This window comes from Defluviimonas sp. SAOS-178_SWC (assembly GCF_039830135.1).
Classification (GTDB): Bacteria; Pseudomonadota; Alphaproteobacteria; order Rhodobacterales; family Rhodobacteraceae; genus Albidovulum.
In genome coordinates, this window is record NZ_CP156081.1 from 702,163 (window position 1) to 1,607,728 (window position 905,566).

Consider the following 905,566-nt stretch of genomic DNA (forward strand, 5'->3'; position numbering starts at 1 on the left):
GCGGTCATCACCGCACTTCTGATGATCGCCGGCGCGCCGGCGCGGGCCGACTACGATATCGCGCAGCTGCAGCAGATCGAGCAGTACATCCTGCAAAAGGACTGTGCCGCCCTCTGGCAATACCTCACCGCCAACCCGTCGATCATGTCGGGCGGCGACGCGCTCGCGCGCGAGTTGCGGACCTTCGTCGCCGCCACCGAACGCGGCCAGCTCAACTGCTTCGCGGCGCGAACCGCTCAGACGGCGGTCGTGCCGCCGACATCGGTGGTGAATTTCGCGGCTGCGAACGCGGTCACGTATTGACCGCCCCGCCGCGCCCCGGAGGTGAAAGATGACCGGGCCGCGACGCGTCGCCTATGTTCTCGACCCGCGCTTTCCCGGGGGCACCTCATCGGCCGTGGCGGAAGAGTTGCGCGCGATCGCGCCGCTTTGCCGGCCCGTCGTTCACGCGGTGAGTTCCCGCATGTTCGCCGGGCCGGACCCGGCCCCGCCGCTCGCCGCCGCCTTTGACGCGCTGGGAATCGCGCCGGTCTGGGATGCCGACACGATCAGCGCCGACACCGTGATCCTGCACAACCCGTCCTTCCTGAAGTTCCAGTCCGAATTCGGCCGTCGAGTCCTCTGCCGGCACCTGATCGTCGTGAGCCACGAAAACTTCCTCCGCCCCGGTGGGGAGGAGGCGTTCGACACGGCCGGCTGCCTTGCCCAGATCGACCGCGCGACGCTCGCCTTGCGGAAATCGCTGGCCCCGATCTCGGCGCACAATCGGGCGACGGTGACCGCGTGGAGGGACCGCTTCGGCCTGCCGTCCGGGTGGGACATGCTGCCCGATGACTGGTTCAACATCTGCGATCTGCCGATGACCCCGCCGACAGGGACCCCCTGCGACCGGCGCGGCCGCCATTCGCGGCCCGGATTCGAGAAGTTCCCGCCGCCCGCCGATCTCGACCTCTGCTTTCCGCGTCACGCCGAGACCAATGTCATCCTCGGCGCCGACCTGATGATCGCCGAAGGGGCGCCGCCGCACTGGCAGGTCTACCCGTTCCGGGGCCTTGATCTGGAACGGTATTTCGGAATGATCGACTTCATGGTCTATTTCACCGCCCCAACCTGGCAGGAAAGTTTCGGCCGCGTCCTCGCCGAAGGCATCGCGGCGGGAAAGGTGGTGATCGCGGACCCCGCGACGGCGGCGGGGTTCGGCGGTGGCGTCATCGGTGCGCGCCCCGATGAGGTCGACGGTATCATCCGCGCTTTCGTGAACGCCCCCGAGCGTTACGCCGACCATGTCCGCATGGCGCAGGCGGCGCTTGCCGGGTTTTCGGCCGAGGCGTTCCGGGCGCGGTTCGCGGCACTCCTCGGACCACGGGTCGGAGCAGCGGCATGATCCTGATCGAGGCTGGCGAACAGACCGACAAGGCCTTCGACGCCAAACTTCTCGTCGCGACACAACTTGCCGCGCGCGGCCATCAGGTCGTCCTCGACGACCGTACCCGGCCGGAAAAGCTGGAGCGCTACCAGAAATACGAGGCGGCCGCCTTCCTCGCCGATCTCGAGGCCGTGACGCTGACCCGCGTCGTCCTGATCGGTGCCGAAAGCGTCGTGCAAGAGACGATGATGGCCCTGCGCGGAATGCGTCTTGGCGCGGATGTGACGGTCTCCGTCACCGGGCGTTTCGGCGACCGGCAATCCGCGATCGCCGCCCGGGCGAAGGTCGCCTATGCCATCGGCCGGGAACCCGACATTGTCGACCTCGCCGCGCTTCAGGGCCCCCCGCTCGTTGCCAACGCAATCTCGCCGCTCGCCGCCGCGCCGACGCCCGAACCGCCCGAACGGCTACCGCAGCTGTTCGTCGTCCTGCCGCTGGAAGCGCTCGACGACCCGCAGACGCTTCCGATCCTTTCGGCGGTGGACAACCTGCCCGACTACCGCTTGAATGTGATCCTGCCCGGCAAGGGCAAGGAACAGGTCAAGGCGTCGCGTCACGCCGGACTGACCGTCTTCGGCTATTCCGAGCTCTCGCCGGCTGCCTTCGCCCGGCTCGCAGACATCGCCGCCTTTTTCGGCGACGGTGTTCCCGGCGAGAGGATGGCGGCCTTCGCGCTCGACCTCATGCGGTCCGGACGGGTGGCCATCGACTGCACGTCCGGGGGCGGTTTCCTGACCGGTGGCGCGCCGGTGCTGCGCGGCCCGGAAGAGATCGCGGCGCTTGCGAACTACATCCAGCACACGGTCCTCGTGAACCGGCGCGAAATCGGCCGGCAGGCGCAGAAAAGTCCGTGGCTGACAACCCATTCGGTCGAGGCGCTGGAAGGCGCGCTGGGCCTCGGTCCAGTGGCCGAGATGCCGGTGGACGAAACGCCCAGGCGCGTCCTTTTCGTTCCGACCAACGGCATCGGCCTTGGCCACGCGCAGCGCTGCACCCTCATCGCCGAGGCGATGGTGACCGACGCCAATCCCGCCTTCGCCGCGTTCCCCAGTTGCGTGCCGCTCATTCGCGACAGGGGTTTCGACTGCCTGCCGCTCGTGCAGAAAAGCCCTGACCATCCCGAGGATCACGCCAACGACCTCTTGAGCTATCTGCGGCTCCGCCGGGTGCTCCGCACTGGTGATCGGCTGGTCTTCGATGGCGGGTTCGTCTTCGATTCGATCCACCGGGTTATTCTGGAACACGGTCTGGACGCGACCTGGATCCGGCGCGGTCTTTGGCAGGCCGGGCAGACGCTCGCGACGGCGCTCGACCGTGAACGCGCCTTCGCCCGGGTCATCGTGCCGAGCGAAGCCTTCGCGGAATTGAACGCCGACCGCGGTGCCGGCGCCCATGTTCACACCGTCGGGCCAATCGTTCGGCGGCTGCCCGAGGTGGGCGCGGCAGAACGCACGTCCCGCCGCGAGGCGCTCGGCGCAAAGCTCGGGCGCGGCGTGGATGACCTGGTCGTGACAATGCTTGGCGGCGGCGTCGCGGCGGACCGGACGGCGCAGATGCAGGCCCTGTCGGCGATGCTCGACGCGCGGCCGAATTGCCTCCACCTGATCGTGGTCTGGCCCGGCGCGGTGGTTCCGGCGGGCCTCGCAAGCTGGAAAAACACCTGCGTGGTCCAGACGCAGAACGCACTCGCGCTCTGCCAGATCGCCGATCTCGTCGTCTCGGCGACCGGATACAATTCCTTCCACGAGCTTCTCTACCACGGGGTGCCGACGATTTTCGTGCCACAGATGGCGACCTTCATGGACGATCAGGAACGCCGCGCGCGCGCGGCCTCCGACCGGGGGCTGGCCGAGACGGTCTTGGCCCATGAAATCCTTCTTCTTGAACGCGAGGTGCGGGCGTTCCTCGATGCGGGCAAGGCCGACAGGATCCGCTCGGCGCTGGCGGCGGCGGACCTGCCGGAAACCGGCAACGGCGACGCGGCCAGCCTCATCCTCGGGAAGGAGGCGCGATGACCCCCGACCACTGGCTTGCCGTCCTGTCGCGGATCACGCCCGAGGGGCCTGTCGACCTCGATGCGGGCGCCGCGCCGCCCGCGCGTTTCGGGGCCGGTCTTGGCGGCTGGTCGTCCGATACACCGCCCCCGTCGCCGCGACTGTGGGAGCGGGAGGATTCTGGCGCCGCCTACCTCGGCATCCGCGTCGACGCCCCCTTGCCCGACCCGGCGCGCACGGCGCTGCGCCTCGCTGCGGCCGCTCTCGAACGCGGAGTGACACCGATCATCCTGACATCGCTCGGGCAAAGCGGTTTCGACCGCTTCGGTTTCCGGGTCGAGCGGTTTGTGCCCGGCGACGGGGTCGACCGCGCCGCGTGGGAGGCCGAGATGACCGCTTTCTGGTCCCTCGCACTCATCATCGATGCGGCGGATGTCGCGGCGCTTGGATGACGGTTGCGGAACTCATCGGACCAAAGCCCGTATCGCTGCATGCTAATGGCCCTTAGAAGGTAAGGTGAGGCAGCCGGTCGGGCACGCGATGAAGGCAAACATCAGGTCCTGGAACGATCTTTCGCTCGCGGCGCAGTTCGCGGTGGCCGGTGGCGTGATCATGATCCTTTCGATGGTGCTCATCGGGCGGATCGTCGCCGCCCGCATCGAGGACGGTGTGGTGCGCAACACCGCGCTCGCCACGTCGCAATACATGGACAGCATCATCTCGCCGCTGAGCCAGGACATGGCCGATGTGGACACGCTGCCGCCCGGCGCCCACCGCGCGCTTGACGAGATCTTCTCCAACACGCCGCTCGGCGAACGGGTCGTATCGTTCAAGCTCTGGACGCCCGAGGGGCGGGTCGTACATGCGACCGATCCCATCATCGTCGGAGAGACCTTCCAGATCACCGACAACCTCGCCGCCGCCGTCAAAGGCGAGGTTCGGGCCGATTTCGAGGATCTGAGCGATGAGGAGGATCAGGGCGAAAACGCGCTCGGCCTGCCGCTTCTCGAAATCTATTCGCCGGTGCGGGAGGTCTGGTCCGGCAAGGTGATCGGCGTCGCCGAATTCTACGAGGTCGCAACCCAGCTGAAACGCGATCTGGCTGCAGCCAAGCGCAACAGCTGGATGGCCGTCGCGCTGACATTCATGTCGATCGGGGGAATTCTCTATCTCATCGTCCTGCGCGGAAGCCGCATCATTGACCGCCAGCGCGATGCCCTGACCGCGCAACTGTCGGAACTCGGGGCGCTTTCGGCCCACAACATGACCCTTCGGCGGAGGGTGCAACAGGCCGCCGCGCGAACCTCGGCGATGAACGATCAGGCGCTGCGCCGGATCGGGGCCGACCTGCACGACGGTCCGGCCCAACTCCTCAGTTTTGCGGCGCTCCGGCTCGACAACCTGCGCGGTCAGGTCAAGGACACGAGCGAACTCGACGGGGTGGAGCGCGCGGTCAAGGATGCGATCCGCGAAGTCCGCTCGATTTCAAAGGGTCTCTCGCTGCCCGATATCGACAGTCGCAGCGCCGAACAGATCGTGCGCGGCGTGGCAGAAACCCATGCGGCGCGGACCGGTTCGCCAGTCGATGTCACTTGCGAACTGCCTCCAGACACTTCCCTGTCCCAGGCGGTGAAGATCTGTCTCTACCGCTTCGTCCAGGAAGGCCTCAACAATGCCTGGCGCTATGCGGGCGGAACGGGGCAGGAGGTGCGGCTTTCCTGTGCCGACGGCATCCTGAGCCTCGCGGTCCGCGACCGGGGGCCGGGCATGGTGGCGGGACCGGGCGGTCTGCCCGAGGGTGGTGGCGACTTTTCCGGCATCGGGCTCAGGGGGCTGCGCGACCGCGTCGAAAGCCTCGGCGGAACCCTGACGGCCGGAAACCGAAAGGATGGGCCTGGAGCCGTCATCAGCATGGAACTGGACATGAGGTCATCGTGATGGACGAAATCCGCGTGGTTATCGCCGACGATCATCCGCTCTACCGCGAAGGTGTGGCGCGCAGCCTCTCCGACGACGCGGCGATAACGGTCGTCGGGCAGGGGCAGGACGCCGACGCGGCGGTCGAACTGACGGAGCGGTTGCGGCCCGACATCGTGCTTCTCGACCTCTCGATGCCGGCAGGTGGCGGCATCGGCGCGCTCCGCCGCATCATGGCGATGGAGGAGCCGCCCAGGGTCGCGATGCTGACCGTGTCGGAGGAGGACGACGACGTCATGCAGGCGCTGAAGGCCGGTGCGGTCGGCTACATCCTGAAAGGCGTCGGCTCGCGAGAGCTTGTCTCGATCGTCAAGGAGGTGGCGCGGGGGCAGTCCTACGTTTCCCCCGCGCTCGCGGCGCGGATCCTGAATGCCATGCGCGACGGCGGTGCGGCGCGGCGCGCGGCCAATCCCATCGAAGACCTCTCCAAGCGCGAGGAGGACATCCTCAAGCTCGTCGCCGAGGGAAAGAGCAACAAGGAAGTGGGCCGCGAGCTAGATCTGCAGGAGAAGACCGTGAAACACTACATGACGGCGATCCTGCAAAAGCTACATGTCCGCAACCGCGTGGAAGCGGCGGTGCTGGCCCGGGGACACTGGAAGAAATAAGCCGCCGGGCGGCAGATGTCAGTCGAGGTTCAGCATCGCCCGGATCCGGCGAATATCCTCGGCCGTGACCGGGCGGCGCGCAATCGTGCGGCCCCTCGGATCCTTCAGCACGTAGGAGCCACGCGACACGATCTCGCGCCAGCCGCGGAAGTCGGTGATGTCGATCGCTCCTTTCGCTTCGTCCACTTGCGCGACGTTCTGAACCACGCGGTTGCTGACCTGCCGGGCCGACCCGGAGCCGAGCGAGCGCAGCCGGCTCAGGTCCGTCCGCCGCGCGGCCCGGCTTTCCACGACGCGGCCGTGCGCATCGAGCGTTTCGAAACGATTGCCACGGATTCGTTCGGTATGGCCGTCGGAGAACTGGATGTGGATGCCGTCACCGCCAAAAAGCGTGGCGCCTCCAGACCTGGATCCGCCGGACCCGGAACGGGAACTGCCAGAGCCGGAACTGCTTCCCGAGCCTGAACTTGAACTGCTACTCGTCCCGGATCCTCCCGATCCAGAACTGCCAGAGCCGGAACTGCCCGATCCAGAGCTTCCTGACCCCGAACTGCCTGAGCCCGAGCTTCCAGACCCCGAGCTGCCAGACCCGGAACTGCCACTGTTGTCATCGTCATCGTCATCATCGTGGCTGTCATCGTCGTCATCATCGGACGATCCGCTTTTCGCATAGGCGGCGCCGCCCTTGCCGTCGAAGAGCGGCTGGATGACAGGCAAGCCGCCCCAGATCACGGCGGCGAGAAGAAGAAAGACGACGGCGCGCCTCACGGATGGCTCCTGTCCGGTACTGCCCCGGCGGACCCTTCCGCCGGCCGAAACCCTGGGCGCACCACATTCGGCGCGCCCAGGGTCATTTCATTCAGTGCCTGCGGCAAGCTCACTGCAAGCTCAGGAGCCTGTTGATGTCAGCTTGCGTCGCCCGGCGTTGCTCGACAGTACGGCCAGCCGGGTTTTTGCGCTCGTAGCGGCCGTTCTCGATCTCCTCCTTCGTCCCGTCGGAATATCGCACTTCGATGCCGGACGAAGACATCTCGATCTTCGAAACGCTCACGCCATCGCTGGATCCGCCACTCGAGCTGCTGCTCGAATCGTCGGAGCTCGACGAGGAAGACGAGGAGTCGTGGCTGCTGCTGTGATGGCCGCTATCGTCATCGCTATCATCGTCGCTGTCGTCATCGTCATTGCTGCTACCGCTGCCGCTGCTGCCGCTGTTGTCGTCATTGCTGCTGCCGCTGCCGCTGTTGTCGTCATCGTCGTCCCGGCTGCCGCCGCCGCCCGAACCGCCCTTGTCGTCATCGCCACCGTCATCATCGCCGTTCTTCGCGAGCGCTTGCGACGACTTCACCGCGAAAGTGCCGTGAGCCGCGTCGAAGTTCATGTGGACCGGCACCGCGATGATGAAGGCCGCAGTGCCGAGGATGATCGCGAGCCGACCGGATTTGAGTTTGGTGTCTTCCATGTCTGTATTCCTTGCTGGTCACCGCCGAACCATCCGGCGCTGACCTTCTCGTCGCATGCAGGACCGGGTTGGCGGAAGATCACCGCGACTGTTGCGGACCGTCCCGGGACCACATGCCGGGCATCATCAGCCCTTGGTCCGCACGAGTCATCAGACCAAGGTCCGAATATTTGCCGATCGGGACGGCTGGACGCAGAATCGCGGACCTCAGTCGGGTTGGTAGCCGCCGATCAGTTGCCTGAGGCCGAACATGCCGCCCGCGACAATCGCAGCCAACGTCACGGGTGCCGAAAAGGCGAGTGTCGCCATCGCGGTGACACCCTGGCCGACTGAACAGCCTAGCGCCAACGTGCCGCCGATCCCCATCAACGCCGCGCCGGAGACCTGCCGGCCAAGCTCGCGCGGGTCTTCGCACGCCTCCCAGCGGAAGAGGCCGCGGATCGTCGATCCCGCGAAGGCGCCGAGAAGGACTCCCGACACGATCCCGACCGAGAATGTCACACCGCCGGCGGTCGAGGTCATGAAGAAGATGATGGTGCGGCCGAGCGGCGCGGTGAAGGACGGGCCTTCGACTCCGATCTCGCCGAAGCTCGTCTCGTAAAGCCAGCTTGTCGCGACGAGGCACCAGACCACCGAAAGCCCGGCCGCGACACCCCAGGCGACCATCGCCTTCATCTGCCGCAACGGCGCATGCGACAGGCCCCAGCCGAGAACGGCAAGGCCGACGACAAGCGCGAAGGCCAGCGGCGGCAACCCGGTCTTCATGGACAGCCAATGGGCGATGCCCTGCGGTTCCGTGGCGCCGGTCTGCGGAAAGATCGCCGCGCGCAGCGGCGCGATTGGGCCCGACAGGGTGACGAAGGCGAAGATGCCGATGACGACGACCACGACGAGCGACCTCAGATCGCCGCCGCCGAAACGGACCAACGCGCCGAAGCCGCAATTGCCGGCCATCGCCATGCCGTAACCGAAGATCAGCCCGCCGATGATCGAGGCGGCGGGGCTCCACGCGATCGTATGATAGAACGTGGCCGTCGGTTCCGCGAGGCCGAGAGCCTCGGCGATGAACGTGCCGATGATTGCCACGCCGAGGACGACGCCCCAAAGCCGCAGCCGGCGCTGATCCGCGCCGTAGATCGCGGATTCCAACGCGCCAAGCGTGCAGAAATCGCCAAGCCGCGCCGAAAGCCCCAGAATGAGCCCCCCCACGAGGCCGGCGAGAGCGGCCAGAACGCCCGGTGGTATCGTCTCCATTCCCATACTCCCCCTGGAGGAACCCGGCCCCCCGCGCTGCGCCTATGCCTGCCGGCAGAAGAGCTCGTTCAACAGCCCGATCATGCGCGCGGTTCTCGGATCGCTCAAGGAATAGTAGATCGCCTTCCCGTCGCGCCGGGCCTTTACCAGCCCCTCCAGCCGCAACCGGGCGAGTTGCTGGCTGACCGCAGCCTGTCGCGAGGCAAGCAGGGTTTCAAGCTCGGTCACCGACTTTTCGCCGTCGATCAGATGACAGAGAATCATCAGTCGGCCTTCGTGGGCCAAGGCTTTCAGGTAACCGGCCGCCTCGTCCGCCTGTCCGACAAGATCCTCGGCGGCGGCTACCCCTGCGGCCGGTTCGGGCCGCGGCGCGCCGCCGTCGGACCCTCGCCGCTTTTCAAATGGCCAGGTCATCCGCGACCGCCGGCCGCGCGGCGACGCAAGCCGCGATCATCCGTTTCCTCATCGTTTCCCCTCCCCCTCGTATTCTCCGGTCCCCGACATCAGCTGTGCCAGGAGTCCCCAGAAGAAATCTTCGCCCGGATAGCCTTCGATCCTGCCCGCCTCGCGGCCATCCTGTACGAGGATGAAGGTCGGCGTGAAGACAGGGCGGGGCCCGAGTTCGACATTGTCCGGGTAGGGGCCGCGCAGTTGCACGCGTTCCAGCGGCGCCGCCTGGCCTTCCGGCGTCTTCGGGTAGATTGGCGCGATGTCCGCATCCCAGCGCGCGCAGTATGCGCAGCCCGGCTGCTCCACCATCAACAGCTTCAATTCGGCCGCTGCCGGCGTCGCCAGGACCGCCAGTATGGAGCCGAGAAGGGCAAGAACGCGCAGCATATTGACGCCCATGGATTTACATATAAAAATCGTAATATGTTTTTGCGTTCCGGGCAAGGCGGGGGAGTCAGTGCTTTTCGATCCAACCTTCGGCGGTGCGCTTTTTGCCGGCCTTCTGTCGTTTCTGTCGCCCTGCATCCTGCCCATGGTGCCGTTCTACCTGTGCTATATGGCCGGGATTTCAATGGCGGAACTCAGGTCCGACCAAACCATCGCGCCAGGTGCGCAGAAGCGGCTGATCCTGTCGGCCATCGCCTTCGCATTCGGCGTCACATCCATCTTCATGTTGCTCGGCATGGGCGCCACGGCGCTCGGCCAGGTCTTCCGGCAATGGCTTGAGCCATTGTCCTGGGTCGCAGCAGCGATCCTTTTCGTCTTCGGCCTGCATTTCCTTGGCATCCTCCGCATCCCGTTTCTCTACCGCGAGGCGCGGATCGAGGCAAAGGTGGAACCGACAACTGTCGTCGGCGCCTATATCATGGGCCTAGCCTTCGGTTTCGGATGGACGCCCTGCGTCGGCCCCGCGCTTGCCGCGATCCTGATGGTCGCGTCGAGCCTCGATTCGATCTGGCGCGGGGCGATGCTTCTCTTTGTCTACGGCGCCGGCATGACCGCGCCTTTCGTCCTCGCCGCCGTGTTCGCGAAACCCTTCCTGGCCTGGATGAACCGCAACCGCAAATATCTCGGCTATGTAGAAAAGGTCATGGGGGTCATGCTGATCCTCTTCGCAGTGTTGATTGCGACCGGATCGGTCAACGCGATCGCCGATTTCATGATCCGCCACATGCCGTGGACGACGAAATTCATCTGACATCCCTGGGGGAGGACACCATGCACCGCTTTCTCGCATCCGTTGCCGTCACACTTTCGCTTGCCCTTCCCGCGATGGCGGTGGAAGTGGCGCCTCTTGGCGATGACGGGCTGCACAAGCCGACCTGGCTGCGCGATACCTTCAAGGACATGCGAGAGGATCTGGCCGAGGCGAATGCAGAGGGCAAGCGCCTGATGATTATCGTCGAACAGCGAGGCTGCATCTACTGCACGAAGATGTATGAGAACGTCTTTCCGGTTCCGGAAATCGATGCGCTCATTCGCGACAACTACTTCGTCGTGCAGATGAATCTCTTCGGCGATGTCGAGTTCACCGACTTTGACGGAGAAGTGCTGCCTGAAAAGAAGATGGCGATGAAATGGGGGCTGATGTTCACGCCGACCCTGATCTTCCTGCCCGAAGAGGTGCCGGAAGGGGAAACCGTCGCGGAGGCCGCTGTCGCGATCATGCCGGGTGCGTTCGAGAAGGGAACCACCGCCGCGCTTCTGACCTGGGTGAAGGACCACGGTTACGAATCGGGTGAGAATTTCCAGAAATACGTTGCCGACCGTGTGATGGGTCGGGTGTCGAACTGACGACGGGCGCGTGTGGCCGGCGGGCGGTGATCCGCCCGTCATGCATTCACATATTCACGCAGTTGAATTTTTTGTTGCATCCGGAGGGCAGCCTCAGCTACTTTCGGATTCGGGAGAGAACAGGGAGGACTTCGATGAAGCGCCATATTGTGCTGGGCCTGCTGCTGTCCGCGGTCGCGGTTCCGGCGGCCACGGCCGAAACGGCTCCGGCTGCCGTGACCTTTAAGGGAGGTGCCGTCGCGCAGTCTCTGACGGGCGCCGCCGGCGATCCCGCCGAGGGGGCGAAGGTGATGTCGAACCGCGCTCTTGGCAATTGCGTGGCCTGCCACACCGTGTCCGCGATGCCGGACGTCGCTTTCCAGGGCAATGTCGGCCCGTCGCTTGACGGGGCCGCCGGCCGCTGGGAAGAAGCCCAGCTTCGCGGGATCGTTTCGGATGCCAAGATGACTTTCGACGGCACGATCATGCCGTCCTTCTACAAGACCGGACCCTATATCCGGCCCGGAGACGCGTTTACCGGCAAAGCGGCCGAGGGCGAACTGCCACCGCTGCTGACCGCGCAGCAGATCGAAGATGTCGTGGCCTATCTCATGACGCTCAAGGAATGAGCGGCCACGGGATCCGAACAAGACAGGAAAAGGAGCGTAAGATGCAACTATCGAGACGGAATGCCCTGGCGCTCGGCCTTGGCGGCGTCGCCTTCGCCACGCTTCCGCTGCCGGCGATGGCGTCGGCATCGGTTGAGGAACTGACGGCGGCCTTTGCCGGGGGCGCCACGATTGGCACGGGCGGGATCACCCTCACCGCGCCGGAGATCGCCGAGAACGGCAACACCGTGCCGATCGCCGTGGACGCGCCCGGCGCGACCGCGATCATGCTTCTGGCCTCGGGCAACCCGACGCCGGCGGTCTGCACATTCAACTTCGGTCCCGCGGCCGGCTCGCAGATGGCTTCCACGCGCATCCGCCTCGCGAAGACGCAGGACGTCATCGCGCTGGCGAAGATGGCGGATGGCAGCGTCGTGCAGGCCTCGTCCACGGTCAAGGTCACCATCGGCGGCTGCGGCGGCTGAGCTTAGGGAGCACAAGAAATGGCAAAAGATGTCAAACCCCGCGTGAAAGTCCCGAAATCGGCTGCGGCCGGTGAGGTGGTGACGATCAAGACGCTGATCAGCCACCCGATGGAATCGGGTCAGCGCAAGGACAAGGACGGCAACGTCATCCCGCGCTCGATCATCAACCGCTTCACCTGCGACTTCAACGGCGTGAACGTGATCGACGTCACGCTCGACCCGGCGATCTCGACCAACCCGTATATCGAATTCGACGCCAAGGTCGATGCGGCGGGTGAGTTCAAGTTCACCTGGTACGACGATGACGGCTCGGTCTACGAGGACTCGAAACCGATCGAAGTGGCCTGACGCAAGCGCCGAGGACAGGACCGCCGCCGGCCATGCCGGCGCGGTCTCTCAGGGAGGATAACGCATGAAGATCAAGACACTCGCCGGAACTTGCGCAGCCGCCGCCTTCGCTTTCGCGGGTCTGTCCGCTTGGGCCGAAGCGGTGGACGACGAGCTGGTGATCAACGAAAGCATCGAAATCGTCACCCATACCGACAAGGCCCCCGACTACATCGAAGGGCTGAGCGAGCAGTATTCCGGCTGGCATTTCCGTGAAGACGATACCCGCGACATGGAGCGGGACGACTTCGACAACCCGGGCATGCTCGGCGTCGAGGCCGCGATGGAAGTGTGGAGCACCGAAGACGGCTCCGAGGGCAAGTCTTGCGCCTCCTGCCACGAGGCGCCGGAAAGCATGGCCGGCGTGCGGACCCAGATGCCGAAGTTCAACGAGGCGAAGGGTACGCAGTACACGCTGGAGATGTACATCAACGATTGCCGGACCGAGCGCATGGGCGCCGAAGCCTGGGGCTGGGACGACGCGGCGATGGTCAACATGACCGCGCTCATTTCGTCCGTGTCGCGCGGCATGCCGATGAACGTGGCCGTGGATGGCCCCGCCGCTCCTTTCTGGGAGATGGGCAAGGAGATGTACTACACCCGCTACGGTCAGCTCGAACTCAGCTGCGCGAACTGCCACGAGGACAACTACGGCAACTTCATCCGTGCCGACCATCTGTCCCAGGGCCAGATCAACGGCTTCCCGGTCTACCGCCTGAAGGATGCGAAGCTGTCGTCGATCCACAACCGCTTCAAGGGTTGTATCCGCGACACCCGCGCCGAGACCTTCAAGCCCGGCTCGCCGGAGTTCATCGCGCTTGAAACCTACGTCGCCTCGCGCGGCAACGGTCTTTCGGTCGAGAGCCCATCGGTCCGCAACTAACTGGACTTCGGTCCGGGCGGCAGCCGCCCGGACCCATTCGTTTGTTCATTTTGATCGGGGCAGGGGCCGGACGCGCATTCGCGCGCTGGCTGGACGTTTGCCCGCAGCACGAGGACAGGCAACATGATATCGCGGCGGGATTTCCTCCAGGCAACCGTGGCGGCGTCCGCGCTCTGGGGCGCGTCCGGCGTCGGCAACTGGTCGCGGCTTGCCGCGCAGCAGGCGCTTACCCAAGACCAGCTTCTGGAATTCGATGACTTCGGCAATGTTACGCTGATCCACATCACGGACATCCACGCCCAGATGAAGCCGATCTGGTTCCGCGAGCCGGAGATCAATCTCGGTGTCGGCGCGGTGAACGGCCAGCCGCCCCATGTGACGGGTGCCGACTTCCTCAAGATGTTCAACATCGAGAGCGGAAGCCCCCATGCCTACGCGTTGACCTACGAGGATTTCACCGCGCTCGCCAGGGCCTATGGCCGCATGGGCGGGCTCGACCGCTGCGCCACCGTGATCAAGGCGATCCGCGCGTCGCGGCCCGATGCGCTTCTGCTCGATGGCGGCGACACGTGGCAGGGCTCGCTCACCGCGCAGAGAACCGCCGGGCAGGACATGGTCAACGTCATGAACGCGCTGAAGCCCGATGCGATGACCTCGCACTGGGAATTCACCCTCGGCATCGACCGTGTGACCGAGATCGTCGAAACCCTCGACTTCCCCTTCCTCGGGGCCAACATCTTCGACGCGGAATGGGACGAACCGGCCTATGAGCCCTACAAGATGTTCGAGGTCGGCGGCGCGAATGTCGCCGTGATCGGTCAGGCCTTCCCCTATCTGCCGATCGCCAACCCGAAATGGATGTTCCCAAACCTGTCATTCGGCGTGCGCGAGGAGCGCATGGCCGAAGTCGTGCAGGAGGTCCGCGACAACGGCGCCGATCTCGTCGTCGTCCTCAGCCACAACGGCTTTGACGTCGACCGAAAGATGGCCGGCAACGTGCCGGGGATCGACGTGATCCTGACAGGACACACCCACGACGCGCTGCCCGAACCGGTGATGGTCGGCCAGACCCTGCTCATCGCCTCCGGCTCCAACGGCAAGTTTATCAGCCGCGTCGATCTCGACGTGCAGAACGGCCAGATGATGGGCTTCAAGCACAAGCTGATCCCGATCTTCTCGGACGTGATCGAGCCGGATGCCGAGGTCGCCGCCCTGATCGACGCCGAGCGCGAACCGTTCAAGGCGGAATTGGAGGAGGTGCTCGGCAGCACCGACAGCCTTCTCTACCGCCGCGGCAACTTCAACGGCACCTGGGACGACCTGATCTGCAACGCGCTGATCGACGAACATCAGGCCGACATCGCGCTGTCGCCCGGCTTCCGCTGGGGGCCGTCGTTGCTTCCGGGCGAGAACATCACCCGCGAGGATCTGCACAACGCCACCGCCATGTCCTATCCCGCCGCCTACCGCAGCGAGATGACCGGCGAGACGCTGCACACGATCCTGGAAGACGTGGCGGACAATCTCTTCAATCCCGACCCCTATTACCAGCAGGGCGGCGACATGGTCCGTGTCGGTGGCATGGGCTACCACATCGACGTTTCGAAGCCGCAGGGATCGCGCATCACCAACATGACGATGCTGAAGACCGGCGAGGCGGTCGATCCCGCGAAAAGCTATGTGGTCGCCGGCTGGGCAAGCGTGAACGAGGGCACCGAGGGCCCGGCGATCTGGGACCTCGTCGAGGCCTGGATCAAGAAGCAGGGCGCGGTGACCATCGACCCGAATACCTCCGTCCGGGTGACGGGGGCGTGACATGACCGAGAACAGGATGAAACAGGAGGTTTCGATGTCGGAGACCGAAGAGACCGGAAAGCCGGCAGGCGGCGCCAGCCGCCGCGCCTTCCTCGGCGCGGGCCTCGCGGCCGGTGGCGCCGTCGCGACAGCCGGTCTGGCCCGCGCGCAGGGTGCACCCGACCCGCTGATCACCGAGGTGCAGGACTGGGCGTCTGCTTTTGGCGACCCCGTGGATGCGGCACCCTACGGCACGCCGATCCGGTTCGAATCCCATGTCGTTCGCCGCAATGTCGAATGGCTGACGGAAAGCCCGGTGTCGTCGATCAACTTCACGCCAATCCATGCTCTCGAAGGCACGATCACCCCGCAGGGCTGTGCCTTCGAACGCCACCATTCCGGCGCGATCGAGCTCAGCAAGCAGGATTATCGGTTGATGATCACCGGGCTTGTCGAACAGCCGCTCGTCTTCACATATGAAGATCTCACCCGGTTCCCCCGCGAAACCCGCGTCGCCTTCTGTGAGTGCGCGGCCAACGGCGGCATGGAATGGGGCGGCGCGCAGCTTGAGGGCTGCCAGTTCACCCAAGGCATGATCCACAACATGGAATATGTCGGGGTGCCGCTGCGCCTTCTTCTGGAAGAGGCCGGGGTGAAGCCCGAGGGCAAGTGGGTCTATGCCGAAGGCGCGGATGCGTCTTCCAACGGCCGCTCGATGCCCTTGGAGAAGGCGATGGACGACGTGCTCGTGGCGTTCTTCGCCAATGGCGAGGCGCTGCGCAAGGAACACGGCTACCCCGTCCGCCTCGTCGTGCCGGGTTTCGAAGGCAACATGTGGGTGAAGTGGCTGCGCCGGATCGGGGTTTACGATCAGGCGGTGGAAGGCCGCGAGGAAACGTCGAAATACACCGACCTGATGCCGGATGGCCGCGCGCGGAAATGGACCTGGGTGATGGATGCGAAATCCGTCATCACCTCGCCCAGCCCGCAGGCGCCGATCCGCCACGGCAAGGGACCGCTCGTCATCACCGGCCTCGCCTGGTCGGGGCACGGCAAGGTCACGCGCGTCGATGTCTCGCTCGACGGCGGCAAGAACTGGCAGGAGGCGGAACTGACCGGCGACGTGAAGTCGAAGGCGCTGACCCGCTTCCGGCTGAACATCGACTGGGACGGGTCGGAGATGCTGCTGCAATCCCGCGCCATCGACGAGACGGGCTATGTCCAGCCCACCAAGGACGCCCTCCGCAAGATCCGGGGCCTGAACAACGTCTATCACAATAACGGGATCCAGACCTGGTGGGTCCGCGCCGACGGGGAGGTCGAGAATGTCGAAGTCGCTTAAGCTCCTCGCGGGAACCGCGCTCTCGCTCTCGCTCCTCGCGGGCCCGTCGCTGGCGGAAAAGGCGGGTCTTGGCCGCCCGGCTTTGCCCGAGGAAGTCGCCGCCTGGGATATCGCCGTCCTTCCCGACGGAACCGGGCTTCCGGTCGGGTCGGGTGACGTTTCCACCGGCGACGAGGTCTTTGCCGAGAAATGCGCCTCCTGCCACGGCGACTTCGCGGAAGGCATCGACAACTGGCCGGTTCTGGCCGGTGGCAAGGGCTCGCTCCGCGATCGGCGGCCGGTCAAGACGATCGGCTCCTACTGGCCCTATCTCTCGACCGTATTCGACTACATCCACCGCTCCATGCCCTTCGGGGCGGCCCAGACCGTCAGCGCGGACGAAGCCTACGCCATCACAGCGTTCCTTCTTTACTCGAACGGGTTGGTGGAGGATGACTTCGAGCTCTCGAACGAGAACTTCACGGAAATCACCCTGCCGAATGCCGAGGGTTTCTATCCTGACGACCGGGCCGAGACGGAATACACGCTCTTCACCACTGAGCCTTGCATGACGGATTGCGTGGAGAAGGTCGAGGTCACGAAGCGTGCCGTGATGCTGAACGTCACGCCGACCGATCCGGACGGCAAACCCGCCGGCACCCTGCCGCCGCTGACGGCAGCAGAAGCCGCGGCCGAGGCAGCGACGGCGGCGGAAACCGCCCAGGCCGAGCCTGAGGCAGCGCCAACTGCGGAAGCCGCCGCCGAAGCTCCGTCCACCGAAATGGCCGCCGCCGATCCGGCGATGGTCGAGGCGGGCGAGAAGGTCTTCAAAAAGTGCCAGGCCTGCCACAAGATCGGCGAGGGCGCCAAGAACGTGACTGGCCCGATGCTCAACGGTATTGTCGGCCGCGCGGCGGGCACTGTCGAAGGCTTCAAGTACTCCAAGCCGATGACGGAGGCGGCAAGCGGCGGTCTCATCTGGACGCCGGAAGCTCTGGCCGAGTTCCTCGCCAATCCGAAGGTCTACATGAAAGGCACCAAGATGTCTTTCGCGGGTCTCAAGAAGCCAGAGGAGATCGACGCCGTGATTGCCTTTCTGAGCACGCACGGCGGATAAGATGGAGGGGCGGGGCACAGCGCGTCTCGCCCTTCGCCTCGCGCTCGCAGTGGCGCCGGGCGCAACCGCTTTGCCTGCGGCAGAGATCGGCGATCCGGACAGGCGCTCCATATCGCCGACCGTCACCCCTGATTTCCGGGCGGTACGCACAGACCCCAAGGTCTTTTTCAAGGGCGATGACCCGGCTCAGGGTGTCATGTCGATATCGAGCTTCCCGGCCAACAGCCCGGCCACGGTCGGCGCCTCCTGCGAGGCAAGCGTCGGCTGGCATTCCGAGGTTGCCGCCGGCATCTTCGGCTGAAAGACAAACCACATTGCCGAGGCCCCTCGCCGGGCCTCGGCACTCACCCAAGAAAGGCACCCGATGCTGCTCACCCGCCGCACCTTCCTGTCCACCGCGTCCGCGGCGCTCGCCGCCCCTCTGACCCCACGCCGGGCCTGGGCGGTCAACACTCTGACGCTCGGTGACCTGAGGATCGACACATTGTCGGACGGCAACTTGATGCTGCCGGGCAGTTTCATCTTCGACGACCTTCCGGAAAACGAGTTGCAGCCGATTATCGAAAAATACGGCCTTTCGGCCGAGCAACTAACCCCGCCCTGCAACGTCACGCTTCTGCGCGACGGTACCAATACCGTCCTCTTCGACGCAGGTGCCGGACCGGATTTCCAGTCCACGGCCGGCAAGCTTTCAGAGGCAATGGATGCGATCGGTCTGTCGGTGGATGACGTGACGCATGTCATCTTCACCCATGCCCATCCCGACCACCTCTGGGGTCTGCTCGACGAGTTCGACGAGCCGGTCTTTGCGAATGCCGAGCATATGATCGGGCAGATGGAGTTCGACTACTGGACCGATCCCGACACGGTCTCCACCATCGGTGAGGCGCGCACGACCTTCGCCGTGGGGGCCGCGCGCCGGCTGGGCGCCATCGCCGACAGCATGCGCTTCCTGGCCGACGGTGAAGGACCGCTGCCCGGTATCGCCGCGCGGCTGACGCCGGGCCACACGCCGGGGCATCTTGCCTACGAGATCGCGGGCCCGACCCCGGTGATGGTGCTGGGCGACTGTATCGGCAACCATCATGTCGCCTTCGAACGGCCGGACTGGCATACCGGGTCCGATCAGGACATGGCCCGCGCCGCAGAGACGCGCGTGGCGCTTTTCGACCGGCTGGTTTCGGAGAACTTCGTGATCACCGGCTTTCATCTTCCCGGCGGCGGCATTGGCCGCGCCGAGAAGGCGGAAACCGGCTATCGTTTCGTGGAAGACCTCTGACCTGCCCGGCACCCTCCGCGCCGCCGCAGGTCGGGGAAACGTAACAAAGGAGTGTCTATCATGTTCAGACTGGGAAGTGCTGCTCTTCTGGCTGTCGGTCTCGGCGCGGGCGTCGCGCTTGCGCAGGATGCGACGACTTATCCGTTCGATGGCAGTTTCGATGACGCGACCTTCGCGGTCGAGAACGCCATCGTCAACAAGGGCCTCGTCATCGACTACCGCAGCCATGTCGGCGAGATGCTGAACCGTACCGGCGCTGATGTCGGAAGCGACGTGAAGATCTTCGATGCGGCGGACGTGTTCCTGTTCTGCTCGGCGCAGGTGTCGCGGAAGGTGATGGAAGCGGACCCGATGAACATCGCGCACTGCCCCTACGGCGTTTTCGTCACCGATCGTGAAGGTGCGGTGTCGATCGGCTACCGGAACCTGCCGGAAGGCACGATGCAGGAGGTTCAGGTCCTTCTCGACGAAATCGCCCGCGAGGCCGCAGGTCAGTAACCGGCGCATTGTTGGGCGGGCGCGGTCAGAGCAAGGCTCGGTCCGCGCCCGCCGTCGCGCGGCCTATTCGGCCGCGATTTCGGTCTCGGCCTTCTCGACCTTCACGGCGGCGAACTTGAATTCCGGGATCTTGCCATAGGGGTCGAGCGCGGGGTTGGTCAGGATGTTCGCCGCCGCCTCGACATAGGCGAAGGGAACGAAGACCATATCCTCGGCGATCGCCCGGTCGGCCCGCGCCATGATCTCGATCGAGCCGCGCCGGGTGGACAGGCGGACGCGCCCGCCGGGTTCCACGCCGAGCCGCTTCAGCGTATTGGGATGAAGCGAGCAGTTCGCCTCCGGCTCCACCGCATCGAGCACCTTCGAGCGGCGGGTCATCGAGCCGGTATGCCAGTGTTCGAGCTGGCGGCCGGTCGTCATGATCATCGGATATTCGGCATCCGGGACTTCGGCCGGGGCGATCACGGAAGCGGGCGTGAACCTTGCCCGTCCGCCTGCGCGCGGGAAGCCCGAACCGAAGACGATGGGCTGGCCCGGATCTTCGGGCGACAGCGACGGATAGGTCACGGCGCCTTCGTTTTCCAGACGCTCCCAGGTGATGTTGTCGAGAGATTTCATCCCCGCCTTCATCTCGGCGAAGACCTCGCTCGGATGCTCGTAGGTCCAGCCAAGGCCAAGGCGGTTCGCCAGGGCCATGGTGATCGCCCAATCTTCCCGCGCTTCTCCCGGCGGGGTGACGGCCGCGCGCCCGATCTGGACCTGCCGGTTGGTGTTCGTGACCGTGCCGTTCTTCTCGTAGAAGGCGGCGGCGGGAAGGATCACATCGGCATAGTTCGCGGTTTCCGTCAGGAAGATATCCTGCACGACGAGGTGGTCGAGCATCGCCAGCGCCTCGCGCGCATGGTTGAGGTCCGGGTCCGACATCGCCGGGTTTTCACCGAGGATATACATGCCCTTGATCTGACCGGCATGGACCGCATCGAGGATTTCGGTCACCGTCAGGCCCTTCTCGTTCGAGAAGTCGTCCGAACCCCAGATCTTGTTGAAATGACCCCGGATGCCGTCGTCCGTGACGGTCTGGTAGTCCGGCAGGAACATCGGGATCAGGCCGGCGTCGGACGCGCCTTGCACGTTGTTCTGGCCACGCAGCGGATGCAGGCCGGTGCCGGGCCGACCGACATGGCCGCACATGAGCGCGAGCGAGATCAGGCAGCGCGAATTGTCGGTGCCGTGGATATGCTGGCTGACGCCCATGCCCCAGAAGATCATGCCGGCCTTGGCGGTCGCGAACTCCCGCGCCACTGCGCGCAGCTCCTCGGCCGGGATGCCGCAGATCGGCTCCATCTTCTCGGGCGTGAAATTCGCCAGATGCGCCTTCTCGGCCTCCCAGTTCTCGGTATAGGCCTCGATATACTGGCGGTCGTAGAGCCCTTCCTCGACGATCACATGCATGATCGCGTTCAGCATGCTCACATCCGCGCCTGGGCGGAACTTCAGCATGTGGGTGGCGAACCGGCGCAGGCCGACGCCACGCGGGTCCATCACGATCAGCTTGCCGCCGCGCTTGGTGAACTGCTTGAAGTAGGTCGCGGCGACGGGATGGTTCTCGACCGGGTTGCAGCCGATGACGATGGCGACGTCGGCGTTCTGGATCTCGTTGAACGTGGCCGTCACCGCGCCTGAGCCCACGTTCTCAAGCAGCGCCGCGACCGAGGAGGCGTGGCAGAGCCGGGTGCAGTGGTCGACGTTGTTGTGACCGAAGCCCTGACGGATCAGCTTCTGGAAGAGATAGGCTTCCTCGTTCGTGCACTTGGCAGAGCCGAAGCCGGCGATGGCCCGGCCACCATGCGCGTCGGTGAGCGTCCTGATACCGTTAGCGGCGGCGTCCAGCGCCTCGTCCCAGCTCGCTTCGCGGAAATGCTTCTGCCAGTTCGCCGGATCGACGTTGAGCCCTTTCGCCGGCGCGTCAGCGCGGCGGATCAGGGGCTTGGTCAGCCGGTGCGGGTGGTGGATATAGTCGAAGCCGAACCGGCCCTTGACGCACAGCCGGCCCTCGTTCGCGGGGCCGTTGATGCCCTCGACATACTTCACCTTGCCGTCCTTGACCTTGAGCGACACCTGACAGCCGACGCCGCAGAACGGGCAGACGGACGTCGTCTCGCTGTCGAAATCGGCGCCGTCCCCCATCTGCGCCGCATCGACGACGGTTGCCGGCATCAGCGCACCGGTCGGGCAGGCCTGCACACACTCGCCGCAGGCGACGCAGGTCGACTGGCCCATCGGGTCGGCCATGTCGAAGACCGGGTAGGCGTCGTGGCCGCGCCCCGCCATGCCGATCACGTCATTGACCTGAACCTCGCGGCAGGCGCGGACGCAGAGGCCGCACTGGATGCAGGCGTCGAGGTTGACGCGCATCGCCACATGGCTGTCGTCGAGAAGCGGGATGCGCGAAGGTTCGACCTTCGGGAAGCGGCTCTCGGAAACGCCATTCGCCGCGGCCATGTCCCAGAGGTGGGACGACTTGTCATGCGCCTTGGCCTGCTCGGGCTGGTCGGCAAGCAGAAGCTCCATCACCATCTCGCGCGATTTCACCGCGCGCACGGTGTCGGTCTTCACGACCATCCCGTTTGACGGGTTGCGGCAGCAGGACGCGGCGAGCACCCGCTCGCCCTCCACTTCCACGACGCAGGCGCGGCAGTTGCCGTCGGGGCGATAGCCGGTCTGGTCCTTGTGGCAGAGATGCGGGATCACCGTGCCTTCGCGCTTGGCGACCTCCCAGATCGTCTCGCCCGACCGGGCCGAGACTTCCTTGCCGTCGAGGGTGAACTTGATTGCGTCGGTCATATCAGACCTCATCCGGAAAATGTTTCATCGTCAGGCGGATCGGGTTCGGGGCAGCCTGCCCAAGCCCGCAGATCGAGGCGTCGCCCATAACCTGGCAGAGGTCTTCCAGAAGACCCTGATCCCATTTGTCGGCCTGCATCAGCTTCACCGCCTTTTCGCAGCCAACTCGGCAGGGCGTACACTGGCCGCAGGATTCGCTCTCGAAGAAGCGCAGCATGTTGAGGGCGGCCGCCTTGGCCGAATCCTTGTCCGACAGGACCACCACGGCGGCGGAACCGATGAAGGTTCCGTGCGGTTGGAGCGTGTCGAAATCGAGCGGGATATCGTTCATCGACGCGGGCAGGAGGCCCGAGGACGGGCCACCGGGCTGGTAGGCCTTGAAGCGGTGACCCTCGGCCATGCCGCCGCAGGCCTCGATGATGTCGGTGATCGTCGATCCGGCGGGCAAGAGGTAGACGCCCGGCTTCGCCACGCGGCCCGAGACCGAGTAGGAGCGCAGCCCCTTGCGGCCGTTCTTCTCGGTCGTGTTCAGCACCTCCGGCCCTTCGCGGACGATCCGCGTAACCCAGTGCAGCGTCTCCACGTTATGAACCAGCGTCGGCCGGTCGAAGATGCCGACGGCGGCGACGTAGGGGGGGCGTTGGCGCGGGATGCCGCGCTTGCCTTCGATCGATTCGATCATCGCGCTTTCTTCGCCGCAGATATAGGCGCCCGCGCCCCGGCGCAGCTCGACCTCGCCCTTCAGGATGATGCCGGCGTCTTCCAGCGCCTTGATCTCGCGCCGCAGGATTTCCAGAACGGCAGGATATTCGTCGCGCATGTAGATGAAGCAGCGCTCGGCCTCGACCGCCCAGGCGGCGATCAGCATGCCTTCCAGCATCAGGTGCGGGGTGCGTTCCAGATAGTAGCGGTCCTTGAACGTGCCCGGTTCGCCCTCGTCGCCATTGACGGCAAGATAGCGCATACCGGGATTGGCGCGCACGAAGCCCCATTTGCGGCCCGAGGGGAAGCCAGCGCCGCCGAGGCCGCGCAGCCCCGAAGCCAGCACGGTTTCCTGCACCTTTTCCCAGTCGCCGGACTTGCGGAGTTCCGCGAGCTTTTCGTAGCCGCCGGCGGCGCGGTAGGCCGCAAGGCCCTCATAGGCCGGTATTTCGGCGTGGAAGTGACCGTCCTTCAGCGCGGCTTCGACGTTCTCGGGCGTCGCATGGTCTATATGCTTGTGGCCGATCTCAAGTACCGGAGCGGTGTCGCAGCGGCCCATGCAGGGCGCGCGCAGCACGCGGATCTTCTTCGGGTCCATGCCCTTTTCCAGCGCGGCGATCAGTGCCTCGGAGCCGGCGAGTTCGCAGGAGAGCGATTCGCATACGCGGATCGTCAGGTCCGGCGGCGCGGACTCGCCCTCACGGACAGGGTCGAAATGGGCGTAGAAGGTCGCGACCTCCCAGATTTCGGCCATGCCGGTGCGGAGTTCCTCGGCAAGCGCGCGCAGGTGCGGGGCCGACAGGCAGCCGTAGCGGTCCTGGATCAGGTGCAGGTACTCGATCAAGAGGTCACGCCGGCGCGGTGTGTCGCCGAGAAGCGCATTCACCTCCGCCCAGGCCGTGTCGTCGATCTGCCGGCCCTTCGGGGTCTTGCGACCCCGGCCCTTGCCGGATTTCCAGATGCCGTCCTTGTCGTCCAGTGCCATGCCCGCTTCCGCCTCCTGTTTCGCCGTCTCAGAGGCCGCTTCTGACAAAGCCGGAAACACCGATCAATCCGGTAGTCTCGTCGATTGATAGAAATTCTCTATCATAAGCAGCGATATTCAGTGACGATATCTGTCACGCCCCGCGCGCAGCCGATGGACAGAATGCGGCGCATTCTCTATCCCCAGCGCCATGGATTGGGATCACGAACTCGACGCGACAGGGCTTCTCTGCCCGCTTCCCGTGCTCAAGGCGCGCAAACGGCTGTCGGTCATGGCGCCCGGTGCCGTGCTCCGGCTGATCGCGACCGATCCGGCGGCGGTCATCGACGTTCCGCATTTCTGCGCCGAGGCCGGGCACGAATTGATCGGCACGGGCGAGGACGGCGCCGCCCAGATCTACCTGATCCGCCGGCGGTAAGCGGACCCGTCGTCTGAAAAACCCGCTGCGGGCCTAAAGACCAAAGCTGGAATAGGGCAGGTATCTGACCGGTATTCCCGGTGTGATCTCGGCGGCCGCGTCGGGCAGTTCCACGAGCCCGGTCGCCCAGCTCAGCCCGCTGATCCGGCCGGAGCCTTCCGAGGCAAAGACCTCGGCGCGCCCCTCGCTGTCCAGGCGCGCGCGCAGATATTCCCGCCGACCGGCCTTCTTGCGCTTGCTGAAGGCCGCCGGGACGGTAAATCCCTGCGGTGCCGCCCATCCGGCGCCTGCCATCGAAGACAGCGCCGGGCGGGCGAAGATCAGCGCACAGACGAGCGCCGCGACCGGATTTCCCGGCAGGCCGAAGACCGGAATGCCGTTCCACAGCGCCAGCGCCAGCGGACGACCCGGTTTCATCGCGATTCGCCAGCTCGACAAAGTTCCGCGCGCACGGAGAAGCGCCGAGACATGGTCCTCATCCCCCGCCGACGCGCCGCCAGAGGTCAGGATCACATCCGCCTCCGCCGCACCCCGGTGAAGCGTTGCGGCGATCGCCGCCGGATCGTCCGGCACATGGCCGAGATCGACCGGCGCGCAGTCCCAGCGTTCGGCCAGTGCGAGAAGCATCGGACGGTTGGCATCGTAGATCTGGTGCGGGGCGGCGGCGCCGCCCGGATCGTCCACGATCTCGTCCCCGGTGGACAGGACGCCGACGCGGAGCGGCCTGAACACCGTCACCTTGGCGATCCCGAGGGCCGCCAGAAGCGCGAGGTCGGGGGGGCGTAGCCGGTGACCGGCCCGCAGCGCCACCGCGCCTTCCGCCACATCCTCACCGGCCCGCCGGGTGTTGGCGCGGGGCTTTGCCGGCCCGTCGAAGGCCACGGTCGCGCCGTCGGTGGCGCAGTCCTCCTCCAGCACGACGGTATCGACGCCCTCGGGCAGGATCGCACCGGTCAGGATGCGGATCGCCTGTCCGGGCGGAACCGCGCCGGAAAAAGGTTGCCCGGCTGCCGCGCGGCCCGCGACGAGCGGCAAACGCTGCACACCCTCTCCGGTCGCGGCATGGGCAAATCCGTAGCCATCCACCGCGGAATTGGCGCGCGGCGGGTTCGAGCGTCGGGCGACCGCATCCTCCGCGAGGATGCGCCCGAGCGCGTCGCGACCGGGCAGAAGCTCGGTCCCGGCGACAGGTTGCAGTATCTCGCGCAGGCGCTCCAACGCTTCCTCCACCGGCACCCAAGACACCCCCTGGGGCATGGCGAAACAATCGTCGCGAAGGCGCGGGGGAATGAGGGGATCGGTCATGCGGCCTCGCTTTCCGCCGCTGCTGCGTCAAGACCAGAGGTCCAGCCTTCCTCGCGACGCGCCGGATGCGGAACATCCGCGAGTGTCGCCGCCAGTTCGCCCCGCGCCTGCATCCCGTGGATGCGGGCCGCAAGTGTCCGGACCTGAACCTCGTCCCTGATGTCGTCCGGCCCCGTCGCCTTGTGCCCCTTGCGGGGCAGGCCGGGAATGTCCGCCGCGAGTCCGTCGAACCGGAGCGAGCCGGTGACACGCGATGCCAAGCCTTCCGGATAGTCGAAGGGGACGTCGAAACCGGCGAAGACCCGGTGTCCGGCGGCGAGTTCCTCCGCGAAGAGGCGCGTCAGCCAGTCCCCGGCGACCACCCGGTTGCGGTGATAGGCGGAAGGCTCCGCCTTGCCGTCCCGGATCACCGCCGACCAGATCGCGTCCTTCTTGGGCTTGGCAACCCGGTCGTTGCCGCCCGACCAGTCGACGATGACGATGGTGTCGAACGCGCTCACAGCCCGACCTCTCCGAGGATGAAGTCCGCGATCGCCCCGGTGTCGTCGAGATCGAGAACCGGCAGCGCAAGGCCGGGATGGGCGCTGTCCGACGCGACGGCGCGGACCGTCGGGTTATCGGGTGCAAGAAGCGGCCGTCCTGTCGCCGCCCGATGCGTCTCGACCTTCGGATGGCTTTCGCGTTTGTAACCTTCGATCAGCACCAGATCGACGGGCGAGAGCTTTTCCAGAAGCTCCGCCAGCGCTGGCTCCTCGGCCCCCCTCAGCTCATGCATCAGCGCCCAGCGGGCAGGGGAGGCGACAAGAACCTCGCGGGCGCCGGCCTCGCGGTGGCGGAAGCTGTCGCGGCCGGGATGGTCGATCTCGGTCGCATGATGGGCGTGCTTGACGGTCGAGACGCTGAACCCCCGCCCGGTGATCTCGGTCACCAGCCGCTCCACCAGGTGGGTCTTGCCGGAATTCTTCCAGCCGGTGACGCCATAGATCCTCATTGCACGAGCCTCTCGGCTTCGGCGATGTCCTCGGGCGTGTTGATGTTGAAGAAGGGGTCGAACGGGTCGGAGGAGAACTCCGCGACGCCGGCGCCGTGGCGCCCGGTCCAAAGCACGATCTTCCGCAGCCCGCCTTCCAGCGCCGCCCGAAGGTCGCCGCGCAGCGCGACGGGCCAGAGGCCGAAGGTCGGGTGCTGCCAGAGCTTGCCCTCCGGATCCCGGCTGGCCGCCAGCGCGAGGCCGGATGGCCCGACGGCGTCGCGGAGCCGCGCGACCAGATCGTGCGGGAAGAACGGCGTGTCGGCCGCGACGGTGACGATGGCCCCGGCGCCAAGCCCGGCCGCCCAGTCGAGCCCGGCGAGAACACCGGCGAGGGGGCCGGGAAAGTCCGGCAGGCTGTCGGGCAGGACCGGCAGGCCGAACTCCTCGAACCGCGCGGGATCGCCGTTCGCGTTGATGGCGAGCGGGCCGCACTGCGCGCCGAGCCGGGCGATCACATGGTCGATCAGCCGCCGCCCGGCCACGGAGCGGAGGCCCTTGTCGCCGCCGCCCATCCGCGTCGCGCGGCCGCCGGCGAGGATGATGCCGGGCAGGTCAGTGGACATCGGGATTGTCCCGGAACGCCCGTTCCCGCACGGGGTCGAGCCACTTTTGCAGCACCGTCACGGCGCTCTCCTCGTAGCCGAGCGCGTCGTAGAACGACAGGACCGGCGCGTTCGAGCGGCGGACGAGAAGCTGAAGCTTGGTGTGGCCGTGCCGCCGGGCCCAGTCCTCCGCCGCCGCCATCGCCCGACGGCCAAGCCCCGCCCCGCGCTGATCCGGGGCGGCGCAGAGGTAGTAAACCCAGGCGCGATGGCCGCCATCCTCGACCGCGACGCTCGCGACCGCCCGGCCGTTCTCGGTCGCGACCAGCAGCGCCGATTTCGGATTGGCGCGGATCGCCGCGATATCGACCTCGGGCGGGTTCCAGGGCCGCGTCATGCCGGCCCGTTCCCAAAGCGCGATGAGCGCCTCGACCTCGTCGTCGCGAACGGGATGGAAGTCGTCAGTCATCCCCGGCTCCCTTGCGGCGATGCTTGCGATCCTCCTCCTCGCCGGTCAGCGCCGCGTCGCGGATCAGCCGCTCCTCGCCCGCGAGGCAGACGAAGCGCTGGCCCCGCATCCGGCCGATCAGCGTCAGCCCGACCTGGCGGGCGATCTCCACCCCCCAGGCGGTGAAGCCGGAGCGGCTGGCCAGCACCGGAATGCCCATAAGCGCCGTCTTGATCACCATTTCCGAGGTCAGCCGCCCGGTCGTGTAGAGGATCTTGTCGGCCGCGCTCACGCCTTCGCGGAACATGTAGCCGGCGATCTTGTCGACCGCATTGTGGCGCCCGACATCCTCCATGTAGACGAGCGGCCGGTCCTGCTGGCACAGAACCGTGCCGTGAATCGCGCCCGCTTCGAGGTAAAGCGACGGCGTGGTGTTGATCTCTCTCGCCAGCGCGTAAAGCCAGCTGGTCCTGAGTTCGGCCCTGGGCAGCACCAAACCGTCGAGCCCTTCCATCATGTCGCCGAAAACCGTGCCGACGGCGCAGCCGCTCGTCCGGGTCTTCTTCTTCACCTTCTCCTCGTAGGAGGTCTGGCGCTCGGTCCGGACGACGGCCGTCTCGATCTCCTCGTCGTAGTCGACGCCCGTCACCACGTCGTCGGCGCGCAGCATCCCCTGGTTCCGCAGGAATCCGACGGCGAGATAGTCGGGGTAATCCCCGATCGTCATCGCGGTCACGATCTCCTGCGAATTCAGATAGATCGTCAGGGGACGCTCCTCGACCACCGAAATCTCGGTCGCGGCCCCGGTCTGGTCGGTGCCGGTGACACGTCGGGTCAGCCTCGGGTCGGCGGGGTGGGGAAGGATCGGCAGGGCAGGGGGCATCGGGCGGCTTTCGGTTTCGCCCGGCATCTTGTATTCGGGGCGGGGCGGTTGCAAGGGGAAGCCATGCTCGGCTACGTCATCACGGAAGAACGGGGCAAGGCGGATGCTTGTCTGGCGGAGGTCGCGCACCGTCTCCATGCCGAAGGCATTGCCGTCGCCGGCGCCGTGCAGGTCAATTCCGATCGCGGCCCGGCGCAGGCCTGCGACATGGACCTGCACGTGATCGGGCCGGGGCGGATCATCCGGATCAGCCAGAACCTCGGCGCCCTTGCCAAGGGCTGCCGGCTCGATCCGGCGGGGCTCGAACAGGCGGTCGGGCTGGTTGAGGCGACGCTGGACACGGATCCACGCCCCCGACTTCTCATCGTCAACAAGTTCGGCAAGCAGGAGATCGACGGCCGCGGCTTCCGCCCGGTGATCGGCCGGGCGCTTGCCGAAGGCATCGCGGTGCTGACCGCCATCAATTCCGCGAGCCTGCCCGCCTTCCGCGCCTTCGCCGGAGGGATGGAGGAAGAGATCACGCTCGATCCCGAGGCGATCCTGGGCTGGTGTCGGTACGCGGTTCGGTGACGCAACACTCTTCCGCTGAAGGCGGGATGCCACACGAAATGGACAAAATGTCCGCTCCGTTGGTCATATTGTCCATTTCCACCGCGACCTCGTCCTCATATGGATGGCCGGGCGCGAAGGAACGGGCAGGAAATGAACGATATCTATCAAGGCCTTTCCCAGGCGGCGCGCCTTGTCGTGACGCTCGACGCCGGCCTTGTGGAGATCACGCTCCGCTCGCTTCAGGTCACGGTGTCGGCGACGATCATCGCCTCGGCGATCGGCCTGCCGCTGGGTGCCTGGATCGCGGTCAACCGGTTCTGGCTCCGCCGCTACGTCATCGCGCTTCTCAACGCGCTCATGGGGCTGCCGCCGGTCGTTGTCGGACTCATGGTCTATGTGGTCCTCTCGCGGGCCGGCCCGCTCGGCGTGCTCGGGCTTCTCTTCACCCCGACCGCGATGATCATCGCGCAGGTGATCATCATCACCCCGATCATCGCCTCGATCTCGCATCAGGCGATAAGGGAGCTCTGGGCCGACTACCATGACCTTCTGATCTCGCTCCATGCCAGCCGAGGGCAGCGAATCGCGACGCTCCTCTGGGACGGGCGGCGGGCCTTGATGACCGCGGCGCTCGCCGGCTTCGGGCGCGCGATCGGCGAGGTCGGTGCGATCATGATCGTCGGTGGCAATATCGACCATGCAACGCGGGTGCTGACGACGGCCATCGCGCTTGAAACGGGCAAGGGTGACTTCGCGCTGGCCCTCGCGCTCGGCTTCGTCCTGATCGCGCTCGCCATCGCCGTGAACCTCGCGCTGCATATCCTGTCGGGCACCGAAAGGGGCAGCCGATGGTAAGCCCGATCCTGCCCCTGACCCTTGACCGGGTCGAGCTGCGGCGCGGCGGCAAGCGCATCCTCGGCCCGGTCTCGCTGACCCTCGACGGCGACGGGATCACCATCGTTCTCGGCCCGAACGGCAGCGGCAAGACCTCGCTCCTCAGGACGATGCACGGGTTGGAGTGGATCAACGCCGGCAAGGCCCGCTGGAACGGCGACCCGGACCGCGTCCGCGCGCGGCAGGCCTTCGTCTTCCAGACCCCGGCCCTGATGCGTCGTTCGGTTCTCGATTGCATCGCCTATCCGTTGCGGCTCGACGGTATCGACCGGCGGCGCGCCCGCGACCGCGCGGCCGAACTCGCCGCCTCGGTCGGGCTCACCGCGAGGTGCGATGTGCCGGCCAATGTCCTTTCCGGCGGCGAGCGGCAGAAGATGGCGCTGGCCCGGGCCCTGATCCGCGCGCCCGAAGTGCTCTTCCTCGATGAACCCTGCGCCAATCTCGACATGCATTCGATGGCCGAGATCGAGGCGATCCTGACCCGCACCCGCGATGCCGGCACGCGGATCGTGATGTCGACACACAACATCGGACAGGCCCGCCGCCTCGCCGATGACATCCTCTTCCTCCACGACGGCCGGGTCATTGAGACCGGCCGCGGTGACGCGTTCTTTTCCGGGCCCGGAACGCCGGAGGCAACGGCCCATATCAACGGAGACCTTCTGCCATGAGACTCAATACACTGCTTTCGGCATGCTCAGCCGTCTGGCTGGCCACCGTCGCCGGCGCCGAGGAGATGAAGATGGCTGTGACCACCTCCTTCGCGAATTCCGGTCTGGCCGAGATCCTGCTGCCGCAGATCGAGAAGGACACCGGCATCACGGTCGAGCTTCTCGTCGTCGGCACCGGCCAGGCACTGAAGCTTGGCGCGGCCGGCGATGTCGATGCAGTCCTCGTCCATGCCCGCGCCGCCGAGGAGAAGTTCATCGCCGATGGCGAGGCCACGCACCGGCGCGAGATCATGTATAACGACTTCATCGTCGTCGGCCCGTCCGGCGATCCGGCCGGGGCGAAGGCCGCGACCAAGGCGAGCGAGGCTTTCGCCTCCATTGCCAACGCCCAGGCACCTTTCGTCAGCCGTGGCGACGACAGCGGCACCCATAAGGCCGAACTTGCGATCTGGGCCGCCGCCGGCGTTGCGCCCGAAGGCGACTGGTACAAGGCTGTCGGTCAGGGCATGGGCGCGGCGCTGAATACCGCGGCCGGGATGAACGCCTATATCTTCGCCGACCGGGCGAGCTGGCTGAACTTCGGCAACAAGGCCGATCTCGCGCTGCTTTTCGAAGGCGACCCCGCGCTCTTCAACCAGTATGCCTATCTGCCGGTGAACCCCGAAAAGCATCCGCATGTGAAGGCCGATGCCGCGAAGGCGCTCGAGGAGTGGCTGACCAGCGACACCGCCAAGGCGCTGATCGAGGGCTACACGATCGCCGGCCAGCAGCTTTTCACCTTCAACGCCCAGCCGATGTGATTGCCCGCCGGCCCGCCTCGGGCGGGCCGGCCCCGTCAGCCATCGAGGCTGACGCCAAGCCCGACCTTCACCCGGTCCATCACGATCGAGGTCTTGAACTTGCTGACCTCCGGCGTGCCGAAAAAGTTTTCCTCGGTGAAGGCCTGATATTCCTGGATGTCGCGTACGACGAGGATCAGGGTGAAATCCGCCTCGCCGGTCGTGTAGTAGCATTGCTGCACCAGCGGTGAGGCGCGCATCCGCCGCTTGAAACTGTCGAGCACGCCAAGATTTTCCCGCTCCATCGTCACCTCGACAATGATGGTCATCGCCCGCCCGGCCGCGCCGGGTGCGACGACGGCGATCTCGGTTTCGATCACGCCGGTATCGCGCAGCTTCTTCACCCGCTTCTGCACGGCAGCGGGCGAGAGGCCGAGCCGGTCGGAAAGCTGTTCCGCCGTCTGGCGGCAATTCTCCTGCAAGAGGCCGAGAAGCCTGAGGTCGAAGGCATCGAGGTCGGTGGGCATGGGGGCATCTCCGCAGGCAATCTGATCGAGCTTGCGCCCCTCTGGCAGAAATTGCACCCCCGGAGGCCGATCTTCGGTGAATTTCGTAACACTCTTGCCATTCAATGACCAAAATCAGACGCCAGCCCGCGCTATGTCTTGCCGGAGCGATCAAGAACGATGAGGTGACGCGCGATGACCCGGCTGGACCCTGCCCGAATGCGGCACGTCAACCGACCCGCCAAAGGCGGTGCCGCCCATGCAACGGTGCTGAGCCCGGATGACTTCGCCCGGGCCGTGGCCGAGATCACCGCCTGGCCCGGCTACGCACCGACGCCGCTTTACCGCCTCGACGCGCTGGCCGGGTCGCTCGGGATCGGCGGGGTTCTCTACAAGAACGAGGGGCCGCGCTTCGGGCTTGGCAGCTTCAAGGCGCTCGGCGGCGCCTATGCGGCGGCGCGGCTCCTCTCCCGCGAACTTTCCAAACGGCTCGGGCGCGATATCACGCCGGCCGATCTGCGTTCGGGTGCATTGGCGTCCGACGCGGCGAAGATCACCCTCGCCTCTGCCACCGACGGCAATCACGGCCGCTCTCTCGCCTGGGGCGCGCGGATGTTCGGCGCGCCATGCCGGATCTATGTCCACCGCGATGTGAGCCCCGGCCGGATCGCGGCGATGGAGGGCTACGGGGCGACCGTGACGGTCGTCGACGGCGACTACGACGCCTCGGTCCGCCGAACGCGGGAGGATGCCGACGCGAATGGCTGGTTCGTCGTCTCCGACACCTCGTGGGAGGGCTACACCGACCCGCCGCGCGACGTGATGGCGGGCTACGGCGTCATGGCGCGCGAGATCGCGGATGCGCTAGCCACGCCGCCCAGCCATGTCCTTCTGCAAGGTGGCGTCGGCGGACTTGCCGCCGCCATCGCCGCCGCGTTCCGCCAGCATTGGGGCGCGAACGCCCCCCGCGTCGTGATCGTGGAACCCGACCTCGCCCCTTGCCTTTTCGCAAGTGCCCGCGCCGGTGCCGCGACTCCGGTGGAGATCCATGAGGAAACCGTGATGGCCGGCCTCTCCTGCGGCGAACCCTCCGCGCTCGCCTGGGAGATCCTCGCCGAAGAGGCGCGCGATTTCGTCACCATCCCCGACGACTTCGTCGGCCCCACGATGCGGCTTCTGGCAAGGCCCGAAGGCGGGGACGCCGCCATCGCGGCAGGTGAATCCGCGGTTGCCGGCCTTGCCGCGCTGATCGCCGCAGCCGGTGATGCCGACTGGCAGGGCAAGCTCGACCTCGGCCCCGACAGCGTCGCCCTGGTGATCGGTTCCGAAGGCGTCACCGACCGGGCGATCTACGCCCGGATCATGGCCGGGGCGGCGCGATGACCGTCCCGGCGCGGGGCTTTCCGGTTGCGGAATACGCGGGTCGCCTTGCACGGGCGCAGGCTCTCATGGCCGGGGCCGGCCTCGCCGGGATACTGCTGACCACCGAGGCGGAGATCCGCTATTTCAGCGGTTTCCAGACGCTATTCTGGCAAAGTCCGACACGGCCGTGGTTCCTGTTCGTGCCGACCGAGGGCAAGCCCGTTGCGGTGATCCCCGAGATCGGCGCCGATTTGATGCGCCGGACCTGGATCGAGGACATCCGCACCTGGCCGGCGCCGCAGCCGGGCGACGACGGGATCAGCCTGCTCATCGATCTGTTGGCGCCCCATGCCCGTCGGGGTGCGCGAATCGGCCTGCTGAAAGGGCATGAGACGCACTTGCGGATGCCGCTTGCCGACTACGAACGGCTGATCGCGGGCCTGCCGGGCCTCGGCATCGTGGATGCGACGGGGATCGTCCGCGCCCTTCGCATGGTCAAGTCGCCCGCCGAAATCGAGAAGATCGCGCATATCTGCGGTGTCGCGTCCCGCACCTTCGCCCGGGTTCCCGAATTCGCGACCGAAGGCCGGCCGCTTGACGAGGTCTTCCGCGCCTTCCGCCGCACCTGCCTCGACGAAGGTGCCGACGACGTGCCCTACCTTGTCGGCGGCGCCGATCAGGGCGGCTATCACGACGTGATCTCACCCCCCGTTGCGCGACCCCTGCGCGCGGGCGACGTGCTGATGCTCGACACCGGTTCGGTCTTCGACGGCTATTTCTGCGACTTCGACCGCAACTGGGCGATCGGCCCCGCCTCCGACGCCGCGCGCCGCGCCCACGAAGTGCTCTACCGAGCGACCGAGGCGGGGATGGCGGCCGCCCGGCCCGGCGCCACCAGCCGCGATCTTTTCGCCGCAATGCGCGCCGTCATCGCCGAATACGACACCGGCCCCGGCGATGTCGGGCGGCTCGGACACGGGCTCGGCATGCAACTGACCGAGTGGCCGTCGCATGCCGCTTTCGACGAAACGGTGCTGGAAGAGAACATGGTTCTGACGCTGGAGCCGTCCTTGAGCTATGGCGACGGCCGGATCATGGTGCACGAGGAGAACATCGTCGTGACCTCCGGCGCCCCCCGGCTTCTGTCCGCGCGCGCGTCGGCGGAGCTGCCGGTCATCCGCTGAGGGGCGTCATGAAACTGCCGTTCGATACGGATGCGGGGATGGGCCGGCGCGCCACGTTCGGCCTCATCGTCCTGCCTGCCGACGAAACGCTGGAGAATGAGCTGCGCGCCATCCTGCCGCGCGATGGCGTGGCGCTCTATCACAGCCGGATCGCGATGCCGCCCAAGGTGACGCCCGAAACCCTCGCCGCGATGGAACGGGCCCTGCCGGCGGCGGTGTCGACTCTGCCCGAGATCGACTTCGACGTGATCGGCTATGGCTGCACGTCCGGCGCCACCGTGATCGGGCCCGAGGGGGTCGCGCGGGCAGTGCAATCAGTTCGGCCAGGGGCGCAAGTCGCCGACCCGGTCAGCGCGGTGATGGCGGCTGCGCGCCACCTTGGTGCCCGCCGGATCGGCTTCGTGTCGCCCTATGTCGAAAGCGTCTCGGCCGCGATGCGGCGGCTTCTGGAAGCGAACGGCTTCGAGATCGCCGGCTTCGGCTCCTTCATGGAAAGTGACGACCGCGTCGTGGCGCGGATCACGCCCGAGGCGACGCTCGCCGCCATCGAAAAGGTCGCCGCGATGGCGCCCGCGGACGCGGTCTTCGTTTCCTGCACCAACCTCCGGGTCGCCGGCATCGCCGAGGAAGCGGAGCGACGGATCGGCCGACCGGTTCTCTCCTCGAACCTCGCGCTTGCGTGGCAGATGATGCGCGCGGCCGGCATCCGCTCCGACACCGCGCCGCGGATCGCGCTCTTCAGCCCGGAATGATCTCGAACCTCTCGACGTCCACCATGCCCCGGTCGGTGATCTTCAACGCCGGGATCACCGGCAGGGCGAGGAAGGCGAGTTGCAGGAACGGCTCCTCCAGCGTCACGCCAAGGCTTCGGGCCGCGGCGCGCAGGGTCACCAGCCGGTCGCGCACGATCTCGAACGGCTCAAGGCTCATCAGCCCCGCGACCGGCAGGGCCAGTTCAGCCAGCACCTCGCCGCCTTTCGCGACGACGAAGCCGCCCTCGATCTCCGACAACCGGTTCGCCGCCAGCGCCATGTCGGCATAGTCGGCCCCTACGACGGCGATGTTGTGGTGATCGTGGCAGACGGTCGAGGCGATGGCGCCGGCCTTGATCCCGAACCCCTTGACGAATCCGGTGGCGATGTTGCCGTTCTTGCCGTGCCGCTCTACCACCGCGATGCGCATCAGGTCGCGGTCGGGATCGGGACGTTTATCGCCGACGACGATGGCGATGTCTTCGCGCAGATGTTCGGTGATGATCTTGCCTTCGAGGATGCCGATGACATCCGTCTCCGCCCGGTTGGCGCGGGCGCGGAAATCCTCCGGCCGCACACGCGGCGCCTTCACGGACTGCCGCCCGACCGGCGGGATCACCCTGCGCGCCGCGAAAGCGCCGGCGTCCACCCGTTTCCCGGCACAGAGCACGAGTTGCGCATGGCAGCCCTCCAGGCTGTCCACCGCGACGATGTCGGCCCGCTTGCCCGGCGCGATCTGGCCGCGATCCTTCAGCCCGAAGGCCTCCGCCCCCGACAGCGACGCCGCCCGATAGGCGGCAAGCGGTGAGGTGCCGAGCGCGATCAGCCGGCGGATCATGTAGTCGAGATGACCATGCTCTGCGATGTCGAGGGGATTCCGGTCGTCGGTACAAAGGCACATATAGGCCGACACCGCCTCGGTCAGAACCGGCTGCAATGCGTCGAGATCCTTGGAGACGGAGCCTTCGCGGATGAGGATCCGCATTCCCTTGCGAAGCTTCTCCAGCGCCTCCCTGGCGGTCGTCGCCTCGTGCTCGGTGCGGATGCCGGCGGCGATATAGGCGTTGAGGTCACGGCCCGAAAGCTGCGGAGAGTGGCCGTCGACATGGCCGCCCTCGAAGAGCCTGAGCTTCGCCATCGCGCCGGGATCGCGGTGGATCACGCCGGGATAGTTCATGAACTCGGCCAGCCCGATCCCGGTCTCGTGCCCCATCACCTTCGCCAGATCCTCGGCGTCGATCCGGGCGCCCGCCGTCTCCATCTCGGTCGAGGGCACGCAGGAGGAGAGCTGGACCCGGATATCCATGACCGTATGGCTTGCCGCCTCCTGGAAATAGCGGATGCCGTCCAGCCCGATGACATTGGCGATCTCGTGCGGATCGCAGATCGCCGTGGTGACGCCGCGCGGTGCGACACAGCGGTCGAACTCGTAGGGCGTGACAAGCGAGCTTTCGATATGCAGGTGCGTGTCGATGAAGCCGGGGACAAGCGTTAGGCCCGTGACGTCGATCACCTCGCGCCCCTCGTAATCGGCGCCGATGCCGACGATCGTGTCTTTGCAGGCCGCGACGTCGCCGTCGATCATCGCGCCCGTCACGACATCGAAAACGCGCCCCCCGCGCAGGACGAGGTCGGCAGGCTCATCCCCTCGTCCCTGGGCAATCCGCTGTTCCAGTTCCGCCATGGCGCGCCTCCGGAGGTCTTCGGTCAACTCCCCGATACTCTCCTCCAGCGGCGCGGGCAGTTCAATGGCCCGCACCCTTGCATGCCCCCGCAATCTGCCGCAGGGTCGCGCCGACCGGGCGGAGGGCAGCATGCGGGCGGGACTGGCATTTCTGGTGGCGGGCTATGTGCTCAGCCAGTTCTACCGTGCCTTCCTCGCGGTCCTGTCGCCGGTCCTGGGGGCCGAGATCGGCGCAACCGCCGGCGACCTCGCGCTCTCGTCCGGGATCTGGTTCCTGGTGTTCGCGGTGATGCAGATGCCCGTCGGCGGCGCCCTCGACCGGATCGGGCCGCGGCTGACGGCCTCCGTCCTTCTTGCCTTCGGTGGCGGCGGCGGAGCGCTGGTCTTTGCGCTCGCCCAGGGACCGGGCGCGGTGCACCTGGCGATGGCGCTGATCGGGGTCGGCTGCTCGCCGGTTCTGATGGCGTCCTACTACATCTTTGCGCGGGTCTATTCGCCCGCGGTCTTCGGCACCCTCGCCGGCGCGATCATCGGCGCGGGTTCGCTTGGCAATATCGCCGGCGCGGCGCCGCTCGCGTGGCTGGTGGAGCTTGCAGGCTGGCGCGAAACGCTCTTCGGCCTCGCCGCCGTGACAATCCTCGTGGCCCTTGCGCTCTGGATCTTCGTCCGCGATCCGGAGCGGGTGGTGGCGCCGGAAACCGGACACGGGTCGATCCTCGACCTTCTGAGGATTCCGGGCCTCTGGGCGATCCTGCTCCTGATGGCCGTGGCCTATGCCCCGGCCGCCGCGATCCGCGGGCTCTGGGCCGGGCCATACCTTGCCTCGGTCTTCGGATCGGACGCGCTTGCCATCGGGCGGGCGACGCTCGTGATGGCGCTTGCGATGGTCGCGGGAAACTTCGCCTACGGGCCCCTCGACCGGATCTTCCGAACGCGGAAATGGGTTGTCTTCTGGGGCAATGCGCTTGGCGCGGCCTGCCTCGGCGTCCTGGCATTCTGGCCGGCTTCGGGCTTCTGGAGCGCGACGGCGCTTCTCGCCGCACTCGGGCTCTTCGGCTCGTCCTATCCGGCGATCATGGCGCATGGACGGTCGTTCTTCCCGCCCCATCTCGTCGGACGCGGGGTGACCTTTCTCAACATGTTCGGCATCGGCGGCGCCGGCATCCTGCAATTCGCGTCGGGGCGGTTCCACCGCGCGATGGCCGAAGGGGCCACGACGGCAGAGGCGCCGTTTGCCGCGCTCTTCGCCTTCTTTCTCGTCCCGCTTCTGATCGGCCTCGTCCTCTATCTCTTCAGCCGCGATAGCGTGAGTTGAAACACGCGTGGACTTTGCCTTCGGATGCGCGGCATCCTGCCCCCGGCGGCGAAAGGAGACCCGATGGCCGAAACTTCCGTAGCGATCCTGCCCGCCCGAGGCGGATCAAAGCGCATCCCGCGCAAGAACATCCGGGATTTCGCCGGGCGACCGGCCATGGCCTGGGCAATCGCCGCGGCGCGTGCCAGCGGCTGTTTCGCGCGGATCGTGGTAACGACCGACGACGCGGAGATTGCAGGTGCCGCGCGGGCCTTGGGCGCCGAAGTGCCTTTCCTGCGGGATCCGGCGCTTGCCGATGATCATACGGGCACGACCGAAGTGATCCGCGACGCGGCCGAACGGTTGCGGCTTGCCCCCGACACGGCGGTTTGCTGCCTTTACCCCACGGCCTTTTTCGTCACCGCCGAAGATCTAAGGGCGGGTCGCGAAAAGCTCGATGCGGGGGCGAAATGGGTGCTGTCGGTCGGCGAATACCGCACGCCCATCGAGCGTGCCTACCGGCGCGACGGCGACCGTCTCGTCGCGCGCGATCCGGCCAAGATGCCGATGCGGTCCCAGGACCTTGAGCCCGCCTTCTTCGATGCCGGGCAGTTCTACTGGGCGCGGGCGGCGACCTGGTCCGATCCCGCCGCGCGGGTCTGGAACGGCGCGGCGGGAATTCTCTTGCCGGCCGAGCGCTGCATCGACATCGACACCGAGAACGACTGGCGCCTGGCGGAGAGGATGTTCACGCTTCTGGGACTTGGCGGCGATGCGGATCACGATCAGGGCTGACGGCAACCCGACGATCGGCGGCGGTCACGTCATGCGCTGCCTCACCATGGCCCGGGCCGCGCGGGGCCGGGGGCACGAGGTGGCATTCGTCACGGCGGTCGGGGCCGGCTCCTTTGCCGGGCGCATCTCGGCGGAGGGGTTCACCGTCGCCGGAATCGAGCCGAGGGCGCACGACCCCTCCGCCGATCCGGAGGCGCCGGCCCATGCCGGCTGGCTCGTGACCCCGTGGGAGGAGGATGCCGCCGTCACGGCCGCCGCCGTGGCCGGTCAAGGCGCGGACTGGCTCGTCGTCGATCACTATGGCCTCGACGCGCGGTGGACCGGCAGGGTTCGCGCGGCGATGCCGGAACTGAGGGTTCTGGCGATCGATGACCTCGATGATCGGGCGCTCGGCGCGGATCTTGTTCTGGACCAGACCCGCATGGGCGGCGGGTCGCGGCGGCATTCCGGTCTGGCGAACCTCACTGGCCCGGACTATGCGCTTCTCAGGCCCGAATTCGCCGCAGCGCGGCCCGCCGCGCTCAGCCGGCGCGGCCAGCCGGTGCGGCGGGTTCTGATCGCGCCGGGGCTTGCCGACGCGGCGGGGCTCGCGCCGCTTGCGCTCGATGCGCTGAAAGGGCGGCCGGAACTGTCTGTCGATGTCGTGATGGGCGCCGAAAGCCAGAGTTGCGGCGCCGTGGCGACCCGGATCGCGGGGCGCGAGGGCGCGGCGCTGCATCTCGACGCGACCGATATGGCCGGGCTGATGACGCGGGCCGACCTTTGTATCGGCGCGGGCGGAATGACCGGTTGGGAACGCTGCTGCCTGGGGTTGCCGACGGTGGCGGTCGCCGTCGCGGACAACCAGCGCCCCGGGCTTCGCGGCCTGTCGGAGGCTGGGGCCGTTGTCGCGATGGGACTGGAGGATGCCCGAATGCCCGGCGCGCTGACGCGCGCGATCGGCCATGCCATCGAGACCGCGCAGAACCTGTCGGTGGCCGCCGCGAGGCTGTGCGACGGTCAGGGCGCGGCGCGCGTTCTCGACGCGCTGGAGGGCCGCTTCCGTCCCGTGACCGAGGCGGATGCGCGTCTTCTCTTCGACTGGCGGAACCGGCCCGAGATCCGCGCCGTCAGCCTCAACCGCGACGAGCTGGATTGGGCGAAGCACGTGGAATGGGTGCGGGCCATGACCCGCCGGACGGACGGGGAGTGGCTGATCTATGCCGAAGGTGGCCGCGATCTTGGCCATGCGAGCGCCCGCGACACCGGTGACGGCACTTGGCAGTGGAGCTTTTACATCGGCGAAGCGGATGCGCCAAAAGGGGCGGGCGGGCGCATGACGGCCGCGTTCCTTCGCAGGCTGTTCGCGCAGCCATCCGTGCGCGCGATCCGTGCCGAGGTCGTTCCTGGCAACGCGGCGTCCGAGGCGCTTCACCGGCGGCTGGGGTTCCGTTGCGTGAGCGAACCGGATGCGGGCGTGCTTGTCTTCGTGGCAGACAGATGCGATGTGCGGGGGCGGATGGGCCTGCCAGAGGAAGGACACTAGCCATGACGGAGACGTTCGCCATCGCGGGCCGCCCGATCGGGTCGGAGCATTCCCCCTATGTGATCGCGGAACTGTCAGGCAACCACAACGGCGATCTGAACCGGGCACTGGCGCTTGTCGACGCGGCCGCGGCGACCGGGGCGGATGCGGTGAAGCTGCAGACCTACACCGCCGACACGATCACGCTGGATGTCGACCGGCCCGAATTCCGGATCTTGGGCGGGCTTTGGGACGGGCGGAGCCTGCACGAGCTTTATCAGGAAGCCTCCACGCCGTGGGACTGGCACGGGGCGCTTTTCGCCCGGGCGCGGGATCACGGCCTGCACTGCTTTTCCTCGCCCTTCGATCCGACGGCCGTCGATTTCCTCGCCAAGCTCGACGCACCCGCCTACAAGATCGCGTCCTTCGAACTTGTCGACACGCCGCTGATCCGCAAGGCGGCGGCCGAGTGCAAGCCTCTCATCATGTCCACCGGCATCGCGGATTATGGCGAGATCGAAGAGGCGTGCCGGGCGGCACGTGAAGGCGGCGCCGATGGATTCGCGCTACTGCACTGCATCTCGGCCTATCCGGCGAAGCCCGAGGAGATGCGCCTCGGCACCATCGGGACGCTGCGCGCGGCCTTCGGTGTTCCTGTCGGCCTGTCGGATCATACGCTGGGCTCCGCCGTGGCCGTGGCGGCGATCGCCAGGGGCGCGTGCATCATCGAAAAGCACCTGACGCTCGCCCGCGCCGATGGCGGGCCGGACGCGGAGTTCTCGTTGGAGCCGGACGAGTTCCGCCACCTGGTGGAGGATTGCCGGATGGCGCATGCGGCGCTTGGGCCTGCGCGCCATGATCGGGCCGGCGTCGGCGGCGCGAACGCACAGTTCCGCCGCTCGCTTTACGTGACTGCCGACGTCGCGGCGGGCGAGGTCCTGACCGAGGCCAATGTGCGGTCCGTCCGGCCCGGCCTTGGCCTGGCGCCGAAGCATTTGCCGGCGATCCTCGGCCGCCGCGCCGCGCGCGCGCTCACGCGCGGCGAGCCGCTCAACTGGGGCATGATCGCTCAGGACTGAGCGGCGCGGGCCAACATGCGGTGTTCGATGGCCTCGGCCGCGCGGTCGAGATTGCCGTCAAGATCGCCGAAACGGGCGCGGACTTCGTCATAGACGGGGTCGGGCCGACCGATCCCGTCGATAAAGGCTTCGAGGCCCGGAAGGTCGCCGATCTGCGGCAGTTCCGCGAAAAGCGGCAGGTTCTCGGCGAAGACGGCCGCCGGTTTGCCGGAATAGATGCAATCGAGGACCGTGGTCGAGGTCGGCGAGACCATCGCATGGGCAAGATCGATCGCGTCGTGGATCGTCGCCTTTGCGAGCGGCCCGGAATAGTAGTGCGAGAACATCACGTTCGGGTGCTTGCGCGCCAGATCCCGGTCATGGCTCCGGTGGTTCTTGCGAACCTTGCCGCGATGTGACCGGATGATGATGCCAAGATCGGGATGCCGCGTCAGGGCCTTGTCCATCAGGTCGTAGAAATGGCCGATATGGTCCTTGGTGTAGCGCCCTTCGCCCCAGCGGAACGACTGGCAGACGAGAAGCCGTTTCGGGTAGCGCGCGACCCAGTCGCTGACCTCCTGACCCCAGCGCGCGCCCGGCAGGATGTTCTTCTTCGAAAACCCGACGACCTCCACCCGCCCGGCCGTTTCGGGGGTGAAAAGCGCTCGGTTGTCGCCCAACGGCTCCCAGAACAAAAGCTGCTGGGAATAGTACTCCATCGGCTCGTCGATCTTGCGGGCATTCACGCCCACCTGGTAGGCGCCATGCTGGAGGAAGACCGACTGCTGGCCGATCCTGCGCATGTAGGTCCCGCGCTGCTTGCGCGTGGTCGTGTCCCAGAGCGGGTCGGCGATGGTCAGGACGGCGTCGGCGTCGCGAATGTCGCGCTGGAACAGCAGCTTCATCCGCAGTTTCGAGGCGGGCTCTGGCGCGAACCCTTCCTTTTCGAAGACGCCGGAAAGCCGGCGCTCCTTGCGCAAGAGCTTGGAATAGACGAGTGCCCTGACCTCGACCTTTCCGCGCAGGTGCAGCCGTGCGAGCACGGGGTACGTGCTTTCGAAATCCGGCATCCCGTTCAGATAGGCGAGAAGACGGGGCTTAGCGGCCATCGAGCGCCTCGGAGAGCGCGGCTACGACCCTGTCCTGATCGGCCTCGGTCAGCCCCGGATAGAGCGGCAGGCTGATCGCGCGCCGATAGTAGCCTTCCGCCACCGGGAAATCGCCCCACCTGAATCCGCGCTTCCGCCAGAAGGGCTGGGTGTGGACCGGGATGTAATGGACGTTGACGCCGATGCCCGCCGCCCGCAGGTCCGCGAAGACGCGGGCGCGGTCTTCGACCTGGATGGGGTAGAGGTGCAGCGCGGAATGGCTGTCTGGGCTTTGCCGCGGGCGGGTCACGGCAAGGTTGCCGAGAAGCCGGTCGTAGCGCTGGGCGACTTCATGCCGCCTGGCCACGAATTCCTGAAGCCGCGTCATCTGCGACACGCCAAGCGCGGCCTGAAGCTCCGTCATGCGGTAGTTGTAGCCGAGCGCGACCTGTTCGTAATACCAGCCGCCTTCCGACACGCCTTCCATCAGCGAAGGTTCACGCGTCACCCCGTGGGAGCGGTGAAGCTCCATCCGCTGGGCGAGCACCGGATCGTTGGTCGTGGCGCAACCTCCCTCCGCCGTGGTCACGATCTTGACCGGGTGGAAGGAGAAGACGCAGATGTCCGAATGCGCGCAGTCGCCGACGGGCCGGTCGCGGTAGCTAGCGCCGATGGCGTGCGAGGCGTCCTCGATCACGCGGAACCTGTAGCGGTGGGCCAAGGCGCCGATCGCCGCCATGTCGGCGCTCTGGCCGGCGAAATGGACGGGAATGACAATCTTCGGCAATCTGCCGGACGCTTCCGCCTGTTCCAGCTTTGCGGCGAGCGCGTCGGGGCACATGACATAGGTTTCGGGGTCGATATCGACGAAATCGACCTCGGCGCCGCAGTAAAGGCCGACATTGGCGGAAGCGACGAAGGTGTTCGGCACCGTCCAGAGCCGGTCGCCCGGCCCGAGATCAAGCGCCATGCAGGCAATATGCAGCGCCGACGTCGCGGAGTTGACGGCGACCGCATGGGCCGCGCCCGTCGCATCGCGCAGCGACGCCTCGAAGCGCGGCACGGCGGGGCCTTGCGTGAGGAAGTCCGACTTGAGGACATCGGTGACGGCAGCGATGTCGTCGTCCGAGATATCCTGCCGGCCGTAGGGGATCATCAGAACGTCCCGATCTTGTCGGCGTTCCTGGTCATCCACGCCTGCAATTCCTCGACGGTCATCCATTCGGAATTGTTGTCGGAGGCGTACTGGAAGTTCTCCGGCACCTTGCGGCCGTCCTTGATCCGCACCGGATCGCGCGACCAGTTGTGGATCGCCGGGATGATCTTGAAATGGTCGTCGTATTCGAAGGTGTGGTCAGCATCCTCCGGCCCGATCATCTGCTCGTGCATCTTCTCGCCGGGCCGGATGCCGACGATGTCATGCTCGGCTTCGGGGGCGACCGCGCGGGCGATATCGGGAAGCTTCATCGAGGGGATCTTGCGCACGTAGATTTCGCCCCCGACCATGTCCTCCATCGCGTGCCAGACCAGTTCCACGCCCTGTTCGAGGGTGATCATGAAGCGCGTCATGCGCGGGTCGGTGATCGGCAGCTTGCCGGTGGCCTTCAGCGACTGGAAAAGCGGGATGACCGACCCGCGCGAGCCCATAACGTTGCCATACCGCACCACGGAAAAGCGGCACTTGTCGGCCCCCGAATAGGAGTTGCCGGCGACGAAGAGCTTGTCGGACGCAAGCTTGGACGCGCCGTAGAGATTGATCGGGCTCGATGCCTTGTCGGTCGATAGCGCAACGCAGCGCTTAACGCCCTTGTCGATGCAGGCGTCGATGACGTTCATCGCGCCATTGACGTTGGTCTTGATACATTCGAAGGGGTTATATTCTGCGGTCGGGACGATCTTGGTCGCGGCGGCGTGAACGACGTAATCGACCCCGTCCATCGCCCTGTACAGCCGCTCGCGGTCGCGCACGTCGCCGATGAAGAAACGCACTTCAGGCAGGTGACCGTAGAGCTTCGCCATCTCCCACTGTTTCATCTCGTCGCGGGAATAGATGATGATCCGTGAGGGCTTATAGCGCGCCAACGTCATCGGCACGAATTGCGACCCGAAAGAGCCCGTGCCGCCGGTCAGAAGAATTTTGGAACCCGTCAGCATGCGCTCGCCCCCTGGAAATTCGCCGGCGCGGCAGGGACTGGAAGGCCCCCGCGCGGCGCGACGATGTTCCTAGCCCGACGCATCCGCTTTGTCCACCGCGGCCACGCGGCCTCAGGCGCGGCGCGACAGCACGATGACTTCGGAGCGGTAGGAGCCGTCCTCCGACATCTCGCCATGAACGAAGGCGTCGCGGGCCGTCACGTCGAAATCGTCGAAGCGGGAGACGATGAAATCGGTCGTCACTTTCTCCATCACGCCGACCTCGCCTTCCTTGCTGGCGGTCTTCTTGCCGTGGGCGCTGTTGCGGATCAGGGCATGACGGCCGGTGAGCGGCTGAACCTTCGCGACGTAGTTGGCGACGACGTCGGGTTCCATTTCCTGGAAGGACATGAAATTGGCAAACAAGTCGAACTGTCCGGAGAGGCGTGGCAGTTGCCAGGGGCAGAGGACGACGGCACGGTAGCGGCCCTTGAGGGCGTCGAGGTCGATCCGGTCCAGCTTCCGGCTCTCGGGATAGGCAAGAACCCGGTCTGCGCCGAACACCTTGGACAGATACCAGGTCGACACCGCGGCGACAGGGGGAATGTCGACATTGACGTAGATCGCGCCTTCTTCGGCCTTGAGAAGGATCTCGCCCAGAGTGCCATAGCCGCCGCCGATCTCAAGGCAGCTTTGCGGCCGGAAGTCAGGTGCCGCGCGCTTCAGAAGGTTCAGCGCCCGCAGGTAATTCAGCATCGAGCGGCTGTAGCTTTTCCCGTCGAATGCGAAGCGTTCGCCCCCGCCGATGTCGCTTTCGCTTGCGCGGTCAACGTCGAACGCTCCTTCGACGGATGTTGCCCGGAAGAGCCGGTAATCGGCTCGCGCCCGGTCCGAATGCGTCAGCCTGGTGCGCCAGCGGCTCGCCTTGCGGGCGGGGAGCCTGGAGAGAACGGGGTCGAGTACATTCGACCACCGCGCATAGGTGTTGGACGAATACACAGGAACGTAGAAGAACCGCGCCGAGGGATGCGTGCGGAAGGTCTCAATCCCCAGCTTTTCGATGTCGGAAATGATGCCCGCCAGGCCGCTGTTCCAGAAATTCGTCGGACGGTAGAGGCCGGGCGCCCTTTCCATGTCCGTCAGCATCGGTTGGAGAATATCCTCGATCCGGTCCAAAGCCGCCCCCTCTGCTGATCCTCAGGTTCGGGTGTATTCAGGCCGGACCCCTCCCTGTCAACCGCCGTGCGGGGGGTGCAACGTGCTTTGCGGGGTGTTAACGAGGGCGGGGCCATGCGAGAGGGCGGCGGATCGTGTCGGACGGACAGCTTTCGAAACTCGGGTTCCTGCTCGCGCGGGCCCTCCGCCGGGAGGATCGTCTTGCAGGACTGTCCGTGGGGCGGGGGGGCCTCCTCGACGAGCTGCGGGGCAAGCGGGTCGCGCTTGTCGGCAACGCCCGTTCGCTAGCCGCCCGCGCCGAAGGGGTCGAGATCGACGCGGCCGACCTCGTCATCCGCATCAACCGCGCCCCGATGCCGGATGCCGTGTCCCACGGGAGCCGTACCGACTGGCTGGCGCTCGCGACCTCGATCGGTGCGGACGACCTTGCGCGCCTTCATCCCTCACGGCTCCTGTGGATGAGCCACAAGCGCAAACGTCTGCCGTGGCCGGTGGCGGCGACGTCCGGTTTCTATCTGCACCCGCTCGCCGATTGGGCCCGCTTGCGCGACCGGTTGGGCGCACCGCCGACGACCGGCCTGATGATGATCGACCTCCTCGCATCCAGCGACGCGGCGACGATCCGGCTTCACGGGTTCGATTTTTTCGCCTCGCTTTCGCTCACCGGCTCGCGCCGCGCCGATCAGGTGCCGCATGACTTCGCGGCCGAACGCCGTTTCGTCGCGGACCTGATGTCAAGCGACCCGCGCGTGACCCAGGCAGGGACGTGACCGGCAAGTTTCAGCTTCTAAATTTCTGCGGCGCAGCATTCGTGGGGCTTTTCCTGTGCCGCGCAATCGGATAAGGGGCCCCGTCCTTATCTGAAGGAGACCCCGGAATGGGCTACAGAGTCGTTGTTGCCGGCGCCACGGGGAATGTGGGCCGCGAAATGCTGAATATCCTCGCCGAGCGGGAATTCCCCGTCGACGAGATCGCCGCGCTTGCCAGCCGCAAGTCGCTTGGCACCGAAGTTTCGTTCGGCGACAAGACTCTCAAGACCAAGGACCTCGACACCTTCGACTTCACCGGCTGGGACATCGCGCTATTCGCCGTGGGGTCCGAGGCGACGAAGAGCTACGCGCCGAAGGCGGCGAAGGCGGGCTGCGTCGTGATCGACAACTCCTCGCTCTACCGCTACGACCCCGAGATCCCGCTGGTCGTGCCGGAGGTGAATGCCGAGGCGGTCGACGGCTATGCCAAGAAGAACATCATCGCGAACCCCAACTGCTCGACCGCGCAGATGGTCGTGGCGCTGAAGCCGCTGCATGACCGCGCGAAGATCAAGCGTGTCGTCGTCTCGACCTACCAGTCCGTCTCGGGCGCGGGCAAGGAAGGCATCGACGAGCTTTGGGACCAGACCAAGGGCATGTACGTGCCGGGCCAGGAAGTGGCGCCGTCGAAGTTCACCAAGCAGATCGCCTTCAACGTCATTCCCCATATCGACGTCTTCATGGAAGACGGCCAGACCAAGGAAGAGTGGAAGATGGTCGCCGAGACCAAGAAGATCCTCGACAAGTCGATCAAGGTCACGGCGACCTGCGTCCGCGTCCCGGTCTTCGTCGGCCATTCGGAGGCCGTGAACATCGAGTTCGAGGAGTTCCTCGACGAAGACGAGGCCCGCGACATCCTGCGCGAGGCGCCCGGCGTCATGGTCGTCGACAAGCGTGAGAACGGCGGCTATGTCACGCCGGTCGAATGCGTCGGCGACTACGCCACCTTCGTCAGCCGCATCCGTCAGGACGGCACGGTGGAAAACGGCCTGAACCTCTGGTGCGTGTCCGACAACCTGCGCAAGGGCGCCGCCCTGAATGCCGTGCAGATCGCCGAAGTCCTCGGCAATCGCTGCCTGAAGAAGGGGTGAGCGGGATCAGAAAACGGTCTGGTGGACCTTTTTCCCCGCGAACGCCCGGAGCGCACGCGAAGGGCTGGAACGGGCGCGCCCGGACGGGACAGATATGGAAAGGCTCTGGTGGAGCCTTTCCAGGCTGAACCTCCAAAGGGAATTTGCAGCACCGGAAAAGACGTGCCCGGCGGTGTCGTGTTGCACCGCAGGGGGGCGCTCCCTTTTGTTTGACATTGTCCAGGTCAGCAAGCAGCGTGCCGGCATGAATTCGGAAAGCTTGACCCTTCTCCTAAGTTGGATCGACTTCGGGCTGTCGGCCCTTCTTTCGAAGTCGGGTCTCTGGACAGTCTTGCCAACGGTCGCGGTGCTGGCCTTTGCGAAGTGGTTCTCAGGCTCGCGCTAGGCCGCAATCGAACGCGTCGGGGGCGTTGCAAATTGGGCGACGATGTTGATCAAGCGGGCGGGAAGATGATCCGCCCGGCTGTCCTGGCCCGTCAACTCTGCCCCGCTGCGGCGAGCGCGGCCTGAAGGTCGGCAAGTTCCTCGCAGGTTCCGCAGAGCGCGGCCAACCGGTCGCGGTTCGTCTTTGCCTTCACGAAATCGCCGGTCTCGATGAAAAGCTCGCCCTGGTATTCCAGCGCGCCGAGATGCTTCGGGTTGGCCTTCAGCGCGGCTTCGTAGTACCGCGCCGCCTCTTCGTACCGTTTCATCTTGCGGTTGGAATAGCCCATCAGGTTCAGCGCGTCGGCGTTCCTCGGTTCGGCCTTCACCACCGTTGCGAGAATTTTCAGCGCCGCCGGGTAGCGGCCCGCATCGGCGGCCGCCTTCGCCTCGCTGTAACCCGGTTGACTTGCCGGGGTGGTGCTGTCGCTGTTGACCGCGCCGCCGGGACCGGCGGAGAGGGCGAGGCAGACCGCGACACTGGCGGCGGCGAACGGAATCTTGCGGAATGTCGGTTTCATCGGGGGCCTCCTTCATCCGATGGTGCGACAGTACCACGATCCCTCTTCCCGGGCGCTCACGTTACGGAGATCGTGACCCGGTCAGGCAGCCCGTCCGGGGCGGACCGGCGCCGCGCGGTCTTTCGCCGATGTCGCCGAAGAACCGTGACGGAGGTCGCCGGGAAAGGGCGCCCGGAATTTCAGGACGAGCCCGGCGTGGCTGAGCCCGAGCTGTTCGATGCGCATGAGCGGTCGGTCGAGCGGCCAGGAGTGAATTGCCAGCCCACCTTCCGGGGCCCGCCGGAACACATAACCCGATGCCCGGAGTCGGCGCTGCAGGTCGAACCAGTCAGAGGCCAGATGGACGGCATGGCGGATCACCTCATCTTCCGCCCGCAAACGCGCCGGCGTCTGGTCGAGCGCGCTGCGAAGGGTCGCCCTGACATAATCCGACGGGTCGCATCCGGCGTTTCGTGCGGCCTGTCCGAGGGCGATCAGAAGCGCCTCCGGCAGGTCGATCATGACGGCATGGGTTCTGTCCATGCCGTCAGGGTCGGGCGAATCAGGTTAACGCGCGGTTCAGATCGGCTGGAAGCGCTTCGCCGCCGGGTCGAAGAATTCCAGCCCGCCCTCGCCGATATCGTTCCAGAGGCCGTGCAGCGTCATCTGGTCCGCCTCGACGGCGCTGCGGACGAAAGGGAAGGTCATCAGGTTCTCGAGGCTGACGAGAACCGCCTCCTTCTCCAGTGCCCTGAGTTGATCCGCTGCGGCGAGATCCTTCACCCGATCGTAGCCCGGGCGCAGGATGTCCATCCAGCGGCCGATGAAGCTCGTCTTCTCCTCAAGCTCCGGCGCGTGCCCCGAACACATGTCGTGGCAGCCCTTGACGCCGCCGCAAAGCGAGTGCCCGACAATGATCAGGTGCGCGATCTTCAGCGCCGTGACTGCGTATTCCACCGCCGCCGACGTGCCGTGGTATTCGCCGTCCGGGTTATAGGGAGGGACAAGGTTGGCGATGTTGCGGTGAATGAAGAACTCGCCCTGATCGGCGCCGAAGATCGATGTCACGTGAACCCGGCTGTCGCAGCACGAAATCACCATCGCACGCGGGCGCTGGCCGTCCTCGGCCAGCCGGCGGTACCAGGCGCGATTCTCGGTCCAGGTCGTGGCCCTCCAGCCGTGATAGCGTTGTACCAGATAGGTCGGCAGCGGTTTCGCGTGTTGCATAGATCCTCGCCTCTCGGGAAATCCCCATCCGCTCATAGTCGGCATACGTGTCGAATTCGATAGGTTTTTCGCACCGGCATCAAGGAATTCTTGAGGCCGGAGCAACATTCTCGCCGCGTGCGTGGGGCACGAAGTTGGAGGGTGAAGGGTGGCGAAACTTGCGGTTTTGCACCACGACGAAGGAGTCCGGCTCGATCCGGACCGTCTCGTGGCGCTGTATGCGGAACTGGGCGAGAGCGCGGCGGAGCAGGTTGTCTGCCGGGCTATGGAGGAACTGGCGTCACGGCTGACCGAGATGCAGCGGTTTGCCGACGAAGGCCGGACGCCGGCGCTCGTCCGCAGCGCGCGGTTGTTGATCAAGGTGGCCGAGCAGATCGGGATGCTGAGCTTCGCGCATGTCGCGGGCGATGTGCTGGTGGCCGCCGATGCGGGTGACGCGGCCGGGCAGGCCGCGACGCTCGCCCGGCTCGTGCGGATTGGCGACCGATCGCTGAATGCTGTCTGGGACTTGCGCGACATGACGGTTTGACGGGCCTTGCGGGCGGCGCACTTGTGGCTAGTCTGGCGGCGACGTCGTAGCGAGGGTCTTCATGCCGTTTTCATTTGCCAATCCCGACGAGGCGACAAGGCCCCTGCATCTGGTCGACGCTGCGGGGGCGGAGGCCTTCCTTGCCGGCCGGACGGAGGCTGAAAGGGCCTGGCTGACGGCATCGGGGTTTGCCGGAAAGCTCGGGCAGTTGCATCTGCTGCCCGGCGCGGACGGCGCGCCAGCGGGCGCGGTCCTCGGCCTCGGCGCCACCTCGGGCCGCCGGCGCGGGCGCTTCCATGTCGCGCGCGCGGTTGCCGATCTGCCGGAGGGAGGCTGGCATCTGGACGGTGCGCTGTCGCCGGCCGAGGCGGAGGAAGCCGCGCTCGGCTGGCTTCTCGCGACCTACCGCTTCACCCGTTACAAATCCACCGAGACGCCGAAGGCGCGGCTTCGGGTCCCCGACGGCGTGGACGCCGCGCGCGTCCTGGCGATTGCGCAAGGCGAAGCGCTGACCCGCGACCTCATCAACACGCCTGCCGCAGATATGGGCCCGGCGGAGCTTGAAGACGCCTTCGTGGCGCTGGCCGGGCAGTTTGGCGCGACCACTCGGGTGATCCGGGGTGACGAGCTGCCGGCCGAAGGGTTTCCGATGATTCATGCCGTCGGCCGGGCATCGGCGCGGCCGCCCCGGCTGCTTGACCTGCGCTGGGGGGCGGAGGGCCCGGCGCTGACCCTCGTCGGCAAGGGGGTCTGTTTCGATACCGGCGGGCTCGATCTCAAGGCGGCGGCCGGGATGGGTCTGATGAAGAAGGACATGGGCGGGGCCGCGACGGTCATGGGGCTCGCCCGGATGATCATGGCCCTGGGCCTGCGGCTTCGGCTCCGGGTTCTGGTGCCGGCGGTCGAGAACGCGGTGTCCGGCAACGCGATGCGTCCGCAGGATATCTTGACGAGCCGCAAGGGCCTGACGGTCGAGATCAACAACACCGATGCCGAGGGGCGGCTGGTCCTCGCCGACGCGCTGACGCTGGCGGACGAGGAAAAGCCGGACCTTCTCGTCTCGATGGCGACGCTCACCGGCGCGGCGCGGGTGGCGGTCGGGCCCGACCTCGCCCCCTTCTATTCCGACGACGACGGCGTCGCCGGCGCGATCGCGGCGGGCGGGGCCGCTGTCGCCGATCCCGTCTGGCGGATGCCGTTCTGGGACCCCTACGAGACGCTGATCGAGCCCGGCATCGCGGATCTCGACAACGCGCCCTCTGGCGGCATGGCGGGGTCGATCACGGCTGCGCTCTTCCTTCGCCGCTTCGTCACCGAAACCCCAAGATACGCGCATTTCGACATCTACGGGTGGCAGCCCAAGGCCGAACCCGCACGACCGAAGGGCGGTGTCGGGCAGGGCGCCCGAGCAATTCTCGCGGCCTTGCCCGGATTGCTCGGGCTATGAGCGACCGGCGCCTGACGCCCGCGAACGGGCGGGTCGCGCATGTCTCGCTGAAAGGCGAGGTGGCGGCGGACCGCTACGTCACCGGCGATTGGGCGCGGATCGTCCGGCCGCTCGCCGATCTGCTAGCGGAACCGGGCGGACGCCGCGACCGGCAGGTCTTGATGGGAGAGCGGCTGCTGGTCCTCGACCGGCATGAGGGGTTTGCCTTCGTGAAGACGGAAAAGGACGGTTACTGCGGCTATCTGCCGGAAGAGGCCGTTGGCGCCGACCTAACGCCCTCGCATTGGGTCGCCGCGCCCGCGACGCATCTTTACCGCGCGCCCGATCTCAAGACGCCGGAAGTCGCGTCGCTGACGATGGGCGCGCGGCTTACTGTCGTGGCCGAGCATCCGCGGTTCATGGAGACCGCCGACGGTCTCTTTGTCCCGCGCCCGCATGTTGCCCGGATCGGTGACTGGGCCAAGGACCCGGCCGGGGTGGCGGAGCGGTTTTTCGGAACGCCCTATCTCTGGGGCGGGAATTCCCGCTCGGGGATCGACTGTTCGGGCCTGGTTCAAGCCGCGCTTACCGCCTGCGGCATTCCGTGCCCCGGCGACAGCGATATGCAGGAGCGTGCTCTCGGGGCGGTTCTGCCGAAAGATGCGCCCTACCGGCGCGGCGATCTCTTCTTCTGGAAAGGCCATGTCGCGATGGCGGTCGCGCCGGACCGGCTGATCCATGCGAACGGTTTCCACATGGCGGTGGGCTATGAGGGCATCGCCGAGGCGATTGCGCGGATCGAGGGGCAGGGGGAAGGTCCGGTGACGTCGGTCCGCCGGCTCTGACCGCGTCGCTCAGTCCACGGGCCGGATGAGCTTGCGTTCCAGGATCCGCAGCACGGCCGGCAGGTCATGGCCGCGCTTCAGCACCTGCCCGTCCATCCCGATCACGGCGTACATGCCCTGCCGCTGCCGCAGCCGGGGATGTTTCTCGATCCGGTAGAGCGGGTGTTCTGTCGCGCGCCGGAAGACCGAGAACACCGCCATGTCGCGTAGGAAGGACATCGCGTAGTCGCGCCATTCGCCGGCCGCCACCATCCGCCCGTAGAGCCCGAGAATCGCGCCAAGCTCGGCACGGTCGAAGGCGACCTGCTCGGGCGGGGCGATGGCGGAGCGGAACGGGGTCGGTGGCTGGACCGTCATGGGGGAAATGTTACCTCCGTTTCGGCGCAAATCAAGGCCGCCCGTTTTTGGCCGCAAAATCACCTTGCCGCAGGCGCGCGGCTTCCGCATCTCCGCCCCGATCGTCGACGACATCTCGGGCATAGCGACAACGCTAGGTTCCGGCGGTGCGGTCAACAGCCCCCACCCAGCCCGCACCGCCGGAACTGTGTCGTTCACCTGCCCCGCCCCGGCGGGGTTTTTCTTTCTGGCAGGTTGCTAAACTGAGGCGGTTTGCCGTGGCCGGTCCGAGGCGCGAAATGTTGCGCCCCGCCACCCAGCGCGGACGATCCCATACGGCGTCGTCACGCAAAGTTCCGGGCCGGCCATGCGGCGATGCTCAGCAGAACGTGCCCTGGCAGAACCAGCCGCCCGACATCGTGCCGCCATGCGCGTAGTAGAGCCAGAACCGCTCGCCCGTTACCGCCTCAACCCGCCAGTAATCGCGGGTGCCGGAGCGCCATTCGGGTTCGTCCAGCCACCATTCCGGGGCGATCCGTTCCGGCCCGGTGGCCGAGGCGGTGACGAGATCGCGCCGGCGCCAGCGGAAGCGGGCGGGCACCATCGGGTCCTCGGGGGCGTGCACGGGTTCGGGGCGGAAGATCACCAGGGGGCGCGGCCGTGGCGGCGGCGGCCAGTCGCCCGCCGGCTCCGACCAGGCGGCGGGCATCACGCGGGCGGTCTTTTCGGGGATATGGCTGTCGCCGGGATGCAGCCGGGTGATCGCCTCGAGCCCGATCCGCGCCCCGAGCTTCGAGATCAGGGTGTCGAGAGCGGTTCCCGTCCCGTAACGCTCCGAAGGCCCGGCCGTATCGAGCGGCCCGCGATGCTGGCGGGCATGGACGGGTTCGGTCACATGCGCCTCGATCCGGATCATGTCGATGCCGAAGCCGGGGTCGATCTCAGTCATCTTCAGCATGATCAGCGGCCGGATCTGGTTCGCCTCGGCGGAGGGGCGGGCGAGGCCAAGCTCAACCTCCTGCATCGACTGGTCGGCGCGAAACAGCTGGAGCCGTATCCGACGCGCGCCCCGGCCTTTGGCCCGCAAACGATCCGACAAGGCGGGCAGCAGCCGGTCGATGCCGGCCATGATATCCTCGGCCAGCCCGATCGGGTCGGGCAGCGTCAGCCGTACCGCGAAATGCAGGGGCGGACGCGCGGGCGAGACCGGCTCCGTCTCCAGCCCCAGCGCCTGGTCGAGGCGGCGCACGAGGCCAGGCCCGAAGCGCCGCGACAGGGCGGCGCGCGGCATGCCCATGATGTCGCCGACATGCCTGAGCCCGAGCCGGGCGAGACCGGTGAGCGTCTCCTCCTCCAGCCGCAGGGCAGCGAGCGGCAACGGGGCGAGGGCCTGGCGCAACTGTCCCTCGGCCGCGATGCGGGCGCGGGGGGGCGGAGGAGACGCCGGCAGCGGCGCCGCCCCGCCCTTGACCCAGTGGCGCTTGGCCGCGCGCGACCGGGTGGCCCGCGCCTCCTGATCGACCGCGTCGCCGTTGCGCAGGCTCACCGGTCCGCGCCCGGCATGGCGGGCAAGGCCCCAGGCCGCGCCGACCGTATCGGCGATGCCCGCCTCGACTGTCAGGCCGAGATCGGCGCAATCCTCCGACACCGCCTTCAGGACGCCGCCCTCGCCGCCGAAAAGATGCGCCGCGCCGGACAGGTCGATCACCAGACCCTCGGGCGGCTCTTCGCCGACCCAGGGGCTGAACTTGCCGGCCCAGCGGCGGAGGGCGGTCAGGAACCGCGCCTCGGCGCGGGGATTGCAGAGGGCCGTCACCAGCGCGGGACACATCGCGCGCGCGTCGCGGAGCGGCTGGCCGCGATAAAGCCCGGCGGCCTCCGCGCCCTCGCTGAGCGAGGTCAGGACCTGGCGGTTGGCCGCGTCCCCGACAACGGCAAAGGCGTCGGGCATGAGCCCGCGCATCTCGCGCAGGTGGCGCTCCGCGCCGAGGCGGGGAAACCAGAGCGAGAGGATTCGGCGTTGGGGCATGGCAGGCGAAAAAGTTCTTCTTTTGTTCCAAAATAGACCGCCGCGTCCTCTGAGTCGAGTCCGGCCCTGAGCCGCCACGCGCGGATCTCCGATCTCCGACGCAAAGCGTGGATTTCGAGCCCGCCCCATTGATTCCCGCGCCGGCGTGATCGACTGTGCCCCGAACCTGAGAACGGACCGATCCGCCATGATCCTTCGCCCCGCCGCGCCCGCCGACGATGACCGTCTCTGGGCGATCCTGGAACCGGTCTTCCGCGAAGGGGAAACCTATTGCCTACCCCGTGACATCACGCGGGCTGACGCGCTCGACTACTGGTCCGCCGTGCCGCACCTTGTCTTCGTCGCCGAGGATGCCGGTGATATCGTTGGCAGCTATTTCCTCACCCCGAACCAGAAGGGCGGCGGGGCGCATGTCTGCAATTGCGGTTTCGTCACCGCCCCGGCGGCGCGCGGCAGGGGTGTGGCGCGCGCGATGCTTGCCCATGCGGTTGAAACCGCAAGGGCGGAAGGTTACCTCGCCATGCAGTTCAACTTCGTCGTCTCGACCAACGAACGGGCCATCGCGATCTGGCGGGACATGGGATTTGACATCGTCGGAAGGCTTCCCGATGCCTTCAGGTCGCCCAAGGACGGTTATGTCGACGCACTGGTCATGTACCGGACATTATGAGGAGTTTCCGATGATCCACGATGCGAGGAAAGCCTGATGGCCCGCGCCGAAGTGCCGCTTCTGGCCGTCCTGATCGATGCCGACAACGTGCTCGCCCGGAATGCCGAGGCGATCCTGAAAGAGGTCACCACTTACGGAGAACCCGCCTTGCGCCGGGTCTACGGCGACTGGTCCAACCCCCAGCTCAATGCCTGGAAGGAAAAGGCCCGGACGCTCGGGCTCGTTGCCCATCAGCAGTCAGCCAATACCAAGGGCAAGAACGCGAGCGATATCGGCCTCGTGATCGACGCGATGGACATCCTTCACGCCGGCAAGTTCGACGGCTTCGTTCTGGTCTCCTCCGACAGCGACTTCACCCGGCTGGCCAGCCGGATCCGCGAAGACGGTCTCGAGGTGATCGGCATCGGCGAGGCCAAGACGCCCGAGGCGCTTCGCAATGTCTGCAACCGGTTCGTCTTCATCGAGAATATCGTCGAGGAAGCGGAGCCCGCGAAAGGCGCGGTGACGAAGTCAGAGTCCAAGCGCCCGCCCGCAGAGGCCACCCCTCTGATCATCCGGGCGATGGACAAGATCGACCAGGAGGACGACTGGTATCTTCTCGGCCTGATCGGCCAGCGCATCGTCGCCGACAATCCCGATTTCGATACCCGCACCTATGGCAAGCGCAAGCTGAGCGATCTGGTGGCCGAGTTGAAGCGGTTCGAGACGAAGCGCGTCGGCAACCAGCTTTACGTGCGGCGGGTAGACTAGCGCCCGGCGCCTGAATCCGGTCGGCAAGAGGACTGCTCCGGGGCGCCATGCGTCACTCGCGGAAAAAGGAGGTCAGCCCTTCTTGACGCCGTAGCGGGCGAGGAACATCTCGACCGCGCCCTTCGCGATGCGGTCGCGATCCGCGGCGGAAAAGCTGCTCTTGATGCCGAAGCAGACGCAGGGGAAGATGTCGGCCTTGCACAGCTCTGCGAACTGGTCGGCGGCAAGATACACGTCGTCGATCTTCAGTTCGCCCCGCGCGACCGCGCCGTTGAGATAGGCGGCGATCCGTTCACGCACGAGGCCGGGGCCGGACGCGTAGAATTCGCGGCCAAGCTCGGGGAAGCGCTCGGCTTCCGCCACGCAGATGCGAAAGACCGAGCGGCCAAACTCCGAGAGCGAGAAGTCGATGATCCGCCGCGCGGCCTCTGGCAGGACGCATTCGGGCGGCGCGGAGAGCGTCACAAGAGCCTCGGCTTCGTCGGCCTGACGCCGGCATTCGCTTTTGGCCACTTCGATGAACAATATCCGTTTGTCCGGGAAATAGCTGTAGAGCGTCGCCTTGGACACGCCGGCCTCGGCGGCGATGTCGTCGACGGACGCGCCTTCGAACCCGTCGCGCATAAACACCGTCCGGGCGCCGTCCAGCACCTGGTCGAATTTGCGTCCGCGCTTGATTGTCACGATTTCGGCTGTTGCGGCCATGTCTCTCCTCGGAGCGCCGATGATAGACGCCCGCTATCCGGTCCGGCAAGCGCGTGGCGCGAAAAAGGGCGGGATTTCTCCCGCCCTGCGACGTTTCGTCAGAGCCGCGAAGCGCGTCGGTTGCCCGCAGGGGCGCGGCGGGTTGAAATCAGTTTGCCGTGGGCGTGCAGGAGTTCGGTCCGCCCGGTACGGCCACCATCGTGCAGTCGCGGCTGGTCTCGGTTCCCGGTGCGGGGAAATTGAGGCGCGGCAGGTCGAAGGACATGGCGTCGGCCGTGACCGGAATGGCGATGAGGCCGAAGGCGAGGGCGGCGAGGGTGGTTCGGATATGTGTCATGATCTGTCCGATCTGAACTGTTTGATTTGGTTTCTCATATCTAAACTGAATGGTTTACTTATTCAAGAGATAACCGAACCGATCGGTTCATATACGCCAAGGTGTCGCACTTGCCCCCCTCCGTCCGGCCGCATAGTTTGGAATCATTCCAAGTGGAGGTTCCCATGATCCCCGGTCTCGCCAATCGCCGCCGGTTCGCCGATTTGAGCGAGCAGGAAGTTCTCGCCCTGGCGATCTCTTCGGAAGAGGACGATGCCCGCATCTACCGGACCTATGCCGAGCGGCTGCGGGCCGACTATCCCGCCTCCGCCGCCGTCTTCGATGACATGGCGAAGGAGGAAGACATACACCGCCGCTGGCTGATCGAACGTCATCGGGCACGGTTCGGCGAGGTGATCCCGCTCATCCGGCGTGAACATGTCGCGGGCTTCTATGCGCGTCGGCCGGTCTGGCTCGTCGAGAATCTCGGGCTCGACCGAATTCGCGGCGAGGCCGAGGCGATGGAGCGCGATGCGGCCGCGTTCTACAAGCGCGCGGCGCAGGCGACGCAGGATGCCGAAACCCGCAAGCTCCTCGGCGATCTGGCGGCCGCCGAGGCGAAGCACGAAGCCAGGGCAGGCGAATTGTCCGACACGCATCTGGACGAGGAGGCGAAGGGCGAGGAAGACCGCGCGGCACATCGCCAGTTCATCCTGACCTGGGTGCAGCCCGGTCTGGCGGGGTTGATGGACGGCTCGGTCTCGACTCTCGCGCCGATCTTCGCGACCGCATTCGCGACGCAGGATCCCTGGACCACGTTTCTCGTCGGCCTTGCCGCATCGGTCGGCGCCGGCATCTCGATGGGCTTCACCGAGGCCGCGCATGACGACGGGGTGCTGTCGGGGCGCGGATCGCCCTTCAAGCGCGGGCTGGCCTCGGGGGTGATGACGACGCTCGGGGGGCTTGGCCATGCGCTGCCCTACCTGATCCCGGATTTCTGGACCGCGACGACAATCGCCATCGCCATCGTCTTCGTCGAACTCTGGGCGATCGCCTGGATCCAGAACCGCTTCATGGAAACCCCGTTCCTGCGCGCGGCGTTCCAGGTCGTTCTGGGCGGGGCGCTGGTCTTTGCCGCAGGCGTTCTGATCGGCGGCGGCTAGGCGGGGACGGTGCGGCAGGTTTACGAACGCCATTTCCTGCACCGTCGCCGGTCGTGGCGCCTAGCATCGGGCAGGTCCGCGTGCTAGTCGCGAAACGATGCTGGTGATCTTCCTCAAGACCCTTCCGTTCTTCGCGCTCATCGGCCTTGGCTGGGGCGCGGGGCGGTTGCGCTTCTTTCCCGAAGCGGCAACGGAGTGGCTGACGCGCTTCGTCTTCTACTTCGCGCTTTCGGCGATGCTCTTTCGCTTCGCGGCCAACCTGTCGCTGGCCGAGATCTTCGATCCGGCCTTTGCGCTCGCCTATCTCAGCGGTTGCACGATCGTCTACCTTCTGGCCTTCGCCGTCGCCCTCACGCGCAAGGTCACGATCCCCGAAGCCTCGATCGAGGCGCAATGCGCGGTGATCGGCAATACCGGATTTCTCGGTGTGCCGATGCTGACCGTGCTGCTCGGCCCCTCCGCCGCAGGGCCGGTTCTGATGGTGCTGGCCATCGACCTCATCGTCTTTTCCAGCCTCTTCACGCTGATCATCACCGCCGCCCGCGAAGGCCATCTTTCGCCCCGCATCGTCAGGGTTCTGGCCGTCGGCCTTTTGAAGAACCCGATGATCGTGTCGATGGTCGCGGGCCTCGCCTGGTCCGCCACCCGCCTGCCGTTGCCGGCGCCGGCCGACGAATTCCTGACCATCCTCGGCGCCGCCGCCACCCCCGGCGCGCTTTTCGCCATCGGCGCCTCGCTCGCCTCGAAGACGGCAGAGCGGGTGTCGGTCGCGCTCTGGCTGTCCTTCGCCAAGCTCGTCCTTCACCCGGCGGCAGTTGCCGTCGCGGCGCTCTTCGTTTTCGATGTCGATCCCTTCGCGGCCGGGGTGATGATCGCGGCGGCCGCGCTTCCGGTTGCGGGGAACGTCTATATCCTTGCCCGCCATTACGGTGTCGCGCCGCATCGGGTGTCGGCCTCAATTCTCTTCTCGACGGCGATCAGCATCATCACGGTGTCCGTGGTGATCGCCTGGATCACCGGTGTCTGACCAAAGGAAAAGCCATGCAGACGATTTCGGAAAACAAGTGTTTCGGCGGCATTCAGGGCGTTTACAGCCATGCCTCCGAGGTGTGCGGTTGCGACATGACCTTCGGTCTTTTCCTGCCGGAAGGGGCGGCGGACGAACCCGTGCCGGTGCTCTGGTACCTGTCGGGCCTGACCTGCACCCATGAAAACGCCATGACGAAGGCCGGCGCGCAGGCATGGGCGGCGGAGGCCGGGATCGCGCTGGTCTTCCCGGACACGTCCCCGCGCGGCGAAGCCGTGGCGAACGACGAGGCGTACGATCTCGGCCAAGGCGCGGGGTTCTACGTGAACGCGACACGGGATCCGTGGGCGCTCAACTACCAGATGTGGGACTACGTGGCCGAGGAACTGCCCTCGATCGTCACCGCGAATTTCGCGCTTGACGAAGAGCGCCAGGCAATCACCGGTCATTCGATGGGCGGGCACGGCGCGCTCACGATGGCGATGCGGTTGCCGGGGCGGTTCCGCTCCGTCTCGGCCTTCGCGCCGATCGCGAATCCGAGCCAGTCGGATTGGGGCCGCAAGCAATTCACCGCCTATCTCGGGCCCGACGAGGCGCAGTGGGCGGCCCACGATTCGACCCTCCTGATGCGCCGTCTCGGCTTCGACGGGCCGGTTCTGATCGACCAGGGGTCGAAGGACCAGTTCCTCGACCTCCTCAAGCCCGAGGCACTGGCGCAGGCGATGATGGAGAGGCGGCAGAACGGCCAGGTCCGGATGCAGCCCGGCTACGACCACAGCTATTTCTTCGTCTCGACCTTCATGCCCGACCATATCGGTTTCCACGCGGCAGCGCTGTTCGGATGAGCCTTTACGTCGACGCCGATGCCTGTCCGGTGAAGGAGGAATGCATCCGCGCCGCAGACCGGCTGGGCGTGCGGGTCTTCATGGTCTGCAACGGCGGCATCCGTCCGTCGGCCCATCCGCTGGTCGAGACGGTCTTCGTGACCGAAGGCCCCGACGAGGCCGACAAGTGGATCGCCGAGCGCGCAGGCCCCGGCGATGTGGTGATCACGGGGGACATCCCATTGGCGGCGAAATGCGTGGCCGCCGGAGCGCAGGTTCTGAAACACAATGGCGAGGCGCTGACCGCAGCCAATATCGGCAACGTGCTCGCCACCCGCGACCTGATGGCAGACCTGCGTGCCGCCGACCCTTTCCGGCAGGGTGGCGGCCGAGCGTTCTCCAAACAAGACCGCGCGCGGTTTTCTTCGGCCATCGACCGCGCCTTGCGGACGGCGGAGCGATAGGGTCATGTCGCGGCTGGGACAGACGGGCTGTGCCGGGCAGGGTCGAATGAGACGATGAGCGTGATGGAAGACAGTGATAGCGTGGCCGCGCGGAACCGCCTTGTGGGCATGCTCTGCATTGCAGGCGCAATGGTGCTGTTCTCGGTCAACGACATGGCCATTAAGTTCCTGAGCGGCGGCTATGCCCTTCATCAGGTGATCCTGATCCGGACCCTGATCGCCATGACGCTTCTTCTGACGGTCATCGTTCCGTTTCAGGGCGGGTATGCCGCGCTCCGCACGCAGCGACTGCCGATGCATCTGTTGCGCGGCGCCTTCGTCGTGATCGCCAACATGCTCTTCTTCGTCGCGCTCGCGGCCATGCCCCTGGCGGAGGCGGTGGCGATCTCCTTCGTCAGCCCGTTGCTGATCAGCATCCTCTCCGTCCTCCTGCTCGGCGAAACGGTCGGGCCAAGGCGCTGGGTCGCGATCGCCGTCGGCCTCTTTGGCGTAGTTGTTGTCCTTCGACCGGGGACCGAGGCGTTCCGGATGGCGGCCCTTCTGCCGCTCTTCGGGGCCGGGGCCTATGCGATGCTCCATATCCTGACGCGCAAGATGGGCGGGACCGAACGGGCGACAACCCTGGCATTCTACATCCAGATTACCTTCGTCACCGTCTCGGCATCCATGGGACTGGCCTTCGGCGACGGGCGGTTGTCGGGGACGGGCGACGCCTCGCTCGACTTCCTCCTGCGCTCCTGGATCTGGCCGGCGCGGGAGGATTGGCCGGTCTTCGTCGTACTCGGTCTCGCCAGCGGATTTGGCGCGGTTCTCATCAGCCAGGCCTACCGTTTGTGCGAGGCTGCCCTTGTCGCGCCGTTCGAATATATCGCCATGCCGATGGCCGTCATGTGGGGTGTCGTCGTCTTCGGCGACTGGCCGGACGCGGTCTCCTGGACCGGGATCATGCTGATCGTCGGCGGCGGGCTCTACACGCTCTGGCGCGAGACGCGGACCCGGACGCTGGCGCAGGCGCCTCGGGCCCGGCGCTGATCCGGGGTTTCCTTTCCTGCGCCGCCCGCTAGTGTCGGCCCGAACGATGTGATGAGGACGAGACATGGCGCGGGCGGAGGCTGTGGTCTTCGATATCGGCAATGTGCTGATCGAATGGCAGCCGGAGCGGTTCTACGACCGGATCATGGCGCCTGCCGACCGGCAACGCATGTTCGCCGAGATCGACCTTCACGGCATGAACGAGGCGGTCGACAAGGGCGCCCCGTTCCAAGAGACCGTCTATGCCTTCGCTGCCCGCTACCCGGAGTGGGAGGACAAGATCCGCCTCTGGCACGACAACTGGATCGACATGGCGTCACCCGTCATTCCCCATTCCGTCCGTCTGCTGCGCGCATTGAAAGCGCGCGGGGTGCCGGTCTTCGCGCTGACGAATTTCGGCGACGACACCTATGCGTTCGCCGAGCTGCACTATCCCTTCCTGGGCGAGTTCGACCGCGCCTATATCTCGGGCCGGCTGAAGCTGACAAAGCCGGACCCGGCGATCTATGCCTATCTGGAAGCCGATTGCGGTATCGCGCCCCCGGCCCTGCTTTTCGCGGATGACCGGGCCGAGAACATCGCCGTCGCCGAGGCGCGCGGCTGGCGCACCCATCTTTTCGACGGGCCGGAAGGCTGGGCTGCGCGGCTCGTCGCCGAAGGATTTCTGAATGAGGAGGACGCCCAATGACGATCGAGATCGTGGGACCGGAGGTCGAACCGAAACTCGACTGGATCGCGCTGACCGAGGCGTTGGAAGCGGGCCACCGCCTGCCACGGGCGGAGGTCGCCGATACGCTTCTGCGTCGCGGGGGCGATACGCTCCTGACCCGATCGGCCTGGATCGACGGCATGGGGCTTGCCGTCAAGGCGGCCTCGATCTTCCCCGACAACCCCAGGCACGGCACGGCCGCGATCAACGGCGCGGTGAACCTCTTCTCCGATGCGACCGGAGAGTTGGAAGCGCTCGTCGATTTCACGGTCGTCACCAAGTGGAAGACCGCCGGCGACAGCCTTCTTGCCGCGCGGCGCCTCGCCCGGCAGGACGCGCGCGACATCCTGATCGTCGGCGCCGGCGCCGTGGCGCACTCGATGTTGGAAGCCTATTCCGCCGGCTTTCCCGGGGCCCGCTTCGCCGTCTGGGCGCGCAATCCCGACGCGGCTCGCGCCTTCGCGAAGGAAACCGGTGCCACGGCTGAACCAGACCTCGAGGCCGCCGTGGGCAAGGCAACGATCATCGCTACGACGACGATGGCGACGTCGCCGCTGATCCGGGGGGAGTGGCTGAAGCCGGGCACCCATCTCGACCTCATAGGCGCCTACCGCCCGGACATGCGCGAAACCGACGACGAAACCTTCCGCCGCGCCCGTGTCTTCGTCGACGCCCGCGTGACCACCATCCACCATATAGGCGAACTGATGGAGCCGTTGAAAAGCGGCGCCATCACCGAGGCCGATATCCTTGCCGATTTTTACGACATCGAGGGCGGCGCCTTCGCCCGGCGCTCCGACGACGAGATCACGCTGTCGAAGAACGGCGGCGGCGCGCATCTCGACCTGATGACGGCGCGCTACGTGCTAGATACCGCGCGAAAGGGCTGACCCCCGCATCTTCTTCTGTTTCTAAATACTCTGGGGGTCCGGGGGCGACGCCCCCGGCCTCGCCGCTCCTATGCCGGCAGGGCCTCCAGCGACCGTTCCCGGATCGGCAGATGCACGATGGCCGAGAACGCGCCCACGGCGACACCGATCCACCAGACGGCGGTATAGTCGCCGTATGCGTCGTAGAACCGGCCGCCAAGCCAGACCCCGGTGAAACTGCCGATCTGGTGACTGAGGAACACGATGCCGTAAAGCGTGCCCATGTAACGCAGCCCGTAGATATGGCCGACGAGGCCCGAGGTCAGCGGCACGGTCGCAAGCCAGAGCGATCCCATGCCGATCGAGAACAGGACGACGGTCAGCGGTGTGATCGGGAACAGGATGAAGAGCGCGGCAAAGAGCGTCCGGCCGGTATAGACTGCGGCCAGCACGTATTTCTTCGGAAACCGCTTGCCGAGCCATCCGGCGGTGAGCGTCCCGGCGATGTTGGCCAGACCGATGAGCGAGATCGCAGCGGCACCGAGTGCCGATGTCGACGATATCCCCAAGGCGGCGAGCGGGCCGGCGGGCGAGATCGGTCCGCACATCTCGGTCACCATCGCCGGGAAATGCGCGACCATGAAGCCAAGCTGATACCCGCAGGAGAAAAAGCCCACGAAGATCAGTGTGAAGCTCGGGTCGCGGAGCGCCTGGCGGAGTGCCGCCGCCATGCTGATGTCGTTCGCGGCGTGCGTCCGCCCCGGTGCCCGCATGAAGGGCAGGACCGCGATCACCGACAGGATCGCGGCGGCAAAGATCATGAAGACCGTCTGCCAGCTGAAAAGGCTCAGAAGATATTCCGCCACCGGCGCGCTGAAGACCTGGCCGAGCGACCCCGCCGCCGTCGCTATGCCGAGCGCAAGCGAGCGATTGCTGTCCGATGCCGACCGTCCGACCACCGCCAGGACGACGCCGAAACCCGTTCCGGCGATGCCGAAGCCGACGAGGATCTCCAGCACCTGATGCTGTTCCGGCGTCACGGCCGAGGCGGAGAGGACCAGTCCCGCCGCATAGAAGAGCGCCCCGAGAACGATCGCCTTCCGGTCGCCGAAGCGTTCGGCGATGGCACCGAAGATCGGCGCGCCGATCCCCCAGGCGAGGTTCTGGATGGCGATGGCGAAACTGAATTCGGCGCGCGGCCAGCCAAATTCGCCTGCGACGGGGATCTGGAACACGCCGAAGCTCGACCGGATGGCGTTGCCGACCACGAGGATCAGCAGGCCGGCGATCAGGACCGGGGTGAAAAGCTTGGCGTGGGTGGGCATGATGGCTCCTGTTCGGAGCGCGACATTCGCGCCGCCGAAGGGCCGGGTCAAATCGAGAATTGTGATCGGAACAATTCCGTCCGGCGATCCCGTGCCGCGCGGCGCCCGTCGGGAAACGCGGGAAGGCTGCCCTGACGCTTCGGCGGACAGTGGCGGTCTTCGATCCGCCGCCGTTACCGACGGCCTTTCCCTTATCGAACCGACAGGCTATCGGAAAACCATGACCGAGACCCTGACCGAGATCTACGACCGGATGACGCATGAGGGCGGCCTCAGACAGGATGCGGCGCAGCGCGCCGTCCTGCCTGATCTGCAGCGGGTCCGCGATGCCCTGGAAAAAGCCAACGGCAGGAAGAAGGGCCTCCTGGACGGCTTCTTCGGCAAGGCGCCGGAGCCGGTCAGGGGGCTCTACATCTGGGGCGGCGTCGGGCGCGGCAAGTCGATGCTGATGGACCTTTTCCATGACCATGTCGCGATCGAGGCCAAGCGGAGGGTGCATTTCCACGCCTTCATGCAGGAGGTGCAGGCGGCGCTCCACGCAGCCCGCAAGACCGGCGTGGACGACGCGATCCGCCCGGTGGCCGAAAAGATCGCCGGACAGTTGCGGCTCCTGTCCTTCGACGAGATGCAGATCACCGACATCGCGGACGCGATGATCGTGGGCCGCCTCTTCCAGATGCTCTTCGACAAGGGCGTTACTGTCGTGACGACGTCGAACCGGGTTCCGGACGATCTGTACAAGGACGGCCTCAACCGGCCACTCTTCCTGCCCTTCATCCAGCTTCTGAAGGACCGGATGGAGGTGCGCGAACTCGAAAGCGAGACCGATTACCGACAGCACCGCCTTCAGGGCGCGGAGGTCTTCTTCACCCCTGCGGGTCACGCCGCCCGTGCCGCGATCGAGAAGATCTGGCTCGAACTGACCGGCGGCGGCGGGGACACCGCGCTGCGGCTGATGATCAAGGGCCGCGAGGTGGTTCTGCCGAACTACCATGCCGGCGTCGCCCGCGCCTCGTTCTGGGAGCTTTGCGGCCGTCCGCTCGGTCCCGCCGATTATCTTGCCATCGCCGGCGCCGTCCGCGTGCTGATCCTCGAGGAGATCCCGCATCTGTCGGCGGAGAACTACAACGAGGCGAAGCGCTTCGTCACGCTGATCGACGCGCTTTACGAGGCGAAGGTCCGGCTGATCGCCTCGGCGGCGGACGAGCCGGAACGGCTCTACGTCGAAGGTGCGGGGGCGTTCGAATTCGAACGCACCGCCAGCCGGCTTCGCGAGATGCAAGGCGCGGACTGGGCGCTCGACAGGCTCAATGCGGGCGGCTGAGATTGGTCCGTGGCAACGCCGGACGGGCGGGCTCGATGCCCGGCCGGACGGCATCCCTCTTCGGGACAGGCGACCTCGATCTAGGCCAGGATCTCGCGGGCGCGGGGGATGACCGTCGTGCCGTAAAGCTCGATGGAGCGCATCAGCCTGTCGTGCGGCAGCGGGCCCGACGAATATTTCATCTCGAACCGGGACAGGCCAAGCGCCTTGACGGTCGCGGCGATCTTCCGGGCGACCGTCTCGGGCGATCCGACATAGAGCGAGCCGTAATCGGCCTCGCGGTCGAACTGCGCGCGGGTCGTCGGCGGCCAGCCCCGTTCGCGGCCGATGCGGTCGTGAAGCGCCTTGTAGTGCGGCCAGAGTTGATCGCGGGCTTCCTCGTCGGTGTCGGCGACATGGCCGGGGGAATGGACGCCGATCGGTTGGGGGGCGTTCCCGGTCTCGGCATTGGCGCGCTGGTAGAGATCGACGAAGGGCCGGAACCGGGACGGTGCGCCGCCGATGATGGCGAGCATCATCGGCAGGTCGTAACGAACCGCCCGCATCACCGATTCGGGTGTGCCGCCGACGCCGATCCAGCATGTCATCGGCGCCGCGAGGGTCGGGTAGACGGGCTGGTTCTTCAAAGGGGGCCGGGTGGAGCCCGACCAGCTGACGCGCGGCGCGCGGAGGAGCTTTGTGAAGAGGTCGAGCTTTTCGTTGAAGAGGGTTTCGTAATCGGCGAGGTCGAAGCCGAAAAGCGGGAAGCTCTCGGTGAACGAGCCGCGGCCGAGGATCACCTCGGCGCGCCCCGAAGAGAGGGCGTTCAGCGTTGAAAACCTCTGGAAAACCCGGATCGGATCGTCCGACGAGAGAACAGTCACGGCGGTGCCGAGGCGGATTCGGCGTGTCTTCGCGGCGATGGCGGCAAGCACCGTCTCGGGCGCCGAGATCGCGAAATCGTCGCGGTGGTGCTCTCCAAGGCCGATGAAATCGACCCCGACCTCGTCCGCCAGAACCGCCTGGTCGACGACGTCGCGGATCACCTGGTCCTGCGGCTTGAGCTTGCCGTCCGGGCCGAAGGTCACGTCGCCGAATGTGTCGAGGGCGAATTCGATCTGCATGCTGCGCCTCCCGCTGATGGTCGTGCGGCTGGTCTAGTCCCGGTTCGCTGCCGGGGGAAGGGCGCGCGTCGCTCAGCCGCTGTGCATGTCGAGAGAGGTGGGGCCGGCGGCGGCGGGGTCTACCCCGCAATGCCGGGCGGTCAGCCGTTTTCCTTGAGAACGCCGCCGGCGAGGTAAAGCGAGCCGCAGATCAGGATGCGGGCGCCGGGATCCTTTTCGGCGATCGCGCGCACGGCGGCGAGGACACTCTCGGCGGTGCCGGCGGCGATGCCGGCCTTCGCGGCGGCGGCCTGTGTCTCCTCGGCGCTGAGCGTGTTCGCCTCGCCGGGGATCGACACGGCGGTGAGGCTTTGCGCCCGGGCCGCGACCGGGCGGAGATAACCGGCGATGTCCTTGGTATTGAGCATGCCGAGGATGAGGTGGGTGGGCTTTTGCGGCATCCGCGCGAGGGTAGCGGCGACAGCCAGGCCGCCCGCCGGGTTGTGGCCGCCATCGAGCCAAAGCTCGCACGTGCCGGCGGCGTCCACGAGGGGGCCGTGTGCGAGCCGCTGCATCCGTGCTGGCCAATGGGCTTTCGTCACCGCCGCCTCGCAGGCGGCCCCGGACGCGCCGAGATGGCGGAGCGCGGCGAGCGCTGCGCCGGCATTGTCGATCTGGTGAGGGCCGGGTAGGTTCGGCAGCGGCAGGTCGAGAAGGCCATTCTCGTCCTGGAAGATCAGCCGCCCACGCTCTTCGAACGCGTGCCAGTGCTGGCCGTGGACGAGAAGCGGTGCGCCAAGCTTCGCGGCTTTTGCCTCGATCACATCGAGCGTGGCCTCTTCCTGCGGGCCGACCACGCAAGGAACGCCACGCTTGAGGATGCCGGCCTTTTCGCCGGCGATCTCGGGCAAGGTCTCGCCGAGGTACTGCTGATGGTCGACCGAGACCGGGGTGATGATCGTCAGGCGCGGCGCGTCGACGACATTCGTGGCGTCAAGCCGCCCGCCGAGGCCAACCTCGAGCAGCGTCCAGTCGGCCTCGGTGCGGGCGAAGGCGAGGAGGGCGGCGCAGGTGGTGATCTCGAAATAGGTGATCGGGATCCCGCCGTTCGCCGTTTCGCATTCCTCCAGGATGTCCGTGAGGTGATCTTCGGAAATCAGCTCCCCGGCTAGGCGGATGCGTTCGTGGAAACGGGCGAGATGGGGCGAGGTATAGGCGTGGACCTTGTCGCCCGCCGCTTCGAGCCCGGCACGGATCATCGCCTGGGTCGAGCCCTTGCCGTTGGTCCCGGCGATGTGGATCACCGGCGGCAGGTCGCGTTCGGGGTGGCCGAGCGCGTCGAGGAGCCGCCAGACCCGGTCGAGCGTGAGGTCGATGATTTTCGGATGCAATGACATCATCCGGGCGAGGATCAGGTCGGAACCGTCGGACATCGTGGCCTCGTGGCGCTGGTCCCGGGCGCGCGGCCGGGGGCTGTATGCCCCCCGGCACCCCCCGAGGATATTTGGGGCAAGATGAAGGGATTACTTGGCTTCGGTCTTGGCCGGTTCGGCCTTGGCCTCGGGCTTCGGCAGATCACCCTTCACGGCGGGCGACTGCCGGGTGAGCATGCGCAGGATCGTCGTCAGCTCTTCCTTGAGCTTCTTGCGGTGGGTGACGCGGTCGAGCATGCCGTGGTCGAGGAGATACTCGGAGCGCTGGAACCCTTCTGGCAGCTTCTCGCGGATCGTCTGTTCGATCACGCGCGCGCCGGCGAAGCCGATGAGGGCGTTGGGTTCGGCGATCTGCACGTCGCCGAGCATCGCGTAGGAGGCGGTGACGCCGCCGGTCGTCGGGTGGGTGAGGACGACGATGTAGGGCAGGCCCGCGTCGCGCACCATCTCGACCGCGATCGTGGTGCGCGGCATCTGCATGAGGCCGAGGATCCCTTCCTGCATTCGGGCGCCGCCGGCGGCGGAGAAGAGCACGAAGGGCCGCTTCAGCTTCACCGCGCGTTCGGCGCCGGCGATGATCGCGTTGCCGACATACATCGACATCGACCCGCCCATGAACGAGAAGTCCTGCGAGGCGGCCACGATGGGTGTGCGGCCGATCTCGCCCTCGGCGACGAGCATCGCCTCTTTCTCTCCGGTGGATTTCTGCGCGGCCTTCAGCCGGTCGGGATATTTCTTCTGGTCACGGAAATGCAGCGGGTCGGCGATCGGCTCGGGCACCTTCACCTCGGTGAAGACGCCGCCGTCGAAAAGCGCCGCGAACCGGTCGCGCGGACTGATCGCGAGGTGGTGGTCGCAATTGGTGCAGACGTTGAGGTTGTCGGCAAGTTCGCGGTGAAACAGCATCGTCCCGCATTCGGGGCATTTCGACCACAGATTCTCGGGCACCTCGCGCCGCGAGAAGAGCGAGTTGATCGTCGGCCGGACGTAGTTGGTGATCCAGTTCATTGTCTCTCGAACCTTCCGTCGGGGCGGTGAGGGCCGCCGGTGTGGCCCTCCAGATAAGCCGGGGCGGCGCGAAATGCAATCAGACCCGCAGGACGAGTCGGGCGAGAAGCCAGGAGGTGATCATAGCGGCGAAATCGACCGCGAGGGCGGGGAGGACGGCACTTGGATCGGCAAGATCGATCGACATCGTCCAGAGTGCGAGCCCGTCGAGGTTGTTCTCGAGCCCGACGAAGAGGAGGGCGGCGATGTTGTTGGCGAAGTGAAGGCCGAGGGCCGCGCCGAGGTTGCCGGTACGGGCCGTGAGGTCGGCGGCAAGCACACCGAAGACGGCTGCCCAGAGTGCGACGGCCCAGGCGCTGGTCCCGAATTCGTCGGGCAGGTAGTGTCCGAACGCGAAGAGCGCCGATGGAAGGCCGATCCAGATCAGCGGGCTTTTGAACCGGGCGGCGAGTTGCTGTTGCAGGTAGCCGCGAAAGACCAGTTCTTCCGCGCCGGTCTGGATCAGGATGCCGGGGAGCGCGAAGGGCAGATAGGACAGGAAGTCGGCGAAGCCGAGCCCCGGATGCGCGGACTCGGAGCCGAGCGCGAAGGGCAGAAGGATCCCGTTCAGGGCGAGGACCGGTCCCAGGACGCGGGTGAAATCCGCAAGCGCCCGGCTGAGGGACGGGCCGAAAAGCGTCCCCGCCGCGCGCCCGTGCAAGAGGCGCACCGCGACCATCGGCCCGAGGGCGAGGCCGAGGAAGGTCCATAGCAGCATCAGCATGCCGCCCGGCGTGTCGCCCCGCGCCATGCGCTGCATCAGCGCCCCGGTGATGAGGCGGCCGTAGGTTTCCGTCAGGTAGATCCCGAGAAAGACGATCGGGCCGAGATAGACCGCGAGAATGATCGCGGCGCCGGGGAACAGCCGCCAGAATTCGCGGCGCCGGCGGGCCGGGGCGATGTAGGCGTCATGGGGGGCGTAAGCGTCGGGCATGGTGGCGCGACGCTAGCCTCCGGCGCGGACGGGGGCAATGCGCTCCGGCGCGGGCGGCAGGCATGTGCCGGCTTTGCCCGAATGTCGCCCGACCGGGCGCTTGTGTCCCGCGCGAGGCTCGCCTATTGCAGAGCGAACCGAGTGAGGGGAGGCAAGCCCATGAAGAACCGCCAGTTCGACAAGTCGAAACTGCCCAGCCGCCATGTGACCGAGGGCCCCGCGCGCGCGCCGCACCGGTCCTATTTCTACGCGATGGGAATCTCCGAGGCCGAGATCCACCAGCCCTGGGTCGGCGTCGCCACCTGCTGGAACGAGGCGGCGCCGTGCAACATCGCGCTCAACCGTCAGGCGCAGGCGGTGAAGATGGGCGTGAAGGCGGGCGGCGGCACGCCGCGGGAATTCACCACGATCACCGTCACCGACGGGATCGCGATGGGACATGAGGGCATGCGCTCCTCGCTCGCCTCGCGGGATGCGATCGCCGATACGGTCGAACTGACGATGCGCGGCCATTGCTACGACGCGCTGGTGGGGCTCGCGGGCTGTGACAAGTCGCTGCCGGGGATGATGATGGCGATGGTGCGGCTCAATGTGCCGTCGGTTTTCATCTATGGCGGCTCGATCCTGCCGGGCAAGCTGAATGGCAAGGATGTCGTCGTTCAGGACGTGTTCGAGGCGGTCGGCAAGCATCAGGCGGGCCAGATGTCGGATGCCGAACTGGATATCCTGGAGCGTGTAGCCTGCCCGAGCGCGGGCGCCTGTGGCGGCCAATATACCGCCAACACCATGGCTTGCGTTTCAGAAGCCATCGGTCTTGCCCTGCCGAACTCCTCCGGCGCGCCGGCGCCTTACGAAAGCCGCGACCAGTATGGTGAGGCCTCGGGCGTTGCGGTGATGAACCTGATCGAGAAGAACATCCGCGCCCGCGATATCGTGACGCGGAAGTCGCTGGAGAATGCGGCGCGGGTTGTGGCCTGCACCGGCGGGTCGACGAATGGCGGCCTGCACCTGCCCGCCATCGCGCACGAGGCAGGGATCGACTTCGATCTCTTCGACGTCTGCGACATCTTCCGCGACACGCCGTATTTCGTGAACCTGCGTCCCGGCGGCGACTATGTCGCCAAGGATCTTTACGAGGCGGGCGGCGTTCCGGTCGTGATGCGCGAGCTGCGCAAGGCCGGGCTGGTTCATGAGGATTGCATCACCGCGACCGGCCGCACCATGGGCGAGGAACTCGACCTCGTCGACCGCGCCGTCGACGGCAAGGTGATCTATCCGGTCGAGACGCCGATCTCCAAGACCGGCGGCGTTGTCGGGCTGAAGGGCAACCTCGCCCCCGACGGGGCCATCGTGAAGGTTGCCGGCATGAGCGCCGAGGAGCAGGTCTTCAAGGGTCCGGCACGGGTCTTCGAATGCGAGGAGGATGCGTTCGAGGCGGTGAAGGCACGCCAGTACAAGGAAGGCGAGGTCATCGTCATCCGCAACGAGGGCCCCGCAGGCGGGCCGGGCATGCGCGAGATGCTGGCGACCACCGCCGCGCTGTCCGGTCAGGGCATGGGCAAGAAGGTGGCGCTGATCACCGACGGCCGGTTCTCGGGCGCCACCCGCGGCTTCTGTGTCGGCCATGTCGGCCCCGAGGCCGCGCATGGCGGCCCGATCGCCCTTCTGAGGAACGGCGACATGATCACGCTCAACGCCGTCACGGGGGAGCTTTCGGTGACGCTTTCCGATGAGGAACTGGCGCAGCGGAAGTCGGAATGGAAAGGCCCGCGCGCGACCGAATACGCGACCGGCGCGCTCTGGAAATATGCCCAGCTCGTGGGTGGCGCGCGGCAGGGCGCGGTGACCCATCCGGGCGGCAAAGCGGAGCGGCATGTCTACATGGATCAGTAAGGCCGGGCTGGTCGCTTCCGTCTGTCTCGCGCTCGGAGCCTGTGTTCCGGGCGCGCCCCTTCTCTCCGGCGGTACGGCGACGCGGGCGATTGCGGTCTCTGGCGGTGCCGTGGTCGTCACGGGTCCGCAAGGCTACTGCATCGACAGAAGCGCGGTCCGTGACCGGCCGGACGCCGCCTTCGTTCTCTTCGGCACCTGCGCCGCACTTTCGGGCTCCGCCTCGGCGGGCCAGCCGGCGCGGCCTGCGTTGCTGACCGCCGCGGTCCTGCCGAATGCGCCCGAAGCGCCGGCTTTGGCGGCGTCCTTTCCCGTCCTCGCGGCATTCTTCCGGTCGGCGCCCGGCCGCGCGGCCCTGAGCCGGTCGGGCAAGGGCGAGGCGGTCGAGGTGCTTGACGTCACGTCGAAGGATGATGTGCTGTTCCTTCACGTGAAGGACAGTTCGGCGGCCACCGGACCGGCGGTCGACGCCGATTACTGGCGCGCGGTCCTGGCGTTGCGCGGGCGGATGGTGACGCTATCGGCGCTGGGCCTGAAGGACCGGCCGTTGTCCTCGTCTGAAAAACGGCGCGTTCTCGAGGCGCTGGTCGCGCAGATGCGGGCGGCGAATGCTGGCCCTGGCCCGGCCGGATAACGCGCGGGCGTTTCCGCCGACCGCCGGCCTTGCGCGCGGCTGGAAAGGAAACGATAAGAATTTACTGTTTCCCTGAGCCGAATAATCGGCAAGAGCGGCGGTTCGATGGGTGAAAAGCTCGACAAGGTTCTCGGCCGGCTGACGTTCCGGCGCGCGTTGACGCGGTGGAAGCGCGCGGCGGACGCGGCAGGAACGGCCGATCTGTCGAACGTGCGAACCCTGCGCGGTCAGGCGCGCCAGATCCGGCGCCAGATCGACCGGTTCCTCCACGTCGCCGACGGGCGACTGGCGCGTCCAGCCGTCGGATCCAGCGCGATCCGCAAGCCACCGATGTCCGACTGGGCCTGGCGCCCCGAAATCTGGTGCGGCCCGATCAGCCCGTCCGGTATCGCCGGGGTGGAGAACCGGGCGATTTTCGGCAGCGAGACGACTGTCTTCCACGATTGCGGGACGCGCGAGTTGACGCTCCGGCAGGTCCGCAACGGACGCGCGACCGATCTCGCACCTTACGGGCTTCGGATGGATGTGTTCCGGTTCGACGGATCGTTCCTTTCGCTGGTGATCGACCTGCCGGATGACGCGGTCCGGGGACTGCGCCTGACCCATATCATCCGGCTGGACGCGGCGGTCGAGACGGAAAGGCCGCTGGAAATCTTTGCCCGCCTCAACATCAAGCACGGACCAAACAGCGAACAGATCGTCCGCGAACTGCCCCTCGGCAGCGACGAGGTCATGGTGGAATTCGACCTTGCCTATACAAGGATGAACGAGAAGCGGGTGGAACGGGCGTGGATCGACCTGATCTTTGAAGGGCCGGATATGAACCAGATCGTGTTGCGCGACGTAACGATGAGCCGCCGGCCGCGGGCGGAAATCTGAGGGGGTGAAGATGGCGGAAGCGCTGTTGTCTGGGGCAAGGATATGGGCCGGACGGTGGGAGGCGGAGCTTGCCGCGCCGGGGGAGGCCGCGCCCGCAGTCGAGGTCTGGCATCTCGAACGGCAACTGGAGAATGTCAGCGTCACCGGCGCGGGTGCCTCGCGCTGGTCCGTCTCGGTGCCGATTCCCGCAGAACTTCTGTCGGACGGGGTGCAGACCTTCCTCGTCCGCGACGGTGCCACAGGTGGCGCACTGGGTCATTTCACGATCGTCACGGGGGAGCCGCTTGAGGACGATATCCGCGCCGAGGTCGACCTGCTCAGGGCCGAACTCGACATGCTGAAGAAGGCGTTCCGCTTCCATTGCGCCGCAACGTCCGGGCAGTAGGGCGGACGCGATATTTCAAGCGCGGCTGGCCAGGTGCATCGGGGGCGATGCATTTCGATGGGGCCGGGACTTCACCAGAATTCGTGCCTGCGTATTGACCTGACGCAGCGTTTGAAGTGACCCGGCCCGCGTTCTGCGCCATCGTCCGGCAACGTCAGGAGACCGCCCATGCCGCCATATCCGCACCTGCTCGCCCCTCTCGACCTCGGCCACATCGTGCTGCCGAACCGGGTCCTGATGGGGTCCATGCATACCAACCTCGAAGAGACGAAGGACTGGAACCGGGTGGCCGAGTTCTACGCGACCCGCGCGCGGGGCGGGGTCGGACTTATGGTCACCGGAGGGATGGCGCCGAACCGGGAGGGCGGGGTGTTTCCCGGCGCGGCCGGCCTCTTCACCCCCGCCGACATCGCCAATCACCGGATCGTCACCGATCGCGTCCACGACGCGGGCGGTCGCATCGCGATGCAGATCCTGCATGCCGGGCGCTACGCCTATGGGCCGGACTGCGTCGCCCCCTCGGCGATCAAGTCGCCGATCTCGCCTTTCCCGCCGAAAGAACTGGACGAGGCGGGGATCGAAAAGCAGATCGCCGACATTGCCACCGCCGCCGCGCGGGCGCGCGAGGCGGGCTATGATGGTGTGGAGGTGATGGGATCGGAGGGATATTTCCTCAACGAGTTTCTCGTCACCCATACCAACAAACGGACGGATCGCTGGGGCGGCACGACGGAAAATCGCATGCGGTTGCCGATCGAAGTCGTCAAAAGGGTTCGTCAAGCGGTGGGGGAGGAGTTCATCCTCATCTACCGTATCTCGCTCATTGACCTCGTGCCGGACGGTCAGAGTTGGGACGAGGTCGTAACGCTCGCGAAGGCGGTCGAAGGGGCCGGCGCGTCGATCCTGAACACCGGAATCGGCTGGCATGAGGCGCGGATTCCGACCATTGCGACATCCGTTCCGCGCCGGGCCTTTGCATGGGTGACGAAGAAGTTGATGGGGCAGGTGTCGATCCCGATCATCACCTCGAACCGCATCAATTCGCCCGATGTCGCCGAGGCGGTTCTGGCCGAAGGCTGTGCCGACATGGTCTCGATGGCGCGGCCGTTTCTTGCCGATCCGGACTTCGTGGCGAAGGCCGCAGCGGGCCGGGCTGCGGAGATCGCGCCATGCATCGCCTGCAATCAGGCCTGTCTCGATCACACCTTCGCCGGCAAGATCTCCTCTTGCCTCGTCAATCCGCGCGCCTGCTTCGAGACGGAATTCACGCTCGACCCGGTCACAACGGCGAAGCGCGTGGCGGTTGCGGGCGCCGGACCTGCCGGCCTGTCCGCGGCGCTCGCCCTCGACGGGCGCGGACACCGGGTGACGCTCTTTGAAAAGGCCGACGTGCTCGGCGGCCAACTCAATCTCGCGCGGCAGGTGCCGGGCAAGGAGGAGTTCCACGGTCTCGTCCACTGGTTCGAGACGATGGTCGCGAAAAGCGGGATCGAGGTGCGGCTTGGCGCCGAAGCGACGGCGGACATGCTTTCGAGCTATGACGAGGTCATCGTCGCGACCGGCGTGCGCCCGCGCGATCCCGGGATTCCGGGGCAGGGCGGGGCGAATGTGCTGTCCTACATCGACGTCCTGAAAGGCGCTGAGGCCGGGTCGCGCGTGGCGGTCGTCGGCGCCGGCGGCATCGGCTTCGACGTCGCCGAGTTCCTGACGCAGGCGGGCGAAAGCCCGACGATTCATCTCGGCGACTGGCTGGCCGAATGGGGCGTCGCCGACCCCGAGGCCGCGCGCGGCGGGCTGGTCGCGCCGCAACCCGAAGCGCCGGCGCGGCAGGTGGTACTGTTGCAGCGCAAGCCCGAGAAACCGGGCCGGAAACTCGGCAGGACGACCGGCTGGATTCACCGCGCGACGCTTCAGGCCAAGGGCGTGACTATGCTGGGCGGCATGAATTACGAGCGGATCGACAGCGAGGGCCTCCATGTCTCGACCGGCCCCGACCGCACCGATCCGCGGCTGATTCCGGCCGATACGGTCGTGCTTTGTGCCGGGCAGGAAAGTGAGCGGAACCTCGCCGATGCCCTCATCGCGAAAGGGGTCGTGACCCATGTCATTGGCGGGGCCGATCTGGCCGCCGAACTCGACGCGAAACGCGCGATCGACCAGGGAACACGGCTCGCCGCCTCGATCTGAGCCGGTTTGTTAAGACATCGGCTCCGATCGGCGGATTCTTGCCACTTTGGTTCCCGACAATACCCCAGTCTTGTCTGCCAAGCTCCGCAATATTGCCCGAATTGACCGCGATACCAGAACACGGCGGGCAATGTATTTGACGGGTGCACAATGGATAGACTTACAGAGATGGAGGCCTTCGCCACCGTCGTAGACCAGGGGGGGTTTACGGACGCGGCCAAGAAGATGGGGATTTCGAAATCCGCGGTCTCCAAACACGTATCATCGCTGGAGGCGCGTCTGGGGGCGCGGCTCCTCAACCGGACGACGCGCCGGGTTTCTCCTACCGAGATCGGACTGGCTTATTATGATCGCGCCCGCCGCGTGCTCAATGATGCCGGAGAGGCCGACGCGCTTGTGACGTCGATGCAATCGGCGCCTTCAGGACTTCTCCGAATCTCGGTCGCGACGGATTTCGGGGTGAATCTGCTGTCGCCGATTCTCGGGGATTTCCTTCTGGAATATCCCGACATCACCGTGAACATGGTGCTGAACAACCGCTATGTGGAGCTGATCTCGGAAGGTTTCGACATGGCGATCCGGGTCGGTGAGCTCGAGGATTCGACGCTCCGCGCGCGCAAGCTGACCGATACTGCCAAGCGCATGGTCGGCTCTCCCGCCTATTTCCAGAAATACGGCCGACCGATGAAGATCGACGACCTGAACGAGCACAAGCTCCTGCATTACTCCAACCAGGCTGCCGGGAACGTCTGGAAAATCACCGCCCCCTCGGGTGAGAAACGTCAGGTCCGCACTGCCGGCTGGCTGACGGTCAACGACGGCCAGTCGCTTCTGAACGCCGCGATCTCGGGCCTTGGGATCGCCTACCTGCCGTCCTTCCTCTATGCCGACGCGATGAAGCAGGGTCTGGTCGAGGAAGCGATCCCCGATCTGCCGGTCGAGACGCTTGGCATCTACGCGGTCTATCCGCCGGGCCGCTTTACGCAGCCCAAGGTTCGCGCCTTCATCGACTTCCTGGCCCAATCCTTTGCCGAAAAAGGGCCGGATCAGTGGTGATCTGAATTCGGGTGTGAAGAGCTAGGCCGCTTGTGTGGCTATCGGGTCGAGGTGATCATCGCCTCGACCCTTCTGTTTTGGGTCCGCCCCTCAGGCGTGAGGTTCGATGCGAGCGGGCTGAGAAAGCCGATGCCGTCCGCCGAAAGCTGTGCCGGGTCGATCCCGTAGACGCTGACGAGCCGGTTCAGAACCGATTTCGCGCGCTGCCGCGACAGGGCGACATTGGCCGAGAGAGAGCCTTCGGCATCGGTGTGGCCGACAAGGGCAATGGTCTTGTCCGGATTCGCCCTGAGGAAATCCGCCAGGGCCGCAAGCGAGTTGAAGCGCCCGTCGCCAAGCTCGGTCGCGCCCGTCGCGAAGCTCAGATCGCCGAGGACGACCTTGCCGCGCGCCAGAAGCTGGTCGCCGAGCGCGTCGGCCGTGGGCGTCGTCTCACGCGGGCTGAAGCTCGCCGCGGCGATCGGCAGCGCGGTGGAAAGGGCGGGGCCCACTCGGGTCATCTGCACATAGCCGCTGTCGGCCGACCGGCTGACGAGAAGGCTGACATAGTCCTTGGCGTCTCCGTTCGGACGCGCGGCCGAGAGGAAGCGGAAGTCGCCGAGGTCGACATGCATGTCCGGTTCCGGCAGGCAGGGCGTTGCGAAGCGGAAGTCGAAGCCGCCGCATTCGTCGGTATCGCATTCAAAGAGAACGTCGAACCCCTCGCGCGCGAGCTGGTCGCGCAGGGTCGAAAGAAGGCCCATCGTGGTGACGCTGTCGTCACGGACCCGCCAAGCGGTCTGGGTGACCTCTCCCTCGGTCTTCACCGTCTCGATCCTGCCGTTGACCCAGGGGCCGACCGGCAGGGCGTAGCTGCCCATCGCGCTCCGGTCCTCGGCGGTCCGTGCCGAAGACGGCGGCAATGACAGCGTCGGCGCGGCATGTGCGGCGGGGGCGACGAGGAGGAGGGCGAGGAAGAGGCGCTTCATCTATGCGCCCCGTGATAGTCGGGGTTCGGCTCCATCCCGGTCGCAGACGCGATGCGGTTGGTCATGTTGAAGAACCCGGTCACGGAGGCGATGTCCCAGATGTCACGGTCCGAGAAGCCGGCGTCGCGGAGCGCCTGGCGATCCGCTTCCTCGACTTTCGAGGACGACAGGGTCAGCTTTTCGGCAAACTCCAGCATCGCGCGCTGTTTCGCTGACAGGGGTGCCACGCGCCAGTTCATCACCAGCGCCTCGCCGAGGACCGGATCGCCGGAAAGCTCCCTGACGGCTGCGCCGTGGGCGACCTGACAGTACCAGCAGCGGTTGAGCGAGGAGACGCAGACCGCGATCATTTCGCGTTCGAGCTTCGTCAGCCCGCTCTCGGCCAGCATGAGGTTGTTGTAGATCCCGGTGAAGGCGTTCAGCTTGTCGATGTCGAAGGCATAGGCCTTGAGGACATTCGGGACGAGGCCGAGCTTTTCATTGCACACATCAAAATACTTCCGGGTCGCATCCGGAAGCGGCTTGACCATTGGCAGATCAAGGGCGGTGGGGCTGTGGCCGTCGTCTTTCAACTGCTCCCCTTGCCTCTCGGGGCTTATTTTGAGCGGTAGTGATAGTGTCCCACAATCCGCATTCCAAGGGAAGCATAGAGCGCGTTGGCGGGCTGATTCGCCGCAGTCACGAGGACAGAAAACCGCGTCATTCCCTGATCTTGCGCCCAAAGCGCGGCTCTTCGCATCATCTTGACGGCGGAACCTTGCCGACGCTGATCGGGAACGATGTGGAGCGCGTGCAACATCGCCGTATCGCCGTGGCAGGCGACGAAAGCGGCGCCCGAGGCGCGGTCGTTCACCCGGCCGAGGAACGCGGTCTTCGGACCCGTCACCCGATCCATCACCGCGACCCGTTCCGGGCCGATTCCGCCTTCCGCCCAGATGTCGCGCATGATCGCGAGAGGAGGCCAGATCGCAAAACCTGTCATGCCCGATACGGGCGCGGCCGCGACCGTCGTGATGGCGCCTTCGTAAACGTTGACCGGATCCTTGGTCCGGTACCCCCGTGCCGCGAGTGCCGTGTCGAGCGCCCCTTCCCCGTCGCGGATCATGAAGAGCGGCGGCTGCCCGAGTTCAGCCTGCTTCGCCTCGGCAGCGTCGATATCGGCCTCGCTCCAGCGCCCCTCTGCGGTCGCGGCCGAGACGCGCTGGCCGCCGCACCGGCCTTCGCGGATGATGAAGGCGCCAACCCTGTGGCGTGCGGCAGCGGGCCAGGTGGCCTCGGACACGGCGAAGAGGTCGGTCATCCGCATTCCGCCGGGAAAAGCGCGGCGAGCCGCGAGATCGCGGTGTCAACCCGGCCGGGATCGGTGCCCCGGATGACGATGTTCGACCCGTAGGCGCCATTCTGGATGAACGGGTAAGAGCCGAAGCTGAGATCGGCGAATTCGCTGGCCAGCGCCGAGAGCCGTTCGGCGATCTCGCCCTCGCCGCGCTCGATCCGGAGCGTCTGGCTGAGCAGCGGCTCGCCCCCGGTGAGGCGCGGCAGGAGCGAGGCGACCATCGCCTGAAAGATGCTCGGGACGCCGGCCAGGACGTGGACGTTTTCGAGGCTGAAACCGGGGGCGGCGGAGATCGGGTTTTCGATCAGCGTCGCGCCCTCGGGGATGCGCGCCATCCGTTGACGCGCGGCGTTGAACTCCAGCCCGGAGCGGTCGTAATGCGCGGCAAGAATGGCGCGGGCATCGTCGCGGACATGAAGCGCCATCCCGAAGGCGGCGGCGATGGCGTCCGCAGTGATGTCGTCATGCGTCGGGCCGATGCCGCCGGAGGTGAAGAGATGGGTGTAGGCGGCGCGAAGCGCGTTCACCGCCGTCACGATGGCGGCGTGGTCGTCGGACACCACGCGCACCTCTTTCAGGTCGATGCCGATCCGCGTCAACTCGCCCGCGAGGTAGTGCATGTTGGCGTCGCGGGTGCGGCCGGACAGGATCTCGTCCCCGATAATCAGGATGGCGGCTTTTGGGTTCGGCATGGCTCGGATCCTCCGCAACTGGAAAGGGTATAGGGCGCGGTCGGGCGCGGCGGAAGCCCCCGGCTCTGGCCAAAGCGCGTTTCCTTGACTATCTAGTCGGATCATGAAGCGGAAGGAGCAGCCGGTGGATGACCCGCGCGGCCGTCTGACGAAGGACGGGATCAGGATATACGAGCCTGGCGATTTCGCCGGGATGCACGCGGCAGGGCGCCTGGCGGCGGAGATCCTCGACGATGTTGCGGCCCTTGTCGAACCGGGCGTGACGACCGAGGCGCTGGATCGTTTCATCGAGGATCGCGTGACCGCGGCGGGTGCGAAGTCGGCGACGATCGGCTATCGCGGCTATCAGCATGCCTCGTGCATTTCGGTCAACCACGTCGTCTGCCACGGCATTCCGGGGCCGAAGCTTTTGAAGGACGGCGATATCCTAAATATCGACGTGACGGTGATCGTCGACGGCTGGTACGGCGACACGAGCCGGATGTATGTCGCCGGGTCGATGAGCCGCAAGGCCGAGCGGCTGATCGAGGTCACGCATGACGCGCTGATGAAGGGGATCGAGGCGGTCCGCCCCGGCAATACGTTCGGCGACATCGGCTACGCCATCCAGAGCTATGTCGAGGCGCAGCGGATGAGCGTGGTGCGCGATTTCTGCGGGCATGGGCTTGGACGGGTGTTCCACGCGCCGCCGAACGTACTCCATTACGGTCGCGCCGGCAGCGGTCCGCGGCTGGAAGAGGGCATGTTCTTCACGATCGAACCGATGGTGAATCTCGGCCGGCCCGAGACCAAGGTTCTGGCCGACGACTGGACCGCGGTGACGCGGGACAAGTCGCTTTCCGCGCAGTTCGAGCATTCGGTGGGCGTGACGGCGGACGGTTGCGAGATCTTCACCCTGTCGCCTGCGGGACGTTTCTACCCGACGCAGTGATCGGATCGCTGACGCGATCCGACCCGCCGGGGGCTTTGCCCCCGGACACCCAGAGTATTTGGGAACAGAAGATGTCTTGACGGGTTCTCGTTCGAACTCTGACGCTTGAGATCCGGATATGAACTCGAACCGCCTTAAAGACCGAGAAGGGTCGGAAGCTCGTCCATGTGGCGGAAGGGCCGGGCGCCGACGGCTGTCAGGCGGGCGACGTCGCCAGAGGGCGCATAGCCGTAGCACCTCATGCCGGCGGCTTGTGCCGCGCGGGCGCCGGTGGGGCTGTCTTCCACGACGACGCAGGATTCAGGGGCGGCGCCAAGCGCCTTCGCGGCGTGAAGGTAGAGGTCCGGCGCCGGTTTCGGCCGATCCACGTCGTGGCGCGAGAAGATGCGGCCGACGAAGCGTGCATGGATCTCGGGGTGCTGACCGAGGGTGACCGCCATCTTGGCATGCGGCCCGTTGGAGCCGACGGCATAGGGAATACCGGCGCCGTCGAGAGCGTCGAGAAGGGCCGGAACGCCGGGAATGAGCGGCGTGCCTTCGGCGAGGACGACAAATAGCTCGGCATAGATGTCGTCGACCCATGTCTCGGGCAGGGTTGCACCCATCCGCCGCGCCTCCTCCCCCAGGCCGGCAATGGTGCCGCCGAGAAACATCGTCCCGATCTCATGAACCGGCAGAGTCAGCCCGTGGCGCGCGAGGTTGGCGGCGATGACGCGATCGGTGATCGGCTCGCTGTCGACGAGAACCCCGTCGCAGTCGAAAAGAACGGCAGCCGGTGTCATGCGGGGGCCTTCAGTATCGTGATGATCGTGTCGCCATAGCGACGCTGGTCGAGCGGTGCAAATCCCGCGGGCGGAGGCGGGATCGTACTCTCCTCCCACACGATCAGCGCATTCGAGGCGAGCCAGCCGCCTTCCAAGAGCGAGGCGAGCGCGGCTTCGCCGAGGCCCTTGCCATAGGGCGGGTCGAGGAAGACGAGGTCGTAGCCCGGGCCCCGGTTCGGCCCCATCCTGGTCGCGTCGCGGCGCCAGACATCGGTCACGCCCATCGCCTGCATCTTCTCGATATTCTGTCGAAGAAGGGCCCGCGCGGCGGTGCCGTCATCGACGAAGGCCACGCGCGCGGCACCGCGGCTCAGCGCTTCGAGGCCGAGCGCACCGGTTCCGGCGAAAAGGTCGAGGACACGGGCGCCTTCAACCGGATTACCGTAGGGGCCATTCATCAGAATATTGAAGATCGCCTCGCGCACACGGTCGGAGGTGGGGCGCAGATGCGCGGCGGCGTCGCCTGCGCCGACCTCGGCGAGCTTAAGCCCGCGTCTGGCGCCGCCGATGATCCTCATGCCTTCAGGAGCGGCTTGAGATCGGCAGAGGCGTCGGCAACCACCGCCGGGTCGGGGGATTTCCCCATCTCGATCAGGCGCTTGCCGATCATGTAGGCGCGGGCATCGTTCATCGCGTCGATCGCCAGGAGCGTGTCGCCCCGGTAGTACCAGAAGCTGACCACATCGCCGTCGCCCTTCCGGGTCACGATCCGGTCGTAGCCGGTGTTCAGCCCGGCGATCTGGAGCTTCACGTCATACTGGTCGGACCAGAACCACGGTTTCGCCTCGTATCGCGTGTCGGCACCGAGGATGTTGACTGCCACGATCTCGGCCTGGTCGATGGCGTTGCCGACGCTTTCGAGCCGTATGCGCCCGCCGGCATGGGGAAACGACGCGCAATCGCCGGCGGCCCAGACATGGGGGGCGGAGGTGCGTCCGAAGGCGTCGGTGCGGATACCGTTTTCAAGCGCGATCCCTGCGGCTTCGGCGAGTTCGGCATTGGGCTGGATACCGATCCCGACAATAACGAGGTCGGCGGCAAGATCGGTGCCGTCAGCAAGAATCGCCGCGCTGACGTTGCCGTCCTTGCCGACAAGCCGGTCGAGACCGATGCCTTCGCGGACCGTCACGCCATGCGCGGTGTGCAACTTTCGAAAATAGTCCGAGGTTTCGGGCGCGGCGACGCGTTGCAGAATGCGCGGCGCGGCCTCGATCAATGTCACGTCGAGGCCGAGTTTCGCCGCGACCGCCGCCGCCTCCAGCCCGATATAGCCGCCGCCCACGATCAGCGCGCGGGCGCCCGCGCGGAACTCCGGCGCCATGCGGTCGACATCGGCAAGTGTCCGCACGGTGAACACCCGCCCGAGATCGCCGCCGATCGCCGCCGGCAGGCGGCGGGGGCGCGAGCCGGTGGTCAGAGCGAGATCGTCGAACGCGATGATCTCGCCGTCCTCCAGCGTGACCGTCCTCGCGGCCGTATCGATCGCCTCGACCCGCGCGCCGAGGCGAAGCGTGACCGACTGCTCCTCCCAGAAAGACGGTGCGCGCAGGTAAAGGCGCTCCAACTCCATCTCGCCCAGAAGGTATGCCTTGGAAAGCGGCGGGCGCTGATAGGGCGGGACCGGCTCCTCGCCGATCATTGTGATCGGGCCGGTATGGCCAAGCGACCTGAGCTTCGCGGCCAACGCGGCCCCGGCCTGCCCCGCGCCGACGATGACGATCCCGCGCATCCGCATTCTCCCTCTGGCCGACACCCGCCCGGACCCTATATCGTGGGGTCAGGAAAACGCAACGCGAGAGGACCGAGAAATGACACTTTCGAAAGGCGGCAAACTGCCGGAAGCGAGCTTCGTCACGATGGGGGCGAACGGCCCCGAAACGGTGCAACTGTCCGAACGACTGAAGGGACGCAAGGTCGTGGTCTTCGGGCTTCCCGGCGCCTTTACCGGTCCCTGTTCGACGATCCACGTGCCGAGTTTCATTCGCACGGCCGGGGACTTCCGCAAGAAAGGCATCGAAGAGATCCTCTGCATCTCCGTTAACGATCCCTTCGTCCTGAAAGCCTGGGGCGAGGCGACCGGCGCGACGGGCGCCGGGATCACCTTCCTCGGGGATGCCGATGGCAGTTTCACCAAGGCGCTCGGCATGGCGTTCACCGCGCCGCATCTGGGCCTGATCGGCCGGTCGAACCGCTATGCGCTGGTTCTCGACGACGGCGTGATCACCGCGGCGAGCATCGACAAGCCGGGCGAGTGCAATATCTCGACAGGTGAGCATCTTCTGGCGGAGATCTGACGTGATCTTAGTGGGGCAGCGCCTGCCGGAGGCGCGTCTCCTCCGGATTGGCGCCGGGGGGCCTGAGGAGGTGCAGTTGTCGGAGCGGCTGTCGGGACGCAAGGTGGTGATTTTCGCCGTGCCCGGCGCCTTTACGCCCACCTGCGACAGCGCGCATCTGCCAAGCTTCATCCGTAGCGCGGATGCGTTGCGGGCCAAAGGGGTGGAGGAGATCATCTGCCTTTCCGTCAACGACGCGCATGTGATGCGGGTCTGGGGCGAAGCGACGGGTGCCACGGCAGCGGGCATCACCATGCTCGCCGATTCCGATGCGGGGTTCACGACGGCGGTGGGGCTGACCTATTCGGCCCCGGCCGCCGGCATGTTCGACCGGTCGCGTCGTTACGCCATGGTTGTCGAGGACGGAATCGTCACGGATTTCGAACTCGACCCGCTCGGCCAGTGCAGCCTCTCGACCGGAGACGCAGTGTTGGAGCGGCTCTGACAGCGTCAGCGGCGGGCGTGGATCTGGCAAAGGCAGGCGACCGGCTCGCCGTGGTCGCGCTGTACTTCGGCATCGCCCGCGATCTTGTCCATCCGGCGCGCAAGCGTCACATCGAGCGCCGATAGCCCCTCGCAATCATGGGTCGTCAGCGTAACGTCGACGACGTTGTAGATGTTGGTCCATTCCGGGTGGTGGTTGAGCTTTTCGGCTTGCAGCGCGGCGCGGGACATGAAGCCCCAGGCCTCGGAAAAGCTCCGGAACTTCCAGATCTTGCGGATCGCGTCGCGGCCGTCGACCGCGGCCCAGCCGGTGTCGCCAAGGGCGGGCAGGTCGGCGGTGCGCTCGGCTTCGGTCAGAAGGTTGGCCATCATTCCTCCTTCGGCGGCATCGCCGAGTTGTCGGCATCGTTTGCCCGCTGCAGGGCGGGCCGTTCGCTCAGCCGGTCCCAATAGGTCTGAAGAACGGGGCGCGGTTCTATAGTTCCGAAGCGGAGCCCCCAGCCGATCTGCGACCCGGTGGCGACATCGGCTGCCGAGAACCGGTCGCCGGCGAGGTAGGGACTTTCGGTCAGCGCGATCTCCAGCGCGTCGAGCGTGGTCTGGAGCGATCCGAACCCGACCATGCCGCGCTTGTCGGCGGGCACCTCGACGCCGAGCGCCTTGATGATCACCGTCGCCTCCAACGGGCCGGCCCCGAAGAAGAGCCAGCGGTAGTAGGCGGAACGCTCCTTCGGGGCGAGGCCGGCCTCGGGAAACTCGTCGGCGAGATAGGCGCAGATCGCGGCATATTCGGTGATGATCCGGTCGCCATGAACGAGTGCGGGAACCTTGCCCATCGGGTTGATTTTCAGATAGTCGGGCGTCTTCATCGCGGGCCCGTAGTCGAGATACCGCACTTCGTAGGGCTGGCCCACTTCTTCCAGCATCCAGCGCGCAACCCGGCCGCGCGACATCGGGTTCGAGTAAAGCGTTAGCGTTTCGGGCATGCGCGGTCTCCGTTTCCTTTCAAGTGAAATATTCCCGCCGGGGGTGAAAACTTTCAATGCCTCCGGCGGGGATATTTTCGGCAAGGTGCATGCCGTGGTCAGGGGGCAGGGGGTTTGCGGAACGGGCCGTAGTCCGTGAGCACCTCGATCTCTTCGCCGACGGCGCGGGCTTCGGCGTCGAGATATCGGGCGACGGCGGTCCGGAACGAGGGATCGGCGATCCAGTGCAGCGAATGGGTTTCGACCGGCAGGTAGCCGCGGGCGAGCTTGTGTTCCCCCTGCGCCCCGGCCTCGACGCGCGAGAGGCCGTGGGCGATGGCATAGTCGATGGCCTGATAGTAGCAGCATTCGAAATGCAGGAACGGGTGGTCTTCGATCGCGCCCCAGTAGCGGCCGTAGAGTGTGTCGCGGCCGATGAAGTTCAGCGCGCCGGCGACCGGACGCCCGCCACGTTCCGCGAGGATCAGGAGGACATCGTGCCGCATCGTTGCGTGCACCTCGTCGAAGAAGCCTCGAGTCAGATAAGGATGGCCCCATTTGCGACTGCCGGTGTCCTGATAGAAGTCCCAGAACGCGTCCCAGTGCTCAGGGCGGATCGCATCGCCGGTCAAGTGCCGGATCCGGCCGCCGAACCCCGCCGCGCCGGCGCGTTCCTTGCGGATAGCCTTGCGCTTGCGCGAGGCAAGATCGGCGAGGAAACTGTCGAAATCCGCGTAGCTGCGGTTTTCCCAGTGAAACTGCTGGGTAACGCGGTGCAGAAGGCCCATTTCCGCGCCGGCTTCCGCCTCTTCGGCGGTGCAGAACGTGACGTGGGCCGAGGAAAGGCCGTTGTCGGACGCGATCTGGACCAGGGCTTGGGTCAGCGCGGCGCGGCCCGTGACGTCCCATCCCGGCTTCGTCAGGTAGCGGCGTCCAGTGGCAGGTGTGAACGGCACCGCGACCTGGAGTTTCGGGTAATAACGCCCGCCCGCCCGCTCATAGGCATCGGCCCAGGCATGGTCGAAGATGTACTCACCCTGGCTGTGGGATTTCACGTAGAGCGGCATCGCGGCGATGACCTCGCCCGCCGCGCGGGCGATGAGGTGGCGGGGTTGCCAGCCGGTGTCCTTGCCGACAGAACCCGAGCGTTCGAGGGCGGAGAGGAAACGATATGTCGTGAACGGATCTCGCGGTCGCCCCGACCCCGCCTCGGGGCAGGCGCAGGCATCCCATTCGGCCGCGGCAATATCGCCAAGGCCGGACAGGACGCTGACGTCGAGAGCGATATCATCCATGCCGCACCAGATCCATTCCCTTGACTTGGGGAGGGAGGGCGGGGCGCGTCAAGCCGTCAGCCGCGCGGCGTAACGTTCGAAGGTCACGTTTTGCGCGATCCGGCGGGCTTCCGCCTCGGCCTCGGGCGACTTGATGGTCCAGGTCAGCACCGCCGCGCCCCTCGCCTTCAGCTCGGCCACGCGCGGGCGGTCGAGGTCGGCGGCCTCGTGCGAGATGAAGCTCGCGCCGACCCTCTCGTAGTCGGGGATGTCGCGCAGGCGGTCGCGGACATGGCCGGGCAGGAGCGGCCAGCCCTCGGCGGTATAGGCGGAGGTGGTCAGCCCGCGCGGACGGCCGGGCGCCGCTTCGGCGAGGGCGGCGACCGAATGCGGGTTGAACGACATCAGCGCGACCGACCCCGGATAGTCTTCGAGAAGCGCTGCCACGGCGCGTTCGAGTGGCCCGACCTCGGGCCCCATCGTTCCGTCCTGGTCCTTGATCTCTATAAGCAGGGGTGCCTTTCCGGCGACCAGCGCCAGAATCGCGGCAAGCGTCGGAATGCCGTCTTCGGCATCAAGAAGCCTGATCCGCCCCAACTCTTCCGCGGTTCGTCCCCGGATGCGGCCGGGAGCGCCGGTCAGACGCTTCAGGTCGTAATCATGAAAAACCATCGGGACGCCATCGGCAGACGGCTGGATATCGGTTTCGATCGCATAACCCGCCTCGATCGCCGCGCGGAAGGCCGCTGGCGAATTCTCCGGCCGTCCGGCCGCGCGATCGTGATAGGCGCGGTGCGCGATCGGTTTGGTCAGAAAGACCTCGGGAAGCGGGACCGGCTTCGGCGCCATCACTTCACCTGGAAGACCGCCTCGATCTCTACCGCGACGCCGAGCGGCAGGGCGGGAGCCGAGACGGCAGCGCGGGCGTGGCGGCCGGCATCGCCCAGAACCTCGACCATGAGGTCGGAGCAGCCGTTGATCACCTTCGGCTGATCGGTGAACTCGGGGGTCGAGTTGACGAAGCCGGTCAGTTTGACCACCCGCACGATCCGGTCGAGATCGCCGCCGAGCGCCGCGCGCGCCTGGGCGAGAAGGCTCATCCCGCAACGCCGGGCGGCTTCCGCGCCTTCCGCCACGTCCATCGTGTCGCCGAGCCTGCCCTTGATGAGGCCCGCAGAGCTTTGCGAAATCTGGCCCGAGACAAAGACAAGGTCCCCGGCCTGCACGAAGGGCACATAGTTCGCCGCCGGCGCGGGAGCGTCGGGCAGGGTAATCCCCAGTTCGTCAAGGCGTGCGTCAATCTTTCCGGCCATATTTCAATCTCCTCGCGATTCCGGTTCGGGATGGACGTTAGCCGCGTGGCCCGGTGGGGGAAAGAGGGTCCGCCGGAACCGTCAGAGGTTGAGGACGAAACGTGGAAGGTTGAGGCCGGGTATACAACCCGACGGCGCCTCGCCCGCGGAACGGGCGCCCATACGGGAGAAAAAGCCCGCGGCGGCGGGGTCGGCGGCGATGATCAACTCGACGGCCCCGGCCGCACAAGCCATCTTCAGCGCTTTGGCGAAAAGCATCGCGCCAATGCCCGTGCCGACCTCGTGCGGTTCCACGAAGAGTTTTTTCAGCGTGGCAGTCGTCCCTTCTGTCGTTACCTGAACGACGCCGACGGGATGGCCCCGCCGTTCGGCCACGAGCGTCGTTGGAAGGTCGTCGGGCGCCACGGTCAACTCCGCACGGCAGGCGGCGATGAATTCCGGGTCATAGCCCCAGACAGCCTTCGAGCGCAGGCAGAGAAGCGAGAGTTCCGCCAGTTCCACGGCCCGCGCGGCCCGCACGATCACGATGCTGTCAGCTTTCCCGGAAGGCACGGTTGAAATACTCGGCGAAAGGTTTGACCAGATAGGCAAGCGGGGTGCGCTCGCCGGTGCGGATGAAGACTTCCACCGGCATGCCGGGAATGATCGGGTGACCGTCGAGCTTGGCGAGCTCTCCGGCATCCAGCACCACTTCGGCACGGTAGTAAGAGGCTTTGGTTGCCTCGTCGACGAGCGAATCGGCCGAAATCCGCGCCACCTGGCCGAAGAGTTCCGGTGTGGTGCGCGTGTCGAATGCGGCGAAGCGGAGGGTGACTTCCTGACCGATGCCGATCTCGTCGACATGGATGGGGGCCACGCGGGCGGCAATGACCAGCGGGCGATCCTGCGGCACGAGATAGAGAACGGGTTCGGCCGCGCGGATGACCGAGCGTGGCGTCGTCACCTGAAGCGCATGGACGATGCCCGCCACGGGCGCACGGATGTCGAGACGGTCGATCTGTTCGATCAGTGCCCGGCGCCGCTCGGCGAGTTCGAGTTCGCGATAGCCGAGGTCGCGCAGCTGGGTGTTCGCGTCCTCGCGCCGCGTACTGCCGCGCTTGAGGATCTCGATATCGATTTCCGTGACCCGGCCTTCAGCCTCGGCGCGGGTGGCGTCGAGCTCGCCCGCCAGTCCTTCGAGCCGGGCCTTTTCACGTTCGAGCGCCAAGACGCGTCCGGCCTGCGTCAGTCCCCGGTCGAGAAGCGTCTTAAGGTCCGCCAGTTCCTCGTCGATGAAACTTAGCTGGCTGTCGGTCGAGGCGCGCTGGGCGACGATCCCCTCGATCTGGTTGGCGATCTGGCCGCGCCGTCGCTGAAGCTGGTCGACCTCGTTAGCCTCGGTCTCGGCACGGGCGACGAAGAGCCGCTCTTGCCCCTTCATCAGTGCCGCGATCTCGGGGCGTGCCTCGGCGAAGTCCCTCAGTTCGGCAGGAAAGGCGATTGCGTCAGCGTCGTCACGCTCCGCCTCCAGCCGGCCCCGCCGGGCGAGGATTTCGAAGAACTGGCCCTCGACGATGGTCAGTTCTGACTTCAGAAGCGTTCCGTCGAGCTGGATCAGCGGCGCGCCCGCGGCAACGAGGTCGCCGTCCTTGACGAGGATCTCGGCGACAACGCCCCCGTCGGGATGCTGCACGACCTGGCGGTTCTGCTCGACCTCGACCTGCCCGCCAGCGACGACCGCTCCGGCGATCTCGGTCGTCACCGACCACGCGCCGAAACCGCCGACAAGAAGCACCAGCGCGATGGCGCCGAGGAGAAGCGGTGCGCGCGCCGAGGGGGGCGATGCGGGGTCGGTCATGTCACACCTCCGGGCCCGGGCGCGCGGGCGATCTCGCTCGCGTTCCGGACCATGCTTTTGAGGACCTCGTCGCGCGGCCCGTAAGCGCGGCGGATGCCCCCGTCGAGCACCATGATCTGATCGCATTCCTGGATTGCCGCCGGCCGGTGCGCCATGATCAGGACGGAGCCACCCTGGGCTTTCACCGCCCGGATCGCGGCGTTCAGCGCCATCGAGCCGTCGTTGTCGAGATTCGAGTTCGGTTCATCGAGGACGAGGATGACCGGATCGCCGTAAAGCGCGCGGGCGAGGCCGATCCGCTGGATCTGGCCGCCCGACAGCCGCCCGCCGGTCTGGCTGACGCGGGTGTTGTAGCCTTCGGGCAAGTCGAGGATCATCTGATGCGCGGCCGCCTTCTGGGCTGCGGCGACGATGGCCGCATCGTCGGGCCGGGGCGCGAGGCGGGCGATGTTTTCGGCGATGGTTCCGTCGAAAAGCGTCACCCGCTGCGGCAGGTATCCGATATAGGTGCCGAGCATGTCCGGGTCGTACTGATCAAGCGTCGCCCCGTCGAGCCGCACCCAACCGCCGGCGGGGCGCCAGACCCCGGTCAGCGCATGGGCCAGCGTCGATTTTCCGGCGCCGGAAGGGCCGATCACCCCGACGGCCTGACCCGGTTCGATCCGGAACGACACCATTCTGAGCGCTGCCTGGGTCTGACCCGGCGGAACCACGGTCAGCTGGTTCGCCTCCAGGATCGCGCGCGGCTTCGGCAAGGCCGTGCGTGGGGTGTCCGCCGGCACCGTCGCGAGCAGGGTGGCGAGCCGATGCCAGCCTTCCTGCGCCCGCTGTACGGCCGCCCAACCGCCGATCGCCTGTTCGACGGGGGCGAGCGCACGGCCCATCAGGATGGACGCGGCGATCATCGCGCCGGGCGTCAATTCTCCCTTTAGGACCAGAAGTGCCCCGAGCGCCAGCATTGCCGATTGCAGGAACAGCCGGAACGTCTTGGAGAAGACCGTATAGACGCCGGACCGGTCGGTGGCGGCGATCGATTCCGTCAGCGCCTCGCCCCGCGCCCTGGCCCAACGGGAAAAACTCGCACCCCGCATCCCCATGCTCTGCACCAGATCGGCTTCGTCGCGAAGCTGGTCCGACATCCGCTCTGCCCGCTGGTTCGCGGCATGTGCTGCAAGGACTGCGCGGCGCGTATTGGTCTGGTTGAGTGCGGTCACGCACACCAGCACCGCACCACCGGTAAGGGCGAGCCATCCGAGCCAGGGGTGGAAAATGAAAACGGCGGCGAGGAAGAGGGGCGCCCACGGCATGTCGAAGAGCGCGAGGAAGACCGGCGACGCCAGAAGCTGGCGGATGGCTTCCAGATCGCGCAAGCCCGCCGCAGCCGCCTGATCGCCCGGTACAAGCGCGCTTCGCGCGATGGCAGCGGTGAAGACCCGCCTGTCGAGACGCGACTGGAACCCGGCGGCGAGCCGCGCCATCACCCGGCCGCGCGCAAGGTCGAGAAGCCCCATCATCGCGAAGAGGAAGGCGACGAGCGCGAAAAGTGCCAGGAGCGTCTCCTCGGAGCGGCTGCCGAGAACGCGGTCATAGACCTGAAGCATGAAGATCGGCCCGACCAGCATCAGGAGGTTCACAAAGGCGGAAAAAAGCGCCACGGCCCACAGCAGGCCCCGCCCGTCGGCGCGCGCCGCGCGAAGCTCCTCGCGTCCCCGGCCGAGCTCGTTCTTCGTCATCGTTCCACTCCTGCCTCGGCCGATCTTCCGCCGATCGGGACCGCTTTCCCGACTGTGACTTGCGTCTGTCGCGCTTGGCTTTTAAGCCTTTATCGCGATTGCGGCGCCCCTGCCGGTCATTTTGCGGGACGATAAGTAGAAAATGATTGGAAATCCATTGGCGAGTTCACTTCACCGGAAGGCAACAAAGGCATTTCTTCTGACGCTGCTCGCCCTTGGCGCCTGCTCGAAGCCCGAACCGGGCGCGGAGTTCAATGATCCTTTCGAGGCGCACAACCGCGCTGTTCACGCCGACAATGTCGCCATCGACCGGATGCTCGGCGGCGGAAAGCCGGACAAGAAGCCGCTTCTGCCGCAGCCGGTTGCGGAGGGCCTGTCCAATTTCTCCGACAACCTCGGGATGCCGTCCGCGGTGGTGAACAGCCTCTTGCAAGCCCGCCCCGGCCCGGCGCTCCAGAATACCGCGCGGTTTGTCGTCAATACGACCGTGGGCATCGGCGGTCTCTTCGATCCGGCCACGGCAATCGGTCTTTATGAAGAGGATACCGATTTCGGCGAGACGCTGCATGTCTGGGGCGCACCCGAGGGGGCTTTCCTGGTCGTCCCGATCGCCGGCCCGACGACGGAGCGCGATCTGGCCGGGAAAGTCGTCGATTTCGTCATCGATCCGATGGGTGGTGTCTTCCCCGAGCCCGAAAAATATTACGTCGCGGCAGCGAAGCTGGGCGGCAAGTTAGCGGACCGGCAGCGCTATAGCGATACAATCGACTCGATCCTATATGAAAGCGCGGACAGCTACGCGCAGATGAGGCTTCTCTATTTGCAGAACCGCCATTTCGAACTCGGTATCGAGGCCGAGGTGTTCGACCCGTACGAGGATCCCTATGGACAGTAAGCTTTCTCGCCGCCACCTTATCGCTGCCGTTCCTGCGGGCCTTGCCCTGGCGGCCCTGCCGGGCACAGCGATGGCGCTGAACGTCAACGAGGCGCGGGCCCTGATCGGCCGTGCGATCGACGAGGTGAATGGCGTGATCAACTCGGGTACGCCCGAGGCCGCGATGTTCAAATCCTTCGAGGGCATCTTCGTGCGCTATGCCGATGTCCGCTACATCGCCCAAAGCGCGCTCGGGCCGGCGGGACGGGGGGCGAATGCCGCGGTGATGAACGCCTACGTTAAGGCGTTCCAGGGCTATATCTCTCGTAAATACGGTCGCCGATTCCGCGAGTTCATCGGCGGCAAGATCGTCGTGACGGATGCCCGGCCGCTGAAGAGTTTTTTTGAGGTGATCTCTGTCGCCCATCTGAAAGGCCAGGCCCCGTTCGAGGTGCGCTGGCATGTCTTTGACAAGTCCGGCAAGGATCTTTTCTTCAACATCATCATCGAAGGCGTGAACATGCTCGCCGCCGAACGCACCGAGATCGGCGCGATGCTCGACCGCCGGCGGGGCGATATTTCCGCGTTGACGGCAGACCTCAGAAACGCTGGTTGAACCGCCTCAGGCGCCAATGGCAGGCTTGGCCCCCGGCCGCTCAGTTGCGGCGGCCGAGGATCGCGCCGAGAATATCGAGAATCGTCTGATCGTTCGGCGCTTGCGCCGGTTGCGGCCGGGGTTCTGCCTGAGCGCCCGGAAAATTTTGCGCGCCGGCCTCGTAACTCTGGCCGGGCCAGGCGGGGGCGGGAACCTCGTTTGGCCGGATCATCGGCAGCGGCGTCGGCTGAACGCCTGCCTCGACCCGCGTCATGACCTCGTGCCAGATCTCGGCGGGCAGGCCGCCACCCGTCACGCCGGTCAAAGGTTTGTTGTCGTCGTTCCCCATCCAGACCCCGGTCACGTAATCCGCCGTGAAGCCGATGAACCAGGCATCGCGGTAGTCCGATGTCGTGCCGGTCTTGCCAGCCACCTGCCACCCGTCGAGCCGCGCCCGCTGTCCGGTGCCGCGCTCCACCACTTGCGTCATCATGTAGGTGAGCTGGCGCGCGGCATCCTGCGAGATCACGCGCTCGCCCATGCCGCCTTCCTGGCCGATGAGGGCAGCGTCATCGCCCTGGATGCGCAATTCGACGAGCCCGTAGGGGTGGACCGAGGAGCCGCCGTTGAGGATGCCGGCATAGGCGCCGGTCATGTCGAGAAGCGTCGCGCCGGACGCGCCGAGGGCAATCGCCGGCCCCTGCGCCAACTCCGATTGAAGCCCGAAATCAGAGGCGACCTGCCGCACCGCCTCGAGGCCAACCGCCTGGCTCACCCGCACGGTCGAGGTGTTGACCGAATTGGTCAGCGCATCGGCGAGAGTGATAAACCCCCGGTATTTTGGCGTGTAGTTCTTTGGCGACCACTCGCCCGAGCCCTTGACGTAAAGGGTGAGCGGCGCGTCCTCGACCACCGAGTTCATCGTGTAGCCCATGTCGAGCGCGGCGGCATAGACGAAGGGCTTGAAGGTGGACCCGGTCTGCCGAAGTGCCTGCGTCGCCCGGTTGAAGGCGCCGTTGACCTGGCTCTTGCGGCCGCCGACCATGGCCCGCACCGCGCCGTCCGCCGACATGACGACGATGGCCGCCTGCGCCGTGGAGCCTGCCTTGACCTTGTTCTCGAACACGTAGTCGAGCGCTTCCTCGGCCTTCTTCTGGATGTCCTGATCCAGCGTCGTGCGGATGACGACGTCCTCGGTCGTATCTTCCGTCAGGAAAGCGGGGCCGGATTCCATGACCCAGTCGGCGAAATAGCCGCCGGCCCGCGCCTCGGCCGCAGGCGACAGCCGCGCCGGGTGCGCCTTGGCGTCTGCGTATTGGGCGTCAGTCAGGTAGCCCTGATCGTGCATCAGGCCCAAGACCACCGCGGCGCGACCCTGCGCGCGCTCGAGGTTCGCCGTGGGCGCATAGCGCGTCGGCGCCTTCAGAAGCCCGGCCAGCATCGCGGCCTCGGCGGGGGTGACCTCATTCGCCGACTTGCCGAAATACCGCTGTGCGGCGGCTTCGAAGCCGCGCGCGCCGGCGCCAAGATAGGCGCGGTTGAGATAGAGGGTCAGCACGCTGTCCTTGCCGTATTTCGCCTCCATCGCGAAGGAGAACGGCACTTCCTTGATCTTGCGCCACTTGGACGAGACGCGGCAGTCCGCCTCGTAATCCGCCTCGCTCTTCCACTGAGTCGGATCGTAGGGGACGCCGAGGCAGATGAGCTTTGCCACCTGCTGGGTAATGGTGGAGCCGCCGTTCCCTTCGAGCGGACCGCGCCCTTCCGCCAGGTTGATCCGGATCGCGCTGGCGATGCCGCGTGGCGATATGCCGAAATGGTTGTAGAAGCGCTTGTCCTCGGTCGCGACGATGGCGTTCTTGAGATTCGGCGAGACTGTGTCGGCGGTGATCTGGCCGCCGAAGGTTTCGCCGCGCCAAGCATAGACCTGACCATCGCGGTCGAGCATCGTCACCGATCCCTTGGTCCGTGCGTCGATCAGCGTTTCTAGCGGCGGTAGCTGGGCATAGAAATAGAAGGTGGCAAGGCCAAGGACGATGGCCCCCATCGCACCAAGGCGCCAGCCGACGCCCCAGACCGCACGCCAGATCAGCCGGAACAGCCCCGTCACCAAGCGGATCGGCCACGCTGCCTTGCGGGCCGCCGGGCGGCGCTTCGCCGCTTTCGGTTTCCGCGCGGCTTTCGGCTTCGGCGCCGTTTTCGGCGCCGCTGCGTAACGCCGTTCCGCGACCAGCGGAGTCTTTCTGCCGCCCGTTTCTTTCATCCGTCCTGATCCGATGCCTGCTCTTTTTCGCGACAATACAGGCTTGCCAGGGGAATGTGGAGCCAAAGCCGATCACGTTTTCCTTTCGCCCGATGACGGAGAAGCAAGCAATCCGGGAAACATGCGCAAACCAAGCGCGTCCGGGGTCGGGCGGCCTGACGGTCACATTGGGTATCCGCGTGATGGAGGAGCGCGAGATCATTGGGCCCGAGAAGGCCGAGCCTAGGATGGAAGCCTATCGCGATCTCGGCAAGGGCCTGTCTCCATCGACCGTCTGAAAGGGTCCGGGCGAGTGTCCGGGCCGTCGATTATCGACTCTTCTGCATCGCAGCATGCCTAAAAATTAATATACAACTACCTATTTGCACAAAAAATATGCATATAGTCCGCGAACTGCATTGGCAAAAGGCCGAGTCCTATTGAGTCCGAGCCCCGCCCGGCGCTCCTTTCGCTGGACGACCAGAAATGGCGACCCAGCCGGAAGGGGGCAAGATGAAATACATCATAGCGGCGATCAAACCCTACAAGCTCGACGAGGTGCGCGAAGCGCTGACCTTGATCGGGGTTCGTGGGATGATGGTCAGTGAAATCAAGGGGTTCGGCACGCAGTCCGGGCATACCGAGATCTATCGCGGTGCCGAATATGCGGTGAACTTCGTGCCGAAGCTCAAGCTCGAGATCGCCGTGAGCAACGCGATTGCTGACGATGTAATCGACACGATCGCCAGGGTCGCCAAGACCGGAAAGATCGGCGACGGCAAGATTTTCGCGCTCGATCTTCAGCAGGTATTGCGGGTCCGGACCGGGGAAACCGGGGAGGACGCGCTGTGATCGGGACAAACCATCGGGGGATGATGATGAAGAAAACATTGGGATGGGCGGGTCTTGCGACCCTGCTCTCGGGCCTGCCGGCCCTTGCACAAGAGGCTGCCGCCGGGGCGGCGGCGGAAGTCGCGCCGATCATCGACAAGGGTGACGTCGCGTGGATGATGACCTCCTCGGCGCTCGTCCTGTTCATGACGGTCCCGGGCCTCGCGTTGTTCTACGGCGGCCTGGTCCGCTCCAAGAACATGCTGTCGGTGCTGATGCAGTGCACGATGATCGCCGCCGTGGTGATGATCGTGTGGGTTCTCTACGGCTACTCTTTCGCCTTCGGTGGCGGAACCTCTCCCTACTGGGGCGGTTTCGGCAAGCTCTTCCTGGCCGGTGTGACGCCCGACAGCACGGCGGCGACCTTCACGGACGGCGTGGTGCTTCCGGAATATGTGTTCATCGCGTTCCAGATGACCTTCGCGGCGATCACGCCGGGCCTCATCATCGGCGCCTTCGCCGAACGGGCGAAATTCTCGGCGGTCCTGCTTTTCTCCGTCCTCTGGGTCACGTTCATCTACTTCCCGATCGCCCACATGGTCTGGGATGGCGCGGGCCTGATCTTCAACATGGGCGCGATCGACTTCGCCGGCGGCACCGTCGTTCACATCAATGCCGGGATCGCGGCGCTGGTCTGGGCGCTTGTCCTTGGACCGCGTGTCGGGTTCGGCAAGGACAACATGGCGCCGCACTCGATGACCCTGACGATGGTCGGCGCGGCGATGCTGTGGGTCGGCTGGTTCGGCTTCAATGCCGGTTCCAACCTTGAGGCGACTTCGGGCGCGACGCTTGCGATGATCAACACGTTTGTCGCGACGGCGGGCGCGATCGTAAGCTGGGCCCTCGTCGAGATGTTCGCCCGTGGCAAGGCTTCCGGCCTCGGCGCCGCCTCGGGCATGGTTGCCGGTCTCGTCGCCATCACCCCCGCCTGCGGCACAATCGGTCCGGTCGGCGCGATCGTCCTTGGACTCGCCGTCTCGCCGATCTGCTACCTCTTCGTCACCAGCGTGAAGTCGAAGTTCGGGTATGATGACAGCCTGGACGTCTTCGGCGTGCATGGCATCGGCGGGATCGTCGGCGCGATCGCGACCGGTATCCTCACCGCCCCTTCGCTCGGCGGCATGGGTGGGGAAGACTTCGCGATGGGTTCTCAGGTGATGATCCAGATCAAGGCCGTGGTCATCACGCTGCTCTGGTCGGGCATCGGGTCGGCCATCCTGATCTACATCACGAAGTCGATCACCGGCATCCGGGTTGCGACCGACGACGAACGGCAGGGGCTCGACCTCACTGCGCACGGCGAAAGCGCCTATCACTCCTGATCTGCGGGAACAGCCAAGAAAAACGGCGGGGCTCCGGCCCCGCCATTTGCGTATCGCGCCGCGCTCAGATTCCTACGGCGAGGATGGCGCGGGCGAGCACCGGCACGGTTTTGGTGTTCAGCCCGGCGATGTTCAGCCGCGAATCGCCGACCATGTAGATCCCGTGTTCCATCTTCAACCGCTCCACCTGTTCGGGGCTCGCGCCGAGGCGCGAGAACATGCCCCGATGCTGGGCGAGAAAGCCGAAACGGTCGGAGCCTGAAAGAGTCCGCAACTCGGTCGCGAGCTGCTCGCGCAAGGCAAGCATGCCAAGCCGCACCGCCTCCAGTTCCGCCTGCCAATCGGCGCGCAGGGCCGGATCGGTCAGGATCATCGTCACCAGCCGTGCGCCGTGATCGGGCGGAAAGGAATAGTTCTGCCGGTTGAGGAACGCGAGCGTGCCTTGCGTCACCTCGCGCTTCGCCGGATCCGAAAGCGCCATCAGCGCGCCAGTCCGTTCCCGGTAGATTCCGAAATTCTTCGAGCATGACGCGGCGATCAGAACTTCGGGCAGACGTTCCACGATGAGCCGCATCCCGGCCGCGTCGGCATCGAGCCCGTCGCCGAATCCCTGATAGGCGATGTCGATCATCGGGATCGCGCCGGTCTTTTCCAGAAGCGCGGCGACCTCCGCCCATTCCGGAAGCGTCAGGTTGGCACCCGTCGGGTTGTGGCAGCACCCGTGCAGCAGGACCACGTCCCCGGGCTTGGTGACCGCGAGGTCGGCCATCATCGCGCCGAAATCGACCGCCCGCGTGTCGCCGTCGAAATAGCGGTAGGGCTCGACCGGCAGGCCGAGATATTTCAGGATCGAGAGATGATTGGGCCAGGTCGGGTCGGAGACCCAGACCCGCGCTTCGGGCGATGCCATGCGGACCAGTTCGAATGCCTGCCGCACCGCGCCGGTCCCGCCGGGGGTCGCGACCGAAGACAGGCGGTCCGCCGCCAGGGCATCGCCCAGCACCAGCGACGAGAGCGCCGCGTTGAAGTCCGGATCGCCCGCAAGACCGGTATAGGTCTTCGTCGTCTCGGTCTCCCACAATTGCCTTTCGGCAGCCTTTACGGCGCGCATGACCGGCGTCAGGCCGGTCGCGTCCTTGTAGACACCGACGCCGAGGTCGATCTTGTCGGTGCGGGGATCGGCCTTGAACTGGCCCATGAGCTGCAGGATCTTGTCGGCGGGCTGCGTCTTCAGGTTGCCGAACATGGGCGCTCCTATCCTTTCGCGACCTTGAGGTCGTTATACATGCCCCATTCCGCCCAGGACCCGTCATAGAGCGAATGGTCGTGCTTGCCGAGCCGTTCCAGCGCGAGGTTGATGATCGCGGCGCTGACGCCCGACCCGCAGCTGGTGATCGCCGGCTTGCCGAGGTCGACGCCCGCGGCTTCGACAACCGCGCGCAGCGCATCGGGCGATTTCATCGTGCCGTCGGCGTTCAGGAGCGTCCGGTAGTGCACGTTCTTCGAATTCGGGATGTGACCGGAGCGCAATCCGGGTCGCGGCTCGGCCTCGTCGCCGGTAAAACGGCCGGGGCTGCGGGCGTCGAGGATCTCGTGATCGCCAAGCTTCGCCGCCGCCGCGACCTGTGTCACGTCCTTGACCATATGCGCCTGACGGCTGACCGTGATGTGGCGGTCCCGCAGAACGGGCGGCATGTCCTCGACCGGACGCCCTTCGGCCTGCCATTTCGCGAAGCCGCCGTCGAGCACCGCGACATCGGTTTTGCCCATCAGCCGAAAGGTCCACCAGACCCGCGCGGCCGAGAAGAGGCCGGCGCCGTCATAGACCACGACCTGATGGCCGTCCCCGACACCCATCGCCCGCATGCGGCTCACGAATTTTTCCGGCGGCGGCGCCATGTGCGGCAGGCTTGACCGCTGGTCGCTGATCTCATCGATGTCGAAAAAACGCGCACCGGGAATATGCGCGGCCGCGTATTCCGCCTTCGCGTCGCGCCCCATGTCGGGCAGGTACCAGGAGGCGTCGAGGATCCTCAGATCCGGATCCTTCAGATGCATTTCCAGCCAATCGGTGGAGACGAGAGTTTTCGGATCGTCGAGTGCCATGACCGTCCCTTTCCTGCCTGATCTGCAATAACCGGCAGGGGCAGGCGGGTGCAAGTCGATTGGGGGGCTGACCGAAGCCAGAGGCGGGCGACGCCCCGGATCGCGACTCGGCAACAAACAAGGCTTTGGCGGGCAATCCGGCGTTCCGGGCCTCAGCCTTGTTTCAGAAGCCGTTCCTTCTGCCGGTTCCAGTCGCGCTTCGCTTCCGTTGCGCGCTTGTCGGCGGTCTTCTTGCCCTTGGCGATGCCGATCTTCAGCTTCACCCGACCCTTGTGGTTGAAATACATGACCAACGGCACGAGCGTCATGCCTTCGCGCCCCACGGCCTGCCAGAGCCGCGACAATTCCCGCTTCGAGACGAGAAGCTTGCGCTTTCGCCGTTCTTCATGCCCGAAAATGCCGGCCTGCTTGTAGGGTGCGATGTAGCCGTTGATCAGCCACAGCTCGCCCTCCTCGACCGAGGCGTAGCTGTCGGCGATGTTCGACTGGCCGGTGCGCAGCGACTTGACCTCGGAACCGCTCAGCACGATGCCGACCTCGAGATCGCTCTCGATGAAGTAGTCGAACCGCGCGCGGCGGTTCTCGGCGATCACCTTGTAGTTGGGGTCTGATTTCTCGGCCATGATCTGCCCGAGATAGGCGAGCGGCGGGGCGCTGTCCAGTCGGGGCTTTTCTGCCGGCAAGCGGTGAGGCAATACCGTGTGGGACGAAGGTGAGGAGGCTCCATGTTCATTCAGATCGCGCTTGGCACGTTTCTGATCCTGCTGACGATCCTGATATCGGGGCTGGCGTTCTGGACGCTCGAGGTGCTGCTGATGCGCTCGCGGCCTTGGCTGCTGCGCGAACCGCACCGGCCGAAACTGGCGCTTGTGATGTCCGTGACGGTGGTCTGGGTGCTCGGCACGGTGACGGCGGGCGTATGGATCTGGGCCGTTGCGCTCCGCCTGCTCGGTGTTTTCGTGACCATGGAGGCGTCGGTCTATTTCTCGCTCGTCGCGTTCACCACGCTCGGCTTCGGCGATATCCTTTTGCCGCATCAATGGCGACTGCTCGGGGGGATGGCCGCCGCGAACGGGCTGCTGAGCATGGGGCTTCTGACCGCGATGATGGTCGAGGTCCTGCGCCATGTGCGGATCGGCCAGATCGAGGGCAAGAAGGGCCGGCGCTGACACGAATAGGGCGGGGTGACTTCAGGCCCCCTGGTCGATCGTGTTCAGCGCCGATAGGTCACCCGCCCGCCACAGATCGTGAGCGCGACCTCCATCGCAGCGACGGCGTCCTGCGCGGCCGCCTCGATATCGCCGGAAAGGACGACGAAATCCGCCGCCAGTCCCGGCTTCACGGTTCCCGTGAGGTGATCGAGATGCGCGGCCCAGGCGCCGCCGGCGGTATAGGCATGCAGGACGCGCATCAGGTCGACCCGTTCGTCCCGCGCCCCCGGTGCGTCATAGGGCTTCCGCGTCCGTGCCGCGCCGATGCCGCGCAGGACCGAGACATCCGTCACCGGCCAGTCCGAGGCGAAGGCGAGCGGTGCGCCGGCCTCGGCCAGGCTGCGGCAGAGATAGGCGTCCTTGAGCCGGTCCCGCCCGATCACGTCGACGGTCGGATAGAGCGCGAAATCCATCGCCCCCGGCGCATGCGGCGGCTGCACCGAAGCCGTGATCCCCAGCGCGCCAAGGCGCGGGATATCGCTCGGGTCGATCAGTTCGATATGTTCGATCCGGTGGCGGCTGTCGCGTTTGCCGTTGGCTTTCTGCGCGGCCTCGTAACCGTCGATCGTGGTCCTGACTGCACCGTCGCCGATGGCGTGGACGGCGATCTGGTGACCGCGCCGGTCGATCTCGGCCGCGATCTCGTTGAAGCGCGGGCCGGGAAAGAGCGGCTCCGCCCGGTGCCCGGGATGACCGGGATAGTCGTTCAGCATATAGGCGGTGCGGCTGTCCACGACACCGTCCATGAACAGTTTCACGAAGCGGCACGACAGCCAGTTGTCATCGAAGTCGCGGGTCATTTCGTCGGCGCGGTCCAGTTCCGACAGGTCCATGTGGGGCTTGAAATGGAACGGCACCTTGACCCGCGCGGTCAGCCCGCCGGCGTTCTGCAAGCCCCGCAGAAGCTCGAGCGTGTAGCGGTTGCCGTCCATGTTCACCATCGAGGTGATGCCGTGCTTCGCGCAATGGGCAAGGCCGGCGGCGACCTTGGCGCGGTCGATGGCCTGTTCCGTGGCGGAAGGCCACGGCGAGGGTTCGCCACCGGTCGCGATGCCGAGATTGAGGCGCGCCTCTCCGCCAAGCGCGATCACCGGCGCGAAGGCTTCGAATTCGCGCAGTTCGCCGGTGGCCAGGCCGTCAGCGCCCATCACGACTTCATGCCCGTGCGGCATGGTCGCGCCCTCAAGGATACCGGCGGCTTTCAATGCGGCGGTATTGGCCCAGACCGTGTGATGGTCATGCGCCGTGATGGCGATGGGTCGGTCGGCGATGATCCGGTCGAGGTCATGCCGCGACATCGGATGGTCGAGCATCGCGTAATGCCCGCCCTGCGCCATCAGAAGTGGCCGGTCGGGATGGCGTCCGGCGAAGTCGCGGAAGGCACCGGCAAGCGCGGCCGCGCCGTCGATGCCGTGGAGTTGCAGATGCGCAAGTTCCGCCCCGCCGAGGACGAGGTGCAGGTGGCTTTCGACGAAACCCGGAAGCAGCGTCGCCCCCATGCAGTCGACGACCTCTGTCGCGGCGCCCGCGAGAGGTTCGATCTCGGATCTTGAGCCCACGGCCGCGATCCGGCCCGAGGCAATTGCGATGGCCTCGGCGCGCGGGTGGGCCGGGTCCATCGTCAGGACGCGGGCATTCGTGAGGATCATGTCGGGTGTCATGGCGGGCTCTCCGTCCGGGATATGATCAAATTGCTATCCCGCTGCCGGAGACTTGAACAGCCCCCAGCCGACATGCGGTGTCGTTTTGCCGGGCTCAAACAGAGATCTGTGCCTTCAGCACACGTCGCAGGATCTTGCCGGAGGCCGATTTCGGAATCGCGTTGACGAAATAGATGTGTCGGACCTGCTTGTAGTGGGCGAGCCGGTCTTCGAGGTAATTCGCGACGTCCCCTTCGGTCGTCGCGGCGCCCGGGCCGCGCACGAGAAAGGCCACGGGCACCTCGCCAGCATCGTCGTCGGGTTGACCGACCACGGCGGCGTCGACGATACCGGGGCAACCCAGAAGTTCCGCCTCGACCTCGGCCGGGGCGACCTGGAAACCCTTCACCTTGATCAGTTCCTTCAGCCGGTCGCGGATGAAGAGGTAGCCGTCCGCGTCGAAGGACGCGATATCGCCGGTCATCAACCAGCCGTCCTCGGTCAGCGTTTCGGCGGTGGCCTTGGGGTTGTTGAGGTAGCCCTTCATAACCTGCGGGCCACGGACCCAAAGCTCGCCCTCTTGCCCCGGTCCGAGATCCTGACCGGAGCCGATCCCGACGATGCGTGATTCGGTGCCGGGGGCGGTCTGGCCCGCCGCGCCGGGGCGGCCCTTGCCGGCGGCGCTGATGTGGCTCACGGGGCTCATCTCGGTCATGCCGTAGCCCTGTTCGCAGAGGATCCCGAGCCGTTCGCTGACGGCGTTGGAAAGTGGCGCGCCGAGAGGGGCGGCGCCGGAGAACACATATTTCAACCCCGAGAGGTCGAATTTGTCGACCATCGGATGCTTGGCGAGTGCGAGGACGACCGGCGGCACGCAGAAGGCCTGCCTGGTGCGGTGGTCCTGGATAAGCCTGAGGAACAGCTCCAGATCGAAGCGGGGCATGGTTACGACGCCGCCGCCCGCGCCGAGATACAGGTTCGCGAGAACGGTCATGCCGTAGATGTGGAAGAAGGGCAGAAAGCCCACCGTCCATTCGCCGGGCGCGACGGGGCGCGACGCCATGATCTGATCGACATTGGCGACGAGGTTGCGGTGGGTCAGCATCACGCCCTTGGGCAGGCCGGTCGTGCCCGAGGAATAGGGCATGACGAGCGTGTCGTTCACGACATCGACAGGCACCTGTTCGGCAAGGGGCGCCCCCTTGAGGTCGGCGAAAGGCGTGGTTCCGGGGGTGCCGTCCAGCGTCACGATCTCCGTCACCGCCGTGCCCGCCGCCCCGTCTTTCGCGGTTTCGGCGAAGGCGTCGATGGTGATGAGCATGTCGGCCCCGGAATCCTTGAGCTGATGGTTCAGCTCATGCGCCGTGTAGGTCGGGTTGACGGTGGTGATCGTCGCTCCGGCCCAGGCCGCGCCGTGGAAGGCGAGGACGAACTCCGGCAGGTTCGGCAGCATGATCGCCACGCAATGTCCGGGGCCGATGCCGCGCGCCGCGAGGCCGCCGGCCACGCTCTTGATGCCATCGGCGATCTCGCCCGCCGTCCAGCGCCTGCCGGAAGAGCCCTCGATCATCGTATCACGGGAACGGTCGCCGAGCCCTTCGAACAGGCGTTGCGTGACCGTGATGTCGCGCAGGTCGATCTTGCCGAACGGGCTCGCGTAGATATGCACCGCCACCTCCCCCGGATCTTTCAATCTCCGGGGAAGGTTAACACGACCCGCCGGCCGGCGGTCCCAAAAGTTGCCTTGGCCTCAGGCGTCCGTCCGGTTCAGTTGATCAGTCCGGCATGGCGCATCGCGGCGTCGATCCTCGCCTTGGTTTCCGGCAGGAGCGTCGTCAGGGGCGAGCGCACCTCGTCCGAACACAGGCCGAGCTTCGAAAGCCCGTATTTCGCCCCGGCAAGGCCCGGTTCGATGAAGATCGCCTCGTGCAGCGGCATCAGCCGGTCCTGGTAAGAGAGCGCGGTGGCGAAGTCGCCGGCCAGTGTCGCTTCCTGGAACTCGGCGCAGAGCTTCGGGGCCACGTTCGCGGTGACCGAGATGGCGCCAACGCCGCCGTGAGCGTTGAAGCCGAGCGCTGTCGCGTCCTCGCCCGAAAGCTGGATGAAATCCTTGCCGCAAGATGCGCGCTGCTGACTCACACGTTCGATCTTGCCCGTCGCATCCTTCACGCCGACGATGCGGGGGAGCTTGGCAAGCTCGCCCATCGTCTCGGGCGTCATGTCGACGACCGAGCGCGGCGGGATGTTGTAGATGATGATCGGCAGCGTGCAGGCGTCGTGCATCGCCTTGAAATGGGCGTAGAGTCCGCGCTGCGTGGGCTTGTTGTAATAGGGCGTCACGACGAGCGCGGCATCCGCCCCGGCGCGTTCGGCGTGCTGGATCAGGGCGATGCCTTCGGCGGTGTTGTTGGACCCCGCACCCGCGATGACCGGGATGCGGCCGGCGGCCGCCTTCACCACTTCCTCGATGACCTGCCCGTGTTCCTCGTGGCTCAGCGTCGGGCTTTCGCCCGTGGTGCCCACCGGGACGAGACCGTGCGTTCCCTCGGCGATATGCCACTCAACGAGTTTCTTGAGCGCGTTCCAATCCACCGCGCCGTCCTTGAACGGCGTGACGAGGGCAACGTAGGACCCTTTGAACATGACACGCTCCTTGATGGTTGGCCGAGACTCGGCCGGTTGAAATCGCGCGGAACCTATAGGGATCGGGCGGTCTTGCCAAGTTTGTGTGTTGCGGGCGCGGCCAAGACCGCTATCCTTGGAAAAAACACGTCGAGGCAGTGCAAAACCATGTTCGGACTCCTAGTCAGGTCGGCGCCTTTGGTGCTGGTCCTTTCCTTCAGTTTCAGCCCGGCCGCCCGTGCCGATGATCCCGGCGCTTTCCGGGCCGCGCTTGCGGCCGCCGACGGACGCGACTGGTCCACGGCGGTGGCGAAGGCGCGCGCTTCGGGGCCGCTCGCCGCAGCCGTGATCGACTGGGAACGGTTGCGTGACGGCAAGGGGGTGTTCGACGAATACGTCACCTTCCTGTCGCGCTATCCGGACTGGCCCGGATTGCCCTATCTGCGCCAAAGAGGCGAGTCGGTGATCGCCGAGGGAACACCGCCAGACGCCGTCATCGGCTATTTTTCCAGCACTAAACCGCAGACGGGCACCGGCAGCCTCGCGCTCATCGCCGCCTTGCAGGCGAAAGGGCAGAACCAGGCTGCGGCCGAGGAAGCCGCGCGCGCCTGGCGTAACCTTGCGATGAACGAGGGCGAGCATGCATTGTTCGTCGCCCGCCACGGTGCGCTTCTCGCTGATCATCACGACGGGCGCACGGCGGCGATGCTCAGGGCGGGTAACATTGCGGACGTGCGCCGGATGCTGCCCCTCAACGGGTCCTACACCCGCAGTGTCGCCGAGGCGCGTGTGGCGCTTCAGGCCGACGACAAGGGCATCGACGCGCTCATCGCGGCACTGCCGGAAAAGGCGGTGAATTCGGGTGGCCTTGCCTATGACCGCTTCCGCTGGCGCATCCGCAAGGATCTTTACGACAGCGCCGATGAGCTTCTGCTCGAGCGTTCGACGAGCGCGGAAGCGCTGGGCGATCCCGCACAATGGGCCGACTGGCGCCGGCGGCTGGCGCGGAAGGAAATGCGCGAGGGCGACGCGCGCCTGGCCTACAAGATGGCGGCGAACCACCACCTTACGCGTGGCGACGATTTTGCCGATCTCGAATGGCTCGCGGGATATATCGCGCTCCGCAAGCTCGGCGAGGCGAAGACCGCGTTGACGCATTTCGACCGCTTCGCCAAGGCGGTGAACGGGCCGATCAGCCTCGCCCGTGCGGGTTACTGGCGCGGCCGCGCCTATGAGGCGCTGGGTGATGTCGCGAATGCCCGCGCCGCCTATGCCGAAGGCGCGCGTTATCCGACCTCGTTCTACGGCCTTCTTTCGGCCGAAAAGGTCGGCCTGCCGCTGTCGCCGGCGATGGCTGGGGGCGAGGCCTATCCGGACTGGCGCACGTTGCCGGTGGCGAAATCCACCGTCTTCCTCGCCGCGCGCGAACTGATGGCCGCCGGGGACGAGACGCTCGCGGCGCGGTTCCTTCTGCATCTCGGCGAAGGGCTATCCGGCTACGAAATCGGTGCGCTCGCCGGTATGGCGATGGAGGAGAAGGAGTCTTACGTGGCGCTCTCGCTCGCCAAGGCGGCGGCGGACAAGGGGGTGATCTGGCCCTCGGCCTATTTCCCGGTGCCCGCGCTCTCGGGCCTCGACCTGCCCGTTCGGCCCGAGCTTGCGCTGTCCATCGCGCGGCGGGAAAGCGAGTTTAACGCGGCCGTCGTCTCGCATGCCGGCGCGCAGGGGCTGATGCAGGTGATGCCGGGCACCGCGAAGATGATGGCGAAGAAGATCGGGGTTAGCTACGAACCCGGCAAGCTCACGACCGACTGGCAGTACAACGCCCGTCTCGGCGCGGCCTATCTCGACGAGTTGGTGCGCGAGTTCGGCAATTCACCGCTTCTCGTCGCCGCCGGCTACAATGCGGGGCCGGGACGGTCGCGGCAGTGGATCGCGCAGCTTGGCGATCCCAGAGCGGACGGCGTCGATCCGATCGACTGGATCGAGGCGATCCCGTTCCGAGAGACCCAGACCTATGTGATGCGGGTGGCCGAGAGCCTGCCGATCTACCGCGCGCGGTTGTCGGGCAGTGCCGGCCCACTGAACTTCACGGCAGAACTGAAGGGGCGGTAGGACGCTGCGCGGCGGGATGTGGCGCCGGTCGGGACTGGTCCAGCCGGACGCCATCAGCCCGCGGCCTACGCGGCTTCCGCTTTCCGGGCCCGCCACAGCGTGAAGAGGCCCGCCGCCACGACGATGCCCGCGCCAACGGCCACGTTCGGCTCCAGCACCTCGCCAAAGACGACCATGCCGAGCGCCGAGGCGAAGACGAGCTGGAGATAGGCGAAGGGCTGGATCGCGCTCGCCTCGGCCACTTCGAGCGCCCGGATCATCAGCCAGTGCCCGGTGGCGGCCGTGCAGCATAGGACCGCCATCCAGACCCAATCGCCCCCGGTCATCGGCTCCCAATGGAAAAGCCCGACGGCGGTCATCACCACCGCCCCGCTGATCCCCGTCCAGAAGAAGCTGACCGCCGAGCGGTCGCCCCGCGCGACATAGCGGGTCAGAAGCCCGTAAAGCGCGAACATCAGTGCCGCAATCAGCGGGATGAGCGCGGCGGGCGAAAAGACACGGAAACCCGGTTCGAGAATGACGAGGACGCCAAGGAACCCGACACCGATCGCCGTCCAGCGCCGCCAGCCGACCTTCTCGCCGAGGACCGGGCCGGAAAGCGCGGCCACGAGGAGCGGATAGCAGGTGAAGACGGCGTGACTTTCCACAAGGCCGAGGATGGTGAAGGCCGTGACCATCACGCAGATCTCGGCCGCAAGGAGAATGCCCCGGAATATCTGGATCGCCGGATAGCGCGTCTTTACCGCCGCGCGAAGGCCGCCGCCCTTCCGCGCGGCTACCGCCATCACGAAGGCGGCGAAGAACCAGTAGCGGATCATCACCACCATGTAGACGTTGTATTCCCCGGCAAGATGGCGCGAGATGCCGTCCTGCATCGCGAAGACGAAGCTCGTCGCGATCATCAGCATCGCGCCAAGGCGGAAGTTGTCGTCGGTCATTGCGCCTCGCCAAGGATGCCGCGGCTCATATGCCGCTTGGAGCCGTAGCCCTTGACCCGCTCTACCCGAAATCCCGCCGAAGCCAAGCCCCTGCGGACGAATCCCGCCGCCGTGTAGGTCGCGAAACTGCCGCCGGGGGCGGTGTGGCGGGCGACCTCGGCCATCAGGCCCTCATCCCACAGCTCGGGGTTCTTGGCGGGCGAGAAACCGTCGAGGAACCAGGCATCGGCAAGGCCGGACCAGCGCGGAAGCGTTTCGCGCGCGTCGCCCACGACGACGGTCACCTCGGCGGGGCCGAAGGCGAAGGCGCGGCGTCCCGCGCGCCAGGCATCCAGGAGCGGACTGGCCGCCTCCCGCGCCTCGGGGAAGGCCGCAAGGGCCGCTTCCATGTCGTCGGGCGGCATGGGGAAGGCCTCAAAGCTCGTGTAGGAAAAGCGGCCTGTGGCGCCGGCGCGCTGCCAGGCAAGCACCGTCGCGACAAGGTTGAGCCCGGTGCCGAAGCCGAGTTCCGCGATACGGAAGCCGTCGCGGAATCGCGCAGGCAGATCATTGCCGGCATGAAAGACGTGGCGCGTTTCGGCCAGCCCGCCGGCGAGGGAGAAATAGGGATCGTCGAAGCGCGAGGAGACGGGCGTGCCATCCTTCCATGCCACCGGGTCGGTCTGGTTCTCGGCTGCCATCTCGTCTACCCCTTTGGCGGCAGATAGGCGAAGGGCAGGGGCAATGGCAACGGCGGACGTGACGGTGATGGGGGGCGGGATCTTCGGTCTGGCCGTCGCCTGGACCTGTCTGCGCCGCGGTGCGCGGGTCCGGCTGCTTGAACGCGACCGGATCGGCGCGGGATCGTCCGGCGGCCTCGTCGGCGCGCTGGCGCCGCATGTGCCCGAAAACTGGAATCCGAAGAAGGCGTTTCAGCTGGAAAGTCTCCTCATGGCGTCGGCGTTCTGGGCCGAGGTCGAGGAGGCGTCGGGGATCGCGCCGGGCTATGCGCGGACGGGCCGGTGGCAGCCCCTTGCCGACGCGGCCGCCGTCGCGCTCGCGCGGGAGCGGGAGGCAGGCGCGGCGGAGCTGTGGCGGGGGCAGGCCGCCTGGCGGGTGGTGCCGGCCCCGGCAGGGGACTGGGCGCCGGCGAGCCCGACGGGATTTGTGATCGAGGATACCCTGACCGCGCGGCTTCATCCGAGAGACGCGGCGAAGGCGCTGGTCGCGGCGATCCGCGCGCGGGGCGGCGTGGTGGAGGTAGGGGCCTCGGAGCCTCCGCCGGAGGTATCGGGGCAAGGACGCGCGGGGGCGGTGATCTGGGCCACCGGTGCGGCGGGCCTTTCGGCCCTGTCGGAGGATCTGGGGCGGCCGGTCGGCACGGGCATCAAGGGACAGGCGGCGCTCTTTGCCTGCGAGGCGCGCGACAGGCCGCAGCTTTTCGCGGGCGGGCTGCACATCGTGCCGCATCACGACGGGACGGTCGCGGTCGGCTCGACCTCGGAGCGGACGTTCGACGCCCCGGAGACGACCGACGCGCAGCTGGACACGTTGATCGATACGGCGCGGGCGGTTTGCCCGGCCCTGCGCGGCGCGCCGGTGATCGAGCGATGGGCGGGGGTGCGGCCACGGGCGCGGACGCGCGCGCCGATGCTCGGGCGCTGGCCGGGTCGCGCGGGGCATTTCATCGCCAATGGCGGGTTCAAGATCGGCTTCGGCATGGCGCCGAAAGTGGCCGAGGTCATCGCGGATCTGGTTCTGGACGGGCGCGATGCGATCCCGCCGGGCTTTCGGGTCGAAGACAGCCTCTGACGACCGACCGTCAGGTCACGCGGCGTCAGCCTCCATGCACATCCTTCCGTCCGGCCCGGCCACCCAGAACCGCGATCCGGCCCGGCAAAACCGCGCCTGTTCTCCCGCGATCAGCGGGGAGGTCGCGCGAAAGCGGAAGTGGCGGAGCGGGCCGAGCGCATCGTCGGCCATCAGCATCAGATGCTGGGCCAGAAGCGGGCCGTGGACGACGAGGCCCGCGTAACCCTCGACCTGCCGTGCATAGTCGGGGTCGTAGTGGATGCGGTGCCCGTTGAAGGTCAGCGCCGAATAACGGAAGAGATCCGTGGAAGAGAAGGCGCGGGACGTCTCGTCCTCCGCGTTATCCGGGGCGACCGGCGGCACCGGAGCGGGTGCGCCCGGTTCAGGATCCGCGCGGTAGACCAGATCCTGCCATTCGGTCACGCAAAGCCGCCGCTCCTGATGGATCTCATGCCGGATTGTCACGAGGGCGAGGGGGCCTGACCTTCCCTCCTTGCGCTCCGTACGCTCGATCACCGAGCGCTTTTCAGCCTCCCGGCCGATCTCGATCGGAGCGGCGAACGCGAGGCGCCCGCCGGCCCACATGCGCCGCTTCAGGCCGAGATCGGGGATGAAGCCGCCGGTCGCGGGATGACCATCGCGGCCAAGCGCGCCGGAGGGCGCGATGGTCCAGAAATAGATCTGGTGCCCGAAGGGGATCAGCGGTGCCGCCGGATCGAAGTCGCGCCCGAGCGTGGCCGCAAGGGCTTCGGCCCGTTCGGGGTCGAGGCGCTCTTTCCGATATTCTTCCGCGCCGGTCATGGCGCGCGGTCACTCACGGCCTTGCGGAAGGTGAAGGAGGTCGGCCGGGTGTAACCCTCATGCGCGGTCTCGCCCGCTCGCACGAACCCCATCGCCTCGAACGCAGCGTGATTGCCGGTCAGTTCCACCCGGCTCTGCATCTCCAGCGCGGGCAGGCCGAGGTCCCGCGCGCGGCTCTCGGCATGGGCGAGCAACTGCCGGGCGAGCCCCTTGCGCCGATGGCTCTCGGCCACCGCGAGCTTGCCGATGTAAAGTCGGCCCGGCTTCGGCGTGAGGAACAGGCAGGCGAGCGGGCGACCCAGTTCCTCCAGCACCCAGACCTCGCCTTCGCGCGCCGCGCCGGCGATCCCGGTCTCGGTCAGCCGGTGGACGGACGAGGGCGGATCGACCACGCCATCCATATAGGCAAACGCGGCGCGGACGAGGTTCAGGATCGGTTCCATCGCCTCCTCTCCGGTCAGGCGGCGCGGGGTGTAGTGCACGGGCAGCCGGTCGGCGAGACTGATCCAGGGCAGGTGCTCGTTCCAGTGGACATGGCGTTCAGGACGGAACGAGGACGGTTGGTCGAGCGTGGCGGCATAAAGGTCGATCTCATGCGCGCGGGCAGCGCTTTCATAGGCAAGCGGCGTGCCGCAGGTCGGGCAGAAGGACCGGGTAACGCCGGGAGAGGAGGCGTAGCTGGCGCGCGCCTTGCCGGACCATCTGACCTTGTCCCTGCTCACGCCGAGGAAGCTGGTGAAGGGCGACGCGGTGGCGCGGCGGCAGCTTTCGCAGTGGCAATGGACCTGCCAGTTCGGCGCGCCATCGAACGCATATCGAATCTCGCCGCAGAGGCACCGTCCCGATCCGCCGTTCATCTCCGTCTCCGCTTTCCGAGCCTCCCGATTTGGCCCCGTCAGCCGTACAGCGTCAACCCGGCACTTGTACGGGCGGCGGCGACGTGCTCGTCGCGGGTTGCTCGGTGAGTCGCGCACGATCGGCACGACCGGGAAAAACCCGGCCAAGCGCGCCCGATTTCCGCGAAAGGAGAACAACGTCGTCCCCTGCATCATCCGTTCGATGCGGGCGAATGACCCGATATCTTGTGGAAAACCGCCGCTCACCGCCCATATGCAGGGCATCGCCATTGACTCGCGGCCTTGCCGGCCCAAGGATTGCAGACCCTTGGGAATCACGGGAAAGGCCCCGCATTTGCGCTTCACGCGGCTCAGACTGAACGGCTTCAAGAGCTTCGTGGACCCCACGGATCTGATGATTCACGAGGGGCTGACGGGAGTCGTCGGTCCGAACGGGTGCGGCAAATCGAACCTTCTGGAAGCCTTGCGCTGGGTGATGGGCGAGAACCGCCCCACCGCGATGCGCGGCGACGGGATGGAGGATGTGATCTTCGCCGGCGCCGCCTCCAGACCGGCGCGGAACTTCGCCGAAGTGGCGCTCCACATCGACAACTCCGAACGGCTCGCCCCTTCGGGCTTCAACGATCAGGACAGTCTGGAGATCGTCCGGCGCATCACCCGCGACGCCGGCTCCGCCTACAAGGCCAACACCAAGGACGTGCGGGCCCGCGATGTTCAGATGCTGTTCGCGGATGCCTCGACCGGGTCGCATTCGCCCGCGCTCGTGCGGCAGGGTCAGATTTCCGAGTTGATCAATGCCAAGCCGAAGAACCGCCGCCGCATCCTCGAAGAGGCGGCGGGGATTTCCGGCCTCTATCAGCGGCGGCACGAGGCCGAACTGAAGCTGAACGGCACCGAACAGAACCTCGCCCGGGTCGAGGATGTGGTGGAACAACTCGCCCAGCAGCTGGCGACTTTGGCCCGGCAGGCGCGCCAGGCCGCCCGGTACCGCGAGATCGGCGAGGAACTGCGCCGCGCAGAGGGCATGCTGCTCTATCGTCGCTGGCGTGAGGCCGATCAGGCGCGGATCGTGGCGGAGGGCGATCTGACCGAACGGACGAAGCTCGCGGCCCAAGGGGAGGCGGCCGCCCGTGCGGCGTCGAGGGCCCGGGGCGAGCGTGAGGCGGCCTTGCCGCGCCTTCGCGAGGAGGAAGCGATCGCGGCGGCCGTCTTGCAGCGTCTTCAGGTTCAGCGCGACACGCTGAAGGATCAGGAGGAACGTGCGCTCCAGACCATCGAGACGCTGAAGGGCCGGATCGATCAGCTTGCGCGCGACATGGAGCGTGAGGCCGGCCTCAACCGCGATGCGGGCGAGACGATCCAGCGGCTCGACTGGGAGCAGGCGCAGATTCTGAAGGCCGCCGAAGGCCACGAGGCGCGGCTGGCCGAAGCGCTCGAGGCCGCGCAGGATGCCGCAAGGGTGCTGTCGGGCCGGGAGGCGGCGCAATCCGAACTGGCCGAGGACGTGGCCCGCCTGTCGGCCCGCCACCAGTCGGCGCACCGGCTTTTGGCTGACAACCGCGCGACGCTGGACAAGTCCGAAGCCGAGGCCGCCCGCGCGAAATCCGCCGCCGGAGAGGCCGAGGTCGCGCTCAGGAAAGCCAGCACGGATCTTGCGGGCGCAGAGGCCGCGCAGGCGGAGGCGAGCCGGGCAGCCGAAGCGGCCGAGGCCGCGCTCGTCGCCGCCGATGACGCCCGGACCGAAGCCCAGGCGAAGGAGGCGGAGGCCCGCGCGGCGCGGTCCGCGGCCGAGGGCGAGGCGGGCGCGCTGAAGGCCGAGGCGGCGGCGCTCCTGAAACTGGTCGAACGCGAAGCCGCCACCGGCAAGCAGCTCCTCGACCGGGTCGAGGTGAAGAAGGGCTTCGAAAAGGCGCTGGGCGCTGCGCTCGCCGACGACCTTCGCGCCCCCGAAGTGGCTGCGGATGCCGGGTCAGGCTGGGCGGCGCTGCCGGGATACGGTCAGGCCCAGACCCTGCCGGACGGGGTTGCGGCGCTTTCGAACCACGTCGCGGTGCCTGCCGTCCTCGCCCGCCGCATCGGTCAGATCGGACTTGTCGCCAAGGCCGATGGCGCGCGGTTGCAGCCGCTTCTCAAGCCCGGCCAGCGTCTTGTCTCGGTCGAAGGCGATCTCTGGCGCTGGGACGGTTTTCGGGCCGCGGCCGAGGACGCGCCGTCCGCGGCCGCGCTCCGGCTTCAGCAGTTGAACCGCCTCACCGACCTCAAGCGCGACCTCGAAGAGGTCAATGCCCGTGCGACCGGCGCGCGGCAGGCACACGAGCTTCTGACGCGGCGGCTGGCCGAGACGACGGAGGCCGACCGAGCCGCCCGCGATGCGCGGCGCGAGGCGGACCGCCGCATGGCAGAGGCTTCGCGCGCCCTGTCGAGGGCCGAGGCGGATCGTTCCATCGCTGGCGGCAAGCTTGAAAGCGCGCGGCTGGCGGTCGCCCGCTATGAGGAGGAGGCGCTTGCCGCCCGGACACGGTTGCGCGACGCCGAGGCGGCTGTGAAGGCGCTCCCCGATCTCGACGCCGCCCGGGCCGAGGTGGAGGACGTCAAGCTCACCGTCGAGGCAGCGCGGATGACCATGCTTGCCAAACGCTCCGCCCATGACGAGATCCGCCGCGAGGGCGAGGCGCGGACCAAGCGCCGGCAGGAGATCACCAAGGAGATCTCCGGCTGGAAACATCGCTTGGAGACGGCAGAGAAGCGCATGGCCGAGCTTGCCGAACGCAAGATCGAAAGCGAAGCGGACCTGAAGGGGGCCTCCGCGGCGCCCGCCGAGATCGCCGCCAAGCGCGCGGAACTGACCGATGCCATTGACACGGCGGAAGCGCGTCGCCGGGCCAGCGCCGACAGGCTTGCCGAGGCCGAGACGGCATTGCGGCAGGCGACCGATGCGGAGCGCGAGGCCGAACGCGCGGCGTCCGAGGCGCGCGAGGCCCGTGCCCGCGCCGAGGCGCGCGCCGAGGCCGCGCGTGAAACTGTGGCCCATGCCGTCGCCCGTATCCATGAGGAGACGGAGACCGATCCTGCCGGGCTCTTGCAGAGCCTTGACGCCGATCCCGACCGGATGCCTTCGGCGGAAGCGCTCGACACCGACGTCCACCGCCTGCGCCGCCAGCGCGACGCGCTTGGGGCGGTCAACCTCCGGGCCGAGGAGGACGCGAAGGAAGTCCAGACCGAGCATGACACCCTGGTCATGGAGAAGGCCGACCTCGAAGAAGCGATCAAGAAGCTTCGTGCCGGCATCGCGGGGCTGAACCGCGAGGGGCGCGAGCGACTTCTGACCGCCTTTGAACAGGTCAACGCCAACTTCCGCCTCCTGTTCACCCATCTCTTCGGCGGCGGCGAGGCCAACCTGGTTCTGGTCGAAAGCGACGACCCGCTTGAGGCGGGGCTCGAGATCATGTGCCAGCCGCCGGGCAAGAAGCTCGCGACGCTCTCGCTTCTGTCGGGGGGCGAGCAGACGCTAACCGCGCTCGCGCTGATCTTCGCGGTCTTCCTCGCGAATCCCGCGCCGATCTGCGTCCTCGACGAGGTCGATGCGCCTCTTGACGACGCCAACGTGACGCGGTTCTGCGACCTCCTCGACGAGATGACCCGCCGCACCGATACGCGCTTCCTGATCATCACCCACCATGCGGTGACGATGGCGCGGATGGACCGCCTTTTTGGCGTCACGATGCAGGAACAGGGCGTGAGCCAGCTGGTCAGCGTCGACCTCAAGAAGGCCGAGGCATTGGTCGCCTGACGCCTCGTCGGGCCGGTATTCGCCCGATTGGCCCCGGATATTCCGCGCGCTGCGCTAACCGCGCATTAATGGTTAACAGATAGAACGGGAGGTGAACAGAACGTCCAGGTATCCGTCATGCGTGAACTCCTTTCCATCGCCACCATGTTCCTCCTTCTCGCCGTCGCGGGTATCGAGCCGAGCCATGCGCAGGTGACGAAGATGTGTAAGTCCGGGCTTGTCGCCGTGTCGCTGGAAACTTGCTGAGGGCTCGCGGGCTCAGAGCCTGCCCAAAAGCGCCCGCGTCGGCCAGGCATCGGCCGGAAGGCCGAGACGCGCTTGTTCCTTCTGCACCGCTTCCCGCGTCTTTTCGCCGAGGATGCCGTCGATCGCCCCAACGTCATGCCCGCGCGCCGCGAGCGCCTTCTGCAGGCTCTTCATTTCGCCATCGGTGAGGCCAGGCTCGGGATTGCCCGGATCGTAGACCGGCGTGCCTTCGAGCCGCGTCGCGAAATAGGCGGCGGTCGTGACGTAGACGAAACTCTTGTTCCATTCGAAATAGACGCGGAAATTCGGGTAGGCGATGAAGGCCGGACCCTTTCGCCCCATCGGCAGGAGGATCGCCCCCCTGAGCCCGGCCGCCAGAGGCGCCGACCGTCCCTTGACACCCATCCGTGCCCAATCGGACACCGGCAATTCGTGGTTGAGCCCGGTCTTCGACCAGTCGAGTCCCTCCGGCACCACGACTTCCTGCAACCACGGTTCTCCTGCCTGCCAGCCGAGCCCCTTCAGCATTTTCGCCCCTGACATGAGCGCGTCGGGTGCGGAGGTCTTGAGCGAGACATGCCCGTCGCCGTCCCCGTCGACGCCGTTCCTCAGGATGTCGTCAGGCAGCATCTGGACCATGCCGATCTCGCCCGCCCATGCACCCTTTGTCCGTGCCGGGTCGAAATCGCCACGCGCGTAAAGCTCCAGCGCCGCGAAGATCTGCGGACGGAAGAGGTCCGGCCGGCGGCAGTCGTGGGCGAGCGTGACAAGCGCGTTCAGCGTGTTGAAATCGCCTTGCACCGCGCCGTAATCGGTCTCCAGCGCCCAGAATGCCAGCAGCACGCCGGGCGAGACGCCATAATCGCGCGCGATCTTCTGGAAGGTGCTTGCGTATTCCTTTGCCTTGCGCTGACCGTTCTGCATCCGGTTGGCACTGATCACGGCGCGGGAAAACTCGATGAAACTCTTGCGGAAAACACCCTGCGCCCGGTCGGCCTTGAGCACCTTCGGATCCTGTCGCGCATCTGCGAAGAAGCGCTCGACCCGGTCCGCAGGATGGCCCCCGGCCCGGGCCTCGGCCTTCAGGCCGGCGACGAAATCGGCGAAATTGCCGCCGCAAGACGCGAAAGCCGCATGAGGGGCGAGGCTGAGGGCGAGGATGGCGGTCAGGTGCCGCATGTCGGTCTCCGGTCATTCGGGCCCGGGCCGGATCGATCGCGGGCCGGCGCAGCGGGCATTTTCCCGCGGGTCTTGGCGGGTATTAACAATTGCTTAAGCATTGTTGACGATTCTCTAACAAAACAACAAGAAGTGTAGAACCGTAGGTTTCACGCCGCTTCCGGGAGTTAACATGCGTGTTCTGATCGTTGAGAGTGACGCGAACCTCGGTTGGCTGTGGAAACGTCACCTCGAGAGGTTCTCGGCCAGCGTGCATCTTGTCTCGGGACAGGAGGACGCGGTCGCGTTTCTCGAACGTGAGGCGGTCGAGGTCATCGTGCTCGACCTGATCCTCGGCGAAGGCAGCGCGATCGCGGTGGCCGACTACGCGAGTTACCGGCATCCGCAGGCGAAGGTCATCTTCGTCACCAACACGACCTTCTTTTCGGATGGTTCGATCTTTCAGCACATCCCCAATGCCTGCGCGTTCCTGCCCTCTCGGATGCCCCCGGAGGACCTGGCGGCCGTGGTGGAACATTACGGTACGGCGACTTGAGCCGGCGGCCGGCATTGTTGCAGATCGGCGCATAGAGTGACATTCCGGGAACGGATTGGGCATGGATGCATTTCAATCCAAAAGGTTAACTTGATTTTCGCCATGATCGGCTCATGCTTTGATCGGGGGGAAGTGGTGCGATGTCTGAGTATTTGCCGAAGGAAGTGCGCGCGGGGCTGGAAGAGGCGCGCAAACGCGATCTGAAACGCCGCTCGCGGCTTCGGGTGATCGCGGGGGATGAGGTTTATCCGATCCTGCGCTTCTGGGAGACGGGTTTCGCGCTCGATGCCGATCAGGTTCAGCATTTGCGCGGGCTCGTCGATATCTACGACGGAACGCGGCATCTCTATCAGTCGCTAATCGTCGCGTCCGGCATCGAAGAGGGCGAACTGATCTGCACGATGAAGCGGTCGACCATGGCGCATGACAAGGTTCCGCTCGACTACGTGCGCGACGACAACGCGCCGGTGGGCTATCTGCCGCGCGATTGACCGGCCGGGCGGTTGCCGCGCCAGGTTGAGAATCGTTGCCTTCCGGGCGCGATGCTGACCACCCCGGTCGCCGGTGATCGGCCGGATAGAACACCCTAAACAGAGTGTCGACGACCCTATTGCAGATCCGCGAAAGCCTTTTGCAGACGCTCGACCGCCTCGGTCACGCGCGCCCGCGACGTCGCGAGCGTGAAGCGCAGGAAGGTTTCGCCGCCCGTGCCGAATTGCGGACCGGGGGCTGCAGCAATCCGCGCGATATCGCGTGTCCGGGCGTTGATTTCAGCGGCATCCATGCCGGTGCCCGAGAAATCCACCCAAGCCAGATAGGTGGAGTCCAGCGGAAGCGATCTTACGCCGGGTATGGCATTGACGCCTGAGTCGAAAATCTGCCGGACGGCGTCGAGATGCGCGATCTGCGCATCGACCCAGGCCGCACCTTCCGGGGAATAGGCGGCGGTCACCATCTTCAGCCCCAGACCGTTCGCCCCAAAGTCGAGCGACCGGAGGCGTGTCGCCATGTCTCGGCGCAATGCGGGATCGGCGATGATCAAGTTGCCGGTTCTCTGCCCCGCGATGTTGAAGGTCTTCGACGCGGCCGTGGCGTTCACCAGACGGTCGCGCGCCTCGGGGGCGGCGACGGCCATCGGCACGAAACGGTGGCCGGGAAAGATCAGGTCGTGATGCACCTCGTCGGAGACCAGAATCAGCCCGTTGCGCGCGGCGAACTCCGCGACGGCGCGCAGTTCCTCGACCGACCAGATACGACCGGACGGGTTCTGCGGAGAGCACCAGATCAGGATCTTCTCCGCCCCGGTCAGGCGGCTCTGGGCATCGTCGAGGTCAAGCTCATAGCGGTCGCCCACCCTTGCGAGGGGGCATTCCGTCACGACGCGGCCGGCCGCCGTGATCTTGCGCGCGAATTCGTGATAGACCGGCGAAAAGACCACGACGGCGTCGCCGGGATCGCTCCAGACGTCGATGCATAGGGCAATGGCATTTCCCAGGCCCTGCGTGGTCAGAATCCATTCAGGGTCGATCTGCCAATCGTGCCGGGACTTCATCCACCAGCAGATTGACTCATGATAGGGACCGTAATCGGCGAAATAGCCGAAGACCCCCTGCTCGGCAGCCTCGCGCACCACGTCCCTGACGCAAGGCGCGGTGGCGTAGTCGGAGTCCGCCGTCCACATGGCGAGGCCATCTTTCGGCGAGACCCCGAAGAGCTTTTCCATCAAGTCCCACTTCGACGAGTGGGTGCCGCGGCGGTCGATAAGGTCGTCAAAGCTCATGGTGCCTCCCGAATTCACCGCGAACGTATATAGCTTTACGGCAGGCGCAAGTCCGGTCGGCGGGGCATTGCGTCGCGTCGGCCCATCGCCTAAATCACCCGCATGACGCTCCGCCAGATCCTGATCCATCCCGACCCGCGCCTGAAGAAGCGCTGCGATCCCGTGACCGAGATCACGAAGGAACTGCGCGTGGCCGCCGGGGACATGCTCGAAACCATGTACGACGCACCCGGCGTCGGCCTCGCCGGACCGCAGGTCGGGTTGATGAGCCGCATTCTGGTGATGGATTGCGTGAAGGATCCCGAGGCCGCCCCCCGGCCGATGGTGCTTCTGAACCCCGAGGTGACCTGGGCCTCGGAGGCGACCAATGTCTACGAGGAAGGCTGCCTCTCGATCCCGGAGCAATATGCCGATGTGACGCGGCCTGCGGAGGTGAAGGTACGCTGGATCGACCTCGACGGGGTCACGCAGGAGGAGCATTTCGCCGGTCTCTGGGCGACTTGCGTGCAGCACGAGATCGACCACCTGAACGGCAAGCTCTTCATCGACTATCTGACACCGCTCAAACGTCAGCTCATCACCCGCAGGATGACCAAGCTGAAGCGCGAACGGGCGCGTCTGTGACGGTCCGCCCCTTCGTTCCCTATCCCGACAAGCGCCTGAGAACCCCGGCCGAGCCGGTGGCCGCGGTCACCGAGACGGTGCGCATGGTCTGGGACGACATGGTGGAGACGATGGACGCGATGCCGGGCTATGGGCTCGCCGCGCCGCAGATCGGGATCGGCTTGCGCCTTGCCGTCGTCGACTGCTCCGACAAGCGCGGGCAAGCGGTGAAGATGGCGAACCCGGAGGTTCTGCACGCCTCGATCCAGATGCGCCGGCATGAGGAAGCGAGCCCCAACCTGCCCGGCGTCTCGGCCACGATCGAACGGCCCCGCGCGGTGACGGTGCGGTTTCTGAACGAGGCGGGCGTGGTGGAAGACCGGGATTTCGTCGGGCTCTGGGCGACGAGCGTCCAGCATCAGATCGACCATCTGAACGGAAAGATGTATGTCGATCACCTCTCGCCGGTGCGCAGGAAGATGCTGGTGGCACGGGCGGAGAAGCTGCGCAAGCGCGGATAGCGACCGGGGGGCTGCGCGCCCCCCGGACCCCCCGCGGAGTATTTGCGCCAAGAAGAAGGACAAGGGATGCGCGTGATCTTCATGGGGACGCCCGAGTTCTCGGTACCGGCGCTGGACGCGGTGGCGGCGGAATATAATGTGGTCTGCGTCTACACCCAGCCGCCGCGCCCGGCGGGGCGCGGCAAGAAGGACCGGCCGAGCCCGGTTCAGGCGAGGGCGGAGGCGCTGGGCCTGCCCGTTCGCCATCCGGTCAGTCTCAGGACGCCCGAGGCGCAGGCGGAATTCGCCGCGCTCAAGGCAGACGTGGCGGTCGTGGTGGCCTACGGGCTGATCCTGCCGCAAGCCGTCCTCGATGCGCCGGCGAAAGGGTGTCTTAACATCCATGCCTCCCTTTTGCCGCGCTGGCGGGGGGCGGCGCCGATCCATCGGGCGATCATGGCCGGCGATGCCGAGACCGGCATCTGCATCATGCGGATGGAGGCGGGGCTCGATACCGGGCCGGTGCTGCTTTGCGCGCGGACCGCGATCGGGCCGGAGGAGACGATGGCCGACCTCCATGACCGGCTGGCGGCGATGGGCGCGCGTGCGATTGTCGATGCGCTGGCGCGACTCGACGGTCTCATCCCGGTGCCGCAGCCGGCAGAGGGCGTGACCTATGCCGCGAAGATCGACAAGGCCGAGGCGCGGATCGACTGGACGCGCCCGGCGGCAGAGGTCGACCGGCAGATCCGGGGGCTTTCACCGTTTCCGGGGGCATGGGCGGAGGTCGCGGGCGAGCGGGTGAAGCTCCTCCGCTCGCGCGTCGCATCGGGCGCGGGAATGCCGGGAAAGGTTCTGACCGGCTTCACCGTCGCTTGCGGCGCCGGCGCGGTCGAGATCACCGAGGCGCAGCGCGAGGGCAAGCGACCGATGCCGGCCTCCGAGGTTCTGCGCGGGCTCGAATTGCCGGGCCGACTCGGCTGAGCGTTTCCAAACCGGGCCCGCTCCCCCATATTGAGGGTGTAGGCATCAGGAGGCGGCCATGGCGGTTCTCGCCCTCATCATCATCGGCGCGGCGGCGGGGTTCATTGCCACGCGGTTGATGAAGCTCGAAACCGATCTGATTACCACGATCGCGATCGGGATACTTGGCGCGCTGGTGGGCGGGCTGGTCCTGCGCCTCCTTCTCGCGATCACCGGCTTCGCGGCGGGCTTCGTTGGAGCGGTCCTTGGAGCGATGGCGCTAATCTGGCTCTGGGAGAGGTACGGGCCGAAACGCCGTTAGGGGCGCGGCGGGCGAGACCGGTAGACCGGCAGGCGCCAGCCGAAGATCAGGCTTCCGGCCCTGAGGACGAAGGTTGCGAAAGCGCAGAGCGTGAGGGCCGCGCCGGTCGGCAGGACGGCGGACGCGACGAGTGCCGCGCCGGCGCCTGCGAAGGCAGCGGTGACGTAAAGCTCCCCCTGTTTCAGGACCAGCGGCACCTCGTTGCAGACAACGTCGCGCATCAGCCCGCCGAAGCAGCCCGTGGCGATCCCCATGATGAGCGTGACCGCCCAGTGCTGGCCGGACGCGAGCGCGACGCCCACTCCGGCGGGCACCGCGACCGCAAGCGCCAGAGCGTCGAGCCAGGTGAGAACGCGGAGCCGGCTTTCGAAAAGATGCGCGGTGAAGAAGACCAGCACCGCCGCCGCGACCGCCACCGCGATGAAGGCGGGTTCGGCCACCCAGAAAACCGGGTTGCGGTCCAGAAGCACGTCGCGAAGCGTGCCGCCCCCAACGGCCGTCAGGCTTGCCACGAAGGCAAAACCGACGATGTCGAGCTGCGCACGGCTCGCCATCAGCGCGCCGGTCAGCGCGAAGACGAAGACCGAGGCGTAGTCGAGAAGCTCAAGCAGCGTCATCGGCGCGGGGCTTCTTCTTCGGCTTGAAGGGCGCCATGCCCGCCCGGGCCAGTTCGTCCGCGCGTTCGTTCTCGGGGTGGCCGGCATGGCCCTTGATCCATTCCCACCGCACCTTGTGGCCCGACTGCGCGGCCTCGAGGCGCTGCCAGAGATCGACGTTCTTGACCGGCTTCCTGTCCGCCGTCCTCCAGCCATTGCGCTTCCAGCCGTGAATCCATGTGGAGACGCCGTTCTTCACATAGGCGCTGTCGGTGACGACGGTGATCGCGCTGTCGCGCTTCAACGCTTCCAGCGCCGAGATTGCCGCCAGAAGCTCCATCCGGTTGTTCGTCGTCTCGACCTCACCCCCGTTCATCTCGCGGGTCTTGACGACCTCGTCGCCATTGCGGGCGATCATCAGGACGCCCCAGCCGCCCGGGCCGGGATTGCCGGAGCAGGCTCCGTCGGTATAGGCGAATAGCTCGGGCATCTGGTCTCCGCAGGCGGGCGTCAGCCCGGTCTAGGTGCCAGAGCCAGCGCGGTCAACCGCCGCGCAGGCGCGGGCGCGGAGGATCAGGAACGGATCGGACGTTCCGGCCAGCCCAACCTCCGTCCCCTCCGCCTCGAAGATAACGGTGAACCCTGCCGCTTCGAGCAGGCCCAGAAGTTCTTCGCGACCGACATAGGTATAAAAGCGGTCAAGCGCGTCGCGCGCCTCGCCGGTTCCGGTCTTCATGCCGATATGGAAAAGCCCGCCGGCTTTCAGCGCCCGGTGCAATGCCGCGAGATGGCGCGGCAGGTCGGCTCGGGCCGCGTGGAGGAGCGAGAAATTCGCCCAGACGCCGTCATAGGCCCCGACCGCGTCAATATCGTCGAAAGTGCCGAGCCGGGCGCCGACCCCGTGACGCTGGTTGGCGAGTGCGACCATCGCGGGCGAGGCATCGACCGGGTCGGGCACCATCCCGGCCGCGCGCAGGAACGCCGAGGCATTGGCCGGCCCGCAGCCGAGGTCGAGGACATGCGCGCCCTGCGGCAGCGCCTCGACGAAGGCGCGAAGGTGTCGGTCGGGCTTCACGGTCCGGAAGCGGTCATCGTAATCCGGCGCCTTCGCGTCGTAGACGGCGATCGTGCGGGCATCCGCGCTCACGCCGGTTCCCTCAGGACGCGCGGCACCTTGAATTCGACATTCTCCAGGGCCGTCTCCACCAGTTCCAGCGTCACGTCGAACCGGGCGCGGAAGGCGTCGATCACCTCGTTCACGAGGATCTCGGGGGCCGAGGCGCCTGCGGTCACACCGACTGCCTTCGCGGCGCCGAGGGCGCGCCAGTCGATATCGTCCGCGCGCTGGACAAGCTGGGCATAGGCGCAGCCTGCCGCCTGCCCGACTTCCACCAGGCGTTTGGAGTTCGACGAATTCGGTGCTCCGATCACCAGGAGCGCGTCTATCTTCGGGGCAACGGCCTTTACCGCCTCCTGACGGTTCGTCGTCGCGTAACAGATATCTTCCTTGTGCGGGCCGACGATGGCCGGAAAGCGCGCCTTGAGTGCCGCGACGATATCGGCGGTATCGTCCACCGACAGCGTGGTCTGGGTGATGAAGGCGAGCTTCGAGGGATCGCGCGGACTGATCTCCGCGACATCGGCGACCGTTTCGACCAGAAGCACCTCGCCCTCCGGCAATTGCCCCATCGTGCCGAGCGTTTCGGGGTGACCGGCATGGCCGATCATCACCATTTGCAGGCCGTTCTCGTGGTGCCTTTCGGCCTCGATATGCACCTTGGAGACCAACGGACAGGTCGCATCGACATAGACCATCTCGCGCCGCGCGGCCTCGGCCGGCACGGCCTTCGGCACACCGTGGGCCGAGAAGATCACCGGCCGGTCGGAGGGGCATTCGTCCAACTCCTCGACGAAGACGGCGCCCTTTTCGCGCAACCCGTCCACCACGAACTTGTTGTGCACGATCTCGTGGCGGACATAGACCGGCGCCCCCCACTTCTGGATCGCCATCTCGACGATCTTGATCGCGCGGTCGACGCCGGCGCAGAAGCCGCGCGGGGCGGCGAGATAGAGGATGAGGCGGGGCCGATCCATCGCGTTCTCCTGTCTGCGTGGAATGCTGTAAGCCGTCGGGCCGCGGGCGTCTAGTCCCCGAGCAGGCCGGCCGTCACCCACGCCAGCGCGAGGTAGCGGCCGGTCTTGGCCAGCGCGACGAGGCCGAGAAAGAGCCAGGGCGGGGTGCGCATCATTCCCGCTACCATCGTGAAAGCGTCGCCAAGCGGCGCCCAGCTGAGCAGCAGGGTCCAGACGCCGTAGCGGGCATACCAGACCTGCGCGCGCGCAAGCTGTGCCGGGCGAACCGGGAACCAGTGCCGGTCGCGGAAGCGCTCGACCCAGCGGCCGAGCGCGTAGTTCACCGCCGAGCCGAGTGTGTTGCCGACAGACGCCACGGCTACGATCAGCGGCAGGCCGCTCAGCGCCCCGGCCTGAACCGCGACGAAGAAGACTTCGGATTGGAAGGGCAAGAGAGTGGCGGCGCCGAACGCCGCCAAGAAGAGCCCGAGGAGCGACAGGGCCTCTGTCATGCCGGCGCCGCGTTCACCTGTCGGTCAGTTCCCGCCGGCCGTCTCTTCTTCGCGGTCGAAGCGCGGCTCGCGCGGCGGTCGGCCGATCACGTCGCGAAGGGCGTCAAGCTCGATGAAATTGTCGGCCTGGCGTCGGAGTTCGTCGGCGATCATCGGCGGCTGCGAACGGATGGTCGAGACGACCGAAACGCGCACGCCCTGCCGCTGAAGGCTCTCGACCAGTGGCCGGAAATCCCCGTCACCGGAGAACAGGACGATGTGATCGACCCTCGGCGCCAGTTCCATGGCGTCGACCGTCAGCTCGATGTCCATGTTGCCCTTGACCTTACGCCGGCCCTGACTGTCGGTGTATTCCTTGGCCGGTTTCGTGACCATCGAATAGCCGTTGTAATGCAGCCAGTCGACGAGCGGTCTGATCGGCGAATAGTCGTCGTTTTCCAGCAGCGCAGTGTAGTAGAATGCCCGCAGCAACTTGCCGCGCCGCTCGAACTCCTGCCGAAGGAGCTTGTAGTCTATATCGAATCCGAGCGCCTTCGCAGCTGCGTAGAGATTCGACCCGTCGATGAACAGCGCAAGCCGTTCGTCCTTGTAGAACATTAATGGTTCCTTTCAAAAAATGTTCTGCCGAATGCTTCTTTCAGTGTTTGGGTGGACAAACTAAAGCACCCGACAGTCAGGCGAGAGTATACAGGAATACGCAAATTGCCACAGCTTTGGGAATCTGTCCGAAAGAACAGGCTAGCAGCCGTCGCTTTAGGCGGCAACCAGCCGTCGCCGGAAGGCGATTCCGCAGCCACTCTTGTTGCCGCATTACGCGCAATTTCGCAAGATATCGGCGGGATCGTTTCGGTATCGCGATTTTTCCGCACCCCGGCCTATCCACCTGGATCAGGGCCCGACTTCGTCAATGCGGCGGCTTTGGTCGCGACCGATCTCGATGCGTCCGCCATGCTCTCCGGCCTGCATGCGATCGAGGCGCGTTTCGCGCGGAAGCGCGACCTCCGCTGGGGTGCGCGGACGCTCGACCTCGATCTCGTCGCGTTTGGCGATGCGGTTCTGCCCGATCCGGCGACCGAGGAGCACTGGAGGACGCTGCCTCCCGCTCGCCAGTCCGTCGAGACGCCCGATCGCCTGATCCTGCCGCATCCGCGGCTTCAGGACCGCGCCTTCGTGCTGATTCCCTTGGCCGAGATCGCCCCCGGCTGGCGCCATCCCGTTACCGGGCGCAGCGTCGCGAAGATGCTCGAAGCGCTTCCCGAGGCCGACAAAGCGGCGATTTGCCCGATTTGACGGAGAATCCCCGCTTGTCAAGGGATTTCCAAGGGCCTAAATAGCGGGTTCCATATCTCCCAAGCCGATTGGAGTTCGCCGATGGCCCGCGTGACGGTCGAAGACTGCGTTGACAAGGTTCCGAACCGGTTCGAGCTGGTGATGCTTGCCGCCCATCGTGCACGCGAGATCGCGGCCGGCTCTCCGCTGACCATCGACCGCGACAACGACAAGAACCCCGTCGTCTCGCTCCGCGAGATCGCCGACGAGACACAGGCCGCTGCCGATCTGCGCGAGCGCATGATCGAGAGCAACCAGACCCAGATCGAGGTCGATGAGCCCGAGGACGACGCGATGGCGCTTCTGATGGGGGCCGAGGTCGACCGCCCGCAGGACGACGACATGTCGGAAGAGAAGCTGCTCCGGGCGCTGATGGAAGCTCAGGGCCAGGGTTAAGCCCACGAACACCGAGGCGCGCGGACCGGAATGATCGACGTCGAAGACCTGATCGCACTGGTCCGCAACTATAATCCCCGCACGAATGAAGACCTGATACGGAAAGCCTACGACTATGGCCGCCGGATGCACGAGGGTCAGAAACGTCATTCGGGCGAGGCTTACTTTACCCATCCCGTCGCCGTCGCCGCGATCCTGACCGAGCAGCGGCTCGACGACGCGTCGATCATCACCGCGCTTTTGCACGACACGATCGAGGACACCAAGTCCACCTATACCGAGATTGCCGCCCAGTTCGGCGACGAGGTGGCGGAACTGGTCGATGGTGTCACCAAGCTCACCAATCTTCAGCTTTCTTCGACCGAGACCAAGCAGTCGGAGAATTTCCGCAAGCTCTTCATGGCGATGTCGAAGGATCTGCGGGTGATCCTCGTCAAGCTTGCCGACCGGCTTCACAACATGCGCACGATCAAGTCGCTGCCGATGGAAAAGCAGGTCAGGAAGGCGCGCGAGACGATGGATATCTTTGCGCCGCTCGCCGGCCGCATGGGCATGCAGTGGATGCGCGAGGAACTGGAGGATCTGTCGTTCCGGGTGATCAACCCCGAGGCGCGCGCCTCGATCATCCGGCGCTACATCACGTTGCAAAAGGAAACCGGCGACGTGATCCACAAGATCACCGCCGATATCCGCACCGAGCTTGAGAAGGAAGGGATCGACGCCGACGTCTGGGGCCGCGCCAAGAAGCCCTATTCGATCTGGCGCAAGATGCAGGAAAAGCAGCTGGCGTTCTCGCGGCTGTCCGACATCTACGGGTTCCGCGTCATCTGCCGGACGGAATCGGATTGCTACCGCATTCTTGGCGCGATCCACCGCCGGTGGCGGGCGGTGCCGGGGCGGTTCAAGGATTATATCAGCCAGCCGAAGTCGAACGGATACCGCTCGATCCATACAACCGTGTCGGGCCGGGACGGCAAGCGGGTTGAAGTGCAGATCCGCACCCGGCAGATGCACGAGGTCGCCGAAGCCGGCGTTGCCGCGCACTGGTCCTACCGCGATGGCGAACGCGCCCAGAACCCCTTCGCCGTCGATCCGGCGAAATGGATCGCGACGCTGACCGAACGCTTCGATACCGCCGACGATCATGACGAGTTCCTCGAGAACGTGAAGCTCGAAATGTATTCGGACCAGGTCTTCTGCTTCACGCCCAAGGGCGATGTGGTGCAGCTGCCGAAAGGGGCGACGCCGATCGACTTTGCCTATTCGATCCACACCCGGATCGGGAATTCATGTGTCGGCGCCAAGGTCGACGGCATCCGGGTGCCGCTCTGGACCCGCCTCAAGAACGGCCAGTCGGTCGAGGTCATCACCGCGACCGGGCAGCGCCCGCAGGCGACCTGGATCGACATCGTCGTCACCGGCCGGGCGAAATCGGCCATCCGCCGGTCCCTGCGCGAGGAGGACCGCGAGCGCTTCGTCAAGCTCGGCCAGGAGCTGGCGCGGGTGGCCTTCGAACATGTCGGCCGCAAGGTTTCGGACAAGGCGCTCAGGACCGCCGCGAAGACGCTCGGCCTCAGTGACGAGACCGAAGTCCTTGCGCGGTTGGGCAGCGCCGAGTTGACGGCGCGCGAGGTGATCGAGGCGATCTACCCCGAGCTTGCGACACAGCAATCGGTCGAGGAGGTGGATCACCGCCGGTCGGTTGTCGGCCTGACGGCCGACCAATCGTTCCGGCGCGCGAATTGCTGCCAGCCGGTGCCGGGCGAACGCATCGTCGGGATCACCTATCGCGGTCAGGGCGTGGTCGTGCATGCGATCGACTGCCCGGCCCTCGCGGAATTCGAGGAACAGCCGGCCCGCTGGGTCGACCTGCACTGGCATTCAGGCCGGCATGCGCCGGTTCACACGGTCAGCCTCAACATGACCATCACCAACGATGCCGGGGTTCTGGGGCGGATATGCACCTTGATCGGCGAACAGAAGGCCAATATCTCCGACCTTACTTTCGTCGACCGAAAGCCGGATTTTTACCGTCTTATCGTGGAAGTTGATGTCCGGGATGCGGAGCATCTCCATATGGTGCTGACCGCCCTTGAGGCGGAAAGCGACGTGGCACAGGTTGAGCGTTACCGCGACCTCAGCCGCAAGCCCTGACGGGCGGGAAGGGAACGCGACGTGGTCTTCAAGCGGCGTAACCCGCGGACCTATCTGCAAATGTTGGCCGAGGCCTTCTGGCCGCGCGGCGGCTGGACGCGCGCGTTCCACTACGTCAAGCACCGCATCCGGCGGCTGCCGGATGATCCGCACCGGATCGCCCGTGGCGTCGGTGCCGGCGTCTTCATCAGCTTCACGCCGCTCTTCGGGCTGCATTTCATTTCCGCGATGATCTCGGCGAAGGTCGTGCGCGGCAACATCCTCGCGTCGCTCCTCGGCACGTTTTTCGGAAACCCGGTGACCTTCCCGATCATCGCCTTCACCTCGATGAAGCTCGGGCACCTGATCCTCGGGACGAGTTTCGACGAAAGCCAGCACGCGACGCTCTTCGGCAAGTTCGTTGGCGCAGGCCATGACCTGAAGCACAACTTCTTCGCGCTGTTCACCGATGAGACGACGCAGTGGGTCAATCTCTACAACTTCTGGAACGAGGTCTTTCTGCCCTACCTCGTGGGAGGATTCCTGCCCGGGATCATCGCCGGGGTGCTGTCCTACTACCTTTCGGCGCCGGTGATCGCGGCCTATCAGAAGCACCGCCGGAAGCGGTTGAAAGACCGCTTCGAAAAACTCAGGGCACGGCTTCACGCACGTAATGAGCAGGCCCGTGAAAAGGGCTGAGGCCGCAATTGTACCCGTGACGATTTCGCCCTTCACGGATCCGGCCGTGGCCCTTTAATCTCGGGCGGACCGACGACAGAACGGAGTTAACCCCTTGGACGATCTCAGGCTCGGTGTGAATATCGACCACGTGGCGACGGTGCGGAACGCTCGTGGCTCCGCTTATCCTGACCCGGTCAGGGCGGCCAAACTGGCTGAAGCGGCGGGTGCTGATGGAATCACCGCGCATTTGCGCGAAGACCGCCGCCACATCACTGACGACGATATCGAACGGTTGATGGCGGCTCTGACCTTGCCGCTGAATTTTGAAATGGCGGCGACTGAGGAGATGCAGAAGATCGCGCTTCGCCACCGACCCCATGCCGTCTGTATCGTGCCGGAAAAGCGTGAGGAGCGGACGACCGAAGGTGGGCTTGAAGTGGCGCGTGAGGAGAACCGGCTTGCGCATTTCATCGCGCCCTTGGCCGAGGTCGGCTGTCGTGTCTCGATCTTCATCGCCGCCGATGCTGCCCAGATCGAGGCGGCCGCCCGCATCGGCGCTGCGGTGGTGGAACTTCACACCGGGGCGTACTGCGATCTTCACGCGGAAGGAAAATTTACCGAACGCGATGCCGAGCTTGCACGGCTGCGCGAGATGTCGGCCTTCGCACACTCCCTCGGGCTCGAGGTGCATGCCGGCCACGGCCTGACATATGATACGGTCGGCCCGGTCGCGGCCTTTCCCGAGGTGCGGGAACTCAATATCGGCCATTTCCTGATCGGCGAGGCGATCTTCACCGGTCTCAAGCCAGCGATCCAAGAGATGCGCCGCCTGATGGACGCCGCGCGCACGAACCCATGAAGGCGGTCTGGTACGAGGGGTTCGGCCCCGCCGATGACGTCCTGACCTTCGGCGATCTGCCCGACCCCACGCCGGGTCCGGGTGAGGTTCTGGTACGACTTCGTGCCTCTGGCGTGAACCCTTCGGACGTCAAATTGCGGGCGGGTGCCCGCGCAGGTGCCGTTATGGCATGGCCTCGCATTGTGCCGCATTCCGACGGCGCGGGTGTCATCGAGGCGGTTGGCGCCGGTGTTGACGCGGCGAGGGTCGGAGAGCGTGTCTGGATCTGGAACGGCCAGTGGCAGCGCCCCTTCGGCACGGCGGCGGAACTGATCGCGCTGCCCTCCGCGCAGGCCGTGCGCCTGCCCGATGGTACCAGCTTTGCCGAGGCCGCCTGTCTCGGCATCCCGGCAATGACGGCATGGTATGCCCTCTTCGCGGATGGCCCCATCGCCGGGAAAACCGTTCTGGTGACCGGCGGGGCCGGCACCGTTGGTCGCTACGCCTGCCAGATGGCCCGGCTCGGCGGCGCGCGCGTGATCACGACCGTCTCGTCGCCCGAAAAGACTGCACATTCCACCGCAGAAGACTGGATCAACTACCGCGAAACCGATGTGGCGGCGGCGGTGATGGATCTGACCGGCGGCGCGGGCGTGGACCGGATCGTCGAGGTCGACTTCGCGGCGAACCAGCAGGCATCACTGGCGATCCTCAAGCCGGGCGGGGTGGTCGCTTCCTACGCGTCGGCCTCGAAGATGAAGCCGGAACTTGAATTCTACGGTTTCATGTTCCGCAACGTGACGCTTCGGATGCTGATCGTCTACCAGCTTGATCCTGAGACCCACAGGCGCGGCGAAGCGCAGCTGACGGAATGGCTGGAGGCGGGCGCCCTCAGCCACGCCGTCGTGCCGGGCGGAACGCTGGCCGACTGCGCAAGTGCCCACCGCATCGTGGAGGCCGGTGAGAAGCTCGGCACCGTGGTCTTGGACCTGAGCCGATGATCCTCGGCATCGGCACCGACCTTGCTAATATCGAGCGGATCGCCGCCACGATCGACCGCTTCGGCGACCGCTTTCGCAATCGGGTTTTCACCGAGGTCGAACAGCGCAAGGCCGAACGGCGCAAGGATGCGGCCGGCACCTATGCGAAGCGCTGGGCGGCGAAGGAGGCGTGCTCGAAGGCGCTGGGCACCGGGTTGCGAATGGGGATTTCCTGGAAGGACATGGCGGTCTCCAACCTCCGCACCGGCCAGCCCGTCATGCATCTGACCGGCTGGGCGGCGGAGCGGCTGGCGGCGATGACGCCCGAGGGGCACGAGGCCATCGTCCATGTCACGCTCACCGACGATCACCCCTGGGCGCAGGCTTTCGTGGTGATCGAAGCCCGACCGATCCCCCGCGCAACTTGACTCCCCGGCTTCGGGCGAGCATGTAGCGCCAAAGAGCGAGCAGGGGCAGGGATCAACATGGCCACGACGGCGAAGGACGGGATCGTCGAGACGATCAAGACGGTGGTTTATGCGCTCTTGATCGCGGGCGTCTTCCGCACTCTCTTTTACCAGCCGTTCTGGATCCCTTCGGGGTCGATGAAAGACACGCTGCTGATCGGGGATTTCCTCTTCGTCAACAAGATGGCCTACGGCTATTCGCGTTATTCCTGCCCGTTCTCCGCCTGCCCGATCAGCGGCCGCCTTTTCGGGTCGGAGCCCGAGCGCGGCGACGTCGTGGTCTTCCGCCACCCGGCCAACGGTTCCGATTTCATCAAGCGGCTGATCGGCCTTCCCGGCGATACGGTACAGGTGAAGGAGGGCGTGCTCTTCCTGAACGGTCAGCCGGTGCCGCAGGAGGATGGCGGCCTCTTCGAAGAGATCAAGGCCCCGCAAGGCTCCCAGCGCAACATGCCGCGCTGCGCCAACGATCCGGTCGGGGTCGGCGGCGCCTGCGTGAAGGAACGCAAGATCGAGACGCTGCCGAACGGTGTGAGGCACGACATCCTGAACATCGCCAATGTCCCGGCCGACAACACCCCGCTCTATACCGTGCCCGAGGGGCACTACTTCTTCATGGGCGACAACCGCGACAACAGCCAGGACAGCCGTTTCGCGGTCTCCTCGGGCGGGGTGGGCATGCTGCCGGCGGAATACCTGATCGGCCGCGCCGACCGGATCATGTTCTCCTCGGCCGGCCGCTCGCTCTTCTTCTTCTGGACCTGGCGGTCCGACCGCTTCTTCAAGGCGGTGGAGTGAAGCTCGGCGCCGACCTTCAGGCCTTCTCGGCCCGGATCGGGCATGACTTCGCGCGCCCCGACCTTCTGGTGCGCGCTGTCACCCATGCCTCCATCGCCACGGCCACGCGGCCCGACAACCAGCGGCTGGAATTCCTTGGCGACCGGGTTCTTGGCCTCGTGATGGCCGAGGCGCTGCTGGCCGCCGACAAGGGCGCCTCCGAAGGCCAGCTTGCCCCCCGCTTCAATACATTGGTGCGCAAGGAAACCTGCGCCGCCGTCGCGCGAGAGATCGCGCTTGGCGATGTCCTGAAACTCGGCCGGTCCGAGATGATGTCGGGCGGCCGCCGCAAGGATGCGCTTCTCGGCGACGCGATGGAGGCCGTGATCGCGGCCGTCTATCTCGATGGCGGATTCGAGGCGGCGCGCGGTGTGATCCTGCGGCTTTGGGGAAAGCGCATCGGCGCGGTCGAGGCCGATGCCCGCGACGCCAAGACCGCGCTTCAGGAATGGGCACAGGCGCGCGGACTGCCGCCGCCGGATTATACCGAACGCATGCGTGAAGGCCCCGACCACCAGCCGGTCTTCACCATCGAGGTCCGGCTGGCGACCGGCGAGGCGGAAACCGCGAAGGCCGGGGCCAAACGCCAGGCCGAACAGGCGGCGGCAAAGGCGCTTCTGGCGCGGATGGAGAAATCGAATGGCTGAGGCCGAAGGAAAGACCCGCGCCGGATTCGTGGCGCTGATTGGCGAGCCGAACGCGGGCAAGTCGACGCTCCTCAACCGGATGGTCGGGGCCAAGGTCTCGATCGTCACCCACAAGGTGCAGACGACGCGCGCCCGGATCCGCGGCATCGCGATGGAAGGGGCGGCGCAGATCGTCTTCGTCGATACGCCGGGTCTTTTCCGGCCGCGCCGGCGGCTCGACCGGGCGATGGTCGCTGCCGCCTGGGGCGGCGCGGCGGATGCCGATATCGTCGTCCTTCTGGTCGAGGCGCATCGCGGTCTGACGCCGGGGGTGGAAGCCATCCTCGCCGCGCTGAAGGAACGGATCGGGGAGGGGCAGCGCGTCGCGCTCGCCATCAACAAGATCGACCGGGTCAAGGCCGAGGCGCTTCTGGCGCTTTCGGCCGAGCTGAACGAGGCCTATCCGTTCGAAAAGACCTTCATGATCTCGGCCGAACGCGGCCATGGGGTGGAGGACCTCAAGACCTGGCTTGGCGAGGAACTCCCTGAAGGCCCCTGGTTCTATCCCGAGGACCAGATCGCCGACCTGCCGCTCAGGATGATCGCGGCCGAGATCACCCGCGAGAAGCTGACGCTGAGGCTGCACGAGGAGTTGCCCTACCAGCTGACGGTGGAGACCGAACGCTGGGAGGATAAGCCCGACGGGTCCGTGCGCATCGACCAGCTTGTCTATGTCGCCCGGGATGGCCACAAGGGCATCGTCCTCGGCCACAAGGGCGACACGATCAAGGCGGTGGGCCAGGCGGCGCGGGCGGAACTCGCGGAGTTCCTCGGACGGCCGGTGCATCTTTTCCTTCAGGTCAAGGTGCGGCCGAACTGGCTGGAGGAGAAGGAGCGCTATTCCGAGATGGGGCTCGACTTCAAGGATGGCGACTGAGGCGCTGCCCGTCCCGGCGCCGGCGTTTGCGGGGGCATCCGGCGGAGGTATTTTCCGCCAAGGTGAAAGGGCTGGGAGATGAGTGCGCGCCTGACCGCCGATTTCTGGGTCCGCGCCTATCTCGCCCGGCTCCAGGCGGCGCATATCCCGGCATACGTGACCGCAAAGGGCGATCCGACGGCGGGCGCGGTGCTGGTGAAACTCGCGACACTCGACGGACACGCGCGGCTCTTCCAGCGGAGTTTCGACCTGACGACCGGCGCACGCGCCTGGGTGGTCCTCTCCGAGGGGGCGGAGGCCGATGTTGACGCGGCGATCCTGCGCCAGCGGCGGACCGACCCCGACCTCTGGGTGATCGAGATCGAAAGCCGCGAAGGTCGGACGCTTCTCGACGAGGACGGACTTTCCGACTGATCCCCTTTCATCTTGCCCGAAATACCTCGGGGGAGGTCGCCGGGCTTCGCCCGGCGGCCCGGGGGCGGCGCCCCCGTCCGGCGATGGACAATCTCGCCGGTGGCGGGGATAGTTCGACCGGTACGAGGGTTAGGGGCATGGACTGGCGGGACGAAGGCGCACTTCTGACGGTGCGACAACACGGGGAGACGTCGGCGATCGTCGAGGTCTTCACCGCGGCGCATGGACGCCATGCCGGCGTCGTCCGGGGCGGGGCGTCGCGGAAAGTCGCGCCGCTTCTGCAGCCGGGCGCGCAGCTCGACCTGACCTGGCGGGCCAGGCTCGACGATCATATTGGTACCTTCACGGTGGAGCCCCTGCGCTCCCGCGCCGGCGTCCTGTCCGACCGGCTGGCGCTTGCGGCGCTCAACTCGGTCTGCGCGCTCTTGCACGCGACCCTCCCGGAACGCGAACCGCATCCCGGCCTCTACACGGCCACGGTGGGCCTTCTCGATTCTCTCGGGGCGCCGACTGCATGGGTTCTGGCCTATCTCCGCTGGGAGTTGATGCTTCTCGAAGAGCTTGGCTACGGGCTCGACCTTACCTCCTGCGCCGTCACCGGCAGCCGGGAGGACCTCGCCTATGTCAGTCCGAAATCCGGCCGCGCGGTAGCGCGGGGCGCGGCGGGTCAATGGGCGGACCGGCTGCTGCCGCTGCCGCCCTGCCTGCTCGGCCAGGGACCGGCGGACCCGGTCGAACTTGCCGCCGGGATGACCACGACCGGGTATTTCCTCGAACACCGGCTGTTTCCCGACCTCGGTACGCGCCCCCTTCCAGAGGCGCGCCGGCGCTTTGCCGCGATGGTGGCCCGTCAGGGCTGAATCGTGAAGACCATCACCGGCCCGTCCGGGGAGGAGAGGATCAGAACGTCGCCCTGCACCTCTGCCAATGTCACGCGACCGAGTGCGGTGAAGAAAAGCTGTTCGGCCGAAAGATCGGCGCAGGCGCGCTTTGTCGACAGAATCCGTTCAGCCCGGAACCAGGGATAGGGTGCGGTCTGATTGCCGCTGTACCGGTTGCAGGGCGCATCGCCCGCGATCTTTCCCGGCGCGGGAAAACGGATCGTCGCCCGCGCGGCGAAGGCGGTGCCGTCGATCTCGGTCAAACGCCAGACCGAGCCTTCCGGCACAAAGCCCCGTAGCGTCTCGTCGCCTGCGCAGGCGCTGAGCGCGACGGTCGTGGAGAGGGCAGCGGCGAGCGGGGCGATGCGGCGCATGGCACCTATCCGACCATGCCGGCCAGTCGCATTCAAGGGAAAACCGCCGCCGGCGTCCCGTTGCGACAAACGGGGTCGGAAACCGTCGCGACTTGGATTCGCGCGCGGTCATTTCTCGGGAGCGGAGGCCAGATGCTCAGTCGTAACATCCCCGAATTCCTGCGCCATGCGCCGACACCAGGCGTCAAGGGCTTCGCAATCCTTGCCGGGATCGAAGCGTCGCTACGCGGCATCCTGATCTCGGTCTGGCCGCTCGTCATGTACCGGGCGCTCGGCGAGAACGCCGCGCATGTGAGCCTGCTCTATTTCGTCGTCGGAGTCGCGTCGCTCAGCTGGGGGCTGATGGTACCGTGGACAAGCCGCTTCGTGCCGCGCCGCTGGGTCTACACGCTCGGGGTCGGCTTCTACATCGCGGGCTCGCTTCTCGCGATACGGGGCGGGCCGGTGCTGACGCCGGTGGCGATGGCGATGAACAGTCTCGCCACCGTGACGGTCTTCATCTGCACCAATGCCTACATCATGGACTACATCGCCCGGCACGAACTGGGAAAGAACGAGACTCTGAAGCTTCTCTACAGTGCGATCTCATGGGCGGTCGGGCCGATGCTCGGGGTGTTCCTTTGGAAATACTGGGAACCGCTGCCGTTCCTCCTGGCGATGGCCTTCGCTTTGATGCTGCTGGCCACGTTCTGGGCGCTGAGGCTCGGCAACGGAAAACTGATCACGCGGGCGCGGGCGCCGGCGCCGAACCCGTTGGCCTATCTCGGCCGGTTCTTTCGTCAGCCAAGGCTCATCGCCGGCTGGCTTTTCGCGGTCCTGCGCTCCGCGGGGTGGTGGGTTTACGTGGTCTACCTGCCGATCTTCTGCATCGAAGCGGGGCTTGGCGACCGGGTGGCTTCGGTCGCTTTCTCGTTCTCGAACGCAATGTTGCTGCTCGCCCCCTTCATGCTGCGCTGGATGCAGAGGCGGGGATTGCGACGCGCCGTGCAGATCTCGTTCGCGGCCTGTGCCGGTTGTTTTCTTGCAGCCGGCCTCGGCCAGTTCTGGCCGCCCATCGCGGTGATCGCGCTCCTCACAGGCTCGGTCTTCCTTGTCATGCTCGACACGTTCGGGGGGCTGCCGTTTCTCATGTCGGTGCGTCCAGCGGAACGGACGGAGATGTCGGCGGTCTATTCAAGCTTCCGCGACGTCTCGGGCATCCTCACGCCCGGCGTCGCCTGGCTGGTTCTCATCGTGTCGCCCATATCCGGGGTATTCCTCGCCTGTGCGGCGGGGCTCGCGGCCATGACGGCGGTTGCCGGCCTCATGCATCCGAGGATGGGCGAGAAGCGCGGGCCAAGGTCGGACCAGCCCGCCTGATACGCTCCTACTCGGCCGCCGGGTTGAGCGGCGACGACATCGCGGCGAGGAACTCCACCACCGCTCCGATCTCGCCCGGATCATGGATTCCCGGATCGGGCATCGTCGTCCCGGGCGCGGCCACCTCCGGCGCCTCCAGAAAGGTCGCCAGCCGGTCGGTGGTCCACGTCGTTTCCTGTGCCCGCATCCAGTCCGAATAGCTGGCGTAGCGCGTGCCGCCGATCCGCGAGCCCACAATGGTGGCGAGGCTCGGCGCGAAGTCGTTCACATCGGGATCGAGCGAGTGGCATTTGAGACAGGTGTTGAGGTTCGATTCCAGCCGCTCCCGGACATGGGCGTCGAGGGTCGGCTGGTCGAGATAGGCACTGAGGAAGCTCATCGCCTGCCCGTTCGGGGTCTCGGTCAGGAACACCAACTCGTTGTCGTCGGTGAAAAGAACCAGCCGGTCTTCATCCAGCTGCCGCGCCGCCCGGATGCGTTCGCCGATCGGGATCCGCTCGGCGAACATGACCCGGCGGTCGACGATGCGGAAGCGGTAGAGCGACTGGTCCTTGAGCGTGCCCATCAGGATGTCTCCATCCCAGGCCGGATTGAAGCCGTGCAGGAGTTCGAGGCTGGAAATAGCCACCGAGGGCAGGAAGGCGTAGATGGGCGGCTCAAACCTGTCGTGACGGCCGTAGGACAGCGTGCTCGGGATCGGCAGGCGGTTATAGAGAGTGCCGAGGCTCTCGTGTGGCCAGCCGTAATCCTTGCCATCCTCGATCAGGTTGAGTTCGTCCCCGCCCCTCAGCCCGTGTTCAACCGTCCAGAGCTGCCCCTCGGCGTCGAACGTAATGCCCTGCATGTTGCGCAATCCTTGCGCGATCTGCCGGTTCTCGCCCGTGACGAGGTCGATCTCGATCACCTTGCCGTAATCGTAGGCCGGATCCTGCGCGATGGCCGGCATCTCCGAAAAGACGCCGTCGATATGGAAGTCGCCGCTGCCGAGGTAAAGCCGACCGTTTCCATCGTAGGCCATGCGACCGCCGCCAATCTGCACCTCGATCGCGCTCTCCTTCTTCTTCAGAGGCAGGCAAGGCTCGGTGACGTAAGCGGTGTGCCAATCGTCTGCCGTTGCCGTGAACGCGGCGAGTTCGGGCGCGGTGGACGGGATGTCGAGGACCGAGACGATGGTGTGAAAACAGCGCCGCTCAGGTTCGAAGCGGATGAAGGACAGGGCAAGGTGGCTGCCGCCGTTCATTTGATAGGCAAGGATATCGAAGTAGCGATAGGCCCAAAGCTCGAAATGGTAGTCGCTGTTGGCGGGATCCTTGGCGAAGTCGCGGTAGGCCTCGAAGCCGTAATCGGGAACGCCGATCGACAGCGGACGCACGTCATCGGGCGCGCTTGCGAGGAAAAGCTTGCCGTCGATCGTCGCAAGAACGGCGGTGTCGTCGACGACGGTAAGGCCGCCGCCGCGCCCGTAGCGGGTGATCGGAACCTGAATGGTTTCGCGGTGAAAGGTCAGGAAGATGCTTTCGACATCGGGGTCGGTCACCGGCTCCGGCGGCGGTGGCGGCGCGATCTTGAGCGCGGCCCGACGGATGATGGCCGAGGGTTCGATCAGAAATTCTGCAGAGATGCCCGCGACGAACCCGAACAGCAACACGCCGCCCGTCATGAGGCTCAACGCGAGCCACCGCGATCTTGATCGCTTTCCCGACATTGCCAAACCCCACATCAGCCCGGCACGTTCCCCGGGACAAGGGTGATGAAATCGGGATGGTCAGGTCAAACCTTCATTTGGCAACATTCTGTTGCGGGATTCGATCCTGCCCGACCCTGCCGGGAAGGATGGGGGCCGGTTCCTGTCAGGGTCTTGATACAGGTCAGTCCCGGCGCCGAAAAAAAATTCGCGACGCCGGGATGGAACGACGATCAGTTCCCGCTGTCGAGCAGACGGCGCGCGATGACCTGCGCCTGGATCTCGGCCGCACCCTCGAAGATATTGAGGATGCGCGCGTCGCAGAGGATCCGGCTGATCTGGTATTCGAGTGCGAAGCCGTTGCCGCCGTGGATCTGCAGCGCATTGTCCGCCGCCGCCCAGGCAACACGGGCGCCCAGCAGCTTCGCCATGCCGGCCTCGAGGTCGCAGCGCTTGTCGTGGTCCTTCTGCCAGGCGCTGTGATAGGTCAGCTGCCGGGCGATCATGATCTCGACCGCCATCATGGCCAGCTTGCCCGAGACGCGGGGGAACTCGATCAGCGACTTGCCGAACTGCTTGCGGTCCTCGGCGTATTTCATGCCGACCTCAAGCGCCGACTGCGCCACGCCGATGGCGCGCGCCGCGGTCTGGATGCGGGCGCTCTCGAAGGTCTGCATGAGCTGCTTGAAGCCTTGCCCCTCGACGCCGCCCAGCAGGTTCCCGCCCTTCACCCTGAAGCCGTCGAAGCCAAGCTCATATTCCTTCATTCCCCGGTAGCCCAGCACCTCGATCTCGCCGCCGGTCATGCCGGGCGTGGGGAACGGGTCTTCGTCGGTGCCCGGCGTTTTCTCGGCCAGGAACATCGAAAGGCCGCGATAATCGGTCGTCGACGGATCGGTCCGCGCGAGGAGTGTCATCACATGGGTGCGCGCGGCATGGGTGATCCAGGTCTTGTTCCCGGTGATCTCCCAGTCGTCGCCCACCTTCACGGCGCGGGTGCGCAAGCTGCCGAGGTCCGATCCGGTGTTGGGCTCGGTAAAGACCGCTGTCGGCAGGATCTCACCACTTGCGAGCTTCGGCAGCCACTGCGCCTTCTGCTCCGGCGTGCCGCCGCAGAGGATCAGTTCCGCCGCGATCTCGCTGCGCGTCCCGAGCGACCCCACGCCGATATAGCCCCGCGACAGCTCCTCGCTGACAACGACCATCGAGGCCTTCGACAGGCCGAGCCCGCCGAATTCCTCGGGGATCGTCAGGCCGAAGACGCCGAGCTCGGCGAGTTCCTCGATGACTGCCATCGGGATCAGCTCGTCCTTCAGGTGCCAGTCGTGGGCGTTCGGCACGACGCGCTCCTCCGCATAGCGGCGGAACTGGTCGCGGATCATCTCGAGGTCATCGTCGAGCCCCGTCGCCCCGACGGTCGCGCGCCCGTGGTTTTCGCGCATCAGCGCGACAAGCCGCGCCCGCGCCGCCGGGATGTTCCCTCCGCCGATGAGCTGCGCCGCCGCGCCATCGGGCGCCCAGGACAGGCCAAGGTCGGAAAGCCGCGCGACCTCGCCCTGGCTCATCGGGATGCCGCCGGCGATCTGCGACAGGTATTCGCCGAAGCCGATCTGGAGGATCAGTTGCTCCATCTCGCCGAGCGCACCCGCCTCGGCGATACGGCCGGCCCAGCCGTGCAGTTGACGGAGCGATTCGACATAGGTGGCGAGCCATGAGAGCGCATGCGCCTCGAATTGCCGCGTCTCCAGCGCCGCGCCCGAAACCTTGCCGCCCGTGTCAACCGCGGTCCGCAGCGAGGATTGCGCATTGGCCAGAAGCGCATCGACCGGAGCAAGCGCCGCCTGAGTCAGCGAAAGAAGGTCGGGAAGGATCACGGAATTCGGCATCTCAGCCCCATCATGCGCCATGAATCGGCTCCTTTTCTGCGGTCGCATCGTCGTAGCGATTTTGCACATGCAGCGCAATATTAATTCGTTTACGTAGCGCCGCCGGAACAAAAATGTCGCCGCGATTTTCGCCCTGCCCCTCGCCCGGCGAAGCGTCTATGACCGGCCCAAAAGGGTGCAGCATGTTCGGACTGGAGACCTGGGAGATCGTTCTGGCGGCGGCGGTGACGCTGTTTTCCGGCTTCGTCAAGGGCGCGGTAGGCTTCGCCATGCCGATGATCATGATCTCGGCCTTCGGGTCGTTCCTGCCGAAGGAAACTGCGCTCGCGCTCGTCATCCTGCCGACGCTGGTGACGAACGTCGCCCAGGCCTTCCGGCAGGGCTGGCGCGCCGCCTGGGGCAGCGTGGTCGTCTACCGGCGCCACATCGCGATGGTGGTGATCTTCCTGATCATCTCGGCGCAATTCGTGACCGTGATTCCTCAGTCGCTCATGTATTTCCTTCTCGGGGCGCCGATCCTCGCTTTCGCCCTCTGGCAGCTCTCCGGCCGCAGCCTTGCCATTCACATCGACCATCGTGCGCGGGTGGAAACGGTGCTCGGCGTCATCGGCGGGCTCTATGGCGGTATCTCCGGCATCTGGGGGCCGCCGCTCATCATCTACCTGATCTCGATCGGCGCCGAGAAGCGCGAGACGGTGCGTGTGCAGGGCGTCGTCTTCCTGATCGGCGCGGTGGTGCTGACGGCGGCGCACCTGAACTCGGGCGTCCTGAACGCGCAGAGCCTGCCTCTTTCTGCGCTCATGGTTGTGCCGGCGACGCTTGGCCTATGGGCCGGTTTCAGGATGCAGGACCGGCTCGACGCTGCCCGCTTCCGCCGCTGGACGCTGATCCTTCTCGTTCTGACGGGCTTCAACCTCGTGCGTCGGGCGCTGACGCTCTGAACAAAAAGGGCCGCCCGAAGGCGGCCCTGTCCGAAATCGCCATGCTGGCCTCAGCCGATCGCGGCCGCGCGGACGTCGTCGTCGATATAGGGCACGTACGGCGCGAAGTTGTCGGCGAACATGTTCACGAGCTTCCTGGCCTGCACGTCATAGGCCGCCTCGTCCTCCCAGGTCCGGCGCGGATCGAGGAGCACGTCAGCGACATCGGGAACCGAGACGGGCACGTCGAAGCCGAAGTTCGGGTCTTTGCGGAACGTCGCGTTGGCGAGAGACCCGTCAAGCGCGGCCGTCAGCAGGATCCGGGTGGAGCGGATTGGCATGCGCGAGCCCGAGCCGTAGGCGCCGCCGGTCCAGCCCGTGTTGACGAGCCAGCAGGTCGCGCCGTGGTCGCGGATCTTCTGTTGCAGGAGCTTGCCATAGACCTCGGGCCGGCGCGGCATGAAAGGCGCGCCAAAGCAGGTGGAGAAGGTCGGGATCGGCTCGACCACGCCGACCTCGGTCCCCGGGGTCTTCGAGGTGAAGCCCGACAGGAAGTGGTACATCGCCTGTGCCGGCGTCAGACGCGCGATCGGCGGCAGCACGCCATAGGCGTCGCAGGTCAGCATGATCACGTTCTTCGGATGCCCGCCGAGGCTGGTCTCCGAGGCGTTCGAGATCGCTTCGAGCGGATAGGCGCAGCGCATGTTGTCGGTGATCGAGTTGTCCGTGAAGTCCAGTTCCAGCGTCTCGGCGTCGTAGACCATGTTCTCGACCACGGTTCCGAACATCGAGCAGGTCGCGTAGATCTCCGGCTCGGCCTCTTCCGACAGGTTGATCGTCTTGGCGTAGCAGCCGCCCTCGAAGTTGAAGGTGCCCTTCTCGGACCAGCCGTGCTCGTCATCGCCGATGAGCGTGCGCGAGGGGTCGGCCGACAGCGTCGTCTTGCCGGTGCCCGAAAGGCCGAAGAAAACGGCCGCGTCGTCGGGGTCGCCGATCGCGTGGTTGGCCGAGCAATGCATCGCCATCACGCCCTTGCCCGGCAGGATGTAGTTCAGGAGGGTGAAGACCGATTTTTTGTTCTCGCCCGCATAGGCGGTATTTCCGATCAGGATCAGCTTCTTTTCGAAGTTGAGGGCGATCACGGTTTCCGAACGGCAGCCGTGACGCTCAGGGTCGGCCTTGAACGACGGGCAGTTGATGATGGTGAATTCGGGAATGAAATCATCAAGTTCCGCCCGCTCGGGTCGGCGCAGCAGATGGCGGATGAAAAGACCGTGCCAGGCCAGTTCGGTCACCACGCGCACGTCCAGACGGTGTTCGGGATCGGCGCCGGCAAAAAGATCCTGCACGAAATAGTCGCCGCCCTTCATGTGCGCCAGCATGTCCGCATGGAGCCGATCAAAGGCCTCGGGGGCCATAGGCGCGTTGTTTTCCCACCAGATCGTGTCTTCGACCGACGGTGTGCGGACAACGAATTTGTCTTTCGGCGAACGGCCCGTGTGCTTGCCCGTCGAAACCAGGAAAGCCCCGCCCTGGCCCAGCGTGCCCTCGCCGCGCTTGATGGCAGCTTCCACCAATGCGGCCTCATTGAGGTTGTAAGAGACGTGAGCCGGCCCTGCGATACCCTGATCTTCCAAGCGCTGCGAAGGGTTCACCCGTCCATTCGTCATATTCATGCTCCCGATGCCGCGGTCCGCGGCTCCTCAAGGGTTCAAATGCACCGCCCCGACTGCGCGGGACGCCGTCCGTGCCCCCGCACCGGGGCCGGCACGGCCCCTATATCATGCCGCCAGAATCTTGGAATAGAAGGCTCTGTCGCGGTTAGCGCCACCATTGCCGGTTTAGCGCAACCATGCCGACAAACCCGGCGGCGAAACCGCAACGATCGTCGGAAGTGAGGCAAATTAGTCAAAGCTTCGCAATTTTCGATGCTTCTGATTCGGGTCGGCGGAGTGATTCGCACTTATCAGTTGCTTCTGACGCGGGGAAATTGGACTATGTGTGAAAAATCAAGGCAAACAAGAGCAGAACGAGGAAGCCGAACATGTCGAGGATCGCGCTCGTCGATGACGACAGGAACATCCTGACGTCCGTATCCATGACGCTTGAGGCGGAGGGATACGAAGTCGAAACCTACAATGATGGCCAGGCCGCGCTGGACGCCTTCAACAAGCGTCTGCCGGACATGGCCGTTCTGGATATCAAGATGCCGCGCATGGACGGGATGGAACTGTTGCAGCGGCTTCGCCAGAAGACCTCCATGCCGGTGATCTTCCTGACTTCGAAGGACGACGAGATCGACGAGGTTCTCGGCCTTCGGATGGGCGCCGACGACTACGTTAAGAAGCCCTTTTCTCAAAGACTTCTGGTCGAACGGATCCGGGCGCTGCTGCGCCGCCAGGAAGCCATCGCCAGCGGCGAGGTCGCGACCACCGAGGAAACCAAGATCATGACGCGGGGGTCGCTGACGATGGACCCTCTGCGCCATTCGGTGACGTGGAAGGGCAAGGACGTCGCCTTGACGGTGACGGAATTCCTGCTGCTCCAGGCTCTGGCGCAGCGGCCGGGATTTGTGAAAAGCCGCGACCAGCTCATGGATGTCGCTTATGACGATCAGGTCTATGTCGACGACCGCACGATCGACAGCCATATCAAGCGGCTTCGGAAAAAGATGCGGACCGTCGATGACGACTTCACCGCGATCGAGACGCTTTATGGAATTGGGTATCGTTACAACGAAGAATGACACTGGCGTCGAGGATCGATTTGCGCGACCAAACTGAGTCCCGCCGCGCGGATGTCGTCCTCGGCGAGGACTGGACCGCGCCTGAAGGGTTCGTGGAATCCGAGCTGAAGGCCGGACGCGAGCGGCGGGGCTTCATTTCGCTGAACCGCTCGCCGCTGGCGCGCAAGATCATCACCTTCAACCTCATGGCGATGATTGTCCTCGTTGCGGGGGTTCTTTACCTGAACCCGTTCCGCGACAGTCTCGTCCTTCAGCGCGAAAGCGGCCTTGTCGCCGAGGCGCAGCTGGTCGCGGATGTCTTCGAGGCGCAGCTGCCGCAGGGAAGCCCGGTGAACCTCGCTACCGGCGACGGGATCGATGCATTGCGCACGGCTCAAGGCATCGAATTGCCGGACGGCGCCGAGCTTTTCGTCTTCGACACGCGGGAAAACCTCGTCGTATCGACGGTCGGCATGGAGCGGCCCGAACGCGAGACGGTTGCCGGATTGCAGCGCGACCGCCGCTCGACCCTGATCACGGACATCCTGAATTCGGTCTGGGAAGGTATCGCCGGACTTCTCGCCCCACAAAGCGCGCAGGACCCGATCTATGGCGGTGAGGAGCTTGCGCGCGATCTCGTTCCCGGCGCGCTCGCGGGCGAGACCCAGATCCGCACCGGCCGCGACGTCGCGGGCGAGGCGCTGTTCACCGTCGTCACGCCGATACGCCACGACGGACAGGTGATCGGGGTTGCCGCCATCACCTCCATCGCCGGAGAGATCGACCAACTCGTCAGGGTCGAGCGCGAGCAGGTCCTGCAGATGTTCGTCATCGCGATCATCGTTTCGATCGGCCTCAGCCTGGTCCTGGCCTCGACCATCGCCAACCCGCTCTCCGATCTTGCCGCCGCGGCCGAGCTTGGCCGCGACAAGAACGCCCGCAAGATGTCTCCCAGCCGCGTCCGCATCCCCGATCTGACGGCCCGTCCGGACGAAATCGGCCGCCTGTCCGGCGCGATGCGCGGCATGGTGGCGGCGCTTTACGAGCGGATCGAGTCGAACGAACAGTTCGCCGCCGACGTGGCGCATGAGATCAAGAACCCGCTTGCGTCCTTGCGGTCGGCGGTCGGCACGCTGCGCGTCGCCAAACGCGAAGACCAGCGCGACAAGCTTCTGAACGTCATCGACCACGACGTGCGCCGGCTCGACCGTCTGGTAAGCGACATCTCGAATGCCTCCCGCCTCGACAGCGAACTGGTCAAGGAAGAGGAGGAGACCTTCAACCTCCTCAAGATGCTCACCAACATCACCGAATATCTCGGCGAGGAGGCGAAGGCGAAAGGTGTCGACTTCATCTCCGACCTGCCGCCCGAACCGATCGTCATCACCGGGCTCGAAGGCCGGCTGGCGCAGGTCTTCGTGAACCTCATCACCAACGCGGTGTCGTTCTGCCAGGATGGGGACGCGGTCCGGGTCTGGGCAAGGAAACGCGAGAACCGCGTGCTCGTCGTGGTCGAAGATACCGGGCCGGGCATTCCCGACCAGGCCCTAACGAAGATCTTCAAGCGCTTCTACTCCGAACGGCCCGAAGGCCAGTTCGGCGAGCATTCCGGCCTTGGCCTCGCCATCTCGAAACAGATCGTCGAAGCACATGGCGGTGTCATCTGGGCCGAGAACATCCGGCCGACGGACGCCGACATCACCTCCGAACCCCTTGGCGCCCGCTTCGTCGTGGGCTTGCCGGTGTGAGCGCGGGCGGCGCGAAGGGCATGATCCTTCACGCCGGATGTGTCTGTCTGGGCGGTCGGGGGGTGCTGATCCTCGGGCCTTCGGGGAGCGGGAAGTCAGGCCTCGCCCTGCAGCTCATGGCCTATGGCTGCCGTCTCGTGAGTGACGACCGCACCGCCGTTGCCGCGCGCGACGGCATTCTCATCGCAACCGCTCCCGAAGCGATCCGCGGGCGGATCGAGGCGCGCGCTGTCGGGCTTCTGACGGCAGAGCCGGTGCGGGTCGCGCGGGTCGTGCTTGCCGTCGACCTCGCCCATCTGGAGGCCGACCGCCTGCCACCTTGGCGCATCCACACCGTACTTGGCGTCGATCTGCCCTTGCTTCACAGGGTCGAGAGCCCCCATTTTCCAGCCGCAATCCTGCAATATCTTAAAGCGGGACGGGCAGCATGACGGAGATGGATTTGGGGAATGGACGCATGCAGAGCGGTCAGCGGGTGGTGCTGGTGACCGGGCCTTCGGGCGCCGGCCGTTCGACCGCGATCCACGCGCTCGAAGATCTGGGCTACGAGGTCATCGACAATCTGCCTTTCAGTCTCATCCCGCGCCTGCTCGACGGTCCGCCGCTGGCGCGGCCCGTGGCGCTCGGCATCGATGTCCGGAACCGGGATTTCTCCGCCACGGCTTTGATCGAGCTTATCGACCGTTTGACGCGTCTGCCCGAGGTGGCGCCGGAAGTCCTCTATCTGGACTGCCGGCCCGAGGAACTGATCCGCCGCTTCGGTGAAACCCGCCGGCGGCATCCGCTGACCGGCGCCGATACGCCGGCAGAAGGCGTGGCGAGCGAGATAGATCTGTTGGTGCCAATCCGCGCGCGGGCCGAAGTGTTGATCGACACGTCCGATCTTTCGCCCCACGACCTAAAGGCGGAGGTCGGCCGCTGGTTCGGCGAGGGACCGGACCCGCGGCTCGCCGTCTCGGTCCACAGTTTTTCCTACAAACGCGGGGTGCCGCGCGGGGTCGACATGATGTTCGATTGCCGGTTCCTCAAGAATCCGCACTGGGAACCGGAGCTGCGCGCGCTCGACGGCCGGGCGCCGGCCGTGGAGGAGTATGTCGCAAGCGATCCGCGTTTCGACGAGTTCTTCGCCCGCACCCGTGACCTCCTCCTCATGCTGCTTCCCGCGCATGTCGAGGAAGGGAAAAGCCATCTGGCCATCGGTTTCGGTTGTACCGGAGGGCAACACCGCTCGGTTGCCGTAGCGGAAAAGATGGCCAATGCGCTTGCGGAGGCGGGTTGGCAGGTGTCTAAGAGGCACCGGGAACTGGAACGACGGGCGGGTGGGGCGTCCGGCACTTTGCAAGGTGACAGGGCGTGATCGGGATCGTGATCGTCGCACATGGTGGTCTGGCGCGGGAATATCTTTCCGCCGTCGAGCACGTCGTGGGCAAACAAGAGGGCATCCGCGCGATCGCGATCGAGGAAGATCACGACCGCGCTGCCAAACAGGCCGAAATCCGTGCCGCGGCCGATGCCGTCGACACCGGGGATGGCGTTGTCGTCGTTACCGACATGTTCGGTGGCTCGCCGTCCAATCTTTCGCTCTGCGCCTGTGAGAGCAATGACCGCCAGATTCTCTACGGTGCCAACCTGCCCATGCTGATCAAGCTCGCCAAATCGCGGCACCTGCCGGTGCCGGAGGCTGCCGGCTCCGCGCTCGACGCCGGGCGCAAGTACATAAACTGTTATGTGGGTTCGGGTCAGGGTAGCCAATGACGGCGCGGTCTTTGAAGATCATCAACGAAAAGGGGCTCCATGCCCGTGCCTCCGCGAAGTTCGTCGAAGTGGTCGAGGCATACGACGCCTCGGCGGAGGTCGGGCGCGACGGGATGAGCGTTTCGGGGGATTCGATCATGGGCCTTCTGATGCTCGCGGCATCGAAGGGCACGGTGATTGACGTTACGACAAGCGGAAACGAGGCGGCAAAACTCGCCGATGCATTGGCCGCGCTTGTTGCCAACCGGTTCGGGGAAGACTACTGAGCCAGCCGGGACCGTGATGGGAGGACCCCCGGATTTTGCACGACGGAACCGAGACTGACCGAAGCGAGCCCGTATCCAAGCCATATGAGATGCGGCGGCTGTCCTATGCCGGGACGTTCAAGAACCCGGTGAAGGCGGGCACGATCCGTACCGTCGAGTGGATGTCCGGAAAGCTCCCGCTTCTGAGGCTGATCCGCGATTTCGAGCGGACGGGCGTGCCGACAGGGCAGGTTTTCTTCACCAAGGCGGTCGCGACGATGGGAATCGACGTCCTGACGCCGGAGGACCAGATCGCGCGCATACCCAGGGAAGGTCCGCTTGTCGTCGTGGCGAACCATCCGCACGGACTCGTCGACGGCTTGGTCATGGGTGACCTGATCGGCCGGGTCCGCACCGACTACAAGATCCTCACGCGCTCTCTCCTGACCGGAATCCCCGAGATCGAGGAGCACATGTTGCCCGTGCCGTTCCCGCATGAGGACAATGCCCGCGAACAGAGCCTCGAGATGCGCAACATCTGCATGTCGCATCTGAAGGCGGGCGGCGTGATCATCCTCTTTCCCGCCGGCAAGGTCGCGACGACCAGGGGCTTCTTCGGACGTGCGGTGGAACCGGAATGGAATCCGTTCACCGCGAAGATGGTGATGCGGTCGGGCGCGACCGTATTGCCGATCTTCTTTCCCGGCCAGAACACCCGGCTCTATCACGTCGCCGACAAGCTTTCCGCGACATTCCGCCAGGGATTGCTGCTGCATGAGATCTACCGGGCGCTCAACAAGCCCCAATCGCCGGTGATCGGGCACCCCATTCCGCCCGAGGAATTGCGGCGCTGGTCGTCGGATCCGCGTGGCCTTCTGGCCTGGCTGCGTCAGACCACGCTGGCCCTGACGGGCTGAGGCGCTTCCGGCTGCCGGCTCAGCGGGTCGGGACGGGGGTGTCGCCGCGATAATCGTAGAACCCGCGCCCGGTCTTGCGCCCCAGCCAGCCGGCTTCGACGTATTTGGTCAGGAGCGGGCAGGGCCGGTACTTGGTGTCCGCCAGTCCTTCGTGCAGCACGTTCATGATCGCAAGGCAGGTGTCGAGTCCGATGAAGTCGGCCAGTTCCAGCGGCCCCATCGGGTGGTTCGCCCCGAGCTTCAGCGACTCGTCGATCGACTTCACGTTGCCGACGCCCTCGTAGAGCGTATAGACCGCTTCGTTGATCATCGGCATCAGGATGCGGTTGACGATGAAGGCGGGGAAATCCTCCGCACTTGCCGCCGTCTTGCCGAGCTTTTCGACAACGGCCAGAAGCGCCTTGTAGGTCGGCTCGTCGGTGGCGATGCCGCGGATCAGCTCGACGAGCTGCATCACGGGAACCGGGTTCATGAAGTGGAAGCCCATGAACTTTTCCGGCCGGTCGGTGCGGCTCGCAAGGCGCGTGATCGAGATCGACGAGGTGTTGGAGGTCAGGATCGTCGTCGGCTTCAGATGCGGGAGCAGATCCTCGAAGATCGCCTGCTTGACCGTTTCGCGTTCGGTCGCCGCTTCGATCACCAGATCGGTCTGGCCGAGGTCGGTCAGCTTCAGCGTGGTCCGCAGACGCCCGAGCGCTGCCGCCTTGTCCTCGGCCGTCACCTTGCCCCGGCTGACCTGCCGATCGAGGTTCCGGTCGATCAGCGCAACCGCCTTGTCGAGCGCCTCCTGGCTGATATCGGTCATCAGGACGTCAAAGCCGGCAAGCGCGAAGACATGGGCAATGCCGTTGCCCATCTGGCCCGCGCCGACGATTCCGACCGATCTGATTTCCATTGCCCGACCCCCGTTTAAGCTTGCGCAAGACCATAGGCATCGCGCCGCCCCGGGCGCAAGGCATATCGGACGGGCGCAACCGCGCGAATTGAACGCTTAGCCATTTGGCAAGGCTTGGGGCGCAATCTGGTCCAGGGTGAGTCGAAACGAAGGTGGGAACCAATGGTTTATGAATATGCGGGCGACAGCGCCCTCGACTACTTTCCTTGCCGCTACGGGCAATCGAAACTGCTGTTCCGGGGGCCGCGGCGCAAGCTGGAAGGGGTCTACGCGGCGGTCCTCGGCGGGACGGAAACCTACGGCAAGTTCGTCGCGGAACCCTATCCGGCTCTGCTCGAACGGGCGATCGGCCTTCCGGTCGTGAATTTCGGTTACATGAATGCGGGGGCGGATGTCTTCGTGGGGGAACCGGTGATCGTCGATGCCTGCTCAAGGGCGCGGGTGACGGTGATCCAGCTCATGGGCGCTCAGAACATGTCGAACCGTTTCTACGCGGTCCATCCGCGTCGAAACGACCGCTTCTTACGCGCGTCGACCCTGATGAAGACGATCTTCCGCGAGGTGGACTTCACCGAGTTCCATTTCACCCGGCACATGCTGTCCGCACTCAAATCGCAGGCGCCGGAAAAATGCGCGCTGGTCGAGGACGAGTTGAAATCGGCCTGGGTCGTGCGGATGCGGCATCTTCTCCAGAAGATCGAGGGCAAGACGGTGCTTCTCTGGATCGCCGGCGATCCCGGCGAGAACAAGGATGGCCTTGGCGCCGAGCCCCTGATGGTCGATGCGGAGATGGTCGCGGCGATCCGTTCTTTTGCAACCGACCTCGTTCGCGTCAATCCGAGCGGCGCAGCGATGCGGGCCGGGACCGACGGCATGCACTTCGCGCCGCTCGATGAGCCGGCCGCAGCGGCGATGCCGGGGCCGCGGGTTCATGCCGAGGTCGCCGAGGCGCTCGCCCCGGTTCTGAAACGGATGCTCTGACGGAAAGGCCCCGCCGTTTCCGGCGGGGCCTTGTCCTGTTTCCTTCAGCGTCGTGCCGGCGTGGCCGCTCAGAGTTTTTCGGTGAGTTCCGGGACCAGGGCGAAGAGGTCGCCGACGAGGCCGTAATCGGCGACCTGGAAGATCGGGGCCTCTTCGTCCTTGTTGATGGCGACGATGACCTTGCTGTCCTTCATCCCCGCGAGGTGCTGGATCGCGCCCGAGATGCCGATGGCGACGTAGAGCGCCGGCGCCACGACCTTGCCGGTCTGGCCGACCTGCCAGTCGTTCGGCGCGTAGCCGGAATCCACCGCCGCGCGCGAGGCGCCCACGGCCGCGCCGAGCTTGTCGGCGAGCTTCTCGATCAGCGCGAAGTTCTCTTCCGAGCCGACGCCGCGGCCGCCCGAGACGACGATCCCCGCCGAGGTCAGCTCCGGACGGTCGCTCGCGGCGACCTTGTCCTCGACCCATTCCGACAGCCCCGGATTGGCCGCCGCCCCGATCGTCTCGATCGGCGCCGAGCCGCCCGTCGCGGCCGGCTCGAAGGTCGAGGTGCGGATCGACACGACCTTCACCTTGTCGCCCGACTTCACCGTCTGGATCGCGTTGCCGGCATAGATCGGCCGTTCGAAGGTCTCGGCATCGACGACGCCCGAGACATCCGAGATCACCATCACGTCGAGAAGCGCCGCCACCCGCGGCAGCACGTTCTTGGCATCCGTCGTCGCCGGGGCGACGATGTGGCTGTAATCGCCCGCGAGGCTGACGATCAGCGCCGCCGTCGGTTCGGCGAGCCGGTGGCCGAGCGAGGGGTCCTCGGCGCAGAGCACCTTCTTCACGCCGGCGATCTTCGCCGCGTCCGCCGCCGCCGCGCTGGCCTTGGCCCCGGCGCAAAGCACCGTCACCTCGCCCATCTTCGCCGCCGCCGTCACCGCCTTCGCGGTCGCATCGACCGACAGATGCCCGTCGGTCACTTCCCCCAGCAGAAGAACAGCCATCAGATCACCCCCGCTTCGTCTTTGAGTTTCGCGATCAGCTCGTCCACCGATCCCACCTTCACGCCCGCCTTGCGGCCCGCCGGCTCCGCCGTCTTCACCACCGTCAGGCGCGGCGTGACATCGACGCCGTAATCGGCGGCGGTCTTTTCCTCCAGCGGCTTCTTCTTCGCCTTCATGATGTTCGGCAGGGACGCATAGCGCGGCTCGTTCAGCCGCAGGTCCACCGTCACGATCGCCGGCATCTTGACCTTGATCGTCTGCAGGCCGCCGTCGACCTCGCGCGTCACCACCGCGCTCGCGCCCTCGAGCTTCAGCTCCGAAGCGAAGGCGGCCTGGCTCCAGCCGAGCAGAGCGGACAGCATCTGGCCGGTGGCGTTCATGTCGTTGTCGATCGCCTGCTTGCCGCAGATCACAAGGCCGGGCTTCTCTTCGTCGACCACGGCTTTCAAGAGTTTCGCCACCGCCAGGGGCTCGATATCGGTATGCACGTCCGAGGCCGCCTCGATCAGGATCGCCCGGTCCGCGCCCATCGCCAGAGCCGTGCGCAGCGTCTCCTGCGCCTGCTTCACGCCGATCGACACCACGACGATCTCCTCGGCCTCGCCGCGCTCCTTGATCCGGATCGCCTCTTCCACCGCGATCTCGTCGAACGGGTTCATCGACATCTTCACGTTGGCAAGATCGACACCCGTGCCGTCCGCCTTCACGCGAACCTTCACGTTGTAGTCAATCACCCGCTTCACAGGCACCAATACCTTCATGGCTGGCAATCTCCCTTAACCGGACACCGCCCCCGGAGGAGCGGCAAGACAAACTCTCGTCCCGTCCCTTAGCGGTTCTGCGTCTGCGAAAACAGCGAAAAATCGACGCGCTTTGTCGCTTCGCCGCCACGAGTGCGACTGTTAGCGCCGGTCAGCGATTCGCGCCCGGAACCCAGAGCACGTCGGCACGACCGTCGTCGTTGGCGATGCGGGCGGCGACGAAGAACCAGTCGCTGAGCCGGTTGAGGTACTTCAGGGCCGCCGGGTTGATCGGCTCGGATTCCGAGAGCTCAACGGCCAGCCGTTCGGCGCGCCGTGAAACGGTGCGGGCGAGGTGCAGATGCGCGGCAAGGGCCGAGCCGCCGGGAAGGATGAAGCTGCGCAACGGCGCAAGGCGCGCATTCATCGCGTCGATCTCGGATTCGAGCCGCGCGACCTGCGCGTCTGCCATGCGAAGGACGGGGTAGTCTGCTTCGCCATCCTTTTCCATCGCCGGCCGGCAAAGATCGGCGCCGAGGTCGAAAAGGTCGTTCTGGATCCGGGCGAGGGCGGTGTCGATCTCGTCCGCCGTGTGCTGGCGGGCAAGGCCGATGACGGAATTCGTCTCGTCCACCGTGCCGTATGCGGCCACGCGGGCGGAATGCTTCGGCACACGGGCGCCGTCGCCCAAAGCGGTTTCGCCAGCGTCGCCGGTACGGGTGTAGATCTTGTTCAGGACAACCATCAGTGCCCTCCGATCCCGCCGCGGACGAGGACGAAGAGCAGGATAAGGGCGACGGCACAGGCCTGGGCGATGATCCGGTAACGCATCAGGCGGTTGGCGTGTTTGCGGTTGAAATCGCCACCCTTTGCGAAGCCGCCAATGCCGATCATCAGGATGACGAGGACGGCGAAGCAGGCGGCTGCCGCGATGAGGAAAAGCGGGTCCTTGGTCATGAGGGCCTCCTTGATGGGGCGGTTTTACCTTGGGGCAACGAAAGGTGCCAGCGTTCAGATCGGGATTCGCCCGGCATCAGCCCCGCGCCAGTACCCATTGCAGCGCCCGCGACGGCAAGACGCGCCTTGCTATGCCCATGACGCGGGTCGGGGTCGTGATGTGGTAGCGGGGTTTGGGGTCTGGCGAGTCGAGCGCCGCGATCAGGGTTTTCGTCACGGCCGAGGCGGGCCATTGCGGCCCCTTGCTGCTGCCCTTGTAGAGCTTGTCGAGAAGGCTCGCGCGGTATTCGTCGGCCCGCGCCGAGCGCTCCCAATCCACCCATTTCTCGAATTGACGGATCGCGTTCTTGCGGAAATCCGTGTCAATGGGCCCGGGATCGAGCAGGCAGACCTTGATGCCCGTCCCCGCCATCTCCATCCGCAGGACGTCGGTCATGCCTTCCAGCGCGAACTTGGTGGCGACATAGGCGCCGCGCCATTTCATGCCGACGAGGCCGAGGACCGAGGAGCAATTGACGATCCGCCCGCCGCCTTGGGCGCGCATCGCGGGGATCACGCGGTTCGTGAGGTCATGCCAACCGATCAGGTTCGCCTCGAAGATCGTGCGCATGGCGTCTCGCGACACGTCCTCCAGAGGCGCCGGGATCGCGTAGGCGCCATTGTTGAAAAGCGCATCGAGCGTCCCGCCGGTGCGCGTCAGGACGTCTTCGACGGCGGTGGCGATGCTCGTTTCGTCTTCGTAATCGAGCGGGAAGCTCTCCAGCCCCTCGGCCCCGAGCCGGTCACAATCGGTCGGCTTTCGGCAGGTCGCGAAGACGCGCCAGCCGCGTCGGGCCAGTTCATGTGCCGCGTCGTAGCCGATGCCGGAGGAACACCCGGTGATGAGAATGCTTCGTGCCATGCCCGCCTCGTCGCTTTGGCTCTCGCTAGGCGGTTTTCGTCGCGCTGGCAATCCGGGGTGGCAATGCAGAATGGCACGCGAACCCAGCAGGCGATGAAATCGGATGCAATATAGCCTGACAAGGGGGACTCCTCCGTCCGAACCCGGGCCCAGCCACGGACGCCGATGACGGCCTGGCCCCTGGGCAACGCGCCGAGTACGGGGAAATGCGCCGGGATCTTCCTTCCTCCGCCGAATTTCCATCTGGACCCGACAGGGTCCGCGAATTACACCACATCCATGAGCGACGAGACGGACGACCGCAACATCCTGCCGACAACCACAGCCGAGCCGCTCTCCCGCGCGATCGGAGAGCGGTATCTGACCTATGCGCTCTCGACGATCATGCACCGGGCGCTGCCGGATGCGCGCGATGGTCTGAAGCCTGTGCATCGCCGCATCCTCTACGCGATGCGGGAGCTGAAGCTTTCGCCCGCAGGCGGTTTCCGGAAATCCGCGAAGATATCCGGCGACGTGATGGGGAACTACCACCCGCATGGCGACGCCGCGATCTACGACGCGATGGCGCGGCTCGCGCAGGATTTCAACATGCGCTACCCGCTGGTCGACGGGCAGGGGAACTTCGGCAATATCGACGGCGACAACCCGGCGGCCTCGCGCTACACCGAGGCGCGGCTGACCTTCGCGGCCGAGGCGCTGATGGAGGGGCTGGCCGAGAACGCGGTCGATTTCCGCCCCAATTACGATGGCACGCTCGAAGAGCCAGTGGTGCTGCCCGCGGCGTTCCCGAACCTTCTGGCCAATGGCTCCTCCGGGATCGCGGTCGGGATGGCCACGAACATCCCGCCGCACAACCTGCATGAGTTGATCGAGGCTTGCCTGCACCTGATCAAGTCGCCCGATGCGCGCGACGAAACCCTAGTCGGATTCGTTCCCGGCCCCGATTTCCCGACCGGCGGCGTCATCGTCGAGCCGCGTGAGGCGATCCTCGAAGCCTATCGCACCGGGCGCGGCAGCTTCCGCACCCGGGCGCGCTGGTCGGTCGAGGATCTGGGCCGGGGAACGTGGAACATCGTCGTCACCGAGATCCCGTTCCAGGTGCAGAAGTCGAAGCTGATCGAACGGCTGGCCGAGATCATCCAGACCAAGAAGATCCCGCTTCTGGCAGATGTGCGCGACGAAAGCGCCGACGACATCCGCATCGTGCTGGAGCCACGGTCGAAGAACGTCGACCCCGAGATGCTGATGGGGATGCTGTTCCGCAATTCGGACCTCGAAACCCGGTTCAGCCTCAACATGAACGTGCTGATCGACGGGCGCACGCCCAAGGTCTGTTCGCTGAAGGAGGTGCTTCGCGCCTTCCTCGATCACCGGCGCGAGGTCCTGATCCGCCGCAGCCAGCACCGGATGGAGAAGATCGACCACCGGCTGGAAGTGCTCGAAGGTTTCATCACCGCCTTCCTGAACCTCGACCGGGTGATCGACATCATCCGTTACGACGCCGATCCGAAAGCCGCGCTGATGGCGGAGGATTGGGGGCGCAAGCAGGTGCGCGCGACGTCCGAGAAGGACTATGTCTCGCCCCTGACGCTGCCGCATACCGATGACGGGCTGAGCGAGGTGCAGGTCGAGGCGATCCTCAACATGCGCCTGCGGTCCTTGCGCAAGCTCGAGGAGATGGAGCTTCTCAAGGAGCAGGACGAGTTGATGCGCGAACGCGCGGACTTGGACGACCTTCTCGGCTCCGACACGCTGCAATGGGCGAAGATCGCCGATCAACTGCGCGAGACCCAAAAAGCCTTCGGCAAGGACGCCCCCGGCGGCGCCCGGCGGACGGGTTTCGCCGATGCGGCCGAGGTCGAGGACGTGCCCTTGGAGGCGATGATCGAGAAGGAACCGATCACCGTCATCTGCTCGAAAATGGGCTGGATCCGGGCGATGAAAGGTCATCAGGCACTGGATGCCGAGGTGAAGTTCAAGGACGGCGACGAGGGGCGGTTCGTGTTCCACGCAGAGACGACCGACAAGATCCTCCTCGCCGGGTCGAACGGGCGGTTCTACACGCTCCTCGGCGCGAACCTGCCCGGCGGGCGCGGGATGGGCGAGCCCGTGCGGCTGATGGTGGATCTGCCGAACGAGGCGGATATCGTCGATCTCCTGATCTATCGGACGGGCGACCGGCTGATCGTCGCCTCGTCGGCGGGCGAGGGCTTCACCGTTCCGGTAGACGAGGTCGTGGCGCAGACGCGGGCGGGCAAGCAGGTGATGAACCTCGCCGACGGTGTGAAGATGGTGGTCTGCAAGCCGGTTTCCGGCGACCATGTCGCGATCGTGTCGAAGAACCGCAAGCTTCTGGTCTTCCCGCTGACCGAACTGCCGGACATGACGCGCGGCAAGGGCGTGCGCCTGCAAAAGTACAATATGGCGCGGGGGCGGCAGGGCGTGCTGGAACTCGACGGCGGCCTGTCGGATGTGACCACGTTTACACTTGCCGATGGTTTGAGCTGGGCGATGCCGAACGGCAATACCCGGACCGAGACCGGCATAGCCGACTGGATCGGCCGCCGCGCCGGTGTCGGCAAGGCCCCGCCGCACGGCTTCCCCCGCGACAACCGCTTTACCTGAGGGGGACCGCCTCGGGGGGCATCGAGCCCCCGCTCGGCGGCGGCCGCCCTTCATCGCGGCCGGGGCGCTACCCCTTGGTCAGGTCCGCCTCGATCCAGTCGAGAAGGACCCCAAGGCCGGTCTCATAGAACTTCAGGTGGTTTTCCCTGCCGAAATAGGCGCCGATTCCCATGATCTCGGGGAAGTCCCGCCGCGCTTCGTCCAGGGGCACGGGATCCGCCGCGCTCGCCCCCTTGGCATAGCCCAGTGCTTCGTCCAGCACCGCGCCGGTGATGTAGTAGCTGAGAACGCGAAAGAGCGACGCCTTGCGTTCGTAGGAGACGCCCGCGCCGTCGAACATCCGTACGCAGGCGTCGAGCGTCGCAAGGCCCTCGCGGTGGTTCAGCCGGTGCGAGGTGAAGATCGCGGCGAAGCCCGGATGGCGCAGGACGGTGGCGCGGTAGTTCAGGCAGAACCTGTGCAGCCGTTCGCGAAGCGGCAGGCCGGGGCCGGGGATCTCGATCTCGGCCAGGCAGATGTTGATGAGCGCGTCGATCAGATGCTGCTTCGACGGGTAATAGTGATAGAGGCTCATCGCCTGGCACTTGAGCCGTGCGGCCAGGGTTCGGAAGCTCAGCGCGTCGATCCCGCCCTCGTCGACAAGCGCCATGGCCTCGGTGGCGATGCGTTCGGCGCTGAGCGGGGTGCGTTTGCGTTTCGGTGCGTGTGTCGACATGGCGGCAGTTACCCGTTGCCCGGCCCGAGGTACAAGCCCCAAGCGGGATGCCCGGACCGCGGCGGGCGCGGGCCGGGCGGGCAGTGTCGGGGGGCGTCGTCTTTCAATTTCCGCCGAGCTCGGCCTTGAACTGGTCGAAATCGACCTGAACTCCGTTGAAGATCGTCGACCAGTTGCGGGTCATGCCCGCCACGGCGACGGCTTCGGCGATCTCCTGATCGGTAGCGCCGGCTTGCCGGGCCGAGTTGGTGTCCATCCAGATGCAGTAATTGCACGGGATCTGCGCCGCAACGCCGAGCGAAATCAGCGCCTTGGTCTTGGGGTCGAGCGCGGTGTCGGAGGAAAATTCCAGCGCCTTGGTCTGCTGCCATAGACCGGGCAGCGCGCTGTCGGCGATCTGGGAGACGAAGCTGGGCACGCCGCCGAGCGTCTTCTCGATGTCGGCACGGGCATCGTCGACTTCGGAGGCGAGGGCGGGAAGGGCTGCGGCAGTGAAGGCGAGAGCGGTCAGAAGGCGGGACATCATGAACTCCTTTCAGGTGCTGTGCCTTACGGCGTAAGAATGGAGATCACAATAACCATACACCGTAAGGCAAGTCAACAAAAACTTACAGTGTATGGTATTTGGTCGGAGTTGGCGCGACGTTACGGCGGGGATGCGCCCGCCGCCTTGGCCGGGTCGTATGGAAAGGCGGACGTTTCCGGAGCGTCCGGCGACTGCTCAGCCGGCCCACATCCGGATCAGGTTCGACCGCGTCTTGGTCAGCGTGTCGAGCAGGGCCGACTTGCCCTCACGGCCATGGACATCGGCGATCGCACGGTCGAGGTCGAACAGCACCTCGCGCTGGCCCGCGTCGCGGATCCAGCTCTGTACCCAGCCGACCAGGCAAAGCCGGGTTCCACGCGTCACCGGCTCCACCCGGTGCAGCGTGGTCGAGGGGTAGAGGATGAGACTGCCCGGGGCAAGTTTGAAGGCCCGTTCCTCGGCGGTGTCCGCAACGATCAGCGCGCCGCCGTCGTAGCTCTCGGGCTCGCTCAGAAAGAGCGTGAACGACAGGTCCGTGCGGATGCCCTGCATCAGCGCGTCATCCACGTGCATGCCGTAGGTCTGGCCCTCGCGGTAGCGCGACAGGATGAGCTTGGTCATCGCCTTCGGCCGCGCGGCGGCGGTGAACACCGGATGCGCCATCAACGCATCGGCCGCCTTCGCGCGGATCGCGTCGAGATCGTCCGACGGCACGGCCTGATCGTTCGCCTTGATCGCGCGCGCGATCTTGCCGGCCGTGGCCCGGCCGTCCGCGAAGGCGAGCGTTTCGGCGGCCCCGCGAAGGACCGCCGCTTCGGATTGAGTCAGAATGCCGTCGATGGCGAGGAACATGGCGCTTACTTTAACTTGTAGGCCGCGAGTTCGATCGTTGCGATCGCGGCAAAGAGGGCGGACGGATCGCCCAGAGTCTTGCCCTCGGGCGAGACATCCGGCAGCGCCACGCGCGCCTCGTCCAGCGCGGCAACGGCCGTTTCGCCAAAGGCCTTCTCCGCCGCGTCGTCCTCGCCCGCCATGTGGGCTGCCTGCGCGCGGACGACCTCGACGAAGCCCCAGGCGTCCTGGTACTCGTGCAACTCGGCGATCTTGCCGTCCTTCACGCCTTCGCCATATTCGTCGGCGGCGTGACGAAGGATCGCCACCATCGCCTGCGCTTCGGCGGCTTCCGACGCCTTGGCATGGTCGCGCGCTTCTTCGATTTCCTTCAGAACGTCGGCGAGCGCGGCCTCCACGGCCTCCGCCGGTTTTCCGCCCTCCACCGCCTCGGCGAGCGCGGTCAGTTCCTCGGCGAAGCCTTCCGCCCCGAAATCGGCGAGGTGATAGGACAGTTCGTCGTAGATCTCGTCCTGGGGGTGCTTCATGTGGGTTGCGGCCTGATCCGCCAGGCCCGCGCGGTAAAGCGCGACGCCCGCGCGCAGATGGCCTTCGATGAGGCCGAGATCCATCAGGAAGTCGACCACTTCGTCGCCGGTCGCGGCGGTTCCGGATTCGCCGGCCTCACCGGCTTCGCCGCCTTCGGTCGCCTGCGCGAGCCAGAGTTTCTCGGGGCCGCCGGTCACGCCGCCGGCTGTAGCCTGGCCGGCGACGGCCATGCCGATCGCGGCGCCGGCAAGGGTCATCGTGGTCCAGCCATGCGGGCTGACACGGCGCGAGATTTTCGGGGATTCTGTCATTTGCGTCTCCTTCGGTCCTGTTGCGGCAGGCGTACGAGACACAGTGTGCGCCGTCAATTAAAAACTGACTGAAACGGTCGGAAATGAGTCCGGGCCGGAAATGCAGGGGGCGCGGCGCTCGGCCCCGACAGACCGCCTTTCGCCAGGCGCGAGATTGCCGAGAATGCCGGCATCGCCGCCGGTTCCCATCCGCCCCCAGGCTGGCTTACGGTACGCCAGCCCGCCTTTGCCTTAACGGAAAAATCCCGCCAGACCCTCAGATTTCAGCGATATTCAGCCAGACCCCGCCCTCCGGTCGAAGCGTCAGGATCAGCACGGGTCTCGGGTCGCGCCCCGGAACCGGCGTGAAGCGAAACCGGGCAAGAAGGGTGGCGAGCACGATCACCGCCTCCTGCAGCGCGAAGGACGCGCCGATGCAGATACGGGGCCCGCCGCCGAAGGGCAGGTAGGCGAAGCGGTCCACGGTTTTCGGATCGGCGAAACGGCCGGGATCGAAGCGGTGCGGATCGGGCCAGAGCGCGTGGTTCCGGTGGAGCGCATAGATCGGCAGCATCACCGTGTCGCCGGGCCGGACCTCACGCCCGCAAAGCGTGTCATGGGCGCGCGCGGTGCGGGACAGGAAGGCGGCGGGCGGGTAAAGGCGCAAAGTCTCGTCGACGATCTGCCGGCAGTAGGGCAGGGCGGGCAGGTCGGCCACCGTCGCGGCCCGGGTCCCGAGCGCTGCCTTGGCCTCCGCGCGCGCCCGGTCCTGCACGGCCGGATCGAAGGCGGAGAGATAGAGCGCCCAGGCCAGCGTCAGCGCCGTCGTTTCATGTCCCGCGACGATGAAGGTCAGAAGATTGTCGCGCAGTTCGGCCGTGTTCATCCGCCGCTTCGTCTCCGGATCCTCGCCGTCGAGAAGCAGGTCGAGAAGGTCCGGCACCTCGCACGGACCCGCGCCGCGCCGGTGCTCGATCGCCGCGTCGGCCATCGCCTTCATCGCCCGCATCGCCGGGGCGTTGACCATCCGCGACGGGCGCGGCACCCAGGCCGGCGCCCCGATGATGTCGAGGAGCGAGACCCGCGCGGAGCCGGCGATGTAGGCGTCGATGGCGCGGTGCACGCCGCTCCGGTCGAAGGCCTCGCCACCCGAAAAGGTGACGTCGGAAATCACCTCGAAAGTCGTCGTCACCATCTCGTCGTAAAGGTTCGCCGCGCGCCCGGTCTGCGCGGCGACCCGCCCGGCCGCGCGCCCGGCGGCAAGCGTCATCACCGGCGCCAGCGCCTGGACGTTCCGGACCGAAAAGGCCGGCGCCGCGGCGCGGCGCTGCCAGTGCCAGTGCGCGCCCTCGGCGATGAAGAGGCTGTCGCCGATCGCCGGGCCGAGGATCATCTTGGTCACGTCGGATTTCGGGTAATCCTCGACCCGGTCCTTGAGGATGCGGCGATTGGCGCCGGGATCCATCACCATGTGCCAGCGCTTCACCGTGCGGCCGGAGACCATCGGCTGCCGGGTCGCGATTTCGGGGATCAGTTCGAGGAGATTGCGCCGCCCGGTGCGGAAACTGTCCCAGACGCCCAGGGGGCGGGTGCCAAGCGGCACCTGGACGGGGGTGGCGGTGGGCTGTGGCATGTCCATGGGCAGACTCCGTGCGCGTCCTTAATATAAGGCCGGGGCGGGAACGGCCAAGTCCGGCCGTAGATATGAGGCAGCCGCCAAAGGATTTCGGGGCTTTCGTGCATGACAGCGGGATCGCGCTGGCGAGGAATGCGAAGCCCACCGGCCCCTTGCCGCCCGCGCCCTTCTGCCGAAGCCCGCCGATGTTGCGCCGGCCGGCGCCGCGCCGCAGGCCGCTCCGCCGACCGCAGAGACCAACTGACGCTTGATTTTTTTCGGGCCAGCCGATACGCAGCGCGCGATATTGACACGGGGCACTGAAGCCCCCCCAGACCACGAGGCGCCCGCGACATGGCAAAGGCAAAGTTTGAACGGACGAAACCGCACGTGAACATCGGGACGATTGGTCACGTGGACCACGGCAAGACGACGCTGACGGCGGCGATCACGAAGTATTTCGGCGACTTCAAGGCCTATGACCAGATCGACGCGGCGCCGGAAGAGAAGGCGCGGGGGATCACGATCTCGACGGCGCACGTGGAATACGAGACGGCGAACCGTCACTACGCCCATGTCGACTGCCCGGGCCACGCCGACTACGTGAAGAACATGATCACGGGTGCTGCGCAGATGGACGGCGCGATCCTCGTGGTGAACGCGGCCGACGGCCCGATGCCGCAGACGCGCGAGCACATCCTCTTGGGCCGTCAGGTCGGCATTCCCTACATGGTCGTCTACCTGAACAAGGTCGACCAGGTGGATGACGAGGAGCTTCTGGAGCTCGTCGAGATGGAAGTGCGCGAGCTTCTGTCGTCCTACGAATATCCGGGCGACGACATTCCGATCATCAAGGGCTCGGCGCTGGCCGCTCTGGAAGGCCGTGACGCGGAGATCGGCGAGAACTCGATCCGGGCGCTGATGGAAGCGGTGGACAGCTACATCCCGACGCCGCAGCGCGCCGTGGACCAGCCGTTCCTGATGCCGATCGAGGACGTGTTCTCGATCTCGGGCCGCGGCACGGTCGTGACGGGCCGGGTCGAGCGGGGCGTGATCAATGTCGGCGACGAGATCGAGATCGTCGGCATCCGCGCGACGACGAAGTCGGTCTGCACCGGCGTCGAGATGTTCCGCAAGCTCTTGGACCGCGGCGAGGCGGGCGACAACATCGGCGCGCTCCTGCGCGGTGTCGACCGTGACGGCGTCGAGCGGGGCCAGGTGCTCTGCAAGCCGGGTTCGGTGAAGCCGCACACCCATTTCGAGGCCGAAGCCTACATCCTGACGAAGGAAGAGGGCGGCCGCCACACGCCGTTCTTCGCGAACTACCGCCCGCAATTCTACTTCCGCACGACGGACGTGACCGGGACGGTGAAGCTTCCCGAGGGCACCGAGATGGTGATGCCGGGCGACAACCTGAAGTTCGAGGTCGAGCTGATCGCCCCGATCGCGATGGAGGAAAAGCTCCGCTTCGCCATCCGCGAAGGCGGCCGCACCGTCGGCGCAGGCGTCGTGTCCAAGATCATCAAGTAAGACGCGCAGAGCGCGGAACAAAGGGCCGCCCGCCGGGCGGCCCTTTTCGTTTGAGGGGAAGAAAAGCCCGCTTGATTTCCCCTTTCGGGCATCGTAGGACACAGCCCGGCCTTAGGGGTATAGCTCAGTTGGTAGAGCATCGGTCTCCAAAACCGAGGGTCGTGGGTTCGAGTCCCCCTGCCCCTGCCAGGTCTTATCAATGCCATGACGTCGAACCTTGCCGCCTCGTATCGGCAATTTTCGGCGCTGGTTCCGCCAGCCTGATTCTTCATGCTGACAGGACCGCTTTGGCGCTGTAACAGAAGCAGCCGTCCGCCTTATTCGGGGGGTATTGTCTTCCGCGCCTCCCAGCTCCGGTTTCCCATGCTGCCATCGTTCGCCCGCGTCCCGACTGCAATCTTTCTGGCGGCCTGCCTTTCCTCCGGAACGGCGGCGGCGGAGGTGGCGTCGTATCGCGTGGAATTCGGCGGCCGTGTTCTTGGGACCGTGACTTTCAGCGACGGGGCAAAGGGGGGCGGGCAATCCCTGCGGACGACTCTGGACAATACGCCATTCGGCCTCTTCGACGGAACGTTCGAGGCGGACTCCCGACTCGAAGGCGAATCTGCGGGGGAAACGCGTCGGCTTTATGCCAGCAAAAGCCGGTCGACCCGCAAGGCGCGTGACATCTCCTTTGTGATCGACGCCGGACGCGCCGAAGAAACCGTCGTGTCGCCGGCCAGCGAAGAGACGTCCCTGTCGGTGCCGGACGCGGTGCCGGCCAGCGTGATCGACCCTGTCGCAGCCTTCGGCCGGATCGTCCGTGCCAAAGGCTGCCCTGAAGGGTTCACGTTCTATGATGGCCGCCGTGTCGACGAAATCGTGCCGTCCGGAGCGGACGTTTCCGGCGGAATGACACGATGCAAGATCACGTTCACGGTGATCGCCGGGCCGGGCCATCTGTCGCCATTCCGCTTCACGGAATTCAGCATGATGGCGCTTTACGATGCCGGCGAAGGCTCCGGAAAGGGGCTCCGGGAAATTGACGTGCGCGCAGGACTGCTGGGAATCAGGCTGATTGCAGCCGACTGAGGGCGGCGGACGGGGCTGGTCCGCCACGCCTGCGGTTTCCCGGTCTTCGGCGCGACCCTGCCATCAGGCTTGAATTTGCCGCGCCGCGCGCGTATCTCCCACCCGTTGCAACAGACCCCGAAGCGAGACGCGCATGGCCACCAATCCCCTGCAATTCCTCCAGCAGGTCCGCTCAGAGACCGCCAAGGTCCACTGGCCGACCCGCAAGGAAGTGGTCACGACCACGATCATGGTCTTCATCATGGCGGCGCTGACCTCGCTTTTCTTCTTCCTCGTCGATCGGGTCATCCAGCTCGGTCTGAGCGCGGTGCTCGGGATCTGACGCCAAGGTGCCGGTCGGGCCATTCGGCCTTGAAATCCGGGGCGAAGGCTTGTAGGTGAAGCCCACTCTCCCGGCACCGGCGCGCAACGATTCGGTATGCGCGCTGTTTTTTGTTCGGGTGAGGCTGGGGCAACCCAATGGAAATTCGGAATATTCCGGCGGTCAACCGTCGGTCGAGCGAGGTCTGAGGCAGATGGCGAAGCGTTGGTATTCGGTGAGCGTTCTCTCGAATTTCGAGAAGAAGATCGCCGAACAGATCAGGCAAGCCGTGGTCGAGAAGGGCCTCGAGGACGAGATCGACGAGGTTCTGGTGCCGACCGAAGAGGTCCTGGAGATCCGCCGCGGCAAGAAGGTGACCTCGGAGCGCCGCTTCATGCCGGGCTACGTGCTCGTGCACATGGACATGACGGATCGCGGCTATCACCTGATCACCTCGATCAACCGCGTCACAGGATTCCTCGGTCCGCAGGGCAAGCCGATGCCGATGCGCGACAGCGAGGTGAACCAGATCCTCAACCGCGTCGAGGAAGGCGAGGCCGCGCCGCGCAACCTGATCCGCTTCGAGGTCGGCGAGCAGGTGAAGGTGACCGACGGGCCGTTCGACGGCTTCTCGGGCATGGTCGAGGAAGTGGACGAACATACGAGCCGTCTCAAGGTGACGGTGTCGATCTTCGGGCGGCCGACGCCGGTCGAACTGGAATTCACGCAGGTGCAGAAAGTCGCCTGACGTGTGAGCCGTGGGAGGCGAGCGCTACGGCGCGGACCGGACCACTAAACTGCATCCTTCCGGATGCCAGTGACAAAGGAGAGGCCAGATGGCCAAGAAGGTAATCGGCAGCCTCAAGCTGCAAATCAAGGCGGGGCAGGCCAACCCCTCGCCCCCAGTTGGTCCGGCGCTGGGTCAGCGCGGCATCAACATCATGGAATTCTGCAAGGCCTTCAACGCGAAGACCCAGGAGATGGAGCCCGGTTCCCCGGTTCCGGTGATCATCACCTACTACGCGGACAAGTCGTTTTCGTTCGTGACGAAGACCGCGCCGGCCTCGTTCTACCTGAAGAAGGCCGCGGGCCTGAAGCCGGTGGGTAAGCGCAACCGTGCGAAGGGCTCCGAAAAGCCCGGTCGCGACGTGGCGGGATATGTGACCGTGGCCCAGGTGCGCGAAATCGCCGAAGCCAAGATGAAGGACCTTTCGGCCAATGACGTGGAGGCCGCGATGCAGATCATCCTCGGCTCCGCCCGTTCGATCGGCATCGAGGTGAAAGGGTAAGTCATGGCCAAGCTCGGAAAACGTTCCACGGCGGCCCGCGCCGCCTTCGAAGGCAAGTCGAACCTTTCGGTCGAGGATGCCGTCAAGCTGATCAAGGGCGCCGCGTCGGCGAAGTTCGACGAGACGCTTGAAATCGCGATGAATCTCGGCGTCGATCCGCGCCACGCCGACCAGATGGTCCGGGGTGTCGTGACGCTGCCGAACGGCACCGGCAAGACGGTCCGCGTGGCGGTCTTCGCCCGTGGCCCGAAAGCCGACGAGGCAAAATCCGCGGGGGCCGACATCGTCGGCGCCGAAGACCTGATGGAGACGATCCAGTCCGGCAAGATCGAGTTCGACCGTTGCATCGCGACGCCGGACATGATGCCGCTGGTCGGCCGTCTGGGCAAGATCCTCGGCCCCCGCAACCTGATGCCGAACCCGAAGGTCGGCACCGTGACGATGGACGTGAAAGCGGCTGTCGAGGCTGCGAAGGGCGGCGAAGTGCAGTTCAAGGTCGAGAAGGCCGGTGTCATCCATGCCGGGATCGGCAAGGTGTCGTTCGACGACGGCAAGTTGGCCGAGAACGTCCGCGCTTTCGTCGATGCCGTCACGCGGGCACGTCCGACCGGCGCGAAGGGGGCTTACCTCAAGAAGGTGTCGCTCTCCTCGACCATGGGGCCGGGCGTCAGCGTCGACCTGGTGTCGGCCTCGGGCAACTGAGCCCGATCAAGAATTCTCCGGGCCACATGCCCGGTGAATGGCGGGGCGGAAACGCCCCGTCCTGTCCGAGACGGAGGGTGGGGGAAGCTCCATAATTCCTTCCTGAGATGGGAAACGAGACAGCATTTCCGGGGCCTTGCGCACCGGGCGATCCTGGCCTCGGGACCATCACGGACCCGAACGGCCCTGAAACGATCCGGGGCCAGATGAGAGCCGGGGGGAAACCCCCATACTTGGAGTGAAACCGTGGATAGAGCCCAGAAAGAGAAAATGGTCGAGGAACTCGGCCAGATCTTCGAAAGCTCTGGCGTCGTGGTGGTTGCCCACTACGAAGGCATGACGGTTGCTCAGATGCAGGACCTGCGCGCGGAAATGCGTGCCGCGGGTGGGTCCGTCCGCGTCGCCAAGAACAAGCTCGCCAAGATCGCCCTGGACGGCAAGCCCTGCGCAAGCATCGGCGACCTGCTCACGGGCATGACCGTGCTGGCCTTTTCCGAAGACCCTGTCGCAGCTGCGAAGGTCGCGGATAAGTACGCCAAGGCTAACGACAAGTTCGTTATCCTCGGCGGTGCGATGGGCAGCACGGCTCTGGACACGGCCGGTGTGAAAGCCGTTGCCTCGATGCCGTCGCGGGAGGAGCTCATCGCTTCGATCGTGTCTTGCATCGGTGCACCTGCGTCGAACATCGCCGGGGCCATTGGCGCGCCTGCTTCGAACATCGCGGGCATCCTGTCGACCTTGGAAGAGCGGCAGGCCGCGTGAGCAACTTCGTGTCCTCAAAGGGCAAAGCCCGACGTTGGAACACAAACTTAGGAACGGAACAGAGAAATGGCTGATCTGAAGAAACTCGCCGAAGAAATCGTGGGCCTGACGCTTCTCGAAGCGCAGGAACTCAAGACCATCCTGAAGGACGAATACGGCATCGAGCCGGCTGCCGGTGGCGCCGTCATGGTTGCCGGCCCGGCTGCCGGCCCTGCCGAAGCCGCGGAAGAGAAGACCGAATTCGACGTCGTCCTGACCGACGCCGGCGCGCAGAAGATCAACGTGATCAAGGAAGTGCGCGCGATCACCGGTCTCGGCCTGAAGGAAGCCAAGGACCTCGTCGAGGCCGGCGGCAAGGTCAAGGAAGGCGCGGCGAAGGCCGAAGCCGAAGAGATCAAGAAGAAGCTCGAAGAGGCTGGCGCCAAGGTCGAGCTCAAGTAATAGGGCGGGGTGCGCGAGCACTCCATCCGCTGAATTTGGCTGGGTCCGGGTCAATCCCGGGCCCAGCCGAACCTGTCTTGGAAGGGGCATCGGCCCCGATGGCGTGGACGATGCCCCTTCCAAGGCGCGGTTAAAGGTTCGGGAGCCCTCCGGTGGGACGGCGGGCATGAATTGAACCGACCCCCTTCATTCGCAAGCGGCGCGGCCCCGTGTCCCCGACGGTGCCGCCCCCGCGAAGAGACGAAAGGTGACGACGAGCATGGCGCAAGCGACCGTTGGCCAGAAGCGTATCCGCAGATACTTCGGCAAAATCCGCGAAGTCCTGGAGATGCCGAACCTCATCGAGGTTCAGAAATCCTCCTACGACCTGTTCCTGAAATCCGGCGACGGCCCGAAGGCGGCCGATGGCGAGGGCATTCAGGGGGTCTTCCAGTCGGTCTTCCCGATCAAGGACTTTAACGAGAACGCGATCCTCGAATTCGTGAAATACGAACTCGAAAAGCCGAAATACGATGTCGAGGAATGCCAGAGCCGCGACATGACCTATGCCGCGCCGCTCAAGGTCACGCTGCGCCTGATCGTGTTCGATGTCGACGAGGATACCGGCGCGAAGTCCGTGAAGGACATCAAGGAGCAGGACGTCTACATGGGCGACATGCCGCTCATGACGCCGAACGGCACCTTCATCGTCAACGGCACCGAGCGCGTCATCGTGTCCCAGATGCATCGTTCGCCGGGCGTGTTCTTCGACCACGACAAGGGCAAGACCCACTCTTCGGGCAAGTTGCTCTTCGCCTGCCGGATCATTCCCTATCGCGGCTCCTGGCTCGACTTCGAGTTCGACGCCAAGGACATCGTCTTCTCGCGGATCGACCGCCGCCGGAAACTCCCGGTGACGACGCTCCTTTATGCGCTCGGCCTCGACCAGGAAGGCATCATGGATGCCTACTACAACACCGTCGAGTTCAAGCTTCAGAAGAACAAGGGCTGGGTGACCCGGTTCTTCCCCGAGCGCGTGCGCGGCACGCGTCCGACTTATGATCTCGTCGATGCGAAGACGGGCGAGGTGATCTGCAAGGCCGGCGAAAAGGTGACGCCGCGCATGGTCAAGAAATTGATCGACGAAGGCAAGGTGACCGAACTGCTGGTGCCCTTCGACCACATCCTCGGCCGCTATGTCGCCAAGGACATCATCAACGAGGAAACCGGTGCGATCTATGTTGAAGCCGGTGATGAGCTGACGCAGACCGTCGACAAGGACGGCGAGGTCTCCGGCGGCACGCTCAAGGTCCTTCTCGACAACGGCATCACCACGATCCCGGTTCTCGACATCGACAACGTCAATGTCGGCCCCTACATCCGCAACACGATGGCGGCGGACAAGAACCTGAACCGCGACACCGCGCTGATGGATATCTACCGCGTCATGCGCCCGGGCGAACCGCCCACCGTCGAGGCCGCCTCTGCGCTCTTCGACACCTTGTTCTTCGACAAGGAGCGCTATGACCTCTCGGCCGTCGGCCGGGTCAAGATGAACATGCGCCTCGACCTCGGCAAGCCCGACACGCAGCGCACGCTCGACCGCGACGACATCATCGCGTGCGTGAAGGCACTGGTGGAACTGCGCGACGGCAAGGGCGAGATCGATGACATCGACCACCTCGGCAACCGCCGGGTGCGCTCGGTCGGCGAGCTGATGGAAAACCAGTACCGCGTCGGACTTCTGCGCATGGAGCGCGCGATCAAGGAACGCATGTCCTCGGTCGAGATCGACACGGTCATGCCGCAGGATCTGATCAACGCCAAACCGGCGGCGGCGGCGGTGCGCGAGTTCTTCGGCTCCTCGCAGCTTTCGCAGTTCATGGACCAGACCAACCCGCTGTCGGAAGTCACCCACAAGCGGCGCCTGTCGGCCCTCGGGCCGGGCGGTCTTACCCGCGAGCGCGCGGGCTTCGAAGTCCGCGACGTTCACCCGACCCACTACGGCCGGATGTGCCCGATCGAGACGCCGGAAGGCCCGAACATCGGTCTGATCAACTCGCTCGCCACGTTCGCGCGCGTGAACAAGTACGGCTTCATCGAGACCCCCTACCGCAAGGTGAAGGACGGTCAGGTGACGGACGAAGTCCAGTACATGTCCGCCACCGAGGAAATGCGCCACACCGTCGCGCAGGCCAACGCTTCGCTCGACGAGAACGGCCGCTTCAAGAACGACCTCGTTTCGACCCGTCAGTCGGGCGAATTCATGCTGAACCCGCCCGATGTGGTGGACCTCATCGACGTGTCGCCGAAGCAGCTCGTCTCGGTCGCGGCCTCGCTCATCCCGTTCCTTGAGAACGACGACGCGAACCGCGCTCTGATGGGTTCGAACATGCAGCGTCAGGCGGTACCGCTTCTCCAGGCGGACGCGCCCTTCGTCGGCACCGGGATCGAGGCTGTCGTGGCCGAGGATTCGGGGGCGGCGATCATGGCCAAGCGCGGTGGCGTCATCGACCAGGTCGATGCGACCCGTATCGTCGTTCGTGCCACCGAAGATCTTGAACTCGGCGATGCCGGTGTCGACATCTACCGTCTGCGCAAGTTCCAGCGGTCGAACCAGAACACCTGCATCAACCAGAAGCCTCTGGTGAAGGTGGGCGACAAGGTCGCGAAGAACGAGGTCATCGCGGACGGTCCGTCGACCGACATGGGGGAACTGGCGCTCGGCAAGAACGTCATCGTCGCCTTCATGCCGTGGAACGGCTACAACTACGAGGACTCGATCCTCATCTCCGAGCGTATCGTCAAGGACGACGTCTTCACCTCGATCCATATCGAGGAATACGAAGTCGCCGCCCGCGACACCAAGCTCGGGCCTGAGGAGATCACCCGCGACATCCCGAACGTCGGCGAGGAGGCGCTTCGCAACCTCGACGAAGCGGGCATCGTCTATATCGGCGCCGAAGTGGGGCCGGGCGACATTCTCGTCGGCAAGATCACCCCGAAGGGCGAAAGCCCGATGACGCCGGAGGAGAAACTGCTCCGCGCCATCTTCGGTGAAAAAGCCTCGGACGTGCGTGACACCTCGCTCCGGCTCCCGCCGGGCGATTTCGGCACGGTCGTCGAAGTGCGGGTCTTCAACCGCCACGGCGTCGACAAGGACGAACGCGCGCTCCAGATCGAGCGTGAGGAAGTCGAGCGGCTCGCCCGCGACCGCGACGACGAACAGGCGATCCTCGAACGCAACATCTATGCGCGTCTGAAGTCGATGATCCTTGGCAAGACCGCGGTGAAGGGACCGAAGGGGATCAAGCCGAACGCCACGATCGACGAAGATCTGCTGGAATCGCTCTCGCGCGGCCAGTGGTGGCAGCTTGCCCTCGGTGAGGAGCAGGACGCCCAGAACGTCGAGGCCCTCAACGCCCAGTTCGAGGCGCAGAAGCGCGCGCTCGAACACCGCTTCGAGGACAAGGTCGAGAAGGTCCGCCGTGGCGACGACCTTCCGCCGGGGGTGATGAAGATGGTGAAGGTCTTCGTCGCCGTGAAGCGCAAGCTGCAGCCGGGCGACAAGATGGCCGGCCGTCACGGCAACAAGGGTGTCGTCTCCAAGGTGGTGCCGATGGAGGACATGCCCTTCCTCGGCGACGGGACGCCGGTCGACATGGTGCTCAACCCGCTCGGCGTGCCGAGCCGGATGAACGTCGGTCAGATCCTCGAAACCCACATGGGTTGGGCGGCGCGTGGCCTCGGCATCCGCATCGACGACGCGCTTCAGGACTACCGCCGCACCGGCGACCTGACGCCGGTCCGCGATGCCTTGAAGCACGGCTACGGCGACGATGCCTACGAGGAAGCCTTTGCCAAGCTCGACGAAGACACGCTTCTGGAGCGGGCGGCGACCGTAACTCGCGGCGTGCCGATCGCGACGCCGGTCTTTGACGGCGCCAAGGAGGCTGACGTCAACAACGCGCTGATGCGGGCCGGCTTCGACCAGTCGGGCCAGTCGGACCTCTTCGACGGCCGGACCGGCGAGAAGTTCGCGCGGAAAGTCACCGTGGGCGTGAAGTACCTCCTGAAGCTTCACCACCTCGTCGACGACAAGATCCACGCGCGCTCGACCGGGCCTTACAGCCTCGTCACGCAGCAGCCTCTGGGCGGCAAGGCCCAGTTCGGTGGCCAGCGTTTCGGGGAAATGGAGGTCTGGGCGCTGGAAGCCTACGGCGCGGCCTACACCCTGCAGGAGATGCTGACCGTCAAGTCGGACGACGTGGCGGGCCGGACCAAGGTCTACGAGAGCATCGTCAAGGGCGAGGACAACTTCGAGGCCGGCGTGCCGGAATCGTTCAACGTTCTCGTCAAGGAAGTGCGGGGCCTCGGCCTCAACATGGAACTCCTGGATGCGGAGGAGGAGTGAGGGCGGCCACCCCCTTACTTTCCCATCCCCTGACATGAAGGACGCAAGATGAACCAGGAACTCACCAACAACCCGTTCAACCCGCTGGCCGCGCCAAAGCAGTTCGACGAGATCAAGATCTCGCTGGCTTCGCCTGAGCGCATCCTCAGCTGGTCCTACGGGGAGATCAAGAAACCCGAGACGATCAACTACCGCACGTTCAAGCCCGAGCGTGACGGCCTGTTCTGCGCCCGCATCTTCGGGCCGATCAAGGACTATGAATGCCTCTGCGGCAAGTACAAGCGCATGAAGTATCGCGGCGTCGTCTGCGAGAAGTGCGGTGTCGAAGTGACGCTCCAGAAGGTGCGCCGTGAGCGGATGGGCCATATCGAGCTCGCCGCGCCGGTCGCGCATATCTGGTTCCTGAAGTCGCTGCCGAGCCGGATCGGCCTGATGCTCGACATGACGTTGCGGGATCTGGAGCGCATTCTCTACTTCGAGAACTACGTCGTGATCGAGCCGGGTCTGACCGACCTGTCCTACGGCCAGTTGATGACCGAGGAAGAATATCTCGACGCGCAGGACCAGTACGGCGGCGACGCCTTCACCGCCAATATCGGCGCTGAGGCGATCCGCGAGATGCTGGCCGCGATCGACCTCGAGGCGACGGCCGAGCAGCTCCGCGAGGAGCTGAAGGAAGCGACCGGCGAGTTGAAGCCGAAGAAGATCATCAAGCGCCTGAAGATCGTCGAGAACTTCCTCGAATCCGGCAACCGTCCGGAATGGATGGTGCTGACCGTCGTTCCGGTCATCCCGCCGGAACTGCGCCCGTTGGTGCCGCTGGATGGGGGCCGGTTCGCGACTTCGGACCTCAACGACCTCTATCGCCGGGTGATCAACCGGAACAACCGCCTCAAGCGGCTGATCGAGCTTCGTGCGCCGGATATCATCGTCCGGAACGAAAAGCGGATGTTGCAGGAATCCGTCGACGCGCTCTTCGACAACGGCCGCCGTGGCCGCGTCATCACGGGTGCCAACAAGCGCCCGCTGAAGTCGCTGTCGGACATGCTCAAGGGCAAGCAGGGCCGGTTCCGCCAGAACCTTCTCGGCAAGCGGGTCGACTTCTCGGGCCGTTCGGTCATCGTGACCGGCCCGGAACTGAAGCTCCATCAGTGCGGTCTGCCGAAGAAGATGGCGCTCGAACTCTTCAAGCCGTTCATCTACTCGCGGCTTGAGGCGAAGGGCCTGTCCTCGACGGTGAAACAGGCGAAGAAGCTGGTCGAGAAAGAGCGCCCGGAAGTCTGGGATATCCTCGACGAGGTGATCCGCGAACATCCGGTGCTTCTGAACCGCGCGCCGACGCTGCACCGTCTGGGCATCCAGGCGTTTGAGCCGACGCTGATCGAAGGCAAGGCGATCCAGCTCCATCCGCTGGTCTGCTCGGCCTTCAACGCCGACTTCGACGGCGACCAGATGGCCGTTCACGTCCCCCTCTCGCTGGAAGCCCAGCTTGAGGCGCGTGTCCTGATGATGTCGACGAACAACGTTCTGTCGCCCGCCAACGGCGCGCCGATCATCGTTCCGTCGCAGGACATGGTTCTCGGCCTCTACTATGTGTCGATGATGCGCGAAGGCATGAAGGGCGAAGGCATGATCTTCGCCGATGCCGAAGAGGTTCAGCACGCGCTCGATGCGGGCGAAGTGCATCTTCACAGCAAGATCACCGCGCGCATCCGCCAGATCGACGCGGAAGGCAACGAAGTTTTCAAGCGCTACGAGACGACGCCGGGCCGGGTCCGGCTCGGATCGCTCCTGCCCCTGAATGCCAAGGCGCCGTACGACCTCGTGAACCGGCTCCTTCGCAAGAAGGACGTTCAGAACGTCATCGACACCGTCTACCGTTTCTGCGGTCAGAAAGAGTCGGTGATCTTCTGCGACCAGATCATGGGCCTCGGTTTCCGCGAAGCCTTCAAGGCGGGGATCTCCTTCGGCAAGGATGACATGGTCATTCCGGACACGAAGTGGACCATCGTCAACGAGGTCCGCGACCAGGTGAAGGAATTCGAACAGCAATACATGGACGGCCTGATCACCCAGGGTGAGAAATACAACAAGGTCGTCGATGCCTGGTCGAAATGCTCCGATGCCGTCGCGGCCGAGATGATGAAGGAAATCTCGGCCGTCCGGACGGACGATGCCGGCGCCGAAATGGAGCCGAACAGCGTATACATGATGTCGCATTCCGGTGCGCGGGGATCGCCGGCCCAGATGAAGCAGCTCGGCGGGATGCGCGGCCTGATGGCCAAGCCCTCGGGCGAGATCATCGAGACGCCGATCATCTCGAACTTCAAGGAAGGCCTGACCGTTCTTGAATACTTCAACTCGACCCACGGCGCCCGCAAGGGTCTGGCCGATACTGCGCTCAAGACCGCAAACTCGGGCTACCTGACCCGCCGTCTCGTCGACGTGGCGCAGGATTGCATCGTGCGGATGCCGGATTGCGGCACCGACCAGGCGATCACCGCGTCGGCGGCCGTCAACGACGGTGAAGTCGTCTCGCCGCTCAGCGAGCGCATCCTCGGCCGCGTTTCGGCCGATGATGTCCTCGTGCCGGGCTCGGACGAAATCATCGTCCGCCGCAACGAGCTTATCGACGAGCGCAAGGCGGATATGGTCGAGGCGGCCGGCGTCGCATCCGTCCGCATCCGTTCGGCGCTGACTTGCGAAAGCGAAGAGGGCGTCTGCGCGATGTGCTATGGCCGCGACCTCGCGCGCGGTACGCTCGTCAATATCGGCGAGGCGGTCGGCATCATCGCCGCCCAGTCGATCGGCGAGCCGGGCACCCAGCTGACGATGCGGACCTTCCACATCGGCGGTATCGCCCAGGGTGGTCAGCAGTCCTTCCAGGAATCGAGCCAGGAGGGCAAGGTCGAGTTCCGCAACGCGATGCTGCTGGAGAACGCCGCTGGCGAGCAGATCGTCATGGGCCGGAACATGCAGATCGCCATCATCGACGAGAACGGCCAGGAGCGGGTCGCCCACAAGATCAGCTATGGCGCGAAGATCCACGTCAAGGACGGCCAGACCGTCAAGCGCGGCGCCAAGCTCTTCGAATGGGACCCCTACACCCTGCCGATCATCGCCGAAAAGGCGGGTGTCGCCAAGTTCGTCGATCTCGTGTCGGGCATCTCCGTCCGCGACGATACCGACGAAGCGACGGGCATGACCCAGAAGATCGTCACCGACTGGCGCACCGCGCCGCGCGGCTCCGATCTGAAGCCGGAGATCATCGTGATGGATCCGGCGACGGGCGAGCCCGTGCGCAACGATGCCGGCAACCCGGTCAGCTACCCTATGTCGGTCGACGCCATTCTCTCGATCGAGGACGGGCAGGAGATCAAGGCCGGTGATGTTGTGGCGCGTATCCCGCGCGAAGGCGCCAAGACCAAGGACATCACCGGGGGTCTTCCCCGCGTGGCGGAACTCTTTGAAGCCCGTCGTCCGAAGGATCACGCGATCATCGCCGAACTCGACGGCTATGTGCGCTTTGGCAAGGACTACAAGAACAAGCGGCGGATCACGATCGAACCGACCGACGAGACCTTGCAGCCGGTCGAGTACATGGTGCCGAAGGGCAAGCACATTCCGGTTCAGGAAGGTGACTTCGTCCAGAAGGGCGACTACATCATGGACGGCAACCCGGCACCGCACGACATCCTGCGGATCATGGGGATCGAGGCGCTGGCCGACTACCTCATCGACGAGGTGCAGGACGTCTACCGGCTTCAGGGCGTGAAGATCAACGACAAGCACATCGAGGTGATCGTTCGCCAGATGCTGCAGAAGATCGAGATCCTCGACTCGGGCGACACCACGCTTCTCAAGGGTGAGCATGTCGACAAGTCCGAGTTCGACGAGGAGAACGACAAGGTCGCGGCGCGCGGCGGCACCCCCGCCACGGGCGAGCCTGTTCTTTTGGGCATCACGAAAGCCTCGCTCCAGACGCGGTCGTTCATCTCGGCGGCATCCTTCCAGGAGACGACGCGGGTTCTCACCGAGGCTTCGGTGCAGGGCAAGCGCGACAAGCTGGTCGGCCTCAAGGAAAACGTTATCGTCGGCCGCCTGATCCCGGCGGGTACCGGCGGCGCGACGATGCGCGTGCGCAAGATCGCCCATGACCGCGACCAGAAGGTGATCGAGGCCCGCAAGGCCGAGGCCGAGCAGGCCGCGGCCCTCGCGGCCCCGTCCGATGAGATTCTCGACGACGTGATCGAGATCGATACCGATAGCGGCCTGGTCGAGACCTACGAGAGCCGCGAAGGCTGATCGCAGGCATATGCAGACAGAACCCCCGCTTCGGCGGGGGTTTTCTTTTGCCAACTCGGACATCCGCATGGGTGCGCGCCAGCGACCCTGCCAATGCTTACGCGGAGGTTTCCGTCGGGCATGGTCCCGGGCGCGGGGCCATCTCACCCCCTCCTCCGAATTCGCGTTGACGCGGCGGTCTGCGCGGTTGAGATACGGGAGAGCGGCCGGTCCGATCCCCGGAGGTGTCAGCCGCGCGAACCGGACGGACGGATGCAGCTGACCGACAATTCCCGCGGCGCGCTTTACATGAGCATCGCCATGGCGGCGTTCACCCTCAACGATACTTGCATGAAAGCGGTGACCGTCACACTGCCGCTTTACCAGGCCATCCTTCTCCGCGGCGGCCTGACCTGCATCGCGCTTCTGATTATCGGGTGGCGGATGGGCGCGCTTCGGGTTCGCATCGCGAAAGAGGATCGCAAGTGGATCGCGCTCCGCTCCCTTGGCGAGGTCGCGGGAACGCTGACCTTCCTGACCGCGCTTCGGCAGATGCCGCTCGCCAATCTGTCGGCGATCCTGCAATTCCTGCCCCTCGCCGTGACGCTTACGGCAGCGCTCTTCCTGCGCGAGCCGGTCGGCTGGCGCCGGATGTCGGCAATCCTCACCGGCTTTTTCGGGGTTCTCCTGATCGTCCGCCCGGGCACGGCGGGCTTCGATCTCTGGTCGCTCGTCGGTCTGGCATCGGTCGCTTGCGTGGTCTTGCGCGACCTTGTCACAAGGCGGCTGTCGAGCAGTATGCCCTCGGCAATGGTGGCCCTCTACGCGGCGATTTCGGTTACCGTCACGGCCGCGATCCTCTTGCCGTTTGGCGGTTGGGCTGAGGTGACGCTCGGCTCGGCCCTTCTGATCGCGGGCGCGTCGGGCTTCCTGATCATCGGATATCTGCTGATCGTCATGGCGGTGCGGGTCGGGGAAATCAGCCTTGTCGCGCCGTTCCGCTACACGGCGCTGGTCTTCGCCATCGCGCTCGGCTGGGCGGTGTTCGGGCAGCTGCCCGACACCCTCACGCTGACCGGTGCCGCCATCGTCATCGCGACGGGTATCTACACGTTCCACCGGGAACGCCGCCTTGGCCAGAAAGTCGCCATCCCGGAAACGGCGCCGCTTCGGATCCGGTAGCGGCGCCAAAGGCGGGCGCACATTTACTTTGCCGGCCCGGTGCAGTAGGACCGCCAGACATTCGGCGCCATCCGCCCCGGCCGAGAGATCAGGCAACTCATGGTCACAGCTTCCATTGTGATTCCCGCCAAGAACGAGGCGGAGAACATCTCCGCCCTTCTGGACGGGATCGCGGCCGCGTTCGCAGGACAGACCGATCACGAAGTCATTGTCGTCGATGACGGCTCCACCGACACGATGCCCGATCTGGTTCGGGCGCGGATGACAGGGCAATCCAATCTGCGCCTCATTCGCCACGACGTGTCGGGCGGGCAGAGTGCCGCGGTCCATTCCGGTGTCCTGGCCGCGCGGGGTGAGTTCATCTGCACCCTCGACGGCGACGGCCAGAACCCTCCGGCCGAACTTCCAAAGCTGCTCGCGCCGCTCCTCGCCGACACGGCGGGCCGGATCGGCATCGTGGCCGGGCAGCGCGTCGGGCGGCAGGACACATGGTCGAAGAAAGCCGCGTCGCGCTTTGCCAACTGGATCCGGTCGCGGGCGCTGAAGGACGGCACCCGCGATACGGGCTGCGGGCTCAAGGCATTCCGGCGCGACGCGTTCCTGCGGCTGCCGTTCTTCAACCACATGCACCGCTATCTTCCCGCGCTCTTTGCCCGCGACGGCTGGCAGGTCGCCCATGTCGACGTCAGCCACCGTCCGCGCGGGGCGGGGCGCTCGAACTACAACAATCTCCAGCGCGGCTTCGTCGGGGCCATCGACCTGATCGGCGTGATGTGGCTTCTGAGGCGCCGCAAGCGGGCACGGCCGACGGAAATCGGGCCGGATCGGAGTTGATCATGGACAAGGTCTTTGCGGTCCTCCATGTCGAAAGCTGGACCGAGTTCTGGTGGGTCGTCTTCGGGCTCTTCGGCCAGTTGATGTTCACCGGCCGTTTCCTCATCCAGTGGATCGCCTCGGAACGGGTGAAACGCTCGGTCGTGCCGATCGCATTCTGGTATTTTTCGATGGCGGGCGGGCTGATCCTGCTCAGCTACGCGATCTATCGCCGCGACCCGGTCTTCGTGCTTGGTCAGTCGCTCGGCGTCTTTATCTACGCGCGCAACCTCTGGCTCATCCATCATGAAGCGCGCGAAAATGCCTGACGGCGGGATCTTGTCCCGCCGGGCGGTCTGGATCGTCGCGGCGATCACCCTGGCCCGGGCAGTCGCGCTCTGGTTCGGCCGGACCGACCTTTTCGTGGATGAGAGCCAGTACTGGCTCTGGGGGCAGAACCTCGATCTTGGCTACTATTCAAAGCCGCCGCTGATTGCCTGGGTGATCCGCGCGGTGACAGAGGTTGCGGGCAGCGACGCGCCGTTCTGGGTGCGCCTGCCGGGACCGATCTTCCACGGCGCGACCGCGCTGATCCTCGGTGCATTGGCGGCACGGCTTTTCTCGGGGCGGGCGGCATTCTGGGTGGCGGTCACGTACGCAACACTGCCCTTTGCGGCCCTCGGCAGCCTCTTGATCTCGACCGATACGATCATGGCGCCGTTCTTCGCCGCCGCCCTTCTGTTTCACTTCCGTACGATCGCGCATGGAAGGGCAGGGGCGGCGGCCGTCGCCGGCGTCGCCGTCGGACTTGCCTTCCTCGCCAAATATGCGGCCGTTTATTTCTTCGTCGGCGCCGCGCTCGCCGCGCTCTTTGTCCCTTCAGCCCGCATCTCGGCCGGGAACACCGCCATTCTGCTCGGCGCCTTCGCGGTGACCGTCGCCCCGAACATCGCCTGGAACGTCGCGAATGATCTCACGACCCTGGAACACACGATGGACAATGTCGGCTGGGTACGCGACGACGGTTGGCTTGGCGGCCTCAATCCGGCAGGACTGACGGAATTCGTTCTCAGCCAGTTCGCCGTCTTCGGGCCGGTTCTTTTCGCCGCCCTGCTCGTCGGGTATCTGCGCCCCGGCTCCGAAAGGATGCGCGCGCTCGTTTTCCTGTCGGTACCGGCTCTCCTGACCGTTTGCGTTCAGGCGCTTCTCGACAAGGCTTATGCCAACTGGGCGGTTGCGGCCTATTTCGCGGGAACGCTCATCGTCGTGCCGCTCCTCCTTGACCGCGCGCCGCGCGCCCTCTGGTTGTCGCTGGCGATCAACGGGGCGGTCGCGGTGCTTCTGCCGCTTCTGACACTTATCGCCCCGGCGCCAGTCCGGGACGGCAAGCCGCTGCTCGCCCGTTATCTTGGCCGTGCCGATCTCAGCCGGGAAATCATCGCTGCCGCCCGGGAGACGGGGGGCCAGACCATCGTCGCCCGGGACCGCGACATCCTCGCCGACCTGTTCTATACGGGGCGGGGCATGGGCCTTGCCATCCACGCGCCGAAGCCGGCCGGGCGGCCGCAGAACTACTACGAACAGATCTATCCGCTTCCCGACAGCGCCGGGCAGGTTCTTCTCATCGCGGACCGCGCGCCGGATTGCGGCAGCGGAGAGGTCTCCGCAACGCGCCGGTTCGACGCCGAGCGCGGAGCCTATGCGGGCCGCGACATCGCCGCCTATCTCATCCCGTCGGACTGCGCCAATGCCCGGCCTTGACCTCCGCAAAACCGCTTTCTGGTATGCGATCGCATTTGCTGTTTCGCTCACGCTTTTCGTGCTTTGGCCGGGCCTCGATATTGCGGTGTCATCCTGGTTCTATCGACCCGGCGCGGGGTTCTGGCTGGCGGAAAATACCTGGGTGGAGGGAATTCGCTACCTGATCTGGGACATGAGCATCCTTGCCTTTGTCCTGTCGGCGGCCGCCTTCATCTACGCCCTTGTCCGACGCCGGGCGCGGGGCGAGGGAGGCAAGATCGCGGGGTACATCTTTCTTCTCTATCTCCTCGGCCCGATCCTCCTCGTCGACGGAATTCTGAAGCGGTTCTGGGGCAGGGCGCGCCCGGCGACCATCACCGAGTTCGGCGGCGACAAAATGTTCGCGCCGCCCTGGCTCCCCTCTGACCAGTGTGCATCAAACTGTTCCTTCGTGTCGGGCGAAGGGTCCGCCGCGGCGGCGCTGGCGTTGTGCTTCCTCGTCCTCGCCCCGATCGCCCGCCGCGTCCTGCCTCGCGCGGCCTTTGGCGTTTACGCCGCCGCCGGCGTGGTTTTCCCCGCGGCGGGACTTGCTCTCCGGGTCATGACCGGGCGGCATTTCCTGTCGGACACGATCTTCGCGGTGCTCTTCGTCACCGGCATCGCGCTGGTCCTTCACCGGTTGCTTCTGGCGGAGCGGCGGGGCTGACGCCCCTTGTTGACAACCCCCGCGACTCCCCCTATACGGCGCCCACTCGGGCTGCGGGCTTGTCTCGCGCGTCCGTGTATCAAAATTGAAGTGGTCATGATCCGGGCGGATGCGCCCCGATCCTCTGGAATTCCACCGCGTCGTCCTCGCGAAGGGGGCGAATGCGGTTTTGGTGTTTTGCGATGAGCGCAAGATGCCGTCGAGAAGCGGCGCACCCACGGCTTGGGTGCGAGTATTGACAGAGCAACACGGGGTACGTGAATGCCGACGATCCAACAGCTGATCCGCAAGCCGCGGGAAGCGAACGTAAGAAAGTCCAAGTCGCAGCACTTGGAATCCTGCCCGCAAAAGCGCGGCGTCTGCACGCGCGTCTACACGACGACGCCGAAGAAGCCGAACTCGGCCATGCGGAAGGTCGCCAAGGTGCGCCTGACCAACGGTTTCGAGGTCATCAGCTACATTCCCGGTGAAAAGCACAACCTTCAGGAACACTCCGTGGTTCTGATCCGTGGTGGCCGGGTCAAGGACCTTCCGGGTGTCCGTTACCACATTCTGCGCGGTGTCCTCGATACGCAGGGCGTCAAAGATCGTCGTCAGCGCCGTTCGAAGTACGGCGCGAAGCGTCCGAAGTGAGGAGCTGAGATATGTCGCGTCGTCACGCCGCTGAAAAGCGCGAAGTCCTTCCCGATGCCAAGTACGGCGATCGGATTCTGACCAAGTTCATGAACAACCTGATGGTCGACGGCAAGAAGTCCGTCGCCGAACGCATCGTCTACAACGCGCTGGAGCGCGTCGAGGGCAAGCTCAAGCGCGCGCCCATCGAAGCCTTCCACGAGGCGCTGGACAATGTGAAGCCGTCGCTCGAGGTCCGCTCCCGCCGGGTCGGCGGCGCCACCTACCAGGTGCCGGTCGAAGTTCGCCCCGAGCGCCGCGAGGCGCTGGCAATCCGCTGGCTGATCACCGCCGCGAAGAACCGCAACGAGAACACGATGGAAGAGCGCCTCGCGGGCGAGCTTCTCGATGCCGTGAACTCGCGCGGCACTGCCGTGAAGAAGCGCGAAGACACTCACAAGATGGCCGACGCAAACAAAGCGTTCAGCCACTACCGCTGGTAAGCGGAAGGAAGGCCCAAAATGGCACGCGACTATCAACTTAACCGGTACCGTAACTTCGGGATCATGGCCCATATCGACGCGGGCAAGACCACGACGACGGAGCGGATTCTGTTTTACACCGGCAAGTCCCACAAGCTCGGCGAAGTCCATGACGGCGCCGCGACCATGGACTGGATGGAGCAGGAGCAGGAGCGTGGCATCACGATCACGTCGGCTGCGACCACGACCTTCTGGCAGCGCCAGGAAGATCCGAGCGCCGAGGGCACGTCGGACAAAAAGTACCGCTTCAACATCATCGATACGCCGGGCCACGTCGACTTCACCATCGAGGTCGAACGTTCGCTCGCCGTGCTCGACGGTGCGATCTGCCTTCTCGACGCCAATGCCGGCGTCGAACCGCAGACCGAAACCGTGTGGCGCCAGGCCGACCGCTACAAGGTCCCGCGGATCGTGTTCGTCAACAAGATGGACAAGATCGGCGCCGACTTCTTCAACTGCGTGAGGATGATCAAGGACCGTACCGGCGGCACGCCCTGTCCGGTTGCCCTTCCGATCGGGGCCGAAGACAAGCTCGAAGGCATCGTCGACCTGATCAAGATGGAAGAGTGGGTCTGGAAGGGCGACGATCTCGGCGCGAGCTGGATTCGTCAGCCGATCCGCGACGACATGAAGGATGTCGCCGAGGAATGGCGCGGCAAGATGATCGAGCTCGCCGTCGAGATGGACGACGCGGCGATGGAGGCCTATCTCGAAGGGGAAGAGCCTGACGAGGCGACGCTGCGCAAGTTGATCCGCAAGGGCACCCTGTCGCTGACTTTCTTCCCGGTGATGGCCGGGTCGTCCTTCAAGAACAAGGGTGTCCAGCCGCTCCTCAACGCGGTTATCGACTTCCTGCCGGCGCCGGTCGACGTGCCGGTCCTGAAAGGCTTCGCCCCCGATGACGAGGCCGAAGTTCGCAACATCGAGCGGCCGGCCGACGATGCGGCGCCGTTCTCGGCGCTGGCGTTCAAGATCATGAACGACCCGTTCGTGGGCTCGCTGACCTTCACCCGTATCTATTCCGGCGTCCTCAAGAAGGGCGACCAGATCATGAACACGACGAAGGGCCGCAAGGAGCGCATCGGCCGGATGATGATGATGCACGCCATCAACCGCGAGGAAATCGAAGAGGCCTTCGCGGGCGACATCATCGCGCTGGCGGGCCTGAAGGAAACCACAACGGGCGACACCCTGTCGGATGCTTCCAAGCAGGTGGTCCTCGAAACCATGACCTTCCCGGAGCCGGTGATCGAGATCGCGGTGGAGCCGAAATCGAAAGCCGACCAGGAAAAGATGGGCCTCGCCCTTCAGCGCCTGGCGGCCGAAGACCCGTCCTTCCGGGTCGAGACCGACATCGAGTCGGGCCAGACCATCATGAAAGGCATGGGCGAACTTCACCTCGACATCCTCGTGGACCGCATGAAGCGCGAGTTCAAGGTCGAGGCGAATATCGGCGCGCCGCAGGTGGCCTACCGCGAGACCATCTCGCGCGAGGCCGAGATCGACTACACGCACAAGAAACAGACCGGTGGTACCGGCCAGTTCGCGCGCGTCAAGCTCGTCATCACCCCGACCGAGCCGGGCGAGGGCTACTCGTTCGAATCGAAGATCGTCGGTGGTGCGGTGCCGAAGGAATACATCCCCGGCGTCGAGAAGGGCATCAAGTCGGTCATGGATTCCGGTCCGCTCGCCGGCTTCCCGGTCATCGACTTCAAGGTCGCGCTGATCGACGGTGCGTTCCACGACGTCGACTCCTCGGTGCTCGCGTTCGAAATCGCCTCGCGGGCCGCGATGCGCGAAGGCCTGAAGAAGGCCGGTGCGAAACTGCTCGAACCGATCATGAAGGTCGAAGTGGTGACCCCGGAAGAGTACACCGGCGGCATCATCGGCGACCTCACCTCGCGCCGGGGCATGGTGCAGGGCCAGGACACGCGCGGCAATGCCAACGTGATCAACTGCATGGTTCCGCTCGCCAACATGTTCGGCTACATCAACACGCTCCGCTCGATGTCCTCGGGCCGCGCGGTGTTCACGATGCAGTTCGACCATTACGAGGCCGTTCCGCAGAACATCTCGGACGAGATCCAGAAGAAATACGCATGACGGTGCGGCGGGGGCTGAACCCCGCCCTACCAAGACCCTGTAGGGCGGGGTTCCCCCCGCCGCATCCGAACCAAGGAGGCCATCATGGCAAAGGCAAAGTTTGAACGGACGAAACCGCACGTGAACATCGGGACGATTGGTCACGTGGACCACGGCAAGACGACGCTGACGGCGGCGATCACGAAGTATTTCGGCGACTTCAAGGCCTATGACCAGATCGACGCGGCGCCGGAAGAGAAGGCGCGGGGGATCACGATCTCGACGGCGCACGTGGAATACGAGACGGCGAACCGTCACTACGCCCATGTCGACTGCCCGGGCCACGCCGACTACGTGAAGAACATGATCACGGGTGCTGCGCAGATGGACGGCGCGATCCTCGTGGTGAACGCGGCCGACGGCCCGATGCCGCAGACGCGCGAGCACATCCTCTTGGGCCGTCAGGTCGGCATTCCCTACATGGTCGTCTACCTGAACAAGGTCGACCAGGTGGATGACGAGGAGCTTCTGGAGCTCGTCGAGATGGAAGTGCGCGAGCTTCTGTCGTCCTACGAATATCCGGGCGACGACATTCCGATCATCAAGGGCTCGGCGCTGGCCGCTCTGGAAGGCCGTGACGCGGAGATCGGCGAGAACTCGATCCGGGCGCTGATGGAAGCGGTGGACAGCTACATCCCGACGCCGCAGCGCGCCGTGGACCAGCCGTTCCTGATGCCGATCGAGGACGTGTTCTCGATCTCGGGCCGCGGCACGGTCGTGACGGGCCGGGTCGAGCGGGGCGTGATCAATGTCGGCGACGAGATCGAGATCGTCGGCATCCGCGCGACGACGAAGTCGGTCTGCACCGGCGTCGAGATGTTCCGCAAGCTCTTGGACCGCGGCGAGGCGGGCGACAACATCGGCGCGCTCCTGCGCGGTGTCGACCGTGACGGCGTCGAGCGGGGCCAGGTGCTCTGCAAGCCGGGTTCGGTGAAGCCGCACACCCATTTCGAGGCCGAAGCCTACATCCTGACGAAGGAAGAGGGCGGCCGCCACACGCCGTTCTTCGCGAACTACCGCCCGCAATTCTACTTCCGCACGACGGACGTGACCGGGACGGTGAAGCTTCCCGAGGGCACCGAGATGGTGATGCCGGGCGACAACCTGAAGTTCGAGGTCGAGCTGATCGCCCCGATCGCGATGGAGGAAAAGCTCCGCTTCGCCATCCGCGAAGGCGGCCGCACCGTCGGCGCAGGCGTCGTGTCCAAGATCATCAAGTAAGACGACGGTTCGAAGCAGGCCGGACAAGAGGTCCGGTCTGCCTCTCAACTTTGAAGCCCGCGAGAGGCAAGACAATGTCCAGTCAGAATATCCGCATCCGGCTCAAGGCCTTCGATTACCGCGTTCTGGATTCCAGCACGCAGGAAATCGTCAACACGGCCAAGCGCACCGGTGCACAGGTCCGGGGCCCGATCCCGCTGCCGAACAAGATCGAGAAGTTCACGGTTCTCCGTGGTCCGCACATCGACAAGAAGTCGCGTGACCAGTGGGAAATCCGTACCCACAAGCGTCTTCTCGACATCGTCGATCCGACCCCGCAGACCGTGGACGCGCTCATGAAGCTCGACCTCGCCGCCGGCGTCGACGTCGAAATCAAGCTGAACTGAGGAGGGCACCAGTGATGTTGCGCTCTGGCGTTATCGCAAAGAAGCTGGGCATGACCCGGCTCTTCCTCGAGGACGGCCGGCAGGTTCCGGTGACCGTTCTTCAGCTCGACAACCTCCAGGTCGTGGCACAGCGCACGGCCGAGAAGGATGGCTACTCGGCCGTCCAGCTCGGCGCGGGCACGGCCAAGGCCAAGCGGACCACCGCGGCGATGCGCGGCCACTTCGCGGCTGCCAATGTGGCTCCGAAGCGCAAGGTCGCGGAGTTCCGGGTCTCCCCGGAAAACATGATCGGCGTTGGTGAGGAGATCACTGCTGACCACTATTTCGCCGGTCAATTCGTGGACATCGCCGGCACCTCGATCGGCAAGGGCTTTGCCGGCGCGATGAAGCGGCACAACTTCGGCGGCCTCCGGGCGTCGCACGGCGTGTCGATCTCGCACCGTTCGCACGGCTCCACCGGCCAGTGTCAGGATCCGGGCAAGGTGTTCAAGGGCAAGAAGATGGCCGGCCATCTCGGCGCCGTCCGTGTCACGACCCAGAACCTTCAGGTCGTGCGCACCGACAGCGACCGTGGCCTGATCATGGTCAAGGGCTCGGTTCCGGGTTCCAAGGGTGGCTGGGTGACGATCAAGGACGCGGTGAAGAAACCGTTCCCGGACAACGCCATTCTGCCTGCCGGTCTGAAGTCGCTGGGTGAAGCCGCCCGCAAGGCTGCTGAAGAAGCTGCCGCCGCCGCTGCCGCCGAGGAAGAAGCCGCCCGCAAGGCCGCGGCCGAGGCCGAAGCTGCCGCGATCGCGGCTGCCGAGGCGGAAGCTGCCGCCGCTGCGTCGGAGCCCGAGGCCGGGGCCGGCGATGCCGCGCCCGAAGGAGAGAAAGAATGAAACTCGATGTGATCAAGCTCGACGCCAAGAAGGCTGGCTCGATCGATCTCTCCGACGAGATCTTCGGGCTGGAGCCGCGCGCCGACATCCTGCACCGCGTCGTGCGCTGGCAGCGCGCGAAGGCGCAGGCCGGCACCCACTCGGTGCTCGGCAAGTCCGACGTGTCCTACTCGACCAAGAAGATCTATCGCCAGAAGGGCACCGGCGGCGCACGCCACGGCTCCCGCAAGGCGCCGACCTTCCGTCACGGTGGCACCTACAAGGGCCCGACCCCGCGCAGCCACGCCCACGACCTGCCCAAGAAGTTCCGGGCGCTCGGTCTGAAGCACGCGCTGTCGGCCAAGGCCGGAGCCGGGCAGCTCATCATTCTCGACAGCCTCGACATGAAGGAAGCCAAGACCAAGATCCTCGCCAAGGCGGCGAAGGAGCTTGGCTGGAAGCGCGTCCTGATCATCGACGGTGCCGACGTGAACGAGAATTTCGCCCGCGCCGCCGCGAACATCGAGGGCATCGATGTGCTGCCGTCGATGGGCGCCAATGTCTATGACATCCTCAAGCGTGACACGCTCGTGCTCACGAAGGCGGGTGTCGAAGCTCTGGAGGCTCGTCTGAAATGAGCGTGAAGCCGGAACATTACGACGTGATCGTCAAGCCGATCATCACCGAAAAGGCGACCATGGCCTCCGAGGCCGGCGCGGTCGTCTTCCAGGTGGCGAAAACCGCGACCAAGCCGCAGATCAAGGAAGCGGTCGAAGCGGTCTTCGGCGTGAAGGTGAAAGCGGTGAACACCACCATCACCAAGGGCAAGACGAAGCGCTTCCGCGGCCAGCCGGGCGTGCGGAGCGACGTGAAGAAAGCCTATGTGACCCTCGAGGAGGGGAACACTATCGACGTCTCTTCGGGGCTCTGATAGAAGGCGCCGAATCTCGCGGCCCCGTCACCGGGGCCGTGGGGCTTTTTGAAGAACCGGGGACCTTCGGGGCCCTTAAATCCAAGGACCGACAGGTCCAAAGCAACGGAAGACAGAAGCATGGCACTCAAGTCGTATAAGCCGACGACGCCGGGCCAGCGCGGGCTGGTACTGATCGACCGTTCGGAGCTTTGGAAAGGTCGCCCCGTCAAGGCCCTCACCGAGGGCCTGACCAAGACGGGCGGCCGGAACAATACCGGGCGCGTCACGATGTGGCACAAGGGTGGGGGCGCCAAGCGTCTTTACCGCGTCGTCGATTTCAAGCGTCGCAAGTTCGATGTGGCGGCAACGGTCGAGCGGATCGAATACGATCCCAACCGCACCGCCTTCATCGCGCTGGTGAAGTACCAGGACGGCGAGCAGGCCTATATCCTCGCGCCGCAGCGTCTGGCGGTGGGCGACAAGGTGATCGCCGGCGCCAAGACCGACGTGAAGCCCGGCAACGCGATGCCGTTCTCGGGCATGCCGATCGGCACGATCGTCCACAACGTCGAGCTGAAGCCCGGCAAGGGTGGCCAGCTGGCGCGTGCCGCAGGCACCTATGCCCAGTTCGTCGGCCGTGACGGCGGTTACGCCCAGATCCGCCTGTCCTCGGGCGAGCTGCGCATGGTTCGCCAGGAATGCATGGCGACCGTCGGCGCGGTGTCGAACGCGGATCACTCTAACCAGAACTTCGGCAAGGCCGGCCGCATGCGCCACAAGGGCGTTCGCCCGACCGTGCGCGGTGTCGCCATGAACCCGATCGACCACCCGCATGGCGGTGGTGAGGGCCGGACCTCCGGCGGCCGCCATCCGGTCACCCCGTGGGGCAAGGGCACCAAGGGTAACAAGACCCGGAAGAACAAGACGACGGACAAGTACATCGTCCGCTCGCGCAATGCGAAGAAAGGGCGGTAATCCATGTCGCGTTCTGTTTGGAAAGGCCCGTTCGTCGACTCCTACCTGCTGAAGAAGGCAGAGAAGTCGCAGGCATCGGGCAAATCGGAAGTGATCAAGATCTGGTCGCGCCGCTCCACCATCCTGCCGCAGTTCGTCGGCCTCACCTTCGGGGTCTACAACGGGCACAAGCACATCCCGGTCAACGTGACCGAGGAGATGATCGGCCAGAAGTTCGGTGAATATTCGCCGACCCGGACCTATTACGGTCACGCCGCCGACAAGAAAGCCAAGAGGAAGTAAGCCATGAGCAAGGAAAAGAATCCGCGCCGCGTGGCCGACAACGAAGCGATGGCCAAGTCCAAGATGCTTCGCACCTCGCCGCAGAAGCTGAACCTCGTCGCCGCGATGATCCGCGGCAAGAAGGTCGAGAAGGCGCTTGCCGATCTGACCTTCTCGAAGAAGCGGATCGCCGAGGACGTGCGCAAGTGCCTGCAATCGGCGATTGCCAATGCCGAGAACAACCACGGCCTTGACGTCGACGGTCTCGTCGTCGCCGAAGCCTACGTCGGCAAGAACATCACGCTGAAGCGCGGCCGTCCGCGGGCGCGTGGCCGGTTCGGCAAGATCATGAAACCGTTCAGCGAGCTGACCATCAAGGTTCGGCAAGTCGAGGAGCAAGCGTAATGGGACAGAAGGTCAACCCGATCGGCATGCGCCTCCAGGTCAACCGCACCTGGGATAGCCGCTGGTATGCCGACAGCAAGGACTACGGGAACCTGCTTCTTGAAGACCTCAAGATGCGCGAGTTCATCCATGACTACGCCAAGCAGGCCGGTGTCTCGAAGGTCATCATCGAGCGTCCGCACAAAAAGTGCCGCGTGACGATCCACACGGCGCGTCCGGGTGTCATCATCGGCAAGAAGGGCGCGGATATCGAGACGCTTCGCAAGAAGCTGGCGAACTTCACCTCCTCCGAACTGCACCTCAACATCGTCGAGGTCCGCAAGCCGGAACTGGACGCGCAGCTGGTGGCCGAGTCGATCGCCCAGCAGCTCGAGCGTCGGGTGTCGTTCCGCCGCGCGATGAAGCGTGGCGTGCAGAACGCGATGCGGATGGGTGCCCTCGGCATCCGGGTCAATGTCGCCGGCCGTCTCGGCGGCGCGGAAATCGCCCGGACCGAATGGTACCGCGAAGGGCGCGTGCCGCTGCACACCCTGCGTGCCGACATCGACTATGCTCTGGCCGAAGCGTCGACCCCCTATGGCATCATCGGGATCAAGGTCTGGATCTTCAAAGGCGAGATCATGGAGCATGATCCCCAGGCCCGCGACCGCAAGGCCGCCGAGGCCCAGGACGGTCCGGCGCCCCGCGGCCCGCGCCGCGACGCCCGGTAAGGAGTAAGGAAGATGCTGCAACCGAAACGGACCAAGTTCCGTAAACAGTTCAAGGGCAAGATCAGCGGCGAAGCCAAGGGCGGTTTCGAGCTGAGCTTCGGCGGCTTCGGCCTGAAGGCGACCGAGCCCGAGCGCATCACCGCGCGGCAGATCGAGGCGGCCCGCCGCGCGATCACCCGCCACATGAAGCGTCAGGGCCGGGTCTGGATCCGCGTGTTCCCGGATGTCCCGGTCTCCTCGAAGCCGACCGAAGTGCGGATGGGTAAGGGCAAGGGCTCCGTTGATTACTGGGCGGCCAAGGTCAAGCCGGGCCGCGTGATGTTCGAGATCGACGGCGTCAACGAGGTCATCGCCCGCGAGGCGCTGCGCCTTGGTGCGATGAAACTGCCGATCAAGACCCGCGTCGTGGTCCGCGAGGACTGGTAAGGCACACCGCCTGCGCGATTAAAAGGCCCCCGCCGGAAACGGCGGGGGCCTTTCGCTTTGGCGGCCCGCCCGTCGAGACTGGGGGAGGGGCGCCCGGTCCAGTTGCGGATCTCGCCTCTGAAATGCGTCGTCTTGCCGGCCTATCCCACCTTTTACGCGGTGGGCTTTGTTTCGATCAGAAGAAGTTTGCACCTGTCGGAGCGGCTTGGATGAACCTGGCGGCTCATGAACCGGAACTCTGCGTTCAGATAACTGCAAACGAGGTCTGCACGCTCGTCCGTTACAATGTCGTCGAACACAAGTATACCGCCTGGCGCGATGAGTTCCGCGATCTTGGGCAGGTGGCGGGCGATCTCGTCTTCGTCATGGGTCGCATCGCAGAAGATCATGCCATAGGCACGCTCGATCGGGCATTCGAGGAAGTCGCCACGAATGATGTTCGTGGTTTGCTTTAGAAGGCCGTTACTCTTGAGATTCTGGATCAGGACCGCCATCGAGCCACCAGGATGATAGATCGCCTCGGCCACGCGCCCCTTGTCCTTGTCCACCCGGAAGCGTTCGTTGAAGCGCTCGGTGTATTCCTCGGCGCTCGTCAGGCCGAAGTCGATCAGGTCATATTTCACGGGCTTCGCGCCGGTCTCTTCTCTGCTCCGCAACCCGGCTGCGATTGCGGTTGAGGACCGGCCGAGCCACGGCCCGATTTCCAGGACGTCCCCCTTGGTCTTCCGGGCCGCATTGTACAGAAGTGTCAGGTCTTTCGCGGACATCCATCCGTTCGGATAGCCGTTCGGCTGACGCGGAATAGACGCTTCATAGTAGGCTTGAACGTGGCTATCGATCCCACCCGTTTGCTTGTTCATTGGTAAACTGCATTCCATGTAAAATGAGCCGGAACGATGCAACCCGGCGAAAAGAGTGTAAACCCGAAGGAGACATGCAAGCGAGGTCGCCCTTGTGTTGTGTCATTTTCGCCGGGAGGAACGAGCCTCTCGGCGCTTCGCCTCGGGGCGATGAAGCTGCCGATCAAGACCCGCGTCGTGGTCCGCGAGAACCGGTAAGGCATATCGCCTGAGCGATTGAAAGGCCCCCGCCGTAAACGGCGGGGGCTTTTTCGTTACTGGCCGCCCGTGTATGCCGGGCCAAGCAAAGAAGGATCCATGCGATGGCCGACATAACCTCTCTCTTCGTCACCCGCCTTTACCGGGCCGCGTTGAACGATCTGGCGAAGCCCAGGATCGACGGTGAGGAATTGAGGGTCACGTGCGAGCATATCGCCGAGGAGGACGAGGCGGGTCAGGACTGGTGCGAGGAGAACGGCTATCCCGGCTACACCTCCTACGCCTCGCTGAACGACCTCACCCGCCGCGCGCCGGTCTTTGCCGACCTGCAAAAGGCGCTCGACAAGCACGTCGCGGCCTTCGTGACGGAACTCGGGTTCGACCTCGGCGCGGGGAAGCTGAAATGCGACAGCCTCTGGATCAACATCCTGCCCGAGGGCGGCACCCATGCGAGCCACATCCACACCCATTCGGTGATCTCCGGCACCACCTATGTCGCGATGCCCGAGGGGACCTCGGCGCTGAAACTGGAAGACCCCCGCCTGCCGATGATGATGCACGCGCCCCTGCGCCGAAAGGATGCGGGGCGGGAGCTGCAACCCTTCGTCTACGTGAAGCCCGAGGTCGGAGACGTGCTTTTGTGGGAAAGCTGGCTGCGTCATGAGGTGCCGATGAACATGGCCGAGGACGAGCGGATTTCGGTGAGTTTCAATTATAATTGGGCGTAGCTGAAATCCCAGGGGTTTTGCCCTTGTTTTTACTGGACATGAGCGCCGAATGAACGGAGTCGCCCGGCCGAGAGGCCGGGCAGCGCCCGACCCTCCCCCGGTCGGGCGCACGTTCAACGCCCGCGCCGAAGGGCCGTGGGGCAGAGCAACGGTGCCGCGCCCTGCTCAGGCGAAGCGCCACGTGCGCCATCCCAGGGTCGGGCGCTGCCCTTCTCACTGAAGCTCTGCGACGCGAATGACTTTGCGGCTACCCTCGTAACATCGAGCGATACTCTTCGCGCACGTCATCATCGACGATTACACCTTTGTTGCCGCCATACAGGCGATCATTTTGGTCTTTGCGCGGTCCGGAAATCCAGTAGTGTTCACCGCTCTCAATCTCAAAATAGTTCGCTTTGAAGCCATTCCCCTTCAAACTCTGAAACTTCATTCCTTTGTAATAGATGGTTTTCCCGGATCTGGAAAAATACACGCGACCGATGACTGCGGGTCCTTCCAGCCCTTCGGCCTTGGATTCAATGTACATTATGCGAGACTGTTCAATCCGGAACTCCTTGGGCATCTCAAGGTCCTGCCCGAGCTTGTCCATCCAGTTGTCGATATGGCGTCCACCTTTGACGTTATCGCTCTGCGGTTCGGGGGCCATCGCGTCGGCTCCTTCGAAGCGGTATGGTTTGTTGCCCGTTCTTAGCATTGAATTGAGACCATATCATGGATTGGTGCGGCGTACGTATTTGGGATATGAAGTGCGGCGTCCACCTTTTCCCTTGCCCCCCGCCCGGACCTCCCTTATAGGGACGCATCCTGCGATTCCGGGTCTCCGGGATTCGCATGTTCATCATTGACTCCACCGGATCAAGGGTGACCCCGCTCAGGGCCCTCTGGTGATGTTGAAAGGAAGAGGCGACATGAACGCCACCGAACTGAAGACGAAGACGCCCGACCAGCTCCGCGATGAGCTTGTCGCGCTGAAGAAGGAGGCCTTCAACCTCCGCTTCCAGCAGGCCACCGGCCAGCTTGAGAACACCGCGCGCATGCGTGCCGTCCGCCGCGACGTCGCCCGCATCAACACGGTCCTGAACCAGAAAGCCGCCGAAGCGGCGGCGAACTGAGGAGCACGCACATGCCCAAACGTATCCTGCAAGGCACCGTGACCTCGGACAAGAACGAGCAGACGATCACCGTCCTCGTCGAGCGTCGCTTCAAGCACCCGCTGCTGCACAAGACCGTGCGGAAGTCGAAGAAATACCGCGCCCACGACGCGGAGAACAAATTCAAGGTCGGTGACACCGTTCGCATCGAAGAATGCGCGCCGATCTCGAAGACGAAACGCTGGACGGTGGTGAGCGACGCCACGGCGTAAGCACCCCTGACAGCTCAAACGAAACCCTGGGGAATGGTCCCCAAAGGTCGGGAGAAACCAAATGATCCAGATGCAGACCAATCTGGATGTTGCTGACAACTCCGGCGCGCGCCGGGTTCAGTGCATCAAGGTCCTGGGTGGTTCCCATCGCCGTTACGCCTCTGTGGGCGACATCATCGTGGTGTCGGTGAAGGAAGCCATCCCGCGCGGCCGCGTGAAGAAGGGCGACGTCCGCAAGGCCGTCGTCGTGCGCACCGCCAAGGAAGTCCGTCGCGAAGACGGCACCGCCATCCGCTTCGACCGCAACGCCGCCGTCATCCTGAACAACCAGGGCGAACCGGTCGGCACCCGTATCTTCGGGCCGGTCGTGCGCGAACTGCGCGCCAAGAACTTCATGAAGATCATCTCGCTGGCGCCGGAGGTGCTCTGATGGCTGCGAAACTCAAAAAAGGCGACACGGTCGTCGTCCTTGCCGGCAAGGACAAGGGCAAGAAGGGTGACATCCAGTCCGTCGACCCCAAGGCCGGAAAGGCCGTGGTCGAGGGCGTGAACATCGCCATCCGTCACACCAAGCAGTCCCAGTCGAACCAGGGCGGCCGTCAGCCGAAGGCGATGCCGATCGACCTGTCGAACCTCGCGCTGATGGACAAGAACGGCAAGGCCACCCGCGTCGGCTTCCGCATGGAAGGCGACAAGAAGGTCCGCTTCGCCAAGACCACGGGGGACGTGATCTGATGCTGGATACCGCAACCTACACCCCGCGTCTCAAGGCTGCCTACAAGGACAAGATCCGCGCCGCTCTGAAGGAGGAATTCTCCTACAAGAACGACATGCAGATCCCGCGTCTGGACAAGATCGTCCTGAACATGGGCGTCGGCGAGGCCGTCAAGGACACCAAGAAGGTCAAGCAGGCCGCAGACGAGCTGAGCCTGATCGCCGGTCAGAAGGCCGTGATCAACAAGGCGAAGAAATCCATCGCCGGCTTCCGCGTCCGTGAAGAGATGCCGCTCGGCACCAAGGTCACGCTGCGCGGCGACCGGATGTACGAATTCCTCGACCGCCTGATCACGATCGCGCTGCCGCGCGTCCGCGACTTCCGCGGCGTCAAGGGCACTTCGTTCGATGGCCGTGGCAACTACGCGATGGGCCTGAAGGAGCACATCGTGTTCCCCGAGATCGACTTCGACAAGGTCGACGAAGTTCTCGGCATGGACATCATCATCTGCACGACCGCGAAAACCGACGCGGAAGCGAAGGCGCTGTTGAAGCAATTCAACATGCCCTTCACCAGCTGATCGCGGGAGGAAAGAGACAATGGCTAAGAAATCCATGGTGAACCGCGAAACGAAGCGCGCGAAGCTGGTCAAGCAGTATGCGGCCAAGCGCGCGGGCCTCAAGGCGGTGATCGAAGACCAGTCGCTGCCGATGGAAGAGCGCTTCAAGGCGTCGATGAAACTGGCGAAGCTGCCGCGCAACTCCTCGGCCACGCGGATCCACAACCGCTGCCAGCTGACGGGCCGTCCGCACGCCTATTACCGCAAACTCAAGCTCAGCCGCATCATGCTGCGCGATCTCGCCTCGATGGGCCAGATCCCGGGCATGGTGAAGTCGAGCTGGTAAGGAGGACCGAGATATGTCGATGAACGATCCTCTCGGCGATATGCTGACCCGCATCCGCAACTCGCAGATGCGGGGCAAGTCCACCGTCCGTACGCCGGCCTCCAAGCTTCGCGCCTGGGTGCTCGATGTGCTGGCCGGCGAGGGCTATATTCGCGGCTACGAGAAGGTGACGGGGGCCAACGGCCTGCCGGAGCTGGAAATCAGCCTGAAATACTTCGAAGGCACACCGGTGATCCGCGAAATCAAGCGCGTGTCGAAGCCGGGCCGTCGGGTCTATGCGAGCGTCAAGGACATTCCGTCCGTTCGCAATGGCCTCGGTGTCTCGATCGTCTCCACGCCGAAGGGCGTGATGTCGGATGCAAGCGCACGGACCGCCAATGTCGGCGGCGAAGTGCTCTGCACCGTATTCTGAGGAGGGCAGGATGTCTCGTATTGGAAAAAGACCGGTCGAGCTGCCCAAGGGCGTGACTGCCTCCGTCTCGGGCCAGACCGTCGAAGTGAAGGGGCCGAAAGGCACCCGCAGCTTCTCGGCCACCGACGATGTGACCATCGCCATCGACGGCGATGCCATCAACGTCACGCCGCGCGGCACCTCGAAGCGGGCGCGCCAGCAGTGGGGCATGTCCCGCTCGATGGTCGCGAACCTCGTCGAGGGCGTGTCGAGCGGTTTCAAGAAAGAGCTTGAGATCAACGGCGTCGGCTACCGGGCCGCGATGCAGGGCAATGTCCTGAAACTGTCGCTCGGCTACAGCCACGAAGTGAATTTCGAGGTGCCGCAGGGCGTGACCGTCACGACCCCGAAGCAGACCGAGATCGTTGTGGAAGGAATCGACCAGCAGCTTGTGGGCCAGGTCGCGGCGAATATCCGCGAATGGCGCGCGCCGGAGCCCTACAAGGGCAAGGGCATCAAGTACAAGGACGAGTACATCTTCCGCAAGGAAGGCAAGAAGAAGTAAGGACGCACATCATGGCAAACAGCAAACGGGATCTGTTCCTCAAGCGCCGCCTGCGCGTCCGGAACAAGCTTCGCAAGATGGCCGACGGGCGCGCGCGTCTTTCGGTCCATCGCTCCTCCAAGAACATCAGCGTGCAGCTGATCGACGACGTCAACGGCGTGACGCTCGCCTCGGCCTCCAGCCTCGAGAAGGATCTGGGTGTCGTCGGCAAGAACAACGTCGAAGCGGCGAAGAAGATCGGTGCGGCGATTGCCGAGCGCGCGAAGAAGGCCGGTGTCGAAGAGTGCTACTTCGACCGCGGCGGCTTCCTCTTCCACGGCAAGATCAAGGCTCTGGCCGATGCCGCCCGCGAAGGTGGTCTGAAGTTCTGACGAAGGCGGGTGGCGCCCAGCGCCGCCCCGATGATCCGGGTCCCCGATCCAGTCGGGGACACCAGGATTGGACCTAACGGCGCGAAGCCGCGCCACCAAGCAAGGAATGCCTCATGGCAGAGAGAGAACAGCGCCGGGACCGTCGCGAGCGCGAGGAAACCCCGGAATTCGCCGATCGCCTCGTCGCGATCAACCGTGTTTCGAAGACCGTGAAGGGTGGCAAGCGCTTCGGTTTCGCGGCCCTCGTGGTGGTCGGTGACCAGCGCGGCCGCGTCGGCTTCGGCAAGGGCAAGGCCAAGGAAGTGCCGGAAGCGATCCGCAAGGCGACCGAGCAGGCCAAGCGCTCCATGATCCGCGTGCCGCTGCGTGACGGCCGCACGCTCCACCACGACATCGAGGGCCGTCATGGCGCCGGTCGCGTCGTGATGCGCACGGCTCCGGCCGGTACCGGGATCATCGCCGGTGGTCCGATGCGCGCCGTGTTCGAGATGCTGGGTGTTGCGGACGTTGTCGCGAAGTCGCTCGGCTCGCAGAACCCCTACAACATGATCCGGGCCACGATCGACGGTCTCAAGCTCGAATCGAGCCCGCGCATGGTCGCGCAGCGTCGCGGCAAGAAGGTTGCGGACATTCTCAAGAAGCCTGAAGCTGAGGCCCCGGCCGAAGCTGCCGAAGCGTGAGGAACGAAGACATGGCCAAGAAAACCATCGTCGTGAAGCAGATCGCTTCCGCCGCCCGCCGCCCGGACATCCAGCGCCGCACCCTGATCGGGCTCGGCCTGAACAAGATCAACCGCACCCGCGAGCTTGAGGACACGCCCTCGATCCGCGGCATGGTCGCGAAGATCCCGCACCTCGTGACGATCGTCGAAGAGCGCGGCTGAGTCGGCGCAAAGAACACCAGAAAAGCGCCCCGGTTCTCCGGGGCGTTTTTTTTGGCATCTGGACACAGATGACCCGGCCGGTGCGATGCCGGGGGGGACTTGTCCACTGCACTTGACCCGGCTGCCTTCGGCGGGTCTTTGGGGGCTGTCACGTGCCCCCGAATGCTGGATCAAATTTTAGATCGCTTTTTGCGCGGGATTGGCGTGAAACTCTACACGCGTGCCCGAACAGGCACGGATTCTGGAGGAGGAAATAATGTCCAGCCCGTATGTGGGGGGGTGCGCGCATCATCGCGTGCGCGCCTCTGCCGAACCGATCGACAACCACGAATGCCATTGCAATGTGTGCAAGAAGGTGACCGGCCAGCACACAACCCATGTGGCGTTCTTCAACCACGGCGACGTGAAGACCGACAACGAGGCCGCAATGAAGCGCGTGCCGTTCAACGCCGACAACCCGAACGGCCCGCTCGAGATCTGCCTTTGTGAGGATTGCGGGGCGGTGCTGATGCTCGACGACAAGCAAAAGCGCATCCGTGTCGCGGTGCCGAACGTGATGGGCTACGACGATGCCAGCTTTCCCAAGGCGACCTATCACGCCTTCTGGGACACGTCCAAAGGCTATCCGAAGCCGACCGATGGGCGTCCGGTCTATGAGGGGCTGCGGCCAGAATTTACCTGGCCCGCAGCAGGGTAGACCCCCGAGCTCGGCACACGCCCTGCGCCGGACGCAATAGTTTCCATGCGTCCGGTGCATGGCGGGGCTGACAGATCGTTGGTGGTCGTCGTTCTGAAGCCGGTTTATCTCTGCGGCAACGAGCTTGGTTGCTTGAGGAGTTGAAAATGCAATTGGTTGAACGGCGTCCCGGCCTTCTGATTGAAGTGATCCGCGCGATCTGCAGCATGGACCGTGTTTTCGCCTGGATCGTGCCGGCCGAACCCGCGCCTTACTGGACGGACTACCTGCGTGAAACGCGCAGCCACCAGTCCTGATATGACCCAGAAAATGTAGCGACGCCCCGGTTCTCCGGGGCGTTTTTCGTTTAGAGTTACCGAGCGAACTGATTCATGGCAGGCGAAGGGCAGGCGGCACGGTGAACTTGGACATTTCGACTCTCGTGCGCGAGTTCGTCACACTTCTCGTCGTCATCGACCCGATAGGAACGCTGCCGGTTTTCTACTTCGCCACGCGGGGTGTGCCGGAAGCGCTCCACTGGCGGTTGGCCGCCCGTGCAGTCGTGGTGGCCGGGTTTGTTCTCTTCTTCTTTCTGGTCGCGGGCCAGTTCCTGCTGGAAGGGGTTGGCCTCCGCCTCGGTTCGTTCCAGATCGCGGGCGGGATCATCCTTTTCCTCTTCGCGCTGACCATGATCTTCGGCGATGCGAAGCCCTCGCGCGAGATCGAGGAGGCGGAGCGTGATCACATGTCCGGCGCTGTCTTCCCGCTGGCGATGCCGTCGATCGCCTCACCGGGAGCGATGCTTGCGGTGGTCATCCTGACCGACAACCACCGCAACACCGTTTCCGATCAGATGGTGACGGGGCTGCTGCTGGTCGCCGTTCTCGCGATTACTCTGGCCGTCTTGCTGCTCGCGCGGCCTTTGAAGCGCGTCATCGGCAATACCGGTGCCAACATCGTCAGCCGGGTGATGGGCATCGTCCTGGCCACGGTTGCGGTGGATTCCGTCCTGAACGGGTTCGATGCCCTCGGTGTCCTTGCCCTCCCGGAGGGGGGGATGGTAACAGAGGAATAGAGCGCAGCGGGCCTTGATCCGTGGGCCCAACACGTCTATACGCCCCCGGTGGCCCCGAGGGCCCGACTCAACAAGCAAGAAATGCCGTGTGGTCCCATCCGTCGCTGGCGGGGCTCTTCCGGCGAAGGAGAAGCGACATGAAACTGAATGAACTCCGGGACAATCCCGGCGCCGCCAAGAAATCCAAGCGCGTCGCGCGCGGTCCCGGTTCGGGCAAGGGCAAGACTGCCGGCCGTGGTATCAAGGGTCAGAAGTCCCGTTCGGGCGTGGCCATCGGCGGCTATGAAGGCGGCCAGATGCCGCTCTACCGGCGTCTGCCGAAGCGCGGCTTCAACAAGCCGAACGCCAAGAAATTCGCCGTCGTCAACCTCGGCCTGATCCAGAAATTCGTCGAAGCCGGCAAGCTTGACGCGAAGAACGAGATCACCGAGGACGTGCTGGTCGCGGCCGGCATCGTTCGCCGCAAACTCGACGGTATCCGCGTTCTCGCGAAGGGCGAGGTCTCGTCCAAGCTGAAGCTCGCCGTAACCGGCGCTTCGAAAGCCGCGATTGCCGCGGTCGAGAAGGCTGGCGGCTCGCTTTCGGTCACGACTGCGACGGCGGCTGAATAAGTTGTTGTGGGCGGCGGTCGCGCCGCTTACATACACACAAGTTTTCCTAGCGCCGCCGACCGGGAAACGGTTCGGCGGCGCTGTCCATGAAAGAGACTGGTATGGCATCTGCTGCAGAGCAAATGGCGGCGAACCTGAGCTGGGGGGCCCTCGGCAAGGCCACCGATCTTCGCCAACGCATCTTCTTCACCCTCGGTCTGCTGATCGTCTACCGTCTTGGCACCTATATCCCGGTGCCGGGGATCGACGCAGAGGCGCTCAGGAAGTTCATGGAAAGCGCCACTCAGGGCATCGGCGGCATGCTGCAGATGTTCACCGGCGGTGCGCTCGGCCGGATGGGGATCTTCGCCCTCGGCATCATGCCCTATATCTCCGCCTCGATCATCGTCCAGCTTCTGACGGCGATGGTTCCCGCGCTTGACCAGCTGAAGAAGGAAGGCGAGCAGGGTCGAAAGAAGATCAACCAGTATACCCGCTACGGCACGGTGGTTCTCGCCACGTTCCAGGCCTACGGCCTTGCCCGCAGCCTGGAGGCGGGAGATCTGGCGCACGATCCCGGGCTTTTCTTTCAGGCGGCGACCGTTGTTACCCTTGTCGGCGGGACGATGTTCCTGATGTGGCTTGGCGAGCAGATCACCGCCCGTGGCATCGGCAACGGCACCTCTCTCATCATCTTCGTCGGTATCGTGGCGGGCATCCCCGGCGCGCTGGCGCAGTTCTTCGAACAGGGCCGGATCGGAGCGATCTCCGCCCCGGTGATTATCGGCGTGATCCTGATGGTCATCGCGGTGATCGCCTTCGTTGTCTTCATGGAGCGGGCGCTGAGGAAGATCCATATTCAGTATCCGCGCCGGCAGGTCGGGATGAAGGTCTATGACGGCTCGTCCAGCCACCTGCCGATCAAGGTCAACCCGGCGGGCGTCATCCCCGCGATCTTCGCCTCGTCGCTGCTGCTGCTGCCGACCACGATCTCGACCTTCTCCGGCTCGCAGACCGGTCCGATCATGTCGACGATCCTGGCCTATTTCGGTCCAGGCCAGCCTCTCTACCTTCTGTTCTTCACGGCGATGATCGTCTTCTTCGCCTACTTCTACACTGCCAACGTGGCGTTCAAGTCGGATGACGTGGCAGAGAATCTGAAGAACCAGGGTGGCTTCATTCCCGGGATCCGTCCGGGCGCGAAGACGGTCGACTACCTCGACTACGTCGTGGCGCGGGTGCTCGTGGTGGGCTCGGCCTACCTTGCTGCCGTCTGCCTTCTGCCGGAGATCCTGCGCGCGCAACTCGCGGTTCCGTTCTATTTCGGCGGCACCTCGGTCCTGATCGTCGTCAGCGTGACGATGGACACGATCAACCAGATCCAGTCGCATCTCTTGGCGCATCAGTACGAAGGGCTTATTGAAAAGTCCCAGTTGCGCGGGAAAAAGCGCGGTGGGGCGCGGAAGGCTCCGACCCGTCGCTAAGGGGGACACCAATGACGAACATCATTCTGCTCGGGCCGCCGGGGGCGGGCAAGGGAACTCAGGCCCGCCGTCTGGTGGAAGAACGCGGGATGGTGCAGCTGTCCACCGGCGACATGCTGAAAGAGGCGATCGCCGACGGCACCGAACTTGGCCGCAAGGTCGAGGGGATCATGGCGCGCGGCGAGCTTGTGACCGATGAGATCGTTATCGGCCTGATCGACGAGAAGATGAAATCCGCCAAGGGGTCTGGATTCATCTTCGACGGGTTCCCGCGCACGCTGCCTCAGGCGGATGCGCTGGCCGACCTCCTCGACCGGTCGGGCCAGTCGCTGGGCGCGGTGATCGAGATGCGGGTCGACGACGAGGCGCTTGTCGACCGCATCGCCGGGCGTTTTACCTGCGGCAATTGCGGCGAGGTCTATCACAAGACGACCAAGCCGACCGCCAAGGAAGGCGCCTGCGACGTCTGCGGTTCGCACGATCTTCGCCACCGCGCCGACGACAATCCCGAGACGCTGAAACAGCGGCTGATGGAATACTACAAGAAGACCTCGCCGCTGATTGGCTATTACTACCACGACGGCAAGCTCGCCCCCGTCGACGGGCTGGCCGAGATCGACGATGTGGCCAAATCGATTGCGGTTGTGCTGGATCGGACCGCCGCGTCTTGACGCGGCGGTGGAAACCCACTAGGTCACGGCGTCTCGATTGAGAATCGTCTTGATTTGCTGGGGTTTTGACCTCGACGAATCAAACCGGAAGAAGCCGGCCCGAAGGTCTCGTGCCCTCGGGCCAGTGTTGTGAAAAAAGGTTCCGGCGCTACGGAACCGCAACGAAAGGAAAATACGCGTGGCACGTATTGCTGGCGTCAACATTCCGACGGGGAAACGCGTCCCCATCGCCCTTCAGTATATCCACGGCATCGGTAACGATATCGCCCACAAGATCTGTGAGGCCGTGAAGATCGAACCGGCGCGTCGTGTGAACGAACTTTCCGACGCCGAAGTGCTCGCAATCCGCGAACATATCGACGCCAACTACACGGTCGAGGGTGACCTTCGCCGCGAAGTCCAGATGAACATCAAGCGTCTGATGGACCTCGGCTGCTACCGCGGTCTGCGCCATCGCCGCAACCTGCCGGTGCGCGGTCAGCGGACCCACACCAACGCTCGTACCCGCAAAGGCCCCGCGAAGGCCATTGCCGGCAAGAAGAAATAAGGGGGCGTTGAGAAATGGCACGCGATAAGACCCGCATGAAGAAAAAGGAACGCAAGAACATCGCCGCTGGCGTTGCTCATGTGAACTCCTCGTTCAACAACACCAAGATCCTCATCTCCGACGTTCAGGGCAACGCGATTGCCTGGTCCTCGGCCGGTACGATGGGCTTCAAGGGCTCGCGCAAGTCGACGCCCTATGCCGCCCAGATGGCCGCCGAAGACGCCGGCCGCAAGGCGCAGGATCACGGCGTGAAGACCCTCGAGGTCGAAGTTCAGGGCCCCGGTTCGGGCCGTGAATCGGCGCTGCGCGCTCTGGCCGCCGTCGGCTTCAACATCACCTCGATCCGTGATGTGACGCCGATCGCGCATAACGGCTGCCGTCCGCCGAAGCGCCGCCGCGTCTGACGACTTTATCAGCGCCCCGGGCCGTGCTGTCGCGCGGCCCGGGTCGCTTTCGTTTATATTCCTCGGGCGTTCCCGGATTTCGGACATGGGCCGGGAACAGGTATGGAGGCAGAACGCATGATCCACAAGAATTGGGCCGAACTGATCAAGCCGCAGCAGCTTGATGTGAAGCCGGGCAACGATCCGCAGCGTCAGGCGACGCTCGTGGCCGAACCGCTGGAGCGTGGCTTTGGCCTGACGCTCGGCAACGCGCTGCGCCGCGTGTTGATGTCGTCACTTCAGGGCGCGGCCATCACCTCGGTCCAGATCGACAACGTCCTGCACGAGTTTTCCTCGGTCGCCGGTGTGCGTGAGGACGTCACAGACATCGTTCTGAATCTCAAGGGCGTCAGCCTGAAGATGGAAGTCGAGGGGCCGAAGCGCCTGTCGATCTCCGCCAAGGGTCCGGGCGTCGTCACCGCCGGCGACATCTCGGAATCGAACGGCATCGAGGTTCTGAACAAGGACCACGTGATCTGCCACCTCGACGAGGGTGCCGACCTCTTCATGGAACTGACGGTCGATACCGGCAAGGGCTATGTCGCGGCCGACAAGAACCGCCCCGAAGACGCTCCGATCGGCCTGATCCCGATCGACGCGATCTACTCGCCGGTCAAGAAGGTGTCGTACGAGGTCCAGCCGACCCGCGAGGGCCAGGTGCTCGACTACGACAAGCTGACGATGAAGATCGAAACCGACGGCTCGCTGACGCCGGATGACGCGGTGGCCTATGCCGCCCGCATCCTGCAGGACCAGCTTGGCATCTTCGTGAACTTCGAAGAGCCGGAAGCCGCCGGCAAGGGCGAGGCCGAGGAAGGGCTGGAGTTCAACCCGCTCCTGCTCAAGAAGGTCGACGAGCTCGAACTGTCGGTGCGCTCGGCGAACTGCCTCAAGAACGACAACATCGTCTATATCGGCGATCTCATCCAGAAGACCGAAGCGGAGATGCTCCGCACCCCGAACTTCGGCCGCAAGTCGCTCAACGAGATCAAGGAAGTGCTCTCGGGCATGGGCCTGCACCTCGGCATGGATGTCGAGGACTGGCCGCCGGAGAACATCGAGGATCTCGCCAAGCGGTTCGAAGACCAGTTCTGATTGACTTCGAGGGGGCCGTGACCTAAACGGCCCCCCGAAATGCCCGCGCTGGCGGGGAAGACCCGGGCGATGAGCCCCAAGGAGAGCGGACCGAGGACCACGGCCGCCGGACAAAGCAAAACGCTAAACGGAGTTGAAAAATGCGTCACGCTCGCGGCTACCGCCGTCTGAACCGCACCCATGAGCACCGCAAGGCGCTCTTCGCCAACATGGCCGGGTCGCTCATCGAACACGAACAGATCAAGACCACCCTTCCGAAGGCGAAGGAACTGCGTCCGATCATTGAAAAGCTGATCACGCTGGCCAAGCGGGGCGACCTTCACGCCCGTCGTCAGGCCGCGGCGCAGCTCAAGCAAGACATGCATGTCGCGCGCCTCTTCGAGGTTCTCGGCCCGCGCTACAAGGAGCGTCAGGGCGGCTACGTCCGCGTCTTGAAGGCCGGTTTCCGCTACGGTGACATGGCGCCGATGGCGATCATCGAATTCGTCGACCGCGACCCCGCGGCGAAGGGCGCTGCCGACAAGGCACGCCTTGAGGCCGAGGAAGCGGCAGAATCCTGATACTGCCGGCGGAAGTTCTGAAAGAGAAAACCCCGTCAGTTTCCTGGCGGGGTTTTTCGCGTCTTGGTGATCTGGCTGGTCGCGCAATCCTTGCGCGAGGTCAGTTCGGCTCGAAACGAACGCTCCGCCGGTCCGCGCTCAGTTTCGCGGCGATGGCGTCAATCATGCCCGAAAGCTGCGCGTCCGCGACGGGCGTCGCACCAACGAATTCCAGCAGGTCTGCGCGTGCCGATTCGGGCAGTCGCATGAGTTTGGTAAAAAGACCGGGATTGATCGTACGCAAAGTGTTAACCCTCAAATATGCCGAAAGTGATGCACAATTTACGGTTGACCAGAACTAAAGCAACTTGTCTAAAAGGACATGTCCGGAATGCCCACGCTTGATCCCATCCTGCATACGCTGTCGCTCATGGCGCCGGCCGGATACTTCATCGGCCTGCACATCCGTTATGCGTCTCCGCTCATGCAATTTTCGAACTACAATCAGGATTGGCTGGATCACTACACCGAGAAAGCCTACGCGCTTCGCGACCCCACGATCGCTTGGGGGTTCAGCACCGAAGGTGCCAGCCGGTGGGCCGACATCGGTATTCCGGACCCGTTCGGATTGTTTCAGGAGGCCAAGCGCTTTGGCCTGACTTACGGGATGACTGTCTCCTGCGGCCCCGTCAGATCGCGGACGATTTCGAGTTTCGCACGGTCGGATCGCGATTTCCTCGACGAGGAGATCGACAAGATCGCGCATCTGGTTCGGCGCCTCCACGACATCACGGAGCCGCCTGAAAGTCTAACGACGGCTCAGATCGAGGCCCTGCGGCTGATTGCGGCGGGGGATCGGCACGCGGCGGCAGCGGCCAAACTGAACATATCCGAGAGTGCGCTCAAGGCGCGTCTGATGTCCGCGCGGCAGAGACTGCTCGCCCGTACAACGGCAGAGGCGATCCAGCGCGCCAAGGATTACAGGCTGTTGTAACCAGATGTCGATCTTTCCATTGCATGCAGGGCTCGAGGAACCAACCAAGCGGGAGACCACGCATGCACACCACCGTTCTGTCCTTCGAAAATCTCCATAACCACGGAGAGTTGTTCGCGAACCTCTTTCGGGCGCGAAAGCAGTCCTTCATCGTCGAGAAGCAGTGGAACCTGCCCGAGGCGCTCGACATGGAGTACGATCAGTACGACACGCCGGCAAGCCGCTGGATCGCCATCCACGACGAGGTGGGCCAGGTCTATGCGGGCATCCGGCTGACGCCGACGACCGCGCGCTGCGGCATCTACAGCTACATGATCCGCGATGCGCAGCGCGGGCTCCTCTCCTCCCTGTCGCCCGATCTCCTCCACGAGGAGGCGCCGGTCGATCCGTACGTCTGGGAATGCACCCGCGTCTTCGTCCTCCACTCGACGCCGCAAATGATCCGGCGCCGGGTGCACGGCTACATGGTCGCCGCGATGGTAAAATCGGCGCGGGAGCTTGGCGCCACGCAGCTGATCGCGATCACGCCCGCGAACTGGCCGCGGTGGTATGGCCGCTGCGGATTGACCGCAGCCGCGATGGGCCCGGTGATGTTCATCGACGATGGCGACTACCAATGCGTCCGGATTGACCTGTCGGCCAAGATGCATTGAACCGGCCCCGGCCGGATAGGGATCGCGTCGGATTGTCGGGCATGTTCGCGTCTTCCGCCGTCCCGCTGCGGAGAGTATGGTCGCCATCATGTCCGACCTTTTCGACATCGCCGCCGATCCGTCCGCGCCCGCGGCCTCCCGCCCGCTCGCCGACCGGTTGCGTCCGGTGTCGCTCTCGGATGTGATCGGGCAGGAAAAGGTCCTGTCCCCCGACGGGCCGCTCGGCGCGATGCTCGGGGCCGGAAGCCTGTCGTCCCTGATCCTCTGGGGGCCGCCCGGTGTCGGCAAGACCACCATCGCGCGGCTTCTCGCGGATGCGACCGATCTCGCCTTCGTCCAAATCAGCGCGATCTTCACCGGTGTGCCGGAACTCCGCAAGGTCTTCGAGGCCGCAAAGCTGCGCCGGCAGCAGGGGCGCGGCACCCTGCTTTTCGTCGACGAGATTCACCGTTTCAACAAGGCCCAACAGGATGGATTCCTGCCGCATATGGAGGACGGAACGATCCTTCTCGTCGGCGCCACGACCGAGAACCCCTCGTTCGAGCTGAACGCGGCGCTTCTGAGCCGGGCGCAGGTGATCGTGCTGGAACGGCTGACACCAGCCGATCTCGAACGGCTGGCGCAGCGGGCGGAAAAGGAGCTGGGAAAGGCTCTGCCCCTCAAAGCCGAGGCGCGCGCGGCACTGATCGAGATGGCCGACGGCGACGGCCGCGCACTCCTGAACCTGATCGAGCAGGTCGTCGCCTGGAAGATAGAGGCGCCGCTGACCACAGAGGCGCTGTCGCAACGCCTGATGCGCCGGGCGGCGAAATACGACAAGTCCGGGGAGGAGCATTACAACCTCATCTCCGCGCTCCACAAATCCGTGCGCGGATCCGATCCCGATGCGGCGCTTTACTGGTTCGCCCGGATGCTCGAAGGCGGCGAGGATCCGCGCTTTCTCGCGCGCCGGATCACGCGGATGTCGGTCGAGGATATCGGCCTTGCCGATCCGCAGGCGCAGACGATCTGCCTCCATGCCTGGGAGGTCTACGAGCGGCTCGGCAGCCCGGAGGGCGAACTGGCGCTCGCGCAGGCGGTGACCTATCTCGCGCTCGCGCCGAAATCGAATGCCGGCTACGTCGCCTACAAGGCCGCCCGCGACAGCGCCCGCAAGACCGGGTCGGAGCCGCCGCCAAAGCATATCCTGAACGCCCCCACGAGGCTGATGAAGGAGCAGGGCTACGGCGCGGGCTATGCCTACGACCACGATACCGAGGACGGATTCTCGGGGCAGAACTATTTCCCCGAAGCCATGAAACGCCCGGTCTACTACCAGCCCGTCGAGCGCGGCTACGAGCGCGAACTGAAAAAACGCCTCGACTGGTTCGCGAAGCTCCGCGACAAGCGCGGTTCCTGAGCTTCATCTTGCCGGAAATATCCGGCGTTATGTATCAAACGCACCAAGCCGGGCGGGGGTCAATGAAATGCCTCCACAAGAGGTTCGGGTTGGTGCAACCTCCACTCATGCGAAAGATCGAAAAGCTGAATCGGTTTCGGTCCGGCTTGGAATGGCGCTGGTCGCTTGGGGCGGCGATTTAGGGGCTGGCTTTCCCGGCATCAAGTTTCGTCCTCCCAGCTTGGGCGGCAAGGGCGGCTGGCGTGTTTTCTGACTATGCAGCGCTGTCGTGGGTTGCGGCTGGTTTTGCGGGCCTTTTCATATACGCGCTCTGCGTTGTGCTGTACGGGTTCGGGCATACGAACACGGTGGAGTCCTTCTTCTCGCGCCTGCATCGCCCTGCTTCAGGATGAACGCCTTCTGCGCCTCCGTGAGCTTCGATGCCTTCATGCGAGTCTGCTCCTCTCCCAGCCAGGGAAACGTAGCCGAAATCTCCAGCTTCAAGCGGTCCAGTTTTCAGGGGTCACAGAACGGGGCGTCACGTCCCGCCGAACAGGCGCTCGCGGATGTAGGCTCCAAGAGCCTGACCCGCAGCATCATGCTCCAGAATCCCGCGCTCATCGAAGCTGAGGCGCAGCGGGAACGGTGCAGGTATGCTGTCTGCTTTCTTGTTGGCTAAGTCATTGAAATCATTTTTTGGATACTTCATGTTCACGCTCCCGACCGTCAAGGTCCAGTTGCGCGAGATGGCGTTCCCAACACTGTAGGACTGCAAATAGACGGTTCGATTCCTCTCCCGTCAGGTCCACCAAAACATCCTTCGACCTTACCCTGTTCTCGTCGGGTTACTGACCCCACGGCGGCGGCTCTGGCGCCGACTGCCGCCAGGATGAGGGCCCTGCTGGTCGCCCGGCGGGCGAATGCGATCGTGCGGCGGGATGCGTCGTCGGTTGGTTCACCCCAGCAACAGGATCTGGACATCCGCGACATTGGTTCCGGTCGCGCCGGTGACCAACAGATCGCCCGCCAGTTTCAGGGCCGCGTGACTGTCGTTGTTCGAAAGGAGCCCTTCGGGAGAGCCGCCCGCCGCGCGGATGCGCTCCGTGGTGCCGGCATCGACGATGCCGCCGGCGGCGTCGGTCGGGCCGTCGCGGCCATCGGTTCCGCCGGAGAGGAAGACCCAATCCCGGCCGAGGTCCGGCATGGTCATGGCCACGCGCAAGGCAAGCTCCTGGTTACGGCCGCCGAGGCCGGACCCCTTGAGCGTCACCGTCGTTTCGCCGCCGAAGATCAGGCGGGCCGGGTGGCCTTTCCGGGCAGCCGTCGCGGCGGCCACGATCGACGTGGCGGCCCCGGACACGTCGCCGGTCAGATGGTCGTTCACGATGACCGCGTCGGGACCGGCGGCAGCGACCATCGCTTCAAGGCTTTTCCGGTTCGATCCGATGAGCAGGTTATGCGCCGCGGGCAGCGGTTCTTCGGCCGCGTCGCTGGTGAGGAGCGCCTGCGCCGGCTCCGGCAAGCGGGGCCAGAGGCCGCGCGTTTGCAGCAGATCGCGGGCCTCCTGCCGGGTGCCGATGGGCGCGACCGTCGGTCCCGACGCGACGACGCGAAGATCGTCGCCGACCACGTCCGAGAGAATGTAGGCGGTTACCGGCGCCGGGGCGGCGCGGCGCAGGAATCCGCCGCCTTTCAGGCGCGACAGATGCTGACGCACGAGATTGATTTCGGTGATCTCGAATCCGTTTGCCAGAAGCAGGCGATTGACCTCGGCCTTGTCGGCAAGCGTCTGGGTGCCGGCCGGCGCGGGCAAGAGCGCCGATCCGCCGCCGGAGATCAGGGCGATGACCCGGTCGGCGGCGGTGGCGGACGTCAGCATCCGCTCCACCGCCTCGGCGGCGCGGATGCCGTTCTCGTCGGGCACGGGGTGACCAGCGGCGAAGACCGTCGCGCCGGGCAGGTCGCGGGCGTTCTCGTAGTTCGTGACCACGATCATGTGATAGGGGACGCCCTCCAGATGCTCCTTGAGGAGGGTCGCCATCGGAATCGCGGCCTTGCCCAGCGCGATGACATGCAGGACGCCCCCCGGCCCGGGGCGCGGCAGGGGCGCTTTCGCGAGCGCCGCCTGAAGCGCCTGAGCGGGATCCGCGGCAAGGCAAGCGACCGCAAAGAGCTCCCTCGCCTTGTCGCGTAAGGTGGTCAATCGTTCAGCCCTCCGAAATCTGCCGCGCCTTCTCGACCAGGACTTCGGCCTGGCGAATGGACGCGTAATCGATGAGGCGGCCGTCGAGGGACACGGCCCCTTTGCCTTCGGCCGCCGCTTGTTCCATGGCCTTGAGGATCCTCTGTGCCTTCGTGACCTCGGCCTCCGACGGGCTCATGACCTCGTTGGCGAGCGCGATCTGCGACGGGTGGATGGCCCATTTGCCCTCGCACCCCAGAACGGCGGCCCGTTTCGCGGCGGCGCGGTAGCCGTCGGGGTCCGAAAAATCGCCGAACGGCCCGTCGACCGGGCGCAAGCCGTTGGCGCGGGCGGCGACGACCATCCGGGCCAGCGCATAGTGCCACATGTCGCCCCAGTGGACCGCGCGGCTGCCATCCTCGGCCGCGTCGGTCAGGACCGAGTAATCGGGGTTCACGCCGCCGATGATCGTGGTGCGGGCGCGGGTGGAGGCGGCATAGTCGGCGACGCCGAAATGCAGGCTTTCGTTGCGCTTCGATGCGCCGGCGATTTCCGAGACGTTCTGCATGCCGAGCGCCGTCTCGATGATGTGCTCGAAGCCGATGCGCTTCTTGTAGCCCCTGGCGTCCTCGATCTGCGTGACCAGCATGTCGACGGCATAGACGTCGGCGGCGGTTCCGACCTTCGGGATCATGATCAGGTCGAGTCGCTCGCCGGCCTGTTCGACCACGTCGACGACGTCGCGATACATGTAGTGCGTGTCCAGCCCGTTGATTCGCACCGACATCGTTTTGCGGCCCCAGTCGATCTCGTTCAGGGCCTTGATGATGTTCTTGCGCGCCTGCGCCTTGTCGTCCGGCGCGACCGCGTCCTCGAGATCGAGAAAGATCACATCCGCTTCGGATTGCGCTGCTTTTTCAAACATTTGCGGCGCGCTGCCGGGAACGGCGAGTTCGCTGCGGTTCAGTCGGGCCGGGGCCTGCTGGATGACGTGGAAGGACATCTGAACGCTCCTTGCGTTGGGGGTGTCGGGACTGGCTACAAGCCATCGGCGAAAGCGACGTTTCCAGTCAAGAATAAAATTTTCATGACGCTCCGGCGCTCCGGACCTTCAGAAATCCCCTCTCGACGCCCGGTTGGCATAGTAGAAGGCAATGGCCTGTGTCCGGTTCTTCACCGACAGTTTTTCGAACAAGTTCGACAGATGGAACTTGACCGTGTTCGTGCTGATGTCGAATTCCCTGGACAGTTCGCGGTTGGTCAGGCCCTTCGACAGGGCCTCCAACAGCGCCCGCTCGCGCCGCGACAGTTGCTCGATCGGGTCCTGCTGCAGCTTGCGCACGTCGAGGAAGGGGAAGACCATCTGCCCCTTGGCGACCGAAAGACAGGTTTCCAGAAGCCGCTCCACCGATCCGGACCGCGCGGCAAAGCCCGCCGCGCCGGCGGACATCGCCTTGCGAGGGGTGTCCGAGCTTTCGTCGCCATAGACCACGAGGCGCGGCGCGTTCGGATGTTCGCGCAGCACCTCGATCAGCTTGGCGCCGCCGAGGGCGGGCAGGTTCCAGTCGATCACGCCCACCTGGACCGGCATCCGCATCACCGTGCCAAGGAAGCCCTCGGCCGTCGCGGACGTGGCGACGAGAGAGAATCGGGCATCCTTGCCGACAATCTCGGACATCGCCGTCAGCACCAGCGGATTGCTGTCCGCTAACATGACGGTCACGGGCAATTCCCCGATATTTTGCATCGCTTTCGGCACGGTTTTCCCTAAATACTACCCATATTGGCAGGGTGTTTCATCGTATACAATGGCATATCAACCTCTTTGGATAGGTTTTTACCAATCCAAATAGATGCCCAAAAGCAGGATATAGGAATATTGCGGGATTTGTCGATCACGGTTTTCATCAGACACAGGAAAGTTGATCGCAGGGAAACGTGAGGGCGATCGGACTTGATCTGACCGATGTGCTGTCGGGGTACCCTGCGACCCGGCTTCCTCCTTCGGGGCATCCGTCGGCCTGCCGTGGCAGGCCGTCCGGTCCGTCCGGAAGGTGAGATTGACCCTTGAGCGAGGCACGGCTGACAGATGAGCGATATCCGAATTTTCCCGCAACTTGAGATTCCGGAAACGCTGGCCGCCGGGCCCGGCCCGGGCAATACCGATGCGCGGGTGCTTGCCAGCTTCGCCAATGCGGGCCTTGCCGACCACATGCAGGCCGATGTCCTGCGCGGCATGGTCGAGGCCAAGGAGATGCTGCGCATCGTCTGGGGCACGAAGAACGTCTACACGTTCGGCGTCGGCGGCACCGGGTTCAGCGGGCTCGACTGCCTGTTCAGCGCCATCCTGCCGGGTGACGAGGTCGTCGCCTTCACCAACGGCACGTTCAGCGGGATCGACGGGCTGACCATCCGCATGAAGGCATCGAGCCGCGAGGACCTGCGCGCCAATCCGCTCGACCCCAAGCCCGCGAATGTGACGATGGTCGTGGTCCCGCACGGGCAGTCGGTCACCGCCGAGGTGATCGAGCCGGCCCTTGCCGGCAAAAAGCCGAAATGGGCCTTCATGGCGCATTGGGAAACCGGATCCGGCCGGATCAACGACCTGCGCGCCTTCTCCGATGCCTGCGAGCGTCACGGCGTGCTCGGGCTGGTCGATGCGGTGTCCTCCCTCGGGATCGAGGATTTCGACATCGACGACTATCCCGGTGTCGTCGGCTGGGCGTCCTGCCCGCAGAAGGGCGTTCTCTGCCTGCCGCTGACCTATGCGCCAGTGAGCTTTTCGGACCGTTACATTGACGAGGTCAAGGCCAATGGTTGCTACAGCTACGTCCACCATCCGCTTCTGGAAGCGCGCCATTGGGGCATCGCCGACGGCAAGGACGTGCCGGCGGGCAGCTATCACCGGACCCATTCGGGCTATGCCGTCGCCGCCTTCCACGAGGCGCTTCGCATCAACCTCCAGCACGGCAAGGCGCAGAAGGCCCGCGATTACGCGCATCACGAACGCGCGCTGCGCGAGGCGGTATCCGCGATGGGCTGCGAGGTGACGTCGAACATGACGAGCCTCGTCGTCCTCAACCTTCCCCCCGCGCTCGCCGGGCGCGAGAAGGAGCTGGTGCAGGCCTGCCGCGCCAAGGGCTTCGGCATCTGGCCGACCCTGTCGGAGCCGGTGCAGGTGCGCATCGGCATCCTCAACCAGCTCTCCGAAGCGGCCATCACCGACATCGTGATCCGCTTCGCGACCGCGATGAACGAGATGGGGGCGGGGTTGGATATCGCCGCGATCAGGGAGGTTCTGCGCGGCTCCTATGAGAACCTGATGGCCGCCGAATAACTGAGGAAACGGGAGGCGACGATGGACATACATGAATACCAGGCCAAGGAAATCCTCGGCAGGTTCGGCGTGGACGTACCGCAGGGCGGGCTGGCCTACAGCCCCGAACAGGCGGCCTACCGGGCCCGCGAGCTTGGCGGCAACCGCTGGATCGTCAAGGCGCAGGTCCATGCCGGCGGGCGCGGCAAGGCCGGCGGCGTGAAGCTGTGCAATTCGGAGCACGAGATTCAGGACGCCACGAACGAGATGTTCGGCCGCAAGCTCGTGACCCATCAGACCGGGCCGGAGGGCAAGGGCATCTACCGCGTCTATGTCGAGAATGCGGTAGACTTCACCCGCGAGATCTACCTCGGCTTCGTGCTTGACCGGACCTCGCAGCGGGTGATGATCGTCGCCTCCTCCGAAGGCGGGATGGAGATCGAGGAGATCTCCGCGACGCGACCCGACTCGATCGTGCGCTCGACGGTGGAGCCGGCGGTGGGCCTTCAGGATTTCCAGGCCCGCGAGATCGCCTTCGCCCTCGGCATTCCCGCCGCGCTGACCCAGCAGATGGTCCGCACCCTGACGGGTTGCTACCGGGCGTTCCGGGAACTTGACGCGACGATGGTGGAGATCAACCCGCTGGTGATCACCGCCGACAACCGCATCCTCGCGCTCGACGCCAAGATGACCTTCGACGGCAACGCGCTCTTCCGGCATCCGCATGTCTCGGAACTGCGCGACAAGAGCCAGGAGGACCCGCGCGAGGCGCGCGCCGCCGACCGCGGCCTTGCCTATATCGGCCTGACCGGGAACATCGGCTGCATCGTCAACGGCGCCGGTCTCGCGATGGCGACGATGGACACGATCAAGCTCGCCGGGGGCGAGCCTGCGAACTTCCTCGACATCGGCGGCGGCGCAACGCCGGAGCGCGTGGCGAAGGCGTTCCGCCTCGTCATGTCCGACGAAAACGTGCAGGCGATCCTCGTCAACATCTTCGCCGGCATCAACCGCTGCGACTGGGTGGCGGAGGGCGTCGTGCAGGCGCTGACGGCCAACCCCGTCGACGTGCCCGTCATCGTCCGGCTTGCCGGCACGAACGTGGAAGAGGGGCAGAAGATCCTCGCGAGGTCGGGTCTTCCGATCATCCGCGCGGGCTCGCTCATGGAAGCGGCCGAGCGGGCCGTCATGGCCTGGAAGAACGACCAGAAACAGAACACCAAGATGAGGGCGGTCTGATGAGCATATTTCTCGACAGGGACAGCCGTGTCATCGTGCAGGGCATCACCGGCCGGATGGCGCAGTTCCACACCAAGGAGATGCTGGATTACGGCACCAATGTCGTCGCCGGCGTCGTGCCCGGCAAGGGCGGAGAGACGGTGTTCGGCGTGCCGGTCTTCGATACCGTGAAGCAGGCGGTCGAGGCGACCGGCGCCGATGCGAGCCTTGTCTTCGTCCCGCCGCCCTTCGCGGCAGACAGCATCATGGAAGCGGCCGACGGTGGCATCCGCTACTGCGTCTGTATCACCGACGGCATCCCAGCGCAGGACATGATCCGGGTGAAGCGCTACATGATGCGCTACCCGCGCGAGCGCAGGATGGTCTTGACCGGGCCGAACTGCGCCGGCACGATCAGCCCGGGCAAGGCGCTTCTGGGCATCATGCCGGGGCATATCTACCTGCCCGGCCATGTCGGGATCGTGGGGCGTTCGGGCACACTTGGCTACGAGGCGGCGCAACAGCTCAAGGATCTCGGCATCGGCGTGTCGACCTCGGTCGGCATCGGCGGCGATCCGATCAATGGCTCGTCCTTCCGCGATATCCTCGAACGGTTCGAAGCCGATCCCGAAACCCATGTCGTGTGCATGATCGGCGAGATCGGCGGCCCGCAGGAAGCCGAAGCCGCCGCCTATATCCAGGAGCATATGACCAAGCCCGTGATCGCCTATATCGCCGGTCTGACCGCGCCGAAGGGCCGCACCATGGGTCACGCCGGGGCGATCATCTCGGCCTTCGGTGAAAGTGCTTCGGAAAAGGTGGAAATCCTGACCGCCGCCGGCGTCACCGTCGCCGAGAACCCATCGGTCATCGGTGAGACCGTCGCAAGGGTCTTGACCCGCAAGGCCGCGTAAGGGGAGGGGGCAATGGCGAAACCCAAAGTGCTCCTGACCCGGCGCTGGCCGGAATCGGTCGAGGCGCGGATGGCCGAGGTCTTCGACGTAGACCTCAACCGCGCCGACCGGCCCCTGGCGCCGTCGGACATCCGCGATGCGATGGGGGCCTATGACGCGATCCTTCCGACGGTGACGGACCGCTTGCCCGCGCCGGTCTTTGAACTGCAGAACGCGCGGACGAAGATCCTTGCCAACTACGGGGTCGGGTTTGCCCACATCGACACCGAGGCCGCCAAGACCCGCGGGATCACGGTCACGAACACGCCCGATGTCCTGTCCGAATGCACCGCGGATATCGCGATGACGCTTCTCCTCATGGTCGCGCGCCGCGCGGCCGAGGGCGAACGCGAGCTTCGCGAAGGGCGGTGGTCGGGATGGCGCCCGACCCATCTCATCGGCACCAAGGTCTCCGGCGCGACGCTGGGGATCATCGGCTTCGGCCGGATCGGCCAGGCGATGGCGCAACGGGCGCATTTCGGGTTCGGGATGAGGATCCTCGTCCAGAACCGCTCGCCCATCGCGCCGGAGGTGCTGGCGCGCTACAATGCCGAGCAGGTCGCCTCGGTGGACGAGCTCTTGCCGCAATGCGATTTCGTCTCGCTCCATTGTCCCGGCGGCGCGGCCAACCGGCATCTCATCAATTCGCGCCGTCTCGACCTGATGCGCAAGGATGCTTACCTGATCAACACCGCGCGGGGCGAGGTGGTGGACGAACACGCGCTGGCGCAGGCCCTGTGGTTCGGCACGATCGGTGGCGCCGGCCTCGACGTCTATGAGCGGGAGCCGCATGTGCCCGAGGAACTGCTCGGCGCCGACAATGTCGTGCTGCTGCCGCATCTCGGCTCGGCAACCCGCGCCACGCGTGAGGCGATGGGGTTCCGGGTTCTGGAAAACCTCATCGACTTCTTCGACGGCAAGGCGCCGCGAGACCGGGTCGCGTGAGCCATGACCCACGTCCGGATTCCGCAGGGGGTGCAGCCAGGGTCTGACGCGGACTATGCCGAAACGCTGCGGGCCGCCCTCGGCGGCCTCTGGCGCAACGTCATCGAACGCCGTGCGCCCCAGGTTGCCGCGCTGATCGACCGGAACGCAACCGATCTGCCGCCGCCCGAAGACGCGGGGCCGTTCCTGCAGGCGGCGAGCATCTGGTTTCAGCTTTGCCGGATCATCGAGGAAAACGCCGAGGTCCGCGACCGCCGGATGACCGAGGCGCGCGACGGCGCCGACGCGGTTGACGGCAGTTTTGCCATGGCGCTCTCAGCCATCGACCCCGGCATGTCGGCGGGAACCTTCGAAGGGATGACCGGCCGGCTTTCGGTTGGCCCGACACTGACGGCGCATCCGACCGAGGCCAAGCGGGTCACGGTGCTGGAGATTCACCGGCGCATCTACCGGCTGCTCGTCGAGCTGGAAACCCAGCGCTGGACCCCGCGGGAGCGCGAGGACCTGCTGTCGGATATCGAAAGCGAGATCGACCTCCTCTGGATGACGGGTGAACTGCGGCTCGAACGTCCGAGCCTGACGGACGAGATCGAATGGGGTCTGCAATTCTTCCGCGACAGCATCTTCGACGCGGTGCCGCAGCTCTTCGACCGTTTCATCGCGGCGACCCGCACGCGGTTCGGTGATGCGATCGAGGTGACCCCCTGCATCAAGTTCCACTCCTGGATCGGCGGCGACCGCGACGGCAACCCGAACGTGACGGCGGAAGTCACGCGCGCGGCGCTCGACCGCGCGCGGGCGGCCATCCTGGACCACTATGTGGAGCGCCTCGGCGCTGCGGCCGCAAAAATCAGCGTCACCTCGCGGATCGTGACCATTCCGCCGACAACGGCTGAGGCGATCCGCGCCATCGTCGCGGCGACGGGGCGGGCGGCGGACTACCAGGCCCGCAATCCGGGCGAGCTGTTCCGCCAGGCGCTGTCCGTGATCGCGGAACGTCTCGGCGCGACTGCGAACCGACAGAGGACGGGCTATCCGACACCGGGCCATTTCGTTGCCGATCTGCGTAGTCTCGACGACGCCCTCGTCGACATCGGCGCGGGACGCATCGCCGAGCGGTTCCTGCGCCCGATCCGGTGGCAGGCGACGGTGTTCGGCTTTCGGACCGCCACGCTCGATGTTCGGCAGAACTCGACCGTGACGACGACGGCGCTGGCCGAGATCTGGTCCCTGTCCGCCGCGCCGCCCGCCTACGGGTCGAAGGAGTGGTCGAGCCGCCTCCGGCGGGAGATCGGCCTGCCCGACCTGACCTATGTGAATCGCGATCGGCTGAGCGACGCGACACGAGAGCTTCTCTCCCTTCTGACGCTCATGCGGGAAGCGCGGCTTTCGGACGATCCGGACGCGATCGGCCCCTTCATCCTGTCGATGACGCGGTCCTGCGACGACATCCTCGGGGTCTACCTTCTCGCGCGCTATGCCGGTTTCGGGGCGGAAACGCTCGACCTGCGCGTCGTGCCGCTTTTCGAGACCATCGACGATCTGCGCAATGCGCCCCGGATCTTCGACGAGCTTCTGGCCGTTCCCCTCGCCTATCGCAGCCTTCGGTCGCGGGACGGCACGATAGAGGTGATGCTCGGCTATTCCGACAGCAACAAGGATGGCGGGTTCGTCTGTTCGACCTGGGAACTCGAAAAGGCGCAGCGGCGGATCACGCAGGCGCTCGCCCGTCGCGATCTGAGGCCGGTCTTCTTCCACGGGCGCGGCGGATCGGTCAGCCGTGGCGGCGCGCCCGCCGGCCGCGCCATTGCCGCGCAGCCTTTGGGCACCGTGCACGGCAAGTTGCGGATCACCGAGCAGGGAGAGGTCGTCTCGGCGAACTACGCCAACCGCGGCACCGCCATCAATCACCTGGAGCTTCTGGCCTCCTCGGTTCTGCTGCAGATGCGCCCGCGCGTGCAGGAGGCGCCTGACCCCGAGCATGTGGACGCGCTGGAGGCGCTATCGGGTGTGTCGCAGGCGGCCTATTCCAATCTTCTGCACCTTCCCGGATTCATCGACTACTTCCAGCAGGCAAGCCCGGTCGAAGAGCTCGCGATGCTCAAGATCGGATCGCGGCCGGCGCGGCGGTTCGGCGCGGCCAGCCTTTCCGATCTCAGGGCCATTCCCTGGGTGTTCGCCTGGTCGCAGAACCGGCACCTCCTGACCGGCTGGTACGGGTTCGGCACGGCGCTGTCGTCGTTCCGTCAGGTGCGGGGGCGGGAGGGCGACAGGATCCTCGCCGACATGTTCGACCGCCACCCGCTCTTCCGCCTGATGGTGGACGAGGTCGAGAAGTCGCTGCTGCTGAGCGACATGCAGATCGCGGCGCATTATGCCAGCCTCGTGAAGGACGGTGCGGTGCGGGCGCGGGTGCTTGGCCTTGTCCGCGACGAACACGCGAAATCGGTCGAGGCGATCGGCTATGTGACGGGGAGCTCCGCCATCGGCGCCCGCTTTCCGAAGATGCGCGGGCGGACGGAAAGGATCCGGCCGCAGCTCGACCGGATCAACCGGCTTCAGGTGGACCTGCTATCGGCCTTTCGCTCGGCGCCGACGGACCGGGCCCCGATCCCGCTGATGCAATCCATGAATGCCATCGCTGCCGGGCTCGGCTGGACGGGCTAGGGACTGACGTCGGCATCTTCCCACGACGGTCGTCGCCTTCGACGCGACACCGGGCGGGCATTGACCCGTCGTTGAATTCGCCGTCAGAATGGCTTCTGGACCGGACGGCCCCGGCAGGGCTCCGGATAAGAATCATAGTCGGGAGGAAGCCCATGAAACCCGTCGAAGCCGGCGCGCGCCGGATCGCCAACATCAAGGACGCCGCGTTCACGCCCTTTGTCTATCCGGACGGCGTGGCGCTGGGCGACAGCATTCTGCAACTCGACGACAGCCACCCTCTGGGCGAGGGATTCCATGTCTACCGGATGCCCGCCGGGATGCGGACCCGCAGCCACCGCCATAACGGGCATGAACAGTTCCTGATCCTCGAGGGCGAGCTGCACGAGAGCGACGGCACGGTATTTCGTGCGGGCGATCTGGTGTTTTACCAAGACGGGACCGAACACAATTCCTGGACCCCTGAGGGCTGCGTCCTGGCCGTCCACATTGCGTCCGCGGAAACGCCGCTGGACTAGCGGTCGACGCTTTCTCCCGAACCGGAGCCGTCCCCAGCGCGGACATGGTTGCCGCTCACCGATACCGGCCGGAGCGCGCGGGATGCTGGCCTCCGGTGCCGCCGCGCTCGTCGCGCCGCGCATGGCCTTCGCACAGAAAGAGACGATCAAGATCGGCGTCCTGAATTCGCTCTCGGGGACGACGGCGACCTCGGAGACGACGCTCAAGGACACGATGCTGATGCTGATCGGCCAGCAGAACGCCAAGGACGGCGTTCTGGGCAAGAAGCGCGAAGCCGTGGTTGTGGACCCCGCCTCCGACTGGCCGCTGTTCGCCGAAAAGGCGCGCGAGCTGCTGACCGTCGACAAGGGCGCGGTCCTGTTCTGCTGCCGGATCAGCGTCAGCCGCAAGTCGGTCCTGCCTGACATCGAAGAGCTGAACGGGCTTCTGTTCCATCCCGTGCAATACGAAGGCGAAGAAAGCTCCAAAAACGTCTTCTACCCCGGGGCCGCGCCCAACCAGCAGGCGATCCCGGCGGTCGATTGCTTCCTCGAGGAGCTTGGCGTCGAGAAGTTCGCGCTTCTCGGCACCGACTACGTCTATCCGCGCACGACGAACAACATCCTTGACGCCTATCCTCGGCACGACCGCCGCGTGCCCGACGAGATCTACGACCTGTTCCTGATGCTGAAGGAGATGACCCGACGGCGCGGCGGGGATCTTTCCGGTGGTCAGCAGCAGCTTGCCATCGCCCGCGCCATGATCATGCGGCCGAAGGTCCTGCTGTTGGATGAACCGACCGAAGGCACCCAGCCCAACATCATCCAAGAGATCGGGCACGTGATTTCCCATATCAAGGCGCGGGGCAATGTCGCGATCGTGCTGGTCGAGCAGCATTTCGACTTCGCCTGGACGCTCGCCGACCGGGCCTATGTATTCGATCGGGGAACGGTCGCGATCTCCGGCCGCATGGAGGATCTTTCCGTGGATACGGTGCGGGAGCAGTTCTACATCTGAAAGAACAAAGCCGTCCGGGCATCGGCGTTCGGCCGGGCCAACAAAAAAGCCCCGGCTTTCGCCGGGGCCAGGAAGACCCGGGGATATGGGTCAGATGTCCAGAGTGTTCTCGTGTTCCCAGCGCGAGAAATGCGATACGAAGCTGTTCCACTCCTTGTGCTTCAGCTTCATGTAGGCGTCGGAAAACTCCTCGCCCATCATCGCCTTCAGGGTTTTGTCCTTGTCGTATTCGCGCAGCGCGTCGAGAAGGTTCAGCGGCAGTTTCGGCGCGCCCTTAACCTTGTGGCCGTCCTGGTACATGTCGATGTCGTAGCGGCGGCCCGGATCGGCCTTGCTGCGCACGCCGTCGATGCCGGCGGCAAGGATGACGGCCTGCATCAGGTAGGGGTTCGCGGCGCCGTCGGGCAGGCGCAGCTCGAACCGGCCGGGGCCGGGGACGCGGACCATGTGGGTCCGGTTGTTGCCGGTCCAGGTCACCGTGTTCGGCGCCCAGGTCGCGCCCGAGGAGGTGCGCGGCGCGTTGATGCGCTTGTAGCTGTTCACCGTGGGATTGGTGATCGCAGCCAGCGCCGAGGCATGCTTCATGATGCCGCCGAGGAAATGGCGGCCCTGATCCGACAGGCCGAGCTCCTTGCTGCTATCGGCAAAGACGTTCTTCTCGCCATCAAGGCTCCAGACCGAGATATGGGCGTGGCAGCCCGACCCGGTCAGACCCTTGAAGGGCTTCGGCATGAAGGTGGCGCGCAGGCCGTGCTTCTCCGCGACCGACTTCATCATGAACTTGAAGAAGGACAGCTTGTCGGCCGACCGGAGCACGTCATCGTATTTCCAGTTCATCTCGAACTGGCCGGTCGCATCCTCGTGGTCGCTTTGATAGGGTTCCCAGCCGAACTCCATCATGTAGTCCGCGACCTCGGCGATCACGTCGTAGCGGCGCATGATCGCCTGCTGGTCGTAGCAGGGCTTCTCTGCCGTGTCCCAGGGGTCGGAGACCTTGTCACCCTCCGGCGCGAGCAGGAAGAATTCCGGCTCCACGCCGGTCTTGACGCGCAGCCCTTCCTTCGCGGCCTCGTCGACCAGCTTGCGCAGCACGTTGCGCGGCGCCTGGGCCAGGGGCTTGCCTTCCATCACGCAGTTGGCGGCGACCCAGGCGACCTCCGGTTTCCAGGGAAGCTGGATCGCCGAGCTGGGATCGGGAACCGCCATCATGTCGGGATGGGCGGGCGTCAGGTCAAGCCAGGTCGCGAAACCGGCGAACCCCGCCCCGTCTACCGCCATTTCGTTGATCGCCTGGGTGGGCACCAGTTTGGCGCGCTGGCCGCCGAAAAGGTCCGTGAAGGATACCATGAAGTACTTCACACCCTTGGACTTTGCCCACTCCTCGAGGTCGAAGGCCATTGATAACTCCCTGTCATGTTTCATTTTTTTAAAACCCTCCGTTACGCCCCGGGATCCAGTTTGTTCCTGCAAGGGGAACGCCGGCCATGGCCGCAGCTTCGATCGTCAGCGAGCAAAGATCCTCGGGCTCGAGGTTGTGCAGGTGGTTCTTGCCGCAGGCCCGCGCGATTGTCTGGGCTTCCAGCGTCATGACCTTGAGATAGTTCTTCAGCCGGCGCCCGCCAAGAACCGGATCGAAGCGGTTGTAGAGTTCGGGATCCTGCGTGGTGATGCCAGCCGGGTCCTTGCCCTCGTGCCAGTCGTCATAGGCGCCAGCGGTGGACTGAAGCTTTTGGTATTCGGCCTCGAGCGCGGGATCATTGTCGCCCAGGGCGATGAGCGCCGCGGTCCCGATCGCGACGGCGTCGGCGCCAAGCGCCATGGCCTTGGCGACGTCTGCGCCGGTGCGGATGCCGCCCGACACGATCAGCTGCACCTTGCGGTGCATGCCGAGATCCTGAAGCGCCTTCACCGCTTGCGGGATGCAGCCGAGGATCGGCTGGCCGACATGCTCGATGAACACGTCCTGCGTCGCCGCGGTGCCGCCCTGCATGCCGTCGAGAACGACGACATCGGCGCCGGCCTTCACCGCAAGCGCGGTGTCATAGTAGGGACGGGCGCCGCCGATCTTGACGTAGATCGGCTTTTCCCAGTCGGTGATTTCGCGGATCTCGAGGATCTTGATCTCAAGATCGTCCGGGCCGGTCCAGTCGGGATGCCGGCAGGCCGAACGCTGGTCGATGCCCTTCGGCAGATTGCGCATCATGGCGACCCGGTCCGAGATCTTCTGGCCCAGCAGCATGCCGCCGCCGCCCGGTTTCGCGCCCTGGCCCACCACGACCTCGATTGCGTCGGCGCGGCGCAGGTCATCGGGGTTCATCCCGTAGCGGGAGGGCAGGTATTGATAGACGAGCGTCTTGGAATGCCCGCGCTCTTCCTCGGTCATGCCGCCGTCGCCGGTGGTCGTCGAGGTGCCGGCGGCGTTGGCGCCACGGCCAAGCGCCTCTTTCGCCGGGCCGGAGAGAGAGCCGAAGGACATCCCCGCGATGGTGATCGGAATGTCGAGGTGGATCGGGTTCTTGGCGAAGCGGGTGCCGAGCCAGATATCCGTCGCACATTTTTCCCGGTAACCTTCCAGCGGATAGCGCGAGATCGAGGCGCCCAGGAACAGGAGGTCATCGAAATGCGGAACATGCCGCTTGGTGCCGCCGCCGCGGATGTCGTAGATCCCGGTTGCCGCGGCGCGCCGGATTTCCGCGTTCACGGCATCGCTGAACGTGTAGCTTTTGCGCGGTGGGGTATGTGGGAATTCGCTGGTCATGGTCTACCTCAATACGCGTCAGCGTTGTCGATGTTGAAGTTGTAGAGCTTGCGGGCCGATCCGTAGCGGCGGAACTCTTCCGGCTTCGCCTTCGCATCCGCCTCACCGCGACGCAGCAGGTCTTCCAGCAGTTCGAGATGCTCGGGCCGCATCTCCTTCTCGATGCAGTCCGCCCCCAGTGACTTGACGTTGCCGCGAACGAAGAGCCGCGCTTCGTAAAGGGAATCCCCCAGCGCATCGCCGGCATCGCCGAGGACGACAAGGTTGCCGGACTGTGCCATGAAGGCCGACATGTGGCCGATATTGCCGTGCACCACGATGTCGATGCCCTTCATCGAGATGCCGCAACGCGACGAGGCGTTGCCCTTGATGACCAGAAGCCCGCCACGCCCGGTCGCGCCGGCATACTGGCTGGCGTCACCTTCGACGAAGACGGCGCCGGACATCATGTTTTCCGCAACACCCGGACCGGCCGAGCCGTTCACCCGGATCGTGGCCTGCTTGTTCATTCCGGCGCAGTAGTAGCCGGTGGTTCCATTGACAGTGATGTCGATGGGCGCATCGACGCCGACAGCGATGGCGTGGCTGCCGCGCGTGTTGATGATTTCCCAGGCTGTCTGGTTGGTGTTGCCGTTCACGCCGTGCAACGTCTGGTTCAGTTCGCGCAGTCCGCGCGCGGCCAGGTCGAATGTCTGCATGTCAGTGGTTCCAGAAATAGACGGTTGCGGGTTCGGGTTCCCAGACGCGGGCGGTTTCGATACCGGGGAGATTGACGAGCGCGCGGTATTCCGAGCCGAAGGCGACGTACTGGTCGGTCTCGGCCATGACCGCAGGCTTGCAGGCGATGGGGTCGCGGACGACGCCGAAGCCGTCCTTGGTGCCGACGACGAAGGTGTAGAAACCGTCGAGATCGTCGAGACCCGATTCCAGCGCCTCGCCGAGGTTCTGGCCTTCCTTCAGCTTCTGGCTGACATAGGCCGCCGCGACCTCGGTGTCGTTCTGGGTTTCGAACGTGGTGCCCAGACGGATCAGCTCGCGCCGCAGCCCGTTGTGGTTCGACAGCGAGCCGTTGTGCACGAGGCACTGGTCGGGGCCGGTCGAGAAGGGGTGCGCGCCGAGCGTCGTCACGGCGGATTCAGTCGCCATGCGCGTATGGCCGATCCCGTGGGTACCCTTCATCTTCGACAGATCGAAGCGATGCGCCACGTCCTTGGGAAGGCCGACTTCCTTGTAGATCTCCAGGGCGTCGCCGACGCTCATGATCTTGACGTCGGGGCGCAGGTGCGAAAGCGCGCTGCGGGCGGCGTCGACCTGATCGGTCGGAAGCTCGATCACCGCATGGGTGCTCTTGACCATCATCGCGACGGGCTTGCCGATCGCTTCCTTGAGGTCTTCGTCGAGTGTGGCGAAGTCCTTCTTCGGATTTGACGACTGCACGGTGATCTTCGTCAGCCCGTCGTCCGCGCCGCCATAGATGGCGATACCCGCGCTGTCGGGGCCCCGGTCGGTCATCGTGACAAGCATGTCCGCGAGCATCTCGCCGAGTTTGGGTTCGAGTGATTTGTCTTTCAGGAATAGTCCGACAATGCCGCACATGATTTGATTCCCTTTCTGCCTTTCGGACACGCTAGCAGCAAGGTTTGGTGACAGCAACTAGGAAGAAAAAAATATTCTTGATAGAAAATACGGGGCGCACGTGCCCGCCCGGAATCCATGCAGATGTGTCTGCCCTGCCTGTTCGGTGAGCGATGTTTGGTGCAATTGCAGATTGTCGGGCGCCTTACCGGCCGCCCGTGGCGCATTGCTGCCAAATTATACTGACAGTAATTAAATATTCTTGCGAACCGAAACTGTGGCATTCATAGTCCGAGTCGACGGAACGCTGCCGCTAATTTCTTGGGTCTTGGGCCGCGAAGATTCTTCGCTGCGCCGGGCGCGATCCCGAACAGTATGTCAAAGGTAACCGGTCGCCATTTCCGCGCTGGAAATATGACCGATCAAATAACACACGCCAATCTAGGGAGTATTCAATGACGGCATCTTGGAGGTTCTCCGCACTCGGCGATCGCCACCGCGCGCTGGGGTCCGATCTCGAGGACTGGAGCGGGATGGGGACGGCTTGGTCCTACAGCAAGGGTGATCCGGAGAAGGAATACCTCGCGATTCGCACGAAAGCCGGCCTGATGGATGTGTCGGGCCTCAAGAAGGTGCACCTGACCGGGGCCGGCGCAAGCCACGTGATCGACCGGGCTACGACCCGGAATGTCGAAAAGATCATGCCGGGCCGCTCGGTCTATGCGGCCATGCTGAACGACGCGGGCAAGTTCGTCGACGACTGCGTGATCTACCGGATGGGTCCGAACAGCTGGATGGTCGTGCACGGCTCGGGCCAGGCGCACGAGCAGCTGACGATGGCCGCGACCGGGCGCGACGTCTCGATTCGGTTCGACGACAACCTGCACGACCTGTCGCTGCAGGGGCCGCTCGCTGTGGACTATCTTCAGAAGCATGTCGAGGGGATCCGCAACCTCAACTACTTCAGCCATATGCAGACCTCTCTCTTCGGTCTGCCGGTCATGATCTCGCGCACCGGCTATACCGGCGAGCGGGGCTACGAGATCTTCTGCCGTGGTCAGGACGCGCCGACAATCTGGGACCGGATTCTCGACGAGGGCGCCTCGATGGGCATCATCCCGTGCCGCTTCACGACGCTCGACCTGCTGCGGACGGAAAGCTACCTGCTGTTCTTCCCCTACGACAACTCGGAGATGTATCCGTTCGAGAACGAAGGCCCCGGCGACACGCTCTGGGAACTCGGCCTCGACTTCACCGTCTCGCCGGGCAAGACCGGCTTCCGCGGCGCCGAGGAGCACTACCGCCTGAAGGGCAAGGAACGCTTCAAGATCTGGGGCCTCAAGCTCGACGGTACGAACGCGCCGGGCAATGGCGCGCCGGTCTTCAAGGGCGACAAGCAGGTTGGTGTGGTGACGCAGGCGATGTATTCTTCGCTGAACAAGCACAACATCGCCATCGCGCGCCTCCCCGTCGATTGCGCCAACAACGACACGAAGCTGACCGTCCGCTGCGCCACGCATGGCGAAATTCCCGCGGTCACGCATTCGATGCCGTTCTACGACGTCGACAAGAAGCGCCGCACCGCCAAGGGCTAAGGCCCGGGGGCTGCGGGCCGTCACGGCGCGCAGCCCGCAATCGCTGACAGCAAAAGGATACTTCCGGAGCATGTCCAAATTCCTGTTCCCGAGCACGATTCAAAGCCGGCCCGTCTACGGGACACTCAAGGCCCGGCCGGGCACTTCGCATCTTATGGTGGCCGATGCCGAGGGCGCGGAGGCGCTGATCGACCTCGCCGCTTCCGCGCCAGACCTGATGCCGAAGGCGCATGTGATCTACTTTCCGAAGGAGACCGGAGCGGCCTATCTCGACCGGTTGCGCGCGCTGGCGCCGGCGCAGCTCTACGTCGGGCCAAGCTACGCCGCCGCCGTGCCGCGCCTGCGCAAGACGCTGGCGGATGCGCATATGGGTTTGCAGATCTACCTCGCCGGGACCGAGGGGATTATCGGCCAGGCGATGCAGGAGGCGATCACGGCAGGATACCCCGCCAGCGCGATCCAGACCGAGCATCGCGGTTCGGTGGCCCGTCGCGTACAGTGCGTTCATTGCAAGGGGATCACCGAGGACGTGACCACGACCCCGTTCGTCTGCGCCCATTGCGGGCTCAATCTTTTCGTGCGTGACCACTACTCGCGCCGTCACGCGGCCTTTCAGGGGGTCTGCATCGACGCCGAAGACCCCGGTGAGGTCCCAGAACCGGAGGGTCTGTACCAATGAGCGCCGGAACCCGGAAAATCGATGTGACCGTCACCGACGTGGTCGAAGTCAACGAGCTTGTGAAGCGGTTCCGCTTCGAGCGCAGCGATGGCGGCGAGATGCCGACCTTCTCGGGAGGCGCCCATACCGTCGTCGAGATGAAGGACGGCGACATCACGCGACTCAACCCCTATTCGCTGATGTCCGATCCGCGCGACCGCAAGGCGTTCATGATCTCGGTCCGGCGCGATGAGGAAGGGCGGGGCGGTTCGCTCTTCATGCACCGGGCCGTCAAGGCCGGCGACCGGATGGTGCTGAGCTATCCTGTCAACCTCTTCTCGCTCGACCTGAGGGCGAAGAAGCACCTCATGATCGCGGGCGGGATCGGGATCACCCCGTTCCTCGCGCAGATCAAGCAGCTCGACGCAACGAACGGCCATTTCGAGCTGCACTATTCGGTGCGGACGGCGGCCCTCGGTTCCTATGTGGACGAGCTGAAGGCCCACCACCCGGATCGCGTCCACGTCTATCATGACGACCGGAAAGAGGCGATCGACCTTCCCACGCTTCTCGACGGCCAGCCGCTCGGCACGCATCTTTACGTCTGCGGGCCGAAGGGCATGATCGCATGGGTCTGCCGCACGGCGGAGGAACATGGCTGGCCCGCCGAGGCCGTCCATTACGAGGAATTCCTCGCCCCTCAATCCGGCAAGCCCTTCAAGGTCACGCTCGCAAAATCCGGCAAGACCGTCGCGGTCGGTGAACACCAGAGCATGCTCGAGGCGCTGGAAGCCGCGAAAGTCGATGCGCCCTATCTTTGCCGAGGCGGCGCCTGCGGGCAGTGCGAAACCGATGTCGTCAGCCACGACGGCACTTTCGTTCACCGAGATCACTGGCTGACGGACGACCAGAAGGCCTGCGGCAACAAGATCATGCCATGCGTGTCGCGTTTCGAGGGGCGCTCCCTCGTGATCGACCGCTAGGAGAAGCGACATGACCATCCAGTTCAAAGACGAGACGTTCTACGACGACTTCACCTTCCGCAACTCCGAATGGGCGATCCGGCGGTTTCCGTTCCCGTTCCACGAAGACAGCTACATGTACTCGGTCAACCTAGAGCCGCATCTGTCGCTCAGGCCGGGGTCGGTCTTCGAAAAGACCTTCGACGTGGACGAGCACTACGTGTCCGAGATGCGGGACCGGGCGCGGGTTCTGGCCGAGGACCCCTTGCGCTGCCAGTCGCTGCCGCACATGACGCTGGCGGGCTGGGACCTGCTCGAACTCATCATGGACGCGAAGGCGCGGGACTATCCCGACCTGTTCGAGTTGCACCGCGACGGCGACCGCTGGCACTGGATCAACAAGCCGCTCGGCATCGACCAGAAATTCACCTTCCTCGACGAGACGACGCTGCCCTGCGGCCCGATGGAATACATCACCCGGCAGGCGCAGGGCGATTTCGCCCTTCTCGACCACCGCGACGAGAATCTCTGGATGGATGCCGGCATGGTGACGACCCAGGCGGACTGGAGCCTCGATTTCGACATCGGCATGAACTTCTACGAATGGCATGCGCCGGTGCCGCTGGCGCATGAACTCGGCGTCTTCCAGCGCGCGCTGAAGTTCCTTCTGAACCTTCAGCAGGGCGCGCCGGTGCGGCGGCTGAACTGGACGATGACGGTCAACCCGCTGCTGGATACAAGCCCCGAGAACTATCACAAGTGGGGCGTCCAGAAGACCAGCGTGACCCCCGAGAACGTGGGCAGCAAGTATCACCTGCGGGTCGAATTGCAGACCCTGTTCCGCCTGCCGCGCTCCAACGCGCTCGCCTTCCCGATCCGCTGCTACCTGATCCGGCTGGAGGATCTGGCGACCGTGCCGAAATGGGGCCGCCGGCTGCACCGCGTGTTGCGCGACCTGCCGGAGGAGCTTGCGACTTACAAGGGCTTCATCCGCAATCGGCCGCTCATCGTCGACTACCTCTCGCAGTTCGACGACGGCGCCGAGACCTCGCCGGGGATCTGGCCGGATTAGGGCCTATTTGCCCTGCACATAGGAAATGATCGACAGGAAGCGGGCCGGGAGTTTGACAAGAGCTTCCGGCCCATGCGGCGCGTCGGCGTCGAAAAACAGCGTATCGCCCGGTTTCAGCGGATAGACGTTGTTGCCGTGGCGGTAATCCACTTCGCCCTCGACCATGTAGAGCATCTCGATGCCCTCGTGCTGGAACGTGGGGAAGACATCGGAATCCGACGTCAGGGTGATGAGATAGGGCTCCACCACGACGCCCGACGTATTCGCGCCGAGATGCCCGAGCAGCTGGTACTGATGCCCCGCGCGCGTCCCGCGCCGCTCGATCTCGACCCCTTCGCCGGCCTTGGTGTGGACGGCGAGGTGAACATCCTCGAACCGGCGGAAGAACGAGGTGAGCGGGACGCTCATCGCATGGGCCAGCGTTTGCAGCGTCGAGAGCGAGGGCGACGTGTTGCCGTTCTCGATCTTCGACAGCATCCCGATGGACAGGCCGGTGCGGGTCGAAAGATCCGCGATCGTCATGCCGCTCTGGTGCCGGAACGCGCGCACTTCGCGCCCGATCGCGACTTCGAGGATGTTTTCGCGTTCCTCACTGACCTTGTGAGGGTCTTGTGCCAAAAGTGCTGCGCTCATACAAACTCCAGACAATATCTCGTGTGGCCGAAGCGCGGCGGGGCCGCAAAGCCAGCCCGAGGGGAAATCTGCCCCGGAAACCGACGGCGCTTCTTCAAACCGTGTTTCCTGTAAGTAATATGGATATGCCTCCTGTTCAACACGCAATCACCCTCGGCTTCCTGATCTTTCCGGGATTTCCGATGGCGTGCCTGACCTCGATGATCGAGCCGCTGCGCGCGGCGAACGAGATCGCGGGGTGCACGGCGTTCAAATGGCGCATCGTCTCCGAGACCGGCGCGCGCGTGGCGTCCAGCGCGCAGGTCGTCTTCGATCCCGACGTGACGCTCGCCGAGGCGGGGGACATCGACTACCTGTTCCTCCTGAGCAGCCCGGCGGCGAACTTTTCCGACCGCAAGAGCGCCGAGGGGCAGTTGCGCCGGCTGGCCCGACACGGCACCGCCGTGGGCGGGGTCAGCGGCGGCGTGTTCCCGCTGGCGCGGACCGGGCTTCTCGACGGGCACGACGTGTCGGTTCACTGGTGCTACGCGGCCGCGTTCACCCAGGAATTCCCCGAACTGCGGATGCGGGACGACGTGATCGTCTTCGACCATCCGCGTTACACGGTGTCGGGGGCGGCGGCGTCTTTCGACCTGATGCTCAGCTTCATCGAGGAAAGGCTTGGCGCGGAGGTTGCGACCGAGGTTGCCTGCTGGTTCCAGCATCCGGTGGTGCGGGGCAGGGGGGTGCGGCAGAAGACGCCGACGTTGCGGCGCGACAGCACGGCCGACCTCCTGCCGGCGCCGGTCGCCAGGGCCGTGGACATCCTCAACCGCCATGTCTCGGAGCCGATCGCGGTCGAGGACCTTGCCGAAACGGTCGGCGTCTCGTCCCGGCAACTCGAGCGGCAGTTCAAGAAGGCGACGGGTCAAAGCCCGTCGCGCTACTACCGGATGCTGCGCATGAAGGCGGCACGGCAGCTCGTCCTCTATTCCAGGGAACCGATCCCCCGCATCGCCGCCGCCGTCGGCTATGAAACGGTCGCGCCGCTGGTGCGCCACTACCGCGATGAATTCGGCCTCAATCCCGCCGAGGATCGGGAGAAGATCAACCGCTTCCGGGTCGAGGACAACCGCCCGGTGCCCTCGGCCTGACATCAGTCGAGGCTGCGGGCCGCGAGCAGCAGCGCGTGATGCATCGAGCCGGCAAAGGAGCGGGGCGCGATCACGCTGAAATGGCGGCCCTCCGCGCGGCAGATCACCAAAGACCCCATATGCTCGATCATGCTGCGCGATGCGTCGCCCGTCTTCATCCGGCGAGAGGGCAAGGGGCAGAGCCGTTCGAGAAGATCAACGACACGCGGCCCCTCGACGTCGAACCGGACCCAGCCGTCGGTCTGCTCGGTGACTGACGCAGTGTCGCCAAGACCGGCCTTGGCGATCGCCGCGATGTCCTCATGCGTCGCGAACGGAGCTTCGGCGAACCACTGATCCGTTCCGGTCCAGATCAGCGTCCAGGTCGGCCCGACCGCCGAATGGCCCGGCTCGGGAAGCTCGGCGCCGAACAGTTTCTTCGCCGCCGTCGCGAAGGCTTTCGCCTTGCCGCTCCGGCACGAGACGGAGGCGAGCGCCCGGTCGGTGACTTCCGAGATCGTGATGTCGCCGACGCGGTCTGTGCGCGGCGTGGCGCCGCCAAGCGGTGTCAGGGCTGCAAGATCATGCACGGAGACGTTCCCCCTCAGGGTCGATGAAATGGGCGCTGACCACTTCGACCAGCGTTTCGGCGTTCTGCACCGGGTTCACGGCGCGCAGCACCTCGCCCTTCCGCGCGGCGCCGTTCTTGAGGTAGCCAAGGCCGATCGTATGGCCGAGGTTCGGCGAGTAACAGACCGAGGTCATGTAGCCCTGATCGTTCTTCGCGTTGGCCACAGCATCCCTGGCGATGAAATGCGAGCCCGCCGCGAAGGTATCCGACGGGTTGACCGGCTTGAAGCCCACGAGATTCAGGGCGTCGTCGCGGTTCATCCCCTCGCGTTCGGAGAGCGTCGAGCCGATGGCGTCCTTCTTCTTCGATACCATGCCGCCCATTCCGAGATTCAGGGCGCTGGTTGTGCCGTTAAGCTCGTTGCCTGCCGCATGGCCCTTTTCGATCCGCATGACGCCAAGCGCCTCGGTGCCGTAGACAATAGCGTCGAATTCGCGCCCCGCCTCGACCATGCGCCGGACCAGCGCGTCGCCATAGCGTGTGGGTACCGCGATCTCATAGGCCAGCTCGCCCGAGAAGGAGATTCGGAAGAGCCGCGCCCGGAGGCCGCCGCAGACCGTGATGTCGCCGCAGCCCATGTAGGGGAAGGCCTCGTTCGAGATGTCGAATTCGGGATCGACGATCTTTTGCAAGAGCTTCCGCGCATTCGGACCGGCGACCGAGAACTGGGCCCAGGCTTCGGTCGTGGAGATGATCTGCACGTCCATGTCGGGCCAGAGGCACTGGCGGCAGAACTCCATGTGGCGATAGACGCCGACCGCGTTCGCGGTGGTCGTGGTCATCACGAAGTGATCTTCGGCCAGTCGCGCGGTGGTGCCGTCGTCCATCGCCATGCCATCCTCGCGCAGCATCAGCCCGTAGCGGACCTTGCCGACGGCAAGCTTGGCGAAGGGGTTGGCGTAGATCCGGTTCAGGAACTCGGCCGCGTCGGTGCCCTGCACGTCGATCTTGCCAAGCGTGGTCACGTCGCAGATGCCGACCGATTTCCTCGTCGCCAGCACCTCGCGGTCGACCGATTGCCGCCAATGCGTCTCGCCGGGCCGGGGGAACCACTGGGCACGGAGCCACATGCCCACCTCGACGAAGACCGCGCCCTGTTCGGCGGCCCATTTGTGGCTGGGGGTCTGGCGGACCGGGCGGAAATCCTTGCCGGCCGAACGCCCCGCGAAGGCCGCGATGGGTACCGGCGTATAGGGCGGGCGGAAGATCGTCGTGCCGGTCTCGGGGATCGACTTGCCGGTCATCTCGGCCATCACCGCGAGGCCGCCGATATTGGCGGTCTTGCCCTGATCGGTGGCCATCCCGAGCGTCGTGTAGCGCTTCAGATGCTCGACCGAGCGGTAGCCTTCCTGATGCGCAAGCTTCACGTCCTTAACGGTCACGTCGTTCTGCTGGTCAAGCCAGGCGCGGCCCTTGCCGGGAACGTGATAGAGCGGCGAGATGCGCACCGGCTCTTCCTCGGCCTGCGGCAACCCGGCGGGCTTCGCCTTGATCCCCATGTCGCCCAGTGCCGCCGCGGCAGCGTCCGCGCCGGATTTGAGCGCTCCGCCGGTCGAGAAGACGCCGTTCGCCGCACCCGCGACCGTCATGCCCTGCGGCAGCGCCTTGCCCGGAACGAAGGCGGCGAGCGCCTCGTTCCAGACGGGCAGGCCGCGCTGGTGACAGGTCAGGTGGACGTTGGGGTTCCAGCCGCCCGAGACGCCGAGCGCCTGGCAGGAAATGCTGCGCGTCTCGCCACCCGGCAACTTCACCTTGATGGAGCTGAGGCCGAGCCGACCCGACGCATCGACCACCTGCGCACCCGCGAGCACCTCGTAGCGGTTCGTGCGCGGCGTGTCGGAGCGACGGCTGTCGATCACGGCTGCGACGCGGACTCCCTTGGCGATGAGGTCGGTGGCCGTCCGGTGGCCGTCGTCGTTGTTGGTGAAGATCGCGACGTCCCGTCCCGGAACCGCCGCCCAGCGGTTCGCGTAGCTGCGCAGCGCCGAGGCGAGCATGATGCCGGGCCGGTCATTGTTGCGGAAGGCGATGGGCCGCTCGATGGCGCCCGCGGTCAAGAGGCTGCGCTTCGTGTAGATGCGCCAGAGCGTCTGGCGCGGCTTGCCCGGCGCGGGTTCGGCAAGGTGGTCCGAGACCCGTTCCAGCGCGCCGTAGATCCCGTGATCGAAGGCGCCGAGGATGGTCGTCCGTGGCATCAGGCGCACGTTGGGCAGGCTTTTCAGTTCCGCGACCGTTTGCGCGGCCCAGGCGCTGCCCGCGATGTCGTCAAGCGCGAAGGTCTCGGCATTGAGCCGCCCGCCCATGACGAAATCCTCATCCGCGAGGATGACGTCGGCCCCCGCGCGTCCCGCCGTCAGCGCGGCGGCGAGGCCCGCCGGACCCGCGCCGATAATCAGCAGGTCGCAATGCAGGAAGCCCTTGTCGTAGCTGTCGGGGTCGGTCTGCTTCGTCAGGCTGCCAAGGCCGGCGGCATGGCGGATCATCGGCTCGTAGAGCTTTTCCCAGAACGCCTTCGGCCACATGAAGGTCTTGTAATAGAACCCCGCCGCGAAGAAGGGCGACAGCAGGTCGTTCACCGCGAGCCAGTCGCGTTGAAGCGAACCGACACGGTTCTGGCTGCGGGCGTCAAGCCCGTCGAAAAGCTCGGCCACCGTCGCGCGCACGTTCGGTTCCTGCCGCGCACCCGTGCGCAGTTCCACGAGCGCGTTCGGCTCCTCCGACCCGGCGGTCAGGGGGCCGCGCGGGCGATGGTACTTGAAGGAGCGCCCCATCAGACGCACACCATTCGCCAGAAGTGCGGAGGCGAGCGTGTCGCCGTCGTGGCCCTGATAGCTCTTGCCGTCGAAGCGGAAGGTGATCGTGTGCGTACGGTCGATCAGGCCGCCGTCGATACGGTTCGTCTGGCTCATTTGCTGCGCCCTTTCGCGCGTGCCACGTCGCGGGCAAGCTCTGCGGAAATGATCTCGTGGGTGACGGTGTCGCGCGTCACCACGAGCCAGCTGCGGTCGCCCTGTTCGTGGAACCACAACTCGCGGTGGGCGCCGGCCGGGTTGTCGCGCAGGTAGAGGTAGTCGTGGAACCGGCCGACGGCATCCTCGGCCTGCCAGTCGGGTCGTTCGATCAGGCTTGCATCGCCGAGATAGGTGAATTCCTGGCTGTCGCGCGGGCCGAGCAGGGGATGGGGAATGATCATGCGCGGGTCCTCAATGCAGGTTCGGTTGGGCGCCCATGCCCTTTTCGTCGATCATCAGCCCCTTGCGGAACCGATCGAAGCGATAGGCGGTCGCCGTTTCATGCGGGTTTCCGGTCGCCAGAAGATGCGCGAAGGCCCAGCCCGAGGCGGGGGTCGCCTTGAAGCCGCCGTAGCACCAGCCGCCGTTGAAATAGAGCCTCTCGGTATCGGTCCGGTCGATGATCGGAGAGCCGTCCATCGACATGTCCATGATCCCGCCCCACATCCTGAGGAGTTTCGCTCGGCCGATCATCGGCATCAGGCTCATCCCGCCTTCGCAGACATCCTCCACCACCGGCAGGTTGCCGCGCTGGGCGTAGGAGTTGTAGCCGTCGATGTCGCCGCCGAAGACGAGGCCGCCCTTGTCCGACTGGCTGACATAGAAATGCCCCGCGCCATAGGTGATGACGCCCGGCAGAAGGGGCTTGAGCCCCTCTGAGACGAAGGCTTGGAGGACGTGGCTTTCGATCGGCAGCCGCATCCCGGCCTTCGCCATCACACGGCCCGACGAACCCGCGACCGCGACGCCGACCTTGCCCGCGCCGATGAAGCCGCGCGTCGTCTCGACGCCCTTGCAGATGCCGTTCTCGATGCGGAACCCGGTGACCTCGCAGTTCTGGATGATGTCGACGCCGCGCATGTCGGCGCCGCGGGCATAACCCCAGGCCACCGCGTCGTGGCGCACAGTGCCGCCGCGCGGCTGGAGAAGGCCGCCCTTGATCGGGAAGCGCGCATTCTCGAAGTTCAGGAACGGGGCCATCCGGCGGACGCCCTCGGTGTCCAGCAGCTCGGCATCGACGCCGTTCAGCCGCATGGCGTTGCCGCGCCGGCGGAAGGCGTCGCGCTGCGCGTCGGTATGGCAGAGGTTCAGCACGCCACGTTGGCTGACCATCGCATTGAAGTTGAAGTCCTGCTCCAGCCCTTCCCAGAGCTTCATGGAAAACTCGTAGAACGGCTCGTTCCCGTCGAGCAGGTAGTTGGAGCGGATGATCGTGGTGTTCCGGCCGACGTTGCCGCCGCCGATCCAGCCCTTTTCCAGCACCGCGACATTCGCCTTGCCGAACACCTTGGCGAGATAATAGGCGGTGGCGAGCCCGTGCCCGCCGCCGCCGATCACCAGGATGTCGTAATGGGGTTTCGGCGCGGGATCGCGCCAGGCCGGTTTCCAGCCCTTGTGCCCGGTGAGTGCTTCCTTGAGGACCTTGAAGCCCGAATAGCGCATATCAACCTCGGTTCCATTTGACCCCAAACTGCATCGTCTGGGCCCCGAGGCGATAGCGCCGGTTCGGACATTGTTGATGCGACTTCCGACATTGTCGGGCGGCGCGGGCCTTATTCTCCGTAGCGGACCCGCGCGGCGCTGACCGCCATCAGCCAGTCCGAAACCTCGGTGCGGCTGGGGAAGGCCGGGTGGTTTTGCGGCGTCAGCAGGTAATAGCCGAACGCCGTGCGAATCTGTGCATTTCCGAGCGGGCGGACGAGCTTGCCGGACTTCAGATAGTGATCGACGAGGTGGCCCCAGCCGAGCGCGACGCCGACACCGTCGACGGCGGCATGAATGGACAGCGGATAGGTGTTGAAAAGGATCGCCCTTTCCAGGCGCGACGACTGCGCCCCCATCCGTTCGAGCCAGGCCTGCCAGTTCATCCATTCGGTATGGCTGCTTGTCACCTCGATGAGCGGCGCGCCCGCGAGGTTGTCGATCTCGGCGACCTGCGGGTTCTGGGCGAGGAACTCGGGCGAGCAGACGGGAAAGATCGTTTCGCCGAAAACGAGCTGCGCGTCGAAGCCCTTCCAGTTGCCGTCCCCGCGCAGGATGGCGAGGTCTACCGTATCGGCAAGGCATTCCTCGTCGTTGTCGGAGGCGACGAGCATGATGCTGAGATGTTTGTTCGCCTGCCGGAACTCGTGCAGCCGGGGCGTCAGCCAGAGCGACGCGACGGAGTTCGTGGCGGCGAGGATGACGGGCCGCTTCTTGCTTGTCTTCAGCGAATCGTCCGCCGCCTCGCGCAGCATCTCGAGCGCCGGGGCGATGCGGGCGAGGAACTCGCGCCCATAGGGCGTAAGTTCGATCGAGCGGTGCCCGCGCGCAAAGAAGGGAAGGCTGAAATGCTGTTCGAGCAGGCGAACCTTCCGGCTGATCGCGGTTTCGCTGATGTTCATCTGGCGCGCGGCGCTGGCGAAGCTTTCGTGTTCGGCTGCGGCCTCGAAGGCCAGAAGGTAGTCGAGGGGCGGCAGCGGTTTGCGGCGTTCGGTGGAACGGCGGGCGGGTCGGGACGACAGGCTCATCTTACGGATGCTTTCGCGGGCTGGGGGGGGCGCAGGGCTGACCCCGCCGGGCAGTGACAATTTTAGTTGGGTAAGGCGGAATTTGCCAGCATAAATTAGAGGCAAAGACCGCAATAATTCTCCGCGCACGACGCCGTCGCACTTGGCATGATCGTGGTCAATCTCCCCGCCGCTCGGGCGGATGGAACCCGTTTCAGCACAGGACCGCCATGCAAGCCATTCTGGAAAGACCCTTCGAACGGGCCGGGGTTCTCATCCCCGGACTTCCCGTCCTTCCGCCAGGCGTCGAACGGCATCCGGTGCCGGGCGGCGGCAGCCGCGCCGTGCCGGTCTTCAAGGGCGACGAGATCACGATCCAGGACCGCGAGGGGCTTCAGCCCGTCGAGCTTGTGGTTTTTTCCCATGACGGCAGGTCGGACGCGGCGATGATCGGCGCGAAGGGCGGGCGCGATCCGAAAGGTCTCAAAGCGGCGCTCCTGTCCGATCCGTCCGGGCGCAAGGTCGTGCGCGCGCTGGAAAAGTCCGGATTCGATCTTGGCAAGGCAGACGCCGCGCGCGTGTTCGAAGACGGCTCGCGCCCCGGCGACACGGCGACGTTCATCTCGTCCGTCGACGGTCTCCTGATCGTCTGCGCCGCGGGCGGGGCGATGGAGCCGCAGGACCACTGGGCTCCGACCGAGGTCGTGCTCTACATCCGCCGCGCAGTTCTGCCGAAAGGCAAGGATCAGTTGACCGCGCCCGATCCCCTGGCCGACCCGCTACTCGACGAGAATATCAAGCCGGGCCAGGCGCTTCCCTACGTGGTGAAGGCCGGGCAGTTCATTCAGATCCTTGACGTCAAGGGCAGGGAGTGCACCGACTTCCAGGCCTTCTCGCTCCGTGCGCTCGACAAGGGGATCGAACGCGAGATCGATCCGACGACGACCCGTTCGCTGATGGGATCGCTCTATCCGATGCCGGGCCTGCACGCGAAATACTTTACCGTCGACCAGGAACCGCTGATCGAGATCGTGCAGGACACGGTTGGGCGCCACGACACGTTCGGGCTGGCCTGCACCGCGCGTTATTACGAGGATCTGGGCTATCCCGGCCATGTCAACTGTTCCGACAACATCAACCGCGAACTCGCAGCCTTCGGCATCCGCCCGAGGGGCGGGTGGCCGGCGATCAACTACTTCTTCAACACGCTTCTGGACGACACCCACGCGATCGGCATGGACGATCCGTGGTCGCGTCCGGGCGACTACGTGCTTCTCAGGGCGCTGACCGATCTCGTCTGCGTCTCGACGGCCTGTCCCTGCGATATCGATCCGGCCAACGGCTGGAACCCGACCGACATCCAGGTGCGGCTCTACGACAAGACCGAAGATTTCAAGCGCTCGATTGGCTGGCGCAAAACACCGGGGGCTGACTTGGAAGAGACGAAAAAGACCGGGTTCCACGACTGCTTCGCGCGCCACACGCGGAACTTCGTCGAATACAACGGCTACTGGCTGCCGAGCGAGATGACGAACCACGGCGCCACGGCCGAATACTGGGCGGCGCGCGAAAAAGCGGTCGTCATGGACCTCTCGCCCTTGCGCAAATACGAGGTGACGGGCCCCGACGCCGAGGCGCTGATGCAGGTTTGCGTCACCCGCGACATGAAGAAACTGCCCGTCGGCGGCATCGTCTACACCGCCATGTGCTACGACCACGGCGGCATGATCGACGACGGCACGGTCTTCCGTCTGGGCGAGACGAACTTCCGCTGGATCGGCGGTAATGACCAGTCGGGTCTCTGGCTCCGAAAGCAGGCAGAGGAGCGCGGGCTGAACGCCTGGGTGCGCACTTCGACGGATCATCATTGCAACGTCGCGGTGCAGGGCCCCCTTTCGCGCGACATCCTCAAGCAGGTGATCTGGACGCCGCCCGCCCAGGCAACGGTCGACGAACTGGGCTGGTTCCGCCTGACCATCGGCCGGCTGCACGGGTTCGACGGCCCGGCGGTCGTGGTCAGCCGGACCGGCTATTCGGGCGAGCTTGGCTATGAGGTCTTCTGCCATCCGAAAGATGCCGAAGCGGTCTTCGATGCGATCTGGGCGGCGGGCGAGCCGATGGGGATGATCCCGCTTGGCCTCAAGGCACTCGACATGCTCCGGATCGAATCCGGCCTGATCTTCGCCGGATCGGAATTCGACGATCAGACCGACCCGATGGAGGCCGGGATCGGCTTCGCCGTGCCGCTGAAGTCGAAGGCCGACGATTTCATCGGCCGTGCCGCGCTCGAGGCACGCAAGGCCAATCCGCAGAAGAAGCTGGTCGGCCTGGATCTGGAGGGCGGGATCGTGCCCACGCCCGGCGATTGTGTGCATTTCGGCAAACCGCAGATCGGCATCGTGACCTCGGCGGTGAAATCCCCGATCCTCGGCAAGGTCATCGCGCTGGCCCGCGTCGACGTCACCCATGCGGAGCCGGGAACGGCGCTTGAGGTCGGCCGGCTCGACGGCGATCAGAAGCGTCTCAAGGCTGTCGTCGTGCCCTTCCCGCATTTCGACCCGACGAAGGAGCGGGTGAAGGGCAACTACTGACCGGGCCGAGCCGTCCGGGCGTGACGCCAGACCTCAGCCCGGACCCGCGCCTGCTTGTAGGCGTCGAACACCGCCATGGCATAGACGAAGATGCCGCCGGCGAGTTTTCCGACAATCGAGACGTCGGGGGCTGCGGTCTTGAGTGTGTAGCCCCCCAGAAGCAGGATGAAGAAGACAAAGACGAGGCCGCGGACGGGCTGCCGGTTCAGAACCTGACCGCTGCCGGGAAGGACCAGGCCGGCGATCAGGACCAGGTAGGGATTGGCCGGGGGTTTCGTCTGTGTCATGCGGATTTTCTTTCCGGCGCGGCTTCAAGGTCCAGGATATCCGCCTTGAGCGATACCAGCGCGTCGAGATGGGCGACAAGATCGCGGCGCGGCAGTGGCACTGCGCCAAGTTCGGCATCCCGGAAGATGAGATAGCGGCCGCGGTTGGCTTCTTCAGCCAGAAAGGTGATGCGCAGCCCCTTCGGCGACAGGACGAGTTCCTTCACCCGCGGGTCGTCGAAGATCGCCGCATGCGGGATCAGGACGGATTGCGGCGGCAGCTCTGTCGGGTCGTCCGTGCGCAAGCGGCAATCCTCAGGAAAGCCGGGAGGGGGGGCGATCTGATCGGGCAGGGTCTGGAAATTCGAAAAGGGTTCGATCCCGGTGGACCGGACCATGAAGTCGAGCGTCGCGCGCAGCGGCAGGGGCGCGGGCAGCGTGACGAGCACCCAGAGCGCGGGCAGCTTGCGGAATGTCAGCGTGTCGGGCACCGCCTGAATGTCGAAAAGATGACCCCGGTAGTGGCCGTTCAGACGGGGAAATCTCCCCGGGATCGCGGCAAGCCGGGCGTTGTCGAAGAGACCGGCGCAGTCGCCGAGATAGGCGTGGCGCAGGCTCTGGCGGGTCCGGCTGGCTCTGTGTGTCAGGACCGCCAAGACGACCATGCCGATCCCGAGAAGCGCGGAGAGAATCCCCAGGCCCAGATTTTCCATTTTCCCCTCCCGAATGGAGCGGCCCGCCGCGGAGGCGGGCCGTCCGGTTTCCTTGATGGCTCAGTAGCCGTTCGGGCGCGGCCACGGCATCGTGAACTGCGCGGCCCGGCGCACGAAGCGGTAGCGCCAGAAGTGGAACCACAGCGACACGATGATGTAGAAGGCGATCATCGCGACAAGCTGGGTGCCATAGCCGAGGAACACCGCGAAATAGGCGACGCTGCAGAGGCACAGGAGCACGATTGCCGGGATCGGGTGGAACGGATGTTCGTATCCCCGCTTGATCGCGTCGAGTGGCCATTTCTTGCGGAACATGATCACGTTGATCGGCATGAACGTGTATTCCAGCAAACCCGACAGGATGGAGAAGGTGATCACCTGATCGAGAGGCGCGCCGAGCGCGAAGATCAGCGCGATCGGCACGAGGAAGATGATCGACCGGTACGGTGTCCGGTAGGTCGGATGCACCGCGCCGAACCACGACGGCAGGTATTGGTCGCGCCCCATCGCGAACCAGGCCCGCGAGGCATCGTTGATGCACCCGTTGGCGGAGGCGAGCGTCGCGAAGAGCGTGCCGATGCCCAGAAGCACCATCAGCCCGGTCGATCCCGACATCCGCGCGGCGTCGAAGAGCGGCACGCCCGACTGGCCGAGATATTCCCACGGCATCAGGCCCACACAGACATACCAAGTCAGCGTCGCAGCGATCAGCAGCGTCATGATCCCGGCAAGCGTCCCGAAGGGCAGGGAGCGCGCCGGCGACCTGACTTCCTCGGCCGCCTGCGTCGTGCCTTCGATCCCGAGGTAGTACCACAGGCCGAAATGCATGGCGGCGAGGATACCGAGCCAGCCATAGGGCAGATCCGTCATCAGCGCCTTGTGTTGCAACACGTTGCTTCCGAAGACGGGCGACGTGGCGAGGAAGAGGATGATGATGGCGCTGAAGGCGATCGCGGTGATGACGAGGCTGAAGGTCAGCGTCGCCAGCACGCCGCGGTAGTTCAGCCAGGCGAGGAACATGATCGCCAGCACGATGAACGGCCTCTGGTCGAGCCCTTCATGCCCCGACATGACCGCCACGGTGTCGATGAGAAAGCCCACCGTGATCGCGTTGGCCGCCTCCAGCATCGTATAGGCGAAAACCAGATACAGGCCGACGTTGAACGCCATCAGCGGCCCGACGATGTGCTTGGCCTGAGTATATTGTCCGCCCGCCGCCGCGACGGTCGAGGTCACCTCGCTGTCGATCATCGCGACGCAGGAATAGAGCAGCCCCGCGAACCAGCAGGCGATCAGCGCGGCATAGGCGCCGCCCTTTCCGACGGCGAAGTTCCAGCCCATGTATTCGCCGACCAGAACGATGCCGACGCCAAGCGCCCAGACATGCGCGGGCCCGAGCACACGGAGAAGACCGACCTTGGTGCCATGCGGCGCCATGCCGTCGATCTCACGGGATGTAATGTCGAAATCCGTCATTTTTGTCCCCTCAGATCTTGTGCTCTTCGGTCATGGCCTCGAGCTCGCCCTCTCGCGAGGACATCAAGACCTCTTCCGAATAGGTGTTGTCGGTCTTGAGCCAGTCCGTGACGATGATAAGCCCGAAGACGGCGGAAAGCGCCCAGGCCGCGTATTCCAGTATGTTCCAGATTTCCATGACCGGCCCCTCACTCTCCGTTGAATTTTTCGGCGATAACATCCCGGTACTCTTTCTCGGAGAACCGGAGCATGATCGCGTAGTAGCCGACGATGACGACGATCATGACGAGCAGGCTGCCGATCGAGAACGAGTAGTCGAAGCGCCCGGTGATGAGCTCGGCCGCCGCTGCGGGATCGGCATAGCCGAGCTGGGTCCATTTCTCGACCATGACCTCGTTCTGCCCGAGGCTTTCCCATGTCGGGTTTTCGGCAACGTTCGCGACATGCGCGCTGCCCGCGAGGCCGAACCAGAGCGGGATGTAAAGCGCGCCGATCGTCATTGCCAGAAGCACGATCACGTCGATGACCTGGCCGAACTTGCTTTGGGTAGGTGGTACGTAGCGGGCCATCTCACTTCCCCCTTGCGGCGCGCGCGGCATCGAGGAACTTGATGTCGAGCCCGTACATGAAATCGCGGTCTTCGCGATAGTGGCGCAGCATCGCCATGATCGCCGCGGTGTTGAAGATCAGCACGGTGGCGCCGCCGGTCAGCAGCACGACCCGCGCCGCACCCGTCGGGGCAAGCGACCATGTCGCCAAGGCCACGAACCCGATGCTGAGCCAGAGGACGACGACAAAAGCCCAGGCCACCATTACATCACGCCGATGCATCTTCTCGATGCGTTCCGTTAGATTTGACACTCTCTCCTCCCTTGAGATTGCACCCGACACGGGTCACAGCCCGCCGATCGTTCTCCTGTGGTTAAATATTTTTCACCGATGAGATAGTGTCGGCGCCCGTCTGTCAAGCGTGACCGCGCGGGTCTGCGGCAGGCCAGACCGCATTTTGCCTGCGCTCATTGATTGCTCAGCACATCAAATTTATGGCCTTTAGGGGAAAGATATATTCATTTCGTGCAAGAAATATTTTGACCCCTGAAATCGCTGCGGCAAACTGTTCCTGGGGCGATCTGACACGATCAGGATGTTGTTCGTCGCGAACGGAAAGGTGGCGCCGCCGGTCGGTGAAGGCGCATCAGCAACAGGGAAAAGGAAACCAGGATGCCCAGCGATACTGACGCTGCAATGTTCACGGAGGCTTCCGGCGAATCGCGGAAGCTGCAAAGGGCGCTCGACTGGCGCGGCGCGTTTTGGGTGGCGGCGGGGGTGCCGCCGCTCGTGCTATTTTCGATCGGCGGGATCGCCGGCGTGGCGGGTCAGGCGGCCTTCGTCGTCTGGATCGTGTCAATGATCATGGGCTTTTCGCAGTCCTTCACCTATGCCGAAATCGCGGGGATGTTCGGCAACAAGTCGGGCGGCACCTCGGTCTACGGCGCGACCGCGTGGCTGCGCTATTCGAAGATGATCGCGCCCTTGTCGGTGTGGTGCAACTGGTTCGCCTGGTCGCCGGTGCTGTCGCTCGGCTGCGCCATCGCGGCCGGCTACATCCTGAATGCGCTCTTCGGCATCCCCGCAGAGAACAGCCAGCCGGTCCTCGACTGGATCGCCGCCAACGGGGCGCAATTCACCGCCGAAAGCCAGGCGGTGATCGACTATATCGCCGCGAATGCCGGAACCTCGCCCGACGACGCCATCGCCGCCGTGCAGAGCGCCGCCGCGATCGAGGCGCTGACCCCGGCCGTCCGTGCCTGGGAAGCGTTCAACATCACCATCCCCGGCCTCGGTACGCTGCACTTCAACTCGACCTTCGTGATCGGCGCGATTCTGATGCTGATCATCTTCGCGATCCAGCACCGGGGCATCGCCTCGACCGCGCGGGCGCAGAAGATCCTGGCGGTGATCGTTCTGGTGCCGCTTTTCCTCGTCGGCGTTGTGCCGATCCTGAACGGTTCGATCGACGCCATGAACGTGACGGATATCGTGCCGCCGACGGTCGCCTATGGCGGTGATGCGGGATCCTGGAATATCGGCGGCTGGACGCTCTTCCTCGGCGCGCTCTACATCGCGGCCTGGTCGACCTACGGCTTCGAGACGGCGGTCTGCTACACGGCCGAAATGAAGGACCCTGCGCGCGACACGTTCAAGGCCATCTTCTTCTCGGGCCTTCTGTGCATGATCTTCTTCTTCCTCATCCCGTTCTCGTTCCAGGGCGTCTTCGGCGCCGCCGGAATGCTGGACCCGGGCATCGTGGACGGAACCGGCATCGCTGCCGCACTCGGGTCGATGGTCAGCCATTCGAACATTGTAACCCAGGTGTTTGTGATCCTGATGATCATGGCACTGTTCCTCGCCATCATGACGGCGATGGCCGGCTCCTCGCGGACCCTTTACCAGGGCTCGCGCGACGGCTGGCTGCCGAAGTACCTGAGCCACGTCAACGACCACGGCGCGCCGACCAACGCGATGTGGACGGACCTTGGCTTCAACCTCTTCCTGCTGGCGCTCGCGTCGGATGCGGGGGGCTACTTCTACGTTCTCGCGATCTCGAACGTGGGCTATCTCACCTTCAACTTCCTCAACCTGAATGCCGGCTGGATCCACCGCATCGACTCCGGCCATGTGAAGCGCCCGTGGAAGGCGCCGACCTGGCTGATCGGGGTCAACACGCTTCTGGCCTTCGTCAACGCGCTCCTGCTCGGGGCCGGGGCCAAGGTGTGGGGCTATTCCGGCGCGCTTTGGTCCGGCGTTGCCTTTGCGGCCCTCATACTGCCGGTCTTCTGGTTCCGCCACTACGTGCAGGACGGCGGCAAGTTCCCGCCCGAGGCGCTGGAGGATCTGGGCCTGTCGAACGGCGATCTTGGCGAGCGCAAGGCGGGCTTTCTGCCCTATCTCGCGCTGATCGTCGGGGCCGCCATCGTGCTCTGGGCGAACTGGTTCTTCGTCCTGCCCGAGTGATCGAGCGACCGTAACCAAGGCGGGCGGCCCCTCAAAAGGGCCGCCCACGGCTTTTCCGGCGACCGCATGGGAGTTGAGCCCGGCGACAAACTCGGTTTATCTGAAGGCAACGATGTTGGGAGTGACCCGAGTGACCACCCGCCATGTCCCCAATCAGGCCGCCGAAGCGCCCGAAGAAACCATCGGCGCCACGGTCAAGACCGTGATCGACACCCTCTTCGCCCGGATCGAATCCAAGGAATACGAAGTCGACGAGCGTCTTCCCTCGGAACGCACGCTCGCCGCCGAGCTTGGCGTCGCGCGCAACACGGTGCGCGAGGCGCTCGACGTCCTCGAAACTCGCCGGGTGATCCGCAGGCGGGCGGGCAGCGGCAGTTTCGTCACCTATCAGAGCGAGGTTGGCCGGAACTCGGCGCCCTCGACGCTCGCCTCGAATACAAGCCCGCTGCAACACCTCGTCGTGCGCGGAGTTCTCGAACCGGAAATCGTGCGCCTTGCGATCATCAACATGACGCCGCGCCAGATCGAGATGCTGGGCGAGACCCTGTCGCAGATGGAGCAGATCCGCACCGACGCAAACGCCTTCGCGCGGCAGGAGGAACAGCTTTACCGTCAGATCGCGCACGGCACCGGCAACCCGCTGCTTGCCGCCTGTTACGAACTCACCATAGACGCCTGCCGGCAGAACTTCCGCTCTGCCCTCTTGCGCCGGTATCTGACGCCGAAACGGATCAGCGACTACCAGCAGCGCTACAACACGCTCTTCAACGCCATCGCCGCGCGCGACATCGAGGCAGCCGTCGAGTTCATCAAGCTGCACCTGATCGAGGAACAGAAGCTCCTGCTCCAAGAGGCGTGAGGTCAGCCGAACTGGCGGCCGGGCGTCAGATTGCGCAGCGTGCGGACCTGCCGCTGGTCCCACATCTGGCCAAGCTCGACCATCTGCGCCCGGAGCAGGGGGCCATGACGCTCAAGCCAGGCGGGGATGGAGCCGAACTCGACGATCCGCGCCTTCGCGTTCCGGATCTGCACCACCGGCCAGTCGCCGATCAACGCATTGTCGACCCCGAAGATCTCGGACCCCCACCACGTCGCCGGTCCGAAGGCGTGCATGACCGCGCCCGATTGCTTCATGGCCGCCAGAACCGACAGCGAGTTGACGCTGCCGGCATGTTCCACGGCCGTCCGCCAGATATCGAGGATCGCCGCGTATTCCCAGGATACCGCCGACCAGCTTCCAGGAAACCGGCGCTGGTACTCATCGTAGAAATCCTTGGGCCGGTTGAAGAAGAACGCCTTTTCGGCAAGCGCGGGATCGTCGAAATCCGGGAACTGGAAGACGAACCCGTCCATGAAATCGGCCGAGGTCCGGGCGAAGAGCCGGGGGTAGTCGTCGAGCGTGCAGGAGATCAGCTGGCCCGCGAACCCGGCCGCATACGCCGCCTCGGTCAGCGCGTGAACCATCGGCGTGTAGCTTGTGGACCAGCACAGGATGTCCGGCGCGTCGGCCATCATCGCCGCGACGATCGCGCCCGCATCGCCGCCATGCGGGTCATAGCGGATCTCGCGCACCACCTCGATTCCCGCCGCCGCGCAGGCCGCGCGGTAGGTCGCGAGCGAAGGGAGCCCCAGCGCGTCGGTCTGCGCGCAGAGCGCGATCCGTTTCAGATCGGGTCGGGTGCGCGCCAGCCAGTCAATGCCGGTGACGGTATAGATCGGATGCGATTCGCTCGGCGCGATCAGGTAGGGTGTGTCGGGCGAAAGATCGCTCGGCAGGAGCGTCGCGGTCAAAAGCTTGCGGTCGGTCAGGTAGTCGATCACCGGCGAAAGCGTGTCGCCCCCGAGCGTCAGGAGAAGCTTCACGTCGCTGTCCTGCACCAGCTTGCGCACCCCTTCGAGCGCGAGCCCCGCGTCATACCGGCAATCGAAGGGCACAAGGCGCACCGGATGCCGCAAGCCACCGATCGAGAGGCCGCCTGCGCGGTTCACGCTTTCGGTCCAGATCTCGCAGCCGTTCAGCCCGGGACGGCCCCATGACTGAACCGGTCCACTGAGAGGTGCCAGAAACCCGATTCCGATCGAGTCCGCGACGCCTGTGGTCAGGCGGGCAAGGGTGCCGCGTACGGCTATTCTTTGGGCGAAACTTCCGGTGCTCATCACGTCAGCCTAGCGGTTTACCCGCCAATGCCCGGCATTCTGCGCAAAAGATTACCTGCGGGCAAATAATATTATTGACAGGCGGTAAGCCGGTTCGTCAATCTGGTCCGAACCAAAAGCACCAAAGCGACAGGATTGGTCCATACCACAGGAGGTTGAATTGACAAAACGCGTGGCCATCATCGGCGCCGGACCCTCGGGTCTTGCGCAACTCAGAGCCTTTCAGTCCGCCAAGAAGAATGGGGCCGAGATCCCCGACATCGTCTGTTTCGAGAAGCAGTCGAACTGGGGCGGTCTGTGGAACTACACCTGGCGCACCGGCCTCGACGAGTATGGCGAGCCGGTCCATTGCTCGATGTATCGCTATCTCTGGTCGAACGGCCCGAAGGAGGGTCTGGAATTCGCCGACTATTCCTTCGAGGAGCATTTCGGCAAGCAGATCGCCAGCTACCCGCCGCGCGCCGTTCTCTTCGACTACATCCAGGGCCGTGTGAAAAAGGCGGGCGTGCGTGACTGGATCCGGTTCTCCACCACGATCCGAATGGTGAAATACAACGAGGACAAGGGCAACTTCACCGTCACCGCCCATGACCTCGTCAACGACCGCATGTATGACGAGGAGTTCGACAACGTCATCGTCGCTTCCGGCCACTTCTCGGTGCCGAACGTTCCCGAATACCCCGGCTTCGACAAGTTCAACGGCCGCGTCCTCCACGCGCACGATTTCCGCGACGCGCGGGAATTCGCGGGCAAGGATCTGCTGCTGCTCGGCTCCTCCTATTCGGCCGAAGACATCGGCTCGCAGTGCTGGAAATACGGCGCCAAGTCGATCACGGTCGCCTACCGCAACGCGCCGATGGGTTTCAAATGGCCGGACAACTGGAAGGAAGTGCCGAAGCTTGAGCGGATGGACGAGGATACCGCCTATTTCGCCGACGGCACCTCGAAGAAGGTCGATGCGGTCATCCTCTGCACCGGCTACAAGCACCACTTCCCGTTCCTGCCCGACGATCTGCGCCTGAAGACCGCGAACCGCCTGGCTGCCGCCGATCTCTACAAGGGCGTGGTCTGGGTGCATAACCCCAAGCTCTTCTATGTCGGCATGCAGGACCAGTGGTTCACCTTCAACATGTTCGACGCGCAGGCCTGGTGGGTCCGCGACGCGATCATGGGCCGCATCGCGATCCCGACCGACAAGGCGGTTCTCGTGAAGGACGTCGAAAACCGCGTGGCGGGCGAGGATGCCGGCAAGGATGCTCATGACGCCATCCACTACCAGGGCGACTACGTGAAGGAACTGATCGCCGAGACGGACTACCCGTCCTTCGACGTGGATGGCGCCTGCGAAGCCTTCTTCGAGTGGAAGGACCACAAGAAGGAAGACATCATGGGCTTCCGGAACAACCGCTACCGCTCGGTCATCACCGGGACGATGGCGCCGGTCCATCACACACCGTGGAAGGACGCCCTCGACGACTCGATGGAATCCTACCTCAGGAACGAAGCCGAAAGCCGTCAGACCGAGCCGGCCGAATAGGGCGGTCTGGGCCGACGAAACGCCGTCCCGGCGGGCGCGATGCCCCGCCGGGACATTCGCTTTGATGGCTCCGGCGCCGGTTGGCGTCGTTCAGCGCCGGGTAAGCCGTCAAAATCTTGGGGCTGAACGGGACAACGTTCATTTGACCAATGCGAATATTATTTTATCCTTGGGAATGAGAGCGGGCCGTCCACGGCAGCCCGGCATAAACGGATCCGCCGCCTCAGCCAGGAGCGGCCAAGCGTCCAAGAGGGAAACGAGACATGGCGTTCAAGACGGATATTGAGATTGCGCGGGAAGCGCGGAAGCGTCCGATCATGGAGATCGGGGACAAGCTCGGGATTCCTTCGGAGCATCTTCTGCCCTACGGTCATGACAAGGCGAAGGTGAGCCAGGCGTTCATCCGGTCTCTGGAGGGTCGGAAGGACGGCAAGCTGGTTCTGGTGACGGCGATCAACCCGACGCCTGCGGGCGAGGGCAAGACGACGACGACGGTGGGTCTTGGCGACGGGTTGAACCGGATCGGCAAGAAGGCGGTGATCTGCATCCGCGAGGCGTCGCTGGGGCCGAACTTCGGGATGAAGGGCGGGGCGGCCGGGGGCGGCTACGCGCAGGTGGTGCCGATGGAGGAGATGAACCTTCACTTCACCGGCGACTTCCACGCGATCACGAGCGCGCACAACCTGCTTTCCGCGATGATCGACAACCACATCTACTGGGGCAACGCGCTCCAGATCGACGCGCGGCGGGTGAGCTGGCGGCGGGTGATGGACATGAACGACCGGGCGCTTCGGGACATCGTGGTGAGCCTTGGCGGCGTGTCGAACGGCTTCCCGCGCCAGACCGGGTTCGACATCACGGTGGCCTCCGAGGTGATGGCGATCCTGTGCCTGTCGAAGGATCTTGAGGATCTGCAGAAGCGGCTCGGCGACATCGTGGTGGCCTATACCCGCGACAAGACGCCGGTCTACGCCCGCGACATCAAGGCCGACGGGGCGATGACGGTGCTTCTGAAGGACGCGATGCAGCCGAACCTGGTGCAGACGCTGGAGAACAACCCGGCCTTCGTGCATGGCGGCCCCTTCGCCAATATCGCGCATGGCTGCAACTCGGTGATCGCGACGAAGACGGCGCTGAAGCTGGGTGAGTATGTGGTGACCGAGGCCGGCTTCGGGGCCGATCTCGGGGCGGAGAAATTCTTCGACATCAAGTGCCGCAAGGCGGGTCTGAAGCCGGCGGCGGCGGTGATCGTGGCGACGGTGCGGGCGATGAAGATGAACGGCGGGGTGGCGAAGGCCGATCTCGGGGCGGAGAACGTGGCGGCGGTGCAGAAGGGCTGCCCGAACCTCGGCCGCCACATCGCCAACGTGAAGTCGTTCGGGGTGCCGGTGGTGGTGGCGATCAACCACTTCTACAGCGACACCGATGCCGAGATCGCGGCGGTGAAGGCCTATGTCGCCGAGCAGGGCGCCGAGGCGATCCTGTGCAAGCACTGGGCGAACGGGTCGGCCGGGATCGAGGATCTCGCGCGGAAGGTTGTGGAGATGGCGGAGGGCGGTTCGGCGAACTTCGCGCCGCTCTATCCCGACGAGATGCCGCTCTTCCAGAAGATCGAGACCATCGCGAAGCGGATCTACCACGCCGACGAGGTGATCGCCGACAAGTCGGTGCGCGAGCAGCTGAAGGCCTGGGAGGCGGCGGGCTACGGCCATCTGCCGGTCTGCATGGCCAAGACCCAGTACAGCTTCACCACCGATCCGAACGTGCGGGGCGCGCCGACGGGTCATTCGGTGCCGGTGCGCGAGGTGCGGCTCAGCGCCGGGGCGGGGTTCATCGTGGTGATCTGCGGCGAGATCATGACCATGCCGGGCCTGCCCAAGGTGCCGTCGGCGGAGGTGATCCGGCTGAACGACGCGGGCCATGTCGAGGGCCTGTTCTAAGGCAAAGGCAGGGGGGCTTCGCCCCCCGCCGCCCATCGGCGGGCCGATGGACGCCCCTCCCCCCACCGCGGGGAATTCGGGCAACGAAGAGGCAGGCAGGGCCGGGGCGGATGCGCGTCGGGCCTGGCGGACAAGGGAACCGGCGGCGGATGAGTGCGACGATCATCGACGGCAGGGCGATTGCGCGGCGCATGCTGGCCGAGGTCGCGGCGGAGGCGGCGCACCTTTCGGGCGAGGGCTGGGCGCCGCGGCTCGTCTCGATCTCGGTCGGGGATGTCGCGGCGGCGGAGCTTTACGTCCGCAACCAGCAGAAGCAGGCCGACGGTGCCGGTGTGGCCTTCGAGGCGCGGACCTATCCGCCCGACATCTCGCTTGAGCAGCTGACCGGGGTCCTGCACGGGCTGAACGCCGATCCGCGCGTGAACGGCATCATCATCCAGCGTCCGCTGCCGGCGCATATCCCAGTGAAGGAGCTGCAGCGCGCCATCCATCCCCTGAAGGATGTCGAGGGCATGCACCCGGCCTCGATCGGCAATATCGTCTACAACGACCTGGCGCTCGGCCCTTGCACGGCGGTGGCGGCGGTGGAGATCCTGAAGACCCTCCCCCTGAAGATCGAGGGGCTCGACGTGACGGTGATCGGCCATTCCGAGATCGTCGGCAAGCCGATCGCCTTCCTGATGATGGGGCTGGGCGCGACGGTGACGGTCTGCCATCACATGACGCGGCAGGTGGCGGTGCATTCGCGCCGGGCCGATGCGGTCTTCGTCGCGGTGGGCAAGCCCGGCCTTGTCACCGGCGCGATGCTGCAACCGGGCGCGGCGCTGATCGATATCGGCATCAACCGGATCGAGACGCCGGAGGGGCCGCGCACGGTGGGTGACGCCGATTACGGCAGCTGCGCCGAGGTGGCGGGCTGGATCACGCCGGTTCCGGGCGGCGTCGGGCCGGTCACGGTGGCGATGCTGATGAAGAATGCGGTTCTTGCGACGCGGCTGCAGAAGGCGCAGTACCGCGATGCCTATGCGATTGCGAATTGAGGAGATCGGAATGAGTGCGAAGATCATCGACGGCAAGGCCTTTGCGGCCAGGGTGCGGGGCGAGGTCGCGGCCCATGTCGCGCGGCTGAAGGAAGAGAACGGGATCACGCCGGGCCTCGCGGTGGTTCTGGTCGGCGAGGATCCGGCGAGCGAGGTCTATGTCCGCTCGAAGGGCAAGTCGACGGTCGAGGCGGGGATGAACTCCTACGAGCACAAGCTGCCGGCGGAGACCTCGGAGGCCGATCTCCTGGCGCTGATCGCACGGCTGAACGCCGATCCGGCGGTGCACGGGATCCTGGTGCAGCTGCCCTTGCCGAAGCACCTGAACTCCGACCTCGTGATCAACACGATCGACCCGGCGAAGGATGTCGACGGGTTCCACATCTCGAATGTCGGGCTTCTTGGCACCGGGCAGAAGTCGATGGTGCCCTGCACGCCCTTGGGCTGTCTGATGATGCTGCGCGACCACCACGGGTCGCTCGCCGGGATGGACGCGGTCGTGGTCGGCCGCTCGAACATCGTCGGCAAGCCGATGGCGCAGCTTCTTCTCGGCGACAGCTGCACGGTGACGATCGCGCACAGCCGCACGAAGGACCTCGGCGTGGTCTGCCGCCGCGCCGACATCCTCGTCGCCGCCGTCGGCCGGCCCGAGATGATCAAGGGCGACTGGGTCAAGCCAGGCGCCACCGTGATCGATGTCGGCATCAACCGCATCGAGCGGGACGGCAAGACGAAGCTCGTCGGCGATGCCGACTTCGAGAGCTGCGCCAAGGTCGCCGGCGCCATCACCCCCGTCCCCGGAGGCGTCGGCCCCATGACCATCGCCTGCCTCCTCGCAAACACCCTCACCGCCGCATGCCGCGTAAACGGAATCAACGAACCAGAAGGCCTCACTGCGTAGGGAGCCAATCTGAGGAGGATCTGTCATGTCCGATCGCATGGTCGACACACTGGGCGGCGAAACGGCGCTGCGGTCCCTCGTCGAGGATTTCTACGATTTCATCGAGGTTCTGCCCGAAGGGGAGAACCTGAGAAAGCTGCACCTGCGCGGGCATGGCCTTGCCCATGTCCGCGAGGAACAGTTCAATTTTCTCAGCGGTTTCCTCGGCGGGCGCCGCTACTACATGGAAAAGCACGGCCATATGGACCTGCGCCGCATGCATACCCATGTGCCGATTTCGGTGCAGGATGCCGAGGACTGGCTGACCTGCATGGACCGGGCGCTCGAAAAGAACGGCATGGCGGGGCCAGAGGTCGACCGGCTGCGTGCGACCTTCCGGAAGATCTGCATGATGCTTGTCAACGATCTGAAGGAGTGGGGCGTGCCCGGTGACATGGCGGCTCCGGCCGACAAATCGCCGAGAAAGCACTAGGGGCGCGGCATCGTCCGGTGCGGGCGCGCCGCGAGTGCGGAGGCTATCCGGGGTCTCACGGTTTTAATGACAGGAAGAATACTTGACCCATGTCAAAGACGCGCCGTGAACATTGAGAGAGCTTGAAACCAAGGCTTCAGCGAGAGGTTACGCAATGACCAAGAAGATTCTTTGTCCGACAGACGGAAGCGATCACGCGACATTGGGGGTTCACAAGGCCGTCGAACTGGCGCGCCTGACCGGTGCCGAGCTGACGATCTGTGTCGTCAATATCGCGCATGGTGCCGCACGGGGGGCGATGATCAATCACTGGACCGACGCCGAGGTCGCGGATCTTCTGGCGCAGTCCGAAAGCACCGCCAAGGCCGACGGTCTGGCGAATGTGGGGACGGTCGAGCTTATCTCGCGCGAGGCGGCCCCGGCGATCATCGCCTATGCCGACGAAAACGGGTACGACCACATCGTCATGGGGACGGGCGACAAGCGCGGCGTGAAGCGGCTTGTGCTGGGGTCCGTCGCGACCAGTGTCGCCAGCGAAGCGCACTGCTCGGTTACGGTCGCGCGCTAAAGCTTCCGCAACACGCGCGGGATGAAATGCATGGTCGCCGCCTCGGAGGCGGCGCCATGACGCCGTTCGACAGCGGTCTGCCCAGTCTGGAGCAGTGAAGCCGACTGCGGAGGCGAGTGTAAAGGGCGTCCGCCGTGTATTCCTTCCCGGGGGGCGAAGCTCCCCGCGCCTAGACGCACCGCCAGAGGTTCCCGTCAGTGTCCGGCGCGGGCCACCGCCGCGCGCTGCCGGACGAGGGCGAGGACAAGGTCGATGGTGGGGGTCGGCGAAGCGGTCAAGCGGCCGAGTTCCTGAACGGACCCGATGAGCGCGTCGATTTCCATTGGCCGTCCGGCTTCCAGATCCTGGAGCATCGACGTGCGGTGCGCGCCCACCGCCGCGCCGCCGTCGATCCTCCGGTCCACGTCGATCGGGAAGGTCACGCCAAGCTTCTCGGCGATCACCTGCGCCTCCAGCATCATCGCGCGAACAATCGCTCTTGTGCCGGGGTCTGTGCAGAGCACGTCGAGCGTCGCGTGGGTGAGGGCGGAGATCGGGTTGAACGACAGGTTGCCCCAGAGCTTGACCCAGATCTCGTCCCGCAGCTTCGGGCGAACGGGCGCTTTCAACCCGGCGGCGGACAGCGCGGCGGAGAGGGCGAGCGCGCGGTCGGACTTCGAACCGTCGGGTTCGCCGAGAGAGAAGCGGTTGCCCTCGATATGGCGGACGGTGCCGGGCTCCGTCACCTCGGCGGCGGGATAGACGACGCAACCAAGGACGCGGTCCGGCCCGATGCCGTTCCACTGCACGTCGCCGGGATCGACGGAACGAAGCCGCGTGCCTTCCAGCGGCCCGCCGATCTTGTGGAAGTACCACCACGGCACACCGTTGACCCCGCTGACGACCGTGCTCGACGGTCCGAGAAGCGGGGCCATGCGGTCGACGATGGCCGGCACCGAATGCGCCTTCAGGGTCAGTATGACGTAGTCCTGCCGGCCAAGCTCCGACGGATCGGCGCTGGCGCGGACCTTGTGGCAGGTTTCCTGGCCGTCCTCGATCAGCGTCAGGCCCTTCGTGCGGATCGCGTCGAGATGCGCGCCGCGTGCGACAAGGCTGACATCCGCCCCGGACGCCGCAAGCTTCGCGCCGAGGTAGCCGCCGATCGCACCCGCGCCGAAGATACAGATCCGCATATCCCGCCCCCTCAGGCCGCGCCGTCGCCGAGACCGAGCTTTTCGGCCAATCCGATGCGCTGGAGTTTGCCGGTCGCACCTTTCGGAATCTCGTCGAGAATGATGATCCGTCGGGGCACCTTGAAATCGGCGAGACGCCCGGAAGCGAAGTCCCGGATCTCGCGCTCGGTCGCCGCGCTGCCTTCGCGCAGCATCACGGCGGCGGCGACCTCTTCACCGAGCTTCGCATGCGGCATGGCGAAGGTGACGACCTGCGCGATCGCCGGATGGTCGAGAAGAATTCCGTCGACTTCCAGCGGGCTGATCTTCTCGCCCCCGCGATTGATGATTTCCTTCAGGCGTCCGGTGAGGCGAAGGTAGCCCTTGTCGTCGAATGCGCCCTGATCGCCGGTGCGGAACCAGCGCGCGCCCTCTGCCATGAAGAAATTCTTTTCGTTCGCCTCCGGGTTTCCTTCATAGCCCGGCGTGATGTTGGGCCCGGAGATCACGACCTCCCCGGTGCCGTCGATCAACCGGTTCTCGATCTCGTGCGCGATGCGGACGCGGGGGCCCGCCGCGCGGCCGACGGAGCCGGGGATCTGGCCGCCCTGCGTCAAGGGATTGCACGTCATCTGGTGGGCGGCCTCGGTCATGCCGTAGGCCTCGACCACCGGGGCGCCGAAGGTGTCGGCGAGGGCCGTCATGACCTGGGCGGGCAGGGAGGCGGACGAAGACCGGATGAAACGCAGCTTCGAGCCGGCAATGACGTCGCGGTTGCGGTCGGCCCGGGCGAGGATCGCCTGGTGCATCGTCGGCACCGCCGTGTACCAGGTGGGGCCGACCTCCTTCACCCAGCCGAAGAACTTGAGCGCATCGAAGCCGGGTGCGCAAGAGATCGAAGCGCCTGCCGCGAGCGACGCCGAAATGGCCGCGATCAGCCCGTGGATGTGAAAGAGCGGCATGACGTTCAGGCAGCGGTCAGCGGGCGAAAGGTCGAGCGACCGGCGGACATTCTGGGCCGAAGCCGCGATGTTCGAATGCAAAAGCGGCACGATCTTCGGGCGCGACGTCGTTCCGGAGGTGTGGAGGATCAGTGCCACATCGTCGGATTCCGGGCTGCCCGCGGAGGCCGGGGTGGCGGAGCCATCCATGTGAAGCGTGAACGCCCCGGCAGGTCCGTCGCCGCCTTTCAGGCGCAGAATGAGCAACCCGAACTTTTCCGCCGCCGCGAGCGCCGGGCCGTCGTAGGTGTCACTTACGACAAGTGCCTTCGCCTTCAGGTCTTCGAGGTAGAACTCGTATTCTTCCTGCCGATAGGAGGGGTTGAGCGGCGCGGTGGCGGCGGCTTGCGCGATGGTGACGAAAGCCGTCGCCATTTCCGGCCCGTTCGGCAGGACGATGGCGACGCGGTCCTTGGCGCCGACTCCCTTGGCACGGAGATCGGCTTCGACCGCCGCCGAAAGATCGCGCAGCGCGCCGTAGCTCATCCAGTCCCGTCCCGGCGCGCCGATCGCTGGCTGCGTGGCGTCATGCGGCGCGATGATGTCCCTGAGAGTCTCAGCCATTCCGTTCCGTTCCCTTGCGAATGTCGTCCTGCGGCGCCCTGCGCCTACCGCTTCGCCGCATAATAGGCGACCTTGCGTTCGAGATAGCCCAGAAACTCGGATATCGAGAAGGCAAGCGCGAAGAGGATGATCAGCACCGCCCAGAAATGCCCCATCAGGAAGTTCGAGGCGTAAAGCTCGAAAAGCGCGCCGAAGCCGACGATGGAAATCAGAAGCTGTCCGATGATCACGCCCTTGACCGCGCGGATCACCCCGATGCGCACGCCGCCGAGAATTTCCGGCAGGGCCGCCCAAAAGTAGATCTTGGTGAAGGAGTCGATGGGTGAGGCGCCGAAGCTCCGTGCCATGTCGACGAGCGAGCGGTTGATCTGCCGGACGCCCGCGCGTGCGTTCAGGATGATGATCCAGATCGCGAAAAGCGTCGTTGTGATGATGATCGAGGTGAGGCCGAAGCCGAAGAGCACCATGAGCACCGGAACGAGCGCGGTCAGAGGGGCGGAGACGAAGATGTTGACCCAAGGCAGCAGCAATTCGTCGAGAAAGCGGCTCTTGCCCATCAGGATGCCGACCGGAATCCCGATCACGATCGCGAAGAAGACCCCCATCAGGAAGGCGTAGGCCGTTTCCCAGAGCGCTTTCATGAAGGCCGGCGTTCCGATGATCTCGAACAGTGTCGCGAAGACCTGCGACAGCGGCGGCAGGAAGAAGGTGAGGTTCATCTGGCCCACGACCTCCCAAAGAAGGCCCCAGAGGAGGAGCGAGGACATCGCCGGAAGTTTCACGCCGAACAGGTGCATCGCTTACTCCACGTAGCTGCGCAGCGAGGCCCAGATCTCATCCACGATGTCGAGGTATTCCGGATCGCGGCGGATATTCTCCACCCCCTTGTTGCGGAAGCTCGACGGGCGGATGATCTCGGACACGCGGCTCGGTCGCGGCAGGAGGATGGCGATCTGGTCGGAAACATAGACCGCCTCTTCGATGGAGTGGGTGACAAAGATGAAGGTCTTGTTCTCGTGCTCGACGAGCGACAGGAGATCTTCCTGGAACTTGCGGCGGGTCTGTTCGTCGACGGCCGAGAACGGTTCATCGAGCAGTAGGACCTGCGAGTCCACCGAGAGCGCCCGCGCGAGGCCGACCCGTTGCCGCATCCCGCCCGACAATTCGTGCGGAAAGCTTTTCTCGAAACCCGAAAGGCCGACATTGGCGATGTATTTCTCGGCCTTCGCCTCGCGTTCGGATTTCGGCACGCCGCGCAGTTCGAGGCCGAAGGCGACATTGCGCAGGACATTCGCCCAAGGCAGCAGAGCGAAATCCTGAAAGACGAAGGCGCGGTCGTCGCCGGGGCCGGTGATCGCCTTGCCGCCCACCTCGATCGTGCCCGTATCGGCGGGGATGAGGCCGGCGATGATCTTCAGAAGCGTGGTCTTGCCGCATCCCGACGGCCCGAGAAGCGAGGTGAGCTGCCCGCGCGGAAATTCCAGCGACATGTTCTTCAGCGCCTCGACGGATCCGTAGTTCTTCGAAACGCCGCGCACCGAAACCGCGCTTTCGGGCTCGAGCTTCCGGGCGTCGGCAAAGGAGCTGTCAGTCTGAGACATAACCACGGTTGTTTCCTTCGAACAAGAAATCTTCCAGCTTTTCGAGGAGGTTGAGGAAAACAACCGCAAGCAGGATGATGGAGAAGATGGCCGCGTACATGCTGGGATAGTCGGCGATGGAGCGGCTGTAGCTGATGATGTCGCCGACCCCGGTCGGGGTGATCTTCAGTTCGGCGAGGATCGCGCCGATGAAGCCCGCCGAGACGCCGAGGCGAAGGCCGGAGAAGATGACGGGCGAGGCCGCGGGGATGACGATCTTGAGCAGGATCTGGCGGTCGTTCGCCAGGAAGGATTGCCCCATCTCCTTCAAGGACACGGGCGTGTTCCGCACCGCACTGGCGGTGTTCAATACGATGACCGGCATCGCCATGATCCCCACGACGAACACCTTGGAGGTCAGCCCGATCCCGTAGGCCATGACCAGAAGCGGGATCAGCGCGGCAAGGGGGGCCGCCTGCATCACGATGAAGATCGGCGAGAAGAACCATTCCGAGCGGGCGCTGAGACCGATCCAGAGGCCGAAACCGATCCCGAGGATGGCCGAGATCGCCACACCGAGGACGAGCGGTTTCAGTGTCTCGGCATAGGCGTGCAGAAGCGTGCCGTCGAAGGCCATCCGCGCCAGCGCCTCCATCGCTTCCAGGAACGTCGGAAAGGCGTAGCTGATCGGGATGCGCCCGGCGATTTCCCACGCGCCGAAGACGAGCACCGCGGACAGAAGCTTGAGAAGAAGGGAGCGGTTCATGGGGGCGTATCCATCGCGGGCGGGAAGCTGCGGGCCAGTGGCCCGCAGCCGTCCTGAGTGTTACTGACTGGCCGCGTCGAGCGGCTTGAAGTACCAGAAGTCCTCGACGTTCAGACTTGCCGGATCGCCTTCGAGCTGGCCCGCCTCGGTATACCATTCCATGTCGGCCGCCGCCGCCTTGCGCCCGCCGCCGTCCGGATCATAAAGACCGCCGGCTACCGCTTCGGTGTAGAAGCCGTCGAGTTCGTCGAGGATTTCCTTCGGCAGCTGACCGATCGGGCCGTCCGGATTGGTTTCCCGCCGGATGATCGTCGGATCGGCGGTCATATCGCGCCAGGTGCTAAGGAGCGCCTTGACGAAGATGTCGACCTGTTCCTCGTTCGCCTCGATCCAGTCGAGATTGGCGAAAAGCGCCTCGTCGCTGGCATCGACGTCGAACATCGGCAGGACGTGGAACTTGTCGCCCGCCTCTGCGATGATCTTGTTCTTGTTCGACAGATCGAGAATCGTGGCCTTGGCCTGATCGGCCATCATCGCGACGACGCGGTTGGCGGAGCCTGGAACGTAAGACCGCTCGCCGAACTTCATGCCCTCTTTCTCCTCGATCACGTTGGCGATGGAGTCGGTGCCGCCGCCGCGCGAATGGAGCATGATCGGCTCACCGTCGAGGTCCTTCAGCGACGCATAATCCATCGTCGTCACCGGGAAGAATTTCAGCTTCGAGAGCTGGAAGATGATCCGGAGCGGCGCCTTGGACCGCTGCATGATCGAGTAGGGCGTGCCGAAGCCGATGTCCATCTGGCCGCTCAGCACCGCCTGGATGGCGAGTTCCTCGTCGGCGAATGCCGTCCATTCGTAGTCGAGCCCGTTGGCCTTCGCGCGATCGAGGGCCACGAAGAAGGCAGCCATCTCGTCGGACGGGGTTTCGGCAAGCGCGATCTTGATCGGCTCGGCCTGCGCGGCGCTGACCGTCAGCCCGACGGCAACCGGAATGGCGCATGCGAATTTTCTTACAAGCGTAACGATGTCAGTCATTTTTCTCCTCCCTGAGAAAACACGCCCTGTTTGTGCGGCGGTGGTCGGCCCTTGGCTCTGTTTTCCCGCCGCAAGTCTTCTCCTGTGCTAGGCGCCTCCGAACAGACGTTCGGAAACGGATTTCAGATGAGTGCGCATCGCCTCATATGCCCCTTCCGGCCGGCGCCCCGCGATTTCCATCGCGATCGCCTCGTGTTCTGCGAAACTTGAATGGTCTGAGGGCGGGCGCTGGCTGTCGCGCACGACGCTGCCCCAGGCCACGGCTCGGCGAACGCCGTTCAACTGGTTGAAGAGCGCGATCAGCAGCAGGTTGTCGGTCGCTTCGGCGATCGCATGGTGAAAGAGATCGTCCTGCGTTTCGTAGACGGCCCATGTCGACGCGGAATGGGCGCGCTCCATCGCGAGCTGCATCGCCATCAGCGCCTTGCCCGAGGCGTTGACCGCCGCTTCGCGGGCGATGGCGGGCTCGATGGCGAGTCGCGCCCGCATCATCTTGAATGGCGTGATCTGTCGCCCGAGTTCGAGCATCGGATCGGCCATTGCGGCGGCGCCGGTGTCGGACACGAAGGTGCCCTTGCCGACGTGCCGCCAGATCACGCCGTCCCGCTCCAGCGCGTCGAGCGCGCGCCGCAGTGCGTTCCGGGTCATGCCGAGCCGCTCGCAAAGCTCCCGCTCCGGGGGCAGGCGAAAGCCGGGCTCAAACCCGCCATCGGCGATGAACTCCTGCAGCTGGCTGATCGCTTGATCGCCACCGTTGGGTTTCGATTGGCTCAGCACATCCATCCCTATTGGTTGACCAATCTATCGACTGTTGCGACCAATCTCCGGTCTATTGGCCGGATCATTGCGAATTGAATCGCCAAGTGCAAGTAAAATTGCGATTGACTACTATTGATCTGAACCAATACGTTTTGCACCAAGTCGCGCATGGTCGCGTAAAAGGGAGGATAGTGATGACGAATTTCGTGATTCCGGCGCCGGACGTGGCGTCCATTGCCGTTTCCGGCGGCGGGGCGTTCCCTGTGCGCCGGATCTACTGCATTGGCCGCAACTATGCCGCCCACGCCGTCGAAATGGGTCACGACCCGGACCGGGAGCCGCCGTTTTTCTTTCAGAAGAACTCCAGCAACCTCGATTCGTCCGGCGAATTTCCGTATCCGGACAAGACCTCGGACGTGCATCACGAGATCGAACTCGTGGTCGCCCTGAAATCGGGCGGCACCAACATTCCGCTCGACCAGGCGCTTGATCACGTCTGGGGATATGGCATCGGCCTCGATATGACGCGGCGCGACCTTCAAGGCGAGGCGAAGAAGCTTGGGCGCCCTTGGGAAATCGGCAAGGCCTTCGAACGGTCCGCCCCGGTCGGCCCGCTGCATCCGGTTACAGAGACCGGCCATCTTTCCGAAGGACGGATCGAACTGAAGATCAATGGCGAGGTTCGACAGGAAGGCGACCTGAACCAGATGATCTGGAAGGTGCCGGAAATGATCTCCTACCTCTCCGACTATTTCGAACTCGCCCCCGGCGACATCATCATGTCGGGAACGCCTTCGGGCGTCGGGCCGGTCGTGAGGGGCGACACGATGGAAGCCAGCATCGCGGGCCTCGGCAGCCTCACTGTCAAGGTGGTCTGAATCCGGAAATCGGTGTAGGAACGCATCCGGGGCGGGAAGCGGGGCCAGTGTGGCCGCCGTTTCCCGCCCCGGACCGCTTGACGCATTGTGCGAGGGCGGAAGTTCAGTGTATACCATCGCACACAATCCGGAACGACTCCCGAACATTGACGAGGATGACGCGATATGACGGCCGACCGACCGACCCCCGACATCATCTATACGAAAGTGGACGAAGCGCCCGAACTGGCCTCGGCCTCGCTGCTGCCGGTTATCCGCGCCTTCGCGGGCGCCGCGGGCATTACCATCGGCACGCGCGACATCTCGCTTGCCGGGCGCATCATCGCGTCGTTTCCCGAGCGGCTGACCGAGGCGCAGCGCCAGTCGGACGATCTGGCCGTGCTGGGTGAGATCGTGAAGAGCGCCGATGCCAACGTCATCAAGCTGCCGAACATCTCGGCCTCCACCCCGCAGCTCGTCGCCGCGATCAGCGAGCTTCAGGCGCAGGGTTACGACCTGCCGGACTACCCGGAAGATCCGGCCACCGAAGCCGAGAAAGATGCACGCGCCCGGTACGACGCAGTCAAGGGTTCGGCCGTGAACCCGGTCTTGCGCGAGGGCAATTCCGACCGCCGCGCCGCCGTCGCAGTGAAGAACTATGCCAAGGCGAACCCGCATTCGATGGGCGTTTGGAAGGTCGACAGCAAGACGCGCGTCTCGACGATGGGCGCCAATGACTTTGCGTCCAACGAGAAATCCGCAATCGTGTCCGAGGCGCAGGCCGGGGCCGCGCGGATCGAACTGATCGGCAAGGATGGCACGGTCAAGGTCCTGAAGGACAAGGTGCAGTATCCGGCCGGAACCGTCGTGGATGCGACCTTCATGTCGGCCAAGGCGCTCGACGCGTTCATTGCGGAGCAGATCGAGGCGACGAAGGCGGAAGGCACGCTCTTCTCGCTCCACCTCAAGGCCACGATGATGAAGGTCTCCGACCCGATCCTCTTCGGCCACGCGGTGCGCGCCTACCTGCAGCCAGTTTTCGACAAGTACGGCGATGACCTCGCCGCTGCCGGCGTGAACCCGAATTCCGGCGTCGGCGCAATGCTCGACATCATCGCGGGGATGCCGAGCGCCGCCGAGATCAAATCCGCCGTCGAGGCGACCCTGACGAACCGCCCGCCGCTTTACATGGTGAATTCCGACAAGGGCATCACCAACCTGCACGTCCCCTCGGACGTCATCATCGACGCCTCCATGCCCGCGCTCATCCGTGCCGGCGGCAAGGGTTGGGGTCCGGACGGGAAGGAAGCCGATACCAACTGCGTGATCCCCGACAGCTCCTATGCGCCCGTCTATGACGAGACGGTCCGCTACTTCAAGGAAACCGGCGCGCTCGATCCGCGGACGGCGGGAACGGTGCAGAACGTCGGGCTGATGGCGCAGAAGGCCGAGGAATACGGCTCGCATCCGACGACGTTCGAAATTCCGTTCGACGGCACGGTCCGCATGATCCTCGCCAATGGCGACGTGTTGCACCAACACGAGGTCGAGGCCGGCGACATCTGGCGGTCGGCCAGCACCCGCAAGGCCCCGATCGAGGACTGGGTGAAGCTCGCCATCGAACGGCAGAAGGCCGAAGGCTGCCAGGCGATCTTCTGGCTCGACGAGGCGCGCGCGCACGACGCCGTTCTCATCGGTCTCGTGAAACCGCTCCTTGAAAAGGCGGGCGTCGCCGACAGGTTCAAGATCATGTCGCCGCGCGATGCGACCCGCCTGACGCTGGAGACGATCCGCAAGGGCGAAAACTCCATCGCGATCACCGGCAACGTGCTTCGTGATTACCTCACCGATCTATTCCCGATCCTCGAACTCGGGACCTCTGCCAAGATGCTGTCGGTCGTGAAGTTGATGAACGGGGGCGGCCTGTTCGAGACCGGCGCCGGCGGTTCGGCGCCGAAGCACGTTCAGCAGCTGGTCGAGGAAAATCACCTCCGCTGGGATTCACTCGGCGAATTCTGCGCGCTGGGGGAAAGCTTCAATTTCCTTGCCGAGACCAGCGGCAACGCGAAGGTGCGCGTCCTTGGCAAGGCCGTCGATACGGCGACGCAAGGTATCCTTGACCATGATCGGTCGCCCCATCGCAAAGTCGGTCGGCCCGACAACCGCGACAGCCACTACTGGTTCGCCCGCTACTGGGCCGAGGCCATAGCAGCGCAGAAGGACGACGCCGAACTGGCCGCCACGTTCCGCAAGGTCGCCGACGCGCTTGCCGGTGACGAAAAGACGATCCTCTCGGAACTCGCATCGGTGCAGGGCAAGCCTGCGGACCTCGGGGGTTACTACCATCCCGACGCCGAGAAACTGGCGAAGGTGATGCGGCCCTCGAAGGCGTTCAACGCCGTCGTGGACGGGTTGCGAGCCAGGCAGGTCTGAGCGCGCGCCACGCGCCGAAGTTTCGGGGAAACGGAAGCGCTGACCGGCATCGACGGGCACCAATGTCCGCGATGCCGCCAGCGGTCTTCCGTTTCTTGCACCTGACCGGGCATTTCCTCACGAAACGGGCGGAGCCGGTGTCGCCGCTCGGCGCCGGTATGGATCGGGAAACACTCCTGTTCGAAAAAGACAACTTCTCAAATCGACTGGATGGTGGTGATATCACGTGTCTAGTGTATTGAGAGTGTTAGGTTTTTTATGGAAAATCCGAGAAAAGGCGAGCTATTGTTGCCGCGCCTGGCCTCAATGCCCGATCCGTCGGCACGGAACCCGCAAGCCTTGAGCGCGCATCACCGAATTTGCCGGGCCGCGCCCGGTTCATTCCATGCCTTCGCCGGGTTCGTCCGCAGCTTCATGCGGATCGCGAACCGGTCTCTCACCGTCTTCCCGGTCCTCGAAATGCTCGGGCTCGCGGGCCTGATCCTTCTGCTGGCGCGTTAGGCCCGCCCGACACGTCACTCCGCCGGGCTGACAGCCGCTTTCCTCAGCCCGAACCAGCGGCGCTTCTGTCGGGGTTTGTCGCCCCGCGAAGTCAGCATCAGCAACGACGGCGTCACCACCAGCGTCAGGATCGTCGCGAAAGCGAGGCCGAAGACGATGGCCGAGGAGAGCGAAATCCACCACTGCGTGGACGGTGCGCCGTATGTCGTCTCATGGCTCATGATCTCGAGGTTGAAGCCGAAGGCGATCGGCAGGACGCCGAGGATCGCGGTGACGGCGGTCAGCACGACCGGACGGGCGCGTTCGTGGCAGGTCTCAAGGATCGCATCGACCTTGTTCATCCCCTCGCGCCGCAGCGTGTCGTAGGTGTCGATCAGCACGATGTTGTTGTTCACGACGACCCCGGCGAGCGCGATGATCCCGATGCCGGTCATGACGATGCCGAAGGGCTGGCCCATGATCATGAGGCCAAGGAAGACCCCGATCGTCGACATGATGACGGCGGTGAAGATCAGCCCGACCGAGATGAAGCGGTTGAACTGGGCCAGAAGCACGACGAAGATCAGGAACATCGCCGCCGCGAAGGCCTTGGCGAGGAAGGCGCCGGCGGCGGCTTGTTCCTCATCCTCGCCGGCCATGGACCAGCGGATGCCCACTTCCTCAAACCCAGCCTCGTCTAGCGCGGCGGCCACGCCCTGTCGGATCGGGTCGGCCTGCACGCCTTCGCGGATGTTGGCCTGCACGGTTACGGTGCGAGCGCCGTCGATGCGGGTCAGCGTTCCCGTCGTGGGTGCCGCCACGCGCGAGACGAAGTTGGATATCGGCACGGGGCCGGCGGCGGTCTCTACGCGGAGCTGGTCGAGATCCGAGATGGTGCGCTGATCCTTGGGCAGCCGGAGGACGATATCCACCGCATCGTCGGTCCCAGCGGGGCGGAAGTCCGACAGCTTCAGCCCGTTGGTGACGAGCTGCACCACCGCCCCGACCGACGCGGGCGAGACGCCATAGCGGGCGGCCGCCGCGCGGTCGATCTGCAATTCCCAGTCGACGCCCGGTGGGGGAAGACCGTTGTCGACGTCTATGATGTAAGGGCTCTTCGCCAATTCATCAGCAACGCCGCGCGCAGCCACAGAAAGGCCTCTGGGATCGGCGGCCGAGAGCCGCACCTGAATCGCCTTACCCGTGGGCGGGCCGGCCTGCGGCACGGAGACCTCGATATCGGCGCCGGGAATACCTTCCATCGCCACCCGCAGGTCGGCGAGGATCGCGTTGGCGTTCTTCCGTTCCCGCCAATCGACGAATTCATACTGGATCACGCCCACCACGTCGGCGGCGACTTCGTTGCCGGCGGCCTGGCCCTTGCCCGAGCGGGTGTAGACGGTCTTGATGCCGGGCCAGCCGAGGATGCGTTCCTCCGCCTGCCGCGTCAGGGCGTCCTTTTCCTCGATGGAGAGATTGCCCCGGGCATGGACGTAGAGGAGACCGTATTCAGGTTCCACGTTCGGGAAGAACTCCACCCCCTTGCCGTAGATGCCGTAGGCATAGGGAACCGCGACCAGCGTCGCAAGCGCCGTGACCGTCACCAGGATCGGGTGCCGGATCGCGCGGGCGACGAAGCGCATGTAGAGGCTGTTGCGGCTGCGGTCCTCTTCCTTCACCGGCTTGGCGATGATCGCGCCAAGTGTCGGCGCGAAGTAGAGCGCGTAGACCAGCGAGGCCGAGAGCGTCGCGATCAGCGTGATCGGCATGTATTTCATGAACTCGCCGACGATCCCCGGCCAGAAGAGGAGCGGCGAGAAGGCCGCGACCCGCGTCGCGGTCGCCGCGAGCACCGGGCCGGTCATCTTGTGCGACGCCAGCGCGAAGGCCTCGCGCTTGCCCATGCCCTCCGCCATCCGCCGTTCGGCGTATTCGGTGACGATGATCGCGTCGTCGACGAGCATGCCGACGGCAAGGATCAGGCTGAAGAGGACGACGATGTTGACGGTCAATCCGGCCAGTTGCAGCCCAAGGATGCCGATCAGGAACGAAGCCGGGATGGCGAGGCCGATGAGCAGCGAGGCCCGGCCCGAGAGCGCGTAGAGGATCACGATGAAGACGAGGATCACCGCCGTCAGGACCGAGTTCTGAAGATCCGTCAGAAGCTGGCGGATGTCGGTGGACTTGTCCTGGCTGAACGACACGATTGTGCCCTCGGGCAGGAGCTTCTGGAATTCTGTCGTGACCTCCTTCACCTTGTCCACCGTCTCGATCAGGTTGGAGCCGGTGCGCTTCGACACTTCGATGGCGATGGCCGGGTTGCCGTCGAGCCGGGTGATCGTCTCGGGGTCCTTATAGGTCGCGCGGATTGCGGCAAGGTCGCGGGCACGGACAATGGCGGTGCCGTTGGAGATGACGGGAAGGTTGGCGACGTCTTCCACCGTCTCGATCAGCGACGGCACCTTGATCGCATAGCGCCCCTCGGCACCTTCCAGGGCGCCTGCCGCGATGAGCTGGTTGTTGGCGGCCACGCCGGCGATGAGCGTGTCCGGCCGCAGCCCGTAGGAGGACAGCTTGGCGGGATCTATGATGACCTCGACGAGGTCCTCGCGCACGCCCTGCAACGTGGCGTCGAGCACACCCGGAATTTCCTCGATCCGGTCGCGGAGCTCGCGGCCCGCCCGGGTCAGGACACGCTCCGGAACCTCGCCCGACAGCGTGACCACGAGGACCGGGAATTCGGAGATGTTGACCTCGTTCACCGTCGGCTCATCGGCACCGTCCGGAAGGTCGCGCTTGGCCTCTGAAACCTTCGAGCGTACATCGTCGAGCGCCTTCTTCAGGTCGGCGCCCGCCTGGAATTCCAGCAGGACGTTGCCGCCACCCTGATAGGCGGTCGACGTCATTTCCTTGATCCCGGCGATGGTCTTCAGCGAAGTTTCCATCGGGCGGAGCAGAAGCCGCTCGCTATCCTCGGGCGAGATGCCCTGATAGCCGAGGCTGACATAGATGATCGGGATCTGGATGTCGGGCTCGGCCTCTTTCGGGATCGTGACATAGGCCTGCGCCCCCGCCAGCATCAGGAAGACGAGAACGGAGATCGTCAGCCGCGCATTGCGGATGGCGGTTTCGACCAATCCCATGGTTCAGTTCCCGCCCGTGGCCGCGGTGGCGTCCTTGACGGCCACGGTCTCGCCGTCGCGGACGAGGTCCTGGCCGGACACGACGATGCGGACATCCTCGGGCACGCCCTTGACGACGAGGCCTTCGGCGGTGTCGTCGATCAGTTCGATGGCGGCGAAGCGGGCGACATTGTCCGGGCCGACGACGCGGAGGCCGATCTCGCCATCCTCGGACAGGGTGATGATGGAGCGGGGCACGGTGACGGAGCGCTCGGGTTTGGTATAGAGGCTGACCTCGGCCGTCATGCCCGAGGGAACGGTGCGGTCGGGGTTGGGCAGCGCCACCTCGATCGGGAAGGTCCGGGTCTCCGCCGTCGCTTCGCGCGCGAGGTGGCGGACCGTGCCCTCCATCACCTGCCCGTTGACGAGCCGGACGCTGGCCCGGTCTCCGACCGCGACGAAGCCGACGTCAAGTTCGCTGACCTCGGCGCGCATCACGATGGGATCGAGCGCAAGGAGGGTCGCGATCGGTGTGCCGGTCTGCACCCATTCGCCAAGCTCGACATCGACACTGTCGACGACGCCGGCATAGGGCGCGCGGAGGTTCAGGCGATCGGCGGCGGCCTCTGCCTGGCTGAGGGCGGCTTCGGCGGCGGCCTTGTCGGCGCGGACCTTGATCAGCTGAAGTTCGGCGGTATTGCCGCTCTTGAAAAGTTTCTCGGCGACCTCAAGCTCCTGCGCGCGCTGGGCGAGCGTCGCCTCCGCGGTGGTCACGGCGGCCGTCACGTCGGCGCCTTCGATGGTCATGACGATCTGGTCAGCGTCCACTGCGTCGCCCTGGGTGATGGCGAGCGAAGAGATGACGCCACTCGACCTTGCGGCAAGAACCGCCCGCTTGTCTGCGCCGGTCACGCCCGAAATGCGGATCTCGCGCGCGTGATCCTTGAAGACCGGTGTGATCGCCGCCACGGTCCGAAGGGCGCTGCCGGGAGTGCCGCTGGCATCTTTGGTCTGGGGTGCGGGCTGCGCGGCATGCGCTTCCTCGCTGCCGACCGAGGCAAATTTTCCGGTGCCGACCCATGCGGCCGCGGCAATGAGAACGACTGCGGCCGTGATCTTGTGGCCTTTGAAACGCCAAGCCATCAAATTGAAATCCTGAATTCGGAACGTCGGGCCCCACCAGAAAACATGGGGATCGTTCCTGTAACTGTCTGTCGCGCTCATTATCTGATAAGTGAACGGGAAAGTTCAATATGGCATTGCAAGTTTTCGAAACGGGGTAACCCGGATGCATATCCCCGTTCGGACCGGTACGCCTCTTGCCGCACAGGCGTCGATGCGCTCAACTGTTCGAAACTCGCGGACGGAGCCTGAAAGCGTGCCATCCCCCCAAGACATCGTCGCTCCTGCCCGGTTTCCGCACGCGGTGCCGATGGGACTGTCGGGCATGCTGGTGCGGTTCTCGGACCTTATGGATGACGCGGCCAACCGGGCGGCCCTTGCGTTCCGCGCGGCGGTCGAGGCCGAGGCATGGGACGGCGTCGAGGAAAGCGCCACCTCGCTCGGCTCGGTCTTCCTGCGGTTCGACCCGCAGCTGACCGGTCATGCCGCGCTGGCCGAGCGCGTGGCCGCGATGCTGGCCGGCCGCGACTGGTATGCCGAAGCGCTCCCCACCGGTCGCCGGCTTTGGCACATACCTGCGCTCTTCGGCGGGCCGGAGGCGCCGCAGCTGGAGGAGGCCGCCTCCCTCGCGGGATTGTCGCCGGAGGCGGCGGTGGCGGACCTGACCGCGCGGCCAGTTCGGGTTCTCACCATCGGGTTCGCGCCGGGCCTGCCCTATATGGGGTTTTTGCGAAAGCACTGGGACATCCCTCGCCAGACGGAGCTGACGCCCATCGTGCCGGCGGGCTCGGTTATCGTTGCCGTCCGGCAGCTGATCATCTTCCCGATCCCGACCCCGACGGGCTGGCGCCATGTCGGCCAGACCGGGTTCCGCGGTTTTCGACCCGAGGCCGACAGTCCGTTCCCGCTCCGCGCCGGGGACGAGGTGCAGTTCCACGCCGTTTCGGCAGATAAGCTGGACCGCTTGCGGGGCGAGGATCCCGACGGCGGCGGGGCCTGGTCGGAGGCGCTGGAATGAGCGCGGCGCTGATGGTGCGGACTGCGGGGCCGGGGATGACCATCCAGGATCGCGGCCGGCCCGGCTGGCTGGCCGAGGGGCTGTCGCGGGGCGGCGCGGCCGATCTTCTGGCGCTTGCCGAGGGCGCGGCGCTCTTGCGCCAGCCCGCCGACTGCGCGGCGCTCGAAATGGCCGGGATCGGCGGGACGTTCGAGGCAGAGGGCGATCTTGTCGTCGCGCTCACCGGGGCGCCGATGCGGGCTCTGCTCGACGGGGCGCCACTGGTCTGGAACGCGAGCCACGCGCTCAGGACGGGCCAGCGTCTTGTCATCGGCGCGGCGGAATCCGGCGTCTACGGCTATCTTCACGTCGCCGGCGGGTTTGCGACCCCCCTTCGCTTGGGCAGCCGCGCGGCACATCTGACGGTCGGGCTCGGCGCTCCGGTCGCGGCGGGAGAGCGGCTGCCGGTCGGGGTCATGTCGCACGGCGCGCGGCCGGGGCTTCTCATCGAGGTGGCGGACCGGTTCCGGGGCGGAACGGTGCGGATCGTGCCGTCGGCGCAGACCGCGCTTTTCGCGACCGAGGACCGACAGCGGCTCGCAGCCACCGATTTCGTCCGCGACACGCGCGGCAACCGGCAGGGTGTGCGCCTTGTCCATGACGGGGAACCCTTCGCGGGCGCGGGACAGCTCAACATCCTGTCGGAGATCATCGTGCCGGGCGACATCCAGATGACCGGTGACGGCACGCCCTACGTTCTCTTGCCCGAGTGCCAGACGATGGGCGGATATCCGAGGATCGGCACGGTTGTGCCGGACGACCTGCCCATCGTCGCCCAAGCCGCGCCCGGCACACGGTTGCGGTTCCGGTTCGTCGATCTCGACGAGGCGCTCGCTGAATACCGGCAGCGGCGCGAGGGCGAGGCCAGGCGGCTCGCCGCGGCGATCCGGCCGTTGCTGCGCGATCCGGCCGCGATGACCGATCTTCTGTCCTATCAGCTTGTCGGCGGCGTGACGGCGGGGGACGATCTGAACGAGGAGGATTGCGAATGACCCGTAGTGTGGATCTGAATTCGGACATGGGCGAGGGATATGGCCCTTGGCCGATGGGCGACGACGCGGCGCTTCTGCGGATCGTCACCTCGGCCAATGTCGCCTGCGGGTTCCATGCTGGCGACCCGGACGTGATGGCGCGGACCATGCGCCTTGCCGTCGAGAACGGGGTGGGGATCGGCGCGCATCCGGGCTTTCCCGACCTTCAGGGCTTCGGACGGCGCAGGATGGACCTGCCGCACACCACGCTTGCCAACATCGTGCGCTACCAGGTCGGGGCGGCGGCGGCGATCGCCGCTTCTGTCGGTGGCCGGCTCAGGCATCTGAAACTGCACGGCGCGCTGGCGAACATGGCCGCCGAGGACGAGGCTATGGCGCGGATCTGCTACGAGGCGGCGCTGGGCGTGCAACCCGATCTGGTCGTAATGGTGCTGGCCGCGACGCAGCAGGAGCGCGCGGCGAAGGCGCTTGGCTGTGCCGTGGCGCACGAGATCTTCGCCGACCGCGCCTACGAGGACGACGCGACGCTCGTGGACCGCCGGAAGCCGGGCGCGGTGATCCACGATCCGGCCCGCGCGGCAGAGCGCATGGTGGAGATGGTGAAGGCCGGCGCGATCATAGCGGAAAGCGGCAAACGCATCCCGACGCGCATCGACACGATCTGCCTGCATGGGGACACCGCCGAGGCGGTCGAGATCGCGCGGGCGGTGCGGGCAGCGCTGGAAGGCGCGGCGGTGACGGTGGCGGGGCTTTGAAATTCAGCGGGTTACTTCGCTGGCCCGCTCTAGAACTCGATCGTCGCGCCGGTAGGTGATGCCGAAGGGGCCGGGCCTTCCCGTAAGATGAAGAATATCGCCTGCCCGAGCTTGGAACAGCGGGTCGAGTGAATAGACACAGAGCTTGGATCTGTGTTCCGGGGCAATAGGGTCCTCAAAATAGAGATCCTTTCGGCAACCTCTGTCTCCTGCGTGAAGCTTCGTCCCGGAGATCTCTAGCGACCATGATTTCGGTGATGGCTTTGAAACGGCGTTCGTGGCTACGGCCAATCCGTCCAAGATCGTGGATGCCGATAGCAACCCGAAAACCAAGATGAAGACTGCCGGCGCGGTCGCGAGAAACCCGCGCTGCAGCTTCTCGCGCCAGGTGCCCCGGTCTGAGCGCTTCTCGGCAAGGAGAAGCAGAAGGCCAAAGGGTAAGCCGAAGATGAGACACACAAGAATCAAATGTCGATCCACCATGGCCGGGATAGGCCCCGCAGAAAGGACGGATGGAGCGTCGAACAAGGCGAACATGATCGCAAGCGGGAGCGAGAAGAAGAAGCCTAACGAAGCAACTAGCGCCCAAACTGTGAAGGTGATCCGCAAGGGTCTTGGCCAGCCAGATATCCTGGCACTGACCCGTTCTGCGCGTTCGTTCGGCTTCACGCTTCACCCCCGTCGCGCTAGGTCCGGGTCCTTGGCGATGCGTTCCAGATAGCGGCCGTATTGCGTCTTGAGATAGGGCTGGGCGAGGGCGGCCAACCGCGTCTCGTCGATCCAGCCGTTGAGGAACGCGATCTCTTCCGGGCAGCCGACCTTGAGGTTCTGCCGCTCCTCTATGGTGCGGATGAATTCGGCGGCTTCGAGCAGGCTTTCGTGGGTGCCGGTGTCGAGCCAGGCGAAGCCGCGGCCGAGGGTTTCGACGTTCAGTTCGCCCGCGCCGTGGTAGAGGTTGAGAAGGTCGGTGATCTCCAGTTCTCCGCGCGGGGAGGGCTTGATCGTCTTGGCCCGGGCGGGGGCCTCTGCGTCGAGAAAGTAGATGCCGGTCACCGCGTAGGAACTCTTGGGCTTTTCCGGTTTCTCGACGATGGAGAGGACACGCCCCTCCCGGTCGAATTCCACCACGCCGTAGCGCTCCGGGTCCGAGACGCGGTAGCCGAAGACGGTGCCGCCGGTCGCGCGGGCATCGGCCGCGCGGAGCTTGGCCGACAGCCCCTCGCCGAAAAAGACGTTGTCGCCAAGGACCATCGCAGAGGGACCACCGGCGAGGAAATCCTCGGCGAGAAGATAGGCTTGGGCGAGGCCGTCGGGCGAGGGCTGCTCGATATAGTCGAAGCGCATTCCCCAGGCCGAGCCGTCGCCGAGCAGCGCCCTGAACTGCGGCAGGTCGCGCGGGGTGGAGATGATCGCCACCTCGCGGATCCGCGCGAGCATCAGCGCCGACAGCGGATAGTAGATCATCGGCTTGTCGTAGAGCGGCAGCATCTGCTTCGACACGGAATGCGTGATCGGATAGAGGCGCGTGCCCGACCCGCCCGCGAGAATGATGCCCTTGCGTGCCGTGTCGCTCATCCACTCGCCTCCAGTTCGCGGATCACCTCCGACAGGCTGCGCCGCCAGTCGGGTTGTTCTATGCCATAGACGGCCCGGATGCGCGAGCAGTCGAGCGCCGAATTCGCCGGGCGTTTCGCGGGCGTCGGATAGGCGGAGGTCGGAATGCGGGCGACCACTGGGCGGTGGGGCAGGGTGGCGCGGTCGAAGATCGCGTCGGCGAAATCGGCCCAGCTGACGGTCGGAGCGCCCGAAAAATGGAAAAGGCCGCTTTGCCCGCGCCCGTCCCGGAACGCCGTCGCAATGGTCCAGAGCGCATCCGCGATGTCGGCCGCCGCCGTCGGCCCACCACGTTGGTCGTCAACGACCGAGAGCGTGTCGCGCTCCGCCCCGAGCCGCAGCATCGTCTTCACGAAGTTCTTGCCATGGGCCGAAAAGACCCACGACGTACGCAGGATCGCATGGGGCCCGCCGGCCGCCGCGATGGCGCGTTCCCCGTCGAGCTTGGTCTGGCCATAGGCCCCGAGGGGGGCGACCGGATCGTCTTCGCGCCAAGGGCGGGTGCCGGTGCCGTCGAAGACGTAATCGGTCGAGACATGGAGGAAGGGTATGGCGGCTTGGGTGGCCGCGCGGGCCATCGCGCCGGGCGCCGTGGTGTTTGCCAGATGCGCCGTCTCGCGGTCGCTTTCGGCTGCGTCCACCGCCGTGTAGGCGGCGGCGTTGATCACGATGTCGGGGGTGGCGGTGGCAATGAGGGCGGCGCAAGCCCCGGGCTGTGTCAGGTCGGCCACCTCGCGCCCGAGCGCGATCAGAGCGGCCCCTCGGGGCGCGCGGCGGGCGAGCTCGATCCCGAGCTGGCCGGTCGTGCCGAAAACCAGCGCCTTCATCCCGTCCCGAGCCTTTTTCCGACGCCGTCGCGGTCCTGCAGCGCGCGCCACCAGTCTTCGTGGTCGAGGAACCAGTCCACGGTCCGTTCCAACCCCTCGTCGAGCGTCACTGACGGCCGCCACCCGAGTTCTGCGCGGATCCGGCTCGGGTCGATGGCATAGCGCCGGTCATGGCCGGGGCGGTCGGCGACGAAGGCGATCTGTTCGGCGTAGGGCTCGTTGCCGGGGCGCTTGGCGTCGAGGATGGCGCAGATCTTCTCGACAAGCTCGAGGTTCGTCGCCTCGTTCTCGCCGCCGATATTGTAGCTGCGGCCCGCTGCGCCCTTCTCGACGACGAGCAGGAGCGCCTCGGCGTGGTCCTCGACGAAGAGCCAGTCGCGGATGTTGTCGCCCTTACCGTAGATCGGGATGGGCGCACCGGCGAGGGCCTTGAGGATCACCACAGGGATCAGCTTTTCGGGGAAATGATAGGGCCCGTAATTGTTCGAACAGTTGGTCAGCACGACCGGCAGGCCGTAGGTTTCGTGCCAGGCCCGCACCAGATGGTCGGACGATGCTTTCGACGCGGAATAGGGCGAGCGCGGATCGTAAGGCGTGTCTTCGGTGAACTTGCCGGTGGCGCCGAGCGAGCCGAAAACCTCGTCGGTCGAGATATGGTGAAAGCGGAAGGTCGCGGGCTTCCCGGCGGCGGTCCAGTAAGCGCGGGCGGCTTCCAGCATCGTGTAGGTGCCGGTGATGTTGGTTTCGATGAAGGCGGCCGGGCCGTCGATCGAGCGGTCGACATGGCTTTCGGCGGCGAGGTGCATGATCGCGTCGGGCCTGTGCTCCGCAAGGATGCGGTCCACCGTCCTACGGTCGCAGATATCGGCCTGTTCGAAGGCATAAAGTGGGCTGTCGGCGACCACAGCCACGTTGGTCAGGCTGCCGGCATAGGTCAGCTTGTCGAGGTTCACGACGGAATGCCCGGCGCGCACCGCGTGGCGCACGACCGCCGAGCCGATGAATCCGGCACCGCCTGTGACCAAGAGTTTCATGCTCAGGCCTCGTAGACGAAGGGTGTGGCGAAATTGCGGAACAGTGGTGCGGCACGGTCCTTGTCGGACAGAATCGCCTCCACCGGGTCGATGCCCCAGTCGATGCCGAGATCGGGATCGTCGAACCGCACCGCCCTGTCGCAGTCGGGCGCGTAGAAGTCCGAGCATTTGTAGAGGATCTCGCTGTCGGGTTCCCGGGTGACGAAGCCGTGCAGGAAGCCGGCCGGGATCAGGAGCTGCCTGCCGTTCTCGGCCGACAGTTCCACCCCCGTCCATGTCCCGAAATCCGGAGAACCGTTGCGGATATCGACCGCAACGTCGAGGACGCGGCCGCGCCCGCAGCGCACAAGCTTTGCCTGGGCATGCGGCGGCGACTGGAAGTGGAGACCGCGCACCGTGCCTGCATCGCGGGAATAGGAATGATTGTCCTGCACGAAATCCAGTGTGATGCCCCCATCCGCCAGGGCCTGGCGGTTCCACACCTCCGAAAACCAGCCGCGGGCGTCGCCGAAGCGGCGCGGCGTGAGGATCAAAACGCCGGGCAGCCCGGTCTCTTCAATCAACATGTGTGCTCGATCTCGAATTGCGACGCGGGATCTTAACCCCTTGCAGACAAATGCGAAAGGGGCGCTGCCCGTCGCGCGGCGGCAAATGCCCGCCCGAACGGGCATCGTGGCGGGAAAGTTGCGCGAGAGGGCAGGAATTGCGGCATTGCGCTCTTCAAGCCCGGGTGCGATTGTTTCGCCATTGTCATTAGTCCTGAGCGATCCGTCGGGTGGTGGATGACGGGGAAACCGGGGGGCGGTGAAACCGGGGATTTCGTGCCAAGGCGCGGACTTGCTGGTAGAACCGACGCCGGCAAGGTGCCTCACTGGGCGGCGGGGTGGTCAGGATTCTCGGTTGCGCCGGAGCGGATGCCGGCGGTGGTTTTGATAAGGTATTGACGATTGAGCGACTTGAGGCGGCTGACAGGCGGTTGGCGGGAGCGCCCGCGCCACCGCAGCGGGGTGAGGCGGACGCCCGTCGAACTGGGAAGCGATTTGATGACCGAGGCGTTTAACGAATGGGCCGGCGATCCGGCCGTGACCCGATGCGCACCGTTCGGGAATTTCCCGAATGGCTGGCAGATGCGCCTTGCTTTGGTCGCGGAAAATCCTCGCGCTGCGGTGCGGCATGCCATAATCTTGTCAGATCGGCATGGGAGCAGGGGCCGGACATCGTCTGCCCTGCGTCAAGCAAGTTGGGACGAGGATGGCCTGCCGCCGGAGGGCGGCAGTCGGAGAGGGCGCCGCGCCGGCGGATGCAAGGAGGAAGGCGGACGATGAGTGTCATCTCCAAGCGTATACTCGTCACCGGTGGCGCCGGGTTTCTTGGTTCGCATCTCTGCGAGCGGCTGATCGACGCAGGGCACGACGTTCTTTGCATCGACAACTACTTCACCGGCCGCCGGGCGAATGTCGCGCATCTGATCGGCAATCCGCGGTTCGAGATCATGCGCCATGACGTGACCTTCCCGCTCTATGTAGAGGTCGACGAGATCTACAATCTCGCCTGTCCCGCAAGCCCGATCCATTATCAGCACGATCCGGTGCAGACGACGAAGACATCGGTCCACGGCGCCATCAACATGCTTGGGCTGGCCAAGCGGTTGCGCGCGAAGATCCTCCAGGCCTCGACATCCGAAGTCTACGGCGATCCAACCGTGCATCCGCAGGCCGAGGCCTATTGGGGCAACGTCAACCCGATCGGGTTCCGGTCCTGCTACGACGAGGGCAAGCGCTGCGCCGAGACGCTGTTCTTCGACTATCACCGCCAGCACAGGTTGCGCATCAAGGTCGCACGTATCTTCAACACCTACGGGCCGCGGATGCATCCGCAGGATGGCCGCGTCGTCTCGAACTTCATCATGCAGGCTTTGGCGGGCGAGCCGATCACCATCTACGGGGACGGCAGCCAGACCCGGTCGTTCTGCTTTGTCGATGACCTGATCGAGGCCTTGATCCGGCTGATGGAAACCGGCGACGACATCACCGGGCCGATGAACATCGGCAACCCGGTCGAAATGTCGATCCGCGAACTCGCCGAGGCGGTGATCGAACTGACCGGGTCGACATCGAAGCTGGTGTACGAACCCTTGCCGCATGACGATCCGGTTCAACGCCAGCCCGACATCGGCTTTGCCCGCCGCGCCCTTGGTTGGAAGCCGGAGGTCAAGCTTCGTGACGGGTTGACCCGGACGATTGCCTATTTCACCGCGCTCCGCGAGGAGTTGCAGGAGCCAGGAGGGCGCAGCAATGGCTGAGCGCAACGGATCGGTGGCGGACCGCCCGAGCTTCGGGCGCGCGGTTCTCTGGATCGCGCTGGCGGTGCTGGCCTGTCTCAGCGTGTTCCTCGTGAACGGCCGGCCTCTCTTCTACTTCGACACCGTCGGTTACATCTCGCAAGGGCACACCGCGCTCCGGCAGCTCGGGATCAGGGGCGAATCGCCCCTTGCCGCGCGGATCGAGAAACAGGAGGCCGAACGGGCGGCGAATGCTGCCGCAGGGCTTGCCAAACCCGACATGGCGGAGATCGAGGCCGAGAACACGGTCGACGGATCGCGGTCGAGCGTCTATGCGCTGCTGACCGGGATCATGGCCCGGCTTCACGCGATCGAAGGCCTGATCCTCCTGAACGTCGCCGCCGTTCTGGTCGCGCTCTGGCTGCCCATGCGTGTCGCCGCACGGCGATGGGGATTGCCGGTGCCCGTCTCGCAGGCGGTGGCGATGCCGGTCATCGTGGCGTCGCTCGGGTCCTTGCCGTTCTTCATCGCCTATCTCATGCCCGACACGTTCGCGCCGGTCCTCCTCCTCGTGGTGGCGACGCTGACGGTATTCAGCCGTCAGATGCGGCCGTGGGAGGTTCTTCTCGCGGTGGCGCTCGGCTCGCTCGCGATCGTCTCGCACCTGTCGCACCTCGCGATCGGGGTGCTGATGGTGCCGGTCTCGGCGCTTGTCGCGGTGATCCTGTCGCGGCGGCGTTGGTGGCTGCCGCCGGCGCTGGTGCTCGTCATTGTCGGTATCGGATTTGCCGAGCAAAGCGTCCTTCGCTCCGCCGCCAAGGCGATGTCGGATGCAGAGGTCGTCATCAAGCCCTACATCACCGCCCGGCTCATCCAGGACGGGCCCGGCATGACCTATCTCGACAAGCATTGCCCGGACGAAAACATCCCGACCTGCAAGCTTCATGCGGCCCTTCAATGGTCGGACGACCCCTACCGCATTACCGCGAGCCATATCGTCTTCGAGACGTCTGCCCGGCTGGGCTCTTTCCGGCTGATGACGCCCGAGGATCAGAAAGCCGTCGCCGATGACCAGATCGGGTTCTTCTTCGATGTCCTGAAGGATCAGCCGGTGGCGACGTTCATGGCGTTTCTCAAGAACACCTTCATCCAGTCGGGCTGGGTGGCGGTCGATCTGACGATCCCCACCGACAAGATCGTGGCGCAGAACGAAGATGTCAGCGGCCTTGCCTTCAGTACCTTCGACCACGGCCGGATTACCCGCGATACCAGCTGGCTCGGCCCGCTGACGGCATGGCACGAAATCTTTTATGTCCTGTCGCTGGTCGTGATCCTCGCGCTCGTCCTCCTGCCGCGCAGGGTGCCCGGTGAGGTCAAGGCCCTCGCGGTCATGGTGATCCTCGGAATCCTCGCGAACGCGCTGGTCTGTGGCGGCATCTCGCAACCCTCGACCCGCTACGGGGCGCGGGTGATCTGGCTCTTGCCGCTGATCGCGACGGTGATGGTGGTCTTCGCCCGAAGGGCCCGCCAGTTCGATGCCGCGACGGAGGTGCGGGGATGACGCCAGCCGGTGCCGTGACGATTTCGGTCGTGATGCCGGCCTACCGGGCCGAGGCGCTGATGCCGCGCGTGCTGGCGCCGCTTCTGGCGATGCAGGCGCGCGGCGAGGTTGCCGAGATCCTCGTCGTGGACGATCAGTCTCCGGACGCGACGGCGGATGTCGCGCGGAGCCTCGGCGCGAAAGTGCTGACGACGCCGCGGAATGGCGGGCCGGGGCTGGCGCGCAACCTGGCGGCCGAACACGCGGTTGGCGACGTCCTCTGGTTCGTCGACAGCGATGTGATCGCCTGGGAGGACGGCGCGCTGAAACTCCAGTCGGCGTTTGCCGATCCCGGGGTCGCCGCCGTCTTCGGATCGTACGACGCAGCGCCGGACGGGGCGCCCTGGTTCTCGCGCTACAAGAACCTGATGCACCGTTTCTACCACCAGACGGCGGAGCGCGATGCCCGAACCTTCTGGGCGGGCTGCGGCGCTGTGAGAAAGGACGTATTCCGCCGCATCGGCGGGTTCGACGTGGATACCTACAAGGTGCCCTCGATCGAGGATATCGAGCTTGGCTACCGGATCCGCCGCGCCGGCGGGCGGATCGTTCTCGACCCGACGCTGCACGGCAAGCACCTGAAGGTTTGGACCCCGAAGAACGCGATCCACACCGATATCTTCCGCCGGGCACTGCCTTGGTCCCGGCTGATGATCTCGCGCGAAGGTGTCGCGAACGATCTCAATACAAGCCATGCGGAAAAGGCGAAGGCCGGGATCGCGGGGCTGTTGCTTCTGTCGATCGTCGCGCTGCCGTTCGCACCGGCGCTTTGGCCGGTGACGCTCGGCCTCATGGCGCTGGCGGTCGCGGCGAACTGGGGATTCGCGCGGTTTCTCTACGTGAACGGAGGCGTCGGCTTTGCCGCGCGGGCGCTTCTCTATCATCAAGTCTACTACGTCTATTCGGCGGCCGCCTTCGTCTGGTGCCTGTTCGAATATCATGTGCTCGGCGTGAAGAACCGGCTGCACGTGCCGTGAGGCACAGGAAAGACGGGGGCGGAACGCGAAAGGGTACGGGTGAAGGGAATGAAGGATATGGAAGACAGGATGGCCGATACGGGCGAAGCGATGTCGCTGGTGTCCGACGTCGACGGCATGTCGCTGAGCGTCGTGATCCCCGCCTATAACGAGGAAGGCGCGGTGCGCGCGACCATCGAGGACGTCCGCGCGGCGCTGGAGCCCCTGGGTATTCCCTACGAGATCATCGTCGTCGATGACGGGTCGGAGGACGACACGCTGGAAATCGCCCGCCAGACCGGCGTGATCGTCGACAGCAACCAGGTCAATACCGGCTACGGCGCGAGCCTGAAGCGCGGCATCAAGCGCGCGCAGCACGAATATGTCGCGATCATCGACGCCGACGGCACCTATCCGCCGCGCTACCTGCCGGAAATGCTGGCACTGTGCCGCGATCAGGACATGGTCGTCGGCGACCGCGGGGCGGCGATGAAGAACGTTCCTTGGATCAGGAAGCCCGCGAAGTGGGTGCTGAACACCTTCGCGTCGTTCCTGGCCGAGCGGAAGCTCAACGACCTCAATTCCGGGTTGCGCGTCTTCCGCAAGTCGGAACTGGTGCCGTTCATCCCGCTTCTGCCGCAGAAGTTTTCATTTACCACGACGATCACGCTCTGCATGTCGTGCAACGGCAAACGGATGATCTATACGCCGATCGAGTACGGCAAGCGGGTGGGCAAGTCGAAGATCCGCCCTGTCGATTTCATCAACTTCATCATCCTCGTCCTGAGGATGACGGTGCTGTTCAACCCGCTCCGGGTCTTCATTCCCCTCGGCCTCGGTTTGATGGCCTTGGGTGGGGTGAAGTTCATCTACGACGTCTGGATGGACAACCTCTCCGAAACGACGATCTTCGCGTTCCTGTCGGCATTGATCATCTGGTCGCTCGGACTGATCGCCGACATGATCTCGCGCCTGCATCTGAGGCCTTGACGTGGCTCTGACCGGAAAGGCGATGCGCAAATGGGCGATCCGCGCGGGCGGGTCGGCGGTGGCGCTGTCGCTGATCTTCTGGTTCCTGCCGAAAGAGGCGATCTTCGAGGGCTTCGCGCGGCTGAGCTGGCCGTTGTTCCTGTCGGTCCTTCTCGCGTTCCTTCTGTGCCATGTCGTGACCGCGTCGAAATGGTGGCTCCTCATGGACCGGGCGATCCCGCTGCCGACGGCGCTTCGGGCGCATTTCGCCGGGCTCGCCGCCAATCTCTGCCTGCCGGGTGCGGCCGGCGGCGACGCGGTGCGGGCCGCGATGGCGCATGCGCGCCTGAAGGATGGGCCGAAGGTGGCCGCCGCCGCGATCGGGGACCGGCTGATCGACCTCGTGGGGCTGGCCTGCCTGACGCTGACCGGGCTCTTGCTGTTGCAAGGCGGGGAGGGCAGCACCGCGCTTGCCGTGACCATTGCCGGGATCGTCTTCGCGATTGCCATCGTCGGGCTGTTCGTCTTCCCGCGCGTCGCGCGACTCGTCTGGTCGCGGTGGCCCGGCCTGCCGGCGCGCGACCTCGCCTTCCGCGTGGCGGATGCCTTCGCCGCCCTTGGCCGGCGGCCGGGGCTTCTGCTCTTTACGCTCGCCCTCTCGGCGGGGGTGCAGGCGGTGCTGATCCTGCTGTCGATCCATCTCGCCGAGGCGGTGGGCGTTCATGTCGCGACGGCGGCGTGGTTCTTCGCCTGGCCGCTCGCCAAGATCATCGCCACGCTGCCCCTGTCGCTCGGCGGGCTCGGGGTTCGGGAAAGCTCGCTCGCCGCGCTTCTCGTCCCGTTCGGGGCGGCCGCCCCTGCGGTCGTGGCTTCGGGCCTTGCCTGGCAAGGCATCCTTTACCTCGCGGGCGCGCTTGGCGCGCTGATCCTCGTCGCTTCGGGCGGCGGGTTCGGCGCCGCGCCCTCGCAACTTCCGGAGATTTCCGAGTGACGGCAGAGACTAGTTCGAAAGCCGGCGACCTGCCGCGCGTGACCGTCCTTGGCGCGGGGCCGGCCGGGATCGCGGCGGCCTTTGCGTTGACCAAAGGCAAGGCCGAGGTCGAGGTGCTGGAGCGCGCCGCCGTTGCGGGCGGCAATTCGACCTCGTTCCAGATCGACGGCATCTGGTGCGACTACGGTTCGCACCGCTTCCACCCGGTCGCAGACGAGAATGTTCTGGCCGATGTGAAGGCGCTTCTGGGCGATGACCTTCTCTTGCAGCCGCGCCACGGGCGCATCCGCCTTGGCGGGCGCTGGATCCATTTCCCGCTGAAGCTTCAGGACGCGATCCTGCGCCTGCCGCCGGCCTTCGCGGCATCGCTGATCGGCGACATGGTCCTGAAGAAGTTCCGGCGGAAATCGCAGGGGCCGAAGAGTTTCTCGTCGGTCCTCTACGACGGGCTCGGCCCGACGATTTCGGAGAACTTCTATTTCCCCTACGTGAAGAAGCTCTGGGGGCTCGATCCCGACAAGCTGGCGGTGATGCTGGCCGAGCGGCGCGTTTCGGGCAGTTCCATCGGCAAGATCCTCGGCAAGATGATGAAGATGCTGCCGGGGATGCGGGGGGCGACGACGGGGCGCTTCTACTATCCGAAAAAGGGGTTCGGCCAGATCTCGCAGGCGATGGTCGCGGCTGCCGAAGGGCAGGGGGCCGCGTTCAGGTTCGGCGCCGACATCGTCCGGATCGAGCGGGACGGAACGCGGGTCACCGCCGTCGTTACCCGCGACGGCGGCGAGGAGCAGCGCCACGAGGCCGATCAGGTGTACTCCACAATTCCCCTCACCACCGTCGTCAAGCTGATGGACCCGCCGCCGCCGCCCGAAGTGGTGATGGCCGCGCAGTCGATCCGGTTCCGCGGCATGATCCTCGTCTACCTTATCCTCGAGGCCGACCAGTTCACCGAATACGACGCCCATTACTTCCCGGAACTGTCGATCCCGATCAGCCGGATGTCGGAGCCGAAGAACTACAATTCGGCCACTGAGCCGACGGGCCGCACGATCCTCTGCGCCGAGCTTCCGTGTGATCCGGGCGAAAAGTGGTGGGACATGACAGATGAGGCATTGGGCAAGCATTACTGCGAATGGCTCGGCAACCTCGGACTGCCGGTGAAGATGCCGGTGCTCCGTTGCGAGACGCGGCGAATTGCCCACGCCTATCCGGTCTACGACCTCGACTATCAGCGCCATTTCGAAACGGTGGACAACTGGCTCCTCGGCCTCGACGGCTTCCTGAGCTTTGGCCGGCAAGGCCTTTTCGCCCATGACAACACGCACCACGCCTTCGCGATGGCCTATGCGGCCGCCGACAGCCTGACGGCGGAAGGGCACGTGGACCGGGCGGCCTGGGCGGCGCACCGGCACGAATTCGAAAGCCACCGGGTCGAGGATTGAGCTTGTCCGGACCGGTCGTCGACATCCTGATGTATCACTCGATCTCGAAGCGCGGCGGCGCGACGTCGATCGCGCCCGCGATCTTTGCCGAACAGATGGCCGCAATCACCGAGGCGGGGCTGCCGGTCATCACGCTCGACGATCTTCTTGCCGCGCGCGAGGGAAAGGCCCGACTTGCGCCGCATTCGCTGATCCTGACGTTCGACGACGGCTTTCAGGACTTCGCCGACGCGGCGTGGCCGGTCATGGCAAGACACGGCTTCCGCCCCATCGTCTATCTTCCGACCGCCTATATCGGCCGCGCCGAGGGCTGGCACGGCATCGCCGATCCGCCACGGGCGCTGATGGGCTGGGGCACGATCCGGGCGCTGGCGAAGGAGGGCGTGGACTTCGGCAGTCACACCGTCCACCATCCCGATCTCGACAGCCTGTCCGAAGAAACGCTCGAGGCGGAGCTGGTGCGCTCGCGGAGCGAGATCGAGGACCGGCTGGATGCCCCGGTCCGGCATTTCGCGCCGCCTTACGGGATCGCCGGGCCGGAGGTTCGGGCGCGGATCGCGGAAAGTTATCATTCGTCGGTCGGCACGCGCCTCGGTCAGGCCGGGCCGGGGGACGATCCGTTCGATCTGCCCCGGATCGAGATGTTCTATTTCACCGACCGCGCCCGCTGGCGCGCGCATCTTGCGGGGCGCGGTGCGGCCTATCTTGCCGCGCGGCGGGGGCTTCGCGCGCTGAAGGGGGCGGCGATGAAGCCGTGGAAGGGGCTGTGATGCCGGGGCGGGGCCGATGAGCGTCGGACACAAGTTCATCAGGGGCGTGGCCTGGATGCTGGCCGGCGGCTGGACGGAACAGGCGATCAATTTCGTCGTCTTCGTCACCATGGCCAAGATCCTCGGGCCGGAGCTTTACGGCCTTCTCTCGATGGCGGCGGTCTTCATCGTGCTGGCCGAGGCCCTGGTACGCGAAAGCGTGTCGGAATACCTGATCGCCGCGCCCGATCCGGTGGCGGAGGACTACAACGCGACCTTCTGGCTCACGGCCGGGCTCGGTCTGGCGCTGGCCGTGCTGCTCTGGTTCCTCGCCGGGCCGATCGCGGCGCTTTACGGCCACGCGGAGGTGGCGGGGCTGATCCGGGGCCTGTCGGTCACGGTCCTGATGATCGCCTTCACCGCCGTGCCCGTGGCGATCCTGAGGCGGGAGTTCAACTTTCGCGTCCTGTCCTTGCGCGCCATCGCCGGGGTGATCGTCGGCGGGACGGTCGGGGTCGGCATGGCGCTGGCGGGCTACGGGGTCTGGAGCTTCGTCGGCCAGTGGATCGCGATGATCGCCACGAACGTGGTCATGGCCTGGACCGCGGTCGCCTGGCGGCCGGGAATTGTGACAACCCGTGCGCATCTGGCGCGGGCGGGGGCGTTCGGGGCGCAGGTGCTCGGCCTTCGCGCGGCGGAACTGGCGGCGGCGCAGTTGCCGACGCTGATCATCGGCGCGACGCTCGGGCCGCTGGCGACGGGCCTTTATTCGGTGTCGTGGCGACTGGTCGAGACGCTGACCTTCCTCATCTCCACGCCGCTGCGCATGGTCTCCCAGCCCGCCTTCGCGGCGGTGACGCGGGAAGGCGGGCGCGCTGGCGATCTCCTTCTCGACATCGCGCGGCTGACCGGCGTCGCGGCCTTCCCGTTCTTCGTCGGCCTTGCGGTGGTGGCAGAGCCGGTTTTGCGACTGGTTTTCGGCACCGAATGGCTTGGCGCCGCGCCGGTCCTCTCGGTTCTTGCCTTCCTCGGCCTCTACTTCTCTATAGCGATGGTGCAGCAAAGCTTCTGCCTCGCGGCCGGCAAGGCGGGGGAGATCACGATGCTGACCTGGGCGAATGTGGCGCTGGGCGCGGTTCTGATCCTGATCGCATCGCGCTGGGGGCTCGTCGCGATCACCGCCGGCTTCGTCGCGGCGCATTACATCCTGTGGATCTTCCGCTACCGGCTGGTGGCGCGGATCGGGCGGATGGCGGTCCTGCCGCTCATCACCTGCAACATCCTTCCGGCACTCGCGACGGCGGCGATGGCGGTTGCGGTGCTTGCCGTCCAGCACATGCTCGCGGGCGCGCCGCTTGTGGTCAACGTGGTGGTCAGCATCCTGACCGGCGTTCTGGTCTTCGCGGTGCTCGCTTTGCTGCTGATGCGGGACCGGATCGGGCTTTTCCTTTCCTATGCGCGGCCGGCGCCGCAGGGCGGAGGGGCGGTATGACATCGCTCCGCATCGTCATGTTCACCACCTTCTACCCGCCCTATTCCTTCGGTGGCGACGCGATCGGCGTTCAGCGGATGGCGCGCGCCCTGGCGGCGCGGGGGCACGACGTCAGCGTCGTGCATGACGAGGACAGCTACCTCATTCTCGGCGGCAAGCCCCAAAGCGAAGGCGCACCGGACGGGGTGCGGCGGATCGGGCTCAGAAGCCGTCACGGCCTCATGTCGAACCTTCTGACGCAGCAGCTTGGCCGCCCGGTCGTCCATGCCGCGCGGATCCGCGAAATCCTGGCGGAGCGCAAGCCGGACATCATCTGGCACAACAACACCTCGCTGATCGGAGGGCCCGGGCTTCTGCCGATGGGCGATGGGCTGAAGATCTACGAGGCGCACGAGCATTGGCTGGTCTGCCCGACCCACGTGCTTTGGCGGTATGGGCGTGAGCTGTGCGGCGAACGGCATTGCCTGAAATGCCAGCTCAGCTACAAGCGCCCGCCGCAACTCTGGCGCCATACCGGCATGCTCGACCAAGCGCTGGATCACATGGACCTGATCATCGCGAAAAGCGAGTTCAGCCGCGCCAAGCACCGCGAATTCGGGCTGAGGCAGGAAATGGAGGTGCTGCCCTATTTCCTGCCCGACCTGTCAACGCTCGCGGCGCCCTACACCGGCCATCCGCGCCCCTATTTCCTCTTTGTCGGGCGGCTGGAGAAGATCAAGGGATTGCAGGACGTCTTCCCGGCGATGGACCGCGTTCCCGAGGCCGATCTACTGATCCTCGGCGATGGCGACTATGCGGGCGAGTTGAAGCGGCTTGCCGCCGGCCATCCGCGTATCCAGTTCCTGGGCCGCAAGTCGCCCGAGGAGTTGAACGCCTATTATCGCGGCGCCTTGGGTCTTGTCGTCCCGTCGGTCTGCTACGAGACCTTCGGCATCATCCTGATCGAGAGCTTCCGGCTTGGCACGCCTGTCATCGCCCGTCGGCTCGGGCCGTTTCCCGAGATCGTGGAAACCTCGGGCGGGGGTGCGCTTTTCGAGACGGAGGAGGACCTCGTCGCGGCCATGCGCGGGCTTCAGGAGGATCCGGCGCGCCGGGCGTCGCAGTCGCAGGCGGCGCGGGACGCGTTCGGCGCAATCTGGCGCGAGGACAGGGTGCTTGCGGCCTATGGCGCATCGTTGGCACGCGCCGCGCACCGGAAGGGCGATGCCGGGCTTGCCCGAGCGTTGGAGGCCGGGGCTTTCGAGGCCGTCGCTTAAGGGGCCAGGGTTGCGATCCTGTGCGCGTTGGCCATGACCGAAAACGTGATCGTCGTGGCCGGGATTGCCGGCAGCGACGAGGCGTCGATGACGTGGAGGCGGGTGAGGCCGTGCGGCCGGCCAAGCACGTCCGATGTGCCGGGCGTTGGTTTGTCCGACATCGGCACCGACCCGCCGACATGGAAGCTCGACCCCGGCGCGCCGGGGCGGCTCGCGAAGGTCAGCGCGAAAAGCCCGGCCTTGCCCATCGCCTTGCCGATCCGCGACGCCGCACCCTTGAGAACCTGATCCATGACCGGGTTTTCCTCAAGCCGGGGCAGGAGCCGTCCGCTCCGCCCAAGGCTCAGGCCGATCCGGTGGGAATGGTCGGAATGGAGAAAGATCTGCGCCACGATCAGGCGTCGGGCGAGCGCGGTGAATGCCGGCGCCGAGAAGGGGAGTTTCGAACCGTAATTGGCGATCAGGTCGCGGGCATAGTGCTCGTTCCAGCTATAGAGCTGGGAGTGCACGAGATGTGGCGAAACCTCGGGGGCGTCAAGCTCGACGAAGATCTGCGGAAGGGTGTGGAACGCACCGCGATCCGGGCGGGCCTTGTTTCGCCACAGCTGGATCATCGGAAGAAAGGCGTGCTGGCTGTCCTTCAGCACTAGCTCGCCGTCGCCGGGCATCGAGGCGAGGAGGATGCGCGCGGTCTCAAGCACTCCGGCGCCGAGGAAGGCGCGGGTGCCGGCCATCGAGGTGCCGTCGTCCAGGTGGAGGGTGATGCCGCCGTCGGTCTCTTCGAACCGTGTTACGGCCGCGCCGGGTCTGTAACGGAAGTTCGGATCGGCGCGAAGCTCCGCAAGCGTGTCCGTCGCCGACCAGATCAGGCCGAAAGGGCAACCATGCAGACAGAGACCGCAGCGCCGGCAGGCGGCGTCAACGGCTTGCCGTGCGGCCCCGAAGCGAACCCCTTGTGCGGCGAGGGCGTCGTGGCCGCGTGAAAGGCGGCCGAGGAGCGCCTCCGCCTGCACGGTGGGCGGGATACCGGCGCGGCCAGTGGCAGGGAAAACCGGCAGCAAATCGTCGAGATCGTCGGCGCGGCCGGCGACCGGCAGAAATTCTGCCACCGCCCTGTAATGCGGCGCGAGGTCGGATGCGGTGATCGGCCACCCCGCCATATCCTCTTGCCGGTAGGGCAGGACCGCCGAGCCCCAGAGGTTGGACAAGCCCCCCACCGCCCGCGAGGCGCGGAGCGCCATCCAGCCGGGCAGGTCGGCGAAGGTCGCGGCCCCGGCTTCCATCGCGAAATCGGAGCCGAAGCGGCGTATCTGACCCGGCGGTGTCGCATATTGCGGCGCCATCCAGGCGTCGCGCTCCGTTTGTCCCCAGCCGGCCGGATCGGTCGCGGCGAGGGCGACGCGTCGGGCTTCGGCCTCCGCCTCCAGCACCTTGCCGCCGTCGAGCATCAGGACCGTCCGCCCCCGCGCGAGAAGTGCCTTTGCGGCCGACACCCCGGCGGGGCCGGAGCCGATGACGATATCGGGCGCGTCAGTCACGGCGGAACACGATCACGTTGCCGTCGCCGAGCGTGCCGCCAAAGCAGCGGACCGTCTTCAGCACGGTCTTCTCCGGTCGGTCCGGCGCGCAGACATCCGAACCGCCGATACCGGCGTCGAGCGCCATCTGCGGCACATCGCGGAAGTTGCGGCCCGGAAAACCGACGACGAGGATCACCGGGCCGGGTTCGGCCAGCGCTGCCTTGTATTCGTCGTCGGTATAGATCGCGCCCCAGTCAGCGCCGTAGAAGCCGCGGAAATCCTGTTCGGAATAGCCGACCGCATAGACCCGTTCACCCGGCTGGCGGAGGCTTTGGGTGAAGGCATAAGCGCCGGCGAGGTCCTGTTTCGGGAAATCGTAGTTGCGCTTGGCGAGGAAGGCCGAGATCGCGACCAGAGCCACGGCTAAGAGCGCGAAGAGACCCCGCGACACCCGCTCTCCGCCGATGAAATGGGCGATGACGGCGCAGGAGAGCTGGACGCCCGCGACGAACAGGAGCATCAGGAAGCCGATATCGACGAAGAAGAAGCGCGGCCAGATCCGCATCCCGACCGCCATCAGGATACCGGCGGTCAGGCTGATATGGAGGAAGGTCGTGATCGCGAAAAGGGGCGCGTCGCGGTGCAGCGCAATGGCGCCGAGAAGCGACACCGCCAGCACCGCCGCGCCGACGAGCGCCACGATCGGGCCGGTCTGGCCGATGCCCGTCCGGATCGCCTCGAACGCGGTCCAGACCGGGTTCTGGTATTCTTGCATCACGTCGGTGGCGGAGCTCTCCGACACGGTCGAGACGGTGTCGAGAAGGCTCGGCAGGATCGGCAGGTAGAGGAGCGCGGCGATGAGGCCGCCGATGAGAAAGCCCATGAAGGGCAGGCGGAAGGTGGCGCCGTCGAGTTGCCCCCGCAGCGCGCGGGCGATGACAACGGCGAGCCAGATGAGCCCCTGCGCCAGGAAGAAGAAGGCGCCCGTGAGATGGGTGAAGACCGCTGCGGCGAGGCAGAGCCCGTAGAGCGCCCATGTCCCCCGCGTCGGCGTCTTCATCCCGCGCAGGAAGAAGAGCATTCCGAGCGTCGAGAAAAGCGCGAGCCCGGTATAGCCGCGCGCGTTCTGCGAAAACCAGATCTCGTGGTAGGAGAGCGCGAGGAGGAGCGTGGTCACATGGGCGATGAGCGCCCCGGCGATGTCGCGGGCAAGGACCCACATCGCGGCGAGCGTCCCGAGCCCGAAGAGCATCGCCGGCAACCGGATCGCCCAGGGCGCATCGCCAAAAAGGCTCATCGACGCCTTGGCGGCAATGTTATGCAGGTAATGGTGATTCATCGAATAGGACTGGATCATCTCGCCCCAGCCGAGATTGACATGGGTGACGAGCGTCTGGATCTCGTCATGCCACATCGGCGCATTCAGCCCCCAGATGCGGAGCGCCGCTGCAAGGACGACGATCGCCGCAAGCCAGAGATAGTCGCGCTGTCCTGAGCCCTGCATCGCCGGCCTCAGGCCGCCATCGCGGCGCGTTTTTCGGCGACGATGTCGGCGATGATCTCCGACAGCGGGCGGCGCGGACGGAATCCGATCGTGCGTTCGAGCTTGGAGACGTCGGGCAGGCGCCGGGCCATGTCCTCGAACCCTTCGGGATAGACGTCGCTGTAGGGGATGAGCTTGATTTCCGATGGCGATCCGGTGGCGGCGATGACCTCCTCGGCCAGTTGCCGGATCGTCACCTCCTGATCGTTGGCGACGTTGAAGACCTGACCCTGCGCGGCCGGTGTCGCCATCAGGCGCACCAACGCCTCGACGACGTCGGCGACATGGCCGAAGCAGCGCGACTGCTCGCCGGTGCCGTGCACCATGAGCGGCCGGCCTTCGAGGGCGGACTGAACGAAATTCGGCAACACCATGCCGTAGCGCCCGGTCTGGCGCGGGCCGGTCGTGTTGAAAAAGCGCAGGACGATGGCGGGTAGGCCGACCTCACGTACGTAAGCCAGCGTCAGGAATTCATCGAGTTGCTTGGCAGAGGCGTAGGACCAGCGCAGGTTCTTCGTTGCGCCGATGGTGAGATCGTCATCCTCGCTGAACGGGAACTTCGTGGCCTTGCCGTAGACTTCGGAGGTCGAGGCGACGAAGGTCAGCTTCCTGTCCTTCAGCGCCGCCTTCAGAACATTCTCGGTGCCGTTGATATTGGTCAGGATCGACCGCGAAGGTTCGTCCATGATCAGCTTGACCCCTACGGCGGCGGCGAGGTGAAAGATCACTTCGGCCTCGTCCGTGAGGGACTGGACGAGGCCGGGATCGAGGATCGTCCCTTCGACCAGACGGAAGCGGTTGTGGCCAGCGAGCGACGTGAGGTTTTCGCGCCGGCCGGTGGAGAAATCGTCGAGTGCGGTGACGGAATGTCCTTCTGCGATCAGACGTTCGGAAAGATGCGAGCCGATGAAGCCGGCGCCGCCCGTAATCAGGATCCTCATATCACCTCACGCGAATTCAGACGCTTAATGCTACGCGGGATCGTAACACGCGGAATCTGCCACTGCCATGAGGATGTCACGACTGTAGCGGGGTTCGGAAACAGTGACCGCCTCTGGCTCCTGGCGCGTCGTGCACGGGAACGATTTTGCGGCGAATCCCGTCCGCGGTCAGGCGTCGCGCGGCCTTCGCGCCGTGCTGACGGAGCAGGCAATCCGGATCAAACGGGGCGCATTCATAAAATTGTTCCCGTCCGGGGTACAACATTCCTGACTGGTGGCGGGAAGGTTGCTTGGCTATTTGTATATGTGCAATTTTCCTCGGGGCTGTGCTACTTCTCAGCGTCTTCGGGCGCCCTGCGACAGGCTTGATTATGACCAATGTTTTTTCACTCTACTCGTCCCTCAAGGACCGTATTGCCCGGCGGGAGGCGCGTATCGCGACGGTTGGTCTTGGCTATGTGGGCTTGCCGCTCGCGCTGACGATCAGCGAGGCGGGGTTCCCGACGACGGGCCTCGATCTGAACGGCGCGCGGGTGGCCGCCATCAATGCGGGCGAGAAGGTGATCTCCTACTTCCCCGAGGGCCGGATCCGGAAGGCCGTCGCGGGTGGCAGGTTCGCGGCGACCGGTGACTTCGCGGTGCTCGCCGAGGCCGACCTGATCCTCATCTGCGTTCCGACGCCGTTGTCGCCGGCGCGCGAGCCGGATCTGAGCTACGTGATCCGCGCGGTGGAAGCGATCGTCGAATGGCTGCGCCCGGGGCAGCTCGTGGTTCTGGAAAGCACGGTCTGGCCGGGGGCGACCGCAACCGTCGTCAAGCCGATCCTCGAACGCGGCGGCCTGCGCGCCGGTGAGGATTTCTTCCTGGCCTTCTCGCCCGAGCGCGAGGATCCCGGGAACGAAAAGTTTTCGACCCAGTCGATCCCGAAAGTCGTCGGGGCCGACGACACCCGCTCTCGTGAGTTGATCGACCAGTTCTATTCGCACATCGTGACGAAGACCGTTCCGGTCAGTTCGCTCGCGACCGCCGAGGCGGTGAAGTTGGTCGAGAACAGCTTCCGCACCGTGAACATCGCGCTCGTGAACGAGATGAAGGTCGCGATGGAGGCGATGGGCGTCGATGTCTGGGAGGTGGTCAAGGCCGCATCCACCAAGCCCTTCGGATATATGCCTTTTTACCCCGGACCGGGAATCGGCGGCGACTGCATTCCGGTGTCGCCGGTCTATCTCTCGTGGCGGGCGAAGGATGTCGGATCGGCCTTGCCGATCGTGGATCTGGCACGTGCCAACAATGACGGCGCCCCGGACATGATCGCCGGTCGCGTGGCGGTCGAGTTGTCGAAGCACGGCGGCGTGGCGGTGAAGGGCGCGCGGGTGCTGATCCTTGGCGTCGCCTACAAGAAGAACGTCGAGGATACCCGCGAAAGCCCGGCGCTCGCGATCCTGAAGCGGCTGGAGGCGATGGGCGCGGAATGCGACTATCACGATCCCTATTTCCCGGTCATGCCGGTGACCCGGGATCATCCCGCGCTGGCAGGCCGCCAGTCGGTCGCCCTGACCGGGGATACGGTGGCGGGCTACGACGCGGTGCTGGTGGCGACCGACCATACCGATGTCGACTATGCGCTGGTGGCCCGCTCGGCGCGGCTTGTCCTCGACACCCGCAACGTGTTCGCCGCATTCGAAACGACAGACCGGCCGGCACGGCTGGTGAAGATATGACGTTAGGGAAGCCGGCGCCCGCGCCCGGGGCCGGAACTGGGTTTGATCGGCCGGCGTTTTCAAACGCCGGTGTGGAATAGGGAGCGATTCGGATGCTTTGGGTTTGGGTTTTGGTCCGCTACAAGACTTGCAACCCTAGGTTGCGGATCGTTCCGGCGCTCGCCGCGAAATCCGGCAACGTGTCAACGAAGAGGTGGTAACTTGCAGGATTGGTTCCGGATGTGGCACCCTTGTCGGGTGTTTTCGTGAAGATCGTTTTGTGCCCCCACTACGCCCATGTATATTGGGCCCAAGGGGCGGATTTTTATAACTGATGTTTTTGGGAACGGTGGTGGCTAGAATGCAGCAGGAAAATCCTTGTCCCGTCGTTGTCATCGGCGGCGGCCCCGCTGGCCTGACTGCGGCTTACGAGTTGCAGAAACGGAGCAATGCCCACAAGCCGAAGGTCTATGAGGCCTCGAACATGGTCGGCGGCATTTCGCGGACCGAGTCGAACAACGGCTACCGTTTCGACATCGGTGGCCACCGCTTCTTCACGAAGGTGAAGGAGGTCGAGGAGATGTGGCACGAGGTGCTCAAGGACGACTTCATCACCGTCCCGCGCCTCAGCCGGATCTACTACCGCGAGAAGTTCTTCGACTATCCGCTCAAGCTCTTCAACGCGCTGACCAATATCGGCCCGTATGAATCGATGCGCATCCTGCTGTCCTACTTCAAGTGGCAGGTCCGCCCGTTCCGCAAGGAAGAGAGCTTCGAGGAATGGGTGATCAACCGCTTCGGCGGCCGGCTCTACATGCACTTCTTCCGCAGCTACACGCAGAAGGTCTGGGGCATCGATCCGAAGGACATCCGCGCCGACTGGGCAGCGCAGCGGATCAAGAACCTGTCGCTTTTCAAGGCGGTCTGGAACGCGATCTCGGGCGCGAACGACACGACGAGCCTGATCGAGGAATTCCAGTATCCACGCCTCGGTCCCGGCATGATGTGGGAGCGGACCCAGGAACTGATCGAGGAAAAGGGCGGCGAGGTCCATCTGCGTTCCGAAGTGGTCAAGGTGAACCGCAAGGACAACCGCGTCATCTCCATCGACGTCAAGCACTGGCACGAGGACGGGCGTGAGCCGATCATGGAGCGGGTCAAGGGCGAGCATTTCGTCAACTCGATGGCTCTGCGCGACCTGATCCACGCGTTCGACCCGCCGCCGCCGCCGGAAGTGATCGAGGCCGCGAACAGGCTGAAATACCGCGACTTCCTGATCGTGACGCTGGTTCTCGACCATGCCGATCCGTTCAGGGACAACTGGATCTACATCCATTCGCCCAAGGTCAAGGTCGGCCGCATCCAGAACTTCCGCGCCTGGTCGAAGGAGATGCTGCCCGATCAGAACACCGCCTCGATCGGCATGGAGTATTTCTGCCAGCAGGGCGACGGTCTGTGGAACATGACGGACGAGGAACTGCGGCAACTGGCGTCCGAGGAACTGGAGCAGCTCGGCCTCGCCAAGGCGACCGACGTGATCGGCGCCGCGATCATCCGGCAACCGAAGGCCTATCCGGTCTATGACGGTGAATACCGCGCCGCCCTCGACGTGCTTGAGGAGTGGCTTTTGAGCCTCGAGAATTTCCAGACCGTCGGTCGCAACGGGCTTCACCGCTACAACAACCAGGATCACTCGATGCTCTCGGCGATGCTGGCCGCGCGCAACATTCTTGGCGAGCAGCACGATGTCTGGACCGTCAACGTCGAGCGGTCCTACCACGAGGAATTCGAGGTCAAGAAGCCGGCAGGGTCCGTGAAGGCGGCACTCGCGGCCGAGTAGACCGGCTTCAGGCAGACGAGGGGCGGTCGTGCGGCGGCTGACGGACAGTATCTACGGACTTTGGCTTCTGCTGGCATTGCCGGCGGTGTGGTTCCTTGCGGAACGGTTCGTCCTGCACGGCAAGGTCGCCTTCGTTCCCTGGACGGGCATCTTGTCCTGCTGGTTGCTGATCCTGACGATGTCGGTCACGCCGTTCCAGCTGCTTTTCGGGCCGCTTCCCTGGCTGAAGAAAAGACGGCGGTATTTCGGGGTGGCGAGCTTCGGCTACGCTTTCCTTCATCTCCTTTTCTGGATGGTCAACGTCAACATGGGCGGCCTGATTCGATCCTTCATCCGGATCGAGATCCTTACCGGATGGATCGCGATGGCGATCATGGTCGTCCTCGCGGCGACGTCGTTCGACGGGGCGGTGAAGAAACTCGGACCGCGGTGGAAAACGATCCAGCGCTGGATCTATCCAATGGCGATCCTCACCCTTGTCCACTGGGTGATGACGACCGATCACCTCATGGATGTGGTGCTCTATTGCGGGCCGCTGGCGGTGCTGTCTGCCTGGAGGATCGTCCGCTATCGGAGCCGGCTCCGCAGGGCCTGAGAGGCGTTGGCGGCATCCGGCCCCCGAGCACACACCTGTTCAGGTGAGCTTTGACGGACTCTTTTGGCGCCGCTAGGCTTGGCACCACCGACAGGCGGAAGGGCAGGATGACCGACACGGGACCGGAAGGCGAACTGACGCTCCGCACGCTCGCCATGCCGCGCGACGTGAACGTCAACGGCGACATCTTCGGCGGCTGGGTGCTGAGCCAGATGGACATCGCCGGCGGCATTGTCGCGAGGGAGCGGGCGAAGGGTCGTGTGGCCACCGTCGCGGTCGATGCGATGAAGTTCATCCGGCCGGTGAAGGTTGGCGATGTCCTTTGCATCTACGTGAAGATCGGTCGCATCGGTCGCACCTCGCTCGCGCTCGAGATCGAGGCCTGGGTTCTGCGGGGCCGGATCGGCGCGCGCGAGAAGGTGACCGAGGCTATCTTCACATTCGTCGCCATCGACGACGACGGCAGACCGAGGGTCGTACCCGCGGCCTGAGCCGGCCGGCTCCAGTCGAGATTTCAGATCGCTGCCCAGTCCGTGAAGCGCCAGGTCACGCGCGGCGGGCGCGGTTTGCGGTCGCCGGGGCGCGGCTTCGGGGCGGGCGGGTCGGGGATCTGGCGGTTCATGGCTTTCTCCTTCCATTGGGAAAGACATGGGGGCCGCAGGCGACGGCGCCGGCTTCGTTTCAATCATCCGGCATGGTCGTAATACCTTGTGATGGGGCGGGACCCCCGGAAAATACCGGGGGGGCCGGTTACCACTCACCCTACGATCCTGCTTAAAATGTCTTTCTGCAATATCATCAGACTAGCATGAGGTGCCCCTTCGCGCAGGTCGGGAAAACCGGACCACCGGGGCAGAAAGGTCAGGATCCCGCCTTGCCCTCATCCTTATCGCGGACCACCTCGATCTTCACCTTGGTCACGAAGGCGGCGAGGGCGCCGATCACGGCGAGAAGCGGCGCGGCCAGGACGACGGCCCCGCCGGCGAGGGCGCCGATCGTCAGCGGCACTTCGAGGACGAGATCGCCGTCCGGTTCGGTGATGCGGATGCGCTTGACCTGGGCGTCGGCGGCAAGCTCCTTCACCCGCTTGACGAGCTGGTCGCCTGCAACCTCGATCTCCTCGGTCCAGGTGCGTTTCTTCGGGTTTTCGGGGTTCTTATCGGTGTCCGGCATGGCATCGCCTCCGTTTCTGGGACCGCCGCAGCATGGGGCGAGTCGGCGCGGGGCGTGTTGACGGGGATCAAAGCGGGTGGGTCCTGGATCGCGTCAAGTTCCCGTCCCGCAGCCGTCAGTTCCGCGTAGGTTTTCCGTAGCTACAGACGTGTTACGGAACGGCACGGCAAGGGGCTGGCACATCCGCCGCTCCGGGGCGGCTCCGCGCGCCGTCAGGATACAATTGAAACGGCGGGCGACATCGCGGGGAAACCGGAAGGGGGTATCAAGCGTTTGATCGAGGAAGGGCCTGAGCGCCCGAGGAGGACCCGATGAACCGCGACCACGCCCGGAAGACGACCCCGCCCCGCAGGACCGGCCCGCGCCCGCCCGCGACCTGGCGCTTCAGCGACTGGGCGATGATCTGAGGCCCGGCGCCCGCTTTCGGGCGCGGCGCCTTGCGCGAATCGCATCCCAAAAGTGATTCGAGATTTATAAATTCTACCTAAGATTGTGTCTGGCGTTAGGCGAGGAACTTGTTCCCTGTAGGAGACGATCTGCCCTTGGTGCCCGTCATCGTTGAATGGTCAGACATGATGTCCGAAAAATGGCGCGATTGCGGCGCGATCAGGGCACAATCTGGTCACGTTTCCGACATTTCTTTGGTCAAAGATTGTCCTCAGGTAGCGAGTTTATCCTTGAAACAAGAACAATCACGCACACTCACGCACCCTGGAGCACACGAATGACCGACCTCGTCGAAAAAGCCCGCCTCGGCCGCACCAACGCCCTGTCGCACATTTCCCGCGACGGCAAGCGTGGCCTGACCCCCCGCCGGGACAGCCTTGGCCACCGCTCGATCCCGCTCGCCTTCGTGTCCAACCGCGCGAAACTCGGCACCAACGGCGCGTTCGCCTGAGCGCCCGACCAGACCACGCCGCTTGCAGCAACGGGTGTGCCGGGAAGGGCGCGCCCGTTTCTTATTGGGGGAGGCTTGGCGGAGGGCAGATGAGGGTACCTGTTGTTCTACCGAGATATCCGGTTGGGCTGTGTCGGGCCAGAAGGTTCGGGATCGGTGCCGGTTGTGGAGTTCGGGGAGGAGGGCGAGTGTTCACCCCCCCCCCTTTTGCGGCACCGGGTTGTAAAGATCGGTAGCGAGGGGGAACCCCACCCTACGGCTCGCTTTCCCAAAGGAGATGCGAATTCTGCAGCGCGTGCAGAGGTGCAGGTCGCGGGTTGCGTTGATGCCGATCAAATCGTCCGACAATACTCCGTGCCACGATGTCTTGCCGCAAGGGGGATGTCATGTCTGGGGTCCGTCGAAGCTTTATCCGTCATTTGCTTGCCGCATCGGCTGCCTTCGCCATTTTCGGCAGCGGCGTGGCGGCGCAAGGGCCGACAAGGGACGACTACATACGGCTATGGACACAGGCCTGCGTGGCGGGAGGGGCGAGCAAGGCCCTGCCGCTGAGTTCTCTGGAGACCGATACGATCCGGACTATGGTCTTCGTCATGCTTGAGTCGCAGTATAACGCCATCAAGTCGTTCGGTGGCCGGCCGACGAAGAGCCTTGCACAGTTCCGTGCTCAGGCTTGCCAATGCTCGGCGACCGAACTTGCCAAGCGCAAGGGCGATCTCCGCAAGCCGCCCAGCTCCGCGCAATTGCGGTCGGCCTTTGAGAAATGTGTCCAGTCGATCCGCATGCTGGGGCAGTGAGTCGCCCGAGCGAGGCCGAAGCGAGCCGTGGGAGTGATGGGCGGGAACGCCACTCTAGGGCGCGCTACCGCCACCGCGTGCCGTACATAATTGCTTCGCAATCGCTTTCGCGCACGCGTTGAACCCGCGTGGGAAATCCAGGGCCTCCAGCCGCCTCAGCGGCTGAATTTCTTGTATTTCACCCTTTTGGGTTCAACGGAATCCGGCCCGAGCCGCCGGATCTTGTCTTCCTCGTAGGCCTCGAAGTTGCCCTCGAACCATTCGACATGGGCCTCGCCCTCGAACGCCAGGATATGCGTGCAGAGGCGGTCGAGGAAGAAGCGGTCGTGGGAGATGATGACGGCGCAGCCGGCGAAGTCGTCGAGCGCGGCCTCCAGCGCCTGGAGGGTTTCCACGTCGAGGTCGTTGGTCGGTTCGTCGAGGAGAAGGACGTTGCCGCCGGATTTCAGGAGCTTCGCCATGTGGACGCGGTTCCGCTCACCGCCCGACAAGAGCCCGACCTTCTTCTGCTGGTCGCCGCCCTTGAAGTTGAAGGCGGAGCAGTAGGCGCGGGAGTTCATGGTGGCGTCGCCAAGCTCGATCTGCTCGGCGCCGCCGGAGATCTCCTCCCACACGGTCTTGCCGCTGTCGAGCGCGTCGCGGGACTGGTCGACATAGGCGAGCTTCACGGTGTCGCCGTAGCTGACGGCGCCGGCGTCGGGCTGTTCCTGCCCGGTGAGCATGCGGAAGAGGGTGGTCTTGCCGGCGCCGTTCGGGCCGATGACGCCGACGATGCCGCCGGGGGGCAGCGCGAACGAGAGATCCTCGATCAGCTGCTTGTCGCCCATGTGCTTCTTCAGGCCCTCGACCTCGATCACCTTGCCGCCGAGGCGCGGGCCGTTCGGGATGATGATCTGGGCGCGGGTGAGCTTGTCGCGCTCGGACTGGTCGGCGAGTTCGTTGTACTTGTTGATCCGCGCCTTCTGCTTGGCCTGCCGGGCCTTGGCGCCGGCGCGGATCCATTCAAGCTCGCGCTCCAGGACCTTCTGGCGCGACTTGTCCTCGCGCGCTTCCTGTTCGAGGCGCTTGGCCTTCTGTTCGAGCCAGGAGGAGTAGTTGCCCTCGTAAGGAATTCCGCGGCCGCGGTCGAGTTCGAGGATCCAGCCGGTGATGTCGTCGAGGAAGTAGCGGTCGTGGGTGACGATCAGGATCGTGCCCTTGTACTCGATGAGGTGCTTTTGCAGCCAGGCGATGGTCTCGGCGTCGAGGTGGTTGGTCGGTTCGTCGAGCAGGAGCATGTCGGGCTGTTCGAGCAGCAGCTTGCAGAGCGCGATGCGGCGCTTTTCGCCGCCCGAAAGCGTGTCGACCTGGGCGTCGTCGGGCGGGCAGCGCAGCGCCTCCATCGCGACGTCGATCTGGCTGTCGAGATCCCAGAGGTTCTCGGCGTCGATCTCGTCCTGGAGCTTCGCCATCTCGTCGGCGGTCTCGTCGGAGTAGTTCATGGCAAGCTCGTTGTAACGGTCGAGCTTGGCCTGCTTGGCCTTCACGCCTTCCATCACGTTGCCGCGGACATTGAGCGCGGGGTCAAGCTCGGGCTCCTGCGGCAGATAGCCGACGGTCGCGCCCTTGGCGGCCCAGGCCTCGCCGGTGAAGTCCTTGTCGATGCCGGCCATGATGCGCAGAAGCGTGGATTTACCCGCGCCGTTGACGCCGACGACACCGATCTTCACGCCGGGGAGGAAGTTCAGGCGGATGTTCTCGAAGAGCTTCTTGCCGCCGGGGATCGCCTTGGAGACGCCGTCCATGTGGTAGACGTATTGATAGCTGGCCATGGGGGGTGTCCTTCGGAATGCGTGTTCTGCCCCCATCTAGACAAGAGCGGGGCAAAGGGCAATCGGGGGCGGGTTGATCAGTCCTTTTGGAACGTGAAGTTGTCGAGGTGCCGTCCGAGGATCTGTTCGACATACTCCTTCCGGTCACCGCTAAAACAATCACGCAAATAGCGTCTGAACTCGTCCCCGCTCCCGACGCCTGACAACGCGGCCATCCAAAACTCTCTAGACCAAGTGATGAAGCCGTCGTCAGTATCAAATGATGAATCGAGGCCGTAGATAGAAAGTATGTCGCTATGTGTGGCGCTGCCAGATCGTAGTTTGGAATACGTATCCGGCGCCAGAATACGAAGCATGGTCGCGGCCACCAGAAGGTACCGATAACCATTCTGCATAAGCCCCAGTTTCGGGATAAGTTGAGTGTGCGCGACAATCCGTTCGACGTCTCGCAGGCTGACGACCTCCTGACGGGTTAAGTATCGAAAATGGTGTTCAATCTCGGACGCTACGGCGCTCGGTACCTGCAGTAAGTTTGACAGGCTGCGAAAATATGCTGTTGCTGCATGGGCGTCTAGAGAACCGTGACTTCGTGGAGGTTTAAGTGTGAGATGAATGAACTTCTTCAAATATCCCGCAGCATCAATTTTATCGCCATACCGGGCGCGTACGGAATTTTCCAGCGACCGAAGATTGCTTCCCAAAACGAAATGAACGTTCGGCACCGCGAAGAAATGCTTGATGATTTCAAGTAGGGCGAGCGCGAAATCTGGTCGACAGCGGTCGAGTTCGTCCACGACGAAGACGATCTTCTGTGGGGGGCCATCCTTGACTTCGGTAAGCCCGACTAAGGCCTTACGAAACTCCTCCATAGCGCTGCGCCGGGCGCTTTCCTTTTTCCAGAAGTCGTCCACCGCCTTGGATAACTCCTTGCCGGTCGCCTCAAGAATGGGATCGACAGCGGCGACTGCAATTTCAGTGGCGCCTGCGGTTGCTGCCGCCAGTCCTACACGGGTTATCGGTTTGGCGAGTTTTGCGGCGGCAGTTCGTACGCGACTGAAGGTATTGGCTACGCCTTTTTTGTCGCGCCATTGCTCCTGCACGGTTCCCACGAGGCTTGGAAGTGGGTCGTCGAGATAGTCGTGTTCGAATGCATCGAAATAGATGACTCTGGCTGTCCCGCCATTCTCTATCACATGGGCGCCGGTCCAGAGCTTGAGGAAATGCGACTTTCCGCTGCCCCATTCTCCATCGAAAGCAATGACAAGGGGTTGATCAATCCGCTCGACAAGATCGGAAATTCTTTTGCCGGTATCGGCGCGACCGAGCATGTCGTATGGGCGCCCCTCGTGATCATTGTCTTGAAATCCGACCTTACCGACCGGAATATAGCGGTCTTCTAAAAAAAACTTCATGGCAACCCTTTATCAAAACTTGTTCTCCAATTTAACGATGCATATCAATTTCGGCAATGCTGCTCGAAGCGGGAGCTTTTTGTGTTCAGAGCCGTTTTTCGAACCAGTGATGCGCGTAGGGTTCGGTGTTGAACGCCGGGATCTCGGTCCAGCCGGTGGAGCGATAGAGGGCGATGGCTTCGCCCAGCGTCCGGTTCGTGTCGAGGCGAAGCGTCGTCATTCCGAGGCTGCGGGCGCGGTCTTCCGCCGTCTTCATCAGGCGCGTGGCGAGGCCCATGCCGCGCGCGGCGGGCGCGATCCAAAGGCGCTTGATCTCTCCGGTCTTGCTGCCGTCGCCTTTCAGCGCGACACAGCCGAGAGGGTGGCCGTCGGAGAGCGCGACAAGGAAGGTGCCGCGAGGGGGCACCATGTCGACCGAGTCGGGATCGCGGGAGAGCGTGACGTCGAAGCCGCCGGGGAAGCGGCGTGCGAGTTCGGCGTAGTAGGCGTGAAGGCAGCGAAGCGCATCCGCATCGCGGGGGGCTGCCTCGGTGATCGCGATCTCTTCCAGACGGGCGCGGCTCATGCGCGTGAGCTTAGCCGCGCCGCCGGGCCGCGCAAGTCCGCAGCTGGCGGAAACCGGCCCGAGCCGGCCTCAGGCGAGGCCGAGCGCGTCGAAGTGGGCGCGGAGTTTCAGGCCGCGCGCGGGATTGACCTGCTCCACCCAGCCGATCCGGCCCGAGAGATGGGCAAGGAAGGCCGGGTCGTCGCGGCGTGGGTCGCCGGGGCGGCCGAGATGGTGGATCACCGCCTTGAGGCGGTCATAATCGGCGCGGGCGAGGTTGACATGCTGGTTGACGGTGATCCCGGTGACCGATTGGCGCCCGGCGGCTGTCATGATCCGGGTCTTGCCGGGGTTCAGGCGGAACCCCTCCTCGACCACGATGTCCGGCACGGTGCGGGTCAGGATCGGGACAATGCGGCGGTCGCCGGAAAAGCTCAGATCGTCGGCATAGCGGGTATAGATTGCGTCAAGAGAGGCAGCGAGACCGGCGAGGCGGCGGTCAAGCGCATTGGCGCAGAGATTGGCGAGCGCGGGCGAGGTCGGGGCGCCCTGCGGCAGGTGGCGGCCGGTCAGGTTCGCGGGCATCGGCAGACCGGGCGTCTGCGCGACCTCGCGCGGCGTGCGCGTGGTGCAAAGGCCGGCGAGATCCCGGGCGACGCCACGCGGATAACCGATGGCGCGAAAAAGCCCGTAGACGCGGCTCGCCGCGATGGAGGGGAAGAAATCGGCGAGGTCGAAGGCAATGACGACCGCTTCACCGGCGTGGCGCGCCGCCGCGCCGATGCAGTTGCGTCCCGGCACGAAACCGAAACTGGCGGGGTGGGCGGGAACAAGATCGAGGATGCCGTGCAGGACCCGTCGCTGGAGTCGCTTGAGGAGCGGTTTCGGTTCCTCGATCAGGCGCAGGCCGCCGGATTTGCGCGGGATCAGGTGATGCCGGTAGTGGATGGCGAAATGTGAGCCGGACAGGGCCGAGAGCGCGTTGAGATCGGCGAAGCGAACCAGCTGTCGTGCCGGCAGGCCGAGCCAGGTCGCGAGCATGTCGACATTGTCGAGCGCGGGAAGGTTCAGGCTGCCGAAAGGAGGCGGTGGACGGAATCGGGCGGCTGCAAGCGGGAAGTCGGGCACGATCCCGTTGCGCAGCGCGAATTCCGCGATCCGCCAGACACGCGGTTCATCCAGAAGCAGGCGGGCGATCCGGCCGGGGTCGGGGGCAACCCGGCCCGGACACCGCGCGACAAGGAAGCGGGCGAGCTTCGGGGCGTGGCGTTCCAGCCGGACGGGCAGGCGTTGGCGCAGATGCGTCTCGATCCCGATTTCGGTCCAGTCGGTTTCGGCCAGCGATGTGGCGAGGGGAAGGAGGATCCGGGCGTAGTTCATCACGTGTCCAAACAGGGGCGGCAGCGATGCCCAACCTCACCCGTCCTGCATGACCCGCCCTGGGCAACGCCCAGCCACGGTCATGCGCCGCATGTCCATGATCGCAAGTAGAAGCCGGGGAAGCCCCGGCCTGCCGATCGCTCGGCCTCTTGGACATCGCTGCCGCCTGGCTCAACCTTAGGCCGGCAGCGGGAAGGGTCAAGGGCGGTTACATCCCTGACGGTGAACGCGAATCCGGCGACCGGAGGGTTTGACATTCGGGGGACGCCCGCGACAGATAGGCGACATGAAGTACTCGGAATATCAGTGATGCGGACGGGGTTCCCGACAGCTTGTCCCGGCATGACCGTCGGGCTTCTCGGCGGGTCGTTCGACCCTGCCCATGCGGGCCATGCCCACATCACCCGCGAGGCGCTGAAGCGGTTCGGGCTGGACCGCGTGTGGTGGCTGGTCAGTCCCGGCAACCCGTTGAAGGCGCGCGGACCGGCGCCGATGGCGTCGCGGATCGCCCGGGCGAGGGCGGTGATGGATCACCCCCGCGTCGTGGTGTCGGACATCGAGGCGAAGCTTGGCACGCGCTACACTGCCGCGACGCTGCGGCGGCTGATCGCGCTTTATCCCGGCGTGCGGTTCGTCTGGCTGATGGGGGCCGACAATCTGGCGCAGTTCGATCAGTGGCAGGACTGGGAATGGATCATGCACCACGTGCCGCTCGGGGTCTTCGCCCGTCCGGGAGCGCGGCTCGCGGCGCGCGGCGCGCGGGCGGCGGACGAATTCGCGCGCTACCGTTTGCCGGCTGAGGCGGCGAAGCTCCTGCCGCGGATGGCGCCGCCGGCCTGGTGTTTTCTCGACGTGCCGATGATCGACCTGTCGTCGAGCGCGATCCGGGCGCGGGGAGAGTGGCGGCCGGGTTGAGCGGGCTGTCCGTCCTGCCTTGCCGCGGGCGCGACAATTTCCGACCGGAGGGCGGTCCCGTAAGAAGATGTGAAGAGCCGGGACTTGCGGCAAGGCGGGGGCTGGGCGATGGTTCGGGCATCGAGGAGGAGCAGATGACGCAGGTCACGCGGCGGCTGGTTCTGAGCGGGCTCTTTGGCGGCGCGGCAAGCGCGGCGCTGGCCAACGCGCCGGCGAGTTCTTTGCGGCCCGTGGCGCGGACCGGATTGCGGGTCGCGACCTCGGGCGCTGTCCGCGCAGCGCCTGCCGTCGATTTGATCGGTGCGGCTGGGCTGGGCGGCGACGTCACCTATGTGGTCGCGGATGCCAGGAGCGGGCTGATCCTGGAGGCGCGGCAGGGCGACAAACCGATGCCGCCGGCCTCGACTATGAAAGTGCTCACCTCGCTTTATGCGCTGGAGCATCTCGGGGCGGGCTACCGGTTCCCGACCCGGCTGATCGCGACGGGGCCGGTCCAGGGCGGAAAGATCCGTGGCGATCTGGTGCTTGCAGGGGGCGGCGATCCGGAGCTGACGACCGACGGTCTCGGCGACATGGCGGCGCGGCTGCGCAAGGCCGGGGTGACCGGGGTGACGGGACGGTTCCTCGTCTGGGGCGGGGCGCTGCCCTATCTGGAGGCGATCGACCAGAGCCAGCCGGCCTGGCTGGGCTACAATCCGGCGGTGTCGGGGCTGAACCTCAACTTCAACCGGGTAAATTTCGTGTGGAAGCGGGCGGGCGGCGGCTACGAGGTCGGCATGGATGCCCGCGCGCAACGCTTCGCGCCGCCGGTCTATTCGACGCGCGTGAAACTCGCCGACCGCGACCTGCCGGTCTATTCCTACAGGAACGGCGGGCGGGTCGAGGAATGGACTGTCGCGCGCCGGGCGCTCGGCAAGGGGGGCAGCCGCTGGTTGCCGGTGCGCCGGCCGGAGCTATATGCCGGCGACGTCTTCCAGACCCTGGCCCGCGCGCAAGGTGTGCCGCTGCCCGCGCCGGATGTCGTGGACCGGATGCCGGGTGGCACCGTCCTCGTCGAGCGGGCGAGCGACGATCTGGCGGTCATCCTGCGCGACATGATGAAATATTCGACCAATATGACCGCCGAGGCCGTCGGCATGGCGGCCTCCGCCCGGCGCGGCGTGACCAGCCATGCCGCCTCGGGCCGTGAGATGGCCGATTGGTTGAAAGCCCGTGCCGGCGCCGAGAGCGCGCGGTGCGCCGATCATTCGGGCCTCGCCGGGGCCTCGCGCATATCGGCCGAGGACATGCTCAAGGCGCTGGTGACGCTTGGACCGAATGCGGGGCTTCGGGGGCTGATGAAGGAGGTGCCGTTCCGCGACGACGGTGGCCGCAAGATCAGCGGCCATCCAGTCACGGTGGAGGCGAAGACCGGCACGCTCAATTTCGTCTCGACGCTCGCGGGATATGTGCGGGCGCCGGGGAATACCGATCTGGCCTTCGCGATCTTCACCGGCGACGTGGCGCGGCGGGACGCGGTGCCGGACAATCAGCGCGAACGCCCGGAAGGGGGCGCCGCATGGGTCAAACGCTCCAAGCGGTTGCAGCAGCAGCTGATCGAACGCTGGGTGGCGGTCTACGGCGCCTGACGGTCAGACACCGTAGCGGGCGGCGGTCAGCCCGTCGAAGTCGATTTCGGGTTTCCTGCCCATCACCAGATCGGCCACCGCCCGGCCCGATCCCGCCGCCATCGTCCAGCCGAGCGTGCCGTGGCCGGTATTCAGGAACAGGTTGCGGTAGCGGGTGGGGCCGACGATCGGGGTGCCGTCCGGCGTCATCGGCCGGAGGCCGGTCCAGCCTTCGGCCTGGGCGAGGTCGCCGCCCCTGGGGAAGAGGTCGCTGATCACGTGCCGCACCGTGCTGGTCGCGTGGGGCCCGAGTCTGTCGGAATAGCCGGCAATCTCGGCCGTGCCCGCGACCCGGATGCGGTCGCCGAGCCGGGTGATCGCGACCTTGTGGGTTTCATCCATGATCGTCGATTGCGGGGCGAAGCGGTCGTCGGTCACGGGCAGGGTGACGGAATAGCCCTTGACCGGATAGACCGGCAGGGGAATGTCGATCGGGCCGAGGAGTTTCGGGCCGAAACTGCCGAGCGCGCAGACATAAGCGTCGGCTTCCACCCGCCCGAGGCTTTCGGTCATCACGCCTTTTACGTGGTCGCCCTGCACCTGGATCAGCCGGATATTCTGGCCATAGTGGAATGTCGCGCCGAGGGCGGCGGTCTTTTCCGCCAGCGCCATCGTGAACATGCGGCAGTCGCCGGTGCGGTCGGCGGTGAGCCGCAGGCCGCCGACGAACTTGTCGCGCACCTCGGCCAGCGCCGGTTCGGCGGCAATGCAGCCGTCGCGGTCGAGAACCTCGTAGGGGCTGTCGAATTCGGCGAGGATCGCCTGGTCGGCCTTCGAGGCCTTCAGCTGCTTTTCGGTGCGGAAGAGCTGGAGCGTGCCCTGTTCGCGCCCGTCATAGTCGATGCCGGTCTCGGCGATGAGTTCCGGCAGGACGTCGCGCGAATAGTTCGAGACCCGGACCATGCGGGACTTGTTGAGCGCGTAGGCCTCGTCGGTGCAGTTCGCGAGCATCTGGGCGCCCCATTTCCACATCCGGGGACTGATGAGCGGCCAGATGAAGAGCGGGCGGCGCTTCATGAAGAGCCATTTCAGCGCCTTCATCGGAACGCCGGGCGCCGCCCAGGGCGAGGTCATGCCGTAGCTGAGTTCGCCCGCATTCGCGTAGCTCGTCTCCATCCCCGGGCCGGGCTGACGGTCGAGCACGACGACTTCCGCACCCTGACGAGCCAGATAGTAGGCGGTGGTGACACCGATCACCCCCGCGCCCATGACGACGACTTTCATTGGTCCATCCCGTTCCCAAAAGGTCTTCGCAGGACCATGCCCTTGGGTTTGCGCCGTTTCAATGGTCCGGGCGGCCGGATCGGGGCTGCTGTGGCATTCCGCCACGTAACCTGCCCGGAATTTCCACCGGTCAGAGCTTCAGGTGTCGTGCCCGTGCGCCCCATTCGATGGCCGCGGCGTGAAGGCGGTCGATCTCCAGCTCGTGCCGGACCTCTTCGAGAAGCCGGAGCTCTTCCTGCCGGAGGGAGCCGTCGGCGGCCGCGACATCGCAGGCGAGCGCATAGGCGGTTTCCCAGAGCCGTTCGGGCAGCGCGTCGCGGACCATCGCGAAGAGGGTGTCGAGCCCGTCTTCCTCCTCCATCATCTTGTAGACGGTTTCGGCGACCTCGCGGACGGAGTCCATATCGTAATCGGCGAAGATCGGCAGGTGGTTTACCTGCCGTTCGATCGCGACAAGTTCCGATGTGCGGATGGATTCGTCGGAAAGCGAGACGGTAACCATGATCGCGACGAGGGCGTCCTGGGCGGAAAAGGCGGGCAGGGTGTGGGGCACGGTCATCGTCCTTCTTGTTTCGCCGGCAAATTATTGACGATCCGCCCACCGTTCAATAGGAACCGGAGCCATTGGCGCATGGGCGCCGTCCTTTCGGGAATAACTGTCATGTCTTCTTTGCGCGACGCCGCGATGAACTCCAAAGCCTGGCCTTTCGAGGAAGCGCGCCGCGTGCTGAAACGCTACGAGAAGAAGGACCCCGAGAAGGGATACGTGCTGTTCGAGACCGGCTATGGCCCGTCCGGCCTGCCGCATATCGGCACGTTCGGCGAGGTGCAGCGCACAACGATGATCCGCCGGGCGTTCGAGATCATCTCGGACATCCCGACGCGGCTTTTCTGTTTCTCGGATGATCTCGACGGGATGCGGAAGGTGCCAGAGAACGTGCCGCAGCAGGAGCTTCTGAAGGCGAATATCCAGAAGCCGCTGACCTCGGTTCCCGATCCTTTCGGCGAGTACGAAAGCTTCGGCCACCACAACAACGCGATGCTGCGGCGGTTCCTCGACACGTTCGGCTTCGAATACGAGTTCTATTCGGCCACCGAGTTCTACAAGTCGGGCGCCTTCGACGACACGCTGAAGCTGGCCACGGAACGCTACGAGAAGATAATGGAGATCATGCTGGCCTCCTTGCGCGAGGAGCGGCAGCAGACTTACTCCTGTTTCCTGCCGATCCATCCCGAGACGGGGCGGGTGCTCTACGTGCCGATCAAGCATGTCGACAAGAAGGAACATACCGTCACCTTCGACGACGAAACGGGGCGCGAATGGACGCTGCCCGTCACCGGCGGCAATGTGAAGTTGCAGTGGAAGCCGGATTTCGGCGCGCGCTGGGCGGCGCTGGGTGTCGATTTCGAGATGTATGGCAAGGACCATTCGACCAACACGCCGATCTATGACGGGATCTGCGAGGTTCTGGGCGGCAGGAAGCCCGAGCATTTCACCTATGAGCTGTTCCTCGACGAGCAGGGGCAGAAGATCTCGAAGTCGAAGGGCAACGGGCTGACGATCGACGAATGGCTAACCTATGCCGCGACGGAGTCCCTGGGCTATTTCATGTACCAGAAGCCGAAGACCGCGAAGCGGCTCTGGTGGGATGTGATCCCGAAGGCGGTCGACGAGTATCACCAGCAGCTGCGCGCCTTCCCCGATCAGGACGAGGCTGCGCGGCTGGCGAATCCGGTCTGGCATATCCACAACGGCCAGCCGCCGGCATCGGACATGGTGGTGCCTTTCGCGATGCTCCTGAACCTTGCCAGCGTGGCGGGGGCGAAGGACAAGGACGGGCTTTGGGGCTTCATCCGGAAATACGCGCCCGACGCCTCGCCCGAGCAAAATCCGCAGCTCGATCAGGCGGCGGCCTTCGCGGTGCGGTACTTCAACGATCACGTCGCGCCGACGCGGACCTTCCGGCCCGCGAGCGAGAGAGAGCGGGCGGCGATGGAAGACCTGTCCGGCCGGTTGAAGGTATGGGATGGCGGCCTCGATGCCGAGGCGCTGCAATCCATGGTCTTCGCGGTCGGCAAGGAGCACGGGTTCGAGCCGCTGCGCGACTGGTTCACGGCGCTTTACGAAGTGCTTCTGGGCGCGAGTCAGGGGCCGCGATTCGGCGGGTTCATCGCGCTTTACGGCGTGGGCGAGACCGTTACGCTGATCGAAAAGGCGCTTGCCGGCGAGATTGCGGCCTGAACCGGCGTTGCGACGGCAAGGAGGGGGCCTCCTTGCGTCGCGACTGCCGGATCAGCTTGCGCGCCAGATATCCCACCAGCCGCGCCAGCGTCGGGACAGGCCGGACGCCCTTTCGCTGAAGAACAATTCGCCAAGCGTCCTTGCATCGGCGAGAAGCCGGGCCTCCTCTTCGGCGGCGCGGGCTCGGAGGTCGGCCGCGTCCGCTTCGTCCTTCAGCGCCTCGATCAGGTAGGCGAGGTCGCGCGCGTCGCCCAGAGTTTCGCCCAGAATGTCGGCGGCCGCGATGTGGTGGGACATCATCTCGGGCCATATCCGGGTGAGGAGGCGGGCGTGGTACCAGTGGTCCTTCACGCGCTTGCGCCAGAGGTGCAGCGCCTCTCCGGTCGGGTCGTTTTCGGCGGCGTTCATGGCCTTGCGGGCTGCCGTCCAGCTGCGTTCGAGTCCGTCTTCGAGGGCGTCGAACCCGGCGCCGGAGATCTTCCAGTCCTTCGCGCGACGGGCGATGGCGGCAATGGATTCGGCATGCCCGGCGAGCTCTTTATCCGCGTCGGTGCCCCCGGCGCGAGGGCGCACGATCCGATCGCGAAGGGCCGCCAGCGCGTCGGGCGGCATGTAGATCCGGCTCGCGACGTCGTCGAAGGTCGTGGCGAGCACGTCGGCATCGCGCAGGTCCGAGATCAGGCGCGCGGCATCGCGGAGCGCCGCATTCTCGCGCTCATAGCCCTTGAAATGCGGCCGCACCAGCCTGAGGAGCGCGCGGGTTTTCTTAATATTCTTCCGCAGTTCGTGAACGAGCGCGTCGCGTGGCAGTTTCGGATCGGCGAGAAGTGCCTGCGACGCATCGAGGCGTTCGCGCGCGATCCTTCGAACGGCCTTTTCGGTGCTCTTGTCCTTGGCGCTGAACGTGAAACCCATAAGATTGTCCCCTTGGCCAAAACGGTTTTGGCCTTTTCCGGGTCGGGAGTAGACTGGGTGAATGTAACCTTTGGATGACGGGGCCGAACAGGGGAGGCGGCGATGCGGCACGCTTGGGTCATGTTTCTGTCAATGTGGCTGGCGTCAGGTGCGGCGAGCGGCGATGACGGGGCGGATATCCGCAGTGTGATCGGCAACCAGATCGCCGCGTTCGAAGCGGACGACCTTGCGACCGCGTTCGGATACGCCTCTTCGACGATCCGGGGGATCTTCGGCTCGCCCGAGAATTTCGGGCGCATGGTCGCCGGGGGGTATCCGATGATCCGGCGGCCGGATGCGGTCAGCTATCTCGGCCTGCGCGTGGAGGAGGGGCGCCCGGTGCAGCGCATGGGCTTCCGCGACGCGGCCGGCGCTATCCACCTTTTCGACTACCTGATGGTCGACGGCCCGGACGGCTGGCGCATCGACGGCGTCTATCCGGTGCCCGAGACCGGCGCCGGGGTCTGAGCGGCGAACGCCCGGGTAACCGGGCGGTCAGGAAACTCCTGTAGACCTGTGCGCCGTGGGCCCCGGTGGCCCGGCAACTTCCCGGAATGAGCGGACTTCCCTGACGGCGCCGGAGCTGGCGCCAGCCGGCGCCGCTTTTCGCGCGCCCAAGGAGGTCCGGCGCAGACGGGGCCTGGAACAGGACAAGGGATTTATCGCGATGAACAAGGCGATCACCGACGGGCTGGTCTTCATGCCGCCCGCTTTCGAGAACGGACTGGACGTCTGGTCGGCCGGCGATGGCACGCCGGGATCGCCCACCTATGACGGATCGCCCAATGCGGCGCTGGTGCCGGCCGATCAGGATTTCAGCGGTTGTCTCGAGCTTCTGAAAACCACCAACACGGTGAAGCTCCGCTACACCGGGGATACGACGATCCTGCCGGGCTGCTACCTGCGCATCCGCGCCCGGGTGAAGGCGATGAGCGGCAACCTTCCGACGGTGCGCATCGCCGCCTGGGCCGGGGCGGCCGGCGGCGCGCATGTGACGGGCGTGGTGGAGACCGGGCCGAGTGTCCAGCTTCTTGCCTACGGCAAGATCGAGACCGTGGAGGCGATCGTCGGCACGGGCACACGCACCGGTGTCGACATGTCGTGGGGCACGGCCGCGATCTTCGGCCACTTCGGCCTCGACCTGACGGGCCCCAATGGCGGTGTCGTGCGTATCGACGATATCGAGATCGAGGACGTCACCTCGGCCTTCCTGCGCGACATGATGGACTGGGTCGACGTGCGCGATTACGGCGCGAAGGGCGACGGTGTCACCAACGACGCCACCGCCTTCGAGGCGGCCGATGCCGCCGCTGCGGCCACCGGGCGGACGCTGCTCGTCTCGGCCGGGACCTATTATCTCAACGCCGACGTGACGCTCGAATCCAAGGCGCGGTTCGAGGGAACGGTGACGATGCCGGTGAACCGGCGCCTGTCGATGACCCGCAGTTTCGATCTTCCCTCCTATGCGGCGGCGTTCGGCGACGAGGAGCTTGGGTTCAAGAAGGCGTTCCAGGCGCTTCTCAACTGGGCCGATCACGATTCGCTCGACCTTGGCGGCCGGCGGATCGAGGTGACGGCGCCGATCGACATGCAGGCGGCTGTCGACAACAAGACCAGCTTTGCCACCCGTCGCGTCATCCGCAATGGCCAGTTCAACGTCATCGACGGGCCGGCCTGGACCCCGACGGTCGTCACCTCGCAGGCGAGCTACAATACCGCCAACGACCTGGTGCTGAGCAATGTTGTCAACATCGCCAACATCAAGGTCGGATCGCTGGTGACCGGCACCGGCGTCGGCCGCGAGGTCTATGTCAATGCGGTCAACGTCGGCGCCGCGACGCTGACGCTGAGTCAGCCGCTTTACGGTGCGGCGGGCACCCAGACCTACACCTTCACCCGGTTCAAGTATGTCCTCGACTTTTCCGGCTTCGCGTCGCTGTCGAAGATGACGCTCGACGATGTGGAATTGCAGTGCAACGGCTATGCGAGCGGCATCATGCTGGCGCCGAGCGGGATGATCTTCCATCTGCGCGACAGCCACATCACCCGGCCGAAGAACCGCGGCATCACCTCGATCGGGACGGGCTGTCAGGGGATGATGATCGACCGCTGCAATTTCCAGTCGGACGAAAGCGGGCTTCGGTCGCAGGACCGAATCTCCATCGCGTTCAACGCCAATGCGAACGACGTGAAGATCCGCGACAACCGGGCGATCCACTTCCGCCATTTTGGCCTTCTCGGCGGCAACGGCAACCTCATCGTCGGCAACCATTGGTTCCAGGGGGATGACGAGGTCAGTGGATTGCGCCTTGCCGGTCTGATCATTGCCGGGACGGATGTGAAGACGACGATCACCGGCAACTACATCGACAACTCGTCGATCGAGTGGACGAACGAGTACGAGTCGGATCCGAGCTTCGGCAACCAGTATTCGTTCGGCGGCCTGACGATCACCGGCAACACGTTCACCGCCTCCGACGTCGCGCCGTGGTTCGCCTGGATCGTGGTCAAGCCCTATGGCGCCGGCCACTTCCTCCAAGGCTTCAACGTCTCCGGCAACGTTTTCAAGCCGATCAGCGGGGCGATCGATCGCATCGACAAGGTCGACACGACCTTCGCGACGCTGCAGTACAACCGCATGCGCAATGTCACGGTCGAGGCGAATTCCTTTACCGCCGTGACCCAGCCGGTCGCCAACCCGGTCTATATGCAGCATGACCAGTCTTCCGCGGCGACGGTCTGGACCATCAATCCCGGCCCGTATCTGCCCTTCGGCGGCTGGGCGCGAAATGTCGAGTCCATCGTGGCCGAAGGCAAGATCACCGGGCCGTCGAACGAATATCGGACCGACATGCCCTATGTCGAGGTCGAGCAGGGGGCGTCGAAGCAGAACGTTACGGTGAACTGGGCCTCGGCCTCGAAAGGGCGCATCCAGATCCGTGTCCGGATGGACAACCCGGACTGAGTGGCGCGCGAAGGACGATTTTCGGGCGGGCGGGGACATCCCCGCCCGCTCGCATTTGCAGCGTCGCGGTCAGAGCGGGGGCGGGGGCGGGACGGCGGAGAGAATTTCGGCCCAGAGCAACCGCTTGTCCACGGGCTTCGACACGAAGCCTGTAAGCCCGAGTGACATGTAGAAGTCGCGCTGCCGGGCCACCGCGTCGGCGGTGAGCGCCACGACCGGAATATTGGCCCAGTCGGCGCCGGAGCCACGGATTTCGCGGAACGTCGCCTCGCCGTCCATGTCGGGCATGTTCATGTCGAGAAGGACGATATCGAACTCGCCTTCCGCGAGCCGTTCCAGCGCGTCGCTGCCGCCGGACGCTTCATCGGCCTCGATCCGGAGCGCGCGCAGCATCTGCACCACGACGAAGCGGTTCGTCGCGATGTCATCGACGACCAGCGCGCGAAGCCGACCATAGACCGTCTCGGCCCCGGTGGCGGGCGGGTCCGGGACGGTGACGAAGGGCAGCTCGATCCGCGCGACGAGGCTGCCGTCGGGCGCGCGGAGGATCGCCGCCTTGGCCCCGATCACCTCGGCGATACTGTGGACCAGTGTCAGCGCCAACGACCCCTCGGCCGGCGTCTGGTCGCGCTGGTCGGCGGGGCGGGAGGGTTCGCGCCCGGCAATGGTGAGACGCAGCCGGTCCTTCCGGCCCGGCGCCAGCGCGCAGCGCATGTTGATGGCAGGCGGCCGGCCGGTGGGCTGTTCGTTCAGGACGATCGCGCTGAGATGGCTGAGGCATTTCCGCAGGAGCACCGGATCGAACCGCCCGAATTCCGGCACTTCCGGCGCAATCTCGATCGTGACATCCGGGTCGGTGTGGCCATTGAGCGGCAGCTTCATCGACGCGACGACTTCAAGCTCGGGGCGGATCACCGCGGTCACCGGTTGAAACCGGACCTCGCCTTCGGTGACGGAGGCGAGGTCGATCACGTCCTCGACCAGCATCTGCATGCCGCGGGCGGCCGATTCGACGGCGGCGGCATGTCCGCGCACGGTCGCCGGGTCGGCCTGTTCGCGCATCAGCTGGCTGTGGCCGAGGATGACGTTGAGCGGGGTGCGGACCTCGTGGCTCATCGCCGAGAGGAAGCGCGATTTCGCGCGGCTCGTCTCGCGGGCATGGGCGATGGCGGCGACGAGTTCCGACTGGGTCCGATGGTTCTGCACCAGCGCCGAGGCGAAATACCCCAGGAGAACGATGACCCCGGCCACGGCGAGGGCGGCATCCATGTTGACGATCGGGTCGAACAGATATTGCAGCGGCAGCCAGAGCAGCGCGAGGGCTGGTGGCAGGCCGCTGAGGATGCCCATTCCAAGGTGGGTGGAGCGCACGACCGACACGTTCAGAAGGGCGCCGATCAGCGAAAGGACCCCGGTGAATTTCACCAGCGGGTCGGGATTGAGCCAGATGAAGAGGGCCGGCAGGCTATAGGCCGCAAGTCCGATCAACGAGGAGGCGAGAAACGCGGTGCGCCGGCCCGGCGTCGGGTTCTCGTCGTAGGCGCGCATCTGGCGGAAGAGGGCGACCTCGGACCCGACAATGACCAGGTAGGTCAGGAACACCGCCCAGAACGGCAGAAAGAACCCGAACACGACGCAGGTGAGCGCGATGCCGATCTGACGCGAGACGAGATCGGCTTCCAGCCGCTCTCTCTGACGCGTAATTTCGTCCTGCCACGTCGCCCGATCAATCATCGCCATTCGCCGAAAGTCCTTGCCGTCCGTTGCTCTGCAGCGAAATAGCCGCTTGGGGCGACGTCAGGTCACTTTAAGGTCATTCTGTCCAAGTGCATAGGCTTTAGCGAAGCCACCGTTAAGATGGCCGCTGTCGACCTCGAAGACGACAAAATGGAAGTCCGCGAAATCGACATAAAGGCCGGATTTCGGGTGGTGCTGAAGCCAGGCGGCGCGCAGTCGGGCCCGTTCCTCGGCCGATGGTTCGAGGAAGCGCGCGGTTGCCCGGAGCGTGAGGCGCGGATGGGTCAGCGGATCGCCCTTGACGCCCGGTTCCCCGATCAGGAGAGAGGCGCGCGGATCGGCGCGGAGCGCTCGGGCATGGAGCGCGAGGTCGGAGACCAGCGTCATCGGTTGCCCGTCGGGGCCGAGGCCGAAGGCGATGCGGCTGACGAAGGGCGCTCCGGTCGCCGGTTCGATCACGCCGAGGGCGGCGACGCGCGCAGATCCGAGCAGGTCGCGGGCCAGTGTCCGTGCGTCGTCGTCGGTCTCGCGGATCGGGTTGATCTTGTCGGTCATCGCGGCAGACTCCGTTCCGGCCGGCGGGTTCCGGCCCTTCCTTGACAGTCCGTGCCCGCGATCCCACTCTCGCACCAAATCGTGGACACGGGGCATCATGGATCGTAGAGGCGGCGGCGCAAGCCCCAGTTTTTCCGAGCAGTATCTGCCGAAACTCGTCACCGTCCTGAGCGAGGGCTACGGCAAGGCCGAATTGCGGGCCGACGCGCTGGCCGGGTTGACGGTTGCCATCGTCGCGCTGCCGCTCTCGATGGCCATCGCGATCGCGTCCGGCGTCGGGCCCGAGCGCGGGCTGATCACCGCCATCGTCGGCGGCGCCGCGGTCTCCGCCCTCGGCGGGTCGCGGTTCCAGATCGGCGGTCCGGCGGGCGCCTTCATCATCCTCGTCGCGGCCTGCGTTGCCGATATCGGCGTCGGCGGCCTTCTGACGGCCACGCTGTTGGCCGGGCTTTTCATGATGGTCGCCGGCTTCTTGCGCCTCGGGGCCTATGTGAAGTTCATTCCCTACCCGGTCACGGTGGGTTTCACGTCCGCCATCGCGGTCATCATCTTCGCCAGCCAGATCAAGGACCTTTTCGGCCTGACCATCGGCGGGCCGGAGCCGGGTCCGCTTCTCGAAAAGCTCGGCGTCCTCTGGGCGGCGCGGGACACCGTCACGCCGGCAGCCATTGCGCTGGCATTGGGAACCGTCGCGGTCATCCAGGGACTGAAGCGGCTGAAACCGGGCTGGCCGGGGATGCTGATCGCGGTCGTCGGGGCGGCGCTTTTCACGTCGGTCCTCGGCCTTCCGGTCGAGACCATCGGATCGCGGTTCGGGGCCTTGCCCCGCGTCCTGCCGGCACCGGAGTTTCCCGATCTCGGCCTGGCCGCGCTCCAGGCGGCCATACCCTATGCAGTCAGCTTTACCCTGCTCGGCGCAATCGAATCGCTTCTCTCCGCCGTCGTTGCCGATGGCATGACCGGCCGCCACCACCGCTCGAACGCGGAGCTGGTGGCGCAGGGTGTCGCCAATATCGCCTCGGCCCTTTTCGGTGGCATCACCGTCACCGGCACCATCGCCCGGACGGCGACCAACGTCCGGGCCGGTGCCCACGGGCCGGTCGCGGGCATCCTCCATTCCGCCTTCGTCCTTGTCTTCATGATGGTCTTCGCGCCGCTGGCCTCGGCGATCCCGCTGGCGGCGCTCGCCGGGGTCCTCGCCGTCGTGGCCTGGAACATGATCGAGAAGGAGGAGGCGTGGATGCTCCTGCGCACCTCCTCGGGCGACGCACTGGTGCTCGCGGTGACGTTTTTCCTCGTCATCTTCCGCGACCTGACCGAGGGCATCCTCGTCGGCTTCGTCCTCGGCGCCGTTCTCTTCATCCGCCGCATGTCCGAGGCCGCCCATGTCGAGGAGCGCGCGCCCCTGGTGGAGGACGACCGCGCCGACGAGGCGAGTCCCTACGATTCCGGCAGGGCGACCGATCACGACATCCTCGTCTACCGGATCAAGGGGGCGTTCTTCTTCGGCGCCGCCTCGACCGTCGGAGCGGTCCTTGACCGGATCGCAGACCGGCCGAGCGCCTTCGTGCTCGACTTCGCCGAGGTGCCCTTCCTCGACAGCACGGCCGCCCATTCGGTCGAACTCCTGGCGCGGAAGATGGCGCGGAAGGGCGGGCGGCTCTATCTCACCGGCACCAGTCCCGACATCCGCCGCACGCTCCTCTCGCTCGGTCTGCGCGAGCCGAAGGTCGGCTATGCCCACGATATCGACGACGCGGTGGCGGACGCACGGGCGCACTTGTCCTGAGCCGGGGAAGCTGCCAGCCTTCGCCTCGGGAAAGAGGGAGGAACCGATGGCCGTTGTGCGCCCGCTTGACGAAGAAGAGATCGAACCGGGGTTGCGCGCCGAGGTGCAGTTCTTCAAGGGCCCCTTGGGTGTCATCCCGAATTCCGTCCGGACGATGGCGCATCGGCCCGAGATCGCCCGCGCCTTCACCGCGCTCAATATCGCGGTGATGCAATGCCACGGCGCGGTGACGCCTGAATTCAAGCGGCTTCTCGGCTACATCACCTCCTATGTGTCGGGCTGCCGCTATTGCCAGGCGCATACGATCCTGGGTTCGCAGCGCTTCGGGGCGAGCGAGGAGCGGCTGAATTCTGTCTGGGATTTCGAGGCGAGCCCGCATTTCAGCGACGCCGAGAAGGCGGCCCTGGCCTTCGCGCATGCGGCCGCCGAGGTGCCCAACGGGGTCACGCCTGCGATCGAGGAGCGGCTGAAGGCGCATTGGGACGATGGCGATATCGTCGAGATCATGGGGGTGATCGCGCTCTTCGGGTATCTCAATCGCTGGAACGACTCGATGGGGTCCGCGCTCGAGGATCTGCCGATATCGGCGGGGGAACGGTATCTCGCCCCGACGGGCTGGAATGCCGGAAAACATCGCTGATTCCGGCCCGGTCCCGGCGGACCGAATCGCTCCGGAGAGTTTAAGCGCTAACGGAACGCCGGTTTGCCGGGCGCGATTCCAGCGCGCGCGCTTGGAAAAAAGACTCCTGGCGACGCATTGCCGGTTCTCCGCGGAAAGATGCCGAAATCGTGAACAGGCAAGGGCTTGTTTTTGATAGTCAAATTTTCGCCACAATCAAAAAATTAACAGCATTTTCTTAGTTGATGTCAATAAATTAACAAAAAAAGTTATTTAACGAAAGGGGTTACGAAAAAATGATCATTCGGTTTACAATGTTGCGCAGGTAAAGGCGTCCGGACAAGGGCCGGATGGGGGTGCCGCGGTTTCGGCGGCGCCGGATTTGCAGGGAGGACCCACGATGACCGCTTCCAAGGACCATACGGCGCAGGCGCCCGACATTCGCGCAGTGCCCGCGGGGTTCAAGAACGCCCATGCAGATGCCGCGAAGTATCGCGAGATGTACGCGGAATCGATGAGCGACCCGGACGCGTTCTGGGGGCGCGAGGGGCTGCGGCTGGACTGGATCAAGCCGTATACCAAGGTCAAGGATACCGACTTCACCTTCGGCAAGGTCTCCATCAAGTGGTTCGAGGACGGCGTGCTCAACGCCTCGGTCAACTGCATCGACCGTCACCTGAAGGATCGTGCGCTGCAAACGGCGATCATCTGGGAGCCGGACGATCCGAAGACGCCCGCCAAGCACATCACCTATCGCGACCTGTCGCGGAAGGTGAATCAGATGGCCAACGTCCTCCTGAGCCAGGGCGTGATGCGCGGCGACCGGGTGGTGATCTACCTGCCGATGATCCCCGAGGCCGCCTATGCGATGCTGGCTTGCGCCCGGATCGGCGCCATCCATTCGATCGTCTTCGCCGGCTTCTCGCCCGACGCGCTCGCCAACCGGATCAACGATTCCGGCGCGAAGCTGGTGATCACGGCCGACACCGCCCCGCGCGGCGGACGGCGGACCCCGCTCAAGGCCAATACCGACGCGGCGCTCCTCCATTGCTCGGACAAGGTGCGCTGCCTCGTCGTCAAGCATACCGGCGACCAGACCAGCTGGATCCAGGGCCGCGACGTCGATGTTCTCGCGATGATGGACATGGTGAGCCCCGAATGCCCGCCGCGTCCGATGAACGCGGAAGACCCGCTCTTCATCCTCTACACCTCCGGCTCCACCGGCAAGCCGAAGGGCGTGGTGCATACGACGGGCGGCTACCTCGTCTTTGCGGCGATGACCCATCAATACACGTTCGACTACCATGAGGGCGACGTCTTCTGGTGTACGGCGGATGTCGGCTGGGTCACGGGGCACAGCTACATCGTCTACGGCCCGCTCGCCAACGGCGGCACGACGATCATGTTCGAGGGCGTGCCGACCTATCCGGATGCAGGCCGCTTCTGGGAAGTCTGCGCCAAGCACAAGGTCAACCAGTTCTACACCGCCCCGACCGCCATCCGCGCGCTGATGGGGCAGGGGCCGGAATGGGTCGAGAAGCATGACCTCTCGAGTCTGCGGGTGCTCGGCTCGGTCGGCGAGCCGATCAACCCCGAAGCCTGGGTCTGGTACGACAAGTATGTCGGCAAGGGCAAATGCCCGATCGTGGATACGTTCTGGCAGACCGAAACCGGCGGCCACATGATCACGCCGCTGCCCGGCGCGACCCCGACGAAGCCCGGCGCGGCCACCAACCCGTTCTTCGGGGTGAAACCTGTCGTTCTCGATCCCGCCACGGCCGTTCGCCAGGGCGAGACGGAATGCGAAGGCGTACTGTGCATCTCCGACAGCTGGCCGGGGCAGATGCGCACGCTCTGGGGCGATCACGAGCGTTTCCAGGAAGCCTATTTCAGCCAGTATCGTGGCTACTATTTCACCGGAGACGGCTGCCGCCGCGACAAGGACGGCTACTACTGGATCACCGGCCGGGTCGATGACGTGATCAACGTCTCCGGCCACCGGATGGGCACGGCCGAGGTCGAAAGCGCGCTCGTGGCGCATCCGAAGGTCGCCGAGGCCGCCGTGGTCGGTTATCCGCACGAGGTGAAGGGCCAGGGCATCTATGCCTACGTGACGCTCATGAACGACGAGGAGCCGTCGGACGATCTCCGCCAGGAGCTGGTGAAGTGGGTGCGGACCGAGATCGGCCCCATCGCCTCGCCCGACCTGATCCAGTGGGCGCCGGGCCTGCCGAAGACCCGCTCGGGCAAGATCATGCGCCGCATCCTGCGCAAGATCGCCGAGAACGACTACGGCGCGCTCGGCGATACCTCGACGCTGGCCGATCCCTCGGTCGTCGATGAGTTGATCGACAACCGCATGAACAGGGGTTGACCGTATGAGCGACGCCGTTACCGCAAGCCCCGCCGTCCTGATACTGCTCGGCCCCCCGGGGGCCGGGAAGGGCACCCAGGCGCGAATGCTGGAGGAGCGCTTCGGCCTCATCCAACTCTCGACCGGCGATCTCCTGCGCGCCGCCGTCGCGGCCGGAACGCCGGCCGGCCTTGCCGCGAAGGCGGTGATGGCGGCGGGCGGGCTCGTCTCGGACGACATCGTTCTCGACATTCTGAAGGACCGCATGGCCGAACCCGACGTTTCGGCCGGTGTGATCCTCGACGGCTTTCCGCGCACGGCCGGGCAGGCCGCTGCGCTCGACCAGCTTCTGGCCGATCAGGGCCGCGCGGTCAGCGCGGCGATCAGCCTCGAGGTGGACGACGAGGCGATGGTCGGCCGGGTGGCTGGCCGCTACACCTGCGCCACCTGCGGCGAGGGGTATCATGACGAGTTCAAGCAACCCGCGAGGGCGGGGATTTGTGACAAATGCGACGGCACGGAATTCAAGCGCCGGGCCGACGACAACGCCGAAACGGTGCGTGAGAGGCTGAAAGCCTACCACGACCAGACGGCGCCGCTGATCGCGCACTATCGCAGGATGGGCGTGCTCGAGACCGTCGACGCGATGGGGGACATCGCCGGGATCGCTTCGGCGCTCGGCGGCATCGTCCAGCGCAAGGCGGGATAACGACGGCCGGCGTCCCGACGCACGGGGCGCGGGTGGGAGGAAACTCACGGGAGTAACGCAATATGGCCGACAAATCTTCGTCAAACGCCTATTGGACCGCGAACATCAACCTGATCAGGATCAGCCTGATCATCTGGTTCGTCGTGTCTTTCGGGTTCGGCATCCTTCTGAGGCCGATGCTCGCAGGCATCAAGATCGGGGGCACGGACCTCGGTTTCTGGTTTGCCCAGCAGGGCTCCATCCTCGTGTTCCTGGTGCTGATCTTCGTTTATGCCGCCCGCATGAACAAGCTCGACCGTGAACACGGCGTGGAAGAATAAGGGGATCGGGGACATGGATCAGTTTACGCTCAATCTTATCGTGGTGGGGGCGACCTTCGCGCTCTACTTCGGTATCGCGATCTGGGCCCGCGCGGGTTCCACCAGCGAGTTCTACGCCGCCGGACGCGGCGTTCACCCCGTCCTGAACGGGATGGCCACCGGCGCCGACTGGATGTCGGCCGCGTCGTTCATCTCGATGGCCGGCCTCATCGCCGCCGTCGGCTACGACAACTCGGCCTACCTGATGGGCTGGACCGGCGGCTACGTGCTCCTCGCCATGCTTCTCGCGCCCTACCTGCGGAAGTTCGGCAAGTTCACCGTGCCGGAATTCATCGGTGACCGCTTCTACTCGAACACGGCGCGTCTGATCGCCGTCATCTGCCTCATCGTCGCGTCGATCACCTACGTTATCGGCCAGATGTCCGGCGTTGGCGTCGCGTTCTCGCGCTTCCTCGAAGTGAAGGCGTCGACGGGTCTCTACATCGGTGCGGCGGTCGTCTTCGCCTACGCGGTTCTCGGTGGCATGAAGGGCATCACCTACACGCAGGTTGCCCAGTACGTCGTTCTGATCATCGCCTACACGATCCCGGCGATCTTCATCTCGATCACGCTGACGGGCAACCCGCTGCCGCCGCTCGGCCTCTTCTCGGAGCACACCGCTTCGGGCATGCCGCTTCTCGAAAAGCTCGATCAGGTGGTGACGGATCTCGGCTTCAGCAAGTATACCGGCCACACCGACACGACGCTGAACATGTTCCTGTTCACGATGTCGCTGATGATCGGGACCGCGGGTCTGCCGCACGTCATCGTGCGCTTCTTCACGGTGCCGAAAGTGTCCGACGCGCGGTCGTCCGCGGGCTGGGCGCTGGTCTTCATCGCGCTTCTCTACCTCGTGGCTCCGGCCGTTGGTGCGATGGCGCGTCTGAACCTCATCGACAATATCTATCCGGCTGGCACGCAGTCCGACCCGATCGACTACGAAGCGCGCCCCGACTGGATGAAGAACTGGGAAGTCACCGGTCTTCTGAAGTTCGAGGACAAGAACGGCGACGGCAAGATCCAGTTCTACAACGACAAGTCCGAGGCGTTCAAAGCGACCGCCGAAGGCAAGGGCTGGGCCGGTTCGGAACTGACCGTGAACAACGACATCATGGTTCTGGCCAACCCGGAAATCGCCAACCTGCCGGGCTGGGTCATCGCCCTAGTCGCGGCCGGCGGTCTTGCCGCCGCGCTCTCGACCGCTGCGGGCCTTCTGATGGCGATCTCCTCGGCCATCTCGCACGACCTGATCAAGGGCACCCTCAATCCGGGCATCTCGGAAAAGGGTGAGCTTCTGGCCGCGCGGATCGCCATGGGTGTCTCCATCGTCGTCGCCACCTGGCTCGGTCTCAACCCTCCGGGCTTCGCCGCCCAGACGGTTGCGCTGGCCTTCGGCATCGCGGCGGCCTCGCTCTTCCCGGCGATCCTCATGGGGATCTTCTCGAAGCGCGTCAACAGTGCAGGCGCCATCGCCGGTATGCTCGCGGGCCTCGGTGTGACGCTGGTCTACATCTTCCTCCACAAGGGCTGGTTCTTCATCCCGGACACCAACTCGTTCACGGACAGCGACCCGCTCTTCCTGTCGATCAAGTCGACCTCGTTCGGCGCGGTCGGGGCCCTGGTGAACTTCATCGTCGCCTACGTCGTGTCGAACGCGACGGAAGAGCCGCCGGTCGAAGTCCAGGAACTGGTGGAGTCGATCCGCATCCCGAAGGGTGCCGGCGCGGCGACCGGTCACTGAGCCTGACATGACAAAGGCGCGCCCCATGACGGGGCGCGCCGCTTCTAGGTTCGGGGGGATCAGGTGAACGACGATATCCGGACCGTTCAGTCCTTTCTGCAATCGGTTCATCCCTACGATACACTGCCGCAGGACGAGCTGGCGCGGGTCGCCGGTTCCTTCGGCCGCAGACACCTGGCGACCGGAGCGGAGATCTACGCCTACGGGGAGCCTCTCTCCGGGCTGTTCCTGGTCGAGACGGGCGGGATCGAGATCCTCGACCGCAATGGCGCGCTCGTCTCGTTGCTCGGGCCACGCAATTCCTTTGGAGAGCGCGGGCTGATGCGCGGCGGACTGGCGGTCACGTCGGCGCGGACGACCGAGGACAGTGAGCTTCTGATGCTGCCAGAGGCGGAGTTCCGGCACCTCGTCGCGACCTACCCGGCCTTCGAACGCTATTTCAACCGATCCCGCGGAGCGGAGGCACGGGCGGTCGATCTGACCACCCGCAAGGTGTCCGAACTGATGGCGCGCAAGCCCGTGACCTGTGCGCCCGGCACCCCCGTTGCGGAGGCGGCGCGGGTGATGCGCGACGCCCATGTCTCAAGCCTCGGGGTCATCGACGGGGCGGGCAAGCTTCTGGGCGTTCTCACCACGCGCGATCTGACCAACCGGGTGCTGGCCGAAGGGCGCAATCCGTCCGTCGCCGTCTCGGAGGTGATGACGGGCGATCCCGTGTCGCTGCCCCCGAACGCGATCGGTTCCGACATCCTGCACCTGATGCTGGAGCGGAAGATCGGCCACATGCCGATCACCGAGAACGGGCGTTTGGTCGGCATGGTGACCCAGACCGATCTCACGCGGTTTCAGGCCCTGTCGTCGGCGGCCCTCATCCGCGACATTGCCGGAGCGCGGACCGTGGCCGAGATGGCGGCCGTCACGCGCCGCATCCCCCAGCTTCTTCTGCAACTCGTCGGCGGCCATCATGCCCACGAGGTGACGACGCGCCTGATCACCGACATCGCCGACGCCGTCACCCGGCGCCTGCTGGCACTCGCCGAGGCCGAGATCGGACCCGCGCCGGTCCCCTATCTCTGGCTCGCCTGCGGCAGTCAGGGGCGGCAGGAACAGACCGGGGTCAGCGATCAGGACAACTGCCTGATGCTGGACAACAGCACGACGGCCGATGACATGGCCTATTTCATCCACCTGGCGAAGATCGTGTCGGACGGGCTCAACGAATGCGGCTACGTCTATTGTCCGGGCGACATGATGGCGACCAATCCGCGCTGGTGTCAGCCGGTGCGGGTGTGGCGCGACTATTTCCGCGGCTGGATCGCGACGCCGAGCCCCGAGGCGCAGATGCTCGCCTCGGTCATGTTCGATCTCAGGCCCATCGGCGGCAGTGCCGGACTTTTCTCGGAGATGCAGGCCGAGACCTTGGAAGCGGCCTCGAAGAACTCGATCTTCGTCGCCCACATGATCGCCAACTCGCTGAAACATACGCCGCCGCTCGGCATGATCCGGGGCTTCGCGACGATCCGGTCGGGCGAGCATCGCAACCATATCGACATGAAGCATTCGGGCGTGGTGCCGGTCACGGATCTGGCACGGGTCTATGCGCTTCAGGGCCGGCTGACGCCGGTCAATACCCGCGCCCGGCTACTGGCGGCTGCCGAGGCGGGCATCGTGTCGCCAGCGGGCGGGCGCGACCTCCTGGAAGCCTACGACCTCATCGCGGATACCCGGCTGGAACATCAGGCGGGCCAGGTCCGGGTGGGGGCGGCGCCGGACAATTACCTCGCCCCGCCCGACCTTTCGGATTTCGAACGCAGCCATTTGCGCGACGCCTTCGTCGTCGTGCGCACGATGCAATCCGCGCTTGGCCACGGCAAGGGGGCGCTTTCATGAAGGACGCGCCATGCTGATCGACTTCATTTCCACCATCGCCGCCGGGTTCGGCGCGGCGGGGGTCGTCCTGATCCTGAACCGCCTGAGCGGCCGACGGTTGCCGAAATGGGCGCTGCCGGCGGCCGTGGGCGCGGCGATGCTGAGTTTCACGATCTGGAACGAATACACCTGGTATCCGCGCGTCCGGGCGCAACTGCCCGAGACCGTCACCATCGCGACCGCGCCGGCCGACCGCGCCGTCTGGCGGCCGTGGAGCTATGTCTTCCCGCTCGTCACGCGCTTCGTCGCGGTCGACAAGACCGAGGCGGTCCATTCGACGACGCAGCCGGACATGTTCGTGGCCAGCGCCGTCGTGATCCGCCGCTGGACGGCGTCGGAGCGGCTGCCGGTCGCCTTCGATTGCGCGAAGGGCCTTCGCGCCGATCTCTTCGAAGGCGCGGAACTGGCCGAGAACGGAACGCTGAAAGGGGCCGAATGGCGCCCCCATGATCCTGAAGACGCATTGGTACGCGCGGCATGTAACGGAGGGTGAGATGGAGGAGGCGAAGCGCAGGCACCGTGTCCTGATCGTCGAGGACGAGGACAATATCGCCCTGGCCCTCGACTATGTCCTGACGCGGGAGGGGTACGAGCACGAGAGGGTGGCGAACGGCGCGGAAGCTTTGCCGAAGATCCGGGATACGGCGCCAAACCTGGTTCTGCTCGACGTCATGCTGCCCGAAGTGTCGGGCTACGAGATTTGCCAGAACGTGCGGATGGACCCGCGCCTGAAGGACGTGAAGATCCTGATGATGACGGCGCGCGGATCGGCAATGGAGCGCCGGAAGGGCATGGCGCTTGGCGCCGACGGGTTCATCGCCAAGCCCTTCGAACTGAAAGAGCTTCGCGAAGAGGTGCGGCGGCTCCTCGAACCGGGGGCGGGAGGCGATGCTTGATCGGCTGAGCCTGCGCCAGCGGCTGCTCCTCTTCTTCGCCGCCATCGCGGCGGGCGGGCTGGTGGCGCTGACGGGCGGGCTCTGGATCGGCTACCATCGGCTGGGACTGCCGGAGGCGCTGACGGATTTTGTCCTTGTCGGCGCAATCGCGGGGTTTGCCCTGCTTGGCGTGATCACCTGGGTCTGGTTTCTCTTCGACGAGAATGTGGGTCGCGCGCTGGACCGGCTGGCGGCGGGGCTGCGCGCCCAGGCCCATGCCGAGCGCGCGGGCGCGTTCGATCCCGGCCCGGCGCGCTACCTCGGCGATCTGGGGCCGGCGACGGCGGCGGTTTCCGCGGCCCTCGCCGAGACGCGAACGGCGCTCGCGGCGGCGGTGGAGCGTGAGACCGGTCAGCTGAAAAGCGAGAAGGGTCGGCTTGAGGCGCTATTGTCGGACGTGCCGGCGGGGGTCCTGCTGTGTTCCGGCGCGCATCAACTGGTGTTCTACAATGGCCCTGCCATCGATCTTCTCGGCGCGGGCGCTGCGCCGGGGCTCGACCGCAAGGTCTTCGACTACCTGCGCAAGGCGCCGCTGGCGCACGCCTATGACCGCCTCGTCGCATCGGGCGATGCGGATGCGGTCTCGGACCTCATGGTCGCCACGCGGGACGGGGCGCAGGTGTTGTCGGGGCGGATGCGGCTTCTCGATGCCGGGGCGGAGCGGCCGGGCTACGTGCTGACCTTGCGCGACGTGACCGCCGATCTTGCCGCCCATGCCGGGCGCGACCGGCTTCTTGAGGAAATCTTCGACCGCATCCGCCGGCCGGCGGCCAATCTGCAGACCGTGATCGGCGTCTTGGCCGAGGATGGCGGCGGAGAGGCGCTGGACGCGGCGCTTCTGGAAGAGGTCGGATCTCTGGCGCGGACCGTGAACGAACTGGGCGAGCGCTACGATGCGGCGCGCGGCGGCTGGACCGCCTTGCCCACAACCCGCGCCGCAGACCTCGTCGACGGGCTCCGGGCGCGGATCGAGGCGGCGGGGCTTGGCCTCTCCGCCGAGGCGGGCGACCTCATCCTGCGCTGCGACGGGTTCGAGATCGTGGCGCTGCTTGCGGGCTGTGCCACCCGGCTCGCGGCAGCGGGCCATGCGCGCGACTTCAGAATCGAGATCGCCGAAGACGGGGCGGGGGCGATGATCAGCCTTGGCTGGGACGGCGAGCCGCTGGCGATCGGGATATTGGATGCCTGGCTGGCCGGGCCCATCGACGCGGCGGCGGAGGTGACCGGACGCGCGGTTCTCGGCAGCCACGCGACCGAATGCTGGCCCGAGAAGGTGAATGGCGGCGCCGTGATCCGCCTGCCGGTCCGCGAGGCGCGGCTCGCGTCCCGCAATGTCGTGCCCATCACGCGGCAAGTGGCCTATGACTTCGACCTGCTCTTCAAGCCGCACACCGCGGCGCTGTCGGAAACGTCGCTGGAGAACCTCACCTACGTCGTCTTCGACAGCGAGACGACAGGTCTTCTTCCCGACGAAGGCGACGAGATCTGCCAGATCGCCGGCCTGCGTCTGGTCAACGGGCGCCGCGTGGCGGGTGAGGTTTTCGACATGCTGGTCAATCCCGGCCGCAGGATTCCCCCAAAGGCAACCGCCGTCCACGGGATTTCGGATGCGATGGTCGCCGACGCGCCGGATGTCATCGAGGCGGTCCGGCGCTTCCACAAGTTCGCCGAGGGCGCGGTGCTGATCGCCCATAACGCGCCCTTCGACATGACCTTCCTCAAGCGCCGCGAGGCCGAGATCGGCGCGGCCTTCGACCATCCGGTCCTCGACACCGTGCTTTTGTCGGCGGTGGTCTACGGTCAGACGGAGGGCCACAGCCTCGACGCGCTGAGCCATCGGCTCGGCATCACCATCCCGGAAGAGGCGCGGCACACCGCCATCGGCGACACGATTGCGACGGCGGAGGCGTTCCTGAAGCTTTTGCCGATGCTGAAGGGCAAGGGCCTTGTGACGTTCGGCGACGTGTTGTCGGAGGTACGCAAGCACGGCCGGCTTCTCAAGGATCTGAACGCGTGAGGGGGCGCTGCCCCCGTCCCGGACAGGGTCCGGGACTCCCCCGGAGTGTTTGCCGCCAAGAAGAAGATCAGGCGAACGGATCTTCGGGGTAGCTGACCTGCGTGAGGTAAAGGCCGTCGGGCGGGCAGACCGGGCCGCAGGTGGCGCGGTCGCGGGCCTCAAGCGCGGCTTTCACGTCGTCGGGCGACCAGGATCCGGCGCCGACCCGTTCGAGCGTGCCGACGATGGAGCGGACCTGGTTGTGCAGGAAGCTGCGGGCGCGAAGGTGGAAGCGGTATTCGCGGCCGTGGGGGATCTCGCGTTCCTCGATCGTGATCTCGTCGAGGGTCTTTACCGGGCTTTTCGACTGACAGAGCGTCGAGCGGAAGGTGGTGAAGTCGTGATATCCGACGAGGTGTGCGGCACCCTCGCGCATCGCCCCGGCGTCGAGCGGGTTAAGTACCCGCCAGGCGAGGCCGGTATCATGGGTGAGCGGCGCGCGCCGCGCTATCAGGCGAAAAAGGTAGCGTCGTTCCACCGCCGAGAAGCGGGCATGGAAATCGTCCGGCACCCGCGCCGCGGCCAGCACCGCGACGGGGGCGGGCTTCAGGTGAAAGTTCAGCGCCTCGGACAGCCGGAACGGGTCCCAGTCCTTCGCGAGGTCGCAATGCGCGACCTGGCCGATCGCATGAACGCCCGCGTCGGTCCGCCCGGCCGCCGCGATACCGGGCGCGTCGGGTTCGAGTCGGCGGAGCGCGGTTTCGACCGCCTCCTGCACCGACGCCTGGCCGGATTGCCGCTGCCAGCCCGCGAAGGGGCCGCCGTGATAGTCGATCTTGAGCGCGTAGCGGGGCATGGCCCTGCCATACCCCCGGCGACGGGCGCTTGGCAATCGCCCCTACCCATCGCCGGACCCCGCGCCTATCTTGGATCGAAAGTCGAGGGGCAGCTTTGGTCATTTCCGATATCGCAGACACGCTTGGACGGGCGGCCGGGGGACTCGCGGCGCCGTTCTCCGATCCGGTGGTGCGGCTCGGGGTGACGGGGCTCAGCCGGGCGGGCAAGACGGTCTTCATCACATCGCTGGTCGCGAACCTGATGGACCGGGCACGGATGCCGGGCCTTCGTGCCGCCGCCGAGGGGCGGATCCTGTCGGCGTTCCTGCAGCCGCAGCCTGACGATACCGTGCCGCGCTTCGACTACGAGGCGCATCTGGCCGCCCTGACCGGGCCGGAGCCGCACTGGCCCGAGAGCACCCGCGCGGTGAGCGAGCTAAGGCTGTCGTTCCGGTTGAAGGAGGCCGGCATTCTCGGCGGATTCCGTGGTCCGCGTACCCTCCATCTCGACATCGTCGACTATCCCGGCGAATGGCTTCTCGATCTTGCGCTGATGGGCCGGAGTTATGGCGACTGGGCGGCGGATGTCCTGGGCCGGATCGCGGGCAGGGCGGAGGCGGCCGGGTTCCTGGCGGGGGCCAGTGGCGTCGATGCCGCAGAGCCGCATGACGAGCCGCGCGCCAAGGCGCTGGCGGAAGCCTTCGCGCACTATCTTCAGGCGGCGCGCGCGGCCGGCTATTCCGACTGTACGCCCGGCCGGTTCCTCTTGCCGGGCGACCTTGCCGGATCGCCCGTTCTGACCTTCGCGCCGCTGCCGCCGCCGGTCCGGACCCCGCGCGGATCGCTCTGGCGCGAGATGGAGCGGCGGTTCGAGGCTTACAAGCAGAAAGTCGTCAAACCCTTCTTCCGCGATCACTTCTCCCGCATCGACCGGCAGGTCGTGCTGGTCGATGCGCTGGGCGCCATCCATTCGGGGCCGAAGGCGGTCGAGGACATGCGTGTGGCGATGGCGGGAATCCTGGAGGCGTTCCGGCCGGGCCGCGTCGGCTGGATCGCCGGGCTTCTCGGCCTTCGACGGGTGGAGCGCATCCTCTTCGCCGCGACGAAGGCCGATCACCTCCACCATGCGCAGCACACGAAGCTGACCGCGATCATGGCGGCCTTGATGCGCGAGGCGAAGGATCGGGCAGATTTCGCCGGCGCCGACACCGCGGCGATGTCGATCGCAGCCCTCAGGGCGACGGTGGAGGAGACCGTGAGCCACGAGGGGCGGGAGCTCGACTGCGTGCGGGGACGGCTGCTGGCGACCGGGCGGGAGGCCACGTTCTATCCCGGCGAATTGCCGGAAAACCCCGCCGCCCTTCTGGCACCGGCGCGGAAGGGGGCGGCGGCCTGGCTCGATGCCGACTACGAGGTGATGACGTTCGCGCCGGCGCGGCTGAAGCTCAAACCCGGCGAGGGGCCGCCGCATATCCGGCTCGACCGGGCGGCGGAGTTCCTGATCGGCGACAGGTTGTGAGGATGTGATGGCAAACCCCAAGGGCCCCGTGCTGATCGAGAGGGAGGCGCCGTTGCCGGAAGGCCCGGACCGGGCGCCGCCGGTGCCGGACCTGACACCCCTGCCGGAGGGCCGGGCGATGCAGACGGTCGCGGTACTGGCCGCGCGGCCCCGCTCCCGGCTCGGCCGGTTCTTCTGGGCCAGCGCCTCGGCGCTCGTGGGGTTTGTCGTCTCGGTCGCGGCCTGGCGGTTCGTGGAAGGGCTGCTGGCGGCGAACCCGGTTCTTGGCTGGACGGCGGCTTTTCTCGTCGGCCTTTTCGTCCTCGCGGCCCTCTTGGTCGCCTTGCGCGAATGGACGGCTTACGCGCGCCTCGCGCGGCTCGACCGGGTCCACAAGGCGGCTCTTGCGGCCGTGGGCACGGGCGACATGACGGCGGCGGGGCGCGTGGTGGACCGGCTCATTGGCCTTTACGCCGGGCGGGAGGATACCGCCTGGGGCCGATCGCGGCTGGCGGAACGGCGCGGCGATGTCTTCGACGCCGATGCCTTGCTGCATCTCGCCGAGGCTGAGTTGCTTGGGCCCCTCGACCGGGCGGCGCGGCGTGAGATCGAGGCGGCGGCGCGGCAGGTGGCGACGGTCACCGCCATCGTGCCACTGGCGCTGGCCGACGTCGCCGCCGCGCTGGTGTCGAACCTGCGGATGATCCGGCGGATCGCCGAGATCTATGGTGGCCGCGCCGGCGCGTTCGGAAGCTGGCGGCTTTTGCGCACCGTTCTGACCCATCTCGTCGCGACGGGCGCGGTCGCGGTCGGCGACGACCTGATCCAGTCGGTCGCCGGCGGCGGCCTCTTGTCGAAGCTCTCGCGCCGCTTCGGCGAAGGTGTAGTCAACGGGGCGCTCACGGCCCGCGTCGGTGTCGCCGCGATCGAGGTCTGCCGGCCATTGCCGTTCGCCGCACTTCCGCGCCCGAAGGTCACGAACCTCGTCAGCCGGGCGCTGGCGGGGCTCTTCGGGTCGGGCAAAGCGGAGGAGGACGAAGGGAAATCCTGACTTCCCGTCGGGCGCCACTGCGCTAAGAATGGGCGCCAAAGCCACCGGAGGCATACCGGAGGGCGGGGGACGGATGTGATGGACGGTTGGGAACTGCTCGGAGTGATCGCCGCGCTGGCGGTGCTGGCGATCCCGGTTCTTCTGGTTGTGGCGCTCATGACCGTCTCGGGGCTGAAGCGGCGCGTTTCGACGCTGGAGCGCGAGGTGAAGGCACAGGCTAGTGTCCTTCGGTCTCTCCAGTCGAGGCCGAGCGCGACACCCGTGGACACTTCGTCCTTGCCAGAGGTCGTACCGGATCTCCCCTCGCGCGTGGCCGAGCCTGCAGAGGAATCCAAGCCGGAACGGCCAACCCTGCCCGAGTCCAACCAACCGGACGACGTCACGCTCGCCGGTCCGTGGTCGAGCCCGTCGCCGGAACAGCCGTCCCGCCCGGTCGCCACGCGCCAGACGGCGCGCGTCTCGGCGCTTGGGGAGTGGCTGAAGACCAACTGGGTCTACGCGGTGTCGGCCATCTCTCTGGCGCTCGCGGGTATCTTCTTCGTACAATACGGGATCGAGACCGGCCTTCTGTCGCCCGCGGCGCGGGTTGGCGCGGCGATCCTCTTCGGCGTGCTCCTCATCGGCGCGGGCGAGGTGATCCGCCGCCGCTGGGGCGACCGGGAAGGGGATCCGACCGCCTACCTGCCATCGACCTTCTCGGGTGCGGGGCTCGTGTCGATCTTCGGCGGGATCGTCGCGGCGCGTCAGCTTTACGGGCTGATCGACCCGGGGACGGCCCTTGCCGGGCTGGTCGCGACGGCTCTGCTCGCCATCGTACTCGGCTGGTTCTACGGGCCGTTCCTGGCCGCCGTCGGGCTGATAGGCGCCTCTGTCGCGCCCTTCATCGTTGGCGGCGAAAGCGAGGCGCCTTACTGGCTTTACGCCTATTTTGCCGTGGTGGCGGGGATCGGCCTTTTCGTCGACACGATCCGGCGCTGGGCCTGGGTCTCGGTCCTCGCGGTCACGCTCGGGATCGCGGGCGGGCGGCTGGTATTTGTCGGGGCCGATGGCGCGGGATGGTTCGCGCTTATGCTGGCGGCGATCGTGTTCCTTGCCGTGTGCGTACCGGCGCGCGGGCTTCTCCCCGACCACGCGGGCGCAATGGCGGTCGAGATGCTGCGGCGAAATCGGGGGGAGCGGCCGATCTTCCCGACCGGCCTCGCCGCCGGAACGGTCGGGGTGGTCAGCCTTCTCCTGCTCTTTCTCGAAACCGATACCGGGGCGGAGAGCCTCTTGGTCTATCTCTGCCTCGCCGCGCTGACACTGGCGCTGACGATCTGGGCAGGGAGCGCGCGGGCGCTCAGCGATCTCACCGCGCTGCCGGCGGCGGCTTTCCTCGTGCGCCTCGGCATCGAGGGGCTGGAATACGGCCCGCTCGCGCAGGAATTCGCCGCCGGGTCCATCGCGCTCCGCGCGCCAGAGACGGCGCCGCCAATGACGGTCACGCTGATTATGGCGATTGCCGTCCTGATGTCGCTGGGCGCGGCCTGGGCGAGTGGCGGCGCCGGGCGGCTGAAACCCTTCTGGGCCGCCGGCGCGGCCCTGGTCGCGCCCCTGGCGGCTTTGGTGCTGGAATTGTTCTGGAACCCTGCCGTCGTGGTTGGCGCCTATGGCTGGGCGCTCCACGTCATCGCGCTCGCCGCGCTCATGGCCGCGCTTGCGATCGCCTTCGCTAGGGCAGATGGCGAGGACAAGCGGCGTGCGGCCTATGCCACGCTCTCGACCCTGTCGCTGATCGCGCTTGCGCTGTTCCTGATCACCACGAAGGGCGCGCTGACGGTGGCGCTGTCGGCGCTGGTGGTCGTGGCGGCGGCGCTCGACCGGAGGTTCCGGTTGCCCGAGATGGGCTGGTTCATCCAGGCGGGCGTCATCGCGCTTTCGTGGCGGCTGGTCGTCGATCCGGGCCTCATCTGGGCTGTCGACCGCGCGGCTTTGTGGGAGGCGGTCGCCTCCTATGGCGGCGCGGCGGCGGCGATGGCGGCGGGGCTTTGGCTCCTCGGCGGTCTCGACCGGCGCGCGGCTAGGGTCTTCCTCGAAAGCGCGTTCGCGGCTTATGCGGCGCTCTTCGCCAACGTCTTGATCAGCCGCTGGCTGACGAAGGACACGGAGGGAGACTGGATCGTCGCCCACTGGGCGCTGACGCTGAACGCGCTGCCCTGGCTGATCCTGATGCTCACGCAGCTTTACCGGCTGCAACTCGGCGGCGCGATGCGCTGGCTGCGCTGGGGCATTGCCGCCGTGGCGGCCGTTGTCGGGTTCGGAGGGATCGCGCTGGCGGTCGGGCCGGCGAACCCGCTTTTCGGGCTGATGTACGGCGACGAGGCGCTGGTCTGGGGGCCGCCGGTCCTTGACACGCTTCTGGTCGCCTACGCCTTGCCGGCGCTCCTGCTTCTGGCGGGGGCCGCGCGGCTTGGGCACCTGAACCGCTGGCTCCGGCGCGGTCTGATGGCCATCGGCGTGGCGCTCATGGCGCTTTACGCGGGGCTGGAGATCCGGCGGCTCTGGCGGGGCGATGACCTTTCGGTGCCCGGCGTGACCCAGCCCGAGCTTTACAGCTACACGCTCGCCCTGATGGCGGTCGGCGCCGCGCTCCTCTACCAGGCGATTGCGCGGCGGTCGCGGCCCCTGCGGCGAGCGGCGATGGCGGTCATCGCCTTGACCATCGCCAAGGTCTTCCTGATCGACATCTCCGGTTTGACCGGGCTCACGCGGGTCTTTTCCTTCCTCGCCCTCGGCCTCTCGCTCGCCGGGCTCGCCTGGCTCAACCGCTGGGCGGCGGACCGGCAGACGACGCCCGGGCCGAACCCCTAGCGCAGTTTCGGCACGCCGCCGGGGAGCGTCGCCGTCTCGACCAGCCCGTAGCGCAGGCCGCGCCCGATACGGTGGGCGAGGGCCGACCACGCCGCCGCCGTTTCGGGCGCGAGGGTGCGCCTCAGCACCGAATCGAAAAGCCCCAGCCAGATGTCGAACATCCCCGGCCGGACATTTCCGGCGGCCTGGTGCACCGCCATCGGATTGCCGTCGTAGCTCCGCTCGTAAAGGATCGCATTGCGCCAGAACCGCGCGATCTTTTCCTCGTGCGCGGGCCAGTCGGTGACATGCGCGGCGAAGACCGGGCCGAGGCCGGGATGGCTGCGGATCGCGGCATAGAACTCCGCGACGACGCGGTCGATCTCTTCCGGTGTCACGGCAAAGCGCGGGGGCAGGGCGGTCATGGTCTCTCCTTCGGCGCGCCGATCCTTGACCGCCACCGCAGCAAGGGGCAAGGGCACGCGATGTCGCGGCCACTTTACCATCCGCCGGCCCGTCCTTATAACGCCGCCCATGACCCGCATATCCGCGATCATCATTCGAATTAGCGGCCCGGCGATCTGATCGTTCAGACGCCGGGATAAAGGCGTCCGACCCGTCGCGCCGAACCGATTTCCCGATTTCATGAGGACCGCCCGAGATGTGCGCCGACAAGCCCGAGACCCCCGATTACCGATCCACCGTCTTCCTGCCCGAGACCGAGTTCCCGATGCGCGCCGGCCTGCCGCAGCGCGAGCCGGACTGGCTTGCCCGCTGGGAACGGATCGGCGTCTATGACCGCCTGCGCGACAAGGCCGCCGGGACCGGGCGCGCGCCCTTCACGCTGCATGACGGCCCGCCCTACGCCAACGGCCACCTCCATATCGGCCACGGGCTGAACAAGATCCTGAAAGACATGGTCGTCCGCTCGCAGCAGATGATGGGCAAGGATTCCCGCTACGTGCCAGGCTGGGACTGCCACGGCCTGCCCATCGAATGGAAGATCGAGGAGCAGTACCGCCAGAAGGGCCTGAACAAGGACGACGTGGACATCGTCGCCTTCCGCCAGGAATGCCGCAAGTTCGCCGAGGGCTGGATCGACATCCAGCGCGAGGAGTTCAAGCGCCTCGGCGTCACCGGCAACTGGGCCGATCCGTACCTCACGATGGACTACCACGCCGAGGCGGTGATCGCCGAGGAGTTCCTGACGTTCCTGATGAACGGATCTCTGTATCAGGGATCCAAGCCCGTGATGTGGTCGCCGGTCGAGAAGACCGCCCTCGCGGAAGCGGAGGTCGAGTATCACGACCACACGAGCCACACGATCTGGGTGCGGTTTCCCGTCAAACGAGCTGGTGCCAAAGGAACTACCCCGTTGGCTGATCTGATGTCGGCATCGGTGGTGATTTGGACGACGACGCCTTGGACAATCCCCCAAAACCGTGCTGTAGCTTACAATCCCGATATCGCGTACGGCCTGTTCAAGATCGGAGAGATCGCAGAAAATTCCTCGGCGAAGCCGGGAGAATTGCTAGTCATTGCGGACGCTCTGGTCGATCCAGTTATGGCGGCGGCCAGAGTGGAGAAATTCGAACGCGTTCGAGACGTGCCGCATGACCAGTTTTCGGGCGCACTTCTGTATCATCCGCTTCACGACGTTGACGGCGCCAACGGTGAATGGGACTATGACGTCCCCATGCTCCCCGGCGACCATGTCACCGACGACGCGGGGACGGGCTTTGTCCATACCGCGCCCTCCCACGGCGACGACGACTACCAGCTTGGCCTCAAGTTCGGCCTGCCGATGACCTACAACGTGGAGCCGGACGGCTCCTACCGCGCCGACTTGCCGCTTTTCGGCGGCGAGGCGATAATCCTGCCCGACGGCAAGGACGGCCCGGCCAATGTCAGCGTCATCAAGCAGCTCGCCTATGCCGAGGCGCTCTTCGGCAAGGGCAAGCTCAAGCACAGCTACCCGCATAGCTGGCGGTCGAAGGCGCCGCTCATCTACCGCAACACGCCGCAATGGTTCGTCGCCATCGACGCGAAGCTCGACGACGGCATGGGCGACTACGGCGACACGATCCGCGCCCGGGCGCTGAAGTCCATCGACGAGTTGGTCGCCTGGACCCCGGCTTCGGGCCGCAACCGCCTGCATTCGATGATCGAGGCGCGGCCCGACTGGGTGCTGTCGCGCCAGCGTGCCTGGGGCGTGCCGCTGACCTGCTTCGTGAAGAAGGGGGCGAAACCGACCGATTCCGGCTTCCTCCTGCGGAATTCCGAAGTCAATGCCCGTATCGTTGCCGCTTTCGAGGCCGAGGGCGCAGATGTGTGGTATCGCGACGGGTTCAAGGACGAGGTTCTCGGCAATCTCGTCAACCCTGACGACTACGAACAGGTCTTCGACGTGCTCGACGTCTGGTTCGACTCCGGCTCCACCCATGCCTTCGTGCTACGCGACCGGCCGGACGGGACGGCGGACGGCATTGCCGATCTCTACCTCGAAGGCACCGACCAGCACCGGGGATGGTTCCATTCCTCGATGTTGCAGGCCTGCGGCACCAAGGGCCGGGCGCCCTATCGCGGGGTGCTGACGCACGGCTTCACGCTCGACGAGAAGGGCATGAAGATGTCCAAGTCGATCGGCAACACGATCGTGCCGGAAGAGGTCGTGAAGCAATACGGCGCCGATATCCTGCGGCTCTGGGTGGCACAGACCGACTACACCGCCGACCAGCGGATCGGGCCCGAGATCCTGAAAGGCACCGCCGACAGCTACCGGCGGCTTCGCAACACGATGCGCTTCCTTCTCGGCAACCTCGCGGGGTTCTCCGACGCCGAACGCGTCGCGCCGGAGGAGATGCCGGAACTTGAGCGCTGGGTGCTGCACCGGCTGGCCGAACTCGACCACACCGTGCGCAAGGGCTATGCGAAATACGACTTTCAGGGCGTGTTCCAGACACTCTTCACCTTCTGCACGGTGGACCTGTCGGCGGTCTATTTCGACATCCGCAAGGACGCGCTTTACTGCGACGCGCCGGAAAGCCTGCGGCGGCGCTCGGCGCGCACGGTGCTCGACCTGCTCTTCCACCGGCTGACGACCTGGCTCGCGCCGATCCTGGTCTTTACGATGGAGGATGTCTGGCTCGCCCGCTTCCCCGGCGAGGACAATTCGGTGCATCTTCTGGACATGCCGGACACGCCGGCCGACTGGCTCGACGAGCCCCTTGCCCAGAAATGGGAGGCGATCCGCAAGGTCCGCCGCGTCGTCACCGCAGCCCTCGAAGTGCAGCGCACGGCGAAGGTCATCGGTGCCTCGCTGGAGGCCGCACCCGTGGTCCATGTCGAGAATTCCGCCGCGCTTGCCGCGCTGAAATCGGTGGATTTCGCCGATATCTGCATCACATCGGACCTGCAGCTGACGGCCGATCCGGCGCCGGAAGAGGCATTCCGCCTGCCCGAGGTGCCGGGCGTCGGCGTGGTCTTCGAGAAGGCCGAGGGCGAGAAATGCCAGCGCTGTTGGAAGATCCTGCCCGATGTCGGGAGCCACGCGCATGCGGGCACTTGCGCCCGCTGCGACGACGCGCTCGGCCGAGGGGCTGCCTGACAAAAAATCGCTCCGCGCAAGGCAAGGGCCACGCTACTCTCCCCGGAAACGGGGAGAGACTCATGCGCCGGATTTTTGCGGTTCTCCTGATCGCCGCTGCGGCGCCGTCCCACGCGCAGCAGGCGCCGGACTTCCCGCACAAGTCGAGCTACATCATCCAGCTGACAAGCTCGCAATATGCGAGCGGGCTTGGCGACTATCTCGTGCCGCCTCTGACACGCGCCTTCCGCAAGACCGGAATGCGCTACGAAGGGGGCCCTGGGGCGCGCTATGCCGCAACGGTCGAGACGGGGTCGGATGTCGGACGCTGGTACGGAACGGGTAGCGATGCGCGATGGCTTTACACGCGCTCCGTGACGGTCGGTCTGTCGCCGGCGGACATGGATATTGAGCCCGGGGGCAAGCTCACGCCGGCCTTTTCCGTCACGGTCACGCTCATCACGCCCAATGAGGACCGGGTGGACGAACTCGACTGCCTGATCGCGCTCGCCACGCGCGAACTCGCCGCCCGATACGAGCCGACGGGGCATGTCCTCGTCACCGGCAGGTCTTGCGCCCGCAAGGAGTAGGCTGCGCGTCGGGGGGCGGCAGAACCACATGAATCGGGTTGCGCGCCGCGCCCTCGCGGCGCAGCATCGCCCCATGCCCGAAATGACCGTCCAAAGCCCGTTCGGACCCCTCACCCTCCGTGAAGAGGACGGGCATATCGCGGCCTTGTCCTGGGGAGCCGGTGGTGCCGACGAGACACCGCTTCTTGCCGAGGCCGCGGACCAGCTGGGCGAATATTTCGCCGGCACCCGCCGCGCGTTCGACCTGCCCGTCGCGTTCCGCCCCGGCCTTCAGGGCGAGGTCATGCGGGCGATGTGCGCGATCCCCTTCGGCGAAACCCGCACCTACGGCGATCTGGCCCGCGCCCTCGGCGCGCCTGCCCAGTCCATCGGTCAGGCTTGCGGCGGCAATCCGGTTCCCATCATCGTGCCCTGCCACCGCATCCTCGGGGCCTCCGGCCTCGGCGGCTTCTCCGCGCCGGGGGGCGTGGAGACGAAGGTTGCCCTCCTCAAGCTCGAAGGGGCCGCATCGCTCTTGATCTGAGGCCGGATGTGGCTTTCGTTGGCGGTCAGAGTTGGATTGATTTGTTCAGGGTATGGGGCGGGACTATCGGAAGGATATCGACGGATTGCGCGCGGTCGCGGTCCTGCCGGTCGTGCTCTATCACGCCGGCCTTGGCTTTGCCGGCGGATATGTCGGCGTCGACGTGTTCTTCGTCATCTCAGGTTATCTGATTGTCGGCCTGATCCACCAAGAGATGGTGGAGGAGCGGTTCTCGTTTCTCGATTTCTACGGTCGACGGATCCGGCGCCTTTACCCGGCGCTGTTTGTCGTGCTGGCGGCGGTCACGGCTTGGGCGATCTGGAAGATGCTGTGGGTGGACCTGATCGACTATGGTCGGAGCCTTCTGTCGGCCGTCGCCTATGTCTCCAACATCTACTTCTACGCGCAAACTGGGTATTTCACCGAAGACGCGACGATCAAGCCACTCCTGCACACATGGTCGCTGGCGGTGGAGGAGCAATTCTATCTGGTCGCCCCCATTCTCCTGTTGCCGCTGGTCAGGTTTCTGTCGGCGCGGGGGCGGTTGGCGGTTCTGTCGGTCCTTGTCGTTCTGTCCTTCGCGGCGTGCGCCGTCGCAACGGGAAAGGACCGGAACCTGACCTTCTACCTCGCGCCGTTCCGGGCGTGGGAACTGGGGCTCGGCGGGCTTCTGGCGCTGGCGCAGGCCGAAGGCATGCGGGCGCGGCGATGGGTCGCCGAGGGCTGCGGGATCGCGGGGCTGGTGCTGATCGGCTATGCGGTTCTGACATTTCAGCGGTATCTGCCTTTTCCCGGCTGGCGCGCGGCGGTGCCCTGTCTCGGCGCCGCGCTGGTCATTCTTGCAGGGACGGTGCCCGGAACGCTGACCGGGCGGCTCCTCTCCCTCGGGCCGATGACCTTCGTGGGCAAGATCTCCTACCCGCTTTACCTCTGGCATTGGCCGGTGATCGTGGCCGTGGTCTATGGCCGGCCCGATCCGCTCTCTGCCGGCGAGGCCTGGGGTATTGTCGGCGCAAGTCTCGTCCTGGCCACGCTGACATGGCGCTATGTCGAAAGGCCGGTGCGGACGGGGCGGGTACTGGCGGCGCGTCTGTCCCTGTTTGGCGCGGCGGCCCTGGCCAGCGTCGCTGCCGCATGCGTCGCCGGGGTGATCCTGGGCGCGAACGGGTTTCCCGGCCGACACGCGCCCGAGCTTGTGCGCATGGTGTCGGAGCGCGGACTTCTCGACGCGGAGCGCTGGTTACATGACCGGCGGCTTTGTCACTTTTCCGACCTCGCGGTCCTCGGCGAGGATCGCCCCTGCATCCGCGGGGCCGAGGGCGTCGCGCCAAGCTTTGCCTTCGTGGGCGACAGCCATGCCGACGCGGCAAGCCCCGCGGTATTCGCCGCCGCCGCGCAGGCCGGCCGGTCGGGCTGGTCGATCACCATGCCCGGCTTCATCTTCACGCCGGGCCGCTGGCATGCAGGATCCGGGGGCGATGCCGATGTTCAGGCGGTGCTCGGTTTCATCGACCGCCACCCGGAAATTCGCACCGTCGTCGTGTCGGCCTGGTGGGTGAGGGCGCGGATCGGCGACAGCTACCGGAATGAGCCGGCGCTCTACATCGACGCGGACTATGACGGATCGGGTCCGGCCTACAATCCGGGCTCGTTCGACCGGTCGCTCGAACGGCTGGTGGCGGCCTTGCCCGGCCGCGAGATCGTGCTTCTCGACGATGTGCCGGCCAGCCCGGTTCTGGACGTGAAGACCTGGGTGCGGCGCTACGCGGTGACCGGTGTGGAACCGCCACCCGGAATTGCGCGGCCGGAGGCGGATTCCCAACGCGCGGCCTATGAGCCGAGCCTGAAGGCGCTGGCCACGCGGCACCGGAATGTTCGCTATGTGCCGGTGTTCGAAGGACTTTGCGGGCCCGAATTCTGCCCGCTTTTCAATGCCGACGGCCAGCCGGTCTTTCGCGATGGCGATCATCTGAGCCAGGTCGGGGCGCTCGGCCTCGTCAATGCGATGGCGGCGGTGTTCGAGGCGCCGCCGGGCGGATGAGATCCGCTCTCAGGTGATCGCTTCCAGCCGTTCCTTCGACATCTCGCCCGGTACGATGGTGATCGGAATGGGCAGGCTGCCAGAGCTTTTCGACATCTGGGTGACGAGGGGGCCAGGGCCGGATTTGTCCACCCCCGCCCCGAGGACGAGCACGCCGATTTCGGTATCCTCGCGGATGAGGGCAAGAATCTCCGTTACCGGCTCGCCCTCGCGGATCACCAGCTCCGGCTCGATTCCCTGGCGGTCGCGCATCCACTTGGCGAAGACCCCGAAATGCGCCTCGATCCGCTCGCGGGCCTCCTGGCGCATGATATCGGCGACGCCGATCCAGTGCTGGAATTCCTCGGGCGGGATGACCGAAAGGATCGTCACGCCCGCGCCGGTATGGGCGGCGCGCAAGGCGGCGAACCGCATCGCGTTCAGGCATTCGCGGCTGTCGTCGAGCACGACCAGAAACTTGCGCATCAAACTCTCCCGTCTGGCGGCGTGATCATGGCGGCTTGCCGCGCGGCTGGCAATCCCGCCCGGCGCCGTGTGGTGTCAGGCCGCCGAATGCGCCCAGTCCCAGTAAAGTTCCCGCACCCGCTTCGTCATCGGGCCGTGTTGATAGTGCGTTCCGTCGAATTCGGTGACAGGGGTCACCTTCGACATGTTGCCGGAGAGGAAGACCTCGTCCGCCGCCCGGAAGTCGTCGAAGCTCAGCACCGTCTCGTGCACCCGCACGCCGTCGGCGGCGAGGTTGGCGATATGCCGCGCGCGGGTGATGCCGGAAAGGAAGGTGCCGTTGCCGATCGGCGTGAAGACCTCGCCATCCTTGACCATGAAGACGTTGGCCGTTGCCGTCTCGGCCACGTTGCCGACCGCGTCGGCGACGAGCGCGTTGCCGTAGCCCTTGGACCTTGCCTCGGCCAGCATCCGGGCATTGTTGGGATAAAGGCAGCCCGCCTTGGCATTCGTCACCGCGTCTTCCAGAACCGGCCGGCGGAACCGCGTCGTGGTGAGCGTGGTGGCGGCCGTTTCCGGCGCCATCGGAATCTCCTCAAGGCAGATCGCAAAACCGGTGGAGCCGGGTTTCGGCACCACGCCGAGATCGCCGCCGTCGAGCGCCCAGTACATCGGCCGGATATAGACGGCGGATCCCTTGGCATATCTCGCCAGCCCCTCGCGGACCATGGCGACCATCTCGCCCGTTCCGACCGTCGGCGTGATCATCAGCGCCTCGGCCGAGCGGTTGATCCTGGCGCAGTGCTTGTCGAGGTCGGGCGTGATGCCTTCGAAGAACCGCGCCCCGTCGAACACCGTGGTGCCGAGCCAGGAGCCATGATCGGCTGCCCGCATCACCGCCACGTCGCCATCGTGCCAGCCACCGTCGAACCAGGTGCGGATGTTCTTGCCCGTTGTCATGTCGTCTCCCTTCGATCTGCCGCACGCTCGGGCGGCATGATCCGGAATTTTCCGGGGAAGACAACCCGCCCGGACAGCGTGCCGCAGGTCTGCAGGGCCGCGGGATCGGCCAGAACCCGCAGTGGGCCGGCGGGGACAGATGCCATATCCGCCGTTTCATGACGGTTGGAGCAATGATATGGCATCGGAACCTGCCGGGTAATGTGCCCGCTGCCACGACGAAGCGACGAGGTCAGTCGACATTGGGGGATTCCGGGATCGGACGAGTGCTGGTGGTCGGTGGCAGCGGCAGGCTGGGCACCCTGCTTCGCCGGGCATGGGCCTTGGCGGGGCAGGGTGGATTGCTTTGGCAACACAGGGGGGGCGGTGACGGACCCTGTTTCGATGCGCTGACCGATCCAGCCGCCTATATCGACGCGGCGCACGGGGCCGATGCGATCCTCAATCTCGCCGGCGGGGTTGGCGGCGGATCGGCGTCGCTGGCCGAACACCGCGACCTCGCGCTCGCCGCGCTCGAGGCGGGGCGGGCAGCTGGCGTCGCACGGGTATTCCTCGCGTCGAGCGCGTCGGTCTATGGCCGGGCGCGCGTCCCGGCGCGGGAAACCGATCCCGTCGCGCCGGTTTCCGACTACGGGCGGGCCAAGGCCGTGATGGAGGAAGCAGCCCTTGCCTGGGCGGCTGCCAATCCCGGCGGACCTGCCGCCACGTGCCTCAGGATCGGCAATGTCGCCGGCGCGGATCAGCTTCTCGGGACGGCGCCGGGGACGGAGCCGCAGCCGCTCGACCTTTTCGCGGATGGCACCGGTCCGGCCCGAAGCTATGTCGGTCCGCTTGCATTGGCCGACATCTTTTCGGGACTTTTCGCAGCCCAGCGGGCCGGGCGCGCCTTGCCGGACGTGCTCAACATCGCGCTTGACGGCGCGGTGCGGATGGACGCGCTTCTCGACGCGGACGGCCGCAAATGGGTCGCGCGCGCGGCGCCGGACGGACTGCTGCGCGAAGTCCGGCTCGACGTGACGCGTCTCGGGGCCATCCTCGGCCCGCTGGCCAGGGCCGAGGCGGCAGCGATCGTCGCGGATCTCCGCTCCGTCTCGGGGGTGGGCGCATGACCTTCGGCAAGCGGTTGTTCGACATAGTCCTCGCGCTTCTCCTCCTGTTCCCCCTCGGCATGGCCATGAACGTTGTCGCCGCCGTGCTGCTGATTACCCAGGGACGGCCAATCTTTTACGGATCGGAGCGGATGCGCGGCCCCGCCCAGGCGTTCACGCTGTGGAAGTTCCGCACGATGCGGCCGTCCGCGACAGACAGCGGCGTCTCAGGTGGCGACAAGGCAAACCGCGTCACACCGGCCGGCGCCATGCTGCGCGCCAGTCGGCTTGATGAACTGCCGCAGCTTTTCAACATCCTGAAGGGCGACATGAGCTTCGTCGGCCCCCGCCCGCCGCTTCGCCAATATGTCGAGGCCTTCCCCGATCTTTACGCCGCCGTCCTGAAATCCCGGCCGGGTGTGACTGGCCTCGCCTCGCTGATCTATCACCGGCACGAGGAATGGCTTCTTTCCCGATGCGCCAGCGCGGAAGAGACGGACCGTGTCTATTCGCGTCGCTGCATCCCGGTCAAAGCCCGTCTCGACCTCATCTATCAGAGCCGCCGCACCCTTTGTCTCGACCTCTGGATTCTCGCCCGGACGGTGGGGCGTGTTGCCAAACGACCCTAATCGCGCGAAAACAGGAGCCTTTCCGCCGAAAAGGCTGAGAAATGCGCGCAATCGGCGGTATATTGTTGAAGGCGTCGGCAATACACCTATTACTGCGGCGTTGAGGGGCAACCGTCTGCAAGCAAGTTGGCAATGGGGCTTGGCGCCCCAGGCGCGTTCACGCGGGAAGAACGAGGCGAATAGAATATGGTCAAACTCGTCCTGTCGATGACCCGGGCACAGAAGCGGATGGTGCTTCTGCTCCTCGATGTCGGCTTCGTGCCCGTCGCGTTCGCCATTGCCTCGGTCATCCAGTATTCGACGATCCTGCCTTATCGGGTGTTCGAGACGAACTGGCCACTGATGCCGCTTTTGATGGCCGTCGCGCTCGGTCTGTCGATCATCCTCGGCACGGCCGATATCCGGCTCAAGCACTACGATGTCGAGGCGGCGCAGCGCACCGCGCTCTTCGCGTCTATTCTCGCGGTGGCCTGCGCGGCGCTGTCGAAGCTCGGCCAGACCAATCTGCCGGCGGGGTTCCATGTCGTCTTCGGTCTGGTGTTCTTCGCGCTGGCGGCCGGGGCCCGGATCGGTCTTCTCCATATCCTCCTGACGATCTACCGTCAAAGCACGGAAATCTCCCGCGTCCTTATATACGGCGCCGGGCGCACGGGCATGGCGCTTGCCGCCGCGCTGCGCAACCGGGCCGACATCATTCCCGTCGCCTTCATCGATGACAACGCGACGCTGCGGGGGCTGGTCGTCGCCGGTTTGCCGGTCTTTTCCGGCGCCCACATGAACCGCGTCCTCGGCCAGTATCGCATCGACCGGGTGATCCTCGCCATGCCGTCGCTGTCGGTGCACAAGCAGAGCCTGCTGTCGAGCCGGATGGTCAAGCTTGGCCTCAACGTGCAGACGCTGCCGGCCTTCGCCCAGCTTATCGGCGAGGAGGAACTGGTCGACAAGCTGATGCCGGTGCGGCCGGGCGCGCTCCTGAGCCGCAAGGGTCTTCATGACGAGATCTCGGCCGGATGCGACGCCTATCGGGGCGCGAACGTGATGATCACCGGCGCCGGCGGGTCGATCGGGCTTGAACTTTGCCGCCAGGTCATTGCCGGGGGACCGGCCAGGGTCGTGCTCTTCGAGCTGAGCGAGGTCGCCCTTTACAGCGCCGAAATGGAAATGCGGATCCTGACCAGCGACCTGCCGATCGAGGTCGTGCCGGTCCTCGGCTCGGTCGCCGATGGCGCACTGGTGGAACGGGTGCTGCGCGATCACGAGATCAGCGCGGTCTTTCACGCCGCCGCCTACAAGCATGTGCCGATCGTGGAGTCGAATGCCCGCTCCGGGATTGCGAACAATGCACTTGGAACCGCGATCCTGGCCCAGAAGGTGCGGGCCTGCGGGGTCGGGCGGTTCGTCCTCGTCTCCTCCGACAAGGCGGTGCGTCCGGCCAGCGTGATGGGGGCCTCGAAGCGGTTGGCCGAACTGGTGGTTCAGGGGCAGGCCGCGCAGCCCGGCAACACGATCTTCTCGATCGTGCGGTTCGGCAATGTCCTCGGCTCCTCCGGCTCGGTGATCCCGCTGTTTCAGGAGCAGATCGCGGCCGGTGGCCCGGTAACGCTGACCGACGAGGCGGTGACGCGCTACTTCATGACAATCCAGGAGGCCGCGCGGCTTGTGCTGATTGCCGGAAGTCTCGCCTCGGGGGGCGAGGTCTTCGTGCTCGACATGGGTGAGCCGGTGGCAATCCGCGACCTCGCGCGGAGGGTGATCGAATCCTCCGGATACACCGTCCGCGACAAGGCCAATCCCGACGGCGATATCGAGATCGTTACGACGGGCCTGCGGCCGGGCGAGAAGCTCCACGAGGAACTGATGGTCAGCAAGGGCGCGAAGATGACCGCGCATCCCAAGATCATCTCGGTGCGTGAGGCGCATCTGTCGGAACTCGAACTGGCGGCGGCGCTTCGCGACCTGCGTGATGCGGTTGACGCGGATGACGACGAATTGTTGATATCCGTGCTCAAGCGGTGGGTGCCAGGATATGATCCTGCTTCACGTCGAGTGATCGCTGTGCGGCCAGATCGCAAGGACGGGAACCTGACGGTCATCGCCGGCGAATAGGCGGCTCCATACGGGTGTCGACACTTCGCTCCTGAAACACGCCGGGAACTCCTTGTCCGGCAAAGCGCCTGGATCGTCATGAGGCGCGCCAAACTTGCTGCGACATGTCGATATCGCCATTGCCGGATCGTGGATGGGGCCGGCGGACCGGCGCCGCTATGACGATTCCGGCGGACCGGCGCCGCTATGACGATTCCGGCTGTGTCTTTTTCTGAACCGTCCTTGGCGATCCGCGAGGCTCAGACGATACTGATATCGTCGTTGAGAAGGCCGAGCGATGCGATGCCGGTGAGGGTGACGATATCGCCGCTGCCGAAGTTGAACACGGTATTGCCGCCGGCGACGGAGCCGTAGGTCGCGATCACCTGGTCGACACTCAACCCGCCGCCCCAGAGCGCGTCGTCGAGCACCAGCGTGTCGACATTGTCGGTGAAGTCGGTGATCAGGTCCTGACCATAACCCGCGAGGAACACGAAGCTGTCTGCCCCGACACCACCCGTCAGGACGTCGCTGTCAGCCCCGCCGTTCAACCAGTCATCACCGCCGCCACCGTCGATCGTGTCGTTTCCACCCATGCCAAATACAATGTCGCGCGCGTTTCCGTCGTTCTGTGCCGTGTCGGTATACTGGTCGTCGCCGCCACCGAGATGAACGGTGTCGCGACCGTCACCGCCGTTGACAATATCGTTGCCGTTCCCGCCGTAGATCGTATCGTAGCCGGTCCCACCGTTTATCGTATCGTTTCCGTCGCCGCCGGCGATCCAATCGGCACCGGAATCGCCGTTGAAGATGTCGTCGCCGCCACCTCCGTTGATCTTATCATTTCCGTCGCCGCCATTGACGGTGTCGCTTCCTTGGACGGTATTCTGGATCGTGTCGAAAAAGACATCATTGCCGCTTCCCAGCCAGATTTCATCACGCCCGTCCCCTCCGTAGACCACATCGTTTCCACCCCCCGCGTAGATGGTGTCAAAGTGCAGGCCGCCATAGATCGTGTCGTTGCCATATCCGCCTGCGATCCAATCGTTTCCGTTGCCGCCGTCGAAGATGTCATCGCCGCCGCCGCCATGAATCGTATCGTCACCGTTGCCGCCAATGACAGTATCCCGCCCATGAATGTCGCTTTGGCTGTTGTCGATGTAGATATCGTCGCCGTCGCCAAGGTAGACGAGGTCACGGCCGTCACCCCCGTCGACGACGTCATTTCCGTCGCCGCCGTAGATTGTGTCATACTGCTTGCCACCATAGATCGTGTCGGCGCCAAGCCCGCCTGATATCAGATCCTCGCCGTCCTCGCCGTTGAAAAGATCGTCTCCGCCGCCGCCGCTGCCGTTGATCGTATCGCGACCGCCGCCGCCAAATACCGTGTCGCCACCATGTTGATCGTTCTGGGGGCTGTCGTTGAAGACGTCATTCCCGCTGCCGAGATACACGGTGTCTCGGCCGTTGTCACCAAAGACGGAATCATCTCCAGCACCCGCGTAAATGGTGTCATAACGGGCTCCGCCGTAGATTGTGTCATTCCCGCCCCCCCCGGCAATCCAGTCGCTTCCGTCTCTTCCGAAGATGATGTCATCTCCGCCTTCGCCTCTCAGATTATTGGCGAGGCCGGAACCATAGAGGGTGTCGTTGCCCAACCCGGACCCGGTGACGTGCTCGAAGCCGTCGATGACATCGTCGGAAGCCCAGGAACCTGACACGGCGTTCGTGGCGAGGTCTACACTTACGCCGCCTGGCGCATTGAAATAGTCGATGCGGTCGAAGCCGCGGCCGCCCGAAAATCTGCCCACGGCATTGCCAACAGTAAGCTCATCATCGCCGAGGCCAAGACGTATTTGCTTTACGCCGGCGCCCGAATGGACGATGTCGTCGCCGCTTCCGGTCGCGAGCTTTCTGAAGTCCGAGGAGGCGTTCAGTTTGGCCCAATACTGACCGTTCACGGTGATCGTGCGGTTCGGCGCCAGGACCGCAGAGATATTGCCCGTCACGCCCGCGAAGTTCAGCCAGTCCGACGCATTCGTCGAAATGATGTCCCTGCGCGACGCGTCCTGCGCGGCATACATCAGGAAGTCGTCGGTGAAGGTATGGACGTCGTAGCCGGTCGGTGTGGCGCCGTAGATGTCGACTTTGAAAGAAGTGATCACCCCGGCATCATAAGCTGCGTTGTCGTCCACTCTCAGTTGCCACGTGCCGATGCTCGACAGGCCGCGTGCCCCTTCCACGCCGAAGGTCCAGGTGAAGCCAAGACTCATATCCGCCATCGCCGACCCGTCTGCCATCAAAAAGTACTCGCTGCCATCGGGCGCGATCAGCGTCAGCTCCAGGTCAGGCGAATAGGAATGGGTCAGTCCGACCGTGACCATGACCGTTTCGACGTCGATGTTCTGCCCAACCGTGACCTGCGCGAAGGCCGAGCTATTGTTGTTAATTGCCACCGAGCCATTGAAACTCGCCGAGGTCGAAGCCTCGTTTGCCGATGTCTGCGGCGAACCGTGCATCACGGTCCACACCTCGGCCATCCCGACGGCAGCGAGCGCATCCACCATGCCGAAGCCGTAGTCCGGATTGTAGCCAATCCCGCCCCCGTTCCACGCCCCGGAATTCGCGACCTCCCACGGGAACAACTCGAACGCCGCCGACGGCCCTGCATTCAATGCCGATCCGGTGTGGCTGGCCGACAGGGCAAGGATGTTATGCACGTCCCGCCAGCCAAGGTTCGGATTTGCTTCGAGCATCAGCGCGACGACGCCGGACACAAGTGGCGCGGAGGCCGACGTCCCGCCGAACACAGACGTGTAGCTGGTGTTGGTCAATGGATCGCCGTCGAGTGTCCCTGTGGAGTTGAAACCAGCGTTGCCGGTAAGGTCGGTCGTGTAGGCCGCATCGGGAGCTACCACGAGAATGCTTGCGCCGCGGTTTGAATAGTCGGTGATATCGCCGTATCGGTCGGTCGCGCCAACCGCGATCGTAAAGCGGCTTGCATGCATCCCGTCGCCGTTCACGTTCAGGAATTCGTTGCCTGCGGACTGGACGATGATCGTCCCAAGCCCGCCCCGGCCGTTCGCGGAAATGTTCGAGAATACGGAGTTGACATCGTTGATCCAACTGCCGGCCTGCGCGAGCGACTGGTAGGGATCGTAGTAGGGCTCGTAACCCCAACTGCAGTTCATGACGTCGAATTTGGCGGCGTTGTTCAAGGCGGCAAGAACGACATTGTCGGGTTGAAGCTGGACTTCATCGAGGAAGTTCAGCGATGCGACAGTGGCGTTCCAGGCCACCCCAACGCCTCCCTGGCCATTGAACGCCTCGGCGGCAATAAGGCCGGCGACCGATGTTCCGTGACCGTAGGTGGAGGTCGGGGCAGATGTGTAGGTAGTGCCAAGGTAGGTGAAGGCACCCGCAGGGGAGTAGTTGTCGTTCAGATCGGGATGCGACCCCTCGACACCATCGTCATAGATAACGACATCCACGTTCCGCCCCGTATAGTAGTCCCAGACGGTTTCGAGCCCCCCGATCTGCGCGAGATGCCATTGATTGCCGTAGAGAGGGTCGGTTGGTCGCATGAAGATGATTTCCGGAATGTCGTGTCGATTCAGTTGCGTGACCGGACCTTATCTTCGGGTTGTGGCCAAATTGTGCATGGAAACGAGAAAGTGCGCCCTGCGTTTTCAGGCCCTGTTCGAAGGAATGGCTTTCGCGCTCCTACCCGTTTCCCGATAGCGACCCGAACGTTCGGCTGGCGCACTCGTCGGTCCGTTCCCGGCGGTGATACACGGAAATTTAGGTGATAGGCGGCAAGGTCGAGCCCGAATCGGCCACCGGGACGAACAGGACAATGGCAGCTTTCATCTTGCGTGCGGTACATTTGGGCGGCGCATTTACGCATAGCAGCGGCCTCACCGACCTGACGGTCGCAAATGTGCAAGGTCAACTTCGCCTTTACACCGCGTCCGGTGCAGATGGCGGACTGTCCGTGTTCGACCTCCGGCCGGGGCGCGCGGCGATGATCATGTCGGAAGTCGGGGGGAGTTCGGCAACCGGGACGCTGGGGGTCGCGGATGTCGAGATTGCCACGATCGGCGGGCAGGCGGTTCTCGCGGCCGCCGGGCGGTACGACGACGAATTTGCGTATCGCCGCCTCGACACGACCGGCGACTTTCTTGGCGTGGCCGCCATCCCGTCGATTCCGATCTCGACTGCGGCGCTCACCGAACTGGAGATCGTTACCGTCGGCACCCGCAACTACCTGATCGCCGGGCGAGACAATGGCGGCGGCCTGAACGTCTTCGATATGACAGCGGATCTGGGTCTGACCCATCTCGCCACGCTCGCCGACAGCGTATCGACGACCCTTGCGAACGTCTCCGATCTCGTCGCCTTCGATACAGGTCAAACCCGTCTGGTATTCGCAGCGTCAGGTATTGAACACGGGGTTACCAGTGCCGCCATCGACAGTTCTGGCAATCTCGGCGTGATCGACACCGTTCGCGGCATGAAGGGGCTTGGCATCTATCAACCGACACAGCTGGCAGTTGCAGAGGTCGGCGGATCAGACTTTCTGCTCGTCGGTGCAGCCGGCAGCAACAATCTCAGTGTTTTCGAGATCAGCCCCGACGGGCATCTCAGCCTGCGCGACATGGTCTGGGATTCGCTCGACACGCGATTTCGCAATGTGACGGCATTGGATGTGTTCGAATTGAACGACCGTTCCTTCGTTCTCGCCGGAGGCAACGATGGTGGGATGAGCCTGTTTGAATTGGGGCCGAACGGCAAGCTGTATATCCTGACTAGCGTCACCGATACCGTCGCCACGACCCTTGCCTCGGTGTCCGCGATCGAGGCGGTGAATGTCGGCGGTGAGATTCAGGTGTTTGTGGCAAGCGGAAACGAGGTCGGCATGACCCAGTTCAGCCTCGACCTCGGAGCGATCGGCAACTTGGTGACGCCAAGCGGGCCGGTTGGCGATGCCGTCGGAGGCCCGGGCGACGATTTTCTTGTCGGAACGGATGCGCGCAATTCTCTTTTCGGCTTCGCCGGCAACGACCGGTTGGTGGATGGTGGCGATGTCGACATGCTCTATGGAGGGGCAGGGGCCGATACGTTCGTTTTCATGCAGGACGGGATGTATGACCGGGTCATGGATTATCAGCCAGGCATCGACACAATCGACCTGTCCGACTTCGACATGGTTTATTCGATCGCAGATCTCGGAATCCACTCCGCGGACTACGGCGCAAAGATCATGGTCGCTGGCGAAGCGATCCTGCTCGTCACCCAGAACGGTCAACCGCTGTCCGCGGCGGATTTCAGTACGGACGGCTTCATTTTCTGAACGTCTCGGAAGCGCTGCACGTGGCCGGTTGACGCGGCATCCTGCGGTGCCGCGCCTGCCGATCCTCAGACGATATTGATATCGTCCACGAAGATGCCGAGGTTCGTCACCCCCGCAACGGTCAGGCTGTGGCCGCCGAAGTCGAAGACGGTATCGCCGCCCACGACTTTGGCATGGTCGGCGATGACCTGCGCCACGGTCTTGCCGCCACCCCAGAGCGCGTCGTCGAGAACCAGCGTGTCGACATTGTCGGCGAAGTCGGTCACCCGGTCCTGACCATAGCCCGCGAGGAACACGAAACTGTCCGCGCCGAGCCCGCCGGTCAGCACGTCATCGTCGGTGCCGCCGTTCAGCCAGTCGTCGCCGCCGCCGCCATGGATCGTGTCGTTGCCCGCCATGCCGAAGACCTCGTCATGCGCGTTGAAGCCGAACTGCACCGCGTCCGTGTAGCGGTCGTTGCCGTCGCCGAGCCAGGCCTTGTCCCGGCCCATGCCGCCGTTGACGACGTCGTTGCCGGCGCCGGCATAGATCGTGTCGTGCTGGTTGCCGCCGTTGATCGTGTCGTTGCCGATCCCGCCCGCGATCCAGTCGTCTCCGTCATCGCCGTTGAAGACATCGTTGCCGCCGCCGCCGTTGATGCGGTCCGCCCCCGCTCCGGCATTCACCGTGTCCCGGCCGTGGATGTCGTTCTGGGCGTTGTCGTTGAAGACATCGTTGCCGGCGCCGAGATTGACCGTGTCGCGGCCATTGCCGCCGGCCACCACGTCGTTGCCGGCCCCGGCATAGATCGTATCGTACTGGTTGCCGCCGTTGATCGTGTCGTTGCCGAAGCCACCCGCGATCCAGTCCTCGCCGTCCTCGCCGTTGAAGACATCGTTGCCGCCGCCGCCGTTGATCGTGTCGCGGCCCGCCCCGGCATTCACCGTGTCCCAGCCGTGGATGTCGTTCTGCGCATTGTCGTTGAAGATGTCGTCGCCGGTGCCGAGCCAGACCTTGTCCCGCCCGTTGCCGCCGGCCACGACGTCATTGCCATCGCCGCCATAGATCGTGTCGTACTGATCGCCGCCGAAGATCGTGTCGTTGCCGGAATGGCCCGCAATCCAGTCCGCCCCGTCGCCGCCGATGATGCTGTCATTGCCGAGCCCGCCGTACAGGCTGTCATTGCCCGCGAGGCCGTGAATCGTATCGTTTCCGGCCAGTCCGTCAATGATGTCCGCCGCAGCGTTGCCGATAAGGAAGTCATGGCCGGAGGTCGGGCCGGTCACCAGGTTGAACTGCGGTCCGGTTCCGGGTGCGCCGGCCGTCCCGCCTCCATCGTTGTCGCGGATCGTGACGCTGGTGGTGATGGTCGCAAGGCCATTGGTGAACTGCGCCCCGGTCATGTTCGAAAAGACCACGCTGAAGCTCTCGTCGGATTCAATCGCGTTGTCGCCGATATAGCCGACGGAGATGTAGCCGCTGCGTGATCCGGCGGCGATCGTCATCGTGCCACTGCTGGCATAGTAGTCGCTTCCCGCAAGCGCAGAACCGTCGGCCGTGGCCCAGGCAACCTGCACATCTGTCGTCGCGGCCTCTGACAGAAGGACGTAGATATTGGCGTAAAGGAAGCTGGAATTGCCCTCGTTTACACTCGTCGCAACGACCGAGGCGACGATCCTGTCGGGTAGCGGCTCCGGGCCAATCGCGCCGGCCGAGAATGACCCGACCTGGGCAGGTCCGCTCAGCGGGCCGCTGTCGTCGTCCAGGATGGTCGCCCGGCCGACGAGCGCGGCCGCGTTCCAGGCGAACTCTGCATTGCGGATGTCGGTCAGAACCAGAACGAACTCCTCGTCACCCTCGATCGAATTGTCGCCGTAGACGGGCACATCGATATAAGTGCTGCGCAGGCCGGCCGCGATCGTCACGGTTCCGGATGCGCCGCCGTAGTCGTTTTCGCCGCGTGACGCGCTTCCGTCCTGCACGCTGTAGTCGAAAGTCACGTTTGCCGGCGCCGGGCGGTCCAGCGTGACGAGGAACCGGACGTATCGGAAGCTGCTGTCGCCCTCGATGATGGAGGCGTCGTGCATGCTGAGCGTCGGGATGATCGCGGCCGTCGACTCGACGCCGTAGATGGATGTGCCGGCGCCGCCATATCCTGCCGGACCCGTCAGCGGCCCGCTGTCGTTGTCGAGAATCGTCGCCGTGGCTTCCATGGCTTCGGCATTGCCCTGGAACTGTGCGCCGGTAATTCCGGTGAAGACGACCGAAAAGCTTTCATCTCCCTCGATCGCGTTGTCGCCGTAAACCGGGATCGAGATGTAGGTGCTTTCCGTTCCGGCGGCGAGCGTGATGGTGGACGAGGCGCTACCCATGTCGCCGGAGCCGACACCCGCGGAACCGTCCTGAACATAATACTTTAGCTGCACCGTTGCGGTGATGGGCCGGTCGAAGACCAGCAGGAATCGCGCATACTGGAAGCTCGAGTCGCCCTCGATCACCGTGGTGTCGTGGACCGTGAGGGTTGGCAGTGGCCCTGCCGAGGCCGGGCCGGAGAAACCGGTCCCGAACCCTCCGATACCAGCCGACGGACTCGGTACGCCGCTGTCGTCGTCGAGGATCGTGCCCGTCGCGACCAGTACCGGGAAGTTTCCATCGAAGACCGCGTTGGAAACGTCGGTCATTACCAGTTGCAGCGTCTCGTTGCCCTCGATGAGGTTGTCGCCGTAGATCGGAATGTCGATATATCCCGTCTGCTGGCCCGCCTGAATGGTGAAGTTCTGCGCCTCATAACCGAAATCCCCGAGGGCGCCTGACGCCGTCTGGCTCTCGACGAAATAGCTGAATGTCACCGGAGCGGTGGCCGTCCGGTCGAGTGTGACGAGAAATCGCATGTACTGGAAACTCGAGTCACCCTCGATCACCCCGACATTGCGCACACCGACCGTTGGAAGTGTCGCGGAAGCCGAGGCGGGGCCGAAGATTGCCGTGGCCATGCCGCCAGGCCCGGGCGAGGGATCGGGAAAGGCATCGTCGTCGTCGTAGATTGTCGCGGTCGCCACGAGCGCGGCGGCATTGCCGGCGAGCGTGGTGCCCGGCGCGGCGTAAACCACGATCTGAAACGTCTCGTCGCCTTCCACCTGGTTGTCGCCATAGACCGGCACCTGGATCGTATAGCTGGTCTGGCCCGCAGGGATCGTTATAAGCTGCGCCTGGCTGTTGTAATCGCCCTGCTGCGACGACGCCGACACATCCTGAAGGTAGTAGTAGAACTTCGTATCCGCGAAGGATGGTTGGTCCAGCGTGACCGTAAAGTTGGCGTATTGAAAGCTGCTATCTGCTTCCAAAACATTGATGCCTTGGACGTTGAGAATTGCCATTTCTTCCCCCAATAAAAAAATCTGTCAAAGGCTGGAATAAAGACCCAGGCGAGAAACTATTTTAGGTTGGTACCTGGATAACTATGAATCGACAGATTTGGTTGGTGCATATTTCGGGCGATCCGCTGCCATAGGTTGGGTCGGCGATACTGCAGAAACAGAACGGTCGATCCGTTCACGCTCGTTCGATTGGGCGGCCTGATCGCGGCGGGCCGCCCTGCGAAGGTATCTCTCTCAGACGATATTGATATCGTCTGCGAAAATGCCGAGGTTCGTCACCCCTGCGACGGTCAGGCTGTGGCCGCCGAAGTCGAAGACGGTATCGCCGCCGACGACACTGGCGTGGTCGGCGATGACCTGCGCCACGGTCTTGCCGCCGCCCCAGAGCGCGTCGTCGAGAACCAGCGTGTCGACATTGTCGGCGAAGTCGGTCACCCGGTCCTGACCGTAGCCCGCGAGGAACACGAAACTGTCCGCGCCGAGCCCGCCGGTCAGCACGTCATCGTCGGTGCCGCCGTTCAGCCAGTCATCGCCGCCGCCGCCGTTGATCGTGTCATCGCCCGCCATGCCGAAGACCTCGTCATGGGCGTTGAAGCCGAACTGCACCGCGTCCGTGTAGCGGTCGTTCCCGTCGCCTAGCCAGGCCTTGTCCCGGCCCATGCCGCCGTTGACGACGTCGTTGCCGGCCCCGGCATAGATCGTGTCGTGCTGGTTGCCGCCGTTGATCGTGTCGTTGCCGATCCCGCCCGCGATCCAGTCGTTGCCATCGTCGCCGTTGAAGACATCGTTGCCGCCGCCGCCATTGATGCGGTCCGCCCCCGCCCCGGCATTCACCGTGTCCCAGCCGTGGATGTCGTTCTGGGCGTTGTCCCAGAAGATGTCGTTGCCGGTGCCGAGATCAACCAAATCGCGGCCGTTGCCGCCGGTTACGACGTCGTTTCCATCGCCGCCATCGATCGTGTCATACTGATTGCCGCCATTGATCGTGTCGTTGCCGATCCCGCCGAAAATCGAGTCCTCGCCATCCTCTCCGTTGAAGACATCGTTGCCGCCGCCGCCATTGATCGTATCGTTGCCCGCCCCGGCATTCACCGTGTCCCGGGCGTGGATGTCGACCTGGGCGTTGTCGTTGAAGATGTCGTCGCCGGCGCCGAGCCAGACGGTGTCGCGGCCGTCTCCGCCGTCAACGACGTCGTTGCCCGCGCCTCCGTAAATCGTGTCGTACTGGTTGCCGCCATAGATCGTGTCGTCACCGTTGTTCCCGGCAATCCAGTCTTCCCCGTCGCCACCGATGATCACGTCGCTGCCATCGTTGCCCGACAGAGAGTCGTTACCGAAACCGCCGTCGAGTTCATCCGCACCGTCCCCGCCAATCAGCGTGTCGTTGCCGTCATTCCCCACAAAGTTGTGATCGACACCGTTGTTGCCGGTCACCACGTCAGCCCATTCGGACCCCCAGACATATTCGATGCCGGACAGGGTATCCGTATCACCGTATGTATCGGTCGCAATTCCCGTGATGAGGTTGACGATGGCCCCCTGAGAGCCGCCCTTGTCTCCACTGGAATTGTATGACACCCAATCATCCAGTCCCGCACCGCCATTGATCGTATCGTTTCCGGCCAGGCCGTTAAACGACTGTCCCCCTGCCGCTCCGATCAGAGTATCGGCAAACAGGCTTCCTCGAATCCCCTCGATGCCGGTGAACGTATCCGTACCACCGAGGCCGTCATTCGCGGTTCCGCTTCCGTTGCCATTGAAGACAACGTTTACGCCGGATGCCGGGTTGTCCCAGTAGAAGTCGAGGTAGTCCCAGTCCGCACCGCCATTGATCGTATCGCTTCCGGCACCGGCCTCGAAATAATCGTCGCCCGCGCCGCCGGAGAGGGTATCATTGCCGTCACCACCGCTTAGTTGGTCATTCCCGCCCGCGCCAGAGAGGCTGTCGTCTCCTCCATGGCCATCGAACCTTTCATCCCCGGCACTTCCGTTGATCGTGTCGCCGAAGTTGGTTGCGCGGATACGTTCTATGCCTCCGAACGTGTCAGTATTACCGTTCCAGTCAACTATGGATCCGTTTCCGACCCCCGAGAAGTTGACGAGAATGCCGGCGCTGGCCTGTTGATCGTCCTTGTAGGATATCGTGTCCCAGCCGGCGCCGCCGAAAATCTGGTCGATACCGGCACCAGGTTCGAAATAGTCATCTCCGGCTTGCCCGACGAGGCGGTCATTCCCGTATCCGGCTTCAAAACTCTCGTCGCCGGCACTGCCATTCATGGTGTCGTTGAAGTCAGTGCCGCGAATGCGCTCGATCCCGCCAAAAGTGTCGGTGTCTCCGTTCCAGTCGACAATCGTTCCCGTGCCTATCGCCGAAAAATTGACGAGTATTCCCGAGGCCGCTTGCGAGTCCCGATCATACGCGATCGTATCCCAGTCAGCTCCGCCAAAGATCTGGTCGTTGCCCGATCCAGGTTGAAAGTAGTCGTCTCCAGCCTGACCGATCAAAGTGTCGTTGCCCTCTTGGCCCCGAAACTGCTGATCACCGATATTACCGACCATCCGGTCATTCAGAGCGGTGCCCTCGACTCCTTCGATGTCGAAGAATGTGTCGTTTCCGCCGAGGCCATCTGTCGTATTGCCGTCACCAGCCGACGTGAAATTCACGACGATACCGGACGTTGGATTGTCCCAATAAAGCGACATGAAGTCCCATCCGGTACCACCCCGGATCGTATCGTTGCCCGCGCCACCCTCGAAATAGTCGTCTCCGGCGCCGCCGGTCATGAAGTCGTTGCCTGACCGGCCACTTAAGTCGTTGTCCTGTGCATTGCCCAGAAGAGTGTCTTTGGAATCGGTACCGATAACGCGCTCGATCCCGATGAGCGTGTCAGAGTTCCCGAACCCATCGGTTGCCGTCCCGAGTGCCAGATCGACCCTGACCCCGGCGCCGCCGCCGTTCTGCGCGTCGCGGTTGTAGTCCACCCGATCACGTGTCCCGATTCCGCCGTTCAACGTATCGTTGCCCGCACCGCCCTGGAAGACATCGTTGCCATCAAGCCCGATGAGCAGGTCGTTGCCGTCGCCGCCTTGCAGGTTCTGGTCGCCCGCAGCACCAGTGATCGTGTCGTTGAACGCAGTGCCCTCGATCCCTTCTATCCCGGTGAAGATGTCGGTTCCGCCGAGGCCGTCAGTCGCGGTGCCGTCTGTGGCGTTGCTGAAGGTCACCACGACCCCGCTGGCGGGACTGTCCCAGTAATAGGAGATGAAATCCCAGTCGGCGCCGCCGTGGATCGTGTCGTTCCCCGCACCGGCCTCGAAATAGTCGTCCCCCGCGCCGCCAACGAGACTGTCATCGCCGTCGCGGCCGCCGAAGTTGTTGGTCTGCCCGTTCCCGATCAGGGTATCGTTCGCATCGGTTCCGCGCACGCGCTCGATCCCCGAAAGCGTGTCGGTGTCGCCGAACCCGTCGATGGCGACTCCGGTGGCGAGGTTGACGTTGACGCCCGCGGTGCCCCCGAAATTGGTGTCGCGGTCATATCGGACTTCGTCTCGCGTGCCGTTCCCGCCTGTGATCGTGTCGTTGCCGGCGAGGCCCTCGAACCGGCTTTGACTGGCGTTGCCGATCAACACGTCCGCGAACTGAGATCCACGAATGCGCTGGACATTGAGAATGGTATCGGTGCCGCCGTCGCCGTCATTCGCGAGACCGCTGTTCAGGTTGACGTTCACTCCGCTCGACGCGTTTTGATACGACACCAAGTCGTCTTCGAGCGTGTCACCACCGTTCAGCGTATCGTTGCCGAGCCCCCCCACCAGGAAGTCGAAACCAAGTCCGCCGTTCAGGGAATCGTTTCCGGCCCCGCCATTCAGATCGTCGTCGCCGGCGCGGCCAAACAGCGTGTCGTTGCCGATGCCCCCATCCAGGAAATTGTCACCGCTATCACCGTTCATCAAGTCGTTGTTGTTCAAGGTGGTGAGCGGGCTGTTCGCGAGGTTGATATTGCTGCCTGGCGCATAGGCACCGGATGCCTGCGAGACCGAGATCAAACTGCTGGACAAGAAGTTGTTATAGGCCGCAAGGGACGAGATGGTCGGCAAGGCATGCCCAGCGACGGCGTAGACATAGTCCGTCGAGGTGGCGTCGTCATAGAGGATCATTATGACGGTCGTGCGAGTCGTGCCGTTGTCGTCCCAGGTAATTTCACCCAAAAGAAACTCGTCGGATGGGTCGTCCGAAAATATATTGTTGTTATTCAGCGATCCCCCATCGACGAGCGTGTCGACCCGGTTCGAGGATGTCGTCTGGATCTCCGGAAGGTCTCCGGGAGCTGGCGGGGCGATAACGGAATAGCTGAAGGAAGGTGTGACGCCGTCATTATAGACATTTGAAAGAGTCGACGCGCCCAGAAAAGCCGACGGATTTCCATTGATATCGTATTGAATCTTGAAGCCCGAAAACGAGTATGTTGGCATCTTTTGGTCCCCCGAAGACCCAATCGCCAGCGATCAGCAGTTCATTTAATTGCCTTAAATGGCCATTGGGAAAGATACAGCCGAGTTTCGAATATTTGGGCATGCCTCCGGAGTCGTCAAGCTGATAAGGGTTGGCGACTTTCAACCCAAAGTGGAAGTGATTCCTCTGGGTGTTCAGACGATATTGATATCGTCCACGAAGGGGTAGAGGTTCGTCCCCCCGCAATCGTCAGACTGTTGCAACCGCCGAAATCGAAGACGACATCAGAGCCGACGACGCTGGCATGGTCTGCGATAACGTGTGCCCCCGTCTTTCCGTCGCCCCAGAGCGCGTCGTCGAGGACCAGCGTGTCGACATTGTCGGCGAATACGGCGTTCCGGTCCTGGCCATAGCCAGGTAGGAAACACGAAACTGTCCGGGCCGAGCCCGCTGACCAATTACAACGAAACGAAAAACTGGTTCATTTCGTAGAAACCGGCGTCAACATACGAGCACCCGCGGAATTTTTCATTCAGCCACTTGGCCTTGATGCCGCGTCCTTCGAGAATGAATATGGGATGGCATCTTTCGATTATTGATCGCGCGCCCATAAGGGCGGGGCCCTCGAAACCCTCCACGTCAAGCTGGATCAGAGATACATGCCGACCTGTCGGGACAAGGCTATCCAAAGTCTTCACCTCCACCTCAAGGAATCCGTCCCCGCTGATCTTCCTGTTCGGATCGATTCGCGCCATAGCTGCTTTGGGTTCGGTGCTTTTTGCATCCTTGATCTGAAGTTGGGCCGTCGATTCCTCCCGCCCGACGGCACAGGGGAACAGGACAACATTGTGCAATTTGTTGATTTCAATTGTCTTCTTCGCCGCGCTGTAGTTGACAGGGTTTGGCTCAAACGACCACAGAGTCGCATCGGGCGCCAAGCCCTGCGACACGCCGGGGAAGAAATCACCAACAAACGCACCACCGGAAATCACGTCGCCTAACTTGGCATTGCGCATTATAAATTCGATAGTCCGGGCCTCGTAAACAAGGCCATTGCTAAAATACTATATGGCAAGAGATCTGGTTACATATTCTTCGGGAAACGCGCAAAATCCAAATCAGCTGGAATATATCGTAAACTGATCTCCGGTCACGTTACTATCTCCCGCAGGCCATTTACAGTCTGCTAAAGTATGGTTTTAACTTATTCTACCCCTGATATCACACCCGAGATCGGCGTCAATAACAGAGGACATAAACCCCGTCACCCCGGCATGACCTGCCGGATGTTGGGACTCTGAGGATCGTTTCAGATCGACCCTGGCACATCAACGCTGACGGAAGAGGTTACATCTTCATCGCCCCTCTCAGACGATATTGATATCGTCCACGAAGATGCCGAGGTTCGTCACCCCTGCAACGGTCAGGCTGTGGCCGCCGAAGTCGAAGACGGTATCGCCGCCGACGACACTGGCGTGGTCGGCGATCACCTGCGCCACGGTCTTGCCGCCACCCCAGAGCGCGTCGTCGAGAACCAGCGTGTCGACATTGTCGGCGAAGTCGGTCACCCGATCCTGTCCGTAGCCCGCGAGGAACACGAAACTGTCCGCGCCGAGCCCGCCGGTCAGCACGTCATTGTCGGTGCCGCCGTTCAGCCAGTCATCGCCGCCGCCGCCATGGATCGTGTCGTTGCCCGCCATGCCGAAGACCTCGTCATGGGCGTTGAAGCCGAACTGCACCGCGTCCGTGTAGCGGTCGTTGCCGTCGCCGAGCCAGGCCTTGTCCCGGCCCATGCCGCCGTTGACGATGTCGTTGCCGGCGCCGGCATAGATCGTGTCATGCTGGTTGCCGCCGTTGATCGTGTCGTTGCCGATCCCGCCCGCGATCCAGTCGTTGCCATCGTCGCCATTGAAGACATCGTTGCCGCCACCGCCGTTGATGCGGTCCGCCCCCGCCCCGGCATTCACCGTGTCCCAGCCGTGGATGTCGTTCTGGGCGTTGTCGTTGAAGACATCGTTGCCGGCGCCGAGATTGACCGTGTCGCGGCCGTTGCCGCCGGCCACCACGTCGTTGCCGCCGCCGGCATAGATCGTGTCATACTGATTGCCGCCGTTGATCGTGTCGTTGCCGAAGCCGCCGGCGATCCAGTCCTCGCCGTCCTCGCCGTTGAAGACATCGTTGCCGCCGCCGCCGTTGATCGTGTCGCGGCCCGCCCCGGCATTCACCGTGTCCCAGCCGTGGATGTCGTTCTGCGCATTGTCGTTGAAGATGTCGTCGCCGGTGCCGAGCCAGACCTTGTCCCGCCCGTTGCCGCCGGCCACGACGTCATTGCCATCGCCGCCATAGATCGTGTCGTACTGATCCCCGCCGAAGATCGTGTCGTTGCCGGAATGGCCCGCAATCCAGTCCGCCCCCGCAGCGCCGTCGATCCGGTCCGCGCCGGCATTGCCGCCCAGCACGTTGTCCCCGCGGTTGCCGGTCAGCCGGTTGTCCGCGCCGTTTCCCGTCAGCGACAGGTTGGCGACCCCCAGAAGCTCCGCATCCGCGACGCCCGAGACCAGCGTCAGATCGCCCGAGGTCCGGAACAGCGTGCCGTCGACGAGGTCGAGCTTCACGTTGCCGGCCGAAAGGTCCACCGTCACCACCGAGGCCGGGCCGACCTGCGGCGTCACCGTGACGCTGACCCCCGCGGCCGGCGCCAGCTTCAGCGCGTAGCCCCCCGCCGCCGCCGTCGAGGTCGCAGTCGCCCCGATCGCGAACCCGACCCCCGACACTCCCTCGCCGATCGAGTAGAAATCGTCGTTATCATTGTCGTCGTAGGCAACGCCCGTCAGGAAAACGTCAGAGCCGACCTGGCCGAAATTCTGGGTCATCACCGAGGCATTGAATGACTGCCCGAGTGGCACATGGGTGATATGTCCCCAGGGCGAACTGGAAATGGTATAGGTCCCGGTCTGGATCGAAATGCCCGCTTCGCGGACGCCGCCGAAGAACAATGCCTCGCGATCGCTGGACCCGGGGGTGTTGTCCACCGCGTTCAACATGGTGAGGCGGAAGAGCTCGTCCGCCGCCGCCTTCTGCGTCGAGAACGTGTTGGCGTTCACGACGCCGAGGATTTCGGCATATCCGAAACCGGACCCTCCCGGGTAGCCGGTGGCGTTGATCCGGTCGTCCGGCAGGCTGTTGCCGCTGCCGAGGTGGTCGAGTGTGCTGTTGGCGATCATCCAGCTGTCATGGCCGGAGGCGGCTATGTCAAGAAGACCGTTCGGCGCCAAAACCTCCTTGGCGGTCGAGGAAATCGTCCCGGCGGTCAGACCGTCGTTCAGGCCGATGCCCTGACGCGCGGCCTCGGCGTCCGGGTCGAGCCGCGCCCGGTTCACCAACTCCAACATGTACTGCTCTTGTGCGCTCAGCGTCATTGCCGGCAACTCCCCAAACTACGCAAATCATCAATGAGGGGGCGGGGCCACCTTGCCCGGATTCTCCTCATGCGTCTACGGTTACCACCATTCTCGGCGGCGGAAATCCCCTTTTGGGTGCATGTCGGCTATTGTCCCGCAATTCGCGACAAAGCCCTCCCTCCATGCCGGATCGTTCCGAGCGAATGGCCGTGCCAAACCGGTCGATCCGCCAAGCCGGTCCGGAGCCGAGGCCACTTGCCAGCCGTCAAGTCACTCCGAACGGTTTCGGAACAACCGTTGCGTCGCGGCGCCGGCGGCATGCGGCCCGGCCGTCGGGACGGTTTGACATCGAGCCGGAATTGTGACCTCTGCGAGCCACCGTGGGCGTATGTGATATCGTGGCGCCGGACTAGATCTTGCATCTCGGAGGGGGCTGAATTGGGGACTGAAACCCGGTCGGGTGAAGCGACGAAGGGCCTCGGTCGACCGACCGAAGAGGCGCCTTCCGCCGGTAACGGCGCGGGACGGCTTGTCGCCGTCGTCGTGACGCATAACAGATGCGCCCAGCTCGACACCACCCTGACGCGCCTGGCCGCCGAACCGAAGAACCTTCTCCATGCGGTTGTGGTGGTGGACAATCAGTCGACCGACGACACGGAGAAGCTCCTGACCCGTCACGGGGCAGCCCTGCCAGACCGCCTCCTGATTCACCGCAGCGATACCAACCTCGGCGGCGCCGGTGGTTTCGCACTCGGGATTCGGCTGGCGGTCGAGCGCTTCGATCCTGACTGGGTTGTCGTGATGGATGACGACGCCCGGCCTGCCTCCGGTGCGCTCGACGCCTTCCATGCCGGCGACCATGCGGGCTGGGAGGCGGTTGCGGCGGCGGTCTATTTTCCGGGCGGGGACATCTGCGAGATGAACCGGCCATCCTGCAATCCGTTCTGGTCCGGCGCGGGAATGGCCCGCCTCGTGCGGCATGTTGCGATGGGTCGGGGTCGGGACGGATTTCACATCCCCGTCGCCGCCTATCGAGATACGGAGCCGACGCCGATCGATGGCGCCTCTTTCGTCGGGCTCTTCCTGTCGCGACGCGCCATCGCCTTGGCCGGGTATCCGGATGCGCGCCTTTTCATTTATGGTGACGACGTACTCTACACGTTGGGGCTGCGGGAGCGGGGCGGTCGCATCTGCTTTCATCCGCAAGTGCGTTTCGAACACGATTTCTCGACGATCCACACCGCGGAGAAGCGGTTCCTGCCATTGTGGAAGAGCTACTACCATCACCGCAATCTTCTGATCGTCTATCGCCGCGCGGCAGGGATGCTGTTCTGGCCCGCGCTTCTTCTCATTCTGCCGAAATGGATTCTGAAGGTCCGCTACCACGCGGGTGATCGGCGAGCCTATCTGCGTCTTCTGGCGCGGGCGGTGCGTGACGGTTTGACGCTGCGGCTGGACGTGGCTCTGGCCGACATACAGGCAGCTGCGCGCTAATTTTCGTTCAGGATGTCACGGTGGTAGCGTTGCAGCATGACGAAGCTGAACGCGAGCAACAGGAGCGACAGCAGAATGACATAGGGCGCGCTGACGTAGTCGGCCGAATACATGGGATAGAATCCCCGACGCATTTCGCCGACGACATGAAGCAGTGGGTTGTACCAGAGGATATCCTGCAGCAGACGGGGCAGGTCTTCGTAGATGAAGAGAATGCCCGACATGAGGAATAGCGGCCGCGACAAGATCGACCAGATGAGTTCCCATGCCGGGAAGACGCCGATGAGAAAGCAGTTGAAACTTCCGACGCTGATCCCGAACAGCGATGCCATCGAAATGGCCAGGAGGATCGGCCCGAAGTCGAGAACCGATTTCGTGTCGCTGAAGAAGAAGATCCCCGTCAGCAGCAGATAGGCAACCATCACCCCTGTCAGCGTGTTCAAAACGGCGCGCGCTATCAGTGCGTCCATCCAGGTCACGGCCGGATACATGAGCAGCGGCTTGGAAAAGCTCAGGGCGCGCGAAACGGCGTTCAATATCGACTGATAGAGCGAGAACGGCAGAAAGCCAGTCGCGTAGAAAAGCATGAAGCTGGTTCCGAGCGCCGGATGATGAATGAGGAGTGAAAATCCGAACGCGAGCATGAGGACGCCACCCAACGGCTCCAAAATGGCCCAGACGTAACCGCCCGGCGACTGGCCGTATCGCGTCGACATTTCTCGGAGGATCAGCGCGAATATGGTTCGAAATGACGCGAAGGAACGTGTTCGTATGCGCTGCGGAATCATCGCCGGTGGCACACCCGCCGGCTGAGCGGGCGGGGAGAACGGGTCGGAGGAAGGCATGGTGTGTGCGACTCTGCTGGTGTTTCCGTCTCGCATTATGTAGAAAAGAAATCCGGAGATCAAATTAAGCGATCTGAGGCAAGCCATTGAATGAATTAGGAAAAGCTGGGCAGGCAAGTAAGCCGCAACCTGCTGTCGGCGCGTCTCAGCCACGTGTGCAGTCGCCGGGTGCGCCAGCCGGCCGAATCGGACCCTCCGGAAAGCGTGAAAACGAGCATGGTCAGGGCCCCGCCCGTGTTCCCGGGGCCAATTTGCCGGGGACGCGCCTTACGAACATCCGCCCGGTCGCCGTTCCTGCGCGGATGCACCGCCGTCATTGGGGCCTGCTTCTTGGCCTGGGGCTCGGTGTATTGCTGCCGCTGGCACTGGTGGTTGCTTACCTCTTCCTCATTGCCGAGGATCAATATTCCTCAACCGTCGGCTTCACCGTTCGTCGCGAGGAGGGGGCGGATGCAGCCGCGGGCCTCATGGGCGGCCTGGCGAGTTTCGTAGGCACAAGCAGTTCATCAGAAGCCGACATTCTGTACGAGTTCATCCAGAGCCAGGAGATTGTCGAAGCGGTCAATGCGCGCATCGACTTGCGAGCCATGTACTCCGCCCATTGGCCCGGCGATCCCATCTTCGCCCTGAACCCGTCGGACAGCATAGAGGACCTTCTTTCGTATTGGCGGCGGATGGTTCGCATATCGTACGATCAAAGCACACGGCTCATCGAACTGCGGGTTCTCGCCTTCACGCCTGAGGACGCGCGAACGATTGGGAATGAAATCCTCATCGAGAGCCAGAAAAAAATCAACGATCTCAATACGGCTGCCCGCGAAGATGTAATGCGCTATGCCAACGCGGATCTTGAAGTCGCACTCACTCGGCTGAAGGCTTCGCGAGAAGCGATGACCAACTTTCGAACAAGAACCCAGATCGTCGATCCGGAGAGCGACATCCAGGGCCGTATGGGGGTTCTCAACAACCTCCAACAACAGCTCGCGCAAGCGCTCATCGAATACGATCTTCTTGCAGTTCAAACGGAAAATGCCAAAGATCCGAGAATTGCGCCGGCACAACGACGGATCGAGGTCATCCGGGAGCGCATTGCGGCTGAACGCCAGATATTCGCCACGGCTTCCAGCGAAGTCGGTGAACTCGGTGAGGAGTATCCGAAGCTTATCGCCGAGTATGAAAGTCTGAGCGTTGATCGCGAGTACGCCGAACGCAGTTACACGATAGCGCTTGCTGCAGTCGACGTAGCCAGGGCGGAAGCGTCCCGTCAGAGCCTCTATCTGGCGCCGTTCATCCGCCCCACCTTGCCGGAAACGTCCGAATACCCGCAGCGCTTTGTTCTCTCTGGCCTCGCCGCGTTGTTCCTTTTCCTGGCCTGGGCGATCGTGACGCTGGTTTACTATTCGGTGCGGGATCGCCGTTGACGGCCTCGACCAGGGTATTCATAGGGCGATGATACGGTTCGAAAACCTTTGCAAAACTTATCGCGTAAGGGACAGCCGGAAAGTCGTGATCGACAATCTGTCTCTCACCTTGCCGACAGGAACGGCATTAGCCCTGCTTGGGCGTAACGGGGCGGGGAAATCGACGCTCCTGCAGATGATCGCTGGCTCGATACGGCCCGATAGCGGGCGCATCGTCTCCGACGGCACGATTTCCTGGCCCGTCGGCTTTGGCGGATCGTTCCATCGCGATCTGACGGGCGCGCAGAACGTTCGCTTCATCGCCCGTATCTACGGGGTCGATACTGAAAGCCTGATCGCGTTCGTCGACGATTTCGCCGAACTCGGGAAGCATTTTCACATGCCGATCCGCAGCTATTCCTCGGGAATGCGGTCGAGGCTGGCGTTCGGGGCGTCGATGGGGATCCGGTTCGACACCTATCTTGTCGATGAGGTGACCGCCGTTGGCGATGCCGCGTTTCGGCGCAAGAGCAAGGAGGTGTTCAAAGAACGCATGCAGCAGTCCGGCGCGATCCTGGTCAGCCACGAAATGGCGCAGATCCGTGAATTCTGCGATTCGGGCATATTGTTGGAGGGCGGGCGGTTGCGCTATTACCCCGATCTGGAAGAGGCGATCGCGGCGCATCAGGCGGCGATGCGCTGACTGCCCCGCCGGGGCTTGATGCGATGCCGCTTGCGGTTGTGTCCAGCCGTAGCCTATGAAAGAAGCGGGCCGTATATTCCGCTACAAAGAGACACGCATGCATCTTCTCATGGTTGGCGCCGGCCTATCGGGTGCGGTGATCGGACGGTATTTGGCCGAGGCCGGACACCGCGTGACGATCGTCGAAAGCCGCAGCCATGTCGCAGGCAACTGCCATACCGAACGCGACGCCGAAACCGGCGTGCTGGTCCATGTCTACGGCCCGCACATCTTCCACACGGACGATGCCGAGGTTTGGGACTACGTCAACAGGTATGAGACGTTTCTGCCCTACAAGAACAGGGTCAAGACGACCTCGGGCGGGGCGGTCTATTCCCTGCCGGTGAACCTGCACACGATCAACCAGTTCTACGGCAAAACGATGCGCCCGGACGAGGCGCGCGCGTTCATCGAAGATCAGGCCGACACCTCGATTTCCGACCCGCAGACCTTCGAGGAGCAAGCCCTCCGCTTCGTCGGGCCGGACTTGTACGAAGCGTTTTTCAAAGGCTACACCCAGAAGCAGTGGGGCTGCTCTCCGACAGAGTTGCCGGCGTCGATCCTCAAGCGCCTGCCGGTGCGGTTCAACTATGACGACAATTACTTTTTTCACAAGTTCCAGGGCATGCCCGAGAATGGCTATACCGCGATGATCGAGCGCATCCTCGACCATCCGGCCATCACGGTGCATCTCGACACTCTGTTCGACCGATCCGACGCTGCTGCTTACGATCACGTCTTCTATTCCGGCCCGCTCGACGGATGGTTCGGCTATGAGCTTGGCTATCTCGGATATCGCACGCTCGATTTCGAGCGCTTCACCTGCGATGGCGACTATCAGGGCTGTGCGGTGATGAACTACGGCGAGGTGTCCGTGCCCTATACCCGCATCACCGAACACAAGCATTTCGCGCCGTGGGAAAGCCACGAGCGTTCCGTCTGCTATCGCGAATTCTCGAGGGCCTGCGCGCCGGGCGATATCCCTTATTACCCGATCCGGATGGTTGCGGAGAAAGCGCTTCTTGGCGATTACGTGGCGCTGGCTCAGGCGACACAAGGTGTCACCTTTGTCGGCCGGCTTGGCACCTACCGTTATCTCGATATGGATGTGACGATCCGCGAAGCGCTCGATACTGCGCGCGCTTTTTCCGAGCGCGCATCGCAAGGCGCCCGGCTGCCGGCGTTCGTGACCGCGCCGCTCTAGGGGAGGGGCGGTGATGACCTTCAAAGGCACGTTGCCCAGCCAGGCCGATCCCTTCTGGTACGGACCATCGGCCTCTGACGAAAGGTCGGGGTGCGGTGTGGGGCGGGTTCGGGTCTGTCTTGGGGTCTTTCAATTCGGGCAAAGATGGGCGAAGCACGGAAGTGGCCCCGTTCTAGTGCAAGAGCAAAACAAGATGGATCGGTCACGGTGATGTTTGCGTCGGATACTCCTCCAGTAAAATCTTTGCAGGACTACGTGCGGTCCGAGATTGCAGAGGTTTTCAAGATCTATTCGGTGCTGTTTCCCGGAAAACGGATCAGGCTGCTGCTCCGTGAGGGAAAAGACCCGGCCATCGGCACTGCCGTGCGTATGAGCGCCAACATGCACTTCGATCCGGCCGATCATGCCGACGGGTTTCTCGGATGCGTCGAACGGCAACCTGACGCCTCCAGTGCAGGGGCCTATCCCGAAACCGTCGCGGTTCGTGTGACGATTCCGCGACGTCCGACACACGGCGAAGCCACCCAAACCGAACCGGATTGGTCGCCTCGCGGTCGGGTTTTGCGGATGATCTACGCCCTGTCTCCGAAACGATATGAACAACTGCGTTATTTCACCGAAAGGGTGCAAGAGCGGCGCAGCCGTCGCCATCTCTGGTCGCCCCTGCAACGACAGATCGGCTCTCAGACGGTTCGGGCGTTGGAGCGTGACGGCGTTTTGGGCGCAGACAGCAATGCAGTGACCCCTTCCGAGGCCGCTCCTGCAATCCTCGTAGGCGTTCACTGGCTCGAGGTCGGGGGGGCGGAGGCGCTTGCCTTCGATACGATTCATTGGGCTCTCGCGGCCGGGCTTCGAGTTTTTGTCGTCGCCTCCACGCCGGCCCAGCACCGGCTCAGGGACCGGCTTCCGGACGAGGTCACCTTTCTGCGCTTGGACCGGTATCTGCCCCACGGGGACTGGCCGGCTTTCCTGGAACGGTTCCTGCCGCAGGAAAATGTGCGGTTGATTCATATCCACCACTGCACGCCGCTTTACGGAGCACTGGCACACATTCGCGTCGTCGCGCCCTGGGTGAAGGTCATCGATTCGACCCACATAATCGAGTATGCGGATGGGGGCTACGCTCGGGTTTCAGGCGTATGGACGAACTTCATCGATGTCCATCACGCCATCAGCCGCCAGCTTCAACAAATGTATGTCGGGCGTTTCAACGTTCCCGTGGGCAAGGTCAGACTCGGGCGCATGCTGCGTCGGCAGGGGGACGGTACCGAAGTCGCCGCGCCTCCGCCCGCCAGGATGCAAGCGGGCAGGGACAGCCTCGCCGTGACATTCGTCGGCCGGCTCTACTATCAGAAGCGGCCGGTTCTCGCGGTGCTCATGATGAAGGCGCTTGCCGGCTGGGCGCGAAAGAGGAACGTGAAACTGGCTGTCAACATGGTCGGCGATGGGCCGTTCGCGGCTGCCTGCGACCGTCTGGTCCGTCGCTACAAGCTTCACGACATTGTCCGCCGGTTCCCCGCCAATGCCGATGTTCCGGCGCTTCTCGGTCAATCGGATCTTCTTCTTCTGCCGTCCTCGAACGAAGGGCTCGCGCTCGTCTGTTACGAAGCGGTCGAACACGGTGCGATTCCCGTCAGCAGCGACGTTGGCGGGCAGGCTGAGATCGTCCCGCCGGACCTTCTGCTGCCGCGCGAACCGGCGAAAGCGCTGCGCAGGCTTATCGAAATCGTGGATCGGCTGTGGAGCGATCAGGACTTCCTCGCGCGTCAGGTCGAGACACTGCACCGAGCCTATTCGGCCTTGGCGAGCGATCCCGCATCGGAAGACGTTCTGATGCCCATCTACAGAGCAGCGGCCGCGGAGGCCGCGCGAACCGAAGACCGCCCGCAAGCGGCACCGAAGAGGAGCAACGGATAAGATGGCTCTCAAGAATGCGACGGCTGCGGTCATCGTGACCTTCAACCGGTCGGAAAAGCTGTCCAAGGTGATCGACGCGGTCATGGCGCAGACGGTGCGCCCGGATGCGATCTATGTGATCGACAATGCGTCGACCGACGATACCGGCGATGTCGTCGCGGCCAAGGCGGACGACACGCTGCGCTACGTCCGCCTGCCCGAGAACGTCGGTGGCGCGGGCGGCTTCCATGCGGGCATGAAACAGGCTTACGAACTCGGCGTCGATTTCCTTTGGATCATGGACGACGACGCGTATCCAGAACCCGACGCGCTAAAGATCCTCCTGAATGGGATATCCGATTTCGAGGAACGGTTCCGCTGGCGGCCGAGCTTCGCCTGCTCCCAGGTGAAGTGGATCGACGGCACCTTGTGCGAAATGAACACCCCCGGCCCGGTCTGGGACTGGCCGCGTTTCTACTCGGCCGAGACGCCTTATTTTCTGGTCAGGTCCTGCTCCTTCGTTTCCGTACTCATCCCCCGATGGGCGGTGGAAAAGCACGGATTGCCGATCAAGGATTATTTCATCTGGTACGACGATGCCGAATATACGCAGCGCATCGCGAAGTCATACCCCGGGATCTTCTGCCCTAACAGTATCATCATCCACGACACCCCCGAGAACAAAGGTGTCAACTACGGTCTGGTGAACGAGCAAAACCTATGGAAATTCCGCTACGGCGCCCGGAACGAAACCTCCTTCCGCCGGCGGGAGCAGGGCTGGCCGGGCGTCCTGGCGTTCGCATACCAGGTTCACCGCCAAATGCGGGGCAACAACGTCGCATGGACGTTGCGCCGACGGATCTATCGGGCGATAGCCGAGGGTATTGCATTTCGGCCGGGTATCGAAATGGTCTCCAAAACGCCAGGCCGCGCCTGAGGATCGACAATTGCACTCGCCCGATCCTCAAGAGTGGCGACGAAGACTTGGCCGAAGTGGTCAATGTGTCAGTTGGGTTGCAAAGATGCTTTCATAAGTTTCTTCGTCACAGGGTTCGCCAAACTTTTCGAACAGGGCTCTGACCACCGAATGGTCTTTAACGAGTGTGTCGTAGCTCACATGGAACGTCGTTTCCGGATGTGCTTCGCAGTAGGCGCGAAACCGCATATCCATCGTTTCAACCATCTTTACGACTTCTTCGGTCTGCCAGTCTTTCCACCAGGCGGATTTGGCGACATCGTGCGCATTGCGTGAATTGAAGATAAAATGCGCATTCTTGAAATGCCGCGCCATAAAATCGAGAACTTCCGGGAAATCATCACCGAACGCATTGTAACGGATTTCCTTGAAGCCGAACCAGCGTACGGTCGCCGGGGGCTGAAGGATGTGGTCGATGAAGGCGTCGATGAGACCTTCGACGAAGCGGACCGGCCGTACCTTGTCGGCGCCGTACCACGGATGGCTGGAGGGCTGCTCTTCCCGTCCCCACGTATTCTTTATCAGCCACGCCCGGCGCGCCGTGTTCCAGATCTGTTCGATCAGATTGTGGTTCTCGCCGACGAAGTGGCTGTCAGGTATGGTCTGAACGATTTTCTGCAGAAGCGTCGAACCCGACCGTCCGTATGTCACAATGAAGACAGTCCCCTTCAAGTTGGGGAACCTACTATCCAAGCGATGAGGTTTGTCTGACAAAACCCGTATCCATAGAGTGTTCTCGGTGGCGAAACCGGGAGGGTTCGCACTTGTCATTGATACACCGACCGATTTCGATGTTACCTATCGAGTTTCGTTGTCAGTGGAAAGCACTTCGTGATCCCCTCCTGGGATATGGGATCACGCAGGCCGGGGGGGGGGGCGGCCTGCTATCTTGCAATTGGCGGTGCATTCGGTTGCCAGGCGGTGATGGAGGTTGTGCGGCTTTCCGAAGACCTTTCAATCTTCCAGCCAGCCATGCAGACAGTCGCCGTTCTGGACACTTTTTTTGATACGTTGTCCGCAGCTTTGTGACGATTTCTACCGGTCGGTGGAATTTCCGATCTTCCATGTCGCTATAGGTCCGGGCAGGTGACCTCGCTGGGGCAGGATTAACAGGTTCAGTTTCGTTGTGGGCCGGCGGTTTGCTGAATTCAATCCGCTCGCGACCGGATCATCCCGACGATGTCGAGCGTCTGCGCGAGGATCGGCTGTGCGATCGCATCGGCGCGCTCGGCGCCCTCGCCAAGCGTGCGGTCGATCTCGGCCGGATCGGCCATCAGCCGCTTCATCTCGCCCGAGATCGGCGCCAGGGTCGCCACCGCAAGCTCGGCCAGCGCGGGCTTGAAGGCGCCGAAACCGTGGCCCGCGAAGCGTTCCAGCACTGCCTCGGGCGCCTCGCCGGCGAGGGCGGCGTAGATGTTGACGAGGTTGCGTGCTTCGGGCCGGTCCTTCAGTTCGGCCAGCGTCTCGGGCAGCGGTTCGGCATCGGTCCGGGCCTTGCGGATCTTCTGCGCGATGGCATCGGCATCGTCGGTCAGGTTGATGCGGCTCGCATCCGAAGGATCGGACTTCGACATCTTCTTCGTGCCGTCGCGCAGACTCATCACCCGCGTCGCCGCACCCTCGATCAGGGGCTCGGTGATGGGGAAGAAATCCACCTTGTAGTCGTGGTTGAACTTCGCGGCGATGTCGCGGGTCAACTCAAGGTGCTGCTTCTGATCCTCGCCCACAGGGACCATGGTTGCGTGGTAAAGCAGGATGTCCGCCGCCATCAGCGAGGGATAGGCCAGAAGCCCGAGCGAGGAGTTCTCCGCGTTCTTGCCGGCTGTCTTGTCCTTGAACTGCGTCATCCGGTACATCCAGCCGATGCGCGCGACGCAGTTGAGGATCCAGGCAAGCTCGGCATGGGCCGAGACCTGGCTCTGGTTGAAGAGGATGGAGCGGGTGGGGTCGATGCCCGCCGCGATGAAGGCTGCCGCCGCCTCGCGCGTCTGGGCGCGCAGGCGCTCGGGGTCCTGCCAGACCGTGATCGCGTGAAGGTCGACGAGGCAGTAGATCGTTTCGATCCCCTCGTCTTGCTTTTCCACGAACCGCTTCAGTGCGCCGAGGTAGTTGCCGAGCGTCAGCCCGCCCGACGGCTGGATGCCGGAAAAGATGCGCGGTTTGAAACTGGCATTGGCGGCGTCGGTCATGACCGTCCCCTCGGGTTCAGGCGTCTGGAATTTTCTGTCCCGCTCGCGTATCGCAGGGGGAATGCCCCGTCAACAAGGAGAGCGCCATGCGGCCAGGCTATGACGAGACGCCGGTCAATCCCCTCCCGCCGGTGGTCTGGCTTCTGGTGCTGCCCATCGTCGCGATGGAAGTCGTGCTGAACGCCGGCACGATGGGGCTCGCCGGTGGCCCGGACGCGATCGGCTGGCGCAGCGACGCGCTCCAGCGCTTCGCTCTGTCGCCCGAGATGCTCGACCAGATGATCGCCACGGGGCAGTTCAGCCTGGACTATGTGATCCGCTTCGTCAGCTATGCCTTCGTCCACGGAAACCTGACCCACGCGATCTTTGCCACAGTCTTCATCCTCGCGCTCGGCAAGTTCGTGGGGGAGGTCTACGGGTTCTGGTCGGTGCTCACGGTCTTTTTGGGCGCGGTCATTGCGGGCGGACTTGCCTATTCGCTGGTGCCGGGGCTCAGGATGGCACTTTACGGCGCCTATCCGGGGGCTTACGGCCTGATCGGGGCCTTCACCTTCATCCTCTGGGCGCGGCTCGGGGCTGCGCATGCGAACCGCGCGCGGGCCTTCACGCTGATCGGATTCCTTCTTGGCATCCAGCTTGTGTTCGGGGCGCTTTTCGGCGGGGCGCCGGACTGGATCGCCGATCTTGCGGGCTTCGGCGCCGGTTTCCTTCTGTCCTTCGTCGTGGGCCCCGGCGGCCCGGCACATCTGCTCCGGCTGATCCGTCAGCGCTGACGCGACAGTCCCGAGCGGAAGTCCGAGATCCGGAAGGCGCCGAGAAGGTAGGCGGTGGCGCCGTAGACGGCCATTCCGGCCAGAACCAGCACCGCAAGCGCCCAGTAGCGGTGGCCGTGGGAGGAGAGCTGGTCGGCGAGTGCGGTCTCGGCCCCCCAGAGGAACAGCCCCATCACGACTGACGCCGCGATGGTGCGGGGCAGGCGGGAGCGCAGCCTGTCGTCTGCGCGGGCGGCATCCCCCATATGCCGGGTTCCGAGCCAGAGTTGCGCCGTCATCGCCCAGCCGGCCAGCGTGGTGCCGAGCGCGGCGGCGATGAAGCCGAGGAAGGGGGCGAGGCCGATGGCAAGCCCCGCATTGATCACCATCGACCAGACGGCGAAGCGGAACGGCGTCTTCGTGTCCTCGCGTGCGAAGTAGAGCGGCTGCAACACCTTTTGCAGGACGAAGGCTGGTAGGCCCGCGCCATAGACGGCGAGCGCCAGCGCGGTGGGCGCGCTGTCGGCCCCGGTGAAGGCCCCGCGTTCATAGAGGACGGCGATCAGCGGCAGCGGGATCACCATCAGTGCCACCCCGGCCGGCACGGTGAGGAACAGGGCGAATTCCGTCGCGCGGCTCAGCGCATAGCGGCTGCCGAACGTGTCCTCGGCTTTCAGCCGGCGCGAGAGGTCGGGCAGAAGCACGATGCCGATGGCGATGCCGACAACGCCGAGCGGCAGTTGATAAAGCCGGTCGGCATAGGAAAGCCAGGCAATGGCGCCTTCGAAGAAGCTGCCGACCTGTCGTCCGACGAGAAGATTGATCTGCACCACGCCGCCAGCCAGAACCGCAGGTCCGGCAATGGTCAGAAGACGGCGAAGATCGGGTGTCATCCGGGGGCGTTTCAGGCGCAGCGGGAAGCCCATCCGCGCGGCCGCGATCCAGACGAGCGCAAGCTGGGCAAGGCCGGTGACGGGCGTCGCCCAGGCCATCGTCAGCCCCATGTCCCAGCCGGACCAGTCCGCCGTCACCATCGCGCCGATGAAGATCACGTTGAGAAGGACCGGCGCCCCGGCCGCCGCGATGAACCGACCGCCGGCGTTCAGAAGCCCTGACAGAAGGGCGGTCAGCGAGATGAAGAGGATGTAGGGAAAGCAGATCCGCCCGTATTCGACCGCGAGCGGCAGACGCTCGTCCCCGGCGAAACCGCTGGCCATGGCGAGCACCAGCCACGGCATCGCCACCATCGCGACGATGGAGACGAGAAGCACGACAAAAGCGAGGCCGGCGAAGGCATCCTCGGCAAAACCCTTCGGGTCTTCGCCTGCTTCGAGCTTCTTGGAAAAGAGCGGCACGAAGGCGGTGTTGAAGGCGCCCTCGGCGAAGAAGCGGCGGAACATGTTCGGCAGCGTGAAGGCCACAAGGAACGCTTCGGCCACCGGCCCGGTGCCAAGATAGGCGGCGATCAGCACGTCGCGGACGAAGCCGACGATGCGGCTCAGCAAGGTCCAGGCCCCCACCGTCAGGAAGCCGCGTATCAACCGGATCGGCTTCATTCGCCGCGGGCCCGTTGGGCGCCTTCGGCGATCGCTTGCCGGAGCTTCCTCTCCAGGCTCTCCTGCTTCGATTTCGTATGCAGCTTCAGACCGAACATATCCTTGACATAGAACGTGTCCACGACCTGCGCGCCGAATGTCGCGATCACCGCGCTGGCGATATAGATGTTGTTCGCGGCCAGCGTCCGCGTGAGGTCGTAAAGAAGCCCGGGCCGGTCGCGGGTGTCGACCTCGACGATCGTGTAGATTTCGGAGCCTTCGTTGTCGAAGGTGATGTGGGTCGGGAACTGGAACTGGCGCTCGCGCTTCTTGATCTTGTCGCGGTCCTTGAGCGCGTCGCGGGCCACGACCTCACCCTTGAGTGTCTTTTCGATCATCCCGCGCAGGCGCGGGAGGCGGTCCGTCTCATACGGGTGGCCCTCGCTGTCCTGCACCCAGAAGACGGCCGTCGCATAGCCGTCCTTCGACGTATAGGTGCGCGCATCGACGACGTTGGCGCCGACAAGCGCCAAAGCGCCGGCCAGCCGCGAGAAGATGCCCGGATGGTCGGCCAGCACGAAACAGGCCCGCGTCGCGTCGTGGTCGGGGTCAGGCTTGATATCGACGCGGATCGCATCGTCGGGAATGTCGCGCAGAAGCTCCGCGAAAATCTTGTGTGTGTCGGTCGAAAGCCCCTGCCAGTAGGGATCGTAGTGCCGCGCCGTCTCGCGTCGGACCTCCTTTGCATCCCAGTCCGTCAGGGCCTCGCGCAGGGCGCGCTTGGATTCGTCTTGCCGCTTGGCGCGGTTGACGTTTTCCAGCCCGGCTTCGAGCGCTTCGGCCGTTTCGGAGTGGAGACGGCGGAGAAGCATCGCCTTCCAGTTGTTCCAGGTATTCGGCCCGACGCCGCGGATGTCGCAGACCGTCAGCACCGTCAGAAGGTCGAGGCGCTTCCGCGTCTTCACCACCTTGGCGAAGTCGCGCACCGTGCGCGGGTCCGACAGGTCGCGCTTTTGCGCCATGTCGGACATGAAGAGGTGGTAGCGCACCAGCCATTCCACCGTCTCGCACTCTTCGGCATTGAGCCCGAGCCTCGGGGCGACCTTGCGGGCAATACGGGCACCGAGAATGGAATGATCCTCGGTGCGGCCCTTGCCGATGTCGTGCAGCAGGAGCGCCACATAAAGGACGCGCCGATTCACGCCCGCGTCGAGGATCGACGACGAGAGCGGCAATTCCTCGATCAGTTCGTGACGTTCGATCTGAGCGAGGGTGGAGATCGTCTGGATCGTGTGTTCGTCCACCGTGTAGTGGTGGTAGACGTTGAACTGCATCATCGCCACGATCGGCTCGAATTCCGGGATAAAGGCCGAGAGCACGCCAAGTTCGTTCATCCGCCTGAGCGCCCGCTCGGGATTCCCGTGCTTCAGCATCAGGTCGAGGAAGATCCGCGTCGCCTCGCGGTCCTCGCGCATCTCGTCGTCGATCATGTCGAGATTGGCGGTGACGACCCGCATTGCATCGGGGTGGATGAGATAGCCGGTGCGCAATGCCTCCTCGAAGATCCGCAGGAGGTTGAGCTTGTCCGTCTGGAAGGCCTTGGCGTTGGAGATGTTGATCCGGCCGTTGTCGATCCGGTAACCCTCACGCATCTTCTTGCGGCGGCGAAGGAGCCCGACGAGCATCGCCTCGCGCTTCGCGTGGCGCGCCTCGAGCGCAGTCAGGAAGACCCGTGTCAGTTCGCCCACATGGGTCGCGTGGCGGAAATAGTCCTGCATGAAATGTTCGACGGCGCGGCGGCCACCGCTGTCGGTGTAGCCCATGCGCTTCGCCACCTCGACCTGAAGGTCGAAGGTCAGCTGGTCGTTGGCGCGCCCGGTGATCAGGTGAAGCTGGCAGCGCACCGCCCAGAGGAAATCCTCCGCCGCCGCGAAGGTCTGGTACTCCTCGCGCCGGAACAGGCCCTGATCGACAAGTTCCGCCGCCTGCCGCACGCCGTGGATATACTTGCCGATCCAGTAGAGCGTTTGCAGATCCCGCAGGCCACCCTTGCCCTCCTTGACGTTTGGCTCCAGCACATAGCGCTGGCCACCTTGCCGTTTGTGCCGGTCTGCCCGTTCGGCCAGCTTCGCCTCGATGAACTCGGCGCCGGTGCCCTTGAAAAGGTCGTTGCGCAGTTTCTTTCGCAGCTCCGCAGCGAGCGGCTGGTATCCGATAAGGAAGCGGCGCTCGAGAAGGGCCGTGCGGATCGTGTAGTCCTCGCGCCCGAGGCGCAGACAGTCCTTCACGGTGCGGCTGGCATGCCCGACCTTCAGCCGGAGGTCCCAAAGGATATAGAGCATCGACTCGATGACGCTCTCGGCCCAGGGGGTCATCTTCCAGGGTGTGAGGAAAAGCAGGTCGACGTCGGAATGCGGCGCCATCTCGGCGCGCCCGTAGCCGCCGACGGCAAGGACCGCCATTCGTTCGCCCTCGGTCGGAGTGGCGAGCGGGTGGAGCACCTCGCTCACCAGCTGGAACACGATTTCGATCGTCGCGTCCATCAGCGCGGCATAGGCCCGAACGGTCGCGTGGGCGGCGCGTGGGTGTTCGGCGAAATCGGCCGCGATGAGGGCGAGGACCTCGGCCCGCGCCGTCGCCAGCGCCTCGACGATCAGCGCCCGTTTGGCGCGGGTATCCTCGGCCTCGGCCAAGCGTATGCGAAGACCCGCGCCGAAGCTGGCGGTGTCGAAGATCGTATGGTCGCCGATGGCGGCGGGAACCGGAGGTCGGGGCGCGACGCTGGTCGCGGGCTCAGAAGCCCGCGCCACCGAAGCTTCTTGGGGCAGGATCAATCACGACCACCTGTGCATTCTGGATCTGCGCGACGGCGAGGCCGCGTTCGTTGGTGCCGTCGGGCAGGAGCCGGAAGACCCCGTTCACGCCGGCGAAACCGGAGCCTTGCGTCAGCGCCGCGGCACTGAGCCCGCCGGTCTTGCCGCCCTTGGCGAGGGCGCCGATGGCGGCGATTCCGTCATAGGCGAGGCCGGCGATCGGGTGCGGGCTTTCGCCGTAGGCGGCCATGAAGCGCGACTGGAACTGGCCCGCGAGGCCGGGATCGGGAAGGGCGAACCAGCCGCCCTGAACCCCGGGCATCGACAGCGTGGCCGAGGGGATGTCCCAGCGGGTGAGCCCGACGAATTGCGCGGTTTGGGAATTGACGCCCGCTTCGGGCAGAAGCTGCGCGAGAAGGGGAAGCGCGCCGGCCGAGTCCGCGGTGAAGAAGACCGCGTTCGCCCCCGAGCTCCGCACTTGTGCGGCGATCTGGGGGGCGGCGTCGATCACGCCCTGTTGCGAGAATGCGTAAGACGCCGTCCCGGCGATGGTCGCGCCCGAACGCTGGGCGGCGATACCGATCGCCCGGCTTCCAAGGTCGCCGGCGGCGGTCTGGTCCTTGACGATCATGATCCGGCCCTTGCCGGAACGGGCGGCGTAGGAGACGAGGCGGTTCGCGGTGTTCTGGAAGGTCGGGCCGAGGACGAAGACGTTGCCGCCGGCAATGTCGGTGTTGTTGGAGAATGACAGGACGTTGACACCCGTCCCGGCGACCGCGACACCCGCCGCGTTCGCGGCCTCGGCGAAGACCGGTCCGAGGATGATCTTGGCGCCGTCGTCGACCGCCTGCCGCGCCATCGCGGCCGACGTGCCGGCATCGGACCCCGCGTTATAGACGCGCAGGTCGATCTGCACCCCGTCAAGGTCGGCGATAGCGAGGTCGGCCGCCTGCTTGAGGTTTCGCGCGAGAACCTCGTCACCGGAATTGCCCGAACCGCCAGGCAGGATCAGCGCAACCTGAACCGGCGCGCCCGCGTCGATGGAGGGGCCACGGCCCGACGGCATCGGTTCGCAGGCGGCAAGCGCGAAGGCGGCCGCGACGAGCGCGGCCCGGGTCAGAGCCTTGCGGCGGGTACTCAAAAGGTTGAACATGGTACGATCCTCAACTCTGGGGTCTAGGGTCTCGATCTCGGGTCCGGGGTACGGGGCGAACAATGGCGGCGAGACTAGGCGTTCCGCCGCGCGAAGTAAACGCAGGAGCGAGGGGACGGCAATGACCGGCCAAGGACAGGCGCTGGCCCCCGGGCTCTATTTCGTCGCGACGCCGATCGGGGCCGCGCGCGACATCACCCTGCGCGCGCTCGATATCCTCGGCACCGCCGACGTGATCGCGGCCGAGGATACGCGGACGCTCAGGCATCTGATGGACATTCATGGCGTGGCGCTCGGCGACCGGCCGCTCTGGGCCTACCACGATCACAACGGCGAACGTGTCCGGCCGAAGATTGTCGCCGCGCTGGCCGAAGGAAAGTCCGTCGCCTATGCGTCGGAGGCGGGCACGCCGCTCGTCGCGGATCCCGGCTTCCAGCTTGGCCGCGCCGCCGTCGCGGCCGGGCATCCGGTGATCGCGGCGCCCGGACCCTCGGCGGTCCTGGCGGCACTGACGGTTTCGGGTCTGCCATCCGACCGGTTCCTCTTTGCGGGCTTTCCGCCGACATCGGGCGGCCAGCGGCGCCAGTGGCTGGCGGAGCTTGCGGCCGTCCCGGCGACGCTCATCCTCTACGAATCTCCCAAGAGGCTTCAGGCTTTGTTAGGGGATCTTGCGCAAAGTTTCGGAGAGGACCGGCAGGCCGCGATCTGCCGGGAACTGACCAAACGCTTCGAGGAGGTCACGCGCGGCTCGCTCGCCGAACTGGCGGCGGCCTATGCGGACCGGGCCGTTCGCGGCGAGATCGTCGTCGTGATCGACCGGGCGGGGCAGCGCGTGGCCGATCCCGCCGAAATCGAGGCGGAGCTGAGAAAGGCGCTGGAATGCCACTCGACGAAGGATGCGGCGGCCCTTGTGGCGGAGACGATGGGGCTTCCGCGCCGGCAGGTCTACCAGATCGCGCTGAAACTCGCCGGCGACGGGTAAGGGGGGCGGTCGCCCATCATGGGGGGCGCGTGGCCGAAGACCAGGTCGAGGCGCATTACCGGCGTCGGGGATTCGACATCGCCGCGCGGCGCTGGCGCGGGCGGGGAGGGGAGATCGACCTGATCGCGCGCGACGGCGACCGTGTGGTGTTCATCGAGGTGAAAAGTGCGGCAACCTTCGCCGCTGCCGCCGAGCACCTCTCGGCCCGACAGATCGCGCGACTCTGCGCGGCAGCCTCGGAATTCCTCGGCAATGAGCCTCGCGGCCAGGACACCGAGATGCGGTTTGACGTCGCCTTGGTCGACGGCACCGGCCGCATTGACATCATCGAGAACGCCATCGGCTTCTGATCGCGGATTGCATCCCGTCCCCACCTCGGTCATCAATCGTGCCCGGTTGAAGACGAAAGGGCAGGCGCGCATGGCACTCAAGGTCGCAATTCAGATGGACCCGGTCGAGGGCATCAATATCGATGCCGATTCGACCTTCCGCATCGCGATCGAGGCGCAGGAGCGGGGGCATTCGCTTTTCTACTACACGCCCGGCCGGCTCAGCTATCGCGAGGGGCGGGTGCTGGCGCGTGGCTGGCCGCTGGAGTTGCGGCGCGAGAAGGGCAATCACTTCACCCTCGGTGCCGAAACCGAGGTCGATCTGGGTGAGTTCGACGTGGTCTGGCTGCGTCAGGATCCGCCCTTCGACATGGGCTACATCACCACGACCCATCTTCTCGACATGATCCATCCGAAGACGCTCGTGGTGAACGACCCGTTCTGGGTCCGCAACTACCCCGAGAAACTTCTGGTCCTGAATTTCCCCGGTCTGACGCCGCCGACGCTGATCGCCCGCGACCTCGCCACGATCCGCGACTTCAAGGCCGAGCATGGCGACATCATCCTGAAACCGCTCTATGGCAACGGCGGCGCGGGCGTCTTCCGGCTCGACCCGAATGACCGTAACCTCGCCTCGCTCCACGAGCTTTTCATCGGCATCAACCGAGAGCCCTTGATCGCGCAGAAATACGTGCCCGCCGTCGTGAAGGGCGACAAGCGCGTGATCCTGGTGAACGGCGAGCCGGTCGGCGCGATCAACCGAATTCCGGCCGAGGGCGAGACACGGTCAAACATGCATGTCGGTGGCCGGCCGGAGAAGGTGGCGCTGACGGACCGTGACCGCGAGATCTGTGCCGCGATCGGCCCCACTTTGCGCGACAAGGGGCAGATCTTTGTCGGCATCGACGTGATCGGCGACTGGCTGACGGAAATCAACGTGACCTCGCCCACCGGAATCCAGGAACTGGAGCGCTTCGACGGCACCAACACCGCCAGGAAAATCTGGGAAGTGATCGAGGCGAAGCGCGCCTAGCGCCCCGCCTGCACGCTGAGCCGATAGCTGACCGCCTCGGCCACGTGAGGTTTGCGCACCTCTTGCGACCCGGCGAGGTCGGCGATGGTGCGGGCGACCCGCAACACGCGGTGATAGCCGCGCGCCGACAGGCCGAAGCGTTCGGCGACCTTGGCCAGCAGGTCGCGGCCTTCGCTGTCCGGGGTCGCGACCTCTTCCAGAAGCCGCCCCTCGGCATCGGCATTCACGCGGATGTCGTTGTGGTCCGCGAAGCGCGCCGCTTGCGTCTCGCGGGCGGCGGCGACGCGTTCGGCGACGGTGGCGGAGGCTTCGCCGGAATCCGGCAGATCCAGATCGGTATAGGCCACGGGCGGCACTTCGACGCGCAGGTCGATCCGGTCCATCAGCGGGCCGGAGATGCGGCCGAGATAGTCCTCGCCGCATTGCGGCACCCGGGCACAGGACCGCGCCGGATCGGTGAGGTAGCCGCATTTGCAGGGGTTGGCGGCGGCGACGAGAAGGAAGCGGCAGGGATAGCGGATATGGGCATTGGCGCGGGCAACCACGACCTCACCCGTCTCGATGGGCTGGCGCAGGGTTTCCAGTACCGCGCGGGGAAATTCGGGGAACTCGTCGAGGAAGAGGACCCCATTATGGGCAAGGCTGATCTCGCCCGGTTTTGCCCCGCGCCCGCCGCCGACGATGGCCGCCATCGAGGCGGTGTGGTGGGGTTCCCTGAACGGCCTTGTGCGGCTGATCCCGCCCTCGTCGAGAAGGCCGGAGAGCGAGTGGATCATCGACGTCTCCAGCGCCTCGACGGCCGAAAGCGGCGGCAGGATGCCCGGCATCCGCGCCGCCAGCATCGACTTTCCGGAACCGGGCGTGCCGACCATCAAAAGGTGATGCCGCCCCGCCGCAGCGATCTCCAGCGCCCGCTTCGCGCGTTCCTGGCCCTTCACGTCGCGCAGATCCCGCGCGGCGGGATCGCGCCGGACCTCGCCCGGTGTCGCCGGAGTGATCGGTGCCTGTCCGGTATAGTGACGCAGCACGTCGGCGAGGGTCGCCGCCGCGATCACCGGGGTCGCGCCGACCCAGGCGGCTTCCGGCCCGCAGGCTTTCGGGCAGAGGAGGACGCGCTCTTCCTCCGCCGCCGCCATGGCGGCCGGGAGGGCACCGATCACCGGCACGAGGCGGCCGTCGAGCGAGAGTTCCCCGAGCGCCACCGTCGCCTCGACCTCTTCCCGGGGCACGATGTCGATCGCGGCGAGAAGGGCGAGCGCGATCGGCAGGTCGAAATGCGAACCCTCCTTCGGCAGGTCGGCGGGCGAAAGGTTGATGGTGATCCGCTTCGAGGGCAGCGCGATCGACATCGCCGTCAGTGCCGCGCGGACCCGGTCGCGCGCCTCGGAGACCGCCTTGTCGGGCAGGCCCACGACCGAAAAGGCCGGCATCCCCGCCGCGACGGCGCATTGCACCTCGACGATCCGCGCCTCCACCCCTTCGAAGGCCACCGTATAGGTGCGCGCCACCATGAGCCGTCCCCTTAATTTTGGTTAACGGCTAGCAGAGACAGGGTTTAGGAATGGTTAACGCGCGACCATCGCCATGAAGGCGGGCCACACTTCGGGATCGGCCAGCGTCTTGTCGCGGCAGAAGGGATTGCAGAAGCCCCAGACCTTACCGTCCAACTGCAGGAAATCCGTCACCGGCTTGCCGGAATAGGGGCAGGCGCCGTTTTCGGACGGGCCGTCGGCGATCTCGGCCGCGCGCGGTGCCGGGCCTGGCCAAGGGCGTTCCGCGAAAGGCTTGCGGTAAAAAGCCTGCTCGTAGTGCTGGGCCCAGCCCATCGCCCGCCAGCGCCGGAAGGCGGGATCGGCCAGATGGGCGGCGACATAGGCCGCGCCCGCGTCCGAGACCGGCAGGTTGTAGGTGGCGATCCGGGCCGCGACCGGTGCGAAGAAGGCGTCCGCCGCCGAATAGGCGCCGAAAAGCCAGGGCGTGCCGGTGCCGAAGCGGCCGCGCGCCTCGGCCCAGAGCGCCTCCAGCCTTGCGAGATCGGCAAGAACTTCAGGTCGTGGCGCGCTGTCGACATAGCTCTTGGCGAGGTTCATCGGGCAATCGCCGCGCAGGTCGGAAAAGCCCGCATGCATCTCGGCCGCGATCCAGCGGGCGAGCGCCCGCGCCGCCGGATCCTCGGGCCAGAGCCTGGCTTCGGGGTGGCGTTCGGCGAGGGTTTCGGCCATCGCCAGGGTCTCGCCGACCACCCAGCCTTCGGGCGTCCGCATCGCCGGGACGAGCCGCGCGGGCGCGAACCCGGCCAGGAGCCGGTCGAAGTCAGGCGTATAGAGAACGCCGGTGTGGCATGTCACCGGAAGCCCGAATTTTTCGAAGAGTAACCAGCCGCGTAGCGACCAGCTGGAATAGGTGCGATCGCCGATGGCGAGATGATAGGTCATGGATGCCTCCGTTCCGCCGGCACGCTAGAGCCGCCGGCGCCGTTGCGCACGTTCATATTCGTGTCCCTCCTCATCACGGCTCGTGATGATCCCCGCGCCGCTTGTCATCGGGGCGGGGCGGGCCTAATCCTTGGGACGGGAAACCGGAGAGATCCTCATGCTGTCGGGCAAGCGCATCCTTCTCATCATCGGCGGCGGCATCGCGGCCTACAAGTCGCTCGACCTGATCCGGCGGCTGAGGGAGCGCGGGGCAGCGGTGACGCCGGTCCTGACCCGCGCGGCGGAGGAGTTCGTGACGCCGCTGTCGGTGGCCGCGCTCGCCGGCGGGAAATGCTACGGCCACCTTTTCGACCTGACCGACGAGGCCGAGATGGGGCATATCGAACTGTCCCGCGCCGCCGATCTGGTGGTCGTCGCCCCGGCCACCGCCGACCTGATGGCGAAGATGGCGGGGGGGCATGCGGATGACCTCGCCTCGACGCTTCTGATGGCGACCGACAAGCGCGTGCTGATCGCGCCGGCGATGAACGTGCGGATGTGGCTTCACCGGGCGACGCAACGCAATATCGCGACGCTGCGGGCCGACGATGTCCGCTTTGTCGGCCCCAATGAGGGCGACATGGCCTGCGGCGAATACGGGCCAGGGCGGATGGCGGAGCCCTTGGGGATCGTAGCCGCGATCGAGGCGGCGATGGGCGACGGGCCGATGGCGGGCCGGCATGTGATCGTGACCTCCGGCCCGACGCATGAGCCGATCGACCCGGTGCGCTACATCGCCAACCGTTCCTCGGGGGCGCAGGGAACCGCGCTGGCGCGGGCCTTGCGCGATCTCGGTGCGCGGGTGACTTTCGTGACCGGCCCGGCGAGCGTGCCGCCACCGGGCGGCGTGGAGGTCGTGCGTGTCGAGACGGCGATCGAGATGCTGGAAGCGGTGAAGGCCGCCTTGCCCGCCGAGGCGGCGGTCTTCGCCGCCGCCGTCGCGGACTGGCGGGTGACGCATGCGAGCGCGTCGAAGATGAAGAAGGATGCGTCGGGCAAGGCGCCGGCGCTCGATTTCGCGGAGAACCCGGACATCCTCGCCACGGTGGCGCAGATGACGCCGGGCCGTCCCAAGCTCGTCGTCGGGTTCGCCGCCGAGACGGACGATGTCATCGCCCATGCCCGCGCCAAGCGGGCAAGGAAGCAGTGCGACTGGATCGTCGCGAACGACGTGCGGCCGGCGACCGGGATCATGGGCGGCACGGAGAATGCCGTGACGCTGATCACCGCCGAGGGCGCCGAGGAATGGCCGCGCCTGCCGAAGGACGAGGTGGCGCGGCGGCTCGCGGCGGGCATCGCCGCGGCGTTGGGATAGGCCGAGGCGGCGGATGCCTCCGGCGGGGATATTTGAGACAAGATGAAGGGACATGGCATGGCGCCGGTGATCGCAGTTCTGCGCGAGGAATGGGCCGACCCGACGGTGCCGCTGCCATCCTACGAGACGGCTGGCGCGGCAGGTGCCGACATCCGCGCAAACCTTCCCGAAGCCGAGCGGGAGACGGGGTTTGTTCTGCGGCCGATGGAGCGGCGGGTCGTGCCGACCGGGTTGCGCGTGGCGATTCCCGACGGGTTCGAGATGCAGATCCGGCCGCGGTCGGGCCTTGCGCTGAAGCACGGGATTTCGCTGCCGAATACGCCGGGGACGATCGACAGCGACTATCGCGGGCCGCTCGGCGTGCTGCTGATCAATCTCGGGCCCGATCCTTTCGTGGTCGGGCATGGGGATCGGATCGCGCAGATGATCGTCGCGCCGGTTATCCGCGCCGTCTTCGCGGAGGCGTCGGGCCTGGACGGGACCGCACGGGGGGCGGGCGGGTTCGGCTCGACGGGGCAGCAATGATCGTGCTTCTGATCGCGGCGGCGGTGATGGCGGTCGGGCTTGTCCTCCGGGTTCCCTGGCGCGTCATCCTCGGGATGCTGGCGATCCTCTGGGCCGGGGCGCTTCTCGCGCATCTCACGCTGCCGTCCGGACATGCGCTGACGCGGATGCTCGGCGGCGATGCGCGGGCCTGGGGCGCGCTCGGGATCGGGGTCGCGCTCGTACTTGCCTATCGTGCCGGTCTGGCGCGGCTGAGGGCGCGGGCGGTCGCGCCGGAACCGGTGGCGGGCTCCGTGTTCTCCGAGGCGGAGCTGGACCGGTATGCCCGGCATATCGTGTTGCGCGAAGTGGGTGGGATGGGTCAGCGCCGCTTGAAGGAGGCGAAGGTGCTGGTCGTGGGGGCCGGGGGGCTCGGGTCGCCGGCGCTTCTCTATCTTGCCGCGGCCGGTGTCGGCACGATCGGGGTGATCGACGATGATACGGTGTCGAACTCGAACCTCCAGCGCCAGGTGATCCATACCGATGCCCGGATCGGGATGCCGAAGGTGTTCTCGGCCGAGATGGCCATGAAAGCCCTCAACCCGCATATCGCTGTCAAGCCCTACAACCGGCGGCTGACCGGGGCCGAGGCGCCGGCGCTTTTTGCCGAATATGACCTGATCCTCGACGGATCGGACAGTTTCGACACGCGATACATGGTAAACGAGGCGGCGGTGGCGGCGAAAAGGCCGCTGATCTCGGCCGCGATCACCCAATGGGAAGGGCAGATCAGCCTTTACGATCCCGCGCACGGGGCGCCGTGCTATGCCTGCATCTTCCCCGAGCGCCCCGCCGACGGTCTGGCACCCGCCTGTGCAGTGGCTGGCGTGATGGGCGCGCTGCCGGGCGTCGTCGGCGCGATGATGGCGGTCGAGGCGATCAAGGAGATCACCGGGGCGGGAGAGGGGATGAGGGGCCGGATGTTCATCTACGACGCGCTTTACGGCGAGAGCCGCCAGATCAAGCTGAAGCGCAGCCCGTCCTGCGCCGTCTGCGGGGGATGACGGCCCTCGGGGGCGTCGAGCCCCCTCGGCCCGGCCGCCTGCGGGAGTGTTTTCGAACAGAAGAAGGGGCGGGGTTCTGGTCAATTCCAATCCACGGGCCTAGCTTTCGCGGCAAAGGAGACCGCCATGATCAATCCGCTGCTTTCCCCCTGGACGGGCGACTTCGCCCTGCCGCCCTTCGCCGCGATCCGCGATGCCGATTTTGCCCCCGCCTTCGACGCCGCCCTTGTCGAGGCGCGGGCGAATATCGCGGCTATCGCCGGCAATCCCGAGGCGCCGAGCTTCGCCAATATGGTCGAGGCGCTTGAACTGTCGCAGGACGCGCTCGACCGGGTGGCGGGGGTCTTCTACAACCTTGCCGGGGCCGACAGCACGCCGGAGCGCGAGGCCCTGCAGCGCGATCTGGCGCCGAAGTTGGCGGCGTTCTCCTCCGAAGTCACGATGAATGCGGGGCTCTTCGCCCGGATCGAGGCGCTCTGGCAGGGGCGCGAGGGGCTTGGGCTCTCGGCGGAAGCGGTGCGGGTGCTGGAGCTTTACCGGCGGATGTTCGTCCGCGCGGGCGCTGCCCTGGACGGGGAGGGACGGCAGCGGATGGGCGAGGTGAAGGAACGCCTTGCGGTTCTTTCGACGGCCTTCACGCAGAATCTTCTGGCGGATGAACGCGAATGGGCGTTGCCCCTGTCCGAAGCCGACCTCGAAGGGTTGCCGGATTTCGTCGTCGCGGGCGCGAGGGCGGCGGCGGAGGAGCGCGGGCAGGACGGCCATGTCCTGACGCTCAACCGCTCGCTCGTCGTGCCGTTCCTGCAGTTCTCGCCGCGCCGCGACTTGCGCGAAGTGGCGTACGAGGCCTGGGTGGCCCGGGGCGCCAATGGCGGCGCGACGGACAACCGGGCGCTTGCCGCGGAGATCCTGAAGCTCAGGGAAGAGCGGGCGAAGCTTCTCGGTTACGACAGTTTCGCCGCCTACAAGCTCGAACCCGAAATGGCGAAGACGCCCGGGAATGTTCGCGACCTTCTGATGCGGGTCTGGACCCCCGCGCGGGCCAAGGCCGAGGCGGATGCGGACGTGCTGACCCGGATGATGCATGAGGACGGGGTCAACGGCGATCTCGAGGCCTGGGACTGGCGCTACTACTCCGAGAAGCGGCGCAAGGCCGAGCACGATCTCGACGAAGCGGAGCTGAAGCCCTATTTCGGCCTCGACGCGATGATCGGCGCGGCCTTCGACTGCGCAACCCGGCTTTTCGGTCTCCGCTTCCGGTCGCTCGACGTCACCCTCTACCACCCTGATGCGCGGGCCTGGGAGGTGACGCGCGACGGCCGGCATGTCGCGGTCTTCATCGGCGACTATTTCGCCCGCGCGTCGAAGCGGTCCGGTGCCTGGTGCTCGACCTTCCGCGAGCAGAGAAAGCTCGGGCAGGACCAGCGCCCGGTCGTCGTCAATGTCTGCAACTTCGCCAAGCCCGCGACGGGCGAGCCGGCGCTTTTGTCCTGGGACGATGCGCGCACACTCTTTCACGAATTCGGCCATGCGCTGCACCAGATGCTTTCGGATCTGACCTACGGTTTCATTTCCGGAACATCTGTGGCGCGCGATTTCGTCGAACTGCCGAGCCAGCTTTTCGAGCACTGGCTGGAAGTGCCGGAAGTTCTGGATACCCATGCCCGCCATGCGCGGACCGGCGCGCCGATGCCGGCGGCGCTTCGCGACCGGCTTCTTGCGGCGGCGACCTACGACCAGGGATTCGGCACCGTCGAATACGTAGCCTCGGCGCTTGTCGATCTGGCGTTCCACGAGGGCGCGGCGCCGGAAGACCCGATGGCGGTGCAGGGCGCGGTCCTGGCCGGGATCGGCATGCCGCATGCGATCCGGATGCGCCACGCGACACCGCATTTCGCCCATGTCTTCGCCGGGGACGGTTATTCCTCGGGGTATTACAGCTACATGTGGTCCGAGGTGATGGATGCCGATGCCTTCGGCGCCTTCGAAGAGGCGGGCGATCCCTTCGATCCCGCGACCGCTGTGCGGCTCGAGCGGCACATCCTGTCCGCCGGCGGATCGGAAGAGGCGGATGCGCTGTACACGGCGTTCCGCGGGCGGATGCCGGGGGTCGAGCCGCTCCTCAAGGGCCGGGGGCTGCTCGAGCCGGCCTGAGATCCGGGCCTTTGGCCGGGGCCAGCCGGCGCGGCGACGATCCACATGATCTCCGCCGGGCCGGCAGTCAGGGCTGTCGACGCCTTGTCGGTCCACCTGCCGTCGGACGATACCGGCGCGACAGGGCGTCCGCCCGCTCACTCCGCCGGTATCGGCCTTCTCACCGCGCCCGCACTTTTTCTCCGAACTCGCCGACGCTCCGTCCGCTCTTCTGACGCGGGTTCTTCCCTTGGCTCGGGCGCCATGCCAGAGTGCCGCGCATGACGAACGATTTCCTGATCATCGGCGGCGGCATTGCCGGCATCTCGGCGGCCGCGCGGCTGTCGCATCTGGGCTCGGTCACTGTGCTGGAGGCCGAGGATCACCTCGCCCATCACGCCTCCGGCCGCTCGGCCGCGCTCTTCGAGCCGAATTACGGCCTCGCCCCCGTCGTCGCCCTGTCGCGGGCGAGCGAGGACCATCACCGTCATGCCAATGGCGGGGTGCTGAGCCCGCGCGGCTTGCTCCTGGTCGCGGGCGCCGACGAGGCCGCGCCGTTCGCAGCCGACTGCGATGTGCTCGGTCTTCATGACATCCCGGTAGACGAGGCGCAGGCGATGGTGCCGATCCTCGATCGGGCGAAGGTCGCGCTGGCGGCACATGCCGATCACGCCTGGGACATCGACACCGACCTTTTGATCCAGAATTTCGTCCGGGAGGCGAAAGCCAATGGCGGCCAGGTCCTGACCCGCGCGCGCGTCACCGCCATCGTTCGCGACGGCGGCATCTGGCGCGTGACGAGCCCTGCCGGCGATCACGAGGGTCGGATCCTTGTGAACGCCGGTGGTGCCTGGGCGGACGAGGTGGCGGCCATGGCGGGCCTTGCGCCACTGGGCTTCACCCCTCTCCGCCGCTCGATGGCGCGGATCCCGGCCCCCGGGGGCCACGATCCCGCGCGGTGGCCGATGATGATGGGCACGGGCGAGACGTGGTATGCCAAGCCCGATGCCGGTGCGCTCATCGTCTCGCCGGCCGAGGAGCATCCGAGCCATCCGCACGACGCCTGGGCCGACGACATGGTTCTCGCCGAAGGGCTGGCGCGGTACGAGGAGATGGTGACCGAACCGGTGACCCGGCTTCTCGCCTCCTGGGCGGGGTTGCGAACCTTCGCCCCCGACCGGGTGCTGGTGATCGGCCCGGACCCGGCGGTGCCGTCGTTCTTCTGGCTCGCCGGGCAGGGCGGTTATGGCTTTCAGACCGCGCCGGCGGCGAGCCGGCTCGCGGCCGATCTGCTTGGCGGCGGCTCGCCGGAAATCGATGCGGAAACCATTACGGCCCTTTCGCCGAAACGCTTCGCGTGACATCCTCTTCTCGCCAGAGAACGAGGGACGGGCTGATGGGAAAGATCGGACGCGGACTTGCGATCGTGGCCCTTGCTGCCTTGACCGCCTGTGGCGGTGGCAACAGCAAGGTGTCCGGGATTCCCAACCGGTTCAGCGATCTCGATCCCTATGACTGGAGCGGCATCACCCCTGCACACCACCCGGTTCACGGCGTCGATGTCTCGCGCTGGCAGGGCGGGATCGACTGGCCGCGTGTCGCGCGTTCCGGCGTCGCCTTCGCCTTCATCAAGGCGACCGAGGGCGGCGACGTGGCCGATCCGGCCTTCCGGGCGAACTGGCGGTCGGCCGCGCGGGCAGGCGTCGCGCGCGGCGCCTATCACTTCTTCTACCTCTGCCGCCCCGCCGCCGAACAGGCCCGCTGGTTCATCGCCCATGTCCCGCGCGCGGCGGGTGCCCTTCCGCCGGTCCTCGACATCGAGTGGAACCACGCCTCGCGCACCTGCCGCACCCGCCCCGACCCCGAGACGGTCCGCGCCGAGATCGCCACGTTCCAGCGCATGGTCGGCAGCCATTTCGGCCAGCGCCCGCTGATCTACACCACCGTCGATTTCTGGCGCGACAACGATCTCGGCCGGCTCCGGGGCGAGGAATTCTGGCTGCGCTCGGTCGCCGGTCATCCGCGCGGCACCTTCCCCGGCCAGAGGTGGAGCTTCTGGCAATATACCGGCACCGGCGTCGTGCCCGGCATCGCGGGCGCGGCCGACCTGAACGCTTTTGCAGGGACCGAGGCGGATTGGGCGGCATGGCTCGCCCGCCGGCGGCTCTGACGCGGCGTCATATTCCCAAATCGGAATGACTTGACGGAGGTCAAGGCCGGAGCGTTGCGCCCCATGCGATGGCCAGACGACCCCAATCCGGAGACCGTCATGAGCTATCTCGACCAGATCAACGACACCCGCAGCGAACTGCGGGAGCTTTACAAGACCGCGCCCGCCGCGACGGCCGGCTTCTCGGCGCTCTCGAAGGCGGTGAAGGACAACGGGCCGCTCTCGGTCAAGGAAAAGGAATATGTGGCACTCGGCATGGCGGTCGCGCTGCGCTGCGCGCCGTGCATCAACTTCCATGTCGAGGCGCTGATGAAGGCGGGTGCCACCCGCGAGGAACTCGGCGACGTCCTCGCGATGGCGATCCAGATGGGCGGCGGCCCGACGCTGATGTACTCCGCCTCGGCGCTTGCCTGCTGGGATGAACTCGCCGCCGCGAAAGCGTAAGGGCCGGTCTCCCGGCCCCTTCATCTTGCCTGAAATATCCCGGGGGTCCGGGGGCAGCGCCCCCGGCCTTCCCACCGGGGTCAGCCGTTGACGCGGATGCGCTCGTTCGCGGGGTCGAAGGGGCTGTCCTCGACGACCTCGGCATCCCATTCCTTCAACAGCATGCGGATCTTGAGCCTGGTGCCGACCTCGGCCAGTTCCGGGCTGACATAGCCCATGCCGATCTGCTTGCCGAGGGCGACGGAGTAACCGCCCGAGGTCAGACGGCCGACCTTCTTGCCGTCCTTCAGGATCGCTTCCTTGCCCCAGGGATCGGTGTCCTCCGGACCGTCGATCAGAAGCGTCACGCATCTGGAGCGCACACCAGTGTCGATCATCGCCTGCTTGCCCCGGAAATCCTTCGCGAGGTCGATGAAGCGGTCGAGACCGGCCTCGGCGGGCGTCGCGTCGCGGCCAAGCTCGGTGCCGAAGGCGCGGTAGGACTTCTCCTGGCGCAGCCAGTTCTGGGCACGGGCGCCGACAAGTTTCATCCCGTGCTTCTTACCGGCGGCCAGAAGCAGATCCCAGAGATAGCGCTGCATCTCGATCGGGTGATGGAGTTCCCAGCCAAGCTCACCCGTATAGGCCACGCGGATCGCGTTGACCGGGCACATGCCAAGCTCGATTCTGCGGGCCGAGAGCCAGGGGAAGCGCTTGTTCGACAGCGCGGTGTCCGGCTCGGCATCCTTGATGACCTCCTTCAGGATGTCGCGCGATTTCGGGCCGGCGATGGCGAAGACGCCCCATTGGGTTGTGACGTCGTGGATGTCGATGTGACCGCCGCCCCGGCCCATGAAATCCTCGGCCGATTTTCGAAGGTAATCCGCATCGTAGGCCGTCCAGGCGCCGGCGGAGACGAGGTAGTAGTCGTTCTCGCCATTGCGGACGATCGTGTATTCGGTGCGCGTCGTGCCCGCATCGGTCAGCGCATAGGTCAGGTTGATGCGGCCGACCTTGGGCAGCGCGTTGCAGGTGAACCAGTCGAGGAATTCGGTCGCGCCCGGGCCGCGCACGGTATGCTTGGTGAAGGCTGTGGCGTCGATCAGGCCGGCGGTCTCGCGGATCGCCTTGGCCTCGTCCACCGCATATTGCCACCACGCGCCGCGGCGGAACGACCGCGCATCGTGGTCGAACGAGGCGGGCGCGTCCTTCGGCCCATAGTAGTTCGGGCGTTCCCAACCGTTCACCTGGCCGAATTGCGCGCCGAGCGCCTTCTGGCGGTCATAGACCGGCGCGGTGCGCAAGGGGCGGCAGGCTTCGCGCTCCTCGTCCGGGTGGTGGAGGATGAAGACGTGCTCATAGCACTCTTCGTTCTTCCGCGCGGCATATTCGGTCGTCATCCACGAGCCGTAGCGCTTGGGGTCGAGGCTCGCCATGTCGATCTCGGCCTCACCGTTCACCATCATCTGGGCGAGGTAGTAGCCGGTGCCGCCTGCGGCGGTGATCCCGAAGCTGAACCCTTCGGCCAGCCACATGTTGCGCAGGCCCGGCGCCGGGCCGACCAGCGGGTTGCCGTCCGGCGTGTAGCAGATCGGGCCGTTGAAATCGTCCTTGAGGCCGACGGTTTCCGAGGACGGCAGACGGTGGATCATCGACATGTATTCCTCCTCGATCCGCTCGAGGTCGAGCGGGAAGAGGTCGGCGCGGAACGATTCCGGAACGTCGTATAGGAAGCGGGCGGGTGCATTGCGCTCATAGGGGCCGAGGATCCAGCCGCCGCGCTCTTCACGGACATACCATTTGGCGTCGGCGTCGCGCAGGACCGGGTGTTCCGGGTTCCCGGCCTTGCGCCATTCCTGGAGCATCGGGTCCGGCTCGGTCACGATATACTGATGCTCGACCGGGATCGCGGGGATCTTGATCCCGAGAAGCCGCGCGGTGCGCTGGGCGTGGTTGCCGGTCGCGGTCACGACATGCTCGGCGATGATCACGACCTGCTCGTCCGAGGGGACGAGGTTGCCGCCCTTTTCCACCATCTTGGTGCAGGTGACCTGCCACTCCGACCCGGTCCAGTGATAGGCGTCGACCTGCCACTTGCGCTCGATCGTGCAACCGTGCTGGCGCGCGCCCTTGGCCATCGCCTGGGTCACGTCGGCGGGGTTGATATAGCCGTCCTGGGGATGGAAGAGGGCGCCCTTCAGGTCATCGGTCCGCACCAGCGGCCAGCGCTCCTTGATCTCCTTCGGGGTGAGGAACTCGTGGTAGACGCCGGCCGTCTCGGCCACGGACGAATAGAGCATGTATTCGTCCATCCGCGCATCGGTTTGCGCCATACGGAGGTTGCCGACGACCGCGAACCCGGCGTTCAGTCCCGTCTCCGCCTCAAGCGACTTGTAGAAGTCGACCGAGTACTTGTGGATATGCGTTGTCGCGAAGGACATGTTGAACAAGGGCAGAAGCCCCGCCGCGTGCCAGGTGGAGCCGGACGTCAGTTCGTCCCGCTCAAGGAGCATCGTGTCCCAGCCCGCCTTGGCGAGATGGTAGGCGATACCGGTTCCGACGGCACCGCCGCCGACGACAAGCGCTTTGACATGGGTCTTCATCGGGCCGACTCCTCGGATGCTTGGAATTGAACCTTATCTGCCAGAGCCGGAAAAACGCGGAAAGGTCAGCCCGACCTAAACGGGCGGAAAAACGACATGAGGGGGAGTGCGGAGGTCAGTCGCCGCCGATGCTGCACCGCTTGACGCCGTCCGAGAGCGTGCAGTTCGACCCGCCAATGCGCTTGACCGTCACCTCCGATGGCGCCGATTGGGGGTCCGAATTGCGGTCGCCACCCCCCAGAACGCCCGAGATCATGCCCCAAATTCCCCTGCTTCCGTCCGGCGCGGCGCCGTCGGCAGGCAGCGCCGCAGCCTCCTTGATCGAGGAGACGGTTTCCGGCTCCGTGTCGAGGTCGGGCTCCACACCGGCAATGCCGGCGAGGGGGACGTCAAGTGCCGTCAGCGCAGGATCTTCCTTGATCTCGCCGGGGTCGAATTCGCCCCTCGTCCCGCCTTCGGTGGCCTCTGGCAGAGGATCGCGGGCCGCCGTCGTCGAAAGATTGCCGCGAAGCGCCGGGGTCTCGGCTGCCTGCCGCTGACCGGTGAGCCGGGCCGGGATGGTGGCGACATAGGCGCCCGCTGCGAACCGGCCCGGCGCCGAACCCGCAACCCTTGCCTGGTTGATATAGTCGACGGCGCCGGCGGCGCCGGCGGTGATCACGGCAAAGGCCGCAAGAAAAGCTTTCGACATCGGTAAGGCCCCAATGGTCAACAATGGGTTCCATCGCACCGGAATTGGGCCCGAATGTGACCACTTCCGGGTGATGTGGGACCCGCTCCCGAAAATGCTCTCGTTCTCTGCGATGGCAGTCCGTCTGCACCGAAACCGCTCGACCTGTCTGGTGCGGGCGCTTACATCTGCATGTAGAGCGGAACAGAGGGGAGGATGCGGCATGGCGCGGACGGTCATCATCGAAAGCGTGGGCGGCCCGGAGGTTCTCAAGATAGCGGACTGGCCGGTCGGCGACCCCGGACGCGGCGAGGTGCGGATCGCGCAGAAGGCTTGCGGGCTCAACTTCATCGACGTTTACCAGCGCTCGGGTCTCTACAAGCTCGACATGCCCGCCGCGCTCGGAATGGAGGCGGCAGGCATCGTCGAGGCTGTGGGCGAGGGCGTCATGCATCTGGCGGTCGGCGACCGCGTCGCCTATGCCTCGACCCCCCCCGGCGCCTATGCCGAGGCGCGGGTGATGCCCGCCGCGCAGGTCTGCCGGCTGCCGGACGGCATCGGGTTCGAGACGGGGGCGGCCGCGATGCTGAAGGGGCTGACGGTCGACTACCTCTTCAACCGCACGACGCCTCTCAAGAAAGGTGACTGGGTACTCTTTCACGCCGCTGCCGGCGGGGTCGGGCTTATCGCCTGCCAGTGGGCGCGGTCCGAGGGCATCAACCTCATCGCCACGGCGGGGACCGACGCCAAGTGCCAGATGGCGCTCGATCACGGGGCCAGCCATGCGATCAACTACCGGATCGGCTACTTCGCCCCCCGCGTGCGCGAGATCACCGGCGGGCGCGGCGTGGACGTGGTGATGGATTCGGTCGGCAAGGATACGTTCGATGGCTCGCTCGACTCCCTTCGGCCGTTTGGGATGATGATCTCCTTCGGCTCGGCGTCGGGGCCGGTGCCGCCCCTGAACATCATGACCCTTGCCGCGAAAGGTTCGCTGAAGATCACGCGGCCGACGGTCTTCAATCATATCGCGGATCATTCGACCTGTCAGGAGATGGCCGGACGGCTCTTTTCCAAGATCCTGTCGGGGGCGGTGAAGATCGACATCGGCCAGCGCTTCCCGCTCGATCAGGTCGCCGACGCACATCGGGCGCTGGAGGCGCGGGCGACGACCGGCTCGACGGTGCTGACGCTCTAGCTGCGGGACAACAGAAGCCCCGCCGCGACGAGACCGACGGCGATGACGCGGCGGAACGAGACGGGCTGGGTCGCAAGTCCGAACGCGCCGATGTGATCGAGGACCAGCGCACCGCCAAGTTGCCCGAGGATGAGCGCGACAAGAGCGGTCAACACGCCGAGCCCGGAAAGGCCGTAGATCACCGACCAGACATAGAAGGCGCCCAGAAGGCCTCCGGCGAGCTGCCACAAGGGCACGCCGGCCGCCTTAGTGAAGGGGGCCGCGCCCGACGTGGCCAGCGAGACCACGACCAGCGCCGCGAACCCGACGCCAAACGACACCGCGGCGGCGGAAAGCCCGCTGCCGATCGACCGGCCAAGGGCCGTGTTGATCGGGGCCTGCACGGCGATGGCGACGCCGCCAAGGAAGATGAGGATCAGGGCCAGAAGCGATCCTGCCGGCATCGGCTCAGAGCATGCCGGGAACGACGAGGTCGGGCGGCCGGTGGCCGTCGGCGAAGGTCTTGATGTTGATGATCACCTTCTCGCCCATCTCCATCCGGCCTTCGAGCGTGGCCGATCCCATGTGGGGCAGTAGCACCACGTTCGACAGCTCGCGCAGGCGCGGATTGATCTCGACCCCGTGTTCGTAGACGTCGAGGCCCGCGCCCGCGATCTCGCCCGCGCGCAGCATCCGGGTCAGTGCGTTTTCGTCGATGACCTCGCCGCGCGAGGTGTTCACGATCACGCCCGTGGGCTTCATCAGCTTCAGCCGCCGCGCGTTCATAAGGTGGAAGGTCGAGGGCGTGTGCGGGCAGTTGATGGAGATGACGTCCATCCGGCTGACCATCTGGTCGAGGCTTTCCCAATAAGTCGCCTCGACCTCCGCCTCCTGTTCGGGGCGCAGGCGCTTGCGGTTGTGGTAGTGGATCTGCATCCCGAAGGCCCGCGCCCGGCGCGCCACGGCGGTGCCGATCCGTCCCATCCCGAGAATGCCGAGCCTGCGGCCGCCGACGCGGCCCCCCATGAACGCGGTCGGTGCCCAGCCTTGCCACGTGCCAGCCTGCATGACGGCGAGCCCTTCGGGAATGCGGCGGGTCACGGCGAGAATAAGCGCCATCGTCATATCGGCGGTATCCTCGGTCACCACGCCCGGCGTGTTGGAGACGAGAACCCCGCGCTGACGGGCGGAAGAGATGTCGATATGATCGACCCCGGCGCCGTAATTGGCAATGAGCTTGAGCTTTTCACCGGCCTGGGCCAGGAGGTTCGCGTCGATCGGGTCGGTGACGCAGGGCACCAGCACATCGGCCCGCCGCATCGCGGCGGCCAGCTCTTCGCGGGTCATCTTCGTGTCGGGGTCGCGCAGCTCGACATCGAAAAGTTCCTTCATCCGGGTCTCGACGACCTCGGGCAAGCGTCGCGTGACGACAACACTCAGACGCTGCGATCCCATCCGGAGCTTCTCCTCTCTTCCATAGGCGCGTTCATATTGGCAAAGTGCAGCGCAACGGGGCAAGTCACAAGCCCCGAAAGACGCCTTCGGGCGCGCGGCAACAGAAACAGGCGGCATATGGGCAATCGGGCGGTCAGGCGGTCCTTCCTGCGGGCGGGTTTCGCGGCGATCTCAATCATCGCGGCGCTTGTGGCGTCGCAGGCCGGGGCCGATGCCGGCGGCGCTTCGCGGGGGGCGGTGACGAACCTGCCGCTGCCACGTTTCGTGTCGCTGAAGGCGTCGGAAGGCAACGTCCGTCGCGGTCCGAGCCTTGAGCACCGCATCGACTGGGTGTTCCGCCATCGCGACATGCCGTTGCGTGTCACGGCCGAATTCGGCCACTGGCGCCGGGTCGAGGATAACGAGGGGCAGGGCGGCTGGATCTATTACAGCCTGCTGTCCGGGGTGCGCACCGTCATGGTGGAGGCGGACGGCACCGCGCTCCGGACGAGACCCGACGCGGAATCGCCGGTCGTCGCCCAGGCCGAGGCCGGCGTGATCGGCCGGCTTGGCGAATGCCTGCCGGACTGGTGCCGCATCAGCGCCGGCGGCGAGAAGGGCTGGGTCGCGAAAGCCGCGCTCTGGGGCGTTGGCGCGGGAGAGCTCCGCGAATAAGTGCGTCTGGCCGTCGCTGGGAAGAGCGGTTAAGGACGGCCCGGTCGGGGCGGCGGAGCTGATGCGATGAACGAACGGACGGGGAGCGTGGGGTTGAACCTCTCGGCTGGGATCGCTTCGGTCGCGGTCGCGCTGGTTCTGGTCGGGTTGAAGCTCTGGGCACTCGGCACCACCGCATCGCTGTCCGTCGCGGCCTCCCTTGCCGACAGCGCGCTCGATCTGATGATGTCGGTCGGGGGGCTGATGGCCATCGTCTATGCGGCGCGGCCGGCGGACGAGGACCACGCCTTCGGCCATACCTCGGTCGAGGATCTGGCGGCGCTGGCACAGTCCGTCTTCATCCTGATCTCCGGCGGGGTGATCGGATGGTCGGCGGTGCGCCGGCTTCTCTCCGACGCGCCCGCGCCGCTCATGGGGCAGGAGGGTGGGATCGTCGTCATGGCCATTTCGATCGTCCTGACGCTGGCCCTGGTCCTGTGGCAGAGGCGGGTGGCCAGGAAGACGGGAAGCAAGGTCGTCGCGGCGGATTCGCTCCACTACATGTCCGACCTGATGCCGTCGATCGGCGCCATCGGGGCGCTCTGGATCTCGCAACAGTTCGGGGTGGGGCAGGTCGACAGCGTCGTGGCGCTTGCCGCGGCGGCGATGCTGGTGATCGGATCGCTACGGATCGGCAAGGGGGCCTGGGACGCGCTGATGGATCGGCGCGCCGACCCGGCCCTCATCGATGGGATCGCCGCCATCGCAGGGGGATGGCCCGGCGTGAAGGGATTTCATGATCTCAAGACGCGGATGGCCGGCAGCCGCGTCTTCGTGAACATCCATATCGAGCTCGACGGCGACCAGTCCCTGCGCGACGCCCACGCGATCGGCGCCGGGCTGCGGCGGCAGATCCTCGCGACCTATCCCCAATGCGATGTCATCGTGCACAAGGATGTCGCCGGCGAAAGCTGATCCGCCGGCGGAGGGTGCCTAGCCCTTGTGGACTTCCTTCAGCTTGTCGATGCCGAGCATCTTCATCATGGCCTTCTCGTAATAGGGCTCGGACGTGCCTTTCTTGACCTTGCGCAGAAAGTACTTCTCGAACCCGATCTTGGCGAGGTGCACCCACTTGCCCGAGGACGCCCAGTTGACGTTGCGGGGCGGAATCTGCGGCTGGGCGACGAAGGCCACACCGCTGTCACCGAAGTCAGCCAGGCAGACAGCGTTCCAGGTGCCGACGCTGTCCGGCTCCTGCCCCCGCAGAATCTGGCCGAGGTTGTGCGCGGTCGCGGTCACCATGCTTTCGATCATGAAGCCGGTCTTCGGCACACCGCAGGGAACCGGGGTTGGCCCCATCGGCGGGATCGCGACGCAGACGCCGACGGCAAAGATGTTGGGGTATTTCGGGTTGCGCTGATGCTCGTCGACGATGGTGAAGCCGCGCGGATTCGACAGCCCCTCGATCCCCATGAGCGGCTTGATGCCGCGGAAGGCCGGCAGCATCATCGCGAAGCCGAAGGGCATTTCCTTCTCGGCCTTGACCGAGCCGTCATCCGCGATCTCCTCGACCACCATCTTGCCGTCCTCGACCTTCTTCACGCGCGACGAGGTTATCCACTTGATGTGATGGTTGCGCATCTCGCCTTCGAGAAGGCCCTTGGTATCGCCCACCCCGTCGAGGCCGAGATGGCCGATATAGGGTTCCGAGGTGACGAAGGTCATCGGCACCTTGTCGCGGATCTTGCGGCGGCGGAGCTCGGTATCGAGGATGAAGGTGAATTCGTAGGCCGGCCCGAAGCACGACGCGCCCTGAACCGCGCCGACGATGATGGGACCGGGGTTCTTGCAGAACTCCTCGAACTTCTCGCCGGCGATTTCGGCATGGTCGATGTGGCAGATCGACTGGGTGTGGCCGCCGTGCGGGCCTAGCCCCTCGATCTCGTCGAAGGCGAGTTCCGGGCCGGTGGCCACGATCAGGTAGTCGTAGTCGATCGAGGTGCCGTCGACGAGGTCGAGCCGGTTCTCCTCGGGGTGCAGCTTCTCGGCCGCGACCGGTTTGAATGCGATGCCCTTCTTCTTCATCGCCTCGGTGAGATCGACCGTGATGTCGTCGCGCTTGCGCCAGCCGACCGCGATCCAGGGATTGGACGGGACAAAATGATAGAGCGGATCCTTGGTGACGACCGTGATCCTGTCTTCCTTGCGGATCTGGTCGGCGAGTTCGTAAGCCATGATGGAGCCGCCAAGCCCCGCCCCGAGAACGACGATATGTGCCATTAGCTGTTCCTCCCCAGCATGACAGCCGGAACCCGGCGTCGAATCAGCATCATATATGAAAGTGCGAATGTGTTTATGATCTGTGTCAAAGCCCCGCGTGGAGGGGGCAAGGCCGGAAATGCCGCGACGCGGGCCGGGAAAAGCAAAGCCCCGCGCTTTTGGCGCGGGGCCGCTGGCCGCGCGACGCGGCCTGCACGTGCGTAGAGACTTGGGCCGGCTTACTGCGGAATCTCGCCGCTGATGCCCTCGACGAAGAAGTTCATGCCAAGAAGCGTGCCGTCGTCCGAGACCTCGCCATCGGCGAGCCAGGCCGACCCGTCCTGCTTGTTGAGCGGGCCGGTGAAGGGGTGATAGGTTCCCGCCGCAATCGCGTCGCGGACGCCTTCGGCCTCGGCCTTGACGTCGGCCGGCACCGCGTCGGTGATCTCGCCGATCAGCACCTCTCCGCCCGCGATACCTTCCCAGGCGTCGATCTGTTCATAAGACCCGTCGAGAAGGGCGCCGACGCGCTTGACGTAGTAGGGGGCCCAGTTATCGACGATCGACGAGACCCGCGGGGAGGGCTTGTATTCGGCCATGTCCGAAGCCTGGCCGAAGCCGATCACGGCGCCGTTGGTCTTCGCCGCTTCCGCGAGCGGTGCCGTCGAGTCGGTATGCGACGCGATCACGTCGACGCCCTGCTCGATCATCGCCTTGGCGGCGTCCGCTTCTTTCGCCGGGTCGAACCAGGTATAGGCCCAGATCACCGAAAGCTCGACATCCGGATTCACCTTCTTGGCATGCACGTAGTAGGAGTTGATCCCCATGATGACTTCGGGGATCGGGAACGAGGCGATGTAGCCGATCTTGTTCGACTTGGTCATACGGCCCGCAATCGTGCCCTGCACCGCGCGGCCCTCATAGAAGCGGGCGTTGTAGGTCGAGACGTTCGGATGCTCGCGCTTGTAGCCGGTGGCGTGTTCGAACATCACGTTGGGGAATTTCGCCGCCACCGCGTTGGTCGGATCCATGTACCCGAAGGACGTGGTGAAGATGATGTTGCAGCCGGAAAGCGCCATCTGGGTCAGCACCCGCTCGGCATCCGCGCCCTCGGGCACGCTCTCCTGAAAGGCGGTCTCGACCTTGTCGCCGAACTCCGCCTCGACGGCCAGCCGGCCCTGATCGTGCTGGTAGGTCCATCCGCCGTCACCGATCGGGCCGACATAGACGAAGCAGGCCTTGACGTGGTCCATCTGCGCCTGAGCGGCGCCGCCAAACGCGAGGAAACCCAGGGCGGCGGTCGCAAGAAGCGTTCTTCGTTTCATTCTCTTTTCTCTCCTGTTGGTCGGGGCATTGCCCCCGTGGTTGCGTGGCCTCAGCGCGAGGCGTGGAAGTTCTGGCCAAGGGCGGCGGGGGCGTTCAGGCTCGCCCGGCCACGGCCAGAGGACATGATGACCAGAACGATGATGGTTATCAGATAGGGCGACATTGCCAAGTACTCGACCGGGATCCTGATCGGGAACGCGTTCGAGGCCTGAAGGTTGAGCTGCAGGACCGAGATGCCGCCGAAAAGGTAGGCGCCGACCAGGACCCGCCAGGGCCTCCAGCTCGCGAAGACGACGATGGCCAGTGCGATCCATCCCGCGCCGGCGGTGATCCCGTCGGTCCATTGCGGCACCCGGACCAGGCTGACATAGGCGCCGCCGAGACCGGCCATCGCGCCGCCGAAAAGGATCGCCAGCACCCGGATGCGCACGACCTTGTAGCCGAGCGCATGCGCCGCGTCGTGGCTTTCGCCGACCGCGCGCAGGATCAGGCCGGCGCGGGTATATTTCAGCACCGCCCAGACCGCCGCGACGACCGCGATGGAGCCATAGACCATCCAGTCATGGGTGAAGAGTACCCGGCCGAAGAAGGGAATGTCGGCCAGCGGTCCGAGCGGCAAGACCCCTGTCGGCGGCGGCTTGATGCCGTTGTAGCCCTGCCCGAGCAGGCTGGAGAGGCCGAGCCCAAACAGCGTGAGCGCGAGGCCCGTCGCCACCTGATTGGCAAGGAAGACCTGCGTCAGGAGGATGAAGACGAGGCTCAGCACCGCCCCTCCTGCCGCCCCACCGAGAAAACCCAGGAGTGGACTTCCGCTGTGGACTGCGGTGATGAAACCGCAGATCGCGCCCATGATCATCATTCCCTCGACGCCGAGGTTCAGGACGCCGGCCTTCTCGACGACCAGTTCGCCGATCGCGGCCAACATGATCGGCACCGAGGCGACCATCAGCGAGGCGATCAGGACCGCCGGATTGATCCCGTAGAAATCCATCAGCGAGCCTCCTTCATGAGCAACGGGAACCGGATGCGATAGTTGGACAAAAGATCCACCGCGAGGAGGAAGAAAAGGAGCATCCCCTGAAACGCCTGGATCGCGGCAGAGGGCAGGCCGAGCATGAACTGCGCCAGCTCTCCGCCGATATAGGTCAGCGCCATCAGAAGGCCGGCCAGAAGGATGCCGATCGGGTTCAGACGGCCGAGGAACGCCACGATGATCGCGGTGAATCCGTAGCCCGAGTTGAAGTCGATGGAGATCTGTCCGGCCGGTCCCGCGACCTCGAACAGCCCGGCGAGGCCGGCGAGCGCGCCCGATATCCCCATGCAGAGGATCACCAGTTTGTTCGGGCTGACCCCGGCAAAGCGCGCGGCACGAGGGGCTTGCCCGGCGAGCTTGATCTGGAATCCGAGGATATGGCGCTGAAGAAGGATATAGGCCGCGATCACCGCGATGAAGGCCGCGACGACGCCCCAATGCATGCCGGTCCCCGCGATCAGTTCATGGTTCGCCGCCGATGGATACTGGCCAAGGTTCCGCGACCCCGGAAATCCGCCCCCCTCGGGATTGCGCAGGAGGCCGAGCGACATGGAGGCGAGGATGTTCTCGGCCACGTAGACCAGGAGAAGCGAGACGAGAATCTCGTTGGTGCGAAACTGCGTCTTCAGGATCGCCGGGATCATCGCCCAGATCAGCCCGCCAATCGCGCCCGCGATCACCATCAGCGGGAAGATGAACCACGCCTCCAGCGGATACAAGGCAAGGCCCACCCCGGCGCCGCAGACCGCGCCCATGATGTACTGCCCCTCGGCGCCGATGTTCCAGATCCCGGCGCGGAAACCCAGCGACAGGCCGATGGCGATCAGGATCAAGGGCCCCGCCTTCACCAGAAGCTGCGGCCGCGAATAGGCCGCGAACTGCGCGTTGAAGAGGGGATCCCAAAAGATCGTCCTGATCGCCTCGAACGGGTCCTTGCCGAGAATCGCGAACATCAGCCCGCCCGCGATCATCGTCAGGATCACGGCAAGGAACGGCGTGCCCCAGGCCCAGAACCGCGACGGTGTCGGGCGCTTTTCAAGAATGAGCATGGTGCACCTCCGCTTCATGCATGCCATGCGCTCCGCCGAGCATCAGGCCGATCTGGTCGATGGTCAGTCCCTTCGTCGGCACCGGGTCCGACAGCCGGCCTTCGTTGAGGGCGGCGAAACGGTCGGCGATCTCCATGATCTCGTCGATATCCTGGCTGATCACCACGACTGCCGCGCCGGCCGAGGCCCGATTGAGGAGCGCCTGCCGGATGAAGGCCGCCGCCGCCGCATCGACGCCCCAGGTCGGCTGGTTGACGACGATCACCTCGGGCTCCTGCATGATCTCGCGGCCGAGGACGAATTTCTGGAGGTTGCCGCCCGAAAGCGCCCGCGCCGCCGTGCCGATGCCGGGGGTCCGCACGTCGAACGTCTCGACGACGTCCTCTGCGAAGGCCCGCGTCTGTGGCCAGTCTATGAATCCCCTCCTCGTCAGATGCTTGCGCACCGAACCTGAGAGAAGCGCGTTCTCCATCAGGCTCATATCCGGCGCGGCGGCATGGCCAAGCCGCTCCTCCGGAGCCGTGCAGACGCCATCCTTCCGGCGGTCGTTCGGGCCGAGATGGCCGATACCGCGACCGTGGATCTGGATCCTGTCCGGTGCCGTCCGGATCTCGCCCGAAAGCGCCAGCAGCAATTCGTCCTGCCCGTTCCCGGCGACGCCGCCGATGCCCAGGACCTCGCCTTGCCGCACTTCGAACCAGATATCCTTGAGGCTTGTCCCGAACGCACTCGGCGACGCGACGCTGAGGCCCCCGACCTTCAGGGCCACCGGCCCCGGTTCGGCCGCCGCCCGCTCCGGCGGGTTGAGCGTCGCACCCACCATCATCTCGGCCATCTCGCGCGCCGATTTATCGCGCGGGGTACAGGTGCCGACGACCTTGCCCCGGCGCAGGATCGTCGCCTCGTCGCAGAGCGCCTTTATCTCCTCGAGCTTGTGGCTGATGTAGAGGATCGACGTCCCCTCCGCCGCGAGCTGCCGGAGCGTGCCGAAGAGGATGTTCACCTCCTGCGGCGTCAGCACACTGGTCGGTTCGTCCATGATCAGGAGTTTCGGATCCTGCAAGAGGCAGCGCACGATCTCCACCCGCTGGCGCTCGCCGGCGGAGAGATCGCCCACCAGCCGTGACGGGTCCAGCGGCAGGCCGTATCCCTCCGAGACTTCGCGGATACGCCCCGCGAGTTCCCGCATCGGCGGCGGGTTGTCCATGCCGAGCGCCACGTTCTCCGCCACGTTCAGCGCGTCGAAGAGGCTGAAATGCTGGAACACCATCGCGACGCCGAGGCCCCGCGCCTCGCGCGGCTCGGACGGCGCATAGGTGCCTCCGCGCAGGGTCATCCGCCCCTCGTCGGGCTTCACCAGGCCGTAGATCATCTTGACCAGCGTCGACTTGCCGGCACCGTTCTCGCCCAGAAGCGCGTGGACCTCGCCCGCGCCGATCCGGAACGAGACGTCATCGTTCGCCTTCACGCCGGGATAGGACTTGCTGATCCCCTCGACGCTTAGCAACACATCCCCTGTCATCCCGCGCGCTCCTCGTTATTATGTCTGGCGCTTTTGTCTTTCAGTAGGTCGGCCGCGACCCCGATGGCAATCGCCTGCGGATGCTTCCCGAGGCCAGGATCGCCAATCGGGCAGCGGATGCGCGAAATCTGGGCGTCCGAATGATCGAGTGCCCTCAGCCGCGACCGGAACCGCGCCCATTTGGTCTCCGAGCCGATCAGGCCAGCGCTGCCGAACCCGTGACTTAGAAGCCGGTGGCAAAGCTCGAGGTCGAGCGCGTGGGAGAACGTCAGGATGAGGTGCTCGGCTTGGGCCGGTGCCCCGGCAACCAGATCGGCCGGGTTTGCGGCGACATGCTGAACAATGCCGTCAGGCACCGTGTCCGGAAAACGGCCCGCATCGGTGTCGATCCAGGTGACCCGCAGGCCGGGCAGGGGGGCGAGCACCGCGACCAGCGCCCGGCCGACATGGCCCGCGCCCCAGATCCAGAGCTCGCGCGCGGGCACGGTCAGGGGTTCGATCATCCAGCCCTGGATGGCTTCCGCGACCAGCGTTCGAGTCCCGTTCCGGGCCGCGCGCAGACGTTTGACGACCTTCAGCGGGGCTTCGCCGTCAAAACCCGGCATGGGCCGCACGACCGCATCCTCGATGCCCCGAATCCGCTCCGTGTCCCAGATTTCGGTCAGGAGGAGCACCGCTCCGCCGCAGCACTGGCCGATATTCGGACCGAGTGGCACCTTGTCCAGCCGGTCTCCGGTGGCAAGTGCCGCTCGCGCCTGTTTGGCGGCTTCATATTCCAGGGCGCCGCCGCCGATCGTGCCTTCCTGGCCGGTCGCCCAGACCAGCATCGCCGTCCCGGCTTCCCTCGGCGTAGACCCGGCCCGGTTGGCGATCACGACCCGCGCCACCCGGCCCTCGCGGGCGACGGCCCGTGCCAGCGCCTGAAGATCGAAGCTCATTGTGCCGCCCCCCGTGCGCGCCTGACCGCCGCAAGCACGGCCTCCGCCGTCGCCGGCGCCTGCAGGTCGGGGTAGTGCGGGCCGCAGGCCGCGCAGGCGTTCGACAGGGCCGAGAAGACCGAGATCCCGTGCATGAAGGGCGGCTCGCCCACCGCCTTCGACCGGTAGATCGTCTCCTCCCGGTTGGCCCCGTCCCAGAGCGACACATTGAAGATGCGCGGCCGGTCCGAACAGGCCGGAATCTTGTAGGTCGACGGCGCATGGGTGCGAAGCCGGCCCTTGTCGTCCCAGACCAGTTCCTCCGTCGTCAGCCAGCCGGCGCCCTGCACATAGCCGCCCTCGATCTGGCCGATATCGATCGCGGGGTTCAGGCTCGTCCCGCAATCATGCAGGATGTCGGCGCGCAGGATGCGGTTTTCCCCGGTCAGCGTGTCGATCACAACCTCGCTGACGGCGGCACCATAGGCGAAGTAGTAGAACGGCCGCCCGCGTCCCGCCTTGCGGTCCCAGGTGATCTTCGGCGTCGCGTAGAACCCCGTGGAGGACAGGCTCACGCGTCCCTGGTAGCACCGCGCCGCCGCCTCGGCGAAGGTCATCTCCGCGCCGCCGACGAAGACCTTGCCCTCCTCGAAATGCACCTTTGCGGGCAGGGTCTGATGCTCGGCGGCCAGGAACGCCGCCATCCGCTCGCGGATCGTGTCGCAGGCGGCCTTCACCGCCATGCCGTTGAGATCGGACCCCGAGGAAGCCGCCGTGGCGGAGGTGTTGGGCACCTTGGCGGTGTCCGTCGCAGTGATCGCCACCACGGACGCATCCACCCCGAACCCCGCCGCCGCCACCTGCGCGACCTTGCGGAACAGGCCTTGGCCCATCTCGGTCCCGCCGTGGTTGAGATGGATCGACCCGTCCGAATAGACATGGACGAGGGCGCCGGCCTGATTGAGATGCGTGAGGGTAAAGGAAATCCCGAACTTCACCGGTGTCAGCGCGATCCCCTTCTTCAGGATCGGATTTGCCGCGTTCCATTCGGCAACCGCTTCCCGACGCGCTTCGAATTCGCTCGATCTCTCCAGCGTTGCGACCAGCCCGTTCAGGATGAAATCCTCCACCGGCATGTGGTAAGGCGTCGTCTGGTGTCCTCCCGCCTTTGGCATCGGCGCATGGCTGTCCACGAGTGCCGCTGCCCCGCGCGACGTAGCGCTCGCATCTGGCGGAAGGACGCTTTCGCTTCCCGTGGTCACTTCACCGGAATCTGCTGCGAGCGAAGCATCCGATGCATCCGCATAGAAATTCGCCTTCCGCACCGCGACCGGGTCGAGCCCGAGCGCATGCGCCACATGGTCCATCACCCGCTCGATCCCGATCATCCCCTGCGGCCCGCCGAACCCGCGATAGGCGGTCGCGGACTGGGTGTTGGTCCTCAGCCGGTGGCTCTCGATCCGCACGTTTTCAAGGTGATAGGCGTTGTCCGCATGAAGCATCGCCCGGTCGGCGACCGGCAGGCTCAGGTCCTGCGCCCAGCCGCAGCGGGCAAGCTGCAGGAACTCGATCCCGAGAATGCGGCCCTCCGCATCGACGCCGGCCCGGTATGCGATGCGGAAATCGTGGCGCTTGCCGGTGATGATCATGTCGTCGTCGCGGTCATAGCGCATCTTCGCGGGCCGCCCGAGAAGCCGCGCCACCAGCGCGCAGGAGACGGCGAGGGCGTTGCCCTGGCTCTCCTTGCCGCCGAAGCCGCCGCCCATGCGGCGGATCTCCACCCGGACCGCGTTCATCGGCAGGCCGATTGCCTCGGCCACTTTGTGCTGGATCTCGGTCGGATGCTGGGTCGAGGACTGGACGATCACGCCACCCTCGGCCGGCAGCGCCAGCGCCGCCTGGCCTTCGAGGTAGAAATGCTCCTGCCCGCCCATCTCGAAGCGGCCTTCGATGACGCGCGGCGCGGATGCGATGGCTTTCGCCGCGTCGCCCTTCGACCAGATCACCGGACCGCCCTCGAACCGGCTGTCCGCCGCCATCGCGTCATCGACGGTCAGGATCGCCGGCAGGTTCCGGTACTCGATCCGGCCCAGCCGCGCGGCCTTGCGCGCCGCGAGGTGGCTGTCCGCGATCACCAGGAAGACCGGCTGGCCGACGTAATGCACCGTGCCCGTGGCGAGGAGCGGCTCATCGTGAATCGACGGCGAGACATCGTTGGCGAAGGGCAGATCCGCCGCTGTCCAGACCGCGACGACCCCCGGCGCGGACCGGACCGCATCGAGGTCGAGCGAGACGATCTCGCCATGCGCCACGGTCGAGAGCCCGAAGGCCAGGTGCAGCGCGTTCGCCGGCAAGGGCACGTCGTCGATATAGCGGGCCGAACCCGTCACATGGAGCCCGGCGGAATCGTGCGGAAGCGGTTTCGCGACGCTCATGCCTCCACCTCCAGCACCGATACTGGCGCGCCAGACCTTTCGTGGAAATAGCGCAGGAGCATGTTTCCAGCCGTCTCAAGCCGGTACGAGGCCGAGGCCCGCATGTCCGTCATCGGGGTGAAATCCGTGGCGAAGGCGGGCAGGGCCGCCTCGATCGTGGCGAGCGTCCAGTCGTGCCCGACCAGCGCCGCCTCGACCGCCGAAGCGCGCTTCGGAATGCCCGCCATGCCGCCGAACGCGATCCGTGCGCTTGCCACTTTCGAACCTTCAAGACCGACACTGAAGCAGCCGCAGACCGCGGAGATGTCCTGATCGAACCTTTTCGACAATTTGTAGCAGGCAAGGCCCGGTGCCGTTTCGGGGATCGTCACCGCCTCGGCAAACTCGCCCGGACGGCGGTCCTGCTTGCGGTAATCGAGGAAGAAATGCTCCAGCGGCATCTCGCGCCGCTCGTCGCCCCGGCGGAGATGCAGCACCGCCCCCATCGCGATCAGGGCCGGTGGGGCATCGCCGATGGGCGAGCCGTTGGCGATGTTACCGCCGATCGTTGCCGCGCCGCGCACCTGTTCGGAGGCAAAGCGCCGCAAGAGTTCGGCAAGGGCCGGGTGCGGTCCCGCCATCGCCCGGCGAAGCGCCGCGATGGTCACGCCGGCGCCGACCTTCCAGCCGCCGGGGATGGCCTTGATCCGTTGCAGATCTGCACAGGCATGAAGGAAGGCGACCTCGGGCAGGTCTTTCAATTCCTTCGTGACCCATAGCCCGACATCGGTCGCCCCGGCGATCAGAGTGGCGTCCGGATGCGCGAGATACCACGCGGCCAACTCGTCCGACGAGGCAGGCGCGAAGGGCGCGGGGCCTTCGGACTTGGGCGGGACATCCACGGCCCAGCCCGGAACCGGCCTGGCCGCAACCGCCTCGGCCGCGCGCAGGATCGGCGCATAGCCGGTGCAGCGGCAAAGATTGCCGGCGAGGTAATCGTCGTGATCGGTTGCGCCGTTGCGGTGCGCCGTCGCCATCGACATGACGAAGCCGGGCGTGCAGAAGCCGCACTGGCTGCCGTGATTTTCGACCATCGCGGCCTGCACCGGGTGCATCTCGCCTGCTGGCCCGGCAAGGCCCTCCACCGTGCGCACAGCCTTTCCATGGAGTTGCGGCAGAAACAGGATGCAGGCGTTGAGCGCGCGGGTGCCGTCGCCATCGGTCACCATGACCGTGCAGGCCCCGCAATCGCCTTCATTGCAGCCTTCCTTGGTTCCGGTCAGTCCGCGCGTTTCGCGCAGCCAATCCAGAAGTGTCCGCGTCGGGCTTTCGCCGGACACGGTCACTGGCGTTCCGTTCAAAAGAAACGCTATGTCGTTCATTGAATGAACCCGCCGCCTTCTCCTCGCTCCGGTCAGGTTGCGCTGTCGCCCGATGCGGCGTAAAGCGAAAAGCGCTCCGGTCTCCCACTCTCAGTGAAGCGCCGAAGCCTTTGCAAGGCAAGCATAACTTGCAGGCAAAACGAATAAGCAGTTTCTCGGATTCCCGTACAATCCCTGGCCGAAGGCCTCCCGTCGCGCGGCTGGCAATGCGGTTAAGACCAGTCCATAGTTCGAGAATTGACGGGTGGCGCCTCGGCGGAGCGGATCAGGATGCAGACAGTGCTCGCTCTTATCGTCCTCGGCCTGCTGGGGCTGATTGCGGGCCAGGTTGCCGCCAGCCGGCAATTCCGGGCCCGAATCCTCACGCTGGCCGGAGAGCTTCGCAAGGCCCCCCCGACACGGAACATCGAGGCGGCTCTACCGCCGGTGGTCGCCGATTTCGCGCGCCGCGCGGGGGCGGATCCTGCGCGCCCGTTGCGGATCGCGAGCTTCAATCAGCACGCGGAGCTTCGGCTCCGCCCCGGCGGCGCCTTCACGAAGATCGCCGCGTGGCAGCTGATCTCTCTCGGCCGGCCGGGATTCCTGTGGGATGCCCGCGCGGCCGGCGTGTTGCCCCGGTTCCATGTCCTCGACGCCTATGTCGCCGGGGCCGGGCAGTTGGAGGCGCGGGCCCTCGGCTCGATCCCTCTCGCGCGCGAAACGGGGGCGGAGATCGACCTCGCGGAGGCGTTCCGCTACCTCGCCGAATTGCCCTGGGTGCCGGACGCCATTCTTGGAAATCCCGAGCTTTCCTGGCGTGTCATCGGGGCCGACGCGGTCGAGGTTCGGATGAAGGCGGCGGGGGGCACCGCGCGGGTCAGGTTCCGGTTCGATGGCGAGGGCGACATCGTCAGGATGGACGCGCAAGGCCGGCCGGCGAAGGATATCAACGGACAAAGCGCCCGCTTCGACTGGCGTGGGCGATACTGGGACTATCGCGAGATCGGCGCGCGCCGCATTCCGGCCCGGGCCGAGGTGGGCTATGTCTACCCGTCCGGCTATGAGGTCTATTTTCGCGGAGAGATCACCGGCTATCACCTCTCGGACTGACGTCTTGCGGCCGCAATGCCGGCGCTTCACGGCAAGGGAATCGCCGCCGCGGCAAGAATCCGCGTGAAAATCCGTCGCCGCTCGCCTATGCCAAGAAGCATGTCCACCTCCCCCCGATTCATCCATCTGCGCGTCCACACCGAATACTCGCTTCTTGAAGGCGCGGTGCCGGTGAAGAAGCTCGTCGGGCTTTGCGACAAGATGCGGATGCCCGCTATCGCGGTGACCGACACCAACGACATGTTCGCCGCCCTGGAATTCTCGGTGCTCGCCAAGGGGGCCGGTGTGCAGCCCATCGTTGGCTGCCAGGTGTCGCTCGACTACGATCCCGCGCAGCCCGGAGAACGCACCCGCCCGCCGGCGCCGGTGGTTCTGCTCGCGCAGAACGAGGCGGGCTACATGAACCTGATGAAGCTCAATTCCTGCCTCTACCTGCGCGGTGACGGCTCTTTGCCCCACGTCACGGCGGAGGAGCTGGGGGCGCATTCGGACGGGCTCATCTGTCTTACCGGCGGGCCCGACGGGCCGCTCGGCCGGTTGCTTCAGGCGGGGCAGGGGGCGAAGGCGGAGGCGCTTCTGAAACGCCTCGCCGCGACCTATCCCGACCGGCTGTACGTCGAACTTCAGCGCCATCCGGGCGAGGGTGGGCAATATACAGAGGCGGAGCGGCTGACCGAACGCGGCCATGTCGAACTGGCCTATGCGCAGGGCTTGCCGCTCGTCGCGACGAACGACGTCTATTTCCCGAAGCCTGCCATGTACGAGGCGCACGACGCGCTGATCTGCATCGCCGAAGGCGCCTATGTCGACCAGCAGGAACCGCGCCGCCGCCTGACGCCGCAGCATTACCTCAAAAGCCCCGAGGAAATGGCCGCCCTTTTCGCCGATCTTCCGGAGGCCCTTGAAAATACCGTGGAGATCGCCCGGCGCTGCGCCTTCGCGGCCTACAAGCGCAAGCCGATCCTGCCGAGATTCGCCGATGACGAGGTGCAGGAATTGCGTCGGCAGGCGACGGAGGGGCTGAACGCCCGCCTCGCGATCATCCCGCATGCGGTGCCTGTCGAAGACTACGAGAAGCGCCTTGAGTTCGAGCTCGGCATCATCGAGCAGATGGGCTTTCCGGGCTACTTCCTGATCGTTGCCGATTTCATCAAATGGGCCAAGGATCACGATATTCCCGTCGGGCCGGGGCGCGGCTCCGGTGCCGGATCGCTCGTCGCCTACGCGCTCACGATCACCGACCTCGATCCCTTGCGGTATTCGCTCCTCTTCGAGCGGTTCCTCAACCCCGAGCGGGTCTCGATGCCCGACTTCGACATCGACTTCTGCATGGACCGGCGCGAAGAGGTGATCCGCTACGTGCAGGAACGCTACGGGCGCGAGAAGGTGGGGCAGATCATCACCTTCGGCGCGCTCCTGTCGAAGGCGGCGATCCGCGATGTCGGCCGCGTGTTGCAGATGCCCTACGGGCAGGTGGACCGGCTGTCGAAGCTGATCCCGGTCGAAGGGGTGAAGCCGGTCTCGATCGAAAAGGCGTTGGCGGACGAGCCGCGCTTGCGCGAAGCGGCGCGCGCGGAAGAGGTCGTGCAGCGGCTTCTCGATTATGCGCAGCAGGTCGAAGGGTTGCTTCGCAATGCCTCGACCCATGCCGCAGGCGTCGTCATCGGCGACCGGCCGCTTGACGAGCTGGTGCCACTTTACCAGGACCCGCGGTCCGACATGCCCGCGACCCAGTTCAACATGAAATGGGTCGAGGCGGCGGGGCTCGTGAAGTTCGACTTCCTCGGGTTGAAAACCCTGACCGTCATCCAGAACGCCGTGGACCTGATCAGCGGCGGCGGCCGGCACCTGCATATCGCCGCCGACGGAAGCCGGCTTTACGAGCCACCGGAGGGTGCGGTCGACCAGATCAACGCGATCCCCTTGGATGACGAGCCCACATACAAGCTCTATGCCGCCGCCAAGACCGTCGCCGTCTTCCAGGTGGAAAGCTCGGGCATGATGGACGCGCTGAGGCGCATGAAACCCACCTGCATCGAGGACATCGTGGCGCTCGTGGCGCTCTACCGCCCCGGCCCGATGGAGAACATCCCGACCTATTGCGACGTGAAGAACGGGGTGAAAGAGCTTGAATCCATTCACCCTTCCATCGACGATATCCTCGCCGAGACGCAGGGTATCATCGTCTACCAGGAACAGGTGATGCAGATCGCGCAGGTCATGGCCGGCTATTCGCTCGGCGGCGCCGACCTTCTGCGCCGCGCCATGGGCAAGAAGATCGCCGAGGAGATGGCGAAGGAGCGCCCGAAATTCATCGAAGGCTCCACCGCGAACGGGGTGGACAAGAAGAAGGCCGGAGAAGTTTTTGATCTTCTGGAGAAATTCGCGAATTACGGCTTCAACAAATCGCACGCCGCCGCCTATGCCGTGGTCAGCTACCAGACGGCATGGCTGAAGGCCAACCACCCGGTCGAATTCATGGCTGGCGTGATGAACTGCGACATTCATCTCACTGATAAACTTGCGATTTATGCCGAAGAGGTGCGCCGGGGCCTTGAGATCGGCATCGTGCCGCCCTGCGTCAACCGCTCGCTCGCGACCTTCTCGGTCCACGGCGGTGAAATCGTCTACGCCCTCGGCGCGCTCAAGAATGTCGGCATCGAGGCGATGAAGCTGATCGTCGAGGCGCGGGGGGAAAAGCCCTTCGCGACGGTCTTCGACCTTGCCCGCCGCGCCGATCTGAAGCGGATCGGCAAGCGACCGCTGGAGATGCTGGCCCGCGCCGGGGCCTTCGACCAGCTCGATCCGAACCGTGCCCGGGTCTTCGCGGCGCTGGATGCGCTGACCGCCTATTCCGCCGCGATCCATGAGGGCCGCGCCTCGGCCCAGGTATCGCTCTTCGGCGAAGCGGGCGAGGATCTGCCAGAGCCGCGCCTGCCGCAGTGCGACGACTGGCTGCCGGCCGAACGGCTCGCCCAGGAACATCAGGCGATCGGCTTCTACCTTTCGGGCCATCCGCTCGACGATTACGCGCCGGCGCTGAAGCGCAAGGGCCTGCTGACCCTTGCCGAGTTGCAGGAAAAGGCCGAGCGCGACGGCGCCGCCGTCTCGCGCGTCGGGGTTCTCGTCTCCGGTCTTCAGGATCGCAAGTCCGCGCGCGGCACGCGGTTCTTCCGGATGAACATTTCGGACCCGACCGGGCAGGTCTCCGGCATGGCGCTTTTCCCGGAGGATTTCGATGCCTGTCGGCGGGTCTTCGACCAGACCCATCAGGTCGTGATGACGCTGGAGGCGCGGTTTGCCGAGGGGCAGTTCGATCCCGTCGCGCGGTCCGTGGCGCCGATGGAGGGCGTCGTCGCCGATGCCGGCGGGGCGGGGCTGCGGATTCATGTGGAAAACGACTCGGCGGTCGCCTCGGTCGCAGCGCTTCTGAACCGCATGGTCGAAGAGGCGAAGATCCGCTCGCGCGGGCCGATCAGCTTCTGCATCGCCGACCGCGAGACCGGCGAGGAGGTCGAGGTCTCCGTCGGCCGCGATTTCCCCGTCAATCCCCAGATCAAGGGGGCGATCAAGGCGATGGGCGGCGTGGTCCTCGTCGAGGAAGTGTGACGCGAGGCCGGACGGGCCGTCACTTCTCACGGAAATAGGGAATGCCGGCGCTAGCCGATCCGCCGCCCGAAACCTCGCGCGAAACTGACCGCAAGGATGATCCGCAGGAGATGATGCGCCGTCACGTAGAGGATGGACATCTTCAGCGACAGCGCGATCAACCCCATCTCGACCAGCCCGCCCGGCGCGAAGGCAAGGAAGACCCCGCGCGCCGGCTCGCCGACGAGGGGCGCGATCAGGAAGGCGACCGCCGCCGCGCCGCCGATGCTGATCACGCCGTTCATCAGGGAAAGCTGAAGCGCTTCGAGGATACGCTGCTTCGGCATGCCGGCGAAGCGGACGCCGAGGGAGGTGCCGATCACGACCTGCGCCGCCGCGATCATGGCGCCTGGTGGCACCGATTCAGTCCACCCCGCCATATGCGCCGCAGCTGAAAGGAGGATCGGGCCGAGGGCCTGGCCGGCCGGCAGCTTCAGCTGCACGCCGATCACTGCCCCCAAGACTGCCGCAATTGTCAGGATCGCGACGTCCGTCAGCTTGAGCTCATGCCCCGCCACGGCAGCCCCGCCGGCCGAACCCACCGCATGGCCTTCCATCCAGGAAAACGCCACCGGCACCAGAACGATGGTGAGGATCAGCCGCAGGAATTGCAGCATGGCGAGCATCTGCACATCCGCGCCGGCCTCCTCTCCGAGCTGCACGGTTTCGACCAGCCCGCCCGGCGCGGCCCCGTAGAACGCGGTCACGGCGTCGGTCCGGCCGGTGGCCCTGATCGCGCGGTAACCGAGATAGTGGACGATCGGAATGAAGAGGCAGAGCACGAGGAGCGAGGGCACCCAGTGGGGCGCTTCCTGCAGGATCTCGGGCCGCGCCGCGCCGCCGATGGCAATCCCGATGATCGGCACGAAGATCATCCGGATCTTTTGCGGCGCCTGCGGCAGATGACCGAGGGGCCGGAGGCCGCCGACCGACGCCGCGCCAACCGCCAGAAGGGAACCGAGGAGCATCGGCAACGGCAGGTGCAGGGCCTGGGCGGCCATCCCGCCGGCCGTTCCCGCCGCGTAGGTCAGGAAGACGGTCGGCCAGTGCGGGGCGCCGAAGACGCGCTCGATGAGATGGGGCATGGGCAGTCCGGGCTGTAACGGCGCGAAGGCGTTCCGCGCCTCAACCTGCCCGGCACTTCGGTCGAGGGCAAGGCCTCACCAGTGCGGCGGTTTCTGATCGGCAAGCGGGATGGTCCCCGATGCCTCGGCTTCCGCTTCCGCCGCGCGCTCCATCAAGAGCCGCACGCGACGGGTCAGGAGGTCGATCTCGCGCGACTGCCCCGTGATGACCTCTGAAAGGTCGTCAACCGCGCGCCTCAGATGCGCGATCTCCTCTTCCGCCTTTTCCAACCGCTCGTTCATCGCCTCTCCAGCCCGTCGATGCGCCCGAATGATGCCCCGGCCCGCGTCCAGGTCAACGCCGTATCGGCTGCCGCTTGTTCGCCGCCGCCCCTTCCGCTACACCCGCGCCCGAACCTATGGGAAGGGTCGAACGATGGCCAAGGAAAAGGGACCGAGAAGACCGCGCGCGGAAACGCCGAAGGGCTTTCGCGACTATTTCGGCGCCGAGGTGGCCGAACGCAAGGCCATGCTCGACACGATCGCCGGGGTCTATCACCGCTACGGTTTCGATCCACTGGAAACCTCGGCCGTCGAGACGGTCGAGGCGCTCGGCAAGTACCTGCCCGATGTCGACCGCCCGAACGAGGGCGTCTTCGCCTGGCAGGACGAGGATCAGGACTGGCTGGCGCTCCGCTACGACCTGACCGCCCCGCTCGCACGCGTTGCCGCGCAGTACCGCAATGACCTGCCGAGCCCCTACCGGCGCTACGCGATGGGCCCGGTCTGGCGCAACGAGAAGCCGGGGCCGGGACGGTTCCGGCAGTTCTACCAATGCGATGCCGATACGGTCGGTTCAGGTTCCGTCGCGGCGGATGCAGAGATCTGCGCGATGCTCTCCGACGTGTTCGAGACGTTGGGGCTAGGTGGCGATTACGTCGTGCGGGTGAACAACCGGAAAGTCCTGAACGGCGTGATGGAGGTCGCGGGCGTGCTCGACCCCGCCGATCCCGAGAAGTTCGCCCATGAGCGCGGGATCGTGATGCGCGCCATCGACAAGTTCGACAAGTTCGGCGAGGCGGGCGTCCGCGCGCTGATCGGCAAGGGCCGGATGGACGAGAGCGGTGATTTCACCAAGGGCGCGGGACTTTCGGACGAACAGGCCGACACCGTCATGGGGTTCATGAACGCCAAGGCCGGCGACAACGAAGCGACGATCCTCAGGCTGAAGACGCTCGTCGGCGGTTCTGCCACGGGGCAGGAGGGCGTGCAGGAACTGCAAGACATCGCCTCTCTCCTCGCCGCCCAAGGCTACGGCCCCGACCGCATCGTCATCGACCCCTCGGTCGTCCGTGGCCTCGGCTACTATACCGGCCCGGTCTTCGAGGCCGAACTGACCTTCGAGATCACCGACGAGAAGGGCCGGCCGCGTCAGTTCGGCTCCGTCGCCGGCGGCGGTCGCTACGATGACCTCGTCAAGCGCTTCACCGGCCAGTCGGTGCCCGCGACCGGCGTCTCGATCGGGGTGGACCGGCTTCTCGCGGCGCTTCACGCCAAGGGCCGGGTCGCTGCCGATACACGCGGCCCGGTGATCGTCACCGTCATGGATCGTGACCGCATGGCCGACTACCAGGCGATGGCGACCGAGCTGCGTCGGGCGGGGATTCGCGCCGAGGTCTATCTCGGCAACCCGAAGAACTTCGGCAACCAGCTCAAATACGCCGACAAGCGCAACGCCCCGATTGCCGTGATCGAAGGCGCCGACGAGGCCGCGCGCGGTGTCGTCCAGCTCAAGGACCTCTACCTCGGTGCGAAGATCGCCGCCGAAGCCTCTCACGAGGAATGGAAAAGCCAGCCCGCCCAGACCGAGGTCGCGCGCGCCGACCTCGTCGCCGAGGTGCGCCGCCTTCTGGGGATGGCCTGAATGGCGGCGAAGGCGGAAGCCCGGACCGAGGCCGCGCGCCTGATGGCCGCCTTCCGCGACGCGGGTGCCCAGCCGGTCGAGGCCGACATCCTTCAGCCCGCCGAAGTGCTCCTCGACCTTTACGGCGAAGATATCCGCGCCCGCGCCTATGTCACCAACGACCCCTTGCGCGGCGAGATGATGCTGCGCCCCGACTTCACCGTGCCGGTGGTGCAGATGCACATGTCGGACGGGGCGGATCCGGCGCGCTACTGCTACTCGGGCGAGGTCTTCCGCAAGCAGGAACATCTGAGCGCCCGGAAATCCGAATATGTGCAGGTCGGCTACGAGGTCTTCGACCGCGAGAACCCCGCCGCCGCCGATGCCGAGGTCTTCGCGCTGTTCGCCGACCTCCTCGCGCCGCTCAAGCTGCGGGCCGCGACCGGCGATATCGGCATCCTGACCGAGGCGGTGCGCGGGCTAAGGACGCTCGAAAGCCGCAAGGCGGCGCTTCTACGCCATATCTGGCGGCCGCGCCGCTTCACCCAGTTGCTCGACCGCTTCGGCGGCCGCGCGCCGGTCCCGGAAAGCCGCGCGCGCCTCCTCGCCGCGCTCCGGGACGGCACGCCTCTGACCGACGCCCCGCTCATCGGTCTGCGCTCCGAGGCCGAGATCGCGACCCGCCTTGCCGCTCTTCAGCAGGATGCCGCCGCCCCGCCGATCGCGGGCGAGGAGGTCGCGCGGCTCGAAGACCTCCTGAACCTCTCTGCGAAATCGCCCGCCGCCCTCGCGCATCTCCGCGACCTCGCGCGCGAGATGCCGGAGATCGGCCCCGCCGTGGACCGGCTCGAAGCGCGGCTCGCGGCCCTTGCGGCGAAGGGCGTCGACGTGGATGCCCTCGATTTCGAGGCGAGCCACGGCCGCACCACGCTCGAATATTACGACGGTTTCGTGTTTTCCTTTCATGCCGCCGACCCCGACCTGCCGCCGGTGGCCTCGGGCGGGCGCTACGACGCGCTGACGGCGGTCCTCGGTCACGGCCGCTCGATCCCCGCCGTGGGCGGCGTGATCCGGCCCGGCCTCGTCGCCGATCTTGGGGGCGCGCCATGCTGAAACTCGGTGTCCCCTCCAAGGGCCGGCTGATGGACCAGACCTTCGACTGGTTCGGCGCGCGCGGCGTCACGCTGCGGCGCACCGGGTCCGACCGCGAATATGCCGGGGCCGTCGATGGCGCCGACGGGCTTGAACTCGTCCTCCTCTCGGCCGGCGAAATTCCCCGCGAACTCGCTGCGGGGCGCATTCATCTTGGCGTCACCGGTTCCGACCTCGTCCGCGACAAGCTGGCCGACTGGGACCGGCAGGTCGCGGAACTCGCGCCGATGGGCTTTGGCCATGCTGACCTCATCATCGCCGTCCCCGCCGCCTGGCCCGACGTCGACACGCTCGACGACCTCGACGCCGCCGCCTCTGCCTTCCGCCGCGCGCATGGCCACCGGCTGCGCATCGCGACGAAATACCACCGTCTGGTGCGTGACTTCCTGGCCGCGAACGGTGTCGCCGACTACCAGCTCGTCGACAGTCAGGGCGCGACCGAGGGCACGGTGAAGAACCTCACCGCCGAGGCCATCGCCGACATCACCTCGACCGGCGAGACGCTGCGCGCCAACCACCTGAAGATCCTGACCGACGGCCTCATCCACCAGAGCCAGGCGACGCTCTACGCCGCCCGCGCCGCCGACTGGGGCAACGGCGCCGAAACCGTACTTGCCGATCTGGCCGGGCGCTTGGGGCTCGACCCGGTCCGCGTCTGATCCTTCACTTTGCCCGAAATACCTCGGGGGGGAGGGCCCCCGGCCCTCAGGGGGCAGCGCCCCCCTCCCGGCTCCGGGGTCAGCGCAGCCCGATCTCGGCCAGCGCCAGCGCCATCTCCTCGGGCAGCGTACTGTCGGCGGCGCGGATCTGCGGCAGGTCGCGCGGGCTGTCCGCCGGATCGAGATAGCGCCAGCCCTGGAACGGCCGTCGCGCCGCCGCTTCGGTGCGGATCACCTCCGGCTCCATCACGATCCCGCAGCGGCGGATGCCATCGCCGCGATCCACCTCGTCGAGCCGCACGATCCGCTGGCGGCAGAGGATCACCCCCTTGATGACCCAGTAAAGTGATCCGCCCGCCAGCACCTCGGCCTCGCGCTTCGGCCACATCCGGGTGACGTGGCGGCGCTCTCCGGTAGGGTAGGGCGCGGGATGCGTGCGCTGCCAGTCGAGCAGATCCTCGACGGAATCCGCGCCGACGCAGAGCTTCAACAGGTTCACGAATCCGGCCATCTTACCCCCAAGACCTTGCCATTCTAGCCGCCGTGACCCCGAGATCAAGTTGACCGGCGCGGCAGGGGGGCGTATCTTGGCCGTCCTTCCCGAAGACCGAGGACCGCCTGCCGATGAGCCGTTTCGCCGCCCCGATCGCCGAGCAAATCTGGGACATGAAGTATCGCTTCAAGTCGGCGGACGGCACACCCATCGACGGTACGGTCGAGGACAGCTGGCGCCGTATCGCCCGCGCCGTCGCCGTGGTCGAGAAGACGCCCCCCGAATGGGAGGATCGCTTCTACGCCGCTCTCGAGGATTTCCGGTTCCTCCCCGCCGGCCGGATCACCGCCGGCGCCGGCACCGGCCGGTCGGTGACGCTTTTCAACTGCTTCGTCATGGGCACGATCCCCGACAACATGGGCGGCATCTTCGACGCGCTGAAGGAAGCCGCGCTGACGATGCAGCAGGGCGGCGGCATCGGTTACGACTTCTCCACCATCCGTCCGCGCGGGGCGGAGGTGAAGGGCGTGGCCGCCGACGCCTCCGGTCCGCTCAGCTTCATGGATGTCTGGGACGCGATGTGCCGCACGATCATGTCGGCCGGCTCGCGGCGTGGCGCGATGATGGCGACGATACGCTGCGATCACCCCGATGTCGAGGCCTTCATCGAGGCCAAGCAGGATGCCGCGCGGCTCAGGATGTTCAACCTCTCGGTTCTTGTCACCGATCCCTTCATGGCGGCGGTCAAGGCCGATGGCCCGTGGGAACTGGTCTTCGACGACAAGGTTTACAAGACCGTGCAGGCGCGCGACCTCTGGAACCGGATCATGCGCGCGACCTACGATTACGCCGAGCCGGGCGTGATCTTCATCGACCGCATCAACGCCGCGAACAACCTCAACTATGTGGAGACCATCGCCGCCACCAATCCCTGCGGCGAACAGCCCCTGCCGCCCTATGGCGCCTGTCTTCTGGGCTCGGTCAACCTCGCCCGGCTGGTGACGGACCCGTTCGGCAACGGCGCCGGGCTTGACGAGGAGGCGCTGGACGAGCTCACCCGTACCGCCGTGCGGATGATGGACAATGTCGTCGACGCCTCGCGCTTCCCGCTGCCGGAGCAGGAGGCGGAGGCACGGGCCAAGCGCCGCATCGGCCTCGGCGTGACCGGGCTTGCCGACGCGCTGCTGATGGTCGGGCTGCGCTACGGGTCGGAAGAGGCGGCCCGGCAGACTGAAGTATGGATGCACAGGATCGCGCGGGCGGCCTACCTCGCCTCGGTGGAGCTTGCGAAGGAGAAGGGCGCGTTCCCCCTGTTCGACGCCGAGAAATACCTCGCCTCGGGCAACATGAGGCACATGGATGCGGATGTGCGCGACGCGGTTCGAGAACATGGCATCCGCAACGCGCTGCTGACCTCGATCGCGCCGACGGGGACGATCTCGCTTTACGCCGGCAACGTCTCCTCCGGGATCGAGCCGGTCTTCGCCTATGCCTACAAGCGCAAGGTGCTGCAAAAGGACGGCTCGCGGACCGAGGAAGAGGTGGTCGACTACGCCGTCCAGCTCTGGCGCGAACGCTTCGGCGACAGGCCGCTGCCCGAACATTTCGTCAACGCCCAGACCCTGCCGCCGCTCGACCATGTGCGGATGCAGGCGGTGGCGCAGAAATGGGTGGATTCGTCGATCTCCAAGACCATCAACTGCCCCGAGGAGATCAGCTTCGAGGCCTTCAAGGACATCTACATGGCGGCCTGGGACCAGGGCTGCAAGGGCTGCACCACCTACCGCCCGAACGCGGTGACGGGGAGTGTGTTGAGTGTTGAACCGGAGAACAAAGAAGTAAGCGACCCGCAAGCAGTTTCTCACCGTATTAAGGTGGCAATGGAGTCTGCGGATATATCTACTCAGCAGCAATTGGCTGATGCGGCAGGCTTGTCCAAATCCTATGTTAGTCAGCTGCTGTCTGGCTCTCGCGCTGTCAGTCGTGACTCGGTTGAGAGATTGGCGGCCGCTCTGAATGTAAGCCCAGCGTGGCTAATGTTTGGAGACGGGACTGCCCCCGAAGTCCTCTCCAAGGACGGCGCCGAACCGCTCACCCCGCATGGCGACGTGATCTACCTTTCCGAACCCCTCGACCGGCCGCAATCGCTGGAAGGCGCGACCTACAAGCTCAAATGGCCCGACAGCGAACACGCGATCTACATCACGATCAACGACATTGTCCAAGGCGGCCACCGGCGGCCCTTCGAGGTCTTCATCAACTCCAAGAACATGGAGCATTTCGCCTGGACCGTCGCGCTGACGCGCATGATCTCGGCCGTGTTCCGCAGGGGCGGCGACGTGTCTTTCGTCGTCGAGGAGCTGAAGGCCGTCTTCGATCCGCGCGGCGGGGCGTGGATGCAGGGCCGCTACATTCCTTCCATCCTCGCGGCCATCGGCGGGGTGATCGAACGCCACATGATCGCCATCGGCTTTCTGGAAGGCGAGGGGCTCGGCCTCAAATCCGATCCCAAGGCGCAGGCGCTGGCGGTGGGCGACGCGCCGCGCGGACCGGCCTGCCCCTCCTGCGGGCAGTTCGGCATGCAGATGATCGAAGGCTGCATGACCTGCCCGTCCTGCGGCCATTCGAAATGCGGCTGAAGCCGGGCTTCGGGATTTCGGGATTCCGGTAGGAAATGCCCTTTTTGGGGCGAGGCTTTTTCACCTATTCCCGCCCTCAGCGGCCCACGTCTTTTGACTTTGCGACAAGGCATATCCGACGGCGCGCGCGACCATGTCGCATTTCCGGCCGATAGGGTCCTTGTGCTGAACGCGGGCGAATGGCGACTTCAGGCCGAAAGCCAGTTGAAAGATGCGTCGATATCCGCGCTGTCCGGAGCGGCAATCAGGCCGGGTTCCGTGCATTCGAACGAGAACGCGCCCTCGTAGCCTTCCGCGAGAAACCGGCGCACCTGGCCTCTGTTGTCGCAACGGTCGTCCCGGCAGATCAGTCCGCGATGGCCATCCTGCCTGGCATCCAGCGCAACATCGGGATCGGATATGCCGGAGATATGGACAATGCCGGTATGGTGGGGGAACAATTCGCTCTCGCCCGCGATGACATGCTGGAACGTGTCATGGACCAGCTTGAAGGCGCCCACACCCCCGACCGCTTCGATCGCGTCGACCAGTTCGGCTTTGCGCGGCAAAGTCGAGGTTTCGAATCCGATCGGTTCGATCAAGGGCAGGACCGCCCGGCCCGCGACCATCGGCAGGATATCCCGCATCACGTCGCGCAGGGGCCGGGTCGGCCGAGCGTCGACGCTGGGGATCAGGCTGATCGTCTCGGCCCCCGCCGCCTCGGCAATGTCGATGAGGGCCTGGATCTGTGTCGCGCGCTCGTCGTCCCAGACGTTGAAGCCGTAGACCTCGGACAGGCCGAGGAAGCGCAGTCCCCTCGTGCGGGCCATTTCGGCCGCGTGCGCGGGCGCGATCCCGTCGAAAAGGGGGCGTCCCAGGTCGTTGCGCGGCTCGACGCCGACACAGCCGAGCCCGGCCGCGAGGTCGAGAAAAGCCTCGAACGGAAGATCTCGGGCCGTCTTCTGGTTCAACGCCCGCGCGATCATGCGTCGCGGTCCATGATCCACTTGGCCGCCGGATCGGGAATGAAGCGCCACTTGCGCAATGGACCGGCCATCACGTTGAGGTAATACATCTCGAACCCATAGGGCGCGCCGCACGGGTGGTGGCCGCGCGGAACGCAGACCACATCGCCATCTGAAACCGCCATGGTCTCGTCGAGGGTGCCATCTTCCGTGTAGACGCGCTGTATCCCGAACCCATTTTCCGGGTTCAGCCGATGATAGTAGGTCTCTTCGAGATAGGTGCTGTTCGGAAAATCGTCCTCGTCGTGGCGGTGGCTCGGATAGCTCGACCAATGCCCGTCAGGCGTAAAGACTTCGGTCACGAGCAGGCTGTCGCAATAGTCTTCATTTTCCATCGCTATGTTGTTGATATAGCGCGTGTTTGTGCCCTTGCCACGCTCGGTGAGCGTGATGCCGTCCGGACCGATGCGCCGCGCCGTGTGGCCGGAACGACCGGGGGCCGCACAAACGGCAATGGTACAGTCGGTCGTGGCCGTCGCCTCCCACGCGTCGTCATTCGGGACATACAGGCAATGCGGCGGCGTCTTCTCGAATACGTTGATCCGGTGGCCCAGCTCGCCCCAGTCCTGTCCGGCCGCCTTGAAGGTCGCCTTGCCTTCGACCATGACCACGATCACCTCATTGCGGCCCGTGGCCTCCGCCGCTGTCTCTCCGGGCCGCAGCTTGTAAAGACCGAAGCCCACATAGCGCCAGCCTGCGCTTTCGGGCGTGATCTGGTGCACCTTTCCATGGGTGCCGAAGGGCTTTTTCAACAGGTCTGCCATCGTCTCATCCTTTGGTCAGTTCGTGAGCCGCGCCTTGACGATCTGGGTAAGATACTCCGCGTAGCGGTCGCGCTGTTTCTGGCGGTTGGACGTCTCGGGTACGGCCACGTCCCAGAAGTACCCGTGCTCGCCGGCGCGGGCTTCGATTCCGGTTCCGGGGAAATCCCTGGCGATGGTCTCGATCACGATGACGGTCGGGATATTGCGGGTCCGCGCGGCCTTGATTTCGGCCTCAAGCTGATCGGTATCCTTGGCCTTCACCGCATGCGCGCCCATCGACGCCGCGTGGGCGACATAGTCGATCTCGGGCTGCACCTCGACGTTGCAGTCGACATACATGTTGTTGAAGGGCTCGCCGCCGCAGCCCATCGTTTGCAGGCGGTTGATGCACCCGTAGCCCCGGTTGTCGGTGAGCACCGCCGTGAACGGCACACGGCGCATCACCGCCGTCGCCAGTTCCGAGTTGGCCATCATATAGCTGCCGTCGCCGACGAAGCAGATCACCTCGCGCTCGGGTCGCGCGAGCTTGAGCCCCATCGCGCCCGCCACTTCGTAGCCCATGCACGAATAGCCGTATTCCATGTGATAGCCGCCCTGGCTCGGCTTCCAGAGCAGCTTGAGCGCGCCGGGCATGGTGCCGGCCGCACACATCGCGACCGCATCGTCTCCGGTCGCGCGTTGCACGGCGCCGATCACCTGCCCGTCGGTGGGCTTGGCCGCCTGATCCTCGGGCCGGGCGCAATGGGCATCTACGGCGCGCAGCCAGTCGTCGCGCATCGCTGGGTCGAAGGCACGGGCCCTATAGTCGCCCAACGCCACACTGAGTGCATCCAGCGCCACCTTGGCATCCGCCACAAGGCTTTCGGCCCCGTGCTTCGCCGCGTCATATCCATGCACATTGATCGAAATGAGCCTGGCCTTCTGGCTGAACATGGTCCGCGACCCGGTCGTGAAGTCTTGCAGGCGTGTGCCCACGCCGATCACCACGTCGGCGGTTTCGGAGATCGCGTTCGCGGCGGCCGAGCCGTCGACACCGCTCGCCCCGAAATTCATCGGATGCGATTGCGGCAGGGACGACTTCCCGGCCTGCGTCTCTGCCACGGGAATGCCGTGTCTGGTCGCAAATTCGGCCAGCGTCTCTTCGGCCTGCGAATAGACAACGCCACCGCCCGCGATGATGATCGGGTTCTTGGCTCGCTTTATGGCCGCCGCCGCACGTGCGACTTCTTCTACATCCACTCCCGGGCGGCGAATGCGCCAGACGCGCGGCTCGAAGAACTCGACCGGGTAATCATAGGCCTCGGCCTGCGTGTCCTGACAGAAGGCCAGCACGGCAGGGCCGCAATTGGCCGGGTCTGTCATCACCCGCAGGGCGCGCGGCAACGCGCTGAGGATATGCTCGGGCCGCGAGATCCGGTCGTAATAGCGGCTCACCGGGCGGAAGCAGTCATTCGCGCTCACCGTGCCATCGTCGAAATCCTCGACCTGCTGCAAGACCGGATCAGGACGACGCGTGGCGAACACGTCGCCCGCCACGATCAGGACCGGCAGCCGGTTCACATGCGCCAGCGCCGCCGCCGTTACCAGGTTCGTGGATCCGGGCCCGATGGACGAGGTGACCGCGTGAGCGCGCGTGCGCTTCTTGCCCTTGGCATAAGCGATCGCGGCATGACCCATGGTTTGCTCGTTCTGCCCGCGCCATGTCGGGAACACGTTCTGATAGGCGTGCAGCGCCTCGCCGATCCCGGCCACGTTGCCATGCCCGAAAATCGCCCACATCCCCTCGATGAACCGCTCGCCATCCTCGGTCATCTGCACCGAGAGCCATTTCACCATCGCCTGGGCTGCGGTCAGCCGGATCGTCTCGCTCATCTCTTTCGTCCTCTCAGGGGCCTCTTCATCTTGGCCCGAATTTCCCGGAGGGCGGCGTCAGCCGCGGGGGCAGGGCCCCCTCTCCCCGCTCCAGATCATGCAGCCCGGGCCGCCTTGGCCCGCGCCGCATCCCAGACCCCGCACAGGCGCGCGTAGCGCCGGGCCATTTCGGCCACCGCCTCGGCATCCGTCAACGCGCCCTTCATCCAGCCACGCGCCACATCACCGAAGATCGTCCGGCCCACGGCGAAGCCCTTGACCAACCCGAAGCCTGCCGCGACCTCGAAACTCGCCGCCAGTTCGGCTTCCGGGGCATCCAGCCCCAGTACCACGATCCCGCGCGTATGCTTGTCATTTTCCTCGATGGCGGCAATGGCCTGCTGCCATCCCGCTTTCGTCTTCATCGGTTCGAGCTTCCACCAGTCCGGGTAGACCCCGAGCGCGTAGAATTGCCGGATCAAGGTGGCGGTCGTATCGGAAGCGACAGCCGCCACCTTGGAAGGAATGATTTCGAGCAGGAATTCCAGGCCGTTACGGCGCGACGCCTCGAAGAGCCGCTTCACCGTCGCCTCCTGCCGCGCGCGGGTCGTGTTATCGTCATCGGGGTGGCAGAAGCACAGAACCTTAACCACCTCTTCACGCGCCCATTGCGTGAGACCGCCACAATCGGCGCCCAGCTCTGGCTCCAGCTCCAGCGGGCGCGAGCCCGGCCATTCGCAGGGGCGCCCGATCCACAGGCCGGAACCGCTCGCCGCATGCAGTGCCCCCCGTCCGATGCGGTCGTCGCAGAGTATGCCATAGCCCGGACGCCCGTCCTGCACCTGACGCGCGACCGCGAGGCACAGCTTCTTGAACGCGCCGCCCTTGGCCAGCGTGTAGCCCGGCATCTCTTCCAGTTGCATCCGGTGATCGAAGGCGAAAACCCGGTAATCGGGCCAGTCGGGCAGCGAGCGGGTGTGGCGGGTCGTCGACCAGTGGATCTGTTCCAGCTCCGGATCGTTGCGCAGATCGGGCTGCTTGACACCGCGCTTCAGGAAAAACTCCAACTCGGTCAGCGACGGGTAAGCCGGAGTACAGCCATGGCGTGAAACGGCAAACGCCCCGCAGGCATTGGCGTATTCGAGCGCCTTCGGCCAGTTCTCGCCATCGAGCCAGCCCTTCATCAGCCCCGAGAAGAATCCGTCGCCCGCGCCCAGCACGTTGAACACCTCGATCGGAAAGCCGGGACCAGTCTGCCCTTGATCGAGGCTGTCGGGGATCGCGCCGTCGAAGGCCACGGCGCCCTTCGCGCCGCGCTTGCAGACCAGCGTTGCGCCCGAGACCGCGCGCACCGCGCGCAGCGCCGCGATCGTGTCGGTCGAGCCGCCGGCGATATGGAATTCCTCCTCGGTGCCGACGATCAGGTCGAAGAGATGCAGCGTCGCCATCAGCTTCTCGGTCACGTCGGCGCTCTCGACGAAGCGGCTTTCGCCGTCGCCATGGCCCGCCACCCCCCAGAGGTTCGGCCGGTAGTCGATGTCGAGCGCTGTCTGCGCGCCATGCTGGCGTGCCAGTTCCAGCGCCTTCAGCACCGCCGCCTTGGTGCGCGGATGGCTGAGATGGGTGCCGGTGGCCAGCACGCTTCGGGTCTGAGCGATCAGCGCCTCGTCGATGTCCTCCTCGCTCAGCGCCATGTCCGCGCAGTTCTCGCGGTAGAAGATCAGTGGGAACTGTTCCTCGTCGCGGATGCCGAGGATCACCAGCGCGGTCAGATGCTCGGGGTCGGTCTTCACGCCGCTAACATCGACGCCCTCGCGCAGAAGCTGTTCACGGATGAAACGGCCCATATGCTCGTCACCCACCCGGGTGATCAGGCCCGAGCGCAGCCCCAGCCGCGCCGTGCCGCAGGCGATATTCGTCGGAGAGCCCCCGATATACTTCTCGAAAGACCCCATATCCTCCAGACGTCCGCCAATCTGCGCACCGTAAAGATCCACACCGGCCCGCCCAATCGTGATCACGTCGAGTGTTTTCTTCATGTCAGAACCCTGTCCTTGCAAGGAAGGCGCGGGAGGCCGCGAGATCGCCGAGCACCCCGTCCGCGTTGCGCGGATCGCGTTCCTGTTCGATGGTGATGTAACCTGCATATCCAAGTTCGCTCAGAAGCGCCCGGATCGCAGGATAATCGATATTTCCTTGGCCGATCGGACACATGACACCTTCGGCGCAGGCTTCGAAAAAACGGATTTTCTCGCCCATGACGCGGTCGAACACCGTCGGGTCGATATCCTTGAAATGGATGTAATCGAGGCGATCCCAGTAGCGGCGCAAACTCGCGACCGGGTCCATGCCGGCATAGGCCAGATGGCCGGTGTCAAGGCAAAGCCCCGCCACGTCGGGTCCGATATCGACAGTGAGCCGTTCGAGTTCATCCTCGAATTCGATATAGCCGCCCGCATGGGGGTGGATGGTGGCGCGCACATCGTATTCGTCGCGGGCGCAGTCGGAGATTGCCCGGATGTTTTCGACCATCCCGGCCCAGGCGTCGTCCGACAGACGCGGCGCACGGTCGGAATGCCCGGCTGCAAAGTCGCGCTCGTCATGGCCCCAATCCATCACCGTCAGGTAAGGCGCGGGGAAGCGTTGCCGGTCATGGCGGACAGGCGCGGGCAGCGCCGTGATGAAGGCGCAGATCTCACGCGTCTGCCGCAACAGGTTGTCGCGGTTCGCGGGATTCACAAGGTCGTCGAAGATCGTCCCTGCAACGATGCTCAGCGCCCGTTCCTGCAGCGCCGCGCCGACGGTTTCGACATCGAGCGGCATGTAGCCGTAGGGCCCGAGTTCCAACCCGCCAAAGCCCGCCGCGGCGGCCTCGTCCAGCACCTTCTGCCAGCCGGGCAGATTCGGGTTCGCCACATCGTCCACGCCCCAGCAACAGGGGGCGCAGGTGATGGTGATGTGGGGGTCAGCTTGCGACATTGATCGTCTCGAAAGTCAGGCGTTCGTGGAATTGCTCATGGAATGCAATGAAGGTCTTGGTATGCGCCTGAGCCATGTGGAAATCATGCGCCGCCTCGTCGATCCAGGATTCGACGAAGACGAGCCGGTCGGGATTGTCCGTGCAGGTATAGAAATCATAGGCGATGCAGCCCGGTTCGGCGCGGGTTGCGAGTTGGACTTCGGGCGCGCGCGCAAGGATTTTGTCGCGCGCGCCAGGTTTGCACTCGATGGTGATGATGAACTTGTACATCGGTCCCTCCCGATGGGCGCGACCCCGGAGCGGTTCCGGGGCCGGACCGGGTCTCAGCGGATGATCGTCGCTTGCAGCGCGTCGATGGACGAGCGGATGCCGGCCTCGGTGGACATGGTGAAATCTTCCATCTCAAGCGAAACCCAGTCGTTGTAGCCCATCATTCCAACGACCGAGAAGAACTCCTTCCAGTATTGCAGGTCGTGCCCGGCGCCGACCGCGACGTAGTTCCAGCTGCGATTGGCGACGTCGGTCACCTCCTTCAGCTCCAAGAGGCCGTTGACGTCGGCCAGACCGCGCTCGATCCGGGTGTCCTTGCCGTGGACATGGTGGATCGCGTCGCCCAGCGCGCGCGCCACGGCGATCGGCTCGGCGCCCTTCCAGAAGAGGTGGCTGGGGTCGAGGTTCATGCCGACCATCGGGCCCACTTCGCCCCGCAGCCGGAACAGGGTCTCGGGGTTCCAGACCAGCATCGCCGAGAAGTTTTCCAGCGCGTATTTCTCGACGCCGCAGGCCTTTGCATGGGCCACCAGATCGTGCCAGAGCGGGAAGGCGCGGTCTTCCCACTGGTAGCGGTCGCGCTCGGGCATCTCGTCGGGCCAGGACTTGGTGTAGACCAGCCAGTTCGGGACCATGTCGCCCGGCGCCGCTTCGGGCAGGCCCGACATGGTGACGATCTTCTTCACGCCGATCTCGCCGGCAAGCCGGATCGTCTCCTTCATCTCTTTCAGGTGCCGCTTGCCCATGGCGCCCGGATCGAGCGGGTTGGCCGAGCAGTTGAGCGCGGCGATCTCGAGCCCGCGCGCCTTGATCTCGGCCAGCTTGCTCTTCAGCAGGCCCTTGTCCTTCAGGAGTTCATCGGCGCGGAAATGCGGCCCCTTGGACCAGCCGCCGCCGGTCATCTCGATGCCCTCGACACCCAGTTCGACGCATTTGTCGAGCATGTCGGTGAAGGAGAGGGTGCCCATCACATCGGTGCAAATGGAAAGTTTCATCTCTCGTGATCCTTGCTGAGAGGGTTATCTGAAATCGACCCAGGCCGCGCCCGCATCGGCCGAGCGCACGCAGTTCTCAAGCCAGCGCACCCCTTCGGTGCCCGCCTCGATACCGGGATAGTGGTGGGTTTTCAGGAACGCGGTGTCGCCGCGCTTGGCCGCGTCGATGGCCTCGGCGATCCACAGGTAGATGTTCGACCAGCTGTCGCCCAGCCCCTCGGTATGCAGCGCGCCCATGCGGTCGCAGGCGAGGCTTTCATTCTCGAGATAGGGCATCCCGTGATGCAGGATGCGCTCGGGCTCGCCCTGCACCTGATAGACCAACTGGTCAGGATGGCTGTCCGACCACGCCACCGAGGCTTTGGAGCCAACGAATCTATACCGCTGCGACCCCATGTTTCCCGCATCGACCGAGGACACCCAGAGCCGCCCGCGCGCGCCGTTGTCGTAATGCATGAGCACCGTCGCGTGGTCTTCCAAGGGCGCGCGCGAGGGGATGAAGGCGGTGCGGTCGCAGAGCAGCTTCTCGACCTTCAGATGCGGCAGCACGACCTCGGACAGGTAGTAAAGATGCGTACCGATATCGCCCAGAACGAAGGTCGGGCCGGCGGTCTTGGGGTTGGTACGCCATTTCACGGCATCGGCGCTGTCATCGTCGCCCGCGTTGAAGCCGTGGGTATAGGCCATGTCGACGATGCGGATCTCGCCCAGCATCCCCTTTGCGACCATCGCGGCCATCTGATGCACCAAGGGGTGCCCCGTGAAGCCGTAGGTCACGCCGACAATCAGTCCCTTGGACGCCGCGAGCGCTGCCACCTCGTCGCATTCGGCAACGGTGAAGAACAGGGGCTTCTCGCAGATGACGTGGAGCCCCGCTTCGAGACAGGCCATGGTGATCTCGTAATGGGTGAAGTTCGGGGTGGCGATCGAGACCACCTCGACCCCGTCCGCGCGCCCGGCTTCGCCCGCGATCATCTCCTGGTGGGTCGCGTAGCAGCGATCCCCGGCCACGCCGAGCCTGGTGCCGAAATCGCGGCCGCGCGCGGCATCGAGGTCGAACGCCCCGGCGATCAGCTGATAGGTGCCGTCGCGCAGGGCGCCGGTCCGGTGCTTGTAACCCACCTGCCCGGTGCGGCCGCCGCCGATCATGCCCCAGCGCAGTGGCCGTTCAATCGTTCTTTCACCGTTGATCATGGTGTCTTGCTTTCTCAGATGCCGGTCAGGTCACTCGGCCGCAATCGCGGAGGCGGTGCCGTAAAGGGCAGGTTTCTCGATCATGCTGATGCTCTCGCGCGCGCCGCTGGCGACCGCGCGCAGCGCGGCGTCGCCGACCAGCGTTGCCGCATAACCGTCCCAGGTCGACGGACCCGTCGCCGTGCCTTGCCCCGCCGCCACGATCCATTCGCGGAACTCCTGGTCGTAGGCCTCGATGAAGCGCTCGCGCCAATCCTCGGGGATCGCCTGGCGAATGCCGTGGCGATCCGAGATCACCGTCGCCGGGCGATTGGGCAGCGCCGCCACGCCCGTCTCGCAGCTGACCTCGCCGCGGATGTCATAGCCGTAGGCGATGTTGACCGAGATCTCGACGTCGACGATTGCGCCTGAGGACATGTACAGCAGCACGATGGTAGGATCGCGCAGATCGCCCCCCCGGCTCGACCGGCGCGGGACGCGCACTTCGACCGCGGCCACTTCGTCGTCGAGCAGCCAGCGCGAGATATCCGCGTCATGCACCAGCGTGTCGTTAAGCGGCATGTCCGAGGTGTAGAGCCCTTCGGGCACCGACGCATTGCGGTGAGTGGAGTGATACATCAGCGGCGCACCGAGGCTGCCGCCGTCGATCACCGCCTTGAGCCGGCGATAATCGGCATCGAAACGCCGCATGAACCCGACCTGCACAAGGCGGCGGCCGAAGCCCACCTCGGCCTCGATCACGCGCTTGGCGGCGGCTTCCGAGGTGACGAGCGGCTTCTCGCAGAACACCGGCTTGCCCGCCGCGATACAGTCGAGCAGCTGTTCCTCATGCGCCGGCCCCCAGGAACAGATCACCACCGCCTCGACCTTGTCCGAGTGAATGAGGTCCTTCGGCGTGCGAAAAACCTGCGCGCCATTCGGAGCCGCCGCTTCGGCGCGGGCTTGGTCGATATCGGTGACGGCCGTGACCTGTGCCCCGGAAAGAACCTGGGTAAGGCGCCGGATATGATCGCACCCGATCATTCCGGTGCCGATGACGCCGATTTTCAGTGCCATTTCGAGACCCTCACTTGAAATGCTTGTCGATCAGGCGCTGCATCTCGCCGCGCATGAAGCGGCCGGACTCGTCGGCCTTTTCTTCCCAGGCGAAGACGCAGGCGGTCATGATCCCGTCGAAGCCGATCTCGGCCAGCGTGCGGTAGAAGTCGTCCCACGGCACCTCGCCCTGGCCGATGTTCAGGTGCTGGTGCACCCGCGCGGACGACCCCGGCGGGTTGATGATGTAGCGCAGGCCAGAACTGGCCTTGTGGTTGAACGTGTCGGCGATGTGGACATGGGCCAGCACGTCGGCGCACTCCTTCAGCATCGCGACGGTGTCGTCGCCGAAATAGAAGGTGTGCGGCGTGCAGTAGAGGAACTTGACCCGGGGGCTGTTCACCGTGCGGATCAGGTCGACCGAGGGCTGAAGCGTCTCGACCCAGTCCTCGGGATGCGGCTCGATATGCAAGGAGATGCCCTCGCGCTCGAGGATCGGCACCAGTTCGTCCATCGAGCGCCACCAGGCATCCTCGCAGGCCTCGATCATCGAGCCGGTGTGGCAACAGTAGCAGGTGCCCTTGTCGGGATGCGGGCCGCGGCCGAATTCCGAGTTCATCGTGTCGACTTCCATCTCGACCGCGATCTCGATGGCGCGCTTCCAGTGGCGCATGGCGGCCTTGCGCTCCTCCTCGTCGTTGGAGGCCCAGCGGTACATCGGCAGGAGCGTGGCAATGCCGACCCCGGCGTCCTTCAGCGCCTTCCTGAAGCTCCTGATCCGGTCGGGGAAGACGCGCGGCGCCTTGAACCATTCAAGGAAATCCCCGCGCGGGGAAAGTTCGATCCAGTCGTAGCCGAGGTCCTTTACCTTCGCAGGCAGGTCCTCGAGGCTGAGGTGGCGATGCATGTACGGGTCAAGCGCGATCTTCATGTCCGGTCCTCCGGGCTGTGGTGGTGAATGCCCGCGCCGGACGCGACCGGCGCAGGCGGGGAGGTAGGGTTATTCGGCGGGCTGGATCCGGGGCGCATGGCTCTCGTGGGTTTCCATGTAGCCCTCGATCGAGGCTTCGAGATCGGCCATGGTCTCGCCGCCCGCCATCAGGTCGGTGATTTCCTCGCGGGTCTTCTCGCCCTTGCGGAAATCGGCCGCGATCGCGCCCCGGATCAACACCGCGAAGTGGTCCCCCACGGTCATCGCGTGCATCACCTGGTGGGTGATGAAGATCACCGCGAGTCCGCGCTTCTTGGCCTCGTTCACGATCCGCAGCACATGCGCCGCCTGCTTGACGCCAAGCGCCGCGGTCGGTTCGTCGAGGATCAGCACGCGGGCGCCGAAATAGACCGCCCGCGCAATGGCGAGCGACTGGCGCTCCCCGCCCGACAGGCCGCCGACAAGGCGGTCGCCGTCGTCGATCCGGGTGATGCCCATCTTCTGGACTTCTTCCACGGCAATCCGGTTCGCCGTGTTGCGGTCGAAGACCTTGAACGGTCCCCAGCCCTTGGTCGGCTCCACGCCCATGAAGAAGTTGCGCCCGACCGACATCAGCGGATAGGTGCCGCCGAACTGGTGCACCGTGGCGATACCGCGGTCCTGCGCGTCGCGCGGCCCGGAAAAGCTCACCGGCTGGCCATCGACAAGGATCTCGCCGCGCGTCGGCGCGTGAACCCCCGCCAGCGTCTTGATCAGCGTCGACTTGCCGGCGCCGTTATCGCCCAGAAGGCAGAGCACTTCGCCTTCGCGCACCTTGAGCGAGATTTCGTGGAGAACGTCGATCGGGCCGAAGCTCTTGTCGACATTTCTCAGTTCGAGAACCACTTTCGCGTCGGACATGGTTTCAGCCTTTCTTCTTTCTGACGGCGCTCATCGCCTTTTTTCGGAAGGTTTCGTTCATTCCGACCGCGACAAGAAGCATGATGCCGATGATGAGGTTGGACCAATTGCGGTCGATGCTGGTGAAATCGATACCCTTGTTCACCACGGCGAAGGTGATCGTCCCAACGAACACGCCGGTGATCGACCCGAAGCCGCCGGTCAGGAGCACGCCCCCCACCACGACGCTCACGATGATGTTGAAGATGTCGCCCATCCCGCCCGACACCTGGGCCGAGTTGAACTGGATGGCGTTGCACATGCCGACGAAGGACGCCGCGGTCGCCGTTCCCACGAAGAGGCAGATGGTGATCCGGTCCACCGGGATGCCGGCATTGCGGGCGCTGACCTTGTCGCCGCCGATCGCGAAGATCCAGTTGCCGTACTTGGACTCGTGCATGACGAACCAGACCACGACGGCGAGGCCGATCCACCAGAGGATCACGACCTGATGGTTGCCGCCGAACATCAGGTCCCCGAAGAGCGTCTTGGCCCAGCCGGGCGCGCTCAGCGGAACCGACGCGGCCCCGGTCAGGAGCTTGGAGCCCGCCAGCACGATCCCCTGCATGGCGACAAGCGTGCCGAGCGTGACGATCAGCGAGGGAACCGTGGTGCGCGTGACGATGAAGCCGTTGAACAGGCCCACGATGAGGCCGATGGCCAGCGCGCCGAGAACACCGAAGATCATCGGCAGGCCGAAGTAGCCGGTGATGATGGCCGTCGTCATGGCGCCCGCCGGGATCATCGCCCCGATCGAGATGTCGATCTCGCCCGAGATCATCAGCAAGCCCACGAAGAGCGCCACGATGCCGATCCGCGCCGCATAGTTGACCCAGCTGGCCGCGCCCATCAGCTTGCCCAGATCGACGCCGCCAAGCACCACATAGAAGGCCAGCACGCCGACAAGGCTCAGAATGGAGGCTGCCGAGGGACGGCGAAGCATTCCTGCGATCATGTCCATGGTTCCGCCCTCACTTCTTCTTGCTTGCATAGGCCATCGCGAGGGCACGGAACGTGTCGTTCGACAGGACCGCCGCGAGCAGGAGCGCCCCGATGATGATGGAGCCGATATTGGGGTCGAGCGCGGCGAAGAAGATGCCCTGGTTGACGACCGCGAAGGTCATCGTGCCGAGCACGATCCCCACGATCGAGCCCGCCCCGCCGGTCAGCAGCACGCCGCCGATGACCACGCACATGATCGAGTTGAAGATGAAGGACTGCCCGCCCGCGACCTGCGCGCTCTGGTAGGTCATCAGTTGCGCGATGCCGACGAAGGCGGCGCAGAAGCCCGACAACATGAACAGCGCGATCTTGAGCCTGGCGGTCGGAACCCCCGCGTTGCGCGCACTCTCGGCATCGCCGCCGATCGCGAAGATCCAGTTGCCGACCGGCGAGACGTGCAGGACGTAGAAGAACAGCGCCACGAAGCCCAGCCACCAGAAGATCGACACGTTGAACATGCCGTTGATGAAGGTGCCCAGAAGCGACTTGGTGACCGGGTCGGGCACGTAGCTGAGGCTGGTGGAACCCTTGATCAGCACCGCGAAGCCGAGTGTGAGCCCCATCACGGCGAACATCACGCCGATCGTCACGATCAGCGAGGGGATCGCGGTGCGGGTGACCAGCAATCCGTTGGCCAGGCCGACCAGCACCCCGACGCCAAGACCGCCGAGGATACCGACCAGCGCCGGAAGCTCGTAGTGACCGCTCAGCAATGCCGCCGTCACCGAGGCCGCGGGCACCACCGCGCCCACCGACATGTCGAACTCGCCGGAAATCATCAGCAGACCGACCGGCAGCGCGATGATGCCGACCTCGGCCGCGATATTGAGCCAACTCGACCATCCGGGCGCGCCGACAAAGACGGCGCCGCCAAGGATTGCGAAGAAGAGGTAGACGACCACAAACCCGAGGAATGACCCCGTCTCCGGCCGTCGAACGAGACTGCCGAGCGAAAAGCTTGTCGCGCCGGCTTCCGATTGCATCGACATCTGTGCGGTTCCTGTTGCATCTGGTTTGCCGACCTCACGCCCGTCAATTCGGAGCAGGCCGTCCTGGAGGTGGCCGCCAGCGCGGGGCGCGCGGCCACCCTCGTTCTTCCGGGCGCGGGTTTGCGATCCGCGCCCGCGTGCCGGATCAGCGCGCGCCGGCCTTCACGCCCTCGATCACCTGCTCGACGTTGTTCATGTCGATGACGCCCGGACCCGTGAGGATCTCGCGGGTCGGGATGGTCACGCCGTAGGTGACGTAGTTGTTCAGGATCGACACGGCGAAGAAGCCCTGCTGGTAGCCTTGCTGGTCGATGGCGCAATCCTGCGTGCCCGCCTGGATATTGGCCAGGATCGAGTCGTTGAAGTTCATGCCGCAGACATGGACCTGACCCGCCTTGCCGGCCTGCTGGATGCCGCTGACGGTGGCGTTGGTGTCGCCGTCGCCGATGGCGAACATCGCGTCGATGTCGGGGTTCTGAAGCAGATGCGCGCGCACGGCCTGGGCCACGGCGGTCGCGTCGCCGAAGGCGGTCGCCGGAAGCTGGAGCGTCGATCCGGTGCCGCCGTTTTCCTTCAGCCCGTCGTTGAAGCCATTGCAGAAGGCCTCGATGTTGGCCGCGCCCGGCAGCGTGTTGACGCAGGCGCCGTTCTTGTGCCCGGCCTTCGCCAGATATTCGCCGCCCGCGAAGCCGGACTTGTAGTCCACCGCGCCGACATAGTTCATCGCGCCAAGACGGTCGGCCGCCTCGAGCCCGCCGGCATTGTAGATCACCAGCGGAATGCCGGCGTCGACGACCGCCTTGAAGGCCGGATCCATCGCTTCGGGCACCCAGTCCGGGCCGACAATGGCGTCTGCCCCCTGGTCGATCGCCTGGCGGATCAGTTCCGCGGCATCGGGGCCGAGATTGTCGTAGTTCTGCGGGCCAAGCCAGGTGACCGAGCCGCCCTGGGCCTGCGCCACGATGCCGGCATCCTCGGCGCCTTTCTTCACGCGCGACCAGAACGGATCGTCAGGTTTTCCGCCGATAACGTAGATGTCGGCCGCGATGACGGCGGATGCGGCGCAGGCCGCAGCAATGGCAGTCGCGGCCGTGGCCGCGAGCCGGGTGAATTTTGTCATGATGTCTCCTCCGGTGCCCCGCTCTCCTCCGCAGGGCTTCAGTGACGGAGAGGTTAGGGTGTGAAAGAGATTCTGGAAACAAGTAATGAATATTTTGATTGCGAAAATATCATTTTGTGTCATTCATTATGAAATACTCACGGAGCGAACATCATGAACCGTCCGACAATCGCCGATCTGGCCAGGGAGGCCGAAGTCTCTGTTTCGACGGTGAACCGGATCCTCTCCGGCACGGCGCGCGTCAAGCCGATGACCGTGCAAAGGGTGCAGGCCGCAGCCGAGAAGATCGGCTTCTACGGTCTTGGCGCGATCGAAGACCAGCTGCGAAAGAGCGCGCCGCATTACCGGCTCGGGTTTCTGCTCCAGCAATCCTCGCGCGAGCTCTACCAGCTCTTCGGGCGCAAGATCACCGAAGCCTGCCGCTCACGCCCGCTCGACGTCGTCGATCCGCTGATCGACTTCGTGGATCTGCTCACGCCCGACAACATCTCCCAACGCCTGCGCGCCTTGGGTCAAGCCTGCGATGCGGTCGCGATCATCGCGGCTGACCATCCGCAGATCGGCCATACCATCCGCGAACTCCACGAGATGGGCAAACCTGTCGTCGCCTATATCACCGACCAGTCGGCGCCCGAACGCGCGGGGTATGTCGGAACCGACAACTGGAAACTCGGGCGCACGGCCGCCTGGTTCATCTCGCAGATGACGCACGGGCCTGGGCGCGTGGCGGTTTTTCTGGGCAACCACCGCTACCAGTGCCAGGATGTCGCCGATGCCAGCTTCCGCTCCTATTTGCGCGAACACGCTCCGCATCTGGTTGTCGAGGACAGCCGGCCAACCCACGAGGAAACGGCAGAAGCCTATCGCATGGTCAGGGAACTGCTGCAGACGACCGACGACCTGACGGGCATCTTCATGGTCGGCGGCGGAATTTCCGGCGTCCTGCGGGCATTACGCGAGGTGCCGGAAGAACGCCGGGCGGGTATCAAGCTGATCTGCCGCGATATCGGCCCAGAGACGCGCAAGGGCCTGTCGGAGGGATTGATCACCGCCGCGCTTTGTCACCCGCCAGAGGCGACCCCGGCGGCGCTTGTTCAATCCATGATCGACGCGGTTGAACAGGGCACAAGCATGACGCCGGTGCAAAGAGCGATCCCGTTCGAAATCGTCACCCCGGAGAATGTCTAGGGCGAGCCCGGCCCTAGTTCACCAAGTTTCGCACGCCGCCCGAGATCAGCACGTTGAGATCGTAAAGTACCCGGGGCACCGCGAGGCCGCCGGGGCTGGCAAGGTAGTGCGGGGTCCAGACCGGATCGAACTTCTGCTTGAACGCCCTCAATCCCTCGAAACGGTAGAAATGCTCTCCGTGTTCGTAAAGAAGGCCGCCCATCCGGTTCCAGAAGGGGGCGAAGCGCCGGTCGTCGAGGCCCGAGAACGGCGCCGCGCCAAGCGTGAACCAGTGAAAGCCGCGGTCGCGGGCCCAAAGGAGAAGCTCGGCGAAAAGCGCATCCATCGCATAGTTTGGCCCGGCGGGATCGTAGCGCATGAGGTCGGGCGACACCTCGTGCCGGTCAGCACCCTGCCAGAGATTGGCGAAAGCGAGGATCGGGCCGCTTGGCCCGCGCCGAAGAACCGCCACGTCGAAATTCCGCAGGTAGGGTTCCGAAAAGGCGCCGAGCGAGAACCCTTTCTCTTCGCCCTGCTTCAGCGCCAGCCACGCGTCGGAGACCGTCTTGAGATCCGGCAGGACGGGGCCGATCCCGGCCGCGGGGATCACCTCGAAGACAAGGCCCTCGCGGCCGGCGCGGGATCTGGCGTGGCGGAAGTCCTTGCGGGCCGCGCCGTCGAGGGTGAATTGCGCAAGAGCGACCCTCGCAACCTCGCCGATCTTCATGATCGAAAGGCCGAGGTCCAGGTAGGTGGTCAAGAACTGTTCCGTCACCGCATTGAAGGCGACACGTCGGCCCATCTTGTCGGCCCGTTCACGAAACATCCGGATCAGCGCCCGGCCGGATTCGGGCTTTCCCACCGGATCGCCCTGCGCGATGAGAGTGCGGCCGGTGTCAGCGTAGGCAAGGAAGGCTTTCTCGTCGGGGCTGATCAGAAACGATTTGTCGCCGGTGAGAGCAAGCTGCGCCCCGGCGCGCGGGCAGGCCGCCAGAAGCTCGCGCACGCGAGCCGGCACGGGCTCGGGCGTGCGGGGTTTGCTGCGGGCGGCGAGGAGCGATTGCAGGCTTATGCCACCGAAGATCACCGCCGCCGCAAGCGAAGCCCGCAGGAAGCGCGAGGCGCCGCCCTGCCAGGCGACCTGCCACCAGAGCGCGTCGCGATAGGCGGTGTGGGCATGAACGACGAACCCGATCCAGATGATCGTGGCGAGAAGTGCGGCTAGGCTGACGATCCACGCCCCGTCCAGCCGGAAGAGGGTTCCGCCCTCGATCCGGTAGAAGGCCGGCCGGAAGAGCGCCAGCAGACCCAGCGAGGCCAGCATCGACAGGGCCTCCTGCCAGTCGAGCCCCTTGGCGAGCGAGGCGACGATGCCGACCGCCATAAGAGCCGTCGCCACGACCCAGGCGCGGAAAAGGCGCCGGTACAGCCCGCGGGCGATGATGATCAGGAGCACCCCGGCGATCGACCCTGCGAGGTGCGATGCCTCGACGAAACCCAAGGGCAGGATGTCGCGCAGGATGCCGAGCCGCGTCTCGTCAGGCGGCAGGCTGCCGGAGGCCAGAAGGATCGCGCCGGCGATCAGGGCGATCCCGGCCGCGATGACGGGCGCGGCCGGCTGGGCGATCCGGTAGGCGCCGAGCGCCGCCTTGCCGAGGCTGCGTCGCTCTTCCACCGCCCAGGCGAGGCCGAGCCCGGCTGCGGCCAGCAGAAAGGGCAGGAAGAAGTAGAGGATCCGGTAGATGAGGAGGGCGGCCAGAACATCCGGCTCCGCCCCGGCGCCGAGACCGGCGACGAGCGCTGCTTCGAACACGCCAATGCCGCCCGGCGCGTGGCTGAGAACGCCCAAGGCGACAGCGCCGACATAGATGACGAAGAAGACCACGAAGTTCGCCACGATCCCGTCGGGCAGAAGAACATAGAGGCTGGCGGCCGCGACGACCATGTCGGCGACCGCGATGAGAGTGATCGCGGCGGCGAGACCGAGCGGCGGCAGCTCAATCCGGACGCGGCCGATGCGGAACTGCCGGTGGCCGAGGGCCAGCCAGCCATAGATGGCGACAAGCAGGATCAGCAGTCCCGCCCCGGCCATGGCTTCCGTTCCGGGGCTGATCGGCAAGCCCGCGCTCAGCCCTTGGGGATGGAAGCTGAACAGGAGGCCGAGCACCGTTGTCAGGCCGAGAAAGAAGGCGAGCCAGGTCATCCCGACGATATGGGCAACGGTCGTGAGATCGACCCCGAGCGCCGAATAGATCCGCATCCGGACACTGCTGCCGGTAAGCCAGGACGCGCCGAGGAAGTTCGAGATCGCGAAGCCGCTGGCCCCGGCCACGGCGGCGAGGCGCAGAGGCACTTTGCCCGGCGCAAGGCTCCGCAACGCCGCGACGTCGTAGAGCGACAGGGCGGCGTAGCTCGCAGCGACGCAAAGCAGCGCCGTGCCAAGGCTCGGAAACGGGATCGCCGACAACGCGGCCCGGACGTCGTGCCACTGGACCGAGCGCGAAAAGTGATGAAGCACCCCGATGCCGATCGCGACGATCAGCAAGGGGAAGGCGATCCTCACCGCCGGATGTGCGATCGCTCGCCCAACGCCGCCGCCGCGATTGCCGGTTTCGGCACCGTTCATCGGGGTGCAGTCTTGTCGAAAGGGCGGCGTATCGTCGTATCCGGCATGGCTCGGTTCCTTGAACTCCAGATGTCGCAGCGGCCCCATTTGTAATGAAGCACGGTCCCGTCTGGCCGGCCAGTATCTGCATCCTACAGGGGCCACAAATCTTGCCGAAAGATTACATCGACGTAGATCGAGCCCGAGGAGGTCCGCGCGACGTTCCCGGATCGACGAGAGCACTCCGCCGTATTCGCTTCCAGTGCACCCGCTCTTTCGGACGCGTTCATCGGGGCGTGATCGTCGGGTGCGGTCGGTCGTGGTGCCATCAGGGGGCATGCTTCTGTCCGCAGTCGGTTCGTTGGGCGCGCCGCATGTTGGCGGTCGAAGCCGAGGCCGGCGGTGCAAATAGTGCTGATCATTGGCACCCCGCAGGTCGGCTATGAGTGCGTCACCTAGTCCTCATAGGCGATCAGAATGCTCCTGTGAGCGCGGGTGGCGGAGCCGATCATCGCGGTGGCGTCGCGCAATGCCACACTCAGTCTTTCCGGCACCGAGTCGTCAGGGGGCAGATCCTGTCCGATCCCGGCACTGCCGGCGCGGCCCTGCACGAGCGTCGCCAAGTCGTCACGAATTCGGACGCAGTCGGACCGGCTCAGCCATCCGCAGGATTGTTCAATGTATCTCGCTTCGCCGAGCACGGTCCACCACGGGCTTTGGCTGAAAAGCAGCCGGATGGAATCGCCGCGCACCAGTCGGCCCGTCAGCTTGCGCCATCGCGGGTTACTCATGCCCCATTCTTCGATCTCGACGAAACCGCTCGCAAGGCTCGACGACAGCGACCCGATCGCCGTCAGATACGGCGCAAGCATCACCAGAGCCCACTCGCCTGTCTGGTCGGCTTCGTCATCCAGTGCCAGCCAAGTGTCATCGACGCGCATGTCGTTGTAGACGGGATTGCCGCTGTTGGCGCGATAGGTCTCCCGTGCCGCCGCCCACAGCTTTTCAGTTCGGCTGGCCGGATCGTCATCCCAGAGAGAATCCATTGCGGCGAGATAGGAGGCATCATCCAGTGCGTAGGCGTGATGGTATCGCGCCACGGCTCAGGTGCCAGGCACGCAGGCGGCGGGGGTAAAGCCGTTTGGATTGGCCGTGGCGTAAGTTGCGGCGGCGGCGGCGGCCACATTGGGAGGTGTGCCGACCGGCGCGTTGATGCTCCAATGGCCGGGCGGCGGCGTGGCGGCCCCGGTATAGCCCGGAAGGCCCTGAACAGCGCCGTCGGTGACGACGAACGCGTAGGCGCAGGGCTTGTTGCCCGGCGGCGCGTCGAAGGTCGACATGTCCGGGTTGAACCGGAATTGCGACGGCGAGGTCTTGGCCTTTCCGTTCGACCGCGCGTCAAGCCCGCGATAGACGATGACGGTATCCTCCGCGGGTCCGCCCTGAATATTGGTACAGGACGCCAGAGCGACCGTCGCGGCAGCGATGAGAAGAAGGTTGCGTCCAAAGCCGGTCATGTCTTGATGCGTCATGATCAATGGTCCCGTTTGATTTGAGATTTCAATTCTTCTTTCGAATAGGGTCGCATTACGTAGGAAAAAAAGCTGTGCAGTTGGGGGCGCGTATGGACAAGCACAACCCTGTTGAACGCGGCCGGCCCAACATACCGCAAACTTTTCATATACGTCCGGTCATTGGATCGGCGCATGCCCGGCATTACGATAAAGACCGGGACCGGCCATTTGTCCGAAATAAGTCTTCCGTCCTCCGTCGGGTATCCGTCGTTGGCCATTCAGAATACCTTTTCCGGCGCAGATCAGGTTGCGCTGACGCTGGCGGTATCCACGATCTTTGTCACGCCCGACATGATCGAGATGGGTGAAGAGGTAAAGGCGGCATTCACCTTGAACGACACTGACGTATCCGACGGCGCCGGAGATGTCTCGACCGTGACCGCGCTGGGTTGTCCGGAGACGCTCACCGAAATCGAACTGGCCGTGTGACCTCCCAGCAGGTCCGCGCCTTTGATCGCGTAGATCTGGCCATTCTTAAGCGGGCCGGTAACCTTGTTGCCGTTGCTGTCCTCGAAGCCGTTCACAGTGGGGGTGGTTCCCGGCGTCGCCGCAGCGACCACGGTGTAGGCCGAACCGGTCGACACGACGTTTATGGTCTTGGCGGGCGGAGTCGATCCTGTGACCGGCTCCAGGTGCGCCACAATCGTCGCCGGGCTGGCCTTTGGCATAGCCTTCGTCGGCGTGAACGACACCATGTTGCCCTGCGGATCGCCCACCGGCATGCTTTCGCCACCCTCGAAGTCGACAGTGAACGACACTTTCATATCGGCCGGCACCTCGCCGATCTCGGTCAGGAATACGCCGAGGATATGGTAGGTCTGACCGGTGGTCAGCGCATTGACTGCGGTCGCGCCGGAATCCGTCTCGACCGCCGTGACTGTTGGCTTGCGCTCGACAAGATCCTGAAGGAAATCAACAAGCTCAAGGTATTCCAGGTCGCTTTCGACGGACAGGAGGTCACCGCCGTACTTCCGGATGAAATTCGGCGTCACGAACATGTAGGTGTCCTTGTGCAGCAGCAGGTGCAGCGAGGATGTTTGTTCTTGGATGCAGGGTCCGAGCTTGAAGCTCTGGCTGGCTATCTTGGAATCAACGTAGCAGACCAAGGCGCTGACGATCGGCATGCCCATCAGGTATTCGCAGACGAACACGATGGTGCCGACGCGGCCGTCGCTCTTGTCGCTCTTGCCGCTGATGGAAAGGCCGCGTTTCGCAATGGATGAAATCATCGCTTGTGCGAAGACCAATTCGCCCGACCCCGTCGCCAGCCCGAGAAGCCCTTCGATCAACTCCCGGCTGACCGTTACCCCCCACGACGAGATCTCATGGGTGACGTCCTCCTGGCTCACCTGGATAAAGAGGCCCGACCCTCCAACGATGCCCTCGATCGCTTCGTAGTCGTAGATCGAATAAAACTTGCCTGTCTTCTTGTTGATCGTGGTGGCCATCGCCCGCGTCATTGCCGAGAAAAAGACGGAAACCTCGGCGAAGACATCGCGTACTTCTTGTGAGATTTCTTCCGATCCGATTTCCGTCGAAGCCATCATGATATTGCCAGTCTCGTTGAAGACATAGCGCTTCACGGCCTGAAGATTAAAAGGGTCCGGGTCCGGAACGGTGAGTTTCGTTGAGGGGACTGTCGCGTCAGCCATATTTATCTCCAAGTGTTCAATCTGAATAGATGACTGGAAATAAACAGCAACCCATCACGTCAAGTCATAAACAGACTTTGGCATCTTAATAATTCGAATCGATATATTGGTTATTTTGTGCGCGCGAATAGCGGCAGCGTCGCGAAAATAATCAAGGCATTTATCGTGGAGGTTGTGCGAGAGCTGGCGTGAATGGCCCAAATCGGAACGTCTTGAAGGGGGGGTAGGGGCCTGGCGTCGGGCGTTGCCGAACCAAGCCGGATTGAGGCCGATCCGGATGGTGCCTGGGGGCCGGTGAAGGCCGGACCCAGTCCATTCGTTTACATCTCAACGCGCCCGAAGACGACCCGCTTGGGCGTGACGCTTTACGTCCGTTTCCCACTCTCCCGTCGCAACCCGAAGGATCAGCCTCGCGGGGGGCGAAACGCTGAAGACCGCGTCGTCCCCCGCCACGGTGGGGGCGGCAGAAGGCAGAAAGGCCCGGCGGGCGCCGAGCGCGGCTTAGGCGTATCCTTGACCTCAGGCTACATCGACCGTGTTACGCCGCCATCGACCCGAAGGCTCTGGCCGGTGATATAGCTGCTGTCATCGCTGAGCAGGAACGCCGCCGCCTTCGCCTGTTCTTCCACCCGCGCGAGGCGTCCGAGCGCCGACATGTCGGCATATTTCTGCGGCAGGTCGAGACTGTCCGTGAAGCCGGGAAGCAGGCAGTTCATACGGATATTCGCCGGGCCGTAGCGATCCGAAAAGAGCTTGGTGAAGCTGGAGACGCCAACGCGGTAGACGCTGGATGTCGGGAAAGCCAGAGACGGCTCAAAGGCCGAAAACGTCGTGATGTTCACGATCGATCCGCCCCCCTGCTTTTCCATGACAGGGCCGAGCAACTTTGCCATGCGGATGACCGGCTTCAGCACCATCTCGTGCGCCCGGTCCCAATCCTCTTCCGGGATCGCGAGAAGATCGCCTTTAGGGGGGCCGCCGACATGGATCAGGCAGGCGTCGACGCGGCCATAGGATTCCATCGCCAGATCGAAGATCGCCTGCGTGTCCCCGGCGGTTTCGGCCTTGCCGCGATGCGCGACGCCGCCGAGTTCGACGGCGAGCTTTTCGCAGCTTTCCGATGGAGACATCAGCGCCAGCTTGTAGCCGCGCTTGTCCATCTCGCGGGCGGTGGCGGCGCCCATGCCGCGGCCGCCGCCGATGATGAGGCATATTTTCTGTGTCATTCCGTTTCCTCAGAACCGTTCGATGAATAGGGGGAGACGTCAGTTTCGGGCGGTTCACCCGCGATCAGCAGCATGGGCCAGGCCGCGATGACCGTGCCCCGTGGCGTAGAAAACGCCGCGCGCTTTGGCCGACGCCGACATGACAGGTACCGTATCAGGACAGGAGAGGCTATGTTCCATCCAGTTCCGTTGCGTTCCGGTCGCGCAGGTTGGGAAGAGCTTGGCGCGCGTTCCACCGCGATCTTCGCGTCGAACGGTTCGTGAGCCTCGGGGCCCGGCGCCTATCCGAGATAAGGTTTGGAGCCATCTTGCAGCGACGCGACCAATTGCGGGCGCGCGCCACTGTTTGGCAGCAGATGAACATGGCCAACTTGACGAGAAAGGGATCCCCGCATTTCCGGTCATTCCAGATCCAGTATCCGCGCCGCGCGGTGCACCGCCTGAACGAAGAGCTGGCCGGCCGCCGTCTCGGAGGCGCTGGCGCGCCGCATGAGCCCGACCGGCGCGCGCGTCAGCGGAGTCTCGATCGGCAGCTGCATGAGCGAGCCCTCCGCCACCTCCCGCGCGACGACGCCCCTTGAAATGAACCAGATCGCGTCGGACTGCTTGGTGTAGGCCCGCCCAAGCGCGCCGGAGACGGTTTCGATCCGCCGCGGCGGCGGGGCGATGCCCTGCGCGATCAGGAGGCGCTCCACGAAGGGCCGGATCGCGGCGCCCGGTGGCGGAAACAGCACCGGCCAGTCGCCGATCCGGCGCAGGTCGGGGTTGGCGAGGATCGGATGACCGGGCCGGACCACGACCGCGACATCCTCAAGGTAGAGCTGGGCGAAGCTGAGCCCCGACATCGTCTCGGGCTCCCCCAACCGGCCAATCACGAGGTCGAGACTGCCGGCGCGCAGCTGATCGGTCAGATAGCCGTGCGGGCCATCAAGCACGATGAGCCGCATCCGGGGCGCCAGGTTCGTCATCTGCACCAGCACCTCCGGCATCAGCCGCGCCGCGACCGACGGCAGCGCGCCGACCCGCAGTTGCAAGGCCCCGGCGCGCTCCGCCTCGCTGATCCCGGCCAACCCCTGTTCCAGCGCGGTCAGGCTGGTCTGGGCGTAGGCGTGGAACAGTTCGCCCTGCGCCGTCAGCGCCACGCCGCCCCGGCCCCGGGTGAGCAGCTCGACCCCGAGGATCTGTTCAAGCTCCGACAGGGTGCGCGAAATCGCGGGCTGTGTCAGGAACAACCGCTCGGCCGCGCGTTTCAGGCTGCCCTGCCGGACGATTTCGGTCAGTGCCTCCAGATGGCGGATCTTGATGCGACGATCCATGATGTCCAATATTGGTAACTATAACGACGATTATCTCATTTTACTTCGCGATTTCAACATGTGAATATGCTCTCAGGAGGACATTCATGCACATACCAGTCGTCATCATCGGCGGCGGCCCGTCCGGATTGCTGCTGGGCCAGTTGCTGCACAAGCGCGGCATCGAGGCCGTGGTTCTCGAGCGCAAGACCCGCGACTATGTGCTGAGCCGGATCCGCGCCGGGGTGCTTGAGACCGGCCTTGTTCGGCTGATGGAAGAGGCTGGCGTCGCCGAACGGCTGCATCGTGAAGGCTACGTGCATGATGGCACCCAGATCGCCGCGAACGGCGAGATGTTCCATATCGACTTCAAGAAGCTGACCGGCACACCGATCCTCGTCTACGGCCAGACCGAGGTGACGCACGATCTTTACGACGCCCGCGAGGCGTCGGGCGCGCGCACCGAGTTCGAGGTCGACCATGTCGAAATCCACGGTGCCGACACTGACAAGCCCTATGTGACCTACCGCCAGAATGGCAATGGGCACCGGATCGACTGTGATTTCATCGCGGGTTGCGACGGGTTTCACGGCGTCAGCCGCCAGACGATTCCGCTGTCTGTGCGGCGCGAATACGAAAAGACCTATCCCTTCGGCTGGCTCGGCATCCTGTCACGCACGCCGCCGGTGCATGACGAACTGATCTACGCCAATTCCGAACGCGGTTTCGCCCTTTGCTCGATGCGCAGCGCGAGCCTGTCGCGCTATTACATCCAGTGCGCCCTGTCCGATCACCCGGAGGACTGGACCGATGCCGCCTTCTGGGACGAGTTGAAGCGGCGTCTTCCCGCGGACGTGGCCGAGCGTCTGGTCACCGGCCCGTCGATCGAGAAGTCCATCGCGCCGCTCCGGTCCTTCGTGACCGAGCCGATGCGCTGGGGTCGGCTGTTCCTGTGCGGCGACGCGGCCCATATCGTGCCGCCGACCGGGGCCAAGGGCCTCAACACCGCCGCGAGCGACGTCCAATACCTCTACCAGGGCCTGTGCCAGTTCTACGAGGAAGGCGACAGCGAGGGGATCGACAGGTATTCTGAGCGCGCCCTGTTGCGGGTCTGGAAGGCGGAACGCTTCAGCTGGTGGTTCAGCGGCCTTCTGCACCGCTACCCGGACCAGAGCCCGTTCGACCTGAAGATGCAGCAGGCGGACATCGCCTTCCTGCGCGACAACGAGGCGCAGCAGCGCGCCTTTGCCGAGAACTATGTGGGGCTGCCCTACTGATGCTGAGCGCGAACCTAAACGGGGTCGATATCTGTTATGTCGATCAGGGGCCCAAGGACGGCCCGGCGGTCATGTTCGCCAATTCGCTCGGCACCGATTACCGGGTCTGGGACGATCTCCTGCCGCACCTGCCTGCCGGGCTGCGCGTGGTGCGCTACGACAAGCGCGGCCACGGGCTGAGCGACGAGCCCTCCGGCCCCTATACGATCGAGAACCTGGCCGACGATGCCGCCGGTCTGATCCGGCATCTCGGCCTTCGCGATACCGTGTTCGTCGGCCTGTCCGTCGGCGGCCTGATCGGCCTGTCGCTCGCCGCGCGGCACGGCGGGCTCCTGCGCGGGCTCGTGATTTCGAACAGCGCCGCGAAGATCGGCGATGAGCCGCTGTGGCGGGACCGGATCGCCGCGATCCGTACCGGCGGCCTGACCAGCATCGGCGCGCCGACGATGGAGCGCTGGTTCTCGTCCGCCTTCCGTCAGAGCGGCCGCGCCGCGCCCTGGCAGCGGATGCTCGAACGCCAGCCGGTCGAGGGCTACATCGCCTGCTGCCAGGCGATCGCCGCTGCGGACCTGCGCACGGCGGCACGGGGCCTGAACCTGCCGGTGCACCTGATCGCCGGGACCGAAGACGGCTCCACCCCGCCCGACGTGGTCCGGGCGACGGCCGACCTGATCCCCGGCGCGCGGTTCTCGGTGATCGAGGGCGCCGGCCATATCCCTTGCGTCGAGGCCCCCGCCGACTACGCCGCGATTCTCACCGGTTTTCTTGAGGAAGTTGGCCATGTCTGACCGCTATGCCCTTGGAATGCAGGTTCGCCGGGAGGTTCTCGGCGATACCCATGTCGATCGCGCCGAGGCCGGCAAGACCGAGTTCGACGCCCCCTTCCAGGAACTCATCGCCAGCTCGGCCTGGGGCACCGTCTGGGCCAGCGACGGCATCAGCCGCCGCGAACGCTCCATGCTGACCCTCGCGCTTCTGGCCGCGACCGGAAATTTCGAGGAGATCCCGATGCATGTCCGCGCCACCGCGCGCACCGGCGCCTCGCGCCGCGACGTGCTCGAGGCGTTCCAGCATGTCGCCATCTATGCCGGCGTGCCCCGCGCGAACCACGCGCTCAAGCTCGCCAAGCAGACCTATGCCGAAATGGACGCTGAAACCCCTGCCGAGGAGGGCAGCCGATGACACCCGCAGAATATTACCAGCGCGACAGGCGCCTGCATCCGCCCGCGCATGTCCCGAGCTACAAGACATCCGTGGCGCGCAGCCCGCGCTATTCGATGATTTCGCTGCAGAACTCCGTGAGCGAGATCACCGGCCCGGTGTTCGGCCATAACGATATCGACCCGATCGACAACGACCTCATCAAGAACTACGCCAAGACCGGCGATCCGGTGGGCGAGCGCATCATCGTCCACGGCCGGGTGCTTGACGAGAACGCGCGGCCGGTGCCGAACACTCTGGTCGAGATCTGGCAGGCCAATGCCGGCGGGCGCTACCGTCACAAGAAGGACACCTACCTTGCGCCCATCGACCCGAACTTCGGCGGCTGCGGCCGCACGCTGACGGACGAGAACGGGTATTATTTCTTCCGAACGGTGAAGCCCGGCGCCTATCCCTGGCGCAATTGGGTCAACAACTGGCGGCCCGCCCATATCCACGTTTCGATCTTCGGCTCGGGCTTCCTGCAGCGGCTCATCACCCAGCTCTATTTCGAGGGCGACCCGCTGATCCCGCTTTGCCCGATCGTCCAGACGATCCCGGACCCGGACGCGATCGAGCAGTTGACCGCGAAGCTCGACCTCAATGCGACGATCCCGCTGGATTCCATCGCGTACAAATTCGACATCGTTCTTCGGGGCCGCCGGTCGACCCTGTTCGAGAACCGGCTGGAGGGGAACTGACATGCCGCAGAATCTGAATTACCTTCGCGAAACCGCCTCGCAGACCGCTGGTCCTTACGTCCATATCGGGCTCGCGCCCGGCGCCGCGGGTTTCGACATCTACCGCCAGGAGCTTGGCTGGGACATCGCCGGGCCGAATGCCAGGGGCGAACCCATCCGCGTCGAGGGGCTGGTGATCGACGGCATGGGCAGCCCGGTGAAGGATGTGCTGCTTGAGGTCTGGCAGGCCAATGCCGACGGCAACTACGCCCACCCCGAGGGCGGCGGGCCGGTCGAAGAGGGCTTTCGGGGTTGGGGCCGCGTCATCACCGATTTCGAAACCGGCGAATGGGGTTTTGATACGGTCAAGCCGGGCGCGGTGACCCCGCGTGCCAAGTTGACGTCGAGCGTGGCCCAGAAGGTCCGCGAAACCCATCCCGACTGGCAGGGCCGCGCCGACGAGACGCACGCGCCGATGGCGCCGCACCTCAACCTCTGGATTGTCGCGCGCGGCATCAATATCGGGCTCAACACCCGGATGTATTTCGAGGACGAGGCTGAGGCGAACGCCGCCGATCCGGTCCTGAACCTGATCGAGTGGGAACACCGCCGCGCGACCCTGATCGCGAAGAGGACGGAGCGCGACGGCAAGATCGTCTATCGCTTCGATATCCGGCTCCAGGGCGACAACGAAACCGTCTTCTTCGACATCTGAGATCGCGACATGACCAAACCCTGCATCATCTGCGTGGCGATCACCGGTTCGCTCCCCACCAAGGAAAACAACCCCGCGGTGCCGATCACGGTTGCCGAGCAGATCGAGTCGACCCACGAAGCCTTCGAGGCCGGCGCGACCATCGCGCATTGCCATGTGCGCGACGACGCGGGCAAGCCGACGAGCGACCCGGAGCGGTTCGCAGCGCTGAGGGCCGGGATCGAGAAGCACTGCCCGGGCATGATCGTGCAACTCTCGACCGGCGGCCGTTCGGGCGCGGGTCAGGCACGGGGCGGAATGCTGCCCCTTGCGCCCGACATGGCCAGCCTCTCGGTCGGTTCGAACAACTTCCCGACCCGCGTTTACGAGAATCCGCCGGACCTCGTGGACTGGCTCGCGTCGGAGATGATCAAGTATGATGTGAAGCCCGAGATCGAGGCCTTCGATCTGAGCCACATCCTGCAGGCGTCGAGGATGTGGAAGGACGGGCGGATCAAGGATCTGCCCTATGTCCAGTTCGTGATGGGCGTGAAGAACGCGATGCCCGCGGATCGCGACGTCTTCGACTACTACATCCACACGGTGAAGCGCCTTTTCGGCGAGGACGCGCCTTGGTGCGCGGCTGGCATCGGCCCGAACCAGATCGTTCTGAACGAATGGGCGATCTCTTCGGGCGGCCATGCGCGCACGGGCCTCGAGGACAACGTGCGGATCGGTCGCGACACCCTGGCGCCGTCGAACGCGGCGCTGGTGAAGCGCGCCGTGGATCTATGCGAGAAATATGACCGCCCCGTCGCGACCTGCGGGCAGGCGCGGGCCATATTGGGTCTGCGTGCCGCATGATGTTGACCGACGGCCTCTTCAGCGACATCGAGCTTCGCGCCGTCATGGATGCCGGGGCGCAACTGCAAGCGATGCTGCGGGCCGAGGCCGCGCTGGCGCGGGCCGAGGGCCGTCTGGGCATCATCCCGGAGGATGCCGCCAAGGCAATTGCCCGCACGGCCGAAGACCTGAGGCCAGACCCCGAAAGGCTGATCGCCGTGACCGCGAGATCCGGCATTCCCGCGCAGGCGCTGGTTGGCGCGCTGAAATCGGCCTGCGGGGCGCATGGTGACTGGGTCCATTTCGGCGCCACCTCGCAGGATATCCAGGATACCGGGCTGGTTCTGCAACTCTGCACCGCGCTGGACCTCATCGAGGCACGGTTGATCGGACTGGAGGCCGAACTCGCCACGAAGGCATCGGCGCATGCCGGCCTGACCATCGCCGCCCGGACCCGGTTCCAGATCGCGGCACCGACGACGCTTGGGGCAAAGATCGCCGTCTGGCGCGCGCCGCTCTCGCGCCATCTCGACCGGCTGGCCGAGCTGCGTCCGCGCCTCCTGAACGTCTCGCTCTACGGCGCGGCGGGCACCGGCGCGGCGCTCGCCCCCCGGATGCCCGAAGTTCGCCGCGCGATGGCCGATGACCTCGGCCTTGGCGCCGCCGACATCCCCTGGCACGCGGCCCGCGACGCGATCGCGGAGCTTGGCGGATGGATGGCGCTGGTGACGGGCTCCCTCGGCAAGATCGGCGCCGACCTCATTTTGCTCGCCCAGTCCGGGATCGGCGAGGTCACGGCGGGCACCGGCGGCGGATCCTCGACCATGCCGCAGAAATCGAACCCGGTCGCGGCCGAGGCGCTGGTCAGCCTCGCGCGGCTCAACGCGGGCGCCATTTCCACGCTGCATCAGGCGATGATCCATGCGCAGGAACGCGACGGATCGGCGCTCGCGCTCGAATGGCTCGTCCTGCCCGAGATGGTGATCCGCACCGGCGCCGCGCTGCGCCTCGCGCAGGAGCTGGCCCGGACACTGACACCGGACCCGGTGCGGATCGACGCGACGTTCCGCAAGGACCGGGGCGCGATGCTGGCCGAGGCGGCGGGCTTCTATCTCGCGCATCAGATGCCGCGCGCCGAGGCGCTGAAGATCGTCGCAACCGCTTTGGCCGAGATCGGCAGGAGCGAGACCGAAACCCTGGCCGGGGCGCTTGCGCGCCTTCAACCAGGTCATGACTGGGCGCGCATTCTTGCGCCCGGGGCAAATACCGGCGAAGCGGGCGAGTTCTCTCGCCCAACGAAATCATAAGGGAGGACCACCATGAAACATCTACTGCTCGCCACCGCCGCCTTCGCAGGGCTGGCCGGGGCCGCTGCCGCACAAGAGGTTGTGCTGCGCGTTGAACATTTCCTGCCCGCCGACTCGACGATCCAGCGCGACGTGCTGGAGCCGTGGAGCAAGGCGGTCGAGGACCAGTCCGGCGGCCGGATCGACGTTCAGATCTATCCTTCGATGCAGCTTGGCGGCAAGCCGCCGCAGCTCTTCGACCAGGCCCGCGACGGGGTCGTGGACGTGTCGTGGACGCTGCTCGGCTACACGCCGGGCCGGTTCCCGATGTCGGAAGCGTTCGAATTGCCGTTCATGGCCGGCACTGCGGCCGAGACCACGGCGGCGTTGCAGGACTACCAGGCGAAGTACCTCGGCGACGAGTTGAAGGACGTGCATGCCCTGATGCTCCACGCGCCCGCGGGCTACAAGATCCATACCAGGGACAAGACGGTCGCCAGCATGGCCGACCTCGCCGGGCTGAAGATCCGCGCGCCCTCGCGCACGATGACCGACGGGTTGAACGCGCTCGGCGCGACCGCCGTCGGCATGCCGGTGCCCGAGGTGCCGCAGGCGCTGACCACCGGCGTGATCGACGGCGCGGTCATTCCGTGGGAGGTCTTCGGCACGCTGCGGATCGAGGAGGTCGCCAAGGATCACACTGAATTCGGCCATGAAAATGGCGGCATGTCGACTTCGGTCATGGCGTTGGTGATGAACCAGGCCAAGTATGACGGCCTGCCGGACGATCTGAAAAAGGTGATCGACGACAACTCCGGCGCGACGCTCGCCGCGATGGCGGGAACGGCTTTCGACAAGGCTGAAGACGATCAGCGCAAGATGGCGGTCGATGCCGGCCATACGATCACGATCATCCCGGAGGCCGATATCGCCGAATGGCAGACCGCAAGCCAGCCGGTGATCGACGCCTGGGTCAAGGCGATGAACGACGCCGGCCATGACGGCCAGGCCATGCTCGACGACGCCAGGGCGATGCTCGCCAAGGCGATGGGCATGTAAGGACGAGGAAGGAGGGCGGTATGTCCGAACCATTGACCGAACACGGCCATCCGGTGCCGCTGCCCGGCTGGATTGCCGCTCTCTGTCGCGTCTTTGCCGGGATCGGCGGCGTTGTGCTTGTCGGGATGATGCTGATGACGGTCGTCAGCGTCACCAAGCGCACCCTGTTCGGAGCGCCGATCTCGGGGGATTTCGAACTCGTCGAGATTGGCAGCGCGATCGCGATCTTCTGCTTCCTGCCGTGGTGCCATTCGGTGGGCGGGAACGTGCTGGTCGATTTCTTCACGATGAAGGCGAACCCGCGGATGAACAACGCGCTGGAGGCATTGGGAGACCTCCTCTACCTCGCGATCGCGGCGCTCCTGATGTGGCGCCTGATCCATGGCGGCATCGACATGCAAGCCTATGGCGAACAGTCGATGGTGCTGCGGATCCCGGTCTGGTGGAGCTTCCTCATCATCGTCCCCGCGATGGGGCTTTTGGTCGCCACCTGCGCGGCGACGTTTTGGGGACACTTGCGGAAGGCCATGACATGAACGGAATTTCCGCCGGACTGACGGGTTTTGGGGTTCTGCTCGCCCTGATGGCGATCCGTGTGCCGATCGGTGTCGCCATGCTGGCGGTCGGGATCGGGGGTTACGGCCTCTGGACCGGGGTCACGCCACTTCTGGCCTTTCTCAAGACTTCGACCTACTACCAGTTCTCGACCTATTCGCTGTCGGTGATCCCGCTCTTCGTGCTGATGGGGGAATTCGCTACCCATGCCGGGATGAGCCGCGCGCTCTACCGCACCGCCGCAGCCTTCCTTGGCCATCGCAAGGGCGGGCTCGCGATGGCCTCGATCGGCGCCTGTGCGGCCTTTGGCGCGATCTGCGGCTCCTCGCTCGCCACCGCGGCAACCATGGGCCAGGTCGCCTTGCCCGAGATGCGCCGCTACAACTACAGCGGCGCGCTCGCCACCGGGTCGCTGGCCGCCGGCGGGACGCTCGGCATCCTGATCCCGCCCTCGGTGATCCTGGTGCTCTACGCGCTGATGACCGAACAGAGCATTGCCAAGATGTTCGTCGCGGCGATCGTGCCGGGGGTGCTGGCCGCCCTGGGCTACATGATCGCGGTCTCGATCTTCGTGCGCCGCAATCCGGCCGACGGTCCGGCCGGGCCGCGCGTACGCTGGCCCGAGCGGATGATCGCGCTGAAGGAGACGTGGTCGCTGATCCTGATTTTCGCGCTGGTGATCGTGGGCATGTATCGCGGCTGGTTCACGCCCACCGAGGCGGCTGCGGTCGGCGCATTCGGCACCGGGGTGCTTGCGATCCTGCATGGCGGGCTGCGGCTCAAGGGGCTGATGCACTGCCTGCGTGGCACGGCCGCGACCTCGGCGATGATCTTCCTGATCCTGCTCGGCGCAGAGATCTTCAATGCGTTCCTCGCCCAGACCCAGACGCCGATGCTGCTGGCGAACGCGATCCAGGCCTCGCAGATGACGCCGATGCTGGTGCTCCTGTCGATGCTGGCGCTTTACCTGCTGCTCGGCTGCGTCATGGACTCGATGTCGATGCTGCTGCTGACGATCCCGATCTTCTACCCGATCATCGCGGGGCTGGACTTCGGCATGCCGCGGGAGGACACGCTGATCTGGTTCGGCATTCTGGCGGTGGTCGTGGTCGAGGTGGGCCTCATCACGCCGCCCGTGGGGATGAATGTCTTCGTCATAAACGGCATGGCACGCGACGTTCCGATGATCGAGAGCTTCCGCGGAGTTCTTCCGTTCCTCATCAGTGACATCGTGCGCATCGGCTTTCTGATCGCGCTGCCGGTGATCTCGCTGGGCCTGGTGCGGATTTTCGGGTAGGCGGTGCCTGTGCCTCTCGGCTGGATTCCTTCAAGGGCCTCGACCTGATTTGCGTGGCCGGCCTTCACCGCTGGATAGGTATCTGCGGCATAGCGGGGATCAGCGATCCCCGGCAACCGGCAGCAGGAAGCCGTCGAAGAACCGCGCGAGTTCCGCGTGGGCATCGAAGGGCAGCACATGGGCGACGTATTGGTCCGGCCGCACGACCACCAGCGCGCCGGTCTTGCGGTCGATTCCGCGCAGATCGAAGATGTCGCGGCCGGGGTTCGGGTCGGCGCAAAACATCTTTTCGTAGTCGATCAGACCGAATGTGCCCTTGCGCGGCATAAGAAGCCCCGGCAGCGCCTCGAGCGCGACCTCCCGGCTCGGTTGTTGGCAGACGGCCCGCAGGTCGATGCGGCTGTCGGTGTCGGCGCCGGCAGGTGTGTATTTCCGGATCGGCGAGTTCGGCGCCGTTTCGAGGAAGTCGCATAGCTTGCGCAGGGCGGAGCCATCGGCGGTCGGATCCTCGTCCGGGCAGAAGGCGAAGACGTGCCAGCGCGCATCGGCCTGCACGGTGTGGCCCAGTTCCATCGGCTTTGCGTCGGCCAGCCGCACCACGGGCGCGGAGTGGAGCCGTGCGCCAATCGGGAAGCCCGGCGCCAGCGCCTGCCAGCGTGCCGCCCCGGTCAGGGTCGAAGGCTTGTAGGTCACCGACATGCCCGCCGTGTAGCGCCCGTGTTCGATGAAATAGCGCTGGAACTTCGGCGCGTTGCCATCGCCGCCGTCCTCGGGGCGTTCGCTCATGATCCGCGCCCATTCCCGGTCGAAGTCGATCAGGTCTTGCGCCACCGCCTGCCGTTCGGCCGAATAGCTGTGCAGGATTTCGGGCGCGCAGCGCCCCTGCAGCACCGAGACCAGCTTCCAGCCGAGGTTGAACGTGTCGCCCATCGACACGTTCATGCCCTGGCCGGCCTTGGGGCTGTGGGTGTGGCAGGCATCGCCGGCGATGAAGACATGGGGCAGGCGGGTTGCCACTTGATCGGCAGGCACGTCGTCGAACTTGTCGGTCAGGCGCTGGCCGATCTCGTAGACCGACCACCAGACCACGTCTTTCACCTCGAGCGAATAGGGGGCGAACACGCGTTGCGCCGCCGAAATGAGCTTGTCGACCGTGACGTCGCGGTTGACCCGCTCGCCTTCGCTGAGCTTCTCCAGCTCGATATAGATCCGCACGAGGTAGCCGCCCTCGCGCGGGATGATGAGAACGCTGCCCGCGTCGGCGGACTGGATCAGCGACTTGCAGCGGATGTCGGGAAAGTCGGTGACGGCAAGAACGTCCATCACGCCCCAGGCCTGGTTGGCGGAATCGCCGACAAGCTCGCGCCCGATGGCGCGGCGCACCTGGCTGCGCGCGCCGTCGCAGCCGACGACGTAGCGCGCCCGAAGCGTCCGGGTGGGGCCGGCGGCCCCCTCGGCCGGTTTCAGCGTGACCGTCACCGGGTAGTCGGCAGCCTCCGGGTCGATCGTCAGGCCGGCGAGTTCGAGCCCGTAATCCGGCTCCAGCCGCGAGGGCGACTTGCGCATGATGTCGAGATACATGTCATGCACGCGCGCCTGGTTGAGGATCATGTGCGGCATTTCCGACAGACCGTCCTCGACATCCTGCACGCGCCCGTTGCGCGCGATCCTCGCAGGGTCCTTCGGGTCGGGCTTCCAGAATGTCGTCTCGTTCACCCAGTAACCCTGTTGCAGGATCGTGTGCGCGAAGCCGAAGGCGTTGAACATCTCCATCGACCGGCACGAGATGCCGTCGGCCTGACCCTTGTCCATCGGGCCGGACTTGCGTTCGACGATCCGGGTGCGGATGTCGGGGAAGGCGGAAAGCTGCGCGGCGAGCGTCAGGCCCGCCGGTCCGCTGCCGATGATGAGCACGTCGAGTTCCGCCGGAAGACCGGCTTTGGCGGTGTCGCGCCCCGGCGCCGCGTCGCGCAGCTCGGGATCGCCGGGGTGAAATCCATTCAGATAGTACTGCATGCCGCGGCGCCTCCCCATGAAATGATAAGTTGACTTATTATTTTGCACGGATCGGCGAGGGGCGCAAATAAAAAGTATGTCGTCTTATCAATTTTCGGCTATGGTCCGCCGGAGACGGCTACCGGAGAGAGCGGAATGGATAGGGCAGACGGCCAACCCAAAAGCCCCCTGCTGCCGGGGCACCTGATCCGGCGCCTGCATCAGATTTCGACCCAGGTCTTCCACGACCGCGTGCGCGAGGCCGGGTTCGACCTGACGCCGGTGCAGTTCGCGGCGCTGGACGCGCTGCGCTACCAGCCGGGGATGGACCAGGCGGGGCTCGCGCAGGCGATCGCGAAGGACCGCGCGACCGTGGGGGCAGTGGTCGACCGGCTGGTGCAGAAGGGGCTCGTGTCGCGGATCGTCAACCCGCAGGACAAGCGCGGGCGGGAGCTGCGGCTGACCGGGCAGGGGGAGGAGCTTGTAGCGGCGCTGACGCCGGTCGTGGTGGCGCTGCAACCCGACATCCTGCCGGGGCTGAGCCCGGAGGAATACCGCCGGTTCGTGGCGCTCGCCGCAAAGGCGGCGACGGCGGCAAGCGAGAGCGGCTGAGCGGCTAGGCCGCCAGCCGCCTGCCGATCGCCAGCGCGATCAGTGCCGCCGTCTCTTGCGCGAAGCCGTGCGCCTCGGCGCGCAGATCGGCCATGCCGGCCAGGGCCCGCGCCCGGGCCGTCCACGCATCGGCCTGCGCCCGCACCTCCGCATCGCCGGGCGCAAGCCTGGTAGCCAGTTCCGCGAACTGCCCGATCGCGCGGCCTTCGTCGAAGCGCAGCCCGCGCGTGGCGAGTGTCAGGGCATGGATGCCGTTCGTGCCCTCGTAGATCGCGGTAATCCGCGCGTCGCGCCAGACCTGCGACAGGCCGTACTCTTCGAGGTAGCCATACCCGCCGAGGATCTGGATGCCGAGATCGGCGGCGCGAATGCCTGCATCGGTCGCGTGGATCTTGCAGAGCGGCGTCAGGAACTCGACCAATGCGGGGCGGGCGCCACTCTCCAGTTCGGCGAGCGCGATGTGACACATCGCGCGGGCAATCCGGGCGCTGTCGCATTGCTCGGTCAGCATGCGCTGCACGTCGGGATGATCGGCGAGCGTCGCGGGCGCGCCATCCGGCAGGCGGCCCTGCCGGCGCTCGGCGGCATAGGCGGCGGAAATCGCGTGGGCACGGGTGGCATGCGCCACGCCCTGCAAAGCGACGTCGAGCCGGGCATGGTTCATCATCGTGAACATCGCGGCAAGCCCCTTGCCCTCTGCCCCGATCAGTTCGGCGCGGGCGCCGTCGAACTCGATCTGGCAGGTGGGGGAGGCGTGCAGCCCCAGCTTCTCCTCGATCCGTGTCACCGCGACGGCGTTTCGCAGCCCTTCGACGTCGGAAAGGCAGAGAAACAGCGACAACCCCTTCACGCCATCCTCGGCTGCTCCGGTGCGCGCGAGCACCAGATGCAGGATCCCCTCGGACATGTCCTGATCGCCGCCCGAGATGAAGATCTTCTGCCCGTCGATGCGCCAGCCCGCGCCGTCGCGGCTGGCCCTTGTGCGAATGCGTGACAGGTCGGATCCCGCGCCTGCCTCGGTCAGACACATGGTCGAGAGCCACGCGCCCGATGTCAGCTTCGGGATATAAGCGGACTGCTGTTCGGGCGTCCCGTGGGCGAGCAGCGTCGAGATCGCCCCGGGCACGAGGCCCGTGACCATCTGCAACGAATGGTTCGCGCCCGAGAAGATCTCGGACACGGCCGCGGCGGTCAGGTGGTCCATCGCCTGTCCGCCGAAGCCCTCCGGCGCGGTCAGGCCCTGCCACCCGCCTTCGGCCAGTTCGGCATAGGCCGCGCCGAACCCGTCGGGCATCCGCACCCGGCCGTTTTCCAGCCGGCATCCCTGCCGGTCGCCCGGCGCGTTGAGCGGCGCGATCACCCCCTCGGCGAAGGCAGCGAAATGCCGGATCACCTCCTCGGAGAGCTCCGCGTCGCGCGCGGGCACGTCGCCCGCGAAGGTCCGCAGGCTGAAGAGGATGTCGTCGACGGGGGCCTGGAAGGGGGTCATCGGTGCCTCGGGTCGTGGTTGGTCCGGAAGATCAGGCGTTCAGGCCCAGAAGGCGCATCGCGTTTTCCTTCAGGATCAGCGGGCGCACCTCGTCGCGGAACTCCGCCTTGTCGAAGGCATCGAGCCATTTCTCGGGTGCGATCATCGGCCAGTCCGACCCGAACAGCATCTTCTTCTTCAACATCGTGTTGGCATATTGCACGAGGATCTTCGGGAAGTATTTCGGCGACCAGCCCGATAGGTCGATGTAGACGTTGGGCTTGTGCTGGGCGACCGACAGCGCCTCTTCCTGCCAGGGGAAGGACGGGTGCGCGAGGATGATCGGCATGTCGGGGAAGTCGACCGCGACATCGTCGATGATCATCGGGTCCGAATACTTGAGCCGCATCCCGTTGCCGCCCCGCATCCCCGAGCCGACGCCGGTCTGTCCAGTGTGGAACAGCGCGGGCTTGCCGGACTCGGCAATCGCCTCGTAAAGCACATAGGCCGCCCGATCATTGGGCCAGAAGCCCTGCATCGTGGGGTGGAACTTGAAGCCCTGAACGCCGTGGTTTTCCACCAGGTCCCGGGCCTCGCGCGCGCCGAGCTTGCCCTTGGCCGGGTCGATCGAGGCGAAGGGGATCAGGATATCGTCGTTCTTGGCGCAGGCATCGGCGACCTCGTAATTGTCGTAGCGCCGGTAGCCCGTCTCGCGCTCGCTATCGACCGGGAAGATCACCGCGGCGATATTCATCTTGCGATAATGCGCGGCCGTTTCGTCGATGGTCGGAGGATGCGACCAGGGCGCGCCGAAATATTTCGCCATCGTCGATTGCAGATCGTCATAGCCGTCGTCGGCATGACAGCCGCAGGCTTCCTCGGCATGGGTGTGGAAGTCGATCGCGCGGACCTTGTCGAAGTCGATGTTCTTCATCTTAAGCCTCCTCAGACGCGGATCAGCGCCGGGTCTTCGTTGTCGTAGAGCCTTTCCAGCAAATCGGCGCGGCGGGTCAGGATCTTCTGGATGTTGAGCGATCCCTTGTCGGTGATCTCGTGATGTTCGAGCGAGGGCGGCTCGGCCAGGACGATGGCACGGGTGATGCGCTTGGCCGAGCCTGTGACCTGGGCATTCATGTCCCGCAGGCGCTCCTCGATCCGGGCCATCAGATGAGGCTCGGTGATCGCGCCCCGAGTGACGTCGGAACTGGCCAGCGCGGGGGTCGGGAAGACGAACAGCCCGACCTCGCCGCGGTCATGGCCGCAGATCACCACGTCCTGCGCGATGCCCGAAAGCTCCTTGAGCGCGGACATGCGCAGGTTGCCCGCCTGCACCCAGGTCCCGGTTTCGAGCTTGAAGTCCTCGGAGACGCGGCCATCGAAGACCAGCCCGCGCTGCGGATCCTCCGGATCGACGAATTTCACGGCGTCGCCGGTGATGAAGAAGCCTTCATCGTCGAAGGCCTTGGCGGTCCGTTCCGGGTCGTTGTAATAGCCTGGCATCACGTTCGGGCCCTTCACCCGGACCTCGCAGCGCATGTCCTCGTCGGGGATCAGCTTGACGATCACGCCGGGCAGCGGGACGCCGATCACGCCCGAGCGGCCGATGGGTTCATGCACCATCAGGCAGGCCGGGGCGGTCTCGGTCAGGCCCCAGCTCGAGATCATCATCGGCAATCCGCCGCGCGCTTCGATGCAGAACTGCTCGAGCGCCTCCCAGACCGCCTGCGGCAGCGAGGCGCCGGCGTAGAACAGCAGGTCGAGATCCTTGCAGAGATGCTTTTGCAGTGCCGGATCGTCCTTCAGGGCTTCGGCGAGCATGCCCCAGCCGACCGGCACGTTGAAGGCCAGCGTTCCCGGCCGGTCGGTGCGGTTCCCGAGCGTGGTGGCAAAGCCCTTGCCCGTGGGCTTGCCGCTGTCGATGGTCAGCGTGCCGCCGTGGGCGAGCATCATGTTGACGTTGTGGCTGCCGCCGAAGACATGGTTCCAGGGCAGCCAGTCGGTGATCCGAGGCGGGTGATCGTCGAGGAAGGGCAGGACGACGCCCATCTGCACCTGGTTGACGCACATCATCCGGTGCGTGGTCAGCACGCCCTTGGGGTCCGAGCTTGAGCCCGAGGTGAACAGGATCTTGGCCAGGGTGTCGGGGCCGACCGTCGCGTGGACGGCATCGACATCGACCGACGGCTCGCCCGCCAGCAGGTCGGCGAAGGGGGTGATCGGCCGCCCCGCCTCTCCGCGCACCGCGACGACCTCGACATCCGCCAGTTCGGGAAGCTCGACCGCGGCCCGGTACCGGGTCGCGTCGTCGACGAAGGCGAGCTTCGGTTTGACCTTGTCGAGCACGTAGGTCAGCCGACCGTGGGCCTCGGTGATCAGCGAATACTGCTCGGCCAGCGGCACCACCGGCACGCCTGCATATTGCGCACCGAGCGACAGGAGCAGATGGTCGAGCCCGTTGCCGGACATGATCACGATACAGTCGCCCTGGCCCAGACCGCGCTTGATGAGTGCGGCGGCGACGGCGCGCACCTGCGCGAGCAGTTCGGCATAGGTGACATTGCGCCAGCCGGGGCCGACCTCGGGCCGTTCGGATACCGCGACGCGGTAGGGCGCTTCCCTGGCCCAGCGGTTGAGCCAGGCACCCGTGTTCGGAACCGGGTCGGGCAGGTCATAGCCCGAGCCCAGCAGGATCGTGCCGTCGGTTCGGCGCTCCACCGTCACCTTGTGCGGGACATTGCGCGTCAGCGTCAGCTTGCGCGCCCATTCGGCGCGGGCGGCAGGCTCGTTCGGTGCTGCGGGAATTGCGGTCATCTCTCCCCCCGGTGTGCTCTGGATCAGCGGAATACAGGCGCGCGCTTTTCGAGAAAGGCGCGAAGGCCTTCCTGCGCATCGGGTGTAGTCTGCACGAGTGCCGCGCAGAGGCTTTCGGTGAACAGCCCGTCGGCGCGCGACATGTCGTTGATGCGTGAGAGCGCCTGGACCATGAAATAGTTGGACATTGGTGCGTTGCCGGCGATTTCGGCAGCGAGCCTGCGTGCCAGGGGCAGCGCTTCGCCCGCGCCGACGCTGTAATGGGTCAGGCCGAGGCGCAGCCCTTCCTCGGCATTGTATTTCCGCCCGGTCAGCATCATCTCGACCATCCGGTCGGCGCCGAGGATGCGCCCCACGCGGACCGAGGCGCCGCCGCCCACGAAGATCCCGCGCCGGCCCTCGGGCAATTGGAAGATCACCGAAGGCTCGGCGATGCGCACATGGGTCGAGGCGGCAAGCTCCAGCCCGCCGCCAATCACCGCCCCGGTCATCGCCGAAACCGTGACGCGCCCGCCGAACTGGATCGCGTCCATCACCCGGTGCCAGTTGCGCGAATGATAGACGCCTTCCTCGGCCGAGCGGTCGACATGTTCCGACAGGTCGAGCCCCGAACAGTAGTGGCCGCCTGCGCCGGTCAGGATCACTACGCGGACCTCGGGCGGCAGGCCGGAATAGGCGGCCTCGATCGCCGCGATCAGCCCGTCGCTCATGGCGTTGCGCTTGTCAGGGCGGGTCAGGGTGACGGTGGCGATCTGACCATCCACTTCGGTCGTCAGGTATTTCACGTGATCGGACATTCTTCTCTCTCTGTGGATCGTCATTTCGGGGCCAGGCGCACGGCGCTGTCGATGCGGATCACCGCGCCATTGAGCAGGGGATTGTCGACGATGGCTTGCACCAGCATGGCGTATTCGTCGGGCTTGCCCATCCGCGACGGGAAGGGCAGGCCGGCTTCAAGCGAGGCCTTCGCACCGGGCGGCAGCCCGGCACTCATCGCGGTCTCGAACAGGCCCGGCGCGATCGTCATCACGCGGATGCCGAAACGGGCCAGTTCCCGCGCGGCGGGCAGGGTCATCGAGGCGATGCCGCCTTTCGAGGCCGCATAGGCGGCCTGGCCGATCTGGCCATCCTCATAGGCGACCGAGGCGGTGTTGACGATCACCCCGCGCGCCCCGTCCGCGTCGAGCGGCTCGGCGGTGGACATCGCGCGGGCGGCCAGGCTGAGCACGACGTAGCTGCCGAAGAGATTGACGCGCAGGGTCCGTTCGAAAACCTCGAACGGCAGGGTGCCGTCGCGCGGCAGGATTCGGGCGGCGGTCCCGATACCGGCACAGTTGACGACGATGCGCGGTGTGCCGAGCTCGGCCTGCACCCGTTCGAACGCGGCCTCGACCGCGACGGGGTCCGATACGTCGGCGGCAAGCGCGAGGCCGCCGATCTCGCCTGCCACCCGATCGGCGGAGGCTTGCGACATGTCCATCACGACGACCCTGGCGCCTTGCCCGGCCAATCTGCGGGCGGTGGCCTCGCCAAGTCCGCTGCCGGCGCCTGTGACCAGCGCGATCTGACCCGAAATATGCATCCGAGTTCCCTTTCTACATGAAGCCGCGGATGGCCAGCATCGCCGCGACCAGCGCCAGATCGGCCAGGATGAACGGCACGATGCCGGCGAAGACCTGTTCGAGCCGCACGTAGTCGCGCGCGACCGAATGGATGACGAAGACGTTGAGCCCGACCGGCGGGGTGATCATCCCGATCTCCAGAAGCTTGGCGACGAGAAGGCCGAACCACAGCTTGTCGACGCCATGCTGCGCCAGGATCGGCAGGAAAAGCGGCAGTGTCAGCAGGAGCGCCCCGATCGGTTCGAGGAACATGCCGAGGATCAGGTAGATCACCACGATCGCGACGAGCAGCGCGAAGGTGCCGAGGCCCAGCCCCTCGACCAGCAGACCCATCTGGTTCGACAGGCCCGACATCGCGACAAGGCGCGTGAAGAGGTTCGCACCGATCGCGATGATGAAGAGCGCGCCGCCCGACAGCAAGGTGTCGACAAGGCTTTCGCGGAACCCCTCCCAGGTCAGGGAGCGGCGCAACACGCCGATCAGGATTGCCGCGAAGCTTCCGAAGGCACCTGCCTCGGTGGCGGTGAAGAAGCCCGAGAAGAGCCCGCCGAATACCGCCCCGATCAGCAGCAGGACCGGCCAGATCTCGGCCGTCTTCTGCCAGCGGTCGCCCATCGTGTAGGGTTCGGCGCGCGGAAGCTTGGCGGGGTCGCGCCACCAGACGACCAGGACGGCCGCGATGTAGAAGGCCAGGGAGGCGAGGCCGACGAAGAGGCCGCCAAGGAAGAGCTGGTTGATCGAGGTCTCGGCCTGGATGCCGAACAGGATCAGGATGATCGAGGGCGGGATCAGCGCGCCGATGGTGCCGCCCGCCGCGACCGCGCCCGTGGCGATGGACAGGTTGTACCCCTGGCGCGCCATTTCCGGCACCGCGATCCGCCCGATCGCGGCAGAGCAGGCGACCGAGGAACCGGACACGGCGGCAAAACCCGACGCACCGGCGAGCGAGGCGATGGCGAGACCGCCGGGCAGCCAGCCCCACCAGACCCGGGCGGCCTCGAAAAGGCCGCGCGTCAGCCCGGAGTGATAGGCGATGTATCCCATCAGCAGGAACATCGGGATCGAGGACAGTGTCCAGCTCGCCGACGTGGTGTAGGGGATCGTCGACAGCATGGACAGGGCGGGGCGCAGGCCCGCGACAGACCAGATCCCGACGAAGGACACAGCGATCAGGCTGGCGGCGATCGGCACGCGCAGCGCGATCAGCGCCAGCAGGGCCAGAAGGGCCAGGACGCCGATGGTGACCGGCTCCATCAGTCATTCTCCTTGAGGGCTTCGACCTGCTCGATGATGTCGTGTTCGCGGTCGTCGAAGCGCCCGGCGAGCACTTCCAGGATGCGGATCGCGATGACGATCAGTGCGAGTCCGAACGAGAGCGGCAGGATCCAGTAGCTTGGCCAGGTCAGGAAGCGGATCGTCCCGGCCTCGACATAGGCGCCGCGCTGCATCTGACGCAGGGCCTCGGCAGCGGAACCTTCCAGCAGAACGGCCAGAACCGCGCCGAAGATCACGAAGCCGAGCAGTTCCACAAACTTCAGGGGAGTGCCGGTGAGGTTCTGGGTAAAGATCGTCGCTTCGATGTGGCGGCGTTTCAATTCGGTCAGGGCCAACGGGAACACGCTGACCGCGACCATGTAGTATTTGCTGACAAGGTCAGAGGTGGCGGGAAAGCCGGCGCCGAGGAAGGCGCGCATGAAGACATCGACGACGACCTGAAGCATCATCAGGATCAGCACCACGCCACCCAGAACCATACTGATCCGCGCTATGGCAGTTTCGATCGGCTTTAGCATCCGACCCTCCCGGCAATGGTTGCGAAAGCGGCGCGCGCCGGAATGCGGCGCGCGCCGGCGGCGTCACTGGCCGTAGCCGGCGTAATCCATCTTGGACCAGATCTCCTGGTCGCGCAGGGCGGCGATTTCGTCTGCGGTCATCTCGGGCTTGATCAGCCCTTCCCACTTGTCGATCAGCGCCTTGTAGCGGTCGATCTTGGCCTGGGCATCCGAGACGCCACGCTCTTCGAGGATCGCGGCCGCGCCGGCCAGGCGGTCGGCGTTGAACTGGTCGCGCGCGTCGATCATGGCCTGATCCGGCGCGATGAACTCGACTAGCTTCTTGTCCTTGACCTCCCGGATCTGGGCTTCGAAGCCGGCGATACCGGCCACCAGTCCGAATTGCGAGGCGGCCGCCAGCGCGTGCCGATCGGCGTCGTCCATGCGGTCCCACAAAATCTTGCTGGCGGTGGCGACTGCCGCACCGTTGAAGACGCCTTCGTTCAGTTCGGTGACGTAGCCGACGACATCGCCCAACCGGTTGGCAATCACTTCGTGGGGCGAGCTGAACGTGGCGTCGATCACGCCCTGGCTGAGGCTTTCGAACAACTCGCTGGACGGCATCTGAACCGCGACACCGCCCATCGCCTCGATATAGGCCGCATAGAAGGGAGAGCCGCTGCGGACCTTCAGGCCCTTCATGTCGTCCAGCGATTTGACCGGCTTGGTGGACAGAAGCTGATAAAGCGGCGTCGTGTCGGAACCGAGATAGACCTGACCGTTGCGGGCGAACTCCGCCTGGCAAGGTTCACAGGTGGCGACGTATTCGGTCACCGCGGCCGAGATGACCTGGCCGCTGGACCCCAGCATGGACAATTCGGCCACAAGCGCCGAGTCTGGATATTCAGCGATGAAATACGGCATCAGCAAAGGGCCGAATTCGGTGACGCCGTCGCGCAGGCCGGTCGACATCTCGTTCGGTGCGACAAGGCCCGACGGCGTGTCCTGCCCGGTCCAGCGGCCATCGGTCAGCTCTTCGAGCTTCTTGAAGATCGTCGGATAAACATCCTTCGCGATGGCGTGGTTCGGTCCGAAGGCGCTGGTGGCACGGATCGTGTCGGCCGAGGCCGACGCGGCAAGTGCGGAAATTGAGCATGCGAGCAAAGTCGCGGCAAAGCGCGTTTTCATGAAGCTCCTCCCTGAGCAATGCGCCCCGGCCACCTCGGCCGGCGCGGATCTGGTCGTCTAGCTGGCCAGCCGATCCCTGACCTTTTCGAGGACGGACATCAGGCGGGCCCGGTCGTCCTCATTCAGGCGGTCGACGATTTCGGCTTCGACGCGGCTGACCCTTTCGGCGGCCCGGTCGCGGAGATGGCGGCCGCGCAGCGTCGCCGTCAGCGCATAGCGCCGTCGGTCGGTCGGAACCTTGTTGCGGTTGATGAGGTCGCGTTCCTCCAGTTCGTCAATGACGATCACCAGGTTGGAGCGCTCCATTTGCAAGGCGGTCGCGAGTTCGGATTGGGCGATTCCCGGATTGTCGACGATGATCGACAGGCAGGAGAAGCTCACGACCCGCAGCGAGTCCTCGGCCAGCGCGGCTTGCGCATGCGGCTGGATCTGCATGTAGGCCCGCTTCAACTGGTAGCCGATCAAGGATCCGAGCACGGTATCCTTGATTTCGCCGTTGCTCCGATCCTCTGCGCCATCATCCTGATTCGACATCTGCTCCTCCTTGCGGAAATAGGTACTCTTAATAATTGATATTTTCAATAACTATTATTGCATGGTGCAGATGGCGATGTCGGCGCGGCTTGGCCTGCCGACCTGCGGCCCTTAAACGTCCGCACTTCAAGCGTGTTCCGAGCGGGGCAATGACCAAGAAACGGAATTCGCTTCGCGACGACCTCGACCGAGCGCCGCACGTCTTCTGCCACAAGCTCCGCCACGGGGCCGCGGCCGCGCATCGACGGAACGTAGATTACGACCCGCGGCGACTCTCGGGCAGGGCGTCGAAAAGAGCCTGGATCGCTGCCTTGTCGGTGGCGTCTAGCAGCAGCCTGTCTGCCCCGGTTTCGCCAGCCACGGCCTTCATCTTCTCTCCGCTACGTGCAGCGAGCGTCAGCCTGTGATCGCGGGACAGTTCTCGGGCGAGGGACGCCGACAGCCCGTTTCCGGCTCCGACGGTGGCGGCGCATGCTTTATCCGTGAGTTCCTCCCAGATTGCCTTGGGGGCCCACTTGACCTCGCAGGTTACATCTCTTACCTCATAGCGCGCCGAGCGGGCGTTGTGTAATGGTAAGACCCCTGCCTTCCAAGCAGGAGACGCGGGTTCGATTCCCGCCGCCCGCTCCAGAACTCTCCTGACAGACAGAGTTGTCATAAGCCTTCGATGGTTGACGATTTCGGCGCGTTTTCCGGGCCTCGACCATGCGTTCGGTCATGGCGTCTCTTGACCCTCGTCATGCAGTGATCCTTTGCGGCACGTGCCGCGGGCCGCGTCCATTTCATCGTCTCATCCATTCCTCGGGGGAACCCGACTGCGCGCCACTCAGCGTGGTCCGACGCAAGCCAAATTCAAGTCCCTCATCCCCGCCGGCGGGTCTGTGCGAGGCCCATGCCTGCGAGGATCAGCGCCACGCCCGCGGTTTTGAAGACAAGTCCGTCGGCATGCCCGAGGAAGAGGTCGAGGGCGACGCCCGAGACCATCTGACCGGCGATGACCAGCATTGCCGTCGCCACCGCGCCGATCCGGGCGACGAGGTAGCTGCCCGAGGCCACGAAGATCACTCCGAGCGTACCGCCCGCCCAGGCGGTCGGCGGCGCGTCGGGCACGCCGTCGGGCATCAGCCGGCCAAAGATCAGCGCTACCGCCGAAAGGGCCACGAAACCCACGACATGGTTCCAGAGCGACGACACCATCGCCGACGTCGAGAGTGCGAGCCGGCCATTGACCGAGCGGCTGACCGAGACCAGGACGCCGGCGAGAAAGGCGAGGGCGATCATCCAGGCCAAGGGTCAGCCTCCCCGCCCGAAGATGATCAGGCCGCTGCCCGCGAGGATCAGCGCGAGCGCAGCAAGGTCGCGTGGCGCGATGCGGCGGCGGGCAAGGCCGAAATACCCGAAACGGTCAGCCATCAGCCCGAAGGCGATCTGGCCGGCAAGCCCGAGCGCGAGCGTGCCCGACAGCGCAAGCGCCGAATTGACCGTGGTCGACGTCAGCATCACGGTCGCCGCCCCCGAGAGCCCGCCGAGATAGGACCAGAGGGGCGCCGTCATGCGGGGGCCCGTTCCTCTCAGCCGGGGCACCAGCGCGAGGAAGACGAGGGCCGCGATCATGCCCGTCCCATGCGCCGCCCACGATGCGAAGAGCGCGGTTCCGTTCGCGGCGAACTGCCCGTTGAAGAGCACCATCAGCGTCAGGAGGCCACCGGTCGCGAAGGCGGCGAAGAGGTCGGCGGGGCGGTGGCTCTGCATCGTGGCTCCTGTCGGGCGGGCCGACAGGGGTGCAGAAATCTTCGCCCTATGCAAGGGGCGGGCGGAGAGAGTCCATTGTGCAACAGCGCGGATCCGGCTTTCGGTGCGCGGAGATCGCGGCTTTCGCCGATTTCGGTCCGCGTGCTATTTTACCCATAAGAAGGACCGGAACGGCCCAGAACGACAAAGTGGGTGGATCGACAGGCATGGTGACCGGCTATCGCGGCACGTTCGTGATCTCTGCGGCGCAGATGGAGTTGGATGGCATCCGCTCGGCGCCGGTTTTGGCGATCGAGATCGGTGCGCAATGGCGCTGGTGGGGCGACCCGGTGCGGGTGGACGGCCCGGCGGAGCTTCTGTTGCTCGACGGGGCCGAAGGTGCCGCCGAACTGCATCGCCGCGCGGCGCCGGTCGCGCGACGGCTTCTCGGACGCGGTCCGTCCGGTGCCGATCGGACTTTGTCTGCCGATGACGATATGCGCGTTGCGCAAAGCTTCGTGGTCACCGACGGACATGCGACCTACACGATCACCGTGCTTGATCCGTCGGCGGAGCCGGCGCTTCTCATGGTCGCGGGCGCATTGCCGCCGAGGGACACCGACCTTTACGTCACCGGGCACAGTGTCGACCCGCCGCTCGGGGCGGGGGACGATGGCGGCATGATCTGTTTCACGCCGGGCACCCGGATCGCGACGCCGGACGGTCCGCGTTTGGTCGAGGCGATCCGTCCCGGCGATCCCATTCTGACTCGTGATGACGGCGCGGTGGAGGTGCTCTGGACCAGCGCGCGGCGGATGAGCGGCGCGCGGCTCTACGCGATGCCCCGTCTCCGTCCCGTCCGCATCCGCGCGGGTGGCATCGGTGATGGACGGCCGGAGGATGACCTCATCGTGTCGCCCGATCACCGCCTCCTGGTCACGGGCGCGCGGGCTCAAGCGCTCTTCAATGAAACCGAGGTTCTGGCCGCAGCGCGCGATCTCATCGACGACCGGATGGTTGTGACGGAAACCCATTTGCGGGAAGTGACCTACATCCACCTTCTGACCGAACGCCACCAGATCGTCTGGGCCAACGGCGTGGAGACGGAAAGCTTCCACCCCGCCAATGCCGATCTCGACCTGATCGACCCTGACCAGCGCGCGGCGCTTCTGGGCGTGGTTCCGGGGCTTGACGCGGACCCGTTCCGATACGGCGCCTATGCGAGGCGGAATCTCACCGCGTCCGAGGCTGCGATCCTTCGGTACGTGGCGGCCTGAGGCGCGAGCGGGTTTGCGGTTGCATTCGGGCGGCGAACGCGGTCTGCCCCCAGACGGATATTTCCGGCCCCGAAGTGGGGCGCAGGCGTTGACTCTGCCGATCGCGGCGCTATAAGCCGCCCGTCCCGGGACGAAAGCGCCCGGGTCATTCATTTGGTGTTGGTGGACCCCGCAAGGGGAAACCTGTCGCCCGAAAGGGAAAGGACAACGCCCTTCATAGCCGCCTTCGGGGCGGCGTCCTTAGAAGGAGATCAGCGGTGACCAAACGCACCTCTGCCAAGTACAAAATCGACCGCCGCATGGGCGAGAACATCTGGGGCCGTCCGAAATCGCCGGTGAACCGCCGCGAATACGGGCCGGGCCAGCACGGCCAGCGCCGCAAGACCAAGCTGTCCGACTTCGGCACCCAGCTTCGCGCCAAGCAGAAGCTGAAGGGCTATTACGGCGACCTGACCGAAAAGCAGTTCCGCCGCATCTATGGCGAGGCCGAGCGCGTCAAGGGCGATACCGGTGAAAACCTGATCGGCCTCTTGGAGCGCCGTCTCGACGCCGTCGTCTACCGCGCCAAGTTCGTGCCGACGATCTTTGCCGCCCGCCAGTTCGTGAACCACGGCCACGTGACCGTGAACGGCCAGCGCGTCAACATCGGCTCCTACCGCGTCAAGGAAGGCGACGTCGTCGCCGTCCGCGACAAGTCGCGCCAGCTGGCCATCGTGCTTGAGGCCGTCGGCCTCGCCGAGCGGGACGTGCCGGACTATATCGAGGCGGACCATTCCAAGATGACCGCGACCTTCGTGCGCACGCCGGCGCTGGGCGACGTGCCCTACGCGGTGCAGATGGAACCGCACCTCGTCGTCGAATTCTACGCGAAGAACTGATCTGATCCGGCCAAGTCGCCGGTTCGACGGAACGGGCCGCTGCGGGAAACCGCGGCGGCTTTTTCAATTTCCGGGCGACAAAGCCACAAAATCGCCCCATCTGTCTTCATAGTCGGGTCAAATCCCCGGCGGGCGCCGGTGCGTGGATATGTAAGTGGTTGAGCGAGGACTAACGGACATGACGACCCAGACGGCCCTCGAGCCCGCTCCAGCCGCCGCGCCGCTTGCCCGCCGCCTCGCCGCCGTGGCGCTCATCTGGATTGCGGTCGTGGCCATCGCGTTCCTCCGGCAATTCGCGGACCTGCGGGCCGACGACATCGGATATGATTTCCGCTATTTCTGGCTTGCGGGGCAGATGTGGGCCGACGGCGTCTCGCCCTACGGCGAGGCGTTCCATGAAACCGGCCTCAGGCACGTCCCCGAGGGGCATGTCCCGGTCATCTGGCCCTATCCGCCGAACTTCTGGTGGTTCTCCGTCTGGCTCGGCTTCTTCGAGATGCAGGCCGCCTGGGAGATCTGGCTGTCGCTCAAGGTCGCGATCGTACCGCTTGTCAGCGCGACCCTCGCGCTGTCGCTGCGCGCCGACCGGATGCCCGCGAGGTTCGCCGCGTCGATGCCGCTGGCGCGGCTGGGCTTCTTCACTGGCCACCTCGTGCTGATGGCGGGCCTCGGAACGCTGCACTTCGACCTCATCGGCGGGCAGATCACCTCGGTCATCCTCCTCGGAGGCGCGCTCCTGCTGGCCGGGATCGCGCGCGACCGCCCCGTCGTGGCGGTCATCGGCCTGGCGATCCTCTTCGTGAAGCCGCAGATCGGTCTGCCGATCGGGCTTGGCCTGATGCTGGCGGGGCGGGAGACGTTCCGGGTCGTCTTCCATGCCGGGCTCCTGTCGCTGGTCCTGATCGTGCCGCCGATGCTGATCGAGCCGGCGGCGGTCCTGCACTGGCTTCACCAGGTCGGCGCCTATGATGGCGCCGCCTTCGCCAATACCGCGCCGAAGATGTCGGGCGTCCGCCATGCGGTCTGGCAGGTGACCGGCGGCGACATCGGCAACCTTGCCGCGATGGCGATCACGATAGCGGTCGCGGCGGGGGTGGCGCTCGCCTGCCGGCGCGGCGCGCGGCGTGCGGGCCGGCCGGTCTGCCACGCCGCCGCCGACCTCGTGCTGGTCGAGACGGTGGTCGTCCTCGCCCTCGCGCCCTTGCACCTTTACGACTTCCTCTTCGTCGGGCTGGCGCTGATGGCGCTGCCGCGGCTCCACGGGCCCTGGCTCGTGGCCGGGCTGACCGGCGTCGCGCTCAACCTGCGGCCCGACGATATCCCGCGCATCCTCAGCGACGACGGCAATTTCGGCCTTTTCCCCGGTACGCCCTTCGCGACGGTCGGGATGATGATCCTCCTCGTCGCGCTCGCCGCCCCGCGGCGGGAGGCGCGCATCGCGGTGGCCGCCCGGCCGGACCGCGCCTGATCGCGGCGCAATCCCTACTGGCGTCGGTGGCTCTGCGCGGCTATGAAGCGCGAAGTTGCCGGAGTTGCTGCCATGACCGACCCGATCCGCCCCCAGAAGGGGATCATGGATATCGCCCTCTATCAGGGCGGGTCATCTCATGTCGCCGGGATCAGCGACGCGGTGAAGCTCTCGTCGAACGAAAACCCGTTCGGGCCGTCGCAGAAGGCGAAGGAGGCCTTCCAGCGCGCCGTTCACAAGCTGCACCGCTACCCCTCGACGGACCACGCCTCGCTGCGGCAGGCGATCGGCGAGGTTCACGGGCTCGACCCCGCGCGGATCATCTGCGGAGTCGGCTCGGACGAGATCATCCACTTCCTCTGTCAGGCCTATGCCGGGCCAAGGGACGAGGTCGTCTTCACCGAGCACGGATTCCTCATGTACCGTATCTCGGCGATGGCGGCTGGCGCGACACCGGTCGCAGTCCGCGAGCGCGACCGCACGACCGATGTCGACGCGATCCTTGCCGCCTGCACCCGGCACACCAAGCTCGTCTTCATTGCCAATCCGAACAACCCGACCGGCACGATGATCGGATTGCCGGAGATCGAGCGTCTGGCCGCCGGCCTGCCGAAACAGGCGATCCTCGTCCTCGACGGCGCCTATGCGGAGTATGTCGAGGGCTACGACGGAGGCGCGGCGCTGGCGACCGAGGGGCGGAACGTGGTGATCACCCGGACGTTCTCGAAGATCTACGGTCTCGGCGGGCTCCGGATCGGCTGGGGTTACGGGCCGCAGTCGATCATCGACGTCCTGAACCGCATTCGCGGGCCGTTCAACCTGTCGAACGCGCAGCTCGACGTGGCGGAGGCGGCGGTGCGCGATCAGGATTACGTTGCCCGCTGCCGCGAGGACAACGCCCGGATGCGCGCCTGGCTGGCAGAGGCGCTGGCCGAAAAGGGCGTGCCGTCGGACACGTCGACCGCGAACTTCATCCTCGCCCGCTTCGCCGACGAGGCGGAGGCCGCCGCCTGCGACGAATATCTGCAAAGCCAGGGGCTGATCGTCCGGCGCGTAAGCTCCTACGGGTTGCCCAACTGCTTGCGCATCACGATCGGAGACGAGGCGTCGTGCCGACGGGTCGCCCATGCGATCGGCAAGTTCAAGGGGGGCAAATGACGGCGCCGATATACGACCGCGTGGCCCTGATCGGGCTCGGCCTCATCGCCTCGTCGATGGGCCATGCGATGAAGAAATGGGGCCTTGCCGGTTCCATCGCGGGCCACGCGAAGACAGGGGCGACGCGGGAGGCGGCACTGGAGCTTGGCTTCTGCGACGAGGTGTTCGCGACGGCGGCCGAGGCCGTGAAGGGCGCCGACCTCGTCGTGCTCGCCGTTCCGGTCGGCGCGATGGGCGCGGTCGCGGCCGAGATCGGCCCGCAGCTGAAGCCCGGCGCGACCGTCACCGATGTCGGCTCGGTCAAGCAGGCGGTGGTCGAGGCGGTCGCCCCGCACATCCCCGAAGGCGTCAATTTCGTCCCCGGACATCCTCTCGCCGGGACCGAACATTCCGGGCCAAGATCCGGATTTCCGACGCTCTTTCAGAACCGCTGGTGCCTTCTTATCCCCGGCGATGCGCGGCCCGACGCGGTGGCGCGGCTCCGCGCCGTCTGGGAAGGCATGGGCGCCAATGTCGAGGAAATGGATGCGGCACACCACGACCTCGTTCTGGCGGTGACGAGCCACACGCCGCACCTTATCGCCTACACGATGGTCGGGGTCGCCGATCACCTCCGCCGCGTGACCGAGAGCGAGGTCATCAAGTATTCCGCCGCGGGCTTTCGCGACTTCACCCGCATCGCGGCCTCGGATCCGACCATGTGGCGCGACGTGTTCCTGACCAACAAGGACGCGACGCTCGATATTCTCGGTCGCTTCACAGAGGAGCTCTTTGCGCTCCAGCGTGCGATCCGGATGGGCGACGGGGACCAGCTTTTCGACTATTTCACCCGCACGCGCGCCATCCGGCGCAGCATCATCGAAGCCGGCCAGGACACCGACGCTCCCGATTTTGGCCGCGCCAAGGTGGCGGGACAGTGAGGGCGCAGGCGATTTCGGCGCTCGCCCTCTGGGCCACGCTCGTCTCGGCCGCCAGCGCGGCGCCGATGGCGGAATCGCTCCGGCCCACGGCCCGGCCCCATGCGCAAGCGGCAGACGTTGTCGAGGCGGCGCTGGTCGTGACCCGGCGCGGCTTGCGTCCTAAGGCACGGCCCGAGATAGCGCCCGAGGTCGCCCGCGCATTCCACGAACCGCTTCTCTTCGCGCCGTCGGCCTTCGCGCCCCTGGCGTCGCTCCGGCCGGAAGACCGGCCATCGGCACGCCCGGCACAGGTCGAAAAGGTCGTCTTCCGCACCCAGCCGGTGCCCGAGGCGACGATCGGCAAGAAAGGCGCCATCTGCGGCGATCCGGCGATCGTGGGAAAGCCAATCCCGCCGATCGCGGCGCAGCTGAAGGGGTGCGGTCTCGAAAATGGCGTCAGCGTGATCTCGGTCGCGGGCGTCGCGCTGACCCAACCGGCATCCATCGACTGTCCCACGGCGAAAGCGCTCAAGACCTGGGTCGAGACCGGCGTGAAACCCGTGATCGGGCGGAAGGGCGGCGGATTGGCGGCACTTCAGGTCGCGGCGAGCTATTCCTGCCGGGGGCGCAACAACCAGAAGGGCGCGAAGGTCAGCGAGCATGGGCGCGGCCGCGCGGTGGACATCTCGGCGCTCCTTCTTGCCGACGGCACTGCGGTCACCGTGTTGAAGGGCTGGGGCTCGAAAAGCTACGGCACGCCTCTCGCCTCGGTCCGCAAGGCGGCCTGCGGCCCCTTCAACACCGTGCTCGGGCCCGGGTCGGACCGGTTCCACGCGGACCACTTCCACCTCGACACCGCGCGCGGGCGCGGGGCGTATTGCCGCTGACACCTCCTTTGACGGCGATCAGTACCGCGGCGCGGGCCCCAACGGCACCGGCCCAAGGCTCATCCGACCGCCACGGAACACCAGCGGCATCGACAGCCTTTCGGCATTGCCGCTGAGGAGCGCGAGGCTTTCCAGCGCCCGCTCCACGGTCGGTGCCGTCTCTGTGCGGACCAGGCCGAGCGCCGTCACCAGTTTCAGCGCCGCGCGCCAGTTCTCCACGCTCAGATCCAGCCGGCCCTCCGGCTCGCCGCCTGCGCTGATCGTCAGCACACCCCTGCCGGCAAGCCGCACCGGCCCCCATTCGAGGGCCAGAGAGCGGATGTCGGCGGCGCGGATCCGCATCGGCTCGGTCGCGGCGAAGCGGTCAAGCGGCCGGTCAAGCTCGATCCGCGCATCGAGATAGGCCCGCTCGCCCCGGTCCGGCAGTGCGCCGCCGGTGGTGATCAGATCCGCCGGAAGGCCCGAAAGGGTGAGGCCGGTCAATTCCACCCCGACCTCCTGAGTCAGGGGATCGGAGCCTTCGCGGATCGCGGCCCGCGCCTCTTCGGCGGCGAAGCCCCAGCCGAAATCGGACCGGAGATCAAGCCGCCGTCCGACCGCCTGCGCATGGTCGAGTGGCAACGAAGGGTCGAGGCCGAAGACGGCGCTGGCGTTCAGTTCTTCCGACGTGACCGCGACCGTCTCGCGGCCAAGACGGAGGGTCTGTTGGGCAGGAAGGGTGGCGATGACGTGGTGTGGCTTGTAGGAGAGCGCGTGAACGTGAAGCTCGGGCGCGGACCAGGCGACGGCACCGTCAACGCTGGTCAGCTCCGGTTCGGTCAGCGTCACGTCGAAGCGCGAGGGGAAGCCTGCCAGGCTGATCGTGCCGTAATCCGCGAGACCCGCCGCCCGCATCTCGGCCAGCGTCGCCTCCGCCCCCGCCATGAGCGCGCGGGAGCCGACGACCCAGTAGCCTCCGTAGATCGCCGCAAATGCCGCCACGAGCCAAAGAACGATGCGCATCAAAGGGGCCTTTCCTCACTCGCCACGATGCTGTTTATAGACCGGGGATGGCGGAAACCAGCAGGCGGACATGAATTCTTTGTGGGTCTTCGGCTATGGCTCGCTGATGTGGGAGCCGGGCTTCGACTGGCAGGAGCGGGCTCTGGCGCGGCTTTCCGGCTGGCACCGGTCGTTCTGCATGCGCTCGATCCACCACCGCGGGACCGAGGCGAAGCCGGGCCTCGTCCTTGCGCTCGACGCGGCCGAGGGGGCCGCCTGCGACGGGGTGGCCTTTGCCGTCGCGGCCGAGAATGCGGACCGCACGCTCGGCTATCTGCGGGAGCGCGAGCTGATCTCCTCGGCCTATCTGGAAAAGACCCTTCCGGTCTCGCTCGCTGATGGGCGGCGGGTGGAGGCGGTGACCTATGTCATCGACCCCGACCACGTTCAGTATTGCGGCGGCCTCGGGCTGGAGGAACAGGCCCGCATCATCGCCACCGCCGTCGGGGGGCGGGGCCCGAACACCGAATATCTCTGGAACACGGCGTCCCATCTGGGCGAGCTTGGCCTTGCCGATCCCGACCTCGACTGGCTTTCCGCCCGGGTCCGCGACCTGTCCCTTAACCGCTTGTGAGACCGCGCCGCCCCGCCTATTGTCCGGGGTAACCAGAACAGGGGTGTCGATCCTGATGGACAAACCCATGCGCGAGGCCGAGCCGTTTTTCTCCCAGCCGGTGCGGCAGGTTGCGATGATGCTCCTCGTCTCGGCCCTGGTCGGGGCGGGCGCTTATGTCGCTTACGGACCAATCTTTTCGATCTTCATCGCCAATCCCTGGCTGAACGGGCTGATCCTCGCGGTCTTCGTCCTCGGCGTGCTGACCTGCTTCTGGCAGGTCGCGCAGCTCATGCGCTCGGTAAGCTGGATCGAGGGCTTCGCCGCCCACCGTCCGGGGCATGAGATCACCATCGCGCCCCGGCTTCTCGCGCCTCTGGCGGCGCTCCTGCGCTCGCGCGGGCCACGGGCCGGGCAGATCTCGAACTCCTCGGCCCGGTCGATCCTCGAATCCGTCGCCACACGCATCGACGAGGCGCGGGACATCACCCGCTACCTCGCGAGCCTTTTGATCTTCCTCGGCCTGCTCGGCACCTTCTACGGCCTCGCCATCACCGTTCCGGCGGTCGTCGACACCATCCGCGCGCTCGCCCCGCAGGAGGGCGAGAGCGGCACCCAGGTTTTCGACAAGCTGATGAGCGGGCTCGAGGCGCAGCTTGGCGGGATGGGCACGGCGTTTTCCTCCTCGCTGCTCGGCCTTGCCGGGTCGCTCGTGGTCGGGCTTCTGGAGCTTTTCGCCGGCCACGGCCAGAACCGCTTCTACCGCGAGCTTGAGGAATGGCTCACCTCCTTCACCCGCCTCTCCTTCGCGAGCGGCGAGGGCGAGGGCGCCTTCGATCAGGAGGCGGTGGCGGGGGTTCTCGACCACATGGCCGGGCAGGTCGAGACCTTGCAGGCAATCCTCGAGCGCACCGATGCCGGGCGCGCGGCGGTGAACGCGCGGCTCGAAGGCGTGGTTGCGGCGGTCGAGGGGTTGACGCGGCGGCTTGAGGCCGAGACGGGGTCGAACGCGCAGCTTGCCCGCATCGCCGAGGGGCAGGACCGGATGGTCGCTTTGATGGAGAAGGCCGGCCAGGACATTCGCGTCGATGGCGTCGATGGCGGCGATGCCGAAAGCCGGATGCGGCTGCGTTCCATCGACGTGCAGCTTCTCAAGCTCCTCGAAGAGGTGGCGGCGGGGCGGCAGGAAAGCATGGCCGACCTGCGCGGCGACCTCGGCGAGCTGACCCGCGCGGTGCGCGCGCTCGCCCGCGCCGACGCCGCCCGGAGGGGCTGAGATGGCGCTGTCGCAGGGGAGGGGAGGGCAACGCTTCTCGGCCAATATCTGGCCCGGCTTCGTCGACGCGATGACGGCGCTTCTGATGGTGCTGATGTTCGTGCTGACGATCTTCATGATCGTCCAGTTCACGCTCCGCGAGACCATCAACACCCAGGACGACGAGCTTGCGGCGCTGGCCGATCAGGTCGCCGGGCTTGCCGACGCGCTCGGGCTCGAACGCGGGCGGACGGCGGACCTGAACGCGGAGGTCGCCGGGCTGTCGGCCAATCTCACCGACGCCAAAGCCGCCGCCGACCGCCAGTCGGCCCTGATCGCGACGCTGACCTCGCAGATCGAAGGCCAGACCGCCAAGCTGTCGGAGGCGGAGGCAAAGATCACATCGTTCGAGGCGCAGGTCGCCTCGCTTCTGTCCGAACGCGACGCGGCGCGCGGTGAGGCTGACGCCCTTGGCGCCGAACGCGATCAACTTCTGACGGCGCAGGAGGCGCTGAACCTCGCCGTGGCCAAGGCGCGCGAGGAGATCGACGCGCAGGCCGAGGCCGCCCGACTTGCCGCCGCGCGGCGCGCGGCGCTGGAGGCTTTGACTGCCGACCTGCGGGCGCGGGCCGAAAAGGACGCGGCTGCTTTGGCCGAGACCCAGGGCACGCTCGACGACAAGGCGAAGGCGCTGAGCGACGCCGAGGCGGCTCGGCTCGCCGAAGCCGCCGCGGCCGAGGCGCTCCGGACTCGGCTCAAGGGTGCCGAGGACGAGTTGACCGCGATGACGCTTGCCCTGGAAGACGAGCGCAAGAAGGCCGAGGACACGCTGACACTTCTGGCCGCCGCCGAGGCCGCGCGCAAGGATCTCGACGGCAAGCTCGCGGCTGCCCTTCTGGCGCAGAATGCGAGCGCCGAGGAACTCGCCGCCGCCCGCGCCGCCGCCGAGGCGACAAGAACCGCCAGCGCCTCCGACCGGCAGGCGATCGAGACCGAACTTGCCGCAGCGCTCGCCGCCAAGCTGTCCGCCGAACAGACCGCCGAGACCACGCTGAGCGAGGCCGAGCGTCAGAAGGCGCTCCTCGCCGCCGCCAATGCCCGGCTCGCCGAGGAAAGGGCCGCCTCTGCCGAAGCGGCGCGGAAGGTGGCGCTTCTCAACCAGCAGATCACCGCACTCCGCAGCCAGCTTGGCTCGCTCCAGAACCTCCTCGACGCCTCCGCCGCCAAGGATGCCGATTCCCGCGTGCAGATCGAAGCCCTGGGCAGCCAGCTCAATTCCGCCCTTGCCCGCGTCGCCGCCGAGGAAAAGCGCCGGGCGGCCTTGGAAGAGGCCGAGCGGATCCGGCTCGAGGAGGAGGCGAAGGCGCTGAAGGCCGAAACCAGGGAACTGTCGCGCTACCGCTCGGAATTCTTCGGCAAGCTCTCCGAAGTTCTCGCGGGCCGAGAAGGCGTGCGGGTCGTCGGCGACCGCTTCGTCTTTTCCTCCGAAGTGCTCTTCGAGCCCGGCGCGGCGGATCTTGCCCCCGAAGGCCGCAGCCAGATCGCCGGGGTCGTCGCCACGTTGCAGGAGGTCGCGGCGGCCATCCCGCCGGAGATCGACTGGATCATCCGCGTCGACGGCCATACCGACAACGTGCCGCTGTCGGGCTTCGGCCAGTTCCACGACAACTGGGAACTGAGCCAGGCCCGCGCGCTTTCGGTCGTGCGCTACATGCAGAACAGCCTCGGCTTCCCGCCCGAACGGCTGGCCGCGGCCGGCTTCGGCGAATACCGTCCGGTGGCGGAGGGCGACACGCCCGAAGCCCGGGCGCAGAACCGGAGGATCGAACTGAAGCTGACCGAACGCTGAGCGGTGGCGGCACGAAGGCTTTGTGGTACCTTGCCCGCCATCCGTCATCGGCGGCGCGGGGCTGTTCGATGCCACCGGATCGAGCGGAGCGATGCCGATGTCCAAAAGGTTTGTCGTGGCGGCGGACGGAGTGCCGCCATCTCCATCGCCGATCAGCAATGCCGTTGTGGTCGGCAATCAGTGCTGGATCAGCGGGCAGTTGTCCGTCGGACCCGACGGCAAGTATGCGCCAGGGACCGCGCGGGAAGAAGCCGAACGCGCGTTCGCGCATGTCTTCCGTATTGCCGAGGCGGCGGGGTTTGACAGGACCGATATCGTCTACGTCGATCTCGCGTTCATTGATCTGGCCGACGTGGGCGAAGTGAACGCACTGTATGGGACGCTTTTTCCGGAAGGCCGACGACCAGCCCGCACCATCTACCAGGCGGCGGCGCTTCCCTTTGGTGGCCGAATAAAGGTTCAGGCGGTGGCCGCACGGGAATGAAAAAGGGCGGCAGGTGCCGCCCTTTTCATATATTCCGCCTTCGGTTTCAGTCCGCCGTCAGAAGCGGTGGCTTCGAGCCGGTGATGCGGCGCGCGGTCGGTTCCTCGACCTCGAGCGCGATGGCATCGTCGCGGACCAGAACCCGCACCACGCCGCCCTTGGTGAGCTTGCCGAAGAGCAGCTCCTCCGCCAGCGGCTTCTTGATGTGTTCCTGGATCACCCGGCCGAGCGGGCGGGCGCCCATCCGGTCGTCGTAGCCCTTCTCGGCCAGCCAGTTCGCGGCTTCCGGCGTCAGCTCGATATGGACATGGCGGTCCATGAGCTGGGCTTCGAGTTGCAGCACGAACTTGTCCACGACCTGCAGGATCACCTCTCGCGAGAGCGGCGCGAACGAGATCACGGCGTCGAGACGGTTGCGGAATTCCGGCGTGAACATCCGCTCGATCGCGGCGGTGTCCTCGCCCTCGCGCCGGTCGCGGCCGAAGCCGATGGCGGCCTTGGCCATGTCGGCGGCGCCGGCATTCGAGGTCATGATAAGGATCACGTTGCGGAAATCGACCTGACGGCCGTTGTGGTCGGTCAGCTTGCCGTGGTCCATCACCTGCAACAGGATGTTGTAGACATCCGGATGCGCCTTCTCGATCTCGTCCAGGAGCAGCACGCAATGCGGGTGCTGATCGACGCCGTCTGTCAGCATCCCGCCCTGGTCGAAGCCGACATAGCCCGGAGGCGCACCGATCAGGCGGGAAACGGCGTGCTTCTCCATGTATTCCGACATGTCGAAGCGCAGCAGTTCCACCCCGAGGCTGTCGGCGAGTTGCTTGGCGACCTCGGTCTTGCCGACGCCGGTCGGCCCCGCGAAGAGGTAGTTGCCGATGGGCTTTTCCGGCTCGCGCAGGCCGGCGCGGGCCAGCTTGATCGCCGAGGACAGCGCCTCGATCGCCTTGTCCTGGCCGAAGACGACGCGCTTGAGGGTCTTTTCGAGATCCTTCAGCACCTCGGCATCGTCCTTGGAGACGTTCTTCGGCGGGATGCGGGCGATCTTGGCCACCACGGCCTCGATTTCCTTCGGGCCGATGGTCTTGCGGCGCTTCGATTCCGACACGAGATGCTGGGCGGCGCCGGCCTCGTCGATGACGTCGATTGCCTTGTCGGGCAGCTTGCGGTCATGGATGTAGCGCGCCGACAGTTCCACGGCCGCCTTGATCGCGTCCTGCGTGTAGCGCAGGTCGTGATGCTTTTCGAAATAGGGCTTGAGGCCCATCAGGATCTTGATCGTGTCGTCGACCGTCGGCTCGTTCACGTCGATCTTCTGGAACCGGCGGCTGAGGGCGCGGTCCTTCTCGAAATGCTGACGGAACTCCTTGTAGGTCGTCGAGCCCATGCAGCGCAGCTTGCCGCCCTGAAGCGCGGGCTTCAAAAGGTTCGAGGCGTCCATCGCGCCGCCCGACGTCGCGCCGGCGCCGATCACGGTATGGATTTCGTCGATGAACAGGATCGCGTCGGCGTGATCTTCCAGTTCCTTCACGACCGCCTTCAACCGCTCCTCGAAATCGCCGCGATAGCGGGTACCGGCGAGAAGCGCGCCCATGTCGAGCGAATAGATCGTCGATTTCGAGAGGATCTCGGGCGTCTCGCCGCGGATGATCTTCAGCGCCAGACCCTCGGCGATGGCGGTCTTGCCGACTCCCGGATCGCCGACCAGAAGCGGGTTGTTCTTGCGGCGCCGGCAGAGGACCTGGATGCAGCGCTCGATCTCGGCCTCGCGGCCGATCAGCGGATCGACATCGCCCTTCTTCGATTTCTCGTTGAGGTCGACGCAATATTTGGCAAGCGCGGATTCCTTGGCCTCGCCCGGCGTTTCGGCCACGTGCTCCTCATGCTCCTGCGCGCCGCTGACGGGACGCGTTTCGCCGAAGGAGGGATCCTTGGCGACGCCGTGGGCGATGAAGTTGACCGCGTCGTAGCGGGTCATGTCCTGTTCCTGAAGGAAATAGGCGGCGTTCGACTCGCGCTCGGCGAAGATCGCGACGAGGACATTGGCACCCGTCACCTCGGTCCGGCCCGAGGACTGGACGTGGATGGCCGCGCGCTGGATCACCCGCTGGAAGGCCGCCGTCGGCACCGCTTCGGAGCCGTCGACATCGGTGACGAGCGTCGAGAGATCATCGTCGATGAACTCCACCAGCGTCTTGCGCAATTCCTCGATATCGACGGAGCAGGCGCGCATTACCTTGGCCGCATCCGGTTCGTCCACGAGTGCGAGCAGGAGATGTTCCAGCGTCGCGAGTTCGTGCCGGCGCGCATTGGCGAGCGCCAGCGCGGCGTGGATTGCCTGTTCGAGCGTGTTCGAAAATGACGGCACCTTCGTGCTCCTTTCCTTCTGGCAGGTCGGGCCTCAGCCTTCGTCCTACCTTCGCCTCATACTCTTAAACTTCGGTGGAATTCGGGCAGCTTCAAGTGTTTTCTCGCCGATTTTGTTCTTTGCGAGAGAAGCAGCGCAAAATGTGATCGGATTACGCCCAATAATAACCAAATTGTCGGAAAACGACCGCATCTCGTGAACGGCCCATGAAGGCGACCGCAGCTTGGGGCGCGTGGAGCCCGACCGACGCTCCCATGCCCGTCGAGGTCGCCGGGACGTCTCTTTGCGCTTCAGCCGGCCGGGCGTTCAGAACTTGTCCTTGCGGCTCCGGATTTCCACGAAGACCTCGGCGTCGCTGGCGTCCGGCATTCCGACGGCCCGCTTCACCTCTGGCAGACCGGCCCTCAGGAACGGGTTTGTGGCCAGCTCCTCCGACAGAAGCGACGGGACGGTCGGGCGACCCTCCTGCCGCGCCGCGTCCACCGCTTCGGCTCTGGATATAAGCGCGGCGTTGCCGGGTTCAATGCTCAGCGCGAAGCGCGCGTTCGCGGCGGTGTACTCATGTCCCGAACAGACCCGCGTGTCGGGCGGCAACCGGGACAGTTTCGAGAGGCTGCGCCACATCTGCGGCATCGTCCCCTCGAACACGCGTCCACAACCGAGCGCCATCAGGCTGTCGGCCGTGAAAACGACCTTCGAGGCCGGGAAATGAAAGGCGACATGGCCGACCGTATGGCCCGAAACGTCGATGACCCGGCCCTCGTCCATGCCGATCCGCACGATGTCGCCTTCGGCAACGGCCTCGTCGAGCGGCGGCAGCCGGTGGGCGTCGGCGGCCGCGCCGATCACACGGGCGCCGGTCGCCGCGGCCAGGGCCTTGACCCCGGCGATATGGTCATCATGGTGATGCGTGATCAGGATGTGGCTCGCCCGCCAGCCGCGCTCGCGGAGCGCGTTCAGGATGGGCGCGGCTTCGGGCACGTCGACGACGGCCGTCGCACCTGTCGCCACGTCATGCGCAAGGAAGGCGTAGTTGTCTTTCAGACAGGGGACGGTGACGATGTCCAGCGGCATGGCTTTTCGTGTCCGTTTCCGTATGCTTCACGCGACTTTTGCCGAATGACGCGACGGACGCAATGCATCTCGACGTTCTTGACCTGCGGAATTTCTACTACCGCACCCAGCTTGGCCGGGTGGCGCAGAAGGCGATCCGCGATCAGGTGACCAAGCTCTGGCCGCCGGCCAAGGGCCAGACCGTCGCCGGCTTCGGCTTCGCCGTCCCCCTGCTTCGGCCCTATCTTTCGGACTCGCGCCGGGTCATCGGGCTGATGCCCGCGCCGCAAGGTGTCATGCCGTGGCCTGCGGGAATGGAGAATGTTTCGGTCCTGTGCGAGGAGACACAGTGGCCGCTTGATACCGGGATGGTCGACCGGCTTGTGATGATGCACGGACTCGAGACATCGGAAAACGCGACCGCGCTCCTCGACGAATGCTGGCGCGTGCTGGGGCCCGGTGGGCGTGCGCTTTTCGTCGTGCCGAACCGGTCGGGGCTCTGGTCGCGGTCGGACAAGACGCCTTTCGGCTACGGCCGGCCCTATTCCATGAGCCAGCTCGACTCCCAGCTCCGGCGTCACAGCTTCGCCGCCGAACGCCAGCAATCGGCGCTCTTCGCGCCGCCAAGCTCGCGCCGGTTCTGGCTCCGGACGGCGCCCGCCTGGGAGCGGTTCGGCCACCGGGTCTCGTCGGTTCTGGCGGGGGGCGTGCTGATGCTCGAAGTGTCCAAGCAGGTCCATGCGCCCCAGCGGCCCGGCCTCGCCGCTGCCGTCAAGCGGCCGCTCAAGGTGCTCGAAGCGTTGCCGAAGCCGGCTGCGGAGCCGGCGTGACGCAGGTGCGGCGGCAAGGGCGCGAGATGCCGGGAACAGTGCGACACGGACCCCTTTCGAGGGGATTCTGGCTGCCCCGGCGGATGTTAACGTCCAAACTTCGAGTGCCGGAAATGCCGCACTTTGCCGCACGGCGGCGAAATGCCTGAAAAGGCACGATTTCCCGGTTCCCAATTAGTTCACCAAGGCGGTTGCGAGGCTCGAACGCCTCTGCTACACCCGCGCCGAATTCAGACGTGCGCCTACAGTGCACGCCATGGGTGGCCTCTGACCTGACAAAGAGGCGATGGGACAGAACAATCGGAAGGGTGGACGTGTCCGAACCAGCTTCGATATCCGCAGGGATCGCCGGACGCTATGCGACGGCCGTGTTTGAACTCGCCAAGGAAGCCAAGGGGCTCGCGGCGCTGGAAGCCGACATTACGGCGCTGGGCGGCGCATTGAATGACAGCGCCGAACTGCGCGCCGTCATCGCATCGCCGGTCTATTCCCGCGACGACCAGGCCAAGGCGATGGCGGCGCTTGCAAAGAAGATGAAGCTTTCGGCGACGCTTGCCGGCACGCTCGGCCTCATGGCCTCGAACCGCCGCCTCTTCGTCCTGCCGCAGCTTCTGTCGTCCCTTCAGGCGATGATCGCCGAAGAGAAGGGCGAGGTGACCGCCGACGTGACCGCCGCCGCCGCGCTGACCAAGGCGCAGTCGGACAAGCTGGCCGCGTCGCTGAAGAAGACGGTCGGCAAGACCGTCAAGCTCAATACCACCGTTGATGAAAGCCTCATCGGCGGACTTATCGTCAAAGTGGGCTCGAAGATGATCGACACCTCGATCCGCTCGAAGCTCGCTTCCCTCCAGAATGCTATGAAAGAGGTCGGATAATGGGAATCCAGGCAGCCGAGATCTCTGCGATCCTTAAGGAGCAGATCAAGAACTTCGGTCAGGAAGCGGAAGTGGCCGAAGTCGGCCGCGTCCTGTCGGTCGGTGACGGTATTGCGCGCGTCCACGGCCTCGACAACGTCCAGGCCGGCGAGATGGTCGAATTCCCCGGCGGCATCCGCGGGATGGCGCTCAACCTCGAAGTGGACAACGTCGGTATCGTTATCTTCGGCGACGACCGTTCGATCAAGGAAGGCGACACCGTCAAGCGCACCAAGTCCATCGTGGACGTGCCGGTCGGTGACGAGCTTCTCGGCCGCGTCGTCGACGGTCTCGGCAACCCGATCGACGGCAAGGGTCCGATCAAGACCAAGAAGCGCGCCGTCGCCGACGTCAAGGCGCCCGGCATCATCCCGCGCAAATCGGTGCACGAGCCGATGGCGACCGGCCTCAAGTCGGTCGACGCCATGATCCCGGTCGGCCGGGGCCAGCGCGAGCTGATCATCGGCGACCGCCAGACCGGCAAGACCGCGATCGCGCTCGACACGATCCTGAACCAGAAGAGCTATAATGAGGCCGCCGGCGACGACGAGTCGAAGAAGCTCTACTGCGTCTACGTCGCGATCGGCCAGAAGCGCTCGACCGTCGCCCAGCTCGTGAAGAAGCTGGAAGAGACGGGCGCGATCAACTACTCGATCGTCGTCGCGGCGACCGCGTCCGACCCGGCGCCTATGCAGTTCCTGGCGCCCTATTCGGCGACCGCCATCGCGGAATACTTCCGTGACAACGGCCGCCACGCGCTGATCATCTACGATGACCTCTCCAAGCAGGCCGTGGCCTACCGCCAGATGTCGCTGCTGCTCCGCCGTCCGCCCGGACGCGAAGCCTATCCGGGCGACGTCTTTTACCTGCACTCCCGTCTTCTGGAGCGTTCGGCGAAGTTGAACGAGGACAACGGCGCGGGGTCGCTGACGGCGCTGCCGATCATCGAAACCCAGGGCGGCGACGTGTCGGCCTTCATTCCGACCAACGTGATCTCGATCACCGACGGCCAGATCTTCCTTGAGACGGAACTCTTCTACCAGGGGATCCGTCCGGCCGTGAACACCGGCCTTTCGGTGTCGCGCGTGGGCTCGTCCGCGCAGACCAACGCGATGAAGTCGGTCGCGGGCCCGGTGAAGCTTGAGCTTGCGCAGTACCGCGAAATGGCGGCCTTCGCGCAGTTCGGTTCCGACCTCGACGCGGCGACCCAGAAGCTGCTGAACCGTGGCGCGCGCCTGACCGAGCTGATGAAGCAGCCGCAGTATTCTCCGCTGACCAACGCCGAGATCGTCTGCGTCATCTTCGCCGGCACCAAGGGCTACCTCGACAATATCGCCGTCAAGGATGTCGGCCGGTACGAGGCGGGGCTCCTCAAGCACCTGCGCACCAATGGCAAGGCCCTTCTTGACTGGATCACCAAGGAAGATCCGAAGATCAAGGGTGAGGCCGAGGACAAGATCCGCGCGAGCCTGGACGAATTCGCCAAGACCTTCGCGTAACGCGCGGGAGGGAAGGACAGGGATATGCCCAGCCTTAAGGACCTGAAAAACAGGATCGGAAGCGTCAAGTCGACGCGGAAGATCACGAAGGCCATGCAGATGGTCGCGGCGGCCAAGCTCCGCCGCGCCCAGGACGCGGCCGAGGCCGCGCGTCCTTACGCCGAGCGGATGACCGCGGTCATGTCCGGCCTCGCCACCTCGGTCGGCGGATCGGACTCCGCGCCCCGGCTTCTGTCGGGGACCGGCAAGGATCAGACCCACCTTCTGGTGGTGATGACAGCCGAACGCGGCCTGTGCGGCGGCTTCAACTCGACCATCGTCCGGCTTGCCCGTGCGAAGGCGAACGAGCTTCTGTCAATGGGCAAGACGGTGAAGATCCTCACCGTCGGTAAGAAGGGCCGCGAACAACTCAAGCGCGACCTTGGCAAGCATTTCGTCGCCCATGTCGATCTCTCCGAGGTCAAGCGCGTGGGCTATGACAATGCACAAGCCATCGCACGCGACCTGATCCAGCGCTTCGAGGCGGGCGAGTTCGACGTGGCGACGCTCTTCTTCAACCGCTTCCAGTCGGTGATCAGCCAGGTCCCGACCGCGCAGCAGGTGATCCCGGCCGTCTTCGACGAAAGCGCCGGCGCCTCGACGCTCTACGACTACGAGCCGTCCGAGGAAGGCATCCTCGCCGACCTTCTGCCGCGCGGTGTCGCGACCCAGGTCTTCACGGCCCTTCTCGAGAACGGCGCTTCCGAACAGGGCGCCCGGATGAGCGCGATGGACAACGCGACGCGCAACGCGGGCGAGATGATCGACCGGTTGACGATCCAGTACAACCGCTCGCGCCAGGCCGCGATCACCAAAGAGCTTATCGAAATCATTTCGGGCGCCGAGGCGCTCTGACGAAACCGGAGAAACCAAGATGGCAAGAGCACCGAAAGCAGCTGCCACGAAGGCGACCGGCCGGGTGACGCAAGTCATTGGCGCTGTCGTCGACGTGCAGTTCGACGATCACCTTCCGGCGATTCTGAACGCGCTTGAAACCGACAACAACGGCAAGCGGCTGGTTCTCGAGGTCGCCCAGCACCTCGGCGAGAACACCGTGCGCACCGTCGCGATGGACGCGACCGAAGGCCTCGTTCGCGGCGCCGCGGTGACCGACCTCGGCGAGCCGATCTCGGTTCCGGTCGGCAACCCGACGCTCGGCCGCATCCTCAACGTCATCGGCGAGCCGGTGGACGAAAAGGGCCCGGTCAAGGCCAAGGAAACCCGCGCCATCCACCAGCCGGCGCCGGAATTCTCCGCCCAGTCGACCTCGTCGGAAATCCTCGTCACCGGCATCAAGGTCATCGACCTTCTCGCGCCCTATTCGAAGGGCGGCAAGATCGGCCTCTTTGGCGGCGCCGGCGTGGGCAAGACGGTTCTGATCATGGAACTGATCAACAACATCGCCAAGGTGCACTCGGGCTTCTCGGTCTTCGCCGGCGTGGGCGAGCGGACCCGTGAGGGCAACGACCTTTATCACGAGATGATCGAGTCGGGCGTTATCGTTCCGGACGATCTGGAAAAGTCGAAAGTGGCCCTTGTCTACGGTCAGATGAACGAGCCGCCGGGGGCCCGGATGCGCGTCGCCCTGTCGGGTCTGACGCTGGCCGAGCAGTTCCGCGACCAGTCGGGCACCGACGTTCTGTTCTTCGTCGACAACATCTTCCGCTTCACCCAGGCGGGTTCGGAAGTGTCCGCGCTTCTCGGCCGTATTCCTTCGGCCGTGGGCTACCAGCCGACGCTCGCGACCGACATGGGCGCGATGCAGGAGCGCATCACCTCGACCAAGGCGGGCTCGATCACCTCGGTTCAGGCCATCTACGTTCCGGCCGACGACCTTACCGACCCGGCGCCGGCGACCTCGTTCGCCCACCTCGACGCCACCACGGTTCTGTCGCGCGCGATCTCCGAACTCGGCATCTACCCGGCCGTTGACCCCTTGGACTCCACGAGCCGAATCCTCGACCCGGCCGTCGTCGGCGAAGAGCACTACAACGTCGCCCGCGACGTGCAGGGTATCCTTCAGCGCTACAAGTCGCTGCAGGACATCATCGCCATCCTCGGCATGGACGAACTCTCCGAAGAGGACAAGCTGACCGTGGCCCGCGCCCGGAAGATCCAGCGCTTCCTTTCGCAGCCGTTCGACGTGGCGAAGGTATTCACCGGCTCCGACGGCGTCCAGGTGCCGCTCGAAAAGACCATCGCGTCCTTCAAGGCCGTGGTTGCCGGCGAATACGATCACCTGCCCGAGGGCGCCTTCTACATGGTTGGCGACATCGAGGAAGTGAAAGCCAAGGCGCAGCGTCTGGCCGCAGACGCGGCGTAAGGGGGCAACATGGCCGATACGATGCAGTTCGATCTCGTCAGCCCTGAACGGCGGCTCGCCTCCGTTCAGGCGCGCGAGGTCCGCATTCCGGGCGCGGCCGGTGACCTGACCGCAATGCCGGGGCATGCGCCGCTGATCACGACGCTGCGTCCGGGCATCCTCAGGATCGTCAAGGCCGACGGCGGGACCGACGACTACGCGGTGACCGGCGGTTTTGCCGAGATCTCCGGCGACGGCACGACGCTTCTCGCCGAGGAGGCGCTGCATGTCAGCGAGGTGACGTCTGACGTGGTGAAGCGGTTCGTGGCCCGCGCGGAAGAGGGGCTTCGGGTGGCCAAGGAGGCGGGGCATCACGACCTCGTCGACGACGCGGCCAAGCTTCTCGCCGACATGGTGGCGATGGGCGATCACATCGGCATCTCGTAAGGCGCCGCCCTTCGAATGCGCGAACAGACGGCTCCCTCGCGGGGGCCGTTCTCATTTCTGAAAACCCCTTCCCGAAATTGCGCCCCTTCGGCCATCCGATGGACGCGCCCATTTCAACCGGGGGCAGTCACAGGACCCGTGCCAAGCGGCCCCGGAGAGGGGCCGCTTGTGTCTCGCGCATCGAGGGTTAAACTTCGTCCGTTTCCGCCTCGCCAACCGGACAGCACCGGTATTCCTGGCTTTTCTCCAGAAGCTGGATCTGCTTGGCGAGCAACTGGTTCATCAGATCCTTGTGCACGAGGTCGAGTTGCATCGACTTCTGCCGCTCCTCCTCGCAGGTGTTGCACTTGTCGAGGCAGCCCTTGACCACGATGCCCTGCGTCGGCAGGCAGTAGGTGCGTTCGAAGCTCAGCTCGGCGGCAAGCTTCGCGCCCACCTCGTCCGACCCGGCCTTGGCCAGAATGCCTTCCTTCACGAGATCGTCGTCGACCTTCTTTAGTACCCGGTCCTGCACGTCCGCCGGAACCGGCTGCACATTGGTCGCGACCCGGAAGGGCGAGGCGACCGCGGTCAGACCGGCAAACCCGCCGATGCCGATCGAGCCGACGCCCGAGACGACATTCGCCTGCTGCGCCGCCGCCGAGGTCCGCCCCGCCGTCTGCACGTCGAGCCGCGCGGTCTGGGTGGCGAGGATGCCGTTCGGCAGCACCTTGACGCCGGTCGCCGGCCGGACGGGCCGCGCCTCGACCGCACTCGACGCCGCCGCGTCGACCACCCGGCGCAGCACCGCGACGATGCGGAACCGCAGCGTCTGCTTCTTCACCAGCGGATAGGCGAAATAGGTCACGGCGTGGCACTGGTTCTTGTTCTCGAAGGTCCGGGTCGAGGCCTCATAGGCGCTTTCGCTCTCGCCTTCGGCATGGGACCGGCTCTGCACTTCGCCCATCTGTACCGAATTGGCCGCCCGCGTCGCCTGGACCGACCGGTCATGCGATGATTGCGCGTGGCTCGACAATTGCCGCAGGAACGACGACGAACTGCGCGAGTTGAAGTCGCCCTCCACGTTGACGCTGCCGCCGCCGGCGAAACCGATCGAGGCATAGGAGCCGTCCACATCCGTCTCGAAATCCGAATGCGACGAGGACGAGGCCGAGCCGCTGTCGGTCACCGTCAGGTCGGACATGTAGCGGTCCATCGACCGCATATAATACGTCTCCTCCGACGACTGTTCATGCCGGTAGCTGACCTCGGACTCCGCGTCGTAGGTGAAGCGGTTGTTCCGGGTCGAGGTGTAGAGCCGGACCTTTTCGCCCGGCAGCAGGGTTGTCGAATAGACCACGTCGCCCAGCGACATCGGCCCCGGGCAGCGCTCCAGTTCGGCGACGATGGTGATTTCCACCGGCACGTCGAGTTGCCGGTTGGTCAGCCGGTAGGAAATGCGCAGCCGCTCGCAGCAGGGCTCTTTCGCGATTTCAGGGCAACAGGGAAGGTCGTTGATCGAGATAAGATCGCCATCAGGCATCTCACATCCTCCTCAAATGGGTTTGCTTGAAAACACACCCCCCCACCGCGGCCCCGGCCAAAATCGACTCGGTGACCGGAAACCGGCGGAAGTGCACTTACCTTACGTTAACTCTCCCTGTGCGGGAATGGTGGAATTCCTCCACAGCCAGATCCTGCCGACCGCCGGGGATTTTCCGCTTTTCCGCCGCGTCCCGCCGGGCTTAGATGGTCGAAACGCCGAGGGGTTTGGATGCGACGGCTGAGCAGTCATCTGACGGGGGTCGAGCGCGGGTCCATCGTGCTGTTTTCCGATTACCAGGACGGCGGTGCGATGTGGACCGGCAATGGCCCGCGAGAATTGCGGCGGATCGTCGAGTTCTCCGAACCGTTCAGGGCCGAGCCGGTCGTCCATGTCTCGATCTCGATGTGGGACATGGACCAGAAGACCAACCAGCGGGCCGACATTTCGGCCGAGATGGTCAATCCCGAAGGTTTCGTCATCGTTTTCCGCACCTGGGGCGACACCCGCGTTGCCCGTGTCCGCGCGGATTGGCTGGCGATCGGAGAGGTCGCCAGCGACGACGACTGGGTGATCGACTAGGACGGCGCTCAGCTCCGCCCGCGGCGCGGCGGGGCCATGCCGCCCTTGCGATGAGCCGCCTTTGCAGGCTTGCGCGGCGCCTTTCCGCCTTTCGGGGCCGCGGCCTTGGTTGCCGGGCCGGTACCCTTGCGATGCGGTTTCTTTCCTGCCGGTTTTGCCTTCGGGCCAGGAGCCTGCGGTTCGGGGAGAAGCCCGTGCTCGGCCGCAACCTCCTGAGCGATGTGGCGACCTTTCGGCTTCGCTTTCCACCCGTCCGGCTTCCTGTCCGGCCGCTTCGCCGGTTCGGCCACAGGCCGCGCCTCCGGGGCCGGTGCCGGCCCGCGTGGCGCGAAGGGCGGCTCGTCGAGCGCCCTGAGCACCGCGGCACCTTCGAGCTTTCCGCCGGCGCCCACGGCCGCCAGAAGGGCCGGCGCGCGCGAGGCGAGCACTTCGACGAAGGTTTCCGTCTCCTGCACCCGGATCGCGCCGACATCCTCGCGGCCGAGGTTCCCGGCGCGGCAGAGCATCGGCAGGATCCAGCGCGGCTCGGCCCGATCCGCCCGCCCGACCGAGATCGCGAACCAGCGGCTCGGCCCGAAGTTTTGCGCGGCGCGTGGCGGGGCATCGACGGATGCCAGTTCCTCGGGCGCGGAGTGCCGGTCGCGCCAGGCCTTGACGAAGGCCGCCGCGATGCGCTCGGCCCCGTGCAGGTCGAGAAGCCGCGCGGCAAAGGTAGCGTCGCCCTCCGTCACCGCCTCGGTCCAGACCGGATCGGACAAGAGCCGCTCCTCGTCCTTCAGCCGCACCGCCTCGGCCGAGGGCGCATCGACCCATTCCGCCGTGACCTTTGCGAACCGCAACACGCCCTCGGCCTTGCGCCGGGCGTTCTTCGGCACGATGAGGGCGCTGACGCCCTTGCGGCCGGCGCGGCCGGTGCGGCCCGAGCGGTGGAGCAACGTCTCTCCGTTCGATGGCAGTTCGGCGTGGATCACCAGGTCGAGATTGGGCAGGTCGATCCCGCGTGCGGCGACATCCGTGGCGACGCAGACCCGTGCGCGCCCGTCGCGCATCGCCTGAAGCGCATGGGTGCGTTCCGACTGGCTCAGTTCGCCCGAAAGCGCCACGACCGAGAAACTGCGGTTCGAAAGACGCGTTGTCAGGCGATTCACGGTGGCGCGGGTGTTGCAGAAGACGATGGCGTTCTGGGCTTCGTAGAAGCGCAGGACGTTGACGATGGCGTGTTCGACATCGTGGGTGGCGACCTGCATCGCCCGGTAGTCGATATCGGCGTGCTGGCTGCGTTCGCCGCCCGTGGTGATGCGGACCGTGTCCTTCTGGTACTTCTGCGCCAGCATCGCGATGGCTTTCGGCACCGTGGCCGAGAACATCAGCGTGCGGCGGGTCTCGGGTGCCTCGCCGAGGATGAATTCGAGGTCCTCGCGGAAGCCGAGGTCAAGCATCTCGTCGGCCTCGTCGAGCACGACCGCCCGTATCGCCGTCATGTCGAGCGATCCGCGCTGGATATGGTCCCGCAGGCGCCCCGGCGTGCCGACGACGATATGGGCGCCCCGGTCAAGCGCCCGGCGTTCGTCGCGCATGTCCATGCCACCGACGCAGGAGGCCACGGTGGCGCCGGTCAGAGCGTAAAGCCAGCCAAGCTCTCGCTTGACCTGAAGCGCAAGCTCGCGTGTCGGCGCGATGACGAGGGCGAGCGGCGCCCCGGCCGGTCCAAAGCTCTCCTCGCCCTCCAGGACCGTCGGCGCGATGGCCAGGCCGAAGCCCACGGTCTTGCCCGAACCGGTCTGGGCCGAGACGAGAAGGTCCGCGTCCCCGTGTCCTTCCTGCGTCACCGCCTCCTGCACCGGGGTCAGCACGGCATAGCCGCGCTCGGCCAGCGCGTCGGCCAGGGGCCGGATCAGGGTCGGGGTCTTGGTCATCATGTCGTCTTTCAGGATCGGCCCGGGATCGCGGGCGGGAACCGCGCCTTCGGCCCGGAAGCGGGGGAGAACGCCCCGGCGCGGCGAATGACGGCACCTAAAGCGAAACGGCGGCGATGTATAGGGCGAATACGCAACCTGGCAAGTGTCCCGCGCGCATGTCAGTCCCTTGATCGGTCGCGGAACATCGCTAGCATCGGAAGATACTGTCGAGATCCCGAGGTGACTCACGCCAACCGGAAGGAAGAGGTTCATGTTTCGCGGTCTTGCGATCTTCAGCCTGCTGTCCGTCACCCCGGCTTCTGGTCAGGACGGTCCCGCCTTCGACTGCGCGAAAGCGGAGAGCGATGCGGAGAAGCTGGTCTGCGCCGATGCCGGACTTGCCCAGCTCGACAGGCGCGTTGCTGACCGATATGCGGCTGCGCTCGCCGTGGCCAAGAGCCTTGGCGCAGGCGCGCAGCAGGCGGAAGACGCGTTGCGGGCCTATCAGCGCGGCTGGGTCAAGGGCCGCGACGATTGCTGGAAGGCGGACGATCTGAAAGCCTGCGTGGAGGCCGCCTATCTTCGCCGCGAAGGGGAGCTTGTCGCGCAGTGGTTGCTGGAAAAGCCGACCTCCGTCGCCTTCTGGGCCTGTGACGGCAATCCGGCCAACGAGGTCGTGACCTACTTCTTCGACACGACCTTGCCGAGCGTCCGCTTCGAACGCGGCGACGCGGTCGATACCGGATCGCTTTCACCGACAGGGTCGGGGTCGAAGTATGAGGGGAGCTTTGGGCGTTCGATCTGGATCAAGGGCGATGAGGCCACCTACCGGGAGCCGGACCCGGACGGCACGACGATGACCTGCACACTCGCCCGGACGGAATGAACGGACCGCGCGCGCCCTGAGGCGAGGCGCGGGAGATGATCACCCCCGCGAATACATGCCCTCGTAGATCGGACTCAGCGTCTCGGCGTCGAAGAGCGACGAGACGGATGTGCCGGACCAGATGTTCATGATCGCCTGGGCGAACATCGGCGCAGTCGGAACGATGCGGATGTTCTTGGCCTTCTTCACCGCCTCGGTCGGCTCGATCGAGTCGGTGATGACAAGGCTTTTCATCACCGAATTCGTCACACGTTCCACTGCCGGGCCCGACAGGACGCCGTGGGTGATGTAGGAATGAACCTCGCTCGCGCCGCCCTGTATGAGCACCTCGGCCGCCTTGCAGAGCGTGCCGGCCGTGTCGCAGATGTCGTCGACGATGATGCAGGTCTGGCCCGAGACGTCGCCGATCACCGTCATTTCCGCGATTTCGCCGGCCTTCACCCGCCGCTTGTCGACGATGGCGAGCCCGCAGCCGATCCGCTGGGCAAGCTCGCGCGCCCGCGCCACGCCGCCGACGTCTGGGGAGACGACCGTCACCTGATCGAGCTTGCCCTTGAAGTGGTGCTCGATATCGAGCGCGAAAATCGGCGCGGCGTAGAGGTTGTCCACCGGAATGTCGAAGAAACCCTGGATCTGGGCGGCATGCAGGTCCATCGTCAGAACCCGGTCGACACCGGCCCCGGCGATGAGGTTCGCCACGAGCTTGGCCGAGATCGGGGTCCGCGCCTTGGCGCGGCGGTCCTGGCGGGCATAGCCGAAATAGGGGATGACGGCGGTAATCCTGCTGGCCGACGACCGCTTCAGCGCGTCGGTCATGATCAGAAGCTCCATCAGGTTGTCGTTCGCGGGGTTCGAGGTCGACTGGATGATGTACATGTCCTCGCCGCGGACGTTCTCGAAGACCTCGACGAAGATCTCCTGATCGTTGAAACGTTCCACCCGGGCATCGACGAGCCCGACGCTCATTCCCCGGTGCATCGACATCCGCCTTGCGATCGCGTTCGAAAGCGGTCGGTTCGAATTACCGGCGATGAGCTTCGGTTCGGTCATGTTGGCCATCGTAGGGTCCTTGTCGTGGGGGTGGGCCGCGGGCCCGCGCCGGATGACGGATTCGTGACGTTGCCTCCCGCTTACCACCCGGCTAGCTTCCCCGCAAACCTCTAGGAGATGCGCCGATGCCACATATCGACTACTATTTCTCGACGATCTCGCCCTTCACCTATCTCGCCGGGACGCGGCTGGAGGAAATCGCGGCCAGACATGGCGCGACGATCACCTACAAGCCCCTCGACATCGGCGCCCTTTTTGGCCGGACCGGCGGCACCGCGCTGAAGGACCGGCACGACAGCCGCAAGGAGTACCGGCTGCAAGAGATCGCGCGTCAGGCGAAGAAGGCCGGGATGAAGATCAACCCGCAACCGATGTTCTGGCCCGCCAATGCGGCGCCCTCGTCCTATGCGATCATTGCCGCGCAGGCCGCAATGGCGAAGGGGGCGGGCGGTGATCTCGGCGGGCTGGTCCACGGCGTGTTGCGCGCCTGCTGGGCCGAGGAGCGCGACATCTCTCAGGACGACACCGTGCGCGACCTACTGACAGCGCATGGATTCGAGGCGCGCCTTGCCGACAGCGGCCTGCTGATGGGGGCCGAGACCTATGCCAACAACCTTGAGGAAGCGGTGGGCAAGGGCGTCTTCGGCTCGCCCTTCTACATCACCGATTGCGGTCAGCGCTTCTTTGGGCAGGACCGTCTCGAGGATCTCGACCTGCATCTGGCGGGCAAGCTCTGATGCCGCTCGGTGCCAGGGCGGGGCATCCGACCTTCTGGCAGGTCAGCGGCCACGGGGCGCGGCCGGCGCTGGCAATCCATTGTTCTCTGGCCGGTTCGGGGGCCTGGACGGGGGTCGCGGATCGGCTTGCAGACCGGCTGACGCTGACCGCGTTCGACCTGCCGGGCCACGGGAAGTCCGGCGACTGGAACGGAGAGGGCGACCTTCTCAACCTCTCGACCCGCATCGCGGCCAGCTTCATCGAGACGCCCGTCGACCTTGTCGGCCATTCTTTCGGCGCAGTGGCGGCGCTCAACCTCGCCATCGCCGCACCGGAGGCGATCCGAACCCTGACGCTGATCGAACCGGTTCTGTTCGCCGCCGCCAAGGGCTTCCCGGAATGGGAGGACCACCAACTGGAGATGGCCGCGTTCGAGGCGGCGATGGTGGAGGGCCGGGCGGAGGCGGCGGCAGAAGCCTTCACGCGGGTCTGGGGCACCGGCGTCGACTGGGCGCGGATGAGTGCGAACAGCCGCGCCGACATCACCCGTCGCATCGCGCTTGTCGCCGCCGGGAACCGCGCGCTTTACGACGACAGCGGCGGCATCCTGGAACCCGGCGGGCTTGAATGCCTCGAGATGCCGGTCCTCCTGATCCGCGGCGATCGCTCCCCGGCGATCGTCGAGCGCATCGCCGAGGAGATCGCGGCGCGGCTTCCGGATGTGGGGGTGGCCACCGTGCCGGGCGCGGCCCATATGGTGCCGATCACCCATCCGGACGAGACGGCAGGGCTGATCGGCGTCAATCTCGACCGCGGATGATCCCGGCGAAAGCCTCGATATCGGCGTCGCTCGTGCACCAGGAACAGACGAAGCGGGCGCTGACCGGCTGATCGCCGGGGCCGTCCAGCGTCTCGTCATGCGGCCAGAGATAGTAGTGCGCGCCCGCGTCCATCGCCCGGCGGTGTGTGCCGCGCGGCAGGTAGGCGAAGACCATGTTCGCCTCGCGCGGATAAAGCAGGCTGGCCCCGGGCAGCGACAGGATCGCCGCCTCCAGCGATGCCGCGCGGGCATTGGCGTCGCGCGCGAGGCGCAGCCAGAGACCGTCGGTCAGATAGGCCTCCATCTGCGCCGAAAGGTAGCGGTGCTTGGAAAAGAGATGCCCGCCGCGCTTGCGGCGCAGCTCGAATTCCCACGCCTTCTTCGGATCGAAAAGCACCACGGCCTCGACCCCCATACAGCCGTTCTTGGTGCCGCCGAAGGACAGGATGTCGACGCCGGCCTTCCAACTCATCTCGGCGGGGCTGGCATTCGTGGCGACGAGCGCGTTGGCAAAACGCGCGCCGTCGAGATGGACGGGCAGGCCGTAATCCTTGGCAACGGCGCAGAGCGCGGCGGTCTCGGCGACGGAATAGATCGTGCCCGCCTCGGTCGTGTTGGTGAGCGTGACGATCGCGCGCTGCACCGAATGGACGAAGCCATGCGGCGTCGCGTCGATCGCCTGCCTCAGCGCGTCCGGCGTCATCTTGCCGTCCGCGCCCGGCACCTTGACCAGCTTGCCGCCGCCGATGAAGAATTCCGGCGCGCCGCATTCGTCGACCTCGACATGGGCGGTGTCGTGGCAATAAACCGCGCCCCAGGGCGGGCAATAGGTGGCCAGCGACAGGGAATTCGCGGTCGTGCCGTTGTTGACGAGGTAAACCTCTGCCGCCGGCGCCTCGAAGATCTCGCGGATCAGCGCCCGCACCCGGTCCATCGCCGGATCGGTGCCGTAGGACGGGGCGTAGCCGGCATTGGCCGCGCTCAGCGCGGCCATGATCTCGGGCGCGACGCCCGAGGAATTGTCTGAGGCGAATTCCATCAGAGGTCCTCGATGATATGGTCTTCCCAGTCTTCTTCCGGGATTTCGAACTCGGGCAGGGTCCAGCCCCGCACGGATTCGCCCGCCTTCTCGACGCTTTCGGGATCGCCCGAGATCAGCGGATGCCAGTCGTAGAGCGGCTTGCCTTCGTGGCGCAGCCGGTAGGCGCAGGTCGAGGGCATCCAGTAGGCGACCTCGGCGATGGTCTTGGGGCTGAGGACGACACATTCCGGCACGAAGCGCTTGCGTTCCTCGTACTGGCCGCAGCGACAGGTTTCGGTGTCGAGAAGGCGGCAGGAGATGCGGGTGAAGAAGACCTCGCCGGTATCGGCGTCCTCGAGCTTGTTCAGGCAGCACTTGCCGCAGCCGTCGCAAAGCGCCTCCCATTCCCGCGGGGTCAGCGTGTTCAGCGGGCGCTTCCAGAAGCCGGGCCGAAGCCCGTCGCGGGGAATATCGTGTTTCATGGGGGGCGAGATTGGCCGAGTGAGGTGCGAAAGGAAAGGGGTGTCAGAGCGTGGTGAGGATTGTCCGCGCCCGGTCACAATCGGCATTCATCTGTTTGATGAGGTCCGGCAGCCCGTCGAACTTCATCTCGGGCCTCAGATAATCGATCAGGGCGACCGAGAGGTGCTCGCCGTAGATGCCGCCGGAGAAATCGAAGATGTAGGTTTCGAGGTTCGGCTGGTTCTCTCCGAACATCGGCCGCACGCCGAGGCTTGCCGCGCCATCGTAGCTGCCCTGATGCGGTCCGGTAAGGATGTCGATCTTGACGGCGTAGACGCCGAGCTTCGGCAGATGCAGCCCCTCGACCCCCATATTCGCCGTCGGAAAGCCCAGATCCTTGCCGCGCTTGTCGCCATGCATCACCGCGCCTTCGATCCGGTGCCAGTGGCCGAGCATCCGGGCCGCGTCGCGGGGGCGGCCCTCGCTCAGCGCGGCGCGGATCGCGGTCGACGAGATCTCCTCGCCGTCCTGCGCGACAAGCTCCGCGATGGTGACGCCGAAGCCGTGCCGGCGACCGGCATTGCGCAGCGTTTCCACGTTACCCTTGCGGCCCTTGCCGAAGCAGAAATCCGCCCCGACCGTGACATGGGCAACGCCGATCCCGGCAACGAGGACGTCGGCGACGAAGGCCCCGGCCTCCATTCCCGCCAGTGCCGCATCGAACGGCAGTTCGTAAAGCTGCGTCACGCCAAGCTTTTCCAACCGATGCGTCCGCGCCTCGGCATTCATGAGCCGGAAGGGCGGGGCGTCGGGGGCGAAGAACTGGCGTGGATGGGGTTCGAACGTGACGATGCCGAGCGGCGCCTGCCCCTTGCGCGCGAGGTCGATCACCGCCTGGTGGCCAAGATGCACACCGTCGAAATTGCCCATCGCCACCGAGGCCCCCCGGTCGGACGGTTCAATCCCGTTCCAATGCTCGTGAATGCGCATCTGCCCCCGTCTGGCGGGAGCGCCCGCCGCGTCAGTCGAACTTGCGGCTTGGCGCCAGAACCACCGCCTCGCCTTTCAGCACAACCGTATCGCCCACCGCGCAGTGGGTTTCAAGGGTGACCCGGCGCCGGGCATGGTCGATCGCGGTGACCTTGACCTCGGCATAGACCGTGTCGCCGGGGCGCACCGGCGCCATGAATTTCAGCGACTGGCCGAGATAGACTGTGCCATGCCCCGGAAGCTGCTCGCCGATGACCGCCGAGATAAGGCCGGCCGTCAGCATCCCGTGCGCGATACGCCCCTCGAAGATCGTGTCGCGGGCGTAATCGTCGTCGAGGTGCACCGGGTTGCGGTCGGTCGACACTTCCGCGAACATCTCGATGTCGCGGTCGGTGACGGTCTTCTGAAGATAGCGGGTCATCCCGATCTCCAGGTCTTCGATGCAGATTGTTCCGCGCGGCAAGTTGTCGAGCATCATCGCGAATCCCGGCTGGTCATGTTGCAGTGCAGCATAAGACATGCGGCCGGATAGCGCAATGGCTTCGGGTAATTATCGGGCCAAAATCGACAAAAATATGAAATATTGTTGCGGACCGGTCATAAACTAACGCAGACGGCCAATACTGTAGGTCGGCGAAAGCTGCCGTTCGTCGAGCCAGCTTTCCAGAAGCCCGGCATCAGGCGCCTCGACATCCGGGCCGAACGCCTCTCCCGCGAGGCCGCCGGTGACGAACAGCGTGTCGACCCCCTCGCCGATACCGCCTTGAATGTCGGTGTTGATGCCATCCCCGAGGGCGAGGATGCGGTCGTTACGGGCGTCCTGCCCGGTCGCTGCAAGCCGCCGCCGCGCGAGATCGTAGATCGGCGGATGAGGCTTGCCGTAATAGAGGCTTTCGCCCCCCATCTCGTCGTAGAGGGCGGCGATGGCACCGGCGCAATAGATGCGCTTGTCGCCGTAGTCGACGACCAGGTCGGGGTTGCTGCACAGAAGCTTCAGCCCCTTTGTCTTCGCATAAAGAAGCGTCGCCCGATAATCTTCCGGCGTTTCCGTGAGATCGTTGAACGGACCGGTGCAGACGATCCCCTCGGCCGCGTCCAGAGGGACGCGGACGATCTCCGGTTCGTCTGCGAACTCGGCCGGGATGTCGGTGAAGAAGCCGAGGTCCTTTTCGGGCCCCAGATGATAGACCTTCCGCCCGACCGCGCCCGAGAACATGGCCGCCTGCGCCGCGTCGCCGGACGACACGATCAGGTCCCAGGCGTCGCGCGGCACGCCCATCCGGTCGAGCTGTGTTTCCACAAAGCCGTTGGGGCGCGGCGCGTTGGTTAGCAGGACGACATGGCCACCACCGGCGCGGAAGGATTGCAACGTGGCGACCGCGGCGGGGAAGGGGGCACGGCCGTTGTGCAGGCAGCCCCAGAGGTCGCAGAAAAGCGTCTCGTAGCCATCGGAAACGTCTGACAGCGACTGGATGATCCGGGTCATTTGCTTGCCTCCTGGGCTTCACTAGGGCCGACGCACGGCGTCGGGAAAGGAAAGGGCGCCCGAAGGCGCCCTTCTGTAACGCGCGGGAGACGTCAGAGTTTCAAGGCCGGGATAATTTGCTTCTTGCGGCTCATGATGCCGGGCAGGACGACCGTGTCGCCGCTGACCTTGGCGCCGAACGAGGCTTCGGCCATCTGTTTGACCAGATCGTTCGGCACGAGCAGGGTCGCCTCCTCCTTGAGGATGTCGACGACGAAAAGAAGGACCTGATCGGCGCCGTCTTCCCTGGCGACGTCGGTCATGGACTTCATCAGGCTGTCCTTGCGGTCGAGAACCACTTTCGGCGCGGTCGTCTCCAGCACCGAAACCCGCAGTTCCTTGCCGGCGACGTTGTATTCCTTCGAATCCATCCGCAGGAGTTCCGCGTCGGAAAACGCCGAGACGTCGGACTTCGCGGCAAACAGTTCCGACGCGTAATCGGGGATCGAGATGCCGAGCTGGCGGGCGAGATCCTCAGCCACGGCGCGGTCATGCGCGGTCGTGGTGGGCGAGCGGAATTCCAGCGTGTCGGAAAGGATGCAGGACAGCATCGCGCATTTGATCGCCTCCGGCATCTTCGCCGCGTCGCCGCCCATAAGGTCGTGCATGATGGTCGCGGTGCAGGCGAGCGGGCGGATGGTGATGTCGATCGGGCCCTTGGTCTTCAACCCGCCGGCCAGAAGGTGGTGGTCGATGATCTGGACGACATTCGCCTCGTTGATCGAAGCGGGAAGTTCGGCCGGGTTGTTGGTGTCGACGACGACGCAGGTATCGCCTGCGGCCACATCGGCGATGATCTCGGGCTTGTCGAGGTTCCAGCGTTTCAGGACGAAAGCCGCCTCGGTATTCGGCTCGCCAAGAAGGACCGGCTTCGCGGGCGTGCCCTTCACCTCCGTCAGGTACCAGGCCCAGATGATGGGCGATCCGGTGGAATCGGTGTCGGGGGATTTGTGGCCAAAGACTTTGATCATGTGCGTCATCCGTCGGAGATGGGGAAATCGCGCGCCTTATAGGCGCTGCGGGCGGGGTTGTCACGGGGCGCAGAGCCGGCTTTTGGCCACGCGGCTTCCGAATGGGGGCGGACCGTCAGAACGTCAGCCGTTCAACTGTGAATCCCGCCCGCTCCATCAATGCCAACACGCCGTCCTGGCCCGAGAGATGGAGGGCGCCGAAGGCGACGAAGGTCGGGCCTTGCGCCGAAGCCGCCTCGATCACCGGAAGCCAGGACCGGTTCCGCCGGTTCATCAGCGCCTCTTCCATCTCGGCCATGTCGGCATCGACGCTTTCGGTCGTCGCTCCGGGCATGGCATAGGCGGCAAGCCGGCCAAGTTCCCAGGTGATGCGGACATCTTCGTTGAAATAGGCGGCCGTCAATGTCGCGCTGTAATCCTCGGCCCGATCGCCCATCGCGAGCGTGGTGAGGATCATGTCGATCTGCGCCTTCGGGGCCATCGTGTCGAAAAGACCGAAGACCGTGTCATAGGGTTCGAGCGCGCGGACCGGGATCTCTGCCGCCTCAGCCATCTCGATGACCCTCTGGTCGAGCCCGTGCGCGCCCTGACCCAGCTCTGTCATCGCGCAGGGCGGGACGCCGAGCATCATCGACACATACCAGGGCTGCATCTTCGAGGCCATGAAGGCGGGAATGCCGCGGGCCTGCATGGCGGATGCCAGGGCCTGCCAGTCCGCCTTCTCCAGTTGTTCCGGCAGGGTCGGACCGCTGACGAGAAAGAGCCTGTCGGGACGCCGGGCCATTTCGGATTTCAACCGCTCCTGCTCCTCCGGTCCGGCTTCGACGAGGAGGGTTTCTGCCGAAGCGATGATCGGGGCGAGGCGTTCGGCGATCGCGTCGTGACGCGGATCGTCGAAATGGTAGGTGCCGACGAGGTGGACCACCTCGCCGCCCCGGGTCGCGCGCCAGAAATTGCCGCGCGGGTAGGGAATGCTGTCAACCGCGGCTTCGATCACGGCGCGGTCGGCGTCCGGCAGCGTCGGCCAGAGGTCGGTTCCGGCGCAGGCCGCATCGGCGATCCGGCCCGGCAGAACCAGAAGAAGACAGAGAAGGGTGGCGCGGATCATCGTCACTTCCGGAACTCGCGTTTCATATCTCCGGCATCCTCGCATGCACATATGGCGAGGCCAAGCCGAAGGCGGGGCAATTTTACGCGAGGCGGGAGTTGACTCGGGTTTGCGCCCGACCTAACTACACCGCGTTAGCACTCGATCTAGATGAGTGCTAACCGCATTCAAACCTGGAACCTAGGGAGTGTTACCAGATGGCATTCAAACCGCTTCATGACCGTGTTCTGGTCAAGCGTGTCGAAAGCGACGAGAAGACCAAGGGTGGTCTGATCATCCCAGACAGCGCCAAGGAAAAGCCGGCCGAGGGCGAAGTCGTCGCCGTGGGCGAGGGCGCGCGCAAGGATTCGGGCGAGCTGATCGCACCGTCGGTCAAGACGGGCGACCGGATCCTTTTCGGCAAGTGGTCGGGCACGGAAGTGACCGTCGACGGCACCGAAATGCTGATCATGAAGGAAAGCGACATTCTCGGCATCATCGCCTGAGACCGCCGCTGACCGAAATCCCAATCCAGACAACCAGGAGCAAGCAAAATGGCTGCTAAGGACGTCAAATTTGACAGCGATGCCCGTGACCGCATGTTGCGCGGCGTCAACATCCTCGCCGATGCGGTGAAGGTGACGCTTGGCCCGAAAGGCCGCAACGTCGTGATCGACAAGTCGTTCGGTGCCCCGCGCATCACCAAGGACGGCGTGACCGTCGCCAAGGAAATCGAACTCTCGGACAAGTTCGAGAACATGGGCGCGCAGATGGTGAAGGAAGTCGCTTCCCGCACCAACGACGAAGCCGGTGACGGCACCACGACCGCGACGGTTCTCGCTCAGGCCATCGTCAAGGAAGGCATGAAGTCGGTTGCCGCCGGCATGAACCCGATGGACCTCAAGCGCGGCATCGACCTCGCGACCGCGAAGGTCGTCGAGGCGCTCAAGAAAGCGGCGCGCCCGGTCAACGACAGCGCGGAAGTCGCGCAGGTCGGCACCATCTCGGCCAACGGCGAAGCCGAAATCGGCCGCCAGATCGCCGACGCGATGCAGAAGGTCGGCAACGAAGGCGTCATCACCGTCGAAGAGAACAAGGGTCTTGAGACCGAGACCGAAGTCGTCGAGGGCATGCAGTTCGACCGTGGCTACCTCTCGCCCTACTTCGTGACCAACCCCGACAAGATGGTCGCGGACCTCGAAGACTGCATGATCCTGCTGCACGAGAAGAAGCTCTCCTCGCTCCAGCCGATGGTTCCGCTTCTGGAATCGGTCATCCAGTCGCAAAAGCCGCTCCTGATCATCGCGGAAGACGTCGAAGGCGAAGCGCTGGCGACCCTCGTCGTCAACAAGCTGCGCGGTGGCCTGAAGATCGCCGCCGTCAAGGCACCGGGCTTCGGCGACCGCCGCAAGGCCATGCTGCAGGACATCGCGATCCTCACCGGTGGCCAGGTGATCTCGGAAGACCTCGGCATGAAGCTCGAGAATGTCGGCATCGACATGCTGGGCAAGGCCAAGAAGATCTCGATCACCAAGGACAACACCACCATCGTCGATGGCGCCGGTGAAAAGGCCGAGATCGAAGCGCGCGTCGCCCAGATCCGCACCCAGATCGAGGAAACCACCTCCGACTACGACCGCGAGAAGCTGCAGGAGCGTGTTGCGAAACTCGCCGGCGGCGTCGCCGTGATCCGCGTCGGCGGCATGACCGAAGTCGAAGTGAAAGAGCGCAAGGACCGTGTGGACGACGCGCTGAACGCGACCCGTGCGGCCGTTCAGGAAGGCGTGATTGTCGGCGGCGGTGTCGCTCTGGTTCAGGCCGGCAAGTCGCTCGACGGTCTCAAGGGCGCCAACTCCGATCAGGATGCTGGCATCGTCATCGTGCGCCGTGCGCTCGAAGCGCCGCTGCGCCAGATCGCCGAGAACGCCGGTGTCGACGGCGCTGTCGTCGCGGGCAAGGTGCGCGAGTCGAAGGATGCGGCCTACGGCTTCAACGCCCAGACCGAAGAATATGGCGACATGTTCAAGTTCGGCGTGATCGACCCGGCCAAGGTGACGCGCACGGCGCTCGAAGACGCGGCGTCGATCGCGGGTCTTCTGATCACGACCGAAGCGATGATCGCCGACAAGCCGGAGCCGAAGGGCGCGGCCGGCGGCGGCATGCCCGACATGGGCGGCATGGGCGGCATGATGTAATCGTTCGCCCCAAAGCGACCGAACGGGAAGGGCCGCGATTGCGGCCCTTTCTCATTTGATCGGCCAGCACGCAAAGGCTGCGGCCGAAAACGGACGTCCTAAAACTTGTCGATTCGTTTTGCAGCGGGTGCGCCCACACTGATAGCGCGAATGCTTTCGGTCGCGGGCCTGCCCTTGAGGCTGGCGAAATGACCTGGTTGCGCAACCGGCATTGGTCCGGGGCACGGGCGCGGAACACGCATAGCGTGAACCCGCTTGGCACGGCGACTTTTCGCTCCTTTTTCGCTAAAGTTCGATAACTTGCGGCGCCCGCCCGTAGGACGCCGCTGAAGTCGCCGGAATGATCAAGCGCAGTGTCAAGAGGGGGGTAAGCTATGACCAGTACATCTCTGAAGAACCGTGCCGGCGCCAGGATCGCCCCGGACAAGATCGACGCCTTTGCCGGACAGGTGCGCGGCGCTCTTGTTCGCCCCGGTGACGATACCTACGAGAAGGACCGGCAGATCTGGAACGCGCTGATCGACCGGCATCCGGGCGCGATCTTGCGCTGTGTCGGGGCGGCCGACGTCATCGCCGCCGTGAATTTCGCGCGCGACAACGACATTCTCGTCGCTGTCAGGGGCGGAGGGCACAATGTCGGCGGGCGTGCGCTTTGTGACGACGGGCTGGTGATCGACCTGTCCGGCATGCGGGGCGTTCATGTCGATCCTGACAGCCGGCGCGTACGCGTTCAGGGGGGCGCAACACTTGGCGATGTCGACCGCGAAACGCATATTCATGGACTTGCGGTGCCGCTTGGCATCGTCTCGCAGACCGGCGTCGGCGGATTGACGACCGGGGGCGGCTTCGGCTGGCTCGCGCGCAAGTACGGAACGGCGGGCGACAACGTGATCGAGGCGGATGTGGTGACCGCGAACGGAGAGTTTCGTCGGGCGAGCGCCACGGAAAACCCCGATCTTTTCTGGGCCATTCGCGGTGGCGGCGGAAACTTCGGCGTGGTCACGTCCTTCCTCTATCAGGCGCATCCGGTCTCAATGATCTTTGGTGGCCTGATCGCTTATCCGCGCGACGATGCGGCCCGGGTCTTGCGCGGCTATCGCGACTTCATGGCCACCGCACCGGCGGAGCTTACCGTTTACGCGGCGCTGCTTTGGGGGCCTGACGGCACACCGCTGACCGCGCTTGTGCCCGGCTGGATCGGAGAGAACCCGGCCGACGGCGAGCGCGCGGTCAAGCCCTTGACGGAACTCGGCGGGATGCTTGTCGCCGACCTGCACGTCATGCCGTTCCCCGCGCTTCAGTCGATGCTTGACGCCGCCTATTTGCCGGGATCGCGCAACTACTGGAAATCCGCCTATCTGAACGGACTGACCGACGATGCGATCGACACGATTGTAGAGCAGTCCAAAGGCATGACTGTGCCGGGGTCGGCGATGCTGATCGAGTGTTTCGGAGGCGAGGTGAAGCGCCGGCCGGCCGATGCCACGGCCTTTGCGCAGCGCGGGTCCGACTACCTTGTTGCCATCCTGCCGATGTGGCCGGATGCCGCGCAGGATGCGGAGCAGATCGCCTGGGCGCGTCAGGCGGCGGATGCGATGGTGCCTTTCGGCTCTGGTGGGGCCTATCTGAACTATATCCCCGAAGGCGACGAGGACGTGGTGCAGACGTCGTTCGGCGTCAACCTGCCAAGGCTGCGCGAGTTGAAGAAGAAATACGACCCGCAGAATTTCTTCCGCCTCAACCCCAACATCGCTCCGGCGGCTTAGCGGCAAATATTTGGCTGGCGTCCGGCGGTCCGGGCGCTTAGCCATTGGCCATGCGCCTCATCCTTCTGACCGCCCTCACCATGACCGCCTTCGCGGCGAACTCGGTGCTGAACCGGGCGGCGGTAGGGCCGGGGTTGATCGACCCGGTGAGTTTCGCGATCGTCCGCCTGCTCGCCGGGGCGGGGATGCTCGCGGTTCTTGTTGGTCTGCGCCATCTTTCAACAGGCCGGGCGATCTGGCCGGGTGCGAAGGGGCGGGTCGCGGGGCCACTGTCGCTCCTTCTCTATCTGTTCGGGTTCTCGCTCGCCTATGGTGCGCTTCACGCCGGGACCGGCGCGTTGATCCTGTTCGGCATGGTCCAGATCACCATGTTCGCCGGCGCCCTTCTCGCGCGGGAGCGGGTTCCCGCGCGGCGCTGGCTCGGTTCGGGCCTCGCGTTCTTCGGGCTCGTCTACCTCTTCGCGCCGGGGTCCGGCGCGAATAGCAGCCTCGTCCATGCTGGGCTGATGGCGGCCGCCGGGATCGGGTGGGGGATCTACTCGCTCTCCGCGCGCGGCGCCTCCGATCCGCTCGGCGCGACCGCGTGGAACTTCGTCCTCGCGGTTCCGGTGGCCCTTCTCGTCGTCGCGGCGTTGCCCGGTTCGCCCGACACGGTGCCAGCCATGGCGCAAGGCCTGCTTCTCGCGGCGGTTTCCGGCGCGCTCACCTCCGGCCTCGGCTATGCCCTGTGGTATTCCGTCCTGCCTGCCCTTGGCGCCGCGCGGGGCGGGGTGGCGCAGCTGACCGTGCCGCTCATCGCCGTTGCCGGCGGTATGGTGTTTCTGGGCGAGCCGTTGACCTTGCGGTTCCTCATCTCCGCCGCGCTCGTCCTCGGCGGGGTCGCGATCGCGCTGAAGCCGCCGCGTCAGAGATAGGCGATCGCGATCACCTCAAGCTCCATCCTGCCAGCGGGCCGACGCCATTCGACGACGTCGCCGACCCGCGCGCCGAGCAGCGCACGGGAGAGCGGCGCCTGCGGGGCGATCCGGTGGGCGCTCGCATCCGCCTCATCCTCGCCGACGATCTCGTAGACCGTTTCCGTGCCGTCCTCGTCCGCCACCGTCACCCGCGCGCCGAAGGCCACCTCGTCCAGCGGCTGATCGGCGGGATCGACCGGGATCGCCGAGCGGAGCCGCGCCTCCAGATAGCGGATGTCGCGCTCGGCGGCCTTCTCCGGCAGCTTGTCGAGCCGATCCGTCCGCGCCTTCAGACGCGCCAGTTCCGTCTGGGTCGCGATCAGGCGGTCACGCAAAGCGGTCAGGCCACGCGGGGTGACGTAGTTCGGATGCGGGCTGATCGGCAGGTCGGGTAACGGTTCGTTGTCCGGCCCGTCCTCCTTCACGAAGGCGCGGCTCATGTCACGATGACCTCCAGCGGGTCGTATTCGGCCGGCCCGTCCGGCCCGAAGGCGACGCGCGACAGGCTGTCGGGCTTCAGCCGGATCGCGGCAAGCTCCGCAGGGGCAAAGAAGCGCGTTGTGTGGACGACACGGGCCGGATCGGTCCAGCCGGGGTCGAGGGTGCCGCCGGCGACGGCGCAGCGGAAGAAGAGGTCGACCTGATGAAAGCCCGAGCGCGGGTCGTGGAACTCGTTGACAAGCGCGAGGGGGCCGACCGAGATCCGAAGCCCACATTCCTCGTGAATCTCCCGCGCGAGGTTGTCGGGCAGCGACATACCCGGCTCCACCCCGCCGCCGGGCGCGCACCAAAGGTCCGACCGGCGGCCCGGATAGGCATTGACGAGCAGGAGCTTTCCGTCCTGGACGATGATTGCACGGGTCGCTAGGCGGGGAGAGCGGGTTTTCATGCGCACGAGAGTGACGAAGCGTCACGGCGAGGACAAGAGGCTCGCAACGTCGGTATGAATTCCTTATCTCCGGGTCATGTGGAAATTCGTACTCGCGCTTCTTGTCCTGACCGCCGCTCCGGCGGCGCGGGCGGATTGCGTGGTACTTTTGCACGGGCTCGCGCGAAGCGAGACGTCGCTTCTGGTCCTGCAGGAGGCACTCACGCGGGCGGGCTACAAGGTCGTGAACCACGATTATCCATCGACCAAGGCGACGATCGAGGCGCTGGTCGCCACTGAGGTCGGGCCGGCCGTCGCGGAATGCGGGGACGACCGGGTGAATTTCGTCACCCATTCGATGGGCGGGATCCTGGTCCGGGCCTGGCTGGCCGATCACCGGCCGGCGCATATGGGGCGGGTGGTGATGCTGGCCCCGCCGAACCACGGATCGGAACTGGTCGATGCCTTCGGTGACCTCGATGCGTTCCGCTGGCTCAATGGTCCTGCGGGGCTGGAGCTCGGGACAGGGCCGTCGAGCCTGCCGAACGCCTTGCCGGCGGCGCAGTTCGATCTCGGGATCATCGCGGGCAACCAGTCCCTGAACCCGGTCTATTCGGCGGTGATCGACGGCGAGGACGATGGCAAGGTCAGCGTGGAAAGCACCAAGATCGGCGGAATGCGCGACCATATCGTGCTGCCGGTCACCCACACGTTCATGATGAACAATCCGGTCGTCGTGGCCGAGGTGCTGGAGTTCCTCGCAAAGGGCCGTTTCGATCACGACCTGAGCTATTTCGACGCCGCGCAGCGGATTTTTCGGGAGCGGTGAAAGCCTGCCGTCCCTCGCGGACGACACAGGCCGCCGACGATCACGGGGAAGCGATGTTTCATGTGACGGCGGGGGAGTATAGGCTCCGCCCGGACGTGACCGACCGGAGGCGGAACCATGAAAGCCATCGTCTACGACCGATACGGGCCGCCCGAGGTTCTTCATGAGGCGGATCTGCCGCAGCCCGAACCCGGACCGGGCGAGGTGCTGGTGCGGGTCCGCGCGAGTTCGGTCACGACCGCCGACTGGCGGATGCGCGCGGCGGCTTATCCCGGCATCCTCTGGCTGCCGGGGCGGCTGATGACGGGGCTGACGCGCCCGAGAAACCGGGTGCTGGGTGTCGAGTTCGCGGGCGAGGTCGCGGCCTTGGGGGAGGGCGTCAGCGCCCCGGTGCAGGGCACGCGTGTCTTCGGCTTTTCCGGCAAGGGCGCGCATGCCCAATACCTCGTGATGCCCGCCGACGGCCCCATCGTCGAAACGCCCGCGACGCTGAGCAACGAGGAGGCCGCGGCGCTGCCCTTCGGCGCGCTCTCCGCGCTCGTGTTCCTGCGCGACTTCGCCAGGATCCAGCCGGGCCAGAGCGTCGCCGTCGTTGGCGCCTCCGGTGGTGTCGGCATCTACGCGGTGCAGATCGCCCGCGCGATGGGCGCAACGGTCACGGGGATCGCGAGCGGGGCCAACCGCGACCTCGTTCTGGGATTGGGCGCCGTGCAGTTCATCGACTACCGCGCCGAGGATTTCACCGAAGGGTCCGTGCGCTACGATCTTGTCTTCGACGCGGTCGGCGCCGTTGATTTCGCCCGCGCGCGCCGGGTTCTAAAACCGGGCGGCCTTTTCCTGCCGCTGAACTTCGGGTTCCGCGAGATGATGCAGGCGCTTTGGGCGAAGATTGCCGGCGGGCCGCGCCTGAAGATCGGCACGAGCGGCGACACCGCCGCCGACCTCGACGTGCTCAAAGGCATGATTTCCGAGGGAAAGCTGCGGCCGATGATCGACCGGACCTATCCCCTTGAGGATATCGTCGAGGCGCACCGCTACGTCGAGGCCCGCCACCGCCAGGGCGCGGTGGTCATTTCCGTGGCGTGATCCGGTTCACATGCCCCATCTTGCGGCCCGGCCGCGCCTCGGCCTTGCCGTAAAGATGGATCGCGGCGCGGGGGGCGCGCGCGATCTCGGGCACCTTGTGGATGTCGTCGCCGATCAGGTTCTCCATCACCACGTCCGAGTGGCGCGATCCGTCGCCGAGCGGCCATCCGGCGATGGCGCGGATATGCTGTTCGAACTGGTCGACGGCGCAGCCGTTCTGCGTCCAGTGACCGGAATTGTGCACCCGAGGCGCGATCTCGTTCACGATCAGGCCCTTGCGGGTCACGAACAGCTCCACCCCCATGACGCCGACATATTTCAGCGCGTTGAGGATGCGGCCGGCGAGGAAGACGGCGTCGGTACGCTGCGCCTCGCTGAGGCGGGCGGGGATGGTCGTCGTGCGCAGGATGCCCGCGCGATGGACGTTCTCGCCCGGATCGAAGGCGGTCACCTCGCCCGAAAGGCTGCGCGCGGCGATGACGGAAACCTCGTGACTGAAGTCGATGAAGCCTTCGAGGATCGCCGGAGCGCCGGCCATCGCCGCAAGCGCCGCGTCGGCATCGCCGGCCGTATCGAGCTTGGCCTGGCCCTTGCCGTCATAGCCGAGCCGCCGGGTCTTGAGGATCGACGGGGCGCCGATCTCGTCCAGCGCATCGGCAAGATCCTCGGCGTCGTCAACCGCGGAGAACGGCGCGGTCATGAGGCCGAGATCGCGCAGGAACGCCTTTTCGACCAGCCGGTCCTGGCTGATGGCGAGGGCGCGGCGGTTGGGGTGGATCGGGCAATGGGCCTCGAGTGCGTCGAGGGCGGATGTGGGAATGTTTTCAAACTCGTAGGTGACGATGTCGACAGACTGCGCGAACGCCGAAAGCGCTGCGAGGTCGTCATAGGCGGCCGTCGTCACCCTATGGGCGACGTCGCCTGCGGGTGGGCTGGCGGCGGGCTCATAGATATGGGTCTTGTAGCCGAGCCGCGCGGCGGCGACGGACAGCATGCGGCCAAGCTGGCCGCCGCCGAGGATGCCGATCGTGGCGCCGGCGGGAAGCGGTTTACTCATCTTTCGGGGCGTCCGGAATCGAGGCGGAAAGGGCATCGCGCCAGCTGTCGAGGCGCGTGGCGAGGGCGGCGTCATGCAGGGCGAGGATGCCGGCGGCCATGAGGCCGGCATTGGCGGCCCCGGCGGCGCCGATGGCCATCGTGGCGACCGGATAGCCCTTCGGCATCTGGACGATGGAATAAAGGCTGTCGACGCCCGAGAGCGCCTTTGTCTGCACCGGCACACCGATCACCGGGACGCGGGTTTTGGACGCCATCATGCCGGGCAGGTGCGCCGCGCCGCCGGCGCCGGCGATGATCACCTGAAGCCCGCGTTCGACGGCGGTCTTGCCATAGGCCCAAAGCCTGTCGGGGGTCCGGTGCGCCGAGACGATCTTCGCCTCGTAAGCGACGCCGAGTTCGTCGAGAACCGTCGCCGCTTCCTTCATCGTGGGCCAGTCGGACTGCGACCCCATGATGATGCCGACCTTCACGCTCATGCCGTTCTCCGCCCCCCGGGAAATGGAGCGCGCACTATAGCGACGGCGCGGGGAGGGGCAAGGTCAGGCGATGATGTCCGGCGTCAGGATATCCTCGATCCGGGCGATCTGGTCCTTGAGCATCAGCTTCTGCTTTTTCAGGCGTTTCAGCCGGAGCTGGTCGGCGCGGCCCGACGTTTCCATCACGTGAATGGCCTCGTCGAGGTCGCGGTGCTCCTGCCGCAGGACTTCGAGTTTCACGCGCAGAACCTCGGTATTGTCCATTTCCATATGCGCGTTCATGTCGTTCATGTCTTGAGTCGTTCCAGGGAGCGGTAACGGACGATAGCAAGTCCAGGCGATTGCGGGAAGCTTTTCGCGCCTCTGCGCCTTGTCGGGGCGTCCGGGAACCTCCATATTTCCCATGAGGCTGCCCGTTCGGGGGCCTCATGTAGTGTCGCTTGATGTCGAGGACATGCCTGGATGACGAAACTGACCTTTGCCGCCCATCCCTTCCTTCTGGGATTCGATCAGCTGGAACGGCTGGTGGAACGCACCGCGAAGAACGGGAACGAAACCTATCCCCCGTTCAATATCGAACAATCCTCGGAACATGGCTTTCGCATCACGCTCGCCGTCGCGGGATTCCGCGAGGATGACATCGCGATCACGGTCGAGGACCGGCAACTGGTGATCCGCGGCCGTCAGGCCGAGGACACGGATGACGGCCGCATCTTCCTGCATCGCGGCATCGCAGCGCGCGCCTTCCAGCGCAGCTTCGTGCTGGCCGAGGGTGTCGAGGTGGCGGGGGCGCGGCTGGAAAACGGGCTTCTGCACGTCGATCTGGTCCGGGCGATCCCGGAAAAGACGGTGCAGACGATCCGCATCACCAAGGGCTAAGGAGGAAACGGGCATGGATACCAAATTCGATTTCGGGCCGGATTCGGGCGAGCGCATCGTCTATGTGCGCGAGGTTCCCGTCGCCGATCTGCCGGAGGAGATCCGGGCACAGGCGATGGGGCTTGAAACGCTTTATGCGGTTCACGACGCCTCTGGCGAACGGCTGGCGCTGGTCAAGGACCGGCGGATGGCCTTCGCGCTGGCGCGGCAGAACGATATGGCCCCGGTCAGCGCGCACTGACCATTGCAACCCCGGTTGCATTGACCAGCGACAGAAACGGCCACTAACTGCGTGTTACGTGAAGTGCGGAGCGCAGTGGGCGTCCGCAAGAAAACGTGAGGGTCAAATGTCCGAGGTCAAAGGCTACAGCCGCACGCAGATCATGCTGCATTGGGGCATCGTGTTGATTCTGGTCACCAGCTACATCAGCAGCGATGCGATGAAATCGGCGTGGTTTGCGCTTCATCAGGGCCGCGATGCCTATGGCAATACCGCGGCGGCGCATGTCTGGGGCGGTATCGCCATTCTGGTCCTCGCGGTTCTGCGAATTGCGATCCGGGGATTGCGCGGGGCGCCGGGCCTGCCGAAAGGCGGCCATCCCCTGCTCGACCGCGCGGCCAAGCTTACCCATTTCGGGCTCTATCTCGGCCTCATCGCCATTCCGGCCCTGGGCATTGCCGCCTGGTACGGTGGCATCAATCTGGCCGGCGAGGCGCATGAGGTCCTGTTCAACGTTCTGGCGGCGCTGGCCGCGCTGCATGTGATCGGTGCCGTCTACCATCAGTTCGTCCTGAAGGACGGGTTGATGGAGCGTATGAAGCGCCCGGGCTGAACCCCCGCCGCCAAATGAAAAGCCCCGGCCCTTGTGCCGGGGCTTATGCCTGCGCGGTGCGGCTCAGAGCCCGGCGGCCTCGTCCACACCGAGCATCAGGTTCAGGTTCTGAACCGCCGCGCCCGAGGCGCCCTTGCCGAGATTGTCGAGAACGGCGATGAGCGTTGCCGCCCCGGTCATGCGATTGCCGTGGACCGAAAGCTCCATCCGGTTCGTCCCGTTCAGCATCTGCGGATAGACGCGCGGTTCATGCGCTTCGGCCGGAACGACCGCGACGAAATGCTCACCGCCGTAATGCGCCATCAGAGCCTTCTCGGCATGGTCGATGCCCTTGGCGTCGAGCTCCAGTTCGACGGCGACCGCCATGCCTTGCGCATATTGCCCGACCGAAGGCACGAAGACCGGGGGACGCGAGAGGCCACTGTAGAGGCCGATTTCCGGCAGGTGCTTGTGCGTCTGGCCGGTGCCGTAGAGGAAAGACCCCTGAACGGCGCCGCCTTCGAATTCCTCGATCATCGACTTGCCGCCGCCGGAATAGCCCGAGACGCCCGAAATCGCGATCTGTGCCGCAGTGTCGATCAGCCCCGCATCGACCAGCGGCCGGATCAGCGCGATGGCGCAGGTCGACCAGCAGCCGGGATTCGTGACACGATTGGAGCCGCGGATCGTATCGCGCTGGCCCTTGGCCAGTTCGGGGAAGCCGAAGCTCCAGTCCGGATGGGTCCGGTGCGCGGTCGAGGCGTCGATGATCCGTGTGGGCAGGCCCTCGGATTCGCAAAGCGCGACGATTTCCTTAGCCGCCGGATCCGGCAGGCAAAGGATCGCCACCTCGGCCTCGGCGAAGGCCCGAAGCCGCGCGGCATTGTCCTTGCGGAGCGCCGGGTCGATCCTGACGAGCGAAATGTCGTCGCGACGTTCGAGCCGCTCGCGGATCTGAAGACCCGTCGTGCCGACATCCCCGTCGATGAAGACCTTGTGTGCCATTGGGCGTGCTCCGTTTGCGTCAGGTCCGGCCCATATACGCCCTTCGGGCGCGAACGCAAAGCAAGACGCCCGGCTTTCCCGGCCGGGCGTCTGCGTTCTTCCGGGGTGACGTGGGTCAGGCCTTGATGAGGCCCATCGATTCCAGCTTCAGGATGACCTGGTGCGCGCAGTTGTCGACGTCGACGTTCTCGGTCTCGACCTTGAGCTCGGGGTTCTGCGGCGCCTCGTAGGGGTCCGAGATTCCGGTGAACTCCTTGATCTTGCCTTCGCGGGCGAGCTTGTAGAGGCCCTTGCGGTCGCGGCGTTCGCATTCCTCGAGGCTGGTCGCGACATGGACCTCGACGAAGGCGCCATAGGCCTCGATCATCTCGCGCACAGCGCGTCGGGTCGAGGTGTAGGGCGCGATCGGCGCGCAGATTGCGATGCCGCCGTTCTTGGTGATCTCGCTCGCGACATAGCCGATGCGCTTGATGTTGATGTCGCGGTGTTCCTTCGAGAAGCCGAGTTCCGACGACAGGTGCTTGCGGACGACGTCACCGTCGAGAAGCGTCGTCGGACGGCCGCCCATCTCCATCAGCTTGACCATCAGCGCGTTGGCGATGGTCGACTTGCCGGAGCCGGAGAGACCGGTGAAGAACACGGTGAAGCCCTGCCTGGCGCGCGGCGGCGAGGTGCGGCGCAGTTCCGTCACCACATCCGGGAAGGAGAACCAGTCGGGGATCTCCAGCCCTTCGCGAAGCCGGCGGCGCAGCTCGGTGCCCGAGATGTCGAGGACGGTCGCGCCCTCCGGCACCTCGTCAACGGGGAAGTACTGCGCCTTTTCCTGCACGTAGACCATCTGTTTGAAATCGACCATCTCGATGCCGATTTCCTCCTGGTGCTGGCGCACCAGTTCCTGCGCGGCATAGGGATCGTAGAAATCCTTGCCCTGGCTGTTCTTGCCCGGCCCCGCATGGTCGCGGCCGATGATCATGTGGGTGAGCCCGTGATTGCGGCGGATGATCGCGTGCCAGAGCGCCTCGCGCGGGCCGCCCATGCGCATCGCGAGGTTGAGAAGCGACAGATGCGTGGTCGCGGCCGGATACTGGTCCAGCACCGCCTCGTAGCAGCGCACGCGGGTGAAGTGATCGACGTCGCCGGGCTTGGTCATGCCGACGACCGGATGAATGAGGAGGTTCGCCTGCGCTTCCTTCGCGGCGCGGAAGGTCAGTTCCTGGTGCGCGCGGTGCAAGGGGTTGCGGGTCTGGAAGGCGACGATCTTGCGCCAGCCGAGCTTGCGGAAATAGGCGCGAAGCTCGTTCGGCGTGTCGCGGCGGGCCTTGAAGTCGTAGTGGACCGGCTGCTGGATGCCGGTGACCGGCCCGCCGAGATAGATCTTGCCCGCCTGGTTGTGCAGGTAGTTGACCGCCGGATGGGCCAGATCGTCGGCGCCAAAGACCTTCTCGGCCTCGCGCGCCTTGTTCGGCTCCCACTTGTCGGTGACCGAGAGGATGGCGAGGATGACGCCTTCCTGATCGCGTAGCGCGATGTCCTGGCCGGGCTCGATCCCTTCGGCGAACGCCTCGTTGACGTCGAGCGTCACCGGCATCGGCCAGAGTGCCCCGCTTTCCAACCGCATGTTCTCGACTACGCCGTCGTAGTCGGCCTCGGTCAGGAAGCCCTTCAGAGGGTGGAAACCGCCGTTCATCAGAAGTTCGAGGTCACAGATCTGGCGCGGGGTCAGATCCCACGACGGCAGGTTGCCGGCTTCGTGCTTCAGCTTCTGGGCGCTGTCGTAGGAAACGTAGAGCTCGGGGATCGGTGCGAGATTGGATTGCATCAACGGGTTCCTTTTCTTGAGATGGAGAAGACCGCTTTCCGAGCCGGTCAATTCGGCATGGAGCGCGTCGTATTCGGCGAGTTTTCGGGTCAGAAACTGGTCGGTCAGGCGGGCCTTCGTCGCGGCGCCCTTCGTGGTCAGTTCATAAGTGAAGCGCTGGCGGCGGTCCGGGCCGCTGCGCTGGGCGACGCGGATAAATCCGGCTTCGCTCGCGGCGCGCAGATGGGTGTTGAGCGTGCCAAGGCTGACGCCAAGCGCGCCCGCCGTCGCGCGCTGCGAGGCGTCTGGCGCCTGATCGAGTTGGCGCAGAAGGCGGAAGAGTTGATCGTCTTCCGAAGGAGATTGGGCGGTCATCGGCACCGGGTGTTCGACTCAATTTATGTTCAGCGCTGAACACATTTCACAGCCGATGTCGGAAGGAAAGAAAATTCGGTGATTTATGACGGTTCCGGCGGTCAGTGACCCGGTTACAACATGATTGTCGCCGTAAAGCGCGGCGAGGGCGCTGGTCGCGGCAACCCTCCGCCGCCCACCGGCTTCGATGGATCGGCATCAGATGCGGCGTCCCTGGCGGGTCCGCTGACCCGCAGCGGCGATTACTCTGCCGCCTCGGCGGTTTCGGTCTCCTGCTCGGCCAACCAGCGCTCGGCGTCGAGCGCCGCCATGCAGCCCATCCCCGCCGAGGTCACGGCCTGGCGGTAGACATGGTCGGTGAGGTCGCCCGCGGCGAAAACGCCGGGGATCGAGGTCTCGGTCGTGCCGGGCTTCACCTTCACGTAGGCGCCGTGATGCAGGTCCAGCTGGTCCTTGACCAGTTCCGAAGCCGGCGCATGGCCGATGGCGACGAAGAAACCGGCGCAGGGAATGTCGGTCGTCTTGCCGGTCTTCACGTCCTTCGCCCGCACTGCCGTGACGCCGAGCGGGTCGGTATCGCCCAGCACTTCCTCGACCGTGTGGTTCCACAAGACCTCGACCTTCGGATGCTTGAAGAGCCGGTCCTGCAAGATCTTCTCGGCGCGAAGCTCGTCCCGCCGGTGAATGAGTGTGACCTTCGTCGCGAAATTGGTGAGGAACAGGGCCTCCTCCACGGCGGTATTGCCGCCGCCGATCACCACGACCTCCTTGCCACGATAGAAGAAACCGTCGCAGGTGGCGCAAGCCGAGACGCCGAAACCCTTGAACTTCTCCTCGGACGGAAGCCCGAGCCATTTCGCCTGCGCGCCGGTCGCGAGGATCACCGCGTCGGCGGTGTAGGTCGTGCCACTGTCGCCGGCGGCCGTGAACGGGCGCTTCGAAAGGTCGAGCGACGCGATGTGATCGGAGATGATCTCCGCTCCCATCGCCTTGGCGTGCTCTTCCATCCGCACCATCAGGTCTGGGCCCTGCACGTGGGTATCGCCGGGCCAGTTCTCGACCTCGGTGGTGATGGTGAGCTGGCCGCCGGGCTGGATGCCCTGGACGAGGATCGGATTGGTCATGGCGCGCGCCGAATAGACGGCCGCCGTATAGCCCGCCGGTCCGGAGCCGATGATCAGAACCTTAGTATGCCGCGTGTCGCCCATCGTCCGCCCTTTCAGAAGCTGTCCTCGGTCATATAGTCCCCTGTGCTTCCCGCGAAAACCCCAGTCACTGGGTTGGACGCGCCTCGCCCTGCGCAACACGGTCGCTGATGGCGGCGAGGCAATCGGGAACATCGCCGTCAAAGTAGTTCGGCGGCAGCCACTTCATCTCCGACACGACGTAGTTGACGGAAGCGTCGTCCGGCTTGGTATTGACGATGTCGAGCACGGTTCGTCCGTCGGAATCGACCTCGAATGCACGCCCCTGCTGCGGGCTCGTGACCACAAGGCCTCCCGCCTCCAATTTCTGAACCTTGCCGCGAATTCGCGAATAGAAGTTGTTCTTCCGACCGTCGAAGACGACACGGCGTTGGTTTGTCTGCGGATTTATCGCGACGATGTCGCTGTAGTCGCGCGCCATACGATTGTTGAAGACGAGGATCTCGCCGTTCGGAAGCCAGTCGGGATCATGCTGGCGGATTACGAGGCCGACCTGCCACCACCGGAAGCGCAACGTTTCGGGGTCGAGCACGAAGAGCAGGTTGAGTTCGCGCGCGCTGACCAGAAGATCGCCGGGCTTGAACGATGGGAAGGCCGGGGCGAACGCGGCGGGAAGGGGCTCCACATCATTCAGATGCAGGCTGTCGGGCAGCCAAAAGCCGGTCGTGTTGCGGCGGTTCCTTTCGGGGTCGTTGCCGTGGGCGCGTCGAAGCTCGAGGATGTCGACCTCGGGGTTGGCGTCGATGATCTGCTGGACAGAGATGTCCCGCTTGATGGACCCATCGGCGACGGCGATCTGAACAAGGTCGGTGCCGTCGCGCAGGGACCAGAGGTACTCGGAGCGGTCGTCCAGCGTGATCGTGTGGGTAAAGCGGCCGTCGGTCGCCCAGATGCTGTCGCCGCAGGCGGTTTCATGCTGCACGCTGACGCTGCCATCGAACGTATAGATGAAAGAGCCGTCCCGCAGGATTTCAAAGCCGTGCGGAAACTTCTTGTAGTTCGAACGTGGCTGCAGCTTGCCGGTCGCCACCTCCTGGAGGGGCCAAACCTTTGCCACCTCGAGTTCGGGGGAAATCAGGAGCGCGGCATTGCGCGCCTCTCCGTCGATGGCGAACGCCCCGACGAGCACCCGCCAGCCGGGGGAAGCGCGCTCTGAATCCGCGCGAAGAAGGAGGCCCTGAAGCGCAATATCCCGGGCGGTCTTGATGGGTGCAAAACCCGAATAGTCGGCATCGGCATCCCGTTCGACACTATACGCCTCGTCCCGGTAACCCCCGCTCGCGATGCCGGCAAGTTCGGCCAGCGTGCGGGCGGTCAGGGACGGGAATGACGCGATCTTCACCACCAGATTTCCGATCGGGCCGGTCAGTTCGCTGCCCGAGACCTTCGACTTGACCAAGCCGCCGAAGAGGACGGTCAGAAGCAGCCACAGAATGAGGCATAGGAGGAACACCCACAAAGGAACGGACCGTCCCAATGCGACAGCCTCCATTTTGTCGATCAGCGGGATTGATGATAGGGGCCTCGGTCCCGGCCGACAACGCCAATCCGGCAACTAATGGCCCACCAGGCTTGTTCATGAGCAGCGCCGTGGCAAGGCACGGTTGCCAAGCGTGCAAAAAGTTGCGCGCGAGCGAAATATTATTGCGCAGCATGGCTTTCGACTGTAAGTTCCGCAAAAATTCAAGGAGAAGCCATTATGGCCGCCAACAGGCTCGACGAGATTGACCGCAAGATCCTCGCTGAATTGCAGGACGATGGGCGCATGACCAATGTCGAGCTTGCCCGCCGGGTCGGGATCTCGGCGCCGCCCTGTCTGCGCCGTGTGCGGACCCTGGAAGAGGGCGGCTATATCCGCGGCTACCACGCCGACGTCAATCCCCGCGAGCTGGGTTTCGAGGTTCAGGTCTTCGCGATGGTCGGACTGCACAGCCAGGCCGAGGCCGACCTGTCGGCCTTCGAGGCCAAGTGCCGGGTCTGGCCCCTTGTCCGCGAATGCCACATGCTGAATGGCGAGATCGACTTCATCCTGAAATGCGTCGCCCCGGACCTGTCGTCGTTCCAGACCTTCCTGACCGAGGAACTGACCTCGGCCCCGAACGTGGCGAGCGTGAAGACGAGCCTCGTGATCCGCTGCGCCAAGGATCAGCCCGGCGTGCCGTTCGACGTGCTCGAAGCGCGGCTCGGGCGCAGCGCCTGACCGGCGCGGCGCCCGCTTTGCACGGCGGCGCGGCCTAGCCGGCCAGCGCTGCCTCCACATCGTGGGCCGACATGCGCGGATGCGCCATCGCGCCGAATTCACTGAAGGATTTCATCTGCGGGAAGAGCGACAGGAAGAGCTGCGCCACCTGCGGGTCGAAGCCGTCGGCCATGCGCGTGCCGGGATGATAGCTTTCGATCTCGAGCCCCGCGGCGCGAAGCGATCCCTGCCGTTCGAGCACGATGTGATAGACCGTGACCGGTGCGACCGGCGTCACCTCGATGATCGAGACCCCGTCGGCGAAGCTTCGTGCCGGCGCGTAGGCGCTGTCGATTCCGGTGGCGAAGCGGCAGCGCGCGTCCCTGACCAGAAGGCGCGCGCGCGGCCCGAGGACGAGGTCGGGCATCGGCCTTCCGACGCCGAACGCGTCGGCCGTGATCCGCGTCAGCTTGCCGCCATGCATGCCCGGCATCGCCCTGGGCGGGAAGAGTGTCATCGAGCCGATCCAGGTGATGGTCTCGGCCCGGCCTTCGCCGGTCAGGGCCTCCATCCCGGGCACAAGATCCTCGACCGCGACGGGTCCTTCCGCCGTGGCGATGACGCTGCCCCGCGCGAAGGCGGAAAATGCCTCCTCAAATTCGGGAATCGCGGGGGCGAGGCGCGTACCGGTCTCGATGGACCCTGCCGGATCGAGATAGGCGATTTCATAGCGCCGCGTCAGAGCGGGCCGCCGGGTTGGCCGGGTTTCCGCCGGGGCGACGGGTTGGGAGGGAATGTTTCTGCCCTGAGGAACGGGAGAGTTGAACACATCCGTCGTCAGACGGACGATACCATTATGAGGGTACGACACGCGAACAGCCTTTCGGTCTGGTCACTCTGCGGAGCCCCCACCCCTAAATGCAGATTGACTATGGAGACAATCTGACCGGTTTTCCCGATCCTGTCAAAAATTGAGGATGATTTTCAGGGGCGTGCCGCCTAATCCGGGGGGCCGAAAAGGCTTTGTTGATCGGGCCGCGACAAGTCGAGCGCATTAACGCTTCCGCAACGATTCGCCGGGCGCGCATGCCGCGAATCACCCGCTCGGCATGGCGGAAGCCGGCGGACCGATCCCTGGGGGAGAATGATCGGTCCGCCGGTTCTTGGATCCCTGCCCTGGAGGGGTGGGCCGGGACGAGTGAGGGCTGGGAAGGGTCAGCTGCGGGCGGAAAGACCGGTGTCGCTCTGGCTTTCGCACTTGCGCGCGGCGATTGGGCGGGCGCCGCGTTGCCAGGGCAGGGCTGGGCCCGGCTTGGCGCTTTCGGCAAGTACCGATTTCATCCAGCGACGTTCCGGTTTCATCTGACTGCTCCTTTGCCTCAATTCACGACCTCTGGCGGGCCGCTTGCTTTGCTTCCGATTCTGCGACCGGATAGGCAGATATTACCGGGCATTGCGGCAGAGATTGGGCGGGGTTATGGGAATTTTCGGGGCAGAGATAGCGGCGCGCTTCTGTCGCGCCACCGGGCCGTCAGAGCCGGATCGCCGAAATCAGCCGCCCGTAATCGGCCTCGTGCCGCAGAACCGACCGGCGGTAGGAATAGAACCGCTCCGCATCGGTATAGGTGCAGTGGCGGATCCACTCGGCGTGCCGGACGCCCGCCTCGCGCAGCCGGTAAAGACCGAAGCCGGGCAGGTCGAAATGCGCCCGGTCGCCATGACCGCCGGAGAAGAAGCGCGAATAGCCGGGATCGACGCCCATGAATTCGTCGAGGAATTCGGGGCCGACCTCGTAGGCGCGCTGGCTGATCGCCGGGCCGATCACAGCGGCGATGTTCTCTCGCCGGGCGCCGAGCGCCTCCATCGCGGCGAGCGTGGCTTCGAGCACGCCGAGAAGCGTGCCGCGCCAGCCGGCATGGGCGGCGCCGATCACGCCGGCCTCTGCGTCGGCGAAGAGAACCGGCTGGCAATCGGCGGTCAGCACCGTCAGGGCGAGACCGGGCGTGGCGGTCACCAGGGCATCGGCGCGGATCGAGGTCGCCATCGGGCGGGTGACGGTAACAACATCGGCGGAATGGACCTGGTGCACGCCGATCATCGACGGTGGCTGAACCCCGAGCGCGGCGGCCACCCGTTCGCGGTTGATCGCGACCGCCTCGGTCTGGTCCGACGAGCCGTGGCCACAGTTCAGACCCGAAAAGATCCCGGAAGAGGCGCCGCCCTTGCGGGTGAAGAACCCGTGGCGCAAGGGGGTGAGGGCGTCATGCGTAAGAATTTCGAGCGTCATGGCAAAGGGTCAAATCCGGGCGGTGGGGGGCCTCCCCGTGGATAACTCGCAATCACCTTGAACAACTGTCCCATTTCCGAGGGATGGGTCAAGCGCCGATGCGCGGCGATATGGGAGTCGAGCGCGGCGTCGCTGAGCTTGCGGGCAAGAACCTCGGCCCGCGCGGTGATCCCGAGCCGTTCGAGAAGCACGCCCTGCGGCGTCATCGCCGTCACGCCGGCACCGGCGCCGGCGAGCGCGGCGGCCAGGGCTTCGAAGTCGACATGGGCCGTCAGGTCGGCCTCGCCGGGGGTCGCGAAGGGATCGACGGGTTTGTGGGCCTTCAGCGCCTGAAAGGTGTCGCCGAGGGAGTGCCAGCCACCATAATCGACAATCAGCGCTACGCCGCCCAGCAGGGCGATACGGGCGCCGATCTCGGTGGCGACGGCGGGCAGGGCCGGGCAGGTCTCCACCACGTCGCCGGGCCGGGTGTCGTCGAGCCGGGCGGCTAGGGCAGGATAGCGCGTCACCGGACCGAGGCCCGGCGTGAGGCGCCCGTCGCTCAGCCCGACCTGGCGTTCGGCCCATCCCGCGCCCCGGCGTTCGAACTGCCGGATCGGCAGGGCGTCGAAGAATTCGTTGGCGACGAGGAAGATCGGCAGGTCGGGCAGATCCTCCACCCGGTCGTGCCAGACCGGGCGATGCCCGGAAAGCGTTTCCGCCTGCCGGGCGCGGAGCACCGGCGACGCCTCGACCAGATGGATCTCGGCCGCTTCGGCCATGCCCTTCACGGCCCGGATCGCGCGAAGGATATCGGCAATGAGCGTGCCGCGCCCCGGCCCGATCTCGGCGAGCGCGAAGGGCGAGGGCCGGCCCTGGTCGAGCCACGCCTGCGCGAGACAGAGCCCGAGCATCTCGCCGAACATCTGGCTGATCTCGGGCGCCGTCGTGAAATCGCCGGCCGCGCCGAAGGGGTCGCGGGTCGCATAATAGCCGTGCGCGGGGTGGAGCAGGCATTCGGCCATGTAGTCGGCGATGCTCATCGGCCCCTCGGCCGCGATGCGCCGGGCGAGGATCTGCCCGAGCGGCGTCACGCCCGCGCCCGCCGCCAGAACCAGAGCCCCGCCGCGATCATCGGCAGCGACAGGATCTGGCCCATCGAAAGACCCAACCCACCGGCATGGACCACATACCCCATCGGGTTGTCGGGCGTGATGAACTGGGCATCCGCCTGGCGCACGAATTCGACCGCGAAGCGCGACAGGCCGTAGCCGAGAAGGAAGATCCCGGTGATCCGCCCCGGCCGCTTCAGCGCGCCGGCGCGCAAAGCCGCGAGGAGGACGAGGCCGAGGAGGAGCCCTTCCAGACCCGCCTCGTAAAGCTGGCTCGGATGGCGGGCGCAGGTGCCCGGCAGGATGTCCGCGCAGACCTGCGCCGCCTCGCCCGGGAAGATCACGCCCCAGGGAAGGTCCGTCGGCCGGCCCCAAAGCTCGGCATTGACGAAGTTCGCCAGCCGCCCGAATAAAAGACCAACCGGCGCCACCAGCGCCATCGCGTCGGAAAGCTGCATCGGCGGCACCGCGTGGCGCCGGCAGAACCAGAGCCCCGCGACCACGGTGCCGAGAAAACCGCCGTGAAAGGACATGCCGCCTTCCCAGACCTTCAGGATCTCGGCCGGGTGCGACAGGTAATAGCCGGGTTGGTAGAAGAAGACGAAGCCGAGCCGCCCGCCGAGCACCACGCCGAGGATGATCGCGGTCAGAAGATCCTCGGTCCGCTCCGGCGCCATCGGGGCGCGGTCGCCGGGCCAGAGCACGGGGCGACGCATCAGCGCCCGGATGATGAAGAAACCCGCCAGAAGCCCGGCGAGATAGGCGAGCGCATACCACCTGAGCGCCAGATGGAAGCCGAAAAGGTCGATCGCGAAGATCTCGTTCGAGATGTCGGGAAAGTTGATGGCGGCGTGCATGCGGTCTCCTTGCCCCCTCTCTGAGCGCGGGGCCGCGGCGAAGTCAACCTTGAGCTTTCGGTCCCCCGCGCGCATATAGGCGGCAGATGTGATTTGCCCCGTGGGAGGCGCCCGATGAGCGGACCGAACAAGTTCTTCGACGACATGTCGAAGCTGATGACCAACGCGATGGGCGTGGCGCAGGGGGCAAAGACCGAGGCCGAGACGGCGATGAAGTCCTGGATGGACCGCTGGCTGGCCGACCGCGATTTCGTCACCCGCGAGGAGTTCGACGCCGTCCGCGCGATGGCGCAGAAGGCGCGCGAGGAGAACGAGGCGCTGAAGGCACGGATCGAGGCGCTGGAGGCGGTCGGCAACCCGCCGCGCGCGAACCGGGGCGGCAAGTCGAACGGCTGAGCTGTCCTCAGGACGTCAATAGGTCGGGATGCCCTTCGCGCCGAGCGCGGCGACGGGCTCGAAATCGGCGATCAGTCAGCGCTGATGTGCAGGCATGGGTGGCGCGCCTATGCTTGCGGTCGCGTCGCGGCCCGTGACTCCGGCGTTCCGATCACCGTCTCGCGGCCGTCAGGGCCAAGAGGCGGCCGTGATGCCCTGCCGGTGGCTTGCAGCCTGCGGCAGATCGTATGCCTGCACACCCTTTCCACAACATTTGGGAATTATCCCCAAAATATTGCTTTACAGACGCCTCTGCGGCCTACACCATATCTGGTAGGAGAAGCGGAATGTTCCGCCGATCCTAGAGCAGGCAACAATGCCTCGCCGGCTGCCTGAAACGCGAGGCAAGAACACGAGAGGCCGGGCATGTCAGTATCCGAATCCTATCTCAACACCGAAGACCTGCATCCGATCGACATCGTCGAGACGCTTGCCGAGCATCACGACTGGGACTTCGACCGGGTGACGGACGACCAGATCGCGATGGCGGTCGAAGGCCAGTGGCGGACCTATTCGATCACGCTCGCCTGGTCGAGCTATGACGAGACGCTGCGCCTCATCTGCACGTTCGAGATGGATCCGCCGGAAGAGACCCTGCCGGCGCTTTACGAGGCGCTGAATCGTGCCAATGACATGGTCTGGTCGGGGGCCTTCACGTTCTGGAAAGAGCAAAGGCTGATGGTCTGGCGCTACGGACTCTGCCTCGCCGGTAGCCAGATCGCCGGGCCGGAACAGATCGACCGGATGATCACCGATGCGGTAACGACGGCCGAGCGCTTCTATCCGGCCTTCCAGCTGACCTGCTGGGGCGACGAGTCACCGGAACGCGCGATGGATGTCGCGATGGCGCGGGCCTTCGGGCGGGCCTGAATTGGGGCCGGTCGGGGCTTTCCCTCGGCCGCCGGATCGGTAATCTCTGCCTCCGGACGAAGGAGGCGATCATGGATATGGGAACGGTGCGCGACCGGGGGCTGGTGCTTCTGGGCTGCGGCAAGATGGGCTCGGCGATGCTGGCGGGCTGGCTGAAGGGCGGGCTGCCGGCGAAGAGCGTCTGGGTGCTCGACCCCCACCCGTCGAACTGGGTCCGGGCGCAGGGCGTGCATCTGAACGCTGGTCTGCCGGACGCGCCGGCCATCGTGCTGATCGCGGTGAAGCCGCAGATGATGGCGGAGGCATTGCCGTCCCTGAAAGCGCTGGGCGGCGGCGGAACGCTGTTCGTCTCGGTCGCGGCGGGCACCACCATCGCCACCTACGAGACGGTTCTGGGGGCCGGGACGCCGATTGTCCGGGCGATGCCCAACACGCCGGCGGCGATCGCGCAAGGCATTACCGCGATCTGTGGCAACGCGCTCGCGGGTGAGGCGCACCTGGCGCTCGCCGAGGCGCTTCTGAGCGCGGTCGGACAGGTCGTGCGGCTCGACGGCGAACACCAGATGGATGCCGTGACGGCCGTGTCGGGTTCCGGGCCAGCCTATGTCTTCCACCTGATCGAGACGCTGGCCGCCGCGGGCGAGGCCGAAGGACTGCCCGGGGCGCTGGCGCTGCAACTCGCGAAGGCGACGGTTGCCGGGGCAGGGGCGCTGGCGGAAGCGGCCACGGAGGATCCCGGCCAGCTTCGCGTCAACGTGACCTCGCCGGGCGGCACGACGGCGGCGGCGCTGGCGGTGCTGATGGACGAGGGGCGCGGGTTTCCGCCGCTGTTGAAAGAGGCTGTCCATGCCGCCGCCGAACGGGGCAGGGAGCTTGGAAAATGACGATCACCTTCGACGATTTCCTCAAGGTCGATATCCGCGTCGGCCGGATCACCCGCGCCGAGCCTTTCCCCGAGGCGCGCAAGCCCGCGTTCAAGCTCTGGGTCGATTTCGGCCCGGAGATCGGCGAAAAGAAATCCTCGGCCCAGATCACCAGGCATTACCGGCCCGAAGAACTGATCGGCCGCGAGGTGCTGGCCGTCGTGAATTTCCCGCCGCGCCAGATCGGGCCGGTGAAGTCCGAGGTGCTGGTCCTCGGGGTGCCCGACGAGGCGGGCGAGGTGGTGCTGATCGGACCGGGGCACGACGTGCCCATCGGCGGACGGCTGTTCTGATTCCGGCGCGGGCGAGAGAAAAGTGATGGCGCCACACGGCGCCTCCGCCGGATCAGGCGGCGTCGCCGTCCGCCCGGTCGCCGATCTCGTCGCGCCAGTGACGCCTGCAGAGCGAGACGTAGGTCTCGTTCCCGCCAATCTGAACCTGCGCCCCGTCGCGGAGCGCCTTGCCGTCCGGCCCGCGCCGCACCACCATGGTCGCCTTCTTGCCGCAGTGGCAGATGGTGCGCACTTCCCGCATCTCGTCGGCCAGCGCCAGAAGCGCGGCCGAGCCGGGGAAAAGTTCGCCCCGGAAATCGACGCGGAGACCGTAGGCCATGATCGGCAGGCCGAGATCGTCGACCGCGCGGGCCAGTTGCCAGACCTGATCCGGGGTGAGGAACTGCGCCTCGTCGAGGAAGACGCAATCGACCGGTCCGTCCTCCAGCCGTGCGCGGAGCAGGGCGAAAAGATCCGTGCCGGCGTCATAGGTCTCGGCCGGCTCGCCGATGCCGATGCGGCTGGCGATGCGGCCCGCCCCGGCGCGGTCGTCGAGGCGCGCGGTGAGCAGATAGGTGACCATGCCGCGTTCCCGGTAATTGTGCGAAGCCTGAAGGAGCAGCGTCGACTTGCCGGCATTCATGGTCGAATAATGGAAATAGAGCTTGGCCATGCGCCCAGATAGCGCCTCTGCGGTCCGGGGTTCAAGACGGGAGCCCCGGGGTTCCGGAGAAGTCCCCCAACGACCTTCCCCGGACCCCGGTTGCCTGGAACACCAACGCCCATCATCAGGGCCGACATCCCCGCGATGGTGCAGTCACTCGTACACGTTGAAAGGTCCGTCGCGCTTCTGCCGGCTGGACCGGCTTCGACTCTCCCACCCGTCAAAGGCGCGACGAACCCCTACTCGAACCGGCGTCGGGTCACCGGAACCTCTTACCCATCCCCGAACACCGGAGACGGTTTAGAAATGACAAATCCGTTCCGAGCCATTAAGGGGAAAGGAGGTGGCGATTTCCCCCGGCCGCGCCGGCTGGGCTCCATTGCATGGGAGGATGTCCGTGGCGAAGCCGGTCGGCAACTATCTGAAAAAGCACAGCGAAGCGCTGGTGAAGGATGTCGGCATCGAGGCCTCTGCCGAGTTGTGCGGAAAGTCGAAGGCGACGCTCGGCAGGTACTACTCGGACGACCCCGACCATGCCGATCGCTTCATGCCGATCGACGTCGTGGCGGCGCTGGAAGGGGCGGCGCGGTTTCCGCATGTCACCGCCGCCCTCGCCGATCTTCGCGGCATCACGCTCAGCTACGATCACGATCGCAAGAATTCGACCGAGGGCGGGGTCAACTCGACCGTCGTTGCGCTGAGCCAGCGCTTTGCCCAGTTGATGGCCGAGTACAATCTTTCGATCCAGGACGGGAAGATCTCGATCAACGAGGCCAAGCGGCTTTTGAACGAGACGCTGGCGATCCAGAAGGTGCTGATCGAAATGAAGCTGCACCTTGAGGAAGAAGCGCTCTGACCCGCGCGGGGCCCCGGCCGGTCGGACCGGGGCGCGCGATGCGCCCCGGTGCCCGCGATCACGCCGCCTTGGCGCGCCGTGGCCGCCGCGAGGGGCGTTTCGCGGGCCGAGTCTTCTGCCCGTCATTGCGCGGCCCTTGCCGACCCTTGCCGCCGCGCGCCTTCGCATCCTTCGCCGCGGCATCGGCCTCGGCCCCCGACGGGGCGCTGCCGCCGATGACCGGGATCGCGGCTTTCATCACCTTCTCGATCGCTTTCAGCTCGCCGAATTCCGCCGGGGCGCAGAAGGCCACGGCGCGCCCCGCCTTGCCGGCGCGGGCGGTGCGGCCGATGCGGTGCACGTAGTTCTCCGGCACGTTCGGCAGGTCGTAATTGTAGACGTGGCGGACATCGGGGATGTCGATGCCGCGCGCCGCGACATCGGTCGCGACTAGGATCTTGAGATCGCCGTTGCGGAACGCCTGCAGCGTGCGCTCGCGCTGGCCCTGGCTCTTGTTGCCGTGGATGGCGCCGGCGCTGAAGCCCCAGGCGTCGAGCAGTTTCATCAACTTGTCCGACCCGTGCTTGGTGCGGCCGAAGACCAGCGCCAGTTCGCCGGGATGCTTTGCGATGTAATCAGCGAGGAGCTTCGCCTTGTCGCCCTGATTGACGAAATGCACACCCTGGTCGATCTTGTCGGCGACCTTGCCCGGAGGCGAGACCTGCACCCGGACCGGGTTGCTCAGGTAGGTCGCGGCGATCTCGTCCATCAGCTTCGGCATCGTCGCCGAGAAGAGCATCGTCTGCCGTTTCGCCGGCAGGAGCCGCGCGATCTGGCGCAGCGCATGGATGAAGCCGATGTCGAGCATCTGGTCGGCCTCGTCGAGGACGAGGAAGCGGACATCGGTCAGCTTCACCGCCTTGCGGTCGAGAAGGTCGATCAGACGGCCCGGTGTGGCGACGAGGATGTCGATGCCGGAGGCGAGGCGCTGGGCTTGGGCGTTGAGGCTCGCCCCGCCGACGACGCGGAAGGTGCGGACCGGGGTCTTCAGCGCGAATTTCTGAAGGTTTTCCGTGATTTGTGTCGCGAGCTCCCGCGTCGGCGCAAGGATCAGCGCGCGGCAGGTCTTTGGCTCGGGCCGGCGGCCGATTTCCAGAAGCTTGGTCACCAGAGGCAGGCCGAAGGCGGCGGTCTTGCCGGTGCCGGTCTGGGCGAGGCCCATGACGTCGCGGCCGTCCAGCGCGGCCGGGATGGCGCGGGTCTGGATCGGTGTCGGCTCGGTCAGGCCGATCTCGGTGAGGTTGGCGACGACACGGGCGTCGATGCCGAGTTCTTCGAAGTAATTCAAGGTGTTATCCTGTCGGTACGGCCCCTTTCAAAGGGCCGGAAAAGGTCAGTGCGCCGAGTCCCATCGGGACGCGTCGCGGTATCAGCGGGGCGCGGTCCAACGCGGACCGCAGGACCCCTGGCGTGACATGGGAACCGGTGTCCGGGCCTCTGCCCCCGTCATCGGGGAACGGCTGCTCACGCGGCAGCGGGCCAGTCGGACCTGCGGCAGATGGGGCTTTTCGACCGGGAAGTCAAGCGTATGTATTGCGTAGGGAGCGCGTAGGCTTGGCGTAGTTTTTCCGTAGCTACAGCGAGGGGCCGGCGCGCCGACCCTGACCGGCAACGCAAGCGCTGTCGCCGGGGCCGTCTATGTGGCCGGTGTGGGGCGGCCGGGCCTTGGCGCACGAAGGATCGTGAAAGCGGGCGTCCAGTGGACGGCCGCGCGATCCGATTGCCCGGAGGCGCGAGCCAGAGGGCAAGGGGCTATCGGTTCGCGCCGGACATTCGGAAATCGGGGCGCGCCTGACTGGGCGGGCGCGGTAACGCGCCTGCCGGGGGCAGGCAGGCGTGGGCCGATTTGTCGCGGGACAAATCGGGCGGGGAGTTGGCTTGCCCAGAGAGCGGTGCGCTGAAGCGCGCTCTTCTGCTTGCTGTGATTTTGCTTGTGGCCGCGAGCCAAATTGACTCTTTAACAAATGTGGTTATTCAATATTGTAAGAAGTAATGGGGAAGATGTGATCGATGTCATTTGAAATTATCGAACCGAGCGATGAGCCCCTTGGTCGTAGCTGGGAGGAGATATATTCTAAGGAAAGAACGCGCTTCTACGACTACACTAGAGAGATACATAGCATATTGGAAAAGGTATTGGCTCAAGAGCGTCTCGATGTAGTAAGTATCGAGGCGAGAACGAAGTCTATCGACTCATTCCTTAACAAGTTGGATAGAGAGAGTGCAAAGTACAATGATCCCTTAAATGATATTACTGACCTCAGTGCCTGTCGCATTATATGCTATTACTTTGAAGATATCGAGACGATTGACAGCCTGATTAGAGATAATTTTGCGATAGATGAGAGGAATAGTGTCAAGAAGGATCAGATAGAAAACCCAAAAGAATTTGGATACTTGTCTCGACATTTGGTGGTTGAGATGAATTCTGATAGGCTTAAGCTTTCCGAATTTAAAAGATTCAAGGGAATGAAATGCGAGATACAGGTTCGCACGGTGCTTCAACATGCGTGGGCCGCAATTGAGCATAAACTGCAGTACAAGGTCAATCAGGATGTCCCGCAGCCTCTTCAACGTAAGCTGTTTCAGATATCCGCAATGTTAGAGGTCGCGGACGGACAATTTTCGTTCATTCGTGATAGTTTGGCATCGATACGGCAGGGGTATAGAGATACCATTTCTCACGGTGGTGGTGTGGTGCCGCTGAACTTGGATTCCATCGAAATATATATATCAGATTCAAAGTATTTGGAGCAGCTCAAAGATGAGTTGCCTAGTATTGGTTATAGCATTTCTCCGCCGCCTCCGAATGCACGAAATCCGCTAGCAAAGCTGAACGAAACGTTGAGGGGCGCAAAGATATCAGATGTTAAGTCTCTGGATGAGCGTGTCAAGGTGAAGAAAATTTCCGATTGGTTGAAGGATTTCCAGGGAATTATTGGAAAGTGGAAAGAATCGATGCCCGAAAGGCGGAATATTTTTGGCACGTCTTATGGCCCAAAGAAATTGGTTTTGGACGACACGGCTATTATCAGGATCATGGTCTTGTTGTCCTCGCCGCCGACAGTGTCGTCTAAGATTCTTAGGGAAGTACCATTTGGCGGCAAGCTACAAATGGCATTGCATGACTTTATTGGAGGTCGGGCGACGACTAGTTAGATTCACCCCTGCAAAGTCCTCACCCCGATCCCCTCGCCGCGTGCCTTCATCGCCTGCACGGCGGAGATGCTTGCCGCTGCCGTGGTGAAATAGGGGATCTTGTCGTAGAGCGCGACGGCGCGGATCGAGCGGCTGTCGTCGATGGCCTGCTGGCCCTCGGTCGTGTTGAAGAGTAGCGCGATCTCGCCGTTCTTCAGGCGGTCGACGATGTGGAGCTTGCCCTCCTGCCGGCCTTCATAGACCTTGTTCACGGTCTCCGACGCGATGCCGTGTTCGGTCAGGAAGGCGGCGGTGCCGCGGGTGGCGATCAGCTCGAACCCCATCGCGACGAGGTCGCGGGCGGCCCCGGCCATCTCGGCCGTCTTGTCCATGTCCTTGATCGAGATGAAGACCCGTCCGGCCTCGGGCAGGTGGGTGCCGGCGCCGAGCTGGGCCTTTAGGAAGGCCAGGGGGAAGGTGCGGTCCCAGCCCATGACCTCGCCGGTCGAGCGCATTTCGGGCCCTAGGATCGTGTCGACGCCGGGGAAGCGGGCGAAGGGCATGACGGCTTCCTTGACCGAGAACCAGGGCGTGATCGGGTCGGCGAGGGTCAGGGGATCGGCGAAGGGCAGGTCGGTGTCGGGGCCGACGCCCTCGGGGTAGGGCGCGCGCATCGGGAAGGTCGCCATCGGCTCGCCGGCCATGAGCCGGGCGGCGATGGAGGCGATGGCCGAGTCGGTGGCCTTGGCGACGAAGGGCACGGTGCGGCTGGCGCGGGGGTTCACCTCAAGCACATAGATCACGCCGTCCTTGATCGCGAACTGGACGTTCATCAGGCCCTTGACCTTCAAGGCGAGCGCCATCGCGACGGTCTGGCGCTTCAGCTCCTCGACCGTCTCGGGGGTCAGCGAATGCGGCGGCAGGCAGCAGGCGCTATCGCCGGAATGGACGCCCGCTTCCTCGATATGCTCCATGATGCCGGCGACGTGGACGTTGGTGCCGTCGGAAAGCGCGTCGACGTCAACCTCGATGGCGCCGGAGAGGTAGCTGTCGAGCAGCACCGGGTTCTTGCCCGAGACGTCGACCGCATGGGTGATGTAGCGCCTGAGGTGGTCCATGTCGCGCACGATCTCCATCGCGCGGCCGCCGAGGACGTAGGAGGGGCGGATGACGAGCGGGAAGCCGACGCGTTCGGCGATCTCGATCGCCTGTTCGTCGGAGGAGGCGATGCCGTTGACCGGCTGCCTGAGCTTGAGCTCGTTGAGGAGCTTCTGGAACCGCTCGCGGTCCTCGGCGAGGTCGATGGCGTCGGGCGTGGTGCCGAGGATCGGGATGCCTTCGGCCTCAAGCGCGTTGGCGAGTTTCAGCGGCGTCTGGCCGCCGAACTGGACGATGACGCCGTGAAGGGTGCCGTTCTCCTGCTCCACCCGCAGGATTTCGAGGACGTGTTCCAGCGTCAGCGGCTCGAAATAAAGGCGGTCGGAGGTGTCGTAGTCGGTCGACACGGTCTCCGGGTTGCAGTTGATCATGATCGTCTCGTAGCCCGCATCGGTCAGCGCGAAGCAGGCGTGGCAGCAGCAATAGTCGAACTCGATCCCCTGGCCGATCCGGTTCGGGCCGCCGCCGAGGATGACGACCTTCTTCGCGCCCGAGGGTCGCGCCTCGCATTCGACGTCGCCCATCGCGGGGGCTTCGTAGGTCGAATACATGTAGGGCGTCTGCGCCTCGAACTCGGCGCCGCAGGTGTCGATGCGCTTGAAGACCGCCCGCACGCCGAGGCGGAGCCGGGCGCGGCGGACCTGGCCCTCGTCGCGGCCGGTGAGCGAGGCGAGGCGGGCATCGGTGAAGCCCATCATCTTGAGCTTGCGCAGACCGTCCTCGGTGACGGGCAGGCCGGTTTTGCGGATCTCGGCCTCTTGTTCGATTATCTCGCGAATCCGGGCCAGGAACCACGGATCGAAGGCCGTCGCATGTTGGATTTCGTCATCCGAGAGCCCGTGCCGCATCGCCTGCGCGATGAGCCGCATGCGGTCCGGAGTCTGGACCGAGATGGCCTTGACCACGGCGGCCTTGTCCGGCGCGCCTTCGATGGCGATCTCGTCGAAGCCGGTCAGGCCGGTCTCCATCGAGGCGAGCGCCTTTTGCAGCGACTCGTGGATCGTGCGGCCGATGGCCATCGCCTCGCCCACCGATTTCATCGCGGTAGTGAGTTCCGCCTTGGAGCCGGGGAACTTTTCGAAGGCGAAGCGCGGGATCTTGGTGACGACGTAGTCGATGGTCGGCTCGAAGCTCGCCGGGGTCACCTTGGTGATGTCGTTGTCGAGCTCGTCGAGCGTGTAGCCGACGGCGAGCTTCGCCGCGATCTTGGCGATGGGAAAGCCGGTGGCCTTCGACGCCAGCGCGGAGGAGCGCGAGACGCGCGGGTTCATCTCGATCACCACCATGCGGCCGTCCTTGGGGTTGATCGCCCACTGGACGTTCGATCCGCCGGTTTCCACCCCGATCTCGCGCAGGACGGCGATCGAGCCGTTGCGCATGATCTGGTATTCCTTGTCGGTCAGCGTCAGCGCCGGGGCGACGGTGATCGAATCGCCGGTATGAACGCCCATCGGATCGACGTTCTCGATGGAGCAGACGATGATCGCGTTGTCCGCCTTGTCGCGGACGACCTCCATCTCGTACTCCTTCCAGCCGAGCAGCGATTCATCGACGAGGATCTGCGCCATCGGCGAGGCGTCGAGGCCGGAGCGGCAGATGCGTTCGTAGTCGTCCCGGTTGTAGGCGACACCGCCGCCGGTGCCGCCCAGCGTGAAGGCGGGGCGGATGATGGCGGGCAGGCCGATCTCCTCCAGCGCGTTCATCGCTTCGGCGACGCCCGCGTTGATGTCGTAGCGGCCGTTGTCCTTCTTCGGGGCGGCGATGATCGTGGCTTTCGGGTTTTCCAGCCCGATCCGGTCCATCGCCTCGCGGAAGAGCTTGCGGTCCTCCGCCATTTCAATGGCTTGCCGGTTGGCGCCGATCAGTTCAACGTTGAACTTGTCGAGAACGCCCATATCGGCAAGCGCGAGCGAGGTGTTGAGGCCGGTCTGGCCGCCCATCGTCGGCAGGAGCGCGTCGGGGCGCTCTTTCTCGATGATCTTGGCGACGATCTCGGGGGTGATCGGCTCGATGTAGGTGGCGTCGGCCATGCCGGGGTCGGTCATGATCGTCGCGGGGTTGGAGTTCACCAGGATGACCCGGTAACCCTCCTCGCGCAGCGCCTTGCATGCCTGTGCGCCGGAATAGTCGAACTCGCAGGCCTGGCCGATGACGATGGGGCCCGCTCCGATGATCATGATCGACTTGATATCGGTTCTTTTCGGCATGACCCCGGACCCCTTTGCGCAAATTGAACGGGGTTATAGTCAAGACGGGCCGGGGCGCAAGGCCCGAAGGACCGGTCAGGACGCGCTTCGGCGGGCGGCCGCGACGAAAAGCCCGGCGAGGACCGCGAGCCAGCTTGCCGAGGCGAGCCAGACATAGGACGCGATGGGCCAGGGCGGGACGTGGATGTCCGCGAAGACCAGCGCGAGCGAGAGAAGGCTGACGGGGGCGATCACGGCGAGCGCCGCGCGGGGCGGCAAGAGGCCGAGAAGGCCGGGCAGGAGCAGCATCGGCATGAGGTAATAGTGCAGCCAGCCGAGCGGGCCAAAAAGAGCGACGATGATCGACAGCGCAAGAACCCCGACACCGCGCCGGAGCCGGCCGTCGAGGGGGGCAAGGATCCGCGCGAAGCCGAGGATGAGCGCGGCGGCGGCGATGGACAGGGCCGGCCCGATCCAGGCGGGCAGGTCTGTATAGATGTGCTCGCTCGCCGCCGGATCGACGTGCGGCAGCAACCCCAGGCTGGAGCCCGCCGCGAAGAGGGCGGGTTTCAGCGACACGTTGATGGCGATGAGGTAGACGACGCTGGCGACCTTGTGGAGGCTCGCAAGGAAGTCCGCATGGGCGGGCCAGCCGGCAAGAAGGATCGACATGAGCCCGAGCGCGCCGCCGACGATCGCGAAGGCGACCGCGGCCCGGACCTGCCGGTCGAGAAGGAAGATCAGGACGAAGGCCGCGGGCGTCAGCTTGATCGCGGCGGCGAGCGCGAGGGCAGCACCCGCGGTGATGGGCCGGCCGACGCCGAGCCTTTCGAACGCGAGCAGGATCAGGAAGCCGGTGGTGATCGTCGGCTGATTGTACCAGATCGCGACATGGGACTGGATCGAGAGGTTGAGGATGACGAGGCCGATCGCCGTCCAGACCCACCAGGGCATCGCCTCGGGTTTCAGAAGCCGGCCGGCGAGGACGACCGAGACGGCAAGAAGCGGGATCTGCACCAGCGCGACCGCGTCGAGGAAGCCCTGCGGCGACAGAATGTTGGTCAGCGGTGCGGTCAGGGCCGCCCAGATCGGCGGGTAGACATAGGCGAAGCTCGTCTTGCCCGAGAGGCCGAGCGCCTCCATCGCCGGAAACCAGCTTTCCGCGACGCCGCCGAAGAAGGCGGGGGGCGTCGCGTAGATGAGGTCCGGCTGCCCGTTCTGCCAGAGCCAGCCAGCGATATAGACGGCCGACAGATCCTCGGCCCAGAGGCCCCATTGCTGCCAGAGCGTGACGGCGGCCCAGAAGCCGAGCATGACCGTCGACAGGATGGCGTCGGCGCGGGGCGTGAACGCGGTCCGGGGCTCGGGGGCTGTCCTGTCGGGCATCTCGGTGTCCTTCGTCGTCGGGCGACGCTAGCGGCGCGGGGCGCGTTTGAAAAGACCGGCAGGCGCTTGCCCTTGACTTCGCCCGCGCCACGCTGTGTATCGGCGCGGACCGGAAATCGCCTCTCGAAAGGGGACGCCCATGCACGCCTATCGCAGCCATACCTGCGCCGACCTGACCAAGTCCCATGCCGGCGAGAGCGTGCGGCTCTCGGGCTGGGTTCACCGGGTCCGCGACCACGGCGGGGTTCTCTTCATCGACCTGCGCGACCATTACGGGATGACCCAGGTGCTGGCCGACAGCGACAGCCCGGCGTTTTCTGCGATCGAGCGGCTCAAGGCCGAGACGGTGGTGCGGATCGACGGGCGGGTGAAGGCGCGCGATGCGTCGCTTGTGAATCCGAAGATTCCGACGGGCGAGATCGAGGTCTACGTGACCGCCCTTGAGGTTCTCGGCCCGGCAGAGGAACTGCCGCTGCCGGTCTTCGGAGAGCAGGACTACCCGGAAGAGACGCGCCTGACCTACCGCTTCCTCGACCTTCGTCGCGAGGGGCTGCACCGCAACATGATGCTCCGTTCGAACGTCGTGCGGTCGATCCGCAACCGCATGTGGGAGGCGGGCTTCACCGAGTTCCAAACGCCGATCATCACGGCCTCCAGCCCCGAGGGCGCGCGCGACTTCCTCGTGCCGAGCCGCCTGCATCCGGGCAAGTTCTACGCGCTGCCGCAGGCGCCGCAGCAGTTCAAGCAGCTGATCATGGTCGCGGGCTTCGACAAGTATTTCCAGATCGCGCCCTGTTTCCGCGACGAGGACCCGCGCGCCGACCGCTCGCCCACCGACTTCTACCAGCTCGATCTGGAGATGTCGTTCGTCGAGCAGGAGGATGTCTTCACCGCGATCCAGCCGGTGATCCAGGGCATCTTCGAGGAATTCGGCGGAGGCCATAAGGTCGATGCCGTCTGGCCGCGGATTTCCTATGCGGATTCGGCGCTCTGGTACGGGACCGACAAGCCGGACCTGAGGAATCCGATCAAGATGCAGCGGGTTTCGGAGCATTTCGCCGGGTCGGGCTTCGCGATCTTCGCGAAACTCCTCGAAAACGAGGGCACCGAGATCCGCGCGATCCCGGCGCCGGGCGGCGGCAGCCGCAAGTTCTGCGACCGGATGAACGCCTTCGCGCAGAAGGAAGGTCTGCCGGGTATGGGCTATATCTTCTGGCGCGAGGCCGAGGATGGCTCGGGCATGGAAGCGGCGGGGCCGCTTGCGAAGAACATCGGGCCGGAGCGCACGGAGGCGATCCGCCACCAGCTGAAGCTCGGCAAGGGGGATGCCGCCTTCTTCCTCGGCGGCCGGCCGGATCAGTTCGAGGCGGTCGCTGGACGGGCGCGGAACGAGATTGGGCGCGAACTGGGCCTGACGGAAGAAAACGCCTTCCGCTTCGCCTGGATCGTCGATTTCCCGATGTACGAGAAGGACGACGAGGGCAAGATCGACTTCAGCCACAACCCGTTCTCGATGCCGCAGGGCGGGATGGAGGCGCTGTCGGGCGACCCCCTGAAGGTGCTCGGCTACCAGTACGACCTCGCCTGCAACGGCTATGAACTGGTGTCGGGCGCGATCCGGAACCACAAGCCGGAGATCATGTTCAAGGCCTTCGAACTTGCCGGCTACGGCAAGGACGAGGTCGAGAATCGCTTCGGCGGCATGGTCAAGGCGTTCAAGTACGGCGCCCCGCCGCACGGGGGCTGCGCCGCCGGGATCGACCGGATCGTGATGCTTCTCGCCGATGAACAGAACATCCGCGAGGTCATCATGTTCCCGATGAACCAGCGCGCCGAGGACCTGATGATGGGCGCGCCGTCGGAGCCGATGAACGAGCAGCTGCGCGAGCTTCGTTTGCGGGTCATTCCGAAGGAGTGACGGGGCGGCCCGGTCCGGGGCTTTTCGTGTCGCGGATGTTCCAGCGCGTGCGCACGCGCTGATTGAGGTCGACGAGGAAATCCTCGAACACCTTCAGCCGCTTCGGCTTCCGCCGGTGGCGCGGGTGGACGATCTGCAGGGTCGGTCCTTCGGGGCGGTAATCGTCGAGGATGGGCACGAGGCTGCCCGCGCGGATGTCGTCATAGACGAGGTAGCTGCCGATCTGGAGGATGCCGCCGCCGCGCCGCGCGGCCGCGACGGCCGCTTCGGGGGATTCGAAGGCGAGGGGGCCGGGGACGAGGATCCGCGTGTCCTTTCCGTTCTCACGAAAGCGCCAGATGACCGGGTTGCCGGTCGCGGTGGAGATCGTCCGGATGCAGCTGTGGTCTGCGACATCGGCGGGAACGCGCGGCATGCCCCGCCGTTCGAGATATGCGGGGGCCGCCACGGTCAGCGCCGGAAGATGGCCGAGCGACCGCGACACGACGTCAAGCTCCGGCAGCGGGCCGACGACGAGCGCCGCGTCGAGGCGCAGGCCGACGAAATCCGGCAGGTCGGAGCGCGACAGGATCTGGACCTCCATATCGGGATATTGCGCGATGAAGCCGGGCATCGCCGGCGCCACGACGATCCGGGTGAGGCCCGGTGGGATCTGGACGCGCAGAAGGCCGTGCGGGCGGCGTTCGGACTGTCCGACCTCGTCCTCAAGCTCGGCGATGTCGTCGAGTATGCCGCGCGCGCGTTCGATATAGCGGCTGCCTTCCTCGGTCAGCCGGATCTTCCGCGTCGTCCGTTCCAGAAGCTGCACGCCGAGATAACGTTCAAGCTCCGCCACGATCGCCGAGGCGGCGCCGCGGGTAAGCCCGAGGTCGAGGGAGGCGGCGGTCAGGCTGCCAAGTTCGGCGACCCTGACGAAGACGCGCATCGAGCGGATATGGTCCATTGATTGTCCGAAAATTCCAGAGAGTGAAACCAGTATGACTGCATTTTCGGACAAAGCGAAGCCCTGTATCTGGGGGTCCATTAAAAACTTCGTTTGCACACGAATGAATGGAGCCAGAAAATGAACGCCAAAACGAAATTTGAGCCGGTCGTCACGAAGGACCTGTATTACGCGGTCCACAAGGGCATCCGTCTGGCGAACGCGCGCATGCTGATCGCGCTCGGCCAGGCGGATGCCAGTGACGAGGCGAGCCTGATGAATGTGCTCGGCCAGCTTGCGGCACATCTCGAACTGAGCTTGTCGCACCTGACCCATGAGAACGACAGGATCCACAGCGTCGTGGAGGCGCGGATTCCGGGCGGGTCCGACCATCAGGGCGAGGATCACGACCATCACCTCGAAGCCTTCGCGGAGCTTCGCCGGCTGACCGACGAGGTGGCGATGGCGGGCGCGGACCGCCCCGCAAAACTGCGCCGGCTGTACCAGCGATTCGCGCTGTTCGTCGCGGACGACCTGTCGCACATGCACGAAGAGGAAACCGAGCTGATGCCGCTCATCGCCGCCAACTTCTCGGGCGAGGAGATCGACGCGATCGAACACAGCATCGTCGCCAACATCCCGCCGGCGAAGATGGCGCATTTCGGCCGGTTCATGCTCGGTGCGGCGTCGCGGCCGGAACGGATCGGTATGGTCGGCGGCATGCGGCAGGCGATGCCCGAGGAGGTCTTCGACGGGCTCTTCGCCGCGATCATGGGCGAGCCCTGGCGCTACGGCGACTGGGACCGGATGGAGCAGGTGCTGTGCTGAGGTCGGCCGCATCCGGTTGCGCCGCCTGTCCGCGGCGTCAGGCCGGGCTGTGTCCGGCGGCGCCGGCCGAAAGGGGCGCGGGCCAAACGACGGAGGCCTGAAAAGAAAAGGCCGCGCGGAGCGATCTCCGCGCGGCCTTGTTCTGATTCGGTCCGGCTTTCAGAGCGCGGAGGCGGCCGTCGCGGCGATTGAGAAGGTCAGCGACAGAAGACCGATGCTGAAGACCGTCCAGTGCGCGGCACGGGTCAGCTTTTCGTTCGTCGCGATGCGAATGATGTTCTTCGCCATGATCTCATCCCCTTTGCAGCGGAAACTCTTGAAACTCTGTCGATGAATCTCGGCCCGGATTGAGGCAGGAATGCGGAAGGGCCGGGGCCCAACCACGGCATTTCCGGACCCATTTGACGACGCGTCGGGGCCTTGCCGCAGCGTGACCCTGTCCTATGATGCCGGTGAAAGAGACAGGGAGGCCGGGGTGAGCGACGAGGATCAGAGGCTGGGCATGCCGGTTCCGGGCTGGACGCCGCCACGGCGACCGGACTGGGAGCGGATCGAGGGGCGCCATGTGCGGCTGGAGCGGTTCGATCCCGCCCGCCACGCCGCCGACCTTCACGCGGCGAACCGCGAGAGCGACGCGATCTGGGACTTCCTGCCCTACGGGCCGTTCGCCAGCCTCGCCGACTACCGGGCCTGGGCCGACAGCATGGCCGGGCGCGACGATCCCTGGTTCGTGGCGCTGATCGACCTTGAGACCGGGCATGCGGGCGGCATCGCAAGCTATCTGCGCGTCGACCCTGCCGCGGGGTCGATCGAGGTCGGCCACATCAACCTCGCCCCCCGGCTCCAGCGCAGCCGCGCGGCGACGGAGGCGATGTATCTGATGATGGGTTGGGTCTTCGACGCCGGGTACCGACGCTACGAATGGAAGTGCAACGCGCTCAATCTCGGGTCGCGCCGCGCCGCCGAGCGCTTCGGCTTCAGCCACGAGGGCACGTTCCGGCAGGCGACCGTTGTCAAGGGACGCAATCGCGACACGACCTGGTTCGCGGCGATCGACCGGGACTGGCCGGCGTTGAAGGCGGCCTACGAGACCTGGCTCGACCCGGCGAACTTCGACGCCGCCGGGCGGCAGCGGCAGAGCCTGTCGGATCTGACCCGTCCGCTCCTTGTCTCGCGCGATCCGGCGTTCGTGACGGGGTAGCGCCTCCCGTGCCCCGCTCGGGCCGCCGGGCATCAGAAGGCGGCCCCCGAAGCCAGGCGATGGCGCACCAGTCCGCTGATCCGCGACACGGGCGTTCCGGTGCCGCGCCCCGCCAGCCGTTCGCGCGCCAGCGCCTCCGCCGCCGCCTGCAACGGCGCGTCATGGGCGGACCGCGCCACGCCCGAGAGAAACTGCGCAAGATAGTCGAGGTCTTCTCCCGCAGGGCGGTGGTCGAGCATGTCCGCCGCATGGGCGAGGTCGTCGCGGAGCGCGAGCGGATCCGGTGTCACCCGGTCCTCGGCGTCCCTTCTGCCGGTCGAGATCGGATGCGGGGTTGCGGGCAACGCCCCGAGCACCGCGCTCCGGAAGACCGAAAGGCTTTCGATCGGTTTCGGCAGGAAGGCGTCCGCCCCGGCGGCGAGCGCCGCCTTCTCGGCTCCGCCGTCGCCGCTTGTGGCGAGAAGGGCGGGCACCCGCGGGCTCCGCGCCGCGATCTCGCGGATGAGGTCGAGGCCGGAGCCGTCGGGCAGGCCGAGATCGACGACCACCACCGTCGGCCGGTAGGCCATGAGATGCCGCCGCGCCGAGGCGAGGCAGTCGGCCCGCCTGATCCGGGCGCCGGAGCGCAGACAGAGAAGCCGCATCGCCTCGCAGGCAAAGCGGCTGTCTTCCACGACGAGCACGGTCAGCCCCAGAAGCGGGCGCTGGGCGGTCGGTTCGCGGGCCGCGAGGAAATCGGTCAGGTCGTCGGCCATCGAATCCACTCCTGTCGTTTCGGGCCAGATAGGTCGGAGCCGAGTAAGACAGGCTTTGCCTAACGGAGCGTAAAGCCGCCTGCGGCCAAGCGCGCGCTTGCGCGGGCGCCGTCGCCGCCGCATAACCGGGCCGAATGCCACAACCGGGGGAAGCCATGATCGGACGCCTGAACCATGTCGCCATAGCGGTGCCGGACCTCGACGCCGCGGCCGCGCAGTATCGCGACACGCTGGGCGCCAAGGTCGGCGCGCCGCAGGACGAGCCAGATCACGGCGTGACGGTCGTCTTCATCGAATTGCCGAACACCAAGATCGAGCTGCTCTATCCCCTGGGCGACACCTCTCCGATCCAGGGCTTCCTCGACAAGAACCCGGCCGGCGGCATCCATCACATCTGCTACGAGGTGGACGATATTCTCGCCGCCCGCGACAAGCTGAAGGCGGCGGGCGCGCGGGTTCTCGGCACCGGAGAGCCGAAGATCGGCGCGCATGGCAAGCCGGTCCTCTTCCTCCATCCGAAGGATTTCAACGGCTGCCTCGTGGAACTGGAGCAGGTCTGATGAACCTGACCGGCGGCATCGTCCTTTTCGCGGTGATCTGGTTCCTGGCCTTCTTCATCGCCCTGCAGATCCGGCCGAAGAGCCAGGCCGATGCGGGCGAGATCGTGCCCGGCACCCCGGCGGGCGCGCCCGCCGACATCAAGCTGAAGCGGAAGGTCGTGGCGACGACGATGGCAACGGTCGTCATCTGGTCGGTGATCGCGACCATCGTCTTGTCCGGCACCGTCACATTGCGCGATATCGACTGGTTCGGCCGCCTGCCACCCGAAGAGGCGCCGGCAAGCCAGTAACCCAAGTCAGGCAGAGGCGGCGGTGTCCTCAGCCTCCGGTTTGGCATCGGTCTTGGCCGGTGAGAACTGGCTGAGAAGGGCGGCCTCAAGCTCCCGGTTGAGAGCGCGGGCGCGGGCGATATAAGCGGCGTTCTTTTCGGTCGGGATGTCAGGGTTCCACAGATCGGCGAGATCGCGCACCGCCGCGCGGTCGAGCTTGAAGAAGGTCTTTTCAAGTCCCGCGGCCTCGTATTCGGACAGACCGACGTTTTCGAGGACGTAGCGCGCCGCCCTGAGGCTCGAATCGAAATATTCGCGGACGATGTCGTCGGCGCCGGCGCGATAAAGCTCGAACACATGCTCGCGGTCGCGCGCGCGGGCCACGATGTGGAGATCCTCGCGCTGGCGCCGCGCATAGGCGACCAGGCGCGTGGCCGCCGCCCTGTCGTCGAGGCAGACGACGAGCACCCGCGCCTCGGAAAGCCCCGCCGCGCGCAGAAGCTCCGGCCGGGTCGGATCGCCGACATAGCCCTTGAAGCCGAACTTCCGCAGAAGCTGGATCACCTTCAGGTCGTGGTCGAGAATCGTGGTGCGGAAGCCCGACATCGTCACCATCCGGTTCACGACCTGCCCGAAGCGGCCGACCCCGGCGATGATGATCGGCTGCTGTTCGTCGATCTCGTCCGCCTCGGTGGCCTCTCCGTCCTCCTGCATCCGTTTCGCGAGGACGTCGTGAAGGATGAAGAAGAGTGGGGTGAGGAACATCGAAAGGGCGATCACCAGAAGCAGCGATTGCCCCAGCGCTTCCGGCAGGATGCGCTGTTTCAGCGAGAAGGCGGTCAGGACGAAACCGAATTCACCGGCTTGGGCAAGGCCGAGGGTGAAAAGCCACTGGTTGCGCCCCCTGAGCTTGAAGAGGCGGCCGAGCGCGTAGAGGACGCCACCCTTGGCCACCATCAGCCCGAGCGTCAGGGCGAGAAGCGTGAAGGGCTGGCGCAGAAAGACCTCGACGTCGATTCCGGCGCCGACGGTGATGAAGAAGAGCCCGAGGAGGAGGCCCTTGAACGGGGCGATGTCGGATTCGATCTCGTGCTTGAACTCGGAGTTGGCGAGGACCACGCCGGCGAGGAAGGCGCCGAGCGCCGGTGAAAGGCCGACCATCAGCATCAGCGTGGCGATGGTGACGACGATCATCAGCGCGAGGGCGGTGTTCACCTCGCGCAGGCGCGCCCGGTGGACAAAGGTATAGAGCGGCCGGACGAGGTATTGCCCGGCCAGCGCCACCGCCGCGACCGCGCCGAGCGTGACGAGGGTCACGCCCCAGGGCGGCAGTTCCTGCAGGAAGTTCATCGCCAGATGGGCCTCCGCCGCCTGTGCCTTGGCGAGCGCCCGCGCGCCCGGCAGCGCGAGGAGCGGCAGGAAGGCAAGGATCGGGATGACCGCGATATCCTGCATCAGGAGGACGGAAAACGTGCTGCGCCCGCCCGCGGTCGGCATCAGTTGTTTTTCCGACAATGTCTGCAACACGATCGCCGTCGAGGAGAGCGACAGGATCACCCCGAGCGTCAGTGCAATGCGCCAGGAATAGCCGAGCGCGAGGGCGCCGAGCGTGATGACGAGGGCCGTCACCACGATTTGCAGCCCGCCGAGCCCCAGCAGCCGGTCGCGCATCGCCCAGAGCGCCTTCGGTTCCAGTTCCAGCCCGATGAGGAAAAGCATCATCACCACGCCGAATTCGGCGAAATGCTGTAGGTCCTGGGTCTCCGACCCGACGAGGCCGAGGACCGGGCCGATCACGATCCCCGCGACGAGATAGCCGAGAACCGATCCGAGGCCGAGCCGCGATGCGACCGGAACGGCGAGCACCACGGCGATGAGGTAGAGCGAGGCCTGAAAAAGGAAACTTTCCATCTATGCCTTTACGTCGGTAACGGGGCGTCGGGCTTCGGTTGGGCTCTTGCGACGATCGCAAAGGCCAAGTTTGTCAGGTGGCGGATCGGTCCGCCACGCTTCAGAACGGTCGGTGTGGGCTCCGCGCTGCAATGCGGGGAAAGGCGGCGAGCCGGCTTCGTCAAAAGGGATGGGTGAATCGTGCATATATCATGAGGATAGGGCGCGAAACGCGCGGATGCATTTCAAATTCCCATTTCAGTTGCGCAATATCCTCGCGACCTCGGTGAGACCATTCCCGTCCTGGCGCCGGGAGGCGGACCCGGTGAGGGCCACCTCACCCCTTCTCGATCATCTTCAGCGTATAGGTGCGGCCGTTCTTCACATAGGTGAGTTCGCTGTCGCCGATCGCGGCGACCTTGCCGCCGTCGAGCCGGTCGCCGATCTTGACCTTGATCAGCCGCCCCGTCGGCATCCGGACCAGCGCGCGGCGGCTGGCGGAGGAGCCGTAGACGCCGATGAGGTTGATCTTGCCGAGGTCGATGGCGTTCTTCACTGTCGCCTGCTTGGCCACGGTCACCGTGGTCGGCATGTCCGGCACCGATTGCACCGGTTCGGGTTCGTCGATCTCCTCGGGCAGGGCGGCCGGCGCCGGCGCGGCGGCCGGGGCGGGGGCCGGGGCGCTGACCGCTTCGGTCACGGCGGCGGTGACAGCATCGGAGACGGCAGCCTCGACCGCCTTGGCAAGGCTCGACGGCCGCTCCTCCGGCCGGCGGGAGGAGGAAACCGCGGACGAGGTCGCGGAGGCGAGCGCTTCGGCCTCGGCCCGGGCGGCAGCCTCGGCGGCCGCCGCGATGGCGGCGGCCTGGGCGCGCGCGGCCACGGCACGCTGGACGACGGCGGCGGGACGCGCGCGCGGCTTTCGCGCCGCATGGGCCGGGTCGACCGGGTTGGGCAGGACCGTCATCGCCTCGGCCACTGCGTCTGCGGCGGCATCGGCGGCCAGACCGGCGGGGGCGTCGTCGGGGGCGGGCGTCGCGGCGCCGGATTGGTCCTCTGGCGTGGCTGCGGGCGTGGTGGCGGGTTCGGCCCCGGTGCGGGGGGCCGGTGCCGGGACGACCGGCGGGCGGCCGGAAATCAGCGTGAACCCGTCGGGGGTCACGACGCCGTCGGGCGTGGCGCGGATCAACCCGTCGGGGCCGAATTCGATCTCCGTCCCGTAGGGCGGGGGCAGCGGTTGCGGTTGTGGCTGATCGTCGGCGGCGAGTGCATCGGGCGCGGGCAGCGGTTTGACCTCGGTTTCGGGCGTCGCCGGGCCGGGAGCGGCCGCTGCGACCGCCGGGGCACCAGGCGCGTCGGCTTCCGGTCCCGTCGCGGCGGCGGGCGCGCCGTCCCAGAGCGTATCCTTGTCCGGCGCGGCGGGGCCGGGGTCGGGCAAGGGCTCTGCCTCTGCCGTGGCGGTGTCGGGTTGCGCGACCACGGCATCGGCGGCGGGCTCCGGCGCGGGATCGGCCGTGGCCGCAGCGGCGGCGGATATCTCGGTTTCGATCGCCACAGGGGCTGCGGCGGCAACGTCCTCCGGTGCCGGATCGGCGGCGAGCGTGGTCGGAGACGCCGTGGACGCCGGCACCTCGACGTTCCGGGCGGTGTCGACCGAGAACCAGACGGACCAGAGCGCGACGGCGGCCATCACCAGCACCAGAACCGCCACGAGGATCAGTCCAAGGCGCATCCGGGCCGGGGGCGCGGTGCGGGCCTGTCGGGCCGCGCCGAAGACGCCGGGCTCGGTTGCCTCTGTCAGGGTGACGCGGCGCGCCTTCTGCTGGGCCTGGGTCCCGTGTTTCGCTTCCGGGGCCGGGGTCAGCAACGCGCGCCCAAGCCCGGATCTCGGGCGCCGTGTGGCGCTTGCCGGGGCGCTTTCCCCATGCTCGTCGCCCTGCGGGATCTTCAGGGTCGGGGCGGTGATCCCGGCCTCCTCGATCTCGACGGCCGCGCCGAGAGCCGGCGCGGCGAGCGGAGCGATCGGATCCGCGAGAAGGTGCAGCCGGCCTTCGGCGGGGCCGGGGACGTCATCGGTTTCGGCGGTCTCGGACGGGGCGCGCGCGTCCTGATCGACCTGCGATGGCCGGCGCGAGGAGAAGGACATCGCGGGGCCGGCCGGAATTTCGACGTCCGCTTCCGGATCCGGAATGTCGTCGAGGGCGATGAAGGGGGCTTCGATGTCGTCCGGCGACGGGACGTCTGACCCGATAACCCCGCCCGTGTCGGAGGACGGCTGTTCCGCTTCCGCCGCTGCGGCGATTTCGGGCGCCGTTATGTTCGATTGCGTAAAGGTTTCGCCCGTATCGCGGTCAGGTTCCGCTTCCGGATGTTCGGTTTTTGAAGGCTCGTCCGCAGGTGAATCCGCTTCCACCATCGCCGGTTCCGGTGCGTTCTCCTCGACTGGTTCGAAGGGCGCGGGCGCGGCTTCCGGGGCAGCTTCCGGGACCGGCGGCGGCGCGGCGACGACGCGGACGGGATCCTGATCGCGGGTCAGATGCGTGCCCGCCGGCAAGTGGCGGTCGGCATTGTGGGTCAGGCCGAAGAAGGGTTCGCCGGCGAACTGGCTGGCCTCGGGCAGGGCGACGAAGGAGACCGGGTTGAACCCGCGGCTTTCGGCAAATTCCTCGGCCTCGTCGAGTGTGAGCTGGGCCACGACCGCGACCCGGACGCCGTGGCCGTTGCCGCACCAGTCGAAGACGAGGTCGCTGACGGGATAGGGCGTGCGTCCCTCGAGCGCGGCGGCAATCTGCGCGCGCCGGCTCGCGCGGTCGGGGCCGGGGGCATCGACTTCGGAGTAGAGGATCTGCGACGCCGGCAGGATCAGCTTGGTCGTGAGACCATCCGGCGAGAGGCCGGCGGCCTCGGCCCGAAGCGCGTCGAGGCGCGTCTCAAACCCGGGGTCCTCGAACGCCGCATGCCCCAACTCCGCCCAGCCGTCGGCAAGGCGTTGCAGAAGGCTGATGCCGTTCTGTGAAAGGTTGAGCGCGAAGCCAGGTTTCATTCCGGGGCAGGTAGCATGTCTGCGGCCCTCACCATAGCCGCCAAGGTGTCGCTGACCCTCCTAAAGCAGAATTTCGCGCATGGGAAGGCGCGGTGCCAAGGATTGGCTTGCGGGATGCGTCGAAGATCCGATGATCGGCGCCACCAGATGGAGGTATTCATGCGCGTTCTTAATCTTTTTGCGATTGTTCTTTTGCTTGCCGGGCCGGCCGTGGCGGCCGACATGCCCGCGACGATTTCCGTGACCGGCGAAGGCCGGGTGGAGGCCGCGCCCGACATGGCGACGATCTCGCTTGGCGTGACGAATGACGCCGGAACCGCCGCTGAGGCGATGGCGGCGAATTCCGACGCCGTGCGCGCGGTGATCGAGCGGCTGACGGCCGCCGGGGTCGAGGAGCGCGATATTCAGACTTCGGGCCTGTCGCTCGGCCCGCGCTACGATTACGGCCGTTCGGACGGCACCCCGCCGACGATTGTCGGCTACAGTGCGTCGAACATGGTGACGGTGCGGGTCCGGGCGCTCGACACGCTCGGCGGGGTGCTCGATGCCGTTGTCGCCGGGGGCGCCAACACCCTGAACGGGCTGAGCTTCGGCATCGCCGAAGACCGCGAGGTGATGGACGAGGCGCGGACGCGGGCGGTCGCGGATGCGGCGCGCAAGGCCGGCCTCTATGCCAATGCGGCCGGCGTGCGTCTGGGCCGGGTTCTGTCGATCAGCGAGGCGGGCGCCTACCAGCCGCCCATGCCGATGGCGATGGCCGAGGCGGGCTTCGCCAAGAGCGCGGCCGTGCCGGTGGCGCCGGGCGAGGTGAACATCGTCGCCTCGGTGAGCGTCGTCTACGAGATCGCGGACTGATCCCCGCAGCAGGGCAAGGCGGGCCGGGGCCGGCCTTGCCCGCGCAATGTCAGGCGGTGGCCTTCGCCAGTGCCTGATCGAGATCGGCGATGATGTCGTCGGCATCCTCGATCCCGATCGACACCCGCACCATGTTCGGCGCGGCCCCCGCCGCCTTCTGCTGTTCGGGCGAAAGCTGGCGGTGCGTGGTCGAGGCCGAATGGATGATCAGCGACCGCGTGTCGCCGAGATTGGCCACATGGCTGAAGAGTTCGAGCGAGTCGACGAGCTTCACGCAGGCCTCGTACCCACCCTTGACCGCGAAGGTGAAAAGCGCGCCGGCGCCCTTCGGATAGACCCGCTTCGCCCGGTCCGCGTAAGGCGAGGACGGTAGGCCGGCATAGGTCACGGAGTCGACCCGCGGATCGGCCTCGAGCCAGGCGGCCACCTTCTGCGCATTGGCGACGTGACGCTCCATCCGCAGGGAAAGGGTTTCGATCCCCATCAGCGTGTAATGCGCGCCTTGCGGGTTCATCGTCATGCCGAGGTCGCGAAGCCCGATGGCGATGGAGTGGAAGGTGTAGGCGAGGGGGCCGAAGGTCTCGTGGAATTTCAGCCCGTGGTAGGCGGGCTCGGGATCGCTGAGCGAGGGAAACTTGCCCGAGGCCGACCAGTCGAACTTGCCGGAATCGACGATGGCGCCGCCGGTCACGGTGCCGTTGCCGGTCAGGTATTTCGTGGTCGAGTGGACGACGATCGTCGCGCCCATCTCGATCGGCCGGCAGAGGTAGGGTGTCGCGGATGTGTTGTCGACGATGAGCGGCAGGCCGACCTTGTCGGCGACGGCCGCGACGGCGGGCAGGTCGGTGACGTAGCCGCCGGGATTGGCGATCGATTCGCAGAAGATCGCGCGGGTGTCGTCGTCAACCGCCGCCTCGAGCGCCGCGAGATCGTCGAAATCGACGAACTTCGCCGACCAGCCGAAGCGCTTGATCGTGTGGCTGAACTGCGTCACGGTCCCGCCGTAAAGCCTTGTCGAGACGACGATATTCCGGCCCGGACCCATCAGCGGGAACAGCGCCATGATCTGCGCCGCATGCCCGGAAGAGCAGCAGATGCCACCAGCGCCGCCTTCGAGCGTGGCGATGCGTTCGCCAAGCGCGGCCACGGTCGGGTTTGTCAGACGGGAATAGATGTAGCCGACTTCCTGAAGGTTGAAGAGGGCGGCGGCGTGATCCGCGTCGCGGAAGACATAGGCCGTCGTCTGATAGATCGGCACCTGCCGTGCGCCCGTCGCCGGGTCGGGCCGGGCGCCTGCGTGGATCTGAAGCGTGTCGAAACCGTATGTCCTGGCCATCTGCAACTCCCTCGGCTGGTCCGGGCGTGACGTTAGGACAAGCCGGCGCGGCATACAACGGGCAGCGGCGTGCAGATCGGGCGGAACGCTCGCGGCGCCTCAGCCGCCCGACAGCCGCAGCCTTACCCGCTGACCGCCCCGGATGAACTCGACCGTCCAGGTCCGGCCGCCGCCGCGCGTCGCGGCATCGAAATCGGCCAGATCGCGGATTGCGGTGCCGTTGATGCCGACGACGATATCGCCGGGCCGGAGGTTGGTGGCGCGTGCCGGGCCGGCGACGCCGGTGACGACAACGCCGGTGGCCGAGAGCGGCAAGCCCAGCTGGTCGATGAGCCCGGGGCCGAGCGCCGCGACCGTCAGCCCCGAGAGCCGCGATCCGGGGCCGACCGTCAGGTTCCCGCCGGTCTCCGGAGCAGCCGCCAAGGCGACGTCGGCGATCTCCTCCCGGCCACCGCGCCGGTACTGGACCGTCGCCGTCCCGTCGGGGCCGAGGACCGCGAGCCGGTAGTCGAGTTCGGCAGGGCCATTCACCGCGTGGCCGCCGATCCCGGTCACGACATCGCCGGTCCGGAACCCGGCGCGCGCGAACGGGCTATCGGGGTGGAGGTGGCTGATGACTGCACCCTCCGGCGTGTCGAGGTCGAGGGCTTCGGCCATGTCGGCATCGACGCGCTGCACCTCGATCCCCGACCACGGCCGGGCGAACCGGGCGGCGCCGGCCTCGGCCTGGGCCACGTATTGCCCGACGAGGTTCGACGGGATCGCGAAGCCGATGCCGTTGGAGCCGCCCGAGCGGCTGAGAATCAGCGTGTTGATGCCGAGGAGCCGCCCTTCGGTGTCGACGAGCGCGCCGCCGGAATTGCCCGGATTGATCGGCGCGTCGGTCTGGATGAAATAGCCCTGACCGCGCGCCGGATCGCCGCCCGCGCGCGCCAGCGCCGAGACGATGCCCGAAGTCACCGTCTGGCCGACGCCGAACGGGTTGCCGATGGCGAGCACGAGATCGCCGACCTCGGCCAGATCGGCATCGGCGAGGGGAAGGGCGGGCAGGTCCTCGGCGCCATCGAGCCGGATCACCGCAAGGTCGGTGCCGGCGTCGGAAAGGATCACGTTCCCTGCAAATTCCCGCCCGTCGGCCAGCACGACGCGGATATCCTCTGCCCCGTCGATGACGTGGTTGTTGGTCACGACGATGCCGTCGCCACGCAGGATCACGCCCGAGCCGAGCGCATTTTCGACGCGCGGCTTGGTGCCGAAACCGGGGCCGAAATCGAAGAACTGGGAAAAGAACGGATCGTTGGCGAAGGGGCTGATCCGTTCGGCGACGACGCGGCTCGCGAAGATCGAGACGACGGCCGGGGCGGCGGCTTTCACGACCGGGGCGAAGCTGAGCGTGATCTCGGCCGGCGAGGCCGGCACCTTCGCGGCCATCGGCAAAGGCAGGGGCAGGGCGAGAAGGACCAGAAGGCAGAGGCGTCCGGCGGCGCGCATGTCGGCATCCTTTCGGCTCGGGTCGTCGCGTCTTACCTCGCGTCTGGGCGGGGGCATTTCAAGGCCCTGGGGTGCGACGGGTTGATCTGCCGCGACGCCAGGACCGGTCGAAAGCGACGAGCGACGGGTGGGCCGGACGGGAGAGAGGCGGCCCGATGGATTGTCCCCGTCGCGGCTTGACCTCTCGGCGGCTTCCGCGTGGGCGCGAGGCGCCGTATTCGGGGTTGTTCGGGAAGTTCGGTTGAGTAGCCATCGGAAGAAATTTTTTTACCTTATCATATGTTTGCGATGTGCTTCTCACGCAACGCCTCAACGCAGCCAGAGATTGGCGCGCTTGATCGTGTTGCGGATCACCTGTTCGCGTCGCGGCAGGTCGTCGCGGTCGAACATCGCGCGAATCTTGGCGCCCTTCCGCTGATAGACGATCTTCTTGATCGGCTCGTATTCTTTGAGGACCTTCTTGACCGGATTGGGCGCGATCGCCTCTTCCAGCACCGCCACCGCCCGGTCGCTTTCGCGGGCGTAGAGGAGCGGGAAGAGCCGGTAGTGGCAGGTCACGTCGCCGTCGAGGCCGGCAAGCTCCGGCCCCGGCCGGCCGCCGCCGAAGGAATGGATGACGAGTGGCAGCGCGACCTGATCGAGCCAGGGGTCGAGCGATTGGCAGATCAGCGTTTCCGGCCCGTCATCGCGGATGGCGATTGCGTAATCGAGGAGCCGCCGGCCGAATGCGCGAGGGCAGCGGTAGAAGAACCATCCGGCGTTGAAATAGAGATACCTCTCCCAGTGCTCGTCGGGCTGGGTCAGGTCGAGCGTCGAGGCGTAGTCGAGCCCGAACCTGTCGTAGAGCGACTTCCAGATCTCGCCGTAGCCCGGCCCGTAAAGCTCGATCACCGGCCAGGTGCCTTCGCGCCGCATCGAGGCGGAGGGGCGGTCGAAGTCGAAGGCGATCGAGGCGAGGGGGCCGGTGACGAGCGTGTCGGTGTCGAGAAAGAGGAAAGGCTCGCCCTCGGGCGCGGCCAGAAGCCCCTCGATCTTGTTGCCATAGGGATAGCTTTCCCCGAACGCGTGGTTCTCGAAGGGCAGGATCTCGGCGCCAAAGCTCTCCAGCAACCCACGAACCGGTGCGGCAAGGCGCGGGTCGCCCGTCCAGCGTGGCCCCGGCTGCGGTTCGAGCACGATGAGCCGGCCGGGGAAATCGGGGTTGGTGGCGCGCAGGGTGGCGGCAAGCACGACCGCCTCATAGCCAAGCCGCCCCGCCTGACCGATGCAGAGGAGGTTGAAGACCTGTTGGGTGGCGTTCGTTGCGGTCATGCCCGATCTGCCGCTGGTTCCGGTCGCGACGCTATTGCGGCGACTATAGGCGCGGCGAATGGCGGGGGAAAGCCGTCAGGCCCGCGAAGCCGGGGGTCGCCCGCCCGCTTTCAGCCGCTCGAAGCTCATGGAGATATGCGCGCGTTGAATCAGCGCGGCGGCGTGAAGGTCGCCGATGGTGAGGGCGGAAAGGACATCCTCGATCTCGCGCCGGAAGGTCTCGGCCTCTTCGCGCAAATCGACGCGGCTCGCGAAGACCGATTTCATCCAGATCCGCGCGGTGCGGATATAGAGCCGCTCGGCGATCTCGCGCAGGGGTTCGTTGGCGGTCAGCCGAAGACGGGCCAGAAAGAAGTCCATGTTGAGCTGGGCGAAGGCGCGGGGGTCGGGGTCTTGCGTCAGCGCCTTCGCACGGTCGGCAACGGTGTGGAATTCGGCCATGAGCGCGGCATCGGGTGGCTGGGGCGAGAGCCGGCCCGCGAGTTCGGCAAGCTCCAGCCGGAGCTGGTAGGTCTGGGCCAGTTCCTCGATCTCGACATCGGTGACGAAGGTGCCGACGCCGTGGACGGACTGCACCAGCCCCTCGCCCTCAAGCCGTCCGAGGACACGGCGGAGGGGTGTGCGGCTGACCCCGAATTCGGCCGCCAGCGCCTCTTCCGAAAGCCGCGTGCCGGGCGCGTAGTCGAGAAGGCATATACGGTCGCGAAGCTCCGCATGGAGCCGTTCGAAGCGGTCGCGGGCGCTGGGCGTGTCGGTCATGCGGTTTGCCTGCTGACGAGCCAGACGCCGGCCACCGAAAGCGCGAAGCCGAGAAGCGTGAAGGCGGTGATTGGTTCGCCAAGGATCGCCCAGGCGAAGAGGAGCGCGAGCGGCGGGACGAGATACATCAGTGCGGAGATGCGCGTGGCATCGCCGCGCTGGAGGAGAGCGATGTAAAGCCCGACGGAGATGATGGAATTCGCGATCACGAGATAGGCGATGGCGACGATGAACTCCCCCGTCCAGTCGATGTGCATCGTTTCCGTCAGGTAGGCGGCGGGGGCGAGGATGGTGAAGCCGACGAGGTATTGCATGACGCCGCCGACCGCCGGATCGGTCTTCAGCCCGTGCAGTTTCTCGAAGAGCGTTGCGAGCGTGATGCCGAGAAGTGCCGCGCATGCCAGAAGCGCTGCGCCCCAGGGGCTGGGGCCAAGGCTGTCGCCGGAAAGGACAACGGTCAGCACACCGGCAAACCCGAGCGCGAGGCCGAGCCAGAGGAGCGTTCCGCCGCCGGACCTGCCGGTCGCGACAGGCGAAAGGGCCGCGACGAGGATCGGTTGCAACGCCATGACGATGGCGGTGGTGCCGGCGTTCATGCCGAGTTTCATCGCCTGATAGGCAAGGCCGAAATAGACGCACTGGATGAGGAACCCGGTCAGCGCCATCGCCGCCCAGTGCCGCGCGGTCCTTGGCAAGCGGGCCGCCTTGCGCAGGAGGAAGGGCGAGAGAAGAAGCGCGGCCAGCCCATAGCGCAGGGTCAGCATGGTCAGGGGTTCGGCATGCGGCAGGCCGAGCTTGGCGAAGGTGTAACCGCCCGACCAGAAGAGCACGAAGACGAAGGGCGCCACCCGCCAGAAAAGCCTTGTGGCCGGGGGGGCGAGCGTCGCGTCCATCGCCCTAGCCAAGTTTTGCGGTCAGCCGCTCCAGCATGCCGAGGCAATCGGCAAGCTGGTCGAGGGCAAGATATTCGTCGGGCTTGTGCGCCTGCTCGATCGAACCCGGCCCGCATACGACCGCCGACATGCCGAGCGCCTGGAAGATCCCCGCCTCGGTGCCGAAGGGCACGGTGTCGGCCCCGTTGGCCCCGGTCAGTTCCATCACTATGGCTTTCGCCTCGTTCTCGTCGGCCGGGATCAGCCCGTCGACTTCGCCGATCACCTCGGTGACGATGTCGGCATCGGGCGAGACCGCGCGCATCGCGGGGAGGAGCGTGTGGGTGCAGTAGGTGTGAAGCTCCCGCTTGACGAAATCGGCGTCGGAATGCTGGACGGGGCGCATTTCCCAATCGACGCGCGCCTTGCCGGGGATCACGTTGTGCGCCACCCCGCCGACGAGCGCGCCGGTGTTGATCGTGGTCCAGGAGGGCTCGAACCGGCTGCTGGCGGGGGTGCGGGCCTTCAACTGCTCCTTCAGGTCAAGAAGCCGCGCGACGTACCGCACCGCGTATTCCACCGCGTTCACCCCACGGTCGGGACCGGAGCCGTGGCCTTCGAGGCCGGTGAAATGGGTCGTGTATTCGTAACAGCCCTTGTGACCCTCGATGATCCGCATCGAGGTCGGTTCCCCGATGATCGCGACGGCGGGGCGGATGCCTTGCGCCTTCAGGACCCCGGCCAGGGCCTGAGCGCCGAGGCAGCCGGTCTCTTCGTCATAGGTGAAGGCGAAGTGCAGGGGGCGCCGCGTTGCGCGGGCGGCGAAATGGGGCGCCAGCGCCACGGCGGCGGCGATGAAGCCCTTCATGTCGCAGGTGCCGCGGCCGTAAAGCCGGCCGTCGCGTTCCACCATCTTGAACGGGTCGCTCGACCAGTCCTGATCTGCGACCGGCACGACATCGGAATGGCCCGACAGCACGATGCCGCCGTCGCCCTCGGGGCCGAGCGTGGCGAAGAGGTTGGCCTTCTGCCCGGTCGCATCTCGGTGGATGTCGACCCGCGCCCCGGCCGTTTCCAGCCGGTCGGCCAGAAACTCGATCATCGCGAGATTGCTGTCGGTCGAGACCGTCGGAAAGGCGATGAGATCGCGCAGGAGCGCCTTGGTGTCGTCGAGCGCCTGCACGGTCACGGCTTCACGAAAAGCTTGCGTTCGACGTTGCAGAACGCTTCCGCCGGGCCGCTCTCGGTGATCAGGATCGTCTCCGTCGTCTCGAGCCCCCAGCTTTCCATCCAGAGCGCCGGCATGAAGTGAAAGACCATGCCGGGTTCCAGCACGGTCTCGTCCTCGGTGCGGATCGAGGCGGTGCGCTCGCCCCAGTCGGGCGGGTAGGAGAGGCCGATCGGATAGCCCATGCGGCCTTCGCGCTTGATGCCGTGCTTCCTGAGGACCGCCATGAACGCGTTGGCGATATCGCAGGTCCCGTTGCCGGCGCGGGCGGCGGCGAGCCCGGCTTCGATCCCTTCGATCTGTGCCTTCTCGGCCTCCAGCATCTCGGCGGGTGGGGTGCCGAGATAGACGGTACGGCAGAGCGGTGCGTGGTAGCGGCGGTAGCAGCCCGAAAGTTCGAAGAACGTCGCCTCGCCCGCGCGCATCGGCGCGCCGTTCCACGTGAGGTGCGCGGCCGTCGCGTCGAGCCCCGAGGGGGTCAGCGGAACGATGGCCGGGTAGTCGCCCCAGACGTCGCCGACGCCGGTGATCGCGGCGTGGTAGATCTCGGCCACGAGGTCGTTCTTCCTCAGGCCCGGCTCGGCCTTGTCGATGGCGGTGCGGATTACCTTTTCGGAGATCTTCGCGGCGTTGCGGATGAAGGCGATTTCCTCGCCGGATTTCACCAGCCGCTGCCAGTTCACCAGCGCCGTCGCGTCGCTGATCCGTGCATCGGGAAGCTCGGTCTTCAGAACCTCGTGCGCCTTGGCGGAGTAGTAGTAATTCTCCATCTCCACCCCGATCCGCGCCTTGGCGAGGCCAAGCGCGCGCATGTGGCCGGCGAGGTCCTGCATCGGGTGGCGGACGGTCGACTGGACATAGTTGTCGGCGTAGCCGTGGATCGATTCCGCGCCCATCCAGCAGGTGCGCCCGGCGCCGACGCTGTCCATGTGGCGCCCCCACCAGACCGGATCGCCCGTCATCGTCAGGATTACGCCCTGATGGACGTAGAACGACCAGCCGTCATAGCCGGTGAGCCAGGCCTGGTTCGAGGGGTCGGTGACGAAGATCGCGTCGAGTCCGGCCTTCTCCATCGCCGCGCGGGTCTTGGCGATGCGGCGGGCATATTCGGCGGCACTGAACGGGGCATTGCTTTGTCCCATCGGGAACCCTTTCGTGAGTCGGCCTATTTGTACACAACGCTAAGGCGACGTTCGGGTTCTGGCAAGAATATCCTGCCTCTGCGTGGGAGAATATGGCAATTTCGGTTTGAGTTTGGGTTGACGAGGCGCGTTCTGCCGCCATGATGTGCACAACAATTGAGTCCAAGGGAATCTCCATGTCCGCCCGTGCCCCGTTCTCCTGCACCAATATGCCCGCCGCGCGGGCGACGATGCACGGTGCCCCGAGCGCGGTAGCAAGGCTGGCCGACGGAGGGATTCAATCCGGCCCCCGGCCCAATGGCCGCGCCGGGGCATGAAGGACACCTGTGAAATCAACGGCCTTTGCCGCGACCGGGCATGAGAGGAAGGACAGACCGATGCTGAAGAACGATCGACTCGACACCTGGGACCGCGAGACCTTTTTCCATCCCTCGACCCATCTCGCCCAGCATGCGCGTGGCGAAAGCCCGAACCGGGTGATCCGAACCGCGAGCGGCGTCCATATCGAGGACCGCGACGGCAACAAGCTCCTCGACGCGTTTGCCGGCCTCTACTGCGTCAACGTGGGCTACGGACGGCAGGAGATTGCCGAGGCCATCGCCGCGCAGGCGCGGGAACTGGCCTATTACCATGCCTATGTCGGCCACGGGACCGAAGCCTCGATCACGCTCGCCAGGATGATCCTCGACCGGGCGCCGAAGAACATGTCGAAGGTCTATTTCGGCCTTGGCGGGTCGGACGCGAACGAAACCAATGTGAAATTGGTCTGGTATTACAACAATATCCGCGGGCTTCCGGAGAAGAAGAAGATCATCTCGCGCTGGCGTGGCTACCACGGATCGGGCTTGATGACCGGCTCGCTGACCGGGCTGGAGCTGTTCCACAGGAAGTTCGACCTGCCGCTCGCGCAGGTGATCCATACCGAGGCGCCCTATTACTATGGCCGCAAGGATCTTTCACAGTCCGAGGCAGAGTTCACCGCGCATTGCGTGGCCGAGCTCGAGGCGCTGATCGAACGCGAGGGCGCGGACACCATCGCCGCCTTCATCGGCGAGCCGGTGCTGGGCACGGGCGGCATCGTGCCGCCGCCGGCCGGGTATTGGGAGGCGATCCAGACGGTCCTGAAGAAGCACGACATACTTTTGATCGCGGATGAGGTCGTCACCGGCTTCGGGCGCTTGGGCACCATGTTCGGCTCCGATCACTACGGGATCGAGGCCGACATCATCACCATCGCCAAGGGCTTGACCTCGGCCTATGCGCCGCTTTCGGGCTCCATCGTCTCGGACAAGGTCTGGAAGGTGCTGGAGCAGGGGACGGACGAGAACGGACCCATCGGCCACGGCTGGACCTATTCCGCGCATCCGATCGGCGCGGCGGCGGGGGTGGCGAACCTCAAGCTCATCGACGATCTGGGGCTGGTGAAGAACGCGGGCGAGGTCGGCGCCTATTTGAAGGCGGCGCTGACCGAGGCGCTCGGCGGGCACCCGAATGTCGGCGATGTCCGGGGCGAGGGCATGCTTTGCGCGGTCGAGTTCGTCGAGGACAAGGACAACCGCCGCTTCTTCGATCCGGCGAAGAAGGTCGGCCCGCAGGTCTCGGCCGCGCTTCTGGCGCAGGACAAGGTCATTGCCCGCGCGATGCCGCAAGGCGACATCCTCGGCTTCGCGCCGCCCTTCTGCCTGACGAGGGCCGAGGCGGATCAGGTCGTCGCCGCCACGGCGCGGGCGGTCAGGACGGTGCTCGGATGAATGCGGATTCCGCGTAGGGAATCAACCTGAACGCAAGGACGGTTCGCGGTTGGGCGTGGCAGGATTTCGGCGCGGAACGGGCGGGATTCCGTCCTTTGTTTGGGCGATTTGCATGGGAAATTTGGTCAATTGATGCAACCCGCAGCGATTGTCCGCGAACAACGCGTCGGACTTGTCTAACTAGACAGGTTCCACCGAAAGGCGAGCGGAGGCATACTTGGGACAGTTGTTTTGAGGCGTGTACCGAGTGCCCCAAGTTCGTAAGAGTGCAAATGTATTTCCAGAGTTGGCTCCGCCCGGTGATCTGAACCGGGCGGAGCCGAGTTCCTTCAAGGATCGGTTGCTGGACATCGAGCTTCTTCCGGCTCTGATCTGCGTGATCGGCATGGCGCTTTGGGTTGTCGTGCTGGCTTTCGGCCTCGGCTGACGCCGGGCGGCACTCCCGTTCCCCCCAATCGTCCGGCCTCGAAGTGCACCGCAAGGATGCGCGTTGCAGTGCCCGCTTCGGCACGCGCACAAGGATCGCCCGAAGGGCAATCGGGATGGGCGCAACCCCACCGACGACGGCCTGCAGCGTTTCGGGTTTGCAATGAATCAGAATTCGCCTCTTTTCCGTTTGAATTCTGATACTTGTTGTCTCAACAGAAACCCGAAACGCTTTAGCCTTTGGCGGAACTCATCATCTGCGCCGCGGATTTCCGCAGAAGGGCCTGATCCGAACCGCAGACGAAGAGGCTTACGCCCTTCGCGTGCCATGCGGGGATGGCGGATGCGTCCCCGACGAAGAGGCCAATCGCCCTGCCGGCTTTCCGCCCCGCCTCGACGATGCGCTCGATCGCGGCATCGAGGTTGGGCGAGGGGAATCCGACGCCCATCGATTGCGACAGATCCGCCGGACCGACGAAGAGGAGGTCGGCATCTTCTATCGCGGCGATATCGTCGAGATGGGCGAGGGCGCTTTCATCCTCGATCTGGAGCATGATCACACTGCTCTCGTCGGAAGCCTTGCGATAGTCCGGAATGCTCATCCCGCCGTAGTTCCCGGCGCGCGGGGAGGGGGACAGCCCGCGCTTCCGGCGCGCGAAGCGCACCGCGTCGCAGACCGCTTCTGCCCCTGCCGGGTCGAGCACGTGCGGCACCATCACGCCGGTCAGCCCCAGATCAAGCAGCGGCGCGATCCAGTCGGTTTGTGCGCCCCAACGGCGTGACAGGAGCGGCAGACCGACGGCGCGGCCGGCCAAAGCCAACATGTCCATCTGCCCGAGGTCGATGGGCGCGTGTTCCTGGTCGATCACCGCGAAATCCAGCCCGGCATGGCCAAGGATCTCCACCACATGTGGCGCGGGTGTCTTGATGAAGGTGCCGACCAGCAGGTCGCCGGCGCGGATGCGGGCCCTGAATTCCCGTGTCATGTCAAACCTCCGCGGCGCCTAGTCGTCGAGCCCGATCACGGTCGCCGCGTTGGTCGCGACCATCGCGTGGATCTCTGCGTCCGAATAGCCGAACGAAAGACAGGTCGCGACCCCGCGCCGCATGCCTTCCAGAGGGCTCAGCGTGCCGACCTGCCCGAGATCGGAACACAGGATCGTGCGTTCGGCCCCGACAAGATCGACGAAGGCTTTCAACTCTTCATTCGTCCGGGTGCGGAACTTCGAGCCCTCGATGAAGAACGCCAGCGAATGCTCCACATAGGCGCCCATGGCGGCGATCTCCCTGGTGTCGTCGAGCGTGGCGCCGACGATGTCCTCGGGATGGGTGAAGATCAGCCGCTCGACGCCGCGCTTGCGCGCCTCGGCAAAGACCACCTTGGTCTCGGAGACGTGGATATGCCCGCTCGCCAGCGCGATTCCGGTCGCGGCGCAAACGTCAAGGAGGTCGAGCACCTCCGGCATGAGCTTGCCGTCCGTGAAGAGCGGCACCCCCCCGGCGGGCCGGATCTTCTGCGTCGAGGCGGGGTGCACCCAGCCGGAGGTCTTTTCCCATTGCAGGTGATTCTCGGCGGCGAGCGTCGGCAGCCAGACGATCCGCCCGTCCATCGCCGCCGTGTGTTCGACTGCGTAGGGGTTGATCCCGCCCACGACGTTGTTCAGCACGATGCCGGAAAAGACCCTGGTCTTCAGGTCCGGGTAGTGGTCGCGGATCATCCTTGCGCACATGACGCCCGAATAATCATGGTCCTTGGTGACCATCGCCGCGAAACCGGCACCGGAATAGACCCGTGCGAGGTCGAGATGGTCGATTGCCCGCGGCGCGATGGAGGGGCCGCTATGCACATGCGGGTCGACGGCGCCCTGCAGGATCGCATCGATTCGGGCCGTCTCCTCCCGCTCGATCGCTTCGACGGATGTCATGGCGCAACCTCCCGGTTTCCTTGCCCCCTTGGGCAAGCGCGTTACGTTCTGCGGATCATCGTTCCGCTCAGTAGAACGGTGTTCTGATTATTTGCCCGCCGCCGCGATGTCAAGCCGAACCGAAGCGGACGTGGCACACGGATCGCTGGCGATCAGCGTGTCGGGGGCAAGTTGAGGATGGAGTACGGTAACGGCGGCCAGCGCGGCGCGGCGCTGTTCGGGCTCAGGGCGTGTAGCCGAGATCGGCCGAAACCCGCCCGGCGGCGTCCTGTACGGCGGCGATCTGGTCGGGTCGGGGCGGGGTCCCGATATACTGCGTCAGGCTGACGATGGCGATCGTCGCGACCGGCTCGCGGTCGGCGTTGAAGATCGGACAGGCCAGCGCGTTGAGCCCCAGCATCGTCTCGTTCGGCGCCGTGGCCCAGCCGCTATTGGCGATCTCGTCGATATGGGCCGCGAGGATCTCGGGGTCGGTGATGGTGAAATCCGTCGCGGCCGGAATGTGTGCCGGGATCAACTCCCTGCGACGCGTTTCCGACATGGACGCCAGCGCGACCTTGCCCTGCGCCGAGTTGCAGAAGCCCAGAAGCGAGCCGGGTTTGACGCCGACCTCGATCTGCATCTTGCCGGGCAGCGTGGTCAGGATTCGGATGCCGGTCGCCTCCACCTGGCCGAGGCTGACCGCCTGTCCGGTCAGGTCGCGCAGCAGGCGCATGTGCGGCTGCGCCACCGAGGTGAGGTCGGCGGACCCCGAAGCCGCCGTCCCGAGCGCGATCAGCCGCGCCCCGATCCGATACCGCTCGGTCTCTTCGGACTGCGAGATGTAGCCGAGCGACACGAGGGTCCGAAGGTGGCGATGGATGCGGCTCTTGGTCATGCCGAGAGCGGAGGCCAGTTCGGTCACGCCCATGTCGCCCTTGGCATGGGCCAGGGTCTCCAGCACGTGCAGCGCAAGCGCCACGCTCTGGATCGGATCGGTCTTGTTCGCGTTGTCGGCGGTCATGACGAGTACTTTCCTGATGTTACGGGCCGGCGCAAGGGGCCGCGCGCGATCGCCGGCGCGACCGGATCGAGATCTGGATCATTGCGCAATTACGTTCCGTTGAAAAGAACATTGTATCGCAGAGCAGAACATTGTATGAAGCCACTGGGAGGAGACCACGGCCGATTCTGGCATCGGGTCTCATGCCCTCGCTGCGATGAACGAGAAAGGCTGGCCATGTACGACAAATCCGATCCCCGCGCCTCGCTGGCCGCTGCCGTCTCCGGCAGCGTCCTGTCGCAAACGGGGCTGGTGGCCGAGCCGCAAGCCGCGCGCTTCTACGAAACCCGGCCGCAGATCGACGACGCGAGCGGGAAAAGCTGGCTGGTGCGCGGACACAACTTCCTCGTCGCCTACGGCCTCGCCGAAGCCGGGGGCATATTCGCCCGCGACGGTCAGGTTGACGAATACTGCGTGCTGCTTCCCAAGGGCGGCGCCGAGATCGCCTGGAATGGCAAGACGGTCGCCGTGCCGGGCTTCTCCATCGCCTTCGTGCCCCCCGGCGACAGCACCGTGACCTTGCCCGGTGGCGGGGAGGTCGTGCGGATCTTCTCTACTCAGAATGCCGATCTGGCCGAGGCTTGCAGCAATGCGCGAGGCTACGACGCGCCGCGCAGCCACATTCCGGCCTTCCAGCCCTGGCCCGAACCGAAGGGCGGCTGGAAGATCCGCGCCTATTCGCTGGACGTGCCGCAGGAGGCCGGCCGTTTCGGCCGGATCTTCCGCTGCACGACGCTGATGGTGAACGTTCTCGACCCGTTCGAGGGGCCGCGCGATCCGTCGAAGATGTCGCCCCATCATCACGATGATTTCGAGCAGGGCTCGCTGGCCCTTTCGGGAGAGTTCACCCACTACCTTCGCTGGACATGGACCAGCGACATGGCCGACTGGCGCGAGGACCAGGCGCTGGAGGTGGGTTCGCCCTCGATGCTGGTGATCCCGCCGCCGGTCATCCACACGACGCGCGCGACCGGGCCGGGCAGCAACCTGCTGGTCGATATCTTCAGCCCCCCGCGCGAGGATTTCTCGGCAAAACCGGGCTGGGTGCTGAACGCCGAAGATTACCCGATGCCCGTCTGAGGGTGGGTTTTGACCCGACAACAGCAATGCCCTGCCGGTCCGGGATCGGCACCTGGCAATCACATCAAGGAGGAGATGCCAATGATCACCAGAAGAACCCTGCTGCAGTCCAGCGCCGCCTTTGGCGCGGTGCTGGCCATGCCCCATGTCGCGCGCGCCGCGGGCAAGACGCTGCGCATCGCCCATGCGGCGAACGAGGTCCATCCGGGCCACATCCTCGCCACCAGCTTCGCAGACTCACTGGAAGAGTTGATGCCGGGCGCCTTCAACATCCAGATCTTCCCGAACCGGCAGCTGGGTGACGACAAGCAGCTTCTGGAAGGCACCGTCGCGGGCACGCTCGACGTGACCGCCGTTTCCGGCGTTCTGATCCCGCTGGTCACGGGCCGCCCGGCGATGAACGCATGGCAGCTTCCGTTCCTCGTAAAGGACTACGATCATTTCGGCCAGCTTGCGCTCGGCGAGGTGGGCCAGAAGATCCAGGACGACTTGCGCGAAGCCGGTCTGATCGGTCTCGCCACCGCCGATACCGGCCAGCGAAACTTCCTGTCGGCCAAGGGCGCGGTCACGACGCTCGAGGATTTCGCCGGGCTCAAGACCCGGATCGTGCCGGTGCCGCTGCACCAGCAGATCTGGGAAACCGTCGGCACCGCGCCGGTCGGCCTGCCTTATGGCGAGGTTTACGGCGCGCTGGAGACCGGCGTGATCGACGCGGTCGAGATCAACGTCTCCTCCATGCTGGGCGAGAATCTCTGGGAGGTGGGCAAGCACTTCACCCTGACCGGCCACTACCCCTGGCACATGGCCACGATCATGTCGCAGGTCTACTGGGACGGGCTCGGCGACGAGGAGAAGGCCGCGGTCGCCGAGGCCGGCCGCCGCTCGATCACCAAGACGCTCGACTACGCCAAGACCCAGGATCTCGAAGGCCGCGAGGAACTGAAGGCCAAGGGAGTCGAGATCGTCGAATTGACCGACCTCGGCGCCATGCGCGAGCGGGTGGCGGGCCTGACTGCGGAATGGGCGACCAAGGATCCGCTGATCGCCGAACTGGTCGCCGCCGCAGGCCAGCCCGCCTGACGACGAAATCGGGCGGGGCCGACCGGCTCCGCCCGCGACCTATCCACCGACAGGAGAGCGCGATGCCGAACCAGACCGGAGCCCTTGCCCATATCGTCAGCGGCTATCTGCGCGTGATCCGCTTTCTCGCGGGCGTCTGCATGGCCTTGATCGTGGCGATCATGATCACACAGGTTTTCTATCGCTACGTGCTGGGCGGCAGCCTCATCTGGGCCGAGGAGCTGTGCCGCTACCTGCTGATCTGGCAGACCTTCCTTGTGCTCGGTCTCGCCTATTCGCGGGGAGAATTCGTGTCGCTGGACTTCCTGCCCGGCGCCCTGTCCCCGCGCTGGGCCTGGGTGTTGCGCGCCGTGATGGCGGTGCCGATCCTCGCCTTCCTCGTCGTCCTGGCATGGTACGGCTATGATTTCGCCTCGCGCTTCGACCGCCAGACCATTCCCGCGCTCGACTTCATCTGGACCTCGCTCACCGGGGAGGCATTGGGGCTCTCGATCCGCTGGGTCTATGTCTCGGTCACTGTCGGGCTGTTGCTGATGGCGCTGCATGTGATCGCCGATCTCGTCGTGACCTTCGGATCCCAGTTCCGCGACAACCTCGCCCCGGCAGATGCCGGCAAATTGGAGGCCGGCGCCTGATGGCAAGCTTCTTCATCCTTTTCGCGGGGTTCCTCGCCTCTGGCATCCCGATCGCGCTGGCGCTTGGCATCGCCGGGACCGCCTATCTCTACCTTTCCGGCAACGGCATGATGATGCTGATGCTGCCACAGCGGATGATCGCGGGGATCGACCAGTTCGTTCTGCTCACGATTCCACTCTTCCTGCTGGCGGGCGCCCTGATGAATGTCGGCGGCGTGACCGAGCGGATCGTGACCTTCGCCCGCGCGATGGTCGGTCATCGGCGGGGCGGCATGTCCTCGGTCTCGATCCTTTCATCCGGCTTCTTCGCCGGCATTTCGGGCAGCGCGACCGCCGAGGCTTCTGCGCTGGGCGCGATCCTGATCCCGTCGATGTCCAAACAGGGGATGCCGCCGGCCTATGCCGCGGCGCTGATCGCGGTCAGTTCGGTGATGGGGCCGATCATTCCGCCCTCGATCACGATGATCATCTACGGCGTGCTCTCCGGCGCCTCCATCGGGCAGCTCTTTCTCGCCGGCGTCGTTCCCGGCATCGCCATCGCCGTCGGTCTCCTGATCTACGCGACCTGGCGGGCCAAGCGCGACGGCTTTCCGATCACCCCGCGGATGAACGGGCGGGAGCGGCTGGCGGCGACCAAGCGAACGCTGCCGGCGCTGATCCTGCCGCTGATCATCCTCGTCGGGATCAAGGCCGGGATCTTCACCCCGACCGAGGCCGCCGCCGTCGCCGTGGCCTATGCGCTGGTGATCGGCTTCGCCTACCGGGACCTCACCCTGAAGGGCGTCTGGGAGGCGCTGATCGCCACCGCGCTGGTCTCGGCCTCGATCCTCTTCATCACCTCGATGGCGAGCATCGTCTCCTTCGTCTTCACGCTGGAACAGGTGCCGACGCTGATCGCCGACGCGATGCTCTCGCTGACCGAGAACCCGTGGATGATCCTGCTCCTGCTGAACATCTTCCTCCTGATCCTCGGCATGTTCCTCGAACCGATCTCGATCCTGATCCTGACCATGCCGATCCTGCTGAAGTTCCAGGCGCTGATCGGCATGGACCCGGTGCAGTTCGGAACGGTCGTGGTGCTGAATGTGGTCATCGGCATGGCGACGCCGCCCGTCGGGATCCTCCTGTTCATCGCCTCGGCGATCTCGGGCGAGCCGGTGACGCGGGTCATCCGCGAGGCGCTGCCACTGATTGGGATCTGCCTTCTGGTGTTGGCGCTGATCGCCCTCATCCCGGCCCTGACGCTCTTCATCCCGAGTTTCCTGTTTTGAGCGGGCAAGAGACATCCGGCGGGCGCAACGTGCTGATCGTCGTGGCCCATCCCGAGCCGGGTTCGTTCAACCACGCGCTGGCCGAGGGCGCCGCAGAGGTGCTGCGGCGGGCCGGGCACGATGTCGTCATCTCGGACCTCGCACGGCAGGGGTTCCGTGCCGATGCCGGGCCGGCGGATGTTCTGGACCGGGCGGACGCGACCCGGTTCCATCTGCAATCCGAACAGGCGCACGCGACGCGGCATGGCACCTTCGCTCCGGATATCTTGCGTGAACAGGAACGCGTGGCCTCGGCCGACATCCTGATCCTGCAATTCCCGCTCTGGTGGGGCGGTCCGCCCGCGCTTCTGAAGGGCTGGATTGACCGGGTGATGAGCTACGGTTTCGCTTATGTGGACGGACGGCGGTTCGAAACGGGCCTGTTCAAAGGCCGACGGGCGCTGATGAGCGTCACGACAGGTGGCACGCCACAACGGTTTTCGGAAGGCGGCGTCTTCGGTCCGATCGGTCCGATACTGATGCCGATCCGCCGGCTCGCGCTCGAATATATGGGTTATAAGGTGGCCGAGCCAGTCGTGGCCTATGGCGTGCCGAGAAAGAACGCCGAGGACCGGCAGGCCGACCTGGATGCACTGGCGGACGCGGCGTTGTCGCTCGCGAACCTACCTGTGACGCGGTCCGGCGATTGGCAGAACGCGCTTGATGCCGTGCCGGAAGGTGCCTGGAGCCGGAGAGGCTGAGGTCGGTCCTTTAAAAGGCGCGTCACCCATGCGCGCCGTTTGCACGATATAGATCGTCGCCCGCTCTCAGGACTGCAAGAGACGGGCGATGTGATCCGGGCCGACGGGCCGGATGCCCCGTGGGTTCAAGGCCTTGATCGAATAATAGCCCCGCGTGATATGGTCCATGTTCACCGTCTCCCGCACACCCGGCAGGTTCAGGATACGCTCCATATAGGCAGAGAGACGCGGGTAGTCCGAGATCTGCCGTCGGTTGGTCTTGAACAGGCCGTGATAGGCCGCATCGAAGCGGATGACGGTGACGAAGGTGCGGATATCGGTTTCGGTCAGCCTGTCGCCAAAGAGGAAATCGCCGAAAAGCCGGTCCTCCAGCATGTCGAGGGTCTCGAACACTCCTGTAACTGCCTCGTCATAGGCCTCTTGCGAACCGGCGAAACCGGCCTTGTAGACGCCGTTGTTGAGCTTGTCGTAGATCAGCGGGTTCAGCGCGTCGATCTCCGGGGCCAGATCCTCGGGATACAGCCGCAATGCGGAGGGCGCCAGATCCTCGAACGCGGTGTCGAACATGCGCAGGATGTCGGCGCTTTCGTTGTTGACCATCACGCCGCGCCGCGTATCCCACAGCACCGGGACCGTGGCGCGCCCGGAAAAATGCGGGTCGGCGCGGGTGTAGATCTCGTGCAGGTAGCGGGCATCGAAAAGCGGGTCCGCATCGGTGCCGGGATAGCCGCCGAATTCCCAGCCCTGGCTGGACAAAACCGGGTTGACGACCGTGACGGGGATTAACGCGTCCAGCCCCTTGAGCTTGCGGGCGATGAGCGTGCGCGACGCCCACGGACAGATCAGCGCCACATAAAGCCGGTAACGCCCGGCTTCGGCCTTGAAGCCGCCCCCGCCCGTCGGCCCGGCGCTGCCGTCGGCGGTGATCCAGTTCCGGAAGCTCGACACCTGCCGGACGAACCGGCCCCTTTCATCGGCCTTCTGTACCGGCTGCCAGTCCGCGACCCATTTCCCTTCAACAAGCATCGAACTGGTCCTTACCGGGCGTGGAACACGAAAGAGCGCATCGAGATCGACGCAAGGTCGATGGTGTCGGTCATGTAGGTCAGGTCGTCGCCGGCATCGGACGCGCCCGCGATGGTGAGGGCCGGCATGTAGTGATCGACCGACGGATGCGCCATGCGGAGGAGGTTGCCCAACCCCTCGCGGTCCGCGAGCGCGGCGAAGTCGCGGTCTGTCAGCTTGTCGGCAAACAGCCGGTCGAACTCCAGCGCGAAATCATGCGGTTTGCTGTTCTGGCCCCATTGGACCGCGCGAAGATTGTGCACGACGTTGCCCGAACCAAGGATGAGGACGCCGCGATCGCGGAGCGCCGAAAGCGCCCTGCCGATCTCAAGCTGGTAGTCGAGTCCGCGGGTCATGTCGATCGAGACCTGGAAGACCGGCACGTCGGCTCCGGGATAAAGAAACTTCAGGACGGTCCATGCCCCATGATCGAGACCCCAGGTATCGTCCTCCTCCGCATGGTGGCTGGCCAGCAGGGTGACCACCTCGCGCGCGAGGTCAGGATCGCCCGGGGCAGGGTAGCTCTCCTTGTAGAGCGCTTCGGGGAATCCGTAGAAGTCGTGGATCGTCCGCGGCATGGCCGAGACGTCGACGAGCGTGGTGCCCTTCGTCATCCAATGGGCGGAGACGACGAGGATCGCGCTCGGACGCGGCAGGGTGCGGCCAAGCTCGGACCAGGAGCGGCTATATTCGGTGTCCTCGATGGCGTTCATCGGGCTGCCGTGGCCGAGGAAAACGAGCGGCATCCGTTCGCTGGGCGCGAGCCTGTCGCGGAGCGAGGCGAGGGCTTGGGGCGTACTCATCATGTGTCTCCTTCGGGTTGACGGGCCGCCTTCCGGCGGCCCGCATGGATTATGCGAACTGTCCGAGCATTCTGTCGAGCGGCGGTATCCTGACCGCATAGGCGCCGCGGCCCAGAAGCGCGGTCGCGGCGAGGGCGATGGTCCAGAAGACCGGGAATTCCCAGCCGCCGCCTTCGCCCGAGAAGAGCCAGCCATTGCCTGAATGAACCCAGGTGGCACCGAGCATCACGGGGATCAGCGCCAGCGCGGCGAACCGTGTCCCCACGCCGAGGATCAGCGCGATGCCGCCGGCGAGTTCCGCCGCGATGGTGAGGTAGGCGAGGGTGCCGGGAAGTCCGAGGCTTTCGAAATAGCCGACAGTACCTGCGACGGTGAAGACGTTCACCTTCAAGAGCCCGTGGGCGAGGAAGAGCGCACCGCTCGATACCCGAAGGAGGGTGGCGGCGTAGTCGGCGTTGGTATGCTTGCTCATGTCATGTCTCCTTTTCGGGGCTCAAGCGGCCAGCCATTGCGGCGCGATCCCGACGCCTTTGCCCAGCACGTAGCCGAACTGGATGTTCATGAAGCCCAACGGCTCCAGGTAGCGGGCGTTCTTCAGCGGACCGGCATCGACGGGGACGAGGCCGATCTCGGCGGCAAGGTCCTTGACGCGCGCTCGCGCGTCCTCGTCATCCGAGGCAACGAAGGTCTGAAGCGGGCGGCCGTCGATCTTGAGGCCGCTGGCGTAATGCTGCGCGAAGATCGTGTTGAACGCCTTGACGACCGTCGCGTCCGGGATCAGCGACGCGATCTCTTCGGCGGCGGACGTGTCGTGGCCGACCTCGAGGCCAGAGAAATCCGCTTTGACCGGGTTTGACACGTCGATCACCGTCTTGCCCGCGAATTCGGCCTTGCCGGCCAGATCGGCGGCGGCGCCGTAGGGCGTGGCGAGGATCACGACTTCTGCATCCGCGACGGCTGCGGCCAGATCGTCGCCCTGGCCATAGGTCTTCACGTCGTGCTCGGTCTTTGCCAGGGCCGACGAGAGGCCCGAGCCGATGTTTCCGTTCCCGATGACTGCGATCTTCATCTCTCTCTCCATTTCATTGCCGCAACATCGCGGCCTGATGTTCTGCAATCCATTTAGGGCTTGCAGAAATTCAACGAAATGGCGACTTTATGGAATGACTATCTTCAATTTGTTCCGAATGACGGCCAATGGACATTACCGACGAACTCCGGGCCTTCGTGGCCACCGCGCAGACCGGCTCCTTCACGGCCGCTGCGGACCAGCTAGGTGTCTCCAACCGGCTGACGTCCAAATACGTGGCCGAGCTGGAATCGCATCTCGGGGTGCGGCTCTTTCAGCGGACGACCCGCAAGGTCGGGCTGACCCCTGCCGGCGAAGATCTCCTGGCCCGCGCCCCGGCACTACTCGACGAACTCGACGACCTTCTGGCCGAAGTCGCCGAGGGGTCGCGCGGGTTCACCGGCGTCATCCGTATCTCCGCCCCGGTGACCTTTGGCGAGACCTATGTCGGGGCGATGCTCGGGCGGTTCGCGCGGGAAAACCCCGGGCTCACCTTCGATCTGCGGCTCAGCGACCGCTATGCCGATCTTGCCAGCGAGGGGATAGACCTGGCATTCCGGATCGGGCGCTCCGAGATGCTGTCGCTCAAGGCGCGCAAGATGGGGGAACTCCGCTCCATCCTGGTGGCGAGCGCCGATTACATCGCGGCGCATGGCGCGCCGGACAAGCCGGAGGACCTGGAGCGGCACAGCTGCATCCTCGACACAAACCGCCGGGCGCCGCGCCGCTGGGTGTTCCGCCGGGGCGAGGCGGAACAGGACGCTATCGTCCAGGGACGCTTCCATGTGAATTCGGCCCGGGCGGCCGCCGAACTGGCCACCGCAGGGCTGGGGATCGCCTATGCGCCACGTTTCGCGATCCGCGACGCAATCGAAGGCGGCAGCCTCGTGCCGGTGATGCAGGCTTATACCGGAGAGACCGTCGCAGTCAGCGCCGTCTATCTGGAAGGACGGGCGCTGCCCCGGAAGATCCGCGCCCTCATTGATTTCGCGACGGAGGATATCCGTTCGGCCGATATCCTGTGAGGCGCTGTATTTCGAATATCTCGCTAATGGGAATTGCAGAGAGAGGTGGGCCGGTTCGATTGAACGGTTTTGAGCCGTTTCGCAGGTGGACTTTCCGCTCGGTTACTTTGCGACCGCGATCAGTCGCGACTGGGTGAGGTATCGATGATCAGGCATCAGCCCGTCGAGCGGCCGAGACGCTGTCATGGGCCCGGAGGGAGACCTCCTCATATTCGATCGTCTGGCAGCGCCATGATTAGTGCTTCGGAATGCCGGCGGGATGTGCACTGCGGCGCTGGGCGGCGATACGGAACGGGGCGTTGGGCGCCCCGTAGCCTTGATAGCCGCGGACGCGCTGAACGATCTCAAAGAAGAATCCGTTCTGCTGGGTGGCGGAGTAGAGCTGGAAGAACTGCCCCGTCTCGTCTTCGTCATAAAGAATGTTCGCGGCCTTCATCCGGTCGATGAGCTTGGCGTCCGGGCCGAACCGGGCCTCGATGTCATCATAGTAGTTGCTTCCGATCCGCAGGGCCTGAAATCCTCGTTCCGACAGCGCCGCGGCCGTGGCGAATATGTCGGCGGTCGAAAGGGCAAGATGTTGCACGGATGAGCCAAAGCTTTCCTCGATGAAACGCCAAGCGAGGGTGCGCCGGGTTTCCGCGCCATTCAGTGTGACACGCAGGCCACCCGACGAAACGGCCTGCGACCTGACCAGGCCGTCCGGGTCCGCGACATCGACCATCGGCGCTTTTTCCGCGTCGAAGATCGAGGTGTAGAACAACGCCCAGCTCAGCATCTCCTCGTATCGCATGGTCTGGGCGATATGGTCGACCGTCATCAATCCCGCACCATGAGAACCGGGCTTGGTCTTGAAGTCGATGTCCCAGATGCGTTGCAGATCGGAGTTCTGGTCAAGAAAGCGGATCATCGACCCTCCCACACCGCGAATGCCCGGGATGAACAACTCGCCTTCGCGTGTTGGCTGGTCATGTCGTTTTGCGATCAGCGCGGTTGCGCGCTCGAACGCGGCCTGAGCGTCGGGTACGACCACCCCGATTTCAGAAACCGTCGTCCCGTGGGTGACATATGAACTGTGTGCGAAGCCCTCAGAGTCCGTATTCACCAGGATATTCACGTTTCCCTGGCGCCAGAGCGTCACAGGCTTCGAAACATGACTTCCAGCCGCCTCGAACCCCATGCTCAGCAAAAGTGCCTCGAGAGCGGGTGAATCCGCGTCCGAGGTTGCGAACTCGACAAACTCCACGTTCGCCACCTTGGCCGGTGGCGGGAAGGCGGGAAGATCGACCTTGAGGGCTGGCTCTTCCCGTCGGACCCGATCCATTTGGGCGATCAGGCTGCGGCGACCGTCGATCGCGACCAGCCTTGGCAGGCCCGACCGGAATTGATCGTTGAAGATCTCGAGGCTCAACGGGCCAGCATAACCGGTTGCCGTGACTGCCCGCATGAACCCGGTGACATCGAGATCGCCTTCGCCCGGAAGGTTGCGGAAGTGACGCGACCAGTAGAGCAGGTCCATGTCGATCGCCGGTGCATCGGCGAGTTGGACGAAGAATATGCGGTCGCCGGGAATGCTTCGGATCGTCGCCGGGTCGATCCGGCGGGCCAGGGTGTGAAAGCTGTCGAGGATAAGGCCGACATTTGGATGTTCGGCGCGCCGAACGACCTCCCAGGCGTCGCGGTGGTCGTTGACATGGCGTCCCCAGCAGAGTGCCTCGAAACCCACGCGAACGCCGTGAGATCTGGCCAGATCGCCGAGTTCGGCAAAATCCGCGGCCATCCGGTCGATACCCCCCATGGCGGCGGGGTGAACGGAGGAGCAAACCAGTATGAGGTCCGTCCCCAGCTGGTTCATCAGGTCGAACTTGCGGGCCGCCCGCGCGAAGGCGCGGCTGCGATAGGGCTCTGGCAGTCCCTCGAAGTCGCGGAACGGCTGAAAGAGCGTGATCTCGAGGCCCGCGTCGCGGACCATGCGGCCGACATCCAGCGGAGCGTAATCGGATGAAATGAAATCCTGTTCGAAGATCTCGATACCGTCGAAACCGGCGGCGGCGATCGCCTCGAGCTTTTCTTCGAAGCTGCCGGAAATCGAGACGGTCGCGATCGAGGTTTTCATGCCGCTTCCTCCGGTTTCAGAAGGTCCGCCCGCAAGAGACGCAGATCCACATCTTTACCCGAAAAGAGACGCCAGGCGTGGACTCCCTGAAAGAAGAAAAGCTCCCACCCCGAAACGATTGTCAGCCCCTTCTCCGCAGCATCGGTCAGGAACTGCGTGTCGGGCGGAGTGTACACGGCGTCAAAGGCCCACCCGGCCCCGGCAAGCGCCTCGGCAGCGACGGGCGTGCCGTCATATCCGACCATGCCGACCGGTGTGCAGTTGATGATGCCCGATGCGCCCTTGGCCGCGGCCTCGGCGGTGTCGTGCGTCGTGATGCTGAGAGCCGGGGCCGCCTTGCGCAGGTCGTCCGCCAGAGCTTCCGCCTTGGCGCGGTCGCGGTCGACTAGCCGGATTTCGGACGCACCCAGAGCGATCAGGCCGAACGCGACGGCGCGTCCGACGCCACCGGTGCCGATCATCAGGGTCGGCCCCGGCGGGACATTGCCACGAACACGCTGGTAGGCGGCGACAAATCCGGAATAGTCGGTGTTGTGACCCTTCGGGCCGTCAGTCCCGAAGATCACGGTGTTCACGGCACCTATGGCGCGAACGAGGGGATCGTCGATGCTGACCTTGGCCGCGGCGCGCTCCTTATAGGGGTAGGTCACGTTGATTCCGCGATACCCGGCCGAGGCGCAGGTCGCGAAGACCGCGTCAAAATCCTGGCCCAGATCGCGCGGAATGAGGCTGTCATAGGTGACTGCCATTCCGTTCTGCGCCCCCGCGAGGCGGTGCAGGAGCGGCGAGCGCGAGCGCGCGATATTGTCCCCGATCAGGCCCAGCCGCAGGTCAGGCGTTCCGGCGCTGCTCATTGTTCTGCCTCCTCGGCCGTGCGGTCGCGCAGCAGGCGCGCCTTGAGTTTGTGCCAGAGCGGCGTCTGGCTGAAGAATATGAAGAGGACCGTGAGAAACAGCACCAGCGAAAGAGGGCTGGTCAGGATGCCGTGGAAGAAACGTCCCAGATCCTCGCGCTCCGATATGATCGCGCGCCGCCAGTTGTCGTCAAGCAGGCGCGACAGGATCACGCCCAGAATGACGGGACCGAGCGGATATCCGTAGTGCCGCATGAAGTAGCCGAACACCCCGAAGCCCAGCATCCAGTAGACGTCGGTCAGCGAGTTGTTCACCGCGTAGGCGCCGACGATCGACAGAAGCAGGATCAGCGGAATGAGGACCGAGCGCGGCATCTCGACGATCTTCGTGAAGATCCGGATGCCCGTCAGGCCGAAGAGCAGCATGAAGAAGTTCGCCGTGACCAGCGCGCCGACGATGAACCAGAACATGTCCGGCTTGTCGATCATCAGCATCGGGCCGGGGTTCAGCCCGTGGATGAAGAGGGCGCCGATCATGATGGCCGTGACAGCATCGCCGGGGATGCCGAGCGTCATCATCGGGATGAAGGCGCCGCCGACGGCTGCGTTGTTCGCCGTTTCGGGCGCCACAAGGCCCTCCATCGCCCCCTGGCCAAACGGGCGCGCCGGCTTTTTCGTCACGCGCTTGGCGTGATCGTAAGCCATCAGGGCCGCGATGTCGCCGCCGGTGCCGGGCAGGGCGCCGATGATCACCCCGATGCTCGAAGTTTGGAGCGCCAAAGGCAGGTATTTGCGGACGGTGCCGAACGAGGGAACGATTCTGGTGATCTTCTGGCGCACCGCCGGCAGGCCGACGTGATGCAGTTGGAGCAGCGCCTCGGACACGCCGAACATGCCGATCATCACGGCGATGAAGGAAATCCCGCCCTGCATGACCGGAAGATCGAACGTGAAACGCTCCGTGAAGGTCAGCGGGTCACGCCCGACCGCCCCGATGGCGATCCCGAGCGCACCGGCGAAGATGCCCTTCACGAGGCTGCCTTGCGACAGCGAGCCGACCAGCAGGATGCCCAGCACGGCGAGCAGCATGTAGTCGCGCGGCTGGAAGCTGAGCGCGAAATCCGACACGAAGGGCGCGGCGAGGGCCAGGACGAGGATGCCGATGAACCCGCCGAAGAACGACATGACGGTCGTCACTCCGATGGCCTGCCCGGCCTCGCCCCTGAGCGCCATCGGATAGCCGTCGAGTGCCGTCGCGATCGCGGACGGGGCGCCGGGAATATTGAGCAGGATCGCCGTGCGCGAGCCGCCATAGACCCCGCCCATGTAGATGCCGACCATCAGCGAGATTGCCGGGTAGACATCCCACGAGAAGGTGAAAGAGATCAGGATCGACACCGCCATGGTGACCGAGAGGCCCGGAATGGCGCCGATATAGACCCCGGCGAAGGTGCCGACACCGACCAGAAGCAGCAGTTCCGGCTGTGTGAAGATGGTGAAGAATGCGAGAAAGGCGTCCATCATTTCGCTCCGCCAAAAAGGTCACGCAGGGCCTGCACCATCTCCGCCTCGGGCACGATTCCGGCCGGCATCAGGACCGTGAAGATGATCCGGAAGACGAACCAGACGAGGATCAGCGAGAAGAGGGCGACCGCCGTCGCGAAGAGCCAGCTTCGCGGATCGAGGAACTTGATCGCGAGGATCAGGAAGATGGCCGACGTCGGCAGGAAGCCGACCGGCTTGAGCAGCAATCCATACGACACGATCAGGACGACAAAGACGATGACCCGCAGCGGCAGGATGTCCTTGGCGATGGTTTCCGTCGTGAGAAGCGGACGCCGCCAGGTGGTCAGGACCGCAATCAGGGCAGTGATCAGCATGACCGCGGTTGTGCCCATCGGCACGACACCCGGACCGGACAAGGCCTCGAACCCCGAGATTCCATAAGCCTCTTTCAGAAGGTAGCCGCTGGCCAGCAGCAGAAAGATCGCGAAGGCCAGCTCTCCGGGGCGGCGGCTGTCTTCGTATCCGCCCGGCGTCGCGTCGGAGGATCCGTCGTGATGCTCGCCGTGCCCGTGAAATTCTTCGTCCATCCGATGGCCCTCCTCGGCATCAGTCGTCTGAAAAACGAAAGGCGCCGCCCGCTGTCGTCACGGGCGGCGCCGACCGAGACCCTGCGGTCCCTTCAACCCCGTCCGTGGCTTATTTGGCCGGGCGCGCGATGCCGAAATCCTCGGGCGAGGCTTTCGTCAGGCCGGCATCCTGCATCAGCCAGGCGGTGGTTTCCTGCCATTTGGTCAGGAACGCGCGCGCCTCGTCGCCGCTGATGTTCATCAGGGTGAAGCCACGGTTCTTCATCAGGTCGAGGAAGTCGGGCTGTTCGGCGGCTTCCTTGTAGGCCGCAGTCAGCTTGGCGACCGCGTCATCGGGTGTGCCGTTCTTGACGAAGACGCCGAAGAAGGGACCCCAGGGCAGGTAGGTGTTGTAGCCGTCGTTGAACGACGCGACGGTCGGCACGTCGGGCAGCGCCTCGGCGGCGGTCAGGTCGAACACGGCAAGCGGCTTCATCGTGCCGGCCCGGATGCCTTCGATCGAGGCACCGAGCACGGCGGGCATGACGTCGATCGCGCCCCCCTGCAGCGCGGTCAGCGCCGGGCCATCCCCGTCATAGGGGACAAAGATCACGTCGAGGTCGCCTTCGACCGCCTTGATCATCGCGGTCACGACCGACGGCAGACCGCCCGGGCCGGTCGAGCCGAAGCGGACCTCGCCGGGGTGATCCTTGATATAGGCCATCAGGCCCGCATAGTCGTCGAAGGGCGCGTCCTTGCCGGCCACCAGGATCGGGGTGCCGCGCGCCAGGATGTTGATCGGGGTGAAGTCGCCGTAGTCCTTGTCGCCCAAGCCCATGACCTTGTAGAGCAATGGGTTCTCCGCGCCCATCAGCAGCGTGTAGCCATCGGCGTCACCTTCGGCGACCTGGTTCAGCGCGATGGCGCCGACGCCGCCGGTCACGTTCTGCAACACGACCGTTCCGTTCAGGACCTTTTCGGCATGCGGTGTGACCGCGCGCATCACGGTGTCGGTCGAGCCGCCTGCGCCCCATTGGATGATGCCGGCAATTTCCTTCGTCGGGTAGTCCTGCGCGAGCGCGCCGGTGACCGTCATGGCGAGTGCCGAAACGGCGCCGAGAATGATGTGCTTCATGTGATCCTCCCTGGATGCTGTGGAAGACGGGTTTGCTCCCATACCCGTTGAAACCATCATCGCTGAAACCAGATCATAACGTCAAATATCCATGAATGCCTTATATTAACCTGATGTTAAGATCTCGACGTGCCGTAGGTGCCCTTGGCCGCCGCGGCGAGTTCCTTGCGGAATCTCTGTATCGCGAATTCCGCAAACCCAGACAGAACGCGCCCCTTCTTCCGCACGACGTAGATATTGACCGAGCTTTGTTCGGCCAGCGGAACGCGGACGAGACCCGGCATGTAGACTTCCGCAACCGAAAACGCGTCGATGAGGGCGACACCCAGCCCGTGACGCACCAGACTGACGACGGTCTGGGCGAAGCGGCCCCGGATGGCGTGCCGCAGCTCGACCCCTGCCGTGCGAAATGGCTGCGCGAGCTTGGCGCCGTAAGGGTCATCGGGATCGACGCCGATGATTGGCTCGTCGGCGAGCTCGTGAACGGAAATGACGGTTTGATCCGAAAGTCGATGCCCCTCGGGCAGGATGACCAGCAACTGCCCCCGGGCCAGTTCTTCGTTCTCGATGCCGGGGTTGTCGACGCTCGAACTCATGATCACGAACTCGCCGCGCTCAAGCAACAGGTAGTCGACCGTCTCTTCGATCTTCAGGATGTTGAGATCGATGAACAGGTCGGGGTAACGGAGGCGGATCGAGCGCATGGCGCGCGCCGCGATGAACTGTGCGACTGACGGAGCCGAGGCGAATGCCAGTTGAACGTTCTCGCCCTTTTCGAGCGATTCAATCGCGACCTGAAGGTTCTCGACGCCTTTATAGACGGCGGTGATCTGATCGAAGACGGGTCCGGCCTCGACCGAAGGAAGAAAGCGCCCGGCCCGCCGCTCGAACAGGCGGATGCCGAGCGACGCTTCGGTGTGTTTGATCAGGCGGCTGATGCCCGGCGCCGAGACGTTCAACTGATCCGCCGCGCCGCTGATCGTGCCGCGCATCATGACCGCACGGATAACCTCGACCTGTCTGAGCGTGATTTCTCGCATCGAGTCCCCCAAGCGCCCGTCGGCAGAATAACATGATGTTACTCAAGATGCCGAGTGGATATTTGACGTTACCCTTAGGGCGGTGAACCCTAGGGGCAGCGGTCATTGGTTGGGCTAAGAGGCATTTCGTGGCAGGCAACTTCGACCTGATTGTCATCGGTTCCGGCGCGGCTGGCCTCGCGGCCGCCGTAACGGCGGCGCATCACGGTCTGAGTGTCGCCGTGCTGGAAAAGGCCGACGTGATCGGCGGGACGACCGCGTTGTCCGGCGGCTGGATCTGGGCACCGGGCAACCCCGTGGCCGTCCGGGCCGGGATCATCGAGGATGCCGACGCGCCGAGACGCTATCTCCAAGGTGTACTGGGCAATGCATTCGATGCCGCGCGCGTTGATGCGTTCCTTCGTGCCGCGCCCGAGATGGTTTCATTCTTCGAAACCCACACCGCCTTGCAGTTCGATGGGGGGGTGCATATCCCCGACACCTACGGTGACGTGCCGGGCGCTGGCCTGGGTGGACGATCGGTGATCGCGAAGCCCTATGACGCGCGCCGTTTGGGGGCGGCGCTGAAGCTCTTGCGCGAACCGCTCGCCGAGACCACGCTGAAGGGCCTGTCGATTCAGGCAGGGGCCGACTTGAAGGCCTTCATGACGGCGACCCGGTCCGTGCGCTCCTTCGTCTACGTCGCGGGGCGTGTGTCGCGCCATATTGCCGACCTCGCCGTGCATGGCCGCGCCATGCAGCTCAGGAACGGAAGCACACTGGTTGCCCGCCTTCTGCGCAGCGCTCTGGACCTTGGTGTCGACTTCTGCCCGTCGACCCCGGCACTCCGTCTGGTCACCGAGGGCGACCGCGTTAGTGGTGTCCTGACGAAAAACGGCGTTTTGAACGCGCGGAAAGGCGTGGTCCTGGCGGCTGGCGGGTTCCCCAACGACACCGAACGCCGCGCCGCGATGGTTCCACGCGACGACGAGCATCTGACCCTGGCCGTATCCACGGCGACAGGCGATGGCGCGCGCCTGGCCGAAGCCCTGGGCGCGGCGTTCGCAGCCGATACCGCGACAACCGCCGCCTATTGCCCGGTGTCGAATGTCGCATGGCCATCGGGCGCCAAGGGGCGTTTCCCGCACATCATCGACCGTGGCAAGCCGGGCGTGATCGGGGTTCTGGAGAGCGGGAAAAGGTTCTGCAACGAGGGGCTCGGCTACCACGACTATGTCCGCGCGCTCCTGGCCGCGGTGCCATCCGGGCAGAAGGCCCGGTCGTGGCTGGTTTGCGATCACCGGTTCATCCGGCGCTACGGCCTGGGCATCGTGCGACCCGCGCCGCTGCCGCTGGGCGGCTGGATCCGGTCCGGATATCTCAAGCGGGGCGCCACCGTCGCGGAACTCGCGCAGGCAGCGGGTATCGACGGTCCTGCCCTTGAGACGACCATCCGGGAATTCACCGTCAACGCGCGTCAAGGCCGCGATCCGGAATTCGGACGGGGAACGACCCCCTACATGCGGCTTCAGGGCGACCCGGCGCGCGGGCCCAATCCCTGCCTCGCGCCGATCGAACAAGGGCCGTTTTATGCCGTGGAGGTCGTTCCGGGCAGCTTCGGAACCTTTGCGGGTCTCGCCACCGACGGATGCGCGCGTGTCTTGCGGGCGGATGGGGCGCCGATAACGGGCCTTTATGCCGCCGGTTCGGACAGTGTCAGCGTGTTCGGCGGGCATTATCCGGCTGGCGGCATCAACCTCGGGCCCGCCCTGACCTTCGGCTTCGTCGCGGGCCGACATGCCGCAACGGGGGCTTGAGCATGACACACGGGCTTTCCGTTGCACATCTGACGGCGATCACGCTGCCGCCAGCCGACCTGATCGAAGCCGCCGGCGCGGCCGGATTCGACGGTGTCGGACTGCGCCTCGTGCGTGTGACCGAGACCACCCCCGGCTATCCGCTCATGGAGGACCGGGCGGCACTTCGCGCGGCATTGGCCGCAATGCGCGCGACCGGGGTGGCCGTTCGCGATATCGAGTTCGTCAAGATCACGCCCGAAACCGACCTGGCCGCACTCGAGCCGCTGCTGGACGTCGGCGCGGAACTTGGGGCAGGGCAGCTGATCACCGCGCCCTACGACCCGGATCATGCCCGGCTCGCGGCCAAGCTGGGGGCTCTTTCCGAGCGCGCACGCTCGCGGGGGATCGACATCGTCCTGGAATTCTTCCCGTGGACCTCCGTTCCGGACCTGACAACGTGCTGGAACGTCGTTCAGGAGGCGGGCCCGGCCGTTGGAATCCTGGCGGACGCGCTGCATTTCGACCGGTCGAACTCGTCTTGCAGCCTGCTTGCCGCCTTGCCGTCCGGGAGATTGCCCTTCGCCCACCTTTGCGATGCGCCGCGGCTTTCAAGCTACGACACCGACGAACTTTTGCGCACGGCCCGCGAGGCGCGCCTGCCCCCGGGCGAGGGCGAGATCGATCTTGGCAGTTTTCTCGACGGGCTTCACCCGGATACTGACCTTGCACTGGAGGTTCCGACGGGGCGCGTGCTGGACCGTGAGGATGCAGTCGACGTATTGCGTTCGCTTTACCGGACGACTGCGGACTTCCTCTCCGACCATCGCCGCAAGGCGGTACGAACGTCGGAGAACGACGCAACGGAGGGCGGAGGTTTGAAATCCGGTCGATCAATGGTGTGATGAGCGCCCGCATCGGCACAGGGTAACCTGCCCGAAGCGGCCCGGCCCGGCGCCGGCGTCGCGGGGGGGCGCAACGCTACGGGAACGCCCGGCGCGCTCTGCCGCTGGCGTGAGGGAGAGGCCGCGGATCGCAATGACTGCCGTTCGCTCGCGCCTACAATCCGCAAGGGTCGACGCCTCTGCCTGCCGGACGATCTGCCGCGCGAGAACCATGCCGCCAGTTGCGGCACCTTGGCGGATCACGGTGAAGTGTGACTGATCCGTTGGCTTTCTGTGCTCTGCGAGGACTTTGGCTCCGATTGGGCTATTTCGTATAATGACATTTATTCCGATATATATTGTGATTTTCGGAATTATCGCTATATTACAGTTGACAAGTGGCGACGCCACGGCAGGTACGATATGCGCAACACGACCGAGACTTCAAACATGAACCAGAGCCAACCTCCCAGCTTTGTTGATCACGAGGGGCACGACGACACCAAGGGCATGTCCAGCACGTTGATCCGTGGGCTGGATGTGTTGTCGGCGTTCAGGGGAATACAGGAAACGCTGTCCAACAGCGAACTCGCCGATCGTCTGGGCTTGCCAAGACCAACGATCACCCGGCTATGCAATACGCTGGCACATGCCGGCTATCTCAGCAAGGTCAAGGCCGGGAATTTCCGGCTGGGGTTGAGAGTGCTTGAACTGGCCTATCCGGTATTGTCCTCGATGACCTTTCGGCAGCGTGCGATTTCGGTGATGCGGGAATTCGCGGAATTTACCGGCGGGGCTGTGTCGCTGGCGACGATCCACGGGCCGAACCTGATATTCGTGCAGACCGTCCATCTGTCGGAGACGATGCGGCATAGCCCCGAGATCGGCTCGACCGGTCCGCTTTACAAATCCGCGATGGGGCGGGCGCTGTTGTCCATGCTTGATGCGGACTCGCTCCGCGCCAAAGAAGCGGAGATCGCGGCGGCGTATCCCGAAGAGTGGGAAGTATTCCGGCCGAGAGTGCAGGACGGAATTTCGCATTGCCGCGAACACGGCTTCGTGGTCGCGCTTGGTGACTGGCGGCCAGGATTCTACGGGGCCGCCGCCCCGATCAAGAAGCTGAAGAGCGGGCTCTACGTTGCCATCAACTGTGGCGTGCCCGAACACAAGATCGCGGCCGAAGAGTTCACCCGCGTCATGGGCAGCAAGGTCGCCGCCTCGGCCAAGATCCTTCGTGGGACCTTCGCCGATCTCTGACGGGCCGCTGGAACCGTCACTCGCCTGCGACCGTCTTCCGAAATCTGCGTTTGTTCGAACGGCGATCAGCCGGCCATGTGCCGCCTTGACGGCCGTCGGTATCAAAATTGGGGCGGCAAGGGAAACCAGCCTTCCGCCAATAAGAGCGTGAGCGGCAATGTCAGGAACGACAAGGCGGTCTGCAACGTCACGACATTTACCATCAACGGAACGTCACCGCCCAATTCCCTGGCCAGGGCTTGCGACGATGCGGCGGTGGGAACCGCGGCAAAGATCACGAGCACCAGCGCCTGCACACCGGACAGTCCCGCGATGGATGCCAGCGCGATAACGGCCAGTGGAAAAACGATCAGCTTCGAGACGGTAGCCAGCATCAGAGGGCCAGGCGAAAGCCGGAAGGTTTCGAACCGCAGGCTTGCCCCGACGCAGAGCAACATGAGCGGAAGGGCCGCGCTGCCCAGCAGCCGTGTCAGGTCGAAGGCAAGCGCAAAGGGCGGCGCGGGCAGCGCATTGACGGCGAGTCCGGAAAAAACCGCGATCAGGATAGGGTTTCTGTAGAGGTCGCGCAGTATCGCACGCCCAATGTTCATATCGCGATCCGAGCGGGAGAGCTCGACCATCATGGGCGTAATCGACATGTTTGTAACCAGCACGAGGATCGCCGCAGCAAGTGAGGCCAGCGCGAGGCCGGCTTGACCGAAGATCCGTTCGGCGATCGCCAACGCGATAAAGGTATTGTGACGCGCGGCCCCCTGCAAAACGGAACTTGTCACCGGACGCGGCAAAGACAGGGCCGCGCCGGCCATCCGCACTCCCGCGACCACCAGAACGAACGCACCCGCCAGCGCCGCGGCATAAGGCAGGATAAGTTCGCCTTCGAACCGCGCCGATCCAAGTTTCCAGAAGAGCAGGGACGGCATCAGCACCCAATAGACCAGCCGGGCCGACTGCTGCCAGAACTCGTCCGAAAAGATGTGCACGCGGAACAGGATCTGCCCGACAACGAGGAGACCAAAAACCGGCGCCACGGCCGATAAAACGCCGATCATTTCTGGGAACACCCGTAGGAATTAACGGTATAACAAGGTTCCGCCGCCGCGGTCATTCAGACATTCCGGCCTGCGCCTCGGGGTTCAGACCTGGCAGAGCGGGATCGGAATATGCGCCAAGAACCTCTTCGTTGTCGCGCCCAAGCCTTCCGGCGCTACCGCGCACCGCGCAGGGCGATCGACTGAAGCGCGGCACGACGCCTTGCATTCTTACCTCGCCGAAGGTGTCGTCGGGAACCGATACTATGGCCTTGCGGGCCTGGTACTGCACATCTTCGAAGATCATGTCGATGGAGTAGATTGGCGCCAAAGTGCCCCCCTCACGTCCGAAAACGGCGACGATATCGGCCAGATCGTGCTCGGCAAACCACTGGCGGAACACCGCATCAATATCCCGCGAGTTCTCGACCCGCAGCTTGTTCGTCGCATAGCGCGGCTCATCGAGAAGATCCGTCCGCCCGATGGATCGGAGATTGGCGGCAAAGGTGTTGTTCGTGCTGCCCGAGAGCGAGACATACTTGCCGTCGAGGGTCGGATAGACATCCGAAGGCGCGGAATACTGGTTCCAGTTGCCATTTCGGGTGAACACCTGACCGAGCTGATCGTAAGCGATGGTCTGGAAATCGAGAAGCCGGAATACCGCCTCGGTCAGTGACAGGTCGACAACCTGCCCGCGCCGCGCCGGATCGCTTCGTACCGAATGCAGGGCCGTCATGATTGATAGCGCCCCGAACAGTCCACCGATGGCGTCCCCCATCGGGTATGAGGGGTGGATCGGCGGGCCATCCGCCTCGCCAGTCAGGTGGGCCAGACCGGACATCGCTTCGAAAAGCCTGGCGAAACCCGGGCTCTTCGCACGGGGGCCGTCCTGACCGAAACCTGTCACGCGCAGAATGACCAGCGACGGGTTTATGGCGTGCAGAACATCGGGGCCCAAGCCCCAGCGTTCGAGCGTGCCGGGTCGGAAATTCTCCACCACGACATCGAAATCGCGCACCATCCGCCGGAAGACCTCGGCACCTTCTTCGGTTCGAAGATCCAGCTCTATGAAGCGCTTGCCGCGGTTGGTCACCTTCCACCACAGCGACTCCCCGTTCTTGAAGGGGGGGAAGTTGCGCATCCCGTCGCCCTGACCGGGCATTTCCACCTTCACCACATCGGCTCCGTAATCCGCCATCAGCGTGGCCGCGAAGGGTGCGGCAATGATGGTCGAGATGTCGAGCACGCGAAGGTCGCTGAGTGGCCCGTTCGTCGTCATATTGAATCTCCCTTCCGGCGTGCCGCACGTCTGTCCAGCCCCCAGCGCACGACCGGCCAGGCGAGGAACACCAATGTCAGTGCGAACAGCACCAGCGCGATCGGCGAGGTGAAAAAGGCCAGGAAACTGTCGTTGGTCAGGATCAGTCCCCGGCGCAGGCTGCTTTCGATCATCGGGCTGAGAACAAAGCCGATCACCACCGGCGCCAGCGGGATCTCGAGCCAGCGGAAGGCAAATCCGATCAGCCCCGCGACAAACAGCACGACCAGATCGAACCCGCTGAGATTGACCGAATAGGTTCCCACCACGATGAGCCCGATAACACAGGCCATCAGCACGGGTTCCGGGATGCGCAAGACGCGGCTGAACAGCGGTGCAAGGGAAATGCCCATTACGAACATCACCACGTTGACCGCGAACAACGCCATGAAGAGGTAGATCACCAGGTCCGGCTGATTGACGAACAGCGACGGCCCCGGAACCACGTTCTGGATCGTCATCGCGCCCAGCATTACCGCCGTCACCGGGTCCCCGGGCACGCCAAGGGCCAGGGTCGGCACCAGCGCGCCGGCGGTCACCGCATTGTTGGCCGCCTCTGAGGCGATGATGCCGTCGGGCGTGCCGGTGCCGAACTTGTCGCGTTCGGGTGAACTGCGCTTGGCCTCGGCATAGCTGACCAGAGAGGCCGCGGTGGCGCCCACGCCCGGCAGGCTTCCGATCCAGGTGCCGATAAGCGACGATTTCAGCAACACCTTCCAGCGCCTGGCAACCTCGGCCAGCGGCGGCACGGCGATGCCGACCTTGTGCTGGATCGGCGTCTCTTCTCCATGCGGCCCGGCGACGCGCCACATCACCTCGGAGAGGGCGAACAACCCGACCAGCACCGGGATCAGGGCCAGCCCGGCCGACAGCTCGTAGATGCCAAAATCGTAGCGCGTGACACCCGATATGGGATCCTGCCCGATCAGTGCCAGGAAGAGCCCGGAGGCCGTGCCGAAGATCCCCTTGATCGCGCTTTCGCGGGCCACCGAAACGATGCAGGTCAGCGCGAAGATGCCAAGCGCGAAATACTCGATTGGTCCGAAACGCAGTCCGAACCGTGCCAGCATCGGCGCGGCAACCACCAGGATGACGCAGGCGATGATGCCGCCCACGGCCGAACTGAGGGTTGCCCAGCCGAGTGCCAGGCCCGGCTGGCCGCCGCGCGCCATCGGATAGCCGTCGAACAGCGTCGCCGCCGATTGGGGCGTGCCCGGCGTGTTCAGAAGGATCGCCGGGATCGACCCGCCGTAGACCGATCCGCAATAGGTGCCCAGAAGCAGCGCGATGCTGGCCGTCTGGTCCAGAACGAACGTGAATGGGAGGATCACTGTGATGCCCAGCACCGAGCCAAGCCCGGGAATGGCACCGATCAGAATGCCGTAGAGCGTGCCGAGAGCGATCGCCAGAATGGCGTCGAACGAGGCCAGCATCCCCAGCGCGTCTATGATGGCTTGCGTTGTCATGGTTTCAGCCCCCCAGGTGCAGGAAGTCGGGCAGGGCGGTCATCTGCACCTCGAGCAGCACGGCAAAGACCAACCAGGTCAGTCCCGCGAAAACCAAGGTGGAGACCGCGATCACGACCGGGTTGCGATAACCGAAGGCCAAGCTGAAGACTGGCACAAAAGCCAGAAGCGGCAGCCAGAATCCCAGCCAGCCGAAGCCCACCAGAAACAGCGCGGTGAGACCGAAGCCCGCGACCAGCCGCCCGGACGCGATGCGCGCCAGCGGATTTGCCGCGCCCGCGCCGGAACGCAGGCCGACCAGTCCCTTGAGAGCGATCCCAAGTGCGCTGAGAGCGCCGATCGCAAGCCACAGCCGTGGCATGAGGCCGGCGTCATAAGCGACACCGCCGCCCATCCGGTAGCCGGCGGAGACCGTATAGAGATACAGTCCGACCGATCCCAGTGCCAGCACTGCACCCGACATGATGTTGGCGATGTCGCGGTTCATGCGCTCAGCCCCCGGTGAGATTGAGCGCCGCGATGATCTCGCTGTTGATGCGGGATTCCTCAGAGGCAAAAGCGTCGAAATCGGCGCCGCTGCGATAGACGGGCTTGCTGACCATCTTGGCCATCTCGGTCGCGTATTCCTCCGACTGCACGGCTGTCTCGCACGCGGCGGACAGCGCGGTCTGCGCGTCTTCGGGAATCCCCTTGGGCGCGATCACGCCACCCCACAGGCTGAACTCGTAATCGTAACCGGCCTCTTTGGCGGTGGGGGCGTCCGGCAGTTGCTCGACGCGCTCGGGCGCAAAGACGGCGACGGTCTTGACCTCTTTGCCGACAACCGAACTGGCCGCAATGATCGCCAGGTCGACATGCTTGCCAAGCGCACCCGTGATCGCCCCGGCATCGCCTTCCATCGGCACGTGACGCATCTCGACGCCGGCTTCCTTCAGGACCCGCACCATCGAGATGTGCGGCAAGCTGCCCGGTCCGGCCGAGCTGTAGGTCAACTCGCCCGGATGCGCCTTGGCATATTCGATCACTTCGGCGAAGTTTGAAAACTGCGAGTCCGTCGCCGTCGACAGCACCACGGGCGAGCTGAACGTCTGGCAGATATAGGTATAGGATCCGAGGTCGTAGTTCAGCTTGCGCAGATGCGGCTGGATCGACAGCGGTGCGGCGGGGATCATCGCGATCGTGTAGCCGTCGGGGCGCGCGCGCGCGACATCGGTCATGCCGATGGTCCCCGCCGCGCCGTTCTTGTTCACGACGACGATCTTTTCGCCGAGGGTCTTTTGCATTTCGGCGGCAGTGATGCGGCCCATCGTATCGGTGATGCCGCCTGCACCATAGGGCACGATCATCGTCACCGTCTTGCTGGGATAGTCTGCTGCCGTCGCGGAAGTCGCAACGCCAAGCATCAACAGGCCAAGGGCGGCCTTCACTGGATAGTTCATGTATTCCTCCTCCTACGTGGTTGGGTTACCCCGATTGGGCCGATCCTCCGGACCCGATGACTTCGTTATGCGATCCTCGCGTTTGAGTTCACTTCCGTTTCGGCAAGGGACTCGCTGCGGTAAATTTGCCGTAGATGCACTTCGTCCGGGCCGTCGGCGATCCGGAACATTCGCGCATAGACAAAGGCATGGTGAATCAGGTGGTCGTCGCTGCCGCCGGCCGCCCCGAAAACCTGAATGGCGCGATCCGCGATCTCTTGCAGCATCCTCGGCACACTGACCTTGACCATGGAAACATCGCGCCAGCTGGCTTTGAACCCCTGTTGGTCGAGCAACGCGGCCGCCCGCAGAACGAACAGGCGGTTCTGCTCGATGGCGATGCGCGCTTCGGCAATCCACTGCTGGATGGTTCCGTAGGTATCCAGCGTCTGACCGAATACCCGGCGCGACAAACTGCGCTGCTTCATCAGGTTCAGCAGCATCTCGCCCAAGCCGATACAGCGCATCGCGTGATGAATGCGCGCGGGCCCGAGACGGACCTGTGCGGCGGCGAATCCGCGCCCTTCCTCGCCCAGAAGGTTGGTGACCGGAACCCGTACGTTTTCAAACAGAATCTCGCCGATCGGTGCGGCGTGATCGTTCCATCCGAGGAACCGCAACTCGCGTTCGACGGAGATGCCGGGCGTACTGGCAGGCACCAGAACCATGGAATGCTGCGCATTTCTTGCCGCCTGAGGGTTCGTCACTCCCATGACGACGTGAAACCCGAGGTCGGGCGCGGCGCCGCCGGTAATGTACCACTTGCGTCCGTTGATGACATACTCGTCGCCCTCGCGGTCGATCGACGTGGCGATATTGGTGGCGTCCGAGGATGCTACCGCCGGCTCCGTCATCGAGAAAGCCGAAGTCGTTTCGCCCGCCAGCAGGGGATCGAGGAATTCGCGCCTTTGGTCCGGGGTTGCCAGCGCGTTGACCATCACCATGTTCGGCAGGTCGGGCGCATGGCAGTTGAAGACCTGCGACGCCCACGGCAGGCGCCCGGCCAGTTCGGCAATCGGGGCGAAATCGAGATTGCTCATCCGGGTTCCCGGCGCGTTGTGAGGCAATTCGGCGATACCCATGTTCCACAGGCCCTGCCTGCGCGCCTCGTCCCGCAACTCGTCAACAAAGGCCGGCGTTCTTTCCCCGCGCGCGGTCGAACGCATCCATTCGGCCTGTCGCGGCAGAATGCGGTCGCGATAGAAATCGGCGACGCTGCGCTGCATGTCCTTGCCTTGATCCGAAAACCGCAGGTCGATCACCTCAGGCCTCCTGTGCGGCGAGCGCTTCCGCCTTCTTCAGCGTCCGCTTGGCGATGTTGATCTGGTGGATCTGACTTGTCCCTTCATAGAGCCGGAACAGCCTGGCATCGCGGTAAAGTCTCTCGATGCAACTGTAGTCCGCGACATATCCCGAACCACCGAAGACCTGCACGGCCCTGTCGGCCACCCGTCCGCACGCTTCGGACGCATGGTATTTGCAGATCGACGCCTCCATGATCACATTTTCTCCGGCATCCCACCGCCGCGCGGTTTCCAATATCAACGCCCGCGCGGTATGCACGTCGGTCTGACTGTCGGCGATCAACGCCTGCACGAGCTGGAAGTCCCCAATGCGGCGGCCGAATTGACGACGCGCCAGCGCGTGGCCGACCATTTCGTCCAGCATCCGGATTGCCGACCCCGTGCACAGGGCCGCCAGATTGATGCGCTGCTTGTTCAGCGCCTTCATCATGGTTTCGAAGCCCTTGCCTTCAACGCCTCCCAGGAGGTTTTCGACGGGGACCCGGCAGTCCTTTAGATAGACCTCAGATACCGGGGAGCCTTCCTGTCCCATCTTGCGGTAGGGCGCGCCCGCGCTCAGCCCCGGTGTGCCGCGCTCAACCAGGAACGCGCTCAGCGCCTTCGCGCCGCGCTCGGCCTGGTCGGTTCGCGCTATGACGGTGAAGAGATCGGCTATCGGCGCATTGGTGATGAATACCTTGGTGCCGTTGAGAACGTAGCTGTCGCCGTCCCGCACCGCCGTGGTCGACATGGCGATGGCGTCGGATCCGGCGTCGGGTTCGGTGATCGCCATGCAGCTGGTCAGCTCTCCTGTGGCCAGCCTGGGCAGATAGCGTGCCTTTTGCGCGTCGGTCCCGTCTTGAACCAGACCTTCGACGCCAATGCCGGTGTTGGTCCCGAACCGGGCCCGGAATGCGGTCGAACTCTGTGCGATTTCCATATCGGCGAGGGCGAGCTGTTCCATCGACAGGCCCGCCCCACCGAATTCGCGCGGAATAATCCAGCCGAAAAAGCCCTGACTGCGCATTTGCTGCACGAGGTCCTCGGGCACCTCATCTGTCTCGGCGACGCGCGCCTCGTTGGGGATGGCGACTGTTTTGACCCAACTCCGGAGGTTTGCCAGCAGGTGATCGAACTCAGATCTCGACGGTTGCATCTTTCCCTCACGAATCGATTCAGCGGAACTATTTCTTATTTAGTTTTATATAATGAAATTTTCAATCGAAAATTTTTCTTATATGACGATCTGACGCTACCGATGGCCCCGCAGCGGGGCGGGCCAGCAATCCATGATGCGCCTGAACGGAGGCCGCGCGAGCATCGGGTGGCCCGGACATGAAGCCGCCGATCTGCTGCCGCAGGCAAAAAGCCGGCGCCAGGTTCGATCGGATGTGCCGGCCCGGTCCTCTTGCCGCCACCGTGGGAACAGCAAGACCTGCGCCGCCCCCGTCGATCCGGGGGCGGCGGCCTGTCCGTATTTTCCGGCTTGCGCTCAGCGGAACGCCGGTTCTTTCAGCCTGCCGAGGCTTCGCGGCAGCCGGCCATTTATGGGCTGCGGGAATTTGGGCTTCCGCTTCTCCTGGAATGCGGCGACGCCCTCCTTGCCATCCGACAGGCTGAGCTCGAGCATAAGGCGGCTGTCCAGTTGATGTGCCTCCATCGGGTGGCTTGCCCCGCTCGCCTGCCACAGCAATTGCCGGTTGGCGGCAATGGAAAGCGGTGATGTGTCTGACGTGAAGCGGCGCGCGGTTGCCATCGCTTCGGTAAGCAGATCTTCGGGTGCCGTCACTTTCTGCGCAAAGCCGGCGTCCAGAAGCTCTTCGCTGGACAGGATGTCGCCGGACAGAACCCAATCCAGTGCGCGGCTCATGCCCACCAGCCTTGGCAGGAACCAACTGGAGCAGGCCTCGGTGCAGATGCCCAGCCGGGAAAAGACAAAGCCGACCCGCGCATTGCTGGACACGATGCGGGCATCCATCGGCAAGGTCATCGTCGCACCGATCCCGACCGCAACCCCGTTCAGCGCCCCGATGACCGGCTTGGTCATCCGGAAGATACGAAGCGTTACGAGGCCGCCGGAATCGCGGATGTCCGCCGCATTGGGCCCCAGCGGATCGACGGCCTCATCCAGGCCAAACACATTTCCTTCGACCGACAGATCCATGCCGGCGCAGAAAGCGGGCCCATCCCCGGTCACGATGACGGCGCGAACGCCATCGTCATCCTCGGCGGTGTCAAGGGCACGGACGATTTCGCGGCCCATCTCCAAGGTGAACGCATTGAGCTTCTGCGGGCGGAAAAGCGTGACAATCGCAATGTTGCCGGCCACTTCGTATTTCAGGGTTTCAAATCCCATTTCTTCCTCCAGTTACATTTCGAGCGCGTCCCGAAAGTGGCCGGGGTCCGCCGAGCATCGGCGGGCATCGATACAGGCGCGTCCTGCCTGGCAATGATCCCGCCCGCGATTCCCCGTCGGCTACGCTTTGGGGCGTGATAACCAAATTTCGCAAAAAGTAAAATAAAAATGCACAAAAATTCTACTATATAAAATTCACCTTGCGCGGAGACGAGAATTTCTGCTACGAAGGGCGCTGTCAGGCTTACGGCCGAGCGCGACCGGCGTCAGTCGTGTCAAGTGGAAAGAAGTGGGTGTGTCCGGCGGCCGGGCGCCCGAGGGTGCGGAGGGAGAAAGGCGATGGTTTCGAGCATAGCCATTATCGGGGCCGGCACGATGGGGGCCGGAATCGCGCTAAATGCGGCCCGTCATGGCTTTGATGTGGTGTTGCTGGACCGGACGCAAGATTCTCTGAACCGCGCCGGGCAGAAAATTGCCAAACAATTACAGCGCCATGAACAGAATGGCGTTCTCGACCGCACGCAGGCATTCCGTTGCAGGTCCCGCATGCGTCTCACGACGGATATCGCCGAAATCAGGGAGGCAGACATCGTTGTCGAGGCTGTCTTCGAGGATCTGGCGGTCAAAATGAACCTGCTTCGGGATATCCGTGCCTATTGCGCCGAAGGCGCGGTCGTCGCGACCAATACAAGCGCGCTGAGGGTTTCAGAACTGGCGAAGGCCGTCGCGCATCCCGGCAACTTACTGGGTATGCATTACTTTTCCCCGGCGGACACGTCGCCGGTCGTCGAGCTCGTGCAGGGTGAAAAGACCAGTCCGAAGGCATTGGAAATCGCAACCGCCTTTCTGGAGGCAACCGGTCGCCGCATCCTCCGCTGCAAGGACGCGCCGGGCTTTGCCATCAACCGGTTCTTCGTGCCGTTTCTGAATGCGGCTGCGGAGGTTGTCCATCAAGGGGGGGGCACGATCCGCCAGGTCAATGAGGTCGGGCGCGATCTGGTTGGCAGCCAGGTGGGGCCGTTTGAGGTCATGAACCTCATCAAGCCGGAGATCGCCCGGAATGCGATGGCGAACCTCACCGAGCTCGGGGCATTCTATACGGTATCGCAGGGGCTGATCGACCTGGTGGAGCGTGGGGGGCTTTGGGACGTTGAGAGCGGCGGGCCGTCCAATGCCAACGAGGACTCGATCCGGGAGCGGCTTCTAGAGGCGATCGCGGTGCCGGCGGAAGAAGTCCGCCGGTGCGGGATCGCCGACCCGGAGGAAATAGATCGCAGCGCGGTGATCGCCCTGCGATGGAGCCGGGGCCCTTATCAGATCCTCGCCGAAAATCCGGCCCGACCGGAAGGTCAGCAAGTCTTCGACCGGGTGCGGCCAAGGTACGGAGAAGCTTGAGCAATGGAATCACGAAAGCGTTCTGTATCCATTCTGGCCGGCATGCGGACGCCAATCGGCGTAATCGGCGGAAGTCTGAGCAGCCCTGTCCCCGCTGAACTCGGGCGTATCCGATCGGAGCGACGGGAGCGATCCTGGTCGTAAAACTCGTTCACGAATTGTCTTGCCGCCGTGGCGGTCTCGGGCTGGCCACAATGTGTATCGGCGGCGGGCAGGGCATCGCGCTCGCCATCAAGGTTCCAGGCGGAACGAATGGGCAAAGGAAAACCCAATGAGAACTCGGATTACAGATCTGTTCGGCATCCAGCACCCGATCCTGCAAGGCGGGATGCACTATGTCGGCTTCGCAAAGCTGGCCGCTGCAGTTTCCAATGCCGGCGGGCTCGGGACGATCACCGGGCTGACCCAGAGAACTCCGGCCAATCTGGCCAATGAAATCGCCCTGTGCCGGGACCTGACCGACAAGCCCTTCGCGGTGAACCTTACGTTTCTGCCGATCGTCAATGAACCGGATTATCCCGGATATATCCAGGCGATCATCGATGGCGGGGTGAAAATCGTCGAAACGGCCGGCAACAATCCGGCGAAATGGCTGCCAATGCTCAAGGACAACGGCATCAAGGTCATTCACAAGTGCACGACCGTCAGGCACGCGCTCAAGGCGCAAAGCATCGGCGTCGATGCGTTGTCGATCGATGGCTTTGAATGCGGCGGACATCCGGGTGAAGACGATATTCCGAACATGATCCTGCTGCCCCGAGCCGCGGACGAGCTGGATATTCCGTTTGTCGCGTCCGGCGGCATGGCGGATGCCCGGTCTCTGGTCGCCGCCCTCGCGATGGGGGCCGAGGGCATGAATATGGGGACACGCTTTGTCGCGACGCAGGATGCTCCGGTGCACGACAACGTCAAACAGGCGATCCTGGCCGCAAGCGAGCTGGATACGCGACTGATCATGCGCCCGCTGCGTAATACCGAACGGGTTCTGAACAACGACGCCGTCAAACGCGTCATTGAAAAAGAGGCGGCTCTGGGGCGCGATCTCACCTTCGGGGACATCGCTGCAGACGTTGCCGGCGTTTACCCCAAAGTCATGATCGAAGGCCAGATGAACGCGGGGGCCTGGTCTTGCGGCATGGTCGCCGGGCTCGTCTATGATATTCCGACCGTGAAGGATCTGGTCGAGCGGATCATGCGGGAGGCTGACAGTATCATCAACGACCGGCTGCGGCGCATCTCGGCACAGGGGTGATTGGGGTGTCCTCTTGATTTTCTGACCGTGCCAGGTCTGCTCGGGGCTGATCCGGCGGCGCCGGCAGGTAATGGCGCGCGGGTTTGTGTCGGTCGGTAGCTCTCGCCGTTCATCTTGAGGATGTCGACGTGGACCGCAAGTCGATCGAGGGGAGCGCCGGTGAGGCGCCCGGTGCCGAAGGTTTCGGTCCATTCGTTGAAGTGCCGGTTGCCGGTGATAGTGTAAGCGCTACGCTCGTAACGCTGGGGGATCATCTCCAACGGCAGGTCGACGCCGGTCGATCCAATCGTGAGCGGCACAAGCTCCGGCACCTGCATCGTGTTGCGCCTGGGGGTCGCCCTGACGCCGAAGCTGTCCTGCCCGGGTGATTGCCGCGAGGATTCATGTCGTTCATCTTGCAGAGCTTTCGTCAGATCCTGGCGCTCCGCAGTCGGAGCGCGTTGATCACCACCGAGATCGAGGAGGCGCTCATCGCGAAGGCGGCGAACATCGGGCTGACGAGGATACCGAGGACCGGGAACAGCACGCCCGCCGCGACCGGGACGCCTGCGGCGTTGTAGATCAGCGCGAAGAACAGGTTCTGGCGGATGTTGCGCATCGTCGCGCGGGCCAATTTGCGGGCGCGGACGATCCCGTCGAGATTGCCCTTGACGAGCGTGAAGCCCGCGCTTTCGATCGCGACATCGGCGCCGGTGCCCATCGCGATGCCGACATCGGCCTGCGCCAGCGCGGGCGCGTCGTTGACACCGTCGCCGGCCATCGCGACCTTGGCGCCGCCATCCTGCAACTCCTTGATGATGCGGGCCTTGTCCTCGGGCAGAACGTCGGCGCGGATCTCGTCGATGCCGAGACGTCCGGCCACGGCTTTCGCCGTACGCTCGTTGTCGCCGGTGGCCATGATGATGCGGAACCCAAGATCATGCAGCGCCTTCAGCGCGGCGGGCGTGGTTTCCTTCACCGGATCGGCGACGCTGACGAGTCCGGCAATATGGCCGTTCACCACCACGAACATCACGGTCTCGCCTTCGTCGCGGCGGAGGTTTGCCTTTTCGGCCAGCGCAGCCGCCTCGAGACCCATCTCCTGAACGAGTTTCAGATTGCCGAGCGCAACGGGTTTCCCGTCGACCTTGCCCTTTACTCCCTTGCCGGTCACCGCCTCGAAATCCCGGGCCTCGGTCATCTCGATGCCAGTATCCTCTGCCCCCCTGACGATCGCCTCGGCCAGCGGATGTTCCGAGCCGCGCTCGAGCGAGGCGGCAAGACGCAGCACCTCAGCCTTGTCATGGCCCTTCTCGGGAAAGACGCCGACGAGCCTCGGCTTGCCTTCCGTCAGCGTTCCGGTCTTGTCGACGATGAGCGTGTCGACCTTCTCGAACCGTTCCAGCGCCTCGGCATTCTTGATCAGGACGCCCGCCTGGGCGCCGCGTCCCGTGGCGGTCATGATCGACATCGGCGTGGCGAGCCCCAGGGCACAGGGACAGGCGATGATCAGGACCGCCACGGCCGCGATGAGTGCGTAGGAAAGTGCCGGCGCCGGCCCCCAGAGAGCCCAGCCGATAAACGACAGAACCGCGATACCGATCACCGCCGGCACGAAGATGCCCGCGACCTTGTCGGCGTATTTCTGGATCGGTGCCCGGCTTCTTTGCGCATTCGCCACCATCTCGACGATCTGGTTCAGCATCGTGTCGGCCCCGACGCGGGTCGCTTCCATGATCAGGCTTCCGGTGCCGTTGATCGTGGCGCCGGTGACGACATCGCCCGCGACCTTCTCGACAGGGACCGGCTCGCCGGAGATCATCGACTCGTCGATCGAGGATCGGCCCTCGACCACCACGCCATCGACGGGCACCTTGTCGCCGGGGCGGATGCGCAGCCGGTCGCCGACCCCGACATGCTCCAGGGGCACTTCCTCCTCGCTGCCGTCGTCGCGGAGGACGCGGGCGGTCTTGGCCGCCATGTCCAGAAGCGCGCGGATCGCCTTGCCGGTGCCCTCGCGGGCGCGCAGTTCCATGACCTGTCCCAGAAGCACGAGCGTCACGATCACCGCGGCGGCCTCGAAATAGACGCCGACATGGCCTGCGGCATCGCGAAATCCGTCCGGGAAGATTCCTGGCACGAGCACAGCGACGACGCTGAACGTCCATGCCGCGGTCACACCCATGGCGATCAGGCTGAACATGTTGAGGTGCATCGTCCTGAACGACGTCCAGCCGCGCAGGAGGAACGGCCAGCCGCACCACAGAACCACAGGTGTCCCAAGCGCGAATTCAATCCAGAGCGTCGCGCGCTCTCCGAAGAGCTCGCGCACGCCGCCAAGCCCGAGATACGGCCCCATCGTCAGCACCAGCAAAGGAACGGTCAGGACGACTCCCACCCAGAACCTGCGAGTAAAGTCCAACAGTTCAGGGTTCGGCCCTTCGGCTTCCATCGCGGCGGATTCGAGCTCCAGCCCCATGCCGCAGATCGGACAGGAGCCGGGATGGGTCTGGCGCACTTCCGGATGCATCGGGCAGGTATAGACCGGCCCGGCATAGTTGGCGGGAACCGCGTCGTAGCTGCCCTTCGTCGCGTCCGGCTCGGCGTGACGATGGCCGTGATGCGGAGTGGCTTCGCCTTCTGGCACCAGGTGCATGTTGCATTTCGGACAATCGCCCGGTTCCGGGCGCCGGATCTCGGGATGCATCGGACAGGTGTAGACGGTGCCCTCAAAACCCGGTGGGACGGTGTCATCGGAAACGGCGGTATGGCCGCGATGTGAATGGCTCTCGTTCATTCGGGTGTCCTTTCGCGTCGTTCCCTGCGACCGTAGTGCTTCCAGCAACTGGAAGGTCAAGGCCCTTCCGCAACCGCTTTCATCCCGCCGGCAAGTATCCCGGCGATGCCGATCGCGTTGGTCGGATGCGGGATGGAATCCGTGCTGACGATCCGCGCGGCGCCGGCGCGGCGGATCGCCTCTTCCGCTTCGTCCGCGAAGACGGCGTGGATCACGACGCAGATCGCAGGCGGCATATCGAGGGCACGAAGCTGTTCGAGTGTCTGGATCAATGTGCGGCCGGAGGAGGCGATGTCGTCGAGGATCACCGGCCTCCCCTGCCGGAGAACGGCACTGTCGGGCAGGCTGATCTCGACCTGGCGGTCGCCAGAGCGGTGCTTGGTCAGCACTTCGTACGGGCGGCCGGCCCGCTGCGCGACCTCGGCCACCCACTGCCGGCTTTCGCCGTCGGGGCCGAGGAGGACCGCATCGGGCACGTTCTCTGCGATCCACGTCGCGAGAAGAGGGGCGGTGGCGACGCGGCGCGCGGGGATGCGGAACAGGTTAGAAAGGCTGGGATTCCGGTGCAGGTGGGGGTCGGCTGTCAACAGCCAATCAAAACAGTCATCGAGGAAGGCGGCGAAGATCGGGGCGCTCACCGCCTCGCGCGGGTGGAACCGCGCGTCCTGGCGCATGTATCCGAGATAGGGCGCGACAAGGCCCACGCGCGCGGCGCCGAGTTCGCGCGCCGTCGCCGCGACGAAGCGCAGCGGCAAGGCAAGCCGGTCGGGGTCGCGCAACGTGGCGAGGATGGCAACGTCGCGCCCGGAAGGATCGCCGCCGAGCGTCACGAGGGTTTCGCCGTCGGGAAAGCGGTGCAGGCCGACCGGCTGGATTTCGGCGCCGGTTGCGGCGGCCATGCCGCGTGCCAGCGGCTCCATGCCGGGAAAGGGGGCAAGGATTTGTATCATCCGTCCTCCACGATCGCGAAGAGGCCGGTCTGCGCGTCAGCATAGGACCGGGCGTATTCCAGTTCCCCCAGGGTTTCGGCATGGATCTCAAACAGTGGCCTTCCGGGGTCGATCCGGTCGCCGACGCGGGCCAGAAGGCGCAAACCCGCGAGCTTCTGGCGTGGCGCCCCGGCAAGTTTCGCAATGCGCGCGATGCGGCGGTTGTCGATGGCGGTGAGATGTCCCGTGGTGCCGGCCGTCACCACCGCATGATACCGCGCCTCGCCCGGCTCGCTGAAGCCGCCCTGGGCCTCGCAGATGGCCATGAACTTCGCCTCGGCGGCACCCCCGTCGAGAAGCCGCTCCGCCGCCGCGCGCCCGCATTTTGTCTCCGCTCCGGGGGCGAGGTCCAGCAGCGCCCCGGCAAGGTCGAGCGCTCGGTCGCGCAGATCGGCGGGGGCATCCTTGTCGCGGCGCAGCACCGCCAGAACGTCCTGCGCCTCAAGCGCCGGCCCGATCCCGCGCCCGACCGGCGCGGTGCCGTCGCTCTGGTGGATCGAAAGCGTCAGGTCGATCGCCTCGCCCACGGCCCTGAGCCGCGTTTCAAGCGCGGTGGCGCTGTCTGCGGAACGGACTTTGGCCGTGGGACCGACCGGAACGTCGATCAGGACGCGCCTCGCCCCCACGGCCGCCTTCTTCGACAGCACGCTGGCAACGAGCTGCCCGTCGCTGTCGAAATCGAGCGGCCGTTCGATCCGGATCAGCAGGTCATCGGCCGGGCTGAGCGCGAGGTTGCCGCCCCAGACGATGCAGCCGCCCTCGGCTTCGACCACGCGTCGCAGCGCGGGGATGTCGAGCGCGACCGGCGCCATCACCTCCATCGTGTCCGCCGTCCCGGCGGGCGAGGTGATCGCGCGCGACGATGTCTTTGGGATCATCAGGCCGGCGGCCGCGACGATCGAGACGACGATGGGCGTCGTGCGGTTGCCGGGAAGACCGCCGACGCAGTGCTTGTCGAAGACCTCGGCCCCGCCCCAGTCCAGCGTCTCGCCCGCCGCCTGCATGGATCGGGTCAGTACGATGGTTTCGGCGATGGAAAGCCGTTCGCCGGCGCAGGCGGTGATGAAGGCGGCAAGGTCGAGGTCGGAGAGCCTGTGGTCGAGCACGTCGAGAATGATGGCGTCGAACTGGTCCTGTCCCAAGGTCTCGCCGTAGACCTTGGCGCGGATCGCCGAGACGGAGGCCGGCGGCTCGGGGTGGGAAAAGCTGGCGCGGTCGCCCGGTTCGGGTTGCAGGATCGCCCAGGCCTCTTCCGAGAGCGCGGCGGTATCCGCCGGCAGCCAGTCGCCATCGGTCAGCACGTTCAGCGTGGCGATGATCGAGCGGCCGCCCAGGGTTACCTCGATCCGGGTCAGGGCGGCAAAGCCCTCGGCCCGGCAGACATGACAGTCCTCGCGCATGAAGACTACGGGCTGCCGGTAGGTGTCGATCCCGGCGCGGGTGAGGGGGAGGGTGTTGTCGATCGTCGTCATTCGGGATTGTCCAGCCGGATCGTCTCGATGTGCTCGGGCGCGCGCATCCAGTTCATGAGTTCGTCCGCGTCGGCGTGGCATGAAAACGCCTCTAGCTGGATCACCTCGGGGCGGATCGGGAAATCCCGTCCAAACATGCGCAATCTCCTCTGGTCGGCGCCGGAGAACGGCCGCGGCGGCTGCATCAGCGCGTCGTTCTGCCGCCCGAGATCGCCGCTGAACAGAACCGTCGTTCCGTGCCGGCTGAGCCGGATTTGCGCGGCGCCAGGAAGATGGCCTGCCGGGATGAACTCGACGCGGACGCCGTCGCCGAGATCGACGGGCGTCCTGAACGGGATCACGCGCAGCCACTCCAGCGCCGCCGCGGCATCGGCGCGTGTATTTGGCGGCGTCAGTTTCTTGAGTTTGGAATGCCCGTGCTTGCGGGCACATCGCGCCCCTTCTTCGTGAGTATGTCCGCTGTCGGGCAGGTAGCCGGAATGATCGAGATGGGCATGGCTCAGAAGCACCGTGTCGATCGTGGAGGGGCGCACCGGGAACGGCTTGCGGTTGCGGTCCCTCAGCGTCTTGAACCCCTGGAAGAGGCCGCAATCGACCAGGATACGGCGGTCCCCGACTTCGATCAGATAGCGCGAGCCGGTCCCGCTCCCGGCCGCGCCGAGGAAGCGGAGTGTCGGACTGGTTTGCTTTGGCATGGTCCCGATCCTGTCCCTTATATGGGCATCCGGTCAGGGCGGCACCACCATCTGATAGCCTTTGCCTTTGACAGATATTATACCGGGTTCGCCCCGTGTCGCAGCGTCGATCATCCAAGCCTTCGGCTCGGTGCGGCCCGAGACGAAGAGCTTCCTGTCGTCATCGGCCAAGCCGATCCCGTGGACCTCGCCGCCGATGTCGAAGCTCCGAAGCGTCTTTCCATTGCCACGCGGCTGTTCCTGAACCGTGCCGGCAACTGGCTTTTGCACCGCCACATGCTGACCCACGCGGCGTCAGGGATGATGACCTGGCTTTCAGGGCACGCCATCCTTCGTGACCGGCGGTGGTCTCGTCCCTGGTCTCGCGGATCGGCCGCAACTGGAAGAATACCTGGCGAAGGCGCGCGACTGGTTCCGAATGCCAGTCGCGCGGCCAGCCGTTGTCTAGGCAGCGACGATAGCGGTTGCATCGTAGCCCGCCTTCTTGATCGCCAGGACAACCGCTTCATCGCCGAGCGCGCTCTCGACCGAGACGACCCGCGCGTTCAGGTCGCACTCCACTCGGGCCGAAGGTTCAACGGCAGTGACGGCATTGCGGATCGCCGCGGTGCAGTGTCCGCAACTCATTTCGGGAACATCGAACCTGGTCATGGGAACCTCCTTCTTGCGAATCCCGCTGTCGCACGTTCCGGCGCGGGAAGGTCAAGAGGCCGTCTTCGCCAAAAAGATTCGCGGCAGTGCTTGACCTTCCAGTTGGTGGAACCATTACGTGGACGCCGATGTAGATGCGGAGTCGCCAAATGCCAGAGCTGAGATCGGTCAACCTGTCCATCGAGGGCATGACCTGCGCCTCATGTGTCGGGCGCGTGGATCGCGCGCTGCGGGCCGTTCCGGGGGTTGCAGATGTCGCGGTCAATCTGGCGAGCGAATCCGCAAGACTGTCGCTCGACCCGTCGGTGCGGGTCGCCGACGTTTCCGAGGCGCTTTCGGCCGCGGGCTATCCGGCGCGGACGAACAAGGTGATCCTCACCGTCGAATCGATGTCCTGCGCGTCCTGCGTGGGGCGGGTGGACCGGGCGCTTGCGGCGGTGCCGGGCGTTCTCGACGTCAACGTCAATCTTGCCGCCGAGACCGCGACGGTGAGCTATCTCGAAGGTGCGGTCACGATGGCCGACCTTCTCGCGGCGGCGCGTGACGCGGGCTATCCTGCCACGGTCGCCGACGCGGCGAAAGCCGAGGATCGCAGCGACCGCAAGGAGGCCGAGGCGCGTAGCTACGCCCGCCGCATGGCCGTTGCCGCCGCCCTCGCCCTGCCGGTCTTCCTTTTGGAGATGGGCGGTCACCTGATCCCCGGCTTTCATGGCCTGATCGGCAGGACAATCGGGCATCAGACGAGCTGGGTCATTCAGTTCATCCTGACTTCGGTCGTGCTGTTCGGACCCGGGCGCGGGTTCTACGCCAAGGGGTTCCCGGCGCTCCTCAAGGGGGCGCCGGACATGAACAGCCTCGTCGCGCTCGGCACCGCCGCCGCCTATGCCTTTTCGGTGATCGCCACCTTCGCGCCGGCCCTGCTGCCCGAGGGCGTGCGCGCCGTCTATTTCGAGGCGGCGGCGGTGATCGTCGTGCTGATCCTCCTTGGCCGCTATCTCGAGGCGTGCGCCAAGGGGCGCACCGGCGCAGCGATCCAGAAGCTCCTCGGCCTTCAGGTTCGCACCGCAAGGGTGGAACGCAATGGCGCGGCGGTCGAACTTCCCATCGACGATATCGTGGTGGGTGACGTGCTGATCGTGCGTCCGGGCGAGCGCATCGCGGTGGACGGCGAGGTGATCGACGGAAACAGCCATGTCGACGAAAGCATGATCACCGGAGAGCCGGCTCCCGTCGCCAAGAGCCGGGGCGCGGCGGTGACCGGCGGCACGGTGAACGGCGCGGGCAGCTTCCGCTTCCGTGTCACGCGGGTCGGGGCGGAGACGACGCTGGCGCAAATCATCCGCATGGTCGAGGAGGCGCAGGGCGCCAAGCTGCCCATTCAGGGCCTGGTGGACCGGATCACGCTCTGGTTCGTTCCGGCCGTTCTTGGGGCGGCCGCGCTGACGGTTCTTGTCTGGCTTCTTATCGGGCCGACCCCGGCGCTGTCGCTCGCGCTGGTCGCGGGGGTTTCGGTTCTGATCATCGCCTGCCCCTGTGCGATGGGGCTGGCCACGCCCACCTCGATCATGGTCGGCACCGGGCGTGCGGCGGAACTCGGCGTTCTTTTCCGCAAGGGCGACGCGCTTCAGGAACTGTCGTCGGTCAGGGTCGTCGCCTTCGACAAGACCGGCACGCTGACGCTCGGCCGGCCGGAACTGACCGACCTGATCCCGGCGCCGGGTTTTTCGCGGGGCGATATCCTGCCGCTGATTGCCGCTGTCGAACAGGCGTCGGAGCATCCCGTTGGCGAAGCCATCCTGCGCGCCGCCCGCGCCGCCGGCATGACCGTGCCGGCGGTGGCGGATTTCAGCTCGGTCACCGGCCACGGCGTCCGGGGAACGGTTGGGGGCCGCACCGTCGCGGTCGGCGCCGACCGGCTCATGACGCGCGAGGGGGTGGACATCTCCCTGTTGACCCGTGAGGAGGCCAGGCTCGCGGGTGAGGGCAAGACGGCGCTCTTCGCCGCCATCGACGGCCGCCTCGCCGCCGCGATCGCCGTGTCCGACCCGGTGAAGCCCACCACCGGGGCCGCCATCGCGGCGCTGCACGCCCGGGGCCTCAAGGTCGCGATGATCACCGGAGACAAGCGCGCGACCGCCGAGGCCATCGGCCGCGCGATCGGCATCGACACGATCGTCGCCGGGGTCCTGCCGGATGGCAAGGTCGCGGCGCTCGATGAGTTGCGCGGCGACGGCAAGCTCGCGTTCGTCGGTGACGGGATCAACGACGCGCCCGCGCTTGCCCATGCCGATGTCGGCATCGCTATCGGCACCGGCACTGACGTGGCCATCGAATCCGCCGATGTCGTGCTGATGTCCGGCGATCTCGCCGGCGTCGTCAACGCCTTCGAGGTGTCGCGCCGCACGATGCGCAACATCGGCGAAAACCTGTTCTGGGCGTTCGGCTACAACACCGCGCTGATCCCGGTGGCGGCAGGGGCGCTCTACCCGGCCTTCGGACTTTTGCTGTCGCCGGTCCTTGCCGCAGGGGCAATGGCATTGTCATCGGTCTTCGTCCTGACAAACGCGCTCCGCCTTCGCCGGATCGCGCCGGCCATGCGGGAAGAGCCCGGCGTGGCGGCGATAGGCCCCGAACTGGCTGTGGCCGCCGCAGAATAAGACGGGAGATCGATATGAACATCGGAGACGTTTCACGACTGTCGGGACTACCTGCAAAGACCATCCGGTATTACGAGGATATCGGCCTTGTCGAGCCCCTGCGCAGCAGCAACGGCTATCGGGCCTTCAGGGAAAGCGACCTCCACAAGCTTGCCTTTCTCGGGCGGGCGCGGTCGCTCGGCTTCACCATTGACGACTGCCGCAACCTCCTGACGCTCTACGAGGATCGCGACCGGGCCAGCGCCGATGTCCGGCAGATCGCGCGCGCGCACCTTGACCGGATCGATGAGAAACTGGCGGAACTTGCCGCGATGCGCGCGACGCTTTCCCATCTCGTCGAGGCCTGCGCCGGCGATCACCGGCCCGACTGCCCGATCCTCGCGGATCTGGCTGCAAACCGATCCGAAAATCCTGACGGCGGACCCTTGGACTAGGGGCCGGGTTCACCTGAAAAGGCGGGTCGAGGGCGCTCGGACACGCCTCGCCCCAAAACCGGAATGTTCTGCGTGGCAAAGACGATGCCCATCCTGGATGCCATCGATCTCGACCGCGCCAAGAACCGGTCATCGCCTTCAGGACGGGCGCAGTGCCCCGAGCAACGCCTTTGAGCCCGGTCCGCACGGGCGCTGCTGCACCAAGGTCCGGAGCTATAGTGGGGTGAACACGATGCCGGCGGGACGCATGGACGCGCCGGCACTGCACGGTCTCCAGTGCCGGCACACAAGTGCGCAGCGGCAATCCCATCCGGGTTTCCAGGACCGATCCAGCATCAGCCGGTGCGGGAGAGTTCGGCCGCGATGATCATGCGCTGGATGTCGCTCGTGCCCTCATAGATTCGGCAGATACGCGCGTCGCGATATATCCGCTCGACCGCGAAGTCCTTGAGGTAGCCGTAGCCACCATGGACCTGGATCGCCTCCGAGGCGACCCATTCGGCACTCTCGGAAGCGTAGAGCTTGGCCATCGCCGCCTCGGTCTTGCAGGCCTGCCCGGCATCGCGCAGGCGTGCGGCATGGTGCAGGTAGCAGCGCGCGGTTTCGACCTTCATGCGCATGTCGGCAAGCCGGAAGCCCACGGCCTGATGCTCGACGATCCGCTTGCCGAACGTGCGCCGTTCGAGCGCATAGGCATGGGCGTGGTCGAAGGCCGCCCTTGCAAGACCGACCGACTGCGCCGCGATCCCGAGCCGACCGAGCTCGAGCGTGCCCATCGCCAGCGCGTAACCGCCGCCGACCGTCCCGAGGATATGGTCGTCGGGCACGAAGACATCCTCAAGGCCCACCTGGCAGGTCTCGGAGACCGAAAGACCAAGCTTGTCCTCGACCCTGAGAACACTGTAGCCCGGCGACGACGGCGGAACCAGGAAGGCGGTGATGCGGCGGCGCGGATCCTCGTTCACGACCGTGGCGAAGATAATGGCGACGTCGGCGGACTTGCCGTTCGACATGAACTGCTTGGTGCCGGAAAGCCGGTATCCACCCTCGCAGCGCCGGGCCCTGGTGGCGATCGCGAAGGCGTTCGACCCGGCTTCCGGCTCGGTCAGGCCGAAGGCGCCGTTGATCCGACCCTCTGCCAGTGGCCGGAGGTAGCGGCTCTGCTGCATCTCGGACCCGTGGTGGAGGAGGGGGCTCGACACCAGTCCGTTGTGCAGCGCCATCATCGCCCCGATGCTGCCATCGGCGGCGGCAACTTCCTCGACGGCCAACACGTAACTGACATGGTCGGCGCCGACGCCTCCCAGATGTTCCGGCACCAGCATGCCGAGAAAGCCGAGCCCACCCAGTGCCGCCATCTCGTCGCGCGGAAAGTCCCCGACGCGGTCGCGCTCCCCCGCCGTCGGCGCAAGGCGTTCCTGCGCGAAGGCGCGGGCGCTGTCGCGGATCATGCGCTGGTCTTCGGTCAATAAACTGTCGTGCATGTCAGGCCCCCTCGGGGTTGTGGGTTGAATCGTGCAGGATGCCGTCCTCGATCAGCCGGACGATTTCCTCTGCCGGAAGGCCGAGCCGGTCGGCCAGAACGGCCGGCCCATCGGCGCCGAGGCCGGGTGCCGCCGCCACAGGCTGCGCTTGCATCGCGGAGAAGCGCACCGGCTGGGCCATGACACGCTCGGCTCCGCCACCGGCGGCCGGGACGGTCGGCAGCAGGTCTCGCGCTGTGACCTGCGGTCCGGCAACAGCCTCGGGCAAGGTGAGGATCGGTGAGGCCGGAACGTCATGGGCGTGCAGCCGTTCCAGTACTTCGGCGACCGGCAGCGGATTGCTCCACATCTCGATCAGCGACTTCAGGGCAGCGTGGTTGTCGTGGCGCGGCCCGTTCGACGAGAACCGCGGATCCTGCGCAAGGTCGGGCCGGCCCATCGCCTCGGCCAGTTTCGCGAACTGGCGCGGGTTCAGCACCGCGATCGTGTAGTGGCCGTCGGCGGCGCGGAACACGCCGAAGGGCGCGCCGAGCGGATGGCGGTTCCCGACCCTTGTCGGCGCCCGGTCGCCATGCAGATGCTGGGCAAGCCCGGCGGGCATCAGGTTGAACAGGCAGTCGTACATCGCCACGTCGACGAACTGACCCTTGCCCGTATTCCCGCGCGCGACCAGCGCCGCCAGCGCGGCCCATGAGGCAAAAAGGCCCGAGGCGAGGTCGGCGACCGATTCCCCCGTCATCGTGGGCGGCCCGTCGGGTTCGCCCGTCAGGTCCATGAAGCCGGTCATGGCCTGGATCACGAGGTCATAGGCCGGCAGATCCCCCATCGGGCTTTCCCGACCGAAACCCGAGATCGAGACCTGGATGAGCCCCGGATTTTCCGCCGCGAGCGTCTCATGGCCAAGACCCATGCTCTCCATCACGCCCGGACGGAAGTTTTCAACGAGAATGTCGCTGGACAGCGCAAGCTGCCGAACGATGTCCCGCCCGCGATCCGAGCGCAGGTCCAGCGCGACGCTCTTCTTGCCGCGATTGAGCAGCCGGAACAGCGCGCCGGTGCCATCAGCCACCGGCGGCACGTGGCGGTAGTCGTCGCCGCCGGGTGTCTCGATCTTGATCACCTCGGCACCGAGATCCGCCAGAAGCGCGGTGCAGAACGGCCCTGCCAGCACGCGGGTCAGGTCCAGCACGCGGATGTTCGACAGACAGGGGGTGTTCATGCTCCGCTCCCGAAAGATTTTGCGGAGCCAGAATTGCAGTGGGCCAATCCAGAAGAAAGAATTATATTCGAGCAATCAAAATAGGAAAATCGAATAATGCCAACGTTCCGCCAGTTGCGCTACTTCGCGGCCGTTGCCCAGACCGGCAGCGCGACCCGCGCGGCCGCGCTCCTCAATGTGTCGCAACCGTCGATATCGGCCGCCATTCGGGAACTTGAAGCGGATCTGGGCCGGGCGCTTTTCCTGCGGCGGCAGGCGCAGGGGCTGGAACTGACGCCCTTCGGCGCCGAGACGGCCCGCGAGGCGCGCGAGATACTCGCCCGGGTCGAGACGATGATGACCCGCACCGGCACCCCGCTCAGGCTGGCGCTCGGGTATTTCGCGACGCTCGGGCCGACATGGGTTCCGGGCATCGCCGCGCAACTCGAAACCTCGTTTCCCGACATGACACTCGAACTGCAAGAATGCGATCTGGAGGGGATTGCACGCTTTCTTGCGAACGGTGTGATCGACTGCGCTCTGAGCTACGATGTCGGTCTTCCGCCGGGAACCGAGCGCACCGTTCTGACCGAGGTCCGCCCGCACGCCCTTCTGCCAAGGGACCATCCGCTCGCCATGCGCGAGGCGGTCAGCCTCGCCGAGCTTGCGGAGTGCGACTTCATCCTGATCGACCTGCCGCTCAGCCGCGAGTTCCTGATGGTCCCGTTCTGGCAGCTTGGCCTGTCGCCGCGGATACGGCTGAAAACCCGCTCGATCGAGATGGCCCGGCGCATGGTCGCCGTCGGCCTGGGCGTTTCGCTTCTGGTCACGCCCCCCGGCGAAGGGGCCGCCCCGCCGTCGTCCGCGATTGTTCACAGGCCGCTCCTGGACGCCGTGCCAAGCCAACGTCTTGTCCTTGCAAATACTCCCGCACCGCACCCCAATCCGGCCCTGACCGCGGCGACGGAAGCAATCCGCCGGTATTTCGCAACCGGCATGGCGGGGCGGTAAGCATACCGCCCACGTCGAAGACCGGCCGTCCTTAGCCGAAGAGCCTGGCCGCCGCCGCGCGATAGGCCGCGCGGATCGCCTCCTCCTCGGGGTGGCGGCCGTCGCGGATGACCCAGCGTCCCCCGATCATGACATCGCGTACCGGGTTCTGGGTGCCGCCGAGCAGCCAGGCGTCGAGGACGGTGTCGGGGCCGTGGCCGAGCAGCACGTGGGACTCCGGGTCGAGCATGACCAGATCGGCCCGACGTCCGGCGACAATCGCGCCACCGCCCTGCCCAGAGGCCTGCTCGCCCCCGGCCAGCGCGGTGTCGAACAGAACCCGGCCGCTATGGACCGGCGCGCCGCCTTGCGGCCGGGCAAGGATATTGCGCCGCCGCAGTTCCAGCCGCTTGCCGCATTCGAGAATGCGCAATTCCTCGGCCGTCGAGGTCGAATAATGGCTGTCGGTGCCGATACCCCAGGCGCCACCCGCGCCGTGATATTCGGGCAGGGCGAAAAAGCCGTCGCCCATCGTCGCCTCGGTCAGCGGGCAGATGCCGGCGACCGCGCCGCTTTGCGCCGAACCGGCGATCTCGGACGCGTCGAGATGGGTGGCATGCACGAGGCACCAGCGGTCGTCGAGCCCGACATTGTCCAGAAGCCACTGGACGGGGCGCGCGCCAAGGCCCGCCTTCACCTCCTCGACCTCATGGGTGGTCTCGGAGACGTGGATGTGCAGCCGCGCATTGGCATCCATCGCCTGCATTCCCGCCAGGACGGCCCGCGCCTCGTCCGGCGTGACGGCCCGCAGCGAATGCAGCGCGAGACCCACGGCGAGGTTGCGGTGCGTATCCCGGCGCCCACGCAGGGTATCGATTAGCTTCAGATAATCGTCCACAGAATGCACAAAACGCTTCTGCGTTTCCTCCACCGGCCTGCCGATACCGCCATGCGCGTAAAGCACCGGCAGGATCGTCAGGCCCAGACCGGTGCGGTCAGCCGCCGCGATCAGCCGGTCGGACATCTCGGCCGGGTTCGCGTGGGCGCCCCCGCCGGCCATGTGGTGGACATAGTGGAACTCGCAGACCGCCGTCATGCCGAACTGGAGCATCTCCAGATAGACCAGCGCCGCGATCGCCTCATAGGTCTCGGGCGTGAGCCGGTCGACCAGCCGATACATCTCCTTCCGCCAGGTCCAGAGGTTGTCCTCGGCGCGTGCCGCCGTGACGAACTCGGTCCGCCCCGCCAGCGCCCGCTGGAAGGCGTGGGAATGCAGGTTCGACAGCCCCGGCACGCCGAAACCACCAAGCCGTTCGACAGGACGCCCGTCCGGCCTTGTGCCCGAGACGGACAGGATCACGCCATCGGCCCCCACTTCGACATAGCCCGGCGAGAGCCAGCCGTCGGGCTGATGCAGGTGTTCGACCTCGTAGATCGTCGTCATGGTGGTCTCCGTCAATCAGTCAGGGCGCCCGACCGCGCCAGACGGTCGATCGCGGAAAGGATCGGGCCAAGAACGGCGCGCAATTTCCCGGCGCGGACTTCGTCAAAGACCCAGGGGGGCGATTCCGCGGCGAGATAGGCGCGCTGCGCGATCTCCATCTGGATCGCATGGACGCCCGCGCCGGGGCGGCCGTAGTGCCGCGTCGTCCAGCCGCCCTTGAAGCGGCCGTTCAGCACGGTCGGAAAGCCGGAGCCTTCGCAGGCTGCCAGGACCGCTTCGGTCATCGTGGCGCTGCAGGTCTCGCCGCCGTTGGTGCCGATATTGAACACCGGCAGCGTGCCGGGAAACAGGAACGGGATGTCCGAGCGGATCGAATGGCAGTCATAGACCACGGCGACGCCGTGCCGCGCCTTGACACGCTCCACCTCGGCTTCAAGCGCGGCGTGATAGGGCGCGTGGAATTCAGCCCGGCGCGCGGTGATATCGCCGGCATCGGGTTCGCCGCCGTCCGCCCAGATCGGCCGTCCGTCGAAGTCGGTGATCGGGCACAGCGCGGTTGTATTTTGGCCGGGATACAGAGAGGCCCCGGCGGGATCGCGGTTCGCGTCGATCAGATAGCGATGGAACGTGGCCCGCACCACCGTGGCGCCGGGCAGAAGCCCGTCGTAAAGCCGTCCGATGTGCCAGTCGGTATCGGCCAGTGCCCCGCCCGTCGCGTTGAGCCGTTCCTTCACGGCAGCGGGCAGCCACGTCCCGCCATGTGGTTGGCCAAGGATGACGGGGCTGTCGCCCGCGATGACCTCAACGGGATGCATCATACCCCCTCGGCATCGCGGAAGACGACCTTGCCGGCTTTCATCACAAGCCGCGCCCGCCCGCGCCCCAAGCGATAGGCCATGTCCTCATAGCGTTGATACGGAAAGATGGCGATGTCGGCGTCCTTGCCCGGTTCCAGCGAGCCGAGCCGGTCGCCGCGGTCAAGCGCCATCGCGGCATGCAGCGTTCCCGCCCGGATCGCCTCTGCCGGGCCGAACTTGTAAAGCCGGCAGGCGAGCTGCACCACGAAGGGCATCGATTCCAGCCAGCAGCCGGGGCACATGTCGGTGGCCAGCGCCACGGTGATGCCTGCATCCATCAACGCGCGCGCGTCGAACGGGCGCGAATGGCCGACCGAGAAATCGAGCGCGGGCATGACGACGCAAACCACCCCCGCCTCGCGCAGGCCGGCGTATTCGGACGGATCAGTGAAGTTCATGTGGTCGGCCGATACCGCCTTCAACTCCGCCGCAAGCTTCGAGCCGCCGATGTGCGAATACGCGTCGGTATGGATCTTGACCTTCAGCCCGTGTTCCAGGCCGCGTTCCAGGATCGCGCGGGATTCCTCGACCGTGTAGTAGCCGTCGTCACAGTAGACGTCGTTGAACTCCGCCAGGCCGCGCCGCGCGACCTCGGGGATCATCTCGTCGAGGATCTCGCGGATATAGGCCTCGCGCGGCTTGTCGTCGGGAAACTCGTGCGCGCCAAGGAAGGTCGAGACGATTTCGATCGGCTGGCGGTGGCCGAGTTCGCGGTTGACCTCGAGCATCTTGATCTCGGTCGCGGTGTTCAGCCCGTAGCCGCTCTTGCTTTCGACGGTCGTGGTGCCAAAGGCCAGCATGTGGTCGAGCCGTTCGGCCGCGCTGGCGACCAGTTCCTCCAAGGATGCCTCGCGCATCATCTGCGCGGTCGCGGTAATTCCGACAGGAATGCCCATCGCGCGGATTTCTGCGGCCGTCCTGCCCTGCACCTTCTGGGCATATTCCTCGACGCGCGACTTGTGGAAGACCAGATGCGTGTGGCAGTCGACGAAGCCGGGCATCACCAGTCCGCCCTTGGCGTCGATCCGTTCCGCCGCCGAAAGGTCATGCGCCGCGGCGATCTCCTCCGGGCTGCCGATGGCGGCGATCGCGTTGCCGCTGATCGCCACCACCGTGTTCTTGAGGGCACCGACCAGATCGGCCGCGTCGGGTGCGCAGGTCAGAACCTGCCCTGCGTTCTCGATAAGCGTCGTGATCCGTGTCATGCCGGTGCCCTCCCTTTGCTTACTTCGACTTCTTGCGCGGCGCGGAGGCGTCGTCCGGCCCGAAGGTCGCGGTCGGCGTCCACCACAGCGGCACCTGCACGCCGTCCTTCTCGAACCGCTCGGCCGCCGCCTTGCGGGCGATGTCGTAGCCCGCCTGCGCGTGGCGCACCACGCCGATGCCGGAGTCGGTGGTCAGGCAGGCCGCCAGCCGCACATCCGCCTCGGCAGAGCCGTCGGCGATCATGGTCACGCCGGTATGCACGGCCTCGCCCATGGAGTAGTTTTCCTGGATCGCGACGAGGTCGGCCCCGGCGGCGGTGTTCAGGAGCGCGTTCAGGTAGGGCCAGTCCGAGATCAGGTCGGAGCCGTCGAGCATCCGCTCGGATTCGAAGGTCGGGTTCACGATCGAGCCGGAGTCGAGGTTGTCGCGCGAGAAGGCGACCGGGCCTTTCAGTTCGCCATTGCGCACCATCTCGTTCACGCGCATCCCGAAGGCCTTGCGCTGGCCGAAGCCGAGATAGCAGATGCGGGCCGGCAGGCCCTCGATCGGGATGTGCTTACGGGCCAACTGGATCCAGTCGCGCACCAGGTCGTCGTCGGCGAACATTTCCTCGACCACGTCGTCGAGCTTGCGCAGGTCTTCCGGATCGCGCGACACGCAGGTCCAGCGGAAAGGCCCGCGGCCTTCGCAGAAGAGCGGCCGAATATAGGCCGCGACGAAGCCGGGGATCTGCATCGCCTTGTCGACCGGCATGCCGGCGTCACGCGCTTCCTTGCGCAGGCTGTTGCCGTATTCGAAGACCTGAACGCCCCGGTCGTGGAACTCGTTCATCAGGGTCAGGTGCTCGATCATCGCCTTGCCGGCCAGCTTGAAGTAGCGGTCACGGTCGGACTTGCGCAGTTCGCGGGCCTCTTCCACCGTCACGCCCTCGGGCACATAGGACAGGGGATCGTGCGCCGGGGTCATGTCGGTGATGATGTCGGGGGTGAAGCCCGTCTCCTTCGCCTTGCGGAGCACTTCCACCGCGTTGCCGAAAAGCGCAATGCCGAGCGGCCGGCCCTCGGCCGCGGCGGCCTTGGCCTTCGCCACCGCCTCGTCGAAGTCATAGCAGATTTCGTCGCAGTAGCCGACCTCGAGCCGGTGCTTCATCACCTTCTCGTCCACGTCGGCGCAGATGCAGACGCCGCCCAGCATCGTCATCGCGCGGGTCTGGTTGCCGCCCATGCCGCCCATGCCGGCGGTCAGGAGGATGCGGCCCTTCAGGCTGCCGTCGAACTTCTGGTCCTTGATTGCGACGAGCGTCTGGAACGTGCCCTGGATAACGCCCTGCGTGCCGATGTATTCCCACGGCGCGGCGGTGTACTGGGCGTAGATCGTCAGGTTCTTGTCCTGTAGGTCGTAGAAGATCGGCCAGGTCGCCTTCATGATGTTGGTCGTGGCCATCACGACGCGGGGTGCGAGCGTGCTGGTGCGGAAGATCGCGACCGGCATGCCCGACTGGACCACCAGAGTCTCGTCGTTCTCAAGCTCCTGCAACGACTTGACGATGGCGTGGTAGCTTTCCCAGTTACGGGCGCATTTGCCGATGCCGCCGTAGATCACCAGCTCTTCGGGGTGCTCGGCGTTCTCCATGTTGTTTTCGAGCATGCGCAGGATCGTCTCCTGCTTCCAGCCCTTGCAACGCAGGTTGTTCCCGCCCATTGCACGGACGGAGAATAGTATCTCGGGTTTTCCCATGATGTCCTCCTCGGTGAATGGTCGCCCTATCGGCATCAAATGGCGACCGAAATGGTATATACAACTATATACATTTGATACATGCGATTCTGTCAAGCGCTCCGTTATCAGGGAGGCGCGTTTTGTTTCTGGCGCTTGTCCGAAACTTGTCATAGCCTGTACGGCACCGGCAACCGGAGCATCGAGTACCCATGCCGATCAACAAGCGCAGCAGAAACGGTGCGAGCGGAGGCCGATCCGACAAGGCTGCGGGGCCGGCGCTGTCGCTGGGCCAGATGGTTCGGAACCATGTCCTCTCCAAGATCGAATCCGGCGAATGGGCCGAGGGCGCACGAATTCCGTCCGAGACGCAGCTTGTCGATCAGCTCGAAGTGTCACGGATGACGGTCCATATAGCCTTGCGCGATCTTTCGGCCGAAGGCGTGTTGATGCGGCGGCAGGGGGCGGGCACCTTCGTCGCGCCGCGCCGGAGCCAGTCGACCTTTCTTGAGCTGCGCAACATCCATGCGGAGATCGAGGCCCGCGGAAACCGGCATTCCGCCGAGGTTCTGACGCTAGAGACCGTATTCTGCGACCTTGCGCTTGCAACAGAACTGAATGTCCCGCCAGGATCTGAAGTTTTCCATTCCGTACTCTTGCATCGCGAAAACGACCGCCCGCTTCAGATCGAGGACCGCTTCGTCAATCCGCGATTCTCGCCTGACTACATGGAGCAGGACTTTACCCGGATCACGCCGAACGAACATCTCATGGCGGCCGGCCCTCTTGAGGAAGTCGAGCATGTGATCCAGGCGATCCCGGCCGACGAGGCGACCCGGTCGCTGCTTGAAATGACGGTTGGCGACCCGGTGCTGCTGCTGCGAAGGCGGACCTGGTCGCGGGGAATGATCGCGTCGAGCGCGCGACTCCTGCATCCCGGCGCGCGGTTCAGCCTGGCCGGGCAGATGCGCGTCACGCGCTGATCATGAGCTTCTGGAATCGTTCCGTCATCCCCCCCCGGGGGTGGCCAAGATTTCCCTTGACAGATTCCCGATTCGCATCAGATGCTCAAGTTGCATATACAAGCAGATGCAACTGGGAGGTTCGAATGCATAGACGAAAGTTTCTCGGGGCGACGGCCGCCGCCGCGGCCGGAACAGGCCTTGCCGCGCCGGCGCTGGCGCAGGAGCGGATTACCTGGGACATGGTCACTTCGTGGCCGACCGGAGCCCCGGGACTTGACGACAGCGCGCGGCGCATCGCCCAGCGGATCACGGACCTTTCGGGCGGCCGGCTGGTGATCAACGTGCACGGCGCCGGCGAGATCGTCCCGGCTTTCGGCGTCTTCGATGCCGTCTCGCAGGGCGTGGCGCAGATGTACCACTCGGTCCCCGCCTACTGGATCTCCAAGAACAAGGCGATCGGGATGTTCGGCTCGTTCCCCTTCGGGCTGACCATGTTCGAGCATCTGGGCTGGATGTACTGGGGCGGCGGCCAGGAGCTTTACGACAAGATCTACGACGGCTTTGGCCTCAAGGGCTACCTCGCCGGCGGCACCGGCCCGCAGTGGTTCGGCTGGTTCCGCAACGAGATCAACACGCTCGACGACCTGCGCGGGCTGCGCATCCGCACCACCGGCTTCGCCGGCGAGATGCTGAACAAGGTGGGAGTTGCCGTGGTCACGCTGCCGGGCGGCGAGGTCTTCCAGGCGCTTCAGTCGGGAACGATCGACGCGGCGGAGTTCGTGGGCCCGTGGAATGACTTCGCCTTCGGTTTCCACCAGGTCGCAAAGAACTACTATGCTCCGGGCGTGGGCGAGCCGTCCTCGACCGAAGAGGTCGTCATGAACGCCTCCGCCTACAACGCGTTGCCCGACGATCTGAAGCTCATCGTCAAGACCGTTGCGATGTCGGCCGCCGTCGAGACCACGATGGACTACGAGATCAACAACGCCAAGACGGTGCGCCTGCTCACGTCCGAACACGGCGTGACCGTGCGCACGCTGCCGCAGCCCATTGTCGACGGTCTCGCCGCGGCGACCGGCGAACTCGTCCAGGAGCTGCACGCCGATTCCGATCCGGCGGTGCGCGAAGTCATCGGCAGCTACGCGAAGTACCGCAACCTGATGGCGGAATACGCGCCCTACGCCTTCGCCGGCGAGATGAACGCCCGTACGCAACCCTTCGCGGAAGGCTGAGCGGGACACGATGCAAAACCTGGTCGCCATCAGCCGCGTTCTGGACTGGCCCTCCCGGGTGCTGGGACGCTGGATTCCGTGGCTGGTGGCGGCCGTGGTCTTGCTCAAGTTCTCGACGGTGGCGCTTCGCTACCTGTTTTCTTCCACCAGCATCAAGCTGCAGGACTCGGTCACCTATGCCCATGCCTCGCTCTTCATGCTGTTGGTGGGCTACGCCTATCTGCGCGACGATCATGTGCGGGTGGACATGTTCTACGCCAATATGAGCGCCCGCGGCCGGGCGCTCGTCGACCTGCTCTGCGTCGTGCTGTGCGTCCTGCCGCTCTGTGCGATCCTCGGCTGGTTCTCCTGGCCCTATGTTTCGGCGGCCTGGGCAATCCGCGAGGGCGCGCTGTTCTTCGGCGGGATGCCGTTCACCTATCTGTTCAAGACCGTCATCCTCGCCTTTACCGTGCTCCTGGCGGTGCAGGCGTTCGCCATCGCTCTGCGCTGCGTCGCGGTTCTGGGCGGAGCGAAGGTCGACCTCTTCGAGACGACCAAGGAGGTCGATTGACATGGAGACGCTCCCGCTCGACCTTCTGATGTTCGCCGGACTCTGCATTCTGGTGCTGACCGGCGCCCCCATCGCCTTCGTCCTCGCCGGGACCGCGGTGATCTTCTCCCTGATCGGCTGGGCCGCGGGCGAACTGAACTTCAACCTGATCGGCGCGCTGCCGACGCGGCTGTTCAACACGATGAACGCGGAATCGCTGATCGCTATCCCGCTCTTCGTCTTCATGGGTCTGATCCTGGAGAGGGCGCGCATCGCCGAAGAATTGTTGCGGACCATGGGCGCCTTGTTCGGCAGCCTGAGGGGCGGGCTCGGGGTTTCGGTCACGCTCGTCGGCGCGCTCCTCGCGGCCTCCACGGGGATCGTCGGGGCGACGACGGTGACGATGGGGCTGATGGCGCTGCCGGTGATGCTGCGCTACGGCTACGGTCCGGCCTTTTCGAGCGGGATCATCTGCGCGGCGGGAACGCTGGGGCAGATCATCCCGCCCTCGACGGTCCTCATCATCATGGGCGAGGTGCTGGCCTCGGCCTATCAGCAGGCGCAACACCAGGCCGGCAACTTCGCCGCGCGGACGATCAGTGTGGGCGAACTTTTCGCCGGATCTCTGATCCCCGGCCTCCTGCTGGTGGGGCTTTACATCGCCTACCAACTGGCCGCGGCCTACATTCGACCCGGCCTGGCGCCCGCCCTGCCGCGCGAGGCGATGGTGACTGCCGATGGCGCCCGCGCGGGCGAGGTGTCGGCGCTTGACGTGCTGCGGGTGCTGTTTCCGCCGCTGGCGCTGATCGTGGCGGTGCTGGGCTCGATCTTGGGCGGCGTCGCCACCGCGACCGAAGGCGCCGCCGTCGGCGCGGTGGGCGCGACGCTGCTGGCCGGGATGCGGACGGGTCGCAACCGATGGGCGCTGTGGGTGGCGGTCCTGGGCACCGCCGTCTTGATGGCGATGGCCGGGGGCTTCGACCTGCGGCTCGGACGTCCCGACGCCCCGGCCGGCGATCGGGTGGTGCTCGGCATCGCGCTGGCGCTCGCCGGGCTGGTGCTTCTGGCTGTCGCAGCGATCTGGCGCGACCTGGGGCGCGACCGGATTCTCGTTCCGGCGATGCAGGCGACGGCGCGGACCACCACGATGATCTTCACCATCGTCATCGGCGCCCTGTTCTTCTCGCTGGTGTTCCGCGCGCTCGGCGGGGACCTGCGCATCCAGGCGCTGCTGGAGGCCGCGCCGGGCGGGGTCCATGGCGCGATGATCCTCGTCATGGCGATGATGTTCTTCCTTGGCATGTTCCTCGACTACGTCGAAATCACGATCATCGCGATCCCGGTGGTCGGGCCGCCGATCCTGGGGGCCGGCGTGGATCCGATCTGGTTCGGCGTGATGGTTGCGCTCGTCATGCAGACCTCGTTTCTGACGCCCCCCGTCGGCTACACGCTCGCCTATCTGCGGTCCGTCGCGCCGCCCTCGGTCTCGACCCAGGCGATCTGGATCGGCGCGGTGCCGTTCATCCTGTTGCAGCTTCTGGCCGTCTTGACCGTCTATTTCCTTCCCGGCCTCGCGACTTGGCTGCCGGCGCAACTGTTCTGAGCCCGCCATGAGCATCTCGCACTTTTCGATCCCGCGACCCAGCGACCGCCTCGACGATATTCCTGGCTATGGCCGGGGCCGAGCCGGGCAGACCGTTTCCTTCCGCCACCGGCTCGGTTCGAACGAGGCGCCCGACGCGCCGAGTCCGTCCGTTCAGGCGGCGGTCGCCGCGGCCTTCGCGGGCGTCAACCGCTATCCTGACCTGAGGGGCGAGACACTCTCGGAAGCGCTGGTGCGGAGGCACGGCCTTTCCCCCGACGCGGTCGCGGTCGGGGCCGGCTCCATCGTCATCCTCGACCAGCTGATCCGCGCCTGGTGCGATCCGGGCGACGAGGTGGTGACGCCGTGGCGCTCCTACGAGGCCTATCCGATCCTCGCCGCTCTGGCGGGCGCGCGCATGGTCGAGGTCCCGCTTGATGGCTCGGCGCGGCTCGATCCGGCGAAGCTTCTTGCGGCGGTGGGGCCGCGCTGCCGGGTGGTGCTGATCTGCAATCCCAACAACCCGACCGGCACCGCGCTGTCCGAGGATGCCATCGACGCGCTGCTGGCGTCGCTGCCACAGGACGTGCTGGTCATACTTGACGAAGCCTATGCCGACTATGCGGGCGATGCCGCAGATGTGGCGGCCCGGCTGGCGCGCCGCCTTTCACGGCACGCCAATCTGGCGGTGCTGCGCACCTTCTCCAAGGCCTGGGGGCTTGCCGGGATGCGCGTCGGCTACTGCCTCGCCGATCCCCGCATCATCGCCGCCGTCCACGCCGTCCAGCCGCCGTTTCCCCTGCCGACCCCGGCGCTTGCCGCCGCGCTGGCGAGTCTCGCGGAGCCTGAGGCCGTCGCCGCCCGCGTCGCCACCAATGCCACAGAACGCGCGCGGCTTTCAGATGGCCTCGTCAAGACTGGCCTGCCGGTCGCCGACAGCGCGGCCAATTTCATCTGGCTCCCGGTGGGCGATGACGCCGAACGGCTGACCGCGCATCTCGCTGCGGCCGGGATTGCCGTGCGCTGCTTTGCGGGCGAGGGCGTGCGCATCACCACCGGCACCGCTGTCGATACGGACGCCGTGCTCGGCGCCGCTGCCGGGTGGGACGCGCGCAATCTGCGCGCGGGCTCCGGCCAGAACAAAGGAAGCTGACAATGCACGACCCCATCCGCCTTGGCGAAGCCCCCGTCGGGCTCGGCGATCTGGCCGCCGTCGCGCGCGGTCGTCGGGCGATTACACTCGCCGAGGCGGCGCGCCGCGCCATGAAGGTCAGCGAGGGCTGGGTCGCGGGACTTTCGGCACAGATGGATCGCGGCGAGGAAACCCAGGCGATCTATTCGATCAACACCGGCTTTGGCTCCCTGTCCGGCCGGCAGGCGTTCCGCTCCTCTGCGCAGGCGCGCGATCTTTCGCGCCGTCTCGTCGTGTCGAACGCGGCCGGCGTCGGGCGCCATCTCGACCCCGAGGTGGTGCGGGCGGCCATGCTGATCCGCGCGGCGAGCCTTGTGCGCGGCTATTCGGCCGTGCGGCCCGAGGTGGTCGAGACGATCCTCGCCATGCTCGACCGGGACGTGGTGCCGGTGGTGCCGGAATACGGCTCTCTCGGCGCGAGCGGCGACCTGATCCCGCTCGCCCACATGGCGCTGGTCATGTCGCGCGACGAGGCCGGCGAGGCCGAGATCGACTCGGGCGAGGCCTTTTATCAGGGCCAGCGCATGTCGGGCACAGCCGCGATGGCGGCGGCGGGGATCGAGCGGCTGGTGCTCGGGCCGAAGGAGGGGCTGGCGCTGTTGAACGGCACGTCCTTCTCCACCGCGCAGACAGCGCTGGCACTGGCGGACGCGGAAACGCTGCTTGAGACGGCCGAGATCGCAGCCGCCATGTCGATCGAGGCGCTGATGGGCTTCGGCGACGCCTTCATCCCCGAACTGCACGAGGCGCGCGGCCATCCCGGCCAGATCGCCACCGCCGCCAATATCCGCCGGTTGCTGGAAGGCAGCCGCCTCATCGACGGCGGCATCGGCCGCGATCCCGAACGTCAGCCGCCACAGGATGCCTATTCGCTGCGCTGCGTTCCACAGGTGCTGGGCCCGGTGCGCGACACGCTGGCCTTCGTGCGCGGCATCGTCGAGCGCGAGATCAACGCCGCCACCGACAACCCCCTGATCTTCGCCGACCGGCTGCCGGGGCGCAGCCTGAAGGCGGTCTCGGGCGGCAACTTCCACGCCGAATATGTCGCCTTCGCCGCCGATTTCCTGTCGATCGCTGTGACCGAGATCGGCAACATCGCCGAACGCCGCCTGTTCCGGCTGAACGACGGCACCCTGAATCGCGGCCTGCCCGACATGCTGGTGGCGAGCGAGCATGTCGGCATGGATTGCGGCTACATGCTGCCGCAATATCTTGCCGCGGCGCTGGTGTCGGACTGCAAGACACTCGCCCATCCAGACAGCGTGGATTCGATCCCCACCTGTTCGAACCAGGAAGATCACGTCTCGATGGCCAACAATGCCGGGCGTCATGCGCGGCAGATCGTTGAGAACATCGAGAATGTCGTCGGCATCGAGGTGTTGATGGCGGCGCAGGCGCTGGAATTGCGGCTGACGGAGCGTGGGTTCGGGGCCGAGGCGCTGGCCCCCGCCTCGCGCGCGGTTCTGACGATGCTGCGGGCGACCCCGGCGACCGATGGCCGGCCGATCGGCCACCTGGAGCGTGACCTCGTGCTCTATCCACGCATTCACCGTGCGGCGGAACTGGTCAATTCCGGCGCGGTGCGGGATGCCGTCCGGGCGGCTCTGCGCTGAGGAGGTGCGGATGCGCGCATCCCTTCCTGCGGCCGTCGTTGCCGAACTGCGCCAGAGCTTTGGCGACCGCTTCCAGGAGGGCCGGGCGATCCGCGACCAGCATGCGGCGACGACGACCTGGCTCGCGCCCGAGCCGCCCGACGCGGTGGTCTTCGCGCGCTCGACCGAGGAGGTGGCGACGGTCATCCGGCTCTGCGCGCGCGAGGGCATTCCGGTCATCCCCTTCGGCGCGGGCACCTCGCTCGAAGGCCAGGTGAATGCGCCCTTCGGCGGGATCAGCCTCGACCTGTCGCAGATGAACCGGATTCTTGCGGTCCATGCCGAGGACATGGATGCCGTGGTCCAGCCCGGCGTCACCCGGACCCGGATCAACACACATCTGCGCGATACCGGCCTCTTCTTCCCGCTCGATCCCGGCGCGGATGCGAGCCTTGGCGGGATGGCGGCGACGCGCGCCTCGGGCACGACGGCCGTGCGCTACGGCACGATGCGCGATGCCGTGCTGGCGCTTGAAGCCGTGATGCCCGATGGCTCGGTGATCCGCAGCGGCTCCCGAGCCCGCAAGAGCGCGGCGGGCTACGACCTGACGCGGCTTCTGATCGGGGCGGAGGGAACGCTCGGCGTCATCACCGAACTGACGCTGCGTCTGCAGCCGGTGCCCGAGGCGATCACCGCGCTTTCCTGCAGCTTTCCGACCGTGCCCGCCGCCTGCGAGGCGGTGATCGCCGCGCTGGGTTGCGCCGTGCCGGTGGCGCGGATCGAGTTGATGGACCAGGCCACGGTGCGCGCCGTCAATGCATATTCCGGCACGGGCTTGGCCGACACCCCGCTGCTGATTGCCGAGTTCCACGGTTCCGTCGACGCAGCGGCCGAGGCCGAGGCAACCTTCCGCGCGCTGGCCGAGGAGTACGGTGGGCATGACTTCCGCGCCGCCAGCACGACTGAAGAGCGAAACCGCCTCTGGAAGGCGCGCCACGACGTGTTCTGGGCGGTCTCTGCCTTGCGCCCGGGCGCGCGCGGCATCAGCACCGATGTTTGCGTCCCGGTCTCGCGGCTGGCGGACTGCATTGCGGCCGCCGAGGCGAAGGTGGCGGAAGTCGGGCTGGTCGCGCCCATAGCCGGGCATGTCGGCGACGGCAACTTTCACCACCTGATCCTCGTCGACCCGAACGATACGGCGGAATGTGCCCGTGCCGAGGACCATATCGGCTGGCTCAATGACCTTGCCCTGTCGATGGAGGGAACCTGCACAGGCGAACACGGCATCGGTCAGGGCAAGCGCAAGTATCTCGAACGTGAGGCTGGTCCGGCACTTCACCACATGGCGGCGATCAAGGCTGCGCTCGATCCCGGCAATATCATGAATCCGGGCAAGATCCTCGGGGTGACGGACGGACGTGGCCCGGCGGCGTGACAACCTGCTGACCGCCGAGGACTTCCGCCGGGCCGCCCGGCGGAGGCTGCCAAGGCTGTTCTTCGACTATATCGACGGCGCCGCCGGGGATGAGATTACCGCCCGGCGGAACGCAGACGCCTTCGCCGAGATCGCGCTGCATCCGCGAGCGCTGCGCGACGTGTCGGATCGCACGCTCGCCGCGCGCTTTCTGGGCAGTTCGTTCGACCTGCCGCTGATGCTGGGGCCGATCGGCTCGCTCGGAATGTTCCGCGCCGGCGCCGAGACGGACGCCGTCCGCACCGCCCATCGCTTCGGGATCCCGCTCTGCCTTTCGGCCTTCGCGATGACCGCGCCCGAGGACATGCCCGAGCCGCCCCGGCCGGGGGACGCCTGGCAGCTATACGTGCTGAAGGATCGCGGCCGCACCGGGGCGATCATGGACAGGATTGCCGAGGCCGGGTTCGACACGCTCTTCGTCACCGTCGATACCGCGGTGTCGGGTTTACGCGAGCGCGATATCCGCAACGGCCTGCGCCGGATCACGCGGCCCAACGCGGCGATGCTGGCCGACATGGCCCTTCATCCGCGCTGGCTTCTCGATTTCGCGCGGATCTGGCCACCGCAGATGGGCGTGGCCCGGGACTGGTCCGGCGCCGGCCGGTCCTATCTGGAACAGGCGGCGTTCCTGGCTGGCCAGATCGACCCTTCCTTCGACGGGCGCGGCCTCGACTGGCTCAGGGCGCGCTGGAAGGGGCGGCTGGTCGTCAAGGGCATCCTGCACCCCGACGATGCGCGGCTCTGCCTCGATGCCGGCGCCGATGCGCTCGTCGTTTCCAATCACGGTGGCCGGCAGTTCGACGGGGCGCCGGCGACGATCAGTGCGCTGCCCGCCATCGCGGAGGCCGTTGCAGGCCGGATCGGTGTGCTTCTCGACGGCGGAATCCGGCGCGGCGGTGATGTCGTCAAGGCGCTGACGCTCGGCGCCGATGCCTGCCTTCTGGGCCGCGCCTACGCCTTCGCGCTCGCCGCTGCCGGGGAGGCGGGCCTTGTCGCGCTGCTGGGCCATTTTCGCGCGGAAATTGACACGTCTACAGCCCTGCTCGGCAAGGTCTCGGTTGCGGACCTGCGGTCTGGCGATGCGGTGCCAGACCTGCCACGGGTTTTCCGCTCGTCCAGGGACTAGGGTCAGATCGGGTATTTGGCTTGCGCCCCACTTCCAAGCTTGGTCTCCAGATGACAGCCGCGCACGGTTCGGGCGGCGATCTCGGGGCTACGGAAGGCTGGTCCCGCCATTCAGTGGAAAGTTGGCAGCGACGGTGCTGTCTATCGGATCGTCGCTGCCGAAATACGCCTCGGATCGTTTCATACACCGGGTGTTGGCACACGATCTGCAGATCAGGTTCGCCGGTGACTACCCCGCGCAAATCCGGCTGGAATCGCGGGCAGCGGCGGATGCTGGACGGCGCGGGGAGGACGCGCGCAACGCAGCCCTGGTTTCCTGCCTGGTCCGCAAGTGGAACAGCCGCACCGGCGAGTACAGGTGTCCGAAAAGACCTCGACGTAGAGTTCTGCCTGTCCGGCACGAAAACCTTCGCCGCAAAGAACCCGGACACACAAGCAAAAGGCTTGACAGGCGTCCACAAGTAATGGAGTTATTACTTACAATACATGCCGAGCGTAATGAGGAGAATATTGAGATGGACACCATGGAAGTGCCCGAGCAACCAGATGAAATGACGAAAGAGGAGCTTGCCAATCTCAATCCCGCCGAGTTGCGCGAGCATTTTCGCGCAGGCCGCTGGACAGGCGGCACGGAAGGACTGGCGCGTGGCTACGCCCAAGCCAACCTAATCATACTTCCAAAGGACGTTGCCCTTGAATTCCTGATCTTCTGTCTACGCAACCCCAAACCTTGCCCCATCGTCGAGGTAACCGATCCGGGGAGCCCGTTCGTGACGCAGTTCGCGAATGCCGACCTGCGCACCGATCTCCCACGCTACAGCGTTTACAAGGACGGCAAGCTGGTCGATCAGCCCTCGGATGTCACCGACTACTGGCGTGACGATTTGGTCGGGTTCCTGATCGGGTGCAGCTATTCCTTCGAGGAGGCGCTGATCAATGCGGGCATTCCGCTTCGCCATCAGGAAGAGAACAAGATCGTATCGGTCTACACAACGGATGTCGATTGTGTGCCCTGCGGACGTTTCTCGGGGCCAATGGTGGTCAGCATGCGTCCGATCAAGGATCACCAGCTGGTACGCGCGGTTCAGGTCACCTCGCGCTTTCCGGCGACGCATGGTGCGCCCGTCCATATCGGGGACCCGTCGAAGATTGGCGTGGACCTCAACAAGACCGACTTCGATACCGGCGTATTCGATCTAGATCAGGACGATGTTCCGGTCTTCTGGGGTTGCGGTGGCACACCGCAGGCGGTCGCGCTGAATTCGAAGATCGACTTCATGATCACCCACAAGATCGGACATCTCTTCGTTACCGACAAGCTGTCCGAAGAGATTGCGGCGATCTGATCGCCGCCAACTGTCAACACTAGAAAGAAAGAAGAAAGATGAAAGCAGCGCTTTACCGCGAATACGGCCCCCCCGAAGTGCTAAAATACGAGGAGGTCGATCACATCCCGCCCGGCCCGCGCGACGTGCTGGTGAAGGTCCGGGCCACGTCGGTCAACTGGTTTGACATAATCGGGCGTAAAGGCGAATACCGCCCCAACCTTCGCTTCCCGCATATTCCCGGTGGGGACATTGCCGGCGAAGTGGCCGAGATCGGCTCGGAAGTGACCAACGTCAAGGTGGGCGATCCGGTCGTGGTCTACGCGACGGTCGGCTGTGGGCAGTGCGAATCCTGCCGACGTGGCGAACCCAACGTCTGTCTGCATTACAAATACTACGGTTCGGCGCTCTGGGGCGGTTACGCCCAATATTGCACAGTGCGTGCCGACAACCTGCTACCGTTGTACGATGGGCTCGATTTTGCCGAGTGCGCTGCCACCAACATCACCTTCCTGACCGCCTGGCACAAACTGGCGCGCGCCAACATCCGCCCGGGCGAGGACATCCTGATTCAGGCTGTCGGTTCGGGGATCGGATTGGCCGCTCTCCAGATCGCCAAGCTGACCGGGTTGCGTGTGATCGGCACGGCCGGTTCGGACGAGAAATGCGCCAAGGGGCTGGAGCTGGGCGCCGACTACATGATTAACTACAAGACGCACAACTTCCGCGACGAGGTGCGCCGGATCACGGACAAGCGCGGCGTCGACGTGGTGTTCGAGCATGTCGGCAGAGATGTCTGGGAGGACAGCGTTCGCAGCCTGACCCGGTTCGGTCGGCTTGTGACGTGCGGCGCATCTTCCGGCTACGACGTGACGATGAACCTCGCGCATGTTTGGCACAAGCAGTTGAGCATTATCGGATCGAACCACGGCACGATGAATGAATTGGCCACCATCGTAAAGCTGCTGGAAGCTGGGAAGCTGAAGCCGATCATCGGTATGAAGCTGCCGCTGAGCGAGGCTGCCGAAGCGCATCGTTTGGCCGAGGCGCGCAGCGTGTTCGGCAAAATCGTGCTCGAGCCCGAGCACTGAAGCGCAAGGGCCGGATCAGGCTGCAGGGTGGAGAATTTACGCGTGACCAATTCGACGTTTCACAAACTGAGTGGTCCTTTCGAGGGCGATGTCCTGATATGCGATCGCAAACCGATCGCCCCTGAGGTTGCCGCTTATCCTCTCGAGGACGCACAGCGCGCCTTCGACCGGATATCGACTTGGCCCGCGTATTCCGTCACCCCGCTAATTTCCTTGCCGGGTTTGGCGGCAGATCTGGGGTTGGGCGGCGTCTGGTGCAAGGACGAGGGACGCCGTCTGGGCCTGGCCAGCTTTAAGGCGATGGGCGCGATCTATGCGTCCGTCGCCCAGATTTCCGAATTACTCGAGGAAAGGACAGGCCAGGCGATCAACGACCGCGACCTGCTGACAGGTCAGTATCAGGAGCACTTGCGCGGGATCTACCTTACCTGCTGTACCGACGGCAATCATGGGTTTTCCGTGGCCCGCGCGGCGCGGATGATGGGCTGTGGGTGCAAGATATACATTCCCCGCGGCGTCAGTGCCGCACGCGAACAGGCTTTGCGCGACGAAGGCGCGGATGTGGTGCGTATCGACGGCATCTATGACGAGGCCTATGAAATCGCTGCGCGTGACGCTGCGGCAGATGCGGGCGCGGTGGTAATCTCGGATTCCGCCACACGCGAGTACACGCGAATCCCGCGTCTTGTAATGGCGGGCTATTCGATCATGGTCCGTGAAATTTTGGATCAACTGGACGGCGAGGTGCCCACGCATGTCATGCTGCCAGCCGGTTGCGGCGGTCTGGCGGGCGCCGTGATGACCGCGTTTGACCAGAGAGTGGGTGGACGCTCTCCGAAGCCGATTATCGTCGAGCCGCTCAGCGCAGATTGCGTTTTCACCAGCAAGGTTGCTGGGCAAGAGGTCGAGATCGAGGGCGATTTGGAAACGATTATGGGCGGGTTGTCCTGCGCGGCCGTTTCGCATGTCGCTTGGCCTATCCTTAGCCAACGTGTTGCGGGCTGCCTGCGGATTGCGGACGATGTAGCTGTCGAGGCGATGCGCGCACTGGCCAATCCGAAAGGCGACGATCCGGCCATCGTCGCAGGTGAAACGGGTGGCGCGGGGCTGGCCGGGCTGATGGCACTTGCGGGCGATCAGGAGGCACGCCGCGCATTGGCTCTGGACAGTACCGCCCGGGTGCTGATCTTCAATTGCGAAGGAGCCACCGACATTGGCGCCTACCGCCAGATTGTCGGCGACGCCCGCAGCGACGAGTTGGGCATTTCGGAACCGGTCGACCGATCTGCACAGATGTCGGTGTGAGAGAGCGGAGCATGAACGCCACGACAGGAACGGGAATCGGCGCGCGGGTTCCGCGCAAGGAAGACGATCGCCTGATGCGCGGTCGAGGCTGTTATGTCGGCGATATGGCGATCACAGGCGTGACCGAGGTTGCATTTCTGCGCAGTCCGGTGGCCCACGCAACGCTGAACGATATCCTCATCCCGCCAAAGATTGCCGCTCACGTCGTCACCGCCGCTGACATGCCTGATGTGCGCCCCATTCGCGCCGTGTCGGGGTTGCCGGGTTTCAAGCCGTCGGAACAGCCGGTGTTGGCCCGTGGCAAAGTGCGCTTTGTTGGTGAGCCGCTGGCAATGTGCCTCGCCAAAACCCGCGCCGAAGCCGAGGACATAGCCGCGATGCTTGAGCCCGACTTCGACTTCCTGCCGATCTTGGCCAACACGGATAGCGCCGAAGCGGATGGCGCTGTCCGTGTCCATGAGGACTGGAACGACAACATCTATCTCGAAACGAACGTTGAAAAAGGCGATGCCGCAGGGATCAAAGGCGCCGCCGTGATGGTCGAGCGCGAAATCAGGCTGGGCCGGCACTGCATGTGCCCGTTGGAAGGCAAGGGTGCCGTCGCGTGGTGGGACGAGCGGCTGGATCAGTTGATCTTGTACACCTCTACACAGTTACCGCATCTGATCCGAACCGGCCTGTCCGAGGCGCTCGGGATCCCAGAGGGACAGATACAGGTCGTGGCACCTGATGTTGGTGGCGGATTCGGCTTCAAGTCTTTGTTGCAGCCCGAAGAGATTTGCGTCGCCTGGCTGGCCATGACGCATCGCCGCGCCTTTCGCTGGACCGAGGATCGGCGCGAACATCTGGTCGCTGCCGCGAATACGCGCGAACATCACTACCAGATCACGGCCTGGGCGGATGCCGAGGGCAAGTTGCTGGGGATAAAGGCGGACGCGCGCGTTGATGTCGGCGCCTATTCTGTCTGGCCTTTCTCGGCGTGCCTGGAATCTGCGCAGATCGCCAGCATCCTGCCGGGGCCTTATATCTTGCCTTATTACTCCTGCCGAACCCGCTCAGTTGCCACGAACAAGCCGCCCTTCATGCCTTATCGCGGTGTGGCCCGTACCGGGGTTTGCTTCGCGATGGAGTTGATGATCGACGCGCTTGCGCGTGAGCTAAAGATGGAGCCAGCCGAACTGCGCCGCAGAAATCTGGTGACACCGGATCTGATGCCCTATGACAATATTACTGGTAAGCATTTCGATAGCGGTGATTATCCTGAAAGCCTTCGCAGGGCCGAAGTCGAAATCGACCTCGCAGCCGTGCGGGCGCGTCAAGCCAAAGGCGAGGATGACGGCCGCCTGATCGGCGTGGGTTTCGCCACATATTGCGAACAGGCCGCGCATGGCACGTCTGTCTATGCGGCCTGGGGTATCCCGATGGTGCCGGGTTTTGAGCAGGCTGGCGCGCGTATGACGCCTGATGGCGGGCTGGAGTTGCGCATTGGCGTACATTCCCACGGGCAGGGGATGGAGACCTCGATGGCGCAGGTCGCGCATGAGGTGCTAGGCGTGGATTTCGACCGGATCAAGTTGGTGCATGGCGATACCGCGCTCACCCCGTATTCCACTGGCACTTGGGGATCGCGCTCGATGGTGATGGCAGGTGGTGCGGTGTCGCGCGCCTGCGAGATATTGGGCGAACGCGTCATGGCCATTGGCGCGCATCTGCTGCAGACCGGTACGCAGAATGTGCGCCTGAAGGGCGGCACCGTCACGGATGGCAAAGAGTCTGTCAGTTTTTCGGATATTGCGCGTGCATGGTATAAGCGTCCCCAATCGATCAGTGCCGATGTGGCCCATGAGGGGCTCGAGGTGATGGCAGGTTACAAGCCGCAGGTGGATAGTGGCACGTTTAGCTACGCCACTCATGCGGTAACGGTGGCGGTCGATCCTGATTTCGGCTCGGTCGAGCTGCTGGATTACGTCGTGGTCGAGGATGGCGGCAAACTGGTCAATCCGATGATCGTGGACGGCCAGATTCTGGGCGGTGTGGCACAGGGGATTGGCACCGCGCTGTATGAGGAATCGCCCTACAGCAAGGATGCGCAACCGCTTGCCTCGACCATGCTGGATTACGTGTTGCCCGGACCCTGCGAGGTGCCCGACGTGCGGATTTTCCACATGGAAACGCTTTCGCCCTATACCGCGCACGGCGTCAAAGGGATCGGTGAGGGCGGCGCCATCGCGCCCCCTGCGGCCATCGCTAACGCGGTGAACGATGCGCTGAAGCATCTGGGCGCGGAGGTAACGCAGACGCCGATGACGCCAGAGCGGGTTATGACCGCGTTGGTCGGTGCGCGGACCGCGAGAATTGTGCAATGAAGCCTGCCCCATTCACCTTTTTGCGCGCCCGAACCTGCGACGAGGTCGTTGAATTGCTGGCCACGTCCCGAGGCAACGCAAAGGTGATCGCCGGCGGCCAGTCACTGGGGCCGATGCTGAACCTGCGGCTGGCACGGCCGAACATCCTGATTGATATCAGTGGGATCAGATCTTTGACCGAGGCGCGGCAAGAGGGCGATGCAGTGATCTTCGGCGCCTGCGTCACTCATGCGTCCATCGAGGACGGGCGCGTTCCCGATCCCACGGGCGGTTTCATGCGACGCGTGGCACGCGGCATCGCCTATCGCGCGGTGCGCAACCGGGGCACCATTGCCGGAAGCGTCGTACATGCCGATCCGTCCGCCGACTGGCTGACCGTACTGACGACGCTGGATGCAGTGGTCAATATTGCGGGGACCGAAGGTACGCGGTCGGTTGCGCTGTCCGATTTTGTCATCATGCCATTTACGGTCGACCTCCGCGAGGGTGAGTTCGTGACCGGAATCCGAGTTGCGCAACGTGCCGAAAATGTGCGCTTTGGATACTTCAAGTTCTGCCGCAAGGCGGGCGAGTTTGCGTCGGCGATGGCGGGGGTCGTTGCGGACGGCAGAACGGCACGGGGCGCCATCGGCGCGACGGGGGCCAAACCCTATGTGATTGCGGATGCATCGCAGTTCTTGCCGGTCACTGACGGCACATTGGCCGAGGCGGCGCAGCATGTCCGCAACCTGGGCATCGCGGACGATGCGGCGGCCGACCGGGCGAACGGGGTCGCTTTCGCCCGCGCATTGAAACAGGTGGCGCAATGACCGACAAGACGATCAGCCTGACCGTCAATGGCGAACCTGTGGAACTCGCGGTCGAGGCGCGCACCAGCCTCGCGGATGTGCTGCGTGGTGATCTGCGTCTGACCGGTACGCATCTGGGCTGCGAACAGGGCGCGTGTGGTGCCTGCACCGTGCTGATCGATGGGGTGCCCGCCCGGTCGTGCATCAACTCGGTCGCCGCATTCAACGGGGCGGATATACGCACCATCGAGGGCATGGACGATGATCCGGTGATGGAGGAGTTGCGGCAAGCATTCCGGCAGCACCATGGGTTGCAGTGCGGGTTCTGCACGCCCGGCATGCTGATAATGGCGCGCGATCTGGTGTTGCGCATGCCGCAGGCCACGAAGGGCGAGATTCGGCTGGTGATGTCGGGTAACCTGTGCCGCTGCACGGGCTATCAGGGTATCGTGAACGCGATCCATTCGGTGATGCAGATGCACGGGGGCGGGTCGGCGGATGCGCCGCAGGCCCCCGGGACCGGTCCTGTCGGGGCGAGTCACCTGTCAGGCAAAGGCGACCGTACGGCGCTGGCCGCGGCGAAACGGGAGGTGCCCGAGGCCCTGACCGAGGCCGACGACAACGCGTCAGTTGAGGAGCGGTCGGCAAGGCGCACGGAGGTGGAATTGCAGCTGGTGCCTTCCGTTCATCACAGTTTCACGCTGGATTTTCCGCGCGATCAGGTGGCTGAACGGTTCCGCGATGTGCCTTTCATGATCGCCTGCATACCCGGTGCACGGCTGAAGAAAGCACATGACAGCGGAGTGTTCGAAGTAACGCTCAAAGCGAGCATGGGGCCAATTTCGGCCGAGTTCGCGGGTCTGGCGGAACCGGAATGGAACGAGGATACGACCGAAGGCACAATCTACGGGCGCGGGCGGGACAAACGCAGCGCCACGTCAGCACGCGGCGAGATGGCCTATGAGTTGACCGCTACTGCCGCGGGGGCCACCCTGGTCGATGTCCACATTGGCTACGCGCTGTCCGGCGCTCTGGGCCAGTTCGCTCGAGGGGCGATTGTCAAGCAGTTCGTCGCGGTTATCGTCGATCAGTTTGCCGCCAATTTCGGCCGCAACATGCGCGACGATGGCACGGGCAACACGCCGCCCAACTCTAGTGAATTGCGGATGGGTCGTAATATTTTCAAGATTCTGAAGATTATGCTGACGCGTCATTTAGGTTGGGGGAAGGATTAGGTGTGTGATCCCACGGTTTGATGGTGCGATTAATTCGTCGGACTGGAAGGATGCACTATGGGACAGGTTAATCACGGCAGCGCCACGATCGAGCCAGCGCGGTGCACCTGTTCAAGCCCGATTGCGAGGGCACGCTGTCCAAGCTGCAATACGGCGATCGCAAGCTTAGTCGTCGGCGCTGAGCCGGGGATTCGGCATTAAGCCGAAGACGGTCGCGAAGTGGCGCAAGCGCGAGACGCTGGAGGATCGCAAGACCGGTCCGAACCAACCGCGCTCGACCGTTCTCAGCGATGCCGAGGAGGCGATGGTGGTCGCTTTCCACCGACACACGCTGTTGCCCTTGGATGATTGCCTCTATGCCCTGCAACCATCGATCCCGCGTCTGACCCGCCCCGCGCTGTACCGCCGCCTTCGGCGGCGTGGCATCTCGCGGCTGCCGGATGTCGACGGGGGCAAACCAAGCGTCCGCGGTTCAAGCGCTACACGATCGGCTTCTTCCAAATGGGTATTGTCGAGGTGCAGACTGCCGAGGGGAAGCTCTATCTCTTCGTTGCCATTGATCCAACGAGCAAGTTCGCCGTCACTCAGCTGTTTGACAGGGCCGACAGGCGGACGGCCTGGTAATTCCTAGAGCATCTTTTCGGATCGGTTCCCTATCGGATCCACACGATCCTCACCGACCGAGCCATTGGAACGCCATTGGGCCGAGAGAAAATGGCGAGGGGCATCCAGTTCGCCGATCAGCCAAGGATCCGGATCACCACGTATTCCCGCCAGATGCGTTTCGACATGATCTTCACGGCGAACGGGATCGAGCACCGTCTGACCAAGCCCAACGATCCTTGGAGCCGCGAGGATCAGGAAATGGTCCGGGGAACCGTTTCCCCGCTGAACGTCAAACGCTACCGCTACGACAGCCATGATCAGTTGCGCGCGCACCTGTCGGACATCATGGCCGCTTACAACTTCGCTCGCGGGCTCAAGACCTTCAGCGGCCTGGCGCCCTACGAATACATCTGCAGGATCTGGACTTCAGATCCAGACAAATTCATCGTCGATCCGATCCACCGGTGACGGGACAGAACACTTAAGGATCGTTTGACATCTGGCCAACTGATCGCCTGTGGGCGTTTTCCCGGTGCCTTACTTGCCGATATAGATTCTGTCTGGATCCAGGCGGCGCAGGATGCCTAGTTCCTCGCCGGTGGGTGGGGTGTTTTCGGCCAAATCATCGGCAAATTCTGGAACAAAGCCCATGTTGTCCAGCACGTCCTGACGGGTGACGCCGGGATTTAGCGCCGTCACCGTCAGAAGGTTTTCAGGTGCGTTGCACTCGAAGGTGCATAGGTTGGTTATCACGCTTTTCACGCCACCTGCGATCAGCCCGCTGTCGCGCCGCGATGTCCCACCGCCACAATAGCCGGGGCTGGTGATGAAATCCACCTGCTCGACAAAGCGCTGCTTCGTGTGGGGCATGATGATGATCGTGTCGGACAGGCTGGCTATGTCATTGCCGCCACCAGTGCCGGGCAGGCGGGTCTTAGGCGCTGAAAAGGGACCAATGAAGGAGCTGTTCACGTTAGCGAAGCGATCGATTTGTGCACCGCCGATGAAGCCGATGTCGACATAGCCGCGCTGCAAAAGTGCCAGAACGTCGGTTGGACTGAGCAGCATGTTCGCCTTTTCCGCCGTGCGCATCTCATTCGTGGACGAGGGCAGGCGGCCGGGGCGAATGTACGGACCGATAATGCCGCCCTCGAACAAAATAGTCAGCGCCGGCGCGTGCATCTGTTGGGCCACCGTTGCTCCCAGCAGTGGAACACCGACACCGGCGAAGATGATCTGCCCGTCGGACATGGCGCGGGCACACATCACCGACAGTAGTTCCGTCGTGGTATAGGTGGACTGGCTCTGCGTCGTCATCAAGAGGCTCCTCCGATTAGCGTGTCCATCTTCATCAGGCGCAGGAAATCGTTCCAATCGTCAGGGCCGTAAACCGCGCGCTGCAGGAAATCCGCAGCCCCGTCGACGCCGTCTGTGCGTGTCCTGGCGGCGTAGTCGTCCATCACGTTGTAGAACGGCTCGTAGTGCCCCGCGCATTCATGCGGGGCCGCGCCGCCTGGCACCTCGACCACCGCGTCGACCGTCATGAACGGGATTCGGGTGTGATCCGGAGCATTGCGGATCTCGTCATTGTCGATGATCTTTTCGGTGGTCAGGATCACCTTGTCCGCGGCCAATGCCATGTCGTCGTCCATGAAGGGCAGCCCGTCATATTGCGCGTTGCCGAAGCGGTCGGCCCGCTGCACATGTATCAGCGCCACGTTGGGATTGATCGCAGGCAACAGCAGCATCTCATCACCCGAATAGGGGCAGGTCATGGTTTCCAGCCTCGATTGCAGGGCCTTCGGGATGGTTGAGCCCATCATCACCCGCGTCGGCATAAAGGGCAGGCCCATAGCGCCGGCGCGATACATCATGCCAAGGCTCATATGGCTCCATTCCTCGTAGATCACGCGGTTGTTTTCCACATGATCGCGGAGCACGCGCGACAGGCCCCAGACGATGCCTTGGCCGAACCAACTGGTCATGTACTTGTCGACGCAGCCGCCGGCGAGAAACAGATCGCCCTCGGTCGAGGTGATGCTGCGCGACACGGTCAGGTTTTTCGGTTTCTTGCGGATCAGTTCCCAGCACGCGGCAAAGGGCGTGCGTGAAAAGGTATTGCCGCCGATGGCCACATGATCGCCGTCATTGACCAGCGCCATCGCCTCGGGCAGCGACATGACCTTGTCGCGCAGGCCACGGTTGCGCTGCGCGAGGCGGGCGCGCAAGCTCATATAGCCTGGAACGCGGGTATCGGTCTGAGTGTGGTGGGACATGCGGCTCCTCCTCGGTCTCGGTATCAGCCCTGATCCATGGTGATGGTGACATTGCCCTGTGCGTCCAGAAAAGCACGCGCATCCGGTGGCACCACACAGGTCGTGTCATACTCCTCCAGAATGAATGGGCCGCGCCGTTCAGCGGTTAGATCGGCACGGGCGACGATTTCGGCGTCCTGCCAGCCGTAATCTCTTCCGAAATAGGCCTTGCGGCTTTTGGGGCGTTTGTCGGCCAATGTGGCGCGTTGCGGAATTCCGGGCAGAGCCTTGCCGGTTTCGGCGGCGGCGCCCGACAGCTTGAACGCGCACATCTGCAAAGGTTCTTCCAGCGATGCGCGATGACCATAGGTCAGTTCGTGCTCGTCACCGAAATCAGCCTCGATCTTTTCGATTGCGGCCATGTCGAGCGGGCCACCGGCGATCGGAATCTCGATCTCGTAGGTCTGACCTTTGTAGCGCATGCTGGCGTGGCGGCTGAGATCGACGACCGAGCCATCGAAACCGTCTTCCTTCAACTGCCGCAATGCCTTGGCCTCAAGCGCGCTCCAGCGGCTGTCCCACTCATCAGCCGGAATGTCGCGCAGAAGCGACGTGGAGGATTCGGTGTAGGTGTGTTCAACGTCGGCATAAAGCAGTCCGTAGGCGGAAAAGAGCCCGGCGGAGGGGGGGACCAGAATGTTGGTGATGCCTAACTCGCGTGCCATGTCGCAGGCAAAGAGCGCACCGTTGCCGCCGAGGGCGAACAAGGTGAAGCGGCGCGGATCGCGGCCGCGCTCCGACGACACAGCCTTGATCGCGCGAATCATATTGGAAATGGCGATCTGGCGCGCGCCATAGGCGGCAGTGGTCACATCCGTTCCCATCGGCTTCGCCAGCAGCTTTTCGAAATAATCACGGCTACGCTTTGCGTTGAGCTTCAGTTCGCCGCCGACCAGAAATTCGGGGTTGATATAGCCGAGAAGGACGTTGGCATCGGTTATCGTGGGATACTCGCCGCCGCGATCGTAGCAGAGCGGCCCAGGATCCGCGCCGGCGCTTTTGGGGCCGATACGCATCGAACCGCCCTGGTCGATCCAGATGACCGACCCGCCGCCCGCGCCGACCTCGGCCACGTCGATGGCCGGCACCCCAAGAAGATAGCCGCCGCCCGTCAGAAGGCGCGACGAAATCATGATGCCGCCGCCGACCGAATATTGCTGAGAAAGGACAAACTTGCCGTCTTCGGCCACCGCAGCCTTTGCCGTAGTGCCACCCATGTCAAAGCTGATGAGGTTTTTATGCCCACTTTCGGCTGCGTGGCGCACCGCGCCTACCACGCCTGCGGCCGGACCGGATTCGATGATGCTGACCGGACGGCGCGACGCACCGTCTGCGGTGGTCAGACCACCGTTCGACTGCATCAGGCGGATGGGAGCTGACATGCCGCCTGCGCCCAAATCGTCAGTCAGTGTTTTCAGGTAGGAAGCGACGATTGGCTGAATATAGGCATTGATAACGGTGGTGGAGGTGCGTTCGTATTCCTTGATCTGGGGCAGGACGTCCACGCTGAGGCTGACGGGCATACCAGGGGCCAGATCCTCGATCACTTCGCCGATCAGCCTTTCATGCGCGGGATTGACGTAGGAATTCAAGAGGCAGACGGCGATGCCCTCGACACCTTCGTCCAGCAGGCTGCGCACCGTTTTTTCGATCTCGGCCCGCTCGAGCGGGGTCTCGATGTTCCCCTGCGCGTCGATGCGTTCGGGCACCGTACGGCGCAGGTAGCGTTCGACGAGCGGGATAGGCTTGTCCCAGTGCAGATCGTAGAGTTTGGGCATCCGCAGGTTGCGGATTTCCAGGATGTCGCGGAAGCCCTGTGTGGTTATCAGCCCGATATGCGCACCCTTGAATTCTAGAATGGTGTTCGACCCTACGGTCGTTCCATGCAGGAACTCGTGGATATCGCTGAGCGTGAGGCCGGAATCATCGAGAAACTTCGTCAACCCTTCCGTGATAGCCTTGGCGTAGTTGTCGGGGGTGGACGACACCTTGCGCGTAAGCGTGCGGCCGTCTCCGGTGACGAGAACGAGGTCGGTGAATGTGCCGCCAATGTCTATTCCGACGCGGCAACCGAGGGTGCGGGCTGTATCTGGCATTGGTTTGATCCTGATCTTCTTAGGCAAAACTCAGTCGCCCCAGGCGACGGTTTCGGTTTTGGCTTTTTTCGCCAGTTCGGCGCGCTGCCGGGCGGTCGCGTCTTCGTCCACAGCCAGCTTGCCTTCGGTCATGACGACGCCATAGACATTGCGGGCCTGCGCGCGGGAGACAAGTTCGTTGCGCACATCGCGCAGCACAGCATCCGGATCACGCTCCAGCGGGTTGCCCCAGCCGCCACCTCCCGGGAGGACATAGCGGAAGCGGTCATTCTCAGTGATTCCTTCTGTCACTTTTGATCCGATGTGGCGTTCCTCGCCATTGGTGATCATGTGGACTGTTCCGGGTTGCCCGGCCTTGCCGCCATATAGACCGTAAGGGCGCACCGTCTGCCGGTCGGCGCGGAACTGCAACGTCGCTTCCGGCACCCTGATGCGATACTCGCGATAGAAGGGCGCACCGCCACGATATTTGCCCGCGCCGCAACGGTCCGGCGCAAATTCATAACCGGTGATCTGGATCGGATGTTCGGATTCGATCTGTTCGACCGATTGCGACGCCATGTTGACGAAGATGTTGGAAATCCCGTCGACCCCGTCCGCCCAGGGGCGTCCGCCCCAAGTGCCGCAAGAGAAATCGACATAGACGAAACGCTCTCCATCCGGGTGGAACCCGGCTAGGGCGACCCCGACATTGCCGCCATCGGAAGCGGCGAACACTCGGTCGGGCACCATCATCGCCAGCGCGCCAAACGCGCAGTCCAGCATGCGGAAACCGGTCAGAGCACGCGCCGCGCAAGCGCCGGGCAGGGCGATATTGGCGATTGTTCCCTTGGGCGCCGTGGTGGTGAGAACCCGGAAAATACCGTCATTGTTAGGAATCCCCGACGGAATGATTGAACGCAGCGCAGTGTAGGACGCCGCTTCAGTCACGGACAGGGTGGCGTTGATCGCACCCCTGACCTGTGGCGCAGAGCCGGTCCAGTCGAACTCGATATGCTCACCCTTCTTGCGCACGGTGACGAACAGGCGGATCGGCTTGCCCAGATCGTAACCGTCATCGTCGATCCAGTCCTCGAAGGAAAACTCGCCGTCGGGCAGTTCGGCAAGAGCGGCACGCGCGAGGCGTTCGGTATAATCCGTCACGCTCTGCATGAAATCTTGCGAAGCCTGGGTGCCGTAGCGCACGAATAGTTCGACGACCTTGCGGCTGGCCATCCGGCAGGCAGCCAACTGCGCGCGCAGATCGCCGAACAGTTGCACCGGCAGGCGCACATTGGCGCGCAGCAGCTCCCATAGCGTTTCGTTTTGTGTGCCAGCCGAATAGAGCTTTTGCGGCGGGATGCGCAGTCCTTCGGCGTAGATTTCCGTCGAATTGACTGCGTTCGAACCGGGTACATGTCCGCCCACGTCGACATGGTGCGCGGTCGAGGCCGCGAATGCGATGCGCCGCCCCTCGTGAAACACCGGTTCCAGAATGAAGATGTCGGGCAGGTGCATGCCGCCCTCAAACGGGTCGTTAAGGATGAACACGTCGCCGTCATGGATGTCATCGCCGAACTTGTCGATGACCGCCTTGAGCGCCGTGCGGATCGACCCCAGATGCACCGGCAGAGTCAGGCCCTGGGCGACAAGCCGCCCCTCAGCATCTGCAAGCCCGGTAGAGAAATCCATGTTGTCCCGAAGCACACCTGAATAGGTCGTGCGGCAAATCGTGACGGCCATTTCATCCGCTACCGCGAAAAGCTCGTTTTTGAACAGTTCGAAGTCAATGAACGAGTGGGAGTCGTTGCTAGCTGCGCTGGTGGGGGGGGGCGACGACTGAGGCATGTTCATGGATCGACCTTGAGTGTGGTTTCGCACTGGTAAGGTAATTAGTTTCTTACTTACTGCCCGTCAATAGGAATGTTGAGCAACGCCGAAATGGGCGGCAGTCGCAGGGTGGGGCGGGAAGCGGCGTTAGTCAGTGAGGCGCGGGCGCTTCGACAGGTTGGTCGTTGCAGGGGTGTCGGTCGAATAATCGATGCCTTATGGAGCTTTTTTCCTCCTTCCCGTCAGTGCAAAGGCGTGAGGTGTGCCCTGGGTGGTCGTGCCTGTGTCGCCCAATCATTGGGTAGTGGCAGCAATTCCGGCCGGTGAGAATCTGCTGCCGGCACTGGGATCAAAAAAAATGTTGACAGCTGCAAGTAAGTAAACATTGTATGACATAAGGCGCTCAAATGTGGCGCCATCAATTCAAATTCCGGCCTTTGCGCTGACCGGTTTGTGCGCTTTGCCCGCAGGGGAGGGGAAGCATCTTCAAATGGCTTCAAAATCCGAGACCGCAAATGCGCCGACCATCATCCGGGCGATCAACGCGCTGAATAGCGCGCTTGGGGCCGTGGCGGCATGGCTCATGCTCCCGGTGGTGTTGATCTGTTTCACGGTCGTGATCCTGCGCTATGCATTCGGAACCGGCTATGTCTGGATGCAGGAACTCTTCATCTGGGGCCACGGCATAGCGTTTCTGTCGGCAGCAGCCTATACGTTCCAGAACAACGGGCACGTCCGGGTGGATGTATTTTACAGCACTATGAGTGAACGCTCAAAGGCGCTCGTCAACATCCTCGGCGTAGTGGTTCTGCTGTTCGTCACCTGCGGCGCGCTGTTCTATGTATCGCTGCCGCAGGTCATCACGTCGTGGAAACTGGGCGAGCGGTCCACCAGCCTCTCAGGTCTCGATCACGCATACGTCCTAAAGGGATTCGTCCTGGTTTTCTGTGTGACCTGCATTCTGCACGGGATCGTCCTTCTATGGGAAAGCTGGAGAACTCTGCGCAGTCCAGAGAAGGGAGACACGGCATGAGCGGCGCCGAGATCGGAGAATTCCTGTCGATACTAATGGTGCTGTGCACCTTCGCAGCGCTGCTTCTAGGCTTTCCGGTGGCGTTCACCCTAGGGGGTATTGCCACGATCTTCGCCTTCATCGCTTCGTGCTACGACGCCTTTTTCTGGCCGCTTATGTCCAGCCTGCTCAGCCGGATCTACGGGATCACCACCAGCGATACCCTGATCGCGATTCCGCTCTTCGTCTTCATGGGAGTCATGCTGGAAAAATCGAAGATCGCGCAGGAACTTCTGGAAACGATGGGGCAGCTTTTTCGGCAGCGCCCCGGCGGCCTCGGCATTTCGGTGATTGTCGTGGGCACGATGCTGGCCGCCTCGACGGGAATTGTCGGTGCGACAGTGGTGACGATGGGGCTGATCAGCCTGCCAACGATGCTGCGCGCAGGTTACAACAAGAGCCTCGCCGCGGGCATCATCTGTTCGTCCGGTGCGCTGGCCCAGATCGTGCCGCCCTCGACCGTCCTGATCCTGCTGGCGCACCAACTGCAGGGCACCTACATGGAGGCCAGCATGGCGAAGGGCAATTTTGCCGCCGTGCCGGTATCGACCGCTGACCTGTTCGCCGGGGCGATGGTGCCGGGTTTGCTGCTGGCGTTTTGCTACATCGGCGTCGTCTGGCTTTATTCCCAGTTCCGTCCCGAAACCTGCCCGCCCGTCGCGAATGAGCTGCAGGAAAGCGGGCTGATGTTGAAGGCAATCAAAAGCCTTTTCCTTCCGTTGCTTCTCATCATTCTGGTTCTGGGATCGATCTTGGGCGGGTTCGCCACGGCCTCAGAATCCGCATCGGTGGGCGCGGTCGGAGCCATGGGCCTGGCAGCTTGCCGATGGCGGCTCCGCCTCTCGATCCTGCGCGACGTCTGCGTGGCCACCTTACTGATCAGCACAATGATATTTGTCATCCTGATAGGCGCTACCTACTTTTCGTTGGTGTTCCGCGGCCTCGGCGGCGAGGAACTGGCTCAAGACAGTCTGTCGCTCGTACCCGGCGGCCTTATGGGCGCGACGCTAACGGTGCTGGCAATTCTGTTTTTGCTCGGATTCTTCCTCGACACGTTTGAGATCATCTTCATCACCACGCCGATCTTTGCGCCGGTCCTATTCATGCTTGGCGCGGATCCGATCGTTGTAGGCGTTACGATGGGGCTGACATTGCAAACGGCCTATCTGACACCGCCGTTCGGATTCGCAATCTTCTATCTGCAGGGCACGACCGACCAGTTGGAAACAACGACGATCTATCGCGGGGTGATACCGTTCATCCTGATTCAGGTGCCGTTCATCGTGTTGGTCGTGCTGGTACCCGAACTGACTACCTGGCTTCCAGGGATCCTAAAGAATTGACCTCATAACAAGCCAACAACAACACCAACAGAAGGAGAGACTTGACATGGAAAGACGGCAATTTCTGACCCGCGGGACCGTAGGGGCCGTGACTGCGGGCATCGCATCGTCGCTGGCCGCGCCTGCCCTGTCGCAGGACCGCAAGAAATGGCGGATGATCACGACTTGGCCCAAGGGCTCGCCCGGACTGATGACAGGCGCAAACGTCGTCGCCGATTTCATTAACAAGGCCTCGAACGGCCGCCTGTCCATCGAGCTTTACGGCGCCGGCGAGATTGTCCCGGCCTTCGAGGCGCTGAATTCGGTGGCGAGCGGATCGGTCGAGATGGGGCATGGCTATCCGTCCTACTGGTCGGGCATCAATGCTGCGATGAACTTTCTCGCGCCGGTCCCGTTCGGCCTGACCCCCCAGGAACAATATGCCTGGTTCCGCTATGGTGGAGGGAATGAGCTGTCGCAGGAACTGTATAACGAACTTGGTCTGCAGTTTTTCGTCAGCGGTAACGTCATGGCGCAGGGTCATGGCTGGTTTAATCGCGAGATCAACTCGATCGATGACTACAAGGGCCTAAAGATGCGCATCGGTGGTCTGGGCGGGCGTGTCGCAGCGGCTGCTGGCGCGACCGTGGTCAGCATTCCGCTAGGCGAGGTTCTGCAATCGTTGCAGACGGGCAATATCGACGCGGCCGAATTCGTCGGTCCGTTGAATGATCTGGCCTTCGGTCTCTATCAGGCGGCCAGCAATTACTACTGGCCGGGCTGGCAAGAGCCGAGCGGCATCATGGACTGTTTCATCAACATGGACGCCTGGAACACACTGGATGACGACCTGAAAGAAATTGTGCGCGGCGCAAACGGGCTGGCCAACGAAGTGGTGATGAGCGAATACGTCGCGCGGAACGCCGAGGCGCTGGAGGTCATGACCAATCAGCACAACGTGAGCGTCAAGTACCTGAGCGACGACACGCTGGAGGCCCTAGCCAAGCTGTCCAAGGAGGTCGTCGCGGAGGAGGCGTCCAAGTCCCCGATGAGCGGCCGTATCCATGAAAGCATGACCGCCTTCATCAAGAAGGTTTCGCCCTATTCGAAGGCAGCGGACGCAGCCTTCCTGAATGCACGGGAAAAGTTCGTGTCATAATGGGTCGCCGGCCCCAAGGCGGGTCAAGCGAAGGTTCGAATGCGGGCGCGGTGGTTAGACCGCCGTGCCCGCATCAAGGGTAGGGGTCGGTCAGGACGCCGCAGAATTTGAGGCGCGGCCTTGGATAAACGTAAACGCTGTCCGGTTCCCGCCTACCAGCCGTCATCCTGATAGGATTGGGCCTGCACTACACAGCCGTCGCTGTGTGGCGGGTCGCTGCCGGCCACGCTTCCCGGATGGGGGCGGTCGCCATATCATCTCGGGATCAAACCAGATCGTAAGCGACCCGCGTCGCTTCAGCGCCTCATTGTAAGCCGACCAGTTCGTGGTCTTGTACTTCGTCGCGGCCCAACTGCTCATGCGATCCAGCTATCACACTGGATTCACGCAGTGAATCCCTCAACCGATTTCTGCAACAAAGCCTCTCACCAGCAGAAGCAGAGGCAAGCTTTTGCGCGGCTCTAGAAACTGAAGACGTGGCCACGTACCTGGTCGAAATCAGCCCCCGGCAAATCTGGGGCTGTTCAGGATCAGATCAAAACGCGGCGATCGAAGCCATCAAATCTTACGGAGCAACCGCCTTCATGCGCGGCTACAATATCATCCCGTTCCGCAAATCCTGAAATGCCGTGGGACGGGAGCACTGCTTACGATGAAACGATTCAGACGAGAAGATAGTTCAGCAAGATGTCTTCGATATGCAGCTTGGTCTGCTCTTTCCACGTGCTATCCTGCAGGTCGGTCTGCAGGGTCCAGGACAAAGTGTGCTGGTTCGCAACAGGTACCCAGCATAGCGAAAACATCGAGAGCCAGAACTGCTGCGCATCAATTTCCTTGTGGAACTGGCCGTCTTCCTGTCCGCGCTTCAATGTGGCGGCGACCAAATCGCGCAGGCGCGCCGTCATCTGCGGCACCAGTTGCGACTGCTTGAGATATCGCGCGTACAACAGGTTTTCGCCCATCACGAGCCTGATCAAGTCAGTGTTGCGTTGAAAGTGATCGAAAGTGAAACGGATCAACTTGCGGAACGCCATCTCAGGGCGCAGGTTTTCGATGTCGAGGCGAATTTCGGCTTGGCGTACATCAGCATAAACCCGTTCCAGCGCGGCGATGTAAAGATTTTCCTTGCTCTCGTAGTAATGGTATATCATCCGCATGTTGACTTCCGCCCGTTTGGCGATCTGTTCAACACGCGCGCCATCAAGACCTTTCTCGCTGAATTCCTGAATGGCGACCTGAAGAATGAACTCCTTGGTGCGCGTCCGGTCGCGATTCTTGCCACGTGGCGCGGCCGCCGGTTTCTCGTTACCTGAGGTTTTCATCTGGTCTCCCTTTCATGTTGCGATCCGGTCCGCCGCAGTTCTTTACGCAAAATGTACTTCTGGATCTTGCCGGTCTCGGTCTTTGGCAGGTCGCCGAAAACAAAAGATCTCGGAACCTTGAAACTCGCCAGATGCCGACGGCAAAACTCTACAAGTTCAGTTTCTGTCACCTCAGAGCGGGTCGATTTCAGCTCGATGAAGGCACACGGATGTTCGCCCCATTTTTCGTCTGGCCGGGCGACGACGGCCACGTGCTGAACCGCTTGATGCTGTTGAAGCACCTCTTCGATTTCCAGGCACGAAATGTTTTCGCCCCCCGAGATGATGATATCCTTGGCGCGGTCCTTTATTTCGAAGCTGCCGTCCGGGTGGCGTACCGCAAGATCCCCGGTGTGGAACCATCCGCCCCGCATGGCTTTTTCCGTCTCTTCCGGGTCGTCCAGATAGCCCATCATCACCGTGTTTCCGCGCAGTAGCAACTCGCCCATCGAACTGCCGTCACGGGGAAGCTCCTGCAGCGTGTCGGGATTGGCCACGATCGCAGCCTCAATGGCAACCTGCCTATGACCCTGCCGCGTCTTCAGCTTTGCGCGATCCAGCACGGAAAGTGCCGCGAAATTCGAAGGTTTTTCCCAGATCAGACTGGGACCCGTGGTTTCAGTCTGACCGAAAATCTGGATGACGTCGAAGCCAATCGACTCCATTTCGATAATGGTGCGGCTGGCGGGCGGTGCGCCCCCGGTCAAAATGCGGACAGGAGAGGTCAGTCGGTAATCATGCGCTTCGGCCCATTCCAACATCATCTTCATCACCACGGGGGCCGCGCACATATGGGTTATCCGCTCGCTTTCGATTAACTCCATAATTCGCGCCGGATCGATCCGCGGCAGGCAGATATGGGTACCGCCCACGGCCGTCACGCCCCACGTGTGGCTCCATCCGTTGCAATGGAACATCGGCAGGGTCCAGAGATAATTCGTCTGGTCGTCGATCCGCGCGGCCATCACGTTGCCGAGGCTGTTGATGTACGCCCCGCGGTGATGACACAAAACTCCTTTGGGTTTGCCCGTTGTGCCGGAAGTGTAGCTGAGGCTAATCGGAAGCCACTCGTCGGCGGGCAGTCCGGGGCGCGTGTCGTTTGGGGCGGAACTCAGACATTCTTCGTAGTCGGCCGATCCGTCGGGTCGGTTCGTGACATTCGCAGTGACGATCCTGATCGGGTGGTCTGCCATTGCCGCAGCTTCGCAGGCGATATCGAGAGATGCGTCATCGACAAGCATGAAAGGCGCATCGCTGTGGTCGAGAATGTACGTTACTGCCCTGCTATCCAAGCGTGTGTTAATCGCATTTAATACGCCGCCGGCAAGAGGCACGCCAAAATGCGCCTCGAGCAAATAATGGGTGTTGCGCATCATCACGGCAACGGTCTGCCCCGGTTGCAGTCCCTGATGGAGAAGAGCAGAGGCCAAGGCGTGACACCGCTGTTGCAGACTGCGGTAGGTGAGGACCGTCGCGCCATCTTTGACCGCGATCTTGTCTGGAAAAGTATCCGCCGAGCGTTGCAGGAACGAGATTGGCGACAACGGAACGTAATTGGCATACCCTGGCCGCAGATAGGGCGAACGAGACACATCCGGCATAGTCAACTCCAATGATCTGATCTTGGTCCACTTAGCGGCCAAAATCCCTCGCCGCGCTTGGTAACAGTCTTTCCGATACTTAACGCCGGTTTTTGAGGGCGAAACAGGTGTGATTTGCCTCTTGATGGGCAGGCGATGCATCTTGAGCGACACCTTTCCGAGGTTCTGTGGTCGAGGCTCGGTTCGACATGAAGCCAGAACCATAACGGCAGAGGCACACTCAAGGTATAATTAACCTTTTACTTATGGTTTTGAATTGAAGTCAAGGACACGGCATTGTTGTAGAAAGCCGGCTTGAGGCGTGAGAGCCTTTTCTCCCATCGCTGCCAGACGACACGGACGACCTCAGCGACCCCAAGCGAGCTGAAGCGGTCCATGAGGGCGACGCGGGGTGGATTTCAGCGGTCTTGCGGTCGTGGTCGCGTGCTGCGATGCGCTCGCCGAAGGCCTTCATGTAGCACATCTTCGCTTCGCTCTCACGGCGGGTATGGTATCCGATCCACCGTTTCCAGAGCGCCCTGCTGTAGCGCCGGGTGGCGAGCAGGGTTTCGTTTCCGGCCCGCGCAGCCGGGCAGTCGTCTTTTTACGCCCGCCGTTCTTGTGGATCGGGATGATCGGGACGGCGTCTCCCCTGAACGCGATGGTTACGGCTCTCCGCCACGGGCGTGCCTGCATCGCCCTGCTTCAGGATGAACGCCTTCTGCGCCTCCGTGAACTTCGATGCCTTCATGCGAGTCTGCTCCTCTCCCAGCCGGGGAAACGTAGCCGAAATCTCCAGCTTCAAGCGGTCCAGTTTTCAGGGGTCACAGCGCCGGCCCACCCGCGTCGGGCGGGCCGGGTGGCAGGCGCGGCCGTCGAGGCAATGCCTCGACTTGTCGCGGGGCAAATCGGGCGGGGAGTTAGTGCGTGCGAGCAGGCACGCTACGGCCATCTGGATATTAGACGTTCTTTGTTATATTTACGCCACTTATCTCCGCAATTCGAATTGCTTCAAAATCCTTGGGATGACTCCAGAGAGTAGAGCTCAAATTCTGCAGCGTTTCTCCCGTCGACAATCTATTGGCATCATCTGAAAGCCAAGTCATGCGTGATGTAATGGGCTTTGGAATGAATCCACTATCAAACTCCGTGTGACGTGCGCCAACGAGGCAAGTTTCATTTTCGCCCATCGGCATCTGAAGAAGGTTCACGTACGGGCCATTCATGCTGAGTGGCTCTAACTGATTGGGGTATTGCACTATGAAGAAAGCAAGTTCGACACAACGGCCCGGCGCCGCCGCCTCAAGAAAGCCCCTAAACTTCTTTTGCTTGAATTTTGGTAGCGTCTTTCTTGATTGCAGAAAATCAGTTGGAAATTGAATGAAGGCTGCGGGCACAACCTCACCCTCCATAGGTCGCTTTCGTTTCCATCTTACAAATGAATTCCTGCCATTTAACTTGGGATCCAAGTTTTCCCGTTTTCGGTACTCGGAAGTGAAACCGAATTGATTGTAGGCTGGGGAATGGATCGATAGCTTGATCGAACCGCCAAAGCTCGCAGCCGTCGCATAGACTTGGCGATTTCGCTCCCATATCTTCCAGACTGATGATGATCTTTCATCGCTAGATCCGATCCAGAAGCGAAATGCGTCGATCTCCACTCACGTAGTCCTTTTGTCCACCTCACACATCCAGCTCCTCCACGAACCGCGCGTTCTCGGAGATATACTGGAACCGCAGTTCCGGCTTCTTGCCCATCAGCCGCTCCACGAGGTCGGAGGTCTCGCCGGGTTCGTCCTCGTCGATGCTGACCCGGATCAGTTTCCTTGTCTCGGGGTTCATGGTGGTGTCTTTCAGGTCCTTGGCGTCCATCTCGCCGAGGCCCTTGAAGCGCTGGACGTCGATCTTGCCCTTGCCGCCGAGGCCCTTGGCCAGCATCGCCTCCTTCTCGGCGTCGTCGGCGACGTAGATGCGCCGCGCGCCTTGGGTCAGCCGGTACAAGGGCGGGCAGGCGAGGTAGAGGTGGCCCTTGTCGATCATCGGCCGCATCTGGGTGAAGAAGAAGGTCATCAGGAGCGAGGCGATATGCGCCCCGTCCACGTCGGCGTCGGTCATGATGATGACCTTCTCGTAGCGCAGGTCGTCGATGTTGAACCTGGTGCCCATGCCGCAGCCGAGGGCCTGCGAGAGATCGCTGATCTCCTGGTTGGAGCCGAGTTTGGAGGACGCGGCGCCGAGGACGTTGAGGATCTTGCCGCGCAGGGGCAGGAGGGCTTGCGTCCTGCGGTCCCGCGCCATCTTGGCGGAGCCGCCGGCCGAGTCGCCTTCGACGATGAACAGCTCGGTGCCTTCCCGGTTGGTGGCGGAGCAGTCGACGAGCTTGCCGGGCAGGCGCAGCTTCTTCGTGGCGGACTTGCGGGCGGTTTCCTTCTCCTGCCGGCGGCGCAGGCGTTCCTCGGCGCGCAGGACGAGGAAATCGAGGATCGCGCCCGCCGATTTGGTGTCGGAGGCGAGCCAGTTGTCGAAATGATCGCGCACCGCGCCCTCGGTCATGCGCGCGGCGGCCTCGGTCGCGAGGCGGTCCTTGGTCTGGCCGACGAATTGCGGCTCCCGGATGAAGCACGAGACCAGCGCGCAGCCCCCGGTCATCAGGTCGTCGCGGGTGATCATCTCGGCCTTGCGGTTCTTCACGAGGTCGCCATAGGCGCGGATGCCCTTGAGGATCGCGGACCAGAAGCCGGATTCATGGGTGCCGCCCTCGGGCGTCGGCACCGTGTTGCAGTAGGACTGGATGAAACCGTCGCGCGACGGCGTCCAGTTGATCGCCCATTCGACCGAACCCGGTTCGCCGAACTTGTCGTGAAAGCTGACCTTGCCGGCGAAGGGCCGGTCCGCATAGGTCGAGGAGCCCTGGAGGTTCTCGGCGAGGTAATCCGAGAGGCCGCCGGGGAAGTGGAAGACCGCCTCGGCCGGGGTTTCGCCGTCGTCGATGGCGGATTTCCAGCGGATTTCGACCCCGGAGAAGAGGTAGGCCTTGGAACGCACCATCTTCAGAAGCCGCGCCGGCTTGAAGCGGTGGTGGCCGAAGATCTCCTCGTCGGCATGGAAGGTGACGGAGGTGCCGCGGCGGTTCGGGGCGGCGCCGATCTTCTTCACCGGGCCGAGCGGGATGCCGCGCGAGAAGCGCTGTTCGAAGAGCTCCTTGTTCCGCGCGACCTCGACCACCATGCTGTCGGACAGCGCGTTGACGACGGAGGCGCCGACGCCGTGAAGGCCCCCGCTCGTCTCGTAGGCCTTGCCGGAGAACTTGCCGCCGGCATGGAGCGTGCAGAGGATCACTTCGAGCGCGGATTTGCCGGGAAACTTCGGATGCGGGTCGATCGGGATGCCGCGGCCGTTGTCGCGGATGGTGACGGCGTAGTCGGCGTGAAGCTCCACCTCGATCCGGTTGGCATGGCCCGCGACGGCCTCGTCCATCGAGTTGTCGAGCACTTCGGCGACGAGGTGATGGAGCGCGCGTTCGTCGGTGCCGCCGATATACATGCCGGGGCGTTTGCGGACGGGTTCGAGCCCTTCCAGCACCTCGATGGAGGAGGCGTTATAGTCGTCCGGCTGGCCGGAAAAGAAGTCGTTCGCCATGCGCTCTGCTCGTCTTTATGATTGAGGCGGGATTAGACCATGCGGGGGCGGGCGGGGCAAGCGCATGTGCCCGCCAATCGGGGCGAACGGGCCGAAATATAGGGCCCCGCGCAGTCCGCGAGACGAGGGCGAGTCGCGATGTGGAATGACCGCTACGCGAGGGACGACTATCTGTTCGGAACCGAGCCCGCGGATTTCCTGCGGCGGGTGGAGAGGTTCCTCTCGCCGGGGCAGAGCGCGTTGTGCGTCGCCGATGGCGAGGGGCGGAATTCCGTGTGGCTGGCCGGGCAGGGGCTTCGCGTGACCGCGTTCGATCCGGCGGCGAATGCGGTGGCCAAGGCGCGGAAGTTGGCGAGTGAGCGGGACGTCACAGTCGATTTCCAGCTTTGCGACCTCGACGGTTGGGACTGGTCCCGGCCGTTCGACGTGGTGGCGGGCATCTTCATCCAGTTCGTCGGCCCGGATGAACGGGTCGTGCTTTTCGACCGGCTCGACCGCTCGCTGCGGCCCGGTGGCCTTCTTCTCCTCCACGGCTACGCGCCACGTCAGGTGGACTACGGGACGGGCGGGCCGCCCTATCGCGAGAACATGTACACGCTCGACCTCTTGCGGGAGAGTTTCGCGGGTTACGACGTGCTGAGGGACGCGGATTTCGACGCCGAGGTGGATGAAGGCAAGGGCCATTCGGGCCGCTCCGCGCTGATCGACTTCGTGGCGCGGAAGCCGGGGCGAGAGGGCCACGCAAAGGGGTGAACTAAGGCGCGGCCCGGCGTCCCGGTCATCGAAGACGGCAGACAACTGTTCGTCACGATGCCATGCCGGTGAGACCTATGCCGGCTCCGCCAGCCGCTTTTCCCACATCGCCTTGAAGGCGGGACGCGCGTGGCAGGCGGCGAGCCATTTCTCGATGTCGGGATAGGCCGACAGAAGGGCCGGCTCGGCCTGGGTGTAGCGCACGATTTCGGCCATGTTGATGTCGGCCACCGTGAAACGGCCGCCGATCATGTGGCCGTTTTCGCGCAGGTGGGAGTTGAGAACTCCGAGGGGGCGGCGCAGACGCGCTTCCCCGGCGGCGATCTCGGCCTGGCCTTCCGGAGTCTTCGCGCGACCCTCGGCATGAGCGTACATGATGGTGAGGGCGTGGCTCTCGATGGCGGTCATGCCGTAAAGCGCCCATTGCTCCATCAGGGCGTTTTCCTGTTCGTTCGCGGGGGCCAGCGGCCCGCCGGCCTTCCGGGCGATGTAGAGGTTCATCGCGAGCGATTCCGACAGGACGAAATCGCCGTCCTTCAGGACCGGGACGGCACCGGCCGGGCTGATCGACAGGAAGCCGGGCGACAGCGTGTTGAACGGCGCGTCCTCGGCGCCCGGATCGGGCAGGCGGTAGCCCTGGATCACCGGCACGTGTTCGAACGTCATATCAAGCTCGTTCAAGAGCCAGAAGTTGCGCGAGGCGCGGCTGCGGTAAACGCCGTAGATGGTCAGCATGGTCTTCTCCCGGACTTGGTCACCTCATCGGTAGCGCGAAGAGGTGCGGAACGGTAGCCCCTCGCACGCGCTGGCGCAGATCTGCGCCGTCTGCTCTCGCCACCCTCACGGGAGCTGCTGTGGCGCGGTGCGGGGGGATGGCTGGATCGGTAGGTCCGGGGCCGTGCTTGGCCTGCGATCCGGCGGCGCGCTTGCGCAGAAACGCCGCAGTACCCGGCTGTTTCTAGGGAATTTGACCCGAATCAAGGTCGTCCGCGCCGAAATGTGGCAGCGTTTCCCGGTTCGCACAGGGATGGAGAGGCGCGATGACGGAGGTGGTGACTCAAGCGGCCGGTGACGCGGCGGAAACGATCGAGGGCGAGGGCGCGCCGGGCGCGGCGGCCGCCTCGGCCAGGGTCCGCAAATCGCAGAGCGGTGCGGGTGCGAAGGGGCCGAAGACCTTCCCCGTCGTCAATGCCGACTCCATCCGGCACGCGTTCGAGACCGGGACCTATCCCTATGCGCGGAAGATGGCGCGCGGGATCTATGAGGCGGAGAAGTCGCTGCTCCAGGCCGAGCTTCTCAAGCTCCAGCTCTGGGCGCAGGAGACCGGGCAGAAATTCGTCATCCTCTTCGAGGGTCGGGACGCCGCCGGCAAGGGCGGCACGATCAAGCGCTTCATGGAGCATCTCAACCCGCGCTTCGCGCGCGTCGTGGCGCTCAACAAGCCCTCGGACGAGGAGAAGGGCCAGTGGTTCTTCCAGCGCTATATCGAGCATCTGCCGACCGCCGGCGAAATGGTCTTCTACGACCGCTCCTGGTACAACCGCGCCGGGGTCGAGCGGGTAATGGGCTTCTGCTCGCCGACCGACTACCTCGAATTCATGCGCCAGGTGCCGGAATTGGAGCGGATGCTCGTCCGCTCTGGCATCCGGCTTTACAAATACTGGTTCTCGGTCACCCGTGACGAACAGCGCCGCCGTTTCGAATGCCGCGAGACCGATCCCTTGAAACGGTGGAAGCTGTCGCCCATCGACAAGGCGAGCCTCGACAAGTGGGACGATTACACCGAGGCGAAGGAAGCGATGTTCTTCTACACGGACACCGCTGATGCCCCCTGGACCATCGTCAAGTCAGACGACAAGAAACGGGCGCGCCTAAACTGCATGCGCCATTTCCTCGCCTCGCTCGACTATCCTGGCAAGGACCTGGAGGTCGTGACGGCGCCCGATCCGCTGATCGTCGGCCGGGCGAGCCATGTTGTTCACGGGGCCGACCATATCCTTGGCGCGTCACTCCATCCCGAGATGCGGCGCGCGCGCGCGGAGGACGCGGACGAGGAGGGCAACGGTCCGGTCCCGTCCCGTTCGCACAGGTCGAAAGCAGGGGCAAAGGCGGCACCGGCCGGAGAAAAGACACCCTCCGACGCGGGGTGATCGAGAAGATCGCTCCCTCCGCCTGAAAATGCGGCGGCGCCCCGCCTGATTTCCGGGCAAGGTGGCGGTACGCGGGGCCGTACATGGCGGGGCATTGCCGGTTGCGGGCGTTGGGTATTCCAATCGAGGGCCTTCGGACCCATCTTGTTTCTGCGTTGCAGCAACGCGCGCGCAGAAACGAGTGACTCCGATGCAGGCTCAGATCTTTCCAGGCCTCTCCCTGTCGGCGCTCCCGCCCGATACCCCGCCGGTCCGCACGGAATGGCGCGACCAGCTTCGGGCGCACCTCCTCAGGCTTGGGCCTCAGACGCGGCTGAACCGCTTTCTCGGCGCGAGTTCGGACGCGACAGTCGCGGGCTATGCGGCGCGGGCGGCGCCTGCCGTGCTGATCGAGGCGCGCGTCGGCGGCCAGCTTTGCGGCATGGCCGAGCTTCACGTCCGCCCGGGGCCCCGTCCGGTGGGCGAGATCGCGCTGTCAGTCGAGGATGTCTGGCAGCGTCAGGGGATCGGTGCCGCGCTTTTCGACAGGGCCGTGCTGGAGGCGCGCCGGCGCGGGGTAGGGGATATCTGGATCTTCTACCTCAGGTCCAACCTCGCGATCCGCAAGATTTCCGAACGCGCGGGTTTTACCCGGATCGAGGATGCCGACCCGGCGATGGCGAGCGCCCATCTGGGGCGGCCCGCCGCGGGAGAGGCCGAGGCCGCATGGAACGGCGCGCCGCCGGATTCGCGGGACTGAGGCCGCATCGTCCGCTCTGGACCTTGGCTCATCGCCGGCGTAAGCGTCGGGGATGAGGGAGAGGATGACATATGGCGCCCATGGCCGGGCGCTGCTGGCGCTTGGCGTGCCGCTGGTCGGCTCGAACCTCGCGCAGATGGCGCTGCATGTCACCGATACCGTCATGGTGGGCTGGTACGGGGTGACGGAACTGGCGGCCGTCGTCCTTGGCGCCTCGACCTTCTTCATTCTCTTCATCCTCGGTTCGGGCTTTGCCCAGGCGGTAATGCCGATGGTGGCCTCCGCCCTCGGGCGGGGGGATGAGACCCAGGTCCGGCGCGACACGCGAATGGGGCTTTGGTTGTCGATCCTTTACGGGATAGCGATCTACCCCGCGATGTTCTGGTCGGGGCCGATCCTGCTTGCACTCGGCCAGGCGGGCGAGGTGGCCGCGCTGGGCCAGGACTACCTGCGCATCGCCGGGTTGGGCATGGTGCCGGCCCTGCTGATCATGGCGCTGAAAAGCTATCTCTCCGCGCTGGAGCGGGCCGGGGTCGTCCTCTGGGCGACCCTGTCCGGGGTGGTTTTGAACATGGCGCTCAACTGGGCGCTGATCTTCGGCCACTGGGGCGCGCCGGAGCTTGGCGTGAAAGGGGCTGCGATCGCCTCGGTCGCGACGCAGGTCCTGACCCTCGCGGTCATGGCGTTCTATGCCGATCTCAATCCGGACTTGCGGCGTTTTCACCTCTTCCAGCGATTCTGGCGGCCGGACTGGCCGGCCTTCCGGCAGGTGTACCGGCTCGGCTGGCCCATCGGGCTCACCGGTCTGTTCGAAGGCGGGATGTTCGAGGCGGCGGCGCTGATGATGGGCTGGATCGGCACGATGGAGCTTGCGGCCCACGGGATCGCGCTCCAGATCACGGCCGTCACCTTCATGGCGCATCTTGGTCTTGCGAACGCGGCGACGGTGCGTGTCGGGCGGGCGCAGGGCGTCGGCGACCTCGTGGCGCTGAAGGACGGGGCGCTGATCGCGGTCGGGATGTCGATGTGCGTGACGGCGGCGGTCGTCGTGATCTTTCTCGCCCTGCCGGAGCCGCTCATCCGGCTCTTTGTCGATCCGGCGAACCCGCTGGCCCCGGCGATCACCGCCTATGCGGCGACGCTTCTCGCAGTTGCGGCACTCTTCCAGCTTGCGGACAGCACCCAGGTGCTGGCGCTGGGTCTCTTGCGGGGGGTGCAGGACACGCGGGTGCCAATGCTGATCGCCTCGGTCAGCTATTGGCTCATCGGCATTCCGTCGAGCTATGTGCTCGCCTTCCCGCTCGGGCTCGGCGGCACCGGTCTCTGGTTCGGGCTGGTCGTCGGGCTCGCCGTGGCCGCGGTTCTGCTGATGAGCCGCTTCTGGGGCCGCTGGGGCCGGGCGGCGGCGGCCCCCTGAGAAGGCGGGCCGATCCGATCGAGACGCCTTGCGGCGTCACGCCTTTGTTTGCGCCGCGCGGAGGCGCGGCGGGGGCCTCCGGCGGGGATATTGTGCGCAAGGTGAAGGGGAGGGGGCCTTGCGGCCTCCGTCTCGACCAAACCTTGCCGACGGCCGCATTCCGAGCCCCCGCGCAGAAGGCGGGGGGGGGCGAGACATCGCTTGGCGCCCTTCAGGGCGCCGCATCTGAATTACGCCTCGACTGATCTGGCCGCGGTCAGGTTTCGCCGGTTCCGGCCGCCTTCATCAACCGCTCGGATTTCTTGCGCACCAGCACCGTGCGCAGATCGTGCATCGCCAGCAGGAGCGCATCGGTGATGTCGTCGAGCTGCCCGTCCGTTGCCTTCGACTGCGCCCATTGCGTCGTCAGGTTGAGGTGGTCGACCGCGCGGTGGATGTCGTCGATGTCGCGCCGGGCGAGCAACGCCTGCCGCTCGGCCAGCCATTCGCGGATCGTGCGCAGATCGGTCTCGGTCAGGTCCCGGTCGCCCTGGGGGCGGATCTCGCCGTTCTTCACGTTGACGAGGGCGATCTGATCCATCTCGATCCGCCGCTGACGGTTTTCCGTGTCGACGCGAAAGACCGCCGCGCCGTTTTCGCGGATCCGGAAATAGTAGTCCGGCAGATCGCCCGCCATGCCTCTCCCTCAGCGCAGACCGGCGCAGAACGCCTGAATCCGTCCGCAGGCCTCTTCCAGCGCCGCGTCCGAGGTAGCGTAGCTGACGCGGAAGTTCGGCGAAAGCCCGAAGGCCGCGCCGAAGACCACGGCGATGCCGGTTTCCTCCAGAAGGGCGGTGGCGAAGTCCTCGTCGTTTCCGATCGTCGCGCCGCCGGCCGAGGTCTTGCCGATGCAGCCCGAGATGTCGGGATAGACGTAGAAGGCGCCTTCGGGGCGCGGGCATTTAAGGCCCTTGGCCTGGTTCAGCATCGACACGACGAGGTCGCGGCGGCGTTGGAAGGTCTTCTTGTTCTCGGCGAGGAAGCCCTGCGGCCCGTTCAGCGCCTCGACGGCCGCATATTGCGCGATCGAGCAGGGGTTCGACGTGGACTGCGACTGGATCGTGCCCATCGCCTTGATGAGTTCCACCGGACCGGCCGCGTAGCCGATGCGCCAGCCGGTCATCGCGTAGGCCTTGGAGACGCCGTTGCAGGTCAGCGTGCGGTCGTAAAGCCCGGGTTCGACCTGCGCCGGCGAGACAAACTCGAAATCGTCGAAGACGAGGTGTTCGTACATGTCGTCCGACATGACCCAGACATGCGGGTGCTTCATCAGGACGTCGGTCAGCGCCTTCAGTTCATCGCGCGTGTAGCCCGCGCCCGTCGGGTTCGACGGCGAGTTGAAGATGAACCACTTGGTCTTCGGCGTGATCGCGGCGTCGAGCTTATCCGGCGTCAGCTTGAAATTGGTCTCGATCCCGCATTCCACGGCCACCGGCGTCCCGCCCGCCAGAAGCACCATGTCGGGATAGCTCACCCAGTATGGCGCTGGGATGATCACCTCGTCGCCCGGATTGCAGGTGGCCATCAGCGCGTTGTAGAGCGTCTGCTTGCCGCCGGTGCCGACGGTGATCTGGTTCGGCCTGTAGCTCAGCCCGTTCTCGCGCTTGAACTTGGCGCAGATCGCCTCTTTCAGTTCCGGGATGCCGTCGACGGCGGTATATTTCGTCTTGCCCTCGTCGATGGCGCGCTTCGCGGCGTCCTTGATGTTCTGGGGCGTGTCGAAATCCGGCTCCCCGGCGCCGAGGCCGATGACGTCCTTCCCGGCAGCCTTCAACTCCCGCGCCTTGTTGGTCACCGCGATGGTCGGCGAGGGTTTGACGCGGGCCAGCGTGTCGGAAATGAACGGCATTGGTCGGAACTCCGGTTTGTAATCGCCGGGCCCATGTCTTAGTTTGCCGTCTCGTCCCGTTCAAGCGACATCGGAAAGGAGAGGCTATGACAGAGGACAACGCGGCAGTTGCCGAGAAAAACTGGTACAGCGAGGAAACCGCGACTTTCGGAGACCGTCTTGCCGGCGCCCGGGAGGCGATGGGCCTCAGCCAGAAGGATCTGGCCCAGCGGCTCGGTGTCCGCACCAAGGTGATCCAGGGTTGGGAGGAGGACCTGAAGGAGCCGCGCGCCAACCGCTTGCAGATGCTCGCCGGCATGCTCAACGTCTCGCTCATGTGGCTCCTGACCGGTGAGGGCGACGGGATTGAGGCGCCGGATGCGCGTTCGGCGATGTCGGCCGAGAGTGCCGCTCTCTTGCCGGAAATCCGCCAGATCCGCACCGAGATGGGCGATCTCGCGGACCGGCTGGGCAGGCTCGAATCCCGCCTCCGCCTCGCGCTGACGAGCGAGGCCGCATGACCGAGGAAGCGGCCGACCGCCTCAAGCGGATGACGATGCGGTCGTGGCGGCGGGGCACGAAGGAAATGGACCTGATCCTCGGCCCCTTCGCCGACGCGCATCTGGCGGCGATGATGCCCGCCGCGCTCGACCTTTACGATGCGCTTCTGGGCGAGAACGATCAGGACATCTACCCCTGGATCACCGGCGCCGCCCCGGCGCCGGCGCGGTTCGCCGGTCTCATCGACGAGATCGGCGCCTTCGCGTGCGCGGGGCGCAGATCAGCCTCCTGAGCCACGGTTTCGAGACGTTTAACCGAAATTTTGCCCTTTCCGACCAATCTGCCTGTCGGGCAGCACAGTAGGCGGAGAGAGAGATGACCCTTCATGCGACGGTCGAGGAACGCCCCCGCGACGGGGTGATGGAGCATTACCTGGAGACGCTTGGTCTGGTCGAACGGCTGCACCGGCTGCTTCTTGACGTGATCAAGGACGAATTCGAGCGGCTAGGCCAAATCGAGATCAATGCGGTGCAGGCGCTCCTGCTCTTCAACATCGGCGAGCACGAGGTGACAGCGGGCGAGTTGAAAAGTCGCGGCTACTATCAGGGCTCCAATGTCAGCTACAACCTCAAGAAGCTGGTGGAGGCGGGATACATGCACCATGAGCGCTGCGAGGTCGACCGGCGCTCGGTCCGGGTGCGGCTGACGGCGAAGGGCAGGGCGGTGCGCGACGCGGTCGCGGCGCTCTTCCGGCGCCATGCCGACGTGCTGGAAACGCGCGGCGTGATCGGCTTCTCCGGCGACGACGATGTCAACACGCTTCTCAAGCGGATGGAGCGGTTCTGGACCGACCAGATCCGCTACATCTATTGATCATGGATGCCTGTTTCGGGCCCCCCGTGCGGGCTGATCGGAAACCGGTCCGACAAGGGTTCTGAGTCGGGCCGGCGCCGTTTATCCGTGAGTGGAGAGGCGTCTGGAGCCGCCGGCTCCTCTGACGGTCGTGCAGAAGGAGAGGAGGATCGCTCATAGCGTGTCGCGCAGGCGCCGTCTGGTCAGTTCGCAGGGCCGGCCACGGAAGGTCTGTGATAATATCAGGGCTTCCGATTGACAGAGGAGGACCGCGCCATGACGAGTTGGGAACTTCATGGACGAGAACTCGGCAACTGCAATTGCGCGCCGGGTTGCCCATGTCAGTTTATGTCTCTGCCCACGTACGGGCATTGTGAAGCCGCGGCCGGATTCGAGTTCGATTCCGGTCATCACGGCGACGTCGATCTTGCGGGTACGCGGTCCGCGATGGTCGTGAAATGGCCGGGCCCGATCCATGAGGGCAATGGCAGCATGCAGATCATCATCGACGAAAGCGCGAGCCCGGCGCAGCGCGCCGCGCTGGAACGGATCATGCGCGGCGACGACACGGACGAGATGGCGACGATGTGGTGGGTCTTTTCCGCGATGTCGCCGAACAAGCTCGAAACGCTATACAAGCCGATCGACGTGGTGATCGACCTCGAATCCCGCAAGGGCAGTATCAGCGTCCCCGGCGTCTTCGAGACCCGCGCGCAGCCGCTGACGAACCCCGTGACCGGGGCGGAGCACCGCGCCCGGATCAACCTGCCGCACGGGTTCGAATTCCGCATCGGCGAGGTCGCCAAGGCCACGACGACGACGAGCGGCGCGATCGACCTGCCGAAGAACAAGGACACGCACACGCATCTCGTGGAGATCCATCTGTCCAACAAGGGCGTTGTCGACGCGGCCTGACCGCCGGGGGGCAAGATGGCAAATGGGAACGGGCTGACGGAGAGTATTCTCCGCCGTGACAGGGCGTTGCTCGTCGCGTTGATCGGGCTGCTCTTCGTGCTGGCCGGTCTCTATACCGTATACGGCCTCGGGATGGGGATGACCGCGCTGGAGATGACGGCGATGCGCGGCATGAAAGACATGCCCGGCGCCTCGGCCCCGGGGGCATGGTCGGTGGGCTACGCTTTGCTCGTCTTCCTCATGTGGTGGGTGATGATGATCGCGATGATGCTGCCGAGCGTCGCGCCCACCGTCCTTCTCTACGCCGCGCTTCTGCGCCGGGGCGCCAATGCGGGGGCCGTCCCGGCCATCTCAGGGGCCTTTCTCGGTGGTTATCTCGTCACTTGGGCCGGCTTCTCGGTGCTGGCCGCCACCGCGCAGTGGGCGCTCGAGGCGCTGGGGCTGGTCTCGGCGACGATGATGACGCTCATCGACACGGTGCCCGGCGCGATCGTCCTGATCGCGGCCGGTCTGTTCCAGTTCACCTCGTTGAAACGGAGTTGCCTGAACCATTGCAGATCGCCGGCGGAGTTCCTCACGAGCCGGCGGCGGCCCGGCATGGCCGGTGCATTCGTCATGGGGCTTGAGCATGGCGTCTTTTGTCTTGGCTGCTGCTGGTTCCTGATGGCCCTGCTCTTCGTCGGGGGCATCATGAATCTTTACTGGATCGTCGCGCTGACCGCCTTCGTGGCCCTGGAAAAGCTGACCCCCTTCGGCGAAACCGCCGGCAAGATCGCGGGCGCGGCGCTGACCGCGTGGGGTTCATTCATCCTCTTCGGCGCGCTCTGAGGGCCGCCCGGTCAAGCGTCGGATGGGCAAAATCCGCCCGTCAACCCGGGACGTGAAAGCGGTGGCCGGTCTGACCGATGAGTTGTTCTGTCAGTTCGCGCTCCAGCTTGCGCCGGATCGCGCGGGGGAAATCGTCCTCCGTCCGTGCGATCTCGATGAAGGCGCCGGGGCCGTGGATCACCCGCGCGCGATAGTAGAAGGCGATGTCGGCCTCGTGGCCGCCGATGGGCAGGCCGTTGACCAGAAGGTCGCCGAAATCCTCGCGCGCATAGACCTCTTCCGGGCCGCGCCCGTCATTCGACCGCCCGTCGCCGGACATGTCGAGCGTGCGGGCCGCGCAGACAGGCGCCTGGGCGATCAGTTCGCGCCCGAAGTCGAGCGCGGCGCCGAGGCCCGTCGGCAGATGATCGGCCCCGCGCGCGTGGCCCTCGATCCTGTCGAGAATGCCGGAAAGGTCGGCTAAGTTTTCGACCAGTGTCCAGTCGACGATGACCTCCTGATAGGCCTGCCCGGACCATTCATAGACCGCGAAGGCGACATGGTCGTCGGGCTTGAGAAATGCGTCCACGATCACCGGATCGGCCAGCGCCGCAAGAAGCCCGTCGCGCTGGATCGCGTAATCCCTCGCATCCACCGATCGCGACACGTCGATTCCAAGCGCCAGCGCCAGCCGGCAGGCGGCCCCTGCCGGCGCGGCCAGACAGGCAAGGATCAGGGCCAGCCGGATCATCCGCGCGCACCCGGCGCCAGCATCCCGATCACCGGCCCCTGCAACTCGCGCAGAAGCTTTGCCCGCATCGCGCGCTCGTAGTCGCGAAATCCCTTTGCCTCGATCACGAAGGCCCCCGGCCCCCGGATCATCTCGCGCCGGTAATACTCCGCCACCCCGGCCTCGCCGCCCGCGATTGCCAGCCCGTTCACCGTCACCCCGGCGAAGGGAAACGCCTCATAGGCCGAAGCGGGGGGAAAGCCCTCGTTGTTGCGCCCGTCGCCCGAGACGTCGACCGTGCGCGCGTCGCAGTCGGGCCCGTGCCGGAATCGTCCCGCCGCGTATCCCAGCGCATAGCCAAGCGCGGTCGGCATGTCGTCGCGGCTCCGGACGCTGCCCGCGATCGCACCTGCGGCCAGCACCAGATCTTCCTCAGACGCGATCTCCAGCCAGTCGAGCAGCCCGGCCGAGGTCCGCGGCCCGCTCCATTCGAAGACCGTCAGCCAGACCGGCGCCGCCTGGTCCGCCAGGAACGCCTCCACGACCTCGGGCGCCACCAGCGCGCGGGCCAGGCCCTTGCGTTGCAACGCGTCCTCGCGTTCGTCGACCGAGGCTGAGACGTCGAGCGCCAGCACCAGCGCCAGCCGGCACTCCGCCGCCGCCGGCCCTGCCGCCAGCGCCGCGACCAGGCCTACCAGTGCCCGGTATTGCCCATGCTTGCCCACGGCTCCTCCGGTGCCTTCGACGGACCCTTCTGCAGAAGCTCCACCGAGACATTGTCGGGCGAGCGCACGAAGGCCATATGCCCGTCGCGCGGCGGCCGGTTGATCACCACGCCGTTCGCCTGAAGATGCGCGCAAGTGGCGTAGATGTCGTCGACCTCGTAAGCCAGATGCCCGAAATGCCGGCTGTCGGACGGCAGGCCCGCGTCGCCGTCCCAGTTCCAGGTCAGTTCCACCGGGCAGTCGTGCTGGCCCGGCGGCGCCATGAAGACGAGCGAGAAGCGCCCCCCCTCGTTGTCGTAGCGCCGCGTCTCCTCGAGCCCGAGGAGCCGGTAGAACGCCATCGACGCCTCCAGATCCTTCACGCGCACCATCGTATGCAGGTATTTCAACGCCATCTCGCCCTCCTGTCGGTCCTTTGGGCCGAGCCTACCAGCCCGCCGCCGCCGCCGCCAAGCGCCGCCTGCGTGGATTTCCCGGCGCCCCGGCGAATTTTCCCGCCTCACACCGTCTATCGTAGTGTCCCGGCTCATCGCCCATAGATATAGTGGGTGCGATTCGCGACCGAGGAGGAATGCGCCATGACCCTGACCCCCGAGCAGCAGGCCGAGATCGACGAGGCCCGGAGCCATAGCCGCCCGACCCTCCGCGCCACGTCCGAGGGCATGGAAAAGCACCTCTATGTCGCGCACGAGGTGCTCGACCACGGGCTTGTCCGCGTCATCGACTACATGGGCGACGACGCCGCCATCACCCAGGCCGCCCGCGTCTCCTACGGGCGCGGCACCAAGGCGGTGTCGAACGACGAGGGGCTGATCCGCTACCTCATGCGGCACTGGCACTCGACCCCGTTCGAGATGTGCGAGGTCAAGTTCCACGTCAAGCTGCCGGTCTTCGTCGCCCGCCAGTGGATCCGCCATCGCACCGCCAACGTGAACGAATATTCCGCCCGCTACTCGATCCTCGACCGCGAGTTCTACATCCCCGCGCCGGAGCATCTGGCGGCGCAGTCCACGGTGAACAACCAGGGACGCGGCGAGCTATTGGAGGGGGAGGAGGCCGCGCGGGTGTTGGACATCCTCCGCGAGGACGCGATGCGGAGCTACGACCATTACGAGGACATGCTTTCGCAGGACGGGCAAAAGGGGCTGGCGAGAGAGCTTGCCCGGATGAACCTGCCCGCGAATGTCTATACCCAGTGGTATTGGAAGGTGGACCTCCACAATCTCTTCCACTTCCTGCGCCTCCGCGCCGACGCCCACGCCCAGTACGAGATCCGCGTCTATGCCGAGACGATGTGCGGCATCGTCAAGGACTGGGTGCCGCTCGCCTACGGGGCGTTCGAGGACTACCGGCTCGGCGGCGCGACGCTCTCGGGCAAGGCGATCGAGGTGTTGAAGCGTCGGCTGGCGGGAGAGGCGGTGACGCAGGAGACGTCGGGGATGAGCAAGGGCGAGTGGCGGGAGTTCGAGGGGGTTTGGGGGTGAGTGCTGGACGTTGATGTCGCAAAACTTTTTTGGGCAATTGTCAGCGCTGGCGGCGGCGGTGCGGTAGTCGCCTACTATGTTTTCAAGCACTTTGGGGAAGCGTGGCTCGATTCCAAGTTCTCCCAAAACCTTGAGATGTTTCGACACTCGAATGCAAAAGACCTTGAGAAGTTACGCGCTGAAATTGATGGAAGCCTTAAGGCGCAGGTCCGACTTCAGGAGAGGCAATTCGAGTCACTGCGAGATATTTGGGATTCCCTCAAAGAAGCACAAACTAAGATTGTTGCTAGCCTTTCCCCGCTGCAGTCATACGCCGACCTGAGAAGGATGGATGACGAGGCGAGAGAAGAGTACATGGATTCTTATGCGCTCCAGGCATGGCAAAAGAAGGAAGTCCTCGGATCTACAAATATTCAGGATTCCTTTACGGCAATGGTTGATCGATTGCGATTGAGTGAAGCCGTCTCGGCGTTTACGAAATTTGATGGCTTGGTTCGTCGCAACGAGCTTTTCTTCCCCGAAGAAATCTACTCGAAACTGCGCGAGGTTGCGGATGCAATGCACAGTGCCCTAGTCGATAAGGATATTGCGCTTGAATCGAAAGATCATAAGCTGTCTCGAACCGCTTGGCAGACTTACGATAAAGAATGCAGCCCTAGGGTCTCTGGCTTTACGGGTATAGCGAGAAAGCTCCTCGGTTCCTTGTAAGCACTAGGAATTCTTTGGCTCATATTTTCTAACCCTAGCCACCCACTCCCGCCCGGTTCGCCCGCGAACCGGGCAGCGCCCGACCCGCCCCCAGGGCGGGCGCTTCACGCCCACCCTCGGGCCGGGCGCTGCCCTCTGTGGTGATGACCACGGGCCGGGCAAGCGCTTCACGCCTCCCGGCCTCCGCTTCGAAGAATCCCCGTTGACCGCCCGCTCGCGGATGCTCAAGAGTGAGGCCGTCACGCGGGCCGGTCCGGCCCTTGAATCGGGGAGTGACAGGGATTCCAGACGCTTCCGGGTTGATGTTCGGGCTCCTCATCCTCGCGGCGGCCATGGTCGCCGGCTGCGAGGAGATCGTCTACGGCGTGCAGGACAATCCGGAGGTCGTCCGGATGCTCGGCCAGCGCGAAGTGACGATAATGGAGCAGAAGTTCTGACCCGTGCCCCAAAGGGCAGGCGCGGAGGGCGACCCCACTCGTCCCCCGCGCCCTGTAGCTGCCGCTCAACTCACTCCGCCGCGAGCTGGCCCTCGGGTCGGCGCTCGATCATGTCGAGCGAGATCACGTAGGCCTCGGTGCCCACCCGCGCCGCGATGGCGCCGATGGAGGGCGCCCGGTCGAACAGGAGGTCCTCCACCGTCTTGCCGTCGCGGGTCACGTGGACGACGAAAATGTGCGTCTCGGGTTTCCGCGTGGCCTCCGGCGCCTGATGCCGTTGCCGCACCCGACCGATGAAATCGCTGGTTCCGCCTTCGACCGACATCACGACCACTCCGACTCTTGCCACGTTCACCCGGGCTCGACTCTGCGCCGCCGCGGGGAATGTGGCAAGTTTGTGGCCGGTTTCGCGCCGAATCGCGGCGCCGGCCCGGTCGGATCGGGAACAGAGGCACGTCCGCGCGCCGATCGTTGCCTCCCTTGGGCACAATGCGGGCGAATCCCGAACGCCCCGGACCTGCCGCGATCACTCCGCCGCGAGGGCCAGCCGGATCCGCTCCCGGAGCGGCCGGCGCCGCATGCCGATCGAGACGATGAACGCCTCCGGCCCCACCCGGTCGAGAATCTGGGCGATGGTCGGTGTGTGGTCGAACAGTTCTTCCCGCGTCGTCTTGCCGTCCATTGTGACAATGACGCAGCAGCGGGAGATGTTCGCCAGTGCCCGGCGCCGTCCGTTTCGCGCCCGTTCCGTCAATCGCCGGCCTGTCTCGCTCGACAGCCGGTCGATCAGTTCGTCAGTTACAGTCATATGCCCCCCTTGCACGGCCCCGTGAGGGCAGGACCGCGCGGCCTTGTCTGTGATTGGGAAAATTCCGTGAGACGGATACTCGCATGTAGCTGCATTCTTGCTAAAACGCCTGCCTGGCAGGGTCAAGCGGACCTCCGGCCCGTGTCGGCGCGAGGGTCGGAAACCCGCCGATATCGACGGATTTCCGCCGACGGAATCGGCCTGCGTGCCGGCTCTTGGCGGTTTCCCGCTGATCGGTTGCCTGCCGGGCCGCGCTGTGCTGTATGAACGCCAACCGCCGGCCAACCCGAAGGGACCCCCGATGATCCTCTACGGTCTTCCGACCTGTGATTCTTGCCGCGCCGCGCTGAAGGCGATCCGGGCCGCCGGGCGGGAGGTCGCGTTTCGCGACATCCGCGCCGAGCCCTTGAGCGCGGAGGAGTGGCTGGCGCTCATCGCCGTCTTCGGTGACCGGCTGGTCAACCGCGCCTCGACGACATGGCGGGGGCTTTCGGAGGAGGCGCGCGCCGGCTCTGCGGCCGATCTTCTCATGCAGTACCCCGCCCTGATGAAGCGCCCGGTCATCCGCGATGACGGCCACTTCCATCTCGGCTGGAAGTCCGACGTCCAAGACCTTGTCTTGAAATAGAAAACGGCCCGCGCGGTGGCGGGCCGTCCCGTGCCGGAGTGGCGGCAATCAGAGCAGTTTCAGATCGCCCGCAGAGGAGCGGCCGTCGCGGCCCGACTGCATCTCGTAGGACACTTTCTGATTGTCGGCGAGGGTCTTCAAGCCCGCACGCTCGACCGCAGAGATGTGCACGAACACATCATTCCCGCCATCGTCAGGGGCGATGAAGCCGAAGCCCTTCGTCGTATTGAACCATTTCACGGTGCCAGTGGCCATCCCGTCTAACTCCCTTGTTTGGACTCCCCAAGCTCGATTGCCCGGGGCCGTGCAGCCAGGTCTTTCGTGTCTTCCGGCTGCCCCATAACGAGGGAGCGGTAGGAAAGTCTGCGTTCACGCGAGTGAAATGATGAGCTATTTGTGGCAAAAATCAAGATTTTTGCGGAAAACGATTTTTCAGCTTCGATCGCGGGCAAGAAGCCGGTCGAGCGACAAGGGACCGGCCCCGGTCAGAACCAGCGTCGCGAGGAGGAAGACCCAGAGGGCCCGCTGATCGAGGATCAGCGATCCCGAACCGGCATCGAACCAGCGGCCGAGATCGTCGCCCATGACGCCATGCCCGAGGATGTCGGTCGCGCTCTGCACGAGGACGAAACCGATCATGCCGAGCGCCGCGAGGCGGGTGAGAAGGCCGACGAGGATCAGCAGCGGCAGGAGAAGCTCGGCCCAGGTGCCAGCGACGACCACGGCCCAGTGGAAGAGGCTGAGTTGGGACACGTCATAGCCGGCCGCCTCGACGGCCTTGGGGAAGATCTGGATATAGGCCCCGTCGGACGGCCGAAAGATGCCGAACAGGCCGTCGCCGATCTTCGTGCGGGCAGAATTCCAGAAGTAAATCAAGAGCACGGCGGCATAGGTCGCGCGGCCGAGGGTCGGGATGGCGGCGGGCGCATGACGCGAGAGCGCGCCGCTGAGGCGGTCGTAAAGGGCGATCACGGCGGTCAATCTCCGGTCTTGATGGCGACGATGGCGCGGGCGCCGATCAGCAGGCCAAGCGTGGCGGTAAGGTCGAACTCGCCGGCCGCATCGAGGGCCGAGCCGACAGTCTCACCGGCCATCAGGGCCTCGACAAAGGGTGCGGCGCCGTCGGGAAGGCGTATCGGATCGGGATCGTAATCGGGCCGGACGATCAGGACGTCCTCCGGTACGGTGGTTTTCGGTGCCGCGCCGCCCCGAGCATTCGCCTGCCAGATCGCGTGGATCGGCCAGCGGGAGCGGACAAGACGCAGCGCCGGGGCAAGCGTGAGTCGCGCGGCCACGAACGCATCGGGCGCGAGGGCCTGCAACGCCTCGGCGGCGACAGGCTCCGCATCGGCCGCGTGATAGGACTGCCGCAGCGCCAGTTCGAGGCGGGCGATGTCGGGCAGGTAGCCAAGATGCGCGACGGGCGGAAAGGCGGCAAGGAAGGCAGGCATCCGGTCGCCGTAGAACATCAGGAGCGGCGAAGCCGGAGGATGCGCGCGCAGGAAGTCGCGGGCCATCGCGCTGAAGAACGCGTCTCCGACGAGGGCGCGGACCACCGGGAAGGCCTGCCGCAGCGCTTCGGTCAAGGAGGCGGTGACGTTGTTGCGGTAGACGTCGAACCGGCGGCCGGCGGGGCGGCCCTGCGGATCGATCAGCCCGGCCGGGGCGGGGCGGTCGGGGTCCAGCAGGGCCGCGCGGAACTCGGACTGGCTCATGACAGGACCGCGTCGAGGATCTTGGCGGCGCGGGCCGCTTCCCCGGCGAGGACCGGCCAGTCGGGCACGTCGTTGTCCCACTCGATCAGCGTCGGCTTCGCGCCACCGACACGGATCGTGCGGGCGTATAGTTGCCAGACCGGATCGACGACCTCGGAGCCGTGGGCGTCGATGAGAAGGGGCGCTCCGCTATCGTCGTGGTCCTCGTCATGGCCACCGAGATGGATCTCGCCCACGAGGCGGTGCGGGAAGCGGTCGATATAGGCGTCGGGATCGGTTTGCCGGTTGGTCGAGGACACATAGACGTTGTTCACGTCGAGCAGGAGCCCGCAGCCGGTGCGCCGGGCGATCTCGGTCAGGAAATCGATCTCGTCCATCTCGGTCTCGGCGAAGTCGAGGTAGACCGAGGGGTTTTCGAGAAGCATGCGGCGCCCGATGCAGGTCTGCACCTCGTCGATATGCTCGGCCACGCGGGCAAGCGTCGCGGCGGTATAGGGCAGGGGCAGGAGATCGTTCAGGAACGCGCTGTCGTGTGTCGACCAGGCGAGATGTTCGGAAAAACTTGCCGGCTGGAGCCAGCCGCAGAGCTGCTTCAGGCGGGAAAGGTGGTCGGGATCGAGCCGTCCTTCGCCACCGATCGAGAGGCCCACGCCGTGAACCGAGATCGGAAAGCGCTCGGCAAGGTGCCGTAACTGGGCCAAAGGCCGCCCGCCGTCGCCCATGTAGTTTTCTGCATGGATTTCGAGCCATTGGACCGGCTCAGCACCCTCAAGAATGTTCGAAAAATGCTGGGGCTTGTAGCCCACGCCGGGGCGTGCCGGCAGTTCGGATCGGGTGGTTCGGTCCAGCATCTTGTCCCCCGTCGTCGCGGTGGACCTTCCCGGAGCCGGGCCGGGAAGGCCAATTCGGTGTCAGCCCTGCGGCAGGTCGCGGTCGAGCGCTTCGAGCGAGCCCATGCGGCCATCCGGCAGGTCCATCGTGGTGCAGGTGCCGGCCGGGACGAGCTTCCAGGAATTGCCCTGATAGTCGACTTTCGAGGTGCCGGCGCAGGTCGTGCCGGGGCCCGCGGCGCAGTCGTTTTGACCGGCCATCGCCACGCCGAAGCACTTCTCCTTGGCTTCCTGGGCCGAGGCGGGGGCGGCGAAATGGGCGGAAAGGGCAGCAGCGAGCGAGCCGGCGACTGCGAGGGTCTTCATGGAGTGAGACATCGGTTGATCCCTTGTTAAAGTTCGAGCGTCGGTTGGTTCGACAGGCAAACCCTAGCGAACGCGCAGCCTCACAGGCCACTCACGAAGGTGTGGCCCACGGTCGCGTGAACGCCTGTAACGGGAAAGATTGCCTGCGTGGGTCGCAAGCGCAAGAGGGTGCCGCGTTGCGGCGGCACCCCAAGCGCTTGATATGGAAGCGCTACCGGAGGTCCGGCGGGGTCGCTTCTTCGGCGAATGCTGCGACTGCGTCAGAAAGCGCCATTGTGTCGGTTCGGGTTTCGCCGAGGCGGCGAACTGAAACAGTCCGCTCGGCGACCTCCTTCATCCCGATGGCGAGGATCACGGGAACTTTTCCGACCGAATGTTCGCGGACCTTGTAGTTGATCTTTTCGTTCCGCGTGTCGGCCTCGGCCCGGAGCCCCGCATCGCGCAGCTTCGCCACCGTCTCGTGCACATAGTCGTCGGCATCCGAGACGATGGAGGCGACGACGACCTGCCGGGGGGCGAGCCAGAACGGCAGCTTGCCGGCGTAATTCTCGATGAGAATCCCGAGGAAGCGCTCGAAGCTCCCGAGGATCGCGCGGTGGAGCATGACCGGGCGGTGCTTGGCGCCGTCCTCGCCCACATATTCCGCGCCGAGGCGGACGGGCAGGTTGAAGTCGGCCTGGAAGGTGCCGCACTGCCATTCCCGGCCGATGGCGTCGGTCAGCTTGAAGTCGAGCTTCGGCCCGTAGAAGGCGCCTTCGCCGGGATCGACCTCGTAATCGTTCGTCACCTTGCGGACGGCGTTTTCGAGCGCGGACTCGGCCTTGTCCCAGATCTCGTCCGACCCCACGCGCACGTCGGGGCGGGTGGAGAGCTTGACGTCGAACTTGGTGAAGCCGAGGTCGTGGTAGATCGACGAAAGAAGCCCGATGAAGCCCGCGCATTCGGCCTCGATCTGGTCCTCGGTGCAGAAGATATGTGCGTCGTCCTGCACGAAGCCGCGCACGCGCATCAGGCCGTGCATGGAACCCGAGGATTCGTAGCGGTGGCAGGAGCCGAATTCGGCCAGCCTGAGCGGCAGGTCGCGGTAGGACTTGAGGCCCTGATTGTAGACCTGTACGTGGCAGGGGCAGTTCATCGGTTTCAGCGCGTTGATGCGCTTTTCCTTGGCATGCTCCTCCTCGACCTCGACGATGAACATGTTCTCGCGGTAAGCTTCCCAGTGGCCGGAGCGTTCCCAGAGGACGCGGTCGACGACCTGCGGGGTCTTGATTTCCTTGTAGCCGGCGCGGCGCAGCCTCCGGCGCATGTAATCTTCGAGCGTGCGGTAGATCGTCCAGCCGTTCGGATGCCAGAAGACCATGCCGGGGGCTTCTTCCTGAAGATGGAAAAGCTCCATTTCCTTGCCAAGCTTGCGGTGGTCGCGCTTCGCGGCTTCTTCCAGCATGGTCAGGTGCGCCCTCAGATCCTCGCGGTTCTTGAAGGCGACGCCGTAGATGCGCTGGAGCTGCTTTTTGGTGTGGTCGCCGCGCCAGTAGGCGCCGGCGACGGACATCAGCTTGAACGCGTCGGCGGGGAGCTGGCCGGTATGCTGGAGGTGCGGACCCCGGCAGAGGTCCTGCCAGTGGCCGTGCCAGTACATGCGCAGCGGTTCGTCGCCGGGGATCGCCTCGATCAGTTCGACCTTGAAGGGCTCGTTCTTGGCGACGTAATGGGCGATGGCGCGCGAACGGTCCCAGACCTCGGTCTTCACCGGGTCGCGTTCGTTGATGATCGCCTTCATCTCCTTCTCGATCGCCCCGAGGTCTTCGGGCGTGAAGGGCTCATCGCGGTCGAAGTCGTAATACCAGCCGTTCTCGATCACCGGGCCGATGGTGACCTTCACCTCGGGCCAGAGCTTCTGCACGGCGCGGGCCATCACATGGGCGAAGTCGTGGCGGATAAGTTCGAGCGCCTGGGCGTCGTCCTTCATCGTGTGGATGGCAATGGTGGCGTCATGCTCGATCGGCCATTGCAGGTCCCAGTGCCGGCCGTCGACGGAGGCCGAGATGGCGGCCTTTCCGAGCGAGGGCGCGATCGCGGCGGCCACCTCGGCGGCGGTCACGCCCCTGGCGAAGTCGCGGCTGTTGCCATCGGGGAATGTGAGGGAAATCTGGGCCATATCGGCTCTCCTCGTCGGTTTGGCGCCTACGGGTGCGCCCGGTTGCGGGTTGTCCGCGCGGTATCGGGGATCGGCGCGGCGAAGTCAATCGCGCTGCCGGGGGTTCCACCCCCGGACCCCCGGAGATATTTGTGGCAAGATGAAGCAGGGGACTGGCATGAGCGCATTTCTGACGACGCCGGAAGGACGGCGGATCGCCTATGACAAGACGGAAGGCAAGGGGCCGGGCGTGGTGTTCCTGGGCGGGTTCCGCTCGGACAAGGAGGGGACGAAGGCGCTGGCATTGGAGGAGTGGTCGCGGGCCGAGGGGCGCGCGTTCCTCAGGTTCGACTATTCGGGACACGGGGCTTCGGGGGGCGAATTCCTCGACGGCGCGATCGGCGACTGGTTCGAGGACGCGCGGGCCGCGATCATGGCGCTGACCGAGGGGCCACAGGTTCTGGTCGGCTCGTCGATGGGGGGCTGGATCGCGCTACTGATGGCGCGGGCGCATCCCGAGAAGGTGGCGGGGCTCGTCACCATCGCGGCCGCGCCGGATTTCACCGAGGACGGAATGTGGGCGGAGTTTTCGGCAGGTCAGCGCCGCGCGCTGATCGAGGAGGGGCAGGTGGCCCTGCCGTCGGATTATTCGGACGAGCCCTACATCATCACCCGCCGCCTGATCGAGGAGGGGCGGGACCGGCTGGTGCTGCGCGCCGCACTCCCGCTGCCGATGCCGGTGCGGATGTTACAGGGAACGGCCGATACGGATGTACCGCTTTCCGTCGCGGTGCGGCTGATCGAGCATGCGACGGGTCCGGATATCCGGCTGACAATGGTCAAGGGCGCCGACCACCGGTTCTCGACCCCGGATTGCCTGAAGCTGATCGCGCTTTCGGTGCTGAAAGTGGTGCAGCGGATCGAGGCGGCCGCCGGATAGGGCCGCGCCGGTCCTCGGTCAAGCCCGGGTCAGACCGCGCGGATCCGGGTCTTGGCGCCGCTGCGCTTCGGGCTGGCGCCGCCGGCATTCTGGTCGATGAAGTCGAGCACGAGCGGCCGGATGTTCTTGCGCCAGGACTTGCCGGCGAAGATGCCGTAATGGCCGGCGCCGGGTTCCAGATGGCTCGCCTTCTTCTCCTCCGGCAGCCCGGTGCAGAGGGCAAGGGCCGCAAGGCACTGGCCGGGGGCGGAGATATCGTCCTCCGTTCCCTCGACGGTCTTGACCGCGACGTCGGTGATCTTGCCGATATCGACGCGCTTGCCTGCGACCTCGAAGGTGTTCGTCGCGATCTCGCGCTTCTTGAAGACGCGCTCGACGGTCGACAGGTAGAATTCGGCGGTCATGTCCATGACCGAGAGGTATTCGTCGTAGAACCGGTTATGGGCGTCGCGTTCCCCGTCCTCGCCTTTCGAGGCGGCAAGGATCTTGTCGCTGAACGCCTTGCTGTGCCGGTCGAGGTTCATCGAGATGAAGGAGGCAAGCTGGAGAAGGCCCGGATAGACGAGCCGCCCGGCGCCGGCATATTTGAAGCCGACGCGCTGGATCGCGAGGTGTTCGAGCTGGCCCATCGTCAGGCGGCGGCCGAAATCGGTGACTTCGGTCGGGGCCGCGTCGGGGTCGATCGGGCCGCCGATCAGCGTGAGCGTGCGCGGCTGGGCGTCGGGATCTTCCTCGGCCAGGTAGGCGGTGGCGGCGAGAGTCAGCGGCGCCGGCTGGCAGACCGCGACGACGTTTGTCTGGGGGCCGAGATGGCGCATGAAGTCGACGAGGTAGAGCGTGTAGTCCTCGACGTCGAACTTGCCGGCGCTGACCGGGATGTCGCGGGCATTGTGCCAGTCGGTCACATAGACGTCGCAGTCGGGCAGGAGGCTGATCACCGTCGAGCGAACAAGGGTGGAATAGTGCCCCGACATCGGCGCCACGAGGAGCACGCGGCGGGCCATCGGTTCCCGGCCCATGACATTGAAGTGGATCAGGTCGCCGAAGGGGCGCGCGACCACGGTTTCGATATTGACGAGATGATCGCGGTCGTCTGAGCCGACAATGGTGCGGATGCCCCAGTCGGGTTTGATCACCATCCGCGCGAAGCTGCGTTCGGTGATCCGGCCCCAGGCCGACATGACCTTGAACATCGGATGCGGCACCAGCCCGAAGACCGGATAAGAGGCGAATGCACGGGCCGATGCCCCCAGCCATTCGTTGGTGTTGCGCATGCTCTCCATGAAGTCGTAGGTAGCCATGGTCTTCATCGCGTATCCTAACCTCTTATCTCATGGCCGCAGATCGAGCCTTTGCACGGGAAGCATGCACCGGTATGCTGGCAATGCTGCACTGCAGTAAGATAGGGGGGAATACAAAAGATGACAACAAGACTTACGGATAGCCCCGAAAATCCGGCCGAGACTGCGGCAAATCTGACGAAGCTTAACGCGAACATCGAGAAAATCGAAACATTGACGCAGCGGCTGATCCAGGCGCTGGCGCAAAAGCGCGCGCCGAATCCGGCGGTCGAAGCGCCGGGCCACGGTCTTTTCGCGCATGCCGTGACCGCCTACTGGAAGGAGGCGTTGGAAAACCCCGGCAAGCTGATCGAGCAGCAGGCGGCGCTCTGGGGCAAGACGCTCAAGCACTATCTCGACGCGCAGCAGGCGCTGGCGTCGGGCAAGTTCACGGCGCCCGAGGACACGACGCCGACGGACCGGCGTTTTTCAAATCCGCTGTGGAAGACCCACCCCTACTTCAATTTCGTCAAGCAGCAGTATTTCCGCAACGTCGCGGCGATGGAGCAGGCGCTTCAGAACATCGACGATCTCGAACCGCATGAGCGCAAGCGGGTGGAGCATTTTGCGCGCCAGATCCTCGACATGATGGCGCCGACGAATTTCCTCGGCACGAACCCGGACGCGCTGGAGAAAGCGGTCGAGACGGAGGGCGAGAGCCTGGTCAAGGGGCTCGAAAACCTCGTGCGCGACATCGAGGGGAACCGTGGCGATCTGCTGGTCAGGCTGGCGGATCCGGAGGCGTTCAGGCTCGGCGACAATATTGGCGCCACCGAAGGCGGGGTCGTCTATCGCAACCGGTTGATCGAGCTCATCCAGTACGCGCCGACGACCGAGAAGGTCCATGCGACGCCCATCGTCATCTTCCCGCCCTGGATCAACAAGTTCTACATTCTCGACCTCAAGCCCGCGAACAGCCTGATCAAGTGGATCGTCGACCAGGGCTATACGCTCTTTGTGGTCAGCTGGAAGAATCCCGATCCGGGCTATGCCGATGTCGGGCTCGACCAGTATGTCGAGGAAGGCTTCATCACCGCGGTCAACGAAGTCAAGGCGATCACCGGCGAAGAGAAGGTCAACGCCGTCGGCTACTGCATTGCAGGAACGACGCTGACGATGGCGCAGGCGGTCCTGAACAAGCGCGGCGACAAGTCGGTGAACTCCTCCACCTTCTTCACCACGCTCACGGATTTCTCCGATCCGGGCGAGGTTTCCGTCTTCCTCGACGACGACTTCATCGACGGGATCGAGGCGCAGGTGACGAAGGACGGCTATCTTGACAAGTATTTCATGGCGCGGACATTCTCTTTCCTGCGCTCGAACGACCTCGTCTACGCGCCCGCGATCCGCAACTACATGATGGGCGAAGCGCCGCCGGCCTTCGACCTTCTCTACTGGAACGGCGACGGCACGAACCTGCCGGCGCGGATGGCCGTCGAATACCTGCGCTGGATTTGCCAGGACAACCAGCTCGCCGATGGCAAGATCAGGATCTGCGGCGAGACGATCGGGCTTGACGACATCAAGGTGCCGGTGTTCGCGGTCGCCTGCGAGACCGATCACATCGCGCCGTGGAAGGGGGCGTTCAACGGGTTCCGCAACTACGGTTCCAGGGACAAGACCTTCGTCGTCTCGCAGTCGGGGCACATCGCCGGGATCGTCAACCCGCCCGGCAAGGACAAGTACGGCCATTACACGAACGACGCCGAGATGGGTGAGGCGGACGACTGGTTCGCATCCGCCACGTTCCACAAGGGAAGCTGGTGGCCGCGTTGGGAATCATGGCTGAACGCCCGCTCGGGGAAAAAAGTCGCGGCGCGTGCGCTTGGCAACAAGGCCCATCCGGTTCTCGCCCCGGCGCCGGGAACCTATGTCACTGAAATTCCCGAGATCTGAGCGATACGGCTTCCCGTACGTAACTTTTTTGCTGCGGCGCAGCATTCGCACTTGAAATGCTGCGCCGCAGCATGTATGTACTGTCTCAGTTGAACACCGGGGCGGCCGCCGCCCGAACCAGGAGAGACAGACATGCAAAAGGCCCAGGACTTCACCAAAGTCGTGCAGGACATGACCGCCAACTTCCCCTTCGACGCGAAAGCGCTGCAGGACACCTTCAAGAGCTCGGCCGTCTTCAGCGAGAAGATGACGAAAGTCGCTCTCGAAGCCGCCGAGAAGTCGAACGAGATTTCCTCGAAGTGGACCAAGGACACCATCGCCAAGGTCGGCACGCTCGCCAAAGTCAAGGATGAGCCGACCGACTATTCCAAAGCGCTGAGCGACTTCGCTTCGGCCGCTGCCGAGATGGCCGCCGAGAACCTCGCCGCTTTCGCCGAAGTCGCGAAGAAAGCCCAGATGGAAACGGTCGAGCTGATGCTCGCCGCCGGCAAGGACATCTCGGAAGACGCGACCGCTGCCGTCAAGAAGGCCCAGGCCGAAGTGACGTCGGCTGCGAAGAAAGCCGCTGCCGCGGTCAAGTGATCTAAGCCAGCCTTACTCCTCCCTGTAGGCTAGGCCAATCTGGCGGGCACTTCGTGCCCGCCTTTCTTTTTGTTGTCTTTTCTGTGCCGAGGCTTAATGTCGCTGCGATGCCGAAAGACTGCCCGGGGAGAAAGTCATGGCCGAAGATGCCAAGCCGCTTCTGATCAAGCGTTATGCGAGCCGCCGCCTCTACAATACCGAGACGAGCGATTACGTGACGCTCGAAGACATCGCGGCCTTCATCCGGGACGGGCGCGAGGTGCAGATCGTCGATCTGAAGTCGGGCGACGACCTGACCCGGCAATATCTTCTGCAAATCATCGCCGAACATGAAAGCCGGGGCGAAAGCGTCCTGCCGGTGGATGTGCTGACCGATCTCGTGCGCAGCTACACGACAAGCGCGCAAAGCGTGGTCCCGCAGTTCCTGGCCGCCTCGTTCGAGATGCTGCGCGAGGGGCAGTCGAAGATGATGGAGAATCTCACCACTTTTCCGAACCCGATGGCATCGATGCCGGGCTTCGAAGCGATGCAGCGTCAGCAGCAAGCCTTCCTGAAGTCAATCATGGGCGGCTTCCCCGGATCGTCCGGCCCCGCGCGCGAAGATGACGACGAGGATGCGCCGAAGGCGAAAGCCAAGGCGAATTCCGACGACGACATCGCGGCGATCAAGAAGCAGCTCGCCGATCTCCAGTCGAAACTGTCCAAACTCTGAAGCCTTAGGCGGCCTTGACCTGCGCCGCCGCATCGAGGAGCGCGGTGACGATCACGTCGAGCTCCTCCCTGACGAGCCGCGCCGGCAGGCGCAGGTCGCAGGCGCGCATCAGCATCGCACGGGTCTTCGGAAGGTCAGGCTGCGGACCGAGGAACTGCCAGTTCCAGAAGGCGCGGGCATTGTCGCGGCTGAGGCCGAAGACCTGAACCGACACGCCGCGCTCGGCGGCAGCGGCCTGGAAGGCCCGCGCGTCATCATCATCCGCAAAGCCCCGGAGGTTGAACTGGAGCGAATCCGGCGCGCGGGTTTCCTGCGGCAGCGACGGCGGCACCTCCATCCAGGGCGAGGCGTTCAGCAGGCCCGCAGCATAGTCGTGGTTGGTGCGGCCCGAAAGAACGCGCTCGTCGATCAGCGGGATCTGCGGCCGGATCACCGCCGCCGAAAGGTTCTGCATCCGCATGTTGTAAAGCGGCAGCCTGTTCTGCCAGTGATGGAAGCTGTTCTGAAGCCCGGGGTGCTTCTTCCAGTTGTGCTCATACGCGCCCGACATGATCACCGCGCGGGCGGCGAGCTCGGGGTCGTCGGTGACGAACATCCCGCCTTCGCCGGCATTGACGAGCTTGTAGGACTGGAACGAGAAGCAGCCGATCTTGCCGAGCGTGCCGATCTTGCGGCCCGACCAGAGCGTGCCAAGCGAATGGGCGGCGTCCTCGATCACGGGAATGCCGCGTGCATCGCATTCGGCCAGGATCACATCCATGTCGGAGGTGTGGCCGCGCATGTGGCTGATCAGCACCGCCGCCGCCCCGTCGAGCTTGGCGCGGAAATCGTCGAGGTCGATGCGGAACGTGTCCCCGACCTCAACGAGGACCGGTTCGCAATCGGCATGGATCACGGCCGAGGGGACGGCGGCGAAGGTGAAGGCCGGGATCAGGACCTTCGCGCCGCGCGGCAGATCGAGCGCCTTCAACGAAAGGAAAAGCGCCGCCGAGCAGGACGAGACCGCGAGCGCGTAGCGCACGCCCATGTAGTCGGCGAATTCCGCCTCGAGCCGCGCCACCGGCGCGCCTTCGGGCGCGGTGTAGCGGAAGAGGTCACCCGAGGCGAGCAGACGCTCGATCTCGGCCCGGGCGGCTTCGGGGATGGGCTCCGCATCGTAGACGTTGGGCGCGGCCTGCGGCACCGCCCCTTTGGCCAGAGCGTTGGTTGACATCCGGTTCATCCCCATTGATCCGTCTCGCCTTAGACCTAATTCACCTGCTGCAGGGTTTCTAGCCCGGATCTCGTGTCAACGGGATGACAGGCCGGATCGCGCCGCGCGGCGGGTCAGACGTTCAAAAGCAGATGCTCGCGCTCCCACGGGCTGATGACTTGCAGGAATTCCTTGTACTCGTTGCGTTTCACCGCTTCGTAGATATCGCAGAATTCCGGGGTCAGGGCCTCGCGCACCGGGGCGCAGTCGGAGAAAAGATCGAGCGCGTCGCCGAGCGTCGTCGGCAATTCGTCGGCGTTTATGTAGGCGTTGCCCTTGTTCTCCTGGCGCGGCTGCTTCTTCTCGATGAGGCCGAGATAGCCGCAGACCAGCGTCGCGACGATGCCGAGATAGGGGTTGCAGTCCATCCCCGGAAGCCGGTTTTCCAGACGCCGCGCCTTGGGGTCCGAGATCGGAACCCGCAGGCCGGTCGTGCGGTTGTCGCGGCCCCATTCCAGATTGATCGGCGCCGCGAAGTCCGGCACGTAGCGGCGATAGGAGTTCACGTAAGGCGCCATCAGCGCGACGACGGCGGGCAGGTAGTTCTGCATCCCGGCGATGAAATGCATGAATTCCGGCGTTTCCCGTCCCTTCTTGTCCGAGAAGATGTTCTCGCCGGTCTTGATGTCCACCACCGACTGGTGGATGTGCATGGCCGAGCCCGGCTCCCCCTCGATCGGCTTGGCCATGAAGGTGGCGAAGCAGTCGTGGCGGAGCGCCGCCTCGCGGATCAGGCGCTTGAAGAAGAAGACCTCGTCGGCGAGCGTCACCGGGTCTCCGTGGCTCAGGTTCAGTTCCACCTGGCCGGCGCCGCCTTCCTGCACGATGCCGTCGATCTCGAAGCCCTGCGCCTCGGCGAAGTCGTAGATGTCGTCGATGACATGGCCGTATTCGTCGACGGCCGACATCGAATAGGCCTGGTTCGCCATCATCCGGCGGCCCGAGCGGCCGACGGGCGGGATCACTGGCTGGTTGGCGTCGAGGTTGCGGGCAACGATGTAGAATTCCATCTCGGGCGCGACGATCGGGCTCCAGCCCTTTTCGGCGTAAAGCGCCACCATGCGCTTCAGCACGTTTCGCGGCGCCATCGCGACGGGATTGCCGGCCTGATCGTTGACGTCATGGATGACCTGAAGGGCCGGATCCGCGGACCACGGCACCGCCGTCGCGGTGGTAAAATCCGGCACCAGCACCATGTCGGGTTCGGTGAATTCGCTGGCATCGGGCATGTCGGCGTAATCGCCGGTGATGGTCTGCGCGAAGATCGAATTGGGCAGGTGAAAGAACTTCTGCTTGCCGAATTTAGAGGCCGGCATCGCCTTGCCCTTGGCCACGCCAGCAAGGTCGGCGACGAGGCATTCGACCTCGTCCAGCCGGCGGCCTGCGATGTATTCCTGGGCGGCTTCGGGCAGTTTCTGGGTCCAGTCGGACATAAGATCACACTGTTTTTCAGTTACGGGTTTGCTTGAAGAAATCCGCGATCCGGTCGGCGATCGCGACAGAGGAATTGTCAGGCGTGAAGCGGGCGCGGGCGGCGTCCATTGTCGCGCCGGGCACGAGTCCCTTGCCGCGCGTCGTCATCAGGCCTTCGATGAAATCGTTCCCGTATTCGGGATGGGCCTGAACGGTGAAGGCGCGGTCATCGTAGAGAAGGGCGGCATATTCGCAGAAAGGATGGGTGCCGACCGCCTCGGCCATGTCCGGTTTTTCGACGACCTGATCCTGATGCCAGGCGTTCAGCGTCACCGGCTTGCCGCTGAAATCGTAGTCCTGCGGACCGACCGCCCAACCGCCCTTGAACTTCTCGACCTTCCCGCCAAGCGCCTGGGCGATGATCTGGTGGCCAAAGCAGATACCGACCATCGGCACCTTATCGGCATAGGCCTTGCGAATGAACTCTTCGAGCGGCTTGATGAAGGGATGGTCCTCGTAGGCGCCGTGGCGCGAGCCGGTGATGAGCCAGCCGTCGCAGTCATGGACGCTCGCGGGAAACGCCATCGCCTCGACGTGGTAGGTCTTGAACTCCAGTCCGCGCCCGGCAAGCAGCCGGACGAACATATCGGGATAGTCGCCCATCTCGTCCCTGAGGACGTCGGGCGCCTGGCCGGTCTGAAGGATGCCGATGAGCATGAATATCTCGTGGTCCGGTTCGCGTGAAGGTAACGCCCTGCCATTCCCCCGCGCAAGGCAAATGGCAGGAAGCGGTCAGACGGTGTCGAGGTAGACCTCGGTCTTCTCCTCGGGCGACAGTTCTTCCATGTAGTGAAGCTCCTGCCGCTTGGTCATGACATAGTTGCGGATCAGTTCCTTCGGGAAGATCTGGGCGACGATCTCGCTTTTTTCGAAGACGTCGATGGACTCTTTCCAGCTGTCGGGCAGCAAGGGCAGGTCGAGCGCGTAGGCGTTGCCGGTGATCGGCGCCGTCGGGGTCATCTTGCCCTCGATCCCGATCAGCGCCGCGCCAAGAATGGCCGCGAGCATCAGGTAGGGGTTCACGTCGCCCCCCGCGACCCTGTGTTCGATCCGCCGCGCCGCCGGATTGCCTGAGGGGATGCGGATCGCCGAGGTCCGGTTCTCATAGGCCCAGCAGATCTGGTTCGGGGCGTGGGCTTCGGGAATGAGCCGTTCGTAGCTGTTGTCGTGCGGCGCGAAAAGCAGCGTGCAGTCGTGCATCGCGGCAAGGCAGCCCGCGACCGCGTGTCTGAGCATGTCGGACCCGTCCGGCCCACCATTGTCGAAGATGTTGTCCCCGTTCTTGTCGATGATCGAGAAATGGGTGTGTAGCCCGTTGCCGGAATATTCCGGGTAGGGTTTGGCCATGAAGCTGGCGGCGAACCCGTGCCGCCGCGCCATGCCCTTCAGGAGCATCTTGAAAAGCCAGGCATCGTCGGCGGCGCGCAAGGCGTCGTCGCAATGCATCAGGTTGATCTCGAACTGACCAAGGCCGGATTCAGAGATCGCGGTGTCGGCCGGAATGTCCATCGCCTCGCAGGCATCGTAGAGATCGGTGAAGAACGTGTCGAAGGCGTCGAGGGCGCGGATCGACATGATCTCTGCCGCCTTGCGGCGCTTGCCGGAACGGGGCGAGGGCGGGACCTGAAGCGTCTTGCCGCTGTCGTCGATCAGGAAGAATTCCAGCTCCATCGCACAGACCGGCGTCAGCCCATGCTCCTTGTAGCGCGCGATGATGCGGGACAGAGCGTGGCGCGGATCGCCGTCGTAGGGCTTGCCGTTCTCGCGGAACATCCAGAGCGGCAGGAGCGCCGAGGGGCTGTCGAGCCACGGCATCGGCAGGAAGCCGCGCTCGGTCGGCTTCAGGACGCCGTCGACGTCGCCCGAGTCGAAGACGAGCGGGCTGTCCTCGATATCCTCGCCCCAGATGTCGAGGTTCAGGACCGACATCGGGTAGCGGGTTCCGTTTTCAACCACCGCGTTGGCAAAACGCGTCGGCACCCGCTTGCCGCGCGGCTGCCCGTTGAGGTCGGCCGCCGCCACACGGATCGTGCGCACCTCGGGGTGTTTTCTGAGCCAGTTCTTCATCATCTCACCTGGATGGCCGGAGCGCGCATTCCGAAACCGCCATGGGCCGGGACCGCGAAGTCCGCCTGGCAGCGTCGGCCCATGCCCTTGGGCCTTAGCTGTTTATGATCAAATTTTGCGGACGGTTCGACCCACTTGGCCAAGTGCCCGGAATCAGGCTCTCATTCCCGTCGAATAATTTGATCAAATGATGAATACTACCGGATGATCTGCGGACGCAAGCGAATTCTGCTGCGCCGCTCTTTCGGCAGGTGGCGGTTCAGGTGCCGGTTCACCATGCCGAAAAGGCCGATGATGGCCAGAGTCAGAAGGATGAAATAGGCCGCGATCACCGGATAGGCGACGAAGGGGTTGAAGGTCTTGGCCGCGAAATAGGTCGCGTAATAAAGCGCGTCGCCCTTCTGCTGGAAGGCCGGGAAGCCCGAGAAATAGACAAGCGTCGTCGCGTGAAAGAGGAAGATCGCCTCGTTCGTGTAGGCGGGCCAGGCGAGCCGCATCATCGTCGGCCACATGACCCGGCGGAACCGCGACCAGCCGGACATGCCGTAGGCGTCGGCCGCCTCGATATCGCCCTTGGGGATGGAGCGGAGCGCGCCGTAGAAGATCTCGCCCGAATAGGCGGCGGTGTTGAGGAAGAGAACGATCAGCGCCCCGGCCCAGGCCTTCGAAAGCCACGAGGTCGCGACCGTGATCGTCATGAAGCCCAAGGGGATGTCGATGCCGGCGCGGGGCAGGAGGACGAAGGTCTCGTAGGCGAGGAAGAACTGGATGAAGAGCGGCGAGCCGCGGAAGACGAAGACGAACCATTCGGCGGGCTTCCTCGCCCAGGGGTTGGCACTCGCCTTCGCGACCGCGATCGCATTGGCGAGGAAGAAGCCGAAGAAGAGCGCCAACACGCCATAATAGAGGTTCCAGATCAGCCCCGACCCGATCAGGGTGAAGTGCTCGCAGAGCGTCATGTCGCCCTTGGGCAGAAGCCGTTCGCCGATCCCGATGGACCGCAGCGCATAGTCGGCGATTGTCTGCGTGCAGCTCATCGCGCCGCCTTTCTCTGCATTTCGCCGGCAAGCGTCGCCTGGCCGTGGCTGAGCCGGACGGTGAGCCGCCCCAACACCTTTTCCGAGAGCTTGGTCATCAGGAGGTAGAAGACGAGGAGGGCAAGGAAATACCAGACCCGCCAGTCCGGGTGCGGATAATCGAAATGCGAGGTCTTGGAGCCGCCAAGCTCGCGTGCCCAGTAGACGATGTCGCGGATGCCGAGAAGGAAGAGAAGCGGCGTGGCTTTGATCAGGATCATCCACAGGTTCGAGAGACCGGGCAAAGCGTAGATCCACATCTGCGGCACGAGGATGCGCCAGAAGCTCTGCCGGTGCGACATGCCGTAGGCCTCGGCCGTTTCCATCTGGGCGCGCGGCACCGCCTGCATCGCGCCGTAGATCACGTTGGCCGCGAAGGCGCCGAACACGATGGCGAAGGCAAGGACGGCAAGGGTGAAGCCGTAGGTTTCATGGATCCATTGCGGGCTGCTGGAGAGCGGCAGCTTCGCTTCGGGGCAGACCACGAAATCGTTGCCCTGCCAGATCGGCTGCTCCCAGTCGGAACATTTCGCCTTGTGGCGCAGGTACTCGAACCCCTGGTCGAGCGCGATGGGCACGAAGAGGAAGAAGATGATGTCGGGCACGCCGCGCACCATCGCGGTATAGGCCTTGCCGATCAGGCTGAGCGGCAGGAAATGCGACCGCGCCGCCATCGCCCCGCCGAAGCCGAAGGCGAGTGCCGCCGGTGCGGTGATCAGCATCAGCAGAAGCACGACCCCGAAAGACGTGTAGAACAGAAGGTGCTTTCCCGTCGTCAGATAGCAAAGGAGCCAGGTGAGCCCCTCGATCGCGTCGGGATCGGCGCAGCTTGCGAACATCGTCATCGCCCCGGTCGGGAAAAGGTGGGGCACGGGCGGTGCCCCACCGGTATGAAGCTCTTGTCAGGTCGTCTCGGCCGTCCGGCCCAAATCACCCGAGCGGATCGTCGTCACGGCGCCGCGATCCGTCCGCGCCCCGCCGCGTGGGTTCGCCGTGGGGGGCGGGCCCCAAGGCCCGCCCCTGGCGCCTCAGTAGACGAGGGCCTCTTCGCCGAACCATTTCTTGATCAAGGCGTTGAGCGTGCCATCGCCCTTCATGGCGGTGATCGCCGCGTCGAACTTGTCCCTGAGCTCGGTGTCGCTTTCGCGCAGACCCATGCCGACGCCGCCGCCAAGCTGGATGTCCTCGCCGGCGAAGACGAGTTCGCCGTTCGATTCCGCGACGATCGGGACGAGGAAGTCCTTGTCCGCGAGGACCGCGTCGGCCTCGCCGTTGCGGACGGCGGCGATGGTTTCGTCCGGCGTCGGATATTCGAGAAGCGTCGCGCCCGACTCGGCGACGTAGCCGGCCTGGATGGTCGCGGTCTGGGCCGCGACCACGCCGCCCGTGATGTCGGCATCGGCCGACAACGCCACATAGGCCGACGCCGCCGGCGGGATGTAGTTCTGGGTGAAGTCGATGACCTTGTCACGCTCTTCGGTGATCGACATGCCGGCGATGATCGTGTCGTAGTTTCCCGAGGTGAGGTTCGGAATGATCGAATCCCACTCGTTGGTCACCCATTCGCAGGTCAGGCCGGCGCGGCTGCACAGTTCATCGCCAAGCTCGCGCTCGAACCCGTCGACTTCGCCCTTGTCGTTGATGAAGTTGTACGGAGGATAGGCGCCCTCGGTTCCCATGCGCACGGTCTGGGCGGAGGCGAGCCCCGCGGTCAGGGCCAGCGCGGCGGCGGTGAGGATCAGTTTCTTCATAGGTTACTCCCGGTCGTATGAGCTGCTTCGATGGTCAGGCCGCAACGGTCGCGCTCAGGAACCCTTGCAGGCGTTCGGTTCTCGGGTTGCCGAACAGCTGTTCCGGCGGACCCTCTTCCTCGATCTTTCCAAGGTGGAGGAAGATAACATGATCGGAGACATCGGCGGCAAGCCGCATGTCGTGAGTGACGAGAAGCATGGTCCGCCCCTCATCGGCCAGGGCCTTGATGACCTTGACGACCTCCTGCTCGAGCTCGGGGTCGAGCGCCGAGGTCGGTTCGTCGAAAAGAAGCGCCGTGGGCTCCATGCAAAGCGCGCGGGCGATGGCGGCGCGCTGCTGCTGGCCGCCCGACAGCTGGGCCGGGAAGGCGTCGCACTTGTCGCCGATTCCGACCTTTTCGAGGTATTTGCGCGCCGCCGCCTCGACCTCGGCGCGGTCCCGCTTCAGGACGGTGAGCGGCGCTTCCATGACGTTTTGCAGGATCGTCATGTGGGACCAGAGGTTGAATTGCTGGAATACCATCGAAAGGTTGGTGCGGATCCGGATCACCTGCGCCTTGTCGGCAGGATGGCGGTTCAGGCCCTCGCCCTTCCAGTGCACCGCCTCGCCCTTGAAGATCACGTCGCCCTGCTGGCTGTCCTCCAGGAGGTTGCAGCACCGCAGGAGCGTCGACTTGCCCGAGCCGGACGACCCGATGAGCGACACGACCGCGCCCCGGCGCGCGGTCAGCGAGACGCCTTTCAGCACCTCAAGCGGGCCATACGCCTTGTGCAGGTCGCGGATTTCGATAACAGGCGTGTCGGCGTCTGACATGTGTAAACATCCCCCGGATCCGAATAGGGCGGATATTTCGCCGATTTACAATGCGCTTTTTGTCAGCAGAACTGCGGTTTACCCAGCGTTATGCTCAATTCACGGGCACATCTTGCGACGGCGGCGGCGGCGTGGGCACCGCGAGATAGGCGTTGGCCGGGATCGCCACGAGGCCCCTGAGGCCGAGCGCCTCCCGGTCATCGGCCGAAAGCGCCGCGATGGCGGCAGCGGCGGCACGCGCGAAGGGGGCGGTGTCGCGGCCCTTCGCCGTGATCAGCGGTAGGCCGGGCGTCGGCTCGGTATGGCCGATGACGCGGAGCTTTGCGGCGAGGTCGGGCAGGTGCGCCACGATCAGCCGCCAGCTGACCGCGTCGATGGCGGCGATGTCGGCGCGGCCCTCGGCCACGGCGCGGGCGCTGTCGAGATGGGCGCCGGTGTGGAGGGTGTGGGTGAAGCGCAGATCCTTGCGCGCCGCGTGGTTCTGGGGTGCGGCCCAGCCGGACTGGCTGTCCTGGCCGTTGAAGGCGAGGGTTCGCTCGATGAAATCCTCGATCTCGCCCGGTTCGCCGGCGCGGGTGATCAGTTCGGAGTAGTAATGCCCCGGAGGGGCGTCCGGCAGGGCGTAATCCGGCGTTCCGATCAGCTCCACCCGCCCGTGAAGCCGTGTCCGATACGGCATGCCGCAGGTCTGGCCGATGACAAGGTCCGGGCTTTCCCAGATGTCCCAAAGGCTGCCGTCGCGGGTCAGTGTCTCGGGCGCGGCGATGCCCTCGTCGGCCAGCGCCGCGCGGATCAGCGACCACAGGCGGTCATGCTCGGATCGCACCTGCGGCCAGTCATACATTGCGAGGCTGGCGATCATGTCCTTGTTTTCTCGACACTTTGGCGGGCAAGGGCGCTGTCGCGGTCGGAAATGCCAAGCAGATCGGCGACAAGCCGGATCACGGCATCCTCCTCCGCGTCGCGGGCATTGTCGGCGAGGGCCACGGACCAGAGCGCCTGCATCAGGCTCATCCGGTCCTCATGCGGGACGGCGTCCTTCAGGGCGCGGGTGAAGCGCACGGTGTCGGGCGCCTCGGCCTCCAGCGCCTCGGCCCCGGCGCGGAGTTTCGCGGTCTCGAACGGCGACAGCCCGTAGCGGGTCGAAAGGACGCGGTCGATGCGGCTGCGCTCGGGTTCGGAATAGTCCGCATCGGCCCGGGCAAGGCGGACGAGCAGGGCGGCCAGCGCCAGTTGCGCATCCGGTTCCGGCAGACGGTCGGGCTGCGGCGTGAGAAGCGAGGAGAGGAGACGGCCGAACATGAAGCGGATATAGGCGGTAATTCCGGCGTCTGCAAAGCGTAAGAGGTTCGTAACTACGCCGTAGCTACACTTGAGAGCGGGGTTGGCCCCGGATCAGGCCGTTGCGACCCTGTCGCCAAGGTCGTCCCGCTGCGGCGCCACCGCGGCCGCGGCGATGAGAACGACGGTCGTGACCGTGCCCGTCGCCCACCAGGCCAGATGCGCGACAAGAAGCGATTGTCCGAAGAGGAGCGCGAGGGCGAACGAGGCGATCCCCGCCACGGTGCCGATCATCAGTGCCGCAAGAGCCATGGTCTCCCCCCATGACGTCCCCGCCCAGGTTTCAGTAACCTTGATCAATGTGGCGGAAGCGGGGTGCGGATGGGGCGGGGATGGGGAACGTCCGTGGGTTTGGGTGCCTGCGGAGAATCGCCGAAGCGGGCATCCGGTGGATGCCCGCGCGATCCGTTTAACCGGCGACGTAAGCCAATCCCTAAGCATTTTAAGATAGCACTCCATCTAGGATTTGAATAAATTCTGTAGTATCGACAAAATAATTTGGGTAAGCGTGTGTGGCGCTTTCAATGTTCTCAGCGGCAACTAGAACAACATCTACCATTGCGTTATCAATATATTTCTTTTCTAAATCAGAGTAGCGTGACGTTGCAATTGAGAAATTATCAAATGCTTCTATGAACGTCTTCTGTTCAGAAAGGTCTAGAGTTAGTATGAAGTGTGTATCGGATTTTCGACGACTCTGCGCAATATAGTCATGTGCGGAATTGAAGCTCGAAAGTTTATTCCTAGCGTCAATTCTTTTATCGATATCTTTGAGGGATTTGATAATTTCCGCCTCAGATTCGCTTTGGTGCACCCTCGGAGTATTCTCGAGGATCGAAAAAGCCGAACTCGCAAACTTAAAAAAATCCAACCATTCGGTCGGTCCTATGCTGGACTTGAGCGGCGTACGTACGTATACGCCAGCGATTTCAACGGCCGTTGCCCATGCATGTTGAATTCGGCTTCGAAGCTGTATTTCAATTCGATGATCATTGTAGGCGTTGGATCGGTCGCTCCGGTACTTGTAAATTAAATGGATTCCGCGATAGCCAGACGACTGTGGTTCGGCAATATAGTCTTTCTCTGTTGCTAGGTCGTGGCGATCTCTAGATTTTCTATATTGCTCACGAACGGAGTAAACGTCAGCAACACCGCCCAAAATTGCGCGGCATCCTCCGAGGTCTTGCATTCTTGAAAGAAGCATGCCGTCGTAGCGACGAAGTTTGGAAATCACCGATGGAGCTCGCTTCAATCGTTGTACGATATCTGCGCTCCTGTCGACGTTTTTGGAGCGTCTCCGTAGCGACATCTGAATTGTGTTCAACGGAAAAGAATGGCTTGCGCGCCAATTGTCCATTACCGAGTATGCGTCAATGTACTGAGAAAAGTTCTCGTGGGTTAGTTTGCCACGAAGCACTTGCCCTGCACGATCGATCTCACCTCGCGAATAATTGCAGGTCTTCCAACCACTCATGGTGGGTTCTCCCTCACACCAACCGCTCCACCTCCTTCGCCGCCCGGACGAAATCGGCAAAGAGCGGATGCGGGGCGAAGGGTTTTGACTTCAGTTCCGGGTGGAACTGGACACCGATGAACCAGGGGTGGTCCTTCCACTCGACGATCTCGGGAAGGCGTCCGTCCGGTGACATGCCGGAGAAGATCAATCCGCATTTCTCCAGCTTGTCGCGGTATTTCACGTCCACCTCGTAGCGGTGGCGGTGGCGCTCCTCGATCTGGGTCTCGCCATAGACGCCGGCGACCTTCGATCCCGACTTGAGATGCGCGGTATAGGCGCCGAGGCGCATCGTGCCGCCCTTGTCGTCGTCGGCCTTGCGGGAGACCATGTGGTTGCCCTGCACCCATTCCTTGAGGTGATAGACGACCGGCTCGAACCGCTTCTCGCCCTTCTCGTGGTCGAACTCCTCGGAGCCTGCGCGGGTGACGCCGGCGAGGTTCCGCGCCGCCTCGATCACCGCCATCTGCATGCCGAGGCAAATGCCGAGATAGGGGATGTTCTTCTCGCGCGCGAACTGGGCGGCCTTGATCTTGCCCTCGGTGCCGCGCTCGCCGAAGCCGCCGGGAACGAGGATGGCGTGGAAACGCTGGAGATAGGGGGCGGGATCCTCGCGTTCGAAGATCTCGGCGTCGATCCACTCGGCCTTCACGCGGACCCTGTTGGCCATGCCGCCGTGGGTCAGCGCCTCGGCGATGGATTTGTAGGCGTCCTCAAGCTGGGTGTACTTGCCGACGATGGCGATGCGGACCTCTCCTTCCGCATTCGTCAGGCGGTCCATCACGTCTTCCCAGCGGTCGAGATTGGGTTTCGGCGCGGGGGAGATGCCGAAGGCGTCGAGCACCGCCTGATCGAGGCCGACGCGGTGATAGGCGAGCGGCGCCTCGTAGATCGACTTCAGGTCGTAGGCGGGGATCACCGCCTCGGGCCGGACGTTGCAGAAGAGCGCGATCTTGGCGCGTTCCTTTTCCGGGATCGGGTGTTCGGAGCGGCAGACGAGGACGTCCGGCTGGAGGCCTATGGAGCGAAGCTCCTTGACCGAATGCTGGGTCGGCTTGGTCTTCAGCTCGCCGGACGCGGCGAGGTAGGGCAGGAGCGTCAGGTGCATGAAGATGCACTGGCCGCGGGGCTTGTCCTGGGAGAACTGGCGGATCGCCTCGAAGAAGGGCAGGCCCTCGATGTCGCCGACGGTGCCGCCGATCTCGCAGAGCATGAAATCGACCTCGTCGTCGCCGATGGCGATGAAGTCCTTGATCTCGTTGGTGACGTGCGGGATCACCTGGATCGTCTTGCCAAGGTAGTCGCCGCGGCGCTCCTTCTCCAGCACGTTCGAGTAGATACGGCCCGAGGAGATCGAGTCGGTCTTGCGGGCATGAACCCCGGTGAAGCGCTCGTAATGGCCGAGGTCGAGGTCGGTTTCCGCCCCGTCATCGGTCACGAAGACCTCGCCATGTTCGAAGGGCGACATCGTGCCGGGGTCGACGTTCAGGTAGGGGTCGAGCTTTCGCAGCCGCACCGAGAAGCCGCGCGCCTGCAAAAGCGCACCGAGTGCCGCCGAGGCCAGCCCCTTGCCAAGCGAGGAGACCACACCGCCGGTGATGAAAACATATCGTGCCATGCAGGTCGGCTCCCCGTGATTGCCTCAAGTTTCTTGGGTTTGCCGTATCCGTTCCGGACACAGCATCACGGGATTAAAGCAGTAACAGATTCGCGATCCGCCCGCAACCGGACCGCAAGGTGTTGTGGTCGGCTTTGACCGACAAATCAAATCGTTGTGGTAGGCCCTAGTCCGCCGCGGGCGGTGCGACGGGGGCGTCGCCGGCGCTCGGCGGCAGAAGGTTGCCTTCGGGCAGGGCCGGCGTCGCCGGCGCGTCGGCGGGCGCCTCGGTCGAGGTGTCGAGAACCGAGGTGCCTTGCGATTTCTGCGCGGCGATGATGGTCAGCGTGATCGACGTCGCGATGAAGGCCGCGGCAAGGATCCAGGTCAGCTTGGTCAGCGCGTTCGCCGCCCCGCGCGCCGACATCGCGCCACCGCCGGACAGAAGCCCGCCGCCCTCCGACCGCTGCAAGAGCACGACCCCGATCATCAGGAGCGCGAGGATCAGATGGACGGTGAGGACGACGTTTTCCATGGACCGTTTGGCCTTCTCAGTTCGCTGACGCGCCTATCTAGGCGGATGGAGGCGGCAGCGCAAGGCGTTTTGCCCGGTGCCGCGCCGGCGGCGCACGACGTGCGGCAAGCCGCGTCGAGCTTCGAAGGCATTGGCGTCGTACGCCATCCGGGCACGGGCTTCGGACGCGCGGTTTGCGGTCAACATCCCGCTTGGGCAAGCCGCGGAGTGCTGCGCTCGCGAAAAAGCGGTTTCGCCTCGCCCTGCGCCCGGCTATACGGAGCCCGTTTGCCGGATAAGGAGCAAGTCGGATGGCCAATGTCGTGGTGGTGGGCGCCCAGTGGGGCGACGAGGGCAAGGGCAAGATCGTCGACTGGCTTTCCGAACGTGCCGACGTGATCGCGCGGTTCCAGGGCGGCCACAATGCCGGCCACACGCTGGTGATCGGCGACACCGTCTTCAAGCTGTCGCTCTTGCCGTCGGGGATCGTGCGCCCCGGCAAGCTCGCCGTCATCGGCAACGGCGTGGTCCTCGACCCTTGGGCGCTGTTTTCCGAGATCGACAAGCTGTCCGCGCAAGGGGTGGCGATCTCCACCGACAACCTGATGATCGCCGAGAACACGCCGCTGATCCTGCCGCTGCACCAGGACCTCGACCGCTTGCGCGAGGAGGCGGCCGGCAAGGCGAAGATCGGCACGACCGGGCGCGGCATCGGCCCGGCCTACGAGGACAAGGTCGGCCGCCGCACCATCCGGGTCGCCGACCTCGGCGACGAAGAAACGCTGGACGCGCGGCTCGACCGGCTTCTTGCCCATCACGATGCCTTGCGTTCGGGGCTTGGGGCGTCGCCGATCGACCGGGCCGAACTCAAGGCGAAGCTGATGGAGGTGGCGCCAAAGCTCCTGGCCCATGCCCAGCCGGTCTGGAAGGTGCTGGGCGAGATGCGTCGCGCCGGAAAGCGCATCCTTTTCGAGGGCGCACAGGGATCGCTTCTCGATATCGACTTCGGGACCTACCCTTACGTTACCTCCTCGACCACGATGTCGGGGATGGCGGCGACGGGGACGGGGCTCGGACCCTCGGCGATCGGGTTCGTTCTCGGCATCGTCAAGGCCTACACGACCCGGGTCGGCGAAGGCCCGTTCCCGAGTGAGCTGGAGGATGCCGACGGTCAGCGGCTGGGCGAGCGCGGTCACGAATTCGGCACGGTGACCGGCCGCAAGCGCCGCTGCGGCTGGTTCGACGCGGTGCTGGTGCGCCAGACCTGTGCGATTTCCGGCGTCAACGGCATCGCGCTCACCAAGCTTGACGTTCTGGACGGGTTCGAGACCCTGAAGATCTGCACCGGCTACGAGATCGAGGGAAAGACCTACGATTACCTGCCGACCGCCGCGGCGCTCCAGGCCAAGGTGACGCCGATCTACGAGGAGATGGAAGGCTGGTCCGAAAGCACGGCCGGCGCGCGGAGCTGGGCCGATCTTCCCGCCGCCGCGATCAAGTATGTCCGCCGGATCGAGGAGCTGATCCAGTGCCCGGTGGCGCTGCTGTCGACGAGCCCCGAACGGGACGACACGATCCTCGTCACCGATCCGTTCGCCGACTGATGGCGCTGCGCTACAAGACCCGGCGCCGGCTCTCGCTCCTGATCCTCGTCGTCGGGCTGCCGCTTTACATCGTCGCGGCGGTTACCCTCGCGGACTGGCTGTCGGCGCGCTACGGCCGGCTGCCGATCCTTGCCGAGGTTGCGGTCTATGTCGGGCTCGGGTTTCTCTGGGCGCTGCCGTTCCGCTTCGTCTTCCGGGGCGTCGGCAAGGCCGATCCGGACGAGCGGCCGGACTAGGGCGCTTTCCCGTTTGACATGAGACGGGACGATCGCGGCGCCTCGGTCCCGCGACACCCGCCCCAAAGCAAATGCGGAGCGGTCCGAAGACCGCCCCGCAGGGTACTCGTGAACATCTGGGCGATGGTCACCGCGCCGCGCGGCGCGCTTCCGACATGAACCTCGACGCCTCGGTGATCGTGAACTGGCCGCGGCTGATCTTCTGGATCTTGCCCTGGCGCAGCAGCATCCCGAACGACCGCAACCCGTCCTCGCGGCTGTATTCCTCGTCCTCGGCGACATAGGCCACCTTCCGCAGGATCTGTGGCCGCGAGAAATGCGGCAGGCCCTCGACCGTCGCGGTATAGGCCGCTGCGGCTTCGAGCATGTCCGAAAGATCCACCGCGCCGAGGCGATCGGCGAAATCGGCGAAGCTCTTGGCTTCTTCCGGCGAAACGGCGGCGTCGGCGCCCTCGTCCTCGTCGACCTCATCGTTCATGACGACCTTGCCGGCGCTGATCCGGCGCGGGCGCACCACGTTGCTGTCATTGCTCGGGCTTGAGGGCGCGTCGATGCGCTGTTCGGAGACGAGGACGAGGGGCGCCTGCCGGGTCTCGAGCGTCGGGCGGCGTGTCGTCGGCGCCGATTCGGCGGCCGGGCGGCGCGGGCGCACCGCCTTGGACAGGTCGTCGCGGTAGCGCTCGATCTCCTCGCCGGGCGCGGCGGCGCCGGTCGCGGAGGTGTCGGTGAACTTCAGCTTGCGGTCGGCGACGGTGGCGGCGACGGCGGCCTTCAGATGCGAGATCGCGGAGAAGCGGCGGCGGCTTTCGTCGCCTTCGAGCTTCGACTTGGCTTCCTCCATCAGACGCTCGACCGAGGCGTCGCCATCACCGGCATTGCCTTCGAGGATCGCGCGGCCCTCATGGCTGTCACGGCGCGCCTCGCGGGCCACATCGGCCAGTTCGCGCAGGAGATCGTCCTCGGCGTCCTGGTCGAGCCCGGTATCGCCGATCGCGGCCCCGATCCCGGCAATGAGCGCGGCATCGGCATCCTCGCCGGCGGCCTCTTCGGCTTCGTCGAAGTCCTCGTCGTTGTCCACCTCTTCGGTGAGCGCGGCGAAGATCGCGGCGCTGCGCTCTTCGACCTCGTCGCGTTGACGGTCGTCGGCGGCGACCTCGTCGGCCACTTCGTCTTCGGCGGTTTCCTCGTCCCGCGCCGCGCCCAGGGATTTGCGGAGCTCGATCATGCGGGCGGCGGCCTGACCGAAGAAGCCGGGCTTGGCCTTCGTGGCTTCGGGGGTGGTCTCCTCGGCCGCTTCGGCGTCCTCTTCGGCGGCTTCGGCTTCGATCCCTACCTCGTCCTCAAGCTCGTCCTCCGCCTCGAACGCGGCCTCGAGTTCGAGGTCGTCCTCTTCGTCGGCCTCGAGTTCGGCCTCCTCAGCGGCCTCGTCGGACGCGGCGGCAGAACCGTCCTCCGCATCAAGGCGCCAGGCGCCGAGGTCGAGCGCGGTGGCTTCGACCTCTTCTTCGGCTACGATATCTTCCGCTTCCGCTTCCGGCTCCTCGGCCGCGGCCTCGACGATCGCCTCGGCTTCGGCGGCGTCCTCTTCGGTCTCTTCGAAGTGCCCCACGACATCGGCAAGGGTGGAGTCAGCCTCTTCCTCGAATGTTTCTTCCTCGAAGATCTCTTCCGTTGCGGCGGCTTCGGGTTCGGCCTCTTCGGCGGCGATCTCTTCCTCGACAGCTTCGGCGCCGATTTCGACTTCGTCAGGTTCAGTCCCGGCCACTACGGCTTCGACGTCTTCGGCCTCATCCTCGGCCGCAACTTCAAACTCAGCCTCCGCCTCGACCTCGGCGACCGGGGCGATCTCTTCGATCTCTTCGAACGTGGCGAACCCGTCCTCTTCGGCGGCCGGTTCGGAGGTGAATCGGTCGGTCACATCGTCAAGCTCGAGCTCGAACCCGAAATCTCCGCCCGGCACGGTGGCCGAGGGCGCGAAGTCGGCGGCGGTTTCCTCGTCTTCCTGAGGCGCGGCGGGCGCTGCCTGCGCGGCGGCGACGACGGCGCGGATGCGCGAGAGCTTCGAGGCGACGCTGTCATTGTCGGTCTCGTCCCGGTCGGCCACGGGGGCGGCCTCGGGCTCTTCGTGCAGGTACTCGGCGAAGACGTCGGCGCCGGCGTCCTCTTCGGCGCCGAACTCTTCGGGCATCGTCTCTGCAACCGGTGTCGGGGCGGGTTCGGCGGCGGCCGGCGCGGCTACGGGCGCGACCGCGGCTGCGGCCGGGGCGACCAGAGCGGTCGCGGCCGGTTTCGCGGCAGGCTCGCCACCCGCGTCAGTGTCGGCGCGCAGCACGATGCCATGTTCGCTGATCTTCGCCTCGACCCGGCGCTGGATCTCGCGCTCGGCAATTCGGTGGAGCATCTCGGCGTCCGGCGTCGGCGGCTCGGCACCGAAATACCGGTCGTCGGCGGCCAGATCGCGGAAGTATTCCGCAATCGCCTTCATCGTCGAGAACGGCTCCTCGAACCCTTCGAGGGTGCACGAGAACGTGCCGTAGGAAACCGTCAGGATCTTACTTGCACCGACCATGAAAAGCTCGCTTTCTACTTTTGCCTGCCCTTGCAGACTCAGGGGGAACTATTGCGTCAGCGTGGACAAAAACGGGTAAAATGAAGGATTTTTTCGGGCCGAGATTGTGTTCTCTTGCCTTAATCGCCATCAATACTGCCATGTCACGCGGCATTGTCCAAACGTTGTCACCAATAACCCTGCTGGGCGCAGGAAATGTTGAGCGCGGAAGCCTTTACCGGGCGCTGCGCATCGCTCCCTATCTCGTAGCGGCCGATGGTGGCGCCAATGTGGCGGTGGCGGCGGGGCATGTTCCCGATGCCGTGATCGGCGATCTCGATTCGGTGAACGATGCCGCGCGGTCCGCGATTCCGGACGATCGTTTCCACTGCGTGGCGGAACAGGAAACCACGGATTTCGAGAAATGCCTGCAACGGATCGAGGCGCCGTTCATCCTCGGCCTCGGTTTCGCGGGGCCCCGTGCGGATCACACGCTCGCGGTCTGGAACGCGCTGTCACGGCACGGGCATCGGCGCTGCCTGATCCTCGGGCGCGAGGACGTGGCCTTCATCGCCCCGCGCCGGATCGGCCTTGCACTCGCGCCCGGCACGCGGGTCTCGCTCTTTCCGATGGCGGCGGTCACGGGGACGAGCCGGGGGTTGCGCTGGCCGATCGGCGGGCTCCATTTCGCGCCGGACGGGCGGGTCGGCACCTCGAACGAGGCGACAGGCCCGGTCGAGATGGAGTTCGAGGTGGCGCGGATGCTGGTGATCCTGCCGAAAGCGGCGCTTAAAGCGGCGATTGCGGGGCTGCAAGCGTCCGCGTGGTAAGCCGTTCGGCCCGCGCCAGCCGGCGTTCGCGGTGGATGACGTAGAGCCCCGAGGCGACGATGATCGCGATGCCGGTGAAGGTGAGCGCGTTGGGGAAATCGCTGAAGAAGATATAGCCCAGAAGCGTCGCGGTGACGATTTCGAGGTAGTGGAGCGGCGCCAGCGTGGAGGAGGGCGCGAATTTCAGCGCATAGGTGATCGCCATGTGGCTGACCGTCGAGGCGAGCCCGACGCAGAAGACCCAGAGCCAGAAGATCCCTTGCGGCAGGACGAAGCTGATCGGCGCCGCACCGACTGCCGTGCCGAGGCCGAGGAGCGGCAGGCAGAGCAGGGCCGCGAGGGCCGCCGTGTGGAACTGCATCGTCACCGGATGCACGTCGCGCGACAGGTGCCGCGTCACCAGCATGTAGAGCGCGAAACTGACCGCGGTGCCGAGCGGGAAGAGCGCCACGGCGCCGAAGGCGGCAAAGGACGGCTGGATCACGAAGAGCGAGCCGAGGAAACCGACGATACAGGCCGCCAGCCGGCGGGGGCCGACCTGCTCGCCAAGGACAAGCCGGCCGATGAGAAGGATCACGAACGGCTCGACGAAGACGATGGCGAGCGCATCGGCGATCGGCATGACCCGGACGGCGGCGACGAAGCAGTAGGTGGAGGCGACGAGCATCAGCGCGCGAAGCGTGGCAAGGCCGAGCGTGCGCCGGTTGAGCCGCAGCGGCAGGTTCATGAGGAGGACGACAGGGAGCATCAGAACCGCCTGCACGATCGCACGGCCAAGGACGATCACGCCCACCGGCACACCCTGGGCGGCGAGCTTCGAGGCGACGTCGATTAGGGGCGCGATGATGCAGAAGGCGATCATCAGCGCGACGCCGGGCAATATGCGGTCGGTCTGGTTCATCGCTCCGCGCTACAGCGACGGGCGGGGGGCGTCCATCCCGAAAGCGACCTCGCCGACCGTTTCGGGGATGGTCCGCTTCCGTCAGCAGTTCGGGACGTTGACCGCCAGGCCGCCGAGCGAGGTTTCCTTGTATTTCTCATGCATGTCGTGGCCGGTCTGGCGCATCGTCTCGATCGCGACATCGAGCGGCACGAAATGCTGGCCATCGCCCCTGAGCGCGAGCGAGGCGGCCGACACCGCCTTGATCGCGCCGAGGCCGTTGCGCTCGATGCAGGGCACCTGGACGAGGCCCTTCACCGGGTCGCAGGTCATGCCGAGATGGTGTTCGAGCGCGATCTCGGCCGCGTTCTCCACCTGCTCGGGCGTGCCCCCCATCACCGCCGCGAGCCCGGCGGCGGCCATCGCCGCGGCGGAGCCGACCTCGGCCTGGCAACCGCATTCGGCGCCGGAGATCGAGGCGTTGGTCTTGACAATGCCGCCGATCGCCGCCGCCGTCAGGAGGAAGTCGCCGACTTTCGACGCGGACGCCCCCGGCACGTGGCCAAGCCAGTAGCGGATCACCGCCGGCAGCACCCCGGCGGCGCCGTTGGTGGGCGCGGTGACGACCTGGCCGCCGGCGGCGTTCTCCTCGTTCACCGCCATCGCATAGGTCGACATCCAGTCGTTGATCACGTGCGGCGCGGTCAGGTTCATCCCCCGTTCGGCCAGAAGCGCCTCGTGGATCGCCTTCGCGCGGCGCCGCACCTTCAGCCCGCCGGGCAGGATCCCGTCGGTCGCAAGGCCCCGGTCGATACAGTCGTTCATCACCTGCCAGATCCGGTCCATGCCCCGGTCGAGGTCGGCGGCGGAGCGGAAATGCAGCTCGTTCGCGCGCTTCATCTCGGCGATGCTCTTGCCCGAGGCGGCGGCCATTTCGAGCATCCTCGCGGCGGTCTCGAACGGGTAGGGGCAGCCCGAGGGGGCGGCCGCCACGCGCCCGGCATTCGCGTGTTCGGCTTCGGTCAGGACAAAGCCGCCGCCGATGGAATAGTAGGTCTCCTGAAGGATCACGTCGCCCTGCGCGTCGGTCGCCATCAGGATCATGCCATTGGCATGGCCCGGAAGCGGGTGGCCGTAGTCGAAGACGAGATCGGTCGCGGGGGCGAAGCGGAGCGTCGGCAGGCCGGGCGGTGTCACGGTGCCGGTCTCGGCGATGGCGGCGAGCACCGCCTCGGCCTTCCCGGCGTCATAGGTGTCGGGCGCGAAACCGGCAAGGCCGAGGATCGTCGCCCTGTCGGTCGCGTGGCCCTTTCCAGTGAAGGCGAGCGAGCCGTGGAGCGAGGCGCGTAGCCCGTGAGGATGAAAGGGCGAAGCGCGCAGGGTTTCGAGGAACCGCGCCCCGGCGACCATCGGCCCCATCGTGTGCGACGAGGAGGGGCCGACACCGACCTTGAACATGTCGAAGACGGAGAGAAACATCGGCGTCCTTTCAGGTGGCGCTGCCCTCTGGCGGGCAGGCATAGGAGGGGTGGGTGAAGATCGTCGCGCCGAGGCCCTCGGCCTCCGCGGCGGCGCGGGCGGAAGGCCTCGTCTCCATCGCGGCGGCGACCGCGTGGAGGGCGGGGACGGCGGCAAGATCGAACCAGCCGGCCGTGTCCTGAGGGTAAAGTGCGACCCAGCGCAGGAGCGGGGGCAGGTAGCAGGTCAGGACCGATGGCGTGTCGGGCCGGAACCAGGCGGGCTGTGTCGCGGCCATCGCGTCGAGAAGCGCCAGGTGCCGGGAGATCCGGGCGCGCGTCGCGGCGGCGAAGGCCGGTACGGCCTCGGGCGCGCCGGCATGGCGTTCGGGGTAGAAGAGCATCCTGAGGTCGGCATGCAGTGTGTTCGACGTGAAGAACAGCCACTTGAGAAAGCCCGCTCGATCGGCCGATCCCGGCGCGGGCGCCATCGCGCCGTGGCGTTCGGAAAGCCAGAGGAGGATCGCCGCCGTCTCGAAGATCGGGCCGTCCGGGGTTTCCAGGGCCGGGATCAGCCCGGCGGGATTGAGCGTCCGGTAACCGGCGTTGTCCTGCTGGCGGGCGGAGCGGTCCACCAGCGCCGTTCGGTAGGGCAGGCGCAATTCCTCCAGCATCAGCCGCACGATGAGCGAGGCATTGTCAGGGGCGTAGTGGAGGACGTAGTCGGGCGCGGTTCCGGTCATCCTGCCCTTATCCTCCGGCCCGGGCGCCCGGGCGAGACGGAAAACGACGCTTTGCCGCGAAATACGCTCGGCGTCGCGGTAACACGGTCCGCCGGGCGCATAGGGCGATTTCACGCTCGCACCCGGACACCATCTTTCCTATAAGCGTCGCGTGCCACCCTGACGGAGAGAAAAATGCCGGCCGACCTGCCCCCCATCGACAAGGCGAAATTCGTGGCCGCGAAGCGTGCCGTGGCCTTCATCGAAGGCGGGATGCGCGTCGGCCTCGGCACAGGATCGACGGCGGCCTGGATGGTGCGCTGCCTTGGGGAGCGCGTCCGCAACGAGGGGCTGAAGATCACCGGGGTTCCGACATCGAGCCGCACCGCCGCGCTCGCCCGTGAGGAGGGCATCGAGGTCGTCACGCTTGACCAGGCACGCTGGCTCGACCTGACGATTGACGGGACCGACGAATTCGACGCCGACCTCAACCTCATCAAAGGGGGCGGCGGGGCGCTTCTACAGGAAAAGATCGTCGCGACCGCCTCCGACCAGATGATCGTCATCGCCGATGCGGCGAAGGAGGTTGCCCATCTCGGGGCCTTCCCGCTGCCGATCGAGGTGATCGGCTTCGGCTGGCAGACCTCCAAGGCGCTTGTCGAGGAAATGCTGGTGTCGCTGGACGTTCTTGGGCGCGAAATCACGCTCAGGATGAATGGCGACCGGCCCTATATTACCGACGAGGGCAACCATATCCTCGACCTCCATCTCGGCCGGATCGGCAATGCCCGGCAACTCGCGCTGGCGCTCAACCAGGTGCCGGGCGTGGTTGAAAACGGGCTTTTCATCGATATCTGTGATCGCGTCATCATCGGTCACGGCGACGGCCAGGTGGAGACGCGCGACATCAATACCGGCGCGGTCGAACGCGAGCGGATCGAGTTCGCGGAAACCGACAACCTCTTCACCGATCTCGGGGAGTGAGGCCAGACAACGGGGGCCGGATGGCGTTCGACTACGATCTCTTCGTCATCGGTGGCGGGTCTGGTGGTGTCCGGGCGGCGCGGATCGCGGCCGGGGAGCATGGCGCCAGGGTGGCGCTGGCGGAAGAATACCGGATGGGCGGCACCTGCGTCATCCGGGGCTGCGTTCCGAAGAAGCTGATGGTCTTCGCGTCGTCCTATGCCGCCGCGATGGAGGATGCGCGTGCCTATGGCTGGGACGTCAAGACGGGTCCCTTCGACTGGACGGTGTTCCGCGCCAAGCTCGATGCCGAACTCGACCGGCTGGAACGTGTCTACCGCGCCGGGCTCGACCGGGCCGGGGTAACGGTCCACGACTGCCGCGCCACGGTCGAGGATCCGCACACGGTGCGGCTGGCGGATGGCGGGACCGTCACGGCAAAGCACATCCTGATCGCCACCGGCGGCAGGCCCTTCGTGCCGGAGATGGCGGCGACGGCCGGGGCCATGACCTCGAACGACATCTTCAAGATGGACGCCTTGCCGAAATCCGTGCTGATCGTCGGCGGCGGCTTCATCGCCTGCGAGTTCGCCTGCATCCTGAACGGAATGGGCGTCCATGTGACGCAATATTATCGCGGCGAACAGATCCTGCGCGGGTTCGATGGCGAGGCGCGGGGGCATATCGCCGAACTCATGCGCGAGAACGGCGTCAACCTGCATGTCGGCACCGACGTGCTTGGGATGAAGCGCGTCGAGGGCGGCACCTGGGTCAAGTCCACCGACGGGCGCGAGGCGGTCTATGACGCCGTCGTCTACGCGACGGGCCGTGTGCCGAACACCGAGGGGCTTGGTCTCGATGAGGTGGAGGTGAAGCTCGGGCGCCAGGGAGAGGTGGTCGTCGACGAATGGTCGCAGACCGCCGTGCCGTCGATCTTCGCGGTGGGCGACGTGACGGACCGCATCAACCTGACGCCGGTCGCGATCCGCGAGGGCCACGCCTTCGCCGACACGATTTTCGGCGCGAAGCCCACCAGGGCGGACCACGAGCTGGTGGCGAGCGCGGTCTTCACCCAGCCGGAATTCGGCACCGTCGGCATGACCGAGGAAGCGGCGCGGGACGATCGGCCGATCGAGGTCTACGCGACCTCGTTCCGCCCGATGCAGTCGGCCTTCGCCGGACGGCCCGACCGGGTGATGATGAAGCTTATCGTCTGCGCCGAGACGCGCAGGGTTCTCGGCTGCCATATCGTTGCCCCCGGCGCGGGCGAGATGATCCAGTTGGCCGCCGTGGCGATCAAGATGGGCGCCACGAAAGAGGATTTCGACCGCACCGTCGCCGTCCACCCGGTCATGGCCGAGGAACTGGTGACGTTGCGAAAGCCGGTCCGGACGGCTTGATTTTCACGAGATAAAGACCAGTTGGGATGTGACATGCGAATGCGAATGACGGGGAGAGTGAACTGATGGCTGGAAGCGGAGGCCCCTGGGGCGGTGGCGGATCCGACGGCGACGACGACAACGACCGGCCGGGTGGCCGGGGCGGGCGTCGTCCGGGCGAGGGGCCGCAGATCCCCGAGATCGAGGAGATCGTCAAGAAGGGCACCGAACAGCTGCGCGTCCTGATGGGCGGGCGCGGCGGGCCGCGCGGGCCGGTGAACGGCGGCGGCGGCGGCCCGTCGGGGCCGGCCCTCACGCGCGGGACGCTGGGAATCGCGGTGCTGGCGGCGGCGGGTCTCTGGGCCTTCGCGTCGTTCTATACGGTGAAGCCGGAAGAGCAGTCGGTGGAACTGTTCCTGGGCAAGTTCTCATCCATCGGCGAGCCGGGCCTGAACTTCGCACCGTGGCCGGTCGTCACCGCGAACGTGATCCCGGTCACGCCGGAACGGACCGAGGATATCGGAGTCGGGCGTGGCGGGTCGGATAGCGGGCTGATGCTGACCGGCGACGAGAACATCGTCGACATCGACTTCCAGGTCGTCTGGAACATCAACGATTCGCAGAAATACCTCTTCAACCTGCGTGACCCCGAACTGACGATCAACGCGGTGGCCGAGGCGTCGATGCGCGAGATCATCGCGCAGTCGCAACTCGCCCCGATCCTCAACCGCGACCGCGGCATCATTGCCGAGCGGCTGAAGGAGCTGATCCAGTCGACGCTCGACAGCTACGAATCCGGCCTGAACATCGTGCGGGTGAACTTCGACCGCGCCGATCCGCCGCGCGAGGTCATCGACGCGTTCAAGAACGTGCAGTCGGCCGAGCAGCAGCGCGACCGCTTGCAGAAAGAGGCCGACGCCTATGCAAACACGGTGCTCGCCGGGGCGCGCGGTCAGGCCGCGCAGCTTCTGGAAGAGGCCGAAGGCTACCGCGCCCAGGTCGTGAACCAGGCGGAAGGTGAGGCGAGCCGCTTCTCGGCGGTTCTGGCCGAATACGCGAAGGCGCCGGAGGTGACGCGCAAGCGTCTCTACCTCGAAACGATGGAAGAGGTGATGGGCCGGGTCGACAAGGTCATCATCGACGAGAACCAGGGCGGGCAGGGTGTCGTGCCCTATCTGCCGCTGAACGAGCTTGGCAAGAAACCGGCGACGACCGGGGGGAGCAACTGATGAACCGCGCAACCCTTCTTCTTCCCGTCGCAGTCATCGCCATCGCAGCGGCGCTCTCGTCGATCTTCATCGTCGACGAGCGCGAAAAGGCGCTCGTTCTCCAGTTCGGCCAGATCAAGGCCGTGCGCGAGGAGCCGGGGCTCTACTTCAAGCTGCCGATCATCCAGGAGGTCGTACGTTACGACGACCGTATCCTTGGCCTCGACGTCGATCCGCTGGAGGTGACGCCGCTCGATGACCGGCGTCTGGTCGTCGACGCCTTCGCGCGCTACCGCATCGCCGATGTGCAGCGCTTCCGACAGGCCGTCGGCGCCTCGGGCGTGGCGCTGGCCGAGAACCGCATCGACACGATCCTGCGCGCGCAGACGCGCGAGGTTCTGGGCTCCGTCACCTCGTCCGAGATCCTATCGGCTGACCGCGCCTCCTTGGCCGGGCGCATCCGCGAAGCCTCGCGCAACGAGGCCAGCTCGCTCGGCGTCGACATCATCGACGTGCGGCTGAAGCGCACCGACCTGCCGGAACAGAACCTCGACGCGACCTTCGCCCGGATGCGGGCGGAACGCGAACGCGAGGCCGCCGACGAGGTGGCGCGCGGGAACGAGGCCGCGCAGCGCGTGCGCGCGCAGGCCGACCGCACCAAGGTCGAACTCGTCTCGGACGCCCAGCGTCAGGCCGAGATCATCCGCGGCGAGGCCGATGCGCGACGGAACGCCGTCTTTGCCGAGGCCTACGGCGCGAACCCCGAATTCTTCGACTTCTACCGGTCGCTCGCCGCGTACCGGGCGGGCCTTCTCGCGGGGAATTCGACGATGGTCATGGCGCCGGACAGCGAGTTCTTCGACTATCTGAAGTCGGCCAGTCCGAAGCCCTGACGAATGCAGGGCTTCGCGCTCATCCTCCTGGCTATCGGGCTGGTTCTGTCGCTGGAGGGGCTGGTGCTTGCACTGGCCCCTTCGCGCATCGACGAGATCCTGGAACTGATCCGGCGGATGCCGGTGGAAACCCGCCGGAACCTCGGCCTTGGCGCCGTCGCGCTGGGCGTCGCGCTCATTTGGCTTGCGACCGGGCTTGCGGGCTGAGACAATCACATGGCGACCGCAAGGGTCGATCACATCGAGTTGAGGATGCGCGACGGAGTTTGAATTGCGCCGCCGCGTTCCTACTTCGATGGTAAAGACGGTGTCCGGCCGACGGACGGCCCGATGCCGGCATGGGAAGAACAGGGAGTTTTGTGTGAAACCTCAGGCGATCACTCTGCAGGCATCCGCCGACCGGCCGAAGGCCGCGATGGGGATGATTTGGGCGCTGATGCTGGCGGCGGCGCTGGCGATGGGCCAGGTCATTCGGGCCGAGGCACGCGCAGCCCCAGAAAGCTTCGCCGACCTGGCCGAGAAGATCAGCCCCTCCGTCGTGAACATCACCACGACCACCACGGTCGCGGCGCCGACCGGTGGCGGCCCGATCGTGCCCGAGGGTTCCCCCTTCGAGGACTTCTTCCGCGATTTCGGTGGCCCCAACGGGCCGCGCGGGCCGCAGCGGTCGAACGCGCTCGGCTCCGGTTTCGTGATTTCCGAGGACGGCTACATCGTCACCAACAACCACGTCATCGAGGGGGCGGACGAGATTTCGGTCGAGTTCTTCTCGGGCAAGACGCTCGATGCGGAACTGGTGGGAACCGACCCCAAGACCGACATCGCGCTTCTCAAGGTCACGAGCGACGAACCGTTGCCCTTCGTCAACTTCGGCAATTCCGACGTGATGCGCGTGGGCGACTGGGTCATGGCGATGGGCAACCCGCTGGGCCAGGGTTTCTCGGTCTCGGCCGGCATCGTTTCGGCGCGCAACCGTGAGCTCAGCGGCACCTATGACGATTTCATCCAGACCGACGCCGCCATCAACCGCGGCAATTCGGGCGGTCCCTTGTTCAACATGGACGGCGAGGTGATCGGCGTGAACACCGCGATCCTCAGCCCCAATGGCGGCTCGATCGGCATCGGCTTCTCGATGGCGTCGAATGTCGTGTCGAAAGTTGTCGGCCAACTCAGGGATTTCGGCGAGACGCGGCGCGGCTGGCTTGGCGTCCGCATCCAGGACGTGACCCCGGACGTCGCCGAGGCGATGGGGCTTGCGGTCGCGCGCGGTGCCCTCATCACCGATGTTCCGGACGGCCCGGCGAAGGACGGCGGCATGATGGCCGGTGACGTCATCACCTCGTTCGACGGGGTGGAGGTTGCAGACACCCGCGAACTGGTGCGCCGTGTCGCCGATGCCGAGGTCGGCAAGGCGGTGCGGGTCGTGGTCCTGCGCGAGGGCAAGAGCCAGACATTGCTGATCACGCTCGGCCGTCGCGAGGCGGCGGAAGGCGAGACGGTGCAGACCTCGGCCGAACCGACCGAACCTGTCGCCAAGGATGTGCTCGGCATGACCCTGAACGTCCTGACGGACGAGCAGCGCGGCGAGCTTGGGCTGGCCGACGATGCGAGCGGTCTCGTGATCACCGATATCGACCAGGCGAGCGAAGCCTTCGAAAAGGGGCTCCGCTCTGGCGACGTGATCACCGAGGCCGGGCAGCAGAAGGTGGCGAGCCTTTCCGATCTGGACGCGCGCATCACGGAGGCGAAGGATGCCGGGCGCAAGTCGCTCCTCCTCCTCATCCGGCGGGGTGGCGATCCGCGCTTTGTGGCGCTGTCGGTCGAATAGGTCCCGATCCCATGTGGACCGGAAAGCGCCCCTCGCGGGGGCGCTTTTCTTTTGCGGCGTGCCTCGGCGCGGTGCCCGTCAGATGGGTCGCCCCGGTCGCAATCGGTCCGCTGGGCCGATCATGGCGTGTGGGCACCCTCGACCTCGACCATGATCAGGGCGCATGCGGCGGACGGGGTGTCCGCCGCGACGCACGCGCGAAAGCGGGCCGGCCTGACCCGAACGTGATGTAGAGGGCGAGGCTCGCCACCACGACCGCGCCGCCGAGGATCATCGGCGCGGTCAGCGGCTCTCCGGCAAAGGCATAGACCCAGACCGGGCCGAGCACGGTTTCGAGCAGGAGAAGCAGGCTCACATTCGCGGCGGCCGTGTGCCGCGAGGCCTGGGTGAGGGCGAGGAAGGAGGCCGGCAGGATCACGAGGCCGCTGACCGCGATGGCGGCGATGTTGCCTGCCGCCGCAGCCACCGGTCCGCCTGAAAGCGCCAGTCCCGCCAATCCCGCCAACATCGCGCCAGAGCCGATCGCCGGCATAATCGGCACGGCCCGTGCGTGCCGGATGATCACGAAGCTCAGCGCCAGCATCGCCGCGACGCCCAGCCCGGCGACCGCGCCCAGGACAGACGCGCGGTCGAGCGTGATGTCACCGCTTTCGCTGCCGAAGACCGCGATGGCGATCCCGGCGAGGACCGCTGCTGTCGCGATCCAGGTCGCCCGGCCGGTGGCCTCGCCGCCGACGAGGCGGGCGAAGAGGGCGGCAAAGACCGGCACCGTGGCGACCCCGAAAAGGACGACAGGCACCGGCGCCATCGCGATCCCGAGCGAAAACAGCGTGGCGTTGAGCGCGTGGCACAGGATGATCGCGATCCCCGCCCGCGATCGCAGCGCCCGACGCCCTTGCGCACCGCCGAAGAGCCAGAGCGTGATCAGCACCGCGCCCATCAGGAGCCCGCGCCAGGCCAGCATCTGGAACCCGTCCATTCCCGACCAGCGCATGAAGAGCGTGTCGGGCGTCAGGATCAGCGCGCCGAAACCGGCAAGCGCGAGACCGTATAGCGGATGGCGGGTCATGGAAGCTCCGGCTTGGACGGCCCTTCCTATCGTGCTTCGCGGGTCCGGTGTACCGGAAATCGACGCGCTCCGGCTGTGATCAGGGCTGTCCGGCGGTCTCCGGTGGCGGCAGCCACATGGGTCTGCCTCTGGGTGGAGAAATTTCTTTTGAAAACAGGGGGGGGCGCAATCTTGGTGCAGAGCTGAGATTGCCTCTTTTGTCAGAAAGGTTTGCCTCTCATGGGCCGCGTCGAGTTCGCCAACGCCCGAAGCTCCGTTCAGGCAGCGCGTGGCGAACGGCTGGAAGGAGCCCAAATTGACCCAATGCCATACGACCTATGATTGCCAGTATTCACAAATCGTGCGACCAAATGTGAATGATAAACCGCAACCAAATGTTCGAACTCATGCTGGGAGTTGATCCAGCGTTTTCAAAGCTCTGGAGTGAATTCACCGATGAGTGGTCAAACGAGCCCGAAGACCTTCCACACTATCTCTTGATTTCTGATGTCGTTCGCAAGTGCTCAAGAATGCTTGCTGAAGGCGAAAAACATAATGTTGGCAAGGTTTTTGAGGTTGTTGAGAGATGGCTTGTTGAAGGTGATCCATACGTCAGACAGGTTGCTACAGTTGGATTTATCGAAGATTTACAGAACGCGAATCTTCACGATGGAACGGAGCCCAGAGATTTCATTCAATTTCTGGGGCCAGAAAGCTCCTATTGGTGGACGAAAGTGGAGCGGTTTTGGAACCACGGTGAACCTTTAGTGGATGACCGATAGCGTACCGATAGTTCAATGTCGAACGGCAGCTTCGTCCGCGACAGCCCGGTCAGAGGCTATATTTCTGACGAAAAGGGCAGAACTATGTGGTCCAGCCCATCCGGGCCTTTGGGCCGCAGCCGGGCTTGAGAAGTTCATCGAGCATGTCGGTGATATCCTCGATCCGTTCGGCGACGACATGGACGACCTCGCTGTCGCGCTGGAGGCGGCCGGTCACCCTGAGAAGCCGGCCGGCGACGACGGCGCGGCGAAACCGCTCGAAGACCTTGCGCCAGATGACGACATTGGCCACCCCGGTCTCGTCCTCCAGCGTGAGGAAGGTCACGCCCTTCGCGGTACCCGGACGCTGCCGCACCAGAACCAGCCCGGCCACCGTCACCCGCGCCCCGCCGGGCGGCTCGTCGAGCCGTGCATGCGGGATCGCCGAGGGCGGGCGGGGCCAGTCGGAGAGCGGGGTATAATCGGTCAGCATGAGAACAATAATAGAACATTCACCACTTCGCGCAAGGGGCCGCCCGGCTCTGGCAAATGCCGGAAATTTCGCCTATGTCGGCCGGACGGAAGACCGAAGGCGAAGGCAGGCTCATGGCGAAGATCACTTACGTGGAATTTGGCGGCACCGAACATGTGGTGGATGTCCCGAACGGGCTGACCGTAATGGAGGGCGCGCGCGACAACGGCATTCCGGGGATAGAGGCCGATTGCGGCGGCGCCTGCGCCTGTTCGACCTGCCATGTCTATGTCGATCCGGCCTGGGTCGAGAAGCTTCCCGGGCGCGACGCGATGGAAGAGGACATGCTCGACTTTGCCTATGAGCCTGATCCGGTCCGTTCGCGGCTGACCTGCCAGATCAAGGTGACCGAGGCGCTCGACGGGCTGAAGGTCTTCATGCCCGAAAAGCAGATCTGATGCGGGCAGGGGCGCGGCGCCAATCGTCGCGCCCGTGGCGGCGGCAGGCCCGCCGCGCGCTGATACCGGTCGCCCTTTGGCTGGCCGCGACCGGCATGGCCGTACCTTCCGTCGCCGCGGATATCGTCGCGGCCGAATACGGCGAGCCCACCACCCGTTACCCGCATGGCGCGCTCGGCGATCCGGTGGAGCATGCCCGCCTCACGGTCCGGCTCTCCGACGGGCAGCGCCTCGCGGCCCGCATTCCCGATGCGCTCGTCTTCGAGGATACCGCACCGCGGCTCGCCGACCTCGACGGGGATGGCGGGAACGAGATCATCGTCGTCGAAAGCCACGAAGGGCAGGGCGCGCGGCTCGCGGTCTGGGGCCTCGTCGACGGCCGGCTTGTCCGCCGCGCCGCCACCCCCTTCATCGGCCGCCGCTTCCGCTGGCTTGCCCCCGTTGGCGCCGCCGATCTCGATGACGACGGCCAGGTCGAGATCGCCTATGTCGAGACCCCGCATCTGGGAAAGACCCTGAAGATCGTCCGTCTCGCGGGCGACCGCCTTCTCCCCGTCGCCGAGGCGAAGGGCCTGACCAATCACCGCCTTGGCGATCCCTTCATCCAGGGCGGGATCGCGGTCTGCGACGGTCGCCCGACGATCCTCACGGCCGATGCCGGCTGGACCCGGATCGTCGGGACGACCTTCGCCAAGGGCCGGCTGACCTCCCGCCATCGTGGCCCCTATCGCGACAAGCAAGACCTCGACAGCCCGTCGGGCTGCGACTGAGTCAGGTCAGGAGATAATCCACCGGTGTCACCGGCTCGGGCGGCGTCAGCCCGAGATGCGGGGCAAGCGAGATTTCCACCGTCCGGCACATCGCGTCGAGCGGCAGGCCGTTCGGCGTCGCGCCGAAGGGATGGCCGAGTTCCTCTGTCACCTCGGCGAGTCCGAAGAAGACATAGGCGACGACCCCCGCGAAAACCGGCGTCAGCCAGCCCGCCGAGTCGATCAGGCCGAGCGGCAGAAGCAGGCAGTAGAGCCAGACGGTGCGGAAGATCAGCAGCGAATAGACGTAAGGCAGCGGCGTGTTCACCAGCCGCTCGCACCCCGCCTGCGCATAGGCGATGGCGGCAAGGCGCTGGGCGAGCGCCCGCTTCCCGTAGCCGTCGAGCGTGCCGTCCCGCGCGGCGCCGGTCAGTTCGACCGCGATCGCGTCGAGCGCGGCGCAGGGCGGATGCGGGCCGTCCGGCAGGTCGGCCACCCACTCCGCCGCCTTGCCGTCCGCTGTCCGGCGCAGGTTCGCCCGGTGCAGATGGAGGAAGGCGAGCGCCAGCCGCAACACCCGCTCCCGCCTGGCTTGCGCGGTCAGGAACAGGTCCGTCTCGCGCCCCAGCGCCCGCATGTCGGCGATCAGCTGGCCCCAGAGCTTGCGCGCCTCCCACCAGCGGTCGTAGGCGGCGTTGTTGCGAAAGCCGAGGAAGAGCGACAGCGCGATACCGAAGACGGTGAAGGGCGCGATGTTCGGATGGGTCAGTTGCAGCCAGTTGCGGTCGACGAGCAGGACGGCGAGCGCGAAGGCCGCGACGATTCCGACTTGCGGCAGGATCTTCAGGATGATCGACCCGCGCGTCGCGAAGAGCAGTTCCCAAAGGCGCGGCTTGTCGCGGAGGATCATGGCTTACCCAAGCGCCCGCCAGCCGATGTCGCGGCGGCAGAACCCGCCCGGCCAGTCGATCCGGTCCACCATCGCATAGGCGCGGTCCCGTGCTTCGGTCAGAGTCGCCCCCCGTGCCGTGACGTTCAGCACCCGCCCGCCCGAGGCGACGATGGACCCGTCGCGCGCGGCGGTCCCGGCATGAAAGACCATGTGCGCGGAATCCTCCGGCAGTTCCTCCAGCCCCCGGATCTGCGATCCCTTGGCATAGGCGCCCGGATAGCCATCTGCCGCCATCACCACCGTCAGCGCGTGATCGTCGGCCCAGTTGGCGGTCGCCGAACCCAGCCGCCCTTCGGCGCAGGCATGGATCAGGTCGAAGGCCTGCGCACCGAGGCGCATCATCAGGACCTGGCATTCCGGGTCGCCGAAACGGACGTTGTATTCGACGAGCCGGGCGCAGCCGTCCTTGATCATCAGCCCTGCGTAAAGCACGCCCTGAAACGGCGTGCCGCGGCGCGCCATCTCGGCCACGGTCGGTTTGACGATCTCGTCCATCGCCTGTTTCAGCACCGCGTCGGTCAGGACCGGCGCCGGGGAATAGGCGCCCATTCCGCCGGTATTCGGGCCGGTATCGCCGTCGCCGACGCGCTTGTGATCCTGCGCGGTGCCGATGGACAGCACGTCCGTCCCGTCGCAGAGAACGAAGAGCGAGGCTTCCTCGCCCTCCATGAATTCCTCGATCACGACCTCCGCCCCCGCCGCTCCGAAGGCGCCGCCGAAGATCTCGGCCAGCCCCTCCAGCGCCTCATCCAGAGTCATCGCGACGATCACGCCCTTGCCGGCCGCCAGCCCGTCGGCCTTGATGACGATCGGCGCGCCTTCTCGGCGCACATGAGCCTCGGCGGCGGCAAGATCGGTGAACCGCGCATAGCCCGCCGTGGGGGCGGCGCAAGCATCGCAGATTTCCTTGGTGAACGCCTTCGACGCCTCGAGCCGCGCCGCCTCCGCCGAGGGTCCGAAGGTCAGGATCCCCGCGGCCCGCAGCGCATCCGCCACCCCGGCGGCAAGCGGCGCCTCGGGGCCGACGATGACGAAATCCACCGCGTTCTCCTCGGCGAAACCGACCACTGCCGCCCCGTCCATGATGTCGAGATCGGCGCATTCGGCCAGCATCGCGATCCCGGCATTCCCGGGCGCCACGATCAGCCGGTCGCATTTGGGGTTCTGCTTGACCGCCCAGGCCAGGGCATGTTCGCGGCCGCCGCCGCCCAAGATAAGGATATTCATCGCCGCCCCCGCTTGGCCTCGTGTTTCCCGCGTTCTAAGGTCGGGGGCGAACGGATACAAGGCGAGCCATGGACATCTTCGAAGAGACCGGCCCCGGCGCCAATGCCCACGAATTCACCGTCTCGGAAATCTCCGGCGCGGTGAAGCGGGTGATCGAGGGCGAGTTCGGCCATGTCCGCGTCCGGGGCGAGATCGGGCGCGTGTCGCGTCCCGCCTCCGGCCACATCTATTTCGACCTCAAGGACGACCGCTCGGTCATCGCCGCCGTGTCCTGGAAAGGGCAGGCGGTGCGGCTGTCGGTCCGGCCCGAAGAGGGGATGGAGATCATCGCCACGGGACGGCTGACTACCTTCCCCGGCCAGTCGAAATACCAGCTGATCGTCGAGGATATCGCCCCTGCCGGCATGGGCGCCCTCATGCTGATGCTGGAAAAGCGCCGCGCCGCACTCGCGGCCGAGGGGCTTTTCGCCGAGGCCCGCAAACAGGCGATCCCCTACCTCCCGGAGGTGATCGGCGTCGTGACCTCGCCTTCGGGCGCCGTGATCCGCGACATCCTGCATCGCCTGCGCGACCGCTTCCCGCGCCGGGTGCTGATCTGGCCCGTCGCCGTGCAGGGCGAGAAATGCGCCCCCGAGGTCGCGGCCGCGATCCGGGGCTTCAACGCGCTGCCCGAGGGTGGCCCGATCCCGCGCCCCGACCTTCTCATTGTCGCGCGGGGCGGCGGATCGCTCGAAGATCTCTGGGGATTCAACGAAGAAATCGTCGTCCGCGCCGCCGCCGAAAGCGCGATCCCGCTGATTTCCGCCGTGGGGCACGAGACCGACACGACCCTCATCGACCATGCCGCCGACCGCCGGGCGCCGACACCGACGGCGGCGGCCGAAATAGCGGTGCCGGTCCGCATCGACCTTCTCGCCTGGACCGGCGAGCAGGGCGCGCGGCTTGCCCGCGCCATCGCGCAGCGGACCGACACGCGGCGGCAGCGCCTGACCGATCTCGCCCGCGCCCTCGGCCGGCCCGAAACGCTCCTCGACCCCGCCCGTCAGCGCTACGACCTCTGGTCCGACCGGCTCGGCCCTGCGCTCCATGCCGCCGCCACCCGCAAACGCGCGGGCTTCAATACCGTGGCGGGCCGGCTCCACCCCGGCCTCCTCACCGGCTTCATCGCCCGCGAACGGCGCTTCCTGAAGGACCGCGCCGACCGCCTGGCGCCTGCTGTCGCGCGCCTTGCCCGCGATGCGGTGCGCGAGAACGCGCGCCGCCGCGCCGATCTCGACCGGATCGCCGCCCGCCTTGCCGCCGCCCAAGCCACGCGGTTCGCCACGCTCGCCGACCGCCTCGCCAGCCTCGACCGCACCCGCCAGACGCTCGGCTATACCGAGACCCTGAAACGCGGCTATGCGGTCGTCCGGGCGGACGGCGCCGTCGTCACCACGAAGGCCGCGGCCGAAACCGCCGCCGCGCTCGAGATCGAGTTTCATGACGGCCGCGTTCCGGCGCTGCCCGGCACGACCGCGAAACCGAAGCGGGCGAAATCCGATCCGCCGACCGATCAGGGCAGCCTCTTCTAGGCCCGTACTCTTCTTCTGTTCCCAAATACTCCGGGGGTCGTCCGTTGGTGCGCCATTGGTTCGAGAACCAATGGACGAAGGGGTGAAACCCCCGGCGGGTCGGCCCGCCGACGGCGGGACGAACGCCCTCAGACGCCGACATTCGGCCCGAGGCAGGCCATCGGCTCGGGGCTCTCCTCGACCGCGATCAGGGGCAGGCCGAAGGGATCGCCGCGAAACCGCGCGAGCAGCCCGTCCTCGGTGTCGAAGAAGGTCCAGCATTGCGGATCGGGGTTGTCCTCGTAGACGAAGCAGATGAAGCCGCTGTCCTCGTACCATTCGCCCTTGCGGCAATCGTCGCCGAGGAAGGCCCAGATCACCTTGCGGCCGGGCAGGTACTGCTCGACCCCGTAAGAAAGCCCGCCGGAATTGTAGTAGAGCGTCCGCCCCACCGTCGCCGCGTCGAACTCCGCCGCCGTCATCGGCGGGCCCGGTTCCGCTCCTGCGGCGGGGAAGGCCAGACAGAGGCTCAGAAGGGCGGCCGCCTTGCGCATCGGGACTCCTCGATCAGGTGATCTCCGGCCCCAGCATGCCAGAGCGCCCATCATCCGGCCAGCCCCGCCGGGGAGTTTCGCGCCGGGGTCCGGCTCAGCTCTTGGCGCGGACAAGGGCGAGGGGGCGGTGCATCACCCGGTACCAGATGTGCGGGATCAGCGCGATCGTGGCCATCGCCGGCAGCGAATAGGGCAGGATCGGCGCCCGTCCGTCCGGCGAAAGCTGAAGCTCCGTATAAGGCCGGGAGGGATGGGCATGGTGATCGGCATGGCGCGGCGCGTTCAGCATCATCAGCCCCGACATCGGGTGCGGCGCGTCCCAGCTGTGCTGCAGGCCCGCCGGCTCGGTCGCACCCGACGGCATCTTCCGCCGCAGGAGACCGTAATGCTGGACGTAATCCGACAGAAGGAGCTGCATCTGCGCATGGGCGCACAGGAGGAGATAGGCCAGAAGCCCGTCGAAGCCGAAGAGCGTCAGCATCAGCCCGACGAACCCCAGCGCCCCGGCGATGTAGATCGTATAGGGGTTGAGGTTGCCGAGACCGCCTGCCTCCCGCTTGGCGCGCAGGTTCTCCTCCATCTCGTATCCCGCGACGAAGGCGCCCGGCCAGGCGCGGGCGGCGAAGAGGTAGAAGTTCTCACCCTCGGCCGCGGTGTTCGGGTCGTCCGTCGTCGCGACGAAACGGTGATGCACCAGCCGGTGGGCCGAAGTGTGATGACCGAAGAGAAGCGAGATATAGACCCACATGCCCAGCCGGAAGAGCCGCTTGTCGGAGCGGTGGATCAGTTCGTGCGCATTGGAATTCGACACTTGCCCGAACCAGAGCCCGAAGGCGAGGAAGGTCGCGATCCAGCCGAAAAAGCCAAAGCCCGCGCCGCCTGACAAGGCCCAGACCGCGAAGACGAGCAATCCGAAATGAAGCGCCGCGAGCACGACCGACAGCCGGTCGGCCATCTCGGTCACGAGCGGCGCCGGACCTTTCAGCCCCCGCCGCTTGGCGATCTCGTCGATCGCGAAGAGGACACCGGTCATCCAGAGAAGCGCCAGAAGGCTGAAGACACCGCCAAACCCGCCCGCGAGCAGGAGGAGCGGAACCGGCAGGAGCGTGGCGAGAAGATACGGACGCAACGGACGCCAGCGTTCCCCGGCCTCGGCGAGCTTCGCCTTCAGGTCGGGGCCGGGCCTGGCATCGGCAACGAGGGCGGCGACGGCCTCCGCCTCGTCCGGCGCATCGGTCGCTGTCTCGGCCGCGTCGACGATCGCGGCGATGTCGGGATCGCGCGGCGCGCTTGTGCCCTCCGCCGGGGCCGGCGGACGGCGCGGTCGCACGACCCGCCCCTTGGCCGATTCGGCGGGCGCTTCCTGCGCCACGACGCGCAGATGCGGCGGCTGCTTCGCGCGGCTTTCCGGTGGCGGGGCGGTGTCCTCGAACGGTTCCGCCCCGCCCTCAAGGGCCGAGATGACCGCGCGCAGCGCCGCTGCGTCGTCCGATTGCTCGATCTTGCTCACCGCGTATAACTCCCGCTTCGTCCCGTCAGGTCGGCTGGATCGAAGATTAGGGGATATTCAAGGCAAAATCTTGGCAATGACAGAGGGGATGGCGCGATCATGACCGCCATGTCACGGGGCGGCGCGGATGGCCCCCGCAAGAATGCCCTTCGTTTTCAGCAGCCGCGGACCCGCCCGGTGCCGCGATCCGGCCTCTGACCCTTCCATCGCCGCCGCGAAACGACTAGGTGAGGGGCAGGGTCAATCAGCCGGGACCGCCGATGTCGCTCTTCAGGAAGCTCAAGGACAAGCTCTTCAAATCCTCCTCGAAACTCGAAGAGGGGCTGGAGGCGATCGTCGCCGAGGGCGCGGCGGAGGACGAGCTTGCCGAGGCGACCGCGCCCGAGCGCGAGCCGATCCCCGCGCCACGGCCCGAACCTGGGCCGGAACCGGAGCCCGAACCGATTCCCGCCCCGGCGCCGGAGCCCGAGCCGGAACCACTGCCCGAGATCGTGCCGGAACCTGAGCCTGCGCCCGAGCCGGCGCCGGCATCGCCAGAGATCCCGCGCCCGGCGCCCGAGATCCCGGCCGAACCGCCCGTTGAAACCCCGCCCGCGCCGGCCGAGATGCCGGAACCGGCCCCGGCCGAGATGCCCGAGCCCGGTCCGATGGAAATCCCCGGCGAGACGATGTCGGTCTCAGACGCGCCGCTGGCCGAACGTCCCGGTTTCCTCGGTCGTCTCTTCAAGCGGCCGGGCGCCGCCGCCGCGCCGCGCCGGGTGCTCGACGACGCGATGCTCGAAAGCCTCGAGGAGCTTCTGATCCAGTCCGACATGGGCGTCGACACCGCGCTTCGGGTCGCGGCCAACCTCGCCGAAGGACGGATGGGCCGGAAGCTTTCGGTCGACGAGATAAAGGGGCTTCTGGCCGCCGAGATCGCGCGGATCATGGAGCCGGTCGCCAAACCGATGCCGCTTTACAAGACCAGGCCGCAGGTCGTGCTTGTCGTCGGCGTCAACGGATCCGGCAAGACCACCACGATCGGCAAGCTTGCGAGCCAGTTCCGCGCCGCCGGCAAGAAGGTGGTGATCGCGGCGGGCGACACGTTCCGCGCGGCGGCCGTCGAACAGCTTCAGGTCTGGGGCGACCGTGCCGGGGTGCCGGTGATGACCGCGCCGGAAGGATCCGATCCCGCAAGCCTTGCCTTCGACGCGATGACGAAGGCGCAAGCCGAGGGCGCCGACCTTCTGATGATCGACACGGCCGGGCGTTTGCAGAACCGGCAGGACTTGATGGAGGAACTGGCGAAGATCGTCCGCGTCATCCGCAAGAAGGATCCGGACGCACCGCACAACACGCTTCTCGTCCTCGACGCGACGACGGGCCAGAACGCGCTGAGCCAGGTGGAGACCTTCCGCAAGCTCGCCGATGTCTCGGGTCTCGTGATGACCAAGCTCGACGGCACGGCAAAGGGCGGCGTCCTCGTCGCGCTCGCCGACAGGTTCGGCCTGCCGATCCATGCCATCGGCGTGGGCGAGAAGATCGACGACCTTGCGCCCTTCGACCCCGAGGATTTCGCGCGCGCCCTCGTCGGGATGGCGGAGTGATCGTTCCATTGGGATCGTGGACGTTTTCGTTGCCTGAATGCCCCGGCGCTCCGGCGGGGCCGGAATGAGCGCCTGGCTCGTATCGCTCGAAGGCACCGAGGCGGGGCGTCAGCTGGCGATGGCGCTCGCACTGCTCGCGGCCTTCCTGCATGCGCTCTTCGGCGCGCTCCAGAAGGGCCGCCACGATCCCTGGCTTTCGCGCGCGGCGATCGACGCGTCCTATACGGTGATGGCGGCCCCCTTCGCGTTCTTCGTCGTGCCCTGGCCCGAGCCGCATATGTGGCCGATCTTCGCGGGCGCCTTCCTGATCCATGCCGGCTACAAGTACTCGCAGGCGATGACCTATCAACGCGGTGCCTATGCCGTCGTCTACCCGGTCGTGCGGGGCACGGGGCCGTTCTTCGCGGTGATCGGCGCGGGCATCGTCTTCGGCGAACATTTCACGGCCGGGCAATGGGCCGGTGTCGGTGTGCTGATGACGGGGATCTTCGGGTTCGCGGTCTACAACCTGCGAACCGTGACAGTGGACCGAGAGACGATGGTGCCCGCGCTGGGCTGGGCCGTGGTGACCGGCGCCTTCGTCGCGGCCTACACGACCTACGACGCCTACGGCATCCGTGCGACCGCCGATCCCTTCACCTTCCTCGCCTGGTTCTTCCTCATCGACGGCCTCTTCATGCCGGTCTATACAAGGCGGCGCTGGCGGCGCCTGCCGTCGTCAGAGATCGTGCCCCTGTTGAAGCTCGGGGTGATCGGCGCCGTGGTCGCCTATCTCAGCTTCGGCTCGATCCTCGTGGCGACGCGGATCGGCCGGGTGGGCGAAGCGGCGGTGCTGAGAGAGACCTCGGTGGTCTTCGCGGCGCTGATCGCCTGGGTCATGCTGGGCGACCGGGTCGGGCCGAGGCGGCTGACATTGATGGCGCTGATCGCGGCGGGCGCGGTCATCGTGAAACTGACAGGGTAGGGCGCATGTCCGGCAGGAAGATCAATCCGTGGCTGAAACTCGGGCTGGAACTCGGCCCGGTGATCGCCTTCTTCATCGCGTTCACCCGGCTGAAGGACCGCACCGTCACCCTGGGCGGAACCGAATATGGCGGCTTCATCCTGGCGACAGCGGGTTTCGTGCCCCTGATGATCCTCTCGACGCTGATCCTCTGGCGGCTGACCGGGAAGCTTTCGCCGATGCAGATCGCCACGCTGGTCCTCGTCACCGTCTTCGGCGGCCTCTCGGTCTGGTTCAACGACGAGCGGTTCTTCAAGATGAAGCCGACGCTCATCTATCTTCTTTTCGCCGGAATTCTCGGGTTCGGCCTTCTGCGCGGCAAGTCCTTCCTTGCCATGGTGATGGAGGAGATGATGCCCCTCGAACACGAGGGCTGGATGATCCTGACCCGACGCCTTACGGCGTTCTTCGCCGGGCTTGCCGTCCTCAACGAGGTGGTCTGGCGGACGATGTCCGATCAGGCCTGGGTCAACTTCAAGACCTTCGGCCTGACGGCGGCGATCTTCCTCTTCTTCCTCGCGCAGGGCGGGCTCTTCAAGAAATACGAGGTCGAGGACAAGGACCGCTGATCGCGGCCTTGTGGAGGGCTGCCGCGCGGGGCACCCGCCTCAGCGCGCGGGCGGGAACAGCCAGACGAGGTAGGTGTCGTCCCGGAAGACCCCCCGCCCCTGCCCCATACGCGCAAGCCAGCCGGCGAGCCGCGCGTTTCGCCCCGGCGCGACCAGCAGGACGACGGCGCGGCCAAGCCGGGCGATATCGGTGAGCACCCGTGCCCGCGCGGCGTCGTCCCTGCCATCGTAGAGCGTCACGACATCCTTGCGCCGCGCCGCGATTAGGCGCGCATCGTAGCCTTTCACATCGGCCAGAAGGAAGTCGTTGCGGAAGGTCAGGCCGGGATGCTTGCGCGCCGGATCGTAGGGCACGTATTGCGACCGCAGCGTCAAAACCGACAGTTCCAGGTCGGTATCGGGCGCGACCAGTACGGCATCCTCCGGCGTGTCGCGCCGGATCGCGGCAAGGGCCCCGGCCAAAGGCTCGGCTGGTTCGAGATCCTGAAAAAGACCGCGATAGGCCAGTATTTCCGGCCCCGTTTCCGGTTCGAACGACCGCCGCGAGACCGAATCGATGGCGCCGTAGAGGCAGATCGCGACCAGCGCGCCGCTTGCCGTCCAGGCGCCCGCGCGCGGCAGTCCTTTGAAGATGCGGTCGAGCGCGAGGCAAAGAAAGGGCATGAGCACGACGCCTGCGGCGAGGACGAACTTGTATTCGTTATCCTTGTTCGGGATATGGAGCCCGACCGCGAGGATCGCGCAGCCGAGCGCCGAGAGAAGAAGGACCGTCGTCGCGAGCGGTCGCGTGGCGCCCTGCCGCCGCCAGGTCCAGAAAGCCGCGATCCCCGGCAGCGACACCGCCGTCGCGATCGCGATGCCATTCCTCCAGATCGCGCCGGGCACCGAAAGGCTCATCCCGACGCCGGTTGCCCGGGGGCCGAGCGGCAGTACGACGACGAGCGCGGCGAGGAAGGCGCCGAAGGCGGCATAAGCGGCCAGATGCAGGGCCGCTGCCCGGCCGGGCTGGTCGGGCGCGGGGCTGACCACGGTCAGCGCCACGACGCGGGCCAGCGCGATCCCCAGCGCGACCGGCAGGTAGAGCGGATAGGCGAGGCTGATCGCTGTAACCATTGCGGCAAGGCTCCATGCCTGCAACCGTGCCTCGCGCCCCGTGCCGCGGGGCTCGACCGCGAGGATGATCAGCCCGGCCAGAAGCGTGATCGCGACCTGGTTGAGGTTGAGCCGCATATGCTTGATCAGCAGGAAATCGTAGCGTGGATCGCCGAGAAGGTAGCCCCAGCGCGCGAAGGCCGGGCCAAGCGCGGCAAGAAGCTTGCCGCCGAGAACCCCGACAGGATTGACCGCGAAGGCGAAGAGAAACGGCGCGGCGAGGGTGGCCGGCAAACCTCCGCCAAGCCGTTTGACGCAGGCCATCGCGAAGCCGCCGTAAAGCCCGGCGAGCACGAGATTGATCCAGGTGAAGGATTCCAGCGGCGAGAGGTCGAGCGCCGTCGATTGGATCAGGAAGAAGAGGTGGCCGAACCACGGATAGGTGGAGGTCAGCCCCGCCAGTTGCCGTTCCTCGGGCGCGAAGGGGTGGTCGCGCAGCGCATAGATCATGTCCGTGTGCAGCCAGGCATGGCCCCAGAATGCCTTTTCGTCGGCCCCGGCGAAGACGAGGGCGAGGAAGACGATGGGCAGCGCCAATGCGAAAAGGATCGCGGCGGCCCGCGCGGTTCCGGGCCAGGTAAATCCCTGCCTCGCCCGCCAGATCAGGATGAGCGCGGGAAGGTTGAGGATCGCCAGCAGTCGAACGGCTTCGTCCGAACCGGCGCCGAAGGCCCGCAGGACTTCGTATTCCGCGCTCGCCACGCCGATCGAGAAGCCGGCAGAGAACAAGAGGCGCGTCCAGCCGTCGAAGCGGGCGAAGAGCGATGAGAAGGCAATCCAGGCGCCGGGCAGCAGAAGGTTCGCGACGAAGAAAGCGATCGGAAGAAACACGGTATGCCCCCCGTTAAGCCACCGTGGGGATAGGACCAAAATCGCATTAGAGGGCGAAATTATCCGCCCTGTCAATCGCGCGGGTCAAACGGCGCGGCAAGCTGCCGACGGTCGCGGGTCCGGTCAGCGGCGGAAGAGAAGCTCCTGCGCCTTGCGGTCGTCTTGCAGGTTCGACCGCCGCTCGGCGGCGAGCGCGCGGCCGCGCTGCACAGCCGGGCGGCTGCCCACGTCATCGAGCCAGCGCTTCAGGTTCGGCTTGTCATCCAGCGTCTGCTGCTGGCCTTCCCAGAGCGAGGCCCAGCCCCAGATCGCCATGTCGGCGATGGAATAGAAGCTGCCCGCCACGTAGCGGTGCCGGGAAAGCTGCCGGTCAAGCACGCTGTAAAGCCGCGCCACCTCGGCCCGGTACCGGTCCTTGGCGTAGGTCAGGTCCTGCGGCGGTTCGAGCGACGGCGCGTATTTGAGGAAATGATGCGCCTGTCCGGCCATCGGCCCGACCCCGCCCATCTGCCACATCAGCCACTGGTCGACCGCGACCCTGTCGCGCTCCGTCTCTCCGTAGAAGCGGCCGGTCTTGCGGGCGAGGTATTGCAGGATTGCGCCGCTTTCGAAGATCGAGATCGGCTGACCGTCCGGCCCTTCGGGGTCGATGATCGCCGGCATCCGGTTGTTGGGCGCGATCTTCAGGAAATCCGGGCGGAACTGCTCCCCTGAGCCGATATTCACAAGGTGGAGATTGTAAGGAAGGCCCATCTCCTCCAGCGCGATGGAGATCTTCCAGCCATTCGGCGTCGGCCAGTAGTAAAGCTCGATGGGCTTGGTCATGTCCTGTCCTTTTTGCGGGCCTCGATCCCAAACCATTTCGGTTCGGACCGGACGATCCGCAATGTGCAGGAGCGCACAGGGGGTCTCAGCCAAGATCGTCGAGCAGTTCCTGCGCGGTCAGATAGTGCCGGGCCGACCAGTAGCAAGCGTCCCGGGTCGGTTGCGCGCAGGTCACCGGATGACCGTCGATCTTGATCCGCCAGATTCCGCTATCGCCCGCCTCGATCGGGTAGGTCTCCGGGCCGATCTTGATCTCGTCGATCGGCGGGGTCGTTGGGGACGGGACGGGGGCGGTACAGGCGGCGAGGGCAAAAAGGACGGCGGCGGCGGGGCGGTGCATGGCGAAGTCTCTCCGGCGGCGGGGAGGGGCAGTTGAGCGTGATTCCGTTTGTATCGCAAGGGGCGGGCCGTCCCGCCCGCGCGGCAGATAGCGCCAACGTTGCGCGCAATCCGGCCTGTCGCCGAATGTGCTCAATACCATCCCGCCGCGCGGGCGCCGACGTCGCGGCCGAGAGACCCGGTTGACCCCGCCCGCACTTCGCGCTATCGCATGAGGTGTGGCGATTTGTTACCGGATTGCGGGCCACGTTAAACATGCCGCTAAAGAGGTTGGAGGCACCCGTGCCCCCACCTGTTCCGGTGGGGGTTTTTTGTTGCCGGAGGAACGGCCATGACAGAGTGGAAAACGCGCACGAAACTGGTGCATTCCGGATCCCGCCGCAGCCAGTATGGCGAGATGTCGGAGGCGATCTTCCTGACCCAGGGCTTCGTCTACGAGAGCGCCGAGGAGGCCGAGGCGCGGTTCATCGAGGCCGGGCCCGACGAGTTCATCTATGCCCGCTATGGTAACCCCACGGTGCGCATGTTCGAAGAACGCATGGCCGCGATCGAGGGGACCGAGGACGCCTTCGCGACCGCGTCCGGCATGGCGGCGGTCAATGGCGCGCTGACCGCGTTGCTGAAGGCGGGCGATCACGTCGTCGCCGCGCGGGCGCTCTTCGGATCTTGCCTCTATGTCCTTGAAATCCTCGGCCGTTTCGGTGTCGAGGTGACGCTCGTCGACGGCACGGATCTGGACCAGTGGCGCGCGGCGATGCGCGACGGCACCAGGGCCGTCTTCCTCGAATCGGTGTCGAACCCGACGCTGGAAGTGATCGACGTGAAATCGGTGGCCGAGATCGCCCACGAGAAGGGCGCGACCGTGATCGTCGACAACGTCTTCGCGACGCCGACCTTCTCGAAGGCCGTGGCGCTTGGCGCGGATGTCGTCGTCTATTCGGCGACGAAGCATATCGACGGGTCGGGCCGCTGTCTCGGGGGGGTCGTCTGCGGCACGAAGAACTACATCCGCAAGGTGCTGGAACCCTATCTCAAGCATACCGGCGCGGCGCTTTCGCCGTTCAACGCCTGGGTGATGCTGAAGGGGATGGAGACTCTCGACCTCCGGGTCCGGACGCAGGCCGCCAACGCGCAAGCCATCGCCGAGACGCTGTCGGGTCATGCGAAGCTGTCGCGGGTGATCTATCCCGGCCTTCCGGGCCATCCCCAACACCGGATCGCGATGGACCAGATGGGGGCGGGCGGCACCGTCGTGACGCTGGAGGTCGCAGGCGGGCAGGAGGGCGCGTTCCGCTTCCTCAACGCCTTGGAAATCGTGATGATTTCCAACAATCTCGGTGATGCGAAGTCGATCATCACCCATCCGGCCACGACCACCCATCAACGCCTGCCGGCGGAGCAGAAGGTGCTTCTGGGTATCACACCGGGACTGGTGCGCCTGTCGGTCGGGATCGAGGATATCGGGGACCTGCTCGCCGACTTGCGAAAGGCGCTCGACGCGGTCTGAAGTCGTGGAATCGTCACGGGATACCGCGTAAGATTGGACAAGCGGCCGGGCGATCCCACATAATGGGCTGTCCGGGCGCGGCCCGGAACTTCTAGGAGCGTGCCATGAACTTCGTGGGCGATATCGACCGGGACCCGAACCGGGACGAGGCGGAAGCGGCGTTGGCAACGCTGCGCCGCTGGGCCGAGAGCGCGGATCCGAGCGAGGTCGCGCGGCTCGACCCGGCCATCGCGCGGCTTCTGCCCGGGCGCGAGGTCGGAAATTATCCGGATCTGTCAAGAACCTACCCGGAGAACTTCACGCCGGACGCAACCTATCGCGCCTCGATGCCCGATCTCCAGAATGGCCCGTCGAGCCTGATCGTCGGTGCGCAGGCACCGATCCAGCATGTCGGCATCTCCAACTTCCGCCTGCCGATCCGCTTCCATACCCGCGATGGCGGCGACATCACGCTCGAGACCTCGGTCACCGGAACGGTCAGCCTCATCGGCGAAAAGAAGGGCATCAACATGAGCCGCATCATGCGGTCCTTCTATGCCCATGCCGAGCGGACGTTTTCCTTCTCGGTGCTCGAAGCGGTGCTCGACGACTACAAGAAGGACCATGACAGCGTCGACGCGCGGCTGATGATGCGGTTCTCCTTTCCCGGCCGGGTCAGTTCCCTGCGCTCGGGGCTCAGCGGCTGGCAATATTACGACATTGCCCTCGAACTGATGGAGAGGGTGGGGCGGCAGAAGCGGATCACCCATCTCGACTACGTCTATTCCTCGACCTGCCCGTGCTCGCTGGAACTGTCCGAACATGCCCGCCAGGCGCGCGGGCAGCTCGCCACGCCGCATTCGCAGCGCTCCGTCGCGCGGATCTCGGTCGTCGAGGAGGGGCCGAAACGCCTTTGGTACGAGGATCTGATCGACATCGCCCGCGCTGCGGTGCCGACCGAGACGCAGGTGATGGTCAAGCGCGAGGACGAACAGGCCTTCGCCGAACTCAACGCCGCCAACCCGATCTTCGTCGAGGACGCGGCGCGCAGCTTCGCCGAACGCCTGCTGGCCGAGCCGCGCATCGGCGATTTCCGCATCGTGGCGAGTCATCAGGAAAGCCTGCACAGCCACGATGCCGTTTCGATCCTGACCGAAGGACCGACCTTCGCCGACGAGAGCATCGATCCCCGGCTCTTCGCGTCGCTCCACAAGCCCGGCTGAGCGGCCCGTCGACCTGACCGCCTGACCGTTCGCGCCGTGCAGGCCCGGATTTTCATCCTGTCCGGACAATGGCGCGTGCCAGCGGCTTGACAGTCCACGGCGGGCAGGGGAAGCCTGCCGCATGGTCGACCTTCGCCCCGTAGGATATGTGATCGGTCTCATCATCGCGGCGCTCGGGCTGGCGATGCTGGTCCCCTTGCTGACCGACATCCTCCTCGGTGATCCGAACGCCGAAGCCTTCGCGCAGTCGGCGCTCATCTGCGTCCTTGCCGGAAGCCTCACCGCCATTGCCTGCCAGAACCGTGCGGGGCGCAGCCTTTCGGTGCGCCAGGCCTTCCTGCTGACGCTCGGCATCTGGGTCTTCGTTCCGTTGTTCGGGGCGCTGCCCTTCGTCATCGGCGCGCCCGAGGTGCGGATCATCGACGCGTATTTCGAGGCCGTTTCGGGCATCACGACGACCGGCGCCTCGGTCTTCGTCGGCGTCGACGATCTGCCGGCGGGCGTCAACCTCTGGCGCGGCATGCTCAACTGGCTCGGCGGGCTCGGCATCGCCTTCATCGCGATGATCTTCCTGCCGGTGATGCGCGTGGGCGGCATGCAGTTCTTCCGCACCGAGGGCTTCGACACGTTCGGAAAGGTGTTGCCCCGCGCCACCGACATCGCGCGCGAATTGTTCTTCGTCTATGTCGCGCTGACCGCGAGCTGCATGGGGGTCTACGGCCTTCTCGGCATGCCGCCCTTCGAGGCGGTGGCGCATGGCCTCGCCACCATCGCCACGGGCGGTTTTTCCCCGCGCTCCGCGTCATTCTCGGGCTATTCCGGGTCGATCCACTATGCGACGGCGATCTTCATGCTGCTCGGCAGCTTCCCCTACATCCGGTATGTCCAGCTGGTCCGGGGCAGCGCGATCCCGCTCTGGCGCGACGTGCAGGTGCGCGGCTACCTGACCTGGGTCGCCGTGGCGGTGCTGGCCGTTGCCGGATGGCGGTTCGCGACAAGCGATCAGGGGCTGGAGCCGGCGTTTCGGGAATCGCTCTTCAATCTCGTCTCGGTCATGTCGAGCACGGGGTTCGGCGCGGGCGACTTCGCGGCCTGGGGATCGTTCTCGATCATCGTCGCGATGTGGATCGGCGTCATCGGCGCCTGTTCGGGGTCGAGCGCGGCCGGGCTCTCGGTCTTCCGGGTGCAGATCATGTTCGGTGCCCTGGCAGAGCAGGTCCGCCGCATCCACGCGCCGCACCGGATCGCGCCGGTGCGGTATGCCGGGCGCACGGTCGATGCCGACACGATGGACGCGATCGTCCTCTATCTCGGCGCCTATATCCTGACCTTCGGGGCCATCGCGCTCCTCATCGACGAAACCGGCGTCGACTTCGAATCGGCGCTTTTCGCGTCCTGGACCTCGATCGGCAATATCGGCTACAGCTACGGCCCCCTCGTCGGCGCGACCGGGACGTTCATCGACTATCCCGACGTCGCGAAGGGTCTGATGATCCTTGCGATGATCATGGGGCGGCTGTCGCTTCTGTCGGTGCTGGTGATCCTGTTGCCGCGCTTCTGGCAGGACTGAGCATGCCCGGCGATCCGCTTGACACTGCCGCACATGGCCGCCAAGGCTCTGCCATGATCGACCTGCGCCCCGTCGGATACGTCATAGGCTTGCTGGCCGCGGTTCTCGGCGCGACGATGTCGGTTCCGATGGCGCTCGATTTCGCGTCCGAGAACGGCCACTGGCCGGCCTTTTTGCAAAGCGCCATTCTCACCTGCCTGACCGGGGGGCTGATGGCCGTCGCCTGTGCCAACGGCGTCGGGGAACGCCTGAGCCTTCAGCAGACTTTCCTTCTGGCGACCGGCGTGTGGGTGGCATTGCCGCTTTTCGGCGCCTTGCCGTTTCTCTTCGGCGCGACCGGTGCGCGGGTGGTGGATGCGGTCTTCGAGGCGATGTCGGGACTGACCACGACGGGGGCCACCGTCTTCGTCGGCCTCGAGGATCTGCCGGCCGGCCTCCTGCTCTGGCGGTCGATGCTGCAATGGTTCGGCGGGATCGGGATCATCATCGTGGCGATGGTCTTCCTGCCCGAACTCCGGGTCGGCGGCATGCAGATCTTCCGCTCCGAGGCGTTCGATACCGGCGGCAAGGTCCTGCCGCGCGCGGCCGAGATCGCGTCGCAGATCATGGGCATCTATATCGGCCTGACGATCCTGTGCGCGGTCGCCTACATGAGCGTCGGCATGACCGGGTTCGAAGCGATCAACCATGCCCTGACGACGATGTCCACGGGGGGGTTTTCGACCTCGGACGCGTCTTTCGGGGTCTTTCAGGGCGTGCCGGAATACCTCGCCTCGATCTTCATGGTCCTCGCGAGCTTGCCCTTCGTGCGCTACGTGCAGATGCTGGCCGGAACCTCCGGGCCGATGTTGCGCGACCCGCAGGTGCGGGCGTTCCTGTGGACGATCGGGGTGCTTGTGGCGGTCATCACCGCCTACCGGATCCTCGCCAACGGCGATCATCTCGAGCACGCCTTCCGCGAGGCGATCTTCAACGTCACCTCGATCATCACCGGGACCGGCTATGCGAGCGTCGACTACCAGCTCTGGGGCGCGTTCCCGATCGTGCTCTTCTTCTTCATCGGTCTCATCGGCGGCTGCGCCGGATCGACCTGCTGTTCGGTGAAGATCTTCCGCTACCAGTTGTTGATCGCCTCGGTTCGCGCCCAGATCCGCCGCATCCACTCGCCGAACGGCCTGTTCACCCCGCGCTATCAGGGCCAGCCGGTCACGGAGGAGGTGATGTCCTCGGTCATGGCCTTTTTCGGGATCTTCATTGTCAGCCTCGGCCTCATCTCGGTGGCGCTGGCGCTGACCGGGCTCGACTTCGTCACCGCGATCTCGGGCGCGGCCACGGCGATCGCCAATATCGGTCCGGGTCTTGGCGACATCATCGGGCCGGCCGGCAATTTCGCCTCGATCAACGACACGGCGAAGTGGATCCTGACCGTCGCGATGCTTCTCGGCCGGCTGGAACTTCTCGTGGTGCTGGTGATCTTCCTGCCACGGTTCTGGCGGACATGACGGCAAGGCGGGCGTGACCCCGCCTTGCCCGGGGCGTCAGCGCCAGCAGGAAACGAGCACGGTCATGTCGCGCCCCAGGGTCGTCAGGTCTTCCGGCGCGAGTGTGGACACAGCCTCGGCGGAGGCCGGTTCGGCCGCCGCAAGTCCCGCCGCCTGAAGCGCGCCGGTGATCGTCTCCGCCGGCAAGGCGAAGCCGACATCGGAGGGCAGCACCCGGCCATCGGCCGTGTCCCGGGGCAGGAGCATCCCGATCACCGCGCCGCTGGTGCTGATGACCGGGCCGCCCGCGTCGCCGGCCCGCGTGGTGACGGCGAGCCGGGCGCGGTCGACCTCTCCCTCAAGGCCCTTCGTGTCGGCGAGCGTGCCGAAGCTCAGGACTGCGCTGTCGAGCGCATCCTCGTAGGAAAAGCCCGCGACGGCGATCTCGGAGTTGATCCGCACCCTGCCGCTTTCGAGCCGGGCATGAGCGCGCGGCGCAAGCGCGTCGCGCGGCTTCAGGACCGCCAGCCCAAGGCCCGCGTCGCGCAGCGTCACGTCCGCCTCGTAGTCGCCGTCGAGCGTGATCCGGGCGCAATTGTCGAGCACCGCATCCGTCGTCGCGACGAGCCCAGCCGCGTCAAGCCAGAACCCCGACCGTGAGAGAACCGGCCGCCGCACTTCGAGCCCGGAGACGAGATCCGCATGATCGACCGACAGGGGCTGGCCGAGCCCTTCGTCGAGCGCCTCGTCGCCGAGAGACCGGAACCCCGCCTTCATCGCCGCAAGCACCCTGACCGCCCGCGCGCCGTCCTCGGGCTTCCAGACCAGGGTGAACCCCTTGATGAGCCCGCCCGAAAGCTGCGCCTCGGTATGCGATTGCAACCGGTCGTTCTTGCCGCTGAGGACGAAGCTCGTCCGGTTCAGCTGGCGTTCGCCCGCGACCGGGACGATCTCCAGCGTCTGCATGATGTCGTAAAGCCCCGTGAGCGCCGCCTGATCGCCCTTTTGCGAGATCAGGAGCATCCGGAACCCGGACCCGTTCTTTTCGCGGAAATGGACGAAGGGCGGGGCGTAGCGGTCGAATTCGATCAGGGCGGCGGGGTAGGTGATCTCGATCCCGGCCTCGGTCTCGGTCAGGGTTTCAAGGCCAAGGGCGGCGCGTTCGCTCTCGTAGTGGCCGACAAGCTCGGCCCGCTGGGCGGTGGTCAGGATGCCGGTCTGTTCGTAGCCCTGCGCGGCCTGCCAGGCCGCCATCGACCGGCGGGTGCCCGCGCCGAAAGCGCCGTCGATGGCGCCGGCATAGAAATCGTCCCATTGCAACGCGCGTTGCAGCATCTGACGCTCCTCGGCCGTCAGGAGCGCCTCGGACCGCCGTGCCTCGGCGGGCGTTTCGTCTGTCGGTGTCGGGGCGGGGATGGGCAGGGCGGTCGCCGTCTCCGCCGCAGGGGCGGTCGGGCTCGGCGTCGCGGCCGCCGCGCCGACCGGCCAGAACTGCCGCCCGAACCGGTTGCCGAAGGCGATGTAGCTGTCGGCCGGGATAAGCCGCTCGCCCTTCAGGACCTGCAACTGGCGGTTGGCCTCGTCGGGCGAATAGGGTCCGAGCACGATCGCATACCAGCCGGTGTTCATGACGAAGCCGCCGACATTGGGAAAGACGCCGGCATAGGCCCGCGCGCGCTCCTCGCCCTCGCGCAAGGAGGGCTGCGCTTCGATCTGGACCCAGACCTGGTTCTGGGCCTGAACCGCCCCGGCCAGACCGAGCCAGACCGCCAGTCCGAATAGAATTGCCGCCAACCGCATGCGCAAAAACCCTTCCGCCGTTTCCTGTCGTCGCGAATCCGCCGCCGAACCTAGCAGGATGGTGCGCGGCGTCACGCCACAATCGCCCGTGGGCCGATTGACCGCCCCGCGGCTGTTGCCTATTGAGAACGCGCTTTTCCGCTTAGAAGGCTGACCATGTCCCCGACCGCCCCCCGCTCGTTCCAGGAGATCATCCTGCGCCTACAGACCTACTGGGCGGAGAAGGGCTGCGCCATCCTGCAGCCCTACGACATGGAGGTCGGGGCGGGCACCTTCCACCCGGCGACGACGCTCCGCTCGCTCGGCACGCGGCCCTGGGCGGCGGCCTACGTGCAGCCGTCGCGGCGGCCGACCGACGGCCGCTACGGCGAGAACCCGAACCGTCTTCAGCACTACTACCAGTACCAGGTCCTCATCAAACCCTCGCCGCCCGACCTGCAGGAACTGTACCTTGGCTCCCTCGCCGCCATCGGCATCGACGCCTCGCTCCACGATATCCGCTTTGTCGAGGACGACTGGGAAAGCCCGACGCTGGGTGCCTGGGGCCTTGGGTGGGAGGTCTGGTGCGACGGGATGGAGGTGAGCCAGTTCACCTATTTCCAGCAGGTCGGTGGTCATGATTGCCACCCGGTCTCGGGCGAGCTGACCTACGGGCTCGAACGCCTCGCAATGTATGTCCTTGGCATCGACCATGTCATGGACATGCCGTTCAACGACCCCCAGACGCCCATTGCGCTGACCTACGGCGACATCTTCCGCCAGACGGAGCAGGAATATTCCCGCTGGAACTTCGACCAGGCCGAGACCGACATGCTTCTGAAGCATTTCGAGGATGCCGAGGCGGAATGCGAACGCATCCTGGCAGCTCCGGCCGAGGACAAGGCGGGGCGCAGGATCGTCATGGCTCACCCGGCCTACGACCAGTGCATCAAGGCCAGCCACCTCTTCAACCTTCTCGACGCGCGCGGCGTCATCTCGGTGACGGAGCGGCAGGCCTATATCGGCCGCGTCCGCGCGCTTGCGAAGAAATGCGCCGATGCGTTCGTGACGACCGAAGCGGGCGGCCACCGGAATTCAGGGGCGGCAGCGTGAATGGCAAGCTCATCGTGGGGTTTCTGGTGGTAACGGCGCTTCTGGCCGGGGCGGCCATCTACTACCTTCAGGTCTATGCGTTCTACGAGCGGGTGGAACCGGCCTCGGCCGCCGCCGTGATCCGGCTGACGCCCATCGCGGGCACGCCGGAGCCGATGCTGACCGAAGGGTTCGAGGGGATCGACGCGGAAAGCTCGCCCCTTCGCTTCCGCGGCTGCTTCTCCACGCCGATGACGCTCGCCATGCTGAGCGAGACCTACGCGGTCTACGATAAGCCGACGCCGCTCATCGCGCCCTCCTGGTTCACCTGTTTCGACGCCGGCCGGATCAATGCGGACCTTGAGACCGGGGCGGCGCTGGCCTTCCTGTCGGAAAAGGACATCCATCCCGGCGTGGACCGCGTTGTCGCGGTCTATCCCGACGGCCGGGCCTTTGCCTGGCAGCAACTGAACGAAAGCGCGGATCAATAGATGCCCGATCTTCTCATCGAACTCTTTTCCGAGGAAATCCCCGCGCGGATGCAGGGGAAGGCCCGCGACGACCTGAAAAAGCTCGTCACCGACGGGCTGGTGGAGGCGGGGCTGACCTATGCGGGCGCCCATGCGCTTTCCACCCCGCGCCGTCTGGTGCTGGCGGTGGACGGGCTGGCGGCGGAAAGCAAGGCGGTGCGCGAGGAGCGGAAGGGCCCGGCGACGACCGCGCCCGAGCAGGCCGTGCAGGGGTTCCTGCGGTCGACCGGGCTGACGCTCGACCAGCTTGAGGTGCGCGACGACAAGAAGGGCCAGGTCTATTTCGCGGTCATCGAGAAGCCGGGGCGGAAGGCCGCCGGCATCGTGGCCGAGGTGCTGGAATCCACGATCCGCAGCTTCCCCTGGCCGAAGTCGATGCGCTGGGGCGCGGGAAGCCTTCGCTGGGTGCGGCCGCTGCATTCGATCCTCTGCATCCTGAGCGATGAACACGGGGCGGAGATCGTGCCGCTGGACGTCGACGGGATCGTCGCGGGCAACGTCACGCGCGGCCATCGCTTCCTTGCGCCGGGGGCGTTTTCCGTCGCGAGTTTCGAGGATTACGCGGCGAAGCTTAAGCTTGCCAAGGTGGCGCTGAACCCGGTCGAGCGGGCCGAGCATATCTGGCACGACGCCACCAATGCCGCCTTCGCGGCCGGGCTCGAGGTCGTCGAGGACAGGGGTCTTCTGACCGAGGTCGCGGGGCTTGTCGAATGGCCCGTGGTGCTGATGGGCAAGATCGGCGCGGACTTTTTGGGCCTGCCGCCGGAGGTGCTGCAAACCAGCATGCGCGAACATCAGAAGTTCTTCTCCTGCCGCAACCCGAAGAGCGGGCGGATCGAGGGCTTCATCACGGTCGCCAATACCGATACGGCGGATCATGGGCAGACGATCCTGAAGGGCAACCAGAAGGTGCTCTCGGCGCGGCTTTCCGACGCAAAGTTCTTCTGGGAGAATGACTTGCGGACCGTTGCTCAGGAAGGGCTGGAGGGCATGGCGGCAGGGCTCGCCAACGTCACCTTCCACAACAAGCTCGGGAGCCAGAAGGACCGGATCGACCGGATCGAGGCGCTGGCGCGCGAGATCGCGCCCTCGGTCGGCGCGAAGCCCGATCTGGCGGCCGAGGCCGCGCGGGTCGCCAAGGCCGACCTGCAATCGGCGATGGTCGGCGAGTTCCCCGAACTTCAGGGCACGATGGGCGTCTACTACGCCAAGGCCGCCAAGCTGCCCGAGGCGGTCGCCAATGCCTGCAAGGCGCATTACCAGCCGCTCGGGCCGTCGGACGACGTGCCGACCGAGCCGGTCTCCGTCGCCGTCGCGCTCGCCGACAAGATCGACACGCTGACCGGCTTCTGGGCGATCGACGAGAAGCCCACGGGGTCGAAGGATCCGTTTGCTCTGAGAAGGGCAGCGTTGGGGGTGATCCGGTTGGTCAGCCTAGCCGATCGGCGGGTTCCGTTAAAATCATTGGTGCGCAACTGTGTTGGCGATTATGCACTTACTTTCCTCAATGACCCGGTCATTTCGGAAGTCGTAACTGCCCACATGCGCGATGATATCCTCTACGGAGAGGATATCATTCGTGACCAAGAGCTGGCAATCAAGCGCGCAAATGAATTTTTTGTTGTATCACTAGCCCTTAGCATGGAATTTGAGTACGAAAATGAGGAGGGCAGCAACCGACTCCCTCCAGCTAGCCAAGCGGCCAAACTCTCTGCGCTTTCGACCCTGCCGACAATACTAGAGGAGCTCGGCTTGAGCTACGCAGGGCTACAGAGCCAGGTCGACTGGAATGAACAACACAACAGAGCTTATTGCTCAGCGGCAGTTGCGTTGAAAAATGCTGTCGAAGAAATCACGTCTAACCTCCTCGCCTTCTTCCACGACCGCCTCAAGGTCCATCTCCGTGACGAGGGCATCCGGCACGACGTCATCGACGCCTGCCTCGCCATGCCGGGCAATGACGACCTGACGCTTCTGGTCAAACGCGCCGAAGCGCTGAGCGCGTTCCTCAAGACCGATGACGGCGGCAACCTCATTCATGGGTTCAAGCGGGCCAACAACATCCTGACGCAGGCCGAGGAAAAGGACGGGGTCGAATACTCCTTCGGCGCTGACGCGAAATTCGCCGAGGATGCGACCGAACGCAGCCTCTTCGCCGCGCTCGACACGGCAGAGGCGGAGATCGTGCCGGCGATGGAGGCTGAGGAGTTCGGCGCGGCGATGGCGGCGATGGCCAAGCTCCGCGCGCCGATCGACGCCTTCTTCGAGGCGGTGCAGGTCAACACCGACAACGAAATCGTCCGGCGGAACCGGCTGAACCTTCTCAGCCGCATCCGCACGATCTGCCTGAGCGTGGCGGATCTGACCAAGGTCGAAGGATAAGGCCCGGCCCGCCGCAGGGGCGGCGGGCGTTCGAGGCTTCAATCGCTCCACCGGAGCGATTGATCGGGCCATGCGGCCCGACCGCCTCTCACCCCTCCGCCGTGAACTGCGCCGCCGCGACCTGCCAGCCTTCCGGCCCGGCGACGAGAACCGCCGAGAGGATCGCGCCCACGCGCCCCGCATCGCTGCCGTCGGGATGGACGATTCCCGAGAGCACGTAGCGCTGCATCACCTGCGCCACGCCACCGGCGAGGGACCGCGTCTTGGTGCGCCCGGTCACCAGCTTCGCCCGCGCGAAGGCGCCCGCAAGCTCGCCCGCGAGGGTCGCGGTGATGGCCTTGCGGCCCTCGGCCCAGTGGCCGGTCAGCGTCAGGAAATCGGCGTCCTCGGCGAAAAGCGCCGCGAGGATCTTCGCGTCGCGCGCCGCCCAGGCATTGGCGAAGGCGCGCGGGAATTCGGCGGGTTCGGCGAGGCTCATGCGTTCCCCTCGACGATCTTGCCGGGATTGAGGATGCCGTCGGGGTCGAGCGCGCGCTTGATCCGCGCCATCACTTCCCAGGCGTCGCCATGTTCCATCGCCATGAGGTCCTTCTTGCCCATGCCCACCCCGTGTTCGCCGGTGATCGTGCCGCCGAGCCGCAGCGCGCGTTCGGCCATCCGGTGGGCGAGATCCTTGGCAGCCTTCAGCTCCCCGGCATTCTCGCGCTCGATGAGCAGGATCGCGTGGAAATTGCCGTCGCCGACATGGCCGAGGATCGGGCCGGGAATGCCGGAGGCGGCGATGTCGGCGCGGGTTTCCGCGACCGCTTCGGCCAGCCGCGAGATCGGCACGCACATGTCGGTGACAAGGCCGATCGAGCCGGGGCGCGAGGCGATCGCGGACCGGTAGGCGCCGTGGCGCATCTTCCACAGGCGGCCCCGGTCCTCGGTCGTCGTGGCCCAGTCGAAATGCGCGCCGCCCATCTCCACCACCACCTCGCCGAAGCGCCGGGCGTCCTCGGCGGCGGAGGTCTCCGATCCGTGGAATTCGACCATGAGATGCGGCTTTTCGGGCAGGCTGGTGCCGTTGACGCTGTTGAAGATCGCGGCCGTCGTCTCGTCCACGAACTCGATCCGGGCCATCGGGATGCCCATCTGGATCGTCGCGATGACGGTTTGGACGGCGGCCTCGAAATCGTCGAAGGCGCAGACGGCGGCGGAAGTGGCCTCGGGCTGGCCGTGAAGGCGCAGGGTCAGTTCGGTGATGATGCCGAGCGTGCCTTCGGAGCCGACGATGAGGCCGGTGAGGTCGTAGCCGGCCGAGGATTTGCGGGCGCCCGAGCCGGTGCGGATCACGCGGCCATCGGCCAGCACCACCTCAAGCGCCATGACATTGTCGCGCATCGTGCCGTAGCGCACCGCCGTGGTGCCCGAGGCGCGCGTGGCCGCCATGCCGCCGAGCGAGGCGTTCGCGCCGGGATCGACGGGAAACATGAGGCCGGTCGCGCGCAGTTCGGCATTCAGCGCCTCGCGCGTGACACCCGGCTGGACGACGGCCTGCATGTCCTCGGCCCTGACCTCCAGCACACGGTTCATGCGGGCAAGGTCAAGCGAGATGCCGCCCCGGACCGCGAGCGCGTGGCCTTCGAGCGAGGTGCCGGTGCCCCAGGCCACGACCGGGCAGCCGTGGCGGGCGCAGGTCGCGACGATCCGCGACACTTCCGCGGTCGTCTCGGGGTAGGCGACGGCGTCGGGCGGGGTTTCGGGAAACCATGTCTCGCTCTGGCCGTGGCTGGCGCGGTCGGCCCCGGACCGGGACAGGCGCGGGCCGAGGAATGCCGCGAGTTCGGACAGGGCCGCATCATGCGACATGGTCATCACCGCCGGCAGAGATAGGCAAAGGCGGGCGTGTCGCGGCCCGGAGGCGTGAATTCGATATGATCGAGCTGGGCGCCGAAGCTGACCAGCCGGATCGGATAGACCGCCTGCGCGCTGCTCCGCATCTCGACTGTATCGCCGTCGATCCGGTACTGCACCGCAAGCGCGGGTCCGCCGGCTTCGACCATGAGGAAGAGACCGAATTCGAAGGTTGCCGGGTCCGAACAGGCGGACGGCGCCTGCCCGGGCGTGAGGCGCAGCATGTCCTCCCGCAAGGTCCAGCGGCCGATCAGGAAGGTCGGGGTGCGCGGCGTGAAGTCGCCGAGCCCTTCAAGCGCGGCATATTCCGGCAGGAATGCATCGAAGCCTTTCGCCTCACGCAGTTGCATCAGATAGGTCGCCGGGTCGTTTTCGCGCAGCGCCATGAAGTAGCTCTCGGCACGCCGGTCGAGACCGTGCAGAACGAAGAGATAGACCAGCGTTGCAAGAAGCGCCGCGCCGCCGGCGATCCATTCGGTCCCGGACGGAAGCCGCATGCGATTGAGGCTGAGCTGCGCCATCTTCGGTCCTTTCCGCGGTCCGGCCGCTTGATCCGGGGCGGGCGTTTGGTTTGCATCCGGGCCGCCAAAGGCGTAGCAGGGCAGAGTGGGGCATCATGCCATCCCGGTTCCCGGCAGTCTTACAGGCCCCCCTGCGCCGCCACAACCGCTATCAGGACCCATGATCGAAAACCCGCCCACCGATGCCGCCCATGCCGAACCCGACCATCGCCGGGTTTCGGTCATCGCCCTCTCGTTTCTCGCGATCATCATTGGTGTGGTGACCGGAGTCGGCGCCATCCTTTTGCGGTATCTCATTTCGATCATTCACAATTTCTTCTTCCTGGGGACATTCTCGACCAACTACGACGCGAATATCCCGACGCCGCCCGCGCCCTTCGGGCCGCTGGTGATCTTCGCGCCCGTCATTGGCGGCGCGATCGTGCTGTGGCTGGTCCGGCGCTATGCGCCCGAGGCCAAGGGGCATGGCGTGCCCGAGGTGATGGACGCGATCTATTACCGGGGCGGCAAGATCCGTCCGCAGGTGGTGATCGTTAAGTCGCTGGCCTCGGCCCTGTCGATCGGGTCAGGCGCCTCGGTCGGGCGCGAGGGGCCGATCATCCAGATCGGATCGGGGATCGGATCGGTCTTGGGGCAGCTTTTCAAACTGCGCACATGGCAAGTCATCACCATGGTCGCGGCAGGCGCCGGGGCCGGTATCGCAGCCACGTTCAACACGCCCCTCGGCGCGGTGATGTTCGCGGTCGAACTGATGCTGCCCGAGTTCAGCGCCCGCACGCTCATCCCCGTCGTTCTGGCGACCGGCACCGCGACCTATGTCGGTCGGCTGGCCTTCGGCATGGCGCCGGCCTTCCTCGTCGCCTCGCACGAACGGCCGGAACTCTTCGTGCCGCTGTCGGTGGACATGCTGCCGCTCTACGTGATCTTCGGCATCGTTGCGGGCGTCGCCGCGACCCTCTTCGTGCGCGGCCTCTACCGGATCGAGGATCTCTTCGACGACTGGAAGGCCAACCCCTACCTCAAGAACGCCGCCGGGATGCTGTCGCTCGGCATCCTGATGTATGTCCTGATGCGGACGACCGGCATGTATCACACCGCGGGCGTCGGCTATGCCACGATCGAGGCGATCCTGACGGGGCAACTCGCGGCTCCGGCCTTCCTGCTTCTGCTCTTCTTCCTCAAGATGCTCGCCACCTCGGTCAGCCTGGGGGCAGGGGCCTCGGGCGGGATCTTCTCGCCCTCGCTCTTTCTCGGTGCGGCGCTGGGCGGGGCCTTCGGTGGCGCCCTCGACCTGATGTTCCCGCATCTGGGGTTCCATTCGGTGACCTTCGCGCTGATCGGCATGGCCGGGATCGTCGGGGCCTCGACCGGCGGGGCGATCACCTCGATCATGATGCTGTTCGAGATGACGGGCGACTATACGATCACGGTGGCGGCGATCATCTCTGTCGTGGTGGCGATGGGGGTGCGGCGGCGGCTGTCGTCCGACGACATCTACACGCTGAAGCTCACCCGGCGCGGCCACCGCATTCCGCGCGAAAGCCGGTCGCACATGTTTGCCATCCGCCACATCAAGGAGTTGATGGAGCCCGCCGTCGCGGTGATCGAGAAGGCCGATCTGGGTGAGCGCGGGGTGGTCGACACGCAGCTAGGCGCGGAACGGCAATATGCCGTCGTCACCGAAGGGCGGAACGTGGTGGGCATCGTGCGCGTCCATCCCGAGGATCCGACCAGACGCCACGGGCCGCTGATCCACCCGGTTGGGTATGTGCAGGAATCGAGCTTTCTGCAAAGCGCGATGACGAACATGGCCGACCGCAATCACACGGCGCTTCTCGTGCTACCGGACAGGACAACGCCCCGGCCCGAGAATGTGATCGGCGTGCTGACCCGCGACTCCATCGCCGCCGCGGTGCTGCGCGACTACCGGAGCTGAACCGGGGGCGAACCGTCAGAGCGGTGCCGTCGCCGCCGCCAGCCAGTCGCGCGCGGGGGCGGAGACACGGGGCGCGAGGCGCTCTGCCGTCTCGGCGTGATAGGCGTTGAGCCATGCCCTTTCCGCCTCGGTCAGTGCCGCCGCGTCGATCAGCCGCCGGTCTATCGGAATCCAGGTCAGGGTGCGGAAGCCGAGCATCCGGCGTTCCGCGTCACCACCCGGAAGGGCCGGCGCGTCTTCCACCAGAACGAGGTTCTCGATACGGATGCCGAAAGCGCCCTCGCGGTAATAGCCGGGCTCGTTCGACAGGATCATCCCGGATTCGAGCGGCACGTCCCCGGTCCGGGAAAGCCGCTGCGGCCCCTCATGCACCGACAGGTAGCAGCCGACGCCATGCCCGGTCCCGTGATCGAAATCCTGCCCGGCAAGCCAGAGGTTGTAGCGCGCGATGCTGTCGAGATGGGCACCCGCGATGCCCGTCGGCCAGCGCAGCCGCGAAATCGCGATCATGCCCTGCAACACCCGGGTGAAGGCGGATTTCGCCTCGGGATCGACGGGGCCGATCGCAACGGTGCGGGTGATATCGGTCGTGCCGTCGACATACTGCCCGCCGGAATCCACCACCACGATCTCGCCCTGCCGGAGCGGGCGGTTGGTTTCCTCCGTCACCCGGTAATGCATGATCGCGCCGTTGGGGCCGGTGCCGCAGATCGTCTCGAAACTGATTTCCTTCAGGACATTCGTCGCCCGCCGGAATCCTTCGAGCGCGCGCACGACGTCGATCTCGGTCAGCCGGCCCTTCGGCGCCTCGGCGTCGAGCCAGGCGAGGAATTCGACCATCGCGGCACCGTCGCGCAGATGCGCCTCTTCCATCCCCGCGATCTCGGCGGCGTTCTTGCGGGCCTTGGGCAGCAGGCAGGGATCGGCGCCCCAGGCGATGGCGATGCCGGCCTCTTCGAGTTCCAGCGCGATCTGCAACGGTGCCGTGGCGCGGTCGACCCGGACCGGGCCGGCAAGGGTGCGCAGGGCGGGCGCGAAGGCCGCCGGCGGGCGGAGCGTCACGTCGGGGCCAAGATGCGCGCGCACCGCGTCGGAGAGTTTTTCCGGCGCGATGAACAGCGTCATCCGCCCCGTCGCGTGAAGCACCCCGAAGGCCTGCACGACGGGGTTTCGCTCGATATCCGAGCCGCGGATGTTGAGAAGCCATGAGATCGAATCCGGCAACGTCAGCACCGCCGCCTCCTGCCCCGCGGCCGCCAGTTCCGCGCCGAGGCGGGTGCGCTTGGCCTCCGCGCTTTCGCCGGCAAGGTCGAGCGGCTGGATCGCCACCGGGCCGAGCGGCGGATGCGGCCGGTCCGACCAGATCGTGTCGACGAAATTCTCCGTTGCGCAAAGGGTTATGCCGGATCCTTCGAGCGAATCCTCAAGCTCGGCGATGTCCTTCTTGGTGTGAAGCCAGGGATCGAACCCGATGCGCCCGCCGGAGGGCAGCTGTTCCTTCAGCCAGGCACCGGCCTTCACGTCGGGCCAGGGCACCGGAGTGAAATGCGCGAGGTCCACCTGCGCCTTCACCTGCGTCCGGTAGCGGCCGTCGATGAAGACCCCGGCGATGGAGGGCAGGACAAAGCAGAACCCGGCCGAGCCGGTGAACCCGGTCAGCCAGGCGAGCCTTGCATCGGCGGGCGCCACATATTCACCCTGATGGGCGTCGGCACGCGGTACGATGAAGCCGTCGAGACCGGCTGCTACCAGCGACCTGCGCAAGGCTGCGAGACGCGGCGGGCCCTGGTCGGGGCGGGCGGTCGTCTCGAAGGTCTGGAACATGGGCCACCTCTCCGCAATAAGGACGCCCGCAGGGCGCTGCTTGGCCACATTGCAGCGATCCCGGCCTTTGGGCAAGCGGTGCTCATTCTGCGCGCGCGACCTCGGCGTAGGTCATGCCCCAGCGATTGCCGACGCCCGAAAGCCGGAGCTGTGCGCCCGGCTGCAACGTCTGCCAGAGGTCAGGCGGAACCTCGCAAATCGTCGCTGTGCGCGATGGATCGGCAGGCCATGCGACGGTCACCACATAGTCACAGCCCTTACGGCGGGCGAGTGTGCCGCGATGTGTCACCGTGACCTTGGCGCTCATCGCCGCCGTTCCCGCCGCGAATGACCAGGCCCAAGGAACGGTCTTGGTCAGAAACGGGGTCATCCCTATCGCGGCGAAGGCAAGGAAGACGGCGACGACGAAGAGTTTCGGCGCGCCTTGCGACCGCAAGCGTGAGGTGCGCAGGTTCAGCTCCGTTCCGTGCGTGCCGATGACGATCGCCAAGACAGTCGCCGCGAGCGCAACGGTCCACCACTCACCGGCCAGTTCGAGCGTCTCGGGGGTAGGAAACCATAGCGGAAAGAGAATGCCGGGCAGTCCGAGGATGATCGGCAGGGTGGACAGGAGGGTCAGCATCCGCCTGACCCATCCGACTTGCCGTGTCACCGGCGGCGGGATCGATACGGTCAGCGCATGGACATTGGCGGCGGCATTGCGCGCCGGCACTGGCAACGGCGTCGGTGCAAACCGGCGGAAGGCATAGCCTGGGAAGAGGAAGGCGGCCAGATAGCCGAGGCACCACACGATGCCGAGGGAAAGGATCTGCGTCGGGGGTAGGACCGCCGATAGGAACGAGTCCGGGACGATAGCAAGATAAAGCCAGTAGCTCGCGAGCCAGAGTCCGTGTCCGAAGAGGAAGAGATCGAGCATCAATCGCTGCGGTCCCACACTCCACCGTTCAAGGCTGCGGTCGAAGAAGCCGGGCAGCAAGAACCAAAGGCCAATCACCATCGGAAATATGCAGCGGAAGATCAGGCTAAGACCATAGGCGTCGAAGGTCCGCGTCGCGACTGCGGACCATGCCGAATCCATATTCAGGACGCTGACTGACAGGAGAAGAAGGCCCGTCACCAGTTTCATTGCGGCAGTAAGCACTGTCATCGTTCGGTCGTCCGGAGCAACATCGCTTGCAACTTCGCGTCGATGTCGCGTCTACATCCCGAAAGGGACGAGATTAGGGCAGGCGGTCCGATCCCGATCAGCCCGCCTTCTTCATCCCCATCACCCGCGCCCTTGCGCGGGGATCGCTGTCGAAGAGGCTTGCCAGCTGTTCGGTCATCGCGCCGGCGAGCTGCTCTACATCGGTGATCGTCACCGCGCGTTGGTAGTAGCGCGTCACGTCATGGCCGATGCCGATGGCGATCAGTTCGACGCCCTTGCGCTTCTCCACCATAGCGATCACGTCGCGGAGATGTTTTTCGAGGTAGTTCGCGGGGTTGACGGACAGAGTTGAGTCGTCCACCGGCGCCCCGTCGGAGATCACCATCAGGATCTTGCGCTGTTCCGGTCGGCCGAGCATTCGCCGGTGCGCCCATTCCAGCGCCTCGCCGTCGATGTTCTCCTTCAACAGCCCTTCCTTCATCATCAGGCCAAGGTTGGACCGCACACGCCGCCACGGCGCGTCGGCCCCCTTATAGATGATGTGGCGCAGGTCGTTGAGGCGCCCCGGTTGCTGCGGCCGGCCCTCGGCCAGCCAGCGCTCGCGGCTCTGGCCGCCCTTCCAGGCGCGGGTGGTGAAGCCGAGGATCTCGACCTTGACCTGGCAGCGCTCCAGCGTCCGCGCCAGCACGTCGGCGCAGATCGCGGCGATGGAGATCGGCCGGCCCCGCATGGAGCCGGAATTGTCGAGCAGGAGCGTCACGCAGGTGTCGCGGAACTCGGTGTCCTTCTCGACCTTGAAGCTTAGGGGCGTCGTCGGGTTCGCGACCACGCGGGCGAGGCGGCCGGCATCGAGGATGCCTTCCTCGCGGTCGAATTCCCAGGACCGGTTCTGCTGTGCCTGCAAACGGCGCTGGAGCTTGTTGGCCAATCGCGAGACGGCGCCTTTCAGCGGTTCGAGCTGCTGGTCGAGATAGGCGCGCAGACGCTCCAGCTCGGCCGGTTCGGCGAGGTCTTCGGCCTTTATTTCCTCATCGAAATCAGTCGTGTAGACGGCGTAGTTCGGGTCTGCGTCGGAATGCGGCGCGGGCGGTGGCGGCTCCAGCGGGGCTTCGCCCTCGGGCAGCTCCGCTTCCTCGCCATCCTCCATGTCGGCCATCTCTTCCATCGAGACCTGGGCCTGCGAGGCATCGTCCTGTTCGTCCTGCGAGCGTTCCGGCGAGGTATCGGCCTCCTCCGACTCCTCCTGCCCCTGCTCGCTGTCGGGGCTTTCCTGATCCTCCTCGCTCTGGGCCTCGTCGCCCTCGCTCTCGTCCTCCATGTCCGGATCGTCGCCAAGCTGGTCGCCGTAGCCGAGATCCTTGATCACCTGCCGGGCGAGGCGGGCGAAGGCGGCCTGATCGGCCAGCACGTCGGACACGTGGTCGAGTGTGCCGCCTGCCTGTTCCTCGATGAAGGGACGCCAGAGATCCATGACATTGGCGGCGGCGCCGGGCATCGGCCTGCCGGTCGCGAGATGGCGGACGAGGTAACCCGCGGCCTGCGCCAGGGGCGCATCCTGCGCCTGCCGGATGGAGCCATAGCCGCGCCGCTCCGCCTCGGCGCCGATCTTGGCGTCGATATTGCCGAGCGTGCCGGGCATGTCGCGGGCGCCGACGGCCTCGCAGCGCGCCGTCTCCATCGCTTCGTAGAGATCGCGCGCCATCTGACCGGCGGGTGCGTATTTCTGCGCGACCTTGACGTCGTGGAAGCGGTGGCGAAGCGCGAAGGCATCGGCCGTCCCCCGTGCGATCAGCACCTCGTCCCGCGTCATCCGGCGCGAGACTTGCGGCAGCCGCATCGTGTCCGCGGTCATCCCCGGCGGATCGACGGAATAGGAAACGGTCAATTCCGGGTCGTCGGCCATCGTCTTCGTGGCTTCGGCGAGGGCCTTCTTGAACGGATCGGCGGGGTTGTCTGAGGGCTTGTTCATGGCGCGAACATGGCACCGAGACTGGGGCGCGGCAAGGGCCGTTTCATCGCAGAATGCGCAGGGCAGGGAACCGCGGGCGACGCATAGGTGCGTCAGCGCACAAACGTCATGCGGCGAGGTCGTCAAGCTATGTCCCGGTTTTGGCGGTTCGGTCGATAGCGAAGCAACGGTCGCGCGCCCGACCAAGGCGATGCTGGGCGATGTCGTCTGGTGGGCTAGGGCCAAGAGCGCCGCGACGGCGTGACCCGAGCGCCGGAACGCAGGCTGCCTTGGGGGTGGATCGCCGGTCGCGGGATCCGGCCGGGAGACCCGTCAGAGACCGAGAACGAGGCGGTCGAAGCGTTCGATCTCGGACCGGGCCAGCGTTGCGGCCTTCGGGTTGTCGTGCCGGAAAGCCGCTTGGTCGAGCAGCTGGCGCTGCGCGGCCTTGGCCTCGATGCGCCAGCCCCAGGCGCGGGCCGAGGTAACGCCGCCGTCAGGCAGGGCGGCGGTCATGAGGTCGGCGAACATGTCGCGCCGTCTTGCGGTGTCCTCCGAGGCCGGCCCGTCCCAAAGTCAGAGATGCTCGGTCAGCGCCGAATAGCGCCCGGTACAATCGGCGAAGAGGCGCAGGAGTTCCTGCCCCGACAAGGTTCCGGGGTGCGAGGGACCGACTAGCGCAAAGGTCAGCGCGGCGGTCGCGACAAAAGTTCTCAAACCGCTCATGAATTGCACTATGAGCGAAAAAATGCGGCAAATCTATGGGCGCAGGCCTCAGCGGTCGAGTGTCCGCCGTCCGGTCGCGAGATCCGCCAGCACCGTGACATGAACGTCGAGGGCGTCGATCACCCTGTAGCCCGGGTCCTGGCCGTCGAAGGCGAGGTTGAGGTCGGTGCCGGCGAGCACCACCGCTTCGGCCCCCTGTCCGGAGACCATCCGCCGACCGGCATCAAGAAAGAGCGTGCGTTGGGCATCGGTGCAGTGACCGGCCACGGCCATGTCCTGGTAGCTCTGCCCCAACGTCTCGATCTCGTCGTCAAGCGCTACCGCCTCGGTTTTTCGCAACTGGCCGTAAAGCCCGGTGCGCATGACCACCCGGGTACCGAGAAGGCCGACCCGATGAATGCCCTCGGCCACAAAGTAATCGTCGAGGGGCGCTACCGCGGAAACGAGGGGCAGGGGCGAACGTTCAGCCGTCTCGTCAAAGCAGAAATGCCCGCCGAGCGAGGTAATCGCCGCGCAATCGGCACCCGCCGCCTTCAGCCGGTCGATCAGACGGAGGTAGATCTCCGCCTGTTCCTCGCGCCTGTCGGCGAGGTTGTTGCGGATGAGGTCCTGCACGTCGGCATGGACGATGGTCAGCTCCAGCTGCCCGCCCAGCCGCGCGACCGCCGCAGTGAGCCGCTGGTAATAGACGACCGTCGCCGCAACCCCGATGCCGCCGATCAGGCCGATATGGAGGCCACCGGCGGCCGCCATTACCGTATGCTTTGACTTGCCGCGCTTTCCGGCAGTTCCTCGTCGAAGCAGCGCTGGTAGAACTCGGCGACGGTCTGCCGCTCCAGCTCGTCGCACTTGTTGAGGAAGGTGAGCCGGAAGGCGTAGCCGAGATTGCGGAAGATTTCCGCGTTCTGGGCCCAGTTGATCACCGTCCGGGGGCTCATGACGGTCGAAAGATCGCCGTTCATGAAGGCCGTCCGGGTGAGGTCGGCGACCGTCACCATCTGGCTGATCTGCTTGCGGCCCTTCTCGGTGTTGTAATGCGGGTTCTTGGCCAGAACGATCGCGGTTTCGGCGTCGTGCGACAGGTAGTTCAGCGTCGCGACAAGGCTCCAGCGGTCCATCTGCGCCTGGTTGATCTGCTGGACGCCGTGGTAAAGCCCGGTCGTGTCGCCGAGGCCCACGGTATTCGAGGTTGCGAAGAGGCGGAAGCAGGGATTCGGCGTGATGATCTCGTTCTGGTCGAGAAGCGTCAGCTTGCCGTCATGCTCCAGCACGCGCTGGATCACGAACATGACGTCGGCGCGGCCCGCGTCGTATTCGTCGAAGACGATGGCGACGGGATTGCGCAGCGCCCAAGGCAGGATGCCCTCGTGGAACTCGGTCACCTGCTTGCCGTCGCGCAGCTTGATCGCATCCTTGCCGATCAAATCGATCCGGCTGATATGGCTGTCGAGGTTGACCCGCACGCAGGGCCAGTTGAGGTGCGCCGCGACCTGTTCGATATGGGTCGACTTGCCGGTGCCGTGATAGCCCTGGATCATGACGCGGCGGTTGTAGGCGAAGCCCGCGAGGATCGCGAGCGTGGTGTCGGGGTCGAACTTGTAGGTCGGATCGATATCGGGCACGCGCTCGGTACGATCGGCGAAGCCCTTGACCTTCATCTCGGTGTCGATGCCGAAGACATCCCGGACGGAAATTTCCTCGGTGGGTTTTGCGTGAGAGTCGAGCATTGGGTCCGCCATATCCTGATTGCGCGAAGGAGTGGTCCCGCCGCGCCACGATGGCTTTGATGGAACATATCGCGGGGGCGTGCAAGGGGCGGGGGCGTCGCACTGGGGTCCGAATGCGCCCAAGTTGCGGATCACGGGGCCGTGCGCCGCTTTCGCAATCGCGTGAGACACGAAACTTTGCCGCGACCGGACCGGTCCTTTCCGGATAGGGTCGGGGCAAGGCGGGACGCTCCCGCACCGCCCCTTGATGAAGGAGGAGCAGATGAACCGCAGACAGATCCTCGGCGCCGGTGCCGCCATGATGGCCCTGATGGCGGCCGGGCGCGGCGGGATCGCCGCCGAGCGTTTCGAGATCATGAAGAGCGACGCGGAATGGCGGGCGATCCTTTCCCCCGCGCAATACCGCGTGCTGCGCGAGGAGGATACCGAACGCGCCTTCACGAGCCCGCTCAACGACGAAAAGCGCGCCGGCACCTTTTATTGCGCCGGATGCGACCTGCCGCTTTATTCGTCCGAAGCGAAATATGACAGCGGCACCGGCTGGCCGAGCTTCTGGGAACCCCTGCCGAATGCGGTCGAGACCAGGGCCGACTGGGGCATCTTCGGCCGGCGGACCGAAGTCCATTGCCGACGCTGTGGCGGGCATCTTGGCCATGTCTTCAATGACGGGCCGAAGCCGACCGGCAAGCGCTATTGCATGAACGGCGTGGCGATGGTGTTCCGGGCCGCCTGAGTGGTCGAAAATTTCCAGACTGAAACGGCATCGCGGTGTTCGCGGTGGCGTTTTTCTTTATGGGCACACCATTGTCCCGGCGTCCCTCGCGTTATTTCCTGACAAAAATACTTGACATTTTTCGTTAATACTGGACTGAAGTAGTCAACTATTTGTGAAGAGGATCCTCATGCCCCGCTCGATATATGGCGCCGCAGTTGCGCTCGTGTGCCTCTCAGGCCCCGCCCTTGCCGAGATGACTGCGTTGGAATCGCTTGGAAAATCTGTGTTTTTCGATCCCAACCTGTCGGTCAACGGCAACCAGTCCTGTTCCTCCTGTCACGATCCCGATCAGGGGTTTTCAAGCCCGCATGGCCATTTCAGCGAAAACGGCGCGGTCGTGCAGGGCTCCGTCGAGGGGCGTTTCGGCAACCGAAAGCCGCCATCCGCGGCCTATGCGTCGTTCTCGCCCATCCTTCACCACATCGACGACGATGGTGTGACGATCGTCGGCGGCGCGTTCCTTGACGGGCGGGCAACGGGCAAGAAGCTCGGCTCGGCCACGGCGGACCAGGCTCAGGGGCCGTTCCTGAACCCTGTCGAAATGGCGCTTCCGCATGCGGCATGCGTGGTTGCGAGAGTGCTGCATCCGGCCGATGAGACTGCCTATCCGGTCAGTTATGCCGGTGTCTGGGGCGCCGATGCGGTGTTCGAGATCCCCGCTTCGATCACTGATCAGTGCGACGACACGGATGCACAGATCGAGATCGGGGACGACGACCTGACCGCCCGGATTGACGAGGCCTTCGACCGAATTGCAATCTCTCTGGCCGGCTTTGAAAAGTCCGACGAGGTCAATGCCTTCTCGTCGCGGTTCGATGCATGGGTCGCCGGAACGGTCACGTTGAGCGAACAGGAACGGCGCGGGTTTGAAATCTTCGAGGCCGAAGACAAGGGCAACTGCGCGGCGTGCCACGTGCTGACCCCGACGGGACGGGAGCAGCGCGCGATCTTCACCGACTGGACGTTCGACAATATCGGCGTGCCGCGCAACCGCGACAACCCGCAGGGCCCCGACTATGTCGATCCGGGCCTTGGTGCGTTCCTCAAGACCGACGCGGTCTATGCCGCCTACGCAGACGACGTGATCGGGGCGCAGCAGGTTCCAACCCTTCGCAACCTGAACAAGCGTATCACGCCCGACACGGCGAAGGCCTTCATGCACAACGGCTATTTCAAGACGATCGAGGGGGTCGTGCACTTCTACAACACGCGCGACGTGCTGCCGCGCTGCGACGGCGACCTGACCGAATCCGAGGCATTGGCGGCCAAATGCTGGCCGGCGCCCGAGGTCGCGGCGACGATGAACAAGGACGAGCTCGGCGATCTCAAGCTCAGCGAAGCAGAAGAGGCCGACCTCGTCGCCTTTCTCAAGACGCTCGACGACGAATAGGGCGGGCGGCATCCCTGCCGCTTCATCTTGCCGGAAATACCTCGGGGGCGCGGGGGCGGCGCCCCGCTTCCGCGCCCGGCTCACTCCCGGAAGTTGCGGCTGTCCTTGATCTGGTCCCAGGCCCAGACCACCTCCTGCAGGCGCTCCTCGTCCGACCGGTCGCCGCCGTTCATGTCGGGATGCAGGTCCTTGACCAGGCTCTTGTACTGCTTGCGGATCTCGATCTTGGTCCAGCTGTCCCGCGCCTCGAGAATCTCGAGTGCCTTGCGCTCGGTCGGCGGAAGCTTCCGGCCCGCCGAGCGGCCGGGATTCTGTGTGGCATTGGCGCCGAGGATCTCCATCGGGTCCTCGATGCCGAGCCGCGCCCAGGCGCGGTCCTCTTGCGCGTTCTTGCCGAAGGGCTTGGTCTGACGCCCCCAGACCCGATCCTTGTCGAGGAACTTCTGGAACTCCTCGTCGGTCTGGCCCTGGAAGAAGTTCCATTTGAGATTGTATTCGCGGATGTGTTCCCGGCAGAACCAGAAATACTCCTCGAGCTGGTCGGGAGATTTCGGCGCGCGGTACTGGCCCGCCTCGTCGCAACCGGCGTGATCGCAGGGACGTGTGGAGGTTTCGAAGGCGCCGGACATGCCACGCCGGCCCTTGCTGCGCTTCTTCTTGTCGGAAGCGGCGGAAATGTCGAAACCGAAAGGATCGGATCTAGTCATGCTCTGGCCTCGGACTTTGCCGTTTTCGAGTCGGGGGCCAGAGTTTAGGGTATTTTCAGGCGCTTTGAAGGGGCTCAGGTGAAAAAATGACGATAGCGGCGGAAATAGAGGCGCGACTTGCGGCGGCCTTCGCGCCCGAGCGGATCGAGGTCGTGGACGAAAGCGAGGCGCATCGGGGACATGCCGGCTACCGGGACGGGGGAGAGAGCCATTTTCGGGTGATCTTGCGCGCGCCGGTCTTCGCCGGGATGAGCCGGATCGAGCGGCACAGGGCAGTTCATGCGGCAATCGGGGCCGATCTCGTCGGACGCATCCACGCGCTGGCGTTGGATCTCGACGCCTGAGGCGCCCCCAGAGTCAGCTTTCCGGGGAGTCCGCTCCCGCCTTTTCCTTCTCAGGCTCCGGTACGCCGATTTTCGGCGCAACGCCCTCGGCCTCGAGCCGGATCGGCGGGGCCTTGCCGGACGGAGTGTCGGCGGTCAGGAGCTTGCGCGGCGCCTCCTCGCCCGCCTCGCCGGGAAGGGCGCGGCGGAAGACGAGGACGGCGTGATACACCGTGGTCCGCTTGGTGAAGCCCGCGCGTTCCTCTGACGGCAGCGTGTCGGCGCGAAGGTATTCCCAGCCGTCGCGGCCAAGCTCGTTCATCAGGAGTTCGAGGGCGTTGGCGAAACGGTCGGCGGGCGTTTTCAACCCTCGGGCCTTCTCACCGCGATTGGGCGCGGGAACGACCTTGTAGTCGTAAAGCTGCATGACCGCCTTCTTTGCCGGGTGAAAGTCCCGCGCCCAATAGCCGATGAGGGCCGATTGGGCAAGCCGGGCGGAGGCAGGGGCGCGCGAAACGTCGCCGGTTTGCCGCGCCCGCTACCTTGCAAGGCGTCGTGGCGAGGCCGGTTTGTCAGAGCCCGAGTTTCTGCGCGACGAGCTGGTTCACCGTGGCCGGGTTGGCCTTGCCGCCCGTGGCCTTCAGCACCTGGCCCACGAACCAGCCGGCGAGCTTCGGGTTGGCCTTGGCCTTTTCGACCTGATCGGGGTTTGCGGCGATGACCTCGTCCACGGCGGCCTCGATGGCGCCGCTATCGGTGACCTGCTTCATCCCGTGCTTCGCGGCCACGTCGGCGGGATCGCCGCCCTCGGTCCAGAGGATCTCGAAGAGGTCCTTCGCCATCTTGCCGGAGATCTCGCCCTTGGCGATGAGGTCGAGGACCCCGCCAAGCTGGTCGGCCGAGATCGGGCTTTCGGCGATCGCGTGGCCTTCCTTGTTGAGCCGACCGAAGAGCTCGTTGATCACCCAGTTCGCGGCCTGCTTGCCGTCGCGGCCCTTGGCCACCGCCTCGAAGAAGGCGGCGTTCTCGACCTCGGCGGTCAGCACGTTCGCGTCGTAGTCGGTCATGCCGTAGTCGCCTACGAACCGCGCCTTCTTGGCGTCCGGAAGCTCGGGCATGGAGGCGGCGATGTCGTCGACCCAAGCCTGCTCGATCTCCAAGGGCAGGAGGTCGGGGCAGGGGAAGTAGCGGTAATCATGCGCCTCTTCCTTCGAGCGCATGGAGCGGGTTTCGCCCTTGTCGGGATCGTAAAGCCGGGTTTCCTGCACGACCTTGCCGCCATCCTCGACGATGGCGATCTGGCGGCGGGCTTCGTAATCAATGGCTTGCTGGATGAAGCGCATCGAGTTCATGTTCTTGATCTCGCAGCGCGTGCCGAGAACGGAATGATCGCCCGTCGCCTGGTATTTCTCGTAATCCCCGGGCTTGCAGATCGAGACGTTAACGTCGGCGCGGAGGTTGCCGTTCTGCATGTTGCCGTCGCAGGTGCCGAGATAGCGCAGGATCTGGCGGAGCTTGCCGACATAGGCCGCCGCCTCCTCCGGGCCACGAATGTCGGGGCGCGAGACGATCTCCATCAGCGCCACGCCGGTGCGGTTGAGATCGACGAAGGACATCGTCGGGTCGAGGTCGTGGATCGACTTGCCGGCGTCCTGTTCGAGGTGGATCCGCTCGATCCGGACCCGCCGGGCGATGCCCGGCCCCATCTCGACCAGCACTTCGCCTTCGCCCACGATCGGGTGGTAGAGCTGGGAGATCTGGTAGCCCTGCGGCAGGTCGGGGTAGAAGTAGTTCTTGCGGTCGAAGGCGCTGAAGAGATTGATCTCGGCCTTGAGGCCAAGTCCCGTGCGCACCGCCTGCGCCACGCAGAATTCGTTGATGACGGGAAGCATCCCCGGCATTGCGGCATCCACGAAGGCGACGTTGGAATTCGGCTCCGCCCCGAATTCCGTCGAAGCGCCGGAGAAAAGCTTGGCCTTGGAGGCGACCTGGGCATGGACTTCGAGGCCGATGACGAGTTCCCAGTCGGCTTTCGCGCCGGCGATCACCTTGGGTTTCGGGGCTTCAAAGGTCAGGTCGAGCATGGGGAGCGTCCTTCCGGCTGTCCGGCCCGCTTTCTAAGCGAGCGGGCCCCGACCGGCAAGTGGCCGTGTCGCCGGGAAAAGGCGACGGCGGTCCGGGAGCTTGCCGAGCCGGATGGACGGGCGCAGGCGACCTTCCGCCGATGCCGTCCGTCGATGGTTGCGGGGCGCGGGGAATTCGCTGAATTTGTCGGCGCCGGCACGCAAGCCCGGCGTCGCCTGGCAGCCCGTACCGATGTTCACGCGCGTGTCCCGTCCGCTCGCCCTGATCGCGATGCTTCTTCCGGCCGCCTGTGTGGACACGGCCGAACCCGAAATGGGGCGCGCGGCCTTCCTTCCGGCGATGCGATGGGACAATCGGCCCGAGGCGGAGGAATGGACGGCGGCAACGCTTGCCGCCTTGCGGGTCGAGGGCGCGGTTCTCGCCTCGACCGTCCCCGCCGACGTGGAGGGCTTCTGCCCGAACTACGCCTCCGCGACCGCGCCGGAGCGGCGGGCCTTCTGGGCCGGGCTCTTCTCGGCCCTCGCCAAGCACGAGAGCACCTGGAACCCGCACGCGAAGGGCGGTGGCGGCCGCTGGATCGGCCTGATGCAGATCGCGCCGACGACCGCGCAGGCCTATGACTGCGACCTGCCGGCGGGCGCGGGGCTGACCGATGGCGGCGCGAACCTCGCCTGTGCGGTCAAGATCGCGGCGGCGCAGGTCGGACGCGACGGGGCGATCGTCTCGGACGGGACCGGCGGTTGGCGCGGCATCGCGCGCGACTGGGCGCCGATGCGGGTCGCGGCCAAGCGCGAGGACGTGGCCGAGTGGACCAGCGCGCAGGATTACTGTCAGGGCTAGCGTGTTGGCGCCGGGCCAGTCGGGGCCCATGCGCCCCTATGCCATGATCCGGATGCCGCGCCGGCCGAATTCGCGCATCAGCGCGCCCTGATCGAACTTTTCCACCCCCGAGAGCGGCACCGTGCGCCCGTCGGCAAGTCGGAGGACGCAGACCGTCTGTCCGGTCGTGCCGTTGCCGATGGCGACGCCGATAAGGTCGTCGAGCGATGCACTCTGCCGCCCCTTGCGGGTGAACCAGTCGATGCGGTTCGGACCGAGCCGGAAGCCCCGGCCGGGATTGCGGATGAGCCGCGCGAGCACGAGCGCGAGGTAGAGGACCGCGAGCACCGGAACCAGCGCATTAAGTGTGAGAGTGAAGCTCAGATACACCGCCACCATGGCGATACCGAGCGCGAGATACGTGCCAGGCCGACGCGCCTGACGCAGATAGCCGAACGTGTCCATTTGCATGGTTCAACGCCCCCCCAGATTTACCCAGGTTCAGGATAGGCCAGCGGGGCCGGAAGCCGAAATCGACAGGGGGACACCGCCGGGACTTGGGGGGCTGGCCGAAACGATCGCCCCACGAGGCGGCGATTGGGCGGTTTCCCCCGGCAATCGCCGTCGTTCCGCCGGCCGCGCCCGATTCGCCGCGGCGGGGTTCTACCGTCCGCCCGAAACGTCGAGGACAGTGCCGGTGACGTAGGACGCATCCTCGGAGGCGAGCCAGAGGACGGCTTTCGCGATCTCGTGCGCGGTTCCGGGACGGCCCATCGGGATGCGGTCGGCCAGCAGGTTGGCGCGGTCGGGCTCCCCCCCCTTGCCGTGAATGCCGGTCTCGATGATGCCCGGCCGGATCGAGACCACGCGAATGCCTTCCGCCGCCACCTCGTCGGCGAGCCCTTTCGTCAGCACGTCGAGCCCGGCTTTGGCCGAAGCGTAATCGACATATCGGCCGGCCGAGCCGAGCCGCGCAGCGACCGACGAGATATTGACGATCACCCCGCCGTCGCCGCCGTTCCGGGTCGACATCCGCCGCGCGGCATGGCCCGCCAGAAGGAACGGCGCGGTGAGGTTGACGGCGAACATCCGGTTGAGGCGCTCGGGCGTCATCTCCTCCACCCGCTGGGCTGTGTCGACGATGCCGGCGTTGTTGATCAGCGCGTCGAGGCGGGGAAAGGCGCCGTCGAACGCCTCCATCAGCCGGCCGGCGTTCATCGGATCGGAGAGATCGGCTTGCAGGATGACGGCGCGGCCGCCGGCCTCGGTGACGGCCTGCGCCGTCAGTTCGGCCCCGGCGCGGTTGCTGTTGTAATGGACGGCGACGTCCCATCCCGCCCGCGCCATCTGCCGCGCGGTTTCCTGGCCGATCCCGTCCGAGGCGCCGGTGATGAGCGCGGTTCTGCGCTGGATCATGTCGTCCGCTCCTTTCCCGGGCGCGGCTGGGTCAGCCGCGGATCCGGCCGACCATCTCGGTCACGTCGCGGCTGAGGCCGGGGGTGGCGAGAATGCGGTCAAGCTCGGCCCGGATCAGCGCCTTGCGGTCCTCGTCGTAGCGCGCCCAGGTCTCGAAGGCCGTCGACATCCGGGCGGTGGTCTGCGGGTTGACCGGATCGAGCTTCAGGAGCCAGTCGGCATAGAAGCGATAGGCCGCCCCCGAGGCGTGATGGAAGCCTGCGTGGTTGGCCGCGAGCGCGCCGAGAAGCGCGCGGAAGCGGTTGGGGTTCTGCCAGTCGAAATCGGGATGCTGCGAGAGGCGCTCGGCGGTCATCGCCGCCTCGTCCGGCAGGGCATGGGCGACCTGCACCATGAACCATTTGTCGATCACTAGCCGGTTGGTTTGCCAGCGTTCGTAGAAGGCCCCGATCTCGCGCGTGCCGCGCCCGCCCTCGATCAGGCAGGCCAGCGCGCCGTGGCTTTCGGTCATGTTGGAAGCGCTGGCGAAGAGCGAGGCCGCTCGGGTGCCGTTGTCGATATGGTTCAGAAGGCCGAGGCAACCGAGCCGCAGCGCCCGCTTTCCGGCAGCAGCGGCATCGGGGGAGAACTCCCCTTCCGTCGCCATCGCGTCATAGGTCGCGACAAGCGGTTTTTGCAGATGCCGCGCGATGGCCGTGGCAAGCGCCGCGCGGCCCGCATGGATCGCCGCGGGATCGGGCACGCGGCCGGCATCGTGAAGCGTCTGGGCCAGATCGTCCTCTGACGGCAATCGCAGGCAGAGCGCGCGGAAGGCGGGATCGAGGCTTTCGTCAGCGAGGACTGCCCCGAGCGCTTCGATGAAGCTTTGCGAGGGCGCGCGATCCTCGGCGATCATGCCGGCCAGAACGTCCTTGGCGAGTGCGCGGCCGGCTTCCCATTTGTTGAAGGGGTCGGTGTCGTGCGCGAGAAGGAAGGCGCGTTCCGTCTGATCGACCTTGCGGTCGAGTACGACCGGCGCGGAAAAGCCGCGCAGGATCGACGCGACCGGGCGCGAGGCGAGGGTGTCGAAGCGGAAGCTTTGGGTGGCCTCGGTCATTTCCAGCACCGTCGTCGGCACCACCTCGTCGCCGTTCGGGTTGAGAAGCCCGACGGCGATCGGGATGACGCGCGGCGGCTTCTTGTCCTGTCCGGGCGTCGGCGGTGTCTTCTGGATGAAGGTCAGCGTGTAGGTGCCATCTGACCAGGCTTCGGACACCGTCAGGCGCGGAGTGCCGGCATCGGTGTACCAGCGCTTGAACTGGGCAAGATCACGGCCCGTCGCATCCTCGAAGACCTTGAGCCAGTCCTCGATGGTCGCCGCCTCGCCGTCATGGCGGTCGAAATAGAGGTCGAGCGCCTTCTTGTAACCCTCGTCGCCGACGAGGCGCTTCAGCATGCCAATGACCTCGGCGCCCTTCTCGTAAACCGTGGCGGTGTAGAAGTTGTTGATCTCGACATAGTGGTCGGGCCGGACCGGATGCGCGAGCGGCCCCATATCCTCGCGGAACTGGCGGGCGCGGAGCGTCAGAACATCGTCGATCCGCTTCACCGGCGCGGAGCGCATGTCGGAGGTGAATTGCTGGTCGCGGAAGACCGTGAGCCCTTCCTTCAGGCAAAGCTGGAACCAGTCGCGGCAGGTGATGCGGTTGCCGGTCCAGTTGTGGAAATACTCATGCGCGATGACGCCCTCGATCCGCTCGAAATCGAGGTCGGTGGCGGTTTCGGGCGAGGCGAGGACCAGCTTGGAGTTGAAGACGTTCAGCCCCTTGTTCTCCATCGCGCCCATGTTGAAGTCGTCCACCGCGACGATGTTGAAGACGTCGAGGTCGTATTCGCGGCCGTAAACCTCCTCGTCCCATTTCATCGAACGGATGAGGCTGTCCATCGCGTAGGCGCAGCGGTCCTGATCGCCGTCGCGAACCCAGATGTTGAGGTCGACCTTGCGGCCGGACATCGTGGTGAAGGTATCGGGGACGGCTTTCAGGTCGCCCGCGACAAGGGCGAAGAGATAGGCGGGTTTCGGCCAGGGATCGGTCCATTCCGCCCATCCGGCGCCCTTGCCGGTCGGATTGCCGTTCGACAGGAGGGCGGGCATGTCGGACTCGATCCGCACCTTGAAGGGCGCCATCACGTCGGGACGGTCGGGGTAGAAGGTGATCTTGCGGAAGCCTTCCGCCTCGCACTGGGTGCAATAGATGCCGCCCGACATGTAAAGCCCCTCGAGCGCGGTGTTCGCTTCGGGGTCGATCTCCACCTCCGCCTCCCACAGGAAGGGGCCATCGGGGATCTGGTCGGCCGAGAGCGTCAGGCCGGTGTCGTCCTGAACCGGGCGGACGGGCTTGCCGTCGACACTCGCCGACACGAGCGTCAAATTCTCGCCGTCGAGGCAGAGGTCGTGGCGACCGGGGCTCGTCGGGTTGGGCGCGAAGGCGATCCGGGCAAGGACGCGTGTCGTCTTCGGCGCGAGGCGGAAGGTCAGATCGACGCCTTCGATGACGAAGGGATAGGGGGCATAGTCGGCGAGCAGCGTCGGCTGCGGGGTGGCGTCCTTCATCGGGCCCTCCGGATGGTTGTGGCGCGGACGTTAGGCCCTCCGTCCCGGCGCCGCAACCTATCGGATGTCAGGCCGCGCCGATATGGGCCGCGAGCTTGCCGAGGGTCTGAAGCCCAAGCTCGACGGCGCCGAAACCCTTCGCGGTCTCATATTCCTCGACCGTCACGAAGATCATGGACAGCGTGACCTTCGTGCGCCCGCCGAGATCCTCGAACCGGGCCGAGGCATCGGCATGTTTCGGCCCGTTCTCGCCCCAAAGAAGCGCGTAGTCGATTTGCGTCATCGGCCGGTGGCGGATGCCGCGGTGGTGATTGGGGTAAACCGTGCCGTCCGGCCCGATCATGTCGAAGACCCACTCGCCGCCGTCGCGAAGGTCGATCCGCGTGGTGCGGCAGGAAAACCCGTCCGGCCCCCACCATTTCGGCAGCGCCTGCGGATCGGTCCAGGCCGCCCACACGGTTGCGAGCGGTGCGGCGATGATCCGTTCGATCACCATCGTGCGATCTTCGGAGCCGCTCATTCCATCAAACCCCTCGCATAGTCCTCCAGCTGGGTCGCGACCGTGCCCCAGCCGTCGAAAAAGCCCATCGCCTTGTGGGTCTCGGCCTTCTCGGTCGAGCGGTGGCGGGCGATGGCGGTGTATTTCGTGCGGCCGCCTCCGGCATCCTCGAAAAGCACGATGGCGGTCATGAAGGGATCGGGCGCTGGCTTCCAGCCCTCGGTGTAGCCATCGGTGAAGACGAGTTTCTCGTTCTCGATCACCTCCAGATAGACGCCGTTGTTCTGCATCTCAGTGCCGTCGACATTGAACGTCGTCTCGAACACGCCGCCCACGCGCGGGTCGAGCTTGCAATGCGTCACGCTGTGGGGGCGGGGGACGAAGAAATGCGGCAGGTGCCGCTCCTGCGTCCAGCATTGGAAAAGAAGGTCTTTCGGTGCGTTCAGGGTGCGTTCGAGAACGAGGTCGAGGGATGGGTCAAGGTTCATCGCGAGGATCCTGTATGAGGGTTTGAACATAGGCGTCGAGGCGGTCGAGGCGCCCTTCCCAAAGCGCGCGCTGCTCGTCGAGCCAGGAGCGCACCGGCGTGAAGGCGCCGGGGACGAGGGTCACGGTGCGGACGCGGCCATCCTTCGCCGTCGCGACAAGGCCGGAGGCTTCGAGCCTGCGGACATGGGCGAGGAAGGAGGGCAGCGCCATGTCGAACGGGGCCGAAAGTTCGGTCACGGTTGCCGGACCGCGCGCCAGCCGCTCCAGAATCGCGCGGCGGGTCGGATCGCCGAGCGCCTGGAAGAGGATGTCGAGCTGGCCGGGCGAGAGGTTCATTTCGGCGCCATTTAGTTAGATAACATCCTAAGTATTCCATTCGCCCGAGTCACGCAAGAACAATTAGTCAGTGTCCTAAGTGTTGCGTTGGCCGATCTGGAGTGGCCGGAAGATGTGCCTGCGAGAGTGCCGGTCGGACTCGGCTCCTGTTGGTCTTGGGGAGCGGCATGTCACCGCACGAAAAAATGGCGTGGACAGGACGCGAGTCGAATGGGCCTCTCGTCAGGTGGCCAGAGAGCTTCTTTACTTCATCGAAGATCGCGCGCTTCCCGGCGCTGGGATAGGCGGCGGGCCTGTGTCGACACCGTGCTCGACATTCCGCTGGCCGCCTACCGCAAGTGGACGCCCGAGCAGATCATGCGCGAGGTGGAGAACAACGCCCAGGGCATCCTCGGCCATGTGGACCGCCAGAATGCCGCCGATCCGCTCTACCGTCCGATGGCGCCGGCCTTCGACGGCATCGCCTTCGCCGCCGTCTGCGATCTGGTCTTCAAGGGCAGCGCCCGGCCCTCGGGCTATACCGAACCCGTCCTGCACGCGCGGCGACGCGAGGTGAAGGCGGCGGGCTAGGGGCCGTCGTCACCCATTGCTTTCCCAGGTGCTGCGCTTTCTTCGACAGGGGGGGAGCGACCGCAACCCTGCCGCCGCCGCGCACGATGCGCCGAATTCGCGGGCATCGTTGCCCAACGTCGCATCATGCGCCGGTGCAGAGGGGCCTGTGCACTGGCTGGGGCTTTTTCTTTCCGGGGCGCGCGCCTATTCTGTCCACAGGGCGTAGGGAAGGACGGAACGCGCATGGCTCGGCCCATTGTCGGTATCATCGGCAATATGAACCTCATCAACGATGAATACCCGGTTCATGCCGGCGGCACGATGAACTCCGCCGCGGTGGCGCAGGTCGCGGGCTGCATGCCGCTTCTGATCCCGACCGATCCGCGCCTTGTCAGCGTCGAGGAGCTTCTGGCCGCCTGCGACGGCTTTCTCCTGACCGGCGGCCGGCCCAACGTCCACCCCGAGGAGTATGGCGAGGCGGCGACCGAGGCCCACGGCGCCTTCGACCGGTGCCGCGACGCGATCACCCTGCCGCTCGTGCGCGCCTGCGTCGAGCGCGGCCAGCCGTTCTTCGGCATCTGCCGGGGCTTTCAGGAGGTGAACGTGGCGCTGGGCGGCACGCTCTACCCGGAAATCCGCGACCTGCCGGGGCGGATGAACCACCGGATGCCGCCCGACGGCACTCTGGAGGAGAAGTTCGCGCTTCGCCATGCGGTCCGCTTCTCCGACGGCGGGGTCTTCCACCGGCTCTTCGGCGCGGCCGAGGTGATGACGAATACGCTCCACGGTCAGGGGATCAAGACCGCCGGCAAGCGCATCGTGGTCGACGGCTGGGCGCCGGACGGAACGCCCGAGGCGCTTTATGTCGAGGGGGCGCCGGGGTTCACGCTGTCTGTGCAGTGGCACCCCGAATGGAATGCCGCCGGGGATCCGGTCTCGCGCCCGCTTTTCGAGGCGTTCGGCGCGGCGGTGCGTGAATGGGCGGAATGCCCGACGCGGCAGGCGCGGCTGAAATCCGCCTGAATCTTCTGTGCTGGGCATCTCCCTGCGCGCGCCCGCGCCGCCGGTCGCGCTGCCATGACTGATCTCGGTTATGCCGGTTGCGGTGATCGTCTCGTGCGAGGAGGTGCCGTCGATAGCCGCGCTGTAGCTCGGCGCGGAGACGGCGCTGGTGGGGCTCAAGATCGAGACGGTACCGGGGTCGGTGACGTTGTAGTGCCGGTCGCAGCCCGCGGCCCCGCTCCTGACCTATTGGCCGCTGCCGGGCGCAGTCGCGCGGATCAGACCGCGGTTCATTTCGTCGCGTGCGGGTCTGGCGCCCGGACGGTCGCCGCAACCAGGTCGAGCTTCATCGCGACGTCGATCGGTTCGGCATCGCCTGTCGGCACCGGATGGCCGGAAAGCGGCGGCGGTTCGGAGTCGAGTGTCCAGCCATGACGGGCGAGGAACCGCCGCGCGAGGCGGCTCGCCCAGACGGTGAGCCGGGGCATGCCCTGCGCCCGCGCTTCGGCGAGGATCGCCGCATGGAGCCGGTCGGCGAGACCGGTCTGGCGCCATTCGGGCCGCACGAAGGCCATGTTCAGGTACCCGCTTGCCTCCAGCATGAAGAACCCGGCTATCCGGCCGCTTTCGTCCTCCGCGACGACCGTGAAATGGCGGTCGAGCCAGTCGCCCCAATCGTCCGGCATTTCCGGGTCGGCGACCCAGTCGGCAAGTTGCGCTTCGGTGTAGTGGTCGGCCGCCCCGATCCGGACGGCTTCCCAGAAGACCTCCCGCGTTTCGGCGGCGTCGCCCGGACGGAACCGGCGAAGGGTGGCCGCGTCGGTCATGTCACCTTGGCGCGGGCCCTGAACGCGGGCCGGTCCCAGGCGTCGGTCGCCATGATCCCGGCGAGGATCTCCACCGCGCCGGTGACATCCTCAATTGTGGTGTAGAGCGGTGTGAAGCCGAAGCGCAGGATGTCGGGCGCGCGGAAATCGCCGATGACGCCGCCTGCGATCAGCGCCTGCATGATCGCGTAGCCTTCGGGATGGCGGAAGCTGACCTGGCTGCCGCGCTGGCCCGGATCGCGGGGCGAGGCGAGGGCGAGGCCGGGACAGGCGGCCTCCACCCCCGCGATGAAGGCTTCGGTCAGTTCGATGGAGCGGGCACGGACATCCGCCATCTCGACCCCGTCCCAGATATCCATCGACGCCTCAAGCGCCGCCATCTGCAGGATCGGCGGGGTGCCGACACGCATCCGCTCGATCCCCGCGCCGGGGCGGTAGTCGGCGTCGAAGGCGAAGGGCGCCTCGTGCCCGAGCCAGCCGGAGAGCGCCGGGCGGCTTTGCGCGGCGAGGCGGGGGGCCACGTAGATGAAGGCGGGGCCGCCGGGGCCGGAATTGAGGTACTTGTAGGTGCAGCCGACGGCGAAATCGGCCCCCGCCCTAGCGAGGTCGACTTCGATCGCGCCGGCCGAATGGGCGAGGTCCCAGACCACGAGCGCCCCGGCCTCATGGGCCCTGGCGATCAGCCGCGCCATGTCGTGCTTGCGCCCGGTGCGGTAATCGACCTCGGTCAGCATCAGGACGGCCACGTCCGGGGTGATCGCGTCCTCCACCGCCTCGGGCGCCACGGTGCGCAATTCGTGCCCGTCGCCCAGCGTCCGCACCAGACCGTCGGCCATGTAGAGGTCGGAGGGAAAGTTGCCGGTATCGGAAAGGATCACCTTGCGGCCCGGTCTTAGTTCGGCCGCCGAGGCGAGCGCCTGGTAGACCTTGATCGAGAGCGTATCACCGAGAACGACGGTGCCCGGCTCCGCCCCGATCAGCCGGCCGATCCGGTCGCCGAGGCGCCGTGGCAGATCCATCCAGCCGGCGCGGTTCCAGGCGGTGATCAGCATCTCGCCCCATTCCTGCGTCACGCAATCCGCCACGCGGGCGGCCGCGGCACGGGGCAGGGGGCCGAGCGAGTTGCCGTCGAGATAGATCACGCCCTCGGGCAAGTGAAAGCGCGCGCGGGTGGCGGTGAAATCGGTGGTCATCGGCATCTCTTCTCCGGGGGCGGCAATACGGCTGGTGGCAGGTGGATCATGGTTAGGAAATCTCCGCCCTCCCGGCCAGAGAAAACTGGGCGCGCCGGCGAGTCATCGGGCGGGCGCACGGTTCCTTGCCGGGCCACCACAATGCGAGGATTTCGCGCGGCCGGGGAGGATGCGGGCTTGAATTCACCGTCGCAGGGGTCATAGGTTCGGCCAAATTCGGGATGAGGACGCCGATGGTGGCGAAAGAGATCGATTTTCCGCCGGTCTGGCTGGCCGGGTTCGCCGTGGCGGGCGGGCTGATCGGGCGCATCGTGCCGGTGGCGACGCCGGTCAACGATCCGCTTGGCGCGTTGCTGGTCGTGGTCGGGCTCCTGCTGATGGTGGTCGCGGCCGGGCAGATGATCGTCGCGCGGACCACGCTGATCCCGCGCCGCGATCCCGATGCCCTTGTCCACGGCGGCGTCTTCCGCTTCAGCCGCAATCCCATCTACCTCGCCGATGCGATCATTCTGGCCGGCCTTTATTTCGCCTGGGACGCGATCATCGCCCTGCCGCTGGTCGCCGTCTTCGTGATCGTGATCCAGCGGCGCTTCATCCATGACGAAGAGGTGCGGCTGGGCCAGCGGTTCGGCGAGGAATATCTGGACTACACCGCGCGCGTGCGCCGCTGGCTCTAGAGCAGGCCGAGGGCAAGCCTATACGGGGGGCGAGTATCTATTGCGGCGATGCCGCATTGCAGAGTAATAATCTTGCGCGTCTGATGGACGTGGCGGTCGTGGTCGAGCATTGCCGCTTCAAATGCCGGAAAGGGAGAAACAGTGAAGATCGGGGCACCGAAAGAGATATTTGAGGGCGAAGCGCGGGTCGCGATGACACCCGACAGTGCCGTTCAGCTGAAGAAGCTGGGCCACGACTGCTTTATCGAGGCGGGCGCGGGCAAGGCGGCGGGCTTTTCCGACGCGGCCTATGAGGCGGCTGGCGTGACCGTGGTGAAAACTGCCGCGGGCCTGTTCAAGGACGTCGACATCGTCGCCAAGGTGCGGCCGCCGAGCGACACCGAACTGAAGCGTCTCGGCACGGGTCAGACTCTCATCTCCTTCTTCTATCCCGCTCAGAACAAAGAGCTTCTTGAACTGGCCCAGAAGCACGGCGCGAATGTCATCGCGATGGACATGGTGCCGCGCATCTCCCGCGCGCAGAAGATGGACGCGCTGTCCTCGATGGCCAATATCGCGGGCTACCGGGCGGTGATCGAGGCCGGCAACAATTTCGGCCGCTTCTTCACGGGCCAGGTCACTGCGGCGGGCAAGGTGCCCCCGGCGAAGGTGCTGATCGTCGGCGCCGGCGTCGCGGGTCTTGCCGCGATCGGCACATCCACGAGCCTCGGCGCGATCACTTACGCGTTCGACGTGCGGCCCGAAGTGGCCGAGCAGATCGAATCGATGGGCGCGGAGTTCGTCTATCTCGATTTCACCGAGCAGCAGACCGATGGCGCCGCGACTGGCGGCTACGCGGCCCCTTCCTCGCCGGAGTTCCGCGAGGCGCAGTTGAAGAAGTTCCGTGAACTTGCGCCCGAGATGGACATCGTCATCACGACTGCGCTGATCCCCGGCCGTGACGCCCCGGTCCTCTGGACCAAGGACATGGTCGAGGCGATGAAGCCGGGATCGGTCATCGTCGACCTTGCGGCCGAGCGCGGCGGCAACTGCGAACTGACCAAGGCGGACGAAAAGATCGTGACGCCGAACGGCGTGACGATCGTCGGCTACACCGACTTCCCGAGCCGGATGGCGGCCCAGTCCTCGACGCTTTATTCCAACAATATCCGTCACATGATGGCCGATCTTACGCCGGCCAAGGACGGCGTGGTCAACCATAACATGGAAGACGACGTGATCCGGGGCGCGACCGTCGCCCACGAGGGCGCGATCACCTTCCCGCCTCCGCCGCCGAAGATCGCGGCCATCGCGGCGCAGAAGCCGAAGGAAAAGGCGAGGGAGCTCACCGTCGAGGAGAAGCGCGCGCAGGAAGTGGCCGCGTTCAAGGCGCAGACCCGCAGCCAGGTCACGCTTCTGACGGTCGGCGCGGTGCTACTTCTGGGCGTCGGCCTCGTCGCGCCGGCGAGCTTCATGCAGCATTTCATCGTCTTCGTCCTCGCCGTCTTCGTGGGCTTCCAGGTGATCTGGAACGTCGCGCATTCGCTGCATACGCCGCTCATGGCGGTCACGAACGCGATCTCGTCGATCATCATCCTCGGCGCGCTCATGCAGATCGGGTCGGGCAGTGTGCTGGTGATCATCCTGGCCGCGCTGTCGGTCTTCATGGCCGGGATCAACATTTTCGGCGGGTTCATGGTCACGCGGCGCATGCTGGCCATGTTCCAGAAGTCGTAAGGAAGGGCAGAGATCATGGAATTCGGATTCACCACGGCGGCCTATGTGGTCGCGGCTGTGCTCTTCATCCTCTCCCTCGGCGGGCTTTCGGGGCAGGAAAGCGCCAAGCGCGCGGTCTGGTACGGGATCGTCGGCATGGCGCTTGCGGTTTTCGCGACGCTGATCGGGCCGGGCTCCGGCCTCTGGCTCCTGTCGGTCCTTCTGATCGCGGGCGGCGGGATCATCGGCTGGTATGTCGCCACCCGCGTGCAGATGACGGAGATGCCGCAGCTTGTCGCCGCGATGCATTCGCTGGTCGGTCTTGCCGCCGTCTTCGTCGGCTACAACGCCCATTTCGAGCTTGGCCGCGTTCTCGCGATGGACGAGGCCACGCGCCACGGGCTGGAAGGCTTCGCCGCCGTCCTCGCCCACAAGACCGGCGTCGAGCAGTCGATCCTGCGCGTTGAGCTTTTCCTCGGCATCTTCATCGGGGCGGTCACCTTCACCGGCTCGGTCATCGCCTATGGCAAGCTGGCGGGAAAGGTGAACTCCGCCGCGAAGAAGCTGCCGGGCGGGCATGTCCTGAACGCCGGCGCGGCGGCGATCTCGGCTTTGTGCCTTGTCTGGTATTTCGGCACCGGGGGCTTTCTGCCGCTCTTCCTGATGACGCTCGCCGCCTTGTTCATCGGCTATCACCTGATCATGGGGATCGGCGGCGCGGACATGCCGGTGGTCGTGTCGATGCTCAACTCCTACTCGGGCTGGGCCGCGGCGGCGATCGGCTTCTCGCTCTCGAACGATCTTCTGATCGTGGTCGGCGCGCTTGTCGGCTCTTCGGGTGCGATCCTTTCGTACATCATGTGCAAGGCGATGAACCGCAGCTTCATCAGCGTGATCCTCGGCGGCTTTGGCGGCGCGACCGGTCCGGCGATGGAGATCGCGGGCGAGCAGATCGCCATCGACAGCGACGGCGTCGCGGCGGCGCTGAACGATGCGGACAGCGTGATCATCGTGCCGGGCTACGGCATGGCGGTGGCGCAGGCGCAGCAATCGGTCGCGGAACTGACCCGCAAGCTGCGCGCGAAGGGCAAGGAGGTGCGCTTTGCGATCCACCCGGTCGCCGGCCGCCTTCCCGGCCACATGAACGTGCTTCTGGCCGAGGCCAAGGTGCCCTATGACATCGTGCTGGAGATGGACGAGATCAACGAGGACTTCCCCTCGACCGACGTCGCCATCGTGATCGGCTCCAACGACATCGTGAACCCGGCGGCGCAGGAAGACCCCAACAGCCCCATCGCCGGGATGCCGGTGCTGGAGGTCTGGAAGGCGAAGCAGGTCTTCGTGTCGAAGCGCGGGCAGGGCACGGGCTATTCCGGCATCGAGAACCCGCTCTTCTACAAGGACAACACGCGGATGTTCTACGGCGACGCCAAGAAGTCGGTGGACAGCCTCCTGCCGATGATCGACTGACCCCGCGCCGATGCGGATCAAGCGTGACCCCGCCCATTGGGCGGGGTCACTTTCTTTTGTGTTCCGATCTCTCTCGGCCGGGCTATCCTTGCCTTTACAATCATAGGGAGATCCAGATGAACGCCCCGGACAAACCGACGCAACGCAAGAGCGCCAGGGACTTCGACCCACGCATCCTCGAGATTTTCGACGGCTACGTGCATGGCAAGATGTCGAAGCGGGACTTCATCGAGCGCGCCGGCAAGTTCGCCGCGGCCGGTGTGACCGGGGCCGCGATCCTTTCGCAACTGCAACCGGACTATGTGCTGGCCCAGCAGGTGGCGCCCGACGATCCGGCGATCGAGACGATGGTGGCTGAGTATGACAGCCCCGAGGGCAATGGCCGCATCAGGGGGCTGATGGCCAAGCCCGCCGGTGCCACCGGCAAGCTTCCCGCCGTGCTCGTGGTCCACGAAAATCGCGGGCTCAACCCCTATATCGAGGATGTCGTGCGGCGCGCGGCCAAGGCCGGCTACCTCGCTTTCGGCCCGGACGGGCTGACCCCGCTCGGCGGCTATCCCGGCAATGACGAACAGGGCCGCGAGATGCAGTCACAACTCGACCCGGCGAAGCTGATGGCGGATTTCTTCGCGGCCTTCGAATACCTGCGCGATCACGAGGGATCGACGGGCAAGGTCGGCGCCGTGGGCTTTTGCTATGGCGGCGGGGTCTGCAACGCGCTGGCCGTGGCCTATCCTGATCTCGCCGTCTCCGTCCCCTTTTACGGCCGCCAGCCAGCGGCCGGGGATGTTGCGAAGATCGAGGCGCCGCTTCTCCTCCACTATGCGGGGCTGGACGAGCGCGTCAATGCCGGCTGGCCGGACTATGAGGCGGCGTTGCAGGCCAATGGCAAGACTTACACGGCCCATATCTATGACGGTGTGAACCACGGTTTTCACAACGACACGACGCCGCGCTACGACGCGGCGGCTGCAGAGCTGGCCTGGTCCCGGACGATCGAGGCCTTCGCGGCGCATCTGACCTGATCGCAGCCGCCCGGTCGGGCCCAGCGCCCTCGACGCCCTTGCGGAATTGTGCTTTGCAGGGGTGGCACCCGTGGCCGGGCGGGCACGGTCGATCAGAAACGAGGCGGGGAACATGGCGGGCAGATTGCCGAAAAGCGTCTTGGCGCTGGGCTTTGTCAGCCTCTTCATGGACGTCTCGTCAGAGATGATCCACGGGCTGCTGCCGCTTTTCCTGACCGGCACGCTCGGCGCCTCGGCGCTGGTGCTCGGCATGATCGAGGGCGTGTCGGAGGCGGTGGCGCAGGTCACCAAGGTCTTTTCCGGGGCGCTGTCGGACCGGATCGGGCGGCGGAAACCGCTGGCGCTTTTGGGCTACGGGCTGGCGGCCCTGACCAAACCGTTCTTCGCGCTGGCGGGAAGCGCGGGCGTCGTCCTCGCCGCGCGGGCGGTGGACCGGCTGGGCAAGGGGATCCGGGGCGCACCGCGCGATGCGCTGGTGGCCGATCTGGTGCCGCCCGAACGGCGCGGCGCGGCCTACGGGCTGCGCCAGACCCTCGATACGGTCGGCGCCTTTGCGGGGCCGCTGATCGCCATCGCGCTGATGGCCGCTTCCGGGGGCGACTTCCGGCTGGTTTTCGCCGTGGCGATCCTTCCCGCCGCCATCTCCGTCCTGATCCTCGCCAAGGCCGTCAAGGAGCCGTTGCCCCGCGAGAAACCGAACGCCCGCCCGCGCTTCGATCGGGCGAGCCTCGCGGCGCTGGGTCCGGCTTTCTGGACGGTCACGGCGCTCGGCGCGATCATGAGCTTTGCCCGCATCTCCGAGGCGTTCCTGATCCTTCAGGTTAACGCGGTGGGTCTTGCCGTCGCCTTCGCGCCTGTCGTCCTGGTGGTGATGAACGTCGTCTACGCGGCGACCGCCTGGCCGGTGGGCATCCTGTCGGACCGGAACGGGCGGCGCAGCCTCCTGCTCCTGTCTCTCGTGGTTCTGGCGCTGTCGCATGGCGTCCTGGCACTCTCCACCGGGGTGGGGCCGGCTCTGGCGGGGGTGGCGCTCTGGGGGCTTCACATGGGGCTGAGCCAGGGATTGCTCTCTGCGGCCGTGGCAGATGCGACGCCGGCGGCCTTCCGTGGAACCGGCTTCGGCGTCTTCAACCTCGTCGGCGGGCTCGCGCTGCTTCTGGCCAATACGGTTGCGGGCGCGCTCTGGGCCCTTGCCGGGGCTCCGGCCACGTTCGGCTTCGGGGCCGCGGCCGCGCTCCTCGCCCTGCTCCTGGTCCTGCGGCGGGGGGTGGGAAAGCCCGATGGCATACACTCGCATGCAACTAAGCAGTTAGAATAGCTGTTTATTTTCGACCGATGCTCGGCTACGGTTCGCCACGACCGCGACCCGGAACCATCCCGCACATGACTCCCATCGAAGACCATCCGCTGCGCTATCCGCTTGTCAACGAACTGCACGCGCGGCCATTCCCGTCGCTCGACGTGCCGTGCCACGCCGTCTATTTCGCGGTCAAGCAGCCGTTGGACGCGCATAACCGCGACCGCGATGCCGACCGGGCGCATCTTTTGGCGCTTCTCGACCGCCACGGCGCCGCCCATCCGCCCGAGGATGCGACCCATCACGGCGCCCGGATCGGACGCTGCGACCTGAAGTGGGAAAGCCATACCGAATTCGTGACCTATTCGGCCTTCTGCAAGGGCGTCGGCGAACGCGCCTTCAACCCCGCCGAGGCCGATATCTTTCCCGCCGACTGGACGGCCCAGGCGCCCGGCAAGCGCATCGCCGGTTGCCTCGTCCGGGTCGAGACGATGCCCGAGGACCTCTCGGAGGTCACCGCCAAGATCGAGGACTGGTTCGTCGCCGAAAGCCTTGCCACCTCCTGGGTCATCGACGAGGCGGCGATCATCGCGGGCGATTTCAAGATCGACCCGGCCGGCCAGATGCGCTTCGCGATCTTCGTCCGTCCCGGCACCGGCGCGCGCCGCGTCGGCCGCATCGTCCAGCGCCTCTGCGAGATCGAGACCTACCGGGCGATGTCGATGCTGGGCCTTGGCCGCGCGCGGGAACTGAACGCACGTCTCAATGCGTTCGACCCCGCGCTCTCGGCACTGGTCGCGGCGATGTCCGACAAGGGGCGGCGCGCGGAAGGAACGCTGCACGAGCTTCTGGAAATCGCGGCCGAGCTTGAGGCGCTGTCGGTCCGTCACACGTTCCGGTTCGGCGCGACGGGGGCCTACGAGGCCATCGTCAACCAGCGCGTCGAGGTCCTGCGCGAGACGCGCTTCAACGGTCGCCAGACTTTCGGCGAGTTCATGATGCGGCGCTACGATCCGGCGATGCGAACGGTGAAATCGGCGGAACGCCGTCTCGAACAGATGGCCGGCAGGGCCGAGCGGGCGGGGGAACTCCTGCGCACCCGCGTCGATGTCGAACGTTCAGCCCAGAACCAGAAGCTTCTCGAAAGCATGGACCGGCGTGCCGATCTGGCGCTGCGTCTTCAGCACACGGTCGAGGGGCTGTCGGTGGTGGCGATCAGCTACTACGCCGTGAGCCTCGCCACCTATCTCCTCCTGCCCCTCGCCGAGGCGTCGCACTGGCCGAAAAGCGCGCTGACGGCCGTGCTGGTGCCTGTCGTCATGCTGGGTGTGTGGCTGATGGTGCGACGGATCCGGAAGGCGATGCACTGACCAGGCGGTCGGCGGCCCGGGCGCCGGCGACGATGGCCAGAAGCCCGAGGATCGCGGCCAGCGACAGCGTCGGCACACCGGCGAGGCCAACCCCGACCGTGCAGCCGCCGGCCAGCACGCCACCGATACCCATCAACGCGCCCCCGGCCATGTAGCGCAACGTCTCGCGCGGGCTAACGAAGCTTTGCCAGCGGAAGCGGCCAGACAGGAGCGAAAGCGCGGCGGCCCCTGCCAGCACCCCGCCGATCAGGCCGGTGCCGAACCCTGCCGGGATCGCGCTCGACGCGACGGTCCAGAACAGGGTTTCGGCGGCGGGCGAGGTGAAAGAGAGGCTTTCGAAAGCGATCGGGTCGAACTCGTCATAAAGGACGAAGCCGGTGCCGACCCAGCCAAGCGGGACCAGCGTACCGATGAGAATGGCCCCGGCCAGAAGCGCAGGCCGGGTACCGGACCGCAGGGCATAGGCGGCTGCCAGCCCCGCGATCACCAGCGACCAGAGGAGCGCGCCGCCGGGCAGGGCGGCCAGCGAGATCGCATCGCCCACCGGAAGCGTGTAGCCGCCGAGCGCGGTCCGGACAGGCGCCAGAATGCCCTTCAGCGTCGCATGGGCGGCAATGGCGAAGACGACGAGGACCGTCGCGGCGCGGAGGTTGCCCGAGGCCGCCAGCACCGTCAGCCGCGAGGCGCAGCCGCGCGTCAGCACCATGCCGGCGCCGAACAGGAGACCGCCGATCAGGATCGCCAGCACCGGCAGATCGGCTTCCATGAACCGGTGCCCGTCAAATCCGATCCAGCCCGCCGCGACAGCGGCTTGGGTGCCGAGGACCGCGACGGCGAGCGCCATGAGCCAGACGCCAAGCGCCGACCGCCGCTCGCGCGGATCGCCAACCAGTCCGCGCCGCAGGCAGAACCGCGTGACCTCCGCCAGCGCGCCGAAAGCGCTGCCGAGGAGGAGGCCGAAGATCACCGACGCGACGGCGGGGGTGAGGGTTTCGAAACCGAAGCTCTCGAACATCTGGACATCTCCGCATATCGGAATTTGTTTCCAGATAGCGCCGCTTTGCGTCACGCGAAATGGACCACGATACCTGATGCAGCGACAAGGGGAGAACCATGTTCCGTTCAAAGGCCCGCGCCGGAACGTCCCGCCGGCAGCGGCGCACCGCACCGGTCCGTCGGCCTCGCCGCGCCCCAAAGCGAAAGACAGCGTCCTTATTTCTTCTGTTCGGAAATACACCGGGGGTCCGGGGGCAGCGCCCCCGGCGGGTCGGCCGCGCAGCGGCCGAAACCCGAACTCCTCAGCGCCCGCGAATCCGCGGATCGAGCGCGTCGCGAAGCCCGTCGCCGATATAGTTGACCGACAGGACGGTGAGCGAGATCGCCACCCCCGGTAGGATTACCCGGATCGGGTAGAGCTGCATCTGGTCCACGGCGTCGAAGAGGATCCGCCCCCAGGTCGGGAAGTCGGGCGGAAAGCCGAGGCCGAGGAACGACAGCGCCGATTCCGTGATGATCGCATTGGCGATGCCGAGCGTGGCCGAGACCATGATCGGGCTCATCACGTTGGGCAGGATGTGGCGCAGCACCATCCGCCGCGACGGCGTGCCGATCGAGCGGGCGGCGAGCACGTATTCGCGCTCCTTCAGCGCCAGCACCTCGCCGCGCACGATCCGCGCCGCCTGCATCCAGCTCGTCACGCCGATGGCGAAGACGATCAGGAAGAAGATCCCGGTCTCGGGTCCGAAACGCTGCGACAGGGGCTCGCGGAAGAGCGTCACCATCAAGAGGAGAAGCGGCAGGAGCGGCAGCGACAGAAAAAGGTCGGTCAACCCCATCAACAGCCCCTCGGCCCGCTTGAAGAAGCCCGCGACGACGCCGATCAGCGTGCCGAGGAAGAGCGACAGCAGCATCGCCGTCATGCCGACCGCGATGGAGACCTTGCCGCCCGCCATCAGCCGCGCGAGAAGATCGCGGCCCAACTGGTCTGTGCCGAAGGGATGGGCGCCGCTCGGCCCCTGGTTGCGGGCGCGGATGTCGACAAAGGTCGGGTCGATCGACCAGATCCACGGGCCGATCGTGACAGCCAGGAGGATCGCCGCGAAGATGATCAGTCCGAACAGGGCGCCCTTGTGGGTCTTGAACTGGTCCCAGACGTCCCACCACTGGCTGCGGGGCGGCTTCAGCGCCTGATCGACCTTTTGCGCGGAAAGATCAGTCATAGCGGATCCTCGGGTCGAGAACGCCGTAAAGGATATCGGCGATCAGGTTGAACAGCACTGTCAGCGCGGCGAAGATGAAGGTGAGCGTCTGAACCATCGGCAGGTCGTTGGCATAGATCGCGGTGATCAGCAGTTGACCGAGCCCGTTCACCTTGAAGACCTGCTCGGTGATGATCGCGCCACCGAAGATTGTCGGGATGCCGAGGGCGATGACGGTGATGACCGGGATCAGCGAATTGCGCAGGACGTGCTTCAGCACCACGACCTTCTCGCTCATCCCCTTGGCGCGCGCGGTCCGGACATAGTCCTGCCCGAGATTGTCGAGCATCGAGGCGCGCATGAAGCGGCTGATCTGGCTCGCGTTGAAAAGCGCGAGCACGGTCACCGGCATGATCATCTGCTTGACCTGCTTCCAGAAGCTCGCGGCATCGGTGACCTTCAGCGTGGTGTCGTAGATCGACGGGAACCACTGGAGCTTCACCGCGAAGACGATGATCAGCACGACGCCGGTGAAGAACGTGGGCACCGAGAAGCCGATCATCGAGACGAACGTGCCGATCTGATCGAACCAGGAATATTGCCGGTAAGCCGAGATGATGCCGATCGGGATCGCGATGATCACCCCGACGAGATAGGCGAGGCCGACGACCCACAGGGTCTGCGGCATCCGTTGCCAGATCACATCCATGGCCGGTGAGCGGAATTGCCACGAGGTAATCCTGCTGGCCCCCTCGCTCATCGAGGTGCCGAACCAGCTGTCGAGCATGTAGAGCGGCTCGGTCCAGAAGAACTGCTTGAGCCAAAGCAGGTATCGGACCCATCCCGGCTGATCCAGCCCGAGAGCGATCCGCATCTTCTCGCGGACTTCCGGAGGAATGGTCAGCGGTTGATCCGAAAGCGGATCGCCGGGGGCGAGTTCGAGAAGCATGAAGATGACGAGACTGATGAACAGAAGCGTCGGGATCGCGATCAGCAGCCGTCTGAGGGTATAGGTGAGCATCGGCGCCTCGGTTCATCGGTCTTTCTGGAAATCGCCGCCCCGGCGCAAGGCCGGGGCGGCGGGGCTATCCGTCAGAGACGGATCACTTCATGCGGTACCAGTCGGCCGCGTTCCACAGTTCGCTGTCCCAGGTGTTCAACTGCACACCGCCGAGCGTGTTCGAGCGCGCCGAAACCCGGCCGCGATCGACAAGCGCCACGATCGTGTAGCTGTCCTTGGTCAGCATGTCGTTCAGCCTCTTGGCGATCTCGCCGCGCTTTTCGAGGTCGCCGGTCTTGCCGAGTTCCGCCACCAGCGCATCGTATTCCGGATCGCAGTAGCGGTTGATGTTCTCGCCCTGCCACTGCTTGTCGGGCGTCGGCGCCTTGTCGCAGGTATGCTCGGCCAGATAGCTTTCCGGGTCCGCGCCCGAGAAGTTGTTCGCGTACATCTCGACATCCGCGTAGAACTTCTGGAACGTGTCCGGCGAGCCGGGATCGCCACCGAAATAGACCGAACCGTCGATGTTCTTCAGCTCGGTCTCGACGCCGATTTCCGACCACCACTGCTTGATGAGCGCCTGGAAGTCCTGACGCACGGCGTTGGTTGAGGTCTGGTAGAGCACCTTCAGGCGCACGCCGTCGGCGTTGACGCGCACACCGTCCGGGCCGGGCGTGTAGCCGGCCTCTTCCAGAAGCGCCTTCGCGCCCTCGATGTCCTGCTTGAGGCAGTCGGTGTTGTCGGAGGCGTAGAGCGCCGGCGCCGGGACGAGGTTGCAGGTCGGACGGCCGGCCTGGCCATAGCCGACCTCGACCAGGAGGTCGCGGTCGATGGCCATGCTGAGCGCCTTGCGGACGCGCACATCGCTGAGGAACGGATGCGGATGCGCCGCGGTCGCACGTTCGCCTTCCGGCAGATCGGGCGAAGGGTCGGTCCAGTTCATCTCGATCCGCTCGACGAGCGTGCCGAAGGCCGACATCGCCTCGCCCTTGCCGGCGGCCGCCATGCCGGCCAACACGTCCGGCGCCAGCTGAAGGTTCCAGGCGTAATCGAATTCGCCGGTCTCAAGCACAGCGCGGCCCGCCGCCGCCGCATCGCCGCCGCCCTTGAAGGTGACGGTCGCGAAGGCCGGCTTCGCCGGATCGCGGTAGTTCGGGTTGGCCGAGAGCGTGATCACGTCGTTCGGCTTGAACTCGTCCACCTTGAACGCGCCGGTGCCGATCGGCATGAAGTTGGCGCTGGTGCATTCGGGCGCCTTGGCGCCGAGGCAGTCGGCGAACTGCGCCTTCTGCAGGACCGGCGATTCCGCCGTCACGAAGGGCAGGTAGGGGTAGGGCTTGGTATCCTTGAAGGTGATCTTCACCGTCAGGTCGTCCAGTGCCTCGATCTTGTCGACGCCCTCGAACTTCGCCAGCTGCGCGCAGCCGCCTTCGGGATGCATGCAGTATTCGCCGGTGAAGACCACGTCGGCCGAGGTCAGGGGCGAGCCGTCGGACCAGATGAGGCCCGGCTTGATCTTCCAGGTGATCGTCTTGAGGTCTTCCGAAACGCCGCCGTTTTCGACGGTCGGGATCTCCTCGACCAGCCAGGGCACCATGTTGCCGTCCTGGTCGAAGCGCGCGAGCGGTTCGATCACGAGGCTGGAGCTCTCGATGTCCTTGGTGCCCGACGACAGATACGGGTTCAGGATCGAGGGCGCCTGCCAGTAGATGATGTTGACGTGGCCGTCCGCGCCGCGTTCGGCGAAGGCCGCTGGGGCCAGCGCGAACGACGCGGCAGCGCCCAATAGGGCTGTTCTCATCTTCATTTTAGACTCCTTGTTGGGTGCTCGGTGATGCCTCGGATGCCGCCGTTGTTCCGGCGGTCGTCTTGGTGTCGGCGTAGAGGTGACAGGCCGTGTAACGGCCCGGCTCCACTTCGCGGAAGGCGGGTTCCACGGTCTTGCAGATCTCCATGACCCTGGGGCAGCGCGTGCAGAAATTGCAGCCCGCCGGCGGGTTCGCGGGCGAGGGCACGTCGCCCGTCAGGATGATCCGGCGGCGCTCCGTCTCCACGTCCGGATCGGGTTCCGGCACGGCGGAGAGAAGCGCCTGCGTGTAGGGGTGAAGCGGGTTTGAATAAAGCTCGTCGCGGGGCGCGAGTTCCGCGATCTGCCCAAGATACATGACCGCGACCCGGTCGGCGATGTGACGCACCATCGAAAGGTCGTGGCTGATGAAGAGATAGGTGAGGCCGAGCCGGTCCTGCAACTCTTCGAGAAGGTTCACGACCTGCGCCTGAATGGACACGTCGAGGGCCGCGATCGGCTCGTCGCAGACGATGAATTTCGGATTGAGCGCGAGCGCCCGGGCGATGCCGATCCGCTGGCGCTGGCCGCCCGAGAATTCGTGCGGGTAGCGGTTGGCGAAATTGCGGTTGAGCCCGACCTGGTCCATCAGCTCGTAGATCCGGTCGAGCTTTTCGCGCTTCGACATCTTCGTGTGCTCTTCGAGCGGCTCGCCGATGATCGCGGCGACGGTCATGCGGGGATTGAGGCTCGCCTGCGGGTCCTGAAAGACCATCTGCATGGTCGGGCGCAGGGTGCGCAGTTCGGACTGCGGCGAGGCGCCGATCTCGCGCCCGTCGATGCGGATCGAGCCGGCGGTCGGATCGTAGAGCCTGAGGATCACCCGGCCACAGGTCGACTTGCCGCAGCCGGATTCGCCGACAAGGCCAAGCGTTTCGCCCTCGTAGATGTCGAACGAGACGTTATCGACCGCCTTCACGTCGCCGACCCTGGTTCGGAAGATCCCGGCCGTGATCGGGAAATACATCTTGAGGCCCGCGATTTCGACGAGCTTCTTGCGGCCGGTCTTCGGGGGGCTGTCAAGCATCGGCGCCTCCGGTCGCGGGATCCCAGAAGCAGGCCGCGTCATGGCCGGGCCCGACCGGGCGACGGAGCGGGTTTTCACGCTCGCACCGGTCAAAGGCGTGCGGGCAGCGCCGTCGGAAGGCGCAAGCCGTCGGCGCCGCCGTCAGGATCGGCGGCTGGCCCTCGATGACGTTCAACTTCTCGGCGCGCGCGCCGCGCACCGACGGGATCGTCTTGAGAAGGGCGCGGGTATAGGGGTGGCGCGGATTGTGGAAGAGTTCTTTCGACGGGGCCTGTTCGACGATCTGGCCGCCATACATCACGATCACCCGGTCGGCGATCCCGGCGATGACGCCGAGGTCATGGGTAATCCAGACGATCGCCATGCCGAGCTTGTGCCGAAGGTCGCGCACCAGTTCGAGGATCTGCGCCTGGATGGTCACGTCGAGCGCCGTCGTCGGTTCGTCCGCGATCAGCACCTTGGGATCGCAGGCGAGCGCGATGGCGATCATCACCCGCTGGCGCATGCCCCCCGAAAACTGGTGCGGGTAGTCGCCAAGCCGGCGTCCGGCATCGGGGATTCCCACGAGTTCCAGAAGCTCCTTCGCGCGGTTGCGCGCTGCCGCCTTGTCGAGCCCCATGTGTTTGCGCAGCGGCTCCATGATCTGGTAGCCGACCGTGAAGACCGGATTGAGCGAGGTCATCGGATCCTGGAAGATGAACCCGATATCGGCGCCGCGCACCTCGCGCAGATGTTCCTGCGAACATTTCAGGAGGTCCTCGCCGCCGAAGAGCACCTGGCCTTCGCGCACATCCGCCGGGGGCGAGGGCAGAAGGCCGATCAGCGACATCATCGTCACCGACTTGCCCGAGCCGCTTTCGCCGACAACGCCGAGAAGCTCACCGGGTTTCAGGTCGAAGCTGACGGAATTGACGGCGTGAACCTCGCCGCCGCGAGTCCTGAAAACCGTCTTCAGGCCCTTGACGTCAAGGACGGGCATGGCCCCATCGGGCATAGATCGCTCCCAGTCGGATTATTATCGTTTTGTTTTGCCGGTCTTGTGCCGGTTGTCCGTGCCCGAGTGTTAGCCATTTTCAGGCATCCGGCAACACCGAATTCTGCCGCGTTCCGGCAGGTTATTTCCGGCAGATCGCCGACAGGATCCGGCATATCGCCGCCTCTTGACCCGGCTGGGCCGCGCGGTCAGGGTCGCGAAGCGCTGCAATGAGGATGGGCATGGGCACGATTTCTGAGGCAAGGCGGATTCTGGATCGGCTCGTCGCCTTTCCGACGGTGAGCCGGGACAGCAACCTGGCGCTTGTCGACTGGGTGGAGGATTACCTTGCCGGTCATGGCGTCGCCGCGCACCGGGTCTACAACGCCGATCGGACGAAAGCGAATCTCTGGGCCTCCGTCGGGCCGGACGTGGCGGGGGGCGTGATCCTATCGGGCCATACCGACGTGGTGCCGGTCGACGGGCAGGACTGGTCGAGCGATCCCTGGACGGTGACGGAGCGCAACGGCCGGCTCTACGGGCGGGGCACCTGCGACATGAAGGGGTTCGACGCGCTGGCGCTCGCCGCGGTGCCGCTCGCACTCGCGGCGGGGGTGAAGCGGCCCTTGCAGATCGCGCTCTCCATCGACGAGGAGATCGGCTGCGCCGGCTGCATCCCGATGGTCGGGGAAATGGCCGCGACGGCGCCGAAGGCGGCGGCGGTGATCGTGGGCGAGCCGTCGCGGATGCGGGTCGTCACCGGCCACAAGGGCGGGATCGGCTTCGGCACGCGGCTGAAGGGCTTCCCCGTTCATTCCTCGATGATGCACGAAGGCGTCAACGCGATCATGGAGGCGGCGAAGCTGATCGGATGGGCGAATGCCCGCAACGCCGAGAACCGGGCAAGGCCGCCGGGGCCGCTCGCGACCATGTTCGACCCGCCCTGGACGACCGTCCATGTCGGCCAGATCGAGGGCGGGACGGCCCATAACATCACGGCCGAGCACTGCCGCATGGGCCTCGATTTCCGCGTCGTGCCGGGCGAGGAGGGCGAAGACTGGGCGACGGCTTACGAAGCAATGGTTGCCGAGGTGGCGGCCGGAATGAAGGCGGTCCGGCCGGAGGCCGGGATCGAACTCATCCGGCAGTTCGACGTGCCGCCGCTGGTGCCGGAGGCGGATGGTAACGCAGAGCGACTGGCCCGGGCGCTGACCGGCGACAACGGTACGCATGTCGTCAGTTACGGCACCGAGGCCGGACATTTCCAGAAGGCGGGCTATTCCGCCGTGGTCTGCGGGCCGGGTGACATCGCCCAGGCGCATCAGGCGGACGAGTTCATCGAGGTATCGGAGTTCGAGGCGGGATGGCGGTTCATGCAAGGACTGGTGGCGGAGCTCGCGCGGTGACATTTCCGATATCTGAAGCGAGCCCGGTCCGTTTTTCCGGTCCGTTGCCGGCTGCGGCCGATGTGGTCGTGATCGGCGGCGGTGTTGTCGGCGTGATGACGGCATGGTTTCTTGCCAAGCGCGGCGTGCGGGTCGTGCTTTGCGAGAAAGGCCGGATCGCCGGCGAACAGTCGAGCCGCAACTGGGGCTGGGTGCGCCAGCAGGGCCGCGACCCGGCGGAACTGCCGATCATGATCGAGTCGCTTTCGATCTGGAAAGGGCTGGAAGCCGAGGCGAATGCCGATCTCGGCTTCCGGCAGACCGGGGTCCTCTATGCCGCCAACGGGCGGAAGGACATGGCGGAGTTCGAGGCCTGGATGGCCCATGCCCGCGCGCATGGTCTCGACACGCGGCTTCTCGGCCGGGTGGAAATCGCGGACCTCCTGCCCAATGCGGCGGGCTGGGTCGGCGGGATCTGGACCGCCTCGGACGCGCGGGCGGAGCCCTGGGTCGCGGTGCCGCGTCTTGCCGAGGCGGCGGCGAGGACAGGGGTGACGATCGTCGAGAACTGCGCGGTGCGCGCCCTCGACATGGCCGCAGGGCGCGTCGCCGGGGTGGTGACGGAACTGGGCCGCATCTCGGCCGACCGGGTCGTGTTGGCCGGGGGCGCGTGGTCCGCGCTCCTCGCGCGGGCGCATGGGGTCGACATGCCGCAGCTTTCGGTGCGGGCGACCGTCACGGCGACGGTGCCGATGGCCGAGGTCTTTTCCGGCGCCGCCGCCGACAACCATTTCGCGATCCGGCGCCGGTTCGATGGCGGTTACACGCTCACCCCCGGCCATTTCCACGAATTCTTCATCGGCCCGGACGCGTTCCGGCACCTTCGCGCCTTCCTGCCGCAGATCCGCAAGGACATCTCGGGCACCCGCTTCCTTCCGGCCGCGCCACGGCACTATCCCGACGCCTGGGGCACGCCCCGGCGCTGGGCGGCCGACGCCGAAAGCCCGTTCGAACGCTTGCGCATCCTGAACCCCGATCCAAACCGGGCGATGATCGAACGTCTGCGTGACCGCTTCGCCGCCGCCTTCCCGGCGCTCGGCCGGCCGAAGATCGCGACGGCCTGGGCCGGGATGATCGACACGATGCCCGATATCGTCCCGGTGATCGACCATGCGGCCGCACTTCCCGGCCTGACCATCGCGACCGGCATGTCGGGCCACGGCTTCGGCATCGGCCCCGGCATCGGCCGCGTCGTCGCCGATCTGGTCGAGGGGCGCGCGCCCGGCCACGACCTCACGCGCTTTCGTTTGTCGCGGTTCGGGGACGGGTCGGCGGTTGCGCCGGGACCGGCGCTCTAGCTGTGCCGGGAAGGCCCGGGCCCTTGTCCAAGCGGGGGAATATGTGTGGTCGAACTGACGTCCGGCTGCGTGCAGCCTGACGTTGCAAGGAGAATATATTGGTGATTTCGGACGAGTTTCATAAACTCTCCCGATGAAATTCCGTTTCGGCGACGTCACTCCGGATCAGTCGTTCGGACAGCTTCTGCGCTTGGGCGAGGACGTGTCCGTCGAGCCGCGCACCGTCGCGCTTTTTTGCTACCCGGTCGAAAACCGGGACCGGCTCGTCACCAAGGACGAGCTTCTGGAACGGCTCTGGGACGGGCGTTCGATTTCGGACGCCGGCCGGACGCGTCGATCGCCCAGTTCTTCGACGCCTTTCCGCTTCGCGACGCGGGGGTGCGAAAGGCGCTTCACGAAGCACTTGCGTCGCTCGGGCTTCCCGAAACCTCCTGACCGTTTGAAAGCTCATCGACGAGCGCGCGGCCATGGGTCAGAACGGCGTCGACGAGGATGTCGATATCCAATTTCCGGGTCCGGTGGTTGTTGATCGCGGCGCGCAGGCAGAAGCGCCCGTTGATCACCGTATCGGACACGGCCGCAACGCCGTCCTCCTGCATGCGGAGCAGGATCTCGGTGTTGAGGGTGCGCAGCGCATCTTCGCCAAGGTCGCCGGGATTGAAGCGGAAACAGACAATGCTGATTACCCGCTTGGCGACCAGCTCCAGATCGGACACGGCCTCCACCCTGTCCGCCAGATAAGTGGCGTGCGTGATATCTTGATCGATCAGCGCGCCGAACGTGTCGGCGCCATGCTCCTGCAACGCCATCCAGACCTTCAGCGCGCGAAACCCGCGAGAGGTCTGAACGCCGTAGTCGTGGAGCCATTCGCTCGCCGCGATCCCACGGTCCTTCTGTTGCAGATATTCCGGCGTCTTCTCGAAGGTCGCGCGATGCGCCGCGCGGTCCCGGACAAGCGCGCAGCCGACCTCGAACGGCGCATGCAACCATTTGTGCGGGTCGATCGCGATGCTGTCGGCCTCAGACATCCCGTCGACCAGACTGCGGTGGCGGGGAGACAGCGCCAGAAGCCCGCCGATGCAGCCGTCGACGTGGAACCAGAGGCCCTCGTCCCGACAAAACGCCCCGATCGCCCGAAGATCGTCAATCGCGCCGGCATTGACCGTGCCGGCGGTGGCGATCACGCAGGCGGGACGCAGACCGTGGGATCGGTCGTGCGAAACCGCTTCGGCCAGAAGGCCGGGGTCGAGCGTGCCGTCGTCGCGGGCCGGAAGTTTCCGCAACCCCGCGCGGCCGAGACCGAGGCTTTCAAGCGCGATCTGGTGACAGGAATGCAACTGGTCGGAACCGTAGAACCGCAGCCGCCCGCCATCGCCGCATATCCCGTCGGCGCGCGCATCGCCGGGTGACTTCACGTTCCGGGCGACCGTCAGCCCGATCAGGTTCGCCACGGACCCGCCGCTGACCAGGGTGCCGCTGGCCCCGGCGGGATAGCCCACGATCTCTTTCATCCAATCGACAACCTGGCGGTCGATCAACGCGGCCGAGTGGTTTCCGCCGCCGAGGTTCGACCCGAGGATCGCCGCGAGGAAATCGCCGAGGGCGCCGGTGAAGTTGCTCGCCCCCATATACCACATCCAGAAGCGCGGATGGATGTTGCCGAGGGGATAGGGCATCATGCCGGTCTTCAAGGTCTCGTAGACCTCGGATGGCGCGCGGCCCCGCCGTGGCAGGGGGGCGGCGAAGGCCCGGCGCACGTCGTCCGGCATTTCCTGCCAGACCGGCCGGTCGCGCACGTCGCGGGTATAGTCGATGGCGTCATCGACGATCCGGTGGGCAAGCCGGCGCATGTCTTCCCAATCGTCCGGGTCGAGGGTCTTCGCTTCCACTGACATGACGCCGGTCTCCGTATCTGTGCGGTAGTCGGGGCGGGCGCGCCGACGCGCGACCGCCCAACCGGCTCAGGCCGGCATCTGGTAACCTGGCGTGGACCGCGAGATAGCGATCTCCTCGGCATCCATCTCCGGTTCGATCGCCTCGAAAAGCGGCGTGGTCATGTAGCGCTCCCCGGTATCGGGCAACATGCAGAGGATCACCGTGCCGGGTTCCGCCTTCTCGGCCACCCGCATCGCCACGGCAAAGGTCGAGCCGCCGGAAATGCCGGTCAGGATGCCTTCCTTCTTCGCCAGCTTCTGGGCCCACGCGATGCCCTCCGGGCCGGGGACCGGGATCAGCTCGTCATAGCCGTTGTGGTCGACACCGTCCTGCAGAACCAGCGGGATGAAATCGGGCGTCCAGCCCTGGATTGGATGCGGTTCCCACGCCTTGTGGCTTGCGGCCGGCGCACCATTGGCATCGCGTGCCTGCTTTTCGCCACTGCTCAGAAGCGCCGCGTTCGCGGGTTCCGTGACCACGATCTTGGTTTCCGGCCGCTCCTTGCGCAGGACGCGGGCGACGCCGGTCAGGGTGCCGCCGGTGCCGTAGCCGGTGACGAAATAGTCGAGCCGGTCGCCCGCGAAATCGGCCACGATCTCGCGGCCCGTGGTGGTTTCGTGGATGTCGGCATTGGCGTCGGTCTCGAACTGGCGGGCAAGGAACCAGCCGTTGGCCTCGGCGAGTTCGACGGCCTTCTTGTACATGCCGATGCCCTTTTCGGCCCGCGGCGTCAGCACCACCTTGGCGCCAAGCATCCGCATCAGGCGCCGGCGCTCGATCGAGAAGCTGTCGGCCATCGTCACGACCAGCGGATAGCCCTTTTGCGCGCAGACCACGGCGAGGCCGATGCCGGTATTGCCGCTGGTGGCCTCCACGACCGTCTGTCCGGGCTTCAGCTTGCCTTCCCGCTCCGCCGCCTCGATGATGTTGATGGCAAGCCGGTCCTTGACCGAGCCGCCGGGATTGAAGAACTCCGCCTTGACGTACATGCGCACGCCATCGGGGGCGAGGTTGTTGACCCGGATCACCGGCGTATCGCCGATGGTGTCAAGGACACTGTCATACTGGCGTTTGCGGCCATCGGTTGTGCGGATGGAGCGTTTGTCGGTCATGGGCGTACCTCAGGGTCAGATGGTTTGATGAAATGGAACAAGGGTTCCGTGGCCACTGGAACGAATTCCCGGTCAGACTACGCCGCGAATGTCCTCCCGTCTTGAGGAATGGCTGATTATTTCCTGAGTTTTTCGCCGCCAGGTCAGCGTTCATCGCGCCACGGGCGACTCCGGTGGCCCGAAGTATCGGATGGGATGTCCGGATGGCACTGTTGCGGTTCCCCGGTCTCGTCGAGACGCGCGCCTCTCGGCCTCACAACCGGTCGCGGAGGGAAAACCAGACCATCGCCAGAACCAGGAGCGGCCAGCGCAGGGCGACACCGCCGGGGAAGGGGCGTGTCGGCACCCCGGCCATGAGGTCGAAGCGTTCCGCCTGACCGGCGATGGCCTCGGCCGCGAGTTTGCCGCCGAGCGTGGCGAGCGCCACGCCGTGGCCGGAATAGCCCGACGCGGTCAGGATGTTGCCGGCGAGCCGCTCGAAATGCGGCATCCGGTTCAGGGTGATGCCGAGCGTGCCGCCCCAGGCATGGGTGATCCTGGTCCCGGCAAGCTGGGGATAGATTTCCAGCATCGGCTTTCGGACCAGCGCGGCGATGTCCGACGGGAAGCGGTAGCCGTAGCTTTCGGCGCCGCCGAAGAGGAGGCGGTTGTCTTCGGAAAACCGGAAATAGTTGATGACGAACTTCGAATCCGCCACCGCGTGATTGCCGCGAATGAGCGCGTCGCGCGCCTCCGGGCGCATCGGTTCGGTGGCGACGATGAAGTTGTTGATCGGCATCACGCGGGCCGCCGTCCGGCCGTTCAGGTGGCCGAGATAGCCGTTGCAGGCAAGGACGAGATCCCGCGCGGTGATCGTCGCGCGGTCGGTTTCGACCACCGCTGGCGTGCCCTCGGTGATCTTTCGAACCGTCGAATGTTCGTGGATGCGAACCCCCTTCGCCGCCCCGGCGCGGGCAAGGCCGAAGGCGTAGCGCAAAGGGTGCAGATGCCCGCCGCCCATGTCGATATCGCCGCCGTGATAGGCCGGCGAGCCGACGAGGTGGCGCATCTCTTCCCGGTCGAGCGGGCGGATCTGCTCGTAGCCGTAGTCGCGCGCCATCTTCTCGGCATAGGTGCGCGAATGGGGCACGAGGCGTTCCCGGTGGCAGGCATGGATGATGCCGTCGGCGAAACCCGCCTCGGGCGCGTGTTCGGCCGCGAGCGCCTTTGTCAGCGCCACCGCCTCCTGCGCGAGAACCCAGAGCGCGCGGGCGCGGGTCTGCCCGACGATCCTCTCAAGCTCTTCCTGATCGAGCCGCTGGCCGGTCCCGACCTGCCCGCCGTTCCGCCCCGACGCCCCCCAGCCGACGCGGTGGGCGTCGAGGAGCACGACGTCATAGCCGCGTGCGGCCAGATGCAGCGCCGCCGACAGCCCGGTGAAACCGGCGCCGACGATGCAGACGTCGCAGGATAGCGCGCCCTCGGCCGCGGGGAAGGGGCCGGGCGCTTCGGCGGTGTCGGCATACCAGGACCGGGGATATTCCCCGGACCTGTCATTGGCGGTCAGGATGTCCATGCGGCCCCGCTCAGGCCGCTTTCAGAAGCCCGTCGGACTTCAGGCCCGCATAGCATTCGTCGAGCGACTTCGTCGCGCGCTCGATGAGAACGTCGATCTCGGACGGGGTGATCACGAGGGGCGGCGAGATGATCATGCGGTCGCCGACATGGCGCATGACGAGGTTGTTGGCAAAGCAGCGCTCGCGGCAGCGATAGCCGACGGTGCCGGCCTCCGACGCGAATGCGGCGCGGGTTTCCTTGTTCGGCGTGAGCGCGATGGAGCCCATGAGCCCGACCAGCGACGCCTCGCCCACCAGCGGATGATCCTCGAGCGCCTTCCAGCGTTCCATCAGGTAGGGATGGGCCACGTTCCTGACGTGGTCGACGATCTTCTCCTCCTGCAGGATCTGGAGGTTCTTCAGCGCCACGGCGGCGGCGACCGGGTGGCCGCAATAGGTGTAGCCGTGGTTGAAATCGCCCGCGCCGCCGACGGTCGCGGCGATGTCGTCGCAGACGATGGAACCGCCGATCGGCGCGTAGCCCGACGACAGACCCTTGGCGATGGTCATGATATGCGGCTTGATGCCGAGGGTCTGGCTGCCAAACCAGTTGCCGGTGCGGCCGAAGCCGGTGATGACCTCGTCGGCGATCAGGAGGATGCCGTACTTGTCGCAGATGCGCTGGATTTCGGGCCAGTAGGTCGCGGGCGGGACGATGACGCCGCCGGCGCCCTGGATCGGTTCGCCGATGAAGGCGGCGACGCGGTCGACGCCCAGTTCTTCGATCTTCGCCTCAAGCTCGCGGGCGCGCAGCAGGCCGAATTCCTCGGCGCTCATGTCCTTGCCTTCGCCGTACCAGTAGGGCTGGCCGATATGGACGATGTTCGGGATCGGCAGCCCGCCCTGGGCATGAATGCCGGCCATGCCGCCGAGCGAGCCGCCGCCCATAGTGGAGCCGTGATAGGCGTTCGTGCGGCTGATGATGATGTTCTTCCCGGGCTTGCCCTTCACCTCCCAGTAGCGGCGGACAAGGCGGATATTGGTGTCGTTCGCCTCCGACCCCGATCCTGCATAGAAGACGTGGTTGAGGTCGCCGGGGGCGAGCTTCGCGATCTCGGCGGCCAGCGCGATGGCCGGCACATGCGAGGTCTGGAAGAAGGTGTTGTAATAGCACAGCTCCTCCATCTGCCGCGCGGCGACCTCCGCGATGTCCTTGCGGCCATAGCCGACGTTCACGCACCAGAGCCCGGCCATGCCGTCGAGGATCTGCTGGCCTTCGCTATCGGTGAGATAGACACCCTTGCCACGGGTGATGATCCGCGCGCCCTTCCGGGCAAGCTCGGCATCGGCGGTGAAGGGGTGCATGTGATGCGCGGCATCCAGCGCCTGGAGTTCCCTGGTGGGCATGTGATTGGTGATCTGGGTCATCGCGGAACCTGTCATCTGATGGGCCGGTGGGCGTGTGGCGGAACGTGATCCTTTGCCGGGCGAGGCGGTAAATCCGGCGGCTCGCCCCGCTGGAGGAGACGGTCGGCCGGATACCCTTCGCGCGGCGGGGTCGGCGATCAGGATATGATCAAAATCGGCGCTGTCAACCGAATTTGATCAAATTTCGGCGCCGCCGAGCGACAGCCTGACCTGATCGATTCCCTGCGCGATGTCGTTTTCGAGCGCCCGCGCCAGTCCCTCGGCATCGCCGCCCCGCATCGCGGCCAGCGCCTCGCCGTGCCGGTCCGGCAGGTTCGACGTGCCGTAGCGGCCGCAGACGACCCGCAACGACGGACCGAATCTGAGCCACAGCGAATGCGCGATGGAGAGCAGGATCGGCGCATCGGCGCGGTCGTAGAGGGTGAAATGGAAGCGGTAATTGTTCGCGAGATAGCGCTGCACATCGCCGGCGCCGATGGCCTGGTCGATATCCGCGTCGATCCGCGCCAGTTCGGAAATATCCTTCTGTTGCAGCCTTTTTGCGGCCATATGCGCCAGTTTCGGCTCGATCGTCAGCCGGGCGAAGGCAAGTTCGTCGATCTGCGATCCCATGAGTTGCGGCACCGAGACGCGGCGGTTGCCCTGAAGCACCAGCGCGCCCTCCGCCGTCAGCTTCCGGATCGCCTCGCGCACCGGGGTCATGCCCGCATCGAGCGTTGCGGTCAGCCCCTGAATTGTCACCGGTTGGCCGGGTGTCAGCTGGCCGAAGAGAATCATGTCGCGCAGCCGGCAGTAGGTAATTTCGTGCGATGGCACTTTTCTGGGCGATTCGTCCGCTTCACGTAGGTTTTTCATTCCCGTTCCTTGACAGGGGCCGCACGAAAATCCGTATCCTTCATAATAGATTGCGCTTCACGGAAAAGCCATGTTGATTTGAGTCGCAAAATTTGATCAAAATGGCAAAACAAGAAGCGCAACAAGCCATCAGGCGGGCAGGCTGGCCTGTCTGACCACTCCAGCAGACCTGAGGAGGTACCATGAAGGTTACGGGGATGACGATTGCGGCGGCCGTTCTGGCCGCTGGCATCGCGGGGGCCGAAGAGGTCCATGTCTACAACTGGTCGGACTATATCGACGAGGAACTGCTCACCAAGTTCGAGTCCGAGACCGGCATCAAGCTGATCTACGACGTCTTCGATTCGAACGAGATTCTCGAGACCAAGCTCCTGGCCGGGTCGTCGGGCTATGACGTGGTGGTTCCGACCGGCCGCTTCCTGCAACGGCAGATTCAGGCCGGTGCGTTCCAGAAGCTCGACAAGTCGAAGCTGCCGAACCTGGTCAACGTGTGGGATGTGATCGCGGAGCGGACCTCGCGGTTCGACCCGGGCAACGAATACTCGGTCAACTACATGTGGGGAACGACCGGGATCGGCGTGAACATCAACAAGGTCAAGGAAGTGCTTGGCGAGGACGCGCCCGTCACCTCGCTTGCGCTGATCTTCGATCCGGCGAACATGGAAAAGCTCAGCGCCTGTGGCGTGCACATGCTCGACGCGCCGGATGAAGTCGTCGCCGCCGCGCTGCGCTATCTTGGCGAGGATCCGGATGCGCAGGACTTCGAGACGATCTCGAAGACCGAACCGCTCCTGACCGCGGTGGCGCCCTATGTGCAGAAGTTCCATTCGTCCGAATACATCAACGCGCTCGCCAACGGCGACATCTGCGTCGCCTTCGGCTGGTCGGGGGACGTCCTGCAGGCGCGCGACCGTGCTGCCGAAGCCGACAACGGGGTGGAGATCGAGTACCACATCCCGAAGGAAGGCGCGCTGATGTGGTTTGACCAGCTGGCGGTCCCCGTCGATGCGCCGAATGCGGACGCGGCGCACAAGTTCATCAATTTCATCCTGGATGCGCACAACGCGGCCGCGGCGTCGAACTACGTCTACTATGCCAATGGCAACAAGGCGTCGCAGGAATTCCTGAACGAGGACGTGATCGGTGATACCGCGATCTATCCGGACGCGGAAACGACGGCGAACCTCTACACGAACTCGCCCTGGGATCCGCAGGTCAACCGTCAGGTGACGCGGATGTGGACCAAGGTCAAGTCGGGCACCTAATCCGACAGGCCGATACCCGCCCCGCGCCCCACCGGCGCGGGGCGTTTCAACTGTGAGGGATAGCATGGCCCAGCCCGCCAACCGCCCGGTTTTCGAGCCTTGGAACGATCCGGCCGAAAAACCGCTGATCCGGTTCCAGAACGTGACGAAGAAATTCGGCGAGTTCGTCGCGATCGACGACCTGACGCTCGACATCTTCCGTCGCGAGTTCTTCGCGCTGCTCGGGCCTTCGGGCTGCGGCAAGACCACGCTGATGCGGATGCTCGCGGGGTTCGAGACGCCGACCTCCGGGACGATCCTGCTCGACGGGGTCGATATCGCTCCGATCCCGCCGAACAAGCGGGCGACGAACATGATGTTCCAGTCCTACGCGCTTTTTCCGCACCTGACCGTCTGGGACAACATCGCCTTCGGGCTGAAGCGGTCCGACATGCCGAAGGACAAGATCCCGGCGCGGGTCGAGGAGATGCTGCGGCTGACGCGGCTTGAGAAGTTCGCCAAGCGCAAGCCGCACCAGATTTCCGGCGGCCAGCGCCAGCGCGTGGCGCTTGCCCGTTCGCTCGCCAAGGCGCCGAAACTGCTCTTGCTGGACGAGCCCCTGGGCGCGCTCGACAAGAAGCTGAGGCAGGACACCCAGTTCGAACTGATGGACATCCAGGAGAAGACCGGCACCACCTTCGTGATCGTGACCCACGACCAGGAGGAGGCGATGACGGTCGCGAGCCGCGTCGCGGTGATGGATCACGGGCGCATGATCCAGGTCGACACGCCGGACCGGATTTATGAAACGCCGAACTCGGTTTACGTGGCGGACTTCATCGGCGACGTGAACATCGTCGAGGGCACGGCGCGGCCGAACGGCGACAAGTATTCCATCGCCTGGGCCGAGGGCCAGCCCGAGATCGCCGCGACCTCGGCCGAGGCGATCGCCCCGGGAACAACCGTCCATTTCGCGATCCGGCCCGAGAAGGTCGCCATCGCCACCGAGCGCCCCGAAGGCCGCGCCAATGTGATCGAGGGCAAGGTCAGCGACATCGCCTATCTCGGCAACATCTCCACCTACAAGGTCGAGGTGGCCGGCGGCCGGATGATCAAGGCGCAGGTCGCCAACGAGCGCCGGCTGGCGCGCCGCGACATCACCTGGGACGACAATGTCTTCCTGTCCTTCACGGACACGGCGGGCGTCGTTCTCCGGACATAGGGGGCGCGCGATGAACCTGCGGCGCTTCTTCCTGATCGCCACGCCGTATCTGTGGCTGCTGGTCTTCTTCCTCATCCCCTTCGTCATCGTCCTGAAGATCGCGCTGTCGGACTACGCGATCTCGATCCCGCCCTATACGCCGACGCTCGACCTGTCGGCGGGCTGGGAGGGCATCACGCGTTTCTTCAGCGAACTCGATTTCGAGAACTTCACCTTCCTCGCCTCCGATGCCCTTTACTGGAAGGCCTACCTGTCGAGCCTGAAGATCGCCGCGATCTCGACCTTCATCACGCTTCTCGTGGGCTATCCCATCGCCTACGGCATGGCGCAGGCCTCGGACGAGTGGCGGCCGACGCTGATGATGCTCGTCATCCTGCCGTTCTGGACCTCGTTCCTGATCCGCATCTATTCCTGGATCGGAATCCTGTCGGGCGAGGGGTTCCTCAACCAGGTCCTCATGTGGACCGGGATCATCGACGCGCCGCTGACGATCCTCAACACCAACGTCGCGGTCTATATCGGCATCGTCTACGCCTATCTCCCGTTCATGATCCTGCCGATCTACGCGTCGCTCGAAAAGCTCGACGGATCGCTGATCGAGGCGGCGGAAGATCTTGGCTGCTCCAAGGCCTCGGCCTTCTGGCTCGTCACCTTCCCCCTGTCACGGCCCGGCGTGATCGCGGGCTGCTTCCTCGTCTTCATCCCCGCGCTCGGCGAATTCGTCATTCCGTCGATCCTCGGCGGGAACGAGACGCTGATGATCGGCAAGACGCTTTACGACGAGTTCTTCGCCAACCGGGACTGGCCGGTGGCCTCGGCGGTGGCGGTCGTTCTGCTCCTGATCCTGATCGTCCCGATCATCCTCTTCCAGCGGAACGAACAGAAGCAGAGGGAGGCGAACTGATGAACCGCCGGTTTTCCTGGTTCAACGCGACCTCGCTGACGCTCGGCTTCGCGTTCCTCTACCTGCCGATGGTCATCCTGATCATCTTCTCGTTCAACGCCTCGAAGCTGGTGACGGTCTGGGCCGGGTTCTCGACGAAGTGGTATGGCGAGCTTCTGGGCAACCAGGCGTTCCTCGATGCCGCCTGGGTGACGCTGAAGGTGGCGGTGCTGTCCTCGACGCTCGCCACCGTCCTCGGGACGATGGCGGCCTATGTTCTGGTCAGGGCGGGGCGCTTCATGGGGCGCACGCTTTTCTCCGGCATGATCTACGCGCCCCTCGTCATGCCCGAGGTGATTACCGGCCTCGCGATGCTGCTTCTCTTCATCTCCATCGGCATGGACCGGGGCGTGGGAACCATCGTTCTGGCGCATACGACCTTCACGATGTGCTATGTCTCGGTCGTCGTCTCGTCCCGCCTCGTCACCTTCGACAAGTCGCTGGAGGAGGCGGCGCTGGATCTTGGCTGCACGCCGTTCGACGCCTTCCGCTCGGTTACGCTGCCGATCATCGCGCCGGCGGTGATCTCGGGCTGGCTTCTGGCCTTCACCCTGTCGCTCGACGACCTGGTGATCGCCTCCTTCGCGGCCGGTCCGTCCTCGACGACGCTGCCGATGAAGATCTTCTCGTCGGTGCGGCTGGGCGTCAGCCCCGAGATCAACGCGCTGTCCACGCTCATGATCGGGATCGTGACGGTCGGTGTGATTACCGCCTCGCTGATCTCCAAACAGTCGATCGCGCGGCAACGGGCGGAGGAGCAGGCAGCGGCGCGGACCTGACCTCCGCGCGCGCCCGGACGCACCGATGAAGCGCATATATGAAGATCACGCCTACGGCGACGGGCCGGTGGCCGGGTGCTATTGGGACACCACGGTCACGCGCCCCGCGCGCGGTCCGGCGATTGCCGGCGAGGTTCGGGCCGAGGTGGCGGTGCTCGGCGCGGGCTATACCGGGCTTTCGGCGGCACTGCACCTCGCGCGCGACGCCGGCGCCGACGTCGCCGTGGTCGAGGCCAACGGCATCGGCTGGGGGGCCTCGGGGCGCAATGGCGGCTTCGCGACGATCGGCGGTACCAAGGCCACTGACGCCGCACTTCTGCGCCGCTTCGGGCATGAGGCGATGGCCGAATGGCACCGGACGCAAAAGGCGACCTCGCCCCTCGTGGCCGCGATCATCGAACGCTACGGGATCGAAGCCGACACCCATTCGCACGAGGGCGAAACCGTCCTTGCCCATCGTCCGCGCGATTTCGCGGCCTTGCGCGAAGAGGCGCCGCAGCTTGAACGCGACTACGGCGTGAAGGTCGAGGTGCTCGGCCCTTCGGACCTTGTCGCGGAAGGAATGGCCGGGCCGAACTTCCACGGTGGATTGCGCATGGCGCTCGGCTTCGCGCTCAACCCCTTGAAATATGTCCTCGGACTCGCGGCGGCGGCGAAGGCGGAAGGGGCGCGGATCTACGAGGGCTCGCCCGTCAGTGCGATCACGCGCGAGGACGGGGAGTATGTTCTGCATGCGCCCGCCGGGCGGCTTCGGGCGAAGAAGCTGATCGTGGCGACGAACGGCTATTCGAGCGACGACGTCCCGGACTGGATGCGCGCCCGTTATCTGCCGGCGCAGTCGGCGATCCTGGTGACGCGGGAGCTGACCGATGCGGAGATCGCCGCACAGGGCTGGTCCTCGCACGGGATGGCCTACGACACCCGGAACCTCTTGCACTACTTCCGCCTGATGCCGAACAACCGGATGCTGTTCGGTGTGCGTGGCGGCACCAGCGCCGGGTCGGCGGCGCAGGCGGGCATGAAGGCCCGCGCGCGGTCGGATTTCGAAGCGATGTTCCCGGCGTGGAAACATGTCGAGACGCCGCATTACTGGTCGGGCTTCGTTTGCCTCACGCGCGCCCTCACGCCCTATATCGGGCCGATCGGCGACTGGCAGGATGCCTGGGCGGGCTTCGCCTGGCACGGCAACGGCGTGGCGCTTGGCACATGGTCGGGGCGGATGCTGGCCGAACTGGCGGCGGGAAAGGGCAGGGTGCCCGCGCTGATGGCGGCGGAGCCGAAGCGGTTCCCGTTCGGCGGGCTGCGGCGGCTGGTGCTGCCGGCGGCCTATGCCTGGTACGGAATCAAGGACAGGAGTTGACGATGCAGGATGGCGGTTTCGGGGTTGTGGGTGTCCTGGAGACGGGGCGTCCTCCGGAAGACCTCGCGCCCTCCTTTGGCGACTATCCCGGCATGGTCGGCGAATGGCTCGCCCCCCTCGGGGCGCAGGTCCGGCCCTATGCGGTGCTCGACGGCGAGTTTCCGGACAGCCCGGCGGAATGCGACCTCTGGGTGATCACCGGCTCCCGCTTCGGCGTCTACGAGGGGCATGACTGGATCGCGCCGTTGGAGGAGTTCATCCAGATCTGCCATGACAGCAAGCGGCCGATGGTCGGTATCTGCTTCGGCCACCAGATCATCGCCCAAGCCCTCGGCGGCGTGGTCAGGAAATCGGTGAAGGGCTGGGGCCTCGGCGTCCACGACTACACGCCGGTGAACTGGCCCGCCGCGCTCGGCCGCGCGCCGGAGCGGATTGCCCTCCAGTCCTGGCATCAGGATCAGGTCGAGGATCTGCCGGTCGAGGCCTGGCGCATCGCCACGTCGGAGTTCTGCGAGAATGCCGCGCTCTGGTATCCCGGTTTCGCGCTGACCTTCCAGGGCCATCCGGAATTCCCCGCCGACTATGTCCGCGCCCTGATCGAGTACAGGCGCGGCAAGACGATCTCGGACGAGGTGGCCGAGGAGGGATTGCGCAACCTCGCCCGCGAGGCCAATCCCGAGGTCCTGCCCGACCTGATCGCGGCGGCATTTTTGACCTGATCCGCCCTTGCAGGGACGGCCGAATTGGCCGACGATCTTGCCCGATGCACGCCGGACTCCGGTGCGCCGAATGATGGAAGGAAACCCGACATGCCCGTCAAGAACCGTTTCGCCGAGCTTTTGCCGGAAATCACCGCCTGGCGCCGTGATTTCCATGAGCATCCCGAATTGCAGTTCGACGTGCACCGGACCGCCGGGCGCGTCGCCGATCTCTTGCGCGAGTTCGGCTGCGACGAGGTCGTCGAAGGCATCGGCAAGACCGGGGTCGTCGGCGTAATCAACGGCAAGACCGACGGCAAGGGCCGCGTCATCGGCCTGCGCGCCGACATGGACGCGCTGCCGATCAAGGAGGCGACGGGGCTGCCCTACGCCTCGAAGACCCCCGGCAAGATGCATGCCTGCGGCCATGACGGCCATACCGCGATGCTGCTCGGTGCCGCGAAATACCTCGCCGAGACCCGCAATTTCGACGGCCGCGCCGTGGTGATCTTCCAGCCCGCCGAGGAGGGCGGCGGCGGCGGCCGCGAGATGGTGGCCGACGGCATGATGGAGCGCTTCGGCGTTCAGGAAGTCTACGGCATGCACAACATGCCCGGCATCCCGGTCGGCCAGTTCGCGATCCGCCCGGGCGCGATGATGGCGGCGGCAGACCAGTTCGACATCCTCGTCACCGGCAAGGGCGGCCATGCGGCCAAGCCGCATGACTGCATCGATACGACCGTCGTGTCGGCCCATATCATCCTCGCGCTCCAGACCATCGCGAGCCGGGTCGTCGACCCCTTGAAACAGGTCGTCGTCTCGGTCTGCACGGTCAAGACCGAGAGCGAGGCGCACAATGTCATCTCGCAGACCGTGCTGATGCGGGGCACCGTGCGGACGATGGATCCCAAGGTGCAGGATCTTGTCGAGGCGCGGATCAAGGCCATCGTCGAGGGCACCGCGCTCGCCCACGGGGCCACCGCCGAGGTCAACTACATGCGCGGCTATCCGGTCACGATGAATGCCGAGGAGAACACCCATTACGCCGCCGAGGTGGCTGAGGCGGTCTCGGGCAAGGTCGATACCGATACCGCCCCCCTGATGGGGGCCGAGGACTTCAGTTTCATGCTGAACGAACGCCCCGGCGCCTATATCTTCCTTGGCAATGGCGACACTGCGATGGTCCACCATCCGGCCTACAATTTCGACGACAACGCGATCCCCTTCGGGTCGAGCTGGTATGCCGGCATGGTCGAGACGCGGATGCCGGCGGCCTGATGCCTGGCGGAGACCTGTCCACATTCAACGTCGCCCTGATCGGTGCCGGCGACCTCGGCGCCGCGATGGCGCGCGCGATGATCGAGCGTGGCGGGCTGATGCCGGTTCGGTTGCGCGTGGCGACGACCAGCGGCAAGGCCCCGCGCCTTGCCGGCTGGAAGGGGATCAAGGTCACCACCGATCCGGCCGCCGCCGCAGGTGCCGCGGACATCACGCTTCTCGCCGTTCCGCCGGCGATGGCCGGGGCGCTGTCGCTGAATTCTCCGCGCGGCCCGGTCATCTCCGTCATGGCCGGGGTGACGCTGGAGCGGCTGACGCGGATCGCGGGCCACGACCGGGTCATCCGCGCGATGTCGAGCCCGGCTGCTGCCATGGGGCTTGCCTATTCGCCCTTCGTCGCGGGCCCCGGTGCGACGTGCGATGACCGGGCTCTGTCCCGTGCGCTGCTGTCCGCCTGCGGTCTTTGCGACGAAGTGCGGACGGAGGATCAGATCGACGTCTTCACCGCGATCACGGGGCCGGTCCCCGGCTTCGTCGCGGCCTTCGCGGAAATGATAGCCGATTATGCCGTCGCGCGGGGTGTCGCCCCGAACGTGGCCGACCGCGCGGTCCGGCAGCTCTTTCTTTCCAGCGGAACCCTGCTGGCCCAGGCCGCACCGACGGCGGCGCAGCAGGTTCGGGCGATGATCGATTATGCCGGTACGACCGCTGCCGGGCTTGAGGTGATGCGTGCGTCGGGGATGAAGGACGACCTTGCCCGCGCGCTCGACGCCTCGGTGGCCCGCGCCCGCACCATCGCGGGGTGAGGCGCGGGTGAAGCCGTTCCTCATCCTCCAGCTCCGCCCCGAGACCGAGGCGGCGGACGACGAATTCGCGGCCTTCCTCGCCAAGGGCGGTCTGGCCGAGAGCGACACAACCCGCATCCGGCTCGATTGCGAGGATCTGCCCGAGGGTCTCGCCCTTGCGGACCATTCCGGCGTCATCGTCGGCGGCGGCCCCGGCTGCGTCTCGGACCCGCCGGAGACGAAGGATCCGGCCGAGGCGCGGATCGAGGAGGCGATCCTCGGCCTGATGCCGGAGATCGTCGCGCGCGACGTGCCGTTCCTCGGCTGCTGCTACGGGATCGGAGTTCTCGCCCATTACCTCGGCGCGCCGGTCTCCAAGGCGCGCTGGGGCGAGCCAGTCGGCACGACGCGCTGCGAGGTGACCGAGGCGGGGCGGGACGATCCGCTGCTGGCAGGGCTTTCCGAAGCCTTCGACGCCTTCGTCGGCCACAAGGAGGCGGTGCAGGCTCTGCCGGATGGGGCCGTGCATCTTCTGTCGTCCCGCGCGTGTCCCTACCAGATGATCCGCTTAGGTCGGAACGTCTATGCCACCCAGTTCCATCCCGAGGCCGATGCGGCCGGGTTCGAGACGCGCATTCGCATCTATCGCAACAGGGGCTATTTCCGACCCGAAGCGGCAGATGACCTCATCGCGCTCTGCCGCGCGGCGGATGTCACGGAACCAGAGCGCATCCTCGCGCGGTTCGTGGAGCGGTTCGCCCGCTGAGTCCGGCCCGGATCGGAGTGGTGCACTAATGGGTTGTTCCCGGGGCATCGTCCCGCAGGAGTGTGAGTGTCAGCGGGCAGGGGCGCCCGTCATGGAAACGGTCAAGCACGGCCTGCATAAGCCTGGATGTCCGCTGATCCCCCGCCGCGCGGAAGAGCGTGGCGGATGAGCGCAGTTTCAATGCATCCACCGGTCCGAGAATTGTCTCGGCCGATGCGTTCTCCTGTCCAAGAAGCGCCCCGGCACAAGTGATGAGGCGCGGGCCGAGCACCGGGTCGGCGAGATAGGCGCGCGCCTCGTCGAGATCGGCAATTCCGTAACGGACCGCCGTGGCCGACCGGCCAAGGCCGCGAAGCTGGGGGAAGATGAACCACATCCAGTGGCTTGTCTTGCGTCCCGCCTGCAACTCGCGGAGCGCGGTTTCGTATACTCCCTCCTGCGCGGCGCGAAACCGGGCCAGATCGTCCATCGCACAGTCCCCCCCAGGGATCATGATGCGCTGGCTGGGGCCGGTTTGCCAACCCTGTGCGTCAGGCGGCGACCACGCGCATCGCGCGGGGTGAGACCGCATAGGCTGCGCGGAAGCTCTTGGTGAAGTGCGAGCTCGACTTGTAACCGCAGGCAAGCGCGACCTCGGTGACCGAAAGCTCGGTCTGCGACAGCAGGCGGTGCGCCTTCTCAAGCCGCATCTTCATGTAGAAGTTCATCGGCGTGGTCTTGAGATAGCGCGCGAAGAGGCGTTCCGTCTGGCGCACCGACATCGCGGCGATGTCGGCGATCTCTTGCGCCGTGAGGGGTGTTTCGAGGTTTGCCTCCATGCAGGTCAGCACCTTCACGAGGCGCGGATTGCGCATTCCGTAACGCGACTGGACCGAGACCTTCTGCTGGGATCTGGGGCTACGGACGCCGTTGCAGACGAGCAGATCGGCCACCCGCGCGGCCAGATCCGCCCCATGCGCCTCGGCGATGAGATGCAACATCAGATCGGACGCGACCGCGCCCCCGGCCGCCGTCAGCCGGCGCCCGAGCGCGAAGGCGCCACGGCTGATTTCGACCTCCGGAAAGGCCTCGGCGAAACCCTCGACGAGGTCCCAGTGCACGGCGCATTCCTCGCCGTCGAGCAATCCCGCCCGGGCCAGCGCGTAGACGCCGAGGCAAAGCGCGCCGAGCCGCACGCCGTGCGCCGCCTCGCGGCGGAGGGCGGCGCTCAGCCCCGGTTCGTCACGCCGGGCGGTCGCCGGGCCGCCGACGACGATCAGCGTCTCGCCCCGCGCGAGGGGGGCGAAGCCATCGTCGACGAGTACGGTCAGACCGTGCGAACAACTGACCGGCGCGCCGGACATCGAGACGATGCGCCAGGCATAGGCCGGTCGGCCGAGCGCGGCATTGGCGACGCGCATCGGCTCAAGCGCGGCGGCGAGCGCGAGGTGCGTGAAGCCGTCGAGCAGGAGGAAGGTGAAGCGCTGGGTGTCGCCGGCAGGCTGCGAGGCGGGACGGGCCACCTTGAGCATGGCGCGGATGGGGCTTTGATGGGACATGGCAGCAAAACCTCGTTTTGTTGACCCGCCCGGGAGAGGGCGCTTGTCGCAAACTGACCCAATTCTTGTCGATTTCATTGCCCGGCCGTTGTATCGTTGCGTCATATTGGCGTTACATTCGCGTCACGCCCCAGCCAGGTTGCCATGACCGCCGCGCCGCGCCTTCGCATCGGTATCGTCCCCGCCCGCCGTTTCACGCTCGCGGCGCTGGCGAATTTCGTCGATGTGCTGCGGCTGGCCGCGGATGAGGGCGACCGGTCGCGTCCGATTCTCTGTTCGTGGAAGGTCATCGCCCCGACGCTCGACCCGGTGGAAAGCAGTTGCGGGCTGAGCGTGACGCCCGATGAAAAACTCGGCGACCCGCAGCGCTTCGACTATATCGCCGTCGTTGGCGGGCTGATCAGCGGGACCCAACAACTAGGCCCCGAAGCCATCGGGTTCCTGCGCCGGGCGGCGGCAATGAAGATCCCGCTGGTCGGGCTCTGCACCGGGGCCTTCATCCTTCACCGCGCCGGGCTGATGCAAGGCTACCGTTGCTGCGTCAGCTGGTTTCACCGCGAGGATTTCCTTCAGGAATTCGAGGATCTGATCCCCGTCACCGACCAGATCTTCGTCGTCGACCGCGACCGGCTGACCTCGTCCGGCGGCGCCTCGACCGCGCATCTCGCGGCCTATCTCGTCGACCGACATCTGGGCCGGGCGGCGGCCCGGAAAAGCCTGTCGATCATGATCGTGGACGAAGCGCAGGCCGCCGAACGACCGCAGCCGGGCCTGCCGATCGGGCTGACGGCGCGCGACCCCCTCGTCAAGCGCGCCTTGCTGATCATGCAGCAATATCCCGAAACGCCGCTGTCCATCGCCCGGCTCGCGGCGCAGCTTGGCGTCGGACGGAGAAAGTTAGAACGTCATTTCGCCGATGCGCTCGGCATCACGCCGGCGGAAGCCGGGCGGCGCGTGCGGCTGGAACAGGCGCGCGCGCTTCTGGAGCGGGGCGAGCATTCGATTACCGAGATCGCGGCAGAGACCGGCTTTTGCGACGTCTCGCACCTGATCCGGGTCTTTCGGGAGGTCGAGGGGGTGACGCCGGGCGAATGGGCGCGGCTGCGGTCGGGGTGATCGCCGTTCCGCGCGTCCGGCGTTCGTGGAAACGCTTCGCGTCAGCCGCCCGTATGGCTCATGTGCCGGGTCATCTGGCCGGCGACCTTCTGGCGGGAATAGTCGAAGTCGTGACCCTTCGGCTTGCGGGCAATCGCTGACCGGATCGCGGTTTCCAGAGCCGTGTCCTCGCTCGACGCCCGCAGGGGCGCGCGCAGGTCGGCATTGTCCTCCTGTCCGAGGCACATGAACAGCTCGCCCGTGCAGGTCACCCGCACCCGGTTGCAGCTTTCGCAGAAATTATGGGTGAGGGGCGTGATGAAGCCGACCTTCTGGCCCGTCTCCTCGATCCGCACGTAGCGGGCGGGGCCGCCGGTGCGTTCGGCGAGATCGGTGAGGGTGAAGCGCTCCGCCAGGCGCGCGCGCAGATCCTTCAGCGGCCAGTACTGGTCAAGCCGCATCTCCTCGCCCATCTCGCCCATCGGCATCACCTCGATGAAGGTGAGGTCGTGGCCCTCGCCCGCGCACCAGTCGAGAAGCGGAAAAAGCTCATCCTCGTTGAAGCCTTTCAGGGCCACCGTGTTGATCTTCACCCGAAGCCCCGCCGCCTTCGCCGCCGCAATCCCGTCCATCACCTGGTTGAGCCGTCCCCAGCGGGTGATCGCCTGGAACTTCGCGGCGTCAAGCGTGTCGAGCGAGACGTTGACGCGCCGCACCCCGCAGGCCGCGAGATCGGCGGCGAAGCGGGCGAGCTGCGAGCCGTTGGTGGTCAGCGTCAGTTCCTTCAGCGCCCCGGTGTCCAGATGCCGCGACATCGCCTTGAAGAAGGTCATGATGTCGCGCCGGACGAGGGGTTCGCCTCCGGTGATCCTGAGTTTCTCGACGCCGAGACGGATGAAGGTCGAGCAGAGCCGGTCAAGTTCCTCCAGCGTCAGAAGGTCCTTCTTCGGCAGGAACTGCATGTGTTCGGCCATGCAATAGGTGCAGCGGAAGTCGCAGCGATCCGTCACCGAGACGCGCAGGTAGGAAATCGGACGGGCAAAGGGGTCGATCAGCGGAGTCATGCGCCAAAGGTAGGCCCACGACCCGACCACGGCAAGGGGAAAGCTGGGCGTTGCCCGGACGGGCGGGGCGGATTATCGTCCCGGCCATGCAGGCTCTCTTTCCGCTGATGATCGTCGTCGCGCGCCCCGAAAGGGCCGGAGCATGACGCGTGCGCTCTTGACCGAGGGGCGGTCCTGGGAGGCGCTGCGCGCGGGGTTCCGCTGGCGCATCCCGGCGCGGTTCAACGTGGCCGAGGCCTGCTGCGAGTCTCATGCCCGGGCGGAACCCGGGCGGCTCGCGCTTATCGACATGTCCGGTTCGGGCGAGGTCCGGCGCTGGACCTATGGCGAGCTGAAATCGGCCTCCGACCGTCTGGCCAATGCGTTCCGCGCGCGGGGTCTGCGGCCGGGGGAGACGGTCGCGGTCCTTCTGCCGCAGGGGCCGGCGGTTCTCATCGCGCATTTCGCGGCGATGAAACTCGGCGCGGTGGTGCTGCCACTCTTCACGCTCTTCGGTCCCGATGCGCTGGCGTACCGGCTTTCCGACGCAAAGGCGCGGATCGTCGTGACGGACGGGGAAAGCCTCGAAAAGCTCGACGCGATCCGCGGCGATCTGCCCGACCTCGCCGAGGTCTATTGCATCGACCCGGCCGCCGCGCCGGTCCGCGATCTGTGGGAGGACATCGCGGCCGCGTCGGAGGGGCTGGAACCGGCCGTGACGGCGGCCGACGATCCGGCGGTGCTGATCTACACCTCCGGCACGACCGGGGCGCCAAAGGGCGTCCTTCATGCGCACCGCTTCCTTCTCGGGCATCTGCCGAACGTGGAACTGAGCCAAGGCTTCTTCCCGAAGCCCGGCGCCGTCGGCTGGACTCCGGCGGACTGGGCCTGGATCGGCGGGCTCATGGATATGGCGATGCCGTGTCTCTATTACGGCGTGCCGCTCGTGTCGCGCCGGATGCGGAAATTCGATCCCGACGAGGCGTTCCGGCTGATCCGCGACACCCGCGCGACGAACCTCTTCCTGCCGCCCACCGCGCTGAAGCTCATGCGCGGCGCGGCGGTGCCCGAGGGGCTCGTGCTCCGCGCGGTGTCGTCGGGTGGCGAAAGCCTCGGGGCCGAGATGCTGGACTGGGGGCGAAGCGCGCTCGGCGCGCCGATCAACGAGATCTATGGCCAGACCGAATGCAACCTCGTCGTCTGTTCGGCCGAAGGCCTCTTCCCGACGCGGCCCGGCACGATGGGACGGGCCGTGCCGGGAGCGGAGGTTGCGGTGATCGACGCGGCCGGAATGCCCGTGGCTGCCGGAGAGATCGGCGAGATCGCGGTGAAGCGCGGGCATCCGGTCATGTTCCTGGAATACCTGGGGAAACCGGAGGCGACCGCCGCGAAGTTCGTGGGCGACTGGATGAAGACCGGCGATCTCGGCACGATGGATGGTGGGGGCTATCTGACCTATGTCGCGCGGGACGATGACATCATCTCCTCCGCCGGCTACCGGATCGGCCCGTCGGAGATCGAGAACTGCCTGACCGGGCACCCGGACGTGGTCATGGCGGCCTGCGTGGGCGTACCCGACCCGGTCCGGGGCGAGGTCGTGAAGGCCTTCGTGACCTTGCGCGAGGGGGCCGTGTGGGATGGGCTGGAGGCGGCGCTGATCGAGCGGGTGAAGGCGCGGGTCAGCCCCCACGTCGCGCCGCGTTGGGTGGAGCGGCGCGAGAGCCTGCCGATGACGGCGACCGGCAAGATCCTGCGGCGGGAATTGCGCTGGCGGTGAGCCCCGGGGCGCTGCCCCGGACCCCGGAGTATTTCGGAACAGAAGAAGGTCAGAGGTATTTGCCGGCTTCCTTGCGTGCGAAGGGTTTGAGGCGCGCGCCGTGGGTTTCGAGGAAGGCGCGGGTCCGCTCGGGGTCGTGTTTCGAAAGGTCGCGCAGCCACCAGGCGATGGCCTTCTGGATGAACCAGTTTCGATCGTCCGCGTAGCCGGCGGCCCAGCCGAGCACCCGGTCGCGAATGGCGAGGTCCTGGGGCGTCGGGTGGTTCTGCTTGGTCCAAGGCAGCGTGATGACGAGCGCGGCGCGGCGGACCCACATGTCGGGCGAGGTGGTCCAGCCCTCGACCTCGTCGAGGCGCGACGGATCGGCGACAAGACGGCGTCCGCCCGCGTCGCAGGCATGGTCGGCAATCGCCCAGCCGTCGAAATCCGGCACCCAGGAGGCGATGAGCGCCCAGACCCCTTCATCGTCGCGGATCCGCGCCTGGGTCAGGAGCTTGGCGGCGGCGATGCGGGCCTCGTGAATGTCGGTCTGCCAGAGCGTATCGGCGAGGGCGACGCGGCCCGGCACGTCGAGCCCCGCGCGCCATGTCTTCGCGAGGTCGGTGATCTCGGGGACCGACACGCCTAGATAGACGCGGGGCGCCTTGTGATAGGCGACAGCACCCGCCGCCCGTTCCGGATCGGCCTTGGCGCGGATCTCGTCGAGGGCCGCCTCCGGCGTCATTCGACCGTCACGGACTTGGCGAGGTTGCGCGGCTGGTCGACATCCGTCCCCTTCGCCACGGCCGCGTGATAGGCGAGAAGTTGCGCCGGCAGCGCGTAGAGGATCGGTGCGAGGAGGACCGGGATGTCGGGCATCGTCAGCACCGACCAGGTGCCTTCGCCGGCCTCCTTCGCGCCCTGTCCGTCGGTGACGAGCAGGACCTTGCCATGCCGCGCCATCACCTCCTGCATGTTCGAGACGGTCTTGTCGAACAGCCCGTCGCGGGGGGCGAAGACGACGACCGGGACGGTCTTGTCGATCAGCGCGATGGGGCCGTGCTTCAGTTCTCCGGACGCATAACCTTCGGCGTGTATATAGCTGATTTCCTTGAGTTTAAGAGCGCCTTCAAGGGCGAGAGGGAACATAGCGCCGCGACCGAGGAAGAGCACGTCCTGCGCCTCGGCCAGGGACGCGGCCATCCTGGCAATGCCCGGTTCCCGCGAGAGGGTCTGGTTCATCAGGCCCGGCAGGGTCGCGAAAGCGGCGAGATGCCCGGCGAGGGCCGCGTCGTCGATCCGGCCGCGGTCACGGCCGGCCTTCAGCGCGAGGAGGAGGAGGACGGCGAGCTGGCAGGTGAAGGCCTTGGTTGAGGCGACCCCGACCTCGACCCCGGCGAGGATCGGCAGCGACACGTCGCTTTCGCGCGCGATGGACGAGGTGGGCACGTTCACCACCGAGACGACCTTTTCCACCTTGTCGGCGGCATAGCGCAGGGCGGCGAGCGTATCGGCCGTCTCGCCGGACTGGCTGACGAAGATCGCATAGGACTTCGCCGGCATCGGCGGTTCGCGGTAGCGGAACTCGCTGGCGATATCGACCTCGCAGGGCAGGCCGGCGAGGCTTTCGAACCAGTATTTCGCGGTCAGGCCGGCGTAGTAAGCGGTGCCACAGGCCACGATCGTCACCCGGTCGAGGAGCGAGAAGTCCAGGCCTTCGGGAAGGTTGATCGTACCGCCGGTTGTGTAATGCTTGATTGCGTCCGCAAGGACGACCGGCTGTTCGGCGATCTCCTTGGCCATGAAATGCTTGTAGCCGGCCTTCTCGATCCGGGTCTGGTCAAGCTGGATGCGCGCGACCTCCCGGTTGGCACGGCGGCCTTCAAGATCGTGGATCTCCGCGCCCTCGCGGGTGACGAAGGCATAGTCGCCCTCTTCGAGATAGGTGATCCGGTCGGTCATCGGGGCGAGGGCAATGGCGTCGGAGCCCACGAACATCTCGCCGTCACCATGACCGATGGCGAGGGGCGAGCCCTTGCGGGCGGCGATCATCAGGTCCTCCTCGCCGTCGAAGAGGAAGAGGAGCGCGAAGGCGCCTTCGAGGCGGCGGAGCGTGGCCACGGCCGCCTCGCGCGGCGCCATGCCCCGGTCCATGAAGTGGCGGGTCAGCATCACGACGGTTTCGGTGTCGGTCTCGGTCTCGCAGGACATGCCTGCGGCGGTCATCTCGGCGCGGAGGTCGCGGAAGTTCTCGATGATGCCGTTATGGACGACCGCGACCGGACCGGAGCGGTGGGGATGGGCGTTCACCACCGTGGCGGCGCCGTGTGTGGCCCAGCGGGTATGGCCGATCCCGACCTTGCCGGGCAGGGGATCGTGCACAAGAAGGTCGGAGAGGTTGACGAGCTTGCCGACTGCCCTGCGGCGGTCGAGCCGGCCGTTGTTCACGGTCGCGATCCCGGCGGAATCGTAGCCGCGATATTCCAGCCGCTTCAGGGCTTCCACGAGGATGGGGGCCACTTCATGGTGCCCGAGCACCCCGACAATACCGCACATTATTCTGCCTCTTTCTGCCGTTTTGCCTTCGAAGAATTTAACTTTTCGAACAATTTCTTCGCGAGCCCCGGCTTCACGACCTGCTGCGCACGGCCGAGCGCCACGGCGTCGTCGGGCACGTCCTCGGTGATCACCGAGCCCGATCCGGTGAGGGCGCCGGCGCCGATCTTGACCGGGGCCACCAGCATCGTGTCGGAACCGATGAAGGCCCGCGCGCCGATCTCGGTGCGGTGCTTCATCACGCCGTCGTAGTTGCAGGTCACGGTGCCGGCGCCGATATTGGTGTGCTCGCCGACATGGGCGTCGCCGAGATAGGTGAGGTGGCCGACCTTCACGCCCTCGTCGAGAATGGCGTTCTTGATCTCGACGAAATTGCCGACATGGACGTCTTCGGCCAGTTCGGCGCCGGGGCGGAGCCGGGCGAAGGGGCCGACGCGGGCGCCGCGCGAGATGTGGCAGCCTTCGAGATGGCAGAAGGCGAGGATCTCGGCTTCGGATTCGACGGTGACGCCGGGGCCGAAGACGACGTTCGGCGCGATCACGGTATCGCGGCCGATCACGGTGTCGAGGGCGAAGAACACCGTCTCGGGCGCGGTGAGGGTGACGCCGTTCTCCTGCGCCTCGGCGCGGGCACGGGTTTGGAAGATCACCTCGGCGGCGGCAAGGCTGGCGCGGGTGTCGATGCCGAGCGTCTCTTCCTCCGGGCAGGTCTCGGCGGCGGTGGACAGCCCGCGTGCACGGGCAATGGCGACGATGCCGGTAAGGTAGTATTCGCCCGCGGCGTTGTCGTTCGTCAGCCCCGCGACGAGGTCGGAGAGGATACCGGCGTCGCAGGCAACGACGCCGCTGTTGATCAGCGTGATCTCGCGTTCGGCCGGCGTCGCGTCCTTGAACTCGACGATGCGCGTCAGTTCGCCGTTTTCGACGACAAGCCTGCCGTAGCGCTGCGGCCGGTCGTGATTATGAAAGCCGAGCACCGTGACATCGGCGGTCGATGCCGCGAGTTTCTCCAGCGTCTCGGCCCGGATGAAGGGCGTGTCGCCGAACAGCACGACGACCCGGCCGTCAAAGCCCGCGAGCAGCGGCAGCGCCTGTGCCACGGCGTGGCCGGTGCCAAGCTGTTCGTCCTGCACGACGATCTCGGCGGTCTCGTCATAGGCGAGCGCGGCCTTGCGCACCCGGTCGCCGCCGTGACCGACGACGACGATCGTCCGCTCCGGCTCCAGGGCCGCGCCCGCGCGCATGGCGTGGTGCAGAAGCGGCGCCGCTCCAAGCGGGTGCAGGACCTTGGGGAGGTCGGAATTCATCCGCGTCCCCTGTCCGGCGGCGAGAATGATGAGCGCTGTGGCCATGAATGTGCTTTCCTTCGGGTCCGGCCCGTTTTAACCAAGGCCCCGGACGCCGCAAGGGGGCGGGGATCAAAGTTCCTTTCGGCAGGTTACAGGGGCTCGGCCGCATGCGCACGGTAATCTTCGATCTCGACGGAACGCTGGCCGACACCTCGGCCGACCTGATCGCCGCCGCGAATGCCTGTTTCCGGGGGCTCGGCACCGGCGACCTTCTCGATCCGGTTGGTGACGCGCTGACGGCGTTTCATGGCGGTCGGGCGATGCTTCGGCTCGGTCTTTCGCGGCTTGGCGGCGGTTCCGAGGACGATGTTGACCGGGAGTATCCGAAGTTCCTCGCGATCTACGAGACCGGCATCGACCGTGAGACGCGGCTTTATCCCGGTGCCGTCGACGCGGTGCGCGCCTTGCGTGGGGCGGGTTTCGCCACCGGCATCTGCACCAACAAACCCGAGCGGCTGGCCGAGATCCTGATGACCCGGCTCGGGGTGCGCGACCTTTTCGGATCGCTCGTCGGCGCCGACACGCTGCCGGTCCGAAAGCCCGATCCCGCGCCCTATCGCCTGTCGGTGGAACGCGCTGGCGGGTCGGTGGCGCGCTCCATGCTCATCGGCGATACCGAGACCGACCGCAAGACGGCAGCCGCTGCCGGGGTTCCGGTCGCGCTGGTCACCTTTGGCCCCGAAGGGCAGGGTGTCGCGCGGCTCTCGCCGGAGGCGCTCCTCGACCGTTTCGACGCCTTGCCGGCGCTCGCGGCGGAGTTGCTGGACACCTCGGCATGAGCGAGCGGTTCACCGGCAGTTTCACCCAGCAGGAACCCATCCCCGAGGCCGGGATCGAGGCCGCGTTGCGGGTGCTGCGCCACGGCCGGCTGCATCGCTACAACACAACGCCCGGAGAGGCGGCCGAGGCGGCGCTCTTCGAAGAGGAATTCGCGGAGTTCACCGGGGCGAAATACTGCCTTGCCGTCGCCTCGGGCGGCTATGCGCTCGGCTGCGTGCTCAGGGCGCTCTGCATCGGGCCCGGCGACCGCGTCCTGACCAATGCCTTCACCCTGGCGCCGGTGCCGGGCGCCATCGCCGCCGTCGGAGCGGTGCCGGTCTTCGTCGAGACGACGGAGGGGCTGACCATCGACATCGACGACCTCGCCGGGAAGGCGGCGGGGGCGAAGGCGCTCCTCCTCAGCCACATGCGCGGGCATATCTGCGACATGGACCGGCTCATGGCGGTCTGCGACGCGGCCGGTCTGAAGGTGGTCGAGGACTGCGCCCATACGATGGGGGCGGCGTGGAATGGCGTGCCCTCGGGGCGGCACGGCATCGCGGGATGCTACTCGACGCAGACCTACAAGCACATGAATTCCGGCGAGGGCGGGCTGATCGTGTCGGACGACGCCGACCTGATGGCGCGGGCGACGATCCTCTCGGGCAGCTACATGCTTTACGACCGCCACCGCGCGGCGCCCCCGGCCGAGGCGTTCGAGCGGGTGAAATACGTCACCCCCAACGTCTCCGGACGGATGGACAACCTCCGCGCCGCGATCCTGCGCCCGCAACTCGCCGACCTGCCACGGCAATGCGCGCGCTGGAACGCGCTCTACCGCGTGCTGGAGGCGGGCCTCGCCGGCACGCCCGGCCTGCGGCTCATCGCGCGGCCGGTGGCGGAGGCGTATGTCGCCTCCTCGTTCCAGTTCCTGCTGCCGGACTGGCCCGCCGGAAAGGTCCGCGCGCTCCTGTCGCGCGCCGCGGCCCGCGGCGTGGAACTCAAATGGTTCGGCGCCGACGAGCCCACGGGTTTCACCTCGCGCCACGATTCCTGGCGCTACGCGCCGTCCCAGAACCTGCCGCAGACCGACCGCGTTCTTGCCGGACTGATCGACATGCGCCTGCCGCTGACCTTCAGCGAAGCGGATATAGCGCTTATCGCGCGCATCCTGCGCGAGGAGGTCTCAGCCGTGTTCCAGAGCGATGCCGAAGCCGCCGACATCCCGGCGGCGGACTGACCCCTTCTTCTGTTCGAAAATACTCCGGGGTGAACCCCGGATGTAGTCCGGGGGAGGGGGCAGCGCCCCCTTACTTCGCGGCGTCGTAAAGCGGCACGGTCGAGAGCGACATCTTCCCCGATCCCTGCGTCAGTTCCGACGCATGGGCGAGGTAGATCAGCGTGTTGTTCTTCGCATCGAAGATCCGCGTCACCCGAAGCGACTTGAAGACGAGCGAGGTGCCTTCGGAAAAGATCGTCTCGCCATCCTTGCCCCGGTCGATGGCCCCGATCGTGATCGGTCCGGTCTGGCGGCAGTCGAGCGCGGAATAGGACGGATCCTCGAACCAGTTGCCCTGGCTGAGGCGGTCGATCACCGAGCGGTCGAAATAGGCGATGTGGCAGGTCACGCCGTCCACCTTCGGGTCCGGGATCGCCTCGACATAGATGTCGTTGCCGACCCAGTCGACGCCGACCTTGCCGACGACCTCGGCGAGGGCAGGAAGGGCCGTGACGGTCGCGAGGGCGGCGAGGGAGAGGCGGGCGCGCATCGAATTCTCCTGTATCGGGGCAAGGTGGACGATGACACAACGCCCCGGCCGCTCCAAGGTTGCCGTGCCGGTCACATCTTGACCCGACTCACGCTTCGATCTATGAATTGAACATGCGTTCATTTCCTGGGAGGGGAAGCCGATGTTCACCGCGTCCATGAAGTTCCATCTCGGCGACGAGATCGACGCCCTGCGCGACATGGTCCATCGCTGGGCGCAGGACCGGGTGAAGCCGATGGCGGCGGAGGTCGACCGCAGCAACACCTTCCCCGCCGAACTCTGGAAAGAGATGGGCGATCTCGGCCTTCTCGGCATCACCGTGCCGGAAGAATATGGCGGGGCCGGGATGAGCTATCTCGCTCATGTCATCGCGATCGAGGAGATCGCCCGCGCCTCCGCCTCCGTCAGCCTCTCCTACGGCGCGCATTCGAACCTCTGCGTCAACCAGATCAAGCTCAACGGCACGGACGAGCAGAAGCGGAAATACCTGCCCGGCCTGATCTCCGGCGCGAATGTCGGCGCGCTCGCCATGTCCGAGGCCGGGGCGGGGTCGGACGTCGTCTCGATGAAGCTGAAGGCGGAGAAGCGGAACGGCTATTACGTCCTGAACGGCACCAAGTTCTGGATCACCAACGGGCCGGACGCCGATACGCTGGTGGTCTATGCCAAGACCGACCCCGAGGCCGGATCGAAGGGCATCACCGCCTTCATCGTCGAGAAGACCTTCAAGGGTTTCTCCACCTCCAAGCATTTCGACAAGCTTGGCATGCGCGGGTCAAACACGGCCGAGCTGATCTTCGAGGATGTCGAGGTGCCGTTCGAAAACGTGCTGGGACAGGAGGGGAAGGGCGTCCGCGTCCTGATGTCCGGGCTCGATTACGAACGGGTCGTGCTGTCCGGCATCGGCACCGGCATCATGGCCGCCTGCATGGATGAGGTGATGCCCTATCTCGCGCAGCGAAAGCAGTTCGGCCAGCCGATCGGGAATTTCCAGCTCATGCAGGGCAAGATCGCGGATATGTATACCAAGATGAACTCCGCCCGCGCCTATGTCTATGAGGTCGCGCGGTCCTGCGACCGGGGTGAAGTCACCCGCCAGGACGCGGCGGCCTGCGTGCTTTATGCCTCCGAAGAGGCGATGGCGGTCGCGCATCAGGCGGTGCAGGCGATGGGCGGGATGGGTTTCATGAACGAAACCCCGGTTTCGCGCATCTTCCGCGACGCCAAGCTGATGGAGATCGGCGCGGGCACGAGCGAGATCCGCCGCATGCTGATCGGGCGGGAACTGATGGGGGCGATGGGGTGAAGTGGTCCCAAGAACCGGGCGGAGAGCAAAAGACCGGAAACGTTGCCGGGCCTGCACCGTTCGCGTGCCTCGGTTCGGCTCTTTGCGCTGGATTGGGTACGACTTTCGGAGCGGCGGCTGAAACGCAGGCACCGGTTGATCGCTCAATTGTTCAGAGTTGTTACGAGCATGTTCTTGCCGGTCAGGACAACGGTTCTTGTGTCGGAGACGCTGCGGAGGCTTGCGAGGTTACGCCGCCACACAGTGCTTCAACTCTGGACATTGCGCAATGTCGAACGGCGGAAGCAGAGATTTGGGAAAGCCTGCTTAACATCATCGTGGAACAGAAGATGCGTGAGTATGATGTGAGCGACAGTGCAGCTACTTTGCCCGGATGGCTTCCGACAAGGAATGCCATCGTCGCGGAGCAAGACGCGTGGAAAGCCTATCGGGATGCGCGTTGCAATCTAATCTATGTCGTCAATCAGGGCGGTTCGGTGAAGAGTATCGCGAAGGCAGAGTGCCTTTTGCAGATGAACGCCGCGCATGTTTTCGAGTTTCTTGATGCGACGTGGCAGTTTGGCGGAACTGAAGACATGAAAGGACCGCCCGGCCTCCAAATACGCAGCTTTCCAAGTCAGTTCGGGTGTGAATAGTGCCGAAACCCTGCTCACCTACCGCGACTGGACGCGGTTTTCAGATATGGCGGTACCGCCGGGCAGCGCCCGACCCGCCCTCCGGAGCGGGCGCTTCTCGCCCACCCCGCGGGCCGGGCGCCGCCCTCCGCGCAATGCAACCCTGTTTCGGGAGCTAACCATGCGCCTGACCTCAACCGTCCTCCCCACCTCCGAGACCTTCCGCGCCAACCGCGCGGGGCATGAGGCGATGCTTGCCACCATCGCCGGGGCCGCCCGTGCTGCCGCCGCCGGGGGCGGCGAGAAATCCCTCGCCCGCCACGTCGCGCGCGGCAAGATGCCCCCACGCGAGCGGGTGGCGAACCTCCTCGACGCCGGCTCCCCTTTCCTCGAAATCGGGGCGACAGCGGCGCATGGCATGTATGGCGGCGATGCCCCCGCCGCCGGCGTCATCGCGGGGATCGGCCGGGTCCACGGGCAGGAGGTGATGGTCGTCGCCAATGACGCCACCGTGAAGGGCGGCACCTATTATCCGATGACGGTGAAGAAGCATCTCCGCGCGCAGGAGATCGCCGAAGAGAACCATTTGCCCTGCGTCTACCTCGTCGATTCCGGTGGCGCGAACCTGCCCAACCAGGACGAGGTCTTCCCCGACCGCGATCATTTCGGCCGCATCTTCTACAACCAGGCGCGGATGAGCGCGAAGGGCATCCCCCAGATCGCCGTGGTCATGGGATCGTGCACGGCGGGTGGTGCCTATGTGCCCGCGATGTCGGACGTCTCGATCATCGTGAAGGAACAGGGGACGATCTTCCTCGCCGGCCCGCCCCTGGTGAAGGCGGCGACCGGGGAGGTCGTCAGCGCCGAGGATCTCGGCGGCGGCGACGTGCATACGCGGCTTTCGGGCGTCGCCGACTACCTCGCCGAGGATGACGGCCACGCCCTGGCGCTGGCCCGCCGCGCGGTGTCGCATCTGAACCGGGCGAAGCCCGCGACCGTGCAATGGCAAAGCCCCGAGGATCCCGCCTACGACCCCGAGGAGATCCTCGGCGTCGTTCCCGCCGACCTCCGTACGCCCTACGACATCCGCGAGGTCATCGCGCGGATCGTCGACGGCTCCCGCTTCGACGAGTTCAAGCCGCGCTTCGGCGAGACGCTGGTGACGGGCTTCGCCCATGTCGCGGGCTGCCCGGTCGGGATCGTCGCCAACAACGGGGTCCTTTTCTCGGAAAGCGCCGTGAAGGGCGCGCATTTCGTCGAGCTGTGCAGCCAGCGCAACATCCCGCTGGTCTTCCTTCAGAACATCACCGGCTTCATGGTCGGCCGGAAATACGAGAACGAGGGTATCGCGCGCCACGGCGCCAAGATGGTGACGGCCGTCGCCTCGACCAATGTGCCGAAGATCACCATGCTGGTCGGCGGGAGCTTTGGCGCCGGGAATTACGGTATGGCGGGCCGCGCCTATTCCCCCCGCTTTCTCTGGACCTGGCCCAACAGCCGCATCTCGGTGATGGGCGGCGAACAGGCGGCCGGCGTCCTCGCCACCGTCAAGCGCGATGGCATCGAGCGGGCAGGGGGCACATGGAGCCCCGAGGAGGAGGCGGAGTTCAAGCGCCCCACGATCGAGATGTTCGAGGAGCAGTCGCACCCCCTTTATGCCTCCGCGCGGCTTTGGGACGACGGGATCATCGACCCCCGGAAGACGCGGCAGGTTCTGGCGCTCAGCCTCTCGGCGGCGCTCAATGCCCCCATCGAACCCACGCGCTTCGGCGTCTTCCGGATGTGAGGCGATGGCGCGGCGGAAAAACAATGTGATCCCGATGAGCCGCGACTACCGGCGGCCACAGCGATGGAGCATGGGTCTGTCTCCGCGCCGGCCGAAGCGGCGGCTGCGGCTTGCCGATCCCGGAACCTATCTCGGCGCCGTCATCGTCGTGGCGGCTGCAGGGCTCATCGTCCTGCCGACGGTGGCAGATGCCTTTCTTGCCGTCGCGCGGCCGGGCGCCGGGGTGGACGGGGGATGCCGCATCTATCGGGTCGTGGACGGCGATACGGTGCGGATGTGGTGCCCGGGGCGCGGCGAAACGGCCGCCCGTCTCACCGGTTTCGATACGCCGGAGCTATTCTCGCCGGCGTGCCCGTCGGAACTCGCGGCCTTCGTCGACGGCGAGCCGTTGGCGCGGCGAATGATCGCCGCCGGCCATGCGCGCCCCTATGCGGGTGGCGAGCGGACGGGGTGGTGCTGATCGTGCAGCTGGAGCGGGCATGAAGCTGACGCGTGACAGTCTGGCCAGGCTGGAGGAAGGCCGCGGCATCATCTTCTTTCCCAAGCCGGGAAACGTCGATCTGCGGGTGTCCGACGATACGGGCTTTGAGGCGCGCAGCCAGCACCATCCCGCCGGGCTCATGCCGCTCGGCGCGTTCAGCTACGCGCAGAGCTACGATCCGCTGATCGAGCGGGTCGGGCGCTACTGCTCCATCGGCACGGGGCTCCGTGTGATGGGGGACGGGCATCCGACGAACTGGGTGTCGAGCAGCCCGGTCTTCTACCGGCTGCGCCGCATGCGCCGGTGGTCGGGGACGGCCAGCCGGCCGGACCTTCCGGACTACCGGTCGGCACCCGAGCCGGTGGCGATCGGCAACGACGTCTGGATCGGCGACGATGTGCTGCTGAAGGGCGGGATCACGGTCGCGGACGGCGCGATCATCGCGGCACGGTCGGTCGTGACCCGGGACGTGCCGCCCTATACGATTGTCGGCGGCGTTCCGGCCCGCGTCATCCGGCCGCGATTTTCGCCGGACCTCGCGCGCGCACTTCTGGGTCTTGCGTGGTGGCGCTACCCGGCCTGGCAACTCGCCGAGCTCGATATCTCCGCGCCGGAGGACTTCGTCGCGCAGTTCGCAGCCGCATCGGAAGGATGGGATGTCCTGCCCGAAGAGCGGTTGACCATTAAGGAACATGTAGATGCGCTGGGATAGGCAATTGGGTCTCTTGACCATGTCCATGAGGAGAGAGGTCGAATGTTCTCTAAAATCCTGATCGCCAACCGGGGCGAGATCGCCTGCCGGGTCATCGACACCTGCCGCAGGCTCGGCGTCGGTACGGTGGCCGTCTATTCCGATGCGGACGCCACCGCCCGCCACGTGGCGATGGCGGATGAGGCCGTGCATATCGGCGGGCCGGCCCCGAAGGAGAGCTACCTGCGCGGCGACGCGATCATCGCCGCCGCACGGGCGACTGGCGCCGAGGCAATCCATCCCGGCTACGGATTCCTTTCCGAGAACCCCGATTTCGTCGACGCGGTCGCGGCGGCGGGCCTCGTCTTCATAGGGCCGTCCGCGAAGGCGATCCGCGCGATGGGCCTGAAGGACGCCGCGAAGGCGCTGATGGAGGAGGCGGGCGTGCCGGTCGTGCCGGGCTATCACGGCGAGAACCAGGACCCCGAGCACCTCGCCGGCGCGGCCGAGGCGATCGGCTACCCGGTCCTGATCAAGGCGGTGGCGGGCGGCGGCGGCAAGGGGATGCGTCTGGTTGAACGGCCGGGCGACTTCGCCGAGAAGCTGGAGAGCGCGCAGGGCGAGGCGCGGACCGCCTTCGGCAATCCCGCCGTCCTCATCGAGAAGTTCGTCGAGAAACCCCGTCATATCGAGGTGCAGGTCTTCGGCGACGGCAAGCGTGCGGTCCACCTTTATGAACGCGACTGCTCGCTCCAGCGCCGCCACCAGAAGGTGATCGAGGAGGCGCCCGCGCCCGGCATGACAGAAGAGATGCGGGCCGCGATGGGGCAGGCGGCGGTGCGCGCGGCCGAGGCGATCGGCTATAGCGGTGCGGGCACGGTCGAATTCATCGTCGACGCCTCCGACGGTCTCCGCGCCGACCGCTTCTGGTTCATGGAGATGAACACCCGGCTTCAGGTCGAACATCCGGTGACCGAGGCGGTGACGGGGATCGACCTCGTCGAATGGCAGTTGCGCGTGGCCTCCGGCGAACCGCTCACCTCGCGGCAGGAGGATCTGCGCCTGACGGGCCACGCCTTCGAGGCGCGGCTATATGCCGAGGACGTGCCGGCGGGCTTCCTGCCGGCCACCGGCACACTGACACATCTGCATTTCCCCGAAGGCGCGCGCGCCGATACCGGGGTGCGCCCCGGCGACACGATCAGCCCCTGGTACGACCCGATGATCGCCAAGATCATCGTTCACGGGGCGACCCGCGCCATCGCGTTGTCGAAACTGCGCGCGGCGCTTGAGGATACCGAGGTCGCGGGTTCGGTCACCAACCTTTCGTTCCTCGGCGCGCTCGCCCGCCATGCGGGCTTCGCGGCGGGCGATGTCGACACCGGCCTCATCGCCCGTGACCTCGACGCGCTGACGGCGGCCGCCGCGCCCGATCTCGCGGTCCGGGCGCTCGCCGCGCTGGGCGCTGCAGGGCTCGCCGGTGGCGGAGAGGCGCTTTCGGGCTTCGCGATCTGGGCACCGCTGAAACGGACGGTGACGCTGGAGGGTGTCGAGGCGTTTCTCGAAATGCTCGGCGCCGGACATGCACGGGTGACGATCGGCGACGAGGTCGCCGAGTGCCGCCTGCGCGGCGACATGTGGTGGGTGAACGGCCGGCCCGCGGGCGCGCGGATCGTCCTCACGCCGGGCAGGGTCAGCATCTTCGGGCCGGGCGCCTATCACTTCGACCTTGTCGATCCGCTCGACCGGCAGAGCGATGCCGCCGGCGGCGGGCTCACGCTGTCGCCGATGCCCGGTCTGGTGAAGGCGGTCTTCGTCACGGCAGGGCAGGCGGTGGCGGCGGGCGACCGGCTTGCCATCCTCGAGGCGATGAAGATGGAACATACGCTGACCGCCGCGCGGGATGGCACCGTCGCCGAGGTGCTGGTTTCGGCCGGGTCCCAGGTCGAGGCGGGCGCGGCGCTGGTGCGGCTTGAGGAGGACGAATGATCCGCCTGCATCACTGCCACCAGACCCGGTCCATGCGGTCGCTCTGGCTCTTGCATGAGCTTGGGGTGAAATTCGACACCGTCGTGCATCCCTTCGACAAGTCCCTCCGCTCGCTCGACTATCTCGCCGTGAATCCGGCAGGACGGGTGCCGGCGCTGGAGATCGACGACCGGGTGATATGGGAAAGCGGGGCGATCACGGAATATCTCTGCGAACGCTTCCCCGAGAAGGGCATGGGCCGCATGCCCGGCGATCCCGAGCGCGCCGACTGGCTCATCTGGGTGCATTTCGCCGAGACGATCAGCCAGCATACGGCCGCGCTGACCCAGCAGCATATCGCGCTTTACGACGACGCGATGCGCAGCCCGACGGTGATGCGGATCGAGGCGAAGCGGCTGGAGAAATGCTACGGTGCCCTCGAACAGCGTCTGACGGGGCGGGAGCACCTTCTCGACACCGGCTTTTCGGCTGCCGATATCGGCGTGGCGCAGGCGCTTTACATGGCGCGGCGCTTCGCGAAGGTGGCGCCTTTCGCGGCCCTCGGCCGGTGGTACGACCGGGTGACCGACCGCCCCGCCTTCCGCAAGTCGCTGCCGCCAAAAGGCGCCGACCTTCTATACAAGCGGGACTTCTACGAGGCCTGGGATGGTTGAGTTTGTCGAGATCGTCGAGATGGGCCCGCGCGACGGGTTGCAGAACGAAAAGCGCGTCATTCCGACGTCGGAGAAGATCGCGCTGGTCGATCTTCTGTCCCGCGCCGGGTTTCGCCGCATCGAGGTGGCGAGTTTCGTGAGCCCGAAATGGGTGCCGCAAATGGCCGACAGCGCCGAAGTGCTGGCCGGCATCGTCCGCGCGCCGGGCGTCCGCTATGCGGCGCTGACGCCGAACATGAAGGGCTACGAGGGGGCGAAGGCCGCAAGGGCCGACGAGGTCGCGATCTTCGCCTCGGCCTCGGAGGGGTTCTCCAAGGCCAATCTCAACTGCACTATCGCCGAGAGCCTGGAGCGCTTCCGCCCGGTGGCGGAGGCCGCGATGGCCGATGGCCTCCCGCTCCGGGGTTATGTCTCGGTCGTGACCGACTGCCCCTATGACGGACGCATCGCCCCGGCGGCGGTGGCGCGGGTTGCGGCCGCGTTGCGCGACATGGGCTGCTATGAAGTGAGCCTGGGCGACACGATCGGGCAGGGCCGGCCCGAGACGGTGGACGCGATGCTGGCGGCCGTGCTGGACGAACTGCCCGCAGACCGGCTCGCCGGGCATTTCCACGATACGGCGGCGCGGGCGCTGGTGAATATCGACGCCTCGCTCGCGCGGGGGCTGCGCGTCTTCGACGCCGCGGTCGGGGGGCTCGGCGGCTGCCCCTATGCGCCGGGGGCGGCGGGGAACGTCGCGACCGAGGCGGTCGCGGCGCATCTTGCGGCGCGCGGGTTCGCGACCGGACTGGACAGAGCGGTTCTGGACGAAGCGGCGGCGCTGGCGCGGGCAATGCGCGCGGGCGCAGCCTGAAAGGGAGAAAGCATGTACGAGACGATTTCTGTCACGGCGGACGAACGGGGGGTGGCGCAGCTGGTGCTCAACCGGCCGGAAAAGCACAACGCGCTCTCCTCGGCGATGATCGCGGAACTGACCTCGGCCGCCACCCGGCTTGGCCGCGACCCGGCGGTGCGGGTGATCGTGCTGACTGGGGAGGGGGCGAGCTTCTGCGCCGGCGGCGATCTCGGCTGGATGAAGGAGCAGATGGCGGCCGACGGGGCGACGAGGGCAGGGGAGGCGACGAAGCTCGCCATGATGCTGAATGCGCTCAACACCTGCCCGAAGCCGGTGATCGGGCGCGTTCAGGGCAACGCCTTTGGCGGCGGCGTCGGCATGGCCTCGGTCTGCGACGTGGCCATTGGTGCCGCGACCGCCAAATTCGGCCTGACCGAAACGAAACTGGGCCTCATCCCCGCGACGATCGGACCCTACGTCCTTGCCCGCATGGGCGAGGCGATGGCGCGGCGGGTCTTCATGTCGGCGCGGATCTTTGGCGCGGAGGAGGCGGTGACGCTCGGTCTTCTGGCGCGCGCCGTCTCACCGGACGACCTTGACGCGGCCGTCGAGGCCGAGGTCGCACCCTATCTTTCCTGCGCGCCGGGTGCGGTCGCCGCCGCCAAGGCGCTCGCCCGCCGCCTCGGCCCGCCCATCGACGAGGCGGTCATCGCCGAGACGATCCAGGCGCTGGTGCGCTGCTGGGAAGGACCGGAGGCGGGCGAGGGCATCGCCGCTTTCTTCGAAAAACGCGCGCCCGCCTGGAAAGGCTGAGACCCGAGTCGCCGCAGCGCGGCGATGCCCGCGCACCCGTTGCCGCTAACCGTCCGCAAATTCGCGATTCCGCCGGTTTTTCGGGCGTCTTTCCGCGCCGCCTTGAGTTGACCCCGTCAGGGTGGGGGAGTAAACGGGCGAGAGCCAATCACGTGCGGCCCGACCGGGGCGCCAGACGTAGGAGCCAGCCCTTGGACATTCTCTTGCGCGAATATCTCCCCATCCTGATCTTCCTCGGAATGGCGGTGGCCCTCGGCCTCGTGCTGATCCTCGCCGCGGCGATCATCGCGGTGCGCAACCCCGATCCCGAGAAGGTCTCGGCCTACGAATGCGGCTTCAACGCCTTCGACGACGCGCGGATGAAGTTCGACGTGCGCTTCTACCTCGTCTCGATCCTCTTCATCATCTTCGACCTGGAAGTGGCCTTCCTCTTCCCCTGGGCGGTGGCCTTCAAGGATATCTCCACCGTCGGGTTCTGGTCGATGATGGTGTTCCTCGGGGTGCTGACGGCAGGTTTCGCGTATGAGTGGAAGAAGGGGGCGATGGAATGGGCGTGATGACGGGTGCCAACACCGCCGGCGCGGACCGCGAGGTCGCGACCCAGGCGCTGAACCGGGAATTGCAGGACAAGGGCTTCCTGCTGACCACGACCGAGGACATCATCAACTGGGCGCGCAACGGCTCCTTGCACTGGATGACCTTCGGTCTTGCCTGCTGCGCGGTCGAGATGATGCATTCCTCGATGCCGCGTTATGATCTCGAACGTTTCGGGACGGCCCCCCGCGCCTCTCCGCGCCAGTCCGACCTGATGATCGTCGCGGGTACGCTGACCAACAAGATGGCGCCGGCGCTCCGCAAGGTCTACGACCAGATGCCCGAGCCGCGCTACGTGATCTCGATGGGGTCCTGCGCGAATGGCGGCGGCTACTATCACTACAGCTATTCCGTCGTGCGCGGCTGCGACCGGATCGTGCCGGTCGACATCTACGTCCCGGGCTGCCCGCCGACCGCCGAGGCGCTGCTTTACGGCATCCTGCAGCTGCAGCGGAAGATCCGCCGCACCGGCACGCTCGTCCGCTGAGGAGAAAGACATGTCCGAAGCCCTAGAGGAACTGGCCGCCCATATCGAACTGAAGCGGCCCGCCGAGGTTCTGGCGACCGAAATCGCCTGTGGCGAGTTGAACGTCACCGTCACCTCCGGCGGTCTGCCGGACTTCGTCGAATTCCTGCGCGTCGACCGCACCTGCCGGTTCTCGACCCTCGTCGACATCACCGCAGTCGATTATCCGGAGCGTCCGGCCCGCTTCGACGTCGTCTACCACTTCCTGTCGATGTACCAGAACGTCCGCATCCGGGTGAAGGTCGCGGTGCGCGAAGAGGAGATGGTGCCCTCGATCGTGGATATCCACCCCTCGGCCAACTGGTTCGAGCGGGAGGTCTTCGACATGTTCGGCATTCTCTTTTCCGGCCATCCGGACCTGCGCCGGATCCTCACCGATTACGGGTTCCGCGGGCATCCGCTGCGCAAGGACTTCCCGACCACCGGCTACACCGAAGTGCGCTTCGACGAGGCGCTGAAGCGCGTCGTCTACGAGCCGGTGAAGCTCGTCCAGGACTACCGGCAGTTCGATTTCATGTCGCCCTGGGAAGGGGCGCAGTACATCCTGCCCGGCGATGAAAAGCAGGAGGCGAAGTGATGGACGGGTCCAAGGGCTTCGAGGACGCGCTGACCGGCGAACAGAGCATCCGCAACTTCAACATCAACTTCGGCCCGCAACATCCTGCGGCACATGGCGTTCTTCGCCTCGTGCTTGAGCTTGACGGCGAGGTGGTGGAACGGTGCGACCCGCATATCGGGCTTCTGCATCGCGGCACCGAGAAGCTGATGGAAAGCCGCACCTATCTGCAGAACCTGCCGTATTTCGACCGGCTCGACTACGTGGCGCCGATGAACCAGGAGCATGCCTGGTGCCTCGCCATCGAGAAGCTGACCGGAACCGTCGTGCCGCGCCGCGCCTCGCTGATCCGGGTGCTTTATTCCGAGATCGGCCGCATCCTGAACCACCTTCTCAACGTCACCACGCAGGCGATGGACGTCGGCGCGCTGACCCCGCCGCTCTGGGGGTTCGAGGAGCGTGAAAAGCTCATGGTCTTCTATGAGAGGGCCTGCGGCGCGCGGCTCCACGCCGCCTATTTCCGCCCCGGCGGCGTGCACCAGGATCTGCCCGACGACCTTCTGAACGACATCGAGGAATGGGCGCATGAATTCCCGAAGGTCATCGACGACCTTGACGGACTCCTGACCGAAAACCGCATCTTCAAGCAGCGCAACGCCGATATCGGCGTCGTGACCGAGGAGGACGCGCTGCGCTGGGGCTATTCCGGCGTCATGGTGCGCGGCTCCGGCATGGCTTGGGATCTGCGCCGCGCGCAGCCCTACGAATGCTACGACGAGTTCGACTTCAAGGTCCCGGTCGGCAAGAACGGCGACTGCTACGACCGCTATCTCTGCCGCATGGAAGAGATGCGGCAATCGACCTCGATCATCCATCAGGCCATCGCCAAGCTGCGTGCGCCTGACGGCAAGGGCGACATCCTGGCGCGCGGCAAGATCACGCCGCCGTCGCGGCGCGACATGAAGACCTCGATGGAAGCGCTGATCCATCACTTCAAGCTCTATACCGAGGGCTTCCGCGTGCCCGCGGGCGAGGTCTATGCCGCCGTCGAGGCGCCAAAGGGCGAGTTCGGCGTCTATCTCGTCGCCGACGGCACCAACAAACCCTACCGCGCGAAGCTCCGTGCGCCGGGCTACCTGCATCTGCAGAGCATCGACTGGATGGCAAAGGGCCATCTTCTCGCCGACGTCGCCGCGATCATCGGCACGATGGATATCGTGTTCGGGGAGGTGGACCGGTGATCCCGCTTCGCTCCGTGCCGGCCAGCCTTTTGGTCCTCGTTCCCGTCGCCGCGCTGGCACAGCCGAAGAACCACCTGGCCGAACCGCTGGCCCAGATATTCATCGCAAACGGGTGCGAGATGGCCGAACAGGCCGCCGCCGATGCCTTGGTCGCCGATGGCTGGTTCGCAAGCGACTTTCAGGTACAGGCCGTGGCGCTCGGCAATGACGGCTATCTCGTGGCGACGCCCGGCGGGCGTCTGAAACTCGTCAATTGGGGATCTTGCAAGTAATGCTCCGCCGCCTTCATCCCGAACAACCCGCCGCCTTCGAATTCACGCCCGCGAACCTCGCCTGGGCGCAGGGGCAGATCTCGAAATACCCCGAGGGCCGTCAGGCCAGCGCCGTGATCCCGCTTCTCTGGCGCGCGCAGGAGCAGGAGGGCTGGCTTTCCCGCCCGGCGATCGAACATATCGCCGACATGCTCGGCATGGCGCATATAAGGGCGCTGGAGGTTGCGACCTTCTACTTCATGTTCCAGTTGCAACCCGTTGGTTCCCTTGCCCATATCCAGATCTGCGGCACCACGTCCTGCATGATCTGCGGCTCGGGAGAGCTGATCGCGGTCTGCAAGGAAAAGATCGCCGCCCAGCCGCACACGCTCTCGGCCGATGGCAAGTTCTCGTGGGAAGAGGTCGAATGCCTCGGCTCCTGCGCGAACGCGCCGATGGCGCAGATCGGCAAGGATTACTATGAGGATCTGACGGCGGAGAGCCTCGCGCGGCTTCTCGACGATCTCGCCGCCGGCAAGGTTCCGGTGCCGGGGCCGCAGAACGGGCGCTATTCGTCGGAGCCCGCGAAGGGTCTCACCAGCCTCAAGGAGTTCGAGAGCGGCCGGACGAAGTACAACGCCTCGGTCCAGCGCGCGGTGGATATCGGCGACACGGTCAAGCGGATCGACGGCACCGAAGTGCCGCTTCTGACCCCGTGGCTGGGCAAGGCCGCCCCGGCGACGCCGGCGAAGGGCCGGGCAACCGAACCGAAACCCGCCAAGGGCAAGGCCGCCGACGCGACGGGCGTGACGGTGCAGGAGGCGCGGGCCGTCTCGAAGGCGAAGCCAGCGGCGGCGGAGCCCGCGCCGGCCGCCCCCGCGAAGCCGAAGAAGCCGCGCGCGCTGAAGGCGCCTCGGAAGGCTGGGGCGGACGATCTGAAGATGATCAAAGGGGTCGGGCCGAAGCTCGAAGCGCTCCTTCACAGCCTCGGCTTTTACCATTTCGATCAGGTCGCCGGCTGGACTCCGGCCGAACTGGCTTGGGTCGATGACAATATCGAAGGGTTCAAGGGCCGCGCGAGCCGCGACGGCTGGATCGAACAGGCCAAGCTCCTCGCCGGCGGCGGTGAGACGGAATTTTCCAATCGTGTGAAGAAAGGCGACGTGTACTGAGAACGGGTAACGGGGAGTAAGAGGAATGTCCGAGACGTCACAGGCGGATTGCCGTCGAAATTCCTGGCTGGTCGCGCTGGCGGGCGGGGCGCTTGTCGCCCTGATGCTCCTGTTCGTCGCGCACTACGGATTTCTGAAGGCGCTGGTCATCGGGCTGATCTTTTTCGTGGCGCTCGGCGCTTTCCTCGTCTGGGCGTTCTGTTCGCGGAGCGACGTGGCGGCACATCAGGCGGTGCCCGCGCCGCAGCCCGCCGAACCCGCGCCGCGTCCCGCGGCCCCGGCGGCGAGCGCGGCCCCGGTCGCCGTTGCGCGCGCGCCCGAACCGGTTGCCGAACCGGCCCCGGAACCCGCAAAGGCCACCTCCGCCGTCGTGGAGGCCGCGGCCAAGCCGCGCGCGGCGAAGGCGGCGGCAAAGCCCGCGAAACCGGCGGCCAGGAAAGCCGCCGCGAAGGCACCTGCCGCCGAGAAAGCCGCCACCGCAATGGGCCTCGACGCGGCGCTGGCGAAATCGAAGGACGATCCGAAGCCGGGCGAGCCCGAGATGCTCTCGGCCCCGCGCGGCGGAAAGGCCGACGATCTGAAGATGATCAAGGGCGTCGGTCCGAAGCTGGAGGCGCTTCTGAACGAGGTCGGCGTCTGGCATTTCGACCAGATCGCCTCGTGGAAGGCGAAGGACATCGCCTTCGTCGACGAGAAGATGGTCGGGTTCCACGGCCGCATCACCCGCGACGAATGGGTGAAGCAGGCCAAGGTGCTCGCCAAGGGCGAAAAGACGGAGTTCTCGGCGCGCGTCGCCAAAGGGGACGTGTACTGAGGCGTGAATGACAAGGCCCGGGCCGGAAGACAGAAGCCTCGCGCGCGAGGCGCGGATGGTGGCGGTGGTGATCGCCGCGACGATGCTCCTGTGGCTCGGGGCGCAATGGCTGGGTGGGAAGGAAGGCTGGGATCCCCGGTATGTCTTCCTCTTCGACCTTGCCGCACTGGCCGCGTTCTTCTGGGCGCTGGTCGTAACCTGGCGGATCTGGCGGCGAGGGCAGCGCCAGGGGAAATGAGGACCAAGGAATGCTGAAAGATCAGGACCGGATCTTTACCAACCTCTACGGGATGCACGACCGTTCGCTCGCCGGCGCGAAGAAGCGCGGGCAGTGGGACGGGACGGCGGGTATCCTGGCGAACGGGCGCGACTGGATCATCGACCAGGTGAAAGCCTCCGGCCTGCGCGGACGCGGGGGCGCGGGCTTCCCGACCGGGCTCAAATGGTCGTTCATGCCGAAGCAGTCGGACGGGCGGCCCGCCTATCTCGTCGTCAATGCCGACGAATCCGAACCCGCGACCTGCAAGGACCGCGAGATCATGCGCCACGATCCGCACACGCTGATCGAGGGCTGCCTGATCGCGTCCTTCGCGATGGGCGCGAATGCCTGCTACATCTACATCCGCGGCGAATATATCCGCGAGCGCGAGGCGCTTCAGGCGGCGATCGACGAGGCCTATGACGCGGGTCTGATCGGCAAGAATGCCTGCAAGTCGGGCTTCGATTTCGACCTCTACCTCCATCACGGCGCCGGCGCCTATATCTGCGGCGAGGAGACGGCGCTTCTGGAAAGCCTGGAGGGCAAGAAGGGCATGCCGCGCATGAAGCCGCCGTTTCCGGCGGGCGCGGGGCTTTACGGCTGCCCGACCACGGTCAATAACGTGGAGTCGATCGCCGTGGTCCCGGCGATCCTGCGCCGTGGCGCGGACTGGTACGCAAGCTTCGGGCGGCCCAACAATACCGGCGTCAAGCTCTTCGCGATGTCGGGCCATGTGAACACGCCCTGCGTGATCGAGGAATCGATGTCGATCTCGATGAAGGAGCTGATCGAGAAGCATGGCGGCGGCGTGCGCGGCGGCTGGAAGAACCTCAAGGCGGTGATCCCCGGCGGGGCCTCCTGCCCGATCCTGCCGGCCGAGCTCTGCGAAGACGCGATCATGGACTATGACGGGATGCGCGAGCTGAAAAGCTCGTTCGGCACCGCCTGCATGATCGTTATGGATCAGTCGACGGACGTGATCGCGGCGATCTGGCGGCTGTCGAAATTCTTCAAGCACGAAAGCTGCGGCCAGTGCACGCCCTGCCGCGAAGGCACCGGCTGGATGATGCGGGTGATGGAGAGGCTGGTGCGCGGCGACGCGGAGGTCGAGGAGATCGACATGCTCTTCGACGTGACCAAGCAGGTCGAGGGCCACACGATCTGCGCCCTCGGCGACGCCGCCGCCTGGCCGATCCAGGGCCTCATCCGCCACTACCGCGAAGAGATCGAGGACCGGATCAAGGCGAAGAAGACCGGCCGCACGGGCGCGATGGCGGCGGAGTAAGCGATGGCTTCTGGCGACCGCACTTACCAATTCGTTGATGGTCGATGGCTGCTGACACTCCATCGTCGGGACGAGCTTTCCTTCGCAAAGTTCGTTGTTATCGGGCTTGGGGTCACGGTCGTTGGGTTGGTTTTCGGATCACTTTCAACGCCAGTAGCAGATCGACTCCAAGCCTTTCTTGGCGAGCGTACTTGGGCACCACTCATCCTAAGCGTTGCGCTTTTCGGGATGCTCGCGGGATTGCATCGTCTGATCCTGAGTTACCTGCCCGACCACGTTGAAGTGAGAAATCCGGGTGGCAGTGTTGTTCAAAGTACCAAAACCCGGCCGGTGCTGTGGAAAGTATTCGGTGCGATCTATGTGCTGGTAGTCTCGCTCGCTTTATTCGGGGCGGGGTTCATGGAGCGTGCACATGGATAGACCTAGTCAAGACCTCGCCGAACTGAACATCGACCGCCCGATAACCTCCACGGAGGTTGCGCGCGTGACAGAAAAGGAATGCGCGTTTCGTTTTCGCGGATGCGGCAAAGAGGCGGCGGCATGACGATCCTCTCCTTCCTCGGCCCGGTCATCGCCTCGATCCTCTACGTCATCGTCTTCCAGAAGGCGGGGTTCCGGGGGGCGGTGATGTTCGTCTGCGCGGCGCCGGTTCTCGGCGCGGTCCTGACGCGGATCCTCGTCGCCTCGATCGTCATGGGCGGCGGGCCGATGGCCGGGGTGTTCCTGATCTCGGCGGCGCTCTCGCTCGCGCCGCTTCTCGTTCTGGCCTTCATGGCCTGGCCGCCGGTGGAAACGCCCGGCCTAAATGTTCCCACGGAGAATAACTGATGTCCAACCTCCGCACGATCATCATCGACGGTATCGAGGTCGAGGTCGATCCGAACCTCACCCTCATCCAGGCCTGCGAACAGGCGGGGGTGGAAATTCCGCGCTTCTGTTACCATGAGCGGCTCTCCATCGCCGGCAACTGCCGCATGTGCCTCGTCGAGGTCGTGGGCGGCCCGCCGAAGCCCGCCGCCTCCTGCGCGATGCAGGTGAAAGACCTCCGGCCCGGCCCGAATGGTGAGCCGTCGGTGATCAAGACCAATTCGCCGATGGTGAAGAAGGCCCGCGAAGGGGTGATGGAGTTCCTCCTGATCAACCATCCGCTCGACTGCCCGATCTGCGATCAGGGCGGCGAATGCGATCTGCAAGACCAGGCAATGGCTTACGGAGTGGACTTCAGCCGTTTCCGGGAGCCGAAGCGCGCATCGGAAGATCTCGATCTCGGGCCGCTTGTCGCCACGACGATGACCCGCTGCATTTCCTGCACCCGCTGCGTGCGCTTCACGACCGAGGTGGCCGGGATTACACAGATGGGCCAGACGGGACGGGGCGAGGATTCGGAGATCACCTCCTACCTCAACACCACGCTCGATTCGAACCTTCAGGGCAACATCATCGACCTCTGCCCGGTCGGCGCGCTCACCTCGAAGCCCTACGCCTTCACCGCGCGGCCGTGGGAACTGACCAAGACCGAGACCATCGACGTGATGGATGCTTTGGGGTCGAACATCCGCGTCGACACCAAGGGGCGCGAGGTCATGCGAATCCTGCCGCGCAACCATGACGGCGTGAACGAGGAGTGGATCAGCGACAAGACGCGCTTCGTCTGGGACGGGCTGCGGCGTCAGCGGCTCGACACGCCCTATATCCGCGAGGGCGGGAAGCTCCGCAAGGCGACGTGGGGCGAGGCGCTGGCCGCTGCCGCGAAGGCGATGAAGGGCAGGAAGGTCGCCGGTCTCGTCGGCGATCTGGCGCCGGTCGAGGCCGCCTTCAGCCTCAAGCAGATGATCGAGGGGCTGGGCGGGTCGGTCGAGTGCCGCACCGATGGCGCGCGGCTTCCGGCCGGGAACCGCTCGGCCTATGCCGGCACCGCGCGGATCGAGGATATCGACAGCGCCAAGGCGATCTTCCTGATCGGCACCAATCCGCGCGTCGAGGCGCCGGTCCTGAACGCCCGCATCCGCAAGGCCTGGTCCGGTGGCGCCAAGGTCGCGCTGATCGGCGAGGCTGTCGATCTGACCTATGACTACAGCCATATCGGCACCGGCCGCGACGCGCTCGTCAAGCTCGCCGCGATGGATCATTCCGACAAGGCCGGCGTTCCCGGCGTCGTCATCGTCGGGCAGGGCGCGCTGCGCGAGGCGGACGGCGAGGCGGTGCTGAGCCAGGTCATGAAGGCGGCGGCGGCCGCCGGGGCGAAGCTTCTGGTTCTGCACACCGCCGCCGCGCGGGTCGGCGCGATGGATGTCGGCGCGGTCACCGAGGGCGGTCTTCCGGCGGCGCTGGAGGGCGCGGAAGTCGTCTACAACCTCGGCGCCGACGAGGTGGAGATCGCACCGGGCGCATTCGTGATCTACCAGGGAAGCCACGGCGACCGCGGGGCGCACCGCGCCGACGTCATCCTTCCCGGGGCGGCCTACACCGAAGAGAACGGCCTGTTCGTCAATACCGAGGGCCGGCCGCAGCTTGCCCTGCGCGCCGGTTTCGCCCCGGGCGAGGCGAAAGAGAACTGGGCGATCCTCCGGGCGCTTTCGGCAGAGCTTGGCGCGACGCTGCCCTGGGACACGCTGGCCGCTCTGCGGCAGGCGCTGGTCCAGGCGCATCCGCATCTCTCCCGGATCGACGAGGTCGCGGAGAACGAATGGCAGGCGCTGCCGGTCAAGGCGCCCGCCAAGGCCGATTTCGTCGGCGCGGTTTCGGATTTCTACCTGACCAACCCGATCGCGCGGGCCTCGCAGGTCATGGCCGAGCTTTCGGCGATGGCGAAGGCGCGGGGCAAAGAAGCGATGGCGGCGGAGTGATCATGGTGCGGACACTGCCAGCGCTGGTCCTGACGGGCGGTCTTCTGACCGCGCTGACGGCCTGTGCCGGTGTGTCCGAGGCGCCGGTCTATGGCGGCGCCGATCCGGTGGGCATGGGCGGCGATCTTTACGGTTTTCTCGTGACCATGAAGGGCGCGCGGGACGAGGCCGGGATCGAAGCCTATGTGACCTGCGTCGTCGCTGGCTACACACTGGAAAAGAACGCCGGATTCGCCCGGCGGGTCACGACGAATGTGAAGGAAGAGGGTGGCGTTTGGATCGCGGATGCTGTTTACAGCATCTCGCCGACGCTGCCACGCGGCGTGAAGACGATCGACGCGGAAGTGACAGTTTCAGACTGCGCCGAACGCGGCATACCGACGGTCTAAGAAGGACGGGCTGAGGGACAGACATGGCGGACTTTCTGGCAACACCACTGGGCACGTTCCTGCTCATCCTCGTGCAGGGCCTCGGCATCATCGCCTTCGTGATGCTGTCGCTTCTCTTCCTCGTCTATGGCGACCGGAAGATCTGGGCGGCGGTGCAGATGCGCAAGGGGCCGAACGTCGTCGGCGCCTTCGGTCTTTTGCAATCGGTGGCCGACGCGCTGAAATACGTGGTCAAGGAAATTGTGGTGCCGGCCGGGGCGGACAAGTTCGTCTTCTTCCTCGCGCCGATGCTGTCCTTCGTGCTGGCGATCCTCGCCTGGGCGGTGATCCCCTTCCATCCGGGCTGGGTGCTGGCCGACATCAACGTCGCGATCCTCTTCGTCTTCGCGGTCTCCTCGCTCGAGGTCTACGGCGTGATCATGGGCGGCTGGGCCTCGAACTCCAAATACCCGTTCCTCGGAAGCTTGCGGTCGGCGGCGCAGATGATCTCCTACGAGGTCTCGCTGGGCCTGATCATCATCGGGGTGATCATCTCGACCGGAAGCATGAACTTCTCGGCGATCGTTCAGGCGCAGGAAGGTTCCTACGGCCTCTTCAACTGGTACTGGCTGCCGCATCTGCCGATGGTGGTGCTGTTCTTCGTGAGCGCACTGGCCGAGACCAACCGCCCGCCCTTCGATCTGCCGGAAGCGGAATCCGAACTGGTCGCGGGCTTCATGGTCGAATATTCCTCGACCCCCTACCTTCTCTTCATGGCGGGCGAATACATCGCGATCTTCCTGATGTGCGCGCTGATGTCGATCCTGTTCTTTGGCGGCTGGCTGTCGCCCATCCCGTTCCTGCCCGACGGTTGGTGGTGGATGGTTGCCAAGATGTGGGTCTTCTTCTTCCTCTTCGCGATGGTGAAGGCGATCGTCCCGCGCTATCGCTACGACCAGCTCATGCGGATCGGCTGGAAGGTGTTCCTGCCCCTGTCGATCGGTTGGGTGGTGATCGTCTCGTTCCTGGCGAAATTCGAAGTGCTCGGCGGCTTCTGGGCGCGCTGGGCGATGGGGGGCTGATCATGGGACCGGCACGCACGACCGACTACACCCGCGCCGCGAAATACTTCCTGCTCTTCGATTTCATCAAGGGCTTCGGGCTCGGCTTCAAATACTTCTTCGCGCCGAAGGCGACGCTGAACTACCCGCACGAAAAGGGGCCGCTCAGCCCCCGGTTCCGTGGTGAGCATGCGCTCCGCCGATATCCGAACGGCGAGGAACGATGCATCGCCTGCAAGCTCTGCGAGGCCGTGTGCCCGGCGCAGGCGATCACCATCGACGCCGAACCGCGCGAGGACGGCTCCCGCCGCACCACGCGCTACGACATCGACATGACAAAGTGCATCTATTGCGGCTTCTGCCAGGAGGCCTGCCCGGTCGATGCCATCGTGGAAGGCCCGAACTTCGAATTCGCGACCGAGACGCGCGAGGAACTGTTCTACGACAAGGCCAAGCTTCTCGACAACGGCGCCCGCTGGGAGGCCGAGATCGCCCGCAACCTCGAACTGGACGCGCCCTACAGATGACCGACGCCTTTCAGAAACTCTTCGCGCAGATGATGGAGCAGGGCCAGGAGATGGCCCGCACCTTCAACCCTGCGCTGGAGAATTTCTCGGTCGCGGGCCTCGACAAGATGGTCCCCACCATGACCAAGGACATGATGGAGATGTGGTTCGGCAAGACCTTCAATCGCGAGGGGCTGGACGCCAAGACCCGGCTTCTGGTCACGGTCGCCGCGTTGACCGTGCTTGGCGCGCAGGCCGAGCCGCAGATGAAGCTGACGATCCGCCATGCGCTCGAAGCCGGGGCGACCAAGCGCGAGATCGCGGAAGTGATCTACCAGATGAGCATGTTCGGCGGGGTGCCCGCCATGACCAAGGCGCTCGAGATCGCCCAGGGCGTCTTCGACGAAGCCGGTGACAAAACGGGAGATGACGCATGAGTGTCATGGTGTTCGCGTTCTACCTTTTCGCCGTGACGGTCGTCGCGTCGGGGCTGATGGTGGTTCTGGCGCGCAACCCGGTCCATTCGGTCCTGTGGCTGATCCTCGCCTTCCTGTCCTCGGCTGGGCTCTTCGTCCTCTTGGGGGCGGAGTTCGTGGCGATGCTGCTGGTCATCGTCTATGTCGGCGCGGTCGCGGTGCTGTTCCTCTTCGTGGTGATGATGCTCGACGTCGATTTCGCCGAGTTGAAGGGCGAGATGGCGCGCTACATGCCGCTCGGGCTCCTGATCGGCGTGGTGATCCTGATGCAGCTCGGCATCGCCTTCGGCTCGTGGCAGACCGCCGAGACGGCCGAGGCCATGCGCGGCGCAGTGGCACCGGACGACGTGCAGAACACGGCCGCGCTGGGGCTGCTGATCTACGACAAGTACATCCTCTTGTTCCAGCTTGCCGGGCTGATCCTGCTGGTCGCGATGATCGGGGCGATCGTCCTGACGCTCCGCCACCGCAAGGACGTCAAGCGCCAGAACGTGCTCCACCAGATGTGGCGCGATCCGGCCAAGGCGATGGAACTGAAGGACGTGAAGCCGGGGCAGGGGCTTTGAGAATTGGCTGCGCCGCCTGAGGCGGCGTGCGTGACGAACCAAATCGGGCCAGGCCCGGAGGGACGAGAATGATCGGACTGACACATTACCTTGGCGTTGCCGCCGCTTTGTTCGTGATCGGCATCTTCGGCATCTTCCTCAACAGGAAGAACGTCATCGTCATCCTGATGTCGATCGAACTGATGCTCCTGGCGGTGAACATCAACTTCGTCGCCTTCTCCTCGTTCCTCCATGACCTCGTCGGTCAGGTCTTCACGATGTTCGTTCTGACCGTGGCGGCCGCCGAGGCGGCCATCGGCCTCGCGATCCTCGTCTGCTTCTTCCGCAACCGCGGCACTATCGACGTCGAAGACGTCAACGTGATGAAAGGGTAAAGCATGGAAACGATCATCCTCTTTGCCCCGCTGGTCGGCGCGATCATCGGCGGCTTCGGCTGGCGCGTGATCGGCGAGACCGGCGCGCTGGTGGTGACGACGGGCCTTCTGTTCCTCGCCTGCCTTCTGTCGTGGATCACCTTCCTCGGCTTCGACGGCACGACCCAGCATATCCATGTCCTCGACTTCATCCGCTCGGGGAGTCTGGACACGTCGTGGTCGATCCGTCTCGACCGGCTGACCGCGATCATGCTGATCGTGGTGACGACCGTCTCGGCGCTCGTCCACCTCTATTCCTGGGGCTACATGGCCCATGACGAGAACTGGCGCGAAGGCGAAAGCTACAAGCCGCGCTTCTTCGCCTATCTCTCGTTCTTCACCTTCGCGATGCTGGCGCTGGTGACGGCCGACAACCTCGTCCAGATGTTCTTCGGATGGGAGGGCGTCGGCGTCGCCTCCTACCTGCTGATCGGCTTCTACTACCGCAAGGCATCCGCCAACGCCGCCGCGATCAAGGCCTTCGTGGTCAACCGGATCGGCGACTTCGGCTTCGCGCTCGGGATCTTCGGGCTCTTCTACCTCGTCGACTCGATCAACATGGACGACGTCTTCGCCGCCGCCCCCACACTGGCCGAGACCAACCTGCGCTTCCTCTGGGCCGACTGGAACGCGGCGAACCTTCTCGCCTTCCTCCTTTTCGTCGGCGCGATGGGCAAGTCGGCGCAGCTTTTCCTCCACACCTGGCTGCCGGACGCGATGGAGGGCCCGACGCCGGTCTCCGCCCTCATCCACGCCGCGACCATGGTGACGGCGGGCGTGTTCCTCGTCTGCCGCATGTCGCCCTTGTTCGAATACGCGCCCGAGGCGAAGAGCTTCGTGATGTATATTGGTGCTGCGACGGCGTTCTTCGCGGCGACCGTGGGCCTCGTCCAGAACGACATCAAGCGCGTCATCGCCTATTCGACCTGTTCGCAGCTCGGCTACATGTTCGTGGCGGCCGGCGCGGGCGTCTACGGTGCGGCGATGTTCCATCTTTTCACCCATGCCTTCTTCAAGGCGATGCTGTTCCTCGGCGCGGGTTCCGTCATCCACGCGATGCACCACGAGCAGGACATGCGGAACTACGGCGGCCTGCGGGCGAAGATCCCCTACACGTTCTGGGCGATGATGATCGGCACGCTGGCGATCACCGGCGTCGGCATCCCGCTGACCGCGATCGGCTTCGCCGGCTTCCTGTCGAAGGACGCGATCATCGAAAGCGCCTTCGGGTCGGGCAACATGTTCGCCTTCGTGGCGCTGGTGGTGGCCGCGCTCTTCACCAGCTTCTATTCCTGGCGGCTGATGTTCATGACCTTCTACGGCAAGGCGCGCGGCGACCATCACGCGCACGACCATGCCCATGAAAGCCCGATGACGATGGTCGCGCCCTTGGGCGTGCTGGCCCTCGGCGCGGTCTTCGCGGGCATGCTCTGGTACAAGCCCTTCTTCGGCGATCACGACCGTATGCTGAGCTTCTTCGCGATGCCGCATCACGCCGAGGCGGCAGCGGAGGGGCATGGCGAAGCCGCGGCCACCACGACCGAAGCCACTGGCGACCATGCTGCGACGACCGAGGCTGCCACCGACCACACGGCGGCTGCGGCAGAGGGCGAGAACGCGGCTGTTTCTGCGGCCGAAGGCGATCACGCCGTCACCGCCGGGCACGCGCCGGAAGGGGCGATCTACATGTCCGAGGCATCGAACACGGTTCTCGACGACGCGCACCACGCGCCGGCCTGGGTCAAGGTCTCGCCCTTCGTCGCCATGCTGATCGGCTTCGTCACAGCCTGGGTCTTCTACATCAAGGATCCCTCGATCCCCGGACGCCTCGCGGCACAGCAGCCGATCCTCTACCGGTTCCTGCTCAACAAGTGGTATTTCGACGAAATCTACGACGCGATCTTCGTCGGGCCGGCGAAACGGCTGGGGTCGTTCCTGTGGAAGCGCGGCGACGGCAATGTCATCGACGGCACGATCAACGGGGTCGCGATGGGCTTTGTCCCGATGCTGACGCGGATCGCGGCGCGGATGCAGTCGGGCTACATCTTCACCTATGCCTTCGCGATGGTCATCGGCATCGCGGTGCTTCTTGTCTGGATGACGCTCTCGGGGGGCGCGCACTAATGGAAAACCTGCTTTCCATCATCACCTTCCTGCCCCTCGTCGCGGCGGCGATCCTCGCGCTCTTTCTGAAGGGCGACGATCCGGCGGCGCAGAGGAACGCGAAGTGGCTGGCCCTGATCGCGACGACGGCGACCTTCCTCGTCTCGCTCTTCCTGCTGTCGGGCTTCGTGCCCGCCGATACCGGGTTCCAGTTCGTGGAGGAGCGGACCTGGATCATGGGCCTGACCTACAAGGTCGGCGTCGACGGCATCTCCGTCCTCTTCGTCCTCCTGACCACCTTCCTCATGCCGATCACCATCCTGTCATGCTGGGAGGTGGACAAGCGGGTGAAGGAATACATGGTCGCCTTCCTCGTCCTCGAAGGGCTGATGATCGGCGTCTTCGTGGCGCTCGACCTCGTCCTCTTCTACCTCTTCTTCGAGGCCGGCCTCATTCCGATGTTCCTGATCATCGGCATCTGGGGCGGGAAGGAGCGGATCTACGCCGCCTTCAAGTTCTTCCTCTACACGTTCCTGGGCTCGGTCCTGATGCTCGTCGCGATGATCGCGATGTATGTCGATGCGGGCACGACCGATATCCCGACGCTCCTGACCCACCAGTTCTCGTCCGAAACGCTGAATGTCCTCGGCTTCCGGGTCGTGGGCGGCATGCAGACGCTTCTCTGGCTGGCCTTCTTCGCCTCCTTCGCGGTGAAGATGCCGATGTGGCCCGTCCATACCTGGTTGCCGGACGCGCACGTTCAGGCGCCGACGGCGGGCTCGGTCGTGCTGGCGGCGATCCTCCTGAAGATGGGGGGCTACGGCTTCCTGCGCTTCTCGCTGCCGATGTTCCCCATCGCATCCTATGAACTCGCCGGACTGATCTTCTGGATGAGCGCGATCGCGATCGTCTACACGTCGCTCGTGGCGCTCGCGCAGTCGGACATGAAGAAGCTGATCGCCTATTCCTCGGTCGCCCATATGGGTTACGTGACGATGGGCATCTTCGCGGCGAACCAGCAGGGCGTCGACGGCGCGATCTTCCAGATGCTGAGCCACGGCTTCATCTCCGGCGCGCTCTTCCTCTGCGTCGGTGTCATTTACGACCGGATGCACACGCGCGAGATCGACGCCTATGGCGGCCTCGTGAACAGGATGCCGGCCTATGCGCTGATCTTCATGTTCTTCACCATGGCCAATGTCGGCCTGCCGGGCACCTCTGGCTTCGTCGGAGAGTTCCTGACGCTGATGGGCATCTTCCAGGTCAATACCTGGGTCGCCGCCGTCGCCACTTCGGGCGTGATCCTGAGTGCCGCATATGCGCTCTGGCTCTACCGCAGGGTGGTCTTCGGTGACCTGATCAAGGAAAGCCTGAAGACCATCACTGACATGTCCCGCCGTGAAAAGGCGATCTTCGCGCCACTCGTCGCGATGACGCTTCTCCTTGGCATCTACCCGAGCCTCGTCACCGACATGATCGGGCCGTCGGTCTCCGCCCTTGTCTCCGAATACCACGCCGCCATTCCCGCCGATGCGGGGATGCAGGTGGCCAGCCACTGAAGGACGATACGCGATGATCTCCGCTGATTTCTCCGCCATCCTGCCCGAAGTGGTTCTCGTCCTTTACGCGATGGCCGCGCTCCTCGGCGCGGTCTACACCGGCAAGGACGAGATGACCGGCCCCCTGACCTGGGCGACGGTCGTCGTGTTCGTCGGCATCGCGGCCTGGATCGGGCTGTCGGGGTCGGGCGACCGGATGGCCTTCGGCGGCATGTTCACCGACGACGCCTTTTCGCGCTTCGCCAAGGTGACGGTGCTTCTGGCCGCCGCCGCGGTGCTGGCGATGAGCCAGGACTACATGGCGCGGCGCGGCCTTGCGCGGTTCGAATTCCCGCTTCTCGTGGCCTTCGCGGTCGCCGGCATGATGGTCATGGTCTCGGCCGGGGATCTCATGTCGCTCTACATGGGGCTGGAGCTGCAGTCGCTGTCGCTCTACGTCGTGGCGTCGCTGCGGCGGGACAGCGCCAGGTCGACGGAGGCGGGCCTCAAGTATTTCGTTCTCGGCGCCCTGTCCTCGGGCCTTCTGCTCTACGGCGCCTCGCTGACCTACGGCTTCACCGGGACGACCCTCTTCGCCGGGATCATCGAGACGATCCAGGGCGGGCATGTTTCGGTCGGTCTTCTCTTCGGCCTCGTCTTCCTGATCACCGGTCTGGCCTTCAAGATCTCGGCCGTGCCGTTCCACATGTGGACGCCGGACGTCTACGAAGGCTCGCCCACGCCGGTCACGGCCTTCTTCGCGACCGCCCCCAAGGTCGCGGCGATGGCGCTCTTCGCGCGGCTCGTCCATGACGCGTTCGGGGCCGCCGTGCAGGACTGGAGCCAGGTTCTGGCGCTTCTCGCGGTGCTGTCGATGTTCCTCGGTGCCATCGCCGCGATCGGGCAGACGAACATCAAGCGACTGATGGCCTATTCCTCGATCGCCCATATGGGCTTCGCGCTGGTCGGCCTTGCCGCCGGCACGCAGGCCGGGGTGCAGGCGATGCTGATCTACATGGCGGTCTATGTCGCGATGAACGTCGGCACCTTCGCCTTCATCCTGTCGATGGAGCGCGAGGGCGCCCCGGTGACCGATATCGCGGCGCTGAATCTCTATTCGAAGACGGCGCCGGTCAAGGCGCTTGCGGTGCTCGTGCTGATGTTCAGCCTTGCCGGCGTGCCGCCGATGCTCGGCTTCTTCGCGAAGTACGGCGTGCTTCTCGCGGCGGTGAATGCGGGGATGATCTGGCTTGCGGTGGCGGGGGCTGTGGCTTCGGTGATCGGTGCCTTCTATTACCTCCGCATCGTCTACTACATGTATTTCGGCACCGAGACCGACGCGCTCGACACCCGCATGGTGCCGGCGCAGTGGCTGTTGCTGATGGCCTCGGCGATCATCATGGTGGCGGGCGTCGTCAACCTCTTCGGGGTCGAGGGCGCGGCGGCGCTGGCGGCGGAAACCCTTGTCCGCTGACTGGACGGCGCTGTCCGGCTGGCCCGAGGGCGTGGTGCGCCACGTCCTAGACGAGGTGGACAGCACCAATTCCGAGGCGGCGCGGCTGGCGCCGCAGCTGAGCCAGCCGACTTGGATCTTCGCCCGCCACCAGACGGCCGCGCGCGGGCGCCGGGGGCGGCCCTGGGCCTTTCCCAAAGGCAACTTCGCCGCCACGCTGGTGATGCGCCCGGCGGGTGACCCGGCCGCGGCAGCGCTGCGCAGCTTCGTCGCCGCCCTGGCGCTCGCCGACGCGCTCGACGTGATCGCGGGGCCGGGCGCGACGATCTCACTGAAGTGGCCGAACGACGTCCTTCTCAACGGTGGAAAGGTCGCGGGCATCCTACTGGAAAGCGCGGGCCAGGGCGGCGCGGTCGGCCATCTGGCGATCGGGATCGGCGTGAACCTTGTCGATGCCCCGCCCGCCGATGCGGTGGAGCCGGGCGCGCTCAGACCCGTCTCGCTGATGGGCGAGACCGGGGTCCGCATCGCGCCCGAGACGCTCCTCGACTATCTTGCCGCGGCTTTCGCGCCTTGGGAGGCGCAGCTTGCCACCTACGGATTCGGACCGATCCGCACCGCCTGGCTCGCACGGGCCGCGAAGCTCGGCCAGACGATCACCGCCCGCACCGGAACCGAGGTGATCGAGGGCCGGTTCGAAACCATCGCCGAGGATGGCGCGCTGGTCATCGCGACGGCGCGGGGCCGCCGCTCCGTTCCCGCCGCCGACGTCTATTTCTGAGGGAGGCCCCGATGCTCCTCTGCATCGATACCGGCAACACCAATACCGTCTTTTCCGTCTGGGACGGGACGCGGTTCCGCTGCACCTTGCGGACCGCGACAGAGCATCAGCGGACGGCGGACCAGTACTATGTCTGGTTCTCGACCCTGATGGAGCACCACAAGGTGCCGGTCGAGATCGACGAGGTGATCATCTCCTCGACCGTGCCGCGCGTGGTGTTCAACCTCCGGGTCCTCTGCGACCGCTATTTCAACTGCCGGCCGTTCGTCGTCGGAAAGCCCGACTGCGCGCTGCCGGTGGCGCCCCGCGTCGATGAGGGCACCACGGTCGGCCCGGACCGGCTGGTGAACACCGTGGCCGGCTTCGACCGGCATGGCGGCGACCTCATCATCGTCGATTTCGGCACCGCGACGACCTTCGATGTGGTCGATACCGATGGCGCGTATATCGGCGGCGTGATCGCGCCGGGCGTCAACCTGTCGCTCGAGGCCCTGCACATGGCCGCCGCCGCCCTGCCGCATGTCGACATCACGAAACCGCAAAACGCCATCGGCACGAATACGGTTGCCTGCATGCAGTCGGGCATCTACTGGGGCTATGTCGGCCTGGTCGAGGGGATCGTGAAGCAGATCCGGATCGAGCGCGAACGGCCGATGAAGGTGATCGCGACAGGGGGGCTCGCGCCCCTCTTCGATCAGGGCACGGAGATCTTCGACAGCGTCGAGGATGATCTGACGATGCACGGGCTGGTGCTGATCCACCGCTACAACAAGGAACTGGAACACGCATGAGCACCAAGGACCGCCTGATCTATCTCCCGCTGGGCGGGGCCGGCGAGATCGGCATGAACTGCTATGTCTTCGGCTACGGGCCGGAAGGCAAGGAGCGGCTGATCGTCGTGGATCTTGGCGTGACCTTCCCGGACATGGACGGCTCTCCCGGCGTCGATCTGATCATGCCGGACATCACCTGGGCGGCGGAGAATGCCGACCGGATCGAGGCGATCTTCATCACCCATGCGCACGAGGATCATGTCGGCGCGCTCGGCCATCTCTGGCCGCGTCTGAAGGCCCCCGTCTATGCCCGCGCCTTCACCGCCGCCATCGCGACCCTGAAGATGGAGGAGCAGGGCCAGCCCCTCGACGTGATCCGGATCGTGAAGCCGCGCCCGGAAGTGGTGGAGGCCGGCCCCTTCAAGGTGCAGTTCGTCCCTGTCAGCCATTCGATCCCGGAAAGCTCCGCGCTCATCATCGACACGCCGGCAGGGCGGATCGTCCACACAGCCGATTTCAAGCTCGACGGGACGCCCATCGTCGGCGAGCCCTTCGACCCCGAGGAATGGCACCGGATCGCCCATGAGGGGGCGGGCGTGAAGGTGCTGACCTGCGATTCCACCAACGTCTTCTCACCCCTGCCGGGGCGGTCGGAAGCATCGCTCGCCGGACCGCTCAGCGAGTTGATCGCGGCGCAGGAGGGGATGGTCGTCGCGACCACCTTCGCCTCGAACGTCGCGCGCCTGAAGACGCTGGCCGAGGCGGGCAAGGCGGCGGGTCGCTCCGTCTGCCTGCTCGGCCGGGCGATGAAGAAGATGATCACGGCAGCGGTGGAGACCGGCGTCCTGACCGATTTCCCGTCCATCATCCAGCCGGAAGAGGCGGTCGAGGTCTCGCGCGGGAACCTGATGCTGATCGTCACGGGCAGCCAGGGCGAACGCCGGGCCGCTTCGGCGCAGCTCGCGCGCGGCAAGTATCTCGGGCTCGAGATGAAGGAGGGGGATACGTTCCTCTTTTCCTCGAAGACCATTCCCGGCAACGAACGTGGCGTGATCCGGGTCATGAACGCGTTTTCCGAGATGGGCGTCGACGTGGTGGACGACCGTAACGGGCTCTATCACGTCTCCGGTCACGCCAACCGGCCGGACCTCGAGGCGGTGCACGACCTCTTGGCGCCGAAGATCCTGCTGCCCATGCATGGCGAGCACCGGCACCTGCGCGAACATTGCCGGATCGGGATCGCCAGGGGCATCGCCGCCGAACTGGCGGTGAACGGGACGATGGTCGACCTCACCGGGGACGAGCCGGACGTGGTCGAATATATCGAGACCGGGCGGACCTATCTTGACGGGTCGGTGCTGATCGGGGCGCTCGACGGGGTCGTGCGCGACCGGATCCGCATGGCGCTGAACGGGCATGTGGTGGCCACCGTGATCCTCGACGAGGACGAGGCGCCCCTGGGCGACGCCTGGGTGGAGATCAAGGGCCTGTCCGAAACGGCGAAATCCGCTGCCTCGCTGGTCAAACGGATCGAGGGTGAGTTGAACGAATTCCTCGACACGGCCGGCGCCAAGGTTCTGCGCGACGACGACAAGATGGACGAAGCGATCAGGCGGATCGTCCGTCAGGTGTCGATGGAAGAGGTGGGCAAGAAACCCGAGGTTACGGTGGTGACGAGCCGCCTCGTCGCGGAGTGATTGCCGCAGGCCGGTTCGTTTTCCTGCGGTTCCGGGGTATCCTGCGCCGTGCATTCGGCGCGGGGAGGGGCAAATGGAAAGCGCGATCCGGGCGGCCACAGGCGCGGATCTGGAGCGGATGGGCGCGCTGCTGACGGTGGCCTTCGCCGCCGACCCATTCGTGCGATGGATATTGCCCGATCCGCATATCTTCACGCAGAGCAATTACGATTATGCGCGGCTGAACGCCGAACCCGGGTTCGCGCAAGGGGCCAGCCACATCATCGGCGATGGCTGGGGAATGGCGATCTGGCAGCCGCCCGGTATCGCGCCCGATCCGATGGCGCTGGAGGCGAACATGCGCACGCATTTCGCGCCTGACCGGATCGCAGGATTTCAGGCACTGATGGCGGCGTGCGAACCCTATCACCTGCACGAGTCGCATTGGCATCTGTCGCTGATCGCCGTCGATCCGGCGCATCGGGGCCGGGGGCTCGGGGCGCGGCTTCTGGAGCACGGGCTGGCCGCGTGCGACAGGGACGGCTTGCCGGTCTATCTGGAATCGACCAACGCACGCAACCTGACGGTCTATCAGCGCCACGGATTCGAACTGCTGGCAGAGGTGCGGATCGACGGGTCGCCCTGCCGCTATCCGATGCGGCGGCCGGCGCGATAGGTTCGCGCCGGGACAGTCCTCGTTCAGACCTTCTCGGTCTTCAGCCCGCGCATCAGGAAATCGGGCACATGATCGCCCATCCCGACCACGGGTTCGTCGCGGCCGCCCCGGTCGCGGCGATCCTCGTCGCGGCGGCGTTCGGGCTTGCGTTCGGATTTCTTGTCGTCCCGACGGTCTTCGCGGCGCTCCTGACGGTCCGGCCTGGGGGTTTCCTCAGCCGGTGCGGTCGTCGCGGCTGTGACAGACGGGCTCACCGGCTCCAAAGGGGCTTCCTCGCCATGCGGCTTGATGGGCCGGCTGCGGCGGTCGTCGCGGCTGCCGCGATCCCGGCCGCGCGACTTGCCCTTGTCGTCGTCCTTGCGCGGCGGGCGCTGCGCCGCTTCGCTGAGCGTGAACCCTTCGGGCGCGTCGACGCGCGGCAGTTTCGCCTTCACGAGATGTTCGATCGCGTCGAGGTATTTTTGGTCGGCGGGCGTCGCGATGGTCACCGCGACACCCTTGCGCCCGGCGCGGCCGGTGCGGCCAATGCGGTGGACGTAATCCTCGGCATGGCTCGGCACGTCGAAGTTGAAGACATGGCTGACGGCTGGAATGTCGAGCCCGCGCGCGGCGACGTCGGAAGCGACGAGGAACCGCACGGAGCCGTCGCGGAATCCGTCGAGGGTCTTCATCCGCTGGCTCTGGTCGAGGTCGCCGTGGATCGGGGCGGCGTTGAGGCCATGCGTCTTCAGCGACTTGGCGAGGATGTCGACCTCGGTCTTGCGGTTGCAGAAGAGGATCGCGTTGGTGCAGGCTTCGCCCTCGGCCGCGATCACCGCGCGCAGAAGTTCGCGCTTCTGCTTGGCGGTCTGGTCCTTGCGGGTCGGCGTCAATTCGATCAGCCGCTGTTCGATGGTCTCCGAGGTCGTCGCCTGGCGCGCGACCTCGATCCGGGCCGGCGTGTGCAGGAACGCGTTGGTGATGCGCTCGATCTCCGGCGCCATCGTCGCGGAGTAGAAGAGCGTCTGACGGGTGAAGGGCGTCAGCGAGAAGATGCGCTCGATATCCGGGATGAAGCCCATGTCGAGCATCCGGTCGGCCTCGTCCACCACCATGATCTGCACGCCGGTCAGCAGAAGCTTGCCGCGTTCGAAATGGTCGAGCAGACGGCCCGGCGTGGCGATCAGCACGTCGACGCCGCGGTCGATGAGCTTGTCCTGCTCGGTGAAGGAGACGCCGCCGATCAGAAGCGCCTTCGTGAGCTTGGTGTGTTTCGAATAAACATCGAAGTTCTCGGCCACCTGTGCCGCGAGTTCCCGCGTGGGCGCAAGGACCAGCGAGCGCGGCATGCGCGCGCGGGCGCGGCCGCGGCCGAGAAGCGTGATCATCGGCAGCGTGAAAGAGGCGGTTTTCCCGGTCCCGGTCTGCGCGATACCGAGTACGTCACGGCCTTCGAGCGCGGGCGGAATGGCGCCGGCCTGGATCGGGGTGGGGGTTTCATAGCCGGCTTCGGCAATGGCTTGCAGGACCTTGGGGTCCAGCTTCAGGTCAGAAAATTTGGTCATCAGCGTCCATCGGATGCGGTATCGGACCGCAGGGTGAAGGGACGCTACAGCCCGGGCGCCCCGGCAAGATCCCACCGGATGTGGGTGCTGTGGCGTACTGCACTTTCGCGGCAAGGTCAATCTGCCGGGGGAAGTGGCCCCCGAAAGGGTGGCGCCGCCCGCTTTGGGGGGAAGCGGACGGCGCCTTGGCTTGGGTATTTGGGTGGGTGTGTTTTGGGTGGGTACTCTTGTTACTGCCGATAGCGCCCGATGCCTGTTTGAACCTACCCGCGACGGCGGCGCAGAAGCGCCGCAAGTCCCAGGCCGGACAGCAGGAGAGCCCCGCCGGCCGGCACGGGCACGGCCGCCATGTCGAGACGGATCGCCCCGAGATGGTTGCCGACCACTCCCGGCGAACGTGCGAGCACGTCCATCGAGATCAGGTAGTCCCCCGGCCCGAGAAGGAACGCGCCCGAGCTGTGGTCGCCGTCGGCGAGTGCTGCGTCGAAGTTCATTCCGGTATTGGCCGAAGGTGTCACCGGGGCGGAGGTCGTCCCGAGCGACAGGGTGTTGGCGAAGACCTCGAACTGATCCCCGGCCAGGAAGCCATCGACGATCGTCAGGATGGCATTCGCGGCAAGGGAGAAGCTGTATCTCCGCATGACGGTGGTGCCAACGTCGCCGAACGCAAATCTGTTCCATCCGCTGTCGGCGACGAGGTCGATGACCGCGGCGCGGGAAGGCCCGGCCGAAACCATCGCGGCTGCCACAGCCAGCGCTTTGATCGAGACATTAATCATGGCAGCTCCGGTATTGTTGCGGGTGGTAGGTCAATCCTTTGGTGAAATGAGACAATTTTGAGGCAATCTGGGCAGTTGTTGCCAAATGAGAAACAGACAGGCCGCATTCAGCCCACAATTGCGCGTCGGGGAACGATGGCGGCGGAAATCTGCCTATGGTTGACAAGAAATTGCCTTGTTCGCGCGCCCAGGAGTGCCGAAAAAATTGGCATTTTTGGCATGGGCGGGAACAATTGCCATGATTCGAACAGGATTGGATTCGTCTTCGAACCCACTGTTCAATCTCCCGAAACCGCCTTGCGGATGGGGAAATTTCCACCATTTTGGACCCTCGCGATGCGATCCTAATGGGTCTCATTGTCGGGCCGCGCGCCCGGGACTAGGGTTGTCCCCGCATGACGAGGGACCAGGCCGACGATGCCGCCGATTTACGTGATCAACCTCGACCGGGCGCCGGACCGGCTGGCCGCGATCGCCGCCGGGCTTGACGGGTTCGGACTTTCCTGGCGCCGCGTCGAGGCGATCGACCGTCTCGCGGTGTCGGACGACTGGCTGACAGCGGAGTTCGGCGCGGGCGAGCTGTCCCGCGCCTTTCCCGCGACGCCGGGCGACATGGCGTGTTCGCTCAGCCACCAGGCGCTTTGGCGCGAGATCGCGTCGGGCGAGGCTGAGGCGGCAATCGTGCTGGAGGACGATGCGCGGCTTTCCGACGCGTTCGTTCGGCTTGCGAGCGCCGATCTCGCCGGGCACATGCGGCGCCACGGCATGGGGGCCCTCAAGATCGAGTTCTGGCCCGGCCCGCAACAAAGCCGCCGCTTTCCGGTCGGCCAAGACCTCGGCCCGATCACGGGGGGCATGCGGCTCTACCGGATGCGGAGCGGGTTCCTCGGCACCTGCGGCTATGTCCTCACCGCAGATGCCGCGCGGCAGCTATTGCGCCGCTTCCCGAAACTCGGTGTGCCGGTCGACCATTTCCTCTTCGGACCCGAGGCCGCTTTGGGCTTCGATCTTCTCAGGCCCGGTTTCGTCAATCCCGCGCCCGTCCTTCACGATGTGGCTCGGTTCGGCTCGGATATCGGCCCGGCGCGGAGCGAAGGCAAGCGAACGATTGGACGGCGGCTCCGCGACCACGTCGCGCGCCGCAGGCTTGCGGCCGAAACGCGCCGGGGCGAGGTGGAGCGGGTCGAGATGCGGTTTGCCGGCGAGGACTGAGCGCGGCTCAGATCATCATCTCTTTCGTGGCCGAAAGCTGCAGCGCCGGGTGGTCGCGCACGATCCGGTCGATGTCCCACTGAAGCCGGGTGAGATAGACGATGTCGCCGTCGTGGTCGTGGGCGATATGGCCCTTGTTGGCGTTCACGAACTTCTCGACATCGGCCTTCGGGCCCGTCACCCAGCGGGCGGAGGTGAACTGCGTGGGCTCGAAGCGGACCGGCAGCGAATATTCCAGCTCGATCCGGCTGGCCAGAACGTCGAACTGGAGCGCCCCGACGACACCGACGATGAAGCCCGAACCGATCGCGGGCTTGAAGACCTTGGCGGCACCTTCCTCGGCGAACTGCGTAAGCGCCTTCTCAAGGTGCTTGGCCTTCATCGGATCGCCCGCGCGCACGGTCTGCAACAGTTCCGGCGCGAAGCTCGGGATGCCGGTGAAGCGCAACGCCTCGCCCTCGGTCAGCGCGTCGCCGATGCGGAGCTGGCCGTGGTTCGGAATGCCGATGATGTCGCCCGCCCAGGCCTCTTCCGCAAGTTCGCGGTCGGCGGCGAGGAAGAGGACCGGATTGGAGATCGCCATCTGCTTCTTCGAGCGGACGTGCAGAAGCTTCATGCCGCGCTCGAAGTGGCCCGAGGCGAGGCGGACGAAAGCCACCCGGTCGCGGTGCTTGGGGTCCATGTTGGCCTGCACCTTGAAGACGAAGCCGGCGACCTTGTCCTCTTCCGGCGCGATCTCGCGTTCGGCGGCCTTCTGGACCTGCGGCTCCGGCCCGTATTCCCCGATGCCCTTCATCAGTTCCTTGACGCCGAAGGAGTTGATCGCGGAGCCGAACCAGATCGGCGTCAGATGCCCTTCGAGGAAGGACTGGCGGTCGAAGGCGGGCAGAAGCTCGCGCGCCATCTCCAGTTCCTCGCGGAGCTTCGTGAGCTGGGCGGCCGGGATGTGGTCGGCAAGCTTCGGATCGTCGAGCCCTTCGATCTTTATCGACTCGGCCACCCGGTTGCGGTCGGCGCGGTCCATCAGTTCCAGCCGGTCGTGCAGGATGTCGTAGCAGCCGAGGAAGTCGCGGCCCATGCCGATCGGCCAGGACGCGGGCGTCACGTCGATGGCCAGGTTTTCCTGGATCTCGTCGATGATCTCGAACGTGTCGCGGGCCTCGCGGTCCATCTTGTTGCAGAAGGTCAGGATCGGCAGGTCGCGGAGCCGGCAGACCTCGAAAAGCTTGCGGGTCTGGCTTTCCACGCCCTTCGCCCCGTCGATCACCATGATCGCCGCATCGACGGCGGTCAGCGTCCGGTAGGTGTCCTCGGAAAAGTCCGAGTGGCCGGGCGTGTCGACGAGGTTGAAACGGTAGCGCCCGAAATCGAACGACATGGCCGACGCCGAGACCGAGATGCCCCGGTCCTGTTCCAGCTTCATGAAGTCCGACCGCGTGCGGCGCGCCTCGCCCTTGGCGCGGACCTGTCCGGCCATCTGGATCGCGCCGCCGAACAGCAGGAACTTCTCGGTCAGCGTGGTCTTGCCCGCATCGGGGTGCGAGATGATGGCAAAGGTCCGCCGCCGGGCGATCTCGGCGGGAAGGTCTGGGCGGTTGGTGGGCGTCTGAAGCATGGCCCGGGCATATAGCGGCAGGCGCGTGTGAAGGGAAGGGACCGTCAGCCGATCTTGCGGACCGTATCGCCACACCGGACGGTGCCGTCCTTCGTCACCCGCCCGTAGATTCCCCGCAGGCGCAGCGCCTTGCCCTCTCCGGTATTGACGAAGAGGCAGGCATCGCGGCCATAGCGGTCGATGAAGGACTGGCAGCCGTTATGCGGCGTGTCGGTGATGACAAGCTCGACCGAACCAAGGGCGAGCCGCGTGCCGGGCTGCATGTTGGCGGGCGACGTATCCATGTCGAGAAAGAGGTTGTCGCCGGCGGCGCCCCAGTTCTCGACCGCGCCCGCGATCGCCTCGATGCAGCGCGCGTTCATGATGCAGATCTGCACGTCGGGATGGGGCTTGCCGTCCCCGGTCGAGAGCCAGCAGCCCTTCGCCCAATGGTCGCCCTCGACCCCGCCCGCGAGGCTGAGTTGCGCCACCTCCGGCATGTGCCGCGCCCCCGGTTCCGGGCGGACGACGATCGCCCTCACCGTGCCGTCATCCTTCGGCGCGGCCATGATGCGGGGCAGGGAGGTCAGAAGCTCTTCCCGGCTCCGGAAGCGATCGACGGCAGGATGAATGGTCTGAGTCATCAGCTTCTCCGATAGGGCTGCGATTGCCGGTCGCAGAATAGCCCATCGCGCGCCATTGGAAAACGCCACGGAGCGGGCACCTCAGCGCCCCGCTTTTCCGCGCAGGAGCGCCTTGCGTGCGGCATCGTCGAGGATCTCGCGCCCGACCTCGGTGCCGAAATGCTGGCTTTGGCTCAGGCCGGGAAAGCGCGCCTTGACCTCCTCGGCCAGATCCGCCGGCATGAGCATCACGGTAGCCTCGTTCACCATCAGGCTTTCGGCCGGGATGCCCTCGGCATAGATGATCTCGTGCCGGTCGAAGACGAGGCTGTAATAGTCGACGAAACCGCCCTCGCGCCGGGTCACGGTATCGCCGTCGACGAGATGCTTCGCCTGCACGAGAAGCTCCGCCGTGCCGCCGAGCCGCTTTTTGCCGCGCTGGTAGATGAAGACCCGGTGATGCGGGCTGACGACGAGGTCGGTATCGTTGCCAAGTGTTCCGGCCGAGATCACCACCGGCGCGAAGGCCCCCTTGGCGCGCAGAGTGGCTTTGCCGATCCAGCGGACCTCCTGCGGACCGTGATCCCGGGTCAGGATCTTGTCGCCCGGCTGTAGCGCCTCGATCGGACGCTGGGCGCCGCCCGGCAGCGTAACCATCGTGCCGGAGGCGAAGGACACGCAGACGATATCGGCGATGCGGATATCGCCGATATCGGCGCTTGCGGCGATGAGCGTGTAGTCGAAGCGCGGCGCAATCGGAGAAAGCGGGATGGCGAGGCTCTCGCCCGACGCATCATGTCGAACGATCAGCACCTCCACCTGGTCGCCGTCGGGCGCCATCAGCGTCAGGAGCGAGAGCAGGCCGACCCTGTCGCCGGGCTGGCCGATCTCGGATCCCTCGGCCAGCGTCTGGGCCTGCCGGTCGCCGGCGACGGGGGCGAGCATCAGCCGCAGCGACGGCGCCTCGCGGTCGAGCCGGTAAACGTCGCCCGGCTCCACCAGCCCGGCGTCTGCGATCGGATCGCCGAGATTGGCGCCGCTCGCGACGCGGAGCGCGCGCGCGGGATAGGCATGCGCCGCATGGGCGGGCAGCATCTCGGTTCGATCCGGCATCTTTCGACCTTCGACCTCGGCGGTGAGGGCCCGCCCTGTCCTCGATTACCAAAGCCGTGGCTTCACCGTCAACGCGCAGAGGCGGCGGGGGCTGCCCATTCGGGCTGGTGCGTGGCCGGTCATTGGGTATTCTGGCCCGCGACTGACAGGAGATGACGATGGATCTGGGAATTCGCGGCAAGAGGGCGCTGGTCTGCGCCGCGTCGAAAGGCCTCGGGCGCGGGTGCGCGGAGGCTTTGGCGGCGGCGGGGGTCGACCTCGTGCTGAACGCGCGCGGGGCGGAGGCGCTGGCGGAGACGGCGGCGGCGATCCGCGCCGCGCACGGGGTTGCCGTGACCGAGGTCGCGGCCGACATCACGACCGAGGCGGGCCGTGCCGAGGTTCTGGCGGCGGCGGGAAACATCGACATCCTCGTCACCAATGCCGGCGGTCCGCCACCGGGCCTGTGGTCCGACTGGGACCGCGAGGATTTCATCCGCGCCCTCGACGCGAACATGCTGACGCCCATCGCACTGATGAAGGCCCTGATGCCGGCGATGATGGCGCGGGGCTGGGGCCGGGTCGTCAACATCACCTCGCAATCGGTAAAAGCGCCCATAGCGCAGCTGGGCCTGTCGAACGCCGCGCGCGCCGGGTTGACGGGTTACGTCGCGGGAACGTCGCGGCAGGTGGCCCCGGCCGGCGTCACCATCAACAACCTGCTGCCCGGCATCCATGCGACCGACCGGGCGGATTCGCTCGATGGCGGCGTCGCTAAGGCGCAAGGAATCACGATCGAGGAGGCGCGGCAGAGACGCGCCGCGACGATACCCGTCCGTCGCTATGGCACGGCGGCGGAGTTCGGCGCCGTCTGCGCGTTCCTCTGTTCGGCCCATGCGGGCTTCATCGTCGGGCAGAACATCTTGCTCGACGGCGGCGCGATGAACGCGACGCTGTGAGCGGCGCCGGTCCGGTCCTGCGCTACCTGAGCCATCCGGAAGTTGCTATCGCCCCCGCAGTTCCGGTGCCGGAATGGGGGCTGCACCCGCGCGGGCAGGCCCGGATCGCCGCGGTGGCGGCCCGTGGTTGGCCGGCGGGAACGGACAGGGTGATCTCCTCGGCCGAACGCAAAGCCCGCGAGGCCGCGCTGCCGCTGGCGGAGGCCCTGGGCCTCGCCATCGAGATCCGTCCGAGGCAGGGCGAAATCGACCGGTCGTCGACCGGCTATGTGCCGCATGCGCGGCACGAGGCGCTGGCGGATCGGTTCTTCGGCCGTCCCGAAGAGAGCGCCGACGGGTGGGAGACGGCGCGTGCGGCACAGAGGCGCGTGCTTTCCGATCTGCGCGCGATCCTCGCGGAGACCGCAACCGGCGATCTGTTGATCGTCGGTCATGGCGGGGTCGGGACACTGCTTCTTTGCCATTTCGCCGGATGGGCCATCGACCGGGCACGCGATCAACCCGCCGGCGGGGGCTATTGCTTTGCCATCGCGCTGGAGGGGATGTCCGTGATGCATGGCTGGCAGCCGGTCGAGACGCTGGGCGGATAGGGCCATCGCGCTTGCGGGCTGGGGCGGGGGCTGCTATCCGGGTCCAAACCCGACGAATTCGCTCGGGGAAAGGGATGACCGGACTTGACCGCCACACCGCCACGCCTGGAGGTACAGAACCTGATTCGCCATTTCGACGGGCGGACGGTGGTTGACGACGTGTCTCTCACGATCGAGGCCGGTCAGGTGACCTGCCTTCTCGGTCCTTCGGGCTGTGGCAAGTCGACGACGCTCCGGATGATCGCCGGCGTCGACATGCAGGATGCCGGCCGCATCCTCGTCGATGGCGTGCTTGTTTGCGACACGGTCTTCCGGGTTCCCCCCGAACGGCGCTCCATCGGGCTGATCTTCCAGGATTTCGCGCTCTTTCCGCATCTCTCGGTCGAGGAGAACATCGCCTTCGGCCTGCCGCGCGGGCCCGATGAGCGGGCGCGACGGGTCGGTGAGCTTCTCGAGCGGGTCTCGCTCTGCGGGTTCGGACCGAAATATCCGCACGAGTTGTCGGGCGGGGAGCAGCAGCGCGTGGCGCTGGCCCGCGCATTGGCGCCGCGGCCCCGCATCCTTCTGATGGACGAACCCTTTTCCGGCCTCGACGAACGGCTTCGCGACGGGATCCGCGACGAAACGCTGGCGCTCCTGAAAGAGGAAGGCGCGGCCGTCCTTCTCGTCACGCATGAGCCGCACGAGGCGATGCGCATGGCGGACGAGATCGCTCTGATGCGCGCCGGCCGCGTCGTGCAGCATGGCGCGCCCTACAATATCTACAACGCCCCCGTCGACCGGGAGGCGGCGGCGTTCTTCTCCGATATCAACATCTTGCGCGGCGAAGTTCGTGGCGCGCTGACGCAGACCCCGTTCGGCGAGTTCCTCGCCCCCGGTGTGGCCGATGGCACAGAGGTGGAGATCGTCATCCGCCCGCAGCACCTCAAGATCGACTTCGACCGCGCCGGGCGCGGCCCCAATCCGACGGCCGAGGACGGCACACCGGCACGCGCGGTGGTGGAACGGGCGCGGTTCATGGGACGTGAAAGCCTTGTCGAGTTCCGCATGGATGCGGGCGGCGAGATCCTCAAGGCGACGGTGCCGGGGGTGTTCCTGCCGAAGCCGGGAACGGTGATGTGGCTCATGATCCGCCGCGACCGCTGTTTCGTCTTTCCCCGGTCTGGCTAAGAAAACGGATCGACCCGAGGTCGGGTGCGTCCTTGAGCGAATTGTTCGAAGGTCCGTACAGCACCAAGTGCCGGCGCAGGGACTACGGGCGATGTGCGCCCTTACTCGCGCCCCGTCCGCGCCGCCCGTCCGCCGCGCCTTTGGCGCAGCCGCGGCGCGCGTGCGGGCAGTTCCGCCATGATCGCCCGGCGCGCCTCCGGCGTCATCCGTCCCCAGCCCGCGATCTCGTCGATGGACCGCAGGCAGCCGACGCAGAGCCGTTCGGTCGGATGGACGACGCAGACCTTGACGCAAGGGCTGTCGATTTCCTGCCGTTTCCAGACGTCGTCGGTCATTGGGTCCGCCTCAGATGCCCGATCCGGTCGAGCGCGCCTTGCAGAATATATCCCGCCGCAACATGGTCGATCACCTCGGAGCGACGTTTGCGGGTCGTATCCGCCTCCAGAAGCGCCCTTTCCGCCGCGACGGTGGAGAGGCGTTCGTCCCAATAGCCGATCGGCAGATCGGTGAGGCGCGTCAGGTTGCGCGCGAAGGCGCGGGTCGACTGGCAGCGCGGCCCCTCCGTTCCGTCCATGTTGAACGGCAGGCCGAGGATCAGCCCGCCGATCTCGCGCTTCGCGCAGATCGCCAGAAGGGCTTCGGCATCGGCGGTGAACTTCGTGCGGCGGATGGTTTCGAGCGGCGTCGCAACCGAGAGCCGGCGGTCGGAAACCGCTACGCCGATGGTCTTGGTGCCAAGATCGAGCCCGGCCAAAGCCCGGTCGCGGGGCAGGGCGGAAGCGAAGTCCTCGACCGTCTCGAAGATCACTTGGCGACCCCCGCCTGCTCCGCCGCCGCCCGGACGGTCGCAAGCTCGGTCTCGTGACCAGCGAAGACCGTCTGCGCCTCGGCCCAGATCTCCGCCGCGCGCTCGGCCTCGCCAAGAACGCCCAAGGACGAGATCAGCCGCGCCCAGTCCTCCGGTGGCCCGCCTTCGGTCGTGAGCCGGTCGGACAACCGGTCGACCATCGAGCGGATCATGCCTTGCCGATCCTCATCGCTCATCTGCGCGGCCGCCGCCAGGTCGGCCGCATCGGGCCCCGGCTGAGCCCCGGGCGCGGCGGGCGGCGTGTAGTCGACCCCGGCCGCCGTGGCGAGCATGCCGATCTGGGACCGGATCGGTGCGATCCACGGCGCCTCTTCCGGCCCTTCCTCCAGAAGCGCGCGCCAGAACCGGAAGGCGAGGTCTGGCCGCCCGGCCTGCGCCCACATCAGCCCCGTGTAGAACCGCGCGGTGCCGTTCTTCGGATCGCGCTCGAGGGCAGAGGCCAGCGCCTGCTCCGCCTCGGGGGAGACATAGCCGCCGGCCGCCATGACATAGCTGTCCGCCAGCGTCGCGTAGTCCGTTGCCGTCGCCGCGTCACCGGCAAGCGCGATGACCCGCGTCTGCGCCTCGGCCCCGGCCGCGAAATTGCCGAGCGCCGTCTCGTTCCGCGCCAGGAGCCGCTGGCCGGCGATATCGTCGGGATTGGCCGCGACGGCCTGGCGCAGCCGCGCCATCAGATCCGCATAGGCCGGATCGGGCGCCGGATGTTCGGGCAGCACGGTTTCGGCCTCGGCCGCCGCCTGCGACGGACGTTCCGCACGGAAGGCTTCGGCCCGCGCCAGGCGCTCCGAAATCGGCAGGTCGGGGTAGCCCGGCGCGCCGGTCCGGAGATAGAGCGCCACGCTTCCGGCCAGGGCGACCGCGACCGCGATCACGGGCAGGGCCGGCGAGCCGCGCTTTTCCGGCGCGACCCCGGCGCGGTCGGCCTCCAGGAGTCGGCGCGACACCTCGATTCGCGTGCGGTCGGCCTCCGCCGCGCTGATCACGCCGCGCGCGAGATCGCGGTCGATCCCGGCCAGCTGGTCGCGGTAGACCTGCATATCCGCATTGACCTCGGGCCGCGCCGCGCCGCCCTTCAGCGTCGCGCGCACCAGAACCGCCCCGATCAGCGCCGCGAGCGCCAGTGAAAAGATCCAGAACAGCATCGCATCCCCGTTTCTGCCGTCTCACTTAAGCCTTCCATCCCCGCCGGGGAAGGCCAAAGCCCCGGTCCGAACGCGGTCCAGTTGTCGCAGCACGCCGCCAATGTCGCATTTTTCCCCAATACGACGCTTGCCAGACGGTTGCCAAACGCGAGACGGTCCATCAAGCCGCCACAGGTGCCGCATCGCGCCGGAAAGGGATTCGTCATGGCCATGAAACGCTATTCGGTCTTCGCCATCGCGCGGGAAGCGATGAGCTACCATCAGGGCTGGGAACGGGCCTGGCGCTCGCCCGCGCCGAAGCGGAAATACGATGCGGTGATCGTCGGCGCCGGCGGGCACGGGCTGGCCACCGCCTATTACCTCGGCAAGAATTTCGGCATCAGGAATGTCGCGATCATCGAGAAGGGCTGGCTCGGTGGTGGCAATACCGGGCGCAACACCACGATCATCCGCTCGAACTACCTTCAGGATCCCTCCGCCGCGATCTACGAAAAGGCCCGCTCGCTCTACGAGACGATGAGCCAGGACCTGAACTACAACGTCATGTTCTCCCCCCGCGGCCTTCTGATGCTCGGCCAGACCGAGCATGAGGTCCGGGGCTACAAGCGCACCGTCTATGCCAACAACCTTCAAGGCGTCTCGACCGAGTGGATCTCGCCGCAGAAGGTCAAGGAACTGGTACCGATCATCAATATCGACGGGCCGCGCTATCCGGTCCTCGGCGCGCTTTATCAGGCGCGCGGCGGCACCGCGCGGCACGACGCCGTGGCCTGGGGCTACGCGCGGGCTTGCTCGGCGATGGGCATGGACGTGATCCAGCAATGCGAGGTCACGGGCGTGCGCACCGAAGGCGGCAAGGTCGTCGGCATCGACACCTCGAAGGGTGCCATCGACTGCGACAAGCTCGGCATGGTCGTGGCGGGGCATTCGTCGGTTCTGGCCGAGATGGCGGGCTTCCGGCTACCGATCGAATCCCTGGCGCTTCAGGCGCTCGTCTCCGAACCGATCAAGCCCTGCATGGACGTGGTCGTGATGGCCAACACCGTCCACGGCTACATGTCGCAGTCCGACAAGGGCGAGATGGTGATCGGCGGCGGCACGGACGGGTTCAACAACTACACCCAGCGCGGCTCCTTCCACCATATCGAGGAAACCGTGCGGGCGCTGGTCGAGACCTTCCCGATGATCAGCCGCCTGAAGATGCTGCGCCAGTGGGGCGGCATCGTCGACATGACCGGCGACCGCTCGCCGCTGATCTCGAAGACGCCGGTCGACGGCATCTTCGTCAATTGCGGCTGGGGCACCGGCGGTTTCAAGTCGATCCCGGGTTCGGGCTGGGCGATGGCCGAACTGATGGCGCGGGGGGCCTCGCCGCTCGCCGAGGAGTTTTCCATGTACCGCTTCCGCGAAGGCAAGTTCATCGACGAAAGCGTCGCGGCGGGGGTGGCGCACTGATGGGGCTAGAACAAGTTTTTGCCGGGGAAATCGGGACCGCCGCCTTTGGTTTTTCCCTTGTCATGGGCGCTTGCTCCGAGACCGCGCCAAACCATGACGAACGCGGCGACCAGCAGAATAGCGAGAGGCGAAAGCTTCAACAGCGTGTCCATTCGAAAGAGTTGGGCATGCACGTCGTGAACTTCAACAAGGAGCCCGCACGATGCTGACCCTTGAATGCCCCTATTGCGGCGTCAACGCCGAGGAAACCGAACTCCAGGCCGGTGGCGAGGCGCATCTGAAGCGCTACGGGCCGGGCTCGACCGACGAGGAGTTCGACGGCTACATGTTCAGCCGCAAGAACCCCAAGGGCGTGCATTTCGAACGCTGGCGCCATGCCTATGGCTGCGGCAAGTGGTTCCTTGCCGCGCGCTGCACCGCGACGCTGGAAGTGTTTGGCACATATCCGGCGCAGTCGAAGGAGCCGCCCGCCGATCTGCAGGCGAAGATCAAGGCGAAACGCCCGGGCTGGGAGGGCTACAAATGAGCACGCGTCTTCAGAAGGGCGGCCGCCTCATCGACCGCACGAAACCGCTCTCCTTCACCTTCAACGGGCGGAAGATGCAGGGCTATGCCGGCGACACGCTCGCCTCGGCCCTTCTCGGCCAGGACCAGATGATGGTCGGCCGCTCGTTCAAGTATCACCGCCCGCGCGGTGTGATCGCGAGCGGCGCGGAAGAGCCGAACGGCCTCGTCGGTCTTGGCACTGGCGGCAAGTTCGAACCGAACCAGCGCCTGACCACGACCGAGCTGTTCGACGGCGCAGAGACGGCCAGCCAGAACCACTGGCCCAGCCTGGAATTCGACGTGGGCGCCATCAACGACCGCTTTGCGCGCTTCCTGCCCGGCGGCTTCTACTACAAGACCTTCATGTTCCCGCGCTTTGCCTGGAAGCATGTCTTCGAACCGGTGATCCGCCAATCGGCCGGCCTCGGCAAGGTGCCGCAGCATCGCGACGAGGACCGCTACGAATATGCCTACGCCTTCGCCGATCTGGTGATCGTCGGTGGCGGCATCGCCGGCCTTGCCGCGGCCCTTGCCGCTGGCAAGAAGGGCAAGCGCGTCTGGCTGATCGAGCAGAGCGTCCATTGGGGTGGCCGCGCGGTCGTGGACGGCGTTCAGATCGAGGGCATGGACGCCTCGGACTGGGTGAAGGAGGCTGTGGAAGCCCTTGAGGGTATGGAGAATGTCACGCTGCGTTCGCGGACGATGGCCTCCGGTCTTTACGACCACGGCTACCTTCTGATGTACGAGCGTATCGCCGACCACACGCCGGGCGACGGCCGTCCGCGCCACAGGCTCTGGCGGATGCGCGCGGGTCACATCATCACCGCGACCGGCGCGATCGAGCGTCCGCTCTCCTTCGCCGGCAACGACATTCCGGGCGTGATGCTGGCCTCCGCGGTGCGCGACTACGTCGTCAACTGGGCCGTCAGCCCCGGCGACCGCACGGTGATCGTGACCAACAACGACGATGCCTACCGTACGGCGCTGGCGCTTCTCGACTCGGGCCTCGTCGTGCCCGCGATCATCGACGCGCGGCCCGAGGCGAAGGGCGCGCTGCCCGAGGAGGCGCGGGCCCGAGGTCTGCGCGTGATCGAGGGGCACGGGATCGCGAAAGTCAAGGGATCGAAACGGGTTACCGGCGTTTCCTTGTGCGTACAGGCGGGCGAGGGCGCGGAGCTTGAGACCATCGCCTGTGACGCCGTGGCGATGTCGGGCGGCTGGTCGCCGGTCGTTCATCTCTGGTCCCATTGCGGCGGCAAGCTGATCTGGGACGAGGCGCAGGCGATGTTCCGCCCCGACGCCAAGCGTCCCGCCACCGGCGCGGACGGCGCGGCGATGGTGACGGCCGTGGGCTCCGCGAACGGCATCCTCAACGCCCACGAGGTTCTCGCCGACGCGCATGCCGCCGCTGGCGGCGCGGGCGCCGCGCCGGGCGCGGTCTGCGGCGAGGAAACGCCGATGATGCCGGTCTGGATCATGCCGCAGGGCGCCGGCCCCGCGCTTCGGATGAAGATGTGGCTCGACCCGCAGAACGACGTGAAGGTCTCCGACGTGCAGCTTGCCGCACGCGAAGGCTACGAAAGCGTCGAGCACACCAAGCGCTACACCACGCTCGGCATGGCGACGGATCAGGGGAAGATCAGCAATATCAATGGCCTCGCCGTGCTTTCCGATGCCCTGAGCCGGGGCATCCCGGAAACCGGCACGACGACCTTCCGACCGCCCTATACCCCGATCTCGATGGGGGCCATTGCCGGCGAGGCGCGGGGCGAGATCTTCCAGCCCTTGCGCAAGACCCCGATGCATGGCTGGCACGAGACCCACGGCGCCCATTGGGAGCCGGTCGGGCAATGGCGGCGGCCCTACTGCTTCCTTCGCCACGGCGAGGGCGTGCATGACGCGGTCAACCGCGAGATCCGCAACACCCGCAACGCGGTCGGCCTGCTCGACGCCTCGACGCTCGGCAAGATCATCGTCAAGGGCCCGGATGCCGGCCGCTTCCTCGACATGCTCTACACCAACATGATGTCGACGCTGCCAGTCGGCAAATGCCGCTACGGTCTCATGTGCAACGAGAACGGCTTCCTGTCGGATGACGGCGTCGTCGTGCGTCTGACCGAGGACAGCTGGCTTTGCCACACCACGACCGGCGGGGCGGAGCGCATCCACGGCTGGATGGAAGACTGGCTGCAATGCGAGTGGTGGGACTGGAAGGTCTATACCGCGAACGTGACCGAGGAATACGCCCAGGTGGCAGTTGCAGGCCCCAACGCCCGGAAACTGCTGGAGAAACTCGGAGGGATGGATGTCTCGAAAGAGGCGTTCCCGGCGATGGAGTGGCGCGAGGGCACGCTTGGCGGCTTCCGCGCGCGGATCTACCGGATCTCGTTCTCGGGCGAGCTGTCCTACGAGGTCGCGGTGCCGGCCTCGGAAGGCCGCGCCTTCTGGGACGCGCTCCTCGCGGCCGGTGAGGAATTCGGGGTCATGCCCTACGGCACCGAGGCGATGCATATCATGCGCGCCGAGAAGGGCTTCATCATGATCGGCGACGAGACCGACGGCACGGTGATCCCGCAGGACCTGAACCTGCAATGGGCAATCTCGAAGAAGAAGGAAGACTACCTTGGCAAGCGCGCCCAGGAACGCTCCTTCATGGCGAGCCCGGATCGCTGGAAACTCGTCGGCCTCGAAACGCTTGACGGCGGCGTGATCCCCGATGGCGCCTATGCGGTGGCCGAGGGGGTAAACGCCAACGGCCAGCGCAATACGCAAGGGCGCGTCACCTCGACCTATTTCTCGCCGACGCTCGGCAAGGGAATCGCGATGGGGCTGGTGAAGTACGGGCCCGACCGGATGGGCGAGGTGCTCGACTTCCCGGTCGACAATGGCAAGGTCGTCAAGGCGCGGATCGTCGATCCGGTCTTCTATGACAAGGAAGGAGAAAAGCAAAATGTCTAAGGCAGTCAGCGCCTTGGAAGGCGTTTCTCACAAGGGCTTCGTCGAGGTCGCGGAAGCGGGCCTGCGCGGCATGATCACGCTGCGCGGCGATCTCGCCTCGGCCAAGATGAAGAAGGCCGTGAAGGCCGCGACGGGCACCGCGGTTCCGGCGGCGCGCCGGATCGAACTCAACGGCGACAAGGCCGCGGCCTGGATGTCGCCGGACGAGCTTCTGATCCTCGTGCCGTATGCCGAGGCCGTGGCGACGGTCGAAGCGCTTGATAACGCTTTGGCGGGGGAACACCACCTCGCCGCCGACGTCTCCGACGCCCGCGCGGTCTTCACGATCCGGGGCGCGAAGGCCGAGGAGGCATTGATGAAGCTGTCCCCGGTCGATTTCGCCACGCTCGCCGAGGGCGAGATCCGCCGCACCCGCACGGCCCAGGTTGCCGCCGCCTTCTGGAAGTCGGGGCCTGAGGAATTCACCCTCGTCTCGTTCCGCTCGGTCGCGGGCTATGTCATGGGGCTGCTCGAGGTTTCGGCAAAGGCCGGCTCGGAACTCTTCCCGGCCTGATCTTCCACTCGGGCGATGTCCTCTTTGATGGACGCGGGGGGCGGAACACCCCCCGCTGCCGGTTCGGTCAGTCGATCCCGTTGGCGCGTTGCAGCGCCCGGACATAGGCAACGATATTGGCCACGTCCGACACCGTCAGCCCTTCGACCGGCGGCATGTTTCCGAACGGCCAGTGATGTGCCCGGACGCCGTTCTGCACCGCCATCAGGAAGGCCTGATCGCCGTGGTGACCGGGCTCGTAGAACTTGTGGATGAGCGGTGGCGCCTTGCCGTCGGTGCCCGCGGCATTGGTGCCGTGACAGGCAGCGCATTTGGCATTGAACGCGGTCTCGCCCAGAACCTCGTTGCCCGTAAGGGCGGCCGGAGTGACGGCAACCATTGCCCCGGCGGGCAGGGCGGCCGTGGCGGCGGGCGCTGTCGGCGCGTTCTGAACGCGGGGCAGGATGAGGTAACCCGCCCCGACAACGGCTGCGAGCGCGATGGAATAGAGAATGGGTTTGTTCATTTCGTCCTCGTATGGCTGGACCGGCCGGAAGCGCCGCGCCGGTCATGTTGCGTGACTTGGCTGCGCCGGCGGCGGGGCTCCGCGCCGGTGCGGCGGTTTCACGCGTTCGGAGGACGCAAGGGGCCTCCTGCGCTCACACGCGGGTGGAGGGGCGGCGCATCTTCACCCTGAACGCTGGTCGCGACGTCGTGTGCTGTCGGGAAATGCTGGGTCGGTATCGCCACTGCGACCGCATGTCCAAGGCAGAGCGTTTCGCGGCAGGCCGCATCGGGCGCAGGACAGGGTGCCGACGGATCGGCCGGACAGACGGACGCCTTCGTGGCGTGACAGGGCGGTTCGGCCGCGACAGCGCCCGGCGCGCCGATCTGCACCGCGACAAGGGCGGCCAGGCAAAGACAGATCAGCCAGTTTGTGAACATGCGGAGCATGGCACGGGTTTAACACTTCGCGCGACAGGCTCAACGCCTTTTGCCCGCGCCGGGCGCCGGCCGGGCCGCGACATGTCGAAGCGCCTTTTCGCGCCCTGCGGCCGGCCCGCCCTTGACCTTCGGAACCCGAGCGCGCTTATACGGGTTGAGCTTTCTCTCAGCGCGAAAGGATTCCGACCATGGCCTTCACTCTTCCCGACCTTCCCTATGCCCACGACGCGCTCGCATCGCTCGGCATGTCGAAGGAAACGCTCGAATACCACCACGACCTGCACCACAAGGCCTATGTCGACAATGGCAACAAGCTGATCGCCGGCACCGAGTGGGAGGGCAAGTCGCTCGAAGACATCGTCAAGGGCACCTACCAGGCCGGCGCGGTCGCCCAGAACGGGATCTTCAACAACGCCAGCCAGCATTGGAACCACGCCCAGTTCTGGGAGATGATGGGGCCGGGCGAGAACAAGAAGATGCCGGGGGCGCTTGAAAAGGCGATCACCGACTCCTTCGGATCGGTCGACAAGTTCAAGGAAGATTTCGCCGCCGCCGGCGCGGGCCAGTTCGGCTCGGGCTGGGCCTGGCTCGTCAAGGACAAGGACGGCGCGCTCAAGGTTACCAAGACCGAAAACGGCGTGAACCCGCTCTGCTTCGGCCAGACCGCGCTTCTGGGCTGCGACGTGTGGGAACATTCCTACTACATCGACTTCCGCAACAAGCGTCCCGCCTACCTCACGAATTTCCTCGACAAGCTCGTGAACTGGGAAAACGTGGCCTCGCGCCTCTGACAACCGGCGCAGCGTGCGATTGAAGTGATCTCGCGACGCGGCATAGTGAAGGGCCTGCTGGGACTGTTCCTGGCAGGCCTTTTCACATCCGCCTACGGCTTCTTCATCGAGCCTGCGCTGCGGCTGAGGGTGAAGCGCTGGCGGATCGCACCTGCACATTGGACGGCAGGGCCGCTGCGGATCGCCGTCGTCGCCGATGTCCATATGGGTGAACCCTTCTTGACGCTGAAGCGGTTACAGCAGGTCGTGGCGCGCACCAACGCGCTCGGCGCCGACCTGATTGTCATCCTCGGCGATCTGGAGGCGGGGCACCGCTTCATCACGAAGAAGGTGTCGATGGAGGCGACAGCTGCCGTGCTGGCGCAGCTGACCGCGCCGCTCGGTGTTCACGCCATCCTTGGCAATCACGACTGGTGGCACGACCGCGCGGCACAGGCGCGGGGCGGCGGGCCGAACCGGATCGCCGGCATCCTGCGCGCGGCGGGAATTCCCGTCCTGCAGAACGATGCGGTGAAACTCGGCGAAGGCTCCGCCACGGGGCCGTTCTGGCTGGCGGGGCTGGAGGATCAGCTTGCGATCGGCATCGGTCCGATGATCTTTCGCGGCCTTCACGACTTGCGGGGCACACTCTCCAAGCTCACCGACGACGCGCCGGCGATCCTTCTGGCGCATGAGCCGGACATCTTTCCCGAGGTCCCCGACCGGATCGCTCTGACCCTGTCGGGCCATACCCATGGCGGTCAGGTGCGGCTCTTCGGCTGGTCGCCGGTGGTTCCTTCCGAATACGGAAACCGCTTCGCCTATGGCCATGTGCGCGAGGGCGGGCGCGACCTCATCGTCTCGGGCGGGATCGGCTGCTCGATCCTGCCGGTGCGCCTCGGTGTCGTGCCCGAGATCACGCTGATCGAGGTCGGCGCATGACCGAGGCGGCGAAGGGTGTGCTGGCGATGGTCGTCGCCTGCACCGTTTGGGGGCTTTCGGGGATCTATTTCAAGGCCATTGCCCATGTGCCCCCCCTTGAGGTCCTGGCCCACAGGACGCTCTGGTCGCTGGTCTTCTTTCTTGCCGTCCTCGCGGTGCAGGGGCGCCTATTGCTGCTGGCGCGGCTTCTTTGCGGGCGCTCCCTGGCGATGGTCGCGTTCGCGGCAGCTATGGTCTCGGCCAACTGGTTCGTCTTCATCTGGTCGATTCAGAGCGGCCACGCGATCGAGGCGTCGCTCGGTTACTTCATCTTCCCGCTCGTGGCGGTGATATTCGGGCGCGTCCTGTTCCGCGAGGATTTGGCGGGCGCGCAGTGGGCGGCGGTGGCTATGGCGGCGCTCGCGGTTGTCATTCTGACCGTGGGTCTTGGCGCGGCGCCGTGGATCGCGCTCTGTCTGGCCACGACCTTCGGCACCTACGGGCTGCTGAAGCGGCAGATCGAGGCGGGGCCGCTTCTGTCGGTCGCAGGAGAGGTGTCGCTTCTGACCCCGATCGCGCTTTATTCGCTCTGGAGCATTCATACCGGCCGGTGGGGCGGGGATGGCGGCGCCTTTGGGCAGAATTGGCATGTCACCCTGATGCTTGCTTTTTCCGGCGTTCTCACCGGCGGGCCGCTGATGCTTTTTTCCTATGCCACGAAGAGGGTCCGGCTGGCGACCGTGGGCCTCGTTCAGTACCTCAACCCGACGCTGCAATTCGCCGCCGCGGTTCTGGTCTTCGCCGAACCCGTGACCCGCTGGCACATGATCGCCTTCCCGCTGATCTGGCTGGCGCTCGGCCTGTATTCGCTGGCCGTTTTGCGGTCGGAGCGTCGCCGCCGAGCGCTTCCGGTGGCGGGGTAGGGCGCCCCCGAAGGGACGCCCCGGTTCCGTCACCTCTGTTCGAGGCAGAAGCCCTCGATATCCGAGGCCGGCCTGTGGTTCGGACCGCTGTTGAGGATGGTCCGGTCCTCGACGTAGATGCGGACATTGTAGCCGCAGGGCTCCATCCCGGTCGTATCAAGCTCCCAGTTCCCCGAGGCGCCGTTGGTGTTGAGCGACAGGGCCGCGTAGCTGATCGACACGGAGGAATTCCCGCCGGAGAAGGGCGGGGTGAAGAACGCCGCCGGCGCGGCCGAGGTGATGACCATCGTGCCGCCGGCCGCTTCGGGCAGCGGGGTGACGTGGAGCAGGAGGCTGCCGGAATGGTCGCCGATCATCGAATAGGTGCCGGAAATCACCTCTCCGATGCCGAACTTGCCGCAGTTTCCGGCGCCGCTCGTGATCTCCACATCCGCCTGCGGGCCGGTATTGTCGACCATGAAGGCCTTCGGGACCGTTGTCGCAAGCACTGGGCCGAGCGGCTGGCGGAACTCGAGATAGACCGTCGTCAATCCGTTCTCGAGACCGTTCAGCGCGCCGAGAAGCTTGTCGGCGACCGTGACCAGCGGCGACGCCGCGAGGTATGGGAACCAGTCGCCCACGGCATTCAGCGTCTGCGTGACCGGCGTCACCGAGGGGAAGGTCGTCACGTCCACGTCGAACGGCGTGTTGTAGACGCGCGGCGTCACGTCGGACGGCCCCTGGATCATGATCCGGTATTCGAGCGGGCCCGGAGGCAGGTTGAAGACGTCGCCCTTTAGGAGCGTCCGCCCGCCGAACGGCGCGTCGTCGGCGGTGAAGGTGCTGCCGATGCTCGTGCCATTGGCGTAGCCGGCGCCGTTGATCTTGGCGACCGACATGTTGCCGATCGATTCGAGGAACGGCGTGAAGACACCGGGGATGACGCCTTTGGGGAAGGGCCGGATCTCGATCCAGCAATCCTCGCGGTCGCCCCAGTGCGGCACGAAGTTCGGCTGGTTCGGCGCGGGCGGCACCGCCCAGGAGAGAATGCCGCGGATCCGCGCGCGCCCGGTCTTGCACCATTCCTGCCGCTGCTTGTCGAGATCGACCGGCAGCGCCGCCTGATACCAGAGCCCGCCGCGCGGCACGTCGACGTCATGGACCTCGACGAAGGTCGTGCCCTGGTATTCCCAACCCGCCCCGAAATCGAGGTAGAAGGCGATGTATTCGCGGCTGCCCTTCTGGCAGAGGTTGCCGGAATAGCCCGACCTGCGCTTGATCTGCACCACCCCGTGCAGGGTCTTCGCGTCACGGTCGATGCCGACGCAATGCAACTCCTCGTAGGTCGTGTTGAATTTCGGCGTCGCGAGGAAGTCGGCGAACTTGCCGATGTCGATGTCGAATGCCTTGAGCGGGGAAAGCGCCTGCCAGGCGGCGATATCGGTCTGGTCGGCGGCGAGCTTCGCCACCGCCGGGAAGACATGGCGAAGCACCGTCAGCTCGTCGCCGCCCTTCTCGGCCTTCATCAGCTCGGCCAGCACCGGGTCCGGTTTCGGGGGCGGCAGCTTGGTGACCGCCGTGGCGAGCTTGTCGATGAGCGCGGGGTCGATCTTCTGGATGCCGATATCGCCGATATGGCCGATGAGCTTGCAGATGAACCAGTTGCGCGGCTCGATCTGGATGTCGCGCTCAAGCCGGTTGCCCCAGACCGGGGGCCAGTTCGGCATGTTCGGCGGCGGCATCACGTTCCACGACAGGATCGCGCGCACATTGGGCAGGACCGGCTTGTCGTCGCAGCAGCTTCGCCGCTTCGGCCTGATCAGGACCGAGACCGCGTAGCAGAGCGGATCCTTGAAGGGCAGGTCGTGGATCGTGAAGCTCGACACGCCGTGATCGACCCAGATTCCGTCGCCGTAGTCGAGGTAGAAGCGCACGTATTCCTGGCTGCCGTCGGTGCAGGCGTCGCCGCCATAGCCGGCCTGCTGCTTGATCCGGACGATGGCGGTCAGGATCTCCGTGTCGGGATTGTAGCCGAGGCAGGTCAGTTCCTCGAAGGTGGTATCGCCGACCTTTTTCAGGACCGCCTTGGGAAGGCCGGGCAGATCGAGATCGGTCAGGTTGCCGAAATAGTTCGGATTGGCGATCAGGTGGAACCTGGCGGCGTGGCGGAGAGCCACGTCCTTTTCGGGGGCTGTCATGGTCAATCTCCATGCAAGTATATGAAATGAATATAAAAAACACGTCCACTCGCTACGGGACGAGGCGAAATCATACACGAAAATCGCTCAAAAGTTGAGTAAGATATTCCTTACGCGCGCGCATGCGCCGGAAATGGCCGACGTCGGGGAGCCCGGCCGGCTGAAACTAGCGCAGGCGGTTTTGCAGCAGGGTTTCCAGGGACGGCACGGTGTCCGCGACATCCACGAAATCGCGCAGCGACGGTTCCGCGAAGCCTTCGCCGACGATCCGGTCGATCATCGCGAGCAGGGGAGCCCAGTAGCCTTCGGTGTTCACCAGCACGATCGGCTTTTCATGGAGGCCGAGCTGGCGCCAGGTCAGGACCTCGAAGAACTCGTCGAGAGAACCGCCGCCGCCCGGCAGCACCACGACCGCGTCGGCGTTCATGAACATCACCTTCTTGCGCTCGTGCATCGTCTCGGTGACGACGAAAGTGGACAGGTCGCGCTTGCCGACCTCGCGCGACAGGAGGTGCGTCGGGATGACGCCGAAGGTCTCTGCCCCGGCGGCTTGCGCGGCGCGCGCCACCTCGCCCATCAGCCCGACATCGCCGGCGCCGTAGACGAGCCGCCAGCCGTTTGCCGCGAGCATCCGGCCGGTGGCGCGGGCGGCTTCGGCATAGGCCGGGCGGGCCCCCGCGCGCGATCCGCAATAGACGCACACGGATGTCTTGGATCTGGTCATGGCGGCCCCGCGGCTGAACGGTTTCTTTGACCCGTGATAACGGCGTTGCTATGGTCGCTCAAGCGCGCCCGGCAAGCGGTGCGGCCTTGGGGGACTTCATGACGGACAAGAAGGTTGCGGGTGCATCCGGCGACGGAGCCCCGAGTGGCGGGCCGGGTGCCGGACTGGGCTGGATATTCGGTGCTCTCGCGGGGCTCGGCGTCGCGGTGCTCGTCTGGTATTTCGGCTTTCGGGCCGAGGCGCCGGAAGCCGAGCCGGTCGCTACAACCGAGCCTGCGGCCACCGAATCGGCGCCCGCCGCCACCGAACCCGCCGCTGCGCCCAAATCTGCCGACACGGCCGAACCGCAAACCGCGATGGCCCCGGTCCCGCCGCGTTTCGACACCGTCCGCGTCGATGCCGACGGATCTGTGCTCGTGGCCGGACGGGCCGCGACGGGGGCGGCGATCTCGATCCTCGTCGACGGGGCCGAAGCGGCCTCGACCGTGGCTGATGCGGGCGGGGCGTTCGCGGCGCTCTTCACCCTGATGCCGAGCGAGGCGCCTCGGGTGATGACCCTCGTCGCAATGGGCGCCGATGGCGTCAAGATCGCCTCGGAAGCCGACGTGATCGTCGCCCCCTTCGCCGCCCCGGTGGCGGTGGCCTCTGCCGCCCCAGGCGACGGTTCCGCGCCCGCAACCCCGGCGGAACCCGCGCCGGCGCCGGAGGCGGAGGTTGCCGCGACGAAGGCGGAACCGGCCGCCGGGCCGGAGATCCTGATCGTCGATGCGGGCGGCGTGCGCAAGCAGACCGATCCGGCGCCGGTCGCCGAAATCGTCATCGACACGATCGGCTACGGCGCCTCGGGCGAGGTCGAGATCGCCGGACGTGGCCGGGCCGGAGCGTTCGCGCGGCTTTACCTCGACAATGTCGAGGCCGATACGTTGCCGATCGGTGCCGAGGGCAGTTGGCGCGCGGCATTGTCGGGGGTCGCGGCGGGCATCTATACGCTCCGCGTCGATCAGATCGACGGCGCCGGCAAGGTCTCCTCCCGCTTCGAGACTCCGTTCCAGCGTGAAGAGCCCGAGACGGTCACGGCCGCTTTGCAATCGGCCGCCCCGACGCCGGCGCCGAGCGCCGAACCGGCCGCCGCGCCGGAACCGGCGGCGACGGCAGCGGCACCGGCGGAACCGCAGGCGCCGGCAGCCTTGCCGCAGGCCGGGGCGCCCGAGGTGGCCGCCGGCGCGGCCGTGACCGAGGTTGCGACCGCAGAGGCGCCCGCGCCCTCCACGCTCGCCGCCGTTCCCGAGGCGCCGGCGTCGCCCTCGACGAAGGCGGTGATCGTCACGGTCCAGCCAGGCTTTTCGCTCTGGAGGATCGCGCGGGAGAATTACGGCGAGGGCATCCTCTACGTGAAGGTCTACGAAGCCAACAAGGACCAGATCCGCAACCCGGACCTGATCTATCCCGGCCAGATCTTCACGGTTCCGAGCGAATGACCTCGCCCTTCTGCTGGCAGCAGGCCGAAATGGCCGGATGCCCCTTGCAGCAATCGTTGAGGAGATAGGAGATCACCCCTCCGATCCCGCCGAAGTCGGCGGCATAGTAGACGTGCCGCGACGCGCGGCGCGAGGTGATGAGCCCGGCCTGCTCCAGCGCCGCAAGGTGGAACGAGAGCCGCGAGGCCGACACGTCGAGATGCCGCGCGATCTCGCCCGCGGCCATACCGTCCCTGCCGCCCACGATCAGCGCGCGCACGAGTTCCAGCCGGGTTTCGTTCGCCAGCGCCGAGAGAGCGGCGAGCGCCTTGCTTCTGTCCATTATTCAACTACTCATGAAATGTTGAATTATGCCTCTTGATACCCAAGCCCGTCTCTGCGATCAAGCGCGCAGGATTGAAGCGGGGATCGGCGGGCCATGGCGGGCGACACGCAGGTGAAAGACGGCTGGGCGCGCAGCGCGCGCACCTTGCGTCGGGTTGCACCCTATCTCTGGCCGGCGGACGAGTTCTGGGTGAAGCGCCGCGTCGTGCTGGCGCTTCTGGCGCTCGTGCTGGCCAAGGTCGTCTCGGTCCTGACGCCGTTCTTCTACAAGGCCGCGGTCGATTCGCTGTCGAACGAGGCGCGGGGCGATGCGTGGCTTCTGGCGTTCGGCGCGGTCGGACTGACGGTGGCCTACGGCATGGCGCGGATCGGCACGATCGGCTTTAACGAGCTGCGCGACGTGATCTTCGTGCGCGTCGGCCAGCGGGCGCTTCGCAAGCTCGCGCTCGAAACCTTCACCCACATCCACCGCCTGTCGATGCGCTATCACATCACCCGCAAGACCGGCGGCCTTTCGCGCATCATCGAGCGCGGGGTGAAGGGCGTCGAGTTCCTCTTGCGCTTCATGCTCCTCTCGGTCGGTCCGCTCATCCTCGAACTCAGCATGGTCACGGTGATCTTCGCGCTGGTCTTCGACTGGCGCTACGCGGTCGCCGTCGTCGTCACCATCGTGCTCTACGTGACCTATACGTTCAAGGTCACGGAACTCAGGGTGAAGATCCGGCGCGAGATGAACGCGCAGGATACGGACGCGAACCAGAAGGCGGTCGACAGCCTGCTGAACTTCGAGACAGTGAAGTATTTCGGCGCCGAGGCGCGCGAGGCGGGACGCTACGACGATGCAATGCGCGGCTACGAGGCGGCGGCGATCCGCACCGGGCAATCGCTTTCGGCGCTCAACTTCGGTCAGGCGCTCTTGATTTCCACCGGCCTGATCGTGGTGATGATCATGGCGGCGATGGGGGTGCAATCGGGGGCGCTGACGGTCGGCGACTTCGTCATGGTCAACGCCTACATGATCCAGATCACCATGCCGCTGAACTTCCTCGGCACGGTCTACCGCGAGATTCGTCAGGCCCTCGTCGACATGGGCGAGATGTTCGACCTTCTCGAACAGCCCGCAGAGATCACCGACAAGCCCGGCGCGCCCGATCTGAAAGTGGCGGGCGGTGAGGTCGAACTCGACAACGTGAGTTTCGGCTACGAGGCCGCGCGGCCGATCCTGAAGGGCGTCAGCCTGAAGATCGGCGCGGGCGAGACGGTGGCGATCGTCGGGCCGTCCGGCTCCGGCAAGTCGACCATCGGGCGCCTCATGTTCCGCTTCTACGACGTGACCGGCGGGGCGCTTCGGATCGACGGGCAGGATGTGCGCGACATCACGCAGGATTCGCTTCACGCCCAGATCGGCGTCGTGCCGCAGGACACGGTCCTTTTCAACGACACGATCCTTTACAACATCGCCTATGGCCGCCCCGACGCCCCGCGCGAAGAGCTGATCGCGGCGGCAAAGGCGGCGAAGATCCATGATTTCATCATGTCGCTGCCCGAAGGCTACGAGACCAAGGTCGGCGAACGCGGCCTGAAGCTGTCGGGGGGCGAGAAGCAGCGCGTGGGTATCGCCCGGACGCTTCTGAAGAACCCGCCGATCCTGCTTCTGGACGAGGCGACAAGCGCCCTCGACACCCAGACAGAGCGCGACATCCAGGAAAGCCTGAAGGCGATGGGCGAGGGGCGGACGGTGATCACCATCGCCCACCGGCTGTCGACGATCGCCGATGCCGACCGGATCGTGGTGCTGGAAAAGGGCGTGATTGTCGAGGAAGGCCGGCACGAGGCGCTGCTGGCGCATGGCGGCCGCTACGCCGCGATGTGGGCGCGCCAGTCGGCCGAGGAGGAGGACGACGGCGAACGCATTCCGCGCCCGAAAATACCGTCGGACGGGCCCGACGAGGCCACCGATCTGCCGGCCGACGGCCGCTGGCGGCGCACCCTGCCGCACTGACGGCCCCGGTCTTGGCAAGCCGGCGGACTTGCGTGTAGACAGGGCGGGAATTCGGGGCTGCCGCAACGCCCCGGCGGGTGGGAGCAGGCGCGTGAGCGAGACCGACAGTTTCATCGATGAAGTCACCGAGGAAGTGCGCCGCGACCGGCTGTTCGCGACTTTCCGCAAATATGGCTGGATCGGCATCGCGCTCGTTCTGGTCATCGTCGGCGGCGCGGCCTGGAACGAATGGCAAAAGGCGCAGGCACGGGCCGGCGCGCAGGCTTTCGGCGATGCCGTGGTCGCCGCCCTGGCAAGCGATGACCCGGCCGCCCGCGTTGCCGCACTCGACTCCGTGGGATCGAATGCGTCGGGCGACAGCGCGGGGCAGAAAGCCGTGCTCGGCTTTCTTGCGGCGGACGAGGCGCTTCGCGGCGGCGACCGGGCCGGCGCGCTGACCCGGCTTGAGGCGCTGGCGGAAGATGCGGCCCTGTCGGCCACGTACCGGCAACTCGCCCGGCTCAAGGCGGTGATCCTCGCCGGCCCGTCGATGGAGCCGGCGACGCGCGATACGGCCCTTGCCGACCTCGCCCAGCCCGGCGCGCCGTTCCGGGCGCTCGCGATGGAGCAGCAGGCGCTGGCGCTGATGGCGGACGGCAAGAACGACGAGGCGCTGGCGCTCGCGCGGCAGATCCTTGAGGAGCCCGACGCGACCGCGGGCTTGCGTCGCCGGGTGACACAGTTGATTGTGGTTCTGGGTGGCGATCCGGAAGCCGCGTAAAGCGGCCAGACCCGTCGGAACGGACGCAAGGAACGAAGGGGCAGGCAAGGTGAGATTCTCGCACGGTATTGGGACACTGGCCGCGCTGGCCCTGTTGGCGTCTTGCGGGGAAGGGGAACTGATCCTCGACGGCCCGCGCCAGGACGTTCGCAACGCGGTGATCGGTGCCGAAGAGGTCGCCTCGCTCGCGCCTGCGCCGGTCATTTCGGCGCCGATCTCGCTTGGCGCCGCGACGGTGAACGGCGACTGGACCCACCGCGCCGGCAATGCCGCGCACAGTCCGGGGCATGTCGCGCTGGGCGCGGCCCTTTCCCCGGTCTGGGCGGCCCCGATCGGCGCGGGCGACGGCCGCAAGAACCGGATTACCGCCGATCCCGTGGTCGCGGGGGGGCGGATCTACACGCTCGACGCCAATGCGACGGTGACGGCGACGGGCACCAACGGCGCGACGCTCTGGCAGGCGAACCTGACGCCGTCCGCTGACCGCGAGGGCGATGCCTCGGGCGGCGGGCTGGCCTTCGGCGAGGGCCGCGTCTTCGCGACGACCGGCTTCGGCGAGCTTGTGGCGCTCGATCCCGCCTCCGGCGCGGTCGCCTGGCGCCAGCGGTTCGACGCGGCGGTGGGCGGTGCGCCGGCGGTCTCGGACGGCCGCGTCTATGTCGTGGCGCGCGACGCCTCGGCCTGGGCGGTCCGCGCCTCGGACGGGAAGGTGGAATGGGTCCTTCCCGGCACGCCCTCGACTTCGGGCGTCATGGGCGTGTCTGCGCCCGCGGTCGACGCCCGACAGGTGATCTTCCCCTTCGCCTCGGGGCAGATGGTCGCGGTGGCGAAGGATACCGGCCTCGGCCTCTGGGGCGCTTATGTCGCCGGTCAGCGGCGCGGCCGCGCCTATGCCTCGGTCTCGGACCTGACGGGCGATCCCGTGATCGCGGACGGCATGGTCTATGCCGGAACCTCGGCCGGGCGCCTTGCGGCGGTCAACGCCGATACCGGACAGGCCGTCTGGACCGCGCGCGATGGCGCGATGGGCCCCGTGGTGGTGGCAGGAGGGTCGCTGATCCTCGTCAACGACGAGGATCAGCTTCTGCGGCTGAACACGGCGACTGGCGAAGAGGTCTGGCGCGTCGACATGCCCTATTTCACCAAGGACAAGGACAAGCGCCGGCGCAATATCGTCGCGCATTACGGCCCGGTTCTGGCCGGCGGGCGGCTGGTCGTCGCCTCCTCCGACGGGCTGATCCGCAGCTTCGATCCGGCCTCGGGCGCGCTCGTCTCCTCGGTCGAGCTGCCGAAGGGGGCCGCCTCGGCCCCCGTCGTGGCGGGCGGCGTTCTCTATGTCGTCAGCAAGGACGGCAAGCTTCGGGCTTTCCGCTGACGGGAAGCCCGTGTAAGAGGGCGGCTTCGACCCTCAAGGAACAGGCGCATGAGCTTCACCCTCGCCATAGTCGGGCGGCCCAATGTCGGCAAATCGACGCTGTTCAACCGGCTCGTCGGCAAGAAGCTCGCGCTCGTCGATGACCAGCCGGGCGTCACCCGTGACCTGCGCGAGGGCGAGGCGAAGCTGGGCGACCTGAGGTTCATCGCCATCGACAGCGCCGGGCTCGAGGATGTCACCGACGACAGCCTTCAGGGGCGGATGCGGCGGCTGACCGAACGCGCGGTCGAGATGGCCGATATCTGCCTGTTCGTCATCGACGCGCGGGCCGGCGTCACCGCGCAGGACCGGGTGTTCGCCGAGATCCTGCGGAAGAAGAACGCCCATGTCATCCTCGCCGCCAACAAGGCGGAGGGCGCCGCGGCCGATGCCGGGGTGCTGGAGGCTTACGAGCTTGGCCTTGGCGAGCCGTTGCGCCTCTCGGCCGAGCATGGCGAGGGGATGGACGAGCTTTACCACATGCTCCGCCCGCTCGCCGCCGAGTTCGAGGCAAGGGCCGCGCTCGACGCGCCCGAGGTCGATGTCGACGTGGTCGAGGGCGAGGACGAGGGGCCGCGGGTGCCGACCCGCGAAAAGCCGCTCCAGATCGCGGTGATCGGCAGGCCGAACGCGGGCAAGTCGACGCTGATCAACAAGATCATCGGCGAGGAACGGCTCCTGACCGGCCCCGAGGCTGGTATCACCCGCGACGCCATTTCCGTCAGTGCCGATTTCATGGGCACGCCGATGCGGATCTTCGATACCGCCGGGATGAGGAAAAAGGCCAAAATCTCTGACAAGATTGAGAAACTGTCGGTTTCCGACGGGCTGCGCGCGGTGCGGTTCGCCGAGGTCGTGGTGGTCCTGCTCGACGTGGCCATCCCGTTCGAGCAGCAGGATCTGCGGATCGCCGACTTCGCCGAGACCGAAGGCCGCGCGGTGGTGCTGGCCGCGAACAAGTGGGACCTCGAAGAGGACAAGACCGAAAAGCTGAAGGAACTCCGCGAAGCCTTCGAACGGCTCTTGCCCCAGCTCAGGGGCGCGCCGCTGGTCACGGTCTCGGCCAGGACCGGCAAGGGGCTCGACCGGCTGCACGCGGCGATCCTGAAGGCGCATGACGTCTGGAACCGCCGGGTGTCGACGGCGAAGCTGAACCAGTGGCTCGCCGCCATGACCGAGGCGCATCCGCCCCCCGCACCGGGCGGGCGGCGGATCAAGCTGCGCTACATGACCCAGGTAAAGACGCGGCCGCCGGCCTTCGTCGTGATGTGCAACCATGCCGACAAGTTGCCGGAAAGCTATTCACGGTATCTTGTCAATGGCTTGCGCGCCGACTTTGACATGCCCGGCACCCCGGTCCGGCTGACCTTCCGCGATCAGGGCGACAAGAATCCCTACAAGGACCGGAAGTTCCACACGCCGTCCCGGCTGCGAAAGCATGTCGGCAATCCGGTGAAGAAATAGGCGGAAGCCCGCCCGAGGCGGGCTGCCTCCGGCGGGGATATTTCCGGCAAGATGAAGTCAGACGAGCTGGCCCTCGGCGGTCAGCCGCGTCTTGCCGCCGAGCCAGGGGTGGAGCGCCTGCGGCAGATCGACCGATCCGTCCGCCTGCTGACCGTTCTCGAGGACCGCGATCAGGCAGCGCCCGACGGCGAGGCCGGAGCCGTTCAGCGTGTGTACGAAATCGGGCTTTCCCCCGGCGGCGCGGTAGCGGGCGTTCATCCGCCGCGCCTGGAAGTCGCCGCAGACCGAGACCGAGCTGATCTCCCGGTAGGTGTTCTGGCCGGGCAGCCAGACCTCGAGATCATGGGTCTTCCGCGCCCCGAAGCCCATGTCGCCGGTGCAAAGGACGACGGTGCGGTAGGGCAGGCCCAGACGTTCGAGGACGGCCTCCGCGCAGCGGGTCATGCGTTCGTGCTCGGCGAGCGAGGTTTCGGGCGTGGTGACCGACACCATCTCGACCTTCTCGAACTGGTGCTGGCGGAGCATGCCGGCAGTGTCCTTGCCGGCACTTCCGGCCTCGGAGCGGAAGCACTGGGTATGGGCGGTCATGCGGATCGGGAGCTGCGCCGCGTCGAGGATGTCGCCCGCGACGGTGTTGGTCAGCGTCACCTCCGAGGTCGGGATCAGCCACCAGCCGTTCGTGGTGCGATAGCTGTCCTCGGCGAATTTCGGCAGCTGGTTGGTGCCGTACATCGCCTCATCCTTCACGAGGACCGGGGTCATCGTCTCGGTCAGCCCGTGTTCGGTCGTGTGCAGATCCAGCATGAACTGCGCCAGCGCCCGGTGGATGCGGGCGATGGCACCGCGCAAAAGGACGAAGCGGGCGCCGGAGAGCTTCGCGGCGGTCTCGAAATCCATCCCCGGCTTCACCCCGGCGATCTCGTAATGCTCGACCGGCTTGAAGTCGAAGCTGCGGGGCGTGCCCCAGCGGCGGATCTCGACGTTGTCCGTCTCGTCCGCGCCGTCCGGCACGTCGGCGAGGGGCAGGTTCGGGATTCCCATGAGGATGTCGCGCAGGCGCGCATCCTCTTCCGCGGCTTCCTCGTTCAGCTTCGCGACCTCGGCCTTCTTCTCGGCCACGAGGGCGCGGAGGCGTTCGAATTCCGCCTCGTCGCCCCTGGCCTTCGCCGCGCCCACCTCTTTCGAGGCGGCGTTCTGGGCGGCCTGCGCGGTCTCGGCGGCGAGGATCCTTGCGCGGCGGGCTTCGTCGATGGCGAGGATCTCGGACGACATTCCCGACAATCCGCGGCGCAGCAGCGCTGCGTCGAACTGGGCGGGGTTGTCTCGGATCGCGCGGATATCGTGCATGGTAATTCCTCGGGCCTTCGGATGGGGGAGATATGCCCGATCGTATCGGCAAGGTGAACCACGAAAACGCGCGTCGGCTGGCGTCACCTGTGCTAGGATCGGGGATCGGCCCGACCGGGTGCCTTGGATTCGCCTGCGGGCCATGACAAGGAGGGAGAGCCATGACCGCGATGAACGTCGTGAGGATGAAGGTGAAACCGGGTCAGGAGAAGGCGTATCTCGATGCCCAGAACGACAGCGACCGGTCCCAGTACCAGGGCATGCGAAGCGTGCGCGTGGTGAAGACCGGCGAGCGCGAATACATCATCGTCGGCGAATGGGACAGCATGGACGCGCTTGTCGCCGCCCGACCGGCGATGATCGCGACGCTCGATCGGATACGCGGCATGCTCGAAGACATGGGGGGCGACCTCGGCGTGACCGATCCGCGTTCGGGTGAAGTCGTCCTGAGCTTCTGAGCAACGCGCGCCCGGTGGTGAACCCGATACCGCCTGGTCGGGCACCGGTGGTGCGCACAGGTGACAGTCGCGCCTCGCCTTGCAAAGCCCCGGCGCCGACTATAGGTTCCCCGCGACAACGGGCGGCGAGCGCCCCTCGGACCCAGAAGGACGCAAACCATGTTCATCACTCCCGCCTATGCACAGGCCGCGGGCGCCGGCGGAATCGGTGCCCTTGGACAGTTCCTGCCGCTGATCCTGATCTTCGCGATCATGTATTTCCTCCTGATCCGCCCGCAGCAGAAGAAGCTGAAGGAACACAAGTCGATGGTCGAGGCGCTGCGCCGGGGCGATCAGGTGATCACGCAAGGCGGCATCATCGGCAAGGTTTCCAAGGTCAAGGAAGACGGCGAGCTCGAGGTCGAGATCGCCGAGGGCGTGAAGGTGCGCGTCGTGCGCTCCACCATCTCGACGGTCCTGTCGAAGACCGAGCCGGCGGCCGCTTCCAAGTAATCCCGACCGCCCCGTCATCCTGGCCGGTCCGGCCGAACCCCGAGCGCTGAGACATGCTGAACATCCCCCTCTGGAAACGGATCATCATCTGGGGGCTTTGTGCCCTCGGCCTGCTGACGGCGCTTCCGAACGTCTTCTACTCCCGCGCCGAACGGCATAACGACGCCGTCGTCGCCGCCGAGAAGGCCGGGTTCGAGACGCCGGACCAGGCGGCGGCCCGGGCGCTCTGGCCGTCCTTCCTGCCGTCGAACGTGGTCAACCTCGGTCTCGACCTTCGCGGCGGCGCGCATCTTCTGGCGGAGGTGCGGGTGGCGGACGTCTACAAGGCGCGGATGGACGGGCTCTGGCCCGAGATGCGCCGCGCCCTCGCGGACGCGCGGGGCGAGCTTGGCGGGATCCGCCGGGCACCGTCCGACCCGTCGGAACTGCGCATCCAGATCGAGAAGCCGGAGGCGATGGCCAAGGCGGTAGAGATCGCGCGCGGGCTCGCCAGCCCGGTCGTGACGCTGACCGGCGTGGGGCAGAGCGATCTTGAGGTGACGGCGGAGGGCAACCAGCTGATCGTCCGCCTGAGCGAGGCCGAGCGTGCCGCGACCGACGACCGGACGATGCAGCAATCGCTGGAGATCATCCGCCGCCGCGTCGACGAGGTCGGCACCCGCGAACCGACGATCCAGCGCCAGGGCACGAACCGCATCCTGATCCAGGTGCCGGGCATCGGCTCGGCGACGGAGCTGAAGGAACTGATCGGCACCACCGCGCAGCTCACCTTCCACCCGGTCGTCGGGCGCACCACCGACGGCAACGCCATCGCCAAGCCTGGAACGATCATCCTGCCGTCGATCGACGAGAAGGACGTCTATTACGAGCTTGAGGACGTGCCGGTCGTGACCGGCGAGGATCTCGTCGATGCGCGGCCCGATTTCGACCAGAACGGCCGCCCGGCGGTGCATTTCCGCTTCAACCCGTCCGGCGCGCGCAAGTTCGGCGACTATACCGGCGCCAATGTCGGCCAGCTCTTCGCCATCGTCCTTGATAACGAGGTGATCTCGGCGCCGCGCATCAACCAGCATATCCCCGGCGGTTCGGGCATCATCACCGGCAATTTCACGGTCGAGTCGTCGACCAACCTCGCGGTGCTCCTCAGGGCCGGGGCGCTGCCGGCGAAGATGGACTTCCTCGAGGAACGCACTATCGGGCCGGAGCTTGGCCAGGACAGCATCGACGCCGGGCGCATCGCCGCTGTCGTCGGCCTTGTCGCCGTGGTCGCCTTCATGATCGCGAGCTACGGGCTCTTCGGCGTCTTCGCGAGCGCGGCACTCGGCATCAACATCGCGATGATCTTCGGCATCCTCTCGACCATCGGCGCGACGCTGACGCTGCCCGGCATCGCCGGGATCGTCCTGACGATCGGCATGGCGGTCGATGCGAACGTGCTGGTCTTCGAACGGATCCGCGAGGAGATGCGGACCGCGAAAGGCCCCGCGCGCGCCATCGAGCTTGGCTACGAAAAGGCCATGTCGGCGATTGTCGACGCCAACATCACCACCTTCATCACTGCCGCCATCCTCTTCTTCCTCGGCTCCGGCCCGGTGAAGGGCTTCGCGGTCACGCTCGTCGTCGGCCTCGTCACCTCGGTCTTCACCGCGATCTGGGTGACGCGTATCTTCGTCGTCGCCTGGTTCGACCGGAAACGGCCGAAGTCGATCACGGTTTAAGGGGAGAGGTTCATGGCATACCGTCTCAAGCTCGTCCCGGAAAAGACGAACATCGATTTCTTCCGCTGGGCCCCGGTCACTTTCGGCGGTTCGGTGGCGCTCGTCGTCGCGGCCATCGTCCTGACCCTGGTGATGGGCCTCAACTTCGGCATCGACTTCAAGGGCGGCACGACGATCCGCACCGAATCGACGCAAGCCGTCGATGTCGGCAGCTACCGGCAGGCGGTCCAGCCGCTCAACCTCGGCGACGTGTCGATCACCGAGGTCTACGATCCCACCTTCCGCGAGGACCAGCATGTCGCGATGCTGCGGATCCAGGCGCAGGAGGGCGCGGAGGCGATCACGCCCGAGATCATCGCCAGCGTCGAGGCGGCGCTGAAGGGCGTCGATCCCTCGATCACCTTCCCGTCCGTGGAATCGGTCGGGCCGAAGGTGTCGGGCGAGTTGATCAAGACGGCGGTTCTGTCGGTCCTCGCCGGCGTGGCGGCGATCTGCGTCTATATCTGGCTGCGCTTCGAATGGCAGTTCTCGGTCGGCGCGGTCGTGGCGCTTGTCCATGACATTGCCTTGACGATCGGGATCTTCTCGCTCTTCCAGATCAAGTTCGACCTGACGATCATCGCGGCACTGCTGACGATCCTCGGTTACTCGATCAACGACACCGTCGTGGTCTTCGACCGGCTCAGGGAGAACCTGATCAAGTACAAGACGACGCCCTTGCGGGATCTCTGCAACCTCTCGGTCAACGAAACGCTGAGCCGGACGGTGATGACCTCGGGCACCACGCTGGTCGCGCTCATCGCCCTTCTGATCTTCGGCGGCGACGTGATCCGGGGCTTCGTCTTCGCGATGACCTGGGGGGTGATCGTCGGCACCTATTCCTCGGTCTATGTCGCCAAGAACGTCGTCCTCTTCCTCGGCGTCAAGCGCGACTGGGGCAAGAAGGACGACAGCGCGGCGGGCACCCAGTTCGCCACCGGCAAATAGGCCGGGGCGCCGATGATCCGGCTGACCGAAGTCACCTTCGACAGCGCCCGGCCCATCGACGGCTACGGGCCCGGTTTCTTCCGCATCGGCGGCGAGGTGATCCACGGGGCGGTCCTCGTGACGGCATCGTCCGCGAAAGGTTGGGCCGGCTACGGGGATGCCGCGCCGCTTCTCGCCCTCGCGGGCGAGATCGACGTGCTTCTCCTCGGCACCGGCAAGACCATCGCCCATCCCCCGGCGGCGCTCCGCGAGGCGCTCGAGGCGGCCGGGATCGGGGTCGAGCCGATGGCGAGCGACGCGGCGGCGCGCACCTACAACGTGCTTCTGTCCGAGGGGCGGCGGATCGCCGCGGCGCTTCTGCCGGTGGAATAGCCGCTTTGCCTCGCGTCCCTGATCGGCTAACCCCGTGGCCATGATACTCGGCGTCCACGACCTTGCCGTCAGCCGTGGCGGCATCGCGATACTCGACCGCGTGAGCTTCGTCCTCGACGCGGGCGAGGCGCTGATCCTGCGCGGTCCGAACGGCATCGGCAAGACCACGCTCCTGCGCGCCATCGCCGGGCTCCAGCCCGCCCTTGCCGGACGCATCGACCTGCCGCAAGAGGGCGTGGCCTATGCCGGCCATGCCGACGGGCTGAAAGCGACACTGAGCGTGACCGAGAACCTCCATTTCTGGGCCCGCATCTACGGGCAGGCCGACATTGCCCCCGCCCTCGCCGCGATGGAACTCGAGGCGCTCGCGGACCGTCCGGCGCAGAACCTCTCGGCCGGACAAAAGCGCCGGCTCGGCCTCGCCCGGCTCCTCGTCACCGGGCGCCGGCTCTGGCTTCTCGACGAGCCCACCGTCTCGCTCGATGCCGCCTCCGTCGGCCTCTTCGCCGCTGCGGTCCGGCGCCACCTCGCGGCCGGCGGCGCGGCCCTGATGGCAACCCATATCGACCTCGGTCTCGACGAGGCGCGGATTCTCGACCTCGCGCCCTGTCGCGCGAAACCGCCCGCGCCGGGGCAGGGCGGCGCCTTCGACGATCATTTCGAGGGGGCGTTGGGATGACGGCTCCCTCGTTCATCTTGCCGGAAATACCTCGGGGTCCGGGGCAGCGCCCCGGGGCTCGCCGCGCAGGAGGCCGCCCGCCATGCTAGCGCTCCTGCTCCGCGATCTCCGGCTCGCGACCCGCGCCGGCGGCGGTTTCGGCCTCAGCCTTGCCTTCTTCCTCATCGTCACCGTGCTCGTCCCCTTCGGCGTCGGGCCCGAGGGCGGCATCCTCGCCCGCATCGCCCCCGGCATCCTCTGGGTCGGCGCGCTTCTCGCCTGCCTCCTCTCGCTCGACCGCATCTTCGCGCTCGACCGCGAGGATGGCTCGCTCGACCTTCTCGCCACCGCGCCGATCCCGCTCGAAGGCGTGGTCGCGGTGAAGGCGCTCGCCCACTGGCTGACGACCGGCCTGCCGTTGACCCTCGCGGCACCAGTTCTCGGCGTGCTTCTCAATCTGCCCGCGACCGGCTTCGCCTGGCTCACCCTCTCGCTCCTGCTCGGCACGCCCGCGCTCTCGGTCATCGGCACCTTTGGGGCGGCGCTGACGGTCGGGCTGAAGCGCGGCGGGCTCTTGCTCTCGCTGCTCGTCCTGCCGCTCTACATCCCGACACTGATCTTCGGGGCCGAGGCGGCGCGGCGCGGCAGCGAGGGGCTCGCCACCGCGACCCCGCTTCTCATGCTCGCCGGGATCACCGCCGGTGCCGTCGCCATCCTGCCTTTCGCCTCGGCTGCGGCAATCCGCGTCAATCTGCGCTAGGGCGCGCCGTGTTATGTGTATTGAGCCCCTGCGCCCGAGTGTTTAGCAAGGCCACCATGTCGATCTGGGAATACGCCAACCCGAAGAAGTTCATGCAGACCTCGTCCCGGGCCTTGCCCTGGGTGACGGGGCTTGCCGTCGTGACGCTGCTCGTCGGCCTTGTCTGGGGCTTTTTCTTCACGCCCGACGACTTCCGCCAGGGCTCGACGGTCAAGATCATCTATATCCATGTCCCGTCGGCGATGATGGCGATCAACGCCTGGGCGATGATGCTCGTGACCTCGCTCATCTGGCTCATCCGCCGCCACCACGTCTCGGTGCTGGCGGCGAAGGCCGCCGCGCCCATCGGCATGACGATGACGCTCATCGCGCTTTTCACCGGGGCGATCTGGGGTCAGCCGATGTGGGGGACCTGGTGGGCCTGGGATCCGCGGCTGACCTCGTTCCTGATCCTCTTCCTCTTCTACCTCGGCTATATCGCGCTCTGGGAGGCGGTAGACGATCCCGACACGGCGGCCGACCTGACCTCGGTCCTCTGCCTCGTGGGTTCGGTCTTTGCGCTTCTCAGCCGCTATGCGGTCCTCTTCTGGAATCAGGGCCTGCACCAGGGCGCATCGCTCTCCCTCGACAAGGAGGAGCATGTGGCGGACGTCTTTGCCTGGCCGCTCTGGATCACGATGGCGGGGTTCGTGCTCCTGTTCGTCACGCTGGTCCTCCTGCGGACGCGGACCGAAATCCGCTCGCGCCGCCTGCGGGCGCTCGAAGCGCGCGAAAGGATGGCGTGATGGTGGAACTCGGGAAATATGCCGGCACCGTTCTGGGCGCCTACGGCGTGACGCTGGTCCTGCTTCTGGGCCTCGTGTGGATGACGCTCCGGCAAGGCGCCAAGATGCGCGACCGGCTCGAGGAGCAGGAAAGGCGGATGGGGCGGAATGGCTAAGATCTCTCCGATGATGATCCTGCCGCCGGCAATCTTCGCCGGCCTTGCGCTGATGTTCGTGTTGGGCATGAACCGCGAGGACCCCGACGCGCTGCCTTCGGCCTTCGCGGGCAAGCAGGCGCCGCCGGTCGTCGTGACGCCGCTCGGCGATCTGGAGACCTTTTCCGACGCCGACCTCCGCGACGGCAAGGTCAAGCTCGTGAACTTCTGGGCAAGCTGGTGCGCGCCGTGCCGGGCCGAGCATCCGAACCTCGAAAAGCTGCAAGCCGAGGGCGTGACGATCCTGGGCGTCAATTACAAGGACAAGCCCGAGGCGGCGCTGGGGTTCCTGGCGGAACTGGGCAACCCCTATGCCGCCATCGGCGCCGACGTGAGCGGCCGGATGGGGATCGACTGGGGGCTTTACGGCGTACCGGAGACCTTCGTCATCGACGGCGATGGCAACGTTGTCCTTCGCTTCCCCGGCCCGATCACCGAGCGCGTTCTCGACAGCGACATACGTCCGGCGATGAAGGCGGCCGCCACGGAGTAGCTGCTCTCCGTGACGGCCAGGTCGTCAACGCAATTGCGAAGCGACGATCAGGATGAGAAGACCCGCGGCCTCCACCAGCGGCATGGTCGGGGCGAAATGCAGGTTTGAAACGATCTTTCTCATGCGCCGTTGATAGCCGGTGCGCGGTGGGCGAAAAAGCAGGCAAATCCGGCATTTCACAAATCGCCCGTAAAATATGGTGATTTTTGAATGCCTTGATATCGCCCTGATCGCCGGAGGCGCGACAAGGCGGGAAAATCGCCGGGATCATTTCCGAGCCCGGATCAATGGTGCCGGACCACAACTCGTGCGAGAAGAATCGCGGCTCCCCGGCCGGCAATCGACTTCCAACCCCTACGCGTGCCGGGAAGGCGTGGAGGAGTCGGGCGCGGCCGGGTCTGACCGCCCCGGCGAAGGCGTTTTCCCGGAAAGCCAAAGAAAAACCCCGCCCGAAGGCGGGGTTCTTGTCGTTACGCCATTTGGCCGATCAGGCGCGGGCGAGGTTTCTCAGCACGTAGTGCAGCACGCCGCCATGTTCGACGTACTCGACCTCGATCTCGGTATCGATCCGGCACTTGATTTCGATGGTTTTCTCGCTGCCGTCGGCAAACTTGATCGTGCAAGGCACGAGGCTGAGCGGCTTCAGATCGCCCTCGAGCCCGTGGATGGAGATCACCTCGTCGCCCGTCAGGCCCAGTGTCTTGCGGCTGTCGCCGCCCGTGAACTCGAACGGGATCACGCCCATGCCGACGAGGTTGGAGCGGTGGATGCGCTCGAACGACTCGGCGATCACGGCCTTGACGCCGAGAAGGTTGGTGCCCTTCGCCGCCCAGTCGCGCGAGGACCCCGCGCCGTATTCGATGCCGCCGATCACGATCAGCGGCACACCCGCCTCCTGATAGGCCATCGAGGCGTCGTAGATCGAGGTCTGGCTTCCGTCCGGGCCCTTGGTGTAGCCGCCTTCGACGCCGTCCAGCATCTCGTTCTTGATACGGATGTTGGCGAAGGTGCCACGCATCATGACCTCGTGGTTGCCCCGGCGCGAGCCGTAGGAGTTGAAGTCCTTCGGCGCGACCTGCCGCTCGGTCAGGTACTTGCCGGCGGGGGTCGTCGGCTTGAAGGACCCGGCCGGAGAGATGTGGTCGGTGGTGATCATGTCGCCGAGAAGGGCGAGGATGCGGGCGCCGTCGATATTCCGGATCGCGCCCTTCTCCTTGCCCATGCCCCGGAAGTAGGGCGGGTTCTGGATATAGGTCGAGGTCGCCGGCCAGTCGTAGGTTTCCGACTCCGTCACCTTCACGCCCTGCCACTTCGCGTCGCCCTTGAAGACGTCGGCGTATTTCTTGAGGAACGCCTCGCGGGTGACGACCTCGTGGATCAGTTCGGCGATCTCGTTGTTCGAGGGCCAGATGTCCTTTAGATAGACCGGCTTGCCGTCCTTCGAGGTGCCCAGAGGTTCGCTCGTCAGGTCGATGTTCATGTCGCCCGCGATGGCATAGGCGACGACGAGCGGCGGGGAGGCGAGGTAGTTCGCCCGGACGTCCGGGCTGATGCGCCCCTCGAAGTTGCGGTTGCCCGAAAGGACCGAGACCGCGACGAGGTCATTCTCGTTGATCGCCTTCGAGATCTCGGGCTGCAGTGGCCCCGAGTTGCCGATGCAGGTGGTACAGCCGTAACCGACGAGGTTGAAGCCGAGCGCGTCGAGATCTTCCTGAAGCCCGGCGGCGTTCAGGTATTCCGACACGACCTGCGAACCGGGCGCGAGCGAGGTCTTCACCCAGGGCTTGCGGGTCAGGCCAAGCGCGCGCGCCTTGCGGGCCAGAAGCCCGGCGCCGATCAGCACGTAGGGGTTCGAGGTGTTGGTGCAGGAGGTGATCGAGGCGATCACGACCGAACCGTCGCGCAGCTTGTAGCCTTCGCCCTCCACCGCGGCGGACTTTCGGACGTCGTGGGGTGCGGTCATCGTGTCGCCCTCGGACGCCATGTCCTTGGCCGCTTCCGTCGTGTCGACGCCGCGGAACTCGCTCACCACCTTGTAGAAGCTCTTGGCCGACATGTTGAGCGGCGTGTAGTCCTGCGGGCGCTTCGGACCAGAGATGGCCGGGACGATCTCGGCCATGTCGAGGTGCAGGGTCGAGGTGTAGACCGGGTCGTAATCCGCGCCGCGCCAGAAGCCGTTTTCCTTGGCATAGGCCTCGACCAGCGCGATGCGGTCCTCGTCCCGGCCGGTCTGGCGCAGGTAGCGCAGCGTCTCGGCGTCGATCGGGAAGAAGCCGCAGGTCGCGCCGTATTCGGGCGCCATGTTGGCGATGGTCGCCCGGTCGGCGAGCGGCAGGTGATCAAGGCCCGGCCCGTAGAATTCGACGAACTTGCCGACAACGCCGTGCTTGCGGAGCATCTGGACGACCTTCAGGACGAGGTCGGTCGCGGTCGTGCCCTCGACCATCTTGCCGGTCAGCTTGAAGCCCACGACTTCCGGAATCAGCATCGAGACCGGCTGGCCGAGCATCGCCGCCTCGGCCTCGATCCCGCCGACGCCCCAGCCGAGAACGGCCAGGCCGTTGACCATCGTGGTGTGGCTGTCGGTGCCGACGAGGGTGTCGGGATAGGCGACTTCGTTGCCGTCCTGGTCAGTGTCGGTCCAGACCGTCTGGGCGAGGTATTCGAGGTTGACCTGGTGGCAGATGCCGGTGCCGGGCGGCACGACGCGGAAATTCTCGAACGCGTTCTGACCCCATTTGAGGAAGACGTAGCGCTCCATGTTGCGCTCGTATTCGCGGTCCACGTTGGCCTGGAAGGCGCGGGGGTTGCCGAATTCGTCGATCATCACCGAATGGTCGATGACGAGATCGACGGGGTTCAGCGGGTTGATCTTCTGCGCGTCGCCGCCAAGCGCCTTGATCCCGTCGCGCATCGCGGCAAGGTCGACGACCGCCGGAACGCCGGTGAAGTCCTGCATCAGCACGCGGGCCGGGCGGTAGGCGATCTCGCGCGGGTTCTGGCCGCCCTGCTTGCCCCAGTCGGAAAACGCCTTGATGTCGTCGACCGAAACCGTGCGCCCGCCATCCTCGAAGCGGAGCATGTTTTCAAGGACGACCTTGAGCGCGGCGGGGAGTTTCGAAAACTCGCCGAGGCCGGCCTTTTCGGCGGCCGGGATCGAGTAATAGGCGACGGACTTGCCGCCGGCGGAAAGGGTCTTGCGCGTCTTGGCGGTGTCCTGTCCGGTGACGATGGGCATCGGGATCTCCCTTCGGGCTGAGGCTGGGCTCTGTCTTGCACGGGTAATGCCGCAAGGGCAGGGGGCGTTCAAGTGAATTGCGGGCGTTGTATACCATTGTGCACAATATGCCGCAAGGGGCTCCCGCTCACCTTGCGGAGACTCGCAAAACCTTGATTGGCCAATCGCGATCCGGTTCACTAGGAATGGGAAGACGAGGGGATACAGGACACAAGAGATGCGCCGGATGATCAGCGCCGCGCTGGGCCTTTGGTTCAGCCTGGCTGGAATTGGATTTGCACAATCGGGCGCCGGCAACCCGGTCGTGGTGGAGCTTTACACCTCGCAGGGCTGTTCGTCCTGTCCGCCGGCGGACAGGATCCTGAGCGGGCTCGCGCAGCGCGACGACGTGATCGCGCTGTCGCTGCATGTGGACTACTGGGATTACATCGGCTGGAAGGACAGCTTCGCCGATCCCAAATACACCAAGCGCCAGCGTGCCTATGCCCGCTACGCGGGCGCGCGGACGATCTATACGCCGCAGATGATCGTCGGCGGCATGGATCACCTCGTCGGGGTCCGCCCGGCCGAGGTCGATGCGATGATCCGCCGCTTCGCCGCAAAGCCCGCGAAGGTGATGCTGACCCTTGGCCGGACCGGCGGCACGGTGCGGGTCCGCGCCCGGGCCGGCGCGCCGCTGCCGCGCGGGTCTGTCGTGCAGGTCGTGCGCTACAAGCCCCTTGAGACCGTCGCGATCCGGCGCGGCGAGAATGCCGGAAAGACATTCGATTACGCCAATATCGTCACCGATTGGCGGCAGGTGGGTGACTGGGACGGAACCGCGGATCTGTCGCTCGATCTCGATGCCCCGGGCGGCGATCCGGTCGTGGTCATCGTCCAGGAACCGGGGCCGGGTCCGATTCTTGCCGCCGCGGCCCTTCGCTGACGCGCTACCGCAACGTCCCGGTTGGCCGCCGGTTGACTTCGTCTTTTGTCGATCCCTAGCTCTCCCCATGCGGAAGGAGGGCGTGACGATGGACAGGCGCGAAGTGGACGTGACCGGATTGGCGGCGATCCTTGAGATCCAGAGGCGGGCCTTCGCCAAAGACGGCATTCCCGACCTCGCGGTCCGACGGGCACGCCTTGAACGGCTCAAGGCGGCGATCCGGGCGCACAAGGGCGATTTCGTCCGCGCCGCCGCCGCCGATTTCGGCCGGCGCCCGGCGGAGGAGACGATCATCCTCGACCTCGGTCCCGTGGTGCAGGCGATCAACCACATGCGCCGCCATCTCGGCCGCTGGATGCGGCCCGAGCGGCGACCGGTACCTTTCACGCTCTGGCCGGGCCGGGCCCGGGTGATGCGCCAGCCGAAGGCCGTGGTGGGGATCATGGCGCCGTGGAACCATCCGTTCGGCCTTTCGTTCCTGCCGCTGGCGACGGCGCTCGCGGCCGGGAACCGGGCGATGCTGAAGCTCTCCGAACAGGCGCCCGAATCGGCCCGGGCGATGGGCGCGATGCTGGCCGAGTGCTTCGCGCCCGAAGAGGTCGCGGTGGTGACGGGCGGGGCGGAGGTCGGGGCTGCCTTCGCGGGACTGCCCTTCGATCATCTCGTCTTTACCGGATCGACCGAGGTTGGCCGCAAGGTGATGCGCGCGGCGGCGGAGAGCCTCGTGCCAGTGACGCTGGAGCTGGGCGGCAAGTCGCCGGTGATCCTCGGCCGCGACGCGGATTTCGGGAAGGCCGCGCGCGACATCGCCTTCGGCAAGATCGCCAATGCCGGCCAGACCTGCATCGCGCCCGACTACGTGCTGGTGCACGAGGCCGATGCGGACGGGTTCCTGGCCCGGCTGACCGCCGCGATGAACCGCACCTTGGCGGGCGGGCAGGGGATGACAACGATCGTCAGCGACCGCCATGCCGGGCGGCTGCGGGCGCTTGTCGCGGAGGCCGAGGCGAGTGGCGCCAAGGTTGCGTGGATCGGCGGCGGGGGCGAGGGACGGCAGGTTGCGCCCGCGCTGATCACCGGTGCGGCTGCCTTGACCGCCGTGATGCGAGAGGAGATTTTCGGCCCGCTCCTGCCAATCCTCCGGTACCGCGACCTTGTGGAGGCGATCGCCCATGTCCGCGCTGGGCCGCGCCCGCTGGCACTTTACTACTACGGCGGGAAGGAAGGACGGGATACGGTTCTCGCCGGTACGATCAGCGGCAATGTGACGGTGAACGGCGTGATGACCCATTATGCCGTCGAGAGCCTGCCCTTCGGCGGGATCGGCGCGAGCGGCATGGGCGCCTATCATGGCCGGGAGGGGTTCGAGGCGATGAGCCATGCACGGGGTGTCTTTGACGAACCCCTGCGGAGCCTGATCCCGCTCGGCCGCCCCGGCGGTCCCTTCGTGAAGCTCCTTGCGCGCTACATGATGCGGTGAGGGGGGACCCCCGCCCGAAGCAGCCCGGGTCTTTCGGGGGGCGGCTCACTTCCAGCGGCGGTGGATCCAGAACCACTGGCCCATGTGCCGGCGCGTCAGCCGTTCGAGGCTGTCGTTGATCGCCTGGGTCATGACTTCGGGGTCGCCATGCGGGATCGGCGCTTCGGCGACGATCTCGAAACTCAGGCCATCGGGCTGACGGACCCCGTAGATCGGGATCACGTCGGCGCCGTATTTGAGCGCGAGGTCGGCGGCGGAGGTCGCGGTCAGCGCGGTCTGGCCGAAGAAGGATAACGCCACGCCGTGGCGCATGTGCTGGTCCATCAGGAGCCCGAGCATCCCGCCGGATTTCAGGAATCGCACCATTTCCCCCATGCCCTTCTTGCCGCGCGGGAAAAGCGGTGTGCCGATCTGCGAGATCGCGTCGACGTAATGGGCGTTGAAGAGCGGGTTCTTCATCGGCCGATAGAGACCACCGACCCGGTAGCCCCGCGCGATCAGGGCGGCGCGGGCGACGTCGTAATTGCCGAAATGGCCCGTGGCGAGGATCACCGGGCGGCCGTCGCGATGCGCCGCTTCCAGCGCCGCGGCGCCGGCGCCTTGAAGCGGCAGCTCGCGCACGCGGTCGACGAATTCGGCGCCGGAATAGAGCTCGATCATCGTGCGGCCGACATTGTCGGGCACGGCGCGGACGAGACGCTCGACCTCGGCTGGCGGAAGGTCGGGGCAGGCGAGCGCGAGGTTGTCGCGGATGCGGCGGCGCCAGCCGGCGAGGGGTGCGACGACGCGGGACACGATCCGGCCCGCCACGGGTACGCGTGTCCGGTAGGGCAGGGCGCGGGCGAGACCGATCACCGCGCGGGCGGCGGCGTTGGTCAGCCGGTCGCGGACGGAGACGGTCGGGGCGGTCGGTTTCTGCGCGGTCGGTGCCGTCATGGACGAGGTTCGCCTTACGCGCGGCTCCGGCATGGCCCGCGTTTCCGGGGGCCAGACATAGTGGCAGGGGCCGGGGATCACAAGCTTGGCGCGCGTCCGGGCGGTTTGCCCGACGGGCGGGGCCGCCTCGGGGGCCATCGAGGCCCCGCTCGGCGGCGCTGCCGCGGCCGGGCGGGACGCGCCCGCCTAGTCCTCGTCGTCCTCGGCCTCTCTCATGGTGATCTCGCCCGCGCTTTCCAGATCCCGGACCGCGACGATGATCGCGGTCATCGCGGCTTCGGCGTCCTTTTCCTTCACCTTCCCGCGTTCGGCCATCTCCTCGCGGAGCGAGGCCGCCATGCGCTGGGACACGTTGGCGAGGATGAATTCGGCGGCTGCGGCGTCGGTCTCTCCGGTCGCGCCGGCGAGCGCGGTGACGAGGGTGGCCTGGTCGACGCCCCGGATCATCTTGGAGATGTCGCGCCCTTGGATCCGGGCCGGGATGTCGGCAAAGGTGAAGATCGCGCGGCGGACCCGTGCGGCGAAACCTTCGTCGGTCTCGGTCAGCCCGGTCAGCACGTCGTCGCGTGTCGCGGCGGGCGAGACGTTCAGGATCGCGCCGATGCGTTCGTGGGGATCAGTCTCGAAGGCGCGGACCGGCTGCGCTTCGAGCTGCGTCACCAGTGAGAGACCGATCCGGCGCACCGTCTCGGGGTCGATGTTTCCGGTCTGGCTGACGGCATAGGCGATGCGGCGCGCGCGGTCGCCGGGGAGTTGGCCGAGGAGGTCGGCGGCGCGCGAGACGGCGAGCTTGGACAGCATCACCGCCCCCACCTCGACGCTTTCTTCGGTGAGAACCGGAAGCAGCTTTTCGGGATCGAGAGCCGCGATGCGGTCCCAGGGATCGGCCTTGGCGGAGGCGCCGGCAAGGCGGCGGAGGCGGCTGGCAGCGGTGGCCGAGATGTGCCCGTCGAGCATCTTCAGCGCCCCGTCGATGCCGCCCGGAAAGCTGAGGCCGACCGATTCGAGGCGCGCGATGAACTCCTCCACCACGGCGCGGAGCGTGGCGCGGTCGACGCTGCGCATGGCGCCGATCTGCTCGGTGAGGGCCGCCTGCATGTGGTCGGGCAGTCCTTTCAGCGGCACTCGCCGCCGTCCGTGAGCAGAAGCCGCACGATGATCGCGGCCTTCCTGCGTCCGTTCATGGCGGCCGCCGCAACAGGCGGGCGGCCGACCTTCTGCGGCGGCTGTTTCTGGGGCAGGGGCGTGAGCGCCGTCATTCGCGCGACCTCCGGGGCGGTGTCCGGAGGCAGGTTCTCAGAAAGCGGTTAAGGCGCTGCTAAGGCGCGCGCGCCGAGGGGTCAGCTTCCGACGGTCACGCAACTGCGCGTCGCGGCGTCCCAGCTTTGGCCTTCGGCACAGCTGATCTGGGCCTGCCGCTCGTGACTGCATCCCTGCGCGAGGGCGAGGGCTGGCGCGAGGCCGGCGGCGAGGGCGAGTGCGGCGAGAAGCGTCTTCATCTTCATGGCATCCTCCAACCTACTTCGGGGCAAGTGTGCCAGCCGGGGTGACCTTGCGGCAACCCTGTCGTCGGGCAAGCCCGCGCCACTCACGCAATCGTGTGCCGCTCCGGCCTCACCTGCCGAAGACGCGGGCGAAGATCGTGTCGACGTGCTTGGTATGATAGCCGAGGTCGAACTTCTCCTCGATCTCGGCGGGGGAGAGGGCCGCGGTGACCTCGGGATCGGCCAGAAGCTCGGTCTTGAAGTCGGCGCCTGTCTCCCAGACCTTCATGGCGTTGCGCTGCACGAGGCGGTAGGCGTCCTCGCGGCTGACGCCGGCCTGGGTCAGCGCCAGAAGGACCCGCTGCGACATCACGAGCCCTTTGAACTTGTTCATGTTCTTCAGCATGTTCTCGGGGTAGACGACGAGCTTTTCGATAACCCCGGCGAGCCGGTTCAGCGCGAAATCGAGCGTGATCGTCGCATCCGGCGCAATGCCGCGTTCGACGGAGGAATGTGATATGTCGCGCTCGTGCCAGAGCGCCACGTTCTCCATCGCGGGCACCACCGCCATGCGGACGAGGCGTGCGAGGCCGGTGAGGTTTTCCGTCAGCACCGGGTTGCGCTTGTGCGGCATCGCGGAGGAGCCCTTCTGGCCGGGGGAGAAGAACTCCTCCGCCTCCAGCACCTCGGTGCGCTGCATGTGGCGGATCTCGATCGCGACGTTCTCGATGCTGCTCGCGATGACGCCGAGCGTGGCGAAGAACATCGCGTGGCGGTCGCGCGGGATCACTTGCGTCGAAATCGGCTCGGGGCGCAGGCCGAGTTTCTCGCAGACATGCTCCTCGACCGCCGGGTCGATGTTCGCGAAAGTGCCGACGGCACCGGAAATCGCGCCCGTGGCCACTTCCCAGCGGGCCTTTTCAAGCCGGTTCTTGTTGCGGTCCATCTCAGCGTAGAAGCGGGCGAAGGTGAGGCCCATCGTCGTCGGCTCAGCGTGGATGCCGTGGCTGCGGCCGATGCGGACGGTGTCCTTGTGCTCATAGGCGCGCTTCTTCAGCGCGGCGAGCACCTTGTCCATGTCGGCCATCAGGATGTCGGCGGCGCGGACGAGCTGGACGTTCAACGTGGTGTCGAGCACGTCCGAGGAGGTCATGCCCTGATGGACGAAGCGCGCATCATCGGACCCGATATGTTCGGCCAGATGTGTCAGGAAGGCGATCACGTCGTGCTTGGTCACGGCCTCGATCTCGTCGATCCGGGCGACGTCGAACTCGACGTCCCTGGCCTTCCACACCGCCTCGGCATTCGCCTTCGGGATCACGCCGAGCGCCGCCTGCGCGTCGCAGGCATGGGCCTCGATCTCGTACCAGATGCGGAACTTGGTCTCGGGCGACCAGATGGCGACCATTTCGGGGCGGGAGTAGCGGGGGATCATCGGGCCGGGACCTTTCCGTTGTGACGGGGTGCGCGGGCCGTGTCCTAGACCGGGCCGCGTTCGGAGGCAAGAAGGCGGCGAGAGAATGCAGTGATCGGTTGGCGGGGCTCAGGGGAAATCCCGCGATGGGCCGGGCGCCGAGCGGTCGAGGCGGTCCGCGAAGATGCGCTCGGTCCGTTCCTGGCAGCGTCGGATCGCGGGGTCGGCGAGCATCTCGGCCATCATCCGTTCAAGCGCCGGCGCGTAGCGGAGGATCGTGCTGTCGGGAAGGTTGGCGTCTGCCCGGAGCGCATAATAATCATCGTCGTGGCGCGTGTTGGGTTCGCCCGCCGGCGCCGCGCCCCGGCCGCGCTGACGCCGGAGACGGTAGGCATCGGGGGTCTTGACCGCGTAGTGGTTGTACTGCGCCCAGTCGTGGGTGATGTCGGCGGCGGGCATGCGCCGGAGTTGCTGCCAGAGCGGGCGGCCCGGGTTGATGTCGAAAAGGCCGCCATCGCCGCGCATCGCCGTCAGCAGCTTTTTCGGCCCCCGGTAGCGGACCATCGAATGGTTGTGGATCGCGCCGTATTCGGCCGGATTGCGGGTCAGCGTCTTGATGTCGCCGTTGGTGCGGTTCCGCGTCGGCAGGCGGTGGAGGAACATGCCGGTGACCGGGCCGGGACGCCAATGCGCGATGCCGTCGCTGCCGAAGGTCGCGGCATTGAGTGCGATCATATCGGCCGCGTCCGGTGCGGCGGCAACCAGCGCGTTGACGCTATGATCGCCGATATGGACGTTCAGGAACTCATCGGCGTCGAGCATCATGAGCCAGTCGGCGCCGTCGATATCGTGATTGGCACGCAGGCGCGCGTAGCCCTGATGCTGGGGGATCGTGCCCGGCGCGACCCTGTGGTGAAGATAGGTCACATAGCCCGCGGCCTGCATCGCCGCGAGAAGCCGGCCGGAGCCGTCATCGCAGTTGTTCGCCGCGATGAAGATCCGGTCGAAGCCGAGAACCAGATGGTGGGCGACGAATTCCAGAAGGAACGGGCCTTCGTTCCGGATGCAGCTGATCAGATGGGTTTTCGCGCGGGGCGTTGTCACGGGCGCTCTCGGTAGCGGGGCAGGGCCGGAATGGCACTATCGGGGGGCGGGACAGCTTTTGCAATCGGCGAGGGCCGGATTGCCGGGCCGGGTGCGGGCGCATAGATTGACCGGCAAGGAAAAGGCGGGCGGAACGGGACGACGCGCGTGCAACTGAGCGATTTCGAGGGGCGCTGGGCGCTGTCGCGGCGGATCGAGGATCGGCTGACCGGCAGCGAGGCGCGTTTTACGGGGGAAGCCGTCCTGCGTCCGGTGCCGGAGGGATTGGCCTACCGCGAAGAGGGGCTCTTGCAGCTTGCCGGCGGGCCGGCCCTGACGGCGGTGCGCGACTATCTCTGGCGCGAGGCCGGGGGCCGGATTGTCGTGGAGCATGGCGACGGAAGGCCGTTTCATGACTTCGACCCCGCCGAGCCGGCCGCGCGGCACTGGTGCGACCCGGACGACTACCGGGTGCGCTACGATTTCGCCCTCTGGCCGGTCTGGCGGGCGGAATGGGTCGTGAAGGGTCCCCGCAAGGACTACACGATGTGGAGCGATTACAGCCCCGCCGCCTGAACCAGCCGGGTTTCGACACGGGCACCTTTCTCAAGCGTCCGGTGCACGGGGCATTTGTCGGCGATTTCGAGAAGGCGCGCGCGCTGGTCCGCGTCAAGCCCGCCTTCGAGCGTGATCTCGCGCCGGAAAAGGTCGATCCGGTTCCCGCCGGCTTCGGCGTCCTGCGCATGGACCTTGTCGTGGCTGACATCGACGCGGACATGGGTCAGCGGCCAGCCTTTCCGCCGGGCATACATGCGGATCGTCATCGACGTGCAGGCGCCGAGGCCGGCGGCGAGGAAGCCATAGGGCGACATGCCGCGATTGGTGCCGCCATAGGTCTCCGGCTCGTCCGACAGCGCGTGGTGGAGGGGGCCTGACTGGACGTTCTGGAGAAAGCCCTCCGGGTCGGCCTCGGACACGCGCACGATGCCTTCCGGCGCGCCGGGCGATGGCGCGGGGGGCTTGAGGTCCAGATAGCGCGCGGACCAAGCGGCGATGACCTCGGCGGCATAATCGGCGTCGGCGGGCCGTGTGATCAGGTGGTCGGCATCGTCGAGGGTGACGAAACTCTTGGGATGTTTCGCGGCCCTGAAGATCTCGGTGGCGTTCTCGATCCCGACAATGTTGTCACGGGGCGCGTGCATGACGAGAAGCGCGAGTTTGAGGCTGGCGATGGCCGGGGCAAGGTTTTCGGCCGCCACGTCCCGCACAAGCGCGCGGCCGATACGGACCGGGCGGCCGCCGAGATCGACCTCGGTCGCGCCCTCGGCCGCGATCCGGTCGAGGGCGCCGGCGAAGTTCCGGGTGACATGGCCGGGATCGAAGGGCGCACCGATGGTGACGACGGCGCGAACCGATGCGATCCCCGCGGCCGCCTTCAAGACCGCCGCCCCGCCCAGCGAATGGCCGATGAGGAGCGTGGGGGGCAACTTCTGACCCTCAAGCCATTTGGCGGCGGCAATCAGGTCATCGACATTGGAAAGAAAGCCGGTTTCGGCGAAATCGCCCTCGCTCTGGCCGAGCCCGGTGAAATCGAAGCGCAGCACCGCGAAGCCCATCGCCGCCAGACGCGCGGCGATGCGGCGGGCCGCCACGATGTCCTTGCCGCAAGTGAAGCAATGGGCAAAGAGCGCGGTCGCCAGGTGCGGGCCCTCGGGCAGGTCGAGCCGGGCCGACAATTCGGCGCCGGAATGGCCCGGAAAGGTGATGCGTTCGGTGGCCATTGCGGTCCTCCTCGGCGGTGGCGGCGTGGCTTGAACCCTCGATCTGGGTTCGCCTCGCCACGGGGGCAACGAAGGTTACGCCCGCGTCACGCGATGGTGAGCGCGGGCGCCACGCTTCGGCATCGCGGGGGCCCGCCCGCCCTAGCGGCCCATCAGGGCGGCGTCGAACGGATAGGTCGTGAGGTTCTCGTAGCCCGTCTCGGTGATCAGGACCTGATCCTCGAGCTTGATCGAGAAATCGCCGCCGTCCGGCGAGACCAGCGCCTCGACGCACAGGACCATTCCGGGCTCGATCTCGTAGTCGAAGGCGCCGTCGTGCCACTGGTCGGGATAATCGACCGAGGGCCATTCGTCGCAAAGGCCGACACCATGCATCTTGCAGCCGTATTTCAGCTTCTGGAACTGTTCGTCTAGCGTGTGACCGCCGAAAACAAGTTCCCTGATGCTGACGCCGGGTTTCAGCATCTCCATGTTCGTCATGATGTGCTCATGCGCGTGGCGCATGGCGTAGATCATGGAGTTGGTCGGCCTGGCGTCGCCCACCCACCAGGTGCGCGAAATGTCGATGCAGATCCCGTAGGAGCCTATGAGGTCGGTGTCGAAGGCGACGATCTCGTTCGGCTGGATGATCCGGGGGCCGCATTCCTGGAACCAGGGATTGGTGCGGGGGCCGGAGGCCAGAAGCCGCGTCTCGATCCACTCGCCGCCGCGCTTGATGTTCTCGGCGTGCAGGACCGCCCAGACGTCGTCCTCGCTCATGTTGCCCTGCGGCACGCCTTCGCGGCAGGCTTTCTCCATCGCGGCGATGGATTTCTCGCAGGCATCATGGGCGCAGCGCATCGCGAGGATCTCGTCCGGCCCCTTGATGGCGCGCGTCTTCTCCGTGCATTCCTCGCCTTCCTCGACGGTGAAGCCCGCGCGTTCGAGGGCGCGCAGGCCCTGCACCATGATCTTGTCGACACCGAGCCGGCGGTTGGTGCCGGCATGGGCGCGCATCAGCTCATCGACCTCGGACACGAAGGCCGACGCGACATGGTGCCCCCTGTCGCCGGTCGAGAAGTAGAACATCGACGCGCCGGACCGGCTTTCGCGGACCAGGGGATTGTAGTCGGCGAGGAAGGGCGAGTTCTTGTAGTCCCAGATCACCATGTAGCCGTCGGCGCAGAGCAGGACCGCGCGGAACGGGTTGTGGGTGTTCCAGAGCTGCATGTTCGTGGTGTCGGTCGCGTAGCGGATGTTCAGGGGATCGAACATCAGAAGGCCACCCCAGCCGCGATCGACGATGGCTTGCGTGAGCCGCTTCCAGCGGAATTCCCGCATCCGGGCGAGGTTCGGCAGGGTCAGCCCCGCCGCTTCCCATTCCCGGAAGGCAAGCTGGGTCGGGCCGATCTCGATCCGGTTGTTGTCGTTCGGGCTGCCGTCGGGCAGGGTCGCGCCCTTGGTCGGGTCGATCTTGCGGGTGTCGCTGTAATGCTGTGTCATGGGGGCCTCCGTCTGCGGCCAGCTTCCCGTGGCCTCCAGCGCAAATCCTGCCCGTTCCCGACGCGCGCCACGTTCCTTTCCGACTTTTCCTTTTCCGGGCGCCGCACTAGCGTCCCGGCCATGACCGTGCTTCAGACCCGATTGCCCGCCTATCCCTGGATGGACCCGCGACTTGCGCGGCTGCCCGGCATCCTGCCGCTCGACCCTGCCGACTGGTTGCGGGTGGACGAAGCCTATGCCGGGCAGATGGCCGTCCGTGACCGGCTGATCGCGGACCGGCCCTCCGACGTGCTTGCGCTGACCGCGGGGGCCGTTCCGGCGGCGGCGGAGCTTTACCGCACCGTTCTGGCCGATCTGCCGGGGCTTGGCTTTCGTGTCTCGTCTTCCGAGGTCGTGCGGCCCGACGGCGTCACCGTCGCCCTCGATCCGGAACCGCCTTTGCGGACGCTCGGGCGATTGGTGCAGGAGGATCTGTGCCTGATGGAGCCGGGCGGGGAAGGGGAGCATGTGCTGACCGGGGCGGTCCTCTGTTTCCCGGCCTCCTGGACGCTGGCCGAGAAGATCGGACACCCGCTTGTCCGCATCCACGTGCCGGTCCGGGACTACGATGCGGGCCTCGCGCCCCGGGTGCAGCGGCTCTTCGATGCGATCCGCCCCGAACGCCCGCTCTGGCGGATGAACTACAACCGCTACATGACGGCCGACCTTTTCCAGCCCCGGCGCGAGGGCGATCCGCGCCCGAGGCCCGCCGGACCCGCGCCCTATATCCGCTGCGAGCGGCAATGCCTGCTCAGGTTGCCGGAAACCGGGGCGGTCGTGTTCTCGATCCATACCTACGTGGTCGCGGTGGAGGCGTTGCCGGAGGCGGCGCGGGCTGCGCTTGAGGATTGCGGCGTCGCCTAGACGTCGCGGTGGCCGGTTTGCCAGACGTCGCGGATCACCATCGCCACGTCCTGTTCGGCGAAGCCCTTGTCCGCCACGGCCTCGAAGCTGGCTTTCGCCGCGGCCGTCGCCGGAGCATTGACGCCGAGGCGGCCCGCCACGTCGAGAAAAAGATCAATGTCCTTCAGGGCGCCGGCAACGGGGAAGCCAACCCGCTCGCTGTCGCCGAGAATTTCCGGCAGACGGGCGCGAAAGAACCCGTTCGCCGCAGGACCTTCACTGAGAAACGTCACGAGCGTTCGCAGATCGAGCCCGGCGGCGAGGCCGGTCTGGACCGCCTCTTTCAGCGCCTGCAACGAACCGGCGAGGAGGATGTTGTTCGCGATCTTCGCGGCGACGCCGGCGCCCAGCGGGCCAACGGCGCGAACCGCACCGGCGATTGCCCCGGCCGCCGGGCGGAAGCGGTCGATATCGGCCTCGGCGCCGCCGAGGAACATGCCGGCGGTCCGCGCTGCCACCATCTCCGGCCCGCCCGAAATTGGCGCATCGACGGCGCAGGCGCCCGTAGTGCCGAGGCGGGCGGCAAAGCCGCGCAGGGTCTCGGGCCGGACCGTCGAGGTGTCGGCAATCAGCTTGCCGGAAAGATCGAGGGTAAGGAGTTTCTCCATCACCTCGGTCACGGCGATGTCGTCGAAGAGTGACAGGATCACGATGTCGCTCGCGACCACCAGGGAAGCGAGGTCGGGCGCAAGCGGCACGGAGACTTCGGACGGGTCAACGGGTGAGCGGTTCCAGCCGGTGGTATCGAAGCCCGCCCCGGCGAGGCCGGCGGCAATCGCCCGTCCCATGCGTCCCAGCCCGATGACCCCGATCCGTTCCGCCATGTCCAACCTCCGTCGTTTCCCTGCGGACGGAAATCTAGCGGCCGGATTCTCGTAGGGCCAGTGCCCGCGGCAGGCCGTGACCGGAGCAGCGGGGCGGATCGGCGTGGCATTTCGAGGGGGGCGTCACCCGCCCTCTGCGTTGTGGGCCGGCAAACGTGAAAGGGCGCCCGAAGGCGCCCTTTCGAGGTCTTTCCGGCGATATCAGCAGCTGTAATAGAGCTGATACTCGATCGGGTGCGGCGTGTGCTCGTAGGCGTAGACCTCTTCCCACTTCAGCGCCATGTAGCCTTCGAGCTGGTCCTTGGTGAAGACGTCGCCCGCCAGAAGGAAGTCGTGGTCGGCTTCCAGAGCCTCCAGCGCCTCGCGCAGCGAGCCGCAGACGGTCGGGATTTCGGCCAGTTCCTCCGGCGGCAGGTCGTAAAGATCCTTGTCCGAAGCGGGGCCCGGATCGATCTTGTTCTTGATGCCGTCGAGGCCGGCCATCAAAAGCGCGGCGAAGGCGAGGTACGGGTTCGCCGACGGGTCGGGGAAGCGGGCCTCGACGCGCTTGGCCTTCGGGCTTTCGGTCCACGGGATCCGCACACAGCCCGAGCGGTTGCGGGCGGAGTAGGCGCGCAGAACCGGCGCTTCGAAGCCCGGGATCAGGCGCTTGTAGGAGTTCGTCGAGGGGTTGGTGATCGCGTTCAGCGCCTTGGCGTGCTTGAGGATGCCGCCGATGAAATAAAGCGCTTCCTGGCTGAGATCGGCATATTTGTCGCCGGCGAATAAGGGCTTGCCGCCTTTCCAGATCGACATGTTGACGTGCATGCCGGTGCCGTTGTCGCCCTTGATCGGCTTCGGCATGAAGGTCACCGACTTGCCATAGGCGTGGGCCACGTTGTGGATCACGTACTTGTACTTCTGGATGTTGTCGGCCTGCTCGACGAGACCGCCGAAGATCATGCCAAGCTCGTGCTGGCACGAGGCGACTTCGTGGTGATGCTTGTCGACCTTCATGCCCATCCGCTTCATGGTCGAGAGCATCTCGCCGCGCAGGTCCTGCGCCGCGTCGGTCGGGTTGACCGGGAAGTAGCCGCCCTTCACGCCCGGACGGTGGCCGGAGTTGCCCATCTCGTATTCGGTGTCGCTGTTCCACGCCGCGTCAACCGCGTCGACCTCGAACGAGACCTTGTTCATCTTCACCGAGTAGCGGACGTCGTCGAAGATGAAGAACTCGGCCTCGGGCCCGAAATAGGAGGTATCGCCGATCCCGGACGCCTTGAGGTAGGCCTCGGCCTTGGCCGCCGTGCCGCGCGGGTCGCGGCTATAGGGTTCGCCGGTATCCGGCTCGACCACATTGCAGTGCACGCAGAGGGTCTTTTCCGCGTAGAACGGGTCGATATAGACCGAGGACGTGTCCGGGATCAGCTTCATGTCGGACTGGTCGATCGACTTCCAGCCGGCGATCGACGAGCCGTCGAACATGAAGCCTTCCTCGAAGAAATCCTCGTCGATGATGTCGACGATCAGCGTCACGTGCTGCAGCTTGCCGCGCGGATCGGTGAAGCGGACGTCGACATATTCGACCTCCTCGTCCTTGATCAGCTTGAGAACGTCCTTGGCGCTCATCTCATTTGTCCTTTTGATTGGCGTGTTTCGGTGTCGGGCGGGCAGGCGCGGTATCCCCCGGTCTGGCCGTCCGGGCTATCAGATCGCGTCCTCGCCGGTCTCGCCGGTGCGGATGCGGATGACCTGCTCGACAGGCGAGACGAAGATCTTGCCATCGCCGATCTTGTCGGTGCGCGCGGCCGAGACGATGGCCTCGATCGCCTCCTCGACCATGTCGTCGGACAGCACGACCTCGATCTTCACCTTGGGGAGGAAATCGACGACATATTCGGCGCCGCGATAAAGCTCGGTATGGCCCTTCTGGCGGCCGAAGCCCTTGACCTCGATGACCGAGAGGCCCTGTACGCCGACCTCCTGAAGGGCCTCCTTCACCTCGTCGAGCTTGAAGGGCTTGATGATGGCTTCGATCTTCTTCATGGGCCGCGACTCCCCCCGGGGCAATTTCATGCGAGTTGGCCCCTGTCACCACTTTCGCGGGGCGGGAACAATTGGCTAGGCTGGGCGCGGGCCGCGTGCGTTGGGGATTCCGGCGCATCTGCCCAAAATTTGTGCATCTTGCCCGTAGGCAGAGCAATTTGAGAACTCCGGGGGCAGAGCCATGACCGAACTCCTCACCGCGGCCCAGATGCGCGCCATCGAAGAGGCCGCGATCGCCTCAGGCGAGGTCACCGGCCTCGAACTGATGGAACGCGCCGGGCGCGGCGTGGTCGAGGCGATCTTCGAGGAATGGCCGGAGCTGGCGAAGACCTCCCACCGGGCGGTAGTGCTCTGCGGTCCCGGCAACAACGGCGGCGACGGGTTCGTGGTGGCGCGGCTCCTGAAGGAGTGGGGCTGGGAGGTGGAGGTGTTCCTCTACGGCGACCCCGAAAAACTGCCGCCGGATGCGCGGGTGAACTATGAGCGGTGGTGTAGGTTTGGGGAGGTGAAAGCCCTTACTGAAAAGGCATTCCGGGCGCGCCATCCGGTACACGGCAATGCCTTTGCAGACCTCTATATCGATGCGATCTTCGGGACCGGCCTGACCCGTCCGCCAGAGGGTGACCTGGGAAGTCTGCTGCGGCATCTCGGCGGCTTCGGTGGGGACAGTTACCCAAGGCTTGTCGCCGTCGATGCGCCTTCTGGACTGTGCCTCGACAGCGGAAAGATGCTGATTGGTGGTTGGGCACGACCTCGCGCCGCGCTGACCGTTACATTTGACAGCCCCAAGGTCGGACACTTTGTTGCCGACGGTCCCGAGTGCTGCGGGCGCATACGTATCACGGACATCGGCGTGCGCCGCTGGCGCGAGCTTCAGCCCACACCGACAGGCAATCCACGCCATATGGTGACTCGACCGCCGCGCCAACGGCTTGTCTGCTGCGAGAAGCTAGTGGAGGACCGGCGGAACGGGATGCTCTTATCCTTCGCTATCTATCCGAAGCGCCATGCCCACAAGTACACCCATGGCCATGCCCTGATCCTCTCCGGCGGCGCGGGGCGCGGCGGCGCTGCCCGTCTCGCCGCGCGGGGGGCGCTCCGGATCGGGGCGGGGCTCGTCACTGTGGGTTGCCCGCCCGAGGCGCTGACGGAGAATGCCGCGCGGCTTGATGCGGTGATGCTGCGGCCGGTGGCGGATGCGGAGGCATTAGCGGAGGCGCTGGAGGATCCCCGGATCAATGCGCTTTGCCTCGGGCCGGGGCTCGGGACCGGGGAGCGCGAGGTGGCGCTGGTCGCGGCGGCGCTGGGTGCAAAAGACCAACGGACGGCGCCCGACCCCGGGGGGGCGAGAAGCGCCCTCCTGGGGGGAGGGTCGGGCGTTGCCCGGCGTGCGGCCGGGCGGTCCCTCGTCCTCGACGCCGACGCGCTGACGATCCTTTCCCGCGAGCCTGACCTCTTAGGGGCACTCCACGAAAGATGTATCCTGACGCCCCACGCCGGCGAATTCGCGCGCCTCTTTCCCGACATCGCGGAGAAACTCACCGCCCCGGCCACGAAAGGCCCCGCCTATTCCAAGGTGGACGCGACCCGCGAGGCAGCGAAACGGGCGGGCTGCGTGGTCCTCTACAAAGGGCCGGATACGGTGATCGCCGACCCCTCGGGCCGCTGCGCGATCAACTCCGCCCATTACGACCGGGCCGCCCCGTGGCTGGCGACCGCAGGCTCAGGCGACGTTCTCGCGGGCTTCATCGCGGGGCTTCTCGCGCGCGGCTTCGCGCCGATGCAGGCGGCCGAAACCGCCGCCTGGCTCCATGTCGAATGCGCCCTGAAATTCGGCCCCGGCCTCATCGCGGAGGACTTGCCCGAGCAATTGCCCGCGGTCTTCCGCGATCTCGGCCTCTGACGCGACCCGTCTTCTTCTGTTCGAAAATACTCCCACCGGAGGCATCCGCCGTTTTCCGACCGGGACTATTCGGCGGCGATCTTCGCGTCTGCGACCTCGACCGCCTCGCAGGCCAGTTCCAGCCCTTCGGCATAAACCACCTGCGGCGTGTCGAACCGGAGGTCGTAAAGCCGCATCGAGAGAACCGATGCCGGCGCGATGAATTCGCCGTCGGCGATCCGTGCGATCGGCACCAGCGCCTGCGCCGTTCCGAAGAGCGCCTCGGCCCGCCAGTCGCGGATCAGGATCGGAGTTTCTTCCGGCAGGACAAGGTCTTGCTCGGGCCGGTCATGGCCGAGCGCGCCGGCGCTGACGCGGATCGCGGCGCCGGAATAGCGGCTGACGCGCACCTCGCGCACGACGCGCATCCCCTCGCGGGTGATGATGCGGTCGCCGGGGTTCAGGAATTCCACCGGCAAGGCGCCGTCGAGTGTCAGGATGACCGTTCCGGCCGCGATGCCGCGGACCTTTGTCGTCTGGCGCGTGTCGGAGCAATCCTGCCCGATCACATGCCCCTTCGTCGCGTAGGACATGGGGACCCCCTATATGTGCTGCCTCGTATTTTTCTTCCAGATTATGTCAAGAATGCGTTTCACGCGAGCATTTTGTGGGGCGCGTTTTTGCGCTCGCATCGCTGGACGACTCTTGCTAGAACGGCGCGGATTTCGGGAGCGGTCGCAAAAGGGGCCGCTCTCAGGCATTGCGGGTGTGGCGAAATTGGCAGACGCACCAGATTTAGGTTCTGGCGCCGCAAGGCGTGGGGGTTCAAGTCCCTCCACCCGCACCACGAGGAAAAGGACGAAGGAATGCAGGTCACCGAGACCCTGAAAGACGGCCTGAAGCGCAGCTACACGATCACCGTGCCGGCCGCCGATCTGGACGCGAAAGTGAACGAAAAGCTCGTCGAGGCGCAGCCGGAAGTCGAGATGAAGGGCTTCCGCAAGGGCAAGGTGCCAATGGCGATCCTGCGCAAGCAGTTCGCCGAGCGCCTCCTGGGCGATGCGATGCAGGACGCGATCGACGGCGCGATGAAGAAGCACTTCGATGAGACGGGCGATCGTCCGGCGCTGCAGCCGAAGGTCGAGATGCAGGGCGGCGAGACCTGGAAGAAGGGCGACGACGTGATCGTCGAGATGTCCTACGAAGCGCTGCCGGAGATCCCGGAGGTCGACCTGTCCAAGCTCAAGCTCGAAAAGCTCGTGGTGAAGGCCGAGGACGCGGCCGTGACCGAGGCGCTCGAGAACCTCGCGAAGTCGGCGAAGAACTTCACCGACCGCAAGAAGGGTTCCAAGGCCAAGGACGGCGACCAGGTCGTGATCGACTTCGTCGGCAAGATCGACGGCGAGGCGTTCGAGGGCGGCGCGGGCGAGGATTACCCGCTGGAACTCGGCTCGGGCTCGTTCATTCCCGGTTTCGAGGAGCAACTGGTCGGCGCCAAGGCCGGCGACGAGGTTGCGGTGACGGTGTCCTTCCCGGCGGAATATGGCGCCAAGCATCTTGCCGGCAAGGAAGCGGTCTTCGACTGCACGGTGAAGGCCGTGAAGGAGCCAAAGGCGGCCGAGATCGACGACGAGCTTGCCAAGCAGTTCGGGGCCGAAAGCCTCGACGCCCTCAAGGGCCAGATCAGCGAGCGGCTTGAGGCCGAATATGCCGGTGCCGCGCGTCAGGTGATGAAGCGCGCCCTTCTGGACGAGCTGGACAAGCTTGTGAAGTTCGATCTTCCGCCGAGCCTCGTCGAGGCGGAAGCCGGCCAGATCGCCCACCAGCTCTGGCATGACGAGAATCCCGACCACCACGGCCACGACCACCCGGAGATCACGCCGACGGACGACCACAAGTCGCTCGCCGAGCGCCGGGTCCGGCTGGGTCTTCTCCTGGCCGAGATCGGCCGCAAGGAGAAGGTCGAGGTCTCCGACGCCGAGATGACCCAGGCCGTCATGATGCAGGCGCGGCAGTATCCCGGGCAGGAGCGGGCGTTCTTCGAGTTCGTTCAGAAGAACCCGCAGATGCAGCAGCAGCTTCGTGCGCCGATTTTCGAGGACAAGGTCGTGGACCTCGTCGTCGCCGGCGCCAAGGTGACGGAGAAGGACGTGTCGAAGGACAAGCTTCAGAAGGCCGTCGAAGCGCTCGACGAGATCTGAGGCATAAGTCAGAAAACTCAAAGGCCGGAGCCTGTGCTCCGGCCTTTTTCGTTGATGACTTCGGTTCCCGTGGTCGGATCAAGCCTGTGGCCGACCCGGATCGCCGCAGCGGCTGGGCGCGCGCCGCGCGAAATCTGGCTACGTCTTTCGCAGCACGAGGAAGGAAAAGATCCCGAACAGGGCGATCGGTCGTGCCGCCGTCAGTGTCAGCGTCGGGACGCCGAGAATCCGTTCCACCGCGAAGTCGGAATGCCAGCCGATAAAATCCGCCAGGGGCGCGACCACCCGCTCCAGCGCCGCGAGAAAGCCGCGGTCGCGGGCGAAATGCCCGACGATCACGACCTCGCCGTCCGGTTTGCAGACACGCGCCATTTCGGCCATCACCTTTTCCGGTTCAGGCACGACCGAGATCACGTGCATGGCCACCACGGTATCGAAATGCCCGTCCGGAAAGGCCAGAGCGCGCGCGTCCATCTCGCTGATGCGGACCACTTGGGTGAGGTTCTGGTCGGCAACCTTCTGGCGGGCCTTTTCCAGCATGTCGGTCGACACGTCGATGCCGGTGACCTCAAGATGGTCCGCGTAGCGATTGAGCGACAGCCCGGTCCCGACGCCAATTTCCAGGACCCGGCCGTCGCGACGGTTGATGTAATCGACCGTCCGGTACCGCCCGGCGCGCGTGATGCGCCCGAACGTGTAGTCATAGATGGGTGCCCAGTAGCGGTAGGAGGTCTTGACGGCGGCGAGTTCCAAGATGTTGTCCCTGTTGATTGCGACCGTCAGCGGCGGCGGCCGATAAGAACCATGACCGCCGAATGCAACAGCGATACGGCATAGACGAGAATGATCGCGATCAGCGACTTCCAGACCTCGGCCAGCATGGTGCCGATGAAGAGCGCGAGCGCCACCATGATCCACGCGGCCCTTTCGCGCGGGACGCGGATGGATTTCGGCGAAAAGGTCGGCAGGCGGCTGACCATCAGGAGACCGACGATTCCGATGTAGATTTCCACCGCGACCGGATGGTGGGAAAGGGTCACGCCCGTCTCGAAAGAGACGAAGACGGGCAGGAGTGCCATCAGGGCGCCGGCCGGGGCCGGCACGCCGGTGAAATGCTTGGGCGACTTGGTCTCTCCATTTGTCGCCGCGCGTGTCAGGGCCACGTTGAAGCGCGCAAGGCGCATGCAGCAGCAGATGATGTAGACGAGAACGAAGATCCAGCCGCCCGCCTTTTCCTGCGGCGCGAAGGCCATCTGGTAGATGAGAAAGCCGGGCGCCACGCCGAAGTTCAGGAAATCCGAGAGGGAGTCGAGCTGCGCGCCGAAGTCGCTGGTGGCGCCGAGCCGCCGCGCGATGAGCCCGTCGAGCCCGTCGATGACCGCCGAGAAGAGGATCAGCCAGACCGCGACGAGGAACTGACCGGCCATGACCGACCGGATCGCCGTGAGCCCGGCGCAAAGGCCGAGCGTTGTGACCATGTTCGGCACGAGCGTGAGGAAGGGAAGGCTGTCGCCTTCGCCCTCGGACTGCGGCTCGTTCGGGGGGCGCTGCGCCATCGTCACCGCACTGCGCCCGCGCGGGCGGGCTCCGGGGAGGCCAGGTCCGCGAGGACGGTTTCGCCAGCGATGGTCGACTGGCCCACGGCCACAAGCGGCGCCACGCCGTCGGGCAGATAGACGTCGAGGCGGGAGCCGAAGCGGATCATGCCGAAGCGCTGGCCGGTCTGGACGGCCTGTCCCTCGGCCACCTCGCAGACGATGCGGCGGGCAACGAGGCCGGCGATCTGCACCACGCCGATGGCGCGGCCGTCCTCCATGCGGATGGCAAGGCCGTTGCGTTCGTTATCGACGCTCGCCTTGTCGAGCGAGGCGTTGAGGAACTTGCCCGGCCGGTAGGCGATCTTTTCCACGCGGCCGGCGATGGGCGCGCGGTTTACATGGCAGTTGAACACGTTCATGAAAACCGCGACGCGCGTCATCGGCTCGGAGCCGAGGCCAAGCTCCTCCGGCGGGGCATATTGGCCGATCATCTGCACGATGCCGTCGGCAGGCGACACGATGAGTCCTTCGCGCACTGGTGTCACGCGTTCGGGGTCGCGAAAGAAGTAGTAGCACCAGACGGTGAGGCCGACACCGATCCAGCCGAGCGGCTGGCAGATCAGGAACAGGATGAGCGTAACAGCGGCGAAGATCGCGACGAAGCGATAGCCCTCGCGATGCATCGGCTTGATGAAGGTCGAAAGCATGGACATGGGCGGGCGTCGAATCCGTTCGGGGAAGGTGCCCCCTTTTGAAGGGAAAGAGTCCGCTTCGCAACCTCGATGCCCTGAAACGGATGTGAGGGGACGGGCCGCCCGGGCGCAAGGACAATTTCGCGGCACGGCGGAAAAAAACCGCGCCGGACAGGGTCCGGCGCGGTTCTGGGTCTGACGATCCGAAAAGGATCAGAGGTCTTCGCCGCCCTCGTTGGCCGCGCCGATCTCGTCGAAAAGCTCGGCGATCTCGAAGTTCGCCTCGGCTTCGGCTTCGGCGGCCAGTTCCTGGATCGACTTGCCCGAGGCCTGGAGTTGGGCTTCCTCGGCGGAGCGGGCGACGTTCAGGTTGATCGTCGCGGAGACTTCCGGGTGCAGCACGACTTCGACCGCATGGAGGCCGAGATCCTTGATCGGGCGGGTCAGCACGATCTGCTTGCGGTCGACGGTGAAGCCTTCGGCCGCAGCGGCATCGGCCGCATCGCGGGGCGTGACCGACCCGTAAAGCGCGCCGGCGTCGGAGGCGGAGCGAATCACGATGAAGGTCTGGCCGTCGAGCTTGGCGGAAACAGCTTCGGCCTCTTTCCGGGTCTCGAGGTTCTGCGCTTCAAGCTGCGCCTTGCGGCCTTCGAAGGACTTGATGTTGTCCTCAGAGGCGCGCAGCGCCTTGCCCTGCGGCAAGAGGAAGTTGCGCGCGTAGCCGTCTTTGACTTTGACGACTTCGCCCATCTGGCCGAGCTTGGCCACGCGTTCGAGAAGGATGACTTGCATGGGTCTCGCTCCTTACTTCACGGCATAGGGCAGCAGGGCGAGGAAGCGGGCGCGCTTGATGGCGCGCGCGAGTTCACGCTGCTTCTTCGCCGAAACGGCGGTGATGCGGGCGGGCACGATCTTGCCGCGCTCGGAGATGTAGCGCTGGAGAAGACGGACGTCCTTGTAGTCGATCTTCGGCGCGTTATCGCCCGAGAAGGGGCAGACCTTGCGGCGGCGGAAAAACGGTTTGTTCGCCATGTGTTAGGTTCCTTTCCTCAAGCCCTGTATCAGCGACGGTCGCCGCGATCGCGGCGGTCGCCACGGTCGCCGCGCTCATCGCGCTTCTGCATCTGGACCGACGGGCCTTCCTCGTGCGCGTCGACCTTGATCGACATCACACGCATCACGTCGTCGTGCAGACGGGCGAGGCGCTCCATCTCCAGCACCGCGGCCGAGGGCGCGTCGGTGCGCAGATAGGCGTAGTGGCCCTTGCGGTTCTTGTTGATCTTGTAGGCCATCGTCTTGACGCCCCAGTACTCGCTGTCGACGACCTTGCCGCCGTTATCCGCGAGGACGGTGCCAAAATGTTCGATGAGCCCTTCGGCCTGCGCGTTGGAAAGGTCCTGGCGCGCGATGAGGACATGCTCGTAAAGCGGCATGCATACTCCTGTCGTTTCGGGCGGCTTCATAGGCGGGATCAGACCCTCCGCGCCCCGCCACGAGAGGCTTCGCCGGTTTCGTGAATGCGGAAGGATGCGGCCTTATAGAGGAACCCGGGCCGGATGCAAGGGCGCGATCAGTCGGCAGGCGGGGCCGGAACTTCTATTTCGCCCGCCGGTCCGAGGGCATCGAACGGGTCGGGCTCGGGGGCGGGCGCGAGGAGATAGCCGGCGAGGAGGGCCGCGGCCCAAAGGCCGGCTGCGGCAAGCGGCGCCGTTCTGCCCCGCCCGGCAGGCGCGACGGCGGGGCCGGCGCCCGTCAGCATCCGGCGAAGGGTCGCGTCGCGGTCGAGGATCTGGTGCTTCGCCACGCCGAGGATGTGAAGGCCGAGGGCGGCGAAGAGAAGCCAGCCGCCGACCTCGTGGACCGAGGCGAAGACGAGCGCGAGCCGTTCGTCGGCCGGAACGAACGGCAGCGCCTGTCCGAAAGGCCAGAGGATCGGCGCGAAGCCGGGGGATGCCGAATGGCGCAGGAGGCCGGAGATCGGCAATACGAGCAATCCCCCGACAAGCGTGAAGTGAACAAGCCGTGCGGCACAGGTTTCGACCCGCCTTTCCGGATGGAGCGGGCCGGGGCCGGGATGGCGGAGCGTCCAGGCGACCCGGAGGACCGCCAGCCCGAGGACGGCAAGGCCGATCGTCTTGTGGAGGGAGTAGGCGCGGAAGACGCGCGCCACCTCGTCCTCGGTCGTTCCGGGAAGCCGGATCATCGTGAGGCCGATACCGATGGCGGCGACTACCGCCAATGCTGTCAGCCAGTGAACGGAACGCGCCACGCGGTCGTAGCCGTGGCGGCTGGAGGGGGTGGCGGTCATCTCGGTCGTCCTGCGGAGGTCCGGCGGTATGTCGACGAAGATAAGTGCGTTTGGGTGCATTCACCGATCACATTTCGCGGCGGAGATGCGGTGCGTCCTCGGACGGCGGGCGTTGGGAAGTCCAAAGGGATGCCAACCGGCCTGGCTGTTCCGTAACGGGCGTTTTCGTTGCGCCGGATTGGCGGGCAGGCTATGCGGTAGAAAATTCGCGACGGACGGAGGAACCATGACGCGCGCATTCGTATTTCCCGGGCAGGGAGCGCAGGTGATCGGCATGGGCCGGGCGCTGGCCGACGCCTATCCCGCGTCGAAGGCGGTGTTCGAGGAGGTCGACGCGGCGCTTGGCGAAAAGCTGTCGGCGCTGATCTGGGAAGGCGAGCAGGACGTGCTGACGCTGACCGAGAACGCCCAGCCGGCGCTGATGGCGACCTCGATCGCGGTCTGCCGGGCGCTGGAGGCCGAGGGGGTCGGCGTCGACAAGGCCGCCTATGTCGCAGGACATTCGCTGGGCGAGTATTCCGCGCTGTGCGCCGCAGGGGCATTGAGCCTTGCCGACGCGGCGCGGCTCTTGCGGTTGCGCGGGCGCGCGATGCAGGCCGCGGTGCCGGTGGGCGTGGGCGCGATGGCGGCGCTTCTCGGGCTCGATTTCGCGACGGCCTCCGAGGTGGCGGCGGAAGCGGCAGAGGGCGAGGTCTGTCAGGCGGCGAACGACAACGATCCCGCGCAGGTCGTCGTGTCGGGCCACAAGGGGGCCGTCGAGCGGGCGCTGGAGATCGCCAAGGCGCGGGGCGCCAAGCGCGCGGTCCTGCTGCCGGTCTCCGCCCCGTTCCATTGCGCGTTGATGGAGCCGGCGGCGCGGGCGATGGCCGAAGCGCTGGACGATGTCACGATTTCCGAGCCGTCGCTGCCGCTCGTCGCCAATGTGACGGCCCGGCCCGTTACCGATCCCGCCCTGATCCGGTCGCTGTTGGTCGACCAGGTCACGGGCTCCGTCCGCTGGCGGGAATCGGTCGAATGGATGGCCGCGAACGGCGTGACGGAGTTCTGGGAGATCGGTGCGGGCAAGGCGCTGTCCGGGATGATCCGCCGCATCGCGAAGGAGGCCGAGTGCCGCGCGGTCGGCACGCCCGAGGATATCGCTGCGGCGAAGGGATGAGGCGGCCGGGGAGGGCGCTGCCCTCCCCGGACCCCACCCGGAGTACTTTTAAACAGAAGAAGATGAGGAGCGGGCAATGTTCGATCTGACGGGGAAATCGGCGCTGGTCACGGGCGCATCGGGCGGCATCGGCGGCGCCATCGCGCGGGTCCTGCATGGCGCGGGCGCGACCGTGGGGCTGTCCGGCACGCGGGAGGCGCCGTTGCGCGATCTGGCGGCGGAGCTTGGCGAGCGGGTTTTCGTGCTGCCCTGCGACCTGTCGGACGCGGCGGCGGTGGAAGCCCTGCCGAAAGCCGCCGTCGAGGCGATGGGGTCGGTCGATATCCTGGTGAACAATGCCGGGATCACCCGCGACAACCTTTTCATGCGGATGTCGGATGAGGAATGGGCCTCGGTCATCGATGTCAACCTGACGTCGACGTTCCGCCTCTGCCGGGGCGTCCTGCGCGGCATGATGAAGGCGCGCTGGGGGCGGATCGTGAATATCACCTCCATCGTGGGCACGACGGGCAATCCCGGGCAAGGCAACTACTGCGCGGCCAAGGCGGGCCTGACCGGCATGTCGAAGGCGCTCGCCCACGAGGTCGCGACGCGGGGGATCACGGTCAACTGCGTGGCGCCCGGCTTCATCGCGACGGCGATGACGGACAAGCTGAACGAGGAGCAGAAGGCGAAGATCTCGGAGCGCATCCCGGCCGGGCGGATGGGCACGCCCGAGGAGATCGCGGCGGCGGCGCTCTATCTCGCGAGCCTGGAGGCGGCCTATGTCACGGGCGCGACGCTTCACGTGAATGGCGGAATGGACATGGTCTGAGCCGGTCCAAAACACACGTTGCGAAAGCGTTTGCCTCGGGATTAGACTGTGCTATAGGCGGCGGCGACGTGCCGGGATCGGGTTTCGCCCGTCCGGTGGCCTTCGCGTTGAGCGGGGTTTGAGCCGCTCGACAAGAGCAAGGGACCAGAAAGCGGGACAGTCCGCGAAAATGAGGATTTGACATGAGCGACATCGCAGATCGCGTGAAGAAAATTGTCGTCGAGCATCTGGGCGTGGAAGAAGACAAGGTGACCGAGAGCGCCTCGTTCATCGACGATCTCGGCGCCGACAGCCTTGACACCGTCGAACTGGTCATGGCCTTCGAGGAAGAGTTCGGGATCGAGATTCCCGATGACGCCGCCGAGACCATCCAGACCTTCGGCGACGCGGTGAAGTTCATCACCGAAGCTGCCTGAGCGGTTTCGCAGGAACGGTTTTTGAAGCGGCGTCCCTCGGGGCGCCGTTTTCCATTTGGAGCGACGGCTATGGTGCCGGTGATCGAGACGGAGCGGCTGTTGCTGCGCGGGATGGTTCGCGAGGATTTCCCGGGCATGGCGGCGATCTGGCAGGAGCCGGAGGTGGTGCGGTTCATCGGCGGCAAGCCGCGTCCGATCGGGGAAAGCTGGGCGGTGTTCCTCAGGATCGCCGGCAGTTGGGCCATCGAAGGCTTTGGCCAATGGGGCATCGTGCGCAAGCAGGATGGCGCCCTTCTCGGGCAGACCGGCTTTTTCACCGGGATGCGCGGGCTCGGCCCGGATTTCGATGAGGCGCCGGAATCGGGGTGGGTCCTGACGGCCCCGGTCCACGGGCAGGGCTATGGCCGCGAGGCGGTGATGGCCGCACATCGCTGGTTCGACGCGCAACCGTTCGGCGGCCGCAGCCGGGCGATGATCGAGGTCGGGCACACGGCATCCTTCGCCATAGCCGAGCGGCTCGGCTACGTGGCCTTTCGCGAGACCGAAGACCTTGGCGACCGGGTGATGCTTCTTGCCCGCGACAACGTGGTTTGACCGGGCGCAGGGGGGCTGACGGCCGGGGAGGGGCGCATGTGCGACGACGTTTTCTTTTCGCCGGGCTGGCGGTGTTGATCGTCACTGCCGCTGCCCGTTCAGGGCTTCCGAACGCGCCGGGTGCCTACCCCTTCCGGGCGGGGTTTCGCGCTGGGCACTGAAATTGCCTTTTGGGATTCGGCACGCCGGGGCGTAGACTCGGAGGGCGAAGGGAGTCGCGGGCGGGGCAAGATCGGCCGTTCCCGCGACCTCCGCGCCGGGCAACAAGGGAGGCGCGATCATGATTCTATATCCGACCATCGAATTGCGGAACGGCCGCTGCGTAAGCCTGACGCGAGGCCAGATCGAGGAGCCGGAGATCTGGCATGTCGATCCGGTCGAAAAGGCGCAGGAATTCGCCCATGCCGGCGCCGAGTGGATGCATGTCACCGATTTCGATGCCGTGCAGGGCGGCAACGCCAACCACGATCTTGTGCTGCGGATCATCCGCGGAGCCGGCATTCCGGTGCAACTCGGCGGCGGATTCCGGTCTCGGGACCGGATCGAGGAGTGGATCGAGCTGGGGGCCGGGCGCATCGTCGTCGGCACGCTCGCCGCGCAGAACCCGCATCTGGTCAAGGAACTGGCCGAGCGCCACCCCGATCAGCTGGTTCTTGCCGTCGATGTCTGGCAAGGCTGCGTGATGATCGAGGGCTGGAAAACCAAAAGTGCCTATAGCGCGGATGGATTCCTCGACAGTTTCAAGGGCACGCCGTTTGCTGCCGTGATCGTGACGGATGTCGGCGCCGACCGGAGCGAGAGCGACGCGTCGCTCGGCACGATTTCGGCGCTGGCAGAGCGGACGAACCTGCCGGTCATCGCAAGCGGGATCGTGCGGACGCTTGACGACATCTCGCGCTTGCGGCTTCTGGGCGAGGTTTCGGGCGCGATCGTGGGGCGGGCGCTCTTCAATCGCACCATCGATCTGAAGGAGGCATTGCGGGAGGCGCGGCCCGACCTTGCCCATGTGGCGGAGTTCATCTGAAAGGCAATGAGCCGCCGGGCGGGGGAACGGGCCTTGCCCGCCCCGTCCGATGCCGTGTATCAAACCCCGGATCGAAGCAGGATTGGGGTGGGCTATGAGGCGCGTCGTCATCACCGGACTTGGCATGGTCACGCCGCTTGCGTGTGGCGTCGAGGAGACGTGGAAGCGGCTGATTGCCGGCGAGTCGGGCGCGGGACCCATCACGCGGTTCGACACGTCGAACGTGGTCACGACCTATGCCTGCGAGATCCCCATTGGCGACGGCACGAATGGCACCTTCAATCCCGACGACTGGATGGAGCCGAAGGATCGGCGCAAGGTGGACGATTTCATCCTCTACGGCATGGCCGCCGCCGATCAGGCGGTGAAGGATGCCGGCTGGACGCCGGAGGACGAGGAAAGCCGCCTGCGCACGGGCGTGATGATCGGGTCGGGGATCGGCGGGCTGAGCTCCATCGCCGAGACGGCGGTCCTGATCAAGGAGAAGGGGCCGAAGCGGGTGTCCCCGTTCTTCATCCCCGGCGCGCTGATCAATCTCATTTCCGGCCAGGTGTCGATCCGCTACGGGTTCAAGGGGCCAAACCATGCGGTCGTGACCGCCTGTTCGACAGGTGCGCACGCTATCGGCGACGCGGCGCGGCTGATCCAGTGGGGCGACGCCGACGTGATGATCGCGGGTGGCGCGGAAAGCCCGATTTCCGAGATCGGCATCGCGGGGTTCAATGCCTGTAAGGCGCTGTCCACGAAGCGCGCGGACGATCCGACCAAGGCCTCGCGCCCCTATGACGCCGACCGCGACGGATTCGTCATGGGCGAAGGTGCGGGCGTCGTTGTGTTGGAGGAATACGAGCACGCCAAGGCGCGCGGCGCGAAGATCTATGCCGAGGTGCTGGGCTACGGCCTGTCGGGCGACGCCTATCACATCACCGCGCCGTCGGAGGATGGCGAGGGCGGGTTCCGCTCGATGCAGGCGGCGCTGAAGCGCGCCGGGATCACGCCGGACCAGATCGACTACATCAACGCCCACGGCACCTCGACCATGGCCGACACGATCGAGCTTGGCGCCGTCGAGCGGCTGATGGGCAACGCGGCGGCGAAGGCGACGATGTCGTCGACCAAATCCGCGATCGGCCATCTTCTCGGGGCTGCCGGCGCCGTCGAGGCAATCTTCTGCGTACTCGCGATCCGTGACCAGATCGCGCCGCCGACGATCAACCTCGACAATCCGGCGATCGAGCCGAAGCTCGACCTTGCCGCCAATAAGGCCGTGAAGCGCGAGATCAACGTGGCGCTGTCGAATTCCTTCGGCTTCGGCGGTACCAACGCGTCGCTCGTGATGGGGCGGGTCTCCGGCTGATGTGGCGGAACATTGCGTCGAACTTCCTGACCATCGCCATCCTTCTTCTGGTCATGGCGGCGGGGCTGGTGGCCTGGGGGCAGCGGCAATATGCCGGGCCGGGGCCGTTGGCCGAGGCGATCTGCTTCAAGGTCGAACGTGGCGCGACCTTGCGCCGGGTGGCGACCGATCTGTCCGGGCAGGGCGCGATTGCATCCGAGTATATCTTCCGCGTCGGCGCGGATTACGAGGACAAGGCCGGTAGCCTCAAGGCCGGGTCGTTTCTGATCACGCCAAACGCCTCGATGCAGGAGATCGTCGACACGATCACCAGAAGTGGCCAGTCGACCTGTGGCACAGAGGTGAATTTCCGGATCGGCGTGAACGCATCCGACATCGTGGTGCGAGAGCTGGATCCGGCGACGAACCGTTACGAGGAGGTGGTGAAGTTCGACCCGTCGGCCGAGGCGGTCCCGCAGGATTACCTCGACCGGGCGCAGGAGTCCGATGTCCGGTTCCGGATCACCCTGGCCGAGGGCGTCACGAGTTGGCAGGTGGTCGACGCGCTGAAACGGGCCGAGTTCCTTGACGGCGAGGCCGGCGAGGTGCCGCCCGAGGGGCACCTGGCACCGGACAGCTACGAGGTCGTGCGCGGAGGAAGCCGGGCCGATCTACTGGCCGAAATGCGTCGGCGGCAGGAGGCGGTTCTGGCCGAGCTTTGGGCCTCCCGCGCCGAGGGGCTGCCCTATGCGACGCCGGAAGAGGCGCTGACGATGGCCTCCATCGTCGAGAAGGAAACCGGTGTGCCGGAGGAACGACCGCGGGTGGCGAGCGTCTTCCTCAACCGACTGGCGCAGGGAATGAAGTTGCAGACCGACCCGACCGTCATCTATGGCCTGACCAAGGGGCAGGGCGTTCTGGGCCGTGGGCTGCGGCAGAGCGAGTTGCGCGGTCGGACCCCCTACAACACCTATGTCATCGACGGGCTGCCGCCCACGCCCATCGCCAATCCGGGCCGCGAGAGCATCGCCGCTGCGCTCGACCCCGAGACGACGGACTACCTGTTCTTCGTGGCAGACGGTTCGGGCGGGCATGCCTTCGCGACGACGCTGGCCGAGCACAACGACAACGTCGCGAAATGGCGGGCGATCGAGGCGCAGCAAGGGTCGGGGAACTGACCTGCTATTGAACGGCGCCGGTCGCGTGCGAGCCGGTTAACGGAAGGTAAACGGGGCGCCCTGCAAGTCTTTGAACCTGAACGGTTTTTGTCTTGACTTGGCGAACGGTCCCGGATATACCTTCGGGCATGCTAGAAGAAGTGGGCAAGCGGCGCGGGGGGCGACCCCGGAGCCGCTTTTTCATTTCGCTCGTGCGGACAGGCATGAGAGGCGGGCGCTGACTTTATGACAACGGGGAACGCGGCCGAGGGGCCGATCCCCATGGTCGATCAGGCCATGGGGTTACTTGGGGAAATCGCCGCGGAAATCCACGCCGCGATGAGCCGTCTGAAACAGAACCAGTTCGACGATCTGAAGGACGCCACGCGGTCCTGCCGGGACCTGCGGCAGGCGCTTTTGATGGTATTCGAGGAAAGGGCGAAAGTTGCGAAACTCGACAAGCAGGAAGCCGGGGTCGTTTACGACTACGCGCTCGACCTCGACGCGGCCCGGGATGAAATCTGCCTCCGCCTGGCTCGCCTCCGCGACGCCGGAGATGGTGGATGAGTTCCTCGA

866 protein-coding genes, 3 tRNA genes, 4 pseudogenes and 1 riboswitch (2 of these 874 running past the window's edge) are annotated in these 905,566 nt (G+C 65.6%); of the genes and pseudogenes, 475 read left to right on the top strand and 398 right to left on the bottom strand.

The window, feature by feature from the left end; translation table 11 throughout:
- The 6 genes from V5734_RS04315 to V5734_RS04340 form a co-directional block, all read left to right on the top strand.
- Nucleotides 1–303 carry the 3' portion of a hypothetical protein gene (locus tag V5734_RS04315; protein ID WP_347312279.1) on the top strand. 21 nt of this gene lie to the left of the window's left edge, so the window shows 303 of its 324 coding nt (coding positions 22–324); its start codon lies off the left edge, out of view; its stop codon occupies nt 301–303.
- Between the two features lie 28 nt (nt 304–331).
- A complete protein-coding gene (locus tag V5734_RS04320) occupies nt 332–1,384 on the top strand; it encodes a hypothetical protein (protein WP_347312280.1) in 1,053 nt (350 codons plus the stop codon).
- Complete coding sequence (locus V5734_RS04325; RefSeq protein WP_347312281.1) at nt 1,381–3,441, top strand: glycosyltransferase; 2,061 nt, start codon at nt 1,381–1,383, stop codon at nt 3,439–3,441. Before V5734_RS04320 ends, V5734_RS04325 begins: the two co-directional genes overlap by 4 nt.
- The gene (locus V5734_RS04330; protein ID WP_347312282.1) at nt 3,438–3,872 is read left to right on the top strand and encodes a hypothetical protein; all 435 of its coding nucleotides are present in this window, start codon (nt 3,438–3,440) and stop codon (nt 3,870–3,872) included. The genes V5734_RS04325 and V5734_RS04330 overlap by 4 nt, the downstream gene beginning before the upstream one ends.
- Before the next feature lie 88 nt (nt 3,873–3,960).
- Nucleotides 3,961–5,358: a sensor histidine kinase gene (locus V5734_RS04335; RefSeq protein ID WP_347312283.1), complete on the top strand. Its 1,398-nt coding sequence runs from the start codon at nt 3,961–3,963 to the stop codon at nt 5,356–5,358.
- Nucleotides 5,358–6,005: a response regulator transcription factor gene (locus tag V5734_RS04340; RefSeq protein WP_347312284.1), complete on the top strand. Its 648-nt coding sequence runs from the start codon at nt 5,358–5,360 to the stop codon at nt 6,003–6,005. Before V5734_RS04335 ends, V5734_RS04340 begins: the two co-directional genes overlap by 1 nt.
- An 18-nt stretch (nt 6,006–6,023) precedes the next feature.
- Here V5734_RS04340 and V5734_RS04345 read toward each other — a convergent pair whose 3' ends face one another.
- From V5734_RS04345 to V5734_RS04365, 5 genes are all read right to left on the bottom strand, one after another.
- Nucleotides 6,024–6,773: a hypothetical protein gene (locus V5734_RS04345; protein WP_347312285.1), complete on the bottom strand. Its 750-nt coding sequence runs from the start codon at nt 6,771–6,773 to the stop codon at nt 6,024–6,026.
- Nucleotides 6,774–6,882: 109 nt separating this feature from the next.
- Nucleotides 6,883–7,464 (bottom strand): hypothetical protein, encoded by a 582-nt coding sequence (locus tag V5734_RS04350; protein ID WP_347312286.1) that lies wholly within the window; start codon nt 7,462–7,464, stop codon nt 6,883–6,885.
- A gap of 207 nt (nt 7,465–7,671) precedes the next feature.
- Entirely contained in the window at nt 7,672–8,718 is a 1,047-nt protein-coding gene (locus V5734_RS04355) for a YeeE/YedE family protein (RefSeq protein ID WP_347312287.1), read from the bottom strand.
- A 42-nt stretch (nt 8,719–8,760) separates the two neighbouring features.
- Complete coding sequence (locus tag V5734_RS04360) at nt 8,761–9,132, bottom strand: ArsR/SmtB family transcription factor (protein WP_347312288.1); 372 nt, start codon at nt 9,130–9,132, stop codon at nt 8,761–8,763.
- Between the two features lie 48 nt (nt 9,133–9,180).
- On the bottom strand, nt 9,181–9,555 hold the full coding sequence (locus tag V5734_RS04365) for a thioredoxin family protein (RefSeq protein WP_347312289.1): 375 nt from the start codon (nt 9,553–9,555) through the stop codon (nt 9,181–9,183).
- A gap of 70 nt (nt 9,556–9,625) precedes the next feature.
- Between V5734_RS04365 and V5734_RS04370 the strand changes: the two genes are divergently transcribed.
- The 12 genes from V5734_RS04370 (at nt 9,626) to V5734_RS04425 (ending at nt 19,313) form a co-directional block, all read left to right on the top strand.
- Nucleotides 9,626–10,366, top strand: coding sequence for a cytochrome c biogenesis CcdA family protein (locus V5734_RS04370; protein ID WP_347312290.1), 741 nt, complete (start codon nt 9,626–9,628; stop codon nt 10,364–10,366).
- A 20-nt stretch (nt 10,367–10,386) separates the two neighbouring features.
- Nucleotides 10,387–10,962, top strand: coding sequence for a thioredoxin family protein (locus V5734_RS04375; protein WP_347312291.1), 576 nt, complete (start codon nt 10,387–10,389; stop codon nt 10,960–10,962).
- Between the two features lie 134 nt (nt 10,963–11,096).
- A complete protein-coding gene (soxX, locus tag V5734_RS04380; RefSeq protein ID WP_347312292.1) occupies nt 11,097–11,570 on the top strand; it encodes a sulfur oxidation c-type cytochrome SoxX in 474 nt (157 codons plus the stop codon).
- A gap of 41 nt (nt 11,571–11,611) precedes the next feature.
- Nucleotides 11,612–12,034, top strand: coding sequence for a thiosulfate oxidation carrier protein SoxY (soxY, locus tag V5734_RS04385; protein ID WP_347312293.1), 423 nt, complete (start codon nt 11,612–11,614; stop codon nt 12,032–12,034).
- An 18-nt stretch (nt 12,035–12,052) separates the two neighbouring features.
- Nucleotides 12,053–12,382 carry a thiosulfate oxidation carrier complex protein SoxZ gene (soxZ, locus tag V5734_RS04390; RefSeq protein WP_347312294.1) on the top strand — a complete coding sequence of 110 codons (330 nt, stop codon included), beginning with the start codon at nt 12,053–12,055 and terminating at the stop codon, nt 12,380–12,382.
- A gap of 64 nt (nt 12,383–12,446) precedes the next feature.
- Complete coding sequence (gene soxA / locus V5734_RS04395; protein ID WP_347312295.1) at nt 12,447–13,304, top strand: sulfur oxidation c-type cytochrome SoxA; 858 nt, start codon at nt 12,447–12,449, stop codon at nt 13,302–13,304.
- 123 nt (nt 13,305–13,427) lie between these two features.
- Complete coding sequence (gene soxB / locus V5734_RS04400) at nt 13,428–15,119, top strand: thiosulfohydrolase SoxB (RefSeq protein ID WP_347312296.1); 1,692 nt, start codon at nt 13,428–13,430, stop codon at nt 15,117–15,119.
- Between the two features lie 34 nt (nt 15,120–15,153).
- Nucleotides 15,154–16,440 carry a sulfite dehydrogenase gene (gene soxC, locus V5734_RS04405; RefSeq protein WP_347312297.1) on the top strand — a complete coding sequence of 429 codons (1,287 nt, stop codon included), beginning with the start codon at nt 15,154–15,156 and terminating at the stop codon, nt 16,438–16,440.
- Nucleotides 16,424–17,536 (top strand): c-type cytochrome, encoded by a 1,113-nt coding sequence (locus V5734_RS04410; protein WP_347312298.1) that lies wholly within the window; start codon nt 16,424–16,426, stop codon nt 17,534–17,536. The genes soxC and V5734_RS04410 overlap by 17 nt, the downstream gene beginning before the upstream one ends.
- 1 nt (nt 17,537) lies before the next feature.
- Nucleotides 17,538–17,837, top strand: coding sequence for a hypothetical protein (locus V5734_RS04415; RefSeq protein ID WP_347312299.1), 300 nt, complete (start codon nt 17,538–17,540; stop codon nt 17,835–17,837).
- 63 nt (nt 17,838–17,900) lie between these two features.
- Nucleotides 17,901–18,815 (top strand): MBL fold metallo-hydrolase, encoded by a 915-nt coding sequence (locus V5734_RS04420; protein WP_347312300.1) that lies wholly within the window; start codon nt 17,901–17,903, stop codon nt 18,813–18,815.
- A 60-nt stretch (nt 18,816–18,875) separates the two neighbouring features.
- Nucleotides 18,876–19,313 carry a DUF302 domain-containing protein gene (locus tag V5734_RS04425; protein ID WP_347312301.1) on the top strand — a complete coding sequence of 146 codons (438 nt, stop codon included), beginning with the start codon at nt 18,876–18,878 and terminating at the stop codon, nt 19,311–19,313.
- Between the two features lie 63 nt (nt 19,314–19,376).
- Here V5734_RS04425 and fdhF read toward each other — a convergent pair whose 3' ends face one another.
- Together fdhF and V5734_RS04435 are read right to left on the bottom strand one after the other, a co-directional pair.
- Nucleotides 19,377–22,157: a formate dehydrogenase subunit alpha gene (fdhF, locus tag V5734_RS04430; protein WP_347312302.1), complete on the bottom strand. Its 2,781-nt coding sequence runs from the start codon at nt 22,155–22,157 to the stop codon at nt 19,377–19,379.
- Nucleotide 22,158: 1 nt separating this feature from the next.
- On the bottom strand, nt 22,159–23,844 hold the full coding sequence (locus tag V5734_RS04435) for an NAD(P)H-dependent oxidoreductase subunit E (protein WP_347312303.1): 1,686 nt from the start codon (nt 23,842–23,844) through the stop codon (nt 22,159–22,161).
- 190 nt (nt 23,845–24,034) lie between these two features.
- Between V5734_RS04435 and V5734_RS04440 the strand changes: the two genes are divergently transcribed.
- Nucleotides 24,035–24,262 (top strand): sulfurtransferase TusA family protein, encoded by a 228-nt coding sequence (locus tag V5734_RS04440; protein WP_347312304.1) that lies wholly within the window; start codon nt 24,035–24,037, stop codon nt 24,260–24,262.
- A gap of 33 nt (nt 24,263–24,295) precedes the next feature.
- Here V5734_RS04440 and V5734_RS04445 read toward each other — a convergent pair whose 3' ends face one another.
- Genes V5734_RS04445 through V5734_RS04470 form a run of 6 tightly spaced genes read right to left on the bottom strand, consistent with a single transcriptional unit; the run spans nt 24,296 to nt 28,500 of the window.
- Nucleotides 24,296–25,567, bottom strand: coding sequence for a molybdopterin-binding protein (locus V5734_RS04445; RefSeq protein WP_347312305.1), 1,272 nt, complete (start codon nt 25,565–25,567; stop codon nt 24,296–24,298).
- Complete coding sequence (locus V5734_RS04450) at nt 25,564–26,067, bottom strand: hypothetical protein (RefSeq protein WP_347312306.1); 504 nt, start codon at nt 26,065–26,067, stop codon at nt 25,564–25,566. Before V5734_RS04450 ends, V5734_RS04445 begins: the two co-directional genes overlap by 4 nt.
- Nucleotides 26,064–26,558, bottom strand: coding sequence for a molybdopterin-guanine dinucleotide biosynthesis protein B (gene mobB / locus V5734_RS04455; RefSeq protein WP_347312307.1), 495 nt, complete (start codon nt 26,556–26,558; stop codon nt 26,064–26,066). Before mobB ends, V5734_RS04450 begins: the two co-directional genes overlap by 4 nt.
- The gene (gene mobA, locus V5734_RS04460) at nt 26,555–27,163 is read right to left on the bottom strand and encodes a molybdenum cofactor guanylyltransferase MobA (RefSeq protein WP_347312308.1); all 609 of its coding nucleotides are present in this window, start codon (nt 27,161–27,163) and stop codon (nt 26,555–26,557) included. The genes mobB and mobA overlap by 4 nt, the downstream gene beginning before the upstream one ends.
- Nucleotides 27,153–27,611 (bottom strand): GNAT family acetyltransferase, encoded by a 459-nt coding sequence (locus tag V5734_RS04465; protein WP_347312309.1) that lies wholly within the window; start codon nt 27,609–27,611, stop codon nt 27,153–27,155. Before V5734_RS04465 ends, mobA begins: the two co-directional genes overlap by 11 nt.
- Nucleotides 27,604–28,500 carry a formate dehydrogenase accessory sulfurtransferase FdhD gene (locus V5734_RS04470; RefSeq protein ID WP_432759664.1) on the bottom strand — a complete coding sequence of 299 codons (897 nt, stop codon included), beginning with the start codon at nt 28,498–28,500 and terminating at the stop codon, nt 27,604–27,606. The genes V5734_RS04465 and V5734_RS04470 overlap by 8 nt, the downstream gene beginning before the upstream one ends.
- 36 nt (nt 28,501–28,536) lie before the next feature.
- Here V5734_RS04470 and V5734_RS04475 point away from each other — a divergent pair, with 36 nt between their 5' ends.
- The 4 genes from V5734_RS04475 (at nt 28,537) to V5734_RS04490 (ending at nt 31,390) form a co-directional block, all read left to right on the top strand.
- Complete coding sequence (locus V5734_RS04475) at nt 28,537–29,043, top strand: DUF2478 domain-containing protein (protein ID WP_347312310.1); 507 nt, start codon at nt 28,537–28,539, stop codon at nt 29,041–29,043.
- Between the two features lie 132 nt (nt 29,044–29,175).
- On the top strand, nt 29,176–29,880 hold the full coding sequence (locus V5734_RS04480; protein ID WP_347312311.1) for an ABC transporter permease: 705 nt from the start codon (nt 29,176–29,178) through the stop codon (nt 29,878–29,880).
- On the top strand, nt 29,874–30,590 hold the full coding sequence (locus V5734_RS04485; protein WP_347312312.1) for an ATP-binding cassette domain-containing protein: 717 nt from the start codon (nt 29,874–29,876) through the stop codon (nt 30,588–30,590). Before V5734_RS04480 ends, V5734_RS04485 begins: the two co-directional genes overlap by 7 nt.
- On the top strand, nt 30,587–31,390 hold the full coding sequence (locus V5734_RS04490; RefSeq protein WP_347312313.1) for a substrate-binding domain-containing protein: 804 nt from the start codon (nt 30,587–30,589) through the stop codon (nt 31,388–31,390). The genes V5734_RS04485 and V5734_RS04490 overlap by 4 nt, the downstream gene beginning before the upstream one ends.
- 35 nt (nt 31,391–31,425) lie before the next feature.
- Here the strand turns inward: V5734_RS04490 and V5734_RS04495 are convergent, their stop codons facing one another.
- Nucleotides 31,426–31,896: an Lrp/AsnC family transcriptional regulator gene (locus V5734_RS04495; RefSeq protein ID WP_347312314.1), complete on the bottom strand. Its 471-nt coding sequence runs from the start codon at nt 31,894–31,896 to the stop codon at nt 31,426–31,428.
- A gap of 174 nt (nt 31,897–32,070) precedes the next feature.
- Here V5734_RS04495 and V5734_RS04500 point away from each other — a divergent pair, with 174 nt between their 5' ends.
- From V5734_RS04500 to V5734_RS04510, 3 genes are read left to right on the top strand one after another with little or no spacing between them, the layout of a single operon-like run.
- The gene (locus V5734_RS04500) at nt 32,071–33,258 is read left to right on the top strand and encodes a diaminopropionate ammonia-lyase (RefSeq protein ID WP_347312315.1); all 1,188 of its coding nucleotides are present in this window, start codon (nt 32,071–32,073) and stop codon (nt 33,256–33,258) included.
- Nucleotides 33,255–34,421 carry a M24 family metallopeptidase gene (locus tag V5734_RS04505; protein WP_347312316.1) on the top strand — a complete coding sequence of 389 codons (1,167 nt, stop codon included), beginning with the start codon at nt 33,255–33,257 and terminating at the stop codon, nt 34,419–34,421. The genes V5734_RS04500 and V5734_RS04505 overlap by 4 nt, the downstream gene beginning before the upstream one ends.
- An 8-nt stretch (nt 34,422–34,429) precedes the next feature.
- Nucleotides 34,430–35,173 carry a maleate cis-trans isomerase family protein gene (locus tag V5734_RS04510; protein ID WP_347312317.1) on the top strand — a complete coding sequence of 248 codons (744 nt, stop codon included), beginning with the start codon at nt 34,430–34,432 and terminating at the stop codon, nt 35,171–35,173.
- On the opposite strand, the gene ade is transcribed toward V5734_RS04510, so the two are convergent.
- Entirely contained in the window at nt 35,160–36,857 is a 1,698-nt protein-coding gene (gene ade / locus V5734_RS04515; RefSeq protein WP_347312318.1) for an adenine deaminase, read from the bottom strand. The two genes, V5734_RS04510 and ade, sit on opposite strands and share 14 nt — an antisense overlap.
- 130 nt (nt 36,858–36,987) lie before the next feature.
- On the opposite strand from ade, the gene V5734_RS04520 reads away from it, so the two are divergent.
- The 4 genes from V5734_RS04520 to pseI all read left to right on the top strand — a co-directional run bounded on the left by V5734_RS04520 (nt 36,988) and on the right by pseI (nt 41,529).
- Nucleotides 36,988–38,172, top strand: a complete 1,185-nt coding sequence (locus tag V5734_RS04520; protein WP_347312319.1) for an MFS transporter — start codon at nt 36,988–36,990, stop codon at nt 38,170–38,172.
- Between the two features lie 63 nt (nt 38,173–38,235).
- Complete coding sequence (pseF, locus tag V5734_RS04525; protein WP_347312320.1) at nt 38,236–38,946, top strand: pseudaminic acid cytidylyltransferase; 711 nt, start codon at nt 38,236–38,238, stop codon at nt 38,944–38,946.
- Nucleotides 38,924–40,471, top strand: coding sequence for a UDP-2,4-diacetamido-2,4,6-trideoxy-beta-L-altropyranose hydrolase (gene pseG / locus V5734_RS04530; RefSeq protein WP_347312321.1), 1,548 nt, complete (start codon nt 38,924–38,926; stop codon nt 40,469–40,471). Before pseF ends, pseG begins: the two co-directional genes overlap by 23 nt.
- Nucleotides 40,472–40,473: 2 nt before the next feature.
- Nucleotides 40,474–41,529 (top strand): pseudaminic acid synthase, encoded by a 1,056-nt coding sequence (gene pseI, locus V5734_RS04535; protein WP_347312322.1) that lies wholly within the window; start codon nt 40,474–40,476, stop codon nt 41,527–41,529.
- Here the strand turns inward: pseI and V5734_RS04540 are convergent.
- From V5734_RS04540 to V5734_RS04555, 4 genes are all read right to left on the bottom strand, one after another.
- Nucleotides 41,520–42,617 (bottom strand): hypothetical protein, encoded by a 1,098-nt coding sequence (locus V5734_RS04540; protein ID WP_347312323.1) that lies wholly within the window; start codon nt 42,615–42,617, stop codon nt 41,520–41,522. The two genes, pseI and V5734_RS04540, sit on opposite strands and share 10 nt — an antisense overlap.
- Nucleotides 42,607–43,752 carry a UDP-4-amino-4,6-dideoxy-N-acetyl-beta-L-altrosamine transaminase gene (gene pseC, locus V5734_RS04545; RefSeq protein ID WP_347312324.1) on the bottom strand — a complete coding sequence of 382 codons (1,146 nt, stop codon included), beginning with the start codon at nt 43,750–43,752 and terminating at the stop codon, nt 42,607–42,609. The genes V5734_RS04540 and pseC overlap by 11 nt, the downstream gene beginning before the upstream one ends.
- Nucleotides 43,752–44,750 (bottom strand): UDP-N-acetylglucosamine 4,6-dehydratase (inverting), encoded by a 999-nt coding sequence (pseB, locus tag V5734_RS04550; RefSeq protein WP_347312325.1) that lies wholly within the window; start codon nt 44,748–44,750, stop codon nt 43,752–43,754. The genes pseC and pseB overlap by 1 nt, the downstream gene beginning before the upstream one ends.
- Nucleotides 44,751–44,861: 111 nt before the next feature.
- Entirely contained in the window at nt 44,862–45,905 is a 1,044-nt protein-coding gene (locus tag V5734_RS04555) for a putative sugar O-methyltransferase (protein ID WP_347312326.1), read from the bottom strand.
- Nucleotides 45,906–46,039: 134 nt separating this feature from the next.
- Between V5734_RS04555 and V5734_RS04560 the strand changes: the two genes are divergently transcribed.
- The gene (locus V5734_RS04560; RefSeq protein ID WP_347312327.1) at nt 46,040–46,675 is read left to right on the top strand and encodes a glycosyltransferase family 29 protein; all 636 of its coding nucleotides are present in this window, start codon (nt 46,040–46,042) and stop codon (nt 46,673–46,675) included.
- Nucleotides 46,676–46,782: 107 nt separating this feature from the next.
- Nucleotides 46,783–47,805, top strand: a complete 1,023-nt coding sequence (locus V5734_RS04565; RefSeq protein WP_347312328.1) for an aspartate-semialdehyde dehydrogenase — start codon at nt 46,783–46,785, stop codon at nt 47,803–47,805.
- Nucleotides 47,806–48,281: 476 nt separating this feature from the next.
- Here the strand turns inward: V5734_RS04565 and V5734_RS04570 are convergent, their stop codons facing one another.
- The 3 genes from V5734_RS04570 to V5734_RS04580 all read right to left on the bottom strand — a co-directional run bounded on the left by V5734_RS04570 (nt 48,282) and on the right by V5734_RS04580 (nt 49,955).
- Nucleotides 48,282–48,749, bottom strand: coding sequence for a tetratricopeptide repeat protein (locus V5734_RS04570; protein ID WP_347312329.1), 468 nt, complete (start codon nt 48,747–48,749; stop codon nt 48,282–48,284).
- Nucleotides 48,750–48,830: 81 nt separating this feature from the next.
- A complete protein-coding gene (locus tag V5734_RS04575) occupies nt 48,831–49,271 on the bottom strand; it encodes a hypothetical protein (protein WP_347312330.1) in 441 nt (146 codons plus the stop codon).
- Nucleotides 49,272–49,307: 36 nt separating this feature from the next.
- Nucleotides 49,308–49,955 carry a carbonic anhydrase gene (locus V5734_RS04580; RefSeq protein WP_347312331.1) on the bottom strand — a complete coding sequence of 216 codons (648 nt, stop codon included), beginning with the start codon at nt 49,953–49,955 and terminating at the stop codon, nt 49,308–49,310.
- A gap of 148 nt (nt 49,956–50,103) precedes the next feature.
- Here V5734_RS04580 and V5734_RS04585 point away from each other — a divergent pair, with 148 nt between their 5' ends.
- The 3 genes from V5734_RS04585 (at nt 50,104) to V5734_RS04595 (ending at nt 52,755) form a co-directional block, all read left to right on the top strand.
- On the top strand, nt 50,104–50,484 hold the full coding sequence (locus V5734_RS04585) for a hypothetical protein (RefSeq protein ID WP_347312332.1): 381 nt from the start codon (nt 50,104–50,106) through the stop codon (nt 50,482–50,484).
- Between the two features lie 61 nt (nt 50,485–50,545).
- Entirely contained in the window at nt 50,546–51,931 is a 1,386-nt protein-coding gene (locus tag V5734_RS04590; protein ID WP_347312333.1) for a leucyl aminopeptidase family protein, read from the top strand.
- Entirely contained in the window at nt 51,928–52,755 is an 828-nt protein-coding gene (locus V5734_RS04595) for an NlpC/P60 family protein (RefSeq protein WP_347312334.1), read from the top strand. Before V5734_RS04590 ends, V5734_RS04595 begins: the two co-directional genes overlap by 4 nt.
- A 9-nt stretch (nt 52,756–52,764) precedes the next feature.
- On the opposite strand, the gene V5734_RS04600 is transcribed toward V5734_RS04595, so the two are convergent.
- Together V5734_RS04600 and V5734_RS04605 are read right to left on the bottom strand one after the other, a co-directional pair.
- Nucleotides 52,765–53,112, bottom strand: coding sequence for a DUF2794 domain-containing protein (locus V5734_RS04600; RefSeq protein ID WP_347312335.1), 348 nt, complete (start codon nt 53,110–53,112; stop codon nt 52,765–52,767).
- A 358-nt stretch (nt 53,113–53,470) separates the two neighbouring features.
- Entirely contained in the window at nt 53,471–55,120 is a 1,650-nt protein-coding gene (locus V5734_RS04605; RefSeq protein WP_347312336.1) for a DUF6504 family protein, read from the bottom strand.
- Between the two features lie 187 nt (nt 55,121–55,307).
- On the opposite strand from V5734_RS04605, the gene V5734_RS04610 reads away from it, so the two are divergent.
- The gene (locus V5734_RS04610) at nt 55,308–55,790 is read left to right on the top strand and encodes a GNAT family N-acetyltransferase (protein WP_347312337.1); all 483 of its coding nucleotides are present in this window, start codon (nt 55,308–55,310) and stop codon (nt 55,788–55,790) included.
- Nucleotides 55,791–55,826: 36 nt separating this feature from the next.
- Entirely contained in the window at nt 55,827–56,540 is a 714-nt protein-coding gene (locus V5734_RS04615) for an NYN domain-containing protein (protein ID WP_347312338.1), read from the top strand.
- 72 nt (nt 56,541–56,612) lie between these two features.
- Here the strand turns inward: V5734_RS04615 and V5734_RS04620 are convergent, their stop codons facing one another.
- Nucleotides 56,613–57,245 carry a TetR/AcrR family transcriptional regulator gene (locus V5734_RS04620; protein ID WP_347312339.1) on the bottom strand — a complete coding sequence of 211 codons (633 nt, stop codon included), beginning with the start codon at nt 57,243–57,245 and terminating at the stop codon, nt 56,613–56,615.
- A gap of 148 nt (nt 57,246–57,393) precedes the next feature.
- Nucleotides 57,394–57,582 carry a hypothetical protein gene (locus tag V5734_RS04625; RefSeq protein ID WP_347312340.1) on the bottom strand — a complete coding sequence of 63 codons (189 nt, stop codon included), beginning with the start codon at nt 57,580–57,582 and terminating at the stop codon, nt 57,394–57,396.
- Nucleotides 57,583–57,746: 164 nt separating this feature from the next.
- Between V5734_RS04625 and mbfA the strand changes: the two genes are divergently transcribed.
- From mbfA to V5734_RS04660, 7 genes are all read left to right on the top strand, one after another.
- Entirely contained in the window at nt 57,747–58,724 is a 978-nt protein-coding gene (mbfA, locus tag V5734_RS04630; RefSeq protein ID WP_347312341.1) for an iron exporter MbfA, read from the top strand.
- 97 nt (nt 58,725–58,821) lie between these two features.
- Complete coding sequence (locus V5734_RS04635; RefSeq protein WP_347312342.1) at nt 58,822–59,751, top strand: AEC family transporter; 930 nt, start codon at nt 58,822–58,824, stop codon at nt 59,749–59,751.
- 14 nt (nt 59,752–59,765) lie between these two features.
- Nucleotides 59,766–60,596: an S-formylglutathione hydrolase gene (gene fghA / locus V5734_RS04640; RefSeq protein WP_347312343.1), complete on the top strand. Its 831-nt coding sequence runs from the start codon at nt 59,766–59,768 to the stop codon at nt 60,594–60,596.
- Nucleotides 60,593–61,039 carry a YaiI/YqxD family protein gene (locus V5734_RS04645; protein WP_347312344.1) on the top strand — a complete coding sequence of 149 codons (447 nt, stop codon included), beginning with the start codon at nt 60,593–60,595 and terminating at the stop codon, nt 61,037–61,039. Before fghA ends, V5734_RS04645 begins: the two co-directional genes overlap by 4 nt.
- Nucleotides 61,040–61,093: 54 nt before the next feature.
- On the top strand, nt 61,094–62,071 hold the full coding sequence (locus V5734_RS04650; RefSeq protein WP_347312345.1) for a DMT family transporter: 978 nt from the start codon (nt 61,094–61,096) through the stop codon (nt 62,069–62,071).
- Between the two features lie 64 nt (nt 62,072–62,135).
- The gene (locus V5734_RS04655; RefSeq protein ID WP_347312346.1) at nt 62,136–62,759 is read left to right on the top strand and encodes an HAD family hydrolase; all 624 of its coding nucleotides are present in this window, start codon (nt 62,136–62,138) and stop codon (nt 62,757–62,759) included.
- The gene (locus V5734_RS04660) at nt 62,756–63,670 is read left to right on the top strand and encodes an ornithine cyclodeaminase family protein (protein WP_347312347.1); all 915 of its coding nucleotides are present in this window, start codon (nt 62,756–62,758) and stop codon (nt 63,668–63,670) included. Before V5734_RS04655 ends, V5734_RS04660 begins: the two co-directional genes overlap by 4 nt.
- A 68-nt stretch (nt 63,671–63,738) precedes the next feature.
- On the opposite strand, the gene V5734_RS04665 is transcribed toward V5734_RS04660, so the two are convergent.
- A complete protein-coding gene (locus V5734_RS04665) occupies nt 63,739–64,974 on the bottom strand; it encodes an MFS transporter (RefSeq protein WP_347312348.1) in 1,236 nt (411 codons plus the stop codon).
- A 220-nt stretch (nt 64,975–65,194) separates the two neighbouring features.
- Between V5734_RS04665 and zapE the strand changes: the two genes are divergently transcribed.
- Nucleotides 65,195–66,298, top strand: a complete 1,104-nt coding sequence (zapE, locus tag V5734_RS04670) for a cell division protein ZapE (protein WP_347312349.1) — start codon at nt 65,195–65,197, stop codon at nt 66,296–66,298.
- A gap of 80 nt (nt 66,299–66,378) precedes the next feature.
- Here zapE and V5734_RS04675 read toward each other — a convergent pair whose 3' ends face one another.
- From V5734_RS04675 to V5734_RS04690, 4 genes are all read right to left on the bottom strand, one after another.
- Nucleotides 66,379–67,401, bottom strand: a complete 1,023-nt coding sequence (locus tag V5734_RS04675) for an LLM class flavin-dependent oxidoreductase (RefSeq protein ID WP_347312350.1) — start codon at nt 67,399–67,401, stop codon at nt 66,379–66,381.
- A 140-nt stretch (nt 67,402–67,541) separates the two neighbouring features.
- Nucleotides 67,542–68,813, bottom strand: a complete 1,272-nt coding sequence (locus V5734_RS04680; RefSeq protein ID WP_347312351.1) for a bifunctional folylpolyglutamate synthase/dihydrofolate synthase — start codon at nt 68,811–68,813, stop codon at nt 67,542–67,544.
- A 90-nt stretch (nt 68,814–68,903) separates the two neighbouring features.
- The gene (gene accD, locus V5734_RS04685) at nt 68,904–69,821 is read right to left on the bottom strand and encodes an acetyl-CoA carboxylase, carboxyltransferase subunit beta (RefSeq protein WP_347312352.1); all 918 of its coding nucleotides are present in this window, start codon (nt 69,819–69,821) and stop codon (nt 68,904–68,906) included.
- 79 nt (nt 69,822–69,900) lie between these two features.
- Nucleotides 69,901–70,794, bottom strand: a complete 894-nt coding sequence (locus V5734_RS04690) for a CPBP family intramembrane glutamic endopeptidase (protein WP_347312353.1) — start codon at nt 70,792–70,794, stop codon at nt 69,901–69,903.
- Nucleotides 70,795–70,953: 159 nt separating this feature from the next.
- Here V5734_RS04690 and ilvD point away from each other — a divergent pair, with 159 nt between their 5' ends.
- The 6 genes from ilvD (at nt 70,954) to V5734_RS04720 (ending at nt 77,825) form a co-directional block, all read left to right on the top strand.
- Nucleotides 70,954–72,687, top strand: a complete 1,734-nt coding sequence (gene ilvD, locus V5734_RS04695; protein WP_347312354.1) for a dihydroxy-acid dehydratase — start codon at nt 70,954–70,956, stop codon at nt 72,685–72,687.
- Nucleotides 72,668–73,318: a hypothetical protein gene (locus tag V5734_RS04700; RefSeq protein WP_347312355.1), complete on the top strand. Its 651-nt coding sequence runs from the start codon at nt 72,668–72,670 to the stop codon at nt 73,316–73,318. The genes ilvD and V5734_RS04700 overlap by 20 nt, the downstream gene beginning before the upstream one ends.
- Before the next feature lie 105 nt (nt 73,319–73,423).
- Nucleotides 73,424–74,197 carry a DUF6478 family protein gene (locus V5734_RS04705; protein WP_347312356.1) on the top strand — a complete coding sequence of 258 codons (774 nt, stop codon included), beginning with the start codon at nt 73,424–73,426 and terminating at the stop codon, nt 74,195–74,197.
- Between the two features lie 10 nt (nt 74,198–74,207).
- On the top strand, nt 74,208–74,582 hold the full coding sequence (locus tag V5734_RS04710; protein WP_347312357.1) for a hypothetical protein: 375 nt from the start codon (nt 74,208–74,210) through the stop codon (nt 74,580–74,582).
- A 168-nt stretch (nt 74,583–74,750) separates the two neighbouring features.
- Complete coding sequence (locus V5734_RS04715; protein WP_347312358.1) at nt 74,751–76,769, top strand: NADPH-dependent 2,4-dienoyl-CoA reductase; 2,019 nt, start codon at nt 74,751–74,753, stop codon at nt 76,767–76,769.
- A gap of 150 nt (nt 76,770–76,919) precedes the next feature.
- Complete coding sequence (locus V5734_RS04720; RefSeq protein ID WP_347312359.1) at nt 76,920–77,825, top strand: LysR family transcriptional regulator; 906 nt, start codon at nt 76,920–76,922, stop codon at nt 77,823–77,825.
- Between the two features lie 38 nt (nt 77,826–77,863).
- On the opposite strand, the gene V5734_RS04725 is transcribed toward V5734_RS04720, so the two are convergent.
- From V5734_RS04725 to V5734_RS04740, 4 genes are all read right to left on the bottom strand, one after another.
- On the bottom strand, nt 77,864–78,793 hold the full coding sequence (locus tag V5734_RS04725) for an OmpA family protein (protein ID WP_347312360.1): 930 nt from the start codon (nt 78,791–78,793) through the stop codon (nt 77,864–77,866).
- Nucleotides 78,790–79,323 (bottom strand): peroxidase-related enzyme, encoded by a 534-nt coding sequence (locus V5734_RS04730; protein WP_347313573.1) that lies wholly within the window; start codon nt 79,321–79,323, stop codon nt 78,790–78,792. The genes V5734_RS04725 and V5734_RS04730 overlap by 4 nt, the downstream gene beginning before the upstream one ends.
- A gap of 65 nt (nt 79,324–79,388) precedes the next feature.
- A complete protein-coding gene (locus V5734_RS04735; RefSeq protein WP_347312361.1) occupies nt 79,389–80,099 on the bottom strand; it encodes a GNAT family N-acetyltransferase in 711 nt (236 codons plus the stop codon).
- Nucleotides 80,090–80,821 carry a competence/damage-inducible protein A gene (locus V5734_RS04740; RefSeq protein ID WP_347312362.1) on the bottom strand — a complete coding sequence of 244 codons (732 nt, stop codon included), beginning with the start codon at nt 80,819–80,821 and terminating at the stop codon, nt 80,090–80,092. The genes V5734_RS04735 and V5734_RS04740 overlap by 10 nt, the downstream gene beginning before the upstream one ends.
- Before the next feature lie 103 nt (nt 80,822–80,924).
- Between V5734_RS04740 and map the strand changes: the two genes are divergently transcribed.
- Nucleotides 80,925–81,752 (top strand): type I methionyl aminopeptidase, encoded by an 828-nt coding sequence (gene map / locus V5734_RS04745; protein ID WP_347312363.1) that lies wholly within the window; start codon nt 80,925–80,927, stop codon nt 81,750–81,752.
- 134 nt (nt 81,753–81,886) lie between these two features.
- Here map and V5734_RS04750 read toward each other — a convergent pair whose 3' ends face one another.
- From V5734_RS04750 to V5734_RS04760, 3 genes are read right to left on the bottom strand one after another with little or no spacing between them, the layout of a single operon-like run.
- Nucleotides 81,887–82,534 (bottom strand): HAD family hydrolase, encoded by a 648-nt coding sequence (locus tag V5734_RS04750; protein ID WP_347312364.1) that lies wholly within the window; start codon nt 82,532–82,534, stop codon nt 81,887–81,889.
- On the bottom strand, nt 82,531–83,094 hold the full coding sequence (gene rsmD / locus V5734_RS04755; protein WP_347312365.1) for a 16S rRNA (guanine(966)-N(2))-methyltransferase RsmD: 564 nt from the start codon (nt 83,092–83,094) through the stop codon (nt 82,531–82,533). The genes V5734_RS04750 and rsmD overlap by 4 nt, the downstream gene beginning before the upstream one ends.
- A complete protein-coding gene (locus V5734_RS04760; protein WP_347312366.1) occupies nt 83,091–84,305 on the bottom strand; it encodes an NAD(P)/FAD-dependent oxidoreductase in 1,215 nt (404 codons plus the stop codon). The genes rsmD and V5734_RS04760 overlap by 4 nt, the downstream gene beginning before the upstream one ends.
- A 79-nt stretch (nt 84,306–84,384) precedes the next feature.
- Between V5734_RS04760 and V5734_RS04765 the strand changes: the two genes are divergently transcribed.
- Together V5734_RS04765 and V5734_RS04770 are read left to right on the top strand one after the other, a co-directional pair.
- The gene (locus tag V5734_RS04765; RefSeq protein WP_347312367.1) at nt 84,385–84,870 is read left to right on the top strand and encodes a peroxiredoxin; all 486 of its coding nucleotides are present in this window, start codon (nt 84,385–84,387) and stop codon (nt 84,868–84,870) included.
- A 1-nt stretch (nt 84,871) separates the two neighbouring features.
- Nucleotides 84,872–85,354, top strand: a complete 483-nt coding sequence (locus V5734_RS04770) for a peroxiredoxin (protein WP_347312368.1) — start codon at nt 84,872–84,874, stop codon at nt 85,352–85,354.
- Nucleotides 85,355–85,359: 5 nt separating this feature from the next.
- Here the strand turns inward: V5734_RS04770 and V5734_RS04775 are convergent, their stop codons facing one another.
- From V5734_RS04775 to V5734_RS04810, 8 genes are all read right to left on the bottom strand, one after another.
- The gene (locus tag V5734_RS04775; protein ID WP_347312369.1) at nt 85,360–85,722 is read right to left on the bottom strand and encodes a 4a-hydroxytetrahydrobiopterin dehydratase; all 363 of its coding nucleotides are present in this window, start codon (nt 85,720–85,722) and stop codon (nt 85,360–85,362) included.
- On the bottom strand, nt 85,722–86,339 hold the full coding sequence (locus V5734_RS04780) for a glutathione S-transferase family protein (protein WP_347312370.1): 618 nt from the start codon (nt 86,337–86,339) through the stop codon (nt 85,722–85,724). Before V5734_RS04780 ends, V5734_RS04775 begins: the two co-directional genes overlap by 1 nt.
- A gap of 98 nt (nt 86,340–86,437) precedes the next feature.
- Complete coding sequence (locus V5734_RS04785) at nt 86,438–87,613, bottom strand: GNAT family N-acetyltransferase (RefSeq protein ID WP_347312371.1); 1,176 nt, start codon at nt 87,611–87,613, stop codon at nt 86,438–86,440.
- A 48-nt stretch (nt 87,614–87,661) separates the two neighbouring features.
- Nucleotides 87,662–88,441, bottom strand: coding sequence for a glycerophosphodiester phosphodiesterase family protein (locus V5734_RS04790; RefSeq protein WP_347312372.1), 780 nt, complete (start codon nt 88,439–88,441; stop codon nt 87,662–87,664).
- Nucleotides 88,441–88,905 (bottom strand): RidA family protein, encoded by a 465-nt coding sequence (locus tag V5734_RS04795; RefSeq protein ID WP_347312373.1) that lies wholly within the window; start codon nt 88,903–88,905, stop codon nt 88,441–88,443. Before V5734_RS04795 ends, V5734_RS04790 begins: the two co-directional genes overlap by 1 nt.
- Nucleotides 88,906–88,986: 81 nt before the next feature.
- Entirely contained in the window at nt 88,987–89,430 is a 444-nt protein-coding gene (locus V5734_RS04800; protein WP_347312374.1) for a GNAT family N-acetyltransferase, read from the bottom strand.
- Nucleotides 89,431–89,437: 7 nt separating this feature from the next.
- The gene (locus V5734_RS04805) at nt 89,438–90,742 is read right to left on the bottom strand and encodes an HlyD family type I secretion periplasmic adaptor subunit (RefSeq protein WP_347312375.1); all 1,305 of its coding nucleotides are present in this window, start codon (nt 90,740–90,742) and stop codon (nt 89,438–89,440) included.
- The gene (locus V5734_RS04810; RefSeq protein WP_347312376.1) at nt 90,739–92,475 is read right to left on the bottom strand and encodes a type I secretion system permease/ATPase; all 1,737 of its coding nucleotides are present in this window, start codon (nt 92,473–92,475) and stop codon (nt 90,739–90,741) included. The genes V5734_RS04805 and V5734_RS04810 overlap by 4 nt, the downstream gene beginning before the upstream one ends.
- Nucleotides 92,476–92,632: 157 nt before the next feature.
- Between V5734_RS04810 and V5734_RS04815 the strand changes: the two genes are divergently transcribed.
- Nucleotides 92,633–93,370, top strand: a complete 738-nt coding sequence (locus tag V5734_RS04815; RefSeq protein WP_347312377.1) for an MlaA family lipoprotein — start codon at nt 92,633–92,635, stop codon at nt 93,368–93,370.
- The gene (locus tag V5734_RS04820; RefSeq protein ID WP_347312378.1) at nt 93,360–93,965 is read left to right on the top strand and encodes an MlaC/ttg2D family ABC transporter substrate-binding protein; all 606 of its coding nucleotides are present in this window, start codon (nt 93,360–93,362) and stop codon (nt 93,963–93,965) included. Before V5734_RS04815 ends, V5734_RS04820 begins: the two co-directional genes overlap by 11 nt.
- 40 nt (nt 93,966–94,005) lie before the next feature.
- On the opposite strand, the gene V5734_RS04825 is transcribed toward V5734_RS04820, so the two are convergent.
- Nucleotides 94,006–96,207, bottom strand: coding sequence for a transglycosylase domain-containing protein (locus tag V5734_RS04825; protein WP_347312379.1), 2,202 nt, complete (start codon nt 96,205–96,207; stop codon nt 94,006–94,008).
- 492 nt (nt 96,208–96,699) lie between these two features.
- Here V5734_RS04825 and V5734_RS04830 point away from each other — a divergent pair, with 492 nt between their 5' ends.
- Both V5734_RS04830 and V5734_RS04835 read left to right on the top strand, forming a co-directional pair.
- Nucleotides 96,700–97,038: a P-II family nitrogen regulator gene (locus V5734_RS04830; RefSeq protein WP_347312380.1), complete on the top strand. Its 339-nt coding sequence runs from the start codon at nt 96,700–96,702 to the stop codon at nt 97,036–97,038.
- A gap of 26 nt (nt 97,039–97,064) precedes the next feature.
- A complete protein-coding gene (locus tag V5734_RS04835; RefSeq protein WP_347312381.1) occupies nt 97,065–98,399 on the top strand; it encodes an ammonium transporter in 1,335 nt (444 codons plus the stop codon).
- A 64-nt stretch (nt 98,400–98,463) separates the two neighbouring features.
- On the opposite strand, the gene V5734_RS04840 is transcribed toward V5734_RS04835, so the two are convergent.
- From V5734_RS04840 to smpB, 3 genes are all read right to left on the bottom strand, one after another.
- Nucleotides 98,464–99,645, bottom strand: coding sequence for an amino acid aminotransferase (locus V5734_RS04840; protein ID WP_347312382.1), 1,182 nt, complete (start codon nt 99,643–99,645; stop codon nt 98,464–98,466).
- 8 nt (nt 99,646–99,653) lie between these two features.
- On the bottom strand, nt 99,654–100,505 hold the full coding sequence (gene sseA, locus V5734_RS04845) for a 3-mercaptopyruvate sulfurtransferase (protein WP_347312383.1): 852 nt from the start codon (nt 100,503–100,505) through the stop codon (nt 99,654–99,656).
- A gap of 152 nt (nt 100,506–100,657) precedes the next feature.
- Nucleotides 100,658–101,128 (bottom strand): SsrA-binding protein SmpB, encoded by a 471-nt coding sequence (smpB, locus tag V5734_RS04850; RefSeq protein ID WP_347312384.1) that lies wholly within the window; start codon nt 101,126–101,128, stop codon nt 100,658–100,660.
- Nucleotides 101,129–101,230: 102 nt separating this feature from the next.
- Between smpB and V5734_RS04855 the strand changes: the two genes are divergently transcribed.
- Nucleotides 101,231–101,674 carry an ion channel gene (locus V5734_RS04855; RefSeq protein ID WP_347312385.1) on the top strand — a complete coding sequence of 148 codons (444 nt, stop codon included), beginning with the start codon at nt 101,231–101,233 and terminating at the stop codon, nt 101,672–101,674.
- 44 nt (nt 101,675–101,718) lie between these two features.
- Here the strand turns inward: V5734_RS04855 and V5734_RS04860 are convergent, their stop codons facing one another.
- The 3 genes from V5734_RS04860 to dapA all read right to left on the bottom strand — a co-directional run bounded on the left by V5734_RS04860 (nt 101,719) and on the right by dapA (nt 105,999).
- Nucleotides 101,719–103,377 (bottom strand): amidohydrolase, encoded by a 1,659-nt coding sequence (locus V5734_RS04860; protein WP_347312386.1) that lies wholly within the window; start codon nt 103,375–103,377, stop codon nt 101,719–101,721.
- A 94-nt stretch (nt 103,378–103,471) separates the two neighbouring features.
- A complete protein-coding gene (locus tag V5734_RS04865; protein WP_347312387.1) occupies nt 103,472–105,025 on the bottom strand; it encodes an AMP-binding protein in 1,554 nt (517 codons plus the stop codon).
- A gap of 98 nt (nt 105,026–105,123) precedes the next feature.
- Nucleotides 105,124–105,999, bottom strand: a complete 876-nt coding sequence (dapA, locus tag V5734_RS04870) for a 4-hydroxy-tetrahydrodipicolinate synthase (protein WP_347312388.1) — start codon at nt 105,997–105,999, stop codon at nt 105,124–105,126.
- Nucleotides 106,000–106,146: 147 nt separating this feature from the next.
- Here dapA and V5734_RS04875 point away from each other — a divergent pair, with 147 nt between their 5' ends.
- Nucleotides 106,147–108,093, top strand: coding sequence for a transglycosylase SLT domain-containing protein (locus tag V5734_RS04875; protein WP_347312389.1), 1,947 nt, complete (start codon nt 106,147–106,149; stop codon nt 108,091–108,093).
- A 65-nt stretch (nt 108,094–108,158) separates the two neighbouring features.
- On the opposite strand, the gene V5734_RS04880 is transcribed toward V5734_RS04875, so the two are convergent.
- Both V5734_RS04880 and mnmD read right to left on the bottom strand, forming a co-directional pair.
- Nucleotides 108,159–109,031, bottom strand: coding sequence for a DMT family transporter (locus V5734_RS04880; RefSeq protein ID WP_347312390.1), 873 nt, complete (start codon nt 109,029–109,031; stop codon nt 108,159–108,161).
- Nucleotides 109,028–109,711: a tRNA (5-methylaminomethyl-2-thiouridine)(34)-methyltransferase MnmD gene (mnmD, locus tag V5734_RS04885; protein ID WP_347312391.1), complete on the bottom strand. Its 684-nt coding sequence runs from the start codon at nt 109,709–109,711 to the stop codon at nt 109,028–109,030. Before mnmD ends, V5734_RS04880 begins: the two co-directional genes overlap by 4 nt.
- A 43-nt stretch (nt 109,712–109,754) precedes the next feature.
- On the opposite strand from mnmD, the gene V5734_RS04890 reads away from it, so the two are divergent.
- Nucleotides 109,755–110,822 (top strand): NAD(P)/FAD-dependent oxidoreductase, encoded by a 1,068-nt coding sequence (locus V5734_RS04890; RefSeq protein ID WP_347312392.1) that lies wholly within the window; start codon nt 109,755–109,757, stop codon nt 110,820–110,822.
- Nucleotides 110,823–110,837: 15 nt separating this feature from the next.
- On the opposite strand, the gene V5734_RS04895 is transcribed toward V5734_RS04890, so the two are convergent.
- The gene (locus tag V5734_RS04895; RefSeq protein ID WP_347312393.1) at nt 110,838–111,623 is read right to left on the bottom strand and encodes an acyl dehydratase; all 786 of its coding nucleotides are present in this window, start codon (nt 111,621–111,623) and stop codon (nt 110,838–110,840) included.
- On the bottom strand, nt 111,620–112,480 hold the full coding sequence (locus V5734_RS21575; protein ID WP_432759665.1) for a GNAT family N-acetyltransferase: 861 nt from the start codon (nt 112,478–112,480) through the stop codon (nt 111,620–111,622). Before V5734_RS21575 ends, V5734_RS04895 begins: the two co-directional genes overlap by 4 nt.
- A 334-nt stretch (nt 112,481–112,814) precedes the next feature.
- On the opposite strand from V5734_RS21575, the gene smc reads away from it, so the two are divergent.
- Together smc and V5734_RS04915 are read left to right on the top strand one after the other, a co-directional pair.
- Nucleotides 112,815–116,270 carry a chromosome segregation protein SMC gene (gene smc, locus V5734_RS04910; RefSeq protein ID WP_347313575.1) on the top strand — a complete coding sequence of 1,152 codons (3,456 nt, stop codon included), beginning with the start codon at nt 112,815–112,817 and terminating at the stop codon, nt 116,268–116,270.
- Nucleotides 116,271–116,387: 117 nt separating this feature from the next.
- The gene (locus V5734_RS04915) at nt 116,388–116,516 is read left to right on the top strand and encodes a hypothetical protein (protein WP_347312394.1); all 129 of its coding nucleotides are present in this window, start codon (nt 116,388–116,390) and stop codon (nt 116,514–116,516) included.
- 12 nt (nt 116,517–116,528) lie between these two features.
- Here the strand turns inward: V5734_RS04915 and V5734_RS04920 are convergent, their stop codons facing one another.
- Complete coding sequence (locus V5734_RS04920; RefSeq protein ID WP_347312395.1) at nt 116,529–117,695, bottom strand: lytic murein transglycosylase; 1,167 nt, start codon at nt 117,693–117,695, stop codon at nt 116,529–116,531.
- A gap of 172 nt (nt 117,696–117,867) precedes the next feature.
- On the opposite strand from V5734_RS04920, the gene V5734_RS04925 reads away from it, so the two are divergent.
- Both V5734_RS04925 and V5734_RS04930 read left to right on the top strand, forming a co-directional pair.
- Entirely contained in the window at nt 117,868–118,230 is a 363-nt protein-coding gene (locus tag V5734_RS04925) for a response regulator transcription factor (RefSeq protein WP_347312396.1), read from the top strand.
- A 140-nt stretch (nt 118,231–118,370) separates the two neighbouring features.
- Nucleotides 118,371–118,721 (top strand): hypothetical protein, encoded by a 351-nt coding sequence (locus tag V5734_RS04930; RefSeq protein WP_347312397.1) that lies wholly within the window; start codon nt 118,371–118,373, stop codon nt 118,719–118,721.
- 116 nt (nt 118,722–118,837) lie between these two features.
- Here V5734_RS04930 and V5734_RS04935 read toward each other — a convergent pair whose 3' ends face one another.
- A complete protein-coding gene (locus V5734_RS04935) occupies nt 118,838–120,010 on the bottom strand; it encodes a MalY/PatB family protein (protein ID WP_347312398.1) in 1,173 nt (390 codons plus the stop codon).
- Between the two features lie 102 nt (nt 120,011–120,112).
- On the opposite strand from V5734_RS04935, the gene def (V5734_RS04940) reads away from it, so the two are divergent.
- From def (V5734_RS04940) to V5734_RS04955, 4 genes are all read left to right on the top strand, one after another.
- Complete coding sequence (gene def, locus V5734_RS04940) at nt 120,113–120,634, top strand: peptide deformylase (protein ID WP_347312399.1); 522 nt, start codon at nt 120,113–120,115, stop codon at nt 120,632–120,634.
- A complete protein-coding gene (def, locus tag V5734_RS04945; RefSeq protein WP_347312400.1) occupies nt 120,631–121,134 on the top strand; it encodes a peptide deformylase in 504 nt (167 codons plus the stop codon). The genes def (V5734_RS04940) and def (V5734_RS04945) overlap by 4 nt, the downstream gene beginning before the upstream one ends.
- Nucleotides 121,135–121,200: 66 nt before the next feature.
- The gene (gene fmt / locus V5734_RS04950; RefSeq protein WP_347312401.1) at nt 121,201–122,097 is read left to right on the top strand and encodes a methionyl-tRNA formyltransferase; all 897 of its coding nucleotides are present in this window, start codon (nt 121,201–121,203) and stop codon (nt 122,095–122,097) included.
- 58 nt (nt 122,098–122,155) lie between these two features.
- The gene (locus tag V5734_RS04955) at nt 122,156–122,398 is read left to right on the top strand and encodes a GlsB/YeaQ/YmgE family stress response membrane protein (RefSeq protein WP_347312402.1); all 243 of its coding nucleotides are present in this window, start codon (nt 122,156–122,158) and stop codon (nt 122,396–122,398) included.
- On the opposite strand, the gene V5734_RS04960 is transcribed toward V5734_RS04955, so the two are convergent.
- From V5734_RS04960 to V5734_RS04985, 6 genes are read right to left on the bottom strand one after another with little or no spacing between them, the layout of a single operon-like run.
- On the bottom strand, nt 122,395–123,015 hold the full coding sequence (locus tag V5734_RS04960) for a trimeric intracellular cation channel family protein (protein WP_347312403.1): 621 nt from the start codon (nt 123,013–123,015) through the stop codon (nt 122,395–122,397). The two genes, V5734_RS04955 and V5734_RS04960, sit on opposite strands and share 4 nt — an antisense overlap.
- On the bottom strand, nt 123,002–123,484 hold the full coding sequence (gene rnhA, locus V5734_RS04965) for a ribonuclease HI (protein ID WP_347312404.1): 483 nt from the start codon (nt 123,482–123,484) through the stop codon (nt 123,002–123,004). Before rnhA ends, V5734_RS04960 begins: the two co-directional genes overlap by 14 nt.
- Nucleotides 123,485–123,514: 30 nt before the next feature.
- Nucleotides 123,515–124,141 carry a class I SAM-dependent DNA methyltransferase gene (locus tag V5734_RS04970; protein ID WP_347312405.1) on the bottom strand — a complete coding sequence of 209 codons (627 nt, stop codon included), beginning with the start codon at nt 124,139–124,141 and terminating at the stop codon, nt 123,515–123,517.
- Entirely contained in the window at nt 124,138–125,088 is a 951-nt protein-coding gene (gene ispH, locus V5734_RS04975) for a 4-hydroxy-3-methylbut-2-enyl diphosphate reductase (RefSeq protein WP_347312406.1), read from the bottom strand. The genes V5734_RS04970 and ispH overlap by 4 nt, the downstream gene beginning before the upstream one ends.
- Nucleotides 125,089–125,138: 50 nt before the next feature.
- Nucleotides 125,139–125,579, bottom strand: a complete 441-nt coding sequence (locus tag V5734_RS04980) for a YqaA family protein (RefSeq protein ID WP_347312407.1) — start codon at nt 125,577–125,579, stop codon at nt 125,139–125,141.
- 24 nt (nt 125,580–125,603) lie between these two features.
- Nucleotides 125,604–126,176 carry an NYN domain-containing protein gene (locus V5734_RS04985; protein ID WP_347312408.1) on the bottom strand — a complete coding sequence of 191 codons (573 nt, stop codon included), beginning with the start codon at nt 126,174–126,176 and terminating at the stop codon, nt 125,604–125,606.
- A gap of 51 nt (nt 126,177–126,227) precedes the next feature.
- Here V5734_RS04985 and folK point away from each other — a divergent pair, with 51 nt between their 5' ends.
- The 12 genes from folK (at nt 126,228) to recO (ending at nt 136,077) form a co-directional block, all read left to right on the top strand.
- On the top strand, nt 126,228–126,869 hold the full coding sequence (gene folK / locus V5734_RS04990; protein ID WP_347312409.1) for a 2-amino-4-hydroxy-6-hydroxymethyldihydropteridine diphosphokinase: 642 nt from the start codon (nt 126,228–126,230) through the stop codon (nt 126,867–126,869).
- A gap of 81 nt (nt 126,870–126,950) precedes the next feature.
- A complete protein-coding gene (gene rpoZ, locus V5734_RS04995) occupies nt 126,951–127,304 on the top strand; it encodes a DNA-directed RNA polymerase subunit omega (RefSeq protein ID WP_347312410.1) in 354 nt (117 codons plus the stop codon).
- A 30-nt stretch (nt 127,305–127,334) separates the two neighbouring features.
- Complete coding sequence (locus tag V5734_RS05000) at nt 127,335–129,458, top strand: RelA/SpoT family protein (RefSeq protein WP_347312411.1); 2,124 nt, start codon at nt 127,335–127,337, stop codon at nt 129,456–129,458.
- A 21-nt stretch (nt 129,459–129,479) separates the two neighbouring features.
- Nucleotides 129,480–130,136 carry a DUF2062 domain-containing protein gene (locus V5734_RS05005; RefSeq protein ID WP_347312412.1) on the top strand — a complete coding sequence of 219 codons (657 nt, stop codon included), beginning with the start codon at nt 129,480–129,482 and terminating at the stop codon, nt 130,134–130,136.
- Between the two features lie 94 nt (nt 130,137–130,230).
- Nucleotides 130,231–130,977: a pyridoxine 5'-phosphate synthase gene (locus tag V5734_RS05010; protein ID WP_347312413.1), complete on the top strand. Its 747-nt coding sequence runs from the start codon at nt 130,231–130,233 to the stop codon at nt 130,975–130,977.
- Nucleotides 130,974–131,957 (top strand): NADPH:quinone reductase, encoded by a 984-nt coding sequence (locus V5734_RS05015; protein ID WP_347312414.1) that lies wholly within the window; start codon nt 130,974–130,976, stop codon nt 131,955–131,957. Before V5734_RS05010 ends, V5734_RS05015 begins: the two co-directional genes overlap by 4 nt.
- Nucleotides 131,954–132,364 (top strand): holo-ACP synthase, encoded by a 411-nt coding sequence (acpS, locus tag V5734_RS05020; protein WP_347312415.1) that lies wholly within the window; start codon nt 131,954–131,956, stop codon nt 132,362–132,364. The genes V5734_RS05015 and acpS overlap by 4 nt, the downstream gene beginning before the upstream one ends.
- Nucleotides 132,365–132,421: 57 nt before the next feature.
- Nucleotides 132,422–133,201 (top strand): signal peptidase I, encoded by a 780-nt coding sequence (gene lepB, locus V5734_RS05025; RefSeq protein WP_347312416.1) that lies wholly within the window; start codon nt 132,422–132,424, stop codon nt 133,199–133,201.
- Nucleotides 133,198–133,887, top strand: a complete 690-nt coding sequence (gene rnc, locus V5734_RS05030; protein ID WP_347312417.1) for a ribonuclease III — start codon at nt 133,198–133,200, stop codon at nt 133,885–133,887. Before lepB ends, rnc begins: the two co-directional genes overlap by 4 nt.
- On the top strand, nt 133,880–134,803 hold the full coding sequence (gene era, locus V5734_RS05035; RefSeq protein WP_347312418.1) for a GTPase Era: 924 nt from the start codon (nt 133,880–133,882) through the stop codon (nt 134,801–134,803). Before rnc ends, era begins: the two co-directional genes overlap by 8 nt.
- A gap of 78 nt (nt 134,804–134,881) precedes the next feature.
- On the top strand, nt 134,882–135,217 hold the full coding sequence (locus V5734_RS05040) for a DUF1491 family protein (RefSeq protein WP_347312419.1): 336 nt from the start codon (nt 134,882–134,884) through the stop codon (nt 135,215–135,217).
- 137 nt (nt 135,218–135,354) lie between these two features.
- Entirely contained in the window at nt 135,355–136,077 is a 723-nt protein-coding gene (recO, locus tag V5734_RS05045; protein WP_347312420.1) for a DNA repair protein RecO, read from the top strand.
- On the opposite strand, the gene V5734_RS05050 is transcribed toward recO, so the two are convergent.
- Nucleotides 136,068–136,472, bottom strand: a complete 405-nt coding sequence (locus V5734_RS05050; protein WP_347312421.1) for an META domain-containing protein — start codon at nt 136,470–136,472, stop codon at nt 136,068–136,070. The genes recO and V5734_RS05050 overlap by 10 nt on opposite strands.
- A 132-nt stretch (nt 136,473–136,604) precedes the next feature.
- Here V5734_RS05050 and V5734_RS05055 point away from each other — a divergent pair, with 132 nt between their 5' ends.
- Complete coding sequence (locus V5734_RS05055; protein ID WP_347312422.1) at nt 136,605–137,831, top strand: MFS transporter; 1,227 nt, start codon at nt 136,605–136,607, stop codon at nt 137,829–137,831.
- Between the two features lie 7 nt (nt 137,832–137,838).
- Here V5734_RS05055 and V5734_RS05060 read toward each other — a convergent pair whose 3' ends face one another.
- From V5734_RS05060 to V5734_RS05070, 3 genes are all read right to left on the bottom strand, one after another.
- Nucleotides 137,839–139,491: a PQQ-dependent sugar dehydrogenase gene (locus V5734_RS05060; RefSeq protein ID WP_347313576.1), complete on the bottom strand. Its 1,653-nt coding sequence runs from the start codon at nt 139,489–139,491 to the stop codon at nt 137,839–137,841.
- Nucleotides 139,492–139,748: 257 nt separating this feature from the next.
- Nucleotides 139,749–141,422 carry an acyl-CoA dehydrogenase family protein gene (locus V5734_RS05065; RefSeq protein WP_347312423.1) on the bottom strand — a complete coding sequence of 558 codons (1,674 nt, stop codon included), beginning with the start codon at nt 141,420–141,422 and terminating at the stop codon, nt 139,749–139,751.
- Nucleotides 141,412–141,585, bottom strand: a complete 174-nt coding sequence (locus tag V5734_RS05070; protein ID WP_347312424.1) for a hypothetical protein — start codon at nt 141,583–141,585, stop codon at nt 141,412–141,414. The genes V5734_RS05065 and V5734_RS05070 overlap by 11 nt, the downstream gene beginning before the upstream one ends.
- Here V5734_RS05070 and V5734_RS05075 point away from each other — a divergent pair.
- Nucleotides 141,584–142,342 carry a sulfite exporter TauE/SafE family protein gene (locus V5734_RS05075; RefSeq protein WP_347312425.1) on the top strand — a complete coding sequence of 253 codons (759 nt, stop codon included), beginning with the start codon at nt 141,584–141,586 and terminating at the stop codon, nt 142,340–142,342. The two genes, V5734_RS05070 and V5734_RS05075, sit on opposite strands and share 2 nt — an antisense overlap.
- 50 nt (nt 142,343–142,392) lie before the next feature.
- On the opposite strand, the gene V5734_RS05080 is transcribed toward V5734_RS05075, so the two are convergent.
- The gene (locus V5734_RS05080) at nt 142,393–143,991 is read right to left on the bottom strand and encodes a phosphoenolpyruvate carboxykinase (protein WP_347312426.1); all 1,599 of its coding nucleotides are present in this window, start codon (nt 143,989–143,991) and stop codon (nt 142,393–142,395) included.
- A gap of 374 nt (nt 143,992–144,365) precedes the next feature.
- Between V5734_RS05080 and V5734_RS05085 the strand changes: the two genes are divergently transcribed.
- The 7 genes from V5734_RS05085 to V5734_RS05115 all read left to right on the top strand — a co-directional run bounded on the left by V5734_RS05085 (nt 144,366) and on the right by V5734_RS05115 (nt 149,711).
- Complete coding sequence (locus V5734_RS05085) at nt 144,366–145,067, top strand: response regulator transcription factor (protein ID WP_347312427.1); 702 nt, start codon at nt 144,366–144,368, stop codon at nt 145,065–145,067.
- Nucleotides 145,064–146,794, top strand: a complete 1,731-nt coding sequence (locus tag V5734_RS05090) for a sensor histidine kinase (protein WP_347312428.1) — start codon at nt 145,064–145,066, stop codon at nt 146,792–146,794. Before V5734_RS05085 ends, V5734_RS05090 begins: the two co-directional genes overlap by 4 nt.
- Before the next feature lie 20 nt (nt 146,795–146,814).
- Complete coding sequence (locus V5734_RS05095; RefSeq protein ID WP_347312429.1) at nt 146,815–147,225, top strand: HPr kinase/phosphorylase; 411 nt, start codon at nt 146,815–146,817, stop codon at nt 147,223–147,225.
- A 26-nt stretch (nt 147,226–147,251) separates the two neighbouring features.
- Complete coding sequence (gene rapZ, locus V5734_RS05100) at nt 147,252–148,151, top strand: RNase adapter RapZ (RefSeq protein ID WP_347312430.1); 900 nt, start codon at nt 147,252–147,254, stop codon at nt 148,149–148,151.
- On the top strand, nt 148,148–148,549 hold the full coding sequence (locus V5734_RS05105) for a PTS sugar transporter subunit IIA (protein WP_347312431.1): 402 nt from the start codon (nt 148,148–148,150) through the stop codon (nt 148,547–148,549). The genes rapZ and V5734_RS05105 overlap by 4 nt, the downstream gene beginning before the upstream one ends.
- Entirely contained in the window at nt 148,546–148,815 is a 270-nt protein-coding gene (locus tag V5734_RS05110) for an HPr family phosphocarrier protein (protein WP_347312432.1), read from the top strand. The genes V5734_RS05105 and V5734_RS05110 overlap by 4 nt, the downstream gene beginning before the upstream one ends.
- A gap of 89 nt (nt 148,816–148,904) precedes the next feature.
- Nucleotides 148,905–149,711 (top strand): lysophospholipid acyltransferase family protein, encoded by an 807-nt coding sequence (locus V5734_RS05115; RefSeq protein WP_347312433.1) that lies wholly within the window; start codon nt 148,905–148,907, stop codon nt 149,709–149,711.
- Nucleotides 149,712–149,730: 19 nt separating this feature from the next.
- On the opposite strand, the gene V5734_RS05120 is transcribed toward V5734_RS05115, so the two are convergent.
- A complete protein-coding gene (locus V5734_RS05120; RefSeq protein WP_347312434.1) occupies nt 149,731–150,606 on the bottom strand; it encodes a 3-hydroxybutyryl-CoA dehydrogenase in 876 nt (291 codons plus the stop codon).
- 162 nt (nt 150,607–150,768) lie between these two features.
- On the opposite strand from V5734_RS05120, the gene V5734_RS05125 reads away from it, so the two are divergent.
- Nucleotides 150,769–151,587 (top strand): DUF6473 family protein, encoded by an 819-nt coding sequence (locus tag V5734_RS05125; RefSeq protein ID WP_347312435.1) that lies wholly within the window; start codon nt 150,769–150,771, stop codon nt 151,585–151,587.
- Nucleotides 151,588–151,655: 68 nt separating this feature from the next.
- Here the strand turns inward: V5734_RS05125 and V5734_RS05130 are convergent, their stop codons facing one another.
- The 5 genes from V5734_RS05130 to V5734_RS05150 form a co-directional block, all read right to left on the bottom strand.
- A complete protein-coding gene (locus V5734_RS05130) occupies nt 151,656–152,582 on the bottom strand; it encodes an electron transfer flavoprotein subunit alpha/FixB family protein (RefSeq protein ID WP_347309945.1) in 927 nt (308 codons plus the stop codon).
- Nucleotides 152,582–153,343 carry an electron transfer flavoprotein subunit beta/FixA family protein gene (locus tag V5734_RS05135; protein ID WP_347309944.1) on the bottom strand — a complete coding sequence of 254 codons (762 nt, stop codon included), beginning with the start codon at nt 153,341–153,343 and terminating at the stop codon, nt 152,582–152,584. The genes V5734_RS05130 and V5734_RS05135 overlap by 1 nt, the downstream gene beginning before the upstream one ends.
- Nucleotides 153,344–153,494: 151 nt before the next feature.
- On the bottom strand, nt 153,495–154,067 hold the full coding sequence (locus tag V5734_RS05140) for a cob(I)yrinic acid a,c-diamide adenosyltransferase (RefSeq protein WP_347312436.1): 573 nt from the start codon (nt 154,065–154,067) through the stop codon (nt 153,495–153,497).
- The gene (locus V5734_RS05145) at nt 154,067–154,279 is read right to left on the bottom strand and encodes a twin transmembrane helix small protein (RefSeq protein WP_347312437.1); all 213 of its coding nucleotides are present in this window, start codon (nt 154,277–154,279) and stop codon (nt 154,067–154,069) included. Before V5734_RS05145 ends, V5734_RS05140 begins: the two co-directional genes overlap by 1 nt.
- Nucleotides 154,280–154,355: 76 nt before the next feature.
- Entirely contained in the window at nt 154,356–155,180 is an 825-nt protein-coding gene (locus V5734_RS05150; RefSeq protein WP_347312438.1) for an SDR family NAD(P)-dependent oxidoreductase, read from the bottom strand.
- Between the two features lie 279 nt (nt 155,181–155,459).
- Between V5734_RS05150 and V5734_RS05155 the strand changes: the two genes are divergently transcribed.
- The gene (locus V5734_RS05155) at nt 155,460–157,805 is read left to right on the top strand and encodes a DNA topoisomerase IV subunit A (protein ID WP_347312439.1); all 2,346 of its coding nucleotides are present in this window, start codon (nt 155,460–155,462) and stop codon (nt 157,803–157,805) included.
- A 67-nt stretch (nt 157,806–157,872) separates the two neighbouring features.
- On the opposite strand, the gene V5734_RS05160 is transcribed toward V5734_RS05155, so the two are convergent.
- The 5 genes from V5734_RS05160 to V5734_RS05180 all read right to left on the bottom strand — a co-directional run bounded on the left by V5734_RS05160 (nt 157,873) and on the right by V5734_RS05180 (nt 162,349).
- Nucleotides 157,873–158,520: a TetR/AcrR family transcriptional regulator gene (locus tag V5734_RS05160; RefSeq protein WP_347312440.1), complete on the bottom strand. Its 648-nt coding sequence runs from the start codon at nt 158,518–158,520 to the stop codon at nt 157,873–157,875.
- A gap of 103 nt (nt 158,521–158,623) precedes the next feature.
- Nucleotides 158,624–159,043, bottom strand: a complete 420-nt coding sequence (locus V5734_RS05165; protein ID WP_347312441.1) for a carboxymuconolactone decarboxylase family protein — start codon at nt 159,041–159,043, stop codon at nt 158,624–158,626.
- A gap of 198 nt (nt 159,044–159,241) precedes the next feature.
- Nucleotides 159,242–159,898, bottom strand: a complete 657-nt coding sequence (locus V5734_RS05170) for a Fe2+-dependent dioxygenase (RefSeq protein WP_347312442.1) — start codon at nt 159,896–159,898, stop codon at nt 159,242–159,244.
- A gap of 5 nt (nt 159,899–159,903) precedes the next feature.
- Nucleotides 159,904–160,737 (bottom strand): hypothetical protein, encoded by an 834-nt coding sequence (locus tag V5734_RS05175; RefSeq protein ID WP_347312443.1) that lies wholly within the window; start codon nt 160,735–160,737, stop codon nt 159,904–159,906.
- A 256-nt stretch (nt 160,738–160,993) separates the two neighbouring features.
- A complete protein-coding gene (locus V5734_RS05180) occupies nt 160,994–162,349 on the bottom strand; it encodes a cytochrome P450 (protein WP_432759679.1) in 1,356 nt (451 codons plus the stop codon).
- A gap of 336 nt (nt 162,350–162,685) precedes the next feature.
- Between V5734_RS05180 and tuf (V5734_RS05185) the strand changes: the two genes are divergently transcribed.
- The 29 genes from tuf (V5734_RS05185) (at nt 162,686) to rplP (ending at nt 190,998) form a co-directional block, all read left to right on the top strand.
- Nucleotides 162,686–163,861, top strand: coding sequence for an elongation factor Tu (gene tuf / locus V5734_RS05185; protein WP_347312445.1), 1,176 nt, complete (start codon nt 162,686–162,688; stop codon nt 163,859–163,861).
- Between the two features lie 113 nt (nt 163,862–163,974).
- A tRNA-Trp gene (locus tag V5734_RS05190) sits at nt 163,975–164,050 on the top strand.
- 174 nt (nt 164,051–164,224) lie between these two features.
- On the top strand, nt 164,225–164,932 hold the full coding sequence (locus V5734_RS05195; protein WP_347312446.1) for a DUF3108 domain-containing protein: 708 nt from the start codon (nt 164,225–164,227) through the stop codon (nt 164,930–164,932).
- Nucleotides 164,933–165,065: 133 nt separating this feature from the next.
- Nucleotides 165,066–165,254 carry a preprotein translocase subunit SecE gene (gene secE, locus V5734_RS05200; protein WP_347312447.1) on the top strand — a complete coding sequence of 63 codons (189 nt, stop codon included), beginning with the start codon at nt 165,066–165,068 and terminating at the stop codon, nt 165,252–165,254.
- Nucleotides 165,255–165,447: 193 nt separating this feature from the next.
- Nucleotides 165,448–165,981: a transcription termination/antitermination protein NusG gene (gene nusG, locus V5734_RS05205; RefSeq protein ID WP_347312448.1), complete on the top strand. Its 534-nt coding sequence runs from the start codon at nt 165,448–165,450 to the stop codon at nt 165,979–165,981.
- 88 nt (nt 165,982–166,069) lie between these two features.
- On the top strand, nt 166,070–166,522 hold the full coding sequence (rplK, locus tag V5734_RS05210) for a 50S ribosomal protein L11 (protein WP_347312449.1): 453 nt from the start codon (nt 166,070–166,072) through the stop codon (nt 166,520–166,522).
- Between the two features lie 3 nt (nt 166,523–166,525).
- On the top strand, nt 166,526–167,224 hold the full coding sequence (gene rplA, locus V5734_RS05215) for a 50S ribosomal protein L1 (protein WP_347312450.1): 699 nt from the start codon (nt 166,526–166,528) through the stop codon (nt 167,222–167,224).
- 246 nt (nt 167,225–167,470) lie between these two features.
- A complete protein-coding gene (gene rplJ / locus V5734_RS05220) occupies nt 167,471–167,986 on the top strand; it encodes a 50S ribosomal protein L10 (RefSeq protein ID WP_347312451.1) in 516 nt (171 codons plus the stop codon).
- Nucleotides 167,987–168,052: 66 nt separating this feature from the next.
- A complete protein-coding gene (gene rplL, locus V5734_RS05225; protein WP_347312452.1) occupies nt 168,053–168,427 on the top strand; it encodes a 50S ribosomal protein L7/L12 in 375 nt (124 codons plus the stop codon).
- A gap of 259 nt (nt 168,428–168,686) precedes the next feature.
- On the top strand, nt 168,687–172,820 hold the full coding sequence (rpoB, locus tag V5734_RS05230) for a DNA-directed RNA polymerase subunit beta (RefSeq protein ID WP_347313577.1): 4,134 nt from the start codon (nt 168,687–168,689) through the stop codon (nt 172,818–172,820).
- Between the two features lie 48 nt (nt 172,821–172,868).
- The gene (gene rpoC / locus V5734_RS05235) at nt 172,869–177,125 is read left to right on the top strand and encodes a DNA-directed RNA polymerase subunit beta' (RefSeq protein WP_347312453.1); all 4,257 of its coding nucleotides are present in this window, start codon (nt 172,869–172,871) and stop codon (nt 177,123–177,125) included.
- Nucleotides 177,126–177,377: 252 nt separating this feature from the next.
- Nucleotides 177,378–178,286 (top strand): DMT family transporter, encoded by a 909-nt coding sequence (locus V5734_RS05240; protein WP_347312454.1) that lies wholly within the window; start codon nt 177,378–177,380, stop codon nt 178,284–178,286.
- Nucleotides 178,287–178,385: 99 nt separating this feature from the next.
- Nucleotides 178,386–179,120 carry a glycosyltransferase family 2 protein gene (locus tag V5734_RS05245; protein WP_347312455.1) on the top strand — a complete coding sequence of 245 codons (735 nt, stop codon included), beginning with the start codon at nt 178,386–178,388 and terminating at the stop codon, nt 179,118–179,120.
- Between the two features lie 2 nt (nt 179,121–179,122).
- Nucleotides 179,123–179,428, top strand: a complete 306-nt coding sequence (locus V5734_RS05250; protein ID WP_347312456.1) for a lipid-A-disaccharide synthase N-terminal domain-containing protein — start codon at nt 179,123–179,125, stop codon at nt 179,426–179,428.
- Complete coding sequence (locus V5734_RS05255) at nt 179,406–180,860, top strand: ArnT family glycosyltransferase (protein WP_347312457.1); 1,455 nt, start codon at nt 179,406–179,408, stop codon at nt 180,858–180,860. The genes V5734_RS05250 and V5734_RS05255 overlap by 23 nt, the downstream gene beginning before the upstream one ends.
- Complete coding sequence (locus V5734_RS05260) at nt 180,847–181,545, top strand: phosphatase PAP2 family protein (protein ID WP_347312458.1); 699 nt, start codon at nt 180,847–180,849, stop codon at nt 181,543–181,545. The genes V5734_RS05255 and V5734_RS05260 overlap by 14 nt, the downstream gene beginning before the upstream one ends.
- 261 nt (nt 181,546–181,806) lie before the next feature.
- Nucleotides 181,807–182,178 carry a 30S ribosomal protein S12 gene (gene rpsL / locus V5734_RS05265; RefSeq protein WP_165014620.1) on the top strand — a complete coding sequence of 124 codons (372 nt, stop codon included), beginning with the start codon at nt 181,807–181,809 and terminating at the stop codon, nt 182,176–182,178.
- An 11-nt stretch (nt 182,179–182,189) separates the two neighbouring features.
- Nucleotides 182,190–182,660, top strand: coding sequence for a 30S ribosomal protein S7 (gene rpsG / locus V5734_RS05270; RefSeq protein WP_347312459.1), 471 nt, complete (start codon nt 182,190–182,192; stop codon nt 182,658–182,660).
- Between the two features lie 18 nt (nt 182,661–182,678).
- On the top strand, nt 182,679–184,802 hold the full coding sequence (gene fusA / locus V5734_RS05275; protein ID WP_347312460.1) for an elongation factor G: 2,124 nt from the start codon (nt 182,679–182,681) through the stop codon (nt 184,800–184,802).
- Between the two features lie 84 nt (nt 184,803–184,886).
- On the top strand, nt 184,887–186,062 hold the full coding sequence (gene tuf / locus V5734_RS05280) for an elongation factor Tu (protein WP_347312445.1): 1,176 nt from the start codon (nt 184,887–184,889) through the stop codon (nt 186,060–186,062).
- 74 nt (nt 186,063–186,136) lie between these two features.
- On the top strand, nt 186,137–186,448 hold the full coding sequence (gene rpsJ, locus V5734_RS05285) for a 30S ribosomal protein S10 (RefSeq protein WP_347312461.1): 312 nt from the start codon (nt 186,137–186,139) through the stop codon (nt 186,446–186,448).
- Nucleotides 186,449–186,462: 14 nt separating this feature from the next.
- Nucleotides 186,463–187,329: a 50S ribosomal protein L3 gene (gene rplC, locus V5734_RS05290; RefSeq protein ID WP_347313578.1), complete on the top strand. Its 867-nt coding sequence runs from the start codon at nt 186,463–186,465 to the stop codon at nt 187,327–187,329.
- Nucleotides 187,326–187,946: a 50S ribosomal protein L4 gene (rplD, locus tag V5734_RS05295; protein ID WP_347312462.1), complete on the top strand. Its 621-nt coding sequence runs from the start codon at nt 187,326–187,328 to the stop codon at nt 187,944–187,946. Before rplC ends, rplD begins: the two co-directional genes overlap by 4 nt.
- The gene (locus V5734_RS05300) at nt 187,943–188,239 is read left to right on the top strand and encodes a 50S ribosomal protein L23 (protein WP_347312463.1); all 297 of its coding nucleotides are present in this window, start codon (nt 187,943–187,945) and stop codon (nt 188,237–188,239) included. Before rplD ends, V5734_RS05300 begins: the two co-directional genes overlap by 4 nt.
- Nucleotides 188,240–188,359: 120 nt before the next feature.
- On the top strand, nt 188,360–189,196 hold the full coding sequence (gene rplB, locus V5734_RS05305; protein ID WP_347312464.1) for a 50S ribosomal protein L2: 837 nt from the start codon (nt 188,360–188,362) through the stop codon (nt 189,194–189,196).
- A gap of 3 nt (nt 189,197–189,199) precedes the next feature.
- Nucleotides 189,200–189,478, top strand: a complete 279-nt coding sequence (rpsS, locus tag V5734_RS05310; RefSeq protein ID WP_347312465.1) for a 30S ribosomal protein S19 — start codon at nt 189,200–189,202, stop codon at nt 189,476–189,478.
- Between the two features lie 3 nt (nt 189,479–189,481).
- Nucleotides 189,482–189,862: a 50S ribosomal protein L22 gene (rplV, locus tag V5734_RS05315; protein ID WP_263335727.1), complete on the top strand. Its 381-nt coding sequence runs from the start codon at nt 189,482–189,484 to the stop codon at nt 189,860–189,862.
- Nucleotides 189,862–190,572, top strand: coding sequence for a 30S ribosomal protein S3 (rpsC, locus tag V5734_RS05320; protein WP_347312466.1), 711 nt, complete (start codon nt 189,862–189,864; stop codon nt 190,570–190,572). The genes rplV and rpsC overlap by 1 nt, the downstream gene beginning before the upstream one ends.
- 12 nt (nt 190,573–190,584) lie before the next feature.
- The gene (gene rplP / locus V5734_RS05325; protein WP_347312467.1) at nt 190,585–190,998 is read left to right on the top strand and encodes a 50S ribosomal protein L16; all 414 of its coding nucleotides are present in this window, start codon (nt 190,585–190,587) and stop codon (nt 190,996–190,998) included.
- A gap of 152 nt (nt 190,999–191,150) precedes the next feature.
- Here the strand turns inward: rplP and V5734_RS05330 are convergent, their stop codons facing one another.
- A complete protein-coding gene (locus V5734_RS05330; RefSeq protein WP_347312468.1) occupies nt 191,151–191,876 on the bottom strand; it encodes a class I SAM-dependent methyltransferase in 726 nt (241 codons plus the stop codon).
- Between the two features lie 284 nt (nt 191,877–192,160).
- Between V5734_RS05330 and V5734_RS05335 the strand changes: the two genes are divergently transcribed.
- Nucleotides 192,161–192,784 (top strand): TIGR02466 family protein, encoded by a 624-nt coding sequence (locus V5734_RS05335; RefSeq protein WP_347312469.1) that lies wholly within the window; start codon nt 192,161–192,163, stop codon nt 192,782–192,784.
- 247 nt (nt 192,785–193,031) lie between these two features.
- Here V5734_RS05335 and V5734_RS05340 read toward each other — a convergent pair whose 3' ends face one another.
- Nucleotides 193,032–193,430, bottom strand: coding sequence for a 1-deoxy-D-xylulose-5-phosphate synthase (locus tag V5734_RS05340; RefSeq protein WP_347312470.1), 399 nt, complete (start codon nt 193,428–193,430; stop codon nt 193,032–193,034).
- Between the two features lie 262 nt (nt 193,431–193,692).
- Between V5734_RS05340 and rpmC the strand changes: the two genes are divergently transcribed.
- The 24 genes from rpmC (at nt 193,693) to V5734_RS05460 (ending at nt 208,143) form a co-directional block, all read left to right on the top strand.
- Nucleotides 193,693–193,896, top strand: coding sequence for a 50S ribosomal protein L29 (gene rpmC / locus V5734_RS05345; protein WP_347312471.1), 204 nt, complete (start codon nt 193,693–193,695; stop codon nt 193,894–193,896).
- Nucleotides 193,897–193,907: 11 nt separating this feature from the next.
- Nucleotides 193,908–194,147, top strand: coding sequence for a 30S ribosomal protein S17 (gene rpsQ / locus V5734_RS05350; RefSeq protein ID WP_347312472.1), 240 nt, complete (start codon nt 193,908–193,910; stop codon nt 194,145–194,147).
- Between the two features lie 61 nt (nt 194,148–194,208).
- A complete protein-coding gene (gene rplN, locus V5734_RS05355; protein ID WP_022705624.1) occupies nt 194,209–194,577 on the top strand; it encodes a 50S ribosomal protein L14 in 369 nt (122 codons plus the stop codon).
- A complete protein-coding gene (gene rplX / locus V5734_RS05360; RefSeq protein WP_347312473.1) occupies nt 194,577–194,882 on the top strand; it encodes a 50S ribosomal protein L24 in 306 nt (101 codons plus the stop codon). Before rplN ends, rplX begins: the two co-directional genes overlap by 1 nt.
- Nucleotides 194,882–195,442, top strand: coding sequence for a 50S ribosomal protein L5 (rplE, locus tag V5734_RS05365; RefSeq protein ID WP_347312474.1), 561 nt, complete (start codon nt 194,882–194,884; stop codon nt 195,440–195,442). The genes rplX and rplE overlap by 1 nt, the downstream gene beginning before the upstream one ends.
- Nucleotides 195,443–195,461: 19 nt before the next feature.
- The gene (gene rpsN / locus V5734_RS05370) at nt 195,462–195,767 is read left to right on the top strand and encodes a 30S ribosomal protein S14 (RefSeq protein WP_347312475.1); all 306 of its coding nucleotides are present in this window, start codon (nt 195,462–195,464) and stop codon (nt 195,765–195,767) included.
- Nucleotides 195,768–195,780: 13 nt separating this feature from the next.
- The gene (rpsH, locus tag V5734_RS05375) at nt 195,781–196,179 is read left to right on the top strand and encodes a 30S ribosomal protein S8 (RefSeq protein ID WP_347312476.1); all 399 of its coding nucleotides are present in this window, start codon (nt 195,781–195,783) and stop codon (nt 196,177–196,179) included.
- A 10-nt stretch (nt 196,180–196,189) separates the two neighbouring features.
- The gene (gene rplF, locus V5734_RS05380; protein ID WP_347312477.1) at nt 196,190–196,723 is read left to right on the top strand and encodes a 50S ribosomal protein L6; all 534 of its coding nucleotides are present in this window, start codon (nt 196,190–196,192) and stop codon (nt 196,721–196,723) included.
- Nucleotides 196,724–196,734: 11 nt separating this feature from the next.
- Complete coding sequence (gene rplR, locus V5734_RS05385) at nt 196,735–197,094, top strand: 50S ribosomal protein L18 (RefSeq protein ID WP_347312478.1); 360 nt, start codon at nt 196,735–196,737, stop codon at nt 197,092–197,094.
- 113 nt (nt 197,095–197,207) lie between these two features.
- Entirely contained in the window at nt 197,208–197,774 is a 567-nt protein-coding gene (gene rpsE / locus V5734_RS05390) for a 30S ribosomal protein S5 (RefSeq protein WP_347312479.1), read from the top strand.
- Nucleotides 197,775–197,785: 11 nt separating this feature from the next.
- Nucleotides 197,786–197,977, top strand: a complete 192-nt coding sequence (rpmD, locus tag V5734_RS05395) for a 50S ribosomal protein L30 (protein ID WP_347312480.1) — start codon at nt 197,786–197,788, stop codon at nt 197,975–197,977.
- A gap of 256 nt (nt 197,978–198,233) precedes the next feature.
- Nucleotides 198,234–198,674: a GFA family protein gene (locus tag V5734_RS05400; RefSeq protein ID WP_347312481.1), complete on the top strand. Its 441-nt coding sequence runs from the start codon at nt 198,234–198,236 to the stop codon at nt 198,672–198,674.
- Nucleotides 198,675–198,820: 146 nt separating this feature from the next.
- Nucleotides 198,821–198,970: a hypothetical protein gene (locus V5734_RS05405; protein WP_347312482.1), complete on the top strand. Its 150-nt coding sequence runs from the start codon at nt 198,821–198,823 to the stop codon at nt 198,968–198,970.
- A 101-nt stretch (nt 198,971–199,071) separates the two neighbouring features.
- Nucleotides 199,072–199,728, top strand: coding sequence for a MarC family protein (locus V5734_RS05410; RefSeq protein WP_432759666.1), 657 nt, complete (start codon nt 199,072–199,074; stop codon nt 199,726–199,728).
- A 137-nt stretch (nt 199,729–199,865) separates the two neighbouring features.
- Entirely contained in the window at nt 199,866–200,339 is a 474-nt protein-coding gene (gene rplO, locus V5734_RS05415) for a 50S ribosomal protein L15 (RefSeq protein ID WP_347312484.1), read from the top strand.
- A 101-nt stretch (nt 200,340–200,440) separates the two neighbouring features.
- On the top strand, nt 200,441–201,802 hold the full coding sequence (secY, locus tag V5734_RS05420; RefSeq protein WP_347312485.1) for a preprotein translocase subunit SecY: 1,362 nt from the start codon (nt 200,441–200,443) through the stop codon (nt 201,800–201,802).
- A gap of 11 nt (nt 201,803–201,813) precedes the next feature.
- Nucleotides 201,814–202,473 (top strand): adenylate kinase, encoded by a 660-nt coding sequence (locus tag V5734_RS05425; protein WP_347312486.1) that lies wholly within the window; start codon nt 201,814–201,816, stop codon nt 202,471–202,473.
- A 178-nt stretch (nt 202,474–202,651) separates the two neighbouring features.
- Nucleotides 202,652–203,020: a 30S ribosomal protein S13 gene (rpsM, locus tag V5734_RS05430; RefSeq protein WP_347312487.1), complete on the top strand. Its 369-nt coding sequence runs from the start codon at nt 202,652–202,654 to the stop codon at nt 203,018–203,020.
- A gap of 14 nt (nt 203,021–203,034) precedes the next feature.
- Nucleotides 203,035–203,424 carry a 30S ribosomal protein S11 gene (rpsK, locus tag V5734_RS05435; RefSeq protein WP_347312488.1) on the top strand — a complete coding sequence of 130 codons (390 nt, stop codon included), beginning with the start codon at nt 203,035–203,037 and terminating at the stop codon, nt 203,422–203,424.
- A 117-nt stretch (nt 203,425–203,541) separates the two neighbouring features.
- Complete coding sequence (locus tag V5734_RS05440) at nt 203,542–204,558, top strand: DNA-directed RNA polymerase subunit alpha (protein WP_347312489.1); 1,017 nt, start codon at nt 203,542–203,544, stop codon at nt 204,556–204,558.
- Between the two features lie 140 nt (nt 204,559–204,698).
- Nucleotides 204,699–205,118 carry a 50S ribosomal protein L17 gene (gene rplQ, locus V5734_RS05445; protein WP_347312490.1) on the top strand — a complete coding sequence of 140 codons (420 nt, stop codon included), beginning with the start codon at nt 204,699–204,701 and terminating at the stop codon, nt 205,116–205,118.
- A gap of 361 nt (nt 205,119–205,479) precedes the next feature.
- The gene (locus V5734_RS05450) at nt 205,480–206,091 is read left to right on the top strand and encodes a helix-turn-helix transcriptional regulator (RefSeq protein ID WP_347312491.1); all 612 of its coding nucleotides are present in this window, start codon (nt 205,480–205,482) and stop codon (nt 206,089–206,091) included.
- Between the two features lie 62 nt (nt 206,092–206,153).
- Nucleotides 206,154–206,744: an acyl-homoserine-lactone synthase gene (locus tag V5734_RS05455; RefSeq protein WP_347312492.1), complete on the top strand. Its 591-nt coding sequence runs from the start codon at nt 206,154–206,156 to the stop codon at nt 206,742–206,744.
- Between the two features lie 88 nt (nt 206,745–206,832).
- Nucleotides 206,833–208,143: a replication-associated recombination protein A gene (locus V5734_RS05460; protein WP_347312493.1), complete on the top strand. Its 1,311-nt coding sequence runs from the start codon at nt 206,833–206,835 to the stop codon at nt 208,141–208,143.
- A 517-nt stretch (nt 208,144–208,660) separates the two neighbouring features.
- On the opposite strand, the gene V5734_RS05465 is transcribed toward V5734_RS05460, so the two are convergent.
- From V5734_RS05465 to V5734_RS05480, 4 genes are all read right to left on the bottom strand, one after another.
- Nucleotides 208,661–208,831 carry a hypothetical protein gene (locus V5734_RS05465; protein ID WP_347312494.1) on the bottom strand — a complete coding sequence of 57 codons (171 nt, stop codon included), beginning with the start codon at nt 208,829–208,831 and terminating at the stop codon, nt 208,661–208,663.
- Between the two features lie 246 nt (nt 208,832–209,077).
- Nucleotides 209,078–210,325, bottom strand: coding sequence for a glycerate kinase type-2 family protein (locus V5734_RS05470; protein WP_347312495.1), 1,248 nt, complete (start codon nt 210,323–210,325; stop codon nt 209,078–209,080).
- Nucleotides 210,326–210,329: 4 nt separating this feature from the next.
- Nucleotides 210,330–211,307 (bottom strand): HpcH/HpaI aldolase/citrate lyase family protein, encoded by a 978-nt coding sequence (locus V5734_RS05475; RefSeq protein ID WP_347312496.1) that lies wholly within the window; start codon nt 211,305–211,307, stop codon nt 210,330–210,332.
- Nucleotides 211,308–211,415: 108 nt separating this feature from the next.
- The gene (locus tag V5734_RS05480) at nt 211,416–212,018 is read right to left on the bottom strand and encodes a response regulator transcription factor (RefSeq protein WP_347313579.1); all 603 of its coding nucleotides are present in this window, start codon (nt 212,016–212,018) and stop codon (nt 211,416–211,418) included.
- Between the two features lie 375 nt (nt 212,019–212,393).
- Between V5734_RS05480 and V5734_RS05485 the strand changes: the two genes are divergently transcribed.
- From V5734_RS05485 to V5734_RS05515, 7 genes are all read left to right on the top strand, one after another.
- A complete protein-coding gene (locus tag V5734_RS05485; RefSeq protein ID WP_347312497.1) occupies nt 212,394–213,641 on the top strand; it encodes an aminotransferase in 1,248 nt (415 codons plus the stop codon).
- 21 nt (nt 213,642–213,662) lie between these two features.
- Nucleotides 213,663–214,859 (top strand): malate--CoA ligase subunit beta, encoded by a 1,197-nt coding sequence (locus V5734_RS05490; protein ID WP_347312498.1) that lies wholly within the window; start codon nt 213,663–213,665, stop codon nt 214,857–214,859.
- Nucleotides 214,859–215,752 (top strand): succinate--CoA ligase subunit alpha, encoded by an 894-nt coding sequence (gene sucD, locus V5734_RS05495; protein WP_347312499.1) that lies wholly within the window; start codon nt 214,859–214,861, stop codon nt 215,750–215,752. The genes V5734_RS05490 and sucD overlap by 1 nt, the downstream gene beginning before the upstream one ends.
- Nucleotides 215,753–215,764: 12 nt before the next feature.
- Nucleotides 215,765–216,736 (top strand): 2-hydroxyacid dehydrogenase, encoded by a 972-nt coding sequence (locus V5734_RS05500; RefSeq protein WP_347312500.1) that lies wholly within the window; start codon nt 215,765–215,767, stop codon nt 216,734–216,736.
- A 3-nt stretch (nt 216,737–216,739) separates the two neighbouring features.
- Nucleotides 216,740–219,403, top strand: a complete 2,664-nt coding sequence (locus tag V5734_RS05505; RefSeq protein WP_347312501.1) for a phosphoenolpyruvate carboxylase — start codon at nt 216,740–216,742, stop codon at nt 219,401–219,403.
- Between the two features lie 152 nt (nt 219,404–219,555).
- Complete coding sequence (locus V5734_RS05510) at nt 219,556–219,918, top strand: cupin domain-containing protein (RefSeq protein ID WP_347312502.1); 363 nt, start codon at nt 219,556–219,558, stop codon at nt 219,916–219,918.
- Nucleotides 219,919–220,000: 82 nt separating this feature from the next.
- Nucleotides 220,001–220,915, top strand: coding sequence for a transporter substrate-binding protein (locus tag V5734_RS05515; protein ID WP_347312503.1), 915 nt, complete (start codon nt 220,001–220,003; stop codon nt 220,913–220,915).
- A gap of 90 nt (nt 220,916–221,005) precedes the next feature.
- On the opposite strand, the gene glnT is transcribed toward V5734_RS05515, so the two are convergent.
- The 4 genes from glnT to V5734_RS05535 are packed head-to-tail and all read right to left on the bottom strand — an operon-like array spanning nt 221,006 to nt 225,269.
- Entirely contained in the window at nt 221,006–222,313 is a 1,308-nt protein-coding gene (gene glnT / locus V5734_RS05520) for a type III glutamate--ammonia ligase (RefSeq protein WP_347312504.1), read from the bottom strand.
- A gap of 28 nt (nt 222,314–222,341) precedes the next feature.
- Nucleotides 222,342–223,673: an FMN-binding glutamate synthase family protein gene (locus V5734_RS05525; RefSeq protein WP_347312505.1), complete on the bottom strand. Its 1,332-nt coding sequence runs from the start codon at nt 223,671–223,673 to the stop codon at nt 222,342–222,344.
- Between the two features lie 8 nt (nt 223,674–223,681).
- Entirely contained in the window at nt 223,682–224,371 is a 690-nt protein-coding gene (locus V5734_RS05530; RefSeq protein ID WP_347312506.1) for a protein GlxC, read from the bottom strand.
- 1 nt (nt 224,372) lies between these two features.
- The gene (locus tag V5734_RS05535) at nt 224,373–225,269 is read right to left on the bottom strand and encodes a class II glutamine amidotransferase (RefSeq protein ID WP_347312507.1); all 897 of its coding nucleotides are present in this window, start codon (nt 225,267–225,269) and stop codon (nt 224,373–224,375) included.
- Between the two features lie 434 nt (nt 225,270–225,703).
- Between V5734_RS05535 and V5734_RS05540 the strand changes: the two genes are divergently transcribed.
- The 4 genes from V5734_RS05540 (at nt 225,704) to V5734_RS05555 (ending at nt 229,535) form a co-directional block, all read left to right on the top strand.
- On the top strand, nt 225,704–226,843 hold the full coding sequence (locus tag V5734_RS05540; protein ID WP_347312508.1) for an aminomethyltransferase family protein: 1,140 nt from the start codon (nt 225,704–225,706) through the stop codon (nt 226,841–226,843).
- Between the two features lie 70 nt (nt 226,844–226,913).
- The gene (locus V5734_RS05545; RefSeq protein WP_347312509.1) at nt 226,914–227,522 is read left to right on the top strand and encodes a dimethylamine monooxygenase subunit DmmA family protein; all 609 of its coding nucleotides are present in this window, start codon (nt 226,914–226,916) and stop codon (nt 227,520–227,522) included.
- Nucleotides 227,519–228,484: a PDR/VanB family oxidoreductase gene (locus V5734_RS05550; protein WP_347312510.1), complete on the top strand. Its 966-nt coding sequence runs from the start codon at nt 227,519–227,521 to the stop codon at nt 228,482–228,484. Before V5734_RS05545 ends, V5734_RS05550 begins: the two co-directional genes overlap by 4 nt.
- Before the next feature lie 10 nt (nt 228,485–228,494).
- Nucleotides 228,495–229,535 carry a heme-dependent oxidative N-demethylase family protein gene (locus V5734_RS05555; RefSeq protein ID WP_347312511.1) on the top strand — a complete coding sequence of 347 codons (1,041 nt, stop codon included), beginning with the start codon at nt 228,495–228,497 and terminating at the stop codon, nt 229,533–229,535.
- 3 nt (nt 229,536–229,538) lie between these two features.
- Here the strand turns inward: V5734_RS05555 and V5734_RS05560 are convergent, their stop codons facing one another.
- Nucleotides 229,539–230,168: a helix-turn-helix domain-containing protein gene (locus V5734_RS05560; RefSeq protein WP_347312512.1), complete on the bottom strand. Its 630-nt coding sequence runs from the start codon at nt 230,166–230,168 to the stop codon at nt 229,539–229,541.
- Nucleotides 230,169–230,350: 182 nt separating this feature from the next.
- On the opposite strand from V5734_RS05560, the gene V5734_RS05565 reads away from it, so the two are divergent.
- Entirely contained in the window at nt 230,351–231,301 is a 951-nt protein-coding gene (locus V5734_RS05565) for a GlxA family transcriptional regulator (protein WP_347312513.1), read from the top strand.
- A gap of 2 nt (nt 231,302–231,303) precedes the next feature.
- Here the strand turns inward: V5734_RS05565 and V5734_RS05570 are convergent, their stop codons facing one another.
- The 5 genes from V5734_RS05570 to V5734_RS05590 form a co-directional block, all read right to left on the bottom strand.
- Nucleotides 231,304–231,870, bottom strand: a complete 567-nt coding sequence (locus tag V5734_RS05570; RefSeq protein WP_347312514.1) for a sarcosine oxidase subunit gamma — start codon at nt 231,868–231,870, stop codon at nt 231,304–231,306.
- A complete protein-coding gene (locus V5734_RS05575) occupies nt 231,863–234,820 on the bottom strand; it encodes a sarcosine oxidase subunit alpha family protein (RefSeq protein ID WP_347312515.1) in 2,958 nt (985 codons plus the stop codon). Before V5734_RS05575 ends, V5734_RS05570 begins: the two co-directional genes overlap by 8 nt.
- On the bottom strand, nt 234,817–235,104 hold the full coding sequence (locus V5734_RS05580; RefSeq protein WP_347312516.1) for a sarcosine oxidase subunit delta: 288 nt from the start codon (nt 235,102–235,104) through the stop codon (nt 234,817–234,819). The genes V5734_RS05575 and V5734_RS05580 overlap by 4 nt, the downstream gene beginning before the upstream one ends.
- A gap of 10 nt (nt 235,105–235,114) precedes the next feature.
- Nucleotides 235,115–236,365: a sarcosine oxidase subunit beta family protein gene (locus V5734_RS05585; RefSeq protein ID WP_347312517.1), complete on the bottom strand. Its 1,251-nt coding sequence runs from the start codon at nt 236,363–236,365 to the stop codon at nt 235,115–235,117.
- Between the two features lie 110 nt (nt 236,366–236,475).
- A complete protein-coding gene (locus V5734_RS05590; protein ID WP_347312518.1) occupies nt 236,476–237,432 on the bottom strand; it encodes a LysR substrate-binding domain-containing protein in 957 nt (318 codons plus the stop codon).
- A 209-nt stretch (nt 237,433–237,641) separates the two neighbouring features.
- Here V5734_RS05590 and V5734_RS05595 point away from each other — a divergent pair, with 209 nt between their 5' ends.
- Nucleotides 237,642–240,002, top strand: a complete 2,361-nt coding sequence (locus V5734_RS05595) for a DUF1989 domain-containing protein (protein ID WP_347312519.1) — start codon at nt 237,642–237,644, stop codon at nt 240,000–240,002.
- Here the strand turns inward: V5734_RS05595 and V5734_RS05600 are convergent.
- The 6 genes from V5734_RS05600 to V5734_RS05625 are packed head-to-tail and all read right to left on the bottom strand — an operon-like array spanning nt 239,996 to nt 243,318.
- Nucleotides 239,996–240,289 (bottom strand): hypothetical protein, encoded by a 294-nt coding sequence (locus tag V5734_RS05600; RefSeq protein WP_347312520.1) that lies wholly within the window; start codon nt 240,287–240,289, stop codon nt 239,996–239,998. The two genes, V5734_RS05595 and V5734_RS05600, sit on opposite strands and share 7 nt — an antisense overlap.
- Complete coding sequence (locus V5734_RS05605) at nt 240,286–240,981, bottom strand: hypothetical protein (protein ID WP_347312521.1); 696 nt, start codon at nt 240,979–240,981, stop codon at nt 240,286–240,288. Before V5734_RS05605 ends, V5734_RS05600 begins: the two co-directional genes overlap by 4 nt.
- A 60-nt stretch (nt 240,982–241,041) precedes the next feature.
- Nucleotides 241,042–242,457, bottom strand: coding sequence for an APC family permease (locus V5734_RS05610; RefSeq protein ID WP_347312522.1), 1,416 nt, complete (start codon nt 242,455–242,457; stop codon nt 241,042–241,044).
- A gap of 10 nt (nt 242,458–242,467) precedes the next feature.
- Nucleotides 242,468–242,635, bottom strand: coding sequence for a hypothetical protein (locus V5734_RS05615; protein ID WP_347312523.1), 168 nt, complete (start codon nt 242,633–242,635; stop codon nt 242,468–242,470).
- A gap of 10 nt (nt 242,636–242,645) precedes the next feature.
- Complete coding sequence (locus V5734_RS05620; RefSeq protein ID WP_347312524.1) at nt 242,646–243,026, bottom strand: hypothetical protein; 381 nt, start codon at nt 243,024–243,026, stop codon at nt 242,646–242,648.
- 1 nt (nt 243,027) lies between these two features.
- Nucleotides 243,028–243,318, bottom strand: a complete 291-nt coding sequence (locus V5734_RS05625; RefSeq protein WP_347312525.1) for a hypothetical protein — start codon at nt 243,316–243,318, stop codon at nt 243,028–243,030.
- Between the two features lie 360 nt (nt 243,319–243,678).
- Between V5734_RS05625 and V5734_RS05630 the strand changes: the two genes are divergently transcribed.
- Both V5734_RS05630 and V5734_RS05635 read left to right on the top strand, forming a co-directional pair.
- Nucleotides 243,679–245,472 (top strand): APC family permease, encoded by a 1,794-nt coding sequence (locus V5734_RS05630; RefSeq protein ID WP_347312526.1) that lies wholly within the window; start codon nt 243,679–243,681, stop codon nt 245,470–245,472.
- A gap of 130 nt (nt 245,473–245,602) precedes the next feature.
- Nucleotides 245,603–246,331 (top strand): FadR/GntR family transcriptional regulator, encoded by a 729-nt coding sequence (locus tag V5734_RS05635; RefSeq protein WP_347313580.1) that lies wholly within the window; start codon nt 245,603–245,605, stop codon nt 246,329–246,331.
- A 2-nt stretch (nt 246,332–246,333) separates the two neighbouring features.
- Here the strand turns inward: V5734_RS05635 and V5734_RS05640 are convergent, their stop codons facing one another.
- Nucleotides 246,334–247,629, bottom strand: coding sequence for an ABC transporter substrate-binding protein (locus tag V5734_RS05640; protein ID WP_347312527.1), 1,296 nt, complete (start codon nt 247,627–247,629; stop codon nt 246,334–246,336).
- 160 nt (nt 247,630–247,789) lie between these two features.
- Here V5734_RS05640 and V5734_RS05645 point away from each other — a divergent pair, with 160 nt between their 5' ends.
- The 6 genes from V5734_RS05645 (at nt 247,790) to V5734_RS05670 (ending at nt 254,087) form a co-directional block, all read left to right on the top strand.
- Entirely contained in the window at nt 247,790–249,166 is a 1,377-nt protein-coding gene (locus tag V5734_RS05645) for an NAD(P)/FAD-dependent oxidoreductase (protein WP_347312528.1), read from the top strand.
- A gap of 263 nt (nt 249,167–249,429) precedes the next feature.
- Nucleotides 249,430–251,106, top strand: a complete 1,677-nt coding sequence (locus tag V5734_RS05650; protein ID WP_347311099.1) for a formate--tetrahydrofolate ligase — start codon at nt 249,430–249,432, stop codon at nt 251,104–251,106.
- A gap of 149 nt (nt 251,107–251,255) precedes the next feature.
- Nucleotides 251,256–252,146: a bifunctional 5,10-methylenetetrahydrofolate dehydrogenase/5,10-methenyltetrahydrofolate cyclohydrolase gene (locus tag V5734_RS05655; protein ID WP_347311098.1), complete on the top strand. Its 891-nt coding sequence runs from the start codon at nt 251,256–251,258 to the stop codon at nt 252,144–252,146.
- 10 nt (nt 252,147–252,156) lie between these two features.
- Nucleotides 252,157–253,047 (top strand): bifunctional methylenetetrahydrofolate dehydrogenase/methenyltetrahydrofolate cyclohydrolase FolD, encoded by an 891-nt coding sequence (folD, locus tag V5734_RS05660; protein WP_347311097.1) that lies wholly within the window; start codon nt 252,157–252,159, stop codon nt 253,045–253,047.
- A gap of 25 nt (nt 253,048–253,072) precedes the next feature.
- The gene (locus V5734_RS05665) at nt 253,073–253,519 is read left to right on the top strand and encodes a group II truncated hemoglobin (protein ID WP_347312529.1); all 447 of its coding nucleotides are present in this window, start codon (nt 253,073–253,075) and stop codon (nt 253,517–253,519) included.
- Nucleotides 253,520–253,673: 154 nt separating this feature from the next.
- Entirely contained in the window at nt 253,674–254,087 is a 414-nt protein-coding gene (locus V5734_RS05670) for a universal stress protein (protein WP_347312530.1), read from the top strand.
- A gap of 194 nt (nt 254,088–254,281) precedes the next feature.
- Here the strand turns inward: V5734_RS05670 and V5734_RS05675 are convergent, their stop codons facing one another.
- From V5734_RS05675 to V5734_RS05705, 7 genes are all read right to left on the bottom strand, one after another.
- Nucleotides 254,282–255,259, bottom strand: a complete 978-nt coding sequence (locus V5734_RS05675; RefSeq protein ID WP_347312531.1) for a 2-dehydropantoate 2-reductase — start codon at nt 255,257–255,259, stop codon at nt 254,282–254,284.
- A gap of 11 nt (nt 255,260–255,270) precedes the next feature.
- Nucleotides 255,271–256,803, bottom strand: coding sequence for an acyl--CoA ligase (locus V5734_RS05680; RefSeq protein ID WP_347312532.1), 1,533 nt, complete (start codon nt 256,801–256,803; stop codon nt 255,271–255,273).
- Between the two features lie 44 nt (nt 256,804–256,847).
- Nucleotides 256,848–257,600: an ABC transporter permease gene (locus V5734_RS05685; protein ID WP_347312533.1), complete on the bottom strand. Its 753-nt coding sequence runs from the start codon at nt 257,598–257,600 to the stop codon at nt 256,848–256,850.
- A gap of 3 nt (nt 257,601–257,603) precedes the next feature.
- Nucleotides 257,604–258,404 carry an ABC transporter ATP-binding protein gene (locus tag V5734_RS05690; RefSeq protein ID WP_347313581.1) on the bottom strand — a complete coding sequence of 267 codons (801 nt, stop codon included), beginning with the start codon at nt 258,402–258,404 and terminating at the stop codon, nt 257,604–257,606.
- Entirely contained in the window at nt 258,391–259,149 is a 759-nt protein-coding gene (locus tag V5734_RS05695) for an ABC transporter permease (protein WP_347312534.1), read from the bottom strand. The genes V5734_RS05690 and V5734_RS05695 overlap by 14 nt, the downstream gene beginning before the upstream one ends.
- A 60-nt stretch (nt 259,150–259,209) precedes the next feature.
- Nucleotides 259,210–260,184 carry an ABC transporter substrate-binding protein gene (locus tag V5734_RS05700; RefSeq protein WP_347312535.1) on the bottom strand — a complete coding sequence of 325 codons (975 nt, stop codon included), beginning with the start codon at nt 260,182–260,184 and terminating at the stop codon, nt 259,210–259,212.
- 87 nt (nt 260,185–260,271) lie between these two features.
- Nucleotides 260,272–260,967, bottom strand: a complete 696-nt coding sequence (locus V5734_RS05705) for a FadR/GntR family transcriptional regulator (protein ID WP_347312536.1) — start codon at nt 260,965–260,967, stop codon at nt 260,272–260,274.
- 170 nt (nt 260,968–261,137) lie between these two features.
- On the opposite strand from V5734_RS05705, the gene V5734_RS05710 reads away from it, so the two are divergent.
- The 3 genes from V5734_RS05710 to V5734_RS05720 all read left to right on the top strand — a co-directional run bounded on the left by V5734_RS05710 (nt 261,138) and on the right by V5734_RS05720 (nt 264,734).
- The gene (locus V5734_RS05710) at nt 261,138–261,821 is read left to right on the top strand and encodes a fumarylacetoacetate hydrolase family protein (protein ID WP_347312537.1); all 684 of its coding nucleotides are present in this window, start codon (nt 261,138–261,140) and stop codon (nt 261,819–261,821) included.
- Between the two features lie 165 nt (nt 261,822–261,986).
- Nucleotides 261,987–264,233 (top strand): NADP-dependent isocitrate dehydrogenase, encoded by a 2,247-nt coding sequence (locus V5734_RS05715; protein ID WP_347312538.1) that lies wholly within the window; start codon nt 261,987–261,989, stop codon nt 264,231–264,233.
- Between the two features lie 339 nt (nt 264,234–264,572).
- A complete protein-coding gene (locus V5734_RS05720) occupies nt 264,573–264,734 on the top strand; it encodes a hypothetical protein (protein ID WP_347312539.1) in 162 nt (53 codons plus the stop codon).
- Nucleotides 264,735–264,748: 14 nt separating this feature from the next.
- Here the strand turns inward: V5734_RS05720 and V5734_RS05725 are convergent, their stop codons facing one another.
- Together V5734_RS05725 and V5734_RS05730 are read right to left on the bottom strand one after the other, a co-directional pair.
- On the bottom strand, nt 264,749–267,856 hold the full coding sequence (locus V5734_RS05725) for an efflux RND transporter permease subunit (RefSeq protein ID WP_347312540.1): 3,108 nt from the start codon (nt 267,854–267,856) through the stop codon (nt 264,749–264,751).
- A gap of 3 nt (nt 267,857–267,859) precedes the next feature.
- Nucleotides 267,860–268,978, bottom strand: coding sequence for an efflux RND transporter periplasmic adaptor subunit (locus V5734_RS05730; protein ID WP_347312541.1), 1,119 nt, complete (start codon nt 268,976–268,978; stop codon nt 267,860–267,862).
- Nucleotides 268,979–269,213: 235 nt separating this feature from the next.
- Between V5734_RS05730 and V5734_RS05735 the strand changes: the two genes are divergently transcribed.
- Genes V5734_RS05735 through V5734_RS05745 form a run of 3 tightly spaced genes read left to right on the top strand, consistent with a single transcriptional unit; the run spans nt 269,214 to nt 271,761 of the window.
- Complete coding sequence (locus V5734_RS05735; protein ID WP_347312542.1) at nt 269,214–269,975, top strand: 5-oxoprolinase subunit B family protein; 762 nt, start codon at nt 269,214–269,216, stop codon at nt 269,973–269,975.
- A complete protein-coding gene (locus V5734_RS05740) occupies nt 269,972–271,006 on the top strand; it encodes a biotin-dependent carboxyltransferase family protein (protein WP_347312543.1) in 1,035 nt (344 codons plus the stop codon). Before V5734_RS05735 ends, V5734_RS05740 begins: the two co-directional genes overlap by 4 nt.
- Nucleotides 271,003–271,761, top strand: coding sequence for a LamB/YcsF family protein (locus V5734_RS05745; RefSeq protein ID WP_347312544.1), 759 nt, complete (start codon nt 271,003–271,005; stop codon nt 271,759–271,761). The genes V5734_RS05740 and V5734_RS05745 overlap by 4 nt, the downstream gene beginning before the upstream one ends.
- A 3-nt stretch (nt 271,762–271,764) precedes the next feature.
- Here V5734_RS05745 and V5734_RS05750 read toward each other — a convergent pair whose 3' ends face one another.
- From V5734_RS05750 to rfbC, 5 genes are read right to left on the bottom strand one after another with little or no spacing between them, the layout of a single operon-like run.
- Nucleotides 271,765–272,430, bottom strand: a complete 666-nt coding sequence (locus tag V5734_RS05750) for a hypothetical protein (RefSeq protein WP_347312545.1) — start codon at nt 272,428–272,430, stop codon at nt 271,765–271,767.
- Between the two features lie 3 nt (nt 272,431–272,433).
- Entirely contained in the window at nt 272,434–273,336 is a 903-nt protein-coding gene (rfbA, locus tag V5734_RS05755; protein WP_347312546.1) for a glucose-1-phosphate thymidylyltransferase RfbA, read from the bottom strand.
- A complete protein-coding gene (gene rfbD / locus V5734_RS05760) occupies nt 273,333–274,202 on the bottom strand; it encodes a dTDP-4-dehydrorhamnose reductase (protein ID WP_347312547.1) in 870 nt (289 codons plus the stop codon). Before rfbD ends, rfbA begins: the two co-directional genes overlap by 4 nt.
- Nucleotides 274,199–275,236 carry a dTDP-glucose 4,6-dehydratase gene (rfbB, locus tag V5734_RS05765; protein ID WP_347312548.1) on the bottom strand — a complete coding sequence of 346 codons (1,038 nt, stop codon included), beginning with the start codon at nt 275,234–275,236 and terminating at the stop codon, nt 274,199–274,201. The genes rfbD and rfbB overlap by 4 nt, the downstream gene beginning before the upstream one ends.
- A gap of 2 nt (nt 275,237–275,238) precedes the next feature.
- Nucleotides 275,239–275,802, bottom strand: a complete 564-nt coding sequence (gene rfbC / locus V5734_RS05770; protein ID WP_347312549.1) for a dTDP-4-dehydrorhamnose 3,5-epimerase — start codon at nt 275,800–275,802, stop codon at nt 275,239–275,241.
- A gap of 755 nt (nt 275,803–276,557) precedes the next feature.
- On the opposite strand from rfbC, the gene V5734_RS05775 reads away from it, so the two are divergent.
- The 9 genes from V5734_RS05775 to V5734_RS05815 are packed head-to-tail and all read left to right on the top strand — an operon-like array spanning nt 276,558 to nt 286,972.
- A complete protein-coding gene (locus V5734_RS05775; protein WP_347312550.1) occupies nt 276,558–277,538 on the top strand; it encodes a UDP-glucuronic acid decarboxylase family protein in 981 nt (326 codons plus the stop codon).
- Nucleotides 277,531–279,078 (top strand): hypothetical protein, encoded by a 1,548-nt coding sequence (locus V5734_RS05780; protein WP_347312551.1) that lies wholly within the window; start codon nt 277,531–277,533, stop codon nt 279,076–279,078. Before V5734_RS05775 ends, V5734_RS05780 begins: the two co-directional genes overlap by 8 nt.
- Nucleotides 279,075–280,094: a glycosyltransferase gene (locus V5734_RS05785; RefSeq protein ID WP_347312552.1), complete on the top strand. Its 1,020-nt coding sequence runs from the start codon at nt 279,075–279,077 to the stop codon at nt 280,092–280,094. The genes V5734_RS05780 and V5734_RS05785 overlap by 4 nt, the downstream gene beginning before the upstream one ends.
- A 48-nt stretch (nt 280,095–280,142) precedes the next feature.
- Nucleotides 280,143–281,063: a glycosyltransferase family 2 protein gene (locus tag V5734_RS05790; protein WP_347312553.1), complete on the top strand. Its 921-nt coding sequence runs from the start codon at nt 280,143–280,145 to the stop codon at nt 281,061–281,063.
- Between the two features lies 1 nt (nt 281,064).
- A complete protein-coding gene (locus V5734_RS05795; RefSeq protein WP_347312554.1) occupies nt 281,065–282,033 on the top strand; it encodes a lysylphosphatidylglycerol synthase transmembrane domain-containing protein in 969 nt (322 codons plus the stop codon).
- Nucleotides 282,030–283,475: a protoporphyrinogen/coproporphyrinogen oxidase gene (locus V5734_RS05800; protein ID WP_347312555.1), complete on the top strand. Its 1,446-nt coding sequence runs from the start codon at nt 282,030–282,032 to the stop codon at nt 283,473–283,475. The genes V5734_RS05795 and V5734_RS05800 overlap by 4 nt, the downstream gene beginning before the upstream one ends.
- A gap of 2 nt (nt 283,476–283,477) precedes the next feature.
- Nucleotides 283,478–284,245, top strand: coding sequence for a polysaccharide deacetylase family protein (locus tag V5734_RS05805; RefSeq protein ID WP_347312556.1), 768 nt, complete (start codon nt 283,478–283,480; stop codon nt 284,243–284,245).
- 16 nt (nt 284,246–284,261) lie between these two features.
- Nucleotides 284,262–285,716 (top strand): lipopolysaccharide biosynthesis protein, encoded by a 1,455-nt coding sequence (locus V5734_RS05810; protein WP_347312557.1) that lies wholly within the window; start codon nt 284,262–284,264, stop codon nt 285,714–285,716.
- Nucleotides 285,713–286,972 (top strand): glycosyltransferase family 4 protein, encoded by a 1,260-nt coding sequence (locus V5734_RS05815; protein ID WP_347312558.1) that lies wholly within the window; start codon nt 285,713–285,715, stop codon nt 286,970–286,972. The genes V5734_RS05810 and V5734_RS05815 overlap by 4 nt, the downstream gene beginning before the upstream one ends.
- Here V5734_RS05815 and V5734_RS05820 read toward each other — a convergent pair.
- Genes V5734_RS05820 through V5734_RS05830 form a run of 3 tightly spaced genes read right to left on the bottom strand, consistent with a single transcriptional unit; the run spans nt 286,969 to nt 290,976 of the window.
- Nucleotides 286,969–288,510, bottom strand: a complete 1,542-nt coding sequence (locus tag V5734_RS05820; protein WP_347312559.1) for a GMC oxidoreductase — start codon at nt 288,508–288,510, stop codon at nt 286,969–286,971. The genes V5734_RS05815 and V5734_RS05820 overlap by 4 nt on opposite strands.
- Entirely contained in the window at nt 288,503–289,996 is a 1,494-nt protein-coding gene (locus tag V5734_RS05825; protein WP_347312560.1) for a glycosyltransferase family 39 protein, read from the bottom strand. Before V5734_RS05825 ends, V5734_RS05820 begins: the two co-directional genes overlap by 8 nt.
- 8 nt (nt 289,997–290,004) lie before the next feature.
- Nucleotides 290,005–290,976, bottom strand: coding sequence for an NAD-dependent epimerase/dehydratase family protein (locus V5734_RS05830; RefSeq protein WP_347312561.1), 972 nt, complete (start codon nt 290,974–290,976; stop codon nt 290,005–290,007).
- Between the two features lie 371 nt (nt 290,977–291,347).
- Here V5734_RS05830 and V5734_RS05835 point away from each other — a divergent pair, with 371 nt between their 5' ends.
- The 4 genes from V5734_RS05835 to yciA all read left to right on the top strand — a co-directional run bounded on the left by V5734_RS05835 (nt 291,348) and on the right by yciA (nt 295,602).
- Nucleotides 291,348–292,697, top strand: a complete 1,350-nt coding sequence (locus V5734_RS05835) for a nucleotide sugar dehydrogenase (protein ID WP_347312562.1) — start codon at nt 291,348–291,350, stop codon at nt 292,695–292,697.
- A gap of 340 nt (nt 292,698–293,037) precedes the next feature.
- Nucleotides 293,038–294,516 (top strand): NAD(P)/FAD-dependent oxidoreductase, encoded by a 1,479-nt coding sequence (locus V5734_RS05840; protein WP_347312563.1) that lies wholly within the window; start codon nt 293,038–293,040, stop codon nt 294,514–294,516.
- A gap of 28 nt (nt 294,517–294,544) precedes the next feature.
- The gene (locus V5734_RS05845; protein ID WP_347312564.1) at nt 294,545–295,111 is read left to right on the top strand and encodes a sulfite oxidase heme-binding subunit YedZ; all 567 of its coding nucleotides are present in this window, start codon (nt 294,545–294,547) and stop codon (nt 295,109–295,111) included.
- Between the two features lie 107 nt (nt 295,112–295,218).
- Complete coding sequence (gene yciA / locus V5734_RS05850) at nt 295,219–295,602, top strand: acyl-CoA thioester hydrolase YciA (protein ID WP_347312565.1); 384 nt, start codon at nt 295,219–295,221, stop codon at nt 295,600–295,602.
- 370 nt (nt 295,603–295,972) lie between these two features.
- Here yciA and V5734_RS05855 read toward each other — a convergent pair whose 3' ends face one another.
- Complete coding sequence (locus V5734_RS05855; RefSeq protein ID WP_347312566.1) at nt 295,973–296,284, bottom strand: DUF4342 domain-containing protein; 312 nt, start codon at nt 296,282–296,284, stop codon at nt 295,973–295,975.
- A 724-nt stretch (nt 296,285–297,008) separates the two neighbouring features.
- Here V5734_RS05855 and V5734_RS05860 point away from each other — a divergent pair.
- Together V5734_RS05860 and V5734_RS05865 are read left to right on the top strand one after the other, a co-directional pair.
- Entirely contained in the window at nt 297,009–297,182 is a 174-nt protein-coding gene (locus V5734_RS05860) for a hypothetical protein (RefSeq protein ID WP_347312567.1), read from the top strand.
- Nucleotides 297,183–297,568: 386 nt separating this feature from the next.
- Entirely contained in the window at nt 297,569–297,979 is a 411-nt protein-coding gene (locus V5734_RS05865; protein ID WP_347312568.1) for a hypothetical protein, read from the top strand.
- A gap of 155 nt (nt 297,980–298,134) precedes the next feature.
- Here the strand turns inward: V5734_RS05865 and ettA are convergent, their stop codons facing one another.
- The 4 genes from ettA to V5734_RS05885 form a co-directional block, all read right to left on the bottom strand.
- The gene (ettA, locus tag V5734_RS05870) at nt 298,135–299,790 is read right to left on the bottom strand and encodes an energy-dependent translational throttle protein EttA (RefSeq protein WP_347312569.1); all 1,656 of its coding nucleotides are present in this window, start codon (nt 299,788–299,790) and stop codon (nt 298,135–298,137) included.
- Between the two features lie 77 nt (nt 299,791–299,867).
- Complete coding sequence (locus tag V5734_RS05875; protein WP_347312570.1) at nt 299,868–301,202, bottom strand: KAP family P-loop NTPase fold protein; 1,335 nt, start codon at nt 301,200–301,202, stop codon at nt 299,868–299,870.
- Nucleotides 301,203–301,287: 85 nt separating this feature from the next.
- Nucleotides 301,288–301,767: a GNAT family N-acetyltransferase gene (locus tag V5734_RS05880; protein ID WP_347312571.1), complete on the bottom strand. Its 480-nt coding sequence runs from the start codon at nt 301,765–301,767 to the stop codon at nt 301,288–301,290.
- 69 nt (nt 301,768–301,836) lie between these two features.
- Nucleotides 301,837–303,126 (bottom strand): reverse transcriptase family protein, encoded by a 1,290-nt coding sequence (locus V5734_RS05885; protein WP_347312572.1) that lies wholly within the window; start codon nt 303,124–303,126, stop codon nt 301,837–301,839.
- A 309-nt stretch (nt 303,127–303,435) separates the two neighbouring features.
- Between V5734_RS05885 and V5734_RS05890 the strand changes: the two genes are divergently transcribed.
- Both V5734_RS05890 and V5734_RS05895 read left to right on the top strand, forming a co-directional pair.
- Nucleotides 303,436–304,041: a nicotinate-nucleotide adenylyltransferase gene (locus V5734_RS05890; protein WP_347312573.1), complete on the top strand. Its 606-nt coding sequence runs from the start codon at nt 303,436–303,438 to the stop codon at nt 304,039–304,041.
- A gap of 134 nt (nt 304,042–304,175) precedes the next feature.
- Nucleotides 304,176–305,669: a D-alanyl-D-alanine carboxypeptidase/D-alanyl-D-alanine-endopeptidase gene (locus tag V5734_RS05895; protein ID WP_347312574.1), complete on the top strand. Its 1,494-nt coding sequence runs from the start codon at nt 304,176–304,178 to the stop codon at nt 305,667–305,669.
- Nucleotides 305,670–305,672: 3 nt separating this feature from the next.
- Here the strand turns inward: V5734_RS05895 and V5734_RS05900 are convergent, their stop codons facing one another.
- Together V5734_RS05900 and V5734_RS05905 are read right to left on the bottom strand one after the other, a co-directional pair.
- The gene (locus V5734_RS05900) at nt 305,673–306,932 is read right to left on the bottom strand and encodes a D-amino acid dehydrogenase (RefSeq protein ID WP_347312575.1); all 1,260 of its coding nucleotides are present in this window, start codon (nt 306,930–306,932) and stop codon (nt 305,673–305,675) included.
- Nucleotides 306,933–307,062: 130 nt separating this feature from the next.
- The gene (locus tag V5734_RS05905; protein ID WP_347312576.1) at nt 307,063–307,491 is read right to left on the bottom strand and encodes a tellurite resistance TerB family protein; all 429 of its coding nucleotides are present in this window, start codon (nt 307,489–307,491) and stop codon (nt 307,063–307,065) included.
- A gap of 102 nt (nt 307,492–307,593) precedes the next feature.
- Here V5734_RS05905 and V5734_RS05910 point away from each other — a divergent pair, with 102 nt between their 5' ends.
- Nucleotides 307,594–309,174, top strand: coding sequence for a lysine--tRNA ligase (locus V5734_RS05910; RefSeq protein ID WP_347312577.1), 1,581 nt, complete (start codon nt 307,594–307,596; stop codon nt 309,172–309,174).
- Nucleotides 309,175–309,225: 51 nt separating this feature from the next.
- Here the strand turns inward: V5734_RS05910 and V5734_RS05915 are convergent, their stop codons facing one another.
- Entirely contained in the window at nt 309,226–310,089 is an 864-nt protein-coding gene (locus V5734_RS05915) for a CHAD domain-containing protein (protein ID WP_347312578.1), read from the bottom strand.
- Between the two features lie 102 nt (nt 310,090–310,191).
- Between V5734_RS05915 and V5734_RS05920 the strand changes: the two genes are divergently transcribed.
- Entirely contained in the window at nt 310,192–310,596 is a 405-nt protein-coding gene (locus V5734_RS05920; protein WP_347312579.1) for a DUF4864 domain-containing protein, read from the top strand.
- A gap of 199 nt (nt 310,597–310,795) precedes the next feature.
- A complete protein-coding gene (locus V5734_RS05925; protein ID WP_347312580.1) occupies nt 310,796–313,093 on the top strand; it encodes a glycosyl hydrolase family 28-related protein in 2,298 nt (765 codons plus the stop codon).
- A 69-nt stretch (nt 313,094–313,162) separates the two neighbouring features.
- Here the strand turns inward: V5734_RS05925 and V5734_RS05930 are convergent, their stop codons facing one another.
- Both V5734_RS05930 and V5734_RS05935 read right to left on the bottom strand, forming a co-directional pair.
- Nucleotides 313,163–314,833 (bottom strand): response regulator, encoded by a 1,671-nt coding sequence (locus V5734_RS05930; RefSeq protein WP_347312581.1) that lies wholly within the window; start codon nt 314,831–314,833, stop codon nt 313,163–313,165.
- 57 nt (nt 314,834–314,890) lie between these two features.
- Nucleotides 314,891–315,385 carry a HugZ family protein gene (locus tag V5734_RS05935; protein ID WP_347312582.1) on the bottom strand — a complete coding sequence of 165 codons (495 nt, stop codon included), beginning with the start codon at nt 315,383–315,385 and terminating at the stop codon, nt 314,891–314,893.
- 97 nt (nt 315,386–315,482) lie between these two features.
- On the opposite strand from V5734_RS05935, the gene V5734_RS05940 reads away from it, so the two are divergent.
- The 10 genes from V5734_RS05940 to V5734_RS05985 all read left to right on the top strand — a co-directional run bounded on the left by V5734_RS05940 (nt 315,483) and on the right by V5734_RS05985 (nt 327,836).
- Nucleotides 315,483–317,174, top strand: a complete 1,692-nt coding sequence (locus tag V5734_RS05940) for a SulP family inorganic anion transporter (RefSeq protein WP_347312583.1) — start codon at nt 315,483–315,485, stop codon at nt 317,172–317,174.
- A 46-nt stretch (nt 317,175–317,220) separates the two neighbouring features.
- Nucleotides 317,221–317,814 carry a carboxymuconolactone decarboxylase family protein gene (locus V5734_RS05945; protein ID WP_347312585.1) on the top strand — a complete coding sequence of 198 codons (594 nt, stop codon included), beginning with the start codon at nt 317,221–317,223 and terminating at the stop codon, nt 317,812–317,814.
- Nucleotides 317,815–318,193: 379 nt separating this feature from the next.
- Nucleotides 318,194–320,167 carry an acetate--CoA ligase gene (gene acs, locus V5734_RS05950; protein WP_347312586.1) on the top strand — a complete coding sequence of 658 codons (1,974 nt, stop codon included), beginning with the start codon at nt 318,194–318,196 and terminating at the stop codon, nt 320,165–320,167.
- A 4-nt stretch (nt 320,168–320,171) separates the two neighbouring features.
- Nucleotides 320,172–320,855 carry an adenylate kinase gene (locus V5734_RS05955; protein WP_347312587.1) on the top strand — a complete coding sequence of 228 codons (684 nt, stop codon included), beginning with the start codon at nt 320,172–320,174 and terminating at the stop codon, nt 320,853–320,855.
- A gap of 62 nt (nt 320,856–320,917) precedes the next feature.
- Entirely contained in the window at nt 320,918–321,175 is a 258-nt protein-coding gene (locus V5734_RS05960; RefSeq protein ID WP_347312588.1) for a DUF4212 domain-containing protein, read from the top strand.
- Nucleotides 321,176–321,188: 13 nt separating this feature from the next.
- Nucleotides 321,189–322,955: a sodium:solute symporter family protein gene (locus tag V5734_RS05965; protein WP_347312589.1), complete on the top strand. Its 1,767-nt coding sequence runs from the start codon at nt 321,189–321,191 to the stop codon at nt 322,953–322,955.
- A gap of 63 nt (nt 322,956–323,018) precedes the next feature.
- Entirely contained in the window at nt 323,019–324,845 is a 1,827-nt protein-coding gene (locus V5734_RS05970; protein WP_347312590.1) for a DUF294 nucleotidyltransferase-like domain-containing protein, read from the top strand.
- Nucleotides 324,846–324,855: 10 nt separating this feature from the next.
- Entirely contained in the window at nt 324,856–325,377 is a 522-nt protein-coding gene (locus V5734_RS05975; RefSeq protein ID WP_347312591.1) for a hypothetical protein, read from the top strand.
- A 1-nt stretch (nt 325,378) separates the two neighbouring features.
- On the top strand, nt 325,379–325,780 hold the full coding sequence (locus V5734_RS05980; RefSeq protein ID WP_347312592.1) for a response regulator transcription factor: 402 nt from the start codon (nt 325,379–325,381) through the stop codon (nt 325,778–325,780).
- Nucleotides 325,773–327,836 carry a 3'-5' exonuclease gene (locus tag V5734_RS05985; RefSeq protein WP_347312593.1) on the top strand — a complete coding sequence of 688 codons (2,064 nt, stop codon included), beginning with the start codon at nt 325,773–325,775 and terminating at the stop codon, nt 327,834–327,836. Before V5734_RS05980 ends, V5734_RS05985 begins: the two co-directional genes overlap by 8 nt.
- A 67-nt stretch (nt 327,837–327,903) precedes the next feature.
- Here the strand turns inward: V5734_RS05985 and truA are convergent, their stop codons facing one another.
- Complete coding sequence (gene truA, locus V5734_RS05990; RefSeq protein WP_347312594.1) at nt 327,904–328,671, bottom strand: tRNA pseudouridine(38-40) synthase TruA; 768 nt, start codon at nt 328,669–328,671, stop codon at nt 327,904–327,906.
- Nucleotides 328,672–328,766: 95 nt separating this feature from the next.
- Here truA and V5734_RS05995 point away from each other — a divergent pair, with 95 nt between their 5' ends.
- The 3 genes from V5734_RS05995 to V5734_RS06005 all read left to right on the top strand — a co-directional run bounded on the left by V5734_RS05995 (nt 328,767) and on the right by V5734_RS06005 (nt 334,050).
- A complete protein-coding gene (locus V5734_RS05995; RefSeq protein ID WP_432759667.1) occupies nt 328,767–330,170 on the top strand; it encodes a YcjX family protein in 1,404 nt (467 codons plus the stop codon).
- A gap of 7 nt (nt 330,171–330,177) precedes the next feature.
- Nucleotides 330,178–331,200, top strand: a complete 1,023-nt coding sequence (locus tag V5734_RS06000; RefSeq protein WP_347312595.1) for a YcjF family protein — start codon at nt 330,178–330,180, stop codon at nt 331,198–331,200.
- A 78-nt stretch (nt 331,201–331,278) separates the two neighbouring features.
- The gene (locus V5734_RS06005) at nt 331,279–334,050 is read left to right on the top strand and encodes a DUF2339 domain-containing protein (protein ID WP_347312596.1); all 2,772 of its coding nucleotides are present in this window, start codon (nt 331,279–331,281) and stop codon (nt 334,048–334,050) included.
- On the opposite strand, the gene V5734_RS06010 is transcribed toward V5734_RS06005, so the two are convergent.
- Nucleotides 334,047–334,454 carry a group III truncated hemoglobin gene (locus tag V5734_RS06010; protein ID WP_347312597.1) on the bottom strand — a complete coding sequence of 136 codons (408 nt, stop codon included), beginning with the start codon at nt 334,452–334,454 and terminating at the stop codon, nt 334,047–334,049. The genes V5734_RS06005 and V5734_RS06010 overlap by 4 nt on opposite strands.
- 236 nt (nt 334,455–334,690) lie before the next feature.
- Here V5734_RS06010 and ileS point away from each other — a divergent pair, with 236 nt between their 5' ends.
- From ileS to V5734_RS06030, 4 genes are all read left to right on the top strand, one after another.
- Nucleotides 334,691–337,636: an isoleucine--tRNA ligase gene (gene ileS, locus V5734_RS06015; protein ID WP_347312598.1), complete on the top strand. Its 2,946-nt coding sequence runs from the start codon at nt 334,691–334,693 to the stop codon at nt 337,634–337,636.
- A 62-nt stretch (nt 337,637–337,698) separates the two neighbouring features.
- Entirely contained in the window at nt 337,699–338,205 is a 507-nt protein-coding gene (locus V5734_RS06020; RefSeq protein ID WP_347312599.1) for a hypothetical protein, read from the top strand.
- A gap of 73 nt (nt 338,206–338,278) precedes the next feature.
- A complete protein-coding gene (locus tag V5734_RS06025; RefSeq protein ID WP_347312600.1) occupies nt 338,279–338,728 on the top strand; it encodes a methylated-DNA--[protein]-cysteine S-methyltransferase in 450 nt (149 codons plus the stop codon).
- 52 nt (nt 338,729–338,780) lie between these two features.
- The gene (locus V5734_RS06030; protein WP_347312601.1) at nt 338,781–340,769 is read left to right on the top strand and encodes an acyltransferase family protein; all 1,989 of its coding nucleotides are present in this window, start codon (nt 338,781–338,783) and stop codon (nt 340,767–340,769) included.
- A gap of 9 nt (nt 340,770–340,778) precedes the next feature.
- Here V5734_RS06030 and V5734_RS06035 read toward each other — a convergent pair whose 3' ends face one another.
- Together V5734_RS06035 and V5734_RS06040 are read right to left on the bottom strand one after the other, a co-directional pair.
- Entirely contained in the window at nt 340,779–341,234 is a 456-nt protein-coding gene (locus tag V5734_RS06035) for a universal stress protein (protein ID WP_347312602.1), read from the bottom strand.
- 75 nt (nt 341,235–341,309) lie between these two features.
- Nucleotides 341,310–342,173, bottom strand: a complete 864-nt coding sequence (locus V5734_RS06040; protein WP_347312603.1) for a branched-chain amino acid aminotransferase — start codon at nt 342,171–342,173, stop codon at nt 341,310–341,312.
- A gap of 266 nt (nt 342,174–342,439) precedes the next feature.
- Between V5734_RS06040 and V5734_RS06045 the strand changes: the two genes are divergently transcribed.
- From V5734_RS06045 to V5734_RS06055, 3 genes are all read left to right on the top strand, one after another.
- Entirely contained in the window at nt 342,440–343,282 is an 843-nt protein-coding gene (locus V5734_RS06045; RefSeq protein ID WP_347312604.1) for an NAD-dependent epimerase/dehydratase family protein, read from the top strand.
- Nucleotides 343,279–343,890, top strand: coding sequence for a sugar transferase (locus V5734_RS06050; protein WP_347312605.1), 612 nt, complete (start codon nt 343,279–343,281; stop codon nt 343,888–343,890). The genes V5734_RS06045 and V5734_RS06050 overlap by 4 nt, the downstream gene beginning before the upstream one ends.
- A gap of 186 nt (nt 343,891–344,076) precedes the next feature.
- The gene (locus tag V5734_RS06055) at nt 344,077–345,996 is read left to right on the top strand and encodes a polysaccharide biosynthesis protein (protein WP_347312606.1); all 1,920 of its coding nucleotides are present in this window, start codon (nt 344,077–344,079) and stop codon (nt 345,994–345,996) included.
- Nucleotides 345,997–346,235: 239 nt separating this feature from the next.
- On the opposite strand, the gene V5734_RS06060 is transcribed toward V5734_RS06055, so the two are convergent.
- Nucleotides 346,236–349,559, bottom strand: a complete 3,324-nt coding sequence (locus V5734_RS06060) for a S8 family serine peptidase (protein ID WP_347312607.1) — start codon at nt 349,557–349,559, stop codon at nt 346,236–346,238.
- Nucleotides 349,560–349,831: 272 nt separating this feature from the next.
- Here V5734_RS06060 and V5734_RS06065 point away from each other — a divergent pair, with 272 nt between their 5' ends.
- Nucleotides 349,832–351,328: a M10 family metallopeptidase C-terminal domain-containing protein gene (locus V5734_RS06065; protein WP_347312608.1), complete on the top strand. Its 1,497-nt coding sequence runs from the start codon at nt 349,832–349,834 to the stop codon at nt 351,326–351,328.
- A 65-nt stretch (nt 351,329–351,393) separates the two neighbouring features.
- Here the strand turns inward: V5734_RS06065 and V5734_RS06070 are convergent, their stop codons facing one another.
- From V5734_RS06070 to V5734_RS06085, 4 genes are all read right to left on the bottom strand, one after another.
- Nucleotides 351,394–354,684, bottom strand: a complete 3,291-nt coding sequence (locus V5734_RS06070) for a Calx-beta domain-containing protein (RefSeq protein WP_347312609.1) — start codon at nt 354,682–354,684, stop codon at nt 351,394–351,396.
- A gap of 234 nt (nt 354,685–354,918) precedes the next feature.
- Nucleotides 354,919–359,157 carry a beta strand repeat-containing protein gene (locus V5734_RS06075; RefSeq protein WP_347312610.1) on the bottom strand — a complete coding sequence of 1,413 codons (4,239 nt, stop codon included), beginning with the start codon at nt 359,155–359,157 and terminating at the stop codon, nt 354,919–354,921.
- Between the two features lie 438 nt (nt 359,158–359,595).
- Nucleotides 359,596–360,153: an FkbM family methyltransferase gene (locus V5734_RS06080; RefSeq protein WP_347312611.1), complete on the bottom strand. Its 558-nt coding sequence runs from the start codon at nt 360,151–360,153 to the stop codon at nt 359,596–359,598.
- 351 nt (nt 360,154–360,504) lie between these two features.
- Nucleotides 360,505–362,556: a calcium-binding protein gene (locus V5734_RS06085; protein WP_347312612.1), complete on the bottom strand. Its 2,052-nt coding sequence runs from the start codon at nt 362,554–362,556 to the stop codon at nt 360,505–360,507.
- A 420-nt stretch (nt 362,557–362,976) separates the two neighbouring features.
- Here V5734_RS06085 and V5734_RS06090 point away from each other — a divergent pair, with 420 nt between their 5' ends.
- A complete protein-coding gene (locus V5734_RS06090) occupies nt 362,977–364,032 on the top strand; it encodes a glycosyltransferase (RefSeq protein ID WP_347312613.1) in 1,056 nt (351 codons plus the stop codon).
- On the opposite strand, the gene V5734_RS06095 is transcribed toward V5734_RS06090, so the two are convergent.
- Nucleotides 364,029–364,877 (bottom strand): ABC transporter permease, encoded by an 849-nt coding sequence (locus tag V5734_RS06095; RefSeq protein ID WP_347312614.1) that lies wholly within the window; start codon nt 364,875–364,877, stop codon nt 364,029–364,031. The genes V5734_RS06090 and V5734_RS06095 overlap by 4 nt on opposite strands.
- A 251-nt stretch (nt 364,878–365,128) precedes the next feature.
- On the opposite strand from V5734_RS06095, the gene V5734_RS06100 reads away from it, so the two are divergent.
- From V5734_RS06100 to V5734_RS06120, 5 genes are all read left to right on the top strand, one after another.
- The gene (locus V5734_RS06100) at nt 365,129–366,298 is read left to right on the top strand and encodes a sugar transporter (RefSeq protein ID WP_347312615.1); all 1,170 of its coding nucleotides are present in this window, start codon (nt 365,129–365,131) and stop codon (nt 366,296–366,298) included.
- 28 nt (nt 366,299–366,326) lie between these two features.
- On the top strand, nt 366,327–366,980 hold the full coding sequence (locus V5734_RS06105; protein ID WP_347312616.1) for an ABC transporter ATP-binding protein: 654 nt from the start codon (nt 366,327–366,329) through the stop codon (nt 366,978–366,980).
- Between the two features lie 97 nt (nt 366,981–367,077).
- Nucleotides 367,078–368,223 carry a UDP-galactopyranose mutase gene (gene glf / locus V5734_RS06110; RefSeq protein WP_347312617.1) on the top strand — a complete coding sequence of 382 codons (1,146 nt, stop codon included), beginning with the start codon at nt 367,078–367,080 and terminating at the stop codon, nt 368,221–368,223.
- A gap of 243 nt (nt 368,224–368,466) precedes the next feature.
- On the top strand, nt 368,467–370,140 hold the full coding sequence (locus tag V5734_RS06115; RefSeq protein ID WP_347312618.1) for a glycosyltransferase: 1,674 nt from the start codon (nt 368,467–368,469) through the stop codon (nt 370,138–370,140).
- 34 nt (nt 370,141–370,174) lie between these two features.
- Complete coding sequence (locus tag V5734_RS06120) at nt 370,175–371,056, top strand: glycosyltransferase family 2 protein (RefSeq protein WP_347312619.1); 882 nt, start codon at nt 370,175–370,177, stop codon at nt 371,054–371,056.
- A 60-nt stretch (nt 371,057–371,116) separates the two neighbouring features.
- Here V5734_RS06120 and V5734_RS06125 read toward each other — a convergent pair whose 3' ends face one another.
- Entirely contained in the window at nt 371,117–371,746 is a 630-nt protein-coding gene (locus tag V5734_RS06125) for a sulfotransferase (protein WP_347312620.1), read from the bottom strand.
- 497 nt (nt 371,747–372,243) lie between these two features.
- On the bottom strand, nt 372,244–373,284 hold the full coding sequence (gene trpS / locus V5734_RS06130; RefSeq protein WP_347312621.1) for a tryptophan--tRNA ligase: 1,041 nt from the start codon (nt 373,282–373,284) through the stop codon (nt 372,244–372,246).
- Between the two features lie 86 nt (nt 373,285–373,370).
- On the opposite strand from trpS, the gene V5734_RS06135 reads away from it, so the two are divergent.
- Complete coding sequence (locus V5734_RS06135) at nt 373,371–374,057, top strand: rhomboid family intramembrane serine protease (protein ID WP_347312622.1); 687 nt, start codon at nt 373,371–373,373, stop codon at nt 374,055–374,057.
- Here the strand turns inward: V5734_RS06135 and murJ are convergent.
- The 3 genes from murJ to V5734_RS06150 are packed head-to-tail and all read right to left on the bottom strand — an operon-like array spanning nt 374,048 to nt 379,537.
- Nucleotides 374,048–375,592, bottom strand: coding sequence for a murein biosynthesis integral membrane protein MurJ (murJ, locus tag V5734_RS06140; RefSeq protein WP_347312623.1), 1,545 nt, complete (start codon nt 375,590–375,592; stop codon nt 374,048–374,050). The genes V5734_RS06135 and murJ overlap by 10 nt on opposite strands.
- A complete protein-coding gene (locus V5734_RS06145; RefSeq protein ID WP_432759668.1) occupies nt 375,589–378,381 on the bottom strand; it encodes a [protein-PII] uridylyltransferase in 2,793 nt (930 codons plus the stop codon). Before V5734_RS06145 ends, murJ begins: the two co-directional genes overlap by 4 nt.
- Nucleotides 378,365–379,537, bottom strand: coding sequence for a penicillin-binding protein activator (locus V5734_RS06150; RefSeq protein WP_347312625.1), 1,173 nt, complete (start codon nt 379,535–379,537; stop codon nt 378,365–378,367). Before V5734_RS06150 ends, V5734_RS06145 begins: the two co-directional genes overlap by 17 nt.
- 121 nt (nt 379,538–379,658) lie before the next feature.
- Between V5734_RS06150 and rsmI the strand changes: the two genes are divergently transcribed.
- The 3 genes from rsmI to gshB all read left to right on the top strand — a co-directional run bounded on the left by rsmI (nt 379,659) and on the right by gshB (nt 381,881).
- Nucleotides 379,659–380,519: a 16S rRNA (cytidine(1402)-2'-O)-methyltransferase gene (gene rsmI, locus V5734_RS06155; RefSeq protein WP_347312626.1), complete on the top strand. Its 861-nt coding sequence runs from the start codon at nt 379,659–379,661 to the stop codon at nt 380,517–380,519.
- 29 nt (nt 380,520–380,548) lie between these two features.
- The gene (locus tag V5734_RS06160) at nt 380,549–380,869 is read left to right on the top strand and encodes a YraN family protein (RefSeq protein WP_347312627.1); all 321 of its coding nucleotides are present in this window, start codon (nt 380,549–380,551) and stop codon (nt 380,867–380,869) included.
- A gap of 70 nt (nt 380,870–380,939) precedes the next feature.
- Complete coding sequence (gene gshB, locus V5734_RS06165; protein WP_347312628.1) at nt 380,940–381,881, top strand: glutathione synthase; 942 nt, start codon at nt 380,940–380,942, stop codon at nt 381,879–381,881.
- On the opposite strand, the gene V5734_RS06170 is transcribed toward gshB, so the two are convergent.
- Together V5734_RS06170 and V5734_RS06175 are read right to left on the bottom strand one after the other, a co-directional pair.
- The gene (locus V5734_RS06170) at nt 381,878–383,392 is read right to left on the bottom strand and encodes a YifB family Mg chelatase-like AAA ATPase (RefSeq protein ID WP_347312629.1); all 1,515 of its coding nucleotides are present in this window, start codon (nt 383,390–383,392) and stop codon (nt 381,878–381,880) included. The two genes, gshB and V5734_RS06170, sit on opposite strands and share 4 nt — an antisense overlap.
- A gap of 54 nt (nt 383,393–383,446) precedes the next feature.
- On the bottom strand, nt 383,447–384,316 hold the full coding sequence (locus tag V5734_RS06175) for a glutathione S-transferase (RefSeq protein ID WP_347312630.1): 870 nt from the start codon (nt 384,314–384,316) through the stop codon (nt 383,447–383,449).
- A 157-nt stretch (nt 384,317–384,473) separates the two neighbouring features.
- Here V5734_RS06175 and coaBC point away from each other — a divergent pair, with 157 nt between their 5' ends.
- From coaBC to V5734_RS06210, 7 genes are all read left to right on the top strand, one after another.
- Nucleotides 384,474–385,670 carry a bifunctional phosphopantothenoylcysteine decarboxylase/phosphopantothenate--cysteine ligase CoaBC gene (gene coaBC, locus V5734_RS06180; RefSeq protein ID WP_347313583.1) on the top strand — a complete coding sequence of 399 codons (1,197 nt, stop codon included), beginning with the start codon at nt 384,474–384,476 and terminating at the stop codon, nt 385,668–385,670.
- Nucleotides 385,671–385,727: 57 nt separating this feature from the next.
- On the top strand, nt 385,728–386,195 hold the full coding sequence (dut, locus tag V5734_RS06185) for a dUTP diphosphatase (protein ID WP_347313584.1): 468 nt from the start codon (nt 385,728–385,730) through the stop codon (nt 386,193–386,195).
- Complete coding sequence (locus V5734_RS06190; protein WP_347312631.1) at nt 386,192–387,217, top strand: HesA/MoeB/ThiF family protein; 1,026 nt, start codon at nt 386,192–386,194, stop codon at nt 387,215–387,217. The genes dut and V5734_RS06190 overlap by 4 nt, the downstream gene beginning before the upstream one ends.
- A 126-nt stretch (nt 387,218–387,343) precedes the next feature.
- Nucleotides 387,344–389,371, top strand: a complete 2,028-nt coding sequence (locus V5734_RS06195; RefSeq protein WP_347312632.1) for a M3 family metallopeptidase — start codon at nt 387,344–387,346, stop codon at nt 389,369–389,371.
- A 260-nt stretch (nt 389,372–389,631) separates the two neighbouring features.
- Nucleotides 389,632–390,711 carry an NAD(P)/FAD-dependent oxidoreductase gene (locus V5734_RS06200; protein ID WP_347312633.1) on the top strand — a complete coding sequence of 360 codons (1,080 nt, stop codon included), beginning with the start codon at nt 389,632–389,634 and terminating at the stop codon, nt 390,709–390,711.
- 35 nt (nt 390,712–390,746) lie between these two features.
- Complete coding sequence (locus V5734_RS06205) at nt 390,747–391,520, top strand: glycoside hydrolase family 25 protein (RefSeq protein ID WP_347312634.1); 774 nt, start codon at nt 390,747–390,749, stop codon at nt 391,518–391,520.
- A gap of 99 nt (nt 391,521–391,619) precedes the next feature.
- Nucleotides 391,620–391,964, top strand: a complete 345-nt coding sequence (locus V5734_RS06210) for a carboxymuconolactone decarboxylase family protein (protein WP_347312635.1) — start codon at nt 391,620–391,622, stop codon at nt 391,962–391,964.
- Between the two features lie 80 nt (nt 391,965–392,044).
- Here V5734_RS06210 and V5734_RS06215 read toward each other — a convergent pair whose 3' ends face one another.
- Entirely contained in the window at nt 392,045–394,546 is a 2,502-nt protein-coding gene (locus V5734_RS06215; protein ID WP_347312636.1) for a GcvT family protein, read from the bottom strand.
- A gap of 115 nt (nt 394,547–394,661) precedes the next feature.
- Nucleotides 394,662–395,237, bottom strand: a complete 576-nt coding sequence (locus tag V5734_RS06220; RefSeq protein WP_347312637.1) for a hypothetical protein — start codon at nt 395,235–395,237, stop codon at nt 394,662–394,664.
- Between the two features lie 202 nt (nt 395,238–395,439).
- On the opposite strand from V5734_RS06220, the gene V5734_RS06225 reads away from it, so the two are divergent.
- Nucleotides 395,440–396,414 (top strand): quinone oxidoreductase family protein, encoded by a 975-nt coding sequence (locus V5734_RS06225; RefSeq protein ID WP_347312638.1) that lies wholly within the window; start codon nt 395,440–395,442, stop codon nt 396,412–396,414.
- Here V5734_RS06225 and V5734_RS06230 read toward each other — a convergent pair.
- The gene (locus V5734_RS06230; protein ID WP_347312639.1) at nt 396,411–396,857 is read right to left on the bottom strand and encodes a DMT family transporter; all 447 of its coding nucleotides are present in this window, start codon (nt 396,855–396,857) and stop codon (nt 396,411–396,413) included. The two genes, V5734_RS06225 and V5734_RS06230, sit on opposite strands and share 4 nt — an antisense overlap.
- Before the next feature lie 4 nt (nt 396,858–396,861).
- Nucleotides 396,862–397,848, bottom strand: a complete 987-nt coding sequence (locus tag V5734_RS06235; protein ID WP_347312640.1) for a 2-hydroxyacid dehydrogenase — start codon at nt 397,846–397,848, stop codon at nt 396,862–396,864.
- A 117-nt stretch (nt 397,849–397,965) separates the two neighbouring features.
- Between V5734_RS06235 and V5734_RS06240 the strand changes: the two genes are divergently transcribed.
- Nucleotides 397,966–398,502: an SH3 domain-containing protein gene (locus V5734_RS06240; protein WP_347312641.1), complete on the top strand. Its 537-nt coding sequence runs from the start codon at nt 397,966–397,968 to the stop codon at nt 398,500–398,502.
- A gap of 66 nt (nt 398,503–398,568) precedes the next feature.
- Entirely contained in the window at nt 398,569–399,456 is an 888-nt protein-coding gene (locus V5734_RS06245) for a cation diffusion facilitator family transporter (protein ID WP_347312642.1), read from the top strand.
- Between the two features lie 18 nt (nt 399,457–399,474).
- On the opposite strand, the gene V5734_RS06250 is transcribed toward V5734_RS06245, so the two are convergent.
- From V5734_RS06250 to V5734_RS06285, 8 genes are all read right to left on the bottom strand, one after another.
- Complete coding sequence (locus V5734_RS06250) at nt 399,475–400,761, bottom strand: NAD(P)/FAD-dependent oxidoreductase (protein ID WP_347312643.1); 1,287 nt, start codon at nt 400,759–400,761, stop codon at nt 399,475–399,477.
- Between the two features lie 218 nt (nt 400,762–400,979).
- The gene (locus V5734_RS06255) at nt 400,980–402,065 is read right to left on the bottom strand and encodes a BMP family ABC transporter substrate-binding protein (protein WP_347312644.1); all 1,086 of its coding nucleotides are present in this window, start codon (nt 402,063–402,065) and stop codon (nt 400,980–400,982) included.
- A gap of 50 nt (nt 402,066–402,115) precedes the next feature.
- Nucleotides 402,116–403,057, bottom strand: coding sequence for an ABC transporter permease (locus V5734_RS06260; RefSeq protein WP_347312645.1), 942 nt, complete (start codon nt 403,055–403,057; stop codon nt 402,116–402,118).
- Nucleotides 403,057–404,148 (bottom strand): ABC transporter permease, encoded by a 1,092-nt coding sequence (locus tag V5734_RS06265; RefSeq protein ID WP_347312646.1) that lies wholly within the window; start codon nt 404,146–404,148, stop codon nt 403,057–403,059. Before V5734_RS06265 ends, V5734_RS06260 begins: the two co-directional genes overlap by 1 nt.
- Nucleotides 404,135–405,670 (bottom strand): ABC transporter ATP-binding protein, encoded by a 1,536-nt coding sequence (locus V5734_RS06270; RefSeq protein WP_347312647.1) that lies wholly within the window; start codon nt 405,668–405,670, stop codon nt 404,135–404,137. Before V5734_RS06270 ends, V5734_RS06265 begins: the two co-directional genes overlap by 14 nt.
- The gene (gene xdhC, locus V5734_RS06275; protein WP_347312648.1) at nt 405,667–406,608 is read right to left on the bottom strand and encodes a xanthine dehydrogenase accessory protein XdhC; all 942 of its coding nucleotides are present in this window, start codon (nt 406,606–406,608) and stop codon (nt 405,667–405,669) included. The genes V5734_RS06270 and xdhC overlap by 4 nt, the downstream gene beginning before the upstream one ends.
- A complete protein-coding gene (xdhB, locus tag V5734_RS06280) occupies nt 406,605–409,022 on the bottom strand; it encodes a xanthine dehydrogenase molybdopterin binding subunit (protein ID WP_347312649.1) in 2,418 nt (805 codons plus the stop codon). The genes xdhC and xdhB overlap by 4 nt, the downstream gene beginning before the upstream one ends.
- Nucleotides 409,019–410,383 carry a xanthine dehydrogenase small subunit gene (locus V5734_RS06285; protein WP_347312650.1) on the bottom strand — a complete coding sequence of 455 codons (1,365 nt, stop codon included), beginning with the start codon at nt 410,381–410,383 and terminating at the stop codon, nt 409,019–409,021. Before V5734_RS06285 ends, xdhB begins: the two co-directional genes overlap by 4 nt.
- Nucleotides 410,384–410,653: 270 nt before the next feature.
- On the opposite strand from V5734_RS06285, the gene V5734_RS06290 reads away from it, so the two are divergent.
- Nucleotides 410,654–411,472, top strand: coding sequence for a DUF6544 family protein (locus V5734_RS06290; RefSeq protein WP_347312651.1), 819 nt, complete (start codon nt 410,654–410,656; stop codon nt 411,470–411,472).
- 99 nt (nt 411,473–411,571) lie between these two features.
- Nucleotides 411,572–415,081, top strand: coding sequence for a DNA polymerase III subunit alpha (dnaE, locus tag V5734_RS06295; protein WP_347312652.1), 3,510 nt, complete (start codon nt 411,572–411,574; stop codon nt 415,079–415,081).
- A gap of 50 nt (nt 415,082–415,131) precedes the next feature.
- Here the strand turns inward: dnaE and V5734_RS06300 are convergent, their stop codons facing one another.
- Together V5734_RS06300 and V5734_RS06305 are read right to left on the bottom strand one after the other, a co-directional pair.
- Nucleotides 415,132–416,205: an AbrB family transcriptional regulator gene (locus V5734_RS06300; protein WP_347312653.1), complete on the bottom strand. Its 1,074-nt coding sequence runs from the start codon at nt 416,203–416,205 to the stop codon at nt 415,132–415,134.
- Between the two features lie 75 nt (nt 416,206–416,280).
- Entirely contained in the window at nt 416,281–416,487 is a 207-nt protein-coding gene (locus V5734_RS06305; RefSeq protein ID WP_347312654.1) for a SlyX family protein, read from the bottom strand.
- A 133-nt stretch (nt 416,488–416,620) separates the two neighbouring features.
- On the opposite strand from V5734_RS06305, the gene hisS reads away from it, so the two are divergent.
- The 3 genes from hisS to hisG are packed head-to-tail and all read left to right on the top strand — an operon-like array spanning nt 416,621 to nt 419,898.
- Nucleotides 416,621–418,108, top strand: a complete 1,488-nt coding sequence (gene hisS / locus V5734_RS06310) for a histidine--tRNA ligase (RefSeq protein WP_347312655.1) — start codon at nt 416,621–416,623, stop codon at nt 418,106–418,108.
- Entirely contained in the window at nt 418,109–419,200 is a 1,092-nt protein-coding gene (locus V5734_RS06315) for an ATP phosphoribosyltransferase regulatory subunit (protein ID WP_347312656.1), read from the top strand. It abuts the gene before it with no gap.
- Nucleotides 419,194–419,898, top strand: coding sequence for an ATP phosphoribosyltransferase (gene hisG, locus V5734_RS06320; RefSeq protein WP_347312657.1), 705 nt, complete (start codon nt 419,194–419,196; stop codon nt 419,896–419,898). The genes V5734_RS06315 and hisG overlap by 7 nt, the downstream gene beginning before the upstream one ends.
- Before the next feature lie 79 nt (nt 419,899–419,977).
- Here the strand turns inward: hisG and V5734_RS06325 are convergent, their stop codons facing one another.
- Nucleotides 419,978–420,409 (bottom strand): DUF1489 family protein, encoded by a 432-nt coding sequence (locus tag V5734_RS06325; protein WP_347312658.1) that lies wholly within the window; start codon nt 420,407–420,409, stop codon nt 419,978–419,980.
- Between the two features lie 113 nt (nt 420,410–420,522).
- Here V5734_RS06325 and V5734_RS06330 point away from each other — a divergent pair, with 113 nt between their 5' ends.
- On the top strand, nt 420,523–423,030 hold the full coding sequence (locus V5734_RS06330) for an adenosylcobalamin-dependent ribonucleoside-diphosphate reductase (protein WP_347312659.1): 2,508 nt from the start codon (nt 420,523–420,525) through the stop codon (nt 423,028–423,030).
- 188 nt (nt 423,031–423,218) lie between these two features.
- Here V5734_RS06330 and V5734_RS06335 read toward each other — a convergent pair whose 3' ends face one another.
- The 14 genes from V5734_RS06335 to V5734_RS06400 form a co-directional block, all read right to left on the bottom strand.
- Nucleotides 423,219–423,995, bottom strand: coding sequence for a TIM barrel protein (locus tag V5734_RS06335; protein ID WP_347312660.1), 777 nt, complete (start codon nt 423,993–423,995; stop codon nt 423,219–423,221).
- Nucleotides 423,992–424,798: a 5-deoxy-glucuronate isomerase gene (iolB, locus tag V5734_RS06340; protein ID WP_347312661.1), complete on the bottom strand. Its 807-nt coding sequence runs from the start codon at nt 424,796–424,798 to the stop codon at nt 423,992–423,994. The genes V5734_RS06335 and iolB overlap by 4 nt, the downstream gene beginning before the upstream one ends.
- Before the next feature lie 15 nt (nt 424,799–424,813).
- Nucleotides 424,814–426,670 (bottom strand): 3D-(3,5/4)-trihydroxycyclohexane-1,2-dione acylhydrolase (decyclizing), encoded by a 1,857-nt coding sequence (iolD, locus tag V5734_RS06345; protein WP_347312662.1) that lies wholly within the window; start codon nt 426,668–426,670, stop codon nt 424,814–424,816.
- 95 nt (nt 426,671–426,765) lie between these two features.
- On the bottom strand, nt 426,766–428,688 hold the full coding sequence (locus V5734_RS06350) for a bifunctional 5-dehydro-2-deoxygluconokinase/5-dehydro-2-deoxyphosphogluconate aldolase (protein ID WP_347312663.1): 1,923 nt from the start codon (nt 428,686–428,688) through the stop codon (nt 426,766–426,768).
- A gap of 1 nt (nt 428,689) precedes the next feature.
- Complete coding sequence (locus V5734_RS06355; protein ID WP_347312664.1) at nt 428,690–429,628, bottom strand: TIM barrel protein; 939 nt, start codon at nt 429,626–429,628, stop codon at nt 428,690–428,692.
- The gene (locus V5734_RS06360) at nt 429,615–429,899 is read right to left on the bottom strand and encodes a putative quinol monooxygenase (RefSeq protein ID WP_347312665.1); all 285 of its coding nucleotides are present in this window, start codon (nt 429,897–429,899) and stop codon (nt 429,615–429,617) included. Before V5734_RS06360 ends, V5734_RS06355 begins: the two co-directional genes overlap by 14 nt.
- 53 nt (nt 429,900–429,952) lie before the next feature.
- Nucleotides 429,953–430,894 (bottom strand): sugar phosphate isomerase/epimerase family protein, encoded by a 942-nt coding sequence (locus V5734_RS06365; RefSeq protein ID WP_347312666.1) that lies wholly within the window; start codon nt 430,892–430,894, stop codon nt 429,953–429,955.
- A gap of 24 nt (nt 430,895–430,918) precedes the next feature.
- Nucleotides 430,919–432,088 (bottom strand): Gfo/Idh/MocA family protein, encoded by a 1,170-nt coding sequence (locus tag V5734_RS06370; protein WP_347312667.1) that lies wholly within the window; start codon nt 432,086–432,088, stop codon nt 430,919–430,921.
- Nucleotides 432,089–432,118: 30 nt separating this feature from the next.
- A complete protein-coding gene (locus V5734_RS06375) occupies nt 432,119–433,144 on the bottom strand; it encodes a Gfo/Idh/MocA family oxidoreductase (RefSeq protein ID WP_347312668.1) in 1,026 nt (341 codons plus the stop codon).
- 10 nt (nt 433,145–433,154) lie between these two features.
- Nucleotides 433,155–434,054, bottom strand: a complete 900-nt coding sequence (locus V5734_RS06380) for a sugar phosphate isomerase/epimerase family protein (RefSeq protein ID WP_347312669.1) — start codon at nt 434,052–434,054, stop codon at nt 433,155–433,157.
- A 69-nt stretch (nt 434,055–434,123) separates the two neighbouring features.
- The gene (locus tag V5734_RS06385) at nt 434,124–434,954 is read right to left on the bottom strand and encodes an ATP-binding cassette domain-containing protein (RefSeq protein WP_347312670.1); all 831 of its coding nucleotides are present in this window, start codon (nt 434,952–434,954) and stop codon (nt 434,124–434,126) included.
- 4 nt (nt 434,955–434,958) lie between these two features.
- The gene (locus V5734_RS06390) at nt 434,959–435,954 is read right to left on the bottom strand and encodes an ABC transporter permease (RefSeq protein ID WP_347312671.1); all 996 of its coding nucleotides are present in this window, start codon (nt 435,952–435,954) and stop codon (nt 434,959–434,961) included.
- Nucleotides 435,955–435,964: 10 nt separating this feature from the next.
- Nucleotides 435,965–436,984, bottom strand: coding sequence for an ABC transporter permease (locus tag V5734_RS06395; RefSeq protein ID WP_347312672.1), 1,020 nt, complete (start codon nt 436,982–436,984; stop codon nt 435,965–435,967).
- Nucleotides 436,985–437,129: 145 nt separating this feature from the next.
- Nucleotides 437,130–438,104, bottom strand: a complete 975-nt coding sequence (locus V5734_RS06400; RefSeq protein ID WP_347312673.1) for a sugar ABC transporter substrate-binding protein — start codon at nt 438,102–438,104, stop codon at nt 437,130–437,132.
- Between the two features lie 153 nt (nt 438,105–438,257).
- Here V5734_RS06400 and V5734_RS06405 point away from each other — a divergent pair, with 153 nt between their 5' ends.
- Nucleotides 438,258–439,292 carry a LacI family DNA-binding transcriptional regulator gene (locus V5734_RS06405; RefSeq protein WP_347312674.1) on the top strand — a complete coding sequence of 345 codons (1,035 nt, stop codon included), beginning with the start codon at nt 438,258–438,260 and terminating at the stop codon, nt 439,290–439,292.
- Nucleotides 439,293–439,305: 13 nt separating this feature from the next.
- Here V5734_RS06405 and mprF read toward each other — a convergent pair whose 3' ends face one another.
- The 6 genes from mprF to pcaQ all read right to left on the bottom strand — a co-directional run bounded on the left by mprF (nt 439,306) and on the right by pcaQ (nt 447,644).
- Complete coding sequence (gene mprF / locus V5734_RS06410) at nt 439,306–441,984, bottom strand: bifunctional lysylphosphatidylglycerol flippase/synthetase MprF (RefSeq protein WP_347312675.1); 2,679 nt, start codon at nt 441,982–441,984, stop codon at nt 439,306–439,308.
- A 347-nt stretch (nt 441,985–442,331) separates the two neighbouring features.
- Nucleotides 442,332–442,976, bottom strand: a complete 645-nt coding sequence (locus tag V5734_RS06415) for a hypothetical protein (protein ID WP_347312676.1) — start codon at nt 442,974–442,976, stop codon at nt 442,332–442,334.
- A 3-nt stretch (nt 442,977–442,979) separates the two neighbouring features.
- Nucleotides 442,980–443,408 (bottom strand): hypothetical protein, encoded by a 429-nt coding sequence (locus tag V5734_RS06420; RefSeq protein WP_347312677.1) that lies wholly within the window; start codon nt 443,406–443,408, stop codon nt 442,980–442,982.
- Between the two features lie 284 nt (nt 443,409–443,692).
- Nucleotides 443,693–445,102 carry a hypothetical protein gene (locus V5734_RS06425; RefSeq protein ID WP_347312678.1) on the bottom strand — a complete coding sequence of 470 codons (1,410 nt, stop codon included), beginning with the start codon at nt 445,100–445,102 and terminating at the stop codon, nt 443,693–443,695.
- Nucleotides 445,103–445,626: 524 nt separating this feature from the next.
- Nucleotides 445,627–446,328: an SDR family oxidoreductase gene (locus tag V5734_RS06430; protein WP_347312679.1), complete on the bottom strand. Its 702-nt coding sequence runs from the start codon at nt 446,326–446,328 to the stop codon at nt 445,627–445,629.
- Between the two features lie 401 nt (nt 446,329–446,729).
- Nucleotides 446,730–447,644: a pca operon transcription factor PcaQ gene (gene pcaQ, locus V5734_RS06435; RefSeq protein WP_347312680.1), complete on the bottom strand. Its 915-nt coding sequence runs from the start codon at nt 447,642–447,644 to the stop codon at nt 446,730–446,732.
- An 86-nt stretch (nt 447,645–447,730) separates the two neighbouring features.
- Here pcaQ and pobA point away from each other — a divergent pair, with 86 nt between their 5' ends.
- The 10 genes from pobA to V5734_RS06485 are packed head-to-tail and all read left to right on the top strand — an operon-like array spanning nt 447,731 to nt 456,514.
- Nucleotides 447,731–448,900, top strand: a complete 1,170-nt coding sequence (gene pobA / locus V5734_RS06440) for a 4-hydroxybenzoate 3-monooxygenase (RefSeq protein ID WP_347312681.1) — start codon at nt 447,731–447,733, stop codon at nt 448,898–448,900.
- On the top strand, nt 448,900–449,688 hold the full coding sequence (gene pcaD / locus V5734_RS06445; protein ID WP_347312682.1) for a 3-oxoadipate enol-lactonase: 789 nt from the start codon (nt 448,900–448,902) through the stop codon (nt 449,686–449,688). The genes pobA and pcaD overlap by 1 nt, the downstream gene beginning before the upstream one ends.
- Nucleotides 449,681–450,082 (top strand): 4-carboxymuconolactone decarboxylase, encoded by a 402-nt coding sequence (pcaC, locus tag V5734_RS06450; protein WP_347312683.1) that lies wholly within the window; start codon nt 449,681–449,683, stop codon nt 450,080–450,082. Before pcaD ends, pcaC begins: the two co-directional genes overlap by 8 nt.
- Nucleotides 450,079–450,801, top strand: a complete 723-nt coding sequence (gene pcaH / locus V5734_RS06455) for a protocatechuate 3,4-dioxygenase subunit beta (RefSeq protein ID WP_347312684.1) — start codon at nt 450,079–450,081, stop codon at nt 450,799–450,801. The genes pcaC and pcaH overlap by 4 nt, the downstream gene beginning before the upstream one ends.
- A gap of 1 nt (nt 450,802) precedes the next feature.
- Nucleotides 450,803–451,495, top strand: coding sequence for a protocatechuate 3,4-dioxygenase subunit alpha (locus tag V5734_RS06460; RefSeq protein ID WP_347312685.1), 693 nt, complete (start codon nt 450,803–450,805; stop codon nt 451,493–451,495).
- A 9-nt stretch (nt 451,496–451,504) separates the two neighbouring features.
- Entirely contained in the window at nt 451,505–452,338 is an 834-nt protein-coding gene (locus V5734_RS06465; RefSeq protein WP_347312686.1) for a 3-keto-5-aminohexanoate cleavage protein, read from the top strand.
- Nucleotides 452,335–453,624 carry a lyase family protein gene (locus V5734_RS06470; RefSeq protein WP_347312687.1) on the top strand — a complete coding sequence of 430 codons (1,290 nt, stop codon included), beginning with the start codon at nt 452,335–452,337 and terminating at the stop codon, nt 453,622–453,624. The genes V5734_RS06465 and V5734_RS06470 overlap by 4 nt, the downstream gene beginning before the upstream one ends.
- 12 nt (nt 453,625–453,636) lie before the next feature.
- Nucleotides 453,637–454,662, top strand: coding sequence for a TRAP transporter substrate-binding protein (locus V5734_RS06475; RefSeq protein WP_347312688.1), 1,026 nt, complete (start codon nt 453,637–453,639; stop codon nt 454,660–454,662).
- Nucleotides 454,663–454,682: 20 nt separating this feature from the next.
- A complete protein-coding gene (locus V5734_RS06480) occupies nt 454,683–455,198 on the top strand; it encodes a TRAP transporter small permease (protein WP_347312689.1) in 516 nt (171 codons plus the stop codon).
- Nucleotides 455,195–456,514 carry a TRAP transporter large permease gene (locus tag V5734_RS06485; protein ID WP_347312690.1) on the top strand — a complete coding sequence of 440 codons (1,320 nt, stop codon included), beginning with the start codon at nt 455,195–455,197 and terminating at the stop codon, nt 456,512–456,514. The genes V5734_RS06480 and V5734_RS06485 overlap by 4 nt, the downstream gene beginning before the upstream one ends.
- A 99-nt stretch (nt 456,515–456,613) precedes the next feature.
- Here V5734_RS06485 and V5734_RS06490 read toward each other — a convergent pair whose 3' ends face one another.
- Nucleotides 456,614–458,530 carry an FAD-binding monooxygenase gene (locus V5734_RS06490; RefSeq protein WP_347312691.1) on the bottom strand — a complete coding sequence of 639 codons (1,917 nt, stop codon included), beginning with the start codon at nt 458,528–458,530 and terminating at the stop codon, nt 456,614–456,616.
- Between the two features lie 135 nt (nt 458,531–458,665).
- On the opposite strand from V5734_RS06490, the gene V5734_RS06495 reads away from it, so the two are divergent.
- The gene (locus V5734_RS06495; protein ID WP_347312692.1) at nt 458,666–459,121 is read left to right on the top strand and encodes a MarR family winged helix-turn-helix transcriptional regulator; all 456 of its coding nucleotides are present in this window, start codon (nt 458,666–458,668) and stop codon (nt 459,119–459,121) included.
- 4 nt (nt 459,122–459,125) lie between these two features.
- Here the strand turns inward: V5734_RS06495 and V5734_RS06500 are convergent, their stop codons facing one another.
- From V5734_RS06500 to V5734_RS06540, 9 genes are all read right to left on the bottom strand, one after another.
- Complete coding sequence (locus V5734_RS06500; protein WP_347312693.1) at nt 459,126–460,610, bottom strand: acyl-CoA dehydrogenase family protein; 1,485 nt, start codon at nt 460,608–460,610, stop codon at nt 459,126–459,128.
- Nucleotides 460,611–460,641: 31 nt separating this feature from the next.
- Nucleotides 460,642–461,523 carry an amidohydrolase family protein gene (locus V5734_RS06505; protein ID WP_347312694.1) on the bottom strand — a complete coding sequence of 294 codons (882 nt, stop codon included), beginning with the start codon at nt 461,521–461,523 and terminating at the stop codon, nt 460,642–460,644.
- 11 nt (nt 461,524–461,534) lie between these two features.
- Nucleotides 461,535–463,400: a feruloyl-CoA synthase gene (locus V5734_RS06510; RefSeq protein ID WP_347312695.1), complete on the bottom strand. Its 1,866-nt coding sequence runs from the start codon at nt 463,398–463,400 to the stop codon at nt 461,535–461,537.
- A gap of 23 nt (nt 463,401–463,423) precedes the next feature.
- Nucleotides 463,424–464,197, bottom strand: coding sequence for a crotonase/enoyl-CoA hydratase family protein (locus V5734_RS06515; RefSeq protein WP_347312696.1), 774 nt, complete (start codon nt 464,195–464,197; stop codon nt 463,424–463,426).
- A gap of 20 nt (nt 464,198–464,217) precedes the next feature.
- A complete protein-coding gene (locus tag V5734_RS06520) occupies nt 464,218–464,982 on the bottom strand; it encodes an SDR family NAD(P)-dependent oxidoreductase (protein WP_347312697.1) in 765 nt (254 codons plus the stop codon).
- Nucleotides 464,983–464,995: 13 nt separating this feature from the next.
- Nucleotides 464,996–466,276 (bottom strand): TRAP transporter large permease, encoded by a 1,281-nt coding sequence (locus tag V5734_RS06525; protein WP_347312698.1) that lies wholly within the window; start codon nt 466,274–466,276, stop codon nt 464,996–464,998.
- Nucleotides 466,276–466,815: a TRAP transporter small permease gene (locus V5734_RS06530; protein ID WP_347312699.1), complete on the bottom strand. Its 540-nt coding sequence runs from the start codon at nt 466,813–466,815 to the stop codon at nt 466,276–466,278. The genes V5734_RS06525 and V5734_RS06530 overlap by 1 nt, the downstream gene beginning before the upstream one ends.
- Nucleotides 466,816–466,878: 63 nt before the next feature.
- Complete coding sequence (locus tag V5734_RS06535; RefSeq protein WP_347312700.1) at nt 466,879–467,982, bottom strand: C4-dicarboxylate TRAP transporter substrate-binding protein; 1,104 nt, start codon at nt 467,980–467,982, stop codon at nt 466,879–466,881.
- Between the two features lie 57 nt (nt 467,983–468,039).
- Entirely contained in the window at nt 468,040–468,516 is a 477-nt protein-coding gene (locus V5734_RS06540; RefSeq protein WP_347312701.1) for a MarR family winged helix-turn-helix transcriptional regulator, read from the bottom strand.
- Between the two features lie 556 nt (nt 468,517–469,072).
- Here V5734_RS06540 and V5734_RS06545 point away from each other — a divergent pair.
- Nucleotides 469,073–469,146: transfer RNA gene (locus tag V5734_RS06545), tRNA-Gly, on the top strand.
- Nucleotides 469,147–469,377: 231 nt separating this feature from the next.
- On the opposite strand, the gene V5734_RS06550 is transcribed toward V5734_RS06545, so the two are convergent.
- On the bottom strand, nt 469,378–469,797 hold the full coding sequence (locus V5734_RS06550; RefSeq protein ID WP_347313585.1) for a DMT family transporter: 420 nt from the start codon (nt 469,795–469,797) through the stop codon (nt 469,378–469,380).
- Between the two features lie 12 nt (nt 469,798–469,809).
- Nucleotides 469,810–470,268: a DMT family transporter gene (locus tag V5734_RS06555; protein WP_347312702.1), complete on the bottom strand. Its 459-nt coding sequence runs from the start codon at nt 470,266–470,268 to the stop codon at nt 469,810–469,812.
- Nucleotides 470,269–470,456: 188 nt separating this feature from the next.
- Between V5734_RS06555 and V5734_RS06560 the strand changes: the two genes are divergently transcribed.
- From V5734_RS06560 to V5734_RS06585, 6 genes are all read left to right on the top strand, one after another.
- Complete coding sequence (locus V5734_RS06560) at nt 470,457–471,524, top strand: Hint domain-containing protein (RefSeq protein ID WP_347312703.1); 1,068 nt, start codon at nt 470,457–470,459, stop codon at nt 471,522–471,524.
- A gap of 257 nt (nt 471,525–471,781) precedes the next feature.
- Nucleotides 471,782–472,402: a 30S ribosomal protein S4 gene (rpsD, locus tag V5734_RS06565; RefSeq protein WP_347312704.1), complete on the top strand. Its 621-nt coding sequence runs from the start codon at nt 471,782–471,784 to the stop codon at nt 472,400–472,402.
- 178 nt (nt 472,403–472,580) lie between these two features.
- Entirely contained in the window at nt 472,581–473,870 is a 1,290-nt protein-coding gene (locus V5734_RS06570) for a glycosyltransferase 87 family protein (RefSeq protein WP_347312705.1), read from the top strand.
- Between the two features lie 72 nt (nt 473,871–473,942).
- Nucleotides 473,943–475,028 (top strand): histidinol-phosphate transaminase, encoded by a 1,086-nt coding sequence (gene hisC / locus V5734_RS06575; protein WP_347312706.1) that lies wholly within the window; start codon nt 473,943–473,945, stop codon nt 475,026–475,028.
- Nucleotides 475,025–475,948, top strand: a complete 924-nt coding sequence (locus V5734_RS06580) for a prephenate/arogenate dehydrogenase family protein (RefSeq protein ID WP_347312707.1) — start codon at nt 475,025–475,027, stop codon at nt 475,946–475,948. The genes hisC (V5734_RS06575) and V5734_RS06580 overlap by 4 nt, the downstream gene beginning before the upstream one ends.
- Entirely contained in the window at nt 475,945–476,814 is an 870-nt protein-coding gene (locus V5734_RS06585) for an extensin-like domain-containing protein (RefSeq protein WP_347312708.1), read from the top strand. The genes V5734_RS06580 and V5734_RS06585 overlap by 4 nt, the downstream gene beginning before the upstream one ends.
- Nucleotides 476,815–476,832: 18 nt before the next feature.
- On the opposite strand, the gene V5734_RS06590 is transcribed toward V5734_RS06585, so the two are convergent.
- Nucleotides 476,833–477,816, bottom strand: coding sequence for a DUF2125 domain-containing protein (locus V5734_RS06590; RefSeq protein ID WP_347312709.1), 984 nt, complete (start codon nt 477,814–477,816; stop codon nt 476,833–476,835).
- A gap of 70 nt (nt 477,817–477,886) precedes the next feature.
- Here V5734_RS06590 and V5734_RS06595 point away from each other — a divergent pair, with 70 nt between their 5' ends.
- From V5734_RS06595 to V5734_RS06610, 4 genes are all read left to right on the top strand, one after another.
- Nucleotides 477,887–478,429 carry a gamma-glutamylcyclotransferase gene (locus V5734_RS06595; RefSeq protein ID WP_347312710.1) on the top strand — a complete coding sequence of 181 codons (543 nt, stop codon included), beginning with the start codon at nt 477,887–477,889 and terminating at the stop codon, nt 478,427–478,429.
- A gap of 55 nt (nt 478,430–478,484) precedes the next feature.
- Nucleotides 478,485–479,684, top strand: a complete 1,200-nt coding sequence (locus V5734_RS06600; protein WP_347312711.1) for a biopolymer transporter ExbB — start codon at nt 478,485–478,487, stop codon at nt 479,682–479,684.
- 1 nt (nt 479,685) lies between these two features.
- Nucleotides 479,686–481,512: a peptidoglycan -binding protein gene (locus V5734_RS06605; protein ID WP_347312712.1), complete on the top strand. Its 1,827-nt coding sequence runs from the start codon at nt 479,686–479,688 to the stop codon at nt 481,510–481,512.
- Nucleotides 481,513–481,609: 97 nt separating this feature from the next.
- The gene (locus V5734_RS06610) at nt 481,610–481,996 is read left to right on the top strand and encodes a RidA family protein (RefSeq protein WP_347312713.1); all 387 of its coding nucleotides are present in this window, start codon (nt 481,610–481,612) and stop codon (nt 481,994–481,996) included.
- Nucleotides 481,997–482,042: 46 nt separating this feature from the next.
- Here the strand turns inward: V5734_RS06610 and clpA are convergent, their stop codons facing one another.
- Together clpA and gloB are read right to left on the bottom strand one after the other, a co-directional pair.
- Nucleotides 482,043–484,361, bottom strand: coding sequence for an ATP-dependent Clp protease ATP-binding subunit ClpA (clpA, locus tag V5734_RS06615; RefSeq protein WP_347312714.1), 2,319 nt, complete (start codon nt 484,359–484,361; stop codon nt 482,043–482,045).
- A 306-nt stretch (nt 484,362–484,667) separates the two neighbouring features.
- Entirely contained in the window at nt 484,668–485,435 is a 768-nt protein-coding gene (gene gloB / locus V5734_RS06620; protein WP_347312715.1) for a hydroxyacylglutathione hydrolase, read from the bottom strand.
- A gap of 62 nt (nt 485,436–485,497) precedes the next feature.
- Here gloB and V5734_RS06625 point away from each other — a divergent pair, with 62 nt between their 5' ends.
- The 6 genes from V5734_RS06625 (at nt 485,498) to V5734_RS06650 (ending at nt 491,445) form a co-directional block, all read left to right on the top strand.
- A complete protein-coding gene (locus tag V5734_RS06625; RefSeq protein ID WP_347312716.1) occupies nt 485,498–486,244 on the top strand; it encodes a methyltransferase domain-containing protein in 747 nt (248 codons plus the stop codon).
- 314 nt (nt 486,245–486,558) lie between these two features.
- Nucleotides 486,559–487,119, top strand: a complete 561-nt coding sequence (locus V5734_RS06630) for a F0F1 ATP synthase subunit delta (protein WP_347312717.1) — start codon at nt 486,559–486,561, stop codon at nt 487,117–487,119.
- Nucleotides 487,119–488,657, top strand: coding sequence for a F0F1 ATP synthase subunit alpha (gene atpA, locus V5734_RS06635; RefSeq protein WP_347312718.1), 1,539 nt, complete (start codon nt 487,119–487,121; stop codon nt 488,655–488,657). Before V5734_RS06630 ends, atpA begins: the two co-directional genes overlap by 1 nt.
- 24 nt (nt 488,658–488,681) lie before the next feature.
- The gene (locus V5734_RS06640) at nt 488,682–489,551 is read left to right on the top strand and encodes a F0F1 ATP synthase subunit gamma (RefSeq protein ID WP_347312719.1); all 870 of its coding nucleotides are present in this window, start codon (nt 488,682–488,684) and stop codon (nt 489,549–489,551) included.
- A 19-nt stretch (nt 489,552–489,570) separates the two neighbouring features.
- The gene (atpD, locus tag V5734_RS06645) at nt 489,571–491,019 is read left to right on the top strand and encodes a F0F1 ATP synthase subunit beta (RefSeq protein WP_347312720.1); all 1,449 of its coding nucleotides are present in this window, start codon (nt 489,571–489,573) and stop codon (nt 491,017–491,019) included.
- A 9-nt stretch (nt 491,020–491,028) separates the two neighbouring features.
- On the top strand, nt 491,029–491,445 hold the full coding sequence (locus tag V5734_RS06650; RefSeq protein WP_347312721.1) for a F0F1 ATP synthase subunit epsilon: 417 nt from the start codon (nt 491,029–491,031) through the stop codon (nt 491,443–491,445).
- Nucleotides 491,446–491,632: 187 nt separating this feature from the next.
- On the opposite strand, the gene V5734_RS06655 is transcribed toward V5734_RS06650, so the two are convergent.
- Complete coding sequence (locus V5734_RS06655) at nt 491,633–492,967, bottom strand: hypothetical protein (protein WP_347312722.1); 1,335 nt, start codon at nt 492,965–492,967, stop codon at nt 491,633–491,635.
- A gap of 231 nt (nt 492,968–493,198) precedes the next feature.
- On the opposite strand from V5734_RS06655, the gene V5734_RS06660 reads away from it, so the two are divergent.
- The gene (locus V5734_RS06660; RefSeq protein WP_347312723.1) at nt 493,199–493,549 is read left to right on the top strand and encodes an H-type lectin domain-containing protein; all 351 of its coding nucleotides are present in this window, start codon (nt 493,199–493,201) and stop codon (nt 493,547–493,549) included.
- A gap of 8 nt (nt 493,550–493,557) precedes the next feature.
- On the opposite strand, the gene V5734_RS06665 is transcribed toward V5734_RS06660, so the two are convergent.
- On the bottom strand, nt 493,558–495,465 hold the full coding sequence (locus tag V5734_RS06665) for a DEAD/DEAH box helicase (protein ID WP_347312724.1): 1,908 nt from the start codon (nt 495,463–495,465) through the stop codon (nt 493,558–493,560).
- Nucleotides 495,466–495,718: 253 nt separating this feature from the next.
- On the opposite strand from V5734_RS06665, the gene V5734_RS06670 reads away from it, so the two are divergent.
- Nucleotides 495,719–496,333 (top strand): MliC family protein, encoded by a 615-nt coding sequence (locus V5734_RS06670; RefSeq protein WP_347312725.1) that lies wholly within the window; start codon nt 495,719–495,721, stop codon nt 496,331–496,333.
- Nucleotides 496,334–496,372: 39 nt separating this feature from the next.
- Here the strand turns inward: V5734_RS06670 and V5734_RS06675 are convergent, their stop codons facing one another.
- Nucleotides 496,373–497,392 carry a ribose-phosphate pyrophosphokinase gene (locus V5734_RS06675; RefSeq protein WP_347312726.1) on the bottom strand — a complete coding sequence of 340 codons (1,020 nt, stop codon included), beginning with the start codon at nt 497,390–497,392 and terminating at the stop codon, nt 496,373–496,375.
- Nucleotides 497,393–497,508: 116 nt separating this feature from the next.
- On the opposite strand from V5734_RS06675, the gene V5734_RS06680 reads away from it, so the two are divergent.
- Nucleotides 497,509–498,120: a 2-hydroxychromene-2-carboxylate isomerase gene (locus V5734_RS06680; protein ID WP_347312727.1), complete on the top strand. Its 612-nt coding sequence runs from the start codon at nt 497,509–497,511 to the stop codon at nt 498,118–498,120.
- Nucleotides 498,120–498,920 carry an alpha/beta fold hydrolase gene (locus V5734_RS06685; protein WP_347312728.1) on the top strand — a complete coding sequence of 267 codons (801 nt, stop codon included), beginning with the start codon at nt 498,120–498,122 and terminating at the stop codon, nt 498,918–498,920. The genes V5734_RS06680 and V5734_RS06685 overlap by 1 nt, the downstream gene beginning before the upstream one ends.
- On the opposite strand, the gene V5734_RS06690 is transcribed toward V5734_RS06685, so the two are convergent.
- The 7 genes from V5734_RS06690 to V5734_RS06720 form a co-directional block, all read right to left on the bottom strand.
- On the bottom strand, nt 498,901–499,959 hold the full coding sequence (locus V5734_RS06690) for a threonine aldolase family protein (RefSeq protein ID WP_347312729.1): 1,059 nt from the start codon (nt 499,957–499,959) through the stop codon (nt 498,901–498,903). The genes V5734_RS06685 and V5734_RS06690 overlap by 20 nt on opposite strands.
- Complete coding sequence (locus tag V5734_RS06695; protein WP_347312730.1) at nt 499,959–500,423, bottom strand: YcgN family cysteine cluster protein; 465 nt, start codon at nt 500,421–500,423, stop codon at nt 499,959–499,961. The genes V5734_RS06690 and V5734_RS06695 overlap by 1 nt, the downstream gene beginning before the upstream one ends.
- 43 nt (nt 500,424–500,466) lie before the next feature.
- Complete coding sequence (locus V5734_RS06700) at nt 500,467–501,393, bottom strand: bifunctional riboflavin kinase/FAD synthetase (RefSeq protein WP_347312731.1); 927 nt, start codon at nt 501,391–501,393, stop codon at nt 500,467–500,469.
- A gap of 31 nt (nt 501,394–501,424) precedes the next feature.
- The gene (locus V5734_RS06705; RefSeq protein ID WP_347313586.1) at nt 501,425–501,868 is read right to left on the bottom strand and encodes a MaoC family dehydratase; all 444 of its coding nucleotides are present in this window, start codon (nt 501,866–501,868) and stop codon (nt 501,425–501,427) included.
- A gap of 129 nt (nt 501,869–501,997) precedes the next feature.
- A complete protein-coding gene (locus tag V5734_RS06710; protein WP_347312732.1) occupies nt 501,998–502,879 on the bottom strand; it encodes a TIGR01459 family HAD-type hydrolase in 882 nt (293 codons plus the stop codon).
- A 92-nt stretch (nt 502,880–502,971) separates the two neighbouring features.
- The gene (locus tag V5734_RS06715) at nt 502,972–503,889 is read right to left on the bottom strand and encodes a manganese-dependent inorganic pyrophosphatase (RefSeq protein ID WP_432759669.1); all 918 of its coding nucleotides are present in this window, start codon (nt 503,887–503,889) and stop codon (nt 502,972–502,974) included.
- A 115-nt stretch (nt 503,890–504,004) separates the two neighbouring features.
- Nucleotides 504,005–504,997, bottom strand: coding sequence for a TraB/GumN family protein (locus tag V5734_RS06720; protein ID WP_347312734.1), 993 nt, complete (start codon nt 504,995–504,997; stop codon nt 504,005–504,007).
- Nucleotides 504,998–505,194: 197 nt separating this feature from the next.
- On the opposite strand from V5734_RS06720, the gene groES reads away from it, so the two are divergent.
- The 4 genes from groES (at nt 505,195) to V5734_RS06740 (ending at nt 509,851) form a co-directional block, all read left to right on the top strand.
- Nucleotides 505,195–505,482: a co-chaperone GroES gene (gene groES / locus V5734_RS06725; RefSeq protein ID WP_347312735.1), complete on the top strand. Its 288-nt coding sequence runs from the start codon at nt 505,195–505,197 to the stop codon at nt 505,480–505,482.
- Between the two features lie 48 nt (nt 505,483–505,530).
- Entirely contained in the window at nt 505,531–507,171 is a 1,641-nt protein-coding gene (groL, locus tag V5734_RS06730) for a chaperonin GroEL (protein WP_347312736.1), read from the top strand.
- Nucleotides 507,172–507,545: 374 nt separating this feature from the next.
- A complete protein-coding gene (locus tag V5734_RS06735) occupies nt 507,546–508,937 on the top strand; it encodes an FAD-binding oxidoreductase (protein ID WP_347312737.1) in 1,392 nt (463 codons plus the stop codon).
- Nucleotides 508,938–508,987: 50 nt separating this feature from the next.
- Nucleotides 508,988–509,851 carry a DMT family transporter gene (locus V5734_RS06740; RefSeq protein WP_347312738.1) on the top strand — a complete coding sequence of 288 codons (864 nt, stop codon included), beginning with the start codon at nt 508,988–508,990 and terminating at the stop codon, nt 509,849–509,851.
- Here V5734_RS06740 and V5734_RS06745 read toward each other — a convergent pair.
- Together V5734_RS06745 and V5734_RS06750 are read right to left on the bottom strand one after the other, a co-directional pair.
- Entirely contained in the window at nt 509,842–510,333 is a 492-nt protein-coding gene (locus V5734_RS06745; RefSeq protein ID WP_347312739.1) for a GreA/GreB family elongation factor, read from the bottom strand. The genes V5734_RS06740 and V5734_RS06745 overlap by 10 nt on opposite strands.
- Entirely contained in the window at nt 510,330–510,782 is a 453-nt protein-coding gene (locus V5734_RS06750) for an NUDIX domain-containing protein (RefSeq protein ID WP_347312740.1), read from the bottom strand. Before V5734_RS06750 ends, V5734_RS06745 begins: the two co-directional genes overlap by 4 nt.
- Nucleotides 510,783–510,858: 76 nt before the next feature.
- Here V5734_RS06750 and V5734_RS06755 point away from each other — a divergent pair, with 76 nt between their 5' ends.
- Nucleotides 510,859–511,590: an alpha/beta fold hydrolase gene (locus tag V5734_RS06755; protein WP_347312741.1), complete on the top strand. Its 732-nt coding sequence runs from the start codon at nt 510,859–510,861 to the stop codon at nt 511,588–511,590.
- A gap of 117 nt (nt 511,591–511,707) precedes the next feature.
- On the top strand, nt 511,708–512,676 hold the full coding sequence (locus V5734_RS06760) for an NAD(P)-dependent alcohol dehydrogenase (RefSeq protein WP_347312742.1): 969 nt from the start codon (nt 511,708–511,710) through the stop codon (nt 512,674–512,676).
- Here the strand turns inward: V5734_RS06760 and V5734_RS06765 are convergent.
- The 3 genes from V5734_RS06765 to V5734_RS06775 all read right to left on the bottom strand — a co-directional run bounded on the left by V5734_RS06765 (nt 512,660) and on the right by V5734_RS06775 (nt 514,493).
- Nucleotides 512,660–513,733 carry a 5-(carboxyamino)imidazole ribonucleotide synthase gene (locus V5734_RS06765; protein WP_347312743.1) on the bottom strand — a complete coding sequence of 358 codons (1,074 nt, stop codon included), beginning with the start codon at nt 513,731–513,733 and terminating at the stop codon, nt 512,660–512,662. The two genes, V5734_RS06760 and V5734_RS06765, sit on opposite strands and share 17 nt — an antisense overlap.
- Complete coding sequence (gene purE / locus V5734_RS06770) at nt 513,726–514,211, bottom strand: 5-(carboxyamino)imidazole ribonucleotide mutase (RefSeq protein ID WP_347312744.1); 486 nt, start codon at nt 514,209–514,211, stop codon at nt 513,726–513,728. Before purE ends, V5734_RS06765 begins: the two co-directional genes overlap by 8 nt.
- Nucleotides 514,212–514,274: 63 nt before the next feature.
- Nucleotides 514,275–514,493, bottom strand: a complete 219-nt coding sequence (locus V5734_RS06775; protein WP_347313587.1) for a YdcH family protein — start codon at nt 514,491–514,493, stop codon at nt 514,275–514,277.
- 180 nt (nt 514,494–514,673) lie between these two features.
- Between V5734_RS06775 and V5734_RS06780 the strand changes: the two genes are divergently transcribed.
- From V5734_RS06780 to V5734_RS06790, 3 genes are all read left to right on the top strand, one after another.
- Nucleotides 514,674–515,090: an Hsp20 family protein gene (locus V5734_RS06780; RefSeq protein WP_347312745.1), complete on the top strand. Its 417-nt coding sequence runs from the start codon at nt 514,674–514,676 to the stop codon at nt 515,088–515,090.
- 13 nt (nt 515,091–515,103) lie between these two features.
- Nucleotides 515,104–515,331, top strand: coding sequence for a DUF1150 family protein (locus V5734_RS06785; RefSeq protein ID WP_347312746.1), 228 nt, complete (start codon nt 515,104–515,106; stop codon nt 515,329–515,331).
- Between the two features lie 106 nt (nt 515,332–515,437).
- On the top strand, nt 515,438–515,923 hold the full coding sequence (locus V5734_RS06790) for a cytochrome b (RefSeq protein WP_347312747.1): 486 nt from the start codon (nt 515,438–515,440) through the stop codon (nt 515,921–515,923).
- A gap of 63 nt (nt 515,924–515,986) precedes the next feature.
- On the opposite strand, the gene argC is transcribed toward V5734_RS06790, so the two are convergent.
- From argC to V5734_RS06810, 4 genes are all read right to left on the bottom strand, one after another.
- Nucleotides 515,987–516,907, bottom strand: a complete 921-nt coding sequence (argC, locus tag V5734_RS06795; protein ID WP_347312748.1) for an N-acetyl-gamma-glutamyl-phosphate reductase — start codon at nt 516,905–516,907, stop codon at nt 515,987–515,989.
- A gap of 115 nt (nt 516,908–517,022) precedes the next feature.
- Nucleotides 517,023–519,080, bottom strand: a complete 2,058-nt coding sequence (locus V5734_RS06800; protein ID WP_347312749.1) for a bifunctional sulfate adenylyltransferase/adenylylsulfate kinase — start codon at nt 519,078–519,080, stop codon at nt 517,023–517,025.
- A 242-nt stretch (nt 519,081–519,322) separates the two neighbouring features.
- Nucleotides 519,323–520,288: a thioredoxin-disulfide reductase gene (trxB, locus tag V5734_RS06805; RefSeq protein ID WP_347312750.1), complete on the bottom strand. Its 966-nt coding sequence runs from the start codon at nt 520,286–520,288 to the stop codon at nt 519,323–519,325.
- 64 nt (nt 520,289–520,352) lie between these two features.
- Nucleotides 520,353–521,777 carry an arylsulfotransferase family protein gene (locus tag V5734_RS06810; RefSeq protein WP_347312751.1) on the bottom strand — a complete coding sequence of 475 codons (1,425 nt, stop codon included), beginning with the start codon at nt 521,775–521,777 and terminating at the stop codon, nt 520,353–520,355.
- A 207-nt stretch (nt 521,778–521,984) separates the two neighbouring features.
- On the opposite strand from V5734_RS06810, the gene V5734_RS06815 reads away from it, so the two are divergent.
- Nucleotides 521,985–522,485: an Lrp/AsnC family transcriptional regulator gene (locus V5734_RS06815; protein WP_347312752.1), complete on the top strand. Its 501-nt coding sequence runs from the start codon at nt 521,985–521,987 to the stop codon at nt 522,483–522,485.
- A gap of 34 nt (nt 522,486–522,519) precedes the next feature.
- Here V5734_RS06815 and V5734_RS06820 read toward each other — a convergent pair whose 3' ends face one another.
- From V5734_RS06820 to lgt, 5 genes are all read right to left on the bottom strand, one after another.
- Complete coding sequence (locus V5734_RS06820; RefSeq protein WP_347312753.1) at nt 522,520–523,335, bottom strand: Hint domain-containing protein; 816 nt, start codon at nt 523,333–523,335, stop codon at nt 522,520–522,522.
- Between the two features lie 344 nt (nt 523,336–523,679).
- The gene (locus V5734_RS06825; protein ID WP_347312754.1) at nt 523,680–523,826 is read right to left on the bottom strand and encodes a hypothetical protein; all 147 of its coding nucleotides are present in this window, start codon (nt 523,824–523,826) and stop codon (nt 523,680–523,682) included.
- A 169-nt stretch (nt 523,827–523,995) separates the two neighbouring features.
- Nucleotides 523,996–524,751, bottom strand: coding sequence for a peptidoglycan editing factor PgeF (gene pgeF / locus V5734_RS06830; protein ID WP_347312755.1), 756 nt, complete (start codon nt 524,749–524,751; stop codon nt 523,996–523,998).
- A complete protein-coding gene (locus tag V5734_RS06835) occupies nt 524,748–525,773 on the bottom strand; it encodes a class I SAM-dependent methyltransferase (RefSeq protein ID WP_432759680.1) in 1,026 nt (341 codons plus the stop codon). Before V5734_RS06835 ends, pgeF begins: the two co-directional genes overlap by 4 nt.
- 47 nt (nt 525,774–525,820) lie before the next feature.
- Entirely contained in the window at nt 525,821–526,699 is an 879-nt protein-coding gene (gene lgt / locus V5734_RS06840; protein ID WP_347312757.1) for a prolipoprotein diacylglyceryl transferase, read from the bottom strand.
- 114 nt (nt 526,700–526,813) lie between these two features.
- Between lgt and V5734_RS06845 the strand changes: the two genes are divergently transcribed.
- From V5734_RS06845 to V5734_RS06860, 4 genes are all read left to right on the top strand, one after another.
- Nucleotides 526,814–527,095: an accessory factor UbiK family protein gene (locus tag V5734_RS06845; protein ID WP_347312758.1), complete on the top strand. Its 282-nt coding sequence runs from the start codon at nt 526,814–526,816 to the stop codon at nt 527,093–527,095.
- Nucleotides 527,096–527,500: 405 nt separating this feature from the next.
- Complete coding sequence (locus V5734_RS06850) at nt 527,501–528,004, top strand: YbjN domain-containing protein (protein WP_347312759.1); 504 nt, start codon at nt 527,501–527,503, stop codon at nt 528,002–528,004.
- A 71-nt stretch (nt 528,005–528,075) separates the two neighbouring features.
- A complete protein-coding gene (gene proC, locus V5734_RS06855; protein ID WP_347312760.1) occupies nt 528,076–528,888 on the top strand; it encodes a pyrroline-5-carboxylate reductase in 813 nt (270 codons plus the stop codon).
- Complete coding sequence (locus tag V5734_RS06860) at nt 528,885–529,220, top strand: tRNA-binding protein (protein ID WP_347312761.1); 336 nt, start codon at nt 528,885–528,887, stop codon at nt 529,218–529,220. Before proC ends, V5734_RS06860 begins: the two co-directional genes overlap by 4 nt.
- A gap of 52 nt (nt 529,221–529,272) precedes the next feature.
- Here V5734_RS06860 and V5734_RS06865 read toward each other — a convergent pair whose 3' ends face one another.
- Nucleotides 529,273–529,872, bottom strand: coding sequence for a thymidine kinase (locus tag V5734_RS06865; RefSeq protein ID WP_347312762.1), 600 nt, complete (start codon nt 529,870–529,872; stop codon nt 529,273–529,275).
- A gap of 388 nt (nt 529,873–530,260) precedes the next feature.
- Between V5734_RS06865 and V5734_RS06870 the strand changes: the two genes are divergently transcribed.
- Complete coding sequence (locus V5734_RS06870) at nt 530,261–530,719, top strand: hypothetical protein (RefSeq protein ID WP_432759670.1); 459 nt, start codon at nt 530,261–530,263, stop codon at nt 530,717–530,719.
- Nucleotides 530,720–530,777: 58 nt separating this feature from the next.
- On the opposite strand, the gene V5734_RS06875 is transcribed toward V5734_RS06870, so the two are convergent.
- Complete coding sequence (locus tag V5734_RS06875) at nt 530,778–532,046, bottom strand: DEAD/DEAH box helicase (RefSeq protein WP_347312764.1); 1,269 nt, start codon at nt 532,044–532,046, stop codon at nt 530,778–530,780.
- Between the two features lie 722 nt (nt 532,047–532,768).
- On the opposite strand from V5734_RS06875, the gene V5734_RS06880 reads away from it, so the two are divergent.
- On the top strand, nt 532,769–533,917 hold the full coding sequence (locus tag V5734_RS06880) for a GTP pyrophosphokinase (protein WP_347312765.1): 1,149 nt from the start codon (nt 532,769–532,771) through the stop codon (nt 533,915–533,917).
- 2 nt (nt 533,918–533,919) lie between these two features.
- On the opposite strand, the gene carB is transcribed toward V5734_RS06880, so the two are convergent.
- Nucleotides 533,920–537,261 carry a carbamoyl-phosphate synthase large subunit gene (gene carB, locus V5734_RS06885; RefSeq protein WP_347312766.1) on the bottom strand — a complete coding sequence of 1,114 codons (3,342 nt, stop codon included), beginning with the start codon at nt 537,259–537,261 and terminating at the stop codon, nt 533,920–533,922.
- Nucleotides 537,262–537,336: 75 nt separating this feature from the next.
- Nucleotides 537,337–538,626, bottom strand: a complete 1,290-nt coding sequence (locus tag V5734_RS06890; RefSeq protein WP_347312767.1) for a glycosyltransferase family 87 protein — start codon at nt 538,624–538,626, stop codon at nt 537,337–537,339.
- A gap of 139 nt (nt 538,627–538,765) precedes the next feature.
- On the opposite strand from V5734_RS06890, the gene aspS reads away from it, so the two are divergent.
- Entirely contained in the window at nt 538,766–540,544 is a 1,779-nt protein-coding gene (aspS, locus tag V5734_RS06895) for an aspartate--tRNA ligase (protein ID WP_347312768.1), read from the top strand.
- Here the strand turns inward: aspS and V5734_RS06900 are convergent.
- Nucleotides 540,528–541,487 (bottom strand): LysR family transcriptional regulator, encoded by a 960-nt coding sequence (locus V5734_RS06900; protein WP_347312769.1) that lies wholly within the window; start codon nt 541,485–541,487, stop codon nt 540,528–540,530. The two genes, aspS and V5734_RS06900, sit on opposite strands and share 17 nt — an antisense overlap.
- Nucleotides 541,488–541,607: 120 nt before the next feature.
- On the opposite strand from V5734_RS06900, the gene V5734_RS06905 reads away from it, so the two are divergent.
- Nucleotides 541,608–542,294 carry a hemerythrin domain-containing protein gene (locus V5734_RS06905; RefSeq protein ID WP_347312770.1) on the top strand — a complete coding sequence of 229 codons (687 nt, stop codon included), beginning with the start codon at nt 541,608–541,610 and terminating at the stop codon, nt 542,292–542,294.
- 159 nt (nt 542,295–542,453) lie between these two features.
- Here V5734_RS06905 and V5734_RS06910 read toward each other — a convergent pair whose 3' ends face one another.
- Nucleotides 542,454–542,582 (bottom strand): hypothetical protein, encoded by a 129-nt coding sequence (locus V5734_RS06910; RefSeq protein ID WP_347312771.1) that lies wholly within the window; start codon nt 542,580–542,582, stop codon nt 542,454–542,456.
- Between the two features lie 214 nt (nt 542,583–542,796).
- Between V5734_RS06910 and V5734_RS06915 the strand changes: the two genes are divergently transcribed.
- On the top strand, nt 542,797–543,495 hold the full coding sequence (locus tag V5734_RS06915; RefSeq protein ID WP_347313588.1) for a GNAT family N-acetyltransferase: 699 nt from the start codon (nt 542,797–542,799) through the stop codon (nt 543,493–543,495).
- Nucleotides 543,496–543,527: 32 nt separating this feature from the next.
- On the opposite strand, the gene V5734_RS06920 is transcribed toward V5734_RS06915, so the two are convergent.
- Nucleotides 543,528–544,250, bottom strand: a complete 723-nt coding sequence (locus tag V5734_RS06920; protein WP_347312772.1) for a response regulator — start codon at nt 544,248–544,250, stop codon at nt 543,528–543,530.
- 155 nt (nt 544,251–544,405) lie between these two features.
- Here V5734_RS06920 and mce point away from each other — a divergent pair, with 155 nt between their 5' ends.
- Nucleotides 544,406–544,810, top strand: coding sequence for a methylmalonyl-CoA epimerase (gene mce / locus V5734_RS06925; RefSeq protein ID WP_347312773.1), 405 nt, complete (start codon nt 544,406–544,408; stop codon nt 544,808–544,810).
- On the top strand, nt 544,810–545,100 hold the full coding sequence (locus V5734_RS06930) for a DUF1467 family protein (RefSeq protein ID WP_347312774.1): 291 nt from the start codon (nt 544,810–544,812) through the stop codon (nt 545,098–545,100). Before mce ends, V5734_RS06930 begins: the two co-directional genes overlap by 1 nt.
- A gap of 6 nt (nt 545,101–545,106) precedes the next feature.
- On the opposite strand, the gene V5734_RS06935 is transcribed toward V5734_RS06930, so the two are convergent.
- Both V5734_RS06935 and V5734_RS06940 read right to left on the bottom strand, forming a co-directional pair.
- Nucleotides 545,107–546,990 (bottom strand): monovalent cation:proton antiporter-2 (CPA2) family protein, encoded by a 1,884-nt coding sequence (locus tag V5734_RS06935; protein WP_347312775.1) that lies wholly within the window; start codon nt 546,988–546,990, stop codon nt 545,107–545,109.
- Between the two features lie 316 nt (nt 546,991–547,306).
- Nucleotides 547,307–550,012 (bottom strand): hypothetical protein, encoded by a 2,706-nt coding sequence (locus tag V5734_RS06940; protein ID WP_347312776.1) that lies wholly within the window; start codon nt 550,010–550,012, stop codon nt 547,307–547,309.
- Between the two features lie 159 nt (nt 550,013–550,171).
- Between V5734_RS06940 and V5734_RS06945 the strand changes: the two genes are divergently transcribed.
- On the top strand, nt 550,172–550,867 hold the full coding sequence (locus tag V5734_RS06945) for an SIMPL domain-containing protein (protein ID WP_347312777.1): 696 nt from the start codon (nt 550,172–550,174) through the stop codon (nt 550,865–550,867).
- Nucleotides 550,868–550,916: 49 nt separating this feature from the next.
- Here the strand turns inward: V5734_RS06945 and V5734_RS06950 are convergent, their stop codons facing one another.
- The 7 genes from V5734_RS06950 to V5734_RS06980 all read right to left on the bottom strand — a co-directional run bounded on the left by V5734_RS06950 (nt 550,917) and on the right by V5734_RS06980 (nt 559,006).
- Nucleotides 550,917–552,203, bottom strand: coding sequence for an O-acetylhomoserine aminocarboxypropyltransferase/cysteine synthase family protein (locus V5734_RS06950; protein WP_347312778.1), 1,287 nt, complete (start codon nt 552,201–552,203; stop codon nt 550,917–550,919).
- Nucleotides 552,204–552,302: 99 nt separating this feature from the next.
- A complete protein-coding gene (locus V5734_RS06955; protein WP_347312779.1) occupies nt 552,303–553,694 on the bottom strand; it encodes a trypsin-like peptidase domain-containing protein in 1,392 nt (463 codons plus the stop codon).
- Nucleotides 553,695–554,003: 309 nt separating this feature from the next.
- Nucleotides 554,004–555,005, bottom strand: a complete 1,002-nt coding sequence (locus tag V5734_RS06960; RefSeq protein WP_347312780.1) for a hypothetical protein — start codon at nt 555,003–555,005, stop codon at nt 554,004–554,006.
- A gap of 75 nt (nt 555,006–555,080) precedes the next feature.
- The gene (locus V5734_RS06965) at nt 555,081–555,764 is read right to left on the bottom strand and encodes a GntR family transcriptional regulator (RefSeq protein ID WP_347312781.1); all 684 of its coding nucleotides are present in this window, start codon (nt 555,762–555,764) and stop codon (nt 555,081–555,083) included.
- A complete protein-coding gene (locus V5734_RS06970) occupies nt 555,761–556,657 on the bottom strand; it encodes a DMT family transporter (protein WP_347312782.1) in 897 nt (298 codons plus the stop codon). Before V5734_RS06970 ends, V5734_RS06965 begins: the two co-directional genes overlap by 4 nt.
- 4 nt (nt 556,658–556,661) lie before the next feature.
- Entirely contained in the window at nt 556,662–557,825 is a 1,164-nt protein-coding gene (gene argE / locus V5734_RS06975) for an acetylornithine deacetylase (RefSeq protein WP_347312783.1), read from the bottom strand.
- The gene (locus V5734_RS06980; RefSeq protein ID WP_347312784.1) at nt 557,822–559,006 is read right to left on the bottom strand and encodes a M24 family metallopeptidase; all 1,185 of its coding nucleotides are present in this window, start codon (nt 559,004–559,006) and stop codon (nt 557,822–557,824) included. Before V5734_RS06980 ends, argE (V5734_RS06975) begins: the two co-directional genes overlap by 4 nt.
- A gap of 377 nt (nt 559,007–559,383) precedes the next feature.
- Here V5734_RS06980 and V5734_RS06985 point away from each other — a divergent pair, with 377 nt between their 5' ends.
- A complete protein-coding gene (locus tag V5734_RS06985) occupies nt 559,384–560,757 on the top strand; it encodes an aspartate aminotransferase family protein (protein ID WP_347312785.1) in 1,374 nt (457 codons plus the stop codon).
- 286 nt (nt 560,758–561,043) lie between these two features.
- Nucleotides 561,044–561,184, top strand: coding sequence for a hypothetical protein (locus tag V5734_RS06990; RefSeq protein WP_347312786.1), 141 nt, complete (start codon nt 561,044–561,046; stop codon nt 561,182–561,184).
- Nucleotides 561,185–561,416: 232 nt separating this feature from the next.
- On the opposite strand, the gene V5734_RS06995 is transcribed toward V5734_RS06990, so the two are convergent.
- The 3 genes from V5734_RS06995 to V5734_RS07005 form a co-directional block, all read right to left on the bottom strand.
- Complete coding sequence (locus V5734_RS06995; RefSeq protein ID WP_347312787.1) at nt 561,417–562,169, bottom strand: HpcH/HpaI aldolase family protein; 753 nt, start codon at nt 562,167–562,169, stop codon at nt 561,417–561,419.
- Nucleotides 562,170–562,187: 18 nt separating this feature from the next.
- The gene (locus tag V5734_RS07000) at nt 562,188–563,108 is read right to left on the bottom strand and encodes a DUF6282 family protein (protein WP_347312788.1); all 921 of its coding nucleotides are present in this window, start codon (nt 563,106–563,108) and stop codon (nt 562,188–562,190) included.
- Between the two features lie 223 nt (nt 563,109–563,331).
- A complete protein-coding gene (locus tag V5734_RS07005; protein WP_347312789.1) occupies nt 563,332–564,111 on the bottom strand; it encodes an IclR family transcriptional regulator in 780 nt (259 codons plus the stop codon).
- A 216-nt stretch (nt 564,112–564,327) separates the two neighbouring features.
- Between V5734_RS07005 and V5734_RS07010 the strand changes: the two genes are divergently transcribed.
- The 5 genes from V5734_RS07010 to V5734_RS07030 all read left to right on the top strand — a co-directional run bounded on the left by V5734_RS07010 (nt 564,328) and on the right by V5734_RS07030 (nt 568,956).
- Nucleotides 564,328–565,230: a hypothetical protein gene (locus V5734_RS07010; protein ID WP_347312790.1), complete on the top strand. Its 903-nt coding sequence runs from the start codon at nt 564,328–564,330 to the stop codon at nt 565,228–565,230.
- Nucleotides 565,231–565,311: 81 nt separating this feature from the next.
- Nucleotides 565,312–566,310, top strand: a complete 999-nt coding sequence (locus V5734_RS07015) for a TRAP transporter substrate-binding protein (RefSeq protein ID WP_347312791.1) — start codon at nt 565,312–565,314, stop codon at nt 566,308–566,310.
- A gap of 62 nt (nt 566,311–566,372) precedes the next feature.
- Complete coding sequence (locus V5734_RS07020; RefSeq protein WP_347312792.1) at nt 566,373–566,945, top strand: TRAP transporter small permease; 573 nt, start codon at nt 566,373–566,375, stop codon at nt 566,943–566,945.
- Complete coding sequence (locus V5734_RS07025; protein WP_347312793.1) at nt 566,945–568,216, top strand: TRAP transporter large permease; 1,272 nt, start codon at nt 566,945–566,947, stop codon at nt 568,214–568,216. The genes V5734_RS07020 and V5734_RS07025 overlap by 1 nt, the downstream gene beginning before the upstream one ends.
- Nucleotides 568,217–568,245: 29 nt before the next feature.
- Entirely contained in the window at nt 568,246–568,956 is a 711-nt protein-coding gene (locus tag V5734_RS07030; RefSeq protein WP_347312794.1) for an NAD(P)H-dependent oxidoreductase, read from the top strand.
- A 66-nt stretch (nt 568,957–569,022) separates the two neighbouring features.
- Here the strand turns inward: V5734_RS07030 and V5734_RS07035 are convergent, their stop codons facing one another.
- The 4 genes from V5734_RS07035 to V5734_RS07050 are packed head-to-tail and all read right to left on the bottom strand — an operon-like array spanning nt 569,023 to nt 571,893.
- Complete coding sequence (locus tag V5734_RS07035; protein WP_347312795.1) at nt 569,023–569,982, bottom strand: glutathione S-transferase family protein; 960 nt, start codon at nt 569,980–569,982, stop codon at nt 569,023–569,025.
- A gap of 11 nt (nt 569,983–569,993) precedes the next feature.
- Nucleotides 569,994–570,824 (bottom strand): 4,5-DOPA dioxygenase extradiol, encoded by an 831-nt coding sequence (gene ygiD / locus V5734_RS07040; RefSeq protein WP_347312796.1) that lies wholly within the window; start codon nt 570,822–570,824, stop codon nt 569,994–569,996.
- Nucleotides 570,825–570,873: 49 nt separating this feature from the next.
- Nucleotides 570,874–571,296: a DoxX family protein gene (locus tag V5734_RS07045; protein WP_347312797.1), complete on the bottom strand. Its 423-nt coding sequence runs from the start codon at nt 571,294–571,296 to the stop codon at nt 570,874–570,876.
- A 21-nt stretch (nt 571,297–571,317) separates the two neighbouring features.
- Nucleotides 571,318–571,893 carry an NADPH-dependent F420 reductase gene (locus tag V5734_RS07050; protein WP_347312798.1) on the bottom strand — a complete coding sequence of 192 codons (576 nt, stop codon included), beginning with the start codon at nt 571,891–571,893 and terminating at the stop codon, nt 571,318–571,320.
- Nucleotides 571,894–572,021: 128 nt separating this feature from the next.
- Here V5734_RS07050 and V5734_RS07055 point away from each other — a divergent pair, with 128 nt between their 5' ends.
- A complete protein-coding gene (locus V5734_RS07055; RefSeq protein ID WP_347312799.1) occupies nt 572,022–572,918 on the top strand; it encodes a LysR family transcriptional regulator in 897 nt (298 codons plus the stop codon).
- A gap of 235 nt (nt 572,919–573,153) precedes the next feature.
- Here V5734_RS07055 and V5734_RS07060 read toward each other — a convergent pair whose 3' ends face one another.
- The 6 genes from V5734_RS07060 to V5734_RS07085 form a co-directional block, all read right to left on the bottom strand.
- On the bottom strand, nt 573,154–575,031 hold the full coding sequence (locus V5734_RS07060; RefSeq protein ID WP_347312800.1) for a bifunctional sugar phosphate isomerase/epimerase/4-hydroxyphenylpyruvate dioxygenase family protein: 1,878 nt from the start codon (nt 575,029–575,031) through the stop codon (nt 573,154–573,156).
- A complete protein-coding gene (locus tag V5734_RS07065) occupies nt 575,028–575,885 on the bottom strand; it encodes a shikimate dehydrogenase family protein (RefSeq protein ID WP_347312801.1) in 858 nt (285 codons plus the stop codon). The genes V5734_RS07060 and V5734_RS07065 overlap by 4 nt, the downstream gene beginning before the upstream one ends.
- Entirely contained in the window at nt 575,882–577,405 is a 1,524-nt protein-coding gene (locus tag V5734_RS07070) for a tripartite tricarboxylate transporter permease (RefSeq protein WP_347312802.1), read from the bottom strand. The genes V5734_RS07065 and V5734_RS07070 overlap by 4 nt, the downstream gene beginning before the upstream one ends.
- Entirely contained in the window at nt 577,405–577,977 is a 573-nt protein-coding gene (locus V5734_RS07075; protein WP_347312803.1) for a tripartite tricarboxylate transporter TctB family protein, read from the bottom strand. The genes V5734_RS07070 and V5734_RS07075 overlap by 1 nt, the downstream gene beginning before the upstream one ends.
- Nucleotides 577,978–578,086: 109 nt before the next feature.
- Complete coding sequence (locus V5734_RS07080) at nt 578,087–579,091, bottom strand: Bug family tripartite tricarboxylate transporter substrate binding protein (protein WP_347312804.1); 1,005 nt, start codon at nt 579,089–579,091, stop codon at nt 578,087–578,089.
- A 116-nt stretch (nt 579,092–579,207) separates the two neighbouring features.
- Entirely contained in the window at nt 579,208–580,131 is a 924-nt protein-coding gene (locus V5734_RS07085) for a LysR family transcriptional regulator (RefSeq protein ID WP_347312805.1), read from the bottom strand.
- Between the two features lie 128 nt (nt 580,132–580,259).
- On the opposite strand from V5734_RS07085, the gene V5734_RS07090 reads away from it, so the two are divergent.
- The 3 genes from V5734_RS07090 (at nt 580,260) to V5734_RS07100 (ending at nt 584,047) form a co-directional block, all read left to right on the top strand.
- Complete coding sequence (locus V5734_RS07090; RefSeq protein ID WP_347312806.1) at nt 580,260–581,927, top strand: FAD-dependent oxidoreductase; 1,668 nt, start codon at nt 580,260–580,262, stop codon at nt 581,925–581,927.
- A 2-nt stretch (nt 581,928–581,929) separates the two neighbouring features.
- Nucleotides 581,930–582,811 (top strand): sugar phosphate isomerase/epimerase family protein, encoded by an 882-nt coding sequence (locus tag V5734_RS07095; protein WP_347312807.1) that lies wholly within the window; start codon nt 581,930–581,932, stop codon nt 582,809–582,811.
- Between the two features lie 402 nt (nt 582,812–583,213).
- Nucleotides 583,214–584,047: an IclR family transcriptional regulator gene (locus V5734_RS07100; protein ID WP_347312808.1), complete on the top strand. Its 834-nt coding sequence runs from the start codon at nt 583,214–583,216 to the stop codon at nt 584,045–584,047.
- 101 nt (nt 584,048–584,148) lie between these two features.
- Here the strand turns inward: V5734_RS07100 and V5734_RS07105 are convergent, their stop codons facing one another.
- The 8 genes from V5734_RS07105 to V5734_RS07140 form a co-directional block, all read right to left on the bottom strand.
- Nucleotides 584,149–585,096: an AEC family transporter gene (locus V5734_RS07105; protein ID WP_347312809.1), complete on the bottom strand. Its 948-nt coding sequence runs from the start codon at nt 585,094–585,096 to the stop codon at nt 584,149–584,151.
- Nucleotides 585,097–585,148: 52 nt separating this feature from the next.
- The gene (locus tag V5734_RS07110) at nt 585,149–586,354 is read right to left on the bottom strand and encodes a CaiB/BaiF CoA transferase family protein (protein ID WP_347312810.1); all 1,206 of its coding nucleotides are present in this window, start codon (nt 586,352–586,354) and stop codon (nt 585,149–585,151) included.
- On the bottom strand, nt 586,351–587,859 hold the full coding sequence (locus V5734_RS07115) for a tripartite tricarboxylate transporter permease (protein ID WP_347312811.1): 1,509 nt from the start codon (nt 587,857–587,859) through the stop codon (nt 586,351–586,353). Before V5734_RS07115 ends, V5734_RS07110 begins: the two co-directional genes overlap by 4 nt.
- 4 nt (nt 587,860–587,863) lie before the next feature.
- Nucleotides 587,864–588,346, bottom strand: coding sequence for a tripartite tricarboxylate transporter TctB family protein (locus V5734_RS07120; protein WP_347312812.1), 483 nt, complete (start codon nt 588,344–588,346; stop codon nt 587,864–587,866).
- Nucleotides 588,347–588,350: 4 nt separating this feature from the next.
- On the bottom strand, nt 588,351–589,298 hold the full coding sequence (locus tag V5734_RS07125; protein WP_347312813.1) for a Bug family tripartite tricarboxylate transporter substrate binding protein: 948 nt from the start codon (nt 589,296–589,298) through the stop codon (nt 588,351–588,353).
- 65 nt (nt 589,299–589,363) lie between these two features.
- Entirely contained in the window at nt 589,364–590,599 is a 1,236-nt protein-coding gene (locus V5734_RS07130; protein ID WP_347312814.1) for an acyl-CoA dehydrogenase family protein, read from the bottom strand.
- A gap of 1 nt (nt 590,600) precedes the next feature.
- Nucleotides 590,601–591,776 carry an acyl-CoA dehydrogenase family protein gene (locus tag V5734_RS07135; RefSeq protein WP_347312815.1) on the bottom strand — a complete coding sequence of 392 codons (1,176 nt, stop codon included), beginning with the start codon at nt 591,774–591,776 and terminating at the stop codon, nt 590,601–590,603.
- Between the two features lie 336 nt (nt 591,777–592,112).
- Complete coding sequence (locus tag V5734_RS07140) at nt 592,113–592,976, bottom strand: enoyl-CoA hydratase-related protein (RefSeq protein WP_347312816.1); 864 nt, start codon at nt 592,974–592,976, stop codon at nt 592,113–592,115.
- Nucleotides 592,977–593,315: 339 nt separating this feature from the next.
- Between V5734_RS07140 and V5734_RS07145 the strand changes: the two genes are divergently transcribed.
- The 3 genes from V5734_RS07145 to V5734_RS07155 all read left to right on the top strand — a co-directional run bounded on the left by V5734_RS07145 (nt 593,316) and on the right by V5734_RS07155 (nt 595,623).
- Nucleotides 593,316–594,371, top strand: a complete 1,056-nt coding sequence (locus V5734_RS07145; RefSeq protein WP_347312817.1) for a 3-hydroxyacyl-CoA dehydrogenase family protein — start codon at nt 593,316–593,318, stop codon at nt 594,369–594,371.
- A gap of 158 nt (nt 594,372–594,529) precedes the next feature.
- A complete protein-coding gene (locus V5734_RS07150) occupies nt 594,530–594,646 on the top strand; it encodes a hypothetical protein (RefSeq protein ID WP_432759671.1) in 117 nt (38 codons plus the stop codon).
- 53 nt (nt 594,647–594,699) lie between these two features.
- Nucleotides 594,700–595,623: an NAD(P)H-dependent flavin oxidoreductase gene (locus V5734_RS07155; RefSeq protein ID WP_347312818.1), complete on the top strand. Its 924-nt coding sequence runs from the start codon at nt 594,700–594,702 to the stop codon at nt 595,621–595,623.
- Here V5734_RS07155 and V5734_RS07160 read toward each other — a convergent pair.
- The 7 genes from V5734_RS07160 to V5734_RS07190 form a co-directional block, all read right to left on the bottom strand.
- Nucleotides 595,524–595,940, bottom strand: a complete 417-nt coding sequence (locus tag V5734_RS07160; protein ID WP_432759672.1) for an ATP-binding protein — start codon at nt 595,938–595,940, stop codon at nt 595,524–595,526. The genes V5734_RS07155 and V5734_RS07160 overlap by 100 nt on opposite strands.
- A gap of 92 nt (nt 595,941–596,032) precedes the next feature.
- The gene (locus V5734_RS07165; protein ID WP_347313589.1) at nt 596,033–598,309 is read right to left on the bottom strand and encodes a copper-transporting P-type ATPase; all 2,277 of its coding nucleotides are present in this window, start codon (nt 598,307–598,309) and stop codon (nt 596,033–596,035) included.
- A 146-nt stretch (nt 598,310–598,455) separates the two neighbouring features.
- Complete coding sequence (locus V5734_RS07170; protein WP_347312819.1) at nt 598,456–599,349, bottom strand: ribose-phosphate diphosphokinase; 894 nt, start codon at nt 599,347–599,349, stop codon at nt 598,456–598,458.
- A complete protein-coding gene (locus V5734_RS07175) occupies nt 599,346–600,860 on the bottom strand; it encodes a thymidine phosphorylase family protein (RefSeq protein WP_347312820.1) in 1,515 nt (504 codons plus the stop codon). Before V5734_RS07175 ends, V5734_RS07170 begins: the two co-directional genes overlap by 4 nt.
- Entirely contained in the window at nt 600,857–601,555 is a 699-nt protein-coding gene (locus V5734_RS07180) for an MBL fold metallo-hydrolase (protein ID WP_347312821.1), read from the bottom strand. Before V5734_RS07180 ends, V5734_RS07175 begins: the two co-directional genes overlap by 4 nt.
- A 33-nt stretch (nt 601,556–601,588) precedes the next feature.
- Nucleotides 601,589–601,825 carry a hypothetical protein gene (locus tag V5734_RS07185; protein WP_347312822.1) on the bottom strand — a complete coding sequence of 79 codons (237 nt, stop codon included), beginning with the start codon at nt 601,823–601,825 and terminating at the stop codon, nt 601,589–601,591.
- Between the two features lie 174 nt (nt 601,826–601,999).
- Entirely contained in the window at nt 602,000–602,206 is a 207-nt protein-coding gene (locus tag V5734_RS07190) for a heavy-metal-associated domain-containing protein (RefSeq protein WP_347312823.1), read from the bottom strand.
- A 149-nt stretch (nt 602,207–602,355) separates the two neighbouring features.
- Between V5734_RS07190 and V5734_RS07195 the strand changes: the two genes are divergently transcribed.
- Together V5734_RS07195 and cueR are read left to right on the top strand one after the other, a co-directional pair.
- Entirely contained in the window at nt 602,356–604,863 is a 2,508-nt protein-coding gene (locus V5734_RS07195; protein ID WP_347312824.1) for a heavy metal translocating P-type ATPase, read from the top strand.
- A 14-nt stretch (nt 604,864–604,877) separates the two neighbouring features.
- On the top strand, nt 604,878–605,297 hold the full coding sequence (gene cueR, locus V5734_RS07200; RefSeq protein WP_347312825.1) for a Cu(I)-responsive transcriptional regulator: 420 nt from the start codon (nt 604,878–604,880) through the stop codon (nt 605,295–605,297).
- A 335-nt stretch (nt 605,298–605,632) separates the two neighbouring features.
- Here the strand turns inward: cueR and V5734_RS07205 are convergent, their stop codons facing one another.
- Complete coding sequence (locus tag V5734_RS07205; protein ID WP_347312826.1) at nt 605,633–606,781, bottom strand: acyl-CoA dehydrogenase family protein; 1,149 nt, start codon at nt 606,779–606,781, stop codon at nt 605,633–605,635.
- Nucleotide 606,782: 1 nt separating this feature from the next.
- On the bottom strand, nt 606,783–608,000 hold the full coding sequence (locus V5734_RS07210) for a CaiB/BaiF CoA transferase family protein (protein WP_347312827.1): 1,218 nt from the start codon (nt 607,998–608,000) through the stop codon (nt 606,783–606,785).
- 96 nt (nt 608,001–608,096) lie between these two features.
- On the opposite strand from V5734_RS07210, the gene V5734_RS07215 reads away from it, so the two are divergent.
- On the top strand, nt 608,097–608,990 hold the full coding sequence (locus V5734_RS07215; RefSeq protein WP_347312828.1) for a LysR family transcriptional regulator: 894 nt from the start codon (nt 608,097–608,099) through the stop codon (nt 608,988–608,990).
- A 31-nt stretch (nt 608,991–609,021) separates the two neighbouring features.
- Here the strand turns inward: V5734_RS07215 and V5734_RS07220 are convergent, their stop codons facing one another.
- From V5734_RS07220 to V5734_RS07235, 4 genes are read right to left on the bottom strand one after another with little or no spacing between them, the layout of a single operon-like run.
- The gene (locus V5734_RS07220; protein WP_347312829.1) at nt 609,022–610,413 is read right to left on the bottom strand and encodes a formimidoylglutamate deiminase; all 1,392 of its coding nucleotides are present in this window, start codon (nt 610,411–610,413) and stop codon (nt 609,022–609,024) included.
- A gap of 11 nt (nt 610,414–610,424) precedes the next feature.
- Nucleotides 610,425–611,228: an N-formylglutamate deformylase gene (gene hutG, locus V5734_RS07225; protein WP_347312830.1), complete on the bottom strand. Its 804-nt coding sequence runs from the start codon at nt 611,226–611,228 to the stop codon at nt 610,425–610,427.
- Nucleotides 611,228–612,475 carry an imidazolonepropionase gene (gene hutI / locus V5734_RS07230; RefSeq protein ID WP_347312831.1) on the bottom strand — a complete coding sequence of 416 codons (1,248 nt, stop codon included), beginning with the start codon at nt 612,473–612,475 and terminating at the stop codon, nt 611,228–611,230. Before hutI ends, hutG begins: the two co-directional genes overlap by 1 nt.
- A 19-nt stretch (nt 612,476–612,494) precedes the next feature.
- Entirely contained in the window at nt 612,495–614,213 is a 1,719-nt protein-coding gene (locus V5734_RS07235; RefSeq protein WP_347312832.1) for a urocanate hydratase, read from the bottom strand.
- A gap of 191 nt (nt 614,214–614,404) precedes the next feature.
- Between V5734_RS07235 and hutC the strand changes: the two genes are divergently transcribed.
- The 15 genes and pseudogenes from hutC (at nt 614,405) to V5734_RS07310 (ending at nt 633,070) form a co-directional block, all read left to right on the top strand.
- Nucleotides 614,405–615,175 carry a histidine utilization repressor gene (gene hutC / locus V5734_RS07240; protein WP_347312833.1) on the top strand — a complete coding sequence of 257 codons (771 nt, stop codon included), beginning with the start codon at nt 614,405–614,407 and terminating at the stop codon, nt 615,173–615,175.
- A gap of 125 nt (nt 615,176–615,300) precedes the next feature.
- The gene (locus tag V5734_RS07245; RefSeq protein ID WP_347312834.1) at nt 615,301–616,389 is read left to right on the top strand and encodes a TRAP transporter substrate-binding protein; all 1,089 of its coding nucleotides are present in this window, start codon (nt 615,301–615,303) and stop codon (nt 616,387–616,389) included.
- 10 nt (nt 616,390–616,399) lie between these two features.
- Nucleotides 616,400–616,942 (top strand): TRAP transporter small permease subunit, encoded by a 543-nt coding sequence (locus tag V5734_RS07250; RefSeq protein WP_347312835.1) that lies wholly within the window; start codon nt 616,400–616,402, stop codon nt 616,940–616,942.
- Between the two features lies 1 nt (nt 616,943).
- Entirely contained in the window at nt 616,944–618,524 is a 1,581-nt protein-coding gene (locus V5734_RS07255; protein WP_347312836.1) for a TRAP transporter large permease, read from the top strand.
- Between the two features lie 7 nt (nt 618,525–618,531).
- Nucleotides 618,532–619,656, top strand: coding sequence for a histidinol-phosphate transaminase (gene hisC, locus V5734_RS07260; protein ID WP_347312837.1), 1,125 nt, complete (start codon nt 618,532–618,534; stop codon nt 619,654–619,656).
- Nucleotides 619,657–619,658: 2 nt separating this feature from the next.
- Nucleotides 619,659–621,308, top strand: coding sequence for an HAL/PAL/TAL family ammonia-lyase (locus tag V5734_RS07265; protein ID WP_347312838.1), 1,650 nt, complete (start codon nt 619,659–619,661; stop codon nt 621,306–621,308).
- Between the two features lie 10 nt (nt 621,309–621,318).
- Entirely contained in the window at nt 621,319–622,722 is a 1,404-nt protein-coding gene (locus V5734_RS07270) for an FAD-binding oxidoreductase (protein ID WP_347312839.1), read from the top strand.
- On the top strand, nt 622,706–623,887 hold the full coding sequence (locus V5734_RS07275; RefSeq protein ID WP_347312840.1) for an alpha-hydroxy acid oxidase: 1,182 nt from the start codon (nt 622,706–622,708) through the stop codon (nt 623,885–623,887). The genes V5734_RS07270 and V5734_RS07275 overlap by 17 nt, the downstream gene beginning before the upstream one ends.
- Before the next feature lie 121 nt (nt 623,888–624,008).
- Entirely contained in the window at nt 624,009–625,232 is a 1,224-nt protein-coding gene (locus V5734_RS07280) for a putative hydro-lyase (RefSeq protein WP_347312841.1), read from the top strand.
- A 38-nt stretch (nt 625,233–625,270) separates the two neighbouring features.
- On the top strand, nt 625,271–626,302 hold the full coding sequence (locus V5734_RS07285) for a zinc-binding dehydrogenase (protein ID WP_347312842.1): 1,032 nt from the start codon (nt 625,271–625,273) through the stop codon (nt 626,300–626,302).
- A 42-nt stretch (nt 626,303–626,344) separates the two neighbouring features.
- The gene (locus V5734_RS07290; RefSeq protein WP_347312843.1) at nt 626,345–627,607 is read left to right on the top strand and encodes a diaminopropionate ammonia-lyase; all 1,263 of its coding nucleotides are present in this window, start codon (nt 626,345–626,347) and stop codon (nt 627,605–627,607) included.
- Between the two features lie 11 nt (nt 627,608–627,618).
- Nucleotides 627,619–629,973: a xanthine dehydrogenase family protein molybdopterin-binding subunit gene (locus V5734_RS07295; protein WP_347312844.1), complete on the top strand. Its 2,355-nt coding sequence runs from the start codon at nt 627,619–627,621 to the stop codon at nt 629,971–629,973.
- A 53-nt stretch (nt 629,974–630,026) separates the two neighbouring features.
- On the top strand, nt 630,027–630,782 hold the full coding sequence (locus V5734_RS07300; protein WP_347312845.1) for an FAD binding domain-containing protein: 756 nt from the start codon (nt 630,027–630,029) through the stop codon (nt 630,780–630,782).
- Nucleotides 630,779–631,996, top strand: a complete 1,218-nt coding sequence (locus V5734_RS07305) for a 2Fe-2S iron-sulfur cluster-binding protein (RefSeq protein ID WP_347312846.1) — start codon at nt 630,779–630,781, stop codon at nt 631,994–631,996. Before V5734_RS07300 ends, V5734_RS07305 begins: the two co-directional genes overlap by 4 nt.
- A gap of 57 nt (nt 631,997–632,053) precedes the next feature.
- Nucleotides 632,054–633,070, top strand: a pseudogene (locus tag V5734_RS07310) (IS481 family transposase).
- Nucleotides 633,071–633,139: 69 nt separating this feature from the next.
- On the opposite strand, the gene V5734_RS07315 reads toward V5734_RS07310, so the two are convergent.
- The 4 genes from V5734_RS07315 to V5734_RS07330 are packed head-to-tail and all read right to left on the bottom strand — an operon-like array spanning nt 633,140 to nt 638,846.
- Nucleotides 633,140–633,919, bottom strand: coding sequence for a CoA-transferase subunit beta (locus tag V5734_RS07315; RefSeq protein WP_347312847.1), 780 nt, complete (start codon nt 633,917–633,919; stop codon nt 633,140–633,142).
- Nucleotides 633,919–634,878, bottom strand: coding sequence for a CoA transferase subunit A (locus V5734_RS07320; RefSeq protein ID WP_347312848.1), 960 nt, complete (start codon nt 634,876–634,878; stop codon nt 633,919–633,921). Before V5734_RS07320 ends, V5734_RS07315 begins: the two co-directional genes overlap by 1 nt.
- 23 nt (nt 634,879–634,901) lie before the next feature.
- Nucleotides 634,902–637,013, bottom strand: a complete 2,112-nt coding sequence (locus V5734_RS07325; protein ID WP_347312849.1) for a hydantoinase/oxoprolinase family protein — start codon at nt 637,011–637,013, stop codon at nt 634,902–634,904.
- Between the two features lie 30 nt (nt 637,014–637,043).
- A complete protein-coding gene (locus tag V5734_RS07330) occupies nt 637,044–638,846 on the bottom strand; it encodes a hydantoinase B/oxoprolinase family protein (protein WP_347312850.1) in 1,803 nt (600 codons plus the stop codon).
- Between the two features lie 385 nt (nt 638,847–639,231).
- On the opposite strand from V5734_RS07330, the gene V5734_RS07335 reads away from it, so the two are divergent.
- The 3 genes from V5734_RS07335 to V5734_RS07345 are packed head-to-tail and all read left to right on the top strand — an operon-like array spanning nt 639,232 to nt 642,375.
- Complete coding sequence (locus V5734_RS07335) at nt 639,232–639,855, top strand: TRAP transporter small permease subunit (protein WP_347312851.1); 624 nt, start codon at nt 639,232–639,234, stop codon at nt 639,853–639,855.
- The gene (locus V5734_RS07340) at nt 639,852–641,237 is read left to right on the top strand and encodes a TRAP transporter large permease (RefSeq protein WP_347312852.1); all 1,386 of its coding nucleotides are present in this window, start codon (nt 639,852–639,854) and stop codon (nt 641,235–641,237) included. Before V5734_RS07335 ends, V5734_RS07340 begins: the two co-directional genes overlap by 4 nt.
- Nucleotides 641,238–641,283: 46 nt before the next feature.
- Nucleotides 641,284–642,375 carry a TRAP transporter substrate-binding protein gene (locus tag V5734_RS07345; protein ID WP_347312853.1) on the top strand — a complete coding sequence of 364 codons (1,092 nt, stop codon included), beginning with the start codon at nt 641,284–641,286 and terminating at the stop codon, nt 642,373–642,375.
- Nucleotides 642,376–642,591: 216 nt separating this feature from the next.
- Here V5734_RS07345 and V5734_RS07350 read toward each other — a convergent pair.
- Nucleotides 642,592–642,735 (bottom strand): annotated as a pseudogene (locus tag V5734_RS07350) (IS5/IS1182 family transposase); the annotation flags it as partial.
- Nucleotides 642,736–642,851: 116 nt separating this feature from the next.
- Here V5734_RS07350 and V5734_RS07355 point away from each other — a divergent pair.
- Nucleotides 642,852–642,998, top strand: coding sequence for a hypothetical protein (locus V5734_RS07355; RefSeq protein ID WP_347312854.1), 147 nt, complete (start codon nt 642,852–642,854; stop codon nt 642,996–642,998).
- A gap of 39 nt (nt 642,999–643,037) precedes the next feature.
- Here the strand turns inward: V5734_RS07355 and V5734_RS07360 are convergent, their stop codons facing one another.
- From V5734_RS07360 to parE, 5 genes and pseudogenes are all read right to left on the bottom strand, one after another.
- Complete coding sequence (locus V5734_RS07360) at nt 643,038–643,697, bottom strand: TetR family transcriptional regulator (protein ID WP_347312855.1); 660 nt, start codon at nt 643,695–643,697, stop codon at nt 643,038–643,040.
- Nucleotides 643,694–645,490, bottom strand: a complete 1,797-nt coding sequence (locus tag V5734_RS07365) for an AMP-binding protein (protein WP_347312856.1) — start codon at nt 645,488–645,490, stop codon at nt 643,694–643,696. The genes V5734_RS07360 and V5734_RS07365 overlap by 4 nt, the downstream gene beginning before the upstream one ends.
- 179 nt (nt 645,491–645,669) lie before the next feature.
- Nucleotides 645,670–645,952 (bottom strand): annotated as a pseudogene (locus V5734_RS07370) (IS5/IS1182 family transposase); the annotation flags it as partial.
- Nucleotides 645,953–646,275: 323 nt separating this feature from the next.
- Complete coding sequence (locus V5734_RS07380; RefSeq protein WP_347312858.1) at nt 646,276–646,977, bottom strand: hypothetical protein; 702 nt, start codon at nt 646,975–646,977, stop codon at nt 646,276–646,278.
- Between the two features lie 22 nt (nt 646,978–646,999).
- Nucleotides 647,000–648,955, bottom strand: coding sequence for a DNA topoisomerase IV subunit B (gene parE / locus V5734_RS07385; RefSeq protein ID WP_347312859.1), 1,956 nt, complete (start codon nt 648,953–648,955; stop codon nt 647,000–647,002).
- Nucleotides 648,956–649,093: 138 nt separating this feature from the next.
- On the opposite strand from parE, the gene V5734_RS07390 reads away from it, so the two are divergent.
- A complete protein-coding gene (locus V5734_RS07390) occupies nt 649,094–649,708 on the top strand; it encodes an SAM-dependent methyltransferase (protein ID WP_347312860.1) in 615 nt (204 codons plus the stop codon).
- 75 nt (nt 649,709–649,783) lie between these two features.
- Here V5734_RS07390 and V5734_RS07395 read toward each other — a convergent pair whose 3' ends face one another.
- The gene (locus V5734_RS07395) at nt 649,784–650,443 is read right to left on the bottom strand and encodes a glutathione S-transferase family protein (protein ID WP_347312861.1); all 660 of its coding nucleotides are present in this window, start codon (nt 650,441–650,443) and stop codon (nt 649,784–649,786) included.
- Between the two features lie 305 nt (nt 650,444–650,748).
- Between V5734_RS07395 and ppk2 the strand changes: the two genes are divergently transcribed.
- From ppk2 to V5734_RS07410, 3 genes are all read left to right on the top strand, one after another.
- Nucleotides 650,749–651,858, top strand: coding sequence for a polyphosphate kinase 2 (ppk2, locus tag V5734_RS07400; protein WP_347312862.1), 1,110 nt, complete (start codon nt 650,749–650,751; stop codon nt 651,856–651,858).
- A 190-nt stretch (nt 651,859–652,048) separates the two neighbouring features.
- Nucleotides 652,049–652,597: a GNAT family N-acetyltransferase gene (locus tag V5734_RS07405; RefSeq protein WP_347312863.1), complete on the top strand. Its 549-nt coding sequence runs from the start codon at nt 652,049–652,051 to the stop codon at nt 652,595–652,597.
- Between the two features lie 64 nt (nt 652,598–652,661).
- Nucleotides 652,662–654,014, top strand: a complete 1,353-nt coding sequence (locus V5734_RS07410; protein ID WP_347312864.1) for an MATE family efflux transporter — start codon at nt 652,662–652,664, stop codon at nt 654,012–654,014.
- Between the two features lie 256 nt (nt 654,015–654,270).
- Here the strand turns inward: V5734_RS07410 and V5734_RS07415 are convergent, their stop codons facing one another.
- Together V5734_RS07415 and V5734_RS07420 are read right to left on the bottom strand one after the other, a co-directional pair.
- A complete protein-coding gene (locus V5734_RS07415) occupies nt 654,271–654,690 on the bottom strand; it encodes a hypothetical protein (RefSeq protein WP_347312865.1) in 420 nt (139 codons plus the stop codon).
- A gap of 9 nt (nt 654,691–654,699) precedes the next feature.
- Nucleotides 654,700–655,902, bottom strand: coding sequence for a pyridoxal phosphate-dependent aminotransferase (locus V5734_RS07420; protein WP_347312866.1), 1,203 nt, complete (start codon nt 655,900–655,902; stop codon nt 654,700–654,702).
- A gap of 86 nt (nt 655,903–655,988) precedes the next feature.
- On the opposite strand from V5734_RS07420, the gene V5734_RS07425 reads away from it, so the two are divergent.
- From V5734_RS07425 to V5734_RS07445, 5 genes are all read left to right on the top strand, one after another.
- A complete protein-coding gene (locus tag V5734_RS07425; RefSeq protein ID WP_347312867.1) occupies nt 655,989–656,402 on the top strand; it encodes a helix-turn-helix domain-containing protein in 414 nt (137 codons plus the stop codon).
- Nucleotides 656,399–656,674: a succinate dehydrogenase assembly factor 2 gene (locus V5734_RS07430; RefSeq protein WP_347312868.1), complete on the top strand. Its 276-nt coding sequence runs from the start codon at nt 656,399–656,401 to the stop codon at nt 656,672–656,674. The genes V5734_RS07425 and V5734_RS07430 overlap by 4 nt, the downstream gene beginning before the upstream one ends.
- An 83-nt stretch (nt 656,675–656,757) precedes the next feature.
- Nucleotides 656,758–657,255 carry a MarR family winged helix-turn-helix transcriptional regulator gene (locus V5734_RS07435; RefSeq protein WP_347312869.1) on the top strand — a complete coding sequence of 166 codons (498 nt, stop codon included), beginning with the start codon at nt 656,758–656,760 and terminating at the stop codon, nt 657,253–657,255.
- Nucleotides 657,256–657,582: 327 nt separating this feature from the next.
- Nucleotides 657,583–658,149 (top strand): DUF1326 domain-containing protein, encoded by a 567-nt coding sequence (locus tag V5734_RS07440; protein WP_347312870.1) that lies wholly within the window; start codon nt 657,583–657,585, stop codon nt 658,147–658,149.
- A 15-nt stretch (nt 658,150–658,164) separates the two neighbouring features.
- Complete coding sequence (locus V5734_RS07445; protein ID WP_347312871.1) at nt 658,165–658,977, top strand: DUF2182 domain-containing protein; 813 nt, start codon at nt 658,165–658,167, stop codon at nt 658,975–658,977.
- A 40-nt stretch (nt 658,978–659,017) separates the two neighbouring features.
- On the opposite strand, the gene V5734_RS07450 is transcribed toward V5734_RS07445, so the two are convergent.
- Genes V5734_RS07450 through V5734_RS07460 form a run of 3 tightly spaced genes read right to left on the bottom strand, consistent with a single transcriptional unit; the run spans nt 659,018 to nt 660,806 of the window.
- The gene (locus V5734_RS07450; protein WP_347312872.1) at nt 659,018–659,707 is read right to left on the bottom strand and encodes a DUF1194 domain-containing protein; all 690 of its coding nucleotides are present in this window, start codon (nt 659,705–659,707) and stop codon (nt 659,018–659,020) included.
- A complete protein-coding gene (locus tag V5734_RS07455) occupies nt 659,704–660,411 on the bottom strand; it encodes a DUF1194 domain-containing protein (protein ID WP_347312873.1) in 708 nt (235 codons plus the stop codon). Before V5734_RS07455 ends, V5734_RS07450 begins: the two co-directional genes overlap by 4 nt.
- Nucleotides 660,378–660,806 (bottom strand): VOC family protein, encoded by a 429-nt coding sequence (locus tag V5734_RS07460; protein ID WP_347312874.1) that lies wholly within the window; start codon nt 660,804–660,806, stop codon nt 660,378–660,380. Before V5734_RS07460 ends, V5734_RS07455 begins: the two co-directional genes overlap by 34 nt.
- 183 nt (nt 660,807–660,989) lie before the next feature.
- On the opposite strand from V5734_RS07460, the gene thyX reads away from it, so the two are divergent.
- The 3 genes from thyX to V5734_RS07475 all read left to right on the top strand — a co-directional run bounded on the left by thyX (nt 660,990) and on the right by V5734_RS07475 (nt 663,040).
- Nucleotides 660,990–661,895: an FAD-dependent thymidylate synthase gene (gene thyX, locus V5734_RS07465; RefSeq protein ID WP_347312875.1), complete on the top strand. Its 906-nt coding sequence runs from the start codon at nt 660,990–660,992 to the stop codon at nt 661,893–661,895.
- Entirely contained in the window at nt 661,896–662,603 is a 708-nt protein-coding gene (locus tag V5734_RS07470) for a hypothetical protein (RefSeq protein ID WP_347312876.1), read from the top strand.
- A 272-nt stretch (nt 662,604–662,875) separates the two neighbouring features.
- Nucleotides 662,876–663,040 carry a hypothetical protein gene (locus V5734_RS07475; RefSeq protein WP_347312877.1) on the top strand — a complete coding sequence of 55 codons (165 nt, stop codon included), beginning with the start codon at nt 662,876–662,878 and terminating at the stop codon, nt 663,038–663,040.
- Between the two features lie 70 nt (nt 663,041–663,110).
- Here the strand turns inward: V5734_RS07475 and V5734_RS07480 are convergent, their stop codons facing one another.
- Together V5734_RS07480 and V5734_RS07485 are read right to left on the bottom strand one after the other, a co-directional pair.
- On the bottom strand, nt 663,111–663,365 hold the full coding sequence (locus tag V5734_RS07480; RefSeq protein ID WP_347312878.1) for a hypothetical protein: 255 nt from the start codon (nt 663,363–663,365) through the stop codon (nt 663,111–663,113).
- A gap of 201 nt (nt 663,366–663,566) precedes the next feature.
- Nucleotides 663,567–663,848: a hypothetical protein gene (locus tag V5734_RS07485; RefSeq protein ID WP_347312879.1), complete on the bottom strand. Its 282-nt coding sequence runs from the start codon at nt 663,846–663,848 to the stop codon at nt 663,567–663,569.
- Nucleotides 663,849–664,149: 301 nt separating this feature from the next.
- On the opposite strand from V5734_RS07485, the gene V5734_RS07490 reads away from it, so the two are divergent.
- On the top strand, nt 664,150–664,476 hold the full coding sequence (locus V5734_RS07490) for an arsenate reductase family protein (RefSeq protein ID WP_347312880.1): 327 nt from the start codon (nt 664,150–664,152) through the stop codon (nt 664,474–664,476).
- A 48-nt stretch (nt 664,477–664,524) separates the two neighbouring features.
- Here V5734_RS07490 and V5734_RS07495 read toward each other — a convergent pair whose 3' ends face one another.
- The 6 genes from V5734_RS07495 to thrS form a co-directional block, all read right to left on the bottom strand.
- Nucleotides 664,525–664,731, bottom strand: a complete 207-nt coding sequence (locus V5734_RS07495) for a cold-shock protein (RefSeq protein WP_347312881.1) — start codon at nt 664,729–664,731, stop codon at nt 664,525–664,527.
- 177 nt (nt 664,732–664,908) lie between these two features.
- Nucleotides 664,909–665,457, bottom strand: a complete 549-nt coding sequence (locus V5734_RS07500) for a DoxX family membrane protein (RefSeq protein WP_347312882.1) — start codon at nt 665,455–665,457, stop codon at nt 664,909–664,911.
- On the bottom strand, nt 665,454–666,191 hold the full coding sequence (locus tag V5734_RS07505) for an HvfC/BufC N-terminal domain-containing protein (RefSeq protein WP_347312883.1): 738 nt from the start codon (nt 666,189–666,191) through the stop codon (nt 665,454–665,456). Before V5734_RS07505 ends, V5734_RS07500 begins: the two co-directional genes overlap by 4 nt.
- Nucleotides 666,188–667,042, bottom strand: a complete 855-nt coding sequence (gene bufB / locus V5734_RS07510) for an MNIO family bufferin maturase (protein ID WP_347312884.1) — start codon at nt 667,040–667,042, stop codon at nt 666,188–666,190. Before bufB ends, V5734_RS07505 begins: the two co-directional genes overlap by 4 nt.
- A gap of 60 nt (nt 667,043–667,102) precedes the next feature.
- Entirely contained in the window at nt 667,103–667,399 is a 297-nt protein-coding gene (locus V5734_RS07515; protein ID WP_347312885.1) for a BufA1 family periplasmic bufferin-type metallophore, read from the bottom strand.
- A 199-nt stretch (nt 667,400–667,598) separates the two neighbouring features.
- On the bottom strand, nt 667,599–669,545 hold the full coding sequence (thrS, locus tag V5734_RS07520; protein WP_347312886.1) for a threonine--tRNA ligase: 1,947 nt from the start codon (nt 669,543–669,545) through the stop codon (nt 667,599–667,601).
- Between the two features lie 157 nt (nt 669,546–669,702).
- Here thrS and V5734_RS07525 point away from each other — a divergent pair, with 157 nt between their 5' ends.
- Entirely contained in the window at nt 669,703–670,464 is a 762-nt protein-coding gene (locus V5734_RS07525; protein WP_347312887.1) for an alpha/beta hydrolase, read from the top strand.
- A 29-nt stretch (nt 670,465–670,493) separates the two neighbouring features.
- Here the strand turns inward: V5734_RS07525 and phaZ are convergent, their stop codons facing one another.
- Nucleotides 670,494–671,774, bottom strand: a complete 1,281-nt coding sequence (gene phaZ / locus V5734_RS07530; RefSeq protein WP_347312888.1) for a polyhydroxyalkanoate depolymerase — start codon at nt 671,772–671,774, stop codon at nt 670,494–670,496.
- Between the two features lie 111 nt (nt 671,775–671,885).
- Here phaZ and V5734_RS07535 point away from each other — a divergent pair, with 111 nt between their 5' ends.
- The 3 genes from V5734_RS07535 (at nt 671,886) to phaR (ending at nt 674,994) form a co-directional block, all read left to right on the top strand.
- On the top strand, nt 671,886–673,700 hold the full coding sequence (locus V5734_RS07535; RefSeq protein WP_347312889.1) for a PHA/PHB synthase family protein: 1,815 nt from the start codon (nt 671,886–671,888) through the stop codon (nt 673,698–673,700).
- A 132-nt stretch (nt 673,701–673,832) separates the two neighbouring features.
- Nucleotides 673,833–674,282, top strand: coding sequence for a phasin family protein (locus V5734_RS07540; RefSeq protein ID WP_347312890.1), 450 nt, complete (start codon nt 673,833–673,835; stop codon nt 674,280–674,282).
- 136 nt (nt 674,283–674,418) lie between these two features.
- Nucleotides 674,419–674,994 (top strand): polyhydroxyalkanoate synthesis repressor PhaR, encoded by a 576-nt coding sequence (phaR, locus tag V5734_RS07545; protein WP_347312891.1) that lies wholly within the window; start codon nt 674,419–674,421, stop codon nt 674,992–674,994.
- A gap of 4 nt (nt 674,995–674,998) precedes the next feature.
- Here the strand turns inward: phaR and V5734_RS07550 are convergent, their stop codons facing one another.
- The 14 genes from V5734_RS07550 to secG form a co-directional block, all read right to left on the bottom strand.
- Nucleotides 674,999–676,207 (bottom strand): DegT/DnrJ/EryC1/StrS family aminotransferase, encoded by a 1,209-nt coding sequence (locus tag V5734_RS07550; RefSeq protein ID WP_347312892.1) that lies wholly within the window; start codon nt 676,205–676,207, stop codon nt 674,999–675,001.
- A gap of 113 nt (nt 676,208–676,320) precedes the next feature.
- Nucleotides 676,321–677,679 carry a glutamine synthetase family protein gene (locus V5734_RS07555; protein WP_347312893.1) on the bottom strand — a complete coding sequence of 453 codons (1,359 nt, stop codon included), beginning with the start codon at nt 677,677–677,679 and terminating at the stop codon, nt 676,321–676,323.
- 16 nt (nt 677,680–677,695) lie between these two features.
- Nucleotides 677,696–678,376 carry a type 1 glutamine amidotransferase gene (locus tag V5734_RS07560; protein ID WP_347312894.1) on the bottom strand — a complete coding sequence of 227 codons (681 nt, stop codon included), beginning with the start codon at nt 678,374–678,376 and terminating at the stop codon, nt 677,696–677,698.
- Nucleotides 678,377–678,451: 75 nt separating this feature from the next.
- The gene (locus V5734_RS07565; RefSeq protein WP_347312895.1) at nt 678,452–679,786 is read right to left on the bottom strand and encodes a glutamine synthetase family protein; all 1,335 of its coding nucleotides are present in this window, start codon (nt 679,784–679,786) and stop codon (nt 678,452–678,454) included.
- A 197-nt stretch (nt 679,787–679,983) separates the two neighbouring features.
- Complete coding sequence (locus V5734_RS07570) at nt 679,984–680,823, bottom strand: ABC transporter permease (RefSeq protein ID WP_347312896.1); 840 nt, start codon at nt 680,821–680,823, stop codon at nt 679,984–679,986.
- Nucleotides 680,820–681,701, bottom strand: coding sequence for an ABC transporter permease (locus V5734_RS07575; RefSeq protein ID WP_347313590.1), 882 nt, complete (start codon nt 681,699–681,701; stop codon nt 680,820–680,822). The genes V5734_RS07570 and V5734_RS07575 overlap by 4 nt, the downstream gene beginning before the upstream one ends.
- 189 nt (nt 681,702–681,890) lie before the next feature.
- Nucleotides 681,891–682,613 (bottom strand): transporter substrate-binding domain-containing protein, encoded by a 723-nt coding sequence (locus tag V5734_RS07580; protein ID WP_347312897.1) that lies wholly within the window; start codon nt 682,611–682,613, stop codon nt 681,891–681,893.
- 34 nt (nt 682,614–682,647) lie between these two features.
- Nucleotides 682,648–683,427 (bottom strand): ABC transporter ATP-binding protein, encoded by a 780-nt coding sequence (locus V5734_RS07585; RefSeq protein WP_347312898.1) that lies wholly within the window; start codon nt 683,425–683,427, stop codon nt 682,648–682,650.
- Between the two features lie 94 nt (nt 683,428–683,521).
- Nucleotides 683,522–684,289 carry a phosphate/phosphite/phosphonate ABC transporter substrate-binding protein gene (locus tag V5734_RS07590; protein ID WP_347312899.1) on the bottom strand — a complete coding sequence of 256 codons (768 nt, stop codon included), beginning with the start codon at nt 684,287–684,289 and terminating at the stop codon, nt 683,522–683,524.
- Nucleotides 684,286–684,729, bottom strand: a complete 444-nt coding sequence (locus V5734_RS07595) for a TerB family tellurite resistance protein (RefSeq protein ID WP_347312900.1) — start codon at nt 684,727–684,729, stop codon at nt 684,286–684,288. Before V5734_RS07595 ends, V5734_RS07590 begins: the two co-directional genes overlap by 4 nt.
- A gap of 93 nt (nt 684,730–684,822) precedes the next feature.
- Nucleotides 684,823–685,020 (bottom strand): hypothetical protein, encoded by a 198-nt coding sequence (locus V5734_RS07600; protein WP_347312901.1) that lies wholly within the window; start codon nt 685,018–685,020, stop codon nt 684,823–684,825.
- Between the two features lie 190 nt (nt 685,021–685,210).
- Nucleotides 685,211–686,242 (bottom strand): RelA/SpoT domain-containing protein, encoded by a 1,032-nt coding sequence (locus V5734_RS07605; protein ID WP_347312902.1) that lies wholly within the window; start codon nt 686,240–686,242, stop codon nt 685,211–685,213.
- A 13-nt stretch (nt 686,243–686,255) separates the two neighbouring features.
- Entirely contained in the window at nt 686,256–687,899 is a 1,644-nt protein-coding gene (locus V5734_RS07610; RefSeq protein ID WP_347312903.1) for a CTP synthase, read from the bottom strand.
- A 166-nt stretch (nt 687,900–688,065) separates the two neighbouring features.
- Nucleotides 688,066–688,413, bottom strand: coding sequence for a preprotein translocase subunit SecG (gene secG, locus V5734_RS07615; protein ID WP_347312904.1), 348 nt, complete (start codon nt 688,411–688,413; stop codon nt 688,066–688,068).
- A gap of 290 nt (nt 688,414–688,703) precedes the next feature.
- Between secG and V5734_RS07620 the strand changes: the two genes are divergently transcribed.
- Nucleotides 688,704–689,996 carry an adenylosuccinate synthase gene (locus tag V5734_RS07620; protein ID WP_347312905.1) on the top strand — a complete coding sequence of 431 codons (1,293 nt, stop codon included), beginning with the start codon at nt 688,704–688,706 and terminating at the stop codon, nt 689,994–689,996.
- Complete coding sequence (locus V5734_RS07625; protein ID WP_347312906.1) at nt 689,996–690,232, top strand: DUF2842 domain-containing protein; 237 nt, start codon at nt 689,996–689,998, stop codon at nt 690,230–690,232. The genes V5734_RS07620 and V5734_RS07625 overlap by 1 nt, the downstream gene beginning before the upstream one ends.
- Before the next feature lie 127 nt (nt 690,233–690,359).
- Here V5734_RS07625 and V5734_RS07630 read toward each other — a convergent pair whose 3' ends face one another.
- Nucleotides 690,360–692,801, bottom strand: coding sequence for a hypothetical protein (locus V5734_RS07630; RefSeq protein WP_347312907.1), 2,442 nt, complete (start codon nt 692,799–692,801; stop codon nt 690,360–690,362).
- 164 nt (nt 692,802–692,965) lie between these two features.
- Between V5734_RS07630 and V5734_RS07635 the strand changes: the two genes are divergently transcribed.
- On the top strand, nt 692,966–693,610 hold the full coding sequence (locus tag V5734_RS07635; protein ID WP_347312908.1) for a thiamine diphosphokinase: 645 nt from the start codon (nt 692,966–692,968) through the stop codon (nt 693,608–693,610).
- Here V5734_RS07635 and V5734_RS07640 read toward each other — a convergent pair.
- From V5734_RS07640 to V5734_RS07650, 3 genes are all read right to left on the bottom strand, one after another.
- Nucleotides 693,570–694,511 carry a DMT family transporter gene (locus V5734_RS07640; RefSeq protein WP_347312909.1) on the bottom strand — a complete coding sequence of 314 codons (942 nt, stop codon included), beginning with the start codon at nt 694,509–694,511 and terminating at the stop codon, nt 693,570–693,572. The two genes, V5734_RS07635 and V5734_RS07640, sit on opposite strands and share 41 nt — an antisense overlap.
- Nucleotides 694,512–694,592: 81 nt before the next feature.
- Complete coding sequence (locus V5734_RS07645) at nt 694,593–695,969, bottom strand: L-serine ammonia-lyase (RefSeq protein WP_347312910.1); 1,377 nt, start codon at nt 695,967–695,969, stop codon at nt 694,593–694,595.
- A gap of 10 nt (nt 695,970–695,979) precedes the next feature.
- Nucleotides 695,980–696,690, bottom strand: a complete 711-nt coding sequence (locus V5734_RS07650; RefSeq protein ID WP_347312911.1) for a glutathione S-transferase family protein — start codon at nt 696,688–696,690, stop codon at nt 695,980–695,982.
- A gap of 174 nt (nt 696,691–696,864) precedes the next feature.
- On the opposite strand from V5734_RS07650, the gene rpiA reads away from it, so the two are divergent.
- The 6 genes from rpiA (at nt 696,865) to V5734_RS07680 (ending at nt 702,940) form a co-directional block, all read left to right on the top strand.
- Complete coding sequence (rpiA, locus tag V5734_RS07655; RefSeq protein ID WP_347312912.1) at nt 696,865–697,653, top strand: ribose-5-phosphate isomerase RpiA; 789 nt, start codon at nt 696,865–696,867, stop codon at nt 697,651–697,653.
- Nucleotides 697,654–697,673: 20 nt separating this feature from the next.
- Nucleotides 697,674–699,032, top strand: coding sequence for a glutathione-disulfide reductase (gene gorA, locus V5734_RS07660; protein WP_347312913.1), 1,359 nt, complete (start codon nt 697,674–697,676; stop codon nt 699,030–699,032).
- A 65-nt stretch (nt 699,033–699,097) separates the two neighbouring features.
- Nucleotides 699,098–700,240, top strand: coding sequence for an FtsH protease activity modulator HflK (hflK, locus tag V5734_RS07665; protein WP_347312914.1), 1,143 nt, complete (start codon nt 699,098–699,100; stop codon nt 700,238–700,240).
- Complete coding sequence (hflC, locus tag V5734_RS07670; RefSeq protein ID WP_347312915.1) at nt 700,240–701,112, top strand: protease modulator HflC; 873 nt, start codon at nt 700,240–700,242, stop codon at nt 701,110–701,112. The genes hflK and hflC overlap by 1 nt, the downstream gene beginning before the upstream one ends.
- 3 nt (nt 701,113–701,115) lie before the next feature.
- Nucleotides 701,116–701,319 carry a DUF2065 domain-containing protein gene (locus tag V5734_RS07675; protein WP_347312916.1) on the top strand — a complete coding sequence of 68 codons (204 nt, stop codon included), beginning with the start codon at nt 701,116–701,118 and terminating at the stop codon, nt 701,317–701,319.
- Nucleotides 701,320–701,527: 208 nt separating this feature from the next.
- Nucleotides 701,528–702,940, top strand: coding sequence for a Do family serine endopeptidase (locus V5734_RS07680; RefSeq protein ID WP_347312917.1), 1,413 nt, complete (start codon nt 701,528–701,530; stop codon nt 702,938–702,940).
- Between the two features lie 154 nt (nt 702,941–703,094).
- On the opposite strand, the gene V5734_RS07685 is transcribed toward V5734_RS07680, so the two are convergent.
- Nucleotides 703,095–704,009 carry a DMT family transporter gene (locus V5734_RS07685; protein ID WP_347312918.1) on the bottom strand — a complete coding sequence of 305 codons (915 nt, stop codon included), beginning with the start codon at nt 704,007–704,009 and terminating at the stop codon, nt 703,095–703,097.
- A gap of 374 nt (nt 704,010–704,383) precedes the next feature.
- On the opposite strand from V5734_RS07685, the gene V5734_RS07690 reads away from it, so the two are divergent.
- A complete protein-coding gene (locus V5734_RS07690) occupies nt 704,384–704,770 on the top strand; it encodes a DUF7674 family protein (RefSeq protein ID WP_347312919.1) in 387 nt (128 codons plus the stop codon).
- 82 nt (nt 704,771–704,852) lie between these two features.
- Here the strand turns inward: V5734_RS07690 and V5734_RS07695 are convergent, their stop codons facing one another.
- A complete protein-coding gene (locus tag V5734_RS07695) occupies nt 704,853–705,242 on the bottom strand; it encodes an OB-fold nucleic acid binding domain-containing protein (RefSeq protein WP_347312920.1) in 390 nt (129 codons plus the stop codon).
- A 113-nt stretch (nt 705,243–705,355) separates the two neighbouring features.
- Here V5734_RS07695 and V5734_RS07700 point away from each other — a divergent pair, with 113 nt between their 5' ends.
- Together V5734_RS07700 and V5734_RS07705 are read left to right on the top strand one after the other, a co-directional pair.
- Nucleotides 705,356–705,679, top strand: coding sequence for a 2Fe-2S iron-sulfur cluster-binding protein (locus V5734_RS07700; protein ID WP_347313591.1), 324 nt, complete (start codon nt 705,356–705,358; stop codon nt 705,677–705,679).
- A gap of 95 nt (nt 705,680–705,774) precedes the next feature.
- On the top strand, nt 705,775–706,449 hold the full coding sequence (locus tag V5734_RS07705) for an FG-GAP repeat domain-containing protein (protein WP_347312921.1): 675 nt from the start codon (nt 705,775–705,777) through the stop codon (nt 706,447–706,449).
- 1 nt (nt 706,450) lies between these two features.
- On the opposite strand, the gene V5734_RS07710 is transcribed toward V5734_RS07705, so the two are convergent.
- Together V5734_RS07710 and purD are read right to left on the bottom strand one after the other, a co-directional pair.
- Entirely contained in the window at nt 706,451–707,338 is an 888-nt protein-coding gene (locus V5734_RS07710; RefSeq protein ID WP_347312922.1) for a bestrophin family protein, read from the bottom strand.
- A 3-nt stretch (nt 707,339–707,341) separates the two neighbouring features.
- Nucleotides 707,342–708,607 (bottom strand): phosphoribosylamine--glycine ligase, encoded by a 1,266-nt coding sequence (gene purD, locus V5734_RS07715; protein WP_347312923.1) that lies wholly within the window; start codon nt 708,605–708,607, stop codon nt 707,342–707,344.
- A gap of 68 nt (nt 708,608–708,675) precedes the next feature.
- On the opposite strand from purD, the gene xseA reads away from it, so the two are divergent.
- On the top strand, nt 708,676–710,178 hold the full coding sequence (gene xseA, locus V5734_RS07720) for an exodeoxyribonuclease VII large subunit (protein ID WP_347312924.1): 1,503 nt from the start codon (nt 708,676–708,678) through the stop codon (nt 710,176–710,178).
- Nucleotides 710,179–710,306: 128 nt separating this feature from the next.
- On the opposite strand, the gene V5734_RS07725 is transcribed toward xseA, so the two are convergent.
- Together V5734_RS07725 and V5734_RS07730 are read right to left on the bottom strand one after the other, a co-directional pair.
- Nucleotides 710,307–710,711 carry a hypothetical protein gene (locus V5734_RS07725; protein WP_347312925.1) on the bottom strand — a complete coding sequence of 135 codons (405 nt, stop codon included), beginning with the start codon at nt 710,709–710,711 and terminating at the stop codon, nt 710,307–710,309.
- Between the two features lie 94 nt (nt 710,712–710,805).
- Nucleotides 710,806–712,221, bottom strand: a complete 1,416-nt coding sequence (locus tag V5734_RS07730) for an alkane 1-monooxygenase (RefSeq protein WP_347312926.1) — start codon at nt 712,219–712,221, stop codon at nt 710,806–710,808.
- 260 nt (nt 712,222–712,481) lie between these two features.
- Here V5734_RS07730 and ftsY point away from each other — a divergent pair, with 260 nt between their 5' ends.
- The 3 genes from ftsY (at nt 712,482) to V5734_RS07745 (ending at nt 715,379) form a co-directional block, all read left to right on the top strand.
- Nucleotides 712,482–713,807, top strand: coding sequence for a signal recognition particle-docking protein FtsY (gene ftsY / locus V5734_RS07735; protein ID WP_347312927.1), 1,326 nt, complete (start codon nt 712,482–712,484; stop codon nt 713,805–713,807).
- Nucleotides 713,808–713,871: 64 nt separating this feature from the next.
- On the top strand, nt 713,872–714,771 hold the full coding sequence (locus tag V5734_RS07740; protein WP_347312928.1) for an EamA family transporter: 900 nt from the start codon (nt 713,872–713,874) through the stop codon (nt 714,769–714,771).
- A gap of 5 nt (nt 714,772–714,776) precedes the next feature.
- Entirely contained in the window at nt 714,777–715,379 is a 603-nt protein-coding gene (locus V5734_RS07745) for an inner membrane-spanning protein YciB (protein ID WP_347312929.1), read from the top strand.
- Nucleotides 715,380–715,418: 39 nt separating this feature from the next.
- On the opposite strand, the gene V5734_RS07750 is transcribed toward V5734_RS07745, so the two are convergent.
- From V5734_RS07750 to V5734_RS07760, 3 genes are all read right to left on the bottom strand, one after another.
- The gene (locus tag V5734_RS07750; protein ID WP_347312930.1) at nt 715,419–717,362 is read right to left on the bottom strand and encodes a hypothetical protein; all 1,944 of its coding nucleotides are present in this window, start codon (nt 717,360–717,362) and stop codon (nt 715,419–715,421) included.
- A 123-nt stretch (nt 717,363–717,485) separates the two neighbouring features.
- The gene (locus tag V5734_RS07755) at nt 717,486–718,187 is read right to left on the bottom strand and encodes a glutathione S-transferase N-terminal domain-containing protein (protein WP_347312931.1); all 702 of its coding nucleotides are present in this window, start codon (nt 718,185–718,187) and stop codon (nt 717,486–717,488) included.
- A gap of 85 nt (nt 718,188–718,272) precedes the next feature.
- Complete coding sequence (locus V5734_RS07760) at nt 718,273–718,527, bottom strand: hypothetical protein (RefSeq protein ID WP_347312932.1); 255 nt, start codon at nt 718,525–718,527, stop codon at nt 718,273–718,275.
- A gap of 207 nt (nt 718,528–718,734) precedes the next feature.
- Nucleotides 718,735–718,812: riboswitch (SAM riboswitch) on the top strand.
- Nucleotides 718,813–718,857: 45 nt separating this feature from the next.
- Between V5734_RS07760 and metZ the strand changes: the two genes are divergently transcribed.
- From metZ to V5734_RS07780, 4 genes are all read left to right on the top strand, one after another.
- A complete protein-coding gene (metZ, locus tag V5734_RS07765) occupies nt 718,858–720,033 on the top strand; it encodes an O-succinylhomoserine sulfhydrylase (protein WP_347312933.1) in 1,176 nt (391 codons plus the stop codon).
- Between the two features lie 104 nt (nt 720,034–720,137).
- Nucleotides 720,138–721,235, top strand: coding sequence for a GTP cyclohydrolase FolE2 (gene folE2, locus V5734_RS07770; protein ID WP_347312934.1), 1,098 nt, complete (start codon nt 720,138–720,140; stop codon nt 721,233–721,235).
- Nucleotides 721,236–721,356: 121 nt separating this feature from the next.
- Nucleotides 721,357–722,805 (top strand): TrkH family potassium uptake protein, encoded by a 1,449-nt coding sequence (locus tag V5734_RS07775; RefSeq protein WP_347312935.1) that lies wholly within the window; start codon nt 721,357–721,359, stop codon nt 722,803–722,805.
- 53 nt (nt 722,806–722,858) lie between these two features.
- Complete coding sequence (locus tag V5734_RS07780) at nt 722,859–724,307, top strand: TrkH family potassium uptake protein (RefSeq protein ID WP_347313592.1); 1,449 nt, start codon at nt 722,859–722,861, stop codon at nt 724,305–724,307.
- A 36-nt stretch (nt 724,308–724,343) separates the two neighbouring features.
- On the opposite strand, the gene V5734_RS07785 is transcribed toward V5734_RS07780, so the two are convergent.
- Nucleotides 724,344–726,086, bottom strand: a complete 1,743-nt coding sequence (locus V5734_RS07785; RefSeq protein ID WP_347312936.1) for a serine protease — start codon at nt 726,084–726,086, stop codon at nt 724,344–724,346.
- A 156-nt stretch (nt 726,087–726,242) separates the two neighbouring features.
- On the opposite strand from V5734_RS07785, the gene V5734_RS07790 reads away from it, so the two are divergent.
- The 3 genes from V5734_RS07790 to glyS are packed head-to-tail and all read left to right on the top strand — an operon-like array spanning nt 726,243 to nt 730,069.
- On the top strand, nt 726,243–727,178 hold the full coding sequence (locus V5734_RS07790) for a glycine--tRNA ligase subunit alpha (protein ID WP_347312937.1): 936 nt from the start codon (nt 726,243–726,245) through the stop codon (nt 727,176–727,178).
- A complete protein-coding gene (locus V5734_RS07795; RefSeq protein WP_347312938.1) occupies nt 727,175–727,648 on the top strand; it encodes a DUF6446 family protein in 474 nt (157 codons plus the stop codon). The genes V5734_RS07790 and V5734_RS07795 overlap by 4 nt, the downstream gene beginning before the upstream one ends.
- The gene (gene glyS / locus V5734_RS07800) at nt 727,649–730,069 is read left to right on the top strand and encodes a glycine--tRNA ligase subunit beta (RefSeq protein WP_347312939.1); all 2,421 of its coding nucleotides are present in this window, start codon (nt 727,649–727,651) and stop codon (nt 730,067–730,069) included. It begins immediately after the preceding gene.
- Nucleotides 730,070–730,157: 88 nt separating this feature from the next.
- Here glyS and V5734_RS07805 read toward each other — a convergent pair whose 3' ends face one another.
- The 3 genes from V5734_RS07805 to V5734_RS07815 are packed head-to-tail and all read right to left on the bottom strand — an operon-like array spanning nt 730,158 to nt 732,486.
- Nucleotides 730,158–730,547: an SgcJ/EcaC family oxidoreductase gene (locus V5734_RS07805; RefSeq protein WP_347312940.1), complete on the bottom strand. Its 390-nt coding sequence runs from the start codon at nt 730,545–730,547 to the stop codon at nt 730,158–730,160.
- The gene (locus V5734_RS07810) at nt 730,544–731,920 is read right to left on the bottom strand and encodes an FAD-binding oxidoreductase (protein ID WP_347312941.1); all 1,377 of its coding nucleotides are present in this window, start codon (nt 731,918–731,920) and stop codon (nt 730,544–730,546) included. Before V5734_RS07810 ends, V5734_RS07805 begins: the two co-directional genes overlap by 4 nt.
- Before the next feature lie 5 nt (nt 731,921–731,925).
- On the bottom strand, nt 731,926–732,486 hold the full coding sequence (locus V5734_RS07815; RefSeq protein ID WP_347312942.1) for a hypothetical protein: 561 nt from the start codon (nt 732,484–732,486) through the stop codon (nt 731,926–731,928).
- Nucleotides 732,487–732,646: 160 nt separating this feature from the next.
- Between V5734_RS07815 and V5734_RS07820 the strand changes: the two genes are divergently transcribed.
- On the top strand, nt 732,647–734,422 hold the full coding sequence (locus tag V5734_RS07820; RefSeq protein WP_347312943.1) for a chloride channel protein: 1,776 nt from the start codon (nt 732,647–732,649) through the stop codon (nt 734,420–734,422).
- Nucleotides 734,423–734,437: 15 nt separating this feature from the next.
- On the opposite strand, the gene V5734_RS07825 is transcribed toward V5734_RS07820, so the two are convergent.
- From V5734_RS07825 to cobS, 7 genes are all read right to left on the bottom strand, one after another.
- On the bottom strand, nt 734,438–736,246 hold the full coding sequence (locus V5734_RS07825) for an aminopeptidase P family protein (protein ID WP_347312944.1): 1,809 nt from the start codon (nt 736,244–736,246) through the stop codon (nt 734,438–734,440).
- Nucleotides 736,247–736,328: 82 nt separating this feature from the next.
- Complete coding sequence (locus V5734_RS07830) at nt 736,329–737,393, bottom strand: hypothetical protein (protein WP_347312945.1); 1,065 nt, start codon at nt 737,391–737,393, stop codon at nt 736,329–736,331.
- 97 nt (nt 737,394–737,490) lie between these two features.
- Nucleotides 737,491–739,362, bottom strand: coding sequence for a cobaltochelatase subunit CobT (cobT, locus tag V5734_RS07835; protein ID WP_347312946.1), 1,872 nt, complete (start codon nt 739,360–739,362; stop codon nt 737,491–737,493).
- A gap of 312 nt (nt 739,363–739,674) precedes the next feature.
- Nucleotides 739,675–739,872, bottom strand: coding sequence for a hypothetical protein (locus tag V5734_RS07840; RefSeq protein ID WP_347312947.1), 198 nt, complete (start codon nt 739,870–739,872; stop codon nt 739,675–739,677).
- 45 nt (nt 739,873–739,917) lie between these two features.
- Nucleotides 739,918–740,067 carry a hypothetical protein gene (locus V5734_RS07845; RefSeq protein WP_347312948.1) on the bottom strand — a complete coding sequence of 50 codons (150 nt, stop codon included), beginning with the start codon at nt 740,065–740,067 and terminating at the stop codon, nt 739,918–739,920.
- Nucleotides 740,068–740,115: 48 nt separating this feature from the next.
- Nucleotides 740,116–740,820 carry an aspartate/glutamate racemase family protein gene (locus tag V5734_RS07850; RefSeq protein ID WP_347312949.1) on the bottom strand — a complete coding sequence of 235 codons (705 nt, stop codon included), beginning with the start codon at nt 740,818–740,820 and terminating at the stop codon, nt 740,116–740,118.
- Nucleotides 740,820–741,806, bottom strand: a complete 987-nt coding sequence (gene cobS / locus V5734_RS07855) for a cobaltochelatase subunit CobS (protein ID WP_347312950.1) — start codon at nt 741,804–741,806, stop codon at nt 740,820–740,822. The genes V5734_RS07850 and cobS overlap by 1 nt, the downstream gene beginning before the upstream one ends.
- A gap of 250 nt (nt 741,807–742,056) precedes the next feature.
- Here cobS and msrB point away from each other — a divergent pair, with 250 nt between their 5' ends.
- Nucleotides 742,057–742,527, top strand: a complete 471-nt coding sequence (msrB, locus tag V5734_RS07860) for a peptide-methionine (R)-S-oxide reductase MsrB (protein WP_347312951.1) — start codon at nt 742,057–742,059, stop codon at nt 742,525–742,527.
- A 169-nt stretch (nt 742,528–742,696) separates the two neighbouring features.
- Nucleotides 742,697–743,959: a cytochrome-c peroxidase gene (locus V5734_RS07865; protein ID WP_347312952.1), complete on the top strand. Its 1,263-nt coding sequence runs from the start codon at nt 742,697–742,699 to the stop codon at nt 743,957–743,959.
- Between the two features lie 80 nt (nt 743,960–744,039).
- Here V5734_RS07865 and V5734_RS07870 read toward each other — a convergent pair whose 3' ends face one another.
- Nucleotides 744,040–744,666, bottom strand: coding sequence for a DnaJ domain-containing protein (locus V5734_RS07870; protein ID WP_347312953.1), 627 nt, complete (start codon nt 744,664–744,666; stop codon nt 744,040–744,042).
- Nucleotides 744,667–744,752: 86 nt separating this feature from the next.
- Between V5734_RS07870 and V5734_RS07875 the strand changes: the two genes are divergently transcribed.
- The gene (locus V5734_RS07875; RefSeq protein ID WP_347312954.1) at nt 744,753–745,010 is read left to right on the top strand and encodes a BolA family protein; all 258 of its coding nucleotides are present in this window, start codon (nt 744,753–744,755) and stop codon (nt 745,008–745,010) included.
- A 13-nt stretch (nt 745,011–745,023) separates the two neighbouring features.
- On the opposite strand, the gene V5734_RS07880 is transcribed toward V5734_RS07875, so the two are convergent.
- Entirely contained in the window at nt 745,024–745,416 is a 393-nt protein-coding gene (locus V5734_RS07880; RefSeq protein ID WP_347312955.1) for a DUF4177 domain-containing protein, read from the bottom strand.
- Between the two features lie 145 nt (nt 745,417–745,561).
- Entirely contained in the window at nt 745,562–747,073 is a 1,512-nt protein-coding gene (gene gatB, locus V5734_RS07885; RefSeq protein WP_347312956.1) for an Asp-tRNA(Asn)/Glu-tRNA(Gln) amidotransferase subunit GatB, read from the bottom strand.
- Between the two features lie 232 nt (nt 747,074–747,305).
- Here gatB and V5734_RS07890 point away from each other — a divergent pair, with 232 nt between their 5' ends.
- Nucleotides 747,306–747,914, top strand: a complete 609-nt coding sequence (locus V5734_RS07890; RefSeq protein ID WP_347312957.1) for a transglycosylase SLT domain-containing protein — start codon at nt 747,306–747,308, stop codon at nt 747,912–747,914.
- Nucleotides 747,915–747,950: 36 nt separating this feature from the next.
- On the opposite strand, the gene V5734_RS07895 is transcribed toward V5734_RS07890, so the two are convergent.
- The 6 genes from V5734_RS07895 to V5734_RS07920 all read right to left on the bottom strand — a co-directional run bounded on the left by V5734_RS07895 (nt 747,951) and on the right by V5734_RS07920 (nt 753,226).
- Entirely contained in the window at nt 747,951–748,364 is a 414-nt protein-coding gene (locus V5734_RS07895) for a hypothetical protein (protein WP_347312958.1), read from the bottom strand.
- 192 nt (nt 748,365–748,556) lie between these two features.
- Entirely contained in the window at nt 748,557–749,309 is a 753-nt protein-coding gene (locus V5734_RS07900; protein ID WP_347312959.1) for an SDR family oxidoreductase, read from the bottom strand.
- A gap of 31 nt (nt 749,310–749,340) precedes the next feature.
- Complete coding sequence (pepN, locus tag V5734_RS07905) at nt 749,341–751,902, bottom strand: aminopeptidase N (protein ID WP_347312960.1); 2,562 nt, start codon at nt 751,900–751,902, stop codon at nt 749,341–749,343.
- Nucleotides 751,903–751,969: 67 nt separating this feature from the next.
- The gene (locus V5734_RS07910) at nt 751,970–752,422 is read right to left on the bottom strand and encodes an SRPBCC domain-containing protein (protein ID WP_347312961.1); all 453 of its coding nucleotides are present in this window, start codon (nt 752,420–752,422) and stop codon (nt 751,970–751,972) included.
- Complete coding sequence (locus V5734_RS07915; RefSeq protein WP_347312962.1) at nt 752,419–752,889, bottom strand: SRPBCC family protein; 471 nt, start codon at nt 752,887–752,889, stop codon at nt 752,419–752,421. The genes V5734_RS07910 and V5734_RS07915 overlap by 4 nt, the downstream gene beginning before the upstream one ends.
- Nucleotides 752,879–753,226, bottom strand: coding sequence for an ArsR/SmtB family transcription factor (locus tag V5734_RS07920; RefSeq protein ID WP_347312963.1), 348 nt, complete (start codon nt 753,224–753,226; stop codon nt 752,879–752,881). The genes V5734_RS07915 and V5734_RS07920 overlap by 11 nt, the downstream gene beginning before the upstream one ends.
- Before the next feature lie 285 nt (nt 753,227–753,511).
- Here V5734_RS07920 and V5734_RS07925 point away from each other — a divergent pair.
- Nucleotides 753,512–753,796, top strand: a pseudogene (locus V5734_RS07925) (malate synthase G); the annotation flags it as partial.
- Between the two features lie 225 nt (nt 753,797–754,021).
- Nucleotides 754,022–754,801 (top strand): gamma-glutamyl-gamma-aminobutyrate hydrolase family protein, encoded by a 780-nt coding sequence (locus V5734_RS07930; protein WP_347312964.1) that lies wholly within the window; start codon nt 754,022–754,024, stop codon nt 754,799–754,801.
- 269 nt (nt 754,802–755,070) lie between these two features.
- Here the strand turns inward: V5734_RS07930 and V5734_RS07935 are convergent, their stop codons facing one another.
- Nucleotides 755,071–755,607 carry a GNAT family N-acetyltransferase gene (locus V5734_RS07935; protein WP_347312965.1) on the bottom strand — a complete coding sequence of 179 codons (537 nt, stop codon included), beginning with the start codon at nt 755,605–755,607 and terminating at the stop codon, nt 755,071–755,073.
- Entirely contained in the window at nt 755,604–756,800 is a 1,197-nt protein-coding gene (gene kynU, locus V5734_RS07940; RefSeq protein ID WP_347312966.1) for a kynureninase, read from the bottom strand. The genes V5734_RS07935 and kynU overlap by 4 nt, the downstream gene beginning before the upstream one ends.
- Nucleotides 756,801–757,033: 233 nt before the next feature.
- On the opposite strand from kynU, the gene V5734_RS07945 reads away from it, so the two are divergent.
- The 6 genes from V5734_RS07945 to V5734_RS07970 all read left to right on the top strand — a co-directional run bounded on the left by V5734_RS07945 (nt 757,034) and on the right by V5734_RS07970 (nt 764,334).
- Nucleotides 757,034–757,477: a methyltransferase family protein gene (locus V5734_RS07945; RefSeq protein ID WP_347312967.1), complete on the top strand. Its 444-nt coding sequence runs from the start codon at nt 757,034–757,036 to the stop codon at nt 757,475–757,477.
- 141 nt (nt 757,478–757,618) lie between these two features.
- On the top strand, nt 757,619–759,193 hold the full coding sequence (locus tag V5734_RS07950; protein WP_347312968.1) for a Re/Si-specific NAD(P)(+) transhydrogenase subunit alpha: 1,575 nt from the start codon (nt 757,619–757,621) through the stop codon (nt 759,191–759,193).
- Nucleotides 759,194–759,208: 15 nt separating this feature from the next.
- Nucleotides 759,209–760,642 (top strand): NAD(P)(+) transhydrogenase (Re/Si-specific) subunit beta, encoded by a 1,434-nt coding sequence (locus V5734_RS07955; protein WP_347312969.1) that lies wholly within the window; start codon nt 759,209–759,211, stop codon nt 760,640–760,642.
- A 116-nt stretch (nt 760,643–760,758) separates the two neighbouring features.
- Nucleotides 760,759–761,667, top strand: a complete 909-nt coding sequence (gene yghX / locus V5734_RS07960; protein ID WP_347312970.1) for a YghX family hydrolase — start codon at nt 760,759–760,761, stop codon at nt 761,665–761,667.
- Between the two features lie 112 nt (nt 761,668–761,779).
- Complete coding sequence (locus V5734_RS07965; RefSeq protein ID WP_347312971.1) at nt 761,780–762,985, top strand: MFS transporter; 1,206 nt, start codon at nt 761,780–761,782, stop codon at nt 762,983–762,985.
- 65 nt (nt 762,986–763,050) lie between these two features.
- A complete protein-coding gene (locus tag V5734_RS07970; RefSeq protein ID WP_347312972.1) occupies nt 763,051–764,334 on the top strand; it encodes a DUF3422 family protein in 1,284 nt (427 codons plus the stop codon).
- On the opposite strand, the gene V5734_RS07975 is transcribed toward V5734_RS07970, so the two are convergent.
- The 6 genes from V5734_RS07975 to V5734_RS08000 all read right to left on the bottom strand — a co-directional run bounded on the left by V5734_RS07975 (nt 764,282) and on the right by V5734_RS08000 (nt 771,399).
- Nucleotides 764,282–765,349, bottom strand: a complete 1,068-nt coding sequence (locus tag V5734_RS07975) for a YeeE/YedE family protein (RefSeq protein ID WP_347312973.1) — start codon at nt 765,347–765,349, stop codon at nt 764,282–764,284. The genes V5734_RS07970 and V5734_RS07975 overlap by 53 nt on opposite strands.
- Nucleotides 765,350–765,632: 283 nt before the next feature.
- Nucleotides 765,633–766,553: an ABC transporter permease gene (locus V5734_RS07980; protein WP_347312974.1), complete on the bottom strand. Its 921-nt coding sequence runs from the start codon at nt 766,551–766,553 to the stop codon at nt 765,633–765,635.
- Nucleotides 766,546–767,553, bottom strand: coding sequence for an ABC transporter permease (locus tag V5734_RS07985; protein WP_347312975.1), 1,008 nt, complete (start codon nt 767,551–767,553; stop codon nt 766,546–766,548). Before V5734_RS07985 ends, V5734_RS07980 begins: the two co-directional genes overlap by 8 nt.
- Before the next feature lie 82 nt (nt 767,554–767,635).
- Nucleotides 767,636–769,339, bottom strand: a complete 1,704-nt coding sequence (locus V5734_RS07990) for a peptide ABC transporter substrate-binding protein (RefSeq protein WP_347312976.1) — start codon at nt 769,337–769,339, stop codon at nt 767,636–767,638.
- Nucleotide 769,340: 1 nt separating this feature from the next.
- Entirely contained in the window at nt 769,341–770,405 is a 1,065-nt protein-coding gene (locus V5734_RS07995) for an ABC transporter ATP-binding protein (RefSeq protein ID WP_347312977.1), read from the bottom strand.
- Complete coding sequence (locus V5734_RS08000) at nt 770,398–771,399, bottom strand: ABC transporter ATP-binding protein (RefSeq protein WP_347312978.1); 1,002 nt, start codon at nt 771,397–771,399, stop codon at nt 770,398–770,400. Before V5734_RS08000 ends, V5734_RS07995 begins: the two co-directional genes overlap by 8 nt.
- A 221-nt stretch (nt 771,400–771,620) precedes the next feature.
- Between V5734_RS08000 and argE (V5734_RS08005) the strand changes: the two genes are divergently transcribed.
- Entirely contained in the window at nt 771,621–772,784 is a 1,164-nt protein-coding gene (gene argE / locus V5734_RS08005) for an acetylornithine deacetylase (protein ID WP_347312979.1), read from the top strand.
- Nucleotides 772,781–774,121, top strand: a complete 1,341-nt coding sequence (locus V5734_RS08010; protein ID WP_347312980.1) for an NAD(P)/FAD-dependent oxidoreductase — start codon at nt 772,781–772,783, stop codon at nt 774,119–774,121. The genes argE (V5734_RS08005) and V5734_RS08010 overlap by 4 nt, the downstream gene beginning before the upstream one ends.
- Nucleotides 774,122–774,513: 392 nt before the next feature.
- Here V5734_RS08010 and V5734_RS08015 read toward each other — a convergent pair whose 3' ends face one another.
- The 5 genes from V5734_RS08015 to V5734_RS08035 all read right to left on the bottom strand — a co-directional run bounded on the left by V5734_RS08015 (nt 774,514) and on the right by V5734_RS08035 (nt 780,986).
- On the bottom strand, nt 774,514–776,016 hold the full coding sequence (locus V5734_RS08015) for a pyridoxal phosphate-dependent decarboxylase family protein (RefSeq protein ID WP_347312981.1): 1,503 nt from the start codon (nt 776,014–776,016) through the stop codon (nt 774,514–774,516).
- 66 nt (nt 776,017–776,082) lie between these two features.
- Nucleotides 776,083–777,168 carry a cysteine synthase A gene (cysK, locus tag V5734_RS08020; RefSeq protein ID WP_347312982.1) on the bottom strand — a complete coding sequence of 362 codons (1,086 nt, stop codon included), beginning with the start codon at nt 777,166–777,168 and terminating at the stop codon, nt 776,083–776,085.
- A 253-nt stretch (nt 777,169–777,421) separates the two neighbouring features.
- Entirely contained in the window at nt 777,422–778,723 is a 1,302-nt protein-coding gene (locus tag V5734_RS08025) for an NAD(P)/FAD-dependent oxidoreductase (RefSeq protein WP_347312983.1), read from the bottom strand.
- Nucleotides 778,724–778,733: 10 nt separating this feature from the next.
- Entirely contained in the window at nt 778,734–780,131 is a 1,398-nt protein-coding gene (locus V5734_RS08030) for an aspartate aminotransferase family protein (RefSeq protein WP_347313593.1), read from the bottom strand.
- Nucleotides 780,132–780,308: 177 nt separating this feature from the next.
- Nucleotides 780,309–780,986 (bottom strand): GntR family transcriptional regulator, encoded by a 678-nt coding sequence (locus tag V5734_RS08035; RefSeq protein WP_347312984.1) that lies wholly within the window; start codon nt 780,984–780,986, stop codon nt 780,309–780,311.
- A 182-nt stretch (nt 780,987–781,168) separates the two neighbouring features.
- On the opposite strand from V5734_RS08035, the gene V5734_RS08040 reads away from it, so the two are divergent.
- The 9 genes from V5734_RS08040 to V5734_RS08080 all read left to right on the top strand — a co-directional run bounded on the left by V5734_RS08040 (nt 781,169) and on the right by V5734_RS08080 (nt 790,061).
- Nucleotides 781,169–782,251 carry a polyamine ABC transporter substrate-binding protein gene (locus tag V5734_RS08040; RefSeq protein WP_347312985.1) on the top strand — a complete coding sequence of 361 codons (1,083 nt, stop codon included), beginning with the start codon at nt 781,169–781,171 and terminating at the stop codon, nt 782,249–782,251.
- A 64-nt stretch (nt 782,252–782,315) separates the two neighbouring features.
- Nucleotides 782,316–783,452, top strand: coding sequence for an ABC transporter ATP-binding protein (locus V5734_RS08045; RefSeq protein ID WP_347312986.1), 1,137 nt, complete (start codon nt 782,316–782,318; stop codon nt 783,450–783,452).
- Nucleotides 783,453–783,468: 16 nt separating this feature from the next.
- Entirely contained in the window at nt 783,469–784,356 is an 888-nt protein-coding gene (locus V5734_RS08050; RefSeq protein WP_347313594.1) for an ABC transporter permease subunit, read from the top strand.
- Entirely contained in the window at nt 784,356–785,174 is an 819-nt protein-coding gene (locus V5734_RS08055; RefSeq protein WP_347312987.1) for an ABC transporter permease, read from the top strand. Before V5734_RS08050 ends, V5734_RS08055 begins: the two co-directional genes overlap by 1 nt.
- A 25-nt stretch (nt 785,175–785,199) precedes the next feature.
- Nucleotides 785,200–786,534 (top strand): NAD(P)/FAD-dependent oxidoreductase, encoded by a 1,335-nt coding sequence (locus V5734_RS08060; RefSeq protein WP_347312988.1) that lies wholly within the window; start codon nt 785,200–785,202, stop codon nt 786,532–786,534.
- A gap of 2 nt (nt 786,535–786,536) precedes the next feature.
- Nucleotides 786,537–787,253, top strand: coding sequence for a type 1 glutamine amidotransferase (locus V5734_RS08065; RefSeq protein ID WP_347312989.1), 717 nt, complete (start codon nt 786,537–786,539; stop codon nt 787,251–787,253).
- 90 nt (nt 787,254–787,343) lie between these two features.
- The gene (locus V5734_RS08070) at nt 787,344–788,510 is read left to right on the top strand and encodes a M20 aminoacylase family protein (protein WP_347312990.1); all 1,167 of its coding nucleotides are present in this window, start codon (nt 787,344–787,346) and stop codon (nt 788,508–788,510) included.
- Entirely contained in the window at nt 788,510–789,316 is an 807-nt protein-coding gene (locus V5734_RS08075) for a pyrroline-5-carboxylate reductase family protein (RefSeq protein WP_347312991.1), read from the top strand. Before V5734_RS08070 ends, V5734_RS08075 begins: the two co-directional genes overlap by 1 nt.
- 7 nt (nt 789,317–789,323) lie before the next feature.
- A complete protein-coding gene (locus tag V5734_RS08080; RefSeq protein WP_347312992.1) occupies nt 789,324–790,061 on the top strand; it encodes a glutamine amidotransferase in 738 nt (245 codons plus the stop codon).
- Nucleotides 790,062–790,086: 25 nt separating this feature from the next.
- Here V5734_RS08080 and V5734_RS08085 read toward each other — a convergent pair whose 3' ends face one another.
- Nucleotides 790,087–790,530 carry a DUF1810 domain-containing protein gene (locus tag V5734_RS08085; protein WP_347312993.1) on the bottom strand — a complete coding sequence of 148 codons (444 nt, stop codon included), beginning with the start codon at nt 790,528–790,530 and terminating at the stop codon, nt 790,087–790,089.
- 61 nt (nt 790,531–790,591) lie between these two features.
- A complete protein-coding gene (locus tag V5734_RS08090; protein ID WP_347312994.1) occupies nt 790,592–791,599 on the bottom strand; it encodes a GlxA family transcriptional regulator in 1,008 nt (335 codons plus the stop codon).
- A gap of 144 nt (nt 791,600–791,743) precedes the next feature.
- Here V5734_RS08090 and V5734_RS08095 point away from each other — a divergent pair, with 144 nt between their 5' ends.
- Nucleotides 791,744–792,715 (top strand): GlxA family transcriptional regulator, encoded by a 972-nt coding sequence (locus V5734_RS08095; protein ID WP_347312995.1) that lies wholly within the window; start codon nt 791,744–791,746, stop codon nt 792,713–792,715.
- 41 nt (nt 792,716–792,756) lie between these two features.
- Here the strand turns inward: V5734_RS08095 and moaA are convergent, their stop codons facing one another.
- A complete protein-coding gene (gene moaA, locus V5734_RS08100) occupies nt 792,757–793,758 on the bottom strand; it encodes a GTP 3',8-cyclase MoaA (RefSeq protein ID WP_347312996.1) in 1,002 nt (333 codons plus the stop codon).
- 142 nt (nt 793,759–793,900) lie between these two features.
- Here moaA and V5734_RS08105 point away from each other — a divergent pair, with 142 nt between their 5' ends.
- Nucleotides 793,901–795,514, top strand: a complete 1,614-nt coding sequence (locus V5734_RS08105; protein WP_347312997.1) for an AMP-binding protein — start codon at nt 793,901–793,903, stop codon at nt 795,512–795,514.
- Nucleotides 795,515–795,563: 49 nt separating this feature from the next.
- On the opposite strand, the gene V5734_RS08110 is transcribed toward V5734_RS08105, so the two are convergent.
- The 3 genes from V5734_RS08110 to glmU are packed head-to-tail and all read right to left on the bottom strand — an operon-like array spanning nt 795,564 to nt 799,401.
- Nucleotides 795,564–796,238, bottom strand: coding sequence for a DNA alkylation repair protein (locus V5734_RS08110; protein WP_347312998.1), 675 nt, complete (start codon nt 796,236–796,238; stop codon nt 795,564–795,566).
- A complete protein-coding gene (gene glmS, locus V5734_RS08115) occupies nt 796,235–798,049 on the bottom strand; it encodes a glutamine--fructose-6-phosphate transaminase (isomerizing) (RefSeq protein WP_347312999.1) in 1,815 nt (604 codons plus the stop codon). Before glmS ends, V5734_RS08110 begins: the two co-directional genes overlap by 4 nt.
- Nucleotides 798,049–799,401 (bottom strand): bifunctional UDP-N-acetylglucosamine diphosphorylase/glucosamine-1-phosphate N-acetyltransferase GlmU, encoded by a 1,353-nt coding sequence (gene glmU / locus V5734_RS08120; protein ID WP_347313000.1) that lies wholly within the window; start codon nt 799,399–799,401, stop codon nt 798,049–798,051. The genes glmS and glmU overlap by 1 nt, the downstream gene beginning before the upstream one ends.
- Before the next feature lie 104 nt (nt 799,402–799,505).
- Between glmU and V5734_RS08125 the strand changes: the two genes are divergently transcribed.
- Nucleotides 799,506–800,177 (top strand): HAD-IA family hydrolase, encoded by a 672-nt coding sequence (locus V5734_RS08125; RefSeq protein WP_347313001.1) that lies wholly within the window; start codon nt 799,506–799,508, stop codon nt 800,175–800,177.
- Entirely contained in the window at nt 800,174–801,397 is a 1,224-nt protein-coding gene (locus V5734_RS08130) for a DegT/DnrJ/EryC1/StrS family aminotransferase (protein WP_347313002.1), read from the top strand. Before V5734_RS08125 ends, V5734_RS08130 begins: the two co-directional genes overlap by 4 nt.
- A gap of 70 nt (nt 801,398–801,467) precedes the next feature.
- On the opposite strand, the gene V5734_RS08135 is transcribed toward V5734_RS08130, so the two are convergent.
- Entirely contained in the window at nt 801,468–801,926 is a 459-nt protein-coding gene (locus V5734_RS08135; RefSeq protein WP_347313003.1) for a CreA family protein, read from the bottom strand.
- A 142-nt stretch (nt 801,927–802,068) separates the two neighbouring features.
- Between V5734_RS08135 and V5734_RS08140 the strand changes: the two genes are divergently transcribed.
- From V5734_RS08140 to V5734_RS08305, 34 genes are all read left to right on the top strand, one after another.
- Nucleotides 802,069–803,232: an isovaleryl-CoA dehydrogenase gene (locus V5734_RS08140; RefSeq protein WP_347313004.1), complete on the top strand. Its 1,164-nt coding sequence runs from the start codon at nt 802,069–802,071 to the stop codon at nt 803,230–803,232.
- Nucleotides 803,229–803,867, top strand: coding sequence for a lysozyme inhibitor LprI family protein (locus tag V5734_RS08145; protein ID WP_347313005.1), 639 nt, complete (start codon nt 803,229–803,231; stop codon nt 803,865–803,867). The genes V5734_RS08140 and V5734_RS08145 overlap by 4 nt, the downstream gene beginning before the upstream one ends.
- Before the next feature lie 160 nt (nt 803,868–804,027).
- On the top strand, nt 804,028–805,632 hold the full coding sequence (locus tag V5734_RS08150) for a carboxyl transferase domain-containing protein (protein WP_347313006.1): 1,605 nt from the start codon (nt 804,028–804,030) through the stop codon (nt 805,630–805,632).
- Between the two features lie 4 nt (nt 805,633–805,636).
- The gene (locus V5734_RS08155; protein ID WP_347313007.1) at nt 805,637–806,092 is read left to right on the top strand and encodes a thermonuclease family protein; all 456 of its coding nucleotides are present in this window, start codon (nt 805,637–805,639) and stop codon (nt 806,090–806,092) included.
- Nucleotides 806,093–806,111: 19 nt separating this feature from the next.
- Entirely contained in the window at nt 806,112–806,825 is a 714-nt protein-coding gene (locus V5734_RS08160) for a CatB-related O-acetyltransferase (protein ID WP_347313008.1), read from the top strand.
- 42 nt (nt 806,826–806,867) lie between these two features.
- Nucleotides 806,868–808,793, top strand: coding sequence for an acetyl/propionyl/methylcrotonyl-CoA carboxylase subunit alpha (locus tag V5734_RS08165; protein ID WP_347313009.1), 1,926 nt, complete (start codon nt 806,868–806,870; stop codon nt 808,791–808,793).
- The gene (locus V5734_RS08170; protein ID WP_347313010.1) at nt 808,790–809,446 is read left to right on the top strand and encodes a glutathione S-transferase family protein; all 657 of its coding nucleotides are present in this window, start codon (nt 808,790–808,792) and stop codon (nt 809,444–809,446) included. The genes V5734_RS08165 and V5734_RS08170 overlap by 4 nt, the downstream gene beginning before the upstream one ends.
- Nucleotides 809,439–810,299: a hydroxymethylglutaryl-CoA lyase gene (locus V5734_RS08175; protein ID WP_347313011.1), complete on the top strand. Its 861-nt coding sequence runs from the start codon at nt 809,439–809,441 to the stop codon at nt 810,297–810,299. The genes V5734_RS08170 and V5734_RS08175 overlap by 8 nt, the downstream gene beginning before the upstream one ends.
- A gap of 12 nt (nt 810,300–810,311) precedes the next feature.
- Entirely contained in the window at nt 810,312–811,094 is a 783-nt protein-coding gene (locus V5734_RS08180) for a crotonase/enoyl-CoA hydratase family protein (RefSeq protein WP_347313012.1), read from the top strand.
- A gap of 191 nt (nt 811,095–811,285) precedes the next feature.
- A complete protein-coding gene (locus V5734_RS08185; RefSeq protein WP_347313013.1) occupies nt 811,286–811,651 on the top strand; it encodes an NADH-quinone oxidoreductase subunit A in 366 nt (121 codons plus the stop codon).
- Nucleotides 811,642–812,175: a NuoB/complex I 20 kDa subunit family protein gene (locus V5734_RS08190; protein WP_347313014.1), complete on the top strand. Its 534-nt coding sequence runs from the start codon at nt 811,642–811,644 to the stop codon at nt 812,173–812,175. The genes V5734_RS08185 and V5734_RS08190 overlap by 10 nt, the downstream gene beginning before the upstream one ends.
- A 10-nt stretch (nt 812,176–812,185) precedes the next feature.
- Nucleotides 812,186–812,791, top strand: coding sequence for an NADH-quinone oxidoreductase subunit C (locus V5734_RS08195; protein ID WP_347313015.1), 606 nt, complete (start codon nt 812,186–812,188; stop codon nt 812,789–812,791).
- Complete coding sequence (locus V5734_RS08200) at nt 812,791–814,011, top strand: NADH-quinone oxidoreductase subunit D (RefSeq protein WP_347313016.1); 1,221 nt, start codon at nt 812,791–812,793, stop codon at nt 814,009–814,011. The genes V5734_RS08195 and V5734_RS08200 overlap by 1 nt, the downstream gene beginning before the upstream one ends.
- A complete protein-coding gene (locus V5734_RS08205) occupies nt 814,008–814,283 on the top strand; it encodes a hypothetical protein (RefSeq protein ID WP_347313017.1) in 276 nt (91 codons plus the stop codon). Before V5734_RS08200 ends, V5734_RS08205 begins: the two co-directional genes overlap by 4 nt.
- Entirely contained in the window at nt 814,283–815,434 is a 1,152-nt protein-coding gene (locus tag V5734_RS08210; RefSeq protein ID WP_347313018.1) for an NADH-quinone oxidoreductase subunit E, read from the top strand. Before V5734_RS08205 ends, V5734_RS08210 begins: the two co-directional genes overlap by 1 nt.
- 25 nt (nt 815,435–815,459) lie before the next feature.
- The gene (locus V5734_RS08215) at nt 815,460–816,248 is read left to right on the top strand and encodes an endonuclease (protein ID WP_347313019.1); all 789 of its coding nucleotides are present in this window, start codon (nt 815,460–815,462) and stop codon (nt 816,246–816,248) included.
- A 7-nt stretch (nt 816,249–816,255) separates the two neighbouring features.
- Nucleotides 816,256–816,486 (top strand): DUF5337 domain-containing protein, encoded by a 231-nt coding sequence (locus tag V5734_RS08220; RefSeq protein ID WP_347313020.1) that lies wholly within the window; start codon nt 816,256–816,258, stop codon nt 816,484–816,486.
- Nucleotides 816,487–816,496: 10 nt separating this feature from the next.
- A complete protein-coding gene (nuoF, locus tag V5734_RS08225; protein WP_347313021.1) occupies nt 816,497–817,792 on the top strand; it encodes an NADH-quinone oxidoreductase subunit NuoF in 1,296 nt (431 codons plus the stop codon).
- Between the two features lie 3 nt (nt 817,793–817,795).
- Nucleotides 817,796–818,212: a hypothetical protein gene (locus tag V5734_RS08230; RefSeq protein WP_347313022.1), complete on the top strand. Its 417-nt coding sequence runs from the start codon at nt 817,796–817,798 to the stop codon at nt 818,210–818,212.
- A gap of 120 nt (nt 818,213–818,332) precedes the next feature.
- A complete protein-coding gene (locus tag V5734_RS08235; protein WP_347313023.1) occupies nt 818,333–818,620 on the top strand; it encodes a hypothetical protein in 288 nt (95 codons plus the stop codon).
- Nucleotides 818,620–820,638 (top strand): NADH-quinone oxidoreductase subunit NuoG, encoded by a 2,019-nt coding sequence (gene nuoG, locus V5734_RS08240; protein ID WP_347313024.1) that lies wholly within the window; start codon nt 818,620–818,622, stop codon nt 820,636–820,638. The genes V5734_RS08235 and nuoG overlap by 1 nt, the downstream gene beginning before the upstream one ends.
- Before the next feature lie 2 nt (nt 820,639–820,640).
- Nucleotides 820,641–821,027, top strand: coding sequence for a hypothetical protein (locus V5734_RS08245; protein WP_347313025.1), 387 nt, complete (start codon nt 820,641–820,643; stop codon nt 821,025–821,027).
- A gap of 23 nt (nt 821,028–821,050) precedes the next feature.
- Nucleotides 821,051–822,088, top strand: coding sequence for an NADH-quinone oxidoreductase subunit NuoH (gene nuoH / locus V5734_RS08250; RefSeq protein WP_347313026.1), 1,038 nt, complete (start codon nt 821,051–821,053; stop codon nt 822,086–822,088).
- A gap of 2 nt (nt 822,089–822,090) precedes the next feature.
- Nucleotides 822,091–822,594: an NADH-quinone oxidoreductase subunit NuoI gene (gene nuoI / locus V5734_RS08255; RefSeq protein ID WP_347313027.1), complete on the top strand. Its 504-nt coding sequence runs from the start codon at nt 822,091–822,093 to the stop codon at nt 822,592–822,594.
- Entirely contained in the window at nt 822,591–823,010 is a 420-nt protein-coding gene (locus V5734_RS08260; protein WP_347313028.1) for a carboxymuconolactone decarboxylase family protein, read from the top strand. Before nuoI ends, V5734_RS08260 begins: the two co-directional genes overlap by 4 nt.
- Nucleotides 823,007–823,615 carry an NADH-quinone oxidoreductase subunit J gene (locus tag V5734_RS08265; protein ID WP_347313029.1) on the top strand — a complete coding sequence of 203 codons (609 nt, stop codon included), beginning with the start codon at nt 823,007–823,009 and terminating at the stop codon, nt 823,613–823,615. The genes V5734_RS08260 and V5734_RS08265 overlap by 4 nt, the downstream gene beginning before the upstream one ends.
- Before the next feature lie 68 nt (nt 823,616–823,683).
- Complete coding sequence (gene nuoK, locus V5734_RS08270; RefSeq protein WP_263333366.1) at nt 823,684–823,989, top strand: NADH-quinone oxidoreductase subunit NuoK; 306 nt, start codon at nt 823,684–823,686, stop codon at nt 823,987–823,989.
- Between the two features lie 3 nt (nt 823,990–823,992).
- Nucleotides 823,993–826,152, top strand: coding sequence for an NADH-quinone oxidoreductase subunit L (gene nuoL / locus V5734_RS08275; protein ID WP_347313030.1), 2,160 nt, complete (start codon nt 823,993–823,995; stop codon nt 826,150–826,152).
- Entirely contained in the window at nt 826,152–827,690 is a 1,539-nt protein-coding gene (locus V5734_RS08280) for an NADH-quinone oxidoreductase subunit M (protein WP_347313031.1), read from the top strand. The genes nuoL and V5734_RS08280 overlap by 1 nt, the downstream gene beginning before the upstream one ends.
- Nucleotides 827,691–827,703: 13 nt before the next feature.
- Nucleotides 827,704–829,143: an NADH-quinone oxidoreductase subunit NuoN gene (nuoN, locus tag V5734_RS08285; protein WP_347313032.1), complete on the top strand. Its 1,440-nt coding sequence runs from the start codon at nt 827,704–827,706 to the stop codon at nt 829,141–829,143.
- Nucleotides 829,144–829,153: 10 nt separating this feature from the next.
- Nucleotides 829,154–829,903, top strand: coding sequence for a biotin--[acetyl-CoA-carboxylase] ligase (locus V5734_RS08290; protein ID WP_347313595.1), 750 nt, complete (start codon nt 829,154–829,156; stop codon nt 829,901–829,903).
- Nucleotides 829,904–829,914: 11 nt separating this feature from the next.
- Entirely contained in the window at nt 829,915–830,694 is a 780-nt protein-coding gene (locus V5734_RS08295; protein ID WP_347313033.1) for a type III pantothenate kinase, read from the top strand.
- Entirely contained in the window at nt 830,691–832,373 is a 1,683-nt protein-coding gene (locus tag V5734_RS08300) for a ribonuclease J (protein WP_347313034.1), read from the top strand. Before V5734_RS08295 ends, V5734_RS08300 begins: the two co-directional genes overlap by 4 nt.
- A 73-nt stretch (nt 832,374–832,446) precedes the next feature.
- Complete coding sequence (locus tag V5734_RS08305; RefSeq protein WP_347313035.1) at nt 832,447–833,028, top strand: GNAT family N-acetyltransferase; 582 nt, start codon at nt 832,447–832,449, stop codon at nt 833,026–833,028.
- A 23-nt stretch (nt 833,029–833,051) separates the two neighbouring features.
- Here the strand turns inward: V5734_RS08305 and V5734_RS08310 are convergent, their stop codons facing one another.
- Together V5734_RS08310 and V5734_RS08315 are read right to left on the bottom strand one after the other, a co-directional pair.
- A complete protein-coding gene (locus V5734_RS08310) occupies nt 833,052–834,572 on the bottom strand; it encodes a DEAD/DEAH box helicase (RefSeq protein WP_347313036.1) in 1,521 nt (506 codons plus the stop codon).
- 263 nt (nt 834,573–834,835) lie between these two features.
- Entirely contained in the window at nt 834,836–835,351 is a 516-nt protein-coding gene (locus V5734_RS08315) for a hypothetical protein (RefSeq protein WP_347313037.1), read from the bottom strand.
- Nucleotides 835,352–835,768: 417 nt separating this feature from the next.
- Here V5734_RS08315 and V5734_RS08320 point away from each other — a divergent pair, with 417 nt between their 5' ends.
- Complete coding sequence (locus V5734_RS08320; protein WP_347313038.1) at nt 835,769–836,563, top strand: glycosyltransferase family 25 protein; 795 nt, start codon at nt 835,769–835,771, stop codon at nt 836,561–836,563.
- A gap of 7 nt (nt 836,564–836,570) precedes the next feature.
- Here the strand turns inward: V5734_RS08320 and V5734_RS08325 are convergent, their stop codons facing one another.
- From V5734_RS08325 to V5734_RS08335, 3 genes are all read right to left on the bottom strand, one after another.
- Nucleotides 836,571–838,178 carry a peptide chain release factor 3 gene (locus V5734_RS08325; RefSeq protein ID WP_347313039.1) on the bottom strand — a complete coding sequence of 536 codons (1,608 nt, stop codon included), beginning with the start codon at nt 838,176–838,178 and terminating at the stop codon, nt 836,571–836,573.
- Nucleotides 838,179–838,222: 44 nt separating this feature from the next.
- The gene (locus tag V5734_RS08330; protein ID WP_347313040.1) at nt 838,223–838,801 is read right to left on the bottom strand and encodes an MOSC domain-containing protein; all 579 of its coding nucleotides are present in this window, start codon (nt 838,799–838,801) and stop codon (nt 838,223–838,225) included.
- Nucleotides 838,802–838,882: 81 nt separating this feature from the next.
- Complete coding sequence (locus tag V5734_RS08335; protein ID WP_347313041.1) at nt 838,883–839,893, bottom strand: Hint domain-containing protein; 1,011 nt, start codon at nt 839,891–839,893, stop codon at nt 838,883–838,885.
- Nucleotides 839,894–840,051: 158 nt separating this feature from the next.
- On the opposite strand from V5734_RS08335, the gene V5734_RS08340 reads away from it, so the two are divergent.
- From V5734_RS08340 to V5734_RS08350, 3 genes are all read left to right on the top strand, one after another.
- Complete coding sequence (locus tag V5734_RS08340) at nt 840,052–840,831, top strand: SDR family oxidoreductase (protein ID WP_347313042.1); 780 nt, start codon at nt 840,052–840,054, stop codon at nt 840,829–840,831.
- Nucleotides 840,828–841,421 carry a histidine phosphatase family protein gene (locus tag V5734_RS08345; protein WP_347313043.1) on the top strand — a complete coding sequence of 198 codons (594 nt, stop codon included), beginning with the start codon at nt 840,828–840,830 and terminating at the stop codon, nt 841,419–841,421. The genes V5734_RS08340 and V5734_RS08345 overlap by 4 nt, the downstream gene beginning before the upstream one ends.
- 84 nt (nt 841,422–841,505) lie before the next feature.
- On the top strand, nt 841,506–842,591 hold the full coding sequence (locus tag V5734_RS08350) for an ABC transporter ATP-binding protein (protein ID WP_347313044.1): 1,086 nt from the start codon (nt 841,506–841,508) through the stop codon (nt 842,589–842,591).
- A gap of 101 nt (nt 842,592–842,692) precedes the next feature.
- Here the strand turns inward: V5734_RS08350 and V5734_RS08355 are convergent, their stop codons facing one another.
- The 3 genes from V5734_RS08355 to ccmI are packed head-to-tail and all read right to left on the bottom strand — an operon-like array spanning nt 842,693 to nt 844,601.
- Nucleotides 842,693–842,926: a DUF1289 domain-containing protein gene (locus tag V5734_RS08355; RefSeq protein ID WP_347313045.1), complete on the bottom strand. Its 234-nt coding sequence runs from the start codon at nt 842,924–842,926 to the stop codon at nt 842,693–842,695.
- Nucleotides 842,923–843,399: a Holliday junction resolvase RuvX gene (gene ruvX, locus V5734_RS08360; RefSeq protein WP_347313046.1), complete on the bottom strand. Its 477-nt coding sequence runs from the start codon at nt 843,397–843,399 to the stop codon at nt 842,923–842,925. The genes V5734_RS08355 and ruvX overlap by 4 nt, the downstream gene beginning before the upstream one ends.
- The gene (ccmI, locus tag V5734_RS08365) at nt 843,396–844,601 is read right to left on the bottom strand and encodes a c-type cytochrome biogenesis protein CcmI (protein ID WP_347313047.1); all 1,206 of its coding nucleotides are present in this window, start codon (nt 844,599–844,601) and stop codon (nt 843,396–843,398) included. Before ccmI ends, ruvX begins: the two co-directional genes overlap by 4 nt.
- Nucleotides 844,602–844,811: 210 nt before the next feature.
- Here ccmI and V5734_RS08370 point away from each other — a divergent pair, with 210 nt between their 5' ends.
- The 4 genes from V5734_RS08370 to V5734_RS08385 all read left to right on the top strand — a co-directional run bounded on the left by V5734_RS08370 (nt 844,812) and on the right by V5734_RS08385 (nt 850,113).
- Nucleotides 844,812–846,056, top strand: a complete 1,245-nt coding sequence (locus V5734_RS08370) for a sarcosine oxidase subunit beta family protein (RefSeq protein WP_347313596.1) — start codon at nt 844,812–844,814, stop codon at nt 846,054–846,056.
- 202 nt (nt 846,057–846,258) lie between these two features.
- Nucleotides 846,259–846,582 carry a sarcosine oxidase subunit delta gene (locus tag V5734_RS08375; RefSeq protein ID WP_347313048.1) on the top strand — a complete coding sequence of 108 codons (324 nt, stop codon included), beginning with the start codon at nt 846,259–846,261 and terminating at the stop codon, nt 846,580–846,582.
- Complete coding sequence (locus tag V5734_RS08380) at nt 846,579–849,560, top strand: sarcosine oxidase subunit alpha family protein (RefSeq protein ID WP_347313049.1); 2,982 nt, start codon at nt 846,579–846,581, stop codon at nt 849,558–849,560. The genes V5734_RS08375 and V5734_RS08380 overlap by 4 nt, the downstream gene beginning before the upstream one ends.
- Nucleotides 849,553–850,113, top strand: a complete 561-nt coding sequence (locus V5734_RS08385; RefSeq protein WP_347313050.1) for a sarcosine oxidase subunit gamma — start codon at nt 849,553–849,555, stop codon at nt 850,111–850,113. The genes V5734_RS08380 and V5734_RS08385 overlap by 8 nt, the downstream gene beginning before the upstream one ends.
- Nucleotides 850,114–850,180: 67 nt before the next feature.
- On the opposite strand, the gene V5734_RS08390 is transcribed toward V5734_RS08385, so the two are convergent.
- Nucleotides 850,181–850,618, bottom strand: coding sequence for a c-type cytochrome (locus V5734_RS08390; protein WP_347313051.1), 438 nt, complete (start codon nt 850,616–850,618; stop codon nt 850,181–850,183).
- 98 nt (nt 850,619–850,716) lie between these two features.
- The gene (locus tag V5734_RS08395) at nt 850,717–851,046 is read right to left on the bottom strand and encodes a hypothetical protein (protein ID WP_347313052.1); all 330 of its coding nucleotides are present in this window, start codon (nt 851,044–851,046) and stop codon (nt 850,717–850,719) included.
- 179 nt (nt 851,047–851,225) lie between these two features.
- On the opposite strand from V5734_RS08395, the gene V5734_RS08400 reads away from it, so the two are divergent.
- From V5734_RS08400 to rarD, 3 genes are read left to right on the top strand one after another with little or no spacing between them, the layout of a single operon-like run.
- Nucleotides 851,226–851,828 (top strand): superoxide dismutase, encoded by a 603-nt coding sequence (locus V5734_RS08400; protein WP_347313053.1) that lies wholly within the window; start codon nt 851,226–851,228, stop codon nt 851,826–851,828.
- Nucleotides 851,829–851,873: 45 nt separating this feature from the next.
- Nucleotides 851,874–852,749 (top strand): metallophosphoesterase, encoded by an 876-nt coding sequence (locus V5734_RS08405; protein ID WP_347313054.1) that lies wholly within the window; start codon nt 851,874–851,876, stop codon nt 852,747–852,749.
- Nucleotides 852,746–853,651, top strand: a complete 906-nt coding sequence (rarD, locus tag V5734_RS08410; protein ID WP_347313055.1) for an EamA family transporter RarD — start codon at nt 852,746–852,748, stop codon at nt 853,649–853,651. Before V5734_RS08405 ends, rarD begins: the two co-directional genes overlap by 4 nt.
- A gap of 29 nt (nt 853,652–853,680) precedes the next feature.
- Here the strand turns inward: rarD and V5734_RS08415 are convergent, their stop codons facing one another.
- Nucleotides 853,681–855,828, bottom strand: a complete 2,148-nt coding sequence (locus V5734_RS08415) for a hypothetical protein (protein ID WP_347313056.1) — start codon at nt 855,826–855,828, stop codon at nt 853,681–853,683.
- A 166-nt stretch (nt 855,829–855,994) separates the two neighbouring features.
- Complete coding sequence (locus V5734_RS08420) at nt 855,995–856,552, bottom strand: TIGR00730 family Rossman fold protein (RefSeq protein WP_347313057.1); 558 nt, start codon at nt 856,550–856,552, stop codon at nt 855,995–855,997.
- A 98-nt stretch (nt 856,553–856,650) separates the two neighbouring features.
- On the opposite strand from V5734_RS08420, the gene V5734_RS08425 reads away from it, so the two are divergent.
- Nucleotides 856,651–858,030 (top strand): LysM peptidoglycan-binding domain-containing protein, encoded by a 1,380-nt coding sequence (locus tag V5734_RS08425; RefSeq protein WP_347313058.1) that lies wholly within the window; start codon nt 856,651–856,653, stop codon nt 858,028–858,030.
- On the opposite strand, the gene V5734_RS08430 is transcribed toward V5734_RS08425, so the two are convergent.
- Complete coding sequence (locus tag V5734_RS08430) at nt 858,011–858,352, bottom strand: ArsR/SmtB family transcription factor (RefSeq protein ID WP_347313059.1); 342 nt, start codon at nt 858,350–858,352, stop codon at nt 858,011–858,013. The two genes, V5734_RS08425 and V5734_RS08430, sit on opposite strands and share 20 nt — an antisense overlap.
- A gap of 96 nt (nt 858,353–858,448) precedes the next feature.
- Between V5734_RS08430 and V5734_RS08435 the strand changes: the two genes are divergently transcribed.
- The 4 genes from V5734_RS08435 to der all read left to right on the top strand — a co-directional run bounded on the left by V5734_RS08435 (nt 858,449) and on the right by der (nt 863,994).
- Nucleotides 858,449–860,356, top strand: a complete 1,908-nt coding sequence (locus V5734_RS08435) for an ABCB family ABC transporter ATP-binding protein/permease (protein ID WP_347313060.1) — start codon at nt 858,449–858,451, stop codon at nt 860,354–860,356.
- A 91-nt stretch (nt 860,357–860,447) separates the two neighbouring features.
- Complete coding sequence (locus V5734_RS08440) at nt 860,448–861,116, top strand: tetratricopeptide repeat protein (protein WP_347313061.1); 669 nt, start codon at nt 860,448–860,450, stop codon at nt 861,114–861,116.
- 49 nt (nt 861,117–861,165) lie between these two features.
- Nucleotides 861,166–862,491 (top strand): PQQ-binding-like beta-propeller repeat protein, encoded by a 1,326-nt coding sequence (locus V5734_RS08445; RefSeq protein ID WP_347313062.1) that lies wholly within the window; start codon nt 861,166–861,168, stop codon nt 862,489–862,491.
- A gap of 48 nt (nt 862,492–862,539) precedes the next feature.
- Nucleotides 862,540–863,994, top strand: a complete 1,455-nt coding sequence (gene der / locus V5734_RS08450) for a ribosome biogenesis GTPase Der (protein ID WP_347313063.1) — start codon at nt 862,540–862,542, stop codon at nt 863,992–863,994.
- Between the two features lie 57 nt (nt 863,995–864,051).
- Here der and serS read toward each other — a convergent pair whose 3' ends face one another.
- Nucleotides 864,052–865,341: a serine--tRNA ligase gene (serS, locus tag V5734_RS08455; RefSeq protein ID WP_347313064.1), complete on the bottom strand. Its 1,290-nt coding sequence runs from the start codon at nt 865,339–865,341 to the stop codon at nt 864,052–864,054.
- Between the two features lie 161 nt (nt 865,342–865,502).
- On the opposite strand from serS, the gene V5734_RS08460 reads away from it, so the two are divergent.
- The 10 genes from V5734_RS08460 (at nt 865,503) to V5734_RS08505 (ending at nt 872,258) form a co-directional block, all read left to right on the top strand.
- A complete protein-coding gene (locus V5734_RS08460) occupies nt 865,503–865,799 on the top strand; it encodes an antibiotic biosynthesis monooxygenase family protein (protein ID WP_347313065.1) in 297 nt (98 codons plus the stop codon).
- 159 nt (nt 865,800–865,958) lie between these two features.
- Nucleotides 865,959–866,291: a preprotein translocase subunit YajC gene (yajC, locus tag V5734_RS08465; RefSeq protein ID WP_347313066.1), complete on the top strand. Its 333-nt coding sequence runs from the start codon at nt 865,959–865,961 to the stop codon at nt 866,289–866,291.
- A gap of 53 nt (nt 866,292–866,344) precedes the next feature.
- Nucleotides 866,345–868,009 carry a protein translocase subunit SecD gene (gene secD, locus V5734_RS08470; protein ID WP_347313067.1) on the top strand — a complete coding sequence of 555 codons (1,665 nt, stop codon included), beginning with the start codon at nt 866,345–866,347 and terminating at the stop codon, nt 868,007–868,009.
- 12 nt (nt 868,010–868,021) lie between these two features.
- Nucleotides 868,022–868,996: a protein translocase subunit SecF gene (secF, locus tag V5734_RS08475; protein WP_347313068.1), complete on the top strand. Its 975-nt coding sequence runs from the start codon at nt 868,022–868,024 to the stop codon at nt 868,994–868,996.
- 15 nt (nt 868,997–869,011) lie between these two features.
- A complete protein-coding gene (locus V5734_RS08480; RefSeq protein WP_347313597.1) occupies nt 869,012–869,368 on the top strand; it encodes an Mth938-like domain-containing protein in 357 nt (118 codons plus the stop codon).
- A 40-nt stretch (nt 869,369–869,408) separates the two neighbouring features.
- Nucleotides 869,409–870,047 (top strand): heme ABC exporter ATP-binding protein CcmA, encoded by a 639-nt coding sequence (ccmA, locus tag V5734_RS08485; protein WP_347313598.1) that lies wholly within the window; start codon nt 869,409–869,411, stop codon nt 870,045–870,047.
- Nucleotides 870,048–870,129: 82 nt separating this feature from the next.
- Entirely contained in the window at nt 870,130–870,786 is a 657-nt protein-coding gene (ccmB, locus tag V5734_RS08490) for a heme exporter protein CcmB (RefSeq protein WP_347313069.1), read from the top strand.
- A gap of 56 nt (nt 870,787–870,842) precedes the next feature.
- Entirely contained in the window at nt 870,843–871,571 is a 729-nt protein-coding gene (locus V5734_RS08495; RefSeq protein ID WP_347313070.1) for a heme ABC transporter permease, read from the top strand.
- Nucleotides 871,571–871,726, top strand: coding sequence for a heme exporter protein CcmD (gene ccmD, locus V5734_RS08500; RefSeq protein ID WP_347313071.1), 156 nt, complete (start codon nt 871,571–871,573; stop codon nt 871,724–871,726). The genes V5734_RS08495 and ccmD overlap by 1 nt, the downstream gene beginning before the upstream one ends.
- Nucleotides 871,719–872,258 (top strand): DsbE family thiol:disulfide interchange protein, encoded by a 540-nt coding sequence (locus V5734_RS08505; protein ID WP_347313072.1) that lies wholly within the window; start codon nt 871,719–871,721, stop codon nt 872,256–872,258. The genes ccmD and V5734_RS08505 overlap by 8 nt, the downstream gene beginning before the upstream one ends.
- 487 nt (nt 872,259–872,745) lie before the next feature.
- Here the strand turns inward: V5734_RS08505 and acnA are convergent, their stop codons facing one another.
- Entirely contained in the window at nt 872,746–875,496 is a 2,751-nt protein-coding gene (gene acnA / locus V5734_RS08510; RefSeq protein WP_347313073.1) for an aconitate hydratase AcnA, read from the bottom strand.
- A 217-nt stretch (nt 875,497–875,713) separates the two neighbouring features.
- Between acnA and V5734_RS08515 the strand changes: the two genes are divergently transcribed.
- Together V5734_RS08515 and V5734_RS08520 are read left to right on the top strand one after the other, a co-directional pair.
- Nucleotides 875,714–876,421 (top strand): DUF1223 domain-containing protein, encoded by a 708-nt coding sequence (locus V5734_RS08515; RefSeq protein WP_347313074.1) that lies wholly within the window; start codon nt 875,714–875,716, stop codon nt 876,419–876,421.
- An 88-nt stretch (nt 876,422–876,509) separates the two neighbouring features.
- Nucleotides 876,510–877,901, top strand: a complete 1,392-nt coding sequence (locus tag V5734_RS08520; RefSeq protein ID WP_347313075.1) for a coniferyl aldehyde dehydrogenase — start codon at nt 876,510–876,512, stop codon at nt 877,899–877,901.
- 45 nt (nt 877,902–877,946) lie between these two features.
- On the opposite strand, the gene V5734_RS08525 is transcribed toward V5734_RS08520, so the two are convergent.
- From V5734_RS08525 to V5734_RS08550, 6 genes are all read right to left on the bottom strand, one after another.
- Nucleotides 877,947–878,837, bottom strand: a complete 891-nt coding sequence (locus tag V5734_RS08525) for a lysophospholipid acyltransferase family protein (RefSeq protein ID WP_347313076.1) — start codon at nt 878,835–878,837, stop codon at nt 877,947–877,949.
- 186 nt (nt 878,838–879,023) lie between these two features.
- On the bottom strand, nt 879,024–879,962 hold the full coding sequence (locus tag V5734_RS08530) for a flagellar motor switch protein FliG (protein WP_347313077.1): 939 nt from the start codon (nt 879,960–879,962) through the stop codon (nt 879,024–879,026).
- Nucleotides 879,953–880,096, bottom strand: a complete 144-nt coding sequence (locus tag V5734_RS08535) for a hypothetical protein (RefSeq protein WP_347313078.1) — start codon at nt 880,094–880,096, stop codon at nt 879,953–879,955. The genes V5734_RS08530 and V5734_RS08535 overlap by 10 nt, the downstream gene beginning before the upstream one ends.
- An 81-nt stretch (nt 880,097–880,177) precedes the next feature.
- On the bottom strand, nt 880,178–880,342 hold the full coding sequence (locus V5734_RS08540; RefSeq protein ID WP_347313079.1) for an adenylosuccinate lyase: 165 nt from the start codon (nt 880,340–880,342) through the stop codon (nt 880,178–880,180).
- Between the two features lie 109 nt (nt 880,343–880,451).
- Nucleotides 880,452–881,756, bottom strand: coding sequence for an adenylosuccinate lyase (purB, locus tag V5734_RS08545; RefSeq protein WP_347313080.1), 1,305 nt, complete (start codon nt 881,754–881,756; stop codon nt 880,452–880,454).
- Between the two features lie 108 nt (nt 881,757–881,864).
- Nucleotides 881,865–882,839 carry a glycosyltransferase family 2 protein gene (locus tag V5734_RS08550; protein ID WP_347313081.1) on the bottom strand — a complete coding sequence of 325 codons (975 nt, stop codon included), beginning with the start codon at nt 882,837–882,839 and terminating at the stop codon, nt 881,865–881,867.
- A gap of 147 nt (nt 882,840–882,986) precedes the next feature.
- Here V5734_RS08550 and V5734_RS08555 point away from each other — a divergent pair, with 147 nt between their 5' ends.
- Nucleotides 882,987–883,394 (top strand): DUF6314 family protein, encoded by a 408-nt coding sequence (locus tag V5734_RS08555; RefSeq protein ID WP_347313082.1) that lies wholly within the window; start codon nt 882,987–882,989, stop codon nt 883,392–883,394.
- On the opposite strand, the gene V5734_RS08560 is transcribed toward V5734_RS08555, so the two are convergent.
- Together V5734_RS08560 and dddP are read right to left on the bottom strand one after the other, a co-directional pair.
- Nucleotides 883,376–884,599, bottom strand: coding sequence for a bifunctional alpha/beta hydrolase/OsmC family protein (locus V5734_RS08560; protein ID WP_347313083.1), 1,224 nt, complete (start codon nt 884,597–884,599; stop codon nt 883,376–883,378). The two genes, V5734_RS08555 and V5734_RS08560, sit on opposite strands and share 19 nt — an antisense overlap.
- A gap of 141 nt (nt 884,600–884,740) precedes the next feature.
- A complete protein-coding gene (gene dddP, locus V5734_RS08565; protein ID WP_347313084.1) occupies nt 884,741–886,081 on the bottom strand; it encodes a dimethylsulfonioproprionate lyase DddP in 1,341 nt (446 codons plus the stop codon).
- 120 nt (nt 886,082–886,201) lie between these two features.
- On the opposite strand from dddP, the gene V5734_RS08570 reads away from it, so the two are divergent.
- Entirely contained in the window at nt 886,202–886,984 is a 783-nt protein-coding gene (locus tag V5734_RS08570; RefSeq protein ID WP_347313085.1) for a heme-dependent oxidative N-demethylase family protein, read from the top strand.
- Here V5734_RS08570 and V5734_RS08575 read toward each other — a convergent pair.
- From V5734_RS08575 to V5734_RS08585, 3 genes are all read right to left on the bottom strand, one after another.
- Nucleotides 886,981–887,847, bottom strand: coding sequence for an NAD(P)-dependent oxidoreductase (locus tag V5734_RS08575; protein ID WP_347313086.1), 867 nt, complete (start codon nt 887,845–887,847; stop codon nt 886,981–886,983). The two genes, V5734_RS08570 and V5734_RS08575, sit on opposite strands and share 4 nt — an antisense overlap.
- Before the next feature lie 201 nt (nt 887,848–888,048).
- Nucleotides 888,049–889,455 (bottom strand): type I glutamate--ammonia ligase, encoded by a 1,407-nt coding sequence (glnA, locus tag V5734_RS08580; RefSeq protein WP_347313087.1) that lies wholly within the window; start codon nt 889,453–889,455, stop codon nt 888,049–888,051.
- A gap of 78 nt (nt 889,456–889,533) precedes the next feature.
- Nucleotides 889,534–889,872: a P-II family nitrogen regulator gene (locus V5734_RS08585; protein WP_347313088.1), complete on the bottom strand. Its 339-nt coding sequence runs from the start codon at nt 889,870–889,872 to the stop codon at nt 889,534–889,536.
- A gap of 181 nt (nt 889,873–890,053) precedes the next feature.
- On the opposite strand from V5734_RS08585, the gene V5734_RS08590 reads away from it, so the two are divergent.
- Nucleotides 890,054–891,775 carry an NAD(P)H-hydrate epimerase gene (locus tag V5734_RS08590; protein ID WP_347313089.1) on the top strand — a complete coding sequence of 574 codons (1,722 nt, stop codon included), beginning with the start codon at nt 890,054–890,056 and terminating at the stop codon, nt 891,773–891,775.
- A gap of 65 nt (nt 891,776–891,840) precedes the next feature.
- Here the strand turns inward: V5734_RS08590 and V5734_RS08595 are convergent, their stop codons facing one another.
- The gene (locus tag V5734_RS08595) at nt 891,841–892,347 is read right to left on the bottom strand and encodes a Hint domain-containing protein (protein WP_347313090.1); all 507 of its coding nucleotides are present in this window, start codon (nt 892,345–892,347) and stop codon (nt 891,841–891,843) included.
- A gap of 169 nt (nt 892,348–892,516) precedes the next feature.
- Here V5734_RS08595 and V5734_RS08600 point away from each other — a divergent pair.
- Nucleotides 892,517–892,601 (top strand) — tRNA-Leu (locus V5734_RS08600).
- A gap of 19 nt (nt 892,602–892,620) precedes the next feature.
- Entirely contained in the window at nt 892,621–893,955 is a 1,335-nt protein-coding gene (gene tig / locus V5734_RS08605; protein WP_347313091.1) for a trigger factor, read from the top strand.
- Between the two features lie 138 nt (nt 893,956–894,093).
- On the opposite strand, the gene V5734_RS08610 is transcribed toward tig, so the two are convergent.
- From V5734_RS08610 to V5734_RS08640, 7 genes are all read right to left on the bottom strand, one after another.
- Nucleotides 894,094–894,708, bottom strand: a complete 615-nt coding sequence (locus V5734_RS08610) for a class I SAM-dependent methyltransferase (protein WP_347313092.1) — start codon at nt 894,706–894,708, stop codon at nt 894,094–894,096.
- A 26-nt stretch (nt 894,709–894,734) separates the two neighbouring features.
- On the bottom strand, nt 894,735–895,511 hold the full coding sequence (gene pssA, locus V5734_RS08615; protein ID WP_347313093.1) for a CDP-diacylglycerol--serine O-phosphatidyltransferase: 777 nt from the start codon (nt 895,509–895,511) through the stop codon (nt 894,735–894,737).
- Nucleotides 895,512–895,513: 2 nt separating this feature from the next.
- Nucleotides 895,514–896,206, bottom strand: a complete 693-nt coding sequence (locus V5734_RS08620) for a phosphatidylserine decarboxylase (protein WP_347313094.1) — start codon at nt 896,204–896,206, stop codon at nt 895,514–895,516.
- Nucleotides 896,207–896,398: 192 nt separating this feature from the next.
- Nucleotides 896,399–896,977: a 50S ribosomal protein L9 gene (gene rplI / locus V5734_RS08625; protein ID WP_347313095.1), complete on the bottom strand. Its 579-nt coding sequence runs from the start codon at nt 896,975–896,977 to the stop codon at nt 896,399–896,401.
- A 12-nt stretch (nt 896,978–896,989) separates the two neighbouring features.
- Nucleotides 896,990–897,217, bottom strand: a complete 228-nt coding sequence (gene rpsR, locus V5734_RS08630) for a 30S ribosomal protein S18 (RefSeq protein ID WP_105514010.1) — start codon at nt 897,215–897,217, stop codon at nt 896,990–896,992.
- Nucleotides 897,218–897,246: 29 nt separating this feature from the next.
- Complete coding sequence (rpsF, locus tag V5734_RS08635; protein WP_347313096.1) at nt 897,247–897,618, bottom strand: 30S ribosomal protein S6; 372 nt, start codon at nt 897,616–897,618, stop codon at nt 897,247–897,249.
- A gap of 137 nt (nt 897,619–897,755) precedes the next feature.
- Nucleotides 897,756–898,493: a cytochrome b gene (locus V5734_RS08640; protein ID WP_347313097.1), complete on the bottom strand. Its 738-nt coding sequence runs from the start codon at nt 898,491–898,493 to the stop codon at nt 897,756–897,758.
- 226 nt (nt 898,494–898,719) lie between these two features.
- On the opposite strand from V5734_RS08640, the gene fabD reads away from it, so the two are divergent.
- From fabD to V5734_RS08685, 9 genes are all read left to right on the top strand, one after another.
- Nucleotides 898,720–899,649, top strand: a complete 930-nt coding sequence (fabD, locus tag V5734_RS08645) for an ACP S-malonyltransferase (RefSeq protein WP_347313098.1) — start codon at nt 898,720–898,722, stop codon at nt 899,647–899,649.
- A gap of 76 nt (nt 899,650–899,725) precedes the next feature.
- Complete coding sequence (gene fabG, locus V5734_RS08650; protein WP_347313099.1) at nt 899,726–900,463, top strand: 3-oxoacyl-ACP reductase FabG; 738 nt, start codon at nt 899,726–899,728, stop codon at nt 900,461–900,463.
- 182 nt (nt 900,464–900,645) lie between these two features.
- A complete protein-coding gene (locus tag V5734_RS08655; RefSeq protein ID WP_347313100.1) occupies nt 900,646–900,879 on the top strand; it encodes an acyl carrier protein in 234 nt (77 codons plus the stop codon).
- Between the two features lie 69 nt (nt 900,880–900,948).
- The gene (locus V5734_RS08660) at nt 900,949–901,473 is read left to right on the top strand and encodes a GNAT family N-acetyltransferase (RefSeq protein WP_347313101.1); all 525 of its coding nucleotides are present in this window, start codon (nt 900,949–900,951) and stop codon (nt 901,471–901,473) included.
- A 280-nt stretch (nt 901,474–901,753) separates the two neighbouring features.
- The gene (locus tag V5734_RS08665) at nt 901,754–902,497 is read left to right on the top strand and encodes a 1-(5-phosphoribosyl)-5-[(5-phosphoribosylamino)methylideneamino] imidazole-4-carboxamide isomerase (RefSeq protein WP_347313102.1); all 744 of its coding nucleotides are present in this window, start codon (nt 901,754–901,756) and stop codon (nt 902,495–902,497) included.
- A gap of 94 nt (nt 902,498–902,591) precedes the next feature.
- Nucleotides 902,592–903,854 carry a beta-ketoacyl-ACP synthase II gene (fabF, locus tag V5734_RS08670; protein ID WP_347313103.1) on the top strand — a complete coding sequence of 421 codons (1,263 nt, stop codon included), beginning with the start codon at nt 902,592–902,594 and terminating at the stop codon, nt 903,852–903,854.
- Nucleotides 903,854–905,011, top strand: coding sequence for an endolytic transglycosylase MltG (gene mltG / locus V5734_RS08675; protein ID WP_347313104.1), 1,158 nt, complete (start codon nt 903,854–903,856; stop codon nt 905,009–905,011). The genes fabF and mltG overlap by 1 nt, the downstream gene beginning before the upstream one ends.
- Before the next feature lie 225 nt (nt 905,012–905,236).
- A complete protein-coding gene (locus V5734_RS08680; protein WP_347313105.1) occupies nt 905,237–905,557 on the top strand; it encodes a hypothetical protein in 321 nt (106 codons plus the stop codon).
- A protein-coding gene (locus tag V5734_RS08685; RefSeq protein ID WP_347313106.1) for a DNA-packaging protein crosses the window boundary here: on the top strand, nt 905,505–905,566 show its start. It continues 1,282 nt past the right edge of the window; 62 of the gene's 1,344 nt are visible here — the first part of the coding sequence; it begins with the start codon at nt 905,505–905,507; its stop codon lies beyond the right edge, outside the window. Before V5734_RS08680 ends, V5734_RS08685 begins: the two co-directional genes overlap by 53 nt.

Bases quoted from the DNA above. Each gene is read 5' to 3' on its own strand.
- V5734_RS04320 (WP_347312280.1), top strand. From the start codon at position 332: ATGACCGGGCCGCGACGCGTCGCCTATGTTCTCGACCCGCGCTTTCCC.
- V5734_RS04325 (WP_347312281.1), top strand. From the start codon at position 1,381: ATGATCCTGATCGAGGCTGGCGAACAGACCGACAAGGCCTTCGACGCC.
- V5734_RS04330 (WP_347312282.1), top strand. From the start codon at position 3,438: ATGACCCCCGACCACTGGCTTGCCGTCCTGTCGCGGATCACGCCCGAG.
- V5734_RS04335 (WP_347312283.1), top strand. From the start codon at position 3,961: ATGAAGGCAAACATCAGGTCCTGGAACGATCTTTCGCTCGCGGCGCAG.
- V5734_RS04340 (WP_347312284.1), top strand. From the start codon at position 5,358: ATGGACGAAATCCGCGTGGTTATCGCCGACGATCATCCGCTCTACCGC.
- V5734_RS04350 (WP_347312286.1), bottom strand. From the start codon at position 7,464: ATGGAAGACACCAAACTCAAATCCGGTCGGCTCGCGATCATCCTCGGC.
- V5734_RS04355 (WP_347312287.1), bottom strand. From the start codon at position 8,718: ATGGAGACGATACCACCGGGCGTTCTGGCCGCTCTCGCCGGCCTCGTG.
- V5734_RS04360 (WP_347312288.1), bottom strand. From the start codon at position 9,132: ATGACCTGGCCATTTGAAAAGCGGCGAGGGTCCGACGGCGGCGCGCCG.
- V5734_RS04365 (WP_347312289.1), bottom strand. From the start codon at position 9,555: ATGCTGCGCGTTCTTGCCCTTCTCGGCTCCATACTGGCGGTCCTGGCG.
- V5734_RS04375 (WP_347312291.1), top strand. From the start codon at position 10,387: ATGCACCGCTTTCTCGCATCCGTTGCCGTCACACTTTCGCTTGCCCTT.
- soxX (WP_347312292.1), top strand. From the start codon at position 11,097: ATGAAGCGCCATATTGTGCTGGGCCTGCTGCTGTCCGCGGTCGCGGTT.
- soxY (WP_347312293.1), top strand. From the start codon at position 11,612: ATGCAACTATCGAGACGGAATGCCCTGGCGCTCGGCCTTGGCGGCGTC.
- soxZ (WP_347312294.1), top strand. From the start codon at position 12,053: ATGGCAAAAGATGTCAAACCCCGCGTGAAAGTCCCGAAATCGGCTGCG.
- soxA (WP_347312295.1), top strand. From the start codon at position 12,447: ATGAAGATCAAGACACTCGCCGGAACTTGCGCAGCCGCCGCCTTCGCT.
- soxB (WP_347312296.1), top strand. From the start codon at position 13,428: ATGATATCGCGGCGGGATTTCCTCCAGGCAACCGTGGCGGCGTCCGCG.
- soxC (WP_347312297.1), top strand. From the start codon at position 15,154: ATGTCGGAGACCGAAGAGACCGGAAAGCCGGCAGGCGGCGCCAGCCGC.
- V5734_RS04410 (WP_347312298.1), top strand. From the start codon at position 16,424: ATGTCGAAGTCGCTTAAGCTCCTCGCGGGAACCGCGCTCTCGCTCTCG.
- V5734_RS04415 (WP_347312299.1), top strand. From the start codon at position 17,538: ATGGAGGGGCGGGGCACAGCGCGTCTCGCCCTTCGCCTCGCGCTCGCA.
- V5734_RS04420 (WP_347312300.1), top strand. From the start codon at position 17,901: ATGCTGCTCACCCGCCGCACCTTCCTGTCCACCGCGTCCGCGGCGCTC.
- V5734_RS04425 (WP_347312301.1), top strand. From the start codon at position 18,876: ATGTTCAGACTGGGAAGTGCTGCTCTTCTGGCTGTCGGTCTCGGCGCG.
- fdhF (WP_347312302.1), bottom strand. From the start codon at position 22,157: ATGACCGACGCAATCAAGTTCACCCTCGACGGCAAGGAAGTCTCGGCC.
- V5734_RS04435 (WP_347312303.1), bottom strand. From the start codon at position 23,844: ATGGCACTGGACGACAAGGACGGCATCTGGAAATCCGGCAAGGGCCGG.
- V5734_RS04440 (WP_347312304.1), top strand. From the start codon at position 24,035: ATGGATTGGGATCACGAACTCGACGCGACAGGGCTTCTCTGCCCGCTT.
- V5734_RS04445 (WP_347312305.1), bottom strand. From the start codon at position 25,567: ATGACCGATCCCCTCATTCCCCCGCGCCTTCGCGACGATTGTTTCGCC.
- mobB (WP_347312307.1), bottom strand. From the start codon at position 26,558: ATGAGGATCTATGGCGTCACCGGCTGGAAGAATTCCGGCAAGACCCAC.
- mobA (WP_347312308.1), bottom strand. From the start codon at position 27,163: ATGTCCACTGACCTGCCCGGCATCATCCTCGCCGGCGGCCGCGCGACG.
- V5734_RS04465 (WP_347312309.1), bottom strand. From the start codon at position 27,611: ATGACTGACGACTTCCATCCCGTTCGCGACGACGAGGTCGAGGCGCTC.
- V5734_RS04470 (WP_432759664.1), bottom strand. From the start codon at position 28,500: ATGCCGGGCGAAACCGAAAGCCGCCCGATGCCCCCTGCCCTGCCGATC.
- V5734_RS04475 (WP_347312310.1), top strand. From the start codon at position 28,537: ATGCTCGGCTACGTCATCACGGAAGAACGGGGCAAGGCGGATGCTTGT.
- V5734_RS04480 (WP_347312311.1), top strand. From the start codon at position 29,176: ATGAACGATATCTATCAAGGCCTTTCCCAGGCGGCGCGCCTTGTCGTG.
- V5734_RS04485 (WP_347312312.1), top strand. From the start codon at position 29,874: ATGGTAAGCCCGATCCTGCCCCTGACCCTTGACCGGGTCGAGCTGCGG.
- V5734_RS04490 (WP_347312313.1), top strand. From the start codon at position 30,587: ATGAGACTCAATACACTGCTTTCGGCATGCTCAGCCGTCTGGCTGGCC.
- V5734_RS04495 (WP_347312314.1), bottom strand. From the start codon at position 31,896: ATGCCCACCGACCTCGATGCCTTCGACCTCAGGCTTCTCGGCCTCTTG.
- V5734_RS04500 (WP_347312315.1), top strand. From the start codon at position 32,071: ATGACCCGGCTGGACCCTGCCCGAATGCGGCACGTCAACCGACCCGCC.
- V5734_RS04505 (WP_347312316.1), top strand. From the start codon at position 33,255: ATGACCGTCCCGGCGCGGGGCTTTCCGGTTGCGGAATACGCGGGTCGC.
- V5734_RS04510 (WP_347312317.1), top strand. From the start codon at position 34,430: ATGAAACTGCCGTTCGATACGGATGCGGGGATGGGCCGGCGCGCCACG.
- ade (WP_347312318.1), bottom strand. From the start codon at position 36,857: ATGGCGGAACTGGAACAGCGGATTGCCCAGGGACGAGGGGATGAGCCT.
- V5734_RS04520 (WP_347312319.1), top strand. From the start codon at position 36,988: ATGCGGGCGGGACTGGCATTTCTGGTGGCGGGCTATGTGCTCAGCCAG.
- pseF (WP_347312320.1), top strand. From the start codon at position 38,236: ATGGCCGAAACTTCCGTAGCGATCCTGCCCGCCCGAGGCGGATCAAAG.
- pseG (WP_347312321.1), top strand. From the start codon at position 38,924: ATGCGGATCACGATCAGGGCTGACGGCAACCCGACGATCGGCGGCGGT.
- pseI (WP_347312322.1), top strand. From the start codon at position 40,474: ATGACGGAGACGTTCGCCATCGCGGGCCGCCCGATCGGGTCGGAGCAT.
- V5734_RS04540 (WP_347312323.1), bottom strand. From the start codon at position 42,617: ATGGCCGCTAAGCCCCGTCTTCTCGCCTATCTGAACGGGATGCCGGAT.
- pseC (WP_347312324.1), bottom strand. From the start codon at position 43,752: ATGATCCCCTACGGCCGGCAGGATATCTCGGACGACGACATCGCTGCC.
- pseB (WP_347312325.1), bottom strand. From the start codon at position 44,750: ATGCTGACGGGTTCCAAAATTCTTCTGACCGGCGGCACGGGCTCTTTC.
- V5734_RS04565 (WP_347312328.1), top strand. From the start codon at position 46,783: ATGGGCTACAGAGTCGTTGTTGCCGGCGCCACGGGGAATGTGGGCCGC.
- V5734_RS04570 (WP_347312329.1), bottom strand. From the start codon at position 48,749: ATGAAACCGACATTCCGCAAGATTCCGTTCGCCGCCGCCAGTGTCGCG.
- V5734_RS04575 (WP_347312330.1), bottom strand. From the start codon at position 49,271: ATGGACAGAACCCATGCCGTCATGATCGACCTGCCGGAGGCGCTTCTG.
- V5734_RS04580 (WP_347312331.1), bottom strand. From the start codon at position 49,955: ATGCAACACGCGAAACCGCTGCCGACCTATCTGGTACAACGCTATCAC.
- V5734_RS04590 (WP_347312333.1), top strand. From the start codon at position 50,546: ATGCCGTTTTCATTTGCCAATCCCGACGAGGCGACAAGGCCCCTGCAT.
- V5734_RS04595 (WP_347312334.1), top strand. From the start codon at position 51,928: ATGAGCGACCGGCGCCTGACGCCCGCGAACGGGCGGGTCGCGCATGTC.
- V5734_RS04600 (WP_347312335.1), bottom strand. From the start codon at position 53,112: ATGACGGTCCAGCCACCGACCCCGTTCCGCTCCGCCATCGCCCCGCCC.
- V5734_RS04605 (WP_347312336.1), bottom strand. From the start codon at position 55,120: ATGCCCCAACGCCGAATCCTCTCGCTCTGGTTTCCCCGCCTCGGCGCG.
- V5734_RS04610 (WP_347312337.1), top strand. From the start codon at position 55,308: ATGATCCTTCGCCCCGCCGCGCCCGCCGACGATGACCGTCTCTGGGCG.
- V5734_RS04615 (WP_347312338.1), top strand. From the start codon at position 55,827: ATGGCCCGCGCCGAAGTGCCGCTTCTGGCCGTCCTGATCGATGCCGAC.
- V5734_RS04620 (WP_347312339.1), bottom strand. From the start codon at position 57,245: ATGGCCGCAACAGCCGAAATCGTGACAATCAAGCGCGGACGCAAATTC.
- V5734_RS04625 (WP_347312340.1), bottom strand. From the start codon at position 57,582: ATGACACATATCCGAACCACCCTCGCCGCCCTCGCCTTCGGCCTCATC.
- mbfA (WP_347312341.1), top strand. From the start codon at position 57,747: ATGATCCCCGGTCTCGCCAATCGCCGCCGGTTCGCCGATTTGAGCGAG.
- V5734_RS04635 (WP_347312342.1), top strand. From the start codon at position 58,822: ATGCTGGTGATCTTCCTCAAGACCCTTCCGTTCTTCGCGCTCATCGGC.
- fghA (WP_347312343.1), top strand. From the start codon at position 59,766: ATGCAGACGATTTCGGAAAACAAGTGTTTCGGCGGCATTCAGGGCGTT.
- V5734_RS04645 (WP_347312344.1), top strand. From the start codon at position 60,593: ATGAGCCTTTACGTCGACGCCGATGCCTGTCCGGTGAAGGAGGAATGC.
- V5734_RS04650 (WP_347312345.1), top strand. From the start codon at position 61,094: ATGAGCGTGATGGAAGACAGTGATAGCGTGGCCGCGCGGAACCGCCTT.
- V5734_RS04655 (WP_347312346.1), top strand. From the start codon at position 62,136: ATGGCGCGGGCGGAGGCTGTGGTCTTCGATATCGGCAATGTGCTGATC.
- V5734_RS04660 (WP_347312347.1), top strand. From the start codon at position 62,756: ATGACGATCGAGATCGTGGGACCGGAGGTCGAACCGAAACTCGACTGG.
- V5734_RS04665 (WP_347312348.1), bottom strand. From the start codon at position 64,974: ATGCCCACCCACGCCAAGCTTTTCACCCCGGTCCTGATCGCCGGCCTG.
- zapE (WP_347312349.1), top strand. From the start codon at position 65,195: ATGACCGAGACCCTGACCGAGATCTACGACCGGATGACGCATGAGGGC.
- V5734_RS04675 (WP_347312350.1), bottom strand. From the start codon at position 67,401: ATGCAGATCGAATTCGCCCTCGACACATTCGGCGACGTGACCTTCGGC.
- V5734_RS04680 (WP_347312351.1), bottom strand. From the start codon at position 68,813: ATGTCCGACGGTTCCGACCTGATCCTCGCCCGGATGATGTCATTGCAT.
- accD (WP_347312352.1), bottom strand. From the start codon at position 69,821: ATGAACTGGATCACCAACTACGTCCGGCCGACGATCAACTCGCTCTTC.
- V5734_RS04690 (WP_347312353.1), bottom strand. From the start codon at position 70,794: ATGCCCGACGCTTACGCCCCCCATGACGCCTACATCGCCCCGGCCCGC.
- ilvD (WP_347312354.1), top strand. From the start codon at position 70,954: ATGAAGAACCGCCAGTTCGACAAGTCGAAACTGCCCAGCCGCCATGTG.
- V5734_RS04700 (WP_347312355.1), top strand. From the start codon at position 72,668: ATGTCTACATGGATCAGTAAGGCCGGGCTGGTCGCTTCCGTCTGTCTC.
- V5734_RS04705 (WP_347312356.1), top strand. From the start codon at position 73,424: ATGGGTGAAAAGCTCGACAAGGTTCTCGGCCGGCTGACGTTCCGGCGC.
- V5734_RS04710 (WP_347312357.1), top strand. From the start codon at position 74,208: ATGGCGGAAGCGCTGTTGTCTGGGGCAAGGATATGGGCCGGACGGTGG.
- V5734_RS04715 (WP_347312358.1), top strand. From the start codon at position 74,751: ATGCCGCCATATCCGCACCTGCTCGCCCCTCTCGACCTCGGCCACATC.
- V5734_RS04720 (WP_347312359.1), top strand. From the start codon at position 76,920: ATGGATAGACTTACAGAGATGGAGGCCTTCGCCACCGTCGTAGACCAG.
- V5734_RS04725 (WP_347312360.1), bottom strand. From the start codon at position 78,793: ATGAAGCGCCTCTTCCTCGCCCTCCTCCTCGTCGCCCCCGCCGCACAT.
- V5734_RS04730 (WP_347313573.1), bottom strand. From the start codon at position 79,323: ATGGTCAAGCCGCTTCCGGATGCGACCCGGAAGTATTTTGATGTGTGC.
- V5734_RS04735 (WP_347312361.1), bottom strand. From the start codon at position 80,099: ATGCGGATGACCGACCTCTTCGCCGTGTCCGAGGCCACCTGGCCCGCT.
- V5734_RS04740 (WP_347312362.1), bottom strand. From the start codon at position 80,821: ATGCCGAACCCAAAAGCCGCCATCCTGATTATCGGGGACGAGATCCTG.
- map (WP_347312363.1), top strand. From the start codon at position 80,925: ATGAAGCGGAAGGAGCAGCCGGTGGATGACCCGCGCGGCCGTCTGACG.
- V5734_RS04750 (WP_347312364.1), bottom strand. From the start codon at position 82,534: ATGACACCGGCTGCCGTTCTTTTCGACTGCGACGGGGTTCTCGTCGAC.
- rsmD (WP_347312365.1), bottom strand. From the start codon at position 83,094: ATGAGGATCATCGGCGGCGCCAGACGCGGGCTTAAGCTCGCCGAGGTC.
- V5734_RS04760 (WP_347312366.1), bottom strand. From the start codon at position 84,305: ATGCGCGGGATCGTCATCGTCGGCGCGGGGCAGGCCGGGGCCGCGTTG.
- V5734_RS04765 (WP_347312367.1), top strand. From the start codon at position 84,385: ATGACACTTTCGAAAGGCGGCAAACTGCCGGAAGCGAGCTTCGTCACG.
- V5734_RS04775 (WP_347312369.1), bottom strand. From the start codon at position 85,722: ATGGCCAACCTTCTGACCGAAGCCGAGCGCACCGCCGACCTGCCCGCC.
- V5734_RS04780 (WP_347312370.1), bottom strand. From the start codon at position 86,339: ATGCCCGAAACGCTAACGCTTTACTCGAACCCGATGTCGCGCGGCCGG.
- V5734_RS04785 (WP_347312371.1), bottom strand. From the start codon at position 87,613: ATGGATGATATCGCTCTCGACGTCAGCGTCCTGTCCGGCCTTGGCGAT.
- V5734_RS04790 (WP_347312372.1), bottom strand. From the start codon at position 88,441: ATGGCGCCGAAGCCGGTCCCGCTTCCCGAGGTCTTTCTGACCAAACCG.
- V5734_RS04795 (WP_347312373.1), bottom strand. From the start codon at position 88,905: ATGGCCGGAAAGATTGACGCACGCCTTGACGAACTGGGGATTACCCTG.
- V5734_RS04805 (WP_347312375.1), bottom strand. From the start codon at position 90,742: ATGACCGACCCCGCATCGCCCCCCTCGGCGCGCGCACCGCTTCTCCTC.
- V5734_RS04810 (WP_347312376.1), bottom strand. From the start codon at position 92,475: ATGACGAAGAACGAGCTCGGCCGGGGACGCGAGGAGCTTCGCGCGGCG.
- V5734_RS04820 (WP_347312378.1), top strand. From the start codon at position 93,360: ATGGACAGTAAGCTTTCTCGCCGCCACCTTATCGCTGCCGTTCCTGCG.
- V5734_RS04825 (WP_347312379.1), bottom strand. From the start codon at position 96,207: ATGAAAGAAACGGGCGGCAGAAAGACTCCGCTGGTCGCGGAACGGCGT.
- V5734_RS04830 (WP_347312380.1), top strand. From the start codon at position 96,700: ATGAAATACATCATAGCGGCGATCAAACCCTACAAGCTCGACGAGGTG.
- V5734_RS04835 (WP_347312381.1), top strand. From the start codon at position 97,065: ATGAAGAAAACATTGGGATGGGCGGGTCTTGCGACCCTGCTCTCGGGC.
- V5734_RS04840 (WP_347312382.1), bottom strand. From the start codon at position 99,645: ATGTTCGGCAACCTGAAGACGCAGCCCGCCGACAAGATCCTGCAGCTC.
- sseA (WP_347312383.1), bottom strand. From the start codon at position 100,505: ATGGCACTCGACGATCCGAAAACTCTCGTCTCCACCGATTGGCTGGAA.
- smpB (WP_347312384.1), bottom strand. From the start codon at position 101,128: ATGGCCGAGAAATCAGACCCCAACTACAAGGTGATCGCCGAGAACCGC.
- V5734_RS04855 (WP_347312385.1), top strand. From the start codon at position 101,231: ATGTTCATTCAGATCGCGCTTGGCACGTTTCTGATCCTGCTGACGATC.
- V5734_RS04860 (WP_347312386.1), bottom strand. From the start codon at position 103,377: ATGACACCCGACATGATCCTCACGAATGCCCGCGTCCTGACGATGGAC.
- dapA (WP_347312388.1), bottom strand. From the start codon at position 105,999: ATGTTCAAAGGGTCCTACGTTGCCCTCGTCACGCCGTTCAAGGACGGC.
- V5734_RS04875 (WP_347312389.1), top strand. From the start codon at position 106,147: ATGTTCGGACTCCTAGTCAGGTCGGCGCCTTTGGTGCTGGTCCTTTCC.
- V5734_RS04880 (WP_347312390.1), bottom strand. From the start codon at position 109,031: ATGACCGACGACAACTTCCGCCTTGGCGCGATGCTGATGATCGCGACG.
- mnmD (WP_347312391.1), bottom strand. From the start codon at position 109,711: ATGGCAGCCGAGAACCAGACCGACCCGGTGGCATGGAAGGATGGCACG.
- V5734_RS04890 (WP_347312392.1), top strand. From the start codon at position 109,755: ATGGCAACGGCGGACGTGACGGTGATGGGGGGCGGGATCTTCGGTCTG.
- V5734_RS04895 (WP_347312393.1), bottom strand. From the start codon at position 111,623: ATGACCGGCGCGGAAGAATATCGGAAAGAGCGCCTCGACCCCGAACGG.
- V5734_RS21575 (WP_432759665.1), bottom strand. From the start codon at position 112,480: ATGAACGGCGGATCGGGACGGTGCCTCTGCGGCGAGATTCGATATGCG.
- V5734_RS04915 (WP_347312394.1), top strand. From the start codon at position 116,388: ATGCGTGAACTCCTTTCCATCGCCACCATGTTCCTCCTTCTCGCCGTC.
- V5734_RS04920 (WP_347312395.1), bottom strand. From the start codon at position 117,695: ATGCGGCACCTGACCGCCATCCTCGCCCTCAGCCTCGCCCCTCATGCG.
- V5734_RS04925 (WP_347312396.1), top strand. From the start codon at position 117,868: ATGCGTGTTCTGATCGTTGAGAGTGACGCGAACCTCGGTTGGCTGTGG.
- V5734_RS04930 (WP_347312397.1), top strand. From the start codon at position 118,371: ATGTCTGAGTATTTGCCGAAGGAAGTGCGCGCGGGGCTGGAAGAGGCG.
- V5734_RS04935 (WP_347312398.1), bottom strand. From the start codon at position 120,010: ATGAGCTTTGACGACCTTATCGACCGCCGCGGCACCCACTCGTCGAAG.
- def (WP_347312399.1), top strand. From the start codon at position 120,113: ATGACGCTCCGCCAGATCCTGATCCATCCCGACCCGCGCCTGAAGAAG.
- fmt (WP_347312401.1), top strand. From the start codon at position 121,201: ATGCGCGTGATCTTCATGGGGACGCCCGAGTTCTCGGTACCGGCGCTG.
- V5734_RS04955 (WP_347312402.1), top strand. From the start codon at position 122,156: ATGGCGGTTCTCGCCCTCATCATCATCGGCGCGGCGGCGGGGTTCATT.
- V5734_RS04960 (WP_347312403.1), bottom strand. From the start codon at position 123,015: ATGACGCTGCTTGAGCTTCTCGACTACGCCTCGGTCTTCGTCTTCGCG.
- rnhA (WP_347312404.1), bottom strand. From the start codon at position 123,484: ATGCCCGAGCTATTCGCCTATACCGACGGAGCCTGCTCCGGCAATCCC.
- ispH (WP_347312406.1), bottom strand. From the start codon at position 125,088: ATGGATCGGCCCCGCCTCATCCTCTATCTCGCCGCCCCGCGCGGCTTC.
- V5734_RS04980 (WP_347312407.1), bottom strand. From the start codon at position 125,579: ATGACAGAGGCCCTGTCGCTCCTCGGGCTCTTCTTGGCGGCGTTCGGC.
- V5734_RS04985 (WP_347312408.1), bottom strand. From the start codon at position 126,176: ATGTTCTACAAGGACGAACGGCTTGCGCTGTTCATCGACGGGTCGAAT.
- rpoZ (WP_347312410.1), top strand. From the start codon at position 126,951: ATGGCCCGCGTGACGGTCGAAGACTGCGTTGACAAGGTTCCGAACCGG.
- V5734_RS05000 (WP_347312411.1), top strand. From the start codon at position 127,335: ATGATCGACGTCGAAGACCTGATCGCACTGGTCCGCAACTATAATCCC.
- V5734_RS05015 (WP_347312414.1), top strand. From the start codon at position 130,974: ATGAAGGCGGTCTGGTACGAGGGGTTCGGCCCCGCCGATGACGTCCTG.
- acpS (WP_347312415.1), top strand. From the start codon at position 131,954: ATGATCCTCGGCATCGGCACCGACCTTGCTAATATCGAGCGGATCGCC.
- lepB (WP_347312416.1), top strand. From the start codon at position 132,422: ATGGCCACGACGGCGAAGGACGGGATCGTCGAGACGATCAAGACGGTG.
- era (WP_347312418.1), top strand. From the start codon at position 133,880: ATGGCTGAGGCCGAAGGAAAGACCCGCGCCGGATTCGTGGCGCTGATT.
- V5734_RS05040 (WP_347312419.1), top strand. From the start codon at position 134,882: ATGAGTGCGCGCCTGACCGCCGATTTCTGGGTCCGCGCCTATCTCGCC.
- recO (WP_347312420.1), top strand. From the start codon at position 135,355: ATGGACTGGCGGGACGAAGGCGCACTTCTGACGGTGCGACAACACGGG.
- V5734_RS05050 (WP_347312421.1), bottom strand. From the start codon at position 136,472: ATGCGCCGCATCGCCCCGCTCGCCGCTGCCCTCTCCACGACCGTCGCG.
- V5734_RS05055 (WP_347312422.1), top strand. From the start codon at position 136,605: ATGCTCAGTCGTAACATCCCCGAATTCCTGCGCCATGCGCCGACACCA.
- V5734_RS05060 (WP_347313576.1), bottom strand. From the start codon at position 139,491: ATGACGGGCGGCGTGTTGCTGTTCGGGTTCGTCGCGGGCATCTCTGCA.
- V5734_RS05065 (WP_347312423.1), bottom strand. From the start codon at position 141,422: ATGGCGCATGATGGGGCTGAGATGCCGAATTCCGTGATCCTTCCCGAC.
- V5734_RS05075 (WP_347312425.1), top strand. From the start codon at position 141,584: ATGTTCGGACTGGAGACCTGGGAGATCGTTCTGGCGGCGGCGGTGACG.
- V5734_RS05070 (WP_347312424.1), bottom strand. From the start codon at position 141,585: ATGCTGCACCCTTTTGGGCCGGTCATAGACGCTTCGCCGGGCGAGGGG.
- V5734_RS05080 (WP_347312426.1), bottom strand. From the start codon at position 143,991: ATGACGAATGGACGGGTGAACCCTTCGCAGCGCTTGGAAGATCAGGGT.
- V5734_RS05085 (WP_347312427.1), top strand. From the start codon at position 144,366: ATGTCGAGGATCGCGCTCGTCGATGACGACAGGAACATCCTGACGTCC.
- V5734_RS05090 (WP_347312428.1), top strand. From the start codon at position 145,064: ATGACACTGGCGTCGAGGATCGATTTGCGCGACCAAACTGAGTCCCGC.
- V5734_RS05095 (WP_347312429.1), top strand. From the start codon at position 146,815: ATGATCCTTCACGCCGGATGTGTCTGTCTGGGCGGTCGGGGGGTGCTG.
- rapZ (WP_347312430.1), top strand. From the start codon at position 147,252: ATGCAGAGCGGTCAGCGGGTGGTGCTGGTGACCGGGCCTTCGGGCGCC.
- V5734_RS05110 (WP_347312432.1), top strand. From the start codon at position 148,546: ATGACGGCGCGGTCTTTGAAGATCATCAACGAAAAGGGGCTCCATGCC.
- V5734_RS05115 (WP_347312433.1), top strand. From the start codon at position 148,905: ATGCGGCGGCTGTCCTATGCCGGGACGTTCAAGAACCCGGTGAAGGCG.
- V5734_RS05120 (WP_347312434.1), bottom strand. From the start codon at position 150,606: ATGGAAATCAGATCGGTCGGAATCGTCGGCGCGGGCCAGATGGGCAAC.
- V5734_RS05125 (WP_347312435.1), top strand. From the start codon at position 150,769: ATGGTTTATGAATATGCGGGCGACAGCGCCCTCGACTACTTTCCTTGC.
- V5734_RS05130 (WP_347309945.1), bottom strand. From the start codon at position 152,582: ATGGCTGTTCTTCTGCTGGGGGAAGTGACCGACGGGCATCTGTCGGTC.
- V5734_RS05135 (WP_347309944.1), bottom strand. From the start codon at position 153,343: ATGAAGGTATTGGTGCCTGTGAAGCGGGTGATTGACTACAACGTGAAG.
- V5734_RS05140 (WP_347312436.1), bottom strand. From the start codon at position 154,067: ATGGTTGTCCTGAACAAGATCTACACCCGTACCGGCGACGCTGGCGAA.
- V5734_RS05145 (WP_347312437.1), bottom strand. From the start codon at position 154,279: ATGACCAAGGACCCGCTTTTCCTCATCGCGGCAGCCGCCTGCTTCGCC.
- V5734_RS05150 (WP_347312438.1), bottom strand. From the start codon at position 155,180: ATGGCACGAAGCATTCTCATCACCGGGTGTTCCTCCGGCATCGGCTAC.
- V5734_RS05155 (WP_347312439.1), top strand. From the start codon at position 155,460: ATGAGCGACGAGACGGACGACCGCAACATCCTGCCGACAACCACAGCC.
- V5734_RS05160 (WP_347312440.1), bottom strand. From the start codon at position 158,520: ATGTCGACACACGCACCGAAACGCAAACGCACCCCGCTCAGCGCCGAA.
- V5734_RS05165 (WP_347312441.1), bottom strand. From the start codon at position 159,043: ATGTCCCGCCTTCTGACCGCTCTCGCCTTCACTGCCGCAGCCCTTCCC.
- V5734_RS05170 (WP_347312442.1), bottom strand. From the start codon at position 159,898: ATGTTCCTCGCCATCGACGGCATTCTGACTCAATCCGAAGCGGCGGTC.
- V5734_RS05175 (WP_347312443.1), bottom strand. From the start codon at position 160,737: ATGACAGAATCCCCGAAAATCTCGCGCCGTGTCAGCCCGCATGGCTGG.
- V5734_RS05180 (WP_432759679.1), bottom strand. From the start codon at position 162,349: ATGCCACAGCCCACCGCCACCCCCGTCCAGGTGCCGCTTGGCACCCGC.
- tuf (WP_347312445.1), top strand. From the start codon at position 162,686: ATGGCAAAGGCAAAGTTTGAACGGACGAAACCGCACGTGAACATCGGG.
- V5734_RS05195 (WP_347312446.1), top strand. From the start codon at position 164,225: ATGCTGCCATCGTTCGCCCGCGTCCCGACTGCAATCTTTCTGGCGGCC.
- secE (WP_347312447.1), top strand. From the start codon at position 165,066: ATGGCCACCAATCCCCTGCAATTCCTCCAGCAGGTCCGCTCAGAGACC.
- nusG (WP_347312448.1), top strand. From the start codon at position 165,448: ATGGCGAAGCGTTGGTATTCGGTGAGCGTTCTCTCGAATTTCGAGAAG.
- rplK (WP_347312449.1), top strand. From the start codon at position 166,070: ATGGCCAAGAAGGTAATCGGCAGCCTCAAGCTGCAAATCAAGGCGGGG.
- rplA (WP_347312450.1), top strand. From the start codon at position 166,526: ATGGCCAAGCTCGGAAAACGTTCCACGGCGGCCCGCGCCGCCTTCGAA.
- rplL (WP_347312452.1), top strand. From the start codon at position 168,053: ATGGCTGATCTGAAGAAACTCGCCGAAGAAATCGTGGGCCTGACGCTT.
- rpoB (WP_347313577.1), top strand. From the start codon at position 168,687: ATGGCGCAAGCGACCGTTGGCCAGAAGCGTATCCGCAGATACTTCGGC.
- rpoC (WP_347312453.1), top strand. From the start codon at position 172,869: ATGAACCAGGAACTCACCAACAACCCGTTCAACCCGCTGGCCGCGCCA.
- V5734_RS05240 (WP_347312454.1), top strand. From the start codon at position 177,378: ATGCAGCTGACCGACAATTCCCGCGGCGCGCTTTACATGAGCATCGCC.
- V5734_RS05245 (WP_347312455.1), top strand. From the start codon at position 178,386: ATGGTCACAGCTTCCATTGTGATTCCCGCCAAGAACGAGGCGGAGAAC.
- V5734_RS05250 (WP_347312456.1), top strand. From the start codon at position 179,123: ATGGACAAGGTCTTTGCGGTCCTCCATGTCGAAAGCTGGACCGAGTTC.
- V5734_RS05255 (WP_347312457.1), top strand. From the start codon at position 179,406: ATGAAGCGCGCGAAAATGCCTGACGGCGGGATCTTGTCCCGCCGGGCG.
- V5734_RS05260 (WP_347312458.1), top strand. From the start codon at position 180,847: ATGCCCGGCCTTGACCTCCGCAAAACCGCTTTCTGGTATGCGATCGCA.
- rpsL (WP_165014620.1), top strand. From the start codon at position 181,807: ATGCCGACGATCCAACAGCTGATCCGCAAGCCGCGGGAAGCGAACGTA.
- rpsG (WP_347312459.1), top strand. From the start codon at position 182,190: ATGTCGCGTCGTCACGCCGCTGAAAAGCGCGAAGTCCTTCCCGATGCC.
- fusA (WP_347312460.1), top strand. From the start codon at position 182,679: ATGGCACGCGACTATCAACTTAACCGGTACCGTAACTTCGGGATCATG.
- tuf (WP_347312445.1), top strand. From the start codon at position 184,887: ATGGCAAAGGCAAAGTTTGAACGGACGAAACCGCACGTGAACATCGGG.
- rpsJ (WP_347312461.1), top strand. From the start codon at position 186,137: ATGTCCAGTCAGAATATCCGCATCCGGCTCAAGGCCTTCGATTACCGC.
- rplC (WP_347313578.1), top strand. From the start codon at position 186,463: ATGTTGCGCTCTGGCGTTATCGCAAAGAAGCTGGGCATGACCCGGCTC.
- rplD (WP_347312462.1), top strand. From the start codon at position 187,326: ATGAAACTCGATGTGATCAAGCTCGACGCCAAGAAGGCTGGCTCGATC.
- V5734_RS05300 (WP_347312463.1), top strand. From the start codon at position 187,943: ATGAGCGTGAAGCCGGAACATTACGACGTGATCGTCAAGCCGATCATC.
- rplB (WP_347312464.1), top strand. From the start codon at position 188,360: ATGGCACTCAAGTCGTATAAGCCGACGACGCCGGGCCAGCGCGGGCTG.
- rpsS (WP_347312465.1), top strand. From the start codon at position 189,200: ATGTCGCGTTCTGTTTGGAAAGGCCCGTTCGTCGACTCCTACCTGCTG.
- rplV (WP_263335727.1), top strand. From the start codon at position 189,482: ATGAGCAAGGAAAAGAATCCGCGCCGCGTGGCCGACAACGAAGCGATG.
- rpsC (WP_347312466.1), top strand. From the start codon at position 189,862: ATGGGACAGAAGGTCAACCCGATCGGCATGCGCCTCCAGGTCAACCGC.
- rplP (WP_347312467.1), top strand. From the start codon at position 190,585: ATGCTGCAACCGAAACGGACCAAGTTCCGTAAACAGTTCAAGGGCAAG.
- V5734_RS05330 (WP_347312468.1), bottom strand. From the start codon at position 191,876: ATGGAATGCAGTTTACCAATGAACAAGCAAACGGGTGGGATCGATAGC.
- V5734_RS05335 (WP_347312469.1), top strand. From the start codon at position 192,161: ATGGCCGACATAACCTCTCTCTTCGTCACCCGCCTTTACCGGGCCGCG.
- V5734_RS05340 (WP_347312470.1), bottom strand. From the start codon at position 193,430: ATGGCCCCCGAACCGCAGAGCGATAACGTCAAAGGTGGACGCCATATC.
- rpmC (WP_347312471.1), top strand. From the start codon at position 193,693: ATGAACGCCACCGAACTGAAGACGAAGACGCCCGACCAGCTCCGCGAT.
- rpsQ (WP_347312472.1), top strand. From the start codon at position 193,908: ATGCCCAAACGTATCCTGCAAGGCACCGTGACCTCGGACAAGAACGAG.
- rplN (WP_022705624.1), top strand. From the start codon at position 194,209: ATGATCCAGATGCAGACCAATCTGGATGTTGCTGACAACTCCGGCGCG.
- rplX (WP_347312473.1), top strand. From the start codon at position 194,577: ATGGCTGCGAAACTCAAAAAAGGCGACACGGTCGTCGTCCTTGCCGGC.
- rplE (WP_347312474.1), top strand. From the start codon at position 194,882: ATGCTGGATACCGCAACCTACACCCCGCGTCTCAAGGCTGCCTACAAG.
- rpsN (WP_347312475.1), top strand. From the start codon at position 195,462: ATGGCTAAGAAATCCATGGTGAACCGCGAAACGAAGCGCGCGAAGCTG.
- rpsH (WP_347312476.1), top strand. From the start codon at position 195,781: ATGTCGATGAACGATCCTCTCGGCGATATGCTGACCCGCATCCGCAAC.
- rplF (WP_347312477.1), top strand. From the start codon at position 196,190: ATGTCTCGTATTGGAAAAAGACCGGTCGAGCTGCCCAAGGGCGTGACT.
- rplR (WP_347312478.1), top strand. From the start codon at position 196,735: ATGGCAAACAGCAAACGGGATCTGTTCCTCAAGCGCCGCCTGCGCGTC.
- rpsE (WP_347312479.1), top strand. From the start codon at position 197,208: ATGGCAGAGAGAGAACAGCGCCGGGACCGTCGCGAGCGCGAGGAAACC.
- rpmD (WP_347312480.1), top strand. From the start codon at position 197,786: ATGGCCAAGAAAACCATCGTCGTGAAGCAGATCGCTTCCGCCGCCCGC.
- V5734_RS05400 (WP_347312481.1), top strand. From the start codon at position 198,234: ATGTCCAGCCCGTATGTGGGGGGGTGCGCGCATCATCGCGTGCGCGCC.
- V5734_RS05405 (WP_347312482.1), top strand. From the start codon at position 198,821: ATGCAATTGGTTGAACGGCGTCCCGGCCTTCTGATTGAAGTGATCCGC.
- rplO (WP_347312484.1), top strand. From the start codon at position 199,866: ATGAAACTGAATGAACTCCGGGACAATCCCGGCGCCGCCAAGAAATCC.
- secY (WP_347312485.1), top strand. From the start codon at position 200,441: ATGGCATCTGCTGCAGAGCAAATGGCGGCGAACCTGAGCTGGGGGGCC.
- V5734_RS05425 (WP_347312486.1), top strand. From the start codon at position 201,814: ATGACGAACATCATTCTGCTCGGGCCGCCGGGGGCGGGCAAGGGAACT.
- rpsK (WP_347312488.1), top strand. From the start codon at position 203,035: ATGGCACGCGATAAGACCCGCATGAAGAAAAAGGAACGCAAGAACATC.
- V5734_RS05440 (WP_347312489.1), top strand. From the start codon at position 203,542: ATGATCCACAAGAATTGGGCCGAACTGATCAAGCCGCAGCAGCTTGAT.
- rplQ (WP_347312490.1), top strand. From the start codon at position 204,699: ATGCGTCACGCTCGCGGCTACCGCCGTCTGAACCGCACCCATGAGCAC.
- V5734_RS05450 (WP_347312491.1), top strand. From the start codon at position 205,480: ATGTCCGGAATGCCCACGCTTGATCCCATCCTGCATACGCTGTCGCTC.
- V5734_RS05455 (WP_347312492.1), top strand. From the start codon at position 206,154: ATGCACACCACCGTTCTGTCCTTCGAAAATCTCCATAACCACGGAGAG.
- V5734_RS05460 (WP_347312493.1), top strand. From the start codon at position 206,833: ATGTCCGACCTTTTCGACATCGCCGCCGATCCGTCCGCGCCCGCGGCC.
- V5734_RS05465 (WP_347312494.1), bottom strand. From the start codon at position 208,831: ATGAAGTATCCAAAAAATGATTTCAATGACTTAGCCAACAAGAAAGCA.
- V5734_RS05475 (WP_347312496.1), bottom strand. From the start codon at position 211,307: ATGTCCTTCCACGTCATCCAGCAGGCCCCGGCCCGACTGAACCGCAGC.
- V5734_RS05480 (WP_347313579.1), bottom strand. From the start codon at position 212,018: ATGTTAGCGGACAGCAATCCGCTGGTGCTGACGGCGATGTCCGAGATT.
- V5734_RS05485 (WP_347312497.1), top strand. From the start codon at position 212,394: ATGAGCGATATCCGAATTTTCCCGCAACTTGAGATTCCGGAAACGCTG.
- V5734_RS05490 (WP_347312498.1), top strand. From the start codon at position 213,663: ATGGACATACATGAATACCAGGCCAAGGAAATCCTCGGCAGGTTCGGC.
- sucD (WP_347312499.1), top strand. From the start codon at position 214,859: ATGAGCATATTTCTCGACAGGGACAGCCGTGTCATCGTGCAGGGCATC.
- V5734_RS05500 (WP_347312500.1), top strand. From the start codon at position 215,765: ATGGCGAAACCCAAAGTGCTCCTGACCCGGCGCTGGCCGGAATCGGTC.
- V5734_RS05505 (WP_347312501.1), top strand. From the start codon at position 216,740: ATGACCCACGTCCGGATTCCGCAGGGGGTGCAGCCAGGGTCTGACGCG.
- V5734_RS05510 (WP_347312502.1), top strand. From the start codon at position 219,556: ATGAAACCCGTCGAAGCCGGCGCGCGCCGGATCGCCAACATCAAGGAC.
- V5734_RS05515 (WP_347312503.1), top strand. From the start codon at position 220,001: ATGCTGGCCTCCGGTGCCGCCGCGCTCGTCGCGCCGCGCATGGCCTTC.
- glnT (WP_347312504.1), bottom strand. From the start codon at position 222,313: ATGGCCTTCGACCTCGAGGAGTGGGCAAAGTCCAAGGGTGTGAAGTAC.
- V5734_RS05525 (WP_347312505.1), bottom strand. From the start codon at position 223,673: ATGACCAGCGAATTCCCACATACCCCACCGCGCAAAAGCTACACGTTC.
- V5734_RS05530 (WP_347312506.1), bottom strand. From the start codon at position 224,371: ATGCAGACATTCGACCTGGCCGCGCGCGGACTGCGCGAACTGAACCAG.
- V5734_RS05535 (WP_347312507.1), bottom strand. From the start codon at position 225,269: ATGTGCGGCATTGTCGGACTATTCCTGAAAGACAAATCACTCGAACCC.
- V5734_RS05540 (WP_347312508.1), top strand. From the start codon at position 225,704: ATGACGGCATCTTGGAGGTTCTCCGCACTCGGCGATCGCCACCGCGCG.
- V5734_RS05545 (WP_347312509.1), top strand. From the start codon at position 226,914: ATGTCCAAATTCCTGTTCCCGAGCACGATTCAAAGCCGGCCCGTCTAC.
- V5734_RS05550 (WP_347312510.1), top strand. From the start codon at position 227,519: ATGAGCGCCGGAACCCGGAAAATCGATGTGACCGTCACCGACGTGGTC.
- V5734_RS05555 (WP_347312511.1), top strand. From the start codon at position 228,495: ATGACCATCCAGTTCAAAGACGAGACGTTCTACGACGACTTCACCTTC.
- V5734_RS05560 (WP_347312512.1), bottom strand. From the start codon at position 230,168: ATGAGCGCAGCACTTTTGGCACAAGACCCTCACAAGGTCAGTGAGGAA.
- V5734_RS05565 (WP_347312513.1), top strand. From the start codon at position 230,351: ATGGCGTGCCTGACCTCGATGATCGAGCCGCTGCGCGCGGCGAACGAG.
- V5734_RS05575 (WP_347312515.1), bottom strand. From the start codon at position 234,820: ATGAGCCAGACGAACCGTATCGACGGCGGCCTGATCGACCGTACGCAC.
- V5734_RS05580 (WP_347312516.1), bottom strand. From the start codon at position 235,104: ATGATCATTCCCCATCCCCTGCTCGGCCCGCGCGACAGCCAGGAATTC.
- V5734_RS05585 (WP_347312517.1), bottom strand. From the start codon at position 236,365: ATGCGCTATTCGGGCTTCAAGGTCCTCAAGGAAGCACTCACCGGGCAC.
- V5734_RS05590 (WP_347312518.1), bottom strand. From the start codon at position 237,432: ATGAGCCTGTCGTCCCGACCCGCCCGCCGTTCCACCGAACGCCGCAAA.
- V5734_RS05595 (WP_347312519.1), top strand. From the start codon at position 237,642: ATGCAAGCCATTCTGGAAAGACCCTTCGAACGGGCCGGGGTTCTCATC.
- V5734_RS05600 (WP_347312520.1), bottom strand. From the start codon at position 240,289: ATGACACAGACGAAACCCCCGGCCAATCCCTACCTGGTCCTGATCGCC.
- V5734_RS05605 (WP_347312521.1), bottom strand. From the start codon at position 240,981: ATGGAAAATCTGGGCCTGGGGATTCTCTCCGCGCTTCTCGGGATCGGC.
- V5734_RS05610 (WP_347312522.1), bottom strand. From the start codon at position 242,457: ATGACGGATTTCGACATTACATCCCGTGAGATCGACGGCATGGCGCCG.
- V5734_RS05615 (WP_347312523.1), bottom strand. From the start codon at position 242,635: ATGGAAATCTGGAACATACTGGAATACGCGGCCTGGGCGCTTTCCGCC.
- V5734_RS05620 (WP_347312524.1), bottom strand. From the start codon at position 243,026: ATGGCCCGCTACGTACCACCTACCCAAAGCAAGTTCGGCCAGGTCATC.
- V5734_RS05630 (WP_347312526.1), top strand. From the start codon at position 243,679: ATGCCCAGCGATACTGACGCTGCAATGTTCACGGAGGCTTCCGGCGAA.
- V5734_RS05640 (WP_347312527.1), bottom strand. From the start codon at position 247,629: ATGAGCACCGGAAGTTTCGCCCAAAGAATAGCCGTACGCGGCACCCTT.
- V5734_RS05650 (WP_347311099.1), top strand. From the start codon at position 249,430: ATGGCGTTCAAGACGGATATTGAGATTGCGCGGGAAGCGCGGAAGCGT.
- V5734_RS05655 (WP_347311098.1), top strand. From the start codon at position 251,256: ATGAGTGCGACGATCATCGACGGCAGGGCGATTGCGCGGCGCATGCTG.
- folD (WP_347311097.1), top strand. From the start codon at position 252,157: ATGAGTGCGAAGATCATCGACGGCAAGGCCTTTGCGGCCAGGGTGCGG.
- V5734_RS05665 (WP_347312529.1), top strand. From the start codon at position 253,073: ATGTCCGATCGCATGGTCGACACACTGGGCGGCGAAACGGCGCTGCGG.
- V5734_RS05670 (WP_347312530.1), top strand. From the start codon at position 253,674: ATGACCAAGAAGATTCTTTGTCCGACAGACGGAAGCGATCACGCGACA.
- V5734_RS05675 (WP_347312531.1), bottom strand. From the start codon at position 255,259: ATGCGGATCTGTATCTTCGGCGCGGGTGCGATCGGCGGCTACCTCGGC.
- V5734_RS05680 (WP_347312532.1), bottom strand. From the start codon at position 256,803: ATGGCTGAGACTCTCAGGGACATCATCGCGCCGCATGACGCCACGCAG.
- V5734_RS05685 (WP_347312533.1), bottom strand. From the start codon at position 257,600: ATGCACCTGTTCGGCGTGAAACTTCCGGCGATGTCCTCGCTCCTCCTC.
- V5734_RS05690 (WP_347313581.1), bottom strand. From the start codon at position 258,404: ATGTCTCAGACTGACAGCTCCTTTGCCGACGCCCGGAAGCTCGAGCCC.
- V5734_RS05695 (WP_347312534.1), bottom strand. From the start codon at position 259,149: ATGAACCGCTCCCTTCTTCTCAAGCTTCTGTCCGCGGTGCTCGTCTTC.
- V5734_RS05700 (WP_347312535.1), bottom strand. From the start codon at position 260,184: ATGACTGACATCGTTACGCTTGTAAGAAAATTCGCATGCGCCATTCCG.
- V5734_RS05705 (WP_347312536.1), bottom strand. From the start codon at position 260,967: ATGGATGTGCTGAGCCAATCGAAACCCAACGGTGGCGATCAAGCGATC.
- V5734_RS05710 (WP_347312537.1), top strand. From the start codon at position 261,138: ATGACGAATTTCGTGATTCCGGCGCCGGACGTGGCGTCCATTGCCGTT.
- V5734_RS05715 (WP_347312538.1), top strand. From the start codon at position 261,987: ATGACGGCCGACCGACCGACCCCCGACATCATCTATACGAAAGTGGAC.
- V5734_RS05725 (WP_347312540.1), bottom strand. From the start codon at position 267,856: ATGGGATTGGTCGAAACCGCCATCCGCAATGCGCGGCTGACGATCTCC.
- V5734_RS05730 (WP_347312541.1), bottom strand. From the start codon at position 268,978: ATGGCTTGGCGTTTCAAAGGCCACAAGATCACGGCCGCAGTCGTTCTC.
- V5734_RS05740 (WP_347312543.1), top strand. From the start codon at position 269,972: ATGAGCGCGGCGCTGATGGTGCGGACTGCGGGGCCGGGGATGACCATC.
- V5734_RS05745 (WP_347312544.1), top strand. From the start codon at position 271,003: ATGACCCGTAGTGTGGATCTGAATTCGGACATGGGCGAGGGATATGGC.
- rfbA (WP_347312546.1), bottom strand. From the start codon at position 273,336: ATGAGCGACACGGCACGCAAGGGCATCATTCTCGCGGGCGGGTCGGGC.
- rfbD (WP_347312547.1), bottom strand. From the start codon at position 274,202: ATGAAGGCGCTGGTTTTCGGCACGACCGGCCAGCTCGGGATCGAGCTC.
- rfbB (WP_347312548.1), bottom strand. From the start codon at position 275,236: ATGAAACTCTTGGTCACAGGCGGTGCCGGATTCATCGGCTCGGCGGTC.
- rfbC (WP_347312549.1), bottom strand. From the start codon at position 275,802: ATGTTGATTGAAGAGACCGGGCTGCCCGGCGTTTTGATCCTCACGCCG.
- V5734_RS05775 (WP_347312550.1), top strand. From the start codon at position 276,558: ATGAGTGTCATCTCCAAGCGTATACTCGTCACCGGTGGCGCCGGGTTT.
- V5734_RS05780 (WP_347312551.1), top strand. From the start codon at position 277,531: ATGGCTGAGCGCAACGGATCGGTGGCGGACCGCCCGAGCTTCGGGCGC.
- V5734_RS05785 (WP_347312552.1), top strand. From the start codon at position 279,075: ATGACGCCAGCCGGTGCCGTGACGATTTCGGTCGTGATGCCGGCCTAC.
- V5734_RS05790 (WP_347312553.1), top strand. From the start codon at position 280,143: ATGAAGGATATGGAAGACAGGATGGCCGATACGGGCGAAGCGATGTCG.
- V5734_RS05810 (WP_347312557.1), top strand. From the start codon at position 284,262: ATGAGCGTCGGACACAAGTTCATCAGGGGCGTGGCCTGGATGCTGGCC.
- V5734_RS05815 (WP_347312558.1), top strand. From the start codon at position 285,713: ATGACATCGCTCCGCATCGTCATGTTCACCACCTTCTACCCGCCCTAT.
- V5734_RS05825 (WP_347312560.1), bottom strand. From the start codon at position 289,996: ATGCAGGGCTCAGGACAGCGCGACTATCTCTGGCTTGCGGCGATCGTC.
- V5734_RS05830 (WP_347312561.1), bottom strand. From the start codon at position 290,976: ATGAGGATCCTGATTACGGGCGGCGCCGGCTTCATCGGCTCGCATCTT.
- V5734_RS05835 (WP_347312562.1), top strand. From the start codon at position 291,348: ATGACCAATGTTTTTTCACTCTACTCGTCCCTCAAGGACCGTATTGCC.
- V5734_RS05840 (WP_347312563.1), top strand. From the start codon at position 293,038: ATGCAGCAGGAAAATCCTTGTCCCGTCGTTGTCATCGGCGGCGGCCCC.
- yciA (WP_347312565.1), top strand. From the start codon at position 295,219: ATGACCGACACGGGACCGGAAGGCGAACTGACGCTCCGCACGCTCGCC.
- V5734_RS05855 (WP_347312566.1), bottom strand. From the start codon at position 296,284: ATGCCGGACACCGATAAGAACCCCGAAAACCCGAAGAAACGCACCTGG.
- V5734_RS05860 (WP_347312567.1), top strand. From the start codon at position 297,009: ATGACCGACCTCGTCGAAAAAGCCCGCCTCGGCCGCACCAACGCCCTG.
- V5734_RS05865 (WP_347312568.1), top strand. From the start codon at position 297,569: ATGTCTGGGGTCCGTCGAAGCTTTATCCGTCATTTGCTTGCCGCATCG.
- ettA (WP_347312569.1), bottom strand. From the start codon at position 299,790: ATGGCCAGCTATCAATACGTCTACCACATGGACGGCGTCTCCAAGGCG.
- V5734_RS05875 (WP_347312570.1), bottom strand. From the start codon at position 301,202: ATGAAGTTTTTTTTAGAAGACCGCTATATTCCGGTCGGTAAGGTCGGA.
- V5734_RS05880 (WP_347312571.1), bottom strand. From the start codon at position 301,767: ATGAGCCGCGCCCGTCTGGAAGAGATCGCGATCACCGAGGCAGCCCCC.
- V5734_RS05885 (WP_347312572.1), bottom strand. From the start codon at position 303,126: ATGAACTACGCCCGGATCCTCCTTCCCCTCGCCACATCGCTGGCCGAA.
- V5734_RS05890 (WP_347312573.1), top strand. From the start codon at position 303,436: ATGCGGACGGGGTTCCCGACAGCTTGTCCCGGCATGACCGTCGGGCTT.
- V5734_RS05895 (WP_347312574.1), top strand. From the start codon at position 304,176: ATGACGCAGGTCACGCGGCGGCTGGTTCTGAGCGGGCTCTTTGGCGGC.
- V5734_RS05900 (WP_347312575.1), bottom strand. From the start codon at position 306,932: ATGAAAGTCGTCGTCATGGGCGCGGGGGTGATCGGTGTCACCACCGCC.
- V5734_RS05905 (WP_347312576.1), bottom strand. From the start codon at position 307,491: ATGACCGTGCCCCACACCCTGCCCGCCTTTTCCGCCCAGGACGCCCTC.
- V5734_RS05910 (WP_347312577.1), top strand. From the start codon at position 307,594: ATGTCTTCTTTGCGCGACGCCGCGATGAACTCCAAAGCCTGGCCTTTC.
- V5734_RS05915 (WP_347312578.1), bottom strand. From the start codon at position 310,089: ATGGGTTTCACGTTCAGCGCCAAGGACAAGAGCACCGAAAAGGCCGTT.
- V5734_RS05920 (WP_347312579.1), top strand. From the start codon at position 310,192: ATGCGGCACGCTTGGGTCATGTTTCTGTCAATGTGGCTGGCGTCAGGT.
- V5734_RS05925 (WP_347312580.1), top strand. From the start codon at position 310,796: ATGAACAAGGCGATCACCGACGGGCTGGTCTTCATGCCGCCCGCTTTC.
- V5734_RS05930 (WP_347312581.1), bottom strand. From the start codon at position 314,833: ATGGCGATGATTGATCGGGCGACGTGGCAGGACGAAATTACGCGTCAG.
- V5734_RS05935 (WP_347312582.1), bottom strand. From the start codon at position 315,385: ATGACCGACAAGATCAACCCGATCCGCGAGACCGACGACGACGCACGG.
- V5734_RS05940 (WP_347312583.1), top strand. From the start codon at position 315,483: ATGGATCGTAGAGGCGGCGGCGCAAGCCCCAGTTTTTCCGAGCAGTAT.
- V5734_RS05945 (WP_347312585.1), top strand. From the start codon at position 317,221: ATGGCCGTTGTGCGCCCGCTTGACGAAGAAGAGATCGAACCGGGGTTG.
- acs (WP_347312586.1), top strand. From the start codon at position 318,194: ATGACCGCTTCCAAGGACCATACGGCGCAGGCGCCCGACATTCGCGCA.
- V5734_RS05955 (WP_347312587.1), top strand. From the start codon at position 320,172: ATGAGCGACGCCGTTACCGCAAGCCCCGCCGTCCTGATACTGCTCGGC.
- V5734_RS05960 (WP_347312588.1), top strand. From the start codon at position 320,918: ATGGCCGACAAATCTTCGTCAAACGCCTATTGGACCGCGAACATCAAC.
- V5734_RS05965 (WP_347312589.1), top strand. From the start codon at position 321,189: ATGGATCAGTTTACGCTCAATCTTATCGTGGTGGGGGCGACCTTCGCG.
- V5734_RS05975 (WP_347312591.1), top strand. From the start codon at position 324,856: ATGCTGATCGACTTCATTTCCACCATCGCCGCCGGGTTCGGCGCGGCG.
- V5734_RS05980 (WP_347312592.1), top strand. From the start codon at position 325,379: ATGGAGGAGGCGAAGCGCAGGCACCGTGTCCTGATCGTCGAGGACGAG.
- V5734_RS05985 (WP_347312593.1), top strand. From the start codon at position 325,773: ATGCTTGATCGGCTGAGCCTGCGCCAGCGGCTGCTCCTCTTCTTCGCC.
- truA (WP_347312594.1), bottom strand. From the start codon at position 328,671: ATGCCCCGCTACGCGCTCAAGATCGACTATCACGGCGGCCCCTTCGCG.
- V5734_RS06000 (WP_347312595.1), top strand. From the start codon at position 330,178: ATGGCAAACCCCAAGGGCCCCGTGCTGATCGAGAGGGAGGCGCCGTTG.
- V5734_RS06005 (WP_347312596.1), top strand. From the start codon at position 331,279: ATGGACGGTTGGGAACTGCTCGGAGTGATCGCCGCGCTGGCGGTGCTG.
- V5734_RS06010 (WP_347312597.1), bottom strand. From the start codon at position 334,454: ATGACCGCCCTGCCCCCGCGCTTTGCCGTGACACCGGAAGAGATCGAC.
- ileS (WP_347312598.1), top strand. From the start codon at position 334,691: ATGTGCGCCGACAAGCCCGAGACCCCCGATTACCGATCCACCGTCTTC.
- V5734_RS06020 (WP_347312599.1), top strand. From the start codon at position 337,699: ATGCGCCGGATTTTTGCGGTTCTCCTGATCGCCGCTGCGGCGCCGTCC.
- V5734_RS06025 (WP_347312600.1), top strand. From the start codon at position 338,279: ATGCCCGAAATGACCGTCCAAAGCCCGTTCGGACCCCTCACCCTCCGT.
- V5734_RS06030 (WP_347312601.1), top strand. From the start codon at position 338,781: ATGGGGCGGGACTATCGGAAGGATATCGACGGATTGCGCGCGGTCGCG.
- V5734_RS06035 (WP_347312602.1), bottom strand. From the start codon at position 341,234: ATGCGCAAGTTTCTGGTCGTGCTCGACGACAGCCGCGAATGCCTGAAC.
- V5734_RS06040 (WP_347312603.1), bottom strand. From the start codon at position 342,173: ATGACAACGGGCAAGAACATCCGCACCTGGTTCGACGGTGGCTGGCAC.
- V5734_RS06050 (WP_347312605.1), top strand. From the start codon at position 343,279: ATGACCTTCGGCAAGCGGTTGTTCGACATAGTCCTCGCGCTTCTCCTC.
- V5734_RS06055 (WP_347312606.1), top strand. From the start codon at position 344,077: ATGGTCAAACTCGTCCTGTCGATGACCCGGGCACAGAAGCGGATGGTG.
- V5734_RS06060 (WP_347312607.1), bottom strand. From the start codon at position 349,559: ATGCGACCAACCGACCCTCTCTACGGCAATCAATGGCATCTCGCGCAG.
- V5734_RS06065 (WP_347312608.1), top strand. From the start codon at position 349,832: ATGGCAGCTTTCATCTTGCGTGCGGTACATTTGGGCGGCGCATTTACG.
- V5734_RS06070 (WP_347312609.1), bottom strand. From the start codon at position 354,684: ATGGCAATTCTCAACGTCCAAGGCATCAATGTTTTGGAAGCAGATAGC.
- V5734_RS06075 (WP_347312610.1), bottom strand. From the start codon at position 359,157: ATGCCAACATACTCGTTTTCGGGCTTCAAGATTCAATACGATATCAAT.
- V5734_RS06080 (WP_347312611.1), bottom strand. From the start codon at position 360,153: ATGCGCAATGCCAAGTTAGGCGACGTGATTTCCGGTGGTGCGTTTGTT.
- V5734_RS06085 (WP_347312612.1), bottom strand. From the start codon at position 362,556: ATGACGCTGAGCGCACAAGAGCAGTACATGTTGGAGTTGGTGAACCGG.
- V5734_RS06095 (WP_347312614.1), bottom strand. From the start codon at position 364,877: ATGCCTTCCTCCGACCCGTTCTCCCCGCCCGCTCAGCCGGCGGGTGTG.
- V5734_RS06105 (WP_347312616.1), top strand. From the start codon at position 366,327: ATGATACGGTTCGAAAACCTTTGCAAAACTTATCGCGTAAGGGACAGC.
- glf (WP_347312617.1), top strand. From the start codon at position 367,078: ATGCATCTTCTCATGGTTGGCGCCGGCCTATCGGGTGCGGTGATCGGA.
- trpS (WP_347312621.1), bottom strand. From the start codon at position 373,284: ATGACCGACGCCGCCAATGCCAGTTTCAAACCGCGCATCTTTTCCGGC.
- V5734_RS06135 (WP_347312622.1), top strand. From the start codon at position 373,371: ATGCGGCCAGGCTATGACGAGACGCCGGTCAATCCCCTCCCGCCGGTG.
- murJ (WP_347312623.1), bottom strand. From the start codon at position 375,592: ATGAAGCCGATCCGGTTGATACGCGGCTTCCTGACGGTGGGGGCCTGG.
- V5734_RS06150 (WP_347312625.1), bottom strand. From the start codon at position 379,537: ATGTTCAACCTTTTGAGTACCCGCCGCAAGGCTCTGACCCGGGCCGCG.
- rsmI (WP_347312626.1), top strand. From the start codon at position 379,659: ATGACCGGCCAAGGACAGGCGCTGGCCCCCGGGCTCTATTTCGTCGCG.
- gshB (WP_347312628.1), top strand. From the start codon at position 380,940: ATGGCACTCAAGGTCGCAATTCAGATGGACCCGGTCGAGGGCATCAAT.
- V5734_RS06170 (WP_347312629.1), bottom strand. From the start codon at position 383,392: ATGGTGGCGCGCACCTATACGGTGGCCTTCGAAGGGGTGGAGGCGCGG.
- V5734_RS06175 (WP_347312630.1), bottom strand. From the start codon at position 384,316: ATGACCTATCATCTCGCCATCGGCGATCGCACCTATTCCAGCTGGTCG.
- coaBC (WP_347313583.1), top strand. From the start codon at position 384,474: ATGCTGTCGGGCAAGCGCATCCTTCTCATCATCGGCGGCGGCATCGCG.
- dut (WP_347313584.1), top strand. From the start codon at position 385,728: ATGGCGCCGGTGATCGCAGTTCTGCGCGAGGAATGGGCCGACCCGACG.
- V5734_RS06190 (WP_347312631.1), top strand. From the start codon at position 386,192: ATGATCGTGCTTCTGATCGCGGCGGCGGTGATGGCGGTCGGGCTTGTC.
- V5734_RS06195 (WP_347312632.1), top strand. From the start codon at position 387,344: ATGATCAATCCGCTGCTTTCCCCCTGGACGGGCGACTTCGCCCTGCCG.
- V5734_RS06200 (WP_347312633.1), top strand. From the start codon at position 389,632: ATGACGAACGATTTCCTGATCATCGGCGGCGGCATTGCCGGCATCTCG.
- V5734_RS06205 (WP_347312634.1), top strand. From the start codon at position 390,747: ATGGGAAAGATCGGACGCGGACTTGCGATCGTGGCCCTTGCTGCCTTG.
- V5734_RS06210 (WP_347312635.1), top strand. From the start codon at position 391,620: ATGAGCTATCTCGACCAGATCAACGACACCCGCAGCGAACTGCGGGAG.
- V5734_RS06215 (WP_347312636.1), bottom strand. From the start codon at position 394,546: ATGAAGACCCATGTCAAAGCGCTTGTCGTCGGCGGCGGTGCCGTCGGA.
- V5734_RS06220 (WP_347312637.1), bottom strand. From the start codon at position 395,237: ATGTCGAAAGCTTTTCTTGCGGCCTTTGCCGTGATCACCGCCGGCGCC.
- V5734_RS06225 (WP_347312638.1), top strand. From the start codon at position 395,440: ATGGCGCGGACGGTCATCATCGAAAGCGTGGGCGGCCCGGAGGTTCTC.
- V5734_RS06230 (WP_347312639.1), bottom strand. From the start codon at position 396,857: ATGCCGGCAGGATCGCTTCTGGCCCTGATCCTCATCTTCCTTGGCGGC.
- V5734_RS06235 (WP_347312640.1), bottom strand. From the start codon at position 397,848: ATGGGATCGCAGCGTCTGAGTGTTGTCGTCACGCGACGCTTGCCCGAG.
- V5734_RS06240 (WP_347312641.1), top strand. From the start codon at position 397,966: ATGGGCAATCGGGCGGTCAGGCGGTCCTTCCTGCGGGCGGGTTTCGCG.
- V5734_RS06245 (WP_347312642.1), top strand. From the start codon at position 398,569: ATGAACGAACGGACGGGGAGCGTGGGGTTGAACCTCTCGGCTGGGATC.
- V5734_RS06250 (WP_347312643.1), bottom strand. From the start codon at position 400,761: ATGGCACATATCGTCGTTCTCGGGGCGGGGCTTGGCGGCTCCATCATG.
- V5734_RS06255 (WP_347312644.1), bottom strand. From the start codon at position 402,065: ATGAAACGAAGAACGCTTCTTGCGACCGCCGCCCTGGGTTTCCTCGCG.
- V5734_RS06260 (WP_347312645.1), bottom strand. From the start codon at position 403,057: ATGGATTTCTACGGGATCAATCCGGCGGTCCTGATCGCCTCGCTGATG.
- V5734_RS06265 (WP_347312646.1), bottom strand. From the start codon at position 404,148: ATGCTCATTCTTGAAAAGCGCCCGACACCGTCGCGGTTCTGGGCCTGG.
- V5734_RS06270 (WP_347312647.1), bottom strand. From the start codon at position 405,670: ATGACAGGGGATGTGTTGCTAAGCGTCGAGGGGATCAGCAAGTCCTAT.
- xdhC (WP_347312648.1), bottom strand. From the start codon at position 406,608: ATGAGCTTCGATCTTCAGGCGCTGGCACGGGCCGTCGCCCGCGAGGGC.
- xdhB (WP_347312649.1), bottom strand. From the start codon at position 409,022: ATGAGCGTCGCGAAACCGCTTCCGCACGATTCCGCCGGGCTCCATGTG.
- V5734_RS06285 (WP_347312650.1), bottom strand. From the start codon at position 410,383: ATGAACGACATAGCGTTTCTTTTGAACGGAACGCCAGTGACCGTGTCC.
- V5734_RS06290 (WP_347312651.1), top strand. From the start codon at position 410,654: ATGCAGACAGTGCTCGCTCTTATCGTCCTCGGCCTGCTGGGGCTGATT.
- dnaE (WP_347312652.1), top strand. From the start codon at position 411,572: ATGTCCACCTCCCCCCGATTCATCCATCTGCGCGTCCACACCGAATAC.
- V5734_RS06300 (WP_347312653.1), bottom strand. From the start codon at position 416,205: ATGCCCCATCTCATCGAGCGCGTCTTCGGCGCCCCGCACTGGCCGACC.
- V5734_RS06305 (WP_347312654.1), bottom strand. From the start codon at position 416,487: ATGAACGAGCGGTTGGAAAAGGCGGAAGAGGAGATCGCGCATCTGAGG.
- hisS (WP_347312655.1), top strand. From the start codon at position 416,621: ATGGCCAAGGAAAAGGGACCGAGAAGACCGCGCGCGGAAACGCCGAAG.
- V5734_RS06315 (WP_347312656.1), top strand. From the start codon at position 418,109: ATGGCGGCGAAGGCGGAAGCCCGGACCGAGGCCGCGCGCCTGATGGCC.
- hisG (WP_347312657.1), top strand. From the start codon at position 419,194: ATGCTGAAACTCGGTGTCCCCTCCAAGGGCCGGCTGATGGACCAGACC.
- V5734_RS06325 (WP_347312658.1), bottom strand. From the start codon at position 420,409: ATGGCCGGATTCGTGAACCTGTTGAAGCTCTGCGTCGGCGCGGATTCC.
- V5734_RS06330 (WP_347312659.1), top strand. From the start codon at position 420,523: ATGAGCCGTTTCGCCGCCCCGATCGCCGAGCAAATCTGGGACATGAAG.
- V5734_RS06335 (WP_347312660.1), bottom strand. From the start codon at position 423,995: ATGATCGCGCGGGCGTTGAACCAGAAGACGGCCCGAGATCTTCCGTTC.
- iolB (WP_347312661.1), bottom strand. From the start codon at position 424,798: ATGGCAGACCTGTTGAAAAAGCCCTTCGGCACCCATGGAAAGGTGCAC.
- iolD (WP_347312662.1), bottom strand. From the start codon at position 426,670: ATGAGCGAGACGATCCGGCTGACCGCAGCCCAGGCGATGGTGAAATGG.
- V5734_RS06350 (WP_347312663.1), bottom strand. From the start codon at position 428,688: ATGAAGAAAACACTCGACGTGATCACGATTGGGCGGGCCGGTGTGGAT.
- V5734_RS06355 (WP_347312664.1), bottom strand. From the start codon at position 429,628: ATGTCGCAAGCTGACCCCCACATCACCATCACCTGCGCCCCCTGTTGC.
- V5734_RS06360 (WP_347312665.1), bottom strand. From the start codon at position 429,899: ATGTACAAGTTCATCATCACCATCGAGTGCAAACCTGGCGCGCGCGAC.
- V5734_RS06365 (WP_347312666.1), bottom strand. From the start codon at position 430,894: ATGAAACTTTCCATTTGCACCGATGTGATGGGCACCCTCTCCTTCACC.
- V5734_RS06370 (WP_347312667.1), bottom strand. From the start codon at position 432,088: ATGATCAACGGTGAAAGAACGATTGAACGGCCACTGCGCTGGGGCATG.
- V5734_RS06375 (WP_347312668.1), bottom strand. From the start codon at position 433,144: ATGGCACTGAAAATCGGCGTCATCGGCACCGGAATGATCGGGTGCGAT.
- V5734_RS06380 (WP_347312669.1), bottom strand. From the start codon at position 434,054: ATGAAGATCGCGCTTGACCCGTACATGCATCGCCACCTCAGCCTCGAG.
- V5734_RS06385 (WP_347312670.1), bottom strand. From the start codon at position 434,954: ATGTCCGACGCGAAAGTGGTTCTCGAACTGAGAAATGTCGACAAGAGC.
- V5734_RS06390 (WP_347312671.1), bottom strand. From the start codon at position 435,954: ATGGACATGATCGCAGGAATGCTTCGCCGTCCCTCGGCAGCCTCCATT.
- V5734_RS06395 (WP_347312672.1), bottom strand. From the start codon at position 436,984: ATGTCGATGCAATCGGAAGCCGGCGCGACAAGCTTTTCGCTCGGCAGT.
- V5734_RS06400 (WP_347312673.1), bottom strand. From the start codon at position 438,104: ATGACAAAATTCACCCGGCTCGCGGCCACGGCCGCGACTGCCATTGCT.
- V5734_RS06405 (WP_347312674.1), top strand. From the start codon at position 438,258: ATGAACCGTCCGACAATCGCCGATCTGGCCAGGGAGGCCGAAGTCTCT.
- mprF (WP_347312675.1), bottom strand. From the start codon at position 441,984: ATGGGGCCGCTGCGACATCTGGAGTTCAAGGAACCGAGCCATGCCGGA.
- V5734_RS06420 (WP_347312677.1), bottom strand. From the start codon at position 443,408: ATGACGCATCAAGACATGACCGGCTTTGGACGCAACCTTCTTCTCATC.
- V5734_RS06425 (WP_347312678.1), bottom strand. From the start codon at position 445,102: ATGGCTGACGCGACAGTCCCCTCAACGAAACTCACCGTTCCGGACCCG.
- V5734_RS06430 (WP_347312679.1), bottom strand. From the start codon at position 446,328: ATGACACAGAAAATATGCCTCATCATCGGCGGCGGCCGCGGCATGGGC.
- pcaQ (WP_347312680.1), bottom strand. From the start codon at position 447,644: ATGGATCGTCGCATCAAGATCCGCCATCTGGAGGCACTGACCGAAATC.
- pobA (WP_347312681.1), top strand. From the start codon at position 447,731: ATGCACATACCAGTCGTCATCATCGGCGGCGGCCCGTCCGGATTGCTG.
- pcaD (WP_347312682.1), top strand. From the start codon at position 448,900: ATGCTGAGCGCGAACCTAAACGGGGTCGATATCTGTTATGTCGATCAG.
- pcaC (WP_347312683.1), top strand. From the start codon at position 449,681: ATGTCTGACCGCTATGCCCTTGGAATGCAGGTTCGCCGGGAGGTTCTC.
- pcaH (WP_347312684.1), top strand. From the start codon at position 450,079: ATGACACCCGCAGAATATTACCAGCGCGACAGGCGCCTGCATCCGCCC.
- V5734_RS06460 (WP_347312685.1), top strand. From the start codon at position 450,803: ATGCCGCAGAATCTGAATTACCTTCGCGAAACCGCCTCGCAGACCGCT.
- V5734_RS06465 (WP_347312686.1), top strand. From the start codon at position 451,505: ATGACCAAACCCTGCATCATCTGCGTGGCGATCACCGGTTCGCTCCCC.
- V5734_RS06470 (WP_347312687.1), top strand. From the start codon at position 452,335: ATGATGTTGACCGACGGCCTCTTCAGCGACATCGAGCTTCGCGCCGTC.
- V5734_RS06475 (WP_347312688.1), top strand. From the start codon at position 453,637: ATGAAACATCTACTGCTCGCCACCGCCGCCTTCGCAGGGCTGGCCGGG.
- V5734_RS06480 (WP_347312689.1), top strand. From the start codon at position 454,683: ATGTCCGAACCATTGACCGAACACGGCCATCCGGTGCCGCTGCCCGGC.
- V5734_RS06485 (WP_347312690.1), top strand. From the start codon at position 455,195: ATGAACGGAATTTCCGCCGGACTGACGGGTTTTGGGGTTCTGCTCGCC.
- V5734_RS06490 (WP_347312691.1), bottom strand. From the start codon at position 458,530: ATGCAGTACTATCTGAATGGATTTCACCCCGGCGATCCCGAGCTGCGC.
- V5734_RS06495 (WP_347312692.1), top strand. From the start codon at position 458,666: ATGGATAGGGCAGACGGCCAACCCAAAAGCCCCCTGCTGCCGGGGCAC.
- V5734_RS06500 (WP_347312693.1), bottom strand. From the start codon at position 460,610: ATGACCCCCTTCCAGGCCCCCGTCGACGACATCCTCTTCAGCCTGCGG.
- V5734_RS06505 (WP_347312694.1), bottom strand. From the start codon at position 461,523: ATGAAGAACATCGACTTCGACAAGGTCCGCGCGATCGACTTCCACACC.
- V5734_RS06510 (WP_347312695.1), bottom strand. From the start codon at position 463,400: ATGACCGCAATTCCCGCAGCACCGAACGAGCCTGCCGCCCGCGCCGAA.
- V5734_RS06515 (WP_347312696.1), bottom strand. From the start codon at position 464,197: ATGTCCGATCACGTGAAATACCTGACGACCGAAGTGGATGGTCAGATC.
- V5734_RS06520 (WP_347312697.1), bottom strand. From the start codon at position 464,982: ATGCATATTTCGGGTCAGATCGCGCTGGTCACAGGCGCCGGCAGCGGA.
- V5734_RS06525 (WP_347312698.1), bottom strand. From the start codon at position 466,276: ATGGAGCCGGTCACCATCGGCGTCCTGGCCCTTCTGGCCCTGCTGGCG.
- V5734_RS06530 (WP_347312699.1), bottom strand. From the start codon at position 466,815: ATGCTAAAGCCGATCGAAACTGCCATAGCGCGGATCAGTATGGTTCTG.
- V5734_RS06535 (WP_347312700.1), bottom strand. From the start codon at position 467,982: ATGAAAACGCGCTTTGCCGCGACTTTGCTCGCATGCTCAATTTCCGCA.
- V5734_RS06540 (WP_347312701.1), bottom strand. From the start codon at position 468,516: ATGTCGAATCAGGATGATGGCGCAGAGGATCGGAGCAACGGCGAAATC.
- V5734_RS06550 (WP_347313585.1), bottom strand. From the start codon at position 469,797: ATGATCGCCCTCGCCTTTCTCGCCGGCGTCCTGGTCTCGGTCAGCCGC.
- V5734_RS06555 (WP_347312702.1), bottom strand. From the start codon at position 470,268: ATGCAGAGCCACCGCCCCGCCGACCTCTTCGCCGCCTTCGCGACCGGT.
- V5734_RS06570 (WP_347312705.1), top strand. From the start codon at position 472,581: ATGACGACCCAGACGGCCCTCGAGCCCGCTCCAGCCGCCGCGCCGCTT.
- hisC (WP_347312706.1), top strand. From the start codon at position 473,943: ATGACCGACCCGATCCGCCCCCAGAAGGGGATCATGGATATCGCCCTC.
- V5734_RS06580 (WP_347312707.1), top strand. From the start codon at position 475,025: ATGACGGCGCCGATATACGACCGCGTGGCCCTGATCGGGCTCGGCCTC.
- V5734_RS06590 (WP_347312709.1), bottom strand. From the start codon at position 477,816: ATGCGCATCGTTCTTTGGCTCGTGGCGGCATTTGCGGCGATCTACGGA.
- V5734_RS06595 (WP_347312710.1), top strand. From the start codon at position 477,887: ATGAATTCTTTGTGGGTCTTCGGCTATGGCTCGCTGATGTGGGAGCCG.
- V5734_RS06600 (WP_347312711.1), top strand. From the start codon at position 478,485: ATGGACAAACCCATGCGCGAGGCCGAGCCGTTTTTCTCCCAGCCGGTG.
- V5734_RS06605 (WP_347312712.1), top strand. From the start codon at position 479,686: ATGGCGCTGTCGCAGGGGAGGGGAGGGCAACGCTTCTCGGCCAATATC.
- V5734_RS06610 (WP_347312713.1), top strand. From the start codon at position 481,610: ATGTCCAAAAGGTTTGTCGTGGCGGCGGACGGAGTGCCGCCATCTCCA.
- gloB (WP_347312715.1), bottom strand. From the start codon at position 485,435: ATGCCGCTGGACATCGTCACCGTCCCCTGTCTGAAAGACAACTACGCC.
- V5734_RS06625 (WP_347312716.1), top strand. From the start codon at position 485,498: ATGCATCTCGACGTTCTTGACCTGCGGAATTTCTACTACCGCACCCAG.
- atpA (WP_347312718.1), top strand. From the start codon at position 487,119: ATGGGAATCCAGGCAGCCGAGATCTCTGCGATCCTTAAGGAGCAGATC.
- V5734_RS06640 (WP_347312719.1), top strand. From the start codon at position 488,682: ATGCCCAGCCTTAAGGACCTGAAAAACAGGATCGGAAGCGTCAAGTCG.
- atpD (WP_347312720.1), top strand. From the start codon at position 489,571: ATGGCAAGAGCACCGAAAGCAGCTGCCACGAAGGCGACCGGCCGGGTG.
- V5734_RS06650 (WP_347312721.1), top strand. From the start codon at position 491,029: ATGGCCGATACGATGCAGTTCGATCTCGTCAGCCCTGAACGGCGGCTC.
- V5734_RS06655 (WP_347312722.1), bottom strand. From the start codon at position 492,967: ATGCCTGATGGCGATCTTATCTCGATCAACGACCTTCCCTGTTGCCCT.
- V5734_RS06660 (WP_347312723.1), top strand. From the start codon at position 493,199: ATGCGACGGCTGAGCAGTCATCTGACGGGGGTCGAGCGCGGGTCCATC.
- V5734_RS06665 (WP_347312724.1), bottom strand. From the start codon at position 495,465: ATGACCAAGACCCCGACCCTGATCCGGCCCCTGGCCGACGCGCTGGCC.
- V5734_RS06670 (WP_347312725.1), top strand. From the start codon at position 495,719: ATGTTTCGCGGTCTTGCGATCTTCAGCCTGCTGTCCGTCACCCCGGCT.
- V5734_RS06675 (WP_347312726.1), bottom strand. From the start codon at position 497,392: ATGGCCAACATGACCGAACCGAAGCTCATCGCCGGTAATTCGAACCGA.
- V5734_RS06680 (WP_347312727.1), top strand. From the start codon at position 497,509: ATGCCACATATCGACTACTATTTCTCGACGATCTCGCCCTTCACCTAT.
- V5734_RS06685 (WP_347312728.1), top strand. From the start codon at position 498,120: ATGCCGCTCGGTGCCAGGGCGGGGCATCCGACCTTCTGGCAGGTCAGC.
- V5734_RS06690 (WP_347312729.1), bottom strand. From the start codon at position 499,959: ATGGAATTCGCCTCAGACAATTCCTCGGGCGTCGCGCCCGAGATCATG.
- V5734_RS06695 (WP_347312730.1), bottom strand. From the start codon at position 500,423: ATGAAACACGATATTCCCCGCGACGGGCTTCGGCCCGGCTTCTGGAAG.
- V5734_RS06700 (WP_347312731.1), bottom strand. From the start codon at position 501,393: ATGCGCATTCACGAGCATTGGAACGGGATTGAACCGTCCGACCGGGGG.
- V5734_RS06705 (WP_347313586.1), bottom strand. From the start codon at position 501,868: ATGCTCGACAACTTGCCGCGCGGAACAATCTGCATCGAAGACCTGGAG.
- V5734_RS06710 (WP_347312732.1), bottom strand. From the start codon at position 502,879: ATGACCCGGATCATCCAGTCGCTGTCAGACGTTTCCGATGGCTACGAG.
- V5734_RS06715 (WP_432759669.1), bottom strand. From the start codon at position 503,889: ATGATCAAAGTCTTTGGCCACAAATCCCCCGACACCGATTCCACCGGA.
- V5734_RS06720 (WP_347312734.1), bottom strand. From the start codon at position 504,997: ATGATCCGCGCCACCCTTCTCTGTCTTCTTCTGGTTCTGCCGGGCCGG.
- groES (WP_347312735.1), top strand. From the start codon at position 505,195: ATGGCATTCAAACCGCTTCATGACCGTGTTCTGGTCAAGCGTGTCGAA.
- groL (WP_347312736.1), top strand. From the start codon at position 505,531: ATGGCTGCTAAGGACGTCAAATTTGACAGCGATGCCCGTGACCGCATG.
- V5734_RS06735 (WP_347312737.1), top strand. From the start codon at position 507,546: ATGACCAGTACATCTCTGAAGAACCGTGCCGGCGCCAGGATCGCCCCG.
- V5734_RS06740 (WP_347312738.1), top strand. From the start codon at position 508,988: ATGCGCCTCATCCTTCTGACCGCCCTCACCATGACCGCCTTCGCGGCG.
- V5734_RS06745 (WP_347312739.1), bottom strand. From the start codon at position 510,333: ATGAGCCGCGCCTTCGTGAAGGAGGACGGGCCGGACAACGAACCGTTA.
- V5734_RS06750 (WP_347312740.1), bottom strand. From the start codon at position 510,782: ATGAAAACCCGCTCTCCCCGCCTAGCGACCCGTGCAATCATCGTCCAG.
- V5734_RS06755 (WP_347312741.1), top strand. From the start codon at position 510,859: ATGTGGAAATTCGTACTCGCGCTTCTTGTCCTGACCGCCGCTCCGGCG.
- V5734_RS06760 (WP_347312742.1), top strand. From the start codon at position 511,708: ATGAAAGCCATCGTCTACGACCGATACGGGCCGCCCGAGGTTCTTCAT.
- V5734_RS06765 (WP_347312743.1), bottom strand. From the start codon at position 513,733: ATGAGTAAACCGCTTCCCGCCGGCGCCACGATCGGCATCCTCGGCGGC.
- purE (WP_347312744.1), bottom strand. From the start codon at position 514,211: ATGAGCGTGAAGGTCGGCATCATCATGGGGTCGCAGTCCGACTGGCCC.
- V5734_RS06775 (WP_347313587.1), bottom strand. From the start codon at position 514,493: ATGAACGCGCATATGGAAATGGACAATACCGAGGTTCTGCGCGTGAAA.
- V5734_RS06780 (WP_347312745.1), top strand. From the start codon at position 514,674: ATGACGAAACTGACCTTTGCCGCCCATCCCTTCCTTCTGGGATTCGAT.
- V5734_RS06785 (WP_347312746.1), top strand. From the start codon at position 515,104: ATGGATACCAAATTCGATTTCGGGCCGGATTCGGGCGAGCGCATCGTC.
- V5734_RS06790 (WP_347312747.1), top strand. From the start codon at position 515,438: ATGTCCGAGGTCAAAGGCTACAGCCGCACGCAGATCATGCTGCATTGG.
- argC (WP_347312748.1), bottom strand. From the start codon at position 516,907: ATGGCACACAAGGTCTTCATCGACGGGGATGTCGGCACGACGGGTCTT.
- V5734_RS06800 (WP_347312749.1), bottom strand. From the start codon at position 519,080: ATGACCGCCCAATCTCCTTCGGAAGACGATCAACTCTTCCGCCTTCTG.
- trxB (WP_347312750.1), bottom strand. From the start codon at position 520,288: ATGGGCGACACGCGGCATACTAAGGTTCTGATCATCGGCTCCGGACCG.
- V5734_RS06810 (WP_347312751.1), bottom strand. From the start codon at position 521,777: ATGGAGGCTGTCGCATTGGGACGGTCCGTTCCTTTGTGGGTGTTCCTC.
- V5734_RS06815 (WP_347312752.1), top strand. From the start codon at position 521,985: ATGGCCGCCAACAGGCTCGACGAGATTGACCGCAAGATCCTCGCTGAA.
- V5734_RS06825 (WP_347312754.1), bottom strand. From the start codon at position 523,826: ATGAAACCGGAACGTCGCTGGATGAAATCGGTACTTGCCGAAAGCGCC.
- pgeF (WP_347312755.1), bottom strand. From the start codon at position 524,751: ATGACGCTCGAAATTCTTACGCATGACGCCCTCACCCCCTTGCGCCAC.
- V5734_RS06835 (WP_432759680.1), bottom strand. From the start codon at position 525,773: ATGAGCATCGCCGACTACATGGCCGAATGCCTGCTCCACCCCGCGCAC.
- lgt (WP_347312757.1), bottom strand. From the start codon at position 526,699: ATGCACGCCGCCATCAACTTTCCCGACATCTCGAACGAGATCTTCGCG.
- V5734_RS06845 (WP_347312758.1), top strand. From the start codon at position 526,814: ATGAGCGGACCGAACAAGTTCTTCGACGACATGTCGAAGCTGATGACC.
- V5734_RS06850 (WP_347312759.1), top strand. From the start codon at position 527,501: ATGTCAGTATCCGAATCCTATCTCAACACCGAAGACCTGCATCCGATC.
- proC (WP_347312760.1), top strand. From the start codon at position 528,076: ATGGATATGGGAACGGTGCGCGACCGGGGGCTGGTGCTTCTGGGCTGC.
- V5734_RS06860 (WP_347312761.1), top strand. From the start codon at position 528,885: ATGACGATCACCTTCGACGATTTCCTCAAGGTCGATATCCGCGTCGGC.
- V5734_RS06865 (WP_347312762.1), bottom strand. From the start codon at position 529,872: ATGGCCAAGCTCTATTTCCATTATTCGACCATGAATGCCGGCAAGTCG.
- V5734_RS06880 (WP_347312765.1), top strand. From the start codon at position 532,769: ATGTCATTTGAAATTATCGAACCGAGCGATGAGCCCCTTGGTCGTAGC.
- carB (WP_347312766.1), bottom strand. From the start codon at position 537,261: ATGCCGAAAAGAACCGATATCAAGTCGATCATGATCATCGGAGCGGGC.
- V5734_RS06890 (WP_347312767.1), bottom strand. From the start codon at position 538,626: ATGCCCGACAGGACAGCCCCCGAGCCCCGGACCGCGTTCACGCCCCGC.
- aspS (WP_347312768.1), top strand. From the start codon at position 538,766: ATGCACGCCTATCGCAGCCATACCTGCGCCGACCTGACCAAGTCCCAT.
- V5734_RS06900 (WP_347312769.1), bottom strand. From the start codon at position 541,487: ATGGACCATATCCGCTCGATGCGCGTCTTCGTCAGGGTCGCCGAACTT.
- V5734_RS06905 (WP_347312770.1), top strand. From the start codon at position 541,608: ATGAACGCCAAAACGAAATTTGAGCCGGTCGTCACGAAGGACCTGTAT.
- V5734_RS06910 (WP_347312771.1), bottom strand. From the start codon at position 542,582: ATGGCGAAGAACATCATTCGCATCGCGACGAACGAAAAGCTGACCCGT.
- V5734_RS06915 (WP_347313588.1), top strand. From the start codon at position 542,797: ATGCCGGTTCCGGGCTGGACGCCGCCACGGCGACCGGACTGGGAGCGG.
- V5734_RS06920 (WP_347312772.1), bottom strand. From the start codon at position 544,250: ATGGCCGACGACCTGACCGATTTCCTCGCGGCCCGCGAACCGACCGCC.
- mce (WP_347312773.1), top strand. From the start codon at position 544,406: ATGATCGGACGCCTGAACCATGTCGCCATAGCGGTGCCGGACCTCGAC.
- V5734_RS06930 (WP_347312774.1), top strand. From the start codon at position 544,810: ATGAACCTGACCGGCGGCATCGTCCTTTTCGCGGTGATCTGGTTCCTG.
- V5734_RS06935 (WP_347312775.1), bottom strand. From the start codon at position 546,990: ATGGAAAGTTTCCTTTTTCAGGCCTCGCTCTACCTCATCGCCGTGGTG.
- V5734_RS06940 (WP_347312776.1), bottom strand. From the start codon at position 550,012: ATGAAACCTGGCTTCGCGCTCAACCTTTCACAGAACGGCATCAGCCTT.
- V5734_RS06945 (WP_347312777.1), top strand. From the start codon at position 550,172: ATGCGCGTTCTTAATCTTTTTGCGATTGTTCTTTTGCTTGCCGGGCCG.
- V5734_RS06950 (WP_347312778.1), bottom strand. From the start codon at position 552,203: ATGGCCAGGACATACGGTTTCGACACGCTTCAGATCCACGCAGGCGCC.
- V5734_RS06955 (WP_347312779.1), bottom strand. From the start codon at position 553,694: ATGCGCGCCGCCGGACGCCTCTGCCTTCTGGTCCTTCTCGCCCTGCCC.
- V5734_RS06960 (WP_347312780.1), bottom strand. From the start codon at position 555,005: ATGACCGCAACGAACGCCACCCAACAGGTCTTCAACCTCCTCTGCATC.
- V5734_RS06965 (WP_347312781.1), bottom strand. From the start codon at position 555,764: ATGACCGACACGCCCAGCGCCCGCGACCGCTTCGAACGGCTCCATGCG.
- V5734_RS06970 (WP_347312782.1), bottom strand. From the start codon at position 556,657: ATGGACGCGACGCTCGCCCCCCCGGCCACAAGGCTTTTCTGGCGGGTG.
- V5734_RS06980 (WP_347312784.1), bottom strand. From the start codon at position 559,006: ATGGGACAAAGCAATGCCCCGTTCAGTGCCGCCGAATATGCCCGCCGC.
- V5734_RS06985 (WP_347312785.1), top strand. From the start codon at position 559,384: ATGCTGAAGAACGATCGACTCGACACCTGGGACCGCGAGACCTTTTTC.
- V5734_RS06995 (WP_347312787.1), bottom strand. From the start codon at position 562,169: ATGACACGGGAATTCAGGGCCCGCATCCGCGCCGGCGACCTGCTGGTC.
- V5734_RS07000 (WP_347312788.1), bottom strand. From the start codon at position 563,108: ATGACATCCGTCGAAGCGATCGAGCGGGAGGAGACGGCCCGAATCGAT.
- V5734_RS07005 (WP_347312789.1), bottom strand. From the start codon at position 564,111: ATGACCGCCGACAACGCGAACAAGACCGATCCGATCCAGAGCGTGGCG.
- V5734_RS07010 (WP_347312790.1), top strand. From the start codon at position 564,328: ATGTACGACAAATCCGATCCCCGCGCCTCGCTGGCCGCTGCCGTCTCC.
- V5734_RS07015 (WP_347312791.1), top strand. From the start codon at position 565,312: ATGATCACCAGAAGAACCCTGCTGCAGTCCAGCGCCGCCTTTGGCGCG.
- V5734_RS07020 (WP_347312792.1), top strand. From the start codon at position 566,373: ATGCCGAACCAGACCGGAGCCCTTGCCCATATCGTCAGCGGCTATCTG.
- V5734_RS07025 (WP_347312793.1), top strand. From the start codon at position 566,945: ATGGCAAGCTTCTTCATCCTTTTCGCGGGGTTCCTCGCCTCTGGCATC.
- V5734_RS07035 (WP_347312795.1), bottom strand. From the start codon at position 569,982: ATGCTTGTTGAAGGGAAATGGGTCGCGGACTGGCAGCCGGTACAGAAG.
- ygiD (WP_347312796.1), bottom strand. From the start codon at position 570,824: ATGAGTACGCCCCAAGCCCTCGCCTCGCTCCGCGACAGGCTCGCGCCC.
- V5734_RS07045 (WP_347312797.1), bottom strand. From the start codon at position 571,296: ATGAGCAAGCATACCAACGCCGACTACGCCGCCACCCTCCTTCGGGTA.
- V5734_RS07050 (WP_347312798.1), bottom strand. From the start codon at position 571,893: ATGAAGATCGCAGTCATCGGGAACGGAAACATCGGCTCGGGCCTCTCG.
- V5734_RS07055 (WP_347312799.1), top strand. From the start codon at position 572,022: ATGGACATTACCGACGAACTCCGGGCCTTCGTGGCCACCGCGCAGACC.
- V5734_RS07060 (WP_347312800.1), bottom strand. From the start codon at position 575,031: ATGAAAACCTCGATCGCGACCGTCTCGATTTCCGGCAGCTTCGAAGAA.
- V5734_RS07065 (WP_347312801.1), bottom strand. From the start codon at position 575,885: ATGAGCAGCGCCGGAACGCCTGACCTGCGGCTGGGCCTGATCGGGGAC.
- V5734_RS07070 (WP_347312802.1), bottom strand. From the start codon at position 577,405: ATGGACGCCTTTCTCGCATTCTTCACCATCTTCACACAGCCGGAACTG.
- V5734_RS07075 (WP_347312803.1), bottom strand. From the start codon at position 577,977: ATGGACGAAGAATTTCACGGGCACGGCGAGCATCACGACGGATCCTCC.
- V5734_RS07080 (WP_347312804.1), bottom strand. From the start codon at position 579,091: ATGAAGCACATCATTCTCGGCGCCGTTTCGGCACTCGCCATGACGGTC.
- V5734_RS07085 (WP_347312805.1), bottom strand. From the start codon at position 580,131: ATGCGAGAAATCACGCTCAGACAGGTCGAGGTTATCCGTGCGGTCATG.
- V5734_RS07095 (WP_347312807.1), top strand. From the start codon at position 581,930: ATGACACACGGGCTTTCCGTTGCACATCTGACGGCGATCACGCTGCCG.
- V5734_RS07100 (WP_347312808.1), top strand. From the start codon at position 583,214: ATGCGCAACACGACCGAGACTTCAAACATGAACCAGAGCCAACCTCCC.
- V5734_RS07105 (WP_347312809.1), bottom strand. From the start codon at position 585,096: ATGATCGGCGTTTTATCGGCCGTGGCGCCGGTTTTTGGTCTCCTCGTT.
- V5734_RS07110 (WP_347312810.1), bottom strand. From the start codon at position 586,354: ATGACGACGAACGGGCCACTCAGCGACCTTCGCGTGCTCGACATCTCG.
- V5734_RS07115 (WP_347312811.1), bottom strand. From the start codon at position 587,859: ATGACAACGCAAGCCATCATAGACGCGCTGGGGATGCTGGCCTCGTTC.
- V5734_RS07120 (WP_347312812.1), bottom strand. From the start codon at position 588,346: ATGAACCGCGACATCGCCAACATCATGTCGGGTGCAGTGCTGGCACTG.
- V5734_RS07125 (WP_347312813.1), bottom strand. From the start codon at position 589,298: ATGAACTATCCAGTGAAGGCCGCCCTTGGCCTGTTGATGCTTGGCGTT.
- V5734_RS07135 (WP_347312815.1), bottom strand. From the start codon at position 591,776: ATGCAACCGTCGAGATCTGAGTTCGATCACCTGCTGGCAAACCTCCGG.
- V5734_RS07140 (WP_347312816.1), bottom strand. From the start codon at position 592,976: ATGGGATTTGAAACCCTGAAATACGAAGTGGCCGGCAACATTGCGATT.
- V5734_RS07145 (WP_347312817.1), top strand. From the start codon at position 593,316: ATGGTTTCGAGCATAGCCATTATCGGGGCCGGCACGATGGGGGCCGGA.
- V5734_RS07155 (WP_347312818.1), top strand. From the start codon at position 594,700: ATGCACTATGTCGGCTTCGCAAAGCTGGCCGCTGCAGTTTCCAATGCC.
- V5734_RS07160 (WP_432759672.1), bottom strand. From the start codon at position 595,940: ATGCAGGTGCCGGAGCTTGTGCCGCTCACGATTGGATCGACCGGCGTC.
- V5734_RS07165 (WP_347313589.1), bottom strand. From the start codon at position 598,309: ATGCATCCCGAGATCCGGCGCCCGGAACCGGGCGATTGTCCGAAATGC.
- V5734_RS07170 (WP_347312819.1), bottom strand. From the start codon at position 599,349: ATGATACAAATCCTTGCCCCCTTTCCCGGCATGGAGCCGCTGGCACGC.
- V5734_RS07175 (WP_347312820.1), bottom strand. From the start codon at position 600,860: ATGACGACGATCGACAACACCCTCCCCCTCACCCGCGCCGGGATCGAC.
- V5734_RS07180 (WP_347312821.1), bottom strand. From the start codon at position 601,555: ATGCCAAAGCAAACCAGTCCGACACTCCGCTTCCTCGGCGCGGCCGGG.
- V5734_RS07190 (WP_347312823.1), bottom strand. From the start codon at position 602,206: ATGACCAGGTTCGATGTTCCCGAAATGAGTTGCGGACACTGCACCGCG.
- V5734_RS07195 (WP_347312824.1), top strand. From the start codon at position 602,356: ATGCCAGAGCTGAGATCGGTCAACCTGTCCATCGAGGGCATGACCTGC.
- cueR (WP_347312825.1), top strand. From the start codon at position 604,878: ATGAACATCGGAGACGTTTCACGACTGTCGGGACTACCTGCAAAGACC.
- V5734_RS07205 (WP_347312826.1), bottom strand. From the start codon at position 606,781: ATGCACGACAGTTTATTGACCGAAGACCAGCGCATGATCCGCGACAGC.
- V5734_RS07210 (WP_347312827.1), bottom strand. From the start codon at position 608,000: ATGAACACCCCCTGTCTGTCGAACATCCGCGTGCTGGACCTGACCCGC.
- V5734_RS07215 (WP_347312828.1), top strand. From the start codon at position 608,097: ATGCCAACGTTCCGCCAGTTGCGCTACTTCGCGGCCGTTGCCCAGACC.
- V5734_RS07220 (WP_347312829.1), bottom strand. From the start codon at position 610,413: ATGACGACGATCTACGAGGTCGAACACCTGCATCAGCCCGACGGCTGG.
- hutG (WP_347312830.1), bottom strand. From the start codon at position 611,228: ATGCATCCCGTTGAGGTCATCGCGGGCGACAGCCCCGTCATCCTTGGC.
- hutI (WP_347312831.1), bottom strand. From the start codon at position 612,475: ATGACACGGATCACGACGCTTATCGAGAACGCAGGGCAGGTTCTGACC.
- V5734_RS07235 (WP_347312832.1), bottom strand. From the start codon at position 614,213: ATGGGAAAACCCGAGATACTATTCTCCGTCCGTGCAATGGGCGGGAAC.
- hutC (WP_347312833.1), top strand. From the start codon at position 614,405: ATGCCGATCAACAAGCGCAGCAGAAACGGTGCGAGCGGAGGCCGATCC.
- V5734_RS07245 (WP_347312834.1), top strand. From the start codon at position 615,301: ATGCATAGACGAAAGTTTCTCGGGGCGACGGCCGCCGCCGCGGCCGGA.
- V5734_RS07250 (WP_347312835.1), top strand. From the start codon at position 616,400: ATGCAAAACCTGGTCGCCATCAGCCGCGTTCTGGACTGGCCCTCCCGG.
- V5734_RS07255 (WP_347312836.1), top strand. From the start codon at position 616,944: ATGGAGACGCTCCCGCTCGACCTTCTGATGTTCGCCGGACTCTGCATT.
- hisC (WP_347312837.1), top strand. From the start codon at position 618,532: ATGAGCATCTCGCACTTTTCGATCCCGCGACCCAGCGACCGCCTCGAC.
- V5734_RS07265 (WP_347312838.1), top strand. From the start codon at position 619,659: ATGCACGACCCCATCCGCCTTGGCGAAGCCCCCGTCGGGCTCGGCGAT.
- V5734_RS07270 (WP_347312839.1), top strand. From the start codon at position 621,319: ATGCGCGCATCCCTTCCTGCGGCCGTCGTTGCCGAACTGCGCCAGAGC.
- V5734_RS07285 (WP_347312842.1), top strand. From the start codon at position 625,271: ATGAAAGCAGCGCTTTACCGCGAATACGGCCCCCCCGAAGTGCTAAAA.
- V5734_RS07295 (WP_347312844.1), top strand. From the start codon at position 627,619: ATGAACGCCACGACAGGAACGGGAATCGGCGCGCGGGTTCCGCGCAAG.
- V5734_RS07305 (WP_347312846.1), top strand. From the start codon at position 630,779: ATGACCGACAAGACGATCAGCCTGACCGTCAATGGCGAACCTGTGGAA.
- V5734_RS07315 (WP_347312847.1), bottom strand. From the start codon at position 633,919: ATGACGACGCAGAGCCAGTCCACCTATACCACGACGGAACTACTGTCG.
- V5734_RS07320 (WP_347312848.1), bottom strand. From the start codon at position 634,878: ATGTCCCACCACACTCAGACCGATACCCGCGTTCCAGGCTATATGAGC.
- V5734_RS07325 (WP_347312849.1), bottom strand. From the start codon at position 637,013: ATGCCAGATACAGCCCGCACCCTCGGTTGCCGCGTCGGAATAGACATT.
- V5734_RS07330 (WP_347312850.1), bottom strand. From the start codon at position 638,846: ATGAACATGCCTCAGTCGTCGCCCCCCCCCACCAGCGCAGCTAGCAAC.
- V5734_RS07340 (WP_347312852.1), top strand. From the start codon at position 639,852: ATGAGCGGCGCCGAGATCGGAGAATTCCTGTCGATACTAATGGTGCTG.
- V5734_RS07345 (WP_347312853.1), top strand. From the start codon at position 641,284: ATGGAAAGACGGCAATTTCTGACCCGCGGGACCGTAGGGGCCGTGACT.
- V5734_RS07360 (WP_347312855.1), bottom strand. From the start codon at position 643,697: ATGAAAACCTCAGGTAACGAGAAACCGGCGGCCGCGCCACGTGGCAAG.
- parE (WP_347312859.1), bottom strand. From the start codon at position 648,955: ATGGCGAACGACTTCTTTTCCGGCCAGCCGGACGACTATAACGCCTCC.
- V5734_RS07390 (WP_347312860.1), top strand. From the start codon at position 649,094: ATGTGGAATGACCGCTACGCGAGGGACGACTATCTGTTCGGAACCGAG.
- V5734_RS07395 (WP_347312861.1), bottom strand. From the start codon at position 650,443: ATGCTGACCATCTACGGCGTTTACCGCAGCCGCGCCTCGCGCAACTTC.
- ppk2 (WP_347312862.1), top strand. From the start codon at position 650,749: ATGACGGAGGTGGTGACTCAAGCGGCCGGTGACGCGGCGGAAACGATC.
- V5734_RS07405 (WP_347312863.1), top strand. From the start codon at position 652,049: ATGCAGGCTCAGATCTTTCCAGGCCTCTCCCTGTCGGCGCTCCCGCCC.
- V5734_RS07410 (WP_347312864.1), top strand. From the start codon at position 652,662: ATGACATATGGCGCCCATGGCCGGGCGCTGCTGGCGCTTGGCGTGCCG.
- V5734_RS07415 (WP_347312865.1), bottom strand. From the start codon at position 654,690: ATGGCGGGCGATCTGCCGGACTACTATTTCCGGATCCGCGAAAACGGC.
- V5734_RS07420 (WP_347312866.1), bottom strand. From the start codon at position 655,902: ATGCCGTTCATTTCCGACACGCTGGCCCGCGTCAAACCCTCGCCGACC.
- V5734_RS07425 (WP_347312867.1), top strand. From the start codon at position 655,989: ATGACAGAGGACAACGCGGCAGTTGCCGAGAAAAACTGGTACAGCGAG.
- V5734_RS07430 (WP_347312868.1), top strand. From the start codon at position 656,399: ATGACCGAGGAAGCGGCCGACCGCCTCAAGCGGATGACGATGCGGTCG.
- V5734_RS07435 (WP_347312869.1), top strand. From the start codon at position 656,758: ATGACCCTTCATGCGACGGTCGAGGAACGCCCCCGCGACGGGGTGATG.
- V5734_RS07440 (WP_347312870.1), top strand. From the start codon at position 657,583: ATGTCTCTGCCCACGTACGGGCATTGTGAAGCCGCGGCCGGATTCGAG.
- V5734_RS07445 (WP_347312871.1), top strand. From the start codon at position 658,165: ATGGCAAATGGGAACGGGCTGACGGAGAGTATTCTCCGCCGTGACAGG.
- V5734_RS07450 (WP_347312872.1), bottom strand. From the start codon at position 659,707: ATGATCCGGCTGGCCCTGATCCTTGCCTGTCTGGCCGCGCCGGCAGGG.
- V5734_RS07460 (WP_347312874.1), bottom strand. From the start codon at position 660,806: ATGGCGTTGAAATACCTGCATACGATGGTGCGCGTGAAGGATCTGGAG.
- thyX (WP_347312875.1), top strand. From the start codon at position 660,990: ATGACCCTGACCCCCGAGCAGCAGGCCGAGATCGACGAGGCCCGGAGC.
- V5734_RS07480 (WP_347312878.1), bottom strand. From the start codon at position 663,365: ATGTCGGTCGAAGGCGGAACCAGCGATTTCATCGGTCGGGTGCGGCAA.
- V5734_RS07485 (WP_347312879.1), bottom strand. From the start codon at position 663,848: ATGACTGTAACTGACGAACTGATCGACCGGCTGTCGAGCGAGACAGGC.
- V5734_RS07490 (WP_347312880.1), top strand. From the start codon at position 664,150: ATGATCCTCTACGGTCTTCCGACCTGTGATTCTTGCCGCGCCGCGCTG.
- V5734_RS07495 (WP_347312881.1), bottom strand. From the start codon at position 664,731: ATGGCCACTGGCACCGTGAAATGGTTCAATACGACGAAGGGCTTCGGC.
- V5734_RS07505 (WP_347312883.1), bottom strand. From the start codon at position 666,191: ATGAGCCAGTCCGAGTTCCGCGCGGCCCTGCTGGACCCCGACCGCCCC.
- bufB (WP_347312884.1), bottom strand. From the start codon at position 667,042: ATGCTGGACCGAACCACCCGATCCGAACTGCCGGCACGCCCCGGCGTG.
- V5734_RS07515 (WP_347312885.1), bottom strand. From the start codon at position 667,399: ATGTCTCACTCCATGAAGACCCTCGCAGTCGCCGGCTCGCTCGCTGCT.
- thrS (WP_347312886.1), bottom strand. From the start codon at position 669,545: ATGGCCCAGATTTCCCTCACATTCCCCGATGGCAACAGCCGCGACTTC.
- V5734_RS07525 (WP_347312887.1), top strand. From the start codon at position 669,703: ATGAGCGCATTTCTGACGACGCCGGAAGGACGGCGGATCGCCTATGAC.
- phaZ (WP_347312888.1), bottom strand. From the start codon at position 671,774: ATGAAGACCATGGCTACCTACGACTTCATGGAGAGCATGCGCAACACC.
- V5734_RS07535 (WP_347312889.1), top strand. From the start codon at position 671,886: ATGACAACAAGACTTACGGATAGCCCCGAAAATCCGGCCGAGACTGCG.
- V5734_RS07540 (WP_347312890.1), top strand. From the start codon at position 673,833: ATGCAAAAGGCCCAGGACTTCACCAAAGTCGTGCAGGACATGACCGCC.
- phaR (WP_347312891.1), top strand. From the start codon at position 674,419: ATGGCCGAAGATGCCAAGCCGCTTCTGATCAAGCGTTATGCGAGCCGC.
- V5734_RS07550 (WP_347312892.1), bottom strand. From the start codon at position 676,207: ATGTCAACCAACGCTCTGGCCAAAGGGGCGGTGCCGCAGGCCGCGCCC.
- V5734_RS07555 (WP_347312893.1), bottom strand. From the start codon at position 677,679: ATGTCCGACTGGACCCAGAAACTGCCCGAAGCCGCCCAGGAATACATC.
- V5734_RS07560 (WP_347312894.1), bottom strand. From the start codon at position 678,376: ATGCTCATCGGCATCCTTCAGACCGGCCAGGCGCCCGACGTCCTCAGG.
- V5734_RS07565 (WP_347312895.1), bottom strand. From the start codon at position 679,786: ATGAAGAACTGGCTCAGAAAACACCCCGAGGTGCGCACGATCCGTGTG.
- V5734_RS07570 (WP_347312896.1), bottom strand. From the start codon at position 680,823: ATGAGCTGCACGCAGACAATCGCCGACTATGCGCTGCGGTCCATCGGG.
- V5734_RS07575 (WP_347313590.1), bottom strand. From the start codon at position 681,701: ATGTTCGCAAGCTGCGCCGATCCCGACGCGATCGAGGGGCTCACCTGG.
- V5734_RS07580 (WP_347312897.1), bottom strand. From the start codon at position 682,613: ATGAAGAAACTGATCCTCACCGCCGCCGCGCTGGCCCTGACCGCGGGG.
- V5734_RS07585 (WP_347312898.1), bottom strand. From the start codon at position 683,427: ATGTCAGACGCCGACACGCCTGTTATCGAAATCCGCGACCTGCACAAG.
- V5734_RS07590 (WP_347312899.1), bottom strand. From the start codon at position 684,289: ATGATCGCCAGCCTCGCAATGTATGACTGGCCGCAGGTGCGATCCGAG.
- V5734_RS07595 (WP_347312900.1), bottom strand. From the start codon at position 684,729: ATGTTCGGCCGTCTCCTCTCCTCGCTTCTCACGCCGCAGCCCGACCGT.
- V5734_RS07600 (WP_347312901.1), bottom strand. From the start codon at position 685,020: ATGGCTCTTGCGGCACTGATGATCGGCACCGTGGCGGGGATCGCCTCG.
- V5734_RS07605 (WP_347312902.1), bottom strand. From the start codon at position 686,242: ATGAGTGGTTGGAAGACCTGCAATTATTCGCGAGGTGAGATCGATCGT.
- V5734_RS07610 (WP_347312903.1), bottom strand. From the start codon at position 687,899: ATGGCACGATATGTTTTCATCACCGGCGGTGTGGTCTCCTCGCTTGGC.
- secG (WP_347312904.1), bottom strand. From the start codon at position 688,413: ATGGAAAACGTCGTCCTCACCGTCCATCTGATCCTCGCGCTCCTGATG.
- V5734_RS07620 (WP_347312905.1), top strand. From the start codon at position 688,704: ATGGCCAATGTCGTGGTGGTGGGCGCCCAGTGGGGCGACGAGGGCAAG.
- V5734_RS07625 (WP_347312906.1), top strand. From the start codon at position 689,996: ATGGCGCTGCGCTACAAGACCCGGCGCCGGCTCTCGCTCCTGATCCTC.
- V5734_RS07630 (WP_347312907.1), bottom strand. From the start codon at position 692,801: ATGGTCGGTGCAAGTAAGATCCTGACGGTTTCCTACGGCACGTTCTCG.
- V5734_RS07640 (WP_347312909.1), bottom strand. From the start codon at position 694,511: ATGAACCAGACCGACCGCATATTGCCCGGCGTCGCGCTGATGATCGCC.
- V5734_RS07645 (WP_347312910.1), bottom strand. From the start codon at position 695,969: ATGTTTCTCTCCGTCTTCGACATGTTCAAGGTCGGTGTCGGCCCCTCC.
- V5734_RS07650 (WP_347312911.1), bottom strand. From the start codon at position 696,690: ATGACCGGAACCGCGCCCGACTACGTCCTCCACTACGCCCCTGACAAT.
- rpiA (WP_347312912.1), top strand. From the start codon at position 696,865: ATGCCGGCCGACCTGCCCCCCATCGACAAGGCGAAATTCGTGGCCGCG.
- gorA (WP_347312913.1), top strand. From the start codon at position 697,674: ATGGCGTTCGACTACGATCTCTTCGTCATCGGTGGCGGGTCTGGTGGT.
- hflK (WP_347312914.1), top strand. From the start codon at position 699,098: ATGGCTGGAAGCGGAGGCCCCTGGGGCGGTGGCGGATCCGACGGCGAC.
- hflC (WP_347312915.1), top strand. From the start codon at position 700,240: ATGAACCGCGCAACCCTTCTTCTTCCCGTCGCAGTCATCGCCATCGCA.
- V5734_RS07675 (WP_347312916.1), top strand. From the start codon at position 701,116: ATGCAGGGCTTCGCGCTCATCCTCCTGGCTATCGGGCTGGTTCTGTCG.
- V5734_RS07680 (WP_347312917.1), top strand. From the start codon at position 701,528: ATGGGGATGATTTGGGCGCTGATGCTGGCGGCGGCGCTGGCGATGGGC.
- V5734_RS07685 (WP_347312918.1), bottom strand. From the start codon at position 704,009: ATGACCCGCCATCCGCTATACGGTCTCGCGCTTGCCGGTTTCGGCGCG.
- V5734_RS07690 (WP_347312919.1), top strand. From the start codon at position 704,384: ATGTTCGAACTCATGCTGGGAGTTGATCCAGCGTTTTCAAAGCTCTGG.
- V5734_RS07695 (WP_347312920.1), bottom strand. From the start codon at position 705,242: ATGCTGACCGATTATACCCCGCTCTCCGACTGGCCCCGCCCGCCCTCG.
- V5734_RS07700 (WP_347313591.1), top strand. From the start codon at position 705,356: ATGGCGAAGATCACTTACGTGGAATTTGGCGGCACCGAACATGTGGTG.
- V5734_RS07705 (WP_347312921.1), top strand. From the start codon at position 705,775: ATGGCCGTACCTTCCGTCGCCGCGGATATCGTCGCGGCCGAATACGGC.
- V5734_RS07710 (WP_347312922.1), bottom strand. From the start codon at position 707,338: ATGATCCTCCGCGACAAGCCGCGCCTTTGGGAACTGCTCTTCGCGACG.
- purD (WP_347312923.1), bottom strand. From the start codon at position 708,607: ATGAATATCCTTATCTTGGGCGGCGGCGGCCGCGAACATGCCCTGGCC.
- xseA (WP_347312924.1), top strand. From the start codon at position 708,676: ATGGACATCTTCGAAGAGACCGGCCCCGGCGCCAATGCCCACGAATTC.
- V5734_RS07725 (WP_347312925.1), bottom strand. From the start codon at position 710,711: ATGCGCAAGGCGGCCGCCCTTCTGAGCCTCTGTCTGGCCTTCCCCGCC.
- ftsY (WP_347312927.1), top strand. From the start codon at position 712,482: ATGTCGCTCTTCAGGAAGCTCAAGGACAAGCTCTTCAAATCCTCCTCG.
- V5734_RS07740 (WP_347312928.1), top strand. From the start codon at position 713,872: ATGAGCGCCTGGCTCGTATCGCTCGAAGGCACCGAGGCGGGGCGTCAG.
- V5734_RS07745 (WP_347312929.1), top strand. From the start codon at position 714,777: ATGTCCGGCAGGAAGATCAATCCGTGGCTGAAACTCGGGCTGGAACTC.
- V5734_RS07755 (WP_347312931.1), bottom strand. From the start codon at position 718,187: ATGACCAAGCCCATCGAGCTTTACTACTGGCCGACGCCGAATGGCTGG.
- V5734_RS07760 (WP_347312932.1), bottom strand. From the start codon at position 718,527: ATGCACCGCCCCGCCGCCGCCGTCCTTTTTGCCCTCGCCGCCTGTACC.
- metZ (WP_347312933.1), top strand. From the start codon at position 718,858: ATGACAGAGTGGAAAACGCGCACGAAACTGGTGCATTCCGGATCCCGC.
- folE2 (WP_347312934.1), top strand. From the start codon at position 720,138: ATGAACTTCGTGGGCGATATCGACCGGGACCCGAACCGGGACGAGGCG.
- V5734_RS07775 (WP_347312935.1), top strand. From the start codon at position 721,357: ATGGTCGACCTTCGCCCCGTAGGATATGTGATCGGTCTCATCATCGCG.
- V5734_RS07780 (WP_347313592.1), top strand. From the start codon at position 722,859: ATGATCGACCTGCGCCCCGTCGGATACGTCATAGGCTTGCTGGCCGCG.
- V5734_RS07785 (WP_347312936.1), bottom strand. From the start codon at position 726,086: ATGCGGTTGGCGGCAATTCTATTCGGACTGGCGGTCTGGCTCGGTCTG.
- V5734_RS07790 (WP_347312937.1), top strand. From the start codon at position 726,243: ATGTCCCCGACCGCCCCCCGCTCGTTCCAGGAGATCATCCTGCGCCTA.
- glyS (WP_347312939.1), top strand. From the start codon at position 727,649: ATGCCCGATCTTCTCATCGAACTCTTTTCCGAGGAAATCCCCGCGCGG.
- V5734_RS07805 (WP_347312940.1), bottom strand. From the start codon at position 730,547: ATGAGCCTCGCCGAACCCGCCGAATTCCCGCGCGCCTTCGCCAATGCC.
- V5734_RS07810 (WP_347312941.1), bottom strand. From the start codon at position 731,920: ATGTCGCATGATGCGGCCCTGTCCGAACTCGCGGCATTCCTCGGCCCG.
- V5734_RS07815 (WP_347312942.1), bottom strand. From the start codon at position 732,486: ATGGCGCAGCTCAGCCTCAATCGCATGCGGCTTCCGTCCGGGACCGAA.
- V5734_RS07820 (WP_347312943.1), top strand. From the start codon at position 732,647: ATGATCGAAAACCCGCCCACCGATGCCGCCCATGCCGAACCCGACCAT.
- V5734_RS07825 (WP_347312944.1), bottom strand. From the start codon at position 736,246: ATGTTCCAGACCTTCGAGACGACCGCCCGCCCCGACCAGGGCCCGCCG.
- V5734_RS07830 (WP_347312945.1), bottom strand. From the start codon at position 737,393: ATGACAGTGCTTACTGCCGCAATGAAACTGGTGACGGGCCTTCTTCTC.
- cobT (WP_347312946.1), bottom strand. From the start codon at position 739,362: ATGAACAAGCCCTCAGACAACCCCGCCGATCCGTTCAAGAAGGCCCTC.
- V5734_RS07840 (WP_347312947.1), bottom strand. From the start codon at position 739,872: ATGTTCGCCGACCTCATGACCGCCGCCCTGCCTGACGGCGGCGTTACC.
- V5734_RS07845 (WP_347312948.1), bottom strand. From the start codon at position 740,067: ATGAGCGGTTTGAGAACTTTTGTCGCGACCGCCGCGCTGACCTTTGCG.
- V5734_RS07850 (WP_347312949.1), bottom strand. From the start codon at position 740,820: ATGGCGGCCGCCGGTGGCCTCCATATCGGCCTGATCGGCGGCATCGGG.
- cobS (WP_347312950.1), bottom strand. From the start codon at position 741,806: ATGGCGGACCCAATGCTCGACTCTCACGCAAAACCCACCGAGGAAATT.
- msrB (WP_347312951.1), top strand. From the start codon at position 742,057: ATGAACCGCAGACAGATCCTCGGCGCCGGTGCCGCCATGATGGCCCTG.
- V5734_RS07865 (WP_347312952.1), top strand. From the start codon at position 742,697: ATGCCCCGCTCGATATATGGCGCCGCAGTTGCGCTCGTGTGCCTCTCA.
- V5734_RS07870 (WP_347312953.1), bottom strand. From the start codon at position 744,666: ATGACTAGATCCGATCCTTTCGGTTTCGACATTTCCGCCGCTTCCGAC.
- V5734_RS07875 (WP_347312954.1), top strand. From the start codon at position 744,753: ATGACGATAGCGGCGGAAATAGAGGCGCGACTTGCGGCGGCCTTCGCG.
- V5734_RS07880 (WP_347312955.1), bottom strand. From the start codon at position 745,416: ATGCAGCTTTACGACTACAAGGTCGTTCCCGCGCCCAATCGCGGTGAG.
- gatB (WP_347312956.1), bottom strand. From the start codon at position 747,073: ATGCTCGACCTGACCTTTGAAGCCCCGAAACCCAAGGTGATCGCCGGC.
- V5734_RS07890 (WP_347312957.1), top strand. From the start codon at position 747,306: ATGTTCACGCGCGTGTCCCGTCCGCTCGCCCTGATCGCGATGCTTCTT.
- V5734_RS07895 (WP_347312958.1), bottom strand. From the start codon at position 748,364: ATGCAAATGGACACGTTCGGCTATCTGCGTCAGGCGCGTCGGCCTGGC.
- V5734_RS07900 (WP_347312959.1), bottom strand. From the start codon at position 749,309: ATGATCCAGCGCAGAACCGCGCTCATCACCGGCGCCTCGGACGGGATC.
- pepN (WP_347312960.1), bottom strand. From the start codon at position 751,902: ATGAAGGACGCCACCCCGCAGCCGACGCTGCTCGCCGACTATGCCCCC.
- V5734_RS07910 (WP_347312961.1), bottom strand. From the start codon at position 752,422: ATGAGCGGCTCCGAAGATCGCACGATGGTGATCGAACGGATCATCGCC.
- V5734_RS07915 (WP_347312962.1), bottom strand. From the start codon at position 752,889: ATGAACCTTGACCCATCCCTCGACCTCGTTCTCGAACGCACCCTGAAC.
- V5734_RS07920 (WP_347312963.1), bottom strand. From the start codon at position 753,226: ATGAACCTCTCGCCCGGCCAGCTCGACATCCTCTTCCAGGCGCTCGGC.
- V5734_RS07930 (WP_347312964.1), top strand. From the start codon at position 754,022: ATGGCTCGGCCCATTGTCGGTATCATCGGCAATATGAACCTCATCAAC.
- V5734_RS07935 (WP_347312965.1), bottom strand. From the start codon at position 755,607: ATGACCGACGCGGCCACCCTTCGCCGGTTCCGTCCGGGCGACGCCGCC.
- kynU (WP_347312966.1), bottom strand. From the start codon at position 756,800: ATGACCACCGATTTCACCGCCACCCGCGCGCGCTTTCACTTGCCCGAG.
- V5734_RS07945 (WP_347312967.1), top strand. From the start codon at position 757,034: ATGGTGGCGAAAGAGATCGATTTTCCGCCGGTCTGGCTGGCCGGGTTC.
- V5734_RS07955 (WP_347312969.1), top strand. From the start codon at position 759,209: ATGGAATTCGGATTCACCACGGCGGCCTATGTGGTCGCGGCTGTGCTC.
- yghX (WP_347312970.1), top strand. From the start codon at position 760,759: ATGAACGCCCCGGACAAACCGACGCAACGCAAGAGCGCCAGGGACTTC.
- V5734_RS07965 (WP_347312971.1), top strand. From the start codon at position 761,780: ATGGCGGGCAGATTGCCGAAAAGCGTCTTGGCGCTGGGCTTTGTCAGC.
- V5734_RS07970 (WP_347312972.1), top strand. From the start codon at position 763,051: ATGACTCCCATCGAAGACCATCCGCTGCGCTATCCGCTTGTCAACGAA.
- V5734_RS07975 (WP_347312973.1), bottom strand. From the start codon at position 765,349: ATGTTCGAGAGCTTCGGTTTCGAAACCCTCACCCCCGCCGTCGCGTCG.
- V5734_RS07980 (WP_347312974.1), bottom strand. From the start codon at position 766,553: ATGACTGATCTTTCCGCGCAAAAGGTCGATCAGGCGCTGAAGCCGCCC.
- V5734_RS07985 (WP_347312975.1), bottom strand. From the start codon at position 767,553: ATGCTCACCTATACCCTCAGACGGCTGCTGATCGCGATCCCGACGCTT.
- V5734_RS07990 (WP_347312976.1), bottom strand. From the start codon at position 769,339: ATGAAGATGAGAACAGCCCTATTGGGCGCTGCCGCGTCGTTCGCGCTG.
- V5734_RS07995 (WP_347312977.1), bottom strand. From the start codon at position 770,405: ATGCTTGACAGCCCCCCGAAGACCGGCCGCAAGAAGCTCGTCGAAATC.
- V5734_RS08000 (WP_347312978.1), bottom strand. From the start codon at position 771,399: ATGCCCGATGGGGCCATGCCCGTCCTTGACGTCAAGGGCCTGAAGACG.
- argE (WP_347312979.1), top strand. From the start codon at position 771,621: ATGGGCACGATTTCTGAGGCAAGGCGGATTCTGGATCGGCTCGTCGCC.
- V5734_RS08015 (WP_347312981.1), bottom strand. From the start codon at position 776,016: ATGTCAGTGGAAGCGAAGACCCTCGACCCGGACGATTGGGAAGACATG.
- cysK (WP_347312982.1), bottom strand. From the start codon at position 777,168: ATGACCGACAAACGCTCCATCCGCACAACCGATGGCCGCAAACGCCAG.
- V5734_RS08025 (WP_347312983.1), bottom strand. From the start codon at position 778,723: ATGGACATCCTGACCGCCAATGACAGGTCCGGGGAATATCCCCGGTCC.
- V5734_RS08030 (WP_347313593.1), bottom strand. From the start codon at position 780,131: ATGACCCAGATCACCAATCACATGCCCACCAGGGAACTCCAGGCGCTG.
- V5734_RS08035 (WP_347312984.1), bottom strand. From the start codon at position 780,986: ATGAAAAACCTACGTGAAGCGGACGAATCGCCCAGAAAAGTGCCATCG.
- V5734_RS08040 (WP_347312985.1), top strand. From the start codon at position 781,169: ATGAAGGTTACGGGGATGACGATTGCGGCGGCCGTTCTGGCCGCTGGC.
- V5734_RS08045 (WP_347312986.1), top strand. From the start codon at position 782,316: ATGGCCCAGCCCGCCAACCGCCCGGTTTTCGAGCCTTGGAACGATCCG.
- V5734_RS08055 (WP_347312987.1), top strand. From the start codon at position 784,356: ATGAACCGCCGGTTTTCCTGGTTCAACGCGACCTCGCTGACGCTCGGC.
- V5734_RS08060 (WP_347312988.1), top strand. From the start codon at position 785,200: ATGAAGCGCATATATGAAGATCACGCCTACGGCGACGGGCCGGTGGCC.
- V5734_RS08065 (WP_347312989.1), top strand. From the start codon at position 786,537: ATGCAGGATGGCGGTTTCGGGGTTGTGGGTGTCCTGGAGACGGGGCGT.
- V5734_RS08070 (WP_347312990.1), top strand. From the start codon at position 787,344: ATGCCCGTCAAGAACCGTTTCGCCGAGCTTTTGCCGGAAATCACCGCC.
- V5734_RS08075 (WP_347312991.1), top strand. From the start codon at position 788,510: ATGCCTGGCGGAGACCTGTCCACATTCAACGTCGCCCTGATCGGTGCC.
- V5734_RS08085 (WP_347312993.1), bottom strand. From the start codon at position 790,530: ATGGACGATCTGGCCCGGTTTCGCGCCGCGCAGGAGGGAGTATACGAA.
- V5734_RS08090 (WP_347312994.1), bottom strand. From the start codon at position 791,599: ATGTCCCATCAAAGCCCCATCCGCGCCATGCTCAAGGTGGCCCGTCCC.
- V5734_RS08095 (WP_347312995.1), top strand. From the start codon at position 791,744: ATGACCGCCGCGCCGCGCCTTCGCATCGGTATCGTCCCCGCCCGCCGT.
- moaA (WP_347312996.1), bottom strand. From the start codon at position 793,758: ATGACTCCGCTGATCGACCCCTTTGCCCGTCCGATTTCCTACCTGCGC.
- V5734_RS08105 (WP_347312997.1), top strand. From the start codon at position 793,901: ATGACGCGTGCGCTCTTGACCGAGGGGCGGTCCTGGGAGGCGCTGCGC.
- V5734_RS08110 (WP_347312998.1), bottom strand. From the start codon at position 796,238: ATGACGCCGGAGGCGGCCCTCGACGAGATCCGCGCCAAGGCCGATCCG.
- glmS (WP_347312999.1), bottom strand. From the start codon at position 798,049: ATGTGCGGTATTGTCGGGGTGCTCGGGCACCATGAAGTGGCCCCCATC.
- glmU (WP_347313000.1), bottom strand. From the start codon at position 799,401: ATGGCCACAGCGCTCATCATTCTCGCCGCCGGACAGGGGACGCGGATG.
- V5734_RS08125 (WP_347313001.1), top strand. From the start codon at position 799,506: ATGCGCACGGTAATCTTCGATCTCGACGGAACGCTGGCCGACACCTCG.
- V5734_RS08130 (WP_347313002.1), top strand. From the start codon at position 800,174: ATGAGCGAGCGGTTCACCGGCAGTTTCACCCAGCAGGAACCCATCCCC.
- V5734_RS08135 (WP_347313003.1), bottom strand. From the start codon at position 801,926: ATGCGCGCCCGCCTCTCCCTCGCCGCCCTCGCGACCGTCACGGCCCTT.
- V5734_RS08140 (WP_347313004.1), top strand. From the start codon at position 802,069: ATGTTCACCGCGTCCATGAAGTTCCATCTCGGCGACGAGATCGACGCC.
- V5734_RS08150 (WP_347313006.1), top strand. From the start codon at position 804,028: ATGCGCCTGACCTCAACCGTCCTCCCCACCTCCGAGACCTTCCGCGCC.
- V5734_RS08155 (WP_347313007.1), top strand. From the start codon at position 805,637: ATGGCGCGGCGGAAAAACAATGTGATCCCGATGAGCCGCGACTACCGG.
- V5734_RS08160 (WP_347313008.1), top strand. From the start codon at position 806,112: ATGAAGCTGACGCGTGACAGTCTGGCCAGGCTGGAGGAAGGCCGCGGC.
- V5734_RS08165 (WP_347313009.1), top strand. From the start codon at position 806,868: ATGTTCTCTAAAATCCTGATCGCCAACCGGGGCGAGATCGCCTGCCGG.
- V5734_RS08170 (WP_347313010.1), top strand. From the start codon at position 808,790: ATGATCCGCCTGCATCACTGCCACCAGACCCGGTCCATGCGGTCGCTC.
- V5734_RS08175 (WP_347313011.1), top strand. From the start codon at position 809,439: ATGGTTGAGTTTGTCGAGATCGTCGAGATGGGCCCGCGCGACGGGTTG.
- V5734_RS08180 (WP_347313012.1), top strand. From the start codon at position 810,312: ATGTACGAGACGATTTCTGTCACGGCGGACGAACGGGGGGTGGCGCAG.
- V5734_RS08190 (WP_347313014.1), top strand. From the start codon at position 811,642: ATGGGCGTGATGACGGGTGCCAACACCGCCGGCGCGGACCGCGAGGTC.
- V5734_RS08195 (WP_347313015.1), top strand. From the start codon at position 812,186: ATGTCCGAAGCCCTAGAGGAACTGGCCGCCCATATCGAACTGAAGCGG.
- V5734_RS08200 (WP_347313016.1), top strand. From the start codon at position 812,791: ATGGACGGGTCCAAGGGCTTCGAGGACGCGCTGACCGGCGAACAGAGC.
- V5734_RS08210 (WP_347313018.1), top strand. From the start codon at position 814,283: ATGCTCCGCCGCCTTCATCCCGAACAACCCGCCGCCTTCGAATTCACG.
- V5734_RS08215 (WP_347313019.1), top strand. From the start codon at position 815,460: ATGTCCGAGACGTCACAGGCGGATTGCCGTCGAAATTCCTGGCTGGTC.
- V5734_RS08220 (WP_347313020.1), top strand. From the start codon at position 816,256: ATGACAAGGCCCGGGCCGGAAGACAGAAGCCTCGCGCGCGAGGCGCGG.
- nuoF (WP_347313021.1), top strand. From the start codon at position 816,497: ATGCTGAAAGATCAGGACCGGATCTTTACCAACCTCTACGGGATGCAC.
- V5734_RS08230 (WP_347313022.1), top strand. From the start codon at position 817,796: ATGGCTTCTGGCGACCGCACTTACCAATTCGTTGATGGTCGATGGCTG.
- V5734_RS08235 (WP_347313023.1), top strand. From the start codon at position 818,333: ATGACGATCCTCTCCTTCCTCGGCCCGGTCATCGCCTCGATCCTCTAC.
- nuoG (WP_347313024.1), top strand. From the start codon at position 818,620: ATGTCCAACCTCCGCACGATCATCATCGACGGTATCGAGGTCGAGGTC.
- V5734_RS08245 (WP_347313025.1), top strand. From the start codon at position 820,641: ATGGTGCGGACACTGCCAGCGCTGGTCCTGACGGGCGGTCTTCTGACC.
- nuoH (WP_347313026.1), top strand. From the start codon at position 821,051: ATGGCGGACTTTCTGGCAACACCACTGGGCACGTTCCTGCTCATCCTC.
- nuoI (WP_347313027.1), top strand. From the start codon at position 822,091: ATGGGACCGGCACGCACGACCGACTACACCCGCGCCGCGAAATACTTC.
- V5734_RS08260 (WP_347313028.1), top strand. From the start codon at position 822,591: ATGACCGACGCCTTTCAGAAACTCTTCGCGCAGATGATGGAGCAGGGC.
- V5734_RS08265 (WP_347313029.1), top strand. From the start codon at position 823,007: ATGAGTGTCATGGTGTTCGCGTTCTACCTTTTCGCCGTGACGGTCGTC.
- nuoK (WP_263333366.1), top strand. From the start codon at position 823,684: ATGATCGGACTGACACATTACCTTGGCGTTGCCGCCGCTTTGTTCGTG.
- nuoL (WP_347313030.1), top strand. From the start codon at position 823,993: ATGGAAACGATCATCCTCTTTGCCCCGCTGGTCGGCGCGATCATCGGC.
- V5734_RS08280 (WP_347313031.1), top strand. From the start codon at position 826,152: ATGGAAAACCTGCTTTCCATCATCACCTTCCTGCCCCTCGTCGCGGCG.
- nuoN (WP_347313032.1), top strand. From the start codon at position 827,704: ATGATCTCCGCTGATTTCTCCGCCATCCTGCCCGAAGTGGTTCTCGTC.
- V5734_RS08295 (WP_347313033.1), top strand. From the start codon at position 829,915: ATGCTCCTCTGCATCGATACCGGCAACACCAATACCGTCTTTTCCGTC.
- V5734_RS08300 (WP_347313034.1), top strand. From the start codon at position 830,691: ATGAGCACCAAGGACCGCCTGATCTATCTCCCGCTGGGCGGGGCCGGC.
- V5734_RS08305 (WP_347313035.1), top strand. From the start codon at position 832,447: ATGGAAAGCGCGATCCGGGCGGCCACAGGCGCGGATCTGGAGCGGATG.
- V5734_RS08310 (WP_347313036.1), bottom strand. From the start codon at position 834,572: ATGACCAAATTTTCTGACCTGAAGCTGGACCCCAAGGTCCTGCAAGCC.
- V5734_RS08315 (WP_347313037.1), bottom strand. From the start codon at position 835,351: ATGATTAATGTCTCGATCAAAGCGCTGGCTGTGGCAGCCGCGATGGTT.
- V5734_RS08320 (WP_347313038.1), top strand. From the start codon at position 835,769: ATGCCGCCGATTTACGTGATCAACCTCGACCGGGCGCCGGACCGGCTG.
- V5734_RS08325 (WP_347313039.1), bottom strand. From the start codon at position 838,178: ATGCTTCAGACGCCCACCAACCGCCCAGACCTTCCCGCCGAGATCGCC.
- V5734_RS08330 (WP_347313040.1), bottom strand. From the start codon at position 838,801: ATGACTCAGACCATTCATCCTGCCGTCGATCGCTTCCGGAGCCGGGAA.
- V5734_RS08335 (WP_347313041.1), bottom strand. From the start codon at position 839,893: ATGCCGGATCGAACCGAGATGCTGCCCGCCCATGCGGCGCATGCCTAT.
- V5734_RS08340 (WP_347313042.1), top strand. From the start codon at position 840,052: ATGGATCTGGGAATTCGCGGCAAGAGGGCGCTGGTCTGCGCCGCGTCG.
- V5734_RS08355 (WP_347313045.1), bottom strand. From the start codon at position 842,926: ATGACCGACGACGTCTGGAAACGGCAGGAAATCGACAGCCCTTGCGTC.
- ccmI (WP_347313047.1), bottom strand. From the start codon at position 844,601: ATGCTGTTCTGGATCTTTTCACTGGCGCTCGCGGCGCTGATCGGGGCG.
- V5734_RS08370 (WP_347313596.1), top strand. From the start codon at position 844,812: ATGAAACGCTATTCGGTCTTCGCCATCGCGCGGGAAGCGATGAGCTAC.
- V5734_RS08375 (WP_347313048.1), top strand. From the start codon at position 846,259: ATGCTGACCCTTGAATGCCCCTATTGCGGCGTCAACGCCGAGGAAACC.
- V5734_RS08380 (WP_347313049.1), top strand. From the start codon at position 846,579: ATGAGCACGCGTCTTCAGAAGGGCGGCCGCCTCATCGACCGCACGAAA.
- V5734_RS08385 (WP_347313050.1), top strand. From the start codon at position 849,553: ATGTCTAAGGCAGTCAGCGCCTTGGAAGGCGTTTCTCACAAGGGCTTC.
- V5734_RS08390 (WP_347313051.1), bottom strand. From the start codon at position 850,618: ATGAACAAACCCATTCTCTATTCCATCGCGCTCGCAGCCGTTGTCGGG.
- V5734_RS08395 (WP_347313052.1), bottom strand. From the start codon at position 851,046: ATGCTCCGCATGTTCACAAACTGGCTGATCTGTCTTTGCCTGGCCGCC.
- V5734_RS08400 (WP_347313053.1), top strand. From the start codon at position 851,226: ATGGCCTTCACTCTTCCCGACCTTCCCTATGCCCACGACGCGCTCGCA.
- rarD (WP_347313055.1), top strand. From the start codon at position 852,746: ATGACCGAGGCGGCGAAGGGTGTGCTGGCGATGGTCGTCGCCTGCACC.
- V5734_RS08415 (WP_347313056.1), bottom strand. From the start codon at position 855,828: ATGACAGCCCCCGAAAAGGACGTGGCTCTCCGCCACGCCGCCAGGTTC.
- V5734_RS08420 (WP_347313057.1), bottom strand. From the start codon at position 856,552: ATGACCAGATCCAAGACATCCGTGTGCGTCTATTGCGGATCGCGCGCG.
- V5734_RS08425 (WP_347313058.1), top strand. From the start codon at position 856,651: ATGACGGACAAGAAGGTTGCGGGTGCATCCGGCGACGGAGCCCCGAGT.
- V5734_RS08430 (WP_347313059.1), bottom strand. From the start codon at position 858,352: ATGGACAGAAGCAAGGCGCTCGCCGCTCTCTCGGCGCTGGCGAACGAA.
- V5734_RS08435 (WP_347313060.1), top strand. From the start codon at position 858,449: ATGGCGGGCGACACGCAGGTGAAAGACGGCTGGGCGCGCAGCGCGCGC.
- der (WP_347313063.1), top strand. From the start codon at position 862,540: ATGAGCTTCACCCTCGCCATAGTCGGGCGGCCCAATGTCGGCAAATCG.
- serS (WP_347313064.1), bottom strand. From the start codon at position 865,341: ATGCACGATATCCGCGCGATCCGAGACAACCCCGCCCAGTTCGACGCA.
- V5734_RS08460 (WP_347313065.1), top strand. From the start codon at position 865,503: ATGACCGCGATGAACGTCGTGAGGATGAAGGTGAAACCGGGTCAGGAG.
- yajC (WP_347313066.1), top strand. From the start codon at position 865,959: ATGTTCATCACTCCCGCCTATGCACAGGCCGCGGGCGCCGGCGGAATC.
- secD (WP_347313067.1), top strand. From the start codon at position 866,345: ATGCTGAACATCCCCCTCTGGAAACGGATCATCATCTGGGGGCTTTGT.
- secF (WP_347313068.1), top strand. From the start codon at position 868,022: ATGGCATACCGTCTCAAGCTCGTCCCGGAAAAGACGAACATCGATTTC.
- ccmA (WP_347313598.1), top strand. From the start codon at position 869,409: ATGATACTCGGCGTCCACGACCTTGCCGTCAGCCGTGGCGGCATCGCG.
- ccmB (WP_347313069.1), top strand. From the start codon at position 870,130: ATGCTAGCGCTCCTGCTCCGCGATCTCCGGCTCGCGACCCGCGCCGGC.
- V5734_RS08495 (WP_347313070.1), top strand. From the start codon at position 870,843: ATGTCGATCTGGGAATACGCCAACCCGAAGAAGTTCATGCAGACCTCG.
- ccmD (WP_347313071.1), top strand. From the start codon at position 871,571: ATGGTGGAACTCGGGAAATATGCCGGCACCGTTCTGGGCGCCTACGGC.
- V5734_RS08505 (WP_347313072.1), top strand. From the start codon at position 871,719: ATGGCTAAGATCTCTCCGATGATGATCCTGCCGCCGGCAATCTTCGCC.
- acnA (WP_347313073.1), bottom strand. From the start codon at position 875,496: ATGCCCATCGTCACCGGACAGGACACCGCCAAGACGCGCAAGACCCTT.
- V5734_RS08515 (WP_347313074.1), top strand. From the start codon at position 875,714: ATGCGCCGGATGATCAGCGCCGCGCTGGGCCTTTGGTTCAGCCTGGCT.
- V5734_RS08520 (WP_347313075.1), top strand. From the start codon at position 876,510: ATGGACAGGCGCGAAGTGGACGTGACCGGATTGGCGGCGATCCTTGAG.
- V5734_RS08525 (WP_347313076.1), bottom strand. From the start codon at position 878,837: ATGACGGCACCGACCGCGCAGAAACCGACCGCCCCGACCGTCTCCGTC.
- V5734_RS08535 (WP_347313078.1), bottom strand. From the start codon at position 880,096: ATGACGGCGCTCACGCCCCTGCCCCAGAAACAGCCGCCGCAGAAGGTC.
- V5734_RS08540 (WP_347313079.1), bottom strand. From the start codon at position 880,342: ATGAAGATGAAGACGCTTCTCGCCGCACTCGCCCTCGCCGCCGGCCTC.
- purB (WP_347313080.1), bottom strand. From the start codon at position 881,756: ATGATCCCCCGCTACTCCCGCCCCGAAATGGTCGCCATCTGGTCGCCC.
- V5734_RS08560 (WP_347313083.1), bottom strand. From the start codon at position 884,599: ATGGCCACCGAACGCATCACCTTTCCGGGCCATTCCGGCGCCGAATTG.
- dddP (WP_347313084.1), bottom strand. From the start codon at position 886,081: ATGACACAGCATTACAGCGACACCCGCAAGATCGACCCGACCAAGGGC.
- V5734_RS08570 (WP_347313085.1), top strand. From the start codon at position 886,202: ATGACCGTGCTTCAGACCCGATTGCCCGCCTATCCCTGGATGGACCCG.
- V5734_RS08575 (WP_347313086.1), bottom strand. From the start codon at position 887,847: ATGGCGGAACGGATCGGGGTCATCGGGCTGGGACGCATGGGACGGGCG.
- glnA (WP_347313087.1), bottom strand. From the start codon at position 889,455: ATGAGCGCCAAGGACGTTCTCAAGCTGATCAAGGACGAGGAGGTCGAA.
- V5734_RS08585 (WP_347313088.1), bottom strand. From the start codon at position 889,872: ATGAAGAAGATCGAAGCCATCATCAAGCCCTTCAAGCTCGACGAGGTG.
- V5734_RS08590 (WP_347313089.1), top strand. From the start codon at position 890,054: ATGACCGAACTCCTCACCGCGGCCCAGATGCGCGCCATCGAAGAGGCC.
- V5734_RS08595 (WP_347313090.1), bottom strand. From the start codon at position 892,347: ATGTCCTACGCGACGAAGGGGCATGTGATCGGGCAGGATTGCTCCGAC.
- tig (WP_347313091.1), top strand. From the start codon at position 892,621: ATGCAGGTCACCGAGACCCTGAAAGACGGCCTGAAGCGCAGCTACACG.
- pssA (WP_347313093.1), bottom strand. From the start codon at position 895,511: ATGGCGCAGCGCCCCCCGAACGAGCCGCAGTCCGAGGGCGAAGGCGAC.
- V5734_RS08620 (WP_347313094.1), bottom strand. From the start codon at position 896,206: ATGTCCATGCTTTCGACCTTCATCAAGCCGATGCATCGCGAGGGCTAT.
- rplI (WP_347313095.1), bottom strand. From the start codon at position 896,977: ATGCAAGTCATCCTTCTCGAACGCGTGGCCAAGCTCGGCCAGATGGGC.
- rpsR (WP_105514010.1), bottom strand. From the start codon at position 897,217: ATGGCGAACAAACCGTTTTTCCGCCGCCGCAAGGTCTGCCCCTTCTCG.
- rpsF (WP_347313096.1), bottom strand. From the start codon at position 897,618: ATGCCGCTTTACGAGCATGTCCTCATCGCGCGCCAGGACCTTTCCAAC.
- V5734_RS08640 (WP_347313097.1), bottom strand. From the start codon at position 898,493: ATGACCGCCACCCCCTCCAGCCGCCACGGCTACGACCGCGTGGCGCGT.
- fabD (WP_347313098.1), top strand. From the start codon at position 898,720: ATGACGCGCGCATTCGTATTTCCCGGGCAGGGAGCGCAGGTGATCGGC.
- fabG (WP_347313099.1), top strand. From the start codon at position 899,726: ATGTTCGATCTGACGGGGAAATCGGCGCTGGTCACGGGCGCATCGGGC.
- V5734_RS08655 (WP_347313100.1), top strand. From the start codon at position 900,646: ATGAGCGACATCGCAGATCGCGTGAAGAAAATTGTCGTCGAGCATCTG.
- V5734_RS08660 (WP_347313101.1), top strand. From the start codon at position 900,949: ATGGTGCCGGTGATCGAGACGGAGCGGCTGTTGCTGCGCGGGATGGTT.
- V5734_RS08665 (WP_347313102.1), top strand. From the start codon at position 901,754: ATGATTCTATATCCGACCATCGAATTGCGGAACGGCCGCTGCGTAAGC.
- fabF (WP_347313103.1), top strand. From the start codon at position 902,592: ATGAGGCGCGTCGTCATCACCGGACTTGGCATGGTCACGCCGCTTGCG.
- mltG (WP_347313104.1), top strand. From the start codon at position 903,854: ATGTGGCGGAACATTGCGTCGAACTTCCTGACCATCGCCATCCTTCTT.
- V5734_RS08680 (WP_347313105.1), top strand. From the start codon at position 905,237: ATGACAACGGGGAACGCGGCCGAGGGGCCGATCCCCATGGTCGATCAG.